893 protein-coding genes, 5 tRNA genes, 3 rRNA genes, 1 other RNA gene, 5 pseudogenes, 10 riboswitches and 6 other annotated features (2 of these 923 only partly in view) are annotated in these 922,746 nt (G+C 39.1%); of the genes and pseudogenes, 625 read left to right on the top strand and 282 right to left on the bottom strand.

Annotation, left to right across the window (positions count from 1 at the left end; all coding sequences use genetic code 11):
• From hisH to glyS, 7 genes are all read left to right on the top strand, one after another.
• Positions 1-112, top strand: the 3' portion of a protein-coding gene (gene hisH, locus AUF14_RS09795) for an imidazole glycerol phosphate synthase subunit HisH (RefSeq protein WP_049220066.1). 515 nt of this gene lie to the left of the window's left edge; the window shows 112 of its 627 coding nt (coding positions 516-627); its start codon lies off the left edge, out of view; its stop codon occupies positions 110-112.
• Positions 109-831, top strand: a complete 723-nt coding sequence (gene hisA / locus AUF14_RS09790) for a 1-(5-phosphoribosyl)-5-[(5-phosphoribosylamino)methylideneamino]imidazole-4-carboxamide isomerase (protein ID WP_048718209.1) — start codon at positions 109-111, stop codon at positions 829-831. The genes hisH and hisA overlap by 4 nt, the downstream gene beginning before the upstream one ends.
• Positions 828-1,586, top strand: a complete 759-nt coding sequence (gene hisF, locus AUF14_RS09785; protein ID WP_048718211.1) for an imidazole glycerol phosphate synthase subunit HisF — start codon at positions 828-830, stop codon at positions 1,584-1,586. Before hisA ends, hisF begins: the two co-directional genes overlap by 4 nt.
• Positions 1,587-1,596: 10 nt before the next feature.
• Positions 1,597-2,229: a bifunctional phosphoribosyl-AMP cyclohydrolase/phosphoribosyl-ATP diphosphatase HisIE gene (hisIE, locus tag AUF14_RS09780; protein ID WP_082158471.1), complete on the top strand. Its 633-nt coding sequence runs from the start codon at positions 1,597-1,599 to the stop codon at positions 2,227-2,229.
• Positions 2,230-2,254: 25 nt separating this feature from the next.
• The gene (locus tag AUF14_RS09775; protein WP_049220062.1) at positions 2,255-3,082 is read left to right on the top strand and encodes a histidinol-phosphatase; all 828 of its coding nucleotides are present in this window, start codon (positions 2,255-2,257) and stop codon (positions 3,080-3,082) included.
• Between the two features lie 528 nt (positions 3,083-3,610).
• A complete protein-coding gene (glyQ, locus tag AUF14_RS09770; protein WP_049220060.1) occupies positions 3,611-4,498 on the top strand; it encodes a glycine--tRNA ligase subunit alpha in 888 nt (295 codons plus the stop codon).
• Position 4,499: 1 nt separating this feature from the next.
• Entirely contained in the window at positions 4,500-6,578 is a 2,079-nt protein-coding gene (gene glyS / locus AUF14_RS09765; RefSeq protein WP_049220058.1) for a glycine--tRNA ligase subunit beta, read from the top strand.
• 32 nt (positions 6,579-6,610) lie between these two features.
• On the opposite strand, the gene AUF14_RS09760 is transcribed toward glyS, so the two are convergent.
• From AUF14_RS09760 to AUF14_RS09745, 4 genes are all read right to left on the bottom strand, one after another.
• Positions 6,611-7,552 carry an AEC family transporter gene (locus AUF14_RS09760; protein ID WP_049220057.1) on the bottom strand — a complete coding sequence of 314 codons (942 nt, stop codon included), beginning with the start codon at positions 7,550-7,552 and terminating at the stop codon, positions 6,611-6,613.
• Positions 7,553-7,666: 114 nt separating this feature from the next.
• Positions 7,667-9,601, bottom strand: a complete 1,935-nt coding sequence (locus AUF14_RS09755; RefSeq protein ID WP_049220055.1) for a fructose-bisphosphatase class III — start codon at positions 9,599-9,601, stop codon at positions 7,667-7,669.
• A 14-nt stretch (positions 9,602-9,615) separates the two neighbouring features.
• Complete coding sequence (locus AUF14_RS09750) at positions 9,616-10,428, bottom strand: pyruvate, water dikinase regulatory protein (protein WP_016181338.1); 813 nt, start codon at positions 10,426-10,428, stop codon at positions 9,616-9,618.
• 11 nt (positions 10,429-10,439) lie between these two features.
• Complete coding sequence (locus AUF14_RS09745; RefSeq protein ID WP_016181339.1) at positions 10,440-11,069, bottom strand: helix-turn-helix transcriptional regulator; 630 nt, start codon at positions 11,067-11,069, stop codon at positions 10,440-10,442.
• A gap of 245 nt (positions 11,070-11,314) precedes the next feature.
• On the opposite strand from AUF14_RS09745, the gene AUF14_RS09740 reads away from it, so the two are divergent.
• The 10 genes from AUF14_RS09740 to AUF14_RS09695 all read left to right on the top strand — a co-directional run bounded on the left by AUF14_RS09740 (position 11,315) and on the right by AUF14_RS09695 (position 18,007).
• A tRNA-Glu gene (locus tag AUF14_RS09740) sits at positions 11,315-11,386 on the top strand.
• Between the two features lie 121 nt (positions 11,387-11,507).
• A complete protein-coding gene (locus AUF14_RS09735; protein ID WP_102866022.1) occupies positions 11,508-12,560 on the top strand; it encodes a 1-aminocyclopropane-1-carboxylate deaminase/D-cysteine desulfhydrase in 1,053 nt (350 codons plus the stop codon).
• Positions 12,561-12,583: 23 nt separating this feature from the next.
• Positions 12,584-12,907 (top strand): hypothetical protein, encoded by a 324-nt coding sequence (locus AUF14_RS09730; protein ID WP_225844333.1) that lies wholly within the window; start codon positions 12,584-12,586, stop codon positions 12,905-12,907.
• 156 nt (positions 12,908-13,063) lie between these two features.
• Entirely contained in the window at positions 13,064-13,273 is a 210-nt protein-coding gene (locus tag AUF14_RS09725) for a helix-turn-helix transcriptional regulator (protein WP_048721612.1), read from the top strand.
• Positions 13,270-13,740 (top strand): hypothetical protein, encoded by a 471-nt coding sequence (locus AUF14_RS09720; RefSeq protein WP_049220051.1) that lies wholly within the window; start codon positions 13,270-13,272, stop codon positions 13,738-13,740. Before AUF14_RS09725 ends, AUF14_RS09720 begins: the two co-directional genes overlap by 4 nt.
• An 81-nt stretch (positions 13,741-13,821) precedes the next feature.
• The gene (locus AUF14_RS09715; protein ID WP_016181344.1) at positions 13,822-14,238 is read left to right on the top strand and encodes a hypothetical protein; all 417 of its coding nucleotides are present in this window, start codon (positions 13,822-13,824) and stop codon (positions 14,236-14,238) included.
• A gap of 193 nt (positions 14,239-14,431) precedes the next feature.
• Complete coding sequence (locus AUF14_RS09710; protein ID WP_016181345.1) at positions 14,432-14,905, top strand: hypothetical protein; 474 nt, start codon at positions 14,432-14,434, stop codon at positions 14,903-14,905.
• Between the two features lie 4 nt (positions 14,906-14,909).
• The gene (locus AUF14_RS09705; protein ID WP_049220049.1) at positions 14,910-16,124 is read left to right on the top strand and encodes an efflux RND transporter periplasmic adaptor subunit; all 1,215 of its coding nucleotides are present in this window, start codon (positions 14,910-14,912) and stop codon (positions 16,122-16,124) included.
• Positions 16,125-16,811: an ABC transporter ATP-binding protein gene (locus tag AUF14_RS09700; protein ID WP_049220048.1), complete on the top strand. Its 687-nt coding sequence runs from the start codon at positions 16,125-16,127 to the stop codon at positions 16,809-16,811.
• A complete protein-coding gene (locus tag AUF14_RS09695; RefSeq protein ID WP_049220046.1) occupies positions 16,808-18,007 on the top strand; it encodes an ABC transporter permease in 1,200 nt (399 codons plus the stop codon). Before AUF14_RS09700 ends, AUF14_RS09695 begins: the two co-directional genes overlap by 4 nt.
• A gap of 819 nt (positions 18,008-18,826) precedes the next feature.
• Here the strand turns inward: AUF14_RS09695 and yidC are convergent.
• Positions 18,827-19,759: a membrane protein insertase YidC gene (yidC, locus tag AUF14_RS09690; RefSeq protein ID WP_048721625.1), complete on the bottom strand. Its 933-nt coding sequence runs from the start codon at positions 19,757-19,759 to the stop codon at positions 18,827-18,829.
• A gap of 105 nt (positions 19,760-19,864) precedes the next feature.
• Entirely contained in the window at positions 19,865-20,137 is a 273-nt protein-coding gene (locus AUF14_RS09685) for an acylphosphatase (RefSeq protein ID WP_048721626.1), read from the bottom strand.
• 117 nt (positions 20,138-20,254) lie between these two features.
• Here AUF14_RS09685 and AUF14_RS09680 point away from each other — a divergent pair, with 117 nt between their 5' ends.
• From AUF14_RS09680 to AUF14_RS09655, 6 genes are all read left to right on the top strand, one after another.
• Positions 20,255-21,016 (top strand): TrmH family RNA methyltransferase, encoded by a 762-nt coding sequence (locus AUF14_RS09680; protein WP_049220075.1) that lies wholly within the window; start codon positions 20,255-20,257, stop codon positions 21,014-21,016.
• Positions 21,017-21,150: 134 nt separating this feature from the next.
• Positions 21,151-21,648 (top strand): HD domain-containing protein, encoded by a 498-nt coding sequence (locus AUF14_RS09675; RefSeq protein ID WP_034876793.1) that lies wholly within the window; start codon positions 21,151-21,153, stop codon positions 21,646-21,648.
• A gap of 266 nt (positions 21,649-21,914) precedes the next feature.
• A complete protein-coding gene (locus AUF14_RS09670; protein ID WP_049221523.1) occupies positions 21,915-22,547 on the top strand; it encodes a YczE/YyaS/YitT family protein in 633 nt (210 codons plus the stop codon).
• Between the two features lie 172 nt (positions 22,548-22,719).
• Positions 22,720-23,283, top strand: coding sequence for an elongation factor P (efp, locus tag AUF14_RS09665; RefSeq protein WP_016181355.1), 564 nt, complete (start codon positions 22,720-22,722; stop codon positions 23,281-23,283).
• Positions 23,284-23,806: 523 nt separating this feature from the next.
• Positions 23,807-24,355 (top strand): hypothetical protein, encoded by a 549-nt coding sequence (locus AUF14_RS09660; protein WP_049221526.1) that lies wholly within the window; start codon positions 23,807-23,809, stop codon positions 24,353-24,355.
• A gap of 97 nt (positions 24,356-24,452) precedes the next feature.
• Positions 24,453-25,061, top strand: a complete 609-nt coding sequence (locus tag AUF14_RS09655; RefSeq protein WP_049221529.1) for a hypothetical protein — start codon at positions 24,453-24,455, stop codon at positions 25,059-25,061.
• A 108-nt stretch (positions 25,062-25,169) separates the two neighbouring features.
• On the opposite strand, the gene AUF14_RS09650 is transcribed toward AUF14_RS09655, so the two are convergent.
• Positions 25,170-25,847 carry a cyclic nucleotide-binding domain-containing protein gene (locus tag AUF14_RS09650; protein WP_049221533.1) on the bottom strand — a complete coding sequence of 226 codons (678 nt, stop codon included), beginning with the start codon at positions 25,845-25,847 and terminating at the stop codon, positions 25,170-25,172.
• Positions 25,848-26,043: 196 nt separating this feature from the next.
• Between AUF14_RS09650 and AUF14_RS09645 the strand changes: the two genes are divergently transcribed.
• The 6 genes from AUF14_RS09645 (at position 26,044) to AUF14_RS09620 (ending at position 31,788) form a co-directional block, all read left to right on the top strand.
• Entirely contained in the window at positions 26,044-26,976 is a 933-nt protein-coding gene (locus AUF14_RS09645) for a phosphate/phosphite/phosphonate ABC transporter substrate-binding protein (protein ID WP_016181359.1), read from the top strand.
• Positions 26,977-27,032: 56 nt separating this feature from the next.
• Positions 27,033-27,824 (top strand): phosphonate ABC transporter ATP-binding protein, encoded by a 792-nt coding sequence (phnC, locus tag AUF14_RS09640; protein ID WP_016181360.1) that lies wholly within the window; start codon positions 27,033-27,035, stop codon positions 27,822-27,824.
• A complete protein-coding gene (phnE, locus tag AUF14_RS09635; protein WP_049221538.1) occupies positions 27,796-28,575 on the top strand; it encodes a phosphonate ABC transporter, permease protein PhnE in 780 nt (259 codons plus the stop codon). Before phnC ends, phnE (AUF14_RS09635) begins: the two co-directional genes overlap by 29 nt.
• A complete protein-coding gene (gene phnE, locus AUF14_RS09630; RefSeq protein WP_016181362.1) occupies positions 28,572-29,354 on the top strand; it encodes a phosphonate ABC transporter, permease protein PhnE in 783 nt (260 codons plus the stop codon). Before phnE (AUF14_RS09635) ends, phnE (AUF14_RS09630) begins: the two co-directional genes overlap by 4 nt.
• 3 nt (positions 29,355-29,357) lie before the next feature.
• Positions 29,358-30,158: a metallophosphoesterase family protein gene (locus AUF14_RS09625; protein ID WP_049221541.1), complete on the top strand. Its 801-nt coding sequence runs from the start codon at positions 29,358-29,360 to the stop codon at positions 30,156-30,158.
• Between the two features lie 82 nt (positions 30,159-30,240).
• Positions 30,241-31,788 (top strand): bifunctional metallophosphatase/5'-nucleotidase, encoded by a 1,548-nt coding sequence (locus tag AUF14_RS09620; protein ID WP_102866021.1) that lies wholly within the window; start codon positions 30,241-30,243, stop codon positions 31,786-31,788.
• A 183-nt stretch (positions 31,789-31,971) separates the two neighbouring features.
• Here AUF14_RS09620 and AUF14_RS09610 read toward each other — a convergent pair whose 3' ends face one another.
• A complete protein-coding gene (locus AUF14_RS09610; protein WP_016181365.1) occupies positions 31,972-32,991 on the bottom strand; it encodes a LacI family DNA-binding transcriptional regulator in 1,020 nt (339 codons plus the stop codon).
• Positions 32,992-33,166: 175 nt separating this feature from the next.
• On the opposite strand from AUF14_RS09610, the gene AUF14_RS09605 reads away from it, so the two are divergent.
• Genes AUF14_RS09605 through AUF14_RS09555 form a run of 11 tightly spaced genes read left to right on the top strand, consistent with a single transcriptional unit; the run spans position 33,167 to position 45,914 of the window.
• Positions 33,167-34,837 (top strand): alpha-amylase family glycosyl hydrolase, encoded by a 1,671-nt coding sequence (locus tag AUF14_RS09605; protein ID WP_082158446.1) that lies wholly within the window; start codon positions 33,167-33,169, stop codon positions 34,835-34,837.
• A gap of 24 nt (positions 34,838-34,861) precedes the next feature.
• Positions 34,862-36,151, top strand: coding sequence for an ABC transporter substrate-binding protein (locus AUF14_RS09600; RefSeq protein WP_102866019.1), 1,290 nt, complete (start codon positions 34,862-34,864; stop codon positions 36,149-36,151).
• A gap of 9 nt (positions 36,152-36,160) precedes the next feature.
• Entirely contained in the window at positions 36,161-37,036 is an 876-nt protein-coding gene (locus tag AUF14_RS09595) for a carbohydrate ABC transporter permease (RefSeq protein WP_049219637.1), read from the top strand.
• Positions 37,029-37,868, top strand: coding sequence for a carbohydrate ABC transporter permease (locus tag AUF14_RS09590; protein WP_049219638.1), 840 nt, complete (start codon positions 37,029-37,031; stop codon positions 37,866-37,868). Before AUF14_RS09595 ends, AUF14_RS09590 begins: the two co-directional genes overlap by 8 nt.
• 23 nt (positions 37,869-37,891) lie before the next feature.
• Positions 37,892-38,941, top strand: a complete 1,050-nt coding sequence (locus AUF14_RS09585; RefSeq protein WP_049219669.1) for a zinc-binding dehydrogenase — start codon at positions 37,892-37,894, stop codon at positions 38,939-38,941.
• Between the two features lie 40 nt (positions 38,942-38,981).
• On the top strand, positions 38,982-39,782 hold the full coding sequence (locus AUF14_RS09580) for a sugar phosphate isomerase/epimerase family protein (RefSeq protein WP_049219640.1): 801 nt from the start codon (positions 38,982-38,984) through the stop codon (positions 39,780-39,782).
• 39 nt (positions 39,783-39,821) lie between these two features.
• A complete protein-coding gene (locus AUF14_RS09575; RefSeq protein WP_102866018.1) occupies positions 39,822-40,853 on the top strand; it encodes a Gfo/Idh/MocA family protein in 1,032 nt (343 codons plus the stop codon).
• Positions 40,850-43,021, top strand: a complete 2,172-nt coding sequence (locus tag AUF14_RS09570; protein WP_049219642.1) for a glycoside hydrolase family 65 protein — start codon at positions 40,850-40,852, stop codon at positions 43,019-43,021. Before AUF14_RS09575 ends, AUF14_RS09570 begins: the two co-directional genes overlap by 4 nt.
• 4 nt (positions 43,022-43,025) lie before the next feature.
• Positions 43,026-44,147 (top strand): glycerate kinase, encoded by a 1,122-nt coding sequence (locus AUF14_RS09565; protein WP_049219644.1) that lies wholly within the window; start codon positions 43,026-43,028, stop codon positions 44,145-44,147.
• Positions 44,140-44,808, top strand: a complete 669-nt coding sequence (pgmB, locus tag AUF14_RS09560) for a beta-phosphoglucomutase (RefSeq protein WP_049219646.1) — start codon at positions 44,140-44,142, stop codon at positions 44,806-44,808. The genes AUF14_RS09565 and pgmB (AUF14_RS09560) overlap by 8 nt, the downstream gene beginning before the upstream one ends.
• Positions 44,805-45,914, top strand: coding sequence for an ABC transporter ATP-binding protein (locus tag AUF14_RS09555; protein ID WP_049219649.1), 1,110 nt, complete (start codon positions 44,805-44,807; stop codon positions 45,912-45,914). Before pgmB (AUF14_RS09560) ends, AUF14_RS09555 begins: the two co-directional genes overlap by 4 nt.
• 352 nt (positions 45,915-46,266) lie before the next feature.
• Here the strand turns inward: AUF14_RS09555 and AUF14_RS09550 are convergent, their stop codons facing one another.
• Positions 46,267-46,980, bottom strand: a complete 714-nt coding sequence (locus AUF14_RS09550; protein WP_049219650.1) for a GntR family transcriptional regulator — start codon at positions 46,978-46,980, stop codon at positions 46,267-46,269.
• Between the two features lie 452 nt (positions 46,981-47,432).
• Here AUF14_RS09550 and AUF14_RS09545 point away from each other — a divergent pair, with 452 nt between their 5' ends.
• Genes AUF14_RS09545 through AUF14_RS09520 form a run of 6 tightly spaced genes read left to right on the top strand, consistent with a single transcriptional unit; the run spans position 47,433 to position 52,955 of the window.
• The gene (locus AUF14_RS09545; RefSeq protein WP_048721168.1) at positions 47,433-47,765 is read left to right on the top strand and encodes a PTS lactose/cellobiose transporter subunit IIA; all 333 of its coding nucleotides are present in this window, start codon (positions 47,433-47,435) and stop codon (positions 47,763-47,765) included.
• 3 nt (positions 47,766-47,768) lie between these two features.
• Positions 47,769-49,196 carry a PTS sugar transporter subunit IIC gene (locus tag AUF14_RS09540; RefSeq protein ID WP_049219654.1) on the top strand — a complete coding sequence of 476 codons (1,428 nt, stop codon included), beginning with the start codon at positions 47,769-47,771 and terminating at the stop codon, positions 49,194-49,196.
• Positions 49,197-49,217: 21 nt separating this feature from the next.
• Positions 49,218-50,660, top strand: coding sequence for a glycoside hydrolase family 1 protein (locus AUF14_RS09535; RefSeq protein ID WP_049219656.1), 1,443 nt, complete (start codon positions 49,218-49,220; stop codon positions 50,658-50,660).
• Positions 50,661-50,682: 22 nt separating this feature from the next.
• Positions 50,683-51,009: a PTS sugar transporter subunit IIB gene (locus tag AUF14_RS09530; protein ID WP_048721174.1), complete on the top strand. Its 327-nt coding sequence runs from the start codon at positions 50,683-50,685 to the stop codon at positions 51,007-51,009.
• A 42-nt stretch (positions 51,010-51,051) separates the two neighbouring features.
• Complete coding sequence (locus tag AUF14_RS09525; RefSeq protein ID WP_049219658.1) at positions 51,052-52,104, top strand: oxidoreductase; 1,053 nt, start codon at positions 51,052-51,054, stop codon at positions 52,102-52,104.
• Positions 52,101-52,955, top strand: coding sequence for a DUF7916 family protein (locus tag AUF14_RS09520; RefSeq protein ID WP_049219660.1), 855 nt, complete (start codon positions 52,101-52,103; stop codon positions 52,953-52,955). Before AUF14_RS09525 ends, AUF14_RS09520 begins: the two co-directional genes overlap by 4 nt.
• Positions 52,956-53,036: 81 nt before the next feature.
• On the opposite strand, the gene AUF14_RS09515 is transcribed toward AUF14_RS09520, so the two are convergent.
• The 7 genes from AUF14_RS09515 to AUF14_RS09485 form a co-directional block, all read right to left on the bottom strand.
• A complete protein-coding gene (locus tag AUF14_RS09515) occupies positions 53,037-53,483 on the bottom strand; it encodes a hypothetical protein (RefSeq protein WP_049219662.1) in 447 nt (148 codons plus the stop codon).
• A 75-nt stretch (positions 53,484-53,558) separates the two neighbouring features.
• Positions 53,559-54,356: a peptidoglycan amidohydrolase family protein gene (locus AUF14_RS09510; RefSeq protein WP_227656339.1), complete on the bottom strand. Its 798-nt coding sequence runs from the start codon at positions 54,354-54,356 to the stop codon at positions 53,559-53,561.
• 13 nt (positions 54,357-54,369) lie between these two features.
• Positions 54,370-54,801, bottom strand: coding sequence for a phage holin family protein (locus AUF14_RS09505; RefSeq protein ID WP_016181381.1), 432 nt, complete (start codon positions 54,799-54,801; stop codon positions 54,370-54,372).
• Positions 54,802-54,904: 103 nt separating this feature from the next.
• Positions 54,905-55,567 (bottom strand): DUF2922 family protein, encoded by a 663-nt coding sequence (locus AUF14_RS09500; protein WP_102866016.1) that lies wholly within the window; start codon positions 55,565-55,567, stop codon positions 54,905-54,907.
• A 45-nt stretch (positions 55,568-55,612) separates the two neighbouring features.
• Positions 55,613-55,996, bottom strand: coding sequence for a hypothetical protein (locus tag AUF14_RS09495; RefSeq protein WP_049221039.1), 384 nt, complete (start codon positions 55,994-55,996; stop codon positions 55,613-55,615).
• A gap of 63 nt (positions 55,997-56,059) precedes the next feature.
• Positions 56,060-56,272, bottom strand: a complete 213-nt coding sequence (locus AUF14_RS09490; protein WP_049221041.1) for a DUF2922 family protein — start codon at positions 56,270-56,272, stop codon at positions 56,060-56,062.
• 17 nt (positions 56,273-56,289) lie between these two features.
• Positions 56,290-56,493 (bottom strand): DUF1659 domain-containing protein, encoded by a 204-nt coding sequence (locus AUF14_RS09485; RefSeq protein ID WP_016181385.1) that lies wholly within the window; start codon positions 56,491-56,493, stop codon positions 56,290-56,292.
• Between the two features lie 557 nt (positions 56,494-57,050).
• Here AUF14_RS09485 and AUF14_RS22505 point away from each other — a divergent pair.
• Positions 57,051-57,194: a hypothetical protein gene (locus AUF14_RS22505; protein ID WP_016181387.1), complete on the top strand. Its 144-nt coding sequence runs from the start codon at positions 57,051-57,053 to the stop codon at positions 57,192-57,194.
• Between the two features lie 224 nt (positions 57,195-57,418).
• On the opposite strand, the gene AUF14_RS09480 is transcribed toward AUF14_RS22505, so the two are convergent.
• A complete protein-coding gene (locus AUF14_RS09480) occupies positions 57,419-58,135 on the bottom strand; it encodes a hypothetical protein (protein WP_016181388.1) in 717 nt (238 codons plus the stop codon).
• A gap of 222 nt (positions 58,136-58,357) precedes the next feature.
• Positions 58,358-59,254, bottom strand: coding sequence for a LysR family transcriptional regulator (locus AUF14_RS09475; protein ID WP_016181389.1), 897 nt, complete (start codon positions 59,252-59,254; stop codon positions 58,358-58,360).
• A gap of 235 nt (positions 59,255-59,489) precedes the next feature.
• On the opposite strand from AUF14_RS09475, the gene AUF14_RS09470 reads away from it, so the two are divergent.
• The 7 genes and pseudogenes from AUF14_RS09470 to aroD all read left to right on the top strand — a co-directional run bounded on the left by AUF14_RS09470 (position 59,490) and on the right by aroD (position 69,007).
• Positions 59,490-60,719 (top strand): MFS transporter, encoded by a 1,230-nt coding sequence (locus tag AUF14_RS09470; RefSeq protein ID WP_049221043.1) that lies wholly within the window; start codon positions 59,490-59,492, stop codon positions 60,717-60,719.
• Positions 60,720-60,742: 23 nt separating this feature from the next.
• Positions 60,743-61,918 (top strand): Gfo/Idh/MocA family protein, encoded by a 1,176-nt coding sequence (locus tag AUF14_RS09465; protein WP_049221045.1) that lies wholly within the window; start codon positions 60,743-60,745, stop codon positions 61,916-61,918.
• Between the two features lie 154 nt (positions 61,919-62,072).
• The gene (locus tag AUF14_RS09460) at positions 62,073-63,386 is read left to right on the top strand and encodes a hypothetical protein (protein WP_049221047.1); all 1,314 of its coding nucleotides are present in this window, start codon (positions 62,073-62,075) and stop codon (positions 63,384-63,386) included.
• 15 nt (positions 63,387-63,401) lie between these two features.
• Positions 63,402-65,523 (top strand): annotated as a pseudogene (locus tag AUF14_RS09455) (hydantoinase/oxoprolinase family protein).
• Entirely contained in the window at positions 65,501-66,145 is a 645-nt protein-coding gene (locus tag AUF14_RS09450) for a hypothetical protein (RefSeq protein ID WP_049221049.1), read from the top strand. Before AUF14_RS09455 ends, AUF14_RS09450 begins: the two are co-directional and overlap by 23 nt.
• A 23-nt stretch (positions 66,146-66,168) precedes the next feature.
• Positions 66,169-68,226 carry an oxidoreductase gene (locus AUF14_RS09445; RefSeq protein ID WP_102866015.1) on the top strand — a complete coding sequence of 686 codons (2,058 nt, stop codon included), beginning with the start codon at positions 66,169-66,171 and terminating at the stop codon, positions 68,224-68,226.
• A 34-nt stretch (positions 68,227-68,260) separates the two neighbouring features.
• A complete protein-coding gene (aroD, locus tag AUF14_RS09440; RefSeq protein ID WP_016181396.1) occupies positions 68,261-69,007 on the top strand; it encodes a type I 3-dehydroquinate dehydratase in 747 nt (248 codons plus the stop codon).
• A gap of 339 nt (positions 69,008-69,346) precedes the next feature.
• Here the strand turns inward: aroD and AUF14_RS09435 are convergent, their stop codons facing one another.
• A complete protein-coding gene (locus tag AUF14_RS09435) occupies positions 69,347-70,246 on the bottom strand; it encodes a hypothetical protein (RefSeq protein ID WP_016181397.1) in 900 nt (299 codons plus the stop codon).
• Between the two features lie 184 nt (positions 70,247-70,430).
• On the bottom strand, positions 70,431-70,961 hold the full coding sequence (locus AUF14_RS09430) for a folate family ECF transporter S component (protein WP_016181398.1): 531 nt from the start codon (positions 70,959-70,961) through the stop codon (positions 70,431-70,433).
• 35 nt (positions 70,962-70,996) lie between these two features.
• Positions 70,997-71,093: riboswitch (THF riboswitch) on the bottom strand.
• Between the two features lie 179 nt (positions 71,094-71,272).
• On the opposite strand from AUF14_RS09430, the gene AUF14_RS09425 reads away from it, so the two are divergent.
• Positions 71,273-71,998 carry a hypothetical protein gene (locus tag AUF14_RS09425; protein ID WP_016181399.1) on the top strand — a complete coding sequence of 242 codons (726 nt, stop codon included), beginning with the start codon at positions 71,273-71,275 and terminating at the stop codon, positions 71,996-71,998.
• A gap of 22 nt (positions 71,999-72,020) precedes the next feature.
• Positions 72,021-72,758: a hypothetical protein gene (locus AUF14_RS09420; protein ID WP_218064590.1), complete on the top strand. Its 738-nt coding sequence runs from the start codon at positions 72,021-72,023 to the stop codon at positions 72,756-72,758.
• A gap of 92 nt (positions 72,759-72,850) precedes the next feature.
• Here the strand turns inward: AUF14_RS09420 and AUF14_RS09415 are convergent, their stop codons facing one another.
• Positions 72,851-74,758, bottom strand: coding sequence for a M13 family metallopeptidase (locus AUF14_RS09415; RefSeq protein WP_049221053.1), 1,908 nt, complete (start codon positions 74,756-74,758; stop codon positions 72,851-72,853).
• A gap of 99 nt (positions 74,759-74,857) precedes the next feature.
• Between AUF14_RS09415 and AUF14_RS09410 the strand changes: the two genes are divergently transcribed.
• From AUF14_RS09410 to lepB (AUF14_RS09370), 9 genes are all read left to right on the top strand, one after another.
• Entirely contained in the window at positions 74,858-75,409 is a 552-nt protein-coding gene (locus tag AUF14_RS09410; RefSeq protein ID WP_049221055.1) for a hypothetical protein, read from the top strand.
• 122 nt (positions 75,410-75,531) lie between these two features.
• Entirely contained in the window at positions 75,532-76,503 is a 972-nt protein-coding gene (locus AUF14_RS09405) for a ribose-phosphate diphosphokinase (protein ID WP_016181403.1), read from the top strand.
• 69 nt (positions 76,504-76,572) lie between these two features.
• A complete protein-coding gene (locus AUF14_RS09400) occupies positions 76,573-77,724 on the top strand; it encodes a cysteine desulfurase family protein (protein WP_049221056.1) in 1,152 nt (383 codons plus the stop codon).
• A gap of 66 nt (positions 77,725-77,790) precedes the next feature.
• Positions 77,791-78,138, top strand: coding sequence for a DUF1831 domain-containing protein (locus tag AUF14_RS09395; RefSeq protein WP_016181405.1), 348 nt, complete (start codon positions 77,791-77,793; stop codon positions 78,136-78,138).
• Positions 78,139-78,487: 349 nt separating this feature from the next.
• Positions 78,488-79,132 carry a hypothetical protein gene (locus tag AUF14_RS09390; protein ID WP_016181406.1) on the top strand — a complete coding sequence of 215 codons (645 nt, stop codon included), beginning with the start codon at positions 78,488-78,490 and terminating at the stop codon, positions 79,130-79,132.
• Positions 79,133-79,251: 119 nt separating this feature from the next.
• Entirely contained in the window at positions 79,252-80,556 is a 1,305-nt protein-coding gene (locus tag AUF14_RS09385) for an IS91 family transposase (protein ID WP_071879978.1), read from the top strand.
• Positions 80,534-80,734: a hypothetical protein gene (locus tag AUF14_RS09380; protein ID WP_040005624.1), complete on the top strand. Its 201-nt coding sequence runs from the start codon at positions 80,534-80,536 to the stop codon at positions 80,732-80,734. Before AUF14_RS09385 ends, AUF14_RS09380 begins: the two co-directional genes overlap by 23 nt.
• 380 nt (positions 80,735-81,114) lie before the next feature.
• Positions 81,115-81,720: a metallophosphoesterase family protein gene (locus AUF14_RS09375; protein ID WP_049221060.1), complete on the top strand. Its 606-nt coding sequence runs from the start codon at positions 81,115-81,117 to the stop codon at positions 81,718-81,720.
• A 152-nt stretch (positions 81,721-81,872) separates the two neighbouring features.
• Positions 81,873-82,415 (top strand): signal peptidase I, encoded by a 543-nt coding sequence (gene lepB, locus AUF14_RS09370; protein ID WP_049221062.1) that lies wholly within the window; start codon positions 81,873-81,875, stop codon positions 82,413-82,415.
• A gap of 46 nt (positions 82,416-82,461) precedes the next feature.
• On the opposite strand, the gene AUF14_RS09365 is transcribed toward lepB (AUF14_RS09370), so the two are convergent.
• Positions 82,462-83,841 (bottom strand): PH domain-containing protein, encoded by a 1,380-nt coding sequence (locus tag AUF14_RS09365; protein WP_049221063.1) that lies wholly within the window; start codon positions 83,839-83,841, stop codon positions 82,462-82,464.
• Complete coding sequence (locus AUF14_RS09360; protein WP_049221065.1) at positions 83,841-84,215, bottom strand: GntR family transcriptional regulator; 375 nt, start codon at positions 84,213-84,215, stop codon at positions 83,841-83,843. Before AUF14_RS09360 ends, AUF14_RS09365 begins: the two co-directional genes overlap by 1 nt.
• A gap of 182 nt (positions 84,216-84,397) precedes the next feature.
• On the opposite strand from AUF14_RS09360, the gene mnmA reads away from it, so the two are divergent.
• A complete protein-coding gene (gene mnmA, locus AUF14_RS09355) occupies positions 84,398-85,516 on the top strand; it encodes a tRNA 2-thiouridine(34) synthase MnmA (protein ID WP_034876776.1) in 1,119 nt (372 codons plus the stop codon).
• A gap of 162 nt (positions 85,517-85,678) precedes the next feature.
• Here mnmA and AUF14_RS09350 read toward each other — a convergent pair whose 3' ends face one another.
• Together AUF14_RS09350 and AUF14_RS09345 are read right to left on the bottom strand one after the other, a co-directional pair.
• On the bottom strand, positions 85,679-85,927 hold the full coding sequence (locus AUF14_RS09350; protein WP_225844329.1) for a hypothetical protein: 249 nt from the start codon (positions 85,925-85,927) through the stop codon (positions 85,679-85,681).
• A 68-nt stretch (positions 85,928-85,995) separates the two neighbouring features.
• Positions 85,996-87,243, bottom strand: coding sequence for a multidrug efflux MFS transporter (locus AUF14_RS09345; RefSeq protein WP_016181414.1), 1,248 nt, complete (start codon positions 87,241-87,243; stop codon positions 85,996-85,998).
• A gap of 360 nt (positions 87,244-87,603) precedes the next feature.
• Between AUF14_RS09345 and AUF14_RS09340 the strand changes: the two genes are divergently transcribed.
• The 17 genes from AUF14_RS09340 to AUF14_RS09260 all read left to right on the top strand — a co-directional run bounded on the left by AUF14_RS09340 (position 87,604) and on the right by AUF14_RS09260 (position 107,382).
• Positions 87,604-87,975 (top strand): DUF1033 family protein, encoded by a 372-nt coding sequence (locus tag AUF14_RS09340; protein WP_016181415.1) that lies wholly within the window; start codon positions 87,604-87,606, stop codon positions 87,973-87,975.
• Positions 87,914-89,989 (top strand): DNA topoisomerase III, encoded by a 2,076-nt coding sequence (locus AUF14_RS09335; protein ID WP_049221067.1) that lies wholly within the window; start codon positions 87,914-87,916, stop codon positions 89,987-89,989. Before AUF14_RS09340 ends, AUF14_RS09335 begins: the two co-directional genes overlap by 62 nt.
• Before the next feature lie 275 nt (positions 89,990-90,264).
• Positions 90,265-90,759: a TetR/AcrR family transcriptional regulator gene (locus tag AUF14_RS09330; protein WP_049220155.1), complete on the top strand. Its 495-nt coding sequence runs from the start codon at positions 90,265-90,267 to the stop codon at positions 90,757-90,759.
• 92 nt (positions 90,760-90,851) lie between these two features.
• On the top strand, positions 90,852-93,530 hold the full coding sequence (locus tag AUF14_RS09325; RefSeq protein ID WP_016181418.1) for a sigma 54-interacting transcriptional regulator: 2,679 nt from the start codon (positions 90,852-90,854) through the stop codon (positions 93,528-93,530).
• A gap of 120 nt (positions 93,531-93,650) precedes the next feature.
• Positions 93,651-93,968 (top strand): PTS sugar transporter subunit IIB, encoded by a 318-nt coding sequence (locus tag AUF14_RS09320; RefSeq protein WP_016181419.1) that lies wholly within the window; start codon positions 93,651-93,653, stop codon positions 93,966-93,968.
• A gap of 23 nt (positions 93,969-93,991) precedes the next feature.
• Complete coding sequence (locus AUF14_RS09315) at positions 93,992-94,321, top strand: PTS lactose/cellobiose transporter subunit IIA (protein WP_204371491.1); 330 nt, start codon at positions 93,992-93,994, stop codon at positions 94,319-94,321.
• A gap of 11 nt (positions 94,322-94,332) precedes the next feature.
• On the top strand, positions 94,333-95,475 hold the full coding sequence (locus AUF14_RS09310) for a GNAT family N-acetyltransferase (protein ID WP_049220153.1): 1,143 nt from the start codon (positions 94,333-94,335) through the stop codon (positions 95,473-95,475).
• Positions 95,476-95,493: 18 nt separating this feature from the next.
• A complete protein-coding gene (locus AUF14_RS09305) occupies positions 95,494-96,756 on the top strand; it encodes a PTS sugar transporter subunit IIC (RefSeq protein WP_049220151.1) in 1,263 nt (420 codons plus the stop codon).
• Between the two features lie 85 nt (positions 96,757-96,841).
• Entirely contained in the window at positions 96,842-98,230 is a 1,389-nt protein-coding gene (locus tag AUF14_RS09300; protein ID WP_049220148.1) for a glycoside hydrolase family 1 protein, read from the top strand.
• 19 nt (positions 98,231-98,249) lie between these two features.
• Positions 98,250-99,341: a DUF871 domain-containing protein gene (locus AUF14_RS09295; protein WP_049220146.1), complete on the top strand. Its 1,092-nt coding sequence runs from the start codon at positions 98,250-98,252 to the stop codon at positions 99,339-99,341.
• Between the two features lie 80 nt (positions 99,342-99,421).
• Positions 99,422-99,647 (top strand) — a binding site (T-box leader).
• A 199-nt stretch (positions 99,648-99,846) separates the two neighbouring features.
• Positions 99,847-100,488 carry an amino acid ABC transporter permease gene (locus tag AUF14_RS09290; protein WP_016181425.1) on the top strand — a complete coding sequence of 214 codons (642 nt, stop codon included), beginning with the start codon at positions 99,847-99,849 and terminating at the stop codon, positions 100,486-100,488.
• 13 nt (positions 100,489-100,501) lie between these two features.
• Positions 100,502-101,137, top strand: coding sequence for an amino acid ABC transporter ATP-binding protein (locus AUF14_RS09285; RefSeq protein WP_102866014.1), 636 nt, complete (start codon positions 100,502-100,504; stop codon positions 101,135-101,137).
• 23 nt (positions 101,138-101,160) lie between these two features.
• Positions 101,161-101,988, top strand: a complete 828-nt coding sequence (locus AUF14_RS09280) for a transporter substrate-binding domain-containing protein (RefSeq protein ID WP_016181427.1) — start codon at positions 101,161-101,163, stop codon at positions 101,986-101,988.
• A 106-nt stretch (positions 101,989-102,094) separates the two neighbouring features.
• Entirely contained in the window at positions 102,095-104,506 is a 2,412-nt protein-coding gene (locus AUF14_RS09275; RefSeq protein WP_049219803.1) for a DNA translocase FtsK, read from the top strand.
• A 251-nt stretch (positions 104,507-104,757) separates the two neighbouring features.
• Positions 104,758-105,825: a 23S rRNA (adenine(2503)-C(2))-methyltransferase RlmN gene (gene rlmN / locus AUF14_RS09270; protein WP_049219802.1), complete on the top strand. Its 1,068-nt coding sequence runs from the start codon at positions 104,758-104,760 to the stop codon at positions 105,823-105,825.
• Positions 105,826-106,107: 282 nt separating this feature from the next.
• Positions 106,108-106,923 (top strand): prenyltransferase, encoded by an 816-nt coding sequence (locus AUF14_RS09265; RefSeq protein ID WP_049219801.1) that lies wholly within the window; start codon positions 106,108-106,110, stop codon positions 106,921-106,923.
• 54 nt (positions 106,924-106,977) lie between these two features.
• Positions 106,978-107,382 carry a hypothetical protein gene (locus AUF14_RS09260; protein WP_048720150.1) on the top strand — a complete coding sequence of 135 codons (405 nt, stop codon included), beginning with the start codon at positions 106,978-106,980 and terminating at the stop codon, positions 107,380-107,382.
• A gap of 25 nt (positions 107,383-107,407) precedes the next feature.
• Here AUF14_RS09260 and AUF14_RS09255 read toward each other — a convergent pair whose 3' ends face one another.
• The 5 genes from AUF14_RS09255 to AUF14_RS09235 form a co-directional block, all read right to left on the bottom strand.
• Complete coding sequence (locus AUF14_RS09255) at positions 107,408-107,887, bottom strand: DUF2798 domain-containing protein (protein WP_102866013.1); 480 nt, start codon at positions 107,885-107,887, stop codon at positions 107,408-107,410.
• Positions 107,888-108,068: 181 nt separating this feature from the next.
• Positions 108,069-108,896: an NUDIX hydrolase gene (locus AUF14_RS09250; RefSeq protein ID WP_049219799.1), complete on the bottom strand. Its 828-nt coding sequence runs from the start codon at positions 108,894-108,896 to the stop codon at positions 108,069-108,071.
• Between the two features lie 100 nt (positions 108,897-108,996).
• Positions 108,997-109,926 carry a peptidylprolyl isomerase gene (locus AUF14_RS09245; RefSeq protein ID WP_102866012.1) on the bottom strand — a complete coding sequence of 310 codons (930 nt, stop codon included), beginning with the start codon at positions 109,924-109,926 and terminating at the stop codon, positions 108,997-108,999.
• Between the two features lie 160 nt (positions 109,927-110,086).
• On the bottom strand, positions 110,087-110,467 hold the full coding sequence (locus AUF14_RS09240) for a YtxH domain-containing protein (protein WP_049219798.1): 381 nt from the start codon (positions 110,465-110,467) through the stop codon (positions 110,087-110,089).
• Positions 110,468-110,893 (bottom strand): HIT family protein, encoded by a 426-nt coding sequence (locus tag AUF14_RS09235; RefSeq protein ID WP_049219797.1) that lies wholly within the window; start codon positions 110,891-110,893, stop codon positions 110,468-110,470.
• A gap of 277 nt (positions 110,894-111,170) precedes the next feature.
• Between AUF14_RS09235 and AUF14_RS09230 the strand changes: the two genes are divergently transcribed.
• From AUF14_RS09230 to AUF14_RS09155, 16 genes are all read left to right on the top strand, one after another.
• The gene (locus tag AUF14_RS09230) at positions 111,171-111,908 is read left to right on the top strand and encodes an ABC transporter ATP-binding protein (RefSeq protein ID WP_048720145.1); all 738 of its coding nucleotides are present in this window, start codon (positions 111,171-111,173) and stop codon (positions 111,906-111,908) included.
• Positions 111,901-113,109, top strand: a complete 1,209-nt coding sequence (locus AUF14_RS09225) for an ABC transporter permease (protein ID WP_102866011.1) — start codon at positions 111,901-111,903, stop codon at positions 113,107-113,109. Before AUF14_RS09230 ends, AUF14_RS09225 begins: the two co-directional genes overlap by 8 nt.
• A 3-nt stretch (positions 113,110-113,112) precedes the next feature.
• On the top strand, positions 113,113-113,982 hold the full coding sequence (gene dat / locus AUF14_RS09220; RefSeq protein ID WP_049219794.1) for a D-amino-acid transaminase: 870 nt from the start codon (positions 113,113-113,115) through the stop codon (positions 113,980-113,982).
• An 89-nt stretch (positions 113,983-114,071) separates the two neighbouring features.
• Positions 114,072-114,854, top strand: coding sequence for a phosphotransferase family protein (locus AUF14_RS09215; RefSeq protein ID WP_016181440.1), 783 nt, complete (start codon positions 114,072-114,074; stop codon positions 114,852-114,854).
• A gap of 109 nt (positions 114,855-114,963) precedes the next feature.
• Positions 114,964-115,614, top strand: a complete 651-nt coding sequence (trmB, locus tag AUF14_RS09210; protein ID WP_016181441.1) for a tRNA (guanosine(46)-N7)-methyltransferase TrmB — start codon at positions 114,964-114,966, stop codon at positions 115,612-115,614.
• A 92-nt stretch (positions 115,615-115,706) separates the two neighbouring features.
• Positions 115,707-116,657 (top strand): competence type IV pilus ATPase ComGA, encoded by a 951-nt coding sequence (comGA, locus tag AUF14_RS09205; protein ID WP_049219793.1) that lies wholly within the window; start codon positions 115,707-115,709, stop codon positions 116,655-116,657.
• Complete coding sequence (gene comGB / locus AUF14_RS09200; RefSeq protein WP_049219792.1) at positions 116,617-117,630, top strand: competence type IV pilus assembly protein ComGB; 1,014 nt, start codon at positions 116,617-116,619, stop codon at positions 117,628-117,630. The genes comGA and comGB overlap by 41 nt, the downstream gene beginning before the upstream one ends.
• Positions 117,627-117,893: a competence type IV pilus major pilin ComGC gene (comGC, locus tag AUF14_RS09195; RefSeq protein WP_016181444.1), complete on the top strand. Its 267-nt coding sequence runs from the start codon at positions 117,627-117,629 to the stop codon at positions 117,891-117,893. The genes comGB and comGC overlap by 4 nt, the downstream gene beginning before the upstream one ends.
• Positions 117,877-118,332 (top strand): competence type IV pilus minor pilin ComGD, encoded by a 456-nt coding sequence (gene comGD, locus AUF14_RS09190; RefSeq protein ID WP_049219791.1) that lies wholly within the window; start codon positions 117,877-117,879, stop codon positions 118,330-118,332. Before comGC ends, comGD begins: the two co-directional genes overlap by 17 nt.
• Positions 118,310-118,591: a competence type IV pilus minor pilin ComGE gene (gene comGE / locus AUF14_RS09185; RefSeq protein WP_225844328.1), complete on the top strand. Its 282-nt coding sequence runs from the start codon at positions 118,310-118,312 to the stop codon at positions 118,589-118,591. Before comGD ends, comGE begins: the two co-directional genes overlap by 23 nt.
• Positions 118,578-119,003, top strand: a complete 426-nt coding sequence (gene comGF / locus AUF14_RS09180) for a competence type IV pilus minor pilin ComGF (RefSeq protein WP_048718834.1) — start codon at positions 118,578-118,580, stop codon at positions 119,001-119,003. The genes comGE and comGF overlap by 14 nt, the downstream gene beginning before the upstream one ends.
• Positions 118,966-119,316: a competence type IV pilus minor pilin ComGG gene (gene comGG / locus AUF14_RS09175; protein ID WP_225844327.1), complete on the top strand. Its 351-nt coding sequence runs from the start codon at positions 118,966-118,968 to the stop codon at positions 119,314-119,316. The genes comGF and comGG overlap by 38 nt, the downstream gene beginning before the upstream one ends.
• 165 nt (positions 119,317-119,481) lie before the next feature.
• A complete protein-coding gene (locus tag AUF14_RS09170; RefSeq protein ID WP_048718836.1) occupies positions 119,482-120,489 on the top strand; it encodes a class I SAM-dependent methyltransferase in 1,008 nt (335 codons plus the stop codon).
• Between the two features lie 47 nt (positions 120,490-120,536).
• Complete coding sequence (locus tag AUF14_RS09165) at positions 120,537-121,733, top strand: acetate kinase (RefSeq protein ID WP_049219789.1); 1,197 nt, start codon at positions 120,537-120,539, stop codon at positions 121,731-121,733.
• Between the two features lie 172 nt (positions 121,734-121,905).
• Positions 121,906-122,256, top strand: a complete 351-nt coding sequence (locus tag AUF14_RS09160; RefSeq protein WP_016181451.1) for a BMC domain-containing protein — start codon at positions 121,906-121,908, stop codon at positions 122,254-122,256.
• Positions 122,256-122,699 carry a EutP/PduV family microcompartment system protein gene (locus tag AUF14_RS09155; protein ID WP_225844326.1) on the top strand — a complete coding sequence of 148 codons (444 nt, stop codon included), beginning with the start codon at positions 122,256-122,258 and terminating at the stop codon, positions 122,697-122,699. Before AUF14_RS09160 ends, AUF14_RS09155 begins: the two co-directional genes overlap by 1 nt.
• 16 nt (positions 122,700-122,715) lie before the next feature.
• Positions 122,716-122,892: riboswitch (cobalamin riboswitch) on the top strand.
• A gap of 269 nt (positions 122,893-123,161) precedes the next feature.
• On the opposite strand, the gene AUF14_RS09150 is transcribed toward AUF14_RS09155, so the two are convergent.
• Both AUF14_RS09150 and AUF14_RS09145 read right to left on the bottom strand, forming a co-directional pair.
• Complete coding sequence (locus tag AUF14_RS09150) at positions 123,162-124,058, bottom strand: PocR ligand-binding domain-containing protein (protein ID WP_016181453.1); 897 nt, start codon at positions 124,056-124,058, stop codon at positions 123,162-123,164.
• A 316-nt stretch (positions 124,059-124,374) separates the two neighbouring features.
• A pseudogene (locus AUF14_RS09145) lies at positions 124,375-125,689 on the bottom strand (ISL3 family transposase).
• A gap of 182 nt (positions 125,690-125,871) precedes the next feature.
• Between AUF14_RS09145 and AUF14_RS09140 the strand changes: the two are divergent.
• The 21 genes from AUF14_RS09140 to AUF14_RS09040 all read left to right on the top strand — a co-directional run bounded on the left by AUF14_RS09140 (position 125,872) and on the right by AUF14_RS09040 (position 142,895).
• Positions 125,872-126,150: a BMC domain-containing protein gene (locus AUF14_RS09140; RefSeq protein ID WP_016181454.1), complete on the top strand. Its 279-nt coding sequence runs from the start codon at positions 125,872-125,874 to the stop codon at positions 126,148-126,150.
• 17 nt (positions 126,151-126,167) lie between these two features.
• Positions 126,168-126,977 carry a propanediol utilization microcompartment protein PduB gene (pduB, locus tag AUF14_RS09135; RefSeq protein WP_016181455.1) on the top strand — a complete coding sequence of 270 codons (810 nt, stop codon included), beginning with the start codon at positions 126,168-126,170 and terminating at the stop codon, positions 126,975-126,977.
• A gap of 19 nt (positions 126,978-126,996) precedes the next feature.
• Complete coding sequence (locus AUF14_RS09130) at positions 126,997-128,658, top strand: propanediol/glycerol family dehydratase large subunit (protein ID WP_049219787.1); 1,662 nt, start codon at positions 126,997-126,999, stop codon at positions 128,656-128,658.
• Between the two features lie 12 nt (positions 128,659-128,670).
• A complete protein-coding gene (locus tag AUF14_RS09125) occupies positions 128,671-129,339 on the top strand; it encodes a propanediol/glycerol family dehydratase medium subunit (protein ID WP_016181457.1) in 669 nt (222 codons plus the stop codon).
• A 13-nt stretch (positions 129,340-129,352) separates the two neighbouring features.
• Positions 129,353-129,865: a diol dehydratase small subunit gene (locus AUF14_RS09120; protein WP_016181458.1), complete on the top strand. Its 513-nt coding sequence runs from the start codon at positions 129,353-129,355 to the stop codon at positions 129,863-129,865.
• A gap of 38 nt (positions 129,866-129,903) precedes the next feature.
• Entirely contained in the window at positions 129,904-131,739 is a 1,836-nt protein-coding gene (locus tag AUF14_RS09115; RefSeq protein WP_102866010.1) for a diol dehydratase reactivase subunit alpha, read from the top strand.
• Positions 131,729-132,106 (top strand): glycerol dehydratase reactivase beta/small subunit family protein, encoded by a 378-nt coding sequence (locus AUF14_RS09110; RefSeq protein WP_049219786.1) that lies wholly within the window; start codon positions 131,729-131,731, stop codon positions 132,104-132,106. Before AUF14_RS09115 ends, AUF14_RS09110 begins: the two co-directional genes overlap by 11 nt.
• Entirely contained in the window at positions 132,103-132,666 is a 564-nt protein-coding gene (locus AUF14_RS23225) for a BMC domain-containing protein (RefSeq protein WP_049219785.1), read from the top strand. Before AUF14_RS09110 ends, AUF14_RS23225 begins: the two co-directional genes overlap by 4 nt.
• A 130-nt stretch (positions 132,667-132,796) precedes the next feature.
• Positions 132,797-133,081 (top strand): BMC domain-containing protein, encoded by a 285-nt coding sequence (locus AUF14_RS09100; protein WP_016181462.1) that lies wholly within the window; start codon positions 132,797-132,799, stop codon positions 133,079-133,081.
• A complete protein-coding gene (locus tag AUF14_RS09095) occupies positions 133,074-133,706 on the top strand; it encodes a phosphate propanoyltransferase (RefSeq protein WP_016181463.1) in 633 nt (210 codons plus the stop codon). Before AUF14_RS09100 ends, AUF14_RS09095 begins: the two co-directional genes overlap by 8 nt.
• Before the next feature lie 15 nt (positions 133,707-133,721).
• Positions 133,722-134,561, top strand: coding sequence for an ethanolamine utilization protein EutJ (eutJ, locus tag AUF14_RS09090; RefSeq protein WP_016181464.1), 840 nt, complete (start codon positions 133,722-133,724; stop codon positions 134,559-134,561).
• A gap of 67 nt (positions 134,562-134,628) precedes the next feature.
• The gene (gene pduM, locus AUF14_RS09085; protein ID WP_016181465.1) at positions 134,629-135,165 is read left to right on the top strand and encodes a PduM family microcompartment protein; all 537 of its coding nucleotides are present in this window, start codon (positions 134,629-134,631) and stop codon (positions 135,163-135,165) included.
• Positions 135,116-135,379 carry a EutN/CcmL family microcompartment protein gene (locus tag AUF14_RS09080; protein ID WP_016181466.1) on the top strand — a complete coding sequence of 88 codons (264 nt, stop codon included), beginning with the start codon at positions 135,116-135,118 and terminating at the stop codon, positions 135,377-135,379. Before pduM ends, AUF14_RS09080 begins: the two co-directional genes overlap by 50 nt.
• A 17-nt stretch (positions 135,380-135,396) precedes the next feature.
• Positions 135,397-136,389, top strand: coding sequence for a cob(I)yrinic acid a,c-diamide adenosyltransferase (locus AUF14_RS09075; protein ID WP_049219784.1), 993 nt, complete (start codon positions 135,397-135,399; stop codon positions 136,387-136,389).
• 1 nt (position 136,390) lies between these two features.
• Complete coding sequence (locus AUF14_RS09070) at positions 136,391-137,776, top strand: aldehyde dehydrogenase family protein (protein ID WP_016181468.1); 1,386 nt, start codon at positions 136,391-136,393, stop codon at positions 137,774-137,776.
• A gap of 14 nt (positions 137,777-137,790) precedes the next feature.
• Positions 137,791-138,909, top strand: a complete 1,119-nt coding sequence (locus AUF14_RS09065) for a 1-propanol dehydrogenase PduQ (protein WP_049219783.1) — start codon at positions 137,791-137,793, stop codon at positions 138,907-138,909.
• Between the two features lie 117 nt (positions 138,910-139,026).
• Complete coding sequence (locus tag AUF14_RS09060; protein WP_016181470.1) at positions 139,027-139,743, top strand: MIP/aquaporin family protein; 717 nt, start codon at positions 139,027-139,029, stop codon at positions 139,741-139,743.
• An 80-nt stretch (positions 139,744-139,823) separates the two neighbouring features.
• Positions 139,824-141,008: an acetate/propionate family kinase gene (locus tag AUF14_RS09055; RefSeq protein ID WP_049219782.1), complete on the top strand. Its 1,185-nt coding sequence runs from the start codon at positions 139,824-139,826 to the stop codon at positions 141,006-141,008.
• 181 nt (positions 141,009-141,189) lie between these two features.
• Complete coding sequence (locus tag AUF14_RS09050) at positions 141,190-142,020, top strand: AraC family transcriptional regulator (protein WP_049219781.1); 831 nt, start codon at positions 141,190-141,192, stop codon at positions 142,018-142,020.
• Positions 142,021-142,189: 169 nt separating this feature from the next.
• Positions 142,190-142,762: a DUF1062 domain-containing protein gene (locus AUF14_RS09045; RefSeq protein ID WP_049219780.1), complete on the top strand. Its 573-nt coding sequence runs from the start codon at positions 142,190-142,192 to the stop codon at positions 142,760-142,762.
• Positions 142,755-142,895, top strand: a complete 141-nt coding sequence (locus tag AUF14_RS09040) for a 50S ribosomal protein L35 (RefSeq protein ID WP_016181474.1) — start codon at positions 142,755-142,757, stop codon at positions 142,893-142,895. The genes AUF14_RS09045 and AUF14_RS09040 overlap by 8 nt, the downstream gene beginning before the upstream one ends.
• Positions 142,896-142,956: 61 nt before the next feature.
• Here AUF14_RS09040 and AUF14_RS09035 read toward each other — a convergent pair whose 3' ends face one another.
• From AUF14_RS09035 to AUF14_RS09015, 5 genes are all read right to left on the bottom strand, one after another.
• Positions 142,957-143,514, bottom strand: a complete 558-nt coding sequence (locus tag AUF14_RS09035; protein WP_016181475.1) for a BMC domain-containing protein — start codon at positions 143,512-143,514, stop codon at positions 142,957-142,959.
• Positions 143,514-144,860 carry a 4Fe-4S dicluster domain-containing protein gene (locus AUF14_RS09030; protein ID WP_049219779.1) on the bottom strand — a complete coding sequence of 449 codons (1,347 nt, stop codon included), beginning with the start codon at positions 144,858-144,860 and terminating at the stop codon, positions 143,514-143,516. The genes AUF14_RS09035 and AUF14_RS09030 overlap by 1 nt, the downstream gene beginning before the upstream one ends.
• 17 nt (positions 144,861-144,877) lie before the next feature.
• Positions 144,878-146,092: a phosphotransferase gene (locus AUF14_RS09025; protein WP_049219778.1), complete on the bottom strand. Its 1,215-nt coding sequence runs from the start codon at positions 146,090-146,092 to the stop codon at positions 144,878-144,880.
• A 245-nt stretch (positions 146,093-146,337) separates the two neighbouring features.
• Positions 146,338-146,814 carry an MGMT family protein gene (locus tag AUF14_RS09020; protein ID WP_049219777.1) on the bottom strand — a complete coding sequence of 159 codons (477 nt, stop codon included), beginning with the start codon at positions 146,812-146,814 and terminating at the stop codon, positions 146,338-146,340.
• 100 nt (positions 146,815-146,914) lie between these two features.
• Complete coding sequence (locus tag AUF14_RS09015; RefSeq protein WP_049219776.1) at positions 146,915-147,442, bottom strand: CDP-alcohol phosphatidyltransferase family protein; 528 nt, start codon at positions 147,440-147,442, stop codon at positions 146,915-146,917.
• A gap of 215 nt (positions 147,443-147,657) precedes the next feature.
• Between AUF14_RS09015 and AUF14_RS09010 the strand changes: the two genes are divergently transcribed.
• Complete coding sequence (locus AUF14_RS09010; protein WP_049219775.1) at positions 147,658-148,224, top strand: NAD(P)H-dependent oxidoreductase; 567 nt, start codon at positions 147,658-147,660, stop codon at positions 148,222-148,224.
• A gap of 46 nt (positions 148,225-148,270) precedes the next feature.
• Here AUF14_RS09010 and mgrA read toward each other — a convergent pair whose 3' ends face one another.
• Entirely contained in the window at positions 148,271-149,272 is a 1,002-nt protein-coding gene (gene mgrA, locus AUF14_RS09005) for an L-glyceraldehyde 3-phosphate reductase (RefSeq protein WP_049219774.1), read from the bottom strand.
• A gap of 289 nt (positions 149,273-149,561) precedes the next feature.
• Between mgrA and AUF14_RS09000 the strand changes: the two genes are divergently transcribed.
• The 3 genes from AUF14_RS09000 (at position 149,562) to AUF14_RS08990 (ending at position 153,728) form a co-directional block, all read left to right on the top strand.
• The gene (locus AUF14_RS09000) at positions 149,562-150,413 is read left to right on the top strand and encodes a DUF368 domain-containing protein (RefSeq protein WP_049219773.1); all 852 of its coding nucleotides are present in this window, start codon (positions 149,562-149,564) and stop codon (positions 150,411-150,413) included.
• A gap of 319 nt (positions 150,414-150,732) precedes the next feature.
• The gene (gene proS / locus AUF14_RS08995; protein ID WP_048721089.1) at positions 150,733-152,172 is read left to right on the top strand and encodes a proline--tRNA ligase; all 1,440 of its coding nucleotides are present in this window, start codon (positions 150,733-150,735) and stop codon (positions 152,170-152,172) included.
• 584 nt (positions 152,173-152,756) lie between these two features.
• Complete coding sequence (locus tag AUF14_RS08990; RefSeq protein WP_102866009.1) at positions 152,757-153,728, top strand: D-2-hydroxyacid dehydrogenase; 972 nt, start codon at positions 152,757-152,759, stop codon at positions 153,726-153,728.
• Between the two features lie 25 nt (positions 153,729-153,753).
• Here AUF14_RS08990 and AUF14_RS08985 read toward each other — a convergent pair whose 3' ends face one another.
• Positions 153,754-154,689, bottom strand: a complete 936-nt coding sequence (locus tag AUF14_RS08985; RefSeq protein ID WP_049219769.1) for an aldo/keto reductase — start codon at positions 154,687-154,689, stop codon at positions 153,754-153,756.
• Positions 154,690-154,929: 240 nt separating this feature from the next.
• Positions 154,930-155,136, top strand: a binding site (T-box leader).
• A 580-nt stretch (positions 155,137-155,716) separates the two neighbouring features.
• Here AUF14_RS08985 and hisS point away from each other — a divergent pair.
• The 5 genes from hisS (at position 155,717) to AUF14_RS08960 (ending at position 163,653) form a co-directional block, all read left to right on the top strand.
• Entirely contained in the window at positions 155,717-157,015 is a 1,299-nt protein-coding gene (gene hisS / locus AUF14_RS08980; protein ID WP_049221741.1) for a histidine--tRNA ligase, read from the top strand.
• A gap of 57 nt (positions 157,016-157,072) precedes the next feature.
• The gene (gene aspS / locus AUF14_RS08975) at positions 157,073-158,845 is read left to right on the top strand and encodes an aspartate--tRNA ligase (RefSeq protein ID WP_048721097.1); all 1,773 of its coding nucleotides are present in this window, start codon (positions 157,073-157,075) and stop codon (positions 158,843-158,845) included.
• A 155-nt stretch (positions 158,846-159,000) separates the two neighbouring features.
• Positions 159,001-159,879, top strand: coding sequence for a YitT family protein (locus AUF14_RS08970; protein WP_034876875.1), 879 nt, complete (start codon positions 159,001-159,003; stop codon positions 159,877-159,879).
• A 318-nt stretch (positions 159,880-160,197) separates the two neighbouring features.
• Positions 160,198-162,069 carry an acyltransferase family protein gene (locus tag AUF14_RS08965; protein WP_049218997.1) on the top strand — a complete coding sequence of 624 codons (1,872 nt, stop codon included), beginning with the start codon at positions 160,198-160,200 and terminating at the stop codon, positions 162,067-162,069.
• A 138-nt stretch (positions 162,070-162,207) separates the two neighbouring features.
• Positions 162,208-163,653 carry an IS1182 family transposase gene (locus tag AUF14_RS08960; RefSeq protein WP_016181586.1) on the top strand — a complete coding sequence of 482 codons (1,446 nt, stop codon included), beginning with the start codon at positions 162,208-162,210 and terminating at the stop codon, positions 163,651-163,653.
• 17 nt (positions 163,654-163,670) lie between these two features.
• Here the strand turns inward: AUF14_RS08960 and AUF14_RS08955 are convergent, their stop codons facing one another.
• Together AUF14_RS08955 and AUF14_RS08950 are read right to left on the bottom strand one after the other, a co-directional pair.
• Positions 163,671-163,946 carry a GIY-YIG nuclease family protein gene (locus tag AUF14_RS08955; RefSeq protein ID WP_016181490.1) on the bottom strand — a complete coding sequence of 92 codons (276 nt, stop codon included), beginning with the start codon at positions 163,944-163,946 and terminating at the stop codon, positions 163,671-163,673.
• Entirely contained in the window at positions 163,936-164,670 is a 735-nt protein-coding gene (locus AUF14_RS08950; RefSeq protein ID WP_049219004.1) for a tRNA1(Val) (adenine(37)-N6)-methyltransferase, read from the bottom strand. The genes AUF14_RS08955 and AUF14_RS08950 overlap by 11 nt, the downstream gene beginning before the upstream one ends.
• Positions 164,671-164,745: 75 nt before the next feature.
• On the opposite strand from AUF14_RS08950, the gene AUF14_RS08945 reads away from it, so the two are divergent.
• From AUF14_RS08945 to AUF14_RS08930, 4 genes are all read left to right on the top strand, one after another.
• Complete coding sequence (locus AUF14_RS08945; protein WP_049218995.1) at positions 164,746-165,375, top strand: lysophospholipid acyltransferase family protein; 630 nt, start codon at positions 164,746-164,748, stop codon at positions 165,373-165,375.
• 221 nt (positions 165,376-165,596) lie between these two features.
• Positions 165,597-166,730, top strand: coding sequence for an exonuclease SbcCD subunit D (locus AUF14_RS08940; RefSeq protein WP_049218993.1), 1,134 nt, complete (start codon positions 165,597-165,599; stop codon positions 166,728-166,730).
• Entirely contained in the window at positions 166,730-169,852 is a 3,123-nt protein-coding gene (locus AUF14_RS08935; protein WP_049218991.1) for an AAA family ATPase, read from the top strand. Before AUF14_RS08940 ends, AUF14_RS08935 begins: the two co-directional genes overlap by 1 nt.
• Positions 169,853-173,032, top strand: a complete 3,180-nt coding sequence (locus tag AUF14_RS08930; RefSeq protein WP_049218988.1) for a DEAD/DEAH box helicase — start codon at positions 169,853-169,855, stop codon at positions 173,030-173,032.
• Between the two features lie 27 nt (positions 173,033-173,059).
• Here AUF14_RS08930 and AUF14_RS08925 read toward each other — a convergent pair whose 3' ends face one another.
• Positions 173,060-173,779 carry an HAD family hydrolase gene (locus tag AUF14_RS08925; RefSeq protein ID WP_049218986.1) on the bottom strand — a complete coding sequence of 240 codons (720 nt, stop codon included), beginning with the start codon at positions 173,777-173,779 and terminating at the stop codon, positions 173,060-173,062.
• Between the two features lie 780 nt (positions 173,780-174,559).
• On the opposite strand from AUF14_RS08925, the gene spxA reads away from it, so the two are divergent.
• The 6 genes from spxA (at position 174,560) to AUF14_RS08895 (ending at position 181,612) form a co-directional block, all read left to right on the top strand.
• On the top strand, positions 174,560-174,958 hold the full coding sequence (spxA, locus tag AUF14_RS08920; protein WP_010739854.1) for a transcriptional regulator SpxA: 399 nt from the start codon (positions 174,560-174,562) through the stop codon (positions 174,956-174,958).
• A 237-nt stretch (positions 174,959-175,195) separates the two neighbouring features.
• Positions 175,196-175,840, top strand: coding sequence for an adaptor protein MecA (locus AUF14_RS08915; RefSeq protein ID WP_016181497.1), 645 nt, complete (start codon positions 175,196-175,198; stop codon positions 175,838-175,840).
• 107 nt (positions 175,841-175,947) lie between these two features.
• Positions 175,948-176,946 carry a competence protein CoiA gene (locus tag AUF14_RS08910; RefSeq protein WP_049218983.1) on the top strand — a complete coding sequence of 333 codons (999 nt, stop codon included), beginning with the start codon at positions 175,948-175,950 and terminating at the stop codon, positions 176,944-176,946.
• Positions 176,947-177,057: 111 nt separating this feature from the next.
• Positions 177,058-178,875, top strand: coding sequence for an oligoendopeptidase F (gene pepF / locus AUF14_RS08905; protein WP_049218981.1), 1,818 nt, complete (start codon positions 177,058-177,060; stop codon positions 178,873-178,875).
• Between the two features lie 375 nt (positions 178,876-179,250).
• Positions 179,251-180,432, top strand: coding sequence for a class C sortase (locus AUF14_RS08900; protein ID WP_049218979.1), 1,182 nt, complete (start codon positions 179,251-179,253; stop codon positions 180,430-180,432).
• A gap of 1 nt (position 180,433) precedes the next feature.
• Positions 180,434-181,612: a class C sortase gene (locus tag AUF14_RS08895; RefSeq protein WP_049218977.1), complete on the top strand. Its 1,179-nt coding sequence runs from the start codon at positions 180,434-180,436 to the stop codon at positions 181,610-181,612.
• A 32-nt stretch (positions 181,613-181,644) separates the two neighbouring features.
• On the opposite strand, the gene AUF14_RS08890 is transcribed toward AUF14_RS08895, so the two are convergent.
• Both AUF14_RS08890 and AUF14_RS08885 read right to left on the bottom strand, forming a co-directional pair.
• A complete protein-coding gene (locus AUF14_RS08890; protein WP_016181503.1) occupies positions 181,645-182,292 on the bottom strand; it encodes a DsbA family protein in 648 nt (215 codons plus the stop codon).
• Positions 182,293-182,308: 16 nt separating this feature from the next.
• A complete protein-coding gene (locus tag AUF14_RS08885) occupies positions 182,309-182,896 on the bottom strand; it encodes a CYTH domain-containing protein (RefSeq protein WP_049218975.1) in 588 nt (195 codons plus the stop codon).
• Between the two features lie 204 nt (positions 182,897-183,100).
• Here AUF14_RS08885 and AUF14_RS08880 point away from each other — a divergent pair, with 204 nt between their 5' ends.
• The 5 genes from AUF14_RS08880 (at position 183,101) to AUF14_RS08860 (ending at position 187,623) form a co-directional block, all read left to right on the top strand.
• Positions 183,101-183,766, top strand: a complete 666-nt coding sequence (locus AUF14_RS08880; RefSeq protein WP_016181505.1) for a GTP pyrophosphokinase — start codon at positions 183,101-183,103, stop codon at positions 183,764-183,766.
• On the top strand, positions 183,738-184,541 hold the full coding sequence (locus AUF14_RS08875; protein ID WP_016181506.1) for an NAD kinase: 804 nt from the start codon (positions 183,738-183,740) through the stop codon (positions 184,539-184,541). The genes AUF14_RS08880 and AUF14_RS08875 overlap by 29 nt, the downstream gene beginning before the upstream one ends.
• Before the next feature lie 4 nt (positions 184,542-184,545).
• Positions 184,546-185,439: an RluA family pseudouridine synthase gene (locus tag AUF14_RS08870; protein WP_049218971.1), complete on the top strand. Its 894-nt coding sequence runs from the start codon at positions 184,546-184,548 to the stop codon at positions 185,437-185,439.
• Positions 185,440-185,755: 316 nt separating this feature from the next.
• On the top strand, positions 185,756-187,126 hold the full coding sequence (mgtE, locus tag AUF14_RS08865) for a magnesium transporter (RefSeq protein WP_016181508.1): 1,371 nt from the start codon (positions 185,756-185,758) through the stop codon (positions 187,124-187,126).
• Positions 187,127-187,167: 41 nt separating this feature from the next.
• Complete coding sequence (locus AUF14_RS08860; protein ID WP_016181509.1) at positions 187,168-187,623, top strand: NUDIX hydrolase; 456 nt, start codon at positions 187,168-187,170, stop codon at positions 187,621-187,623.
• A gap of 12 nt (positions 187,624-187,635) precedes the next feature.
• Here AUF14_RS08860 and AUF14_RS08855 read toward each other — a convergent pair whose 3' ends face one another.
• On the bottom strand, positions 187,636-188,271 hold the full coding sequence (locus AUF14_RS08855) for a copper homeostasis protein CutC (RefSeq protein ID WP_049218969.1): 636 nt from the start codon (positions 188,269-188,271) through the stop codon (positions 187,636-187,638).
• A gap of 127 nt (positions 188,272-188,398) precedes the next feature.
• Here AUF14_RS08855 and AUF14_RS08850 point away from each other — a divergent pair, with 127 nt between their 5' ends.
• From AUF14_RS08850 to recD2, 4 genes are all read left to right on the top strand, one after another.
• A complete protein-coding gene (locus AUF14_RS08850; RefSeq protein ID WP_049218968.1) occupies positions 188,399-189,226 on the top strand; it encodes a methyltransferase domain-containing protein in 828 nt (275 codons plus the stop codon).
• Positions 189,227-189,729: 503 nt separating this feature from the next.
• On the top strand, positions 189,730-190,236 hold the full coding sequence (trmL, locus tag AUF14_RS08845; RefSeq protein ID WP_049218966.1) for a tRNA (uridine(34)/cytosine(34)/5-carboxymethylaminomethyluridine(34)-2'-O)-methyltransferase TrmL: 507 nt from the start codon (positions 189,730-189,732) through the stop codon (positions 190,234-190,236).
• Positions 190,237-190,263: 27 nt separating this feature from the next.
• A complete protein-coding gene (locus AUF14_RS08840) occupies positions 190,264-190,920 on the top strand; it encodes a histidine phosphatase family protein (RefSeq protein ID WP_049218964.1) in 657 nt (218 codons plus the stop codon).
• 21 nt (positions 190,921-190,941) lie between these two features.
• Positions 190,942-193,344: an SF1B family DNA helicase RecD2 gene (gene recD2 / locus AUF14_RS08835; protein WP_049218961.1), complete on the top strand. Its 2,403-nt coding sequence runs from the start codon at positions 190,942-190,944 to the stop codon at positions 193,342-193,344.
• Between the two features lie 27 nt (positions 193,345-193,371).
• Here the strand turns inward: recD2 and AUF14_RS08830 are convergent, their stop codons facing one another.
• Both AUF14_RS08830 and AUF14_RS08825 read right to left on the bottom strand, forming a co-directional pair.
• Positions 193,372-194,361, bottom strand: coding sequence for a diacylglycerol/lipid kinase family protein (locus tag AUF14_RS08830; protein WP_049218959.1), 990 nt, complete (start codon positions 194,359-194,361; stop codon positions 193,372-193,374).
• 117 nt (positions 194,362-194,478) lie between these two features.
• Positions 194,479-194,778: a hypothetical protein gene (locus AUF14_RS08825; protein ID WP_049218957.1), complete on the bottom strand. Its 300-nt coding sequence runs from the start codon at positions 194,776-194,778 to the stop codon at positions 194,479-194,481.
• Positions 194,779-194,977: 199 nt separating this feature from the next.
• On the opposite strand from AUF14_RS08825, the gene AUF14_RS08820 reads away from it, so the two are divergent.
• Complete coding sequence (locus AUF14_RS08820) at positions 194,978-195,478, top strand: QueT transporter family protein (RefSeq protein ID WP_016181518.1); 501 nt, start codon at positions 194,978-194,980, stop codon at positions 195,476-195,478.
• 45 nt (positions 195,479-195,523) lie between these two features.
• On the opposite strand, the gene cbpA is transcribed toward AUF14_RS08820, so the two are convergent.
• Complete coding sequence (gene cbpA, locus AUF14_RS08815; protein ID WP_016181519.1) at positions 195,524-196,165, bottom strand: cyclic di-AMP binding protein CbpA; 642 nt, start codon at positions 196,163-196,165, stop codon at positions 195,524-195,526.
• 469 nt (positions 196,166-196,634) lie between these two features.
• On the opposite strand from cbpA, the gene rpmG reads away from it, so the two are divergent.
• From rpmG to AUF14_RS08775, 8 genes are all read left to right on the top strand, one after another.
• Positions 196,635-196,787: a 50S ribosomal protein L33 gene (gene rpmG, locus AUF14_RS08810; RefSeq protein ID WP_010739830.1), complete on the top strand. Its 153-nt coding sequence runs from the start codon at positions 196,635-196,637 to the stop codon at positions 196,785-196,787.
• Between the two features lie 13 nt (positions 196,788-196,800).
• On the top strand, positions 196,801-196,971 hold the full coding sequence (gene secE / locus AUF14_RS08805; RefSeq protein WP_010746478.1) for a preprotein translocase subunit SecE: 171 nt from the start codon (positions 196,801-196,803) through the stop codon (positions 196,969-196,971).
• Between the two features lie 96 nt (positions 196,972-197,067).
• A complete protein-coding gene (gene nusG, locus AUF14_RS08800) occupies positions 197,068-197,610 on the top strand; it encodes a transcription termination/antitermination protein NusG (RefSeq protein ID WP_034876867.1) in 543 nt (180 codons plus the stop codon).
• Between the two features lie 173 nt (positions 197,611-197,783).
• Positions 197,784-198,644 (top strand): alpha/beta fold hydrolase, encoded by an 861-nt coding sequence (locus AUF14_RS08795; protein ID WP_049218954.1) that lies wholly within the window; start codon positions 197,784-197,786, stop codon positions 198,642-198,644.
• A 121-nt stretch (positions 198,645-198,765) separates the two neighbouring features.
• Positions 198,766-199,872: a lactate oxidase gene (locus tag AUF14_RS08790; RefSeq protein WP_102866008.1), complete on the top strand. Its 1,107-nt coding sequence runs from the start codon at positions 198,766-198,768 to the stop codon at positions 199,870-199,872.
• A gap of 126 nt (positions 199,873-199,998) precedes the next feature.
• Positions 199,999-200,754: a metal ABC transporter ATP-binding protein gene (locus tag AUF14_RS08785; RefSeq protein ID WP_225844365.1), complete on the top strand. Its 756-nt coding sequence runs from the start codon at positions 199,999-200,001 to the stop codon at positions 200,752-200,754.
• Entirely contained in the window at positions 200,744-201,598 is an 855-nt protein-coding gene (locus AUF14_RS08780) for a metal ABC transporter permease (RefSeq protein ID WP_049218949.1), read from the top strand. The genes AUF14_RS08785 and AUF14_RS08780 overlap by 11 nt, the downstream gene beginning before the upstream one ends.
• A complete protein-coding gene (locus tag AUF14_RS08775; protein WP_049218947.1) occupies positions 201,588-202,517 on the top strand; it encodes a metal ABC transporter substrate-binding protein in 930 nt (309 codons plus the stop codon). Before AUF14_RS08780 ends, AUF14_RS08775 begins: the two co-directional genes overlap by 11 nt.
• Before the next feature lie 39 nt (positions 202,518-202,556).
• Here AUF14_RS08775 and sdaAA read toward each other — a convergent pair whose 3' ends face one another.
• Both sdaAA and sdaAB read right to left on the bottom strand, forming a co-directional pair.
• Positions 202,557-203,441 carry an L-serine ammonia-lyase, iron-sulfur-dependent, subunit alpha gene (sdaAA, locus tag AUF14_RS08770; protein ID WP_049218945.1) on the bottom strand — a complete coding sequence of 295 codons (885 nt, stop codon included), beginning with the start codon at positions 203,439-203,441 and terminating at the stop codon, positions 202,557-202,559.
• Between the two features lie 16 nt (positions 203,442-203,457).
• A complete protein-coding gene (gene sdaAB / locus AUF14_RS08765; RefSeq protein ID WP_102866007.1) occupies positions 203,458-204,132 on the bottom strand; it encodes an L-serine ammonia-lyase, iron-sulfur-dependent subunit beta in 675 nt (224 codons plus the stop codon).
• 298 nt (positions 204,133-204,430) lie between these two features.
• Between sdaAB and rplK the strand changes: the two genes are divergently transcribed.
• The 4 genes from rplK (at position 204,431) to rplL (ending at position 206,794) form a co-directional block, all read left to right on the top strand.
• Positions 204,431-204,853, top strand: coding sequence for a 50S ribosomal protein L11 (rplK, locus tag AUF14_RS08760; RefSeq protein ID WP_010739820.1), 423 nt, complete (start codon positions 204,431-204,433; stop codon positions 204,851-204,853).
• Positions 204,854-204,957: 104 nt separating this feature from the next.
• On the top strand, positions 204,958-205,647 hold the full coding sequence (gene rplA / locus AUF14_RS08755) for a 50S ribosomal protein L1 (protein WP_016181527.1): 690 nt from the start codon (positions 204,958-204,960) through the stop codon (positions 205,645-205,647).
• 54 nt (positions 205,648-205,701) lie between these two features.
• Positions 205,702-205,828, top strand: a sequence feature (ribosomal protein L10 leader region).
• Positions 205,829-205,871: 43 nt separating this feature from the next.
• On the top strand, positions 205,872-206,372 hold the full coding sequence (gene rplJ / locus AUF14_RS08750; RefSeq protein WP_016181528.1) for a 50S ribosomal protein L10: 501 nt from the start codon (positions 205,872-205,874) through the stop codon (positions 206,370-206,372).
• A gap of 53 nt (positions 206,373-206,425) precedes the next feature.
• Entirely contained in the window at positions 206,426-206,794 is a 369-nt protein-coding gene (gene rplL / locus AUF14_RS08745) for a 50S ribosomal protein L7/L12 (RefSeq protein ID WP_049218942.1), read from the top strand.
• Positions 206,795-207,049: 255 nt separating this feature from the next.
• On the opposite strand, the gene AUF14_RS08740 is transcribed toward rplL, so the two are convergent.
• Complete coding sequence (locus tag AUF14_RS08740; protein ID WP_049218940.1) at positions 207,050-207,673, bottom strand: hypothetical protein; 624 nt, start codon at positions 207,671-207,673, stop codon at positions 207,050-207,052.
• Between the two features lie 191 nt (positions 207,674-207,864).
• Here AUF14_RS08740 and AUF14_RS08735 point away from each other — a divergent pair, with 191 nt between their 5' ends.
• A complete protein-coding gene (locus tag AUF14_RS08735) occupies positions 207,865-208,266 on the top strand; it encodes an organic hydroperoxide resistance protein (protein ID WP_016181531.1) in 402 nt (133 codons plus the stop codon).
• A 214-nt stretch (positions 208,267-208,480) separates the two neighbouring features.
• Entirely contained in the window at positions 208,481-209,134 is a 654-nt protein-coding gene (locus AUF14_RS08730) for an MIP/aquaporin family protein (RefSeq protein WP_390889550.1), read from the top strand.
• Between the two features lie 126 nt (positions 209,135-209,260).
• On the opposite strand, the gene AUF14_RS08725 is transcribed toward AUF14_RS08730, so the two are convergent.
• Positions 209,261-209,689: a DUF6442 family protein gene (locus AUF14_RS08725; protein ID WP_049218936.1), complete on the bottom strand. Its 429-nt coding sequence runs from the start codon at positions 209,687-209,689 to the stop codon at positions 209,261-209,263.
• Between the two features lie 164 nt (positions 209,690-209,853).
• On the bottom strand, positions 209,854-211,188 hold the full coding sequence (locus AUF14_RS08720; RefSeq protein WP_049218935.1) for an amino acid permease: 1,335 nt from the start codon (positions 211,186-211,188) through the stop codon (positions 209,854-209,856).
• Positions 211,189-211,644: 456 nt separating this feature from the next.
• On the opposite strand from AUF14_RS08720, the gene AUF14_RS08715 reads away from it, so the two are divergent.
• Complete coding sequence (locus AUF14_RS08715; protein ID WP_016181535.1) at positions 211,645-211,887, top strand: GlsB/YeaQ/YmgE family stress response membrane protein; 243 nt, start codon at positions 211,645-211,647, stop codon at positions 211,885-211,887.
• Between the two features lie 39 nt (positions 211,888-211,926).
• Here the strand turns inward: AUF14_RS08715 and AUF14_RS08710 are convergent, their stop codons facing one another.
• The gene (locus AUF14_RS08710) at positions 211,927-212,868 is read right to left on the bottom strand and encodes a 2-dehydropantoate 2-reductase (RefSeq protein ID WP_049218933.1); all 942 of its coding nucleotides are present in this window, start codon (positions 212,866-212,868) and stop codon (positions 211,927-211,929) included.
• Between the two features lie 266 nt (positions 212,869-213,134).
• On the opposite strand from AUF14_RS08710, the gene AUF14_RS08705 reads away from it, so the two are divergent.
• The 6 genes from AUF14_RS08705 (at position 213,135) to AUF14_RS08680 (ending at position 220,796) form a co-directional block, all read left to right on the top strand.
• Complete coding sequence (locus tag AUF14_RS08705) at positions 213,135-214,193, top strand: DUF871 domain-containing protein (protein ID WP_049218931.1); 1,059 nt, start codon at positions 213,135-213,137, stop codon at positions 214,191-214,193.
• A complete protein-coding gene (gene murQ, locus AUF14_RS08700) occupies positions 214,186-215,076 on the top strand; it encodes an N-acetylmuramic acid 6-phosphate etherase (RefSeq protein WP_049218929.1) in 891 nt (296 codons plus the stop codon). Before AUF14_RS08705 ends, murQ begins: the two co-directional genes overlap by 8 nt.
• 12 nt (positions 215,077-215,088) lie before the next feature.
• A complete protein-coding gene (locus tag AUF14_RS08695) occupies positions 215,089-217,041 on the top strand; it encodes a glucose PTS transporter subunit IIA (RefSeq protein WP_049218927.1) in 1,953 nt (650 codons plus the stop codon).
• 111 nt (positions 217,042-217,152) lie between these two features.
• Positions 217,153-217,470, top strand: coding sequence for a DUF1905 domain-containing protein (locus AUF14_RS08690; protein ID WP_049218925.1), 318 nt, complete (start codon positions 217,153-217,155; stop codon positions 217,468-217,470).
• A gap of 271 nt (positions 217,471-217,741) precedes the next feature.
• Positions 217,742-218,416 (top strand): vitamin B12 dependent-methionine synthase activation domain-containing protein, encoded by a 675-nt coding sequence (locus tag AUF14_RS08685; RefSeq protein WP_049218923.1) that lies wholly within the window; start codon positions 217,742-217,744, stop codon positions 218,414-218,416.
• A 4-nt stretch (positions 218,417-218,420) separates the two neighbouring features.
• The gene (locus tag AUF14_RS08680) at positions 218,421-220,796 is read left to right on the top strand and encodes a homocysteine S-methyltransferase family protein (RefSeq protein WP_049218921.1); all 2,376 of its coding nucleotides are present in this window, start codon (positions 218,421-218,423) and stop codon (positions 220,794-220,796) included.
• Between the two features lie 71 nt (positions 220,797-220,867).
• Here the strand turns inward: AUF14_RS08680 and AUF14_RS08675 are convergent, their stop codons facing one another.
• A complete protein-coding gene (locus AUF14_RS08675) occupies positions 220,868-221,719 on the bottom strand; it encodes a MurR/RpiR family transcriptional regulator (RefSeq protein ID WP_016181543.1) in 852 nt (283 codons plus the stop codon).
• 141 nt (positions 221,720-221,860) lie between these two features.
• Between AUF14_RS08675 and AUF14_RS08670 the strand changes: the two genes are divergently transcribed.
• Positions 221,861-222,496: a VTT domain-containing protein gene (locus tag AUF14_RS08670; protein ID WP_049218919.1), complete on the top strand. Its 636-nt coding sequence runs from the start codon at positions 221,861-221,863 to the stop codon at positions 222,494-222,496.
• A 49-nt stretch (positions 222,497-222,545) separates the two neighbouring features.
• On the opposite strand, the gene AUF14_RS08665 is transcribed toward AUF14_RS08670, so the two are convergent.
• From AUF14_RS08665 to AUF14_RS08650, 4 genes are all read right to left on the bottom strand, one after another.
• Positions 222,546-223,322, bottom strand: coding sequence for a metallophosphoesterase (locus AUF14_RS08665; protein ID WP_227656338.1), 777 nt, complete (start codon positions 223,320-223,322; stop codon positions 222,546-222,548).
• A 103-nt stretch (positions 223,323-223,425) separates the two neighbouring features.
• Positions 223,426-224,433, bottom strand: a complete 1,008-nt coding sequence (locus AUF14_RS08660) for a LacI family DNA-binding transcriptional regulator (protein WP_016181546.1) — start codon at positions 224,431-224,433, stop codon at positions 223,426-223,428.
• Positions 224,434-224,566: 133 nt separating this feature from the next.
• On the bottom strand, positions 224,567-225,226 hold the full coding sequence (pgmB, locus tag AUF14_RS08655) for a beta-phosphoglucomutase (protein WP_049218915.1): 660 nt from the start codon (positions 225,224-225,226) through the stop codon (positions 224,567-224,569).
• Entirely contained in the window at positions 225,219-227,504 is a 2,286-nt protein-coding gene (locus tag AUF14_RS08650; RefSeq protein WP_049218913.1) for a glycoside hydrolase family 65 protein, read from the bottom strand. Before AUF14_RS08650 ends, pgmB (AUF14_RS08655) begins: the two co-directional genes overlap by 8 nt.
• Before the next feature lie 223 nt (positions 227,505-227,727).
• Between AUF14_RS08650 and AUF14_RS08645 the strand changes: the two genes are divergently transcribed.
• From AUF14_RS08645 to AUF14_RS08605, 9 genes are all read left to right on the top strand, one after another.
• Complete coding sequence (locus AUF14_RS08645) at positions 227,728-229,914, top strand: PTS transporter subunit IIBC (RefSeq protein WP_082158270.1); 2,187 nt, start codon at positions 227,728-227,730, stop codon at positions 229,912-229,914.
• A 48-nt stretch (positions 229,915-229,962) separates the two neighbouring features.
• Positions 229,963-230,754, top strand: a complete 792-nt coding sequence (locus tag AUF14_RS08640) for an endonuclease/exonuclease/phosphatase family protein (protein WP_227656337.1) — start codon at positions 229,963-229,965, stop codon at positions 230,752-230,754.
• A 422-nt stretch (positions 230,755-231,176) separates the two neighbouring features.
• Positions 231,177-232,735 (top strand): 16S ribosomal RNA (locus AUF14_RS08635).
• Positions 232,736-232,974: 239 nt separating this feature from the next.
• Positions 232,975-235,886, top strand: a 23S ribosomal RNA gene (locus AUF14_RS08630).
• Positions 235,887-235,959: 73 nt separating this feature from the next.
• A 5S ribosomal RNA gene (gene rrf / locus AUF14_RS08625) occupies positions 235,960-236,075 on the top strand.
• The 16S, 23S and 5S rRNA genes sit together here, the layout of an rRNA operon.
• Positions 236,076-236,718: 643 nt before the next feature.
• A complete protein-coding gene (rsxC, locus tag AUF14_RS08620) occupies positions 236,719-238,032 on the top strand; it encodes an electron transport complex subunit RsxC (RefSeq protein WP_049221885.1) in 1,314 nt (437 codons plus the stop codon).
• Positions 238,033-238,034: 2 nt separating this feature from the next.
• Entirely contained in the window at positions 238,035-239,021 is a 987-nt protein-coding gene (locus tag AUF14_RS08615) for an RnfABCDGE type electron transport complex subunit D (protein WP_049221884.1), read from the top strand.
• Between the two features lie 158 nt (positions 239,022-239,179).
• Positions 239,180-239,740: a histidine phosphatase family protein gene (locus tag AUF14_RS08610; protein WP_049221882.1), complete on the top strand. Its 561-nt coding sequence runs from the start codon at positions 239,180-239,182 to the stop codon at positions 239,738-239,740.
• A gap of 110 nt (positions 239,741-239,850) precedes the next feature.
• A protein-coding gene (locus AUF14_RS08605; protein WP_225844229.1) for an IS3 family transposase occupies positions 239,851-241,271 on the top strand; the annotation gives its coding sequence in 2 pieces (ribosomal slippage) (positions 239,851-240,328 and positions 240,328-241,271; 1,422 coding nt in all).
• Between the two features lie 171 nt (positions 241,272-241,442).
• Here the strand turns inward: AUF14_RS08605 and AUF14_RS08600 are convergent.
• The 3 genes from AUF14_RS08600 to AUF14_RS08590 form a co-directional block, all read right to left on the bottom strand.
• Positions 241,443-242,348 carry a lactate/malate family dehydrogenase gene (locus AUF14_RS08600; protein WP_049220384.1) on the bottom strand — a complete coding sequence of 302 codons (906 nt, stop codon included), beginning with the start codon at positions 242,346-242,348 and terminating at the stop codon, positions 241,443-241,445.
• Between the two features lie 87 nt (positions 242,349-242,435).
• Positions 242,436-242,885, bottom strand: coding sequence for a class Ib ribonucleoside-diphosphate reductase assembly flavoprotein NrdI (gene nrdI / locus AUF14_RS08595; protein ID WP_049220381.1), 450 nt, complete (start codon positions 242,883-242,885; stop codon positions 242,436-242,438).
• A gap of 507 nt (positions 242,886-243,392) precedes the next feature.
• Positions 243,393-244,544, bottom strand: coding sequence for a hydroxymethylglutaryl-CoA synthase (locus AUF14_RS08590; RefSeq protein ID WP_049220378.1), 1,152 nt, complete (start codon positions 244,542-244,544; stop codon positions 243,393-243,395).
• Positions 244,545-244,776: 232 nt separating this feature from the next.
• Here AUF14_RS08590 and AUF14_RS08585 point away from each other — a divergent pair, with 232 nt between their 5' ends.
• From AUF14_RS08585 to AUF14_RS08575, 3 genes are all read left to right on the top strand, one after another.
• On the top strand, positions 244,777-247,194 hold the full coding sequence (locus AUF14_RS08585) for a hydroxymethylglutaryl-CoA reductase, degradative (RefSeq protein ID WP_082158480.1): 2,418 nt from the start codon (positions 244,777-244,779) through the stop codon (positions 247,192-247,194).
• Positions 247,195-247,344: 150 nt separating this feature from the next.
• A complete protein-coding gene (locus tag AUF14_RS08580) occupies positions 247,345-248,649 on the top strand; it encodes an IS91 family transposase (protein WP_071879978.1) in 1,305 nt (434 codons plus the stop codon).
• Entirely contained in the window at positions 248,627-248,827 is a 201-nt protein-coding gene (locus AUF14_RS08575; protein WP_040005624.1) for a hypothetical protein, read from the top strand. The genes AUF14_RS08580 and AUF14_RS08575 overlap by 23 nt, the downstream gene beginning before the upstream one ends.
• A gap of 58 nt (positions 248,828-248,885) precedes the next feature.
• Here the strand turns inward: AUF14_RS08575 and AUF14_RS08570 are convergent, their stop codons facing one another.
• Complete coding sequence (locus AUF14_RS08570; RefSeq protein WP_102866006.1) at positions 248,886-249,776, bottom strand: GNAT family N-acetyltransferase; 891 nt, start codon at positions 249,774-249,776, stop codon at positions 248,886-248,888.
• Positions 249,777-250,042: 266 nt separating this feature from the next.
• Positions 250,043-251,110 carry an endonuclease/exonuclease/phosphatase family protein gene (locus AUF14_RS08565; protein WP_049218723.1) on the bottom strand — a complete coding sequence of 356 codons (1,068 nt, stop codon included), beginning with the start codon at positions 251,108-251,110 and terminating at the stop codon, positions 250,043-250,045.
• Positions 251,111-251,248: 138 nt separating this feature from the next.
• Here AUF14_RS08565 and AUF14_RS08560 point away from each other — a divergent pair, with 138 nt between their 5' ends.
• Complete coding sequence (locus tag AUF14_RS08560) at positions 251,249-251,842, top strand: GNAT family N-acetyltransferase (protein WP_016181837.1); 594 nt, start codon at positions 251,249-251,251, stop codon at positions 251,840-251,842.
• Between the two features lie 54 nt (positions 251,843-251,896).
• Here the strand turns inward: AUF14_RS08560 and AUF14_RS08555 are convergent, their stop codons facing one another.
• Both AUF14_RS08555 and AUF14_RS08550 read right to left on the bottom strand, forming a co-directional pair.
• Complete coding sequence (locus tag AUF14_RS08555) at positions 251,897-252,421, bottom strand: LURP-one-related/scramblase family protein (protein WP_049218720.1); 525 nt, start codon at positions 252,419-252,421, stop codon at positions 251,897-251,899.
• A gap of 24 nt (positions 252,422-252,445) precedes the next feature.
• Positions 252,446-253,309 carry a Cof-type HAD-IIB family hydrolase gene (locus AUF14_RS08550; protein ID WP_049218718.1) on the bottom strand — a complete coding sequence of 288 codons (864 nt, stop codon included), beginning with the start codon at positions 253,307-253,309 and terminating at the stop codon, positions 252,446-252,448.
• 185 nt (positions 253,310-253,494) lie between these two features.
• Between AUF14_RS08550 and AUF14_RS08545 the strand changes: the two genes are divergently transcribed.
• The 4 genes from AUF14_RS08545 (at position 253,495) to AUF14_RS08530 (ending at position 256,462) form a co-directional block, all read left to right on the top strand.
• Positions 253,495-254,175, top strand: a complete 681-nt coding sequence (locus AUF14_RS08545) for a uracil-DNA glycosylase (RefSeq protein WP_016181840.1) — start codon at positions 253,495-253,497, stop codon at positions 254,173-254,175.
• A gap of 157 nt (positions 254,176-254,332) precedes the next feature.
• Positions 254,333-255,313, top strand: a complete 981-nt coding sequence (pta, locus tag AUF14_RS08540) for a phosphate acetyltransferase (RefSeq protein WP_049218716.1) — start codon at positions 254,333-254,335, stop codon at positions 255,311-255,313.
• A 163-nt stretch (positions 255,314-255,476) separates the two neighbouring features.
• Positions 255,477-255,944 (top strand): tRNA (adenosine(37)-N6)-threonylcarbamoyltransferase complex ATPase subunit type 1 TsaE, encoded by a 468-nt coding sequence (gene tsaE / locus AUF14_RS08535; protein ID WP_049218714.1) that lies wholly within the window; start codon positions 255,477-255,479, stop codon positions 255,942-255,944.
• Positions 255,941-256,462, top strand: coding sequence for a GNAT family N-acetyltransferase (locus AUF14_RS08530; protein WP_049218713.1), 522 nt, complete (start codon positions 255,941-255,943; stop codon positions 256,460-256,462). The genes tsaE and AUF14_RS08530 overlap by 4 nt, the downstream gene beginning before the upstream one ends.
• A 34-nt stretch (positions 256,463-256,496) precedes the next feature.
• On the opposite strand, the gene AUF14_RS08525 is transcribed toward AUF14_RS08530, so the two are convergent.
• Both AUF14_RS08525 and AUF14_RS08520 read right to left on the bottom strand, forming a co-directional pair.
• Positions 256,497-257,030, bottom strand: a complete 534-nt coding sequence (locus AUF14_RS08525) for a 3'-5' exonuclease (protein WP_049218727.1) — start codon at positions 257,028-257,030, stop codon at positions 256,497-256,499.
• Between the two features lie 77 nt (positions 257,031-257,107).
• Positions 257,108-257,863 (bottom strand): exodeoxyribonuclease III, encoded by a 756-nt coding sequence (locus AUF14_RS08520; RefSeq protein WP_016181851.1) that lies wholly within the window; start codon positions 257,861-257,863, stop codon positions 257,108-257,110.
• A gap of 160 nt (positions 257,864-258,023) precedes the next feature.
• On the opposite strand from AUF14_RS08520, the gene AUF14_RS08515 reads away from it, so the two are divergent.
• The gene (locus AUF14_RS08515) at positions 258,024-258,935 is read left to right on the top strand and encodes a Gfo/Idh/MocA family protein (RefSeq protein WP_016181852.1); all 912 of its coding nucleotides are present in this window, start codon (positions 258,024-258,026) and stop codon (positions 258,933-258,935) included.
• Between the two features lie 40 nt (positions 258,936-258,975).
• Positions 258,976-259,926, top strand: coding sequence for a UDP-N-acetylmuramate dehydrogenase (gene murB / locus AUF14_RS08510; protein ID WP_172702370.1), 951 nt, complete (start codon positions 258,976-258,978; stop codon positions 259,924-259,926).
• A gap of 48 nt (positions 259,927-259,974) precedes the next feature.
• Here murB and AUF14_RS08505 read toward each other — a convergent pair whose 3' ends face one another.
• Genes AUF14_RS08505 through AUF14_RS08490 form a run of 4 tightly spaced genes read right to left on the bottom strand, consistent with a single transcriptional unit; the run spans position 259,975 to position 262,855 of the window.
• Positions 259,975-260,598: an ECF transporter S component gene (locus AUF14_RS08505; RefSeq protein WP_049218711.1), complete on the bottom strand. Its 624-nt coding sequence runs from the start codon at positions 260,596-260,598 to the stop codon at positions 259,975-259,977.
• 3 nt (positions 260,599-260,601) lie between these two features.
• Positions 260,602-261,144 carry a phosphopantothenoylcysteine decarboxylase gene (gene coaC / locus AUF14_RS08500; protein ID WP_016181855.1) on the bottom strand — a complete coding sequence of 181 codons (543 nt, stop codon included), beginning with the start codon at positions 261,142-261,144 and terminating at the stop codon, positions 260,602-260,604.
• Positions 261,141-261,866, bottom strand: a complete 726-nt coding sequence (locus AUF14_RS08495; RefSeq protein ID WP_049218709.1) for a phosphopantothenate--cysteine ligase — start codon at positions 261,864-261,866, stop codon at positions 261,141-261,143. The genes coaC and AUF14_RS08495 overlap by 4 nt, the downstream gene beginning before the upstream one ends.
• Positions 261,863-262,855 (bottom strand): YhdH/YhfP family quinone oxidoreductase, encoded by a 993-nt coding sequence (locus AUF14_RS08490; protein ID WP_049218707.1) that lies wholly within the window; start codon positions 262,853-262,855, stop codon positions 261,863-261,865. Before AUF14_RS08490 ends, AUF14_RS08495 begins: the two co-directional genes overlap by 4 nt.
• A 213-nt stretch (positions 262,856-263,068) precedes the next feature.
• On the opposite strand from AUF14_RS08490, the gene AUF14_RS08485 reads away from it, so the two are divergent.
• The 5 genes from AUF14_RS08485 to AUF14_RS08465 are packed head-to-tail and all read left to right on the top strand — an operon-like array spanning position 263,069 to position 267,447.
• Complete coding sequence (locus AUF14_RS08485) at positions 263,069-263,611, top strand: helix-turn-helix domain-containing protein (RefSeq protein ID WP_049218705.1); 543 nt, start codon at positions 263,069-263,071, stop codon at positions 263,609-263,611.
• Positions 263,612-263,627: 16 nt separating this feature from the next.
• Positions 263,628-264,716, top strand: coding sequence for an ABC transporter ATP-binding protein (locus AUF14_RS08480; protein WP_049218702.1), 1,089 nt, complete (start codon positions 263,628-263,630; stop codon positions 264,714-264,716).
• A 12-nt stretch (positions 264,717-264,728) separates the two neighbouring features.
• Positions 264,729-265,538, top strand: coding sequence for an ABC transporter permease (locus tag AUF14_RS08475; protein WP_016181860.1), 810 nt, complete (start codon positions 264,729-264,731; stop codon positions 265,536-265,538).
• Positions 265,535-266,380 carry an ABC transporter permease gene (locus AUF14_RS08470; RefSeq protein WP_049218700.1) on the top strand — a complete coding sequence of 282 codons (846 nt, stop codon included), beginning with the start codon at positions 265,535-265,537 and terminating at the stop codon, positions 266,378-266,380. Before AUF14_RS08475 ends, AUF14_RS08470 begins: the two co-directional genes overlap by 4 nt.
• Complete coding sequence (locus AUF14_RS08465; RefSeq protein ID WP_049218698.1) at positions 266,377-267,447, top strand: ABC transporter substrate-binding protein; 1,071 nt, start codon at positions 266,377-266,379, stop codon at positions 267,445-267,447. Before AUF14_RS08470 ends, AUF14_RS08465 begins: the two co-directional genes overlap by 4 nt.
• 257 nt (positions 267,448-267,704) lie before the next feature.
• Here AUF14_RS08465 and AUF14_RS08460 read toward each other — a convergent pair whose 3' ends face one another.
• Complete coding sequence (locus AUF14_RS08460) at positions 267,705-269,603, bottom strand: PfkB family carbohydrate kinase (RefSeq protein WP_049218696.1); 1,899 nt, start codon at positions 269,601-269,603, stop codon at positions 267,705-267,707.
• Positions 269,604-269,817: 214 nt separating this feature from the next.
• Between AUF14_RS08460 and AUF14_RS08455 the strand changes: the two genes are divergently transcribed.
• The 29 genes from AUF14_RS08455 (at position 269,818) to AUF14_RS08315 (ending at position 295,973) form a co-directional block, all read left to right on the top strand.
• The gene (locus AUF14_RS08455) at positions 269,818-270,444 is read left to right on the top strand and encodes an ECF transporter S component (protein WP_016181874.1); all 627 of its coding nucleotides are present in this window, start codon (positions 269,818-269,820) and stop codon (positions 270,442-270,444) included.
• Between the two features lie 12 nt (positions 270,445-270,456).
• Positions 270,457-271,221 (top strand): energy-coupling factor transporter transmembrane component T, encoded by a 765-nt coding sequence (locus AUF14_RS08450; RefSeq protein WP_016181875.1) that lies wholly within the window; start codon positions 270,457-270,459, stop codon positions 271,219-271,221.
• A 12-nt stretch (positions 271,222-271,233) separates the two neighbouring features.
• A complete protein-coding gene (locus AUF14_RS08445) occupies positions 271,234-272,076 on the top strand; it encodes an energy-coupling factor ABC transporter ATP-binding protein (protein WP_016181876.1) in 843 nt (280 codons plus the stop codon).
• Complete coding sequence (locus AUF14_RS08440) at positions 272,066-272,881, top strand: energy-coupling factor ABC transporter ATP-binding protein (protein ID WP_049218694.1); 816 nt, start codon at positions 272,066-272,068, stop codon at positions 272,879-272,881. The genes AUF14_RS08445 and AUF14_RS08440 overlap by 11 nt, the downstream gene beginning before the upstream one ends.
• A gap of 52 nt (positions 272,882-272,933) precedes the next feature.
• The gene (locus tag AUF14_RS08435) at positions 272,934-274,382 is read left to right on the top strand and encodes an MFS transporter (protein ID WP_016181879.1); all 1,449 of its coding nucleotides are present in this window, start codon (positions 272,934-272,936) and stop codon (positions 274,380-274,382) included.
• 27 nt (positions 274,383-274,409) lie between these two features.
• Positions 274,410-275,357: a nucleoside hydrolase gene (locus tag AUF14_RS08430; protein WP_102866005.1), complete on the top strand. Its 948-nt coding sequence runs from the start codon at positions 274,410-274,412 to the stop codon at positions 275,355-275,357.
• 53 nt (positions 275,358-275,410) lie between these two features.
• Positions 275,411-276,328: a ribokinase gene (gene rbsK / locus AUF14_RS08425; RefSeq protein ID WP_049218690.1), complete on the top strand. Its 918-nt coding sequence runs from the start codon at positions 275,411-275,413 to the stop codon at positions 276,326-276,328.
• Positions 276,329-276,675: 347 nt separating this feature from the next.
• Complete coding sequence (locus AUF14_RS08420) at positions 276,676-277,497, top strand: PRD domain-containing protein (RefSeq protein WP_048720738.1); 822 nt, start codon at positions 276,676-276,678, stop codon at positions 277,495-277,497.
• Between the two features lie 110 nt (positions 277,498-277,607).
• Positions 277,608-278,372, top strand: coding sequence for a carbohydrate deacetylase (locus AUF14_RS08415; RefSeq protein ID WP_049218687.1), 765 nt, complete (start codon positions 277,608-277,610; stop codon positions 278,370-278,372).
• A gap of 18 nt (positions 278,373-278,390) precedes the next feature.
• Positions 278,391-279,806 carry a PTS transporter subunit EIIC gene (locus tag AUF14_RS08410; RefSeq protein ID WP_049218686.1) on the top strand — a complete coding sequence of 472 codons (1,416 nt, stop codon included), beginning with the start codon at positions 278,391-278,393 and terminating at the stop codon, positions 279,804-279,806.
• Positions 279,807-279,820: 14 nt separating this feature from the next.
• Complete coding sequence (locus AUF14_RS08405) at positions 279,821-281,149, top strand: family 4 glycosyl hydrolase (RefSeq protein WP_049218685.1); 1,329 nt, start codon at positions 279,821-279,823, stop codon at positions 281,147-281,149.
• 13 nt (positions 281,150-281,162) lie between these two features.
• On the top strand, positions 281,163-281,621 hold the full coding sequence (locus AUF14_RS08400; RefSeq protein ID WP_049218684.1) for a PTS sugar transporter subunit IIA: 459 nt from the start codon (positions 281,163-281,165) through the stop codon (positions 281,619-281,621).
• Positions 281,622-281,692: 71 nt separating this feature from the next.
• Positions 281,693-282,547 carry a GRP family sugar transporter gene (locus AUF14_RS08395; protein ID WP_049218682.1) on the top strand — a complete coding sequence of 285 codons (855 nt, stop codon included), beginning with the start codon at positions 281,693-281,695 and terminating at the stop codon, positions 282,545-282,547.
• Positions 282,548-282,784: 237 nt separating this feature from the next.
• Complete coding sequence (locus tag AUF14_RS08390) at positions 282,785-283,327, top strand: hypothetical protein (protein WP_049218681.1); 543 nt, start codon at positions 282,785-282,787, stop codon at positions 283,325-283,327.
• Positions 283,328-283,464: 137 nt separating this feature from the next.
• The gene (locus tag AUF14_RS08385) at positions 283,465-283,806 is read left to right on the top strand and encodes a winged helix-turn-helix transcriptional regulator (RefSeq protein ID WP_049218679.1); all 342 of its coding nucleotides are present in this window, start codon (positions 283,465-283,467) and stop codon (positions 283,804-283,806) included.
• 144 nt (positions 283,807-283,950) lie between these two features.
• Positions 283,951-284,895, top strand: a complete 945-nt coding sequence (locus AUF14_RS08380) for an NADP-dependent oxidoreductase (RefSeq protein ID WP_049218677.1) — start codon at positions 283,951-283,953, stop codon at positions 284,893-284,895.
• 261 nt (positions 284,896-285,156) lie between these two features.
• The gene (locus AUF14_RS08375; protein WP_102866004.1) at positions 285,157-285,708 is read left to right on the top strand and encodes a hypothetical protein; all 552 of its coding nucleotides are present in this window, start codon (positions 285,157-285,159) and stop codon (positions 285,706-285,708) included.
• 534 nt (positions 285,709-286,242) lie between these two features.
• Positions 286,243-286,929 carry a response regulator transcription factor gene (locus AUF14_RS08370; protein WP_102866003.1) on the top strand — a complete coding sequence of 229 codons (687 nt, stop codon included), beginning with the start codon at positions 286,243-286,245 and terminating at the stop codon, positions 286,927-286,929.
• The gene (locus tag AUF14_RS08365; RefSeq protein ID WP_049218672.1) at positions 286,926-287,996 is read left to right on the top strand and encodes a HAMP domain-containing sensor histidine kinase; all 1,071 of its coding nucleotides are present in this window, start codon (positions 286,926-286,928) and stop codon (positions 287,994-287,996) included. Before AUF14_RS08370 ends, AUF14_RS08365 begins: the two co-directional genes overlap by 4 nt.
• Before the next feature lie 293 nt (positions 287,997-288,289).
• Positions 288,290-288,745 (top strand): GNAT family N-acetyltransferase, encoded by a 456-nt coding sequence (locus AUF14_RS08360; protein ID WP_049218670.1) that lies wholly within the window; start codon positions 288,290-288,292, stop codon positions 288,743-288,745.
• Positions 288,746-288,988: 243 nt separating this feature from the next.
• Entirely contained in the window at positions 288,989-289,825 is an 837-nt protein-coding gene (locus AUF14_RS08355) for a DegV family protein (protein ID WP_049218668.1), read from the top strand.
• A 52-nt stretch (positions 289,826-289,877) separates the two neighbouring features.
• The gene (locus AUF14_RS08350; protein ID WP_185968654.1) at positions 289,878-290,726 is read left to right on the top strand and encodes a DegV family protein; all 849 of its coding nucleotides are present in this window, start codon (positions 289,878-289,880) and stop codon (positions 290,724-290,726) included.
• Between the two features lie 47 nt (positions 290,727-290,773).
• A complete protein-coding gene (locus AUF14_RS08345) occupies positions 290,774-292,069 on the top strand; it encodes a condensation domain-containing protein (RefSeq protein WP_102866001.1) in 1,296 nt (431 codons plus the stop codon).
• On the top strand, positions 292,062-292,748 hold the full coding sequence (gene trhA, locus AUF14_RS08340; RefSeq protein WP_049218663.1) for a PAQR family membrane homeostasis protein TrhA: 687 nt from the start codon (positions 292,062-292,064) through the stop codon (positions 292,746-292,748). Before AUF14_RS08345 ends, trhA begins: the two co-directional genes overlap by 8 nt.
• A gap of 116 nt (positions 292,749-292,864) precedes the next feature.
• Positions 292,865-293,233, top strand: coding sequence for a DUF1694 domain-containing protein (locus AUF14_RS08335; RefSeq protein WP_049218661.1), 369 nt, complete (start codon positions 292,865-292,867; stop codon positions 293,231-293,233).
• Positions 293,223-293,816 carry a hypothetical protein gene (locus AUF14_RS08330; RefSeq protein WP_127478970.1) on the top strand — a complete coding sequence of 198 codons (594 nt, stop codon included), beginning with the start codon at positions 293,223-293,225 and terminating at the stop codon, positions 293,814-293,816. The genes AUF14_RS08335 and AUF14_RS08330 overlap by 11 nt, the downstream gene beginning before the upstream one ends.
• 165 nt (positions 293,817-293,981) lie before the next feature.
• Positions 293,982-295,193, top strand: coding sequence for an AI-2E family transporter (locus tag AUF14_RS08325; RefSeq protein ID WP_049218658.1), 1,212 nt, complete (start codon positions 293,982-293,984; stop codon positions 295,191-295,193).
• Between the two features lie 190 nt (positions 295,194-295,383).
• Positions 295,384-295,605: a type II toxin-antitoxin system PemI/MazE family antitoxin gene (gene mazE, locus AUF14_RS08320; RefSeq protein ID WP_049218655.1), complete on the top strand. Its 222-nt coding sequence runs from the start codon at positions 295,384-295,386 to the stop codon at positions 295,603-295,605.
• Positions 295,605-295,973: a type II toxin-antitoxin system PemK/MazF family toxin gene (locus tag AUF14_RS08315; RefSeq protein WP_049218654.1), complete on the top strand. Its 369-nt coding sequence runs from the start codon at positions 295,605-295,607 to the stop codon at positions 295,971-295,973. Before mazE ends, AUF14_RS08315 begins: the two co-directional genes overlap by 1 nt.
• Positions 295,974-296,256: 283 nt before the next feature.
• Here AUF14_RS08315 and AUF14_RS08310 read toward each other — a convergent pair whose 3' ends face one another.
• The 7 genes from AUF14_RS08310 to ltrA (AUF14_RS08280) form a co-directional block, all read right to left on the bottom strand.
• Positions 296,257-297,573 carry an ISL3 family transposase gene (locus AUF14_RS08310; protein ID WP_102865971.1) on the bottom strand — a complete coding sequence of 439 codons (1,317 nt, stop codon included), beginning with the start codon at positions 297,571-297,573 and terminating at the stop codon, positions 296,257-296,259.
• Positions 297,574-297,761: 188 nt separating this feature from the next.
• Positions 297,762-298,175 (bottom strand): phage holin family protein, encoded by a 414-nt coding sequence (locus AUF14_RS08305; RefSeq protein WP_102866000.1) that lies wholly within the window; start codon positions 298,173-298,175, stop codon positions 297,762-297,764.
• Positions 298,176-298,297: 122 nt separating this feature from the next.
• Complete coding sequence (locus tag AUF14_RS08300) at positions 298,298-298,915, bottom strand: DUF2922 family protein (protein ID WP_102865999.1); 618 nt, start codon at positions 298,913-298,915, stop codon at positions 298,298-298,300.
• Between the two features lie 51 nt (positions 298,916-298,966).
• Entirely contained in the window at positions 298,967-299,353 is a 387-nt protein-coding gene (locus AUF14_RS08295; protein WP_102865998.1) for a hypothetical protein, read from the bottom strand.
• Between the two features lie 75 nt (positions 299,354-299,428).
• Positions 299,429-299,641, bottom strand: a complete 213-nt coding sequence (locus AUF14_RS08290) for a DUF2922 family protein (RefSeq protein WP_102865997.1) — start codon at positions 299,639-299,641, stop codon at positions 299,429-299,431.
• 21 nt (positions 299,642-299,662) lie between these two features.
• Positions 299,663-299,854 carry a DUF1659 domain-containing protein gene (locus tag AUF14_RS23310; RefSeq protein ID WP_456151920.1) on the bottom strand — a complete coding sequence of 64 codons (192 nt, stop codon included), beginning with the start codon at positions 299,852-299,854 and terminating at the stop codon, positions 299,663-299,665.
• 101 nt (positions 299,855-299,955) lie between these two features.
• Positions 299,956-301,764, bottom strand: a complete 1,809-nt coding sequence (gene ltrA, locus AUF14_RS08280) for a group II intron reverse transcriptase/maturase (RefSeq protein WP_102865995.1) — start codon at positions 301,762-301,764, stop codon at positions 299,956-299,958.
• A gap of 1,030 nt (positions 301,765-302,794) precedes the next feature.
• Between ltrA (AUF14_RS08280) and AUF14_RS08275 the strand changes: the two are divergent.
• A pseudogene (locus tag AUF14_RS08275) lies at positions 302,795-302,935 on the top strand (Txe/YoeB family addiction module toxin); the annotation flags it as partial.
• A gap of 600 nt (positions 302,936-303,535) precedes the next feature.
• Here AUF14_RS08275 and AUF14_RS08270 read toward each other — a convergent pair.
• On the bottom strand, positions 303,536-304,375 hold the full coding sequence (locus tag AUF14_RS08270; protein WP_049219330.1) for a LysR family transcriptional regulator: 840 nt from the start codon (positions 304,373-304,375) through the stop codon (positions 303,536-303,538).
• Positions 304,376-304,523: 148 nt separating this feature from the next.
• Here AUF14_RS08270 and AUF14_RS08265 point away from each other — a divergent pair, with 148 nt between their 5' ends.
• From AUF14_RS08265 to AUF14_RS08235, 7 genes are all read left to right on the top strand, one after another.
• The gene (locus AUF14_RS08265) at positions 304,524-305,492 is read left to right on the top strand and encodes a TDT family transporter (protein WP_049219331.1); all 969 of its coding nucleotides are present in this window, start codon (positions 304,524-304,526) and stop codon (positions 305,490-305,492) included.
• A 181-nt stretch (positions 305,493-305,673) separates the two neighbouring features.
• Positions 305,674-306,501, top strand: coding sequence for a dTDP-4-dehydrorhamnose reductase (gene rfbD, locus AUF14_RS08260; RefSeq protein ID WP_049219333.1), 828 nt, complete (start codon positions 305,674-305,676; stop codon positions 306,499-306,501).
• Positions 306,502-306,532: 31 nt separating this feature from the next.
• On the top strand, positions 306,533-306,955 hold the full coding sequence (locus AUF14_RS08255) for a DUF4809 family protein (RefSeq protein ID WP_049219335.1): 423 nt from the start codon (positions 306,533-306,535) through the stop codon (positions 306,953-306,955).
• Positions 306,940-307,194: a hypothetical protein gene (locus AUF14_RS08250; RefSeq protein WP_227656336.1), complete on the top strand. Its 255-nt coding sequence runs from the start codon at positions 306,940-306,942 to the stop codon at positions 307,192-307,194. Before AUF14_RS08255 ends, AUF14_RS08250 begins: the two co-directional genes overlap by 16 nt.
• Positions 307,195-307,263: 69 nt before the next feature.
• Positions 307,264-308,226: an L-lactate dehydrogenase gene (locus AUF14_RS08245; RefSeq protein ID WP_049219337.1), complete on the top strand. Its 963-nt coding sequence runs from the start codon at positions 307,264-307,266 to the stop codon at positions 308,224-308,226.
• A 297-nt stretch (positions 308,227-308,523) separates the two neighbouring features.
• The gene (locus AUF14_RS08240) at positions 308,524-309,399 is read left to right on the top strand and encodes an Rpn family recombination-promoting nuclease/putative transposase (RefSeq protein ID WP_049219339.1); all 876 of its coding nucleotides are present in this window, start codon (positions 308,524-308,526) and stop codon (positions 309,397-309,399) included.
• A 36-nt stretch (positions 309,400-309,435) separates the two neighbouring features.
• A complete protein-coding gene (locus AUF14_RS08235; RefSeq protein ID WP_049219341.1) occupies positions 309,436-309,732 on the top strand; it encodes an RpnC/YadD family protein in 297 nt (98 codons plus the stop codon).
• Positions 309,733-310,111: 379 nt separating this feature from the next.
• On the opposite strand, the gene AUF14_RS08230 is transcribed toward AUF14_RS08235, so the two are convergent.
• The 5 genes from AUF14_RS08230 to AUF14_RS08210 form a co-directional block, all read right to left on the bottom strand.
• The gene (locus tag AUF14_RS08230) at positions 310,112-310,951 is read right to left on the bottom strand and encodes a sugar phosphate isomerase/epimerase family protein (RefSeq protein WP_049219344.1); all 840 of its coding nucleotides are present in this window, start codon (positions 310,949-310,951) and stop codon (positions 310,112-310,114) included.
• 73 nt (positions 310,952-311,024) lie between these two features.
• Positions 311,025-312,413, bottom strand: coding sequence for a glucuronate isomerase (gene uxaC, locus AUF14_RS08225; protein WP_049219345.1), 1,389 nt, complete (start codon positions 312,411-312,413; stop codon positions 311,025-311,027).
• A 41-nt stretch (positions 312,414-312,454) separates the two neighbouring features.
• Complete coding sequence (locus tag AUF14_RS08220; RefSeq protein WP_049219348.1) at positions 312,455-313,954, bottom strand: UxaA family hydrolase; 1,500 nt, start codon at positions 313,952-313,954, stop codon at positions 312,455-312,457.
• Positions 313,951-315,375 carry a tagaturonate reductase gene (locus AUF14_RS08215; protein WP_102865994.1) on the bottom strand — a complete coding sequence of 475 codons (1,425 nt, stop codon included), beginning with the start codon at positions 315,373-315,375 and terminating at the stop codon, positions 313,951-313,953. Before AUF14_RS08215 ends, AUF14_RS08220 begins: the two co-directional genes overlap by 4 nt.
• Before the next feature lie 117 nt (positions 315,376-315,492).
• Positions 315,493-316,512: a LacI family DNA-binding transcriptional regulator gene (locus tag AUF14_RS08210; protein ID WP_102865993.1), complete on the bottom strand. Its 1,020-nt coding sequence runs from the start codon at positions 316,510-316,512 to the stop codon at positions 315,493-315,495.
• 221 nt (positions 316,513-316,733) lie between these two features.
• Here AUF14_RS08210 and AUF14_RS08205 point away from each other — a divergent pair, with 221 nt between their 5' ends.
• The 3 genes from AUF14_RS08205 to AUF14_RS22500 are packed head-to-tail and all read left to right on the top strand — an operon-like array spanning position 316,734 to position 319,999.
• Positions 316,734-318,089, top strand: coding sequence for a glycoside hydrolase family 28 protein (locus AUF14_RS08205; RefSeq protein ID WP_049219355.1), 1,356 nt, complete (start codon positions 316,734-316,736; stop codon positions 318,087-318,089).
• A 39-nt stretch (positions 318,090-318,128) separates the two neighbouring features.
• Positions 318,129-319,862 (top strand): cache domain-containing sensor histidine kinase, encoded by a 1,734-nt coding sequence (locus AUF14_RS08200; protein ID WP_102865992.1) that lies wholly within the window; start codon positions 318,129-318,131, stop codon positions 319,860-319,862.
• Entirely contained in the window at positions 319,859-319,999 is a 141-nt protein-coding gene (locus AUF14_RS22500; protein WP_193756243.1) for a response regulator, read from the top strand. Before AUF14_RS08200 ends, AUF14_RS22500 begins: the two co-directional genes overlap by 4 nt.
• 91 nt (positions 320,000-320,090) lie before the next feature.
• Here AUF14_RS22500 and AUF14_RS08195 read toward each other — a convergent pair whose 3' ends face one another.
• Together AUF14_RS08195 and AUF14_RS08190 are read right to left on the bottom strand one after the other, a co-directional pair.
• Positions 320,091-321,278: an IS110 family RNA-guided transposase gene (locus AUF14_RS08195; protein ID WP_002297293.1), complete on the bottom strand. Its 1,188-nt coding sequence runs from the start codon at positions 321,276-321,278 to the stop codon at positions 320,091-320,093.
• Between the two features lie 447 nt (positions 321,279-321,725).
• Positions 321,726-323,645: an ABC-F family ATP-binding cassette domain-containing protein gene (locus AUF14_RS08190; RefSeq protein WP_049219696.1), complete on the bottom strand. Its 1,920-nt coding sequence runs from the start codon at positions 323,643-323,645 to the stop codon at positions 321,726-321,728.
• A gap of 203 nt (positions 323,646-323,848) precedes the next feature.
• Between AUF14_RS08190 and AUF14_RS08185 the strand changes: the two genes are divergently transcribed.
• The gene (locus AUF14_RS08185; protein ID WP_016181963.1) at positions 323,849-324,487 is read left to right on the top strand and encodes a redox-sensing transcriptional repressor Rex; all 639 of its coding nucleotides are present in this window, start codon (positions 323,849-323,851) and stop codon (positions 324,485-324,487) included.
• A 93-nt stretch (positions 324,488-324,580) separates the two neighbouring features.
• Here AUF14_RS08185 and AUF14_RS08180 read toward each other — a convergent pair whose 3' ends face one another.
• Positions 324,581-324,925 carry a thioredoxin family protein gene (locus AUF14_RS08180; RefSeq protein WP_049219694.1) on the bottom strand — a complete coding sequence of 115 codons (345 nt, stop codon included), beginning with the start codon at positions 324,923-324,925 and terminating at the stop codon, positions 324,581-324,583.
• 36 nt (positions 324,926-324,961) lie between these two features.
• Complete coding sequence (locus AUF14_RS08175; protein ID WP_227656335.1) at positions 324,962-325,708, bottom strand: methyltransferase family protein; 747 nt, start codon at positions 325,706-325,708, stop codon at positions 324,962-324,964.
• A 125-nt stretch (positions 325,709-325,833) separates the two neighbouring features.
• Here AUF14_RS08175 and AUF14_RS08170 point away from each other — a divergent pair.
• Positions 325,834-325,904, top strand: a tRNA-Gly gene (locus AUF14_RS08170).
• Between the two features lie 123 nt (positions 325,905-326,027).
• Here the strand turns inward: AUF14_RS08170 and AUF14_RS08165 are convergent.
• Positions 326,028-326,639, bottom strand: a complete 612-nt coding sequence (locus tag AUF14_RS08165) for a site-specific integrase (RefSeq protein ID WP_082158478.1) — start codon at positions 326,637-326,639, stop codon at positions 326,028-326,030.
• Between AUF14_RS08165 and AUF14_RS08160 the strand changes: the two genes are divergently transcribed.
• From AUF14_RS08160 to AUF14_RS08135, 6 genes are all read left to right on the top strand, one after another.
• Positions 326,629-327,090 carry a phage tail tape measure protein gene (locus AUF14_RS08160; protein WP_049220368.1) on the top strand — a complete coding sequence of 154 codons (462 nt, stop codon included), beginning with the start codon at positions 326,629-326,631 and terminating at the stop codon, positions 327,088-327,090. The two genes, AUF14_RS08165 and AUF14_RS08160, sit on opposite strands and share 11 nt — an antisense overlap.
• A 450-nt stretch (positions 327,091-327,540) precedes the next feature.
• Entirely contained in the window at positions 327,541-327,822 is a 282-nt protein-coding gene (locus AUF14_RS08155) for a hypothetical protein (RefSeq protein WP_049220370.1), read from the top strand.
• A gap of 18 nt (positions 327,823-327,840) precedes the next feature.
• A complete protein-coding gene (locus AUF14_RS08150; protein ID WP_102865989.1) occupies positions 327,841-328,455 on the top strand; it encodes a hypothetical protein in 615 nt (204 codons plus the stop codon).
• 535 nt (positions 328,456-328,990) lie between these two features.
• Entirely contained in the window at positions 328,991-329,416 is a 426-nt protein-coding gene (locus AUF14_RS08145; RefSeq protein WP_102865988.1) for a universal stress protein, read from the top strand.
• A gap of 90 nt (positions 329,417-329,506) precedes the next feature.
• Positions 329,507-329,815, top strand: a complete 309-nt coding sequence (locus AUF14_RS08140) for a hypothetical protein (protein WP_016181967.1) — start codon at positions 329,507-329,509, stop codon at positions 329,813-329,815.
• Positions 329,816-330,440: 625 nt separating this feature from the next.
• Complete coding sequence (locus AUF14_RS08135) at positions 330,441-330,788, top strand: DUF1648 domain-containing protein (protein ID WP_016181968.1); 348 nt, start codon at positions 330,441-330,443, stop codon at positions 330,786-330,788.
• Positions 330,789-330,808: 20 nt separating this feature from the next.
• Here AUF14_RS08135 and AUF14_RS08130 read toward each other — a convergent pair whose 3' ends face one another.
• Positions 330,809-331,498 (bottom strand): CPBP family intramembrane glutamic endopeptidase, encoded by a 690-nt coding sequence (locus AUF14_RS08130; RefSeq protein ID WP_049220622.1) that lies wholly within the window; start codon positions 331,496-331,498, stop codon positions 330,809-330,811.
• A gap of 117 nt (positions 331,499-331,615) precedes the next feature.
• Between AUF14_RS08130 and AUF14_RS08125 the strand changes: the two genes are divergently transcribed.
• The 5 genes from AUF14_RS08125 (at position 331,616) to AUF14_RS08105 (ending at position 334,846) form a co-directional block, all read left to right on the top strand.
• A complete protein-coding gene (locus AUF14_RS08125) occupies positions 331,616-331,846 on the top strand; it encodes a hypothetical protein (RefSeq protein WP_225844274.1) in 231 nt (76 codons plus the stop codon).
• Positions 331,833-332,777 carry an SPFH domain-containing protein gene (locus AUF14_RS08120; protein ID WP_016181971.1) on the top strand — a complete coding sequence of 315 codons (945 nt, stop codon included), beginning with the start codon at positions 331,833-331,835 and terminating at the stop codon, positions 332,775-332,777. The genes AUF14_RS08125 and AUF14_RS08120 overlap by 14 nt, the downstream gene beginning before the upstream one ends.
• 46 nt (positions 332,778-332,823) lie before the next feature.
• Positions 332,824-333,531, top strand: a complete 708-nt coding sequence (locus AUF14_RS08115) for a DNA/RNA non-specific endonuclease (protein WP_049220624.1) — start codon at positions 332,824-332,826, stop codon at positions 333,529-333,531.
• 127 nt (positions 333,532-333,658) lie between these two features.
• Positions 333,659-334,120, top strand: a complete 462-nt coding sequence (locus tag AUF14_RS08110) for a DUF3788 domain-containing protein (RefSeq protein ID WP_049220626.1) — start codon at positions 333,659-333,661, stop codon at positions 334,118-334,120.
• Positions 334,121-334,204: 84 nt separating this feature from the next.
• Positions 334,205-334,846: a lactate utilization protein gene (locus AUF14_RS08105; RefSeq protein WP_049220628.1), complete on the top strand. Its 642-nt coding sequence runs from the start codon at positions 334,205-334,207 to the stop codon at positions 334,844-334,846.
• A gap of 75 nt (positions 334,847-334,921) precedes the next feature.
• Here the strand turns inward: AUF14_RS08105 and clpP are convergent, their stop codons facing one another.
• A complete protein-coding gene (gene clpP / locus AUF14_RS08100) occupies positions 334,922-335,515 on the bottom strand; it encodes an ATP-dependent Clp endopeptidase proteolytic subunit ClpP (protein ID WP_016181975.1) in 594 nt (197 codons plus the stop codon).
• Positions 335,516-335,823: 308 nt separating this feature from the next.
• On the opposite strand from clpP, the gene AUF14_RS08095 reads away from it, so the two are divergent.
• The 5 genes from AUF14_RS08095 to AUF14_RS08075 all read left to right on the top strand — a co-directional run bounded on the left by AUF14_RS08095 (position 335,824) and on the right by AUF14_RS08075 (position 340,661).
• Complete coding sequence (locus AUF14_RS08095; protein WP_016181976.1) at positions 335,824-336,339, top strand: hypothetical protein; 516 nt, start codon at positions 335,824-335,826, stop codon at positions 336,337-336,339.
• Positions 336,340-336,418: 79 nt separating this feature from the next.
• Positions 336,419-337,153, top strand: a complete 735-nt coding sequence (locus AUF14_RS08090) for a glycerophosphodiester phosphodiesterase (protein WP_016181977.1) — start codon at positions 336,419-336,421, stop codon at positions 337,151-337,153.
• Entirely contained in the window at positions 337,150-338,088 is a 939-nt protein-coding gene (gene miaA / locus AUF14_RS08085) for a tRNA (adenosine(37)-N6)-dimethylallyltransferase MiaA (RefSeq protein ID WP_102865987.1), read from the top strand. The genes AUF14_RS08090 and miaA overlap by 4 nt, the downstream gene beginning before the upstream one ends.
• Positions 338,089-338,176: 88 nt before the next feature.
• Positions 338,177-339,421 carry a GTPase HflX gene (gene hflX, locus AUF14_RS08080; RefSeq protein ID WP_016181979.1) on the top strand — a complete coding sequence of 415 codons (1,245 nt, stop codon included), beginning with the start codon at positions 338,177-338,179 and terminating at the stop codon, positions 339,419-339,421.
• Positions 339,405-340,661, top strand: a complete 1,257-nt coding sequence (locus AUF14_RS08075) for a methionine gamma-lyase family protein (RefSeq protein ID WP_049220632.1) — start codon at positions 339,405-339,407, stop codon at positions 340,659-340,661. The genes hflX and AUF14_RS08075 overlap by 17 nt, the downstream gene beginning before the upstream one ends.
• A gap of 28 nt (positions 340,662-340,689) precedes the next feature.
• Here AUF14_RS08075 and AUF14_RS22495 read toward each other — a convergent pair whose 3' ends face one another.
• A complete protein-coding gene (locus AUF14_RS22495; protein WP_016181981.1) occupies positions 340,690-340,863 on the bottom strand; it encodes a KOW domain-containing RNA-binding protein in 174 nt (57 codons plus the stop codon).
• A gap of 192 nt (positions 340,864-341,055) precedes the next feature.
• On the opposite strand from AUF14_RS22495, the gene AUF14_RS08070 reads away from it, so the two are divergent.
• The 3 genes from AUF14_RS08070 (at position 341,056) to AUF14_RS08060 (ending at position 343,584) form a co-directional block, all read left to right on the top strand.
• Positions 341,056-341,436, top strand: coding sequence for a MerR family transcriptional regulator (locus AUF14_RS08070; RefSeq protein WP_010744471.1), 381 nt, complete (start codon positions 341,056-341,058; stop codon positions 341,434-341,436).
• Positions 341,437-341,484: 48 nt separating this feature from the next.
• Positions 341,485-342,825 (top strand): type I glutamate--ammonia ligase, encoded by a 1,341-nt coding sequence (gene glnA / locus AUF14_RS08065; RefSeq protein ID WP_016181982.1) that lies wholly within the window; start codon positions 341,485-341,487, stop codon positions 342,823-342,825.
• Positions 342,826-343,011: 186 nt separating this feature from the next.
• Complete coding sequence (locus AUF14_RS08060; protein WP_049220634.1) at positions 343,012-343,584, top strand: GNAT family N-acetyltransferase; 573 nt, start codon at positions 343,012-343,014, stop codon at positions 343,582-343,584.
• A 37-nt stretch (positions 343,585-343,621) separates the two neighbouring features.
• On the opposite strand, the gene AUF14_RS08055 is transcribed toward AUF14_RS08060, so the two are convergent.
• Positions 343,622-344,089 (bottom strand): TspO/MBR family protein, encoded by a 468-nt coding sequence (locus AUF14_RS08055; protein WP_049220635.1) that lies wholly within the window; start codon positions 344,087-344,089, stop codon positions 343,622-343,624.
• Between the two features lie 247 nt (positions 344,090-344,336).
• On the opposite strand from AUF14_RS08055, the gene AUF14_RS08050 reads away from it, so the two are divergent.
• From AUF14_RS08050 to AUF14_RS07995, 11 genes are all read left to right on the top strand, one after another.
• A complete protein-coding gene (locus AUF14_RS08050) occupies positions 344,337-344,606 on the top strand; it encodes an IreB family regulatory phosphoprotein (RefSeq protein ID WP_010739601.1) in 270 nt (89 codons plus the stop codon).
• Positions 344,603-345,031 carry a Holliday junction resolvase RuvX gene (ruvX, locus tag AUF14_RS08045; RefSeq protein ID WP_016181985.1) on the top strand — a complete coding sequence of 143 codons (429 nt, stop codon included), beginning with the start codon at positions 344,603-344,605 and terminating at the stop codon, positions 345,029-345,031. The genes AUF14_RS08050 and ruvX overlap by 4 nt, the downstream gene beginning before the upstream one ends.
• Positions 345,032-345,046: 15 nt before the next feature.
• On the top strand, positions 345,047-345,367 hold the full coding sequence (locus AUF14_RS08040; protein ID WP_016181986.1) for a DUF1292 domain-containing protein: 321 nt from the start codon (positions 345,047-345,049) through the stop codon (positions 345,365-345,367).
• A 560-nt stretch (positions 345,368-345,927) separates the two neighbouring features.
• On the top strand, positions 345,928-347,115 hold the full coding sequence (locus AUF14_RS08030; protein WP_002297293.1) for an IS110 family RNA-guided transposase: 1,188 nt from the start codon (positions 345,928-345,930) through the stop codon (positions 347,113-347,115).
• Positions 347,116-347,501: 386 nt separating this feature from the next.
• Positions 347,502-348,605, top strand: a complete 1,104-nt coding sequence (locus tag AUF14_RS08025; RefSeq protein WP_049220637.1) for an alpha-hydroxy-acid oxidizing protein — start codon at positions 347,502-347,504, stop codon at positions 348,603-348,605.
• Between the two features lie 473 nt (positions 348,606-349,078).
• A complete protein-coding gene (locus AUF14_RS08020) occupies positions 349,079-349,915 on the top strand; it encodes a transporter substrate-binding domain-containing protein (protein WP_049219935.1) in 837 nt (278 codons plus the stop codon).
• Complete coding sequence (locus AUF14_RS08015; RefSeq protein ID WP_049219936.1) at positions 349,915-350,565, top strand: amino acid ABC transporter permease; 651 nt, start codon at positions 349,915-349,917, stop codon at positions 350,563-350,565. Before AUF14_RS08020 ends, AUF14_RS08015 begins: the two co-directional genes overlap by 1 nt.
• Before the next feature lie 118 nt (positions 350,566-350,683).
• On the top strand, positions 350,684-351,364 hold the full coding sequence (locus AUF14_RS08010; protein WP_049219937.1) for a response regulator transcription factor: 681 nt from the start codon (positions 350,684-350,686) through the stop codon (positions 351,362-351,364).
• 66 nt (positions 351,365-351,430) lie between these two features.
• Positions 351,431-352,273, top strand: a complete 843-nt coding sequence (locus tag AUF14_RS08005; RefSeq protein ID WP_227656334.1) for a sensor histidine kinase — start codon at positions 351,431-351,433, stop codon at positions 352,271-352,273.
• Positions 352,274-352,353: 80 nt separating this feature from the next.
• Positions 352,354-353,046 carry an ABC transporter ATP-binding protein gene (locus AUF14_RS08000; protein ID WP_049220390.1) on the top strand — a complete coding sequence of 231 codons (693 nt, stop codon included), beginning with the start codon at positions 352,354-352,356 and terminating at the stop codon, positions 353,044-353,046.
• A gap of 127 nt (positions 353,047-353,173) precedes the next feature.
• On the top strand, positions 353,174-355,516 hold the full coding sequence (locus tag AUF14_RS07995) for an ABC transporter permease (RefSeq protein ID WP_227656333.1): 2,343 nt from the start codon (positions 353,174-353,176) through the stop codon (positions 355,514-355,516).
• Between the two features lie 193 nt (positions 355,517-355,709).
• Here AUF14_RS07995 and AUF14_RS07990 read toward each other — a convergent pair whose 3' ends face one another.
• Both AUF14_RS07990 and AUF14_RS07985 read right to left on the bottom strand, forming a co-directional pair.
• Positions 355,710-356,984 (bottom strand): ISL3-like element IS1476 family transposase, encoded by a 1,275-nt coding sequence (locus tag AUF14_RS07990; RefSeq protein WP_016252543.1) that lies wholly within the window; start codon positions 356,982-356,984, stop codon positions 355,710-355,712.
• A 448-nt stretch (positions 356,985-357,432) separates the two neighbouring features.
• Entirely contained in the window at positions 357,433-358,650 is a 1,218-nt protein-coding gene (locus AUF14_RS07985; RefSeq protein WP_102865985.1) for an IS110 family RNA-guided transposase, read from the bottom strand.
• A gap of 339 nt (positions 358,651-358,989) precedes the next feature.
• On the opposite strand from AUF14_RS07985, the gene AUF14_RS07980 reads away from it, so the two are divergent.
• Together AUF14_RS07980 and AUF14_RS07975 are read left to right on the top strand one after the other, a co-directional pair.
• On the top strand, positions 358,990-360,453 hold the full coding sequence (locus tag AUF14_RS07980; RefSeq protein ID WP_049219276.1) for an amidase: 1,464 nt from the start codon (positions 358,990-358,992) through the stop codon (positions 360,451-360,453).
• Positions 360,454-360,556: 103 nt separating this feature from the next.
• On the top strand, positions 360,557-361,747 hold the full coding sequence (locus AUF14_RS07975) for an amidohydrolase family protein (protein WP_049219278.1): 1,191 nt from the start codon (positions 360,557-360,559) through the stop codon (positions 361,745-361,747).
• A 51-nt stretch (positions 361,748-361,798) separates the two neighbouring features.
• On the opposite strand, the gene rnhC is transcribed toward AUF14_RS07975, so the two are convergent.
• Positions 361,799-362,701, bottom strand: coding sequence for a ribonuclease HIII (rnhC, locus tag AUF14_RS07970; RefSeq protein WP_049219280.1), 903 nt, complete (start codon positions 362,699-362,701; stop codon positions 361,799-361,801).
• Positions 362,702-362,839: 138 nt separating this feature from the next.
• Between rnhC and zapA the strand changes: the two genes are divergently transcribed.
• The 11 genes from zapA (at position 362,840) to AUF14_RS07915 (ending at position 374,069) form a co-directional block, all read left to right on the top strand.
• The gene (gene zapA, locus AUF14_RS07965; RefSeq protein WP_016181998.1) at positions 362,840-363,274 is read left to right on the top strand and encodes a cell division protein ZapA; all 435 of its coding nucleotides are present in this window, start codon (positions 362,840-362,842) and stop codon (positions 363,272-363,274) included.
• Positions 363,275-363,286: 12 nt separating this feature from the next.
• A complete protein-coding gene (locus tag AUF14_RS07960) occupies positions 363,287-363,835 on the top strand; it encodes a CvpA family protein (RefSeq protein WP_102865984.1) in 549 nt (182 codons plus the stop codon).
• 60 nt (positions 363,836-363,895) lie between these two features.
• Positions 363,896-366,256, top strand: a complete 2,361-nt coding sequence (locus AUF14_RS07955) for an endonuclease MutS2 (protein WP_049219282.1) — start codon at positions 363,896-363,898, stop codon at positions 366,254-366,256.
• A gap of 115 nt (positions 366,257-366,371) precedes the next feature.
• A complete protein-coding gene (gene trxA, locus AUF14_RS07950) occupies positions 366,372-366,686 on the top strand; it encodes a thioredoxin (protein ID WP_010744490.1) in 315 nt (104 codons plus the stop codon).
• An 81-nt stretch (positions 366,687-366,767) separates the two neighbouring features.
• Positions 366,768-368,543, top strand: a complete 1,776-nt coding sequence (gene uvrC / locus AUF14_RS07945; RefSeq protein WP_016182001.1) for an excinuclease ABC subunit UvrC — start codon at positions 366,768-366,770, stop codon at positions 368,541-368,543.
• A gap of 87 nt (positions 368,544-368,630) precedes the next feature.
• Positions 368,631-368,834 (top strand): helix-turn-helix transcriptional regulator, encoded by a 204-nt coding sequence (locus tag AUF14_RS07940; RefSeq protein ID WP_016182002.1) that lies wholly within the window; start codon positions 368,631-368,633, stop codon positions 368,832-368,834.
• Positions 368,834-369,298, top strand: a complete 465-nt coding sequence (locus AUF14_RS07935; protein WP_016182003.1) for a hypothetical protein — start codon at positions 368,834-368,836, stop codon at positions 369,296-369,298. Before AUF14_RS07940 ends, AUF14_RS07935 begins: the two co-directional genes overlap by 1 nt.
• A gap of 62 nt (positions 369,299-369,360) precedes the next feature.
• Entirely contained in the window at positions 369,361-370,260 is a 900-nt protein-coding gene (locus tag AUF14_RS07930) for an ABC transporter ATP-binding protein (protein ID WP_049219284.1), read from the top strand.
• A complete protein-coding gene (locus tag AUF14_RS07925) occupies positions 370,253-371,512 on the top strand; it encodes an ABC transporter permease (RefSeq protein WP_016182005.1) in 1,260 nt (419 codons plus the stop codon). The genes AUF14_RS07930 and AUF14_RS07925 overlap by 8 nt, the downstream gene beginning before the upstream one ends.
• A 94-nt stretch (positions 371,513-371,606) precedes the next feature.
• The gene (locus AUF14_RS07920; protein ID WP_049219287.1) at positions 371,607-372,422 is read left to right on the top strand and encodes an aldo/keto reductase; all 816 of its coding nucleotides are present in this window, start codon (positions 371,607-371,609) and stop codon (positions 372,420-372,422) included.
• A 198-nt stretch (positions 372,423-372,620) separates the two neighbouring features.
• Entirely contained in the window at positions 372,621-374,069 is a 1,449-nt protein-coding gene (locus tag AUF14_RS07915; protein ID WP_016182007.1) for an alanine/glycine:cation symporter family protein, read from the top strand.
• A gap of 57 nt (positions 374,070-374,126) precedes the next feature.
• Here the strand turns inward: AUF14_RS07915 and AUF14_RS07910 are convergent, their stop codons facing one another.
• Complete coding sequence (locus AUF14_RS07910) at positions 374,127-375,398, bottom strand: ABC transporter permease (protein WP_016182010.1); 1,272 nt, start codon at positions 375,396-375,398, stop codon at positions 374,127-374,129.
• Position 375,399: 1 nt separating this feature from the next.
• Positions 375,400-376,077 (bottom strand): ABC transporter ATP-binding protein, encoded by a 678-nt coding sequence (locus AUF14_RS07905; protein WP_049219289.1) that lies wholly within the window; start codon positions 376,075-376,077, stop codon positions 375,400-375,402.
• A gap of 308 nt (positions 376,078-376,385) precedes the next feature.
• Between AUF14_RS07905 and AUF14_RS07900 the strand changes: the two are divergent.
• Positions 376,386-377,827, top strand: a pseudogene (locus tag AUF14_RS07900) (IS1182 family transposase).
• Between the two features lie 15 nt (positions 377,828-377,842).
• Here the strand turns inward: AUF14_RS07900 and AUF14_RS07895 are convergent.
• Positions 377,843-378,568, bottom strand: coding sequence for a gamma-glutamyl-gamma-aminobutyrate hydrolase family protein (locus AUF14_RS07895; RefSeq protein ID WP_049219269.1), 726 nt, complete (start codon positions 378,566-378,568; stop codon positions 377,843-377,845).
• Between the two features lie 226 nt (positions 378,569-378,794).
• Positions 378,795-378,842 (top strand) — a sequence feature (sodium ion sensor (DUF1646 type); this cis-regulatory element may regulate processes involved in with the transportation of sodium ions).
• A 49-nt stretch (positions 378,843-378,891) separates the two neighbouring features.
• Here AUF14_RS07895 and AUF14_RS07890 point away from each other — a divergent pair.
• The 10 genes from AUF14_RS07890 to AUF14_RS07845 are packed head-to-tail and all read left to right on the top strand — an operon-like array spanning position 378,892 to position 388,792.
• Entirely contained in the window at positions 378,892-379,215 is a 324-nt protein-coding gene (locus AUF14_RS07890; RefSeq protein ID WP_016182013.1) for a hypothetical protein, read from the top strand.
• Positions 379,202-381,163, top strand: coding sequence for a V-type ATP synthase subunit I (locus AUF14_RS07885; protein WP_049219267.1), 1,962 nt, complete (start codon positions 379,202-379,204; stop codon positions 381,161-381,163). The genes AUF14_RS07890 and AUF14_RS07885 overlap by 14 nt, the downstream gene beginning before the upstream one ends.
• Before the next feature lie 18 nt (positions 381,164-381,181).
• A complete protein-coding gene (locus AUF14_RS07880) occupies positions 381,182-381,652 on the top strand; it encodes a V-type ATP synthase subunit K (RefSeq protein WP_010744503.1) in 471 nt (156 codons plus the stop codon).
• An 11-nt stretch (positions 381,653-381,663) separates the two neighbouring features.
• Positions 381,664-382,278, top strand: coding sequence for a hypothetical protein (locus tag AUF14_RS07875; protein WP_049219265.1), 615 nt, complete (start codon positions 381,664-381,666; stop codon positions 382,276-382,278).
• A 24-nt stretch (positions 382,279-382,302) separates the two neighbouring features.
• Complete coding sequence (locus AUF14_RS07870; protein WP_049219263.1) at positions 382,303-383,298, top strand: V-type ATPase subunit; 996 nt, start codon at positions 382,303-382,305, stop codon at positions 383,296-383,298.
• Complete coding sequence (locus AUF14_RS07865; RefSeq protein ID WP_049219262.1) at positions 383,288-383,599, top strand: V-type ATP synthase subunit F; 312 nt, start codon at positions 383,288-383,290, stop codon at positions 383,597-383,599. Before AUF14_RS07870 ends, AUF14_RS07865 begins: the two co-directional genes overlap by 11 nt.
• A gap of 13 nt (positions 383,600-383,612) precedes the next feature.
• Positions 383,613-385,394 (top strand): V-type ATP synthase subunit A, encoded by a 1,782-nt coding sequence (locus AUF14_RS07860; protein ID WP_049219260.1) that lies wholly within the window; start codon positions 383,613-383,615, stop codon positions 385,392-385,394.
• Positions 385,387-386,763 carry a V-type ATP synthase subunit B gene (locus AUF14_RS07855; RefSeq protein ID WP_049219258.1) on the top strand — a complete coding sequence of 459 codons (1,377 nt, stop codon included), beginning with the start codon at positions 385,387-385,389 and terminating at the stop codon, positions 386,761-386,763. The genes AUF14_RS07860 and AUF14_RS07855 overlap by 8 nt, the downstream gene beginning before the upstream one ends.
• Before the next feature lie 4 nt (positions 386,764-386,767).
• Positions 386,768-387,400 (top strand): V-type ATP synthase subunit D, encoded by a 633-nt coding sequence (locus tag AUF14_RS07850; RefSeq protein ID WP_016182020.1) that lies wholly within the window; start codon positions 386,768-386,770, stop codon positions 387,398-387,400.
• A gap of 33 nt (positions 387,401-387,433) precedes the next feature.
• Complete coding sequence (locus tag AUF14_RS07845) at positions 387,434-388,792, top strand: TrkH family potassium uptake protein (protein WP_049219255.1); 1,359 nt, start codon at positions 387,434-387,436, stop codon at positions 388,790-388,792.
• Positions 388,793-388,834: 42 nt separating this feature from the next.
• On the opposite strand, the gene gloA is transcribed toward AUF14_RS07845, so the two are convergent.
• Entirely contained in the window at positions 388,835-389,203 is a 369-nt protein-coding gene (gene gloA, locus AUF14_RS07840) for a lactoylglutathione lyase (protein ID WP_049219254.1), read from the bottom strand.
• A gap of 137 nt (positions 389,204-389,340) precedes the next feature.
• On the opposite strand from gloA, the gene AUF14_RS07835 reads away from it, so the two are divergent.
• A complete protein-coding gene (locus AUF14_RS07835) occupies positions 389,341-389,793 on the top strand; it encodes an NUDIX hydrolase (protein WP_016182023.1) in 453 nt (150 codons plus the stop codon).
• A 14-nt stretch (positions 389,794-389,807) separates the two neighbouring features.
• Here AUF14_RS07835 and AUF14_RS07830 read toward each other — a convergent pair whose 3' ends face one another.
• On the bottom strand, positions 389,808-391,157 hold the full coding sequence (locus AUF14_RS07830; RefSeq protein ID WP_049219252.1) for an HD domain-containing protein: 1,350 nt from the start codon (positions 391,155-391,157) through the stop codon (positions 389,808-389,810).
• A complete protein-coding gene (locus tag AUF14_RS07825) occupies positions 391,147-391,956 on the bottom strand; it encodes a lipoate--protein ligase family protein (RefSeq protein WP_049219250.1) in 810 nt (269 codons plus the stop codon). Before AUF14_RS07825 ends, AUF14_RS07830 begins: the two co-directional genes overlap by 11 nt.
• 243 nt (positions 391,957-392,199) lie before the next feature.
• Between AUF14_RS07825 and AUF14_RS07820 the strand changes: the two genes are divergently transcribed.
• From AUF14_RS07820 to AUF14_RS07810, 3 genes are all read left to right on the top strand, one after another.
• Positions 392,200-392,634 carry a DUF1934 domain-containing protein gene (locus tag AUF14_RS07820; RefSeq protein WP_016182026.1) on the top strand — a complete coding sequence of 145 codons (435 nt, stop codon included), beginning with the start codon at positions 392,200-392,202 and terminating at the stop codon, positions 392,632-392,634.
• A 73-nt stretch (positions 392,635-392,707) separates the two neighbouring features.
• Positions 392,708-393,316, top strand: a complete 609-nt coding sequence (rpoE, locus tag AUF14_RS07815) for a DNA-directed RNA polymerase subunit delta (protein WP_016182027.1) — start codon at positions 392,708-392,710, stop codon at positions 393,314-393,316.
• A gap of 120 nt (positions 393,317-393,436) precedes the next feature.
• Positions 393,437-394,696 carry a cytochrome P450 gene (locus AUF14_RS07810; protein ID WP_102865983.1) on the top strand — a complete coding sequence of 420 codons (1,260 nt, stop codon included), beginning with the start codon at positions 393,437-393,439 and terminating at the stop codon, positions 394,694-394,696.
• A gap of 275 nt (positions 394,697-394,971) precedes the next feature.
• On the opposite strand, the gene AUF14_RS07805 is transcribed toward AUF14_RS07810, so the two are convergent.
• A tRNA-Arg gene (locus tag AUF14_RS07805) sits at positions 394,972-395,043 on the bottom strand.
• 52 nt (positions 395,044-395,095) lie between these two features.
• On the opposite strand from AUF14_RS07805, the gene rpoN reads away from it, so the two are divergent.
• The 7 genes from rpoN to AUF14_RS07770 all read left to right on the top strand — a co-directional run bounded on the left by rpoN (position 395,096) and on the right by AUF14_RS07770 (position 403,231).
• A complete protein-coding gene (gene rpoN / locus AUF14_RS07800) occupies positions 395,096-396,397 on the top strand; it encodes an RNA polymerase factor sigma-54 (protein ID WP_016179845.1) in 1,302 nt (433 codons plus the stop codon).
• 176 nt (positions 396,398-396,573) lie between these two features.
• Positions 396,574-397,617, top strand: coding sequence for a sugar-binding transcriptional regulator (locus AUF14_RS07795; RefSeq protein ID WP_016179846.1), 1,044 nt, complete (start codon positions 396,574-396,576; stop codon positions 397,615-397,617).
• Positions 397,618-397,652: 35 nt separating this feature from the next.
• Entirely contained in the window at positions 397,653-398,654 is a 1,002-nt protein-coding gene (gene gap, locus AUF14_RS07790) for a type I glyceraldehyde-3-phosphate dehydrogenase (RefSeq protein ID WP_049218374.1), read from the top strand.
• A gap of 151 nt (positions 398,655-398,805) precedes the next feature.
• Positions 398,806-399,996, top strand: a complete 1,191-nt coding sequence (locus AUF14_RS07785; RefSeq protein ID WP_016179848.1) for a phosphoglycerate kinase — start codon at positions 398,806-398,808, stop codon at positions 399,994-399,996.
• 132 nt (positions 399,997-400,128) lie between these two features.
• Complete coding sequence (gene tpiA, locus AUF14_RS07780) at positions 400,129-400,884, top strand: triose-phosphate isomerase (protein WP_010744522.1); 756 nt, start codon at positions 400,129-400,131, stop codon at positions 400,882-400,884.
• A gap of 112 nt (positions 400,885-400,996) precedes the next feature.
• On the top strand, positions 400,997-402,310 hold the full coding sequence (gene eno / locus AUF14_RS07775) for a phosphopyruvate hydratase (RefSeq protein ID WP_048721559.1): 1,314 nt from the start codon (positions 400,997-400,999) through the stop codon (positions 402,308-402,310).
• A gap of 213 nt (positions 402,311-402,523) precedes the next feature.
• Positions 402,524-403,231 (top strand): hypothetical protein, encoded by a 708-nt coding sequence (locus AUF14_RS07770; RefSeq protein WP_049218381.1) that lies wholly within the window; start codon positions 402,524-402,526, stop codon positions 403,229-403,231.
• Positions 403,232-403,294: 63 nt separating this feature from the next.
• Here AUF14_RS07770 and AUF14_RS07765 read toward each other — a convergent pair whose 3' ends face one another.
• A complete protein-coding gene (locus AUF14_RS07765; RefSeq protein WP_049218383.1) occupies positions 403,295-404,929 on the bottom strand; it encodes a SulP family inorganic anion transporter in 1,635 nt (544 codons plus the stop codon).
• 198 nt (positions 404,930-405,127) lie between these two features.
• Here AUF14_RS07765 and AUF14_RS07760 point away from each other — a divergent pair, with 198 nt between their 5' ends.
• The 12 genes from AUF14_RS07760 to AUF14_RS07705 all read left to right on the top strand — a co-directional run bounded on the left by AUF14_RS07760 (position 405,128) and on the right by AUF14_RS07705 (position 419,075).
• Complete coding sequence (locus AUF14_RS07760; RefSeq protein ID WP_016179850.1) at positions 405,128-405,577, top strand: YueI family protein; 450 nt, start codon at positions 405,128-405,130, stop codon at positions 405,575-405,577.
• Positions 405,578-405,764: 187 nt separating this feature from the next.
• Positions 405,765-407,375, top strand: coding sequence for a CTP synthase (locus AUF14_RS07755; protein ID WP_016179851.1), 1,611 nt, complete (start codon positions 405,765-405,767; stop codon positions 407,373-407,375).
• Between the two features lie 181 nt (positions 407,376-407,556).
• Positions 407,557-408,426 carry a class II fructose-bisphosphate aldolase gene (locus AUF14_RS07750; RefSeq protein WP_010744528.1) on the top strand — a complete coding sequence of 290 codons (870 nt, stop codon included), beginning with the start codon at positions 407,557-407,559 and terminating at the stop codon, positions 408,424-408,426.
• A gap of 319 nt (positions 408,427-408,745) precedes the next feature.
• Entirely contained in the window at positions 408,746-410,017 is a 1,272-nt protein-coding gene (locus AUF14_RS07745) for a UDP-N-acetylglucosamine 1-carboxyvinyltransferase (RefSeq protein ID WP_016179852.1), read from the top strand.
• Positions 410,017-411,312 (top strand): transcription termination factor Rho, encoded by a 1,296-nt coding sequence (gene rho / locus AUF14_RS07740; RefSeq protein ID WP_016179853.1) that lies wholly within the window; start codon positions 410,017-410,019, stop codon positions 411,310-411,312. Before AUF14_RS07745 ends, rho begins: the two co-directional genes overlap by 1 nt.
• A gap of 98 nt (positions 411,313-411,410) precedes the next feature.
• A complete protein-coding gene (locus AUF14_RS07735) occupies positions 411,411-411,677 on the top strand; it encodes a type B 50S ribosomal protein L31 (protein ID WP_010744532.1) in 267 nt (88 codons plus the stop codon).
• A 157-nt stretch (positions 411,678-411,834) separates the two neighbouring features.
• Entirely contained in the window at positions 411,835-412,836 is a 1,002-nt protein-coding gene (locus AUF14_RS07730; RefSeq protein WP_049218388.1) for a DUF6933 domain-containing protein, read from the top strand.
• A gap of 154 nt (positions 412,837-412,990) precedes the next feature.
• Positions 412,991-414,073 carry a YncE family protein gene (locus AUF14_RS07725; protein WP_049218391.1) on the top strand — a complete coding sequence of 361 codons (1,083 nt, stop codon included), beginning with the start codon at positions 412,991-412,993 and terminating at the stop codon, positions 414,071-414,073.
• 209 nt (positions 414,074-414,282) lie between these two features.
• Positions 414,283-415,896, top strand: a complete 1,614-nt coding sequence (locus AUF14_RS07720; RefSeq protein WP_048718721.1) for a PTS transporter subunit EIIC — start codon at positions 414,283-414,285, stop codon at positions 415,894-415,896.
• 2 nt (positions 415,897-415,898) lie between these two features.
• On the top strand, positions 415,899-417,230 hold the full coding sequence (locus tag AUF14_RS07715; protein WP_049218394.1) for a 6-phospho-alpha-glucosidase: 1,332 nt from the start codon (positions 415,899-415,901) through the stop codon (positions 417,228-417,230).
• A 220-nt stretch (positions 417,231-417,450) separates the two neighbouring features.
• Complete coding sequence (locus AUF14_RS07710) at positions 417,451-417,702, top strand: hypothetical protein (RefSeq protein WP_049218395.1); 252 nt, start codon at positions 417,451-417,453, stop codon at positions 417,700-417,702.
• The gene (locus tag AUF14_RS07705; protein ID WP_082158219.1) at positions 417,699-419,075 is read left to right on the top strand and encodes a gluconokinase; all 1,377 of its coding nucleotides are present in this window, start codon (positions 417,699-417,701) and stop codon (positions 419,073-419,075) included. Before AUF14_RS07710 ends, AUF14_RS07705 begins: the two co-directional genes overlap by 4 nt.
• On the opposite strand, the gene AUF14_RS07700 is transcribed toward AUF14_RS07705, so the two are convergent.
• Positions 419,076-419,798, bottom strand: coding sequence for a MurR/RpiR family transcriptional regulator (locus AUF14_RS07700; protein WP_049218400.1), 723 nt, complete (start codon positions 419,796-419,798; stop codon positions 419,076-419,078).
• Between the two features lie 121 nt (positions 419,799-419,919).
• Here AUF14_RS07700 and AUF14_RS07695 point away from each other — a divergent pair, with 121 nt between their 5' ends.
• Positions 419,920-420,387, top strand: coding sequence for a PTS sugar transporter subunit IIA (locus AUF14_RS07695; protein WP_049218403.1), 468 nt, complete (start codon positions 419,920-419,922; stop codon positions 420,385-420,387).
• A 277-nt stretch (positions 420,388-420,664) separates the two neighbouring features.
• Here AUF14_RS07695 and AUF14_RS07690 read toward each other — a convergent pair whose 3' ends face one another.
• Positions 420,665-421,699, bottom strand: coding sequence for a hypothetical protein (locus AUF14_RS07690; RefSeq protein WP_102865982.1), 1,035 nt, complete (start codon positions 421,697-421,699; stop codon positions 420,665-420,667).
• Positions 421,700-422,599: 900 nt separating this feature from the next.
• Between AUF14_RS07690 and AUF14_RS07685 the strand changes: the two genes are divergently transcribed.
• From AUF14_RS07685 to AUF14_RS07605, 17 genes are all read left to right on the top strand, one after another.
• The gene (locus tag AUF14_RS07685) at positions 422,600-423,730 is read left to right on the top strand and encodes a tyrosine-type recombinase/integrase (RefSeq protein WP_016179863.1); all 1,131 of its coding nucleotides are present in this window, start codon (positions 422,600-422,602) and stop codon (positions 423,728-423,730) included.
• 230 nt (positions 423,731-423,960) lie between these two features.
• Complete coding sequence (locus tag AUF14_RS07680) at positions 423,961-424,755, top strand: winged helix-turn-helix domain-containing protein (protein WP_227132341.1); 795 nt, start codon at positions 423,961-423,963, stop codon at positions 424,753-424,755.
• A gap of 81 nt (positions 424,756-424,836) precedes the next feature.
• Positions 424,837-425,253 carry a GFA family protein gene (locus AUF14_RS07675; protein WP_016179865.1) on the top strand — a complete coding sequence of 139 codons (417 nt, stop codon included), beginning with the start codon at positions 424,837-424,839 and terminating at the stop codon, positions 425,251-425,253.
• A gap of 102 nt (positions 425,254-425,355) precedes the next feature.
• Complete coding sequence (locus tag AUF14_RS07670) at positions 425,356-426,132, top strand: sialate O-acetylesterase (RefSeq protein ID WP_049220834.1); 777 nt, start codon at positions 425,356-425,358, stop codon at positions 426,130-426,132.
• A 336-nt stretch (positions 426,133-426,468) separates the two neighbouring features.
• Positions 426,469-427,404 carry a phosphotransferase family protein gene (locus AUF14_RS07665; RefSeq protein WP_225844269.1) on the top strand — a complete coding sequence of 312 codons (936 nt, stop codon included), beginning with the start codon at positions 426,469-426,471 and terminating at the stop codon, positions 427,402-427,404.
• 258 nt (positions 427,405-427,662) lie between these two features.
• A riboswitch (glycine riboswitch) is annotated at positions 427,663-427,767 on the top strand.
• A gap of 3 nt (positions 427,768-427,770) precedes the next feature.
• Positions 427,771-427,840, top strand: a riboswitch (glycine riboswitch).
• Positions 427,841-427,952: 112 nt separating this feature from the next.
• On the top strand, positions 427,953-428,339 hold the full coding sequence (locus AUF14_RS07660) for a GrdX family protein (protein WP_065422882.1): 387 nt from the start codon (positions 427,953-427,955) through the stop codon (positions 428,337-428,339).
• 40 nt (positions 428,340-428,379) lie between these two features.
• On the top strand, positions 428,380-429,666 hold the full coding sequence (locus AUF14_RS07655) for a glycine/sarcosine/betaine reductase component B subunit (RefSeq protein ID WP_049220830.1): 1,287 nt from the start codon (positions 428,380-428,382) through the stop codon (positions 429,664-429,666).
• 23 nt (positions 429,667-429,689) lie between these two features.
• A complete protein-coding gene (grdA, locus tag AUF14_RS07650) occupies positions 429,690-430,163 on the top strand; it encodes a glycine/sarcosine/betaine reductase complex selenoprotein A (protein ID WP_081638476.1) in 474 nt (157 codons plus the stop codon).
• Positions 430,164-430,180: 17 nt separating this feature from the next.
• Positions 430,181-431,482 (top strand): glycine reductase complex selenoprotein B, encoded by a 1,302-nt coding sequence (grdB, locus tag AUF14_RS07645; protein ID WP_102865981.1) that lies wholly within the window; start codon positions 430,181-430,183, stop codon positions 431,480-431,482.
• Between the two features lie 62 nt (positions 431,483-431,544).
• On the top strand, positions 431,545-432,513 hold the full coding sequence (locus tag AUF14_RS07640) for an NAD(P)/FAD-dependent oxidoreductase (protein ID WP_102865980.1): 969 nt from the start codon (positions 431,545-431,547) through the stop codon (positions 432,511-432,513).
• The gene (gene trxA, locus AUF14_RS07635; protein WP_049220820.1) at positions 432,510-432,833 is read left to right on the top strand and encodes a thioredoxin TrxA; all 324 of its coding nucleotides are present in this window, start codon (positions 432,510-432,512) and stop codon (positions 432,831-432,833) included. Before AUF14_RS07640 ends, trxA (AUF14_RS07635) begins: the two co-directional genes overlap by 4 nt.
• 12 nt (positions 432,834-432,845) lie before the next feature.
• Positions 432,846-434,381 carry a glycine/sarcosine/betaine reductase complex component C subunit beta gene (grdC, locus tag AUF14_RS07630; RefSeq protein ID WP_102865979.1) on the top strand — a complete coding sequence of 512 codons (1,536 nt, stop codon included), beginning with the start codon at positions 432,846-432,848 and terminating at the stop codon, positions 434,379-434,381.
• Positions 434,382-434,392: 11 nt separating this feature from the next.
• Positions 434,393-435,553 carry a glycine/sarcosine/betaine reductase complex component C subunit alpha gene (grdD, locus tag AUF14_RS07625; protein WP_049220816.1) on the top strand — a complete coding sequence of 387 codons (1,161 nt, stop codon included), beginning with the start codon at positions 434,393-434,395 and terminating at the stop codon, positions 435,551-435,553.
• Between the two features lie 168 nt (positions 435,554-435,721).
• Positions 435,722-437,992, top strand: coding sequence for an ATP-binding cassette domain-containing protein (locus AUF14_RS07620; protein ID WP_049220814.1), 2,271 nt, complete (start codon positions 435,722-435,724; stop codon positions 437,990-437,992).
• 235 nt (positions 437,993-438,227) lie between these two features.
• Positions 438,228-438,503, top strand: a complete 276-nt coding sequence (locus AUF14_RS07615; RefSeq protein ID WP_185937930.1) for a hypothetical protein — start codon at positions 438,228-438,230, stop codon at positions 438,501-438,503.
• A complete protein-coding gene (locus AUF14_RS07610) occupies positions 438,484-438,702 on the top strand; it encodes a hypothetical protein (RefSeq protein WP_048720531.1) in 219 nt (72 codons plus the stop codon). The genes AUF14_RS07615 and AUF14_RS07610 overlap by 20 nt, the downstream gene beginning before the upstream one ends.
• 122 nt (positions 438,703-438,824) lie before the next feature.
• Positions 438,825-439,691 carry an arginase family protein gene (locus tag AUF14_RS07605; protein WP_049220812.1) on the top strand — a complete coding sequence of 289 codons (867 nt, stop codon included), beginning with the start codon at positions 438,825-438,827 and terminating at the stop codon, positions 439,689-439,691.
• Between the two features lie 29 nt (positions 439,692-439,720).
• On the opposite strand, the gene AUF14_RS07600 is transcribed toward AUF14_RS07605, so the two are convergent.
• Both AUF14_RS07600 and AUF14_RS07595 read right to left on the bottom strand, forming a co-directional pair.
• Positions 439,721-440,158: a VOC family protein gene (locus AUF14_RS07600; RefSeq protein ID WP_049220810.1), complete on the bottom strand. Its 438-nt coding sequence runs from the start codon at positions 440,156-440,158 to the stop codon at positions 439,721-439,723.
• Positions 440,159-440,181: 23 nt separating this feature from the next.
• Entirely contained in the window at positions 440,182-440,910 is a 729-nt protein-coding gene (locus tag AUF14_RS07595; RefSeq protein ID WP_049220808.1) for a DUF2087 domain-containing protein, read from the bottom strand.
• 144 nt (positions 440,911-441,054) lie between these two features.
• Here AUF14_RS07595 and AUF14_RS07590 point away from each other — a divergent pair, with 144 nt between their 5' ends.
• The 5 genes from AUF14_RS07590 (at position 441,055) to AUF14_RS07570 (ending at position 445,821) form a co-directional block, all read left to right on the top strand.
• Positions 441,055-441,963 (top strand): DUF2268 domain-containing protein, encoded by a 909-nt coding sequence (locus AUF14_RS07590; RefSeq protein ID WP_049220807.1) that lies wholly within the window; start codon positions 441,055-441,057, stop codon positions 441,961-441,963.
• 62 nt (positions 441,964-442,025) lie between these two features.
• Positions 442,026-442,117, top strand: a riboswitch (TPP riboswitch).
• A 176-nt stretch (positions 442,118-442,293) separates the two neighbouring features.
• Complete coding sequence (gene tenA, locus AUF14_RS07585) at positions 442,294-442,950, top strand: thiaminase II (RefSeq protein ID WP_102865978.1); 657 nt, start codon at positions 442,294-442,296, stop codon at positions 442,948-442,950.
• 114 nt (positions 442,951-443,064) lie between these two features.
• Positions 443,065-444,750, top strand: coding sequence for a biosynthetic-type acetolactate synthase large subunit (gene ilvB / locus AUF14_RS07580; protein WP_049220805.1), 1,686 nt, complete (start codon positions 443,065-443,067; stop codon positions 444,748-444,750).
• Complete coding sequence (gene ilvN, locus AUF14_RS07575) at positions 444,737-445,237, top strand: acetolactate synthase small subunit (RefSeq protein ID WP_048717980.1); 501 nt, start codon at positions 444,737-444,739, stop codon at positions 445,235-445,237. Before ilvB ends, ilvN begins: the two co-directional genes overlap by 14 nt.
• Before the next feature lie 11 nt (positions 445,238-445,248).
• Positions 445,249-445,821, top strand: coding sequence for a TetR/AcrR family transcriptional regulator (locus tag AUF14_RS07570; RefSeq protein ID WP_049220802.1), 573 nt, complete (start codon positions 445,249-445,251; stop codon positions 445,819-445,821).
• 66 nt (positions 445,822-445,887) lie between these two features.
• Here the strand turns inward: AUF14_RS07570 and AUF14_RS07565 are convergent, their stop codons facing one another.
• Together AUF14_RS07565 and AUF14_RS07560 are read right to left on the bottom strand one after the other, a co-directional pair.
• Positions 445,888-446,340 carry a precorrin-2 dehydrogenase/sirohydrochlorin ferrochelatase family protein gene (locus AUF14_RS07565; protein ID WP_049220800.1) on the bottom strand — a complete coding sequence of 151 codons (453 nt, stop codon included), beginning with the start codon at positions 446,338-446,340 and terminating at the stop codon, positions 445,888-445,890.
• Positions 446,341-446,365: 25 nt separating this feature from the next.
• A complete protein-coding gene (locus tag AUF14_RS07560) occupies positions 446,366-447,877 on the bottom strand; it encodes an amino acid permease (protein WP_049220798.1) in 1,512 nt (503 codons plus the stop codon).
• A gap of 569 nt (positions 447,878-448,446) precedes the next feature.
• Positions 448,447-448,616, top strand: a riboswitch (cobalamin riboswitch).
• 319 nt (positions 448,617-448,935) lie between these two features.
• On the opposite strand from AUF14_RS07560, the gene AUF14_RS07550 reads away from it, so the two are divergent.
• The 36 genes from AUF14_RS07550 to AUF14_RS07375 all read left to right on the top strand — a co-directional run bounded on the left by AUF14_RS07550 (position 448,936) and on the right by AUF14_RS07375 (position 481,493).
• The gene (locus AUF14_RS07550) at positions 448,936-449,436 is read left to right on the top strand and encodes an ECF transporter S component (protein ID WP_016179892.1); all 501 of its coding nucleotides are present in this window, start codon (positions 448,936-448,938) and stop codon (positions 449,434-449,436) included.
• Between the two features lie 21 nt (positions 449,437-449,457).
• Positions 449,458-450,528, top strand: coding sequence for a threonine-phosphate decarboxylase CobD (cobD, locus tag AUF14_RS07545; protein ID WP_049219760.1), 1,071 nt, complete (start codon positions 449,458-449,460; stop codon positions 450,526-450,528).
• Complete coding sequence (locus AUF14_RS07540; RefSeq protein ID WP_102865976.1) at positions 450,519-451,508, top strand: GHMP family kinase ATP-binding protein; 990 nt, start codon at positions 450,519-450,521, stop codon at positions 451,506-451,508. Before cobD ends, AUF14_RS07540 begins: the two co-directional genes overlap by 10 nt.
• Entirely contained in the window at positions 451,399-452,754 is a 1,356-nt protein-coding gene (locus AUF14_RS07535; RefSeq protein ID WP_049219756.1) for a cobyrinate a,c-diamide synthase, read from the top strand. The genes AUF14_RS07540 and AUF14_RS07535 overlap by 110 nt, the downstream gene beginning before the upstream one ends.
• Entirely contained in the window at positions 452,751-453,707 is a 957-nt protein-coding gene (cbiB, locus tag AUF14_RS07530; RefSeq protein WP_049219754.1) for an adenosylcobinamide-phosphate synthase CbiB, read from the top strand. Before AUF14_RS07535 ends, cbiB begins: the two co-directional genes overlap by 4 nt.
• Positions 453,708-453,722: 15 nt before the next feature.
• Positions 453,723-454,373: a cobalt-precorrin-8 methylmutase gene (locus tag AUF14_RS07525; protein WP_102865975.1), complete on the top strand. Its 651-nt coding sequence runs from the start codon at positions 453,723-453,725 to the stop codon at positions 454,371-454,373.
• The gene (cbiD, locus tag AUF14_RS07520) at positions 454,373-455,494 is read left to right on the top strand and encodes a cobalt-precorrin-5B (C(1))-methyltransferase CbiD (RefSeq protein WP_016179898.1); all 1,122 of its coding nucleotides are present in this window, start codon (positions 454,373-454,375) and stop codon (positions 455,492-455,494) included. The genes AUF14_RS07525 and cbiD overlap by 1 nt, the downstream gene beginning before the upstream one ends.
• Positions 455,491-456,102 carry a cobalt-precorrin-7 (C(5))-methyltransferase gene (locus AUF14_RS07515; RefSeq protein ID WP_049219750.1) on the top strand — a complete coding sequence of 204 codons (612 nt, stop codon included), beginning with the start codon at positions 455,491-455,493 and terminating at the stop codon, positions 456,100-456,102. Before cbiD ends, AUF14_RS07515 begins: the two co-directional genes overlap by 4 nt.
• Positions 456,092-456,646 (top strand): decarboxylating cobalt-precorrin-6B (C(15))-methyltransferase, encoded by a 555-nt coding sequence (locus AUF14_RS07510; RefSeq protein WP_016179900.1) that lies wholly within the window; start codon positions 456,092-456,094, stop codon positions 456,644-456,646. The genes AUF14_RS07515 and AUF14_RS07510 overlap by 11 nt, the downstream gene beginning before the upstream one ends.
• A gap of 4 nt (positions 456,647-456,650) precedes the next feature.
• The gene (locus tag AUF14_RS07505; RefSeq protein ID WP_016179901.1) at positions 456,651-457,418 is read left to right on the top strand and encodes a cobalt-precorrin-4 methyltransferase; all 768 of its coding nucleotides are present in this window, start codon (positions 456,651-456,653) and stop codon (positions 457,416-457,418) included.
• On the top strand, positions 457,411-458,469 hold the full coding sequence (locus AUF14_RS07500) for a cobalt-precorrin 5A hydrolase (protein WP_049219748.1): 1,059 nt from the start codon (positions 457,411-457,413) through the stop codon (positions 458,467-458,469). Before AUF14_RS07505 ends, AUF14_RS07500 begins: the two co-directional genes overlap by 8 nt.
• On the top strand, positions 458,448-459,173 hold the full coding sequence (cobJ, locus tag AUF14_RS07495; RefSeq protein ID WP_016179903.1) for a precorrin-3B C(17)-methyltransferase: 726 nt from the start codon (positions 458,448-458,450) through the stop codon (positions 459,171-459,173). The genes AUF14_RS07500 and cobJ overlap by 22 nt, the downstream gene beginning before the upstream one ends.
• Entirely contained in the window at positions 459,170-459,913 is a 744-nt protein-coding gene (cobK, locus tag AUF14_RS07490; protein WP_049219746.1) for a precorrin-6A reductase, read from the top strand. The genes cobJ and cobK overlap by 4 nt, the downstream gene beginning before the upstream one ends.
• 28 nt (positions 459,914-459,941) lie before the next feature.
• The gene (gene cobA, locus AUF14_RS07485; protein WP_049219744.1) at positions 459,942-461,372 is read left to right on the top strand and encodes a uroporphyrinogen-III C-methyltransferase; all 1,431 of its coding nucleotides are present in this window, start codon (positions 459,942-459,944) and stop codon (positions 461,370-461,372) included.
• On the top strand, positions 461,369-462,151 hold the full coding sequence (locus AUF14_RS07480; protein ID WP_049219742.1) for a sirohydrochlorin cobaltochelatase: 783 nt from the start codon (positions 461,369-461,371) through the stop codon (positions 462,149-462,151). The genes cobA and AUF14_RS07480 overlap by 4 nt, the downstream gene beginning before the upstream one ends.
• Entirely contained in the window at positions 462,144-462,857 is a 714-nt protein-coding gene (locus tag AUF14_RS07475) for a cobalt-factor II C(20)-methyltransferase (protein WP_102865974.1), read from the top strand. Before AUF14_RS07480 ends, AUF14_RS07475 begins: the two co-directional genes overlap by 8 nt.
• 4 nt (positions 462,858-462,861) lie before the next feature.
• The gene (locus AUF14_RS07470) at positions 462,862-463,605 is read left to right on the top strand and encodes an energy-coupling factor ABC transporter permease (RefSeq protein WP_049220533.1); all 744 of its coding nucleotides are present in this window, start codon (positions 462,862-462,864) and stop codon (positions 463,603-463,605) included.
• A complete protein-coding gene (locus AUF14_RS07465) occupies positions 463,592-463,891 on the top strand; it encodes an energy-coupling factor ABC transporter substrate-binding protein (protein ID WP_049220531.1) in 300 nt (99 codons plus the stop codon). The genes AUF14_RS07470 and AUF14_RS07465 overlap by 14 nt, the downstream gene beginning before the upstream one ends.
• Entirely contained in the window at positions 463,878-464,555 is a 678-nt protein-coding gene (cbiQ, locus tag AUF14_RS07460; protein WP_016179910.1) for a cobalt ECF transporter T component CbiQ, read from the top strand. Before AUF14_RS07465 ends, cbiQ begins: the two co-directional genes overlap by 14 nt.
• 25 nt (positions 464,556-464,580) lie before the next feature.
• Positions 464,581-465,384, top strand: a complete 804-nt coding sequence (locus tag AUF14_RS07455) for an ATP-binding cassette domain-containing protein (RefSeq protein WP_016179911.1) — start codon at positions 464,581-464,583, stop codon at positions 465,382-465,384.
• 5 nt (positions 465,385-465,389) lie between these two features.
• On the top strand, positions 465,390-466,889 hold the full coding sequence (locus AUF14_RS07450; protein ID WP_049220527.1) for a cobyric acid synthase: 1,500 nt from the start codon (positions 465,390-465,392) through the stop codon (positions 466,887-466,889).
• The gene (locus AUF14_RS07445) at positions 466,886-467,452 is read left to right on the top strand and encodes a cob(I)yrinic acid a,c-diamide adenosyltransferase (protein ID WP_016179913.1); all 567 of its coding nucleotides are present in this window, start codon (positions 466,886-466,888) and stop codon (positions 467,450-467,452) included. The genes AUF14_RS07450 and AUF14_RS07445 overlap by 4 nt, the downstream gene beginning before the upstream one ends.
• A gap of 38 nt (positions 467,453-467,490) precedes the next feature.
• Positions 467,491-468,435, top strand: a complete 945-nt coding sequence (hemC, locus tag AUF14_RS07440) for a hydroxymethylbilane synthase (protein ID WP_049220526.1) — start codon at positions 467,491-467,493, stop codon at positions 468,433-468,435.
• Positions 468,436-468,451: 16 nt separating this feature from the next.
• Positions 468,452-469,150, top strand: coding sequence for a uroporphyrinogen-III synthase (locus AUF14_RS07435; RefSeq protein WP_225844268.1), 699 nt, complete (start codon positions 468,452-468,454; stop codon positions 469,148-469,150).
• A gap of 106 nt (positions 469,151-469,256) precedes the next feature.
• Positions 469,257-469,994 carry an AIR synthase related protein gene (locus AUF14_RS07430; RefSeq protein ID WP_016179916.1) on the top strand — a complete coding sequence of 246 codons (738 nt, stop codon included), beginning with the start codon at positions 469,257-469,259 and terminating at the stop codon, positions 469,992-469,994.
• Positions 469,995-470,000: 6 nt separating this feature from the next.
• Entirely contained in the window at positions 470,001-470,588 is a 588-nt protein-coding gene (gene cobU / locus AUF14_RS07425; RefSeq protein ID WP_049220522.1) for a bifunctional adenosylcobinamide kinase/adenosylcobinamide-phosphate guanylyltransferase, read from the top strand.
• On the top strand, positions 470,585-471,346 hold the full coding sequence (gene cobS, locus AUF14_RS07420; protein WP_049220520.1) for an adenosylcobinamide-GDP ribazoletransferase: 762 nt from the start codon (positions 470,585-470,587) through the stop codon (positions 471,344-471,346). Before cobU ends, cobS begins: the two co-directional genes overlap by 4 nt.
• On the top strand, positions 471,343-471,915 hold the full coding sequence (locus tag AUF14_RS07415) for a histidine phosphatase family protein (RefSeq protein WP_049220517.1): 573 nt from the start codon (positions 471,343-471,345) through the stop codon (positions 471,913-471,915). The genes cobS and AUF14_RS07415 overlap by 4 nt, the downstream gene beginning before the upstream one ends.
• Positions 471,916-472,219: 304 nt before the next feature.
• Positions 472,220-473,113, top strand: coding sequence for an LCP family protein (locus AUF14_RS07410; protein WP_049220515.1), 894 nt, complete (start codon positions 472,220-472,222; stop codon positions 473,111-473,113).
• Between the two features lie 167 nt (positions 473,114-473,280).
• Complete coding sequence (locus tag AUF14_RS07405) at positions 473,281-474,156, top strand: LPXTG cell wall anchor domain-containing protein (RefSeq protein WP_102865973.1); 876 nt, start codon at positions 473,281-473,283, stop codon at positions 474,154-474,156.
• Positions 474,157-474,316: 160 nt separating this feature from the next.
• Positions 474,317-475,465 carry a radical SAM family heme chaperone HemW gene (gene hemW / locus AUF14_RS07400; protein WP_049219940.1) on the top strand — a complete coding sequence of 383 codons (1,149 nt, stop codon included), beginning with the start codon at positions 474,317-474,319 and terminating at the stop codon, positions 475,463-475,465.
• Positions 475,466-475,587: 122 nt separating this feature from the next.
• Positions 475,588-476,628, top strand: coding sequence for a heat-inducible transcriptional repressor HrcA (hrcA, locus tag AUF14_RS07395; protein ID WP_016179923.1), 1,041 nt, complete (start codon positions 475,588-475,590; stop codon positions 476,626-476,628).
• A 33-nt stretch (positions 476,629-476,661) separates the two neighbouring features.
• Positions 476,662-477,219 carry a nucleotide exchange factor GrpE gene (gene grpE / locus AUF14_RS07390; RefSeq protein WP_016179924.1) on the top strand — a complete coding sequence of 186 codons (558 nt, stop codon included), beginning with the start codon at positions 476,662-476,664 and terminating at the stop codon, positions 477,217-477,219.
• Between the two features lie 49 nt (positions 477,220-477,268).
• A complete protein-coding gene (dnaK, locus tag AUF14_RS07385) occupies positions 477,269-479,098 on the top strand; it encodes a molecular chaperone DnaK (protein ID WP_048718188.1) in 1,830 nt (609 codons plus the stop codon).
• 149 nt (positions 479,099-479,247) lie between these two features.
• Positions 479,248-480,408, top strand: coding sequence for a molecular chaperone DnaJ (dnaJ, locus tag AUF14_RS07380; protein WP_016179926.1), 1,161 nt, complete (start codon positions 479,248-479,250; stop codon positions 480,406-480,408).
• Positions 480,409-480,497: 89 nt separating this feature from the next.
• Entirely contained in the window at positions 480,498-481,493 is a 996-nt protein-coding gene (locus AUF14_RS07375; RefSeq protein WP_102865972.1) for a plasmid pRiA4b ORF-3 family protein, read from the top strand.
• A gap of 105 nt (positions 481,494-481,598) precedes the next feature.
• On the opposite strand, the gene mprF is transcribed toward AUF14_RS07375, so the two are convergent.
• Together mprF and AUF14_RS07365 are read right to left on the bottom strand one after the other, a co-directional pair.
• The gene (mprF, locus tag AUF14_RS07370) at positions 481,599-484,178 is read right to left on the bottom strand and encodes a bifunctional lysylphosphatidylglycerol flippase/synthetase MprF (RefSeq protein ID WP_049220434.1); all 2,580 of its coding nucleotides are present in this window, start codon (positions 484,176-484,178) and stop codon (positions 481,599-481,601) included.
• Positions 484,179-484,182: 4 nt separating this feature from the next.
• On the bottom strand, positions 484,183-484,905 hold the full coding sequence (locus AUF14_RS07365) for an alpha/beta fold hydrolase (RefSeq protein WP_049220436.1): 723 nt from the start codon (positions 484,903-484,905) through the stop codon (positions 484,183-484,185).
• Between the two features lie 183 nt (positions 484,906-485,088).
• Between AUF14_RS07365 and AUF14_RS07360 the strand changes: the two genes are divergently transcribed.
• The 3 genes from AUF14_RS07360 (at position 485,089) to rpoD (ending at position 488,827) form a co-directional block, all read left to right on the top strand.
• On the top strand, positions 485,089-485,724 hold the full coding sequence (locus tag AUF14_RS07360; protein WP_049220437.1) for a lysozyme family protein: 636 nt from the start codon (positions 485,089-485,091) through the stop codon (positions 485,722-485,724).
• Between the two features lie 150 nt (positions 485,725-485,874).
• Complete coding sequence (gene dnaG, locus AUF14_RS07355) at positions 485,875-487,695, top strand: DNA primase (protein WP_049220439.1); 1,821 nt, start codon at positions 485,875-485,877, stop codon at positions 487,693-487,695.
• Positions 487,696-487,717: 22 nt separating this feature from the next.
• Positions 487,718-488,827, top strand: a complete 1,110-nt coding sequence (gene rpoD, locus AUF14_RS07350; protein WP_016179933.1) for an RNA polymerase sigma factor RpoD — start codon at positions 487,718-487,720, stop codon at positions 488,825-488,827.
• Between the two features lie 92 nt (positions 488,828-488,919).
• On the opposite strand, the gene AUF14_RS07345 is transcribed toward rpoD, so the two are convergent.
• A complete protein-coding gene (locus AUF14_RS07345) occupies positions 488,920-490,236 on the bottom strand; it encodes an ISL3 family transposase (RefSeq protein WP_102865971.1) in 1,317 nt (438 codons plus the stop codon).
• 319 nt (positions 490,237-490,555) lie between these two features.
• Between AUF14_RS07345 and AUF14_RS07340 the strand changes: the two genes are divergently transcribed.
• From AUF14_RS07340 to AUF14_RS07300, 9 genes are all read left to right on the top strand, one after another.
• A complete protein-coding gene (locus AUF14_RS07340) occupies positions 490,556-492,265 on the top strand; it encodes a cell division site-positioning protein MapZ family protein (protein ID WP_102865970.1) in 1,710 nt (569 codons plus the stop codon).
• 135 nt (positions 492,266-492,400) lie between these two features.
• Complete coding sequence (locus AUF14_RS07335; protein WP_049220466.1) at positions 492,401-493,258, top strand: CvfB family protein; 858 nt, start codon at positions 492,401-492,403, stop codon at positions 493,256-493,258.
• Positions 493,259-493,371: 113 nt separating this feature from the next.
• On the top strand, positions 493,372-493,827 hold the full coding sequence (fur, locus tag AUF14_RS07330) for a ferric iron uptake transcriptional regulator (RefSeq protein WP_016179936.1): 456 nt from the start codon (positions 493,372-493,374) through the stop codon (positions 493,825-493,827).
• A gap of 113 nt (positions 493,828-493,940) precedes the next feature.
• On the top strand, positions 493,941-494,831 hold the full coding sequence (gene xerD / locus AUF14_RS07325; protein WP_049220444.1) for a site-specific tyrosine recombinase XerD: 891 nt from the start codon (positions 493,941-493,943) through the stop codon (positions 494,829-494,831).
• Between the two features lie 14 nt (positions 494,832-494,845).
• Positions 494,846-495,211 carry a GNAT family N-acetyltransferase gene (locus AUF14_RS07320; RefSeq protein ID WP_048720871.1) on the top strand — a complete coding sequence of 122 codons (366 nt, stop codon included), beginning with the start codon at positions 494,846-494,848 and terminating at the stop codon, positions 495,209-495,211.
• Between the two features lies 1 nt (position 495,212).
• Positions 495,213-495,959: a segregation/condensation protein A gene (locus tag AUF14_RS07315; protein ID WP_016179939.1), complete on the top strand. Its 747-nt coding sequence runs from the start codon at positions 495,213-495,215 to the stop codon at positions 495,957-495,959.
• Entirely contained in the window at positions 495,956-496,537 is a 582-nt protein-coding gene (gene scpB / locus AUF14_RS07310; RefSeq protein WP_016179940.1) for an SMC-Scp complex subunit ScpB, read from the top strand. The genes AUF14_RS07315 and scpB overlap by 4 nt, the downstream gene beginning before the upstream one ends.
• Positions 496,538-497,254 (top strand): pseudouridine synthase, encoded by a 717-nt coding sequence (locus AUF14_RS07305; RefSeq protein WP_049220446.1) that lies wholly within the window; start codon positions 496,538-496,540, stop codon positions 497,252-497,254.
• Positions 497,255-497,322: 68 nt separating this feature from the next.
• A riboswitch (FMN riboswitch) is annotated at positions 497,323-497,441 on the top strand.
• 121 nt (positions 497,442-497,562) lie between these two features.
• On the top strand, positions 497,563-498,156 hold the full coding sequence (locus AUF14_RS07300; protein WP_049220448.1) for an ECF transporter S component: 594 nt from the start codon (positions 497,563-497,565) through the stop codon (positions 498,154-498,156).
• Positions 498,157-498,237: 81 nt separating this feature from the next.
• On the opposite strand, the gene AUF14_RS07295 is transcribed toward AUF14_RS07300, so the two are convergent.
• Positions 498,238-498,447 (bottom strand): ferredoxin, encoded by a 210-nt coding sequence (locus tag AUF14_RS07295; RefSeq protein WP_048720863.1) that lies wholly within the window; start codon positions 498,445-498,447, stop codon positions 498,238-498,240.
• Positions 498,448-498,475: 28 nt separating this feature from the next.
• On the opposite strand from AUF14_RS07295, the gene AUF14_RS07290 reads away from it, so the two are divergent.
• The 11 genes from AUF14_RS07290 (at position 498,476) to AUF14_RS07240 (ending at position 509,664) form a co-directional block, all read left to right on the top strand.
• Positions 498,476-499,462 carry a helix-turn-helix domain-containing protein gene (locus AUF14_RS07290; RefSeq protein WP_049220450.1) on the top strand — a complete coding sequence of 329 codons (987 nt, stop codon included), beginning with the start codon at positions 498,476-498,478 and terminating at the stop codon, positions 499,460-499,462.
• Entirely contained in the window at positions 499,453-500,847 is a 1,395-nt protein-coding gene (locus AUF14_RS07285; protein ID WP_049220452.1) for a RecQ family ATP-dependent DNA helicase, read from the top strand. Before AUF14_RS07290 ends, AUF14_RS07285 begins: the two co-directional genes overlap by 10 nt.
• A 68-nt stretch (positions 500,848-500,915) precedes the next feature.
• A complete protein-coding gene (locus tag AUF14_RS07280) occupies positions 500,916-501,569 on the top strand; it encodes a LysM peptidoglycan-binding domain-containing protein (protein WP_016179946.1) in 654 nt (217 codons plus the stop codon).
• Positions 501,570-501,630: 61 nt separating this feature from the next.
• Positions 501,631-502,302 carry a (d)CMP kinase gene (cmk, locus tag AUF14_RS07275; protein WP_049220454.1) on the top strand — a complete coding sequence of 224 codons (672 nt, stop codon included), beginning with the start codon at positions 501,631-501,633 and terminating at the stop codon, positions 502,300-502,302.
• A 146-nt stretch (positions 502,303-502,448) separates the two neighbouring features.
• Positions 502,449-503,669, top strand: coding sequence for a 30S ribosomal protein S1 (rpsA, locus tag AUF14_RS07270; protein WP_016179948.1), 1,221 nt, complete (start codon positions 502,449-502,451; stop codon positions 503,667-503,669).
• A 237-nt stretch (positions 503,670-503,906) separates the two neighbouring features.
• Entirely contained in the window at positions 503,907-505,217 is a 1,311-nt protein-coding gene (gene der / locus AUF14_RS07265; protein ID WP_049220457.1) for a ribosome biogenesis GTPase Der, read from the top strand.
• A 230-nt stretch (positions 505,218-505,447) separates the two neighbouring features.
• Entirely contained in the window at positions 505,448-505,723 is a 276-nt protein-coding gene (locus tag AUF14_RS07260) for an HU family DNA-binding protein (RefSeq protein ID WP_010744623.1), read from the top strand.
• A 174-nt stretch (positions 505,724-505,897) separates the two neighbouring features.
• Positions 505,898-506,647: a hypothetical protein gene (locus AUF14_RS07255; protein WP_016179950.1), complete on the top strand. Its 750-nt coding sequence runs from the start codon at positions 505,898-505,900 to the stop codon at positions 506,645-506,647.
• Positions 506,648-506,803: 156 nt separating this feature from the next.
• A complete protein-coding gene (locus AUF14_RS07250; protein WP_049220459.1) occupies positions 506,804-507,856 on the top strand; it encodes a hypothetical protein in 1,053 nt (350 codons plus the stop codon).
• On the top strand, positions 507,857-509,104 hold the full coding sequence (locus AUF14_RS07245) for a tetratricopeptide repeat protein (RefSeq protein ID WP_048718277.1): 1,248 nt from the start codon (positions 507,857-507,859) through the stop codon (positions 509,102-509,104).
• 14 nt (positions 509,105-509,118) lie between these two features.
• Positions 509,119-509,664: a YpiB family protein gene (locus tag AUF14_RS07240; RefSeq protein ID WP_016179953.1), complete on the top strand. Its 546-nt coding sequence runs from the start codon at positions 509,119-509,121 to the stop codon at positions 509,662-509,664.
• A gap of 45 nt (positions 509,665-509,709) precedes the next feature.
• Here the strand turns inward: AUF14_RS07240 and AUF14_RS07235 are convergent, their stop codons facing one another.
• Positions 509,710-510,600 carry a YitT family protein gene (locus tag AUF14_RS07235; RefSeq protein WP_016179954.1) on the bottom strand — a complete coding sequence of 297 codons (891 nt, stop codon included), beginning with the start codon at positions 510,598-510,600 and terminating at the stop codon, positions 509,710-509,712.
• Between the two features lie 157 nt (positions 510,601-510,757).
• Here AUF14_RS07235 and AUF14_RS07230 point away from each other — a divergent pair, with 157 nt between their 5' ends.
• From AUF14_RS07230 to AUF14_RS07115, 24 genes are all read left to right on the top strand, one after another.
• Positions 510,758-511,108 (top strand): nucleotide pyrophosphohydrolase, encoded by a 351-nt coding sequence (locus AUF14_RS07230; protein WP_049220462.1) that lies wholly within the window; start codon positions 510,758-510,760, stop codon positions 511,106-511,108.
• On the top strand, positions 511,105-512,322 hold the full coding sequence (locus tag AUF14_RS07225) for a CCA tRNA nucleotidyltransferase (RefSeq protein ID WP_016179956.1): 1,218 nt from the start codon (positions 511,105-511,107) through the stop codon (positions 512,320-512,322). Before AUF14_RS07230 ends, AUF14_RS07225 begins: the two co-directional genes overlap by 4 nt.
• Positions 512,319-512,681: a thioesterase family protein gene (locus tag AUF14_RS07220; RefSeq protein ID WP_016179957.1), complete on the top strand. Its 363-nt coding sequence runs from the start codon at positions 512,319-512,321 to the stop codon at positions 512,679-512,681. The genes AUF14_RS07225 and AUF14_RS07220 overlap by 4 nt, the downstream gene beginning before the upstream one ends.
• Before the next feature lie 71 nt (positions 512,682-512,752).
• Positions 512,753-513,205 (top strand): hypothetical protein, encoded by a 453-nt coding sequence (locus AUF14_RS07215; RefSeq protein WP_048718266.1) that lies wholly within the window; start codon positions 512,753-512,755, stop codon positions 513,203-513,205.
• Positions 513,206-513,449: 244 nt separating this feature from the next.
• On the top strand, positions 513,450-514,013 hold the full coding sequence (locus tag AUF14_RS07210) for a MarR family winged helix-turn-helix transcriptional regulator (protein ID WP_102865969.1): 564 nt from the start codon (positions 513,450-513,452) through the stop codon (positions 514,011-514,013).
• A 301-nt stretch (positions 514,014-514,314) separates the two neighbouring features.
• Positions 514,315-516,189: an ABC-F family ATP-binding cassette domain-containing protein gene (locus AUF14_RS07205; RefSeq protein WP_049219402.1), complete on the top strand. Its 1,875-nt coding sequence runs from the start codon at positions 514,315-514,317 to the stop codon at positions 516,187-516,189.
• A 29-nt stretch (positions 516,190-516,218) separates the two neighbouring features.
• Positions 516,219-516,713, top strand: a complete 495-nt coding sequence (locus AUF14_RS07200) for a dihydrofolate reductase (RefSeq protein ID WP_049219401.1) — start codon at positions 516,219-516,221, stop codon at positions 516,711-516,713.
• Between the two features lie 110 nt (positions 516,714-516,823).
• Entirely contained in the window at positions 516,824-517,663 is an 840-nt protein-coding gene (locus tag AUF14_RS07195; protein ID WP_016179962.1) for a DegV family protein, read from the top strand.
• Between the two features lie 103 nt (positions 517,664-517,766).
• The gene (locus tag AUF14_RS07190) at positions 517,767-518,618 is read left to right on the top strand and encodes an SGNH/GDSL hydrolase family protein (RefSeq protein WP_016179963.1); all 852 of its coding nucleotides are present in this window, start codon (positions 517,767-517,769) and stop codon (positions 518,616-518,618) included.
• The gene (locus AUF14_RS07185; protein ID WP_016179964.1) at positions 518,618-519,304 is read left to right on the top strand and encodes a YpmS family protein; all 687 of its coding nucleotides are present in this window, start codon (positions 518,618-518,620) and stop codon (positions 519,302-519,304) included. Before AUF14_RS07190 ends, AUF14_RS07185 begins: the two co-directional genes overlap by 1 nt.
• A 36-nt stretch (positions 519,305-519,340) precedes the next feature.
• Positions 519,341-519,562, top strand: a complete 222-nt coding sequence (locus AUF14_RS07180) for a YozE family protein (protein WP_016179965.1) — start codon at positions 519,341-519,343, stop codon at positions 519,560-519,562.
• A 52-nt stretch (positions 519,563-519,614) separates the two neighbouring features.
• Positions 519,615-521,066, top strand: a complete 1,452-nt coding sequence (locus tag AUF14_RS07175) for a S41 family peptidase (protein ID WP_070557947.1) — start codon at positions 519,615-519,617, stop codon at positions 521,064-521,066.
• A gap of 41 nt (positions 521,067-521,107) precedes the next feature.
• Positions 521,108-521,656 (top strand): signal peptidase I, encoded by a 549-nt coding sequence (lepB, locus tag AUF14_RS07170; protein WP_016179967.1) that lies wholly within the window; start codon positions 521,108-521,110, stop codon positions 521,654-521,656.
• Positions 521,657-521,878: 222 nt separating this feature from the next.
• Positions 521,879-522,886, top strand: coding sequence for a C45 family autoproteolytic acyltransferase/hydolase (locus tag AUF14_RS07165; RefSeq protein WP_016179968.1), 1,008 nt, complete (start codon positions 521,879-521,881; stop codon positions 522,884-522,886).
• A 1,151-nt stretch (positions 522,887-524,037) separates the two neighbouring features.
• Positions 524,038-524,886 (top strand): ribosome biogenesis GTPase YlqF, encoded by an 849-nt coding sequence (gene ylqF / locus AUF14_RS07160; RefSeq protein ID WP_016179969.1) that lies wholly within the window; start codon positions 524,038-524,040, stop codon positions 524,884-524,886.
• Complete coding sequence (locus AUF14_RS07155) at positions 524,886-525,653, top strand: ribonuclease HII (protein ID WP_016179970.1); 768 nt, start codon at positions 524,886-524,888, stop codon at positions 525,651-525,653. The genes ylqF and AUF14_RS07155 overlap by 1 nt, the downstream gene beginning before the upstream one ends.
• Before the next feature lie 58 nt (positions 525,654-525,711).
• Entirely contained in the window at positions 525,712-526,566 is an 855-nt protein-coding gene (gene dprA, locus AUF14_RS07150; protein WP_164872445.1) for a DNA-processing protein DprA, read from the top strand.
• Between the two features lie 101 nt (positions 526,567-526,667).
• The gene (gene topA, locus AUF14_RS07145; protein WP_016179974.1) at positions 526,668-528,746 is read left to right on the top strand and encodes a type I DNA topoisomerase; all 2,079 of its coding nucleotides are present in this window, start codon (positions 526,668-526,670) and stop codon (positions 528,744-528,746) included.
• Positions 528,747-528,767: 21 nt separating this feature from the next.
• Positions 528,768-530,066 carry an FADH(2)-oxidizing methylenetetrahydrofolate--tRNA-(uracil(54)-C(5))-methyltransferase TrmFO gene (trmFO, locus tag AUF14_RS07140; protein WP_016179975.1) on the top strand — a complete coding sequence of 433 codons (1,299 nt, stop codon included), beginning with the start codon at positions 528,768-528,770 and terminating at the stop codon, positions 530,064-530,066.
• A gap of 219 nt (positions 530,067-530,285) precedes the next feature.
• Positions 530,286-531,167, top strand: coding sequence for a tyrosine recombinase XerC (xerC, locus tag AUF14_RS07135; RefSeq protein WP_049221238.1), 882 nt, complete (start codon positions 530,286-530,288; stop codon positions 531,165-531,167).
• A gap of 30 nt (positions 531,168-531,197) precedes the next feature.
• On the top strand, positions 531,198-531,743 hold the full coding sequence (gene hslV / locus AUF14_RS07130) for an ATP-dependent protease subunit HslV (RefSeq protein WP_049221186.1): 546 nt from the start codon (positions 531,198-531,200) through the stop codon (positions 531,741-531,743).
• A gap of 47 nt (positions 531,744-531,790) precedes the next feature.
• Positions 531,791-533,182, top strand: a complete 1,392-nt coding sequence (gene hslU, locus AUF14_RS07125) for an ATP-dependent protease ATPase subunit HslU (RefSeq protein ID WP_049221188.1) — start codon at positions 531,791-531,793, stop codon at positions 533,180-533,182.
• Positions 533,183-533,198: 16 nt separating this feature from the next.
• Positions 533,199-533,987 (top strand): GTP-sensing pleiotropic transcriptional regulator CodY, encoded by a 789-nt coding sequence (gene codY, locus AUF14_RS07120; protein WP_016179979.1) that lies wholly within the window; start codon positions 533,199-533,201, stop codon positions 533,985-533,987.
• A gap of 133 nt (positions 533,988-534,120) precedes the next feature.
• Complete coding sequence (locus AUF14_RS07115) at positions 534,121-534,990, top strand: aldose 1-epimerase family protein (RefSeq protein WP_049221190.1); 870 nt, start codon at positions 534,121-534,123, stop codon at positions 534,988-534,990.
• 80 nt (positions 534,991-535,070) lie between these two features.
• Here AUF14_RS07115 and AUF14_RS07110 read toward each other — a convergent pair whose 3' ends face one another.
• Both AUF14_RS07110 and plsY read right to left on the bottom strand, forming a co-directional pair.
• On the bottom strand, positions 535,071-535,685 hold the full coding sequence (locus tag AUF14_RS07110; protein ID WP_049221191.1) for an NUDIX hydrolase N-terminal domain-containing protein: 615 nt from the start codon (positions 535,683-535,685) through the stop codon (positions 535,071-535,073).
• Positions 535,686-536,315, bottom strand: coding sequence for a glycerol-3-phosphate 1-O-acyltransferase PlsY (gene plsY / locus AUF14_RS07105; RefSeq protein WP_049221193.1), 630 nt, complete (start codon positions 536,313-536,315; stop codon positions 535,686-535,688).
• 125 nt (positions 536,316-536,440) lie between these two features.
• Between plsY and AUF14_RS07100 the strand changes: the two genes are divergently transcribed.
• The 8 genes from AUF14_RS07100 to AUF14_RS07065 all read left to right on the top strand — a co-directional run bounded on the left by AUF14_RS07100 (position 536,441) and on the right by AUF14_RS07065 (position 548,233).
• Positions 536,441-536,869: a CoA-binding protein gene (locus AUF14_RS07100; protein ID WP_016179985.1), complete on the top strand. Its 429-nt coding sequence runs from the start codon at positions 536,441-536,443 to the stop codon at positions 536,867-536,869.
• A gap of 361 nt (positions 536,870-537,230) precedes the next feature.
• On the top strand, positions 537,231-539,258 hold the full coding sequence (parE, locus tag AUF14_RS07095; RefSeq protein WP_049221242.1) for a DNA topoisomerase IV subunit B: 2,028 nt from the start codon (positions 537,231-537,233) through the stop codon (positions 539,256-539,258).
• 14 nt (positions 539,259-539,272) lie between these two features.
• Positions 539,273-541,720, top strand: a complete 2,448-nt coding sequence (gene parC / locus AUF14_RS07090) for a DNA topoisomerase IV subunit A (protein ID WP_049221195.1) — start codon at positions 539,273-539,275, stop codon at positions 541,718-541,720.
• A gap of 285 nt (positions 541,721-542,005) precedes the next feature.
• On the top strand, positions 542,006-544,297 hold the full coding sequence (pflB, locus tag AUF14_RS07085; protein WP_048718576.1) for a formate C-acetyltransferase: 2,292 nt from the start codon (positions 542,006-542,008) through the stop codon (positions 544,295-544,297).
• A 279-nt stretch (positions 544,298-544,576) separates the two neighbouring features.
• Complete coding sequence (gene pflA, locus AUF14_RS07080) at positions 544,577-545,362, top strand: pyruvate formate-lyase-activating protein (RefSeq protein ID WP_049221197.1); 786 nt, start codon at positions 544,577-544,579, stop codon at positions 545,360-545,362.
• A 131-nt stretch (positions 545,363-545,493) separates the two neighbouring features.
• A complete protein-coding gene (locus AUF14_RS07075) occupies positions 545,494-546,423 on the top strand; it encodes a manganese-dependent inorganic pyrophosphatase (RefSeq protein WP_016179990.1) in 930 nt (309 codons plus the stop codon).
• Between the two features lie 142 nt (positions 546,424-546,565).
• Positions 546,566-547,366 (top strand): DUF1803 domain-containing protein, encoded by an 801-nt coding sequence (locus AUF14_RS07070; RefSeq protein WP_225844266.1) that lies wholly within the window; start codon positions 546,566-546,568, stop codon positions 547,364-547,366.
• A gap of 3 nt (positions 547,367-547,369) precedes the next feature.
• Positions 547,370-548,233 carry an alpha/beta hydrolase gene (locus tag AUF14_RS07065; protein WP_049221200.1) on the top strand — a complete coding sequence of 288 codons (864 nt, stop codon included), beginning with the start codon at positions 547,370-547,372 and terminating at the stop codon, positions 548,231-548,233.
• 57 nt (positions 548,234-548,290) lie between these two features.
• Here AUF14_RS07065 and AUF14_RS07060 read toward each other — a convergent pair whose 3' ends face one another.
• Positions 548,291-548,845 carry a DUF2179 domain-containing protein gene (locus tag AUF14_RS07060; RefSeq protein WP_049221202.1) on the bottom strand — a complete coding sequence of 185 codons (555 nt, stop codon included), beginning with the start codon at positions 548,843-548,845 and terminating at the stop codon, positions 548,291-548,293.
• A 420-nt stretch (positions 548,846-549,265) separates the two neighbouring features.
• Here AUF14_RS07060 and glgB point away from each other — a divergent pair, with 420 nt between their 5' ends.
• The 13 genes from glgB (at position 549,266) to AUF14_RS06995 (ending at position 564,063) form a co-directional block, all read left to right on the top strand.
• Entirely contained in the window at positions 549,266-551,164 is a 1,899-nt protein-coding gene (gene glgB / locus AUF14_RS07055; RefSeq protein WP_049221204.1) for a 1,4-alpha-glucan branching protein GlgB, read from the top strand.
• Positions 551,165-551,205: 41 nt separating this feature from the next.
• Positions 551,206-552,351 (top strand): glucose-1-phosphate adenylyltransferase, encoded by a 1,146-nt coding sequence (locus AUF14_RS07050; RefSeq protein ID WP_070504218.1) that lies wholly within the window; start codon positions 551,206-551,208, stop codon positions 552,349-552,351.
• The gene (glgD, locus tag AUF14_RS07045; protein WP_048720184.1) at positions 552,338-553,486 is read left to right on the top strand and encodes a glucose-1-phosphate adenylyltransferase subunit GlgD; all 1,149 of its coding nucleotides are present in this window, start codon (positions 552,338-552,340) and stop codon (positions 553,484-553,486) included. The genes AUF14_RS07050 and glgD overlap by 14 nt, the downstream gene beginning before the upstream one ends.
• Before the next feature lie 2 nt (positions 553,487-553,488).
• On the top strand, positions 553,489-554,916 hold the full coding sequence (gene glgA / locus AUF14_RS07040; protein WP_049221207.1) for a glycogen synthase GlgA: 1,428 nt from the start codon (positions 553,489-553,491) through the stop codon (positions 554,914-554,916).
• A 134-nt stretch (positions 554,917-555,050) separates the two neighbouring features.
• Positions 555,051-557,489: a glycogen/starch/alpha-glucan phosphorylase gene (locus tag AUF14_RS07035; RefSeq protein ID WP_049221211.1), complete on the top strand. Its 2,439-nt coding sequence runs from the start codon at positions 555,051-555,053 to the stop codon at positions 557,487-557,489.
• A complete protein-coding gene (locus AUF14_RS07030; protein ID WP_102865968.1) occupies positions 557,470-559,302 on the top strand; it encodes a glycoside hydrolase family 13 protein in 1,833 nt (610 codons plus the stop codon). The genes AUF14_RS07035 and AUF14_RS07030 overlap by 20 nt, the downstream gene beginning before the upstream one ends.
• A gap of 102 nt (positions 559,303-559,404) precedes the next feature.
• Complete coding sequence (locus AUF14_RS07025) at positions 559,405-560,010, top strand: hypothetical protein (protein ID WP_049221216.1); 606 nt, start codon at positions 559,405-559,407, stop codon at positions 560,008-560,010.
• Positions 560,011-560,115: 105 nt separating this feature from the next.
• A complete protein-coding gene (locus AUF14_RS07020) occupies positions 560,116-560,301 on the top strand; it encodes a hypothetical protein (protein WP_016180002.1) in 186 nt (61 codons plus the stop codon).
• A gap of 47 nt (positions 560,302-560,348) precedes the next feature.
• A tRNA-Leu gene (locus tag AUF14_RS07015) sits at positions 560,349-560,432 on the top strand.
• A gap of 193 nt (positions 560,433-560,625) precedes the next feature.
• The gene (locus AUF14_RS07010; RefSeq protein WP_016180003.1) at positions 560,626-561,450 is read left to right on the top strand and encodes a helix-turn-helix domain-containing protein; all 825 of its coding nucleotides are present in this window, start codon (positions 560,626-560,628) and stop codon (positions 561,448-561,450) included.
• 77 nt (positions 561,451-561,527) lie between these two features.
• On the top strand, positions 561,528-562,673 hold the full coding sequence (gene nagA / locus AUF14_RS07005) for an N-acetylglucosamine-6-phosphate deacetylase (protein ID WP_049221221.1): 1,146 nt from the start codon (positions 561,528-561,530) through the stop codon (positions 562,671-562,673).
• A 124-nt stretch (positions 562,674-562,797) separates the two neighbouring features.
• A complete protein-coding gene (locus AUF14_RS07000; RefSeq protein ID WP_049221224.1) occupies positions 562,798-563,499 on the top strand; it encodes a gamma-glutamyl-gamma-aminobutyrate hydrolase family protein in 702 nt (233 codons plus the stop codon).
• A 45-nt stretch (positions 563,500-563,544) separates the two neighbouring features.
• Positions 563,545-564,063 (top strand): nucleotidyltransferase domain-containing protein, encoded by a 519-nt coding sequence (locus tag AUF14_RS06995; protein ID WP_049221227.1) that lies wholly within the window; start codon positions 563,545-563,547, stop codon positions 564,061-564,063.
• Between the two features lie 16 nt (positions 564,064-564,079).
• Here AUF14_RS06995 and AUF14_RS06990 read toward each other — a convergent pair whose 3' ends face one another.
• On the bottom strand, positions 564,080-564,523 hold the full coding sequence (locus AUF14_RS06990) for a hypothetical protein (protein WP_049221230.1): 444 nt from the start codon (positions 564,521-564,523) through the stop codon (positions 564,080-564,082).
• Positions 564,524-564,688: 165 nt separating this feature from the next.
• Here AUF14_RS06990 and AUF14_RS06985 point away from each other — a divergent pair, with 165 nt between their 5' ends.
• Both AUF14_RS06985 and AUF14_RS06980 read left to right on the top strand, forming a co-directional pair.
• Positions 564,689-565,390, top strand: coding sequence for an ABC transporter ATP-binding protein (locus tag AUF14_RS06985; RefSeq protein WP_034877173.1), 702 nt, complete (start codon positions 564,689-564,691; stop codon positions 565,388-565,390).
• A 12-nt stretch (positions 565,391-565,402) separates the two neighbouring features.
• A complete protein-coding gene (locus AUF14_RS06980; RefSeq protein WP_102865967.1) occupies positions 565,403-568,018 on the top strand; it encodes an ABC transporter permease in 2,616 nt (871 codons plus the stop codon).
• Positions 568,019-568,112: 94 nt separating this feature from the next.
• On the opposite strand, the gene AUF14_RS06975 is transcribed toward AUF14_RS06980, so the two are convergent.
• Both AUF14_RS06975 and AUF14_RS06970 read right to left on the bottom strand, forming a co-directional pair.
• Entirely contained in the window at positions 568,113-568,706 is a 594-nt protein-coding gene (locus AUF14_RS06975; protein WP_016180011.1) for an FUSC family protein, read from the bottom strand.
• Between the two features lie 99 nt (positions 568,707-568,805).
• Positions 568,806-569,765 carry a Gfo/Idh/MocA family protein gene (locus AUF14_RS06970; RefSeq protein WP_102865966.1) on the bottom strand — a complete coding sequence of 320 codons (960 nt, stop codon included), beginning with the start codon at positions 569,763-569,765 and terminating at the stop codon, positions 568,806-568,808.
• Positions 569,766-569,929: 164 nt separating this feature from the next.
• Here AUF14_RS06970 and AUF14_RS06965 point away from each other — a divergent pair, with 164 nt between their 5' ends.
• The 5 genes from AUF14_RS06965 to AUF14_RS06945 all read left to right on the top strand — a co-directional run bounded on the left by AUF14_RS06965 (position 569,930) and on the right by AUF14_RS06945 (position 573,493).
• Positions 569,930-570,463, top strand: a complete 534-nt coding sequence (locus AUF14_RS06965) for a hypothetical protein (RefSeq protein ID WP_049218249.1) — start codon at positions 569,930-569,932, stop codon at positions 570,461-570,463.
• A 16-nt stretch (positions 570,464-570,479) separates the two neighbouring features.
• Entirely contained in the window at positions 570,480-571,262 is a 783-nt protein-coding gene (locus AUF14_RS06960) for a M15 family metallopeptidase (protein WP_049218247.1), read from the top strand.
• 9 nt (positions 571,263-571,271) lie between these two features.
• Positions 571,272-571,886, top strand: a complete 615-nt coding sequence (locus AUF14_RS06955) for a glycoside hydrolase family 73 protein (RefSeq protein ID WP_102865965.1) — start codon at positions 571,272-571,274, stop codon at positions 571,884-571,886.
• Positions 571,887-571,924: 38 nt separating this feature from the next.
• On the top strand, positions 571,925-572,611 hold the full coding sequence (locus AUF14_RS06950; protein ID WP_048718888.1) for a beta/alpha barrel domain-containing protein: 687 nt from the start codon (positions 571,925-571,927) through the stop codon (positions 572,609-572,611).
• 165 nt (positions 572,612-572,776) lie between these two features.
• Entirely contained in the window at positions 572,777-573,493 is a 717-nt protein-coding gene (locus AUF14_RS06945) for a C39 family peptidase (protein ID WP_082158214.1), read from the top strand.
• A 52-nt stretch (positions 573,494-573,545) separates the two neighbouring features.
• Here the strand turns inward: AUF14_RS06945 and AUF14_RS06940 are convergent, their stop codons facing one another.
• The gene (locus AUF14_RS06940) at positions 573,546-574,277 is read right to left on the bottom strand and encodes an HAD family hydrolase (RefSeq protein WP_082158213.1); all 732 of its coding nucleotides are present in this window, start codon (positions 574,275-574,277) and stop codon (positions 573,546-573,548) included.
• Between the two features lie 214 nt (positions 574,278-574,491).
• Here AUF14_RS06940 and AUF14_RS06935 point away from each other — a divergent pair, with 214 nt between their 5' ends.
• On the top strand, positions 574,492-574,983 hold the full coding sequence (locus AUF14_RS06935; RefSeq protein WP_049218250.1) for a pyridoxamine 5'-phosphate oxidase family protein: 492 nt from the start codon (positions 574,492-574,494) through the stop codon (positions 574,981-574,983).
• 41 nt (positions 574,984-575,024) lie between these two features.
• On the opposite strand, the gene AUF14_RS06930 is transcribed toward AUF14_RS06935, so the two are convergent.
• From AUF14_RS06930 to AUF14_RS06920, 3 genes are read right to left on the bottom strand one after another with little or no spacing between them, the layout of a single operon-like run.
• Positions 575,025-575,687, bottom strand: a complete 663-nt coding sequence (locus AUF14_RS06930) for a hypothetical protein (protein ID WP_016180020.1) — start codon at positions 575,685-575,687, stop codon at positions 575,025-575,027.
• Positions 575,677-576,186 carry a nucleoside 2-deoxyribosyltransferase gene (locus AUF14_RS06925; protein ID WP_016180021.1) on the bottom strand — a complete coding sequence of 170 codons (510 nt, stop codon included), beginning with the start codon at positions 576,184-576,186 and terminating at the stop codon, positions 575,677-575,679. Before AUF14_RS06925 ends, AUF14_RS06930 begins: the two co-directional genes overlap by 11 nt.
• Positions 576,173-577,390 (bottom strand): GNAT family N-acetyltransferase, encoded by a 1,218-nt coding sequence (locus AUF14_RS06920; protein WP_049220413.1) that lies wholly within the window; start codon positions 577,388-577,390, stop codon positions 576,173-576,175. The genes AUF14_RS06925 and AUF14_RS06920 overlap by 14 nt, the downstream gene beginning before the upstream one ends.
• A 215-nt stretch (positions 577,391-577,605) precedes the next feature.
• Between AUF14_RS06920 and lepA the strand changes: the two genes are divergently transcribed.
• From lepA to recQ, 3 genes are all read left to right on the top strand, one after another.
• Entirely contained in the window at positions 577,606-579,444 is a 1,839-nt protein-coding gene (gene lepA / locus AUF14_RS06915) for a translation elongation factor 4 (RefSeq protein WP_016180023.1), read from the top strand.
• A 350-nt stretch (positions 579,445-579,794) separates the two neighbouring features.
• Complete coding sequence (locus AUF14_RS06910; protein WP_048719040.1) at positions 579,795-580,412, top strand: YitT family protein; 618 nt, start codon at positions 579,795-579,797, stop codon at positions 580,410-580,412.
• Between the two features lie 323 nt (positions 580,413-580,735).
• Positions 580,736-582,487: a DNA helicase RecQ gene (gene recQ / locus AUF14_RS06905; RefSeq protein WP_049221507.1), complete on the top strand. Its 1,752-nt coding sequence runs from the start codon at positions 580,736-580,738 to the stop codon at positions 582,485-582,487.
• Between the two features lie 56 nt (positions 582,488-582,543).
• Here the strand turns inward: recQ and AUF14_RS06900 are convergent, their stop codons facing one another.
• Complete coding sequence (locus tag AUF14_RS06900; RefSeq protein WP_049221504.1) at positions 582,544-582,816, bottom strand: hypothetical protein; 273 nt, start codon at positions 582,814-582,816, stop codon at positions 582,544-582,546.
• Between the two features lie 182 nt (positions 582,817-582,998).
• Here AUF14_RS06900 and AUF14_RS06895 point away from each other — a divergent pair, with 182 nt between their 5' ends.
• From AUF14_RS06895 to AUF14_RS06880, 4 genes are all read left to right on the top strand, one after another.
• Positions 582,999-583,664 (top strand): response regulator transcription factor, encoded by a 666-nt coding sequence (locus AUF14_RS06895; protein WP_048719000.1) that lies wholly within the window; start codon positions 582,999-583,001, stop codon positions 583,662-583,664.
• 4 nt (positions 583,665-583,668) lie between these two features.
• Positions 583,669-584,574, top strand: a complete 906-nt coding sequence (locus tag AUF14_RS06890; RefSeq protein ID WP_082158531.1) for a sensor histidine kinase — start codon at positions 583,669-583,671, stop codon at positions 584,572-584,574.
• A 106-nt stretch (positions 584,575-584,680) separates the two neighbouring features.
• Positions 584,681-585,367 (top strand): ABC transporter ATP-binding protein, encoded by a 687-nt coding sequence (locus AUF14_RS06885; RefSeq protein ID WP_049221503.1) that lies wholly within the window; start codon positions 584,681-584,683, stop codon positions 585,365-585,367.
• Complete coding sequence (locus AUF14_RS06880; RefSeq protein WP_049221500.1) at positions 585,354-587,954, top strand: FtsX-like permease family protein; 2,601 nt, start codon at positions 585,354-585,356, stop codon at positions 587,952-587,954. Before AUF14_RS06885 ends, AUF14_RS06880 begins: the two co-directional genes overlap by 14 nt.
• A 62-nt stretch (positions 587,955-588,016) precedes the next feature.
• Here AUF14_RS06880 and AUF14_RS06875 read toward each other — a convergent pair whose 3' ends face one another.
• Together AUF14_RS06875 and AUF14_RS06870 are read right to left on the bottom strand one after the other, a co-directional pair.
• Complete coding sequence (locus tag AUF14_RS06875) at positions 588,017-589,360, bottom strand: DUF1576 domain-containing protein (protein ID WP_049221497.1); 1,344 nt, start codon at positions 589,358-589,360, stop codon at positions 588,017-588,019.
• 14 nt (positions 589,361-589,374) lie between these two features.
• Complete coding sequence (locus AUF14_RS06870; RefSeq protein ID WP_049221495.1) at positions 589,375-590,139, bottom strand: DeoR/GlpR family DNA-binding transcription regulator; 765 nt, start codon at positions 590,137-590,139, stop codon at positions 589,375-589,377.
• Positions 590,140-590,400: 261 nt separating this feature from the next.
• On the opposite strand from AUF14_RS06870, the gene AUF14_RS06865 reads away from it, so the two are divergent.
• Genes AUF14_RS06865 through AUF14_RS06855 form a run of 3 tightly spaced genes read left to right on the top strand, consistent with a single transcriptional unit; the run spans position 590,401 to position 591,822 of the window.
• On the top strand, positions 590,401-590,901 hold the full coding sequence (locus tag AUF14_RS06865) for a MarR family winged helix-turn-helix transcriptional regulator (protein ID WP_049221492.1): 501 nt from the start codon (positions 590,401-590,403) through the stop codon (positions 590,899-590,901).
• Position 590,902: 1 nt separating this feature from the next.
• Positions 590,903-591,409, top strand: coding sequence for a flavodoxin domain-containing protein (locus tag AUF14_RS06860; protein ID WP_049221488.1), 507 nt, complete (start codon positions 590,903-590,905; stop codon positions 591,407-591,409).
• A gap of 29 nt (positions 591,410-591,438) precedes the next feature.
• Positions 591,439-591,822 carry an FMN-binding protein gene (locus AUF14_RS06855; RefSeq protein ID WP_225844264.1) on the top strand — a complete coding sequence of 128 codons (384 nt, stop codon included), beginning with the start codon at positions 591,439-591,441 and terminating at the stop codon, positions 591,820-591,822.
• Between the two features lie 336 nt (positions 591,823-592,158).
• Here AUF14_RS06855 and AUF14_RS06850 read toward each other — a convergent pair whose 3' ends face one another.
• Positions 592,159-593,433 carry an ISL3-like element IS1476 family transposase gene (locus tag AUF14_RS06850; protein WP_016252543.1) on the bottom strand — a complete coding sequence of 425 codons (1,275 nt, stop codon included), beginning with the start codon at positions 593,431-593,433 and terminating at the stop codon, positions 592,159-592,161.
• A 268-nt stretch (positions 593,434-593,701) separates the two neighbouring features.
• Here AUF14_RS06850 and AUF14_RS06845 point away from each other — a divergent pair, with 268 nt between their 5' ends.
• The gene (locus tag AUF14_RS06845; RefSeq protein WP_049222098.1) at positions 593,702-595,051 is read left to right on the top strand and encodes an MATE family efflux transporter; all 1,350 of its coding nucleotides are present in this window, start codon (positions 593,702-593,704) and stop codon (positions 595,049-595,051) included.
• 71 nt (positions 595,052-595,122) lie between these two features.
• Here the strand turns inward: AUF14_RS06845 and AUF14_RS06840 are convergent, their stop codons facing one another.
• On the bottom strand, positions 595,123-595,830 hold the full coding sequence (locus tag AUF14_RS06840; protein ID WP_049222093.1) for a GntR family transcriptional regulator: 708 nt from the start codon (positions 595,828-595,830) through the stop codon (positions 595,123-595,125).
• Positions 595,831-595,996: 166 nt separating this feature from the next.
• On the opposite strand from AUF14_RS06840, the gene AUF14_RS06835 reads away from it, so the two are divergent.
• The 11 genes from AUF14_RS06835 (at position 595,997) to AUF14_RS06785 (ending at position 606,742) form a co-directional block, all read left to right on the top strand.
• A complete protein-coding gene (locus AUF14_RS06835) occupies positions 595,997-596,980 on the top strand; it encodes a sugar isomerase (protein ID WP_102865964.1) in 984 nt (327 codons plus the stop codon).
• A 415-nt stretch (positions 596,981-597,395) separates the two neighbouring features.
• Entirely contained in the window at positions 597,396-597,815 is a 420-nt protein-coding gene (locus AUF14_RS06830) for a PTS sugar transporter subunit IIA (protein WP_049222096.1), read from the top strand.
• Positions 597,812-598,282, top strand: a complete 471-nt coding sequence (locus AUF14_RS06825) for a PTS sugar transporter subunit IIB (RefSeq protein ID WP_102865963.1) — start codon at positions 597,812-597,814, stop codon at positions 598,280-598,282. The genes AUF14_RS06830 and AUF14_RS06825 overlap by 4 nt, the downstream gene beginning before the upstream one ends.
• 14 nt (positions 598,283-598,296) lie before the next feature.
• Positions 598,297-599,085, top strand: coding sequence for a PTS mannose/fructose/sorbose/N-acetylgalactosamine transporter subunit IIC (locus AUF14_RS06820; protein WP_049218105.1), 789 nt, complete (start codon positions 598,297-598,299; stop codon positions 599,083-599,085).
• Between the two features lie 15 nt (positions 599,086-599,100).
• Positions 599,101-599,916, top strand: coding sequence for a PTS system mannose/fructose/sorbose family transporter subunit IID (locus AUF14_RS06815; RefSeq protein ID WP_049218106.1), 816 nt, complete (start codon positions 599,101-599,103; stop codon positions 599,914-599,916).
• 91 nt (positions 599,917-600,007) lie between these two features.
• A complete protein-coding gene (locus tag AUF14_RS06810; RefSeq protein ID WP_049218107.1) occupies positions 600,008-600,985 on the top strand; it encodes an SIS domain-containing protein in 978 nt (325 codons plus the stop codon).
• Between the two features lie 135 nt (positions 600,986-601,120).
• Positions 601,121-603,850, top strand: coding sequence for a sigma 54-interacting transcriptional regulator (locus AUF14_RS06805; protein ID WP_049218109.1), 2,730 nt, complete (start codon positions 601,121-601,123; stop codon positions 603,848-603,850).
• A 9-nt stretch (positions 603,851-603,859) separates the two neighbouring features.
• Positions 603,860-604,492 carry an HAD family hydrolase gene (locus AUF14_RS06800; RefSeq protein ID WP_049218108.1) on the top strand — a complete coding sequence of 211 codons (633 nt, stop codon included), beginning with the start codon at positions 603,860-603,862 and terminating at the stop codon, positions 604,490-604,492.
• A gap of 90 nt (positions 604,493-604,582) precedes the next feature.
• Positions 604,583-604,815: a binding site (T-box leader), on the top strand.
• 72 nt (positions 604,816-604,887) lie between these two features.
• Positions 604,888-605,703 carry a MetQ/NlpA family ABC transporter substrate-binding protein gene (locus AUF14_RS06795; RefSeq protein WP_049219448.1) on the top strand — a complete coding sequence of 272 codons (816 nt, stop codon included), beginning with the start codon at positions 604,888-604,890 and terminating at the stop codon, positions 605,701-605,703.
• 19 nt (positions 605,704-605,722) lie between these two features.
• Positions 605,723-606,229 carry a peptide-methionine (S)-S-oxide reductase MsrA gene (msrA, locus tag AUF14_RS06790; RefSeq protein ID WP_049219446.1) on the top strand — a complete coding sequence of 169 codons (507 nt, stop codon included), beginning with the start codon at positions 605,723-605,725 and terminating at the stop codon, positions 606,227-606,229.
• A 105-nt stretch (positions 606,230-606,334) separates the two neighbouring features.
• Complete coding sequence (locus AUF14_RS06785; protein WP_102865962.1) at positions 606,335-606,742, top strand: SRPBCC family protein; 408 nt, start codon at positions 606,335-606,337, stop codon at positions 606,740-606,742.
• Positions 606,743-606,842: 100 nt separating this feature from the next.
• Here AUF14_RS06785 and AUF14_RS06780 read toward each other — a convergent pair whose 3' ends face one another.
• Positions 606,843-607,514, bottom strand: a complete 672-nt coding sequence (locus tag AUF14_RS06780) for a Crp/Fnr family transcriptional regulator (protein WP_048720499.1) — start codon at positions 607,512-607,514, stop codon at positions 606,843-606,845.
• A gap of 323 nt (positions 607,515-607,837) precedes the next feature.
• On the opposite strand from AUF14_RS06780, the gene nox reads away from it, so the two are divergent.
• Positions 607,838-609,169 carry a H2O-forming NADH oxidase gene (gene nox / locus AUF14_RS06775; protein ID WP_049219442.1) on the top strand — a complete coding sequence of 444 codons (1,332 nt, stop codon included), beginning with the start codon at positions 607,838-607,840 and terminating at the stop codon, positions 609,167-609,169.
• A gap of 44 nt (positions 609,170-609,213) precedes the next feature.
• Here nox and AUF14_RS06770 read toward each other — a convergent pair whose 3' ends face one another.
• Positions 609,214-609,753: a GNAT family N-acetyltransferase gene (locus AUF14_RS06770; protein WP_049219440.1), complete on the bottom strand. Its 540-nt coding sequence runs from the start codon at positions 609,751-609,753 to the stop codon at positions 609,214-609,216.
• Between the two features lie 165 nt (positions 609,754-609,918).
• Here AUF14_RS06770 and AUF14_RS06765 point away from each other — a divergent pair, with 165 nt between their 5' ends.
• The gene (locus AUF14_RS06765; protein ID WP_227656331.1) at positions 609,919-610,521 is read left to right on the top strand and encodes a TIR domain-containing protein; all 603 of its coding nucleotides are present in this window, start codon (positions 609,919-609,921) and stop codon (positions 610,519-610,521) included.
• 172 nt (positions 610,522-610,693) lie between these two features.
• On the opposite strand, the gene AUF14_RS06760 is transcribed toward AUF14_RS06765, so the two are convergent.
• A complete protein-coding gene (locus tag AUF14_RS06760; protein WP_049220232.1) occupies positions 610,694-611,074 on the bottom strand; it encodes a PH domain-containing protein in 381 nt (126 codons plus the stop codon).
• Positions 611,075-611,534: 460 nt separating this feature from the next.
• On the opposite strand from AUF14_RS06760, the gene AUF14_RS06755 reads away from it, so the two are divergent.
• From AUF14_RS06755 to AUF14_RS06675, 17 genes are all read left to right on the top strand, one after another.
• Positions 611,535-612,566 carry a sulfurtransferase gene (locus AUF14_RS06755; protein ID WP_102865961.1) on the top strand — a complete coding sequence of 344 codons (1,032 nt, stop codon included), beginning with the start codon at positions 611,535-611,537 and terminating at the stop codon, positions 612,564-612,566.
• The gene (locus tag AUF14_RS06750; RefSeq protein WP_049220228.1) at positions 612,566-612,943 is read left to right on the top strand and encodes a hypothetical protein; all 378 of its coding nucleotides are present in this window, start codon (positions 612,566-612,568) and stop codon (positions 612,941-612,943) included. The genes AUF14_RS06755 and AUF14_RS06750 overlap by 1 nt, the downstream gene beginning before the upstream one ends.
• A complete protein-coding gene (locus AUF14_RS06745) occupies positions 612,943-613,302 on the top strand; it encodes a 4Fe-4S dicluster domain-containing protein (RefSeq protein ID WP_049220226.1) in 360 nt (119 codons plus the stop codon). The genes AUF14_RS06750 and AUF14_RS06745 overlap by 1 nt, the downstream gene beginning before the upstream one ends.
• The gene (locus tag AUF14_RS06740) at positions 613,299-614,054 is read left to right on the top strand and encodes a (Fe-S)-binding protein (RefSeq protein ID WP_016180107.1); all 756 of its coding nucleotides are present in this window, start codon (positions 613,299-613,301) and stop codon (positions 614,052-614,054) included. Before AUF14_RS06745 ends, AUF14_RS06740 begins: the two co-directional genes overlap by 4 nt.
• A 9-nt stretch (positions 614,055-614,063) precedes the next feature.
• Complete coding sequence (locus AUF14_RS06735) at positions 614,064-615,302, top strand: ABC transporter substrate-binding protein (RefSeq protein WP_049220224.1); 1,239 nt, start codon at positions 614,064-614,066, stop codon at positions 615,300-615,302.
• Positions 615,295-616,149 (top strand): ABC transporter permease, encoded by an 855-nt coding sequence (locus tag AUF14_RS06730; protein ID WP_049220222.1) that lies wholly within the window; start codon positions 615,295-615,297, stop codon positions 616,147-616,149. Before AUF14_RS06735 ends, AUF14_RS06730 begins: the two co-directional genes overlap by 8 nt.
• Positions 616,146-616,982, top strand: coding sequence for an ABC transporter permease (locus AUF14_RS06725; protein WP_049220220.1), 837 nt, complete (start codon positions 616,146-616,148; stop codon positions 616,980-616,982). Before AUF14_RS06730 ends, AUF14_RS06725 begins: the two co-directional genes overlap by 4 nt.
• On the top strand, positions 616,924-617,922 hold the full coding sequence (locus AUF14_RS06720) for an ABC transporter ATP-binding protein (protein ID WP_049220217.1): 999 nt from the start codon (positions 616,924-616,926) through the stop codon (positions 617,920-617,922). The genes AUF14_RS06725 and AUF14_RS06720 overlap by 59 nt, the downstream gene beginning before the upstream one ends.
• Positions 617,916-618,599 carry a TIGR04283 family arsenosugar biosynthesis glycosyltransferase gene (locus AUF14_RS06715; RefSeq protein ID WP_049220215.1) on the top strand — a complete coding sequence of 228 codons (684 nt, stop codon included), beginning with the start codon at positions 617,916-617,918 and terminating at the stop codon, positions 618,597-618,599. Before AUF14_RS06720 ends, AUF14_RS06715 begins: the two co-directional genes overlap by 7 nt.
• Positions 618,600-618,612: 13 nt before the next feature.
• The gene (locus tag AUF14_RS06710) at positions 618,613-619,608 is read left to right on the top strand and encodes an aminoglycoside phosphotransferase family protein (RefSeq protein ID WP_049220214.1); all 996 of its coding nucleotides are present in this window, start codon (positions 618,613-618,615) and stop codon (positions 619,606-619,608) included.
• On the top strand, positions 619,601-620,281 hold the full coding sequence (locus AUF14_RS06705) for a TIGR04282 family arsenosugar biosynthesis glycosyltransferase (protein ID WP_049220212.1): 681 nt from the start codon (positions 619,601-619,603) through the stop codon (positions 620,279-620,281). Before AUF14_RS06710 ends, AUF14_RS06705 begins: the two co-directional genes overlap by 8 nt.
• Positions 620,262-621,122 carry a nucleoside hydrolase gene (locus AUF14_RS06700; protein ID WP_049220210.1) on the top strand — a complete coding sequence of 287 codons (861 nt, stop codon included), beginning with the start codon at positions 620,262-620,264 and terminating at the stop codon, positions 621,120-621,122. The genes AUF14_RS06705 and AUF14_RS06700 overlap by 20 nt, the downstream gene beginning before the upstream one ends.
• 39 nt (positions 621,123-621,161) lie before the next feature.
• On the top strand, positions 621,162-621,833 hold the full coding sequence (locus AUF14_RS06695) for a TVP38/TMEM64 family protein (RefSeq protein ID WP_102865960.1): 672 nt from the start codon (positions 621,162-621,164) through the stop codon (positions 621,831-621,833).
• Positions 621,834-621,953: 120 nt separating this feature from the next.
• On the top strand, positions 621,954-623,099 hold the full coding sequence (locus AUF14_RS06690) for a helix-turn-helix domain-containing protein (RefSeq protein WP_227656330.1): 1,146 nt from the start codon (positions 621,954-621,956) through the stop codon (positions 623,097-623,099).
• Entirely contained in the window at positions 623,092-623,304 is a 213-nt protein-coding gene (locus AUF14_RS06685) for a PLDc N-terminal domain-containing protein (RefSeq protein ID WP_049220204.1), read from the top strand. Before AUF14_RS06690 ends, AUF14_RS06685 begins: the two co-directional genes overlap by 8 nt.
• Positions 623,301-624,236: an ABC transporter ATP-binding protein gene (locus AUF14_RS06680; RefSeq protein ID WP_049220202.1), complete on the top strand. Its 936-nt coding sequence runs from the start codon at positions 623,301-623,303 to the stop codon at positions 624,234-624,236. Before AUF14_RS06685 ends, AUF14_RS06680 begins: the two co-directional genes overlap by 4 nt.
• The gene (locus AUF14_RS06675) at positions 624,233-624,997 is read left to right on the top strand and encodes an ABC transporter permease subunit (protein ID WP_049220199.1); all 765 of its coding nucleotides are present in this window, start codon (positions 624,233-624,235) and stop codon (positions 624,995-624,997) included. Before AUF14_RS06680 ends, AUF14_RS06675 begins: the two co-directional genes overlap by 4 nt.
• Positions 624,998-625,184: 187 nt before the next feature.
• Here the strand turns inward: AUF14_RS06675 and AUF14_RS06670 are convergent, their stop codons facing one another.
• Positions 625,185-625,505, bottom strand: a complete 321-nt coding sequence (locus tag AUF14_RS06670; RefSeq protein WP_016180121.1) for a hypothetical protein — start codon at positions 625,503-625,505, stop codon at positions 625,185-625,187.
• A 101-nt stretch (positions 625,506-625,606) separates the two neighbouring features.
• On the bottom strand, positions 625,607-625,876 hold the full coding sequence (locus tag AUF14_RS06665) for a hypothetical protein (RefSeq protein ID WP_016180122.1): 270 nt from the start codon (positions 625,874-625,876) through the stop codon (positions 625,607-625,609).
• 334 nt (positions 625,877-626,210) lie between these two features.
• Between AUF14_RS06665 and AUF14_RS06660 the strand changes: the two genes are divergently transcribed.
• Entirely contained in the window at positions 626,211-627,473 is a 1,263-nt protein-coding gene (locus AUF14_RS06660; protein WP_016180123.1) for a glycoside hydrolase family 73 protein, read from the top strand.
• Between the two features lie 223 nt (positions 627,474-627,696).
• Here AUF14_RS06660 and AUF14_RS06655 read toward each other — a convergent pair whose 3' ends face one another.
• From AUF14_RS06655 to AUF14_RS06645, 3 genes are all read right to left on the bottom strand, one after another.
• On the bottom strand, positions 627,697-627,915 hold the full coding sequence (locus AUF14_RS06655) for a hypothetical protein (RefSeq protein WP_016180124.1): 219 nt from the start codon (positions 627,913-627,915) through the stop codon (positions 627,697-627,699).
• A gap of 86 nt (positions 627,916-628,001) precedes the next feature.
• Entirely contained in the window at positions 628,002-628,322 is a 321-nt protein-coding gene (locus AUF14_RS06650; protein WP_034877034.1) for an AzlD domain-containing protein, read from the bottom strand.
• The gene (locus AUF14_RS06645) at positions 628,315-629,025 is read right to left on the bottom strand and encodes an AzlC family ABC transporter permease (protein WP_016180125.1); all 711 of its coding nucleotides are present in this window, start codon (positions 629,023-629,025) and stop codon (positions 628,315-628,317) included. The genes AUF14_RS06650 and AUF14_RS06645 overlap by 8 nt, the downstream gene beginning before the upstream one ends.
• A 280-nt stretch (positions 629,026-629,305) precedes the next feature.
• On the opposite strand from AUF14_RS06645, the gene AUF14_RS06640 reads away from it, so the two are divergent.
• The gene (locus AUF14_RS06640) at positions 629,306-629,737 is read left to right on the top strand and encodes a universal stress protein (RefSeq protein WP_016180126.1); all 432 of its coding nucleotides are present in this window, start codon (positions 629,306-629,308) and stop codon (positions 629,735-629,737) included.
• Positions 629,738-629,795: 58 nt separating this feature from the next.
• Here the strand turns inward: AUF14_RS06640 and AUF14_RS06635 are convergent.
• From AUF14_RS06635 to AUF14_RS06625, 3 genes are all read right to left on the bottom strand, one after another.
• A tRNA-Gln gene (locus tag AUF14_RS06635) sits at positions 629,796-629,868 on the bottom strand.
• Between the two features lie 58 nt (positions 629,869-629,926).
• Positions 629,927-630,322: a hypothetical protein gene (locus AUF14_RS06630; RefSeq protein ID WP_016180127.1), complete on the bottom strand. Its 396-nt coding sequence runs from the start codon at positions 630,320-630,322 to the stop codon at positions 629,927-629,929.
• Between the two features lie 59 nt (positions 630,323-630,381).
• Positions 630,382-630,909, bottom strand: coding sequence for an HdeD family acid-resistance protein (locus AUF14_RS06625; protein ID WP_016180128.1), 528 nt, complete (start codon positions 630,907-630,909; stop codon positions 630,382-630,384).
• Between the two features lie 160 nt (positions 630,910-631,069).
• Between AUF14_RS06625 and AUF14_RS06620 the strand changes: the two genes are divergently transcribed.
• Both AUF14_RS06620 and AUF14_RS06615 read left to right on the top strand, forming a co-directional pair.
• Positions 631,070-631,273, top strand: a complete 204-nt coding sequence (locus AUF14_RS06620) for a hypothetical protein (RefSeq protein WP_016180129.1) — start codon at positions 631,070-631,072, stop codon at positions 631,271-631,273.
• A 12-nt stretch (positions 631,274-631,285) separates the two neighbouring features.
• Positions 631,286-631,780 (top strand): hypothetical protein, encoded by a 495-nt coding sequence (locus tag AUF14_RS06615; RefSeq protein WP_016180130.1) that lies wholly within the window; start codon positions 631,286-631,288, stop codon positions 631,778-631,780.
• Positions 631,781-631,832: 52 nt separating this feature from the next.
• On the opposite strand, the gene AUF14_RS06610 is transcribed toward AUF14_RS06615, so the two are convergent.
• Positions 631,833-632,429, bottom strand: a complete 597-nt coding sequence (locus tag AUF14_RS06610; protein WP_016180131.1) for a nitroreductase family protein — start codon at positions 632,427-632,429, stop codon at positions 631,833-631,835.
• A 187-nt stretch (positions 632,430-632,616) separates the two neighbouring features.
• Between AUF14_RS06610 and lepB (AUF14_RS06605) the strand changes: the two genes are divergently transcribed.
• The 6 genes from lepB (AUF14_RS06605) (at position 632,617) to pheT (ending at position 644,750) form a co-directional block, all read left to right on the top strand.
• Entirely contained in the window at positions 632,617-633,159 is a 543-nt protein-coding gene (gene lepB, locus AUF14_RS06605; RefSeq protein WP_016180132.1) for a signal peptidase I, read from the top strand.
• Positions 633,160-633,379: 220 nt separating this feature from the next.
• Positions 633,380-636,862 carry a PD-(D/E)XK nuclease family protein gene (locus tag AUF14_RS06600; RefSeq protein WP_102865959.1) on the top strand — a complete coding sequence of 1,161 codons (3,483 nt, stop codon included), beginning with the start codon at positions 633,380-633,382 and terminating at the stop codon, positions 636,860-636,862.
• Positions 636,852-640,529, top strand: a complete 3,678-nt coding sequence (addA, locus tag AUF14_RS06595; RefSeq protein WP_049218200.1) for a helicase-exonuclease AddAB subunit AddA — start codon at positions 636,852-636,854, stop codon at positions 640,527-640,529. Before AUF14_RS06600 ends, addA begins: the two co-directional genes overlap by 11 nt.
• Positions 640,530-640,595: 66 nt before the next feature.
• On the top strand, positions 640,596-640,940 hold the full coding sequence (locus AUF14_RS06590) for a winged helix-turn-helix transcriptional regulator (RefSeq protein WP_049218202.1): 345 nt from the start codon (positions 640,596-640,598) through the stop codon (positions 640,938-640,940).
• A gap of 47 nt (positions 640,941-640,987) precedes the next feature.
• Positions 640,988-641,183: a binding site (T-box leader), on the top strand.
• A 99-nt stretch (positions 641,184-641,282) separates the two neighbouring features.
• Positions 641,283-642,326 (top strand): phenylalanine--tRNA ligase subunit alpha, encoded by a 1,044-nt coding sequence (gene pheS, locus AUF14_RS06585; RefSeq protein ID WP_102865958.1) that lies wholly within the window; start codon positions 641,283-641,285, stop codon positions 642,324-642,326.
• Positions 642,327-642,332: 6 nt separating this feature from the next.
• Entirely contained in the window at positions 642,333-644,750 is a 2,418-nt protein-coding gene (gene pheT / locus AUF14_RS06580; protein ID WP_102865957.1) for a phenylalanine--tRNA ligase subunit beta, read from the top strand.
• Positions 644,751-644,825: 75 nt separating this feature from the next.
• On the opposite strand, the gene AUF14_RS06575 is transcribed toward pheT, so the two are convergent.
• From AUF14_RS06575 to AUF14_RS06555, 5 genes are all read right to left on the bottom strand, one after another.
• Positions 644,826-645,179 (bottom strand): DUF1667 domain-containing protein, encoded by a 354-nt coding sequence (locus tag AUF14_RS06575; protein ID WP_049218167.1) that lies wholly within the window; start codon positions 645,177-645,179, stop codon positions 644,826-644,828.
• The gene (locus AUF14_RS06570) at positions 645,176-646,438 is read right to left on the bottom strand and encodes an NAD(P)/FAD-dependent oxidoreductase (RefSeq protein ID WP_049218166.1); all 1,263 of its coding nucleotides are present in this window, start codon (positions 646,436-646,438) and stop codon (positions 645,176-645,178) included. The genes AUF14_RS06575 and AUF14_RS06570 overlap by 4 nt, the downstream gene beginning before the upstream one ends.
• A gap of 1 nt (position 646,439) precedes the next feature.
• Positions 646,440-647,888, bottom strand: coding sequence for an NAD(P)/FAD-dependent oxidoreductase (locus AUF14_RS06565; protein WP_049218165.1), 1,449 nt, complete (start codon positions 647,886-647,888; stop codon positions 646,440-646,442).
• A gap of 181 nt (positions 647,889-648,069) precedes the next feature.
• Positions 648,070-648,639: a glycerol-3-phosphate responsive antiterminator gene (locus AUF14_RS06560; protein WP_049218164.1), complete on the bottom strand. Its 570-nt coding sequence runs from the start codon at positions 648,637-648,639 to the stop codon at positions 648,070-648,072.
• 140 nt (positions 648,640-648,779) lie between these two features.
• The gene (locus AUF14_RS06555) at positions 648,780-649,754 is read right to left on the bottom strand and encodes a polyprenyl synthetase family protein (protein WP_049218163.1); all 975 of its coding nucleotides are present in this window, start codon (positions 649,752-649,754) and stop codon (positions 648,780-648,782) included.
• Positions 649,755-649,934: 180 nt separating this feature from the next.
• On the opposite strand from AUF14_RS06555, the gene AUF14_RS06550 reads away from it, so the two are divergent.
• Positions 649,935-650,837, top strand: a complete 903-nt coding sequence (locus tag AUF14_RS06550; protein ID WP_049218162.1) for a prenyltransferase — start codon at positions 649,935-649,937, stop codon at positions 650,835-650,837.
• Positions 650,838-651,013: 176 nt separating this feature from the next.
• Positions 651,014-652,222: an NAD(P)/FAD-dependent oxidoreductase gene (locus tag AUF14_RS06545; RefSeq protein WP_016180144.1), complete on the top strand. Its 1,209-nt coding sequence runs from the start codon at positions 651,014-651,016 to the stop codon at positions 652,220-652,222.
• Between the two features lie 65 nt (positions 652,223-652,287).
• Here the strand turns inward: AUF14_RS06545 and trpS are convergent, their stop codons facing one another.
• A complete protein-coding gene (gene trpS, locus AUF14_RS06540) occupies positions 652,288-653,298 on the bottom strand; it encodes a tryptophan--tRNA ligase (RefSeq protein ID WP_034877150.1) in 1,011 nt (336 codons plus the stop codon).
• Between the two features lie 260 nt (positions 653,299-653,558).
• Here trpS and AUF14_RS06535 point away from each other — a divergent pair, with 260 nt between their 5' ends.
• The 4 genes from AUF14_RS06535 to AUF14_RS06520 are packed head-to-tail and all read left to right on the top strand — an operon-like array spanning position 653,559 to position 656,455.
• The gene (locus AUF14_RS06535) at positions 653,559-654,296 is read left to right on the top strand and encodes an amino acid ABC transporter ATP-binding protein (protein ID WP_049221713.1); all 738 of its coding nucleotides are present in this window, start codon (positions 653,559-653,561) and stop codon (positions 654,294-654,296) included.
• 10 nt (positions 654,297-654,306) lie between these two features.
• Positions 654,307-655,140, top strand: a complete 834-nt coding sequence (locus tag AUF14_RS06530; RefSeq protein WP_016180147.1) for a transporter substrate-binding domain-containing protein — start codon at positions 654,307-654,309, stop codon at positions 655,138-655,140.
• Positions 655,140-655,784, top strand: a complete 645-nt coding sequence (locus tag AUF14_RS06525) for an amino acid ABC transporter permease (protein WP_016180148.1) — start codon at positions 655,140-655,142, stop codon at positions 655,782-655,784. Before AUF14_RS06530 ends, AUF14_RS06525 begins: the two co-directional genes overlap by 1 nt.
• Before the next feature lie 20 nt (positions 655,785-655,804).
• Positions 655,805-656,455 carry an amino acid ABC transporter permease gene (locus AUF14_RS06520; RefSeq protein WP_016180149.1) on the top strand — a complete coding sequence of 217 codons (651 nt, stop codon included), beginning with the start codon at positions 655,805-655,807 and terminating at the stop codon, positions 656,453-656,455.
• A gap of 41 nt (positions 656,456-656,496) precedes the next feature.
• Here the strand turns inward: AUF14_RS06520 and AUF14_RS06515 are convergent, their stop codons facing one another.
• Positions 656,497-656,727 (bottom strand): hypothetical protein, encoded by a 231-nt coding sequence (locus tag AUF14_RS06515; RefSeq protein WP_048719644.1) that lies wholly within the window; start codon positions 656,725-656,727, stop codon positions 656,497-656,499.
• Positions 656,728-656,867: 140 nt separating this feature from the next.
• On the opposite strand from AUF14_RS06515, the gene racE reads away from it, so the two are divergent.
• From racE to AUF14_RS06485, 6 genes are all read left to right on the top strand, one after another.
• Positions 656,868-657,689, top strand: coding sequence for a glutamate racemase (gene racE, locus AUF14_RS06510; protein WP_277956733.1), 822 nt, complete (start codon positions 656,868-656,870; stop codon positions 657,687-657,689).
• Position 657,690: 1 nt separating this feature from the next.
• A complete protein-coding gene (rph, locus tag AUF14_RS06505; RefSeq protein ID WP_049221706.1) occupies positions 657,691-659,028 on the top strand; it encodes a ribonuclease PH in 1,338 nt (445 codons plus the stop codon).
• Entirely contained in the window at positions 659,025-659,537 is a 513-nt protein-coding gene (locus AUF14_RS06500) for a metallophosphoesterase (protein ID WP_016180153.1), read from the top strand. The genes rph and AUF14_RS06500 overlap by 4 nt, the downstream gene beginning before the upstream one ends.
• Before the next feature lie 91 nt (positions 659,538-659,628).
• Complete coding sequence (gene cbpB / locus AUF14_RS06495; RefSeq protein ID WP_016180154.1) at positions 659,629-660,117, top strand: cyclic-di-AMP-binding protein CbpB; 489 nt, start codon at positions 659,629-659,631, stop codon at positions 660,115-660,117.
• Positions 660,118-660,322: 205 nt separating this feature from the next.
• Positions 660,323-660,592, top strand: a complete 270-nt coding sequence (gene rpsN / locus AUF14_RS06490; RefSeq protein WP_016180155.1) for a 30S ribosomal protein S14 — start codon at positions 660,323-660,325, stop codon at positions 660,590-660,592.
• 89 nt (positions 660,593-660,681) lie between these two features.
• Positions 660,682-661,272 (top strand): DJ-1/PfpI family protein, encoded by a 591-nt coding sequence (locus AUF14_RS06485; RefSeq protein ID WP_049221704.1) that lies wholly within the window; start codon positions 660,682-660,684, stop codon positions 661,270-661,272.
• A 44-nt stretch (positions 661,273-661,316) separates the two neighbouring features.
• On the opposite strand, the gene AUF14_RS06480 is transcribed toward AUF14_RS06485, so the two are convergent.
• Entirely contained in the window at positions 661,317-662,231 is a 915-nt protein-coding gene (locus AUF14_RS06480) for a mechanosensitive ion channel family protein (RefSeq protein WP_049221701.1), read from the bottom strand.
• Positions 662,232-662,388: 157 nt separating this feature from the next.
• Between AUF14_RS06480 and AUF14_RS06475 the strand changes: the two genes are divergently transcribed.
• Positions 662,389-663,402 carry a branched-chain amino acid aminotransferase gene (locus AUF14_RS06475; RefSeq protein ID WP_049221698.1) on the top strand — a complete coding sequence of 338 codons (1,014 nt, stop codon included), beginning with the start codon at positions 662,389-662,391 and terminating at the stop codon, positions 663,400-663,402.
• Positions 663,403-663,453: 51 nt separating this feature from the next.
• On the opposite strand, the gene fabI is transcribed toward AUF14_RS06475, so the two are convergent.
• Positions 663,454-664,209, bottom strand: coding sequence for an enoyl-ACP reductase FabI (gene fabI / locus AUF14_RS06470; protein WP_016180159.1), 756 nt, complete (start codon positions 664,207-664,209; stop codon positions 663,454-663,456).
• A gap of 162 nt (positions 664,210-664,371) precedes the next feature.
• Here fabI and fabZ point away from each other — a divergent pair, with 162 nt between their 5' ends.
• Positions 664,372-664,821, top strand: coding sequence for a 3-hydroxyacyl-ACP dehydratase FabZ (fabZ, locus tag AUF14_RS06465; protein ID WP_016180160.1), 450 nt, complete (start codon positions 664,372-664,374; stop codon positions 664,819-664,821).
• Positions 664,822-664,869: 48 nt separating this feature from the next.
• Here the strand turns inward: fabZ and AUF14_RS06460 are convergent, their stop codons facing one another.
• Positions 664,870-665,619 (bottom strand): peptidylprolyl isomerase, encoded by a 750-nt coding sequence (locus AUF14_RS06460; RefSeq protein WP_049221696.1) that lies wholly within the window; start codon positions 665,617-665,619, stop codon positions 664,870-664,872.
• A 155-nt stretch (positions 665,620-665,774) separates the two neighbouring features.
• The gene (gene gap / locus AUF14_RS06455) at positions 665,775-666,785 is read right to left on the bottom strand and encodes a type I glyceraldehyde-3-phosphate dehydrogenase (RefSeq protein WP_016180162.1); all 1,011 of its coding nucleotides are present in this window, start codon (positions 666,783-666,785) and stop codon (positions 665,775-665,777) included.
• 266 nt (positions 666,786-667,051) lie between these two features.
• Here gap (AUF14_RS06455) and obgE point away from each other — a divergent pair, with 266 nt between their 5' ends.
• From obgE to AUF14_RS06415, 8 genes are all read left to right on the top strand, one after another.
• Entirely contained in the window at positions 667,052-668,365 is a 1,314-nt protein-coding gene (gene obgE / locus AUF14_RS06450) for a GTPase ObgE (protein ID WP_049221692.1), read from the top strand.
• Between the two features lie 725 nt (positions 668,366-669,090).
• Positions 669,091-669,825 carry a winged helix-turn-helix domain-containing protein gene (locus tag AUF14_RS06445; RefSeq protein WP_016180164.1) on the top strand — a complete coding sequence of 245 codons (735 nt, stop codon included), beginning with the start codon at positions 669,091-669,093 and terminating at the stop codon, positions 669,823-669,825.
• A gap of 170 nt (positions 669,826-669,995) precedes the next feature.
• Positions 669,996-670,547, top strand: a complete 552-nt coding sequence (locus AUF14_RS06440; protein ID WP_016180165.1) for a DUF456 domain-containing protein — start codon at positions 669,996-669,998, stop codon at positions 670,545-670,547.
• A gap of 91 nt (positions 670,548-670,638) precedes the next feature.
• Positions 670,639-671,562 carry a ribonuclease Z gene (gene rnz, locus AUF14_RS06435; RefSeq protein ID WP_049221689.1) on the top strand — a complete coding sequence of 308 codons (924 nt, stop codon included), beginning with the start codon at positions 670,639-670,641 and terminating at the stop codon, positions 671,560-671,562.
• Between the two features lie 39 nt (positions 671,563-671,601).
• The gene (locus AUF14_RS06430; RefSeq protein WP_049221686.1) at positions 671,602-672,390 is read left to right on the top strand and encodes an SDR family NAD(P)-dependent oxidoreductase; all 789 of its coding nucleotides are present in this window, start codon (positions 671,602-671,604) and stop codon (positions 672,388-672,390) included.
• A gap of 9 nt (positions 672,391-672,399) precedes the next feature.
• The gene (locus tag AUF14_RS06425) at positions 672,400-672,828 is read left to right on the top strand and encodes a LapA family protein (RefSeq protein WP_049221685.1); all 429 of its coding nucleotides are present in this window, start codon (positions 672,400-672,402) and stop codon (positions 672,826-672,828) included.
• A 94-nt stretch (positions 672,829-672,922) separates the two neighbouring features.
• Complete coding sequence (gene recJ, locus AUF14_RS06420; RefSeq protein ID WP_049221683.1) at positions 672,923-675,202, top strand: single-stranded-DNA-specific exonuclease RecJ; 2,280 nt, start codon at positions 672,923-672,925, stop codon at positions 675,200-675,202.
• A gap of 14 nt (positions 675,203-675,216) precedes the next feature.
• Positions 675,217-675,729 carry an adenine phosphoribosyltransferase gene (locus tag AUF14_RS06415; protein ID WP_016180170.1) on the top strand — a complete coding sequence of 171 codons (513 nt, stop codon included), beginning with the start codon at positions 675,217-675,219 and terminating at the stop codon, positions 675,727-675,729.
• Between the two features lie 103 nt (positions 675,730-675,832).
• On the opposite strand, the gene AUF14_RS06410 is transcribed toward AUF14_RS06415, so the two are convergent.
• A complete protein-coding gene (locus AUF14_RS06410) occupies positions 675,833-676,099 on the bottom strand; it encodes a hypothetical protein (protein WP_016180171.1) in 267 nt (88 codons plus the stop codon).
• Between the two features lie 105 nt (positions 676,100-676,204).
• On the bottom strand, positions 676,205-676,828 hold the full coding sequence (gene lexA, locus AUF14_RS06405) for a transcriptional repressor LexA (protein ID WP_049221680.1): 624 nt from the start codon (positions 676,826-676,828) through the stop codon (positions 676,205-676,207).
• Positions 676,829-676,961: 133 nt separating this feature from the next.
• Between lexA and AUF14_RS06400 the strand changes: the two genes are divergently transcribed.
• From AUF14_RS06400 to nth, 5 genes are all read left to right on the top strand, one after another.
• Positions 676,962-677,204, top strand: coding sequence for a DUF896 family protein (locus AUF14_RS06400; RefSeq protein ID WP_016180173.1), 243 nt, complete (start codon positions 676,962-676,964; stop codon positions 677,202-677,204).
• Positions 677,205-677,297: 93 nt separating this feature from the next.
• A complete protein-coding gene (gene tkt, locus AUF14_RS06395; RefSeq protein ID WP_102865955.1) occupies positions 677,298-679,292 on the top strand; it encodes a transketolase in 1,995 nt (664 codons plus the stop codon).
• Positions 679,293-679,555: 263 nt separating this feature from the next.
• Positions 679,556-680,899 (top strand): NADH oxidase, encoded by a 1,344-nt coding sequence (locus AUF14_RS06390; protein WP_016180175.1) that lies wholly within the window; start codon positions 679,556-679,558, stop codon positions 680,897-680,899.
• Between the two features lie 114 nt (positions 680,900-681,013).
• Positions 681,014-681,727: a DnaD domain protein gene (locus AUF14_RS06385; protein WP_049221675.1), complete on the top strand. Its 714-nt coding sequence runs from the start codon at positions 681,014-681,016 to the stop codon at positions 681,725-681,727.
• Positions 681,720-682,373, top strand: coding sequence for an endonuclease III (nth, locus tag AUF14_RS06380; protein ID WP_016180177.1), 654 nt, complete (start codon positions 681,720-681,722; stop codon positions 682,371-682,373). The genes AUF14_RS06385 and nth overlap by 8 nt, the downstream gene beginning before the upstream one ends.
• A gap of 23 nt (positions 682,374-682,396) precedes the next feature.
• Here nth and AUF14_RS06375 read toward each other — a convergent pair whose 3' ends face one another.
• Together AUF14_RS06375 and recU are read right to left on the bottom strand one after the other, a co-directional pair.
• On the bottom strand, positions 682,397-684,685 hold the full coding sequence (locus AUF14_RS06375) for a PBP1A family penicillin-binding protein (protein WP_016180178.1): 2,289 nt from the start codon (positions 684,683-684,685) through the stop codon (positions 682,397-682,399).
• A 4-nt stretch (positions 684,686-684,689) separates the two neighbouring features.
• Positions 684,690-685,295 (bottom strand): Holliday junction resolvase RecU, encoded by a 606-nt coding sequence (gene recU / locus AUF14_RS06370; protein WP_048720491.1) that lies wholly within the window; start codon positions 685,293-685,295, stop codon positions 684,690-684,692.
• 81 nt (positions 685,296-685,376) lie between these two features.
• Here recU and AUF14_RS06365 point away from each other — a divergent pair, with 81 nt between their 5' ends.
• From AUF14_RS06365 to AUF14_RS06335, 7 genes are all read left to right on the top strand, one after another.
• A complete protein-coding gene (locus tag AUF14_RS06365) occupies positions 685,377-685,934 on the top strand; it encodes a DUF1273 domain-containing protein (protein WP_049221672.1) in 558 nt (185 codons plus the stop codon).
• A gap of 68 nt (positions 685,935-686,002) precedes the next feature.
• Positions 686,003-686,407 (top strand): cell division regulator GpsB, encoded by a 405-nt coding sequence (gpsB, locus tag AUF14_RS06360; RefSeq protein WP_016180181.1) that lies wholly within the window; start codon positions 686,003-686,005, stop codon positions 686,405-686,407.
• Positions 686,408-686,421: 14 nt separating this feature from the next.
• Positions 686,422-686,794, top strand: an RNA gene (gene rnpB / locus AUF14_RS06355) — RNase P RNA component class B.
• 334 nt (positions 686,795-687,128) lie between these two features.
• Entirely contained in the window at positions 687,129-688,292 is a 1,164-nt protein-coding gene (locus AUF14_RS06350) for a THUMP domain-containing class I SAM-dependent RNA methyltransferase (protein ID WP_049222005.1), read from the top strand.
• Entirely contained in the window at positions 688,282-688,926 is a 645-nt protein-coding gene (locus AUF14_RS06345) for an HD domain-containing protein (protein WP_049222006.1), read from the top strand. Before AUF14_RS06350 ends, AUF14_RS06345 begins: the two co-directional genes overlap by 11 nt.
• A 112-nt stretch (positions 688,927-689,038) precedes the next feature.
• Entirely contained in the window at positions 689,039-689,386 is a 348-nt protein-coding gene (locus AUF14_RS06340) for a hypothetical protein (RefSeq protein WP_049222008.1), read from the top strand.
• A gap of 110 nt (positions 689,387-689,496) precedes the next feature.
• On the top strand, positions 689,497-690,990 hold the full coding sequence (locus tag AUF14_RS06335; RefSeq protein WP_456151919.1) for an IS1182 family transposase: 1,494 nt from the start codon (positions 689,497-689,499) through the stop codon (positions 690,988-690,990).
• Here the strand turns inward: AUF14_RS06335 and AUF14_RS06330 are convergent.
• Complete coding sequence (locus AUF14_RS06330; protein ID WP_049222010.1) at positions 690,961-691,275, bottom strand: hypothetical protein; 315 nt, start codon at positions 691,273-691,275, stop codon at positions 690,961-690,963. The genes AUF14_RS06335 and AUF14_RS06330 overlap by 30 nt on opposite strands.
• 314 nt (positions 691,276-691,589) lie before the next feature.
• Here AUF14_RS06330 and AUF14_RS06325 point away from each other — a divergent pair, with 314 nt between their 5' ends.
• A complete protein-coding gene (locus tag AUF14_RS06325) occupies positions 691,590-692,738 on the top strand; it encodes a VanZ family protein (RefSeq protein ID WP_048720688.1) in 1,149 nt (382 codons plus the stop codon).
• Between the two features lies 1 nt (position 692,739).
• Positions 692,740-694,089, top strand: a complete 1,350-nt coding sequence (locus AUF14_RS06320; protein WP_016180187.1) for a DEAD/DEAH box helicase — start codon at positions 692,740-692,742, stop codon at positions 694,087-694,089.
• A gap of 38 nt (positions 694,090-694,127) precedes the next feature.
• On the opposite strand, the gene AUF14_RS06315 is transcribed toward AUF14_RS06320, so the two are convergent.
• Entirely contained in the window at positions 694,128-694,565 is a 438-nt protein-coding gene (locus AUF14_RS06315; protein ID WP_016180188.1) for a GNAT family N-acetyltransferase, read from the bottom strand.
• 70 nt (positions 694,566-694,635) lie between these two features.
• Here AUF14_RS06315 and AUF14_RS06310 point away from each other — a divergent pair, with 70 nt between their 5' ends.
• The 3 genes from AUF14_RS06310 (at position 694,636) to cls (ending at position 700,192) form a co-directional block, all read left to right on the top strand.
• On the top strand, positions 694,636-695,688 hold the full coding sequence (locus AUF14_RS06310; protein ID WP_016180189.1) for a DUF7278 family profilin-like fold-containing protein: 1,053 nt from the start codon (positions 694,636-694,638) through the stop codon (positions 695,686-695,688).
• A gap of 266 nt (positions 695,689-695,954) precedes the next feature.
• The gene (alaS, locus tag AUF14_RS06305; protein ID WP_102865953.1) at positions 695,955-698,588 is read left to right on the top strand and encodes an alanine--tRNA ligase; all 2,634 of its coding nucleotides are present in this window, start codon (positions 695,955-695,957) and stop codon (positions 698,586-698,588) included.
• Positions 698,589-698,731: 143 nt separating this feature from the next.
• Positions 698,732-700,192 (top strand): cardiolipin synthase, encoded by a 1,461-nt coding sequence (gene cls, locus AUF14_RS06300; protein WP_049222014.1) that lies wholly within the window; start codon positions 698,732-698,734, stop codon positions 700,190-700,192.
• On the opposite strand, the gene AUF14_RS06295 is transcribed toward cls, so the two are convergent.
• Positions 700,193-700,573, bottom strand: coding sequence for a ribonuclease HI family protein (locus AUF14_RS06295; RefSeq protein WP_049222016.1), 381 nt, complete (start codon positions 700,571-700,573; stop codon positions 700,193-700,195). It lies immediately after the preceding gene.
• Positions 700,574-700,610: 37 nt separating this feature from the next.
• On the opposite strand from AUF14_RS06295, the gene AUF14_RS06290 reads away from it, so the two are divergent.
• Positions 700,611-701,045, top strand: coding sequence for an EbsA family protein (locus AUF14_RS06290; protein ID WP_049222018.1), 435 nt, complete (start codon positions 700,611-700,613; stop codon positions 701,043-701,045).
• A 9-nt stretch (positions 701,046-701,054) separates the two neighbouring features.
• On the opposite strand, the gene AUF14_RS06285 is transcribed toward AUF14_RS06290, so the two are convergent.
• The gene (locus AUF14_RS06285) at positions 701,055-701,255 is read right to left on the bottom strand and encodes a cold-shock protein (RefSeq protein WP_016180194.1); all 201 of its coding nucleotides are present in this window, start codon (positions 701,253-701,255) and stop codon (positions 701,055-701,057) included.
• 174 nt (positions 701,256-701,429) lie between these two features.
• Between AUF14_RS06285 and AUF14_RS06280 the strand changes: the two genes are divergently transcribed.
• The 5 genes from AUF14_RS06280 (at position 701,430) to AUF14_RS06260 (ending at position 707,681) form a co-directional block, all read left to right on the top strand.
• A complete protein-coding gene (locus AUF14_RS06280; RefSeq protein WP_049222019.1) occupies positions 701,430-703,103 on the top strand; it encodes a formate--tetrahydrofolate ligase in 1,674 nt (557 codons plus the stop codon).
• 308 nt (positions 703,104-703,411) lie between these two features.
• Positions 703,412-704,443: an N-acetyl-gamma-glutamyl-phosphate reductase gene (gene argC, locus AUF14_RS06275; protein WP_049222021.1), complete on the top strand. Its 1,032-nt coding sequence runs from the start codon at positions 703,412-703,414 to the stop codon at positions 704,441-704,443.
• A gap of 22 nt (positions 704,444-704,465) precedes the next feature.
• The gene (argJ, locus tag AUF14_RS06270) at positions 704,466-705,659 is read left to right on the top strand and encodes a bifunctional ornithine acetyltransferase/N-acetylglutamate synthase (protein ID WP_049222024.1); all 1,194 of its coding nucleotides are present in this window, start codon (positions 704,466-704,468) and stop codon (positions 705,657-705,659) included.
• Positions 705,660-705,792: 133 nt separating this feature from the next.
• Positions 705,793-706,542, top strand: a complete 750-nt coding sequence (gene argB, locus AUF14_RS06265) for an acetylglutamate kinase (protein ID WP_049222025.1) — start codon at positions 705,793-705,795, stop codon at positions 706,540-706,542.
• Positions 706,539-707,681 carry an acetylornithine transaminase gene (locus AUF14_RS06260; RefSeq protein ID WP_049222027.1) on the top strand — a complete coding sequence of 381 codons (1,143 nt, stop codon included), beginning with the start codon at positions 706,539-706,541 and terminating at the stop codon, positions 707,679-707,681. The genes argB and AUF14_RS06260 overlap by 4 nt, the downstream gene beginning before the upstream one ends.
• A 482-nt stretch (positions 707,682-708,163) precedes the next feature.
• Here AUF14_RS06260 and AUF14_RS06255 read toward each other — a convergent pair whose 3' ends face one another.
• Positions 708,164-709,351 (bottom strand): IS110 family RNA-guided transposase, encoded by a 1,188-nt coding sequence (locus tag AUF14_RS06255; protein WP_002297293.1) that lies wholly within the window; start codon positions 709,349-709,351, stop codon positions 708,164-708,166.
• A gap of 321 nt (positions 709,352-709,672) precedes the next feature.
• Between AUF14_RS06255 and AUF14_RS06250 the strand changes: the two genes are divergently transcribed.
• The 35 genes from AUF14_RS06250 to AUF14_RS06075 all read left to right on the top strand — a co-directional run bounded on the left by AUF14_RS06250 (position 709,673) and on the right by AUF14_RS06075 (position 743,588).
• The gene (locus tag AUF14_RS06250; protein WP_016180200.1) at positions 709,673-710,056 is read left to right on the top strand and encodes a hypothetical protein; all 384 of its coding nucleotides are present in this window, start codon (positions 709,673-709,675) and stop codon (positions 710,054-710,056) included.
• Between the two features lie 31 nt (positions 710,057-710,087).
• The gene (locus tag AUF14_RS06245; RefSeq protein WP_049219110.1) at positions 710,088-710,594 is read left to right on the top strand and encodes a DUF2922 family protein; all 507 of its coding nucleotides are present in this window, start codon (positions 710,088-710,090) and stop codon (positions 710,592-710,594) included.
• 451 nt (positions 710,595-711,045) lie between these two features.
• The gene (locus tag AUF14_RS06240; RefSeq protein ID WP_016180202.1) at positions 711,046-711,747 is read left to right on the top strand and encodes a CBS domain-containing protein; all 702 of its coding nucleotides are present in this window, start codon (positions 711,046-711,048) and stop codon (positions 711,745-711,747) included.
• 2 nt (positions 711,748-711,749) lie between these two features.
• Complete coding sequence (gene lspA, locus AUF14_RS06235) at positions 711,750-712,211, top strand: signal peptidase II (protein ID WP_049219112.1); 462 nt, start codon at positions 711,750-711,752, stop codon at positions 712,209-712,211.
• Positions 712,204-713,112 carry an RluA family pseudouridine synthase gene (locus AUF14_RS06230; protein ID WP_049219114.1) on the top strand — a complete coding sequence of 303 codons (909 nt, stop codon included), beginning with the start codon at positions 712,204-712,206 and terminating at the stop codon, positions 713,110-713,112. Before lspA ends, AUF14_RS06230 begins: the two co-directional genes overlap by 8 nt.
• 387 nt (positions 713,113-713,499) lie before the next feature.
• Entirely contained in the window at positions 713,500-714,036 is a 537-nt protein-coding gene (gene pyrR / locus AUF14_RS06225) for a bifunctional pyr operon transcriptional regulator/uracil phosphoribosyltransferase PyrR (protein ID WP_016180205.1), read from the top strand.
• A 37-nt stretch (positions 714,037-714,073) separates the two neighbouring features.
• Entirely contained in the window at positions 714,074-715,345 is a 1,272-nt protein-coding gene (locus AUF14_RS06220; RefSeq protein ID WP_102865952.1) for a solute carrier family 23 protein, read from the top strand.
• 41 nt (positions 715,346-715,386) lie between these two features.
• Positions 715,387-716,313, top strand: coding sequence for an aspartate carbamoyltransferase catalytic subunit (locus tag AUF14_RS06215; protein ID WP_049219272.1), 927 nt, complete (start codon positions 715,387-715,389; stop codon positions 716,311-716,313).
• A gap of 13 nt (positions 716,314-716,326) precedes the next feature.
• A complete protein-coding gene (locus AUF14_RS06210; protein WP_049219274.1) occupies positions 716,327-717,607 on the top strand; it encodes a dihydroorotase in 1,281 nt (426 codons plus the stop codon).
• Between the two features lie 4 nt (positions 717,608-717,611).
• Entirely contained in the window at positions 717,612-718,691 is a 1,080-nt protein-coding gene (locus AUF14_RS06205) for a carbamoyl phosphate synthase small subunit (protein WP_016180209.1), read from the top strand.
• The gene (gene carB, locus AUF14_RS06200; RefSeq protein WP_102865951.1) at positions 718,692-721,874 is read left to right on the top strand and encodes a carbamoyl-phosphate synthase large subunit; all 3,183 of its coding nucleotides are present in this window, start codon (positions 718,692-718,694) and stop codon (positions 721,872-721,874) included.
• 33 nt (positions 721,875-721,907) lie between these two features.
• Positions 721,908-722,696 carry a dihydroorotate dehydrogenase electron transfer subunit gene (locus AUF14_RS06195; RefSeq protein ID WP_376716639.1) on the top strand — a complete coding sequence of 263 codons (789 nt, stop codon included), beginning with the start codon at positions 721,908-721,910 and terminating at the stop codon, positions 722,694-722,696.
• The gene (locus AUF14_RS06190; RefSeq protein WP_049218220.1) at positions 722,696-723,613 is read left to right on the top strand and encodes a dihydroorotate dehydrogenase; all 918 of its coding nucleotides are present in this window, start codon (positions 722,696-722,698) and stop codon (positions 723,611-723,613) included. Before AUF14_RS06195 ends, AUF14_RS06190 begins: the two co-directional genes overlap by 1 nt.
• Positions 723,613-724,329 carry an orotidine-5'-phosphate decarboxylase gene (gene pyrF, locus AUF14_RS22775; RefSeq protein WP_049218218.1) on the top strand — a complete coding sequence of 239 codons (717 nt, stop codon included), beginning with the start codon at positions 723,613-723,615 and terminating at the stop codon, positions 724,327-724,329. The genes AUF14_RS06190 and pyrF overlap by 1 nt, the downstream gene beginning before the upstream one ends.
• The gene (gene pyrE, locus AUF14_RS22770; RefSeq protein WP_016180214.1) at positions 724,330-724,956 is read left to right on the top strand and encodes an orotate phosphoribosyltransferase; all 627 of its coding nucleotides are present in this window, start codon (positions 724,330-724,332) and stop codon (positions 724,954-724,956) included.
• 244 nt (positions 724,957-725,200) lie between these two features.
• On the top strand, positions 725,201-726,112 hold the full coding sequence (locus tag AUF14_RS06175; protein ID WP_049218216.1) for a helix-turn-helix domain-containing protein: 912 nt from the start codon (positions 725,201-725,203) through the stop codon (positions 726,110-726,112).
• Positions 726,113-726,136: 24 nt separating this feature from the next.
• Complete coding sequence (locus tag AUF14_RS06170) at positions 726,137-726,712, top strand: cob(I)yrinic acid a,c-diamide adenosyltransferase (protein WP_049218214.1); 576 nt, start codon at positions 726,137-726,139, stop codon at positions 726,710-726,712.
• A 44-nt stretch (positions 726,713-726,756) separates the two neighbouring features.
• A riboswitch (adenosylcobalamin (AdoCbl) riboswitch) is annotated at positions 726,757-726,906 on the top strand.
• Positions 726,907-727,179: 273 nt separating this feature from the next.
• Entirely contained in the window at positions 727,180-728,307 is a 1,128-nt protein-coding gene (locus tag AUF14_RS06160; RefSeq protein ID WP_049218212.1) for a 1-propanol dehydrogenase PduQ, read from the top strand.
• Between the two features lie 296 nt (positions 728,308-728,603).
• Complete coding sequence (locus AUF14_RS06155; RefSeq protein WP_016180218.1) at positions 728,604-729,176, top strand: ANTAR domain-containing response regulator; 573 nt, start codon at positions 728,604-728,606, stop codon at positions 729,174-729,176.
• The gene (locus tag AUF14_RS06150; protein WP_065422854.1) at positions 729,169-730,602 is read left to right on the top strand and encodes a sensor histidine kinase; all 1,434 of its coding nucleotides are present in this window, start codon (positions 729,169-729,171) and stop codon (positions 730,600-730,602) included. Before AUF14_RS06155 ends, AUF14_RS06150 begins: the two co-directional genes overlap by 8 nt.
• Before the next feature lie 100 nt (positions 730,603-730,702).
• Positions 730,703-732,118, top strand: a complete 1,416-nt coding sequence (eutA, locus tag AUF14_RS06145; RefSeq protein ID WP_049218223.1) for an ethanolamine ammonia-lyase reactivating factor EutA — start codon at positions 730,703-730,705, stop codon at positions 732,116-732,118.
• Positions 732,119-732,134: 16 nt separating this feature from the next.
• Positions 732,135-733,499, top strand: coding sequence for an ethanolamine ammonia-lyase subunit EutB (locus AUF14_RS06140; protein WP_016180224.1), 1,365 nt, complete (start codon positions 732,135-732,137; stop codon positions 733,497-733,499).
• 15 nt (positions 733,500-733,514) lie between these two features.
• The gene (eutC, locus tag AUF14_RS06135) at positions 733,515-734,420 is read left to right on the top strand and encodes an ethanolamine ammonia-lyase subunit EutC (RefSeq protein ID WP_102865950.1); all 906 of its coding nucleotides are present in this window, start codon (positions 733,515-733,517) and stop codon (positions 734,418-734,420) included.
• A 17-nt stretch (positions 734,421-734,437) separates the two neighbouring features.
• Positions 734,438-735,091 (top strand): ethanolamine utilization microcompartment protein EutL, encoded by a 654-nt coding sequence (gene eutL / locus AUF14_RS06130; RefSeq protein WP_049218230.1) that lies wholly within the window; start codon positions 734,438-734,440, stop codon positions 735,089-735,091.
• A 14-nt stretch (positions 735,092-735,105) separates the two neighbouring features.
• Complete coding sequence (locus AUF14_RS06125; protein WP_049218231.1) at positions 735,106-735,687, top strand: BMC domain-containing protein; 582 nt, start codon at positions 735,106-735,108, stop codon at positions 735,685-735,687.
• Positions 735,678-737,144: an acetaldehyde dehydrogenase (acetylating) gene (locus AUF14_RS06120; protein ID WP_053089543.1), complete on the top strand. Its 1,467-nt coding sequence runs from the start codon at positions 735,678-735,680 to the stop codon at positions 737,142-737,144. Before AUF14_RS06125 ends, AUF14_RS06120 begins: the two co-directional genes overlap by 10 nt.
• Before the next feature lie 42 nt (positions 737,145-737,186).
• Positions 737,187-737,474: a BMC domain-containing protein gene (locus tag AUF14_RS06115; RefSeq protein WP_016180229.1), complete on the top strand. Its 288-nt coding sequence runs from the start codon at positions 737,187-737,189 to the stop codon at positions 737,472-737,474.
• Positions 737,475-737,577: 103 nt separating this feature from the next.
• Positions 737,578-738,204: an ethanolamine utilization phosphate acetyltransferase EutD gene (gene eutD / locus AUF14_RS06110; protein ID WP_049218234.1), complete on the top strand. Its 627-nt coding sequence runs from the start codon at positions 737,578-737,580 to the stop codon at positions 738,202-738,204.
• Positions 738,205-738,217: 13 nt separating this feature from the next.
• On the top strand, positions 738,218-738,895 hold the full coding sequence (locus AUF14_RS06105; protein WP_049218236.1) for an ethanolamine utilization protein: 678 nt from the start codon (positions 738,218-738,220) through the stop codon (positions 738,893-738,895).
• Positions 738,846-739,142 (top strand): EutN/CcmL family microcompartment protein, encoded by a 297-nt coding sequence (locus AUF14_RS06100; RefSeq protein ID WP_049218238.1) that lies wholly within the window; start codon positions 738,846-738,848, stop codon positions 739,140-739,142. Before AUF14_RS06105 ends, AUF14_RS06100 begins: the two co-directional genes overlap by 50 nt.
• Positions 739,129-740,220, top strand: coding sequence for an ethanolamine utilization protein EutH (gene eutH / locus AUF14_RS06095; protein ID WP_102865949.1), 1,092 nt, complete (start codon positions 739,129-739,131; stop codon positions 740,218-740,220). The genes AUF14_RS06100 and eutH overlap by 14 nt, the downstream gene beginning before the upstream one ends.
• Positions 740,221-740,223: 3 nt before the next feature.
• On the top strand, positions 740,224-740,667 hold the full coding sequence (locus AUF14_RS06090; protein WP_049218241.1) for a cupin domain-containing protein: 444 nt from the start codon (positions 740,224-740,226) through the stop codon (positions 740,665-740,667).
• Between the two features lie 146 nt (positions 740,668-740,813).
• Complete coding sequence (locus AUF14_RS06085) at positions 740,814-742,133, top strand: IS91 family transposase (RefSeq protein WP_102865948.1); 1,320 nt, start codon at positions 740,814-740,816, stop codon at positions 742,131-742,133.
• 16 nt (positions 742,134-742,149) lie between these two features.
• Positions 742,150-742,302 (top strand): hypothetical protein, encoded by a 153-nt coding sequence (locus tag AUF14_RS06080; RefSeq protein WP_225844263.1) that lies wholly within the window; start codon positions 742,150-742,152, stop codon positions 742,300-742,302.
• 269 nt (positions 742,303-742,571) lie between these two features.
• Positions 742,572-743,588: an AI-2E family transporter gene (locus tag AUF14_RS06075; RefSeq protein ID WP_102865947.1), complete on the top strand. Its 1,017-nt coding sequence runs from the start codon at positions 742,572-742,574 to the stop codon at positions 743,586-743,588.
• 26 nt (positions 743,589-743,614) lie between these two features.
• Here AUF14_RS06075 and efbA read toward each other — a convergent pair whose 3' ends face one another.
• Both efbA and AUF14_RS06065 read right to left on the bottom strand, forming a co-directional pair.
• Positions 743,615-745,318: a fibronectin-binding protein EfbA gene (gene efbA, locus AUF14_RS06070; RefSeq protein ID WP_049219899.1), complete on the bottom strand. Its 1,704-nt coding sequence runs from the start codon at positions 745,316-745,318 to the stop codon at positions 743,615-743,617.
• Between the two features lie 81 nt (positions 745,319-745,399).
• Positions 745,400-747,067: a phosphoenolpyruvate carboxykinase (ATP) gene (locus AUF14_RS06065; protein WP_102865946.1), complete on the bottom strand. Its 1,668-nt coding sequence runs from the start codon at positions 747,065-747,067 to the stop codon at positions 745,400-745,402.
• Between the two features lie 175 nt (positions 747,068-747,242).
• On the opposite strand from AUF14_RS06065, the gene AUF14_RS06060 reads away from it, so the two are divergent.
• The 16 genes from AUF14_RS06060 (at position 747,243) to AUF14_RS05985 (ending at position 765,212) form a co-directional block, all read left to right on the top strand.
• Complete coding sequence (locus AUF14_RS06060; RefSeq protein WP_016180238.1) at positions 747,243-747,803, top strand: hypothetical protein; 561 nt, start codon at positions 747,243-747,245, stop codon at positions 747,801-747,803.
• Positions 747,804-748,197: 394 nt separating this feature from the next.
• Positions 748,198-749,211 (top strand): tryptophan ABC transporter substrate-binding protein, encoded by a 1,014-nt coding sequence (gene trpX / locus AUF14_RS06055; RefSeq protein ID WP_049219414.1) that lies wholly within the window; start codon positions 748,198-748,200, stop codon positions 749,209-749,211.
• A gap of 5 nt (positions 749,212-749,216) precedes the next feature.
• A complete protein-coding gene (locus AUF14_RS06050; protein WP_049219412.1) occupies positions 749,217-750,098 on the top strand; it encodes an ABC transporter permease in 882 nt (293 codons plus the stop codon).
• Between the two features lie 4 nt (positions 750,099-750,102).
• On the top strand, positions 750,103-750,885 hold the full coding sequence (locus AUF14_RS06045) for an ABC transporter ATP-binding protein (RefSeq protein WP_049219410.1): 783 nt from the start codon (positions 750,103-750,105) through the stop codon (positions 750,883-750,885).
• 537 nt (positions 750,886-751,422) lie between these two features.
• Positions 751,423-752,301: a shikimate dehydrogenase gene (aroE, locus tag AUF14_RS06040; protein WP_049219408.1), complete on the top strand. Its 879-nt coding sequence runs from the start codon at positions 751,423-751,425 to the stop codon at positions 752,299-752,301.
• Between the two features lie 21 nt (positions 752,302-752,322).
• Positions 752,323-753,363 (top strand): 3-deoxy-7-phosphoheptulonate synthase, encoded by a 1,041-nt coding sequence (gene aroF, locus AUF14_RS06035; RefSeq protein WP_049219406.1) that lies wholly within the window; start codon positions 752,323-752,325, stop codon positions 753,361-753,363.
• Positions 753,364-753,379: 16 nt separating this feature from the next.
• Positions 753,380-754,438 carry a 3-dehydroquinate synthase gene (aroB, locus tag AUF14_RS06030; protein ID WP_102865945.1) on the top strand — a complete coding sequence of 353 codons (1,059 nt, stop codon included), beginning with the start codon at positions 753,380-753,382 and terminating at the stop codon, positions 754,436-754,438.
• Between the two features lie 6 nt (positions 754,439-754,444).
• Positions 754,445-755,605, top strand: a complete 1,161-nt coding sequence (gene aroC, locus AUF14_RS06025) for a chorismate synthase (RefSeq protein WP_049221452.1) — start codon at positions 754,445-754,447, stop codon at positions 755,603-755,605.
• A 16-nt stretch (positions 755,606-755,621) separates the two neighbouring features.
• The gene (locus tag AUF14_RS06020; protein ID WP_049221450.1) at positions 755,622-756,695 is read left to right on the top strand and encodes a prephenate dehydrogenase; all 1,074 of its coding nucleotides are present in this window, start codon (positions 755,622-755,624) and stop codon (positions 756,693-756,695) included.
• A gap of 3 nt (positions 756,696-756,698) precedes the next feature.
• Positions 756,699-757,976 (top strand): 3-phosphoshikimate 1-carboxyvinyltransferase, encoded by a 1,278-nt coding sequence (aroA, locus tag AUF14_RS06015; protein WP_049221447.1) that lies wholly within the window; start codon positions 756,699-756,701, stop codon positions 757,974-757,976.
• Positions 757,977-758,074: 98 nt separating this feature from the next.
• Positions 758,075-758,584 (top strand): shikimate kinase, encoded by a 510-nt coding sequence (locus AUF14_RS06010; protein ID WP_016180248.1) that lies wholly within the window; start codon positions 758,075-758,077, stop codon positions 758,582-758,584.
• Positions 758,584-759,432, top strand: a complete 849-nt coding sequence (pheA, locus tag AUF14_RS06005) for a prephenate dehydratase (RefSeq protein WP_049221445.1) — start codon at positions 758,584-758,586, stop codon at positions 759,430-759,432. The genes AUF14_RS06010 and pheA overlap by 1 nt, the downstream gene beginning before the upstream one ends.
• Before the next feature lie 97 nt (positions 759,433-759,529).
• A complete protein-coding gene (locus tag AUF14_RS06000) occupies positions 759,530-760,708 on the top strand; it encodes an LCP family protein (protein ID WP_102865944.1) in 1,179 nt (392 codons plus the stop codon).
• An 81-nt stretch (positions 760,709-760,789) separates the two neighbouring features.
• Positions 760,790-761,635: a DegV family protein gene (locus AUF14_RS05995; RefSeq protein ID WP_016180251.1), complete on the top strand. Its 846-nt coding sequence runs from the start codon at positions 760,790-760,792 to the stop codon at positions 761,633-761,635.
• An 839-nt stretch (positions 761,636-762,474) separates the two neighbouring features.
• Positions 762,475-762,954 (top strand): DUF6530 family protein, encoded by a 480-nt coding sequence (locus AUF14_RS05990; RefSeq protein WP_049221548.1) that lies wholly within the window; start codon positions 762,475-762,477, stop codon positions 762,952-762,954.
• 23 nt (positions 762,955-762,977) lie between these two features.
• Complete coding sequence (locus tag AUF14_RS05985; RefSeq protein WP_049221551.1) at positions 762,978-765,212, top strand: AAA family ATPase; 2,235 nt, start codon at positions 762,978-762,980, stop codon at positions 765,210-765,212.
• Between the two features lie 104 nt (positions 765,213-765,316).
• Here AUF14_RS05985 and AUF14_RS05980 read toward each other — a convergent pair whose 3' ends face one another.
• The 3 genes from AUF14_RS05980 to AUF14_RS05970 are packed head-to-tail and all read right to left on the bottom strand — an operon-like array spanning position 765,317 to position 767,167.
• The gene (locus AUF14_RS05980; RefSeq protein ID WP_016180254.1) at positions 765,317-765,856 is read right to left on the bottom strand and encodes a TIGR01440 family protein; all 540 of its coding nucleotides are present in this window, start codon (positions 765,854-765,856) and stop codon (positions 765,317-765,319) included.
• A gap of 22 nt (positions 765,857-765,878) precedes the next feature.
• Entirely contained in the window at positions 765,879-766,373 is a 495-nt protein-coding gene (locus AUF14_RS05975) for an ECF transporter S component (RefSeq protein ID WP_016180255.1), read from the bottom strand.
• Positions 766,370-767,167: a bifunctional hydroxymethylpyrimidine kinase/phosphomethylpyrimidine kinase gene (locus AUF14_RS05970; protein WP_049221554.1), complete on the bottom strand. Its 798-nt coding sequence runs from the start codon at positions 767,165-767,167 to the stop codon at positions 766,370-766,372. Before AUF14_RS05970 ends, AUF14_RS05975 begins: the two co-directional genes overlap by 4 nt.
• Positions 767,168-767,359: 192 nt before the next feature.
• Here AUF14_RS05970 and AUF14_RS05965 point away from each other — a divergent pair, with 192 nt between their 5' ends.
• From AUF14_RS05965 to AUF14_RS05950, 4 genes are all read left to right on the top strand, one after another.
• Positions 767,360-767,983, top strand: a complete 624-nt coding sequence (locus AUF14_RS05965) for an NAD(P)H-binding protein (RefSeq protein WP_049221639.1) — start codon at positions 767,360-767,362, stop codon at positions 767,981-767,983.
• A 160-nt stretch (positions 767,984-768,143) separates the two neighbouring features.
• Positions 768,144-768,761, top strand: coding sequence for a hypothetical protein (locus AUF14_RS05960; RefSeq protein WP_049221557.1), 618 nt, complete (start codon positions 768,144-768,146; stop codon positions 768,759-768,761).
• Between the two features lie 121 nt (positions 768,762-768,882).
• The gene (locus AUF14_RS05955) at positions 768,883-769,545 is read left to right on the top strand and encodes an HAD family hydrolase (RefSeq protein WP_049221561.1); all 663 of its coding nucleotides are present in this window, start codon (positions 768,883-768,885) and stop codon (positions 769,543-769,545) included.
• Positions 769,546-769,671: 126 nt separating this feature from the next.
• Complete coding sequence (locus AUF14_RS05950; protein WP_049221564.1) at positions 769,672-769,869, top strand: hypothetical protein; 198 nt, start codon at positions 769,672-769,674, stop codon at positions 769,867-769,869.
• 382 nt (positions 769,870-770,251) lie between these two features.
• Here the strand turns inward: AUF14_RS05950 and AUF14_RS05945 are convergent, their stop codons facing one another.
• Positions 770,252-770,485 (bottom strand): helix-turn-helix domain-containing protein, encoded by a 234-nt coding sequence (locus AUF14_RS05945; RefSeq protein WP_049221567.1) that lies wholly within the window; start codon positions 770,483-770,485, stop codon positions 770,252-770,254.
• A 142-nt stretch (positions 770,486-770,627) separates the two neighbouring features.
• Between AUF14_RS05945 and AUF14_RS05940 the strand changes: the two genes are divergently transcribed.
• The 9 genes from AUF14_RS05940 (at position 770,628) to AUF14_RS05900 (ending at position 776,582) form a co-directional block, all read left to right on the top strand.
• A complete protein-coding gene (locus AUF14_RS05940) occupies positions 770,628-770,867 on the top strand; it encodes a hypothetical protein (protein WP_049221570.1) in 240 nt (79 codons plus the stop codon).
• Positions 770,868-770,872: 5 nt separating this feature from the next.
• Entirely contained in the window at positions 770,873-771,400 is a 528-nt protein-coding gene (locus AUF14_RS05935; protein WP_049221573.1) for a hypothetical protein, read from the top strand.
• Positions 771,401-771,418: 18 nt separating this feature from the next.
• Positions 771,419-771,622, top strand: coding sequence for a hypothetical protein (locus tag AUF14_RS05930; protein ID WP_049221577.1), 204 nt, complete (start codon positions 771,419-771,421; stop codon positions 771,620-771,622).
• A gap of 106 nt (positions 771,623-771,728) precedes the next feature.
• Positions 771,729-771,992, top strand: a complete 264-nt coding sequence (locus tag AUF14_RS05925) for a hypothetical protein (RefSeq protein ID WP_049221580.1) — start codon at positions 771,729-771,731, stop codon at positions 771,990-771,992.
• Positions 771,993-772,051: 59 nt separating this feature from the next.
• Complete coding sequence (locus AUF14_RS05920) at positions 772,052-773,824, top strand: hypothetical protein (protein WP_127478969.1); 1,773 nt, start codon at positions 772,052-772,054, stop codon at positions 773,822-773,824.
• Positions 773,821-774,072 carry a hypothetical protein gene (locus AUF14_RS05915; RefSeq protein ID WP_049221586.1) on the top strand — a complete coding sequence of 84 codons (252 nt, stop codon included), beginning with the start codon at positions 773,821-773,823 and terminating at the stop codon, positions 774,070-774,072. Before AUF14_RS05920 ends, AUF14_RS05915 begins: the two co-directional genes overlap by 4 nt.
• 99 nt (positions 774,073-774,171) lie before the next feature.
• Entirely contained in the window at positions 774,172-774,888 is a 717-nt protein-coding gene (locus AUF14_RS05910) for an ATPase (RefSeq protein WP_102865943.1), read from the top strand.
• 309 nt (positions 774,889-775,197) lie between these two features.
• A complete protein-coding gene (locus AUF14_RS05905) occupies positions 775,198-775,467 on the top strand; it encodes a hypothetical protein (RefSeq protein ID WP_049221590.1) in 270 nt (89 codons plus the stop codon).
• Entirely contained in the window at positions 775,464-776,582 is a 1,119-nt protein-coding gene (locus AUF14_RS05900) for a replication initiation factor domain-containing protein (RefSeq protein WP_102865942.1), read from the top strand. The genes AUF14_RS05905 and AUF14_RS05900 overlap by 4 nt, the downstream gene beginning before the upstream one ends.
• On the opposite strand, the gene AUF14_RS05895 is transcribed toward AUF14_RS05900, so the two are convergent.
• Positions 776,572-777,117 (bottom strand): restriction endonuclease, encoded by a 546-nt coding sequence (locus AUF14_RS05895; protein WP_053089565.1) that lies wholly within the window; start codon positions 777,115-777,117, stop codon positions 776,572-776,574. The genes AUF14_RS05900 and AUF14_RS05895 overlap by 11 nt on opposite strands.
• 237 nt (positions 777,118-777,354) lie before the next feature.
• Entirely contained in the window at positions 777,355-778,131 is a 777-nt protein-coding gene (locus tag AUF14_RS22345) for an ankyrin repeat domain-containing protein (protein WP_127478968.1), read from the bottom strand.
• A 292-nt stretch (positions 778,132-778,423) separates the two neighbouring features.
• Here AUF14_RS22345 and AUF14_RS05885 point away from each other — a divergent pair, with 292 nt between their 5' ends.
• The gene (locus AUF14_RS05885) at positions 778,424-780,523 is read left to right on the top strand and encodes an LTA synthase family protein (RefSeq protein WP_049221598.1); all 2,100 of its coding nucleotides are present in this window, start codon (positions 778,424-778,426) and stop codon (positions 780,521-780,523) included.
• A gap of 39 nt (positions 780,524-780,562) precedes the next feature.
• Here the strand turns inward: AUF14_RS05885 and AUF14_RS05880 are convergent, their stop codons facing one another.
• The 7 genes from AUF14_RS05880 to pbp4 all read right to left on the bottom strand — a co-directional run bounded on the left by AUF14_RS05880 (position 780,563) and on the right by pbp4 (position 790,732).
• A complete protein-coding gene (locus AUF14_RS05880) occupies positions 780,563-782,449 on the bottom strand; it encodes an endonuclease MutS2 (protein WP_049221601.1) in 1,887 nt (628 codons plus the stop codon).
• A 460-nt stretch (positions 782,450-782,909) separates the two neighbouring features.
• Positions 782,910-784,790: an asparagine synthase (glutamine-hydrolyzing) gene (gene asnB / locus AUF14_RS05875; protein ID WP_016180265.1), complete on the bottom strand. Its 1,881-nt coding sequence runs from the start codon at positions 784,788-784,790 to the stop codon at positions 782,910-782,912.
• A 337-nt stretch (positions 784,791-785,127) separates the two neighbouring features.
• Entirely contained in the window at positions 785,128-786,159 is a 1,032-nt protein-coding gene (locus AUF14_RS05870; protein ID WP_049221604.1) for a hypothetical protein, read from the bottom strand.
• The gene (locus AUF14_RS05865) at positions 786,160-787,008 is read right to left on the bottom strand and encodes a hypothetical protein (RefSeq protein WP_016180267.1); all 849 of its coding nucleotides are present in this window, start codon (positions 787,006-787,008) and stop codon (positions 786,160-786,162) included.
• A 219-nt stretch (positions 787,009-787,227) separates the two neighbouring features.
• Entirely contained in the window at positions 787,228-788,265 is a 1,038-nt protein-coding gene (locus AUF14_RS05860; protein ID WP_082158538.1) for a DUF1002 domain-containing protein, read from the bottom strand.
• A 201-nt stretch (positions 788,266-788,466) separates the two neighbouring features.
• On the bottom strand, positions 788,467-788,649 hold the full coding sequence (locus tag AUF14_RS05855; RefSeq protein ID WP_016180269.1) for a hypothetical protein: 183 nt from the start codon (positions 788,647-788,649) through the stop codon (positions 788,467-788,469).
• Positions 788,650-788,704: 55 nt separating this feature from the next.
• On the bottom strand, positions 788,705-790,732 hold the full coding sequence (pbp4, locus tag AUF14_RS05850; protein WP_049221606.1) for a penicillin-binding protein PBP4(5): 2,028 nt from the start codon (positions 790,730-790,732) through the stop codon (positions 788,705-788,707).
• A 65-nt stretch (positions 790,733-790,797) separates the two neighbouring features.
• Here pbp4 and AUF14_RS05845 point away from each other — a divergent pair, with 65 nt between their 5' ends.
• A complete protein-coding gene (locus tag AUF14_RS05845) occupies positions 790,798-791,340 on the top strand; it encodes a guanylate kinase (protein WP_049221609.1) in 543 nt (180 codons plus the stop codon).
• Here the strand turns inward: AUF14_RS05845 and AUF14_RS05840 are convergent.
• The 6 genes from AUF14_RS05840 to AUF14_RS05815 all read right to left on the bottom strand — a co-directional run bounded on the left by AUF14_RS05840 (position 791,320) and on the right by AUF14_RS05815 (position 797,538).
• A complete protein-coding gene (locus AUF14_RS05840; RefSeq protein WP_049221613.1) occupies positions 791,320-791,979 on the bottom strand; it encodes a GNAT family N-acetyltransferase in 660 nt (219 codons plus the stop codon). The two genes, AUF14_RS05845 and AUF14_RS05840, sit on opposite strands and share 21 nt — an antisense overlap.
• A complete protein-coding gene (locus AUF14_RS05835; protein ID WP_049221616.1) occupies positions 791,979-792,881 on the bottom strand; it encodes a sce7725 family protein in 903 nt (300 codons plus the stop codon). The genes AUF14_RS05840 and AUF14_RS05835 overlap by 1 nt, the downstream gene beginning before the upstream one ends.
• 4 nt (positions 792,882-792,885) lie before the next feature.
• Positions 792,886-793,572: a hypothetical protein gene (locus AUF14_RS05830; protein WP_049221619.1), complete on the bottom strand. Its 687-nt coding sequence runs from the start codon at positions 793,570-793,572 to the stop codon at positions 792,886-792,888.
• A 74-nt stretch (positions 793,573-793,646) separates the two neighbouring features.
• Positions 793,647-794,972, bottom strand: coding sequence for a dihydrolipoyl dehydrogenase family protein (locus AUF14_RS05825; RefSeq protein WP_102865941.1), 1,326 nt, complete (start codon positions 794,970-794,972; stop codon positions 793,647-793,649).
• Between the two features lie 73 nt (positions 794,973-795,045).
• Complete coding sequence (locus AUF14_RS05820) at positions 795,046-796,002, bottom strand: ABC transporter ATP-binding protein (RefSeq protein WP_049221626.1); 957 nt, start codon at positions 796,000-796,002, stop codon at positions 795,046-795,048.
• On the bottom strand, positions 796,003-797,538 hold the full coding sequence (locus AUF14_RS05815) for an ABC transporter permease/substrate-binding protein (RefSeq protein WP_049221629.1): 1,536 nt from the start codon (positions 797,536-797,538) through the stop codon (positions 796,003-796,005).
• Positions 797,539-797,752: 214 nt separating this feature from the next.
• Here AUF14_RS05815 and AUF14_RS05810 point away from each other — a divergent pair, with 214 nt between their 5' ends.
• Positions 797,753-798,319, top strand: a complete 567-nt coding sequence (locus AUF14_RS05810) for a hypothetical protein (protein ID WP_049221632.1) — start codon at positions 797,753-797,755, stop codon at positions 798,317-798,319.
• A gap of 40 nt (positions 798,320-798,359) precedes the next feature.
• On the opposite strand, the gene AUF14_RS05805 is transcribed toward AUF14_RS05810, so the two are convergent.
• The 6 genes from AUF14_RS05805 to AUF14_RS05780 all read right to left on the bottom strand — a co-directional run bounded on the left by AUF14_RS05805 (position 798,360) and on the right by AUF14_RS05780 (position 801,627).
• Positions 798,360-798,662, bottom strand: a complete 303-nt coding sequence (locus tag AUF14_RS05805; protein WP_016180279.1) for a YciI family protein — start codon at positions 798,660-798,662, stop codon at positions 798,360-798,362.
• A gap of 15 nt (positions 798,663-798,677) precedes the next feature.
• Entirely contained in the window at positions 798,678-798,977 is a 300-nt protein-coding gene (locus tag AUF14_RS05800; protein ID WP_016180280.1) for a YciI family protein, read from the bottom strand.
• Positions 798,977-799,894, bottom strand: a complete 918-nt coding sequence (locus AUF14_RS05795; protein ID WP_049221635.1) for a helix-turn-helix transcriptional regulator — start codon at positions 799,892-799,894, stop codon at positions 798,977-798,979. Before AUF14_RS05795 ends, AUF14_RS05800 begins: the two co-directional genes overlap by 1 nt.
• Positions 799,895-800,002: 108 nt before the next feature.
• Complete coding sequence (locus tag AUF14_RS05790; RefSeq protein ID WP_016180282.1) at positions 800,003-800,218, bottom strand: hypothetical protein; 216 nt, start codon at positions 800,216-800,218, stop codon at positions 800,003-800,005.
• 71 nt (positions 800,219-800,289) lie between these two features.
• Positions 800,290-800,631 carry a metal-sulfur cluster assembly factor gene (locus tag AUF14_RS05785; RefSeq protein WP_016180283.1) on the bottom strand — a complete coding sequence of 114 codons (342 nt, stop codon included), beginning with the start codon at positions 800,629-800,631 and terminating at the stop codon, positions 800,290-800,292.
• 96 nt (positions 800,632-800,727) lie between these two features.
• Positions 800,728-801,627 carry a YitT family protein gene (locus tag AUF14_RS05780; protein ID WP_048721417.1) on the bottom strand — a complete coding sequence of 300 codons (900 nt, stop codon included), beginning with the start codon at positions 801,625-801,627 and terminating at the stop codon, positions 800,728-800,730.
• Positions 801,628-801,840: 213 nt separating this feature from the next.
• Here AUF14_RS05780 and AUF14_RS05775 point away from each other — a divergent pair, with 213 nt between their 5' ends.
• Positions 801,841-802,332 (top strand): YajQ family cyclic di-GMP-binding protein, encoded by a 492-nt coding sequence (locus tag AUF14_RS05775; RefSeq protein ID WP_016180285.1) that lies wholly within the window; start codon positions 801,841-801,843, stop codon positions 802,330-802,332.
• Positions 802,333-802,575: 243 nt separating this feature from the next.
• Here AUF14_RS05775 and AUF14_RS05770 read toward each other — a convergent pair whose 3' ends face one another.
• Positions 802,576-804,918 carry a helicase C-terminal domain-containing protein gene (locus AUF14_RS05770; protein ID WP_016180286.1) on the bottom strand — a complete coding sequence of 781 codons (2,343 nt, stop codon included), beginning with the start codon at positions 804,916-804,918 and terminating at the stop codon, positions 802,576-802,578.
• A gap of 365 nt (positions 804,919-805,283) precedes the next feature.
• Between AUF14_RS05770 and AUF14_RS05765 the strand changes: the two genes are divergently transcribed.
• The 5 genes from AUF14_RS05765 to rpsT all read left to right on the top strand — a co-directional run bounded on the left by AUF14_RS05765 (position 805,284) and on the right by rpsT (position 810,321).
• Positions 805,284-805,910 (top strand): MBL fold metallo-hydrolase, encoded by a 627-nt coding sequence (locus AUF14_RS05765; protein ID WP_016180287.1) that lies wholly within the window; start codon positions 805,284-805,286, stop codon positions 805,908-805,910.
• Positions 805,911-805,933: 23 nt separating this feature from the next.
• The gene (locus tag AUF14_RS05760) at positions 805,934-806,638 is read left to right on the top strand and encodes a histidine phosphatase family protein (protein WP_016180288.1); all 705 of its coding nucleotides are present in this window, start codon (positions 805,934-805,936) and stop codon (positions 806,636-806,638) included.
• A gap of 126 nt (positions 806,639-806,764) precedes the next feature.
• The gene (locus AUF14_RS05755; protein WP_016180289.1) at positions 806,765-807,598 is read left to right on the top strand and encodes an undecaprenyl-diphosphate phosphatase; all 834 of its coding nucleotides are present in this window, start codon (positions 806,765-806,767) and stop codon (positions 807,596-807,598) included.
• A gap of 372 nt (positions 807,599-807,970) precedes the next feature.
• Positions 807,971-809,854, top strand: a complete 1,884-nt coding sequence (locus AUF14_RS05750) for a heavy metal translocating P-type ATPase (RefSeq protein ID WP_049221637.1) — start codon at positions 807,971-807,973, stop codon at positions 809,852-809,854.
• 212 nt (positions 809,855-810,066) lie between these two features.
• A complete protein-coding gene (rpsT, locus tag AUF14_RS05745) occupies positions 810,067-810,321 on the top strand; it encodes a 30S ribosomal protein S20 (RefSeq protein ID WP_016180291.1) in 255 nt (84 codons plus the stop codon).
• 267 nt (positions 810,322-810,588) lie between these two features.
• On the opposite strand, the gene nifJ is transcribed toward rpsT, so the two are convergent.
• The 19 genes from nifJ to AUF14_RS05650 form a co-directional block, all read right to left on the bottom strand.
• Entirely contained in the window at positions 810,589-814,122 is a 3,534-nt protein-coding gene (nifJ, locus tag AUF14_RS05740) for a pyruvate:ferredoxin (flavodoxin) oxidoreductase (RefSeq protein WP_016180292.1), read from the bottom strand.
• A gap of 11 nt (positions 814,123-814,133) precedes the next feature.
• Positions 814,134-815,543: an NADPH-dependent glutamate synthase gene (gene gltA, locus AUF14_RS05735; RefSeq protein ID WP_016180293.1), complete on the bottom strand. Its 1,410-nt coding sequence runs from the start codon at positions 815,541-815,543 to the stop codon at positions 814,134-814,136.
• Positions 815,536-816,372, bottom strand: a complete 837-nt coding sequence (locus AUF14_RS05730) for a sulfide/dihydroorotate dehydrogenase-like FAD/NAD-binding protein (protein ID WP_034877130.1) — start codon at positions 816,370-816,372, stop codon at positions 815,536-815,538. Before AUF14_RS05730 ends, gltA begins: the two co-directional genes overlap by 8 nt.
• A gap of 30 nt (positions 816,373-816,402) precedes the next feature.
• Positions 816,403-816,852: a flavodoxin gene (locus AUF14_RS05725; RefSeq protein ID WP_016180295.1), complete on the bottom strand. Its 450-nt coding sequence runs from the start codon at positions 816,850-816,852 to the stop codon at positions 816,403-816,405.
• Between the two features lie 376 nt (positions 816,853-817,228).
• On the bottom strand, positions 817,229-818,257 hold the full coding sequence (gene holA, locus AUF14_RS05720) for a DNA polymerase III subunit delta (protein ID WP_016180296.1): 1,029 nt from the start codon (positions 818,255-818,257) through the stop codon (positions 817,229-817,231).
• Positions 818,258-818,338: 81 nt separating this feature from the next.
• Positions 818,339-820,516 (bottom strand): DNA internalization-related competence protein ComEC/Rec2, encoded by a 2,178-nt coding sequence (locus AUF14_RS05715; RefSeq protein WP_016180297.1) that lies wholly within the window; start codon positions 820,514-820,516, stop codon positions 818,339-818,341.
• Positions 820,517-820,563: 47 nt separating this feature from the next.
• Positions 820,564-821,055 carry a ComE operon protein 2 gene (locus tag AUF14_RS05710; protein ID WP_016180299.1) on the bottom strand — a complete coding sequence of 164 codons (492 nt, stop codon included), beginning with the start codon at positions 821,053-821,055 and terminating at the stop codon, positions 820,564-820,566.
• A gap of 27 nt (positions 821,056-821,082) precedes the next feature.
• On the bottom strand, positions 821,083-821,688 hold the full coding sequence (locus tag AUF14_RS05705) for a helix-hairpin-helix domain-containing protein (RefSeq protein ID WP_016180300.1): 606 nt from the start codon (positions 821,686-821,688) through the stop codon (positions 821,083-821,085).
• A gap of 108 nt (positions 821,689-821,796) precedes the next feature.
• A complete protein-coding gene (locus tag AUF14_RS05700; RefSeq protein ID WP_016180301.1) occupies positions 821,797-822,849 on the bottom strand; it encodes a SepM family pheromone-processing serine protease in 1,053 nt (350 codons plus the stop codon).
• Positions 822,830-823,324 carry a pantetheine-phosphate adenylyltransferase gene (gene coaD / locus AUF14_RS05695; RefSeq protein ID WP_016180302.1) on the bottom strand — a complete coding sequence of 165 codons (495 nt, stop codon included), beginning with the start codon at positions 823,322-823,324 and terminating at the stop codon, positions 822,830-822,832. Before coaD ends, AUF14_RS05700 begins: the two co-directional genes overlap by 20 nt.
• A 1-nt stretch (position 823,325) precedes the next feature.
• Positions 823,326-823,880 (bottom strand): 16S rRNA (guanine(966)-N(2))-methyltransferase RsmD, encoded by a 555-nt coding sequence (gene rsmD, locus AUF14_RS05690; RefSeq protein WP_016180303.1) that lies wholly within the window; start codon positions 823,878-823,880, stop codon positions 823,326-823,328.
• 123 nt (positions 823,881-824,003) lie between these two features.
• A complete protein-coding gene (locus tag AUF14_RS05685; protein ID WP_164872461.1) occupies positions 824,004-824,351 on the bottom strand; it encodes a YlbG family protein in 348 nt (115 codons plus the stop codon).
• Complete coding sequence (locus AUF14_RS05680; protein WP_016180305.1) at positions 824,338-824,763, bottom strand: YlbF family regulator; 426 nt, start codon at positions 824,761-824,763, stop codon at positions 824,338-824,340. Before AUF14_RS05680 ends, AUF14_RS05685 begins: the two co-directional genes overlap by 14 nt.
• Before the next feature lies 1 nt (position 824,764).
• Positions 824,765-825,871 carry a CAP-associated domain-containing protein gene (locus tag AUF14_RS05675; protein ID WP_049219931.1) on the bottom strand — a complete coding sequence of 369 codons (1,107 nt, stop codon included), beginning with the start codon at positions 825,869-825,871 and terminating at the stop codon, positions 824,765-824,767.
• Positions 825,872-825,897: 26 nt separating this feature from the next.
• Positions 825,898-829,320 carry a pyruvate carboxylase gene (locus AUF14_RS05670; RefSeq protein WP_016180307.1) on the bottom strand — a complete coding sequence of 1,141 codons (3,423 nt, stop codon included), beginning with the start codon at positions 829,318-829,320 and terminating at the stop codon, positions 825,898-825,900.
• A 5-nt stretch (positions 829,321-829,325) separates the two neighbouring features.
• Entirely contained in the window at positions 829,326-830,516 is a 1,191-nt protein-coding gene (locus AUF14_RS05665; protein ID WP_016180308.1) for an FtsW/RodA/SpoVE family cell cycle protein, read from the bottom strand.
• A gap of 3 nt (positions 830,517-830,519) precedes the next feature.
• Positions 830,520-830,822 (bottom strand): DUF1507 family protein, encoded by a 303-nt coding sequence (locus AUF14_RS05660; protein ID WP_016180309.1) that lies wholly within the window; start codon positions 830,820-830,822, stop codon positions 830,520-830,522.
• Between the two features lie 427 nt (positions 830,823-831,249).
• On the bottom strand, positions 831,250-831,927 hold the full coding sequence (locus tag AUF14_RS05655; RefSeq protein ID WP_016252588.1) for a DUF2922 family protein: 678 nt from the start codon (positions 831,925-831,927) through the stop codon (positions 831,250-831,252).
• A gap of 63 nt (positions 831,928-831,990) precedes the next feature.
• On the bottom strand, positions 831,991-832,374 hold the full coding sequence (locus AUF14_RS05650; RefSeq protein WP_016180311.1) for a hypothetical protein: 384 nt from the start codon (positions 832,372-832,374) through the stop codon (positions 831,991-831,993).
• Positions 832,375-832,809: 435 nt separating this feature from the next.
• Here AUF14_RS05650 and AUF14_RS05645 point away from each other — a divergent pair, with 435 nt between their 5' ends.
• A complete protein-coding gene (locus AUF14_RS05645; RefSeq protein WP_102865887.1) occupies positions 832,810-834,126 on the top strand; it encodes an ISL3 family transposase in 1,317 nt (438 codons plus the stop codon).
• A gap of 111 nt (positions 834,127-834,237) precedes the next feature.
• On the opposite strand, the gene typA is transcribed toward AUF14_RS05645, so the two are convergent.
• From typA to AUF14_RS05620, 5 genes are all read right to left on the bottom strand, one after another.
• Positions 834,238-836,079 carry a translational GTPase TypA gene (gene typA / locus AUF14_RS05640; RefSeq protein WP_016180312.1) on the bottom strand — a complete coding sequence of 614 codons (1,842 nt, stop codon included), beginning with the start codon at positions 836,077-836,079 and terminating at the stop codon, positions 834,238-834,240.
• Positions 836,080-836,191: 112 nt separating this feature from the next.
• Positions 836,192-836,956 (bottom strand): inositol monophosphatase family protein, encoded by a 765-nt coding sequence (locus AUF14_RS05635; RefSeq protein ID WP_016180313.1) that lies wholly within the window; start codon positions 836,954-836,956, stop codon positions 836,192-836,194.
• A 10-nt stretch (positions 836,957-836,966) separates the two neighbouring features.
• Entirely contained in the window at positions 836,967-837,236 is a 270-nt protein-coding gene (locus AUF14_RS05630) for a UPF0223 family protein (RefSeq protein ID WP_016180314.1), read from the bottom strand.
• Positions 837,237-837,314: 78 nt separating this feature from the next.
• Positions 837,315-837,512 (bottom strand): LbetaH domain-containing protein, encoded by a 198-nt coding sequence (locus AUF14_RS05625; protein WP_016180315.1) that lies wholly within the window; start codon positions 837,510-837,512, stop codon positions 837,315-837,317.
• A 292-nt stretch (positions 837,513-837,804) separates the two neighbouring features.
• A complete protein-coding gene (locus AUF14_RS05620) occupies positions 837,805-838,665 on the bottom strand; it encodes an Rgg/GadR/MutR family transcriptional regulator (RefSeq protein ID WP_016180316.1) in 861 nt (286 codons plus the stop codon).
• A gap of 274 nt (positions 838,666-838,939) precedes the next feature.
• On the opposite strand from AUF14_RS05620, the gene AUF14_RS05615 reads away from it, so the two are divergent.
• Positions 838,940-839,575 (top strand): GPP34 family phosphoprotein, encoded by a 636-nt coding sequence (locus AUF14_RS05615; RefSeq protein WP_016180317.1) that lies wholly within the window; start codon positions 838,940-838,942, stop codon positions 839,573-839,575.
• 169 nt (positions 839,576-839,744) lie between these two features.
• Here AUF14_RS05615 and lpdA read toward each other — a convergent pair whose 3' ends face one another.
• The 18 genes from lpdA to purC form a co-directional block, all read right to left on the bottom strand.
• The gene (lpdA, locus tag AUF14_RS05610; protein WP_016180318.1) at positions 839,745-841,151 is read right to left on the bottom strand and encodes a dihydrolipoyl dehydrogenase; all 1,407 of its coding nucleotides are present in this window, start codon (positions 841,149-841,151) and stop codon (positions 839,745-839,747) included.
• A 7-nt stretch (positions 841,152-841,158) separates the two neighbouring features.
• Positions 841,159-842,817 (bottom strand): dihydrolipoyllysine-residue acetyltransferase, encoded by a 1,659-nt coding sequence (locus tag AUF14_RS05605; protein ID WP_016180319.1) that lies wholly within the window; start codon positions 842,815-842,817, stop codon positions 841,159-841,161.
• Positions 842,818-842,894: 77 nt separating this feature from the next.
• The gene (locus AUF14_RS05600; protein ID WP_016180320.1) at positions 842,895-843,872 is read right to left on the bottom strand and encodes an alpha-ketoacid dehydrogenase subunit beta; all 978 of its coding nucleotides are present in this window, start codon (positions 843,870-843,872) and stop codon (positions 842,895-842,897) included.
• A gap of 2 nt (positions 843,873-843,874) precedes the next feature.
• The gene (gene pdhA / locus AUF14_RS05595; protein ID WP_016180321.1) at positions 843,875-844,984 is read right to left on the bottom strand and encodes a pyruvate dehydrogenase (acetyl-transferring) E1 component subunit alpha; all 1,110 of its coding nucleotides are present in this window, start codon (positions 844,982-844,984) and stop codon (positions 843,875-843,877) included.
• Positions 844,985-845,375: 391 nt separating this feature from the next.
• The gene (gene mgtA, locus AUF14_RS05590; protein WP_049221184.1) at positions 845,376-847,982 is read right to left on the bottom strand and encodes a magnesium-translocating P-type ATPase; all 2,607 of its coding nucleotides are present in this window, start codon (positions 847,980-847,982) and stop codon (positions 845,376-845,378) included.
• 172 nt (positions 847,983-848,154) lie between these two features.
• Positions 848,155-848,320, bottom strand: a riboswitch (M-box (ykoK) riboswitch).
• Positions 848,321-848,344: 24 nt separating this feature from the next.
• Positions 848,345-849,088 (bottom strand): nitroreductase family protein, encoded by a 744-nt coding sequence (locus AUF14_RS05585; protein ID WP_016180323.1) that lies wholly within the window; start codon positions 849,086-849,088, stop codon positions 848,345-848,347.
• On the bottom strand, positions 849,089-850,510 hold the full coding sequence (locus tag AUF14_RS05580) for an aminotransferase-like domain-containing protein (RefSeq protein WP_016180324.1): 1,422 nt from the start codon (positions 850,508-850,510) through the stop codon (positions 849,089-849,091).
• 241 nt (positions 850,511-850,751) lie between these two features.
• On the bottom strand, positions 850,752-851,729 hold the full coding sequence (gene guaC, locus AUF14_RS05575) for a GMP reductase (protein ID WP_016180325.1): 978 nt from the start codon (positions 851,727-851,729) through the stop codon (positions 850,752-850,754).
• Positions 851,730-851,964: 235 nt separating this feature from the next.
• Entirely contained in the window at positions 851,965-852,393 is a 429-nt protein-coding gene (locus AUF14_RS05570; protein ID WP_016180326.1) for a DUF3788 family protein, read from the bottom strand.
• A 212-nt stretch (positions 852,394-852,605) separates the two neighbouring features.
• Positions 852,606-853,856, bottom strand: a complete 1,251-nt coding sequence (purD, locus tag AUF14_RS05565; protein WP_102865939.1) for a phosphoribosylamine--glycine ligase — start codon at positions 853,854-853,856, stop codon at positions 852,606-852,608.
• Between the two features lie 15 nt (positions 853,857-853,871).
• Positions 853,872-855,404, bottom strand: a complete 1,533-nt coding sequence (purH, locus tag AUF14_RS05560) for a bifunctional phosphoribosylaminoimidazolecarboxamide formyltransferase/IMP cyclohydrolase (protein WP_016180328.1) — start codon at positions 855,402-855,404, stop codon at positions 853,872-853,874.
• Positions 855,405-855,480: 76 nt separating this feature from the next.
• Positions 855,481-856,062, bottom strand: coding sequence for a phosphoribosylglycinamide formyltransferase (gene purN, locus AUF14_RS05555; RefSeq protein ID WP_016180329.1), 582 nt, complete (start codon positions 856,060-856,062; stop codon positions 855,481-855,483).
• The gene (gene purM / locus AUF14_RS05550; protein WP_016180330.1) at positions 856,059-857,102 is read right to left on the bottom strand and encodes a phosphoribosylformylglycinamidine cyclo-ligase; all 1,044 of its coding nucleotides are present in this window, start codon (positions 857,100-857,102) and stop codon (positions 856,059-856,061) included. Before purM ends, purN begins: the two co-directional genes overlap by 4 nt.
• A 197-nt stretch (positions 857,103-857,299) precedes the next feature.
• Complete coding sequence (purF, locus tag AUF14_RS05545; RefSeq protein WP_016180331.1) at positions 857,300-858,739, bottom strand: amidophosphoribosyltransferase; 1,440 nt, start codon at positions 858,737-858,739, stop codon at positions 857,300-857,302.
• Positions 858,724-860,943: a phosphoribosylformylglycinamidine synthase subunit PurL gene (purL, locus tag AUF14_RS05540; protein ID WP_016180332.1), complete on the bottom strand. Its 2,220-nt coding sequence runs from the start codon at positions 860,941-860,943 to the stop codon at positions 858,724-858,726. Before purL ends, purF begins: the two co-directional genes overlap by 16 nt.
• Complete coding sequence (gene purQ / locus AUF14_RS05535; protein WP_016180333.1) at positions 860,943-861,623, bottom strand: phosphoribosylformylglycinamidine synthase subunit PurQ; 681 nt, start codon at positions 861,621-861,623, stop codon at positions 860,943-860,945. Before purQ ends, purL begins: the two co-directional genes overlap by 1 nt.
• 1 nt (position 861,624) lies before the next feature.
• A complete protein-coding gene (gene purS / locus AUF14_RS05530; RefSeq protein WP_016180334.1) occupies positions 861,625-861,879 on the bottom strand; it encodes a phosphoribosylformylglycinamidine synthase subunit PurS in 255 nt (84 codons plus the stop codon).
• Positions 861,880-861,881: 2 nt separating this feature from the next.
• Positions 861,882-862,598: a phosphoribosylaminoimidazolesuccinocarboxamide synthase gene (purC, locus tag AUF14_RS05525; protein WP_016180335.1), complete on the bottom strand. Its 717-nt coding sequence runs from the start codon at positions 862,596-862,598 to the stop codon at positions 861,882-861,884.
• Positions 862,599-862,855: 257 nt separating this feature from the next.
• On the opposite strand from purC, the gene AUF14_RS05520 reads away from it, so the two are divergent.
• The gene (locus AUF14_RS05520) at positions 862,856-863,227 is read left to right on the top strand and encodes a hypothetical protein (RefSeq protein ID WP_171030582.1); all 372 of its coding nucleotides are present in this window, start codon (positions 862,856-862,858) and stop codon (positions 863,225-863,227) included.
• A 112-nt stretch (positions 863,228-863,339) separates the two neighbouring features.
• On the opposite strand, the gene AUF14_RS05515 is transcribed toward AUF14_RS05520, so the two are convergent.
• The 6 genes from AUF14_RS05515 to AUF14_RS05490 all read right to left on the bottom strand — a co-directional run bounded on the left by AUF14_RS05515 (position 863,340) and on the right by AUF14_RS05490 (position 869,785).
• Positions 863,340-864,656 carry an ISL3 family transposase gene (locus tag AUF14_RS05515; protein ID WP_102865886.1) on the bottom strand — a complete coding sequence of 439 codons (1,317 nt, stop codon included), beginning with the start codon at positions 864,654-864,656 and terminating at the stop codon, positions 863,340-863,342.
• Between the two features lie 146 nt (positions 864,657-864,802).
• Positions 864,803-866,098, bottom strand: a complete 1,296-nt coding sequence (purB, locus tag AUF14_RS05510) for an adenylosuccinate lyase (RefSeq protein ID WP_016180337.1) — start codon at positions 866,096-866,098, stop codon at positions 864,803-864,805.
• Positions 866,099-866,170: 72 nt separating this feature from the next.
• Positions 866,171-867,292 carry a 5-(carboxyamino)imidazole ribonucleotide synthase gene (purK, locus tag AUF14_RS05505; protein ID WP_171030581.1) on the bottom strand — a complete coding sequence of 374 codons (1,122 nt, stop codon included), beginning with the start codon at positions 867,290-867,292 and terminating at the stop codon, positions 866,171-866,173.
• On the bottom strand, positions 867,285-867,773 hold the full coding sequence (gene purE / locus AUF14_RS05500) for a 5-(carboxyamino)imidazole ribonucleotide mutase (protein WP_016180339.1): 489 nt from the start codon (positions 867,771-867,773) through the stop codon (positions 867,285-867,287). Before purE ends, purK begins: the two co-directional genes overlap by 8 nt.
• A gap of 145 nt (positions 867,774-867,918) precedes the next feature.
• On the bottom strand, positions 867,919-869,202 hold the full coding sequence (locus tag AUF14_RS05495) for a nucleobase:cation symporter-2 family protein (RefSeq protein WP_016180340.1): 1,284 nt from the start codon (positions 869,200-869,202) through the stop codon (positions 867,919-867,921).
• Between the two features lies 1 nt (position 869,203).
• Positions 869,204-869,785, bottom strand: a complete 582-nt coding sequence (locus AUF14_RS05490; RefSeq protein ID WP_016180341.1) for a xanthine phosphoribosyltransferase — start codon at positions 869,783-869,785, stop codon at positions 869,204-869,206.
• A 77-nt stretch (positions 869,786-869,862) separates the two neighbouring features.
• Positions 869,863-869,960: riboswitch (purine riboswitch) on the bottom strand.
• 202 nt (positions 869,961-870,162) lie between these two features.
• On the opposite strand from AUF14_RS05490, the gene AUF14_RS05485 reads away from it, so the two are divergent.
• Positions 870,163-871,125, top strand: a complete 963-nt coding sequence (locus tag AUF14_RS05485; protein WP_016180342.1) for a CorA family divalent cation transporter — start codon at positions 870,163-870,165, stop codon at positions 871,123-871,125.
• A gap of 87 nt (positions 871,126-871,212) precedes the next feature.
• Here AUF14_RS05485 and tdcB read toward each other — a convergent pair whose 3' ends face one another.
• Complete coding sequence (gene tdcB, locus AUF14_RS05480; RefSeq protein WP_016180343.1) at positions 871,213-872,220, bottom strand: bifunctional threonine ammonia-lyase/L-serine ammonia-lyase TdcB; 1,008 nt, start codon at positions 872,218-872,220, stop codon at positions 871,213-871,215.
• Positions 872,220-873,329 (bottom strand): alanine dehydrogenase, encoded by a 1,110-nt coding sequence (gene ald, locus AUF14_RS05475; RefSeq protein WP_016180344.1) that lies wholly within the window; start codon positions 873,327-873,329, stop codon positions 872,220-872,222. Before ald ends, tdcB begins: the two co-directional genes overlap by 1 nt.
• A gap of 465 nt (positions 873,330-873,794) precedes the next feature.
• Here ald and AUF14_RS05470 point away from each other — a divergent pair, with 465 nt between their 5' ends.
• Complete coding sequence (locus AUF14_RS05470) at positions 873,795-875,111, top strand: ISL3 family transposase (protein ID WP_102865887.1); 1,317 nt, start codon at positions 873,795-873,797, stop codon at positions 875,109-875,111.
• Between the two features lie 85 nt (positions 875,112-875,196).
• Here AUF14_RS05470 and AUF14_RS05465 read toward each other — a convergent pair whose 3' ends face one another.
• The 4 genes from AUF14_RS05465 to clpB all read right to left on the bottom strand — a co-directional run bounded on the left by AUF14_RS05465 (position 875,197) and on the right by clpB (position 880,686).
• Positions 875,197-875,634: a Fur family transcriptional regulator gene (locus AUF14_RS05465; protein ID WP_016180345.1), complete on the bottom strand. Its 438-nt coding sequence runs from the start codon at positions 875,632-875,634 to the stop codon at positions 875,197-875,199.
• A gap of 93 nt (positions 875,635-875,727) precedes the next feature.
• Positions 875,728-876,657, bottom strand: a complete 930-nt coding sequence (cysK, locus tag AUF14_RS05460; RefSeq protein WP_016180346.1) for a cysteine synthase A — start codon at positions 876,655-876,657, stop codon at positions 875,728-875,730.
• 286 nt (positions 876,658-876,943) lie between these two features.
• Positions 876,944-877,801, bottom strand: a complete 858-nt coding sequence (locus AUF14_RS05455; RefSeq protein WP_016180347.1) for a glucosaminidase domain-containing protein — start codon at positions 877,799-877,801, stop codon at positions 876,944-876,946.
• A 281-nt stretch (positions 877,802-878,082) separates the two neighbouring features.
• On the bottom strand, positions 878,083-880,686 hold the full coding sequence (gene clpB / locus AUF14_RS05450; protein ID WP_016180348.1) for an ATP-dependent chaperone ClpB: 2,604 nt from the start codon (positions 880,684-880,686) through the stop codon (positions 878,083-878,085).
• A 157-nt stretch (positions 880,687-880,843) separates the two neighbouring features.
• Here clpB and AUF14_RS05445 point away from each other — a divergent pair, with 157 nt between their 5' ends.
• A complete protein-coding gene (locus tag AUF14_RS05445; protein WP_016180349.1) occupies positions 880,844-881,854 on the top strand; it encodes a zinc-binding alcohol dehydrogenase family protein in 1,011 nt (336 codons plus the stop codon).
• Positions 881,855-881,929: 75 nt separating this feature from the next.
• On the opposite strand, the gene AUF14_RS05440 is transcribed toward AUF14_RS05445, so the two are convergent.
• The 35 genes and pseudogenes from AUF14_RS05440 to pcrA form a co-directional block, all read right to left on the bottom strand.
• Positions 881,930-882,484, bottom strand: a complete 555-nt coding sequence (locus AUF14_RS05440; RefSeq protein ID WP_016181100.1) for a group II intron maturase-specific domain-containing protein — start codon at positions 882,482-882,484, stop codon at positions 881,930-881,932.
• Positions 882,485-882,602: 118 nt separating this feature from the next.
• The gene (ltrA, locus tag AUF14_RS05435; protein WP_016178253.1) at positions 882,603-883,847 is read right to left on the bottom strand and encodes a group II intron reverse transcriptase/maturase; all 1,245 of its coding nucleotides are present in this window, start codon (positions 883,845-883,847) and stop codon (positions 882,603-882,605) included.
• 68 nt (positions 883,848-883,915) lie between these two features.
• Positions 883,916-884,038 (bottom strand): hypothetical protein, encoded by a 123-nt coding sequence (locus tag AUF14_RS23095; protein ID WP_016178252.1) that lies wholly within the window; start codon positions 884,036-884,038, stop codon positions 883,916-883,918.
• A gap of 349 nt (positions 884,039-884,387) precedes the next feature.
• A pseudogene (ltrA, locus tag AUF14_RS05430) lies at positions 884,388-885,182 on the bottom strand (group II intron reverse transcriptase/maturase); the annotation flags it as partial.
• Between the two features lie 455 nt (positions 885,183-885,637).
• Entirely contained in the window at positions 885,638-886,672 is a 1,035-nt protein-coding gene (locus tag AUF14_RS05425) for a lysylphosphatidylglycerol synthase transmembrane domain-containing protein (RefSeq protein ID WP_016179134.1), read from the bottom strand.
• Positions 886,673-886,774: 102 nt separating this feature from the next.
• Entirely contained in the window at positions 886,775-888,004 is a 1,230-nt protein-coding gene (pepT, locus tag AUF14_RS05420; protein ID WP_049219900.1) for a peptidase T, read from the bottom strand.
• Between the two features lie 23 nt (positions 888,005-888,027).
• Entirely contained in the window at positions 888,028-889,149 is a 1,122-nt protein-coding gene (locus tag AUF14_RS05415) for a Nif3-like dinuclear metal center hexameric protein (RefSeq protein WP_034876975.1), read from the bottom strand.
• Entirely contained in the window at positions 889,130-889,843 is a 714-nt protein-coding gene (locus AUF14_RS05410) for a tRNA (adenine(22)-N(1))-methyltransferase (RefSeq protein WP_016179137.1), read from the bottom strand. Before AUF14_RS05410 ends, AUF14_RS05415 begins: the two co-directional genes overlap by 20 nt.
• A 118-nt stretch (positions 889,844-889,961) precedes the next feature.
• A complete protein-coding gene (gene dnaI, locus AUF14_RS05405) occupies positions 889,962-890,888 on the bottom strand; it encodes a primosomal protein DnaI (protein WP_016179138.1) in 927 nt (308 codons plus the stop codon).
• The gene (locus tag AUF14_RS05400; RefSeq protein ID WP_016179139.1) at positions 890,888-892,201 is read right to left on the bottom strand and encodes a DnaD domain protein; all 1,314 of its coding nucleotides are present in this window, start codon (positions 892,199-892,201) and stop codon (positions 890,888-890,890) included. The genes dnaI and AUF14_RS05400 overlap by 1 nt, the downstream gene beginning before the upstream one ends.
• An 11-nt stretch (positions 892,202-892,212) precedes the next feature.
• Complete coding sequence (gene nrdR / locus AUF14_RS05395) at positions 892,213-892,686, bottom strand: transcriptional regulator NrdR (protein ID WP_016179140.1); 474 nt, start codon at positions 892,684-892,686, stop codon at positions 892,213-892,215.
• A 183-nt stretch (positions 892,687-892,869) separates the two neighbouring features.
• Positions 892,870-893,469, bottom strand: coding sequence for a dephospho-CoA kinase (gene coaE / locus AUF14_RS05390; RefSeq protein ID WP_016179141.1), 600 nt, complete (start codon positions 893,467-893,469; stop codon positions 892,870-892,872).
• Positions 893,470-893,472: 3 nt separating this feature from the next.
• Positions 893,473-894,306 (bottom strand): DNA-formamidopyrimidine glycosylase, encoded by an 834-nt coding sequence (gene mutM / locus AUF14_RS05385; protein WP_016179142.1) that lies wholly within the window; start codon positions 894,304-894,306, stop codon positions 893,473-893,475.
• Positions 894,307-894,354: 48 nt separating this feature from the next.
• Positions 894,355-896,994 (bottom strand): DNA polymerase I, encoded by a 2,640-nt coding sequence (gene polA / locus AUF14_RS05380; RefSeq protein WP_016179143.1) that lies wholly within the window; start codon positions 896,992-896,994, stop codon positions 894,355-894,357.
• A 178-nt stretch (positions 896,995-897,172) separates the two neighbouring features.
• The gene (locus AUF14_RS05375; protein ID WP_016179144.1) at positions 897,173-897,856 is read right to left on the bottom strand and encodes a Bax inhibitor-1/YccA family protein; all 684 of its coding nucleotides are present in this window, start codon (positions 897,854-897,856) and stop codon (positions 897,173-897,175) included.
• Positions 897,849-898,328 (bottom strand): MaoC family dehydratase, encoded by a 480-nt coding sequence (locus AUF14_RS05370; protein ID WP_034876970.1) that lies wholly within the window; start codon positions 898,326-898,328, stop codon positions 897,849-897,851. Before AUF14_RS05370 ends, AUF14_RS05375 begins: the two co-directional genes overlap by 8 nt.
• A gap of 164 nt (positions 898,329-898,492) precedes the next feature.
• Complete coding sequence (gene murC / locus AUF14_RS05365) at positions 898,493-899,827, bottom strand: UDP-N-acetylmuramate--L-alanine ligase (RefSeq protein WP_016179146.1); 1,335 nt, start codon at positions 899,825-899,827, stop codon at positions 898,493-898,495.
• Positions 899,828-899,929: 102 nt separating this feature from the next.
• Positions 899,930-900,379, bottom strand: a complete 450-nt coding sequence (locus AUF14_RS05360) for a SprT family protein (RefSeq protein WP_016179147.1) — start codon at positions 900,377-900,379, stop codon at positions 899,930-899,932.
• A complete protein-coding gene (locus AUF14_RS05355) occupies positions 900,372-902,552 on the bottom strand; it encodes a Tex family protein (RefSeq protein ID WP_049219901.1) in 2,181 nt (726 codons plus the stop codon). Before AUF14_RS05355 ends, AUF14_RS05360 begins: the two co-directional genes overlap by 8 nt.
• 239 nt (positions 902,553-902,791) lie before the next feature.
• Entirely contained in the window at positions 902,792-903,688 is an 897-nt protein-coding gene (locus tag AUF14_RS05350; RefSeq protein WP_049219902.1) for a DMT family transporter, read from the bottom strand.
• A gap of 321 nt (positions 903,689-904,009) precedes the next feature.
• Entirely contained in the window at positions 904,010-904,738 is a 729-nt protein-coding gene (locus AUF14_RS05345; RefSeq protein WP_016179150.1) for a metallophosphoesterase family protein, read from the bottom strand.
• A 28-nt stretch (positions 904,739-904,766) separates the two neighbouring features.
• Positions 904,767-905,138, bottom strand: coding sequence for a VOC family protein (locus AUF14_RS05340; RefSeq protein WP_016179151.1), 372 nt, complete (start codon positions 905,136-905,138; stop codon positions 904,767-904,769).
• A gap of 198 nt (positions 905,139-905,336) precedes the next feature.
• The gene (locus AUF14_RS05335) at positions 905,337-906,728 is read right to left on the bottom strand and encodes an L-cystine transporter (protein ID WP_016179152.1); all 1,392 of its coding nucleotides are present in this window, start codon (positions 906,726-906,728) and stop codon (positions 905,337-905,339) included.
• Positions 906,729-906,997: 269 nt separating this feature from the next.
• Complete coding sequence (locus AUF14_RS05330) at positions 906,998-907,381, bottom strand: DUF1149 family protein (protein WP_016179153.1); 384 nt, start codon at positions 907,379-907,381, stop codon at positions 906,998-907,000.
• Positions 907,382-907,465: 84 nt separating this feature from the next.
• Complete coding sequence (locus tag AUF14_RS05325; RefSeq protein ID WP_016179154.1) at positions 907,466-908,071, bottom strand: HAD-IA family hydrolase; 606 nt, start codon at positions 908,069-908,071, stop codon at positions 907,466-907,468.
• A 30-nt stretch (positions 908,072-908,101) separates the two neighbouring features.
• Positions 908,102-908,770 (bottom strand): 2,3-bisphosphoglycerate-dependent phosphoglycerate mutase, encoded by a 669-nt coding sequence (locus AUF14_RS05320; protein ID WP_016179155.1) that lies wholly within the window; start codon positions 908,768-908,770, stop codon positions 908,102-908,104.
• 50 nt (positions 908,771-908,820) lie between these two features.
• Positions 908,821-909,234, bottom strand: a complete 414-nt coding sequence (locus AUF14_RS05315) for a hypothetical protein (RefSeq protein WP_171030591.1) — start codon at positions 909,232-909,234, stop codon at positions 908,821-908,823.
• Positions 909,235-909,257: 23 nt separating this feature from the next.
• Entirely contained in the window at positions 909,258-909,386 is a 129-nt protein-coding gene (locus tag AUF14_RS23090; RefSeq protein ID WP_016179157.1) for a hypothetical protein, read from the bottom strand.
• 3 nt (positions 909,387-909,389) lie between these two features.
• The gene (gene rlmD, locus AUF14_RS05310; protein ID WP_016179158.1) at positions 909,390-910,754 is read right to left on the bottom strand and encodes a 23S rRNA (uracil(1939)-C(5))-methyltransferase RlmD; all 1,365 of its coding nucleotides are present in this window, start codon (positions 910,752-910,754) and stop codon (positions 909,390-909,392) included.
• Positions 910,755-910,914: 160 nt separating this feature from the next.
• Positions 910,915-911,925, bottom strand: coding sequence for a diacylglycerol kinase (locus AUF14_RS05305; RefSeq protein WP_016179159.1), 1,011 nt, complete (start codon positions 911,923-911,925; stop codon positions 910,915-910,917).
• A gap of 13 nt (positions 911,926-911,938) precedes the next feature.
• Positions 911,939-913,369 carry an Asp-tRNA(Asn)/Glu-tRNA(Gln) amidotransferase subunit GatB gene (gatB, locus tag AUF14_RS05300; protein WP_016179160.1) on the bottom strand — a complete coding sequence of 477 codons (1,431 nt, stop codon included), beginning with the start codon at positions 913,367-913,369 and terminating at the stop codon, positions 911,939-911,941.
• Positions 913,369-914,838 (bottom strand): Asp-tRNA(Asn)/Glu-tRNA(Gln) amidotransferase subunit GatA, encoded by a 1,470-nt coding sequence (gene gatA, locus AUF14_RS05295; protein ID WP_016179161.1) that lies wholly within the window; start codon positions 914,836-914,838, stop codon positions 913,369-913,371. Before gatA ends, gatB begins: the two co-directional genes overlap by 1 nt.
• Positions 914,838-915,143, bottom strand: coding sequence for an Asp-tRNA(Asn)/Glu-tRNA(Gln) amidotransferase subunit GatC (gene gatC, locus AUF14_RS05290; protein WP_010744987.1), 306 nt, complete (start codon positions 915,141-915,143; stop codon positions 914,838-914,840). The genes gatA and gatC overlap by 1 nt, the downstream gene beginning before the upstream one ends.
• A 195-nt stretch (positions 915,144-915,338) precedes the next feature.
• Complete coding sequence (ligA, locus tag AUF14_RS05285) at positions 915,339-917,357, bottom strand: NAD-dependent DNA ligase LigA (RefSeq protein WP_048719898.1); 2,019 nt, start codon at positions 917,355-917,357, stop codon at positions 915,339-915,341.
• A gap of 31 nt (positions 917,358-917,388) precedes the next feature.
• On the bottom strand, positions 917,389-919,638 hold the full coding sequence (pcrA, locus tag AUF14_RS05280; protein WP_016179163.1) for a DNA helicase PcrA: 2,250 nt from the start codon (positions 919,636-919,638) through the stop codon (positions 917,389-917,391).
• Positions 919,639-919,790: 152 nt separating this feature from the next.
• Between pcrA and AUF14_RS05275 the strand changes: the two genes are divergently transcribed.
• Positions 919,791-921,365: a ClC family H(+)/Cl(-) exchange transporter gene (locus AUF14_RS05275; protein WP_016179164.1), complete on the top strand. Its 1,575-nt coding sequence runs from the start codon at positions 919,791-919,793 to the stop codon at positions 921,363-921,365.
• A gap of 140 nt (positions 921,366-921,505) precedes the next feature.
• Here the strand turns inward: AUF14_RS05275 and AUF14_RS05270 are convergent, their stop codons facing one another.
• Positions 921,506-922,746: the 3' portion of an alpha-amylase gene (locus tag AUF14_RS05270; RefSeq protein ID WP_016179165.1), read on the bottom strand. Its footprint extends 220 nt past the window's final position; only the last 1,241 of its 1,461 coding nucleotides appear in the window; its start codon lies off the right edge, out of view; its stop codon occupies positions 921,506-921,508.

The raw sequence follows: 922,746 nt of genomic DNA, 5'->3' as shown, positions 1-922,746 counted from the left end.
TATCCCAGGGATCGTACAAAATAAAAATGTCTTCGGTACACAATTCCACCCAGAAAAAAGTGGAGAAGTCGGCTTGAATATTCTAAAAGCATTTACGGAGGTACCGGTATGAAAATTTTCCCAGCAATTGATCTTTTAGATGAGAAAGTTGTGCGCTTATATCAAGGTGATTATCAGCAAAAAGAGGTATTTGGCGATGATCCAGTGGCTTTTGCTCAATCTTTTGAAAAAGCGGGTGCTAAGTATCTGCATCTTGTTGATTTGGACGGCGCTAAGGCCGGAAAGCTGCACTATTTTGGGATCGCTAAAAAAATCGTTGAAAACACAAATTTATTTGTAGAAGTTGGTGGAGGAATCCGTGACGAGGAAACTATTGAGCATTGTTTGTCCGCAGGTGTCGACCGTGTGATTCTTGGGACGATCGCTCAAAAAGATCCTGAGTTTACTCAAGCGATGCTGAAAAAGTACGGAAGTAAAATCGCGATCGGTGTCGATGCGAAAGATGAGAAGGTCGCAGTCGAAGGCTGGCTGGAAAAAACGGAGACAGATGCGTTTGAATTTTGTCAGCAACTTGTTGAATGGGGCGCTGAAACGATTATCTTTACTGAAATCTCTCGTGATGGTACTGGTGAGGGAATCAATCTGCCATTATATGAAAAGCTCAATCAGTTGAATATTGAAATTGTGGCTTCTGGCGGTGTCGCATCACTAAAGGATATTGAAGGCTTGAAGCAGTTGGGAATTTCCAGTGCGATTGTAGGAAAATCACTATACAATGGTAGCTTAAAGCTAGAGGATGTTTTAGCAGTCGGTGAGGAGGATGACCAATGATCGCAAAGAGAATCGTACCATGTTTAGATGTTCGAGATGGGCGTGTGGTTAAAGGTGTGAATTTTGCTGGTTTGCAGGATGTCAATGATCCCGTGACTTTAGCTCGTTTTTACAATGAACAAGGAGCAGATGAGCTGGTTTTTTATGATATTACAGCTTCAGCAGAGGAACGCGGCTTGTTCACTGATATTTTAAAAGGTGTCGCTTCAGAAGTTTTTATCCCTCTAACTGTTGGCGGTGGAATTAATGAGGTATCTGACTTTGAACGGGTCTTGAATTGCGGCGCGGATAAGGTCAGCGTTAATTCAGGCGCGATTCGTCGTCCGCAGCTGATTGAAGAAGGTGCAAAACGCTACGGCAGTCAGTGCGTCGTCTTATCTGTGGATATTCGACGCGTTGGCGATCAATGGCACGTTTTTGCTAAGGGCGGTCGTGAAGATACGGGATTAGAGGCCTTAGACTGGATTCGTCAGGGTGAGCAGTTAGGCGCGGGGGAATTAGTCATCAACAGTATGGATACCGATGGTGTGAAGCAGGGATTTGATTTGGAGTTGTTGCAAGCCGTTAGTGAAATCACAGCATTACCAATCGTGGCTTCTGGTGGTGCCGGAAAAAGTGAAGATTTTATTGAGTTATTTCAGTTGCCAAAAATTGAGGCGGGGCTTGCTGCATCGATTTTCCATTATGGCGAAGTAAAAATTCCAGATTTGAAAAAACAATTGATGGCGGCAGATATTCCTGTCCGGATCGTTTAGGGGGCATATGATGACTGAACTAAAATTTGACGAAAAAGGGTTAATCCCTGTGATCGTGCAAGATGCTGAAACCAATGAGGTATTGACTTTGGCGTATATGAATCAAGAAAGCTATGAATTAACATTAAAGGATCAGCTTATGACCTTTTATTCTCGCAGTCGTAAAGAATTATGGCGTAAAGGCGAGACCAGCGGCAATTATCAGCATTTGGTTTCATTGAAGCTGGATTGCGATCAGGATGCGCTGGTTGCGAAGGTCAAAAAAGATGGTCCGGCTTGTCACACTGGTGCAGAAAGCTGCTTCAATGAAGTATTATACGGTGAAGATACGCAGGCAACGATAGATACGTTGTACGAATTGATTAAAGGACGTAAAGAGATACCACAGGAAGGCAGTTATACGAGTTACCTGTTTGAAAAAGGTATCGAGAAGATTCTGAAAAAAGTTGGAGAAGAATCAACGGAAGTCGTGATCGGCGCCATGAAGGAAGATTATAATGAAACTGTTTTTGAAATTTCTGATTTGGTGTATCATATTCTTGTATTAATGGTGAAGATGGGAATCGATTTGGCACAAGTACGCCAAGAGCTGGAAAATCGCCACGTTGTTGATAAAAAAGTCAAACAGGAACGGATGCAGTAAAATCCGAAATTTAGGAGGTTCAGCGATGTTCTATTCAAATGCGCACACTCACAGTACGTGGTGCGATGGCAAAGATAGTTTAGAAGATATGGCACAAGCCGCAATTGAATTAGGTTTTACGGATCTGGGATTTACTTGTCACTCACCGGCCCTGTTTGATCCTAGCTGTCTTGGGGTACAGAATGAAGTGACGTATCAAACTGCCTTGCGCAAGCTCAAGAAAACATTAGCGGGAAAGCTAAATATCAGTTTAGGCTTGGAATGGGATTATTACAGTGCCGATCCAATTGATGGCTATGATTATACGGTTGGCTCCGTACATTATTTTCCACCACGTCAAGGGATTTTTCGCAGCGTGGATGAAAGTCCGGAAAGTTTGATGAAAACCTTAAATGAGTGGTATCGAGGTGATCAGATGCAGATGGTGCGTGACTATTATGATACGGTGGTAAGACATATTGATCAGAATCATTCGGAAATCGTGGGTCATTTTGATTTGATTACGAAATTTAATGAAAAGCAGCCTTGGCTGGATGAAGACAGTGTGGAGTATCAGGCGATTGCTTCGAAGGCTCTGAATGATGTGATCGACATTATTCAAACCTATGATGGAATGGTGGAGATCAATACGGGGGCAATTTCTCGGAATTGGCGTACGACGCCTTATCCCAATCCTTTCCTGCTGAAGCTTTTAGAGAAAAGAGACTGTCCGATTATTATCACCAGCGATAGTCATGAAACATCGACCTTGACGTGTCATTTTCCTGAAACGGTTGAATTATTAAAAACGGTCGGGTTTACAGAAACAATGCAATTGAAAGATGGTATTTTTCAGCCGATTCCTTTTGACTAGCTTATTTTTTCTATAAGGACACTATACTGTCTCATAGAAATTTTGAAACATGTCTCATGCAATTAGCAGAAAGATTTGACAAAAGGGGTCTGGTGTCGCTATTATAGAACCAAGTTGAATAGGTGCGAGGATCAAATTTAAAAATTTGTGGAAAACACAGCGAGTCAGGGATAGTGGAAGCCTGAAAGGGAAACAAATTTTGTTGGCGTTTGTGAGCACATTTAGTGAAAGCTGCCAAGCAACTGCTTGGAAGTAGGGTGGAACCGCGTTGATACGTCCCTATGTCGATTTTTTCGGCATAGGGACTTTTTTGCGAGTTGCCAGTTGCACTTTTCGCAGTTTATATGGTGAAAGAAGAAAACAATGGTTTTGAACAAATTTGTGATCAAGATTATTAGTGCAATGGTATGCGTACGAAGATAAGCTCATTTTTCCTGTCTTTGGAAAAATGAATTTCCTTCAAATGAGCTAGCCACCCTGCAAGTCAAAAGATAAATAAACTTCAATAATAAACCAGGAGGAAACAAAATGAGCAAATTAACAGTGCAAGAAATGATTTTGTCGTTACAAAAATTTTGGTCAGACAATGGCTGTATGCTGATGCAGGCCTACGATACAGAAAAAGGAGCGGGAACGATGAGTCCCTACACCTTTTTACGGGCGATCGGACCTGAACCATGGCGTGCGGCATATGTAGAGCCTTCACGTCGTCCAGCTGATGGACGTTACGGCGAAAATCCCAATCGTTTATATCAGCATCACCAATTCCAAGTAGTAATGAAGCCTTCTCCCAAAAATATCCAAGAGTTGTATTTAGACAGCTTACGTTTATTGGGAATTGACCCGTTAGAGCACGATATCCGTTTTGTAGAAGACAACTGGGAAAATCCTTCAATGGGTTGTGCTGGTGTTGGTTGGGAAGTCTGGCTTGATGGAATGGAAATTACTCAGTTCACGTATTTCCAACAAGTTGGCGGTTTGCAGGTCAACCCAGTGACTTCTGAATTGACTTATGGTTTGGAACGTTTGGCTTCTTATATTCAAGAAGTCGACAGTGTATATGATTTAGAATGGAGCGACGGCGTTAAATACGGCGAAATCTTTAAGCAACCAGAATATGAGCATTCAAAATATTCATTTGAAGAAAGTAATCAAGATATGCTTTTAGAGAATTTTGAAAAATTTGAAAAGGAAGCGAAACGCTGTATTGATGAAAATCTAGTGCACCCAGCTTATGATTACATTTTGAAATGCAGCCATACCTTTAACCTGTTGGATGCACGCGGGGCTGTTTCAGTCACTGAACGTGCGGGCTACTTGGCTCGTATCCGTAACATGGCTCGCTCTGTTGCGAAGATATTCGTGGCTGAACGGGAAAAACTAGGCTTCCCATTATTGAATCAGGAGGGCAAATAAGATGGCGAAAAATCTACTATTAGAAATTGGTTTAGAAGAAATGCCAGCCCACGTGGTTTGGCCAAGTATCAAACAACTAGAAGAAAAAGTTTCGAAGTTTTTAGCAGAGAACAGCTTGACCTTCGAATCCATTGAAACCTTTTCAACTCCTCGTCGTTTGGCGATCCGAGTAACCAATATTCCTGATCGTCAAGAAGACGTGCAAGAAGAAGTCAAAGGTCCAGCAAAGAAAATTGCGTTAGATGCGGAAGGAAATTGGAGCAAAGCAGCAGAAGGGTTTGTCCGCGGGCAAGGTCTAACAACTGATGCAATCACTTTCCGTGAAGTCAATGGTGTGGAATATGTCTATGTGACAAAATATATTCACGGAAAAGAAAGTAAAGAAGTTTTGACTGGCTTATTAGATGTGGTGAAGAGCATGAATTTCCCTACCATGATGCATTGGGGCGATACGATGTTTGAATACGTTCGTCCGATTCATTGGATCATCGCATTGTTGGATGAAGAAGTAATTCCATTTGAATTATTGGATGTTCAAACAGGTCGTACAACAGAAGGGCATCGTTTCTTAGGTGATCAAGTTGCATTAGCCAATCCAAGTGAATACGAAGAAAAATTAGAAGAACAATTTGTGATTGCGGATGCTCACAAGCGTCAACAGATGATCGTAAACCAAATTGAAGAAATCGCTGAGAAAAATAAATGGGTGATCAATCTTGATCCTGATTTATTAGAAGAAGTAACGAACTTAGTGGAATATCCAACCGCATTTGTTGGCGATTTCGAAGAGCGTTTCCTATCGGTTCCTGAAGAAGTGCTGGTTACCTCCATGAAGGAACACCAACGTTACTTTGAAATTCGCAACCAAGCAGGAATGCTATTGCCGCACTTCATTTCTGTTCGTAACGGAAACAGTGTGAAACTAGATAACGTCATCAAAGGAAATCAAAAAGTCTTGGCTGCACGTTTGGAAGACGGTGAATTTTTCTTTGAAGAAGATAAGAAATTATCGATTGAAGACTGCGTTGAAAAATTGAAGAACGTAACTTTCCACGAAAAAATCGGTAGCATGTATAAAAAAATGCAGCGTGTCGGTTTAATCAGTCAAGTCATTGGAAAGCGAGTCGGCTTGAGCGAGGAAGAATTAACTGATTTGAAGCGGGCGTCAGAAATCTATAAATTCGATTTAGTGACGAACATGGTGAATGAATTCCCAGAATTACAAGGGATCATGGGTGAAAAATATGCCTTGCTGAAAGGGGAAAAACCTGCCGTTGCCACCGCGATTCGTGAGCATTACATGCCGATTTCTTCAGAAGGTGAATTGCCAAAAACAGCGATTGGTGCAGTTTTAGCGATCGCTGACAAGATTGACAGCGTACTAGGCTTCTTCGCTGTAGGAATGATTCCAAGCGGCTCAAATGATCCTTACGCATTGCGTCGTCAAACATACGGAATTGTCCGGATTGTCGAAGCACAAGGCTGGACCTTCCCGTTCACCGATATGCAAGGGGCGATCGTGGACGCTGTCAACGAGGATGTTTTAGATTACGGAATCCATTTCAACCGCGATCAAAAAGAATTCATTGAGTTCTTTAAGGGACGTATCCGTCAACGGCTGCAAATCTACAATGTCCGGCATGATATTATCGATGCGGTATTGGATTCACACCAAGATGATTTAGTCCAAGTTTTCAAGACAGCTCAAATCTTTGATGAGCATTTGACCGATGAGCACTTTAAAGAAGCGATGGAAGCTTTGACACGTGTAATTAACCTAACGAAGAAAATGGAACCAGATGTTATTACCTACAAGGTCGATCCTAAGCTGTTTGAAAATGAAACAGAAGAAGAATTGTACGTTGCAGTGAAAGAGGCCGAAGATCAATTCGCAAACCAAAGCATGGCTGAAAACTATCAAACCTTGACGAATTTGCGCCCAGTGATTGAACGGTATTTCAATGAAACCATGATTATGGTAGAAGATGAAAAAGTACGCGATAATCGCTTGAATCAATTAGCGATCATCACTCGTATGACAAATGCGTTAGCAAGTATCGATAAAATTATTACGAAATAATAGAAAGCCTTCGAGTTTGCGCTCGAAGGCTTTTATAGTATCAATTTTAATAATAATGGAATATACGCGAGATATAATAGCACTGAATAACCCAATGAAGAAGCCGCGAACTTCTGATCGGCACCATAGGAACGTGCCAGAATGGGGACAGAGTTTTGAACCGGCATCGCAGCTTGAATGATAAAGACAGAGAGCATCAAAGGCGGTACACTGATCCAATGTCCTAATAACCATACAATTAACGGAGAGATTACATATCGACCAACGATGACACCAATAATATCTTTATTTAAAGTCAGATTTTTGATTCCCACATTATAGACGATGATCCCGATGACAAACATTGATAAGGGTGTCGTTAAATTAGCCAGATAGCTTAAAAAGGTTGCAATGGAATCTGGAACAGTAATGTTAACCAAGACTGCACACAACCCAAGTAAAAAACCTAACAGTGCTGGAGAGAAAATCTTTTTCAAAATTGGTATTAGATGAAAATTGACTGTGGCCTGTTCAATTTGAGGATTGTCGCGGGCAATAAAGTAAATACCCAAGGTCCAAAAGATCGTTGTATTGACGATGTAATAGAGCAGGACATAAGGAACTGCTTGTTCACCGAAGATTGCCAAATTAATCGGCAATCCAATAAAAATCGTATTGGAGCAAGTGAACATTGTAGAAAAAATTCCTTTACGAGCAGGAGTAATCCGAAAGATGCGACAATAGGCAAAGCTCACAACAAATGTTAGCAGCATAGAAATTAGCGGGATGATCATCCCACTGACAAGATGCAGAAATTCTGATCGAGAAAAATTTTTCGTGATTGTCAAAAACATATTACAGGGCAGTGCAATCTGTAAGACCAGCTTTGAAAAAGCATCGCCGATTTGATTAGAGAACCACTGCTTGTATGTCAGCACATAGCCGATAAACATTAAAACAAAAATAAAAAAGATATTAATATATGCGGAAACCATTTTTTCACCTCGCATCTACTATACAGAAAAAAGCGGGTGTCATCAATTGTTGATGACACCCGCTTTATCTTTCTATTTCAGCACAAGTTTAGAAAATAATTTATTAACAGTAAGCTAGTTGTCGTTATGTTCTTGATAATTCAACAACCCAGATAGATTTTCGATCTGTTCTTCCAAACTATCGCCGACTGTCGTATCTTTGATCAGGATGCGTTTCAGATCTCTGTCGATCACCCGTTTCAAGGAAGTTTCATCAGCCTGCTTGGCTAATAGGCTTTCGACGGATTCAAATGGATCATGAGTAACCAGCTGGAAGCCGTAGGAATTATTCAGTAACGAATAACCAGCGATTCCCGTGGTCTTCTGATACGCTTTAGAAAGTCCGCCGTCAATTACAAAGAGCATTCCTTCACCCTTAATTGGTGATTCGCCATCTTGAACCTTAACTGGTGTATGACCGTTGATAATTCGTGAATTTGGCGAATATAGAGCAAATTCCTCTAGAATCATTTGACAAGTCTCATGAGTATCGCGAAATTTATAGTAGGGATTTTTGATTTCCTTATGTGTCTTTTTATCAGCAATAAAATAGCGCTCGAATGTCGTCATCGCACTTTTGCCAAACTGGGGTGAAATCTTGCCGGTCCAGCAATTCCAGATCCAATCAGCAGCTGGACTATCCGTTTGCTGACTTTGACATCCAGTACGAATTTGCTCTTCAAAGAAATTTAAAAGGTCTTTGCCGGCATAATCTTTTCCATCGACAGTCAATGGTAGGAAGCTGCCGTCGGCTTTTAGCGGCAGACAACCATGAAAGAGCAGATGTTGATTGTATACAAGATACATTGAGCCCTTATTCAAGAGCAGCTGCATGTGCTCTTGCATTTTGGTCGATTGCTGGAAGGAAGCCAGCAGCATATCTACCACATAATCTTCCTGCTTAGTCAAAGCATGGACATCCTCTTGCAAGGTTTGGAAGCAGCTGCCCTGCAGCGGATAGTCCTTTCCAGCTAAATGAACCGTATTTTTATCGAAATCAATCTTTTCAAACAACAACCGATCATCCATTTGAAATTCAGGATGACGTTTGATCAATTGGCCTTCCAATTTAAATTGCAGGATCGACAAGGCTTGATGGACTTTCTCTAAGCTGTCTAAGCTTTCAATCGAATAACTTTCACTACTGTTTTTTTCCTTCGGTGTGAAAATCGGATTCTTTTCGTAATGTTCCTCCGCATACATGAATAGCGGCCGTAGATTTAGCGCATACGCCTGTTCGATCTCATATAGGTAATTATAGCGCGCAGCAATCCGCAATAAAGTCATTAAACAAGCGCGAGAGCCCGCGTAAGCCCCCATCCAGAGAATATCATGATTTCCCCACTGAATATCGACAGAAGGATGCTGACACAGCTTATCCATGATCTTATCCGCCTCTGGTCCTCGATCATAGATATCACCGACTACGTGAAGATGATCGACTACCAGACGTTGGATGCTCTGACATAAGGCAATAATAAACGTTCGACCCTGCTCCAAATCTAAAAGATGGGCCAGAATCTGGTCGAAGTAAGCCGCCTTGTCAGAATAATTCGTATCGGTGTACATCAATTCTTCAATGATATAGGCATAACGCTTAGGAAGTGCCTTTCTTACTTTTGAGCGCGTATACTTGGTCGAACAAAAGGCCAGCAGTTCTAATAGCTGACGGATTTTTTTTCGATACCAAGAGCGATCTCGATACGCATAAAACTCTTTATCATCTAATGCTTCACGTGGATAGGCCACTAAAATTGTTAGCTTATCTTTTTCGTGCTCCGTCAGACGATCTCCAAAGAGCAGGCTGATTTTTTCTTTGATGTTGCCGGCACCAGTGCGCAGGATATGATCAAAGGCGGTAAACTCCCCATGAATATCACTGATGTAAAGTTCGGTTCCTTTGGGCAAATGCATGATGGCTTCTAAGTTGATGAGTTCAGTCATGATTGCCTCCTTGGTACTAAATTCTTTTTCCAACATTTGATAATATTTTTCACGGGTTGATAGCATAACGTGCTCCCCTTTTATAAGCGATTATCCAAATGCTCACAAATCAATGTCGCTGATTCTTCAATCGATTTGTTAGTAACATCCAGAGTAAAGGCACCCAGTTCATCATATACACTCAAGGCGTAATCTACTTCTTCTTTGATCCGATTGATATCTGAATAGCGTGAATTTTCAGCTAAGCCTAAGGAGTTCAAACGGCTCATACGGATTTTCTTCTGAACTTCTGGTTCGATCATCAAACCAACAATTTTCTCTTTCGGAACGTGTTTGATTTGTTCAGGTAGAGGAACTTCCGGTATTAAAGGAAGGTTCGCCACCTTCAAACGATTATTCGCTAAATACATGCTTAACGGAGTCTTCGAGGTCCGTGAAATACCCAGCAAAACAAGATCAGCTTCCAAAAAGCCCTTCGCATCTTTTCCATCATCATATTTCACCGCGAATTCGATTGCTGCGACACGGTCGAAATACTCTTGATTCAGTTTGTGAACAACGCCGGCTTTTTGCAACGGAGCCACACCAGTTTTTTGATGAACGATATCCATGAATTGGCTCATCAAATTAATGTATTGCAGACCTGTCCGTTCACCGAAATCTTCGACAATTTTAGTCAAATTTTCGCTGACTAAGGTTGTTACCACAACGGCACTGTCTTTCAAGGCATCGCCTAAAATACTTTTCAATTCTTCTTCATCTTTTGTAAACGGAAAACGATAAGACAAATCAAAATTGACTGTAGGGAACTGAGCTGCTGCGGCATTAACTATTTTCAGCGAAGTCTCGCCGACTGAATCAGAGATCATGTATAATGGTACACTTGTTTTCATTGTTTTCGCTCCTATCGATTGGTTTCAGTTTGTTTTGCTTGCTGCATGATATAATTAAAAATACGTGATTTCGTAATTTTTCCGATCACTTTTTTCGGATCGTCTTCACTGACTACAGGCAGTGAATCAACTTGATAATCAAGTAAGACTGCGCCAGCTTCTAAGATCGTGTAATCCTTCGTGCATGTTTGCAGATGCGGTGCACGTGTCATAACGACCGCCACTGGTGTATTTTGCAGATTGCTGTTCAATGATGCACGCAATAAATCTTTGCGCGACAATAACCCGACAAGATGCTGTTCTTTGTCGGTCACATAAATCGAGCCAACGTCATACATAAACATATTAGTGATCGCATCATGAATCGAAGTGTCTTGTGGCGTTAGCAGAGGTGACAGCATGATCTCTTCAACTTTGACAGAAAAGATTTTGTCGAACAGAAATTGTTCGATGCCCACACCTGTGTAGGTGTAACCAACTTTTGGGCTTGCTTCCAAAATTCCTGCCATCGTTAAGAAGGAGAGATCTGTACGTAAAGTAGCATGCGAGATTCCTAAGTGATCGGCGATTTTTTCGCCACTTAGCGGTTGATCGCGTTTGACGATCTCAATAATTTTCTCTTGCCTTTGTGATAGATTCATAGGTCCTCCTAGTAATGCATTCGTTCTTCAGTGAGAAAAAATGAATTGGTTTTTTCTTTTAATTGTCATTGAGAAGATGCTCCAAAAATTCAATGACTTGAATACACACCCTATTATACACGTAATAACTATATAAACAACATGATTGATTAAATAAACACATATTTAAAAATTTCAGAAATAAAAGGGGTATTGCTTTCTAAAAAAAGAGTTTAGCAGTATAATTCTTTTTGTTGATATGAAATAACCCGTTAGTCAAGGGGTCAAGACGCCGCGTTCTCAGCGCGGAGGCACGGGTTCAAATCCCGTACGGGCTATACCTAGAGTTGATATCCAGTTGGGTATCAACTCTTTTTTTGTTCATTTTTCTAGTGCATGTGAAAGAATTTGTACTATATACTATAGGTAGTAAAACATAACTAGGCGAGGAGGAACAACATGGAAGCTGCGAGTATAAAACGACTGTTAGAGCAAAAATCCAAAGCAGAATTGGGCTTTTATCCGACACCCTTTTATCGGTTAACTAATTTGTCTAAAAAGCTAGGAGTCAATTTGTTTATCAAGCGAGAAGATTTTTCTGGGCAGAGTCTATTTGGCGGCAACAAAATCAGAAAGCTCGAGTATCTGATCGGAGATGCTAAAGAAAAAGGCGCAGAATATGTTTTTACTTTTGGGGCGACTCAGTCGAATCATGCGATGCAGACGGTTGAAGCTTGTCGCAAAGAGGGCTTGACGCCGATCTTGTATTTGGTTGCTTATGTTGAACCTGATGAGCAGGATCTTCGCAGTAATTTATTGCTGGATCGAATTTTAGGAGCAGAGGTACATGTCATTTTGAAAAATCCCGGTGAGACAGAGGGGGAAATGAGTGCTCGTTCTGTCAAACTAGCACGAGAGCATATGGATAAATTGGCAAAAGAAGGGCATAACTGTTACGAGATTCCCATGGGCGGCGCTAGTTCGATCGGTTCAGTCGGTTTTATCGATGGATTTGTAGAACTTGCAGAGCAAGCCGCAGATACGGGAGTAGAATTTGATTACTTGGTTCATGCAACTGGATCAGGGGGAACGATGGCAGGATTAGTCGCCGGAAAGAAATTATTGAATCATCCCATACGAATTTTCTCTTTTGATGTGATCAGTCATGATTCTAGTTATTTAGACAGTTCAGCGAAATTAGGAAATGAAAGCTTAGCATGGCTAGGAGCAGAGGCTTGCTTAACAGCTGAAGACTTTGAGCATGACAATCAGTATTTTCTTCCTGGCTATGAAATGCCAAGTGAGGCAGGAAATGATGCGATTCGGCTACTAGCAAGAGAAGAGGGACTGTTTCTAGACCCTGTTTACTCTGGCAAGGCCTTTGCGGGTATGTTGGATTATATTGAAAAAGGCAAGATTCCACAAGGTAGCAACGTGATTTTTCTACATACAGGTGGAGCCACAGCACTATTTGCAGAAAAAGAAATTTTGGGGAATTTATTGGATAAATAATTATTCGATTGGAGGGATAGGAAATGAGTAAAAAGGTGGTTTGGATCTGGTCGACAAATGCGAATCAAGGAACCAGAGGATTTGCGACTACATTTAGCATGTTAGTCAGACCTTATAAATTTCAAAGGGAGGTACGAGAAGCTCTAGCACCTGAGTGGGAGGTCGAATTTATTAGTGATGATATTTCGAAAGATGAAATACCTAAAGGCGACGTTACTATTTGCAGTCAAGCTATGGAGATATATCTAGACAAAGACCGCTATCATAATATTGTCGTGATCCCTGAACTGGAGGTTATGCAGTATGATTATTCAGCGATTAAGGAGAGGATCGCTGAGTATCTATAGAAGTTATTTTCTTTCTATATAAAAATAATTTTATATTGATTATTGAACCATTCACAAAAGGGATGGTTCTTTTTTTGTAAAGATATCTTTACTTATTTGTGAGAAAGGAGTATTCTCTATGTAAAGATATCTTTACATAAGATCGAGAGGATAAAAATGAACGTTCATAATAAAATCAGAGCAATCCGTGAATCAAAAAAAATTCCTCAAAAGAAAATGGCTGAGGAGTTAAATGTTTCTCGTCAAACAATGACTGCGATTGAAACGATGAAGTACAATCCCAGTTTGGAATTAACACTAAAGATTGCTCAGTATTTTGAAATGCCAGTAGAAGAAATTTTTCAGTTGGAGGAGGAAGAAAAATGAAACTTTTTACAGTAGCCATCATAAATCTCATTGGATTTCCACTATTATTTTTTGGTTTTATCTCCTTTATTCCATTTTGTTTTTCAGTGAAAAATATTGTAACTGGACGTATAACTAATGAACAGAATAAGAAAATGGTTGTTGAAGCATCGTTGGTTAGTATCGGAACTATTTTATTGTTAATTATTATTCATTGGAAATTGCCTGAGTTATTGCCAAAAGATTTGCGACAATTTCTCTTACCAGGGAATCAATATTTTATTGCAATAATCGGCAATATGACTTTGGATATTCACAGTATTCTCTTTTATTCAGCGGTAATAGGATTCGTTTATAAACTTAAAGAAGTTCAGTATGGAATAATATCCAAGAATTTCTTTTTTAGAAAGAAATTCTTACCAGTGATCGCTGTGTCAATGCTGTGCACTTTTTTACCAAATCTTATTGATTTATTAATGAAAGCATAAATTATTATTATCCCACTTTTTGTAGAAATAGACATTTTGTGGAAGAAGGACTTTAAAAAATTATATAGAGGAGATTTGATAATGATTAGAATGACTATGGCTGTTATCTTTTGTGTGGTAAGTGTTTATTCATTTATTGGTATTTTTACATTATTTAGAGTTTTAGTTAGATTTAAGCAGTATGATGAGTTAGAAAGGAAAGCTATTATCGAGACGTTAGCAATGAGCATGGTAATTATTTTAGTTGTGAATTTTGGACAATTGATTCTATCATTTATAACTCCTTACGATTGGGCACCTTTTATTTTTTCTGGAAGCTCTTTGGCTTTGATCGGTAATACTCCTTTGCATTTTGATAGTTTCTTTTTTGACTGTTCAATACTTGGCATTAGTTATATGGTTAGACGCCATCATTTTGGATTAATAAAAGTGAAAAACATCTTGATTCCAATTATTATTATTCTAATTTTTATTCTTATGCCTCTGATGCTTCATTAACAAAATAGATACCATCACTATCGGCAATATTTTTTCTTTTCACGCGTTCAAGACAAAATAATCTATTTTTAAGATCATTCTTCAAAATCGGGTGAAATTAATAGTATAATGAAAATAACTTTTTGTAATGTTCACTTAGGGTTGTCGCAACATTTACACAAATAGTTAAAAATTGTTAAGTTGGAGTGATTAGATGGAAAAGCATTTGAAGAAAGCAAAAACATGGAACATGGTATTGATTATTTTAGGGTTGATTTCGGTGGTATCATCGGTGGTTGGGTTACCCAAATCGTTAAATCCGAAGCTGAGTGATTACGAAATGATGGGCTCAATGGCTCAGGAGATGTTCGATTATGCAAATAATCCGCTAATAAAAGGAATCTCGGTGTTGTCTTTAGTAATTTCGATCGTTTTGTTGGTTTTCTATTTCATCGCGAATAAGAAGTTAGCAGATGAGATTATCCCAGCAAAATTTCCATACTATATTAAAATTGGTTGGAGTCTTTTAAGTTCAGCGATTGGTTTCATGATGCAGCCAAAAATACAAATGGAAGGGATGGATTTCTCTTTTATGACGACTGTTATTGGGATAGTCTTCCAGATTGTTTTCCTAATACCGGCAATCTTAGTCATTGTTCATCTATTTAAAGCAGAACCAGAGGAGTAGCAGAATGAGAAAAAAAAAATTGACGAAAAAGCAAAAGATCCGTTGGAGTATTCTAGCCGGAGTGCTTGCGCTAGTGCTATTTATTGGTGCATTTGTTTACTCTCAAACAAAAAATTCAACTGTTAAAGATAACAAATACAAAGCAGTTACACTGAAAAAATCTGATCCCTTGACCTTCAATGGGATTGTGGAAGCAACGCATACACAGGATTATTACTTTGACCAAACCCTAGGCAAGATTTCTGAGATCAATGTTCAAGATGGACAGGAGGTAGAGCAAGGCACTACGTTGCTGAGCTATACGAATACTGAATATCAGGAACAAGCGGACGAGCAGAGTACGAATCTAGACAAGCTCTATCTCGCTGTTTCAAATGCGCAAGAAAGTCTGGCAATCGCACAGGACAAGCAGGCAAAAGAGCAGCAGAAATTAAACGATGCAACGGCAAACTATAATAACACCAATGAAAATAGTGAAGAAGGAGCCGCCAAAAAAGAGCAATACAAGCAAGAAATGACACAATATGAAAGCAGTGTTGATACTGCGGCTGATGCCGTTGTTCAAGCGAGACAAGCACTAGAAAGTGCCAATGTTGAGCTGAATTCAGCATCACAAAGCGTAACGAAAATGCAAGGGAAAGTTAGCTCCACCGTTGCTAGTGCGACAAAGGGAACAGCCTATATCAATGAAAAGGGCAAGAATGATCCTTCTGTTCCAGTCGTGAAGGTGGTTAGTAATGAGGTCACGATCGAGGCAAAGGCTTCTGAATATGATTATCCGCAGGTCCATCAAGACGCGTCAGTGACCATAAAACCAATCACAACAAATCAAGAGATCGCCGGAACTATTACACATGTAAATAAGCTACCGGATCAAGCAGAAGCGACTAGTCAGGCTGGAACAGCTGGTGGCAGTTCAACTAGCTCAGTCTCTAACTATAGCTTCATCGTAAAGCCAACTGAAGAACTACAGTATGGCTACAATGTTCAAGTGGTTCTTCCGCTGAATGAGATTCGTCTGCCTAAAAAAGCAGTGAAGAAAACAGGCGATACCAAATATGTTTTTGCTTACCGCAACGGAAAAGTTCATGAGGTTACGATTCAAGCAGAGGATAAAGGCGATTATTTTATTTTGAAGGATGGTCTAAAAGATGGCGATCGTATCATTTCAAATCCTGACAAATCATTACGTGACGGTCAGGAATTGGCGGTGGATTAAATGATCGAACTAAAAAATATCAACAAGTATTATCGCAACGATGAGGAGTCGCTGCACGTTTTAAAGGATATCAATCTAAAAGCGGATGCCGGTGAAATGATCGCGATCATGGGACCTTCTGGCTCAGGGAAATCAACCTTGATTAATTTGTTGGGTTTTATTGATACGAAATTTGAGGGTCAGTATTTATTCGAAGAAGAGAATCTAGTCGCTACGACCGATGATCGCTTATCTAAAACCCGCAATCAAATGGTTGGTTTTGTTTTCCAGAATTTTAGTTTGATCGAGAACTATACTGTTTATGAAAATGTGGAGCTGCCATTGCTTTATAATGGTCATGGTTTTCATCAGACTAAGGAAAAAGTGCTGTCGGTTTTAGAGAAGGTCGGAATTGCGGATAAGGCTGAAAAGCGCCCGCGTCAACTTTCAGGTGGTCAACAGCAGCGGGTGGCGATTGCTCGGGCACTGATTAATCAGCCAAAATTCATTATTGCAGATGAACCGACCGGCGCGTTGGATACTCATACTTCAAATGAAATAATGGAGCTTTTTAAAGAACTGAATCGTCGCGATCATGCGACAATCTTTCTGGTTACCCACGATCCAGAGGTAGTACCATATTGTACACGCTTAGTTAGAATCAGAGATGGTGCAATCACTGAAGACAAGGCGGTGATCGAAGAATGAAATTTTATGTAAATTGGCGTTCTTCTCTTGGTTCGATCTTTAAGAATAAGAAACGTAGCGCACTGACGATGTTCGGGATCGTGATCGGGATTGCAGCAGTGATTGCTATCCTATCTATCGGTCGCGGCTTTGAGCGAGACACGATCGCCAGTCTAACTGACGATGAATCGGATCAATTGAAGGTTGATATTAATTTTATCCCGGGTAATAACGCGTTGTACTACTCAAATGTCGATATGATTCAAGCTTCTGATTTGAGCATCTTGAGAGATGTCGAGGGCGTAGAATCTGCTGACTATCCCAAAAATGATTTAACCTATATCTACAAGGAAGTTAAGATAAAGGATAAAACAAAGAACTATCGGATCGGCGTTGTCTCGAATAGCGGTGATTCTGTCAGCTATGGTCGTGCCATCAGTGCTTACGATAATCAAACCCAGAATAAAGTTGTGACGATTGACGCCAGCTTAGCCAAAGAGATTTTCGGATCAGCCCGTAGCGCAGTCGGCCGTGGTTTTGAATTGGATAATCAAGTTTTTACGATTGTCGGTGTTTTTCCAGCAGGTGCTGAAGAAACGATGTTTTCAGAAGGAACTACCAAAATTTTATTGCCGCGTCAAACTTACATCCACTTTTTTGGAAATGAGCAGGATACGAGTGCGGTGGTTCTGACCTTAGCCGACGGGAGTCAGCTGAATAAAGTTGCTGATCGTGCCATTAAGAAGCTAGAATCAGCTGGTGCGATGCGCCAGCAAGGCGAATACCATGTTTCTAATATGGCGATGATGACAGATGGTATCAGTGAGGTGTTAAGCAGTATCACACTCTTCATTAGTGCTGTTGCAGGAATTTCACTGTTCATCGCGGGAGTCGGTGTCATGAATATGATGTACATCTCTGTGTCAGAGCGAACAAAAGAAATCGGGATTCGCCGAGCTTTGGGCGCCACGCGCGGCGCGATCCGACTGCAATTCTTATTAGAAGGAATGACGTTGACTTTAGTTGGGGGGATTATTGGCTATCTATTGGGAATGATCGTTGCTTATGCGATCGGTAATGTGATGGATATTTCAGTGTCTGTTGATCTGTTTACCGTTGCTTTAGCAGTCGGTGTTTCAAGTGGTATCGGGTTAATATTCTCTGTAATGCCGGCCTCAGAAGCAGCTAAGAAAGATTTGATCGATATTTTGAGATAAAGGATGCTTTGATTTTCTCAATTAAGTTGCTATTAATGAAAATTGACTCATAAGTGTTCAGCGTCAAGAAATAAGAAGGACGTTCCGAAATTTACTGAGAAACCCAGTAACATAGGAACTGATGATAAATGGATTTACTCAGTAATTCTAAAATTTTTATGAATTATCGGCTTATTTTTCGCCGCTATTACGTGTGAGCTGCTGTTTATTCGCGAATAGGATCTTCCCCAAAAGTCTTTTAGATATTTGGGGAAGATCCCTTTTTTTCAAAATAAGAAATCTAGCGAACCCTAGACTTGTAGTTTTTCTTTAAGTGCTTCAGTTAATGTAGCAGAAAAGTTAATATCAGCTTTATTGCTCAAATCATTGAAATTATTAGTGTCTTTTTAAGTAGTTTATTCTCAAATTTCTTATGGTAAAAAGCTAGATCAATTTTAATCAGGATCAACAGATCATCCGATCCTAATGAAATGCTATAGTGAACAGAGGGAGTAGGAAAATCGTCTTATCATCCTCAGTATCAATGAGTCAACTGGCAAGTAAATCTTTTGCCGTATAGAGAGCTTCATGCATGTCTTGACTGAATGTAGTGGCGTTATTTAAGTCTGGAAATATGACGTTAATACCAGCATCTGCCAAATTGAATACAGCGTAATAAATCATCATGTGGATCAAGCCTTTCTAAATTTTGGATGTTGCATCTTATTTAAATCAGCTTGCTTAAAGATATTGGTTAGCTTTCCGACTGGATTATCCTTATGAACATGAAATGAAACGAAGAAAAACCATCGCCTCAAGCGATGGTTTTATCTGTATATGTTATTTACGTTGTTGTTTGCCGGCATTTCGTCCATTGCCGTTCTTATTGTTTTTATTCTTAGGTTGACTAACTTGTTTTGGTTTAATTGGTTCAGCCTTTTTGATGGGCTTTGTTACTACTTGTTTTGGTGGGTTTTTCTTCAATTCTTCTTGAATTTGTGCTTTGATACGAGGACGCATCAAGACATTGGTGATAAAGGTTTGAATACAACTAAAGACACCACCAACTACCCAATAAAGCGCCACTCCGGCAGGTGATGTGAAGGACATGAAGACAATCATCAATGGTGAAGCAATCATCATACTGCGCATTGTCTTCTTCTGTTCCTCAGGCACACCGATTAGTGAAATGTAGCCTTGCAACAAGTAAGCGACCCCTACGAAAACAACGAGGAGATAGCTTGGTTTTGCCAAATCGATTCCTATGAACGTCGAGTGCTGGATACCTTCTGAGAAGCGAGCCGTGTAATAGAGTGCTGAGAAGATCGGCATTTGGATCAGTAAAGGCAGACAGCCCATACCGCCCATCATGCTGACATTATTCTCTTTGTAAACAGCTTGCATTTCCCGCTGTGCTTCCATTTGTTCTTCTTGTGTTGTTGCTTGTTTTACCTTTGCTTGAGCCGCGTCGATCTGAGGTTTGATCGATTGCATTTTTTCAGATTGGATCAGAGATTTCTTTGATTGGTTAATCCCTAGTGGCATAATGATTAGGCGAACAATAATCGTCAAAACGATGATTGCCAGACCGTATGACCAATCGAAGCTGGTTACCATCCAATTAAGGAAATTCTCCAATGGGACAACAAGCATTCGATAGACAAGACCAGATGTATCTGGAGTCCCGTCACTATTTTGACGGACACAGCCCGATAATAGTAAAAGAACGCCCAATAGGCCGGAGCCTAAAAGCCAATTTTTAAATTTATTCATTTAATTCTTCCTCTGCTAATAAAAATTTATACAGGAAATACTATACTAGATAACACAGGCCTTTTCAATCAAATTCGAAAAAAGTCAGGGAACCTTGTCCTTTTTTTAATACACCACATTAAACTGCGTATAGTCCTTAATGGTAGGATCTTCGTATTGTTCAATATGGGAAACTTTGGCAAAAGGATTTTGCGGTACTTTGAGCTTTTCCAAGAATTGATCCAATTGCTCTTTTGTTCCAACTGCTTCAATGGTGACACTGCCGTCATCTTCATTTTTCACTGTACCAGTCAGTCCAATCTCAATTGCCAGTTGATAGGTTGTATAACGAAAGCCGACACCTTGCACGCGTCCAGTCACATTTATATACTTCTTCATAAGAAAGCCTCCTATTAATTTATTTCTTATTCTCTATGATAGCGAGTTTTGCTGGTTGTTACAAGAATTCGCGTGCTATAATGACAAACGAAACGATAAATGAGTGAGGGGAACATGTTGAAAGAAATCCTATCAAGTAAAAATACATTAATCAAAGAAACAAAAAAATTACAGCAAAAGAAATATCGTCAGCAAACACAAAGCTACCTATTAGAAGGCTTTCACTTAATCCAAGAAGCAAAGGCAGCCGATGTCATCCTGAAGGAAGTGTTCATCAGCCAACGTGGGTTAAAGGAGTGGTCTGAATGGATCGAAGAAAAGCTGACGGATTACTATTTGGTTTCTGATGAGGTCTTAAAAACATTAGCAAGTCAACCAACTCCGCAAGGGATAATTGCAGTTGCTGAGATGCCGCAAGAAGAGAAAGAAGATTATGCTGGTGCGTGGTTATTATTGGACAATGTTCAGGACCCAGGGAATGTTGGTACCATGATTCGGACTGCGGATGCGGCTGGCTTTACTGGTGTCATTTTAGGCAAAGGCAGTGCTGATCTATATAATCCTAAAACGCTTCGCAGCACACAAGGCAGCCTCTATCATTTGTCTGTCAGAGTTGGCGATTTAACAGAAGTAATTCCACAGTTTCAGCAAACTGGAAGTTTAGTATTAGGAACAGCATTAGACAAAGAAGCGAAGGATTATTTAAACGTTGAGAAAATGTCTGACTTTGCCCTTGTGATGGGAAATGAAGGTCAAGGGATGTCAGCAGAATTATTAGCGTTGACCGATCAAAATCTTTACATTCCAATCAAAGGGCAGGCGGAGTCTTTGAATGTTGCGATCGCCGCAGGAGTCCTAATGTTTCATTTACTTAAATAAGTCTTCACATTTTCGTAACTGTTATTAAGGAACCCTTAAACTTTTTTCACAAACTCATGGAAGCCTATTCAATGTTCGTGAGCCGTGATATAATGAGCGACAGAACGAAGAGAAGAAAAGGGGCTTTTTTATCCATGACAGAAAATTGGCGTGACGACGAAGAATATGTTTCTTATATTGAGGATTTACTAGCTACCGATGAAGTACAAAGACTAGCAGATTACACCCAACATATGAATTCAACACGATTGGAGCACTCTATTAGTGTTTCTTACAATAGCTACAAATTAGCAAAACAATTCAACGGCGACGCAAGAGCGACTGCTCGTGCCGGTTTATTACATGATTTGTTTTACTATGATTGGCGGACAACGAAATTCGATGAAGGCTCACATGCCTACATGCATCCACGTATCGCCGTGAAGAATGCAGAAAAAATCACCGAATTGTCTGACCTTGAACGTGATATTATTATTAAGCATATGTGGGGAGCAACAATCACTCCTCCAAAATATAAGGAAAGCTACATCGTAACGATGGTCGATAAATACTGCGCCATTAGAGAAGCCGCCGTTCCTTTAGTAGATAGATTTAATTCCTACAAAGCACGACTAAGAAAAGAATGGAACTAATAAAACAATTTTAGGCACCAAACAAAAACTTGTTTGGTGCCTTTTTGTCAGTCACGCTTTTTTGCAGTTTATTAGTGTTAATGCAGACGTTACTTAGTATAAGATATCTTAACTGAGTAGGTTTAGCGTGATGATATGCGTACGAAGATAAATTTATTTTACACAGTTTTGTCAAAGGATTTACTTAGTAAGAGTTAGGCCGCACTCGCCTATATGAAGCTATTATTAAGGTTAGTAAAACAGTTTACTTGTTACGAGAATAGAAAGTGAGGACGAAGCTTATCAAACCAAATATCACCAAACAGTTATTTTTTGCTGTAATAGGAACATTTATTGCAGCAGTCGGTATCCGTTTGATCGTTGTTAGCGGATTAGGAGCAGATGCGATCAGTACTTTAGTCTTAGGCATTTTACAGCATGTGCCATTGAAATTCGGAACGGTTAGCATGCTTTTCAATGGGATAATTTTAGTCATGGTTTTTTTCTATGACCGAAAGATGATCGGAATAGGAAGTATTATCAATAGCTTCGGGATAGGTTTTTGCTTGAATTTATTGGATTGGACAGGGATTTTGCATACAATTCCGGATGGAACGAGCTACTTGGTAATCATCATTGGTTCAATCGTATTTGGTTTTGGCACTGGTATTTATTTGTTAGCGGATTCAGGGTCGGCGGCTTATGAATCCTTGATGATTTTATTGAAGCGAATGCTAAAGAGTTCAGTCAAGGTTGCTCGAATTGTACTAGACGCTATTTTCTTTTTGACTGGGTTCCTTTTAGGCGGACATATTGGCTTAGGGACATTGATTGTTCTTTTATTAATGGGACCATCGTTGGAATGTACCTTGAACCAATTGCCAAAGCTAAAATTTTTCCGTGTGCAGGAAGCAAAATAATTGCTTTGAATTGTTTTTGATGGAGCAAATGATTTTTTCCTAGTAACTACAAGGGTTATTTGCTACAATGAATAAGGTTCATTTTATGGTAGATTTGGATCAGAATAACGATCCATCGAGTTTTCATAATAGAGAATTCGAACATATAAAATAGGAATAGGAGTGCTTATTAATGATTTCAGCAAGCGATTTACGTGCTGGTATGACTTTTGTTCAAGACGGAAAGTTGATCAAAGTATTAGATGCTAGCCACCACAAACCTGGTAAAGGAAATACAGTTATGCGTATGAAATTACGTGACGTGCGTTCTGGTTCAACGTATGATACGACATTCCGTCCAGAAGAGAAATTTGAAAAAGCGATGATCGAAACTAAACCTGTGCAATATTTATACAGCCAAGACGATGTAGCGATTTTCATGGATTTAGAAACCTACGAACAATATGAAATTCCTGTAGGCACGATTGAAGAAGAAATGAAATACATTCTTGAAAACATGGAAGTTAAAATTCAATTCTTTGGTGACGAAGTGATTGGTATTACGTTGCCAACATCAGTTGTTCTGAAAGTCGTTGAAACACAACCATCAATCAAAGGAGCGACAGTTACTGGTTCTGGTAAACCTGCGACAATGGAAACAGGTTTAGTCGTGAATGTTCCTGACTTTATTGAAGAAGGCGAAATGCTCGAAATCAATACACAAGAAGGTACGTACCAAAAACGCGCGAATAAATAGTTAAGCAAACACCACGATTTTAAAAGATCGTGGTGTTTTTTCGTTCTCTAGGTACAATCTGAGAACATTTAGATTTAAATCGGAATATAGGAATCAAAAAAAGACTAATTACGCCTTCAGAAGAGGGGAATTAGTCTTTTGTATTATCATTTATTCCTATGTACAACTTCACATATGCATCCATTTCAAATAAAACATAAAAAGCGGATTTACTTCTATCAGTAAAAAGAAAAATTGGCTTATTTGTTATGCAGAAGAGAACTGTGATAATAGGTATTTTAGAGTTAGACATAGTTTCAAATGTACGAAGGAAATTAATCAGCACTTTTTCTCATATTAAAAAACAAATAGGCGTAAACTCAGTTTATTAGAATAATTATGTTTTTTTGTATAATGGAAAATTATGATATGTGTTTCTTTTTTTGCTTAAAAAATAAATTAAGTTATTAATCACTTTAAAATTAGTGTAAACTGTAACTAGGGTTGAAAAAGTTATCAAAATTTATAGTGAGGAGAATATAGGATGAAAAAGAAAATATTAAAGGCTATCGTTGTTGGTTTTGCTTTTGTTAGCTTAGTTGCTTGTTCTAAAAATGAATCAGCTAATACTTCTAAAACAGTAGAGAAAGAAGCCTCTTCAGAAACGAGGAAAGTGGTCGAGAAATCTTCTGCATCTTCTTCAGAAGTAATACTTACTGAAGAAACAGCAAGTTCAGAAGAAGGGAACTCTAAGCTTTTTGAATTTATGATCGAAGCGGCACAGTCTCAACTTCCTGCGATGAAAGAGCAATTAGGAGCAGCTTATTCAAACATTGAAATTGCTGCGGGTGAAAATCACACAATTATTTATCGGTATACTCTGCCTGAAGATCCAGGCTTTGAAATGGATAGTGCATCATTAAAGCCTGTGATGGTTGAGGCAATGAAACCAATCATGGATTCAATCAAAGGGATGGTTCCTGATGCGAAAATTCAAGTGATCTATTTAAGACCCGATCAAACTGAGGTGGGAAATATCTTGATCACACAAGAAGATACTGATGCCATACAAGGAAATTCTGATCCCGTGTAAAGCACCTAGCAAAATAATAATTAGGTAACTTCGTATAACCCATTTGTTTTGTTTGGAAATTGCGTCATCTAAAACTAGGATGTTTGGAGAATATAGGATGAAAAAATGGATTGTTTTAGTAGTAATGATTGTAGCTTTAGCTGGATGCGGCTCAGGTGGAGCAAAGGAAAACAGTAAATCAGAGAAAAATAGCGAATCAGTATCCACGACAGAAGTTTCAACTTCAAAAACAGAAACATCTTCTTCAGAAAAGAAAATAGAAATGAAGGATGTTGATTTTCAAGTTGAAGGAACGAATTATAAAATGAAGATTTTAGATAACTGGAAAGTTCTTGAAGACGACGAGTTCTCTTTTAGTGCCGAGAATGATAATAACGTTGAAGGAGTAATGGTTTCAGGAGTAAAGAAGACCGATGTCGATGATTTCGTGGCTTTAAAGAGTGCGATGAAAGAACAAATGAAATCTGATGATGAAGTTCGAATAAAAGAAGAAACGATTAAGGAAGAGCCATATCAAACACCACATTATACAGGAGAACTTTATAGCTTTATAGGAGTTGCTGATGGAGCAAATACAGAAATCCGCTTCTATTTTTTAGAAACAGAGATGGAGTACATTATTCTTAACTTTGTAGGACTGCCTTCATTCTTTGAAAGAAATGATGAGCTTGTTACAGAGGTGGTACGCTCATTCGTAGCAGGATAAGCTGAGATAGTTAAGAAGCTTAAACTTTTCACGTTTAAGCTTCTTCTTTATCTAAAAAGAAGGCTATTATTTGGTTTGTGAGGATTTTCTGTTTATGGAAATTAGACCCTACCGTGCTGAATGGCTCAGATTCTCCGCCAATTCTTCTAACGCCTGGATATCACAAATCCGGTAATAGCTTTTCTGCTTTTCCAAAATCTGGGCATCGCGGAAATTGGTGATTGTTCGTAAAAGGTGGCGATAGCTGACGTTTAAGATTGAAGCGCAGGTAGTCAGGCGAAATGAAAATTTTCCTTGCTTCTGATGGGCTAGAATAAATTTCGCCAGTCGTGTTTCTACCGGTTCAATTAATGAGTTTGCGAGGTTAACGCCGGAATTTAACCGATAGCTTAGCAGTTGGCAAATATTCTGTAAGAAACGAACATCTTGCTGCAGGGTGTTGCGGTATTGATTCAAGGGAATCGAAACACAAATACAATCAGTAACAGCCTTGACACTGCTTTTAGGCAGAAGGCCCCATAATGATGACGCTTCCCCCAGTGGCGTAGCGATTGTGACAAAATCAATGCAAATATTTTGGGTATCAGAGGGGTAGGAATAAACCATCATACTGCCCTCCACCAGAAAATACAGGTAATCAGAAGTGGTTCCAGTACGAATCAAATGTTCTTCCTTTTGAAAGGACTGCAAAGAAGCCATTGTTAAAATGTCAGCATCCATATAATTTTGAAGATCGTGTTGCTTCACGTAAGCAGCCAGCAGCTGAGAATCGTGAATTTTCTTCATAATAAACCACTCCTAAAGCGTTCATTTTTTTCATTATAGCCTAGAATAGATTGGGACTCAACACGAACAATTATTCTGTTTGTTTGTAAATTGTATGTAAAAATCGTGTAAAAGATGACACGTGTCACTTCATTATTTTGATGAACTTGCTATGATTTAGAGGTAATAGAAATTATTTCCAACAGGGGGAGAAAAAATGCAATTCAAACAGTTAGCAAAAGGTTTCATAGGTGTGATGTTACTAACAGCATTGACAGGTTGTGGTAGTTCGGGAAATACCAGCGATAGCTCAAAGGATACCAGCAAGGAAAAATTAGTTGTCCAATTTGTGCCAACTAATAACGATGGCAGCATGGAAGCCAAAGCAAAACCTTTTGCAGACTATTTATCGAAAAAACTAGATCGTGATGTCGAGGTAACCTTAGCAACCGATTATTCAACAATTGTTGAAGCCATGTCTTCAGGACAGGTTGATGTAGGAATTATGCCGCCCGCAGCATATGTACAGGCAAAAGACATGGACGCTGCAGAAGCTATTTTAACGTCTCAGCTAGGCGATTATGATCAAGAGTCTGGTCTGCCGCTAAAAGACAAACTGACTAATACCTTCAAAGGAGAAGTTCTAGTAAAAGCAGACAGCGATATGACAAAGTTAACAGATTTAAAAGGAAAAAATATTGCGACGTTGAGTCCTAATTCTGCCAGCGGTTATATTTATCCAGTAGCGGAGTTAAAGGATGCCGGAGTTGATCCAACAGCGGATGCGAAAATGACCACGGTGAATGATATTCCAAGTGAAATTACTGCTGTTTTAAATGGTCAAATGGATGCAGCATTCGTCTTTGAAGGTGCGCGTAATGTCTTTGCTTCAAAATTCTCTGATAATGACCTGATGAAGGATTTGAAAGTATTGTATTTAACAGAAGGGGATATCCCTAATGATGCAATTGCTGTTCAGCCTGATATGGACAAAGAATTGAAAGCAAAAATCAAAAAAGTTTTCTTAGGCATGAAAGACGATAAAGAAGGAAAAGAAGCGATGGCCTTATGGAGTCACCAAGGCTACGAAAAAGCTGCCGATTCAGCCTATGATACGATTCGAGAATATACTAAAAAAGCTGCAGAATAAAACACGAGCGATTGTCGACCAATGTGTCGGCGATCGCTTAAAAATGGAGAACGAGCATGATTATTTTTGAGAATGTTTCAAAGGTTTATCCCAATGGAGTGGTGGGCCTAAAGGATATCAATTTGACTATTGAAGATGGGGAATTTGTCTCGATCATTGGACTAAGTGGTGCAGGTAAAAGTACGCTATTGCGAGCCATCAATCGATTGGTTCCAATTACAGATGGCAACATTCAAATTAACGGTACATCCATAACTAAGGCCAATAAGCGTGAGCTGCGACTGATTCGCCGTCAGATTGGATTGATTTCCCAAAGTTTTAATCTGGTGAAGCGCAGTACTGTTCAGAAAAATGTTCTATCGGGCCGACTAGGCTACTATTCCACCTGGAAGAGTATCTTTGGGCTGTTTACGCAGGAAGATTATCAACGAACCAAAGAAGCCTTGGAAACAGTAGGCTTATCTGACAAGTTGCAAACCCGCAGTGATGAGCTGAGCGGTGGTCAGCAGCAGCGGGTTTCGATTGCTCGTGCGCTCGTTCAGCAAGCACCGATTATTTTGGCAGATGAACCGGTGGCTTCCTTAGATCCTATCACCACCCAAAAGGTGATGGAGGATTTGAAAAAGATTAATCAAACAATGGCTAAAACCGTGATTGTCAATCTTCATTCGGTACCTTTAGCTCGGGAGTTTTCTACGCGAGTGATTGCTTTAAAAGCTGGACAGGTGGTTTTTGATGGCTCGCCGGATGCTTTGACCGACGAACAACTGACTCAAATTTACGGCAAAGCCATTTTTGAAGAAAAGGCAGGGGATCGCGATGAAATTGCAAGAAACTGTCCACTTTAAATGGTACAAGCACCTGTTGATTCTGATAGTTTTAGTGCTTTGTTTTCAAGCAAGTGTGGGTCTGACTTCGGCTGATTTTGCGATGGTGTTTGCCAACTCTGGGCAAATGACAGACTTTTTGTCACGACTTATTCATCCGGATTTTAGTTATTTGTCGAAGCTGGTCACTCCAATGGTTAAAACGCTGCAAATGTCGTTAGTCGGAACGGTGATTGGTGTGGCTTTTGCGATTCCTATCAGCTTTCTGGCAACGACGGTCGTGACGGAAAACCGCTGGCTATCCACTATTTTTCGGTTTTTATTGGGCTTGGTTCGGACAATTCCTAACCTGCTATTAGCCGCTCTTTTTGTCGCTATTTTTGGCATAGGAGAAGCTACTGGGGTGCTGACGATTGCTGTTTTTACCTTTGGAATGATTTCTCAGTTGATGTTTCAAGCAATTGAAACAATTGACTATGGTCCAATCGAAGCGGCGGCTGCAGTAGGAGCTACCAAGATGCAAATTGCTGTCTGGTCAATTGCTCCTCAAGTGTTGAGTCAATTTGTCAGCTATATGTTTTATGCGTTTGAAGTGAATGTACGGGCTTCAACAGTGCTGGGTTATGTCGGTGCTGGCGGGATTGGCGTTATTTTGAATTCCTCACTGGCTTTATTAAATTATGAACGGGTATCAATAATTATTTTAATGATTTTAGTCACGGTGGCCTTGGTAGATAAACTAAGTGAACGTGTGAGGAGGTCACTGTTATGATGATTCGCGACATGAGTAGACGAACATTGCTCTTTCTTACGGTTGTGGCGCTGCTGGTGATTTGGTCAGCCTTCAGTTTGGATTATTCAGGTTTAAGTACTTTTTCTCTTTCGATGGGAATGGATGTATTTAAAGGACTGGCGCAGCCAGATTGGGCATTTCTTTATGATGGCAGCGGAGAGGATTTAGTAAGTTTGCTGCTGTTGACGATTGGCATTGCTTTTTTAGGAACGATGATTGCGACAATTTTGGCGATTCCGTTAACCTTGCTGAGTGCTGTTAATCTCTGGAAGGCACATCCGTTAGTTACAAAAATTGGGAAGTTCGTCTGCAATGTATTGCGAGCCTTTCCAGAATTAGTTTTTGCGATTATTTTTGTGAAAGTTGTCGGTCCAGGTCCATTTGCTGGAGTGATGGCGATTGGTGTTCATCAAATCGGTATGTTAGGGAAGCTGTTTACCGAGGAAATGGAAGCGATGGATGAACGCTTAACCGAAGAGATGGAAGCGGTCGGAGCTAATTTTTGGCAAACGATTTTCTTTGTTCGAGTACCTTATTTGTTGCCAATTTACAGCTCATTGGCATTGAATCATTTTGAAATTGCTGTTAGAAGTGCAGCTACACTAGGATTAGTAGGTGCTGGCGGGATCGGGGCACCATTGATTTTTGCGATCCAAACACGGTCATGGAGCAAGGTCAGTATTATTTTAATCGGGGTTGTTATTACCGTATTTATTTTGGACCAAATAACCGGAATTATAAGAAAGAAATTGAGATAGCACATGAATATATTGCATATATCAGACATACATTTTCGCAGAGAATATGAAACAAGCGAAGGCGGCTATAAAGGCATGTTAGCCAAGATGCAAAGTCCGCTTATTCCGTTGGAGAAGTACCTGCATCAGCTGCAAGAACGGACAACACTTGATTTGGTAATCATCAGCGGTGATCTGACTGAAGATGGCGAGGTAGAAGATTATCGCTATCTGAAGAACTGGCTGCAGGAAGCTTTAGGCGAAACAGAGATGATTGTCACACTTGGTAACCATGATATTAAGGAGAACTTTTGGGCTGGCTGGTTTGGAGAAAAGGCTTCTGAAAAACCTTACAACCAGGTTGTGATGTATCCAGAATTTACGGTCATCTCCTTTGATAATTCCAGCTATGGCTATGCAGATGGAATTGTAGATGAGCAACAGCTTCAGTGGCTAGCGGAGGTGCTGGAAGAATATAAAGAGCAACCGATTATACTGGTAACCCACCACCATTTACTGCCGCAGCAAAGCAATATGCCAAAATGGCCTGGCACAGAACGCTTTTTAGCGTTAATTGAACCATATGATATTCGTTGTATTTTAAACGGACACACGCATCACTTCTTTATGGATGAAATCAATGGTATTCCTTATTTTACTGTGGCTAGTATGTCCTTTGTCGGAGAAAATGTAGGCGACGGCTTGGTCCGCTTTGAAGAACGCTACGGCTATAATCTTTATTGTGTGGAGCAGGGAAGGATCACCCATCAAACGACAGAAAATTTTATTTCAGGGCATGTGTTGAAGACTCTGGACATGCGCTGATAAACTAATAAAAGTACTGAAGAGACCGAACTGCTTTTTGTGCTTCGGTCTTTTTCGTCTAATCAATGAAGGAGCGATACGATTGAAGATAACCTTTCTCGAAACCAGTGACATGCACGGCTATGTTTACCCAACTGATTATGCTGGAAAACACGATCTAGCCCTTGGTGCGGCTAAAGTCGCAACAAAATTAAAGAAATTACGGGAAAAAGCTGAAGGTGTTGTTGTGACGATTGAAAATGGCGACTTTATTCAGGGTTCACCGTTAAGTTATTATATTGCTCAAGGAAAGTATTCGGTTGGTACGTTAACCAAAGTAATTAATCAAATGAACTATGACGTTCAAGTGATTGGCAATCATGAGTTCAACTATGGCTTGGAGTATTTACAAGCAGCTATCGACAGCTATCAAGCACCTGTGCTGGCAGCGAACATCTTGAATGAAGCAGGAGACCCCTACTTTGGAAAAGCCTATACGATTATTGAAAAAGCAGGATTAAAAATTGCTGTTCTTGGACTGGTTACTCAATATATTCCACATTGGGAAAAGCCCCTTACTCTTAAAGGCATTACATTTGAAAGCATTGTTGAGACTGCTAAAAAATATATACCAATCTTAAGGCAGCAAGCAGATGTCGTAGTGGTCAGTTATCATGGCGGCTTCGAAAGGAACTTAATGACAGGAGAACCAACTGAGGCTCTGACTGGCGAGAATGAAGGCTATCAGTTGCTGCAGGAGGTTTCAGGGATCGATGCGCTGTTTACTGGACATCAGCATCGGGTAATTGCCGATATTGTCAATGGTGTGCCTGTTGTTCAGCCAGGGTATCGTGGAAATCATATTGGAGAAATCCAGCTGACAGTTGAGAAAATAGAAGGGAAAGTAGTAGTGACAGATAGCCAAGTCAGGGTGCATTCTTTAGAAAATGTGGCTGCTGATCCGAAAATTCTTGCAGCCGTTGAAACCGCAGAAACGGATTTAGAAGATTGGCTGGACCGAACATTGGGACGAGTTGAAGGTGACATGGCGATTAACGATCCGATGGAAGCGCGTTTAGTGGAACATCCCTATGTAGAATTTATTAATCGCGTGCAAATGAAAGCTAGTAAGGCAAAAATTTCTGGAACAGCTCTGTTCAATAACGAAGGAACAGGATTTGGTTCAACGATCACTATGCGGGATGTCATCACCAACTATATCTATCCTAATACACTAGCTGTGATCAAAGTCAGCGGAGCGGACTTGCGTGCGGCATTAGAGCAAACTGCGAGTTATCTGGCGGTTGAAAAGGGGAAGGTTGTTTTCAATCCTGCCTTTATCAAACCTAAGCCGCAATACTACAATTATGATATGTATGAAGGGATCGACTATACTATTGACATGAATCAACCTGTTGGCCAACGAATCACTCACCTGACCTTCCAAAATCAAGCAATCATGCCAGAGCAAGAACTGGAAATAGTCACCAATCATTACCGAGCAATTGGTGGAGGAAATTATGAGATGTTCGGTGCGGAGAAAATCGTGCGAGAAATTCAGGTAGATATGACAGAATTAATTGCGGATTACTTGAAGCAGCATCCGATAATCCAAGCAAAGACGAACCAGAACTTTCAGGTAGTTTTGTAGATGAAAAGATAAACAGAGGTTGTGACAGAAGTGGTCAGCTTCAAGAAATAAGAAGGAATTTCCGAAAATTGTTTCTCAAATTTTTGTGAAATTTCGGCTTATTTCCGAAGAAGCTACTTCTGGAACACCGTTTATTCGGAAAAAGGAGCTATGACAAGTCTTTTGTCACAGCTCCTTGTTTATCTATTTTCTTGCCACAGAGTCCGTCAAGATCAATTCAGTAGGTACGATGACCTTTTTTGGTAAATCTTTCTCTCCGTTAATCAGCTTGAAAAGTAGCTCTGTTGCTTTTGTACCCAAAATATTTGTAGGAACATTGATTCCTGAAAGACGAGGGGTGAAAAAGGCAGAGTAGGATTCATCATTAAATGCAATCAAAGAGAAGTTATCAGGGATTTTATACCCTTCTTTTTCAATAATTTGAAAGAGACTAAGAGCTTTTAGAGCATCTGTTGCAAAGATAGCAGTAGGTAATTGTTTACCACTAAATAATTTTTTAGCCGCCTGAATAGATTCCTCTAGCACATAGCCCCCATCGACAATCCATTCATTTTTTATATCTAGATAATTATCAAATAAAGCTTTACGATAGCCATTTACTCGGTCTGCTGATACATGAATATTCAGAGGAGCATGCAGACAGGCTATTTCCTTATGTCCCAGATCAATCAAAGTTTGAATCATTTGGTAACTATCACTATAGTTGTCTGTATCCACCGAATAAATATACTCATATTCCTTTTCCAGTTTTCCGATAATTACGATTGGAATTTTTAGCGCATCAAGTTCCTCTAAATATTGTTCATCTTGAGAAGCACTTAAGATGATTATTCCCCGTATCAATTTTTCATTGAGTTTATTTCTTATTTTTTGCGCTTCTTCCTGATTGTTTTTAGATGTTTGCAAAATCAAATCAAAATCATTTTTCTCTGATACAGCTGAAATAGACTGGATAACATCAGAAAAGAAAGGATTGCCGCTTGTTGAACGAACCGATCGATGTGAAAGAGCCAATATTGCATCAAATCCGTTACCAGTAAGTCCACGTGCTAACTTACTCGGCATATAATTCAATTCTTTAATTGCTGCTAAAACCTTTTCTTTGGCCTCTGGTGAAATATTATCTTGATTGTTCAATACACGAGAAACTGTGGATTTAGAGACTCCAGATTTGTTCGCAATATCATAAATTGTTGGTTTCAAAAAAAATCCTCCTAACGCTGGTAGCGGTACCATCACAGCTAAAATATTACTGGATTATCGATGATTTGTCCATAAAGGCGGTTAATTATTTAAAAAAACAATTGACAGAAACCGCTTACTATAATATTATCTTGGTGTGAGGTGGGAGCGCTCCCACAAGAAAGGAGTTTTCTATTTGATTGAAGAAATCATTTCTGCAATTTATCCGCATCAAGATGAAGCAATGTTTCTAAAAGAAGCAATATCTGAAAGAATCAAGGGATATAAAAATAAGAATATCCGACCTAGAAAAGGACAATGGGATCAAGATGATGTGTTTTTGATTACTTATGGCGATCAGTTTTATGAGGATGGAGAAACTAAATTAACCACCTTCAATAAAATGTATCAGCAGTTTTTTTCAGATACATTTCCAATTGTACATTTCCTACCGTTTTTTCCTTACAGCTCAGATGATGGATTTTCGGTGATTGATTATGAACAGGTAAATCCAGAAATCGGTGATTGGGCAGATGTCCAGGTAATGAATCGTAATGCTCGTTTGATGTTCGATTTCGTTTGCAATCATATGTCTGCAAAAAGTAATTGGTTTCAAGGTTACTTGAATAATCGCACTAGCTATAAGGACTTTTTTATCGAAAGTGATCCTTCGATTGATCTAAGTATGGTTACAAGACCGAGAACGTCACCGTTGTTATCAGAGTTTGTCGATTTAGATGGGAAGATACGCAATATTTGGACGACTTTTAGTGATGATCAGGTAGATTTGAATTTTGCTAATCCGAAGGTCTTATTAAGAATGATTGATGTGCTGCTGTTTTATGTAGATCAAGGAGCAGATTTTATTCGTCTAGATGCAGTAGGATTTTTATGGAAGAAAGCTGGAACCAGCAGTATCCATCTTCCAGAAACCCACAAGATCATTCAGCTTTTTAGAAGCATTGTGGAAGAGGTAGCTCCAGGAACGATTTTGATTACAGAGACGAACGTGCCTCATCAAGATAATATCAGTTACTTTGGGGACGGGACTAATGAAGCGCAAATGGTTTATCAATTTCCGTTACCTCCATTAGTATTGCATGCGATTCGAACAGGGAATACTAGCTATTTGCAAAAATGGGCAAATGAAATCTATCTACCAACGGAAGAAGTATCCTTCTTCAATTTTTTAGCATCTCATGATGGAATTGGTTTAAATCCGATTCGAGGAATTATTGATGAAGCAGAAATTCTTGATTTAGTTGCTAGTATAGAAAAAGAGGGAGCACTAGTAAATTATAAACAAAATCCAGATGGTTCTTTCAGTCCTTACGAGATTAATACAACCTATATTGACGCTTTAAGTAACCAATCAGATGAAGATGAGCTGCGTCTGAAGCGTTTCATGGTGGCTCACTCTATTTTATTGACGATTATTGGGATACCGGCAGTTTATGTGCAAAGTATTTTAGGCGGACGCAACTACTATGAAGGTGTTGAAAAGACAGGCGCGAATCGAACAATTAATCGCCAGAAATATAAAGCTTCAGAAATTTGTGACAGCTTACTGAAAAGTGGGTCATTTAGAAACCAAGTATACCGTGAACTTCAAAAGCTGATTCAACTGCGGAGAAGTGAGGAAGCTTTCCATCCTAATTGTGCTATGCGAGTTCTGGAAACGAATCATGCAACATTTGGAATTGTTAGAGATGAAAAGGTTTACGTATTGCATAATATGAGCGATCAAGCTCAAACGATTTCACTTGATGCTGGAACCTATATTAATTTATTAACAAAAAATGAATGCGTTATTCAAAAGGAAGTAATTTTGGAACCTTACCAATTTGTTTGGTTGGAAAAAATTTAGAACTATCAAGAAGGAGACAGTGGAATGAAAGCAAAGAAAATGATTTTTGGTACGGCATTGGCAGTGTTGGCTCTGACTTTGGGAGCATGTGGCGGAGGAAGCGCGAAGGATGATGAGAAAACGACAATTGAATTTATGCATTCTTCAGTTGAACAAGATCGACTGAAAGTAATTGATAAGCTGGTTGCCGATTTTGAAAAAGAAAATCCAGATATTAAAGTGAAACAAATGCCAGTTGAAGAAGATGCGTATAACACAAAAGTTGTTCCGTTGGCCCGTTCAAATAAGCTTACCGGTGTTATTGAGGTCAGCCAAGACTTCGCTAAGGTAATGGATAAGGATGAACTGATCGATCAAAAAGCTGTTGGCAATGTCATGAAAAAAGTTGGTGAAGACAATTATTACGATGGTGCCAAAAAATTGGTTCGCACAGAAGATGGTTCAGGATATATTGCAGCACCGATAAGCGGTTGGGTTCAAGGTATTTGGTATAACAAAAAGACGCTGAACGATGCTGGATTCTCAGAACCAACAACTTGGGACTCAGTTTTAGAGATCGCGAAGCATTTTAATGATGCAGGCAATAAGAAATACGGCATCGCAATGCCGACCGCCGACAGTACAATGACTGAACAAGCCTTTTCACAGTTTGCACTTTCGAATAATGCAAATGTGTTGGATGATAAAGGAAAAGTGACGATTAATACGCCAGAGATGAAGCAGGCTTTGGATTATTATAAAGAATTGTCGCAATACACCATGCCAGGTTCAAATGACGTAACGGAGATTAAAGATGCTTTCATGAATGGTTCAACCCCAATGGCGATCTATTCAACGTATATTTTGCCGTCTGTTTTTGAAGAAGGAAAGTCAGAAGATATTGGTTTTGCAATTCCGACCAACAAACAAGAGGCCGTTTATGGAACAGTTTCGGGATTAACGATTTCTGCTGGATTAGATAAAGAACAAAAAGCAGCTTCTGAAAAATTTGTCGAGTATCTATCAGAAGCCAAAAATATGGAAAAATGGGTCTTGATGTCACCTGGTGGTGCGCAACCAGTAAACAAAGAAGTTGTTGATAGCTCTTCTTACCAATCAAATGAAGTAATCAGTGCTTTTGGCGAGCTTCCGAAAGAAATTGCCAGCTCATTTGATAAGGTCCAAGTGTTTGGTTTAGTTGGCGATAAAAACTTTACAAAAATGGGAGATATTACTAGCTCTGGCGCTATTTCAAAAGCGGTAAATGGCGTAACTGTTGGTAAGGAAGATCCTGAGAAAGCATTAAAAACGGCTCAAGAATCAATTGAGGAGTAGGAGCGGGTTATGAAAAATATAGCAAACAAAACAGATACAAAATTTGCTATTGCCTTATTAGCACCAAGCATGATTTTATTGGCAGTATTGGTTTTCTTTCCAATGCTGTCAAATATCCAGATTAGTTTTTTAGATTTGCCGTTAAATGCGAATCTAAAGTCTACTTTTGTTGGCTTGAACAATTATCTGGATATTTTAAAGGATCCAGCTTTTTATAAATCATTAGGTTTGACGATCGCTTATACAGCGTTAGTCGTTTTGGGAAGCACCGCTTTAGGCTTAGCAGTGGCGATTGCGTTTAACCGTGAATTTAAGTACCGCGGATTGGTTCGTTCTTTGATTATTCTGAGCTATGTCACACCTTCTATTTCTTTAATTTTTGCTTGGAAATATATGTTCAATAATGGCTATGGTATTATCAATAATTTTTTAGTCGATAAATTACATTTTTTCAGCGAAGCACCATTATGGTTTGATAATCCAGGTTCAAGTTTTGCTTTAGTCGTAATCTTTGCAATCTGGCGCTACTATCCTTATGCCTTCATCTCTTTATTGGCAATTTTGCAAACTGTCGATAAAAGCTTGTATGAAGCGGCGGATATCGATGGCGCAAATTTCTGGCAGAAATTCAAGATTGTTACATTACCTGCGATCAAGCCGGTCCTCGCCACAGTTATTGTTTTGCGATCTATTTGGATGTTTTATATGTTTACTGATGTCTATTTACTGACAAATAAAGTGGATATATTAGGTGTCTATCTTTATAAAACAGCCTTTGCATTCAATGACTTAGGTAAAGCTTCGGCTATTTCAGTGATTTTATTCGTTATTATTGCTGTCGTGATTCTAATTTCAAGAAAGCGGGTGGATTTAAACAATGGCTAAAAATAAAAAAGTAAAAAAATTCTTCTTTTATGCCATGGTTATTTGTTTTTTAGCAATTAACCTGTTCCCTTTTTGGATCATGCTAATGACATCTTTTAAAGGCAGCAGTGAAGCGATTTCGACTACACCGAGTATTTTACCGCGTCAGTTCACGACAGAACATTTTGTCGATATTTTTAATCCAGAGATTTTTCCATTTGTCGACTATTTTAAGAATAGCTTTGTTATTTCGTTGTTTGCATCTGTTATCGCTGTGATTATTGGAATTGGTGGTGCTTATGCGTTAGCACGTCTAAACTTTAAGGGACGTAATAAAATCAATGCGAGTTTCTATACGGTGTATATGTTCTCAGGTATTTTGATTGTCGTTCCGCTATTCAAAATTATCTCTTCATTAGGCTTGTATGACACTAGAACTTCTTTAGTCATAACAATGGTGGTTCAAACATTACCGACAGCAATTTTTATGTTGCGCAGTTACTTTGAAACAATCCCCAAAGATATTGAAGAGGCGGCGATGATCGACGGTTTGAGCCGTTTTCAGATCATCATTCAAATCATGATACCATTAGCATTTTCGGGGATTATTTCAGTTTTTGTGTATTGTTTTATGGTTTCTTGGAATGATTTTCTGTTTGCATCGATCTTCCTTTCATCAACCGATAAGTTTACATTGCCAATCGGACTGAACACGTTATTTAGTACCCCAGACTATGTTTGGGGCAGGATGATGGCAGCTTCACTGATTACTGCTTTACCAGTAGTCATCATGTACTCACTTTCAGAACGTTTTATTAAAGGCGGAGCCATTGAAGGCGGCGTCAAAGGATAATTTAAAAAAAGAGGATGAAAATCGTGAAAAAATTAGTAGCGCTTGAACCACGAGTAGCAGGTTTAAAAGATTATGAGGAGAGAACTATTTTAGAAGACGAAGTACTGATCAAGGTGAAGTTTGCTTCTCCTAAGCCTGGAACAGAAGTCGTTGATTTTAGAGGGATCAGTCCATTTATCGATGATGAGTTTTCTTCAGAATGGAATATGTTTATGCCACGTGAGGCAGGAAGCCCTCGCGGTATTGAGTTCGGCGATCTGCCATTAGGAAATATGGTGGTTGGAGAAGTAGTGGAAATAGGCAGTGAGGTTACAGAATATCAAATCGGAGAGATTGTTTGTACTTATGGCCCCATACGAGAAACAGTGGTCGCCAAAGGTGTAGACAACTATAAACTACGGAAAATGGCAAGCTTGGATAGTTGGAAAAATGCAGTATGTTACGATCCAGCACAATTTGCGATGGGTGGTACCCGCGTAGCCAATGTACGCGCTGGTGATGTTGTGGCAATTTTTGGTCTTGGCGCGATTGGTTTAATCGCAGTACAAATTGCAGTTAATGCTGGTGCAAAGGTCATCGCCATTGATCCAATCAAAGAACGTCGAACATTAGCGGAAAAATTTGGTGCGATTCATAGTCTAGATCCAATAACTGAAGATGTCGGTTTAAAAATGAAGGAGTTCACCAACAAAATGGGGGTCGATTCTGTCATTGAAACCAGTGGGGCTGCTAGTGCTTTACAAGCTTCCTTGAGAGGCATTGCTTATGGCGGAATTATTTCCTATGTTGCTTTTGCTAAACCATTCCCAGAAGGATTAAATTTTGGTCGTGAAGCACATTTTAATAATGCGAAGATTATTTTTGCTCGGGCTTCAAGTGAGCCGAATCCCGAATATCCGCGTTGGAATCGCAAACGAATTGAAGATACTTGCTGGGAACTGCTAATGAGCGGTTACTTAGATTGTTCAGAGATTGTTGCGCCAATTGTTCCGTTAGCTGAAAGTGCGGAAGCCTATATGCGCTACATTGACCAAGACCCTTCATTAAGTGTGAAAATGGGTGTAGAGCTTTAAACTAAAAGGATTGAACGAAGACAAATAAGGAGATTATATCATGAGATTTGGCACGCAAGATCAAGCATTTTTCCCAACAGACATAAAAGAAAAATTTCAATTTATCAAAGAGTTAGGGTTTGAAACCTACGAAATAGATGGCAATCTGTTAGTCGAACACGTAGAAGAAGTCAAAGAAGCAATGAAAGAAACGGGGATTTTAGTAGAAACTGCCTGTAATGGTTACGATGGGTGGATCGGTGATTTTATTGAAGAACGTCGTTTACGAGGGATTGAACAGATTTCTGATATTTTAAGAGCACTAGCTGAAGTAGGCGGGAAAGGCATCGTTGTTCCTGCGGCTTGGGGCATGTTTACCTATCGTTTACCACCGATGGTTTCTCCAAGAAGTCAAGCTGGTGATTTTAAAGCAGTTAGTGACTCTTTGATTCAGTTAGAGAAGGTAGCCGCTGAAACGGGAACCAAAATATATTTAGAGCCATTGAATCGGTATCAAGATCATATGATCAACTTGTTAGCTGATGCTCGGAAATACATTGATGAAAATCAATTGGTGCATGTTGAAATTACCGCTGATTTTTACCATATGAATATCGAAGAAGATAGTATTTCAAAAGCGTTGATCGAGCAAAAGGATTATGTGGGACACATACATTTAGCGGATAATCATCGGTATCAGCCGGGGTCCGGAGCCATCAATTTTGTTGAACATTTCAAGACAATCAAAGAGATCAATTATGACGGTTGTTTAGTATACGAATGCCGATTACGTGGAGAAGATCTTCCTAAAATTTATCAAGATTCTATCAACTTCTTAAAGGAATGTATGAGAAAAGCATAGTTGAACGCTCAACTATGCTTTTCTTGAAAGGAACGAGTAATGAAAAAAGTAGCGATTATCGGTGCTGGCCAAGTAGCAGAAAAAGTCCATGCAGCCTATTATTTAACAAAACCAGAAACGTTTCAATTAGTAGCAGTGGTTGATCCTAATTTAGCAAGGGCCGAGCTTTTTTGTCAAAGAAATCAATTTAAGCAGGCATATACATCAACTACAGAAATGTTGATAGAGGAACAACCAGATATCGTAAGTGTTTGTACACCCAATCGCTTTCATTATGACAGTGTAATGAGTGCATTAGCGGCAGGGTGTTCAGTATTCTGCGAAAAACCGCCAGCCATGACGAGCCTTGAAGCAAAAAATATGTGGAAGCAGGCAGAAAAAAAATCTGTTTGTTTAGCTTATGATTTTCAACATCGTTATTCACCGGAAGCGCAGATGTTGAAGGAAAACATTGCCTTATTGGGGGATATTTATTATAGCGAAGCAAATGCCTTAAGACGTTCAGGGGTTCCTGGCTGGGGAAATTTTATTGATAAAACACTTCAAGGCGGCGGTCCGCTGATTGATTATGGAATACATATGTTGGATACGGCGTTATATCTATTGGATTTTCCAAAAATCAAGGCAGTTTCGGGTTATCAATATCAAAAAATCGGTCCTCGTAAGAACCAAGGTTCATTTGGATTTTGGGACCCGGAAAAATACACCGTAGAGGATTCCTTGTTTGGAACATTAGAATTTGAAAATGGCGGGATTCTTCGGATCAATACATCTTTCGCGTTAAATATACAAGCGGATAAGGTTTTAGATGTTCAGCTTTGCGGTGACGAAGCAGGTGCAAATCTCTATCCTGGTAAAATTTATACAGATCAAGCTGGGGAACTTAAAGTTATTAAACAAATCGAAAGTAAGGAAACGAATAATCATTTTACCAGTATAGATCATTTTTGTCGTAAAGTTGCTGGAGATCCACAAGCAATAATTGCTGACGGCAGACAGGGCTATATTATACAAAAAGTGATTGCAGCATTATATCAATCGGCTGAAATAGGTGAAAAAGTAGAACTATGAAAATAGAATTTAATCAATTTGAGGAAGAAACACTAAATAAAGAAGCAACTCTAATGACGACGGGAAACGGCTATTTAGGAGTTCGTGCAGTACATGAGGAAAAGTATCGAAATCAGGATAGAGGTTTTTTTGTCCGGGGCATTTTTGATCGAACGATCGGTACAGAGGCAGCTGAATTAGTCAATCTGCCTGATATCACTGAACAAGAGTTAAGAATAAATGGCGAGATTTTTTCCTTAAATAGTCCGCAAGTGAGAGATTATCAGCGTTCGCTAGATTTATCAACAGGAGAATTGAATCGTTCATTAAAATGGCAAACGGAACAAGGCGATTGGTTCAAAATTACAAATAAACGGATTGTTAGTCAAAAAAATAAGGAACAGATTGCTTTTCAACTGATCGTAGAGCCATTGAGTGGTTCAGCTGAAATTTCCATCAAAACGGGGATTGATGGACAAGTTTCTAACGGTGGCAACCAGCATTTAATCGAACGTGATATACGTGTGTATGATGAACGCCTATTGGTAGCTGAATATGAGACGATTGAGAGTCATTTGACAGTAGGTCTGGCTATGCGTCTAAATAAATCAGGAATTATTTCAGCGAAAAATAGAAAAATTCAAACAAACATTCAAGAGAACTGTCAGAAAAATGATTCATTCGTTTTTGAAAAAGTGGCTTATATATATTCTAGCTTAGAAGCTGATGATCCATTGGAGTCTGCTAAAAAGGCCGCAGCCCAGGAAATATCTTATGAAAAAATTGCGAAGGAAACAAAAAAATCTTGGCATGATTTTTGGTCAGAACATCGGGTAGTAGTCAATAGTCAAAATGCCTTCGACCAATTGGCTTTAGATTTTGCATGCTATCATCTGCAAATTATGACCCCCGATGATTCCCAATTCAGTGTGGCAGCAAAAGGGTTAACAGGCGAAGGCTACAAAGGTCATGTATTTTGGGATACAGAAATATTCATCCTTCCTTTTTTCTTGCATAATGAGCCCGATACTGCAAAAAAATTATTGAAATATCGATTTTTTAGATTGGCTGGAGCAAAGGAAAAAGCGCGACAGAATAACTATCGAGGTGCTTTATTTCCTTGGGAAAGCGCCTTAACAGGGTATGAAGAGACACCAAAATACGCAGCGATAAATATTCGTACTGGGAAACGGCAAATTATATCATCGGCTGTAGCAGAGCATCATATTGTTGCGGATATCGCTTATGCTGTGATGGATCTTTATCAAGCGACGGCTGACCAGGAATTTATGGATAATTATGGGAAAGAACTATTAAAGGAAACAGCTCTTTTTTGGTTGAGCCGCGGTGTCGAGATAAATGGTCGGATTGAAATTCATGATGTGATTGGTCCGGATGAATATACGGAACACGTCAATAACAATGCGTATACCAATTATTTAGCCGCCTATAATGTACGATCTGCTTTGGAGCAGCAGGTCGGTGATGAGCAGTTGCAAGAACAATTTAGACAATTTCTAGACAAACTCTATTTACCAGATAAAAATACTGATGGCTTAATTCCACAAGACGATACATTCTTGGAAAAACCAGTAATTGACTTATCAAAGTATAAGGAACAGGCAGGGAATCAATTAATTCTGACCGAGTATTCTCGACAAGAAGTCATTGATCGGCAGATTCTAAAGCAAGCAGACTTAGTCATGCTGTTTTATTTACAGCCAGATCTATTTAGCTTTGAAACAATCAAACAAAATCTCTATTATTATGAAGATCGAACAATTCATGATTCATCATTAAGTAAAGCGATTCACGCGATTGTTGCAGCTAGAATTCATGAAGCAGAGTGGGCTTATGAGATGTTTCAAGCAGCTTGTCGAATTGATTTGAATGATCAGCCCCATACAAGTGATGAAGGGGTTCACGGTGCAGCATTGGGAGCGGTTTGGCTGACGGTAATTTTTGGCTTTGCAGGTATTAAAAAAGGTGATGTGCTAGAAATTAATCCACAGCTGCCGAATGCATGGAAGCAGCTCACGTTCAACTTTTATTGGAGAAATGAAAAGATTACTGTTCAGATGACCCAAGACTCTGTTTTATTAAAAAAAGAATCTACCAAGCAGCTGCCAATCATGATTGAAGGTCAGAACTATTTATTAGCAGACAAATTAGAATGGAGCAGAAGGTAATACGATGAAAATTTTAATGATGCCAGATTCATTCAAAGGTAGTCTTTCTGCTAAAAAAGCAGCAACTATCCTAGGAGAAAGTTTCCAACAAGTTTTTCCATCTGCAACGATTGAACTTTTACCAGTAGGTGATGGTGGTGAAGGAACATTGGATGCTTTATCGCAAACTATTTCGATGGAAGAAAGATGGGAGACGGTTAGCGGCTGGAATAGTAAGCCTTTCCCAATGCGATACATGCATTTTCAAGATCAAGCTTTTTTTGAAATGGCTGATTTAGTGGGATTACCGATGTTTTCTGAGGAACAACGCCGACCGTTGGATATCCTTACGATTGGTCTTGGAGAATTAATCATTCGTCTTCAAGAAAAGGGGATGAAGAAAATTTATATCGGTGTTGGCGGAAGTGCAACCATTGATGGAGGGATCGGACTTGCTGCAGGCTTAGGCTATAGATTTTATGACAAAGAAGGAAATCTATTGCAACCGAATGGGCGAAGTTTGTCAAAAATTGTCAGAATAGATGACACAGATGTACAAGAATTGACGGCAGAAATCTATGCGGTGACAGATGTAACGAATGTTTTATGTGGTGCATCTGGCGCTAGTTTTATTTTTGGACCGCAGAAAGGTTTAAAAATTGAAGAGATATCAAAAACGGATGAAGCATTGAAACAAGTTTATCGCTTAATCAATCAAACGTTAATTGATACCCCCGGAAGTGGTGCAGGCGGTGGTTTGGCTGCTGGAATCGCAGGGTTCGCTAAGGGCAAAATCATTCATGGAATCGATTTTGTTTTAGATGTACTAGATTTTGATCAGCGAGCACAAGACACTGATTTCATTATTGTTGGCGAAGGTAGGATGGATCAGCAGAGTATGGCGGGGAAAGCTCCAGTAGGAATAGCTAAGCGAGCTCCTGCTAAAACAACTGTATTAGCAATCAGCGGCAGCGTTGACCAAGAGTTCAGTGATTATGAAGCTTATGGGATTAGCGCGTGTTTCTCGATTATTGGACAGCCTGAAAGTTTAAGTGAAGCATTGGATAATGCTGAGGTAAACTTAAGACGAACTAGCTTATCGATTGCTAGATTAATAAAGAATGTAAGGAGTAACTGTATTGACTGAGTATTTAGGTGCTATTTTTGACCTTGACGGTGTGTTGGTTGATACTGCAAAGTATCATTTTTTAGCATGGAAAAAACTAGCAGATCAATTAGACGTTCCATTTACAGAAGAAAACAATGAATGCTTAAAGGGTGTTTCCAGAATAAAGTCGTTGGATATCCTGCTATCATTAGGAAATAAAAGCTATTCAGAAGATGAACGTAACAAATTTATGGAACAAAAAAATAAAGAGTATGTTCGCTATATTAGCCAGATGGATGAACGAGAAATTTTACCTGGTGTAATTGAATTGCTGAATCAGCTAAAGGATAGAAAATTAAAAATTGCTCTTGGCTCTGCGAGTAAAAATTCAGGACTGATTTTGAAAAATACAAAATTACAGGATTATTTTGATGTGATTGTTGATGGTAACGATGTTTCAAAAGCGAAACCTGATCCAGAAGTATTTTTATTGGGGGCTAAAAGAATAGGTATTCCTGCAAGTCAGTGCATCGTTTTTGAAGACGCCTATGCGGGGATTGAAGCGGCTAAAAAAGCTGGAATGTTGGCTATCGGCGTAGGAAACCGAAAAAGCTTACCACATGCAGATGTGCTTGTTGAAACCTTAGAGAATCTTGATTTATCGGTATTAAAAAGTAAGAAGGATGGGGATATTAAATGACGCAGCTCACACTAAAACATATTCATAAGAAATATGACAATGCAGAAAAATATTCAGTTACTGATTTCAATTTAGAGATTGATGATAAAGAGTTTATCGTTTTCGTTGGTCCTTCAGGTTGTGGCAAATCAACGACTTTGCGAATGATAGCAGGATTGGAAGAAATAACAGAGGGTGAACTGAAAATAGGTGATCAAGTCATGAACGAAGTAGCACCTAAAGATCGGGATATTGCCATGGTTTTTCAAAACTATGCGTTGTATCCGCATATGACCGTTTTTGATAATATGGCTTTCGGTCTAAAACTAAGAAAATATGATCCTGCTGAAATCAAACAACGAGTGGAAAATGCTGCAGACATTTTAGGACTGACTGAATACCTTAAAAGAAAACCAGCAGCACTTTCTGGCGGACAACGCCAAAGGGTAGCTTTAGGGCGTGCAATTGTTCGAGATGCAAAAGTGTTCTTGATGGATGAACCTCTATCTAACTTAGATGCCAAATTAAGAGTATCCATGCGAGCAGAAATTGCTAAGCTGCATCAACGTTTAGGAACTACAACAATTTATGTTACCCATGACCAGACGGAAGCTATGACAATGGCCGATCGAATTGTCATCATGAGAGATGGAGTGATTCAACAGGTTGGAACGCCTCAACAAGTTTATGACACTCCGAAAAATGCCTTTGTTGCTGGTTTTATTGGTTCACCTGCAATGAATTTCTTTGAAGTAACATTAAAGGATGGCTTCATAAAAGACGGTTATGGTTTAAGCTTGAAAATTCCTGAAGGTGAAAAGAACACATTGGTTCGCAAGGGCTATGAAGGAAAAACACTTACTTTCGGTATTCGTCCAGAAGATATCCATAGCGAGCAGATCGCAATTGATTCTTCAGACGGAGCAGTTGTGCAAGCGGAAGTAATGGTTTCTGAGTTATTAGGTGCAGAAACGCTCTTATACACTAAAGTCGGTGAAACGGAGTTTGTTTCCAAGGTTGATGCACGTGATTTTCATAAACCAGGCGCACAAGTAGAATTAGCTTTCAACTTAGGAAAAGCACATTTCTTCGACAAGGAATCAGGAGAAGTCATTAAGTTACTATAATTAAACTAAAGGAATAGGCTTAGAATAGTTGTCATAGAAATAGCCAATCGAACGGACACCAAAAAATAGTAGTTAGTTCGATTTGTTATTAAATATTTTTAGTAAGTTCCTTATGCGCGTTTTTTTACAGAAAAGACTCATACTTAAGATTCTTAAATTATTTGACAGATTAAGCCAATTAGACAGGTGTGTATTAAAACTAAGTATTTTGATCTAATACAAAGATTGTTAACAGTCTCAGAATAAATATGGTTTCTATGTTTCAGTATGAGAGTTTAGAATAAAACGGTAGTAGTGTCCATGTTCACTATTACCGTTTTTATTTTTATCAAATCGCGTTCATAAGAACTAATCAATCTGCAATCAGAACGGTTTCGAAATGAAACTCGCTTGGAATATGATTAGCGATCGAAAATTCAAAAATACGACCATCATCCAAATAAGCTACTTGTTCAACACTCATTAAGAAATCTGTATCCGTTAAGTTTAAGTATTTTTTTTCCAATATTGAGGGTCGAACGCCTGCGATGTTGACATGAGCGCTTTTAACTTTCAGTTTCAATGTATCAGAAATGTATTTATAGATAGAAGTTTCTAATTCCTTCATCGTCAAGCCGCTGATCACATTTGTAGGCATCCAGGTGTATTCAATGATGGAAGGAATTCCTTCTACTTTTCGCATACGAATAATTTTGTATACCAACGTTTCTTGGTCAATACCAAGTTTATCAGCTAATGATTTATCGGGTATCTCTGTAGTAAAGCCGATAATAACCGATTCTACATTGCCATCATAGACAGAGAAGCTTCCTGTTAATGGAGAGTATTTAGTCATTTTCTTATTATGGAAATCCTTAACGAAGCTTCCTGAACCTCTCCGTCGAACAATATAGCCCTCTCGCACAAGAACATTGAGCGCTTTTGTGATCGTCAACTCACTCACTTGATATTTTTGTGCTAAGAGCCTTCCTTGCGGTAATTTCTCATTAATTTTATAAACTCCAGACTCGATGTCTTCCTTTATTTGAGCGTAAATCTCAGTATATTTTTTTGTAGTAGTAGACATTATTTTTCTCCTTATTCGTTTTATAGTAATCATTTTTTCCAAAAGAAAAAATGAGTCTGATTCGAAAGCCATATATCATTCAACTAAAGTGCTGTAATACTAATTAGATAATTTTGCGAAATACCTTTCTATCTGTAAATCCTGAGAAAGTTGAACTGACATCCATATAAAAAAATCTGCAAATCCAGTATAACACGATTTTTTGTTAGGTAAACTATATATATTATGATTAGATAAAATATTATTTTGAAGCGTTTCAAAATTTTTTGATAAAAAAACCATTGACATGAATCTATTAAAACTATATAGTTTTACTCAAATAGGAATGCGCTTTCTTAAACTTGAGTAATTTGGAGGTTGATAGTCAATCTAAAAAGGAAATAAAAGGAAGATATTTTAGGCAAAGCAATTATTAGTGTTATTCAGATTTGATTGAAAGGAAGAGTATTATTATGCAAGGAATGGAAGAGGTTTCATTTAAAATCATTGCATCTGTTGGGGAAGCAAAATCGTTGATCATGTCGGCAATTGGGTTAGCAGGAGAGAACAATTTTGATGAGGCAAATGAACAATTAAAGCAAGCGAAGGAAAAATTTGTGGTTGCTCATAATGCTCACTTTGAAATGATTCAAGCAGAAGCAAGTGGAGAACAGGTAGAGTTAGGGTTGTTACTTGTCCATGCGGAAGATCAGCTGATGACTACAAGTCTGATGCATGAAATGGCTGGTCAAATGGTTGAGATGTATCGCAAAATGTATGAACTGCATGATGATAAGGGGGCGTAATGAATGAAAAAAGGCAATAAAGTGTTAGAGGGTATTAATAACTTTGCGAGAAAAATGGCGTCAATGATTTATTTCAGAGCACTAAGAGATGGTTTTGTTTCTACTGTACCGTTTTTGGTACTGGCTGGAGTGATGATTTTGATCAACAATATTATCATTGCACCAGATACTGGTTGGATTGCTGGATTCGTTTCGGCAGATACTTTGACAATGTGGCAGGAACTAGGAAATAAAATTATCAATGGAACGCTGAATTGCTATTCGTTGATGATCGGAGCGTTAATCGCAAACAGCTTAGCCAAAAATCGCGGAGAAGAAAATCCGATTTTCAGCTCATTAGTAACAATTGCCGTTATCATGATTTTCCTGCCTTTATCTAATTCAATTGTACCCAACGGAGCAGAAAAGGCAGTAGAAATAAGCGGTGTTGCGTCGTTTTCTTATCTAGGAACATCAGGGATTTTTGTTGCGATTCTTGCGGCTATACTATCGACAGAACTATTTGTTCGAATATCGCAAAGTGATAAATTGAAATTTAAGTTCAGCGGAAATGGCATTCCACCTGCGGTATCTCAGAGTTTTGAAGCGATGGCATCTATCATGATCACTTTATTAGTATTCGGATTACTTTCATTTGGAATTCATCAATTAACGAATATGGAAATTCATGAGCTGATTAATAAAGTGATTCAAGCTCCGTTGGTTCACTTAACGACGAGCTTACCAGGGTTTGTAATTCTTTGCTTCTTTACTAATTTGTTATTTGCTTTAGGTATTCATCCAAGCGGGATTGTAAATCCAATCTTGGAACCACCATTGTTAGTAGCGATGAATCAGAATACGGCAGCATTTGCGAATCATCAGGATATTCCCAATATCATTGTGCTGCCTTTCCGTGATATCTATGGTCATATTGGCGGAACTGGGTCAACGATCGCATTGATTATTGCAATTTTCATTTTTAGTCGCAAGAAGGTGAATAAACAATTTGCCGGAATGGCCGGCCCATTAGGGTTGTTCAATATTAATGAACCGGTGATCTATGGATTTCCAGTTGTATTTAATCCGTTAATTATGATTCCTTTTATCATTGGCCCCCTAATTTCTTTCGTCATTGCTTACTTTGCTACATGGGCAGGGCTAGTTTCTAAAATTGTCGTGTATGTGCCATGGTCGATGCCGCCTGTCATCAATGCATGGGTCGCCAGCGGTGGAGATTTTAGAAATGTTATTTTACAAGTGTTATTGATTACAATGATGGTCGCTATTTATTTCCCATTTCTACGAGCCTATGAGAATAGTATGGGAGTAGAGGTAGAAGAATCTAGTATTTCTGAGGCTCCATCAGCTGTTGAAGACGCAGAAGCTACTGCAGCTCCATCTATTGCTAAAGTGTCAGATGAATTCTCAGATTTTTCGGATTTCATGTAATTAAATTTTGGAGGAGATAGGATGGAACATCAAAAACTAAAAGCGTTCCCGAAGCATTTCTTATGGGGATCCGCATCAGCTGCCTATCAAATAGAAGGCGCTTGGAACGAAGACGGTAAAGGAAAATCGGTTTGGGATGAATTTGTCACAATTCCAGGAAAAACCTTTAAAGGAACGAATGGCAATGTTGCAGTCGATCATTACCATCGTTGGAAAGAGGATATCCAACTGATGAAGGAGCAAGGGTTAAAAGCCTATCGATTTTCTGTAGCCTGGACACGTGTATTCCCCCAAGGACGTGGAGAAGTGAACCAGAAAGGACTGCAGTTTTATATTGATTTAGTTGATGAGCTGATTGCAAACAATATTGAACCAGTATTGACCCTTTATCATTGGGACCTGCCTCTAGCTTTACAGGAAGAATACGGTGGTTGGGAAAACAGAAATATTATTGATGATTTTGTAAACTATGCTGAAACACTATTTCAAACATTTAGAAATAAAGTGAAGTATTGGGTATCGTTAAATGAACAAAATGTGTTTACTCATCAAGGATGGCAGATCGCAACGCATCCGCCAGGAAAGAAAGATACTCAGCTTTTTTATAATGTCAATCATATTGCCAATCTGGTCAACGCAAAAGTTATTCAGAAGTTTAGGGAGCTGGAAATGCCCGGCATGATCGGTCCATCTTTTGCTTACACACCGCAATATTCAATTGATAGTGATCCTAAAAATATATTAGCTGCCGAAAATGCAGAAGAACTGTTAGCGAATTTTTGGATGGATGTTTATGTTTATGGTGAGTATCCAAGTGTGATTCTACAGGCTTTGAAGGAACAGGGGATCACGATTGATATTCAATCAGGAGATATGGAAATTTTGCGTGCAGCAAAACCAGATTTTCTAGGCTTGAATTATTATCAATCAGCCACCAATGCTTGGAATCCTTTAGATGGCGTCTCTAATGGTGATCACTATCAAATGAATACGACTGGGAAAAAAGGTACTTCTACTGAAAGCGGCGTTTCTGGGATTCAAAAGACCGTGAAAAATCCTTTTGTTGAAACAACGAATTGGGATTGGACGATTGATCCAATGGGCTTAAGAATTGCTTTACGCCGAATGAACAGCCGTTATCGTCTGCCAATTTTAATTACGGAAAATGGATTAGGCGAGTATGACAAGCTGGAGGATGGACAGATTCATGATTCCTATCGAATTGACTACTTGGAGCAGCATGTAAAAGCGATTCAAGAAGCAATCTCAGATGGTGTAGAAGTTATTGGCTATCATACATGGAGCTATACAGATTTATTAAGCTGGTTGAACGGTTATCAAAAGCGTTATGGATTCGTTTATGTCGATCAAGACGAGACAATGACTGGAACTCTTCAACGTATTCCGAAAGATTCTTATTATTGGTATCAAAAGGTAATTCAAAGTAATGGAGAAACACTTTAAAACGAGTAGGGAGGAAAACAGCATGGCAAATATTTTATTGTGCTGCAACGAAGGGATGTCAACATCGTTTTTAGTAAAGAAAATGCAGCAGGTTGCAGATGATAACGGATTAAAAGTTAAGATTTGGGCAGTGTCTGAACCAAAAGTAGATACTGAAAGTAAATCAGCGGATATTGTCCTATTAGGACCGCAAATTGCTTTTATGCGAGATACAATCGCGGAACGATTGGGCACAAGAATCCCTGTTCAAGCCATCAATGCCGAAGATTTTGGCCGTTTGAATGCTAGTAAGATATTAAAAGAAGGCCTGCTCTTAATCCGAGAAAATCGGGCGAAGCAGGATAAGTAAAGAGACAATTAGATTAGATTGGATTTTGGAAGGAAGAAGACAATGACAGTAACGATGGGATTTATTGGATTTGGAAAAAGCGCGAATCGCTACCATTTGCCATATATTACAATTAGAGACAACATGTGTGTCAAACGCATTTTTGATTTAAACATTAACGAGGAAATGGCAGCACCTTACCGCGAAAAAGGTGTGGCGTTCACAACTGAAATACAGGATATTTTGAAAGATCCTGAGATTGAATTGGTGACCATTTGTACACCTGCACACACCCATTACGAGTTGGCAAAACAAGTAATTGAAGCCGGGAAATCAGTAATTGTCGAAAAACCTTTCTGTGATACGCTAGAGCATGCCAAGGAGCTGTTTGCTCTAGGAAAGAAAAAAGGTGTTTTGGTAATGCCTTATCAAAATCGACGCTTTGATGGTGATTATTTGGCGGTTAAACAAGTGATTGAACAGGGATTTTTAGGGGAACTTAATGAAGTAGAAACACATATTGATTACTATCGTCCTGGCAGTATCTCTGATCCGGCAGTCAAAGAGAATGGGTCCTTTTACGGGTTAGGTATCCATCTCGTGGATCGAATGATCGCCCTATTTGGACGTCCGGATAAGGTAGTCTATGATATTCGAAATAATGAAGCAGTTGAGGCAGTGGATAATTATTTTGATGTTGATCTGCATTATGGGAATTCATTTAAAGTAAAAGTAAAAACTAACCATGTTGTAGCCAGCAGTTATCCGCGCTTTATCGTCCATGGTAGTAATGGCTCTTTCATAAAATATGGGGAGGATCAGCAGGAAAACGACTTAAAAGCTGGTATTATGCCAGGATCAGCAGGCTTTGGAGAGGATTCAGTCATGTATTACGGGATCGCAAAATATCGCAATGCCAATGGTGACTGGATTGAAAAGCAGATCAAAACGCCTGTGGGTGACTACGGTCGCTATTATGATTCTGTCTATGAAACACTAAAAAACGGTGCGCCTCAGTTAGTCTCTGAAGAAGAGGCACTGACCAATATTCAAATTTTAGAGGCCGGATTTAACCAGCCTAGTCCAAGTGTTTATAAAGTGGAGGATTTAACATGAAACGAATTTTAGCCTGTTCCGCTTCAGACTTTGGAAAAGATACTACGCCAGTAGAATTGAAGGAAGCCATCAAAGCATCAGAAGGGCGAGTCATTTTGGCAAATGTCGCAGCTGAATCAGCACCATTATATCCAGAGGTAACGAATGGAGAAATGGCAGCGGCATTTGGAGCAGATCTGCTGCTATTGAAGGCGGTTGATGTGCAGAAATTATCGATAGGCGGAATTGGAGAAATAAACCATCTGTCCCAATTACGTGAGTTGACTGGTACAGGAATTGGTCTGAATTTGGAAATCGCTGATGGCATCCCAACATTTAAACAAGTAAATAGAGAATCTATCCAAGAAGCGATATCTAAAGGTGCGGACTTCCTTTCCTTGACCGCTTACGTGAAGCCTGAGGCAACAGTTGAACGAATCCTCTCAGATATTCGCTTAGTGAGAGAGAGTTACCAAGGCTTATTGATGCTGAATCCGGTGATCAGTCATGGTATGGATCTGTCATTAGAGGCTCTTTTACAATACGTTGATGCCGGTGTTGATCTCCTTGTCTTACCGAGTCCAGGTTCAGTCGCTGGAGTAACTGAAAATCAACTAGCTGAAATCATTTCAGCTGTACGAAAGAAGGGTGCGTTAGTCTCTTGTACAGTAGGGACTTCTCAAGAAGGAACAGATAAAGAATCCATTCAACAAATCGCACTTTCTGCAAAACGAGCAGGTGCAGATGTTTTCGAGCTAGGCGATGCCGGAGTATCTGGAATGCCAGTACCTACGACTATTTTTGATGCTTCAATTGCTATTCGAGGCAGAAGACATACCTTTGTACGAATGGCACGTTCTGCTAATCGTTAAGGAACTAAAAAATTTCATTGAAAAATCAGACAAACACTTTAAGGGTTTGTCTGATTTTTTTCATGTAATGATCTGTCTGAATCAATGAAAGTTCTCAATAACTTCTTTTATATCCATACGGATTCGCCTCATATGGATAAACTTCTTTCCCTGATCCGTTACACTGGCGAGAGCAAATCTCACGACTACTTTGGTTAAACATTCCTTCGAGCAGCAATAAACTGCGTTCTCCCACTTTTTTCGATCAAACCTGATGAAGTTGTTTGCAAGATTTAAGTTGCTGGGATGATAGCTGTAGATATAATCCCCCAGTTCTTCAAGGAATGCGTGTTTACAACCAGGACAAAGGTGCCATTGCCCATCCTGATAATTACTTGGTACGATATGTTTTTCCTTGATTCGAAGTCGTCGGATGGGGTAATGGCTTTTTGTAGGAAAATAATGATTTAAATGGATTAATCGTTCGATTGCCTGCCGTTCAAAAAATGAGTTGTATTTTGGCACAGATAAGATTTTAGTTTGGATCATTTTATCCCCTCATTTCTATTAATTATCAACTCCACGATTAAAAATTACGGGTGTCATCATTCAGAATACATTTCGTCATAGCGTTCCTTTATTCAATCGATCTTGCAGAACCTTTACACAATCAGATTCTGGACTGATCATACCATCTGCAATTGTCCCCATCCTTTGCTGCAAGGCAAGACAGGTGATAGGGCCCAAATTTCCATCTGACGACACACGTAATAAGATCTGGAGTGCACGGATCACATTTGAACCGCCATAACCAAACCGAACAGAAGGAACGAACTGATTGGCACGGTTTACAATCTGACCGCTGATGATCCCGTCTTTAATTGAACAATTCAACATTTCCTGTAGGCGTCTAGTAGTCGCTGGTCCCCAAGAACCATCGATTGATAAGATTCGCTGCTGACTGCTATTTTCACCTGGACCGCTGACGCTTGTATTTTTTACTCGAAAATAGCGCACAGGCAAGCCTGAAAAATCGCCCATCCAACCAATAGCTTTTGTGACTGCGATGTTTTGACAGCCTTTGGAATACGTACAGTGCAAGGCGTCTCCATAGATATCTTTCAAGAACCAGCCAGTGTGTCCCGCTGATCCTAGTGACGCTCCTTCATGACCTGCAACCCATAAATCGCCGCGACGAACATCATTGCGATTAATTTCTTTCAGTAAAGTTCCGTTTAATCCAAAGAGTGTCTCCGTGTTGCCGATAAAAGCATTTTTCGGAAGAAAGCCAGCCGCAATCAGCGAGCGGAATACGAAGCTGGAGCAATCCATCGAACGTTCACCAAGTCTGTATGACATGGAATAGCAAATCTTTCCACGTAACGCCAGCCCGTATTGCAAAGCTGTTTCAGTGTTAGGCAATAAGTCCGCCTCCTTATTGAACATTATTTTCCTGATCATCTTTATCAGGATAGTCATCGACTTTGCTTTCAAAGATCTGCAACCACTTTTGGAGCCAAGTGATCTTCAGACCAAAGTCATGGGCATTTTCTAAGATGGAGCCGATTTCATAGATGATCAATAAAACCGTCCAGATCAGTGCCACATTGACGGGTAAGGTAATACCGACAATCGGCGCGATCTTATCTAATGCAGCGGCACAAATAATCGTTGAAAAGGTGATGAATTTGGTAAATAGGCCATAAAGATTAATGGAGGATGCCCATGTATGACTTTTCAGTGCTTTGCCATATCCCGTTAGAAGGTCCAAACCAGTCATAGACAAAAAGATACCAATGATTGGGACGCTTCCTCCGAATAGATAATCAAGAAGGGTTCCTCCAGCTGAAAATACGATAAGTTTCATTTAAAATACCTGCTCTTTCTTCAAATATACCCCCTAGGATCGTGATCGTAGGGGGTGCTAGTCCTTCCTACGCATGATTAACAGGATTTAGTTGTGAAAAAGCTTATTCTCGTTGATTGCTGGCAGGGTCTTCTTTATTTTTACCCCTTCTTCCGAAGATACGCTGAAACAGTCCTTTATCTTTTTTTGTGTTAGGATTTTCCGCTTTGGAGATACGATTTGTATCAGACTCCTGTTTTTGACCGCCGTTATCAATAGTTTCCACCTGAAGATGTTTATTTGATGGTGGAAGTGCATCCTTTTTTACTTTTATTGAGACTTCTGTAGTTTCTAGCGGTTGAACCTGCGTCAATTGTTCATAATGACGCCCACGTGGTTGGTCTAATGCTGAATTCGAGATAGGCGCAATAAAAGGTGTCCGAGAATTCATTACATTGAATGGAAGGTTTTCTTTTGTTTTTTCTGATGTATCGCTGACTTTAAAATAGCGTTCCTCTGCACAATTTGGTTCGTTGGACTGTGGCTCGTCAGGCGCGCAATCATTTTCTGGATCAAAGATTAGACGTTCTCTATGAGTTAAGACTTTTGCTGTAACCACTGAATCAAATAGTTTTACGCCATCTTGTTCAAAAATATCTAGTGTCGTTAATAGTTCGCAAGCTTCTTTGATTTCTGGCGTTGACAGGTTAGGGTTTAACCCTTTATAGGTCCAGTTGTGTTCTTTGCCGTTGTTTTTTCCAAATGTTACTACTAAATCCTGGTTCATCTTTTTCGTTTCCTTTCTTTTATTTTTTATTTGCGTAGGTGGTTATCATGACTCTGTATTTTCTTCTGGTCGTACAGTTGAAATAAGTGACCGGACAATTGACTGAATCGTTTCACCAAAGTTTCTTAATGGAAAGACTTTTAAGCGTAATCGTTTCCACTCAGAATCCATGAAGTAATCCTGAAAATAATAGAAGAACCGCTTCATAGTACGTGTGGCCTTGGTATTCATGAAAAGATAGCGAACAAGCTCCTGCAAAATGTGAGCAAACTCCTGCGCACCTAACTGGCATCTCACGCGTAAAGCTAAGATATATTTGATCGTTAAACTACTGTTTTGTGTTTCTTGGTAATAATCCATGATACGTTTTTCTAACGTTTGCGGTTTAAGTGAAAAGATCTGCTGATGCGACAAAAGCTGCTCATTCATATTTTTTCCTCCTTTTAATAGAGAAGTGCGGCAGCGCTACCGCACTTCTCAAATTCCTATTAATTAGAAAATAACTTTCTCAGTTGTTTCGACATATTTCGCGCTTTCGACCGAGTCGAAGAGAACCGCGCCATCTTTGTGAAATAATTTTACGTTAGTCAGACGTTGCAGCAAGCTTTTGACCTCTGCGTTTGTCTTTTTTTGATCTGGATTCAAGAAACTCCAGGTATGACTCTTTCCTAGACTGTTTTTAAAAACTGCGACGATTTTTACCATGTTTTCTCCCCCTTCTATTATTTGGTATAACGTGATTGACTTGTTAGGATCACGCCATCTAGATTGCTGCCTTCAGGTGAAAGCTCTGTTAAGATATTTCCCAGTTCAAGAACGTCTTCCTCGGTGGGTTCATCGATTACGTTTTGAAAAGTCATTTTCTTTGGTTTGTCTTCGCCTGCATCAATTTGAACTTGTAATTTGTTGCCAATTTTTTGGATCATTTTTCTTCCTCCATTTCGATAAATGATTTTTGTTCCGGCCGGTGACTAAAAGATAATCAATTTTTCGAAAATATGCGAATCGCAAAATAACCGCTACCCCCCCTCAATTTGACTCATTTCGAGGTAAAAACCCCCTATTTTTGCCCAAAACAGGTCAAATTGAGGGGGGTAAGTGTCAAATTGCGATTTGAAATCGATTTCTATTTGGTTTATAATAAAGAGTTTTACTAAAAAGAGATCGCTGATTTGAAGTAAATACTTTCTATTTTTCTGCGTATTTTAGAGTAAGAGGACTTTGATAGCGGTTGTTTTGCCATGCGATAATGTAGGCGAGAAAACCTGTTGTCTGGAAGGCAGGAAAAAGAGATGCAAGTGTATTTACCAACCAACGATCTATTATTCAAAAAATTATTAACTTCGGAGGATTCCCAGCATATTCTAAAAGTGTTCGTCAAAGAGTTATTAGACTTAGAATTCGGGAGACTGACGCCCCTGACTATATCAAAGAAGCGAAAAAGAAGACAGATTTCTTAATATTGGAAGAGGAGGAAAAGGAAATGATCATGAAAATCGATAAAGCCAAAGCAATAGCAGAGGCAGAGTTGGAGTACGCTAGGGATGAAGGCATAGCAAAGGGAAAGAAAATTGGCCGAGAAGAAGAGCGAAAAAGGAATCGGGAAGAAAAACGAATGCGATTCTAAACTTAATGCAAACCTCTCTCTCATTGAAAGGGATATAAGAGACAAGCGGCATAGATATTGAGACGCTGAAAAAGTGGAAGTCAGAGACGGAATAGGCTATCTAGTGTTACTTTAGACTCGAATGTTTAATATTTAGTCTCATCAAATAAAAAGGCGTGGTTAGAAAGACTGAAAAAACATGCTGATGTCCATTCTAGTCATCAGCATGTTTTTTCAATATCAACTCACAGCCAGTCAATCCCATCGATATCTCGAGGATCATCAATCAGCTCTTCACAGTGATAAAGAGAATAAGTTCTGTTATAAAGATGGTTAAGCTCACCTAAAGCGGTTCGAAACTTCTTTAATTTTGATTGAGCACGAAGAGTGTCCGCAAATGCAGTATTGGGAAAGTACAAATAATCTAGTGGCATATATCCAGGAATGACAAAGTGAAAAAAGCCACGGCGCATAGTAGCTAAAATAAGACAAGCAAGCTCTGCTCTAGAAATAACTCGTCTTCGTTGGACAGGAAGGATCAGATGAAGTCCGTTAGTCATTTCTGCGTAGTGCTGTCCCTGACGTTTGAAAATAGAAGAGATTTTATAGGGATTAATCCAGGTCGTTTGGTCTTTTCCCTCTAATGGGAACAAGCAAAAGTAAGGGCAGACCCAAGGAAATTTGTATTTTCCAAAGCAGCCTGTTTCTTTTAAACAAAGCGAAAGTACTCGATACTCGGGAAAAGAATGTTTTAAAGAAAAACGGTGAAGTGTTGCTATTGCGCTGACTTTACTAAAATAGATATGATCATCTGTAAAAATCAGGACACCTGTTTTTTGGGGAATTGGTATAATACAGTTTATTTCATGAGCCAGTGAAGGATCAAAAGCCAATGCATTTGCCAAGTAACGTTCCCATAACGGTGACCACTGTTTGTCATCCAGATACTCAAAATTATCCATAATACTCCTCCTCAAAAACGTTAGAATTATTCTTTGCATGTAGAATATATAACAAAGTTGAAAAAGTAGAAATAATACTTTCACGATTTTTTATTAAACAGCAAAAAAGAAGTATTTAAAGACATAATTATGTTTTGTGTAGGGACTCATAGATAGAGTGAGTACCGAAAAGTAATGCCATAGAACAGCCGACCCCTTTCGTGGATCGGCTGTTTTTTCCTATTATTTAGGCTCTGGCAGAAGCTTTTCTTGGAATTCTTTATTTGTTAGAAACCGCTCAAATTCCAATGCAGCTGAGGTCAGCAATGCATCTTTCTTTTTCGCGAGATAGACACAGCGGGATTGCGACTCCTCCAATTGTAAAACTTTGACATCATGAAATTCTAGTAAATTATTAAAGGGTAAAATAGCCACGCCGATATCGATGGAAACGAGTCCGGCCAATGCCTGATCCTCTTCTACGCGGCAGGAGATTTTCAGGGGCAGCTGCTGCTTTTCAAAGAGCTTTTCCATGTAGTAGGTTTTATCTAGGGATAAGATCATGGAGTATTCTGATAGTTCCTTTAGTGAAACAGTTTCTTTTGACGCAAGAGGATTACTATTAGCAACGATAGCTACCAACGGCTGATCTAATATGTGGATAAACTCGATTTCAGGTTCGTCCTTCAAAAAAGAGCATAAGGCAAAATCACAGGTCTCATTCTTTACATTTTCGATCAGCCTTGGACTATTTCCCTGCCAGAATTTAAACTTGAAATTCCTGCGATGGCTATCACTGCGGAATTGCTGCAGCAGCTGTGGAATAATCTCTGGACCTAAGGTAAAGATGAAGCCTAGATCAATACTTCCTGAATACGGATCGACTAAATCGCGAACAGATTTCGTCCCGGCAGCAATTTTTTCGAGCCCCTGCTGGACACTTTCATAGTAAATTTTCCCAATTTTGGTTAAATGGATGTTTCGTCCATGGTGTCTGAATAAGACAACCCCGAGCTCTTCTTCTATACGTTTAATCGTACGACTAAGCGTCGGTTGAGCGATCCCCAGCTCATCGGCTGTTTTTCCATAATGCTCTAACTCTGCTAAGCGACAGAAGGCTTCTAGATTTTTGATATTCAATCGGTTCCCCTCCAAGATTTCTTTTTATAATTGTATCATTTTTCACAGATTGATATATAACTTTTTTGTTATGAATAATGCGGAGAATTGAGATTGTTTCTATCATGGATTCGTTTTATAGTGGTTTTGGAAAGAAAAGCGCTTTTTTATCCATAACTATTACTGACAGTTTTGTTATGTAAACGATTAATTTTATATCTTATTGTGAAAACTAACACAATATTGGAGGTAGAAAATGAAGAATAAGTATTTTTTGACTGCTGTCTGCATGTATTTGAACTATATAGTGATCGGTGTAAGTGTCATTATTCTTTCAATGAATATGGATGCCTTGATGGAGCAGTTTGGAACGGATAGAACTGGCTTTGGTTTAGTTGTTTCCGGTATCGGTATCGGGAAATTTATTGTTTTATTTATCTCAGGAGTGCTTTCTGATAAGTTTGGACGAAAGCCGTTTATTCTCATTGGTATGGTGGGTTTTATCGTTTATTTTATGGGGATTTTGCTCAGTCCGAATGTGCCGATCGCATTGTTCTTTGCGGTGTTGGCAGGGATGTGTAACTCCTTCATTGATGCAGGGACCTATCCTGCGCTGATGGAAATTTTTCCGACATCAGCAGGAACAGCGAATCTAGCAATCAAGTTCTTTTCGGCAGCCGGGCAGTTTATCATGCCGTTCATATTTAGTTTTATTATTCAAAAAAATCTGAATTACAGCCTGTCCTTTTATATTGTGATTGGCTATATTGTTTTGAATATTGTCTTTATGTTTACTCGTGGCTTTCCTGCATTGTCTACCCAATCTGGTGCAGCAGAAAAAGAAGTCAAACGAACTTTTTATGAAAAACCGAAGATGGCAATCGAGGGAGTCTGCCTTATTTTAATGGGCTTCACCTCGACGACGATTTTTACAGTCGTGCAGGTCTGGATGGCGAAAGTGGCTGAGGAATATGCGGGAATGAGTGTTGCTGCCGCATCTAAAATGTTGACTTATTTCAGCTTGGGTGTCGTTATTGGTGTCTTCGTTACGGGCTATCTAGTAAGAGATCGTGTTCGCCCGATCGTTATCTGTTTGATCTATCCATTGATCACGATGGTTTGTTTGATCGCGTTAACGATTGCTCCATCACCGCTCTTGTGTTTTATCACCGTGATGGTGACCGGCTTTACCAGCGGTATGTTGCAATTAGGATTGACCACAATGGCTGAGCTTTTCCCAGGAAGCAAAGGGAAGATCACCGGCATGGTCTATAGTCTAAATTCGATTGCCGTATTTTCAGCACCTGTTATTACCGGCTGGCTGGCTAATACGAATACGATGAATACGATGGTTTATAACGCGGCGGTATCTGGGTTGGCCTTTGTTCTAGCGTTAATCGTATTTGTCAGATATAAAAAAGTTTTTGGTCCAGAAGCTTTTATCAGTATGAAGGAAATCACTAATTTAGCAGAAGCAAGTAAATAATTCGAGTTGAGGAGAATGAATAGATGAAAAAAGTAAGAGCAGCGATTATCGGCGCAGGATTTGCGGGAAATTTCCATACAAATGCCTACACAAGAGTGAGTGGTGTGGACTTCAAAATCAAATATGTTTATGACGTGGTTGAAGAAAAAGCAGTGGCGTTATGTAAAAAATGGGACATTATTGAACAGGTCGCTAAAACCTATGAAGAAATCCTTGAAGATCCGGAAATTGATGTGATCGATATTATCACACCGCCAGTGACTCATTTAGAGCTTGCCTATCAAGCGTTGGAGGCTGGAAAGCATGTCATTTGTGAAAAACCATTGACTGGTTATTTCGGTGAAGAGGACGAGGAAGAGCCGATTGGTTTAACTGTTCCAAAAGTAAAAATGTACGAGAGTCTTCTAAAGGATATTGATGAGTGTCGGGCAAGATTTGAAGCCTCAAATGTTTTGTTCATGTATGCAGAGAATTATGTGTATTCACCAAATATTTTACGCTCAGCTGAAATCATTGAAGCGAAGAAAAGCAAGATCATGTATATGAAGGGGGAAGAAAGCATTCGTTCATCCACTTCTCCAGCTTCTGCTCACTGGTCATTAGCAGGCGGCGGTTCCCTGATTCGTCTAGGCAGTCATCCAATCGGCGGCATGCTGTTCTTAAAAGAACGAGAAGCGAGAGCACGTGGGGAAGAAATTGGGATTCAAAGTGTAACAGCAGAGACCGCAAGATTAGCGCCAAACTTGAACGAGCATGACAAACGCTATTTCCCAGCGAAGTCAGTCGATACGGAAGATTTCGCGACGATCATTATTACGTTTACTGATGGGACAAAGGCTATCTCTATTTCTAACGACAATACACTGGGCGGCGTGAAAAACTACGTGGAAGTGTACACGAATGATAGCGCCTTAGTTAATACGATTACACCTGCGGACAACTTATCGACCTATTTCCTTGATGAGGATGGCTTAGAGGATGTCTATATCTCGGAACAGCTGCAGGAGAAGCTTGGCTGGAACAAGGTCTTTGTTTCAGAAGAAACCTTAAGAGGTTATTTGAACCAGTTCCAAGATTTTGTTGATGCGGTTGCAGAAAATCGCGAACCGTTGTCTGGTCTGGATCTAGCTTATGATACGATTAAAGTAATCTATGCAGCGTATTTGTCAGCAGAAGAAGGCCGCAGAGTCGATTTCTGATCGATCGATTACGATGTATTCAAATAAATAAGTGGCTGACGAGGAATTGGGGCAAAATAACTGATTATTTTGTGCCGATTCCAGTCAGTTCAAGAAGTGTCTGAGTAAAGGGTCTGGGGAGTGATTCAGGCTTTTAGGAGTAAGGGGGAGAATGATGTCTTTTATAAGTGGATTGATTTTAGTGCTGTCATTTGTCGGGTTGGTCGTGTATTCGATTAAAGGGCACAATTTAATGATCGGCTTTATTTTGATGGCGACGTTATGGACGATTGTTCCAATCATCAATCAACTGGCAACAGGAAGCAGTGCATCAGTTGCTGTCGATATGCTGCAAGCGGTCTATCAACGAGCACCGGAGAGTTGGGGTGGTGTCTTAGTCAATATCTTTTTTGGGGCTTGGTTTGGCCGAGTACTTTTGGATACTGAGATTGCTTCGACGATCATCCGAAAATCCGTCGAGCTTGGAGGAGATAATTCTGCACTCATTCTTGTTTTGGTAAGCTTAATCACTGGAATCATTTTTACTTCTCTGACAGGTGCCGGTCCTGTCATATCTATTGCTGTTGTGGTGCTGCCAATATTGTTTTCTATTGGAATACCAAAGGGGATCGCCTTGTTTTCTTATACGGGCTCAGTTGCTGCGGGAATTTTCCTGAATCCAATCAATTTCACACAATATCGGGCTTTTTTTAACACGGGGGAGGCTGACTATACATACTCAGATTATTTTCCGTTTGGAATTACAGCATTTGCTGTCATGCTGGTGATCATAGCAATATTTTCACTGATCTATATGAAACGGGAAGCGAAGTTCTTTAACTGGGAAGCGACAGCAGCAGTTCCAACAGTTAAAAACGCGCCGAATTTAGCGTTAGTTACACCATTTTTGCCAGTGATTGGGGTGATTCTTTTAAGATTGCCGATGATCCTGTGCTTTATTCTTAGCGGCTTATTTGCTTTAGTTGTTTGCCAGGAGCTGGGCGCTGATTTTCGTTCGATCAGTCGGATGTTGACAAAGCAATATGCGGATGCGGTCAAGGATACAGCTTCGCTGGTGGGTTTCTGGTTATGTCTTGCCATGTTCAATGCGGCTGCATCCTTTGCTGGTCCTTATTTTCAAGCAATGCTTGGTGGAGTCATTCCTCAATCGACATTGTTACTGTGTCTACTGTTTATTTTCCTATCACCGTTTACTTGGTTTCGTGGACCGATGAATCTAGTTGGCAGCGGGGCAGCGATCCTTGCTGTCGTCAGTCAGCAAAACGCCGACTGGTCTGTTGAATTTCTTTATCCGCTATTTATTTCGATCCTGATCGGTATGGGACATTTCGATATCACTACCTCATGGGTGTCATGGGGACTAGGGTATGCTCAGATCGAAAGTAAAAGCTATATGAAAATGGCTTTTATTCCAGGAATCGTTATTTGTATCGTATTGGAGCTGCTGACCTATTTCTGGTTCGGCTAAGAAGGTGAGGAAGACATGGAGAAAAGAAAAATACGGGTAGGCATCGACGTTGGTGGTACACATACCAAGGCAGTGGCGATTGATAATCAAACAAAGCAGATCATCGGGAAATCTTCTGTAAAAACAACACATGCTGCGCAAGCAGGGGTTGCGGAGGGCGTCGTTGCTTCTTTTCTAAAATGTTTAGAAGAACATGATATTTCAGCAGATGAGGTTGTTTTTGTCGCACACAGTACCACACAGGCGACCAATGCACTTTTGGAAGGTGATGTGGCGAAGGTGGGAGTTATTGCGACAGCTGGAGGCAGCTTTGAAGCTTTTTTGACAAAACGTCAGACCAGCTTGAACCGTTTGGAATTGGGAACTGGGCGTGAGATTCAAATCAGCAGCCGTTTCATTCATAAAAAAAGCTTAGTGAGGAACGGATTGCTCAGGCAATTGATGAGCTTTGTGCAGAAGGGTGTCAGGTGTTTGTCACGAGCGGCGCATTTGGTGTCGATGATTTGGATTCTGAACGACAAATCAACGATGTCCTGCATGCAAAAGGGCTGAAGGCGACGATGGCTTCGGAAATCACCAAACTTTATGGATTATCTCGCAGGACGCGGACAGCGGTCATCAATGGATCTATTTTACCGAAAATGTTGGAAACAGCTGATTCTACCGAAACAGGCGTGAAGGGGACAGGCGTTGATGTTCCTTTGATGATCATGCGAGGTGACGGCGGTGTGATGGATGTTAAGGAAATGAAGAAGCGGCCAGTATTGACCATGCTTTCTGGGCCCGCCGCGAGTGTGATGGGAGCCTTGATTTATTTGAGAGCCTCGAACGGGATTTACTTTGAAGTTGGTGGAACTTCGACCAATATCGGTGTGATCAAGGATGGTCGTCCAGTGATTGATTATTCTCAGATTAATGGACGCAGTACCTACATCAGTTCGCTGGATGTGCGAGTGTTGGGCGTTGCTGGAGGCAGTATGGTTCGTGCTGGACAGCATAAGCTGATTGACGTGGTCCCCGGAGCGCGCATATCGGAGGGATGGACTATGCCGTGTTTACTCCAGAGGAAGAAATTATTGATCCGCAGCTAGAGTTCTTTGCACCGAGGGCAGGAGATTCCGCTGATTATGTGGCGATTCGACTGAGAAACGGCAAGCGCGTAACATTGACAAATACCTGTGCGGCAAATGTGCTCGGTTTAGTGAAAAAGGAGCATTTTTCTTACGGAAATGTAAAAGCAGCTCGCAAGGCGATGGCTCCATTAGCTGAGTATTTAAACTTGAGTATTGAGGAGACTGCTACGGCTATTCTCGAAAAGGCTTTTGAGAAAATCGAACCAGTAATCATGGGACTTGCTCGTAAGTACAAACTGGAGAAGGAACAATTGTCGTTAGTGGGTGTTGGCGGCGGTGCCTCCTCTTTATTAAGCTACTGTGCGGAAAAGATGGAACTGAACTATAGCATCCCTGAAAATGCAGAGGTGATCTCTTCGATTGGCGTTGCGCTCTCGATGGTACAGGACGTGGTTGAACGAATTATCCCTAGTCCATCTAAACAGGAGATTCAACAAATTCGCAACGAAGCGTTGAATAAAGCCATCGAAAGTGGTGCCGTTAAGGAAACTGTTGAGGTGCATATCAATATTGATTCTCAAACACAAAAGGTCACTGCGATGGCAACCGGCTCTACCGAGGTACAGACCTGTGATCTATCGAAGCAGTGTACCTTAGGGGAAGCGCGCGACATTGCTGAAAATGATTTTAGAAGAACAGAGGAAAGTGTCGAGTTATTAGCGGAAAATAGACATTTTTATATTTTTGGGAAAAAGGAAGCTACTGGAAATGCTATCCGAGTGATCGACAATAAAGGCTTTATTAAGGTGCAGCGTGGGAATGCTCAAATCATCAAGACGTCTATTCAAAATTATTTAGAAGCCTTACGTACCTTATGGGAGGATATGGCGAATTATAAATCAGACTTGATCGTTCGACCGGATTTTTATATTTGTGCCGGTGCTAGATTGATGGATTTTGCGACACAGGATTTTTCACAGCTGATGATGCTGGTGGATTTGGACATGGCGAGTATTCAGACAGACGAGGAGTTGTTGATCATTGCATGTAATCAGCAGTATTGATGCCATAAAGCTGAAAACAGATGATCGGTTTTTAGCATACCTGGAATTGCGTAAGGATACCTTTTTTCATAAAATCCCTACAGAAAAGATCCGCTACTATATTGATGGTGCGCTTGCATATGGTAAGCAGCTGGCTGTGACAGTTGATTTTGTAGATTCAAGCGAACTGTGCGACCGCTTAGGTGTCACGGTAATAAAGGAAATAACTGGCAAGACAGAGACAGTTCGCGGGACCTTGGAGCTTGTTAAAAATAAGAAGACCATTCGAATGTATCAGCAGTCATTGAGGCAGGTAGCTCGTGACCATAACATAACGTTGGCGCAGCTAGAGGAAGCAGTTTTGCTGCATGAGTTGTTTCATCTGTTAGAAGAACAGACTCGATCTACGACAGAGCAATTGGAACGAATCGAAACGATGCAGTTTTTAGGCTTTAAAAGAACGGCAGCAGTGCGACAGACACGAGAAATAGCGGCTCATGCCTTTGTTAAGGAACGAATGCAGCTTCCCTTTCTGCCGAATTATTGGGATTATTCGTGGGACGTGGAGGATACACGTGAGAGCTTGTTAGCGATAGAAGAATTTCGCTCTATTATGGAGAAGTCAGTTGCAGGTTTGGAATAGAAAGAGAGTGAAGGAGAGATCGTATGAACGAGAAATATAAAAAAATTTTTGAGCCGCTGACAATCAAGCGGATGACAGTGAAAAACAGAGTCGTGATGCCGCCGATGGGCACAAATTTTGCGAATATGGATGGGACCTTCTGTATTCCTCATTTAGCGTATTATGAACAACGAGCTAAGGGTGGCGTCGGACTAATTACTCTAGAAAATGCCTGCATCGATTATCCGATGGGCACGAATGGCGCCCGTCAGTTGCGGATGGACAACGACCAGTATATTTCTGGCTTGTGGAACTTTAATGAACGGATGCATGCTTATGGCGCGGCGACTTCTGTACAGCTTAATCATGCTGGTGCTTCTGCTTATGGCCTGCGTTTGGAAGGAAATCAGCCAGTTTCGGCTTCGAATGTTCCTAGTAAAAAGGGTAATCCAGTACCGCGTCCTCTGACTACAGAAGAAATTTATGCCATTATCGATAAGTATGCTGAAGCGGCAGATCGTGCACAGCGTTCAGGCTTTGACTGTGTTGAAATCCATGCAGGGCATTCCTATTTGCTTAGTCAATTCCTATCGCCGATTTACAATAAGCGTACGGATGAGTTTGGCGGTTCTCCTGAAAATCGTGCCCGGCTGACTTGTTTGGTTCTGGATGCGGTGCGGAAACGTGTCGGACCGCAATTTCCGATTGCTTTGCGTTTCAGTGCGGATGAACTGTTACCGGGAGGCAATTCTGTTCAAGATACCTTGGAGATATTGGATTATTTTGTGGATAAAGTTGATATCTTGAATGTGTCAGCGGCTTTGAATGACAGCCTGCAATACCAAATTGATAAGATGAATCTGGCAGACGGTTGGCGGAGCTTTATGGCGAAGGAAGTTAAAGAGCGTTATCCAGAGAAGGTGGTCATGACTTCAGGAAATATTCGTGACCCGAAACAAGCAACGGCAATTCTTGAAAAAGGGGAAGCTGATCTATTGGCGATGGGTCGTGGATTGATTGCAGAACCAAATTGGGTCAATAAGGTGGCTTCAGGTAAGGAAGGATTACTAAGAAAGTGTATATCCTGTAATATCGGCTGTGCCGACCATCGTATCGTCAAAGCACGACCTATTCGCTGTACGGTAAATCCAGATTTACATTATGAGGATCAATACAAGCTGCGGCCAGTAAAAAATCCAACTAAAATGGTAGTGATTGGCGGCGGAACAGCAGGATTGGAAGCTGCTGCAACGGCAGCCGAAGTTGGTGTTATGGTTGAGCTGTTTGAAGCAAAGGATTACTTAGGCGGACTGGGGCAGGAGATTTCTCGCTTACCGGATAAAAAAAGAATCAATGATTTTATCAGCTATCAAATCAATCGTTGTCAAGAATTGCCGAATCTGAAAATTCACAAGAATCGACCATTCAATCCAGCGGCTCTGGAATCTATTAAGCCGGATATTATTGTTAACGCCACTGGAGCAAAACCATTGCTACCTCCAATCAATGGCTTACATGAAGAGCTGGCAAAAGCGGATCGCAAAGTGTTTTCAATTTTTGATCTCCTGAATGGAATGGATAATTTTCAAGAGTTCAAGGGTAAGGAAATTGTCGTGATTGGTGGCGGGGCAGTTGGACTGGATGTTGTGGAATATTATGCAGAACGCGGTGCCGCGAAGGTCAGTATCGTTGAAATGCAACGAGAATTAGGAAAAGATCTGGATCTGATCACGAAGCTGGCAATGATGGAAATTGTTGAAAAGTATAAGGTAAATGTTTATACTTCTACAAAACTAACACAGGTTAACAAGTCTGACTTTCTGGTTGAAGATGAGAACGGTTGTATGATAAATTTGAATTTTGATTTGGGTTTTATCTGTCTTGGAATGCGTGCTGATGCACCGTTGCTGCCAGAATTACAGGCGTATGCACTAGCAGAGGATATTCCATTAGTAAACATAGGAGATAGTAAGGTCGCACGAAGAATCATCGAAGGAACTCGAGAAGCCAGAGATATCTTAAAGACGATTGAACTTCTGGAGGATAAGAGAACAAAACAAACGTTGTTGCAACAGCAGACCGTAACGGCTGTTTATCAGTAGGATAGAATGAATGTTGAGATTAGGAGAGATGTGAATGAAAACTGTAACGATTGATACGGTCACATTAGGTGAAGGAAAACCGAAAATCATTGTACCTCTAGTAGGTAGAACAAAAGAAGAAATCATTCAGGAAGCAGAATTTGTTGCGACGGTCGATTGCGATATCGTTGAGTGGCGGATTGATTTCTATGAGGACATCTTGGATTTTTCCGCTGCGGCTCAATTTTCAAAGCAGGTTAAGAAAATTTTGAATAAGCCGTTATTAGTAACATTTAGAACAAAGCAAGAGGGCGGTGAGCTGGCTCTTTCGGATGAGAAGTATTTTGAGATGTATCGTGTATTATTAAATGAAGGCAGCTTTGACCTATTGGATGTGGAATTATTCATGCCAGCGGTAGGTGTAGGCCAAACAATTGAACTAGCTCATGAAAAAAATAAAAAAATCATTATGTGCAACCATGACTTCGATAAGACACCAGCAAAAGAAGTAATAATTGAGCGTCTATGCAAAATGCAGGAGCTGGGTGCAGATATCTGTAAGATCGCAGTGATGCCGCAAACAACTGCCGATGTGATCACCCTGCTGGATGCGACACAGGAAATGTATCATAAACATGCTGACCGTCCGCTAATTACCATGTCTATGGGAAGTTTAGGAGTAGTCAGTCGCGTATCCGGTGCAACGTTTGGCTCATCAGCAACATTCGGCGCAGCGAAAAAGGCCTCAGCTCCAGGGCAGGTATCTGTTGATGAGCTACGTTCGATTTTGGAAGTGTTATAAAAGAAATCGATGATGGAAATCGCGAGTAAACTAGTAGAAAGCGAGATTGCTCCTTTTTCTAACTCTTTTTCTTATAGAAGGTTTTACTGTTAACTATCAAAAATACTGCAAATAAACACGGAGCTGATCTGAAAGTCTTTTAGTCTTTCGGATCAGCTCCTATTTACGAGTAAATGGCGGCATATCAGTAGCGACTAGGGAAATAAGCCATAAAAATTTGAGAAGCGCCGACCAGGACCATCCGACATCAGTTCCTATGTCACTGATTTTCTTGGCAAGTTTCGGAATTTCCTTCTTATTCTTGAAATTGACGGGCCTCTTGAAATGAGCAACAAAGTGCTACAGCGCACTTGCATGCCTCATCAACTCAGGATAATATTCGAATTCTTCAAATAGCTTCGGATCGTAATCTACAAAGCGTTTGACCCAATTTTTTGCTTCAAAGAAATCAAGTAGCACTTGATCGGCAGGCTGGTAGGGAATATTCAAGAAAGCGGTCAATTGGCTAAGATCTGTTTCCAGCATAAAGACATTTCTCGGATCGTAAAGTCGGTAAAAAGGCAACATCTCATTGGCGGTAATTAGCTTCTTTTGTAGGAAAAGTGATTCAAAGGTTCGAAGAGTGACCCCATATTGTCCAGCACGTAGGATTTCCAGAATACCGTTACTACGCTTGACCAATTTTAGATATTCACTATAGGGTAGGTAACCGGCTTGTTCATTACCGCGATTAGGCAGAATATGATAGAAGGTAGAAAGGCCTAGTGATTCGAAGCGATTCTTAAGCTCCATTGCTTGCTGCTTTCGGCCATTATCATTGGCACCAAAAAAGATATCATAATCCGTTTCATTAAGCGGCTCGCCAACAGACTGAGTGTAAAAGGAACTATTATGCTTCAAGCCTAGATCTCGTGCCTCTAATGGATCGAAATGATAAATTTCATTGATCGCAGGTTCTTTTTGTGAGGCATTCAATTTGCGATAATGCTCCAATTTGAAGTGATTCCAGAAAAATAGAACAATCTTAGCTTTTGTGAAAGGACGAATCTTGGCGGCCATTTCTGGTTCAAAACCGTAATCTAAAAATATAATTAGTTGAAAGTCTTTCAAGTATTGGCGTAAATATTCGTTATTTGCTGCAAGTAACTCTTTCCCCGAGCAAACACTCATCTCAGAGATGGCGGGGAAAAAGTACAGTGAGCGGTCTTTAGGGACAATTAAAACGTCAGATTTTTTCATTTTTCTCCCAGCTTTCTTATTAAATTTTTCTCATCATAGCGCTTTATATAACGTTTTACGATTTTTATGCTTGGGAAATATAACACAAAAATAGAGACTGTCTATGGGATAAGACAGTCTCTAAAGGATTATATGCTGTGAATTGTATAACTACTTTCACATAAACGTAATCATTTGTAAAGAATTAGTGTGCACGATTGAATCGAGCAATCCATTGTTTATAGGGTAATACGCCACCTAAGAAATAGGTAATAACCGCTTGAATAGGAATCCAAATTGCTGTTTTGATTAAGCGTGGTGCCCAGATTAACCAGCTATTCAATGGGACATGATACATCATGGCTAACCATAAAGGTGTTAATATCAGGTTAATCACGATCGTTGTTACCAGCACTGACTGAATCGAGTTTTTCCAAGTAATCTCTTTCTTGTAGAAAAAGTATCCATAGATGGCTCCTTCTAGAAAGGCGTTGATGGTAAAACCGATGAAAAAGGGTGCTTTTGCAAATAGCGACATTCCTACAAAATCAGCGATTACAGAACCAATGCCTGTCCAAAATGGACCAAAGAGCATTCCCATAATAATCTCTGGGATGAAGGTAAAGCTGACCTTAAGAAATTGCGTCTCGATTCCTAATATTCGAGACAGGGTGACCATCATGGCAATCAGTAGTGCCATAGTTGTGATGCTTCTAGCATCAAGGTGTTTTTTCATTTCTAGCATCTCCTTATAGAGCTGCTACATCTGCATGCAGCGAATGCGAAAATAAAACCGCAGACAAAGTCTTTCGTCCAGAGGACAACATCCCATCCCTCCAGCACTTAACGCTTTATTTTCTACTCTGATTTATTTGGGGAAGTCCCCGCAAAAATACTAGCACAGATTTGAGAAGGAAACAATCTTTTCATTTCATCGGGAAAAGAATTCTAGATCTTTTTTTTTATAAATAATCTTGGGTAAAATTCTGCTTCATTTAGAGGTATCATTATAGAGTAAAAAATTCTAAGCGAAAGTGAGAGAAGAGAATGGCAGTGAAAGCTTTAAATGAACGTCAGTTGTTTAGAATGAAGCGTGTGAATCTTGAAAAAAGAATCCAGCAATACTATTCTAAGACACAAGATTCAGAATCAGTGATCGAATATGGTATGGCGATTTTAGTTTTTAATGCGATTACGATGACCAATTATTCCTTTGTCTGCAAAGATTTAATCCAGGAAATTTTCTTAACAAAAGAACCAACAGATAAAATGCGTGAGTTTTGTCTATATTTTTATGATTTCTTTGATTATAATGAGTGGGAAAATGTGCGGGATCGATTGTTCAAAAGTCGCGCCGAATTCTCCGAGAGGACACGAAGGATTAGACCTGAAACGAAGTATGTTCGAGCAGCATCTGCCCCTACAAATAAAAAACGGGATTGGCTTTATGAGAACTACTGGGTTGACGATGAAAAAAATCGTCCTGAGAAGGAGCGATATGGTTATGAGTACCATACGGTTTTCAGAGACGAACATGGTAAAAAACACAAGCTAAAATTTCAAAATGCAGATATCAGTATACCGAGAAAGAAACTCTTGGTGCTGTTAGAAATATTGACAAAGCTAACAATCTTTGAAGAAAATGGTGTTCGCAAGTTTGCTGAAGTGGTATTTCCTGAATGCCGCGGTACAAGAAAGACTACTTACTATGTGGATGAAGCTGACGATGCGGCTTTTCTTCAACGTATGCGTCATGAGATCGAAAAATTGTAGTATTTTGTAAACAGAAAGGGGAATGAACGTGCAGCCGTTACAGGAACGACAATTGTTTCAAATGAAAAGAGAATCTTTAGAAACGAGAATTCGTCAGTACTACGAAGAAACGCAAAATGCAGATGTGGTGATTGAGTATGGAATGGCGCTTCTGGTGCGCAATGCGATGATGATGGAGGATTATTCCCTCATGTGTAAGGATTTGATTCGCCAGATTTTTTTAACCTGTAGGCCAAGTGAAAGAATGCGTGAATTTTGTCTATATTTTTACGATTACTTTGAATACGAGGAATGGGAGATTGTACGAAGTCGTTTATTTAAGAGTCGAGCGGAATTTTCTGAGATGACGCGTTTGGTTCGTCCGGATATGAAGTATTTTCGCGTTGCCTCAACTCCTACATTTGATAAATTTGACGAAGTATTGGCCTATGCGATAAAAAGTTGGTCTGAAAAATCCCGTGAGAAGGCATTTGAGGAAAAGGAGGATTTTTATTTTTCCTTCAAAGCAGTTTTTGAAGATGACAATGGCAAGAAGCACAAGCTGACCTTTAGCAAAAATGCGGACATCTGCAAGTCGTGCGAGGAACTTTTTACATTGATGGAAATTTTAACGAGATTAACGATTTTTCAAAAGAACGGGGTTCGCCGTTTTCGAGACATCGTTGAGACTGAGTGTGAATCAATCGTTAGCCAAGAGATTATCAATCATTCGAAGCGGAAGAAGAGGGGACAGGAATTAAGAAAAAGCTTGATTAAATAGTATGTACAAAGAAAATAAAGGCAGCAGGAAGCTGTGACAAAAGTCTTGTCGTAGCTTCCTGCTGCCTTTTCGTTTGTTGCAAAAAAATTGTTTTACCAAATACTAACTCGTTTTTCAGGAGCCAAGTACATCGCATCGTTAGGCTGGATGTCGAAGGTTTGATAGAAGTCCGCCAGATTTTTCACTTGGACATTGGCTCGCAATTTGTTTGGCGCATGGACATCAATTGATAGGAGTAATTGGGTATATTCCTGCCGAGCCTTCATCCGCCAAATCGTTGCCCAGTTGATGAAGAAGCCTTCAAGATCCACATTATTGTCTTTCTTTGCGGCTTCTAAAGCACAGCTCAAACCACCTGCATCAGCAATGTTTTCTGAGACTGTCAGCTTACCGTTGACCTTTCCGCCAGCGATTTCTAGACCGTCGAATTCAGCGATCATTTGATCCGCTAACGCTTGGAAATGCTTTTGATCTTCTTCGGTCCACCAATTGTTTAGATTTCCATACTCATCAAAGAGTGAACCATTGTTATCAAAGGCATGAGAGATTTCATGGGCGATCACAGCTCCGATACCGCCAAAGTTCTCACTGCTGGATTGTTTCAAGCTGTAAAATGGCGCCTGCAAAATCGCAGCTGGGAAGACGATGATATTGCGGAATGGATGATAATAAGCATTGACCGTATCTGCGCTCATTTCCCATTCATCACGTTCGACAGGCTGGTTCCATTTTTTGAAATCCTCTTTACGTTTCAAATGACTGAAGTGCAAGGCATTACTTAACAGTGTTCCGCCTTCTTCTGCTGTCGTTACTTTGAAATGCGTATAAATTGCTGGGATTTTTTCTGGATAACCTACATGAATCCCTAGAGTATTCAATTTAATGATGGCCTTCTCACGAGTTGCTTCACTGAGCCAGGTGTTGCTGCTCAAGCGATCTTGATAAATGCCTACCATGCGTTGGACCATTTGTTCAACATCTCTCTTGGCTTGTTCACCGAAGTATTTCTTTCCATAATAATCGCCAATAATTTGATCAAAACGACCTGATGCTAGATAGAAGGCGGCTTTTTCCTGTGGACGAGCTTCGGGCGCACCAGAAAGCGCACGACTGTATATGCCGCCGACTTGACGAAATTCTTCGCTGAGATAGGCGGTTAATGCATTAAGAGTCATGACCAGCATCCAACTTTTCATTTGCTGGAAGGTTTTTGGATTGACTAACTCATCAAGTTTTTTGAAAAACGCCGGCTCGGTCACAATAATCTTTTCTGGAACTTCGCCGATTAAGCCGATTAATAAGTTTTTCAAATCAAGGTGTTGGCTATGCTGGATAAATTCTTCACCACTTTCAGGGTTATACATTTTGCTGTAGTCGGCATTTTCTTCAGCACTTTTTACGTGAGGCGCCAACAATTTATCGTATTGAAGTGCTTCATCTGTGATTTTTTCGGCTGCAGCAGCATCATAACCAGCCAAGTCGAATAATTTCAGCGTCATTTCCTTAAAGATCGCCAAAAGCTGCGGCGCTTGCGGATGATCTGCTTCGTAATAGGTTTTATCTGGTAGGATCAAGCTAGGCGCACCAGCAAATAAAGCATTGATCTTAGTATTTTTCATATCAGCGTCTACATCTACGCCAAAGGGTAAAGGCAGTCCATCAAGAACCCAGTTAGTTAATTGCTCTGCTAAGTCATTCAAATCTTTTAACGCTTCTACTTGTCGAAGTAGGGGCAGCATAGGTGCCGCACCGTCCTGATCGCGTTTTTGATAATCATTGGCTAGATTGAAATAAGCGATGTATTCCTTCATTAAATCATTGGGAATCAAGGAAGGATTCTCGCTCATTTTCTTTGTATCAGTGATTAATAGATCATCGATGCCATCCACAAGATCCTGAAAACCGCCCGTTGCCGGTTTGTCTGCGGGGATTGTCGCTTTTTCAATCCATTCACCATTGACTGCTTCATATAAATCTTCTTTGATTTTTGTTTTGTCCAAAATAGTGTCCTCCATCTTTTTTCTAGTTCTTTCCGTTATAATCCATTATGATATATCTTGAGAAGATACACAAAAGAAAATGATTTGGCGGTGAAAAAAATGAATTATCCAATCAATCAGTGGATCGAGTTAGAGAGCTTTGAGATTTATCGTGACTGGAAGACACCGCGAGGATTTCTATGCGGCACCTATGCTAGTAGTGTATTGTTGGCTTATTGGCAGGATCAGCTGGATGCAGACTGCTTGCCAAATGGTCTACGAGAAAAGAACAGTCCTCAGAACGAAGAGCTCGTTCATGCGCTACAGCCTTTATTACAGCCGATTGATTTTCCCACAGTTCCGCTACAGATTTCACTTGGCTTGAATCGTTTCTTTCGCTGTTATCGGATTCCTTATCGAGCAAGAGGCACCGTCGCGGGTTCTTGGCAGCGGGTGACTAAACGAATCTCAGCTGGAGAGCCGGTCATGATCGGTCTTTTGCAGCTGCTGGGCAGCAGTTATAAAAATCATTGGGTCGTCGTTCATGGCTTTATGGAGAATTCAGCTGGACAAAGATTTTACAAGATTCATGATAATTGGGGAAAGAGTGAGGCTGTGATTCCGGCGGAGTGGGGAAATGGCACGATTTCATTGGTCTCTCAGATAAAATAGTAATGACGTTCTGCTCAAAATCCGAACAATCAGTTGTTCCCCTCGTATTGAAAAAGTAAAATCTACAGCAAATAACTCAAAATATGTTAAACTGGTGGTACAAAAATACTTGGAGGGACACCATGTCAGAAGAAAGTAAGGATAAATTTAAAATTTTTAGTCTTAATGGGAACAGACCGTTGGCTGAAAAAATCGCCGATGTCTGTGGCGTACCGTTAGGAAAAAGTACGGTCAAACAGTTCAGTGATGGAGAAATCTCGATTAATTTAGAGGAGACCGTTCGGGGATATGACGTTTATTTAGTCCAATCCACAAATGAGCCAGTAAATGATTATTATTTAGAATTATTAATCATGATCGATGCTTTGAAGCGAGCGAGTGCAAAAACGATCAATGTTGTATTGCCGTATTATGGCTATGCTAGACAAGATCGTACAGCTAAACCTCACGAGCCGATCACAGCAAAATTGATTGCGAATTTACTTTCAGACGCAGGTGCAACAAGAGTATTGACCCTTGATTTACACACTGTGCAAGTCCAAGGTTTCTTTGATATTCCAGTTGACAATTTATTTACGATGCCATTGTTTGCGCATTATTATCGTCGTCGTGGAATGGTGGGAGATGACTATGTTGTAGTTTCTCCCAAAAACAGCGGTGTTCAACGCGCCCGTAGTTTGGCAGAGTATTTAGATACAGCAATCGCGATCGTGGATGTCGCTGAAGAAGGCAATCCAGATTCTGGGTATGTGATCGGAGATGTAGAAGGTCGCTGTTGTATCATGGTAGACGACATTTTGAACACTGGAGAAGTTTTCTCCAATGCTTCGAAAACGTTAAGGAAGGCAGGCGCGAAGGAAGTAGTCGCTTGTGCTTCTCATGGTTTGTTATCACCTCCAGCAAAAGAAAATTTAGATGCTGCTGACATCAAAGACATTTGTATTACAGATTCTGTTCTAACTGGGCCTGAGCGCCATCCTAAAAAATTGTCGATTATCAGTTGTTCAGATTTGATGGGTGAAGCAGTGAAACGAATTCATGAAAATGAATCTGTCAGCCCATTATTTACGATGGAACAAAAAGATTTTAAGTAAAAGGGCAGCATTGCCCTTTTCTTTTTTTCGATTAAAATAAACTTCGCAGAGGGAAAGGTTCGAAAGTTTGTGGAAAATATATATTTAGATCATGCGGCAACGAGCCCCATGCATCCAGAAGTAGTCGCAACAATGACGGAAATCCTTACAGAAACATTCGGTAATCCATCAAGTGTTCATTTATTTGGTCGGCAAGCTGCTGGGAAATTGGAAATGGCGAGGGAAGTCATCGGTAAAAGTCTCGGCGTAAAATATCATGAAATTATCTTTAATAGTGGCGGGACAGAAGGTGACAATACCGCGATTTTGGAAACAGCCTTTTCTCGCCAGCAGGAAGGCCGTCACTTGATTACGACGCAGATTGAACATCCAGCGGTGATCAATACAATGAAATATTTAGAAACACAAGGTTTTGAAGTAACGTATTTGCCGGTAGATCGCAAAGGAAATATTTCTTTAGAGGATTTAGATGCCAGCTTGCGTCCAGATACAATCTTAGTTTCAATTATGTACGGCAATAATGAAATCGGTAATTTAATGCCTATCAAAGAGATTGGAGAACGCTTGAAGGATCATCCGGCATATTTCCACACCGATGCGGTTCAAGCTTATGGAAATCAGTCTATTCGTCCTCATGAGCTAGGCATTGATTTTCTAAGCATTTCAGCTCACAAGATCAATGGACCAAAAGGTGTCGGCTTTTTGTTCAAAAGCGATAAAGCCCAATTAGCGCCATTGCTTCATGGCGGCGAGCAAGAAGAAAAACGCCGCGCGGGAACGGAGAATTTAGCTGGCATTTGCGGAATGGCAAAGGCTGTTGAATTGTTAACAGAAGAAGAACGGGAAAAACGACGTGAGTTGTATGAACAGTTTACCCAGAAAGTGTTAACGACATTGGATCAAGCAGACATTGATCATCAGGTGAATGGCGATTTGAATAATAAATTGCCGCATGTTTTGAATTTGCGCTTTACTGGAATCAATAATGATTTGTTGCTGATGAAGTTAGACCTGCAAGGTATCGCAGTTTCCACTGGATCTGCTTGTACAGCAGGAACGATTGATCCATCCCACGTTTTAGAAGCAATGTACGGAAAAAAAGCTCCAGAAATAAAAGAATCCGTACGGGTAAGCTTTGGCTATGGCAATACGATGGAGCAAGTCGAGTATTTCGCAGAACAGCTAGTGACCAGTTTGCAGGAACTGACTAAGAAGAGATAATCTGGATTGAAATGCTTGATACTTATCTTTATAATCAATAGTGAAAGAAAAAGATGAGGTGAGTATATGGCATTTACAAAGACAGCAACGATTAAGGGATCAAAATATCAATATGCATTAGCGCCTACTGCTAAAAAGTATACATTGCGTGACAACGGCTTTACAGAAACAAGCTCTGGCAATTTCCAATTAATTCGTCCATTGCAAGCAACTCCCCAAAGTAAAGAAGGCTTTAAGCTGAAAATTACGGTGGCAAAAGATATCAGTACCTTGAAGATGTCAGTGACAACAGCGAATGGACTAAAAGCTGTAGATATTTTCAAAGATGCAAAACAAGAAATGGTCCAAGAAAAATTTTACTTTCTGATGGATGGTATGATTGATCGCGGATTGTTTGTTAAAGAAGAAATTTAATCATAGAGAGAGCTTGTGACAGAAGCTATTTCTGGAACACCGTTTGTACGAAAGAAGAAGCTGTGACAAGATTTTTGTCACAGCTTCTTCTTTTTTCTATTTAAGTAGAGGAAAAGCGTTGGTTGCTAAAAGGATTTTAAAAGAAATAGAAGCATCAGTTATTTAATCATTAAAAATAATGATATTATTTTTAGGTAACGCTTAATTCGAAGGGGCATCGATTATAATCCGACTTCTAATTTAGTATATTTACCTTTTTTTCTGAATCTTTTTAACGCTAAGAAGCTTCAAATTAAGAAGATTATGGTACACTGATAGTAAGAATATTGTTGGAAATGAAGGTGAGAAGTTGGTTCACAAGATACAAACGATCGAGCATCACAAGATTATTTCTGATTTCCGTCTCTTGTCGGGGCTGACCGTCTCAATTGAAGACTGCGCCAACCTGACAAAAGAGTTAAAAAAATACGGTGTCGAAGATTACTATATCAGTGATTATGAAGGGAATAGTTATCTAACTCGCTATGTAGACTACTTTATCGATGGGATTCCTTGTTTGAAATATAAGAAAAAATATTTGATTCCTCTGATTTTTCGTGACATGCCCGACACACAAAAGATGTTCCGCGATAGCTATCGCTGGGAAGCTTTTTTTATTCTGTTAGATTGGTACCTAAAATATAATCCTGAAAAGGTTATCATTCAATGTAAAAAGAAAAAAAGAAAAATGGAAGTGGTCGATACAGCTTTTTTGATCTTCCGTTTGTGGGAAATTTGTGATGGAGCAGCGTTTCCGATTGCAAATCTCAATAATCTTTCTGAATTTGAACGTTGGAACCAGATCTTTCATTTGATTGATACAGGAAAATCCTTTAAACGAACAAGAGAATTCGATGCGACCAAAGTAGAAGATCTGACACAACTTGAGGCGGTCATCACAATTATTAAAATGAAATATCAAGCAATTTTACAAAAACAAGGCTACCAGGTATAAACTGGCAGCCTTGTTTTTGTCAACATTAAAGGAAGTATAACATTTTAAGCGGTCAAAGGATTGATACATCAATCTTTTGACCGCTTTTCATCTGGTCTTTTTCCTATTAAACTGGAGATATGAAACCCAATATTTTACACGCCATTTTCTTTGATGAATATCAAAACTGGGAGAAATTCAATCAAAGGTACACAAGAAGGATTCGATCCGTTGTGAAAAGAGAAGTGAAGAAGTTTCGCGATTGTGGTGACCTTAAAAAAGGTTATCGTCTATTTGTCTGTGAAGGATGCCATGATGTAAAGAAAGTGGCTTTTCGTTGTAAAGGGAAATTTTGTCCAACTTGTGCAACTGGGGAAAGTCAACGGTGGGCAGAGGTTGCGGCGAATGATCTGTTTACAGTGACGCATCGACACGTCATCTTCACGATCGATGAAGGTTTACGTGAGATTTTTCTGAAGGAGAAGTATCGTAAGGAGCTTTTAAAAGGATTAATGGATGAAGCTGCACGGATACTATTAGATTTTTTTAGAAAGCACCATATACAAGCTGGGGTTGTGGCAACACTCCACACCTTCGGTTCTCAGCTAGAATACAATCCGCATGTTCATTTAGTCGTCACCATGGGTGGACTGACGAAGGATGGAAAATGGAAGGACTATGACTATTTTCCGTTCGCAATGTTGAGGAAATATTGGCAGAATGCGGTCCTAAAGCTCATTCGAAGAACCTTATCCCAATGGGATAAGGCACGAGTCCAGCCGCTTTTACAAGCGGCGTACACGAAAAATGCAGAGGGTTTTTACGTGCATGCACCCAAAAGGAGCCGAACTTCTCTCAAAAAGATATTAGAATATATCAGTCGTTATATGAAACGTGGTCCCATTGCTTTAAATCGTATCCTTTTGTACGATGGGAAAATAGTGATGTTTCAGTATCATGATAAACGAACTAACACGGATAAGATAAAGACGATGTCGGCAGAGGAATTTATTGGTGCACTGATTCGTCATATTCCAGAGAACCAGTTCAAAACAATTCGTAGATACGGCATTTATAGTCGGCGGATCAAGACAATCATGAAAAAAGTATTAAGTAATTACCAGAAAGAGATTCAACGAATGCTTGTGAATGTGAAGAAAGCACTTAAACCAAAATCATGGTGTGAACGAATAGCCGAAGAATTCGGAGTAAATCCATTGGAATGTACTAGATGTGGCGAATATTATGAATTTAGTGGAGTTAGTGTGTCTAAAAATGGACGACTTGTAGTGAAATATGCGAAGAATAAAGAATCGGAACGATTCATGCGAGAGGAGAATAAAAAAATTGGGGAAGAAGCATCGAAACGTAAGTATGAAAAAGAAAAAGAAGCAGCTTTTAAAAAACTTCGATTCCAATGGAGTGGTTCATTACATTTGTCTTGAATGTGGGATAAAGGAAAAAATTCCAAAGGAAGTAGTTCAATTTTTGGATGCAGGAGATGTTGCATTTGATCCTGAGAACGCTCCGCAATTTGATTGCGAAAAATGTGGTGGAGAGATGTATCCAGAATACTATAAGAACGTACTTGGATACGAATTTAGAATCAGTGATCGACAATAAAATGATTTATCTAAACAAAAAGTCCTCAGGAGCGGTTTTCTCCTGAGGTTTTCTTAGTCGCACTTTTTGCAGTTTGTATTAGTTGGAAAGTAAAATAATGGACTTAGCATAAATTATTTCTCAAGATGTTTAGTGCGATGATAGGCGTGATGAGAATAGAATTAACTTTTTTGCTTTTTGAAAAAGTTAATCCCATTGTTCGAGTTAGCTGTGAGTCAAACTTTTCACAGTTTGCTTTGTTAGAAGAAAACAGATAAGCCTGTTAGCTGTCAGTTTTATTCCCTGCTTTGTCAATCTGACTTTTTCTCAAGCAGCGCTTTTTTTTAGCAGAGATGGTAAAATAAAGATATGAATCAGAATTCGTTTTGTAGGTGATTAGAATGAAATATTTTATATCAGATACCCATTATTTTCACGAAAATCTTTTAGGCGATAATGACTTTGCGCCGCGTCTATTTGATTCTGTCGAAGAAATGAATCAGCAAATGATTACTGCTTGGAACAATGTTGTCAACGAGAAGGACACAGTCTATCATTTAGGTGATGTTGCAATGCACCCATTATATGAAAAGGGTTTTAAGGATATTTTAGAGCAATTAGTGCAGTTAACGGGAAAAATTGTATTTATCAAAGGGAATCATGATTCACGGACCTTTTTTAGATATTTAGCTGCCCATGATCCTAAACTTGCAAATGGAGAGAACAAATTTGAGTTCCATGATGTTGGAGCAATTGTAAAATTTAATCATCATCAGTATTATTTGACTCATTATCCAATGCTTCTCGGAAAGACATTAAACATTCGCAACCTTCATGGTCACATTCACAACTATAGTATGCCGATTGCTGAAGACATTAATGTTGGGGTCGATGCACCGGAACGCGGTTTTTTGAGAGATCCGTTACCTTTTGGCACACCTATCTCAGAAAATCTGATCGATGAGATCGCGGATTACAAAGAAGCAGAGATAAAAAAATTAAAATAAGCCTGGGCATCGAGAAATCGATGTCTTTTTTTAACGACTATGCTGATAGTGAATAAATGCTTAAAAAGGCAACGGGCTGTTTTCATGACGGAGCTGCTATGGTAAATTAAATATAAAGATCATACGAGATATTTAAATAAGGGAGGAAAAAAGTGAAGGTTAAAGAAATTGCGAAAACGGTTCTTTTATATGTTGTTATGATAGGTGCGGTAATCGCGTTACGGCATTACGTATTTTCACCTGTAGAGGCGATTGGAGATTCAATGAAGCCTAACCTGAATGATGGTGAGCGGCTGTTTGGATTGAAACATGCGGAGATCAATCGTTTTGATGTGGTAACTTTTCCAGCACCGGATGACCCGGGAACTGATTATGTGAAACGTGTGATTGGCTTACCTGGAGATACCGTCGCTTACAAAGACGACCAGCTTTACATTAATGGAAAGAAATATGATGAGCCATATTTAGAAGAGTATAAAGGCAAATTGACGGACGGTCAGCCATTGACCTTTGATTTCGATCTGCAAAGTTTGTTTGGCTACGAAAGAGTTCCTGATGGACAATTATTTGTTCTGGGAGATAACCGACGTATCTCAAAAGATGGACGAATCATCGGGATGATCGATCAAAAGGATATTTTGACTAATGTAAAATTTGTTTTCTGGCCAATCAATCGGATTGGCGTCGTTGAATAAAAAAACTGATCCCACTTCATGCAAATGGAGTGGGATCATTTTTTATTTATTGATGGTTCTTCTTAACTTCTTGATAAAGCTGTTTGGTAGCAGTAGGATCTGTGTTGGTATAATAGTAATCTCGATTTTTTGTCTGAATTTGTAAAATTGGTTTTGATTGATAGTCCACGAAAAGAGAGGCGGATTTTCCAGCAACTTTAAAGCTGCCGATGGCGTAATTCTCCGTTGCCAGTCCGTTCACTTTCATACCAACACGTGGTAAGCGTTCAATCAGAGCCATTTTTTTTATATCCTTGTAGGGAATTTTTCGTTCCCGGTAGAATGGGCCATCCAAAATAACACTTTCCTGCTTTATTTCATAGGTTAATGGATCGGGATGATAGTCTAAAATGTATAAAGGAACAACGGTGATCACCATAGCACCTATCAGAACTATAGGCAGCAAGCCGATAAAAATTTTTCCACCAATTCGTGCTAAATTCACCGTGATATTCAAACCGATACGGTCAGGAACCATTAATCGACGATCATCAGGGTTGTAGTAAATCCCATAGCGCCAATAATAATCATCGCCTGTATAACGAAAGCTGGGTGTTTGTGTCAATAACTGATCCTGTTTGTTACGCAAACGGATCAGCCACCACAAGGTAAAGCCGCAGAAAAGGAAAATCGCCAAGAACTCAATAATCGTCAATAGGTTAAAGAGGCGTGGACTAGATTCCAAAGTAATCAAAGGCAGATAAATAATCAACAGAACAAAGAAGCTTGTACCTGTAATAAATGCTGACCAGTAAAATTTCGTCAGATCGTTATATTGCCGATTGATTTTTGAATCATTGGTCAAAGCTCGCACAGGCAGTCGACTGATTGCCCACCAACCTGCCAGAAACAAAAGTAAAACAAATATGTTTGTGCCGAATAGAATCCAAGTCAGACTTCCCATTTCTCGCGGGTGAAGAAGTACTGTCAATAAAAACAGGAGTACAAATGAAAGAACAAACCACCAAGGAGAAACAAGCTTTTGGTTTTTCTCAAGTACAAGCTTGGTATCGACTTGTATTGGCTGCTGGGTTAATTGCCAGTTATTGTCTACAATTAATTGATGCCCTTTACGGATATAACGAATTTGCAAGAAGTATCCAGCACCGATTGTGATATAAAGAAGGATGAAAAACAGCAGCATAAAAATAGAATCCTTCATAGGGATCAACAAGCTTAAGTCTAAGATAGTCAATAGAAACGCCAGTTGAAATTGACGCTTTCGATAATTTTGTCTGAAAACTAGTACTAGCGGATCATTGATTTTATCAGCAGGAAAGGTGTTTTCCACGATAACATAATTGTGCGGCTTAGCGGCTAAAGAATTTGTAAACGCCATGATAAAGTTACAAGAAATCAATATGACTAAAATAATAGGAGATAACATCAGCGCTCATCCTTTCCGAAACTCGTCAAAATCTGTTGAACTTTTTCTTGGATTGCTTTTTCATCAGGTTCAGCTAAATAAAGTTCTGCTAACAGTAATGTTAAATTTTCTTCGTTAGTTTTTTTAGCGGCAACCGGCAAAGGAGCGACCAATGTTCCTTTACGACGATCAGTGATCAGGTAGCCTTCTTCTCGCAGTTGCTGATAGCCTTTTGAAACAGTCATTGTATTTACTCCTAGTTCATCCGCAAATTGACGGACTGTCGGTAACTGTTCATTTGGCTGCAATTCACCTTGAGCGATGCCGATAATGATTTGTTTACGTAGTTGTAAATAAATGGGTTCTTCAGAACGAGGATCAATTTCTAAGATCATATGCTCACTCCCTTTTGTATTGTATATATTAATACAAACAATACAAAAAGACAAATAAAATTTTTCTGAAGAATTATCTATCGAAAATTTAAGATTTATGTTGTATAATTCGTCATACTGAAAAGTTGCGACCTTCAAATCGTAGAGTTTTCGGAAATCTATTTTGAAATGATGGTGATACTGTGTCTAACAGCAACACAAGAGTCGTCGTAGGAATGAGCGGCGGCGTCGATTCATCCGTAACTGCTTTGTTGTTAAAGGAGCAAGGGTACGATGTAGTCGGCATTTTTATGAAAAATTGGGACGACACTGATGAAAATGGTGTTTGTACCGCGACAGAAGATTATAAGGACGTGGCGAAAGTCGCTGCCCAAATCGGGATTCCTTATTATTCTGTCAACTTCGAAAAGGAATATTGGGACCGAGTCTTTGAATATTTCTTAGCGGAATACCGTGCAGGCCGCACACCGAACCCAGATGTGATGTGTAACAAGGAAATCAAATTCAAAGCTTTCTTGGATTACGCAATGGAACTAGGTGCGGATTATGTGGCAACCGGACATTACGCTCAAGTCGAAAAAGACGAAAACGGTGTGGTTCACATGCTACGTGGTGTGGACAACAACAAGGATCAAACCTATTTCTTGAGTCAACTTTCGCAAGAACAATTAGCAAAAACTATGTTTCCTTTAGGCGGTATGCAAAAACCAGAAGTTCGCGCAATCGCTGAACGAGCTGGCTTAGCTACTGCCAAGAAAAAAGATTCAACCGGTGTTTGCTTCATCGGGGAAAAGAACTTCAAACAATTCTTAAGCAATTACTTGCCAGCTAAAAAGGGCAAGATGGTGACTTTAGATGGGGAAGAAAAAGGTACACACGATGGATTGATGTACTACACAATCGGCCAACGTCAAGGTTTAGGTATCGGTGGCGGCGGAAAAACCAATGATCCATGGTTCGTCGTCGGCAAGGATTTATCTACCAATACATTGTATGTTGGTCAAGGTTTCCATCATGAAGCACTATATGCGACAAGCTTGGATGCCAGTGAAATCCACTTCACAACGAATGAAGATCGGCCAAAGGAATTTAAATGCACAGCGAAGTTCCGTTACCGTCAGCAAGATGTACCCGTAACGGTTCGTTTATTGGATGGTGATCGTGCGGAAGTAATTTTTGATGATCCTGTTCGTGCAATTACTCCAGGCCAAGCGGTTGTATTCTACGATGGTATGGAATGTCTCGGCGGCGGGTTGATTGATCATGCCTATCAAGAAACAAAAGAATTACAATATATTTAATGTATAGAACTGTAACCATTTTGTTATATGAGATTATCAAGCGATTAATCTTAGGTGACAAATAACACAAAAAAACTAAAAGGGAGGGGAACCTTCCTTTTAGTTTTTTTTGTGCTATTTCTGAATTTTGAAAAAGACCGAAATTTTGATGGTGATTTTTTTCTATGCCAGACTTTGAGCGAAATGTGCCATTGCAACTTTAACTTCATTCAGTTTTTCAGGTTTGATCAAAGGAAAGAGCTTTTCCTGTAGCTGTTTAAATTCTTCTAAGCTTAAAGCATTGGTTTCTTGATCCGCAAAGCTTTTAACCAAGATTTCCTTTGCTTGCTCTTCTTTTCCTTCAATTGTATTGTTCAGGAAAAAGTCGAGAAATTTTAGTTGTCCCTCAAGCATGTTCTTCACTTCTTTCATTCATATTCTTTCTTAGTATAGAAAACTACTCAAAAAGTTGCCATTAATAAGTCTCGAAGTCTCGGAAATTAATGCGTTTGATGACTTTGATGCAGCTTCTCGCTGATTTCTTTTGTATTGCGATGTACCAATAGATAGTTGGTCAACACAAGAGCTGAGGTTGAGATAAAGACCCCTCGATATCCAAAGATCGAAGAAACGCTAGAACCGATCATCGGTCCAACAACATTACCGGCAGCTTGGAAGGATTGATTGTAACTGAATATTCTTCCAGCAGCTTCTTGCGGCGAATACTTCGTGATCAGGGCCTGTACAGCAGGCAGAAGACAAGCGTCAGAGATTCCAACTAAGAATCGCAAAAAGGCCAATTGCCAAACATTTGTAACGATAGACATTGGCAAGAAAACCAGCATTGCAAAGATTAAACCGATACCTAGAATTTTTTCGCTGCCGATTTTATCCCCCAAGCGACCAAAACGCGGTGCTGCAATCAAAGTAGCGATTCCCGGGATTGAAGCAATAATTCCGCTGACGAGTGTGACGTTTCCATGATTGTGCATCAATTGTCTAATATAAAGACTAATAATTGGACTAATCGAATTATTTGAAGCTTGAATAATCAGGGTTGTAACGAACATACCGATTACAACGTGGGGATATTTCAAACTATGAAAGATCTCTTTCGCAGGAAGCATATCGTTTTTCTCAACGGGGGTGAATTCTTCATGAACGAAGAAGAGACTAAGCAAGAAGACTAAAAACAAAATACTTCCGGTGATAAAGAAGGTCAGACGATAGCCGAAAATTGAGGCAGTAACACCGCCTACTAATGGACCGAGTAAGTTGCCGGTGACAGCACCAGTTGCTAAAGTTCCGAGGACTTGTCCGCTTTTTTCTCGTGGAGTTCCAGTTGCGACTAAGGCTGTGGCGTTACTGATATAACCAGAAAAGACACCTTGAAGTAAACGCAAACCAATCAACTGATAGACATTTCCCACAGTTCCCATCAAGCTAATCACAATTGCCATACCAAGAGAAGCACGCAATAGCATCAATTTACGTCCTTTTTGGTCAGCTAAGCGTCCCCATAAAGGTGATACAATCGCGGTGATCAAAAAAGTTGAAGAAAAGGTAATTCCACTCCAGAAGTTTAATTGCTGGTTGCTGTAACTTCCTAATGAGTCAATGTATAAGGACATAAAGGGCATGACCAAACTAAATCCAATGCCGGCCATAAATGTGCCAAACCATAAAACGATCAAATTCTTTTGCCAAGTGGGTCGAGGTTGAAATAATGAATTTTTGATTTTACTCAAACTAAAAAGGCCTTCTTTCAATTTTATAAAACTTGCGGTTATTTATGAACTACAGAATAAATTCTTTTGATGTAAAAATTCAAAAAGCTCCGTAGCCGGCCATTTTGCTAATCTCTGGAAAGCAAAAAAAAGCACCTGCGAAAAACAGAGCAAATAAATCCAATTTACATTATAACTCTCTTAAGGACCATGTAAAATCCCGCCGCTTTGTGTTACGATAGAATTAAGAAAAAAGCAATATTTTTCTGAAAAAGGATCGTAGAGAACGAACTTTTTCAAGATCCTGTATCAGCTGGAAACATTTTTCTTGAATTTTTATTTCATGATACTTATGATTGAGATGGAAAGAAGGGTAACGGGATGTATCAAGTAATAACAATGTATGGAGATAATGAACCTTGGTGGTTCTTTGAAGAATGGCAAGAAGATATTCAAGAAACCGCAACTTTTGAAGATTTTGACGCGGCTGTAGCATATTATGAACATCGTTGGAGCGAGCTCCAAAAAACCAATACATATAGTAATGCGAAACATAATTTTTTAAGTGCATTTTGGAAAGACCAAGACGAACGCTGGTGTGAAGAGTGTGATGATTATTTGCAGCAGTATTGGGGTCTTGCGTTATTAAAAGACGAGCAGCCGTTGACGGTTGACAGCAGAAAGGAATTTTATGAAACAGCTAATTATAGCGGAAAAGCCAAGCGTTGCAAGAGACTTGAGCAAGGTGCTTAACGCCAATCAAAAGAATAAAAATTACTTTGAAGGACCCAATGTTGTCGTGACTTGGGCCCTTGGTCATTTATTGAGCCTGAAAATGCCAGAGGATCTAAATAAGGAATGGCAAAGCTGGCAGATGGAAACATTGCCGATGATTCCCAAATATATTGGGATTAAACCACTACCAAAAACACGTGGACAACTGAAATCAATCCAGCAGCTGGCGAAACGAAAAGATATCTCAGAGGCAGTTATTGCCACTGATGCTGGACGTGAAGGAGAGCTGGTTGCACGTTGGATCTTAGAGTATGTGCGGTTTGAAAAACCAGTCAAACGATTATGGATTTCCTCACAAACGACTAAAGCGATCAAGGATGGATTCAAAAATCTAAAGCCGGCGAAAGAGTATGACAATTTGTATTACTCTGCTTTAGCACGAGCAAAAGCAGATTGGCTTGTGGGTTTGAATGTTACACGAGCGTTGACTGTAAAATATGAAGATAATCTTTCAGCGGGTCGGGTACAAACGCCGACACTTGCGATGGTTCGACAGCAAGAAAAGAAGATTGAAAAATTCCGTCCCCAAAATTATTTTGTCATTTCATTAGAGGTGGATGGACAGAAAGCTAAACTCAATCAAAAGAATCCGTATGGCATTACGGAACGTGAAGCAGCAGAAAAATTAGTCAAAGAGCTGTCACAGCAAAAAGGGACAGTCACTGACATTACAGAAAAAGAAAAAACAGAACCAGCACCGTTACCATATGATCTAACTGAAATTCAGCGGGAAGCCAATGCCCGCTATCAGTTTTCAGCAAAGAAAACCTTGTCGCTAGTTCAAAGCTTATATGAGACGCACAAAATCGTGACCTATCCACGGACAGACAGCAAGTATCTAACCAATGATATGAAAGCAACGATGAAGGAACGGTTACAAGCAGTCAGTGATTTTGCGCCAGAGGTTAAAACTTACATTAAAAATGGAGCACAAGTGAAGCAGAAACGTGTATTTCAGGATAACAAGGTGACGGATCATCATGCACTGATTCCAACTGAACAGCGTCCACGCTTTGAGAAGTTAACCACTGATGAGCAACGAATTTACAATATGATCGTGACGCGATTTTTAGGATTATTCGCCGATGCCCATAAGGAGAGTCAGCAAAAAGTAACGGTAACTTTCCAGAAGGAGACATTCACCTTCCGTCACAGCAAGATCTTGGTAGCTGGTTGGAAACCTACAGAAGAAGTCAAAAAAGCTGTTCAATGGACAGCTGGTATGAAGATCGTACCGAATTTTACGATCGAAAAAGCCTTAACTACACCGCCAAAACCTTTGAATGAAGGAACATTGCTGGCTCAAATGGAAAAGCATAGTTTAGGAACGCCAGCAACTCGCGCGGAAATCATTGAAAAACTGATTAAATCGGAATTGATGGAACGGACCAACACAGGCTTATTAGTTTCACCAAAAGGCAAGCAGTTGCTGGAATTAGTAAATCCCTCGCTAGTGACGCCGGAGCTGACAGAAAAGTGGGAAAAGCAATTAGAGTCAATCGCTAATGGGAAATATAGCAGCAAACAATTTCTACAAGAAATCGAAGCAGACACGAAGAAGCTAGTCAGTGAAGTGAAGCACAGCGATAAAAAATATCAGGATTTCTCTATTACGGCGAAGAAATGTCCAGAATGTGGTTCGCCACTACGAGAAAAGAATACTCGAGATGGAAAAATTTACATTTGTACCAATCCAGAGTGTAATTATCGCCGCCGTAAAGATCCAAAGGTATCAAATCATCGCTGCCCGCAATGTCACCGCAAGATGGAGATCATTGATGGAAAGAACGGTTCTTACTTCCGTTGTAAATACGATGGAACGACAGAAAAAATGCTAGATAAGAAGGAACGTTCTAAGAAAATGACGAAGCATGAAGAACGTCGTTTATTGAAAAAAATCAATGATCAAGAGGAACCACAAGAAAGTCCATTAGCTGCAGCATTAAAGGCAGCAATGGAAAATAAGGATTAGGCATAAACCGCGAAGACGGAGTAGTCTTCGCGGTTTATTTAGTTTTAAAACAAATAAAATCGCTGACTTTTTCTTTACCTAAATGTATAAGTTAAGGTATTTTATTGAATAAAAAAACCGTAGATCACTGTTTTCATTTTTTTCTTAAAAATCAACATCTGTTGATTAATCAACTCGTGTGCATTATAATAAGAGGACTATTCAAAAGTTTCACGCACCAAAATTTATATTTATGACTAAATGAATAATAGTTAATGAATGATCGGAGTATAATAATGGATCGACGAAAACGAAAAACACAAACGACAATTACAGCAGTTTTCTACCAACTTTTAACGAAAAAAAGCTATGAAGAAATATCGGTCAGTCAAATTTGTCAGGTAGCTGATATTAATCGTGGAACGTTCTATCTCCATTTTATCGACAAAGACGATTTACTTGAAAAAAGCATCGCTTATGAAATGCAGAAATTAGTCGAATATTGCGAGGATAACGGTGAAACGAATAGTCAGCGTAAGTTAGGAAAGACTTTTGAATATATCACGGATCATCGTGAACAATTGAAGCGGCTAGTTCATGCAGATAAACAGGGATTTTTTGCTCAGTATCAAATTGACTATTTAATGGAGCAGCTGACTGATCATTCATATCTGACAAGTATTTTCTACGCCAATGGGATTGTCGGGCTGCTGGAGCATTATTTAATGAGTGACGTTTCTGAAAAAGAAATCTTACAAGAATTGGATAAAATTACCAAATCATTTCATTAGATGGAACTGATTTTTCAAAGATAATTAGTAGATATTCAAAAAGAAAAGGTTTACAATATAAATGGTTTATACCACTTTCGGGAGGGATTTTTTTGAAATCGAGAAAAGATGAAGTACTAGAAGCATTGAGAGCAAATCCTAACGAACAGACAGCACAAGAATTGGCAGATCAAATGGGGGTTGACCGTACAAATGTCAGCCGTTATCTAAATGAACTAACTAAAGACGGAACAGTTAAAAAAATTGATGGACGTCCGGTGAAATTCCAAATCGCAACGGTTTCTACCGAGCAACATATTAATTTTGATAATTTAATCGGGCGTGAAGATTCTTTAAAGAGTCAGATTCAAAAATCAAAGGCGGCTATTTTATACCCACCTCGGGGGTTGCATACGATTATTTTTGGCGAGACTGGAACGGGTAAGACAATGTTTGCGGAATGTATGTATCGTTTTGCTGTTTCAGCTAAGGTCTTAGATGAAAATGCGCCATTTATTACTTTCAATTGTGCAGACTATGCGCAAAACCCACAGCTGCTTTATGGTCACATTTTCGGTGTGAAGCGGGGAGCCTTCACCGGTGCAGAAGAAACAAGAGTTGGACTAATGGAACAAGCTAACGGTGGTATTTTATTTTTGGATGAAATTCATCGCTTGCCTCCAGAAGGACAAGAAATGCTTTTTACCTTCATTGATAAGGGAACTTTTCGTTCATTAGGCGATGGCGAAGAAAAACAAGCCTCTGTACAAATTATCGGAGCAACAACAGAAACCAGCTCAATGTTCCTATCTACCTTCAACAGACGTATCCCAATGCAAATTGAGTTGCCCTCTTTAGCTGAGCGCTCTTTGGATGAACGCTTGGCAATCATTAAGGAATTTCTTCAACAAGAAGCCAATCGATTAATGCAGGAGATTGCGATTGATAAGCGGAGTCTGTTAGCGTTTCTTCTATATAATGCAGAAGGAAATATCGGTCAGCTAAAACGTGACTTAAAATTAGTCTGCGCCAAAGCCTTCCTCCACTACCAAACCAATAGTGAATCAGAAAAATTAATGATCGTAGAAGAAGACCTGCCGCTGGTCGTACAAAAAGGCTTGCTGCGTATGAATGAGGTTCAAGACAAGCTGATGCCATTTATGGATAAGCGAAACCTCTATTTGACTTTGAAGCCAGGCACTGAAGAAGTTGTTTGGGGTCAAGACCCTAATAAAGACATGGAAGTTTACCATTCAATTACCTATAAATTGGAAAAACTTGGTCGTGAAAACCTATCAGAGATTGATTTAGAAGAATTGATTTCCAATGATGTTGATCAATATTTTGAAACCTATGTCGAAGAGCTTTCTCATAGCAATGCTTATCGGGAAATTATTTCTGATGATCTATGGAAATTAGTGAATGATCTCTATGATTTTGCGTCAGTACAAATGAATCGTGAGTACGATGAAAAGGTTCGCTTTGCTTTTGCTTTGCACATCAATTCAACGATTGAACGAATTCGCGGCAATCAATTTATTTCACATCCTAATTTAAATGGCATTCGCCGCAACTATTCCAAAGAATTTCAATTGGCGATCGAAATTTCCAATCGTATTGAGGAAGCCTACAGTATCATGATTCCGCTGGATGAAATCGGATTTATCACGATGTTTTTAACGATGGATAATCAAGAGACACAAAAGGTCGACGAACGACAAGTAGCAGTATTAGTTGTCATGCATGGTAAATCAACTGCTTCCAGTATGCTGGAGACGGTGCAGGAGCTTTTGGGAACCTCCAATGGTATTGCCTTTAATATGCCGCTGACTTTACGAACAGAGGCAATGTATGGTCAGATCAAAAATTATATTCAAGGAAAACAAGAGGAGTTTTCAGAGGGTATCATTTTATTGACAGATATGGGATCGCCGAATAATTTTGGAAATCTGATCTTTCATGAGATGGGTATCCGAACTCGAGTAATTTCTATGGCAAGTACAATGCTGGTGCTGGAAAGCTTGCGTTTAGCAACATTAGGGCGTTCGTTAGAAGAAATTTACACAAGTGTCATTTCTATGTTCCAAACAATGGTTCGTCTTGAAGAACCTACGCAAAAGGATGAAAAGAAAGTGATCATCGTCGCCTGCTTTACTGGTGAGGGTGTTTCTAAGCGATTAAATGAGGTTGTTTCGCAAATCGTCAATTTAGAGGAATTTGAGATCATTCAAATGCAATCCTTAGAACGAGAAAGCTTTAAGCATCGAATTGATCAGTTGATCACTCATAAAGATATCGTGGCAATCGTCGGCACTATGGAGATCCATTACCAAAAGATCCCATTTATTCCAGCGATGAATCTATTTAAACGCGATAAAATCTTAGAATTTCAAGATTTGTTAGGAAGTACCATTACCCTGCCAGAGATGGTTGATTCATTAACAAAAAACTTTTCTCCAGAACTGGATGTTAAGACATTATTCTTACTGATTGACGACGTACTGCAAATGATTCGCAAAGATCAAGAGCTGATCATCGAGAATACAGCGATACAAGCACTGAGTGTGCATATTGCTTTCTTAGTAGACAAAATCAAGAAAAACGAAGAGCGGCCGCCATTTGAGAATGTAAAATATTTTCATCAACAGCATCGTTTGCGATTCAATCAAACGGCTGCTAATCTCTCCATGATCGAAAAACAGTTCGGTGTACGTTTTACAGAAGATGATATTGCCTACATTGTTAAGACGCTAGAAGATAATCGAATTGAACTAGGATTGCACAGTGTGTAATCCTAGTTTTTTTGTGTGTAAATTGAAAACCTTATCACAGCAGCTTGTGTGCACGAAAAAAGTTGGCACGCGAATTGCTTTATATAAAGTGTACAATAAAAAAATTAGGGAGTGTCAGATATGAAAAGAATTATGTTAGTTTGTGCGGCAGGAATGAGCACTAGTTTATTAGTTACAAAAATGGAAAAAGCTGCTGAAGCTCAAGGGTTAGAATCAGATATTTTCGCAGTTTCAGCTTCGGAAGCGGATGCAAAATTAGAAGATGCAAGCAAACCAGTAGATGTTTTACTATTAGGCCCACAAGTTCGTTTTATGAAGAGCCAATTTGAAACAAAATTAGCGGATAAAGGTATCCCAGTTGACGTTATTGATATGAAAGATTACGGCATGATGAATGGTGAGGCTGTTTTAGGTACTGCACTAAGCCTAATGAAGTAAGAAATTAAAGGGGAGCTAAGCAAATGAGCGAAACAATGAGTCAGGAACAATTAGAAGCAGTAATGGGCTTGATTATCAATGCCGGTAACGCTAAAAGCGATGCCATGGAAGCAATTCAAGCAGCTAAAGATGGTAACTTTACTTTGGCACAGGAAAAACTTGAGGCAGCGGATCAAGCTTTAGTAGAAGCACATCATTCTCAAACAGGTCTGTTGACTGAAGAAGCTAGTGGAAATCCAATGACCGTGACACTTTTGGCTGTTCATAGTCAAGATCATTTAATGACGAGTATTACCTTTAACGACATGGCAAAAGAAGTCGTTGATCTATACAAACGTTTGGGTAACGAATAGGAAGTGATCCCGTGAAATTAGCTCGTGATCATGCATCGTTGAAAGCGATCACAGGTTTAATTGAATACGCTTTTAGGAAACAACAACCAATCATCGATGATCCGCTTTTCTTATCACGTTATGAACATGCTGATAGTTATGGCATGTATCACGATGATGAATTAACAAGTTTGGTCATGGCGAATCATTTTGAAATTCAACTTTTTAATGAAAGAGTTAAAATGGCCGGTGTTGGTTATGTCAGCAGTTATCCAGAATATCGAGGGCAAGGCAGCGTTAGTAATATTATGCCTGAACTCTTGACGGATCTTTATGAACAAGGTGTAGCAGTATCCCAGCTTGCTCCTTTTTCTGAAAGTTTTTATCGTCAATTTGGATACGAGCCGACTAGTCGTAGAAAAATCTATCGTATTCCAGCATTAGCCTTTAATTATTTACCAAGTGAACGAAGGGGGAATGTCAAACGCGGAACCTGGCAGCAGATGAAGCTGGTGATCCAATCGATTTATCAGCGCTTATTGAAACAACAGCAGAATGGAACAGTGATACGTGAAGACTGGTGGTGGGAACGACTAGATCATTATTATTCACATCGATTTTATGCCGTTGCTTACGATGATGCTGGTGAAGCGAAAGGTTACATTATTTATCGAATGCAAGGCAGCACACTGATAGTAGATGAGCTTGCTTATGAAAACGAACTCGCACTGCGAAAATTATTAACGTACTTAAAATCCCACGTCTCATCATTTGAAGAATTTCTTTATTATGCACCTGTCCATGAACTTATTGAAAAATGTTTTCGTGAACAAGAGCAGCTTAAAATTACTCTAGAACCTTATATGATGAGTCGAATTATCGACATTAAGCAATTATTACCGAAACTTCCAATAAACCAAAAAGAAATTATTTTAGAAGTAACTGAAGATAAGGAATGTCCTTGGAATGTTGGTTGCTGGCTAGTCAGTCAGGGGACTTGTCAAAAAGTACATGAAGCAGGCGATATCAAAGCATCCATTCATGGGTGGAGCGAATTATTATTGGGAGAGTTGACTTTAGCAGAAGGAGTTTTTCTTGGCAAAGTCACAGCTGCGAAAGGGTTTACGGCTGAAATTTTTCCAAAAGGTCGACAAAGTTTTTATGATTATTTTTAATTAGGGGGAAATACAAAAATGGATAAATTTATCAATTTTATGGAGAAACACTTTATCCCACATGCATCAAAGATCGGTAATCAACGTCATTTGATCGCAATTCGGGATGCCTTTACAGTAACCATGCCGTTAATGATTTTAGGGGCATTAGCGGTAATGTTAAATAACTTGTCACTAAGCATTCCAGCCTTCGGTAAGTTTATGAACGGCATTTTTGGCGGGGATTCTTGGACAGGTTTTGGTGGAGCAGTTTGGAACGGAACATTTGGTGTTTTATCAGTTTTCATCGCGTTCCTAGTTGCTTATAACTTAGCGCATCATTATGGTAAAGATCCAGTAGGTGCAGGGGTCGTATCTGTTGCTTCTTTCTTCACTTTAGGAGCGGCAACTAGCGGAATGAACTCTTCTGGTTTGTTCGTAGCATTGATCGTCGGTATCGTAGTGGCAGAAGTCTTCACTCGTTTAGTCGGTAACGAAAAATTAGTTATTAAAATGCCAGATGGCGTACCACCAGCAGTTGCCCGTTCATTCGCATCTTTATTCCCAGCGATGATCACTGTTTCAATCTTTGGTTTAATCGCAGCAATTATTGCCGGATTTGGTGTTAAAGATATGTTTGCTGAATTCTATGCATTGGTACAAGAACCATTCATGGGCTTAGCTAACTCTTACGGCTCAGCATTGCTAATTGCCTTCATTACACCATTCTTGTGGTTCTTTGGATTACATGGTGCCAACATGATCGACCCATTCATGCAAGCAATCAATGCACCAGCGATTGAAGCAAACGCTAATGCGTTGGCAGCAGGAAAAGCAGCGCCTTACATTGTTAACAAACCATTCGTTGATTCATTTGTAAACATGGGTGGTACAGGGGTAACAATTGGTTTAATCATTGCTATCTATTTAGTTGGACGTAAGAACAAACCGTTCATGGTTGTAAACAACTTGGCTGCAGCACCTGGTATCTTCAACATTAATGAACCATTGATGTTCGGTCTACCATTGGTATTGAACCCAATTATGTTTATTCCATTCATCTTGACACCAATGATCTGTATTTCAACTGCGTACTTTGCAACCAGCTTTGGTTGGGTGCCAGCAGCAACAGTTATGCCACCATGGGTAACACCACCAATCATTGGCGGTTTCTTGGCAACTCAAAGCTTCTCAGGTGCAATTTTAGCGGCTGTTAACTTAGTAATCTCAATTGTGATGTACGTGCCATTCGTATCATTAGCAACAAGACAAGAGCTTAAAAAAGTAGCAGAAGCACAATAATTTATTCAAAGGGGGTGCGGATCACTGGATTCCACCCCTTTTAATATTGCAAAACAACTAATTTTTAGAATGAGGTAGATATACAATGAAAACTTTCCCAAAAAATTTCTGGTGGGGGGCAGCGACATCTGGCCCACAAAGTGAAGGACGCTTTAACAAAAAACATGCAAATGTCTTCGATTATCACTTTGAAATCGAACCCGAAAAATTTCACAATCATGTTGGACCAGATGTTGCTTCCAACTTTTACAACAGCTATCAAGAAGATATCCAAATGATGCGTTCTATCGGAATGAATAGTTTACGGACAAGTATCCAATGGAGTCGTTTAATCAATGATTTAGAAACGAATACAGTTAATCAGGATGCTGTAGATTTTTACAACAATGTGATTGATGCAATGATCGCTGAAGGTATGACTCCAACAATGAATCTGCACCATTTTGACCTACCAGTAGAATTATTTGATAAATATGGTGGCTGGGAATCAAAAAAAGTCGTAGAGCTGTATGTTGGTTTTGCTGAGAAATGCTTTGAGTTATTTGGGGATCGGGTAAAATTCTGGACAACTCATAATGAACCAATGGTTGTTGTTGAAGGTGAATACTTATTCCAATTCCATTATCCAAATATCGTGGATGGAAAAAAAGCAGTACAAGTCGCTTATAATTTAAACTTGGCATCCGCAAAAGCCATTCAAGCATTTCGTAAAATGAACATTGAAGATGCGCAAATCGGAACAATTTTAAATCTTACGCCTACCTACGCAGCTTCTGATGCGCCAGAAGACCAAGAAGCGGCAAGGATTGCAGAGCTATGGAACAATAAAATGTTCCTAGAACCAGCGATTTATGGACATTTTCCAGCTGAATTAGAAGAGTTATTAACGAAGGACAAGGTCCTATGGGAAACCACGGATGAAGAAAAAGAAATTTTGAAGAATAATACTGTTGATTTCTTAGGTGTGAACTTCTATCATCCAAATCGTGTGAAGGCTCCTGATGTAGCACCAAATTCGGTTGGTGCGTGGATGCCGGACCGTTATTATGATGCTTACGATATGCCTGGACGTCGTGTGAATCTAGATCGCGGGTGGGAAATTTATCCAAAAGCGCTTTATGATATTGCGGTAAATATCAAAGAAAATTATAAAAATATTCCATGGTATGTCTCTGAAAATGGCATGGGTGTCTCAAATGAGGAGCGCTTCAAAAATGCTGATGGCATGATCGAAGACGATTATCGGATTGATTTTGTCCAAGAGCATTTAGAATGGCTGCATAAAGGTATCGAAGAAGGCTCTAATTGCTTTGGATATCATATGTGGACACCAATCGATTGCTGGTCTTGGCTAAATTCTTACAAGAACCGTTATGGTTTCATTTCAAATAATATTCATACACAAATCAAAACGGTGAAGAAATCCGGTTACTGGTTCAAAGAGGTAACCGAAAGAAATGGTTTAGAAGAGTAATCAAGGAGGGGAAATTTAAGTGAAACGTGAACTAGGTATTTCAGTCTATCCCGATCATAGTGATCCGCAGACGGATCGTGACTACATTAAGAAAGCGGCGGAGCTGGGCTATACGCGAATTTTTATGAGCATGCTGGAAGTGACAGAAGGCAAAGAAAAAGTCAGCGAAAAATTCGGTAGTATCATTCATTACGCGAAGGATCTTGGTTTTGAAACAGTCTTGGATATTGCGCCATCAATTTTCGATGATTTAGGCATTTCATACGATGATTTAAGCTTCTTCGCTGAGCTTGGTGCTGAAGGCATTCGTTTAGACGAAGGCTTTGACGGTAACAAAGAAGCGATGCTGAGTTATAATCCTGAAGGCTTAGCGATCGAGCTAAATATGAGTAATAATGTCGCTTATCTTGATAACATTTTATCTTATGAAGCCAACGAGCCATTCATTTATGGCTGTCATAATTTTTATCCGCAAGAGGGTTCGGCATTGCCATATGACTTCTTCATTAGCTGTAGTGAACGCTTCAAAGGTCATGGGATCAAGACAGCCGCTTTTATCACAAGTCATGAAGCGAAATATGGACCATGGGACGTGAATGATGGACTGCCGACATTGGAGATGCATCGTCATTTGCCGATCGATTTACAGGCGCGTCATATGTTTGCGACAGGACTGATTGATACCGTGATTATCGGAAATGCCTACGCTTCTGATGAGGAACTAGAAAAAGTAGCCGCAGTTAATCGTTATAAAGTAAGCTTAGGTATTGAATTTGTGCCAGCAGCAACAGAAATCGAACGTAAAATCGTAGCTGATTCGAAGCATTTCCGTCGCGGCGATATTACTTCTACTGCTGTTCGCTCAACAATGGTTCGAGTGAAGTATGCAGATGTTGCAAATCCTGTTCATGACAACACCCAAGAATTTCAAGTCGGAGATGTCGTTGTAGGAAATGATGATTTTGGCAAATACAAAAACGAATTACAAATCGTTCTAGAACCCCATAGCGATTCACGAAAAAATTTGGTTGGAAAGATTCCGCAAGAAGAACTGATTATGTTGGATTTCTTGAAGCCTTGGTCTAAATTTCAATTTGTTCCTAATAATTAAATTTGAGACAGATGATAAAAAGATGAAGGTTCGTTATTGACAAACCCTGAAAAGGCGTGTAAAGTATGATTCAACTTAATCAAACGACAATGAAAAGAAGAGTAGCAGTTCATTTGTTCTCAGAGAGTCTCTGGTAGGTGAGAAGAGGCAGCAATGTTTTGTGAACCACATCTTTGAGTCGATCAGTTGAATTTAGTAGGCTGATCCGGGAGCGCCCGTTACAGCAGAGGTCAGATTGACCAGTTGAGATCGTTCGTTGTGAGACGGCGATGAAAAAAGGTGGAACCACGTGATTACGTCCTTTAGTCCTAGCGACTAAAGGACTTTTTTATTTTCACCCGCTGGAACGGCTGACCCGTAGAGGTCCTTTTTGCGAAAAAAGGACAAAGACGAGGTGGAACCGCGTATTTAACGCCCTCTGGTAGAGATACCAGGGGGCGTTAGTTGTTTTTTGAGAAAAATTCGAAAGGCCGTGCAACTTTCGAAAAAATGGAGGGATATTGGGATGAACTATTTGATCGACGTCATGCCGCAATTATTACAAGGGGCAACGACAACACTGAAATTATTTGCTTTTACCATATTAGGCTCATTGCCGCTAGGGATTTTATTATCCTTCGGGTTGGCGAGCAAGTTTAAGCCGTTGCAATGGATTTTACGTTTTTATGTTTGGATTATGCGGGGTACACCACTATTATTACAATTGATTTTTGTTTTTTATGGATTGCCGTTAGTTGGAATCATTTTTGATCGTTTTGATGCAGCGTTGTTTGCTTTTGTATTGAACTATGCTGCTTATTACGCAGAAATTTTCCGTGGTGGGATTCAATCGATTCCAGTTGGCCAATATGAAGCATCGAAGGTGATCGGATTAACACCGGTTCAAACGATTACGCGAATCATTATTCCGCAGGTCGTAAAAATTGTTTTACCGTCTGTAGGAAATGAAGTGATCAACTTAGTGAAAGATACGTCGCTTGTTTATATCCTTGGGTTATCAGACGTTATGCGCGCCGGGAAAATTGCGATGGAGCGTGACACTACCTTACTTCCGTTATTCGGTGTAGCAATCATTTACTTAGCGCTGACCGGTGTGACCTCAGTTATCTTGAAACAACTAGAAAATCGTTTGAATTATTATCGTTAGGCAGGTGGAAAAAATGATTGAATTAAAAAATGTAAACAAATCCTTTGGCAGTAAAAAAGTGATTAATAATTTGGACCTAGTCATTCCGGATGGACAAATCTTAGCCATCGTCGGTCCATCTGGAGGAGGTAAAACGACGCTGTTGAGAACCTTGGCTGGATTAGAAACAGCTGACAGCGGGACGTTTTTATTAGATGGAAGCCCCTTTGATCCAACTTCTTCGAAACAACAGGAGCAGGTCGTTGGCGTGGTTTTCCAAGATTTCCAATTATTTCCGCATTTGAGTGTGATGGATAATATCACGATCGGACCTCGGTTAGTCTTAAAACAGGACAAAGAGACTTATACCGATAAAGCGAACCATTTAGCGAAACTATTGGATATCGAAGAATTATTGAACAATTATCCTTACCAATTATCTGGCGGACAGAAGCAACGTTTGGCGATTGCCCGGGCGATGGCGATGAACCCCAAGGTATTGGCATACGATGAACCAACAAGTGCATTAGATCCTGCGTTACGCCAGCAAGTAGCGAGCTTGATTTTAGAATTAAAAGCAGACGGTGTGACTCAGATCGTCGTAACCCATGATTTAGATTTTGCTGAGGAAATTGGTGACAAGGTATTGAAGGTAGAACCTATCAAATAAAAACGATATTAGGAGGAGTTAGTATGAAAATGAAAAAATTGGTTTTGGGAATGGTGGCTGTTTTGACTTTAGTGAGTTTAGCCGCGTGTGGAAAGAAAGAAGCCAGCGGTGATGACAGCTGGAAAACCATTGAGAAGGATAAAAAGGTAACGATTGGTTTAGATGATACGTTTGTACCAATGGGCTTCAAGGATGAGGATGGAAAAATCGTAGGCTTTGATATTGATCTAGCAAAAGCGGTTTTTGACCAATATGACATCAAAGCTGATTTTCAGCCAATCGACTGGTCAATGAAGGAAAATGAATTGGACAACGGTACGATTGATCTAATCTGGAATGGCTATACTGTTACAAAATCAAGAGAAAAGAAAGTGCTCTTTTCTGATCCTTACGCGCAAAATGAACAAGTCTTGGTCACAAAAAAAGACAGCGGGATCACCAAAGCAGCAGATATGAAAGACAAGGTCTTAGGCGCTCAAGAAGGTTCTTCTGGCTATGAAGCCTTTAACAATGAGACAAAAACCTTGAAGGACATCGTTAAGGAAAACGATGCAACCTTGTATGCTAGCTTCAATGAAGCAATGATTGATTTGGAAAATGGTCGGATCGACGGAGTGTTGATTGATAAGGTTTATGCGGATTACTACTTGAAGAAGGCGAATAAACTAGATGAATACAACATTTTCAACGTTGGTTTCAAGAATGAAAACTTTGCAGTTGGCGCACGTAAAGGCGATAAGGAATTAGTAAGTAAAATTAATAGTGCATTCAAAGAACTACAGGACAACGGCAAATATGCTGAAATCTCTAAGAAGTGGTTTGGTGAAGAATGGTCTTTACCAAAAGAGTAATCAGAACGTCCCTTTAAATTTTAATTAACTGAAAAGAAAAGGCGAGCAAAACTTTTGTTCGCCTTCTTTTTTTTGTATAATGGTACAGAATGGAAAGAGGGATAACATGGCGCAAAAAAAGCGTACAAAGAAAAAAAGAAAAACGAAAAAGCAAAAACAACTACAAGAACAGCGCCTGATCATCGGGCTTGGGCTTTTATTTATTTTATTCACAGTATTTGCCATATTTAAATTAGGTTTCTTAGGAAATTTAATTGCAAATGTATTACGCTTGATTGGCGGCAATACCTATCAGTTTTTAGCATTGCTATTAGGCTTTTATGGTGCACTGCTAGTAGCGAAAAATACTAAGCTGCGAATAACTAAACCACGGCGTTGGATCGGTATCGGTGTTTTCTATTTAGGGATTTTATTGATTCTCCATGCCCGTTTGTTTATGAAAGTGGAGAGCCAAGATCCAAATATTTTAAAGACGACTTGGGATCTTTTAATGGTCGATTTTTTAGGAAATCAAATTACTCAAAATGTTGGCGGCGGGATGCTTGGAGCGGCACTTTATAATTTGACGCACTTTTTAGTATCACAGGTCGGTAGTTATTTGATCGCTGTTTTACTATTGATTCTTGGAGTTTTCTTGTTTAGTCTTTTAGAATTTAACCAAGTAACCGATTATCTTGCCCATCTTGTTGATACCTTGCGGGAGAAATTCTCTGAATCAGACGAGAAAAAAGCGCAAAAAGCTGCTAAAAAGGAAGAGCGTCAAGCGCAAAGGGCACAAGCTAAAGCTGAAAAACAAGCAGCCGAAAAAGCAAAGATGGAAGCAGAACAAGCAGAACGTGAAAAAAACAGAGTGCGTTCCTTGACCCCAGGCGAACAACTGGCAAAAGAAAGCCAAGAAAAGTTGGATAAAGAGCCTGAGCAAATGACTTTGGTACCAATCGAAGGCTTCCAAGAAAACTTAGAGCCAGGGGGAGTAGCAACTACGGCTACTGCAACGAAAAATTCTGAGCTTGATGAAGAAGAAATCGATGATCCCGGTGATTTAGAATTCGAGATCAGCGCAGAACCGGAAGATCATGATTATCAACTACCACCTTCAACGCTGCTCGATTCAATTCCAGCAGCAGATCAAAGTGATGAATACAAAAAAATCGAACAAAATATCAAAGTACTAGAAAAAACCTTCAACAGTTTTGGCGTAGATGCAAAGGTTGTGAAAGCTAGCTTAGGACCATCTGTGACAAAATTCGAGGTACAACCAGCCGTTGGTGTGAAGGTCAGCAAAATCGTCAACCTTACTGATGATATTGCCTTAGCCTTAGCCGCGAAGGATGTGCGGATGGAAGCGCCGATTCCAGGGAAATCACTGATCGGTATTGAGGTGCCAAATAGTACGATTAGCATGGTTTCCTTCCGTGACATCATTGAAGCCCAGCCTAATCATCCAGATAAATTATTGGAAGTACCATTAGGTCGAGATATCTCAGGGATGGTTCAGACTGCCGATCTATCTAAAATGCCTCACTTGTTAGTTGCAGGTTCGACTGGTAGTGGGAAGTCTGTTTCAATCAACGGAATTATCACCAGTATTTTGATGCGGGCGAAACCGAATGAAGTCAAATTAATGATGATTGACCCGAAAATGGTTGAGTTGAATGTCTATAACGGGATTCCTCATTTATTGACACCGGTTGTAACCAATCCGCGGAAAGCGGCACAAGCCCTACAAAAGGTTGTTCAGGAAATGGAAGAGCGCTACGAAAAATTTGCGGCAACTGGGGTGCGAAACATTTCTGGCTTCAACGAGTTAGTTATTCAGAAAAATCTAGAAGATGGACAAAATCGTCCGATTTTACCATTTATAGTTGTTATCGTGGATGAGTTGGCCGATTTGATGATGGTGGCAAGTAACGAAGTCGAAGATGCTATCACTCGTTTAGCCCAAATGGCTCGTGCTGCAGGCATTCATATGATTCTTGCAACACAACGTCCAAGTGTCGATGTTATTACTGGGATCATTAAAGCCAATGTGCCATCACGAATCGCCTTCGCTGTTTCCAGTGGAACGGACTCGCGGACGATCATCGACAGTAATGGGGCGGAAAAACTATTAGGCCGTGGAGACATGCTGTTTTTACCAATGGGAGAAAACAAACCAATTCGTGTTCAAGGCGCCTTCATCTCTGATCATGAAGTAGAACGTGTAGTAGAGTTTGTTTCTGATCAGCAGGAAGCTCACTACGAAGAAAAAATGATGCCAACAGAAGAAACTTCTTCTTCGCCATCAGAAACACCGCAGGATGAATTGTATGAAGAAGCAAAGGCTTTAGTTATCGACATGCAGACAGCCAGCATTTCCTTGCTGCAGCGACGCTTTCGTATCGGATATAACCGAGCTGCTCGCATCGTGGACGAACTGGAGGAGCATGGCGTGATTGGACCTTCCACAGGCAGTAAGCCACGGGAAGTTCTCTTACAAAAAGCAGAAGAAGAGCTAGAAAATCCATTAGAGGAATAAAGGATAAGGTGTGACAAGGGGAATTGTCACACCTTATTTTTGTAGTCTTTATCCAATTAAAAAAATAGTTTTTTATAGATAGTTCAGTTTGTGAATTTTTTTCTTTTTTCCAAAGTTGATTGTTTTCTCTTTGTGAATCGGTTATAGTATGTAGCGAATGTCTGCTTACTTTTCATCTATTACAGAGCAAACGTAGTTATAAATTAATCATTGAAAAATGATTTCGTTTAAATGAATTAGGAGGAAACACCTTGGAAAAACCCTCAATTTATGGTTTAAGAAGAGAAGAATTAGTTGAATGGTTTCTAGAGCATGGCGAGAAGAAATTTCGCGCTACTCAAGTTTGGGAGTGGCTTTACCGAAGTCGTGTGAGCGAGTTTTCGGAAATGAGCAATCTGTCTAAACAAACCATCGCACTACTAGAAGAGAACTTTATCATCAATCCTTTAAAACAATTAGTTGTACAAGAAGCTAGTGATGGCACAGTCAAATATTTATTTGAATTGCCGGATCATTTAATGATTGAAACAGTCTTGATGCGTCAGGAATATGGCTTGTCTGTTTGTGTAACGACTCAAGTTGGGTGCAATATCGGTTGTACGTTTTGTGCGTCTGGTTTGTTGAAAAAGCAGCGGGATTTGACTGCTGGTGAAATTGTGGCTCAAATCATGTTGGTCCAACACTATTTTGACGAACGCGGCGAAGATGAACGTGTCTCTCACGTTGTTGTGATGGGAATTGGCGAGCCGTTTGATAATTACAATAATGTTATGAATTTCCTTCATGTCATTAATGACGATAAAGGAATGGCGATTGGGGCTCGTCATATTACCGTTTCAACTAGCGGATTAGTACCGAAGATCAAGAAGTTTGCGGAAAATGGTTTACAAGTAAACCTGGCGATTTCGTTGCACGCGCCGAACAATGAAGTTCGTTCGTCGATTATGCGAATTAACCGCAGCTTTCCAATCGAAAAATTAATGGAAGCAGTGGATTATTATATAGAAGAAACAAATCGTCGAGTTACTTTCGAATACATTATGCTTTCAGGAGTGAATGATCGTCCAGATCACGCGCAACAATTGGCAGATTTAATGAAGAATAAGAAAAAATTAGTTTATGTGAATTTAATTCCTTATAATCCTGTCAGTGAGCACGATCAATATTCTCGCAGTAGTAAAGCAGATGTTCTGCGCTTTTACGATGTATTGAAAAAGAATGGGATCAATTGTGTAATCCGTAAAGAACATGGTACAGACATTGATGCTGCGTGTGGACAATTACGTAGTAAACAAATGAAAAAAGCTACAGTCAAATAAGCATCCAGACTCTCTCAATATCGGGAGAGATTTTTTCTGTGTTTATAAAATTCATTAATAATATAAGTTTAACTATGAGATGGTCCACATGATGCCTTTAGGAGATCGTGGAAAGGAAAAATAGGCCCTTCAGTCTTAATTAGTTGTGATACACTTAAAAGAAAAGGTCTTCAAGAATGCCGGTTCTGTTTTTTTCAGGCAGCAAAGTATTAAGATAAATCTCATATTTAGAAACAATCAGAAAAGAGACTGGCAAAAAAAATACATTCATGGGAGAAAAAAATGAACGAGACAGACATCCAAACGATTTTAGAGCATCGGTATGATCAAGGCTGGGATTATTGGACGACAGAGGATAGACGCTTGGGAAAAGGAGCGCCCTTTTCGTGTTTAGAATCAGCGGAGTATTTATTAGAGTTGGGAATGAATCCGCAAGAAGAAATTCTGCAAAAAGTAGCAGAGCTTCTATGGGAGAGCTGGCGTGAACCAGGAGAATTTCGGCTTTATCCTAAAGGAGCAGTCTTCCCATGTCAAACAATTCCAGCGGCTACACTGTTGGTACGCTTAGGTCATGAAGATGATCCACGAATGAAGCAAACGCTGAAACATTTATTGACTACACGCTACAAAGATGGAGGGTGGTGGTGCAAGAAATTCTATTTTGGCAAAGGTCCAGAAACGGAATTTTCTAATCCTTTGCCTACTCTGAACGCGTTAGAATTATTCCGACGGATAAATTTTGTTGAGGAAACTGAGTTAGATGATGCGGTGGATTTTTTATTAAGCCATTGGGAAACGAAACTTCCACTTGGACCATGCCATTATGGAATTGGGTCGCTGTTCATGCAAGTAGAATACCCATTTCGCGGGTACAATTTATTTTATTACCTTTATGTTTTGTCCTTTTATAAAAAAGCACGAAATGACCAACGGTTCAAAGAAGCCTTTAAAGTATTGCAGGAAAAAACGGTGACCGATCAAATCGTAGTAGAACGGGTAGTTCCTAAATTACGTAAATTAACCTTCTGCAAAAAAGATCAGGTTAGCCAGTTAGCAACTGAACGGTATCAAGAAATTTTAACGAATATAGCAGAATAAAAGCCCATGATATTTTTATGCGTATCTTTTTAACAAAAGAAGAGGAGGTACGTCATGAAATTAATTGAAGTAAAGAGAGAGTATGGGCTTAATCAAAATACATTTTACGGCTGGTTAAGAGAAAATCAAATGATCATCAAAGAGATGACAGGATATGTTATTGGTCCTAAAGCTTTTGAGGGTATGGAGACAAGGACAAATCGGAGGGTGAATGATGACGGTGAAATTTTGATCACGACTCAAGTTATAATTGATAATCAAAAAATCCCTCAATTATTGGAACAGTATGAATCCTCCGGTTTACCAAAACTTTACTCGAACCGAAGAGTGGAGAGTGAGCGACAGCGAGCTTCTAACGGTGAATTAGAAAAACGTGTGGAAATTCTAGAAAATCAGCTAGCTATCTTAACGGAACAATTAGCTATCTATGTAAATCAAAATAACCGAAAGCACACGTGAAGGTGCTTTCGGTTATTTTTTCGTATTACGCTAAAATCGTGCCGACAGGAAAAAGTCTTCTGAAAACTTTTCGAACGAGTGGTCCAGCGATAATTATTTGAAATGGCAGTGCCATCACAAGATTTTTCAAAATGTTCGTTCCCCACATAATGAACAATTTGTTCCATTCATGTGTATGGCTTAAAACATCAATAGAGCCATAAAGCGACATGAAAAAGACCATGGGTAAAACCATGCAGCTAGAAATGGTTAAGACTTTGCGTAAAGGACTAGCAAATGTAGGCATGATTTTGAATGCGATTTTTTTCGCTGTAGTCGAAACGACAAACCAGTCCAGAATTAAAGCGCAGCAATAGCCCAAAGGTAAACCGAGCCAGGCTGTTTTAAGTACCTCTAAAGTGATTGTACCGGATTGTAAAGCGATATTATATAAGCTCATCCAGAACACCATCACAAAACACATCATTATCGTATAAACAAAACTTTCTCTTTTATTACTTGGCATTAAAATCCTCCTAAATTTAAATATGGTGAATTCATAAACAGGTCATGAATTTCAAGACGCAAAAAAAGGCAATCATATAACTCGCTACGATTGCCACTTGGGATCTTCACTGCGTTATGGAAAGTCATTTTTTGCTTTTTCCATTATATACAGATTTTTATGATTCATGTAAGTAAAATTTTTATTTTTTTTCACCAATTTCATCTTTTAAACGATAAATCTTAGAAGGACGACCGATTCCGACTGGTCGTTCGCCAATTTCATCAAAATATTGCAGCATTGCTTTTTTGAAATTTGAGTGATCGACGGTTTTATAATCAACGCCTAAAAATTTCGCAAAAACTTTACGTGCTTCAGTAATCGTAAATTCTTCACCTAAAACCTGTAAAATTAATGGTTCGTGATCCATTTTGTTTAAAACACGATTGAAGGCTTTGCGGATAATCTCATTATGGTCAAAGGCTAAAGTATCTTTACCGATTGATTTTCCAGCCTCAAGCTCAATTTCAATTGAAATATCATCACTTGTTAAGCAAATCGTATCTTCATGACGTTCCAGATTAAACCAGCGCGCATCCTGTGTATCATCTCCAGCAGTGGGAGGTACTTGTCCAATAAATGCAAGATAGCTGACAGTGATCACCCAACCACGAGGATCACGGTTCGGTGTACTAAAGGTATGGAGCTGCTCGACACTTTTTCGGCCGATAGTTAAACCGGTTTCTTCAGCGGTTTCGCGACGTACACTGTCGTTGGTAGATTCATTGCGCTCAACGAATCCGCCAGGGAGTGCCCAAGAATTACGATAAGGATTGCCGCGTCGTTGAATTAGTAAAATTTTTAATTGATCCTCTTCTTTGTTATAGCCCATAATGACGATATCGACAGTGACTGAGGGCTTGTCATACTCGGGGTGGTCTTGTTCTTTATACCAAGCAATGAATTCCGCTTCATCTGCTTCGTGCTCATAGTAATCTTTTTCTGCTTCTTTAGAGGCAAATTTTTTCATCTACAGTTCACCTATTTCTTATAAGTATTCGCTACCTTATTGTAGCATGAATAATAAAAAAAGGGGAACTCCGCTTGGAATTCCCCTTTACTACTCATAATTATTTTGATGAATCAGTTGCTTTCTTATTTGAACTATTTGTTGTTAAGAAGTCAGATAAGATATTTTCAAATGAATCATCTTTGATCTTCATGTTTGCTTTCTTCAATTCTTTTGAAATTACTTCAGAAGAGAAGGTTTGATCAGCCATTTTAGTGTCTTCAGCGATTTGTTTTAATTCCTTTTTGTATTTATCCATGTCATTGCCTTTAGATGAATTTTTTTCCATCTTAACAATGTAGTAGCTTGATTGGTAAGTAGATGAATCCATTGCCGTAATCACATCAGAAACTTCGCCATCCTTCAACTTAAAGGCTGCTTCTTTAACTTCAGAAGGAACAGTTGTTGATTGTGAGTCAAATTTGATTTCGCCGCCATCTTTTTTCGTTGTTGAATCTTGTGATTTTTCTTTAGCGATCTTTGCAAAATCACCTTTGTCATCTAATTGTTTTTTGATTTCTTTTGCTTCATCTTCGCTGCTAGCTAAAATAATGCGAGCAGTTACTTCTGGATGGAATGAATCCCAAGCAGCTTTTATGTCTTTATCAGTAATTTTTACATGAGCTTTTAATCCTTCTTGGAAAGCTAAAGACTGTTTCAAATATTCTTTATACGATTTTTTTGTATAGCCAGCTGATTGTAGTTGACTTTCAAAGCTATCGCCTAATTGCTTCTCTTGTTTCTTATATTCTTTGTCAATTTGCTTGTCTGTGACTTTATCACCATAGGCATTTTCAAAAACCTTATAGATGATCATGTTACGTACTAAACTTTGGTTCGATTGTTCTTTTTTCGCTTCATTATAAAAATCTTCGACGGTAATTTTACCGCCCTTCATTGTTGCGATGTCTTGATTAGAACTTCCTGAACAAGCCCCTAAAACAATTACACTAAGTAAGCCAGTAGTGGCTAAAAGAATCTTTTTCTTCATTTCTATGCTACAACTCCTAAAAATTAAAATTTACATCTGTTTGTTATTCCTGTTCAACTATAACACACCTAAAAATGTAAAGGAAAGGGGATTAAAAATAGTTTCCGAGAAAATTCACAATAAAGGCATAATTATTTTTAATGAAATAAATTGGTTACTGCTATCCAGCCGGACGCTCTAAAGAATAGCGGCCCTTCTTGATTACTTTTTTTTCATCGACTTCAGGCAAGGCCTGATTGATTTTGTCAATTTGTTCTTGGATCTGTTGAATGCGCGGCTCCGCTTGGAAGCGAAATTCCTCGATATCCTTTTCCACGCCAGATTTAAAGGCGGGAATTAACGTATCAAAGGTTTCCTTTAGGTTCGTTACAGATTCACGAAAATCAGCCAGATTATCATTTAATTCGTCCGTTAATACTACGAGTTCACGCGTATTAGTGATCAGTTTTTCCCGGGTTTCTTCTCCTTTACGTGGTGCTAATAGAAGTCCGCCGAGTGTTCCAAGACCGGCACCAAATAAAATTCCTTTAAAAAAACTCATTTATTTCACCTGCTCCTTGATCTTATCCGCGATCGCTTGTAATTCTTCTGCTGACTGTTCCTCCGCATGATTACCAAAGTGAATCGAAAAATCATCCTTTTTACTGTAGCGAGGGATCAGATGAACATGTGAGTGGAAAACAGATTGATACGCCAACTCTTTATTATTATTTATGATATTTAAGCCTTCTATTTCAGGAAATGCTTTTTCTAGTGCACGGGCAATTTTAGGAATACGTGTAAAGAGATCAGCGGCTAAATTTTCATCATATTCAAAAATATCATTTACATGTTTTTTTGGCACAACTAATGTGTGGCCTTTCGTTGCTTGTGAGATGTCTAGAAATGCATAGACTTTTTCGTCCTCATAAATTTTGTAGCTAGGGATTTCTTGATCAATAATTTTACAAAAAATACAATTTTCCATTGCAAACATCCTTTCTCATTCACTCATATTGTTTTATATTGTGCCGCTGCTGTAAAAAGCAGGTAAGCGATCGTAAATACTTCTTTTACTTTACCATAACTTGTAATACTTGTGCTGGAAAAGGTTGGGAGAAGATTAATTATTTATAGGATTCTGCTATAATGTAAACTATGAAATTGAGTGCCGCTTCAGCGAGGCTATTTCTGCCTTAAATTTAGAAAATGAGAAGCCATTAGTTTTTCGTATAAATAGAGTGAAACGAACTAGGAGGATAAGTATGAGCTTAACGATTCAGCATGTTACAGGCGGCTACGGTCACTTGCCTGTTTTAAAGGATATTAATTTTGAAGTCCATAATGGAGAAATGATCGGTTTGATCGGCTTGAATGGAGCAGGGAAATCTACAACAATCAAAAATATCATTGGATTATTGACGCCGCAGAAGGGAACTATTACAGTTGATGACTTGACTTTACAGCAAGATCCAGAGAACTATCGAAAAAAGATCGGTTATATTCCTGAAACACCTTCATTATATGAAGAATTAACGTTGCGAGAACATATCGAAGTTACCGCAATGGCATATGGGATTCCTAAGGATGAGGCGATGAAACGGGCTGAATCATTATTGAAGACCTTTCGTTTGGAAAATCGTCTAGACTGGTTCCCTGTGAATTTTTCTAAGGGAATGAAGCAGAAAGTGATGGTTCTATGCGCCTTTTTAATCCAACCCAGTTTGTATATCATCGATGAACCCTTTTTAGGATTAGACCCATTGGCAATCAATGCGCTATTAGAGCTGATGGTAACGATGAAGGAGCAAGGGGCCGCAATCTTGATGTCTACTCACATTTTAGCAACGGCAGAGAAGTATTGTGATCGTTTTATCGTATTGCATGAGGGTGAAGTACGAGCACAAGGGACTTTGCAGGAATTGCAGGCGGAGTTTAATTTGCCAGGGTCCTCTTTGGATGAAATCTATATTGCGTTGACAAAGGAGAAAGAACATGCATGATTTTTTTCTATTAAGGCGGCAACGCCATCAGAAAAAAATGATGAAATATATGCGCTACGTATTGAATGATCATTTTGTTTTGGTGTGCTTGTTTTTAGTCGGAGGACTAGCCTTTTATTATTCAAATCTTTTAAAACAATTACCGACAGATTTTCCTTGGAGCTTGCCAATCGTAGGAATTATTTGGTGGTTTATCTTACCATTTGGTAAATTAGCGACCTTAGTTGAACCAGCGGATATGACCTTTTTATTACCCAAAGAAAAGGAAATGGGGAACTATCTATCACGCGGTTTACGTCATTCAATCGCTTTTCCATTCGTAATTGAACTGCTTATTTGCGGAGTGTTATTGCCATTAGTGGTTTTAGCCAAACAAGTAAGTTTTGTAAGCTTTTTCTTTTACTTACTAATGCTTTGGGGCCTAAAATTAGGAAATCTAAGAATACAACGCTTAGCATGCTACCAAGAAACACGGGAGCAAACGCAACGTTTGACTGTATTATGGTTCTGTGTGAGTGGTGTGATTATTTTTGCTAGTTTATATGGATCAGCGTGGCTTGGCACGATTTTGGCTTTCGTAGCAGTATTTGGGTTCATTTCGATCACGCAGGAAAAGGATCGACTGTTGGATTGGAGTAAGATGATTGATCAGGAAAATGCTCGCTTGCATCGGATTTATCAATTTATTAATTTGTTTACTGATGTTCCAGAAGTTGAAGCAAAAGTACGACGCAGAAAGTATTTAGACGGTTTATTAGCAAGAATTCGCTTCAAGCAAGAAAACACGTATCTTTATTTATTTGCCCGCAGAGCTCTGCGGGGAGCAGAATTTGGCGGACTGTTCTTTCGTTTATTGATTGTAGGCGGTGTATTGCTATTTTCGCTGAATGACTTTCGCTTTATTGCGGGTGTCAGTATGCTGTTTATTTACTTAATAGGTTTTCAAATGATTCCTTTGTATAATCAGTTTGATTACATTAGTGCGACTCAGCTTTATCCAGTTTCGCAGAAGTATAAAAAGACTGCTTTGCGTCAGTTAATGGTCATTTTGTTATCTGCCGCGGCAATTATTTTCACCATTTGCAGTATGATACATTTGTCTATTGTCGGAAGTTTCGCTTTACTTGTGTTACTTTTAGGTGAAATTGGCTTGTTTGCTTGGTTCTATCTCCCGACCAGAATAAAGAAAATGGAGGATTAGTGAATGAAAGTATTATGGAATGAAGAAATTGTCGATGAATCAGAAGTAAAGATTGATATAGAAGATCGCGGTTATCAATTTGGTGACGGTATTTACGAAGTGATTCGGATTTATGATGGGTATATGTATATGGAAAAGGAGCATTTGGACCGTCTTTGGGTCAGTGCTGAAAAAATTCGCATGACACTTCCATTTACAAGAGAAGAATTAAGTCAGCGTCTGCATCGCCTAGCACAAGAAGTTGGACTTGAAAATGCTCGAGTTTATTTTCAAGTAACACGTGGTACAGCAAAACCGCGACTACATGATTTTCCCAATCCGAAAGAAGTTCAACCGGTTTTGATGGCTGACATTCAACCTGCGTCTCGCCCAAGTGCGAAACAGAATATCGGTATTCGCGCTGGTTTTGTAGAAGATAAACGCTGGCTGCGTTGCGACATCAAATCCATCAGCTTATTAGGCAATATCATGGCCTTAGATGAAGCACAGCAAAAAGGCTATGACGAAGCAGTTTTAGTACGCGATGGCATTGTAACGGAAGCATCAGCTTCAAATTTGTGGATGGTGAAAGACGAAGTGCTTTATACCCATCCAGACGGGAATCTTGTTTTACCAGGAATCGCAAAAATTAAAATTCGGGAATTGGTAAAAGCTTTAGGTATCGAATTGAAAGAAGAAGCATTCACTGAAAAAGAGCTACTTGCGGCAGACGAATGTTTTAAAACGAGTTCAGTAGCCGAAATCATGCCAATCATTGAAATCGATAATCAAACAATTGGTGATGGGACGCCAGGGAAAGTGACGAAAAAGCTTCTTAACGCGTATATCGAGTCAGTGAATTTAGCGGTTCAGGCGCATCGTGATGAAAAATAATCAAAGAAGAACATACATGCCCTTGACGAAGCGACTTTCCCCGACTAAAATAGGAAATACGTTTAAAATGCTAGGGGAGGGCCTTGGGAATGGAGTTTCAGTTGGATAGTGACTGGCGTGTGCAGCCGATCAAAGGTGATACGGGAAAAACGTATATCGGCTATCGTGACGAAGATCGCGTCTTCATTAAACGAAATACCACCCCAATGTTGGCGGCTTTATCTCGTGAAGGAATCGCACCAAAACTTGTTTGGATCAAACGAACAGGAAATGGTGATACACTGACTGCTCAAGAATGGTTGGATGGTCGAATTCTTGAGCCAGAAGAAATTCCGCGTCGAAATGACGTGGTTGATGTATTATATCATCTACATCACTCGCCATCATTGAAAGTGATGTTAAAAAAAATGGGTGGACGTCAAGTGTCACCACAACAACTATTAGCTGATTATGAGGCGAATTTGCCGACAATGATCGAGCAAAATGGTTTTATTGAATTAGTGTATGATTATTTGAAAAAAAACATCCCAACCTACGCTAAAAAGAATTACACTGTTGTTCATGGGGATGTAAATCATCGGAACTGGTTGGTTTGTTCTAACTATTTATATCTAGTTGACTGGGATTCGGTGATGTTCGCTGATCCAGCATTAGATATTGGTACGATTTTAGGAAACTATGTACCATTATCCAGCTGGAGTAAATGGCTCGTCCGCTATGGGATTCGCCCGACGGATGAAAATATGGAACGAGTATACTGGTATGGCTTAATGAGCTTGCTGCTAGAGATCGCTCGTCAGTATAAACGAGAAGAATATCATCATATGAATCAATCAATCTTACAATTAAAACGAATTTTTGCTGGAAGCTGAACGTCTTGTTCAGCTTTTTGTAAGTTCAATTAACGGATGAATAAAATAGGTTTGTTCATGGAAATACTGTTATTAATTTTATTTTAAAAGAACTTTTTGGAGGAAAACAATGCGCGTTAGAAACCGTCCGGGGGCTGCAGAAATGCTGGCTGCCCGTCCTGAATATGTTGTACAAGAACCAGAAGCGTGGAAAGGCCGCTGGTCTGAACGTTTCGGTAATGATCATCCGATCCATATTGAAATCGGTATGGGGAAAGGTCAATTCATCACTGGAATGGCTGCTGCACATCCTGAAATCAATTATATTGGAATTGAGATGCAAGTGAGTGTGATTTCTATCGCACTAGATAAATTAGTTGAAGCAGAATTGCCAAATTTACAATTATTGCATGTTGATGGGTCGGAGCTGACAAATTATTTTGCTGATAGTGAAGTTGATCAAATATATTTGAACTTCTCTGATCCATGGCCAAAGAAAAAACATGAGAAGCGACGTTTAACTTCACCAAGCTTCTTAGCAGTAGATGAGGAAATTTTACGACCTGCTGGTGAGATTCATTTTAAAACTGACAATCAAGGATTGTTCGAATACTCACTGAGTAGTTTTTCAAAATACGGTATGACATTGGAACAAGTTTGGTTAGACTTGCATGAAAGTAATTATGAAGGAAATATTATGACCGAATATGAAGAAAAATTTTCAAGCAAAGGACAGCGAATTTACCGAGTGGAAGCCCGTTTTAAAGACAAAACAAAATAATTGCTACAAGAAGATGAACTTTTTTTGGTTTATCTTCTTTTTTTTTGAAGAATTGAAAATGTTCTGCGTATATTATTTTCGAGGTGAAAGGAATGGAGATTGAACAGTTTTCAGACGAATTGATCCAATATGGTTTCGATCATCAAATGCAGGATTTATATTTATTACCTCAAGGTGAAAAGTACCGCTACTTTTTTCGGAGAGGTCCCTTCTATGAACATAAAAACTCGACTCTATCCTATGTTAATAATGAAATGTGTGTGGTTTCTGCCCTGCAGTTGATCAATCGTTTCAAATTTTTGGGTCAAATGGATGTCAGTGAAAAACGAAAAGCTCAGCTTGGTGCGATCTCCTACCCCTTGCCTCATGGTGAACAACGGTTACGTCTTTCGACTGTTGGAAATTATTTACAACAAGAAAGTTTAGTTATTCGTTTTCTGCATCAATTTGGTCGCAGTCCCGAAGTATATCATTTACCAGAGCAAATTGAAATTCTCCAGCAACACACAAAAAAACGTGGTTTATACCTATTTTGTGGTCCCGTAGGTTCAGGGAAAACAACCTTAATGTATAAATTGGCACGAGAGATGGATGGTCAAGTGATCACGATTGAAGATCCTGTAGAGATTGAAGAAGCAGATTTTTTGCAGTTACAAGTAAACGAAAAAATTTATCAGAGTTACGATGAACTGATTAAGTTGTCTTTACGACATCATCCCGATGTTTTAATAATCGGGGAGATTCGTGATACGAAAACGATTCAAGGAGCGATCAGAGCTGCTCTGACTGGTCATTGTGTGTATGCAACAATCCATGCGGCCAGCCTAGAGTCTGCCCATGCGAGGATTTTTGAACTGGGTGGGGAAGCCACACTGCTCAAAGAATGTTTACAGGGAATTGTTTATCAGGAACTGTTGTCAGTAAATGAAACGGTAGGGTTATTGACTAGTTATCGATTTTATAAAGAGGAAGTACATTTTACTTGGAAAGAAGGGTTAAATCGTGTGGCGCAAAAAGCAAATGACGAGAAAACAACGAGTTGACTTTGTTCATCTATTAGGAGATCTCTTGCAAAATGGTTTTAGTTTGCAGCAGGCGTTTGCTTTTTTTATCAATGCCAATCTTTTTGCACCGTCTATTTTGGAAGCCGTTCAACAAGATTTACATCAGGGAAAAAGTTTGGCACTAAGCTTTACCCAACTGCGGTATTCGAATGACCAGCTCTTACAAATCGAATTAGCGGAGACTCATGGGGATTTGGCCCAAACGCTATTAGGAATCGCTGAACAAATGCGCTTAGTTCAACGTCAGCGAGAAAATTTTCTAAAAGCTGTATCCTATCCGCTGCTTTTACTCGTTTTCTTAATCGTAATTCTTTTAGGTATGCGTTTTTTCTTACTTCCCCAGCTATTGACCAGCGGAATGATCCGTGCAGAAGACTTTTCTGTACAGTTAATAAAAGCAGTTCCTATGATTGGATTAGGAATAATTCTTTTTTTGGTCTTACTGATGCTCAGCTGGAGGAATTGGGGAAAGCGGCATAATTATATAGTTCGCTTTCGTTTCTTGGCGAAAATTCCACTTGTAGGAACATTGTTCAGCAATTACTATTCAGCTTATTTCGCATTGGAATGGGGCAAGCTTTTTCAACAAGGTTTAGAACTGAATCAGATTATTGAATGTTTGTTGGTAATTGATGGAAAATCATTGATGCAAGAGCTTGCTGCTGATTTAAAAATCCGTTTAGCGCAAGGCAATACTTTAGCAGCAGAATTAGGACGTTATCCTTTTTTGACTAAAGAATTCAGTCGAATTGTGTTTCAGGGAGAGGCTCGCGGAAATTTAGCAAAGGAGCTATTAACTTATAGTCAATTAGTTTGGCGTCGTTTTTTTAATCAATTAGAATTTTTGGTTTCATGGTTGCAGCCGCTTGTCTTTCTAATTGTTGCACTTTTGATTGTCAGCTTGTATTTAACAATGCTGCTGCCTTTAACAAATTTGGAGGGGATACTGTGAAGAAGAAGCTTTCAGGTTTTACTTTGTTGGAAATGTTAGTTGTTTTATTTATTATTAGTCTGCTGTTGCTGTTATTTGTACCCAAACTAATGAGTCAAAAAGAAAGCGCAACCAATAAAAGCGATGCTGCTATTGTCAAAGTTGTTGAGACACAAATTGAAGTCTTTGAACTGGATTATGGACGTAAGCCAGAGGAAGGTGAATTAGTCAGTAAAGGTTATGTTAGTGAAGACCAGTATAATAAATATGTACAAAAGAAATAAATTTAGCGGCTTCACCTTAATCGAGACGTTGATTGTTTTAGCTTTGGTTTGTGCTTTTGTATTGTTGCCGACGATTGCTATCAAAAGCTGGCAGCATCAATTGGAAAAAAAATTTTTCTATTATCAATTTGAAAAATCTACTTTGCACTTGCAGCAAGTGGCTATTGCAGATCATCAAAGAACTCGAATTAGTCTTAATAGCAGTTCCCAATTAATTGATTTCTATACCAATCATACCGAATTATCATGGAGAATATTGCCCGTTCCAAAATCAATTAAATTAGGTAGCAGATATTCGATCTATTTTAAAGCTGGCAGTGGTAATGTTTCTACTGATCAGCCTGGAAATGGAAATATTCCAAAGGTTGTTTTTACCGATGAAGGAAAAGTTATCACCTATCAGTTTCAGATGGGAAGTGGTCGTTTTGAAAGGAAATAAAGGATATATTCTATTAGAGAGCTTGGTCAGTTTAACAATTTTATTGATTATTGTAGCTAGTTATGTCGGCGTTACCGTACAAATGCAAAAAGAAAGTCGCCAACGGTTAGCTACTCTTGAAAATTATCGTGATTTATACACTGAGACAAGACGATGCCGTTTACATTCTCTGGAATTGCACAGTTCACAAATGGAGATTTCCATGGGAAAGGGGATAGCTATACACCAGCAAGGAGGAATCGTGATTGTCAAAAAGTAGCGGCTTCACCTTGTTAGAAAGTTTAGTGGCACTTTTGATGCTTAGTGGTATTTTATTGTTGTTGTCTGGTTTGATTAAACATGCGAATAAAATGGAACAAGCCATCAGCGGTTACCATCAATTAGAATGGGAAGTGTTTTTGCTTCAATTAGACAATGAGTTGGAGGAAGTTAACTATTTGTCTAGTACAACACATGAAATTAATGGAGAAGTGGAAAACGCGGAAGGAGAAATAGTTGCTGTAACAATTAAGAAAAATAAGCAGCGGATTGTAAAAAGCCAATCCAATGGTTTTCAACCATTATTGACAGGAGTGAATCAATTTGTGTGCAAAGAAAATAATCATGGTGTGGATTTCATCGTTACCTTCGTTGATGGAAAGAAGAAAGAAGGAACATGGATCTTTAAATAGCCAAGGCGGAGTGCTGTTGTCCGTCTTATTGGCTATTTTTTTATTCAGTTTTTTGCTGCTAAATTTAACAACAAGTTATCATCAAACAGCTGATCTGGTGGAGCGTACTGAACACTTATATCAGGCTAAAATTGCAAAAGAACTATTTTTAGCCGACTATCCGAAATTAAAAGAAAAAGAGGGTGTGTGGGAGTTCAATAAGGGGGAGCTGTCATACGAAACTGAGGAAGATTATGTGAGAATTGATGTGAAAATTAAAAAGAAAACATATCAATTTTGTGAAAAAATTAGCACATCTAATTCATCTGACTGATATAGTTCGTGGTATCCCGTTGATGAGGGGGAATATCTTGTAAAAGATACATTAGGTTGAATTAGAAAATCAATAATAAAAGAAAGAAAGCGATTGATTAATTACAATATGTTCGCTAAAATAGAACAGGTATCGTGAGTGTTATATTAGTTTGTGAGGTGCAAGATGAATCCAGAAAAAATTGAAACAGCTTTTTCTTTGATGGAAGAAGCGATCATCGCATTGCAGCATTCACTAGGAACTTCTTTTTTTGACGCTTACATCGAAAATACGGAGAACTTAGTTGACAATGCAAAAGTACGCGTGCTTGATCAACAACCTGATGCTGATACTGTCACAAAAGTAGAAGCATTGTATCAAAAATTAATAGGATTAGAGCTTGAGCAAGAAGATTGGCGTAAATTAACGCAATTGATTTTGCTTAAGGGTTCAAAAACGGAAAGCTTACAGCCAAACCATCAATTGACGCCAGATAGTATCGGCTTTTTATTTGTTTTTCTAATTGAACAATTAACGTTAAAAAAGAATCAACCATTAGAAATTTTAGATATTACTGTTGGTATGGGAAATCTATTACTGACGGTGTTGATCAATTTACAGGCAGCAGATTATTCAGTTAAGGGAATCGGTGTGGATAATGATGAGACACTTCTTGCTATTGCAGCTTCAAATAGCTTATTGATGAAGGAAGAAATCAAATTATTCCATCAAGATAGTTTACAGGACTTGTTAATCGATCCAGTTGATTATGTGATCGGTGATCTTCCCGTAGGTTATTATCCAAATGATCAGCAAGCGGAGAAGTTTGCGACTCATTCTGAAAAAGAACACAGCTATGCTCATCATTTATTGATGGAGCAAGCCATGAATTATGTGAAGCCTGAGGGTTTTGGTCTTTTCTTAGTACCAAGTAATTTTTTAGAAACTGAACAGGGACCGTTACTGCAAAAATGGTTAAAAGATGAAGTGCTATTGCAAGGAATCATCCAATTACCAGATGAATTATTTAAGTCTGAGCATTCACGGAAGAGTATTCTACTGTTACAGAAAAAAGGTGAAACGGCTGAACAAGCAGAAAAAGTATTGCTCGTTCATCTTCCATCATTAAAAGATCCAAAACAAGTAACCGAATTCTTCAAAAAATTCGAGGACTGGAAGTCTTCTAATTTATAAACTGCTCGTAGGAGCTAAAAGCATTTCAATTATAAAGGAGAGTTAAAATGTCAAAAACAATTGCAATCAATGCAGGTAGTTCAAGTCTAAAATGGCAACTTTATCAAATGCCTGAGGAATCAGTAATCGCTAAAGGAATCGTTGAACGGATCGGCTTGAATGATTCAATCTTTACCATCAAATATGGCGATGGAGAAAAATTTGAACAAATTTTAGATATCAAAGATCATGAAGTTGCGGTTCAAATGCTATTAGACCAATTAATCGAACTAAAAATTATCACATCATTTGATGAGATTACCGGTGTGGGACACCGTGTAGTAGCTGGCGGTGAATATTTTAAGGATTCTGTTTTGATTGATGATGAGGTCTTGGGAAAAATCGAAGAACTAAGTGAATTCGCACCGTTGCACAATCCAGCAAATGCAATGGGAATCAAGGCTTTCCGTCATATTTTGCCAAATGTAACAAGTGTGGCTGTTTTTGACACTTCTTTCCATTCAACAATGCCGGCAACGAACTATTTGTATAGTATTCCTAAAGAGTATTATGATAAGTATTCTGCTCGTAAATATGGTTTCCACGGAACTAGTCACCGTTATGTTTCAGAACGTGCGGCTGAATTACTTGGCAAACCGATTGAAGAAACGAAGATTATTACTGCCCACATTGGTAATGGCGGTTCTGTTACTGCTGTTGAAGGTGGAAAATCAGTTGATACATCTATGGGCTTCACGCCGTTAGCAGGGTTGACGATGGGAACACGTGCTGGGGACATTGATGCTTCGTTGCTTCCATATCTAATGGAAAAAGCAGGAATCAAGGATATCAACGAGATGATTGATGTATTGAACAAAAAATCAGGTGTTTTAGGGTTAACAGGTATTTCAAGTGATATGCGCGACATCGAAAATGGTGCTGACGAAGGCAATGAAGAAGCTATTTTAGCTTTGGATATTTATTGTGATCGTATTCGTAAATATATCGCTCAATACATTTCAGTAATGAACGGTGTCGATGCTATTGTTTTCACCGCGGGTGTTGGTGAAAATGCTGATCCTGTTCGCCGTATGGTTTTAGAAAATATGACTTGGTTCGGTATTGAAATCGACGAAGAAATCAATAAGAGCATTCATGGAAAAGAAGCGGAACTTTCAACTGAAAATTCTCGCGTAAAAGTATACGTGATTCCAACTGACGAAGAAGTAATGATCGCTCGTGACGTTGAGCGCTTAAGTAAATAACCAATGAAGCCTTTGCCAAAAATGGTGAAGGCTTTTTGTATAGAAAGAATAAATTTTAGGCAGGTAAGGGGATTTTCGATGAAGAAATCTGAAAGCATAATTTTGTTGTATTAGAACAAAACTATGCTATTTTTTTGTGCTAAACTTTTTATGAAAGTGAGAGTGACTTTTTATGAGTGAAAAGAGAAATATCGAGCGTTCGATTCAAGAATATGTCCCTGGGAAACAGGTCACGCTTGCTCATTTGATCCCCCATGCTAATGAAGAAGTTTTTGAAAAATTAGGACTGGAGCATTCGGGTGACGCCATTGGTATTTTGACGATTACACCGAGTGAGGCATCAATTATTGGTGCAGATATTGCCAAGAAATCAGGAAATGTCTCTATTGGTTTTATGGATCGCTTTAGTGGAGCTGTCGTGATTATCGGAGAAGTATCCTCAGTCGAATTTGCCTTAAAACAAGTGACGAATTCACTTGCAGCAATCTTGAATTTTGATGTTGCAGAAATTACTAGGACTTAATGATGAAACGAGTCATTTTAATTGGAGAAACTGGATCAGGTAAAACAACCCTTATGCAGCTTTTGAATGAATGGGAGATCAAGTATCATAAGACGCAGCAAGTATACTTTACAGATAATGTGATTGATACACCAGGCGAGTTTTTGGAAAATCGTTTCTATTATAATGCGTTAGTCAGTTCGGCGGTTGGCGCGGATTGCATCGCGCTTGTTCAGAGTATTACGAATCGTCAGAATTATTTTCCACCTTGCTTTTCATCACGTTTTACTAAACCGATGATTGGAATCATTACGAAAACAGATTTGAATCATGATCAAGCAGATTTAGATTTATCAGAAAAACGATTACGATTGGCGGGGGCGAAGAAAGTTTTTTCTTTGTCTACTGTTAACCAAGAAGGTGTTTCTGCTTTAAAAAACTTTTTATTAACAAAAGATTTTTGACAGCGAATACATTCTGCGGTACCATGAGTGTGTGAATAATTGAATAAGAGCATTTGGAATAGGGAACAAGGTGCGAATCCTTGACAGACCCTTTCTACTGTATACGCAGACAAAATCTCAAATGGCCACTTTCGGGAAGGCGAGATGGAGGATGAAGCGAAGTCAGGATACCTGTCCTTTTGCTGAGATAATTGTATTGGGAGAATTATTTCACCTTTAAATAGTCAATTGATGTTTATTTGGTGAGGTGTCTTCCATAGATACCTCACCTTTTTTGCGTGATCCACTTCTCACAGGTTTTATAGAGAAAAGAGAAATCTTAATTTAGAACAAATGATTGATAATGATGCGGATGTATTCACCTGTATATGAAAATAAGCTCAGTTTTAAAACGAATTTCCTTACAGTAGAACTAGCTGCTCCAATATAAAAAAACAGCCGTACTACGACTGTTTAGATTCCTTATTTTATTTTTCGATAATTGACAGGTGTCATACCAACAAGCTCTTTGAATATTTTGCAGAAGTAGCTAGTTTGTGAATAGCCGATATTTTGTGAGATAGACTTAATACTTAAATTAGATTGTGTCAAAAGAACTTTTGCCTGCTCAATTCTTTGTTGATTCAAATAGGTAATAAAACTGACACCGATCTCTTTTTTGAATAAACGACTGAAATAAAACTGGCTGAGATAAACATGGTTAGCAACATCTTCGAGCGTCAAATTTGTTGTTAAATTCGTATCAATATATGAAATAGCTTTACGGATTTCATCATTTTTCGAAATTATAGAATCTTTAGCTTCTTTTTTACTTGGATGAAAGTTAAATTTAATTTGTTCACGAGGATCAGAATCGTTAAAGTGGTAGTCGCCAATTGTTTTGAGTAAAGCAGCCGCGGATTCAATTTGGGTAGTACTGACTGTTTTTACTTTTCCTCTAGCTTGACGTAGTTCAGGAGAAGTTTCCCAATGGGTGACAATCGGATGGATACGAGTATATGGGTTTTTGTCATCATCAGTAATCTCTACCTGACCGAAAAGAGCAAATCCAATTAATTGATTATTGCTGATGATAGGTAATGAAATGTCAGTAAGACCAGCATGACAACGATAGATACAGGGATCACCATTTTTTGACGCCTCTAAACCGCCAAACGCATCGCATTTTTGACAAAGGGATTTGAATTCTGGATTAGAGCGCATCAACTGGCAAAAGGGAGAAAAATTATAAAGATCAGAAGTCTCCTTTCCGTGTATATCAACAAGGACGGAACCAAAATCTGCCGCAAGTGCGAAATCCTGAATTGTTTTGGAAAGTTGCAAAGAACTGTGGGAATTCAATGTACTAATATTTTCCATGTAAGCGCCTCCTAGTCATCTACCATTTTACCAGAACATATTTTTAATTTAAATCTTGTTTATACCAATAACATTATTTTGACCAGCAGAAGACAAAATATTGCTATTTTTTGAACTTAATTGACCCCTGATTAAGGTTTATTTAGTAATGTCTTGACACTAATCTGCAACAAAATTTTAACATTCGAATTAATCCGACAAAAAGATAGGACAAATTTGTTCTATCTTTTTTGGCTCTAAGTCAAATCGTGTTGTTCTCATTAAATCACTGAAAGGAAATGCTTCGGCGTTTCCTTTTTTCTTTTTGTTTTTTTGCTCAAATAATGTCGCAAAGATTCTGTTGAATCAGAATTCGCATACGAAGGTGGCGAAAGGTTCTAAAACCAAATGCCACTCTCTTGATCACTTTAATCAGTTATTCTTCCCTCAAGTTTCCCGTTTGAATAAGGGTATTTTAACGCATTGATAATCGCTTGCTTGTGTTTGTTTAAGTAAAGAATCGCTTTTTTAAATGCTGGATCAAGTAACGCCGGTAAGTGATCAATGCATTCGTAAAATCCTTTATAATCTTTGGCATCGAAGGCATCTAACAAATTCTGATACACATCATAGCTTGTCCGTAAGTGCTCGTCAATTGATAATAAATAATCCAATACTTCCGATTCTGTCAGGTATTTCCGTTGGAAAAGCGGGTATTGTTTAAGCGAAGAATAATTGATTTTTCTATTTTTCTTCAGAATGGTTCGCCAATATTTCTTAAGCTTGCGATACTTTTTCATGGCTTGCGGGTCGCTCTTTTTCAAGTGATTCATGGTTTTTATCCGTTGCTTATTAAATGCACGATTAAGTTGTTGGATCACATGAAATCGATCAATGGAAATCCGAGCATTTGGGAAAACGACCTTTGTCACAGACTCATAGCCCGCATTCATATCCATCACGACATGAGAAACGTTTTTCCGAGCGTGATAAGTAAAGCGCATGAAATAGGCGATCAGCTTGAAGCTTCTTCGATCCTCTAAAATATCAAAGATTTTCCCCGTGTCCGCGTCACTGAGAATAAAACACATGGCGCCCTGACAGTCCTTAGTTCCTTTGAATTCATCAATCAATAGATGTTTGGGTAAGTAATTGGGCTTCAGTCGTGGTTCTTCAAAAAAAGAATCCAAGACCCGTTCGACCGTTTTAGCGGAAACCAAGTAACGTTGAGCGATATCTTTCATCGAAATTTTCTTCTTTAAATCAACAGCGATCGCAAACTTGAGCGCTTGGGAGAGATAACAGTTTTCTGCGACATAATAGGTTTTAGCTGAAAAGGTATGGTGACACTGTTTACAATAAAACCGTTGTTTATAGAGATGAAGATAGGTAGACACCTCTTGATAAGGGAGTAATTGAATCCAGCTATCTTTGTAGCCATGATGGATGACGGAGTCGTAGCCGCAACACTCACACCGAGGAGACGGATAGCTCAGTCGACCAGTAAAGACGGTGGCCATTCTGTCATGGACTTTTTCTTTTGAAACGGCGTCTTTAGAAAAAGTAATGTTGGAATCGTGAATATTTAGGATTTGTTTGATGGTTTTGTCTAGGCAATTATCTTTATATTTGATATTCTTAATACTGGACATTTGGTTCGCCTCCTATGATTGGGTTCAGCGATTTAATTATAGGACAACCAAATGTCTTTTTGTATAAAAAAATACTTGGTGTTCTCACTCAGAAAGAGTAACAACACCAAATATTATAGAACCTCTTTTTTGTTTATCATTATAAATGTAAGTGTTATCAAAATAATTAGGAGGAATGTTTTATGCCACAAGAAGCGCTAGGAATGATTGAAACTAGGGGGTTGATCGGTGCTATCGAAGCAGCTGATGCAATGGTAAAAGCTGCAAATGTTTCCTTGGTTGGAACGGAAAAAATTGGTTCTGGATTAGTCACTGTGATGGTACGAGGAGATGTAGGTGCGGTTAAAGCAGCTGTTGATGCAGGTGTTTCTGCGGCTGACGCGGTAGGGGAAGTTGTTTCTAATTATGTTATTCCACGTCCACATACTGAAGTTGAAGGCTTGCTCCCTAAGTCAGAATAGAAAGGGTGGGATAGCTGATGGCAAACACTGATCAAAAGATCGAAGAGATCATGAAACGCGTGCTCGCAAAAATGGAAACAGGAAATGAGATGAAAAACACTAACGGAGGAGATCGAAAAATGATTGAAAAGCAATGTGCGTTAACTGAATTTGTAGGAGCAACAGAGTTTGGAGACACAATTGGGTTAGTAATTGCTAACGTCGATTCATCTTTATTAGAAACAATGAAATTAGAGAAAAAATATCGTTCAATCGGAATTGTTGGTGCTCGTACTGGTGCCGGACCTCATATTATGGCTGCTGATGAAGCAGTGAAAGCGACAAATACAGAAGTAATCCTAATTGAAATGCCTCGAGATACAAAAGGCGGAGCTGGTCATGGATCAATCGTGATCTTCGGTGGCGACGATGTATCGGATGTGAAGCGTGCGGTAGAAGTTACTTTGAAGGAAGTTGATACACGCACATTTGGTGATGTATATGGAAACGAAGCTGGTCATATCGAGTGTCAATATACGGCACGTGCTAGTTACGCATGCAATAAAGTATTTGGCGCTCCAGTTGGAAAAGCATTTGGTATTTTAGTGGGTGCACCTGCCGCAATTGGTGTTGTTATGGCTGATACGGCGTTAAAATCTGCAAATGTTGACGTAGTTTCTTACGCAACACCGCAAAATGGACAAAGCTTCTCAAATGAGGTAACGATGACAATTACAGGCGATTCTGGTGCTGTACGTCAAGCAATTATTTCAGCACGCGACATCGGTTGCCAATTATTGGGAACAATGGGAAGTACGCCTAAAAATGATCAACCATCATACATTTAAGAGTGGGAGTGAAAAATAGATGAAATCAAAACGATTTGAAGAACTAGAAAAAAGACCGGTCAATCAAGATGGTTTCGTAGATGAATGGGTAGAAGAAGGTTTAATTGCAATGCAAAGCCCGAACGACCCTAAGCCAAGTATCAAGATCGTCAATGGTGAAGTTGTTGAGCTTGACGGAAAAGACAAAGCGGATTTTGACTTGATCGATTCTTACATTGCGCAATATGGAATCGATTTGACTCGTGCGGAAGAAGTAATGAATATTCCTTCTAAAGAGTTAGCGAATAAAATCGTCGATCCAAACATTTCTCGTGAAGAAATCGTTCAATTAACCACAGCAGCTACACCTGGGAAATTGAATGAAGTTGTCGGCTATATGAATGTTGTTGAAATGATGATGGCGGTTCAAAAAATGCGTGCCCGTCGTCGTCCTACGACGCAATCTCACGTAACCAACGTTCGAGACAATCCAGTTCAGATTGCTGCTGATGCGGCTGAAGGGGCGTTGCGCGGATTTGATGAACAGGAAACAACAGTTGCCGTAGCTCGTTATGCACCATTTAATGCAGTGGCAATCATGGTTGGTTCACAAACTGGACGTCCAGGTGTATTAACTCAATGTTCATTAGAAGAAGCAACAGAGCTTGATTTAGGGATGCGCGGATTCACTGCTTATGCTGAAACAATCTCTGTATATGGTACAGAACAAGTATTTACCGATGGGGACGATACACCTTGGTCTAAAGGCTTCTTGGCCTCTTGTTACGCATCTCGCGGATTGAAAATGCGCTTTACTTCTGGAACAGGCTCAGAAGTACAGATGGGATATGCTGAAGGCAAATCAATGCTGTACCTTGAAACACGCTGTATTTTCTTAACAAAAGCTGCCGGAGTTCAAGGACTACAAAATGGTTCAATTAGTTGTATTGGTGTTCCAGGAGCGGTTCCTTCAGGAATTCGTGCAATTTTAGCAGAAAACTTAATTGCTATGTTGCTTGACTTAGAAGTTGCTTCAGGAAATGACCAAACCTTCTCACATTCGGATATTCGTAGAACCGCTCGTTTGCTGATGCAGTTCTTACCAGGAACAGACTTCATTTCATCTGGTTATTCTGCAACACCAAACTATGACAATATGTTTGCAGGTTCAAACTTCGATGCAGATGATTTCGATGATTACAATATCATTCAACGTGACTTGAGAGTGGATGGCGGATTACGACCAGTTAGCGAAGAAGACGTGGTTGCCGTTCGTAATAAAGCAGCAAGAGCGTTGCAGGGCTTGTTTGACAAGTTGGGCTTGCCAACGATCACGGATGAAGAAGTGGAAGCAGCAACTTATGCTCGCGGATCACAAGACATGCCGGAACGTGACATGGTTCAAGATATTAAAGCAGCACAAGAATTATTAACGCAAGGTGCAACTGGTTTGGATCTGGTAAAAGGATTATCAGAAAGTGGTTTCGAAGATGTAGCGACCAGCTTGCTCAATCTATTGAAACAACGTGTGGCTGGAGATTTCTTACAAACTTCTTCAATATTTGATGCGGATTGGAATGTAATCTCTGCTGTCAATGACAAGAATGATTATGCTGGACCAGGAACCGGATATCGACTTGATGGTTCAGAATGGGAAAAAGTAAAAGCAATCCCTAAAGCAATCAATCCGAAAGATATTTAAGGAGGAGTAAAAATGACAGAACTAAATGAAAATCTTTTACGCTCCATCATCAAAGAAGTTCTAACTGAAATGGAAGCGAACACAGGAGATCAACCAGTTGCGTTTGAAAAACAAGCAAAGACAGAGCCTGCCGCATCATCCGATTGGTTTAAATCTGTCGGTGTTGCCCAACCAGGAAACTCTCAGGATGAAGTAGTTATTGCAGTGGCACCAGCATTTGCAGAATCACAAACAACTAATATTCTTGGTGTCCCTCACAAAGAAATTTTGAAGCAAGTAATTGCCGGAATTGAAGAAGAAGGATTGAAAGCACGGGTTGTTAAGGTATATCGTACTTCGGATGTGGCTTTTGCCGGTGTTGAAGGTGACAAATTATCTGGTTCAGGTGTTTGTGTGGCAATTCAATCAAAGGGAACGTCCATCATTCACCAAAAAGATTTGCAGCCGTTATCAAATCTAGAGCTTTTCCCACAAGCTCCGCTAATCACTTTAGAAACTTATCGGGCAATGGGGAAAAATGCTGCAAAGTATGCTAAGGGTGAATCGCCAAATCCGGTACCGATGATGAATGATCAAATGGCTCGTCCAAAATATCAAGCATTGTCAGCATTGCTTCATATTAAAGAAACGAAACACGTTGTAATCGGAAAACCAGCAGAAGAAATTTCTGTAACTTTATAGTGAGGTGACTAGAATGAATGAGCAATCTATCGAAAGTTTGGTTCGAGGAATCTTAAAAGATATGAATAACGGTGCAGGAAGTGCAGCACCTGAAACATCAGTAAGTTCTGGATCAGCAACTGTAGCTGATTATCCAATCGCAAAAAATCATCCTGATTGGATCAAAACAAAAACAGGTAAAACATTAGATGATATTACATTGGAAAATGTTTTGAATGGCTCTTTGACGCCGGATGATTTGAAAATTACCCCACGTATTTTAAAAGCACAAGGTGAAATTGCTACAAGTGCAGGGAGAAAAACGATCTCAAATAACTTTGATCGTGCGTCTGAATTGACGGCTGTTCCTGATGCTCGCGTATTGGAAATGTATAATGCGTTACGACCTTACCGTTCAAGTAAACAAGAATTGTTAGATATTGCGAACGAATTAGAAACGCAATACAGTGCAAAAATCAGTGCTGCTTATGTTCGCGAAGCAGCAGAACATTATGAAAAACGGAAAAAACTAAAAGGTGATAACTAATTTCTAGTTCGGAATTTCAGGAAGAGGAGCAATGAGTGATGAAACGTGTAATTGGGATTGACATTGGAAATTCCTCAACTGAAGTTGCTTTAGTTGAAATTGATAACCATCAACAAGTCCGATTCCTAGAATCAGCAATTGCGGAGACGACTGGAATAAAAGGAACAAAGAAAAATTTATTTGGTATCTATAAGGCGATCAATGAGGCTTGCGCTAAAAATCATTTAAAGATCGAAGAAATCGATTTGATTCGGATCAATGAGGCGACACCGGTTATTGGTGATGTAGCGATGGAAACAATCACAGAAACAATCATTACAGAATCAACCATGATCGGTCATAATCCCAAAACACCAGGTGGTTTAGGACTAGGGGTTGGGACAACACTTCGCTTTGAAGAACTTGAAAAAAGCGGCAAGCGTGACACGCCCTACATTTTGATTATTGAAAAATCCTTTGACTTCGATGATGTAGCACGTCAAATTAATCAATTTGTGGCAAGTGGCTATCTGATTACTGCTGCAATTATGCAATCTGATGACGGCGTTTTAGTGAACAATCGCTTGGATAAAAAAATACCGATTGTCGATGAAGTTTCGTATATCGATAAAGTTCCTGTCAATATGCTGGCAGCAGTTGAGGTGGCTGAGACAGGTCGGGGTGTTTCTCAATTGTCAAATCCGTATGGAATTGCCACTGTCTTTGATCTTGATTCAGAGGCAACTAAAAATATCGTCCCAGTTGCCCGGGCCTTAATCGGAAATCGTTCGGCAGTTGTCATAAAAACACCAAAAGGCGATGTCAAAGATCGGACTATTCCTGCTGGAAAAATCGAAATTACTGGTGGAAATCGGCGAAATACTGTGGGGATTTCAGCTGGAGCTGAAAAAATCATGGAAACTGTATCAGCGTTTGAAGTGATCGATAACGTGACTGGTGAACCGGGCACGAATGTTGGCGGCATGCTGGAGAAAGTTCGTTTAACCATGGCTGAGTTAACCGATCGACCAGTGAATCAAATCTTTATTCAAGATCTGCTTGCTGTCGATACCTTTGTTCCAATTAGTGTCAAAGGCGGATTAGCTGGGGAATTTTCGATGGAGCAGGCGGTAGGGATCGCTTCAATGGTCAAATCGGATCATTTGCAGATGTCAAAAATCGCTGATGCGATCCAGCAGGATTTAGGGATCAAGGTTGAGATCGGCGGCGCGGAGGCGGAAGCAGCAATTTTAGGTGCACTAACGACACCAGGAACATCAGCTCCGTTAGCCATTTTGGATTTAGGTGCCGGGTCGACCGATGCTTCTATTATTAAAAAAGATGAGAGAATCGTAGCCACTCATTTGGCTGGCGCCGGCGATATGGTAACGATGTTGATTCAATCGGAACTAGGTTTAGAGGATGTTTATCTAGCTGAGGATATCAAAAAATATCCTCTGGCAAAGGTTGAAAATATCTTCTATATTCGTCATGAGGATGGCTCCGTTCAATTCTTTGATCAACCATTGGATCCGTCCTTATTTGCTAAGGTCGTCGTGGTAACACCTGATGGTTATGTTCCGATTCCAGGCGATGATTCCATTGAAAAAATCCGCTTGGTTCGGCAGACAGCAAAAGAACGAGTCTTTGTAACGAACGCGTTACGAGCATTGCGAAGAGTTAGTCCAACGGGAAGCATTCGTGATATTCCATTTGTGGTTATTGTCGGCGGATCGGCTTTAGATTTTGAAGTACCCCAGATTGTAACCAATGCACTCTCTCATTACGGATTGGTCGCAGGTCGCGGAAACATTCGACAAATTGAGGGACCGCGAAATGCTGTGGCAACCGGATTGATTCTTTCATATTTGAGGGAGGGGTTCGATGGAGCTTGAGCTAAATGTTCGTCCTGTAGTCTTGATTTATCATGATAATAGGTCATCGACTGAGGATATTCAATTTGTTCTCTATGGTATGGAAGAAGAAAAAATCCCTTATAGCTTAGAACAAAAGAATTTTTCAACAGCGACAGAGGCTGCTTATGTTGCGGCAAATACCTCATCGTTAAATGTTGGAATTGGCTATGTAAACAATGAAGTCGTTCTTCATTATAAAAATTTGGCACCAGAAACTCCTTATCAATCGATTCAACGAGTTGTAACTTGTCCACCATTGATTTTAAAAAACTTTGGTGGGAATGCGGCACGTTTAGTAAAGGGTGTGCCATTCAAATCAATTGATCCAATGGAGGTGAAAGCATGAAACAAGCAATTGGCTTAGTTGAAGTAACAGGCCTAGCTAGTGCAATCGAAGTATCAGATACAATGGTCAAGGTGGCAAATGTAGAGCTCTTGGGTGTTGAAAAAGCGAAAGGTTTCGGTTGGATGACCGTTAAAGTGGCTGGAGATGTTGGGGCGGTTAAGGCAGCAGTTGATGCTGGTAAAGCCAAAGCGGTCCAAAATAATGTGTATCTTTCTTCACTGGTTATTCCTCGTCCAGCAAACAACTTAGAAGACTTCTTCTTTAAAAAGGAAGAAAAACAAGCGGATATTCCTGCTGAGAGTTTAGAAAAAACAGAAGCAGTGATCGAGTCGGTTGAGGAAAAACCACAACCGATTGAAAAAGTGGAAATTGCAGAGACGATTAAAGAAGAACCAGTGAAAGAAGTTCCAATAGAAAAAGCTCCAATAGAAGAACCGCTTAAGAAAGATCCGGTAGAAGAGAAACTAATCAGAAAAGAACCGATCAAGGATCAGCCCAAGAAGAAAAAGAATCCACCTAAAGGATCGAAAAAAGCTTCAGATTCGAAAAAGAAAAAGTAATTACAGACGTTAATGTGATATCTGTCCAACGGTGCACAGATTTACAGAAGAAGATGCAAACACTTATCGTAATTGATAAAAAGTTTTCACTAGTTTAGTTGGATGATAGACGAATTTAGGAGGAATAGACATGAATGATGCATTAGGAATGATCGAAACAAAAGGCCTAGTTGGTGCTGTTGAAGCAGCCGATGCTATGGTTAAGGCAGCGAATGTAACATTAGTAGGAACAGAGAAAATCGGTTCTGGCTTAGTTACTGTGATGGTTCGCGGAGATGTTGGAGCAGTTAAAGCAGCAGTAGATGCTGGCTGTGCAGCTGCTGAAAAGGTTGGGGAAGTGGTTTCCGTTCACGTAATCCCAAGACCGCATCGTGATGTCGATGACATTTTAGTACCTAAGGTAGGCAATGAATAATTACAGCATTGAGGAAATTAGAAAAATTGTTCGTGAAGTGTTATTGGAGATGCAAGCAGAAACATTTCCAATTGGCATCTCTAACCGACACATACATTTAACGGAAGAACACTTTACTATTCTATTTCCTAATGAAACACTCGAGCCTTTGAAGCCTTTGAAACAGCCGGGGGAATTTGCCGCAAAGCAAACCGTGACTTTGGTTGGGCCGAAGGGGGAAATTCGGAAAGTTCGAATTTTGGGACCATTGAGAAAACGATCACAGGTTGAAATTTCTAAAACAGATGCACGAAATTTAGGAGTTCAACCACCAATTCGCTTATCAGGAAATTTGGATGATGCGGTTGAGATTACGTTGCGCAGTGAGGCGGCAGAAGTTACTATTCCAGCGGCAATCGTGGCGAAACGTCACATCCATTTGAATGATCAGGATATGGAACGAATGGGCTTAAAGCAGGGCCAAGTGGTTTCAGTCGAAATTTTTGAAGGATCGCGAAAAACGATTTTCAATGATGTTGAATTGCGGCCAGGAAAGAATTTTGTTTTAGAAATGCACGTAGATACAGATGAAGCAAATGCTGCAGATATTCAGCCAAATACACGAGGACGGATTATTAAAGAATAATCCAAAGGAGGAAGTATGGAATCAATCGAAAAAGCCAATCAATTATTAACCTCTTTTCATGAACTTGTGAATACGAAGCAAGCGCAGGAGTTTGATCCTGAAGATGGCTATAAAGTTGGGATCGATTTGGGTACTTCCTCTATTGTGTTGGTTGTTTTAGATGGGAAGAATCGACCAGTTTTTGGAGCCTTCGAATATGCAGACGTTATTCGCGATGGATTAGTCGTTGATTACCAAAAGTCTGTTCAAATCGTCAATCGTTTGCGGGAACAAGCCGAGGAAACACTAGGTTTTGCCTTGAAAGCAGCGTCGGGAGCGATTCCGCCGGGAACGGTTGGGAACAATAAGCGGGTGGTGGCTAATGTCATCGAAAGTGCGAATATGTTAGCTGATCAGCTAGTTGATGAACCAACAGCGGCGGCATTAGTTTTAAATGTCGATGAAGGAGCTGTGGTAGATGTTGGCGGCGGAACAACGGGCATTAGTATTTTTGAAAATGGACAGCCGATCATTGTAGAAGACGAGCCCACTGGGGGAACGCACATGACCTTAGTGATTGCTGGGAATAATCGAATTTCGATCGAAGAGGCAGAGAAAATTAAACGTGATCCTGCTCGTGACCGAGAGAACTTCATTATTTGCCGTCCAGTTATTCAGCGTATGGCGAACATTACCGCAAATGTTTTACGAAAACATCCAACGGAACCTATCTATGTAGTCGGCGGCGCTTCTTACCTATCTGAATTTGAAAAGGAATTTTCAAATTATTTAAATCAAACAGTATTTAAACCGAAATATCCTCAATTTGTAACACCAATTGGAATTGCGATGTCTTCTTCGCCAATCGTTGATTGAGCAAGAAGCGATAGCAGTATCCAATTGAACAGAAACGATATCTGCACTAAGAATTGGGAGTAAGAATATGGACGAGTTAGTTGAGCGTATTATTTCAATCATCAATCAGCGAGAACACAATACCTTATTTCTTTCTTGTCGTACCCCTTCCCAGATAAATCAAGGAATTAAAGGCTTTTTATACAATAAGCAGATTCATTTGAGTGAAGTAGATGTCCTATTTCTAGAGCGGTTCATAAAAAAAGACAGTGACGATCCTTTAGTGAGGTGGCTGTATCAAAGCTATAACTATGATTGTCACCTGACGTTTGAACTGGCTTTTTCAAACACGGATTTGATTCCAAATGAATTATTCAACGAATGCAGTGTGACATTGCTTAACAATCAAGGCAAACAATATTTTCAATTTCCCAAAAAAGTGATTACCTACCAACAAGTAGCGATGCTGACGCAGGAGGATATTCTGCTTTTGGCATCCAATCAACTCATTACAGATTTGGCGAGGGAGCGATTGCAGGAAAAGAAAGTCATTGTTGTAGAAAGGAGTTCACCCTATGCTGATGGCAAAAGTAGTTGGAAGTGTAGTTTCGACCCAAAAAGATGAAACATTGGTTGGAAAGAAATTGATGATTATTCAACCGATTAACGCTGAGCGACAGGATATTCGTTTCCAACAGGTGGCGGCGGATACAGTAGGGGCTGGCATTGGCGATTACGTCTTATTGACCAGCGGATCTTCTGCCAGAAAACTGTTTTCGACTCCTTCAGATGCTGTTGATTATGCAATCGTTGGAATTATTGACACGTTTGATTTTTAGGGAGCTGAGGAAAGTATATGGCGATTTATACAAAAACGGGAGATAAAGGAACAACAAGCCTTTTTGATGGAACACGAGTAGAAAAATCAGATTTGCGCGTGGATACTTATGGAACGTTTGATGAATGTTGTGCTCAAGTCAGTGTCGCTCAGAAATTGGCGAAGGATTCAGAAACGATTGAACACTTAGAATGGGTCCAGCATAAACTATTCCAATTAAACGCAGAAATTGCAACAAAACAAGATATGGCAAAGCTGGAAGCGAAAAGTACGTTGGTTGGAGAAAATGACATCCACCAAATGGAAGCGTGGATCGATCAGTATACTAAGCGTTTACCAGAATTGCATAGTTTTATTTTACCGGGCCAAACACTGTCAGCTGCTCAGTTACATGTTGCTCGAGCTGTTTGTCGGCGGGGCGAACGATTGCTGACAGAGCTGTCCAAGTCTGTTGATATCCGGGAAGAGGTACGAAAATTTGTTAATCGCCTATCTGATTGCCTGTATATCTTTGCTCGTATGGAAGATCAATGTGAGACTGAAAAACAGCTGATTAATGAGATCCTGCGTCGTTACCTTGAACAAAGTGGATCACAAATAGAAGCGAGTAATTTAGATAAAAATTATGCGATCTTTCAAGCCTGCGAAGCACAAGCATTAAAATTGGGCGTCCCAGTCTCAATGGCGTTAGTCGATAAGGCAGGACACCTGTTCAGCTTTTATCGAATGGCTGGTGCGTTGCTGGTTAGCGAAAATTTAGCACAGAAAAAAGCCTACTCAGCTGTTGCGATGAAGACCGACACGCACAAGCTAAGTGAACTGGTTCAGCCAGCAGCGGATCTTTATCAGCTGGAAGCATTGACTGACGGACAAATCGTCACGTTTGGCGGTGGATATGTAATCAGAGATGCAGCAGGTGAAGTGATGGGCGGCTTAGGAATCAGCGGCGGTGCGGTCGAGGAAGATATGGCGATTGCTCAAAAAGGTTTAGAGAAGTTGAAGGAGATTTGACATGCGTGAAGAAGAAATAAAAGAAGTCATCAAAAAAATTCTTCAGGAAGCTCAAGCAACAACATCTCCTATGAAGGAATTTGGTGTTTTTGAGACAGTTGAAGAAGCGATTCATGCGGCAAAATTTGCCCAAGAATGTTATGAGAATCAAACCCTAGAAACAAGAAGAAAAGTGATCGAGGCAATTCGCAATGGCATGCGGCCATACGTTGAAAAAATTGCTCGCGATACATTAGAAGAAACTGGAATGGGGCGATACGAGGATAAGGTCCAAAAGCTGCAGTTAGCGATCAATAAAACTCCAGGTGTGGAAGATCTGCGAACGGAAGCATTAACTGGTGATAACGGGATGACCCTGTACGAGTTATCTCCTTACGGTGTTGTTGGAGCTGTGACCCCTAGTACGAATCCAGCCGAAACCCTAATCTGTAACGCAATCGGTATGTTAGCGGCAGGAAATGCGATCTATTTTAGTGTCCATCCAGGGGCCAAAAGGGTTTCTCGCTGGGTCGTTAGCAAAATGAATGAGCTGATTTATGAGGCTTGTGGGATTCAAAATCTAATTGTGACGATTACTGAACCTTCGATCGAAGCTGCAAAAGAAATGATGGAGCATCCGGATGTACCGTTGCTGGCGATTACAGGTGGACCAGGTGTAGTACGGCAAGCGATGAGAAGTGGAAAGAAAGTCATTGCAGCAGGTGAAGGAAATCCACCATCGCTAGTTGACGAGACAGCAAATATCGAAAAAGCTGCAAAGGACATTGTTATTGGTGCATCGTTTGACAATAATATTTTGTGTACGGCTGAAAAGAGTGTGGTTGTTGTGGACCAGGTAGCGGATTATTTAATTCTACAGATGGAGAAAAATGGTGCCTATCTAGTTCAAGATGAAGCGGTCATTCAAAAAATGATAGATATGACTATCATGGAGAATGGAGCCCCTAGCCGGAAATTTATCGGAAAAGATGCTAACTATATTTTAGCTGAAGCCGGGATCAAAGTAGATTTTGACGTTCGGGTCATCATTTTGCGGGCGGATAAAATTCATCCGTTTGTAGTGAAGGAAATGCTGATGCCGATTCTGCCAGTCGTTACCGTCAGCGATTTTGACGAAGGATTAACGACTGCACTGCAAATTGAGAATCGACGCCATCATACAGCGACAATGCATTCTCAAAATGTCGGTCGGATGAATATTGCAGCGAAGAAATTTCAAACATCGATTTTTGTTAAGAATGGTTCATCATTTGCCGGTTTAGGCTTTGGCGGTGAAGGACCAACGACCTTTACGATCGCAACGCCGACTGGAGAATGTACCACCTCCGCTCGTGATTTTGCTCGTAAACGACGTTGTGTGTTAACTGATGGATTCTCAATACGATAAAGGAGGCGTTCTTTTTGAAAAAATGGTCAATGAAACCAGAAATTTATTCTGGCTTTGCCAGTCTGGAACGATTGCAGCAATTTGAAAAAGAAAACCTCTGCTTTGTCTGTGATCCTTATTTAGCCGAATCTGACAGCTTAAAACGAATTTTAGGTTATGTAAAACGAACCAATACGGTCGAGATTTATTCTGATATTATACCGGATCCTCCGATTGAAACGGTAGTAGATGGAATCGAAAAAATGACAAAACACAAGCCAACTGTGGTTATCGCAGTTGGCGGGGGATCGGCGATTGATACAGCAAAAGCGATGCTTTTCTTCTACAAACGAACGACTGGCAATAAAGTGAAGCGATTTGTGGCTATCCCCACCACAAGCGGAACTGGATCGGAAGTAACCAGTGCTTCGGTAATCACCGATACACAAAACAAAATAAAATATCCGATTTTTCATGAAGCGATCATTCCTCACGAGGCGATTTTGGATGCAAGTTTGGTTATGTCTAGCCCGCCATCAGTTACGGCTTTTAGCGGACTAGATGTGTTAACACATGCACTTGAGTCATTAGCTTCAGTAAATCGAACCAATTACACAAACGCGTTAGCTGAAAAAGCGACGGAATTAGTTTTCCAATTTTTGCCGACGTGTGTGAATCAAGGAATGGAGCTGGATGCACGGATTCAAATGCATGAAGCCTCGACTTTGGCTGGTTTGGCTTTTGATGCTGCGGGCTTAGGTGTCTGTCACGCGATCGCTCATCAAGTAGGAGCGAATTTTAAAGTTCCTCATGGATTAGCCAATTCGATGCTGCTGCCTTACGTGATTCAAGCAAACAGCAAAGATAAAGAAACCAGAAAAAATTATGCAAGAATTTCTCGTAAGCTTGGTATATGTCCACCGAGTTTGCCGGACCATTTAGCAGTTTCAAATCTTGCTCAGGCTGTTCAACAATTAGCGATCGAATGTAAAGCACCGATTAAGCTGAATAGTTTTGGAATCCAGGAAGAAGCTGCATTATCTGCTGAAGATGTTATCGCAAATAATGCATTAAATGACACGACATTTAAAACGAATCCAATTCAGTTTTCAGCGGAAGAAATCAAAGAAATTTATCGAAATATCATAAAATAATCATTATTCCTGACAAGAATTTATCACTTTGTAAGGGAGAAAACCGTTATAATGAAGATGAGTAAATTGTCGGGTGTCAGTTGCGAAAGTCAGAAAAAAGAATAAGGAGGTCTCATTATGAATAGTCCTGTATTTGGTGAATTTTTTGGTACGGTTGTTCTGATTCTTTTTGGTTCAGGTGTTGGGTGTTCTGTCAATTTGAAAGGTACTTTGGCAAAGGGCGTCGGAGCTAGTTGGTTATACATTGCAATGGGCTGGGGTGTTGCAGTTATGCTGGGTGTTTTAGCTAGTGGACATTTCGGTTCTCCAGGTCACTTGAATCCGGCAGTAACGATTGGATTTGCTGTTGCTGGTTCCTTTGAGTGGGGGCAAGTTGCACCATTCATCTTGGCTCAGGTTGCCGGTGCTTTTGTGGGGGCGTTGATTGCAGCGATCCACTTCTGGCCGCATTTTCAAAATACAACGGTTGAAGAAGGGAACAGCGTTGGGATTTTTGCTACTGGACCAGCAATTCCAAACACAGCATTAAACTTAGTTAGTGAAATCATTGCTACTTGTTTCTTCGTATTAGCGATTCAATTAATGCCAGCTGATATTCCTCCTGGTTTACAACCATTGATGCTTGTCTTCGTCTTGATCGGAATTGGTCTATCACTAGGATCAACCACTGGTTATGCCATCAACCCTTGTCGTGACTTTGGTCCGCGGTTGATGTATGCGTTGATGCCTATTCCGAATAAGGGTGATGCCAATTGGGGATACGCATGGATTCCGATCGTGGGTCCAATCATTGGTGCATGTATTGCGACCTTGTTAGTGAAAGGTATAGGATAAATTATAAAAAAGGATTCAAATGAATTCGTCTGATACTCAATGAGTAGCGGACGATTTCATTATTATTAAGGGGGGAAATTATGGCAAGTAAAATTATGTCGATCAATGCCGGTAGTTCCTCATTGAAGTTTCAAGTATTCGAAATGCCTGAGGAAACATTGTTAGTCAAAGGCTTATTTGAACGAATCGGTTTAGAAGAGGAAATGGGCTTTTCTTATTCATTGAAGGACGCAAAAGTAAAAACGACTATTAAAGGAAAAACCCATGAAGAGGCAATAGAATTTCTGTTGCATTTTTTACTGGAAAGAAATGTTTTAACCAGTTTGCAGGAGCTTTCTGGTGTAGGGCACCGTGTGGCTCACGGCGGTGAAGATTTCAAAAAATCTAGCTTAGTTGATTCGGATGCATTACAAAAAATCAAGGCGCTAGGAAAATTAGCCCCTTTGCATAATCCTGTGAATGTGGTCGGTATCGAGGCATTGCAAAAGGACTTGCCTGATTGTCCGCAAGTCGCTGTTTTTGATACCTCCTTTCATCAGACGATGGAGGCTAAAAATTATATCTATCCATTGCCTTATCGATTTTATGAAGAGGATAGTATCCGACGCTACGGCTTCCATGGAACCAGTCATCAATTTGTGGCGTCTGAAGCAGCTAATTGTCTTGAAAAACCGTTAGAGTCATTGAAGATTATTTCCTGCCATTTAGGAAACGGAGCAAGTATTTGTGGAATCAAGGACGGAAAATCGGTCATTACTTCAATGGGCTTTACTCCTTTGGCAGGTTTAATGATGGGCACGAGATGCGGTGACATCGACCCTTCGATTATTCCATTTTTGCAAAATGAGAAAAATCTTTCTGCTAATGATATGGATAAGCTAATGAATGCGGAATCAGGCTTCAAGGGCATCACAGGCTTTAGCAGTGATACGCGAGATATCATTACTGAGGCAGAAAAAGGAAATGACAGAGCAAAGCTTGCGCTGGATATGTTTGCTAGTCGTGTGAAGCAAACGATTGGTGCTTATGCGGCAGAGCTTGACGGTGTGGATGTCTTGATTTTCACTGCTGGAATTGGCGAGAATTCTTCCGTCATTCGAGAAATGGTTTGTGAGAATTTAACCTTCTTAGGAATTGAGCTGGACCCACAGATGAACCAGAAAAATAACAGAAGAATCAGTACTGAGACCTCTAAGGTAGAAGTGCTAGTAGTTGAAACAAATGAAGAATTAATGATCGTCAGAGATACGTATCATTTGATTTAATTGATTACTTTTACAGAAAACGACCTCCTATTCTAAAAGAATCGGGAGGTTGTTTCTTTGGATTGAAGCAGACAGGAAGTTATTGGTGTTCAAACGCGTGGGAAATCAAAAAACGACTTTTTAGAAGAAAGCATTGAATGGTAGAATAAAAGCGATAACGAAAGAGAACGGAGGGAAATGATTGGATAAAAAAGCCCTTGTAAATAAAAGCATCGACTATATTTTAGCTCATTTAGAAGAACCGATCTCAATCGAGAATGTCGCAAACCAGCTATCTTTTTCAAAGTATTATTTTTGTCGTATGTTCAAAGAGGTGACTGGGGAAGGTGTTTATTCTTTTATCAAACGTCTAAAAGTCGAACAAAGTGCAATTGATCTAAAACTTCAAAAGGATAAGCGAATTACTGACATCGGATTGGATTACGGGTATAGTGCGTCTAATTACAGCTCCCTATTCAAAGAACATTATCAGCTTTCACCAAATGACTATCGAAAATCATTGGAAGCGTCGACGATTTCAAATCCTTTCTATCCTCAGAAGCAAGAAGTTTTGGACACCTTTGAAGATTATCAGAAGAAGGTTGAATTAAAAGAACTAAATGATTTAAATGTGATTTATGAGAGAATGCTGGGCAATTATGCGGAGTTGAAAAGTAGCTGGTCGGCGTTGGTCGAAGAGAATGGCTATTATGATGACACGACTGTGATGATCGAAAAATTCTATAATGATCCAGCCGTTGCGATCGATGGTCACAGTATTTGTGATCTATGCTTTACGCTTAATGAGGAAATCAAAGAGAAAAACACTATGGTGATAACCGGCGGCACGTATGCGATTTATCCGTATAAAGGTCAGATAGAAGACATTTTCCGAGTGATGCAGGGTTTTTTTAGGATCTGGCTTCCTGAAAGCAGCTATCAGATGCGTGAAAAATATGGGTTGACGATTTATCGTAAAATTGATTGGGAAAATGATTATGTACAGTTGGACATGTGCATTCCGGTTGAATAGAGCAAGAATTCAGAAGTCGACAAGAAGATTCTTTTCTACAATAGGATTATCTAAAACAGATAATTTATTGTAGAGGAGAATCTTTTTTTGAAAAAGGAGTGAGAGTATGGAAATGGTGATTCCACCTTATACTGGGCGATAACTATTTTGCCCAGAGAGGATGAGTGAAGTGCGAAAGGTAACTTGGACAGTGGCATGCTTAAAGACGCCCACAATCATTCGGCATTGTAAGAAATGCAATGAGGATACTGAATTTTCCTGTTCTGAAAGATTTCGGATCAATGCTCAAGGGAAATATTTGGATGTTTGGTTAATCTATAATTGTAAAAAATGTAAGACTAGCTGGAATTCAACCATTCTATCGAGAATTCATACGAATAAGCTAGACTCTGATTTGTTGGCTCTTTTTCAAGAGAATGATTCCGGACTTTCAAAAAAATACGGGACTGATAAAACCACCTTAAAGAAAAATGGTGTAGTGGTTCGAACGATTGACTACGAGGTGTTGGGGGATCTATTTGAACTAGACGAGGAAGTCGTTGTAACAATTCAATCGGATTATCCATTGGACATCAAGCTCTTCAAGATTTTGAAAGAAAAATTGAACTTATCAAACAATGAGCTGAAGCAGCTAATTTCGAAAGGGAAGATTATTGGCTTATCTAATGAATGTTTCAAAGAGAAGCTGCGGAGTCGACAGACGATTCTATTTAATCTTAAAAAGGAGTCAATCAATGCCTAAGATGAAATCCCATCGTGGACTGAAAAAGCGAGTGAAATTAACGGGGAATGGAAAAAATAAAAAAGGGAAAAGTCGCTCGGCTTATATAGATAAGGCAAATTTGCCCGCTGTTAAAAAAAGATTACTAAGCTAGATGAACACAATATAAAACTCTGCGAAAAAATCATCGAATGATTCTCGCAGAGTTTTTCTTTCTATTGTAGCAAACTGTCGATCAGTTCTGGACGCGGATTGGATAAGACGATTTTATTAATGAGCATCGCTTGATCTTGTGCACCATTTGCTCCAGCCTCGACAGCAGCTTTGACCGCGGCAACATCTCCTGTAAGTACAACGAAAGATTTTCCAGCAATTCCTGTCCCAAGTTGAATCGCTAAGAGCTCAACGTCGGCGGCTTTTACAGCAAAATCAGCGGCGATGATTGAGCCTGTAGCTGAATAGTATTCCAAAACACCGACTGCATGAACTTTTTCTGGAACTTGAGCCATATTGATGGCATGAATCACTGCCGGATTAATACGAGGAATTAACAGCTCTCCAACGACATAGCGCCCTCCCAGTTCAACACCAACTTCCATAGAGCGTTCAATCGCTGCCACCTGTCCGCAGATCATAATATAGTATTTTCCAGGACAACTCGCTCGGGCCATAATCAAGGTGGCATCAGCGGCTTTTAGCATGTAGTCAACGACTTCGATTCCTTTCGCGATACTGTTTAATTCCAAAAAGCCAATCGTATCCATTATTTTCATTAGTTGTCCCTTCTTTCAATAGTAATACTAGCGCTAACAGCTGTAACAATGCCATCAATGCTGGCATGAATATCTGCACCTAAAGCTTTTTCTGGCTTTCTGCCGATCAGCTCTCCTGCTCTGACTCGATCCCCGATCTGTAAGACTGGTTCGCAAGGAGCCCCTATGTGCATTCTTAGGGGAATTCTAACCTGTTTCGGTTCATATTTCTGAAGCTTTTCGATAGTAAAATCAGCATACTGCTTAAGCCCATCCTTCAATAAGATTTTCACTGGTGGAACCAGCTGATAGTCTCGCATAGGTGAAGGCGTGAGTGGCCGTTCATCTTTCTTATAACGGATACCTTTTTCCGCTAAACGTTGTTTGACATACTTATTTACTTGCCTTGGTAAAAGTCCCATTGGACAGGCAATTGTTTCACAAATTCCACATTCGCAGCAAAGCAGCGCTTCTTTCCATATTGGATCATCATCGATATCATCTGGGACATCAGTGATCGTCAAATGCCGCATCACACGGTGAGGATGGATCGGATGACCAATTTGATAACGAGGACAAAGCTCCGTACATAAGCGACATTGAATACAGGAGGTCCGCGCCTTGTTGATCATTTGGGGAATTTCTTTTTCATGGAGTTCATAAATGAAATCCCGCTTCTCCATAATAATGATTCCGGAAGTTGTTTTCGTGACGACTTGTTGAGAGAAATCTTCTTTTGTTCCGGTTTTCCCCATCATTGGTCCGCCGTTAATAAACATGAAATCATCTAAGGTCGTGCCGCCAGCTAAAGCTAAGCACTCATCAAAAGAAGTACCGATGGGAACTTCCAAAATTTTCGGCTCTCTGACAGCACCAGTGATAGTCAGCAGTTTATGAGTGACGTTTTTTCCCTGTCGTGCTTGATAGATATTCAGCATGGTGGCGATGTTTGAGATAACACAGCCGACCTCAATGGGAATTCCACCAGGTGGAACTGTTCGCCCAGTGACCTCATAGACCATAATCTGTTCATCGCCAGCTGGATAAAAGTTCTTCATTTTGAAGATCGTGACAGGAGCCCCTAATTCTTGAATGGCTTTTTCAAGGGTGGCGATTTCTTTCGTATAGTAGGCCTTAGTCGCTATTACGATATGTTGCGCCTCCAGCATTTCACCGACTGCTGCGATGGCCTCAACACATTCCTTAGCATAGTTGTTCATTACATAATGGTCGGTTTTAAGTAGCGGTTCGCACTCCGCTGCGTTGATAATGAAATATTCCGTTTTGGTGTTGTACTTAACAGCAGTCGGAAAGCCCGCACCGCCGCAACCGACAATCCCAGCCGTAGTGATTTGATCCAATAGCATATTCGTTCCTCATTTCTTTAGACTAAAATAAGAGCGATTTCATTTGTTGCGAGTAATTGCGTTAAAAAATTGTTTCGGGTGGTACGGATCAGCTGGCAGGCTTCCTCAGGTGTGGTTAGCAGCTGTCTGTTTTTCAACAGTTTCTGTGCCAGCATCATAGAGAGTCCCTTGGCTAAAAAGCTTTCTTGTGGATTGATTAAACTGTCAAAATCAGGGAATTCTCCTAAATTTGCGATTCGATTGATGTTAGCCATTGCCAGATAACCAAGCGAGTCTTGAAGAATCTCTAAAAACCGTTCCTGTTGATCACCTTTGATATGATCAGAAAAATAAGTGAAGTATGTTTGGTACGTATCCTTGATTACCTGCAGCAAATCCGAACACATGGATTCATTACCTCTAATAGTGAATGCCGAATATTGTGACAGGATATTTGCCAAGAAGTACCCAATGTCATACGAAAAGGGGCCCGTCATGGTGTATTCCATATCAATAACCTTAAAGGATGTTTGTGAAACAAAAATATTAGAAGAATGAAAATCACCGTGGATCAAGCATTCATCTTTACTAGACACGCGTTCAATCAATTCTTCCCAATCCCGCTTAACTGCGGCATCCTGCAAAATAGTGTCCAAGATGTCTAATAGTCCTTCTTGATGGGAAGTCAACGCTTGATTCGTTCTAACCGGCGGCTTCAAAATAAAATCGGTAATGATCTTTCGCATGTCAGCATTTTTAAAATAGCTTGCTAAGGCTTGCCAATGCTCTTCAGACAACCGCAGCTTAGAGGTTGCTACATGCGTTCGAGCAAGGTATTCTCCGACTTGTTTTCCTAACCGCGGCAGCTGTTCACCTCGACAAAGGGCAAAACGCAGAACGGTCAGGTAAGAAAGATCCTCCATAATAAATAAATGTGCCGCTGGGTCCGCATAGTAGGTTTCTGGAACCATCTGAGGAGCTAAACCTGCCCGCAATTGATAGGTCATATATTCCAAATAATTCCGCTTTGGGTCAATTGGAGCAAGGGAGATGCCGCTGGAAATCGTCTTTTTCGAATGTTTGGCAATGTATTTTTTATTTCCCTGTTTTAGAACATAGAGATAATTTAAATAGCCATCAACGTATTTGTCTTTTTCGTTGGAAAGAGCGGACACGATGAGGGGACTAGATTGATCAAAAAGTTTGGTTCGCTGAAGCAAATAATTGGCAAGAGTGTGCTCACTAATCTCCATCGTTTTCCTCCTGTTCGAGCAATCATTATTCTCGGAATTTCATGCGTTACCAACATGTCAGTGGTGCTCGCAGAAATCCTATCCTATCAATAATTTTATCGAATCTTACAGTGAAAATATATAATAAAAATATGCACACTAAAGGCTTTCCCCCAAAAGCCCTTGAGCGCTTGGATCAGAGGAAATCGTTGAAAAAAGTGAGCAAAAAAATACAATAAAAAAAACCGTTCTCGAAACGAAAACGGTTAGAGTACATACATAGATTCTTCAAAATCCTCCACGTAATAACGGAAATTTTTTCTTCCTCGGCGAACGATTTTGTGCCCTTCAGCCTCGAGTTTTTCGATCTGCGCCTCCACGCCGCCAGGAAATTTCGGGTTGATTTCTCCTTTGGCCTTCAGTGTTCGCCAGTAGGGTGTGGGATCAGTGTCGCGTTGCTCGCTAGCCCAAGCTGCGATAGAGATGAAGGCACCGGCTGTGATGGGCTCGGTAAAGTCGCCGTCATTTTCTTTTGCCAGATGCTCTCTGATGGCACTTGTTGTGATAATTTTGCCAAAAGGAATTTGTTTCATGATGGCATCGTAATCCAGTGGTGGGGCAAAGTACATCTTTGTTCCGCCGTAGCGTTTAATCGTGGCTTCATCGGTTACGATCTGCATTTTCGGCATTCCTTTATCTTCGTTTAGCATGGCATTAAAATCCTTTTGATCCTCATTTGCCATGAGATTCGCCTCCTAACTTCTTTATGAATAAGGTAGTCATTACGCGCGCAATTCCTACCTATAGTGTACCGAGTTTAAAATGACCCTGCAATGAGACAGTTTATTTTTTTTGAAAAATAGTTGTGACGTTTTTATCTAATGTTTGAGTAGTTGAGACAATGATCAATTCTTCGACTGAGGATAAAAGGGCGCAGGTCAAAAGAACGATCCCAAAGGTTTTGATTGCAATGAGTAATAGTATAATCGGTGATAAAAAGAGCAACAGACCGGTTAACTTGTTTAAGTAAGTATGCAGACTTGTGAACTGATGAAAACGAAAATAGCCGATCACATAGGAAATACAGCGAATGAGCGCTACTGTTAACGCGCCCCAAAGAAGAAAAGCTGGAAGCGTGATTGTCAGTACAACCTTTGCGATGACGACGAGAAAGAAAAGTAAATCGGCCAGACTATCTAAAAACGTACCAAAGGGGCTTGTCCAGTTCATTTTGCGGGCTAACCAACCGTCAAGCATATCCGTCAGTCCAGCAAAAAAATAAAGTGGAAAGAACCATTTATTTGGTACAAAGAGAATTAGTAGCGAGGCGAGGATTCGTAAACAGGTAATAATGTTTGGAATGAATTTCATATAGGACTCCTTCTTAAATACAAGCATAAAAAAATAATTTCTATTATTTCGTCTTTACTAACCCTACTGAAGGTAGTGGATGAACAAATAAATTAGGATCTTTTCAGAAATATAACTTAACTTTATCATGATCTTAGCTAGTTTGAAATCAAACTGAAATCAGAATGCAATGATTTTGTGCTATTTTTGATAAAAAGGGTAAAGAGGAGTGCGAAATGACAACAACATTGATTATTGATCATCCCTGGAAGGAAAGCTTTAATCATGCTGTCTTGAACAAGCTGATCGCTGGGTTGGAGCAAGATCAGAAAATCTATCAGGTGATCGATTTAAATAAGGACGGCTTTGATCCAGTCATGAAGGAAGAAGAGTTGGCAGTTTATCAAAGCGGTTCGGTTTTAGATCCATTGGTTTTGCATTATATGAATTTGTTGAAGGTAACCACTCAGCTGGTTCTGATCTTTCCGATTTGGTGGTATAGCTCACCCGCAAGTTTAAAGGGCTTTCTTGATAAGGTGCTGTTAAATGAATTCGCTTTTTTTGATGGTGGAAATGGGATTCAGCCGCTTTTATCGGTTGATTCGGTGGTCGTTTTTACTACCTCTGATCAGCCAACGGTCAGCTTAGAGCAGCGGTGTACCCGCAGTTATAAGCATCAGTTGACGACGACATTAGAAGATATCGGCATGCGTAATATTTCCTGGTACCATCTAGGAGCTGTTAAAAATACTACTGAGGAAGAACGAATCGAATATTTAGATTCGGTTTACGAGAAATTATAAAGAAACTTCGAGGCTCTCTCTATGTCAGAAAAGCCTCGAAGTTTTTTTATTTTTTAGTTAGTTTGGCTAATATAGCGTCAACTTGAGTCAGTTCTTCTTTACTAAAGTCTAAATGATCTAAGGCTTTCAGGTTATCTTCTAATTGACTGACGCGTGACGCGCCAATCAAGACACTCGTAACGGTCGGTTGACGCAAGTTCCAGGCTAAGGCCATTTCTGCCAATGTCTGCCCGCGTTTTTCAGCAATGTCATTTAGTTGTTTAACCACCTCTATGGTAGATTGAACGTTGTCTTCTGTTAAGAAAGGACTATCTGAACGATGCGCGCGGGAATCTTCGGGAATACCGTGTAAATAGCGATTTGTCAACAGGCCTTGCGCCAAGGGACTGAAGGTGATCGTACCTATTCCTTCCTCTGCTAAAACATCGGTCAATCCATCTTCGATCCAACGGTCGAACATATTGTATCGTGGTTGATGAATGATAAAAGGTGTTCTTAGTTCTTGGAAAATCTTGCTGATTTCAGCTGTTTGTTCCGCGGAATAATTTGAAACCCCAACATATAAGGTTTTCCCCTGACGAACTAGCTGATCTAATGCCAGCGCGGTTTCTTCTAAAGGCGTGTCAGGATCTGGTCGGTGAGAATAGAAAATGTCTACATAATCAAGTCCCATACGCTTCAAGCTCTGCTCACAGCTGGCGATGATGGACTTTCGGGAACCCCATTCACCATAAGGTCCCGGCCACATATAATAGCCGGCTTTTGAAGAGATGATTAGCTCATCACGATATGGAAACAGGTCTTCCTTCAAGATTCGTCCGAAATTGATTTCTGCCGAACCTGCAGGTGGCCCATAATTATTTGCTAAATCGAAGTGAGTAATTCCATGATCGAAGGCGGCTCGAACAATGGCCCGCTGATTGTCCAAAGTGTCAACATCGCCAAAATTATGCCACAAGCCTAAAGAAATCGCGGGAAGTTTCAAACCGGATTTTCCTAAACGTCGATAATCCATTTTCTCATAGCGTTGTTCATTTGCTAAATACATAATTGACCTCCTAAGAAACAAATTTTCACGTTCTTTAAAACGCTTACTTCTGATTATCCGCTTTTTTCAACGATTGTAAAGAAAGAGAGCTGATTATAAGTGAGACAGAAAAAAATTTTTTATAAAAGTGATGATCTTTTTATGATTTATTAGGTGATTATAAGAAATTCATCAAATTCTCAAAAGTTTCTTTAAGTTTTCACTCGAACTCCCTGAGTTGGACTTGCGTCAGTTTCTTTTTATCGTTACACTGGCTAAGATATAAAAGAAAGATGAGGATTATTTTTTTATGGAAAACGAAAAAGTTACACAGCCGAATAAAAGCGACTGGTTTTTACGCTTCATCAAAGGGATGTTCATCGGCTCTGGATTTATTTTACCGGGTGTCAGCGGCGGGGCGTTGGCAGCAGTATTTGGTATTTATGAACGAATTATTTCTTTTTTAGCCCACATTACTAAGAACTTTAAAGAAAATGTTTTGTTCTTTATTCCTGTTGGGCTGGGCGGATTAGCCGGAGTTTTCGTGTTATCCTTTGCTGTCAGCTTTTTACTTGGCGAATTTGAAACGATCATGCTATGGTTCTTCGTTGGCTGTATTATTGGAACGGTTCCTGCGTTATGGAAAGAAGCGGGAAAAAAAGGTCGAGATACCAAAGATTATATAATTATCGTCGTTAGTTTTGTGGTTGGTTTCTTATTCTTGTGGAAGGGTTCCAGCTTGTTTGGAACTGTGGATCAAAACTTCTTTACTTGGATGATCGCGGGGGCATTGATTGGATTAGGTCTGATCGTTCCGGGACTAAGCCCTTCAAATTTTTTGGTTTATATGGGTATGTATAAATCGATGGCTGATGGCTTCAAAACGGTGGATATGGGTGTAATTATCCCGATCGGAATCGGTGGATTGGTTACGGTTTTAAGCTTATCTAAAGTAATGGACTGGGTGTTCAGCCATTTTTATGCACCGATGTATCATTTTATTTTAGGAATTGTTTTTGCTTCGACCGTTATGATTGTGCCGACTGATTATAGCGGAATCGGCATCCTTGGATTCCTTGGTTGCGCGGTTTTATGTATTTTAGGTGCTGCTTTAGGATGGTGGATGAGCCGACTGGAAGAACGTTACGTTCCAGAAGATTAGAAAAAAATTTGAATTTAGGGCTTGCATTTTTGATGAGAAGTCTTTAATATAGTGTTAAGCATTTGGAATAGTAATAAATTTTATCGGCAGCAGAGAGTTGATTCACCGTCTGAAAGATCAACACGCCCTCTGGAATTTATGAACCTACCAAAGTTGATTGCTGTGAAAGCAGCACGCGACTCTAGCGTTATTGGAGCTGAAAGTTGGGTCAACAAGTTTTGACCAAGCAAGGTGGTACCGCGAAATTATCCGTTTCGTCCTTACAATTATGTAGGGATGGAACGGTTTTTTTATTTTTATTTTCTAGGAGGATGCATGAATGACAAACTTACAAAAAGAAGATTTTTCTAAATGGTATTTACAAACAATTCAAAAAGCTGACTTGATGGATTATTCACCTGTTCGTGGCTGTATCATCTTTAAAGCTGATGGTTGGGAATTATGGGAACATATTCAAGAGGACTTTAACAAATACCTAAAAACCCAAGATATTCGTAATGTTTATTTCCCAATGCTGATTCCTAAACATTTCTTGGAAAAAGAAGAAGAGCACGTAGAAGGCTTCGCCCCTGAGTTGCCTTGGTTAACAAAAGTAGGCGATGAAGAATTGGAAGAACCATACGCGTTACGTCCGACATCTGAAACCTTGATCGGAGATGCATTCTCGAATTGGATTAATTCTTACCGTGATCTTCCTTACGAAATCAATCAATGGGCAAATGTCTTCCGCTGGGAGAAAAAGACCATGCCATTCTTGCGTACATCAGAATTCTTATGGCAAGAAGGACATACGGCTCATGAATCAGAAGAAAATGCACGTGAGCGTACAATGGGTGTGTTAGAAGCCTATGCAACCTTGATCGAAAATACGTTAGCAATTCCTGTTTACCGTGGACAAAAAACACCATCTGAACGTTTTGCTGGTGCTGTAGATACTTATTCTGTAGAGGCAATGATGCGTGACGGGAAAGCCGTCCAAGCAGGAACGTCTCATTACCTTGGTCAAAACTTTGCGGAAGCCTTTGATATTAAATTTTTAAACCGCAACAATGAGCACGAATTCGTGTATACAACTTCTTGGGGGATTTCGACACGTTTGATTGGATCATTGATTATGGTTCACGGTGACGAACAAGGATTAGTATTACCACCAAAGGTTGCACCAACACAAGTTATTTTAGTACCAGTTGGACCTTGGCAAAAGAACCCAGAAATCTTAGATCGCTTGAAGGAATTAAAAGTAGCCTTAGCAGCAAAAGGTTTACGTGTTCGTATTGATACTACGGATAATACACCAGGTTACAAATTCAACGAGTGGGAATTGAAGGGTGCAGCATTACGTGTCGAATTTGGCCCACGTGATCTAGAAAATAATCAAGCCGTTATCAAAATGCGTGACTTAGATGATAAGGAATCCGTTTCATTAGACGGTATTGAAGATTATATTGTAGAACAATTAGATGTCATGCAAGAACGTTTATTCGAAAGTGCGCAAAAACGTTACACCGAAAACGAGCACACTGACATCGACACATTAGATGAATTGAAGGCCCATATCGAAAAATCAAAAGAAGCTGGCGAAGTTCCAGGCTTTGTCTTGATCGGATGGGACGGTACCGAAGAAACAGAAGCTAAGATCAAAGAAGAAACTGGCTTCACGACGCGAAATATTCCATTTAACCCGCCTGTTGAAAAAACAGTCGACATCGTTAGTGGAAAACCTGCGAAGCATACCGTTTGGATTGCTCGCGCATACTAATTTGAGGAAGTCCGCAACAGAATCACTTTTTATATAAAATGAGTTTTTGCAATTACTGTTAAATCAATCAGCCACCAGTAAGCAGGACGGTCGGGAATTTGGTTTCCCAAAAAGGTTGATCTGTGCGGTTATATTCTTAGAGCCTGAGGCGATCAAAGACATTTGATCGGCTCAGGCTTGTTTTTGCCAGTTCTGCTTTTCGCAGTGTTTTCAAAGAGAAAACTACATAAAGGTTTTGGGGAATAGTTAAATAGAAAGGTTTAGCAGAATCGTATGCATACGAAGATAAAGTCTTTTTTCCGGTTTTTGGAAAAAAGACTTCTTTACTTGTGAGCTAGCTATCAGTCTAACTTTTCGCAGTCGCTCAATGTTGGACGTGCTATTAAATTATCTGGACCCAATATTGATAGAAAAGCTTATTAGAATCGAATACTATCTAACGATTGAAAGTGATTAGGAGATGGAAGCGACTATCTTTTAATCACTTTTTTTGTGGGTAGAATGTCAACGTGTCCGAAGCCTGTTTGCAGCTAGTTGGAATCAATGCTATTGTTGAATGAAATAATAGACAGAGGAGGCCAATGATGAAAATTGTTGTACTAGATGGCTATGCGTTAAATCCTGGCGATTTAAGCTGGCAAGGTTTTGAAGAATTCGGTGAAGTGACTGTTTATGAGCGCACTTCTTTTACGGATAAAAGTGAAATTATTGAGCGAATCGGTGATGCGGAAGCGATATTGACAAATAAAACACCGATCGATGAGGAGATTTTGGCAGCCGTTCCTCAATTGAAATACATTGGAGTCATCGCGACTGGCTACAATGTGGTGGATATTGAAGCCGGTGAACAGCGGAATATACCAGTAACGAATATTCCAGCTTATGGAACGGATGCGGTGGCGCAATTTACTTTTGCCCTTTTATTAGAGATTGCCAACCAAGTAGGTGTCCATAATGTTTCTGTACATCAGGGAGAATGGCAAGAGAGTGTTGACTTCACGTATCAGAAAACGCCTTTGATGGAGCTTCAGGGCAAGACGTTGGGTCTGATAGGCTACGGAGAAATTGCTCAAGCGACAGCGGTAATTGCTCATGCGTTTAATATGAAGGTCATCTATTGGAATCACCGTCCAAAAGAAGCTCAGGCTGAATGGGCGCAGCAGGTTTCTATGGAGGAGCTTTATCAGCAGTCAGACATCATCAGTCTTCACGTACCGCAAACGGCAGAGACTCAAGAAATGATTAACCAAGAAAGTATCGCGAAGATGAAGGATGGCGTTATTTTGTTGAACACAGCTCGCGGCGGACTATTAGACGAAGCAGCGGTTGCTGAGGCTTTAAATGAAGGAAAAATATTTGCGGCAGGTGTCGATGTGGTCTCAAGCGAGCCGATGAAGAGAGACAATCCATTACTGACCGCTAAGAACTGTTTCATCACTCCGCATATTGCGTGGCGTCCGCTAGAAACGCGGGAACGCCTGATGGCTATTGCGGTGGATAATTTCGCTGCTTTTCTAGCTGGGAAAGAGAAAAATGTGGTAAATAAAAGAGCATGACGGATAATATCATGCTCTGTTTCTTCTATTTAAATAGTTGATCTATTTTGTCGTAGTCTTCAGTGGATAATCGGATATCGACCGCTTTGGCATTTGCCGATACTTGTTCTGGACGTTTTGCGCCAGGGATGACGACATCGATTTGTGGATGCTTCATATACCAAGCAAGAACCAATTGTGCCACAGTCGCATCGTAGGCTTTAGCGATTGGTTTTAATTGATCTACTTTTTCGATGATCTCAGTGAATCGTTTGCCATTGAAGTCAGGACGTTTGCTTCTTGGGTCGGATTCCTCAAAACGATCTTCTTTTTGATATTTTCCAGTCAATAAGCCGGAAGCTAGAGGAAAGTATGGAACAAAGCTGATTCTCTTTTCTTTCAGATAAGGGAAAAGCTCTTCCTCAAGTTCACGATGAATCAAGCTATAGCGTTCCTCAACAATATCGACATAACCGTCTTGGTTGGCTTCTTTTAATTGTTCTAATGAGAAGTTTGAAACACCAATCGCACGGATTTTTCCTTCTTCTTTCAGCTGATGCAGCGCAGCGATGGCTTCATTTTTTGGTGTTGCTTCATCTGGAAAATGAATGTAAAAAATATCGATATAAGTTGTTTGTAGTCTTTGGAGAGCTTCTTCTACAGATTTTCGCAGAAATTCTGGTGAGTTGTTGAATTGATAATTATTCTCTGGATCATGTGCGGCTTTTGTCGCAATAATAATGCGTGAGCGGTCAAATTCTGGCTCCTGTAAGACTTCACCGATCAACTCTTCTGAACGACCATAGCCATAAGCAAAAGCCGTATCTAAGACTGTAATTCCATTATTAATGGCTGTTCGGATCACATCTTTTCCAGTTTCGTCGTTTAAGTTTGGATGAATATTGTGTCCGCCGACAGCATTTGTTCCTAGACCTAAATCGCTTGCGTAAACGCGTGATTTTCCAATTCGTACATCTGACATATCGCATTCGCTCCTTTTTCTTACCACTGGAGAATTCCAATGGCTCTTCTTCTTCAAGTTTAAGATAAAGTTTTAAAAAAAGCGATTAATCTATTTTATTTGCTACCAAGCTTGAAAGTAGCGTATATTTTTCAGTCTAGTAACTATCATGGGAAAAGCGGCAACTTCTTTTTTATCACCGGAAATCACTTGACTTTCAAGTCTTTTTTTAGTAGCTTAAGAAGAGATAAAAACATCAATGAAACATCTAAGAAGGAACCAGTAAATTACGAAAAAACGTACAGAAAAAATTGCCTTGGCTGAAAGCAATTTCGTGAAAAGTAATTGAAAGACAGTCTGGAGATGAGCGCGTGCAAAGCCGCTCCGTTACGCAAGCGTTAATTGCTAGAGAAAAAGAGTGAAGCTCTTTTTAAAAATAGGTGGTACCGCGATATTTTCGCCCTTGTTCATTCGAGCAAGGGTTTTTTTGTCAGTTGTCAGTTCCGCTTTTCGCAGTGTAAAAGATCGATACATGTTCACTATTTTAAATGGAATGATTGATCGTGTTGTTTAGCGGAATGATATGCGTACGAAGATAGGTTCATTTTTTCGCTTTTTGGAAAAATGATTTCCACGATGTTGAGCTAGCTGCCGATCATATGCTTAATATCAAATGGAGAATAATTTGTAGAACAGTCTTATTAACTAATTAAATACATTAATATGAAAAAGGATTTCAGTTCCTCTTTTCCCAGTAATTATAGTCAGGAAAGAGGATAAAGATTTAACAAAGAATAAGTTGGAGAAGTTTAGAGGAATGTCATACGGCTTGAAAATCGAACTTATTTTTCTGGTAAGAAAAATAAATACATTAATATGAAAAAGGATTTCAGTTCCTCTTTTCCCAGTAATTATAGTTAGGAAAGAGAATGAAGATTTAACAAAAAATAAGTTGGAAAAGTTTAGAGGAATGTCATACGGCTTGAAAATCGAACTTATTTTTCTGGCAAGAAAAATAAATACATTAATATGAAAAAGGAGATATACCATGAGTTATCAACGACCAAAAGGAACCAATGATATTTTACCGGGAGAAAGTGAAAAATGGCAATTTGTTGAAGAAACAGCTCGGTTAGTATTTAATGATTACCAATATCAAGAAATTCGGACACCCATTTTTGAACATTACGAAGTGATTTCGCGCAGTGTCGGTGATACGACCGATATCGTTTCTAAGGAAATGTATGATTTCCATGATAAAGGAGATCGTCATGTGACCCTTCGCCCAGAAGGAACGGCACCGATCGTGCGTGCATATGTCGAAAATAAATTGTATGGACCAGAATTCAAGAAGCCTTACAAGGTTTATTACACTGGACCGATGTTCCGTTACGAACGTCCGCAAAAAGGTCGTTTGCGCCAATTCCATCAGATCGGCGTAGAGGCCTTTGGCAGTGAAAACCCAAGCTTGGATGTCGAAGTTATGGCGATGGCGATGGATTTCTTCAAACAATTAGGAATCAATCAATTACGTCTTGTGATCAATACGCTGGGGGATAAGGAAACACGGACAAATTATCGTCAAGCTCTGATCACCTATCTTGAAGCGCATGAAGAAGAGCTGAGCGAAGATTCACGTCGACGTTTGCATGAGAATCCACTGCGTGTGTTGGATAGTAAGGATCGCAAGGATCAGCCAATCGTGGCCGATGCACCAAGTATTTTGGATTATTTGAGTGATTACGCGAAGGAATACTTCGAAGGGGTTACGAAAACCTTGGAGTACTTAAATATTTCCTACGAAATCGATCACCGAATGGTTCGAGGATTGGATTATTACAATCATACAATCTTTGAAATCATGAGCGATGCTCCTGGAATGGGTGCACAAACAACTATATGCGGTGGTGGACGTTACGATGGTTTGGTAGAAGAGTTGGGCGGACCAGAGACACCTGGAATCGGATTTGCGATGGGAATTGAACGAATTCTATTAACGCTGGAACAAGAAGACGTGATGATTCCAAGCGCAGCAAGTCTGGATGCGTATGTTGTTGGTCTTGGTGAAGCAACAAATATGGAAAGCTTAAAAGTTGTTCAAGCGATTCGCGGTTTTGGTTTTTCTGCTGATCGTGACTTCATGAGACGTAAAGCGAAAGCTCAATTCAAAACGGCAGATAAGGAAGGGGCAAAGCTGGTCCTGACTTTAGGTGAGGATGAGTTGTCCAATGGGGTAATCAATGTGAAGGATTCAGCGACACGGGAAGAAAAGGCGTTTCCTTTAACGGATATCTATGAAGATTTTGCGGCGATCTATGATGAAATGACTATGCCGAAACTTGATTAATCGAAATAAATCTTACCTAATAAGGAAGATTACTTAAATAAATGGAGGAATGAAAAAATGGCTAGACGTACAGTCTATTGTGGACGAGTGTCCGAGGAGTATATGGATCAAAAGGTAACATTAAAAGGATGGGTACAAAAACGTCGTGATTTAGGCGGGTTGATTTTTATTGATTTGCGTGACCGTGAAGGTATTGTGCAGGTGGTCTTCAACCCAGAAGAATCGAAATCTGCTTGGGAAATTGCGGATCAATGCCGTAGTGAATATGTAGTTGAAATCACTGGTACAGTCATTCGTCGGGATGCTGGTGCGGTGAACAAAAAAATGGCAACCGGTGATTTTGAAGTCAAAGGTGAAGAAATTGTCATCCTAAATAGTGCCAAAACACCACCATTTTCAATTGAAGATGAACAAAATATCAGTGATGAAGTGCGTTTGAAATATCGTTATATGGATTTACGTCGTCCGAAGATGACACAAAACTTGATGATGCGCCATCGTTTGACGCAATCAGTTCGTCGTTTCTTGGACGATAATGACTTCTTAGATATTGAAACGCCATACTTGGCTAAATCTACGCCAGAAGGTGCTCGTGACTACTTGGTTCCTTCACGTGTTCATCCGGGACATTTTTATGCATTGCCGCAATCACCGCAAATTTTGAAGCAATTATTGATGACTGCTGGCTTTGATCGCTATTATCAAATCGTGCGTTGTTTCCGTGATGAAGATTTACGCGGGGATCGTCAGCCAGAATTTACTCAGATCGATATTGAAACAAGCTTTTTATCAGCAGAAGAAATCCAAGATTATACTGAAGCGATGATCGCACAAGTCATGAAAGATGTACGTGGTGTTGAAGTGACGTTGCCATTCCCACGAATCACTTGGGATGAGGCGATGGAACGCTATGGTTCTGATAAACCAGACACTCGTTTTGATATGGAATTGATTGATGTGACCGATATCGCTTCTGCCACAGATTTCAAAGTCTTCCGTATGGCTTCAGATAATGGCGGTGTCGTAAAGGCTTTAAATGCAAAAGGCGCAGCGGATAAATACTCTCGTAAAGAATTGGATCGCTTAGGTCAATTCGTTGGTCAATTCGGCGCTAAAGGTTTGGCTTGGATCAAGGTGGATGAGAACGGCGAATTAACTGGGCCGATCGCGAAATTCATGGGCGGTGTCAGTGATGAGTTGAAGAAAGCAACAAATGCCGAAGCAGGCGATGTCTTGATGTTTGCGGCTGATCAATTCTTAACAGCCGTAACAGCTTTAGGCGCGGTTCGTTCGAAAGTTGGGAAAGAATTAGGTCTGATTGATGAAGACCGTTTCGATTATCTGTGGGTAGTGGATTGGCCGCAATTTGAATTTGACCAAGAATTAGGTCGCTACGTTTCTGCTCACCATCCATTCACGATGCCGATGGAAAAAGATATCGAAAACTTGAAGGAGCATCCAGAGAAGGTCTATGCACAAGCCTATGATATCGTCTTGAACGGCTATGAATTAGGTGGCGGCTCACTACGTATCAATACCCGTGAACTGCAAGAGCAAGTCTTTGAAACATTAGGCTTCACTCGGGAAAGTGCCAATGAACAATTTGGCTTCTTGTTGGAAGCATTAGATTATGGCTTCCCTCCAATTGGTGGGATCGCACTTGGCTTGGATCGCTTTGCGATGCTGTTAGCAAATGAAGACAACATTCGTGAAGTCATTGCCTTTCCTAAAAATGGGAAAGCAGCAGAACCAATGACTGATGCACCAAGCACAGTGTCACCATTACAGCTTTACGAATTAAGTATCGATGTCACGAAAATCGAAGAGTAAAGTAGCCGACATTAATTTGCTGCTTTTCTAAAGTTTTTACGCGAACTCTAAGAATATACTAAGAGAAGCGCCTACCTCCATGGTGGGTGCTTTCTTTTTTTCATGAAAATACGTATAATGTGAGTGAAATTTTGAAATGAGGCGGACAGGACATGATGAAAAAGAAGATAGAGGAGTGGCCCCATCACGATTATGCCACCCGATTATCTGTCGCAGTTGTTTATGCATTTTTAGCGGCGATTGCCGTAAACTTTTTTTACCAGCCAGGACATATCTATTCCAGCGGAGCCACCGGCTTTGCACAAATTTTAACAACGTTATCGGATCGGGTTGTCGGTTTTACCGTGCCTGTATCGATCACCTTATTTTTGATCAACGTGCCCTTATTTTTCTTGGCATGGTTCAAGATTGGTCATAAGTTTACGATTTTTACCTTCATTACTGTTTTTTTAACATCGTTCTTCATTCACATTATTCCCCAGACAACATTGACGAAGGACCCAATTATCTGTGCGATTTTTGGCGGAGCAATCATGGGTGTTGGGATCGGATTTGCTTTGAAGAATGGTCTATCTTCTGGCGGCTTAGACATTTTGAGTATCGTGATTCGTAAGCGAACAGGGTCTTCGGTTGGATCAATCTCTATCATTTTCAATGTGATGATCATGCTGATGGCGGGGATTCTATTCAGCTGGCAATACATGTTTTATTCCGCTTTAGCTATTTTTATGAGTGGTAAGTTGACCGATGCGCTCTATACGAAGCAGCGGAAGATGCAGGTGATGATCGTTACCAAATGTCCAGAACGTGTGATTAATTCAATCCAGGATCATATGCGTCGTGGAATAACTATCATTAATGAAGCTGAAGGTGCGTATAAGCATGATAAGCAAACCGTTCTGTTTACTGTAGTTACCCGCTTTGAGTTGCCATTATTAGAATCAATCATGCGGGAAAATGATCCCGATGCGTTCGTTAGTATCTCGGAAAACGTACGGATTATGGGGCGCTTTTACGAAGAATCAATGGATTAAAGATTAAGTGTCGCTTTTTGACAAATAGGACTGATAGGATAATTATGAACATCTAAGGTAGAAGAAAAGTCTACTTTAGATGTTTTTTAGAAAAAGGATTCTTTTAATGAGAGCTAGTTGTCAGTTCTATTTTTAATGGCTACGTATATGAAAATATTCCAACTAAATAAAAGGAATTAAGCCATTCTGATCGAATTATTTTAATAAAAAAACTTAAATATTTAGGAAATACTTTTTTTATGGAGAAATTGTTGCAGTTTACGAAAAATATCCGTATAGTTAATTTGATATTCTATAGTAAAGTTGGAAAGTAAACTTATGGGAAAAAGATTAAAGCATAGTCGCTATATTACTGGGTTTGACGGAATTCGCTCGTTAGCGGTAATCGGCGTAATTTTATATCATTTATTGCCTACGCAAATGCGAGGTGGATACTTAGGGGTTCCTGTTTTTTTTGTGGTCTCAGGTTATTTGATCACGGATTTGCTGCTGCAGGAATGGAAGCAAACTGGTCGTATCGAGATCAAGCAATTCTATTATCGGCGTATGAAGCGTCTATATCCGGCGCTAGTCACGATGCTTGTGGGAGCTTCAGCGTACATAACGTTGTTTCAACGGAATCTTTTGAATAACTTGCGGGGCAATGTCATCAGCAGCTTGTTCTACGTGAACAACTGGTGGCAGATCAATCACGGAATATCTTATTTTGATCGATTTTCTGGTGAATCGCCCTTTACGCATATTTGGTCGTTGGCAGTTGAAACACAGAATTATATTTTTTGGCCCATCATCTTTGTTTTATTGATGAAGTTGGTGAAGAACAAGGGAAAAGTTTTCCTTGGGATTGTCGCGGCCGCTTTGGTCTCCGCAATTTTAATGGCTGTGCTGTATGTGCCGGGACAAGATCCTACACGGGTTTATTATGGAACGGACACGCGCTTGTTTTCTATCTTGCTAGGAGGTGCGTTGGCTTTTATTTGGCCAAGTACACGCTTGAAGCCGCAGATTCCGTCACAGGCTAAGCGAATACTGAATGGAATTGGGTTAGGCTCGTTGTTGCTCCTTGTTCTGGCATTCCTATTTATGCGGGATGATTTATCCTTTATCTATTATGGCGGTATGTTTTTAGTCAGTTTAGTGAGCGTCATATTAGTTGCTATCACTGCCCATCCAGGTGCTAGCTGGAACCGTTGGTTGACGAATCCGGTCTTTGACTGGATCGGTAAACGGAGTTATGGGATCTATTTGTATCAATATCCAGTAATGATTTTCTATGAAGCAAAGGTTAATGTAGCGAATCATACCTTTCTTCATACGATTATGGAAGTCATTCTAATTCTTTTTGTTACTGAACTTTCTTATCGATATATTGAAAATCCGCTGCGCCGGTTCAATTACCGTAAGACGTTTGCCTCACTAAAACAATCTTTTTGGGCACCAATCAAAAGTCGCAGGAAAATCGGATTTATCTTTTCTAGCTTAATCACTGTAATCGCAGTGGTTGGTGTGATTATCGCACCAACCAATAAAGTTGATGCCAATCAACAAGCGTTACAAAAGCAAATCGAACAAAATAAGCAGGCTTCCAAGAAAACAGACGGGGAGACGGCCGCAAACGATTCTAATGGAGCTGCAGAATCTACAGATAGTTCTGAAGTACCAACCAGTTTAGCTGATAAATATAGTCTAAGTAATCGTGAGATAACGAAGGCAAAAAATCTGAAAGTGACGGCTTTTGGAGATTCTGTTTTATTAGCAGGCTCCAAAGGACTAACAGAGATATTTCCTAAAATGGTTGTTGATGGTGAAGTCGGACGGCAATTGAAGGATAGTCCGCCACTGTTGAAAGCCTTGAAGGATAAGGGCGAGCTAAATGATACGATTCTCTTGAGTTTAGGAACAAATGGTCCTTTCAATCTCGATGACTTTGCTCAAATCATGAATGTTCTAGGGGACAAGCATCAAGTCTTTATCATCAATACTCATGTGCCGACGCGTCGTTGGCAGAATGATGTGAATGCAAATCTAGAGGCCGCTGCCAAGGATTATAAGAATGTTCACTTGATTGACTGGTATAATTTCAGTAAGGATCATCAAGATTGGTTCTATGATGACCAGGTCCATCCGAATGATGTTGGATCGATCCATTACTGCCAATTGATCGCCAAGGAAATACTAAAAGGCGAATAAACTGAAAAAGACAAAAAAACGTTTTGTGAGTCACTCACAAAACGTTTCAGACTGTAGACAAAGTCCATTTTATGGATGATGTCTACAGTCTTTTCTTTTATAATAGATTTATGAAAACGAATGCAAGGAGTGATAGTTATGATGTCTAAAAACAATACGAATGGTAGAAATCAATTTGCGATGCTTACGATTGATGATCTAGTTCCTCAAGATCATCTCGTTCGAAAGATTGATGCCGCGCTTGATTTTGAATTTATTTATCCAATCGTCGAAGCCACTTACTCCGATTTAGGTCGCCCAAGTATCGATCCAGTGATTCTGATCAAATTGGTGTTTATTCAGTATTTATTCGGTATCCGTTCCATGCGACAAACCATTAAGGAAGTCGATACCAATGTCGCTTACCGCTGGTTTTTAGGCTATTCCTTCGAGGAGAAAATCCCCCATTTCTCAACTTTTGGAAAGAATTATGTCCGCCGATTTAGAGAAACGACGGTGTTTGAGGATATTTTTGCCTATATTTTAGAACAAGCAGTTAAAGCAGGTTTTGTAACAGAGGATAATTTGTATCTTGATTCTACCCACATCAAAGCTAACGCCAATAAACATAAGTTTACGAAAGAAATGACCCATGATGAAGCGAAAGCCTATCAGGATGAATTAGAAGATGAGATCAATCGTCAACGAATAGAGGCCGGAAAACGCCCTTTTACTTTGGACTTAGAAAAGGAAGTGAAGCTGAAAGAAAGAAAAATAAGTAAGGCTGATCCGGAAAGCGGCTACTACGTCAAAGGCGAACGAGAAAAACAATTTGCTTATTCTGCCCATACTTCATGCGACGACAACGGATTTATTCTTAGCACAATCATCACTCCTGGAAATATTCATGACAGTCAAGTCGCCTTTCAGCTCGTCAAACAATCGAAGAGACTTTTTCCTGAAATCAACTGTGTTGTCGCTGATGCTGGGTATAAGACACCTAAGTTTGTTCACTTTTTGACTCATTTGAACCTTCGACCTTGTTTGCCTTATTCAAGGCCCAAAGGGAAAAAGGGGTTATTATCAAAAAACGAGTTTCTCTATGACGAGTATTATGATTGTTACATTTGTCCGCAAGATCAAATGCTCGCTTTTTCAACGGTTAATCGAGAAGGGTACCGAGAATACAAATCCAATCCAAAAGAATGTGTGAACTGTCCTCTGCTAAACCAATGTACCAAAAGTAAAAATCATCAACGAGTCATCACGAGACATGTTTGGGGAGATCTGATGGATGAAGTGGAACATCTTCGCCTAACGGATCTGAATAAATCAATTTACAAAAAACGGAAACAAACGATTGAACGAATATTTGCGGATGCAAAAGAAAAGCATGGGATGCGTTGGACCAAGTATCGAGGCTTGGAAAAAGTCGCGACGCATACGATGCTAGTGTTTGCTGCAATGAATTTAAAGAAATTAGCCACCTGGCTATGGAAAGGCAAGGAGCCTTTATTTTTTTGTTCAAAATTTCGAAAGAAATCAGATAAAAAGACGTCTCAAACTCAAATTACGAGTTCGAGACGTCTTTTGTCTACAGTCTGAAACGTTTTGTGAGTCACTCACAAAACGTTTTTTGCTTGATGCTCTCGCAAGTACTTTTCTTTTTGCCTGCGGGGTAATTTTTTAAAAGCTGATTCCGCTTTAGTGGCCTCGCTGCGGGTTTCAAAGCGCTCGGCGTGAATCATTTTGACTGGTCGGCGACTCTGAGGGTGGGTATATTTTGCACCAGTGCCTGTATTATGCTCCAATAGGCGTCGGGATAGGTCTGTCGTATAGCCGCCGTAAAAGCTTTGGTCATTGCAAAGTAAAACATAAAAGAATTGATCAGTTGCCATAAAGCATCTCCTGTAAGACGGCAGAGTAGCTGCCCGTTTGGTCATAGGTATATAATGGTGGAAGAAAACGCAGACCTTCGTTTTTGCCGTCTTTGATTCCTTCGATTAGTAGAATATTGGCTTCTTTTTCTGGTTTTGGGTAAACGAATTGGATTCGCTTCGGCGCGATCCGGTGTGCACGAAGACAGTCCATGATTTCTAAAAAACGATCCGGTCGATGTACCATTGCGAAACGGCCATTCATTTTTAGTAATTTCGCAGTGACACTGACGACATCCTCTAAAGTCGCGTGAATCTCATGACGAGCAATCGCTAAATGCGGGTTAGGATTTTTTTGACTTGTTGGCAATTCCTTGAAATAGGGCGGATTGCAGACGACTAAATCAGCAGAATCGGCTTTAAAAACGTCAAATGTCTTTTTTAAGTCCAGCTCGTGCATCGTCATTTGGTTTTCCAGCTGATTTAAAAGAATACTGCGTTTGCCCATGTCAGCAAGACGAGGTTGAAGCTCGATCTGGTCAATCAGGGCAGTGGTTTTTCGACTTAAAAAAAGTCCAATCGCGCCATTTCCTGCACAAAGATCAATGATTTTTCCGCGTTTTGGCACACGAGCAAAGTTCGCTAATAGAACGGCATCAATGGAAAATGAGAAAACCTCCGAGCTTTGGATGATTTGGATATCTTCAGCATAAAGCTGGTCGATTCGTTCGCCATTTCTTAACAATTTCATTTGCCCCCTTAAAAAAATCATACCGTTGTATTATACTACGTTTAGTTAGTTAACTGAAAGGAAGAAATCATGTTTTTTAAATTTATTCGCGTCATTGCTCGAACGATCTTGGCGGTCGTCAACGGCAATGCTCACTACCAAAATCAAGACAAATTACCAGAGGGAAATTACATTCTTGTGGCGCCGCACCGAACCTGGTGGGACCCTGTTTATATGGCTCTGGGCGCATCGCCTAAACAGTTTAGTTTTCTGGCAAAGGCCGAGCTGTTCAAGAATCCGATTTTGCGATTCATTCTGGTGCATTTAAATGCCTTCCCTGTTGATCGCGACAAACCAGGACCAAGTGTGGTGAAGCGACCAGTCAAAATGCTGAAGGACTCGGATAAGAGCTTGATCATGTTTCCAAGTGGAACCCGTCATTCTTCTGAGCTGAAAGGCGGAATGGCGTTAATTTCTCGTTTATCGAAAAAGCCGATCGTCCCTTCTGTTTATCAAGGACCTACAAAATTCTCTCAACTGTTTAAACGGACCCCCGTCATTATTCGTTTTGGTGATCCGATTGATCTTTCTGACATCAAGAAAATGGATAAAGCTGGATTGGCCGAGGTTGAACGTCGTGTTCAAGGAGCCTTTGATCAGCTGGATCGGGAGATTGATCCGAATTTCAAATATGTTGCCAAAGAAAAAAATACCGAGTAGTTACAGATTATCGACAAAGTAAGGTTCCAAGCTCAATTTTCGGGCTTGGGATCTTTTTTTGGTTTGATTTCAAATTTTGAAAAAAACGCATGGATCTTTCTTTATCTTATAAAAGTTGAGAAATAAACCGTTCCTGAAGCAACATCCACTTGCTTTGCGGAAAAAAATGGCGAATCGTGTTATACTTTTGGGAAGGACTTAATTAGGAAAAGGGTGGATCAATGAAAGTTTTGCATACTGCGGACTGGCATATCGGGAAAAAGCTGCACGGCTATGACTTGTTGCCAGATCAAGCATATATTCTTGATCAAATATTAAAAATCGCAAAAGAAGAGGCCGTAGAGGCCATCGTAATCGCGGGAGATTTATATGATCGTTCTGTTCCTTCTGAGGCGAGTGTTCGGTTATTAAATCAAACGATCGCTGATTGGAATTTAACGCAGCAGTTCCCATTACTGGCGATTTCGGGCAATCATGATAGTGCGACGCGCTTAGCAACAGGGTCACCATGGTTCAATCAAGCGCAGTTTCATTTGCATACTCGCTTAGAAGAAGCTTTTACTTCGGTGGAAATGGGAAATAGCCAATTTTATCTATTGCCTTATTTTGAACCGGTGGACGCGCGCATCTACTTTGAAGATTCGGAGCTTCGTACGATTCAACAGGCAATGCCGAAAGTAATCGAAAAAATGCAGGAAAGCTTTGATCGGGATAAAAAACACATTTTAGTCAGTCATTTTTTTGTTGCTGGCAGCAGCAAAACAGACTCTGAAACGAAGATCGAAGTTGGCGGACTTGATGGGATCAATGGAAAGTTACTCGAATGCTTTGATTACGTCGCGTTGGGCCATCTCCATGGGAAGGACGCGCTAAAAATGGCGAATGCTCGCTACAGCGGCTCGCCTTTGAAATACTCATTGTCGGAAAAGGATCAAACAAAAGGTGTTTGGATCGTTGATACAGATACTATGGACTTTTCCTTCCGGACATTGACACCGCTTCATGAAATCCAAGAGCTGCAGGCTAGTTTTGCTGAATTATTAGACCCAGCTTTTTACACCATGATTAATCGGGAGGACTATTTGTCGATTCTATTAGAGGATCGAGCGGTGATTCCCAATTTAATGAACCAACTGCGCCAGGCCTATCCTCGGATCATTCAGGTAGAACGTGCGAATGGCTTTGAGACAGCTGTTGAGAAGCGTCTGAAAAAGGAAAATATTAAAGAGAAATCTCCAGTTAATCTAACAAAGGATTTCTTTACAGAGGTTTCCCAGAATGAACTGACAGCTAAACAGGAAAAATGGATCGAGGAAGGCTTACACACGATCCTGAAAAAAGGAGGCGAGGAGTAATGCTTCCAAAGAAAATCATTATGGAAAACTTTGGTCCGTTTGTTCACGAAGAAGTCGATTTTGACGAAATGACAGAGGCGCCATTATTTTTGATCAGCGGAAAAACCGGTGCTGGTAAGACCACAATTTTTGACGCGATCACCTTTGCTTTATATGGCGATGCATCTGGCGGTGTTCGTTCATCAAACGAGATTCGTTCCTCCTTTGCTGAGCCAACTGAAGAAACTCGGGTGCAGTTCATTTTCGAGCACCAAGGAAGAAAGTATTCTATTGAACGTTGGCCGAAGCAGACCTTAGCCAAGAAAAACGGCAAAGGCGAGACGACCAAAAATCAAAAGGTTCAATTGAGTATTTTTAATGATAAGGGTCAAGAGGCTGAGACCTATACCAAGGTGGATGCAGTGAACGAGGTCATCTATCAGATTTTAAATCTGCAAAAGGATCAATTTCGCCAAATCGTGATGCTGCCCCAGGGAGAGTTTCGAACGTTCCTCAATGCGAATAGTACTGAGAAGGAAGCCGTCCTGCGGAGTTTGTTCGGCACTAGTTTCTATCGCCAATTCACAGAAAATTTGAAGCTTCAAAAGTGTGAGCTAGAGAAATCAGTCAGTGAAATGACTACTCGTATTGATCAATCATTTCAACAAGTCCTTGCTGAAAAAGGTGTGACTTATGAGGAGTCGCTAAATCTTGCTCGTGAGTATTTACTATTGGAAGAACAAGAGCTTTTGAAAAGTCAGACGGAGTTAGCGGAAAAACAGGCTAAACAAAAGGCCCTTCAACAGCAGCTTCAAAGAGCACAGGAGCTTTCTGAAAGCTTCAAGCAAGAGCAGCAAACTCGTCGCGAGCTTCTAAAAATCGAAGAGCATCTGCCAGAGCAGGAAGAAAAGAAACAGCAATTGGCACATGGGAGAGAACTTGAGAAAATTCGTCCAACCTATGATCGCATCCAAGAGTTGGTAAAGCAGCAGATTCAGCAGACCGATGAAGCAACTGAGAATCAGCAACGTGCAGCTGAGCTAGAGCAGCAATATAGTGAGTGCCAAAAACAAACGACTGATTTTGAGCAGCAAAGTGCCGAGTGGCAAACAAAAGAGCAGCAGCTGCAAAGCTTGAACGCTTTATTGCCTTTGGTCAAGCAAAAAGAGCAGCTGATGAAACAAAAAACGGAACTGACAGATAAACAGACGAAACAGCAGGAGCACTTAACAGAAATTGTTCAACAAATAAATGACCACGAAGAAAAACTGAAAATGCTGGAGGCCAAACAAAGTACGGAAAAAATGTGGCAGGATCGTCGCTATGAGGAACTACAGTTTCAACAGACGGTGACACAATTACAGCAATCAGCCAAAGAGATTTTTGATCAACAGGAGGAAGAAGAGGACCAGCAGGTAAAGCTGGCTCAACTGGTTGAAAAAGCCAGTCGTACAAGCAATCAATTAACAAGCGAAGTGGCAGATTATAAGAAGTTGAAAAGTCAGTGGGCTTCTGCGGAAATTGCCCGATTAAGTATGGATTTGCTTCCGGGAGAACCTTGTCCTGTTTGCGGTTCAAAGGAGCATCCGAATCCAGCCCAGCACGCTGAGTTGACCACTGATAATTTGGGACAATTACAGGTGGCGCTAGAAACTCAGGAAGCGCGAATTAAGCAGTTAGAGTTGATTCGGGAACAGGCAGAGGCTCAGTATGAGGTTGGAATAAAAACCTTTGATCAATTACAGGAGGATCGGTCGGCGGCGCAAAAGGCGCAAGAAGAGCAAATCAATACTCTTCAGGCCACTTTTGCCGATTATTACCAGCTGGAAGTTGAAGCCGATTTATCGGAGCTTGTGATATTTCTTAGGGAGCGTCAAAAAGAAACGGATGAACGTTTAGCTGAGATTAACGAATCGAAACAAGCCTTGCTTGACCTGAAGGCAGAGATTGATAATGATCAAGCTAAAAAACTTAAGAGCGAGACTAGTTTAAATGCTGTGATGGGTGAACTGCAAACCTTAGAGGGCAGATTGTCCAGTATTGAGGAGCAAACCAAAGAGTGGCAGTTGCCGACATTGGAGGCACATATTGCTGAAATTCAGGGCAAGATAGACGAGTATCACACTCGCCTGCAGGCACACCAAGTCTTAGTGAAGGAACTTGAGCAGCAGCGAATCCGTCTGCAGGAAAATCAAAAGCTATTAGCTAAGCAACAGCAAGAGACGGCGGAGAACCTAGAAAAATTTCAAACGTCGCTGCAACAGCAATTGGTAGATGCAGATTTAGCGATTGAACAATTAGCAGCAGCGCCCATTGATCTTTTAAGTTTAGAACAAGAGATTACAGAATTCGATCAACAGGTTTTACTATTAAAAGATCGCCAATCACGGTTGGCAGAGGTAATCAAGGATCAAGAGGAACCTGAGCTGGATGAGCTGCAAACCTTAGTGACAAGCTGTGAAGCAGAAGTTACCCAATTCCAACAGCAGCATTATGCCAAAGAAAGTCAGCTGCAGCAACAACGAACATTGATTGAGAAAATTGAGGATTTACAAGCGCAAAGCAAGGAGCAATTGGACGAATTAAGCCAAATGCTGCAGCTTTATCAAACGATGAACGGAGATAATCCGCAAAAAATCAGCTTAGAGCGGTATGTCCTGCAATGGTATTTGGCCGAGGTCCTGCAATGTGCCAATCAACAGCTGAACCAGCTAACCAAGGGGCGCTATCGCTTTGAGTTAAAGCAGGAAACCGGTCGATCGAAAGGAAATACGGGGCTTGAGATCAATGTTTATGACGATAATGCCGGAGCAACACGCAGCTCCCATACTCTATCTGGTGGTGAAAGCTTTATCGCAGCGTTATCCTTGGCTTTGGGACTTGCGGAAGTGATCCAGAGTCAGGCTGGCGGCGTTGCGATTGAAGCCTTGTTCATTGATGAAGGCTTTGGATCATTGGATGAAGAAGCGTTGGAGATGGCTATGGAAGCCTTGGAAAGTATTGAAAATGCGGGACGGATGATCGGCATTATCAGTCACGTACGAGAATTGAAAGAACGTATCCCACAACAAATTATTGTGGAAACTAGCGGAACGGGACGCAGCAGTATTCGTTACCAGCTAGAAGGATGGAGTGAAACGTAAATGAGATGGAGTATTCCAGAAAAAGTGATCGAACGCGGCAGAACGTATTTAAAAGAGGGGCGGGTCTTATCCGTTGAGGCAGATCCGGCTCGTCGTGTTTGGCATGGTGAAGTATTAGGCAGTGAACTTTATCTGGTTGATTTAGATGGCAGTGGAAAAGAAAATGATATTTGTGCCTGCCCGTATTGGGAAGAGCATGGTTATTGCAAACATACAGTAGCGGTTGAATTATATTTACGGGAAAAAGGTCTTTCGCGGGTAATCAAGCCAGAGACTGTCTTGCCGAAAAAAATGGAGAGCAGTATTTCTTTTGCTGATTTGTTAAATCAAGGCTTTTCAAGATTGGAAAAGGAAGCAGAGCCCTTGCAGTCCTTATTTGTTGAATTTGTGGTGGAGGCCGTTCCAACGAATCCTTATCACCCAGAATTGGATGTTTTGGCGGTGTCGCTGCGTATCGGCAGTCATTTGAACAAACGCAGCTATATCGTGAAGAACTTATATGACTTTTTACACGCATATCAGACCGATTCAGCCTATACCGTAAACAAACAATATAAATTCCAGATCGAGGCGGGTGCCTTTGATCCAAAATGTCGAGATTTGATTGAAGATTTAGTGGGAGTCAGTGAAACATATCAATTATTAGGGAAAGCTGGTCTACAGGTCAAAGGTAAACTAGACAAGCGTTATCTTTTATTGCCGGTTCATCGGATTCAAGAATTATTGGAAGCGATGGAAAAGACTGGAAATTTAAGTATTAAGCTAGGCGAAAAAACCTATTCTGAAGTGCATGAGGGACAAGAGTTGCCGCTTTCATTCACTTTGGAAAAACGTGGAGAAAATGATTTTGGTCTAACCATCGAGGATGGCTTCACCAATTATTATAGTAATTATTTCTTAGGCTTCGTTGAAAATTCCTATTATTTGATGACTCATGAGCAGCAGGAAACCTACATTACGCTGAAGCAGCTGATGAAGCGGCTGAAAGAACCGGTTATCGCATATGAGCAACGACAACTTTCGCAATTATTTACAGACGTTTTTCCATATTTACGGAAAATTGGTCGAGTAATTGTTACCAATGATGTGGCAGAGATCATGAAGGAGGAACCGTTGCGTGCGGTCGTCATCTTCCGAAAAATAAAAGGAATGATAAAGGCGGAAGCTGAGTTTCATTATGGTAACGCTTATTTCTCTACCAATGAGGCGCATCAGCCCAAGCTGCCTAATAATGTCGAGATTTTAAGAGATCGTAAAAAGGAAAAACAAATCTTGGATCTCTTTACTACGTACCGGTATCAAAAAATCGATACGGGCTTTGAAAAGAAATTACCGATTAAAGACAATCTTTATTACTTCTTTAAAGTCGAAGTGGAAGAGTTTAGACGATATGCTGAAGTGCGTATGGGCAAGAAGCTGCGTCAGCTCTTCTTAGACGGTGAAGAATTCCAACCAACAATCGAGGTGGATCAAGAAGGGTCATGGCTCGATATCAAGTTTGATGTGACGGGAATCAATGATAATGAAATTGACCAGGTCTTGAACAGTTTGCTACGGAAGGATCGCTTTTACACATTGGATAATGGCGAGGTGCTCTCCTTTGATTCAGAGGCCTTCCAGCAAACCAGTGAAATGATCGGTCAGCTGCGAGAAAGAATTAGTGCGAAGGATGGGCTAATCCGCTTGCCGAAGAGTCAAGGGATTATGCTAGAACAGCGGTTGAAGGATAATCCGCAGGCACAGTTCAGCGAAAGCTTTACTGCGATGGTGCAGGATTTGACTCATCCAGAGGATTATCAAGTGGCTTTGCCAGAGAATCTTAATGCCACATTGCGGCCTTACCAAGAGTCAGGTTTTCGCTGGTTGAAAATGCTGAGCGATTATGGCTTTGGCGGAATTTTAGCTGATGAAATGGGTCTGGGGAAAACGATTCAGGTAATCACTTTCTTATTGGCGGAAAAAGCACAGCAACCAATCAAAGTGGTAATCGTCACGCCAGCGAGTCTGGTCTATAATTGGCAGGCGGAAATTAAGAAGTTTGCGCCAAGTTTAAGTTCATCAGTTATTTCAGGCAATCGTAGTGAACGGGAGCAGTTGCTTAAAGAGGCTGAAGAGATTGTTATTACGTCTTATGCAAGTCTGCGTCAGGATATTGATCTCCATGAAAAGATGGGTTATCAATACATGATTCTTGATGAAGCCCAGATGGTGAAAAACGCCTCGACGAAAACTTCCAGCGCTTTGCGAAACTTATCGATTCCGCATCGCTTCGCGTTGAGTGGTACGCCAATCGAGAACAATCTGGAAGAGCTGTGGTCATTATTCCAAACGATCATGCCAGGATTCTTCCCACCGATCGGACGTTTCCGTCAAATGGCTGTTCCAGAAATTGCTAAGATGATTCAACCGTTTGTTCTGAGACGCGATAAAGATACCGTCTTGCAGGAATTGCCTGAGCGGATCGAATCAAATGTCTTGAGCAGTTTGACGGAAGAGCAGAAGACGGTCTATCTTGCTTATTTAAAACGAATGAAGCAAGAGGTCGACCAAATGGATTCAGCGACATTCCGAAAACAGCGTGTAAGTATCTTAGCTGGTTTAACTCGCTTGCGTCAGATCTGTGATGATCCTCGTTTGTTTATGGAAGGGTACGAAGGTGGTTCTGGCAAACTTGATCAAGTCAAGGATCTGATTCAAGTGGCGAAAGAAAATGGTCGACGAGTCTTATTGTTCTCACAATTTACTAGTATGCTTTCAATCATTGAAGAGGAGTTCGCGGAAGAAGGAATTACTAGCTTCTACTTGCGAGGCAGCACTAAAGTTTCTGATCGCCTAAAAATGGTGGATGCCTTCAATGCAGGAGAAAAAGATGTCTTCTTGATTTCGCTAAAAGCTGGAGGAACCGGTCTGAACCTGACTGGGGCGGATACAGTTATTCTCTACGATCTATGGTGGAATCCGGCAGTCGAAGAGCAGGCGGCAGGACGTGCTCACCGGATTGGTCAGAAGAAGGTCGTCGAGGTATGGCGCATGATCGCTGAAGGAACGATCGAGGAACGAATGAATCAGCTGCAGCAAGAAAAACGCGAGCTGTTCCAGAAAGTCATCCAAGGCAATGAAGAGCAAACCAATAAACTTACAGAAGAGGATATTCGCATGATTTTAAGTTTAGGCGAATAGAAATAGAAAAAGAAAAGTATGCCACGTTCAATGCGGCATACTTTTTTGGTTCGTCAGAAGAGATTTCAAATCCTCAAAGTTCTTGATTTCTTTTTCAAAAATAGCGCTTTGACCTTCTGGTATTTTACGATTTTGGTGATTGAACCACCAAACGGACCAGCCAGCGGCCTTAGCGCCAATGACATCATTTTCAAAGCTATCACCAATATATAAAAGTGATTCAGGTGCCAAATTCAATCGTGTTTCCATCAAAGAAAAAATTTTTGGTTCTGGTTTTTGAATACCAACTGCATCTGAAATAATCATTTTTTCAGGCGCGATCCAACGAGCTAATTGCAGCGCGCTAATTTTCTCTTTCTGTCGCAATACCGGTCCATTTGTGATCAGACCTAAAGGAACATCCTGTTGATTCAAGAAGGTTAATGAATCGCTGATTTCTGAAGGTAATGTGATTGTTTTTAATGCGTGATCGTAGGCCGCTTGGAATGTCTCCAATTCAGATTTACTTGGAACAAAATCAAAGTCAGCTAGTGCCAGACGAATTCGCTCATAACGCATTTTTGCTAAAGACCATTCTCCTGTGATCGACTTCATATAGTGGAGGTCACTATAATAGCGGAAACGAATAAACAAAGCGTTCATCTTACTTTCTGGAAAAGTCGGAAACAAATCGTTGATAGCAGAAGCAAAAGGGGCTTGTTGTTTGTATAAGGTATCATCTAAATCAAATACTATTCCTTGAATCATTTACTCACTCCTAAGATTTCAATAAACTTATTATAGCAAAAAAATAATTATTTTATTGGACTGAGCAAAAAAGTGGCGCAAAAATATAATTCTTGTTATGTTATTCGAGTAGCAAAGTAATGAAAAAAACATGAACCGGAATCAATCAAAAATATTCTTCGGGAAAAAAATAATGATTGAGAAGAGAAAGAATAGCTGGAATTTAAGATCTACCAATTTTTGGAAACTCTATAAAATTTTTGATTTTTTTTGAATATTTGAAAGCTGTATCTATTTTTAACGAGTAATCCTGATGGAAAATTTAATACAGATAACTATCTCAGAGATTAAAATAAAATAACTATAAAATAATAAGCAACATCTATGAATGTATTTCCCATTTTAAAATCATTCTAATAAAGCCTTGATATACAAAAGATTTATGAATATAAATATATTTTTTTATTGAATTGGTTATCAAAATTAAAAAGATAAAAAAATTCATTTTTTTAATTTGATATAATAATTTTGCATAAACTGTATTAGTAATAATACAGTTTTTTTAGCTGTTATAGAACGGGGTCAAATGAGAGCGGCGCCACTAATTTCTCATCTTGACAAATTAAAACTGTCGTGACAGTTGTTATAGTCGAGAATTAAATTAAATAACGTTAATATTTGTAAAAAAAAAGACACCCAACTCTTTTTTTTGTTACCTTTTTTCTGTATAATAGAAACAGATAGTAGGAAACCACTACTACCTGTTACAAAAATTGAGAGTCAAGAAAAGGAGTGATATGCATGTTAACACTATATACTTCCCCTAGTTGTACATCATGTCGGAAAGCACGTGCTTGGCTACAGGAACATGAGATTCCTTATGTTGAACGAAATATCTTTTCTGAGCCATTGAACATTGATGAGTTGAAGGCTATTTTACAAATGACTGAGGATGGAACGGAAGAAATCATTTCGACCCGTTCGAAAGTTTTCCAAAAGTTGAACATGGATTTAGATGAATTGTCCCTAAAAGAATTATTGGATTTAGTTAAAGAAAATCCTGGATTATTACGTCGTCCGATTATGATTGACGAGAAGCGTTTACAAGTTGGTTTTAACGAAGATGAAATTCGTCGTTTCTTGCCTCGTGATGTTCGCCAATATGAATTACGTCAAGCCCAATTGATGGCTGGATTATAGAATAGATACCCCGCAAAAAGTGGGGTATTTTTTTTGTGTATTTATCTATCTAACGCGTAACGATTAATTTGCTCGCCTTTTTTTAGCTTGTAAGTTTCACTACAGACTAATGCGATCTTGAAATCTTATGACCTCATTGTTTATAGGATTTTAATAAAATTCGACGGCTTTCTTTACTTTTAAGCGGAATCAGTTACAATGAACATATAATCTATCTTTAAAGTGAGGTGTGCCAAGATGGAGATGGAACACATCAATGAAAATACGATCCGAGTCATTATTGAAAATGAGGATTTAGCCGAACGTGGAATTACTTTTCTCGATTTGTTAGGAAATCATCGGGAAATCGAATCTTTCTTCTATAGTATTTTAGAGGAAGTCGATATTGAGGATGAGTTCAAAAGTAGTGAGGCGGTTACTTTCCAAGTCCTTCCGAAAAATGACGGATTGGAACTATTTATTAGTAAAAACCTGACGCCAGAAGACATCAACAAAATGAACAATTCAACAGAGTTCGAAGCAAGCGATTTTGATCAATTGATTCGTCAACAAATTTTAGCGAACTCTGAAAGTCTTGAAGAAGACGAAAAAACCAGCCGCTTACGGGTTTTTCAATTGAATAGTTTTGAGGATATGATTGAATTAGCAAGCTATCACTTTTTAGATGAAGCCTGGTGTGATTTATATCTACTGAATGAGAAGTATTATTTGCAGATTTATTTTGACCCTGAGATTTTTGGTGAATTCGGTTTATCAGATGTTATTGCTGAAGTCTTAGAATACGCTCAAAATTCCTCTGTTTCAACAGAAATGTTGGAAGAATACGGAAAACTTTTGATGCAGCGTGATGCGATCGAGATTACTCGTGCTCATTTTAATTAAATAGTTCAAGTACCACTGTTCATTCGAATGGTGGTATTTTTTTTAGCTTGCTGAAATTTGAAAATCTTTCTGTTTCTAATTGCGTATCTTTTTTTGAGGTGAGAAGAATGTTGTTTGCTTACACTAAGGAAAAAGAAATGATCAGTGCAGTTGAAAGCGATAATCAACAGCAGTTTTTTTGTCCAGACTGCGGTGAGGAATTAATTCGTAAAGCAGGAAAAATCAAGATTCCTCACTTTGCACATAGTCAGAATACAGAATGCTATGGGTTAATTGAAGGGGAAACACCGGAGCATCTGCGATTGAAGCAGCTATTTTATACATGGGGGAATCGTTTTGAAGAAGCCTGGAAAATGGAGCAACCATTACCTGATTTACCGCAACGTCCCGATTTATTACATGAGCACTTAGCAGTTGAAATCCAGTGTTCCTCATTGAAAAGTGTTCGCTTGCAAGAACGGATTGATGGCTATGCTCAAAAAAACTACCGAGACTGGTGGCTGCTTGGCAAACCGCTATGGCCCAAAGAAAAATTCACACATCTGCAAAAACAATTTTGTTCCTTTGACAAAGACAAAGGACTGCATTTATGGTTGATTGAGGAGCAGGGGATTCGATTGCTTTACCACATTCATGAGATTGACGGCTTCGTGTATTGTGAAGAGCATTGGCCTGCTAATTCAAAACCCTTAAAAGAAATTTTTCATTCATCGGTCAACAAACGACCACCGCAGCTTGTTCCTACTATAGAAAGTGTGAATGAACAGAAAAAAATACTGAGCCTGAAATTGGTTCAAAGCAACCCGCGAATTCGAGGCCTACAACATTTTTTTTATCAGGAACGGAGACATCTTTTGTATTTGCCAGAATGGTTGTATTTTCCTAGTCGCTATTTCTTTTTTTATCAAGAGGATCTTCTAGTATTTCGCTATTTATTCCAAAAAGAAGCGAAAAATGCTTCTTTGATTTTTGAGAAATTTTTGGATTATCGTCAGGAAAATCATAAAGATTGGGTATTTTATCGAATTGATCAGCGGGAGATATTAGAACGACTCTATCTTGAGGCGATCTTTTGTCAAAGAAAGGCTAAAGTTTCACCGGTCTAACTACTTTTAAAAATTACTTTTTTCTAAATTGTGGTACTATTGATGATGATAAATAGTTATTCTATCACTTTTCTAAGTGAAAAAGTATCTTAACCAGTTAGGAGTGTTTTTATGAGTGAAGCAAAACAATTGCCCAAACGCCAAGAAGTTCCTATTGAGCTGACTTGGGACTTAACGAAAATTTTTGCAGATGATGCTGCTTTTGAGGAGAAATTCCAAGCCTTATCAGAGGAGCTATCCGAAGTTGATAAGATTAAGGGAACTTTGGCTCAAGGTGCAACGGAATTTTTAACAGCGATTGAATATGTTTTAGATATTTATCGCAAGGCGGAGGTCATTTATGTATATGCACATCTAAAAAATGATGAAGATACTGCAAATACAACAAATCAAGCATTATATGCACGGGCTTCTAGCTTAATTGCACAGGTTAGTGAAGCAGTCAGCTGGTTTGAGCCAGAAATGCTGGAGCTATCAGACCAAGAAATTTGGGCCTTTTTTGAGAAGGAATCCAAATTAGAGCTGTATCGCCATTTTGTTGAGCAGATCATTTCTGAGAGGGCACACATTTTACCAGCTGAACAAGAGGCGCTGTTAGCTGGTGCTAGTGAGATTTTTGGTAGTTCTGCGGATACATTTTCTATTATGAACAATGCGGATCTGAAATTCCCAGTTGTAAAAAATGACGAGGGTGAAGATGTTCAATTAACACATGGGGTTTATGGTCAATTATTAGAAAGTACGAACCGAAATGTTCGTGAACAAGCATTTAAATCCTTATATTCTGTTTATCATCAATTTCGTAACACCTTTGCTTCAACCTTGAGCACACATGTCAAAGGGCATAACTACAAGGCTAAGATCCGTGGATACGGCTCTGCTCGTGAAGCGGCTTTGAGCGGAAATCATATTCCAGAAGATGTATATGAAACATTGACTTTGGTGGTTAATCAGTATTTGCCGCTATTGCATCGATATGTTGAATTACGGAAAGAGCTACTAGGATTAGATGAGCTGCATATGTATGATTTATATACTCCGCTTTTAGCAGAAGCGCCAGTCAAGTTTAGTTACGAAGAAGCACAGGCTAAGGCACTTGAAGCCTTAAAGCCATTAGGTGAAGAATATCTAGAAGTTGTGAAGAAGGCTTTTGCTGAACGCTGGATCGATGTGGTTGAAAATCAAGGTAAACGCAGTGGTGCGTATTCTTCTGGTGCTTATGATACGCAACCGTATATTCTTTTGAACTGGCATGATCGGCTAGATGAGCTTTATACGTTAGTTCATGAGATGGGACACAGTGTTCATAGTTATTTCACCCGTCATACGCAGCCTTATGTTTACGGCGATTACTCGATCTTTTTAGCAGAGATTGCTTCAACAACCAATGAAAATCTTTTAACTAGTTATCTATTAGAAACAGAAAAGGACCCAAAAATTCGTGCCTATATCATTAACCATTATTTAGATGGATTTAAGGGAACCATTTTCCGCCAAACACAATTTGCGGAGTTTGAACACTTTATTCATACTGAAGATGCGGCTGGCAATCCATTGACCAGCGAACATCTAAGCAAATTCTATGGTGAATTGAATATGAAATACTATGGACCAATCGTTGTTAACGACGAAGAAATCAAGGATGAATGGTCAAGAATCCCCCATTTTTACTATAATTATTATGTCTATCAGTATGCGACTGGCTTCTCGGCAGCGAGTGCTTTAGCAAAACGTATTGTTGAGGCTGAACCAGACGCGTTAGAGAAATATTTGACCTACTTAAAATCGGGTAGTAGTGATTATCCGATCGAGGTGATGAAAAAAGCCGGTGTTGATATGACCCAGCCAACCTATATCGAAGACGCGATGGAAATCTTTGCTCAAAGGTTGGATGAGTTGGAAGAGCTTGTTGAAGTGTTGAAAAATTAATTAATGATGAAGCAGGAGTGGAATGAAGCTCCTGCTTTTTTGACGTTTTATTTGAAGCCGAGAGTTACATAGCAAGATAGCCGACTTAAGAGACTCGCTAGTTATGAAGGAAATTTTGAACGATTGCTGCTTTTGGTTCATTGTTATCCGAAAATATATTTATTTTTATTAAAGATTGCTATTCTATAACTTTTTATAAACACTAAATAATAGAAAATTAGGCTTGAAAAAAAGTGAATAGGACAAGGTTTCGTAATTGAATTCTTAATAAATAGACCATTATATTCAAATATTTGAAAGAAATTATACAAATGGAATTTCTCTTTTGATAATTATTATGCGAGAATTAGCATAAGTAGAGGGGGTGGAGTTCTAATGAGTAAACCGAATAAAAGGGATAAGATTGATCTACTTTTAAAGTTATCAATTGCGGTCATGTTTATAGTTGGTTTTCTGATTTTTATGTATCCCTTCGTCGTTGATTCGATCAATAATTATGTAGACCAACAACGACTTGAAGAAGTTCAGGATAAAATGGAGGCACGTTCAGAGGCTGAAAAGAAAAAGCGGCTAGCGAAGCTTGAAAAAGAAAATAAAAAATTAAAGACGATCATTCCAGGAGCAGGAAGTTTTGAGGATCCTTTTGAGTCTTCTTTGGAAGGAACCAAGAGTCCGAAAAAGGAATATTACGAAGAACATATGATTGGTGCAGTGTACATTCCCAAAATAAATGTAAGTCTGCCAGTTTATGATGAAACGAATGATTTTTTGCTGGATAAGGGAGCAACGGTTCTGCAGGGAACCTCCTTTCCAGTCGGAGGAAAGGGTACGCATTCGGTAATCACAGGGCATACTGGTTTGCCTGAAAAGAAACTTTTTACTGATTTGGAGCTGCTGAAAAAAAAGGACAAGTTTTTCTTACATATAGAAGGAAAAAAATTAGCTTATCAGGTTGATCGTATTAAAATTGTAAAACCTGATAAGTTTGATGCGCTTAAAATTGAATTGGATCGAGATTTGGTGACGTTGTTGACATGTACCCCCTATGGAGTAAATAGTCATCGCTTATTAGTTACGGGGCATCGAATTGCTTATCCGGTTGAGGCAGCGAAAAAAATCAAGGAAACTGAAAAATATCATCGTCGACGTGTGTACTATTTGATTGCAGGCTGTGTCTTCTTCTCACTGCTTTTCGGATACTTTGTTTGGCGCAAAATTATCCTTTATCAATCGAAGAAACGCAATTACACTTTTGTTTTCTATCTATATGAGAATGGCGAGCCTTTGCCAGGAGTACGTGCATTGCTTACGCAAAAACGGGATGTTGTTCGCATAAATGGCAAGCTTGTCCATACAATCAGTGACCAATTTGGGAAAATCGAATTCAAAAATATTCCAGGCGGTGTTTATCGTGTAGAAACGGAAAATGGATTGAGTGTAAAAGGGAAGATTTGGCGATTAAAAGATCGTAAGTTCAAAATTCTTAAACGTCGCGGATATAAGAACATCAAGCAGAAAATTAAACACTTTATTATTGAAAGTAAGAAGGTGAACTAACGTGAAGCAATCACCTAAGCCGAAAAGTGCCAGAAGGCAATTGATTAGCAAGATTTTTATGATTATAGTCTTTTTGGTCGGGGTACTTGTGATGATGTATCCATTTTATATCAACGCAGTCAATGACTTTATTGACCAAAAACGAATGGAAGAGGTTCAGCGGCAAAACAAAGAACAGAACAAGGAACAAGTGCGTAAGGCTAAAGAGCGGATGAAAAAACGCAATGAGGAGCTAAAGAAGAATGGTCTTGTACCTAAGGCTCCGAAATTTACAAATAGTAATGAACGGAAAATCGTTAGTGATGAATATATTCGTGAGCATTTGATTGGAGCCGTTAGTATTCCTGCGATTGAAATCACTTTGCCTTTGTTCGACACAACCAATGAAAAGCTGTTGCAAGAAGGGGCCACTGTTTTGCAGGGAACCTCATTTCCGACTGGCGGGATTAATACGCATTCAGTTATTTCTGCACATAGTGGATTGCCTGAGAAAAAACTATTTACTGATTTAGAAGACGTGAAGATAGGTGAGGTTTTCGTCATCACATTGTTCGAGGAAAAGCTGGCCTATGAAGTAGATAAAATCGATATCGTTGAACCAAAGGATACATCCGTGATTAATATTGAACCTGGACGCGATATCGTGACTTTATTGACTTGTACGCCCTATATGATCAACAGTCATCGATTGTTAGTAACGGGACATAGGGTATCCTATACAGAAGATATGGCAAAAGCGATCGAAAAGGCAGATTATTCGAGAAAATGGAAGCAAATACTGATTTTGGTCGGCGTTGGACTCACCATTTTGATACTACTTATTGGCATGTATCGTGTGATCCATGCGTATCTTTTGAGAAAACGACGGTTCAATTTGAATCTTCTTCGTACAGACGTGGCAGGAAATGTATTAGCTGGACGAGAATTTGCGATGTACACGAGGAATGGAAAACGACCAGTCCAAAGACAAGGTATTCCACTAGTCACAGTGACAGATGAAGCTGGACGAGCTCGTTTTGAAAATATTCCAGGCGGCGTTTACTGTATCAAGGATAACGAGGGTGTGGGCTTCAATGTTGGTATTAAAAAGCTGCGTCAGGAAAAGATTGATCTCTATCTAACCAAGCAGCAGAAGAACTATATTTTCACTAAAAATAATGCGGTTCAGATCAAAAAATAGGGTCATTGCCAAGCGGCAATGACCCTTTTCTATTAAATTAGCGATAAATGATTATCAATATCTGATTGTCTGATTGGTCTGTCTTTGCTTTGTGATTCTAAGAACGCGATTAATGATTCCTTCGTGCTATATGTATCTAAAATATGGTGGATCGTATCACAACCTTCGATTCTGATGCCCGCATCGCTATCGCTGCCGTAATTATAAATGACCGCCGAGGGATGACAGGTGATCTGCATTTCATGGGCAATTTGCTGATCGGTCAAAAAAGCTTCTTGGACAAAAGCCGAATGACGATCTTCTAGAAACATTTCTAAGTCACCGCCAACTTTAGTGAACAGTTGGATCGCCATTTTTTTAGAATAAGGTTGATTTTGTTCGCCTACTGCTTTTTGTAACTCAACTAAAAAGTCGCGTCCACGCTTTTTTCCTTGAAGGTGGGCAGCTTTGACGTCTAATGCAGCAGAGTGAATCTCTTGAGAAAGTTCGGTCCGCAATTGGATATCTTTTTCAGAGGCGCCGATACGTTGCATGAATTCCGATACTGTTTTCAAATTCATAATAGGAATCATGCGTAATTGAATTTTCATATCATACTGATTGATCAAGTTGATAATCCGCCGTTCAATCGATAAACATCTTTTCCCAATTGGATTAACAAATAAATAAATCTCGATCACTAGATCCCCTCCATTTCTAAATTTTTTCTTGCTGCGCACTCACAGCTCGAGCAATTTTATTTTTTGTTTTGCGATAAGGGAGTTCGAACTTGTTAAGTAGTTGCTTAAAATCCCCCTCATTAAAATTGTAATCAGGCACTTCCAACTCTAATTCAAAATCGTGATAATCACTGTACCAACTTTCATCCAATGCTAGTTTTCCTTCAGGGATCGTGAACTCAGCTCGTTTTGTGATTAACTTCCCAATTAGGTGCAAGTCTGATAATGAAATATTGAATGTTCGTAGCTGCCCCAAAATCTCTGTTGCTTGTGGGGTAAACTGATCTTTATTGATGGCTTGTTCTACTTCATCCAGCGATAAACGGTCAGTAACTTCTAATAATCCGACTGTTTGCGGAATTTTCAAAGTGGCTTCAGCTGTATCGGAGAAGTATCGAATTCTTAATCCCATCCCTCGCTGTTTTAATTGAAAATCAACAGTGTCGAAATAGAGATTTGTTTGAATTACGAATTGTTTATTCGTAACATTATAGTAGTGTAACAATTTTTCATAGTCATTTTGTGTTAACATACTCTTGAATTCGATTTCAATTTCTTTGCTCACTCTTATTTTACCTCTGATCCTAAAAAAATCCTATTATAAAACATCCTCACATAGAATAACCTAAATAGTCAAACGATTAGAACTAATTCCATGAAAATGTTAGTGTTTTGTAATATTTGGCATAGGAGAAAAATGTGACAATTTTTTCTAATGAAGGTTTATGATAAGATAGGTAGGAATGGAAAATGAAGCGGGGGATTTGCGATGGAGAGAGATTGGGAAACATTTCTTGCGCCCTATGAATTAGCAGTAGCTGAATTAAAAATAAAATTACGCGGATTACGCAAACAATATCGCACGAGCGGAGATCATGTACCGATTGAATTTGTGACGGGACGTGTGAAGCCGGTAGAGAGTATTCTTAATAAGGCGGAGCTTCGAGGAATTCCGCTAGATCGTTTAGAAGAAGAGATGTCTGATATGGCAGGAATGCGTATCATGTGCCAGTTCGTAGAGGATATTCCTCTAGTGGTAGATATTTTGCGGCGTCGTAATGACATGAAGATTATTCAAGAGCGAGATTATATCACGAATCGGAAAGCTAGTGGGTATCGTTCCTACCATTTGGTCATTGAGTATCCGGTTCAGATGTTAGAAGGAGAGAAGAAGTTACTTGCTGAGATTCAAATCAGAACCTTATCAATGAACTTTTGGGCCACTATAGAACATTCAATGAATTACAAATACAAAGGTCAAATACCAGAAGATATTCAAAAACGATTGTTTCGTGCAGCCGAAGCGGCCTATCAATTAGATGAAGAAATGTCCAGTATTCGGGACGAGATTCAAGAAGCGCAGCATGTATTTAATCGTAAGGAACAGAAAAAGGAAGTGGGACAGCATGGGGTTAAGGATCGGAATCATCCATAATCAAGAAGAAAAATCGATTCGGGTGTTGCAGCGCCTGCGCGGGTTGTTGGCAGATAAGGATGATCTAGAGGTTGTGGATCGTGATCCGGAATTGGTGATTACGATTGGTGGGGATGGGACCCTTTTGTCGGCTTTTCATCGTTACAATCATCGACTAAACGAAGTCCGTTTTTTAGGAGTCCATACAGGGCATTTAGGGTTTTATACGGATTGGCGAGACTATGAACTGCCTGAATTAGTTAATAGTTTAAGCTGCGAACAAGGTAAGAGTGTTAGTTATCCATTATTGGATGTTCTTTTGACGACAACAGATGGGGAACAAAAACATTTTTTGGCATTAAATGAGTCAACCATTCGTAAGGGAAGCCGTACGATGGTAGCGGATGTTTATATAAAAGAAGAACTATTTGAGCGCTTTCGAGGCGACGGATTAGCAATCTCCACACCAACTGGTTCGACGGCCTATAATAAAAGTGTCGGTGGTGCAGTGGTTCATCCTAGTATTAATGCGATGCAGCTAGCAGAAATAGCTTCATTGAATAATCGTGTTTTCCGGACATTAGGCTCACCTAGTATCATTGGTTCCCATGAATGGATCGATGTCCGACTGAAAAGTAATGAGCAGCATCTAATCACAATTGATCAGTTGGATATCAATCGTAAAGGTATTACATCAATCAAGTATAAAATCGCCGAAGAACGCATTCATTTTGCTTCATATCGGCATATGCATTTTTGGCATCGAGTAAAGGATGCCTTTATTCGAGAGGATTAATTTTGTGGAATTTAAATGGATTTATCAAGAATCAACTGAATCACTTGTACGCACTTTCTTGAAACGTCAAGGAATCTCAAAAAAGTTATTAGCGAAAATTAAATTTCAGGATGGAAAAATTTTAGTGAATGATACGGAACAAAACGTCTTGTTTTCTTTAAAAACCCATGATATTGTAACTGTTGTGATTCCGGACGAGGAAGCGCATGAAACGTTATTGGCAGATGATGTACCAATTGAAATTATTTTTGAAGATGAGCATCTGCTAGTTGTAAATAAACCAGCGGGAATTGCATCAATTCCAGCGCAGTATCATCCTCGAGGAACAATGGCTAACCGAGTCAAAGCTTATTATGTGGCTCAAGGATACGCTGACCAAGTAGTACATGTTGTTACCCGCTTAGATCGTGATACTTCCGGACTGATGCTTTTTGCCAAGCATGGATTTGCACATGCTAAGCTAGACCAAAGCCTGCAGCAAAAGGAATTTGTCAAAAAATATCAAGCATTGGTCTCAGGTGACGTATATGCTTTAGAAGAACATGGAAATATTTCCTTACCGATCGGTCGTGACTTATCTTCTTTATTGAGACGGCAGGTGATCGAAACAGGACAAAAAGCTGAAACGGAATACTGGCTGAAAAAAAGAAATCGGCACTGTGCATTAGTTGACGTTCAATTACATACAGGACGTACGCATCAAATTCGAGTACATTTTTCAGCGATTGGCTGTCCTTTGTTGGGTGATGAGCTATATGACGGTGCTCTGGATCAAGGAATCGATCGACAGGCTCTTCACTGCTATTCCTTAACGTTTCCTCATCCTTTCAAAAGAGAACAGCTTTCTTTTACGCTGCCATTAGCCGAAGACATGGCGGCAATAGCCAAAACGATTTAAACAGAAGCAATTATTAAAACAAGATAGGTAATGTATGTGTGAAAAAAGTAAAAGTAGTAATACAATACAAGCAGTCTAGCAGAATGGTATCCGAAACGAGAATCGAACTATTTTTTTCATAGAAAAAAATAATTCATTAAAAACGAGGTAGGTTGCCAGTTCTGCTTTAAGCAGTAATTAACGTATGAGTAAAAAAACAAAAAGTAAAAGTAGTAATACAATACAAGCAGTCTAGCAGAATGGTATCCGAAACGAGAATCGAACTATTTTTTTCATAGAAAAAAATAATTCATTAAAAACGAGGTAGGTGAGATTGATGGATGAAAACCAAGAAGAATTAGAAGTACATTTCCAACAATTACGGGAGGAGCTGGATCAGAATGATTTGCAGGCTTTTCGTGATCATTTTCTGGAAATGCATTTTTATGATCAAGGGCAATTTTATCAATCTCTAAGTGAAGAGGAACGTCAACTCGTTTATTCGTATCTATCACCCAAAGAATTAGCAGATATGTTTGATGTCATTGAAGAAGATGATGAGCATATGGATGAATACCTAAATGAGATGCGGCCCCAATATGCTGCTGATATGCTAGCTGAAATGTACACTGATAACGCAGTGGATTTACTGAATGAGCTAGATAAGAAAACAGTAGCGAAGTATCTAAGTCTAATGGATTCTGAGCATGCGAATGAGATTCGTGAACTGCTCCATTATGAAGATGACACAGCTGGATCATTGATGACGACTGAATTTGTCTCAATTGTCGCGAATCAAACGATGCGTTCAGCTATGTATGTTTTGAAAAAAGAAGCCCAAATCGCTGAGACAATCTATTATACTTATGTAGTGAATGATGATAATCAGCTGGTTGGGGTTATTTCGTTGCGTGATTTGATCGTAAATGAAGACGATACAATGGTTTCTGATGTTATGAGCGAGCGGGTGATTTCCGTTCATGTCGGTGATGACCAAGAAGATGTCGCTCAAACATTTCGTGACTATGACTTCCTTGCTTTGCCTGTAACAGACTATGATGATCATTTATTGGGAATTGTAACGGTTGATGATATTATTGACGTAATTGATGACGAGGCAGCCAGTGACTACTCTGGTTTGGCCGGGGTCAATGTCGAAGAGGTGGATGAAAATCCTGTTAAGGCAGCCTCTAGAAGGTTGCCATGGTTAATCACTTTGCTGTTTCTTGGAATGACGACGGCGACACTAATTAATCATTATGAAGCATTGGTTAGTAAAGCGAGTATTTTGGCGGTGTTCATTTCTCTGATTACTGGGACAGCGGGAAATGCTGGTACACAATCACTTGCGGTCGCAGTACGTCGATTAGCGATATCTGATGATAACGAGAAGAATTTCGGAAAACTAGTCGTAGGCGAAATTTTGACAGGCTTAGTGACAGGCTTAGTAACTGGAGTGACAATCTTTATTATTGTTGGGATTTGGAAGCACAATTTTATCTTAGGTTTCGTAATCGGAGCTGCGATGATGGCCGCTATTACGGTTGCGACACTAGCCGGGAGTTGGATTCCAATGATAATGGAGAAATTAGGCTTTGATCCAGCCGTTGCCAGCGGTCCGTTTATTACCACTTTGAGTGATTTGACCAGTGTGTTGATTTATTTTAATATAGCCAGTCTCTTTATGGAGCGATTTATTGGACATTGAATGATTAGTAAAAGACATATGCTGAAAGTAGTGAGAAAATTTTGAAAAAAGCTTATGCCATTGTTATCCGGAATGGATTGATTTTGTTAGTCCGGCGTCAAGGTGTGCCTGTTTGGGATTTGCCTGGAGGCGAACTTCTTTCCAATGAGAATGAACGAGAAGGAATTCAGCGCTTAATTAAAGAGCAGCTTTCTTTTGATAGTACAATTGATGATTTGATTGGAATTTATACAAAAGAGTATCATGATGAAGTGACATACGTTTATAAGGTAAAGGAAAAAGTTTCCCAAAGCAAAATGGAATCGCAAGATTATGTGGCCTTCAATTTTTTTGATCTTCAAAATTTGCCACTAAACATTTTTCCGGATCGACATCGCCAAATCAAAGATTATAAGACAGGACGTTATCCAGTACGCTTGAGTTTTAAGGGAAATCGTTGGTTTATTCGAATTGAAAAATTCATTAAGGAACGAAAGAAGAGAAGTGACTCAAAATGAGCCACTTCTCTTTTAAATTGATACGATTTTTGTCCCGTGAAGTTCATTTACTCCCAGCGTTTTAGCGATTCTTTCCGCATTTTCTGCGTTGATACCACCGCCAGGTAAAATAATAATGCGACCAGCCGCGTAATCAATCAATTCTTTTAGATGGGGCAGATTGTCTTCTATGGTAGACGTTAATGGTCCACCGTGAGTCAGTATGCGATCAATACCTAAGCGTGAGAACCAATCGATGGTCTTAAATTGTTCTTCTTTTGAAAGCTCATCAAATGCCATATGAAAAGTCGTTAATACCCCTTCGCTATTGCCTAGCAGCATTTCTAAAGCTTCCTCATCAACTTCATTATCTTCCGTAAGACAGCCGAAAACCACGCCATCAGTCCCAGCATTCTTTGCATGAATCAAATCGTTTTCCATGATTTTCAACTCAATATCATTATAGACAAAATTCCCGCCGCGAGGACGAATCATAGTCATGACAGGTACGTGCTTTTCCCCAGCATAAGCCAAGACTTCTTCAATTACTCCCATACTTGGAGTTGTTCCGCCAGCTGCTAAGTTATCACATAGTTCAATACGTCCAGCGCCAGCTTGGATCGCTTTAGGAATATCGGTATAATTTTCAGCGCAAAATTCTTTAATCATGATTGTATCCTCCAAATCGAGCTAAATTTTTTAAGGTGATACTTACGACGTATAGTTTAGCACATCTTGACGATAGTAGGAATAGATGAACTATGCTATGATAGGATAGCGAAAAGGGAGTGAAAAGATGCTTAAAAAAATTGATCGGGGCGCGCTGTTTTTAGCGAAGCAGCAGGCACTATTTCGCTGTCCAAAGTGTCACCAAGAAATGGATCAAATAGAAAAAAGCTTAATCTGCATAAATGGGCATCGCTTTGATTTAGCAAAAAAGGGCACGCTTTATTTTTTAGATCACCAAATCAAAACAGAATATGACAACGAAATGTTTGAACCGCGGGGACGCATGATTCGATCGGGAATGTATCAACCTGTGATAGAAAAAATTGCGCATTTGATAAAACCGGGAAATCTTCTGGATGTCGGCTGTGGTGAGGGAAGTTTTTTGCAAGAAATCAATCAAGTAAAGGCTAATCCAGTAAATATTGGTTTTGACATTGCTAAGGAAGGCGTTTATTTAGCAAGTAATCAAGCAATCCATGCTTTTTGGTGTGTGGCTGATCTGACCAATTTGCCATTTGCAGATCACTCCTTTGATACGATTTTGAATATTTTTTCTCCTTCACATTATAGTGAATTTAAGCGAGTGATGAAGTCGGAGGGCTGTGTAGTCAAAGTAATTCCTCAAGTTGGCTACCTAAAGGAACTTCGAGCGATTTACCATCCAGATGGGGAAGAGTATTCCAATGAGGCGGTTATTCAACGTTTCACAGAAGAACTTAAAATTGATCACCGTGAACGTGTAACTTATGAGTTTGAGATACCGCAAGAAAATCGGTTAGATCTTTTAGAAATGTCACCATTGGAATGGCAGGTTACACCTGAAATAAAGGCCAAGTTAGCGGATAATCCTTTGAAACGAATTACGATTGATATCGAAATATTAAAAGGATATTAGAGAATACGCTTTCATTCAAATTCCTGAAAATAGAAGGTTGCATTTGTGACTTCGTGATGTTATAGTACTAACAAGTTGTTTTTCATTGGTTTTTATCAGGTTCCTGTTCTGATAAAAGTTAGTGAAAAGTGCTTCACTAACGTAGCGACTCGCCGTGCTAGACACCGAGTTGGTACGTTTTTTTTTTGTCAGTTCTGCTTTTTGCAGTTTTGCCGAATTCGAAAAGGATACAAGGTGTAAATATCTTCCCTTTTAACGAGCAGTTTAGCAGAATGATAGGCGTACGAACATCGCTTCATTTTTCCGGTCTTTGGAAAAATGATTTCTTTGCTTGTGATTTAGCAACGAGTTCAGCTTTTCACAGTTACTCGAGACGTATAGATGAATTGTAATTTGAGGTTAGCAGCGAGCACTTTAATTCTAAACAATATAAATACTTCAAATAGAATATATAGCGAAAAATCATACTTGAAATAACTACTTATAAGATTGAGGGAACGAACATGACAAATCATATTGTATTATTTGAACCACAGATTCCTGCAAACACAGGAAACATTGCACGAACATGTGCAGCAACGAATTCACCACTGCATTTGATAGAACCACTAGGTTTTTCTACAGATGACAAACATTTAAAACGAGCTGGTTTAGATTACTGGAATGATGTTAATATTACTTACCATAAGAGCTTAGCAGTATTTCTAGAGCATCTTGAAGAACGCCCCCTTCATTTGATCACCAAATTCGCTAATGCGACTTATTCAGAAATTGATTACACTGATGACGCCGACCACTTTTTCATGTTTGGCAAGGAAACCACTGGATTACCAGAAGAATTTATGCGGAAAAACGAGGATAAGTGTTTACGCATTCCAATGAATGATGAGCATGTACGTTCTTTGAACCTTTCTAACACAGTTGCTTTAGTCGTCTATGAAGCGTTACGGCAACAAAATTTTCCAAATTTGGAATTGACGCATCATTATGAAAACGATAAGTTAGATTAGACAATAAGAACTCGGAAAGGGATTTTTATGAAACTTTATTTTACACGTCACGGGAAAACTCGTTGGAATCAAGAAAAACGTTTTCAAGGAATGATGGGCGATTCGCCGTTGTTACCAGAAAGTTTGGAAGCTATCAAAGCGTTGGGCAAAGAATTAAGGGATATACCGTTTGAAAAAATTTATACAAGTACATTGAAACGGGCTTATCTGACTGCTGAGGGAATTAACAAGCAGTTGGCACAGCCAACTGAAATCGTTCGTTCTGAAGATTTACGTGAACTGGGTTTAGGCAGCTTGGAAGGTCAATTAATTCCTGTTATTGAAGAACGCTATCCTAAAGATATGGTAAATTTACGTCATCATTTGGAGCTTTACGATCCAACTCCTTTTGATGGAGAAAAAATTGAAGATATGTTGAAACGGATCAATGATTTGGTGGAAAAAGCAGTTGCTGAAGCCCAAGAAGGTCCATTGCTTTTTGTCGGTCACGGGGCCGCATTAACCGCAGCAATCCAAGCGCTGACAGGAAAATCAATGAGCGAACTACGAGAGATGGGCGGCTTATTTAACAACAGCCTGACGATTTTGGAAGCGGAAAATGCTAAACCGCCTTATCAAATGATCCAATGGAATGATGTTAGTTTTTTAGAAGGGACAGGCTCGAAACCAGATTCGTTGCTATAGAAGGTAGAAAGGAGGCGCAAAATGTCGGAAGAACAGCTCTATATTGTAGGAACATTAAAGGCGATCTTTTTTCAAAATCCTAGTAATTTTTATAAGGTTCTATTGATTAAAGTGAGTGAGACCAACAGTGATTATCTTGAACAGGAAATTGTTGTTACAGGAAGTTTTGGCGATATGCAGGAAGATGAAGACTATCGCTTTTTCGGACATTTTGTTGATCATCCTCGATATGGAAAGCAATTTCTAGTTGAAAGCTACGAGCAGGCCCATCCAACTTCTGCCAATGGACTAATTAATTATCTCTCTAGTGAGAAATTTCCGGGGATCGGTAAGAAGACCGCGGAGAAAATCATCGAAGTTTTAGGTGAAGATGCCATTGATCAAATTATGGAAAATCCTGCTGTTTTGGCAAAAGTTCCGAATTTGAACGTGAAGAAACAAAAAGTCATCGTGGAGACAATTCGGCAAAATCATGGCATGGAGCAGATTATTGTTGGGTTAAGTCGTTATGGTTTCGGCAGCCAGCTTTCGTTTGCGATTTTCCAAACCTATCGAAATGAGGCTTTAGAAATCATTGCTGAAAATCCCTATCAACTGGTAGAGGATATTGAGGGGATCGGTTTTAAAAAAGCGGATAGTTTAGCTGAACAATTGGGCATCGCGGCAGATAGTCCACAACGAATCCGTGCAGCGATTTTTCATCAAGTCAATGAGGATGCGAATCAAAGCGGTGATACATATGTTGAAGCCCAACAGCTGTTGACAGAAGTTTTGCAGCTATTAGAGACCACGCGCCCAGTAGAAATCGCTCCGGATCAAATTGCCAATATGATCATTCAGCTAGTCGAAGAGGAAAAAATTCAACAAGAAGCGACAAAGATCTATGAGAATACGTTGTTTTATAGCGAGTGGGGAATAGCCTCATCGATCGAACGCTTATTGGCACGTAAAAAAGAAATCAATTATCCCCAGAAAGTCATCGATAAAAAGCTGCGTATTATTGAAAAGCAATTGAAGATCACTTATGGCGATTCGCAAGATCAAGCGATCAAAGAAGCGATTCGTTCGCCATTGTTCATTCTGACGGGTGGTCCCGGAACAGGGAAAACGACAGTGATTAATGGCATTGTAAAATTGTTCGCGGAATTGAATGATCTGTCTTTAGATCCGAAAGATTACACACAAGCAGTTTTTCCGATTCTGTTGGCGGCACCGACTGGCCGTGCTGCAAAACGGATGAATGAGACGACCGGATTACCGGCAAGTACGATCCATCGCTTGTTAGGATTGAATGCCAATGATGAAACACCGGATATTGATGCGAAAGAACTAGATGGCGGATTGTTGATTGTCGATGAGATGTCGATGGTGGATACTTGGTTGGCGAATAACCTGTTAAAGGCAATTCCTAATAATATGCAGGTGATTTTTGTAGGAGATAAGGATCAGCTGCCATCCGTTGGGCCGGGTCAGGTTTTTCATGATTTGTTACAGATTGAAGACATTCCAAAGATGGAATTGACGGATATTTACCGTCAAGGCGATGGTTCATCGATCATTCCGTTAGCACATGAGATCAAAGATGGAAAATTGCCGCAAGACTTTCGGAAAAATCAACTGGATCGTTCCTTTATTGCTTGTCATGCCTTTCAGATGGAGGAAGTTATCAAGCAGGTCGTGGAACGGGCGAAGAAAAAGGGCTTTACTGCACAAGATGTGCAGGTCCTAGCTCCGATGTATCGCGGACCTGCTGGAATCGATGCGATCAATAAAATGATGCAGGAAATTTTTAATCCTAATGACGGCCGAAAAAAAGAAGTCCAATGGAATGATGTCGTTTATCGGATTGGTGATAAAGTTTTGCAACTGGTCAATAATCCAGAATTGAATGTATTTAATGGCGATATGGGGATTATAGTTGGGATCATTCCGGCAAAAGAATCGGAAGATAAAGTGGATGAACTCGTGATCCAGTTTGATAGTAATGAAGTCAGCTATAAGCGTTCTGAATGGAATAAAATCAAGCTTTCATATTGTTGTTCGATCCACAAATCACAGGGGAGCGAATTCAAAATGGTACTCTTGCCGATGGTGAAGCAATATTCACGAATGTTGCAGAGGAACCTTTTATATACCGCGGTAACCCGAAGTAAGGACTTATTGATTCTATTAGGAGAGGAAGAAGCCTTCCAAGCCTGTGTCGTAAGAGAATCAGCGGTGCGAAAAACTACCTTGATTGAACGAATCATGAAGGGGACCGAGATTGCACCGACAAAACCAAAGGCAGAACCATTTAAAGCAGTAGAAGAAAAGCAAAAGTTAGCAGCAGACGGGCCGACAATTTTGACGCCAAAATTGATTGCCGCTCAAACGATTGATCCGATGATTGGAATGGCAGATTTAACGCCTGCGATGTTTATGTAAAAAGGACTGAAAAATAAAGCCACTGCTTTATTTTTCAGTCCTTTTGTCTGCGTACCAAATATATTGTGTGGCGGTCGAGAAGTTCATGTCAAAGGAGCGTTCTCCCATATCTTCTCCGTCAGCTTGACCATGCTGCGGTACAACCGAAACAATTCGGATTTTACTACTAGTAAAATGTTTGTAGTGCTTGTTTTCTGTATGTTTTTTCCGTACTAGCTGAATTAAGAAACGCAGAATAGCTGGGAGATTCGGTTTTTCTACGACTACTAAGTCAATCGTCTCTTTTTTTGGATCAGCCATTGGCGCGATCGCTATTCCACCACCGAAATAAGGGATGTTCGTGGTCGTACATAAAAAAGTACGCTTAAAGCTCAATGTTTGGCCATTTAATTCTACGAGAATTGGAAACGACTTTTGAGTGAAAATCGCTTTTACTAGATACAAGGCATAAGAGGCTGAGCCCAAATGATACTTGTTCAATACTTTTTTTGACGTAGAGGCATTCGTTGTCGCAACGATTAATGCATCTAGACCGATCCCGACATTGTTTAAAATGACTCCTTGCTCTTCGCGAATTTTTTCTTCGTAATGGAAAACATTAATCGGTTGTGGCTTTAACGCAGAGGTAATTTGTTCAAAGGCTTTTTCTGGCTCACGCGATAAACCGATTCCTCGAGCAAAATCATTTCCTGAACCAGCAGGAATATAGCTGACAGGAAGTTGCAGACCTAACGCAAAGAATTCATTGACCACTTGATGGAGCGTGCCATCACCGCCAATCACCACTAACAGGTGAAACGAATTGTCGATGTGATCCTTCTCGCAAGTCTCTGACCAAGGGCTTAGCAAATCGGTTAGCCGGTCAACAATCTCTTTTTCATCGCCAGGCCCTTCCGTATAATAAGGTGTGTATGTATAGTCTCCATCATCGAGTAATTGGATGATTTTTTCTGCTGTTTTTTCCGCGTTACCGCTACCGGCTGCGGGATTGATTAAAATATGATAATGAAAATTCATGTCCTCGATCCTTTCAAAGACTGATTATAACAGAGTAACGAAAGGAACAGTAGAAAATTGACCCATTTTTTATTAAGCGAATATGTAAAAATATCCTATGCAGAGAATTCTAGCCATCTAAGCTTTCAATGCTTGGTTAATAAACCAGTCGATAACTTTTTGATCATAATTTGTTGCTTGATAGTTTTGATTTACAGAGGCTGCTTTGTTGCTCTTTTTTATATCTACTACTAAATTACTCCAAAGATAAAGCGAGATATGGGTTTCAGTATTTTCTATTCTATATTTTTCTACTAATGGGGCTCGTGTACTGCAACACCCGTAATTTCCATGAGACCAGCGATCTTTGATAACAGCTTCGCCATCTCGTTGCGCCTTTTTATATAATTCGACAATTTCATTGTCAATACCTAACATACCGTTCACCCTTCTTTCGAAAAAAGTATCTTCTACAACTTGATTGTACCACCTGAAGCTCGAAAGAATCCATTTTGATAAACTAATCAAAATAGATTCCAGAGTTGACTTATATTCTGAAAAAACGTATGCTGTAAAAGGTTTACAGCGGTTCATCAACCATCCCGCTTTAAAAAAACTCGGAGAAAGAAGGACAATTATGAATATGGTGGAAAGAAAGCGTGTCACTGTTGTAGTGACCAATGGGATTATTATGGCGCTCTATTTGGCTTTGACAATTTTAGTGTCGCCAGTTGCATCAGGAGCGATTCAGTTTCGTATTTCAGAAAGTTTAAATCATTTAGTTGTGTTTAATCGAAAATATTTATGGGGAATTTTTGGCGGAGTTGTCGTTTACAATGCGATTTTTGGTATGGGCTGGCTCGATGTCGTTTTTGGCGGCGGACAAACTTTGTTGGCGTTAACGTTGACAGCTGTTTTACAAAACGTCATAAAAAATACAAAGATTCGTTTAGCTTTAAATGTTGTATTCTTCAGTGCCAGCATGTTTTTAATTGCATTGATGCTGAATCTAACAGCCCAACTACCTTTTTGGCCAACGTACGGTTGGACGGCATTGAGTGAAGCGATCATCATGACGATCTCGGCACCAATTATGTACTATCTAAATAAACGTTTGCATTTTGCAAATCAACTATAAAAAATGGCGGTCCTATTATCAGGATCGCCATTTCTATTTGAAAAATTAGTCTTGCATAGACAAAGCTTCAACTTCTTGAATCTCAAAATGTTTACGTTCAAGGTGATCAATAATTTGATTCATTTTATTTTCATCTACACCAGCAGGTAAGGTGAACAAAGTACGCCGCCCCTTGAAATCTTTACCAACATCTAACGTGATACAACTTGCGATCGTTGTAAATTTTGAGATGATCTTTGACATGGCTGCCAGATCTCCACGTTTTCCAGTAGATACAACGGTGATTACGTAACTACCTGTTTGGATATTCCAAGATTGCGAGAGCATATTTAATAAGGTACTGTGAGTGAGAATCCCATAAAAATGATGGTCCTCATCTAAGACGGTAATATATGGTAATTCTTTAATCGTAAAAAAGATTTTAAAAAAAGAAGTATCTAACGAAATAAATTTTGTTGCATTTTTCAGCAAATGAGTGACTGGGAGATCCATGTCGCCGCCATTTGCCTTGTGCCGGTAAATATGCATTTTGTAGATATTGCCTCGGAAAATTTGATCACTTTCATCAAGGATCGGAACACAACGAAATCCAGTACCTTCCAATATGTCCAATGCCTCTTGCAATGTCGTTGATTCGTTGATCGTTGTCAAATTCTCTTTGGGATAAACGAGACTTTTTAATAACATCCAATAACCCTCCAATAAAGCTATTCATTCTTTCATCATATTATCATATTCTATCAGATAAAGAAATTTATTTTGGAAACAATTCAAATTGATTATCTAAGTACTGAAGAAAGGACTGTGATGTTTATGAAATATTGACAGCAAAAAGGATAGATGATAATGTTAGTCTGTGTCTTTGTAAGGTCATTATTTCACTATGTTGGTCTTACACTATATGAACGGAAATAAATGTGTAGGTAAGAAATAGCCTGACCGGCAACCTCATTTTTCACTAGGAAAATGAATACATTAATAGGAATTAGGATGCCAGTCCAACTTTTTGCAGAAGGCATCGCGTCGTAAACCAATGAGTCAAAAACTAAGGCAATGATAGAAAGAACCACTTAGTTGGATGGTATACGGCATGACAAACAACCTCATTTTTCACCAGAAAAATGAATACATTAATAGGAATTAGGAGTAGATCGCTATGGCAACAAAAAAAGCGGCTCTAGCCTGCACTGTCTGTGGTTCAAGGAACTACACGAAATCAGTGAGCGAAGGCAAGCGCGGAGAGCGTTTAGAGATTAATAAGTTTTGCAAACATTGTAATCAGTATACGATACATAAAGAAACGAAATAGGGGGGAGAATTAATTGAATTTTTTACGTAGTGTAAGAGAAGAGATGAAGCTTGTTTCATGGCCTTCAAAAAAACAATTACGCCATGATTCATTGGTCGTTATTGAGACAGCGATCATTTTTGCTTTGATGTTTTTCATCATGGATACAGCGATTCAAGCACTGATCAATTTGATCATTCGCTAGTAGCCAATTCAAAAAAAGCATGTTATACTATTTGAGAGAAAAAACCTTGGGACTGCTGAGGTTTTTTTATTTTAGAACGAGGAGCCGATGGCGAAAATGGAATCTTTTGAAAAACAATGGTATGTGTTGCATACTTATTCCGGCTATGAAAACAAAGTAAAAGCAAACTTAGAATCACGTGCGCAAAGTATGCGGATGGAAGACTATATTTTCCGTGTAGTTGTCCCAGAAGAAAAGGAAACAGAAGTTAAGGGCGGTAAAGAAAAAGAAATCGTTCATAAAACATTTCCTGGATATGTGTTAGTAGAAATGGTTATGACTGATGATTCTTGGTATGTTGTACGTAATACACCAGGTGTAACAGGGTTTGTTGGTTCCCACGGTGCCGGAAGTAAACCAGCGCCATTGATGCCAGAGGAAATCAATCATATCTTACGATCATTAGGTATGAGTACTCGTCAACACGATCTTGAAGTAGAAGTTGGCGAAACAGTGAAAATCATCGAAGGTGCTTTTGCCGGTCTTGAAGGTGTGATCACTGAAATTGATGAAGAACGTGATAAAATCAAAGCGAACATTGACATGTTCGGACGTGAAACAAGTACTGAGTTAGATTTCGATCAAGTTGATAAAATTTAGATTTATGAGCCGAGGCCGCTGCCTTGGCTTTTTTTATAGATTTTTTAGATACAAGCGGTGCAATTGCTAAATTTCCGCTAACTTCTCAGCGTATGTTTGAGTTATACGGCCTTTAAATCTATAGTAGAGTGAAACACGCCATAAATATGTCATAGTGAAGTGGAGTTGAAAGAATGAAAAAAGTATTCTTGAGCATTGTTGCAGGACTAACCGTTTTATTGCTCGTTGGTTGTGGAAGTAAGCAAACAAAAGAAGTGGAAAAAACACAAGCATCAGCATTAACCCAAAAAAAGGATGATACAGCTTTTAAGAAAAGCGCGGTGCCAACCGTTTTTATTCATGGCTATGGGGGGACCATTAATTCCTTTGGTGGGATGATCCAGCGACTTTCAAGCGAAAGGAAAACTACGAAGGAAATGCTGATTACGGTTCAATCAGATGGTTCTTTAAAGGTTGATGGTGACCTAAGTAAGAAAAAGGATAATCCAAGTATCCAAGTCTTGTTTACTGCCAATAAAGATACTGAATGGAATCAAACGGAATGGATCTATACGGTTTTAAAATATTTAAAGCAACAGGGAGTGGAGCAAGTAAATCTTGTTGGACACTCGATGGGCGGTGTTAGTTCACTGCGCTATTTAACAACCTATGGTCAACCAAACGATGCTTCGACGATAAACAAATTTATTTCAATCGGAGCGCCATTTAATGATTTTACAGAATCATCTGAATCGATTGATGATGTATTAAGAAACGGGCCAAGTGTAAAAGCCGGCAGATACATAGATTATCAGAATGGCATTGCTAATGTACCTAATAAATTGCCGATATTATTATTAGCAGGGAAAATAAATCAGGAGACAGTTACAGATGGGACTGTTCCTCTCAATAGTGCATTAGCAACATTTTCTTTATTGAAAGATCATGGAAATCCTATCAAATATCAAATTTTTACTGGCCCAAATGCCCAGCATAGTCAATTACACGAGAATCTTAACGTTGATAAAACTGTCGTGGATTTTTTGTGGAATTAAGCAGTCTCTGTTGGTCGTTCCGTTTTATCTGAGTAAGGCTGGAATAGAAGACAAGTTCCTTGCTTACTTTTTGTAAGAGTATTATGATAATTCTTGTATTAAAAAGAAAGAAGGATTTATCATGACTTATCAAGCAAGTAACGAAGAACATCCAATTGAAATCGTGAATATTGCTTCACTCGAAGGTCGGGTGAAAGAACGCATGGAAAAAGGTGCGTTTGGTTATATTCGCGGCGGTTCTGAAGATGAATGGACAATGAAAGAAAACACCTCTTCATTTAATAAAAAAACAATTATGCCTCGGGTTTTGCGAGGAATTGATCATGCAGATTTAAGTACCAAACTTTGGAATATTGATTTATCAACCCCGATTATCCAAGCGCCATCAGCTGCACAAGGATTAGCCCATGAAAAAGGTGAAGCTGATACCGCTAAAGGAGTGGCTGATGCTGGTTCGATCTTTTCGATCAGTACCTATGCTAATACAACGATTGAAGATGCGGCGGCTGCAGCACCCAATGCGCCTCAATTTTTCCAATTATATATGAGTAAAGACGACGGCTTTAATGAGTTTATCTTAGAAAAAGCAGTTAAAGCCGGCGCAAAAGCAATTATCTTAACAGCAGATTCTACGCTTGGCGGATATCGCGAAGAAGATATTGTTAATAAATTCCAATTTCCGCTTCCAATGCCTAACTTAGCTGCTTATAGCGCTAAAAGTGCTAGCGGAGATGGTGAAGGAAAAGGTATCGCAGAAATCTATGCAGCGGCTAAACAAGGTTTAGTACCTGAAGATATCAAGAAAATCAAAGACTTAACTAGCTTGCCAGTTTTCGTGAAGGGGATTCAATCACCAGAAGATGCCGAAGTTGCCATCGCAGCTGGAGCTGACGGGATTTGGGTTTCAAATCATGGGGGTCGTCAACTAGATGGCGGACCGGCATCATTTGACGTATTGCCATTGATCGCTGGCGTTGTAAACAAGCGTGTACCGATCGTATTTGATAGCGGTGTTCGTCGCGGTGAACATGTCTTCAAGGCTTTGGCCAGTGGGGCTGACCTAGTAGCAATCGGTCGACCAGTCATTTACGGGTTAAATTTAGGCGGTGCTGAAGGTGTGAAATCAGTTTTTGATCATTTGAACAAAGAGCTTTCTATCACAATGCAGCTTGCTGGAACCAAAACGATTAATGAAGTAAAAAACACAAGATTACATGATGCAAAATAATTAGTACAAAAGCTTCACCAAGAAAAACCTCTTCTTGGTGAAGTTTTTTTCTTTTTTCTTGCATACGCCTTCTTTTTAGCTTATCATTAACTAAAATATTAGGTTGACCTAAAATAGAAAAGAGGGATAGAAATGGAAACGATTCGTATCGAAAATCTTTCGGTTGCATATCGCGGGAAGATTGCATTGGAGCATGTGAATTTGGAACTATCTGCTGGGAAATTAACAGGAATCGTCGGGCCTAATGGTGCGGGAAAATCTACCTTAATGAAAGGACTACTGCAATTGATTAAAATACAATCAGGCAGAATTTATTATGGCACTGAGCCACTTAATAAACAGCGGGGAAAAATTGCCTATGTAGAACAGCGTCAAGACATTGATTTGAGTTTTCCTATTGATGTTTTTGGGGTAGTTTTATTCGGGACCTATCCTCATTTAAAAATGTTTCAACGCTCAGGAAAAAAAGAGAAGACATTTGCCCTAGAATGCTTGAGGAAGGTTGGACTGTCTGAATATGCAGGACGGCAAATTAGTGAGCTATCTGGCGGACAGCTACAAAGAGTCTTTATTGCACGAGCACTGGCGCAAAAGGCGGAATGGATTTTATTAGATGAGCCCTTTGCCGGAATTGATGCAACTAGTGAGAAAATTATTATCGAATTACTTAAGGAATTGCGGGATGAAGGAAAATCGATCGTGATCGTCCACCATGATCTCCATAAGGTAACGGATTATTTTGATGAGGTGATCTTATTGAACAAAGGATTGATTGCGTCTGGACCAGTCGCTCAAACCTATACGTCACAGAATATGGAAAGAACTTACGGCAGTGAAATTACACAAATGTTAAGAGTGGGAGGTGCAGACTTTGCTTCATGATTTTTTTCAAGGACTAATGGAATACCAATTTTTGCAAAACGCATTGATTACCTCGATTATGGTGGGCATATCTGCGGGTGTGATTGGCTCTTTTATCATTCTCAGAGGCATGTCATTAATGGGAGATGCGATTTCTCATGCGGTTTTACCAGGGGTAGCGATCTCCTATATGTTAGGGAGCAGTTATATCATTGGCGCGACTTTTTTTGGAATTTTTTCAGCAGCATTGATCGGCTTTGTCGGAAAACATAGTCGTCTAAAAAATGATACTGCGATCGGAATTGTTTTTAGTTCCTTTTTTGCTTTAGGAATCATTCTGATCTCTTTTGCTCGGAGTGCAACAGATCTTTATCATATTCTTTTTGGCAATGTTTTAGCAGTTCGTGATTCAGATATGTATCTGACAGCACTTGTTATGATAATCGTTGTTTTAGCGGTATTGCTATTTTATAAGCAATTAAAACTAACTTCCTTTGCTCCAACGATGGCGCAATCTTATGGCTGGAATATCAGCTTGATTAACTATGGCTTGATGTTTCTGCTGACATTAGTCGCTGTAACGTCATTGCAAACAGTTGGTACGATTCTAGTCATTGCGATGCTGATCACACCAGCAGCTACAGCCTACCAGTTAACTAATAAGCTTTCTATTATGGTTGGTTTATCAACAGTATTTGGTGTTTTGAGTGCGATCATTGGTTTGTATTTCAGCTATAGTTACAATCTTCCGTCAGGCGCAACGATTGTGATGACAGCGGCGGTCTTTTTCATCGCAGCATTCTTATTTTCACCAAGTAAAGGCTTGATTCAACAAGTAAGAAAGGAACGTATGTATGAAGCATAAAAAAATATTTTTTGCAGGTATGGTCGGTTTACTTCTACTCACAGGCTGTGGGTCACGGAGTAGTGAACATGTTGAGAAAAATAGCTCAAAGAAGCTATCTGTAGTCGCGACAAATTCGATCATTGCAGATATGATCAAAGAGGTCGGAAAAGATGAGGTGAGTGTTCACAGTATCGTACCAGTTGGGACAGATCCGCACGAGTACGAGCCGTTACCAGAAGACATAAAAAAAACGAGCGAAGCAGATGTTGTTTTCTATAACGGTCTGAACTTAGAAACAGGTAATGGCTGGTTTGACAAATTAATGGACACGGCTAAGAAAAAAGAGAATAAAGATTATTTTGCAATCAGTAAAGAAGTTGAACCAATTCACCTGACCAGTAACAGTAAGCAAGAAGACCCACATGCTTGGTTGGATATCACTAACGGGATTTTATATGTGAAGCAAATCCAAGCTGTTTTGAGCGATCAAGATCCTGATAATCGGTTGAATTACGAGAGAAATGCGGAAGCTTACATTAAAAAACTTAAAGAACTAGATGCTTCAGCGAAAGAAAAATTTGCCGATATTCCCAGTGAGAAAAAGTTGTTAGTAACCAGTGAAGGAGCCTTTAAGTATTTTTCAAAGGCCTATGATTTAACGGCAGCTTATATATGGGAAATCAATACAGAAAGTCAGGGAACACCAGAACAAATGAAACAAATCGTCGAAAAGGTACGTGCATCGGAAGTCCCTTCATTGTTTGTTGAGACGAGTGTTGATAGACGCAGCATGGAACGGTTATCAAAAGAAGTTGATCTGCCGATTTATAGCGATTTATTCACTGATTCATTAGCTAAAGAAGGAAAGCCAGGGGATAGCTACTATAGCATGATGAAGTGGAACTTAGATAAAATTCACGAAGGATTGATGAAATAACAAAAGCAGCTGACTGGCAATCAGCTGCTTTTTATTATTTTAAACGGTAGCCTTTTCTGGTTCGCCAAAGACTTGTTTTTGTAGACGCAACCCAGTTGGAGTGGTTGCTACGCCGCCTTCTGCAGTTTCTTTGAAAATTTGCGGCATTGCACGCCCAACCTTATACATTGCCTCTACCACTTCATCCGGTGGAATGACGCTGCGGATGCCGGCTAACGCCATATCTGCGGAGATAAATGCTTGAGAAGCCCCCATTGCATTTCGTTTAACACACGGCACTTCAACTAAACCGGCAACGGGATCACAAATGAGTCCCATCACATTTTTTAAGGTAATAGCAAGTGCATTTGCGGCCATTTCAGGAGTGCCGCCATTGGCAGTAACTAAGGCCGCAGCTGACATGGCACTGGCAGAACCGACCTCGGCCTGACATCCGCCTTCAGCACCAGAGATTGAGGCGTTATTTGCCATTACTAAACCAAACGCACCAGCTGTAAATAGGAAATCAATCTGTTCATCATGAGTCAAATTTAGTTTTTCTCGTGCCGCCATTAAAACACCAGGTAGTACGCCGGCGCTACCAGCAGTAGGGGTGGCACAAACTAAGCCCATCTTAGCATTGACTTCATTGACCGCTATCCCGTTACGAACGGCTTTTAAAATCGTATCACCGCTCATGAATTTGCCGCTTTCGATATAATCGTTCATACGTTTAGCATCGCCCCCAGTAATCCGGGTTACGGAGGTTACTCCTTGAATGCCTTCCTCGATTGAACTTTCCATTACTTCTAAATTGCGTTCCATTAACGCAATGATTTCTTCACGAGTTCGATCAGTTAACTCCATTTCAGTCGCGATCATCAATTCGCCGACAGTCGGATAATCCTGTGCTTGTTCTACAAGCTCTTGGATTGAATAAAACATGACAATTCCTCCTATACTATTTGAAATAAGTAACGCTCAGCACATCGTCTTCACGTTTAATCTCTTGTCTTAACCCTTCTGGATCATCTGGTGTATCATCGATTTCTAACAAAACAATGCCGTTTTCGCCTCGTGTTTTACGAGTCATTGTAACTTTTCCGATATTCAAGCCGTGTTTCATAAAGATGGTAGATACACGAGAAAGAAGACCAGGCACATCCTTATTAATGATAATATAGGTTGGATTCCCCATGCCAAGAGAGATGCTGTAGCCATTCATTTCAGTGATTTGGATATTCCCGCCACCAATTGAAACACCAATTACGGACATCTCTAAGTCACCTTTAATCATGCGCAAGGTAACAGTGTTCGGATGATCGGCGATTTCTTTTTTGGGAACGAATAGCACTTCCATACCTTGTTCGTGAGCAATTTTCAATGAATCAGATAGGCGAGGATCGTCAGGTTCCATTCCTAAAATTCCACCTACTAAAGCAATATCTGTCCCGTGTCCACGATAAGTCTTAGCGAAAGATTCATACAAATCAAACTCTACAGAGTCCGGACGCTCACCGAAAATCATTCGGCAAACTTTTCCAATTCGTGCAGCACCAGCAGTATGTGAGCTACTTGGTCCAACCATCACTGGACCAATAATGTCAAAAACACTTCGATATTTTAATACTTCCATTATTTTAAGCCTCCCTAAATTATCCGATGAAAGTCCTCATCAAGTCGACCATAGTGTAACATATACGCTTTCAGAAAATAGTTAGATTAATAATTTATTTTGTTATTCTCATAATAGTTAAAGGGTTTGTGAAGCGTTTTATTATTGTCAGAAAAGTTCGAATAGATAATTTTTTTCTTGCGTTCGTTGAAGAATTCTGCTATGATACCAAAGTGTGTCTTTGAGCACACGTTTTAAAGTGGGAGGAGAAATTTTGATCTCCAATTAACCACATCACGGACTCAAGGAGGTATGTCTCGTGGCAAAAAAAGTAGAAAAATTAGTTAAATTGCAAATTCCTGCAGGGAAAGCAACACCAGCTCCCCCAGTAGGTCCTGCACTAGGTCAAGCGGGTATCAACATCATGGGATTCACAAAAGAATTCAATGCTCGTACAGCTGATCAAGCAGGTTTGATCATTCCAGTTGTGATCTCTGTATATGAAGACCGTTCATTTACATTCATCACAAAAACACCGCCAGCTGCCGTATTATTGAAAAAAGCAGCGAAGATCGAAAAAGGATCAGGCGAACCAAACAAAAACAAAGTTGCAAAAGTTACTAGCGATCAAGTAAAAGAAATCGCTGAGTTGAAAATGCAAGACCTAAACGCTGCTAACGTTGAGTCAGCAATGCGCATGGTTGAAGGAACTGCACGAAGCATGGGTATCACTGTCGAATAATTGTCGATGTACCCAAGAAAGTAGCTTCTCAGTTGGCTCCCTATCTAAAGATACGGAACACGTGGGAGGTTCTACCGTTATAACCACATCAAGGAGGAAACAAAATGGCTAAAAAGAGCAAAAAAATGCAAGATGCATTAAAAAAAGTTGATACTACTAAAGCTTACCCAGTTGCGGAAGCAGTAGCATTAGCAAAAGAAATTAACTTCGCAAAATTTGACGCAACGGTTGAAGTTGCTTACAAATTGAACGTTGATCCTAAAAAAGCAGACCAACAAATCCGTGGAGCAGTTGTGCTTCCAAACGGAACTGGTAAAACTCAAACTGTTTTAGTATTCGCTAAAGGCGAAAAAGCAAAAGAAGCTGAAGCTGCTGGCGCTGATTTCGTTGGCGACGACGACATGGTTGCAAAAATCCAAGGTGGATGGTTCGACTTTGACGTTGTTGTGGCAACACCTGATATGATGGCTACAGTTGGTAAACTAGGCCGTGTGCTTGGGCCAAAAGGTTTAATGCCTAACCCTAAAACTGGTACTGTAACAATGGATGTTACAAAAGCTGTTGAAGAAGTTAAAGCTGGTAAAGTAACGTACCGTGTTGATAAAGCTGGTAACGTTCATGTGCCAATCGGTAAAGTATCATTCGACGATGCGAAATTGGTTGAAAACTTTAACACAATCAACGAAACTTTAGTAAAAGCAAAACCTGCGACTGCTAAAGGTCAATACATTAAAAACATTTCAATGACAACAACATTTGGACCTGGTATCCATGTTGAACAAACTGCTATCTAATTAATTTTAGAAAAGTACTTGACTCGGCTAGCTTATCTGTGATAAGTTAGTCGAGGTTAAATATTAACTGTACCGAAGACAGTAGGTGACGCAAGTCTTAATTTCCTACCGAGGACGTTTATTGAGAACATTCAATAGTCCCTCTATGTCTACGGTGGCATAGGGTATTTTATTGCTTTTAGCAAAAAATGCTCTTCCATCAAAATCAGGAGGTGAAATATATAATGAGTGAAGTAGCAATCGCTAAAAAAGCCGCTATCGTTGATGAAGTCACTGAAAAATTCAGCGCAGCAGCTTCAGCCGTTATCGTTGATTACCGTGGTTTAACAGTAGAACAAGTGACTGATTTACGTAAACAATTACGCGACGCTAACGTTGAAATGAAAGTTATCAAAAATTCTATCTTGGTTCGTGCTGCTGAAAAAGCTGGCTTGAACGGATTAGAAGAAGTATTCTCAGGACCTACTGCAGTAGCATTTAGTAATGAGGATGTAGTTGCTCCAGCTAAAATTATCGACGAGTTCGCTAGTAAAGCTGACAAACTAGAAATCAAAGGCGGTATCATTGAAGGAAAAGTAGCTTCTATCGAAGAAATTACTGCTCTTGCAAAACTACCGAACCGCGATGGACTTCTTTCTATGCTATTATCTGTCCTTCAAGCGCCAGTCCGCAACGTGGCTTACGCTGTGAAAGCAGTCGCAGAAAAAGAAGAAGAAGTAGCTTAATCGCTGCATAAAATATAAACTAAAAAAACTTACCTAAACGGAGGAAATTTAAAATGGCATTGAACATTGAAAACATTGTCGAAGAACTTAAAGGCGCGACAATCTTAGAATTAAACGACTTAGTTAAAGCTATCGAAGACGAATTTGGCGTAACTGCTGCTGCTCCTGTAGCTGCTGTTGGCGCTGTTGCAGGTCCTGCTGCTGAAGAACAAACAGAATTTACTGTTGAATTAACAGCTGTTGGCGATCAAAAAGTTAAAGTTATCAAAGCAGTTCGTGAAGCAACTGGTCTTGGCTTGAAAGAAGCTAAAGCTGTAGTTGATGGCGCTCCTGCACCAGTTAAAGAAGATGTATCTAAAGAAGACGCTGAAGCACTTAAAGCTGCTTTAGAAGAAGTTGGCGCATCTGTAACATTAAAATAATCACTTTTGATTGTTCAAAGGGAGATCTGATTTCAGGTCTCTCTTTTTTTTGCTTAAAGGAACATTTTTTCGATCACAGTGAAGCGTGAAAACAATAATGAAATGAACATATTTTTTTGCTTCTATCACGGAATGAGAGAACCTTGTTTTATATGTGAGAGGAAGTTTAAAAAATACGAATTAAATGATGCTTTTAACAGTGAGGCTAAAAAAGCCGAGCTATTGAAATGCTCGGCTAACAATAATAAATGTATTTTATTGTAGAACTTCTAGCATAACATCTGATTGGTCTGCTGGGACGTTTCCAGCATAATTCGGTGTAGCTAAAGAAAGTCTGCCATGTTTATTATGGAATAAGTATAGATTTCCAGATTGATTGTTTCTATTTGTTGCACCAGATATCTGAATACCAATCGAAAGCATGGTACTCACCTTAACTGTTCGAATTTCATTTGTCTCTGCTGAAAATATTCGGATTGATTTTACTGGGACATCTTGCATCCTAAAATTATAAACGGTCTCATTATTGGTATCAGCATTGAAAGTGATTTGGTTTGTGTTCGTGTTAATATTTATTGAATCAGGTACATTGATACCATTAAAATAGAAGGTCGCATACCCACCGAATTCATCAGCAGTAACGGTATCCACCTCAGACTGTTTAGTAGATGTGGATTCAGAAGAAAATAACTGGCTACTTGAACTACCGGACAAGGATGCTGCTGAATATGTGAAGCTCGATGAGCCTTTACTACGTTCTGAGCTTTCTGTTGTACTCGCTTCACTGGTAGAACTTTTATTAGATTCCTGTGATGGACCACGATTGCACCCAACAAGCAAGAACGATGTAACGAGACAAATCGAAAAAAACTTTTTCAAAGACAAACCTCCCTTCGTAATAAATTATAGCACTAAACAATTTTATTGTAATCGTTTACAAATAATTTGTCATTTTTACCAAAAATGCATCTTTGTTGAATTAAAACATTCAAGTTTTGAGCAATATCTTTGTATCATCAAGTAATAACGCGTAGACTATTAATCAAGAAGAAGAAAAGGACTGATGCTTTTTGAAAAAAATGTATGAAACAGCAATGATTAACCACGGCGGGCGTACTGGCGATGTTCAAGCGCCAAACGGTAGTATGAAAATGAAGATTGAGCCACCTTCTATTCACGCAGAAGGAACAAACCCTGAGCAACTTTTTGCGGCGGGTTACGCTTCTTGTTTCAACGGTGCAGTTCATCATATGTTGAAGGAACACAATCTTGAGTCAGATGCAGAAGTCAAGGCACGTGTATCCTTGTATCAACTAGATGACGGCGGTTATCAAATCGGAGTGATTTTGGAAACTTCATTACCTGGAGTAGAAAAAGAAGAAGCTCAAAAAATTATTGAAGAAGCACACGAATTTTGTCCCTATTCAAAAGCAACGCGTGGAAACATCGATGTAGAAGTTGAATTGGTCTAGCAATTGCATCCCTCGAATTTTCGAGGGATTTTCTATTTTCATTGACTTTCATTGTATTGTGAAAATTAATGAAATAACGCTTTTTATCTAAAAAAAATTTCAGTTAATTAGCAAAAAAGAGAAAAAAATAAGAGGCTATTCTTATCACTTTACAAAAAATTGGGAATTAACTAAACTTGAATCTCAATGATTTTGTAAAGGATGTGTTATGAAAATGAAGAAATACTTAGCAGAATTTCTAGGTACCTTTATGCTAGTTTTTCTAGGAACTGGTACAGTCGTTGTTGCTAAAGGTGACACGCTGACGATTGGTTTAGCTTTTGGTTTGGCGATCACGATTATGGCGTATGCTGTGGGGGGTATTTCAGGAGGAAACTTCAATCCCGGTGTATCTATTGCAATGATGATCAACAAACGTCTAGAAGTGAAGGATGGGATTTTTTATATCATCGCCCAAGCATTAGGTTCGATTGTAGCTTCAGCAATTTTATCTATTTATGTTCATGCGCTAAAATTACCTAGCGACGGCTTTGGTCAAACGGATTTTCCTAACATCAGTGCTGCTCAAGCATTTGGTGTAGAAACATTAATCACTTTCCTATTCGTATTCGTAATCTTAATGGTTACGAGTGAAAAATACGGCAATGCTCAAATGGCTCCGTTAGCCATCGGTATCACGTTAGCATTCTTGATTATCGTTGCTTTAAATTTAACTGGTGGGTCATTGAATGCTGCTCGTAGTTTAGGACCAGCTATTTTTGCTGGCGGCAGTGCTTTATCACACTATTGGGTATACTTACTAGCACCAACATTAGGAGCTGTGATTGCTGCATTTGTTGCGAAATTCATGGGCAGTGAAGAAAAATAATTTTTTATTGAAGGCGATCATGAAGGTCGTCTTTTTTGTATATGTAAATCAATAAAAAAGAAATTTCATTCCAATAGAAAAAAGAGCGGAACTCAGTATCCTGCTCGTTTTTTGCATTTAAGTGAATCAAAGCGTTTTTTGAATTTTTGTGAGGTGATATAGATAGTACCCAATAACGAAAAGGTAGGCGATAACCATCGGAATTATGACGTTAAAGGAGATGCCCATTAAAGCGAAGGTTAATAATAACGCAGAGTAAATATACAACATAATATCGAAACCTTTTGCTTTGGCCATATTCCCGATCATTACGTTTCGTTCATCTTTCGTGTCGATTTCAACTTGCTTAGCTAGTTTGGGATTTTTTTCGATTGTTTTTTTACTGACGAAGTCTCCGATTCCATTTCCAAATAAACCGCATCCTAATCCGATGCAAAGATAAGGTAAAGTTTTCATAATACCTTGAGAATTATCAACTGTTTTTATTAAGTAGAAACCTACACCGATCAACACCACACCTACTAGAGTGATCAATAGTTCTTTTGTCTTCTTCATTATTCTTCCTCCTCCCGTAAAGGAATAATCTATAAAGTATTTGATTAAGGAAAGTTTACTTTACATTTATAGTATAAAGCATAATGTTGTTTATGTAAAGCATGCTTTCCATAACGTGTAAAATAAAAGTCGCATCGATCCAGAATAGATCGATACGACAAGTTTTAGATGTGTTCAGAAACTGTAGCTGACTGTTTTTTACGATAGCTGAAAAGAATGACTAAGTAGATACATGCGGTAAAAATTGTTACTCCAATTGGATTATTCATCAGAATGCCAACGAAGATTAATCCCAAAACGAGGATTACTAATCCACTAAAGAATTTCTCGGCTTTCGTCCCTTTTTTTAAGGCCAATACAAAGGCTGCCACACTGATTAATAACCAAGTTAATAAAACGGAATACGATAATGAACCCACCAAATAATTAAACAATTTATTTCCTAGAAAATAGGACAAGATGACTCCAAGGTAAAGAGTACCTGTACAGAATAAAACGGCACGTTGAGGTACTTGATGCTTATTCAAAACAGCTAACTTTGAAGTAAACCCGGTATTTTCTTTCACTCGGAAGTATAGCGTTCTAGAAGAAGCGTAGACACCTGAGTTGATCGAAGAAAATAGAGCTAACACAATTACGAAGTTTACAATGTCAGTAGCAAACGGAATATGCATTTTTTGAAAGACCATCACGAATGGGCTAGCAGTAGTTGACGCCAAAGTATCCCAACGATAGATAATCAAAAGCAAGACCATCGGCACAATATAAAAAGAGATAATTCTTCCCATTACACCTTTGATGGCTTTAGGAATTGCTGTTTTAGGATTCTCTGTTTCACTAACAGTAATTGCGATCAATTCAGAACCGCCATAAGAATAAATTACGACGAGAAGAGAATTGACAAGACCGTTTAATCCATGAGGTGTGAAGCCACCGTGACTGTTCATGCGAGATATCGTATCGACAAAACCAATATCAAAAATCTCACGTCCGACTAAATAAGCGCTAAAAACGATCAAAATTATAATAACAGCAATTTTGATGAAAGCTAACCAATACTCTGTTTCTGCAAATAGTCGAACAGAGTACAAATTGATTAACGTAGTCAGCAGAGCTAGGATTAGCACAAATACCCAAGAGGGAACGTGTGGAAACCACAGTTGCATAAAGCTTGCTGCCGCAACTGCTTCAGCGATAATATTGACCATCCATAAGGACCAGTACAACCAATCAATAAAATCAGCGGTCCTTTCGCCAAGGAAAGGTTTGATGATTCCTGACAAACCTTGAACATTGTCGCTGTCCAAGACTAAACGTCCCAGTCCATTCATAACGATAAAGAGAACTAAACCGCCTAGTAGAAAGGCCAGGATTACGGAAGGACCAGCAATTCCGATCGCCTCTCCGCTGCCTTTGAATAATCCTGCGCCAATCGCGCCGCCTAACGCCAACATCATGATGTGACGAGAGGTCATTTGTTTTTGTAATTTATTTTCCATTAGAATGCCTCGTTTCAATAATAGATAGAATAGTTTGTAGATTTGAAATATTCTGATAATTATTTGACTATAATACCAAAATATTCTGACAATTCTACTTTCATGAAAAATATTTCATTTTATTTTCATTTAGCAGCTATAAATGGCTAGTGTTAGTTATTTTATAAACTAAATTAAACGAAATTTGATCAAATAAGCGGTTAAAACTTTTTTCGTTAATTAAATCAGTTGAAAATCTTCATTTTCTAATACTTTACTGTTTTTCCTTTCAATTTTTTCTCAGCTTAGGAAATTTATGAAATTAGTAACGAAATAGCCATAAATGCTGATTCTATAGTTTTTTTATAGTGTTTAATAAAAGTAAACTATTGATTTTCAAGCAAGATAATAGGAAAAAAGGAATCTTATTTGTAACATAATAGAGTAATTATTTTATATAGAAAGAGGGAGAGAAGAATGAGTTGGTTATGGACATTAATTATTGGCGCATTGATCGGTGTAATCGCTGGAGCAATTACTAAAAAAGGTGGTTCAATGGGATGGATCGCTAATATTGTTGCCGGTTTAGTAGGTTCTGCAATTGGTCAAGCCTTACTTGGCTCATGGGGCCCTAGCTTAGCAGGTATGGCACTGGTTCCTTCTATTATTGGTGCTGTGATTGTTGTTGCAGTGGTTTCATTCTTTATTGGAAGAAAATAGAAATATGGACTCAAAATAAAAAAGCGCAAAGGCGCTTTTTTATTTTGCATTCAACAATTCTTCTTTGGCATGGATCAGTTGAGTCAAAAAGGCACAGTAGGGTGTATCGATTTGATAGTTCTTGCCTTTTTGCCAAACGGCACCATTGATATAGTCAATCTCTGTTTTCCGATGATTGCGAATCAAGTCCTGATACATTGATGGAAAATGCAATCCTTGTGTTTTGACATCATAAGTGGCTTCGATCGCTTGAATGACTTGTGCTTGATTTAGTTCAATTCCTTCAGCTTTAGCAACTGCAGCAAACTCACCGACAATTGTTTCAATGAAATTCCTAGCTACACTTAGTGAACCAAACTCAGAGATATTACAATCTAAAATTGTACATAATCCATTCAGAGTACCATTGATACAAGCCTTTTTCCAAATAGAATAGCGCACATTATTACTATAGATGGGATTTAGTTTTGCTTTTTGAAAAACTTCCAAGACCTTCAAAGTAAAAGCCTTTCCTTTCGGATCTAAATTTTCCATTTCGATACTACCTGTTCCGACAAGTTTTGCATGACCAGGACCGGCTAGACCAGCTGTCCAAGTGGTTGTACCGAAAATAATATTTTCTTTTGGCACGAATTTTGACAGAGTTTCTTCATGTCCCAAACCATTTAATAGGCAAAAGACGAACGTGCTTTTACCGATGATTGGCTGTATATCCTGAAACATTGCTTCAAGCTGCATCGATTTGGTTAAAGCAACGACTAAATCAACATTGGCATGATCCTCTACGATTTCTTCGGGTGAATAAATCGGCAGATGAGCAATTACCTCATGATCTTCAAATTCTCCGATCAATCCTTTTTCACGTATAGCGTTAATATGATCCGGCCAGCGATCAATTAAAATGACCTCATTGCCAGCTTGATGAAGCATCAATCCGATGCGACTCCCCATAGCACCTGCTCCAGCAATTGCGATTTTCATATCTATAATTCCCCTTTCAAGTTCCATTGACTAGTATACATAAAAAGTCGTAAAAAGACGGATTAGGCGCTCAATTACGAAATGATATTTCATCAATATAAAATTAATTGTGAAATAGTGTTGCATTTTATATTGTTAGCGTTTATAATCACTTCATAAAGTTGAAATGGTTTTCACAGGGAGTGATGATTTTAGAATCTCCTGTAAAACAAGACTGTAAGACAACTTAAGAAACAGATATTTTCCTAGCCAAAAGGAGGAAGCTGATGTTTGGATTTTCAATTTTCTTAAATGAAGGATTAACAAGGGATACAACACAGTATATAAAGGAAATGGCAGAATACGGTTTTTCTGGTATTTTCACGTCCTTGCATATCCCGGAAGATGATGCATCGCAATACCGTAAGCGCTTGACTGATTTAGGATCTATCGCCAAAACCTATCAATTAGAGTTGATGGTTGATATCTCTGGTGAAGCGTTGGATCGCGCAGGTTTTTCCTTTAAGCATTTGAGAGAGCTTAAAGAAATTGGTGTGACAGGATTACGAATGGATTATCACATTAGTAATCAACAGATTGCTGAATTGTCTCAAGAAATGACCATTGCATTGAATGCTTCGACGATTACTGAGATAGATATCCAAGAATTACGTGAAGCAAATGCAGACTTTAATCATCTAGAAGCTTGGCACAACTATTATCCAAGACCTGAAACCGCTTTAGATAAGGATTGGTATCACGAGAAAAACCAATGGTTGAAGGCTCATGGATTTACAATTCAAGGGTTTGTTCCAGGTGATGAAAGGCTGCGCGGTCCATTATATCGAGGACTCCCAACTCTGGAAGAGCATCGCGGAATGCATCCTATAGCGGCAGCTTTAGATTTGTCCAACGATACTGATAAGGTTTATATCGGTGACAGTGGTTTATCAAGAGCAGTCTTAAGTCAATTTTCTTTCTATATAAAAGAAGAAACGCTAAAACTAAGAGTGAAAGCATTTGATAACCAAATTAAGTATGTTTTAGGTGCACACATCAATCGTCAAGATGAAGCACGAGATGTCATTCGCAGTGCTGAAGCTCGATTCAAAAAAATCCCGAATGTCGAGCCGCTATCGGTTAGGAAACGGGATGTTGGTGCTGTAACGATTGATAATGCTAAGTATTTGCGCTACATGGGGGAAATTCAAATTGTGAAGCGAGCACTGCCTGCCGATGAGAAAGTAAACGTTGTAGGACAGGTGATCGCTGAGGATCAGGCTTTAATCAATCATATTAAAGCAGGACAGAAATTTTATATAGAGAGTGTGGAAAAGAATGATTAATTTAGAAAACTTAACAACAGAACGACGTAATGAAACAACTTTTGGTTTAGATGAAATGAGTGTGGCAGAAGCCGTGCAATTGATGAATCAGGAAGATCATAATGTACCAGATGCAGTAGCAGAACAATTACCACAAATTGAAAAAGTAATTGAAGCAACAATCACCGCCTTCAAAAAGGATGGCCGTTTAATTTACATGGGCGCAGGAACCAGCGGACGTTTAGGCGTTTTGGATGCGGCAGAATGTGTACCAACTTTCGGTGTTGAGGCAGAAATGGTCGTTGGCTTGATCGCAGGTGGGGAACAGGCTATGACAGTAGCTGTTGAAGGAGCAGAAGACGACGCAGACTTAGGTGCACAGGATTTAAAAGATTTGCATTTGACTGAAAATGACATGATTATCGGAATCGCTGCCAGCGGCCGGACACCTTATGTCATCGGCGGATTAGATTATGCTCGTTCAATCGGAGCTGCCACTGGAACAATTTCCTGTAATAAAGGTGCTGAGATCAGTAAACATGCGGATCTGCCAATTGAGGTCGATTGCGGACCAGAGTTCTTAACAGGCTCTACTCGTTTGAAATCAGGAACAGCACAAAAATTAATCTTGAACATGATTTCAACCATTAGCATGATTGGAATTGGTAAGGTCTATAACAACTTAATGGTAGACGTGAAGCCAACTAATGAAAAATTAGTCGAACGTTCAAAACGGATTATCATGCAAGCAACGGAGGCTGACTATGAAACGGCAGCACATTATTTTGCAGAAGCCGAACAAAATGTAAAATTAGCGATCGTGATGATTTTGACAGATAGTTCTAAAGAAGAAGCCGCTGAGAAACTAATCCGAGCTGACGGATTTGTTAAAAAGACAATTTAGGAGGGAAGAACAATGGCGAAAGATGAATTAACCTTGAACCAAATTGCTAAAAAAATATATGCTGGTGCAGGCGGAATGGAGAATGTCCAAAGTGTCGTTCATTGCATGACTCGCGTGCGGATGAGCGTTCGTGATGATAGTAAGGTCGATCAGGCTAAATTGAAGAATATTCCAGGTGTCTTAGGTGTGGTTGATGATGAGCAGTTACAAGTCATCATCGGTCCAGGAAAAGTCAATAAGGTCGCAAAAGAAATGGTCGATATGGCCGGTGTCGGACTTGGTGAGGAAATCCCTCAAGGCTCTGGTAAAGATAAAGTCAATGCAAAGGCAGCAGAAATGAAGGCGGCACAAAAAGCCAAGCAAAAGAACTCTCCCTTCAAAGCAGTTTTAAAAGATATTTCTAACATTTTCGTTCCGATGATTCCAGCGTTTGTGGGGTCAGGTTTAGTTGCAGGGATTGCAGCGATTTTGACGAACTTAGTAACTGCCGGAACTATTGATGCAGCGAATTGGCAACAAATTATTGATGTCATGAACATACTGAAAAACGGAATGTTTACTTATCTAGTTATTTTCACAGGTGTAAATTCTGCACAAGTCTTCGGTGCGAACCCGACACTGGGTGGAGTTATCGGAGCTGTCGTATTGTTAACAGGGATGAATCCTGAAGCGCCGATCAAGAACTTGTTTACAGGTGATGCTTTAGCCGCTGGACAAGGTGGAATTATCGGTGTAATCTTTGCCGTTTGGTTGTTATCGATTGTTGAGAAGCAATTGCACAAAATTATTCCTGATGCGGTGGATATTATCATAACGCCAATGCTTTCCTTACTCGTGATCGGTCTATTAGAAATTTTCTTGATCATGCCTTTAGCAGGATTCATTTCTAATGGTATGGTAGGCGGAATCAACTGGGTGCTATCAGTCGGTGGAGCATTTTCTGGTTTTGTCTTAGGTGCATTGTTCTTGCCAATGGTTATGTTTGGCTTGCATCAGATTCTTACGCCGATCCATATTCAAATGATCGGTGAAACTGGTAAAACATTATTGTTACCGATCTTAGCTATGGCTGGGGCAGGACAAGTCGGTGCAGCTTTTGCTCTGTGGATGAAACTACGCAAGGACAAAGAATTAACTGAAATGATCAAGGGTGCTTTACCCGTTGGGATTTTAGGTATTGGAGAACCATTAATTTATGGGGTAACGTTGCCGTTAGGGCGTCCCTTCATTACTGCTTGTATCGGTGGAGGAATTGGTGGTGGTGTCTTAGGGGCGCTTGGAGGAATCGGTGCAATTGCAATCGGACCTTCGGGTGTCGCGTTGATCCCATTGATCGCGAATGGTCGCTGGTGGGGGTATGTTCTAGGTTTGTTAGCGGCTTATGCTGGTGGTTTCGTAGCAACTTATTTCTTCGGTATTCCTAAAGATAAGCTGGCTGAGCAAAAGCTAGCAGAAACAACAGTTGTTGAAGCAAATGAATTAGCTGATACACCTGTAGTTGCTCATACTACAAACATTTTTACAGCAGTAGCACAAGGTTCGGTACATCCATTAGAAGAGGCGGCAGATCCTGTTTTTGCTCAAAAAATGATGGGAGAAGGCTATTTTGTTGAGCCAACGGATGGTGCGATCTTCTCGCCTGTTGCCGGAAAAGTTTCAACAATTTTCCCAACAAAACACGCAATCGGTATCACGACAGACAGCGGATTAGAGGTCTTGCTACACATGGGCATCAATACGGTTGAATTAGATGGAAAACCATTTGAAGTGTTGACAAAAGAGGGGCAAACAGTTACGCCTGAAACACAGATCGCTTCTGTTGATTTGGCTGAAATCAAACAAGCTGGAAAAGGTACATCAATGATGGTATTGATTACAAATATGAATGATGTTGCAACCCATGTCTTAGAAAAAACTGGTGCTGTCCATGCCTCAGAAGAAGTTTTTAAAGCAACAACAATATAGTCATAAAAAAGCGATGCTGTTTCGGCATCGCTTTTTTGTAGAAAACTGACACCGGTTGTCGCATTAGTTATGCTACACTTTTCTCAAAGACGAAGAAGGGGTGTTTCGCCTATGAAGGAACCAGGGATTAACTATCAATTTTCAGCAAAGGTCTGTCATCATTCTTCTTCACCAGAGATGCCTGGCTGGATGCTAGTTTTACTCCCAAAGAAACTTTCCTTTGAGATTAGAAAGCTGTTCAAGGAGTTAGAGGAGGGCTGGGGACGCATGAAAGTGATAGCTCAAATCGGAAAAAGTGAATGGCGAACGGCTATCTGGTTTGATACCAAACAAGGAACTTATTTACTTCCAATCAAGGCAGAGATCAGAAAAAAAGAACAGATCGTAAAAGATCAGGTCGTAAATATTGTGATTATGATAAATATCTAAACAAAAGCGAGGAAGAATATGATTTCTTCCTCTTTATTTTTATCCTTAAGTAGTCACATGAATTTTAAACAACATACTTTTAGGATATTATGAATTTTTTCACAATTAGTGATACTCATTCGGTGTTTTTTGTGCTATTCTCTAGAATAAGAATTTTAAAGAAATGTGAACAGCTGGTTAAGAGAAAGTGAGAAAAATAGCTCAGCTAGGACTCATCTTAACTTGAAGCGATGTTCGGTGGAATTGTAGTAAAACAAGGAGTATTTATACGATGGAGATAGTTTTGGATAAAAAAGAAATATTGCGTTATCTCGGTTATCGAAGCAAGCAAGAATTAACCACTGAAATGGATGTTCAAATTCTACAATTAATGGAGGAAATCAAACATGTTGCTGTTCCTCGCTATACGTTTCTAATTTTTCCTTGTCGTAGCAATGAAACAGAAAAAAGCATTCAAGTAGTGGGAACGGACTTGATTTTAGAAGGTAAAGCCATATACAATCATCTGAAGAATGCTAATAAGGTGGCCTTATTGGCGGCAACTTTAGGAATTGAAGTGGAACGGCAAATTCGTAAATATGAATTGACAGATATGAGCAAGGCCTTAATTTTAGATGCCTGTTGTGTGGAATACATTGAAAAAATTTGTGATTTAGCAGAGTGTGAAATTGAAAAAGAAGTGATTAATGAGCACTTAGTTTTAAATCGTCGGTTTAGTCCCGGCTATGGAGATCTATCAATCGAGACACAAGCGAAATTTTTAGCGGTTACAGATGCGACAAAACGTGTAGGCATCAATTTGAGCGACAGCTTCTTGATGATTCCTCGCAAATCAGTTACTGCAATCATTGGTCTGTTTACTGATGGAAAATTAGCTCGTCCGCGACGAAAAAAAATTGCTTGCGGCGATTGTTCAATGAATAAAAATTGTGAATATCGAAGGTGAAAAAATGACAATTATCGAAGATTTGACTGAAAACAGATTGCTTTTTGATGGTGCGATGGGAACCATGCTGCAAAAAATGGGTCTGCCAGTGGGAATGGAGCCTGAATATTTCAATTTGAGCCATCCTGAAACGATTACGCAGATTCACCAAGAATACGTGGCAGCCGGAGCGGATGTTATTACCGCCAATACATTTCAAGCGAATCAAGTAAAATTGAAACAAACAGAGTTGCCAGAGATCATCGAAGCGGCGATCAACCTAGCAAGAGCGGCTCAGCCGAAATACGTTGCTTATGATATGGGCCCCATAGGCCAATTGATGGCACCCATGGGAACTTTAAGTTTTGACCAAGCGTATGAAATGTTTCGAGAACAGGCTGTGTTGGCAGAAAAGGCCGGAGCTGATCTAGTAGTAATTGAGACAATGTCGGATTTATTGGAGACAAAGGCGGCAATTTTAGCAATCAAAGAAAATACCTCATTGCCGATTTTTTGCACGATGACATTTCAGGAAGATGGTCGAACTTTTGTCGGTACAGACCCCTTAACAGCGGTTTTGACCTTGCAGTCATTAGGGATTGATGCGGTTGGAGTAAACTGTTCTTTAGGTCCAAATGAACTATTGCCAATCGTGGATGAAATCTTAACCTATGCCAACATACCAGTGATGGTTCAAGCAAATGCTGGCTTGCCAGAAATGAAAGATGGTCAAACCTTTTATCCGTTGACGGTGGACGATTATGGTTTAGCTATTGAGAAAATGCTCAAAAGCGGTGTTCGCATCGTAGGCGGTTGCTGCGGAACAAATCCGGAGTTTATTCAGAAAATTCGCCAACTGATTGATGAGATCCCTCCGGTTGCTTTGACTCCGCAAAAAGTTACGGCCGTTACCTCTGGGAGTCAAACGATTGTTTTAAATGAAGGATTGCATTTAATTGGCGAACGAATCAATCCTACTGGGAAAAAACGTCTGAAAGAAGCGCTGAGGAAAAAAGATATAAGCTATATTTTGAAGGAAGGCTTGAAGCAAATTGAGGCTGGAGCGGATATTTTGGATATCAATGTCGGTTTGCCGGAAATTGATGAAGCTGAGATGATGCAAAAAGTTGTTCAAGAGCTGCAAGGAATTGTCACAGCTCCTTTACAAATTGACAGCTCCAGTATCACAGCGATTGAGGCCGGAGCTCGTTACTATAATGGTAGACCATTGATCAATTCAGTAAACGGAAAAGAAGAAAGTATGCGGGAAATATTCCCGATTGCTAAAAAATATGGAGCAGTGGTTTTAGGGTTAGCGTTAGACGAAACGGGGATTCCTGATACGGCTGAAAAACGGTTGGCAGTAGCTGAAAAAATTGTTGAAACTGCTGCTAGTTATGGGATTGCCAAAGAAGATGTCATGATTGATCCGTTAGTGCTAACGGCATCCGCTCAACAAGAACAGGTACAGGTGACCTTAGATACAATCAAGCTGGTTCGGGAAAAATTGGGTGTATTGACTGTTGCTGGGTTAAGCAATGTTTCTTTTGGTCTGCCGAATCGGGAAAGTCTGAATGGGGTGTTTTTGGCGGCAGCCGTGGGGGCTGGACTTAATGCGCCGATTGTTAATCCCCTCTCAGATATTCTGATGCAAGTGGTGCAGGCATTAAAAGTCATTAATAACCAAGATCAGGATGCGATGGAGTATATTGCTAATAACCAACAAGTAATAGATCAGACAGCTTCTCTGGTTACGAGCGATCAAAAAAATACTGATGACTTGAAAACGTTGATTCTAAAAGGGCAAAAGGATGAAACGCCAACTTTAACAAAACGCTTATTAGAAACGAAAACCCCTCTGGAAATCGTTAATGATTATTTCATTCCTGCGTTAGATGAGGTAGGTTCAAAATTTGAAAAAGGTCTCCTGTTTTTGCCTCAACTGATGCAATCAGCTGAAGCGGTTCAGCGGTCACAAGAAGTATTAAAGCAGTATTTTGAGGCTAACGGACAGGAAACAGAATATAAAGGAAGAATTCTGTTAGCGACTGTACAGGGGGATATTCATGATATTGGTAAAAATATTGTGAAGATGGTGTTGGAAAATTATGGCTTTGAGGTAATTGATTTAGGAAAAGATGTACCGATTTCTATGGTGGTTGAGACACTCAAAGAAGAAAAGATTCAGTTGGCTGGCTTAAGTGCTTTGATGACAACGACGGTCCAAAACATGAAGAGCACGATTCAAGCCGCTAGAGAAGCAGGTTTAGATACAAAATTCATGGTGGGCGGAGCGGTGCTAAATGAAGAATACCGAGAATTTGTTGGTGCAGATTATTACGCTAAAGATGCTTTAAATAGTGTCACGATTGCGCAAGAATTCTTCCAAGACAAAAAATAAAACAGCCGAGTAAAATGGATGATTTCTAGACATTTTACTCGGCTTTTCTATTTTATAATGACTTCCTGCGGCTAAAAATATTTTTTTCGATATTCTTGGACGACCGCTCGTGTCGAATAAATTTTTTCAGCATTTTCTTTGTTGCGGCTGATATAGACATAGAACAATAAATCAATCGTAATGAACTGAGCCAAGATCGAATCTGTTGCGGCGCTACGGTAAGTTGCTTCGGTCGGACGTGAAGTTTGAAGACAAACGTTTGAAAGCTTGGCCAATGGATTTTGTCCGAATTGGGTCAGGGTAATGATTGGGATACCTAAGTCTTTGGCTGTTTCCGCTAAAGCGATCAGTTCGGAGGTCAATCCAGAATTTGAGACTAGCCAAATGACCGCTTCTTTTTGATGCAGGACTAGCTGCGGCAAAATGGTGTTGTAATCTTGTTCGCTAATAACATTCTTCCCTAAACGGCTCCATTTTTGAACAATGTCAGTTGCTGCTAAACTAGAGGCGCCAATTCCTAAAACATAACAAAATTCTTTTTCTTCCAATAGTTTGCAGGCCTCGAGAAAAACCTCTTCGTTGAACAAAGCTGTTGTCTCGTCAATGGTGAAGCGAGCGTTGCTGGCTAATTTGTTTTTTAAACTGTGAAATGATTCGTCGTGACCGACATCACTGTAGGTATTATTGCTGCGCTCCTGCATTGTTTCGGCAGAAAGCTCTATTTTAAAATCCGTTAGGCTATTGTAGCCCATCTTTTTTGAAAAACGAACAACCGTTGGTGCGCTTGCTCCAGAGGCTTCCGCAATTTCGTTGGCGGTCATACCTGAAGCTTTTTCACTATTGTCACGAATGAATTGATAGATTTTTTTTTCAGCTGCAGACATTTCCTTCTGCATGCTTTTCATATGAGAAAGAACGCTCATAATGGACTCCTTTTAAACTTTTTTTCTATTATACCATTTTCCAAATAAATTTATTTTTTCTATAGAACGACAGATCCGTCTTTCTTTTTTCTTGAAAAGTCGTATGATAATAAATGAATCTTTTCTAAAGGAGTTTACTAGATGGCTTTGGTTGATTTTATTTTGCATATCGATGCCCACATGGTGTCGTTGGTTCAGCAATATGGTGTTGGAATTTATCCAATTTTATTTGCAATTGTCTTTATTGAAACAGGTGTCGTGATCTTTCCATTCTTGCCTGGTGATTCATTTTTATTTGCAGCAGGTGCCTTAACTGCGTTAGGTGGAAATGTGCTTCATCTCCCATACGTGATTACGATTTGTGTGATTGCTGCGATTTTGGGAGACACAATGAATTATTGGATTGGCCATACGATTGGCGTCAGAGCTTTGTATCATAGCCCTATTTCCCGATTCATCAAAGAGGATAAAGTAAAAGAGGCGGAGAAATTCTTTAACGAGCGTGGGAAATGGACGATTTTCTTGGGACGTTTTATGCCATTTGTCCGCACGTTTATCCCGTTCATTGCCGGTTCAAGTAAAATGAATTGGGGCATTTTTTCAAGCTTTAATGTTTTTGGAGCTATCGTCTGGGGGACAGTGGTCACTTTGGCAGGTTATTTCTTAGGGAATATTCCAATTGTCAGTGAGCATTTTTCATTGATCATGCTAATGATTGTTTTTATTTCATTGGTGCCAATTATGATTCCGTATATCAAACAAAAAATCCGTGCATAAAAAAGAGTTTGAAGGTTCTCCGATACAGGAGGCGTTCAAACTCTTTTTTCTACAAATAGAAATATAAAATTTCGGGTATTACTCTGAAGCGTAGAGGAGGGCCTGTTGTTCCCAAACCTGTATTAACAACCAAACTTGTTTGGGACGTTAAAGCATAAATGCCTTGATCATAGAGCTTTGACCCAAAATTTTTATACGGCAAGATCGGAAAACGAATTTGTCCACCGTGACTGTGTCCCGATAAGATCAAATCAAAACGATCAAGGTCTGACAAATGCTGGACTTGATCAGGTTCATGTACCATAAGGATTGAAAAACGCGCATCTTTGGGTTGCGTATTGTAGTCAGGTTGTCCTTCCTGACCATCATCGATGCCAGTCAAACTTACTTGCTCTACCAGCGTACTTTGGTTGTTTAACAAAACGAAGCCGCCGGCAGCCAGTATTTCACTGACAGCGTCTTGTCCGTTGGAACGATAATCATGGTTGCCTAAAATCGCAAATTTCCCTTTAGGCGCGTTGATTTTAGTTAATTGTTGACTGATTATTTCACAATCTCGTGTTTCCCAATAGCGATAATTTTCAATTAAGTCGCCAGTGAATAATACGATATCTGGCTTTGCGGCGTTAAGTTTTTCGACGATTTTGTCAAAACGTTTTGGAGAATAAAAAGGGGAGAAATGACTGTCGCTGATTTGCGCAATCATCAATCCTGTCTTTTTTCCTTCCTTGATATCTAGTGTTGTGTGCTTTGTGATCTTAAAATGCTTTTCGACCAATTGATAGGTGGAATATCGGCAATAGATCAGAAAGAGTACTGCGAGCACAATTAGGAAAAGAATCATCAATACCACTTTCTTTCTGATTTTTCGTCAGTATATCCAAAAGAAAGACCTGTCACAAGTTTGACAGGTCTTATTTAATGATTATTTAAATCGTACGGACTGTTTCACGTTGAATTAAATGATGTGGTACGACTAATTGGACACCCGTAGATTGCTTTTGGTCAATTTGTTCCATCAGTTTTTGTGTCCCTAATCGACCGAGATCTGAAATATCGATATCAATTGTTGTCAAATAAGGATGGACTAATGTTGCAAAAATCGAATTATTGAAGCTGATAACTGACAGGTCATCAGGCACTTTATAGCCATGCAAGGTTGCCAGTTGGATCATCCGCAGCGCAAAAATATCATCGATCACGACCAACGCTGTTGCACCAGTTTCTTCAATTACTTCAGGGAACCTCGTATAATCTTCAGGCTGCAACATCGTTAGCGGTGGATGCGTGGGCAAACTTTGCAGCATCATCGCTTCTTGGTAGCCAAAGTAGCGTTCGAAGAAAATCACTTCTTGATTGACGTTCGAAACGAATAAAATATTTTTGTGGCCTTTTTCGATCAAGTGCTCTGTTGCTTGCTTGCCAAGTAACTGATTGTCATTATCGACATACAGAATATCTGCTTCTCTTTTTGGGGGACGCCCAATCAAAGTAAATGGTATTTTATTCTGATAGAGATATTCAGCAATTGGATCGTCCTTTTCTGAATAGGCTAAAATGAAGCCGTCAACTTGTTTTTGTCGATGCATCCGGGTGACGTTTTCTAGCAGTGTTTCACTATTATCCGATGAAGCTACAGCGGTCGTTACTTGGAAATCAGCCGCTGTTTCATTAACGGCATTCAGTAATTCTAAATAAAACGGGTTACCCAAGCGTTCACGGGAATTAAGCGGAGGCAAAATCACGCCTAAAGAGTTTGCCCGCTGTTTTCCAAGATTTCGCGCTGTTACATTTGGAAAATAGCCCATTTCATCCATAATCTTACGAACTCGTTGCTTCGTCTCAGCTGAAATACTAGGGTGATCATTAATGACGCGTGAAACCGTAGAAGGAGAGACATTCGCTTTTTTTGCCACGTCTTTTACTGTAGATGTCATATTTCGCTCTCCTTTCTCATTAATTATTTTCAAACCATATACCATTCAGCCGTATAATGAATAGTTTTATTTTTGCGAATACCAAGTAAATTGGTAAAAGCAGAGGGGATACAATCTCATTACTAGTGAGTACTTATTTATCCCATTGTTCTTCCAGAAATGCTAGTGTTAATTCGGAAGTTGATTCTACCAAGGCAATATCATCACCTAATTGTTCTGCTTGTCCGACACCAACGGGAAGGGCTCCGCAGGCTTTGATGGCAGCTATACCAGACTGAGCATCCTCAATTCCAATACATTCATCTGGATCTAAGCCTACCACTTGTGCTGCTAAAATAAAAATATCCGGGGCAGGTTTTCCAGCCGCGACTTTTGCCGGATCGGCAATTCCGTCAAAATAGTCGGTCAATGCCATTTGTTTTAGTAGAAAAGGACCGTTTTTACTAGCCGATGCCAAAGAAATCTTGATTCCGGCATTCTTTAATTCTTTTAACAGCTCTAAAATTCCGGGATAAACGTCTTTAGGTGAAACAGCTTGAATCATTTCAACGTAATTGTCGTTTTTACTTTTTGCCAATTGTTGGAATTCTGTTTCAGAAAAATCACTTTCACGTTTACCATGCTCAAGGATCAACCGTAAAGAATCTTCACGGCTGACACCTTTGAGTTTCTCGTTGAATTCACGATCAATCGTAATGCCTAGCTCATCAGCCAATTTTTTCCATGCAAGGTAATGATACTCAGCGGTATCCGTAATCACGCCATCTAAATCAAATAGTACACCTTTAAACATTTGATTCCTCCTGTTCTAGCAGAACCGTGATTGAATCGCTCAAGATAATTTCTTTCTCATAAAGCATCATAGCTAAGGCAGCTCCATCTTTCAAGTCAATTTGTACTTCTTTTTGATTTACACTGACGGCTAACAGACGGCCACGGTAATTGATATGGAATGAATAATGATCCCATTCCTTTGGTAATAAAGGTGCAAAGCTTAATGTCCCAGTATTGGTTTTCATCTGCGCGAAGCCTTGGACTATAGCTAACCAGCTGCCAGTCATGGAAGTGATGTGCAAACCGTCGTCTGTATCGTTGTTGTAATTATCTAGGTCTAAGCGAGCCGTTCTTTGATACATTTCCATTGATTTATCTGTTAATCCAAGTTCCGCAGCCAAGATCGCGTGAATCGAAGGCGATAGTGAAGACTCATGGACAGTCATTGGTTCATAAAACTCGAAGTTTTTTCGTTTTTCTTCAAGGGTAAATTGATCGCCAAAGAAATAGATTCCTTGTAAAACATCCGCTTGCTTAATGAAGCAAGAACGTAAAATCTTATCCCAAGACCAATTTTGGTTCAACGGTCGATCTTCTGGAGACAAGTCAGAAACAGGCATTAAATCTTTGTCTAAGAAGGTATCATGCTGTACGAAAATACCTAATTCTTCATCTGTTGGGAAGTACATATGATCGATGATATCTTGCCACTTAGCTTGTTCTTCGTCAGAGATTAATACAGTTGCTTGGGTTTGATATTTACGATAATTTTCTAGTGTATAAGATAGTACCCAACTTGCTAAATAATTAGTGTACCAATTGTTGTTAATATTATTTTCGTATTCATTAGGACCTGTCACACCATGAATCATGTATTTTTGCTGACGTTTCGAATAATGTACCCGATCCGCCCAGAAACGAGCAATCTCTGTTAATACTTCAAGACCTTCTTTTTGAATATAGCTTTCGTCACCTGTATAAGTTGTGTAGTTATAAATTGCGTGAGCGATAGCACCGTTTCGATGAATTTCTTCAAAGGTTATTTCCCATTCATTGTGACATTCAACCCCAGTAAAGGTAACCATTGGATATAAAGCACCATTCAGACCTTGCTGACGAGCATTGTGCTGGGCCTGCGGCAATTGATTGTGACGATATTTTAACAAGTTTTTCGTTACATTTGGATTTGAAATTCCTAGATACATCGGAACAGCGTAAGCCTCGGTATCCCAATAGGTTGCACCGCCATATTTTTCACCAGTGAAGCCCTTTGGTCCAATATTTAATCGTTCATCTTCACCGTAGTAGGTAGAGAATAGTTGGAAAATATTGAAACGAATTCCTTGCTGTGCCTCGTCATCTCCACCGATCAATACATCCGCCAATGCCCACCGATTTGCCCAAGCCTCATTTTGCTCTGCCAATAAGTCTTCATAAGTAGCAGCGTAGTCTGTTAATAATGCTATGGCTTTTTCGCTTTGTTCTGTTTCTGGTACATCACGGCTTGTTAAGACCACAACTCGCTTTTCAAGTTGAATAGTTTGATTTGCTTTCAAAGCATAGGTGAAGGTTTCAGCAACTTCTAGCGTATCATCCTGTTGAAGTCCGATTGAAGAACTAATATGTTGCATAGCGCCAGTTACAGAGAATTGTTCGATGCCAAAATTATTTGGTACCGTCTGCGTTGTCAGAAAGCTGATATCTTCTTGGTGTCCGCGTCCTTTTTCCAACCAAAACATTTCTTCATAGTTACTGTCTTCGTTTTGAACATTATTGTCTAGTTTAGACACGACCTTTAGCTCTGCTTCGCCAATTAAACACTCTGCAGTAAGCCGAATCACCGCAAGTTCTTTTTTGACGACACTTAAAAAGCGCTCGAAAGTAAAACGAATTTTTGTATGATCAATTGTTACAATGAAGGTACGAGTAAGAACACCATTTTGCATGTTCAACTCCAAATCGAAATCTTCGATGTCCATCACTGCTAAATCAATCTCTCGATCATTTACGAATAACTTCATTTGAATGAAATCCAACGCGTTGATTACTTTGCCGAAATATTCAGGATAGCCGTTCTTCCACCAGCCGACACGGGTTTTATCGGGATACCAGATACCAGCAAGATAAGTACCTTGATGATGGTCACCGCTATAAGTTTCTTCAAAATTTCCTCGCATTCCCATATATCCGTTTCCTATACTGGTTAATGATTCTTGCAGGCGACGGTTTTCTTTATCTAACTGAGTTGTTCTAATTCTCCAAGGATCAATTTCAAAGAGACGCTGAACTGTTTTCATAATAAGTCCTCCTAATATTTTCTTACTCTCATAATAAACGCAACCGGTTGCGCAAGTCAAGCATTAGTTCACTGAATTAGAAAGATAAGTTCTTTCATAATTTTGGTACTTTTAAAAATATTTCAGCTGAAAGAGTTTACAAATTTTGTTTATGAGTATATAATGCAAATTAACGAAACCGATTGCACAAAATGAGTAATCGAAAAAAATAGGAGGAACAAACATGAAAGGGATCAAAAAGCTCTTTAGTTTTGAATTTTGGCAAAAATTCGGGAAGGCACTGATGGTGGTAATCGCGGTAATGCCAGCGGCGGGATTAATGATCAGTATCGGAAAATCACTACCGTTAATCAATGAGAATCTCGGATGGTTAGTTACAACTGGTGGCGTAGTCGAAAATATTGGTTGGGCCATCATTGGAAATCTACATTTATTATTTGCATTAGCAATTGGCGGAAGCTGGGCGAAGGAGCGAGCTGGCGGTGCGTTTGCAGCGGGGCTATCATTCATTCTAATTAATCGAATAACTGGCTCGATCTTTGGCATCACTTCTGAGATGTTAGCCGATCCAAATGCAATGACTCACACCTTATTTGGACAAAAAATAATGGTTGATGGCTATTTTACAAGTGTTTTAGAAGCACCAGCATTGAATATGGGTGTTTTTGTCGGAATCATCGCCGGTTTTGTTGGAGCAACTGCCTACAATAAGTACTACAATTTCAGAAAATTACCTGAAGTGTTGACTTTCTTCAATGGGAAACGTTTTGTTCCGTTTGTTGTTATCTTGCGTTCAGTGATTGTTGCTTTGGTTTTAGCCTTTCTATGGCCGATTATCCAAACGGGGATCAACGAGTTTGGTAAATGGATCGCAAACTCTCAAGAAACTGCACCGGTCCTGGCACCATTTCTATATGGAACGCTAGAACGATTGCTCTTGCCGTTCGGTTTGCATCATATGTTGACAATTCCGATGAATTATACGCAATTGGGTGGTACTTACGAGATACTGACTGGCGCACAAGCTGGAAGTCAAGTATTAGGGCAAGATCCATTATGGTTAGCTTGGGCAACAGATTTAGTTAATTTGAAAAATGGTGGAGACATGTCTCAATATCAGCAAGTATTGACTCAATGGACTCCAGCACGATTCAAAGTTGGACAGATGATCGGTTCTTCAGGTATCTTGATGGGCTTAACCTTAGCAATGTATCGAAATGTCGATCCTGATAAAAAGAAAAAATATAAATCAATGTTCTTATCAGCGGCAGTAGCAGTATTCTTAACTGGGGTAACAGAACCGTTGGAGTTTATGTTTATGTTTGTGGCTGTACCGCTTTATGCGTGCTATGCGGTGATTCAAGGAGCGGCGTTTGCAATGGCGGATTTAATCAATTTACGTGTTCACTCATTCGGGAATATTGAATTATTAACCCGTGTACCGATGGCATTGCGAGCAGGACTTGGTAATGATTTACTTAACTTTGTATTAACAAGTATTGCATTTGGAGTATTTACTTACTTCTTTGCGAACTTCATGATTAAAAAATTCAACTTTGCGACACCAGGAAGAAATGGAAACTACGAAGTTGATAATGAAGAAGCAACTAATACTACAAGCGATGGATCAGTATCAGCGGACTCGCAAATTGTGAAAATCATCAATTTGCTAGGAGGACCACAAAATATTACTGATGTGGATGCTTGTATGACACGCTTACGAGTGACAGTAGCTGATAAGAACAGCGTTGGCAGTGAAGAGGCTTGGAAAAAAGCAGGAGCGATGGGACTTTTAGTCAAAGACAACGGTGTTCAAGCTGTTTACGGGCCTAAAGCAGATATATTGAAATCAGATATTCAGGATTTGTTGGATTCAGGTGTTGAAATTCCTACAAGTGCTAGTCAGGAAGAGTCGACTGTACAGGAAAAGAACGCCAGCACATCGTTTAAAGGCTTGCATGCGGAGTTCGTAGCTCCAGCAAATGGTGAGATGATTCCGATCGATAAAGTAGAAGATGACGTCTTCTCACAAAAAATGATGGGAGAGGGATTTGCCGTTGTGCCGGAAAATGGTGAAATTGCTAGTCCAGTTGCAGGAACAATCGTGTCTGTATTCCCAACAAAACATGCTATTGGTATCAAAACCGATGATGACATTGAAGTGTTACTTCACATGGGGATTGATACGGTAGATTTAGGCGGAGAAGCGTTTAAAATCCACGTGCAAGAAGGCGAAAAAGTCAAAGCGGGGAAAGTTGTAGCAACAGCTGATTTAGCGAAAATTCAAAAAGCCGGCAAAATGACTACGATGATCGTTGTATTTACAAATGGTGACAAAATCAAGGATTACCATTATGCTAAGACTGGACTCGTTTCTCGTGGGGAAACGATTGGAACAATCGACTATTAAAGTGAGGCGAGAGCAATCAAAGTATTGACCCTGAATACTCATAGCTGGATGGAAGGAAACGACCAACAGCAAATTGAAGTGTTAGCGAACCGTATTGCGAAGGAAAGCTATGATTTGATCGGTCTGCAAGAAGTGAATCAGCTTCTTGCAAGTCCGTTAGCAAACCTAGACAAATACTTTCAACCATCGAAAGAACAGGAAGCCATTCATCAAGATAATTTTCTATTTCTATTGACCGAGCGGTTGAAGGAATTAGGATGCAGCTATTATTGGAACTGGACGTATAATCACGTTGGCTATGACATTTATCATGAAGGCATCGGTTTGTTGTCAAAGACACCACTAAACGTGGAAAGCTTGTTGATTTCAGAAAGTCATGATCCGAGTGATTATCATACGAGAAAAGTGGTAATAGGTGAAACAATAATTAATGATCAAAAGATAATAGTAGTAAGCAGCCATTTTTCTTGGTGGCAAACGACAAAAAAAGCTTTTGCTTATGAATGGCGAAAGTTGGAGCAGTTTTTAGCAGAAAAACAAGGAAAGCAGATCATTATGGGCGATTTCAATAATGACGCGAAAACAAGCGGTGAGGGTTATGATTTGGTCGATAAAAGTATTCTTGATTTACAGGATGCTTTTATTCATGCCAAAGTAAAGCTCGGTGAAAATACGGTTGAAGAATCAATTGATGGTTGGGCAGGAAATACGGCAAAATTGAGAATCGACTATATTTTTGCCTCTCGTAACTTCGAAATAGAAAGTTACCAAGTGGTTTTTGATGGGGAAAATGAGGTTACAATTAGTGATCATTATGGTGTAGAAGCAACAATGGGCTAGCGAATTGCTAGTCCATTTTCTATTTATTTGAAATTATTTTGAAAAACGACTGAAAAGTATTTGACATTATTTTTCAATATGATATTATCAATAACGTTGCTGAAACATGTTGATACGACAATGAAAAATAATTGTTGACAAGCTTTTTGTTGAATGTTATTATTTCAAAGTTGTCAATTGAGTTTCAAAACTTTTTCAAAATTCATTGAAAAAAGTTGTTGACTTTCAAACGGCAGCCTGTTAAGATATAAAAGTTGCTGAAACAAAGCGACAAACAATGTAGACCTTTGAAAACTGAACGAATAAAACAAACCAAATGTGTAGGGCGCTTCTATTATAGAAGCAAACAACATAGCAAGCAATATGCTAGCAAGTCAATTATTACAATTGAGCTTAACAGTCGCAAGACTGTTTCAAACACTTTTTATGAGAGTTTGATCCTGGCTCAGGACGAACGCTGGCGGCGTGCCTAATACATGCAAGTCGAACGCTTTTTCTTTCACCGGAGCTTGCTCCATCGAAAGAAAAGGAGTGGCGAACGGGTGAGTAACACGTGGGTAACCTGCCCATCAGAAGGGGATAACACTTGGAAACAGGTGCTAATACCGTATAACAATCGAAATCGCATGGTTTCGGTTTGAAAGGCGCTTTTGCGTCACTGATGGATGGACCCGCGGTGCATTAGCTAGTTGGTGAGGTAACGGCTCACCAAGGCAACGATGCATAGCCGACCTGAGAGGGTGATCGGCCACATTGGGACTGAGACACGGCCCAAACTCCTACGGGAGGCAGCAGTAGGGAATCTTCGGCAATGGACGCAAGTCTGACCGAGCAACGCCGCGTGAGTGAAGAAGGTTTTCGGATCGTAAAACTCTGTTGTTAGAGAAGAACAAGGATGAGAGTAGAATGTTCATCCCTTGACGGTATCTAACCAGAAAGCCACGGCTAACTACGTGCCAGCAGCCGCGGTAATACGTAGGTGGCAAGCGTTGTCCGGATTTATTGGGCGTAAAGCGAGCGCAGGCGGTTTCTTAAGTCTGATGTGAAAGCCCCCGGCTCAACCGGGGAGGGTCATTGGAAACTGGGAAACTTGAGTGCAGAAGAGGAGAGTGGAATTCCATGTGTAGCGGTGAAATGCGTAGATATATGGAGGAACACCAGTGGCGAAGGCGGCTCTCTGGTCTGTAACTGACGCTGAGGCTCGAAAGCGTGGGGAGCAAACAGGATTAGATACCCTGGTAGTCCACGCCGTAAACGATGAGTGCTAAGTGTTGGAGGGTTTCCGCCCTTCAGTGCTGCAGCTAACGCATTAAGCACTCCGCCTGGGGAGTACGACCGCAAGGTTGAAACTCAAAGGAATTGACGGGGGCCCGCACAAGCGGTGGAGCATGTGGTTTAATTCGAAGCAACGCGAAGAACCTTACCAGGTCTTGACATCCTTTGACCACTCTAGAGATAGAGCTTCCCCTTCGGGGGCAAAGTGACAGGTGGTGCATGGTTGTCGTCAGCTCGTGTCGTGAGATGTTGGGTTAAGTCCCGCAACGAGCGCAACCCTTATTGTTAGTTGCCATCATTTAGTTGGGCACTCTAGCGAGACTGCCGGTGACAAACCGGAGGAAGGTGGGGATGACGTCAAATCATCATGCCCCTTATGACCTGGGCTACACACGTGCTACAATGGGAAGTACAACGAGTCGCGAAGTCGCGAGGCTAAGCTAATCTCTTAAAGCTTCTCTCAGTTCGGATTGTAGGCTGCAACTCGCCTACATGAAGCCGGAATCGCTAGTAATCGCGGATCAGCACGCCGCGGTGAATACGTTCCCGGGCCTTGTACACACCGCCCGTCACACCACGAGAGTTTGTAACACCCGAAGTCGGTGAGGTAACCTTTTGGAGCCAGCCGCCTAAGGTGGGATAGATGATTGGGGTGAAGTCGTAACAAGGTAGCCGTATCGGAAGGTGCGGCTGGATCACCTCCTTTCTAAGGAATCAGTTCATCGAAGATGAACGTTACGGAAACTACACAGGAATGCTTTATTCGTTCAGTTTTGAGAGGTCTACTCTCAAATCGTTCATTGAAAACTGGATACAGAAACAATTTTAAACAAACCGAGAACACCGCGTTGAATGAGTTTTTTAATAAGTTCAATTGCTTATTTATTACTAAGGAACATGATCGCTCATGGGAATTAGTAAGACCCTTGACGAAAGTCAAGATAAGGTTAAGTGATTAAGGACGCACGGTGGATGCCTTGGCACTAGGAGCCGATGAAGGACGGGACTAACACCGATATGCTTCGGGGAGCTGTAAGTAAGCTTTGATCCGGAGATTTCCGAATGGGGAAACCCAACATCTTTTATAGGATGTTACTTTTCAGTGAATACATAGCTGATTAGAGGTAGACGCAGAGAACTGAAACATCTAAGTACCTGCAGGAAGAGAAAGAAAAATCGATTCCCTGAGTAGCGGCGAGCGAAACGGGAAAAGCCCAAACCAAGAGGCTTGCCTCTTGGGGTTGTAGGACTCCGATATGGTAGTCCAGTGAGATAGTCGAAGGACCTGGAAAGGTCTGCTAGAAAGGGTAAAAGCCCCGTAGACAAAATTTGACTGGCACCTAGGAGGATCCTGAGTACGGCGGAACACGAGGAATTCCGTCGGAATCCGGGAGGACCATCTCCCAAGGCTAAATACTCCCTAGTGACCGATAGTGAACCAGTACCGTGAGGGAAAGGTGAAAAGCACCCCGGAAGGGGAGTGAAATAGATCCTGAAACCGTGTGCCTACAACAAGTTAGAGCCCGTTAATGGGTGATAGCGTGCCTTTTGTAGAATGAACCGGCGAGTTACGATTACTTGCGAGGTTAAGTTGAAAAGACGGAGCCGCAGCGAAAGCGAGTCTGAATAGGGCGAATGAGTAAGTGGTCGTAGACCCGAAACCATGTGATCTACCCATGTCCAGGTTGAAGGTGCGGTAAAACGCACTGGAGGACCGAACCCACGTACGTTGAAAAGTGCGGGGATGAGGTGTGGGTAGCGGAGAAATTCCAAACGAACTTGGAGATAGCTGGTTCTCTCCGAAATAGCTTTAGGGCTAGCCTCAGAGTAAGAATGATGGAGGTAGAGCACTGTTTGGACTAGGGGCCCATCTCGGGTTACCGAATTCAGATAAACTCCGAATGCCATCCATTCATCTCTGGGAGTCAGACTGTGAGTGATAAGATCCATAGTCGAAAGGGAAACAGCCCAGACCACCAGCTAAGGTCCCCAAATAACTATTAAGTGGAAAAGGATGTGGGGTTGCACAGACAACTAGGATGTTGGCTTAGAAGCAGCCACCATTTAAAGAGTGCGTAATAGCTCACTAGTCGAGTGACCCTGCGCCGAAAATGTACCGGGGCTAAATAGTTTACCGAAGCTGTGGAACACACCAATGGTGCGTTGGTAGGAGAGCGTTCTAAGGGCGTTGAAGGTAGATCGTGAGGACTGCTGGAGCGCTTAGAAGTGAGAATGCCGGTATGAGTAGCGAAAGACAGGTGAGAATCCTGTCCACCGAATGACTAAGGTTTCCTGGGGAAGGCTCGTCCGCCCAGGGTTAGTCGGGACCTAAGCCGAGGCCGAAAGGCGTAGGCGATGGATAACAGGTTGATATTCCTGTACCCGTTGTTTTTGTTTGAGCAACGGAGGGACGCAGGAGGCTAAGGAATCAGACGATTGGAAATGTCTGTCCAAGCAATGAGTCTTGATGTGAGTCAAATGCTTACATCTCTAAGGACAAGTTGTGATGGGGAGGGAAATAACAGTACCGAAGTTCCTGATGTCACACTGCCGAGAAAAGCTTCTAGTGAGAAAACAATGGCCCGTACCGCAAACCGACACAGGTAGTCGAGGAGAGAATCCTAAGGTGAGCGAGAGAACTCTCGTTAAGGAACTCGGCAAAATGACCCCGTAACTTCGGGAGAAGGGGTGCTGATCTAACGATCAGCCGCAGTGAATAGGCCCAAGCGACTGTTTATCAAAAACACAGGTCTCTGCAAAATCGAAAGATGACGTATAGGGGCTGACGCCTGCCCGGTGCTGGAAGGTTAAGAGGAGTGCTTAGCGTAAGCGAAGGTACGAATTGAAGCCCCAGTAAACGGCGGCCGTAACTATAACGGTCCTAAGGTAGCGAAATTCCTTGTCGGGTAAGTTCCGACCCGCACGAAAGGCGTAACGATTTGGGCACTGTCTCAACGAGAGACTCGGTGAAATTTTAGTACCTGTGAAGATGCAGGTTACCCGCGACAGGACGGAAAGACCCCATGGAGCTTTACTGCAGTTTGATATTGAGTGTTTGTACCACATGTACAGGATAGGTAGGAGCCGTAGAAGTCGGGACGCTAGTTTCGACAGAGGCACTGGTGGGATACTACCCTTGTGTTATGACCACTCTAACCCGCACCACTAATCGTGGTGGGAGACAGTGTCAGATGGGCAGTTTGACTGGGGCGGTCGCCTCCTAAAGAGTAACGGAGGCGCCCAAAGGTTCCCTCAGAATGGTTGGAAATCATTCGCAGAGTGTAAAGGCACAAGGGAGCTTGACTGCGAGACCTACAAGTCGAGCAGGGACGAAAGTCGGGCTTAGTGATCCGGTGGTTCCGCATGGAAGGGCCATCGCTCAACGGATAAAAGCTACCCTGGGGATAACAGGCTTATCTCCCCCAAGAGTCCACATCGACGGGGAGGTTTGGCACCTCGATGTCGGCTCGTCGCATCCTGGGGCTGTAGTCGGTCCCAAGGGTTGGGCTGTTCGCCCATTAAAGCGGCACGCGAGCTGGGTTCAGAACGTCGTGAGACAGTTCGGTCCCTATCCGTCGCGGGCGTTGGAAATTTGAGAGGATCTGTCCTTAGTACGAGAGGACCGGGATGGACTTACCGCTGGTGTACCAGTTGTCTCGCCAGAGGCATCGCTGGGTAGCTATGTAGGGAAGGGATAAACGCTGAAAGCATCTAAGTGTGAAGCCCACCTCAAGATGAGATTTCCCATTTCTTTAAGAAAGTAAGATCCCTGAGAGAAGATCAGGTAGATAGGTCAGGAGTGGAAGTGCAGTGATGTATGGAGCGGACTGATACTAATCGATCGAGGACTTAACCAAAAATTGATTCACGGTTGTTAGAATGTTTCTGATCCAGTTTTGAGTGAACGACGTTTACTCAATAGAATACTAGTGTGGTGGCGATAGCGAGAAGGATACACCTGTTCCCATGTCGAACACAGAAGTTAAGCTTCTTAGCGCCGATTGTAGTGAGGGGTTGCCCCTTGTGAGATTAGGACGTCGCCACGCAGTTAGGACTATTCTTATTAGGATAGTCTTTTTTTTAACAGTAGAGAAAGTATAAAAAGTTAAGGGCTAAAAGGCTGCACTACCAGTCTTTTTAGCCCTTTTTAGTTTGCTATTTTTCTTAGATACAGAAGTTTAAAGTCATGTTTTCCAAATAACTTCTTTCATAATTTACATCTCTTAATCTATCATTACGATTCCTTATTTCTTCATCTGTTTAGCTATTTCCTCTTAAGTCTCATTCAGTTGCAAAGTATCATGTTATTCTAAAACGTCGTTGAGAGTGTTTAAGGTGCTAGAACCCCAATTGTCAAATGAGTTCAAGTCTTTTTTCATGTAGAATAAAATGATAAACATAGGATATTTTCCTCTATTTTATAAGAAATCTTGGATGGAAAAATAGCAATCTGGTTGGTAAAAGAAATGGGTACTTTTGAATCTACTGTATATTTGGGTTTATTTTTGCAAAGGAAGATAGAACTGATTAAAAAAGTGGGTCGTTTCTATACGTAAGTACTAAGATATTACAAAACATTGTAGTAACTTTTTTTATTATTCACCTTCAATTATTGTATAACAGTATATTATTTTTAGCTGAAAAATGTTCATGTTATACTAAAATTATGAATAATATTGGAGGAATGTGATGAGTAAGCGAAGGTTTAAAGGTGGAATTGATTTGCATCAAGATCCGGCCTTGCATTTAAGAGGAATCGATAATTATAAAAAGGTTGAGAACATACAACCTAAAAAAGTTTATATTCCCGTTCAGCAACATATTGGTGAGCCTGCAGAGGTTATCGTCTCTGTAGGAGAAAAAGTATTTTTAGGACAGATAATTGCAAAAATAGCTGAAGGATTAGGCGCGAACGTTCATGCAAGTATTTCCGGGAAGATCATCGGAATACAAGAGATTGATCAAGGTCAGGGGGATAAGATGACCTGCGTAATTATTGAAAATGATTTTAGAGATGAACCTCAAGAGATACACCATGAAACAATTGATGATTTGACACCGGAAATGATCGTTGAACGTGTTGAAGCAGCGGGAGTGGTTGGGCTAGGCGGGGCGACTTTTCCCAGTCATGTAAAGCTAAACCCTAAAGAAGATATTCATACTTGTATTTTTAATGGTGCTGAATGTGAGCCATTATTGATGTCTGATGCTGCATTAATGGCGACTCAGGGGGAAAAGCTGATTAAGGGCTGCGAGTTGGTATTGAAAGCTGTCGCAGCAAAGGAAGGCATTATTGCAATTGAGGATGATAAGCAAGAAGCAATTGAGGTTATGCAGAATTTATGCCGCGACATATCGAATCTTTCGGTTATCGAAGTTCCTTCGATTTATCCTCAAGGAAGCACTGAGATGCTTTTTACAGTAATTACAGGAAAGGAAGCCCCAGCAGATGGTTCAACACGAGACTTAGGCTATTTGATTATCAACGTAGCTACGACAGTTGCTGTCTATGAAGCGATTGATCCCGGAGTTCCCTTGAGTCATCGAATTTGTTCTGTGGTGGGTGATGTCAAGCAGCAGAAAAATGTCTATTTTCCGCTGGGAACTTCGATTGAGGATATGATTGCTTTTTGCGGAGGCTTTGAGGGAAAGCCATCTAAGATTATCACAGGTGGATTTATGATGGGGAAAACAGTAGACACAATGGCGGCTTCATTAACAAAATCAGCCAATGGGTTAATTGTTATCAATGAGCATCATGATGAAGACAGCACACCTTCTCCTTGTATCCTGTGCGCTCGCTGTGTCGCTGTTTGTCCGGTGGATCTTTTGCCACATCAGCTTGAAAAAAATTACTTGAAGGAAAATTGGAAACGTTTGGAAAAGCTTTATGTAGATAGTTGTATTAACTGTGGGTGTTGTACGTATATTTGCCCAGCACGTCGGCATTTAGCTGAACATATTGTTGCTGGACAAAAAGCACTTAAAGAAAGGCAGGCATAGGTATGGGGAATAAAAATTCGTTGGAGCAGCTTCGCAGTACACGTTACCCATTAATGGAAGCCTCGCCGCATTTGTTGTTTTACGAAAAAACTGATCGAATAATGCGAATGGTTTTATTGGCGCTGTTACCTAGCGTGATTGCTTCAATTATTTTCTTTGGCCTACGTTCATTGCTTATTTATGTGATAGCCATAGGTACATGCCTGATTTCTGAGTTCCTATGGTTTAAATTTCGGAAAGATACCTTGCCTAAAGATTACTCAGCAGTAGTGACTGGTGTTCTATTGGCGATGAGCTTACCAGCAAGTGTACCGTTGTGGTATCCGGCTTTAGGCGGAGCTATCGGAATTATTATCGCAAAAGAATTGTTTGGAGGAATCGGTAGAAATCTGTTAAATCCGGCTTTAACAGGGCGAGCTGTCTTAAGATTGGTCTTTGCAAAGGAAATGTCAGCGAATGTACAACCGCAGCCTTTTTTCTCGTTGAATGGTTTAGATGTCGTCTCTTCTGCCACGCCTTTGATGAATGGCAAAGCTGGTGAAAGTTTAAGCTCTGGTCAGATGTTAGACAGTTTGACTGGATTGATTGCTGGTAAAAATGCTGAAACGACGGCGATACTTCTTTTTTTAGGAGGGATGTTTCTGCTGTATAAAAAAGTAATTACTTGGCACATTCCGATTTGTATGCTTAGTACAATAGTTATTATTGCGCTTTTTTTAGGGAAAGGTGATCTGACGATTGTTTTTGCTCATATCTTTGGGGGCGCAACTATGCTAGGTGCTTTCTTCATGGCAACAGATTATAGTACATCACCTACAACGCCCAAAGGTGAGATCATATATGGAATTTGTTGTGGCATACTACTAATGGCTTGGCGTTCATTTAGTTCCATGGCAGAAGGTATGACATTCATTTTATTAATTATGAATTGTTTTGTACCATTGATTGACTACCTCATTATTCCACGAGCCTACGGTGTGAAAAACTAGCAGTCATTTTCAGTAAATATATAGACGTTCTTTCATTCTAATGATAAAGTAGTAGAGAAATTGGCTACTACCAATATTTTAATGAATAACTATTTTGAAAATTCTAGAAATCTTCCTAGTTGGATTTTCAATTTTTTTGATAGAGAGGACTGTTTTATTTGCTTTATGTAGCTAGACACGGGGAGACAGATTGGAACAAGAAAGGAATCATTTCAGGGCGAAGCGACATTGCTTTGTCTAAGATAGGTTATCATCAAGCGGCTTTATTAGCAGAAGAAGTGGCTAACCTTGACGCACCTATAACCAGAATCATCCATTCTCCCTTAAATCGTGCGGAAGAAACAGCACGAATAGTTAGTGAGGCCAATCATTTACCCATGAGTGTCGACGAACGATTAATTGAGCTGGATTATGGGGATTATGATGGAAAGAGCGATGAACTGGCAGGCTACCAAAAAATTCGTACTCAATTTGCTGTACGCTATCCTAATGGGGAATCTTTGATGGATGTTTATGCTCGAATTGTTCCTTTATTAGCAGAATTAGAACAAGACTCTGAGAATACCTATCTATTGGTCTGTCATAATTCGGTGATTCGCGCGATTAAGAACTATTTTGAGCCCTTAGAAAATGAAAAGGTCTTTAATTATCGCACACCTAACGCTAAGTTGATCGGGTTTGAGTGGAGGAAAGTTCTCTCAAATATCAAGAGTGCCTGAAATTCTTTTAAATTAATAAATAGAAAATAAGAACGAACGACTGTAGGGCTATCTGAACCGACCCCCAAAAGTTAGACCAAAAATCTAACTTTTTGGAGGTCGGTATTTTTATGACTGAATATGGCTTTGAAATCAAGCTGAAAGTTGTTCAAGATTATTTGGATGGAAAAGGTGGCTATCGCTATCTAGCGAAAAAGTATGGAGTTAAGAACGCGGATCAAGTAAGAAGCTGGATTAATTCCTATCAACAATTTGGTGAGGAAGGACTCTTTCGAAAACATTATGATAATACTTACTCTGTTCAATTCAAGATGGATGCGATAGAGTTATATCAAACGAGTGAGTTGTCCTATCGTGAAGTTGCCAATAGACTCGGTATGAGGAATCATGCTCTGATTGCCAGTTGGATGCGGAGTTTTCGAGATGATGGTATCAAGGGACTCTCAAAACCGAAAGGACGTCCACCTACCGTGCCTAAGAAAAAAGAAAAGCCAAAGAAAGATTTTGTTAAAGTAACATCGGAAGAACGCGACCGTATTAAAGAATTAGAAAAACAAGTCCGTTCACTTCAGATAGAAAATGCCTTTTTAAAAGAACTGAGGAAGCTGCGAAATCAGGAAGCCCAACAAAGACGAACGAATCAATCGCACGAATCATCCACAGCCTCCGAGGACCCTTCAAATTAGTTGAGCTTCTTGAGACCTTGGACTTTCCTAAAGCAACGTTTATGTACTGGCAAAAACGATTTGACAGAGAAAACCCTGATCAAGAAATTGAAGCCGAAATGCTTCGTATTCGTAAAGAACATAAAAATTATGGCTGTTTACGAATGACGAACGAACTAAAGAATCGTGGATTCCATGTTAATAAAAAGAAAGTCCAACGTTTGATTCGAAAACTAGGAATCGAAGTGCGTTCATACACGCGGAAATCACGGCGCTACAGTTCTTACCGAGGAAAAGTCGGGAAAGTGGCGAAACACCGGATTCGTCGTCACTTTTATACGACTATTTGTCACCAAAAAATTACGACAGATACAACAGAGTTCAAATATCTTGAAGTGGATACCAAAGGCGTGATCCGTCAGAGAAAGTTATATCTGGACCCGTTTATGGATATGTATAATAGCGAGATTCTTTCGTACCGCATCTCGGAAAAGCCAAATGCCTTGGCAATCATGGAAGGCTTAGAAGAAGCCATCGCGATTACGAATGATTGCCCGTATCGTCGCACTTTCCACTCGGATCAAGGCTGGGCCTATCAGATGAAAGCCTACCGTCGAAAACTAAAGAAACAGAAAATTTTTCAAAGTATGTCTCGAAAAGGAAATTGTTTAGATAATTCCATCATGGAGAATTTCTTCAGTCTTCTAAAACAAGAAATTTTTCATGGAGAAACCTATCACAGTTTTGATGAACTAAAAACGGCGATTGATGATTTTATCTATTACTACAACAATCACCGGATGAAACAGAAATTGAACTGGAAAAGCCCTGTTCAGTTTCGAGAAACAGCACAGAAAGCGGCATAATCGCTTAGCTTAAGAAACAAAAAACGGAGTAGATTTCTCTACTCCGAAAAAAGTCTAACATTTGGGGGTCACTTCAATCATTGTTGATAGTTCCACAGTTGTTCGTTCTTTTAATGAGCGTGTTCTGCTACTCATCAACAGTTTTGTCGTTCTTCCGTCACAGTGGTTTCTTTAGATCGTTGCGTGCATTGAATGAATCGTCTGGATTGTATGACGCCATTTTTCTTGTTCTGCAGTGGAAAGCTTTAACGGAAAACTTTCACTGATTCCTTGTCTTGAAACTTTTGCAGGAGAACCCACATAGCAGCCCTCAGCTTGATGATAATGGCTGACTGGTACGACAAGGTGATTGTCGTTTAAAATTGCTTCAGCAATCCGTGCGGCTTGAATGGCGATACCATAAGAAGTATAGCCTTTTCCTCTAAAAGTGACCCAACCGCCATCACGAGCAGCATTATCCAGAACATCAAGTCTATCATCCGTCAATATTTCACTGATAGGGGTGCCACCGATTCGGACGCTAGACCAAGCAACAAATTGACTTTCACCATGTTCTCCGATGACATAACCATCAATGGCCGAAGGATGAACTTTCATACTTTTGCTGATAGCATGCTTCATTCGGCCAGTATCTAGTGAAGTTCCAGTACCAATAACACGCTCTTGAGGAAGTTCTGTCAATTCCTGCAGATATTGAGTGATGACATCACAAGGATTTGTTATATTCAATATAATTCCCTTAAAGCCAGAATCTCTGATGACTGGCGCCCATTCCTCTACGATTGTTTTGGTCAAATTCAGTTCAGCAAAGCGATCAGGATTTCCTTCAAAAATCGAAATGTCACCAGCAGAAAAAATAATCACATCTGTATCGGCTAGTTCAGCTATATCTGGACCAATCAGTCGAACTTGATTAGCTTGTTCCATTTGCCCGTCCATCAGATCATTCAGTTCAGCCTTTAGAATCGTATCTTTCGAGTCGAAAAGCACCAGCTCATCAACGATATTTTTTGAAATCAAAGTGTAAGCAGTTGTACTTCCTACATGTCCTACACCAATAATTGCGACTTTTCTCAATTGCAACACGCCTCTCTCATAGATTTATCTATTTTAAAAAGAATGCCTCTAACATGAGAAAAAGTCAATAGAATAATTAGTAAACGATTAATTCGAACTGTTTTCTTTTAAAATATGATACACGCGCTCACAATCAGCAGCGGTTCCTCGCAGCTCATAATCTGCCAAGAAAGGAAACTTGAAGGCTTCGCTATATTGTTTTGCTGTCAGGCAATATTGATAGTTAAAATTTTTATTCCCGCTGCCGACTACTCCTAGACAATGTTTAAAATTATCTTCGTATTCGAGGTATTCGCGCATCACTTCTGTCAAAATTTCAGTATCCCCGCTATCAACACCATTTCCTCCTTCTAAATACGTAGGGACAAAGGTAAAGAAGGGTGCCGACTCAATCTCGAAGGGAGAATTTTCGGAAATTTCCTTTGAGCTGATTAAAGGATTTTTCGGATCTAATTGATGCTGTTCCACTGCGTAGGCTTCCAGACGCTTAACAAATGCCCGAGTGTTTCCTGAGATAGAAATGTACAATATATTCATAAAAATATTTCCTCCTAATTTGGTTAATCACCGTTTTTTTACGAAAAAATCGGGTCTTAATTGTAGTCTTAACGTTAAGATTATAACACGAAAAAGGACGAGTAGATAAAGTGTAAACGGTTGCAAAAAGCGGCGAAATATGGTATAAATATAGGTGTAAGGGGTAGGTCCCTAAGGTTGTAAAATAATACAACAGAAATGGACGGAAGCAGTGTTCATTTCACAGAGAATGCCGAAAGCGGCAGAAAGGAAGTAGGGATTTGAAGTCTCCTTACCAAGTTATTCTAATCTAGCGGGGAAAAGAAATGTAGACAGTGGAACCATTTCTTCACTTAATGGTGAGGCTTAAACGAAATTCAATCATAAAAAACGTTTAAGACCTAGAAAAGAGTGTAAATATTCCAGAAATCTGGAATGAAGAACAAGCACTTAGCCATTAGACCTGCTAGATTATTTTTGCGTCTAAAAAAGGCCAGCTGATCAGTCAGCTGGCCTTTTCCTATTATACTACTTATTGTAATAACGAATATCACCGCTGATTTTATTGATAGCAAAATCAGTTGAATCAGAGAACGAATACGTACCTCCATCGGTTGGGAGTTTTTCGTTAAACATTTTTTCATATTCATCGATAGAAAGCTGCTTGCGTTCAGAAAGCAACGCTTGATTCTTTTCGCTAGTTAAATGACTTTTGAACCCATCCATCAATGTCATTGAGAAGAACTCACTAACGGCACCAGAACCATAGCTGAATAATCCGATTCGATCACCGGCACCTAGATTGCCATTATCTAACAAGGATATCAAACCTAGATATAATGATCCGGTGTAGAGATTACCGACTGTTCGGCTATACACCACTGCTTCATCATAACGAGCTTCTAAACGTTGTTGTTCTGATTCAGGCATTTCCGGAAAGATTGCACGTAAAGCTTTGCGTCCCATCTTTGTATAAGGTAGATGGAAAGTGATTGCGGCATAATCCGTACTATCGGTTTGATTGACTTTTTTATTTTGCTCCCAGATCCGAGTAAAAGAATCAATATAGATTTGGTTAGACATGTGTCCATCGACTAATGGATAATCATGTCCTGCAGGTCGCCAAAAATCATAAACGTCCTCTGAATAGAAGACACTATCGTTATTGAAGGCTAACAAATCTGGTTCCTTGGTTATTAGCATAGCGACAGCACCACAGCCTTGCGTAGGTTCGCCACCAGTTGCTAAACCATATTTAGCAATATCAGCAGCGATCACTAAAACTTTACGATCGGGATGTAGGGCAACATAATCATGAGCCTGCTGCAGGGCGGCGGTTCCGCCGTAACAAGCATGTTTTATTTCAAATGAACGAGCGAATGGTTGAATATCCAACAAATCATGAATGATTACCGCAGCAGATTTTGAGAAGTCGGTACTTGATTCTGTTCCGACGATTACCATGTCGATGTCCTTTTTGTCCTCATCTGTAAGAATTTTGGCAGCAGCACTTGCCCCTAAAGTGACGATGTCTTGTGTCTCGGGAATAATTGCCATCTGATCTTGTCCGAGACCAATGTGAAATTTGTTGGGGTCAGTTTCACGGGCATTCGCTAAATCTGTCATATCAAGATAATAATTTGGTACGTGAAAACTGATTTTATCAATCCCTATATTCATATTGCTCCTCCTAGTTCTTATTGATCCATCCATTTTTTAATAAAAATGAATAAACCACACATATCTTTCCACTTAATTACTAAAATAATAAGTAGAACAGACATCCTTTTCTTCCAAAGGTAAATATATCATAGAAAGGTCATAATTAGTTGAGTTTGAATCTTAAGAAATTATAAAACTATCTGTGCTATACTTACGTCTGATTTTTAATGAAAACATTGGAGGTGCACCCTTGGAAGAAGTAGTTATTTTAAGCGCTGTACGAACACCAATTGGCAGATATAAAGGCAAATTAGCAACTGTTTCAGCGGTTGAGCTCGGTGCGATTGCGGTGAAAGAAGCAATCAAACGTGCGGAGATCGAGGCAGATCAAGTCGATCAGGTATTTATGGGAAATGTTTTGCAAGCAGGTAATGGTCAAAATGTAGCTCGTCAATCCGCAGTTAAAGCAGGGATACCCTATGAGGTTCCGGCAACTACGATCAATGAAGTGTGCGGATCTGGAATGAAATCGATCATTTTTGGGATGCAGCAGATTTTGTTGAATGAGGCGAGCGTTGTGATTGCTGGCGGAACGGAGAATATGTCTCAGGCTCCAAAGGTGACAAGCTTTGATTATGCAGCCCAAGAATGGCACGAACCAAAATCGAGCATGATCTATGATGGTTTAACAGATGCGTTTAGCGGAAAGCATATGGGGTTGACAGCAGAAAAGGTGGCTGAAGACTATCATGTTACCCGTGAAATGCAGGATCAATATGCCTATGATTCGCAAATGAAGGCAGCGAAAGCCAGTAAGGATGGCAAGTTTGAATCAGAGATCGTTCCGATTGCACTATCAGACGGTAGTACCATGTGGGAAGATGAAGGGATTCGCTTTGATTCTACTCTGGAGAAAATTAGCTCCTTAAAGCCAGCTTTTAAGGAAAATGGCGTCGTTACAGCGGCCAACGCTTCAACGCTAAACGATGGTGCATCAGCTGTCGTATTGGCAGCGAAATCCTATGCAATTGAACATGGACTGACTTACCTGGCTGTTATTAATAATTACAGTGAAGTTGGAATTGATCCAAGTATTATGGGAATGGCCCCAGTATCTGCAATTAATAAATTATTAAAAAAAGCGAATCGTACAATTGATGAAATTGATACCTTCCAAATCAATGAAGCATTTGCGGCAGCTTCTGTTGCGGTGCAAAAAGAATTAAAGCTATCTGATCAAAAAATTAACAGTTACGGCGGCGCAATCGCTTTGGGTCACCCAATTGGTGCCAGTGGGACGCGAATTGTAACAACCTTAATTTCTGAGCTGATTCAAGAGGAGAAGCAACGTGGTGTAGCAAGTCTTTGTATTGGCGGCGGGTTAGGTCTAGCTTTGTTGATAACGAAAGCAGAGGATCAAGAAATCGCAAAAAAAAAATTCTATCAGATGACCCAAGCTGAGCGTCTAGCTAAACTGGTGAAAGATAAAAAGTTATCTGCTAAAGAAGCGGCACAATTAGCAACTGAAACGGTGTTGCCGGAAAAAATCGCGAATAATTTGATTGAAAATCAAATCAGTGAATGCTCGATTCCTTTAGGTGTCGCTCAAAATTTTGTTATTAATGGTAAAAAAAAGCTAATTCCAATGGCTACCGAAGAGCCCTCCGTAATTGCGGCAGCTAGTAACGCGGGGAAAATCATTGCAAAAGCGGGCGGAATTCAGACGCGAGTGATTAATCAAGGGATGGTTGGACAGATCGTTTTACGAAAGGTCACTGATTTCGATGCAGTAATTAAAACGATTAATGAAAATAAAAAGAGTCTTTTTGCAGCGGCAGAAAAAAGCTATCCTTCGATTTATCAGCGCGGCGGCGGATTGCAATCCATTCATGCACGCACCTTTGAAGAAGGCTATGTCTCGATCGATGTAGTTGTCGATACAAAAGATGCAATGGGAGCCAATATCTTGAATACGATGCTGGAAGCAGTTGCGCAAGAACTGCGACAACTGATTCCAATGGCGGATATCTTGTTCAGCATCTTAAGCAACTATGCAACCGAATCGTTGATTGAAGCACGATGTGAGATCCCACTGACACAGCTAACACCGGAAGTCGCAGAAAAAATTGCTGCTGCAAGTGAGTTTAGCAAGCTCGATCCATACCGTGCGGCAACTCATAATAAAGGGATTATGAATGGGATTGATGCGGTCGTCCTGGCTACTGGGAATGATACACGTGCGGTGGCGGCAGCTTGTCATGCTTATGCTGCACGCAATGGACGTTATGAAGGGTTGACGGATTGGGTCATAAAAGAAGAAAAACTCGTTGGACAATTAACCCTACCAATGAAAGTCGGTATTGTCGGTGGGGCAACGAAGGTTTTACCGAAGGCTCAGCTAAGTTTGAAATTATTAGAAGTTTCCACGGCGGCTGAATTAGGCGAAATGATTGTTGCTGTTGGATTGGCGCAAAATTTAGCAGCCATTCGGGCACTAGTGACAGACGGCATTCAAAAAGGACACATGGCGATGCAGAGCCGCTCATTGGCAATCACTGCTGGCGCGACCGAAAAAGAGATCGCTCAGGTTTCAAGGCAATTGCGTCGAGCAGACCAGATGAATCTCGCGACAGCTGAGACAATTATCAAACAGCTGCGGCAAGCATAAGTTCACAAAGAAAAGTGATAAGATCATGAAGTTGATCTTATCACTTTTTTTAAACATTAAAGGAAGTATAACATTTTAAGCGGTCAAAGGATTGATACATCAATCTTTTGACCGCTTTTCATCTGGTCTTTTTCCTATTAAACTGGAGATATGAAACCCAATATTTTACACGCCATTTTCTTTGATGAATATCAAAACTGGGAGAAATTCAATCAAAGGTACACAAGAAGGATTCGATCCGTTGTGAAAAGAGAAGTGAAGAAGTTTCGCGATTGTGGTGACCTTAAAAAAGGTTATCGTCTATTTGTCTGTGAAGGATGCCATGATGTAAAGAAAGTGGCTTTTCGTTGTAAAGGGAAATTTTGTCCAACTTGTGCAACTGGGGAAAGTCAACGGTGGGCAGAGGTTGCGGCGAATGATCTGTTTACAGTGACGCATCGACACGTCATCTTCACGATCGATGAAGGTTTACGTGAGATTTTTCTGAAGGAGAAGTATCGTAAGGAGCTTTTAAAAGGATTAATGGATGAAGCTGCACGGATACTATTAGATTTTTTTAGAAAGCACCATATACAAGCTGGGGTTGTGGCAACACTCCACACCTTCGGTTCTCAGCTAGAATACAATCCGCATGTTCATTTAGTCGTCACCATGGGTGGACTGACGAAGGATGGAAAATGGAAGGACTATGACTATTTTCCGTTCGCAATGTTGAGGAAATATTGGCAGAATGCGGTCCTAAAGCTCATTCGAAGAACCTTATCCCAATGGGATAAGGCACGAGTCCAGCCGCTTTTACAAGCGGCGTACACGAAAAATGCAGAGGGTTTTTACGTGCATGCACCCAAAAGGAGCCGAACTTCTCTCAAAAAGATATTAGAATATATCAGTCGTTATATGAAACGTGGTCCCATTGCTTTAAATCGTATCCTTTTGTACGATGGGAAAATAGTGATGTTTCAGTATCATGATAAACGAACTAACACGGATAAGATAAAGACGATGTCGGCAGAGGAATTTATTGGTGCACTGATTCGTCATATTCCAGAGAACCAGTTCAAAACAATTCGTAGATACGGCATTTATAGTCGGCGGATCAAGACAATCATGAAAAAAGTATTAAGTAATTACCAGAAAGAGATTCAACGAATGCTTGTGAATGTGAAGAAAGCACTTAAACCAAAATCATGGTGTGAACGAATAGCCGAAGAATTCGGAGTAAATCCATTGGAATGTACTAGATGTGGCGAATATTATGAATTTAGTGGAGTTAGTGTGTCTAAAAATGGACGACTTGTAGTGAAATATGCGAAGAATAAAGAATCGGAACGATTCATGCGAGAGGAGAATAAAAAAATTGGGGAAGAAGCATCGAAACGTAAGTATGAAAAAGAAAAAGAAGCAGCTTTTAAAAAACTTCGATTCCAATGGAGTGGTTCATTACATTTGTCTTGAATGTGGGATAAAGGAAAAAATTCCAAAGGAAGTAGTTCAATTTTTGGATGCAGGAGATGTTGCATTTGATCCTGAGAACGCTCCGCAATTTGATTGCGAAAAATGTGGTGGAGAGATGTATCCAGAATACTATAAGAACGTACTTGGATACGAATTTAGAATCAGTGATCGACAATAAAATGATTTATCTAAACAAAAAGTCCTCAGGAGCGGTTTTCTCCTGAGGTTTTCTTATGTTATTCATTATTGACGTCTGCCCGCAGGTAAACCATATCAACCAATTGGACTCCTTGATCAATGATTGGTTCGTGGTAATTATCGGTGAAAAAATTCTTCACGCGATGCGATTCGCGGAATCCGCTTTTTTTATAAAAGTCCAATATTCCTGGCTCATCACCAGTTCCGACATACATCGTTTGATAATGACCTAAAAATTCATGGAATAAAAACTGGATCATTGCTCTGCCATAGCCTTGTCCATGTACAGCTGGGACAGTCGCTATATTTTTCAGCTCACATTCCTGTTCATTCAACTCTGTGACAACGGCTGCGCACTTCAAAGCATCATCATCATATAAAACAAACATGCGGCCGTCATCAAGGTAACGATCAATCATGTCTTCCTGCGGATCGGCTAAAAGAAGCAAGTTTAAATAGTTTTTCTTATCTGTAACGACTTCTTCAATCTGCATTTTTTTTAAATGCAAAATGGGGAAAGGATTCCCTTGCTCATCTAGCTCAGATCGCCCGATCACAAGGAAACCCATATGCTGATAAAAACCGAAGGCCTGCTGATTCTGCTCATTCACATCTACATAGTGTATGTTTAGCGAATCGAGAGCAAACTGCAGTAATTTTTTTCCAATCCCGTTTCCTCGAGCTTGATTCGAAACGAAAAGCATTTCAACTTTATCTTGTTGGACACCGATAAATCCTAAAAGCTCAGGATCATAATAGCCATAAAGCTCATCAATCAGCTGAAACGCCTTTTTTACCTCGGGCTTTAAGGCTTCGATATCATTCTTTGTCAAAAAGGTGTGGGTAGCTTTAACCGCTGATTCCCAAATCGCCATCATTGTATCTAGTTCGTTATTATTTTTTCGGTCAACTTGTTTAATTGTCAACATTTCATTTTTCCTCCAATTTTGTCTATAAAAAGAGGTTTCAAGCCGAATAAACGTGTATAAATCCGCGCTTAAAAATTGGCGATGAAACAACTCTTATCGTATCTCCAAACAATGTTTCATCTACAGTAGTTTCCTTGTTTGGAGTAGAGTAATGGTGCGTATATTGAAGGTGAATTTCCACATTGAAATAAGTCCTTTTCTATGATTTCCCTTCATTCTATCAACGAGAGTGAAAGAAAGCAATGTACCTTGGAGTTAAAGCTATTTTATTTAAAAGTGAAATCCAAATATACTGGATTATGGTCAGAATATTTAAATTGCATATCCTTGATGTGAACAGCTTCAACATTGATATTATCTGAAACAAGAAACCCATCAATCAAAGTCGTGTAGGTCTTGCCCTGTTTATAGGGTTCATTTAATGCTCGAGCGGATGGCTTTTTCTCTTCTGCCAGCTTTCCAGTAGGCAGGTGAAAGCCTGCCGGCAATTCTTCTTTTGGAAATGGATGTGTCCAGGTTTCGCGTTTTTTACTTGTACTAAATACGTCTGGGCTGTTCCCCAAAACATCATGATTATAATCTCCGGCGACCATCACATAATTGCCTTTTTTATATTCGCTTTCCATGACATCAAAAATCTTCTTCAATTGAGCCGCTTGGATAGAACGATCCTTGGTAAAGGCGGACAAATGGGTATTGATCGCAATAAACTCATGACCGTTTTTGACTGGCATACGGCTGACAGTGAAAGCACGATCCAAATCAACAAATTTGTTGAAGTTTGTTTCGATCGGTAAAGAATAGCGTTTACTGCTGGTGATCTCAGCTTGGCTTAGGGTGACAAGGCCTGATTTTGCTTGACCGATTGGATCAGTAAAGGGATAGAACAAATAAGAAGAGTCGTAGTTTTGCCCATACAAGCTATTGTAGTCAGATAAATGATTTTTTAAAAAGGCTACTTCATCTACATGCTGTGAACGATCACCGTCTTGGTCGACTTCTTGATAAAAAGCAAAAGTAGGATCTAATTCTTTTGTCGTAGTGACGATCCCATTCATATTTTTTTCTACCGTTTTTTTATCGTACGCTCGCGAGTATTTCCCACCGTCCATAAAGAAGCTATAGCTTGGCGGATAAGCCCCATATCCAATGTTATGACTCATAGCACGGTAAGTCTTATTGGTTTCTAAAACCTGATTATGTTGATTGTCGGGTTTTAAGGTAAGATGGTCAGGTAAACGGTCATAGCTGGCGAATAAATAAATTAAATAGCCGCCTAAAACCAAAATGATGGCTGTTATAATTCCTAAAAGAATCTTTCCTACTTTTTTCATGTTGCGCCTCCTAGTCTTCTCTTCAAGCTTATCATAGCAGAATTTTAACTATTCACAAAGTTCCTGACTTTCGAAAAGAACTTTCCCGTGGTACACTATAGAAAAGGGAATATACGTTATTAAAAGAGAGGTTTTAAAATGATTCGATTTGCCAAAAAAGAAGATGGCGCAGCAGTTGCAAAATTAATACTGGTTATTTTAAAAGACATGGAGTTGGATTTCTTAGCTGAGTTTGGTGAAGAGAAGGCCTTAGAAGTTATCACGGCTTGCTTTGAAGATCCGACTTATCGTTTCGGCTATGCTCGAGGTCTAGTTGAAGAAATTGATGGCGAAATCGCAGGGGCTGTTTTTGGTTATCCGGCCAATAAAGAAAAGATTATCGATTTGCCTTTAGAAAATTATTTGCGTTCACAAGGAATTTCCGATGATATTAAGATGTTTATTGATCCTGAAGCTTTTCCTGGTGAATGGTATTTGGATTCAATCGCAGTGGATGAAAAATTTCGTGGACAAGGGATTGGTTCAAAGCTGTTAACGGCGGTAGATCGGCTGGCGACCCACGAGGGCGAAAAAGTTATCGGACTAAATGTCGATAAGGCCAATCCAAATGCTAAACGTTTATATTTACGTGATGGCTTCAAGGATGTTGGAGAAATTATGATTAGCGGTCATTTATACGATCATATGCAACGAGAGGTTAAAGGCTTTGACCGCATCAAGCGTCACAAATAAGCATATAAGAAAACGGCTAATCGCTTACTTAACGTAGTAAACGTATTAGCCGTTTTAACAGTTTTGAGGGAAGGTTACTTCTAACACAGTTTCTTGTTCTTTTTTTCTATTGCGATTATACAGCCAATAATCCATAATCGCCGCCACACAAATACAGACTGGGGCGTCTGCTGGATCTGTGACATCCAAGACATAGTAATCACCAGTTAATAAGGTGGCTTTATCCATCGTCATGATTGGCTGGTTAAAATGATTAATCTTATATTTATGGTTGTAAATATCTCCATAAACTGCCCAATGAAGCTGCTGTATGTAATAAAAATCCCCGGGCCAATGGAAGATTTTGTGAAGCACACCAACTTTTGTATGGTCATAGTAAATCTCAAACTTGCGACCGAAAATCACACTGGCTTGTTTGATATATGCTACGATCTGACCGTCCATTGCATAGAGGGAGAGCACATTTCCTTTACGTCCCCAATGTCCTACCATTAAATAGAGTGGAACACCTTTGTTGTCTTTGACGATCGTTCGTGTCGTGGAACTTAATTGTTTTTCTTGAATAAAAAATTCAGTCATGTTGCTCACACCTTTTGATTTTTATTATTCAGAAAGGATTCGATCGATTGCCGTTGCTACTCCGTTTTCTTCATTCGTATCAGTTACATGTTTCGCGATTTTCTTTATAGCTTCTACTGCATTTCCCATCGCAACACTCGTACCAGCATATGTCAACATGCTGACATCATTAAAATTATCTCCCAGTGCCATCACTTGATCAGCGGAAAATCCTCGTTCTTCCGCAAACTGCTTTAAGGCGATGCCTTTTTGCGCATCGACATGATTGATTTCGATATTTGTCAATTCAGATGCCGCAATGGCGAGGTCTCCGATCTTTTCTAGCTCTCCTGTTATCGCTTTAAGCTGTTCTGGCCCATTCTTATCAAACGCGATAATCTTCAATACGTCTTCTTCTTTATCGATTAGTGTTTGTCGCATATCTTCAACAAAAGTAATCGGTGTAAGTGATAAATGTCGCGATGAGGCAGCGATCGCCATTTTTTTAGAAATACCAGGTATTTTATCAATGATATGCTCTGAGAAAAATTCAATCCGCTTCGGTTGATTTGAAGAATAGACATGTTCGGCGGTAAAAATTTCATAATAAAGGCCAGCTTCTTCAATGGCATCCATCACTTCAAATGTCTTTTCCTTGCCGATCGGAATGGTAAAAATGGTTTCTCGTTCGGCGTTCACCACATGAGCGCCGTTTAATAAAATCATCGGTACGTGGATGTCCGCTTCATCTAAGGAGATTTTGGCGTGGCTCATTCCGCGTCCGGTCGCTGTAATAAATTCAATTCCTTGTGCTTGAGCTTTCTGAATGGCTGCGATATTTGCTGTTGGGACTTGCATTTGATCGTTTAACAGTGTACCGTCCATATCAGAGGCAATGAGTTTTATCAAAATTATTCACCTAGCTTTCCTATCATACACCGATAGTGTACCATAATCCCAAAGAGGATAGCCATGTCGAGAGAATTCTTTAAAAAGAATTATTTGGGTAGAAAATGGTCTTCTCGACGCATAGGCTAGTTTTTTCCATGTAAAATGGAGAGTTTTTACTAAGAATAGAAGTAGGAGTGTAGAGCATGAAAGAAATTATCCATAATGATTGGCAGACGGTTTTAGCAGATCAATTTCAAGCGCCGTACTATTTGAAACTACGAGAATTCTTGAAGCAGGAATATAGCACTCAAAGAATTCATCCAGATATGTATCATATCTTTGAAGCGTTGGAATTGACACCTTACAGCAAAGTCGAAGTTGTAATCTTAGGACAAGATCCTTATCATGGCGTAAATCAAGCGCACGGCTTATCCTTTTCCGTACAGCCGGGAGTCAAAATACCGCCTTCATTACGAAATATTTATCAAGAATTGCAAAATGATTTAGGGATTCCGCCAGTTCAGCACGGCAATCTCGTAAGCTGGGCCAAGCAAGGGGTTCTGATGCTCAACACGGTGCTGACCGTACGCGAAGGCCAAGCCTATTCGCATCGCGGTCAAGGTTGGGAGCAATTGACTGACGCAATTATTCAACGATTAAATGAGCGTGAAAAGCCGATCGTCTTTATTCTATGGGGCAAGCCGGCTCAAGAAAAAATCAAAATGATTGATACCAATAAGCATGCGATCATAAAGTCTGTTCATCCGTCGCCTTTATCCGCTCATCGAGGCTTCTTTGGATCAAAACCATTTTCAAAAACAAATCAGATTTTGAAGGAATGGGGCGAGTCACCAATCGATTGGCAACTGCCTGAAACAGTGTAGTATGACAACGGTTTCTGTTATAGAGACAGTTTGTGAAAAACCTCTTAATTCATGTTTACTAGATTCTAATGAGTAGTACAGAGGTTTTATTCTGTCCTTTTCTTTTCATGTGAAGTGTTGTATGATGAAAAGGAAATAAATATCTGGAGGTTTTATCGTGGATCTATTTGATAGTTTGAAATTTAAGATTATTCGTCGCAACATTAAAGTGGCATTTCCTGAAGCAACTGACGCGCGTATTCTTGGTGCCGCATCTCGTTTGAAAGCAGAAGAATTGATTGAACCAATCTTGATTGGCAATCTGGCTGAAATCGAAAAAGCTGCGGGCGCTCGTGGAATCGCTTTAGAGAACTTCACAATTATTGACCCTGATCATTTTGATCGCTGGGATGAAATGGTTGAAGCCTTTGTTGAACGTCGTAAAGGAAAAGTCAGCAAAGAAGATGCGGAAAAGATTCTTAAAGATGAAAACTACTTCGGTACAATGCTGACTTATATGGGCATTACTGAAGGCATGGTTTCTGGAGCGATTCATTCAACTGGAGATACTGTTCGCCCAGCCTTGCAAATTATTAAAACAAAACCAGGCGTTAGCCGTACAAGTGGAGCTTTCTTAATGGTTCGCGGGCGTGATCAAGAGAAATACTTATTCTCAGATTGTGCCATCAATGTGAATCCAAGCGCTCAAGAATTGGCTGAAATCGCTGTCGAATCTGCTAAAACAGCTGAATTATTCGATATTGAACCTAAAGTCGCAATGATGAGCTTCTCAACAAAAGGATCTGCTAAATCTCCTGAGGTTGAAAAGGTTGCAGAAGCAACGAAGATTGCTCAAGAATTGGCACCAGATTTCTTAATCGATGGCGAATTACAATTTGATGCTGCCTATATCCCAGGCGTGGCACAATTGAAAGCCCCTGATTCTCAAGTAGCTGGACAAGCAACTGTCTTTGTTTTCCCTGAATTACAATCAGGAAATATTGGTTACAAGATCGCCCAACGTTTCGGTGGTTTTGAAGCGATCGGACCAATCTTACAAGGCTTGAACAAGCCAGTTTCTGACTTATCACGTGGCTGTAACGAAGAAGACGTTTATAAGCTTTCTATTATTACAGCAGCACAATCATTGATGAGTTAAGAGCTATCTTAGCTATAATGAAAAAGTTAAAAAGTAAGAATCCATTTTCCATAAGGATTCTTACTTTTTTTGTTACTTCTGTTTTCCAAATGAAGAATCTTTTTCTTTTCTCTCTAAGCGTAAATCGTTATACTAAATTGGTAGCAGAAAAGAGGGATAGAGCGTGATAACATTAGTAGATACAACAGCAACAGAAAGACTAGGAAAAATAATTGGTACGGTGGCAGAGCCTAGCGATAATTTAGTATTAACGGGTGATCTTGGAGCTGGGAAGACAACTCTGACAAAAGGGATCGCTTTGGGTTTAGGAATTGATCAAATGATTAAGAGCCCGACTTACACGATCATTCGAGAATACCAACAGGGACGCATACCGCTTTACCATATGGATGTCTATCGCATTGAGGCTGGGGCGGATGATTTAGGCTTAGATGATTATTTCGAAGGCGATGGTCTTTCCGTAGTCGAATGGGGCCAGCAGTTAGGCGAGTATATGCCGGAGGATTATTTGGAGTTGATTTTATCTAAAGATGATCAGGATGAAAATCTGCGTAAAGTCGAGTTGCTTGCAAAGGGAATACAGGCTGAAAAATTTCAGAGTCGCATTTTGAAAGCGTGGGAAGCAAAATGAGTGAAGTCGAGATCACGCTGAGAGAAGCAATCCCGGACGACGCTGCGGCTTTATTGCAGGTGAGTCAGAAAATTGCCGAGGAGACAGACTTTTTAATCATGGATGAAGTTGGTTTAGGCTTGAGTGAAGAAATGTTAAGCCTGCAATTGGCTGATTTATACGAAAGTGAGAACAATTTATTACTGTTAGCTTTGGCAGATGAAAAGATCGTTGGTATGGCTTCAGTCAAGGCGGCGTCAGAATTCACTGTCGCGCATATTGGCGAGGTTGGTATCAGTGTGTTAAAAGAATTCTGGGGGATTGGTTTAGGTTCTGCTTTATTAAATGAGGTCATTTACTGGAGCGAAAATGCTTCACCGTTGCGGCGATTGGAGCTAACCGTCCAGAAACGCAATGAACGGGCGATTCATTTGTATCAAAAATTTGGATTTGAAACTGAGGCTGAGATGATACGTGGAGCGCGTGATAGTCAGGGAGAATTTTTAGATGTTTTGCTGATGAGTAAATTAATCAATTAAAAAAGCGAAGCAGAGCGCTTCGCTTTCAGTTCATCTACATTGGTAAAACTAATTTTTTCAAAGGATCGACTCCAAAATGATCCTCCTGATAAAGTAATATTTTTGCACAGGCTCGACTGTCTTCTAAGGCATCATGATGATGCTCCAAAGGAATAGCTAATTCTTCACAGACGGTGTTCAATCGATGATTTGGCATTTCTGGAAATAATCGGCGACTGGTTCGGACTGTGCAAAGAGATAAGTAAGATGGCTGCTCTAAATGATAATAATCCAGACAGCCGGCTAATACCTTTGTATCAAAGCCGGCATTGTGAGCGACGATCAAACGATTTTCCTGATAATAGTGTTGGATTTCTTGCCATACTTCAGGAAATTTTGGGGCATCCTCCACGTCCTCTGGATGAATCCCGTGAATCTGAATGTTTTTCCAGAAGAATTCTGTTTCTGGTTTAATTAAGGAATAATATTCACCCACGATTTGGCTGTTTTTAACCATTACGAGTGCTAATGAACAAGCACTATGTGTTTGGTAATTGGCTGTTTCAAAGTCCATTGCAATAAAATTCAACAAGGGTCACCTCTTCGCCATTGTTTTAACATATTTCTTTCAGCGGCGAAAGGTTTGCGGCAAAAATTTCAAACATTTTAAAGATTGATATCCAATTCTACCGGGCAATGATCGCTGCCGAAAATCTCAGTGTGAATTTTAGCATCTTGCAGTTTTTCTTTTAAGTCATCAGAAACGACAAAGTAATCAATCCGCCATCCAGCGTTGTTTTTGCGGGCGTTGAAACGATAGCTCCACCAAGAGTAGATGCCCTCTTGATCTGGATAGAAATGACGGAAGGTATCAATATAGCCGTTCTCTAATAAGATACTGAATTTTTCTCGTTCTTGCGGCGTAAACCCAGCGTTTTTTTGATTGGTTTTCCAATTTTTTAAGTCAATGTTTTCGTGAGCGACATTTAAATCACCGCAGAAGATGACTGGTTTCTTTTCTTTCAGCGCATTCAGATAGTTTAGGAAGGCTTCTTCCCACGTCATACGGTAATCTAAGCGCTTCAATTCATTTTGCGAATTAGGTGTGTAGCAGGTAATCACATAATATTCAGGGTATTCCAGCGTGATGACGCGACCTTCTTGATCGTGCTCATCAAGCCCAAGACCATAAGTAACGTTTAGTGGTTCGTATTTTGTAAAAATAGCGGTACCCGAGTAGCCCTTTTTCTCTGCATAATTCCAATATTCATAATAGCCAGGCAGATCCATTTCGATTTGACCAGCTTGCAGTTTGGTTTCCTGCAGACAGAAAAAATCGGCGTCTAATTCATTAAAGACGTCCATAAAGTTCTTTTTCATCACAGCTCGTAAGCCATTGACGTTCCAAGAAATAAATTTCAATGTTCATTCCTCCATACTAGATCTTGTGATTTACTCATGGATTCATTGTAACGAAAAAAAGTCAGAAAGCAAAGGATGCCAGATCGGCAAACCATAATTTTGTAGATAAGAAATATCTAATGAGATGTAAAAAAATTATAGCGAAGAAGGAGAATGATAAATGAAAATCGGAGTTATCGGCATTGGAGGAATCGCCCAAAAAGCCTATTTACCAACCTATGCTAAAATGCGCAAGGAGGCGTCATTCATTTTCGCGACGCGTAATGATGAAACAAGGGATAAGATTTCTCGCGAATACAATTTCGTTAATACGGTTGCAACGATTGATGAACTGTTGGCTGAGAAAATCGACGCCTGTTTCATCCATGTTGCTACAAAGGTCCATTTTGAGATCGCTAAGCAATGTCTAGAGGCGGGGGTCTCAGTATTTATCGATAAGCCTGTTAGTGAAAATTTACAAGAGGTGCGTGAATTGCAGGAGCTGGCAAAGTCAAACAAGCTGTTGTTTATGGTGGGCTTTAACCGGCGTTTTGCTCCAATGGTGGAACAGCTCAAACAGCTTCCGCAAAAGCATGTCATTCATTTGGAAAAGAATGAACCAAATCATGCGATGAATACACAATATGGTATCTATGACTTATTCATTCATTTAGTAGATACCGCTGTTTATTTGCTGGATGATGAAATCATGACGGTGCATTCAAAAATTCGTGAAGAAAAAGGGAAAATGACCTATGCACAACTGCTGCTTTCAACGGCTACAACAGAAGTTATCCTGTCGATGGATCTGATGAGTGGCGGGAAAATGGAGCGTTACCAAGTCAGTTCACCTGAACAAACGAATATTTTAAATCAATTGACCGATTTGACGATCAAAAAGGGAACAGTGGAAGAAGTTCAACGATTTGGGGATTGGACAACCACGTTAGAAAAACGCGGATTTGAGCAGTTAGTTATCCGTTTTATTGCCGCATTAAAAGGTGAGGCTGTTGATTTGCGTCAGAAAAATGTTTTGTTAAGTCATGAGTTGTGTGAAAAAATGCTGCAACAGCATATTCGTCATCAACTATAAGGGGTGGTAAGTTTTTTTCTCGCGTGCTAAAATAGCAAAGATGTTTGAAAAATTTACCCGTAATGAACGAGAAAGGCTTATCAAAGTGAAAATTACTGAATTATCGAGCGCATTACCAAACGTGAAAGTCCTTTTGGATGAACCTTTAATGAATTATACCTTTACAAAAACTGGCGGACCTGTGGACGCTCTAGCATTTCCAAAAGACAATGAAGAAGTGAAAGCATTAGTTGATTTCTGTCGATCAAATGACATCCCCTGGATTGTTTTAGGCAATGCCAGCAATTTAATTGTCCGTGACGGCGGTATTCGCGGATTAGTGATCATGCTGACGGATATGACAACGATCCGTGCAGAGGAAGATACGATTACTGCTCAGGCTGGTGCTAAGTTAATCGACACAACATACGTTGCGTTGGATCATTCGTTGACCGGCTTTGAATTTGCTTGCGGTATTCCTGGGAGTATTGGCGGTGCGGTCTTCATGAATGCTGGTGCATATGATGGGCAGTTGGAAGATGTTTTTGAATCAGTGGATGTATTATTAGCTGATGGTACATTTGAAACGTGGTATAAGGATCAAATGAATTTCTCTTACCGTCACTCAGCGATTCAAGATCAACCAGCGATTGTTTTGAGTGCTACCTTTAAATTAACACCAGGTGACTACGACCAAATCGAAAAACGGATGAAGGAACTTACAGAATTGCGTGAATTGAAGCAGCCGCTGGAGTACCCTTCATGTGGAAGTGTCTTCAAACGCCCAGTCGGTCATTTCACTGGAAAATTAATTCAGGATGCCGGCTTGCAGGGATTAGTCTGGGGCGGCGCGCAAATCTCTGAAAAGCATGCTGGTTTTATTGTTAATATCAACAATGCGACAGCGACTGACTACATTGAGTTGATCGCTCATATCCAAAAGACAATCAAAGAAAAATTTGATGTGAGCCTAGAAACAGAAGTCCGAATTCTAGGTGAAGAACCGAAATAATAAAAATGCTTGGAAGAAAACCGTGATGGCTTTCTTTCAAGCATTTTTCTATTTTTTCATTAAGCGCAATAGAACGGCACAAATGGCCATCGTTGCGATACCGGCAACAGCTGCTTCAACTAAGCCGCTACCAAAGATAATTCCTAGAATGACACTATAGACGGTATCTGCTGTGACCTGCAAAACATTTGCGTAGCTGTCTTTAAAGAAGAAAAAGATTAGGTTCATCACTAAAATCGTATTCGTCATTGAGCCTGCTAAACCAGCGATAAACAAGCTGACTGGCCGTGCCTTTTGCTTCATTAGGGCATGCAGTCCTTTGTAAACGAAGTAGGGCACCACACCAATTAAAATACGTGGAATAATTGCTACGATAATTGCGCGCCAATCACCTTGATTCGTTAATGGATTGGCGATAAATGGTGAGAAGACAAAAGACATCGGTGTGATAACGATCGTTGCTCTTGCTAAACTAATCACCCCAAAGACAGCTCCCAGACCAGCACCAATGCGAGGACCTAATACAATCGAAGCAATAATTACAGGGATGTGCATGGTCGTTGCATTGATAGGTCCAATTGGGATAAATCCTAATGGTGTGACCGCTAAAATGATCATGATAGCTAAAAACATCGCGGTCAAAGTAAAACTTTTAACATTTTTCTCTTTCATTTGTTACTCCTTCAATTTTGAATTTACGATATGCACAATTTCAGCAATATCTGCCAAGGCACCGCGACCATAATCGCCGCAGGCAAGCAAGGCTTCTCGAGGTTTAATTTCTTGATAACCAACTTCTTTTAGCGTTGCCAAATTTCGTTGGACAATCGGATTTTGATACATATAAGTATTCATAGCTGGCGCGATAACTTTTGGTGTATCCGGCAGCAATGCTAAAGCTACGGTTGATAGTAAATCATCAGCGATGCCGTTGGCTAATTTGCCGATAATATTTGCTGAAGCAGGGGCAACCAGAAAGAGATCGGCTGCCTTAGCCAAAGCAATATGATTGATCAAAGCGGCATCGGGTTCATCCATCACATCCAGGTGGACAAGACGATGCGACAAGGATTGGATCGTTAAGGGCGTAATGAATTCTGTACTGCTTTTGGTCATCACAACATCTAAGTTATAGCCTAGTTTGGTCAATTGGTTGGTAATGTCGGCTGCTTTGTAGGCAGAGATGCTGCCGCTGACTCCTAGTAAGATGTTTTTCATTTTGCTTCCTCCAGTTTCATGACCTCTTTTTTGATCAGTTCGGCAATTTCAGTTTTTGTCTGTGCTTCTTTGACTTTATGCTGTTTATTGATCAGATAACCATGATGTTTTTCACCGCGAATTTCCGCTAAATCATTTGCCAAGATAAAATCAGCTTGATTTTTTTCAAGGCTGGCTTTCGCTACATTTAACAATTCAATCATCGGCACGTCAACTAATAATTTAAAGCCAACCAAAATCGTTTGCGGCTGCAATTTTTTAATCAAAGAAATGATTTTTGGTGTTTTCTTCAGAACAACGACTAAATGATCGGTATCGGAAGAGATTTTTTTCTCTGTACGTTCATTGGCAACTTCTACTAAGGCTTTTGGTAAGTCTACTGGTTTTGCTGCCATTACTGCTTCAAGGTCTTCAAGAGTGACCGAACTTTCTGGTGTGAAATCACTGACCGCCATGCTATGAATGACTGCATCATAAGTATTTTTTGTCATTAAATCCTTCAATGTTTTTTCAAGGTCTGCGGTAGAGTCAATCAAATGATGATGAATCATTTTTCCTTCAGGTTTTACCGCGTGACGTGTAGTAATCATATCAATGGTCACATCATCTTTCGCAAAGCTTTCCGCGATCGCTTTTCCTAGCTTTCCGCTGGAATGATTCGTTATCGCACGGACATCATCGATTTTTTCTGAAGTACCGCCTGAAGTTATTAGAATTCTCACTGGTTTGTTCCCCCTAAAGCAACGATTGTACGTCCTACATGCTTTCCTTCTAACAGGGCATTCGCCGTTTCCAATACTTGCTCTAATTCAATTTGTTGGACTTGGAAATGATCAGACAAAGCCCATTCATTCGCCATTTTTTTCCAAAGCTTTTGGCGTTGCTCCATCGAAGCTTCGACTGAATCGATGCCTAATAAGTTAACACCTCGTAAAATAAAAGGCAAGACAGTTGTACTCAGTTTGATGCCGCCAGCATTTCCGCATAAAGCAGCACTTCCGCCATAGTTAATAAAAGGCAGAACCTGAGCAAGCGTATCGCCGCCGACCGTATCAATGACAAAATCAAAGAGCTGCTTATTCAACGGACGGGCTTTTTCTGGAAACAGTTCAGCAGGAGAGAGAACAGCGGTTGCTCCCAGCTGCTGCAAGTAATCCTTTTGATCCACTTTTCGACTTAACGCAGTGATTTCTTTACAGCCGATTTGTTTTAGAAAATGTAGAGCAAATCCGCCAACACCGCCAGTCGCTCCAGTAACCAAAACGCGACTTTCAGCGTTCAATCCGTGGGCTTGCAACGCATCAACAGCGAGTGCAGCCGTAAATCCAGCTGTCCCAAAGATCATCGCCTGTTTTGCAGACAAGCCTTCAGGCAGGTGAACGACCCATGCAGCCGGAATGACCTGTACATCGCTTAAGCCACCATCGTGCTTGACACCTAGGCCGAAGCCTGTGACTAATACTTCGTCACCAGATTGGAATTTTTCATCCTTACTTTCAATAATGGTACCCGCTAAATCAATGCCCGGCGTCATCGGATACTCCCGTAGCACACCAGTATTGGGCCTAGTCGCTAAGGCGTCCTTATAATTGATGCCAGAATAATTCACCTTAACTAATACTTCATTCTCTTTTATTTCAGGTTTAGTAAAGCTTTCAATCTCTGTGTGAAGGGTTTCATCATTGATTACACGTAAACGGCGATAAGTCATTAGTTGTTAGCCTCCCTGTACTTAAAAAAATAGTTACTATTATCTTAGCGGAAATGAAAGAAAAAGCAAATTTATTTTCTCGTTAGTTTCCATTAAAATCGTGAAAGAATTTCATTCAGATCGCTTGATTTTTAGGAAAAAGTTCGTATACTGGAATGGTGCTATTAAACAAGAAGTTTACTATTAGCAAACAAGGAATGGAGGACTGAGAGGATGGAAATTGGTGAGAAGCTGCGAAATCTTAGAATCCAAAAAAATTTAACACAAGAAGAGTTAGGTGAACGAACCGATTTGTCCAAGGGATACATCTCTCAGTTGGAACGTGACCTAAGTTCTCCTTCTATGGAGACTTTTTTTGATATTCTAGAAGTTCTAGGTGTGACACCAGCTGAATTTTTCAAGCAAAAGACCGGTGATCAGAAAATTGTCTATAAAGATGAAGACACTACTTTTTACAGCGATGAGGAACACGGTTATCATATTAAGTGGCTGATTCCTGAATCGAATGAGAAGGAAATGGAACCCATTCTATTAACGCTAGATAAAGAGGGGCAATATAAACAGTTTACGCCTTCGTTGTCTGAAACGTTTATCTATGTACTAAAAGGCAAGGTGGCGTTGCAATTTGGCGAAACCTTATATGAGGCGGAAAAAGGCGAAAGTATTTATTACGAAGCGAGTAAACCGCATCGGCTGCAAAACCAAGCGAATGGAGTCAGCAAAGTGCTGATTGTCGCTACAGAATCTTACTTATAGAAAAGGACGTGAAGTCATGGCAAATACAATTATTTCTTTTAAAGACGTGAGCAAACAATACGACGATGACGATCCGGTATTGAAGAAAATAAATTTTGATATTGAAGAGGGACGCTTTTATACCTTATTAGGACCTTCTGGCTGCGGAAAAACAACGATTTTAAGAATTATCGCCGGTTTCACAGACGTTAGTGAAGGCGATATTTTTTTTGAGGGAAAACGAATGAATGATATTCCGGCTAATAAACGTCAGGTCAACACAGTCTTTCAAGATTATGCCTTGTTTCCTCATATGAATGTTTTTGACAATGTTGCTTTTGGTTTAAAAATCAAGAAGCTATCAAAAAAAGAGATTGAGAAAAAAGTTTTAGAGGCATTAAAGCTGGTTCAGCTACCAGGTTATGAAAATCGGGAAATCACCGAAATGTCTGGTGGTCAACGTCAGCGGGTGGCGATTGCGCGGGCGATTGTCAACGAACCGAAGATTTTATTATTGGATGAACCATTGTCAGCTTTAGATTTGAAATTACGAACCGATATGCAATATGAATTACGTGCTTTGCAAAAACGTTTAGGCATTACGTTTATCTTTGTGACTCATGATCAAGAAGAGGCTTTGGCTATGAGTGATGAGATTTTTGTAATGAATAAGGGTAAGATCGTACAAAGTGGTACTCCGGTTGATATTTATGATGAACCAATTAATCACTTTGTCGCGGATTTTGTTGGAGAAAGTAATATTGTCGCTGGTGAAATGGTGGAAGATAATCTGGTCAAATTTGTCGGCAAAACCTTTGAATGTGTCGATGGCGGGATGCGTCCTAATGAACCAGTAGAGGTTGTTTTGCGTCCAGAAGACTTGACATTAACCACACCTGAACAGGGCAAACTGGTTGTGACGGTTGATACGCAGCTGTTCCGCGGCGTTCATTACGAAATGAACTGTATTGATGCGGACGGAAACGAATGGATGGTTCATTCGACGAAGAAAGCTAAAAAAGGCAGCAAAGTTGGACTGTATTTTGAACCTGAGGACATTCACGTCATGCGTTTTAACGAAAGTGAAGAAGACTTCGAAGCTCGCTTGGAAAGCTATGAAGATTAGGGAGGGATCACTATGAAAAATATGCGTCGTTTATATTCCATCCCTTACTTTTTTTGGCTGCTGTTTTTTGTCATTGCGCCGGTGATTTTGATCGTCTATCAGTCTTTCTTTGATATGAACGGCAATTTTACGTTAACCAATTATCACACGTACTTAACCTCAAAAACCTATTTGATGATGACCGTCAATTCCGTACTATTTGCGTTTTTGATTACGTTGATGACGCTGTTAATCAGTTATCCAACGGCGTACTTTTTATCGAAATTGAAGCATCGCCAATTATTACTGCTGCTGGTTGTCTTGCCGACATGGATTAATTTGTTGCTGAAAGCGTATGCCTTTATCGGTATTTTTAGCGCGAACGGTTCGGTCAATGATTTCTTGAGTTTTATCGGGATCGGACAGAAGCAGTTGCTATTCACCGATTTTAGTTTCATGTTTGTGGCGGCTTATATCGAACTGCCCTTTATGATCATGCCGATTTTCAATGCATTGGAGGAAATCAATCCTTCTTTGATCAGTGCTAGTCGCGATCTAGGCGCAAATAACTTTGATACATTTCGTCGGGTAATTTTCCCGCTTTCCTTGAATGGCGTAAAAAGCGGTGTTCAGGCTGTCTTTATCCCGTCGCTTTCACTCTTCATGCTGACGCGCTTAATTGGTGGAAACCGCGTGATCACGCTAGGTACAGCAATCGAAGAACATTTCTTGGTGACGCAGAATTGGGGCATGGGGTCTACGATCGGTGTGATTCTGATCGTGGCTATGTTTATTGTAATGATGCTAACCGGTGAAAAACGTAAGGGAGGTCGGGTGAAATGAGAAGAAGAAAATTTTCCTGGTCCACTGTTTATTTGATTTTTGTGTTTATTCTATTGTATATTCCGATCTTTTATTTGATTTTTTATTCCTTTAATCAGGGCGGTAATATGAGCAGCTTTACTGGGTTTACTTGGGAACATTATCAAAGCCTGTTTTCAGATAGTCGCTTGATTAGTATTGTTGTTCAGACCTTTGTGCTGGCATTTTTGTCCGCATTGTTGGCGACGATTATTGGGACTTTCGGTGCGATGGGGATTTATTATACACGTAAGCGAAATTCAAGAAATGTCCTATTGGGACTGAATAACATCTTGATGGTTTCACCGGATGTTATTATTGGTGCCAGCTTTCTGATTCTCTTTACGATGCTTGGTGGGGTTTTGAAGAATTTCCAATTAGGCTTTGTCAGTGTGCTGCTTTCTCATATCGCCTTTAGTATTCCCATCGTTGTTTTAATGGTGTTACCGAAGCTGAAGGAAATGAATGATTCTATGATTGATGCGGCGCGAGATTTAGGAGCGAACAATTTTCAAGTGTTATCCAATATTATATTGCCGTTTTTGACACCGGGAATTATTGCCGGGTATTTTATGGCCTTCACCTATTCATTGGATGATTTTGCCGTGACCTTCTTTGTCACTGGAAATGGCTTTACGACACTTTCAGTCGAAATCTATTCACGAGCTCGGCAAGGGATCAGTTTAGAAATCAATGCCTTATCGACTCTGGTCTTTATTTTCTCTCTGTTGTTAGTCGTGGGTTATTACTTTATTAGTCGTGATACCTCGAAAAAAGCACGGAAACGCAAACGCGATTTTGAGGAGGTGGCAATACTGAAATGAGAAAATTACAATCACTTTTTATCGGTGTCGTCGCCATCATTCTCTTACTGACATTTTTAGTCATTCGCTTGAATCATTCTTCTAATGCCAGTTCTAAAGTATTAAATATTTATAACTGGGGTGATTACATTGATCCAGAGTTAATCAAGCAGTTTGAAAAAGAATACGGCTATAAGGTCAATTACGAGACCTTCGATTCAAACGAAGCCATGGAAGCCAAAATCAAACAAGGCGGAACAGCCTATGATATCGCGATTCCTAGTGAATACATGATTCAGAAAATGAAAAAAGAGAAATTACTACTGCCATTGGATCATTCAAAAATTCATGGCTTAGAAAATATTGATCCACGTTTTTTGGATTTGGATTTCGATCGAGACAATAAATACTCGATTCCGTATTTCTGGGGGACCTTAGGGATCATTTATAATGATAAATTTGTTTCAGGAGACAAAATCAAACACTGGAATGATCTATGGCGCCCAGAATTGAAGAACAATATCATGCTAATCGATGGTGCTCGAGAGGTTATGGGCTTGTCCTTAACCACCTTAGGCTATTCCATCAATAGAAAGGACATGACACAGCTGAATCAAGCCATCAAAAAATTAAGCAGCTTGACGCCTAATGTCAAAGCGATCGTTGCTGACGAGATTAAAATGTATATGGCAAATGAAGAAAGTGCAGTCGCGGTGACCTTTTCTGGGGAAGCAGCGGATATGATGTCGGAAAACGAGCATCTCCATTACGTGATTCCACCTGAAGGTTCAAATCTGTGGTTTGATAATATCGTGATTCCAAAAACCTCCAAAAATCAAGAAGGCGCCTATGATTTTATCAACTTTATGCTGAAACCAGAGTCAGCCAAGCAAAACGCAGAATATATCGGTTATTCAACACCGAATAAAAAAGCATTGGCGATGCTGCCAAAAAGTATTTCTGGTGACAAGCAATTTTATCCAGACGATGAGACCATTAGTCATTTGGAGGTTTATAAAGATTTAGGTCCAGAATATTTGGGAATCTATAATGATTTGTATTTGGAGTTTAAGATGTATCGGAAGTAAGATCAAAGACAGTAAAAGTAACTTTAAAATAGTGGAGAAATCTTTTTTACTGACAGTTTTCAATATAAAAAAACGGTAATTGTACCATTTTTTATATCGCGAGTAGTTATGATCGGAGTTTTGATTATTCAACTACTCGCTTTTTTTCATCTATTCTCATATTAACGGATATAAACTATTCGGAAAAATTAAATCTTGAATACAGCACAAATGTAAAATAATGCTTTCAAAGAGAGATATCCAATCAAGACAAAGAATTAATCTTTTAACAATAGTTGAGGTTCTTTTTTAGCAATGTAACTTTCTAGTGTTGTTCGATCAACGAGAGCTGTTGTAATACCATCACGTGAGACTAGAAATCCTGCCGCATAAATAGCAATTTGGATAGCTTTTTCCAAACAGTAGTCTCGTAACAAATATGCAGACAATGCACTAATGAATGCATCGCTTGCTCCAGTGCTATCAACAGCGGAGAAGTTGGCAGCAGGGAAATATTTTCCTTGCTTAGAATTCTTAAGAAAACAGCCATTTTTACCTAAAGTAACAATAACGTTTCCGACACCTTTGGAAATTAAAAAATCAACCTTTTCTTCAATCGTTTTGTAATCGGGGCATAATGAAGTTAATTCTTCCTCATTTGGAATGAGATAATCCACCTTAGCTAAAAGAGAATCAGGTATTTTTTTTGAAGCAGAAGGTTTCAATATTGTTTTAACCGCATTTTCTGTAGCTAATGTACAAGTCATTTCTACAGCATCAATTGGAATCTCTGTTTGTACGAGACAATATTTCACGTTAGAGAATAGCTCATGTTTATTTTTGATAAATGTAGGCGATAGTTCTGCATTCGCTCCGGGTAAAATGGAGATCATTGAATCACCGCTAGATTCTACAGAAATATAAGCCTGACCTGTTTCTGTCTCGTTTGAGCGTGTGATGCCTTCAGTATCTACACTATTTTTCTTGAGCTCTTGAAACATTGTATTTGAGTCACTATCTGTTCCTATACAGCCAATCAAACGAACCTGATGTCCGAGTTTTGCAGTTCCAATTGCTTGGTTTAATCCTTTTCCACCTGGACGTTTACTCAGATTAGATAGAAAATTTGTCGCACCGTTATGAGGAAGCTTCGAAGAATAGAGATAAGTATCCATGTTTATACTTCCAACAACGAGAACTTTAGAGCGTTCATTTTCTGCTGGAATTCCAATTGATTTTGTATTAGCCAAAACCATTTTTTCATTAAATGGTTTTGGCTCTTCTGCTTTTGTAATCAGGTTGATGAGCGCTTGACATATATGAGCTCCAAAATCTGTTTTGTTGATAGTGACTGTTGAAAGAGAATTTTGATAATTCGTAAATTCTATATCTGTATCATTACGAATCGAAAGTAATGAATAATCATTAGGTGCTTTTAGACCACTTTGCATGGTCAAATTGTAGAGCTCAATTGATTTATAAAAATCAGCAGATACGAACCCAGAAATTTGTTTTTCAATAATAAAATCATTGATAGAAAAATCTAATGTATTGATGATCATTGAATCATTGAACTTCAAATTGTACTTAAAAAGAGCTTTTTTATACCCATTAATAAAATGTTCTTTACTTTTATCTTCTCGTACAATACAAGCGATTCTTTTGTGTTTTTTTTCAATCAATTGTTCTGTTAGAAAATAGGAAATTTCTTCATACGGAACCCAATAGGATGCTTCATCTTTCCACTTTCCCAATAACACATGCGGAATATTTAATGTTTCAATATGCTTCAAGTTTTTTAAGCTGCTTTCATTTATCGGATCCCAAATTATTCCGTCCACTTGTTTTGTACATAAGGAGGTAATATTTCTAAGTTCTTGTTTGTGATCACCAAGACTGTTAAGAATTATCGGACTATAACCTGTTTGCTGTGCATACTCAATCATTCCGTTTAAGGCATTATCCGTATATTTATCTGAATTAATCAATATACCAATTGAACCAGTAGTTGTAGTGGAGTTAATGGTAGATGAATAGGGAGTGTAATTGTATTCATGAACTATTTTTAAAACCCTTTCACGAGTTTCTTTACTAATACTGGCGTCTTTTTTATTTACGATCTTTGAAACCGTGGATACAGATACTCCAGCTAATTTTGCAATATCTCTTATATTCATATACTTCTCCTTTATCCTCGTTATCTTTCTTTTCATCATACTCAACCAATTCAAAAAGGGTCAAGTGTGTTTGAATAAAAAGAACAAAAATTTCGTGCTTCAAAAAATTATATTGACAAATTTGTTATGCGGTGATAAATTCTAATCAAGGAAAACGTTTTCCGAAAATGTTTTCTTAAATTGATTTTATCACACTTTAAAAAGGGGAACTACAATGAAAAAATACTTTCAAGCATTTCTCCATAGGAATTTTTCGACAAAGGTACTTGTATTGATACCAATCGCTGTTGGAATCAACTTGATTGGTGGCACACTCTGTTCAGCGTTAAAGTTACCACTATTTCTAGATATGATTGGTACCGTTTTAGTAGCATGTTTGGCCGGCCCTTGGGTAGCAGCGCTTTGCGGTCTGATCACTAATCTATTTTTGGCAATTGTGACAAATCCAGTTTTTTTCCCTTATGCACTTGTCAGTATCTTATGTGGATTAGTAACAGGATATTTAGTAATGGCTGGCTTTTTTAAGAACATTGGTGGAGCGATATTCACTTGGTTAGCCTGTACGTTGACGAATTCTTTTACATCATCTTTAATCACTATCTTTGTATATGGTGGGGCAACAGGAATTAACACAAGTTCACTGGCAACAGCAGCATTGATAGCGGCTACAAAAGAAATCGTTCTTTCTGTATTTTCAACATCAATAATAGAGAATTTAATCGATAAGGGATTAGTTTTTCTAATCGTCTATTGGTTGGTAAAAAAAATACCCAAACGTTTCTCTAGTCAATATGCGCCTTTGGACAATGCTCCGTTGACAAATAGAAAAATGAAAAACTGAAGGTGAGATTTTGTGAAGAAGGATAATAAAATATATGGATTTATTAGAGAGTTAAATCCAATTACTAAATTAATACTAGTCCTAAGTTTAGGCATAGGTTGTATGATCTATCCCAGTTCTTTTTTAGGATACTATTTGTTAGTGATTATTCTGATTCTCTCTTTTTTCATGGGAACAGGTAGAAAAGTTAGTTTATTGATACTGGGCTTCGGAATCCCAGTTACGTTGATGTTACTTTTTATCCAAGGATTATATAGTCCTAAAAATACGATAATCATAGCTGATTTAGGGTTTGCTAGCCTCGGTTTAGAAGGAACCATGTATGCTTTAAAAATTTCTTCTACCTTATTGGTCTTTTTGACAACATTTTATCTTTTTTTAAACTCAACTAAAAATTCAGAAACAGTTGCGGCATTAACTCAATCGGGTCTAAATATGAAAATCGGCTATCTTATTTTGGCTAGCCTCAATGTTGTTCCACAAATGCAAAGAAAAGTGAAAATTATTCAAGAAGCACAAGAATCTCGTGGTGTTGAAGTAACAGGTTCTTTCTTACAACGAGCGAAAGCATTTCTACCGTTAATAGGACCAGTTGTTCTATCTTCTTTGACAGATGCCCAAGAGAGAGGGATGACCCTTGAGACAAGGGGCTTTAGTATTAAAGGAATCAAACCAACAACACTAATCGAAGTGAAACATAAACCTAGCGATACCTTTCTAAAAGGTTTTTCCATTTTTTTCTTATTAATATGTTTGATTGTTCGATTTTGGAATTAGTGAGGTGATTAGATGAATAACTTAGTTGAATCAATAGATTTTTCTTATCGCTACAATGAAGCTCCAAATGCAGCTTTAAGGAACATAAGTTTCGAAGTTCAATCAGGAGATTTTGTTGCAATAATAGGAGCAAATGGTGCTGGAAAATCAACTTTGTGTAATGCATTATCAGGATTAATTCCAAATTATTTTATTGGTCATACAGATGGAGAAATAAGGGTTAAGGGAGAAAGTATCTCGGAAATTGGAGTCGGTGAGTTATCACAAACAGTCGGTCTAGTTTTTCAAAATCCGTTTAATCAACTATCCTATACAGCTGATACTGTAAGTGAGGAATTAGCTTTTGGGTTGGGAAATAGAGGGTTAACCAAAGAAACTATGATCGAAAAAATCAATAGAGTAGCTGAAATAGTTCAGATTACTGACTTATTAAATAGAAATCCGTTAGAGCTTTCAGGAGGACAAGTACAAAGAGTTGCTCTTGCTGCTGCAATTATTTTAGAGCCTCAGATTTTGATTTTAGATGAATGCACTACTCAACTAGATCCTGTGGGTAGCCATCAAATTATGAAAACGGTTAAAACGTTGAATGAAAATGGCATGACAATCATAATGGTGGATCATGACATGGAGAAAATAGCTAGTTTGGCAAATAGAATTCTTGTGATGAAAGAAGGAAAATTAGTCCTAAATGATACCCCAGAAGGAGTTTTTAGTAATCCACGACTAATGGAATATGGCGTGAGTGCTCCTGATTTTTATGAAATAACAAAAGACTATTTTTCCAATACGACTATTTTGACTGAGGAACAGGCTGTCAAAAGGTTGCAGGAGGTGTTGATGAATGAGGATTGAAATAAAAAATCTCATACATAAATATCCTTCTGGAGATATTGCCCTAAATGGACTTAATACGATATTTGAAGGAATAGAACCAATCGCGATTATTGGTCAAAATGGTGCTGGAAAAACAACTTTTGTTAAACATTTAAACGGTCTATTGAAACCTACTGAGGGAGAGGTACTAATCAATGGTGAAAACATCGAGAAACATACGACGGCTTTTTGGTCTCGAAAAATCGGTTATGTCTTTCAAAACCCAGATAATCAATTGTTTTTGGAAAGTGTAAAAAAAGAATTTGAATTTGGTCCAAAACAACAAGGCGTATCGAAAAAAGAAATCAATAAAAGGTTAGAAAAGATTGCTGATTTAGTAGGTTTAACTGATAAACTTTCCGTCCATCCATTCGATTTAAATACGACAGAAAAAAAATTCTGTACGATCGGATCTATTCTCATGATGAATCCTGAAGTAATCATATTAGATGAACCTACTTGTGGGCAAGATATCATAGGAAATCAACGTTTAACTAGGATTATTGAAGCATTGAAATTAAATCATCAACTCTGTCTAACAATTACTCATGATATGAAATTTGTTGTAAAAAATTTTGATCAAATCGTCGTTATGTCGCATGGGAAAATATTAAAAAGAGGAACAAAAGAAGTAATATTTTCTTCGCCAGAAGTATTAGAAGCTAGTTATGTAAGTCCTCCGCCAATTACAAGAGTGGGACAAAAATTAGGATTTTCAGAACCTGTTTTTAATAAGAATGAATTCCAGCAGGTTTTTGAGAAAAAGAGATTTCAACAAAGATAAATGGGTGAAGTCACCCTTTATATAGATATATTAAGAAAGCGGGGATAAAAATATGGATGCAACAAAAGAAAATGAGAAAATTATAGGTGTTCCAATACCAGAAGAGGGAAGTAAAGAGTTTGAAAAAATGAATCGAATGGCTAAAAAAGCCATCCCATTGATTTTATTGATATTCACATTTGGTATTTTGGAACAACAGGCTTTTGGTATGATTTTTGTCAATATTGGACAACAGTTGGGAGCCACCAACTTAGCTCCTTTAATCACTTCAATTCCAGGAATTATTTTAGGAATTGTCTGCGTAGTTTATGGAGCGCTGGGTGACTTTGTTTCATTGAAAAAAATGACATTATTTGGAGTAATTATTTTTGTTTTAGGTTCTATCATTGGCTTTGGGTTTGGACCTAGTAGTATTTGGGCAGTTGTTATTGCTCGAGTTTTACAATCTGCTGGTGGACAAGTGGCCGGTTCTGTCTTTTTAGTTCTAGTTTCAAAGTATATTGCAAAAGAAAATCGCGTAATCTATTATGGTATTTTTGTAGCTGTCTTTCGTTTTTCAGCAGCTTTAGGTGTTGTTGCCGCTGGCTACATTACAAAAATTGATTGGCGTTGGTTGTTCGCTGTTCCAATTATTTCTGTTCTATTTATTCCGTCGTTGGCGAAAAATTTACCTGATGAACGTGCAGAAGGAGCAAATATTGATTGGATTGGCTTCATCTTGATTGGTGCATTCGCTGGTGCGATGACGATGTTTTTCACTGATATGAACGCGTTTTGGGCTATCTCATCTGTTGTAACGTTAGTACTATTTATTGTTTATATTAATAAAGCAAAAAATCCTTTTATCACACCAGAATTTTTGAAAAATCCTGCATTGATAGCAACAATGTCAGTTATATTCATTGGATACTTCTTCAGCTACACATTAAACGCGGGTGTTAATGCCATCGGACTAAATGTTTTTGGGATTGATTCAGCAGAAGTATCACTGTTGTTGGTTGGTTCAATTTTATTGGCAGCGGTTTTAGGATTCGTTTGTGGGCCGGTTGTTAAAAAAATTGGTCGTTCAGCTGCTATTATCATGGCGCTATCTTTTATGGGTCTAGGTTTGTTAGCTATTGCTTTTGCTATTCCTCACGGTAAAGTTTGGGCGTTAGCATTTGCACCATGTATTTATTATTTTGGAACTTCATTCTTTTACTCACCAATTGTAGATACAGCAACCTTGACAGTTGCTCCTGAGGAATCTGGTCGTGTATTAGGTGTCAATGACTTGGTACAAGCTATCACTGGGTCAGTTGGTGTTGCCGTATTTGGAGGGATGATGTCTTCTGGTGTTATGTCTGGTAGTAGTGTTGTCGGTTCAGCAGCAGGAGCGGCTTCAACATATGCAAATATTTTCTTAATTGGCGGTGTAATAGTTTTAGCAGCGCTTGTGATATTCATTGTCACTAAAAAAATGATTTACACTCACGGTGAAAAAATTCAACAAAATAAATAGGAATAATAAAGCATTGGAGGATTCAAAATGGCAAAAAAAGTGATTTTAGATTGTGATCCAGGTCATGATGACGCATTAGCGTTATTAATGGCTATTGCTTCAGAGAAGATTGATTTATTAGCAGTTACTACATCAGCTGGGAATCAACTTCCGGAAAAGACATATATTAACGCGAAGAGATTATTAACACTGGCAAAAAGTGAAGGAATACCTGTTGTTAGAGGCGCGAAAAAGCCGTTGCGTCGTGAATTGATTATTGCAGATGATGTTCATGGTGAATCTGGTATAGATGGTGCCGAACTACCAGAATCTAAAATTGCGGATTTGGATATTTCGGCGAACGATCTGATAGCAAAAATTTTGAGAGAATCAGATGAGAAGATTACTCTGATCGCTACTGGACCGTTAACAAACGTTGCGATTTTCTTATTATCACATCCTGAACTAAAAGAGAAAATCGAACTGATTTCCTTTATGGGAGGCGCATGTTTTGGCGGGAATATGACGCCTCACGCGGAATTTAATATCTATGTGGACCCTGAAGCGGCAGATATTGTTGTTAATTCAGGTGTTCCAGTTGCTATGTTTGGTTTAGATGTGACATTAAAAGCTCAATTATTTGAAGACGATATCAAAGAAATTCGTAATATTGGGAATCAAGTAGCCACAACAATGGCTGATCTATTAGATTTTTTCAATTTAACAACTACACGACCATTCTGGGCTGATGAAACGCACGTCGAGGGTATCCATATGCATGATCCATGTGCTGTCGCTTATGTTATTGATCCGGATATGTTTACTGTATATCCAATGAATGTACAGGTAGAGACCAGTGATACATTAGCATTAGGCAGTACCGTAGTTGATTATGATGACGTCGATAAGAAAGAAAAAAATGTTCAAGTTGCTTTTAATCTTGATTTAGAAAAATTCAGAGAATTGACGATGGATACGATCAAGTATTTTTCATAAGATAATTACTATCGAATACATGTATGTGAAGACAATTGGAGAGAAGTGCAGAAATGAATAAGATTACAGTAGTAGGAAGTGTTAATTTAGATACAACGATTCGTACAGAGAATTTCCCGAAACCGGGTGAAACGATTCATTCAAAAGAAGTATTTACAAACGGTGGTGGAAAAGGAGCTAATCAAGCAATTGCTGCAGCCAGAAGCGGTGCTCTTGTGAATTTTATAGGAGCCGTAGGAAATGATGATGGTGGAAAAACGCTTGTCGATTTGCTTGACCAAGATGGAATCAATACAGTAGGGATTGCTCATTTGGATAGCGTAAGAACAGGAAGTGCTTATGTTACTGTTGATGATAGTGGAGAAAATAGTATTGTAATCTATGGAGGAGCCAACCAAGAAATTTCTAATGAACATATTTTAAAGAATCAAGAAACGATTTCTTCGAGTGATTATGTAATTGCTCAACTGGAAACCAATCTCGATAGTATTGAAAGAAGTTTTGAAATTGCTCAAAAAGGCTCTGCTGCCACAATTTTAAATCCTGCTCCTGCACTTGAAATGTTGCCTGAAAAAATTATTCATGCGACAGATATTTTAATACCAAATGAAATAGAATTAGAGACAATTATTGGTGTTAAAATTACTAGTGAAAGTGATTTAGTTAGTGCAGCAAATAAAATTCACGAGTTGGGAGTTAAGGTTCTCATTGTCACATTAGGAAGTAAAGGAGCATTCTACTCTATCGCAGAAGATAAATCAGGATTGGTGCCTGCTTTTGAAGTTCATGCAGTGGACACAACTGCTGCAGGAGATACATTCATTGGTGCGTTTGCATCAAAATTATCTCATGATTTACAAAATATCGAAGAAGCAATCACGTATGCAAGCAAAGCGGCCTCTTTGACAGTCCAACGGTATGGTGCTCAACCTTCTATACCCTATGAATCAGAGTTAGCTATAGAAATATAAAAAAGTAGCGAAAGAATGAAAAAACACTTCCCATTTTTTTGGGGAAGTGTTTTGCATGATCTTAAAAGGATTTTTCAAACTATCTAAGAAACTGTTAGTTCTAAAGAAAAAGTGTTGAAATATCTATCAATAATCATTCACCTTGCTATTGATAGAATTTAAAATTAGAAAACAAATAAATAAAAAAAGCGTTGACAGCGCTTTTTTTATTTGCTATATTGAGCGTGTAAACAGATAGGGTGCAACTATTAAATTAGGCACGACCTAGGAAAGACACTTTCCTTGGGTCGTTTTTTTGTTTTTTAAATAAAAATTTGAATGTTTTTCAGAGAGGATCGGTGCAACTAATGAAAGTTGTTAAAAAGATCAGTCATAATGTGATTTTAATTGATGATGAGGGAATTGAAAAAATCGCTATGGGTAAGGGAATTGGATTTTCTGCTTTCGTTGATCAGGTATTTGATCCAGCACTGGCGGATAAGTTTTTTACTTTGGATACCAAAGAGAAGACCAAGATGTTTAGTGAGATGGCCGCTCAAATCCCTATCGAATTCATTGATTTTTCCGAGGAGATCATTCAATTTATCTCGAAAAGAATCTCTACACCGTTAGATTCAAACATTTACATTGCCTTGACGGATCACATTTATTTTGCGATTCAGCGTAAGAAAGAAGACAGTCAGGTGACAGCAATCATGTTGCCGGAAATGAAATTGCTCTATCCGGAAGAGTATGAAACGGCGAATGAAGTCGTGGCGTTAATTAATCAACGCTATAACACAGAGTTGGGAGCAAATGAAATTGGTTTTATTACCATGCATATTATCAATGCGGAACTAGGCGAAAGAAATAGTTTAAACAGCTTAAAGATATTAGAAATGACAAAGACGATTCTTGAGGATTTGGAGGAATCTTATGATTATCATTTTGATAAAGACTCATTAACCTATCATCGTATGATGATTCATATCAAATTTTTAGTGAAACGTCTGATTTATCAAGAAGAGTCACCAACTGAAAACATTGGATTTTTCACCAGTACCTTTAAAGAAAGTGAACCTTATCAGACCGCAACAGCGATCAAAAAAATGATCGAAGAGAAATTTCAGTTGGATGTGCAGGAAAACGAAGTCGTTTATCTGGCCATTCATTTAGCGAGAATTCAATAATCAAGGGCGTAACTATTCGGTAGGCGCAACCTTTTGATGCAGAGCGAGCATTCATTTCTGCGATCATTAGGTTGCGTCTATTTTTAGTATAAAAAGAAAGGATGGAAAGAATGGGAAAAGTAATCTTTAACTCAGATGATTTTGGCTACAGCCATGGTGTGAATTACGGCATAGTTGATGCTTATCAACGAGGAATATTAACTTCAACGACTTTGATGGCAAATATGCCGGGATTTGAACATGCGGTAAAGCTGAAAAAAGAATTACCAGATTTAGGTGTGGGTGTTCATCTGACACTGACCTGTGGGAAACCTTTATTGGAAAATGTCGATAGTTTGGTGGAGGGCGATCAATTTAAGCAATTATCTTTTTATACAAAGCCCTTTGAAATTGACAACGATCAGCTATATCAAGAGTGGAATGCTCAAATTCAAAAGGTTTATCGAGCCGGAATTATCCCAACCCACTTAGATAGTCACCATCATACGCACACCTTTGATAATAATCAGGAAGTTGTCATTGCATTGGCTAAAAAATATGATCTGCCAGTTCGCGGGAACTTTGAGAGAAAAGCAGAGGTTCAGCATGTCGATTATTTTGAACCATATTTTGATGATGTTGGCGAAACAATTGAGGATAAAAGGCAAATTGATTGTTCAATCGAACAATATTTAGAACAGCTACTAACGCTTTTACGCGAAGATAAAACCATCGAAATCATGTGTCACACAGCATATCTTGATCAGCAATTATTAGAGGGTTCAAGTTTTGTTTATCCAAGGGTTAATCAGGTGGAATTTCTGATTCATTCAGATTTTGCATTGCAGGTTAAAAGGGATTGTTTGATTGAGTTGGTAACTTACAAAGATATTTAAAATGAGGAGGAGTTTAAAATGTCGAGTTTAAAAGCAAATGTACAAAAATTAGGGAGAGCGATGCTGCTTCCAGTGGCAGCGATGCCTCTGGCCGGATTGATCATGCGTCTTTCAGCAGACGACATGTTGAATATTCCTGTTATTGGGGCTGCGGGAAATGCAGTATTTGGAAATTTGGATATTCTATTTGCAATCGGAGTAACGATTGGCTTTGCTAAGACCAAAGACAAAGGTATTCCTGCACTAACAGGATTTCTAGCAATTGCAACATTGAAAAAGGGTTTAGAAATTATGAATCCGGCTGTCAATATGGGGATCTTCGGTGGGATAATCTCAGGGCTTATCGCAGCTTGGACGTACAATCGTTTCAAGGAACAAAAATTACCAATGGTGTTCTCTTACTTTGCAGGGGAAAAGTTTCCGTTGACGATGGTGATGATATTACAGACAGTCACCTCGGTGGTGTTTGGCTTTTTATGGCCCTTCGCCCAAGCCGGAATTGATAGCTTTGCGCGCTTATTAGTTAATATGGGGGCTTTAGGAGTGGGGATTTTTATGTTCCTTAATCGGTTGCTGATTCCTTTTGGACTCCATCATGTACTGAACACATACGTTTACTATGACTTAGGAAGTTACACCTCGCCAAGTGGCGAAGTATTCCGTGGTGAGATGACACGATTTATCAACGGCGATCCACAAGCAGGATTATTTTTATCAGGCTTCTTCGTTATCATGATGTTTGGCGTCCCTGCAATTTGTTTTGCTATCTATCGTGCGGCATTCAAAGAAAACAAAGAGATGGTCAAAGGAATCATGGGTAGTGGGGCGGCAACGTCATTTATTTCCAATATCACTGAACCAGTCGAATTCAGTTTTATGTTCCTTTCTCCAATGCTTTATGTCGTACATGCATTATTTGCTGGGCTTGCCGGAATCGTGTGTTACTTGTTGAATATTCGGATTGGTTTTACATTTGGTGCGTGTATTGTGGATTATTTAATTAATTTTAGAATTGCGACCAACGCTATTCTTATCATTCCAGTCGGAATCGTATTTTTCGCCCTGTATTATTTTACTTTCTATTACCTAATCAAAAAATGTAATATTCAAACGTTAGGCAGAGAAGCAGCTACAGAATATGGAATTGAAGCAGTAGAAGAAGAAAAGGAACTCGGATTAGCCAGCAAGAATTATGAGTATATGGCAAAGAAAATGCTGCAGGCCTTTGGCGGAAAAGAGAATGTTTCAGATGCCTTCAGTTGTAATACACGTTTGAGAGTTGAGGTTGAAAATCCAACGATCGTCGATGAACAACGAATCAAACAGTTAGGTGTCAGCGGTGTGATCAAACCGACAGAAAAAAATTATCAAATTATTATTGGGTTAGAGGTTACTTACGTAATGGCTGAGTTCAATAAATTATTGGAACAGTAGAAAGGAAGAGAATAATGACAAAGAAACAAATTATTACGATTGCTGGCGGAGGCAGTACTTATACACCAGGAATCATTCAAGCGGTGCTAAACAATGCAGATCGTTTACCGCTTTCAGAGATTCGTTTATACGATATTGATGCTCAGAGAAATGCCGACATGTATTTGATTATTCAATACATGTTGAAGAAAGAAGGATTTGAGGATGTGGTCATTTCATCAACCGAAGATCCTGAAACAGCGTTTACCGGCTGTGATTTCATTTTTTCACAGATTCGTGTCGGTGGTATGATGATGCGTGAAAAGGATGAAAAAATTCCTTTAAGTCATGGCTTAGTCGGACAAGAAACCTGCGGATTAGGCGGGTTTGCTTATGGTATGCGATCAATGAATGGTCTATTAGAAATTGTTGGCTATGTTCAAAAGTATGCGCCTGAAGCATGGATTTTAAATTATACAAATCCGGAATCAATTGTTTCAGAGGCTGTTCGGAGACAATATCCAAAAGCAAAAATGATCAATGCCTGTGACATGACGATTTCAATCGAAGAAACGATTGCTGTCAATTATGGCTATGATCGAAAAAATTGGATTCCAACTTATTATGGACTGAATCATTTTGGCTGGTATACTTCGATCTATGATAAAAATCTGAAGCGCGATGTGATGCCAGAAATCATTGAAAAATTAACAACTCAGGAAATGGAAGTAGCGGATTTTAATGCTGGAGATAAAACATGGCAGGAGGCTTTCAGCATGATGTCTGTTATCACAAAAAATTTCCCGCAAAATATTCCGAATAATTATTTAGAGTACTATCTATATCCAGATATGGTCGTGGAACATGCTGATAAAAATTACACACGCGCCAATATGGTAATGGAAGGTCGGGAAAAGAACACAAGGGAAATGGCAAGAAAGATCCGAGAAGGAGTAACGGAGGATGTCTTGAACTTTAATTTTGGGGAGCACGGTCAGTACATCGTAGACATGGCAACCTCTTTGCTGAATGATGAACGTCGCCGCTTCATGCTGATTGTTCCTAACCAAGGAGCGATTCCGAATCTTCGTCCAGATGCAGTGGTTGAAGTACCTGCTTATGTTGGCGCAACAGGTGTAGAACCGATTTCTCTAAGGAAACCGATCTGTGATTTTCATAAAGGGCTGATGGAGGCACAAGTAGCAGCAGAAAAATTATTAGTTGATGCCTATTTTGAAGGTTCTTATCAAAAAGCATTGCAAGCATTTACGTTGAATCAAACAGTACCAAATGCTCGCGTAGCAAAGAAAATTTTAGATGAAATGATTGAAGCCAATAAAGAATACTGGCCAAAATTAGTATAGAGGTGATGAGAGGATGCTCTTTTTTAAAACGAAAAATACTCTGAAATCTGTAGCAAATGGACGAGTTCTTCCTTTAGAAGCAGTTCAAGATGAGGTTTTCTCTTCAAAAATGATGGGGGAAGGCTTTGCAATCACTCAACATGATGGCCATGTCTATGCTCCGATTGAAGGAATTGTTGAGAGCATCTTTCCGACGCTGCACGCTATTACAATTGAATGTAAGTCCGGTGAAAAACTTTTGATCCATATGGGATTGGACACGGTGGAACTAAAGGGGCTGCCTTTTTCAGTCAAAGTAACAAAGGGACAAAAGGTAAAAGCTGGTACTCTATTGGCTTCGATGGATCTACACCAAATAGAAAAAAGTGGAAAAGATGACACGATCATCGTGGTCTTTCCGGAGATGACTAAGGGACAGCTGCTAATCGAAAATCAAATCGTGACACTACAGGATGGACTATTTAAATTTTAAACCAAGAACAAAGACTGGGTTTTACGCTCAGTCTTTTCTTGAGCAAATTATTTTGTGTTTAGGAGAAATTAATGGCTACTTTATATTTATTACCCGCTCTTGGGTGGGGGCTTATGCCGATTATTGCGAATTTAACGAAGGCGAAGCCGATCAATCAGCTGCTGGGAACTTCTACGACAGCACTCTTACTGGGAATTATCTTTACCGTGATTGTTCAACTTACGTATGATTGGCTTAGTTTTACAGCAGCATTTCTCTCAGGCTGTTTCTGGTCTGTTGGACAATATTTGCAATTCAATTCCTTTCAATTACTGCCAGTGTCTGAGGCGATGCCTATCTCAAATGGAACTCAATTAATTGGGACAACCTTTATCGCGGCAATTTTTTTTAAAGAATGGACCAATCTTACTATGATAATGATTGGAATGACTGGAATTTTGTTAATCATTTTAGGAATTCGTTTAACCTCTTATATAGAAGAACAGGGGAAAAAGCAGTCGAACACGATAAAACGCAAAGCTATCACTCTTTTATTACTATCCTCAACTGCATTAACAATTTATGTGACATTGCCGCAAGCTCTTCTAGTTAGCGGAGCAGTGGTATTATTTCCACAGTCGATCGGGATGTGGTTCTCTTCACTATGCTTAACGATTATTAAACGAGAAGAATTCGCTTGGTCACAGGTTGTAAAGAATTTGGGAACTGGGATTGCTTGGAGTATCGCTAATTTAAGTTTATTTTTTGCCATGCCAATCATTGGAGTAGCAAAAAGTTTTACCTTTTCTCAGATGGCGGTATTGATTTCTATTTATGCGGGCATCTTTATTTTGAAGGTACGAAAGACTAGAAAGGAATTATGCATGATCAGTGCTGGAGCAGCAGTAATTACACTAGGGATATTCTTGATTGGATCAATTAAATAAGTGAGGAATCTATTCAATCTTAATTTTTAGAGTAGATACAGGAGAATAGTGCAGAATAGTAAGGAAACATTCAAAGTATTACAGTCAATTTATCTTTGAAATCAGCTCACTGACATTTATGATTTCTTACTACACTACTCATTTTTCCTATCTTGACTATTAAAGCGCTCTTCGTTACCATTATTATCGTTCGAGATTAGTCAAGAGAAGAAGTAAGAATAACAGGAGCAGCTAAAGATGGATAAAGTTTTTGAACTAAAAATTACATGGCGAGATGCTGCTATGTTAATTTGTGCGGGTATGATGATCCTATTAATTGTACTTGGTGTTTCTTTTTGGTTTCTATTTCCTTATTTTAATGAGCCTAATAGGTTAAATATATTGTTTAGTTTAACCTTACTTGGAATGGCTTTAGCGACAGGGGTTATTTTCTTTTTTGGTTTTCTTATTTATTTTGCTTCTTTACTGATCTATTCAGGTATCAAGGATTCTATTTTTGTATTGAAACATGGCGGCATACTTTATCGTCTGGATCAAAGGGGAGTTACTTACCAGGAAGGATGGCTGTTAAAAACCAAAATTTGGTCAGAAATTTCGGATGTTGGATTGTTTAAACAAGAATCGAAGAAATCTAATAGTGTATACAATTATCAAATAAAGTTTTCTGATGACTTGCCTCATACATTCGATTTGAGAGGAAAATATCCTACTAAGGAGTTCAATCAAAAGGTAGAAGAATTTTGGTTGAATTATATTTACGAAGAACCTGGTTCCAAGTGATGATCTGCTATTACTAAGAAAGTATTTGGCGGAGAAGAAGGTTGATTCTCAAAATCTTTCTCTCGTTGATTTGTTACTTGAGTTGAAATAGCATATAGTTAGAAAGAGCTGTTTGAGAAACTGAGGGAGAAGTTAATATGAAAGATTTTGATGAAACAGAAACCTTTGAATCTTGCCCAATCTCTAATATTCAAAAGATCGTGAATGGCAAGTGGAATATGGTCATCTTATATTTTCTAAGTAAAGAGACGTTGCGCTTTGGTGAATTAAGCAGGAAATTGCCAATGGTGACACAAGCGAACTTAACAAAAAATCTGAAGCTGTTAGAAAGTCATGAGATGATTCGTCGGGAAGTCTATCCGCAGGTGCCTCCTAAAGTGGAATACTCGCTGACGCCAATGGGTGAGAAATTCTTGCCTGTCATACAGGAATTGGAAAAATTTGCGAATGCATACGATCAAGAAAAACTAGAGCATTAGTGCTTTAGTTTTTTTATTTTCTAAGTCACCATTGATTTCATACATTTCTATCTCACAGGATAGTATTTCTAAAAAAATAACGTACTATTCAAATCGTTGAGAAAGGACTATGCTAATCATCAGAAAGTTGAAGGGAGTACGCTTATGAAAAAAATGATATTAAAAGAATATGGCTCAGTAGATGTTATGGAAATGGAAGAGGTAGAAATTCCTAGCCCTTCTGCGCATCAACTAGTGATTAAGACCGCGGCAATCGGTGTGAATGATCCTGATATGGTTATTCGTCAATCTGGTCCTGCACCAACTATGCCTAAAGACATGTTTCCTCCGCTGCCTCACTCATTGGGACAAGATTTTTCCGGTGTAGTGTCAACGGTTGGAGAAGAGGTAACGCGTTTTAAAGTAGGCGATCATGTCGCTGGTTTTTCTAACATGAATACATATATGGAATATATCTTGACTGAAGAGGATAGTAATGTTGCAGTTGTCCCTAAAGAACTAGACCTTGAGCCGCTTGGAGGTCTCTATCTAGGACTTGCGACTGCTTGGGCCTCCACGATTAGAGACGGACAAGTGAAGACGGGACAAAAAGTGTTGATTCATGGCGGAGCTGGCGGTGTTGGCTCCAAAGCAATCCAGTTAGCCAAAAATGCTGGGGCGTATGTTTTCGCCACAGGTTCGGCTGCACAAAGCGATTATATGAAATCATTAGGTGCAGATGAAACCATTGATTACCAAACACAAGATTTTACACAGCTCGTATCGGATGTGGATCTGGTTGTTAATTTAACCGGGCCTGCAACACTAGAAAAAAGCTATCAAGTGGTGAAGCCAGGCGGACGCATTACTACAGTGAACGCAGTGCCTGATCAAGAAAAAGCGGAACAATTAGGAATCACGGCTCAATATTCAATGGGCTTTATTTCTCTTGAAGAATGGGAACATGCCATTGAACTTTACAGTCAGGGAAAATTAGCTGTTCTTGTTGATAAACGTTATCCATTTGATCTTGCAGGAATAAAACAAGCACATTTAGATTTCCAAAACGGCAGCAATACTGGTAAGAAAATTATCGTTTTTGGAGAGTAGAAGGATGACTTTCTCCGCAGGCTGAACTATGGGTAACTGCTATGGCATGTTAGGAAGATAGAATATTTTTCTCATTTTCTATTGTACAGGAGAGATAATAAAAAACGCTAACGATGGCAACGGAACATTGCAACGCTCCAAGAAAAAATCCTTTGATTGGTACAAAAAAGTGATTGAATCGAATGGCACGGATTTAACTAACAATTCGATGAATTAATTCTGGAAAATGTAAGGAGTTTTGACTATGAAAAAAAAATATACGTGTTTGGGTTTGACAATACATTGGTAAATTCTGAAGATTTAATTGTTGAGCTGACAAGTCAAATACTTGGAATTGATATGTCTAAAGAATTCTGGTATACCAATTTGCATAGTGTTACAGATATCGAAACCGAAATGCAAATTCTTGAGGATGCTTTTCATGTGTCTTACACACTGGAATTGCAGCAAAAGACAGGGGAGCTTTTCATGCAAGAATTATTGATGACTGCTCCATTCAAACCAGTCTATAATCTGGTAAAAGAGCATGAAAGCACGTGTCATTTTCTAACCGGCAGTCCCTTAAAAATTCTACAAGAGTATTTTTCAGCGTGGAACATTACTATTCCAGAAGAACGTCTGCATTGCGGAATTTATAACGGTTCAGGTGACAAAGAAAAAGTATTAGCCAACCTTCAAAAAGACTTTGACGTAATCTATATAGATGATGATGTTCAGCTAATAAAGAATGCGCGTGCTCTTGTTTCCGACACTTTTCTTGTAAAGCAGCCATACAATAAAGAATTCTGGTCAGAATTAAAAACACTTGATTAGATGCTTAGGATTAAATTTATAGATGAGATGAAAATAGGGAAGACTGTGCATTTTTTAAGCTCAATTCGATGGCAGAAAAGAATTCAAAATAATAGGATTCCTGAATTTTATGGTTATTCAGGATAAGCTGAATATAGATATTTACTCACCATTAATAAGCTAGAGACTCAGTATTATAATGGTGGGTTTTAATTTAGATCATTTATTTACAATATTAGACGTGTGCTAGTAAATGACAAAGCAGATCGTTACGAATGATTAATTATTCGTAACTACATGTAAGCTATTGTTAGTTATATGAAAGCACTGTTTATAGGGATCGATGTCTTTTTTCTATTTAATAAGCAATGTCGATTTTCTCCATTGCTAATCCGTAATGTGCAGAGGTGATATTCCCGATTAGTACAGGATTAAGGATCATGGTTCCTCTGTTAATAATGAGGCCATTATTTTTTGAAGAAATCATTTTAGAAAATCTCCAGTTTATTAATTTCAAAAAGCTATGATAGAATACATAATAAGCGGGGTGATTTTATGGCGGAAATACTAATTGTAGAAGATGATAGAAGCATGCGATTGCTAACTGCAGCAAGATTAAATGATTTATATACGGTGGTAAGTGCTTGTGACGGCATAGAGGCATTAGAGATAATACATAAAGGTGGCATTGATTTAATTATCGCGGATATTATGATGCCACGCATGAATGGTTATGAATTATTAAAAACCATTCGGGAAGAAGGCTATACTACACCGTATTTACTACTTACGGCTAAGGAAACGCTTGATGATAAACAGCAAGGATTTTCTCTTGGAACAGATGATTATATGACAAAACCTTTTAGTAGTGAAGAATTGATCTGGCGAGTAGCAGCACTATTACGACGTTCTAGGATCGCTCAAAGTAAAAAAATTCAAGTTGGGAATGTCATTATAGACTCTGAGAAATATGCGGTTTACACGGACAACGAATATATTGAACTGCCTAAAAAGGAATTCGATCTTTTATTTAAGCTTTTATCTTATCCCAATCAGATTTTTTCTAAAAGACAGCTACTTGATAGTATTTGGGGAATAAATGTGGAGAGTGGAGAAGATACTATCAAGACCCATATCAGCAGACTTCGAAATAAGCTATTAGGAATAACTGAGTTTAAGATTGTTACGATAAAGGGTTTGGGCTATAAGATTGAGATAGCTGAACAGGTGGATAATAAATGAAGAAAATGACAGAAAATAAGGGGAAGCTGATCGAACTCACGAAAAATATTTTACCACAATTGCTTTTTCAAACTATCACGATAGTCTTTATCGCGCTATCGTCATTTATGTTTATGACTTGGCTAGTGACCGATATTTTTGGTGTCAAGGATACCTACGAAGCTGCTGGGTATTCATCGCTGGGTACATTAGTAATCTTTATTTTAACATTGGCTCCTCTAAATGCAGTGTTACATCGCAAACGAGTGAAAGAAGTAACCACACTTTACGATGCTATTAGAAGCGTTGCTGATGGAAATTACTCTATCAGGATACCACAGGATAGCAAAGGAACTATTACTCCAATTTACTCTAGTTTCAATAAGATGTGTGCTGAACTTGAAAGTGTTTCGTTGCTACGAAACGATTTCATAAATAACTACTCACACGAATTTAAAACACCGATTGCGTCAATAAATGGATTTGCTTCACTATTACTTGAAAAAAAATTACCACCAGAGGAGCAAAAACAGTACCTCGAAATCATTGTTGCTGAATCAGCAAGGCTGTCCAACTTAGCAAGCAATACAATCCTACTTTCAAAATTGTCTTCTCAACAGATTGTGACTGATGTCGAAGAATATGACTTAAGTGAACAATTACGTCAGTGTTCAATCATTTTATCACCCAAATGGTTAGCAAAAAATATTGATCTTAAGGGAGAATTTACCTCAATCTTATTTTTAGGTAATAAGGAAATGATGCAGCATTTATGGATTAATTTGCTAGATAATGCTATTAAATACACTCCAGATGGTGGAGAAATATCAATTAGTACCTCACTTGAAAACGAACAGGTAGTTGTGAGAATAGCGGATACAGGTGAGGGGATGAACGAGGAGACGCTGCAGTCACTATTTAATCCATATTTTCAAGGAGATTCCTCACACGCTCAGCAAGGACTCGGATTAGGGCTTTCTATCGCTAAACGTGTTGTAGAACTTTGTCAGGGAACGATTACAGTGAAAAGTGAAGTATCAGCGGGCACGTCATTTATAGTTGAACTTCCTTTAAAAACTAAGTTATAGAAAATGCTAAATCCGTCAGCCTTCTTTGTAAAGCTGATGGGTTTAGCTTTTTTATATAAGTAAACTGATAGTAAATTAACTTGTCCTTTATGTTTACGAATTGGAAACGATAACAAAGTATAATTATAAATAGAATCATAAATTAAAAGAAGGACGGTGATGACTGCTTTTAAGATTTATGATTGAAGCAATCCCAACTAAAGATTCATAATGTCCATCTTTTGATTGAAATTTAAAATCCAGCAAATCAAGAAGAAGGATGGGTTACCATATAATTTCTACTAAAGGAGCTTATGGCTATTGATAAAGAAATAGATTATATGATAAATGAAAAGTTAATGTATGAAAGTCTAGTTAATTATTATGCTAAAAAATTAGGAATTAGCTATCGGAAATCAGAAGTATTGAAAGAAAATGAACATGTCGGATTTGTCTGTTTGAATGAAAATGATGAAGCTGTTGGGCGATTAAACGGTGAAATTAACTATATAAGCTATTCTTGCCATGTTGAAGGCCTCTTTGTAGAGCCAGAGGCAAGAGGGGCCGGAACAGGACGAAAATTGCTGCTTGAATTTGAAAGCATTGCCCAAAAAAAAGGCTGCATTATGTCATTTGTAGAAACTACTACAAACAGCGCGCCTGAATTTTATGAAAAATTAGGGTACAGTTTAATCGGTACAATCGCTGACTATCCGATCGCAAATGAGACATTCTATTTGTATAAGAAAAGACTTGAAGAAGTTAATTAATGCATGTGAAAATCAAAAGAAGCAGTAAAGCGTCGAGGGATGATTTTATTCATCTTACATGTGTAACACAGGGTTACAATCAGCTATAAATTTTTAAAACGAAAACGTCAATACTCTAGTATAGAGCTGACGTTTTTTTGAGTAAACTGAAGGTAAACTATGTTCTGCTTCGAATTTACGAAGCAAACACAGACGAGAAGTATACTCAATTTAGATAAGAATTTTAGATAGGAGACTTTCTGAATGAAATGGAATATTGTAGCAGATTCAAGTATTGATTTATTTAGCACTGAGTTGGAATATGAGAATATTCATTTTTCAACTGTTCCGTTTACTATTAGTATTGGAGAAACTCATTTTATAGACGATGATCGTTTAGATATTGATAAACTTGTTGCCAAAATGAAAAGCACAGATGATTCAAGCCACACTTCATGTCCTTCTTCGGGTGCTTGGTATGAAAAGTTTAAAGAAGCAGGACACATCATTGCGATCACCCTCACAAGCGGTCTTTCGGGTAGTTATAATAGTGCCTGCGCTGCTCGTAATATGATCCTAGAAGAGTATCCAGATAAAAAAATCACCATTATTGATTCTTTATCCGTCGGACCAGAAATGGTGTTATTGGTAAGAAAAATTTGTACACTCATTGAACTTGGGAAAAATTTTGAGGAAGTTGTTAGCCAGTCACAGCTTTATATGACTCAGACCCAAGTGATGTTTGCACTGTCATCATTTGATAATCTAGTTAGAAACGGTCGAATCCATAAATTGACAGGATTTGTTGCAAATAAATTTGGTTTTTTAGGGGTTGGTAGCGCAAATGAAACTGGAACTATCGAAATGAGAGGAATTGTAAGAGGCAAAAAGAAGGCAATAAACATTATCTTAAACGGGCTAAAACAAAAAGAAGAACAGCTTAAATCAGTAGTGATTAGTCATTGCCAAAACCCAGAATTTGCCAAAAGACTGAAGAACGAAATCCAAAATATCTGGAGCGATTCCGAAGTAACAATTATTCCAACACGTGGCTTGTGTAGCTTTTATGCCGAACAGAAGGGTTTGATAATCGGCTATTGAAAAAGCATAAAAAAGTAAAGTGAATAAAATTATGAATCGGAGGAAATATATATTGAAACATTATGTATTGCTAACAGAGAGTGGTTCAGATATTTCACCAGAATTAGCTGAGGAATATGGAATTAGAATAGTGCCTATGTATGTTCAATTTGAAGGGAAGACATATGCTGATGGTGAAATAAGTCCCGAGCAGATTTTAGCTAAAAAAGAATCTATTCCGACTACCTCCGCTCCTAATCCAGCAGATTTTGAACATATATACGACCAAATACGAAGGGAACTACCTAATTCAATCATCATTCATATTGCTTACTCAGCTAAAACGACCTCCTCATACCAAAACTCGATAATCGGCTCTATCGGTTACGAAGATATCTATCGTGTGGATAGCCAACAGGTTAGTGGAGGACTAGGGGCCCTTGTGATAAGTACGGCTCGATACATTAAGAAATTTCCAGATATCGAACCAATAGTATTACTGGATAAAATCAAGGAATTATCTAAACGAATGAAATTTCATTTTGCCGTTAATGACACTTACTACTTAAAAGCAGGTGGGCGATGCTCCAACACTCAATATTTGATGACACAGTTATTGAATATCAAACCATTGATTGAAATGCAAAACGGATTACTAATCGCCACTAAGAAGTATCGAGGAAAAATGGAATCTGTCAGTAAAAAAATATTGGCTGATTTTTTTTCTTCTATGACTATCAGTTTGGATGAAATCTATTTTGTTTATTCTCCTGGACTAGGACAAGAGAGCCGAAAAAAAATTGAGGAAATATGCTTACATGAATATCATGTTAAAAAAATTCTCTGGTTTAAAGCAGGGTGCATTATTTCTACACACAGCGGACCCGGGGCTTTTGGAATTGGCGGGATATTAAAACAATAGAGAATAAAGAGTTGGAAACAACTTGTTTTATTGAGGAGAAATAATATATGACAAATTCAAATTGTTACATCAAAAAAATGGTAGCTGATGCAGATGATTTTTTAGAGCTCGATACAGCAGCAAAGATGTTTCCATTAGCTTTTTGTGAAGAACATCGATCGCTAGTGCGTTTATCGGTAGTTATGAATGAGACTGTTGATCACAACAGCTTACAAGTAGCACTTAATCGATTAATCGGACGATTTCCCTCTTTTTGTGTTCGTCTAGTTCACGATAGCTACCATTACTATTTTGAAAAGTTACATACAGCACCTGATATTATTAAAGATAGTCAAAATGAGTCATTCTCGATGACATTTGAGGAATTGAATAAATGTGCATTTAAAATATTTTATGTACAAAATCGTATTATTCTAGAATACTTTCACGCTGTGGCAGATGGGATTGGCGGAAGTATTTTTTTAAAATCACTAATTGCTGAATATTTATTGATTCGTTACGACGTTTCCAATCGCTGTATATCGGATAAAGTAACTATTGAGGAATTATCAGAAAAAAATAGTTCGTCGGATGCCTATCAGGACATTGTAAGCAGTTCAGGTAGGTTAGTTCAAAGTTCAAACTCATATCTGATAGAAGGTAGTAAAGACGATAAGCTGCATATTTCAGAATTTTCTTTTAAAACTGATAAAGTATTGGCATTGGCTTCCTTACATGGTGTGACCTTAACTGCTTTGTTAACGAGTGTATTAGCTGCCGCACTGTTTGATTTACAACAGCACTCAAAAAAGCGCCAGACTATTTGTCTTTCCATACCTGTTGATTTAAGAAGACGTTTTAATCGCAACACTCTGAGAAATTTTTCAGTGCCAATCTCAATCTATGCTAAGAGTTCCGGGAAAACATCAGACTTTGGTGAACTATGCCAATCTTTTCAGGACCAATTGAGAACAAATTCAACTAAGGAAAAACTATCTTCCTTAGTAACATCTTACGTAAAATTAGGAAAATTAGGAGGGAATTCTTTCTTTCCGCTTAGTTTAAAAAAATGGTTGGTTCAACTGTTTTTCTCGATTGCTAAAGGTAGAAATTGTATGACATTTTCTAATTTGGGAGTATGGCAAATACCGAATGCCATGAAACCATATGTTAAACAATTCAGCATGTCGTTAAGTACCAAACCACATACGCCCTATAGTTGCGGTGTAGTCTCTGCTGGAAATGTTTTAACAGTAACTTTCACAAGAAGTATCAAAGAGCCTTTATTGGAAAAGAGGTTTCTTAACATGCTGAAAAAGGTATCACCAAATTCTAATGATGATTGGGGAGCAGTATATGAGTAAAATTTCAATCGCAAAAAACCGTAGTCTACCTAAATACTCTAAAGAAGAAGAAATTTTTAACGTGATTTCTCATGCTGTCGGGGTACTTCTAGGAATTGATATGGTCATTAAGGTTTTGTTATCTCATCAGAACTCGATACAGTTTGTAACAGGGCTTTTATTTGGTGTGTCCCTTATTATTTTGTACGCTGTTTCCTGTACCTATCATGGCTTGTCTCCAGAAGGCGAGGAGATGGAAGAGAAGAAATTTTTTCAAATCGTTGATCATTGTTCTATCCCAATATTAATTATTGGTACGTATATTCCATTTGCTTTATGTGTTGTGGAACCGACAAAACCGAATTTAGGCTGGATGCTGCTAGGAGTGGTTATTTTTGTTGGCTGCGGGATTATTGCTCTGAATGCAGTTGATTTGGATCGTTTTAAAGTGATTACGATGATTGGCTACTTCCTTATGGGAGGCAGTGTGTTAATTGCATCAGATATATTAAATAGCATGCTAACAAATGAAGGATTCAATCTATTCCTTGCTGGCGGTGTAGCTTATAGTGTGGGTGCCATTTTTTATGGATTAGGCGGAAAAAAGAAGAAATGGATGCATTCCGTTTTCCATGTTTTTTGTGTTTTGGGTAGTCTACTGCATTATTTTTGTATCAGCATATATATTTTCGGTTATTAATCTCTCATTTTAATTGAAAATGAACAGAGTGGACGTATTGATACCGGATAGGTGTATGTTCTATTTTAACACTCGAATAATGATTGACAGAAAAGATCAGAAGGAGAGTACATCTCATGAGGAATAAAATTCAAAAATATATTGAGCAAAGGCAGACTCTATCACGGGCGCCTCTGAATGAAAAAGATCTTCTTTTAGGAAGTCAACCTGAAAGAATCAAACATTTTGTGACATTTAAAGAATTCCATAAAAATATGTATAGTTCTATAAAAAAAGTCAGTAGCTTAATAGGCATGATCAAAGGAAAATTGATAATCAATGGCAATCTTCGTCAAAAATATATTACGAAATTAATGAAACTAGCTATCAAAGGGAAAAGTAAATTTATCGTTGTTGTAAACGACGGTTATCGACTTTCTAAAAAGAGTAATTATGAAGACTCTTCTTATATAGCACTGATAGTTGAATTGCCAAGTGGAAAGTAGAGGTGTTTTATCATTGCGATTTAAGCTAACAGATCAAACGGTCAAAAATAATTTGAATAACCAGTTAATGCATACACTAAAAAAAATCATAGATGAAAAAAGGGATATTGATTTATCTTTAGATAGATTATTATTGCTTTCAAGAATCAACAAGAGAAGGTTTTTATCTTGTTATCAAAATCAAGCAGATCTGATCCAGTCATTAAACAATACTTTTGTAAACCAGCTTAAAGAGGTAATTCCTTATGTGAAAACAAAAGAGGATTTAGTGATTTGGACAGATAATCTTATTGAAATATCAAAATCTGCTAAGTTTCTCAAGGAAGCAAAAACTATTTTTATCCTTAATCAAAAGCTAAAACTGAGTCTTTTTCGATCACTACAGCAACAGATTATCAACATTCTGGATATTAGAATGCATATTTTTTTTAAACAATTAAAAAAACGAACGACCGTTTTAGACGAAGAGGAATGCAAAAAATCTTTTTATTCAGTAATGGAAGATGCGATCGTAAAGGATGAACCTGAGAGATTCCAACTGCTTATTTATAGTCTAGGATCACTAAAAGTAGTTTTTGAATGAAAGCTTCTTATAAAATTAGGATGATTGACATGTAGGCCAAAAAGAGATAGTTGAGAAAACGGTGAATGAAATTACTAGAAAAGAGTTATAAATAAAGATCACTTTTTATAGCCTAAACTCAAAGGTCATTACAGATCTTTCTGGTCAAGAGGTTTTGCTACATAAATGCATCTCCTTTATCTTAGAGGGGGAAATATTTTGAATAATAAGAAAAGAAATGGTTCTTGGTTTTGGAAGTGGATTTTGAACACTAAAGTAGTGACTAGTTTGCTCATTGTCCTATTGTTGCTACTCATTCTGATATGCTTCACAAAAATCTCATATCTATTTAAACCAATTCTTCAATTCTTTTCAATCGTAGGGATTCCTATTATTGTAGCGATAATTCTGTATTACTTTTTAGTGCCAGTCGTAGATTTTCTAGAACGGCATAAGGTAAAGCGGGGATTAACCATTTTGCTGTTGTTTATTATTATTTTAGGATTGCTTATCTGGGGCGGTGTAGTAGTTGTACCAAAAATTCAGGAACAAATAGTAAATTTTATTAATAACCTACCAGGCTATTTTGATGAAATCAATCAACAGTTGGAAAAACTGATCAATAATAAGTGGATAAATGGGTTTAGACCACAACTTAATTCAATTATCGACGACAGATTAAGTTCATTAGCAAATATTATCCAGAGCTTTTTTAAGGATACGTTGGAAAGTATCGGAAGTCTGATAGGAACCTTAGCAAATGTATTCGTTGTTATTTTAACAGTTCCCTTTCTTCTATTCTATCTATTGAAGGACGGAAAAAAATTTCCGCATTATGCTACTAGATTTCTACCAACTCGCTTTCGCAAGCCGACGTTACAGGTACTGAAAGAAATGAATGAAAAGGTATCTCAATATATCCGCGGACAATTAATTGTTGCAATGACAGTGTTGATCATGTTCATTATGGGATTCTCCATAATTGGATTAGACTTTGCTGTAAGTCTGGGGATCATCGCAGGATTTTTAAACTTACTTCCATATTTAGGTTCCTTTATTGCGATGATACCTGTTGTATTTCTAGCTTTAGTGTCAGGACCTACGATGCTATTAAAAGTGATGATTGTCTTTTTTGTTGAACAAACAATCGAAGGCCGACTTATTTCTCCTTTAATTTTAGGTAGTAAACTAAATATACATCCCGTAACAATTATTTTTGTCTTACTCACTTCAGGAAAAATTTTCGGAGTATTGGGTATAGTTTTCGGAATACCAATTTATGCCGCATTAAAAGTACTGATAACCTACATCTTTGAGTGGTACAAAAAAATTTCTAAGTTATATCAAGAAGATATCTCTTCTGCATTAGAAAAAAGAGAATCCTCAAATGTTAAATAGATGAAGAAATATCTACTATGAAAAGAAAGATAGCATGAAATTTATCTTGTTTGGAAAAACGGAATTCAGAATAATAGATTAGAGACAAGTGTAGCGTAGCAATTTTCGATAAAGTAAAACATTGTATTTACTTTTTAGCATGATATATTTACAGTGTATTTACTTATTTGATTGAAGAGGAGGAGTAATCGTGAAAACAAGACGACAGGGTAACGCAATCGTTTTAACGGTACCTACAAGGTTTGGAATCGATGAAAATGTTGACTATATTGCAGTAAAGGGTCCGAACGAGTCAATCACATTCATTAAGAAGGAAAAAAATATTTTTGATGAAGCTGCTGCACAAGGGAAGACATTAGATGTTACACCTGGATTTCCTGATGACAAGCCGGTAGGAAGGGAAATGATTTAATGGTAGCAGACACGAGTGAATACATTCCAGAACAAGGAGACATCATTGTCATTAATTTTGATCCGAGTTCAGATCGTGAAATTAAAAAGAAACGTCCAGCTATCGTTATAAGTACAAACAATTATTGTGCTGTTACTGGCTTAGTGGCGGTTTGTCCAATCACAAGTACTAAAAGAGACTATTTTATTAAATTAGATGACGAGGTGAACCGTCAAGTAACAGGATATATCAACGCTTTACAATTAAAGACATTAGATTTTAGAGTGAGAGACGCTCGATTTGTGGAGAAGGCGACTACATATGAATTAGGAAGAACAACTCAGATGGTTAAAATGATTTTCAATTTTTCTAATTTGTTAGGAGAATAGCGGGGAAAATAGCGAATCAAAATAGTATGTTTTCTCAAGTTTATCTATGATTAAAAAAGTATTAGGCTGATTTCTTCTGAAGCATTCAACCTATTAATAACTGTCACACAATCCGATTTTCAGTCCGCCTATCGTTTCTCTAATTTACAAACATCTAACAAGGCATCTTTCCAAAATACGAAAAATGCCTTATTTTTGTGGCTCTAAGTCAAATCGTGTTGTTCTCATTAAATCACTGAAAGGAAATGCTTCGGCGTTTCCTTTTTTCTTTTTGTTTTTTTGCTCAAATAATGTCGCAAAGATTCTGTTGAATCAGAATTCGCATACGAAGGTGACGAAAGGTTCTAAAACCGAATGCCACTCTCTTGATCACTTTAATCAAGTTATTCTTCCCTTCAAGTTTTCCGTTCGAATAGGGGTATTTTAACGCATTGATAATCGCTTGTTTGTGTTTGTTTAAGTAAAGAATCGCTTTTTTAAATGCTGGATCAAGCATCGGAGGTAAGTGATCAATGCGTTCGTAAAAGTCTTTATAATCTTTGGCATCAAAGGCATCCAACAAATTCTGATACACATCATAGCTTGTCCGTAAGCGCTCGTCAATCGATAATAAATAGTCCAATACTTCCGATTCCGTCAGGTATTTCCGTTGGAAAAGCGGGTATTGTTTGAGCGAAGAATAATTGATTTTTCTATTTTTCTTCAGAATGGTTCGCCAATACTTCTTAAGCTTGCGATACTTTTTCATGGCTTGCGGGTCGCTCTTTTTCAAGTGATTCATGGTTTTTATCCGTTGTTTATTAAATGCACGATTAAGTTGTTGGATCACATGAAACCGATCAATGGAAATCCGAGCATTTGGGAAAACGACCTTTGTCACAGAATCATAGCTCGCGTTCATATCCATCACGACATGAGAAACGTTTTTCCGAGCGTGATAAGTAAAGCGCATAAAATAAGCGATCAGCTTGAAGCTTCTTCGATCCTCTAAAATATCAAAGATTTTCCCCGTATCCGCATCACTGAGAATAAAACACATGGCGCCCTGACAGTCCTTAGTTCCTTTGAATTCATCAATCAATAGATGTTTTGGTAAGTAATTGGGCTTCAGTCGTGGTTCTTCAAAAAAAGAATCCAACACCCGTTCGACCGTTTTAGCGGAAACCAAGTAACGTTGAGCGATATCTTTCATCGAAATTTTCTTCTTTAAATCAACAGCGATCGCAAACTTGAGCGCTTGGGAGAGATAACAGTTTTCTGCGACATAATAGGTTTTAGCCGAAAAAGTATGGTGACACTGTTTACAATAAAATCGTTGTTTATAGAGATGAAGATAGGTTGGCACCTCTTGATAAGGGAGTAATTGAATCCAGCTATCTTTGTAGCCATGATGGATGACGGAGTCGTAGCCGCAACACTCACACCGAGGAGACGGATAGCTCAGTCGACCAGTAAAGACGGTGGCCATTCTGTCATGGACTTTTTCTTTTGAAACGGCGTCTTTAGGAAAAGTAATGTTGGAATCATGAATATTTAGGATTTGTTTGATGGTTTTGTCTAGGCAATTATCTTTATATTTGATATTCTTAATACTGGACATTTGGTTCGCCTCCTATGATTGGGTTCAGCGATTTAATTATAGGACAACCAAATGTCTTTTTGTATAAAAAAATACTTGGTGTTCTCACTCAGAAAGAGTAACAACACCAAATATTATAGAACCATTTTTGTTCATCCATCTCGCTAAGTCATAGCAAAAAGGCACAGTGAAATCCGCAAAACAGCCATCTACCGAACATTATTTTCCTGATCGTCTTTATCAGGAGTTTTTCCAACATCGCGTTCGAACACTCTCAGCCATTTCTGCAGCCAAGTGACCTTCAGTCCGAATTCATGGGCATTTTCTAAAATCGAACCGATCTCGTAAATGATTAATAATGCTGTCCATATCAAGGCCACATTGATTGGCAAAGTGATTCCTACAGTTGGCGCAATTTTGCCTAAGGCAGCGGCGCAAATAATTGTTGAAAAGGTAATGAATTTCGTAAACAAGCCATATAGATTAATCGAAGACACCCAGGTATGGCTTTTTAATGCTTTGACGTATCCGGTGGTGAGATCCAAGCCCACCATGGTTAAAAAAATGCCCATGATCGGTAAACTTCCACCGAATAAATAATTGATTAAGGGAATTTGTATCATATAGATTCCTCGCTTTCTAAATTAATTGATAGCCCCTGTGAAAAGAAATTCGCAGGGGTTAATAGCTGTTGTTCCCTACGCAGTATGTGATTGTCAATGAACGGATTTAATTGGGAAAAGGCTTATTCCCGTGGTGTTTCAGGCGGTCCTTCTTTGTTTTTCTTTCTGATTCTGTGCAGCCATTGAAGAACTCTATTTTGTTCTTTCGTGTCTTGACTGGATGGCTCGCCTTCCATTAAAGGCATAGCTACTGGCTGCTGATCGTTAAGGTGGTTATTGCTTGATTGTGGAAGCGACTCTTTTTCTACTTTAATCGCTGTTTCTGCTTTTTCCGGTGGAGCGATAGTCGTTAATTGTTTCAAATAGCGACCATGTGGTGTTGTTGGTAGTGCAGATGGCTTCGGAGTCGTCACTGCCGCAGGTTTCTCCTGTTCTTCCGCAACTTCACAGCAATGGACCTCTTCACAGACCGTTTCCTCAACAGGTTCGCCATCGTAACGAACACCTCTCGTCTCATGTTCTGGATCAAATATCAGAGTTTCTTTATGGGTCAAGACCTTAGCGGTGACCACAGAATCAAATAGTTTTACGCCGTTTTGTGTACAAATATCTAAGTTCGTCAATAATTCGCAAGCTTCTTTGATCTGTGGCGCCGTCAAATTGGGATCGAGGTCTTTATATTTCCAATTGTGGGTGCCGCCATCACTTTTTCCAAAGGTGGCAATTAAATCCTTGGTCATTGTTCTGTTCCTTTCTTTGATTTTTTCTGCGTAGGTTGGTTCATGGTTTCATCAAGGTTCGCTAGTTTCTTCTGGTCGGACAAATGAAATAAGGGAGCGAGCAACAGAGACGAGCTTCTCACCGAATTTTTTTACTGGAAAGACTCTCAGTTTCAAAGTCCGCCATTCCGGTGCCATAAAGTAGTCTTCAAAATAATAAAAGAGACGTTTCATGGTGCGGGTAGCTTTGGTGTGCATAAATACCTCGCGGACAAGATCCTTTAGAAAGTGATCAAACTCCGCCGCTCCTAATTGGCAGCGTACTTTTAAGGCTAAAATGTATTTGATGGTGACACTGCTGTTTTGTGTTTTATGGTAGAAATTGGTGATTCGTTGTTCGAGTGTTTTGGCTTTTAAGTTGAATAACTGCCGAAACGACAGTGTTTGTATAACATTCATTGATGCTCATCCTTTCATTCTCAATTAGTAGTAGAGGAGGGCGGCAAGACTACCGCTACCCCTCAAAGTATTTGGTTAAAAAATAATGGTTTCAATCGTTTCGACGTACTTGGCGCTTTCGACAGTGTTGAAGAGGTCTGCGCCATCCTTATGACAAAGTTTTACCTCTGTCATACGTTGCAACAATCCTTTGATCTCTGTGTCGGTCTTTTGAGTGTCGGGATCATTGAAGCTCCAGGTCTGGTTCTTTCCTAAACTGGTTTTAAAGGTTGCGACGAGTTTTAGCATTTTATTCTTCCTTTCTATGATTTATTTGGTATAACGTGATTGACTGGTTAGGATCACGCCGTCTAATTCACTGCCTTCAACTGATAAGGCTTTCATAATTTCTCCCAGTTCAAGGACCTTCTCTTCGCTAGGCTCATCCATCACATTTGTAAAGGTGATCTTCTTAGTTTTTTCTCCGCCTGCATCGATTTCTACTTGAAGTTTATTGCCGATATAGCGATAGGTAATCGTTTGATGTTATCTCCAGATTTTCCCCCGCTCCACACCGTACGTGCGACTTTCATCGCATACGGCGTTCCAACTTGCCTTTTTGTTTAGTGAATAATCGCTAAATTACAGCTCTTACGATAGTTATTGATTTTCTCCAACTGTCTGTCGGATGGTTGGAGTAGAGTTAAATATCTATCAATCGTTTCTTTTCTTGTTGCGTGGATTAGAGTATGAACCCATTCGTGGATAATAACTAAGTTATTAAATTTGTGCGTTCCACCAAGACTTTTTGGAATTACATGGTGACATCTTGCGACTTCTGCCGTTAAAAATAGTTTGGTTACAGCACATTTACCATTTTGCATGGAGTATCTAGAATACTTATTGTCTAGGAGTTCCAGATTTTGTTCTTTTGTTAATCCAATACTCATTTTGTATAATTCGTTCAGAACTGTCGGTTTAAGACAGCGATGTCTTTCTTTTCTTCCGTTTTCCGTATAGTTGTTTATGCCTTGACTAAAACACCGAGTCAATTTCCAACGTACATCTGCGAGAGGGTAGAGATAGACATCGACTATTTTCATAGTTTTGTAGGTCGTCTTGTAGCGGTTTTTATACGTACTGGGAGGACTTCTAGGTATTCCGTATTCTCCTAGATGTTTCAAACGATTGTATAGTGTAAATAGGCATGAGTAGTGGATTTCTTTGAAATCCAGATTTACTCGGGTGGCTTTTTGGTAGTAATTATGGATTCCTAAAACATACAGGTTGAACCTTAATGCGTTCGTTGTTCTCGTGCATCGGCGAAGAGTTTTTATCTTTTCTCGGACTTCTTTCTTTATTCGTTTTTTTGATTTTTTGGATACTCTAGAAATATTCACATAACGGCTTTTCTTTCGCTTCTCTACTTTCAATTCAAATCCCAGAAATTCCGTATATCTTTTTCTAAGATTAGTTATGCTAGATTTTTCATCTGAGATTGACAAAGATAAATGATTTTCCAGATATTGTTTTACCGCATGGAAAATATTTTGTGCGGACTTTGGAGAGTTGGTATAGATTTTGAAATCGTCCGCATATCGCACGATATGCATTAGCTTTAGCTTTGAATTTTTTCTCAGATATCTTGATCTTATTCCTGGAGTAGAATATGGATGTCTAGTCGGAAAGTCTTCCCACTGTGTGGTTATCCACCAATCCAAATCATTTAGAACGACATTCGATAGAAGCGGAGAAAGGATGGACCCTTGGGTAGTTCCTTTTGTAGAAGCAGGAAACCCTCTTTCAGAAGTTTTCAACATTTTAGATATTATTGTCAAAACTCGTTTATCCTTCACTCCAATAGTGTATAGTTGCTTGAGAAGTTTATTATGATTGACGTTATCGAAGAAACCTTTAATGTCAATGTCTACTACATAGTGACATTGACCAGCGTTAGCTAGGGTTGCACACCTTGCAATGGCATGTTCTGTTGAGCGATTAGGTCGAAATCCGTATGAATGTTTGTAAAATTTAGCCTCGCAAATTGGTTCAAGTATTTGCTTAAACATTTGTTGGATTAGACGATCTCTCATCGTTGGTATTCCGAGCGGGCGGGTTTTCCCGTTCGGTTTTGGAATCTCAATTTTAACAATGTCATGTGGGTGGTAATTTTCGAGCGCTTGACGGATTTCTTTGATGAACGCGTCTCGGTTCACAATTTTGAAGTCTTCTATTGTCTGTTTATCTACTCCGCATGTTTTAGCTCCTGTATTCCTTTTTATCATTCTGTAGGCCAATAGAATATTATTTTCAGACACAATTAAGTCGTACAAATTTATTCCTTTGGTTCGGTTATCAAGACCTCTTTGATAGAGCCAGTCGAATGTTTCTTGCATTTGATAATACTCGCAATATCGTAGTTCTGTGCTCACTGATGGTTTGTTTCTCCTAACATAATTAGTCCCATCCTCTTACTCGACCTTGTAAGCTTCATTTAGCATTATTCACTTTTCAAAGAACAAGTCTTAGGGCTATCCCTCCACGTTCGTTACACGCTTCTTTGGTACTGTACCCTTACTCTCACGAGAACTAAGGAATTTCGATTTTAGTTACTTAAAATCTTATATCCATCACTCCGAAAACAGTCGTTTGATATAAGTGATTCTCGCTTTCCACGTTCCGACTATCTTAGCTGATCATATCTACTGGTAGGTGCTCACTTTAAGCCTGTTTAGTTCTGACCTCATTGTTGGTCAGCCCGAATTTCATACAAAAAATTCTTACTTTTCGGTACTAGACGATGCGCCCGCATCCCAATATCTTTCGAATATCGGTGATCTATAGACCCTTACATTCGTGAGTTCGTCCGTCCCATAGGGATATTCTCACCATGAGTAGTTTGTAGCATCCCGGCATATCCTTGACCGTATGAAAGGTAAGTCGATCACTTAGGTCTTGTTCTGCCGTCTTTACCTGACTTCATACCATAAATAGCTGCTTCCATTTATCGCATGCAGGAGTATCAGATCAATTGTTTCTAGCAAACATGACTGCTGTCATTCCAATTGTAGGATAGTCAGTTGTAATCACCAGTTGGCGATTCTCCTATTTCGTGTGTAGACACTTATTAGGAAACGTGTCGTACTTTTTGAATCATGGTTGTTTCCTCCTAATTTTTTTGTTTCCGGCCGGTGACTAAAAGATAAACGATTTCTAAAAAAAGTGCGAATCGCAAAATAACCGCTACCCCCCTCAAATTGACCTATTTTTAGGTAAAAACCCTTATTTTTGCATGAAAATAGGTCAAATTAGGGGGGGTAAGTGTCAAATTGCGATTTTACAAAGCGGATAAAAATGTAGTATAATAAAAAGTTTTGTAAAACGGTTACATTTTTTTTGCATAAACAGCAATAGCTTCATGTACATTCAAAAAAAGAAAAGTTGAGTGTTTTTTCTATACATTTTTCTGGTTTAGAAAAACCTGAACTACTAACACATGATTTATCTGCAAACCCATCAAGGAGAGTTACAGGCGAACATCGGCTAATCTATAGAGTAGAAAAGGAAACAATCCATTTTTATTCTGCAAAAGATCATTATTGAGTCCTCTAAAGAAAATGCACTTTTTACCGATGAAAACTACGATGAAATTGCAAATGCAATACCTATGAATAAGCTACCGACTCTCCTAGCAAAAGAATCGCTTTTTTATCTATTGTCAATCTAAAAAACTAGAAATAGCCGTAATTCCATGCTATAATAAGTTTGCGAAATGTGAAGATTTCGAATACCAGAAACACGAAAGCCCTACTCTGCCAGGAGTAGGGCTTTTCTTTTCATCAATGGCGTCAGGCTAGTTTTTTAAACGCTATATCATACAAAAATTTTTGGTCGCTAAAAAAACAAGCTCCCAACTCTGATCAGAGTTGGGGGCTTAGCTATATGATCGACTCCAGAGAAGCTTTGTGCAAGTATCAGGGGAGCGATTTAGGACACTTCATCATAGGAAATAACGATTTTTCAACTTTAACGTTGAAAAATCGCTGGAAGCGTCAAACTGGATGAATGTTAACATCCTTAGATTATCAGAAAGTTTTTTGATACGAATGAAAATTAGTAGATTAATTATTTATACACCGCTATTTTTCAGGGTTCATGATTAAAATCTCTGAAAGAATAATTCTTTTCTATTTGAATGCGTCCTTACTCACTTGACTGATTATATAGTTCGGTGAGTAATGCTTTGATCCGATCATAAACGGCTGCTGTTTCAGGGATCGGGCTTTGGATATTTTGAATGATAAAGAGGTCTCGATATCTGTATTCGTCTTCTAGTTCCTGCCACTTCAAGGAATCTGTTAGTGCTAATTTGGAGATAATTGATTTGCCTATATTGTTTTCTAATAGAGACAATATTACTTCACTGTTATTTGCTTTGATGATTTGCGGGTTTAGATGATTAGAGTACAGATAGGTCTCGTTGATAAGATACATCCCAGAATCATGCTCTCTAAGAATCCAATAATCTGAATCAATATTGCCTGCTAAGACGAGCTCATCCTTATAAACGAACTCCTTTTGGATCAATGGGGAAACAATGGATTTTTCAATCAAGCCGATATGGGCTTTGTTTCCTTCAACGGCATCAATGACTTCTTGCGAGTTCATAATCTTGATTTCAAAAGCTATTAATGGAAATTCAGCAATCAGCTGCTCCATAATTTTGGGTAATAGGTGCACGGCGGTGGTGTTGGAGCAGCCAAGGATGCAGTCGGTTTTAAAATTTTTAGAATTTTTTGCTTGGGCAAATACATTAGATAGGGAGTGTAACGCTTCGACTACCCTAGGATACAAGAATTCGGCTTGTTTCGTAGGCAGGATCAGCTGCTTTCCTTTTCGATCGAACAGCTTGAAGCCTAGTTCTGCTTCTAATCTTTGGATCTGCACGGAGATGGTTGGTTGTGTCTTAAACATGAGTTTGGCTGCGGTGCTGAAATTTCTCGTTTCATACACAATAATGAATGTTCGCAATAATTCTAACAACGGAATGACCTCTTTTCTATTAATAAAATTTATAACGGATATGTAAAATCATTATTTTACAAATAGTTTACTGGTGTTTATTATAGGGGTGTAAAAAATATATATCAAGTGCTATCAAATAATTTGATCGTTTAGAAAGGATATACCTATGAATAACACACTAAAGAATTTTCTGAAGGCTATACCAATACCGATTTGCGGACTGATCTTAGGAACGGAGTCACTGGGGAATCTATTATTTTCTGAAGGCTTTGAAGGGATCGGCAATATTTTTTGTTATACAGGTCTTTTGATGATCCTTGTATTTCTTTTAAAAATCGTTTTCACATTTAAAGATACGATGGCTGCATTGAGAAATCCGATTATTGCCTCTGTAGCTCCGACATTTACGATGGCGTTAATGGTCGTTTCCGTATTTTTAGACAGATTGTTTCCTAATCAAATCATGAATAACGTGCTATGGGTAACGGCGATCATATTGCATCTGGCTTTGATGGGCTATTTCATTGCCGTGCATATTCTGCCTGTGGAGGTCACGCTTGAATATGTTTATCCCAGCTGGTTTATTACCTTTGTTGGAATAGGCGTTATTCCGAATACCTCGACCGTGTTTATCAAGGAATTAGGGCAGGTTGCTGTTTGGATCGCTTTAGCTTTGTATTTGATTCTGCTGCCAATCATCGTTAAACGAATTCTTCATAAGAAAATATTTGAGGATTCAGCGATTCCTTTGATTACAATTCTGACAGCACCAGGCTCACTTTGTTTAGCTGGTTATCTATCTGTTTGCAATCAAGTCTCTTTTCCATTTGTTATCGGGCTGCTGATCTTATCCCAGTTGATTTATCTTTGCATCGTTTTTAATATGAAAAGAATGCTAAAGGTCGGCTTCTATCCAAGCTATGCGGCGTTCACGTTTCCTTTAGTTATCTCAGCGACAGCGATCTTCAAGGCCTCCAAAGTTTTTGAAGAGCTTCCTATTTTACTGACAGTTACTAAAGCGTTAAGTATTTTAGAAACGCTTTTAGCAATTCTCGTTGTTTGCTATGTCTTAGTGAAGTATGTGATTCATCTATATGATCAAACAAAGGTCCTAAAGGTAAATCGGGAATTTTAAGCAGAGTGAATCGCTGGTGCTTTCATTACTATAAGAGTTAAAATAAATAACAGAATTTTTCTCGCGATCGTTTGGAAATCAGCGGCGCAATCCAATAAAAGGAAACAGCTATCATCAACGTTTAGTTTACTAAGACGTGTGATTGGATACATAGAGGATACGAAAAAAGGAGGGGAACTCAATGATTCTAATTACAGGCGGTCAAGGTCAATTAGGGACGGAGTTGCGTTATCTATTAGATGAAAAAGCGGTGGAATACGTGGCGGCTGGTTCTGATCAGCTAGATGTTACCAATAGACAAAGGACCTACCAGTTCATCACCCAACTGAAGCCTGCCATCATTTATCATTGCGCAGCCTACACCGCTGTTGATAGAGCAGAAGGCGTCGACAAAGAATTAAACGAAAAAATCAATGTCGAAGGAACACGTAATGTAGCAGAAGCAGCCAAGGCTGCCGGTTCTATTTTGGTCTATATCAGTACGGATTACGTTTTTGATGGGATGAAAGAAGCTGGATCGTATCAAGAAGAAGAGCTGCCCAACCCTATTAATGAATATGGCCGTACGAAGTATCTAGGCGAAAAAATTGTCGAGGAATTACTGACCGAGTATTACATTGTCCGCACCTCATGGGTATTTGGAAGGTTTGGGGACAATTTTGTATCCACGATGCGTAATTTGGCGAAGACACAGACACGCCTAGCCGTGGTGGAGGATCAGTTTGGACGGCCTACTTGGACACGTACATTGGCCGAATTCATGTATTTCTTGATTGAACAGGAAGCGCCCTTTGGTGTTTATCAGCTATCGAATGAAAATAGCTGTTCTTGGTATGAGTTTTCCAAGGAAATCCTAAAAGATACGGATGTAGAGATCATCCCAGTAGCATCAAAAGATTATCCGCAAAAAGCAGCACGTCCGCGAACGTCAATCATGGATCTAAGTAAAGCAAAGGCACTAGGCTTTGAGATTCCAACTTGGCAGGAAGCCTTATCAAATTTCAAGTGAACAAATATACTATTCATTGGAGATGTGATTAATGGAAAAAGCGATAATTACAAGCAAAGAGCGAATAACTGAAGGTGGGTGCAATGCCTGTGGATTTGTGAAATGCATCACCTATACCATTCATTTCGAAGATGGAAGAAGTGCGGCTCTGGACGCGTTGGATTTGCCGTCATTGGTTCGAACCATCGCGATAAAAAATGGCTGGAGAGAATGGGTAGAAATAATTGGGATAGGTGAAGAGAGAGTACATCTTGTAAAGAATTCACAGGTAGTATCGATGGATGAGACCGCTCATGAAATCTGCTATAAAAAAGAGTGGAGACGCATCGAAAGTCCGAAACAATTTGAAGATACAAAACGCTTATTTGAACAAGTAAATGAGATATTAGAGACGATCTTCGATGTTGAGGGCTATTTAATAAAGCTAAGAAAAAAGAAATGTTTATGCAATTAGAAGGGATGACAAGAATGGTTGGCATAGGGGATACAATCACTGCGAAGAATGTCCATGGAGAAATAATCTCTGGAGAAATCAAAAAAATTTACGCGAACTCTGTTTTAGTATTGAGTCAAACAACTCCACAGCTTGTCTGTAAGAAAGAGATATATCAAATGGGTGATTCGATAGAAGAAATAAGCGATCCAATCATCGGGAAGACGGAATTCACTATTTCAAAATATCGGAGCGCGTAATGTAGATGATCCACTGAAGCGTGAAATAAGTGATAAACACTAGAAAAATAAAAAATGGAGTGAATTCATATGAAACGTACAAGTAGAAAAGTTGCTGTAGTGGGAACAGGTTTTGTCGGGACAAGTATAGCTTATTCTATGATCAATCAAGGAATTATCAATGAGTTGGTCTTAATCGATGTCAATCAAGAAAAGGCAGAAGGAGAAGCGCTTGACCTGTTAGATGGTATGTCCTGGGCACAAGAAAATATTAAAGTGTGGGCCGGCGATTATACGGATTGTAAGGATGCTGATATTGTCGTTATCACAGCAGGCGTTAATCAAAAACCTGGTCAAACACGCTTGGAGCTGATCGATATCAATGCCGGAATCATTACCAGTGTCGTGAAAGAAGTCATGGCATCAGGCTTTGATGGAATTTTAGTAATCGCCTCAAATCCAGTAGATGTTTTGACCTACGTTGCTTGGCAAGCATCTGGCCTACCAAGCAGCAGAGTCGTAGGAACAGGAACTACTCTTGATACCACTAGATTTCGTAAAGAGCTGGCCGAAAAATTACAAATTGATCCAAGAAGTATCCATGGCTATATCATTGGTGAGCATGGTGATTCAGAAGTAGCTGTCTGGTCCCATACCACAGTTGGTGGAAAACCATTATTGGAATTTATCGTGAAGAACAATCGGCTAACAGTAGATGATTTAACCACGATTTCAGATAGTGTAAAAAACACCGCCTATGAAATCATAAACAGAAAACAAGCGACCTTTTACGGCATCGGGATGAGTGTCGCGAGAATCGTGAAAGCCATCTTGAATAATGAGCAAGCGGTGCTGCCTGTATCTGCTTATCTCAATGGAGAGTATGGCGAAAAGGATCTATTTACCGGTGTACCATCAGTCGTAGATCAACACGGTGTACGAGAAATCATCGAACTAAATATCGATCCAGAGGAAAGAAAGAAATTCGCCGCATCAAGCAAGCAGCTTAGAGAGGTCATTCATTCCTTGGATACTAAAAAGAGTGAGGAATAAGAGTAAACAATACAAAATACCGATGAAGCTTGAATGTATAGCTGTAGCATTGCTTGAGCGGTAGGTATAATTTTTCATAAGTAAAGGGAGCATGCAACGCAATTATTTGCGAAATATGCTCCCTTTGTTTAGTTGTTTAATCTTTTTTGTGGTCTCGATATTCTCGCAATCTTCTCTACTTGTTTGTGTATTTTAGAGTAAACGAATATAGATGGCACACAAATTTCCATGCTATAATGTAGGCGAGAAAAGCCTTTCAATGTGGAAACGTGTCCTATCTGAAAGGCTGTGAGAACGATGCAAAAATACTTACCAACAAACGATCTACTGTTCAAGAAATGTTTTACCTCTGAAGATTCCCTGCATATACTAAAGGCATTTGTCAAAGATTTACTCGGTATTGAATTCAAGCAACTGAAGCCAAAAGAAACGTATCACATTGATAACTATAAAAAGTCCTTTGATGAGCTGGATATCACCCGCACCGAAGTGGATATCTTAGCAATCGGTGAGGATGGCAGTCACACCACGATTGAGTGTCAGATTCAGCCGCATATGTACTTTCGCGAACGAATCATTTTTTATCTGGCGGAAGCATTTTGCAGTCCCTTCGGAAACTTAGAAACCGCTAATTTTATTAAAGGAAACAATTTTTTCGCATTACGTCCCGCATATGGAATCAATATTATCGATTTTCACTTGTTTGACAAAAAAAAGCCCGCTCTGCAACGCTTCCGTTTACTAAATGAAGAAAGTTCGGTTCCCTTTCTCGGAACCACTGGCAAAGAGCTGCTGATCGCCTGTTTCCTTAGCTTAAAAAACGAAACAATCGAACAACAAAGCGCTGCTTATCATTGGCAATACTTTTTCAAAAGTGGTACAGTCCACGCTGACGCCCCAGATTACATCAAAGAAGCGAAACAAAAAATAGACTATTACAAACTTGGAAGGGAGGAAAAAGAGATGATTATGAAAATCGATAAATCCAAAGCAATAAACGATGCAGTCATCTCCTCTGTTCGACTAGAGAGTGAGAGGATGGGGCGTGAACGTGAGAAATATTTGATTGCGCGTAACCTCATCGAAATGAAAATGCCGCTTGAACAGGTTGTGGAAGCTACTGGCTTGGAGCTTGATACGGTTAAGCAGCTGCAAACTCAACATGGTGATTGATACTTTGTCTACTATTCCTGAAAGGAAAAGATGTCTATGGGAATTGATAAAAAAACTAAAGTCATTAACGACGCTGTCGCCGCCATCTCTCAACTGTATGGAGGAACAGCCGGACTTGGAAAAGCAAAAGAAGAGGCACTTAGAGAAAAATACGAACAAGCATATGAACAAGCATACAAGGAGGCATATGCAGAAGGGGTAGAAATCGGAAGTAGGAAAGTGAAAATTAAGGCTGCGACATACCTATTAACGAAAGATTATTCCATCGAAGATATTTCTGAGATGACCAAACTAGATGTTGATACTGTTAAAGAGTTAGCAGTTAAGAAGTAATTTAAAAAGTGATCATAAAAAATACGAAAATGGAGCTTTTGGAACTATTTCTAATTATCAGAGGTGGTTTTTCAGGAAGTGCGTTTGCAGTATTAGAGAGTGGTTGGTTTCCGGGCTAATGCAGATTAGATTGTGAAATCAACGGAAACAAAAGGTGATGGCCGTCATTTAGGGGGCTTATTAGTTACTTCTCATTGGATCATCAGAAGGCATGAAAATTACTAGAATAATTTTCATTATATTTCGATTTGTTTTCGAAGAAGTCATTTCTGGAATACCGAATATTTGTAAAAGTGGGAGCTGACCAAAAGTCTTTTAGACTTTCGATCAGCTCCTTTTTACGATTAAACGGCGGTCAACTAGAGGATCTTATGGGAGTTTAAATTCGTGCGTAAAGTTCTTTAAGATGACTTAACGCATTAGGTAAATGCTCTTCAGTCGTAGCTTCTAGGCTGGCAAACATCAAGGGCTTGTCATATTTTAAAAATTTCAGAATGGGGGAGTAGTCCATCCAGCCGGTACCAACGGGAACGATTTTTATCTGACCATGCGCCACCACAAAATCCTTTAAGTGCATGGAACAAATATCGTCTCGCAAATCAGTCAAGGCCTGATGAATGACTTTTTCTTGCTGCTGATGATTTTCGACAGACATCAGATTTGCACAGTCCATAATGATGCGCAGATTTGGCGACTGAATCTCTTGAACCAATTGTTTGGCTAAAGCAGCGGTATATAGAGGATGATTGATGCCTGCCTCAATTCCGACGATTACTCCAAGTTGTTCAGCATAGGCTACCATTTCAGCAACAGATTGTCTGGCAGTTCGATAAGCCTCATGGATATAGTTCTTCGTTGTATAGCCATTTCCTACACTACCTGTTTCGGTTCCAACTACTGCCGCTTGGAAGCTTGGGGCAACAGCAATGTGTTGCTTAAAATGATCGATTGCTTGTCTTCGCACTGTTGAATCTGGACTGGCTAGGTTAACATAGCAGCCTAAGACCGAAACTTTGATACCTAGACGAGCGAAATAATCACCGAAGAAGTGTCCTGTACCGCTAGAGATACTGTCTAGACTGGGCAATGCAGCGGGAAAGGATTTTTTTACCGCTAATTGGATATGAGAAAAGCCGTTAGTCACAAGTTTTTCGCCGAGCTCTTCACGAGAAGCCGCCGAGATATCATGGGCACGAATCCCTAAATTTAAAGGTAGCATGTTTTCCTCCTTATTTTCTTATACATACGATCCAATAGTCTAAAAAACTCGGCCAGACCGTTGGACGAACAAACTAGAAATTGAAATAACTTTCGGCATTTGTATAGCTGATTGCTTCGACTAAATCACCTAACAAGGCTTCATCTTCTGGAGCCTCGCCGCGCGCGACGATCTCTCCGATGAATTCACAGAGCACGCGGCGGAAGTATTCGTGTCGGGTATACGATAAGAAACTGCGAGAATCCGTCAGCATACCAACGAAATGATGCAGGACGCTTCCGTTGGCGAATTGAGACAATTGCTGGCGCATGCCATCGCGGGTGTCGTTATACCACCAGCCGGACCCCAGCTGTATTTTTCCTTTGATATCCTTTTGGAAACAGCCGATTAATGCTGTTAAGGCAGGATAGTCGTTTGGATTTAAAGAATAAAGAATGGTTTTTGGCAATTGATTCGTCGCTTCTGCTCGATTTAATAGCTTTTGCAGCGGAATCGTAATCGATAGATCGTTGATGCCATCATAGCCTGTATCTGGTCCCAGCTGATCAAACATCACTTGATTGCAATTACGATATGCGTGGATATGGAGCTGCATTGTCCAATCATATTGATGGTAAAAATGAATCAAACGAATCAGGGTTTCTGTGCGATAGGCATCAATTTCTTCTAGGGATAAGGACATTCCCTGACAAGCTTTTTGAAAAATAGAGTCTAGGGTCGCGGCATCTGCTTCTTTGTAACGAAGAACATCTAACGCATGATCAGACAAACGTCCCCCCAGCGAATGAAAGTAATCGATTCGACTACCAAGAGCAGCGATCAGCTCTTCATAGGTAGAAATATCTGAACCAGTGCTTTCGGCCAAAGCCTTTATCCATGCTGAAAAACCCTTTTGATCAATGTTTAAGGCTTTATCGGGACGAAAAGACGGCAGAACTTTAAAGTCTGGTTCCTCTTCTGCCAGCAATTGGTGATAGCTTAAGTCATCTGCCGGATCATCGGTTGTACAGATGACTTTTACCTTGGCGTTTTTAATAATTTCCCGACGCTTAAAGCTTGTGCCGGTGATTTTTTTGTTTGCTTGTTCCCAGATTGTCTTTGCATTTTCTTCGTTTACTAGCAAATCAATTCCAAAGAACCGCTTCAATTCAAGATGTGTCCAAGTATATAAGGGATTGCCGATCGTTTTTGGCACAGTCTGACACCAGGCTAGAAATTTTTCGTAATCGGAAGCATCTCCGGTGATATGTGATTCTGGAATACCACAGGCACGCATCAGGCGCCATTTGTAGTGATCGCCTTTTAGCCAAGCCTCTGTGATCGAAGTAAATGGCTTATTTTCATAAATTTCCTGCGGATCTAAATGACAGTGATAGTCAATAATCGGCATTTGAGCGGCATGATCGTGATATAGCTTTTTCGCCCAATCTGTCGAGAGTAAAAAATCATCATTTAAAAACATGTATTTTCCTTCTTTCTAAAAGAATTCCTCGTATTCAAGACTTAGAGCGTGACACCAGTTTTAAAAATGGCGACTTCTCGAACGTCGTTTTCTTCATTTCTCGTTGGCTCGCCGCTGGCTACAGCAATCACTTTTTGGATGAACTGTTCTAAGACAGTCTCCATCGACTGCTCTAATAAAGTGCCAGCGTTAAAATCCATCCAGTGTCCCTTGCGTTCAAAAATCGTGCTGTTGGTCGCCACCTTGACTGTCGGAACATAGGCGCCAAATGGCGTTCCGCGGCCAGTAGTAAATAAAACCAAGTGACAATCTGACGAAGCGAGGGCAGAGGCGGCAACCAAATCATTTCCGGGCGCCTGCAGAAGACTCAATCCTTGCTTTTTGAGCTTTTCACCGTAGCTTAAAACATCTACAACAGGTGCGGTTCCGGCTTTTTGCGTGCAGCCCAAGGATTTATCCTCTAAGGTAGTAATCCCGCCGTCTTTATTTCCAGGAGAAGGATTCTCGTAAACAGGCTCGCCGAAGTCTAAGAAATACTGCTTAAAATCATTGATCAGCTGAACAATCCTCTCGAAAACCGCTTCGTTTTCAGCACGAGCCATCAGCATGTGCTCTGCCCCAAACATTTCTGGCACTTCGGTCAGAATGGTGCTCCCGCCTTGTGCGATCAGGAAATCCGAGAAGGCGCCTAACAGCGGATTCGCGGTAATGCCTGAAAAACCATCCGAACCGCCGCATTTCAAGCCTACATTCAATGCAGCCAGAGGCACCTCTGTCCGGTGATCCTTTTTTGCCGCAGCATAGAGCTCTTCTAATAAAGAGACTCCAGACTCGACCTCATCATAAACATCCTGGGCAATCAAAAACTTCACACGTTCAGGATCGTAGTTGCCGAGCTTTTCTTTGAAAGCATCGACGGTATTGTTTTCACAGCCAAGCCCAAAGACAAGCACACCGCCAGCATTTGGGTGTTTTACTGCATCAATCAGGACCTCACGAGTATTGGCGTGATCGGTCCCCAATTGCGAACAGCCATAGGGATGCTTCAAAATCGTAATATTATCAAACGGACCCAAATCGGGATGCTTTGCGGTAAATCGCTTCAGCATCAGCTCAGCCATACCGTTTACACAGCCAACAGTAGGTACAATAAACAGGTCGTTGCGAATACCGACCTTGCCGTTACTGCGGCGGTAGCCTTTAAATGTCAGCGCCTTTTTCGGGTAATGAACCTGATGAATATCCGGTGTGTAGGTATAGTCCAGTTCGCCGGATAAATTCGTTTTTACATTGTGAGTATGCAGCCATTCGCCTGCTGCAACAGGTGAGAGCATGTGGCCGATTGGGTAGCCATATTTTATGACATCCTGATTTTCTTCCATTGGCTGTAGAGCGATCTTGTGGCCTTGAGGAATGTCTTGTTCTGCAGTTAGCTTGATTTCGTCGATCTCAATGATTTCACCTGCGGTTATTGGGCGAAGCGCGACTGCGACGGTGTCTCGCGGATTCAGCTTCAATACCGCTGCTTTTGTTTCAATCATGGGTGCAATTCTCCTTTATTTAGATTTTGGATCAATGCTCTTGAGCCGTGCTCTTCGATAAATGCACAATTCTTTTCTACTTGCGAGACTATTCCCGGAACTTCTGTAAGATCTTGTCCCCATAGTGTGCTTTGACTCAAAATTGAAGAGACAGCTGTTTCCGGTTGTTTCCAAGCTGATTGCATGATTGAGAGAACTTCTGGATCGTCCTGCGGTGTGATCTGATCTCCCCGATAGCTCAGAATCAAAGCAGCCAGAGCAGCGGTCATATACGGCGGTAGCGTTTGCATTTTTTCAACATACTGAAGGAACACCGGCAGTAAACGTGCTTTGAATTTGGAGACACTGTTTAAGGAAATTGCCGACAGCTGATGATTGGCAAAAGGATTCAAGAAGCGTTCCTTGATTTGCTCGGAGTAGTCTACCAGTTCTTCTTTTGGAAGCGAGAGGACTGTAATCAATTCATCCGTAAAGAGATTATCGACAAAGAGTTGAAAATCCTGATCCGTCATGACAGATTCCACAGTGTCCAATTCGGCGAGCATCGCCAAAGGAACCATCGCTGTATGAGGACCATTCAATAAGTGGACCTTCCGTTCACGATAAGGAGTCATATCACTTGTGACCACAACATTCAGCCCGGACTTTTCTAAAGGCAAGGTGTCTCTCAATTTTTCTGGCCCTTCAATGACCCAAAGCAGGAAGGGCTCCGCTTTGACCATCAGCTTATCAATATAGCCATGTTTCTCATTCAGCTCCTGAGCGGTTTCTCGCGGGTATCCTGGTACGATTCTGTCAACTAAACTGCAGCAAAAGACATTTTCGGTTTTCAGCCAATCAATAAAGGCGTCTCCTAATTGCCAATCCTTCGCATAGGTCAAAACGATCTCCTTCAAACGCTCCCCATTTCGATCGATCAGTTCACAGGGGATAATGGTGAAGCCAGCTTTATCCAATTGAAAGCGTCTATACAATAGGGCGGTTAATTTAGCTGGAAAGCTTTGCTGCGGCGCGTTTTCCAAGGTATCCTTTGGGTTATACTGGATACCTGCTTCGGTGGTATTGGAAATAATAAATTCAGCGTCGTCATTTTCTGCTAGAGCAAGGTAAGCATCCAAATTTTCATAAGGATTGATGACCGATTCGACGGAGGTAATAATCTCTGCCTCATTAATTACTTCTCCATTCATCAGACCTTCAAGAATAACGGTATAGAGATAATCCTGTTCCTTCAACATCTCGCCCAAGCCCTGAGAAAGCGGCTGGACAATCGTAGCTTTGCCGTTGAACAGACCTTTTTGATTCATTTGCTGAAGCTGCCAGTCAATAAAGGCTCTCATGAAATTGCCTTCACCAAATTGAATGACCTTTGTCGGGAGTGCGGGGGCTTTTTCTACGATTGCTGCTGATAATTGCTTCATTTTTAACATCCTTTCTTTTTATGCACACGTGAACATTTTTATTATTAAGAGTAGGACATCCTTTTAGATGAATGTCCTTACACTAAAAACCAAACAAACGGTTGGAGCTTATTCAATTTACTCTAAAGAATCACTTTCTGGAGCCAAAGCAGCGACTGATTTTCTGATTTCCAAGTGGGTAGGGACTTTGACTTGCTGCTTCGTTATCGGAAGCTTGGCAATCATACTCAAAAGCAATTCAGTGCCTTGTTGACTGATTTTATAGATCGGCTTGTGAACCGTAGTCAACGGCGGATTCAAATAAGCAACAAATGGGCTGTCGTCAAAGCCGATAAAGGAAATATCCTTTGGAATCTGCAGTCCATTTTCTTCTGCTGCTCGAATGGCGCCAATGGCCATGTCATCATTTGCACAGAACACCAATGTCGGTAAGTCTTTCAACGAGAGCATTTTCTTCATCTCCTGAAAGCCGCCCTCAATACTGTAATCCCCTTCGAAAAAATAGGATTCGTTGATAGGTAAATGATGCTTAGTCAAACTTCTCAGCAAGCCGGCTTTTCGTTCACTGGCTGAGCGAAAGCCTTCGATTCCGCCAATGTAGGCAATTTTTCTGTGTCCTTGATCGATAGCGTAATCGATCGCTGTCTCAACACCAGCCGCATCATCCGCACTGATATTGACGATACTTTTGTCTTCCAGTTGTCGATTAAGTACGATGAAAGGGAGCTGCTGCTGCTTGAGATAATCTATGAAATCTTGGTCGCTGTCACTTTGACTCATAACGATAATTCCGTCATACCGTTGAAAATTAATGTGCTCTATATGTTGAATTTCATCGATGCCCTGTACGGAAAGACCATAGCTTTCGTCTAGCTTAGAATGGATGCCTTTGATGACATCAACAAGAAAACTGGAGCTGGTGCCTTCTGCGATACTAGAGAAAAACAAACCAATCATATAATTTTTTTGATTAACTAAACTTTTTGCGTTAAAGTTCGGAACGTAATTCATTTGACTAGCGAGTTCTTGGATTTTTTTTCTGGTCGCTTCTTTAATGAGCGGACTGTCGTTCAAGGCTCTGGAAACTGTTGTATGGGATACTCCGGCCATTTTGGCAATGTCTTTGATTGTAACCATCGTTCACCTCGAAATAATTTTGTTAACGTTAACATTATAGAATTCAGCTGATCATTTGTCAATCAGTAAAATAATTAAAAAGCTTATATAGCAATGATGCACACGTTAAACATTTTGTTGGAATTTAGAATGATCTGTGATATGTTAGGAAGGAAAAAGATTTTGAAAATATTAGTGAAAGCGATTTCTAAAGAAGCTATAATTAAGAGGAGGAATTGATTTTGACAACTGTATCGATTCTTGAGTTTGGTGCCGACTGCAGTCAGCGATCGAATACCCAACAAATTCAGACAGCCATTGACACCGCTAGTCGACTTGGCGGAGGAACAGTGGTTGTGCCAGCTGGTCGTTATCAGACCGGTCCGCTGTTTTTGAAAAGTACTATCGAGCTGCATCTGTGTTCAGGAGCGGTTTTGAGCTTTTCAAATGATCCCGCCGATTATCCCGTTGTTACGTCACGCTGGGAAGGCGTCCAGCAGTCTGTCTATGCCTCTTGTATCTACGCAGAGGATGCAGAAAATATTTCAGTGACTGGCATGGGTACGCTAGATGGACAGGGAGAAAAATGGTGGCGGCTGTTCAAAGAAAAATCCCCTGAGCTTGCTTATCCAAGACCTAAATTAATTAGTTTTCATCACTGCTTCAAAGTAAAAATCCAAAACATCAGTCTGAAAGCAGCTCCCAGCTGGACCATTCATCCGATTAAATGTGAAAATGTCATGATTTCCGGCGTGACGATTAAAAATCCGCCTGATTCGCCCAACACAGATGGGGTTGATCCGGAATCCTGCACAGGCGTGCGCATCAGTGATTGCCACATCGATGTGGGAGATGATTGTATTGCGATTAAGGCGGGAATGGAAGAGACGAATGATCCGGGTCCTTGTGAAAACATTACTATTACTAACTGTACTATGGTTCATGGGCACGGCGGTGTGGTGCTTGGCAGTGAAATGAGCGGCGATATTCGAAATGTTGTTATTTCAAATTGTGTTTTCCAGAAAACTGATCGCGGCATCCGGTTGAAAAGCCGCAGAGGCAGAGGCGGAACGATCGAAGATATTCGCATTAGTAATCTGGTGATGGATCACGTCAGCTGTCCTTTTATTCTGAACCTCTATTACTTTTGCGGACCCAAGGGCAACGAGCAGCGTGTCTGGGATAAGCAGCCTTATCCGCTAGATGAGAGCACGCCTTATTTCAGAAGGATTCATTTTCAGAATATTACGGCGCGCAATGTCCATGCCTCAGCTGGCTTTTTGTTCGGGTTAGCCGAGCAATTTTTAGAGGACATTACGTTTCATTCGATTGATATTTCAATGGCTGAAACTGCGGTTCCTGCGATTCCCGCAATGATGGCAGGGATGGAGCCAGTAGCCAAACAAGGTTTTTATGTTGCGTTTAGCCGAAGAATATATTTTGAACATGTAACAATTACCGGCCATGAGGGGCCTGCCTTTATTTTGGAGGGAACCGAGGCTGTAGAAATAAGCGCTTGTCGAGGCGATCATGAGCCGATAACGGAAGAGCAAATCAGGAAGACAACGGATTTTTTTAGTATCGGCAAGATTGATTAGGTAAGAAGGATTGAATGTGAAAAAAGCGAGGGAGAGCACATGGCAAAGAAAAGAGAACCCCAATCATTGAATCGAATCATTAATACCTTTTATATCTTTTTTCTAGCTTTAATCATTGTGTTCTCGATCCTTTTTTCTAGTCTGACGACTTCAAGAGAAGTGGCTAACACTACGTATGCCAACGTTGAAAACAGCCTGAAGGATAAGCACGGCTCCTTAGATCGTACCTTCAACCAGCTATTTGAGCAGCTCGTTTATTTAAATAATAATCCTAATTTACTAGAAGTCATCAATGATAAAAGCGGCTCCTTGAAGCTTGCGGTGAACATGAATGCCAGCGTCAAGGATCTTTACTACCGATTTCAGGATGTTCTTAGTTCCATCTACATCAACATTAATGATGGGGAATTTTTCTTTAACGGCGGAACCATCAACCAGCAGCTGGATGGGATTGATTATCACAATTTTTTTGAACTGAGTGATGAGGAGACACAGTATTTTTGGCTAGATGCGCCGCAAAATCCTTTTTCAACCAAAGAAGAACCCGTGATTTCTCTAGGGAAAACGATCGGCGACGGCGAGGCAGAAGCGAACGGTGTCATTGTCTTTAACTTGAAAAGTGAGATGATCAGTGAGCTTTTGGATGAGGGTTATGTCACGGAAAATGGTCGTTTGTTTCTAATCAGCAGCAACAATGTCCCGTATCCTAGTACGACTAAGATGCCACAGGAGGTCTTTAAAACGGCGTCAGATCAGGAAAAAATGACCGTTGATGGTACCGTGTATCATACCTTATCTAAGGAGTTCAGCTTGAATGGCTGGAAATTGAGAGCCATTTTTCCTGACAAAGATCTACGTAGCGGGCAGGGAGCATATCTGAATCTAGCCGGAACGCTGATTCTATTTCTATTTGTTGTTGGAACAGTCATGATGTTTGGAGTGGGACGCTTCATCTCAAAGCCGATCCAACAGCTGGCGAAGAAAATCGAAGGAACAAGCATCACGGATAAGAATGGTGATCTGGCGCTGTCCGATCCGCGTTTTCAGGAGCTGTCGGTTCTGTATCAAAGCTTTAATGCGATGATCAAGCGAAATGAAAAGCTGCTGGACGAAAATGAATATAACTTGGAGGAGCGTAATCGTTTAGAAATCGAGCTGCTCCAATCTCAGATCAACCCGCATTTTCTATACAATACGTTGTATTCGATCCAATCGTTGAGTGATATGAATATGAATGAGGACGCGGCCATGATGGCTCGCGCGTTAGCTGACTTTTATCGTCAGGGGATCAGCGACGAGAATGTCTTGATCACTTTGAAGGATGAGCTGGAGCATGTGCAGAATTATTTGACGATCATGGACTATCGTTATGGGGACCGTTTTGATTACAGGCTTCAGATTGCCGCTGACGATTGTCTGGAAGCGAAAATTCCTAAGATTTCCCTGCAGCCAATCGTTGAAAATTCAATTTATCATGGGTTAAAGCAGCTTTCGACTTTTGGACATCTGGAGTTGTCTGTCCAGCTGGTAAAAGAAGAGGTGCTGATTACTATTAAGGACAATGGTGCAGGAATCTCTCAGGATCATATTCAGCAGATCAATCAAGAGCTTAATCAGCCAGCCGGAGTGGAACGAAAGCTAGTGGGAATTGGTCTGCGAAGTGTGAACCTAAGAATTAAACGCTATTTTGGATCAGCTTACGGAGTATGGGTTGAAGCTAGTGAGACGGGAACCATCGTTAAAATCGTGATACCAAAGGAGGGCAGCTCATGAGAACCTTGTTGATTGTTGAAGACGAACAAATTATCAGAAAAGCCTTGCTAAATTTAGCTTGGGAAAGCATCGGAGTCGATCGGGTCATTGATGCGAGCAATGGAGAGACTAACTATATAGAGTCAAGTAAAAATTAGCCAAATCAAAAAATATTTTATAACAGATAATTCCGAAAAAAGGGTACAACAAATAAGCTTCTTACCATTAGTTTTTTTGAATGTTCAATAGCTAATCAGAAACAATTATATAAGGCTCGTTTTTAGTCAAAATAGCATGAATCACGTAACAAAGCTTACGAGAAACCGCACCTAAGGCAGTTAGATGATGTTTTCCTTCGGAAACTTTTTTCTGGTAAAACGCACTAAAAACAGGATCACATTGAGAAGCTACTAAAGCCGCCGAAAACAAGGCTTTTCGCAAATATGGAGACCCTCGTTTACTCATAACATTATGCGTTGCCTCATATTGCCCTGATTGTGTCACGGAAGCGTCTATCCCAGCGTAAGCAACGAGTTTTTTCGGGTTAGAAAATTTTTGAATATCTCCGATCTCACCAAGAATAGTCGCACCGTTTATAGGACCAATTCCAGGAATTGTGAGAATAACAGAATTTAAAGTGTCCATTATGTGCTTGATTTCTCTTTCCGTTTCCTTTATTTGGCTTTCAATGAATTTTAATTGTTCAATCATTGAACGTAGTTGGAAGGTGAACGCTTCTTGAGCAAATTTTACTCCAAAGGAGTTAGAAGCTGCTTGCTTCAATTGGTCCGCTTTTTCTGCCTTGATTCGGTTCCTGCTTAACTCAGCTAAGTATTGGGCCAAAGTTTCTGAGGAAATGTTTTCTAAGTCGATCGGGGCACTAAACGCCAGCAATAACTCTTTAGAAGCTTTTCCGAAAACGCCCTGCTTGGTAAAAATCGTCGCGTATTCTGGAAAGACTTGATCCAATACGGCTATAATTTTTCTTTTGAAGTCGCTCGCTGTACCTACTAAATAAGTTCGGTAACGAGAAAGTTGTTTCAAAGAAAAAACATTTTCATCGGATAAGACCGTTTCGACAAATGAGCCATAGCGCATTAAGTCAGCAATCAAAACAGAATCAATAATATCGTTTTTTCGTTTCCGTATTTCTGTACCTTTACGCCATCCGTCTGTTTGAAGGGGATTCACAACGTGAATCAAATAATCTGATTCGTGAAGGTATGAAAAGATGGACAGCCAATAGTGCCCCGTGGCTTCCATCCCTATAACAAAGTCACTGGGTGCTCCGGAATAGTCGACCATTCGCTCAATTAATGACTCTGCTCCTTCAGTGGTGTTAGGAAATGAAAAACCTTTTAGTAATACCTTTCCTTCCTCGTTCATGATAGAAGCAACGTGAGTGCGTTTACCGATATCAATGCCTAAAAAGTACATGTATATCTGACCTTTCAAAAAAAGAATTTTGGATTGAAATCCACTCAACTGAAAAGCGTCACTACCTTGTACGAGATACGGAGTAAAGTAAGGACTTTCAACATCTAACTCATACGCAATCCACTTATCAGAGAGAGGAGCCAGTCTCTCGAGTGCGGGTTCAATGACCCAAGGGGGGAACGGCTTAGCCTCTCAATCCAATAAATATATTATCTCAAAAGAAATGAGTTAATACCAAATTAAAATAACGATGGTTCATAGGGTTATCCAATCAAAACCGGAAGGTTAAAACCCTAACTCTAATATACAAGGATTACCAGACTAGAAATCACTAAAAAGCTTCCCAGTAAAATCGAAAAAGGACGAATTTTTCGTCGCATAAAAAACACCTCCACTCTTTTATTAAAACGAAAAAAGGGTGAGGTGTCATCGGTCAAAAGTTGTAAGTTATTCGAATTCTTCCAGCTCTAAGCTAAGTTCTTCCCAACTTGAAAGCTGTTCTTCCTGCTCAGCCTTTTTTGCTTCCAAGTCATTTGTCAATTCTAATAGCTGAACGTGATCATTCAAAATATCCGGCTGACTCATTTGGATCTCAAGTTCGGCGATCTCTTCATCCAAAGTGGAAAGTGTTTCTTCGATTGCTTCAATCTTTCGACGTAAGCTGCGAATCAGCTTTTGTTGTTCCTTATCTTGGTAAAACTTCTTTTTAGGCGCTTCGACAGGTGCTGCTTCTTTTGCCTGTAATTCAGCGATTTCTTCTTCTTCTTTTTTCTTTTCTAAATAGTAATCGTAATCACCAAGATATAACTTGCTGCCATCAGGAGACAACTCGATCACTTTGTTGGCGATACGATTAATAAAGTAGCGGTCATGGGAGACGAATAGCAGCGTTCCTTGATAATCGATCAAGGCATTTTCCAATACTTCTTTGTTATCAATATCTAGGTGGTTCGTCGGTTCATCGAGAATCAAAAAATTCTCCTTATTCATAGAAAGCTTCGCTAATGCGACACGAGCCTTTTCACCACCGCTAAGCAGTGGGATCGTTTTTTCAACATCTTCGCCGCTAAAAAGAAAACCGCCTAATACATTGCGAATGTCTTTTTCTGAAGTCGTCGGGTGTTCGTCCCATAATTCAGCTAAAATCGTCTTATTGCCGTGCAGATCAGCTTGTCCTTGATCGTAATAGCCGACTGTGACATTGGTTCCAAAATGCGGGGTGCCTTTGATGAAGGGGATTTGACCGATCAACGATTTTAATAATGTAGACTTTCCAATCCCGTTTGGTCCGACAAGGGCGATCGCATCTTCACGACGAATATCCAGATCAATGGGTTCAGAAAGTGTTTCCTCATAGCCGATAGCAGCTTCTTCGACTTGTAAGACGACGTTTCCTGAAACCTTATCGATATCAAACATGAATTTCGCGGATTTTTCTTTGCCGTCTGGTCGATCTAGGCGATCCATTTTTTCTAATGTTTTCCGGCGGCTTTGTGCGCGTTTGGTAGTGGAGGCACGAACCAAATTACGTGCAACGAAATCTTCTAATTTTTCGATTTCAACCTGCTGTTTTTCATAGGCCTTCCAGTCGCTGGCAAGCTGAGCGGCTTTTAAAACAAGATAACGGGAATAATTTCCAGTGTAATGACGGATTTTATGACGAGAAATTTCATAAATCTCATTGACGACGCGATCTAAGAAATAACGGTCATGGGAAACAATCAAGAGAGCACCAGAGTAGCCTTGAAGGTAATCCTCCAACCAAGCCAATGTCTCAATATCTAAATGATTTGTCGGTTCATCCAAAATCAAAATATCAGGTTTGACTAATAGCATTCGTGCTAAGGCAAGACGGGTTTTTTGACCACCGGATAAGGTGCTAATTTCTTTATCATAAAAGCTCTCATCGAATTTAAATCCATGCAAAACACTACGAATCTCATTTTCATAGCCATAGCCATTCTGTTCATTAAAGTCATGCTGCAGCTGATCGTATTCCTTCAGAAGAGACGCATAACGACTATCGCTTTCAGGTGTTTCGCCAATCGCCACTTCAACATCTCGCATCCGAGCTTCCATTTGGCGTACCTTATCAAAAGCCTTTAACATTTCATTCCAAATGGTCTCAGTTGAATCTAAGCCAGTATCTTGAGCGAGGTAGCCTAGGGTTGCTTGCTTATTTTTAATCACTTGCCCCGCATCTGGCGCTTCGATATTGGCGATTATTTTTAATAATGTCGATTTGCCCGCACCATTTCGTCCAACTAAACCGATTCTTGCTTTACTAGCAACTTCAAGATGAATATTTTCAAATAAAGTGTCGGCACCAAAATAGCGAGCAATTTGATTTGCTTGTAATAAAATCATTGGATAATCTTCCTTAAATTTATTTTTCCGAATGGATTTAGTCTACCATATTTTTGAAGTCGTTGCGATTGGAAGCGACCATTTCAATAAATCGTGATTTTTTCACAAAATTTCGAGCAAGTGCGTTGCAATTTCACAGAGATTCTTGCTATTATAGTTCAGTAGTCAACATTTACGAAATTTTTTTATAAAGGAGAGTTATTGTGAAAGAACATTCAATTCCAAAAGCGACTGTTAAACGATTGCCGTTGTATTATCGGTATTTGCGTATTTTAAATAATGCTGGAAAAACCAAAGTATCATCTACAGAACTAAGTGAGGCGATCCAGGTCGATAGTGCAACGATTCGCCGTGACTTTTCTTATTTCGGAGAACTTGGCAAACGCGGATATGGATACGACGTTGAAGACTTGATGCATTTCTTCGGGAAAATCTTGAATGATGACCAACTGACCAACGTAGCATTGGTTGGGGTCGGTAATTTAGGAAGCGCCTTGTTGAAATTCAAATTCCATCAAAGCAATAGTATCCGTGTCAGCTGTGCCTTTGATGTCAAAGAAGACATTGTAGGCCGTATCGTGGATGGAATCCCCGTTTATCCATTAGACAATATGGTGGAGCAAATCAAATTACAGCAAATCGAGATCGCAATCTTGACTTTGCCGGCACAACAAGCGCAACAAGTGGTTGATCAATTGGCTGATGCAGGAATCAAGGGAATCTTGAACTTTACTGCTGCTCGTCTAACTGCGCCGGATGATGTCATCATTCAAAGCGTAGACTTGACCAACGAATTACAAACCTTAATCTATTTCTTGCATCATAATAATGACAGCAAGTAAAAAAGACTGAGCACATGCCCAGTCTCCGACTATAGATACAGTCCGATTGACGGATGATATCTATAGTCTTTTTTACGTTTATAGAAAAATTGTTTATAGCTCGTCGAACAACGCTTGATAATCGATTTGTTCTTCCTGTTTGGGCAACTGCTGCAATAGATTTTCCAGTGTATGAAAATCAATAAAACGAGCTTGCCGCCCAACTTCTTTGCCCTCGTGATAGACTAAGACCGCTGGTACTGTCAAAACTTCAAAGAAGCCCGCTAACTCAGGCTCGTGCATAATATCCAAATGATAGAATGGAACATCATAGCTTTCGGCAAGATTTCTTGCTTTCGGTTCATCCACATGACAAATACTGCACGTTTCTGAAGAAATAAATACGATATTATTGGTGTTGTTCGTGATGGCTTGTTTGACGTTCTTCAATGTCTCCAATGAAATTCCCCCATTCCGTTATTAAAAAAACTCTATTTACCAAATATATGGAATCAATCGATATTTGGTCTTTTTTGTGTACTCCGAGTAGCCAGGTAGTTCATTGATCAGTAAAGCTTCTTCGTTTCTAATCCGCAAAACTAAACCCACTGGGAACAGCAGCATAGGAATTACAGCAACTACTGAACCTAAAACAATAGGCATCGATAAAAATAAAAGTAAGGAGGCAGTGTACATAGGATGGCGAATTACTGCATACAACCCTGTATCTATAACTGCTTGATTTGCCTCAACTTTAACAACACGTGCAGCGTAGGAATTCTGGATCATCACCAGTGCATACATAGCATAGCCTAAAATCATAATGAAAAGACCAATCAATGAAACATTTACTGAAAGCTGTGTCCATTCAAAACGTCGATCCAACCCAGCAAGGCTGAAGGAAAGAATAAACGAAAGTCCTATGAATCCCACATATCTTTTTTGAGAATTTTCTACTTCTTTCCCGTTGAGTCGTTTTTCCAACAAAGTGGGGTTTTTTCTATAAAGAAAACCGCCCATTGAAATCATCAAAATCGCTAAAGTCAGAAGAAAAATCCATGCATTCCAATAATAATAGGTTCCTGCAGTGCCGAATAATAGCAATCCTAAGAGTATAAAACCACAAAACATTTTTATACTTCCATACAAAAGTAGCTTTTCCTTCTTCATCGGCCATTCCCCACGATCTGAATTAGATTTCTTACTTTGATTATCTAATGCGTAAATTTGAGTGTCAACCATGTAACAGAAGATATAGAACAAGCAGTTAGCGTAAGGATAGTCAGTATTGGTCAAAATGTCAATTTTATTGTCTGGAAGAAATAGTTGTTTGATTGAATAAAAAGCGTTATACTCTCTTATGTACTGCGGGTGTAGTTTAGTGGTAAAACAGAAGCTTCCCAAGCTTCCGTCGCGAGTTCGATTCTCGTCACCCGCTTAGTCTTACAAAGCTTGATTTACCGCCGTTTGTAGAGGATGGCGGTATTTTTTTGTTCTTTGATGATTTCACCAGATTTCACCCAATGTCATAGGAAACTATAAACTTTTCTATAAACTTTTTCTAATTCAGCATTTTTGCTAGTAAATTAATCGTCTTCGTTTTCTGCTCTTCATACACACCAGCATAGGTGTCTAAGGTCATCCCAACACTAGAATGCCCCAATAGTTCGGACACGGTCTTAAAGTCTACGCCTTTACTGATAAACATCGTTGCAAATGTGTGGCGTAAAGCATGAGGGCTAAGAATAGGTAGGTTAGCTCTTTTAGCGATTCTGTGCATCCATAGCCGTGGGTGAGTAATCTGTATAAAGTTGTTATCATGATCACTGAAAACAAGTTGTTTGGCATCCATGGTATTAATCCCTACTTGAAGCATGTTCTTTCGCTGAGTTGTGCGCCACGTTTTAAGAATAGAGATAGTTGAGTCATCCAATGGAATAATCCGCTTGGATTTTTTTGTCTTTGGCTCTTCAAGATAGAGCTGCCTATTTTCTCCTCTGGTGAGCGTTTGACGAACGTTTAAGGTTTTACTATCAAAGTCGATACAATCCCATTTAAGCCCCAATATTTCTCCTTGACGGCATCCAGTGTAAGCGAGCAAATGAAAGACGGTGTAGACTTGAAAGCTCTCATTGGCTTTAGCATCTTTTAGGAATTGTTTTGTGTCACCCATTGAAAGTGCTAAAAATACGGTGATGAATATTATTGACTCAATCAAGAATGCTTTCAATTTTAATATAAGTTTTCCTAGTATTGATATTCCAAGTATTCCGTTACCACACTTTTATATTGATAGTGAGTTCAATCCGTTGAAAGGTAAAGTGCCTAGTATCGGTATTGATTGGTACGCAAAAGGTGGGGAGTTCAACGGACCCAACGTAATCGGTGTTGGTGAAGCTGGACCAGAAGCAGTTTTATCCTTACGAGAAAATGTTTTAGGTAAAATCGGTAGTATGATTGCTAAAACAATGGAACAAGATACTCGTGTTAACAACACCGGTACAACAGTCAATAATATCACTGTTGAATGGAAAGGTGATATTGATAGTCCTGATCGCACACGTCAATTAGCTCAAGTGATTGCGGATGAAATGACTGAGTTACAAAGAAACGGATTTGTATAGTTGAGAATCACTGTGAAAAGAGATACCCATTGTGTATGGATATCTCTTTTTTATCAAATGTTAGACATCCCTTAGCTCAAAACTTTTAGGATAAATGGATATAATGGAAAATCAGTACGTTGAGTTGATTGTCTAAAATTTTTCAGTAAAACGATATTGAGTGTGTTAAGATAATTTTATACATACCCCACAAGCTGGTTCGAATCCAGTGTCTTTAAAAAAATAATGTACGATTCAATACTAACTAACGCAGTATGGGAAGTATTTGTTATTACTTCGAAAAAATATAGCGAGGTGTTCGGTATGATAAAAGTAGAGATTCTTCTATTGTCGGTTGTCATTGTTTGCCTAGGAATATTGTGGGGAGGTACATATTTTTCATGGGCACGTCTTTTATGGGCGTGTTTTTTGGTATAATCTAATAAAAATATACTGGGGAGTGAATAGATTTTGACGGATAATGAGTTGCTTGAAGAACTTTATAATAAAGGATATTTATCTATACGTGAGGATTCTTATTTGAGCAGTAGAATATATGTGAAAGAATTGGTAAAAAGATTAAAAACTATTAATGAGTATGATGATCTCGAAATTGCCGATACTGGAATATATCATCCTACAAATTTGGTGGACATTCACTTTGTTTATAATAGTAATGTAGATGAAGAAAATTATCATAAGTTAATGGAAGAATTTGAGAGGATGTATTGGGAAGAAGAAAAGAAAATATAATTTTCCTGAGGTGGAAAAATGGATATATTAAACGGAGTTTTGAAATATTTAGGCGGAGCAAGTTTTGTAGTTCTGCTCTTTAAACTTTTGTGGGATTATGTACAAAATAGAAGTTTGCAGAAGAAACAAGTTGATATGCAGAAAGAAATTGAAGCTTTAAAAACAAGCCTTAGTTCTAAACTGTATGTATCGAACATGCAATATCAGAAGGAATTTGATATTTATTTAGAACTTTTCGAAAAATTAACAAACGCTGTAATCTATACTAATAGTTTGATGCCCAATCTTGACTCGGTTCCAGAGGATGCAAATAAGCGTAAAGAAATGTTTTCAGCTCGATATGATAGGTATGTGAATGCTTTAAATGCTCTAAAGATTGTGAGAATGAGATACTCACCATTTTACATGGAAAAGGTAAATAATCTAATACAGGAATTAATACAATTTTGCGATAAACAAGGATTCTATTTTGAAGAAACGAAAATAAAAGGAGATTACTCTTTTCAAAAAGGTGAAAGATTAGAAGCCTATAGGATATTACCGGAAGAAATTAAAATTCTTCAAGAAAAAATTGAAGTAGAAGTAAGAGGATATTTAAAATCGTTAATGATCAATGATGGGTCGAAATACTAAACTTTATCTCATGTGTGTTTGGAATATGTTGTTTTTGAATGAAATGCTAAATAATACTCTCTTCCTCCTAGTAATAAATTATCGCCGTCAAACGATGATTAATTTTTATCTATAAAATTATCTATAAACTTTTTCAGTAAATGCTGATATGAAGCGGTTTGTACTAGGTATATTAGAAAACAGAAGCTTCCAAGCTTCCGTCGCGAGTTCGATTCTCGTCACCCGCTTAGTCTTACAAAGATTGATTTACCGCCATTTGTGAGGAATGGTGGTATTTTTTTGTCCTCTGTCAGCTTCATGCGAATCTAGTGTTAGCCAATAAATCGATCACGTACTTTCTTCTCTTTATAAATAACTGTATAGATATCGAGAGTTTTATCATTAGTCGAAGGGCTTAGAAGATTGTTTTTAAGAGTCCACAGCTTCACTATTAAGTATGATTGTATGTGTGTCATACAGAGCTAAGGTCTTTTTTTGTATATCATTTCCCCAAACAAGTAATTTCCTTTATACTCAATTAAAGGAGGCGTTTTCAATGGAAGACAATTATGGAAAAATTTTAGTTGCTATTGATGACTCTGAACAATCGTATAAGGCCCTAAAGGAAGCACTCGCAATCGCTCGTCGAAACGACTCTCAGCTGTATATTTTAACGGTTACTGATATGTCTATTGCAATAGCTGATGCACGTATTATTCAGTATATGCGGGAATTAGCAGATGAACAATCAAAGAAAGTTACTGAGAAGATAGAACAGCATTTACCATCAGACATCAATTACACGATCCGTAAAGTAGAAGGAACGCCAAAAGTTTCAATTGTGCAATTTGCGAAAGAAACAGGAATTGATTTGATTGCTATGGGAGCGACAGGTAAAGGAGCAATTGAGAGAACTTTAGTGGGTTCTACCACATCTTACGTTGTTAGTCACGCACCCTGCAATGTTTTAGTTGTAAAGTAAGACTGTTTCAGTTTTCATGGGTGGATTTTGCAAGAAATGAAATGTCACGTGATAGATTCCTCAGTTGTCAAATAAAAGGGGGCATTTACAGTGGTCTCACCAAAAAAAGTTACCAGTCCCAAAGAAAAACTTGAACTATTACATGTTATAGAAGATGGTACCAAAACGGGTAAAGGTTACTCCATAGCAAAGTTAAGATGGAAAAACACAGAAGCATATGGCATACGGTATGATGGTGATAACGAAGAAGATAAAGGCTTTCCTACTACAGGAAGAGGGTATCAAGCTGCATGGTTCATCTTGCCTGAAGCAGTGGCGTATCCCTATTTAAAATCTTTAATTGTGCAAAGAGATATCGATTCTCGAATTGATTCTTTGATAACCGATAATAGTGAATAAACGATACATTTAGCACCTTCTTTATGGTTATGAAGAAGATTGCTGAGGTTGTGATAGTAGAATCCCAACATAGATCGTTCTAGTAGCTGTTGATGTTTCAAGCAGTCCTTCCTTCACGTATTACGTATGGATTGTTCGTAGAAAGAATAATTCCTTAAAAAGCATCCAAAAAAATTATGTGACGTTCTGCTTATTCGCACAAATTATTTGATTTTGTCGAAAATTGATTAGAAGTCCGTCATCTGCATAGACGGATAAGACATCGTAGCTTTTGATTAGCTGCGGTGTTTTTATTTTTGGTATTTATTACTTTTCTTTTAATGTACTCTTGCTATTCAATCTATGGTTGATGTATGCTAAAGGTGTTGCGGGAGGGAACTTCCGTTTAGGGTATTATATCCTGATGAAACCAACGTTTGTGGCTGAGCGTTGGTTTTTTTGTATTACTGTGAAAGCGGATTATGCGAAAAAGAATATTTTGGGTTTCTTTTCGATTTAAAAGAAATAGTTCTTTAATGAAGGAATTTATTTTGTTTAAAAATAGTGTTTTTGGTACTTGAATTTACTAGAGTTCCATTGAACCTAGGCATATACTATGTGCTAATCACGAAGGGAGGGAAGGAAAATGATTTTTGAAAGAGTTTTTCGTTGGGTGATTCGAATCAGTTTTATAATCTCAATAGTGCTTTATTGTTTAGGAATTTTTTTCTATTCCCGATTACCAGCTGAAGTTCCGATCCAATTTGGATTTGACGGAGGCGTGAATAGCTGGGGCAGCAAAATGACTGTCTTTCTTTTTCCTACACTTTTATTAGGTGTCACATTCACTACTCGCAGTAAATATGTTGACGCGAAATATCCAGTCATGACTAGGGAGAATCGTTTACACAAAATAGCATTAATAGGCTGTTTATTGCTGGTTTGGGGAGTAGGAATCTATTTGTTTTTCATTTACGCAGCGTTACTAGAATAAAAAAATCCTCGCGAGGAGGATTACACTTTGATACCAAATAAGCTAAGTATTAATAGTAGAAGCGCCGGTAACATAGCGTTCATCGTATTTAGCATCCAATGAACCATAATGGGGCTCCAAATGTTTTTTGAAAACAGATAAATCAACCCCAAATAAACGCCTAACACCATATAAGGAATCATGGCATAGATATTGCCATTAAAATTATTCCAATGTATGAGACCAAATAAAATTCCTTGAACGAATAGCATAATTAGACGTAATGCCTTATTCGTCAGTTTTCCCAACAATAAGTAACGGAAGGTAAGCTCTTCTGCAAAAGGAGCGAGAAACGGTGCTACTGCAGCCAGAACGGCCCAGCTTGGACTAAGAGTTTGTGCAGAATCGCTGTTTGAAGAAGGAAGTTCAAGTAGTTGGTTAGGAATCAATCCACGAACAACCCGCAGCAATAAAAACGTACCTGCTACCAAGACGATGCTCAATAACAATCTGCGAAAAAGTTTTTGACGGTATATATGCCATTCTGCTTTTAAAAAATCACCGAACAGATAAATCATTACTAAAAATCCAGCTAAAAAAAGTAAGGTAGAGGCTATCAGTCCAACCGTTGGATTATTTGTTAAGTGAAAGAGCGGAAAAAGATAGTTTCCGATCAATAATTCTAAAGGAATGACGAAGAGACCTAACCATTGTTTTTTACTTCTAAGCATTTTTATCCCCCATTCTTTCCTAAGTTTAAAAAAATAGGTGAGATGTGTAAAGCAATATGAAATAAAGAAAAATATGTTTGTGAAGATTTTGGTATACTAGAGTGAAGGGGGGAGATTGTGTTGGATTATCAAATGCAGAAAACAATGGGGAAATGTTTTCGCAGCAAAGGAAATAGCATTACTGGGCTCGTCAGAATTTTTGGTAGTTGGTATGACTACAAGGTGATTAATGGATCGCCCGAGCTTGGTGATATGCTGGAGGTTATCGACTTTACCAGTCGAGAGTTGTTAGTCGTTATCAATAATAAATTAGAAGAAAGTGATGTGAATTATATTGTTAATATTTAATATCATCTTAATTGTACTTGCGATCATTGTTCTCTTATTCATCGTCAGTCAAATGGTCGTGATCGTGCAGCAGGGGGAAGTAAAAGTCGTCGAGAGTTTCGGTAAATATGTAAAAACGCTGGAACCAGGGCTGCATTTTTTGATTCCAATCTTATATGTTGTTCGTCGTCGGGTTTCATTAAAGCAAACACCGATCCAAATCGAACCACAAAGTGTGATCACGCGTGATAACGTAATCGTTGAAATCGATGAAGCAATTAAGTATCACGTGACAGATGCCCGGGCTTTTGTGTATGATAATGAGGATTCTGTCACGTCAATGATCCAAGATTGCCAATCCAACTTACGAGGTATTATCGGTAAGATGGAACTGAATGAAGTATTAAATGGAACGGAAGAAATTAACGTAAATCTTTATGAAAGTGTAAAGGACATTACAGCTGGATATGGCTTGTCGATTGACCGAATCAACATCGGTGAGATTTCAGTCTCAAATGAAATCGTCAATTCAATGAATAAATTGATTACAGCCAGCCGCGATAAAGAATCATTGATTACGATTTCTGAAGGGAAAAAACAATCGGTGATCTTAGAATCAGAAGCGAAATCATCTGAAATGCAGATTGATGCGGAAGCGCGTGCGAGACAAACAAAGATCGATGCAGATGCTCGAGCAGAACGTACAAGAATCGATGCTGCTGCAGAAGCAGACCGGATCGCCAAGCTGACTGAAGCAGAAACAGCTCGAATCAGAGAAATTAATAAGGCAATTGCTGAAAGCAACTTAACAGATGAAATGATCGCCTACCTTGGGATCGAAGCCTTCAAACACGTAGTGGAAAATAATGGCAACACTGTCATTATGCCAAGCAATTTGACTGAGCTTGGAAATGTTCCGGCAATCAAAGAAATTTGGCAGCAAACCAAATAGTAGGATCAGCGTGATGGAAAAAAGATTCTATAGGAGTTGAATAACCATCGCAGCAAAGAGACAAGCACCCAAAATAGTTTCGGCAGTTGTTGTACTATTAGCGGGGATTTATGGCGCTTATTCGCAACTAAAGCCAGATAATGAGCAGAGCAACACAATAAAAGAAGTAACAGTCAGTCAGTTATCAGAGGTTCCAGATTATGACGGGCAACATCAAACGATCGAACTGAATCACAATCGTCCCAATTTTACTACAAAAGATCTTTCGTTGGAGCAGGGGGCATGGACTAGATTTTCTGACTTAGATCAGCTGAATCGTGTTGGTACTGCAAATGCAATGCTGGGAAAAGAGATAATGCCCCATCAAGAGCGGGAGCGTTTATACGTAAAACCGACTGGCTGGCGACAAAAATTTTATAATGATGAGCCTTTGTATAATCGGGCGCATTTAATTGCTTATCAGTTTTCTGGAGAGAATAATAATCTAAAAAATTTAATGACTGGAACGGCTTCACTGAACGATCCAGGCATGAATGATCATGAAAAAGAAATTGGCAACTATATTCGAAAAACCAATCATCACGTACGTTATCGTGTGACCCCCTTCTTTAAGGGGGAGGAATCAGTCGCTCGGGGTGTGCAAATGGAAGCACAAAGCATTGAAGACGATCAGATTTCATTCAATCTTTTTATCTACAATGTTCAAGACGGCATCAAAATTGATTATCAAAATGGATACTCGCAAAAGGAATAAGAAAGGAAGCTATCCGTGTTGGATGGCTTCTTTTTTGAAAAAAGAGCACTGTGTGACAAGCGTAAGATTCTGAAATTAGGTAAAATCTATAGTAACTATCAATAAATGGAAGAAAGCGGGTGTTACCATGCAATGGCACGAGGTATTTCATGGCGATCAGGAACCGACAGAACAACAAATTAAGGATTTTATTGCGACTCCTCTTTGGCAGGACTTATTAGATCATTTAACGCAGACTTACCGGATAAAACCCAAAAAAACCTATAGCAGATGCTCAATGGGAGATGGATATTGGATGGGCTGGAATATAAAATTTCAAAAGAGCGGAAAATCATTGTGTACAGTCTACCCAAAACAAGGTTTTTTTGTAGCTATGATTTCCTTTAGTGCTAAGGAGTTAGATGACGCAGATGTGTTGATCCAAATGTGTGAGGACTACACGAAGGAGAAATACCAAGAGGCTAAAGCTAGTAAGCTTGGCAAATCAATTTCTTTTGAGGTAACGAATGAAAGAATTTTAGCGGATATCAAAGAATTAGCTGCTTTCCGCGCACCATCAACGAAAAAAATACGATCATCAATTGCCTAAGAATTTTCTTAGGCTTTTTGTTTGCGATTGCGCTAACCTTCAAAATCCGAGAAAATGAAAAGAAGAAATTCGAGGAGGAAACTAATGGAAGAGTACCAGAAAGAACGATACGCAGTCGCAGCGATGACGCTTAGCAAAAAACTAATACGAAGAAACTTTCATCCTATTATTTGTGAAAATCTAGAAGAAGCTAGAGTCCAAGCTTTGGAATTGATTGATCCAAAAAAGTCAGTCGGTTTTGGGGGTTCAATCACAGTTGAACAATCTGGAATTATTGAAGCACTGTACAGTCGAAATCAAAAAATGATTGATCGTGAAAAAACAACTACGTTAGAAGAACGACAGCAAGTAATGAAACAAGCATTAACGTCCGATTATTTCTTAACGAGTATCAATGGAATAACGGAAGAGGGCGAGTTAGTGAATGTTGACAGTGTGGGAAACCGAGTTGCGGCAATTACTTATGGACCTGATAAAGTCCTCGCTTTTGTTAGTATGAAAAAAATGTATGGAGATTTAGCGACAACACTCGAAATAGTACGTAAAAATACTGCACCATTAAATGCGCACCGTTTAGGATTGAAAAAGACACCTTGTATCCAAAAGGGAATATGTGGAGACTGTTTACAAATGGAATATATTTGCAATACGATCGCAATTACGCGACGTTCAATGATGAAGGATCGGATTTTCATCTATTTAATTATTGATGATGTGGGTTTGTAGCTGATTGGAATGAAAATGAAGAAGCAAACAAAAAAACAACCGGATAATTCATTCTCCGGTTGTTTTCTTAATATTCTAGCTTAATGAACTACTATTTTCCATTACTTCATCGATTAAGCCATAAGCTTTGGCTTCTTCGGCAGTCATAAAGTTGTCGCGATCTGTGTCACGTTCGATGACTTCGATGGGTTGTCCAGTCCGTTCAGCCAAGATGTTGTTCAAACGTTCGCGTGTTTTTAAGATATGGCGAGCCGCAATTTCAATTTCAGTAGCTTGACCTTGCGCACCACCTAGAGGTTGGTGAATCATGATTTCAGCATTTGGCAAAGCGAAACGTTTACCCTTCGCGCCAGCGGTCAATAGGAAGCTTCCCATTGAAGCTGCCATACCAAGTACGATGGTTTGAACGTCAGCTTTAACAAAGTTCATGGTATCAAAAATGGCTAAGCCAGCAGATACGCTACCACCTGGAGAGTTAATGTAAAGATAAATATCCTTTTCAGAATCTTGGGCATCCAAGAAAAGTAATTGGGCGATAATCGTGTTCGCCATATCATCGTTTACCTCACCGCTCAACATGATGATGCGGTCTTTTAATAAACGGGAATAAATGTCGTAAGCACGTTCGCCACGAGATGATTGTTCAATGACTGTAGGCACTAAATTCATAGTGAATCCTCCTTAAAATAGTATTCGTAAATTAGTTTAGCACAAACGAGGTTGGATTGCTAAAACATAAAGAAAGTATACAACGTTGGTCAGTTTTGGTCAAATAGAAGGCTTCGTTTTTTTAAACGGCTCAAACTATCCTAGAAACATGAAAATATGGTACTATTAATAGCGCAGACAAGCGGATATCATTTTCACTTTTCCAAAGTTCGAGAAAGTAACATTTTGGTGGAAAGATATATGGACTGAGAACTGGTTTTATTTGAAAAAATAATTCCACTAATATTATGAAACAGGAGGGAAAAAATGTGGAAATCGCATTTATTGGACTAATCGGCGTATTGATTGGAGCAGGTATTACAGGGATTGCTGTTTTCTTTGTTTTTAAGTATATTGATCTACGCCATAAACGGGAAAGAGAGCTGGAGCATCAAGTCAAAGAAATTGAGACAATTAATCTCTTGAATAAAAAAATCAACGAAATTCTATCTAAACGGAATGTTTTGATGCAAGATTATGTATCATTTAATTCATTTGACGATTGTTACATCACCATAGACGATTTCATTTACTTGAATTCTTTTACCGCACAAAATAATTTTTATTTACCAAATTATTTGATTGAGGAATTCTTTAAAAATATTTCGCATCGAAAAGTTATTTTATCTCCTGAAGAAACGGTCAAAATCGGCGGCTACACTTATAAGGGTGGACGGATCGTTATGGAAACTTTTTCTGAACAATTGATTGAAATTTTAGACGAGAAAAGACAAAAGCTATCTCGTTCAACAAAACAACCCTTAAGTTATTTCAAAGCGCAATAGTGTTTTTCATAAAACATAAAACAAATTTAAATCAGATTATTTTTATAATAATTTGTAACTACGGACGAGGTGATACTAGATGACAGTAATTATCGCTCATCGCGGGAGTGCAGGGACTCATCCAGAGAATACGTTGCCTGCGTTCATGGAGGCAGTACGATCAGGTGCGGATGGGATAGAGCTGGATGTGCATCTAACGGCAGACCAGCAATTAGTAGTTATCCATGATGAGAGCGTTGATCGCACAACAAATGGTAAGGGTTTGATTCGTGAATTAACACTAGAAGAAATCAAGAAATTAGATGCCGGCAGCTGGTTTGATAAAAAATATCAAGCGACTAAAATATCGACACTGCAAGAGGTATTGAATTTACTATTACAAATGCGGTTTCGGGGCTTTTTATGCATTGAGATTAAGACTAATAAATTTCACTATCCAGGAATTGAGGAAAAAATTTCTCAAGTCATGACTAGCAAGGAATGGCCATTTACTTATTGGTATGCCAGCTTCAATTATGATTCTTTACGGATTATGCACGAGTATGAACCAGATGCACAGTATGATTTGATTCAAAAAAATGATTTAGAAAAATACCAAATTGTTTTGGACAGTAATTTTATTGAAGGGCTTCATCCAAGTTCTGATTGGGTAAAACAGCATCCGGAGATTGTCAAAAACTTCAAAAAGTCGATTCGACCTTGGACACCCAACTTATACGAAACGCTGATGATGTGTTTTGAAAACAATTTAGCTGGTGTCATTACTGATTTTCCGGAAAAAGCTATTCGAACGAGAAGCAGGTTCAAGCAATGAAAGTGATCGCAATTGTAGGGCCAACAGCTGTTGGAAAAACGAGTTTAAGTATCGAATTAGCAAAGCAATTCAACGGAGAAATTATCAGTGGTGATTCTATGCAGGTTTATCGCGGATTAGACATTGGCACCGCTAAAGTTACAGCTGAAGAGATGGAGGGAATTCCCCATCATTTGATTGATGTACGTGATGTTGACGAAAGCTATTCTGCGGCGGATTTTCAAAAGGCCGCCAGAAAAGCGATTCAAGAAATTAGCGACCGTGGAAAATTGCCAATTATTGTTGGCGGGACGGGTCTTTATATACAGTCCTTGCTATGGGATTATAAGCTTGGCAATGAAGGTGAGCTTGAGGATGATTCCCTTCGCGCGAAGTATGAAGCTTTTGCCAAAGAAAATGGAAATCTGGCCTTATGGGAAAAGTTACAGCTAACCGATCCATTGGCCGCTGAGAAGATCCACTGCAATAATCGTAAGAAAATGATTCGAGCATTAGAGGTTTTCGAGTTAACCGGACATTCTATTTTAGAACCGAAGGAACAGCCGAAGGAACTCTATAATAGTTTTCTGATCGGTTTAAATACTGACCGGTCGATTTTGTATCAACGGATCAATCAACGCGTGGATATCATGGTAGAACAGGGGCTGTTAGCAGAAGCCAAGAATTTAGCAAAAAATCCAACTGTTCAAGCTGCGCAGGGGATTGGCTATAAGGAATTTTTTCCTTATTTATCGGGCGGTTCTTCATTGGAAGCGGCGCTGGAAGAAGTAAAGCTGCATTCAAGACGTTATGCTAAGCGCCAACTGACCTGGTTTCGCAATCGTATGTCCGTTCGTTGGTATGACTTGATTCAACAGCCGGAAAAAATTGATGAGATCAAAACAGAGATTGCTACTTGGTTGGCAAAAGACAATCCAATTTCTAATGAGAAATAAGCAATAATGGGTTGATTCATAGGAAGCATTCAGAGCAAGACTTTTTCATTTTGAAAAATATCGTATTACTAAATTAGGAGGAAACGGTTTGTCAGAAAGAGTCATATTAGTCGGCGTCGAGACAGACGAGAGTAAATATAATTATTTAGAATCAATGCATGAGTTGGCCGGACTAACCAAAACAGCTCATGGTGAAATTGTTTTTTCATTAACTCAAAAGCGTCCTAAAGTAGATCGGCAAACGATTATTGGAAAAGGAAAATTGGAAGAACTGGCGCAACTGGTGGATGCGCATGAAGCTGAATTAGTGATTTTTAATCATTCCTTATCTCCTAGGCAAAGTCAAACAATCGAAGCGCAGGTAGGTGTCCCAGTAATTGATCGTATCCAACTGATTTTAGACATTTTCGCTCAGCGGGCTCGTTCAAAGGAGGGAAAGCTGCAAGTTGAGTTGGCTCAGCTAGACTATTTATTACCGCGATTAGTAGGACAGGGGCAAAGCTTGTCTCGTCTTGGCGGCGGGATTGGAACGCGTGGACCTGGGGAAACAAAGCTGGAAACAGATCGTCGTCACATTCGTCGTCGTATTACCGCGATAAAAAAAGAGTTAAAAGAAGTCGAAGCTCACCGTGAACGGAGTCGCCAAAAACGTCAACAATCTAGTATTTTCCAGATGGGCTTGATCGGCTATACGAACGCTGGCAAATCGACTATTTTAAACTTGTTGACGAATGCTGACACGTATTCTGAAGATAAATTGTTTGCGACCTTAGATCCATTAACGAAGCGTTGGCATTTGCCTCAAGGGATGGAGACTACGATCACAGATACGGTTGGCTTTATTCAAGACTTGCCGACACAATTAGTTGATGCTTTTCAATCGACTTTAGAAGAAAGCAAGGGAATGGATCTTCTATTGCATATTGTAGATGCTAGTGCGGAAGATCGTCAGCAGCAGGAAAAGACAGTGATTGATTTATTGAAAGAACTTGAAATGGATGATATTCCCATGCTGACGATATACAACAAAGCCGATCGAATCGATGAATTTTCTTTTGCGCCGACTTTATTCCCAAGCGTGTTGATTTCTGCGAAGACCAACAAAGGCAAGGAACTATTAGCTGAGGCGATCAAACGTGAAATCATGAATCTACTGGAACCCTATATACTGACTTTGAATGCAGATGAGGGGCAGGCTTTGAGCGAAATGAAACGAGAGACTCTTGTTCTAAGTGAAAACTTTGATGAAGAAAATGAGCAGTATATCATTCGAGGATTTGCGAAGAAAAAATCTCTTTGGATTAGGAGAATGGAAGATGAACTGGACGACTAAGCTAGCACCAGAGCTGGTTGAGAAAATTGATCAGATTGATCAAAAAATTGCAAAACGGCTACAAGAAGTAAGAGAAATTGCTTTGTCGAATCAGGCAAAAGTATTAACGGCTTTTCGTGAAAATCATGTGTCGGAAAGTCATTTTCTGCCCTCAACTGGTTATGGAAATGATGATCTAGGACGAGATGTTTTGGAGTCTGTTTATGCGCAGACATTTGGTGCTGAAGCTGCCTTAGTTCGTCCTCAAATTGTTTCGGGAACCCACGCAATTGCGACCTCGCTATTTGGTGTGCTGCGTCCTGGTGATGATTTATTGTATATCACGGGGACTCCTTATGACACATTATTAGAGGTTATTGGCATTCAAGGCAATGGCATCGGATCATTTAAGGAATACAATATTGGTTACGACAAGGTAGATCTTTTAGAAGATGGAAATGTCAATTTTGCCAGTGTAAAGGAAAAGATTACCGACAAAACGAAAGTGGTGGCGATTCAACGCTCACGCGGGTATGCTTCACGTCCATCCTTTACCATTGAAAAAATCAAAGAGATGTGCGATTTTGTCAAAAGTATTGCGCCAAATATCGTAATTTTTGTAGATAATTGCTACGGTGAATTTGCGGAGCTATTGGAACCTACCCAAGTTGGTGCGGATCTTATGGCGGGTTCTTTGATTAAAAATCCTGGTGGTGGAATTGCTAAAACTGGTGGCTATATTGCTGGGAAACAAGCGCTAATTGAGCGATGTGCTTATCGTTTAACCACTCCTGGCGTAGGTGCCGAAGGAGGGGCTATGTTGGGCAGCGTCTTTGATATGCTGCAGGGCTTTTTTTTAGCACCACATGTCGTGAGTCAAGCGATTCAAGGGGCGATTTTCTCTTCGGCGTTGTTAGCTGAATATCAGTTGGAATCAACACCCAAATGGGATCAACCACGAACGGATTTAATCCAGTTAATTGATTTTCGTGATCGTGAAAAGATGATTCAATTCTGCCAAGCTATTCAAAAATATTCGCCAATTGATGCGTATGTTGCCCCGATACCTTCTTATATGGCAGGCTATGAGGATGACATTATCATGGCTGCAGGAACGTTTATTCAAGGAGCAAGTATCGAGTTGAGCGCAGACGGCCCGTTGAGAGAACCTTATTCACTCTACTTACAGGGTGGTTTAACTTTCGAACATGTTAAAGTCGCAGTGACCAATGCTGTAAATGAAGTTTATCATGAATCATAAATCCGAAGTCCTAGCGATTTCGGTTTTTTTATATGGAAGTCAATTCCAATGCTTTCTCCACAAAAAATAATTTTTGATCATGGTTAAAATAAACTAAATAGGTATGGTTCTCCATAAAGTAATCATAGATGAGACCGATATATCCAGCCATCGGATATCCTTTTTTAATTTTGACGCACGTACCGATGTCAAATTTTTGCACTTTTCTCCCAGTCTCCTTTTTTTGATCAGTATATCAAAAAAACTGTTCTTTAAAAACGTTGATATACTGCATTTTTTTCGCAAAAAACGAACATTACTAAATTCTATGTAAGAAAATCTAACATTAACCCTTGACGATTGGTCTATCGGGTGGTATTCTTTTTTCAACATCAAAAAACAAGGAGGAGATGTTATGCGGGAAAAAGAATTGCGACGTTCGCTTGCCGTTTTTCCAATTGGTACAGTTATGAAGTTAACAGATTTGACTGCAAGACAGATTCGGTACTATGAGGAGCAAGAATTGATCCACCCAGAACGAAGTGAAGGTAACCGTAGGATGTATTCTCTAAATGACATTGATGTACTGCTAGAAATCAAAGATTATTTATCTGATGGACTTAACATGGCAGGGATCAAGCGTGTCTATCAAATGCGACAAGAAGAAGTCAAAGCTGCCAAAGAGAAACCGCCATTAACTGATAAAGATGTTCGTCGAATTTTTTATGACGAAATGCTAACTCAAGGCGGGTTTCAACAACAAAATCCATATCAATCACAAGGTCCTAAGCTGTAGTGGTTGTGGAATATAAAAAAATGAAGTGCGAGGAAGGGATTAGATATTATGCCGAAAAAAGATCTAGCTAAAGAGGATATTAAACGAATTGTAGAAGAAGAAAATGTCCGTTTTTTACGTTTGATGTTCACAGACATCATGGGGACAATCAAAAACGTTGAAGTACCAGTTAGTCAAATGGAAAAAGTCCTAGATAACAAAATGATGTTCGACGGTTCATCTATTGAAGGATTTGTCCGTATTGAAGAAAGTGATATGTATCTGTACCCAGATTTATCTACATGGATGATTTTCCCATGGGAAAGTGATCACGGAAAAGTCGGTCGTTTAATTTGTGATATTTACAGTCCAGATGGCACTCCGTTCCCAGGCGATCCGCGTGGAAACTTAAAGCGCGTCCTAAAAGGAATGGAAGAATTTGGCTTCACATCATTTAATTTGGGACCTGAACCAGAATTCTTCTTATTCAAAATGGATGAAAATGGTGATCCTACATTGGACTTGAATGACAAGGGTGGTTACTTCGATTTTGCGCCAACTGACTTAGGAGAAAATTGCCGTCGCGATATCGTGTTAGAGCTTGAAAGCTTGGGATTTGAAGTAGAAGCTTCTCACCATGAAGTAGCTCCGGGACAACACGAGATTGATTTCAAATACGCGGATGCTATTGAAGCTTGTGACAATATTCAAACATTCAAATTAGTGGTTAAAACAATTGCTCGTAAGCATGGTCTGCATGCGACATTTATGCCAAAACCTCTGTATGGTATTAACGGTTCTGGTATGCACTGCAATATGTCACTATTCAATGACGAAGGCAATGTCTTCTATGACGAAGATGGCCCAATGAAGTTAAGTAAAACAGCGTACCAATTTTTAGCAGGTCTTTTAAAACACGCGCGTGCATACACGGCAGTATGTAATCCAATTGTTAACTCTTATAAACGTTTAGTTCCTGGCTTTGAAGCCCCTGTTTATGTGGCTTGGAGCGGACGTAATCGTTCTCCTTTAATTCGTATTCCTGAGTCTCGCGGCTTATCTACACGTTTGGAATTACGTTCAGTTGACCCAGCTGCTAATCCATATTTAACAATGGCGGTTCTGTTAGAAGCTGGATTAGATGGTATTCGCAATGACTTGACTCCACCAGCAGCAGTTGATCGCAATATCTATGTGATGACTGAAGAAGAACGTAAAGAAGCAGAAATTTACGATTTACCTTCAACGATCCACAATGCGATCAAAGCACTACGTGAGGATCAAATTATGATTGATGCCTTAGGAAGTCATATCTATACGAATTTCAATGAAGCAAAACGTATGGAATGGGCAGCTTTCCGTCAAACTGTTTCAGAATGGGAACGCGATCAATACTTAGAGCTTTATTAATCCTAACTCGCAAAACTCTTGAGGAACTCCTCAAGAGTTTTTTCTTTTATATCCGAAAAAAGAATCTTATAATGAGCGCCAGATATTCTTGTGTGGGTTTGATAAAGGTTAAATCAACAAAGCAGATCCTCGTGCAGTAACGTATAATAAGTAGCAGCCAGTATTTATGTAGAAAGGAAGGTATCTATGATAAAAGGGAATAAAACAATACTGAAGGCGGCGACTTTAGCAGATCGCCATCGTGTATACGAATGGTGTTTTCAATCAGAAACGACCAAATCCCATAGCGGACCGCCGGATTATCCTGAAAAAAAGATTGCGACTTTTCAAGAGTTTTACGAAGACTATTATGAGGAATATTATTTTAATGGAACCCGACCAGAGAAGGGCCAGGGATTTATCATCATGAATGATCAAGAAGCTGTGGGTTTCATTAGTTATTCGGCTTTTCATTTAAAACCGCATTCTGCAGAGCTGGATATCTGGATGAAAGATGAAGCAAATTGTGGAAAAGGCTTTGGAAATGATGCAATTCTAGCCTTAAGTAATTATTTAAATCAACAGTTAGCAATTGACCTTCTAATTCTCGCACCCTCCAATAAAAATATTCGAGCAATTAAATCCTATGAAAAATCAGGTTTCAAGCGTACAAATAAAATGATGTCTGATTTTCTTTCGAAGGACTATCAATCACTTTATGGCACTGGCGATTGTGGTGTTTCAGGAACAGCGATATTGATAAAGTGCTTTGCAAAGTAAAAAACTCCCGAACAAACGGAAGTCCTTTACGAAAAAGCTAATTTAAAATGGCCAATCCAAAGGAAAGATAGGTTGCATAAGCGATCCAAATCAGATAAGGAATAAAGCAAATTGCAGCTCCTTTAGATATGCCGCGAAACTCACGAATACTGAAAATAATCGTTATCAGAAGAAAAAGACTGATGAATGATGCAATCCAGAAGTGTGATCCGCCGAAGAAAATAATGCTCCAAATAAAATTAAGCACCAGCTGAATACCAAAAAGAAAATACGCGAGCGTTTTACTTTTTGGTTCTTTACTGTCAATCACAAGAAATAACGCTAGACCAATCAACGCGTAAAGTAAAGTCCAAATGATTCCGACGATATTTCCTGGCGGTGCTAAAAATGGCTTGTTTAGCTGGGCGTAGATAGCAGGAATATCACCAGCAAAAAATCCTGATATAGAACCTATTAATTCTACACCAATGATACAAGCGAGCAGTTTAAAAAATCGATTTAACATGGTTTACCTCCTTTATTACTTGAAGTTTGTTGTACTCAAGTGTACTCTCTACTTATTCAGTATAACGAGGATTATCCTTAAAAGAAAAAAAGATGCTTAAGAAAAACAATCTAACTTAGTAAAAGCATGTTATAATAATTCGGAAGATTTTCTAAAGCCAAGAGATTGGCAACTTGCAAAATTTGTAAGTTTTGTCTTCTTTTAGTAAAATGTAATTGTTGATAATTCCAAGGAGAGGTGTGAGAAAATGGGATACACAGATGAAACAGTCCGTTTTGATTTTGATGACAATCGTAAAAAAGAGATTAGCGAAACATTAACGATTGTCTACAATGCTTTAGCTGAAAAAGGCTATAATCCAATCAACCAAATCGTCGGCTATTTATTATCAGGAGATCCTGCGTATATTCCTCGTTATCAAGATGCACGAAACTTGATTCGTCGTCACGAGCGCGATGAAGTGATGGAAGTTTTAGTGAAATATTACTTGAAGGATCATGGTATAGATATTCGATGAGAGTAATGGGATTAGATGTCGGCTCAAAAACTGTCGGAATTGCGGTCAGCGATCCATTTGGCTGGACGGCTCAAGGAGTCGAGATCATCCGAATTGATGAAGAAAAAGGGAAGTTTGGCTTTGAACGCTTAGGTGAATTGGTCAAAGAATACCAAGTTACTAAGTTTGTGGTGGGGCTTCCTAAAAACATGAATAATTCGATTGGTCCTAGAGCAGAAGCTTCGATGGTTTACGCCGAAAAAATCAAGGAACTTTTTGATTTACCAGTAGAATTCCAGGATGAACGACTAACGACAGTGCAAGCTGAACGAATGTTGGTGGAACAAGCGGATGTCTCGCGATCAAAAAGAAAAAAAGTAATCGACAAACTTGCTGCGGTCATGATTCTACAAAATTATCTTGATCGAACGAGTAACAAACTTTAGAAAAGAGGAATAGATATGGCACATGAACACACACATGACCATGATCACGAGCACGATCATGACCACGAACATGAAGTAATTACTTTAGTGGATGATGAAGGAAATGAAACACTCTACGAAATTCTTTTGACAATTGATGGTCAAGAAGAATTTAATCGCAATTATGTATTGCTTTATCCAGCGGGCGCGCCTGAAGATGAAGATGTTGAATTGCAAGCCTATGCATATGTTGAAAACGAAGACGGTAGCGAAGGCGAACTACAACAAATTGAAACAGACGCTGAATGGGATATGATTGAAGAAGTCTTCAATACATTCATGGCAGAAGAAGAATAGAGAAATAAGCGGAATCCAGTTAAAAAGGATTCCGCTTTTATAATACAGAATTTATTTATTTTGTACTATCTCCATCACAAAGATGAGGAGGCTGATAGTAAAAAATGTCAGTAGGATAAAGTGAATGAATGTGAATAAATTTAATTGCTCCCTAGCTAAATAAGCACAAAATGAAGCGATGAAATATAAAAACCCTAAAGTAACCGCACTCTTTAGAATGTTTTTCAGAGATTTCTTCATTCATCCCTCCTTGTATATTAGAGTTAGGGTTTTAACCTTCCGGTTTTGATTGGATAACCCTATGAACCATCGTTATTTTAATTTGGTATTAACTCATTTCTTTTGAGATAATATATTTATTGGATTGAGAGGCTAAGCCGTTCCCCCCTTGGGTCATTGAACCCGCACTCGAGAGACTGGCTCCTCTCTCTGATAAGTGGATTGCGTATGAGTTAGATGTTGAAAGTCCTTACTTTACTCCGTATCTCGTACAAGGTAGTGACGCTTTTCAGTTGAGTGGATTTCAATCCAAAATTCTTTTTTTGAAAGGTCAGATATACATGTACTTTTTAGGCATTGATATCGGTAAACGCACTCACGTTGCTTCTATCATGAACGAGGAAGGAAAGGTATTACTAAAAGGTTTTTCATTTCCTAACACCACTGAAGGAGCAGAGTCATTAATTGAGCGAATGGTCGACTATTCCGGAGCACCCAGTGACTTTGTTATAGGGATGGAAGCCACGGGGCACTATTGGCTGTCCATCTTTTCATACCTTCACGAATCAGATTATTTGATTCACGTTGTGAATCCCCTTCAAACAGACGGATGGCGTAAAGGTACAGAAATACGGAAACGAAAAAACGATATTATTGATTCTGTTTTGATTGCTGACTTAATGCGCTATGGCTCATTTGTCGAAACGGTCTTATCCGATGAAAATGTTTTTTCTTTGAAACAACTTTCTCGTTACCGAACTTATTTAGTAGGTACAGCGAGCGACTTCAAAAGAAAAATTATAGCCGTATTGGATCAAGTCTTTCCAGAATACGCGACGATTTTTACCAAGCAGGGCGTTTTCGGAAAAGCTTCTAAAGAGTTATTGCTGGCGTTTAGTGCCCCGATCGACTTAGAAAACATTTCCTCAGAAACTTTGGCCCAATACTTAGCTGAGTTAAGCAGGAACCGAATCAAGGCAGAAAAAGCGGACCAATTGAAGCAAGCAGCTTCTAACTCCTTTGGAGTAAAATTTGCTCAAGAAGCGTTCACCTTCCAACTACGTTCAATGATTGAACAATTAAAATTCATTGAAAGCCAAATAAAGGAAACGGAAAGAGAAATCAAGCACATAATGGACACTTTAAATTCTGTTATTCTCACAATTCCTGGAATTGGTCCTATAAACGGTGCGACTATTCTTGGTGAGATCGGAGATATTCAAAAATTTTCTAACCCGAAAAAACTCGTTGCTTACGCTGGGATAGACGCTTCCGTGACACAATCAGGGCAATATGAGGCAACGCATAATGTTATGAGTAAACGAGGGTCTCCATATTTGCGAAAAGCCTTGTTTTCGGCGGCTTTAGTAGCTTCTCAATGTGATCCTGTTTTTAGTGCGTTTTACCAGAAAAAAGTTTCCGAAGGAAAACATCATCTAACTGCCTTAGGTGCGGTTTCTCGTAAGCTTTGTTACGTGATTCATGCTATTTTGACTAAAAACGAGCCTTATATAATTGTTTCTGATTAGCTATTGAACATTCAAAAAAACTAATGGTAAGAAGCTTATTTGTTGTACCCTTTTTTCGGAATTATCTGTTATAAAATATTTTTTGATTTGGCTAATTTTTACTTGACTCTATATAGTTAGTCTCTCTTTTAAAAGATTATGAACTTAGAACTTGAGTGTCAATTATATAATTGTTTATTCTTGCTTAAATGATAAATCAAAAGGCTCTGTCTGGTTGATTTATTTAGAAGATTTAGTTGGCAAAAAGATAGTTTTATACTCGGATTCTATTATTATTTTTATGGAATATAAGCAAAAAGACTATATAAGCTAATCATTTGTCACCCATCAAAGGAAAGCGTAACATTAATGTTGTAAGCGTTATCACTTTGGAGGTAGGAAATCAGATGGAGAAAATTTATCAAGCCAGTACAGCAGAAGGTGCAATCGATTTTATAAATATGTTTGATTTAGAAGAAGCTGCAAAAGAAGTCATACCAAAAGGCGGATATGGTTATATAAGCAGCGGTGCCGGAGATATTTTTTCGTATCAGGAAAATGAAAAGGCTTTTAATCATAAGCTGATTATCCCTCATGTATTAAGAGATGTTGAACTGCCGGATACAAGGACGAAGTTTGATGGCGAGGATTTAACAGCGCCTATTATTATGGCTCCAATCGCCGCACATGGATTGGCGAATGTGGCAGGCGAACGAGCTTCAGCCAAAGGTGTTGCCCGTTTTGGTACCATTTATACGGCTAGTTCCTATGCCTCTTGTACTTTGGAAGAAATCCGTGAAGCTGGCGGAGAAGATGCACCACAATGGTTCCAATTTTATATGAGTAAAGATAATGGAATCAATCAAGATATTTTATCTATGGCAAAGCACAATGGAGCAAAAGCAATTGTGTTGACTGCCGATGCAACTGTTGGCGGCAATCGTGAAACGGATCGGCGCAATGGCTTCACTTTTCCTTTAGCAATGCCGATTGTCCAAGCGTATCAATCAGGAATTGGACAGACAATGGATGCAGTTTATGGCTCATCAAAACAAAAATTAAGCCCTCAAGATGTCGAATTTATTGCCAGCTATTCTGATCTTCCGGTCTATGTTAAAGGAGTTCAGTCTGAAGAAGATGTTGAAAGAGCACTTGGTTCGGGAGCATCAGGAATTTGGGTCTCCAACCATGGTGGACGTCAATTAGACGGTGGGCCAGCATCTTTTGATTCATTACAATATGTTGCCGAAGCAGTGGCGGGAAGAGCACCAATCGTTTTTGATAGTGGTGTACGCCGCGGTCAGCATGTCTTTAAGGCACTTGCCTCGGGAGCTGATTTAGTTGCAATTGGTCGACCGGTGATTTATGGGCTGGCGTTAGGCGGTTCTACTGGTGTACAGCAAGTCTTTGATTTCTTCAAAAAGGAATTGGAAATGGTAATGCAATTAGCCGGTACTCAAACAGTAGAGGATATTAAAAAAAATGTTTTAAGAGAAAATCGTTATTTATAGAAGAAGTCGTTTACATCTATAACTTGCATTTTAGATGTAAAATTTTCTCTGTGACTAAATGATAAATAGCCAGTCGGAAGTTCAAACTCAGTGACTTCAATAAATTGCACAGACTTTTCCAAACAGTCGAAATAGGATAGTTTAGAAATCCTTTTGAAGAATACACAATAAAAGCATAATTGAATGTTCTTATTTCTATCAAACTTGGTAGAATAAGAACATTTTTTTATCGAAAGGGATACCATTATCCTATCTATTTTTGAAAGATCAAGTTAATTTCAAATAGAGTACATTCTAAAAATAATAAATAGAATCAGTTATTTAAAGTTTGTTCTACTACACAATGTTGAGTAGCTTATTCTGTGTTAATAGCTGTTTTTCATAGGCGCTTTACTATATGTTTTGGTTTTTTGTATGTTATAAATGAGGCATCGTTTAATTAACTTATTAAAAAAGAAGTGGAGATGACAACAGTGAGAAAATGGTTGATGGGATTAATGGTGATTACAACGGGATTCGTTCTAACTGCATGTGGGAGCACACAATCAAGTGAGGATGATAGCTGGAAAAAAGTTAAGGATAAAAATGAACTGATAGTTGCTACGTCTGGGACACTTTTCCCGTCTTCTTATTATAATGACGAAAACGAGTTGAGCGGCTATGATGTAGATGTAGCAAAGGCTGTTGCAAAGAAATTAGATTTAAAGATCAAGTTTAAGGAATACAATGTTGACGGTCAGGTTACCGCTGTTAATCGCGGAGAAGCTGATTTTGCAGCGAATGATTTTGGTATGTCAAAGGATCGGGCTGAGAAATTTTCATTATCTTCTCCCATTAAATATTCCTTCGACAGTATGATAGTTCGAAAAAATGATGATTCTGGAATTCATTCCTTAAAGGATTTAAAAGGTAAAAAAGCCGCTGGTGAACCCAATACGAGTTATATGAAAATTGCCGATAAATACGGGGCAAAAGCAGTGACCTACGATAACGCTACAAATGATCAATACTTGACTGACGTAGCTAATGGACGAACGGACGTAATTTTGAATGACTATTACTTGCAAAAGATGTCTCTGGCAGCTTTACCAGATATTCCAGTAAAAATTCTAGAAGATGTTTATTTTAATGCGAATTCTACTGGCTTCCTCTTCGATAAGAAAAATCAGGCGTTAAAAACGAAAGTGAATACTGCACTTAAAGAGTTGAAGAAGGATGGAACGCTAAAGAAAATAGCTGAACAGTATTTCGGTACGGATGTTTCAACAAAACCTAAGCAAGAAGTAACTGAAAAGGTCTCGGCGGATTAATGTATATACCAACTATTGATTTAAGCCTAATGTTAGAATCGATTCCTTTTTTATTAAGTGGATTGGGCTATACTATTGGAATCAGTTTGGCGGCATTTTTCTTTGGTAATTTGTTAGGCATACTTATGACCATTTTAGGATTTGTTCCTTTTCGAATAGTAAAACTATTTGTTCGTTTCTATTTATCATTTTTAAGAGGGACGCCAGCATTGGTTTTACTGTTTTTACTTTATTTCGGACTTCCATATCAGTTGAATGCGGTAGTAGCGGCGATTATTTGTTTTAGTTTTACCAGCAGCGCTTTTATTGGTGAAATCTATCGCGGGTCGATTGCCGGAGTAAATGCTGGTCAATGGGATGCAGCTTATGCACTAGGAAATCGTTTCTTTCCCACGATGCGTTATATCATTTTGCCACAAGCCTTCCGGATTTCAATTCCAGCTTTGAGTAACGTAGCGATGGACTTGTTAAAAGGTACTTCATTAGCGGCAATGATTACAGTACCTGATATTTTTCAAAAGGCAAAAATCATTGGTGGACGTACTTTTGATTATTTGTCGATGTATCTTCTAGTAGCATTAATTTACTGGCTGCTTTGTATGGGGATCGGCCATATTCAGCATCAGCTAGAGAATTATTTTCAGCTTTAATCAAGCGGGGCCTTAAACGGCTCCGCTTTTTTATCGAGCTTTATAGATAACATTGATAAACAACTTAAGAAATTGGATAATAGAGGATGTAAATAAATGATGTGAAGAGGATCATAGAATGAAAAAGAAAATTATTTTAATTGAAGATGATGAAAATCTTCGTCGAGGAATCTCCTTTTACCTAGAGCAAGAAGGATACGAAGTTATAGTAATTAATCGTGTTCAAGGTTCAATCGAAAAGATAAGAAAGAATTCACCAGACTTAATTATTTTAGATGTCACTTTACCTGACGGAAATGGCTTTGAACTATGTCAGGAAATTCGGAAATTTTCAGCTGTTCCAATTTTCTTTCTGACGGCACATGATTTAGAGTCGGATATTCTCACAGGACTCTCGATCGGCGGAGATGATTACCTAACGAAGCCATTTTCGTTAGCAATTTTAAAGGCGAAAGTTGCGTTGGTTTTTAAAAAGAAAGAGGATCAGTCAAGGAAGATTGAGTTACCCCCTTTTACACTTAATTTGGATACCCATCGTTTGTTCAAAAGCGATCAAGAAATCCCCATGAGTTCAACAGAATTCCGCCTGATTAATTATTTGATGAAAAATGCTGGGATTGTTTTAGAAAAAGAAGCGTTGCTAGAAACATTGTGGGATGATCAAGGGAAATTTGTTGACGAGAATGCGCTATCGGTTAATATTCGTAGGATTCGTGTAAAGCTTGAAGAGGATCCAAAAAAACCAAAATATATTGAAACGGTTCGAGGGGTTGGATACCTCTGGAAGCGAAGGGAGTGATTAAGAGTGCTCTATAGCATAACAGTTTCATTTTTTATATGCGTATTATTGATTTTTTTCTTCCAAATGCGAAAGCAGCATGAAAAGGAATTATCTACTATTGAAGAAGTTTTAGATAGTGTTATAAAGGGAGATTTTCCGAAAAACGCTGATTCTTACCAAGAAGGGCAAGAAAGCAAGTTGATTTTCAAAACATTACGAATCGCAGAAGCAAATCAAATTTATCAAGAGACAGCTGCACGCGAAAAGCAACGTGTTCAAGAATTAATGGTTGATGCCGCTCATCAAATGCGGACACCCATCACGAGCATGCTGATGTTCACAGAACTATTGCAAAATAAACAATTACCATTAAGTGAGTCGCAAGAATTCTTAAGACGCTTGTCTTTTGACTCTCAACGTCTAAATTGGTTGGTAGAAGAATTTTTACACATGTCAAAATTCGAAACGGAATCGATGGAGTTAACAAAGGTGCGCCAAAATCTTAGTGAGACAATCCAACAAGCAATTCTTCAAAGCAGTGGAGCTGAGGATGAGCAGAAACGTTTTGTAGTAAAAGACGCAGATGTTGAAATTACTCATGATATAAAATGGACTCGTGAAGCAATTGGGAATGTGTTAGAAAACGCCATAAAGTACGCCTATAAAGACTCACAAATAGAGATATCGGTCGATCGTCTAATTTCTTATACAAGAATTTCAATCAAAAATTGTGGAAAAACCATTTCTAAAGAGGAATTACCTCAGCTTTTTGCAAAATACTATCGTGGGTCTCAGTATCGAAATACGATCGAAGGGTTTGGGATCGGTCTTTACTTAACAAAATTGATATGTGAGGCACAAGGAGGCTATGTTTTGGCGGATTCTCAAGCAGAACAGACGACGATTTCTCTATTCTTACAGAACTGACAGATTTGTTTGCAGTGACTGACATTTTACTGTAAGGGTCCCTTGCTATAGTTAAAGTATCAAGAAGGGAGGCTGTTGGTATGAACGTAGTTAAAACGAATCATCTAACAAAAACTTATGGTGAAGGGGAAAATCAGGTTCACGCAGTCGATAATGTAAACTTAACGATTGAAGACAATGAATTTGTAACGATTGTTGGAACTTCTGGATCTGGAAAAAGTACATTATTAAATCTTTTGGGAGGTTTAGATCGACCCACGTCTGGAGAAATTGAAATTTCTGGAAAGCAATTGGGGCATTTGAGTGAAGAGGAATTAACGATTTTTAGACGTAGAAATGTCGGCTTTGTTTTTCAACAATATAATTTAGTGCCGATTCTAAGTGTTTATGAAAATATCGTACTGCCAATTCAATTAGATGGTAATACAGTAGATGAGCCCTTTGTCGATGAGGTAATCAGTACATTAGGTTTAAAAGGCCGTGAGAGTCGCTTACCGTCGATGCTTTCAGGGGGACAGCAGCAGCGAGTTGCGATTGCTCGTGCATTGGCAGCCAAACCAGCAATTATTTTGGCAGATGAACCAACAGGTAACTTAGATAGCAAAAGTAGTCAAGATGTTCTTGGTTTATTGAAGCAGTCAGCAAAGAAATTCAATCAAACCGTTATTATGATCACTCATAATGATCAAATCGCTCAATTGGCAGATCGAGTAATCCGCATCGAGGATGGCAAACTTTTTGATGTGCAGATAACAGGCGGTGACTGGTCATGAAAGAACAGCGACAAGCAATTCATAACTTATGGCTAAATAGTTTCAAAAGCAATCGAAGACGGAATTTTTTGTTGTATTAGCCCTAGCGCTGACAACGTTATTAATTTCATCAGTTATTGGTTTAGGGATGAGTTTCATTGAAGCGAGTAACAAACAAACGGTTCAACGAGTAGGAACGACAGCTGATGCAAATCTTAATGATTTAACGAAACAGCAGATTGATATTTTAAAAGAAGACGCTTCGATTGAAACAGTTGGTACACAGCAAACAATTGGCGCTGTTGATAGTCAGCGATTAAAGAACACAAAGATACAAATGGCATTACACTGGTATGATAAAGCGGAATGGAATGGACTAAGAAAAGAAGCAATCAACGATTTCACTGGTAAATTTCCTGAGAAGGAAAATGAAATTATGGCACCGTTGGCGGCGTTGAAGGAATTAGGAATTTCAAAACCAGAAGTAGGCCAGAAAATTTATTTGCCATGTTTGATTGATGGAAAAAACGTTCAGAAAGAATTTGTTTTATCAGGTTATTACAAAGAATACGTGATTGCTCGAGTCGTTGATTTTAGCTATGTATTAGTATCTGATCAATTTGCAGAAAAATACGGCTCATCGACCAGCAGTAAAACGTATTCGATCAAGTATAAGGATAGCAATAACCTAGGACAGCAAAATAAGAAGCTTGCGAAAAAATTGAAGCTTAGTGAGACGCAAGAAATAAAGACGACACTGAAAGAGTCTAAACAAAGTGTAACTACATTGATTTTAGGAATAGGGATGTTTTTAGCAATCATTTTAATCTCGGGTGGCTTGTTAATCTATAATGTTTTGTATATTTCAATTGCCAATGACATTCGTTTCTATGGCCTATTAAAAGCTTTGGGGATAACAAAAAGACAATTGCGTAAAATCATTTTTTATCAATCTGTTCTCTTGTCAGTTATTGGTATTCCGATTGGATTAATCGGTGGGTTCAGTATTTCTCATGTACTGATTCCCTTTGTTATGAAGGCTACAAATTTTTCTGAAGCTGTAGTGGTATCGACCCAACCAATAATTTATTTTGGAGCGGGTTTGTTCGCTCTGATGATCATGCTGTTAAGTTCGATTAAACCAGCCAATTATGCTGCTAAGGTTTCACCTATCTTAGCACTCAATTTTACGGAGTCCAAGGTTAAAAAAGGGGATATTCGTTCAAAAAATGGCGGAAAGCTTTATCTAATGGCTTGGAGAAATATTTTTCGGGATAAAAAACGCGCTCTGATTGTCATTATCTCTATGACCTTGGGAATCACCTCTTTTGTGGCGGTAAATACCATCGTCAAAAGTATGGATTTTGAAAAGTTTGTTTTGAGTGAGATGAACTATGACATTATGATTAGTCCAAGCCCTACGAATACCGATAACAAAGAATCTGATTCAAAAAGAACAGAGAAGGAACAGGTGAGTCAGCAATTAGTTCAATTAATAAATAAAAATGAAGATGTAACTTCAGCAGATATTTATTATTCAGAACCGGTTTTAGTGAATTATGACGAACAAAAATTCGCTCCATATATTCGTTCTTATAATAGCTATTTTAAGTATGCAAAAATTGAACAAAAAAAGATTCAGACAGATGGTTTTAGCGGAGATTTAATCAGCATTGATACCGATGAGTTGGCTAAACTATTGGTAAAAAACAAAGAAAAATCATTTGATCAACCGGCTTTTGAAAACGGAAACATTGCTTACATTCAATCCGATCATCCAGAAGATTTTTCACATATTCCAGAAATACAATTTTCTACAAGTGATAAACAAACACATCAGGTTAAAATTGCTGGTTTTGTACCTAACAATTATTTGGAGTTTCAGACCGGCGGTGCTCCAGCAATGTTTGTCTCAAAACAATACTTGGATAAAATTGCTCCTCATGCTAGTTTATGGAGTGCTAACATTAATATAAATAAAAAAACAGCTGATTTGACCTCTGATCAATTTCAACGTTTTATTGATGAACAATCCGTTTATAGAATAATGACAAAAACAGAAATGAGAAATCGAGCAGTTGAGGAAATTAGTACAATGAGGATGATGGGCAATACGTTGGCTATAGTTTTGGCCTTGATTGGTTTGTTGAATTTCGTCAATATTATTACTACTAGTATTTTGGCAAGAAAACAAGAACTTGCAACTTTAGAAAGTATTGGTATGACTCGTAAGCAAACGAATAAGGTTTTAATGTTTGAAGGGAGTTATTATGCATTGATTGTTGGAGGTCTCGTGCTGACTTTCGGCCTAGGCATTACCTATGCTTTGTATTCGATTGTTAAACGATCAGCTACATACGCTAGCTTTGATTTGCCAATAGTAGAAATCAGTGTCTCGTTATTACTAATGCTCATGATTTGTTTACTGACCCCATACTTAGTGATGAGGTCTTCGGGAAAGCGAAGTTTGGCCGAAAGAATCAAAGAATAATTCTAAAAACTCAAGTATATGGAACATCTTGAATCTTCAAAAGTGTACTATTTTGTAAGTGTTCTATCTGAATATCCGATCAGAAGATGTGCACATATTAAAAAATTATGGCTCTTCGTCAAATCGTGTTGGTGAAGACAAATTTGAATAAAACTTAGTCCGATATGCGGCGCGTTCTGTGCGCCGCATATTTTTAGTTTTCAAAGATCAGACCTTGTTGTAAATAGATCCGTGCCCGAAAGTTATAAAAGTTGCGATAACCAAACGCAATTCGTTTAATCAGCTTGATCTTGTTATTCAGCCCCTCAGTGACGCCGTTTGAGTGGGACACCTTAAAGGCATTTGAAATACCCGATTGGTAGCGATGGAAGATCGTAAATTTCTTTTTAAACGACTGAGGTAACGTAGATGAAATTGTTTTAAGGGTTTCTTGAAAGCCTTCCGTATCTCGTTTAACGAAATAATAGCGTAATAATTGACAAAAATGATACGCTGTTCGCAATTCTTCGTTGTAGCTTAACAGTTCATCGACGATTTCTGTTTGACTAATCGGTCGTTTAAACAGTCGGTGATAATGTCTTTTGAGTGGCTCCAATGTCGTGGAATCTTTGAGTAAGAGTTTCCAATATCGCTTGAGCCGACGGTACTTCTTCTGATTTTCAGAGTGTGAGGTTCGAAAACGATTCATGATCTGGACACGCAATTGATTGAAGCTGCGATTGATATGTTGGACAATATGAAAGCGGTCAGTTACGATCTCCGCATTTGGAAAGACCGTTTTAAGCAGCTGACAATAGCTGGCATTCATGTCCATCACTAGGTACTTGACCTTTAAACGAGCTTTTCTAGGAAAGCGCAGGAAGTATTGAGTTAGTTTGTAAAGTCTACGATCTTCAAGGATCGTAAATAGCTGATTGGTTGTTCCATCAACACAAATAAAACTCATGGAACCAGAAACAGACTTCATTGATTTGAACTCATCCATGCATAACACCGTCGGAAGGAAGTTCATACGTGGCTGGTAATGCTTCGTTGCTTCACGCAAGATCCGTGTCACCGTCCCATCCGAGACGAAGTACTTCTTAGCGATTAGTTTACGTGATTGATTTTCGTACAGTTCCATGAGAATCGCCTGCTTCAGTTCCTTTGTTAGTTGATGATGTTCATCAACTAAGTCCGTTTTCGCAGAAAAGGTCCTTCCACAATCATGACAGAGAAAACGGGTACGTTTTAATTCTAAAATAGTTAACTTTTCTTTGACTTTCAACATCTGAGTGCGTGTCGTATAGGAACCGTTGCGGATAATACGAACCGATCGACAGTGTTCACAACAGGAAGGAGAGTCATCCAATTTTCCTTTAATAAACTGCGCTTGAACGCCTTTATATTCTTTTTCAATCAGCCATTCTTCATCAAAAAATAAATGTTTATCTGTTAATCCGAGTAATTTTCTAGTATGATTATCCATTGAGAGACTCCTTTGGTAGGGTGACGTTTTGGTCGACTAAATTTTACCAAAAGTGAGTCTCTTTTTGAGTTGAAACGAAGAAAAAAGTGTTAGTAGAAAATCGCCTTCGATTTTCCACCAACACAAAATATTATAGAACCAAAATTATAACTTAAAAACGAGATGAAGAAAGGAGCTGTGACAAAAGACTTGTCATAGCTTCTTTTTCCGAATAAACGGTGTTCCAGAAGTAGCTTCTTCGGAAATAAGCCGAAATTTCACAAAAATTTGAGAAACAATTTTCGGAAATTCCTTCTTATTTCTTGAAGCTGACCACTTCTGTCACAACCTCTTCCTACGATTAGTCAAGAGAAACGAAGAAGAGCCTCTATTTATTTTTACCCACATCAAATAGCCCTCACTTTGCTTTTTTTTAAAGGAGGGAAAATCGTGGTATAATTACCCTATATTAATGGTCCGTTGAGACCGTGTACGAGTAATCGTACTTTGTCCCATTCCTAATCATGGCATGGAGACACTTTAGCAGCTTGTTCATACAAGCTACGATGGCAACCTTTTCTTTTTTCGGGAGGGGTTGCTTTTTTAATTTGTAATAGTAATCGACAATGTGATTTGGAGCAGCGTGTTGTGCTTTTATCATATTCTTGACAATAAAAAAGAGAATTTTTCGACCCTTTGGATTTCCACGTTTATTGATGTGGTCTTGTGCTAAATAGTTTCCAGATTGATAGCGCCTTATGTCAATACCAATATAAGCGTTGGCCTTTCTGGGATCAGAAAACCGTCGAAGGTCTCCTAGCTCACCAATGAACTGGGCAGCACTGAGTTCACCAATGCCAGGAAAACTAGCGATCACTGAAAATTCTTCCAACTGTTTGGCTGTTTCAATCATTTGGTTCGCTAAGCGTTCTTTCTGATTTAAAAGAGCTTGGAGCTGCTCCGCATAATAGCGTGTTTTTGCGACGGGTATCGCCGTTTCAGAAACAGCTGGATAGGAATCTTTGGCATAAGCAATCAGTTCATCTGCTTTGTTTCTTGCACGATTCTCTGAGATTTTCTTTGCGGTAGAGGCCATTAGACGATTTTTAATGATTGTCCTAGATTGTTTCAGTACGAATGATGGATGAGGGTATTGAGCGATCATCGTCAACCCATATGGCGTAAGCCTGTTAGACAAGACTTGTTCCAGTTCAGGAAAGGTTAGTTGGATGGCGTTGTGCAAATGCATGCGCATACGTCCGATTTCATCCATGATTTCTTGATAGAATCTTGAAAGGTCTCTAAGTTCTTTATAGAGAGGTTCAGCTGAAACAGACTTCGTCCTTGAATTATTCCAATGAGTTTGTGCTAATCGATGCGCATCCCGTTTATCGGTCTTCCATTTTCTCAAAGATTCCTTTTCCATCTGTTGTTTGGCTTGAAGTGGATTTAAAACATAATAAATCAACTGATTCTTTTGACAAAAAGTTTCTACTGGTCGAGAGTAAATACCTGTCGATTCAAAGACAATTTCCGGCACTTCAGGTAAATTCTTAATAAGAGCATGTAATTCTTGAAAACCGCTTTTGGTATGCGTGATTTCACCTTCATAAAGACACGTCATTTCTTGATACATCACATAAAAACTTTTTCCTTTTGAAACATCTAGTGCGACAATCGTTGCCATACAAATCCTTCTTTCTGTTTTAGAAAGTTCTTCACTACTCATTCCGATTCCAATTTCCTATACACGGGCTCGAAGCCCCAACATACTTAAACCTGATTCAAGAATGTAAGTGAAGAAGCTCGTTTTTAAATGCGGGCTTATACGCCGCCCATGAGGTTATGTCCGAGCTTTCTCTCACTTCTCACTATAATCCAAAAAGAAAAGATAGAGGGACGAATCAGCCGTCACTGATTCGTCCCTCTAATCTTAGTATGTTTTTTGTGAAGGATAATCGTCTGTGGCTGGTCTTCTAGAAGAATATTTGTGATAATAAAATAAAAAAAAGAAGAGGTGTTTGCGGTGAAAGATGGATTGTACTGGGCAGAAAAATTACGTAAGAAAGAAGTCAGCTTTCAGGAGCTATTAACGAATTTTGAGGAGAAAGCACGTAAACAAAATTCGATGCTTAATGCTTTTGTTACTATGATGGGCAATGAAGCGCGAGAAGAGCATCAAAAAGATACTGACTTGTTAAAACGTCCATTCGCCGGTTTGCCAATCCCGCTGAAAATGTTAGGTCAAGAGAAAAAAGGTTGGTTGAGTACATCGGGATCTAAGCTACTGAGAGACCATCGTTCAAGTCGCAACAGTCATTTCACCAATAAACTAATAGAAAATGGATTGGTGCCATTTGCTCAGACTAATACGCCAGAGTTTGGCTTTAAAAACATCACCGACGCCGAGCTTTATGGTCCGGCTAGGAATCCATGGAATCTTGATTATTACTCTGGTGGATCAAGTGGTGGAGCCGCCAGTGCTGTTGCTTCCGGTATTGTTCCAATAGCAGGAGCTAGTGATGGAGGCGGCTCAATTCGTATTCCCGCTTCTTTTTGCGGTCTGATTGGCTTGAAACCGACTCGCGGAACGATGCCTGTAGGGCCAAGCGGTTGGCGCGGTTGGCAAGGAGCAGCGATTGATTTTGCATTAACAGTTTCGATGCGGGACACGGAAAAACTTTTTTATGGAATGCGTGGAATTGATAGTGCAGCACCGTATCAAGCTCCTGAAAAAGCATGGAGACATGAACAGGCTTCCCAAAAAAAGAAACTAAAAATTGCGGTGATTATTGATTCTCCAATTCATTCAAATGTATCTCCTGAGGCCGCCAGCGCAGTTGAAAAAGCACATAATTTTTTATTAAAACAAGGTCATCAGATCGAGATGATTTCCTATCCTATAGACGGAAAAGAACTAATAGCGAGTTATTATATGATGAACGGTGCCGAAACAGCCGCCATGTTTACTGGAATCGAGCAAGGGTTAAGACGTCCGGTTGAAAGAAATGACATGGAGTTGATGACATGGGGAATTTATCAATATGGTAAAAAAATTCCTGCTAGTCACTTTATTCATGCTCTGAATGTATGGGATCGAGCAGCTTTTATAATGGAGCAATTATTTACTGAATATGATTTGTTATTAACCCCTACAGTTGCGACGACAGCTCCGAAAATAAATGACGATTTACAAAGTTCTGAGATCCGGGATGCTTTGGAAACATCAGCAAATTTAACCGAAAATGAGCTCCATCATTTGATTAATCAAATGTTTGAGAAAAGCCTTGAAATCACACCCTATACCCAATTGGCAAATCTAACGGGACAACCCGCGATCAGTCTTCCGACTTATTTAACTGAAAAGAATTTGCCTTTAGGAGTTCAATTTATGGCAGCACGAGGCCGAGAAGACTTGTTGTTACAAATCGGTAAATTGTTCGAAACAGAATATGGCTTCTGTTTACCAGAGTATTATTTAGAAAAATAAATAGAACTATTTGTTCAGACCGATAAAATTAGCTATCAATTTTGTCGGTTCTTTTGTTACACTAATAGAGTGAAAACGTTTCATAATCGGAGGGGATACTAGAATGATTTTGTTAAAGGCTCAGAAAGTAATTACTGGTGATGGAAAGACCATTATTGAAGATGGCGGTATCGTTTATGCTGCGGACACAATTTTAGCCGTCGGAAAAGCAGAGGTGTTATCGGCGGATTTTCCGCAAGCAGAGGTTCGTGATTATGGCAGTGGTACAATTCTCCCTGGATTGATGGATGCTCATATCCACCTTGGCTATTATTGGACGCAACCTGATCTGCATCGGTACAATGATTTTATGATCGCTTACTATGCGCAAAAACAAGCCGAGACTTGTCTAGCCAAAGGTGTAACGACGATCCGTGATTGTTGTGGGCCACAATTTCTGTTAGAAACATTGCGACTAGCAGCTGAAAAAGGATTTGTGAAAGCACCGCGCATCCTACACACAGATCGAGGAATTTGTATCACCGGTGGACACGGACATGAGGATGGTATTGAAGAGGTTGACGGTGCAGAAAATATTCGCCACACAATTCGTCGTCAAAAGAAAGATGGAGCAGATTGGATTAAGCTATTGACAACAAATCGCGATGATATTTGCGAGTTTACTCAAGAAGAATTGAATGCAGGTGTCGAGGAATCACATCGACTTGGAATGAAATGTGTGGTTCATTCAGGGACACAGCCAGGAATTCAAATGTGTATTGATGCTGGATTCGATACCATTGAGCACGGAAACTTTTTAACTGTTGAACAGGCTAAACAAATGGTGAAAAATCGACAATCCTGGACACCTACAATGTATGCCTATCATTTTTTGGCAGAATATAACCAAAAGGTTCAAGAAGTCGGGATCGATCATTCGAATCAGTCAACTGAAACCTATTCACATCACTTAGATTTCTTTGAAAGCTCGGTTCAAGCGTATTCGGAAAACTTCAAAGCAATTTATGATGAAGGAGTAACGATTCTTGCCGGAACTGATATGGTGATGTTAGAAGCGCCAAGCGTTCCAATCGTGGAAGAGTTGGAATTAATGGTAAGATATGGATTAACACCAATCGAAGCAATTCAAACAGCTACACAAAATCCTGCGCGGGTATTTGATTTATCCGAGGTTACAGGTGAATTGAAAACAGGGTTACAGGCAGATATACTTGTTGTAGATGGAGATGCAACTACAGATATTGAGGCATTACGAAATGTTCGACAGGTATTTTTAGCTGGAGCAGAAGTTTAAGAAATAGTATCGCCTCGCCAAATTAAATGCAAATTTTGGCGAGGCAATTCTTTACATCATTTTTTTTGCTTTTTCTGTATTAGCAAAATGGAGCTTTGCAAACTTGCGTAATAAATCTATTCCACCCTGTCGCAATAGTTTAGCAGCAAGTTCGTCAGAAGGTTTGCCTGCTCCAGAAGGAACTTTTGTCCCTAATTCTAATGAAGCTTTGTCCAGTTCATCAAGAAAGCTTGCACGACTAATAATAGAAGCTGCTGCAACAGAAAGGTGATATTGTTCTCCTTTAGTAACAAAATAGATTTTTTGCTCGACGCGTTGAGGCTCTTGTTTAACATATTTCATGTAATTAGCTTCGGAAGTGAATTGATCAATTAGGATCGCTTCGGGTTTTGTTGGTGCAATCTGATCTAACAAGAGACGGATTGCTTGATTATGCAATGCGACCTTCATTCGAACAGCATTATATTTCGGTTGAATCTCATTATATTTTTCTGGATTCACGACTAATAAACGATAAGGAATCAGTTCTTTGATCGCTGTTGCTATTTTTCGGATTTGATCGTCAGTAAGCATTTTTGAGTCTTTTACTCCTAAGCGTTTTAAAGCATCAAGATGTTCTTTATCAGCATAGGCGGCACAAACACACAATGGACCGAAGTAGCTGCCGTTTCCAACTTCATCACTGCCAAGCACAGCTAATGAGGCAAAATTTTTAGGTAGGCTACTACTTGTTTTTGCTGCTGAAGGATCTGAGCTTCCCCAATGTGCGGCTTCTTGTTCAGCATTTTTTCCTTGAAACAGGACTTTTCCCGATGTGTAGGCGGTAATACTGGTGCCATTTTTTTTAGCAGAAAATTCACTGTAAGGAACTTTCTTATTTAGAAGATAGTCAGCATAGTAGTTTTTCAGTTTTTTGATTTCCGTTTTTGATAATTTAAGTACAGCAGAACCCATATTTTTTCTCTTTTCTTTAAGTTAATTGGCTTTCAATTGATGAAAGTTGTACATACGAAAGATTTTAGCATATAATATATTAGTGTTTTTGTTATCAGAATATTTTTTATAAAAATTGTTTGAGGAAGGTTGATCGATATGGCGCAAAATCGCTATAAGGCAATCGTTGCCGGTCAGACTTATACTATCATTGGACAAGAATCCAAGCAACATATGGATATGGTTACCGCGTTGGTCAATGAACAGTTAAATGAGATCATGTCGTTATCACCTGGGATTACGCAAGAAAAAGCCACGATGTTATTGGCGATCAATGCGGTCTCAGATCAATTGAAAAAGCAAGAAGCGTTGATGAAGTTGGAAAAACAACAAAATACGCTTGAAGGGCAAGCAGCCCATAATCTAGAGCTAGAAAATCGTATCAAGAAAATCGAAGCAATTGAAGCCGAAGCCAAAGAAATCATGCGGAAAAATGGGAAAGAAAATGTTCCAATCCGAAATCACGTAGAAGCGCAGCAAATCGTTAACGAAAACAGAAAACGTGAGATTCAAAAAAGAGCGGCAAATAAATAAGTGAGGGATACTATGTTAACATTGGTAATTTTATTTGCATTATTACTATCTTTTTACGTGGGTTACCGTCGCGGTACAGCCTACCAGATAGTATTTTCGATTGGATATTTGATATCCTTCGTAGTTGCTCGGATGTTTTATCAGCAATTAGGATCTCACTTGGATTTATTTGTACCTTATCCATCCGTAACAAATGAATCGAAAATGGTCTATTACTCTGTCGAACAAGCTTTTAATTTAGATAAAGCTTTTTATGCTGGAGTGGCGTTTGTCATGATTTTAGTCATCGGTTGGTTGGTGACGCATCTGTTCGCAATCTTTTTTAAAGATTTACTATTCAAAGTGCTTATTCCTCAATATGATGGTATTGTAGCAGGTGTCTTACAATTAATTGTTTGCTATGTTAGCATTTTTCTGATTTTGAAGTTAGCAAGTTTCGTACCGATGGCCTTAATTCAAAATCAAATCGAAGGAAGTTGGTATGCTCGGTTTATGATCGAACATTCGCTGTTCTTAAGTTCTTATTTTAATAATTTATGGGTTACAAATATTATTGGATAAATGAAAAACCGGGACGCTGTTTGACAGGTTTCGGTTTATTTATGTATAGAAGGTGAAAAAATGAATGAACGTATTCTAAAAACGTTAGAGTTCGAACAAGTAAAAAAAATGATTCAACAGTATTTAACAACTGAACAAGGGGAAGAAGAAATCCGTCAATTAACACCTTCTAATGATGAGGATACTATCCAGGCATGGCTGGATGAAACGGAAGACGGAATGAAGGTTCAACGCCTACGCGGAGGATTACCAATTCCTAAATTAAACAATATCAAGCCACACATGAAGCGAATTGAAATCGGAGCTAATCTAAATGGATTAGAGCTGGCTGAAGTCTCGCGCGTACTTTCTACTACAAGTGAATTGGTGCGTTTTATTGAAGATTTGAAAGATAGTGAATTAGAATTTTTGCGTTTATATTTCTGGGAAGACCAATTAACCACCTTACCTGAATTGAGTGGAAAACTCCGTCGTTCGGTGGAAGAAGATGGTCGTGTACGAGATGAGGCTTCACCCGAATTACGTATAATCCGCAGTCAAATAAGGCGTAGCGAACAAACAATTCGTGAACAATTAGATGGATTAATTCGTGGGAAAAACGCAAAGTATTTGAGCGATAGCTTGATCACAATGCGAAATGATCGATATGTGATTCCTGTGAAGCAAGAATACCGTGGTGTTTTTGGTGGAGTAGTTCACGATCAGAGCGCTTCTGGTCAAACCTTATTCATGGAGCCAAAACAAGTTGTTGAGTTAAACAATCGGTTACGACAGCAGCAAATTGCAGAACGGACTGAGATCGAGCGTATTTTAGCTGAGTTATCTGCAGAATTGGTGGCCCCTCGTAAAGACATTTTACACAACGCCTATGTATTAGGACGTTTTGACTTGATGAACGCTAAAGCACGCTTTGCCAAAGCTCTAAAAGCAGTCGTACCAATGATTAATCAAGAAAATCATGTGTTTTTCAAACAAGCACGTCATCCATTATTAGATCATGAAAAAGCGGTAGCTAATGATCTTATGATTGGAGAAGATTTTCAGGCTGTCGTTGTTACGGGTCCGAATACTGGTGGGAAGACCATTTCTCTTAAAACCCTAGGCCTTTTGCAGCTGATGGGACAAGCGGGTCTGCCGCTGCCTGTTGGTGAGGAAAGCGAGATGGGAATCTTCGATGAAGTTTTTGCGGATATTGGTGATGAACAATCAATTGAACAAAGCTTATCGACTTTCTCTTCTCATATGACGAATATTGTTTCAATTTTAGATAAAATTGATGAGCATAGTTTAGTGTTGTTTGACGAACTAGGTGCAGGAACAGATCCACAAGAAGGAGCGGCATTAGCAATCGCAATTTTGGATGCAGTTGGGGCAAAGTCTTCCTATGTAATGGCAACCACTCACTATCCAGAACTAAAGATCTATGGTTATAATCGATCAAATACGATCAATGCAAGTATGGAGTTTGATGTTGATACATTAAGTCCAACGTACCGACTATTGATTGGTGTACCTGGACGTAGTAATGCTTTTGAAATTTCTCGTCGACTTGGATTAGATCCATTAGTGATCGAAAATGCTAAACAAATCATTGATGAAGAAAGTCAAGACCTGAACGAAATGATTTCTGATTTAGAGAATCAACGAAAGGCGACGGAAACAGAATATTTGGAGATTCGTCATTATGTAGATGAGTCTGAGAAATTATATCGAGATTTGAAAAATGCCTATTCCTATTTCTTCGATGAACGAGAAAAAGAAATGGAGAAAGCTCGTAAGAAAGCTAATAAGATTGTTAGTGAAGCTGAAGAAAATGCAGAAAAAATCATTAAGGATATCCGTCAGATGCAACTGGACGGCCAGGGAAATGTAAAAGAACATCAATTGATTGATGCAAAGACCCAGTTGGCTGATCTTAAACAAGATGAAAATCTTAAGAAAAATAAAGTATTGCAAAAAGCTAAAGCAAAGAAACAATTTAAACCCAACGATGAAGTGATCGTTGAAACATATGGTCAACGTGGAACACTGATTAAAAAAGTCAGCGATAATGAATGGCAAGTCCAACTAGGGATTTTAAAGATGACTGTCTCTGAAGATGATATGACTTTGACTACCCCGATAGAAGAACCAAAGCAGCGTGTAATCACTGGTATTCAACGAGGCGCTAGTTCCAAAGTAAAACCAGAGCTGGATTTACGTGGAAAACGCTATGAGGAAGCCTTAGCAGAAGTGGATCAATACATTGATGCAGCCCTTTTAGCAAACTTTGCTCAAGTTCGAATTATTCATGGGAAAGGAACGGGCGCTCTACGCAAAGGCATTACTGATTATTTAAAAAATAATCGGAATGTTCAGAACTTTGAGTTTGCCCCTGCAAACCAAGGTGGAAGCGGTGCGACGGTGGTAACCTTTAAATAGTTTACAAGTGTAAGCAGAACAGTAGCGAAGAAAATGGGACCGTGCTATACTACTTTTAGTAAGAAAAACAGATGCTAATTTTTAACGCATCTAAGTTATAATAGGAGGAATTCAAATGTCACAAGTAGTTACTGATAAAACTTTTAACGAAGAAACAGATAACGGTCTTGTTTTGATCGACTTTTGGGCAACCTGGTGTGGGCCTTGTCGTATGCAAGCACCGATCTTAGAACAATTATCCGAAGAATACGATGAAGATGAGTTCAGAGTTGTAAAGATGGATGTGGATGAAAATCCAGAAACACCAGCATCCTTCGGCATTATGAGCATCCCAACACTGGTTTTGAAAAAGGATGGACAAGTTGTTGATAAAGTCATCGGTGTTCATACGAAAGATCAATTAAAAGAGCTTATCCAAGCTCACATGTAAGAAATTGAGCTGGGCATTTTGTCCAGCTTTTTTGTCAGTTTAGTTTTAATCTAATGATGTAGCTCGGAAGGGAAGCAACTTATGAACGAACGAATCAAAAATAAATTAGCACTTTTACCAGATCAACCGGGCTGTTATCTGATGAAAGACAAAAACGGTACGATTATTTATGTCGGAAAAGCTAAAATCCTAAAAAATAGGGTACGCTCTTATTTTACTGGCAGTCACAATACCAAGACAGAGCGTTTAGTCAGTGAAATCGTGGATTTTGAGTATATCGTAACAGAATCCAATATCGAAGCATTACTACTCGAGATCAACTTGATCAAGAAAAATGATCCCAAATACAACATCATGCTGAAGGACGATAAAACCTATCCTTTTCTAAAAATCACCAATGAAAAATATCCTCGTTTGATGATTACTCGAAAAGTCTTGAAGGATAAGGCTCATTATTTTGGCCCATATCCCGATGTGAATGCAGCTAATGAAACAAAGAAATTATTGGATCGATTGTTTCCACTTAGGAAGTGCAAGCCGTCACAAAAAACACCTTGTCTTTATTATCATTTAGGACAATGTTTGTGTCCTTATGCTTTTCACGTTGATCCTCAAGTTTATAAGGACATGGTAGAAGAAATCAAACGCTTTTTAAATGGTGGTCACACAGAGATTCAGAAGCAATTAGAAGAAAAAATGAAACTGGCAGCTGCAGATATGGAGTTTGAAAAGGCAGCGGAATACCGTGATCAGATCAGAGCAATTGAAACAGTCATGACAAAACAAAAAATGACGAATACTGACTTGGTGGATCGTGACATTTTTGGTTATGCGACAGACAAAGGCTGGATGTGTGTACAGGTATTCTTTGTCCGTCAAGGGAAATTAATTGAGCGAGATGTTTCGATGTTTCCATTTTATAATGATGCAGAAGAGGATTTTTTAACCTACATTGGACAGTTTTATCAAGAAAATGAACATTTTATTCCTAAAGAGGTTTTGATTCCTGATAATATTGACAAGCCTAGTGTTGAAGCGATGCTGGCAACAAAAATTTTACAACCACAACGTGGAGAAAAGAAAAAGCTAGTAAAATTGGCAGGGAAAAATGCCCAGGTCGCTTTGAACGAAAAATTCGATCTAATTGGTCGAAGTGAAGCGCGAACGATTGGTGCGGTTGAAAAATTAGGCGATGCTATGAATATTCCCGCACCGATTCGAATTGAAGCTTTTGATAACTCTAATATCATGGGAACAGATCCAGTATCTGCCATGGTAGTTTTTATTGATGGGAAACCTGCTAAGAAAGAGTATCGCAAGTATAAAATCAAAACGGTCAAGGGACCAGATGACTATGCGTCCATGCGTGAGGTCATTTATCGTCGTTACTCTCGGGTATTAAAAGAAGGATTACCATTCCCAGATTTAATTGTGATTGACGGAGGGAAAGGCCAAGTTGATGTCGCGAAAGATGTATTAGCTAACCAATTAGGGATTGATATCCCAATCGCGGGTCTAGCAAAAGATGATAAACACAAGACGAGTGAGTTGCTATTTGGTCCAGAGTTGAACGTAGTGCCTTTGGAACGCAATTCACAAGAATTTTTCCTGCTGCAACGTATTCAAGATGAAGTCCATCGCTTTGCGATTACTTTTCATCGCCAGCTGCGCAGTAAAAATAGTTTTGCCTCAAAACTGGATAATATTGATGGATTAGGTCCAAAACGTAAAAAAATGTTGCTGAAGGAATTTAAGTCACTAAAGAATATCCAAGCAGCAACCGTAGATGAGCTACAAGAAGTAGGTTTGCCAAAACAGGTAGCTGAAAATACATTTAATCAATTGCAAGAAAAATAATGTATAGCACCCTTTACACAAAATGTAAAGGGTGCTATACTTTTGTTATGAAATGTAAAGGGACCTATACATTTGAGGAGTGGTCGTTTGAAAAATCGAATCCAAGAATTACGCAAAGAACGCAAAATGACTCAAAGTGAATTGGCTGATCATTTAGAAGTGACCCGCCAAACGATTATATCTTTAGAGAATGGACGGTACAACGCCTCGTTGATCCTAGCCTATAAAATTTCGCGATTTTTTGATTTAATGATAGAAGAAGTTTTCATTTTTGATGAGGAGGATGAATAATGAAGGAGTTATCAAAACTAGATCGCGAGTATCGAGAGAAATTACGCAAGAAGAACATAGGATATTTGGCTGCAATTATCTTTATGTTAATCTGTTCTGCAATCTTATTTATTGGTACAAAGTGGTATGAGTTGAAAATAAATGATCATGCAGTAGGATTTTTGTCAGGATTCTTTTTTTCGCTCTGTTCAGTATTTGTGATCTTTCTCTTTAAAAATCGCCAAACGATGAAGAACCCTGAAAAGCTAAGACAGGAGCGTATCGTTAAGACCGATGAGCGAAATATTGAGATTTCTGCGAAGTCACTACAAATAACGACCTTTGTGATGGTTATTAGCTTAGCTATTTTGAGCATAGTTGGCAGTTTCATTTCAAGAACATTAATGACGACAGCTAGCGGATTGCTAAATTTATTTCTAATCAGCTATATAATTAGCTATTTTTTCTACAAAAAGAAACTATAAGCATTCAGTGATGTATCCATTTTTTAAGGAAAGTGGATTTAATAATAAAAAGGAGTGAGAAAATGTTAGAGGTTAAGAATTTGAGTAAAAGTTTTGGATCGTATAAGGCTTTAGATAATATGAGCTTTACGATTGAAGACGGGAAGATTTTGGGGTTGATCGGACAAAATGGTGCGGGAAAAACGACAACATTTCGTTTGATCTTGGACTTCTTAACAAAAGATTCTGGCAGTGTTTTATGGAATGGGCACACATTGTCGGGAAAAGACTATAATACAATTGGTTATTTACCAGAGGAACGAGGGTTATATCCTAAAGTAACGATTGAGAATCAATTACTTTTCTTTGCTTCATTGAGAGGAAAGAGTAAACAAGAGATTGCACCAAAAATTGATGAATGGATGGAGAAATTTCAAGTCAAAGGTAAGAAGACCGATAAAGTAAAATCGCTTTCTAAAGGAAACCAGCAAAAAGTGCAATTGATTTCAACGTTGATTCACGAACCAAAGTTAGTGATTTTAGATGAACCCTTCAGCGGATTAGATCCGGTCAATGCAGAATTATTGAAAAATGGCATTATTGAATTAAAGGAAAAGGGCTCGTGTGTCATTTTCTCAAGTCATAATATGGATAATGTTGAAAAAATCTGTGATCACCTGATCATGCTGCGAAATGGTGAAACAGTCTTAAATGGGAAGGTACATGAGATTCGCGAATCATTTGGACGAAGTAAATTGTATCTAGAATCTCATTTGACCAAAGAAGAATTAGAAGCCTTTTCGGGAGTTCATACAGTGATTCAGAAAGAAGACGGTAGTTTTGATATAACGTTGGAAGATCCAGCGGCTGGTCAAGAAATTTTTGTTAAAGCGACAAAGGACGGCTATATTCCTATGTTTAATCAACAACCACCAACACTAGAAGAAATTTTCAAATGGAAAGCAGGTGCTGTAAATGAGTAAAATGGGTATTATTATCAAAGATGTATATAAAAAGAACGTAAAATCGACAGCCTTTCTCATTATGATTCTAGCACCATTTTTACTTATGGGGATTTTCTATTTGTCACAATATTTCTTCGGTGATGCAAATGACATCAATAAAATCGGAATCATAAGTGATCAACCTGCGATAGCAGAGCAGTTGGCTGAAACTAAAAATGATGATTACAAATTCAAAGTAATTACCAGCGACAAAAAAGCACAAGCACAGTTAGAGGATAAAAAAATCGATGCCTATCTTGATTTGAAAATGGGCAGCGATCAAGTTTCTGGAAAACTTTACAGCAAAACATCTTTAGGAACCTCAACTGAAATGCAGTTACAACAAATTTTAAGCTCGATGCAGGCGAATATTCGTGCTAGTCAATTGAATCTGACTACAGCACAGGTTCAAAAAGTGATGGAGCCAGCAAAATTTGAATCGACAAAAGTTATTTTTGAGAACGGAAAAATGAAAAATGACGGTGGGGACTCGGGAACACAGTTTATCTTGAGCTTCTTGACGACGATCATTATGTTTGTGTTTATTGTCAGCTATTCATCCATCATCGCTCAAGAAATTGCCTCTGAAAAGGGCACGCGAATTATGGAAGTCTTACTTTCTAGCATGAAGGCTAAAACGCATTATTATGGGAAACTGTTGGGTGTATTATTAGTAGCCTTAACTCAATTATTGATCTACGGTGTTGCTATTGTACTAGGATATAGACAGTTCAAAGATATGGACATGGTAAAGGATCTGCTTAGTAATGTATCAATTAAGGCCTTATTAGGCAGCGGAGCTTTTGTCATTATAACCTTCATGTTGGTGGGGCTATTCTTGTACGCAGTATTATCAGCGTTATGTGGTTCTTTAGTAAGCAAGCCAGAAGACACGGCGAAAGCAATCCAGCCTGTAACCTACTTATCGATGATTGGCTATATGTTGAGCTTGATTTTAGGAACCTCTGATCCAACTAATGTAATAATCAAAGTTACTTCCTATATTCCTTTCTTATCGTCTTACAGTATGCCTTTACGACTTGCCTCTGGAACTGTAGCACTTTCTAGTGCTTTTGTATCCTTAGCAATCTTAGTTTTATTCACGATTTTCTTAACACTTTTCTCAGCTCAGTTGTACAAATCAAATGTATTAGTGTACAGCGAAGGTGGAACGTGGAGTGCTTTGAAACAATCAATTTCTATCATGCAAAATGATCGGAAAAAGAAATAATCAATTCAGTTGACCGTTGAAACAAAATCTCCGACAATAGAGTTGTACTAAAAACAGTAAGGCTCATATTAATGACGAACAAGGAGGAAGTTTGATGGACATAACAAAACAGTTGGCAAATGGGATTGAGATGCCAAGACTTGGTCTAGGTGTATGGCGCGTGGAAGACAATGACGCGACGAATTCTGTAAAGTGGGCAATCGAAAACGGCTATCAATTGATTGATACGGCAGCGGTATATAAAAATGAGCGAGGCGTTGGTGAAGGAATTCGACAATCAAACACTAAACGAGAAGATTTGTTTATTACCACAAAACTTTGGAATGCTGACCAAGGTTATGATTCTGCCCATCAGGCTTTTAATGATAGTTTAGAACGTTTAGGTTTAGACTATGTTGATCTTTATTTGATCCACTGGCCTGTTGAAGGCAAGTTTAATGACTCCTGGAAAGCGATGGAGGAGATTTATGAAAGTGGAAGAGCAAAAGCAATTGGTGTGTCAAACTTTCATCAGCATCACATTGAAGAACTTATGAAAACAGCGAAGATCAAACCCATGGTCGATCAAATCGAACTGCATCCGACTTTAACGCAAGTGGAATTACGTGATTTTTTAGCGAAAGAAGGTATCGCTGTTGAAGCATGGTCGCCTCTTGGTCAAGGGAAGATTTTGCAAAATCCAACGCTTGTTGAAATTGCGGAGAAGCACGATAAATCTGCTGCCCAAGTGATTATTCGCTGGCATTTACAAAGTGATAGTATTGTGATTCCAAAATCTGTCCATGAAGAGCGTATTAAAGAAAACTTCGATGTATTTAACTTTGAATTAAATGATGATGAAATGAAACGGATTGATGCTCTGAATATTAATGAGCGATTGGGAGCAGACCCAGATAATTTTGATTTTTAAATTTAATAACGGTATTTACCTGTTATACAAAAAACATGAACAGACATCTCCATGTCTGTTCATGTTTTTTTATTAGAATTTTAAAATGTGAAGCACTTCGTTGTTTTGTTTTTTAAACAAAAAAATAGAATTATTTTTGTCAGAATAGTATTTCGTGAAAATATTTATGATAAAATAGCAAGAAAAAGGAGGGTTTTGATGGAAGAATTTTTAGTAAAAATTAATTCTTTGATTTGGGGAGCTCCGATGATCATTCTCATTTTAGGAATCGGCATTATTTTAACCATTGGTTGCCGGATGATCCAAATCCGTCGTTTACCTTTGGCGCTGAAGTATATGGTGAAAAATGAAGAGGGCGGTCAAGGGGATGTTACTAGTTTTCAGGCATTATGTACGGCACTATCAGCAACGATCGGTACAGGAAATATTGTCGGCGTCGCTACTGCAATTGTCGCTGGAGGTCCAGGGGCCTTATTTTGGTTAGAACTCGCAGGATTGTTAGGAATGGCCACGAAATACGCAGAAGGTTTATTAGCGGTAAAGTATCGCACGTTTGATGATCATGGAAAAGCATTAGGCGGACCGTTTTATTATATTGAAAACGGATTAGGACCTAAGTGGAAATGGTTAGCTAAGATGTTCGCCTTTTTTGGAGCAATTGCTGGTGTGATCGGAATTGGTACGATTGCTCAGATTAACGGTATTACTTCTGCTGCGGAAACCTTCTTTGATCCGGAAAAATTAAATACGCTTACACTTTTTGGCAATGAATACTCTTGGGCGGTTATTATTACGGGTATCGTGGTAACAGTTTTAGTCGCCATTGTTTTAGTCGGAGGCGTTCAAAGAATTGCCCGTGTATCTGAAATTATCGTTCCATTGATGATCGTAATCTATGTTGGACTTTGTCTTTTTATGGTTATTTTAAACATTACGAAATTACCTGGTGTCATTGTCGAAATTTTCCAAAGTGCCTTTGGCTTACGCGCTGTATCAGGCGGAGCGTTAGGAGCGATGATGATTGCAATGCAAAAAGGAATTGCTCGAGGAATCTTTTCAAATGAGTCAGGTCTAGGAAGTGCCCCCATTGCGGCAGCAGCTGCACAGTCGAAAGAGCCGGTGCGTCAAGGATTGGTTTCAATGACCGGGACCTTTATTGATACGATTGTTGTCTGTAATATGACCGGGATGGCGATTATTCTAACTGGAGCATGGAAAACAGGATTAGATGGTTCTGCTGTAACGATTTATGCGTTTGCGGAGGCATTGCCACTTACCCAAACGGTGGCATCGCTTTTATTGATGATCTGTTTAGCATTCTTTGCTTTCACAACTATTTTAGGATGGAATTACTATTCAGAGCGTTGTCTAAGTTACTTAACGGGTGGAAATACCAAGTTTTCAGCGATATTCCGTTGGGTTTATATCTTTGCTGTTTTCATCGGACCGTATTTAACTGTTTCGGCAGTGTGGACGATCGCTGATATTTTTAATGGATTAATGGCCTTTCCAAACATTGTCGCTTTGATTCTGCTGAGTCCAGTTGTATTCAAAGAAACCAAATCTTATTTTAGTCGATTATCTGCAGGTGAAGTAAAGGAATTTTCATCTGTGTCGTTAACGGATGCTTCACTTGATGATGACTAAATTCAAAAAAATACAAAAAAGCTGTGGCAAAACAATGATTTTGCCACAGCTTTTTTGTTATTCGTAACGTAAGGCATTGATTGGATCTAACCGAGCTGCTCGATTGGCAGGGAAAGTTCCAGCTAAAAATGCAATCAGCATAATAATTAACAGGATGATCAACATGGACGGCCAAGAAAACTGTAACAAGGTTAAACCTGTGAGTCCGTCTAAAAATGAGGTTGTAGCAAAATCATTTAAAAAATGCCCTGCTACAACAGCACCAGCGATTCCTGTAACGCCTCCCCAGAAGCCAATCAATAAAGCTTCTATACTGAAGGTTAAAAAGACTTTGAAGCGCCCCATTCCCATAGCCTTCATCAAACCAATTTCTCGTGTACGATCTTGAACAGACATGTATAGTGTATTGATAATTCCAAAACTTGCAGCTAATAAGGCAATTGCACCAAATAGAGTGAGTACACCCGTGATTGCGTTGATAACTTGACGAATCATCCCAATTTCATCTTCAACGGTCATAGCAGCAAAGCCTTTTTTGTTCAAACGTTTCTTCAGCTGTTCGATTTGTTTCTTCGATAAGTTTTTATCCATAGTAGCAAAAAGGGTCCCATACTTATTTTTCATATTTTCTGGCAGTCCTTTTTCATTCACACTAACAATTTTGTCTGATAAGGCTTTACTCATAATCGATTGGCCTTGTTGAATCAAACTAACATTTCGAACGCCTACAATAGTTGCATTAAGAACTTCTTGTTCCCCGGTAGCTTGACTGCTGACCGCAATTTTTAAATTCTGATTGAGTGCGTCTTTGGCTGTTTTGAAGCCTAAAGATTTCATATATTCTGGAGCTATATTAATTTCATACTTATCACCAGTACTGTTTACTTCACGTCCGGCTTCTAAATCAATTGAAATATCACTGACACTTACAGCAGATAAAAGATATTTTTCTCCATCATTTCGTTGAATGTAGTCGGTTGACAGAAAATGAAAAGGTTCGACTTTTTTAATTCCTTTTGTTGCCTTGATTTTATCTAAATCCTTTGTCGTCAAATAATCGGCATCTGCTCCAGAAGCCTTATCAGGATCGTACTTTTGCGGTTCATTGTCAGTAGACCCCATTTGAGATTCTGGAAAGACCATCAGCTGATCTTCGCCGCCTACGCCACTGATTTGTCGATCAATATAATCATTGACACCATTATTGACACCAGTTGTTAAAGAAATTGTAAAGGCACCGATGAAAATAGCGATCACCGTTAAAACCGTTCGCCCCTTGTTGCGCCATAGGTTTGAGCTTGCAGATTTGATAATGTCAAATAGTTTCATGTTAGGCACCCTCCAATAATTGACCGTCTTTAATGTGAATTTGGCGATCGCATCGTTCTGCTAATTCTGGGTCATGGGTTACGATAATTAAGGTGATGCCTTTTTGTTGATTTAAATCAAAAAGCAATTTCTCGATTTTTTCACCAGTGGCTGTATCTAGATTTCCAGTTGGTTCGTCGGCAAAAATGATTTCTGGTTGATTAACGATCGCACGAGCAATACATACACGCTGTTTTTGACCACCTGATAAATCATTCGCTTTATTGTTCGCTTTATCACTCAATTCGACAGCTTCTAAAGCGTCTATTGCCATCTGTTTTCTTTTTCGACTCGGTATTCCGGCAATTTTTAATGGTAATAAAACATTCGATAAAACCGTGTCCTTAGGATTTATAAAAAATTGTTGGAAGACAAAACCAAATGTTTCATTTCGCATTTTATTTAGCGAACTATTTTTTATTTGGCGTGTATCTTGATTCAGTAAAGAAATTTTACCTGAACTTGGTCGATCCAGTAACGCTAAAATATGCATTAAAGTTGATTTTCCTGATCCACTTTTACCAATAATTGCGACAGATTCTCCTTTTTTTATTGCGAAATTAACCCCTTTTAATGCTTCAAAAGCCGCTTGGCCAGAACCATAAACTTTTTTCACATCAGTTACTTCAATTGCATTCATTATTTTCCTCCTTTTAGCTAAAAGCTATGGATTGATTCTCCCATAAGTCGAAAATAATAAAATGGTACTAAAGTAGTATTTTGGCAATTATCACTAAAAAAATAATTAAAATGAGCAATTTTGTCAGTTTAAATACTGATAGAAGTATTTCTAGATATGTTTTTACACTGTTTATAGTTAAGAACATAAAAAAAAGAGTAAATCATTGATTTACTCACAGACTGTAGACAAAGTCCATTTTATGGATGATGTCTACAGTCTTTTCTTTTATAATAGATTTATGAAAACGAATGCAAGGAGTGATAGTTATGATGTCTAAAAACAATACGAATGGTAGAAATCAATTTGCGATGCTTACGATTGATGATCTAGTTCCTCAAGATCATCTCGTTCGAGAGATTGATGCCGCGCTTGATTTTGAATTTATTTATCCAATCGTCGAAGCCACTTACTCCGATTTAGGTCGCCCAAGTATCGATCCAGTGATTCTGATCAAATTGGTGTTTATTCAGTATTTATTCGGTATCCGTTCCATGCGACAAACCATTAAGGAAGTCGATACCAATGTCGCTTACCGCTGGTTTTTAGGCTATTCCTTCGAGGAGAAAATCCCCCATTTCTCAACTTTTGGAAAGAATTATGTCCGCCGATTTAGAGAAACGACGGTGTTTGAGGATATTTTTGCCTATATTTTAGAACAAGCAGTTAAAGCAGGTTTTGTAACAGAGGATCATTTGTATCTTGATTCTACCCACATCAAAGCTAACGCCAATAAACATAAGTTTACGAAAGAAATGACCCATGATGAAGCGAAAGCCTATCAGGATGAATTAGAAGATGAGATCAATCGTCAACGAATAGAGGCCGGAAAACGCCCTTTTACTTTGGACTTAGAAAAGGAAGTGAAGCTGAAAGAAAAATAAGTAAGGCTGATCCGGAAAGCGGCTACTACGTCAAAGGAGAACGAGAAAAACAATTTGCTTATTCTGCCCATACTTCATGCGACGACAACGGATTTATTCTTAGCACAATCATCACTCCTGGAAATATTCATGACAGTCAAGTCGCCTTTCAGCTCGTCAAACAATCGAAGAGACTTTTTCCTGAAATCAACTGTGTTGTCGCTGATGCTGGGTATAAGACACCTAAGTTTGTTCACTTTTTGACTCATTTGAACCTTCGACCTTGTTTGCCTTATTCAAGGCCCAAAGGGAAAAAGGGGTTATTATCAAAAAACGAGTTTCTCTATGACGAGTATTATGATTGTTACATTTGTCCGCAAGATCAAATGCTCGCTTTTTCAACGGTTACTCGAGAAGGGTACCGAGAATACAAATCCAATCCAAAAGAATGTGTGATCTGTCCTCTGCTAAACCAATGTACCAAAAGTAAAAATCATCAACGAGTCATCACGAGACATGTTTGGGGAGATCTGATGGATGAAGTGGAACATCTTCGCCTAACGGATCTGAATAAATCAATTTACAAAAAACGGAAACAAACGATTGAACGAATATTTGCAGATGCAAAAGAAAAGCATGGGATGCGTTGGACCAAGTATCGAGGCTTGGAAAAAGTCGCGACGCATACGATGCTAGTGTTTGCTGCAATGAATTTAAAGAAATTAGCCACCTGGCTATGGAAAGGCAAGGAGCCTTTATTTTTTTGTTCAAAATTTCGAAAGAAATCAGATAAAAAGACGTCTCAAACTCAAATTACGAGTTCGAGACGTCTTTTGTCTACAGTCTGAGAGTAAATCATTGATTTACTCAAAATCTTGAACAAAGAAATCAAACAACGCTTGCTCTTGAGGGTTATTTTGACGAGTTAGTTCTGGATGCCATTGAACACCAATTATTTTTGTGTTTCGTTCACGACTTTCGACAGCTTCGATGATACCGTCGGTTGACCAAGCAATTGGAACAAGACTTTCAGCTAGCTCTTTAATAGCTTGATGATGGTATGAATTGACCTGTGCACGTTCACCAAATAAGGGAGCCAATGCCGAATCTCCTTTGACAGTAATAGAATGCAGTCCAAAATCGGGAACAGTAGGGAACATATCGTGCTTTACTTTCCAATCAGCATATTGAGACAAGTCCTGATACAATGTCCCGCCCAATGTGACATTTAAAAGTTGTGTTCCGCGACAAACAGTAAAAATTGGTTTATTCTGTTTGATCGCCTCTTTGATTAAAGCCATCTCGAATGAGTCGCGATCAATGCTTGTAGGGCCTAACTTTGGATGTGGTTCTTCCCCATATAAAAAAGGAGTGACATCCTGTCCGCCAGCCAATAATAGCTTATCAATTGTTGCAATATAATCACTAGCAAGCTCAGGATCACTGATAGGTAGTAAAATGGGAACACCACCTGCTTGATGTACACCGTTAATAAAGCCTTGGGGACTATAAGTAAATTGTTGATCAAAAAAATCTTGATTATTTTGATAATGTTGATTCGCTGCGACGCCTATAATTTTCTTCTTCATAATTTATCACTCCTTTTATCTTTTGATACCATAGCCAAAACTTAAAAAGCAAGTAATTCGATCTTAATTTTTTCTTCAATTTTGCAGTAATAAAAAAACTGCTACAAATATGAAAATAATGCTATATGTTGCTCAAAGGCTTTAGAAAAATTTTGTCTTTTTTTTGAAAAATAGTTACGGGAACACCTTTTTTTGATATACTGTAGTCATTGAATAAATACAAAAAGGTTGGGCGTAAGCTTCAAGGATCGTGTTCTTCAAGGGGTGAGAAGAACAACCTTGAGAGTTTTGCGTTCTTTTTTTGTATGTAAAGGAGGGTTTGTGTGTTAGAAGCTTTAGAAAAAATAAAATCTGCTGAAGAACTAAATGAAAGAAAAAAAGAACAATTACTGGCTGAATTGACAGCTTATGAGGCGAGTAAAAAACAACTGCTACAAGAAAAGCGGGAAGAGCTGAGAGCAGATTTTTCAAATGCTTTGTCGGAAAGAGAGCAAGCGTTAGCTCAAGACTTAGCGGCTGAAGAACAAGAATTGTCCAGAAGTGCTGAAGACGCTATTAAGCAGATGGAAGAAAACTACAGTTCAAAGAAAGAACAGACGATTCAAAAAATAATTGAAAGGGTGATCTCGGAATATGGCAGTCAGTAAAATGAGTAAGCTGACATTGATTGCTCAACAAGAATATAGTGAGCGAATTTTATCTGCGATTCAGGGTTTCCAAGGAGTGGAAATTCGAGACCTCTTTCAGCAAACAGTCAGTAATGAATGGGTCGAGGAATATTTTAATGAAATAGATCCTTTGCCTAGTCAGGATACTCTTGCAAAAATTGATTACCAGTTAGAACAAATCACACATGCTATTAGATTTGTCGAGCATAACGGAAGTAGTCGGGAAAAAGGCCTTCATCTTAAACGTCAGGTTGCCACTTTAAAGACTTTAGAAGAGAATTTCGATGAAGCTGCTTTACTTTCAGAATTGGAAAGTATTCAAGAATTAGAACGGCATTTTTTGGATGCTAGTTCTAGACAACGTGATTTGAGCGAACAAGAAAGTCTTTTACAAAAATGGCAAGCCTTAGATTTTTTGCCAAAAGAATATGCATTACGCTCATCAAAGTGTTTTCTAGGAACTGCTGATGCAAGTATTTGGGAATCCTTCAAGCAAGAGTTGAAGGACAAACAAATTCATTATGAAATCATTTATAGTGACGATCATATTGTCAACTTCGTTCTATTATTTTTACGTGCAGAACAAGAAGAGGTACAAGAACTTGTTCGTCAATTCAGCATAGTTGCCTTTACGTACAATCGAACACAGCTTCCTAAAGCAGAATTGGCCAGCATTCAGCGGGAAATGATGAAATTAGTAGAAGAACAGAAAAAGCTGGCTCGACTGATTGGGCAGAAGAAAATCGTTATTGAAAATCTGGAAACTTCAGAAGAAGTACTGTTGGCACGAAAAAACCGCTGGTTAATTCATGATCGATTTATCAAGGATGATAAAGTATTTTTACTCCAAGGATGGATTGAAACAGACAGTTTCAAAAGCTTTGAAACTTTTGTAGAGGATCTAATCGGAGCTGGAAATCTGTATATCGAAATTGAAGAACCGACGGATACAGAGATCAATGAAGAAATTCCAACTAAATTAAAGAATCATAAGTTAGTTAAGCCTTTTGAGATGTTAACTGAAATGTACAGTTTGCCAAAATATCATGAAGTTGACCCGACACCGTGGTTTATGCCGTTTTATTTTGTCTTCTTTGGCATGATGGTAGCCGATGCAGGATATGGTGCTCTGATGTTAGTGGCAACAACTGTTGCTTTGCGAACAATTTTACCACGCGGAATGGAGCGTTTTATGCGCTTTTTCCAAATTTTGGCTGTTCCTACTATTTTATGGGGCTTGATTTATAACTCGTTCTTTGGCTTTTCGTTAGACTATACGCCAATACTTTCTACTAGTGATGATGTTATTAGTATTCTGATTCTATCCATTGTTTTTGGTGTGATACAGATTTTTATTGGGTTAGGGTTAGCTGCCAAAGAGAATATCAAAGCCAAAAATTATCTAGGTGCAGTTTCAGATGGTTTTGCCTGGCAGGGGATTATGGTCGGAGCAATCGTTGGTGGTTTAGGAAAAATGCTGATGGATAGTCAAGGGCTCTTCTTTATCGGCGTTGGGCTTGCAGTTTTAAGTGCCCTGCTGATAATTGTTACTCCGATGCTACAATCAAAGTCTAAATTGAAAGGATTAGCCAAAGGAGCATATAACTTATATGGAATTACAAGTTATATTGGTGATTTGGTTAGTTATACACGATTGATGGCTTTGGGTATCTCTGGCGGAAGTATTGCTGCAGCATTTAACATGTTGGTGGGCTATATGCCTCCAATAGCGCGCTTTAGCGTAGGTATCTTATTGATGTTGGCTTTACATGGATTAAATATCTTTTTATCTTTATTGTCAGCATATGTTCATGGTGCTCGATTACAATATGTAGAATTTTTTGGGAAATTTTACGAAGGTGGCGGACGTGCGTTTAGTCCACTAAAAACAGAAGAAAAATATGTAAATATTGAACAAGAAAAATAATTGGAGGAATTTTAAACAATGATGGAGTATTTGATTAATAACAGCGGTGGTATTATTTTTGCGATTTTAGGAATGGCTACAGCAACAATTTTCTCAGGTATCGGGTCATCCAAAGGGGTGGGTATGACTGGTGAAGCGGCTGCAGCGTTGACGACTAGTCAGCCAGAAAAGTTTGGACAGGCGTTAATCTTACAGTTGCTACCTGGTACACAAGGTTTATATGGCTTCGTTATCGCGTTCTTGATTTTCACTAATTTGTCTGGTGATTTATCTGTTGTTCAAGGGTTAGGTTACTTAGGTGCGTCATTACCAATAGCATTTACTGGACTATTTTCAGGGATTGCTCAAGGGAAGGTTGCTGCCGCAGGTATTCAAATCTTAGCGAAAAAACCAGAACACTCAACAAAAGGGATCATTTATGCTGCCATGGTTGAAACGTATGCAATCTTAGGATTCGTTATCTCATTCTTGTTAGTTGGACAAGTGTAAGGAGTTTTTTGATGGAAGCAATCGAAAAGATAGTCGAGCAGCTGAACCAGCAAGCTGACTTGGAGCAGCGTCAGCTGAAAGAAAAAGAGACCGCGCGGATTGATCAGGATTTTCAAGCAGAATTAACAGAAATGAAAGCAGATCATCTTAAACGTCTAGAGAAAAATTTACAAAATCTCGAAAATAATTATAAGCAGGCTAAAAATAGACGTCAGGTTGCACAAAAACAAATGATTTTAAATCAAAAACAAGCAATTTTAGAGCGAGTGTTTGCTGAGGCTGTGGGACAAATGGAAAATTGGTCAACGAAGGAACAGCAGGAGTTTGCTCACAATGCATTAAAGAAAATGCAATTACAGGGGAATTTGGTTTTTGTTCCGGGAGAAAAATCTCAGACTGTTTTTACAAATGAATGGCTTGCCGAACAAAATAATATGCTGGCTTATCAATTAGTCATGGGCGAGAATCCTGTTGCAGCTGAGGCCGGTTTTATTTTAGACAAAGACGGCGTGCAATATAACTTTCTTTATCAGAGTTTAGTAAGAGAAATACAGCAACGAGAGAGTTTTCAATTCGCTCAAACACTGTTTGAAGAAAAGGACGTAAACTTAGATTTTCATAATTAGAGACTACGAATTAGGAGGCACTGAATGAAACAATCTACGTATCATGAATTGAATCCGCTGGTTCGTTTGAAGGAATTGGAACTGTTAACGCCTGAATTTATGGGGCGAATGTTAAAAGCAGAAAATATGGAAGAAGTTGAGACTCTTTTTAGAGGAACGATTTATGGCGAATATTTAACTGATAATTTCTCTGAAAGTTTTGAAGAAGCCCTAGGGAAAGCTCAGGAGGAATTATTATCGGAGTTAATAAAAATCGTCCCTGACACAAAAGTAGTATGGATTTATACGATGCGCTTTACCTTCCATAATCTAAAGGCATTAATCAAGGGCGAGTTATTAAATCAAAATTTTGATGATCTTTATATTTATGATGGTTTTTATTCTTTAGACCAAATCAAGACAGCAATTCGAACTGGACAAGCTAGCGGGCTACCAGATTTTTTACTTGAAAGCTTACAAGAAGTCCGAGAGCATTTTGAAGAATCGAATAGTTTACAGGGAATTGATATTATTCTTGATCGCAAATATTTGTATTGCCAAAGAAAAATAGCAGATATGATTGATGAGCCAGAACTAACAAAAGAGGTTATTAGTTTCATTGATTTTACTAATATACTTATGGTAGCACGAGGAATTAAACAAAAAAGAAATCGCAATTTCATGTCAACAGCATTATCGAGCCATGGAAGTATTCCAAAAGACGAGTTGCTTGATTGTGTTGAGGGTGATTTAGAGCGATTAACACTTTTTCTACGAGCAACCTCTTATGGTGAAATAATCGAACCAATCATTCAAGAAAATACGATCAATCTAACTCAGTTAGAGCGGCTTTGTGATGACTATTTAACTGGCTTTTACGAAACGGCACAAACTCAAGCCTTTGGACCTTTGCCTGTACTAGCACTGCTAAACGCAAAAGCCATCGAGGCTAAAAATCTTCGCTTGATTATTACTGGCAAAGAGGTCGGATTAACAGATGAACAAATAAGAGAGAGGATGCGTGAGACATATGGCACATAAAATCGGTGCAATCGGTGACAAAGACTCTGTCTTACCATTCAAACTTTTTGATTTCGATACTCGAACAACGAAAGATAAACAACTCATTCGACAGCAAATTGATGAAATGGCTAAAAATGACTATGGCATTATTTACATCACTGAGGAATTTGCTCAGCTTGTTCCTGAAACAATTAAACGTTATGAAGAAAAAATGATTCCAGCAATCGTTTTGATTCCTAATCACGAGGGAACGTTAGGCATCGGCAAGTCCATGATCCAAGGACAAGTTGAACGAGCAGTCGGACAGAATATTTTATAAAGGAGCTAATGACTTGCAAGAAGGTAGAATAATTAAAGTTTCTGGCCCACTAGTGTTGGCAGAAAATATGGAGCAAGCGGCTATTCAAGATATTTGTTACGTAGGTGACCTTGGGGTTATCGGCGAAATCATTGAGATGCGCGGCGATGTGGCATCTATTCAAGTATATGAAGAAACTGCAGGCATTGGACCAGGAGAACCAGTTAAGACAACAGGAGAAGCACTTTCGGTAGAATTGGGTCCGGGAATTGTTTCTCAAATGTTTGATGGTATTCAACGCCCATTAGATACATTCAAGGAACAGACTGACAGCAATTTTCTTAGTCGCGGGGTTCAAATTCCAGCATTAGATCATACGAAGAAATGGTGGTTTGACGCAACTGTTGAAGAAGGAATCACTGTGTCAGCCGGGGATATCGTCGGAACAGTAAGCGAAACGAAAATCATTACGCATAAAATTATGGTACCAAATGGTGTTAAAGGGACCTTGAAGAAAATTACATCCGGAGAATTCACGATTGATGAGACCGTTTATGTGGTTGAAACACAAAACGGCTTAGAAGAATTTTCGATGTTGCAAAAATGGCCAGTACGTCGTGGACGTCCTGTATCTGAAAAGCTTAATCCGGAAGCTCCAATGATTACAGGCCAGCGAGTAATCGACACGTTCTTCCCAGTTGTAAAAGGTGGTGCTGCCGCAGTGCCAGGACCATTTGGGGCTGGTAAAACAGTCGTTCAGCATCAGATCGCTAAATGGGCAGATGTGGACATTGTCGTTTACGTTGGTTGCGGTGAACGCGGAAATGAAATGACCGATGTATTGAATGAATTCCCTGAATTGATCGATCCGACAACAGGGGAATCTTTGATGGAGCGAACCATTCTAATCGCAAATACTTCCAACATGCCGGTAGCTGCGCGAGAAGCTTCTATTTATACAGGGATCACTATTGCAGAATATTTCCGTGATATGGGATACAATATTGCTATCATGGCAGACTCTACATCGCGTTGGGCGGAATCTTTGCGGGAAATGAGCGGACGTTTGGAAGAGATGCCTGGGGATGAAGGTTATCCTGCCTATCTAGGCAGTCGTTTAGCAGAATACTATGAGCGTGCTGGACGTGTGATTGCTCTAGGAAGTGACGGACGTGAAGGTTCGATTACAGCAATTAGTGCGGTATCACCTTCTGGTGGTGATACTTCTGAACCAGTAACTCAAAATACATTACGTGTGGTAAAAGTATTTTGGGGATTAAGTGCAACATTAGCACAGCAACGCCATTTTCCATCAATTGATTGGATGGAAAGCTATTCCCTATACTCTTCTGAAGTTGGAAAGTATTTAGATAATGATTTACAAGCAAATTGGTCTGAGATGGTAGCTGAAGGAATGCGGATGCTACAAAAGGAATCTGAACTAAATGAAATCGTACGTTTAGTCGGAATTGATTCATTGTCGGAAAAAGACCGTCTGACACTAGAAGTTGCGAAATCTTTAAGAGAAGATTATCTGCAGCAAAATGCCTTTGATGATGTGGATACTTTTACATCCAGAGAAAAGCAATTCAAAATGATTCGAAACATTCTGACACTCAATAAAGAAGGGCAACGTGCATTAGAATTAGGAACCTATTTGAAAGAAATCATGGATGGCACGGTCACTTTACGTGATAGAATTGCACGAAGCAAATACATCTCTGAGTCAGAACTAGAAAAATTAGATCAAATCAACTTGGATATTGTATCGGAAATTCAAGCGATCGTTGCTGAAGGAGGAATGACCAATGATTAAGGAGTATAAAACCATCAATGAAGTGGTCGGACCTTTGATGGCAATTGACAAAGTTGAAGGGATAAAGTATGAAGAGCTACTGGAAATCCGTTTAAGTAATGGTGAGTTGCGTCGTGGACAAGTTTTAGAAATCCATGAAGACAAAGCCTTAGTCCAGATTTTTGAAGGGACGAGCGGTATCAACCTAAAAGAATCAACGGCTCGTTTTTTAGGACATCCGTTGGAGTTAGGTGTCTCTGAGGATATGGTTGGCCGTGTCTTTGATGGTTTGGGTCGTCCAAAAGATGGCGGACCAGAAATACTAGCGGAAAAGAATGTTGATATCAACGGGGAAGTAATCAATCCTGTTTCGCGAGATTATCCCGATGAGTTTATTCAAACTGGGATTTCAGCGATTGATCATTTGAATACGTTAGTTCGTGGGCAAAAATTACCAGTGTTCTCTGGTTTTGGTTTGCCGCATAAAGAGCTGGCGGCACAAATTGCCCGTCAAGCGACTGTGTTGAACAAGGAAGATGACTTCGCTGTAGTTTTTGCTGGGATTGGGATCACCTTTGAAGAAGCTGAGTTCTTTATGGAGGATTTCCGTCAGACAGGTGCGATCGATCGTTCAGTTGTGTTCATGAATTTGGCCAACGATCCAGCTATAGAGCGGATTGCGACGCCTCGAATGGCTTTGACAGCGGCTGAGTATTTGGCCTATGAAAAAGGAATGCACGTGTTGGTTATCATGACAGATATGACCAATTACTGTGAGGCCCTTCGAGAAATTTCAGCGGCTCGTCGTGAGGTTCCTGGACGTCGTGGCTATCCGGGGTATCTTTATACGAACTTGGCGACATTATATGAACGCGCAGGTCGAATTCGCGGATTGAAAGGTTCGGTCACTCAAATTCCGATTTTAACAATGCCTGAAGATGATAAAACACATCCAATTCCCGATTTAACGGGATATATTACGGAAGGACAAATTATTTTGTCTCGAGAATTGGATAAAAATGGTATCCAGCCGCCGATTGATGTATTACCGTCTTTGTCACGTTTGAAAGATAAGGGAACTGGTGAAGGAAAGACGCGGAAGGATCATGCGCCAACGATGAACCAATTGTTTGCAGCTTATGCCCAAGGGAAACAAGCGAAGGAACTAGCTGTCGTATTGGGAGATTCTGCTTTGTCAGATGTTGATAAAATCTATGCAAAATTCGCTGAGCGTTTCGAAGAAGAATATGTGAATCAAGGCTTTTACGAGAATCGTTCGATTGATGAAACATTGGATCTTGGCTGGGAACTATTGGCAATGCTGCCAAGAACAGAGCTGAAACGAATCAAGGACGATATGTTGGACGAATATTTAACAAAAGGAGAATGATCCTATGGTAAAATTAAATGTTAATCCAACACGGATGGAGCTTACACGATTAAAAAAGCAACTGACGACTGCAAGTCGCGGTCATAAGCTTTTGAAGGACAAGCAAGATGAGCTGATGAGACGTTTCATTTTACTGGTCAAAAAGAATAACGTCATGCGTGCTGAAGTCGAAGAAGAACTGCAGCAAGCAATGAAAAATTTCTCAGTAGCCGATGCGTTATTGAATGATAAGTACATTGAAGAACTGTTGGCTGTGCCTAAAGAGCGTGTAACGCTTGATGTGATTGAAAAAGATGTGATGAGCGTAAAAGTCCCGATCATGAACTTCCAACATGAAAAGGATCTTGCTGATGGACCGCTTGAATATGGTTTTTTGAATTCTAACGATGAGCTGGATCAAAGTATTAAAAAATTCACGAAAGTTTTACCTAAACTACTAGAATTGACTGAAATCGAAAAAACTTGTCAACTTATGGCAAAGGAGATCGAGAAAACACGTCGTCGTGTCAATGCTTTAGAATATATGACGATCCCTCAGTTAGAAGAAACGATTTATTTTATCAAAATGAAATTGGAAGAAAATGAACGTGCAGAAGTGACTCGCATGATCAAAGTTAAAAATATGGGTGCTACTTGAGAAAGTAGCTCCTTTTTTTGAAGGTAGGAAGCTATGGTTAAAGAAAAACACTGGCCTTTTAAAATCTATCCTATTCAATTTATTGCTTTAGGCTTTGCTGCAATTATTTTGTTTGGAAGTGTGTTATTAACCCTGCCAATATTTACGAAATCAGGACAGAGAACACCGTTTATTGATGCATTATTTACAGCAACATCTGCAACTTGTGTAACGGGGTTAACCACATTGACAACAAGTGAACACTGGAATATGGGTGGGCAGTTGATCATTTTAAGCATGATTGAAATCGGCGGGTTAGGCTTTATGATGATGCCCTTCATTTTTATGGCGATCATGAAAAGAAAAGTCGGTTTGATGACGCGGATCATTTTACAGGAATCGTTAAATTTAGATAGTTTATCCGGTGTAATGAGATTGATGCTGTATATTTTTCGTTTTGCGATGGGATTTCAATTATTAGGTATGCTTTTGTTAGCTATCGACTTTGTCCCAACTTATGGATTCGGAAAAGGGCTTTGGTATTCGTTCTTTCATTCCATTTCGGCCTTTTGTAACGCTGGCTTTGATTTATTCGGCGATAGTTTGGTAGGATTTCAAGATAATGCGTATGTGTTGTTTGTGATTTCTGGATTGATTGTCGGTGGTGGCTTAGGGTTTATCGTTTGGCAGGATTTGATGAATTTTCGTAAGACTCGAAAGCTTAGCCTGCATAGCAAACTTGCGTTAACTGTTTCGCTCAGCTTACTGATTATTGGGACGCTTGTGTTTTGTATTTCGGAATCTGGTGGACGTTATTTAGTAGGAAATTCGTCACCGATAAATCGTTTTGCAAATATGCTTTTCATGTCGGTAACTGCTCGAACAGCGGGGTACTTTTCAGTTGATTACGGCAGCGTCAGTCAAGCGGGAATCCTTTTTACGATAGTTTTGATGTTTATTGGCGGGACACCTGGATCAACGGCGGGTGGATTGAAAACAACGACATTTGGTGTTTTATTGGTTCAAACAATTTCCATGCTGAAGGGAAGGATGCACGCAGAGGCTTTTAGACGAACGATTCGTCCGTCGGTCGTGTCTCGTGCGCTGACGTTGTTCTTTATTACGTTGACCTTGTGTATCGCAGTAACGATGCTGATGTCAGTAACGGAGGTTTTACCACGTTTTCGCGGAATCGAGTATCTTTTGTTTGAAACCTTCTCTGCTTTTGGGACAGTTGGATTAACGATGGGACTGACACCTAGTTTGAGTCTTATGGGAAAAATCTTGATCATTGGTTTGATGTACATCGGTAGAGTGGGGATTCTGACAGTTGGCTTCTCACTAACCATACGCTTAACAAAGAAAGAACAAGGAAATTACAAACTGCCAGAAGAAAGTGTCATGATTGGATAAAAAGAGCTAGATTCATTCAATTGAATCTAGCTCTTTTGCTTTTTAACGAATAACTTCAATTTTATAGCCATCTGGATCGGTAATGAAATAATACGAAGGATCCGTTCCTGGAAGACCTTTCAAATCCGTCACGTTGAAACCTTTATTTTTATGCTCTTCATGAAGCTTTTCTAAATCATCGGAACTAATGGCAATATGCCCATAACCATCACCTAAGTCATATGCTGCACGGTCGTAGTTATAGGTTAATTCCAATTCATACTCGTCCCCAGGTAAAGTTAAGTAAACAAGTGTAAATTTTGAATCTGGAAAATCACGACGACGAGATTCTTCAAATCCGAATGCTTCTTGATAAAATTTGACAGATGCCTCTAAGTCTTTTACTCGAACACAAGTGTGTGCCATTTTCATAAGTAAGTAACCTCCTAATTATTATTAAGTTCATGATAACATAAAACATCCATTTCTCAGCATTTATGCTCAGTGGTTGTTTATGAGTTTTTTTTAATGTAAACTAGCTAGTAAATACATTACTTAGGAGGACACCAATGATCCCAGTGTTTGGCGAAAAGGAAGCCGAAAAAAAATATCAAGCCCGTTATGCAGCTTATGCAATTTTAATGAATGAGGAAAAAGAAATTGCGCTTGTTCAAGCTCCTAATGGTGCTTACTTTTTACCTGGTGGGGAAATCGAAGGTCATGAAACGAAGGAAGAGACGATTGAGCGCGAGATGCTCGAAGAATTAGGCTTTGAGGTCGTTTTATCGGAATATTTAGGACAAGCGGATGAATATTTTTACTCGCGACATCGCGAAACCTTCTTTTATAATCCAGGCTATTTTTATTCTACTAAAAGCTGGGAAAAAGTTTCCGAACCGTTAGAAGAGGGAAACAATAGCAGCTGGGAGCAGCCAGCAAAGGCAATCGCATTATTGAAACGCGGTAGTCACAAATGGGCTGTTGAAGAGTGGCTAAAGAAAAAACTTTCTGATCTTGATTGATCAGAAAGTTTTTTTTAGTTAACTAACGCTCCGTTATGAATATGTTTTGTGAACGCTCGGTAATAGTCATCAAAAAGATCTGAGTTTTTACTATCTAGTTGAGTCATTTCTTTTGGATAATAGAAACGAACATCACCCTGGCCCTGTCCAGTTAATGCAGAGACTAATTGACTTGCCTTTGACAACTCAATCAATGAGCCGTCTTTCTGCATTAGTTCGATTTGTGTGCGGTGACTGCCCTTTTCTGGATGATAAAGATCGTAAGGCAGATCATAGCTGGAATTGATCGCTGTATAATAGCGGGGATTAAACCCAGCTTTTTCAACCAAATCTTTCATTTCGACTAGCAAGGGGTTATCACTGGAATCCACTGTTATTGATTTTAATGGCTTGCGATTTAAAAAGCGATAGGCTAGGTCACTTAGAATTAAATCCTGCTCGTCCATCCATTGAGCAAAATAAGTATTCAGAACGCCATCATCTAATTTTAAATAATCCTCCAATGAAAAATCCTCTTTCAAAAATGGAATCAAGAATTGCGAATGGAGTGAAAAAATTTCTGCATCTTCTTGATACAATTCATGGGCGCGATCCAATAAATGTTCCAGTAAGACCTCCATTCCACGAGACACAGAATGAAAATACACTTGAACGTACATTTGATAGCGGCTGACGATATAATCTTCCACAGCATGCATGCCATTCATAGAAAACGCAATCCCGCCTTCGTAAGGACGAATGACACGCAAGATTCTGGTTAAATCAAACGTTCCATATTCTGTCCCAGTATAATAGGCGTCTCGCAATAAATAATCCATTCGATCGGCATCAATCTGACTAGAGATCATTTGTACAACTTGCGGATTGTCATAAGTTTTGGTGATTACACTGGCAACTTTTTCTGGAAAACCTTCTTCGACATTATTTAAAATCTGAAAGACTTCCGTTTCTGGTGATGTAATGATCGCTACAGTCAATGCTTCATGATCGGTGTGGAAAATATGTTCAAACGTGTGGGAATAAGGCCCGTGTCCAACATCGTGCAGTAACGCTGCACATAAAGCAACTAAGCGATGGGAATCATCCCATCCATCTTTACCGTACTTTTCTTGAGAATAGTTTCGCTGAAAAATGTCGCAGATTCGGCGAGTGATATCGTAAACACCTAACGAATGTGAAAAACGGCTATGCTCCGCACCATGAAAAGTGTAAGAGGTAGTTCCAAGCTGTTTGATCCTGCGCAAACGTTGAACTTCCTTTGAATTGATCAAATCTAAAATTACTTGATGCTGAACATGAATATAGTTATGGACTGGATCGCGAAAAACTTTTTCCAGCGGCAGCATTTGATATTTATAAGTCATTAAGTACCTCCTGAATGAGTGTGTTCCGTTGCTGCATATTTTGAACGCGGCGTTGATATTCTTCCAATTGGTAAAAATTTGGCAGAGAGTCTGTTTGATCATGATGAGGCATCACTTGTAGCAACTCCTTTTTGACAGAATTTACGGATACTTCATAAAATGCAGTATCATCTAGTGTTGTCATACTATCAGGATTAACGGGTGGATAATCCACACCAAATTGATCTCTCAATCCGCTTTGATAATAAGAGCGAACGATTTTTCCCCGAAGATTTTGATCGCCATTTACGCTAAGATACATCATGATTGCAACGCCTTCTTTAACTCGTCTCTGGGCGATCCCCGCAATTTTTTTTCCTTTAATGGAAAGATCGTATTTACCTGGACAATAAGAATCGGCGACTTCGCCAATTTCTATTCCCAATTTGCCAAAGCGAGTTTGCTCTAACCAGTCTACCATTGCCTGGTAACCGTCATCAATTGATAAGGCAGAGATTGAATTCTTAGGAAGAATTAAAGAGACATTCAAAATACCTGTGTCGCTAATAACACCCAAACCGCCTGCATTACGTAAAAGCAAATGATAGCCTTCTTCTTGAACTACTTTAAGTGCTTCATTAAAATAAGGGACCCTGCTGTCCTTCATTCCTAAGATTAATGTTTTTGGCAACTGCCAAAAGTGAATGATCGGCTGCTCTTGCTCACCGCTGAATTCTGTTAGTACATCAGTCAAAGCAAAGGGATTGAATAAATCTGTATGCGGGAGCATTCCTTGGTCAAAAAGCAACGCTTCTTTCATCTAATCTTCCTCTCGTTCCTTGTATTCTTTCTTATTATAAACAAAAATACAGAAAGTAAGTAATTATGTCGCTCAAAAAAGCAGAAGTAGTTGACAAAAAAAGCAAAACCGACAAAAATAAGTAGTGGAAGAATATCAACTTTTCTTGTATTTTGGCTATAAAGTAAGTGATAACCAAAAGGCATAAAAAGTGATAGATGTTAAAAAATAAGTACATGAAACAAAAAAAGGAGTGGGAGCTCTGTGAATATCAATGAAGGTATTCCTGCCAAAATTAAGGTTCAAACAAAAGTTACTCAAAACAATGAAACAGAGGACTTTGTTTTCGATCTTCCTGGTCAAGTTGTTAAGATGGGAGACACGCTGTATATCCGTTACAAAGAGATTCAGCAAGATGGTCAAGAAGTTCCAGTTACGGTGAAAGTAATGCCGGATTCGCAGGTACAATTAATTCGTTCTGGTGAAACTCGAATGCGCATGCGTTTTGCTTATCGAGAGAAAATGGAAACCAGTTACAAGACACCATTTGGTATTTTTATGATCACGACCTATGCAAACAAAATGCACGTGAGTTTAAAGGATCGACCATTTTCTGGCATCATCACGATCGATTACTCGCTTTTAATGAAAGATGAAAAAGTAGGCGACTATCAGATGGTGTTAGAATTTACCACCTAAGTATAAGAAAGGTTTGCTTTTTATCCTGTGTTTTTGTATGATAAGGAGTAGACTTTGAAAGGACGTGTCATACTTGGAACTTAGTATTTTTGATGGTTTGAACAAAGATGAATTATCAATGATTGAAGTGGCACACGCAATTCTGGAAGAACGCGCAGATGTAATGGATTTTTCGGATCTAGTAAATCAAATCCAAAACTATCTTGGCAAGTCAGACAGTGAGATTCGTGATGCATTAGCACAATTTTATACCGATTTGAATATTGATGGAAGTTTTATTTCTCTAGGAGATAATCGCTGGGGATTACGTTCATGGTACGCGATTGATTCGATTGATGAAGAAGTGAATCATGGCTTAGAGGATGAAGAAGAGGATGCTCCTCGTCGTAAGAAACGCAAAAAAGTCAATGCCTTTATCAATGACGATGAAGATGCGATCGACTACAATGACGACGATCCAGAAGATACGGATCTATTGGTAGACGATGAAGAAGATGAAATTGATGACGACGATGACGATGATGATGACGAAATCGCAGCATACAACTCTGATTTACAAGAAATCGGAGCGGATGCAAGCGAAGATGACGAAGAAGTCGTTCCAGGCGGAATCGAAGATGATCTAAGCGTGATCGATGATGACGACGATGATTTTGATGATGAAGAAGAGGATGAAGAATAGATCATAGCGATCTATTCTTTTTTTATTCAATTTTCCAGCGTTCACAAGCGCTTCCTTTGATTCTTTTCTATGAAACGCGATAGTATAAAATTAGAAAAAGAAGAACGGAAGTGGATTGTTATGGAAAAAGTACCGGAAATTAAAATCAAGCTAACAGATGTGACTGAGCGTTTAGACGAAGGCTATTTATTGCTTTCAGAATTACGCAAGGAGGCAAATGCTCCAGTTGTCAAAGCGCGTCTTTTAAACAAAGAAGTGATTGCGATTTATGGAAAAGAAGCGGCTAAGAAGTTTTATGATCCGCGCAATTTCAAACGAGAAGGAGCAATGCCTAAAATTGTTTTAAAAACATTGTTTGGAGAAAATGGCGTTCAAACATTAGATGGTCAAGCTCATGAGCACAGAAAAACGATTTTTATGGATTTGATGACCCCAAAACGGATGGAGGAATACCATCGTATTCTTGATAAAAATTTGACACAAAAACTAGATCGGCAACAGGGACAGTTTGAATTATTCGATTTGGCTAAGGATGTTCTATTCCGTTCGATTTGTGAGTGGGCAGGCATTGACTTATCTCAATTGACTAAGAAGGAAGTAGATCAATTAGCTGAATATCAAATCTCAATGATTAGCTCTGCTGTAACAAACCCTGCGACTCATATCAAAGGCATCGATAATCGTAAAAAATCAGAAAAATGGGCTCAATCATTAATCGAAAATGCACGAATCAATCCGGTTGCTGGAAAAGAAGATGTAGCTTTGTATGCTTTTGCTAAAGCGACAGATGATCATGGTGAATTATTACCGATTGATGTTGCTGCTGTTGAGTTGTTAAATGTGATTCGTCCAACTGTGGCCTTGACTGTTTGGATTGCTCTGATGGGGCATGCGTTATTCAGTCGACCAGATATTTACCAGCGTCTCCATGCAGAATTTGATCAGCTGCAGGATTCATTCATACAAGAAATGCGCCGATACTACCCCTTCTTCCCAATGCTACCAGCCTTTGCAATACAAGATGTGGAAGTTGACGGATACTTAATCCCTAAAGATAGCTGGGTCGTTCTTGATCTTTATGGAACAAACCACGATGATCGAATGATTGAAACGCCTGAAGTCTTTCGAATTTCCCGTTACCTAGGAAAAGAAAAACATATTTCTTATGATGAGGAGTATGAAATGATCGCTCAAGGCGGAGGAGAATTTAAAACAATGCATCGCTGTGCGGGAGAGTGGATTACGTTGCATACGTTAAGGGTCTTTTCTGATCAGCTCGTAAATAAATACCAGTTCTCGATACCAGAGCAGGACTGGAACATTCCGATGAATCAATTTCCAACTTATCCGAAAAGCAAAGCACTGCTAATCAAGAAATAATCGATAGATCCTCTCTAACTAGGCTAAGCAGTTTAGTTAGAGAGGCTATTTTGCAGTTAAAAAAGATTATTTTTCTGCAATCAAATGTTTTATTTAGCTGTTTGAATAATCGTTAAGACTCGTTGCTATTACAGAGTTTATACATTAAAAGAGGGCTGAAATAGATAAAATTGATAAGTATCTGTTAAAAAAGTATAATGGAAGTTATGGAGATAGACTAAATATATCGGTAAAAGAAAAGACACTTCTCAAAGATGAGAAGTGTCGTAAAAGTATGCGCCCTGAGGGAATCGAACCCCCGTCTCAAGAACCGGAATCTTACGTGATATCCACTACACTAAGGGCGCAAGCACGATTATTAGTTTAGCATATTATTTTAAAAAAACAAGGAGAAAGTATATGAAGTTTCAACAAGGTTATTCGCAAAAGCAGCAGCAAACCCAAAAATTAGCGATGACACAGGAGCTGCAGCAGGCGATTCAAATATTACAATTTAATACTGAGGAGTTGCAGGACTATGTTGAAACAGTTTCTTTAGAGAATCCATTGTTTGACGTAGTTGCTCCGAAAATACAAAGTGATTTAATGCAAATGCACAGTGGTGCAGTTAAGGAAGAATCCTTCATTCAAATTGCCGATCACCCTGTTTCGTTATTTGAGCATTTAATCAATCAGATACATTTGAATTATCGTGATACCTTTATTCGTGAGATTATGCTGGTCTTGGTAGAGTATATCGATGTTAATGGATATTTGAAAGTTGATGAAGAAGAAATAAAGGATGAGTTAAACGCGACAGATATTCAGTATCTGGATGCTTTAACGCTTTTGCAGCAATTAGATCCGCCGGGTGTTGGTGCAAGAAATTTACAGGAATGCTTGATGCTCCAGACTGAGCAAGATGATTATGCGCCAGAACTAGCTTATCTATTATTAGAAGAATCCTTTGATGCGATTGCAAAGAGGAAATTCGAGCAGATTGCTAAAGAATATCAAATCAGCTTGCCGCAGGTTCAGCAAATTTTAGATTATATTCGGACATTGAATCCATTCCCAGGAGCAAGCTTTGGCGGGCAGGATTCCAATTTTATCATTCCTGATCTTACTTTAGTAAGAAGAGAAGGACGATTAGTTGTATTATCAAATAAGCGAGGGCAGCTAAGACTGAATTTTCAGGAAAATTATTTCAATCGTTTGAAACAGCAAGCGGACGAAGAAACCAAAATTTACCTGAAAGAAAAACTCCAGCAATTTGAATGGCTGAACAAAACGCTGGGACAGCGAAAAGATACCATTTTAGAGGTTGGAAAAATCATTGTTCAGCATCAAGCCGCATTCTTTGAGGAAAAACAGGGTGCATTAAAGCCGTTGATGCTTAAAGATGTGGCGAAACAATTGGAAGTTCATGAATCAACGATCAGCCGTGCAGTTAATGGAAAATATATTGAAACTGACTTTGGTGTTTTCGAACTGCGCAGCTTTTTTGTCAATAAAGTCAATGATGAGGATACCTCTGCGGATGAGGTCAAGCAATTAATTGCATCGTTCGTTGAGCAAGAAGATAAACGTAAACCGTTATCTGATCAAAAAATAGTGGAATTACTCGCAGAAAAAGAGCAAAAAATCTCTCGGAGGACGGTCGCAAAGTATCGAGATGCGTTAAATATTCCCAGCTCTTCGAAAAGAAAACGTTTTGATTGAGCCAAGTAAAAAAACTTGGCTTTTTCCTTGCGTATAAGGCGCAAAACTGTTACACTTTGTCATGTAAGAAATCAGCAAATTTCAAATCAGTAATTTGAGTTTCTTGCATTTTTTTTAAAATTCATGGGTCGCTAAAAGTCTATGAGGGACTACTTAAGTCCAACGGAGGAATTCCTTTGTTAAGTGAATTAAGAGTACTTGAAGCAATCGCCCCTGATGTGCTAGAGGTTGTCAAAAAGAGATATCGCATTATGCAGAATATTTTTTGGATGCAACCAATCGGTCGAAGAAACTTAGCTGATTCATTAGGTCTTACCGAGCGAGTATTACGTGGGGAGACGGATTATCTTAGAGATCAGCGTTTGATTGATGCAACGAAGAGCGGCATGTTATTAACTGAAAAGGGCGAGGGACTGTTACAGCATTTAGAACTATTGATGGAACAGTTTACCGGAATGGATCAGTTAGAAAAACAACTTGCTTCACTTTTTAAGATCGAACGATGCTTGATCGTTTCTGGTAACAGTGATGAGCAGGAAAAGGTAATTGGTGAATTTGGTGAGTTAGTTGATGAGGCTTTGCAGCGTCAACTGCCAGAAGGCCGAAATATTATTGCAGTGATGGGCGGAACTACGATGGCGGAAGTTGCCAGACATGTCAGTCCATTAGAAACAGTCAAACGACATAATCTTTTTGTTCCAGCTAGAGGAGGTATCGGCGAAGCCGTATCGATTCAAGCAAATTCAGTCAGCGCCTTGATGGCAGCCAATGCTCATGGGGAGCATCGTGCATTATATGTCCCAGAGCAATTAAGCGAAGAGGCGTATCATACTCTGCTGAAAGAACCTTCTATCAGAAGTGTCTTGGCGATGATTAAAGAAGCCAATTGTGTAGTTCACAGTATTGGCCGAGCATTGCACATGGCAGCAAGACGAAAAATGTCTGAAGATGAGATTGTTCGTCTGAAACAAAAAAATGCCGTTGCAGAATCCTTTGGGTACTTTTTTGACGAGAACGGAGAGATCGTTCATAAGGTGCCGCGTATCGGATTATCCTTAGAGGATATTCAAAAGATGCCGACGATTCTTGCAGTCGCTGGTGGTAAGAGTAAAGCCAAAGCCATTACAGCGTATATGAAAAATGCTCCACAACAAACGTGGCTCATCACCGATGAAGCTGCGGCTAACGAGATTTTAAAAGGGACATCCCCTTTAAAATAAATATATTTTTTGATTCCATAAGGAGGAAATCTTAAATGACAGTAAAAGTTGGAATTAACGGATTTGGACGTATCGGACGCTTAGCATTCCGCCGTATCCAAGATGTAGAAGGATTGGAAGTTGTAGCTATCAACGACTTAACAGACGCTAAAATGTTGGCTCACTTGTTAAAATATGATACAACTCAAGGTCGCTTTAACGGAACTGTTGAAGTTCACGAAGGTTCATTCAACGTGAACGGCAAAGAAGTTAAGGTTCTTGCTAACCGCAACCCTGAAGAATTACCTTGGGGAGAACTAGGAGTAGATATCGTATTAGAATGTACTGGATTCTTCACTTCAAAATCTGCTGCTGAAAAACATTTAACAGCTGGTGCTAAACGTGTTGTTATCTCAGCTCCTGGTGGTAACGATGTTCCAACAATCGTTTACAACACTAACCACGAAACTTTAACTGGTGACGAAACAGTTATCTCTGGTGCTTCATGTACTACTAACTGTTTAGCTCCTATGGCTAAAACTTTAAATGACGAATTTGGCGTTGTTGAAGGCTTAATGACAACTATCCACGCTTACACTGGTGACCAAATGACTCTTGATGGACCTCACCCTAAAGGCGACTTCCGTCGTGCGCGTGCTGCTGCAGCAAACATCGTGCCTAACTCAACTGGTGCTGCTAAAGCAATCGGTCTAGTTATTCCTGAATTAAACGGTAAATTAGACGGAGCTGCTCAACGTGTTCCTGTTCCAACAGGTTCATTAACTGAATTAGTAACAGTACTTGACAAAAAAGTTACCGTTGATGAAGTAAATGCAGCAATGAAAGCAGCTGCTAACGAATCATTCGGTTACAACACTGACGAAATCGTTTCTTCAGATATCGTAGGTATGACTTACGGTTCATTATTTGACGAAACTCAAACTAAAGTTATGTCTGTTGGCGACCAACAATTAGTTAAAACAGTTGCTTGGTATGACAATGAAATGTCATACACTGCTCAATTAGTTCGTACTTTAGAATATTTCGCAAACCTATAAGATTTATTTTAAACGAAAAAGAACATTGTCTGAACAAGGCGGGGAAGCGACGCGCTTCTCCGTTTTTTTCGTAAGTTTATCATTGGCTCTTTTGTCAAAAAGAGTTGTATAATAATAAAGATTTAAAAAAATTATTTGGAGGTTTTCTTTCATGGCAAAAATGACAGTTAAAGATCTTGACTTGAAAGACAAGAAAGTTTTAGTTCGTGTGGACTTTAACGTTCCTGTTAAGGATGGCGTGATTACTGATGACACTCGTATCAAAGCGGCGTTACCAACAATCAACTACATTTTAGAACAAGGCGGCAAAGCAATATTGTTCTCTCACCTAGGTCGTGTGAAAACAGAAGAAGATAAAGCTGGCAAATCATTAAAACCAGTTGCTGAACGTTTAAGCGAATTATTGGGTAAAAATGTAACGTTTGTACCTGAAACTCGTGGCTCTGAATTGGAATCAGCAATCGCAGACATGAAAGACGGCGACGTGGTTGTCTTTGAAAACACTCGTTTTGAAGATATCGACGGTAAAAAAGAAAGCGGAAATGACGCTGAATTGGGTAAATACTGGGCTTCATTAGGCGATGTATTCGTTAATGACGCATTTGGTACGGCTCATCGTGCGCACGCTTCAAACGTAGGTATCGCTTCTACTGGAATTCCAACTGTTGCTGGATTCTTAATGGAAAAAGAAATTAAATTCATCGGAGAAGCTGTGGAAGAACCTAAACGTCCGATGGTTGCGATCTTAGGTGGCGCGAAAGTTTCTGACAAAATCGGCGTAATCAAAAACTTGATTCCTAAAGCTGACAAAATCTTAATCGGCGGCGGAATGACTTATACATTCTACAAAGCTAAAGGCATGGAAATCGGTAACTCATTAGTTGAAGCTGATAAAGTGGATTTGGCGAAAGAATTGATCGAAGCAGCTGGCGACAAATTAGTTTTACCAGTTGACTCAATCACAGCGGCTGAATTTTCAAACGACGTTCCAACGGAAGAACATACTGGTGATGTTCCTGCTGGACAAATGGGTCTTGACATTGGACCAGAATCAATCGCTTTATTCGCCCAAACATTAGAAGGCGCGAAAACAGTTGTTTGGAACGGACCTATGGGTGTGTTCGAAATGAGCAACTTCGCTCGCGGAACAATCGGTGTTTGTGAAGCAATCGCTAACTTGAAAGATGCTACAACAATCATCGGTGGTGGGGACTCTGCAGCTGCAGCTGAACAACTTGGCTTTGCTGACAAATTCACTCACATCTCAACTGGTGGCGGTGCAAGTCTTGAATTACTAGAAGGTAAAGAATTACCAGGTCTTGCAGCAATCAACGACAAATAATCAGAAAAGTATTTCGAGCTCGTTCAGCTCTCAAGCACCAAGTAGGTACTGTTCTACATCAGCTCCGCTTATTGTTGAAGAGAGCTAGCTCGTAATACTAGACAATAAAAATTCAAAAAGGAGTTTTTTTAAATGCGTAAACCAATTATCGCTGGTAACTGGAAAATGAATTTAACTGCCTCAGAAGCAAAAGATTTTGCTGAAGCAGTGAAAAACAACATTCCTGCTAATGATAAAGTAGATTCAGTGATCGGGTCTCCTGCTTTATTCTTACAAGAATTAGTTGAAGCAGCTAAAGGCACTGACTTAAAAATCTCTGCTCAAAATTGCTACTGGGAAAATGCTGGAGCATTCACTGGTGAAACTTCACCTGCCGCTTTAGCTGATCTTGGTGTGGATTATGTCATCATTGGCCATTCAGAACGTCGTGAATATTTCCACGAAACAGACGAAGAAATCAACAAAAAAGCCAAAGCGATCTTTGCTAACGGCATGTTGCCAATTCTTTGCTGTGGTGAATCTTTAGAAACCTATGAAGCTGGCAAAACAGCTGAATGGATCGAAGGACAAATCAAAGCTGGTTTAGCTGATCTTTCTGCTGAACAAGTTTCAAGCATGGTTATTGCATACGAACCAATCTGGGCAATCGGTACTGGTAAATCTGCGGACGCACAAATCGCTGATGAAATCTGCGGCGTTGTTCGTTCAACAGTTGAAGGTATCTACGGCAAAGAAGTTTCTGAAGCTGTTCGTATCCAATACGGCGGTTCTGTGAAACCAGAAAACATCGCTGAATACATGGCAAAAGAAAACGTTGACGGTGCTTTAGTCGGCGGAGCTAGCTTGAAAGCTGATTCATTCTTAGCTTTATTAGAAGGCGCAAAATAATTTTTATAGAAAATTGCGGCTTTTGTTTGCAACTGCCGGCGATTTTCACTAATATTGGTTATAAGGGTTTTTAACCCTTTAATAAAAACAAATTTTAAAGGAGAGACAAAACATGTCAATTATCTCAGACGTTTACGCACGCGAAGTCCTAGACTCACGTGGTAACCCAACAATCGAAGTAGAAGTTTATACAGAAGACGGCGCATTCGGCCGCGGTATGGTTCCTTCAGGTGCTTCAACTGGTGAATACGAAGCCGTTGAATTACGTGATGGCGACAAAGCTCGTTACGGCGGTAAAGGTGTTACTAAAGCAGTTGATAATGTAAACAACATCATCGCTGAAGCAATCATCGGCTACGACGTACGTGACCAAGCTGCTATTGATGCTGCTATGATCGAATTAGATGGCACTCCTAACAAAGGTAAATTAGGTGCGAACGCTATTCTTGGTGTTTCTATTGCTGTTGCTCGTGCAGCTGCTGACTTCTTAGAAATCCCATTGTACAACTACCTTGGCGGATTCAATACAAAAGTTTTGCCTACTCCTATGATGAATATCATCAACGGTGGATCACATGCTGATAACTCTATCGACTTCCAAGAATTTATGATCATGCCTGTTGGCGCTCCTACATTCAAAGAAGCTTTACGTTATGGTGCAGAAGTATTCCACGCTTTAGCTTCAATCTTAAAAGCTAAAGGTCTTGCTACTTCAGTCGGTGACGAAGGTGGATTCGCTCCTAACCTTGGTTCTAACGAAGAAGGTTTTGAAGTAATCATCGAAGCAATTGAAAAAGCTGGCTATGTACCTGGTAAAGACATCGTTCTTGCTATGGATGCTGCTTCTTCAGAATTCTACGACAAAGAAAAAGGTGTTTACGTTTTAGCTGATTCAGGCGAAGGCGAAAAAACAACTGAAGAAATGATCGCATTCTACGAATCATTAGTTGCTAAATACCCAATCATCTCAATCGAAGACGGCTTAGACGAAAACGACTGGGAAGGTACTAAGAAATTAACTGAAGCTTTAGGCGATAAAGTTCAATTAGTTGGTGACGACTTGTTTGTTACAAACACTGAAAAATTAGCTAAAGCAATCGATATGGGCGTTGCAAACTCAATCCTTATCAAAGTTAACCAAATCGGGACTTTAACAGAAACATTCAACGCTATCGAAATGGCTAAAGAAGCTGGCTACACTGCAGTTGTATCTCACCGTTCTGGTGAAACAGAAGATTCAACAATCTCTGATATCGCTGTTGCAACAAATGCTGGTCAAATCAAAACTGGTTCTCTTTCACGTACTGACCGTATTGCTAAATACAATCAATTATTACGTATCGAAGACCAATTGGGTGATGTTGCAGAATACAAAGGAATCAAATCTTTCTACAACTTAAAAAACAACCCATTTATCGGTAAATAATTAAGATAGTTTTTCTGTCTAGTATGTTTTATTTGATGATAGTGAAAAATCCTCTTGTCTAATTTTTGGACAGGAGGATTTTTTATTTATTCTAACTAGAACGTTTTAACAACTAATAATTCCTAAAAAGTAGTCTGTTTTCTTCTAGACAGCGGTTCTATTCGTATGTTTATAATGAAAAGAGTAGTGCTATTTTAAAATTCGGAGGGAATTATGAAAAAGATTGTTAGTTTTGCAGTTCTAACTGCAAGTGTTTTTCTGTTAGTTGGTTGTAGTACTGAAAAAGAACAAAAGCGAGAGGCGAGTATTTCACAGTCTTCCTCTGAAAAAGAGAAGAAGCTTGAGATTATTTGCTTTAAGACTTTTGAAACGGATGAACTAGGTAAAGCGATCATTACCGGAACAACAGAGCCAGATGCGGTGGTTTCCATCGAAAATCAAAAGGAATCTGCTGATGAGCACGGATTATTTCGTTTGGAATATCAATTAGATGAGCCAAAGGTTAAAGAGCTGACTTTGAATTCTAAGAAAAACAGTGAACAGGTAGAAAAAAAAATCAACATTGAGCCATCTGTTAGTTTTCAGCGATCTAAAGAAGAGACTTCAAAAACAGAACCTGTCGTAGAGCCTCAAACATCAACTGAAGCTAAGCAACCATCGACTCAAGCGACACCATCTACTTCTGAGGAAACTCAAAAAGATGATCAAGTTGGGCAAGTGTTGGTCAGTCCGAATGGGGAAGCAGTGACGGTTCTCCGCGTTTTGCCAAATGGCGAACGGGTGATTAGCGAACAAACCTCTCAAGCTGATCTGAATAATGATGGTATTCTTACCTATGAAGAATTAGTTCAAGCTGAAAACGATTTAAACAAACAGACGGAGGAAATAAGACGTAGGCAATTGGAAGAACAAAATCAATAGTACTTTTAAAACAAATAGAGAGTTCAGTGTTTTGAATACACTGAACTCTCTATTGCTATTTTATTACTCTTGATGCAATGCTTGGAGCGCATGTGCAACAGTTGGGTGTTGAATGGGGCAATTGGTTTGTTTCTCCCATAACTGCTGGAATTGCTTTTCTACTTCAGGCTGCATGGAAGTGAAGACCAGTTTTTGGTTTTTCAATCGTGCTACAGAGAAATAATCAGCAAATGTGTCAAGGGCTGTTACATCGATACTTGGTACTCCGCGAAGGGAAAAGATGATTCCTTCTTTGTCCACCACTTGGTCTAACTCTTGTTTCAATTGACTCGCAGACATGAAGAATAATGGCCCGGTGATGTAGATGACTGCCCAATCAGAGCTTACATCAGAATGAGGCAGTGCCATTCTTTGCCAATCAATTTCTTCAGTGACGATAGAAATTCGAGCACTTTTTGCAATAAAGAAAATGCATCCGCAAATAACACCGATGACAATCGCGATGCTCAAATCAAAGATAATCGTACTAAGCATTGTTACAAAAAACAAAAGGATGGCTGTTCGATTTTTTTGCTGAATCATCGTTTTTATCGTCGTCCATTCATGCATTCGCCAGCTGGTTATCAGTAGAACACTGGCAAGAGCTGCCATAGGAATTTGGGACATGATCGGAGCAAAAATGATCATAGAAAGAAATAGAAAAAGTGCATGGAAAATTCCTGCCAAACGTGTCTGAGCACCTGATTTTATCGCAACACTGGTTCTTGCAATTGCCGCTGTTGCTGGTATACCGCCAAAAAAAGGTAAAATCATATTGCCGATTCCTTGAGCGATCAGTTCTTGATTACTGTCGAGATCTTTGCCTGTCATGCGCCCAGCAGAGGCACCGCAAAGCAAGCTTTCGATCATACCCAGCATTGCGATACTGACGGCAGGGAGGAATAATTGTTTGATCAGAGAAAAGTTAAGCGTTGCTAAATGGAGCCGTTCTCCTGTTAATAAGGATGTCGGAATTTTCCCGACCTTTGCAACAGGAAGCTGGAAAAGAATAGAAGCAAATGTGGCTAAAATAATTGCAACGAGTGACGCTGGTAAAAATTGGCTCCATTTCTTGGGATAAAAAACTAAGAATAGCAAAACGATGATGCCCAATAGAAGAGTCGGTAAATCCGGCGTAAAATTAAAGCGATAACTCATCAATTTTGCTAAAGCACTATCTCCAACGGAGGTCGTACCGAAAAAGTTATCAATTTGTCCTAGAGCAATAATGATAGCAATTCCTGAAGTAAAACCTGTGATAACAGGTGAAGGAATGAAGGAGGTGAGATTTCCCAGCTTGAATAAGCCTGCAATCAATAAAATGGCACCTGCAATAAAAGTAGCAACTAAGACACCAGCTAAACCCTGGGTAGCAATAATCCCCATAAGAATGGCGGCCATAGCGCCTGTTGGTCCAGAAATTTGGTAAAAGCCCCCGGAAAGACTGCCGATCACAATTCCTGCGATAATGGCTGTGATCATCCCGGCTGCCGCATCGGCTCCGCTAGAAACCCCAAAGGCCAACGCAAGAGGCAAGGCCACAGCCGCAACGGTCAATCCCGCTAATAGGTCCTTTTGAAGCTTCGCCTTGGAATAATGGCGAAACTCCTGTTGTAATAAATTTTTATAACGCTTAATCTTAAAACACTCCTTTTTCAAAATACGATAAAAGCCCGTTAATCAACGGGCTTTAGTAAAGATTTAAACACCTCTTTTACTATAAAATAGTAGCAATAAAAGCACAATGGTTTTTTATCATTTTTAAAGCAGGTAGCGCTTTTTTGCAGAGATTCAGCATTTTTCATGGTACTTTGATATACTAGATTCAAAAGAGAGATCTAGGAGGAAGTGAGAAAGATGGCAAAAGATGAATTACAGCAGCATTTAGACAAAGGTCGTTTTGGCGCGGCACGCGTGAATCCAGACGAACAAAGAAAATATTTGGGGACATTTCGTGAACGTTGTTTTGCAAGTATGACGATAAAAGAGATGAGAAATCAACAGGATCGCGAGCACCTGATTTCGGAAATCCAAAAGTATCCTGAAGGGAAGCTGTTGATAAATGGGGCGGTTGATGGGAATTTGCAGAATGAGTTTATTGCTCTAGCTTCTAAAAATTCTGTTGACTTCACGATCGTTAATGATGCTACCGTAGATTCGGAAGAAAGTATTGGGGTATTATTAGTGACCGATCATGCGGTGAATCAAGAAATTATCGACATCGAAGAAAAATATTCGTCTCAAAATGACAATGAAACAGTTGAAACAAAGCCAAAGAAGAGCTTTTTCGGTAGATTGTTTGATTAAATAACTGTAAGCAACGAAAAATTACAGTTGACATTTTCTCGAAGTGTCGCTATTATATTGCTTGGGCACCCTTTTAGTAGGGTCAAGTGTTTAGTGAATTCAAAGCTCCCTATTCGATTGGATAGGGAGCTTTCTTTGTTTTTTCTAGACGTTTCCTGCAAATTAGTATGAAGGAGTTTTTTCATTTATGACAAAGTATATTTTTGTAACTGGCGGCGTAGTTTCATCAATAGGTAAAGGGATCGTAGCAGCATCTTTAGGTCGTTTGCTTAAAAATCGAGGATTGAAAGTGACCATTCAAAAATTCGATCCATATATCAATGTCGATCCGGGTACGATGAGTCCATACCAACACGGAGAAGTTTTTGTAACAGATGATGGTGCTGAAACGGACTTAGACTTAGGTCACTATGAACGTTTTATCGACATCAACTTAAATCAATACTCCAACGTAACGACAGGAAAAATCTATTCAGAAGTTATTCGCAAAGAACGTAAAGGTGAATACCTGGGTGCAACTGTACAAGTGATTCCACACATCACTAATGAAATTAAATCAAAAATCATGCGTGCGGCGAAGATGACAGACTCAGACGTGATCATCACAGAAGTCGGCGGAACGGTTGGAGATATCGAGTCCTTGCCATTCTTAGAAGCGTTGCGCCAAATGAAAGCAGAAGTTGGCGCGGATAATGTAATGTATATCCATACTACATTGATCCCTTACTTAAAAGCAGCGGGTGAAATGAAAACCAAACCGACACAACACAGCGTAAAAGAGTTGCGTGGTTTGGGAATCCAACCAAATATTTTAGTTGTCCGTACAGAATCACCAGTTTCTCAAAGTACCAAGAATAAATTGGCTCAATTCTGTGATGTAGCGCCAGAAGCAGTGATTGAATCTCGCGATGTTGAAACTCTTTATTCTATTCCTTTAGCGTTACAAGCACAAGGAATGGATCAAATCGTTTGTGATCATTTAAAAATCGATGCACCTGTAGCTGATATGACGGAATGGCGTGCATTGGAAGAAAAAGTTCTGAACCTTAAGAAGAAGGTCAAAATTGCTTTAGTTGGGAAATATGTGGAACTGCCAGATGCTTACATCTCCGTAGTTGAAGCATTAAAACATTCTGGTTTTGCTTATGATTCAGATATCGAAGTGGAATGGATTCAATCTCAAGATGTTACACGAGAAAATGTTGCGGAAGTGCTAGGCGATGCGGATGGTATCTTGGTTCCTGGCGGATTTGGAGATCGTGGGATCGAAGGTAAAATCGAAGCGATTCGTTATGCTCGTGAAAATGATGTGCCATTCTTAGGAATTTGTCTAGGGATGCAAATGGCATGTGTAGAATTTGCCCGCAATGTGGCTGGCTTGGAACAAGCGGATTCAGCAGAAACAGTGCCAGACACACCAAACAATATTATCGATTTGATGGCGGATCAAGAAAACGTTGAAAACTTAGGTGGAACGTTACGTCTTGGTTTGTATCCATGTAAATTGAAAAAAGGCAGCAAAACTGCTGCTGCGTATGGAAACGAAGAGGTGATTCAAGAACGTCACCGTCATCGTTATGAGTTCAACAACCAATACCGTCAATTATTTGAAGACAAGGGACTCGTTTTCTCAGGAGTTTCTCCTGACAATCGTCTGGTTGAAATTGTTGAAATTCCAGAAAATAAATTCTTCGTGGGCTGTCAATTCCATCCTGAATTGATCTCTCGTCCAAATCGTCCTCAACCATTGATCAAAGCCTTCGTAGGTGCGTCATTGGAAAGTAAAGAAGCAAAATAGTAATTTTGACTGAAAGGCATAGACGCCTTTCAGTTTTTTATATTAAAAAAGCAAAAAAGTTGAAATGTAAAGGTTTTATCGGATGGTTAGCAGTAGCAAAGATGGGAAAACTTTGATAGAATTAACACGTTAGTTAAGCATGGCTTAACCAAATAGTAAAAAACCTTAGGAGGAATTTTTTATGCCAGTAGTATCAGGAGCAGAATTCTTAAAAGCTGCACGTAAAGGCGGATATGCAGTTGGTGGATTCAACACAAACAATTTAGAATGGACTCAAGCAATTCTAAAGGCTGCAGAAGCTAAAAAAGCACCCGTTCTTATCCAAACTTCAATGGGCGCAGCAAAATACATGGGCGGATACAAAGTTGCTAAAGACATCATCACTGATTTAGTAGACTCAATGGGTATCACTGTACCAGTTGCAATCCACTTAGACCATGGTGACTATGAAGCTGCTTTAGAATGTATCGAAGTTGGCTACACTTCAATCATGTTTGATGGTTCTCATCTTCCATTTGAAGAAAACTTGAAATTGGCTAAAGACGTTGTTGAAAAAGCTCACGCTAAAGGTATCTCTGTTGAGTGTGAAGTTGGTTCAATCGGTGGTGAAGAAGACGGAATCATCGGTGCTGGTGAATTAGCTGACATCGACGAATGTGTACAAATGGTTGCTACAGGTATCGACTACTTAGCATGCGGTATCGGTAACATTCATGGTGTATACCCTGAAAACTGGAAAGGTCTAGCATTTGACCACTTACAAGCGATCGCTGATGCTGTAGGTAACGATGTTCCTTTAGTATTACACGGTGGATCAGGTATTCCTCAAGAACAAATCCAAAAAGCAATCTCAATGGGTGTTTCTAAAGTCAACGTTAACACTGAATTCCAATTATCATTTGCTAAAGCAACTCGTGAATACATCGAAGCTGGCAAAGATAAAGAAGGAAAAGGCTTTGACCCTCGTAAATTGTTAGCACCAGGTGTTGCTGCAATCGTTAAAGATGCTGAAGAACATATTGACTGGTTCGGTTCAGCTAACAAAGCTTAATTAGATTCTTTTAGTCTCGGAGCAACTGTTCCGAGGCTTTTTTTGTACAATCAATTTATTGAAGGTTTTCACGGAGAAGTTCTCTACTGCTTTTGTAAGTAGTTAAAAAACTGAAAATTTTAAAAATACAAATAATTTCACCGAAGTAAGAATGCTTGGAGATAAAAAATAGCTACCTGATATCCGAATCTAATTGAAGCATGAAAAAGCTGCTTATTTTCTTGTGAGATTTGAGAAAGCTTCCTTTTTATACAGGCAATAATATGCTAGAATGGATAATGGTCTATAAACTTCAAAATAATTAATTAGGTGAAAATAAATGAGAAAAATCGAAATTCATGGTGGAAAGCCATTATCAGGTAATATTACAATCAGCGGCGCGAAAAACAGCGCGGTCGCATTAATTCCAGCAGCAATTATGGCGGATTCGCCAGTAACTTTAGAAGGTGTTCCAGACATTCAAGACGTGCATTCCTTGATCGAGATTTTAGAGATTATGGGAGCAAAAGTGTCTTTTGAAGATAATCGAATGGTGATTGATCCAAGCAATGTTGTTTCAATCCCGATGCCAAGCGGCAAAATCAATTCATTGCGTGCTTCTTACTATTTCATGGGTGCTTTATTGGGCAAATTCGGTGAAGCAGTTGTCGGCTTGCCAGGTGGATGTTTCCTAGGACCTCGTCCGATTGACCTGCATATCAAAGGGTTCGAGAGTTTAGGTGCGGAAGTTTCGAATGAACATGGCGTGATTTATTTGCGAACAGATGAAGACGGCTTAAGTGGGGATCGTATCTTTATGGATGTGGTTTCCATTGGTGCGACGATCAATGTGATGCTTGCTGCGGTAAAAGCTAAAGGAAAAACGATTATCGAAAATGCTGCCAAAGAACCTGAAATTATTGATGTTGCAACATTATTGAATAATATGGGTGCGAAGATTCGCGGTGCTGGTACGGACGAGATTCGAATCGAAGGAGTCGAGGAATTGCATGGCTGTGTCCATTCAATCATTCCTGACCGGATCGAAGCAGGGACTTATTTGGCCTTGGCTGCTGCGATGGGCGAAGGGGTAACTGTTCATAACGTGATCTATGAGCACATCGAAAGCTTTATCGCAAAACTAGAGGAAATTGGTGTGGAAATGAATATCTCAGAAGACAGTATTGAAGTGCTGCCGTCTAAGAACTTAAAAACGGTCGATGTCACAACATCTCCATACCCAGGCTTTGCAACGGACTTGCAACAGCCAATCACACCGCTATTATTAAAAGCCCAAGGGACAGCTGAAATCGTTGATACGATTTATTCAAAACGGGTAAATCATATACCAGAATTAGTCCGCATGGGCGCTGATGCTCGCGTGGAAGGCAACTTGATCGTATTAAATGGCTCGAACAAATTACATGGTGCAGAAGTAGTAGCTTCTGATTTACGTGCAGGTGCTTGTTTAGTTATCGCTGGATTAATGGCAGAAGGCAAAACCACGATTTTTAATGTTGAATACATTTTACGAGGCTATGATCATATTATTGAAAAACTGACAGCTCTTGGTGCTACTATCGAAATGATCGACGAGGAAGAGGCGGAATAATGAGCGATTATTTAACAATGGCGGAACTTGAAAACAAGACGCTAAAAGAAATTTATGCTTATGCAAAAGACTTTAAAATTCCTTATTATAGTCAAATGAACAAAAAGGAATTATCGCTGGCTGTGATTCGAGCACAGGCAGAAAAACAAGGCTTCTTTTATATGGAAGGTGTCTTGGATATTGTTGGACAAGACGGTTACGGCTTTTTGCGTCCGATCAATTATGGATCAAGTGCGGAAGATATCTATATTTCTTCCTCACAGATTCGTCGTTTTGGTTTGCGAAATGGAGACAAAGTGGCGGGAAAAGCTCGTCCGCCAAAAGAATCAGAGCGTTATTATGGTTTGATGCATGTGGAAAGTGTTAATGGTAAAGATCCAGAAGAAGCCAAAGAACGTCCGCATTTCCCTGCATTAACAGCTCTTTATCCTGAGAAACAATTAGTTTTAGAAACAACTCCCGGTCGTTTGTCTACACGAATGATCGACATCTTCTCACCGGTAGGATTTGGTCAACGTGGCTTAATCGTTGCACCGCCTAAAGCCGGAAAAACAACAATCCTTAAAGAAATCGCCAATGGTATTACTGATAACTATCCCGATGTGGAACTGATTGTTCTCTTAATTGACGAACGTCCAGAAGAAGTGACGGACTTAGAACGCAGCGTGAAGGGCGATGTGGTTTATTCAACCTTTGATCAACAGCCACAAAATCATACTCGGGTATCCGAATTAGTCTTAGAACGCGCGATGCGTTTAGTCGAAGATAAGCGTGATGTAGTCATTTTGATGGATAGTATCACTCGGTTGGCTCGTGCTTATAACTTAGTCGTTCCCCCAAGCGGTCGGACATTAAGCGGCGGGATCGATCCAGCTGCGTTATATAAGCCAAAGAAATTCTTTGGTGCCGCTCGTAATATTGAAGAAGGCGGAAGTTTAACGATTTTAGCAACTGCGTTAGTTGATACCGGTAGCCGGATGGATGATGTCATCTATGAAGAGTTCAAGGGAACCGGGAACCTAGAATTACAATTATCTCGAGAATTATCCGAACGTCGAATCTTCCCTGCCATTGACATCAAGAAATCAGGTACACGTAAAGAAGAATTATTAATGGCACCATCTCGTTTGGAGGAAATCTTTAAGCTACGTAATAATATGACTGGCGACTCCTTAGAATATACGTCACAATTTGTTAATTTCTTGAAAAAGACAAAGAATAACGACCAAGTTTTCAAAGCTTTCAAAGATGTTTCATTCGGGGGAAAAACCGTGCGAAGAAATCAAAAAAGATAATTGCATTGTCGAATCATTCATGATAGTATATTCATGTTGCAAATTGCAAAAATAACTCTGAACCAGCAAATGATTCAGGGCAAAGGAGCGAAAAAATTATGAAACAAGGAATTCATCCAGAATATCATCCAGTTGTGTTCATGGACTCAACTACAGGTTTCAAATTCTTGTCAGGTTCTACTAAAACTTCACAAGAAACAGTTGAATGGGAAGACGGAAACACTTACCCAGTAATCCGTGTCGAAGTTACTTCAGACTCTCATCCATTCTACACTGGACGTCAAAAATTCACTCAAGCAGATGGACGTGTCGATCGTTTCAACAAGAAATACGGTCTCAAAGACGCCAACGCAGAGGAAAAATAAAAATTCTGTTCAAACAGACTTTAGCGAGCTTTCTATATTGGGAGCTCGTTTTTTGTGTATTCAAAAAAATTGATTTGTTGGAATACCTCAAAGATTATTTTTGTTATACTGGTACTGTGTTTAATGAACGTTTAAAATGATTAGGCGAGGTGCGAAAATGATTATCAATTCATCGAAGAAGGCATTACCTTTATTTAATCAGCTACCTGAAGTGGCGGATAAAAAACGGGCGAGAAGTTTTTCAGATAAGAACCCGCTTTTTTCTTGGCATGCCAATTACTTCAATGTTAAACGAAAGAAAGTTTTATTATTGGTTAATGATTTGACGTATTTTCCGATTGTATTAATCGGAATCGACGCTCAAACTAAGAAGCAGTTAGAGAAAATTATTCCCGCAGCAATCGAAGAAGTATTCCAGACTGCTGGAATTCCTCAAACAAAAATTGTTGAATATCTTGAATTGGCGGGTGATATAGAGGTAAGTGCAGGATATAATCGGGTGATTACTGGAATCATTAATAACATGATTGCATCAATGGAGTACTATGGAACGTTCAATTTGGATTTGCTAGTGGATGTTAAGCTTAGTCTTGACTTAGCAGATACTTTTTATAAAAGCGAGCTTCCGTTAGACAAGTTACGAGAAGTTTTTAAGAAGCCCTTAGTTCTTCACGATGTTTTGCAAGAAGATGTAGAGAAAAAATATGTGGTAGAAAAAAATTGGAAAAGCCTAGCTGATTTCAAAGTAGTTGATTTTTCTGATGAAGAATATGATTCGGCGTTGGCAAACAATCGCTTGATTCTTTCAGCGTTTCAACAATACCTTGAACAGCATGAAAAATTAACAAAGAAGACCGTAAATAAGCATCTAACCAATATTGAAGATTATCTCAGCGGGTATTTAATTTTTTATGGCTATGATTTAGCAGTATCTAATTTTGAGGTGATTAGCGACTTCTTTAGTTGGGGAGCTAGAAAAAATGTCTGGATCAGTGAAAGTGCGGTTAAGAAGGCCGGCTCATCTATGAAGAAGTTCTATCAATTTTTGATTGCAGCTGGGGAAGTGAATGAATCAGCTATGCCAGATATTCGAGAGCAACTCGAAATTGGCGTGGATGATGGGATCATGACACTAGAAATGATGGATGATTGGTATTAGTCTATAAATTTTATAAGTCTAAGAAGAAAAGCGAGTTCTTCTTAGGCTTATTTTTTTGCTGGTCAATCCTATGTCAGATTTATTGTTGAATAGGAAAAATTTTGATATGTTTGGTTAGTAAAATAATCTATCGATGAAATCAGGTGGAATGAAAATGTATAAGAAGAGTTGCGGGATTATTGTTTTGTTGTGTCTTTTTTCGCTTTTTTCTGTAAAAGTAGAAGCCGCGCATCAGGGACTGACTATCGAGCAGCAGAAGGAAGCGCTTGAGCGCTATCCTCATTTTTATCAGGCGGCATTTTCTGACAAAGAGGAGAATACTGATTTTGGTATGTATAAGATTCCAGGACTATATGAGACGAAATCACTTAATCTGGTAACGAATGGGATTGTTAATAGTCGTACAATGACACCGCAGGGAATAGCCGTGACAGAAAAATATTTATTGATTTCAGCATACAGTCACGATCATCAGGATCATTCCGTAATCTACGTATTAGATCGTCAAACCCATCGTTATATTAAGACAGTCGTCTTGCCGGGACGGCCGCATCTTGGCGGGATAGCCTATGATCCAAAGCATCAGCGGGTGTGGGTCACAACGGGGGGACCGCTTGCCGGCCTGGCGTCCATTGATTTGAAGGAGTTAGAAGACTATCAGCTTAAAAAGGACAGTGTCATTTCATACCATCAGCAACTAGCATTAAAAGAAGTGTCTCATGCTTCTGCGCTGACGTATACATCTGGTGTTTTGGTTGTTGGCTATTTTACTTTGAATGAATATGGACGCATGGCGACTTATCGGTTAAACGATCAGGGAGATTTAACGATTGCTTCACATGAAAAGATCTCTAGTTTTGATCAAGGAGAAAGGGTGCATTCAGGCGTAACACCTGTTCCTGCATCGCAATTTGCTCGTTCTTTGGGTTCGTGGAAAACGCTGGATATGATTCAAGGCTTGACTTTTTATCAAGATTATTTATTGATGTCTCAGTCTTGGGGACCTGATCGTCCAGGTAAAATTTACTTCTTTAACCTGGATAAAGTGGATAAATTTTTCTCGTTTAAGGATGCAGAATTTTCCATCGATACACCGCCGTATGTCGAACAAATTACAGCGGTAGATGATCAGCTGTATACACTTTTTGAAGGTGGGGCGTGGCCTTACCGAACGAGAAATCCAGTATTAGTTGATCACGTTATCCAATTAACGATCAAGGAGTTACTTTCTAAATAGCTTGCTGCTGGACTGAGTTTCTTTTTTATTAACGTATCTGAAAGCCGAAGTTATCTGGAGTTTCCTATCTTGGAAACTCTTTTTTAATACGCCCTAATCATGAAACATGTTTCAAATCGTGAAACGAGTTGAGTTGTAAGCGGTATCTGTTTATTTTTAGAAAAGTGCCTCGTATACTGAACACATCATAAAACAAAGGAGATAGAATGATGAAAGCGAAAATCATGGATAGCATGCAAAAGTTTTCAAAAGCCATGTTTGTTCCTGTGTTGATCTTACCGATCGCCGGTATTTTAATTGCGATTGGAAACGTTTTTACGAATCCGCGTTTGATCGAGACATTTGGCTTTTTAGATAATCCGATCACAATGGGATTCGGTAGTATCTTGTCCGCAGCCTTGCTGCCAGTGTTAACAAATCTTGGAGTGATTTTTTGTGTAGGAATTGCTCTAGGGTTAGCCAATAAGAAAAAAGCGGAAGCTGCGTTTACTGCATTACTTGGGTATTTAGTTTTCTTATATGCAATGAACAAATTTATGGAATTAAGAGATATGCTAGTCGCACCAGATCAATTACAAGGATCGGGACAGGCACTAGTCTTAGGAGTACAAGTGTTGGATATGGGCGTTTTTCTAGGAATTATTCTAGGTATTGTTGTTGCCTTGATCCACAATCGTTTTATTGATACGACCTTTAATAATGCCTTTCAAGTTTATGGCGGTGCGCGTTTTGTTTTTATCGTATTGATTCCAGTATTGGTATTGGCAGCTATTTTACTTTCATTTATCTGGCCCGTCATTCAGCAGGGAATTGACGGCTTAGGCGGAGTGATTCAAAAGACAGGCAACTTTGGGATATTCCTATACGGTTCGTTGGAACGATTATTGATTCCAACCGGGTTGCATCATTTGATTTATACACCATTTCTGTACACCTCACTTGGCGGTGTGGCAGAAGTTGGTGGACAAGTATTTGAAGGTGCACGAAATATTTACTTCGCTGAAATTGCTGATCCAGCTGTGAGAGTGTTATCCCAAAGTGTCATCTGGGATGCTCGTGGGATTTCGAAAATGTTTGGCTTGATCGGGGCTTGTCTAGCGATGTATCAAACGGCTAAGCCAGAGAATAAGATCAAGGTGAAAGCCATTCTGATTCCAGCAGTAGTCACTTCGTTTGTGGCTGGAGTAACTGAACCTATTGAGTTTTCGTTTATGTTTGTGGCACCGGCGTTGTTCGTCATTCACTCAGCATTGAGCGGATTAAGTATGGTGGCATTAAATATCCTTGGCTCGCGGGCGATTGGTCCTAATGGGTTTATCGACTTTTTACTTTATAACATTCCATTAGGTACAGAGAAGACACGTTGGCCGATCTATCTTTTAGTAGGAGTTGCTTTCTTCTTCATTTATTACTTCATTTTCCGATTCTTGATCGTTAAATTCAACTTTAAAACTGTTGGACGTGAAGACGAGGATCAGGAGACCAAGCTGTATTCGAAAAAGGATTATAACGAGAAAAAATCCTCGGTTCCAGCTGATGGTGGATTAGTCGCTCCCACATCAGATGACGAGTTATCAGGGAAGATTGTGGAAGGATTAGGAGGGGCAGAAAATATTAAGACGATTGATAATTGTTACACTCGTCTGAGATTGAAGCTGGAAAAACCAGGGTTAGTGAATGAGGGCTTATTAAAAAATCAGACCCAAGCAAAAGGGGTCATCAGCAATGGCGAAAATGTCCACGTGGTTTACGGGTTAACAGTCCCGCAGATCCGAGAGAAACTTGAAAAATATTTAGGCAGAGACAATGGAGGAGACGAATAGTGATGAAAAAATTTTCAGTAGTGATTGCCGGCGGTGGGAGTACCTTTACTCCAGGAATCGTCATGATGATGTTAGATAATTTGGAACGTTTTCCTTTACGAACATTGAAGCTATATGATAATGACGGAGATCGACAAGGAATTCTTGGTGAAGCTTTAGAGATTCTATTAAAGGAGCAGGCACCGGAGATTGACTTCTTATATACGACTGATCCAGAGGTTGCTTTCACAGATGTCGATTTTTGTATGGCTCACATTCGTGTAGGAAAGTATGCGATGCGTGAGAAGGATGAAAAGGTTCCATTGCGGCATGGCGTTTTCGGTCAAGAGACTTGCGGGCCTGGCGGAATCGCTTATGGTATGCGCAGTATTACCGGAATGCTGGAAATTATTGATTACATGGAAAAATATTCGCCGGAATGCTGGATGTTGAATTACTCTAATCCAGCCGCTATTGTGGCAGAGGCGTGTCGTGTGTTAAGACCTGATTCAAAAGTCTTGAATATTTGTGATATGCCGGTAGGAACACTACGTCGGATGTCACAAATTATTGGCAAGAAACCAGAGGAACTAGAAGTTCGCTATTTCGGATTGAATCATTTTGGTTGGTGGACTAGCGTGAAAGATAAAGAAGGACATGAGTATCTTGATCAGATTCGAAAATATGTTTCTGAACATGGCTATTTGACTCAAATCGAAGTAGACACACAACATACAGATCCTAGCTGGCAGGAGACCCACAAAAAGGCTAAAGATATTTTAGCGGTTACGCCAGAATACTTACCGAATACCTATTTGAAATATTATTTGTATCCTGATTATGTCTTTGAGCATATGAAGGATCATCCTGAGTTTACCCGTGCCAATGAAGTAATGGAAGGTCGAGAAAAAAATGTCTTCGATCATGCGCGACGAATTATCGCGAATCAATCCGCGGAAGGAATCGCGTTTGATATTGATGCCCATGCAACATTTATCGTTGATCTAGCCCGCGCGATTGCTTTCAATACTCATGAACGGATGGTGATGATCGTTGAGAATAACGGCGCGATCGCCAATTTCCCAGATGATGCGATGGTAGAGGTGCCTTGTATTGTTGGAACGGATGGGCCAGAAGCATTGGCTCAAGGACAAATTCCAGCTTTTCAACAAGCTTTAATGTTCCAACAGGTTACTGTTGAAAAATTAGTTGTTGAAGCCTATGTAGAAAACAGCTATCAAAAAATGTGGCAGGCACTAACGTTATCCAAGACTGTTCCTAGCGCAAAGGTTGCCAAAGATTTACTCGATGATTTGATTGCCGAAAACGGCGATACTTGGCCAGAATTATATTAATGATAAGGATGTAGCAGTAACGTCTATTGAGTACGTTGCTGTTACAATCCTTTTTTTAAAAGAATTTAAGGAGGATTCAAAATGGAAATCAAGATGACTGATTAGGGTAAAATGGGGATTACTGAAGAATTTATCGCGACATCACCATCAGGCACAGTTTATATGACAATGAGCTTGCAGAGATTGCTTAATTTTTTTTCCAGGGGTCAGACATTCGTTCTTGGCTAATGGAATTAATCGAAAAATCTATCGCGAACCTGTTGATATAGAGAAGATTACAGAAATTATCCCATCTTCTGGCGAAGGAAAGTGGACAGCGGAGGAAGTGCTACGGTTAAAAGTAAACGTACCAATAATTACTCAACCACTTATGATGCGCTTTGTTTCGGAGGATTGTGATAAGATAAGTGAGAAGCTTGTCCCATTATTGCACAATCAGTTTGGCGGAAACGCCTTTGTAAAGGATGAATGATTTTGTCAGTATTTTTAGGAATAGATATTGGAACTACCGCTATTAAGCTAGGTGTGATTCAAGAGAATAAGTTGCTGTATTCAAGCGATTTGCCTCTTCAAACCTATGGAGATGATCGGATAAAGTATCAAGACGGAAATGAGCTTTTAGCGATTTTGCAGGCAGGAATTTTAGCGATACCGTTAAACGTACGGCGAGAAATCACCAAGCTTAGTTTTAGCACAGCGATGCATAGTCTCATGCCTGATGATGGTAGAAGACAGATTTTTTTATGGTCAGATTTACAGGCAGCTGAAACAATAGATCGCTTTAAACAAACGAAATTAGCTACGCATTTTTATGAAATTTCAGGCACACCAATCCATGCGATGTCTCCCTTTGCCAAGGTACTTTATTTTCAAGAAGAAAATTTATATCCGGCTGAGACTCATTGGTATGGTATAAAAGAACTGGTTATGGATTATTTTACAGGAAAACCAGTGATTGATTATGCGACAGCTTCTGCTACGGGAATGTTTGATTTGAGAAAACAGGAATGGAATGGGGAAATTCTCGATTATCTTGGTTTAAAAAAAGAGCAGTTGGCAACGTTGGCAGATACGAGTCAAAAGTTTACAATGCTGAAGGAGATACGTGAGCTATTTGACTTTTCTGAAAATATCCAAGTGATTGTTGGTGCCAGTGATGGTACGTTAGCAGCATATGCCAGCTATTACTCTACTGGGCGTTCCGCCAGTTTAACGATTGGTACAAGTGCCGCGGTTCGTCAAATAACGAACACGATTCATTTGGATCGAAAAAAACAAAATTTCTGCTACTATTTAAAAAAAGAGTTGTTGGTAAGCGGAGCACCTTCGAATAATGGTGGGATCGTTTTAGCCTGGGCAGCGAACCATTTAGCAGAGAATCCCGCAACCTTCTATGAAGCACTCCCAGATTTATTGAAAGAAACAGGGATAGGCGCAAATGGATTACGCTTTTATCCGTTTTTAAATGGGGAGCGTGCACCATATTGGAGTAATGAAATCAAAGGGGGATTTCAAGAGTTGACGTTGCAGCATACTCGAATGGATATGATACGAAGTGTAATTGAAGGCGTTTTGTTGAATATTCGTCAGTTAGTTGAACTCGTGGCAAAAAAAGAAGCGCTATCTGTTAGCGGAGGTTTTTTTCAAACTCCTGTGTTGGGACAATCAGCGGCAAACATCTTTGGGACTACTTGTCATTACGCACAACAAAACGAACCGATTTATGGGTTATACTATTTGTTAGAGCAACCGAATCGAATGCTTGAGGAGGATCAAGAAACGTTCTTTCCTGATCCGCTAAAAAGTGCTGCTTATAAACAGCTTGCTCAGGATTATTTCATCTAATTATTTTTGAGTAAATTCTTGAACAATATACTCCATCAACAATAGCAGCTTGCCGAAAAAACTATTGTATTTAATATTTTGACTGTCTAAGGGACGTTCATCTGCTACTTCAAAGATAATTGTAGCAGATTCTGTTGCGCGGGATTGACTATTGCCAGTAAACAAAATCGTCGGAATCATTCGTTCTCGCGAAAAATGCATTTTTTCGATCACTTTTTGTGTCTCGCCTGATTTAGAAATGACGATCAGCATGCTGATATTATCGGCATTGTTGTTGATGATCCCTGAAGAATCAGCAGCACTGACAAAAAGAGTTTTGATTCCATTGACGAGTAGCTTTTTGTAAAGATATTCAGCGATGATACTAGAAAAACCTGTAGCATAAATTGTAATAAATTTTCCTTGATTTTCTTGATAGATTTTTTTCATGGCTTGGATTGAAGGCGCAATTTTCTCTATTGGAATCGAAATATCGACAGTCGCCTCCACGAGTTGATTTTGTGGCTGATATTGATTTTTTAGAAAATAAAATAATTCCAGATAACCGGAGAATTCTAATTTTTGTGCTAGACGGACAATCGTTGCTGGTGAAGTATAGAGTGTCGCAGCAATTTTTCTCAATGAAACGCCCTCTAGTTCATTTACATGAGACGCTAAATAAGTCAAAATTATCCGATCATTATCCGATAGTTGTTTACCTTTAGTTACAATTTCTAGATCCATTTCTCCACCTCTTAAAGAAAGTAATAAAGCCCTTACTCTGACATTATACACTAAGAAAAAAGAAAAAAAGAATTGGGCATTTTATCATATTTAATTAAAATAAAGGAAGGATGTTCGACAAATGTTTGGTTTATTCAAAAAGAAAAGTAGTGAAATTTACACCCCTGCGAATGGGGAGGTGGTTGAGCTAAAAAAAGTAAATGACCCGGTTTTTAGCGAAAAGATGATGGGGGAAGGCTTTGCCGTCAAGCCAATTGATGGGAAGATTCATTCACCAATCAAAGGAACAATCAAATCAGTTTTTCCGTCTCTGCATGCATTAACGATCGAAGCCGAGGATGGGCTGGATCTCTTAATTCATATCGGACTGGATACTGTGGAATTGAATGGTAACGGATTTAGTTCTATTATTCAAGAAGGGCAAAAAGTAAAAGCTGGAGATCTATTGGTGCAAATTGATCGAAATTATTTGGCGGAACACAAAAAGGACGATATCGTAATCGTTGTTTTTCCTGAAATGAAAGACAAAGAGCTAGAGACATCGCTTGGAGAAAAGCAGGTTGGAGAAATCGCTGCGGTGATAAAATAATATTGTTATCCTAACTGCCGATTGCGAATCAATAATCGCAAAAGTTGGATTGGCAACAAGCATCTTCAATTTTTAAAAAGGATTCTCGAATAATGTTGGTTTTCAATTTTAAATAATCGAACTGTCAAAGAGCTGCTTCTTATTGAAGAGGGAGCTTTTTTGTGGTAGTTAATGCCGAGCAATGAATGTCCTGAGCCAATTTCTGAACATACCAAATAAATCTACGTCAAAATTGAAGGGAACTTATTCGATAATTCTTCGGCACAAATCCCTACAATCATTTCTTTTTCCTTTTTTTTCGATTTTTATTTCTTTTTGAACCTACTTTACCGCTATTTCCTTGAGACCTTTTAGCGTTTCTATCTATTTTGTTCTTTTCCCGACCGTTGTGACTTTTTCCTTTAGATTTATCGTATCGTAAGTAGGAGGTGTCTTCTTTCTGGAGATACTCGGTAGCCTTTTTTGCAGAGGAGTTATTGACGACTGTCGTTTTCTCTCCTTTAGAAGGCGAATTTGATAAAGCTTCTTCGGCTAAATGAGATTTGGATTCTACTTTTGTGATAACTTCATTATCGTAAGGTGGCGTTGAGGCAGCAACAGTTTGTTTTTGTGGCTTTTCATTTTCAAGCAAAGCTTTTGAGGTTGTTAACTCTTCAATAGTTTCTTTAGAAACAAGTTCCTCTTCTTGAATCTCTTTATGCTGTGCATCAATCCGGCCTTCATGGCTATAAAAATTCAAATATTCAGCAAAGCGACGAGCAGTGGGAGACTGAAAAACTGTTAAGCTCGTTAAGATTTTCAAGACGTTAGCGGTTTCATTTTCTAAATGTTTAGGGATTCGTTTGGTATTACGCAGCGTCCAGGTATGTTTTTTGCCATTTGAATCATTGAAGCTTGATATCAAGGTGTACTGGTATTCGGAAGAGTCTGGCTGTTCACGGTTCTTTTTCTCTAGGAATTTTTGATAGAGACAGGTTTCCTTGGTAAATTGGTGGTATTCGTTTTTATTTTTAAACAGACGATTCACGACGTTTTGCCACTCTTCAAGTGAAAAGAACGACTCAAAAAAGACACAGTGCTTCCGCAATGTATCGTTCGGTGTTGTGGTAAGAAAAATCTGATGAATAAGCTCTGTTAATGACTCTAGTGAAAAATCCCCGACGCATAAAGCATCTCGCAAAAGAATCGCAACCAAATACTCAACAACCTGTGAAGCATTCTTAGTTTGTTCAAAGTATTTCGCCACACGTTTCATAAGATTTGTATTCTTCATTCCAAAAATCTGCCTTTGTCCAAGCTTCACAGTATCCATCCTTGATTTCCTCCACTTACGATTGATTTGTTATTTGCTTATTTCCTAATGTATCATGTTTTCGAGATTATAATAACGTTGGACGCTGTATATGAGAAGGCTTTCTTTGAGTATTTTTTTCTTTTAAAAATTTTAAACGTTATGAATAATAATGTTTTTAAGGATTTTCATGATATGTTGGATTTTATTGTAATTGCTAAAAATAACTATGATAGAAATATGACTGAGAATTGATAAAAGTGTTCGTCGTTCATTTGCTTTTTTATCACTACTAATTTTCTAGTTATAATAATTATGAAGAATAAATCATTCAATTGTTTTCTGTTTTAGTCAAACTTCCTAAATATTAAGAAATCGCGATCTATGATCACGATCATTTCGCAGGCGACTACATTTAGCCTGTATAATCTCGTTAAATAATCGATAAGGACGAATCTTTTTCTAATCGATCCCCTTATGATAAATAGAGCATAAGACCAAAAAAATCGCTTCCTCGTTGCAATTATCTTTTTAAACCTCTTTTTTATTCATTCGCGTGATTTATTAATCGTCCATTTTAGGCTTGTTAAACCTGCCAAAATTGAACGGTATTAACTTTTCTATTTGCTATACTTTTGTCAGTAAAAAAACTCTTTTTTCCGATTAGATTACCTAACGAGAAAAAAAGAGATTTACATTAATTTCCGAATATATTATTTATATTTAAATTAATTATAGTAATCGTAATTGATGAAGTCAAACGCAAAAAAATTTTTTTATATTAAAAAAATGAATATATGGAGCATTTTTTTGCTGTTTTTATAAGAATGAGTTTACTGCAGAAAAGAAATCGTTGATTTAAAGCACTTTCTATCAAAACAGAATGCGCCGTCAAAATCACCGTCAGAAAGGAAGGTTAATTTGCCACGCAAAGGAGAAAATATTTATAAACGAAAGGACGGACGTTGGGAAGGCCGTTTTATCAAAGCACGCGATGAACATAATCAAATCGTTTACGGATACATCTACGGAAAAAGCTATCGAGAAGTTAAGGAAAGATTGCTAGTGGTAAAGGCCAAACATTTAGAGACATCCTTGATCACAAGTCCAAAAAGCGATGAATCGTTAGAATATTGGATACGAGAATGTATGACTACAAAAATAAAAAAAGAAGTGAAACCTTCTACCTATACAAATTATTTTCGGTTATTGAGGAATCATGTTTTTCCACTACTTGGATCAATAAAAATAGGCAAGCTTACGAAGGATAATATTCAAATGCTGATCGAAATCTTAACGATGAAAGGTCTAGCGGTCGGAACGATTCACCTTATCTATACTGTACTAAATAGTAATTTAAAAATTGCAGTCGAAGAAGGCTGCTTGGTAAGAAACCCTTGTGAGCAGGCTGTATTACCCAAAAAGACAAAGAATCGAGTTCGTGCTTTATCTATAACGGAACAAAAACAGATGGAAAATTTGTTTATTGATACACCCGCTGGAGTGCCAGTTATTATCGCTCTTTATACAGGGATGCGGATCGGGGAAATTTGCGGACTAAAGTGGAGTGATATCGATTTTAATGAGCAAATACTATTTGTTCGACGAACGATTATTAGAGTGTCAGATGAGAATTCGCTGGATCATCGCACGCAAATTATCGAAGAAAAACCTAAAACATTAGAATCCATTCGTGTTATTCCGTTAGCAAAGAAGTTAACTACTTTCTTAACTAAGTTACATGCCAAAAGTAATTCTGAATACGTAGTTAATTTTAATGGAAAACGCATAGAACCGCGTACAGTAAGCTATCGGTACAAACGGATACTATCCGGTAGCGGCTTAGATAATTTTTCTTTTCATTCACTTCGTCACACCTTTGCAACACGTTGTTTGGAAAATGGTGTAGACGTCGCTAGTATTAGTCGATTGTTGGGACATTCATCGGTTAAGATGACGCTAGATACATACACAGATTCAATGATGGAAAAAAGAAGAGAAGCAGTTCAAAAGCTTGATTCTCTTTTCGAAAATACGTCGATTGCAAGCTAAAAAAGCTCTGAATGAGCTTTTTTTTTAAGACTATAAGCCGTCATGAAAAACGTCATGACTACGTATCGACATTAATCTGCCAAGGCTAAACATATCTATTTCTTATTAGGTAATCTAATAAGAAATAAACACTCTACAGATAGCTATTATAGTGAAGTTTTAGAGAATGACAAATAATTAGATTTAGGGGGTAAAAAAATTGAAAGGATAAGACCAATACCCATGTTTTTTTGTCTGATTTACGCATCGCTATTAAAAAAAATATCCTTAAGAAAAGGAAAGGTGTGGTTCAAATGAAACCTCTTTTAATTTTAACTAAAAATATATTATTTGAGCAAACGCTACAAAATAATTTACAAACTTTAAATTATGAAGTTTTCTGCTCGAAAATTTTATTTGAAAAACTTTTACATCGAATTGATACAACTAAGATTGACGATACCTTCGCCGGAATTATTATCAGTGATACCATTAATGATGATGAGGCACGACAATTAATTTCTGAATTTCGAAAAAACAACCTTTTCTTTCGCAAGGTTTCAATGATCCCTAGTGAAACTGAACGTGACAGGATAGAGGAATTAGGGGTTGACGGATGGATCAGCGATAATTCACCTCTTGATCAATTAAGAGAGTATTTAGTGACAATATTAGCTGATGTACGCAAAGGAGAACGAGAAAAGACATTGGTCTTTAGTCAACACGGAGAACTGATACACAAAGAAATACAAACAATTCTTCATGTATTGTCAAATAAAGAGAAAATCTTCTTCCAGAAATTAATTGATTCTAATGGTGAGATTGTTTCAAGGGTTGAGATGTCAGAGGCGATTTGGGGTGAATGTCCTAATAACTCTCATCTTGCACAAATGTCTATTCTGGTTAAACGAATCAGATGGAAATTAAAAGAACTGGGAATTGAAGAAGATATTATTGAGACGACTTGGGGCAAAGGCTATCGCTTGAATCAAAGCAGATTTGAGAGCGAAACAACTGAAAATGAATATTATCTATTAAATAAGTAGCAGATTTCACTTCTGAAGAAAAACAAATAAAGAAACCTGTATGCTATAATTTACTGAAAATAGCAAAGTGCAGGTGATCAAATGGAAAATGTGAAGGGAACTTGTTTGTGTGGAAAGAATCAGGTAACAATCAAGCACTACGGAAATTTTGTCTATAGTTGTCATTGTGATATGTGCCGAAAAATGTCGGCTGGTCCAGTAATGGCGATCGATCCCGAAAAAAGTGAGAATGTTGATTTAAAGTTAGCGGAAGATTCTGCGACATATTATCGATCTAATGAAGAAGTGGAAAGATGTTTTTGCTCTACCTGCGGAACCTACCTATTTTGGCATCACTTAGGCAGAGATCATTTTTGTTTAAATGCGGAATTATTTCCAGAAATTATTAGAAATGCTGATTTTAGCTTACAACTTTTTTATGATCGCAAACCAGATTATTATGATTTTGCGAATAAAACAACATGTTTAGATCATAACTTTCAAGAAGTGAGTGATTAAGTCAGTTAGCCTTTCTATGAATCATATAGAAGGGCTTTTTAGCATAGGAGTATAATTCAACTAAAAATGTTAGTATATGATCGTTTTTGTAAGGAGAAGACAATGAAATCTGTTTTATTAATTGGACAATCAAACATGGCAGGTCGTGGTTATCTGACGGATGTTCCTGCAATTTATAATGAAAATACTGAAATGTTGCGCAATGGTCGGTGGCAGATGATGACTGAACCGCTTCATTTTGATCGAGAAGTCTCAGGGATTGGACCAGCTGCATCGTTTGCGGCCGCATGGTCACAAGATCATCCTGATGAAAAGCTAGGCTTAATTCCTTGTGCGGAGGGAGGAAGCGCTATCGATGAGTGGGCAGAAAACCAGCCGTTAACTCGTCATGCCCTCGTTGAAGCGAAATTTGCGATGGAATCAAGTGAACTGATCGCTATTTTATGGCATCAGGGTGAAAATGATAGCTTAAATGGATACTATAAGGATTACGCTGAAAAATTAAAAGCCGTATTTAATCATTTCCGAAAAGAACTTGGATTAGCAAACTTGCCGATTATTGTTGGGGAACTTCCTGATTTTTTGGGAAAAACTGGATTTGGTTTAAGTGCGATTGAGTTTAAGGAAATCAATCAGGAAATGTCCAAAGTCGTAGCGGAAGAGCAAAATTGTTATTTGGTTAGCGCTGAGAATTTTCAGGCAAATCCTGATGGCATTCATATTAATGCAGAATCACAAAGACAATTTGGTATTCGTTATTATGAAGCTTTTTCGAAAAAAGCGAATGTCTCTCAGGCTATCGGAGATGAAGACGAAAGATTAATTATCAACGATTTATTAAAAAAAATGCTGAAATTTCTATATAATGATTTTAAGTAAAAAAGCACTTGTTTTTCATGCTTAACGTTGAAAGCAGGAAAAGAAAGACTAGAGCTGTGATAAAAGTTGTGTTACTGCTTCTTTTTCCGAACAAACGATGTTCCAAAAGGAATTTCTATCACAACCCCTTTGAATATATCGTTTAAACCAATGAATTCTAACGGAAACAGCACAATTTCTTATAATATATTAGCTGTGCAAATATTAAGGGTGGTCGTGCTTTATTTTTTTAGTATGGTTAATTTAACCATTGACAATTATTTCGTGAAATCTAATTATACGCATTTCCCATTGAAGTATTGTATATGAAACTAGACTTAAATAATGAGGTGGCTAATGGATAAGGAACAAGCAAAGACGAGAATCAGACAGGCGTATCCGGAATTAACGATTGAAACAATGGGAATTTTAGGTAAGGGATTTGATAGTGAGGCATTTCTGATCAATCAATCCTACGTGTTTAAATTTCCAAGACATGCTAGAGCAGCTAGAAATCTATATAAAGAGGCAGTTGTTTTAAAAGAAATAAACGGCAAATTACCCCTCAAGGTTCCTGAAATATGTTTTATTGGAAAGGCAGATGAGCCGAATCAACTAGATTTTGTCGGACAAGAAAAAATCAAAGGGGTTCCACTTGACGCCAAAATTTTGACAACATTGACTGAAGAACAGAAGAACGAAATCGCGAAGGAGTTAGCTGCTTTTTTCAAAACCCTTCATGAAATTGAGCTTTCAGTATCCTTAGAAGGACTTGAGGTAGATAAAAAGGCCAAAGCGGCATATGAATATGAAGTGATTCAGCAGGCAGCTTATCCTCTTTTGAAAAAATCGGTACAACAAGAGATTGACGAGGTTTATAAAAGAATCTTGCAACAGAATTTCAACGAAAAAAAATGTCTCATTCACAATGATTTTGGTGCTAGTAATGTTTATTATGATCAAAAAACAAACACTATTTGCGGCTTGATTGATTTTGGCGATATAGCGATTTATGATCGTGATATGGAGTTTATTTGTCTTTTGTTTGACTATGAAGAAGGCTTTTCTCAAGCGTTTGTCCACAAAATGCTAGGTTATTATGGCATTGAAATAAGTAATTTACAAAATAAATTGGACTTCATTGAATTTTATAATCAGCTTGAAAATGTGTATTTAGGCAAGGAGTTTGGGATAGAAGAATTATTTGCGGAAAGCATTGCTGAGATACAAAATGGGTTGAAGGGCTATGAAGAGAATATTTTAGTTGATGATAAAACAATTTATTATATGTAATGAGAAGAAGTTGCGTTATCATAACGTAGCTTCTTTTTAGCTTAATTTGATTTTTTTTGAAGTACTCCTAAAATGAGCTCAGCTACGCAGTTTAAAATAATTAAAGGTTGAAAATAGTTAGCTTAGTTCTTTAAAATCAAATTTTAAAAAGCATTTGTCTATAGCAATAGAAATATTTTTATCACATTGAAAAAAATCTAGGGTTGATTTTGCTGGATGAACTTGTTACTATTCAATTGTAGAAAGCGTTTGCAAAAAAAGAAAATTGCGGGAGAGTGCAGCTAATCTGCCACCGAAGGTATAAGCTGTGAAACAAGCTGAATTCACAGTGAACATCTCAGGTAAACGGACCGTAATTGGATAAAACTCTGGAGAGCAGAAATGCGCCGAAGAAGCAACCTCAGAGTAGAGGGAATCTTTCAGGCTAGTGACAGAGGACAACGGCACAGTGTGTTGTTGTCCTCTTTTTTTGGGTCTAAGCATATTCTTCAAGGGCTAATAAGCGCCTGTCATGTGAAATAAAACACAATTAGAAACTGGGTGAGTAAATGATTATCATAACAAATAATCCAATGGTGAAGGAAAAAATGAGTGAACTTGCTGTCTTTTGCTATGTAGAGGGCGATTATGGAGACGTTTTGGCAAAGGTAAAGCAACAGATCATCGAAAAGCATGTCCGCTTGCTGTCGCACCCGTTAAGTGGAAGCATCAAACCAAACGAAACCTATTATAAAACGATTTTTGCTTCAGAGACCACTTCTCAATACATCGATATTGAGAGTTTAGAATATATTGAATCAGCGATAGCCGTCTACGAAAAATTTATAAAAAACAAACAGCGCCCTAATTGGTCCTTAGCGGTGCTCAACGATTTTGCTTTTGTAGATTTTTATATCGCGCAGAGTACGTTGGATAGAATGGGGGTGGCTAGATAGGATTCAACGGTCTGCAACCAATAAGAACTGAGGTGAATAAATGAAACTCGAAATTGGTAACATTGAAATCAAGGAAGTTGTTTTAGGCGAAGAAGAGAAAATTGAAAATGGCAGATTAACCCTCGATCCTTCGAAAATCAAAGAGTTAGTTTTGGAAGACGATCGATTAATCAGCTGTGAGATCGAAATCGCTAAACCAGGCGATAGTATCCGTATCACACCAGTCAAAGATGTGATCGAACCAAGGTGCAAGGTCGGTTCAACAACCGGAATTTTTCCTGGTGTGATCAATAAAGTGGATGTGGTCGGCAGTGGTCGTACCCATGTATTGAAGGGCTGCGGCGTTATGACAGTCGGTAAAATTGTCGGCTTTCAAGAAGGAATCGTGGATATGCAAGGCCCTGGGGCTGAATTAACGCCATTTTCTCAATTAATCGAAATTTGTTTAGTGTTAAAACCGCAAGAAGAGTTAGATCCTCATTTATACGAAGAAGCAGCACGTTTTGCAGGACTCAAAACAGCTGATTATATCGGCAGGTTAGGTGAAAAGGTTGAGCCCGACAGTATTGAGACCTTTGAAACATTGCCATTGTTAGAACAGATCCAGCAATATCCTGATCTGCCTAAAATCGGTTATGTGTATATGCTGCAAACACAAGGGCTTTTGCATGATACGTATGTTTATGGAACAGATGCCAAGCATATTGTACCAACGATCCTCTATCCAACAGAAGTTATGGATGGTGCGATTATCAGTGGTAACTGCGTGTCTGCGTGTGATAAAAACACGACGTATCACCATTTGAACAACCCAGTTATCGCTGATTTGTATAAGCAGCATGGGAAAGAAATCAATTTTGTCGGTGTGATTGTCACCAACGAAACCGTTTATTTAAAAGATAAACATCGTTCTAGTGATTTTGTCGCAAAATTGAGCGAGTATCTTGGATTGGATGGTGTAATTATTTCTCAAGAAGGCTTTGGAAATCCGGATACAGATTTGATTATGAATTGCAAGAAGGTCGAAGAAAAAGGGATTAAAACAGTAATTGTAACAGATGAATATGCTGGAAGAGACGGAGCTAGCCAGTCGTTAGCAGATGCGGATAAATTAGCCACTGCAGTCGTTACTGGCGGAAACGCGAATGAAACGATCCAATTACCAAAAATGGATCGCTTGATCGGACAATTAGATTATGTCGATGTCATCGCAGGCGGCTTTGACGGCAGCTTGAAACAAGATGGCACGATTGAAGTTGAAATCCAGGCAATTACCGGTGCAACAAATGAACTTGGTTTTAACAAAATGTCTGCAAAAGGCGTTTAAATCATAATAGGGAGGAAATACTAATGACTTTAGATTTAAAAAATAAGAAAGTCTTAGTGATCGGCGACCGTGATGGTATCCCAGGACAAGCGATCGAAGCTTGTATTGAGGGTACTGGAGCTGACGTAATATTCTCATCCACAGAATGTTTCGTCTGAACGGCCGCTGGGGCAATGGACTTAGAAAATCAACGTAGAGTAAAAGAAGCAGCAGAAAACTTCGGAGCAGAGAACGTGGTCGTTCTGATCGGTGCTGCCGAAGGAGAAGCAGCTGGATTAGCAGCTGAAACTGTAACGAACGGAGACCCTACGTATGCAGGTCCATTGACCAATGAACAGCTAGGTTTAGCTGTATATCACGCTGTAGAGCCAGAATTTAAAGAAGTTGTCGACTCAGATGTTTTTGAAGAGCAGATTGGCATGATGGAAATGGTTTTAGATGTTGATGACATCATTGAAGAGGTTTCTGAAATGAGGAATCAATACGGGAAATACTAATAATAAAGGAGCGTCTTATGACTAAGTTTAAAGTTGTTCACTACATCAACCAGTTTTATGCTGGAATTGGTGGTGAAGAAAAGGCGGATATCCAACCATTCTCAAAAGCTGAAGTAGTAGGACCAGGTCTTGCTTTTATGAATTCATTTGGCGATGAGGCAGAAATCGTCGGCACCGTCGTGTGTGGCGACAGTTTCTTTAATGAGAACTTGGATAGTGCCAAAAAGGATGTATTAGATCGGATTAAACAATTTGAACCAGATATCGTTATTGCAGGACCAGCGTTTAATGCAGGCAGATATGGTATTGCTTGCGGGGAAGTTGCTCAAGCAGTCATGTCTGAACTTGGTATTCCAGCAGTGACCGGTATGTATGAAGAAAATCCGGGAGTTGAGATGTACAAAAAGGCTGCCTATATCGTGCCGACCAGAAACAGTGCAGCTGGTATGAGAAAGGCGGTACCTGTGATTGCCAGTCTTGCGTTGAAATTGTTGAAAAAAGAACAAGTTTCGCCAGAAGCGGATAATTACTTTGTTCGTTATCGCAAGAATTTTCAGGATGAAAAACGTGGTTCAGCAAGAGCCGTTGAAATGCTCGTGCGTAAATTGAAGGACGAGGAATTTACGACTGAATACCCAATGCCTGAATTTGATAACGTCGCGCCAGCCACCGCGATAAGTGATCTGTCAAAAGCGAGAATTGCGCTTGTAACTTCTGGCGGAATTGTTCCTAAAGGCAATCCAGATCGAATTGAATCGAGTAGTGCATCAAAGTATGGAACCTATTCCCTCGAGAATGTTGATACACTAACGGCAGATTCTTACGAAACGGCTCACGGCGGGTATGACCCTGTTTATGCAAATCAAGATCCAAACCGTGTTTTGCCATTAGATATAGTGAGAGAAATGGAAAAAGAAGGCGTGATCGGCAGCCTGCATAATTACTTCTATACAACGGTTGGTAACGGAACGGCTGTTGCCAATGCGAAGAAGTATGCGGCTGAGATCGCTCAAAAATTAGTAGCAGATGGAGTCGACGCTGTTATTTTAACCTCCACCTGAGGAACCTGTACGCGTTGCGGTGCAACGATGGTGAAAGAGATGGAAAAAACAGGCTTACCTGTGATTCACATTTGTACAGTTGTTCCAATTTCACAAACCGTTGGCGCGAATCGAATCGTACCAGCAGTTGCAATTCCTCATCCTTTAGGAAATCCAAGCCTAAGCTTGAAGGAAGAACAAAAACTACGTCGCGGCATTGTCGAGAAAGCCTTAAAGGCAATGATTACACCAGTAGATGAACAAACCGTTTTTGAATAAATGAATACTGCCTGAGTGAATCATCACTCAGGCGGTTAATTGAGCAGAAAGGAGTTCACTTAATGTATGACGTAATAATCATCGGCGGCGGTCCTGCTGGATTAACCGCGGCTATCTATAATGCAAGAGCTCGTTTGAATGTTTTACTTTTAGAAAAAACAAAATTAGGGGGACAAATCGTTTCAACCCATGAAATCGCCAATTTTCCCGGATCAATCAAACAAACTGAGGAAGAAACCTCTGGACCAGAATTGATCAAACGTATGGCTGAACAGGCTGAACAATTCGGGGCTGAGATCCAGCTTCGGAAAGAAGTAACGGATTTAGAACTTGATGGGAAAATCAAAAAAATCACTTGTAAAGATGGTAGTGTCTACGAATCCCATGCAGTTATCTGTGCAAACGGTGCGTTTCCAAGAGAAATTGGCTGTAGAGGTGAACGAGAATTAGCTGGAAAAGGCGTCTCCTATTGTGCAACCTGTGATGGGGCCTTTTTTGAAGATATGGAAGTTTATGTAATCGGAGGAGGAAACTCGGCGGTTGAAGAGGCAATGTTCATTACCACTTTTGCTCGCAAAGTTCACATTATTCAAAATCTGAGTGAGTTAACGGCAGACGCAATTGCTGTCGAACAAGCCAAGGCCAATGACAAGATCGACTATATTTTCGATTCCGTAGTAGAAAGTATCGAAGGCGACGGAATGGTCGAGGGGATGACAATTCGTAATACGAAGACCGGTGAGTTCACTCGTTTTGAAGCAGACGAAGAGGATGGCTTATTTGGAATTTTTGTCTTTATCGGCAATGTGCCCAGCACCAAATTATATGAAGGCAAAGTTCCATTAAATGAATACGGATACATGATTACTGATGAGGCGATGTGTACGCCACTTGAAGGCGTCTTTGCGGCTGGCGATATGCGACCAAAAGTATTGCGACAAGTGGTGACCGCGACTGGTGATGGTGCGATCGCCGCCTTCTCAGCTCAAAAATATGTAGAAAAAATCAAAAGGGAGGTACCAATAGCATGATCGAGTTAACTGTTGAAAATTTTGGGGCAGAAGTATTGGAACAGGAGACGCCTGTATTAGTGGATTGGTGGGGAGAGACCTGTGAAAATTGTCTAGCTTTGATGCCTGATGTGGAAGAACTATATGACCAGTACGGAGATAAAATTCGTTTTACAAAATTTAATACCTCGCAGAAAAAAGTTCGTCGTTTTTGCATTCAACATAAGATTTTAGGGCTGCCGGTTATTTCGATTTATAAAAATGGTGAAAAGGTCGACGAAGTAGCGAAGGATGACTGCACGAAAGAAGCCATCGAAGAAATGATTCAGAAATACATTTAGGGCGGGATGTTTATGAATTATGCGACTTTACGTGGAGCGAGTTATGTTTTAGTTCATACACCAGATATGATCGAGCACAACGGCACCACACAAACAACAGAGAAAATTACAACCCCAGATAGTCCATATTTGGCAAAGCTATATGATCATATCCGTAGTTATGATGAGGTAGTCAATTATGCACCAAACCAAACATTTATTGGAAATCTAAGCTATCAAGAATTGAAAAATCTGCCACAGCCATGGGTAAATCATTCCATTGAAGGCAAACGTGAAGGGAAATTCGGCGAGATTATGCCGGAATTAGAATTTTACGGCTTATTACAGATTGCCGATGTTTTTGAATTGGTGCATTTAGAAGAAGCTTTTGCAGAAGAAGTTCGAGCGGCTTTGGCGGCACATTCGCTTTTTAAAGAGGATGTAGATAAAATTAAAAGTGAAAAACCGCTTGAGTGGATCGAAAATGAGTTGGCTGAAAATGCTGCCGAAGGATTATACTATGATCGAAAATTAGTCGGTTGCGTCAGTCCTGCTCACCAGATTGACGCAAATTTAAACGCTCATGTGATGCTGGAAAATCTTGTAGTAAAGGCAAGTGGTGTTTTGGCATTGCGACAATTGATAGAAAAGCATCAGCTTGATCCTAAAGAAATTGATTATGTGATCGAGTGCAGCGAAGAAGCTTGTGGGGATATGAATCAACGAGGTGGCGGTAATTTCGCTAAATCAATCGCTGAGTTATGCGGCTGTGTCCATGCGACAGGTTCCGATATTCGCAGTTTCTGTGCTGGCCCGACACATGCGTTGATTACCGCAGCTTCTCTAGTAGCAGCGGGTACGCATAAAAACGTCGTGCTAGTAGCCGGCGGGGCAACTGCCAAACTAGGAATGAACGGAAAATCCCATGTTGGCAAAGGCTTTACAATTTTGGAGGATGTCTTAGGTGGATTCGCGGCACTGATCAGTGAAAATGATGGCGTGCATCCGATTTTGCGACATGATTTGACTGGTAAACATGAAGTTGGCAGTGGATCGAGTCCTAAGGCGGTGACAACGGCCTTGATCGCCAGTATTTTAGAAAAGGCTCAATTAACCATCAAAGATGTCGATGTTTACTCAGTAGAAATGCAAAATCCCGATATTACGAAACCAGCAGGAGCTGGGGATGTTCCGTTAGCAAACTTAAAAATGATTGGCGCAATCGGCGTTTTACGGAAAGATATCGAGAAAAAAGATTTGATGACTTTTGTTAATGAAAAATCACTAGTTGGTTGGGCGCCGACACAAGGACATATTCCTAGTGGGATTCCTTATTTAGGGTTTGCCGCTGAAGATTTGGTTGCTGGCGACAAAAATCGTGCCATGATCGTTGGAAAAGGTTCGCTCTTCTTAGGACGAATGACAAATTTATTTGATGGTGTATCGATCTTAATTGAACGAAACAATGGAAAAGTATCAGAAGAGAATCAGCAGGATTTAGAGGAAATCGTTAAACGAGAAGTTGCGCAGGCCTTGAGAAGTTTCGCTGCCAATCTTTCAGTAGAATAGAGGTGGATTCAATGTCTGATCAAGTAAAAGAAACAGTCAAGAAAGTGTTTGAAGATTTGGCGACTAGTCTAGAAACCGGACGAATGGAGTCCAGACTCAAAATTGGCTTGACCATTGATGGCAGTGAGCTCGGTATGGCTGTGATGAAACAGGCTGCTTATACCAGTAAGCAAAAGAATCTTTTTGATGTCGTATTGATCGGAAGTGACGTTGACTGGGCGAAAGATTTCAAGCACTACTCGACAACCGACTGTCAAAAGGAATCCTCTGAGTTAATGGAGGAATTGCTAGACAGCGGAGAAATACAAGGATGTGTCACGTTACATTATAATTTTCCAATCGGTGTTTCCACTGTCGGAAAAGTTGTTACTCCAGCTCTTGGTCGTGAAATGTTTATTGCCACAACGACCGGGACGACTAGCGGTGTTCGCAACGAAGCGATGGTGTTGAATGCGATTAATGGAATTATCGTAGCAAAAACTTGCGGTATCAAGCAACCAACTATTGGGATCTTAAATATTGAGGGAGCAAAAACAGTTGAACGTTCATTGACTGAGTTACAAGAAAAGGGGTATGAAATTAACTTTGGCGAAAGTCAACGTGAGGATGGCGGAAAAGTTCTACGAGGGAACGATTTGTTATTAGGCAGCGTTGATGTTGTTGTTTGTGATAGTTTGACTGGCAATATTTTGATGAAGCTTTTCTCAGCAAGTTCAAGCGGAGGAAATTACGAAACGACAGGCTCAGGCTATGGTCCAGGAATCGGAAGAAATTATGATCGCAATATTTGTATCATCTCTCGTGCTAGCGGCGCTCCTGTGATTACTAATGCTTTAGAGTATGCTTACGAGTTGGCTAAAGGAAAACTTGATAGGGTAAGCTTGACGGAATATCGGAAAGCTGATGAAGCTGGACTGAAGCAAATTTGCTCAGAGCTAACCGCAACTGCAGTACCCGAAGCGAAGAAAGAGATTGATCCGCCTGCTAAGGAGATCGTTACCAGTGAAATTGCTGGGATCGAAATCATGGAGTTGGAGGATGCGGTAAAAATTCTGTGGGAAGCTGAGATTTACGCTGAAAGCGGAATGGGCTGCACGGGACCAATCATCTTAGTCAATGAGAAAAATCTGATAGCTGCTCAAAATGAATTGAAAAAAGCGAATTATTTATAGTGAGGGGACCAGTTCAGTAATTGAGCTGGTTTTTGCTTTGTTAAAGCAAGAAGTTTTTACTTTAAAGGTTCATTAGAACTAGATGGAATGATTTAAAAAAAATTTCAACCCCGCCTTGACTCTCCAGTTGCGGAAGAGTTTAGACTAGATGGGTAAGGGGGGAATCAGATGAAACCATTGAGATTAATCGGTCTCACACAAAACAATTTGCAACATCTTTCATTAGAGATCGAGAAGAACCAGCTGATTGTATTTACAGGGGTGTCAGGTTCGGGAAAATCCAGCCTAGTATTTGATACAATCGCGGCTGAAGCGCAACGACAGATGAATGCAAATTACTCTGCATTTGTACGGAATCGGATGCCTAAGTTCATCAAACCGAAAGCAGAAAGGATTGAGAATCTGAATCCTGCAATCGTGATTGATCAAACTCCTTTAGGTGGGAATCAACGCTCTACAGTTGGTACGATTACTGAAACCTATTCTCTATTACGTTTGTTATATTCCAGAATCGGTCAACCCCACATTGGGTCAGCAAGTCAGTTTTCATTCAATCATCCTCAAGGGATGTGCCAAACATGCTCTGGACTAGGCCGTGTAAATCAAATCAATCTTGAAAAATTAATCGATCGTGAAAAATCTTGGGATCAAGGCGCGGTTAATGATACTAGATACGCGGTTGGAAATTGGTACTGGAAGCAGTATGCAGCGGCAGACTTTTTTGATAACGATCAGCCGTTAAAGGAATTAACCGTCTCTCAATGGAATCAGTTAATCTATGGGCATCCAGACAAGGATTCGATTCCACTTAATCCGAAATTGGAAGGAATCTGTCGTAATTATGAGCGGATTATTTTGAAGCGTGATCTTTCTGAGCGCAGCAAAATGTATGAGGAAAAATTGAAGGAATTATTGTATGAAGCGCCTTGTCCGGATTGCGAAGGTCGCCGTTTGAATCAGGAAACCTTGTCTGTGAAAATTAACGAGTGCTCCATTGCAGACTGTGTTCAGATGGATATGAATCAACTACTACTGTTTCTAAATCAACTATACTATCCTGAAGCGAAAGAGGTCATCGATGAAATTAAGCGACAGGTTCAACGGCTAATCGATATAGGATTGGATTATTTACAATTAGATCGGCAAACTCCGACCTTGTCTGGTGGAGAAGCACAACGAGTGAAATTGGTGAAACATATGGGAAGCGCGTTGAACGGCATGTTCTATATCTTTGATGAACCAAGCACCGGAATGCATGCGCGTGATGTTTCTCGTATCAATCGGCTGCTACAGGATCTTCGAGATAAGGAGAATACGGTATTTGTGGTGGAGCATGACCCAGATGTTATTGCAATTGCTGATGAAGTCATTGATATTGGTCCCTTGGCAGGGAAACAGGGCGGAGAAATCATTTTTCGTGGAGATTATCCAGCTCTACTTCAATCAGACAGCCTAACGGGAAAAGAAATTTGTCAGACATTACCCATCAATACTGAGCCTCGCAGCTGGCATGAAAAAATGACAATCAAAGAAGCGAATTTACACAATTTAAAAAATGTGACAGTCGATATTCCCAAATATGTATTGACAGTCATCACTGGCGTAGCTGGCTCAGGAAAATCTACGCTAATTACAAAAGTCTTGCCCGAACAATTTCCTAATGAAATCTCCATCATCAATCAAGCACCAATCAAAGCGACGAATCGTGCCACTCCAGCTACGTATTTAGGTATTTACGATGAAATTCGTCGGACCTTCGCTAAAGCAAACAATGTCCCAGCCGGTATGTTCAGTTTTAATTCAACTGGAGCTTGTCCAACGTGTCATGGCAAGGGAGAGACACTGGTGGAGTTAGTTTTCATGGACCCTATTGTAAATGAATGTGAAGCTTGTGGAGGGAACCGATTTTCCGATGAAGCGTTAAGCTACCGTTTAAGAGGCTGTACAATTTTAGATGTACTAGACATGACACCGAAAGAACTACAAGATTTCTATGAAGGGCTTGGCAGTAGAAAATTAATCGAGAAACTTCAAGCCATGATTGATACAGGGCTAACCTATTTGCCAATTGGTCGAAACTTAGTCACACTTTCCGGTGGAGAACGTCAACGGTTAAAACTAACCAAAGCAATCACACAAAATGAGTCTGTGTTTGTTTTAGACGAACCGACAACTGGTCTACATCTATCAGATATTAAAAAATTAAACGAACTATTTCAACGAATGGTAGAAAACGGCAATACATTGATCATCATTGAACACCATAGTGAAATTATCAAGCAAGCCGATTGGATCATTGATATTGGACCAGATGGTGGTGTGAACGGTGGCAACGTTGTTTTTAGCGGTGTGCCTGAAGATTTATTAGAAAGCGGAACAATCACTGGTGAATACTTGAAGAAGAGTAGTGAAATGATCAAAAACTCGATCTCCTGCTAAGGCAGCAGGAGATTTTTGTTTAGCAGAACTTGGATTGGTTAATTTTTTTTGGTTCAGTCTTTGATAAAAAACAGTTCACAGATTATAACTTAAAAAAACGTTCAGATTGTTTATTTTTTAAGGCCACAAGTTTAAATAGTCTTAGTGAATATTCTTTCATTTTTTAAAAGATATTGGATGGATTTGTCACTTTTTGAAAGCCTTTTTTTGTTATACTTAAGAGGGGATGATTGTGATGGATCGATTAAAAAATATCTGTTGCTATGCACCCATGATGGTGTATGCAACACCAGAAGTAGAATTAAAAGTAGATAAATTGTGTTTGGATATGGTTACATTAGCCGCAAAAGGCTGGAGTGTGGATCAGTTATATTATCATGTTTTGGCACGCAGCAGTGAAGTAACAGGAATAGAAATGGTATTATCGGCGGATTCTAAAGGATTAGTCATTGTCTTTCGGTCAGAGCAAGAAAAACAGGAGGTGGAAGAATATGCCAGTGAATACTTTTAATTTAAGCCTCATTCATCAAAAGATGTGTGATGAATTTATTGCAGATATCTGGATTTTTGCCATTCAAAAATGCATGGATTTGCCTGAAGCATTTGTTGCGGCAAGAGAAGAGGAACAACTTAAATACTTCTACCGTTTGATTGATCAGAATGAAGAAATGTCTTTGTATGTACATGAAGAATTGGGACTTGATTGTTAGTCCCGATTCTTTTTTCTTTTCAAGAGCAATTGCTTCTCATAGCAGAAGGCTTGAATACTTAAGGGAATAAATCCGTATCGGGTAAAGGTGTGAAGAAAACGGAATTGAAGGAGGCAAATTTTATGAGCAAAACGCTCCGATTAGTATTTCCTCAATGGCAGGGAGGAAATAATCCAAATTATCTTTTTGGTTCTGAATTGTTGAGACATATTGTTCCGCAAAGCAATAAAGCAGAGACAATTCAAATCACAGTTGACGAAAATACCTCAAAAGAATTACTGCTTGAAAATGGTGTAATTGGCGGGAATAGTTTATTAAAACAGCTGTCAGAGGCTTCGAAGGTTCTAACGGAAAAGCAACCTGAAAAAGTCATTACTTTGGGTGGGGATTGTTCCATTTCTCAAGCTCCCTTCGATTACTTACATGGAAAATATTCTAACTCGCTGGGAATTCTTTGGTTGGATGCGCATTCCGATATGTCAACCATTAATGACAGTCACAAAGGGCACATGCATGTACTGGGGAATCTTTTAGGTCACGGAGCACCACAGTTTGCCGAAAAAATTCGCCACCCCTTCACAGTCGAGCAGGTTATGCTCGCGGGGCTAAAATATGAAGAACTGCGTCCGTGCGACCACCAAGTCGATGATTTGAAGATGAATTATCTCACACCAGATAAATTGGTGGAGGATAGTTATGCAATCATTAATTGGATGAATCAAAATCAATTGAAGCACTTGGCGATTCATTTTGATTTAGATGTATTGTCTCCTCTGGACTACCGGTCGATTAATCCTGGTAAACTATACTTGGATGTAGAAAAATTTCTTGCCCCGATTGGAACAATGACACTCGAACAAATTGCCCGGATCATTAGGGATGTTTCTGAAAGAGCTGAAATCGTAGGGTTTAGTATCGGTGAATATTTACCTTGGGATGCGATCAATTTACGCAAAACTTTAGAGAACGTAGAGATATTTAAAGAATGAAAAAAGTCAGCGTGGATTCGCTGACTTTTTTAAACATGATCATCATTATTCACGATCTCGTACTTGATTCCATCTGGATCGTTAAAAAAAAGAGCATAATAATTTGGTCCATGTTGCGGAAAAATTTGTGGCTCATCTAAAATCTCAGCACCAAGTTCAAGTACCTTTTGATAGATTCGATTGACTTCATTTCTAGAAGGAGCTTGGAAGGCGATATGATGAACCGCTCCGGGTTTTCGTCTATGGATTGTTTCCTCTTGATACTCTGTAAGAGGTGAACAGATACCAAAATCATAGGATTGATCAAGATATTCGATAACATTCATATCCAAATCTTCTAAATAGACGTTGATTTTTTTATTCAAATCAAAGCCCAAAGCCTCCATCAACCCATCATAAAATACTTCAGCCGTATCAATATCCTTTACCGTAACTTGGAGATGATCCACTTTCATAGGTAATACCATTCTTAACTCTCCCTTCAAAAAAGCTATAGTTTCCAATAAGTCCTGCCATCAACAGTTCGGCCTAAAATTCCGTATTCTATGAGATATCGTCTAATCGTAACATAATCTTCGAACATCATCGAAATGATCTCATTGATTTCTTTTTCGCTATATTGTTTTTCAGAAGTAAAATTTTCTGCGAGTTTTTGAATGAGAATAATTCGCTTTTTTTCTTTTTTGGGAATTTGATTGGCTTTTCCATTTTTGTCGAGAAAAGTTTTAAAAACTTTTTCTCTTTCCTTTTCTGTGGAAATGAATCGTTCATCAGAATCAATGATGGAATTCGCTATAAAATTTCCCTGATCTTTTTCTTCAATGGATTCCAATAAGGCTAACAAAATTTTGGCCTGCCGTTTCTTTTCTTTAAATTTGAAGCGATGATTCCTTACGGCAGAAGTTGTAATATTCAGCTGTTCGGCTATTTCCTGATCATCAATGTCTTTATTAAACAGCGTCAGAAAGGTTTTCTGCGTGTCACTTAAACCTGTTTGATTTTTATCAAGATTGAGCAACGCGTCAAAAGGGCCGTGGTGTTCATGTTTTATATGATAAATCATTGCGCCTTCTGCTCGGGCTAGTTGGCTGTTGCCTTCATTAAGCGGGTAGACGAAGCGATCATCAAAGGTTTGATCACAATACAAGCATTGGAAAAGAAAGTCGCCTTTTTTTGAATAGCCTTTTTTTATTTCTTTGATGGTTAAATCACTCTTCATAATAACTCCTCCTGGTTAAATGCTAACATATTTATTTATCGTTTGCAAATACGATTGCAATAATTGTTAAAGTTATATATATATATAAGTGCTTGACCTTCACGTAACGTCAACGATTATGATAAAACCAAGGAGGTTACCATAATGAATAATTTTAGTGTAAAAATAATTGATACTTTGTCTTATTATGAAGCGTGTCTGCAGGGTCAGAAGGATGAAAATACTTTCCGCTATGAGTTGATGCAACCTTTCGAGGAAATGTGGCGGTATTTAAGTGTTCCCCTCATGCCAAAAACTTCGGGAGGCTATGATGTTTTGATGGCATCAGAGATGATGGGCATCTGGACGCCGCGAAAACGTAGAGAGCTGATTGAAACTAAGGTAAACCCTTTAAAAGACACGAATATTTTCGGAGAATGTCGTCAAGTTATAGAAAAAAGCGCACAGCTTTTCACTGACATTGGCTATCAAATACCGGTCGAAGAGTTTAATGTAAATATCTTGCTCGGTGATCCGGAAAACAGCGTCTTGATGGCAAGTGAAGGGTATAGCGGATTTGGCGGGATACCTGGGTACATTTTGTTAATCGTTGTTCCGAATGAATTCAATCGCACACGACTAAAATCTGCTTTGGCACATGAGTTTAATCATAATATTCGGTTTACCTATGAGCCCTTTAATCATGGAGATGTGAGTGTCGAAGATTATTTAGTGATTGAAGGCTTAGCGGAGGTTTTTGCCGAAACGCTTTATGGCATCGAACATCGTGGACCATGGGTACAAGATTACGACCAGGAAGAATTGGACTATACGATCGAAGTAATGAAGGGTGGACGTAATGCTCGCGGCTTTGATCAGGTTTCTGCGTATATGTATGGGGATGAAGTTGCCCGTGAGCAGGGGTATCAACCTGTAGGACTCTCAAGAAACGCTGGATATACAATTGGTTATCATCTCATAAAGAATTATTTGAAAAATACTGAAAAAACAATAGCTGAAGCGACTTTGACACCCAGTCGAATTCTTGTTCAGGAATCAAGAATTTTTGATTAGACACGAGAAGTTTTAAATAGCAATCGTTTTTCTAAAAAGAGTATGCTATACTTTTATTAATTGAATGACACTAGGGGTGCTTTTGAAGCTGAGATTATACCCATTGAACCTGAAACAGTTAGTACTGGCGCAGGGAATGTGTGATGTTTAGAATTTTGCACCCGACCGTTTTTTTGCGGTCGGGTTTTCTTCAGTATGCGTGTTTTGTGCAGAGAGCCTCCTTTTCATTCTTATGAGAATAAAGGAGGTTTTTTTATGTTGTGACTAGGAGACGTTGGAAGAGTCGTATCAAGTGGGCGTACTAAAAAAGTTAATAAGAGGAGATAGAGAATGAATTTTACAAAAATTGCGCGTCAAGAAGCAGCATCATTTTGGGAAGGAAGCTTTGAGCATCCATTTATCACGGCATTGGCAGATGGAAATTTGGCTCCAGAAATTTTTCGCTATTATTTACTTCAGGATCGCTATTATCTTGAACATTTTAGCAAGCTTTATCATTTAATTGCGGAACAAACAAACGATTGGGAAGCGCAGGAGCAGTTGCAAGAAAATGCTGAAAATCTTAAGCTAGGTGAAATGGCAATTCGCAAGGAGTTCTTTTCAGAATTAAGGATTACTGAGCATGAGATTTTGACTACACCGATTGCACCTACAGCTTATCATTACGTTTCGCATATGTATCGACAGTTGATTGACGGTACACCAAATACTGCTTTTGCAGGGATGCTTCCATGTGCCTGGCTGTATCAAGAAATCGGTGTTCGTTTGATTGACACGGGCTCTCCTAATCCTTTGTATCAGCGCTGGATTGAGACCTATGCTGGTGAGGCCGCTGCTGAAGGGATAAAAAAAGAGTGTGCGCTCTTAGATCGTCTATATCAAGAAAGTTCAATCAAAGAACAGCAGCAAATGATCGACGCCTTCGTGATCAGTAGTAAAATGGAATACGCCTTTTGGGAAATGGCTGTTAAATTAGAAAAATGGTAATGCATCAAGAGATCGTTCGATTGTGGACGGTCTTTTTTTTGAAACAATTTACAAATCGCATAGTTTATATGTTAAAATGCAAGTTAACACTTGCATTATTAGGAGGTATGTAAAATGATTTCGGGAGCTGAATTGGTTGTTAAAGCATTAATTGATGAGAAGGTTGACGTATGTTTTGCTTATCCGGGAGGACAGGCGATTGATTTGTTTGATGCGCTTTATCAGAGAAAGGAATTTCGCGTTATTTTGCCTAGACATGAGCAAGGATTGATTCATGCCGCAGATGGGTATGCGCGATCCACTGGAAAAGTCGGTGTTTGTCTAGTTACTAGTGGTCCAGGAGCAACAAATCTGATAACAGGGATTGCTACGGCGGGCTACGATTCCTCTCCGCTGGTTTGTATCACAGGACAGGTTTCAACACAGCTGATTGGGAAGGACGCTTTTCAAGAAGTAGATATGGTGGGAATCTGTCGCTCAATTGCTAAATATGCCGTAACAGTCAGGAATCGAGAGGATTTAGGAAAAATTCTGAAGAAAGCATTTGTTATTGCGCAATCTGGTAAACCAGGAGTTGTAGTCGTTGATATACCGAAAAATATTCAGCAAGAACTCGGTTCAGAAAAATACCCAAAAGAAGTAGCAATTCGTGGTGGTCAGAAAACGCAAATGATCCCACTGGAAAAACTAGAAACCGCAGCTGAAATACTCGAAACCGCTAAGAAACCTGTCTTGCTGCTTGGAGGTGGCGTTCATCGCGCTAGAGCGTATAAAGAAATAGCCGCCTTTATTGAAATGTACAATCTGCCAGTTGTTAGTACGATTATGGGAAAAGGGTCTTTACCTAGTAATCACCCAAATTATATTGGTAATGTAGGTATTCACGGCAGCTATGCAGCAAATCAGGCAATTTTAAACAGTGATGTTCTTTTGGCTTTAGGGACACGTTTGAATGATCGTGTGACTGGAAATGCCGCAGTGTTTTGTCCTTTCACAAAGCTGATTCATGTAGATATTGATCCAGCAACCATTGATAAAAATGTCGACACTCAAATTGGGTTAGTAGGAGACATTAAAGAAATATTGCCAAAAATCACTTACATGCTGTATTCGAAAAATCATGAGAAATGGCTACAAGAAATCAAAAATAAGGATCTACTTTCGCCTGTTCACATGAAAGAAGTAGGTTTAACACCAGAAAAAATCATTCAGAAAATCAACGAACATTTCTCAAATGCAATCGTGGTAACCGACGTTGGACAAAATCAGTTATGGACGACCCAATTTCTTGAAATCACAAAAGAAAGACAACTGCTGACTTCAGGTGGATTAGGTACGATGGGCTTCGGTTTTCCAGCATCTATTGGGGCCAAATTAGGGAATCTGGAAAAGGATGTCCTGACAATTACGGGTGATGGCGGTTTTCAAATGAACCTTCAAGAGCTTGCGACAGTGATGTTAGAAAAAATTCCGATTATTATTTGCATTTTCAACAATGAAAGTTTAGGAAATGTTCGTCAATGGCAAGAAATGTTCTATGACAAACGCTATTCTTACACGAAGTTAAGGGTGGACGGCATGTCTTATCTACCAGATTTCATCGCTTTAGGCCGCAGCTATGGAGTAGACGGTATTAGAATCACTGATGAAGAAGAACTTGACCACGCATTTATCCATGCAAAAGGTGCTAAAAGTCAACCATTTATTTTGGAGTTTATGCTTAAGACAGAACAAAAGGTCCTACCAATTGTTCCACCAGGTCAAGGTTTGAAGGAGATGATTACTTATGCAGACAATTAAACAGAAATGGTTAAGCGTCTACGTTGAAAACGAAGTTGGCGTACTAGCAAGAGTCTCTGGATTATTTTCCGGAAAATTGTATAATTTAAATAGCTTAACGGTTGGTGAGACAGAGGTCAAAGATATTTCTCGGATGACTATCAGCCTTTTTAGCGATGAGCGAACCTTTGAACAAATTAAACATCAATTAAGCAATATGATCGAAGTGATCCAAGTGATTGATTACACCGACATTCCCATTCACACTAAAGAGGTAATGTACGTTAAGCTGCCTTATTATGAAAGTCTCGAAAACGATCTAAATGGATTGACTCAGGCAAACAGATTTATCATTATTGATCAAACAACAGATCAAATGCTGATCGAGTGTATCAATACTGACGCGCAAAATAACCAACTAATTACCGATCTCCAACAAAGCATTTCTCAAGAAATCGAAGTGATTCGGGGAGGAAGTGTGGCGATCGCAAGTCTAATAAAGGAGTAAGTATTTCCTGTATGAAAAATACGCGAAGCAATATCATGGCTGCTACAAGAAAACTAATCGTTGAAAAAGGCTACAGTGACATGACAACAAAAGATGTTGCAAAAGAAGCGCAAGTAAACGAAGTGACGCTGTTTCGGCAATTTGGCAGTAAGAAAGAACTACTGTTGACAACATTAAAAGAAGCCGAGTGGATTCCTTCTGTAAATAAGGAGATTTATGATCAATTTCAATGGGATCTAACCAGCGATCTTCATTTGATGATGGAAGCGTATCTCACACAGGTTACGCCAGAGATTGTCCGGTTTTCCTTAGGCCTTCGCGCACAAGAAATTTATCAAGAAACGATGCCTTATATTGAGAAAATTCCAACAGCCTTTATTCAGACGCTGGAGGATTATTTGATTAGAATGAAGTCAAAAAAGCAAGTCAAAATCCATGATCCGAAAAAATCAGCGGAAATTATTTTTTCTAGTATGATAGGCTTTGCTTTCCTGCACGCCTACTCTAGCAGCGATCAGTATGAAAAGGAAGTGGAAATCTTTATTTCTGATGCCATTGATCAATTTATTAATGGCCTCATTTGAATACGAATAAAAAAACACCTGAATACGCTGCTCAATTGTTCGGACAGTTTGTATTCAGGCGTTTTTTTATTCTAACGAGTCTCCACTCAGAAATGAACGAATTTTTTCTTTTAATAGCTTGGTCTTTTGCGGATTGGCACCTTTAGTAGTTAATGCAATCCCAAAATCCTTTTCTTTAATCCATGCCATGTTGAAAAAATTGCTATTGCTTTGATTGGTTGTATCATTTACGAGTTGTCGCGGTGTCGTTTCATTCAAAACAGCTTGGTTGACTGCTGGATTATCTGTACAGATAAAAATGACTTGAAAACCAGTAGTATCACCATATTGAAAGGAACGTTCCCGCAATAGAACTTTTCCATTTTTCTTTGCTGTTAGTAAGGTATCAGAAAAATTCGGCGCGATAACCGTGGGTTTTACACCTGCTTCAATCAATCCGCAAACTTTTCGAGTGGCTATTCTTCCACCGCCGATCACTAGGACAGAAAACTGCTGGATATCAATTAAGATTGGGTACATAGGCGTAACTCCTTAGTCAATGATTTTACGGATTTTCGCTGTTTTGTTTAGACAAATTCACTAGAGCTTTTTTCTGTTCAAAGCGAAAATAGATGAAGTGGGAAAGAACACCAAAGAATACTGGACCTAAAAGCAAAGTTGAAAAGTTCAGATAATTTCCTAATTTTAAGGGTTCATATATTTGAAAGGCAATTGCAACAAAAATACAGACACAAACGCTTATGGAAAGAAAATAATTCAGGTAATTATTTTTAATAATCAATGACTGTTTCTGGATGATTTTTTTCTTTAAAAAGAAAGGAAAACTAGCTGCGACAATAAAATATGGAATCGCTCGTGAAACATTCGTCATGTAGGTTAATTGATTAAATAAATCTGATAAAAAAGTATTACTAAATGACAACAGCCCAATGAATAAAGAAATCAGCAAGGCTTGGATCCAAAGTGCATTTTCAGGCATTTGATTCCTATTCAGTGCTGAAAATTTTGGCCAGAAAACTTTAGGGGTACTCTTTATCAAACTTTTCAATGGACCATAGCTTATTGAGCTAAGAAGACTCAAATATGCCAGCCCCATTGTCAGGGCGGTGTAACGAATAAAAATCTGAGTCAATAAGTGCGTATGACTAACTGACAGGTTGAAACTGACAGCCAATGTCTTGGCCAATTGTTCCATGACACCATACATTAGATTTCCCAAATGAAGAGACGTTGCCTCCCGTAAGCCGTCAATGTTATTTGCACAGCTCCAAATGATAATGCCGCTAACATATAAAAATAACACAACAAACGAACTGATAATCACGGCTCGCGGAAATCTGCTGCGGCTTTTTTTGGTTTTATCGGCAAGACTCGCAATCGTATCCAATCCCCCAAATGCGGTGATCGAAAAAATGAAAAAAGGCAGCTGTGAAAGCAGGCGGCTCGATGATTCTTGAAAAAAGCTTGGCACAGTCAAACTATGATGGATATTTATTAAGACTAGTTCAGGATTCTTAAAAATCAAAATTAAATTACCAGATAACGAAAGGATTAACAAACCAACCATAGCGTAACCGCTAATATGCAGAAAACGGAAAATGACTTGGAAGCCACGTTTGTTCATCCAAGTGATACCTATTACTGCCAATATAGAAAATAACGCTAACCATATTTGAGAAGAAACACCGAACCAATTCATTGACGTAGTTATATCTTGCCCGAAGAACAGAATAGAAATTGGAATAAGAATCTTCATAAATAAACTAATCATCCAAATGAAGTAGCTGCTATACCATAAAAAAACAGTTGTGAAAGCTGCCTTAGGAGAAAGGGACTCTTTTAACCAGTCATAGATCGCTCCTGAGCGATGTGCGTACTTTTTGGTATACTGCGCTACGATCAGTGCGTAGGGAATAAAATAAAAGAGGGCACTAATAAAAAACCAAATAAGTGATTGACTTCCCAGCATAAAAAATGCTGAGATCATACTAGAAAATGAGTATACAGTAGTGGTAATGATCAAAATCAGATTTTGTGAAGATTGTTTTTTAGTCATCGTCCGCTCCTTAAAGTCTTTTCTCCATCTTATTTTCTTTTAAATAAAAAGACAAGATGAATTTTGATTTAAAAGAATTACTTCATCAAAAAAGCGGTAGATAAAAATGAATGAAAAGATTGATAAATCAATGATTTTTCAAATCGAATAATAAATAATAACAATATATTGCTTTGTTTTAGGTTCGAAATAACAAAATTTGGCTGAACTTCAGCGATTGAATAGCTTTCCTTTGATTGCTTTATTAAAATTCAAGAAAAACCTTTAACCAGTAGTTAAATCTGAAAATAGCAGTATTTTATATCGTTTGAGCAGGGAAATAAGATTCTGAAGACTATCTTTTTAGAATACATATCAAGATTATTGAAGGACACAGTTCTCTTCTACATTCTAGAGCGAATGATGATGACGATTGCTTGGTTCCGTGAGGATAGTACATATTTCGATCATCATTTTTTTAAATCGTCAATCAGTTTTAAATATAGTAATATTTTGCTCTTACCTTTTTCAAAATAGCACAATGTGGCTGAGTTATGGAAAAAAGCCAAGAATAAGGAGAAACGTTTGCTATAATAAAGAAAAATTGAATACTTAATAACTGATCAAGGGAATGAGGTGAAAATCCTCAACAGCCCCTTTCTACTGTATATGCGGATGAACTCTCACAAGCCACTTTTCGGGAAGGCGAGATAGTAAATGGATGCAAAGTCAGGATACCTTGTTCAGGGATTAAAAAATAATTGGATTGGGAAGATTATTTTGCTAACGGTATTATTTGGTGTATTTATACAAATAAAAAACGCGGCGAGACCATCTTTTCTGGACTCGCTGCGTTTATTTTTTTTGGTTATCAATCAGAATTTACTGAGAAAACAAATAGTATATCAAAACGAATAAGGATGTCAGTTCAACTTTTCGCAGGTTACTTAAAACAGAAGGATATTAAGCAATAAGAATCAAATTGAAGCTCAAGAACTTTAGTTGAATGATATACGACATTCGAATCGAACTAATTTTACTTGAAAAATTAATACATTAAAACGAATAAGGAGTGAAACATGATGAAGTATTCAACAAAGAAATTGGCAACATTAGCAATTCTGCTGGCGCTATGTGTGATTGGGGCAAACATTAAAATCCTTGGTTCAATCGCATTAGACTCTTTTCCCGCATTTATTGGTGCAATCATTCTTGGCCCTGCCGCAGGAGCATTTTTAGGATTTTTCGGACACATGATCTCAGCGTTACTGTCAGGGTTTCCTAATACTTTGCCAATTCATCTGATTATTGCTGTATTGATGGCGGCCTGTATGTTCTTTTATAGCTGGACGCGCAAAAAGTTGCAAAGAAATAAGGTCGCAGCTTCGATAATTTCGATGCTGGTGGCTTACGTAATCAATGTACCATTGGATTTGCTATTGCTTTATCCATTGATGGGGCCGGTTGTTTTCATGCTTTTCGTCCCCCTGACCTTGGCGACAGTCGTGAATTTAACTCTATCTGAGATTGTGATTCTAGGAATTCCACAAAAATATAAAGAAGCAATCTTTCTAAAATAATCAAGAAGCGGAGTCGTTATTATGGCAGTGAAGCATGGAGGAAATATTCAAGAAATCAGTGAATTATATCAGATAGATAAGAAAGAGTTAATTGATTTTAGTGCAAATATCAACCCCTTAGGTATTCCCCAAGGAGTCAAAGCAACACTAACGAAGGGCATTGCGGAGCTAGTTCATTATCCTGATATTCGATACCATGCACTAATCCAGTCAATCGCTGATTTTCATGAGATTTCAGCAGAATTTGTCTATCCAGCCAATGGGGCTGCAGAAGCGATTTTTATGTTGGGAAGAACGCTTATGCTGAAAAGATTATTATTGCTTGCACCGACTTTCATGGAGTATGAAGCAGCTTTTAGTCAACAAAAGACTGAATTTAGCTATTTTAATTTGGAGCAACGCAATTTTCAATGGACAATTGCAGAATTGATACAATCAGCGAAGGAGCAACAAGTGGATGGCATCTGCCTCTGTAACCCAAATAATCCAACTGGTCAAATGCTGAAGCAATCTGAACTTGAGGAATTAGCTCTATTTTGTCAGAGAGAAGAGATAGCCTTAATTATCGATGAGGCATTTGTAGATTTTACAAGGGAGGAATATTCGCTTGTTTCTTCAATCAGCACTAATGAAAACCTCTACATCTTTCGATCGTTGACAAAAATGTTTGCGATTCCAGGTTTGCGTTTAGGCTACTTGCTAAGTAGTAATCGCGCTGTTCTAGCTCAAATTGAAGCGAAAACTGTGCCTTGGCACATTAATACCTTTGCAGATATTGCCGGACAGCAAGCATTGAAGGAAACAAGATTTATTAAGGATAGTCAGCGCTATATCGCAGAGGAACGAAGGTTTTTAGAAAAGGGGTTGGCTCAATTTAAGGAGCTAGAAACGTTTTCTAGTCAGACGAATTTTATTTTCTTGCGGTATCAGGGTTCGGGTTGTCTACAAGAAAAATTGATCCAAAAAAATATTCTGATTCGAAATTGTAATAGCTTTCATGGCTTGTCTCAAAAATATTATCGAATTGCAGTTAAATCAAGAGTTGATAACAAATCCTTACTTGATGCATTGGAGGCGATTTTATGCGAGTGACTGCTTCTTGTACCGGTTCATGCGGAGAATTAATTCAAGGCTGGCTCGGTGATTCGCAAAAACTAGTTAGTTATGGAATTGATCGGTTTTCTAAAGTGACGCTTCAAACGGGAATTGCTTCTAAAGGAGCTAAACCAAAAATCGAGAAAGCGATCAATAAAACGCTGGATCACTTAAGAATACCGAATGCTAAAAGAGAAAAGCTATCTTTCGTGATCAATTCAGAACTACCGATAGCTAAAGGGATGGCTAGTAGTACGGCGGATATTGCCGCAGCTTGCCAAGCAACGGCTGCTTACTATGGAAGAAAAATTACCAGAGATGAAATTATCGACATTTGTTTGGCAATTGAACGTACAGACAGTATCCTTTTTCCGACACTCACATTGTTTGAGCAGAAAAATGGGTCAGTAAGAAAGAGTAGCGGATGGGCTCCTCAGTTTTACGTGGTTGTTTTGGAGCCGGAAGAAACCTTACAAACCGAAATTTTTCATTCACAAGAGAACGAGCGCCTATTTTTTCAACAACGAGCACTCTTTACAGAAGTTTATCAGTGTTATGTAGGTGCAGTGAGAGAAAAATCGTTGCAAATGCTCGGAGAGGCAGCCACACAGAGCGCGCTATTGAATCAGGAAGTTTTAGCTAAACCCTATTTCTCAGATTTAATGAAGCTTAGACAGTACCATCAATGGTTAGGAGTCAACGTTGCACATAGTGGCTCAGTAGTTGGAATCATGATTGAAAAACCAGAAGATATTCCAGCAGTTCTAGAGGTGATAAAGAAATCCAATGTGTCACGTTGGTATTCCAAGGTCAGTGTTCATCAAAGCTGCTACCGAGGAGTAGAATTGATAGAAGCGAGGAAAATGAATGAAGAAGCTAATGATCGCGGCTGTTTCCAGCGGCTCAGGAAAGACAACGATAACGCTTGGTTTAATGAAACTTTTGCAAAATCGCGGGTATCGAGTTCAACCCTATAAGGTCGGTCCTGATTACGTCGATACCGAATACCACACGCGAATTACCGGAAACCCTTCACGGAATTTGGACATGTTTCTAGTTCAAGATAATGCACGAATGAAAACACTTTTCGAAAAAGAAGCGGGAAATGCAGACATTTGTGTAATTGAAGGAGTAATGGGGCTTTTTGACGGGTTAGGGGTAGACAAGGATTTTTGCTCCAGTGCAGGAATTGCAAAGCAGTTGGATTGTTCCGTATTGCTGGTAGTGAATGGGCAATCAGCCTCAACATCTGTGGCGGCAGTGGTTAAGGGATTCGTCGATTTTGATCCGAAACTAAACATTTGTGGAGTCATTATTAATAAAGTTGCCTCTGACACACACTATCAATTGATTAAAAAAGCAGTGGAATTGTACACCGATGTTCCTGTTTTCGGATATTTGAAGCGAGAAAAAGGAGTAGAGCTGCCTTCTAGACAGTTAGGATTGGTCCCTGATCGAGAAATCAACGATGTGACAGAAAAAATTCAGCAGGTAGCAGAATCCTTAGAAGCGACCTTTGAGCTTGATCAGTTATTAGAGCGGCTTCCGAATGAGAAAATCCGATATACACCGCCGTATTATCCGCAATTTCCGAAAATCAAGGTTGCATATGCTCTAGATGAAGCATTCCATTTTTATTATCAAGACAATCTTGATTTGCTGAGGACGCATGGCGTGGAGCTGCTCACCTTTAGCCCAATGAAGGATGACCATCTTCCAGAGGCGGATTTGTATTATTTTGGTGGCGGTTATCCAGAAGAATTTGCTCTGGAGCTTTCAACAAATCAATCAATGCGCAGCAATATCAAGAAAAAACACGAGCAAAGCGCCTTTATACTAGCTGAATGTGGCGGGTTAATGTACCTAGGTACTGCCTTTAATAAAGATGAGAAGAACTATCCGATGGTAGGTATTTTTGAAGGAGTTAGTCAGATGACATCAGGTCTTCAGAAATTTGGCTACTGCTATGGGGACCTGAATCAAGAGACTTTGCTTGGGGAAAAAGGAACAACAGTAGTAGGGCACGAATTTCATCATTCAATTTTTCAAAGTAATGAACCAACAGTTCTTGAAATGCGAAAGGAACGCGATGGAGAAGTCGTGAAGAGATGGACTGGCGGTTATCAGAAAAAGAATACGTTTGGCAGTTATCTTCACCTTCATTTTTATCAAAGTGAAGATTTTCTTCAGAATCTGCTGGAGAAAGTGAGGAATAGCAGATGATCTACTGGATTATTGTTGCTTTCATTTTAGATTTATTGATTGGTGACCCTTACAGCTGGCCGCATCCAATTAAGCTGATTGGCAATTTTATCGCTTGGTTTCAGGAGAGGTTCACCCAGACAAAAAGTGATCAGGAAAACTATCGTTTGGGGATTCTATTGTGGTTGGTAACTGTTTTTGGATCAGGATTGGTAACTTTTATCCTTTTAAAACTTAGTTTTCTAATTCATCCTGTTATTGGCATCGTCTGTTACATTTATCTGTCTTATACAACGTTAGCAACCAGAAGTTTATCGCTAGAAGGTAAAAAAGTTTATCAGAAGTTAGTCAATGACAGTCTCGATAATGCTCGTAAACAGGTTGCAATGATTGTCGGAAGAGATACCAAAGAACTAACAAAAGACGAAATTATCAAAGCAACCATTGAAACAATCGCTGAAAATACCAGTGATGGTGTCATCGCTCCATTACTCTGTCTATTTCTCGGAGGACCAACTTTGGCTATGATGTATAAGGCTGTCAACACGCTGGATTCAATGGTGGGGTATGTGACACCAAAATATCGCGCAATCGGCTGGTTTTCCGCAAAAATGGATGATATTTGGAATTTTATCCCTGCTCGTTTGACTTGGTTCTATTTACTAGGAGCAACTAAAATACTGCGCTTAAATACTTCAAACGCTTGGAAAGTTGGAAAAGCTGATTGTCGTAATCATAAAAGTCCGAATAGCGGCTATCCCGAAGCAGTGGTCGCAGGTGCACTAGGAATCCAACTTGGCGGCACGCATCTTTATCATGGTGTGGAAATTTATAAACCGACAATCGGAGTCTCACTTCGTTCAGCGAAGCCAAAGGATATATTAACTGCTAATAAACTTTTGTATACAACAGCGATTTTGAGCGTAACTGTATTTAGTGTTACTGCAATCATCATCAAAAAGTACTTTTTATAAGAAGGAGAAAAAAGCGTGGACTATATAAGAAATCCTCAATTAATTGAAACAGAAAGCTTCAAAATCATTCAAGGAATCATTGATCAAGAATTTCCTGACTATATTGTCTCATCAACGAAGGAAGAAAAAATTATTAAACGGGTGATTCATACAAGCGCCGATTTTGATTATTTGAAAAATCTCGTCTTTTCTAATGATGTTATTTCGGAGTTAGAGAAATTTTTCTTGGGAGGAGATGGCACAATTTTTACAGATACAACTATGGCACTTAGCGGTATTAACAAACGTCTCTTAGATAAATTAGGTATTCGTTATGAATGCTATATTGCCGATCCAGAAGTGGCTGAACAAGCAAAGGCAAAGGGAATGACTCGTTCGATGGCAGGAATAGAGCGAGCAGCAACAATTTCTGGCCCAAAATTATTTGTTATTGGAAATGCGCCAACGGCAATTTTTAAATTACTGGAGCTACATAAACAAGGAGAATTAAATACGGTTGCTGTTATTGGTGCTCCTGTTGGTTTTGTTGGAGCTGCAGAATCAAAAGAAGCATTGTTTGAAAGTGATCTCCCAGCAATCATTGCCAGGGGTCGCAAAGGCGGCAGTAATGTTGCTGCGGCGATTATCAATGCCATGTTATATCAATTGATTGAAAGGAAAAACTGATGGAAGAGTTCGTTTTCTATAATGGGAAAAAGCTGCGAAAAGGGTATACAACAGGTTCCTGCGCAACTGCAGCTGCGACCGCTGCGGCAGCATTTCTTTTTGAAGAGGAAGCCACAGAGGAGATTTGCATTGAATTACCCGATAAAAAAAATCTAACTATTCCAATCGCTTCGATTGAAGCTACCGAAGATGGTAGCCAAGCTTTTGTTGTAAAAGATGGCGGTGATGATGTGGATGCGACAGATGGGATGTTAATTGGTGCAAAGGTCGTTAAAATTGATGGAAATCAAATTCTAATTGATGGTGGAATCGGCATCGGTCGAGTAACAGAAGTAGGGTTACAAAATCCTGTGGGTCAGGCCGCAATTAATCCTGTTCCAAGAAAAATGATTGAAGCTTCCGTTCGCAAAATCATCGGTCTGAATCAGGGAGTAAAGGTGACTATTTTTGCTCCTGAAGGAGAAGTAATTGCTAAGCAAACAATGAATCGACGCTTAGGTATAGTGGGCGGCATCTCCATTTTAGGAACAACCGGTATTGTCACACCTATGTCTGAGGATGGCTGGAAGCAGTCCATCTCATTGGAACTAGAAATGAAGAAAAGCCAAGGATATTCTTCAGTCATTCTGTGTCCAGGAAACTATGGTGAGGAGTTTGTTCTAAATACAATGAAGCTCAATGGCGAGAATATCGTTTCAATGAGTAATTTTGTCGGCTATGTCTTAAAAGAAGTTCAGCGCTTGGAATTTGAAAAGGTTCTGATGGTTGGGCACTTAGGCAAATTGATTAAAGTTTCTGCAGGAATTTTTTCAACTCACAGTAAAGATGCAGATGCACGAACGGAAATCTTGATCGCAAATCTAGCCCTACTAGGTATGCCTGTACCCCAATTGCAAGAAATCGAAAGATGTTTAACGACTGAGGCTGCTGGAGAGATTATTGCCAGTGCAGGATACGAAGCTGTCTATCAAGTGCTGGCAGAAAAAGTTAAGAAACGTTCCGAAGATTTATTGAAATATCGGAAACATGAGCCAAATATTGAAGCCGTTCTTTTTTCTTCACAACGAGGATACTTAGCTTCTACAAAACCTCTGGAGCAGCTAAAGGAGGAGTGGCGATGATCACTGTTATAGGTATCGGACCAGGCGGGACACAAGACTATTTATTTGGAAAAGCTCAAGCGGCTATTCAGGCAGCCGATTTGATTATCGGGAGTCAGCGTCAATTAGAGATTATTCCTAAAAACAAGAAGCACAAAACTCATTTACTTCCCCGTAAACTAGATGATCTGGAAGATTTTTTAAACGATCATCAAAAGGATGAGCTAGTAATTTTAGCTTCCGGTGATCCATTGACCTATGGCATTGGCAACTGGCTCCTAAAACGATTTTCAGGAGAAAATTTACTGATTTTGCCGGGGATTAGTTCCCTTCAGTATTTATTCAATCGACTAAATATTCCGATGGAGGATTGTTTTATCACTAGTAGTCATGGGAAATCTCCGAACTTTTCTCTTATTTTCAAGCTGCCAAAGGTCGGGATAGTAACAGACAAAAGAACAGGTCCTTATCAACTGGCACAAGAAGCACTAAAACTCGGCAATGATTCAATTTTTTATATAGGTGAAAATCTCAGCTACTCTGATGAGAAAATAAGGCGTTATAAAGCTTCTGAGGTTCCCAATGAAGACTATCAAATGAATGCAGTGGTGATAATCAATGAAAGATAGTAGTTTTATTCGCGGTAATGTTCCCATGACCAAAGAAGAAGTCCGAACGGTCAGTATAGCAAAGCTGCAGTTAGCTAAAGCAGATAAGTTTTTAGATATTGGCACAGGAACAGGCAGTATTGCGATCGAAGCGGCATTGCTACATCCAAATTTAGAAGTGACAACAATTGATTCAAATCAAACCGCTGTAGCTGTTTTGAAGCAAAATCTAGCAAAGTTTCAGTTAACGAATATCCACAGTATTCTTGGCAAAGCACCGATTGAATTAGAGGATAAATTTGATGCAATTTTTGTTGGCGGAACGGGTGGAAACATGGCTGAAATACTTGCTTGGAGCTTCCAGCTGCTGAAGCCTGACGGTCGTTTAGTATTAAATTTCATTTTATTAGAAAATGCTCTTCGTGCAATGGAATGGCTGGAAACGAATCATCACTCCTTCCAGACGATTCAAATGCACGTTAGTCAGTTCACCAAACTAGGGCAAGGGCACTATTTTAAACCACAAAACCCAGTAATCATTATTGAGACGAGAAAAGAGGATTAAGTATATGACAAAGGTTCATTTTGTCGGTGCAGGACCTGGTGATCCTGAACTGATTACGTTTAAAGGCTATAAGTTGTTAAAATCAGCAGATGTTGTTATTTATGCAGGCTCACTTGTGAACCCTGAACTGCTAAATTACTGTAAAAAGGAATGCAAGATATTTAATAGTGCCTCAATGAATCTAACCGAAATCATTGATGAAATGGAGCACGGTGTTCGAGAAAATAAGGAAGTTATTCGATTACAGACAGGTGATTTCTCTATCTACGGTTCAATTCGTGAACAAATTGAAGAGCTAAAAAAACGCAAGATCGAATTTACCTGTACACCTGGTGTTAGCTCCTTTTTAGGCGCAGCCTCTAGCTTAGGCGTGGAGTATACTGTTCCAGAAATTTCTCAGAGTGTGATTATTACTCGTATGGCTGGAAGAACTCCGGTACCAGATAAGGAAAGTCTACGCTCTTTTGCCCAACATCAAACGTCAATGGTCATTTTTCTTTCTATACAAGGTATCAAGCAAGTAGTCGAAGAATTATTAGCAGGAGGTTATCAGCCTACAACACCCGTAGCGGTTATTTATAAAGCTACTTGGCCTGAAGAAAAGAAAATCATTAGTACATTAGAAAAAATCGCAGACCAAATCGAAGCAGAGGATATTACAAAGACAGCTTTAATCATGGTTGGGGAGTTTTTAGGAAATGAGTTTTACTACTCCAAATTGTATGATGCCTCTTTTAAACATGAATACCGTGATGTGAAGCGTAATGAATAAAGCAGCGATTTTAGCCTTGACGTCAACAGGTATCCAATTAGCCAAAGAACTCCGAGGTAAATGGGATCAGGAAATCCCAATCTTTGTATCAGAAGACAATTTGGATGAAGAAGTACTGCCTTTTCCGACAGGGAAATTTAGCACAGGGATTCAGGTATTATTCAAGCAATATGACGCGCTTATTTGCATCATGGCCACTGGAATCGTAGTACGCAGTATTGCAGGAGTATTGGAGGACAAACGAAACGATCCAGCGATTGTTGTAATAGACGAAAAAGGCCGGCACACGATCAGTCTTTTATCCGGTCATATTGGCGGCGGCAATCAACTGACGCTAGAAATCGCAGCGAAATTAAACAGCTGTCCGGTGATTACCACTGCAACGGATGTACAAAATGTGACGGCTCTTGATTTGTTGAGTAAAGAGCTGAATGGCTGGTATGCAGATTTCAAAGAGGCAACTAAGAGAGTCAATCGACTCTTAGCAGAGCATCAAGCAGTTGGTTTGATCCAGCGGGGAAATTGGGTGAGGGATCTTCGAGGACTTTCTTTGCTCAAAGAAGGAGATTCATTTAATTCTTATGAAGCGGTATTGCTTATTTCTGACAAAAGAGAAGAGCTGGAGTCTGAAAAAATAATCCAAATTGTGCCAAGACGGTATGTATTAGGGATTGGGGCAAAAAAAGGAATTGATTTTTCAATCATCAAAGAAGAATACCTTGCTTTTTGTCAATCAGTAAATATCCATTTTCGCAGCATTAAGAAAATCGTTAGTATCGATATTAAGCAACAAGAAGCTGGAATCTGCCAATTAGCTGAATGGCTGGAAATTCCCTTTGAAACCTATTCAGCAGCAGAATTATTAACTGTTTCAGAGAAATATCCGCAGTCAGCTTTTGTTAAAAAAGTAACAGGAGTAGGAAGTGTTTGTTTGGCCGCGGCTGACTTAGCCAGTAATGGAAAAGTGGTGACTGAGCGCTACGCCAATAAGGGAGTCACCTTTGCATTGGGAAAGGATGAAAACGACACATGTTATACGTTGTGGGATTAGGTCCAGGTGAGAAGGAAAAGATGTCACTTGAAGCGATTGAAGTTATTAAAAAGGTGGAAGTGATTGTTGGTTATACGACCTATGTTCGTTTAATCAAAGAGCTAGTTGGTGAAAAAGAAATTGTCAGTACAGGAATGAAACAAGAAATTGATCGCTGTAAAAAAGCGATTGAAATAGCTAAAACAGGTAAGGATGTCGCTGTCATTTCTAGTGGCGATGCAGGCGTTTATGGGATGGCAGGCCTGATCTTAGAACTTGTCAGTCAAATGGATGAAGAGCTTGCAGTCAAAGTGATTCCTGGAATTACTGCCAGTATTGCTGGCGCGGCTTTGTTGGGTGCTCCGCTAATGAATGATTTTTGTCACATTAGCTTGAGTGACTTAATGACACCATGGACAATGATCGAAAAACGTCTTCATGCAGCAGCCAGCGCTGATTTTGTAATCTGTCTATATAACCCGCGAAGCAAAGGCAGACCAAATCATTTAGCTAAGGCATTAGCAATTATTCAACAATATAAATCAAAAGATACGATCATCGGATTGGCTAAAGATGTAGGTCGCAAAAAAGAACAGGCAATTTTTACTTCAATAGGTGATATTGATGAAACTTTAGTAGATATGACGACGGTTGTATTAGTTGGAAATAAAGAAACCTATCTATCGGATGGCCGAATGATTACTCCTCGAGGTTATCAATTATGATTCTATTACTTGGAGGAACCTCTGATAGTTTAAAAATTGCGCAGGAGTTAAATAAAGCGAATTTAGCTTTTTATTTATCTGTTGTATCGGATTACGGAGAGAATTTGGCTACAGCAGTAACAAGCAATGTGGTTAAGGGACGTCTAAGTACAAGAGAAATGATCGAATTCATGAAGAAACATCAAATCACTCAATTGATTGACGCGACCCATCCTTATGCGATAGAGGTTTCAAAAAACGCCATGACGGCTTGTACTCAGCTTGGAACTAATTATCTTCGATTTGAACGTCCTTCACTGATTACTGATGAGATGATCACGGTCCAATCAATAAAAGTTGCTTGTGAACAGGCTTTAAATTATTCAGGAAAGATATATTTAACCACTGGAAGTAAGACGTTAGCAGATTTTTTAGAGTATCTGCCTAAGGAACGAATTGTTGCCAGAGTGTTGCCAACAGTTGAGGTGTTAAAAGTAGTTGAAAAGCTGGAAATATCAACAGGGAATGTCGAAGCACTTAAAGGTCCTTTTTCAAAGGAACTAAATCGCGAGCTTTTGATCCATAATCAGGCTGGGGTAATGATTACTAAAGAAAGCGGTCATGCGGGTGGTTTTTTCGAGAAGACTGAAGCCTGTAGAGAGCTAAATATTCCGTGTATTGTCATTCAACGCGAGCAATTAGACTATCCTGAAAAGTTTTCTTCTATTGAAAGACTAATTGAGACAAGTAAGAAGAACTAATTATTAACGAAAAAAGAGGAGCGATGAAATGACTGGATGTATCGCCTTAATTGGTGCAGGACTAGGAGATCCAGAATTATTGACTGTTAAAGGATTGAGAAAAATCAAACATGCGGATGTGATAGTGTATGACCGTTTGATAAATCCAGCGATTCTGAATTCCTGCAAAGCAACCTGTGAAAAAATTTACGTAGGCAAAAAGCCCGATTACCATCCTGTTCCACAGGAAAAAATTGAAGAAATCATGATCGAAAAGGCTAAACAAGACCTTGATGTAGTCCGACTAAAAAGCGGTGATCCCTATGTTTTTGGTCGTGGTGGAGAAGAAGGAGCGGCTTTAAAGCAAGCGGGAATCCCATTTGAAGTGATTCCAGGAATTACTTCTTCAATTGGAGGATTAGCTTACGCCGGAATTCCAATTACTCATCGTGATTTGGCAGCAGACTTTCATGTTTATACTGGTCATTTAAATAATTCTGAGCGTGAAATTGATTGGGAGGCAGCGGCTAAGGTTGGAGGAACTTTAGTTTTTCTAATGGGGATGTCTGATCTAAAGAAAATCACCGAGCAGCTAATGATTCATGGAAAGGATAAGAATACTCCAGCGGCAATCATTCAATGGGCGAGTCGTAAACAACAAAAAACAGTAGTCGGGACATTAGAAACAATTTTTGAAAAAGCCTGTGTCGCGAAACTACAGCCGCCTAGTTTGATTGTGATCGGTGAGGTGGTTACACGAAGGAGAGAATTAAACTTCTTTGAAGAACGACCTTTGTATTCAGTCAGTATTGCCGTTCCATATACAAAAAGGAAAAGAATGGCGACTCGTTTGACAGATTTAGGTGCGGAAATTATCGAACTACCACCAAGTAGTATTGAATTTTTTGATACGACGATTGATTTTTCTAAGCCTCAACAAGTAGTTTTCACTGATCCACTAAGTGTAGAAATGTTTATTCGAGCAATGAAAACACAGGAAATTGACTGGCGGAAATTAGCCGACTGGTATTTTATTTCTGTTGGACATCACACTGGATCGGTTCTGGAAAAGGCCGGAATACGACCTGATATGAACTATCCAGATTTAACGGAATACCTGCAGCGATTAGAAGAAAACACGGACAGCCTATTCTTAGGTGATTCTTTAACGTTAGCAGAGCTAAAGAATAACGAATCTCCCATTGAAAAGCTGCTTACTCACGAGGAGAAAATCACTGTTGATATTCCTGATCTTTGGCAAAAGGCAGATCTGATGTATTTTCCAAATTCAAAAGCAGCCAGCCTGTTTCTAACCGCGTTAAGTGAGGAGGAGTTGGCAACTGTCGCACAAAAGAAAGTGATCGTGATGGGGCAGAAGACAAAAGCTGTCTTCGATGACTATCAGCTTGCTGTGGTTCAGACGGCGGAACCTACATTTGATCAAGTCGTAGAAAAAATAAAAGAGGAGATGAAGCGATGAAGCCTGCATTAATTGTTGTTAGTTTTGGAACAAGTTATCCAGAGACACGAAAAAAAACAATTGGGGCTGTAGAGGAAAAGTTAGCAGAGAAATATCCTGATTTAGATGTTTTCCGTGCCTTTACTTCCAATAAGGTGATCAAAAAGATTAAAGAGCAAGAAAATGTAACGGTTTTAACGGTAGATCAACAGATGAAAAAACTGATTACTGAAGGGTACAAAGAGATCTATGTTCAACCACTTCACATCATTCCTGGAATTGAATATTCTAAAGCTCTGCATCAAGCAATGCGTTATAAGAATCAGCTAGAGCTTGTCAAAGTTGGGAAGCCATTACTTAGCAGTATTGAAGATTATCAAAAGGTCGTTGCTTGGCTCGAGACTATGGCAGCGTATCTCGATGAGAATGAGGCGGTAGTCTTAATGGGGCACGGCAGTCAGCATTCCGCTTTTACAGTTTACGCTTGTCTTGATCATATGCTTTTGGAAAAACCAATTTTTATCTGTGCAGTGGAAAGCTATCCTGAAATTTCTTTGTTGATTGAACGACTTAAAAATAGCCGATATAAAAAAATCAAGCTGTACCCATTAATGCTTGTGGCTGGTGATCATGCAACAAATGATATGGCTTCTGATGAAGAGGATTCGTGGAAATCCCAGTTGGAGCAAGCAGGTTTTACTGTTGAGGCGCACCTTAGAGGTATGGGTGAATTTCAGGAAATACAACAGCAATTTTGTGAGCATGCAGCAGCAATGATGGAAGGATCGACAAATGACTAAATTTTATGGAGTTGGGACTGGACCGGGAGCATCAGATTTATTAACGATTCGAGGAAGAGAAGTTTTGCAAATGGTTGACTGCCTGTATACGCCAGAACCTAAAAAAGCTGGTAAAAGTCTAGCTTTACAAATTGTTACGCCTTATTTAAAGGAAGACCAAATGATTAAACAACGTCACTTCCCGATGGTAAATAATTGGGAGGAAAAACGAAACGCTTGGGACAAGGTTGCTGAGGAAATCATTTCAGATGTCAAGAGCGGCTTGAATGTAGCCTTCATAACTTTAGGTGATCCCATGGTTTATAGTACCTATAGTTATTTGTTAGAGCGTATGACAGAACAAATAGAAACAGAGACAGTCCCAGGCATTTCTTCTTTTTGCCAAATTTCTAATGAATTGCAAATTCCTTTGGTAATTGATGAAGAGAGTTATGCTGTTTTACCTGCGACTGCTGATGAAGAAATACTACGAATCGCTTTAAAAAATATTTCTACAGTTATTTTAATGAAGGTTTCGATAGCACTGCCCAAAATAGTAAAGCTCTTAACGGAGCTAGATTTATTAGAACAAACGATATTGGTCAGTGATTCTTCAATGTCGTCAGAGAAAATTATGATTGGACTAAATGAGTTGGATGAACAGGATTCCCTTTCCTATTTCAGTACCATGATTGTTTATAAAAATAGAACGTTGAAAGGAAGTTAAAAAGATGAAAGTAAAAACAGTTAAAAAAATTCTCTTTGTCGCGCTTCTTTTAATTCTAGTTGTCCCTCAAAAGGCACACGCGATGCACATCATGGAAGGTTTCTTGCCACTTGGCTGGTGTTTGTTTTGGTATGCGGCATTCATTCCGTTCTTTCTCTATGGATTATTCAGTATCAGAAAAGCTGTGGCTGAAAATCCACAAAATAAAGTACTGTTAGCTTTTAGCGGCGCGTTCATTTTCATCTTATCAGCATTGAAAATCCCATCAGTTACGGGCTCTACTTCACATCCAACGGGTGTTGGAATCGGAACGGCTCTTTTCGGCCCCGGAGTGATCAGTGTTTTAGGAACCATTTGTTTATTATTCCAAGCCTTATTATTAGCTCATGGGGGAATAACGACCTTAGGAGCAAATGCCTTTTCGATGGCAGTTGTTGGTCCATTTGTTGGTTATGGCGTTTATGTGCTTCTGAAAAAAGCGAATGTTTCAACGTCTGTTTGTTTGTTCTTGTGTGCGTTTATTGCAGATTTAGCGACGTACTTTACCACCTCTGTTCAGCTTGGACTAGTTTTTCCCGATCCTTCATCAGGTATTTTTGGAGCAATCATGAAATTTGTAGGTGTCTTTATGATGACTCAGATTCCAATTGCCATTGCCGAAGGGCTTTTGACCGTCGTTGCTTATAATCTTATTTCAGCGAATTTTTCTTTTCATGAAAGAGGGGTTTTGAACAATGGAAAAAAATAAATCAAAAACGGGTATAAATATTATTCTATTATTAGCGGTCGTAGCTTTGATGGTGGGGGCACTACTAATCAATCAACATGGTGAGTATGGCGGTTCAGATGGGGAAGCAGAAAACGTAATAGCAGAGATTAATCCGGATTACCAACCTTGGTTTAATTCATTATTAGAACCTAAAAGTGGAGAGATTGAAAGCTTGTTATTTACTCTTCAAGGAAGCTTAGGTGTAGGAATCATTACCTATATTTTAGGTTACTACAAAGGAAAAAATAAAAATGCTGTTAATTGATAAGATTGCTTATGAAAACCGGCTACTTGATCTATCTCCAGGAATAAAAGGTTGTTTGTATCTTTTTCTATTGATCAGTTGTTTTCTATCGCCGCCAATAGTTCAAGTTCTAATAAGTCTCATTATTGGTGGAGTAACTATCTTTGTTACAAAAGTGAGAGCAAGCAGGTATTTCAAATGGCTGCTGGTTCCAGCGCCTTTTCTTGTGATCAGTATCTTAACAATCTTGTTTTCCGTCAGTTCACAGTCAAAAGATTTTATCTTTCAGATTCCAGTATTTCATCATTTTCTAGGTATATCCGAAGCATCACTTTATTTAGGAACACGCTTGTTTTTTCGGTCGGCTAGTTGTGTGATTTGTACCTATTTTTTCATTTTAACTGTTCCTTTCCACCAAATTTTATTGATTATGAAAAAAGCTCATTTTCCAGCGCTATTGATTGAATTAACCATGTTAATGTATCGCTTTATTTTTATTTTCATTGATGAACTTCTGATTATTAAACGTGCACAGGATATGCGTTTTGGATTCAAAGGATTGAAAAACAGCTATCAATCATTAGGGGTATTGATTAAGCTTCTATTTTTTCAAACCTTTGATCGCTTCAATAAGATGATTCTTTCGCTTGAAATGAAATTTTTTGATGGTGATTTTCCACTATGATTACTAAATGAAAGAAGGTGCTACCGTGTTTAAGGTAACAGATTTATGTATCAGTTACGAAAATCAAGCAGATGTCTTGCATCATCTTTCTTTGGATTTTAGCGATTATCGAGCAATCGGCGTTTTAGGAGCAAACGGTTCAGGGAAATCAACCTTATTTGCGGCGATCGTAGGACTTTTACGACCGAGTCAAGGCGAAATCATTTATGATAATCAACCGCTGAATTATAAAAAAGCGGCGCTGTATAAGTACCGACAGGAAGTTGGAATTGTCTTTCAAGAACCTGAACATCAGATTTTTTACTCGATCGTGGAAGATGACGTCGCCTTCGCACTAAAAAATCTGGGGATTGAACCAACGCAAATAAAAGCCAGAATGGACGAGGTGTTCGCATTACTGAAGATTGAACATTTGAAAAAGAAACCGGTTCAATACTTGAGTTATGGACAAAAGAAAAAGGTTGCGATTGCCAGCGTTTTAATGCTTAAAACAAAATGGCTATTATTGGATGAACCAACTGCAGGGTTAGATCCAGCCGGCAGACAACAGATGATTGAGATTATCTCTCGTCTAATCCAACAGGGGACCAAAATTATTCTCTCTAGTCATGATATGGATCTAATGTATGAGATTTGCGAATATCTGTATGTTCTTGATAAAGGAATAATCATTAAAGAAGGAGAAGCTGACCAAGTATTTTTGGATGATAAGCTTCTTGAGGCTGCAGGATTGGAGCAGCCGTGGTTGGTGAAAATTCATCAGCAATTAGGTTTTCCGCTAGTAAAAAATCAGCAAGAACTTATGCAAGTTAAAATGAGAGCGAGGTGAAGAAGATGGGAAAAAGCTTGATGATTCAGGGGACTGCTTCGGATTCAGGTAAAAGTATTTTGGTGGCAGCCTTGTGCCGTATTTTTCATCAAGACGGAATGAAGGTAATGCCCTTTAAGTCGCAAAACATGGCATTGAATTCTTATATCACATTGGATGGCAAAGAGATGGGGAGAGCACAGGTTTTCCAAGCAGAGGCTGCCGGAATTGAGCCAGATGCACGAATGAACCCGGTTTTATTAAAACCTACTTCTGATCGCAAATCGCAAGTGATTTTTAATGGGAAAGTCCTTTGCGATATGGATGCTGTGGAATACCATAATTTTAAACCTCAGCTGATAGAAAAAATATCTGATTTATATCTGGAGTTGCTAGAAGAAAATGACGTGATTGTCCTGGAAGGTGCAGGTAGCCCAGCAGAGATCAATTTAAATAGTCGTGATATTGCAAATATGGGAATGGCAAAAATTGCCGATGCTCCGGTCCTTCTAGTAGCGGATATTGATAAGGGCGGTGTTTTTGCTTCAATTTATGGCACGATTCATTTACTGGAGCCTGAAGAACGCGCTCGAATTAAAGGAATTATCATTAATAAATTTCGCGGCGATATCGCCTTGTTAGAACCAGGGTTAAAAATGATTGAAGACTTGACCGATGTTCCGGTGGTTGGGGTCATCCCGTATGCACAATTAAATATTGAAGATGAAGATAGTGTGGCTTTATCACAGGTGAGCCGAATGTATAATACGCAGAAAGAGTTAGACATTGCTGTAATAGGACTAGCTAAAATGTCCAATTTTACTGATTTTAAGAGTTTAGAAAGTGAGCCAGATGTGTCAGTTCGGTATGTTTTTCCTAATGATCAACTAGGAAGTCCGGATATTCTTATTTTACCTGGAAGTAAAAATACTTTAGAAGACTGTCTCTACTTGCAGCAATCTGGATTAGCGAAAGAGATTGAACGAATAAGAGCCGAAGGAAAAATGATTTTTGGAATCTGTGGTGGCTATCAATTACTTGGAAAAAAACTGCATGATCCTCATCACGTAGAATCTACTATTGGCAGTATTGATGGATTGGGTCTATTGAACACAGAAACCTTTTTTGAAGCAGAAAAAACGACTACGAGGGTAGAAGCAATAATTGATGATGAGACGATTAACGGTTACGAAATTCACATGGGCAGATCTGAAAATTACGAGCAACAGTATTTTGCTCAAATTATTTCTGCTAATGGACAAACAGTTTTGAAGAAAGACGGCGCAATTAGTTCAGATAAAAAGGTGATCGGAACGTATCTTCACGGTGTTTTTGATAATAGTGCTTGGCGAAGAAAACTGTTAAATCAGGTTCGAGCTGAAAAAGGGTTAGCCCCGATTGACAAAATTGCGTTGCCTTATCATGAGTATAAAAATCAGCAGTATGATAAGCTGGCTGATTTAGTTCGTGAAAATGTCGATTTGGAGAAAATTTATCAAATTATGAATCAGGGGGTAAGTGTATGAATATCTATACGCGTTACGGAGATCGTGGTTTTACTAGATTGGTTGGGGGAGGAAGAGCAAAAAAAAATGCTCCCCGTGTCCAAGCGTATGGATCGATTGACACATTAAACGCTCAGGTTGGACTCACCGTAGCTTCTTTAGCTCAAAAAGATTCACTGTATGAAGAATTAGTTCAGATTCAACAGTGGGTATTTGATTGTGGCAGTGACTTTGCAACCCCTGAGGAGAAACGCCCCTATAAGGTTCAATCTCAGGTCATTGTTTGGTTGGAAGAAAAAATTGATTTTTATTGGCAGGAATCCCCAAAAATTGATCGGTTTGTATTACCAGGCGGGACGGTCACGGCCGCAAATCTACATCTTTGTCGTTGTTTTGCCAGAGAGGCTGAACGAAATGCAGTAGCTCTCTTGGAATACAATGAAGCAATTAACGAAGAGGCGTTAAAGTTTTTAAATCGCTTATCTGACTACTTTTTTGCTTTGGCTCGTTGGGTTAATGGTCAAGCTAAGCAAACCGAAATCTTATATGAGAATAGCGCTCCTGTTTTTGATAGGAAGAAGTGAGTCTGAAAAAGGGTTTATTGAGTGAAAGAAGGAAGAAAATGAAAAAGCTTAGAGTTGGCACACGAGGTAGTAAATTAGCCACGACGCAAACAAAACAAACATTAGCTGTTTTTCAAGAGCATTTTCCAGAGGTTGAAGTAGAGTTAGTAAAAATCAAAACCAAAGGAGACCACTTAGCTACACATAACTTGCAAGCAATCGGTGGGCAGGGCTGTTTTGTAAGAGAATTAGAATACCAGCTTCGTGAAGGTGAGATTGATTTTGCGATTCACAGCTTAAAGGATATCCCAACCACGATTCACGAAGAATTAGCCTTGGCCTGTATAATGAAGCGTCATTCACCAACAGATGCTCTGATTATTCGAGAAGCTGGGAAAACCTTAGAGACTTTACCCAAAAATGCTGTTGTTGGAACTAGCAGTCTTCGCAGAAAGGCTCATCTGCTGCATGTGCGTCCGGATTTTGATATCCAGCCGATTCGAGGAAATATCGATACACGGATACGTAAAATGAATGAAGGTCAGTACGATGCGATTGTTTTAGCACTAGCCGGCTTAGAACGTCTAGGACTGGATCAAACAGTTTATCATCAAGAACTATCTCCAGAGATCATGCTTCCGGCAATCGGACAAGGTGCGATTGCTTTGGAATGTCGTAAAGATAATACTGAAATTCTTCAAATGCTCAAAAAAATGGAACATTTAGAAACAGCAATAGCAGTAACTGCAGAACGTGCTTTTTTAAACAGTATGGATGGCAGCTGTACTTTTCCTGTTGGAGCGTACTGTCGGCAAAAAAATGGTTCTTATGAATTAACAGGGATGATTGGGAGCGAAAATGGGAAAATCATTCTGAAAGAAACGCTGCAGGGAGATGATCCGGTGATTTTAGGAAGAGCTGTTGCCGCTAATCTGATCAAACAAGGCGCAATTACATTGATTGAGGAGTGTAAGAACGATCAAAAAGAAACTTTTATACACTAGAGAAGCAAGTATGCCGATGGATATTCAACACGCGTTTGCAGAAAAAGGCGTGGAGGTTATTACTATTCCGATGAATCGCACGGTTTTCCAGCCATATAAAAGCCTGGAGCATGAGTATGATTGGATTTTTTTCACTAGTGTCAATGCCGTAAAATATTTTGATTTTACACAATTGAATCAGCAGGCCAAAATACTTGCAATTGGCAATCAAACGACCAAAACGTTGCAAGAGCTGGGGTACTCTGTTGATTTTCAACCTAAAGAAGGCTTTTCTGAAGGATTAGTAGAGGAATGGCTTCGCCTAGTCGGAGCGAAACAGCGTGTTTTTTGGCCCCATTCATTTCATGCTCGGCGCGTGATCTACAATGCCTTGGTTCGACAAGAGCATGTTGTTTTGGAACAGGTCATTTACAAGAATGAATTTTTCCCAGAAGATCAAGTACGGTTGAAAAAGCTGATAATGAATGAAACTATTGATTATGTATTGTTTGCTAGTCCTTCAGCCTGGACTTCTTTTAGTAAAACAATTAGAACGTTTAAGCAGTTGCCCGAAAATTTTTGGTCGCAGTTAACGATTGCCGCTATCGGCCCCGTTACAGCTAGAGTGATAGAAAAAGAACAGCATGTGGCTATCCAACCAGATATTTATGATATGCCGCATTTGTATGAATGCTTATTGAGAAGAATTGACCAAGAGAATGTCAGTTCTCTGTAATAATTACACCACTTTTGAGTTGAATTTTTATGAGAGGAATTAGCTGATTAACAGACACTTTTGATTAAGCTAACTTTTTCTTCAAAGAATAAGGAGTGATCGGCCTGTGAGTTTGATAAAAGAATACCGAGATCTTTCCATTTTACCTATTTCGAAGGGAAAATCGCTCGTAATCGCTTGTGATTCTAGTGCGGGTATTGGAAAAAAGGAACACGATGCCGTTGAAATTGATCCCGCAATAACAGCCGCTTTTTGTTTGCGTGTTCCCCTAATGGAATTATTATGTTATGGAGCAGAACCGATTGCTGTGATTGATTTGATCGGTAATGAATATGCTCCTACTGGAGAACGAATGTTAAAAGGGATAAGGGAAGAATTGGCTAGAGCTGAACTTTCTAATATCACCCTCAATGGCAGTACAGAGGAAAACATGTTTACTAAAACTACTAGTGTTGGAATCACAGTTGTGGCGGAAACTAAGGCGGGAAAAGAAAATTTTCAGATGCAGCAAGCCTGCAGTCTCCTGCAATTAGGACAGCCTTATGTTGGAGAACAGGTTGTGAAAAATCGGGAAACAATTTTTTCCTATCCTTTGGTAAAGGCCCTAAGATCAGAGCCTGGAGTTATAGATATGTTGCCCGTTGGTTCGAAAGGTATTCGTTATGAAGCAGAATTAATGGCGAAGGACTCTGAGTTCCAGATTCATTTTTCAGAGGTAGAAAATCTAGATTGTTCAGCGGGACCGGCAACAGTTATTCTAATAGCAGTTAAATCAGAACAAGAAGCCGATATTACATCTCGTTATTCCGAGTTGAAAAAAATCGGTGAATATAAAAAGAGGTGACAAAGTTTGGGAGAAATTACATTAGTTACTGGCGGAGCACGCAGCGGCAAATCAGCTTTTGCAGAGAGCTTATTGGATACAGAGGCAAAAATTAATTATATTGCAACGAATTGCTCGGCTCAAGATCCTGAAATGGCTAACCGAATATCTCTCCATCAACAGCGACGTCCTAAAAATTGGCAAACCACCGAAACGTATTTAGTTGTCTCCGACGTAATCGAACAAGCACAAGTGTCAGCGCATTTATTGGATTGCGCGACTATGCTATCGACTAATTATTTTTTTGACTTAATGAAAGAACGATTTGGTGAGGACTTCACAATAATTGACGAAGAAATCCTTAAGCTAACTCAAAAAGAGAAGGCTGCAATTGAAGCCGATATTCTCAATGAATGGAAAAAAATTCTTACAGCAGCGCGGAATAGTCAGACGGGTTTGGTTGTCGTGACAAACGAGGTGGGACTAGGAATTGTTCCCGAAAATGCTTTTTCCCGTTGGTTTAGAGATGTATTAGGTCATGTAAACCAATCTTTAGGAAAGGAAGCGGATGCGGTATTTTTCGTGATCGCCGGTATCCCTATGAAGATAAAATGATTGATAGTCTAATTTTGTATTTTCAATTCTTTACGCGAATACCGATTCCGATTGCGGTTGATGAACCTGAAGAAAAAATGCGTTCAGGCGTTCGTTTTTTTTCGCTGTTTGGATTAATGATTGGCTTTTTAGAGGCTGTTGTTTATTGGCCTTTACAATATTTATTCAGTCCCAGCATCGCTTGGGTTATGATATTGTTTCTTGATGTGATGTTGACTGGCGGCTTTCATTTAGATGCATTATCGGATATGGCTGACGGCCTGTTTTCTTCTCGTGACAAAGATCGTATGCTGGAAATCATGAAGGACAGCCGCGTTGGTAGTAATGGCGTTTTGGCTATCGTCTTTTATTATCTACTTTTAGTTTTTAGCTTTTTAGTGTTGCTCCCCAATCTCAATATTCGATTGCAGGCGACCATTGTTTTATTATTGAATCTTGTAGGGAAAAATGGCATCAGTCTTTTGTTTTATCAGATGCAGTATTCTGGTAATAATTCTCAAGGATTAGGTACTACCTTTTTGAATGTAAAAAAGCAAAATATCTTAATTTGTCAATTGTTTTCTTTTTTTGTGTTGTTCATTTTTTTAGGTAGAGTAGGGATTGTATGCTTTATTGTCAATCTTTTAATTGTTTGGCTTTATCGCAAATTAGTTATGAACAAGGTTAATGGTCTTAATGGCGATACTTTAGGCGCCTGTTCGCCTATCTCACAAGTAGTATTTTTATTGACTTTAATTCTAATGCGAGGTTTTTTATGAAAATCATTTTGATTCGTCATGGAGAAACAGAATATAATCGAAGACACTTATTTTATGGAAAGACGGATATCTCCTTGAACGACACCGGGGTTCAACAGGCTTATTTCTTGAATGAAAAATTAGCGGGAATGAGGCTTGAGGTACCCATTTATACGAGTAGTTTGAAACGAACGATCAAAACAGCAGAATTGATCTTTCCAGACCAAAAAAAAATTTCCTTAAACGAACTAGATGAAAAAGATTTTGGTTTGTGGGAAGGGTTAAGTGCGGATCAAATCAACGAAAGATTTCCAGAAGAATGGGAAAAATGGTTGATTTCTCCCTTTGAGGTAACACCAGCAAATGCGGAAGAATTTTCGGATTTTCAGCAACGTGTTTTAGCTTGTTTGGAAGTGATGCTTCAAAAAAAGCAAGATTTTGTAATTGTTGGACATCTCGGCGTACTACGAGTCATTTTGAAAGACTGGTTTCCGGAATATGAATTTTGGGAAATCGCATTGGATCAAGGAAACTATACGCTGATTGAAGTTGGAGAGTCAACAACGAAGGTGATTGAGTGGAATAAGTAACTGTTATTCTTATAAATAGAATGAGCTGCTTTCTTAGCTATTAATTTGACTAAAATAACTACGTGACGATTGACCGTGTATCATATTACGGTTTTTTTGTCGTTGCTCTTTCATTTGAAGATCATTAATAAATTGTAATAAAAAGAGTTTATAAAAAAATCATAAAAAGTTGATGCTAGTGATGAAGACGAATAGTTTTAGTATAAACTGAACAGGTAGTTTAGAGAATTTATTTTTATATTTTATGAATCAATCAGCAGGCTTGATAATTATAATTTTTTTATTTTTAAAGTGAGGATTTCGAATGAAAGTTTTTAAGCGCTTGATCTTAATTATTTTAGGAATACTGTTAGTTTTTGAATGTTACTTAATTTTTTCATTTTTACAGGGTTATGAATCGACAAAAAATGCTCAATCGAAGCAAACGATCCCTTTTAATGGAGAAGAAGCTCCAGATCAGAATGATTTGAACATTTTGATTATTGGTACTGATTCTCGGGGAGAAGATCGAGGTCGATCAGATTCCCTAATGGTTGCTCATTATGATCAGAAAAGAAAACAACCCAAGTTAATTTCAATTATGCGCGATAGCTATGTTGATATTCCTGGTTATGGGAAGGATAAAATCAATGCGGCGTATTCATATGGTGGCATTGAGCTGGTCCGAAAAACATTAAAAGAAAACTTTGATCTCCCAATTGAATATTATGTAACAATCGATTTCGACCATTTTAAAGAAGCTATTGATAATCTGTTTCCAAAAGGTGTGACCATTGATGCGGAAAAGGATCTAGATTTAGATCAAGTATTTATTAAAGCGGGCAAACAAAAAATGGACGGCAATACATTGTTGCAGTATTCTCGATTCCGTGAAGATGAGGAGGGCGATTTTGGTCGAATTCGCAGACAACAGCAGGTGCTCTCAGCCATCTCACAGCAAGTCACAAATGTTACTTCATTAAGTAAATTGCCAAAAACAACTGGAAAGCTATTGGGATATGTCGATACAAATTTATCTGAAAGTACGATTTTAAGCGTAGGAAAAGATTTCGCTTTAGGCGATACTAAAAAAATTGAAACCCTTGCTGTACCAATCGATAAAACTTGGGAATTTAATAATGATACGCCAAGTGGAAGTGTTTTAGAACTAGATACTGAAGCAAATGCAAAAGCAATTCAAACGTTTTTAACAGAATAGTCGAATAAAACGTACTATTTTTAAGCCAATGGGATACTCGTTGGCTTTTTCTTGTGTCCTGCCAAAATCGAATAATCATTAATTTTTTTAGACAAATCGATCAATTTGTTTATTAACAAATTTGTATGATTTTAGCTATAATCCCTGTCGAGGGGATGAAATAACTAATGAAAAAATTAGCTTTGATCGTATTATGTAGTGGTTTTTCTACGAGTTTTTTTGGGTTCAACACAGACGCCTTCGCAAGTGTTGCTAATTCAGAAGTTAAGGTAACGAAAGCATCAGAAACTTCCGATAGTACAACCGCTTCTAATGAACTAACAAATAGACAGACAGAAATAGAGGCTGCTTTCAAATTGGCTCAGCAACAATTTGAAACGCGTCAAAAACAGATTGCACAAGATATTGCTGAGGCTCAGAAGTATTCACAGAAACGGCAGGAGGATCTGCATAATGATTTTGCTGTGATTCAAGATCAATTAGATCAGACGCACAATGATTTTCAAAACCATTTTAATGAGGTGAATAATCGCATTCAAACAGATCACTCCACAATTGAAGATCAATGGGCACAGACGCAAAAGCAATTAAACCAAGTGCGAGCGGATTTAAAACAAAAGATTGCTGAAGCTGAAAAATTGCAAGAACAATTAAAGTCAGATCGCTCAACGCTCGATCAAAGCATTTCAAAGGCCAAAAGCAGCGCGCAGAGAGTGAAGGGTCAGTTTACTGAAGGAGCAGAAAATGCAGAGGCAGCTGTTTCAGATGTTCAAAATCGCACAGGCGATATCGAAGGCAGTATCAATCGAATCAAGGCTGTCCTCGATTCAGCGGGGGATGACCTTTCGGCAGATGGAAAAGAGGGAGAAAAAACGCCCACGACCCTGTCTGCAACGTCAAAAAAGACTGATGATCAGCAACAAAATATACAAGTAAAGGAATACCCTAAAACAAATGATCAAGCGAATCCTTCACTTTCGCTAATCGGCTTTGGGATTATTGGGAGTATCTTTTTTTACTACACACGCAAATGTTACAAATAAAAGAGGCTAGACGACCTGAAATAGATTATTCAGGATCATCGAGTCTTTTTTTGAATGTAAAAATTACATTAGGAATGCTCGGTAAAAGCAAGTGTTTGTTTTTAGCAGAGAGATGTATGTTAGAATACGTCTGTTACTACTACTTAGAAAGAGGAACGAGATGACAAAATCTACTTCAGCCTATATTCACATCCCGTTTTGTGAACATATTTGTTACTACTGCGACTTCAACAAAGTTTTTCTTGAAGGTCAGCCTGTAGATGAATATATCGAAGCGTTGTTGAAAGAGGCACGCTTAGCTTTAAGACAAAACCCAGTCGAAAAAATGGAAACACTTTATGTTGGAGGGGGCACCCCAACGTCATTGACTGCAAGTCAGTTAGAACGTTTATTGAGTGGATTGCGAGAAATCCTTCCTTATTATAATGGAGAATTTACAGTCGAAGCGAATCCTGGCGATTTAACTGCTGATAAATTGGATGTAATGAAAAACTATGGAGTCAATCGCTTATCAATGGGTGTTCAAACATTTGATGATCGTTTGCTGAAAAAAATTGGTCGTAAGCATACCGCACAGGATGTGTATGATACGATCCAATTGCTAGAAGAAAAAGATTTTAGCAATGTAACGATCGATTTAATTTATGCATTGCCGGGTCAGTCCCTAGAAAGTTTTCGTGATACGGTAACACGAGCCTTGGCTTTAGATTTACCTCATTACGCACTATATTCATTGATTTTAGAAAATCAAACGATGTTTATGAATTGGGTTAGACGTGGGAAGATGCATCTTCCTGAGCAAGAATTAGAAGCACAGATGTATGCCGAAACGATCGATGCGATGGAAAAAGCTGGGCGTAAACAATATGAGATCAGTAATTTTGCAAAACCTGGGTTCGAAAGTCAACATAACCTAGTTTATTGGAACAATCAAAATTATTTTGGTCTCGGAGCAGGTGCTAGCGGGTACCTTGGAAATCGACGCTATAAAAATCGAGGACCTATCCAGCATTACTTAAAGTCATTGAAAAATGATCAGCTCCCCGTGTTAGAGGAAGAAATCCTTACTCAAAAAGCTCAGATTGAAGAGGAAATGTTTCTGGGCTTAAGAAAAATTTTAGGTGTTGATAAAACCGTTTTTGAAAATCGTTTTGGCTTCAGTATGATGGATGTGTATGGGGATGTGATTGAAAAATTAAAACAGCAAAAGCTGATAACAGAGACGGATTCGGGGGTTTGTTTGACTGAGGAGGGACTATTTCGCGGGAATGATGTTTTTGAAGAATTTTTACTGAGTAACGCCAATTAGCACTCTCATGTGTAGAGTGCTAATTTTTTATATTTTTTCCTTGACTTATATAGAAGTTGTTGGTATATTAATAATCGAGTTAGCACTTAAAAAGAAAGAGTGCTAACTAAAGGATGAGAAGAATGTTAACGGAAAGACAAAAACTGATTCTCAGCTTAATCATCAAAAACTTTACCAATACGGGTCAACCGGTCGGATCAAAAAGTTTGATGGAAGAAGGCGTAAAAGCAAGCTCCGCAACTATCCGCAATGATATGAAGGCGCTAGAGGAATTAGGCATGTTAGAGAAGACTCATTCTTCATCTGGAAGAATTCCTTCAGCTTTAGGCTATCGATATTATGTGGATTATCTATTAACGCCAGCGAAGGTGAGTAATCAAGAAGTAGACCAGATTCGCAGATCGCTTAAGAAAGATATTCATGAGATTGATGATATCATTCAGCAGTCTGCCAAGATACTTTCACAAGTTACTAGCTATACCGCGTTCTCACTTGGCCCTGAAATGAAGGATCGGACATTGACTGGTTTTCGAATTGTTCCATTAAATGATCGTCAGATTTTGGCGATCATCGTCACAGATAAAGGAAATGTTGAGAGTCAAGTTTTTCGCATTCCTGAGAATGTAGACAGTCAGGACTTGGAGAAAATGGTTCGAATTATCAACGATCGTTTAGTAGGCCAACCTTTGGTAAGTGTTTATCAAAAATTGAGAACTGAGATTCCAATGATTTTGCATCGTTACTTCCAGACAACTGAAGGAATCAGTCACTTATTTGACGTGATTTTGAATGATGCTTTTGAGGATAAGGTGTTTGTCAGTGGACGAATGAATATTTTGAATTTTAATCCTGATCAAGATTTTAATCATGTGAAATCAATGTATTCATTGATGCAGAATTCAGATGAGCTGACACAGCTACTGTTGCCTTATGATAGCGATATTCATGTTCGAATTGGCGCGGAGATGGGAAATGATCTGTTTGATCATCTTAGTATGATTCAAGCAAACTATGAAATTCGTGGACATGGCCGCGGAACAATTGCGTTATTAGGACCAACATCGATGCCATATTCAAAGATTTTTGGTCTATTGGAAGTTTTCCGATACGAGTTGACGAACGCATTGGACGATTATTATCGTTCTTTGGGTTTATATCACTAGAAACGATTCCTACAAAGAAAGGGAGTACGCGCAGTGGCAGAAGAAAAGAAACAAGAAGTTGAAGAAGAATTAGAAGAAGTCGAATCAGTTGAAAATGAGTCGACCGAAAAAGAAGCGGAAGATATTGATATTCCAGAAGTTTCAGAAGTCGAAGAACTAACGAATAAGTTTAACGAAATGGAAGACAAATTTTTACGAGCTCGCGCTGAGATCGCAAATATGTCTAACCGCAACAAAAATGAACGTGAACAACTGGTTCGTTACCGTTCACAAGATCTTGGCAAAAAATTACTGCCAGCGATCGACAATTTAGAAAGAGCCCTAGCAACTGAAGTTACTGACGATCAAGGCGCTAGTCTGAAAAAAGGGGTAGAAATGGTTCTTGAAAGCTTGACTGTTGCATTAAAAGAAGAAGGTATCACAGAGATCAAAGCAGAAGGTGAAACGTTCGACCCAAATCTGCATCAAGCAGTACAAACTGTTCCAGCAGAAGATGACGTAAAACCTGACACTATTGTAAATGTGCTGCAAAAAGGGTATCAGCTACATGATCGCGTATTGCGACCAGCAATGGTGATTGTAGCTCAATAAAATGTAAACTACTATATTAAACATATAATGGAAAAGGAGATTTTCAACTATGAGTAAAATTATCGGTATTGACTTAGGTACAACAAACTCTGCTGTCGCTGTCTTAGAAGGCGGAGAAGCTAAAATCATTACTAATCCAGAAGGAAATCGTACAACACCATCCGTTGTCTCATTTAAAAACGGTGAAATTCAAGTTGGTGAAGTAGCAAAACGTCAAGCAGTGACAAATCCACACACAATTTCATCTATTAAACGTCATATGGGTGAAGCTGGTTATAAAGTAGAAGCAGACGGCAAATCATATACACCACAAGAAATCTCTGCAATGGTATTACAATACATTAAAGGTTTTGCAGAAGATTACTTAGGTGAAAAAGTTGAAAAAGCAGTCATCACAGTTCCTGCTTACTTCAATGATTCACAACGTCAAGCAACAAAAGACGCTGGTAAAATTGCTGGTTTAGAAGTTGAACGTATCGTTAATGAACCAACTGCAGCAGCATTAGCATATGGTTTAGATAAAACTGATAAAGATGAAAAAATCTTAGTATTTGACCTTGGTGGTGGTACTTTCGACGTTTCAATCCTTGAACTAGGAGATGGCGTATTCGATGTATTATCTACTGCTGGTGATAACAGTCTTGGTGGGGATGACTTTGATAACAAGATCATCGACTACTTAGTTGCTGACTTTAAACAAGCAAACGGAATTGATCTTTCTAAAGATAAAATGGCAATGCAACGTTTGAAAGATGCTGCTGAAAAAGCTAAAAAAGACTTATCAGGTGTTAGCTCAACTCAAATCAGCTTACCATTTATCACAGCTGGTGACGCTGGTCCATTGCACTTAGAAACAACTCTTTCTCGTGCGAAATTTGACGAAATCACTGCTGATTTAGTGGAACGTACAAAAGCTCCAGTTCGTCAAGCATTGAAGGATGCTGGATTGTCACAATCTGACGTTGATGAAGTTATTTTAGTCGGTGGTTCTACTCGTATCCCTGCGGTTGTTGAAGCGGTACGCAAAGAAACTGGCAAAGAACCAAACAAATCAGTGAACCCGGATGAAGTAGTAGCAATGGGTGCTGCGATCCAAGGTGGGGTTATCACTGGTGATGTGAAGGATGTCGTATTGCTAGACGTAACACCATTATCATTAGGTATCGAAACAATGGGCGGTGTGTTCACGAAATTAATCGACCGCAATACAACAATCCCAACAAGCAAGTCACAAGTATTCTCAACGGCTGCGGACAACCAACCTGCAGTAGATATCCATGTGTTGCAAGGTGAACGTCCAATGGCTGCGGATAACAAAACTTTAGGTCGTTTCCAATTAACTGATATTCCAGCAGCACCACGTGGAATTCCTCAAATCGAAGTTACGTTCGATATTGATAAAAATGGTATCGTAAATGTTTCTGCGAAAGATTTAGGAACTCAAAAAGAACAAAAAATCACAATCAAATCTTCATCTGGTTTGTCAGACGAAGAAATCGAACGTATGGTGAAAGATGCTGAAGCGAATGCAGATGCCGACAAAGCTCGTAAAGAAGAAGTAGATCTACGTAACGATGTCGATGCTTTATTATTCTCAGTAGATAAAACCTTGAAAGAATTAGAAGGTAAAGTAGACGCTGATGAAGTCAAGAAAGCGGAAGATGCACGTGATGAATTGAAAGCGGCAGTTGAAGCAAATGATATCGAAGAAATGAAAGTGAAACGCGATGCGTTGAACGAAATCGTACAAAACTTAACGGTTAAACTTTACGAACAAGCAGCACAACAACAAGCAGAGGCTGATCCAAACGCAGCTCAAGGCGGCGCGGATGATGTCGTGGATGCTGATTTTGAAGAAGTTAACGATGACGACAAATAATTGATTCGTTACTAAAGGCCAAAGTCATCGCTTTGGTCTTTTTTCTTTCAAGATTGGTGATTCCTTTAGAAAAAATCTAAGAAAAGTATCGTATCGATTTTGAGTGTGATACAATACTAACGATTCTATGAAATTATGGAGGGAAGCCAATGGCTACAAAACGGGATTATTACGAAGTCCTTGGGGTACAAAAAGGTGCTTCGGATGATGAAATAAAAAAGGCATATCGTAAGCTTTCCAAGCAATACCATCCGGATATTAATAAAGAAGCTGATGCTGAAGAAAAGTTTAAGGAAATTTCTGAAGCCTATGAAATCCTAAGTGATCCACAAAAACGAGCTGCTTATGATCAATATGGTCATGCAGGGACTGATCCAAACTTTGGTGCCGGCGGAGCAGGCGGTTTCGGAGGCGCTGGTGGATTTGGTGGAGCAGGCGGATTTGGTTTTGAAGATATTTTTGAATCATTCTTCGGAGGCGGAGGTTCTCGACAAGCCGATCCTAAAGCACCAAGACAAGGCTCTGACTTGCAATATTCGATTAACTTGGAATTTGAAGAAGCTATTTTTGGTGTGGAAAAGGACATTAAATACAATCGTGAAGAAACCTGTCATACATGTAACGGTAATGGTGCAAAACCTGGGACACAACCCGAAGTCTGTCATAAATGTCATGGCTCTGGCTCAATCAATGTGGAACACCAAACACCACTTGGCCGTGTAATGAGTCGTCAAACATGTGATGTTTGTCATGGAACTGGGAAAGAAATTAAGGATCCTTGTCCGACTTGTCATGGCTCAGGTCATGAAAAACGTCCTCATACAGTTAAGGTAAAAGTACCTGCTGGTGTTGAAGATGGACAACAAATGCGATTAGCTGATCAAGGAGAAGCAGGGATCAATGGCGGACCATATGGAGATTTATATGTGGTCTTTAAAGTGAAACAAAGTGATATTTTTGATCGTGATGGTGCAGAAATCTATTACACGTTGCCTCTAAGTTTTGTTCAGGCGGCGTTAGGTGATGAGATTAACATTCCAACTGTTCATGGTGATGTAAAATTGAAGATACCAGCTGGAACACAAACAGGTGCTAAGTTTAGGCTTCGCGGCAAAGGAGCGCCTAGACTTCGTGGCAACACAAATGGCGATCAGCAAGTAACAGTAAAAATCGTCACGCCTAAGAACTTGAATGAGAAACAACGAGAAGCGTTGCGAGCATTTGCAGAAGCTGGCGGCCAAACGGTTAGTGAACAAAAAGAGGAAGGTTTCTTTGGTAAGGTGAAGGATGCCTTTGGCGGAAAGAAATAATTATAGAGACTTAATCAATTCACTGTTGATTGAGTCTCTTTTTTCTTTTACTATTAGTAAGAAGAGAATATGTGTTGAAGGAGGTTCATATGGATAAATTGGACAAGCTATTTGATCGAATGACCAGAGACATGATGCATTACTTTATTGCGGGAGGACTCGCAGAACCGGATGGCCTAATTCGCACAATTGAATTCTTTTTAAGCTTTGTTGACAAAGGGAAACTGAGTAGTAAGCTGTTGGATAAACAAATTGTAGAGGATGCATTGATTCATCATATGCCTAAACATATGCCTCTATTTATTGATGAAAGCTTTTATGCCTATCAAATCCTATTAGACCTTTATAGTGCGTTGTATCATGAAAAAATTATCACAGAGGATGAGTGCAAGGATATGCACTATTTTATTTATCTTAATAAAACGGCCTTTTTGACTCGTATGAGTAATCCGAATTATTGGTCTAAAGCAAAATTATCTATTATGGATGAGTGGCGTGAAGGAAATTTTGAAGTTGAAGACCCCTATAATGTTGGATACTATGACCTTGAAGAAGTACCAAGAAAAAAAGCACCTGACAATATTTTAGCGTTTCCTAAACAGAAGAAAGTTAAAAACCAAATAACAAGTTATTTAGTTAGAGTGGACTTGAAGGGGTTTAAACCACCTATTTGGCGTCGCTTAAAGATTCCGGCTGGCACTACTTATCAGCAGCTTCATCAAATTCTTCAAGTTAGTTTTGGATGGGAAGACAGTCATTTACATAGTTTCTTTGTAGATCGGACTAAAATGATTGGACCGAGCGAACTGGAAATGTCACAGTTTTCTGAAGAGCGACGATTGATTGACGAGGATTTCCAAGAAGGAGCAAAAATTGAATATATCTATGATTTTGGCTGTGATTGGGAGCATCAAATCATTGTAGAAAAAGTACTTTTAAATGAAGCAGTGCAATTTCAGTATGCTGTTTGCGTAAAGGCAAAGGGTGATACTCCATGTGAAGATACGCGCGGAGAAGAAATTTGGAAGCCCTTTGATCTAGCAGAATTAAACGCCAGGCTAGAACAGAAAAGAATCAGGAAATGAGTAAAATCAAAATTAAAAAGAGTCTGGAGTAAATTACTCCAGACTCTTTTGACGTTTTTTAAAAGCGAATATTTATTTACAAAATAATCACTAATATGAAAACAACTAATCTCTAAAGATGAATCGACGAAATCCGTGATATTTCTTTTCAGCTTGAACTGGAGAGTTATCTATAATCAAAAGGGCGATCATGACATAACCAATCCAACTATCACGGGAATAGAGTACGTATTTAGGTAACCACTCATTAGCATATTTATCTTTGTATTCTTTTAGACCACCGAAAGAATAGAAACGGGAGCCGAAATTATAAACTAAATAGGCAATTCGTTCCTGGGTGAAGCTTTTGCGGGAGGTTCCAACATTTGCTAAGGGAGCCATACCTAGATCAAAATATTCGATACCCATCTCGTCTCTCATGTACTGGAATAGGTTAATGAAAAGAAAATCCATCGTGCCGCTTGGAGCTTCTTCAGGACTGTGGCGCATCAAGTCGATCGTGCCGATGCTGTTGGTATAAGTAGGCATGAAATTTGCGAAAGCAACAATCTTTTCATCGCTATTTCTAATCACCGCGATTGGCGCTCGTTGCAAATAATCTTCTGAGAAAAAACCTAAGGAAAAGCCTTTTTCTTTGCGACCTCCCAACCATTCATCTGAGACAGTTTTTAAAGCATAAATGGTTTCAGACGAGAAGGGTGGTGTGATCACGTCAAATTGATACCCTTCCTTAAGAACCTTGTTGAAGCTAGAGCGCTGACCTTTCATTTTCTTTCCGCTTAACGTAAAGTCAGGCAGGTGAACATGGGCTCTTTCACCGAATTTGATAAAATCATAGCCGAACTCGTGAAGAATCATGACCATCTCTTCGCTATTTTCATAAAAAACCGGTAAATAATTGTAGCGATCAACTTCATTAATCAGTGCTTCTGTAGCAGCCTCGAAGTCACTTGCTTTCCCCGAAGGATCGCCCATTACTAAAATTTTATTATTGAAGGTCGATAATTGGAAGAAAACTGTGTCTTCATCACCGTTGTTGTAGTAAAAGACCTTTTTATCCTTTAAAAAAACCAATTGACTGTCAGGATTACCGCCATATGTTGATAAAATGTGTTGGATACGAGACTCATCTAAGGCTTCTCCAATTTGAATTCGTTTATTTTTCAAAAAGCGGATTAATAATAGGATAATGAAAGCAACTATCAGGATAGCGATAAAACCAACGAACCAAATTCTTTCGCTTGGAAACAAGAAAAATTCTGGCAAACGATGACGATGATGAATGTTTGGACTGTTGTAAACACCGATAATAATGTATAGAATTGCTAAACTGCCCATAATTATCCCATCAATCGTCATCCATTCAGCAGAATAAACTAGTTGTTCTCTAAATAACTCATTCTTTGAAAAAATAACAAAAAGCAACAATAGCGCAAGGAATATTCCGGTTGAGAAACGAAATCCTGCTAACAATGAGTATAGAAAAGTTAAGGTTACAATGATGATCGTAGGAATATAAGCTCTCTTCACTCGTGCAGAGGTTCCACGACCGGAAACAATCAATAAAAAGCCTAAAAGAATAGCTGGAAAGACTACAATTACACGGGAATGAATAGGATTCAGCCGTTGCAAGAAAGGCAACCGGATAAATGCTTCAGGAATTGTTGCTGATAAAACCAGCATAATTCCCGTAAAATAAAGTAGAATAACCTCGAACTTGTGTGCCAATTCTTTTAATAGACTAATTGGAATTCCTTTATAACGTGCATTAATCGTTGTACCAAGATTCTTGAAGAAGAAAATCAGGCCGATAGCAAAGGGAATCAGGTAATAGAAAAGTCGAAATAATAAAAGCCACGCGACAACTGTTTCGCGAGGAGTTCCCAGAGCTGAAAGACCGATAATCATCATCAGATCAAAACTGCCGAGTTCACCTGGTATCATCGAAGCAATTCCGATTACTGTCGCAGCAATAAATAACGGAACAACATCGCGAATACTCACATGGATACCCATCAACAAACCAATTGAAATGAAACTGACTAACGTCCCCGTCCACTCGAGAAAGGAGGTCGCGATCAATTCCAAACGATGTGAACTTTTCAGGTCGCCCAGATATTCTCCTTTACCGAAAAGACTTAAACAAAAGACAATTGGAAAATAGAGGCCACCACCAATTAACCAAATCCAGTATTGTCGTAGATATTGATTGTGGTCGTCGAACATAACTAAGAAAAAAGAAAGCAGTGCATAAATTGAAAGTCCTGACATTGTAAAGACTAAAATTTTTGATAATGCTTGAATAACTTTTTTCCCAGATGTTTGTTTGCCATAAAATTCAGAGCGTAATCCCGCACTAACGAAGCCACCAAAGCCAGCAATATTGTTTAGGGTATTAACCAACCAGCTTGTTTCAAAGATGTATAACTTCTTTGGTCTCTGTTCTAAGATGTTATTTAAGGTAAAATCGTAGCCGATCATTGGGATCACAGAAACTAATCCGATTAGTGCCATTAGCAAAATATTCCAGATGCTGATTTCGCTAAAAATAGTTGAAAGCTGATCAAAGGAAATTGTTTTTGCAATATTGGATAACTCGAACAAGACAATAATAATAACTGAAATCAAAAAGATTGTTTTAAATTTACTTAAATGTGTTTTTATCCATCCGATAAGATTTTCCATCGAATCACTCCTCACCAATTAAAAATTGAAGGACTTCTTGATTGAAACGCTTTGGATTTCTACGCGCGAACATATGTCCTTGTCCTGAAACGATTGCAAAACTCGCGTTTGGAATCGAACGAGCAATATACATTGAATGTTGCGTTTTAATTGAATCATGTTTACCCACGATAACCAAAGTAGGAGCCTGTATCTGGTTCAAGTCCTCAGTTGTCAACCCGATATCGCGGAAAAGCAGACGCAGAATGGGTAAGAAATTTCGCATACCTGTATCTACAAACGCCCCGATCCAAACGATCGCGTATTGTACATAACTCAAGAGATGATAAAGCGTTCGAACACCACTAGGAACCGTATTTCCAGCATTCAAAACCAGATGATCCACTTTTTCAGGAAAAAGTCGCGCAAAAACCATTGCCAAATTTGCACCATCACTAAAGCCCAAGAGATCGGCATGATTAAGTCCTTCTTGTTCCATAATGGTTGCGAGATCTTCTGCCATTAAGTGAAAACTTGTTTCCTTTTGCGTATTAGTTGAACGACCATGTCCGCGGCTGTCAACAACATAAACGTTGAAATGTTTGCTGAAACTGTTTAATTGTTTTGAAAAGTATCGACCGCTTCCGCCGTTACCGTGAAGCAAAAAGAGCGCTGGCCCTTTTCCGTATTTTTCGTAATAAATTTCTGAACCATCGCTCATTTGAGCGATTTTTTTTTCATTTTTCACAACATCACCTACCAGTGTTAAGTATACCGATTTTTTTAAGTATTGCACATTAATTTAATCATGGAATAAAATGAAAACTTTAGAATGATTAATTAAATATAAAGCTATCATATTTTACTTTTAAAAGATTGATTGACTCTTGTAGTATGGAAAGAGAAAAAAGAAGACAGATGGGTAGATTTCATGTTAAAGATAATTGGAAAACTTTTGAAAATAATTATTATAGTTGCAATTCTCACGGTCCTTGTGGTCGGTGGATTTTTTGCAATTCGAATATATAAAAATACAAATACCGTCAACGGCTATCGCAACGATGTGCAAGTTTTGGCGGATCAAACTGGGGTAGGAGATTATACGGACGTTATTTTAGGAATCATGTATACTGAATCAAAGGGTCAGGGGACGGACCTAATGCAAAGCTCCGAAAGTGCTTATGGAAGTCGTGGAAAGATTATTAGTCAACAAGAGAGTATCGAAAGTGGTGTTAAGCATTTTGCGGAAAGCTATAAGCAGGCGAAGGCTGCTGGATGCGACCTCGACACTGCAATTCAAGCGTATAACTTTGGAACAAAATATATTCAATATGTGCAAGAGCACGGTGGTAAAAATAGTGTGGAGCTTGCTGAAGAATACTCGCGAGACGTTTTATCCCCAGGCTATGGCAATGATCAGCAGCACACTTATCGTTATATGCAATTGCAATCTGTGTTATACAATGGCGGGTATCTGTATCAAAACGGTGGAAACATGTTTTATGCTGAAATCGTGCAAATGAATAAGCGTTTCATTACGATGTTTCAAAGGTTTCAAGATAGTTAAAATAATGAGCGGAAAGCTTGTAATAATAAAGAAATATGCTAAAATGATAGACGTATAAGTTTGTCTAAAAAAATCGCGCTGATCGAGAGATGAATTGGGGCGATTTTTTACGGCTGTTATCATATTTTTGGGAACTGGGGTGAGGTTTTTTTGGCGCAAAGAATTCCCCAACAAGTGATTGATGAGGTTCGTGAGAAAACAAATATTGTTGAAGTGATTGGGCAATATGTTCAATTAAAAAAGTCCGGCAAAAATTATTTGGGACTTTGTCCATTTCACGAAGAAAAGACTCCATCATTTTCGGTTGCTGAAGACAAGCAGATTTTTCATTGTTTTGGATGCGGTAAGGGCGGCAATGTTTATACTTTTTTACAAGAGCTAGAAGGAATCAGTTTTCCTGAAGCTGTAAAAAAAGTTGCCGACATGGAACAAATTCCTTTAGGTATTGAGATTTCTAGTGAGCCTGTGAACCAAACGTCAACAGGGCAGCAACAATTAATTGCGTTGCATGAACGAACGCGAGACTTGTATCATCATCTGTTAATGAATACGAAGGTTGGTGAAGAAGCATTAGAGTATCTTCATGAACGCGGTTTAAGTGATGATTTGATCAATGAATTTAAGATTGGTTTTGCACCTAGTCAACGGGATTTCTTAGTTCAAGTGACACAACAAGACAAGGTGAATGCTGATTTGATGGAACGCAGCGGATTATTTATTCGTAGAGATGACGGTAGCTTTAACGATCGTTTTTATCAGCGAGTGATGTTTCCTCTGAATGATTTTCGTGGGAAACCGATCGGATTTTCTGGACGTTTGTTGAAAACAAAGGATTTTCCTGGAGAAGATCAGCCGAAGTATCTGAATTCTCCTGAGACGGAGCTATTCAATAAACGGCAGGTATTGTTCAATTTTGACAAAGCCCGAAACGAAATTCGTAAACAGGGGGAAGCAATACTATTTGAAGGTTTCATGGACGTATTAGCTGCTTGGCAGGCCGGTATCAAAATTGGACTAGCTTCCATGGGTACAAGTTTAACGGAGCAACAAATTGCGACAATTGAGCGTGTGACTGGTCAAGTGGTAATCGCCTACGATGGTGATGATCCTGGGCAAGCGGCGACGGATCGTGCATTAACAATTTTAGATGCACATAGTCGATTGAATCTGTCCACCGTTACTGTGCCGGAGAAACTTGATCCAGATGAATACTTGCGAAAATACGGTGAGACTGAGTTGCAGAATTTATTACAACATGGTCGTCAGACCCCTTTTGCTTTTAAGATGCATTATCGGAAGAAAGGGTTGAATCTGGATAATGAAGCGGACCGTTTGAACTACTTGGAAGTCTTAATGCAAGATTTGGCAAAAGTCCAATCTCCAGTAGAACAAGATTTGTATTTGGGTCAATTAGCCAATGAGTTTCATTTGACGCGAGAAAGTTTGAAGCAACAATTGCAAATGGTTCGCCAAACAATCCGTACTGAGCGACGTCAGCAGCAAGCTCCGGTTTCTACGGCACCGACTCAATCGGTCAAAAGAGTATTGACCAAAGAAGAAAAAGCCGAACGAATGTTACTGTATCGGTGCATGAATGAAAGTTCGATCCGTGAACAATTAGTCCAGACGGAATTTCAATTTATCCACGATCAGTATCAAGAATTGCTTCTTTACTTAGATAGTTATATGATGGTTCATGGAAATTTTATTTTAGCAGACTTCCTGAACTATTTAAAAGAGGAGGAGATGAAGCAGCTAGTCATCGACATCTCTATGATATCCATGTCAGAAGATAGTAACGAACGAGAAATCTATGATCTGATGCGGGTAATTTCCCAATCTGGCATTGCTGAGGAAATCAAACAACGACAAGAAGAGCAGCTTGAGGCCAGAAAAAGTGGAAACCAGCAGCGGGAATTAGAATTAACCGTGCAAATTATCGAATTGACAAAACGCTTGAAACAAGCCTAGAAGTGAAAGGGGCATTTATTTTATGGCAGATGTAAAAAACAAAAAAGAGTACGAAAAAGCTTTAGCAGCCTTCATTAAGGAGAAAAAACCTTTAGGACAGGTGGTCTACGATGAATTAACCAATCGTTTGGCGACACCTTATGAATTAGGTGCAGAAGCAATGGATGAATTAATCCAAAAAGTCGAAGATGCTGGTGTTAGTGTCGTTGATGAAAATGGTGAACCTTCTAAGGCTAGCTTGAAACAAAATGAAGAAACTGCAAAAGCCGCACAAAAAGAAGATTTATCGGCCCCAACTGGCGTTAAGATTAATGACCCAGTTCGTATGTATTTAAAAGAAATCGGACGCGTTTCATTGTTGACTGCCGAAGAAGAAGTTGAGCTTGCATTATTGATCGAACAAGGGGATCAAGAAGCAAAACAACGCTTAGCTGAAGCGAACTTGCGTTTAGTTGTAAGTATTGCGAAGCGGTATGTTGGACGTGGAATGCAATTCTTAGATTTGATCCAAGAAGGAAATATGGGCTTGATGAAGGCCGTTGAAAAATTTGATTACCGTAAAGGGTTCAAGTTCTCGACCTATGCAACATGGTGGATTCGACAAGCAATTACTCGTGCGATTGCTGACCAAGCGCGTACGATTCGTATTCCGGTTCATATGGTAGAAACGATTAATAAGTTAATTCGTGTACAACGTCAATTACTACAAGATCTAGGCCGGGAACCGACACCGGAAGAAATTGGGGCTGAAATGGATCTGCCTACTGAAAAAGTTCGTGAGATTTTGAAGATCGCTCAAGAGCCAGTTTCATTGGAGACGCCGATTGGTGAGGAAGATGATTCACATTTAGGTGATTTCATTGAAGACCAAGAAGCGACAAGTCCAGCTGAACATGCGGCTTCAGAGATGTTGAAGGAACAACTAGAAGATGTCTTGGATACATTGACTGACCGTGAAGAAAATGTCTTACGTCTACGTTTTGGTTTAGATGATGGCAGAACACGTACATTAGAAGAAGTTGGCCGTGTATTTGGTGTTACCCGTGAACGGATTCGTCAGATTGAAGCGAAGGCTTTGCGTAAATTACGCCATCCATCACGTTCTAAGCAATTGAAAGACTTTTTAGAATAAAAAATATTGGCTCTAAGTCAAATCGTGTTGTTCTCATTAAATCACTGAAAGGAAATGCTTCGGCGTTTCCTTTTTTCTTTTTGTTTTTTTGCTCAAATAATGTCGCAAAGATTCTGTTGAATCAGAATTCGCATACGAAGGTGACGAAAGGTTCTAAAACCGAATGCCACTCTCTTGATCACTTTAATCAAGTTATTCTTCCCTTCAAGTTTTCCGTTCGAATAGGGGTATTTTAACGCATTGATAATCGCTTGTTTGTGTTTGTTTAAGTAAAGAATCGCTTTTTTAAATGCTGGATCAAGCATCGGAGGTAAGTGATCAATGCGTTCGTAAAAGTCTTTATAATCTTTGGCATCAAAGGCATCCAACAAATTCTGATACACATCATAGCTTGTCCGTAAGCGCTCGTCAATCGATAATAAATAGTCCAATACTTCCGATTCCGTCAGGTATTTCCGTTGGAAAAGCGGGTATTGTTTGAGCGAAGAATAATTGATTTTTCTATTTTTCTTCAGAATGGTTCGCCAATACTTCTTAAGCTTGCGATACTTTTTCATGGCTTGCGGGTCGCTCTTTTTCAAGTGATTCATGGTTTTTATCCGTTGTTTATTAAATGCACGATTAAGTTGTTGGATCACATGAAACCGATCAATGGAAATCCGAGCATTTGGGAAAACGACCTTTGTCACAGAATCATAGCTCGCGTTCATATCCATCACGACATGAGAAACGTTTTTCCGAGCGTGATAAGTAAAGCGCATAAAATAAGCGATCAGCTTGAAGCTTCTTCGATCCTCTAAAATATCAAAGATTTTCCCCGTATCCGCATCACTGAGAATAAAACACATGGCGCCCTGACAGTCCTTAGTTCCTTTGAATTCATCAATCAATAGATGTTTGGGTAAGTAATTGGGCTTCAGTCGTGGTTCTTCAAAAAAAGAATCCAACACCCGTTCGACCGTTTTAGCGGAAACCAAGTAACGTTGAGCGATATCTTTCATCGAAATTTTCTTCTTTAAATCAACAGCGATCGCAAACTTGAGCGCTTGGGAGAGATAACAGTTTTCTGCGACATAATAGGTTTTAGCCGAAAAAGTATGGTGACACTGTTTACAATAAAATCGTTGTTTATAGAGATGAAGATAGGTTGGCACCTCTTGATAAGGGAGTAATTGAATCCAGCTATCTTTGTAGCCATGATGGATGACGGAGTCGTAGCCGCAACACTCACACCGAGGAGACGGATAGCTCAGTCGACCAGTAAAGACGGTGGCCATTCTGTCATGGACTTTTTCTTTTGAAACGGCGTCTTTAGGAAAAGTAATGTTGGAATCATGAATATTTAGGATTTGTTTGATGGTTTTGTCTAGGCAATTATCTTTATATTTGATATTCTTAATACTGGACATTTGGTTCGCCTCCTATGATTGGGTTCAGCGATTTAATTATAGGACAACCAAATGTCTTTTTGTATAAAAAAATACTTGGTGTTCTCACTCAGAAAGAGTAACAACACCAAATATTATAGAACCAAAATATTTAAGCTCCTCGAGGATTTCCTTGAGGATTTTTTTTATGGCAAAAATACAGCTAAACTGCATGATTGTGCAATTTCCAAAAAGCATACGGAATTTATTATTTTTGATTAATTCGTTCGAAAATTGCTTGGAACATCCCTAAACATATGATAGATTAAAGCATATGATTGAAAAAAAGGAGCCGATTTCATTGCAAAAATGCCCTAACTGTGGTTATGAACCAGTCGAAGGATGCACAACTTGTCCGAAGTGTGGCTTTTCACTACAGTTAAATGATCAAGAAAATACCAAAGAAATCAATGATAAAAATGATACGATCGAATGGTCTGATCTAGCAGATATGCCAATTGAATCTGTGCAAAAAATGTTTAAGGATAACGAGGATAAAATGAAAGAAGAAAACTCTAAAGAATCAACGGAAGAAACTCCTGAAATGAATCCGATATTAGCGCAGTATATTCGTGAGCATAAAGAAGGCCAGGACAAACCCGAAAATAGTGAAACTGAAAATAAATCAGAGGAAGTCGATGAGACAGATTCTGTTAATATCGATGAAAATAAGATTGCAGAGACGAAAGAAGTAACAAATGACAAAGCTCCAGAGACTGACTATGAAGAAATTGCAGAAGAACAAAAGAGTGAAATGGACGAACCAATAGAAGAAACGGCTGAAAATGCAATTGAAGCAGAGAATGAATCGAAGGAAGCATTTCTGTTAGATCCTGCAGTTCCTTATGACGAAGAAAACACAGAATCCGCTTCTGAAGAGATAGAAGAAACACCACTTGATTCAGAATCAAATAATGGAGCTATTCCGCCAGGAGATCAACAGTCTTCAGAAGAAAAACCCAAGAAAGGCCGCAAAAAGGTTTATATCACACTTGCGGCAATTGCCGTGTTAGGTATTGGTGGCGCTTATTACTATCAACACGAGAAGGAAGTTGAAGCGCAGGGGATTGCAACCGTTAAAAAAGAAAATAAAGCCCTTGACACGATTGAGGAAAGTATTGATAGTTATTACACGGATGATCAACATACATTTCTTGTTGCAGATAAAGTGAATCTTAACACGGGTAAAATTGATGAAGAATTATCCAAGTATAAAGATCACAAACGATACGATGAATTGAAAAAAGAGTACGATGAGTTATCGAATAAGCAAAAGGCTGAGCAATCTGTAAATCAGCTATTCACAAGCCCTGCGATCAATGGGAACAAACTAGCAGACAAACCATTATTGAAAACAGCCGAACCTGTGAATCTTACTATTAATACAGGAGATAAAGAGTTTGATACTTTAATGAGTCAAGCCATCACGAATGCAAAGGATCAATATACCAAGGTTGAAGCAGCGAAAAAAGCGGCTGATAGTTTGTTAAAGGACGGCAACGTGATTGATTCTGTCAATCGTGATCAGTACAATAAGGCTAATGATGCAGTGAAAGCGGTAGCTAATCAAGAGCTAGTGCAGACTCAAAAGGATGAATTAACGAAGGTTGATCAAACGTTGAAGGACAAAGAGAAAAAAGCTGCTGAAGAGAAAGCAGCAGCAGAAAAAGCCGCTCAAGAAAAAGCAGAACAAGAAAAGGCAGCTCAAGAAACCCGAGATAGAACTTCTTCTGATACTAGTCAGGCAGGAGATACAAGTAGTGATGCGTACGCTTGGGCGCCAGGCGTCAGGGAGAAGGTTATACAAACATGTATTTCCCGTGGATATATCGTGGAAGGCGGATATAGCTTAGAACCAGTGAAAGTTGAAAATGGAGAAGGGTATTATAATTTATACGCCACTTCTAATCGTGCTTCATTGACAAAAGGCTACTCGGATAGCGACTTGCCAATGTACCTAGTAACGATCAACTGTAAAACTGGATGGTTCAAAGGAAACGGGCCAAACTAAAATAAAAAAAATAGAGGCTGGGAAGAAAGTTTTCTTTCCAGCCTTAGTCATGAGCTGTGGTAAAATAGGAGAGATAGTTAGTTTTAAATGGTGTGTAGAAAATTAGATGTAGTAAAATCAAAAGGAGCAGCAGGTATGAATGAATTATTAGGTCAAGTTTTTACAGGCTTGATCATTGATGAAAATGACATGATGTATTTAGTACAAAAAAATGGGGTAACGTTCCGTTTTTTGAAGACTGAGGATGCCTCTTATAAAATCGGAGAATCAGTTGAAGGCTTTGGGTATGTGAATCAAAAGAAAGAGGCGATTTTTACCACAATAATCCCCCAAGTTCGGATTGGACATTATGCTTTTGGAGAAGTGACAGACGTTCGCAGAGATTTAGGTGCGTTTGTTAATATTGGATTACCTGACAAAGATATGGTTGTTTCTTTAGATGAAATGCCGAGTATGAAAGAATTATGGCCTAAAAAAGGTGATCGTTTGATGATCAGTTTACGTGTTGATGAAAAGGACCGGATGTGGGGTGTTTTAGCAGATGAAGCGATTTTTCATTCATTAAGCCGTTCAGGTACTGCTGAGATGCAGAATGAGAATAAAAAAGGAACGATTTATCGCTTGAAAGTTGCTGGTTCATATTTAATTACGGATGATTTTTATATTGGTTTTGTTCATCCCTCAGAACGTTATCAGGAACCACGCCTAGGAGAAGTCGTTGAAGCTCGTGTCATCGGTGTTCGTCCAGATGGTGTTTTGAATATGTCTTTGAAACCACGCAGCTATGAAATGATCAATGATGATGCTGCGATGATTTTGACTATGCTGCAAAGAAATCCAGACCACTCATTACCTTATTGGGATAAGTCTGCGCCAGAAGAAATCAAAGAGGCGTTTGGAATCAGTAAAGGCCAGTTTAAACGGGCAATTGGTCACTTACTGAAAGAAAAATTGATCGAACAAAGCGAAGGTCAAATTCGTTTGAAAAGCTAATTGAGAATGTCCTTGCATAAATAAAGGTGATAAACTATAATAATTCTAAGAAAAGCAGCAATTACTTAACTGTTAGTTTAGAATTATTCTAAAATAGATGAAGGAGGGTTCTCTTGAACGCAATCCTAGCCTTACAAAAGACCAAAAAGCAGCTCCACGATTCGGGATTCAAGTTGACACCTCAGCGCGAAGCAACTGTTCTCGTATTATTGGAAAATGAAAAAGATCATTTATCAGCCGAGGAGATATACTTTTTAGTAAAGAAAAAAAGTCCTGAAATCGGCTTAGCAACGGTTTATCGTACATTAGAAATTTTGACTGAATTGCAAATCGTCAACAAAATCAGCTTTGATGATGGTTTAGCTCGTTATGATCTTCGTAAAGAAGGAGCAGAGCATTTTCATCATCATTTATTGTGTCTTGAATGCGGAAATATTGAAGAGATTGAAGAAGACCTTTTAGGCGAAGTAGAACGTGTAGTAGAATCACGATATCACTTTTTAGTGAAGGATCATCGTTTAACTTTTCACGGCATTTGTCAAAGCTGTCAAGAAAAAAAAGAAGCGTAAGGCTTCTTGAGAAAAACGGATTAAGTTATAATTAATTTATATAGTCCCTTGCAAAGATACGTGCTATCATTTCAAGGGACTTTTTGTTATGATAAAGCGAAAGTGGTGAGAACATGGATGAACAAATAACGGAATATTTGCATTTTTTAACGATTGAACGTGGTCTTTCAGAAAATACTCGTGTCAGTTATCAAAGAGATCTTTACCAGTATTTGTCCTTTTTGAGTGAACAAGGGGTCACCGAATGGCAGGCTGTCGATCGTTATATAGTTGTGGCTTTTTTGGCAAATTTAACTGAAGCTGGGAAAGCATCAACTACGATCACGCGAATGATTTCCAGCTTGCGTCGGTTTCATCAGTTTTTACGTCAAGAGCGTTACACGGATCATGATCCGATGCAACATATAGATAGTCCGAAAAAAGCTCAAAAATTGCCTCAGACGCTTTCATTAGCAGAAGTGGGACGTTTGATAGCCGCTCCGGATACGACGACAGACTTAGGAATCCGTGATCGTGCAATCTTAGAAGTAATGTATGCGACGGGGCTACGAGTTAGCGAACTGATTGGTTTGAAACTTGGAGATATCCATTTAGAGATGGGTTTATTGCAAACTGTTGGGAAGGGCGATAAAGAACGGATTGTTCCTCTTGGTGATTATGCAATTCATTGGCTGGAACGCTATTTAACCGAAGTGCGTCCTTTGTTAACCAAGAAAACACCAAACGTAATGTTTCTATTCGTTAATAACCACGGACACGGGATGAGCCGTCAAGGGATATGGAAAAATCTGAAACAATATGTAATCAAGGCCGAGATCATGAAGGATGTCACTCCTCATACACTGCGCCATAGCTTTGCGACGCATTTGTTAGAAAACGGGGCGGATTTGCGAACTGTTCAGGAACTTTTGGGCCATGCTGATATTTCTACGACTCAAATTTATACCCATATTACTAAACGAAGAATGACCGAAGTCTACAAAGAATTTTTTCCACGGGCCTAATAGGAGGAAAGAAAATGCTTAGTCACTATCGAAAAAATCAACGAAAAATCGCAATGGGCCTTTTAAGTTTCCATGAAAGTTTGAAGGACCATCAGCACTTGCTAAAAGAAATTGATACCTATGAAGATGATGATCGTTATCAGCTTTATTGCTATTACGATGAACATTCAGATAATGTTCAAGGCGTCGTGGGAGTCAGCCAGCTTGAAGACCAAGAAATTGTTTTGCATGACATCAGCTTAAATCCTTCTTATCGAGGAGAAGGTGTGAGCCTAAAAATGATGGAAGAACTACAAGCGCTGTATCCAGATCAAACAATAATTGGAACACCAGCAACATCTGCTTTCTTAGCGAAGTGGCAGAAACATAAGCGAGGATAAAATGGAGACAATCAGTTTAAAATTAGATGTTTTTGAAGGGCCATTGGATTTATTACTGCACTTGATTCAGCAATTGGAAATTGATATTTATGATATTCCGATAGCAGCAGTTACAGAACAATATATGAATTTTATCCACGCCATGAAGACATTGGAATTAGAAGTGGCCGGTGAATATTTGGTTATGGCCGCAACCTTAATGTCAATCAAAAGTCAGATGCTTTTGCCTAAGCCTGAGGTGGCATTTGAGTATGATGACGAAGAAGGAGAAGATCCACGAGACGCTCTAGTCCAGCAATTATTAGAATACCGAAAATATAAGTATGCTGCTTCGGTATTGTCGGAAAAGGAAGAAGAGCGTAGCTTGTTTTATACAAAAGCCCCCATGGATCTTTCCGAATATGAGGAAGAAATCTTACCTTTACCGAAAAATCAATTGAATACCATCGATCTCTTTTTAGCCTTGCATGATGTTTTACAACGAAAGAAAAGAAATCAGACAATCGAAACAACTGTAACCGCCGAGACGATTACGGTTGACCAAAAAGTGAATGAGATTGGTCGTCGATTAGAAAAATTATCTGAGAATGAAGGCTTACCACTAGAGTCTTTTTTTGTGCAGTATACCAAGGATGAAATGATCACAACCTTTATGGCGTTGTTGGAATTGATGAAAAAAGGTCAAGCTACTGCAACTCAGGAAGAAACATACGCACCAATTTTGATTTTTAAAGGAGTAATTGTATGAATCAATTAAGCCAGATTGAAGCGATGCTTTTTGTGGTAGGTGAAGAAGGGATTAGTTTAGAAGAACTGGCCTTTACTTTAAAACGCCCTACTCCGGAAATCTATCAAAACATTATAGATCTGAAGGAATCATATGAAACGAATGCTGCTTCCGCATTAACCCTGTTAGAGGTTGGAAATCACTTTGTTTTAAGCACGAAAAAGGAGTTTGCTCCTTTGTTAAAAGAATTTGCACGTTCTCCAATGGCTAACCGTTTAAGTCAAGCAGCTCTTGAAACACTTTCGATCATTGCTTACAAACAGCCAGTGACACGATCAGAAATTGATGAACTGCGCGGGGTGCAATCAAGCGGAGCAGTTCAAACATTAGTAGCACGACAGCTGATCGAAGAAAAAGGGCGTGTTGATGGTCCGGGTCGTGCAATTTTATATGGAACCAGCGCTTATTTCATGGACTATTTTGGATTAAAAGATATGGAAGAACTGCCGGATGTACAAAAGATGGAAGCAGATCTAGCTGATGAGGATGAACCATTAGATTTATTTTATGATCGCTTTAAAGAAGAGGATGGACAATAAATGGAAAGATTACAAAAGGTTATCGCCCACGCAGGAATTGCATCGCGTCGCAAAGCTGAAGAGTATATTACTGGCGGTCGGGTTAAAGTAAATGGTGAGGTTATAAAGGAGCTTGGAACAAAAGTAGGTAAGAAAGATATTGTCGAAGTTGATGGTGTACCAATCTATCAAGAGGAGCCCGTGTATTATTTATTTTATAAGCCTCGCGGTGTAATCTCAGCCGTTAGTGATGATAAAAACCGAAAAGTTGTGACAGACTATTTTGCAGCTGTTCCAGAAAGAATTTATCCTGTGGGACGTTTGGATTATGATACGTCGGGTATTTTAATTCTTACGAATGATGGTGACTTTTCACAACGATTAGCTCATCCAAAGCACCAAATCGACAAGGTGTATGTAGCTAAAGTAAAAGGATACGCAGAGAAAAGAGCTCTTTTACCATTGACCAAAGGTATCCGCATTGAGGGAAAGAAAACAGCACCGGCTCGTTTTGAAATCCTTTCAGCAGATAAAAAAGCCGAAACAAGTATCGTTGAATTAACGATCCACGAAGGCCGAAACCACCAAGTCAAAAACATGTTAGCAGCAGTTGGTTTGCCGGTTCAGAAATTAAAGCGAGAACGTTATGGTGATTTAACTTTACATGGATTGCGTCCTGGAGAGTATCGTCGTTTAAATACAAAAGAAATCAATACGTTGTTGAATCAGTCAAAATAGAAAATCATTTACTTGTTTTTTGAAAGTAAACTTGTTATAGTTAATTCACAATAAAAAAATAATTTATGGTTCGTCTTCAGGGGCAGGGTGAAAATCCCGACCGGCGGTGATAGTCCGCGAACTGCGCAAGCAGCCGAATCGGTGAGATTCCGATACCGACAGTACAGTCTGGATAAAGAAGATAGAGCTTATTTGAGTGAGATTGTATTCAAGTAACTCTATGCTTTTTTCTGAAGCATAGAGTTTTTTTGTGTCAAGGTCTGGCTCAAATGGTTCGTTGAAGATGATTCCGAAACGGAGGATTTCATATGAAGAACTTACGGTTACAAAAAATGACGGCAGTGGCAGTGGCAGCAGCAATGGGATTAATTTTACAACTTATCGCATTCCCCATTCTCCCTATGTTTCCTTTTCTAAAGTTAGACTTTAGCGATATTCCAGTGTTGATTAATATGTTTATCTTTGGACCATTAACGGGGATTGCAACAGCTTTTATTCGTTCATTGCTGCATTTGACAATGACCGGTTTTTCGATCGATAATTTAATTGGAGACTTTGCTAGTTTCTTCGCCTCAACTTTATATACCTTACCGATTTTTCTAATGTTTAGAAAAAGAACAACTTCGAAACGGATTTTAGGTTTAGGATTAGGTATCTTGGCGATGACGATTTTTATGAGTATTGCAAATTACTTTGTGATTACGCCGCTTTATTTGAAGGCATTTGGACTTTCAGCCGGACAAATGCTAGGAATGGGATTAGGACGCTATATTTTAGTAGGGATTGTTCCATTCAATATTCTTAAAGGTATATCTGTTAGCGTTGTTTTCTTAGTCTTACACGCCAAGTTATTACCGTGGTTATCGAAAAAGACGATGACCTCGCAACATCATTCAGTTTAGTTAAAAAATCTCAGACAATTTTGTCTGAGATTTTTTTGAAATTTGCTTGTTTTCGTGTACTTTTTTTAAAGTATGTTATCATTAATTTTGATATAAGATAGCATGAGACGGGCATCGTTTGGCTGACTGAATAACCGCCGCTTGTTGATCTTCAGGGATAAACTCGTGATTGGCTTCAGGCTCTCCAACAAATAGGACGAGACCGTCGTCAGTATAATCAAATATTTCTGGAGCGATCGTTTGGCATAACCCGCAAGCGATACAGCGCTCAGGAATGATTTCGCATTTCATTTTTTCACCTTCCACAGGAGATTTTACTATGACTTTTTTTATTCTAACGTTATTTCAATCTGGCTACAAGATAAGAACCTCGACTTTGTATCATTTATTGGTTGGAAAGCGAACAAGTTCTGTCTTGCTGCACGGTTTTTTTTATCATAATTTAATTTATTTAGGAGCGCTGCCAAATTTACAGGATGCTGACTTTCAGAGAGAACTTAAGAAATTAGTTGCTGCTGATTGGATTATCATCGATAAAGGCTTTGGGATGCTGACCTCTCGAGGCAAGAGGCAATTAGCTGAAAGAAAGTATGATCTTAATGGATTGGATAATTTACGTTATGGTCGCACACGGGAGAATTCTTGGCAACTGCTTCTATTTGCGGTGCAGGTCATTAGTCATTTATCTTATGGTAAAAAAGAATACATACCAATTGAAAATCGACCTTTCTATTTACAGCAGATCAAAAAATGGTTGGTGGGTTCTGGGCCAAATTTAGTCAAACACTTCCAGCAAGAATTACTGACGATTTTTCAACAACTGCCTTCCGAAGAAGCTGATTTTTTAGCTAATCAGTTTTCTGGCTATGATTTTCAAGGGAAGACAGCCTTTCAATTATTACCTGAAAAATACCAAAATGCTCCATGGAATCAACTTTTTCGACAGCATGCAATTGATCTTTTTTTGGCTCAGGTAAAAAAAGGAGAGCTGGCTAGATTATTATCAGCGTTGGATCAGCAGAATCTTAATAAAAGTATGTTGAAAACCAGAGAATACTTTCTAGCTGGTAAAACAGAAGCTGAAATTTTACGACTTCGACATTTAAAGCAAGGTACGATTAATGATCATTTTATTGAATGGGCTTTGTTAGAGAAAGCATTTCCCTTTGAACGATTCGAGCTGCTTGAATTTAACCAGTTAAGCAGTGAAGAGGTACTAGATCAACGATACCAAGAGTATGACATACCGTATTTAAATTTTCGTTTGTCACAAATTTATTATTTGAGGGAAAAACAATGGACTTAACACAATTATTAAGAGAAAAATTTCATCATGATCAGTTCAGACCTGGCCAGCAGGAAATTATTGAGACGATCCTAAATGGAGAATCAGTGTTAGGAATGTTGCCGACAGGAACTGGCAAATCATTGTGTTATCAACTGCCTGGTTATTTAATAGATGGGACAGTAATCATTATTTCACCGCTTATTTCTTTAATGGAGGACCAAGTAGCTCAGTTACAGCGACTTGGCGAAAAAAGAGCTGTGGCGCTCAATAGCTTGCTTTCTTCTTGGGAGAAGCAATGGATTTTAAGTGAAATTCACCATTATAAATTTATTTTCATGAGTCCAGAAATGTTTTTGAGTAGCGAGGTCCAAAAGGCTTTACAGGCTGCAAGATTAGCGTTGATCGTGGTGGATGAAGCTCATTGTATCTCTCAGTGGGGAATCGATTTTCGACCAGAATATCTGAAAATAGCCGATGGTATTAAATTCATTGGCGGCCCTTTAGTTTTGGCATTGACAGCAACGGCTACACCGGCAGTTCGAATGGATATTCAAAGGCTATTGTTTAGAGAAAATCAAGCAAAGGAATTTATTTTTTCTGTTGACCGTCCTAATATCAGTTACTTTGTCTACCAAAAGACTAAATTGGAAAAGCTACAAGAACTGATAACGACCTTAGAGGGTTCCGGTATTATTTATTGTGCTACTCGAAAAAAAGTTGAAGAACTGTATCAAACGTTTAAACACCAGCACGCGATTGCCTATTATCATGGTGGTTTAAGCGGTCAAGAACGACGAATGCTTCAGCAGCAATTTTTAGCAGACGATTTACGGATTTTGATTGCAACGAATGCATTTGGTATGGGGATTAACAAAGAAAATATTCGCTTTGTAATTCATTATGATTTGCCAGATTCGCCAGAGAATTATTTACAAGAGGTTGGTCGTGCCGGTAGAGATGGTCAGCCAAGTCAAGCAATTTTGTTATATGAAGCAGGTGATGAGTATATTCATCATTTTCTTCAGGAGCAAACCGATCAATCCAAAAAATTATTTGAGATCAAGCAACGAATGACTGATTTGGTCTTTGAGGATCCGTTAATAAAAAAATGGGAGCAATTTTTCCCCAACGAAAGCTCTCGCTTAATGGATTTATTAAGCCAACGAGGTAAGACTAAAAAAATTCAACTACAAAAAATGTTGGATTATATTTCGACAAAGGAATGTCGTCGAGCTTTTTTGATCGCTTATTTTGGTGAAACATCCGCTGGGGAAAATCATAATTGCTGCGATAATGATGGTGCTTTATTGAAGGCGAAACCAGTGAAACAGTTAAACAGTGAGGCCCACCTTTCTTGGGAAAAAATTATTCAAAAAATTTTTAAAAATGATGAGAAAGATTGAAAATTGACGCCACATTTTCAAGAGCTATGGTATAATACATGGCGATAGCATTTAGGAGGTTAGAGAAATTGAGTAGAAAAGATCGCTATAACGATACGAACAACGAACCGTGGGATCAACATATTTACGAATCTGATAGTGAAGAAGAAACCTATTCACGCAGCCAGTCTCGTCGTAGTGGTGGTGGAAACAAAGGTGGCGGAAATACGAAATTCTTGACGATTCTAGTCGCATTATTATTAGCCCTTATTTTGATTCCAGCTGGTGCCTTTTTCTGGATTACTCGTGATAACGACAAGCCAGCAGCCTCTCCTGAAAGTACGACTCAGGTATCAAAGGTTTCTTCAACAGAAAAGTCAAGCACCGAAGAAAGTAGTACAGAAGAAAGCACATCTTCAACTGATTCAGAAGCAAATCAACAAGAGCAGCAACAAGCCGCTGATCAGCAAGCACAGCAACAAGCTGCAGCTGAATCTCAGGCAGCCGCAGAGGCACAAGCGCAAGCAGAAGCATCACGTTCTGCAGCCGCAGCGCAACAAACAACACCATCTTCAAGTACAACGAATGATGCAAACGCACAATACGGTACAGTTCAAGCAGGTGAAGGTCCACAACAAATTGCTGGACGCTATGGCTTGAGTGTCGATGAATTTTTAAGACTGAATGGGATGGATAGAAGCAATTTCTATTTTGATCCAGGTCAGCAAGTGCGTATTAAATAATTTGAATACTTTGCCGTAATCGCTAGCGATTACGGCTTATTTATTGAAAAGAGGCAGAAACATGGAAAAAATTTCAATTGCAATCGACGGTCCCGCATCGTCTGGTAAAAGCACCGTAGCAAAAATTTTAGCGAGTGACTTTCATTTTATTTATGTGGATACGGGTGCGATGTACCGAGCTATAACTTTTTTAGCAATCAAGCACAATATTGCATTTTCAGATGAAGATGGTTTAGCCGAATTAACAAAAAAGTATCCAATCACCTTCAAGCAATCTGCTCATGGACAACTTGTCTTCGCTGATGATGAAGAGATCACACAGGCAATTAGACAGCCGGACGTGACGGGGGCTGTTTCTGAGGTATCCGCTCATAGAAAAGTTCGTGAAGAATTAGTCCAAGCGCAAAGAAAGCTAGCTCAAGCTGGCGGTGTTGTCATGGATGGTCGTGATATTGGTACAACCGTACTGCCGCAAGCAGAAGTGAAAATTTTTCTAGTCGCAAGTGTTGAGGAACGAGCACAACGTCGATATAAGGAAAATCAAGAAAAAGGAATAGAGATGGATTTTGAAGCGATTAAAGAGGCCATTGCTAAGCGAGATTATTTGGATTCGCATCGGGAAGTTTCGCCTCTTATTCAGGCAGAAGATGCTGAATTGGTCGATACGACTGGAATGTCGATTGAACAGGTAGTAACGAAGATTAAAGAGGTAATCCAGTCAAAAGGTTTCTAAATTTTGGATAAAAACGATAAATAAAGCGAATTTCTTTCAATTTTTTAGAAAAAAAGAAGAAATCGCTTTATTTTTCATGTGGATTCATCTAAAATAGGATATGTAGTGCAGTTTACGCAGAATTGTTGGTAAGGAGGACAAACGACATGACAGATTTAGAACAAAATTCGATGGATAACGAGAATGTTTCCATGGAAGCAGCAATGGAAAGTGTGAATGAAGTTCAAGTTGGCGATATTGTTAAAGGCGAGGTGCTTGCCTTAGAAGATAAACAAGTTATCGTTGGTATTGAAGGTGCGGGAGTAGAAGGTGTTGTTCCTGCTAAAGAGCTTTCAACTTTACCTGTTGAAGATATCAATGAAGAAGTCAAGGTTGGCGATATTCTTGATTTAGTCGTTATCTCTTCTATTGGAAAAGACAAAGAAAATGGAAGTTATCTCCTTTCTAAACGCCGCCTAGACGCGAAGAAAGTTTGGGAAGATATTGAGAAAGAATTCCAAGATGGAAAAATCATCGAAGCACCAGTAACCAGCAGCGTTAAAGGTGGTTTGGTAGTTGATGTAGGAGTGCGCGGATTTGTACCTGCTTCAATGATTGATGACCATTTTGTAGATGATTTTTCGGTATATACTGGAAAAACATTGAAATTTAAAATTATTGAAATCGAACCTTCTGAGAATCGTTTGATTCTATCTCATAAAGCAGTTGTTGAAGCGGAGAAAGCTGAGAAGAAAAAGGAAATCTTGGCAGACTTGTATGAAGGTCAAGTTATCAAAGGACAAGTTGCTCGTTTGACAGACTTTGGCGCGTTCATTGATCTTGGCGGCATCGACGGATTGGTTCATGTGTCAGAGATTTCTCACAGTCATGTGGCAAAACCTGCTGATGTATTAAGCGTTGGTGATGAAGTAGAAGTTCAAGTCCTTTCTGTTGATCCAGAAAAAGAACGGATTTCATTATCTATCAAAGCGAATCTGCCTGGACCTTGGACAGATATTGAAGAAAAAGCGGCTCCAGGTTCTGTACTTGAAGGAACTGTGAAACGTTTGACCAGTTTTGGTGCATTTGTTGAAATTTTCCCAGGTGTTGAGGGTTTAGTGCATATCTCTCAGATCTCTCACAAACATATTGCAACTCCTCACGAAGTGTTGCATGAAGGCGACCAAGTACAGGTGAAAGTTCTAGAAGTACATCCTGAGGACCATCGTGTGGCTCTTTCAATTAAAGCATTAGAAGAGAAACCAGAAGAAGCAAAACCAGAGCCGGTGGAAGAAGACTCATATGAGTTGCCAGAAGAAAATACTGGTTTCACAATGGGTGATATTTTAGGCGATGCTTTAAATGAAGATTCAGAAGAACAAGAATAGAAATCATTGAAGACGTGCTTTAGTACGTCTTTTTTGTCTGGTCCGTTTTTCAGCATAAATGAATACCTTATATTTTAATGAAAATGGCTCCTTCTCTTGCAAGAAGGAGTTTTCTTAGTTAAACTAAAGAGAATTTGGAAAAAGCACCGGCATTTTTAGAATGTCGGGTATCTGCTGTATCTCTCAGATGATTTTTTTCTAGTAGAAAAGTAATTAATAGAAACGAGGAATTAAATTATGTCAAATCCTACAATTGCAATTGTTGGTCGTCCAAATGTCGGTAAATCAACATTGTTTAATCGGATCGCTGGAGAGCGCATTTCGATCGTTGAAGATACTCCAGGTGTTACACGCGACCGGATCTATGCAAAAGGCGAGTGGCTAGACCACGAATTTTCAATTATTGACACCGGCGGAATTGATATTGGTGATGAACCATTTATGGAGCAGATTAAACAACAGGCACAGATCGCTATCGATGAAGCGGATGTCATTTTACTTGTTGCGAGCGGAAAAGAAGGCGTCACTGATGCCGACGAAGCTGTTGCTAAAATCTTGTATCGTAGTAAAAAACCGATTATCTTGATGGTTAATAAGGTCGATAATCCTGAAATGCGAAACGATATCTACGAATTTTATTCACTGGGTTTAGGTGAACCGTACCCTGTATCAGGAAGCCATGGGCTCGGCTTGGGAGATGTACTGGATGAAGCAGTCAAACATTTCCCAGCAGATAATGAAGAGGATGAAGACCAGTCAATCAAATTTAGTTTGATCGGCCGTCCAAATGTCGGTAAATCTTCTTTGATTAATGCTATTTTAGGTGAAGATCGTGTCATTGTTTCTGATATTGAAGGAACGACACGTGACGCGATTGATACAAAATTTGTTGGTGAAAATGGTCAAGAGTTTACGATGATTGATACTGCTGGAATGAGAAAACGTGGGAAAGTTTACGAAAACACTGAGAAATATTCTGTGATGCGTGCAATGCGTGCCATCGATCGTTCAGATGTCGTTCTCGTCGTTTTAAATGGAGAAGAAGGCATTCGGGAGCAAGATAAACGAATTGCTGGATATGCTCATGAAGCGGGCCGTGGAGTGATTATTGTCGTTAATAAATGGGATTTGGTAAAAAAAGATACCAATACCATGAAAGAATTTGAGGAAGAGATTCGTGATGAGTTTGCCTACTTAGATTATGCACCAATCGTCTTTGTGTCTGCTATGACGAAGCAACGATTGAACAAGATTCCGATGATGATTGAAGAAGTCAGCATGAATCAAAACTTACGAATTCCTTCATCTGTCCTGAATGATATCATCATGGATGCGGTAGCGATCAATCCGACACCAACAGATAAAGGCAAACGTTTGAAGATTTTTTATGCTACTCAGGTTGCGGTAAAGCCACCAACTTTTGTTGTATTTGTGAATGAAGAAGAACTGATGCATTTTTCATATGCGCGCTTTTTAGAGAATCAAATTCGAAAAGCTTTTGAATTTGAAGGAACACCGATAAAAATAATCGCCCGCAGAAGAAAATAAGGTATTTTATCATACTTTTATTTTGCTGACAACAGATTTCACTGAATGATAAAACAACCATGAATTTTATGCCATTAATCGCTAAAAACCTTGCTAACATAAGGTTCTTATGCTATCGTTATAACAGAATATTGACCAAATCAATATTTCTTTACTGATGACTGGACCACTCAGTTTATCAGTTGATGTTTTTAACATCAATACTCATTTCTCAGGAGGTGAATTCATTCATGGCAAACAAAGCAGAATTGATCGAAAAAGTTGCAGCAGCTACTGACTTAACTAAGAAAGACGCTACAGCTGCTGTCGATGCTGTATTTTCAACTATCCAAGACGCATTAGCTGAAGGTGAAAAAGTTCAGTTGATCGGCTTCGGTAACTTTGAAGTACGTGAACGTGCGGCCCGCAAAGGACGTAACCCACAAACTGGTGAAGAAATCGAAATTCCAGCAAGCAAAGTACCTGCATTCAAACCAGGTAAAGCGCTAAAAGATGCAGTTAAATAATTTTTGCTGCTGAAACCGTTGTGACTCTAAAGTCGCAACGGTTTTTTTCTCTAAAAATAGAACTAAGATTATTTGAATCTTATTTCCGCGAAGAATCGTTATTTCACTCAATTTTTAACTTATTTTTCATTTTACGAAAGGCTTTGCTTACGATAGAATAATAAAGAGGATTTAATGAAAAAGAAGAAGGTGGGTGAAGCGATGTCGAAGGAGAAATTGTACTATGTACCAAAAAATGATTCTTGGCATTCATATGAATTTCTTGCACAAAGACAAAATGATCCTAAGTGGCGACAAGCTTTTTTGGAGGCAGAAGCACAAATAGAAAGAGAAGATAAAAAGAGGAAGCGGCGCAACTTTATCATATTACTAATATCAGTTCCACTAATACTCATCGGTGTGATGGTTGGATTATATTTCTATGGGTCCTCCGATGATGAAGTTATTCCAAAGCGGGAAATAAGTTTAAATGATTCTACAGGTGTGTCAACAGAAACAACTGCTGAATCATCAACAGTTGATACGTCGAGTATTGGACAGGTATTGACTACACCTTGGGGAGAACAAGTTACGGTCCTGCGTATCTTGTCAAATGGTGAACGGGTAATTAAGGAGGGTTATTCGCCATCAGATTTAAATAACGATGGTGTGCTCACTTTTGAGGAATTGTCTCAGGTGGAAGAGCGGGCAAATCAACAACCGTATCAACAGACACCACAACAAGGACAGAATTATTATCAGCAACAAACACCGCAGCAGGGTCAAAACAATCAGCAACAGCAGATCCCGCAGCAAGAACAAAATCAACAGCAAACGCCGCAAGGAAATCAAGGCGTTCAATCAAATCAATCAAATGGGGAACAAAACCCTTCGAATCAAGAAACGCCAGTCCAGGACCAACAGCAAACACCACAAAATCAATAAGTCATATAATTTATGTGTAGTGAGTTTTCAATCTATTCAAAAATATAGAAACTTGAAAGATTTTGAGGAATATCCTAGAAATAACTATCAGCCTTTCGCAGATTTGTTGCGGGAGGTTTTTTTGTAGTATAAAATGAAGTAAACGGGGTGAACGTGATGGAAGTAACATACCGAAACAAACTTCAGGAGACGCGAATCACGTATGGTGAAACCGTCGCTTCAATGATGCGCAAAAAAGATTTGGAAAATAAACAGATTCTATTTTGCGGCAACCAGCGTTATTATGATTTATACGCGGAAAAGTTAAGACAATTTATTCCAAAATCAAGTACACATGATTGGTTCATCACGCCGAATAATCGCTATTGCAATACTATGGATAATTTTCAAGAGCTGATTCACTTTCTGGAACGGTTTAGTCGGCAAAAGGAAACGATTTTTCTTGGAATTGGTAATGAAGGGGTAATAGAACTGTTAGGATTTACTCACCATGTGACAAACTTTGATACCGAGCTGTGCTTTTTACCAGTTTCGCTGAGATCCTTTGCTCAAAGTCTCTCGTTTGTTGATCAAATTCTCTCAGAAAAAAATTTAATGACAGTCATGGAGATTGAAGAGGTGCCTCAAAGCATCCTATTTGATCATACCTTAGCAGATCAGCAAAAAACCGGCAAAATGGTGGATCTATTGACGTTGATTCGCTGTGGAATCGTTTGTGATTACCCTTTTTTACAAAGTCTGTATGTAAATTTTCCTACCAGCGAGGCGCTTTTGCAGCAGTCATTCTCGGCGTTTAGCGAAAGGCTGATCAATTATTATCAAACCAACAGTCAACAGCTCAATGATTTCGGGAAAACCTTTGAGAAAGCTTTTTTTCAAACGGAAAACGGCTCGCTGCTATCAAATAGTATGAAAACAATGTTCGGTCTGTTGTTTGAATTGGCATGGAATGTTTCAGCAAGTAATCTTCATTTCAATTTCAAAAATTTTATGATATGGTTGGTGCGATTAGGTTTTCCAATCATTGTACCAGAGGGAATCTCGTTGGCTGATTACGGTCAGCAGGTGATTGCACTAGCAAAAGAAAAACCACTGGCGGGATTAATTCAAGTCGGTGAAGTCGGAATGAAAAAGGTTCCGACGCAAAAAGAATTACTTCAAACATTTGAAATATATCAAAAAATCGTTACAGAGATCAGGGGAGAATAGATGTCAAGTTATAGTGAAAAAATGCTCGCAGCACTAAAAGATGAAGATTTAGGCGAGGCCAATCTACTGTTTGAAGAGGCCCTAAAAAATGACGAACCAGAAATACTGGCAAGTTTAGCAGAAGAACTTCAAGCATTGGGATTTCTAGAGGAAGCTAAACGTATTTTGGAGAAATTGTTAAAGGATTTTCCAGAAGAGGATGTCTTTTATCTTTCATTAGCAGAGATTGCCATCGAGAATGATGACATTGATGGTGCCTTTGAATATTTAGAAAAAATTGAACCAGAAAGTGATAATTATTTAGAAAGCCTACTAGTAACAGCTGATTTGTATCAGGTCTTAGGCATTCCAGAAGTGAGTGAAGCAAAATTATTACAGGCAAAAACGATTGCACCAGAGGAACCGTTGATTACCTTTGCTTTAGCTGAACTTCACTTTACAACCAATCAATTAGGAGAAGCCATCAATGAATATGGACAGCTTCAAAAACAAGGAGTCGACGAAATTGCCAACATCTCGATTGATGAGCGAATCGGTACAGCCTATAGTATGATGGGGGGCTTTGAAGAAGCCATTCCGTTTTTAGAACGTGCTTTAGAGCAGGAACATACCTCTGATCGTTTATTCCAATTAGGTTTTACTTACTATCAAATCCACGATCATCAAAAAGCGATCAACTATTTGCAAGAACTGATTACGCTTGATCCACAATATCAAAGCGGCTATTACTATCTTGCTGACAGCTTGAAAGAAGAGGAGCTGCTAGAAGAAGCGTTGCTTGCCGCTGAAGAAGGGATCAAGGAAAATCCTTATCAGGTCGAGCTCTTACATTTGGCTTCAGAAATTGCTTATCGTTTACGTGATAGCAAAAAGGCAGAGGAATTATTGCTGCAAGCTCTTGAAACGGGGGATAAAACGGATGAGTCCCTGTTAACCTTAAGTAATCTGTATTTAAATGAGGATCAGCCGGATAAGGCGATTGAAATGATTAGCCAAATGGAGGAAGAGGGAAATCCTTATGCCGCATGGAATTTAGCTCAGGCTTATAACGAACTAGAGGATTTCGCGGCTGCCGGTACGTATTATAAACAGGCTTATGAGGATTTAGCTCATGAACCAGATTTCTTAAAAGCTTACGGCATCTTTTTACGAGAAGATGGGCAATTGGAACCAGCCCGCGCTGTATTAACCAACTATTTAGAAATGGAACCAGGTGATTTGGAAGTACAATCATTACTAGAAGAGTAGAGAGGTGAGGAAAAATGATCGATGTAGGTGAAAAACGCGAATTTCTTGTTTGGTTGATCAACAATGTGAGTTTTCAACGGCGAGAAGTGATCTGGATTTTGAACTATCTAATTAATCATGAGGCGATTTTGCGAAATGTCCATATTGTGGAGCAAGCTTTAGAAACAGAACGTGGATTGGTTTTTCGCGATATCACTCAACGAGAAGAACCGATGGTATTTTCGATTGAAGGTCATCAGTTTTCTAATAGTGATCAAATTTTTCATGAGATTCGTCTGCATTGGCAACAGCCTTTATACTTGGAATGTGTGTTTCCGCATTCTTGGCAAAATGCCCAATACTTATCCGTGCTTGAGGACAATCCTGCTCTTTCATGGAATGACAATGTAAGTGAGGAAATTATTTCAGAAGTTGAGAATTTCTTGAAGTACCAGGAAAAAGAAGCTCAAATGAATCTGCTCAAGAAACAAATTGATATGGCTCTAGAAGATGGTGATAAGGAAGCTTTTCTAACGTTATCAGATGAGTTGAATCGCTTGAAACTTAAGCTAAATAGTTAAAAGCATCGCACGACTGGCAATGAATGTCAGTCCGTGCGATGCTTTTTAATTGGAGCGTTTTAAAGTAAATCTTCGTCGCTGAGGCCTTAAGTAAGTAAATCCTTCACCCTCAACATCATGGACGTTACTAATTAGGATAAAGGCCTTTTCATCAACAGAGTGGATGATTTTTTTCACTTCATTTATTTCCTGTTGAGAAACCACAATATAAACGATGCGTTTTAATTCTGATGAGAAGCCACCTTCACCATGAAGATAAGTTACCCCTCGTTCCAAATGCGCCATCAATAATTCAGCAATTACATTGCTTTCGTTTGAGATGATCATCACACCCTTGGCTGCATAACCGCCTGAAGATAGTACATCCACGACTTTACTAAAGACAAATGAGACGATTAGTGTGTACATCATTCGTTTCAGGTCTAGGTAGGTTAATGAACAGATCAACACAACGATATCGAAAATCAGCAATGATTTTCCCATGGTGAAGCCGATCTTTTGTTCCAATATTCGAGCGATGACATCAGCACCGCCGGTTGTTCCACCATTACGATAAACCAAACCGCTGCCAAAGCCGGCAAATAACCCCGCCAAAATTGATACGATAAATAAATCGTGGTCCAAGTTAATCTGCAGAGGGATTCTTTGCCAGATCCACAAGAATACCGACAAGCAAACGGTTCCTAAAATGGTGTAATAAAAAGAACGTTTTCCCAAAATTTTTCCGCCAATCAAAATCAATGGAATATTGATGAGTAATGTTGTGTAGGCGGGATCAATGCCAAAAAGAGCGCGAATAATCAATGTAATACCAGTGACGCCGCCTTCTGCTAAATGATTCGCAATATTTAAATAGACGAGACCAAATGCATAAATCGCTGTTCCCACCACAATAAATAGAATTTCTTTGATCCGTGTAGTCATAGTCGTTTCCATACGACACCTCCTGTTTTTATTTGCTGATTGGATAGTGAGTAAAACCTGATTCTGTACAATTTCAGTCCTCAACCAACATAGCATGAAATTCAGATAGTTACAACAACATGATAGGAAACAAATCTGTTTTTTGATAAGATAGGTTTGAGGTGGTTTGATGAATGAAAAGACAATGAAAATCATGCAACAGGAAGTTGATGATTATATTCAACAATTTAAAACCGGTTATTTTTCTCCGCTCGGGCAAATAGTCCGTTTAACAGAGGAAGTTGGAGAGCTAGCCCGCGAGGTTAATCATTATTATGGAGAAAAGCCAAAGAAAGAAACAGAGAAGCCAAAAACAGTCGAAGAAGAACTGGGAGATGTCCTAGTTGTGACGATTATCATGGCGAACTCTTTAGGGATTGATTTAACAGAGACCTTCAATCGCAATATGGCGAAGTTTAACCAACGCGATCGTTTTCGTTTCGAGCGCAAAGATGGTTTGACGGAAGGGGAGACACAATGAGATTAGAAGCTTTTCCATTAGAATTTCAAGGTGCGATGCCGATTCTGCGTAAATTGCAAGAAGCAGGGTATGAAGCTTACTATGTTGGAGGCAGCGTGCGAGATATTCTACTGAATAAACCAATCCATGATGTTGACATAGCTACCAGTGCTTTTCCGGCAGAAGTAAAAGAACTGTTTCATAGGACCATCGATGTTGGAATTGATCATGGCACAGTGATGGTAATTACAAAGGAAGCCACCTATGAAGTGACGACATTTCGAACGGAGTCAACCTATCAGGATTATCGTCGTCCGGATCATGTGGAATTTGTTCGTTCGCTAAAGGAAGATTTAAAGCGTCGTGATTTTACCATTAATGCGTTAGCCGTGGGAATCGACGGAACGGTGATTGACCTGTTTGATGGATTAGACGATCTGCGAAATAAAGTTTTACGGGCAGTGGGAAATCCCTATGAACGATTTCACGAGGACGCTCTGCGGATGATGCGTGCTCTACGATTTGTAAGCCATTTGGGCTTTACATTAGAGCCTAATACCTTCGAGGCGATTCAAGAATATCATTCACTATTAGCTAAGATATCTGTGGAACGGATCAACGTAGAATTTGTCAAACTAATGATGGGTTCCTTCAGAGAAGCAGGCTTGCGTTCTTTTGTCGAATCAGAATGCTATATTTATTGTCCAGGGCTGCGTGATTACGGCACTGCGTTATTAAATTTTTCTGAGCTTCACGGGCCTGCCGTTCCAACTGAGCGACAAGCATGGACGCTTTTAATGATCATGTTGGATATGAATATCACAGATATCCGCTACTTCATGAAGGAATGGAAATGTTCTAATCAATTGATTAGAGAAGTAACTGAGATGGTACCGGCTCTACAATTCCGTTTGAAATTTGAGTGGGATAATTGGACATTATATCAACTTGGCAGAGAATTGGCATTGTCTGTAGAATACTTACTTTATTATTTTGATCGCGAACCAAACCTAGCAAAAATTCGTTTGCTTTATCAATTTTTGCCGATCTATTCATTGAAGGATTTAGCTTTAAAGGGCAATGAAGTGAAGGATCATTTTGATTATCCTCGCGGACCTTGGATCAGTATGACTTTAAACAAATTGGAGCAAGAAGTTGTTGAAGGGAATTTGAAAAACGAAAAAGAAGCATTACTTGCTTTTGCAGAAGATTTTTTAGAAAAGGAGATGTCATGAAAAAATTAATCCAGCTTTATCAAGTTAAAGAAGAACAAACAGCGTTAAAAATGGGTTCAGGTGATTTAGAAGTGTTGGCGACCCCAGCCTTAGTAGCGATGATGGAGAATTGTGCTAAGCAGCTCTTAGCACCCGAACTCTCTTCTGAGCAGACCAGTGTTGGCTTTAAAATGACGCTAAAGCATTTAGTACCGTCTACTGTGGGAGCAGAGGTAAAAGTTGAGGCAGAAATGCTTGAAAATGAAAGAAACAGAGTGTCATTTTCCATTAAAGCCTTTGACGGAAAGCAATTGATCGGGGAAGCTGATCATCAGCGAGTAATTGTAGAAACAGCAGCTTTCCTAAAAAAAGTGAAGTGAGAGCACAACATGTGACCGTTTACTCAAGGTATGCTAAACTTGTTTTAGATTAGTAGTGAGGAGAATGTAGAATGGCAAGAGAAATGACAGCGTTAAAATTCTATTTTCGTAATGGCGAAACATGGACGATTGATCGTCGTTACATTGGCGATTTGTGGATTAAACAAATTACCACTAGCTTCGGAAGAATTCATGGGAGTGAATTTGTAGAAATTCATCCATGTGCGGGATTCAAGATCGAAATTTATCAAGAAGGCGACCATGTTCAAACAACAGATATCAACTTAGGCGGACTAGAGCTAGGAATGTTTGAACGTGCACGTAAATTCGAAGACATCGAACGGATGGATATTATTTATCGTGCAGGGCATCCTGATTCTGTGTATTTCCCTTATAAGGACAAAGACACTGAAGGTCTTGACAATGTATACCAATCAACAAAAGTTTCTGAAAAAACAAAAAGCTTATATATCGTAATTGATCCAACGAAAAATGTGGATGATGTATATGGCGATCAATTTTAAAAGATATTTAAAACAAGCATTCAATTAAGGATGCTTGTTTTTTTGTCACTTTTTTGTGTTGGTGTGACCAGAAAAAGAATTCCCTGAATTTCGAACTAACTTTACAATTAGTTTATCATTTGAAGCAGATTTCTAAAGAAATTACTAAGGTACCGGAATAATTTTGGGTACTTCCTTGATATATTGTTCAGGTACCTGTATTATATAAATGTAAGGTGCCTGAACAAAATAAGGAGAGATTATTATGGAAAATCAAATGAATGAACAATTTGTGAAGCTACAACATGACTTACGACGTTATTACCATCGTCAAATGGCAAAAAATCAGGGTTACGGTCCACATCGAGGTCAAGGAAGGGTACTAGCATTATTAAAGATGAATCCAGAGATTAGTCAAAAAGATTTGACGTTCGACCTTGGCATGCGAGCTCAATCAGTTGGAGAATTATTGCAAAAGCTAGAGGATAAAGAATTGATTACCCGCGAAGCCTCAGAACAAGATCGTCGTGTGATGATCATTCGTTTAACTGAAAAAGGTCGCGAAGAAGCTGAAAAGATTTCTGATGCGCCAGATTTTGGAGAAGAGTTATTTGCTGATTTTAGCGATGAGGAGAAGGCAGAATGGACACGATTAGTTGAGAAATTAAATGAAAGGTTAAAAAATGAGTTAGGCGAAGAAGATTCAGAGGAATTCTTTGGTGGAGGTAGAGGCTTCGATGGTCCACGACCATCGCATGGACATGGTCCACACGGAAGAGGTCCGGCTCATTCACGTCACTTCTTGGATTTTGCTGATTTTAATTGGTAAGAATTAAGAAAGGCTTCGCGAACTTGCTCAGCTTTTGAGCACCAAGTAGGTACTGTTCCATATCAGCTTTGCAAGCAGTCGCTGTGTGTCTCAGCAATAAGACCAAAATATTTCTAAATATTTTTGCTTATTGCCGGAAAAACTATTTTGTGAAGCCATATATGGATATGTCTGCTGTAAAGCGATATACTCTTCTGAAAATTTTATACTTTTTTTATAGTTGAGAAAGCCGTAAAGGAAAAATTTCCTTTACGGTCTTTTTTTGTTACAATAACGTAGAGAAATTTGAGGATGGTTTGAGATGAAAGAATTAAAAGTAACAGAGCTATACAAAACATTTGGAGATAAGACGTTATTTGATCGTATTTCCTTTTTAATTCACGAGAAAGATCGAATTGGATTGATCGGAGTCAACGGAACTGGTAAATCCAGTCTGCTAACAATTCTAGCCGATAAGGATAGTGGAGATGGTGATGTTTCGGCAATCGAAAAAGCGAGCGATTATCGGATTGGCTACTTAGCGCAGGAACAGCCTTTTTCTGAAGAATTATTGGTTTTGGATGTTGTTTTTCAAGGGAATAATCCGCTAATGCAGACAGTCCGCGACTATGAAAAGGCTTTACTAAATTTATCTCATGAGAATACTGCAGACTCTCAGCGACAATTTAGTCTAGCCGAAGAAGCGATGAATAAGCAAGACGCTTGGACAGCTGATAGTGAAGCGAAAGCGATCTTGAACAAGCTAGGGATAGACACATTGAATAAGCGAATCGGAGAGCTTTCAGGGGGACAAATCAAGCGTGTCGCATTGGCTCAAGTTCTGATTGATGCACCAGATCTCCTATTGTTAGATGAACCAACGAACCATTTAGACTACGATGCGATTCAATGGTTAGAAAGTTATTTGAAAAGCTATACAGGCTCACTGTTGATGGTCACTCATGACCGCTATTTCTTAGATCGAGTGACAAATCGCATTTTTGAGCTTTCTTTTGGTAATCTTTATGAATATCATGGAAATTATGAAGCGTATCTAGTTGAAAAGGCTGAACGTGATCGGATCGCCATTGAACAGGAAGGTAAAAGAAAACAGCTGTACAAACAGGAACTAGCCTGGATGCGTGCGGGTGCCAAGGCTCGAACAACCAAGCAGCAGGCGCGGATCAACCGGTTTGAAGACTTGAAAGAGAATCTAAATCAAGTCAAGACCGATGGACAGCTTGAGATGAACATTGCGACGACTCGACTTGGTAAGAAGGTTTTGGAAGTAAAGAAAGCTTCGTATGCGATCGAAGGGAAAAAAATTCTGGATCAGTTTGATTTACTAATTCAAACGAGGGAACGTTTAGGTATTACTGGGAAGAACGGGGCAGGAAAATCAACCTTGCTCAACCTTTTAGCTGGAAGATTACAAGTAGACAGCGGTGTTATTGAAATTGGTGAAACTGTTCGTTTGGCTTATTACACCCAACAAAATGAAACGCTTGCTCCCAATAAACGAATGATCGCCTATTTGCAAGAAGCGGCGGAGGAAGTCAAGCAGCGAGATGGTTCACAAATTAGTGTAGCGGAAATACTAGAGCGTTTTTTATTTCCTCGATTTATGCATGGAACACTAATTGGAAAATTATCAGGTGGCGAAAAAAGACGACTTTATCTATTAAAATTGCTGACTCAACAACCGAATGTTTTATTACTGGATGAACCTACGAATGATTTGGATATCGCCACGTTGACAGTATTAGAGGATTATTTACAGGAATTCTCAGGCGCTGTGATTACTGTTTCTCATGATCGTTATTTTTTAGATAAGGTAGCTGAAAAATTATTGATCTTTGAAGGAGATGGGAAAATTGTTTCTTATTTTGGCTCGATTGTGGAGTATCTAGATCAGCAAAAACCAGTAAAAGAGGAGAAGGCTGTTAAGGCAAAACCTCAACCAAAAGAGCGCAAGAAGAAACTTTCCTATAACGAGCAGAAAGAATGGGAAACAATTGAAGATGATATCGCGTTGTTAGAAAGTAAGATCGACGAATTGACGGAAGCGATGAATCATCAAGGCGATGATTTTACAAAATTACAGGATTTACAAAAAGAAATTGATCAGACGGAGCAGGATCTGGATGAGAAAATGAACCGCTGGGAGTATCTGAGCGAAATTATTGAGGAAAATTAAAATTTTTATTATGTGGTAGGAGGAACGGTATGTTAATTGCAATTTGGGCGCAGGATAAAAATGGTTTGATTGGTAGAAATAATCATTTACCATGGCACTTGCCAAATGACCTGCGATTTTTTAAAGAAACAACGATCAATCACACTTTAGTCATGGGACGGAAAACCTTCGAAGGAATGGGAGGACGACCACTACCAAATCGTCAAACGATTGTCTTAACACGAGATAAGAGCTATCAGGCTAAAAATGTGGTGGTGATGCATTCTTTGGAGGAGGTCTTGGCATTTTCTCGCGAGAATGACGGAGAGACCTTTATTGCTGGTGGTTCTGCGATTTATACAGAATTTCTGCCATACTGTGAGAAAATTTATCGGACTTTTATCGAAGAAAGCTTTGAGGGCGATGCTTATTTTCCAGAAATCGAATGGAGTAAGTGGCAGCTGACGGAGCGAAATCAAGGTCAAAGGGATGAAAAGAACCCGTATGATTATTATTTTGAAACTTATCAAAGAACTGATTCGTAAGGACGCGGTTCTTTCAAGAATTTTAAAGAAGTAGTTTCAACAATGATTTATTTCGTTAGTTTTGATATACTGAAATTAATTTGAAACTAGGTATGGAAAGAAGGATCAGAATGCCAAATGTTAAAATTGTAACCGACTCATCTTGTACGATTGAACAATCGGTTCGAGATGAATTAAATATTACTGTTATCCCTTTGTCAGTGATGATTGACGATGTGGTCTATCCTGACGATGACGAATTAACAGGCGAGCGCTTTATGGAGATGATGGCGCAGGCTAAAAATCTACCCAAAACAAGTCAACCACCGATTGGCTATTTTGCAGAATTATATGATGAATTAGGAAAAGATGGAAGTCCTATCGTTTCGATCCATATGTCACATACTTTAAGCGGGACTGCCGAAGCAGCGCGTCAAGCAACGTTTCTTAGCGGCAGTAATGTAACAGTTATTGATTGCGGATTTATCGACCAATCACAAGCCTTTCAAGTAATTGAAGCAGCTAAGCTAGCACAAGAGGGTGCATCGTTAGAAGAAGTTTTAGCTGGTGTTGAAAAAGTGAAAGATCACAGTAAGCTATTTATCGGTATTTCTTCACTCGATAATTTAGTTAAGGGCGGACGAATTAGTCGTGTAGCTGGAGTTATTTCCAGTGTATTAAATATGCGAGTAGTGATGGAGCTGGAAGATGGCGAATTGTTGCCGATTACGAAGGGGCGCGGCAAAAAGACATTTAGCAAATGGTTTGCGGCTTTTAAAGATGAGTTAGCAAAAGTTAATGTGAAACAAATCGGGATATCTTACGCTGGAAAGCTCGATTTTATTGACGAGGCTAAGCAAGCTTTACAAGAGATGTTCCCGGATATGCATATTCCAGTTCTGCACACAAACCCAATCGTGGCTACCCATACGGGACCTGGTGCTTTTGCTATCATGTATTATACAGATTAGATGTCCCTGCCTCTAGAGATAGAGGCGCTTTTTTTACCAAAGAGAACCTTTCTAATCAAAGGTAATCTATAACGAGCTATGAATCAGAAGAAGGAGCAGATGAATGAAACGATTTTCAATACTACTGATTCCATTGGTAGCAGCAGTTGCTACTTTGACTATTCTTTTTTTAACTATTCCTAAAGCCGAGTCGCGAATCCGCGTAGTTCGAGATGAAAGTCAGAACTATAAGAAATCTGTTCACTTCGTTGCAGTAGGTGATTCACTGACTGAAGGAGTAGGCGATGAGACAAAACGCGGTGGATATGTACCTTTAGTGACCGATGCGCTGCAACAAAAATATGAATTGACTTCGGTTGAAAAAGACAACTATGGTGTTTCGGGCGAACGCAGTGATCAGATTTTAAAACGTGTAAAAAAGGATTCAGACTTACGAAGCAGTCTTGCCAGTGCGGATCTAATCACCATGACCGTTGGCGGGAACGATCTTTTCCAAGCCTTTCAAAAAAATCTCACCGCAAAAACAGCTAAGCAGTTCAATCGTCCAATCAAAAAATACGGCGAGTATGTGACCGATATTTTAGCTGAAATGCGAGAGCTTAATCCGAAGGCTCCAATTTATGTCGTAGGAATCTACAATCCTTATTACTTGAATTTCCCAGATATCAAGGCGATGCAGACGGTTGTAGACAATTGGAATAAAGAGACCGAGCGATTGACCAAGGAAATGTCGAATTGCTTCTTTGTTCCCGTCAATGATCTGCTTTATAAAGGAATCGCCACGAAAGATAGTGCTGAGACATCGACAAGTTCTACCTCAGAAGTGAAGAATGATGCACTATACGACGAAGATAACTTCCATCCGAATAATTTAGGCTACCAGTTGATGGCGACAGCGATTCAAGAGAAAATCGTCGATACGAAGGATTTATGGTTAACAAAGGAGCGTAATTAATGACAGAAAAGGAAGAAAACAAAGAAATCGAAGAACATAAAGATACTAAGAAAAAGGCAGAAACAAGAACAACGAAAACCGTTCATAACAAAATCAACGGTTGGAAAATCGCGTTTCTCGTATTGGTAGGCATCTTATTAGGCGGAATTATTTTCTCTACCGTCCGTATATTTACAGCCAGAGAAACAAACTTGCCACCTAGCAGTGAAACAACGGTACCAAAGGGTTCACCAGTTTTGACGATGAACACAAATAAAAAGAAATTAAACACCGTAATGGAATACTTTTTGAATGATTTGCAAAAAGGTTCGGATGTGAAATATGAGTTCTACTTGGAAAATCAAGCAATGCTAAAGGGCGAATTCAAAATATTAGGTGCAAATGTTGATTTTTATCTTTACTTTGATCCGTTTGTTATGGATAATGGCAATATTCAATTAAAAGCGCGAGATTTATCCATTGGTTCTTTAAACTTGCCAGTTAGTCAAGTAATGGCAACAGTAAAACGCGGCTATAAATTCCCTAAATGGGTAGCAATTGATCCTAAAGATCAAACGATTGTGTTGAAGTTAAACGAGTTCAAACTAGAAAATGGCATGTTTATTAAAGCGAACCACATTGATCTTGTTGGTGATGACATTCAATTTAGTCTGTATTTACCAAAAGAAAAGAAAGCCAATGATTAATCAATAAAACGTACAACAATCATCGAGGTGAATCAATTGAGAAGAAGCTTTTATCATTATATCTTGACCCAACGTGGACATAATCCCCATGATTCAGTCGAGGCATTTGCTGGAGCAGTCGCTAAGGACATTATGTTTCCTAAGCAATCGGAGGATTATCACGAGGTTGCTGATTATCTAGAATTGAGTGTCGATTATTTAGACTCGATGGATCTGTTTGATCAAGTTTGGGATAAATACTTAGAAAATAATAAATAATTCAAAAGGAAAAGTTGTTGAAGGCTTTTCCTTTTTTTTCTAGCATGCTATCATGAAAAAAAGGGTGAAAGGAAAATGCGCCTTGCAGAAAAAAACGTTACCAGTATCGATTTTTGTCGTATCGATCATATGTACTATCGTGATTACTGCGGTAGTGACTCATTTTATTGAACAAAAACAAGCAATGGATAATGATTCAGTCGTTAAAATAACTCGTAATGATTTGGATGACGTTCAAGACTTGTATGATTTAATCAGTACAAATTATGTTGAAAAAGTAGACAAAGAACAGTTGATTCAAGGTGCTTTGAGAGGTATGACGGAGTCCTTGCAAGACCCTGAATCAGAATTTCTAACCGCAAAGGAAACCAAAGAATTGAATGCGAAAGTGGCCGGAAGTTTTGAAGGCATCGGAGCAAATCTACAGTTAGAAAACCGGCTGCCCGTGATTGATCGAGTGCCTGTGAAAAATTCTCCCGCTGAAAATGCTAAATTGAAAGCCAAAGATATTATTTTGGAAGTAAACGGCAAAACAACTAAGGATAAATCACTAGATCAAATTGTAAGTATGATTCGAGGTAAAAAAGGTACACAGGTAAAATTACTGATTCAACGAGGTAGTGAACAATTTGAGGTATCGCTGGAACGAGATGTTGTTCCTGAAGATACAGTGAAGGGCAATGTTGATAAAGATAATCCGACGGTTGGCTCAATTCAAATCGATAATTTTCGTGAAACAACGGCATTAGAATTTCGCACGATTATTGAACAGCTCCGTAAAGACGGCGCGAAATCATTTGTAATCGATCTTCGTCAAAATTCTGGGGGGCTAATCGCTGAGGCAGAACGGGTTGCCAGTTATTTTTTAGACAACGGTGATACAATTGCTCAGTTTTCGAACAATAAAAAGGTGATATCAATTGACAAAGCGGGTAAAAAAATTGATCAGGGCTTCAAAGTGAAAGAACCCACTGTTTTTCTAGTAGATCAAGAGAGTTCATATGGTGCAGAATTAGTAGCAGCGGCAGTTAAGAATAAAAATTATCCGATTATCGGTGTGAATACTTTTGGAAAAGGCAGTGTTCAAACACTCAGTCCAATCGGTAAAGATAATTTCGTTCAGCTGACGATTATGAAATGGTTTGCTCCAGACGGTTCTTCTGTTGAAGGAAAGGGTGTGTCACCGACGATTGAAGCCGATTATCCTGAATACGCCAAGTTGCCACCTATCTCCAAGCAATCAAATTGGCGTATTGGCGATACAGACGATACGATCAAAAATCTCAATACCATGCTAAAAGCTTTAGGTTATCCTACAGAAGGAGATTTGTTCAATGAAGCAACGAAGGATGCAGTAATAGAAATTCAGACGGAAAACAATTTGTCTGCAACTGGGGCATTGGATGATAAAACAGTTGATGCTATTCAAGAAAAGGTGTTTGCGCTTGTCAAATCCAATGATGTTGCTTATGCTAAAGCTATAGAAACGTTAAAAAATAACTAACAGATTCATTCTGTTGGTTTTGATTGCGAGGGGAAAAGCAATTGAAAAATTTAGTTACAAAATCACATCTATGGTTAGGTGTTAAATATCTCTTGATTTCCCTCTTTTTTGGTGTAGTTATTCGTGGATTCCTCTTGATTCCTGTTCCTGTAACTGGTAATTCGATGGATCAAACATTATCACAGGGTGATATGATTCTGATGGAGAAATTCAGTAAGGTCAAACGATTTGATGTGATTGTGTTTCAACAGGCAGATGGAACGATCTACATCAAGCGAGTGATTGGACTGCCTGGAGATGATATCCGCTATGAAAAAGATCAGCTTTATATCAATGGTGAAAAGATCGCTGAGTCGTTTTTGACGAACAACCGTAGTCATGATCACCAGGTTTCTCCTTATACAACAGATTTCAAATTGGATGAATTGATTGGGGAAAAGAAGTTACCTAAAGATGAGTATTTTGTTTTAGGAGACAATCGAAGGATTTCAAAGGATAGTCGTTCATTTGGCACAGTTCAAAGTAAAGATATTTTAGGCAAAGCCCAAGCAGTCTATTATCCACTAACCCATATTAAGATTATTTCGTAAAAGATGGAGAAATCCATCTTTTTTTTCAAGCCTCAGCGTGATTAGAAAGATGATATGCGTGACGAGAATAAATTCTTTTATCATTTTTCGAAGCATCCTTTGCAAATCCTGATTCAAAAAAATTGAGAAAAGTTCTCATTTTATTCAATTGAAGTAAAATTTTTATTGAGTTACTCTTGAGATAGGAAGTCGACTCCTAATTGAAGATGAAGGAGAAAATGTATGTATCATGCAAGATTCAATGGAACACATTATGCAATTGGAAAAAAATGGGGAATGCTGCTCAGTAAAAATGGTAAGCAATTGTTAGACAACATACCTTTTGATATTACAAAAGAAATGAAGGAATTTGCACAGCAATGCTATCCTGTGTATGAGGAATATTATCCAGAGATCATTGATGAAATCAAAGGCATTGCGGATGGTCAAAAGATTAAACCAGATTCTCTGTATGCTATTCTCTTTTCGATGTATGCACTTGTCAAAGTTACGAATTGCTCAAGCTTCGTCATTAAGAATGAGCAGTCCTTTTTACTCGGACGCAATAGTGACTTTTTGACAGAAATTGAAAAATTATATATGAATTGTTTGTATTCTTTTAAAATGTCTGATTCCTATGCATTTTCGGGTAACACGACGGCCTTTGTGGAGATGGAAGACGGTGTGAATCAAGCAGGTCTTACCATCGCCTTGACTTCCGTGTTTCCAGATCAGTTAAAGCCAGGAATCAATGTTGGAATGATTTTGCGCATGTTGTTGGAAAAATGTAAAACAGTCAAAGAAGCGCTTGAGCTTTTGAAAAGGATTCCTCGTTGTTCAGCTGGAACGTTAGTAATTGCCGATCTTTCTGGAGACGCCTGTTTGGTTGAATTTACAAATGATAAATTAGTTCATTCTACTTTGGAAAATGAAGGATTCCTTTGTGCAACGAATAGTTTTCATTTGCCAGAGCTGCTCTCAAGAAAAATAAACCTTGTCGATGATTGGTTTGCGGAAGAACGATATCAAACGTTGATGGACTATTTATCTTCTAATTTCCAACATATGGATTTGTCTGAGGCAAAGAAATTATTAGCAGGTGAGTTTGGCTTTTTATGTCAATACGATCGGAAGACGGGCAAAGATACTGTTTGGTCAGCAATTTATGATTTAAGCAATAAACGGGTTTATCGTTGCGAAGGCAATCCTAATCGGAAAAAATTTCAAGAAGATATGAGGTTTGATTTTTGATTGAGGACTATTTTTTCTTTTTGTAATGGTATACAATCACTTATCTGATTGGTGTCACTAAAATATTTTTGAATCAATTATAAACAGGAGCAAGCACATTCATCAATTAAAATTATTAGAAGCCAGCTACTGGCTTTATATAACTTAAAAAAAGAAAAAAGAAAAAAGCACTCAAGTCTGAGAGTTTTTTTCTTTTCTTTTTGAATTATTTCATTGATTCTATAAAAAAAGTGGATGGTTAAATGTGCATATAAAATAGAATCTTGTTATTTTATAAAGCGCCAATTTCCCTTGCGCTGAATGCTCTTGATTATGATTGTTCAAGTAAGTGTTGCTCTTTGTGAGTAAGTTATTATAGGAGGAAAATAAAATTGGCAGAATAGGTGCATGCAATAGGATTCAAATGATCAGCAGATCGGCTAACAAAAGATTTACTGCATGAAACTTTCGACTAGACATGAATACTTTCGAGAAGAAGTATCAAATTTTCATGTCATTAAAAACATGTGGCTAACGCTGAGAAAAAATAATTACTGCTTTTTTACACGACTAGTCGCAAATAAAAAACCACTGAACAAAGTCAGTGGGGAGGGTGTATCAAATGAAGGTCTTCAGTTTCATTGTTAAGAAAAGCTGAGAGTAGAGATCAAATGGATGCATACACCCTCCATAAATCATTTTAACACATTATAATCAAAAAATAACTTATTCTAACTTACCAAATTTCTTGAGTAGTTTCTTTTGAACTATATACCGGTTATATATTTTATGTTGTTTTTTGAAAATGTCTTTAATTATTTATTTAAATCATCATTAAAATAATTAAACTGATTAAAAGAAAATAGAAAAATGACTATAATAATCTGGATGCTTTAGCTAGAAATATGAGTAAATTTAAAGAGGTGACAATGAAGTGAAAATAAAGCTATTCATTTAGTTAGGCGTGTGTAATTGATATTTAAGCTGAGTTATAATTTCAATCTTTAGTGGACTGTAAGAAATGAAACCCTTATAATATCAACGGATAGATATTAAGTAAGAGGCATTCGTTCAGAGAAAATTTATAAAAAATTACTCTGTTGAGCCTATATCTAAAGAACGCCTAACGACTCCTAAAGGGAAAGTTGATAGGCTGAGGAGGAAATATCAACATGACGATTCAATGGTTCCCAGGGCATATGGCGAAGGCACGTCGAGAAGTTTCTGAAAAATTAAAGTTTGTAGATATTGTTTTTGAACTGATTGATGCGCGTTTGCCTTTATCCTCACGCAATCCGATGCTGGATCAAATTGTACAGCAAAAACCGCGGTTGATTTTATTGAACAAAGCAGATTTAGCTGATCCAGCTCAAACTACTTTATGGGTAAATTATTTCCGTGAGCAAGGTCATCACGTATTGGCGTTAACAGCTAAGAATGATAAAAGTGTGAAGCAAATTGTTCCTGCTAGTAAAAAAGTATTGGCGGAAAAAATGGCTCGCGATAAAGAAAGAGGGTTAAAATCACGTGCGATTCGGGCGATGGTGCTTGGCATTCCGAATGTTGGAAAATCAACATTGCTAAATCATTTAGCAGGAAAAAAAATCGCTAGTACTGGTAACCGTCCAGGCGTCACTAAAGGGCAGCAATGGCTGCGTTTTGGTTCGCAATTAGAATTATTAGATACTCCAGGAATTTTGTGGCCTAAATTTGAAGATCCAGCAGTTGGTAAAAAGTTAGCGCTAACTGGAGCGATTAAGGATGATCTTTTGCATTTAGATGATTTGGCACTTTATCTGTTAGAAGTTTTTCGCCGCTTCTATCCATTGCAATTAAAAGAACGTTATAAATTAACAGAAGACGACTTATTTATGGAGTTGCCTGAGTTATTATTGCTGATATCAGAAAAACGAGGTTTCAAAGATGATTATGAACGTGCCAGTGAGATGCTGATTCTTGAATTGCGACAAGGAAAATTGGGCCGTTTCACCTTGGATCGCTACGAGGAGTTGAGTGTTTAATGGAAAAATTATCAATTAGTGCAATTAAAGCAGAGTTAAAAACAATCATTTCAGCAGATGATCATCGTTTGGCAGAATTTCGTCAGGATACACGTAAAGGTGTCCAATTGGCAATAAGCCAATGGCAAAGGCAGCAGGACAAGCAAGTTGCATTAGCGGAAAAATATCGAGAAATGTCGATTTTTGAAAATGAAAAGAAATCACAAGGTTTTCAGGCAATTTGCGGCATTGATGAAGTTGGTCGCGGACCTCTGGCTGGTCCAGTTGTAGCGGCAGCCGTGATACTGAATGATGAGCATGAAATTTTAGGTTTGAATGATTCGAAACAACTTTCGGCGCATAAACGGGAAGAGCTGGTAAAGGAAATTAAGAAGAACGCTCGGGCTATCGGCATTGGAGAAGCAACGGCCGAAGAAATTGATCAGTTGAATATTTATCAGGCGACGAAAGTTGCAATGCAAAGAGCAATTGATCAACTACAAATTACACCAGACTGTTTATTGATTGATGCAATGGTTTTAGATAATGGGTTACCCCAGGAGAAAATTATCAAAGGAGATGCCAGATCGGTTTCGATTGCGGCTGCCAGTATCATCGCAAAGGTCTATCGTGATGAGTGGATGGCTGAATACGGCGAAAGGTATCCGGCTTATGGTTTTGCTAAAAATGCTGGATATGGAACTAGAGAACATCTACAAGCAATTGAAGAACAAGGTATTTTACCGATACATCGCAAAACATTTGCACCAATTAAAAATTTATACTAAAGAAAATCCTTCTTTTTTTTGTATCTTTTTGATAAAGAAACTGAAAAGAGGGATTTTTTTGAAGAACGAATTTTTGTTACGATTGAGTTTAGTCAAGGGAGTAGGGGCTTTTGGAAAACAGCGGATTTATCAGTTTGCGAAAAAGCATCAATGGTGGGAGTTGAATGGATTAGACATTAGGCTTACGGCTCAGACAACGAAGAAAAATGATTGGGATGAATGGACGAAGGAACGGCTTCAAGAAATTGAAAGCACGCACCAATATATCACGATTGAAGATCAGGCTTATCCAGAAACATTGCGACAGGTTTCAACGCCACCATTGGTCTTGTTTTACAAAGGAAATTTAGCATTACTAGAAAGAGAAAAGCTGGCGATTGTTGGTGCTAGAGAAGCGACGGAATACGGGTATCATGTCCTGCAGAAAATAATGCCTGAGCTTACGAAACGCGGTTTTGTGATTGTCAGCGGTTTGGCTAAAGGAATTGACAGCTTTGCTCATCAATTTTCTATCAGCAATCAGGGGAAAACCATTGGTGTAGTAGGCACAGGTCTAGATATTTGTTATCCTAAATCTAGTGGCAATTTACAAATTGAAATGAGTCAGCATCATTTAGTTTTAAGTGAATATCCTAATGGTACGAAGCCTGCGAAGTTTCATTTTCCAATGCGCAATCGCATCATCGCCGGATTAAGCAGTGGTGTGCTTGTGGTAGAAGCAAAGAGACGCAGTGGTTCGTTAATTACTGCTCAACAGGCGTTGGATTATGGCAAAGATGTTTTTGCGGTTCCTGGATCGATTTTGGATGAGCGTTCCAGTGGCTGTCATCAGTTGATTCAAGACGGTGCAATCTGTGTTGAAAAAACACAAGATATTTTTGATTCCTACGATTTATGGAATAAAATTCATTAGCCGCGACTTGACAAACAAAATTTGAATAGCGTATTATAGGCTACGATTTGTCAGTAGTTACCGATATATAATAGTAGAAAAAATTGAGGAGGCAAAAACATTTGGCCTATAAATACCTAGTTATCGTGGAATCACCAGCAAAAGCAAAGACGATCGAAAAATATTTGGGAAGAAACTATAAGGTCGTAGCAAGTGTTGGACATGTGCGGGACTTACCCAAAAGTAAGATGGGGATTGATGTGGAAAATAATTATGAACCCCACTATATTTCTATTCGAGGCAAGGGCGATGTTATCAAAAGTTTGAAACAAGCGGCTAAAAAAGCGCAAAAAGTTTATCTTGCAAGTGACCCGGATAGAGAAGGAGAAGCTATCGCGTGGCATCTCTCTTATTTATTAGGATTGGACTTAAAGGATAAGAATCGTGTTGTATTCAATGAAATTACCAAGGATGCAGTAAAGGCAGCCTTTAAAGAACCTCGTTCCATAGATGTTTCGCTAGTAGATGCACAGCAAGCACGTCGGGCATTGGATCGCCTTGTTGGTTACTCCATTTCACCGATTTTATGGAAAAAAATCAAAAAAGGTTTGAGCGCTGGTCGTGTTCAGTCGATCGCCTTAAAAATGATTATTGATCGTGAACAAGAAATTCGTGATTTTGTGCCAGAAGAATACTGGAGCATTGATGGAAACTTCAAGAAGAAAACCAAGAAGTTCAAAGCGAATTTCTGGGGTGTCGATGGCAAGAAGAAAAAATTGCCAAATGCCGAAGCAGTGAAGGAAGTTACAGCTAGAATTGACGGCAAGGACTTTGAAGTGACTAAAGTTGAGAAAAAGGAACGCAAAAGAAATCCGGCATTGCCATTTACCACGAGTAATATGCAACAGGAATCTGCTCGTAAGTTGAACTTCCGTACTAGAAAAACCATGATGGTAGCACAGCAATTGTATGAAGGGATCGCTCTTGGGAAACAAGGCACAGTTGGTCTGATTACCTATATGCGTACAGATTCGACTCGGATCTCGGATACAGCAAAAGCTGAAGCAGCTGAGTTCATTGAAGAAAAATATGGTAAAGAGTATTCGCAGCATCATGCCCGTAAAGCGAAAAATCCTCAAGGGGCTCAAGACGCTCATGAGGCAATCCGTCCGACAAGTGTACGACGGACACCTGAAGAAATGAAGCAATATTTAGACAAGGATCAATTAAAGTTATACACCTTAATTTGGTCACGCTTTGTTGCTAGCCAAATGACTGCAGCGATTCTTGATACGATGAAAGTGACATTGGAACAAAACGGCGTCATCTTTATCGCCAACGGGTCGAAAATCAAGTTCAAAGGATTCATGCAGGTATATATTGAAGGCCGTGATGACGGAAAAGAAGACAAAGAAAATATTTTACCTGAACTTGAAAAGGGCGAAGTTGTTCAATCTGTTAATATTGAAAATAAACAGCACTTCACTCAGCCGCCTGCACGATTTAGTGAAGCAACACTGATCAAAACATTGGAAGAAAACGGAGTTGGTCGTCCGTCAACTTATGCGCCAACCTTAGATACAATCCAACGTCGTTATTATGTGAAATTAACGCAACGGCGTTTTGAACCAACAGAGCTTGGCGAGATTGTCAATAATCTGATCGTTGATTTCTTCCCGCAAATCGTGGACGTCAACTTTACAGCAGAAATGGAAAACGATTTGGATAAGGTGGAAGAAGGCAAGGAAGAATGGACAACCGTTGTGGACCGTTTCTATAAACCTTTTGCTATTGAACTGGAAAAAGCTGAAGAAGGTATTGAAAAAATTCAGATCAAAGACGAGCCAGCGGGGTTCGATTGCGATGTCTGTGGACATCCAATGGTGATCAAATTGGGACGTTATGGGAAATTTTATGCCTGTAGCAACTTTCCGGATTGTCGCAACACTAAACCAATCATCAAAGAAATCGGTGTTGAATGCCCTGTTTGTCACAAGGGACAAGTGGTTGAACGGAAATCCAAGAAGAATCGCTTGTTCTACGGATGTTCACGGTACCCAGACTGTGACTTTACTTCTTGGGATAAACCAATTGGCCGGACATGTCCGAAAGACGGCGGTTATCTAGTTGAGAAGAAAGTCAAAGGCGGGAAACAGGTTGTCTGTGTGAATGGTGATTACGAAGAAAAAGTACAAAAATAAGTGATACTAAGTGAGGATTAAATGGTAAAAACAGTGAATGTTATCGGAGCGGGTCTTGCTGGAAGCGAAGCCGCTTGGCAGTTAGCAGAAGCAGGGGTTCCAGTGAATTTATATGAGATGCGCCCGGTGAAATCAACAGCAGCACACCACACGGCTGATTTTGCGGAGCTTGTGTGCAGCAACTCCTTACGAGGAAATGGATTGACGAATGCGGTGGGTGTTCTGAAGGAAGAAATGCGTCGCTTGAATTCTTTAGTCATCAGCTCTGCGGACGAAACGGCGGTACCAGCGGGTGGTGCGCTTGCAGTGGACCGAAATGATTTTTCTGGATTGATTACACAGAAGTTGAAAACTCATCCATTGGTGACCGTTATTTCAGAAGAAATTACAAAAATTCCTAAAGGGATTACCATCATCGCGACAGGTCCTTTGACCTCAGAAGCTTTAGCAGAAGAAATAGCGGAATATAATGGCTCTCATGGTTTTTATTTTTATGATGCAGCAGCGCCCATCATCGATAGCTCCACTATTGATCGTGATAAGGTCTATTTGAAGTCTCGTTATGACAAGGGAGAAGCCGCATATCTGAATTGTCCGATGACTGAAGAAGAGTTCATGCGTTTTTATGAAGCATTAATCACTGCGGAGGTTGCTCCACAAAAAGAATTTGAGAAAGAAAAATTTTTTGAAGGCTGTATGCCGATCGAGGTTATGGCTAAGCGGGGAATCAAGACGATGTTGTTTGGTCCAATGAAGCCAGTGGGATTAGAAGATCCAAAAACTGGAAAACGTCCGTATGCTGTAATTCAACTACGTCAGGATAACGCAGCCGCATCAATGTACAATATAGTTGGTTTTCAAACGCATTTAAAATGGGGCGAACAAAAACGGGTCTTCCAGATGATTCCCGGCCTAGAGAATGCTGAATTCCTGCGTTATGGAGTGATGCATCGCAACAGCTTCATGAATTCACCAGAGCTTTTAAGACCTACTTATCAAAGTAAAAAGCGTGATGATTTATTCTTTGCGGGTCAAATGACAGGCGTGGAAGGATATGTCGAAAGTGCGGGTAGCGGGTTAGTCGCTGGTATAAATGCGGCTCGATTGGCGAAGGGTGAAGAATTGATCGAATTTCCTCATGAAACGGCGATTGGCTCGATGGCCTATTACATTACCCATGCAGAAGGCAAACATTTCCAACCAATGAATGCAAACTTTGGGTTATTTCCTAGTCTTCCAGAACGAGTTCGCGATAAAAAATTGCGCTATGAAACACTTGCAGAGCGTGCTTTGAACGCTCTCGCTGAAATGAATATTTAGAAAAATTTCCGTTGCTTCGGCAATGGGATTTTTTTATTTTGACAAAATAAATCGGATTCATGTTTGATTTGAAGGCAATTATGAAATATCTGTAAAGAATTGTTAGTATATTCGTGAAAAGTCAATAAATTCTGACAATTCAATTGTAATTAAAAAGTTCTTATGCTACATTTGTGATATGTTTGTGAGGTGAGAAAAAGTTTGGAAAATGAAGCAGCCATGCAAGAGTTTATGGGTTATTTAATGACTGAACGCGGGTACTCTGAAAAGACCAAAGAGGCTTATCAACGCGACTTAAATGACTTTTGTCAGTTCTTAGAAAATTCAGGAGAGTCTTCATTATTAACAGTCGATCATTTAGACGTAAGGGTTTATTTGTCTTACTTAAATGATTTAAAATACAGCCGCAACACCATTAGTCGTAAGATTGCCAGTTTACGCTCTTTTTATCAATACCTTTTAAAGCATGAAAAAATTAAAGAAAATCCTTTTTCTTACGTGCATCTCAAAAAGAAACACGCTCGTTTGCCACGCTTTTTTTACGAAAAGGAAATTGAAGTATTATTTGCTAGTGTGGACGGTACGAAACCGTTGGACCAACGGAACCGTGCCTTGTTAGAAGTACTTTACGGATCTGGGCTTCGGGTTAGTGAATGTGCAAATCTCAAATTATCAGTTATCGACTTTGATAATAGTGTTCTGTTGATTCATGGAAAAGGGAATAAAGATCGTTATGTGCCATTGGGTTCTTACGCAACGGATGCGATCCAGGAATTTGTGGGTGATGGACGTAAAAGGCTAATGACACGTTTTGGCAAGGAGCATGACTATTTATTCGTAAACCACCGTGGAGAACAGATTACTTCAACTGGGATTGAGTATGTACTGAAGCAAATCATTAAAAAGAGCAGTTTAAATAGTGATATTCATCCACACATGCTTCGACACACCTTTGCAACACATTTACTGAATAATGGCGCAGATTTGCGTACAGTTCAGGAACTACTAGGACACGCGAATTTGTCTACAACACAAATCTATACGCATGTGACCAAAGAAAGTCTACAAAAAAGTTATCGCTCATTTCATCCAAGAGCTTAGAGGACAGTTTAAAATAAAGGAGAGAACAAGATGTCAGAATCACAATTTCATTCAACTACGATCTGTGCGATTGAAAAAGACGGAAAATTAGCAATGGCTGGTGACGGTCAAGTGACCATGGGAGAGCAAGTTATTATGAAGGGAACTGCGCGTAAAGTTCGTCGTATCTATAACGGCAAAGTCGTTGTCGGATTTGCCGGTAGTGTGGCTGACGCATTTACCTTAGAAGAAAAATTTGAAGGTAAGCTAAATGAATATAATGGTAATTTGCAACGGGCAGCCGTCGAACTTGCACAGGAATGGCGGACACAGCAAGCAATGAAAAACCTAGAGGCATTATTGATTGTCATGAATGATGAAGAAATGCTGTTGGTTTCCGGAAATGGCGAAGTAATCGCTCCTGATGATGGCATTTTGGCTATCGGTTCAGGTGGAAATTATGCATTGGCCGCAGCGCGTGCTATGAAAAAACACAATATAGAAATGTCTGCTAAAGAAATCGCAGAAAGCGCATTGAATATTGCAGCAGATATTTGTGTCTTTACGAACCATAATATTATTGTTGAGGAAATGTAGACTGTTTTAATTTCAAAACAATCAATTTAGGAGCAAGGAGAATCCAGATGACTGAAATTAATAAAACACCAAAAGAAATCGTCAGCGAGTTAGATCAATACATCATTGGACAAGATGAAGCAAAACGCTCTGTAGCGATTGCTTTAAGGAATCGTTATCGCCGAATGCAGTTAGAAGAAACGATGCAGCAGGAAGTAACACCCAAAAATATTTTAATGATCGGACCCACAGGTGTAGGGAAAACGGAGATTGCTCGACGTTTGGCGCGAATCGTCAAGGCGCCTTTCGTTAAAGTCGAAGCAACTAAGTTCACAGAAGTAGGCTATGTTGGTCGTGACGTCGAGTCAATGGTTCGTGACCTTGTCGAAAATGCGATTACGATCGTTGAAAAGGAACAATACTCAAAAGTGTATTCACAAGCCTTAAAACGTGCGAACAAACGCTTAGTGAAGATTTTAGTTCCTGGGATTAAGAAAGAGCAAAAACAAAGCAATAACCCTTATGAACAAATGATGAATATCTTCAACCAAGCACAAACCGAACCAAAAGAAGAAGTAACTGAGGATATCAAAGTAAATCGTCAAACAGTTCTTGATCAGTTGGAAAAAGGTCTATTGGATCAGCGAGAAGTAAGCATTGAGATCACTGAACCGAAAAAAACGATGCCGATGAACAATGGGCTAGAACAAATGGGTATCGACCTTTCAGACACATTAGGCGCGTTAACTCCTGAGAAAAAGGTTCAACGCACAGTGACTGTCAAAGAAGCCCAAGAGCTATTAGTTAAGGAGGAACAGGCCAAACTGGTTAATGAAGGTGATATTTATACAGCAGCGATCAAGTTAGCAGAAAGCTCGGGGATTATCTTCATTGATGAAATCGATAAGATCACATCTAAATCACAGCAAAATTCCGGGGAAGTCTCTCGTGAAGGCGTCCAACGTGATATTCTGCCAATCGTAGAAGGTTCACAGGTCAATACGAAATACGGCGCGATTCAAACGGATCATATTTTGTTTATCGCCAGTGGTGCGTTTAGTTTGTCTAAACCGAGTGATCTGATTCCCGAACTGCAGGGACGCTTCCCAATCCGTGTAGAGTTAAGCGATCTTACAGCGGAAGATTTCGTTAGAATCTTGACTGAACCAAATAATGCGTTGATTAAGCAATATATCGCTTTAGTCGGCACCGAAAATGTCAAAATTATTTTCACGCAAGAAGCCATTGAACGAATTGCTCAAATTGCCTTTGATGTGAATCGGGAGACAGACAATATTGGGGCACGGCGTTTGCACACGATCTTGGAAAAATTATTAGAAGATCTTTTATTTGAAGCGCCAGACATGCAAATGGGTGAGATAAAGATTACAGAAGCATATGTGGATGAAAAATTAGCTTCAATTGCTCAAAATAAAGATTTAAGTCGTTTTATTCTGTAAAAATGGAGGGGAAAAAGTGGAAACATTATTAGAGAAAACACGTCAGATTAATAAGTTGATGCAGCAAAAAAATGCCTTCGAACCAGCTGCAGAGTTACCTTACAACAATATGGCGCGGATTTTAGGGGACGTCTTAGGCTCTTTGACGTACATCATTGGAGCCGAAGGTGAATTGTTGGGATTAAATGAAAAGATCGATATCAATACTGATCGCGTCCGTTCATTTCTGGTTGACCGTCAATTTCCAGATAGCTATGTTTCAGGAATGAAGGAAGTTTTTAAAACGGAGGCTAACATACCAGTTGCAAACGAATTGACGGCCTTTCCAACTGAGCGGGCGGAACTTTACCCAAATGGATTGACGACGGTCATTCCAATTTTTGGTTCAGGCGAACGTTTAGGAACGATCATCTTAGCACGGACAGAAGGAGCTTTTGATGACGATGATCTGGTATTAGCTGAATATGGTGCCACAGTTATTGGAATGGAAGTCCTTTATCAGCAATTCTTGAATGTCGAGGAAAAGATCCGCAGTCAAACGGCGGTTCAAATGGCGATCAGTACACTTTCGTATAGTGAATTAAAAGCAGTTAAAGCGATTTTTGATGCATTGGAGGGCGATGAAGGCCGCTTAACCGCTTCAAATATAGCCGATAAAATCGGTATTACGCGTTCAGTGATCGTTAATGCGTTGCGAAAATTAGAGTCTGCTGGAATTATTGAATCTCGTTCGCTAGGTATGAAAGGGACGTATCTGAAGGTTTTAAATCCATTATTCAAGGATGAACTGGTTCGTCATAAATAGGTTTAATCTCATAATACGCAGATTCCTTTTTTATAAAAGGAGTCTGCGTTACACTATTGGAGATACATGACGTGGAAAGCAAATCTTTTCTACAAGAAAATCATGCGTTAGCAGGGACAAGGAGTGGGGAATTATGTCAGTAACAATCAGCAATGGCTTTTTGGAAGCAACGATCAATGAAAAAGGGGCGGAGCTTGCTAGTTTGCGCGCCAATCAGATTGAGTACATTTGGCAGGCAGATCCAAAGTATTGGAATCGTCATGCGCCGTTCTTATTTCCGTTCGTAGGCCGTTTAAAGGATAATCAATATACCTATAAAGGTAAAACTTATCCGATGGGGCAACATGGATTTGCTCGAGATAAGGAGTTTAAAGTACTTGAGCAAGCAGAGGATAAAGTTTCCTTCTTACTTGAAAGTGATGAAGAAACGAAAAAAATTTATCCATTTGATTTTGCTTTATTGATCAGCTATGAAATTTGGGGAGAAGGAATTCGTATTCGTTTCAATGTTGAGAATACGGGTACCGAAGAGATGATTTTTGCACTAGGAGGACATCCCGCCTTCAATATTCCTCTGACAGAGGATTTAAGCTTTGAAGATTATTTTATTGCATTTTCTCCACAAAAATCACGAGTTAAAATTCCTTTAGAGGGTCCATTTGCCAATTTGGATCAAAAAACCATTGGACAAACCAATACGAATATTCAATTGAGTCACGATTTGTTCAGAGAAGATGCCTTGATCTATGAAACAAAGGGACTGAACGCATATACTTTAGGGAGTGAAGAATCACCTCACAGTGTCACGTTAGCCTACAATAATATTCCTTATGTCGGATTGTGGTCTCCGTATCCTGCTGAAGCACCATTTGTTTGTATTGAACCATGGTGGGGTTTTGCTGATACAGTCGACAGCAATGGACAGTTGGAAGACAAAGAAGGAATGAATCGCTTGGCTGCGAAAGAAACCTTCAAAACCGAGTTTTCAATTACTGTTAGTTAGAAAAGAAAAAGTCGAGGAATACTAGAGCTATCTAAAATAATAGATTAGTATTTCTCGACTTTTTTATGCTGAAATTATGGTTAATCAAATGGCACATGCCAATCATTTGCTTTGTGAGCATCAAAGCATAGTTTGATTTGTTCTTGACTATTCTTTGCTTTTGCTAAAGGCGGTAAGTTATCCGCAGAAAACCAATCAATTTGAAGTGTTTCGATATTCTTAACGAAGTCTCCACTGATCAATTGGCATTCAACGAAAATCTTACAGACACCATAGGCATAACGAGGAAGATTGTGCTTGTTTCGATCTTGAACAGCAATGATTTTTAATGGTTCCACTGTCAGGCCTGTTTCTTCTATAGTTTCCTTAACGGTATTTTCTTTGATCGATTGGTTAATATCAACCCATCCGCCTGGTAAGGACCAAAGCCCATCATTTTCCTGCACTAATAAAATGCAATTATCTTTGAAAATTGCTGCTCTTGTATCCAACTTAGGTGTTGGATAGCCTACTTCTTCAGCGAAGAGTTGCCTTAATTTTGGAACAGGGATCGGAGATTGTACAGACAGCATCTCCGTGGCGATGGTTCGAATCCGTTCAAATCGCTCTTGATCAAAGGGATCATGTGTATAGGTTAGGCCAGCTTGAGCAAGGGCCTGCAATTCAATTGCCCAATCTAAAAGTTGTTCCTCCATTTATTTCACCTTCTTGTTCAAGCCGAAGGATACACGATTTTCATTTCCAGCCTTGATTCGTTGAATATTTTCTCTGTGGCGATAAACAATATAGCAGGTCAAGGCAAAACAAATGACTGTTAGTAAAAGATTAAATGTCGGTAAAATTGTCGGCCAAATAAACGGCAATATGATTGATGAGAGTGTGACAAAAATTGCGGAGGCAATGCTGGCGGCGCTAACCATACTTGTAATATAAAGGACGATTAAAAAGAAAGCCAATGAATAGAAAAAGAATAAGGGCGCGAAAGCTAGTAGCATCCCAGCACTAGTTGCTACGGCTTTTCCGCCTTTAAAACCAGCAAAAATCGGTAAAGTATGTCCAACTACAGCTACCAAACCAAACCATAAGGGGTTGATATCCACATGAAAAAGAGTGGGGAGAAGTGTTGCGAGTGAGCCTTTTAATAAATCCATCGCAAAGACGACAAACCCAGCTGGCTTTCCTAGCACTCGAAAGGTATTAGTAGTCCCAGAACTATGACTACCAAACTCACGTATGTCTTTTTTGAAGAAAAATTTTCCAATCCAGATGCCGGAAGGAATTGAGCCTAAAAGATAAGCTAGGACAAAAATTATGGCGGTTTTCATATGAATCCTCATTTCTCTATTAGTAAGGCTATTTTAGCAGATTTCAAAAGAGTGAACAAATCTTAATCCCGTGCTATACTAAATAGCGTGAATAGTTAAAAATCAAATTGAGCGAGGAAAATCAAATGAGTTTTAAAAATCCTAATCAAGAAAAAATTTTTCAGTATTTGGACGAAGCAAAGGTTATTGCTGTAGTGGGTTTAAGTGATAATCCTGATAAGACAAGCTATCAAATTGCTGACGTACTAAAAAATTACGGCTACAAGCTGTATGGTGTTAATCCAAAGTTAGCTGGACAAAAGGTGAACGATATTCCAGTCGTTGAAAATTTATCGGCTGTTCCAGAAACGATTGATATCGTGGATATCTTTAGACGTAGCGAATTTTTGCCAGCAGTTGCAGAAGATTTTTTAAAAACCGATGCAAAAGTTTTTTGGGCACAGCTTGGCTTATGCAGTGAAGAAGCAGCAGAAATGCTGCAGGCACAAGGACGCAATGACATTGTGATGGATCGTTGTGTGAAGATTGAATTGAACAAAAAATCTAATGATTGAGTTGATTTTCTTAAAAAAAAAGCATAAAATGCCTTTTCAGAAACAGGAGAGGCTTTTTTTTTGAGCTTTTTTAGCGTATCATACAAATGATGTACTTAAGATATAGAGATATCAATTCAGCTACGGTTCAATGACCTACGCGCTGGAGGAGATAGAGTATATGGTACGAACAAAAAACTTCATCGGAAAATGATTACGCAATTGGAGTAAGGATATCATTTCAACTTTGCCAATTCTTCTTGCTATAGCAATAATAGAAAGTGCGTACTTTAGTTGAATGATAGACGCCATTCGAATCAGATTAATTTTTCTTGGAAAATTAATACATTAAAACAAATAAGGAGCTGTAGGATTGGCTAAGATGAACAACGAATACAATGACGCTTCGATCCAGGTACTTGAGGGATTAGAAGCGGTTAGAAAACGACCAGGGATGTACATCGGCTCAACAGACAGTCGTGGATTGCATCACTTGGTCTATGAGATCGTCGATAATGCGGTCGATGAAGCCTTATCTGGCTACGGAAATGAAATAGAAGTAACCCTTCATCCAGATAATAGTGTTGAAGTAAGCGACAAAGGTCGCGGTATGCCTGTTGGAATGCACGCTTCAGGAATTCCTACTGTTGAAGTAATCTTTACGATTCTTCACGCCGGAGGAAAATTCGGTCAAGGCGGTTATAAAACTTCTGGAGGACTACATGGTGTAGGGGCCAGCGTCGTAAACGCTCTTTCAGAATGGTTAAACGTTACAATCGTTCGCGATGGTGTAGAATACCGCGAAGAGTTCAAAGATGGGGGTAAACCTCAAGGAACATTAGAAAAAATTGGGAAAACACGTAAACCTAACGGTACAACCGTCCATTTTCTTCCAGATGCACAAATTTTTTCAACGTTGAATTTTTCTTATGAAACTTTGTCAGAGCGATTAAGAGAATCAGCTTTCTTACTGCGAGGGGTTAAAATCACTTTAACGGATCTACGTGGTGAAGAGAAAGTTTCAGAAGTTTTTCATTTTGAAGAAGGAATCAAAGAATTTGTTGAGTATTTGAATGAAGACAAGGATACATTGACTCCTGTCGTGTATTTTTCAGGGGATCGTGAAGGGATCGAAGTCGAATTCTCATATCAGTACAATGATGGCTATTCTGAAAACTTACTCTCGTTTGTTAACAACGTCCGGACAAAAGACGGCGGTACACATGAATCAGGTATGAAAACTTCAATGACAAAAGCTTTCAATGAATACGCGCGAAAATCCGGTTTGCTGAAGGAAAAGGACAAGAACTTAGAAGGTTCTGATTTCCGTGAAGGTCTATCTGCGGTGTTATCCGTTCGGATTCCAGAAAACTTGCTACAATTTGAAGGTCAAACCAAAGAAAAATTAGGGACACCAGCTGCTCGTGGAGCTGTAGATAATGTCATTGGCGAACAAATGGGCTTCTATTTACAAGAAAACAGCGAAAGCAGTCAAATGCTGGTTCGAAAAGCGATAAAAGCTCGTGAAGCAAGAGAAGCAGCGCGGAAGGCCCGTGAAGAAAGCCGAAACGGTAAGAAACGTAAAAAAGGGGAATCTCTACTTTCTGGGAAACTAACACCTGCACAATCTAAAAATGCTGCGAAAAATGAGTTGTTCTTAGTCGAAGGAGATTCTGCCGGTGGCTCAGCCAAACAAGGCCGTGACCGAAAATTTCAAGCAATCTTACCTTTGCGCGGGAAAGTAATCAATACGGAAAAAGCTAAGATGCAAGATATTTTGAAAAACGAAGAAATCAATACCATGATTTACACTATTGGATCAGGTGTTGGACCAGAGTTTTCAATTGAGGATTGTAACTACGACAAAGTCATCATTATGACCGATGCTGATACGGACGGTGCACACATTCAAGTCTTGTTATTAACATTCTTCTATCGATATATGAAGCCATTGATTGAAGCGGGAAAAGTCTATATTGCTTTGCCACCTTTGTATAAAGTTTCAAAAGGCACTGGACGGAAACAAGTGATTGAATACGCCTGGACAGATGATGAATTACAAGAAGTGATTAAAAAAGTTGGTAAAGGTTATATGTTACAGCGTTACAAAGGTCTCGGGGAAATGAATGCGGAACAGTTATGGGAAACAACCATGGATCCTGAGTACAGGACGCTTGTTCGAGTGCGCATTGATGACGCTGCTCAAGCAGAGCGTCGTGTAACGACTTTGATGGGGGATAAAGTGGAACCGAGACGTAAATGGATTGAGAGTCACGTTCAATTCACGTTGGAAGAAGACGGGAGTTTGCTGGATAACAAAGAAGAAGCGACTACTGTGCCTGTAGCTGAACAAAATGAAATGGAAGAAACAACTGATGGTGTTAAAATGATCAGTTTGTTTGATGAGTAGGAGGTGGTCAATAGATGGAATCTAAGCATTCAATTCAAGAACTAACACTAGAAGAAGTAATGGGGGACCGTTTTGGCCGCTATTCAAAATATATTATCCAAGAAAGAGCGTTGCCAGATATTCGCGATGGTCTTAAGCCGGTTCAACGCCGCATTTTATATGCTATGAACAAAGACGGAAACACGTATGACAAGGGTTTTAGAAAATCAGCGAAATCCGTCGGAAACATTATGGGGAATTATCACCCTCACGGTGACAGCTCGATCTATGAAGCAATGGTACGGATGAGTCAAGATTGGAAGCTTCGTCAAGTGCTGATCGAGATGCACGGAAACAACGGCTCAATGGATGGTGATCCGCCAGCTGCGATGCGTTATACCGAAGCACGTTTGTCTCAACTAAGCGGTGAGATGTTGAAGGATATTGAAAAGGACACTGTTGATTTAGTTTGGAATTTTGATGATACCGAAAAGGAACCGACTGTGCTGCCAGCTGCTTATCCTAATCTGCTAGTTAACGGTTCAACAGGGATTTCGGCGGGATATGCTACTGAAATTCCAACTCATAATTTAACGGAAGTAATCGATGGCACGATTTATCTGATTGATCACCCGAATGCTTCGTTAGAAAAAATCATGGAGTACATTCCGGGACCCGATTTTCCAACAGGTGGTATTTTACAAGGTAAAGCAGAAATCAAAAAGGCTTATGAGACTGGTAAGGGTAAAGTGATTCTTCGTTCTAAAACCTCGATCGAACCACTAAAAGGCGGCAAGCAGCAGATCGTTATTCATGAGATTCCGTATGAAGTTAATAAAGCCGTTTTGGTGAAGAAAATGGACGAGATCCGTTTGAGTAAAAAAATTGATGGCATCGCTGAAGTTCGTGACGAGTCTGACCGTACGGGATTACAAGTAGTCGTAGAATTGAAAAAAGATGCCAATGCAGAAGGAATCTTAAATTACTTATTCAAAAATACGGATTTACAGATCAATTACAACTTCAACATGGTAGCCATTGATAACATGACTCCGCAACAGGTTGGATTGAAACACATTTTGGAAAGCTACATCCTTCACCGCAAAGACGTGATCACTAAACGGAGCCAATATGAGCTGGCGAAGGCACAAAAACGTCAACATATTGTTGAAGGCTTGATTAAGGCATTATCAATCCTTGATGAAGTGATTACGACGATTCGCGGAAGTAAAGATAAAAAGGATGCGAAACATAATTTAGTTGAACGGTTTGATTTTAGTGAAGAACAAGCCGAGGCAATTGTAACGTTGCAATTGTATCGTTTAACCAATACTGATATTACTCAATTAGAAAGTGAAGCGGATGAATTAGCGGCTGAAATCAAAGAGCTGCATTTAATCCTTAATAGCGAAAAAGAACTACACAAGGTTTTAAAGCAAGAATTGCGTCAAATCAAAAAAAATTATGGCAATGAACGCTTAACAACAATTGAAGATGAAATCAGTGAAATCAAAATCGAAACAGAAGTATTAATCGCACAAGAAGATGTAATCGTAACATTAACCAAAGAGGGTTATTTGAAACGCAGTAGTTTACGTTCGTATAATGCATCGCGCCCAGATGAACATGGGATGAAAGATGGCGATTCGATTATTTTCATTAATAAGCTGAACACTTTGGATCACCTGTTGATTTTAACAAATCATGGAAACATGATTTATCGACCAGTTCACGAAATTACAGAGCTGAAATGGAAAGATGTCGGAGAGCATATATCACAGACGATAACCAATCTCTCTATGAGTGAAGAAATCATCGCGGCCTTCCCATACAAGGAAATTGACGCGAACAAACTCTTCATCTTCATGAGTAAAGAAGGGATGATCAAGCAAACACGAATGACTGAGTTTTCGCCATGGCGTACGTATCGAAGCCGACCTACAACGGCGATGAAGCTAAAAAATGATACAGACGAAATTGTCTCAGTCTTCTTAACGAATGAAACTCGCAATGTCGATGTCTTCATTGCCTCACATCGTGCCTTTGGATTACGCTATCCACTAGAAGAAGTACCAGTAGTTGGTTCAAAAGCCGCAGGTGTTAAGGCGATTAATCTAAAAGACGGGGATTACGTAGTAGCAGGTGCGTTAGTTCCGTCAGAGGGAGATTCATCCATCTTATTGTTGAGCCAACGCGGAGCAGCTAAACGTATGCTGGCTCAAGAATTACCGCAACTTGGTCGGGCGAAACGCGGATTGATGATTTTCCGTGAGTTGAAGAAAAATCCACATCGCTTGGCTTATATGACAGCTGAAACAGAAGGAAAGCTTACTTTAACAACGACAAAAGGTATTGAAAAGGAAATCGAGATATCTAAAGTTGCGATTAGTGATCGAATTTCTAATGGAACTTTTGCGATTGATGAGAAACAAGAAGGAGAACTTTTCTCTGTTATGCAGTTGCAGGAACTCAACGAAGAATAGTTTCTGTATTATATAATTATATTACAGTTGGGTATCTGTTTTAATACAGATACCCGTTTTTTTGTTCACAATTTCATGTAAATAAGACGATGATGAGAAATTATTTTAATTAAATTAATCTCGTTAAATGCTGTAATTTCAAAGGGTTGCTAACGATTACAAAATATTTTTAACTTCTAATTAATCTTTCACAAGGAAAGGCTTGCATAAAAGAATTTATGTGTTATACTTTGTTCGTAAAGCTGTAGTAATAAAGTTTTTATATTCTAAGGAGGTCCTTTTGAAATGGGAACTGCAACAAATGAACTAGATCAAATGAAAAACACTGAAAAAACTGCTTGGGAAGGGTTTAACGGTCGTTTATGGAAAAGCGAAATCAACGTTCGCGATTTTATCCAAACGAACTATACACCTTATGAAGGCGCTGCCGATTTCTTGGCTGAGCCAACGGAAGCTACCAACCAACTATGGGGCAAATTACAAGAACTTCAAAAACAAGAACGTGAGAATGGCGGCGTACTAGACATGGAAGCAGATGTCGTATCTGCAGCCAATGCTTATGGTGCTGGTTATATCGATGAAAGTTTGAAGGACGAAGAAGCAATTGTTGGTATTCAAACAGACAAACCTCTGAAACGTGCATTCATGCCTTATGGTGGTATTCGCATGGCTGAAGAATCACTTGAAAGATATGGCTATACTCCAAATCCTAAATACACTGAAATTTTTAACGATTACCACAAAACACACAATCAAGCGGTATTCGATGTTTACACACCAGAAATTCGTGCGGCACGTCGCGCTAAGATTATTACTGGACTTCCTGATACTTATGGTCGTGGACGTATTGTTGGTGACTACCGTCGAGTGGCTTTATACGGTATCGATTACTTAATGCAAGAAAAATTGAAAGACCATGCGAATTGTGGTCATGGTCAATTTACTGAAGAAGATATTCGTCTTCGTGAAGAAATTAGCGATCAATACAAGGCACTGAAACGTATTAAAGAAATGGCTGCTGCATATGGATTTGATATTTCTCGTCCAGCAGAAAATGCGAAAGAAGCTGTTCAATGGACATACTTCGGCTACTTAGCAGCAATTAAAGAACAAAACGGTGCGGCTATGTCTATCGGACGTGTCTCTACGTTCTTAGATATCTACATCCAACGTGACATCAATAAAGGGATTCTTACAGAAGAAAAAGCACAAGAATTGATTGACCACTTGGTAATGAAATTACGTATGGTGAAATTCGCGCGTATACCTTCATACAACGAATTGTTCTCAGGCGATCCTGTTTGGGCAACCCTATCAATCGCTGGTATGGGTATGGATGGACGTACTTTAGTAACTAAGAATGACTTCCGTTTCTTGCATACATTGGAAAACATGGGACCATCACCAGAGCCAAACTTGACTGTCTTGTACTCTTCTCGTTTACCAGAAGGATTTAAAGACTATGCAGCCAAAATTTCAATCGATACTTCATCAATCCAATACGAAAATGACGATGTAATGCGTCCTGTATGGTTGGATGATTATGCAATCTGCTGCTGTGTATCAGCTACACAGACAGGAAAAGAAATGCAATTCTTCGGTGCTCGTGCGAACTTGGCGAAAGCTTTATTGTACGCGATCAACGGTGGCGTTGATGAAAAATCTAAAGCACAAGTCGGACCTGACTTCCGTCCAATCGAATCAGACGATGCATTAGACTTTGATGAAGTAATGGCTAAATACGATGAAGTACTAGAATGGTTAGCTGGAATGTATGTTAATACATTGAATGCGATTCACTACATGCACGACAAATATTACTATGAAGCTGCTGAATTAGCTTTGATGGATACAAACTTGAAGCGTACATTCGCGACTGGTATCGCTGGATTCTCACATGTTGTGGATTCATTAGCTGCTATCAAATACGCAAAAGTATTTCCAATTCGTGACGAAGACGGTATTGTTACTGACTTCAAGATTGATGGCGAATTCCCTAAATATGGTAATGACGACGCTCGTGCGGATGATTTAGCTGTTTGGGTATTGAAAACATTTATGGAAAAATTAGAACATTACCATACTTATCGTAATTCAGAACCAACAACGTCAATTTTAACAATTACTTCAAACGTTGTTTATGGTAAAGCAACTGGTACAATGCCTGATGGACGTAAAGCCGGCGAACCGTTGGCTCCAGGAGCAAATCCATCTTACGGTGCGGAACAAAACGGGCTACTAGCATCATTGAACTCATTGACAAAATTACCTTACGAATATGCATTGGATGGTATTTCAAATACACAAAGTATCAACCCAGATGCATTAGGTCATGATGAAGATGAACGTGTTGAAAACTTAACAAACGTTTTAGATGGGTACTTCGATCAAGGGGCACATCACTTAAACGTAAATGTGTTCGGCAAAGAAAAATTAATTGATGCAATGGAACATCCAGAAAAAGAAGAATATGCAAACTTCACGATTCGCGTTTCTGGTTATGCTGTTAAATTCATTGATTTAACTCGCGAACAACAAGAAGATGTCATCAGCCGTACATTCCACGCAAAAATGTAATTGCTGATTTCAACAATTGAATGTATAGTAAGGGCGGATGGACGGAAAGTCTATTCGCCTTACTTTTTAATATGAAGGAGCTAAGGGTTACTCTTCGCGTTTCTAATGCGTCAGAGGCATCCTATGTGCGTGACTAAAGATTAAATGTTGCGGCAACCATATCAAATAACTTAACTAGAAGTTAACTGTGTATTCCACAGGCATCTTCAGTATATAGAAGACTTTGAATAGTGAAAATCAACACTAAAAAAAATTACATAGATTAGAGGGGGACTGTTTATGTCTACTGTGGCTGAACAACCTATTGTCGGAAATATCCATTCAATCGAAAGTTTTGGATCAGTTGACGGACCTGGTGTGCGTTTTATCGTCTTTATGCAAGGCTGTCGGATGCGTTGTCAATTTTGTCATAATCCAGATACATGGAAAATCAATGATCCGAAAGCCAAGAAACGAACAGCGGATGATTTATTAAAAGAAGCCTTGAACTATCGCAGTTACTGGGGAAAAAAAGGCGGAATCACTGTGAGCGGCGGAGAACCATTGCTACAAATTGATTTTTTGATTGATCTGTTTAAAAAAGCGAAAGCAATGGGGATTAATACGACTTTAGATAGCTGTGGGAAACCCTTTACTTTTGAGGAACCGTTTTTCTCTAAGTTTGAAGAATTAATGCAATATACAGATTTGATTTTGTTTGATATCAAACAAATTGATAATCAAAAACATAAGGAATTGACTGGTCATAACAATGACAATATCCTAGAGATGGCGAAATACCTTTCAGATATTAATAAGCCCGTTTGGATTCGTCACGTACTTGTCCCGTTTAGAAGTGATTACGACGAGTTTCTCATTCGATTAGATACTTTTATCAAAAGTTTAAATAACGTCGATAAAGTTGAAATATTACCTTATCATACGATGGGTAAATATAAATGGGAAGAAATGGGACTGAAGTATCCTTTAGAAGGTATTGAACCACCAACGGACGACCGCGTGGAAAACGCGAAAAAACTGTTGCACACAGAGGATTATAAAGGCTATTTAAAACGTAAAAGCTAGAAATCAAAAGATCAGACCAAAAAAAGGCTCTGATCTTTTTTATTATCCAATGAAAATAAGCAGCAGGTTGTTGCTCTTTTGCTTTTTTTTGATATGATAAAGAAGAACTTATTTAAAGGAGCGATTCAACTATGGGAAAAGTTTTAATTTTTGGACATCAAAATCCAGATACAGATGCGATCGGAGCAGCGATTGCTTATGCAAACTTGCAAAAAGAACTAGGTATTGATGCGGAAGCAGTTGCACTAGGAACACCAAACGAAGAAACTCAATTTGCTTTGGAACACTTTGGTTTGACAGCTCCACGGGTAGTGGAAAAAATCGCCGCTGAAACAAATGAGGTTATGCTAGTCGATCATAATGAATTCCAACAAAGCGTTAGTGATATTGAAGATTTAACAATTTTAGCTGTGGTAGATCATCATCGGATCGCAAACTTCCAAACGGCTAATCCACTATACTATCGTGCAGAACCAGTTGGCTGCACTTCAACTATTGTGTTGAAGCTGTATAAAGAAAACAATATCGCAGTTCCGGCGAAGATCGCAGGTATAATGCTTTCAGCGATCATTTCTGATACATTATTATTCAAATCTCCTACATGTACTCAAGAAGATATTGATGCAGCAAATGAGTTAGCTGAAATTGCTCGTGTAGACTTAAACAGCTATGGACTAGATTTATTAAAAGCAGGAACAAACTTAAGCACTAAATCTGAAGCAGAATTATTGGATTTAGATGCGAAGTCATTCCCAATGGCTGATAAAACAGTCCGGATTGCTCAAGTCAATACGGTTGATCTAGACGAAGTGTTCGCTCGTCAAGATGCATTGCGCGATGCCATGTTAGATGAAAATGTTAAAAACGGCTATGATTTATTCTTATTGCTGGTTACGAACGTTCTAAATTCTGATTCAGAACTATTAGTGGCTGGAGAACCAAGAGAAATGGTTACGGAAGCCTTCAAGGTAAAACTGGAAAATGACCGTGCCTTCTTGCCGGGAGTTGTTTCTCGTAAGAAACAAATTGTTCCTCAATTAACAGAGGCTTTCGAAAAATAATTTAGTTTTATAAAAAGTGGACTTTCAATAGTCCACTTTTTTGTGGAAATTTTTGATTAGGATTATAATGCGAATGAATCATCTATTTGTTAAAATCCAATTGGATGTAAACTTGTTTCTTCCGTCGAGAAAGAAGGCTATTATGGAAATATTTACTAACGACAAAAATATTCAAAACAAGCTGAATCGTTCTGAATTTCAAGAATTGTTGAGCTATTTTAAAGGATTAAGAGAATCAGTCATTTTACGAGAAATTCGGAAAAAATTCCCGGATCACAATCATTTAGATAAAGATTTAGAATTTTTAATTGCTCATGGGATTGTTTCTCGCCAGGATCGTCGTTACGAGCTTGGATTACCGATTATAACGGACTACCCAACAAGCGGACTTGTCGAGCATTTTATCCAAAAGGCGAATAAAGAGTATTCAGCTGAAGATTTACTGGTTTGGTTGAGTGAGGAATATTGGAATAATGGATTAGAGAAAATGTTAGCTGTTGACTTTCCAATGCCCTCCAGATATTGCTTAGAAAATGCAGAGTTTCGTCTAGTCACGATCAATTCGCGCCAAGAATTATCAGAAACACTGCCCAATTATTTTGGAAACAGCGATGAACCATCATTGTTTCCTAACTTAGCAGGATTGATTGGTGATGTTAACCCTGAGTTTTTTACGAATCAGCTCAATCTTATTCTTGAACGAGTATTAGCAGGAAAAGCCCCTCGACGAACGTCAATTTTCCTAAAAAGCTTGATAGATAGTGGCGTCATTGCAGAACGACCAGAATGGCATGTGTCTATTCCAGTTTATGATAAGAATTTTTTGGTTGATCCGATTCGAGAGCTAGATAATGACGCAGCATTTTTTTTCAGTCGGCAATTGGCAGAGCAATTATTAGATAAACGAGAAAGTTTTACGTATTTAATGAAGAAGAAGGCATAAAATATGCAAAGAATTATCAAGGGGATTATTCTGATCATCAGCTTTTTACTCGTATTTACAGGGATTTATTATGCAAAAGTTCGCTATTTTGGGCCTGGAACACTAGTAAAACAAAAATCAGTCCATTATTCTGACGTTCCCACAGTTTTTATCCATGGATATGAAGGAAATTCCTTTTCTTTTGGTCCTTTGCTGCGACGATTAGAAAGAGAAAACGTGGCTAAACGAGAAATGACCATTGTCGTTCAAGGTGATGGTAAACTAACGATTGAAGGTAAACTAAAAAATACCAATGATAACCCAACAATTATGGTTTTGTTTGCGAAGGATGTGACAGATGAGATTACACAAAGTGAATGGATCGATAAGGTGATGCGTTATCTGTATCAACAAAAGGTCTTCCGTGTTAATTTGGTGAGTCATTCAATGGGCGGTGTTTCTTCGTTGCGCTATTTATTGGAATATGCCGGTGATCGAACACCAATAACAGAGCGTTTTGTTGCAATTTCAGCCCCCTTTAATGACTTGGAAATCGCAGAAGATACAGAAGAAATTTTTGCTTATAAATTAACAGAAAAGGGTCCCATTGGTAAAACACCAATTTATCAGTATTTCGATCAAGCGATGGGAAGACTGCCCAAAGAGATACGTGTCCTTGATGTTGCTGGAGATTTAAAAGATGGTACCGAAAGCGATGGCTCTGTTTCGACTCATAGTGCTTTCGCACTTCGGCTGCTATTTCTGGAGCATACTAAGAGTTATCAGGAGTTCATTGTTAAAGGAAAAAGTGGTGGACACTCAGCGATTACGAAAAGTGCCGAGTTAGAAAAGAAACTAATCGAATTTATTTGGAAGAAAGCAATTTGAGGCTAAGGTTGATTCTTTCTAAAGTTTAGGCATAAACCCAAACTTTAGAAAGAATCTCTAAGGCTTCAAGCTGTTTTTTTGTCGTTTTCGAACTTTCTTGGTCCAGAACCCACCAGAAATGTATTTCGGCTCATAGGAGATAATGAATGCTCGGGCTTCAATCTCTTTAATTAGCGCGTAGAGTGTTCGCTCAGTTTTACGTGGGGAGAGAATCTCCAAAATCATGCGTCCGCCTTCCAAACCTTCACCATAAGATTGTGTCACGCCGTACCCATTTTCTCTCAAAATACGAGGCAAGCTGGTTTCTTGCTCCGTATTTGTCGGTAGAATAACCGTGACCATGATATAACCTAGCGCTAACTTATCTTCAATTTTTATTCCCACACTAATCCCAATCGCATATCCTAACGCATACGTTAGTAAATTAATAGGATTGTCTAAACGATCTAAAACCATTGAAAGCCCCAAAATATAAATAGTAATCTCAACCATGCTCATTAAGGGCGCCAAAATACGGTAGCCTTTCATTGTTAGCATAAAGCGCAGTGTATTCAAAGTGACATAAGCAAAATTGATAAAAAATATCATTATTAGCATTTTTACATCGATCATTATAAAACCTCCATTATGTGTAAAGTTCTTATTTAATGGCATCATTATACTTAGTTTGTTTCATATGATCTAGCCTAACGATTATTTTGTCAAAAGGCAAATAGAAGGAAGTCGTGACAAAAAAATTCTTTATTATTTGTCAAAAAAACAGATATTAGAAATAATAATTGTTATTTATTGGGGAAAAATGGAATTATTTAAAAGAATTGAAAATTTTATCTTCTATTTTAAATCTTATTATAATATAATGTTAGTTAGAGGGATTTAATAATGTAACGAACGACCTGTAAGGCGTATTATTCGTTATTTATTAGGGCTCCGTGTTATTATAATAAAACACCCGACGTTTTTATTATTAAACTTTACACATTGAAATGTAATATAAGGACGCTTCGCCGTTCGTTCAAAAAGGTGGTTCTCATGAAAAATAAAAAAGAAGATGGAATGCAGCAAATGGATGATGCTAAAAGAACATTTTTGTCTGGAGAAAATTTTTATGCGCAACACTTACTTGGCGCTCACCGAGAGAAAGATGGCTATGTTTTCCGAGTATGGGCACCAAACGCACTCGCCGTTTTTCTAGTTGGTGATTTTAATGGCTGGCAGGAACAGGTGATGGAAAAAGATGAGACAAGCGGAATTTGGCAGATTTATACGGAAGATGCACATGAAGGGGAGCTTTATAAGTTCAAAGTTCGTCAAGCGGATGGTCGTGAAATTCTAAAAATTGATCCTTTTGCGGTTCGTTTTGAAAAAAGACCTGGAGATGCTGCGGAATTGTACAATTTCCCTGAAAAAAAATGGAAAGATGGCTTATGGCGCGGACGTAATAAACGTTCAAATGCGTTTAAACGCCCGTTGAACATTTATGAAATGCACGCAAGTTCATGGAAACATCATGAAGATGGAACACCCTACAGCTTTGCGGATTTGAAAGAAGAGCTTGTTCCTTATCTCGTTAAAATGAATTACACCCACGTTGAGTTTATGCCGTTAATGGAGCATCCATTAGGGCGCTCATGGGGGTATCAACTGATCGGCTATTTTGCTTTAAGTTCGTATTATGGCACACCGGAAGAGTTTCAAGATTTTGTTGAAGCTTGTCATTTGAATAATATCGGTGTATTTGTCGATTGGGTCCCAGGTCACTATTGTATTAATGATGATACGTTGCCATATTATGATGGCACCCCGCAGTTTGAATATACAGACCCTGATCGGGCGAAAAACAATCGCTGGGGCTCAATCAATTTTGATTTAGGCAAGCCACAGGTACAAAGCTTTTTGATTTCAAGTGCGATGTTTTGGATCGAGATGTTTCATATCGACGGTATTCGCGTAGATGCAGTGTCTAGTATGATTTATCGAGATTATGATGATGGTCCTTGGACACCAAATCATGAAGGCGGAAATCGGAATTTTGAAGGCTATTATTTTTTACAAAAGTTGAATGCTGTCATCAAACTGGCACATCCTAATGTTTTGATGATTGCTGAGGAAAGCTCATCTGAAACACCAATAACAGGGATGATTGAAACGGGTTCATTAGGCTTTGATTTTAAATGGAATATGGGCTGGATGAATGATGTTCTTCGTTTCTATGAGATGGACCCAATTTTTCGTAAAGACAATTTCAATTTGATCACTTTTTCGTTTATGTACATGATGCAGGAAAATTTCATTTTGCCGCTATCTCATGATGAGGTAGTACATGGTAAAAAGAGCCTGATGCACAAAATGTGGGGGGACCGTTATAAACAATTTGCGCAGCTGAGAAACTTGTACACCTATTTCATGGTACACCCTGGTAAAAAATTATTGTTTATGGGTAGTGAATGGGGACAATTTTTAGAATGGAAATTTGATGAAGGCCTAGAATGGATTGACTTGAAGGATGCTTTAAATCAATCGATGCAGTATTTTACCGCTGAGCTGAATACTTTTTATAAAGAACAGACTGCCTTGTGGGAGCTAGAGGACTCATACGATACGATCGAGATCATCGATGCAGACAATACTAGTGAATCAGTCTTAACCTTCATGCGTAAGGGTAAAAGAAAAAAGGATTTCTTAATTATTGTTCTAAATATGACACCGATCGAACGTCGCGAATTTCATATTGGCGTTCCATATCCGGGAACATATAAAGAAGTTTGGAATACTGAAATGAAAGAATTTGGTGGAACTTGGACGAAACACAATGAGGATTGTCAAAGTGAACCAATCAAATTTAAGGAGTACGGTCAGTTGATTAAGACGACTGTCCCAGCTCTAGGTGCTATTATTTTAAAACCAGAGTCAGTCAACACACGCAAGTAATAGAGGGGAGGTCGATGAAGGAAAGTCCTTCATCAAACAAAATGAAAACAGAAATTTTAGCAATGATTTTAGCCGGCGGGAAAGGTTCTCGTCTCGGCAAACTTACACAAAAAATTGCAAAACCTGCAGTCCCTTTTGGCGGTCGCTATCGGATTATTGATTTTACACTAAGTAATTGTATCAATTCAGGTATCAATAATGTTGGAGTTGTAACGCAGTATCAGCCATTGGCGTTGAATAATCATATTGGAAATGGCTCGAGCTGGGGATTTGACGGTCTTAATTCTGGTGTTACGATTTTACAACCATATTCTAGCAATGATGGCAGTAAGTGGTTTGAAGGAACTGCTCACGCAATCTATCAAAATATGGACTATATTGATCAGATGGACCCGCAATATGTTTTAGTCCTATCTGGTGATCACATTTATAAAATGGATTATGAAGCAATGCTAGAGGATCATAAAGCGAACAACGCTTCATTGACTGTCGCAGTAATCGGAGTCCCAATTGAAGAAGCTTCACGATTTGGGATTATGAATACCGATGAAAATGATCGGATTATAGAATTTGAAGAAAAACCAGAAGAACCAAAAAGCAATCTTGCTTCAATGGGAATTTACATCTTCAACTGGAGCCGTTTACGCAGCGTACTGTTAAACAGTTACAAAAAAGATGATCAAATGCTGGACTTCGGAAAACACGTGATTCCGGCTTATCTTGAAAGCGGTGAAAATGTCTTTGCTTATCGTTTTGACGGGTATTGGAAAGATGTGGGTACGATTGATTCACTTTGGGAAGCCAGCATGGAGTTTATCGACCCAGACCACAGCCTGAATATTCGTGATAAGAATTGGCGGATTTTAGCAAAAAATACAATTTCACCACCTCATTTCTTGACAGAAAATGCGGATGTGAAAGACTCTCTGGTGGTTGACGGTTGTTATGTAGCCGGTGAAGTAAAAAATAGTATTTTATCGGATGACGTTCAGGTTAAAGAAGGTGCTAAAGTCGTTGACAGTGTCATTATGCCTGGCGCAACAATTGGTAAAAATGTACAAATTACGAAAGCGATTATCGGTGAAAATGCGATTATTGGCGATGATGCTGTCGTTGATGGCTCAGAGGAAATTGCTGTAGTGGGTTATTCAGAAGTGATTGGAGTGTTGACAAGTGAGAGCGAATAAAATGTGTGCCATTTTGGGCAATGTGTACGAATGTCCAGAATTATTACCTTTAACTGAAAAAAGACCATTGGCAACGTTGCCTTTCGATTGTAAATATCGTCTGATCGACTTTAATTTGTCGAACGCTATCAACGCGAATATAAAGTCTGTATATATGGTGTTCAATCAAGGAACCACCAAGTCTGTTTTTGACCATATTGGAGGCGGCCGCGAATGGCATTTGGACAGTGTTGATAGTCGCTACTTTATTCATTTCTATCAAGATTTCTTGAAGAAAAAAGCCGAAGGACGTCCTTATTTTGAATCAGTGATTGATTATTTGAATAAATCAAAATCGGAATATACTGTCTTTATGGGTAATCGTATGCTTTACAATATTGATTTGGAATCTGTTTTAAAAATTCATCTGCAAAATGATAGTACCATGACGGTTGTTTATAAGAAAATGCCGAAGAATCAAATTTATCGTCAAGATGAAATCATCGAAGCAGACGAACACGGTATTGTACAAGGCCATCACAATTTCTTGGAAGATAAAACAGATGATGAGCTGTTGAATCTCAGTATGAAAATCTTTATTTGCCGCACGGACTGGTTGATCAATGCTTTGCAAGAAGGGCAAAACTTAGGCGGACCAGTTGCACTCGTGGATTTCTTAACTTTAGCAATGGATCAAGTAAAAACATATGCTTATGAATATACCGGCTTTTTAAGTAACATTTTTGATATCAAGTCTTATTACGATGCGAACATGGCCATGCTAGATCCAAAAAAATTCACTTCTCTGCTTTATTCAAAACAAAAGATTTATACTAAATTGAAGAATGAAGTTGCCACCTACTACTCTCCAACTTCGGAAGTGAAAAATAGTCAGTTTGCAACCGGCTGTTTGGTAGATGGAAAGGTTCATGGATCGCTGATCGCTCGAAGCGTAATTGTTGAAAAAGATGCAGAAATCGAAGAATCAATCATTATGGCAAGCTGTACGATTAGTGAAAAGGCCTATATTAAGCATGCAATCTTAGATAAGAACGTGGTGGTTGAACCAGGTATTAAGATTATCGGTTCTGCTGAACAGCCAGTAGTGATTAAGAAAAATACCCATGTGTTAAGTGACGTTTACGGAGGCGAATAGGCGTGAAGACATTATTTGTAGCAGCGGAATGTGCGCCCTTTTTTAAAACAGGAGGATTGGGTGATGTTGCCGTTGCTTTGCCAAAAGCATTGAAAGAAAAGGAAACGGATATTAAAGTCGTGCTTCCATTTTTCACTAAGATGCCGCAGCGATATAAGGATCAATTACAAGACTTGTTCTCTTATGATGTTTATGTCGGTTGGCGCAAACAGTATTGTGGCGTGAAGTATCTACAAATGAATGGGATTGATTACTACTTTCTGGATAATTTGTATTACTTTGATCGTCCAGAATTGTATGGATACTTTGATGATGGGGAACGCTTTGCCTTTTATCAGCAGGCAGTTATCGAATTGATGGAGAAAATTGATTTTATTCCAGATGTGATGCATTTGAATGATTATCATACATCCTTCATTCCTTGTCTCTTAAAGGAAAAATATCGTTGGATTCAGAAATTCAGCAAAATTCGAACAGTTTTAACGATCCATAATATCGAATTTCAAGGTCAGTACGATCGCGGAATTTTGTATGATTTATTTGGTATGGGTAGTGAACGTTATGATGATGGCTCCATTCGTTTTAATGACTGTGTGAACTTTATGAAGGCGGGGATTCTTTATGCTGATCGGGTAACCACTGTCAGTCCGTCCTATGCAGAGGAAATCAAAACTCCAGAATTTGGTGCGGGTTTAGATGTGATTTTACGGATGGAAAGCGGGAAGTTAAGTGGAATAGTTAACGGGATTGATTACGATACTTTTGATCCAGCAAAGGACCCAGCACTTTTCGCTAATTATGATCAAAGACATCTTGATAAAAAAATCGAAAACAAGGTCCAATTGCAAAAATATCTAGAGCTGCCTGTTCGTCCAGAGGTTCCAGTGATTGGTATCGTCAGTCGTTTGACCTATCAAAAAGGGTTCCATTTGCTACTACGGGAAATGGATAACCTGCTGCAATTTGACGTGCAATTAGTATTGATTGGTACAGGTGATCCAAACTTTGAAAATCAGTTCCGTCATTTCGGCGAAAAGTATCCGACTAAAACAAGTATACAGATTGCTTTTGACGTGACCTTAGCTCAAAAAGTTTATGCAGGGGCCGATATGTTCTTGATGCCATCAGCATTTGAACCTTGCGGCTTGTCGCAAATGATTTCAATGCGCTACGGTACGTTGCCGATCGTACATGAAATCGGCGGTTTAAGAGATACTGTTGAGCCATATAACCCTATCACGAATGAGGGAACCGGCTTTGGTTTTAACATTTACGAATCCTTCTATCTGATGAACGCTATGAAGCAGGCGATTGAACTCTACCAAAATCATCCAGATATTTGGCGAGGGCTGATGCGTGAAGCAATGTCGCGAGATTTCAGCTGGGATGGATCAAGTGAGCAATATTTAGAACTATACAAACAAATGTAGGATTCGAAGAGCCAGAATCTAAGCCATCAGGCGTTGGATTTTGGCTTTTTTCTATCAATACTTTCTTATAAAAGGTACTATGTATGTATTAAGTAATACACGTAATTAAAAAGTGTAGGTTGGAGATGAAAAAAATGAACAAGACGGAATTTAAAAGGCTATTCAGTCAGCGGTTGGCGGAGAAATTTGCAATGGAAGTCAATGATGCTTCACCAAACGAGCTCTATCAAACATTAGGCTCGTTACTGACCTCTACTTACTCACAAAATTGGCAGCAGACGTGGAAAGACTATCGAGAAGCAGAACAAAAACAAGCATATTATTTTTCCATTGAATTCCTACCAGGAAAAATGTTAAAGAGCAATCTTTTGAACATGGGCTGGTTGGAGATGGTTACAGAAGCTTTAGCAGAATTGGGAATCGACTTAGAGGATTTAGCAGAAGTCGAACCAGATATGGCGTTGGGGAATGGCGGTTTAGGACGTCTGGCCTCTTGTTTTATGGATTCAATCGCCTCAATGGGCTTGCCTGGTAACGGAAACGGGATTCGTTACGAGTACGGTCTTTTCAAACAGCGTTTTGTGGACAATTATCAGGTTGAATTGCCGGACGAATGGCTACAAAAGGGAAATCTTTGGGAAGTCCGTAAAGAGAGCAAAGCGGTAGATGTTCGCATCGGCGGAGATGTTTACATGAGTCATGATGACGCTGGCAATCTGATTCCAAACTATTCAGGGGGCATGGTGGTACGTGCGGTTCCTTATGATACTGGAATGGTTGGGTATCAAAATGGCATAGTAAACACGATGCGCTTATGGTCGGTAGAAATTCCACCTGAGGAAGAGGAGCGTTATCGCAGTATTGGTGATCGACGGGCGGTTGAGGACTTAACTTCCGTGCTATATCCAGATGATTCTAACGAGGCTGGAAGAAGGCTAAGATTATCTCAGGAGTATTTTTTTGTTTCAGCCGGAGTGCAAAGTATTTTGCGGTATTATAAACAATTAAAGAAGCCGATGGAGGAAATCAATCAATATATTGCAATCCACATAAACGATACTCACCCAGCGATGTGCGTAGCTGAATTTATGCGACTGTTAATTGATGAAGAAAAAATGGGCTGGGAACGAGCATGGAATGTGACTCAAGAAGTAATGAGTTATACAAATCACACTATCATGGCGGAGGCCCTAGAAAAATGGTCGATCAATATGATGAAAAGCGTTTGTCCAAGAATTTATCAAATCATTGAAGAAATTGATCGCCGCTTTGTTGAGGAAATGACTGGGGTCCACGATTTTGATTTGATTCAACGAACAAGAATTATTCAAGGCGATCAAGTGCATATGGCACATTTGGCGATTATTGGTTCCCATTCGATTAATGGTGTGGCCAAACTTCATTCCGATTTGTTAAAGGCAGTCGTCTTGCATGACTTTTTCTTGCTTTACCCTGCCCGATTTAATAACAAGACAAATGGGATTGCGATGCGTCGTTGGACCCAACTAGCCAATCCTACGATGAGCAAGGTGTTGGACGAATACATAGGAGTTTCTTGGCGCAAACAACCGAGAGACCTACGTCTATTATTGAATTACGAGGAGGATGACCAGGTTCTTAATGCTTTAGCAGAAGCAAAGTTGGAAAATAAGAAACGTCTGGCTGCCTATATTCAAAAACATTGTGGAGTTGAAGTGAACCCGCAGGCGATTTTTGATGTACAGATTAAACGATTGCATGCCTATAAGCGACAATTGTTAAATCTCCTGCATATTATTAAGCTCTATTTGGATTTAAAAGAGAATCCGGAGCTTCCTATCGAACCGCGAGTGTTTATTTTTGGAGCGAAAGCAGCACCAAGCTATCACTATGCCAAATCGGTCATTAAAGTGATCAATGAAACGGCAAGCTTGATTAACCATGACACATCCATCAACGACAAATTGAAGATCGTCTTTTTGGAAAATTATAATGTGAGTTTAGCCGAACGAATTATTCCTGCTGCTGATGTCAGTGAGCAAATTTCATTAGCTTCTAAAGAAGCATCAGGTACTTCCAATATGAAATTGATGTTAAACGGTGCAGTGACAATTGCAACTCTGGATGGCGCAAACGTGGAAATTCGTGATGCTGTGGGCGATGATAATATTGCAATCTTCGGATTGACGGAATCTGAAGTGTATCAATATTATGAAAATAGAAACTATTCTTCAGCCGATATTTACAAGGATGATGCGGTTGTCCACAAAGTAGTAAAAGCATTGATTGATGGTACGATTCCTAATATTATTTCAGAAGGTCAGGAAATTTTTGACTCATTAATCAAATATAACGATGAATTTTTTGTCTTGCGTGATTTTGCAGACTATTGTCTGGCACAGCAATCAGTTGATCAAGCCTATAAGGACAAAAGACGTTGGCGCCAAATCAGCCTGCGCAATATCGCGAATGCTGGACGCTTTTCTTCAGACAACACGGTTCAGCGGTACGCAGATGATATTTGGCAAATAGAACCTGTCTTCGCTCATGAAGACGATCGAGGTGTAACACAACATGACTCATATCTACTTTAATCCCTGGTTAGAACGTTATAAACAACCATTTGGTGCTGTTCAAGAAGGGGCGATGGTCAATGTTTGGCTATCTGTCCCAGAACAGCAGAATACCAAGGTCTTTCTAGTCGTTCGTAAAGAGGGAAGTTCTGTTGGACAGAAAATCTTTACGATGGAGCCCGCTACAGAAGATCGGTTTCATTTTCAGACGCTTATGGATCAGGGCTGGGGACTGTACTTTTACTATTTTAAAATCGTTCATGAAGCGGAAGGGCATGAAACCATTCAGTATTATGGCTTCAAAGGACAAGGTGGTGAAGGGCGAATTTATGGTTCGGAACGAGAGGTTATCCCTTATCAGCTGACTTGCTATCAAAAGCCAGAAATCGCACCGAAATGGTATCGAAATGCAGTGTTTTACCAAATTTTTCCGGATCGTTTTGCTAACGGGAATCCGAATCGCGTTATCAATCAGCCGAAAAAGAATTCTTTCATTTACGCGACGGAAGAGGACGAACCTTTTTATATTAAGAACAAGGAAAACGAAATTGTTCGCTGGGACTTTTTTGGCGGAAACTTTAAAGGAATCCAAGATAAAATTCCTTATTTGCAGGAGCTAGGGATTACTGCGCTTTATTTGAATCCGATTTTCGAAGCCAGTTCCAATCATCGCTATGATACCAATGATTATTTTAAAGTTGATAGCATTTTAGGGACAGAAGAGGAGTTTCGCAGCTTGATCGCGGCTTTGCATACAGCAGGAATTGCCGTTGTGTTAGATGGTGTCTTCTCACATGTAGGAAAAAATAGCCGCTATTTCAATATTTCTGGATTTTATGGCGAAAATACGGGGGCAGCTCGTGATCCACAAAGTCCATATTGTGATTGGTTCACGTTTAATCATTATCCTAATGATTATAAGTCTTGGTGGGGTGTGGCAGATCTGCCGGAAGTTAGAAAAGAAAATCCAAGCTTTCAAGAATTCATTTATGGCGATCTAGACAGTGTGCTATCGAAATGGACTTCGATGGGGGTTGATGGTTGGCGGTTAGATGTTGCGGATGAGCTGACTGATGATTTTATCGCCGGCATTCGTAAAAATCTACTGTCCTATCAAGAAAAAATCCTGATAGGAGAAGTCTGGGAAGACGCTTCGAACAAGATTGCTTATGATACTCGCCGTAAATATGTTTTTGGGGATCATTTGCAGGGAGTAATGAATTACCCGTTACGCCAGCAGATTTTAGATATCCTGAAGCAATCACGCTCGTTGCAGGATATCTGCGAGGAAATGATTCGCTATCAGGAAAATTATCCAGCCGACTTTTATTATAACCAATTGAACAATATTGGAACGCATGATACGGAACGCATTTTAACGATGCTAGATGGTTCTGTTGAAGCGCTGGATCAGGCTTGGGGACTAATGTTTATGATGCCGGGAATTCCTTGTGTATATTATGGGGATGAGGCTGGATTAACAGGTGGAAAAGATCCAGATAATCGTAAGTTCTTTCCGTGGAAATCGATTAATCCTAGACTATTTAAAAATTGTCAGAAATGGATAGAGCGGCGTAAGAAATACGACGTTTTGAAGAATGGTCAGTTTTTCCCGTTTTATTCAAAGACGCAGAAAATTTTTGGGATTATTCGCTATTCGGGGAACGATTATGTAATCTATGCCATCAATTTATCCGATCAGGAGCAAAGCTTGAACGTCGGAGAGCTATCTAGTCCGCGTGCGTATCGCGGGGAATACGCTGTTTTAGACCGAATTTTAGAAGGCGAAATTTTGGCACCAAAAGGCAGTCTGTTTATGTATGATTCAGAATAACCGGCTGCTTGCGTCGGATTTTCTGTTTCTTAGGAAATTAAAAAGCATTTTTGCTTCTTTTATGCTAAACTATTGCTATATCAGAACAATGAGGATGATTTTATGCAAACGTACACCAGAAAAAAGTGCCGCTTTCCTGCCTTTGATGATGATGCAGGAGTTAAAATAGTACAAACGAACCAGCGTGTTTTATTTGATGGACAAGACGACTTGATTACGAGCTATCGTCTTGAGGCTAAAGATATTTTTGAACGTCAATTGCCGAAAGCCAAACGGAATAGACGGGTCAGTTTAGACGATGAGCCACGAAGAGAATTAGATCATCATAAAGCAAATCTACCTAAATACCATGATCATAAAGAATCAAAAAAAGTGAATTTGTTTGAAGAACGGAAACCGAAGGAAACTGCAAAGACTAACTTTAATACTCGTAGTGCACGAAACGGCCGTAGTGCCACTCCATTTGCACCGAAATATGTTCCTTCTTCTTTGATTCCAGATACGCCAGCGGATGTGGTATCACCGAGAGAATTGATGAGTCGAATGGAAAAAACACCTCAATCCTACATTTTATTTGCTTCTGAAAACGAAGAAAAGCAGCCGGTGATGGAAAGAAAAAATTCGCGTCAACGTTTGGATCGTTCATTAAGAGGAATTATGCAAGAAGACAATTCACAGATCGAAAATAGCAAATATTTTCACGATTAGACAGGAGGTGCCTTAGGGCATTCTTCTGTTGTTTTTAGTCATTCAACTTTTTAGTTGAATAGTAGAAATAATTTGTACGAAGTAACAACAATGAGGAGAGAGCATATGAATCCATTTGAAGAAAAAATTCGTCAGTTAAGAGCAGGAGAAATCGATCAAATCGAAGTGTCTCGGGATGATTTCTTTTTATTCCGCGAAGCTTGGATCAAGCAAGAAGATAAAAAATTCTTTCGCGGAATTGCTGGGCTTAAGGGAAATATTACCTACGTTTATGATACAACGATTGTTTAAGCTATTGACTTTTTGATGTCAGCTCGGTATCATGAAAAAGGTTCTGCGCGGCGGTGTTGGAATTGGCAGACAAGCATGACTAAGGATCATGTGAGAGCGATCTCGTGTGGGTTCGAGTCCCATTCGCCGCATGAAGGATGTACCAGACAGTGGTGCATTCTTTTTTTGCATTTAAAACGCTATGTTATAATTATTTCTTTGTATCCTGTTCAACTTCATTCAATTCTTTTGCTAATTTAGAACACAGGAGTTGCTTGTCAAATCGTCATCGGATAAAATTAAATTATTAAAAATGTGAATTTGCATATTTTGGAGGAAGCGGTAATGGAAGCGATTGGTCAAGTCTTAAAAGAGTTTAGAAAAGAGCATGGCATGACACAAAAAGACCTTTCTCAAGGGATTTGTTCCCAAAGTGTCTTAAGTCGAATCGAAAACAATGAAGAGATTCCAAATATTTTTGTGATCCAACAGCTTTGTCATCGACTAGGAATTACGATCGACCAACTGATGCTTGATTTTCTACCGGAAGAATTATTCCTGCGAAAATATTTCAATAAGATGTTCATGTATTTGCGAATTGGAAAATACTTAGAGATACGTGCAACGTTGGATTATTTGGATGAACGTCAGATCACTCATTTAGATAAAGATCGTCAATTAGCTTGTTTTTTCAAGGCAGTTTGTGCTTATTTTATTGATAAGGATGCGGAGGCTGCTCTGGAACTAGTTACACAGGGACTATCGATTTGTGTTTCAAAAAAATATGACGGCTATTTTGACAGTCGAATACTGCTATTAAGTTTTGCTGGGAAAATGAGCTCGGTTTTAGAAAGGATAAATGAAGCACATACTTATTACAATCAAAGTTTTGAATTATTTAAAACGATGATGGCAGATTATTCAGAGCGTAGTGAATTGAGCAATCTTTTTGTAAATTATGGAACGTTTTTAGTAAAACATGATCGTCTGGATTTGGCAGAAAAGGTTGTAGATATGGGGATAAAATGGAACCGACAGCAATGTAGCTATTACAAGTTGAAGGAACTTTTGGAGCTAAAAGTTCTTATGCTGGAAGCGCGCGATGAGATTCACTTGGTGATTAATTATCGGAAAATGCTGCGTGCATTAGAGAAAATAAAAGATTTGTAAATGGTCTACACCATTCTTGACTTATAATGGATTCAGGAGTAACTTTAAGGTACTAAGAAAAAAAGGGAGAGCTCACAATGAAAACATTTATTTATGCTGACAAATTCTTTTTAAACTCTGGTGTAAAAGGTGCAGGTTATTTAGATGTCACTGATGGCATTTTTGGAGCATATACGAAGGAAAAACCAGAAGAAGCAGAAATCATTGACCAAAGTGGAAAATGGATTGCTCCTGGTTTAGTGGACACACATATTCACGGATATAAAAATCATGACGTGATGGACAACGACGCTGATGGTATCAAGGTTATGTCTGAAGCTTTATTATCTTGTGGTGTAACAAGTTTCTTACCAACAACGCTGACTTCTTCGAAAGAACGTTTGAAGGATGTTGCCGAAACAATTGGAAAAATGTACAAAGAGGTTGACGGCGCGAAAATTCAAGGAATTTACTTTGAAGGACCATTCTTTACAGAAGAACACAAAGGGGCACAAAATCCTAGCTACTTTGGTGATCCAGACTTGGATACATTCCATGAATGGCAAGAAGCTTCCGGCGGTTTGATCAAAAAGATCGCTTTAGCGCCTGAACGTAAAGGTGTTAAAGAGTTTGTCAAAACAGTCACTGATGAAGGTGTAGTCGTTTCATTGGGACACTCAAATGCGACTTTGGAAGAAGCTCAAGAAGCCGTTGAAGCTGGAGCAAGCGTATTTGTTCATGCTTATAACGGGATGCGCGGCTTGAATCATCGTGAACCAGGTATGGTTGGTGCACTATTAACCTTACAACATGTCTTCTCTGAGCTGATTTGCGATGGACACCATGTGCATCCACAAGCAGCTGAGGTCTTGATGGAAAAGGCTGGACATGATCATGTGGCGTTGATTACTGACTGTATGATGGCTGGCGGTATGCCTGATGGAAACTACAATTTGGGCGAATTCCCAGTCGTGGTTGCAGAAGGAACTGCTCGTTTAGAATCTGGTAATTTAGCCGGAAGTATCTTGAAATTGAAAGAAGCAATCAAAAATGTGGTTGATTGGGGAATTGCGACTCCAGAACAAGCCGTGATGATGGCTTCATATGTACCAGCAGTCAGCTGTAAAATTGATGACAAATGCGGGATGATCGCTGAGGGTCGTGATGCGGACTTCATCGTGTTAGAACCTAACATGGATCTTGTAGCAACTTACCTTGATGGTGTTGAACGCTACCACGCGTAAATGAAAATAAATTTTTAACTCGGTCAATCTTTTGATCGAGTTTTTTTGATTTTGCTCAACTTTTTATGGTAAAATTTTTGGCAAAAGTTTTTGTGAGGAAAAATTTAATTAAAAGGAGAAATCTATGGGACCATTAATTGGTGTTATGCCGCTGTACGATGAAGACCGTGATAGTATTTGGCTGTTACCGGGGTATCAAGATTTGATCGAACAAAATGGTGGGATTCCCCTCATACTACCGTTGACGACTAATAAAGAGACGTTGCGTCCATTTTTGTCCATTTGCAGCGGTTTTCTTTTCACTGGAGGACAAGATGTTGCCCCTGCTTCGTATGGAGAAGAAAAGCAACCAGTCTGCGGTCCACAAAGCCTAACTCGTGATGAAATGGAGCTTTTTTTCATGAAAGAAGTGATAGCAGAGGACAAACCTTTACTAGCCATTTGTCGAGGTGTCCAATTACTAAACGTTTTGTGCGGGGGCACCCTTTATCAAGATCTGCCAAGCGAATATAAGAGTAAGATTGATCACCATATGAAGGCTCCCTATGATCAAGTTCAACATAAGGTTGATCTGCCTGAGGATGGTTTGTTACAACAGCTATTGCAGCGAGATAAATTGGGAGTAAATAGTTATCATCATCAGGGAATTAAGGATTTGGGCGCTGGATTAGAAGTGATAGCGATCTCGACAGATGGACTGATTGAAAGTATTTCTTTGCCAGGTGCGAAATTCGTTTTAGGTGTTCAGTGGCATCCTGAATTTTTCAATGCTGCTACGGTGGAAAATCAAGCATTGATGGCAGCGTTTCTTACAGCATGTAAATAAACGAGCGCTAAATCAAATGTAAAACGACTTAATGGGAGGAAAATAATGGCTTATGAAGGAAGCAAAACTATCCCTGCAGACAAGGATAGTTTTCTTTGGATGATTGATTTATTAAATGAATGGCAAATTGATTATTGGGTGGAAGGCGGCTGGGGGATCGACACCCTTTTAGGAAAACAAACTCGAGAGCACCGAGATATCGATATTGATTTTGACGCTTCCGCTGAGGCAGAATTAATGGAAAAGCTATTAGAACTTGGGTATCAAATCATCACTGATGAGCGCCCCACGCGGGTGGAATTGTATCATCCTAAACATGGCTTCCTCGATCTTCATCCCTTTGACCTTAGTGAGTCAGGGAAAATGAAGCAAGTAAATCCTGAAGGTGGTTGGTTTGAACTAGAAGCCGATTGGTTTTCAGAAGCTATCTTTGAAGGGCGTAGAATTCCTTGTGTTTCTGTTGAGGGACAAAGATTGTTTCACAGCGGTTATGATTTAAGAAAGATCGATTTAATTGATTTGGATAAGCTGAACGATAGCTATCCAGTCGACAATTCTCAGTAAAACAGCCTGAGATTACTCAGCTAGAAGATAGATAGGATTCGACTTCATGCTGTTGTAGTCTTCGTATTTCTGTTTTTGGGAATGCTTGATAATCTTTGCGACGATAAAGCGCGTGATGATGATCCGTGCTTTTTTTCTTATTTTCAGCTAAATAGTCTGCATAAGCTTCGTCATTTACAAAAATTTTATAGGATTTTCGACCAGTTTCGCTGATGATTTCGTAGATACCACAGGGCACTCCTTGAAGCTGATCAGCAACTCTCAAGTAGAGCTTTGCGATCTCCAAGCTTTTAAAAGGAAAATCAATTCGTTGCAGTTGGCGCTTCTCATCTTTTTGAGAACAAATACATCTACCGCAGGTTCCGCAGAGATACTGTTCGTGATTTTCTAGACAGTCCCTTTTTCCTAGTAAAGGTGTCGCGCGACAATTTACTGCATAACATTCTGCACATTCTTCCATGATTATAATCCTCCTTTTTTCTTTATTATGTAATCAAAAACTGCAGTTTTCAAACATTTTTTTAAAGTATATTTTTGTAGGCTAGCGACATCTGTCGTTGGCTTTTTTTTTCGCTATGTTAAACTAAAGGAGTTAATAATTATGATAGATGAGGGGGATTATTCAATGTCTTATATTGATGTTATAGATGAGAGTAAATATTACAAAATGGGTGAGACCATTATCAAAGCCAATGAAAAGATAAATTTCTCGATCGAAAAGGGAGAGGTCGCCGTAATCCTTGGTCCAAGTGGAGCAGGAAAATCTACAGTGTTGAATATTTTAGGCGGAATGGATAGCTGTGATGAAGGGAAAGTGGTGGTGGATGGAACCAATATTGCTGCTTTCAGTGATAAAGAATTAACCACTTATCGCCGTAATGATGTCGGATTCGTTTTTCAGTTTTACAATTTGGTTCCTAATTTGACAGCTAAGGAAAATGTTGAATTGGCCTCACAAATTGTTTCGGATGCCATGGAGCCTGAAGCAGTTTTACAATCAGTTGGATTAGGTGAACGGATGGATAATTTTCCAGCCCAACTTTCCGGTGGAGAACAACAGCGGGTAACGATCGCACGGGCTTTGGCAAAACGACCAAAATTGTTACTTTGCGATGAACCGACGGGGGCTTTGGATTTTGAAACTGGAAAACAAATTCTTAAAATATTACAGGATACTGCTCGGGAAAATGGCACGACAGTTGTCATCATCACCCACAATTCGGCGATTGCACCAATGGCTGATCGGGTGATTCGGATCAATGATGCCCAAGTGCGCAGCGAAGAGTTAAATGACCATCCTCAATCAATTGAAGATATTCAGTGGTAAGAGGTGAATAAGATGAAAAAAGCGATGCGACGAACGAATTGGCGTGAGATTCGCCAATCAAAAACTCGATTTTTCTCTATCTTGGGAATCATTTTCCTAGGTGTCGCTTTTTATGTTGGCTTGCGGGCGACTGGACCAGATATGCTTAAGACGGCCTCTAGTTATTATCAGAAGCAGAACCTGGCGGACACACGAGTGGTCTCTTCCCTCGGAATTACCGCTACTGAAATTAAAAAGATTGAAGAAGTTGAAGGCATTAAAGCAGAAGGGCGTTACTTTCAAGACGTTAATTTGAGTAAAGAAGACCAAGTCTTTCGTATTTTTAGTTATGATTCAAAGCAGACATTGAATCGCGTGGTGGTTATTAAAGGACGTTTGCCGAAAAACTCAGAAGAAATCGTTTTGGATGATCGAGCTTTAGAAAAGGACTATAAGCTGAATCAACGCTTCGACATTTCAGCTGATGAGACACAAAAGCATTTCAAAAGAGCAAATTTTAAGATCGTTGGTTTCGTAAAAAGCCCCGAGTTTATTGAAACGATTTCTCGTGGAAATACGACAGTTGGAAAAGGATCAATTGATTGCTTCGCCTTCATTTTGCCAGAGAGTTTCACGCAAAAGGTCTACTCTGAGGCGTTGATCAGCTACAAGGATTTAGAAAAAAGTTCTGCCTATTCTGATCAGTATGAAAAACGTTTGAAGAATAATCAGAAGGAACTGAAAAATCAATTAAAGGAAATTGCACCTCTTCGTTTAGCTGATTTAAAGAAGGAGCAGCAAGAAAAAATAGATCGGGCGAAAGAGAAATTCCAGCAGGAAACATCCTTAGATATTGATCGACTTACTCCTGAGCAATTGAGTGGGATAACGGCATTGAATCCTGAGCTTCCTGAGCAATTAGCGACTCTGGAAAAACAGCAGCAAACGATTGATCAGCTGCCAGCGCCAGAGTACCATCTGTTTGATCGCTCAGAGAATCCTGGCTATAGCGAGTTTAAAGACAACGCTGACCGAATCTCGTCACTTGCTTCGGTTTTTCCATGGATCTTCTTTTTGATAGCGGCTTTAGTTACGCTAACGACTATGACTCGAATGGTTGAGGAGAAGCGCAATGAATTAGGAACGTTTAAGGCCTTAGGTTATCGCAATGGTGAAATCGCGGAGAAATATTTGCTCTATGCTACATTGGCAGGTGGCGGCGGAACACTACTAGGTCTAGCAGTCGGTTTCTACTTGCTACCAGTGATTATTTTTGATGCCTATGGGCAATTGTATAATCTGGAGGATGTGTTAACACCTTGGTATCTATCCTATGCATTAATTGCTTTAGCTGTATCCTTAATTTGTTCTGTCGGCTCTGCTTGGCTTGTTCTGCGCTACGATCTAAGAGCAACACCAGCAACTTTAATGCAACCTAAGGCACCTAAAAATGGCAAACGGATTTTTTTGGAGCGATTGGGCTTTGTCTGGCGACGACTGTCATTCAGTCAAAAGGTGACTTTGCGGAATTTATTCCGCTACAAGCAGCGAATGCTGATGACAGTAATCGGAATTGCCGGTTGCATGTCAATGATTATCACAGGATTTGGGTTGCGAGACTCAATTGGCGATATCGTTACCCTGCAATTTGATAAGCTTTGGCATTATCAAGGAACGACAGTTTTCAATGAGCCGCCATCATCGGAACAAGAACAAAGCTATGTGAAAGAGTTGGAGACTTTAGCGAATTTTCAGGCGCATCTGTTTGTTTCTTTAGAGACCTTTACGGCACAAACAGAAGGAGTTTCAAAGCAGGAAATTAGTCTTTCGGTTCCTAAAGAAACAACGAAGCTATCTGATTTTTTGTCTTTTAAAAATCGAAAAGATGATATCCGTTATTCTTTAACTGATAATGGTGTCATTATCAATGAAAAACTGGCAAAGCTATTTGATTTGAAACATGGGAGTCACTTTAAAATCAAGTCTATTTCAGGCAAAGAGTACGAGGTAAAAGTAGCTTCAGTGGCTGAAAATTATGTTGGACACTTTATTTATATGACACCGAACTATTATCAACAAATATTTGATAAAGAGCCGACATACAATACGGATCTTTTACTTTTCAGTAAGGAACCAAATCAAGAAACAGAAAATCGAATAGCGAAGCAATTAATGGAAAACTCCGAAATTGCTAATGTCAGCTTTATGTCAAAGTCACGTGATGTGCTGAAGGACACGGTGCGAAGCCTCAATATTATTATGTGGGTATTAATCGTTTCAGCCGGACTTCTGGCCTTTATCGTTTTGTACAATCTGACCAATATCAATATCTCTGAACGGATTCGGGAATTGTCTACGATTAAGGTTTTAGGTTTTTACGACGGCGAAGTGGTTCGCTATGTCTATCGGGAGAATATTTTGTTGACGCTGATGGGGATTTTGTTAGGATTGGTTTTAGGGAAAATCGAGCATGGCTATATTTTACAAACGGTTGAACTGGATATGACAATGTTTTCGCCGGATATTCAACCGCTAAGTTATCTTTATGCTAGCTTGATTACCTTGTTCTTTACGCTGGTTGTCGGAATAATCATGTATTTCCGATTGAAGAAAATCGATATGATTGAAGCGTTAAAGGCAAATGACTAAATTCTTACTATGCTTAATCTCATAGGAAACATCGGTAGCAAAAATACTGATTTTCTAGGTGGTGTTTTTACCGTGAACAAATAAAGGATCAGCCCTATTTATGGGTCTGATCCTTTATTTGTTTGCGTACGTCATACAGCATTTTATTCAGATCCGCCTCTTTTTTGCGCAGTTCAACTAGATCCTCTTTGATCTGTTTCTCTTTTTCATCTGTTTGAGGGGAAATAACTCCGTTTAAAGAAATCCCAATGATTGTTCCGATGAACGTGTCTAAAACACGGTTCAACGCGTAAACAAAAGACTCACCTTGGGGGATACTCAAGGCAATCAATAGCATCGTAGCAATTGCTGAAATGATTCCCGAATTATTATTCAGTCCATCAGAGAGAACGATCACCAAGATCACGAATAGAGGTAAAATGAACAGTTCGATCAAAAAATCATTTTTAAAAAAAGCTTGAATATAGTAAAAAATCAAAGCTAATAATCCGCCAAGTGAGTTTCCTAATACGCGGGAACGACCAAAAGAGATGCTCGTGGTTAGGTCCTGACGCAGAGAAAAAACGGCCGCCAATGCAGCGATCAACGGAGAACCGCGATCGGTCACATGAAATAACAAAATACATAGCATCACAGCTAAGGCGGTTTTTATCGTTCGCATACCTAAACGAAAACGACCAATTTGCAATATTTCCTCCTACTTTCTTTTCTTTATACTTAATAGTTTAGCGGAACTTTGACAAAAAAACAAAAGGCATTGCCTAAACAATGCCTTTTGTGGAGGAGACTATTGGTTTTGTCGCCATTTTTGCTGCATTTGATCTAGAATGTCGATGACGTCTTTTGTGAAAAAGAGTGATTTATTCGGCATTTCACCTTGGATCATTTGCACCATATGTTCAATCTCGTAATTCATTGCATTACTAGAAAATCCGGATTCGATTAGTTCTCTAGTTCCATCGTTAAAGAAAATTTCCGCTTGATCAGCCCTAGGATATTCATCAATCGTTAAATAGCCATTCTCAAATGCAACGATCCCTTTTTTCGGCATTTTCGCCTGGAAAGTCAAGCTAACTGTAGCCAGCTCGTTCTTGTCATTTTGTAGAATTGTTACTGATTGCTCATCGACACCAGTGGAAAAAGGCACCATGGTTGAGGCGATCACAGCAGGCTGTTCAGTCATAAACCAACGGGCAAAGGAAACTGCATAGGTTCCGATGTCTAGTAAGGCACCCCCGGCTAGATCAGGATTAAAGAAACGATTAGTTGGATCAGGTTCTTTGTAACTACCAAAAGGCGCTTGGATCATTTTTAATTTACCCATCCGACCACTATCCATAAGTGCATGAAGTTCCTTATATAGAGGCATATTAAAGATCGTCATAGCTTCAGCTAAAACCAGTTCTTTTCTTTCCGCTAATTCAATTGCTGATTGCAGCTCAGACAGATTCATCGTGATGGCTTTTTCACACAATACGTGCTTACCTGCTTCCAAAGCTTGCATTATATGTTGATGATGCTGGCGATTTGGCACGGCAATATATATAATAGAAATATCCTTATCAGCTAATAATTCTTCGTAGCTGCCATACGCTTTTGGCAAATCGTATTGTTCAGCAAATTTTTCTGCTTTTTCTAAAGTACGTGAGGCACAAGCGGTAAGTGTACTTGTTTTTTGGTCAAAACTTTCTGCAAAGCTGTGGGCGATGCCGCCGAGTCCGACAATGCCCCATTGTAGATTGGTCATAGTAATCCTCCTAAAGCTAGATTTAAATTTTCAATAATAAATAGATAAAACTTGTTGCGTCATTTTCCAAAGTATAGCAGTAAATGTTAAAATATTTCAATCGATTTGCCAAAGAGCTGTTTTTTTTCTAAAAAATCAGTAAAATAGAGAAGGAGGGATTTTTCGTGAATCAAATTTATTTAGATTTAGTAATGAGTGCAATTTTTGAACAATTTCATACCGAGCAAGACTTTTACCAAAACTATTTAGGGGTGAATGAGGTTCAATGGCAACAGTGGAAAGCTGGCCAAAATAACTTAACACCAGAAGCAAACCAAAAAATCAAAAACTTGTTCAGCGATTATGAATGGATGTTAAGTCAAAAAGTGATTCGCCAAACTTTTTTGTTCCCCGAAAAACGTCCAACTGCAGTAGCTGAATATCGTGAAATGAAGACGATCGTTGCTCAAAAATGGATCGCCAGTGGATTAGCTCAGGTGGAGATGATTCCTTTTAAAAATAAAAATGAAGAAGAAAACCACGATTTTATCGATTTGCGCGTAACGATTGATTATGATAGTTGGGGATATAGTGATATACTGAGTTTTCGTTTACCAGCTCATATTCAAAACCAAATCGCAAGTGCACATAAAAAGACTGCATTACTTGACTGGGTAAATGAGAATTTAACGGAGACATACACGTCGTTAGACGATTAACGAGAGGATTTTTAATTTGAAAAAAACAGTAGGACTACTTTCAGTCATCATCATGTTCGGGATGACCGCTTATTCGCTTTTTTACAGCACGCCTGCAGAATCGGATGCTAAAAAAGAAACAGCTACGACCTACTCATTCGAGAAAAAGAAAACGACGAAGAAGAAAAATGCTGTGCAAAAAGCATTGCCGGATTCTAATGCAAATGATTGGAACCTTGTATTAGTTGGTCCCAAAAATAAAATTGAAAAAGAAGTAGCTGAAAGTCAGTTGACTACATTATCAGATAATAGTCATCAAGTTGACAGCAGAATTGCTAAAGATTATGAGGAATTTTCTGAGGCTGCAACAGAGGCGGGCTTTCCTTTAGTTGTCATCTCAGCGTTTCGTTCGGTTGATTCCCAAAAGGAAGTCTTTGATACAAATGTTAATGGCTTAATCAGCGGCAATGGAATGTCCGAAGAAGACGCGATTGCCAAGACGAAAGAAACGATTACTGAACCAGGCTATAGCGAACATCATACTGGTCTGGCTATCGACGTCGTTGACCAAGATTGGTACAATTCTTATTCGTCACAAGTGTTAGACGCTTCTTACGGCGATCATCCTGGCGCTAAGTGGATTGCTGAGAATGCACCAAAATATGGCTTTATCATCCGTTATTTGAAGGATCGTCAAGATATTACTGGCATTACTTATGAACCTTGGCATATTCGCTATGTAGGTAAGGAAAATGCCGAGTACATTTCTAAACACGATCTGACACTAGAAGAATTTTTGAAACAGTTGTCAGCCAAGTAAGGAGGCACCATGCCTAAAAAAACTTATAGAAAACGAAAGTCCAACGTGTCGATCCCGTTAATTTTTGCCGGGATTTTAGTCATTGGGTTGGCTTTCGTTTTTTCTTTACATACATTATCCAATTCTGGTATTGAAAATGAACCGCAGGAAGAAACGCTTACTCGCCAGCAGTTCATTGATCAATTAGCACCTCACGCCAAACAATTGCAACAAGGATATGGCGTTTTGCCTAGTATTATTTTAGGACAAGCAATTTTAGAGTCTAATTGGGGGCAATCTCAATTAGCGAGTCAATATAAAAATCTTTTCGGCATTAAAGCTTCTGGTGATCAGCCCAAAGTAAGTTTGGAAACTAAGGAATATGTAAACGAGCAATGGATCACGATTCAAGGAGATTTCAAAGTATATAATTCTTGGGAAGAATCTCTAGATGATCATACGATGCTCTTTGTGAACGGAACAAATTGGGACCCACAGCTTTATGCAGGCGTTTTGACTGCCACCGACTATAAACAAGCAGCCCAAGCTCTTCAAACCGCAGGTTACGCGACTGATCCGGATTATGCAAATAAGATCATTAGCGTGATCGAATCATATAACTTGGATCAATACGACCATTCATAGTAGAATTGGTTTAGAAACCTGTTAGGGAGATGGATGCTATGGCAGAAAACAATGCACCTGAAATTATGACTGAGCTACGAAAAGATATCGTACGAGTACCGGAAGTGATCCAAAAAGCTTCTGGAATCGTCATTTTTGGAAAAAAAATTCGATCTATAATTTTTACAACAGATATCGCGATTATCAGAAACACGGATGCGGATGCAGTGATTGCTGTTTATCCCTTTACACCGCACCCTGCAATTACCAAGAGTATTATAGAAGCAGCTGATATTCCGGTTTTTTCTGGAGTAGCAGGAGGCTTGACTCATGGTTCTCGCTCAGCATATATGGGAATGTTTGCGGAATCGCAAGGCAGTATAGGCGTTGTGGTAAACGGGCCTACACCAGTAGAGACCATTCAAGCAATCGAAGACGTGGTGGATGTTCCATTAATTGCAACGGTCACTTCAAAATACTCTAAGATTGAAGAAAAACTAGCAGCTGGAGTTGATATTATCAATATCAGTGCTGGAAAAGATACAGTGGATGCGGTGAAGCATTTTCGTAAAATGTATCCTGAGCTTCCAATCATCGCAACTGGCGGTCCGGATGAAGAGACTATTGAAGCCACGATTGATGCAGGAGCGAACGCGATCACTTATACGCCGCCTTCTAATGGCGTTCTGTTTAGTAAGAAAATGGAAAAGTATCGAAAAATGGAATATGACGAAGGTCATCAATAGAAAAACCGCCGAGAATCGGAATTGATTTTCGGTGGTTTTTTCTTGCGCTTCTTCTTACGTTTTAGGTTCAGTTAAGCTCTATTTGCGATACTTTTATGAACCTAAGAATAAGGGGTGAGTATTATCAAACGAGTAATTAATAATCTAGGAATCTTTGTGCTTATTTTGGGCGGTGCATTCATTTATTTGAGTAATACGGAGAGTTCACCTGCAAATAGTCAAACCACCGATTCATCAACAGCAGAAATTTTGATGGCAGATACCGATCTATCGACTAATCAATTGCTTGATGTGCCTTTAGAGGATCAATATGGTGGGGAGATTATGATGGAAAACGGCTGCGAGATTACAGCATTATCCATGCTACTAAACTATTACGGATATGAGACGGATAAAAATGAACTAGTCGACCTGCTTGATTTCGTTCCACTTTATGAAGATGCAGAAAATGAGATTCATGGAAATCCCCATGACGGTTTTGTGGGAAATATCTATGAAGGCTACGAGGCAATGGGTGTCGCTGTAGAACCGATCGCTGAAGTGGCTAATGAAGTTGTGCAAGATAACCAAAGGGTTGTGGCTAATAATGACACCTCATTTGATGAGCTTATCAACGTGGTTCAAGTTGGCACACCTGTTTGGGTAATTACGACGGTTGATTTTCAAGTACCAACGGAGGATGATTTTCGAACGTGGCAAACGACCAGTGGTGAAATAGAGGTATCGCCCTTATGTCATGCAGTCGTCATCACAGGTGTTGACGAGGAGAATGTCTATGTTAATGATCCCTATGGCTATAAAAATCGAGTAGTAGATCGTAGTGATTTTGAAGAGATTTACCAGCAGATGGGTACGGAATCATTATTTTTGGTGGAAAAATAGAAGACATGGAAATTTCTCTCCATGTCTTTTTCAATCTGTTTAAAAAGTTATTCTAAGCAAAAATATGCTGGAACGTTGGTAATAATTGATCAAATGAGGTGAGCTCGATGTCTTGAATTTGAGACGTTCCTTTTGGTAATTGGCGATTACGATGATTCAGCCAGAGAGATTGCCAGCCGGCACGCTTTGAGCCAATTACATCATTGTTAAAATTATCGCCGACATATAATGAGTTTTCAGGGTTTAAGGAAAATTGATTTTTTCCTAACTCAAAAATTTCTACATCCGGTTTTTCATAACCTGTAGCTTGCGAAATGATGATATTGTCCTCACTGACCCAATTTAATAGCCCTAGCTGCAGGATTTTCTTATATTGATGGTCTGTTGGTCCATTCGTGATGATGCTAACTGGGACTTTTTTAGATTTCAGAAAATCAAGGGTCTTTTCAACTTCCTGATGCATGGTGATAGCATCAAGCTCAGCTTCGTAGACCTCTTGGAAAGTCAACGCTTCCTCATCCGTAATATGGGGATAATCCAAATCCTTCAGTGATTGACTGATTCGGTGAGAACGCATATATTCTAAGGTCCATTCTTGAGTAATGACCTTATTAAAGTTTGCGTCACTATGAACACGGAAGCGAGTGTAAAGAGGGAGCATATCTTCCTCGCTTACTAGTGGAAATAATTTCTGGACTGCTTTGCGGAATGGTTCTTGTTGATCGTAAATAGTATCATCGATATCAAATACGACAGTTTCAATCAAAATCGACACGCCTTTCATTTTCAGCAAATTTTCAAATTATTACAGTTGCTATTTTAGTACAAAAAATCACACAAAAAAAGAGTAAAATCGTTGATTAGAAAAGGTTTTTACTACTAAAAAAGACAAACCGCTGTCTATCAATTTTCAGTATTTGGAACTAAAAAAAGATTTCTTTTTGAATTCTAATCTATTATGATTAGAGTAAAGAATTTGGATAGGTGGAGAAAAAATGATGCGAAGAAAAAAAAGACAAGTTACAGATTTAGAATCAATCAAAAACTTAGTCGAAAAATCACAGGTTGTAAGAATTGCCTTGAACGGTGAGGATTATCCTTATGTTGTTCCAGTGAACTTTGGGTATGAATGGAACGAGGAGAAATTAACGCTTTATGTTCACGGTGCGAATGAAGGTAAGAAAGTCTCCATGATCAAAAACGATCCTAAAGTAGCAGTAGAAATGGATGGCAACCACAAATTAGTTGAAGGAACAAGAAACGCCGCATCCTATTCCTATGCGTATCAAAGCTTGATTGGCTTTGGAGAGGCTGAGCTTTTAGATGATTTAGAGGAAAGAAGGAAAGCCTTGCATTTATTGATGGATCATGCGGCAAAAGGGGCTGAGTTTGATGAAATTCCAGAAGGTATGCTGAAGCGTACAGGAATCATTAAAATTACCTTGGACTCTTATACGATGAAAGAAAATATCCATCCTGACGATAAATAAAAAGATTGCAAACCGCATTAAAAACGGTTTGCAATCTTTTTTTACTTACGGATCTTTTTCAAACGATATTCTTCAAAGTGAGCGGCATCTCCGCGACTTTGAACATGTGCGTAAATTCCCATTAAGACCGCACCAATCGTATTGGTCAAGAGATCTCCCATCGTGTCCATCAGTGCCTCACGTCCGACTAATAGTTTCCCGGCAGAAGTTGCATATCGTTGAAGATTCATATCCGCAACGGTATCGCAAAGAAATTCCCAGAACTCCCAGAAAACGCCGCAAAGACCTGCAAAGGCGAAACCAAATAACAAGAATAGCCAAGGTGATGTTTTGCTGATATCAGCATCCTTCATGAAATATCCGATCAAGCCATAGCCAAGCGCCGTCAAGACCATTGGACTCACGGTATGCAGGATCTTATCCCAGAAGGAAATGATCGAGATCATGTGCAGAGAAGTTCCTAAAAAGACAGAAATCACTAAGAAGAACCAATAAAAATAAATAATTTTTTCAGGTAAAACGATTTTGAATAATTTCGTAATGATTTCTGGCAAGAAAATCAAAGCAATCCCAGCTAAACACTCGATTACGAAAATCACTCCTTGTTTAGTAGAGTATTTACCAATCACAAATTCGTAAATATTGTAGAGCAAACAGATTGCTCCAAAAATCAAAAGAGCCAAACGGTATTTTTTATAATTCATGGAACTCACTACCTTCTATAAAAGATTGGATTTGCTCTAACAACACTTTTTCAGTGCTAACGATTGTGCCGTTTAGTTTGATTAATCCAACGGTATAAAGATTTAAGTAATGAAATTGATTTTCTGCAGGTGTTTGCAACGCCTCTAACTTCTTTCGATTATCCGCGCCTTGTTGACGAGAATCTGTATACAATCCAATAACAGGAATGCCTTTCGCGTAAGCAACGCCGATTTCAGAAGCAACACCTGCATCAATGGTCAATCCATCTAACAACGCCACCATCAAATCACTTTTTAAAACCTCTTCAGTATCGGCAAGCGCGATCATCTTACTGTCAGCATACGCTGATTTATCATTAATTCCTTCATTTTCCTGAGGTAAATAAACGGTGAGCGTTGAATCAATTTCTCGAATTTTTTCAACTAAATACTTGTTATAAAGTAAGTCGCTTTGTGCAAATAGCGATGCAGCAAAATAAATGTGTTTAGAAGTAGTCACTAAAATAAGCCTCCATATCTGGGATTGTTGTTTCTAATAATTCAATTGCTTTTTTGTCGGCCTCAAGCCGCTCAATTCGCGCGAGATACGCAGCACGCCGATAATTCATCAGCATGCAGGTCAAGGTTTGAATATTCAGCGCGATTCGTCTTCCCTGAGGCTGATCGGAAATAGTTAACTCACCTGCGTCATTCCAGCTAAGGGAGAAAATGCCATTGTTCCATTCAGCAACGGGGTCCTCCACCTCAAAATAGAAGGGTTCGACTGATTTTTCAAATGGGTATTCCAATAAAAACTCTTTTACATCAACGATCCGCGCCATAAAGAAAGGAGCAATTGTCTCGGTGATTTCGCTGTCATCCAATAAGAAGGAGAGGGGTTCATTTTTAAAAATATCGCCCTTGACCCAATAAACCATCGAAAAATGCGCGCTAATAAAATTCCATAAGCCATTGCGTGCTTCTTGATTTAAGTAGAACATTTCCTTAATATGGAAAACCTCGTCAGAAATCCAATAAAACAACACACCAGTCGGTTTTTTATCAGCGTTATAGTAAATTGCGGCGATACGTTCCTCTTCATTTTCAAATCGCCAATACTCTTCCCAATTCAATTCCTTTCGAATCATCGCCCCGTGATTATTTAAGGCAAATTCATGATAGACTTGATAAACATCAGGATCATCGACTTCCTTACGCTCGACGATTCCTGGCAGGTCAACTTGTTTTGGCAGCTGGGTGTCTTTGATTTTAAAGCTAAGCTTGTCAGACATAATTTCCCAACCCTTACGGCGATAATATGGGATGTTGTAAGGATACAAGTAGGAAATCCATTGTTGATCCTCACGCATTTGGACTAAAGCCTTTTTGATTAAATCCTTCATCAAGCCATGATTGGCATATTCGGGATAGGTTCCAACACCAGTAACGCCGCCCATTTGGAAAAGCTTCCCGTGAATATTTACTTCACAAGGATAAATGGCTATCTGGGAAATCAAATTATCACCATGGAACCAGCCAAAAACTTTCGATTGTTCTAAGACCGGCTTTTTCGCCCGCACCATTTCTCTTTTATTCTCGTATCCGCTATTTTCAATATCACTTTCTGTCACTTGAAAGACATAACTAAGCAGCTCATCATATTGCGCTAAGTGTTCCTCACCTACAGGCTTTAAGACGAGCTGTTCCTTAAAGTCACTATCCATACGTTCATCTCCTAAAAATAGTATCATATGAGTTATTCCACTAAACTGATTAAAAAGCTAGTAGAATTCAGCCTCAAATTAATCTATATTCTAAGTATAGCAAAACAAGCATGATATTTCTCTTACTGACTTTTAGAAATAGGGGAAAAGACTTTTTTTCTATTCCGATCGTTGGTATAATTGACAGTGCTGATTAAAAGAAATGAGGAACATTGATGAATATAGAAGAAATGAAGAAACGCCAGCAGATGATTCGAAATTTTTCGATCATTGCGCATATTGATCATGGGAAGTCGACATTGGCTGACCGAATCTTAGAACAAACGAATACTGTAAGTTCCCGTGAAATGCAGGAGCAATTGCTAGACTCAATGGATCTTGAACGTGAACGTGGAATTACAATCAAATTGAATGCGGTCGAGTTGCATTATACTGCTAATGATGGTCAAAATTATATTTTCCATTTGATTGACACGCCAGGACACGTCGATTTTACCTATGAAGTATCCAGGAGCTTAGCCGCCTGTGAAGGTGCAGTTTTAGTTGTTGATGCGGCTCAGGGAATTGAAGCCCAGACACTAGCGAATGTTTATTTAGCGTTAGACAACGATTTGGAAATCTTGCCAGTCATTAACAAAATCGATTTACCAGCCGCTGATCCAGAGCGAGTTCGTAAGGAAATCGAAGATGTGATTGGAATTGATGCGGAAGATGCGGTTCTTGCTAGTGCCAAAACAGGCATCGGGATTAGCGAGATTTTAGAGCAAATCGTAACGAATGTTCCTGCACCAAGTGGTGATTTAGATGCGCCATTAAAAGCGTTGATTTTTGATTCCGTTTATGACAGCTATCGTGGCGTTGTCTTAAACGTTCGTATTACGGATGGCATTGTCCGTCCCGGAGATAAGATTCAATTGATGAGTAACGGCAAAACCTTCGATGTAACAGAAGTTGGAGTTTTTTCACCGAAAGCTGTTCAACGAGATTATTTGATGGTAGGAGACGTCGGCTACATTACTGCCAGCATTAAGTCTGTCCAAGATACGCGCGTTGGGGATACCGTGACACTTGCGAATAATCCAGCAGCAGAAGCCTTGGCTGGCTATCGTAAAATGAATCCGATGGTGTTCTGTGGTCTCTATCCGATTGATACCTCTCGTTATAATGATTTGCGAGAAGCGTTAGAAAAATTGCAATTAAATGATGCGGCGTTACAATTCGAACCAGAAACCTCACAAGCTTTAGGCTTTGGTTTCCGTTGCGGCTTCCTAGGTCTGCTACACATGGATGTAGTTCAAGAACGTCTGGAGCGTGAATTTAATCTTGAATTGATCACTACGGCACCATCGGTTATTTACCATGTAAACTTGACTGACGGCACGCAGTTGATCGTGGATAATCCTTCAGATTTTCCTGATCCATCAAAAATTCAAAACGTAGAAGAACCTTTCGTGAAAGCTAATATTATGGTACCAAATGATTATGTCGGTGCTGTTATGGAGCTTTCTCAACGCAAACGTGGCGAGTTTATTACTATGGATTATCTAGATGATTATCGCGTGAATGTTGTTTACAATATTCCATTGTCGGAAATTGTCTTTGACTTCTTTGATAAATTAAAATCAAGTACAAAAGGGTATGCCTCATTGGATTACGAAATGGCTGATTATCGCGAAAGCCGTTTAGTCAAAATGGACATTCTATTGAATGCTGAAAAAGTCGATGCCTTAAGCTTTATCGTTCACCGCGAGTTCGCACAAGAACGTGGCCGTGCAATCGTTGATAAATTGAAGACCTTAATCCCACGTCAGCAGTTTGAAGTACCGATCCAAGCAACTATTGGTACCAAAATCGTTGCCCGTACAGATATCAAAGCTTTACGTAAAAATGTATTGGCTAAATGTTACGGCGGGGATGTTTCTCGAAAACGGAAATTGTTAGAGAAACAAAAAGAAGGGAAGAAACGGATGAAACAGATTGGCTCCGTTGAAGTCCCTCAGGAGGCATTCATGGCCGTTCTGAAAATGGATGAGGATGAACCTAAGAAAAAATAGCTTTTTTGAACTACGATTAAAGTTATGAGGCGTTGGATCAGTGATCCTTCGCCTTTTTATATGTTCATATAGTTGGAACGGGCAAGTAGATGAGTCTGATTCTTAATTGAAAAAGAAGAAGCTCCAACTTGAAAATTTAGCTATATTTAATTAATTACATAAAAATAAGAAAATCATCACAGGATATACCAAGTAAAAATGTCTTACCAGATTAATCGAATAATTATCTATTTCTTCAAAAGCTTGAGTTTACTAATACTCGCAATAAAAATTTCATAGCTTACTGAAAAAAATGACCATCTTTTTAATAATTGCAATGATACGATTGGGGCACTATTAAAAAGAAGGTGATGGTCATTAATAAAGTCGTATATCTATTCAAAATTTCTTTCGGATTAGCAATTATCTCTTTAGCCTTGAATTTCTTTTTATTACCGCATAATATCGCTTCCGCAGGGGTTGGAGCAATTGGTCATTTACTTGAACTGAGATGGTCTGTCAGTAGCATTTATACAGTTTGGTTCATTAATCTGTTCATGCTTGTAATGACCTATATAATGTTGGACAGACAAGTTTTTTCTAAAATATTTTTAGGCAGCCTGCTTTTTCCTATTTTTTTAAAGGTTATTCCAGCGAACCAAGTATTATTTTCTCATATGGCTTCCTTAATTATAGGTAGCACATTGTTTAGCTTGGGAGTATTTTTTCTTTATAAATCCAACTCGTCAAATGGAGGAATTACTATCCCTCCCATTATACTCGAACGCTATTTTAGAATACCTACTCATCGAGGATTATTGTTAACTAATCTAGTCATTATTTTTTTGAATTTCTATATTTTGAGACCGGTAGATGGACTTTTTGCAGTATTATCGATTCTAATTATGACCTTCTCTATGAAATTATACACAGCTATTGATAATAAATGGTTGATACGAGAAGCAGGTAATATAAATATCAATAAGTAGAGTACCAAGCTGTCAATAGGATATTGGCAGTTTTTTTTAGACAAAATTAGTTATTATTTTATGAGTCGATTCGATGCGTTGCTGTAATTTATTATCATGTTAGTTGATTTATTCTGAAACAGATGACGAGAATAAACTCTTTGTAATCACAGCTTGCTACGTAATAGTCATTTGAGTATACTGGTTAAATGATGTCTCATTCTAGCTGTATTTCTATTTTGCTAATGTATTCTAAATAAGAAAGAATCACAGCTTCGATTTTTTTATCAAATAAATATGATTTTTGGATTTTAGGACAAATACAATCAAGAAAGGGCACATTTATGGAACGAATTAAAGCTCTATTATCAGAAAAATTTGGTTATACGCAATTTCGGAATGGGCAAGAGGAGATCATTCAAAAGGTATTGCAGAAGCAGAATGTTTTAGGGATCATGCCGACCGGTGGCGGAAAGTCGATTTGTTACCAATTACCAGCACTTGTTCTGGAAGGTTTAACTTTGGTCATCTCTCCTTTGATTTCCTTAATGAAAGATCAGGTTGATAGTTTGAATGAAGTGGGTATTCCTGCTGCGTTTATTAATAGTACTTTGTCCAATCTTGAGATGAACGAACGCGTGCGAAAAGCAGCCCGCGGCGAGATCAAATTGCTGTATGTGGCACCAGAGCGCTTAGAATCAGCGGATTTTCGCGAATTGTTGCGTTACGTACCGATTGAACTTTTAGCAGTCGATGAAGCTCATTGTATTTCTCAGTGGGGACATGATTTTCGCCCAAGCTATTTAAAATTAGCGGAAACCATTGCGAATTTCGATCAGCAGCCGACAGTTATCGCGTTGACCGCGACCGCAACTCCACAAGTCGCAGATGATATTTCAAATCTATTACATATTTCAAAAGAAAACGAGATCAAAACGGGCTTTGCGCGAGAAAATCTGGCGTTTCAAGTGGTCAAGGATCAAAAGGATCTGTATCTGACGGAGTATTTAAAGTTAAATCAGGGACAATCAGGTATTATCTATGCTTCTACCCGCAAAGAGGTGGAACGTTTGTATCATTTATTGAAGCACCAGCAATTTTCTGTCGGTAAATATCATGGTGGTTTGAATGACGCCGAGCGTATGCAGAATCAAGAGGATTTTTTATTTGACCGCATTCAAGTGATGATTGCCACTAATGCTTTTGGTATGGGGATCAATAAAAGTAATGTTCGTTTTGTGATTCACGCCCAAATTCCGGGGAATCTAGAATCTTATTATCAAGAAGCCGGTCGTGCTGGTCGTGATGGACTGCCAAGTGAGGCTGTCTTATTATACGCGCCGCAGGATCTTCAGGTTCAGAAATTTTTTATTGAACAATCTCAATCAGAAAGCTCGTATCAACAAAATGAATACACGAAATTGCGAGAAATGAATCAATATGGGCATACTCAAATGTGCTTGCAGCGCTATATTTTAAACTACTTTGGTGAGGATCAGCCGGATTGCGGAAAATGCAGCAACTGTTTGGATGATAGAGAATTAGTTGATATCACTACCGATACGCAAAAAGTGTTATCTTGTGTAAAGCGGATGGGAGAAAAATTTGGGAAGGCCCTAGTTGCGAAAGTTTTAACTGGATCGAACGATCAAAAAATTAAACAATGGCGCTTTGAACAGCTGCCAACCTATGGCTTGATGAAGGAGTATTCGCAAAAAGAAGTGTCTGGCTTGATCGACTACTTGACGGCTGAGCACTATTTAGTGCCTTCCGAAGGACAATACCCTCTACTCACCGTTTCCGAGCAAGGAATTTCGGTTCTCTTAGGCAAACAGGAGGTTTATCGTAAGCAGGCACCAGTGAAACAATTAGTTGCAGATGATGCACTTTTTGAAGAGATGCGAAGCTTGCGTTCTCAACTGGCTCAAGAAAAAAATCTACCGCCATATGTGATTTTCTCTGATAAAACATTGATGGAGCTAGCAGAAAAGCAGCCACAAACTTCTCTAGAATTTTTGCAAATCAAAGGGGTCGGCAAAAGTAAGCTGGATAATTATGGCGAGCAATTTTTAGCGCTTTTGAAAAAGGAAAATTAATCGTTAAAAAAACACGTTCTCACTTAGTTGAGAGCGTGTTTTTTGTTCATCTTGATTTAGTTTGTTTCAAAGATTCGCGGGATGATTGTATCGATTCGCAACAATTCATCCTCAGAAAGCGTCTTTCCATCTTTTTTCCAGACGTTGATTCGACGATGCTCCTTTTCAAGAGCATAGTTTTCTGTCACATATTTTGCTCGCGGATTATTCAGCAGTTCTTTAATAAATTGAGCACGCAATTGGCTAAGCGTCAGCCCATGCTCTCCTTGTTTTAAAAAAGGTGATTCATAGTGGTAAACACGTTGGTCAGTTGAAACTGTTCCTCGCATAGTAGTCTCCTTTTCTTAGTGTATAGCCTCTATTTTAACAGTGATTGATGGGTTAAAAAATAGTATTTCAAAAGTTAAGAAAAAATTTCTTATTATTTTTTCGAAAAAAATGAACTTCTTTATCTGCTGCCTTGCCCGTATAATATTAAGTGAAGAGGTAAGCGCTCGGTTAGGAGGCAGAAATGAAAAGAATACTGATTTTAGAAGATGATACTGACTTAAATGATGGGATCAAAATGGCATTAGATCAAGAGGATAAGGTTTTCTATCAGTGCAAAAAGATTAGTGAAGCAAAGCAGATTTTAAATAACTTTGCGATAGATTTGATGCTATTGGATTTAAACCTTCCTGATGGTCACGGGATGTTATTTTTAAAAGAAATTCGTCAAACGAGCAAAGTTCCAATCATCATTATCACAGCAAATGATTTGGAATCGGATATCATCCTTGGACTGGAGGCAGGGGCGAATGACTATCTGGTGAAACCATTTAGCTTGATGATTCTTCGTGCTCGCGTAGCTGTTCAGTTAAGACAGATCACACCGCAACGAAAGTTTGTCATTGATCATCTCGTGTTTGATTTTGAAGCGATGGTGTTTTACGTTTCTGAAAGTTTAATTGAATTAAGTAAAACGGAACAGCGTTTGCTTTACTTGTTATTGAATAACCAAGGAGCAACATTGAAGCGCTGTTATTTAATAGATAAGGTTTGGTCTGGTAATAGTGAATTTGTGGATGAGCACGCGTTGACGGTGGTTATTCAACGTCTGCGGAAAAAAATCGGTGATGATCCAAGTCATCCTAAATATATAAAAACTGTTTACGGGATTGGTTATAGTTGGAGGTGACAGAATGGATTGGGGAATTATGGTTGTTGTATTTTTGTTTGGCGTTGTTTGCTGTGGCACCATTTGTCTGATTTACTTTAGGCGAAAGCAGAAAAGGGTGATTGATTCCCTTCAGGAAATGGTTGCCGCTGCAGCAAACGGCAATTTGAAATTAACCAATTATGAAGAGTCGCAGCTATCATCATTGGAAAATGATCTATATAACTATTTATCAAGTACCCTTGTGACTGCTGAGAGTCTCACAGAGCAAAAACAGGTGATCCAAACATTAATCTCTGATATTTCACATCAGTGTGTGACGCCTATTGCTAATATCCTATTGTACGCACAATTATTAGCGGAAAAGGATCCACAGGAATCCCCTGAGATTAAGTTGATTTCTCAACAATCAGAAAAATTAGATTTTTTGATTAAAGCATTAGTAAAAATGTCTCGACTTGAAACTGGAACGATCGCTCCAGTTGTCAAGAAACAGCCAGTAGCCCCATTTCTTGTCTCAGTGAAAAAGCAATTTCAAACAAAACTACTGGAAAAAGGAATCACTCTAACGATAGAGGAGTCAGAGGAATACGCTCTTTATGATCGGAAATGGACGAGCGAGGCGTTGTCTAATATTTTAGATAATGCGATTAAGTATAGCCCTGCTGGCAGCAATATCCAAATGACGGTTGAAAGCACATTTATGTTTACTAAGATCCGTGTTCAAGATGAGGGCAACGGCATTTCTGAAAATGAACAAAATAAAATTTTTCAGCGATTTTACCGCAGTGAAGACGTTGCGGATCAGCCAGGTATCGGCGTTGGTCTGTATCTTGCACGACAAATTATTGAAGCTCAGAGCGGTTATATTAAATTGACTTCAGAAATGGGACAAGGCAGCTCATTTTCCATTTATCTTCCCGCAGAATAGAATCTCTCAAAACTGATACTTTTGAGAGACAACATGGAGATATTTTCTTGCTATAGTTTGGATTGTAGAGATACGATGCAAACTTTTTTCTTGGAGGTGAGTAGAAATGGAAATCATACAAACAATCGGAGTTGAAAAAAACTATGGTCAAGGCGATGCAAAAGTACTAGCACTAAGAGGAATCGACTTAACAATCAATCGCGGGGAATTTTTAGCAATCGTAGGAACTAGTGGCAGCGGAAAATCTACGTTGCTGCATATTCTTGGTGGATTGGATCAACCAACAAAAGGGGAAGTAAAGGTTCATGGCAAGAATATTGAAAAGTTGAATGATGAAGCCTTGACGATTTTCCGCAGAAGGAATATCGGTTTCGTGTTTCAGAAATACAATTTGGTTCCTATGTTGACGGTGTGGGAAAATATCGTTGTTCCGATTCTATTAGATGGAAAAAAGATTGATAAGGAGTATATTTCTGAGCTGATTACTCTTTTACGGCTAACGGATAAGGTAAATAGTCATCCAAATGAGTTATCAGGAGGGCAGCAGCAACGTGTCGCAATTGCCAGAGCATTAGCGACCAAACCAGTGATTATTTTTGCAGATGAGCCGACGGGGAATTTGGATTCTAAAACCGGGCAGGATGTGCTTGGACTACTAAGAATTACCAGTAAGAAATTTAAACAAACGATGGTAATCATTACTCATGATGAGGAAGTTGCACAATTGGCTGATCGAATCATTCGAATGGAAGACGGCATCTTAGTATCGGAGGTGCGTGATGGAAAAAATTGAAACGAGAAGTACGTTATTAGGACTAACAATCCGCTTTGTTAAGGATTATCGAAAAAACTCCTTCGCACTTATCTTTAGTCTGCTGCTATCAATCACATTGATTTTCAGTATATTGACGCTCTTGCACACGAATTATCGCGTGATCGCCAAGCAAAATTTGTTTATCTACACGGCAATTGATTATGAAATTAACGGCTTGGATGCTGAACAGATATATCTGCTCAAGCAAAATCCTGAAATCCAGCACTTAGGCATTGGAAAGCAGTTAGGGAATATTCAAACAAAAGATTCACAAAGAGGCATATTGCGTGCCTCAAATTCCGAGGAGATACTTGCGGTAGCAAAACTCCTAAAAGGAAGAATGCCGAAAAAGCCTCAAGAAATCGTTGCAGAAAAATGGGCATTGTTGAATCTAGGGATCAATCCGATTCTTGATCAGGAAGTAGCTGTACCGGTCAGCTATGATAATTCTACAAATAAGGTAGTGACGGAAAAATTTAAGCTGGTTGGAATCATTAGCGATCAGGCTTTTCATAAAAGAGCTGCAGTGGTCACCCTGTATACAGACTTGGACATGAAAAACAATTATGACAAGGATCTAACGGCTTCAATCGCGTTTAGTGAAGGCGGTAATAAGCAGAAACTAACGAAAATAAAACAGCAATTGAACCTTAGAGATAAGCAAATTAGAGAAAATGTTTGGAAAGAAAATACAGAAGATTTACTGCTGCTGGATGTTCAAATGGGGGCACTGATGATTACTATTTGTGCAATTGTTATTTTTGGAATCCATCGAATCGCTTTAATGGTAAGAAAAGATCAGTTCGGTATTTTACGCGCCTTAGGATTAACCAAAAAACAAATAAGGAAAATGATTCTTATGGAACTCAGCGGCCTGACTTTAGTCTGTTTGCCAATTGAGATCGTAGCAGGTTACGGCTGTTCTTATCTTGTCACGCTTCTTTCTAAGGATCAAAATATTGACATTTATTTCTGGGGTAAGGCAGATCAATTTGATTTGATTATTCCGGTTTTACCGATTGCCATTTGCCTTCTTTGTTTCTTTTTGACAATTCTGATAGTGGGCTATCTTGGTGCGAATGCGATAAATGCCGGTTCAGTAACCGACACCATCTTTGGTAATGATAGTAGTGGGAAATCAGATTTGCATTTCTTCCGATTAACAGACACCTCTAACAAATCAACCTTCTACCAGCAGTTGGGGCTAAAATATATTTTTAGAGATGTAAAAACTTCTCTTTTTATTGTTATGTCCTTAATTTTGGCTTCAACGTTATTTATTAGCTTGTTCTATCAAGCAATTTTAGCAAAAGAAAATCAACAAATTAGAAAAACTACGAGTTTTTACAACAGTGATTATTTACTGACTACTTATGATGATCTGGATGCTCGTCTAGGTATCAAGCCGGAGGTCTTTTCAAAGATTGAGAAGATTAAGGGGATAAAGGAAATAGAGACGCAAAGCGCTTTGCCGGTTAAAGTTATTGATTCTGGTGTTGATCGCAATGAGCAATTTTTGAAGGAAAAAGACGAGATCGTTTTAAGAAATTATGGCTTTTCTTTGACTGGTAAGCTTCAGGGAGAAGCAGTTTATCATACGAAATTAAAGGGCTATAATTCAAATGCCCTAAAGAAGTTAAAAAAATATTTGAAGGCTGGCAATTTTGACCCTGAAAATCTGAGTGAAAATGAAGTGATTCTTGCCATGCCTACAACTAGTACTTCCGGCCCATCAAAAGGGTCAGTGGGTTATTTTAAAAACGGGGAACAGCTGATGAGTTATCAGCTAGGTCAGACTCTTACAGTGAGTTACGCCTCGAACTTTGAAACTAAAAGCGAAGATTACTGGAAAATGACTGACAATCAGACAGACTATTCACAAAAGAAAATGAAGATCCTTGCAATTGCCTATTATCCTTATATGCAAGAAGTATCATTAATAGAACAGGGATATCCATTAATAATAATGAGTGATCAGGCTTATCAAAAAATCGTCCCTAGGTACACCTATGAAACAATCAATGTCAATGCAAATGCTGAGCTATCTAACATCCAGAAGGAGTCGATTGAAGAACAGCTTATCCGCTTGGCTGTGATAAATCAGCAAGTCACTGCCAGAAGTCTGATCGCTGAAAAGGAACAGCTGTATTCTATCTATCGGAAAGAAATCGTCTATGTTTTTGGGATAGCGCTTGTTGTTTTATTGTTAGTCATCATTAATCTAATCAATAGTCTGAAGTATCGTATCGAAACGCGAAAGCGAGAACTTTATCTGTTTAAAGCATTGGGCTTATCCTTTAAAGGGTTAGAGAAAATGATTGCTTTTGAAACCACCTTATTTGTCTTCGTTTCAATCGCTATATCAACCGCAGTCTCAATCATAATTACAAAGCTTCAATATAATTATTCTCAGATCTATTTGCTAGGGCTGAGGTTTGACTATCCTGTATTGCCGGTTGTTGGACTCAACTTTTGTATTTTCGGCCTGTGCTATCTCATCAGCGTTAATTTAGCTAGAGGACTCCGGAGCAGTAACATTATTGAAGAATTTAATAAGCTAGAATGAAAAAGACCTGTCTTCGGGATGAATCGAAGGCAGGTTTGTTCTTTATGAAAGCCTATTTCACGCTACAATTGATCATCCTTCATCGTTGTAATTTTAAAAAGAAAAGTTTGAGAAAATGCTAGAAATCTGGCAATCAACTTTTTCTCAATTTCAATGATTCGAAGATGCCAAGTTTGAAAATAGGCTTTGATTTTGCTGTGCTTATAAAACTGCACTCGAACAAAGTCCATTAACAAAACAGTGATGCCGCCAGCAAAACCACAATTATACAAATTGATTCCAGCAGTAAGATAGTGTGTGTTACGAGTAATCAATGAAAAGATCCCACCAGAAAGCGTGCCTGTTACCAACCCATATTTACGAGTCATCGGAGAAAGTGTGCTGGCAAAAAGCATAATCACAATATTATTCGTTGTCGCGGTATCTTGATAGAAGAATAGCGCAGCGAGAAACACACCTAATGCAGGGAAAAAGAAGTAGCGAAATTTGAAATTATACATACTAAAGCCAGCGAAAGTCAAAATAGCTCCGACTAGAATCCCGCTTAAAGGGACTTTTAAAATTAGAGTAAAGATCACAGCTAGATAGCCGTAAAGTGAAAAGCGGGCGATTTTCTTTAAATCCAAAAGCAAATGCTTCGTTCGGGTGATGTTTCGTTTATAAAAGGACAAAAAGATAAGAAATGGGACAGTTAATAAAGCAACTAAAAAGGAAAGCAACGCGTAGTGGTGATCAAAGGAAAGGGCGTGAGGCACGATTTTTATTGCTAAAACGTTCCTCGTGGCCAAGTTTCCAAGAACCCCAATGAAGCCAGCGGAAAAGCCCATGTTATAAAGGTTTAACTCTTTGGTGTGGACTTTCAAAAATTCGAAGATCGGCAGAATCGTGTAGCCGATAAATAACCCTGCTGCCAAGGCTATGAACGTATTTGAAATGAAAAAATGATCCGGCGCACAATAGATCGTGCTAACGATTGGCGAAAGACAAGTACTTAAAAGCCCCATGACCAATAAATCCTGTCTGCCAGAATGATGAATCCGCAAATACAGCAGGCATCCCAAAATAATCGGCGCAGAGTTGATGATGTTTTTTCCGAAAAATGAAAAACCGGAAAGCATCATGATAACCGAAACAGTCAGGGAGCAAAAATGGTGCTTATGCTTTCGCAAAAGGAACAGACTGCTTAAGGTTAATAGTCCGCTGTTTAAAAAAGCTGGACCAACTCCTGCGATATGAACATAATCTGTAATCAAATTACTGGGAGCTTTTATGATCCGCAGCATTCCCATAGTCAGTTCATTCGAACTAGCAAGAAAAAATGCAGATAGCGTAAGCACCAATCCATAAGAAAGCAAAAAAATAAAAATAATATTTGTCGAAAGTAACACGTGTTTTGTTTTTCCCAAAGCTTCACACTCCTTTAGTTGACTTGAACGACTGTTACACCCATTTTTCGAATCTCTTCTAACATTTCTTCGGAACTAAATTGATCGGTAATCAAATAATCAAACGCGGAGATATCACACATTTTGACCTTCGAGGTTACTCCGACTTTCCGATGATCAGCCACAAGAATTTTACATCTGGTGGCGCGTTTGATCATTATCTCGTTAATCGTTGCTTCACTCATGGTTTTCGTTGTTACCCCATTTTCTAAATCTATGCCACTGCATCCGACAACACAGACATCCGCATTAATGACAGATAAGGTGTTGATAGCGACATCGCCAACTAATGCTTCCTTTGGATATCGCATTTCTCCGCCGGTCAAGACGTAATTATAATTGGCATGGTGTGGGGAATAATTGATTTTTAAGTTATTGGTTATGACTGTTAAATGATCGACATGCAAAAAATCAATCGTTTTTAACGCGGTCGAGCTGGCATTAATGAAGATCGTGTCGCAATCATGAACAAACTTACTAGCCTCCTTGGCGAGTGCCTGTTTGATGCGAACGGGTCCTGAATGATCGTCATCAGGTTTGTTTTCATAATTAAACATGCAGTAGCCAAACTTGCGAATAATATCGTTTTTTTCTTCTAGTAAATGCAAGTCACGTCTGACTGTACTGAGGGAAACATCCAAAGCCTCGGATAACTCCAAAGTAGTCATGTGTTCCTTCTTTTCCAGAATATCTAAAATATCTTTATGACGTTTATCGATGTTCATGATCGAGTTTTTCACTAAAAAGCCTCCTATATAAACCCTTCAAATAGCGAACCAATAAAAAGAAAGCGGTTTTATATGAGTTTATTATACATTTTTTAACGATGAAAAGATATGAAAAGTCATAAAAAAGTCATTCGAGCATATAAATTTTTCAGATGCTAAGATCGAATAGAGCAAAAAAGAAGTTGAGACTTAAGACCTATAGCAGCAACTATATTTTTCCGTTAGAATATAGGTAACAAGTTACTTATTTTTAAAGTTATCGAGGTGGTCCACATGAACATTGAAAGTTTAACAGAAGCCTACAAAAGCGGGCGTGATAATCAACAGCGAGCGATTTTTGCTAGTTTATTCATTTTGGGTAATCGCCTGCAAACATCCTTCGACAAAGTAGATCCAGTCATAACAGTGAAGCAGTTCATGGTGCTGATCATGGTCAAACAGGTGCCAGAAAAAGTCTTGGATTTGACCAGCTGCGGGGAGCTTTTGGGATGTTCAAGACAAAATATCAAAAAGCTGGCGGTTGCCTTGGAAAAGAAAGAACTAATCACGATCAGTCGAAATAAAAAAGACAGACGAAGAACGGATTTGTGCCTGACAGAAAAAGGAGAATCTTACTTTCAGTCAGTCGCAAAGCTGCATGACGAGGCCCTTCATTCGATTTTTGAAGGTTATACTGATGATGAAATAACGAATTTTTTTATCATTTTAATGAAATTGTACTCAGGTGTCGAAAATCTGGAAGAATTAGCGGCAAAAAAACAGGGAGGAAACTAGTATGAACACGATTGTGATTTATGCAACAAAAAAAGGAAGTTCAGAATTATATGCGAAGACTTTTGCGCAAAATAACAGGTATCGGATTTTTAAGCAAGAACAGGTTTCTTCAGAAGAGCTGGCAAAGGCTGACGAAGTTTATTATTTCGGCAGTGTCTATGCTGGAAAAGTAATAGGATTAGAAGAACTGAAAAAGAAACTATCTGGTAATAGTCATTTGACAATCATTTCTGTTGGCTTGACAGCTGTTGAGGATCAAGAAAAACTAACGGAAATTCGTGAGGGTGTTTCCAAGGAGTTTCCTCAGGCGAGCTTTTACCATCTAAGAGGGCGGTTAATCAAGCAGCAGCTAAATATGCCGGAAAAAATCATTTTAAAAATGATTAGTAAAAGCAGCAAGAAGAAACCTCTCCAAGAGAAATTGGAGATTGAAAAAGCAATTGAACAAGCAGTAGATGAGGGATGTGTCGATTGTATTGATTTGTCAGAATTAGAGAAGATTGGGTAGCTGAAAAAGTAGAAGGGATTGATGGAGTTATGGCAAGACGAATAATGATTATTTTAGTTGTTGTCATTTTACTCGTGGTTTGTGTGAAAGTAGGCGCTGATTTTTTGACGAAGCGTACATTGAAGAAAGTTAAAATCAATGAAGTGCCGATTTCTCAAGTAGCAGATGGAGAATATGTGGGAGAAGCACAAATCAAACCAGTTTCAGCAAAGGTTAACGTGCAAGTTGAAAATGGAAAAATTACCGATATTGAAATCAAAGATCATATGACCGGTTTAGGAAAGAATGGCGAGAAAATTATTGATCAGATTATTAATAAACAGAGCTTGGACGTTGACGCAATCAGCGGTGCGACTCAAAGCAGTGTCACAATTACGAAGGCTGTAGAGAACGCATTGACACAAGAAAATTAATTTTTCTCTATCTTTTTTCTCCATGTTGAATTTGGTTCTATTGCTAGATATAATAGACGTATCAAATAGGAAAGCAGTCGATTGATATGTTCTATATCATTTACAATAAAGTGTGCATTGAAATTTGCTCCGCACAATCGAATACGATGAAACATTGTACGGAGCCTAATCGAAATAAATCTTCATCAGTCAGCTAGAGTGATCAGAAATTAGCTAATTTCTGGTTTATTCAAGATGTCTGCAAGATTTTACGGCTCTTCGTCAAATCGTGTTGGTGAAGACAAATTTGAATAAAACTTAGTCCGATATGCGGCGCGTTCTGTGCGCCGCATATTTTTAGTTTTCAAAGATCAGACCTTGTTGTAAATAGATCCGTGCCCGAAAGTTATAAAAGTTGCGATAACCAAACGCAATTCGTTTAATCAGCTTGATCTTGTTATTCAGCCCCTCAGTGACGCCGTTTGAGTGGGACACCTTAAAGGCATTTGAAATACCCGATTGGTAGCGATGGAAGATCGTAAATTTCTTTTTAAACGACTGAGGTAACGTAGATGAAATTGTTTTAAGGGTTTCTTGAAAGCCTTCCGTATCTCGTTTAACGAAATAATAGCGTAATAATTGACAAAAATGATACGCTGTTCGCAATTCTTCGTTGTAGCTTAACAGTTCATCGACGATTTCTGTTTGACTAATCGGTCGTTTAAACAGTCGGTGATAATGTCTTTTGAGTGGCTCCAATGTCGTGGAATCTTTGAGTAAGAGTTTCCAATATCGCTTGAGCCGACGGTACTTCTTCTGATTTTCAGAGTGTGAGGTTCGAAAACGATTCATGATCTGGACACGCAATTGATTGAAGCTGCGATTGATATGTTGGACAATATGAAAGCGGTCAGTTACGATCTCCGCATTTGGAAAGACCGTTTTAAGCAGCTGACAATAGCTGGCATTCATGTCCATCACTAGGTACTTGACCTTTAAACGAGCTTTTCTAGGAAAGCGCAGGAAGTATTGAGTTAGTTTGTAAAGTCTACGATCTTCAAGGATCGTAAATAGCTGATTGGTTGTTCCATCAACACAAATAAAACTCATGGAACCAGAAACAGACTTCATTGATTTGAACTCATCCATGCATAACACCGTCGGAAGGAAGTTCATACGTGGCTGGTAATGCTTCGTTGCTTCACGCAAGATCCGTGTCACCGTCCCATCCGAGACGAAGTACTTCTTAGCGATTAGTTTACGTGATTGATTTTCGTACAGTTCCATGAGAATCGCCTGCTTCAGTTCCTTTGTTAGTTGATGATGTTCATCAACTAAGTCCGTTTTCGCAGAAAAGGTCCTTCCACAATCATGACAGAGAAAACGGGTACGTTTTAATTCTAAAATAGTTAACTTTTCTTTGACTTTCAACATCTGAGTGCGTGTCGTATAGGAACCGTTGCGGATAATACGAACCGATCGACAGTGTTCACAACAGGAAGGAGAGTCATCCAATTTTCCTTTAATAAACTGCGCTTGAACGCCTTTATATTCTTTTTCAATCAGCCATTCTTCATCAAAAAATAAATGTTTATCTGTTAATCCGAGTAATTTTCTAGTATGATTATCCATTGAGAGACTCCTTTGGTAGGGTGACGTTTTGGTCGACTAAATTTTACCAAAAGTGAGTCTCTTTTTGAGTTGAAACGAAGAAAAAAGTGTTAGTAGAAAATCGCCTTCGATTTTCCACCAACACAAAATATTATAGAACCGATTTTACAAGGCCATTGACAGTGTTTTTGTCAATGGCCTTTTTTTGCAATTTCATGTGCGTAAAAGAAGGTCATGTCATCGGTGACCTTCTTTTATTTTTTGTAAAAAAATGAAAAGGGATGAGAACATGAGTAACTTTCATGATTTAACAACAGGCAGTGTCACAAAACAATTAATTCGTTTTGCGATTCCACTTTTTTTAGCTAATCTATTGCAATCACTCTATAATATCGCCGATATGCTGGTGGTTGGAAGGATCGTTGGAAGTACGGGCGTAGCCGCAATTAGTAATGCGTCCTCCTTAGTTTTTATTGTCAATACGATTTGCATGGGGATTACGATGGGAGGCACCGTGCTAATTGCTCAATATCGAGGTGCGAAGGATGAGCTTAGACAAAAAAAGACAATTGGAACAATTTACGCTATGACAGCAGTTGTTGCTATCCTAATCACCTGCGCGGGTATTTTCTTTTATAAGCAGATCCTAACCTGGATGAATGTTCCAAAGGAGGCCTATCAAGACGCCTGTGATTACATGCTGGTGATTTTTATCGGAACTATTTTTGTGTTCGGCTATAATGCCACCTGCTCGATTTTGCGAGGCTTCGGCGATTCACGGAGTCCTCTGTACTTTGTCATGATCGCAGCGGGAATAAATGTCTTGCTAGATTATTTATTGGTAGGCGTATTTAGTTTTGGTACTGTTGGAGCGGCTTATGCGACGATTGTCTCGCAAGCCATTTCTTTTGGTATTGCGATTCTTTATTTAAGAAGACAGAATTTTATTTTTGAATTTCAACTATCAAGTTTTAGACTTGAAAAAGCCATTTTGTCAAAACTTGTACAGGTGAGTTTGCCAACAGCAATCCAAATGACCGTAGTTAATATTTCGTATTTACTGATTGCAGTCATGATCAATAAGTACGGAGTAGTCATTGCCGCAGCAGCGGGAATCGGTTTGAAGATCAATACCTTTGCTGGCATGCCGTGTTGGGCAATCGGTCAAGCAGTAACGACAATGGTTGGCCAAAATATGGGGGCGAAGCTTTTAAAGCGAACGAAAAAAATCGTCCAGATTGGATTTTTCGCAAGCATTCTTGTTTCTTTGATAGCTATTTTGTTCATTCAAGTATTTGCCGAACCGCTGATTCGCTTATTTGATCCAGAAAATCAAGCGGTACTAAAGGCGGGCGTTGTATATTTGAGAATCTGTTGCTGTTGGAATAGTTTGTTTTATGCAACGATGTACAACTTTGACTCTTTTGCAGTGGGGGTTGGATTTGCCAACCTTGGTATGATTAATGCACTGTTAGACGCGTTGGTCATTCGTTTACCGCTATGCTGGTTTTTAGGAACACTGCTGGAGTTTGGTGTTAGAGGGATTTACTGGGCACAAGCACTATCACCGATTATTCCGGCTTGTATAGGAATGCTCTACTTCTTCAGTAGAAAGTGGCAGCAACGAAAACTAATTTAAAAAAATAGCGTATCTGCTTCTGCTGATCAGAAACAGACACGCTATTTTTGTTGGTCAAAGAATTATGTGCGTTACAAATAATACTTAAACAGGTCTGGTAAATCCACACGAACAAGTTCCTCGGAAGCTAGCACCAGTTGATTTTTCGTATCATAGACGGTTCCCTTATGCTGAATCACTGATAGGCCGCTTTGAACATTGAATAATACTGCTTGCTGATCCGTTAATTGTTTGATACCCACCTGGTTCATTCCTTTAACTTTGGGTGTTATTTCATGCTCCGCCAGCACTTCATAGAGGGATCCGGAAAGGTCACATTCATATAAAAAAGTAAATTCCGTAGGTAAATAATTTTTCTCCAGCATGATTGCCACCCCATCGACCTTACGAAGACGCTCGATCATGATACTTTTATCTGAGTTAAAAAGGGGAATAAAATCTGCAGGGACAATCGTTTCTTTCACTGCAAGTACATCTGAAGTAAGTTTTTTTCCTTGATCAAGACAAACCTGAGTCAGAGAGAGGCTTTTTTGTATGCCCTGATTTTGATGCTTTACAAAGGTTCCTTTTCCTTGAAGGCGAGTTAAATAGCCTTCTTCCACCAATTCATCAATGGCCTTTCGAACCGTAATTCGACTGACTTGAAAGCTCTTTTGAAATTGCGCTTCAGAGAGGAGCTTGTCTCCTGCAACCAACTCCTTTTCTTTAATTTGTTGAAGGATGGCTTCTTTTATCTGCAAATAGAGTGGTTTATGTTCATCAATTATCTTTCGAACCATTGCTACACCGCCTTTTCTCAATTATAAACAAAAATTTCTAATAGTTCAACTATAGTACAAGTTTTAAAATTGGTTCTATGCACGTATTGACATGTATTTTAACTTGTATTAAACTCATCATATAGATAGGCAGATAAGTATTTTGATAATGAAAGGAAGAAACAGTATGGAAATCAAAGAAATGATCCAAACAATTCATGAAGAGAAGCAGTCAATCGGAGGCATCCAGCAGGTGATTTGGTTAGCGGCAGGAGGAAGCTATGGCGGTTTTTATCCAGGGCATTATTTCTTAGATCAGGAATCTACAAAATTGCGTTCGAAAAATGTCACCAGCAATGAATTTGTCAAAGCTCCGCCAGCCTTTGTTAATGAAACGACTTTAGCAGTTATTTGCTCTATGCGGGGAACTCCAGAAACGATTGAAGCGGCCAAAGTAGCGAAAAAGCTCGGTGCAGCAACAATTGCGTTGTATATTGACGAATCTGAATTAACCGAGGTTTGTGACTATAAGATTCATTACGATTCCGTCGCTATTGATGAAAGTGATTTTTCAAAAACCAATGCCGCCTTTGGTTTGATGCTGGCTATGACCGTGATGGATGTTGTGGAAGGCTATCAGCATATGGACTTGGCCATTGAAGCTTTTGAAAAAGTCGATGTTCTATACAAACAAGCGGTTAAGGATATTCGAACAAAGGCAATTAAGTGGGCGCTGCAAAACCGTGATTCTAAATCCATTCATGTTATGGGTAGTGGTGCTGCTTATGGTGCTGCCTACATTTTCTCGATTTGCAACATTATGGAGATGCTGCAAATTGATTCTCCAACAGTCAACAGCTGTGATTTCTTCCATGGACCTTTCGAAGTGATCGATGGAGAAACCTCTGTTTTTCTTTTAGTTGGAGAAGGCGGCAGTCGACCCAACGATGAACGGGCAGCTCGCTTTTTACAAGAGTTTGGCGGAAAGAAAGTCTTCGTATTAGACTCACAGGAGCTAGGATTAAGTCAAATTGATCCAAAGGTTTCAGAGCATTTTAATCACCTGATCTTTTCTCCGATTTTAAATAATGTCTTCATGCGAGAACTCGCTTACCAAATAAAAAAAGATTACACCCAACGTACGTATATGTGGAAAGCCTCGTACAACTAGAAAAGAGGAGCTCAGCGAATCATAAATCGCTGAGCTTTTTTATTTCATCGTCTTCTTTCTGGAACAATTATAATAGTAGAAAGGCATCTCCTCTCGCATTGTTGGAAACTTCAAAAACAATTCTCTCGAAGACTACTTTATCATTTCTCCAAAAAATCGTTCGTCAACACTCTCTCCACACAATCTCTAAAAGCCCTCCGTAAGTGTTGGGAGAGGCTGGAGATCATTGTGATAGAAGCATTTATAGGCTGCAACAAAAGTTGGCACGCCAGTTGCTTATATAAAAGTGAGAACAGTTATAAGAATGTCAGTTCAACTTCTCGTAGTTCGTGAAGAAGGCCATTTGGTAAAAAGGTTGAGTACTCTTCAACAAGAAACGACATTCGCAACGAACGAATAAGTAGGAGGATAGGGAATGAACAAGATTATTTTAGCCAGTCACGGAGATTTTTCACAGGGATTAAAACAAACATCAGCGATGATCATTGGAGATGAAGGCAACATCTTTGCTTTGTCCGCATTTCGTGATGAAGACGAGCCAATTAAACGTCAGGTAGAACATCTACTTGAAAAAATCGGGTATGAGGATGTCTATATTTTAACGGACATTTTTGGTGGGAGTGTGAATAATGATTTGTTAGCGATCCAACAAGAACATCCAGAAGTTCATTTATTTGCAGGGATGAATTTACCATTGGTAATCTCTATTGCCACACAATCTGGGAAGATCAGTTCTGAACAAATGAACTTGATTCTTGAGGAAAGTCGTCAGGGAATGATTGACTGCAAACAATTATTAACAGCAAAAATAAATATTGGAGGTGACGATTTATGATTAAACTAGTACGAATTGATTATCGGTTATTACATGGCCAAGTGGTTTTTTCCTGGACCAAATCACAAGGGATCAATCGCATTATCGTAATTAATAATGAAGCAGCGACAGATGAATTCAAAAAGATGTCCTTGAATTTGGCTAAGCCCACCGGAGTGAAGCTGAATATTTTTACAGTTGAGGAAGCTCTCTCAAAAATGGCGAAGGTGGAAACACTGAAGGAAAACATCATGCTGATTTTTGGAAACACTAAGGAGACACTGGCATTTTGTGAAGCTTATCCGAAGATTAAGGAAATCAATTATGGCGGGATACCCAAGACCAATGACGGCAAGCAATTTGGCGGTGCGATTTTCTTGAATGAGGAAGAGCAGATGGAAGCGAAAAAATTGAAGGAGATGGGAGTCAAGCAGTATATGCAGCAGATACCAACCTCTAAATCAGAGGATTTAAATAAATTAATTTAAAAGGAGGGCTTTAAATGTTGGTTCAATCAATAGTTTTAGGATTGATTGGTGTGTTCGTCATGTTGGATTCCCGTTTACTGGGCCGGTTGAACTTTGAGCGTCCGTTAATTGTTGGGACCTTGGTGGGTTTAGCATTAGGGGATTTGGAGAAAGGGTTGCTTGTTGGGGCATCGATCGAATTGATTTCATTAGGGGTTGTTCAGGTCGGGGCTGCCGTCCCTGCAGATATGACATTAGGAGCAGTTATCGCAACAGCTTTTGCAATTTTATCTGGTTCAAATGCAGAGACAGCTTTGACAATCGCTATTCCGATCGCAATCTTAGGCCAATTGTTAGGAATTCTGATGCGAACGGTTCTAGCCAGTTTGACTCACCGAGCCGATGCATTGATTGAAGAAGGAAAGTTTAAACGGGTGCAGCATATTCACATTGTTTGGGGAACCATTCTTTATTCACTAATGTATTTTGTTCCGATTTTCTTAGCGATTTACTTCGGAACAGACTTAGTAAAATCAATTGTGGATGCGATTCCAGAATGGATTACTGATGGCTTGAGTCTAGCAAGTAAATTACTGCCAGCGTACGGGTTTGCATTATTGCTGCAAACGATGCTGTCTAAAAAAATGATGCCTTTCCTAGTTTTAGGCTTTTTAATCACTGCCTATTCAGGATTGGGAATTACTGGTGTGGCGTTGTTTGCAGGGATCGTGGCCTTTGTGATGTATCAAATTGAAGCCAATAAATCTGGCGGCAGCGGCAGTGGTGGACCAGATCAGGAACCTGACGCATTGGATGATCTATAAGAGGAGGGGAATAAAATGGCACAAGAAAAGGATCAAAACCGTCGTAAATACTGGCAATTTTTCTGGCGCTCATGGGCGATTCAAGATTCTTGGAATTATGAGCGTGCGATGAATATGGGGTTCTTATACGGAATAGCCCCAACATTAGACCGGATCTATAAAGATCCAAAAGACGATGCATTGAAAAAGGAAGCGTATCAACGACATATGCTCTATTACAACTGTACACCGCAAACGAGTGCGTTTGTTTTAGGTCTGACCGCTTCAATGGAAGAACAATATTATGAGGATCAAGAAGGATTTAATCCAGATACGATCAATTCAGTAAAAACATCACTAATGGGACCGTTATCTGGGATTGGTGACTCCTTCTTCCAAGGAACCGTCCGGGTTTTAGCCTTCGGTTTAGGGATCAATCTCGCACAACAGGGCAGTATTTTAGGACCGATTCTGGCAATGATTATTTCCTTTGTTCCATCATTTCTAGTGACTTATTACGGCGGGAAATTCGGCTATAACATGGGGAATAAATATTTGACTAAGTTATACGAAGGCGGATTGATGGATCGCGTGATGTATGTTTGTTCGATCATTGGTCTGATGGTTATTGGCGCAATGATTGCTAGTATGATCGGTATCACAACTCCGATTAAATTTGGAAAGACCTTTGTTTTACAAGATGTTTTAGACAATATCATGCCGCAAATGCTGCCGTTTGCCTTAACCATGTTCATGTATTGGCTGCTGCAAAAGAAAGTCAACACTAGCGTTATGTTGTTGATTTGTATTGTTGGCGGATTAGTTTTAAGTGCTTTAGGCGTATTTGTTTAATCGCGGTAGTTAGAACCAAACGTTGAAAGTAGAGGTACTAGATCGTTTGTTTCTCTAATATAAAAAAGAAAACTGAGGAGGAATTCAGAAAATGAATTCAACGATGGAAGCAAAAGAAATTATCAAAGAGATTGTAGGCAAGCACGAGGTAAAACATGTTGTTTTCGTCGGCTGTGGCGCATCAAAAGCAGATTTGTATCCAGCAAAATACTTTTTAGACCAAAATGCGAAACAATTACGCATTAGCCACTACACAGCCAACGAATTCAACTACGCGACACCTACTTCGATCGATGAGACCACTGTTGTGATCTCGGCTTCACTTGGAGGGGCAACTCCAGAAACAGTAGAAGCCAATGCGATTGCCAAAGATAAAGGTGCTACAGTTATTAGTTTAACACGAATAATCGATGCACCGCTAACAAAAGATGCAGATTATGTTATTTATCATGGATTTGCTGAAAACTACGCGACAAAACTTGAAAAAACAGGCTATTGCTTATTGTTAGCTGTAGAACTTCTAAACCAAGTCGAAGGCTATGAACACTATGACAAAATGATGGATGGCTTTGCTAAAATCTATGATTTGGCACAAGAAAGTGCGGAATCTGCTCGTAAGGCTGCAAAACAATTCGCACAACGCTTCAAAGACGAAAAAGTCATTTATATCATGAGCAGCGGTGCCACTCACGAAGTTGCTTATTCATCTTCTGTTTGCTTAATGATGGAAATGCAATGGATCAATTCAGGAACCTTCCATGCGGGTGAATTTTTCCATGGTCCGTTTGAAATCGTCGACAAGGATGTCCCATTCATCCTATTGATGAACGATGGCAAAACTCGTGCGATTGACTCGCGTGCATTGGCTTTCTTAGATCGTTTTAATGCGAAAACAGAAGTTGTAGATGCGTTAGATTATGGCTTGTCCGCTTTCATTGAAAAAGAAGTGTTAGATTATTTTAACCCATTCGTGATTACTGCGGTATTCAGAGTGTATGCAGAAGAATTGTCTTATGCCAGAGAACATCCGCTTACTAAACGCCGTTATATGTGGAAACTCTCTTATTAGTCGCAAACTAATTGGCGGAAAAACTGAGATATTTGTCTCGGTTTTTTCGCATTAAAAAAAGTAATCCTTATGATCAAAGAAATGCTTTACAATAGAAGCAAAGGTACAAGAAATCGATTAAAGCAGGTGATGAAAATGAAAAAGGAATTAGACGATTACTTATATGAACTTACTATGAATCTAAAGGCTGGCTCCGATGAACGTTTTTCGGCTTATCAAATCGCTGAGTCTCTGCAATTAAATCGAAGTACCATTAGCAGCTATTTGAATCAAGCATTTCGTGACGGGGAACTAGTAAAAATCAAAAGTTATCCAGTTTTATTTTTACATAGAAAGGCCTTAGAGGATGCGTCTGTCCAAATTTCTAAAGTCGAATATGATTCACTAGAGGAATTATTTTCCAAGGACAAAGGAAGCGCGCTAGAAAAAATTATTGGTGCGAATGGAAGCTTGAAGGAAGCAATCGACCAAATAAAAACGGCCGTTTTGTATCCCCATCATGGTTTACCAATCTTACTGATGGGTGTGAGCGGATCTGGAAAGACTTTTTTAGCGGAAAAAATTTATGAATATGCCAAAGAACAACAGGTAATTGATGCGAAAGCACCATTTATCGCCTATAACTGCGCGCAGTATTATAACAATCCTGAGCTATTATCCTCGGCTTTGTTTGGACATACCAAAGGTGCTTTTACAGGTGCAGATCATGAGCACAGCGGATTGATCGAAAAGGCCGATGGGGGAATTCTCTTCTTAGATGAAGTTCATCGCTTATCAGAAGAAGGGCAAGAAAAATTATTTACCTTCATGGATACTGGCGAGTTTTCTCCAATGGGTGATACAAGTATTCGGCGAAAGGCGAATGTCCGTTTAGTCTTCGCTACTACTGAAAATGTCTATTCAACCTTTTTGCCTACTTTTTTGAGGCGCTTGCCGGTAATTGTGACATTGCCTAAATTTCAAAATCGACCACAATCAGAACGCCTGCGTTTAATTGATTCTTTTTTCATTGCGGAGAGCAACATTTTAGAAAAGGAGCTGCAAGTATCCTATCAAATGATCGACTTTTTATTGAATAGCGATCTGGAGGGAAATGTTGGGAAAATCAAGAATATCATTAAATATGCTTGTGGCAACGCCTATGTTCATCAGAAGAAAAATCAGACAATCACCGTGCGCTTAAAGGATCTGCCATTAGAATATAATCTGAAATTTAAAGAACAGTTCAGCAAACCAAAAAAGAAAATGTCTGATCGTACGTACCTGCCGAATACAGCACAGCAAACACACTTAGAAAGTAAGGAAACACAGCTCTTACGGATTTTTTTTGACGAGGTATTAAGTGACTTCAAAAGAGTCCAGCAAAAAGAGAGCCTGACGCAAGAATTCATCGATAATAATGTAGCACGAGTTACTCAAATGATGGATGAATTTATTTTTCAAGGTACTTATGAGAAGGAAGAATCGTTGTATTCCGTCCTGACCTACCATATTCGCCAAACACTGGATATGATGTATGAAAATTATGGCTTCGAGCAGGATGGCAATCGTGTGGTTTCCTTAGCTAGTTACCTTTATTTAAAAGATAATACAGATATTTTAAGCAGTCATTATGAATGGCAGGAGCAAAAAAATGAACTGCTGGAATTTTTGGATTCATTCTTGGAAACCCCTTTTTGGTATGCTAAGAAGTTGCTAACATATTTATCGCAGCAATTGGACCAACAAATATTGGAAGAAGATATTGTATTTGTCACCTTCTATTTTTATAGTTTGCAGATCAGCGACCTGCCAAATGATGTGAAATGTATTGTCTTAGCTCATGGCTATTCAACAGCTAGCAGTTTAGCAAATGTAGTTAATCGAATGCTGGGAAAAAATGTCTTTCAAGCCTACGATATGCCGATTAATATCACCCTTGATAAGGTGGAGGCGCAGATTATCCGTTATATCAATGATTATCGTACCGATTCGGGATTGATTCTTTTAGTAGATATGGGCTCCTTTAATCAATTAGGAGAACGGTTGTCTAATCATATCAAAAGCCCGTTGGTAATTATTGATAACGTCAGTACCCCGCTTGTTCTGGAGGTGGGGCAGCATATCATCAGCGGCAATAGTGTGACTGAGGTTTATGAGGCGATTAATGTAGAGAATAGAATCCAGAAGCAGTTGATTATTCCCGAATTAAATAAGAAGAAAGCGATTATCACATGCTGTTATACTGGTATCGGAAGTGCGACACAAATCCAAGAAATCCTACTAAAATGTTTAGGGGATTCTGCAAAGGAGTTAACCATTCTTCCTTATGACTATCATAAACTATCAGAGAATAAAATGTATGAAACACCTTTCCAGTTGTATGATGTATTAATGATCGTCGGCACAGAAAATCCTAAAATTAATCAGGTACCATACATCGGTCTGGATCAGCTGATAAATGGTGAGGCTGTTGGTGAATTCGCCGAACTATTGCACGAACAGGTAGACATTGACGGCGAAGCCTTCAAGAGTCAGCTGATCTTCAACTTCTCAATCAATAAAATCGTCGAAAATTTAACGATCCTAGACGCCACTAAAGTCCTGCGTTTGGTCCAAAAGGCTGTACAGGAATTGGAACGGTTGATGGCTATCGAGTTTTCAAACAATCAGCTATTTTTACTTTATATGCATTGCTGTTCCATGATCGAACGAATTTTACGCAAGGAAAGCGTCGATGAGCAGGCGGATATAGAGGAGTATGTGCAAAAGGAAGGACACAATATGGAGTTGATTCATCAAGCATTCCAAGAGGTCGAAAAGGAATATACAATTGAATTGCCATTATTAGAACTTCGTTTATTAAATGACATTGTAAAGGATTAAGGTGAAGGTATGGATAAAGCAGTTATTTTTGATATGGATGGAGTATTGATCGATAGTGAGCCTTACTATTTTGAGCGACGAATGGACTTTTTTAAAGCGAAAGGAATTCAACCAGATCCCAATAGATTTGAAGACTATGTTGGCAATTCTGAAAAACAAACCTGGGAGTTACTGATTTCTGAGAATGAGACAAAACGAGAAAAACTTCATCAAGAATATCTTGAGTATAAAAAGCATCACGGTATTGATTTCAAAAAAGCTTTGAGAAGTTCAGTACCGCAAGTGCTAGCAAAATTATCAGAGAAGGGGTTCTCAATCGGTTTAGCCTCTTCTTCGCCACGTAAAGAGATTAATCAAATGCTATCCGATTGCCAGCTTGAGAAATACTTTTCATTTACGATCAGCGGCGAAGAAGTGAAAGAAAGTAAGCCGAATCCAGAAATTTACACGATTAGTCGTAAAATGCTCAATTGTCCCGACTGTTTAGCGGTGGAGGATTCTACTTTAGGGATTGCTTCAGCTAAAGCCGCGGGTATTTACACGGTAGCTCTAAAACAAGCTTTCTTAATGGATCAACGAGAGGCAGATGTAGTAATCAATGAGCTAGAGGAACTTTTAAGCCTGCCACAACTAATCAAGTAACCATAAAGAAATTCTCCAACAAAAAATGCTGGAGAATTTCTTATTTTGTTGCAAATCTAAATTTTTTATATTAGAATAACTTCAATCAATAATCACGCATTGAAGAGAAGAGTAGTTGATCGCGAAACGTTTAAAAGAGACCCTCGGCTGGTGAAAAGAGGGATCGTGGAAAATCAATGAAGATGAGCTCTGAGCATTCAGTTTGTTCACGCAAGCTGTACGGGAAGCGACCGTTATATCGCCGGGTATGTCTGTACCGTTGAGGTATTATCTGCGAGGATAATACGAATAAGGGTGGTAACGCGAAAATATTCGTCCCTTTATTTATCAGTAGTCTGGTAAATAAAGGGATGGATATTTTTTTATTTGTCAAAAATTAATAGGAGTGTGTCGATATGAAAAAGTTTAGTTTGGTTTTAATGATTTTAGGAAGCATCATATTTTTAACGGCTTGCGGTTCAAGCTCAGCAAAAACAACGAATAAAATCAAGATTGGCGCTTCGCCAACCCCCCATGCGGAAATTCTCGAACACATCAAACCAGAATTAAAAAAAGAGGGAATTGATTTAGAAATCGTCAAGTTCGATGACTATGTCCTACCTAATAAAGCATTAGAAAACGGCGACATTGATGCTAATTACTTTTCAACTGTTCCGTATTTTAATCTACAGAAAAAGGAAAATGGGTATAAATTCTCGAACATTGGCGGAATACACTTGGAGCCGATGGGGATTTACTCACATAATATAAAAAAGGTCAGTGAGATACCGAACGGTGCAAAGGTGATTGTTTCGAATGTGCCTTCTGAATGGGGGCGGATTTTAACTATCTTTGCGAAAAACAAGTTGATAAAACTTAAATCAGGTGTGGCGATTGATCAAGCTTCTTTCGATGATATTATTGAAAATCCCAAAAATTTGGTCTTTGAACATACTGTTGATCCAACACTTTTAACGTCAGCGTATGAAAATAACGAAGGTGATCTAGTAGCGATCAACTCCAATTTCGCCTATGAAAAAGGTTTGAACCCAGTCAAAGATTCATTAATGATCGAACAAAACGACTCACCCTATGTCAATATTGTAGCTACGAGAACCGATGATAAGAATAAAAAAGAAATCAAAAAAATCGTAGAAGCATTACATGAACCCAAAGTCCAAAAATGGATCGAGAAAAAATGGGGCGGCTCAGTTGTCCCTGTCAACGAATAAGAAAGAATAGGTGATGTAAATGGAAAGAGCAATTTTTGCAGGGGGATGTTTCTGGTGTATGGTCAAACCTTTTGATAGTCTGCCAGGTATTGAGTCAGTTATTTCAGGTTATACCGGCGGAGAAACAGAAAATCCTAGCTATTTGGAAGTAAAAAGCGGAAAAACTGGACATACAGAGGCAGTTGAAATTATTTTTGATCCTGAATTGATATCCTATGAAGAATTAGTAGAGATCTATTGGCAGCAAACCGATCCAACCGATGCCTTTGGTCAGTTTGAAGATCGCGGAAGTAGCTATCGCCCAGTGATTTATTATTTTAATGAGCAGCAAAAGAAAGTCGCTGAAGCTAGTCGCACTGCTCTTCAAAATAGCGGACATTTTGACCAACCAATCGTGACTCAAATTGAGGAAGCCTCAACCTTTTATCCGGCAGAAGCAGAACATCAGGATTACTATCAAAGAAATCCAGAGAACTATCATAAAAATGCTGAGCGAAGAGAACAGTTCATTAAAGAGTTCTGGTAAAATTTTTTTCCACTCCTTTTTAGAAAAGCTCGTCATTTTGGACATAGATTGAGAGGTTCTTTTCTTTCAAAAAAGTTAAAATGAACTAAGAAGGGGTGGATAATCATGGTGAAAACAACAATTGAAGCTGTCTTTAATGAACCGATTGAAACCATTTGGCATATTGTAACAGACTTGAGGAACGCAGAATGGCGTAGTGATCTTAGTAAAATTGAGGTTTTAGAAGATAAAAAGGTGTTTATTGAATATACGAATCAAGGTTTTCCCACGAAATTTGTAATAACAGCCTATGAACCACTAAAACTTTACGCTTTTACATTGGATAATAAGAATATCAGCGGAAAATGGATTGGAGAGTTTCAATCATTGTCAAAGACAAAGACTAAAATTCATTTCCTTGAGGATGTCTCTCCAAAAAAAATTTATATGAAGCCTTTTGTGAAAAGCTATTTAACTAAGCAACAGAAACGATATGTAGATGATTTGACTAATTATTTAGCAAATAAAGAATAAGCAATGTTTTTTGAAGAAAAGCTCGTAATAAATTACTGAAAAACAGTAGTGAATAAGCCATTCGACTCATAACAGGAGAGACGAATGGCTTATTTTTTTATCAGTGATTCTTTGTAAAATATTCTGCTTCTGATGAGCGCTGAACAAGCTGTTCTTTATCAAGTATTTGGAATCTGCGTTTTTCTCGTTTTAAAATAGCGTCATCACATAATTTATTCAGTAGGCGCAGCAGATGGCGATAGCTAATCCCAATCGTGGCGGCCACATCAGTCAAATTATCAAAGAAGTAATTTTTATAGGCACCTTGTAAAATATAAGTACAAAGACGCTGCTCTCCAGAATAAAGAGCATTCGAAGTGTAATTGTGCGAGCTGCTGATCAGGTTTTCTGACAGTCCTTTTGCTAGTGTAGTCATAAAAGTCAGATTTTTAAACATCGAATCTTGATTGTCTTGAAAGGGAACAATAATACACTCAAAGGCTGAAAGAGTGATAACCGATGCGGTCGCGTAAGTGGTATCGGACATCAGTTCAACATCACCAATCAATCCGCTAGAAAGATAATAGGCTAAGACCAAATCTTTTCCACTAGAAGCACTAGTACACACCTTTGCTTTTCCAGAAACAACGATCATAATATATTTATACTCCACACCTTGAGCAAAAATGGTTTCTCCTGAATCGAATTGTTGAACTCTACAAACAGATTGGTGATCTAATAAACCATATTTGTCCAGTAAATCAAGGTGGTACTTTTCCAAGCCAGTCTCCATCTATTTCGCCTCATTTCTTTCAGATAAAAAGATTTCACTCTCATTTTACTATGAATCTTGTCTTAAAGCTGTAAAAGAAAAATACTATTCAAAAATCTGATAGAAATAAGCAATCCTCTCTTTTCGTATTTTTCATGATAAGAAAAGGCATTCTAAGAGAGTAATTTTCTGTTGTTAAAAGGAGAGTTTAGCGTTCCGTATCAAGATTAATACTTTTTTGAAAATTATTTTAAATTATTTGCATTTTTTTAAAACTCATTCGTGAAGTATGTTACAATCATTATTGTAATGTAAACACTTTCAACTATTAGGAGGTAGAATGAATGACAAAAACAGTAATCGTAGGTACAAACCACGCTGGAATTGCAGCAGCAAACACACTTTTGGATAATTTTCCAGATCAAGAAGTAGTAATGATTGACCGAAACAACAATCTTAGCTATTTAGGTTGTGGAACAGCACTGTGGGTAGGACGTCAAATTGATTCTTATGAGGGCTTATTTTATACAAAACGTGAAGATTTCGAAAGTAAAGGCGCTCGAATCTCAATGGAAACAACTGTCGATCGAATTGACTATGATAAAAAAGAGGTGCATTGCGTAGCAAAATCTGGTGAAACCTTTGTTGAAGACTACGATAAATTGATTTTGGCAACCGGCTCCGTACCAATTTCTCCCGAGGTACCTGGGCGTGATTTAGAAAATATTCATTTCTTAAAACGTTTCCAAGACGGAAAAGCTGTTGATGAAATTTTAAGCGCAGATAATATTCAAAATGTTGCAGTAATCGGGGCAGGCTATATCGGTGTAGAAATAGCTGAGGCAGCTAAGCGTCGCGGTAAAAATGTATTACTTTTTGATGCGATGAAGCGCTCATTACCGAGTTATTATGATAAATGGTTTACTGATGATATGGATACGATTTTAAGCGAGCACGGAATTGACCTGCACTTTGGGGAATTAGCTAAAGAATATAAAGGCGAAGTAAAAGTTGAATCAATCGTAACAGATAAAGGCGAATACAGTGTTGACCTAGTGATCAATGCGATTGGCTTCTTACCAAATAACGAACTGGGCAAAGACCATTTAGAACTATTTAAAAACGGTGCTTATTTGGTCGACCTTCACCAGCAAACTAGTGATCCGAATGTCTATGCTGTAGGCGATTGTGCAACAATTTATTCCAATGCCTTACAAGACACAACCTATATCGCACTAGCAACAAATGCTGTACGTTCGGGTATTGTGGCTGGTTATAATGTTGGAGGAGTGACGCTAGAATCGACCGGCGTACAGGGCTCAAATGGAATCTCAATTTTCGGCTTGCATATGGTTTCAACGGGCTTGTCAGTAGAAGCAGCGGCTAAAAATGGCATTGCTGTGAAGTATACAGACTTTGAAGATCTGCAACGGCCAGGATTTATGAAACAAAATGCAAAAGTTAAAATACGGATTGTCTATGAAGAAAGTTCTCGAAGAGTTGTGGGAGCGCAGTTGTCATCAACTGAGGATATTTCAGGAGTGATTCATATGTTCTCACTTGCTATCGAAGAGCAAGTAACTATCGATAAGTTGAAACTATTGGATATTTTCTTCTTGCCACACTTTAATCAGCCATACAATTACATCACAATGGCTGCATTAAGCGCAGAATAAAAATACAGAAAAGGAGTCATTGTTCAGACAATGACTCCTTTTTACTAATCTGCATTTTTCAAGATATCCAATATTTTCTGATAATTTTGATTTTGAAATATTTCATAGTTCAATTTTTTGTATAGTTTAACTGCATGATGACTCCAGGTTTGAGTATTCAAGTAAAGATCCTGACCTGGATAATATTCATGAAGAAGCTCAGTGACACGAATCGTCAAGGCTTTAGCTAAACCCTTTCGCTGTTCTTCAGGTACTACACCTAACCAGTGAAGTCGCGGTGAGTGATCTTCAGTCCACCAAGCTGTAAAAGTAGCAACTTTCACTCCCTGAGGATTCTCTATAAAGAGCATCCGGTTTTTTAATTCCTCTGGATAAGGTGCAAAGGAGCGTTGAAAATATTCAGCGGCGGCTTTTTCGGTTTCGAACTCTAACACAGCCGTTTCAATCCGACACCAATCTTTTTCATCGCCAGGCTGATGAAAGACGATCCGATAGCCGTCAGGTAATTGGATTTTAGGTAATGATGGGGCATTTGACGGGCGAAACATGGTAAATGGAATAAAAGGTACAGACTTATCCAACATAACAAGACCTCCAGTTTTTTCTCAATAAAATCGTATCATGTAGAGATAGTAAAAGCTAGCTTGATTTTAGCTAATTATGAATGTTACTCAAACGTCTGTTTTCCATAAAAACTTCTATTATAAAAAAAATGGAGACATAGAGACGAATCTCTATTATATAATGAAATGAGAAATCAGCTTGTAGGTTTGTCAGTGGTTGTCACAAAGAATAATTTGTTTTGTGAGGATGAACATCTAATAGGATTTTTGAGCAATGAAAAAGTTAGGGAGGTAAAATTTATGGCAAAAAGGGTTTTCTTTAGTTTTTATTATGAAAACGATCTATCTAGGGCGTTGGTGGTTAAAAACAACTGGGCTTTGAAGGAGAATGAAGAATCTGGGTTTATTAGCAACTCAGAGTTTGAGCGAATGAAACGGGATGGTGATGAGGCTATCGAACGCTGGATCGACAAACAAATTGCTGGAACATCCGTGACCGTTGTTTTGATTGGAAGCGAAACATTAGATTCTAAATATGTTCAATATGCAATAAAAAAAAGTTACGAACTAGGAAATGCGATTATAGCTTTAAAAATCGGCAAAATTAAAAATTTAAGCCAGCAAACGTCCATCAGTCAATCAGTAGTAAAAATAGTTGGAAAAAAGAACAATGGGGAATTACTTTGGTTTGATGAAATCATTGATAGAGAATATGACTACATCAAAAATGATGGCTATAACAATCTTGAAAAATGGATTAACGATGTCGATAAGGTAAAAGAAAGATAAGGAGCACTTGGATACAGTTTTCTAGATTTTGAAATGGCACTCGCTGATGACTTGAAAAAAGGAGACTATGAAAGCGAATGGAAAATTTAAAGGGGAAAAATAAAACGGCAACGCTTGGAGAGAATAAAAGGACAAGACATTGAACAGATCGTTCAGTTCTTGTCCTTTTCATTTATTTTGACAATGCTAAAGCTAATGCCTTTTGGATCGCCACAATATTTTTGTCTTTTCTAAATTGAATCCTTTCAGCAGGTAACTCAGCACTGGATATCCAAATTTTTAATTCGGCATCTAGATCAAAGTGACCGCTTGTTTCGACTGAAAAGCGTGAAATCGAACGATAAGGAATAGATTTGTACTCTGCCTTTTTACCAGTCACACCTTGTTTATCCACTAAAATCAAACGGAAATCTGTAAAGACAATCAAATCCCGAACTAGTTTAAAAGCCAAAGAAACCGTCTCTCCTGATATTAAAACATCCTCTAACTTTTTTTCAACTGCTTTATTGTCATGTTGACTAGCATTTCCCATTAAACCATCAAAAATACTCATAGATAGATTCCCTTCTTTCTCTGATTGAATAAGTTCATTCTAGCTGATTTTTAACAGAAAGACTATCGAAAGCGTACAACCGAATAATCATTTCTTCACAAAAATAGTTTTTGTTCTTTTTTGACTTAAATTTCCTTGCTAAACATATATTGTTTCGTTATACTCGGTAGGGAAAAGAACTCAGTTATAAAATGGATTCAGGAGGTGTTCTCATGTTTAAAAACTATCAGCGGTGACTATGATATCAATCGTTACTTAGAGTTTCTAAGCAAGTAGAACAATTGAATTTCCTCCCAGAACCTTTTTTTGCGTTGCATTGAAAGGGTTATTCCGCCTACAATTAATTAGTGATTAGGAGGAAACATACTTATTAAGTATGTTTTTTTGTTGTGCTTAAAAGATCAGTAAACTGTTGTTGAAAACGGTTCAAGTGAAAAAATAAACTTAGAGGAGCAGTAAGATGAAAAAAGTATTAACAGTAGTAAGTTGCTTATTATTGACCGCATTGGTCGTGTTCGCTAAAACAGAACAGGTTCAAGCAGCAAAGAAGACGAACAAAGTTCAACGTTTGGTAGACAGTAAAGATATTAAGAAGGATGATTTTTTTGTGGATGCAAAATGGTTGAATAAGCAGATGAAAGACAATGATAAGACCGTAGTAATTGAGGCTTCTTACGGCGAAGGGAAAGATTATAAAAAAGCTCATATCCCAGGCGCATTGCATATCGACACGATGGAAATCGAAACTGAAGAAAACAATTGGAATATTTTAGATGCGGAAACCTGCAAGGAAGTCTTCTTGAAACGCGGTGTGACAAAGACCACACCAGTAGTCGTCTATTCTAGTGATATCAATGCGGCAGCACGTGTAGCCTTTGTTGCTTACTGGTTAGGTGTCGATCAAGTAAAAATTCTTGATGGCGGATTGAAGGCTTGGGAGAAAGCTGATTACAAAGTAGAAAAAGGGAACCAAGATGCCGAAGCTGCGAAAGATTTTGGTGCAGCTGTTCCTGGACGTCCTGAATACCTGATCTCAACCTCTGACGATTTATTAGCTGCGAAAGAAAAAAATCCTGATCTGGTTCTAGCAAGTATTCGTTCATGGAAAGAATTTACTGGAAAAACAAGCGGCTATGACTACATTGAAAATGCGGGTGAGCCAGAAGGTGCCGTGTACGCGAAATCAAGCAAAACGAGTACTGATGTTGCTCAATTAATGAACAAGGATGGCACAGTGAAGGAGCCAACGAAAATCTTTGATGCTTGGGAAAAATGGGGCATCACTCCAGATAAAGAAGTTGCTTTTTATTGCGGTACTGGCTGGCGTGCGGCTACGGCGTTCTTTATTGCCAAACAAGAAGGCTTTAAGGACGTTCGTCTTTTTGATGGCGGCTGGTATGATTGGGATAAAGCTCACCAGAAGGACCCAAGCAAATACCCTGTTCAAGTTGGTGATCCAAGAGATAAAGACAAGGTGAAAATTCTGAACTAATGAAGATCTTTCGTTATTTTTTGCACATCATTCAATTTGGATTGATCTATGGAATTTATCTGATGAATGATCTCTACCGTAATCATTTAGGCTTTATGCGGAATGTTTCCTTTTATTCTCATAAAGTGGATGCAAGTCTGTTCGGCAGCAAATTGTTTTTGCTGCCACTCTTGTTAACGATTGTTGCCTTTTTAGTAGTAAGAAAGAAAAAAAGTCTAGAATCACTGTTGTTGTTAATGATAGCGATTATTTTTCTAATTTGGCAGACAACGATCACCTTGCAAGTAATACCCATTTATTATCTAGTGAGCGGAATAATCCTTATTGGTCTCTTACTGCAACTAGTGATCGTTTTGCTAAAAAAGGAGTTTGTTTAATGGATTATTCGAAGGGAACAATTGAAATGGCTCGCTTAATCGCGGAAAATTGTACCAGTTGTCAACGGTGCATGAAAGATTGTCTCTTTTTGCAGCAGTATTGTGATGATCCTAAAAAGCTGTTTCAACAATTTTTAGCAGAAGGCTTAGAACCAATCGTTCCGTACTCCTGTATGTTGTGCGGTCGCTGTACAGTTGTTTGTCCGTTAAAACTGAAATTAGACGAAGCCTTTTTAGCGATGCGTCAAGATTTAATCAAGGAAGGATTACCGCTTAAACAGCTCAAAAGCGTTGAAATGCATCAAAAACTATCAACAAGTAAACTATTTACGGCTGTGAATCGAGGAGAAGCAAAATGAAATATGGTTTTATGGCAGGCTGTTCTCTAAGCTCTAGCAGTCCGAAGCAAGTCGCACAAATCATCGATTATTTAAAAGGTTTTTATCCTGATTTAGCTGTTATCCAAGGTTGTTGCGGCAAACCGACTCGGATGATCGGTCAGGAGCAATTGTTTCAGCAGCGCTTTGGACAACTATCAGAACAGGTCCACAAGGCTGGAATTGATGAATTGATCGTTGCATGCCAAGGGTGCATAAAAACAATGACTCTTCAAAATCAATTTCCTACATCCTCGTTATGGGTAAAGATGGCCGAGTTAGGATTACCAAAGGAAGCTATCGGAAAAGGGAAAACAAGTGATGTTGTTTTTTCTATCCAAGATTCCTGTCCAACGAAGGAAATGACGGAGATTCATCAAGCGGTTCGCTATCTATTGGAGCAGCTAGGCTATCAGGTCCAGAAAAATCGTTTGTCGGGAAAAAACACCCTCTGCTGCGGAATGGGCGGGATGTGCGGTGTTTCTAATCCGAATCTCGCGAAGGATTTTGCAGCCAAGCGCGTTCAAGATTTTAAGACAGATCACATTGTAACCTATTGTTCCAGCTGTACTTCAGCCATGATTCTCGGCGGGGGTGAGGCTTGGCATTTATTGGATTTGATCTTTGGAGAGGTAATACATAAAGACGACAAAAGTCCTGCGCATCCACTAGATAATCCGATACGAGCTTGGAAGAATCGTTATCAATCAAAAAAAATAGTCACAAAAGCATAGGAGCAAATAATGAAGAAATGGTTAATCGGTCTACTGACAGCAGGGATGCTTTTTTCTCTAGCTGCCTGTAAGACCAGTGAAACAAAAGAAACGAAAACAACAGATTCTATTAGTAGCTTTTCTGAGGCAGTAAAAAAAGGCAAAGGTGAAACAGTGACCTTTTACGGATATGGCGGCGATGAAAAGGCCAATGCATGGGTCGATGAAGTGGTTACCCCAGCCATGAAAGAAAAATATGATATTACCGTAAAACGAGTTCCGATGGACATTGATCAGATCTTGAATAAGCTGACAACGGAGAAAGAAGCCGGCACAAAATCAGGTGATATTGATGTTATGTGGATCAATGGTGAAAATTTTTATACGGCAAAACAAGCAAAACTGCTTTATGGTCCCATCACGAAAAATGTCGAAAGCTTTGAAAAGCTGATGGACGTTGATGGACATAATTCAAAATATGATTTCGGTGTCAAAATTGACGGCTACGAAGTTCCATATGGCAGTGCACAATTAGTTTTTGCTGGAGATAAAGAAAAATTCAAAGAAGGATTTCCGACAGATACTCAAGTTTTGTTAGCCTACGCGAAGGCAAATCCTGGGAAAATCACCTATACGGCTCCACCAGAATTCACTGGCAGCGCCTTTGTTCGTAATATTATCTGCGATATCGTCGGCTATGATAAAGTTGAAAAGGCCAAAGCCAATAAGGAAGAGTTATATCAGGTTATTAAACCAGGTCTAGATTACTTAAATGAAATCAAACCTTATTTATGGCAGCAAGGAAAAACCTATCCGACCACAACTGCCGAATTAGATCAAATGTTTGCAGACGGACAAATTGATATGAGCTACAGCTATGCTCAGATGCATGTAGCAGAAAAACGTAGCGATAATGAATTTAAAGCAACAACTGAATCATTCTTGTTTGATAAAGGAACGATCGCAAATCAAAGTTACTTAGCGATTGCTGATACTTCTAAAGTCAAAGCAGCAGCATTAGTTTTGATCAATGAAATGACAAGTGAGTCTGCGCAGCTAAAAAAAGCAGAAGCCAAGTATGGCTACAGCATTCCACCTTTTGACTCTGAAAAATTATCAGATGAAACCAATCAAAAATTAACTGATTTGTATAAAAATCAAGGAGTGCTTTCCCTTGAGGAAATGCAAGAAAAACAAATTCCCGAGGTTCAAGCAGAGAAAATCCCAATAATTGAAGCGTTATGGAAAGAGCATGTTTTACATGAATAGAAAAAAAATACTCGTTTTGCCTTTTATTTTGTTAAACAGCGTTGTGATTATCGCAGCGCTGTTTAAAGGGTTGCAAATCAGTTTAGGTTATTATCCGCTGATTGGTCTTAATAAAATCACAGTCGCTAATTTTTACCAGGTTTTAACCGATCCTTTTTTTCAAAAGTCGCTTGTATACAGCTGTTATTTGGCGCTGACTGCGACTTTTTTGTCATTGCTACTTGGGACGGCTGTCGCGTTTCTTCTATTAAAAGTAAAAAGTTCATGGCTACATAAAATTATCAGTCTACCGATTTCTTTACCGCATATTATTGTGGGCTTGATGATGATACAGTTGATTAGTCAGTCTGGAATAATTTCTCGTATACTGTTTCAATTGGGATTGATTCAAGAAATCGGTCAATTTCCCTTATTCGTCCATGACTCTAAAGGGGTAGGGATTATTTTGGTTTTTTTATACAAGGAAATCCCTTATGTTGCGGTGAGTATTTTAGCAATTTTGCAGCAAATCCAGTTAGGTTACATTGAGGTTGCTAGAAATTTAGGTGCGTCAAATACGCGAATCTTTTTCACCATTGTTTTACCAATGATTCAAAAAACAATAGCAACTTTATTTATTATCTTATTTTGTTTTACATTTGCTTCATTTGAGGTACCTTTCCTGTTAGGAAATCCAAGCAATCAAACTGTGGCTTTGACTGCTTATGATCTTTTTACTCAGGCAGATTTGACTACACGTCCTCTGGCTTTTGCCTTGAACCTAATTATTTCAGGAATTTGCTTAGCAGTTACGTTACTTATTTTGACCATTAGTAATCTTTTGCCAGGAGGGAGAAAAACCACATGAAACTTTTATCAAAGAAGTCCTATCTTTTGTTGGTATTTTCTGCGCTGGCCGTCTTGTTTCCTGTATTCATTTTAGTTCTATGGTCCTTTAGTGATAAATGGATGTACCCGGCTGTCTTTCCACAGGCAATGGATCTAAAAATCGTAAGACAAATGGTCAAAGAACCCAATTTTTTTCCGGCAATTATTAATAGTTTGATGATTGGACTTGCAACAACCCTCGTTAGCATTGCGATTGCTTTGCCGGCAGCGAACTATCTGGCGTTTCAGAAAAGGCTGTCACAGCGTTTGGTAGAAGTGATTATTTATCTTCCATTGATTTTGCCTGCTATTGCAATTATCACTTCAAGTCAGGTTCTTTTTTTGCAATTACGACTAACAGGAACTTTTCTCGGTATTATTCTGATTCATACCTATTTGTGTTTACCTTATGCCATGCAGCTCCTGCTAGAAAGCTATCGACAGTTAGGCGAGGGATACAATTTGACGGCGCAAAGCTTAGGGGCGGGTCCTTGGATGACTTTTTGGCAGATTACTTGGCCTCTGCTAAGACCGGGTGTGAGTACAGCTGCTGGACTTGTGTTTATTGTCTCTTTCAGTCAGTATCTACCAACCTTTTTTATTGGTGGGGGTCGTATCGTCACACTACCGCTGTTGCTGCTGCCATATGCTAATAATGGGCGTTTCGGATTAGCTTCGTCCTATAGCTTAGTTTTTCTAGGCTGTACCTGGCTAGGCGTATTTATTTTGAAAAAAGTAATAGGAGGAGTGAACAATGGGGTTAACCATCAGAAACGTACAGCTAACCTATGGAAAAAAAGAAATACTGCATGATTTATCTTTCGATGTTCAGGATAGCGAAACGATTGCACTTTTTGGTCCTTCTGGTGTTGGTAAAACCAGTTTGCTTAAAATGATTGCGGGAATTCAGCCAGTTGAAGGAGGAACGATTGATTTCACTGAGGGATTCTCACAGGAAAGCACCGTGTTAGTTTTTCAAGATTTTTGGTTATTTCCCCATATGAATGTGATTGATAATATCGGTTTTGGCCTTAAAGCGCGCAAGTTTTCAAAGCTGGAAATAAAACAAAAAGTAAATAAAATTTTAGAGGTATTCGATTTAAAAGGATTAGAACGACATTTTCCTGATCAATTATCCGGAGGACAAAAACAACGGGTTGCATTAGCACGAGCGATTGTGTTAGAACCAAAGTTGTTATTATTAGATGAACCATTTGCCAATCTAGATGGACACTTAAGAAGCGCTATGCGGGATTATTTGCGACGGCTGAAGGAGACTTATCACTTTAGTATTATCTTAGTGACTCATGATCGTGACGAGGCCTTTCAATTAGCGGATCGCATGGTCGTTCTTTTGGAAGGGGCAATTCAGCAAATTGGTGAACCAAAAGAAATTTATTTTTTTCCTGAGAATCGAAAAGTTGCTAAAGCAATGGGAGAAACGAATTTTATTTCTGGTACAGTCAATGGTCATATTTTCCAGATGGAAGATGCAGAAATTACTGTTCAAAATCCAGCGAGTATCCATGGAGATGCGGTTCTTTTTATTCCATCTGGGACAGAAATTATGGTTGAAAAGATCGCTGGTATCCCAGCATTTGTGGAATTTAGCGAATGGACACCCAACGGTCAAAGAGCTCAAATTAAAATTTGTGCAACAAGCTGTATGTTCACAAATGTATCTGAAAAGCTCGTTGCCGGAGAAAAAATCTTCTTAACCTTTAATGAAACCTTACAGGTGATGGAATGTTGATTTCTATTATTATTCCCACATTAAATGAAGAAACGAATCTTGAAAACTTATTGCGACAACTAAATCAGCTAAAAAAGAAGATTCCTTTTGAAATTATCGTAGTTGATGGGGGTAGCCAAGACAGTACGGCAGCGATTGCGAGTGACTATGCACAGGTTTACCAATTGAAGGAGGGGAATCGGGGGACTCAATTAAAATTAGGGGTAGAGAAAAGCCACGGTGATATTTTATGGTTTTTACATAGTGATAGTCGTTTAGACAACCAATCAGATATTTTGGCGCAGATTCATCGAGCTGTAGCTAATAAAAACAATAGCGCCGGCTTTTTAAAGCTTTCATTTGATTCAACTGAGCTCTTTTATCGTTATTTAGCTAGAACTTCAACTTTGCGTGCAAAGTATCTTGGGCTGATCTTTGGTGATCAGGGTCTATTTACGACACGCGAAAACTATGAGCGGGCTGGCGGGTTTGAAACTGTTCCATTAATGGAAGACTGGCGGTTGAGTCGCCGATTGAGAAAACTCGGAAAATTCTATTATCTACCCGTGACAATAACCACATCTGCCCGAAGGTTTCGAAAAGGAAAACTCAAAGTACATTTACGTATGCATAAAATAAAATTGCTCTATTTATTAGGAATGTCACCAGAAAAATTAGCGGAACGCTATTATAAATAGGAAGGAGCCATTGATGTTAGAAAAGATTCAGCTCTATATAGAAAAAAATCAACTTACTAAAAAATTACGACTACAAGGACCTTATACAGTCAAATTCTTAGCACAGGGTGAATACAATCAAAATTTTTTGATCTCGGATGAAAAAAGCCGATATGTATTTCGTTTGAACTACGGTAGTCAACTACATTTAGACAACCAGATTCGTTATGAATATCAGGCGCTAAAGTGGCTTGAACGGACGGGACGAACACCCAAAGTATATTATGTTGATGACAGCCGTCAAAGCTTTGATCAAGGTTTATTGATTATGGAGTTTTTACTTGGTGAACCGTTAGATTATCACAAGGATTTATTAGAGGCTTCCAAAATTTTTGGTCGAATTCATAAACAACCAATTGATGAAACTGCTGAGAAGATTTTTGTAAAGGAAAAATCCACCATTTTATCTGCCCGAGTAACTGAGTGTCAAAAACTTTTAGAGTCGGTGCTAAAAAGTGAATTTGTTCCAGTACAGGCTCAAAAGCAACTGGCAAGTGCTTTGGATGATTGTCAAAAAAATATTCATAAACAGAAATTTTTTATTGATTTGGATCAATGGTGTATTAACAATACTGAAGTGAATTCCCATAATTTCATTATTGGGAAGCAAGGATTTTTAATCGATTGGGAGAAGCCAGTCATCAGTCATCCTGTCCAGGATATTTCACAATTCTTGGCTTCAACGACCACTCTTTGGCGGAGCAATTTAATTTTAACCCAAAGAGCAAAACGAGATTTTTTATCTGATTATCTAGCTGAAACGCATGTTGACGTAGCCACATTTGAAGAGGCCCTTAGGATTTACCATCCTTATCTAATGCTACGGGCATTGTCTTGGTCGGCAATGGCTTTTGACAGCTATCAAAAGGATACGAAGCAATTAAAAAATCAGGAAATTTTCGAGAAAGTCTCTAGCTATTTAGCAGAAGATTTCTTACGTCAGGCCTTAAAGGAGCAGGTCTTTGAGTAAATATGCCTATATTTTATTTACTCGTGTTCCTGTACCAAATAAAGTTAAAACGCGTCTGCAAAGCTTGCTCAGCGGAGAAGAAGCATGCCAAGTTCAACAGGAAATTTTATTGGATAGTTTTCAAAAGTTTGATTGTTTAAATGAATACGGGATAGATTTATACCTAGCGTATTCGGATGAAGGAGATCCATCATCCTTACTTTCTACACTACCAAAAAACTTCCATTCTTTTCAGCAGTATGGTGCGACAATCGGACAGCGAATGAATCACGCGATCAAGTTTATTTTTGCAAAAGGTTATGAAAAAGTAGTCCTAACAGGCAGTGACATCCCAAATTTAGACACGACAATTATTCAATCCGCATTTCATCAGATGCGTGAGATTGTTTTCGGCCCCTCACCAGATGGCGGCTACTATTTAGTAGGCTGTACACAATCCATTGATTTAACACCGATTTTTGAAACGAATATCTCTTGGGGGAAAAGTGAAGTATTGAAACAAACGTTGCAGCATTTAACAGATTATCAGGTGGATTTTTTGTCTCCGTTACAGGATGTTGATTATCCTGAAGATTTAAAAATGCTTCAACATGATCTAAAAAAAGAAAATCAATATTTGATGTATTGGTTAGAGGAAAATCGAGGGCTATTAAATGAGAAAAGTCATTTTTGATTGTGATAATACATTTGGCTTAGCGGGTCATGATGTGGATGACGGATTAACCATTCTTTATTTGCTAGGCTCGCCAATAATTGACTTACTTGGTGTAACTTTAACTTATGGAAATGGATCACTTGAAGAAGTTGAAAAAATGACAAAGGAACTCCAACAGCGTTTGAAACTAACTTTTGATTATTATTCAGCAAATCAAGCAGAGTATTTAGTCAAACAAGTCAATCTCTATCCAAATGAAATAACCATCCTTGCAACCGGCGCATTAACAAACTTGTCTGAAGCACTGAGAATAGACCCGAATTTTTTTGAGAAGGTTCAAGAGGTTGTCCTGATGGGAGGAACAACCGAACCACTAAAGGTGAATCATAACTTGGTCACCGAGTTAAATTTTTCTTGTGATCCTGTTGCTGCAAAAAGTGTTTTATTGAGTCAAACGAACCTTACGATCATGAATGGACACATGACTTCGGAAGCATTCTTTTCGCGACACGAGATGAATCAGTTTTTAACTTTAGTTGAAGCAACAATTAATCAAGACACATTGAAATGGATTCATCAGACATTGGAAAACTGGATTAAATGGAATGAAAAGGTATTTGGCTTCAGCGGTTTTTGTAATTGGGATATGACCACAGCTGTTTACTTAGAGCGTTCGGATCTCTTTAGCCAGGAGCAATACAGTTTATCAGAAAAACAGATGAATCTTACTCAGGGACGAATGACACTGACTGATAAATCTGACTATTCTATAAAAATGCCTAAAAGAATTTTGGATATAGCTGAATTCAACCAGCTAGTAATTAAGCGAATGGCATTAGCGTTTAAAAAAGAGGACTAAAAGCAAATATTGAATCTGATTCAAAAGAAGGGAGCACATGTGAAAAAGATTATCGTCTTTATTGCTTTTATTTTGTTAGGAATATTTTTGGCCTACAAGTTTGGTTTAGTTGATTTTCTGACGGATATTTCCAGTTTAAGAGCCTACTTAGAAGCACTTGGCTGGCAGGGTTACGTGATTTTTATTTTACTTTCAGTCATTGTCGCTGTGTTTCTTTTACCGGGACAGTTTCTAGCGATTGTTGGTGGACTAGCTTATGGCGGACTTCTTGGCGGACTATTAACAATTATTGGTGCATCACTTGGTGCTAGCATCTCCTTTATTATTGGAAAATACATCGCAAGAGAGTATACATTGAAGCGTTTTGGTAATGACCCAACTTTTCAAAAAATTGAAAAGGGCGTTAGAGAGAATGGTATCTCATTTTTAATTTTCACACGTTTGGTTCCCGTTTTTCCTTTTGCAATCCAAAGCTACGCCTATGCCATGACACCGATGAGTGTAAAAAAATTCAGTTTGATCTCCTTTATGACAATGATGCCGGCCAGCTTTATTTATGCTTTTATGGCTTCTGAAATTGCTTCAAAGGGAGTTTCTGGAGCTCTGTTATTGGAATTAACAGTTGCGGGAATTTTCTTAGCTTTGTTAGCATACCTACCTAAGAAGCTTAGCAAAAAAATAAATCAATTAAATTCTGAATACAAAAAATAATAGTAAACGAAGAATCAGAGGATACTGCTCTGATTTTTTTGTTTCTCATGAGTTGATTTTTAACCGTACAAGTTAACTACAACTCCATTGTTTTCTTTTATAAGTCATTCTAAAATAAAGATGAAAGGGGAGATAAAGGTGGAAATGAATATCGGACCAATCATAATGGCGAAGCGTAAGGAAAAAAAGGTGACTCAACAGGAGTTAGCTAATTTTATAGGAGTTTCGAAGGCCTCAGTATCAAAATGGGAGACCAGCCAAACCTATCCTGATATTACTTTACTTCCGCTTTTGGCGGCGTATTTTGATATCACGATCGATTCACTGCTAACCTATGAACCGCAATTAGATAATCACGAGATTCAACGTATTTATGCGAGGTTGAAGGAGTCATTAGAAACAAAATCACCAGAGGATGTTTTAGCAACCATTCGTAGTTTTGTTCGGCGTTATTATTCTTGCTATCCATTCGTTTTACAAATGGGAATGTTTTTATTGAATCATGCAGATTTACTTCCAGGAGAGGAAAAAATTAAAACGTATACCAAAGAAGCACAGGATTTATTCATTCATGTTCGAACACAAGCAAAAGATCCAGATTTAATTACACAAGCATTAAAATATGAGGCCTATACAGCTCTTAATTTACAGGAGTTTGATCAAGTTTTATCGATTCTTGGAGATCAGGTTCCCGTTTTATTTCCAATCGAAAGCTTAATCGCTGCAGCTCAACAGCAGAAAGGTGAATCAAAACAGGCTGTTCTTACTCTTCAAAGTGCCATTTATCAATATACGACTGTCTTTTTAAGCTTCTTAACTAATTATCTTCAACTGGTGATTGATGACCCTGATAAGTTTTCTGAGACCGTTTCGAGAGGTAAGAGCTTCGAAAAATTGTTCAATTTTCAAGAGATGCACCCTGTTGCGTTGATGAATTTTCAATTATCGGCCACTTTTGGCTATGCACAAATGGAAGATGAGACTGCCGCACTTGAGATGCTGCAAGAGTTTGTTGAGGTTTTACAAGGAACAACATTTCCGGTTGTTCTTCATGGTGATGATTACTTTGATCAAATCGATGAATGGCTTGAATACTTAGAAATTGGAAATCAGTTACCAAGAGATTCAATGAAGGTCAAAGAGGGGTTGTTGGAAATGGTAATAAATAATCCTACGTTTGCACAGTTCGAGGATCAGGAGCAAGTGCAAGAAATTTTTACTAAACTTCGATCTATTAGAGAGCAGGATGTGACTGAGAATGAATAATTTTGATTTTCTTAAAGAGAACTTACCTATTTTTGTTCCACTAGTTATTTTGGAATTAATCTTAATGATTACTGCAGTTCGACATGTTTTGAAGCACCCGCACTATCGTTTTGGTAACCGAGCTGTCTGGTTATTAATCGTTATCTTGATTCAAATTATTGGTCCGGTGATCTATTTTGTTTTTGGAAAAGAGGAGGATCAATGAGCATTTTAGAGCTGAAGCAGGTCACCAAAAGGTTTGGGTCAAAAAAAGTCTTAGATAATTTAAATCTAACGGTACCCACTGGCTCGATTTTCGGCTTTGTGGGAGAAAACGGAGCTGGAAAAACAACTACGATGAAAATGATTTTAGGTTTAGAGGAGATGACTAGTGGAGAAATTCTAGTTAACGAATTGCCTGTAGTTTTTGGCGATAATCAAACAAATCTTTTGACTGGGTATTTACCAGATGTTCCAGAGTTCTATGATTATATGTCTGCTCAAGAATATTTAAGATTTTGCGGAGAGATCACTGGTTTATCAAAAAAGCAATTAAAGGAAAAAGTTCCTGAGATTCTATCATTGGTGGGCTTAAAGCTGGATAAACGTAAAATTAAAGGTTACTCAAGAGGGATGAAACAGCGTTTGGGAATCGCTCAGGCTTTATTAAACGATCCCAAATTATTGATCTGCGATGAGCCAACTTCGGCCTTAGATCCAAGCGGTCGGAATGACTTTCTAGAAATGTTGGCGAACCTAAGGGGGCGGATGACCATTTTGTTTTCTACCCATATTTTGGGTGATGTCGAACGAATATGTGATTATGTTGGTATTTTAGATCAAGGAAGACTAGCCGTTAGCGGCTCATTGGATGAATTAAAGCAGCAATATGCTAAAAATCAGATAGAAATTGAATTTTCGCATGAGGCTGATCTAAAGATATTTACAAGTAAGTTGTCAGAATTAAGAAACAAGGGTGTTCTGAAAGATTTTTCCTTTGATCCATCAAAGAACTTACTTATTTTGTCATATACACAGGCGTATGAAGAGGTGGCACCATTGGTTTTCCGAATATTTGAAAGCTGTCAGATATTCCCTAATACAATTAAAAAGATTGATCCATCACTTGAAACAATTTTCTTGGAGGTGGTTCAATGAAGAATTTGTATTTTTTTACAAAAAAGGAATTGTTTGAATGTTGGCGAACATCACGCTTTTTGATTCTAGTCATTATTTTTCTCATTTTTGGTTTAATGAATCCATTGCTAGCAAAACTAACACCAGAAATTGTAAAGATGACAATTGGCGATGCATTGGCTAGTACAATTCCCAAACCCACATCTATCGATTCTTGGACGCAGTTTTTTAAGAATCTTACACAAATCGGGATGATCGTTTTAGCTTTGATGTTTAGTGGTACGGTCAACAACGAGATTAATAAAGGAACTCTTATTAATTTAGTGACGAAAGGGTTGCGCCGTTGGGTGATTATCGTTGGGAAAATGATTAGTTTGTTTTTTCAATGGAGCATTTGTTTTCTGCTAACTTTTCTTGTTACCTGGGGCTACACGGCGTATTATTTTCCGGATAACAAGAGCATACAGCTCTTTCAAGCCGTTTTTCCATTGTGGATTTTTGGTTTATTATTACTAAGCCTTGTTCTTTTATCATCAACCATTATGCGGAATAGTTATGAAGGGTTGATTTTGACTGGCGGTATAATTGTGATTTTAGTCTTAATCAATCTATTTGATAAGCTGAAATATTACAATCCGATCTCGCTGGTCACACAAAACCTTAACTTCCTGCAAGGAACAGTAGATATTCAAAAATACTTGCCAGCGATACTAATAAGTATTCTATTTTTTGCACTGGCAACTTTACTCAGTATACAAATTTTTAATAAGAAGAAATTGTAATTTTTTGGGACCTAACTATGTAAATTAGGCCTCTTTTATTGTTTTTGAAAGAAAATAGTAGGAGCGTAAGATTCAAAATTAACCATGATTTAGAACTATAGCAGTTAAATCAAAATCAGAAAAAATAATACACTATTAGAAAACTGATTACAAAAAAACACCAACAAAATGTCGGTGTCTTGATTAGTTAAATAAATAGATAAATGACAGAATAGATGTAATATGCCAGTAACAGCAAAGCGACAACGCAAGAAAATTTTGAGAAAAAACCTCCGCGTTTAGGGCTGGTGGATTGACGCGATTGTCTTCGTGTCATTTCAGTTATATCAACATCAACTGTTTTTGGTTTTTTTGATCCACCCAGAAGCACAACTGCTAGTAAATCGATAAAAATTAGGCCCTGTAAAATGATACTGACGATAAAAATAATTTGATCACCTTTAATCATTCTAAACAGGAACAAGATAATCATCAAGAGATCGAATAGTAATGTTAGTAAAAGCGCCATAACAAAGCTCCTTCAAATTGGTTAGAATAAACAAGCTTTATTATAGCATACTACTAACGAAAAAAATTACGAATTATTTATGAAAGATTCACACAAAGACATCAATCATGGTGTTTGAAAAAGGTGTAGATCATCCAATATACCATAAAAGTGACAAGTGATATAAACATTAAAAAGGCTAATGTCCAAGCTCCTTCAACTGGTTGGTAATGATGATAATTCATAAGTAAATAAATGCACAAAAAAGTCGGGGTCAAAGAAAAATATAAATGAATCAATACTCGATCTTTTTTGAATAAGTAAAAATAGATGATAGTCATTAAAAAAAAGATCAAATAAATGATCCATGATACTGCATCACCAATATCCATGAACTCCCCTCCTTCATAAATAATTATATCAGAATACGGACTCCAATAAATAACAATAAAATGAGAAACAATTAGCTTTATTAATGAGAAAATACCATTTTAATTTTCATTCAAAGATTCTTATTAATACATGTTTTTTGACAGTTATGTTCTTCCTTTAATTTTAAAAAAATCAAAGAAACTGGTAAAACATTGTTATTTAACAATTTTTACGATCCAATACTAAATAAAAGAATTTTACATTGTGATTAATTTTTGTTACTTTATATAAAGAGAGGTAAGAAATAAAATATTAAATGTAATCGTTAATTAATGGTTAAAACAGGGGGATGACATGGATTATAAAAAGCTATTATGTAGTGTGATGTTGCTAGGGAGTTTTGGAACCTCGACCTTAGTTGCTTATGGAGAAGAAAAAACAGACTTTACCAGTATACAGGAGAGTTCAAGTACTATCAATTCTTCTAGTTCTACAGTAAAAACGGACGATTCAATTTCACAAGAAGCTGATTCTGGATTAGTGAACTCAGATACGACATCGTCTTCGAATGAACAAACCGAGTCAAGTAGTGAAAGCGGCGCGGTAGATGAAGAGGAATACGATGCTCAAGGAAACTTACAATTTCATCATCCAGTTCGATTTGAGGATTTTACTTTAGAACCGCCTGCGTTTAGAAGTGCACGATCAGCTGTGAATACACAACAAGCTTTTATCAATCAAATAGCTCCGTCTGCTAAGACATTAGCAAGCGCAAATAACTTATATGCTTCAGTAATGATTGCACAAGCAATTGTTGAAAGCGGTTGGGGGAGTAGTACGCTTTCAAAAGCTCCTAACTATAATTTATTTGGCATCAAAGGAACCTACAATGGACAATCAGTAACGATGAAAACACAAGAATGGAGTGAAAAAGAAGGTTGGTATTGGATTGATGCTAAGTTTAGAAAATATCCTTCTTATAAAGAATCTTTGGGTGATAATGTAACGATCCTCAAAACTACTTCTTTTTCATCTGGTAATTACTATTACTCAGGCGCGTGGAAGAGTAACACAAAGTCATACAAAGATGCGACTGCGTGGTTAACTGGAAGATATGCGACAGCACCAAATTATGGCAGTACATTGAATAGTATTATTCAGAGTTACAACTTAACACAATATGATACTGGTAGTAGTACATCAACACCACAACCTGTTCAAACCAATGCAATGTATCGTTTGTACAATCCGAATAGCGGCGAACATTTTTATACAGCGAGTGTCGCCGAACGTGATACAGTCAAAAAGGCGGGGTGGCGGTATGAAGGCATCGGTTGGCAAGCGCCTAAAAGCGGAACCCCTGTTTATCGATTATACAATCCTAACGCTGGCGATCATCATTACACACCGCACGCATACGAAAAAAATGATTTAATCAAAAAGGGTTGGCGTTACGAAGGGATTAGCTGGTATTCTGGTGGAAGCAAGCCACTTTACCGTTTGTATAATCCAAATGCTAAAGCAGGTGCACATCATTATACACTTCTTCAAAGTGAGCGGAATAATCTGATAAAGCATGGCTGGCGTAATGAAGGAATAGGTTGGTACGGACAGTAATCAAAGAATTTAAATAGATATTTGAGTAGCTTTCAAGAGTTAGATTTTCTCAACTAACTTTTGAAAGCTATATTTATATCATCAAATATAGGTTTAAAGTTGAGGTATATAGCTGATTAATAATCCTCTGTGATAAACACTCACCTTTTAGAAAATTGATACCTGAAAAAGGAGTGGGTCATACCACTCCTTAAAAGTCTAACATTGTAAGTTGAAAATTTCGCTATTCAGCATCAGTTATTTCGGAAATTACAAAAAAGCTATGAAGGCTATCGATTGAGTATTCATATTTTTTGCTTATTTCACAAAGTATTTGCTGGTTAGATTTAATTATATGCTCGTTTCCTTCATATAAAGTATCCGTTGGAAGATGAATTTCAAACGATTTTTTGTTGTCTAATACCAATGGTTTTTCAAAGAAATATCCAGCAATCTTTTTCATGAGAATTACTCCTTTTCTATTATTTTGTTATATATTACATCATTGATGTAAGTGAAACCAGAATTAAGCTCTATAACAGTTGTAATTTAAATCCACCTCAAAAGTGCAATTCCTAAAACACCTGTTAAGACAATTTTCATAAGATCCTTGGTTCGAATTCCAACGATCAACGCAGGTATACAAGCAAGGACTTCGGGGAAACGCAAAGTTGGAAAATGCCCCGCTTGATAATTTAGAAGACTTTGCATTAGTAATGCTGTTAATATCGTCATAGGAAGATAGCTTAAAAATTTTTCAAGTATAGGCGGTAAAGTGATTGCCTTAGTAAGTATAAAAGGTAAGACTCGTGGCACCCAAGTAACTATAGCACAGCCCAAAAGTGTAAGCAGATAATAATTATTATTCATCCTTCATCAACACCCCCGTGAAGCAACCAGAAAGTGTTGCTAAAATGACAGATAATTCAGCAGATATAAACCGCATCAGAAGAAAAAGACTGATGATTGTAACTATTAAAATAGTTATCGTCTTGTTTTTTTGTTTCATTAAAGGTAATTGAATCTGAAAGAGAAATAGGCCTAAAAACATCGCAGTTAATGCAAAGTCGAATCCGAATATCGTAGGATCAGGAATGAAATTGCCTAATAATGCACCAATCACAGTTGAAAGTATCCATACAAGGTAAGCGGTTAAATTTAATCCGTGCATCCAGTTACTTGAGACTTTCTTTTCTTGTGCTAGAGTAGTCATTAATACACCGTAAGATTCATCGGTTAATAAGGTTCCGATCGCAATCCCATTTAGTAAAGAGTCCTCCTTGAAGTAATGAGCAACAGAAAGACTCATGAGTAAATGTCGGAGATTCACAAGAAAAACAGTGAATACGATTGATAGAATGGGGGCACTTAACAAAAGCAATCCACATAAGATAAACTGAGCACTTCCAGCGTATACTAAGGTAGACATCATAAAAATTTGCCAAATGGCTAAATGAGCAGATTTCCCCACGATACCCATCGCAATACCTATACCTAGATATCCCATGACTGTGGGTAAACAAGCCTTGACTCCGTCTGAAAAACTATTGGTTTGTGTTATACGATTATCCATCTGCTCACCTCTCATTTTGTTTTAATCATATTAGACTAAAAGCAATAAAAAAACAAGAGGGTTAGTAAGCGAAAAAAGAGCAACAAACCTAAAAGCAAAGATATATAAGCTAATTAGGAAGTTTCTGCTCAATTTATTTTACCATAAAATTATTAGGGATAAATCTAAATAAATTATTTATTTAAGTAAATAACCTAAAAATATTTGTAATGAGGGTTTAGCCTTTATTTTTCTTAAAAGATATAGATGATGTATAATGAAGAAAAGGGAGGCGTTATCAATGAAAGAAAGTTATAAAAAAATACTTGTCGCAGTAGATGGTTCAACCTCATCAACAAACGCATTTAATGAAGCGCTAAATGTAGCTGAACGAAATGATGCGAAGCTCTTTATACTTACTGTAGTTGATTTCAAATTTTCAATCGGTGATCCAGCGTTTATCAATGATGCTCTTAAATTTCATCTAAATAATGCTGAAATTGAATTGGAGCAATTAGTTGCTAATTCCAAAGTGAGTCGTTTAGACTATGAAACAAAGATTGATTCAGGTAATCCTAAACGTAAGATTATTGATTACGCGTTGGAAAATCAAGTAGATCTTATAATGTTGGGGGCAACAGGCAGAGGTGCAGTAGAACAGGCGATAGTCGGTTCTACGACAGCATATGTAGTAAACCACGCCAACTGCAATGTTATGGTAGTGAGGTCTTAAATCGATATATTTATAATAAAAAAAGTTTTTGCCTCGATAGAAGCAAAAACTTTTTTTATTGGGATAGTAGGGCTCGAACCTACACTTACCTGATTCAGAGTCAGGCGCCTTACCAGTTTGGCCATATCCCAATGAGAACAGAAAGAATTATAACGCTAGTTTTTCAATTCTTCAACTAAATTGTCTCGCCTATTTTTTTCCAGCCCTTTTCAAAGCTGCTAAGACAATATTTCCATCCGCAAATCCCAAATTAATTTTGATAACTTCATTATCAAAAATTAAAGACAGTCGAATACCATTTAATTTCTTTTTACCGCGGATTTCTTTGCATTGATAAAGATTGTATTTATATGCTTTTTGCTTACTTAACACATATAGTGTATTGCCGGAAATTCCATAAGCACTCAAACCCTCCTGTTTCTTTAGGTTTTCATATTTGTGGAAACCAATAAAAGAAAAGGAAAAGGTTGTTTTAGGAAATGCGTGAAGAAAATTGTTAAACAACTGAGTGCCTTTGTCTTCACTTGTATTATAATTAATTCCGTATGTTTTGGTAAATTGATAAAGTTCATTTGCAGTGTTCATAATAACCTCGCTTTTTTGATAGCTTTAGTATAATTGTTTCTTTTAATAGAAACAATCATTTATCGTGTGAAGCGGCGGGCATTGATGAATTCTGAAACGGCCATGGTGATAAGTAGAAACCCAAATAGTTGAAAAAGAATCATCATGCTGCTAAATGGATTAAATAAAAGGAAAAAACCAGCAATGATCATTAGGGCGCTATAGATGATCTGACCTGTAACAGGAAAGCCATCGCGTTTAGCAGTCCAACTTTGCATGAATTGACTAATTGCAAATATCAGGATAATGAATCCTAAAAACATTGGCAAAATACTGACAATCCCTTTAGAGAACCAAAGAACGACAAAAGCGACAAGCACTCGCATAATACCACTAGTCGTCTCAAATCCGATGTTTCCTGTATATTTTTTTGTTCTCAAGCCGCGGATAATCTGTAAAATTCCAAAAATTAATAAATAGAAGAAAATGATGTAGATAATTCCCCTAAAGACGCTTCGTGGCGAGAATAATATAGCGATTCCAAGGATGAGATAACAAACGCTTCTCAAATATCCATACTTTTTAATCGAATCAATAAAATTTGACATAAAATATCACTCCTTACTAATAATTTTACCCGATTTGACGTCTTTTTGCTAATGAAGTGAAAAATTCGATTGTAAACCATTCCATACTTCGGTATAATGCGAATAACATTGATCCAAAAGCTAGACGAACAAATGAATGTCGATACTGGAGGGCTTACTTATGAATGAAGAAGAAATTGAGCTTGGAAGAAATTATCGTTGCCATCCGATTGGTTTCGAAGAATGTGTAGAAGGCGAAGTCATTTCAAAAATGACGAATTGCGCAGTGGTTCGTATTAACCAATGCGAAGAGGTAGATCAAGAGCAACGAGATGACAAATCTAACATGGTCGTGGTAAAATATTCTAATTTCATTCCAAGTTAGAAGGCGGTTCTTTTGAATATATTAACATTGTTATTGGGAATTTTTACGGTTGTTTTGTATGTCTTTTTATGGGTGGCACGCAAGGATATCGTTATTCCGGTTTTTAAACGTCGCAAGCAATATCCATTTTATGTTTTCTTGGCGCTGTTGATTGTATGGATCGGATTTAGTAGTTGGCAAGATATAAATGGGCGTACACAAACGATTTTAGCTGCATTAGTAATGTTAAGTTTTTTGTTGGACAAAAAGGGATTTACAGAAGAAAGTTTAGTTCTTTTTGGGTTGGACAATCGCGGAATTCCGTTAAATGAAATCGAGCGGGTGGTTTTGTTTCAAGAAGATAATGGATTAATCAAACTTAATTATTTTCGTAAACAGCGTCGCGGACCGATTTTAACTTTTGATTATCCATTAACTGAGCTTGTTGTTTTCCTCTCGACGCACCTCAATGAAGGCAGCACATTAGAAATCTTGACTAAGGATGATCAAGACAAAAATGGAAAATAAATAGGCAACGCTGAAACAAAATCAGCATTGCCTATTTTTTATTTATTGCGAATTAATGGAAAACGCGGAAACGTTCGTCATCAGCTAGGAATTCTTTTTCGTTGGCTTCGCCTTCTTTAGAGCCAAAAACTAATTGAGAACGTAATTGCCAATTAGCTGGAATATTCCATTCTTCAGCAACAGCATCGTCAATCACTGGATTGTAATGTTGTAGGTTTGCACCTAGTCCTGCAGAGTTTAATGCAGTCCAGGTATTTGCTGTTGCAATACCATTTGATTGTTCAGCCCAGTCAGGGAAATTATCAGCATACAAGGCAAATTGTTCTTGCAGATTTTTCACAGTATCTGTTTCTTTAAAGAACATAACAGTTCCGTAAGCGTTACGGAAGCTGGCAATTTTAGCTTGTGTGTTAGGAAAAGCTTCTGCTGGAGTTAACGGCTTCAAAGCTTCTTCTACGATATTCCATAATTTTTCATGAGCGTTTCCAAATAGAATCACCGCACGAGGTGATTGTGCATTAAAAGCCGTTGGGCTATTTTTAACAGCATCTTTAATTAATGTTGTGATTTCTTCTTCAGATAATTTAACGTCATGTCCTAATGAGTAAAATGAACGACGATCCTTCAATGATTCTAAAAATTGTGACATAATAATTTCCACCTTTTCTTGTTTTGTTCTTGTTGACAAAAACTACTTTATCATCTTACTAAAAGTAAGGAAAGAAATATGCTCGCGAAAAAAATAAATTTTTTTATAGGGGAGTAGATAGCTACGATTAAACAGGTAACAATATGATAAACTATTATTATGAATGTAAATAGATGGAGGCTCACAAATGAATATGAAAGAGATAGGCAAAACTGTTCTTTGGTTTTTAATACTGGGAGCAATTTTGATTGGATTGCGTCATTTTGTTTTTACTCCTGTAGTCGTTAAAGGGGATTCAATGGATCCGACGCTGATTGATGGTGAGCGTGTCATTGCTTTAAAAAATACGGAGATCAAGCGTTTTGATATTGTGACTTTTCCAGCACCAGATGATCCAGGGAAAAACTATATCAAACGTGTTATTGGTTTACCTGGAGATACCATCGAGTACAAAAATGATGAACTCTACATCAATGGCAAAGAGTATGAAGAACCATATTTAGATGAGTTTAAAGGGGAATTAGAAGATGATCAACCATTGACCTCTGACTTCACTTTAAATGACCTGTTTGGAGCAGAAAAAGTTCCTGAAGGAGAGTTATTTGTTTTGGGTGATAATCGTCGGATTTCAAAAGATAGTCGGATTATTGGAATGATCAAAGAAAAAAATATAATGGCTGATGTAAAATTTGTTTTCTGGCCGTTAGATCGATTTGGCACTGTGGACTAGCAAAACTGCTAGTCTTTTTTGTCAGTTTCGATAATAGCAATAAAGATATATGCCTATTGTATCTAAATTATTTTTTTGAAGTGTTCCTTGATTAGTAAAATATTTTATTTTGAAAATAGTCCCCCTGTGGTTGCTTTACAGACTTGTTTCAATCATGCGAAGATTTAAATGAACTGTTATAATATATAGGTAACATAATTTGAAGAAATGAGGGGAAACGATGCCATTACAATTTTTGTTAGGTGCTGGACAAAATGACGCGAAAGAACGTATGGTTCAGAAGGCGCAAGCTTGGTTAGAGCAAGATCCGACGAATCGTGTGTTTTTCTTAGTCCCCAATTACAATAAATTCGAACAAGAAATCAGTCTTTTATCAGCAATGAAACAGAATACTAAAAATGTGGAATTTAGTACAATTCGCACGCAAGTTTTTAGTTTTCAACGTCTGGCTTGGTTCTTTTTACAACGTGATGGTCAGATACCAGGGAATGTGTTGTCTGAAGCTGGTAATGCAATGATTTTAAGGAAAATTCTCCATGAGCGGCGAGAGGAATTAACGATTTTTCGCGGAGAAGTAAATAAGACTGGTTTTATTCAGCAATTAGTTAGCTTCTATCAAGAAATGCAAATTGGGAATGTTACAGTTGAAGATTTAGATGAAAATGGAAACGACATAGATCAGGTATTAAAATTGCAGGACTTGAAGAAGGTATTTGCCGCCTACGAAGAAGCCTTGCTAAATTATCAGGTAACGAATGATGATACTTTGCTGCTATTACAAGCTTATTTGAGTGAGCAAAATCTTTCCAATACTCTTTTTATCGTTAGTGGCTTTACGCGCTTTAATGCTCGTGAGTTAAGTGTGCTGAATACGTTGATGAGTTGTGGAGAGCTATTTGTGTCGCTGGAATTAGATCGGCCTTATCCAAATGAAGAACCAAATCCATTGAATTTATTTGCTGATCCTGGAAAAACGTATTTTCAGTTAAAACGCAGTGCGGATGCACAACAAATACCTGTTCGTCCTGATCAATTTGCGCGAATGAATCAAACTGTTTTCAATCAGATCGGTGATTTTTGGGCAAATCAGAAAAAAGTTGATTTATCCCAAACAAATCAACTTAAGCTAACGAAATATGCTACAGTTGCAGAAGAAATCCGCAAGATTGGCGAAGAGATTCGACGTTTAGTCAGGGATGAAAAATACCGCTATAAAGATATTCAAATTTTGATGCGAAATCCGAACGTTTATAATAGCGTTTTGCCTGATTTGTTTCAAAAAATGGCTATTCCTTTTTACTTAGATGAAACACAGGAAATGGCGGCACATCCATTGATTGAATTCTTACAAGCGTTGTTTTTAATCGACAATTATAATTATCGAATTAATGATGTTTTTCGAATGCTGCGAACAGAACTTTTTGCTCCCTTTGATTGGCAGCCAGAAACGTGGTATTTAGCGCAGCAGAAATATAGAGAAAAGATTGATCAAACAGAAAATGTTTGTCTAGCTTACAACTTTCGCGGGAGTGCTTGGACAAGATCCGCAGATTGGGAGTTCGTTGATTACGACTTTGAAGCAGACGTCTTTAATGATGCGAAACAACTAGAGGAAACAACAAATGACGTTCGCCGTTCTGTACAGCAATTATTGCCAGCATTCTTCGAGAAAATTAAGGGAGCAGAGAATGGACTTACAGCAGCGGCAACTTTTTATCATTTTCTAGAAGAAAGTGGTGTGAAGCGTCAATTGTTATTTTGGCGCGATCAGGAAGTTGCTAAAGGAAATCTTGATAAGGCTCGTAATCATGAGCAAACATGGCAAGCTTTGCTTGATCTTTTAGACGAATATGTATTGATTTACGGGGCAGATGCATTTGATTGGGAAATTTTTCAAGATATCTTCTTGGCTGGGTTAATGAATTTAACTTACGGAAAAATTCCAACAGCGATTGATCAAGTTCGAGTGAATGATTTAGAGCTGGCACGGGTGGATCAAATGAAAGTCACCTTTGCAATTGGACTAAACAATAATGACTTTCCGGCTCGCTTCGATGATAAGGGATTATTGTCGGCGGAAGAGCGCTCCGCTTTTAATCAAAATCTACCAGAAGGGAAATTTTTGCCTGAAAGCAATAGCTCTAAAGTGAATCGTGAACCATTCTTAGCTTATTCGGTCTTTCTATCTGCAACTGAAAAACTGTATTTAAGTGTTTCCACAACGGTGGATGGCGAAAAAAAATTGGAGATCTCATCTTTCTTAAGACAATTAAGTCAAGGATTGAATATACCAGTCAAAGAAAATCAGCCATTAAGACTAACAAGCGCGCCTGAGGATCATTTAGGTTCTATGCGGACATTACTTTCGGATCTGATTGCTTTGAATCGTTACGCACAAGATGAAAATCGAGCGTTCTTACCAGCTTGGCGGGAGCTTCAGAAGTTTATTCAAAATAGTTCACTAGCTCCAATGGCTCAGCGTGTCTTTAAGAGTCTCCAGGATCTTAATGTCCCTCGAGATCTTTTACCCGAAACAGCAGAACAGTTATATGGAAAAAATCTCTATGTTTCAGTTTCTCGAATCGAGAATTTTTATAATTGCCAGTACAAGTATTTCGCAAATTTTGGTCTTGGATTAAAAGAGCGGACTGTCTACGGATTAACACCGGCTGCTGCTGGAGATTTTTACCACGAAGCGTTAGATCATTTCTTCCGCATACTAAAGGAACAAGGACTTCGTTTGGCTGAATTGAATGAAGCAGAACGTAATCAATTGGCTGATGAAGTATTGAAGAAAATCTTCGGCGAATTGAAATTTGCGATTCTATCAAGTTCGGCACGAATGAATTATATTCGCTATCAATTGTCACGAACAATCCAAAAGGTTAGCTGGGGTTTAGTCCAGCAAGGAACACGAACGAAATTTGAACCGCAACAAACGGAAATTATTTTTGGTTCTATTGGAGGACAAAATGGAATCCCCGGTATCAACCTGCCATTATCAAATGGTGGAAAAGTTGCAATTCGGGGGAAAATTGATCGCCTAGATCAGCTTGAAAGTAATGAGAGTGATTGGCTTAGCGTGATTGACTACAAATCAAGTCCTCATAGTTTTAATGTTGCTGATGCGTACTATGGCATCGCGTTACAATTGATTACTTACTTGGATGTTGCGGTGACTGATTTTAGTGAAGCTAAAGGTAAGGAAATCAAACCAGCGGGAGCTTATTATCTGCATGTCCATAATCCAGTTTTAAAAGACTCTAAAAGTATTGAGAAAGATATGCTGAAGGCCTATCAATATGACGGATTATTTGCGAAGGAGCCTGAGCTTTACGATCAATTAGATCAAAGTTTACAAGAAAAAGAGAGCTCTCTTTTATTTCCAATTAAAAAAGATAAAAATGGACAAACAGTCATCGTGTCGCAATCTAAAGATAAGTTTTACGACCTATCTGAAATTGATATTTTGCGTCAATACAATCGAGAAAAAATTCAAAAGGCCGGAAACCAAATTGTTTCTGGTGAGATAAAATTAAATCCAACTTACAAGGATAACCAACGGATTGCGTGTCAATACTGTCCTTTCCGGAGTGTTTGCAAATTTGATGCGATGTTGAAGGAAAATAATTATCATCGTCTAGAAAAACTTTCGAAGGAAGAAGTCTTGAAACGAATGGAGGAAGAACTACATGACAATTAATTTTTCAATCCCTCCTAAAGCTCCAAATGAAATGTACACTGATTCTCAGTGGCAAGCTATTTATGATCAAGGAACCAATCTTTTGGTTTCGGCTTCTGCCGGCTCAGGGAAAACAGCAGTTCTGGTGCGGCGTGTGATCGAAAAAATCAAGCGCCAGCAGCTTTCAGTTGATCAACTTTTAGTTGTTACCTTTACTGAAGCTGCTGCCACCGAAATGAAGGAACGAATTCAATCAGCATTGCAAGAGGCGATCAATGAGGAAACAGATCAAAAATTAAAGAATCATTTTACTCATCAATTAACTTTGTTACCGATGGCAAACATTTCAACATTGCATTCCTTTTGTTCGAAAGTCATTCAACGTTTTTTCTATTTGATTGACTTAGATCCGAGTTACCGAATGCTGACAGATGACACAGAGACAATTTTGTTAAAAGAAGATGTTTGGGACGAGCTGCGAGAAACTTTCTATGAGGAAAATCAAGAAATCTTTTACCGGTTGACGGAGAACTTTTCAAATGACCGCAGCGATAGCGGCTTAGAGGATTTGATTCTCTCGATGTATGAGTTTGCTCGTGCAAATCCTGAACCTTTCGATTGGTTGGATGGCTTAGTAGAAAATTATCGCGTGGAGAATTTAGTTGATTCCGAGTTATATCGTAAGTTGATTCGTCCACAAGTCCTGAATAGTTTACAAGAAATCAAGCAAACATATCAATGGATGATTGCTGCTAGTCAAGGTACAGAGGAATTACAAAAAATCACTGAGTTAGCTCAAAATGAGCAGCTTATCACGCAACAGATCGAAGAATTATTAATCGGAGACGATTTAGATGCTACCTACACCATCTTTGAACAGCTTAAATTCACTACCTATCCATCGCCACGAAAAAAGGAAATTAAGGAGCTCTATGGTGACGTAATTGTTGAATGTAAAAATTATCGTGATCAAGCAAAACAAATGCTAACAAAGATTAAGGAAATGTATTTTACTGTTTCACCAGAAGAACAAGTAGAACGATTGCAAGAAGCTTTACCGATCGTGGATGAACTTGTCCGGGTAGAAAAACGTTTTATTGAAGAATACTCAGCAAAAAAACGAGAAAAAGGCATGCTAGATTTTAATGATTTAGAGCATTTTACCTTACAAATACTCCGAACTGACGTTAATGGTAGTAAACCAGCAGAGACTTACTATCGTCGCCGATTTACGGAGGTTTTAGTTGACGAATACCAAGATATTAATCAACTTCAGGAGACGATCTTGCAGCAACTTAGTACCGTGGAACCAGGTAATCTATTTATGGTAGGGGATGTTAAACAATCAATTTATGGTTTCCGTTTAGCTGATCCGACACTTTTTATCCAAAAATATCATGATTTTGCTGATGAAGACGGTGGACGACGGATAATTTTGGCAGAAAACTTTCGTTCCCGTAAGGAAGTCTTGGACTTCACGAATTTAGTTTTCAGTCAATTAATGGATCAGTCGGTTGGACAAATTGAGTACGATAAACAGGCGGAATTGATTAATGGCTTTACGGCATTTCCTGAAACTGAAAACTTCGCACCTGAATTATTAATTTACCAGAAGAATGGTGACGTGCCTGAATGGATTGAAGACAAAGCCATGGGTGAAATTTTTATGACTGCTGCGAAAATTCGCGAGTTGATTGATCATGGTTTTGAAATTTATGATAAAAAAGACAAAGCGATGAGACCAGCGCGCTATGAGGATATCGTCTTGCTGACGCCAACAAAAAATAATAATTTGACAATTTTGGAAGTATTTAAGCAGTTGGGAATCCCGCTTTCGATCAATGATACACAAAATTATTTTCAATCGACTGAACTGCGAGTGATGATTTCTTTGTTACAAATCATTGATAATCCGTATCAGGATATCCCACTTGCTGCAGTCTTACGCTCACCGATTGTTGGATTACAAGAAGAAGAGTTGGCTCAGGTTCGACTGGCGTTGCCGCAAAAAGAGTATTATCAAGCAGTTAAGGCTTATATTCAGAACAAGGAGGATGCTACTGCTAAGAAATTATCGGATTTTCTTTCGCAATTAAATGACTGGCGTGAGTTTGCACGGCGAGAAGCATTAGCCGATTTATTAGTAAAAATTTATGATGAGACGGCTTATCTAGACTATGTGTTAGGAATGCCTGCTGGACAACAACGTCATGCTAATTTACTAGCTTTGATTGAACGAGCAAAAGATTATGAACGCAGTAGTTTTCGTGGGTTGTATCAATTTATTCGGTTTATTGAGAAAATGCAGGAAAAAGATAAAGATTTAGGAGAACCGCCAACAGAAGAAGCACAGGATGCAGTCCGCGTAATGACGATTCATGGAAGCAAAGGTCTTGAATTTCCGATTGTTTTTTTAATGGATATGAGTAAAAGCTTTAATGTACAGGATACTCGAAGGAATTATGTTTTTGATGAACGATTGGGTCTGGGCGTAAAACTGTTGACACCAGAAGATCGTATTCGAAAAGACACGTTACTCTTCCAGACGGTTAAACAAAAAAATCTAAATAAATTACTATCTGAGGAAATGCGAAAATTGTACGTTGCTCTAACGCGAGCAGAACAAAAGCTGTACCTTGTTGGTTCTTATGATGACGAAGCTTCTGCCTACAAAACATGGAGTAAAGCAGCATTGAATGAAAATCTAGTCTTAGATGCGGGGCTGCGAAATGGACAGAATGATAGTTTCTTTGATTGGGTGGGGATGACGCTATTCAGGCATCCACTGATGGACAATTACCAAAAGGAATATGTAGTCAATCAACTTCCTGAAATCAAAAAACATCCAGCGAAATTTAAAGTAGATTTTGTCGATCCTCAACTTATTGCCGAAACGGTGCAGGGGTATCTTCCAGAAATTAAAACGCTGGAAATACCGCAAGGAGCAATTAATATTCAACCTTTAAAGCAGCGATTATTGTTCAAATATCCTTATCCTGAGGCAACAAAGACAACCAGCTATCAGTCGGTCTCAGAGTTAAAGCGATTGTACGATGATCCTGATAATCGAGAAACTTTGGATATTTCGCCTACACAGACACAATATCGTTTTACCGAAACGGAGTTGGGTGAACCCAAGTTTTTAGCTACTAAAAAAGAAATATCTGCTTCAGAAATCGGAACGGCAACTCATTTAGTGATGCAGCTGCTGCCACTACATGAAAATCTAGAGAAAAAAATGATTGAAGATTTGATCAATGATTTGGTTAAACGCAAAACCCTGACACAGGAGATCGCTGATAGAATTTCGATCGATAATATTATGCATTTTTTGAATTCTGATGTGGGAGATTTTGTTATTAAAAATGCTGACCATTTACATCGTGAAGAACCTTTTGCGATGCTGTTACCAGCAGATCAATTATTCAAAGACTATCAAAACCAAGATGAGATTCTTATTCATGGGATCATTGATGGTTATTTAGAATTTGATGATAAAATCTTTTTATATGATTTGAAGACGGATTATTATACTCCTGAAAGAGAAAAACAATTAACAGATCGTTACCGTGGACAATTGCATTTGTATAAGGATGCCTTGGAGAAGGCTAAACAAAAACCAGTTAAGGCTGCCTATCTCGTCTTTCTACGAGGGAAGAAGACAATAGATTTATTAAAAACTTTTTAGAGGTAGGCAAGATGTACTTATAAAAGGTAAGTGATGTGCTATACTCTGTCTATCGAGGTGAGAATTATGGAACAAATAGAAGTAATGGACTTTTCACTCTGTCCGAAATTTGAGAAAGGATTTCAAATTTTAGGCAAAAAATGGAACGGTTTGATTATTGATGTATTGTTAGAAGGCGGGCCTCAAAGATTTGTCGATATTGCTGCGAAGATTTCCGATGTCAGCGACCGAGTGTTAACAGAACGACTAAAAGAACTTGAATCAGAAGGCATTGTTGGACGTGTGGTTGCTTGTGGAAGCCAAAAACGCATGGATTATTGCCTAACGGAAAAAGGCGAAGCTTTGAAAAATGTGATGAATGAGATTCATCGCTGGGGTGACACTTGGATTACAAACGAAGAATGTAGTTGATAAATCTTTAAATTTCTTGTAGTATTGGATTAGTCAATTGAATAGTTTAAAAAGCGTTGATAGAAAAGAGTAGTCTTTTTACGTCTTAAAGGGAGTGTCTGTCACTGACTGGAAGCAGACTAAGAAAGAAAAAGATGAAGTTCACTTCTGGAGCTTGTCGAAAGACCGGCATAGCCGTTAAAGTGTGAAGAGCGTCAATTCAATTGGCGAATTAGGATGGTATCGCGAGACCTCGTTCCTTTGTTGGAACGAGGTCTTTTTTTGTTTTTTAATTATTTTTGAATCAATCATCGGATACAAGTGAGTTGTTCTCACTTTAGCAATAGGGAAAGGAAGAAAACAATGAGTTTACAAGAACAATTAGAAGAATTGAAAAGTCAGACGTTAGCCAAAATTGAAGCGGCAAAAGAGCTTGCTGCTGTAGAGACAATTCGTGTAGAAACGCTAGGAAAAAAAGGGCCGATCACTGAGGTATTACGTGGAATGCGTGATCTTTCAGCGGAGGAACGTCCAAAAGTTGGTGCGTTTGCCAATGAAATCCGTGATATGCTAACGAGTGCAGTGGAAAAACGAAAGGCCGAGCTAACAGAGCTTGCTTTAGAAAAAAAGCTGACAGAGGAATCTTTAGATGTTACTTTACCAGGAAAGCAAGTCCCTCATGGTTCGCGTCATGTGCTGACTCAAATTATGGAAGAGATTGAAGATACATTTGTTGGTATGGGGTATCAAGTAATTGAAGGAACAGAGGTTGAATCGGATCACTATAATTTTGAACGAATGAATTTGCCAAAGGATCATCCGGCACGTGATATGCAAGACACGTTCTATATTTCTGATGATCTATTATTGCGTACCCATACTTCGCCAGTCCAAGCTCGTACGATGGAAAAACATGACTTTTCTAAAGGTGCATTACGAATGATCTCTCCAGGAAAAGTATTCCGTCGAGATACCGATGACGCCACTCACAGCCATCAATTCCATCAAATTGAAGGACTAGTCGTTGATAAGGGTATCACCATGGGAGACTTGAAGGGGACCCTCGAGGTATTATTAAAGGAATTATTTGGCGCTGATCGTAACATTCGTTTACGCCCAAGTTATTTTCCGTTTACTGAACCATCCGTTGAAGTTGATGTGAGCTGTTTCAAGTGTGGCGGTAAGGGCTGTAATGTCTGCAAACACACAGGCTGGATTGAGATTCTCGGAGCCGGTATGGTTCATCCAGATGTACTGGAAATGTCTGGAATTGATTCAAAAGAGTATTCAGGTTTTGCTTTTGGTTTAGGACCAGACCGAATCGCAATGCTGCGTTACGGTGTCAATGATATTCGAAATTTTTATTCAAACGATGTTCGTTTCTTGGAACAATTCAAGGGGGAGTAAGTAGCAATGTTAGTTTCATATAAGTGGTTAAATGAATACGTCGATTTAAAAGATGTTGCACCGAAGGATTTGGCGGATCGTCTTTCATTAACAGGAATTGAAGTAGAAGGTCTGGAATCACCAGAAGCCGGACTGAAAAAAATCGTGGTCGGTGATGTAAAAGAATGTATACCTCATCCAGATTCTGATCATCTTTCAATTTGCCAAGTCAATGTTGGTGAAGAAGAATTATCACAGATTGTGTGCGGTGCACCAAATATCAAGGCTGGCGTTAAAGTGATCGTCGCCTTACCAGGTTCTCGAATTGCTGGCAATGTAAAAATTAAAAAAGGCAAAATGCGTGGTCAAGTTTCTAACGGAATGATTTGTTCATTACAGGAACTCGGCTATAGTGACTCGGTGATTCCAAAAGAGTATTCTGAAGGAATTTACTACTTGCCGCAAGATGCCATTGCTGGTGAGCCGGTTTTTCCGTATCTAGAGATGGACGATACAATTATCGATTTATCTATCACACCCAACCGGGCAGATGCCTTAAGTATTCGTGGAGTTGCTCATGAAGTTGCGGCAATCTATAATAAGAAAGTAAATTTCCCTCCAGTGGAATTAAAAGAAGCTGAGAAGAAGGCTAGTGATAAAATTAGTGTTTCTGTAACAGATGAAAAGGATGCCCCTCATTATGAAATTCGGATCATTGAAGATGTGAAGATCGGACCAAGCCCACAATGGCTGCAAAATCGTTTAATGAATGAAGGAATCCGCCCAATTAGTAATGTCGTTGATGTGACAAATTATATCTTATTATTGTTTGGCCAACCTTTACATGCTTTTGACTATGATAAACTAGGCAGCAAAGAAATCCTCGTTCGTCGTGCGAAAGATAACGAACATTTCACAACATTAGACAGCGTTGAACGGGTATTGAATCCGGAAAACATTGTTATTACTAATGGGGATATTCCAGTTGCTTTAGCAGGAGTAATGGGTGGATTAGATTCAGAAATCTCTGATGAAACAACTACAGTCGCGCTAGAAATGGCGATGTTCGATCATACTCTCGTTCGTCGCACATCACAAAGCTATAACTTGCGCAGCGAATCTTCTATGCGTTTCGAAAAAGGCATCAACCAAGGTGAAATCAGCTTAGCAGGTGAAGTTGCGGCGGCAATGATCGCAGAATTAGCTGGCGGGAAAGTTTTACAGGGTTCCGTTAAGGGGAGTGAAGTTCATCCGAAGAATGTAGAAGTAAGTACAACTTTGGAAAACGTGAACCATTTCTTAGGAACGAAATTAACGCAAGATCAGATCAATGCTATTTTTGAGGCACTAGGTTTCGAAACAAAGGTTAGCAAAGATATTACAACAGTCAGTGTACCTCCACGACGTTGGGATATTCGAATTGAAGCGGACTTGATGGAAGAGATCGCCCGCATTTACGGTTACAATAACTTACCATCTACCTTGCCAGAAGGGCAGACAGTTGCTGGATTCTTAACTGATGCACAAAAATCGGTTAGAAAAGTTCGGAGTCTTTTAGAAGGCGCTGGGTTATCAGAGGCTATCAGCTATGCTTTAACAACAGAAGAAAAGGCGCAACAGTTCCTACTAAATGAAAGCAAAGTGACTCGTGTGGCTTGGCCCATGAGTGAAGAACGATCAACGATGCGCTTGAATTTAATCAGCGGTTTGCTTGAAGATTTATCTTATAATGTCGCACGTAAAAATAACGATGTGGCCTTTTATGAGATTGGTCATGTTTTCTATCAAAATAACGATCCGAAAAAAGATTTGCCAATTGAACAAAATCATGTTGCGCTTGCTGTAACTGGGAATGTTGTTGGTAAGTCTTGGGCCGGAAAAGCAGAAGCTTGCGATTATTTTGCAATTAAAGGAATGGTTGAAGAGCTAGTCGAAGGGTTGGGTCTAGCCGAAGAAATCTCTTATCAAGCTTTGCAAATGCCTGAGATGCATCCTGGACAAACAGCGGGAATCTATTTAGGGGAAGAATTGATTGGTTTTGTTGGTCAAGTTCATCCTAAAACGGCTGCAAGCTATGAGTTGAAGTCGGCTTTTGTGGCAGAGATTAATTTGGAAGCAATGCTTACCCAAGAAAGATCACCGCTTATATTTGAAGCTGTATCAAAATATCCCGCCGTCAGTCGTGATATTGCAATGTTAGTAGAGGAAACAAGTACGAATGCAGAGATTGCAGAAATAATTCGTACATCAGCCGGCAAGTTCTTAACAAAATTACAAGTTTTTGATGTCTATCAAGGTGAAAATATCGAAGCTGGCAAAAAATCAATGGCTTATAATCTAACTTTCGCAAATCCTGAAGCAACATTGACGGATGAAGAAATCAATCGCATGATGAGTAAGGTTATTAAAAATTTAGAAGAAAAAATTCAAGCAGTCATTCGCTAACAAGTGAAATTCCATATGCGAACACCCTTCAAAATAAAATTTTGAAGGGTGTTTTAGCTATTCGATAGGAAGAATTTAAGCTGATTTCATTTCGCTTGTGGTAATGACATCAACGCCTGTACCTAATAAATTTTTTATAGCGATATCGCCAATTTTGACTGGCGCCTGTAGTTGAACACTATTGATTTCTTTCATAGCCTCCAGGACTAACTTTTTGGGGATACCGTCCGCTGTTTTAACGGAACAAAGGTGCGCATCGCCGCCTTTTACGAGAACAGTAGAGGTCACGACACGAATAGGATTCGTCGCTTCGGCTTTGCCGTATTTTACGCCTTTGTTACAGCTGTGTCCGCTAACCTGATAATCATTCGCTTCATCAACAGTTAGGTGACAGCCTTTTGGACACATGATGCAGATAAAGTTTTTCATCCTTTTGACACCTCCTCCACACAAATTTCCAAATCACCGTTTTGGACTTTATCTAAAACTTTTTTAGATAATTTTATTTTTTCCATCTCACCAGGAACAATATAGCTTTTCTTTTGCTTCGCCAAGATTTCTCCCTGTGATTTGATCAAAATCTGACTGTCATCAAATACTTTGTTGACTCGGAAAAAGACTTCGACTTTACGATCCACATTTTCATCTCGAATTTGTTGGGGAACAACGTAAGTGACATGATCGCCATTTTTGACGGATAAGCATTTTGTTAGATTCTTTTCTTGGTCTAAAATATAATCAGCGGCGGCTGAGCCAGCTCTGATACTTTCTGCGGTAACAAAGTCAACCAAATCATGGACGTGTACGACATTGCCACAGGCGAAAATACCGGGGACAGAAGTTTCCATATTTTCGTAAACGAAAGGCCCGTTGGTTTTGTTATCTAAGTTTAGATTGGCATCACGACTTAGTTCGTTTTCAGGAATTAACCCAACCGATAATAAAATCGTGTCACAATCAAAGGTTTGTTCTGTTCCAGAAATCGGCTGTCGTTTTTCATCTACTTCTGAAACAACAACTTGTTCGACGCGATTCTTCCCACGAATTTCCGTGATAGTATGAGAAAGATATAAAGGGATATCATAATCATCCAAACATTGAACGATATTTCTAGTTAACCCGCCGGAATAGGGCATGACTTCAACACAAGCTAAAACTTCAGCCCCTTCTAACGTCATTCGCCGTGCCATAATTAAGCCAATATCACCTGAACCTAAGATAATAACCTTTTTTCCAACAAGGTATCCTTCCATATTGACATATCGTTGGGCGGATCCGGCAGTATAAACACCAGCAGGTCGGCTCCCGGCAATACCAATAGCACCACGTGTTCGTTCCCGGCAGCCCATTGCAAAGATCAAAGCTTTAGTGTTTAAGATTTGATAGCCATTTTCCTTATTAACAATGTGAACTTCCTTTTCTTCTGTTACTTCTAAAACCATCGTATCTAATAAAACCTTTATATCAGTTTCTTGAATTTTTTCAATGAAGCGCGCTGCATATTCAGGACCAGTAAGTTCCTCTTTAAAATAGTGGAGACCAAAACCATTATGGATACATTGATTCAAAATACCGCCTAGTCGTTGATCTCGTTCAATAATCAAAATATCTTTGACACCATTTTCGTAAGCCGCGACTGCCGCTGCTAATCCTGCAGGGCCACCTCCAATTACGATCAAGTCATGCATATCAGTGTCCTCCTTTCGTTGCTTCGACTAAGATATAGCTGCCTTCACGGTCTTGCAGGATATCCAAAGGTGATTTGTTCAGTTCGTCAGCTAAAATCTCGACGACTCTAGGACCACAAAAACCTCCTTGGCATCGTCCCATTCCAGCATTGCATCTCCGCTTGATTCCGTCTACAGAGACAGGAGAGATAGGCGACTGTGCTGCCGCTCTGATTTCACCTTCTGTAACGGTTTCACAACGACAAACAATTCTACCGTAATCATTATTTTTTGAGATAACAGTGTTTTTTTCAGCAGAATCCAATTCTTGAAAAACTATTTTTTCACGAGAATCAATAAAGGTATTCTTCAGAGTAAATTTTTCATTAACAGATTTTTCCAACATTTCAATTCCGTACAGTGCAATTGCTGGCGCAGAGGTGAGACCAGGGGATTTGACTCCAGCCAAATCGATAAAGCCAAAGTCAGCTTCCTGTAAAACAAAATCTCCAGTAGAATTATTCGCTCGAACTCCCGAAAAGTTTCGAATCGATTGCCGTAAGTTAAGATCGGGTACCGATTTTCTAGCTAATTCTGCAACAGACCTTAAACCTGCCGACGTATTTCCAGTATCTCTTCCAGTATCCAAATCATTGTGTGAGACGGCTTCTGAGTTAGGGCCGACGACTAAATTTCCATGAACCGTTGGGCTAATCAATACACCTTTTCCGACGCTAGATGGACATTGGAAAATTACATGATTAACCACCTTACCTTCTGATTTATCCAACAGGTAATATTCACCACGTTTTGGTGTAATTTCGAAATTCGGTTCAGCAATCAAGTTATGAATGTCATCCGAGTGAACACCAGCAGCGTTAAAAACATATTTTGTTTGATAAGTCGATTTGGTGGTAGTAATTTCATAGCCATCATCAAGTTTCTTGATGTCTGTTACGCGATTATTCAAAGCAATCTCTACATCATTTTTAACAGCAGTTTCGGCTAAAGCAAGGCAAAATTCCCACGGATTTACGATTGCCGCAGTGGGAGCATAAAGAGCGCCTAGGCTCTCGTGCGAAAGGTTCGGTTCTTTTTTTAAAAGCTCTTCTTGATTTAAAAGCTCAAGATCTTTCACGCCATTTTTTACGCCACGATCATAGAGTGTTTTGATAAGTGCGAGTTCCTCCTCCGAAAAGGCGACTACAAGAGAACCAATTTGGTCATAATGCACAGAAAGTTTTTTACAGAGTTCTTTTGCCCGTTCAGCACCTTCAACATTTAATCTTGCCATCAGTGAACCTGGTTCTGGGTCGAAGCCAGCATGCATGATTGCACTATTAGCCCTAGTGGCACCTAGGCTAACATCATTTTCAGCCTCTAAAATTAAAGTTTTTAGTTGATACTTACTCAATTCATAGGCAGTGGCAGCACCCACAATACCACATCCAATTACAATTACGTCGTACATAATAGATTTCCCTCCCAATAATAGAGTCAACAGCTCCCGTTATATCTCCTCCAACGCGCATGAAAAAAGAGTATAGGGAACAAACGCCAATGTTTGTTGACGTTTGCCGCTATACTCTTTTTATCTCTAGCAGTTATTAACTTATCTGTATTATAACACCTTTAGAAAAAATCAACAATCGTTAAATTGACCAAATTGCACTTGCAGTTGTTGATACAGCGAGGCTTCCTGCACCTAGAGCACCCATAATGTCTTCTTTGTCCCGAATCAAGCCGCCAACAATCAATGGTTTTTTCGAATGATGAACGAGCTGTTTAATGATTTTTGGCGAAACGCTGGGAAGAACTTCTACTAAATCTGCCTCAGTATATTTCAATTGACGTTCCACATTCTCTAAAGCAGAAGAGTCTAGTAGAAAGAAACGCTGGATAGCTAATAATTGATGCTTTTTAGCATGGCGAATGATTGCTGGTTTCGTTGAAATAATTCCATCAAATGAAGTAGCCTTTTTTATATAATCAATGGCTTTTTCATCTGAAGACAATCCCTTGACCAAATCAGCATGAAGAATTGCCGCTTTTCCACTTGCTTTGATTTTTTGGGATAGTTCTGCTAACTCCATTAGGTGTGATTGCAAAATAAAAATAACCTCAGCTTCAGAATTCACAGCGGCTTCAAGCTCATGTTCGTTTTTTGCGGCTGCTATTACTGGTGAGAGTTCCAATTTTTTATAAAGTTCATGAGTGTTCATATATCGTAGCTCCTTATGCTTTCTCCGTTTTCATTTTACCATGAGAAAAAAGGAAGAGATAGCTCTCTTTATACGACCTATAAGAAAAAGCTCTCGAATTAAGAGCTTTGAACCGTTTATTCAGAAAAGACAGCAAATTTTTAATAGGTTCTTTCTAATAATTGCATAGAAACATGTCTTAGAACCTCTTTGCTTTTGGTATCGGGTAATTCATGTATTTCCGCTAACGCCTTTTTCGTTAGTTTCTGAGCAAAATCAAGTGAGCCAGCTATTCCACCGAAACTTTCTACATAATAAGCCAGTTGTATCAAATCATTACGTGATAATGTTGCAGGCTTTTCTAGGAAAGGTCGAATAACAGTAGGCTGACTATCTCGAGCAATCAATAAAGGTAAAGTAAAAATACCTTGTTGTACATCAGTTAAAATAGGCTTTTGGTTATTTCCTAATGCTAAGGAAAAATTCAAAATGTCGTCATAAACTTGAAAGGCTAAACCAATAGCCGATCCTATCCGTTTTGCTCGAGCCTGTAAGATTTTATCAGCGCCACCAAAATAGGCGCCCTCATGACAACTAAGACGAATAAGTTCAGCCGTTTTCCCATTGATGTTCCGTAAATAATCGTTGACAGTTTGATCGGGATTAAATGTACAAGTCATCTGTGTCAATTCTCCCTGCAGAACTTTTTTCATTGCTTGAGCGTTTTTCAATAGAAAAGGAGTATGACTCATACATTCGGCGAGTAATTCAAAGTAACTAGTATACATAAAATCTCCAGTGTAAACAGCGACGTCTTTTCCAAAGCGTGTTTGGATCGAGGGCATTCCTCGACGTGTAGGAGAGTCATCAATAATATCATCATGGACAAGCGTAGCAGAATGCAGCAATTCAAGCGAAGCTGCGACTTTTATTAATTGTTCGTAGTCTTTTTTTTCTCCAAAATCAGCGAAAAGAAAGAAGAGTGCCGGACGAATCATTTTTCCTCCTGTAGAAGAAAATTTTGTGATGGCCTCTTCAATCGATTTATTATTAATAACAAGTCTTTGTGAGATCAATTTTTTAACTTGAATTAGATTTTCCTGTATTTTGGGATATTCATTCCAATAATCTAGCATGGGAACTCCTTCTTACAACGTTTTCATTTATATTTTAGCGCATAGCGCTATTAATGACTACTAGAATGCTTAATGAATGTTTATTGAAAGGACACGTATGATTGACAAGCAAATCTTTTGAAGAAAAAGTATAAAAATAGCATAATAAATACGAAAAGAAATTTAAGAAAGTTGGGTGAAATGAATTTAACCGTTTTCTTGGAACTCGTGGAATTTAAAGCGAAAACCGCGAGTGTCCTGCCTTTTTTTATTGGGATTTGTTTTAGCCTGTATAATTTTCACAAACTTCATTTAGGTTTAGTCCTGTTGTATTTTATCGCGATGTTCATTTTTAATATGGCTGTCGATATTCTGGATAATTACAATGACTATCACCATGCGACGGAAATTCACGACTATCGAGAAAAAACCAATATCATTGGAAGAGAGAACTTAGATTTAACAATTGTTTTCCGAATGATGATTGGAATGATCATTGTTTCGGCACTGATTGGAATCGGTTTGTCTTTCTTAGTCGGATGGCCTTTTTTATTGATGGGGTTATTTTGCTATGGGGTTGGAATTTTTTACTCGTCTGGTCCAAGACCATTATCCAGTCTGCCATTGGGTGAAGTTTTTTCTGGTTTAACAATGGGGTTTATGATTACACTTTTGTGTGTCTATCTGAATACGTACGAAGTATTTCAGTGGAACTTTACTAATTTAGGTGGAGTTTTTCTGATTTCGTTACCAAATACATTGTGGATTGCAAATTTAATGTTGGCAAACAATATCTGTGATTTAGAAGAAGACGAAAAGAACAATCGCTTTACTTTGGTTCATTACTTAGGAAAGCAACAGGCACTTCATTTATTTGTAGGGATGAATGTCATCGCTTTTCTAGCTATTCTTATTTCGGTGTTAATTGGAGTAGCACCATGGTCTATGCTGGGTACCTTTATAGCCGCACCGTTTATTAACAAACAGGTTCAAATATTTCTTACAAAGCAAGTTAAGCGTGAAACGTTCATTTGCGCAGTTAGAATCTTAGCAGTTGGGGCTGCTACACAAATGATTAGCTTTGCATTGACGTTTCTATTTTAAAAAGAGATCAATTTAATTTTGTCAGTTCGAATATTTACGTCAGAAAAATTTGAACTGACACACGAACTAGCTCAAGAATAGACGATGCGAAGTATAGATTGATATACAGGATTCGAATCGGACTAATTTTTTTCTGAGAAATAATTTATTAAAGACGAATAAGGAGGAAACAAAAAATGAAAGAAATCGCTATATTAGGCGCGGGTTACGCAGGATTGCGGGCTTTGCATGTATTACAAAAATCTGGAGCAGATATCCATATTTCTTTAGTTGATCGGAATGATTATCATTATGAATCAACAAGTCTTCATGAAGTTGCAGCTGGTACGCAACCGGATGAAAAAATTTGCTATAGTATAAAAGATGTGGTCAATCCCAATAAAACAACTTTCATTCAAGATACAGTAGAAAAAATTGATGCGGATCAAAAAAAAGTTTACTTAGAAAATCAAACGCTGAATTACGACTACTTGATTGTAGCTCTAGGATTTCAATCTGAATCGTTTGGCATCCCTGGTGTAAAGGAAAACTCCCTTGAAATGGTAGATGTGAAAACTGCTGATCAAGTTCATAAACATATTCTAGAACAAATGAAGAATTATAAAGAAACTCAAAATGAGGAATATTTACGAATCGTTGTTTGCGGCGCGGGCTTTACAGGAATTGAGCTGGTTGGAGCATTAGTTGAAGGTAGTAAAAATTTCGCAGATATAGCTGGTGTCAAACCTAGTGACATCCAAATTTATTGCGTAGAAGCCGTTGATAAGATTTTGCCAATGTTTAGTGATAAGTTAGGGCAGTACTGTTTAAAATATCTAGATAAATGGGATGTTAAATTATTGACTGGTAAACCTATCAGAAAGGTTGAACCAGGCGCAGTTATTTATCAAAATTCAAGAGACGATGAAAATGATCTTGTTGCACTTAAAGCCAAAACGATTATTTGGACGACTGGAGTTAGCGGAAGTCATGTAGTAGGAGATTCAGGCTTCGAGGAACGCCGCGGCCGTGTGATGGTCAAACCAAATTTAACTGATCCAAATCACGATGACGTTTATTTACTGGGAGATGTCTCAGCAGTGATGGATCCAGCAAGTAACCGACCTTATCCAACGACTGCACAAATTGCGTTGAAAATGGGTTCATACGCTGGCAAGGATATTTTGAATCAACTAAAAGGTGAGCCAAGTAAGCCATTTTCATTCAAATCATTAGGGTCTGTCGCGTCGATTGGGAACACACATGCCTTTGGGGTCGTGGGTAGCACAGAAGTAACAGCTTATCCTGCATCATTTATCAAAAAAGCGATTATGGATCGCTCGCTATTTGAAACGGGCGGTGTTAAAGAAGTAATGGCGAAAGGTCGTTTTGATTTCTATCATTAAACCGAAAAACAAGAAATGAATCGTATAAAAAAGCACTCGAAATTTTAATCCGAGTGCTTTTCATATTAGCCAAAATAATTGATGCCCATCGCTCGCTTCACTTCAGCCAAAGTTTCAGCAGCAACAGCTTGTGCCTTTTCGCTACCTTCTTTCAACATTTGCATGATCGCATCTGGATCTTTAGCAAACTCCTCCCGACGTGCGCGAATCGGTCCGAATTCAGCTTCTAAGACATCTATTAAATAACGTTTGATTTTAACGTCGCCAAGTCCACCGCGACGGTAGTTTTCTTTAAGCTCAGCAATTTTTTCTTTGTCCTTACCGAAAACATCTAAGTAGGTGAAAACCATATTGCCTTCAACTTGGCCTGGATCTTCCACATGAATGTGATTTGGATCGGTATACATACTCATAACTTTTTTTGCTAGAACATCAGCAGAATCGGCTAAGTAAATACCGTTGCCTAACGATTTACTCATTTTGCCATTTCCGTCAATACCTGGTAAACGCCCTTGACCTTTTTCTGGAAAAACGCCTTTTGGTTCGACAAGTACATCGCCGTAAGTATGATTGAAACTTTGAACAATTTCTTGTGTTTGCTCCAACATAGGTTTTTGATCTTCGCCTACTGGAACAAGATTTGCTTTAAACGCTGTAATATCTGAAGCTTGAGATACAGGATAAATGAAGAAACCTGTAGGAACGCTTTCTCCAAATTTCTTTTGCTCGATTTCTGATTTAACTGTTGGGTTACGCCGAACACGTCCGACGCTCACTAAGTTCAAATAGTACATCGTCAGTTCTGCTAATTCAGGAATTTGCGATTGAATAAAGAGAGTGGAGCGTTTAGGATCCAAACCTACTGCCATGTAATCAAGCGCAACCTGTAAAACATTAGAGGAAACTTTTTCAGGATTCTTCGCATTATCAGTCAAAGCTTGCATATCAGCTATCATAATAAATAGCTCGTTTTCAGGGTCTTCTTGCATTCGTACACGATTTTTCAACGAGCCAACATAGTGGCCTAAATGTAATTGTCCAGTTGGACGATCTCCAGTCAAAATGGTATTTTTCATTAACTCACCTTTTCGTAAAAATTCTTTCAATAGTCTCTTCAAATACTACCTTTTTTTTTCAAACATGACAACTCATATCACTATTTTTTATCCTAAACGAAACCTTATTGATGTTAACAAACGTTACATGAAAGTGGAAAAAATTGAAATATTTTTTTCGAACATTGAGTTTTTTTCTTTACAAAGTAAAAAAACTTAGCTTATAATTAAGCTCACATTGGAAAAATTAGAGAACGATAAGGAAAATGAGGTGGTAAGACATGCCAATGGTTGAATTTAAGCATGTGGAAAAATACTATGGGAAGTTTCATGCCTTAAAAAAGATTAACTTGTCCTTTGAAAAGGGCGAAGTCGTCGTGGTGATCGGACCATCTGGATCAGGAAAGAGCACAATGCTTCGATGCATTAATGGACTAGAAGATATTTCTTCTGGAGAGTTGCTCGTAAATAATAAGAATCTCCATAGTAAAGAAGTAAAATTAAAAGATATTCGGAAAAACATTGGAATGGTTTTTCAACATTTTAATCTCTATCCTAATAAAACCGCGTTAGAAAATATTACGTTAGCGCCAATCAAAGTCTTAAAGCAGTCGCCAGAGGAAGCAACAAAGGCTGCTGAGAAACTGTTAGATAGAGTGGATATGTTAGATAAGAAGGATTCATATCCTTCCATGTTATCTGGAGGACAGCAACAACGGATCGCCATCGCCCGTGGTTTAGCGATGAATCCCGACTTGCTGCTTTTTGATGAGCCAACATCGGCACTCGATCCAGAGATGATTGGTGACGTGCTGAATGTTATGAAGAAAATTGCTCGCGATGGCATGTCAATGATCGTCGTAACTCATGAAATGGGATTTGCTAAAGAAGTAGCGGATCGGATCATTTTCATGGCAGACGGCGAAGTCTTAGAAGATACACGGCATGTCAAAGGGTTCTTTGAAAAACCACAAGAGGTCCGAGCACAACAATTTGTTAGCAAAGTAATTAATCATTAGGAGGCAGTTTATGTCGAAGTTAAAAAGAATGTTCTCCTTACTATTTCTTCCATTGCTGCTTGTAATAGTGTTGTCAGGATGTAAAGGAGAAAGCGTCGCAAATGAAAATATCGCGACGCGAATCAAAGATGAACCAACGATCACGTGGGGCGTGAAGTACGACACACGTTTGTTCGGCATGATGGACATAAAAACGCGAAAAGTTGAAGGCTTTGACATAGATATAGCTAAAGCGATCACGAAAGAAATTCTTGGCAAGGACGGCAAGGCTGAATTTGTTGAAGTGACTTCGAAGACGCGGATTCCATTACTTAAAAATGGGAACATCGATGCAATTATCGCTACCATGACAATTACGGAAGATCGTAAAAAAGAAGTTGATTTTTCAGACATCTATTTTGATGCAGGGCAATCTTTGTTGGTAAAAAAAGGAAGTCACATTAAAAACATCAAAGATCTAACAGCTAAAGATACGGTATTGGCAGTAAAAGGATCGACTTCAACCATAAACATTCGCAAACATGCACCAGAGGCCAAAATTCTTGAATTAGAAAACTATGCGGAAGCATTTACCGCTTTGCAATCTGGGCAAGGTCAGGCGATGACAACAGATAATGCAATCTTACTAGGGATGGCATCAGAAAATGATCATTATGAATTGACTGGTGGCACATTCACGAATGAACCATATGGGATTGCTATCAATAAAGGGCAAGATGAGTTCTTAAAAGAAGTTAATCAAGCACTTCATAAAATGCATGATAATGGTACGTACAATAAAATTTTCGAAAAATGGTTCCCTAAAGATGCAGATGGTCGTGCGAAAAAGGGGGCGCAGTTCTAATGACACAATTATTTCAAACATTTTCAGCTGATTTCGTCAGTGGATTTAAGTATACAATCTATGCAAGTTTATTGGCGCTAGTTTTTAGTCTAATTATTGGAACGATAATGGCAATCCTGCAATTGTCTCATAATCGGATTATTCGGAGTCTAGCAAAGGCTTATGTCGCGTTTTTCCGAAATATTCCTTTGCTGATCATCGTGATGTTCTTTTACGTTGTAGCACCGATGTATTTCTACAGCTTTGATGGTTTTCAAGCTGGAACAATCGGTTTAACGATTTATACTTCGGCATTTATAGCAGAGACAGTTCGTTCTGGAATTCAAACAGTTCCAAAGGGGCAAATGGAGGCTGGCCTTTCTTCAGGGTTCTCTTATTCTGAAACCATGCGTTACATTGTTTTGCCCCAAGCGTTTAAAATCGTGGTACCGCCATTAGGAAATCAATTTATCAATTTAATCAAAAATTCTTCAATTTTGGCAATGGTTGCTGGGTTAGATTTAATGTATCAAGGCGATTTGATTGCCAGTACGACTTTTAATACGTTTGATACGTACATTATCGTTGGTCTGTTTTATTTAGTTTTAACACTGCCATTGTCTTATCTGATGAACTATTTAGATAAGCATTGGTCAAATGCCTAAAAAGGAAGGGGTAAAAAATAATGAGTGATGCTTTTTCATGGATTAATTTACGATTCCTTTTGGATGGGCTGTGGGTGACGATTCAAGTTTCAGTTGTTTCGATTATTTTTAGTATGATACTTGGGGGAATCGCTGGAACTGTTCGTTACAGTAACATTCCGATACTTTCAAAGGTTGTAGGTATAATCGTTGATATTATTCGTAATTTACCATTATTACTAATCATCTTTTTCACGTATTTTGCCTTACCACAAATTGGAATCAAACTGAATATTTTCTGGGCAGCGGTTGCTGCACTGACCATTTTTGAATCAGCGATGTTATCTGAAATTTTCCGTGCCGGATTAAATGCTGTTCCGTCTGGACAAACAGAAGCGGGAATGTCATCTGGTTTAACTTATGTCCAAACCTTGACCATGATAGTTATGCCGCAAGCCTTCAAATCCATGTTGCCGGCTATTTTGAGTCAGTTGATTTCTCTAATTAAAGACACATCGTTGGCTGTGATTATTTCACTGCCAGAGCTGACTCATAATGCGAAAATCATTTATGGACAGAATACCAATTACGTCATACCGATGTTCATTGCTATGACAGCTATGTATTTTGTTGTTTGCTATTTATTATCAGTGGTTTCAAATCTGTTAGAAACAAGTAAATATAACTATTAAAAAAGTGAGGCTCTTCTCAAAGAATGAGAGCCTCACTTTTTCTATTCCTTTTCTTTTTCTGTTTTACGTTCAGTTTCTTTCATAGCTGGATCTTCATAGATAGCGCCGGCTTCCGTTTTTCCCAGTTTTTCTAAAACACTAGGCTCATGTTCGTCTTTACGGTTTTCCTTCTTTTTTTCTGTTTCCTCTTCGGTTGCTTTGATTGCAGGATCTTGATTACGATCACCAGCAGAAACTTTTCCCATGTTTTCAGTTAGTTCTTTTTTATCCATTTTCATCCACCTCTCTCAGAATTAGTGTAGCATTAATTGTTATTCATTCAAAAGAAAACGCTTTTTATAAGACGGGGTTCTAGGGCTTGAAATATTTCGTTAAAAAGTGGAAAATAAGATGAAACTTGTAACAAGATAGGATGAGCGTTTTGTCAAATGAAAGACCAATTGGATTTATTGATTCTGGCGTAGGCGGTTTGACTGTAGTCAAGGAAGCCATGCGTCAGCTACCTAATGAAGAAATCTTATATCTTGGAGATACGGCTCGTTGTCCGTATGGTCCTCGACCAGCCGAGCAAGTCATTGAGTTTACCTGGCAGATGACTCGTTTTTTATTGAAGAAAAATATAAAGATGCTTGTGATCGCCTGCAACACTGCAACGGCGGTAGCGTTAGATGAAATCAAAAAGGCTGTTGATATTCCTGTGATTGGTGTGATACAACCTGGTTCGCGCGCAGCATTAAAAGCCAGTAACACAGGACGTATTGGAATTATCGGAACATTAGGAACGGTCAAAAGTGGTTCATATAAGCAGGAGCTGCAAGAAAAGGCACCAGATACTCATGTATCTAGTCTTGCTTGTCCAAAATTTGTTCCTATCGTGGAAAGTAATCAGTTTAATAGCTCAGTAGCGAAAAAAATTGTCTCGCAAACATTGGTGCCTTTAAAAAAAGAAAAATTAGATACATTAATCTTAGGATGTACCCATTACCCATTATTACGCCCAATTATTCAGAATGTGATTGGTCAACAGGTGACATTAATTGATTCTGGGGCGGAAACCGTTAATGATGTTAGTACATTATTGGATTATTTTAATTTAAATAATTATGAACAAGCTGAAACAAAATCAAGATCTTTTTACACAACCGGCTCACCTAAGATGTTTAAAGATATCGCTGGTGAATGGTTAGATATTACGAATTTGAATGTGACACACATTGATTTAGGAGGAGAATAACTTGCGACATGATGGAAGAGCGGTCCAGCAATTACGGCCGATTAAGATTGAAACGAATGTTTTTAAACATCCTGAAGGATCAGTCGTCATTTCTTTTGGCGATACCAAAGTAATTTGTTCAGCAACACTAGAAGATTCAGTTCCGCCGTTTTTACGTGGCAGTGAATCCGGTTGGGTGACAGCTGAGTACAGTATGCTTCCCAGAGCCACAAATACACGTAATCGTCGCGAAAGCGCGAAAGGAAAACTATCAGGACGCACGATGGAGATTCAACGTTTGATCGGACGTTCTTTGCGTGCCGTGATTGATTTAGAAAAATTGGGTGAACGCAGTATCATTGTGGACTGTGATGTCATCCAAGCTGATGGTGGTACGAGAACGGCCAGCATTACTGGTGGATTCGTCGCCTTGCGTTTAGCTGTTAACAAATTGTTAGCCAGTGGCGAATTAGCAGAAGATCCAATTAAAGAACATTTAGCGGCAATTAGCGTCGGCATGCTACCAGATGGAACTGTCGTAACTGATTTAGACTATCTAGAAGACTCTTCGGCTACAGTTGATATGAATCTCGTAATGACTGAATCTGGCCGTTTCGTGGAGATTCAGGGTACCGGTGAAGAAGCTACTTTCAATGATGATGAGTTGAACGCCTTGATTTTACATGGAAAAGCCGGAATTGCTGAATTAATAGCTTATCAAAAGGAAGCTCTTTTCGAAGCAGTAGAAATAGAAGAAAAAACAATCGTAATTGCTACACGTAATTCAGGAAAGGCTAAAGAATTTGCGGCTTTATTCGCAAAGGAAGGCTATCAAATCAAAACACTATTAGATTATCCTGATTTGCCAGATGTCGAAGAAACAGGAATGACCTTTGAAGAAAACGCTCGTTTAAAAGCAGAGACAATTGCTCAACTTTTACAACAACCTGTTTTAGCGGATGATTCTGGTTTAGTCGTTGATGCGCTAAATGGTATGCCTGGAATTTTTTCTGCTCGTTTTGCTGGAGAACGAAAAAGTGACGCAGCAAATAATGCGAAGCTACTTCATGAATTAACGAATGTTCCTGATGAGCAAAGAACTGCACACTTCCACTGCACCTTGGTCTTTGCGGCACCACAAAAGGAAAGCCTAGTGGTGGAGGCGGATTGGGATGGCCGAATCGCGCGAATTCCACAAGGAGATAATGGTTTCGGCTATGACCCATTATTTATTGTTCCTGGCTATGATAAAACATCTGCTGAATTGACCTCTGAAGAAAAGAATAAAATCAGTCATCGTGGGATGGCAGTCAAAGAATTAGAAAGAACTTGGAAAGAATGGCTGGAGGGGAATAAATGAAGTATTTAATCGTTAGTGATAACCACGGTGATCGCAACATCTTAGTTGAGATCGTTAATCGCTACGTTGATAGGGTCGATCATATGTTTCATTGCGGTGACTCAGAATTGAAAGCAAATGATGAGCTATGGGAACATTTCACGGTCGTTACTGGAAATTGTGATTATGACCCTGGATATAAAAAGGAACAAGTTGTTTCAATCGGTGATGATGTTATTTACATGACTCATGGACATTTATCAAATGTACGTTTTGGACTTACGATGCTTTCTTTACAAGCTCAAGAGGCGGGAGCGAATATTGCTTTGTTTGGACATATCCACCAAGCAGTAGCGGAGCTTGATAAAAATATTTTATTCGTAAATCCTGGTAGTATCTCACAGCCACGTGGACCTGTGCGTATCCCAAGTTATGCGATCATTGACAGCGAGAACAATGAATATCGTATTCAATACTATAATCGTGCCCATCAACCGATTGAAGAGTTAGCTGCAACCTTTGAACGTTAGTTCCTAATTTTTATTAAATTTTTGGTGAAATACCGCTTTCTTTTTGCCGTTACGGTAAAATAAGGTGAAGATATTAGAACGGAGGCGTCATATGATTAGTCCCGCAATTGAACAATTAATGATGGAACATGAGGAAACCATGATGATTCCGGCAGAAAATGTTGCAAATGTGATGAAGGAACATCCATTAGAGCATGCGTTACTGCTGTTGTCGCAGGCTGGATATTCAACGATTCCAGTTTTAGATAAAGAGGATCATTTTGTTGGTTTATTGAGCTTGAATGACATTGTAAAAAAAATGTTAGGGATCGATGGTATTGATACATCCAATTTGGAAGAGTTAACTGTTGCGGATGTCATGAAAACAGATGTTGCAGTGATGCGCCCAGATGCCGAACTAGAAGACATTTTACATTTATTAGTAGATGCTTCTTTCTTACCTGTGTTGGATCACAACGGGGTATTCTGTGGAATCGTAACACGTAGAGAAATTTTAAAGGCGGTAAATTATACCTTTCATGCTTTTCAGCGGAAAAATCCTGAAACTCAATTAATTTTTCACGCGAATTCATCAAACTAACTAAAAAACTGAATTTTATATAGAACAGACTCTAAGCAAGTACTTAAAGTGGAGTCTGTTCTTTTTGTGTGAAATAAATCTCTTAGCTTTTTAAATGATGGATACAGATAAATTGACATTCGGCAATAGGCATGCTATTTTAATCAAGTGTTTAAACAGTAACCATTACGGTTAAGCTTGATTGAATAAAAAATAGGAGAAATCAATGGCAAAAAAATCTAAAATTATTAAGATGCAAAAGCAACAAGCTTTGATTGAACGTTACGCTGAAGAACGTCTAAAATTAAAAGCTGCTAGAGATTACGAGGGATTAGCAAAATTACCCCGGGATTCAAATCCTAATCGATTAAAGTCCCGTGATTTAATCGATGGCCGACCAAGAGGCTACATGCGAAAATTCGGTATGTCACGAATCAAATTTCGTGAATTAGCTCATAAGGGGCAAATTCCCGGTGTTAAAAAAGCGAGTTGGTAAAAAAGCCATAAGCTAGTCAATTCTGGAAGATTTCCTACTCCAATTTTGTTAAACTGAAAGTATTCAACAAAGTGGAGAGGAGAGATAGTGTGAAAACGGCCCTATTTGTTTTGTTAGATCAATATGCTGATTGGGAAGCAGCGTATCTGTTGAGTCTGCTGAATCAAAGAGACGATTGGCAAATACAGACTGCTTCAAATTTACCTCTGGTACATTCAATCGGTGGATTGCAAACAACAGTTGATCTAAATTTTTCAGAAATTGATCGGATGTATCATTTGCTTGTTTTGGTTGGCGGTGATTCTTGGAATATTCAAAATCAAGAACTTTATCGAATGATCGAAAAACAGCTAAACAATAATTTACCAGTTGCTGGGATTTGTGGTGCAGTAGATTATCTTGCTTTTCATGGTTTTTTAGAAGGGTATAAGCATACAGGAAATAGTCGTGTTTCGTGGCAGGATTTTCAAAACTATCGGTCTCCTGAGAACTTTATAGAAAGGCAGGCCGTCAGTGATCGAAATCTTGTTACAGCAAACGGAACAGCAGCGTTAGATTTTACTGAGTTTGTCTTACAATTAATCGGAGATAGTCTGATTGAAGCGAAAAAAGAAGTTGATTTATATCGTTTAGGGTATTATGGTTATCGGGAAAAATATGGGTATCCATTTGATCAATAAAAAAGAAGTTCATTCCATGAATTTATCATGGAGCGAACTTCTTTTTATTTTCCATACGCAACTGGATTATTGGGAATACTAAAACCGTTTTGAGTCAAGGTTTGGACATAAGCAGATAAAAATTCTTCCTGCAGCTTGTATTGTTTTCCATTTGTTACATACAGAATTGTTCGAATTGCATAGTTGCTATTGCCTAAGTCAACCATTCCGAATAGAGTAGGTCCATCAAAAATCTCATCCTTAAACTCTTCGGAAAGCTTTTGATTCGTTTCATCAATCAAATGGATAATCTTATCATATCCTTCGTCTGGTTGGATGCGAATATCAACCTTTACTTGCATATGGGCACGAGAAAGATTGCTGATGGTTGTAATGTTGCGATTAGGTATAAAATGAACAGTTCCATCTGCAGATTTCATTTGCAGCATACGAATACCAACAGAGGTGACTGTTCCCTCAATTTGCAGATCGGTCAATCGAATATAGTCACCGACATCGATCTGTTGTTCCATAATAATGAAAAAACCAGTGATTATATCATTAGTGAACCCTTGTGCTCCCAAACCTATGGCAATTCCGGCAATTCCGGCACCCGCTAATAGTGAACCCACAGGAATCCCAAGCGTATCCAAAATCGAATAAAGGAAAAAGAAAAAGAGTGTGTAAGAAAAGACGTTCATTGACAAAGCATGGATTGTTTCAACTCGAGTGGCATTATCTGCCATTTTCTTTTTCTGCCGATCAAAAGATTGATTGATCAAAAAGCTTCCGATTTTTCTAATTAGATAAAATAGAATCAAAACAGCAATAATTGTCATGCCTTTTTGAATTAAAACTGAAAAAACGTGATCCCAATCAATCGATTGCCAATATTTTTGCCAAGCTGACAATTGTTCCGTCGCCTGATCGACAACATTGGTAGTGCTGGAATCCACTGTTTGTGATGTAAATAAAATCATAAGCCACTCCCATTAGATTAATAAAAATAGTGTAACAATCTTTCGCTTTTCTGTCGACTAGGGAAAACACACCCTCATTTTCTTTTTATTGAAAAAAATCATGACAACGATAAAAGAAAGTGATAGACTAACATTTAAATAAGAAGGAGATGATAGAATGGTGAATATAAAATGGGAAGAGTTAGGCTTTGATTATATCAAGACACCTTTCCGCTATATTTCTCATTGGAAAAATGGGCAATGGGATGATGGCGTATTAACAGAGGATAACACCATCACCATTAATGAAGGCTCGACATGTCTCCATTATGGTCAAGAATGTTTTGAAGGATTAAAGGCATATCGTCGAAAGGATGGAAAAATTAATTTATTCCGACCAGATGAGAACTCAAAACGTTTGAATAAGAGTGCTGAACGTCTTCAGATGCCAGCCGTTCCAGAAGACAAGTTTATCGATGCAGTGAAACAAGTTGTAAATGCTAATGAAGAATATGTACCTCCGTATGGTACTGGAGCAACTTTATATCTACGCCCTTATTTAATTGGCGTAGGTCCAAATATTGGGATCGTTCCTGCACCAGAATATATATTTGGCGTATTTTGTATGCCAGTTGGGCCGTATTTTAAAGGTGGATTAGCACCAAGCAATTTCATTGTTTCCGAATATGATAGAGCCGCACCATTTGGAACTGGAGCAGCGAAGGTCGGCGGAAATTATGCTGCGAGTTTATTGCCTGGTCAAATCGCACACGACCGTAATTTCTCTGATTGTATTTATTTAGACCCAGCAACGCATACAAAGATTGAAGAAGTCGGATCAGCAAACTTTTTCGGAATTACACGGGATAATCAATTTGTCACACCAAAATCTCCATCGATTCTGCCAAGCATTACGAAATACTCCTTGCTGTATCTTGCTAGTGAACGCTTTGGTTTAGAGGCAATCGAAGGAGATGTTCGCTTGGATGAATTGGATAAATTTGCAGAAGCTGGAGCTTGTGGAACTGCGGCGATTATCGCACCGATTGCCGGAATTCAAAATGGCGATGATTTCCATGTCTTTTATAGTGAGACAGAAGTGGGGCCCGTAACGAAGAAATTGTACGATGAGCTGGTAGGTATTCAGTTTGGTGATGTTGAAGCGCCGGATGGTTGGATTTTTGAAGTCTAATAAATTAAAAAAAAATCGTCGTTCATGGAGAACGGCGATTTTTGATATTGTTTAGCTTAAGTGAACGCCTTTGTCGACATAGATGACGTCTCCAATGATACCTGTCGCTAATGGACTAAGTAAGAAAGCACATGAGTTTCCAACTTCTTCGATTGTTACAGCGACTTTATCAGGTGTACGTTCTTCGGATAAGCTCAATAATGATTGGTAGTCCTTCACGCCAGTTACAGCTAATGTTTTGATTGCTCCAGCAGAGATCGCATTAACACGAATATTTTTCGGCGCAAGTTCTGTTGCTAAGTAGCGAACTTCTGCTTCTAAAGCAGCTTTGGCAATGCCCATCATGTTGTAGTTAGGGATCGAACGCTCAGATCCCATGTAAGTCATTGTCACGATGCTTCCGCCATCAGTCATCAATGGAGCAGCATATTTAGAGACAGCTAATAACGAATAAGCACTGATGTCTTGAGCTAGTTGGAAGCCGTCGCGAGTGATCTCTGTTACATTGCCAGATAATTCTTCTTTGTTGGCAAAAGCAATCGAATGGACCAAACCATCGATCGAACCAAATTTCTCTTTGATCAAAGAAAAAGCAGCCTCAATTTTTTCATCACTAGCAACATCAAGTTCAAACATATTTGCATCTTCGCCAACTAACTTGACTAAATTTTTCTTCATTCGATCGTTTTGATAAGTATAAATGATTTCCGCGCCTTGTTCAGCGATCGCTTTGGCACATCCCCAAGCGATACTTTTTTTATTGGCTACGCCTGTCACGATAATTTTTTTTCCCGTTAAAATAGACATTAAATGACACACTCCTAAATAATATAAAAAATAATATGCTCTCATTATGTTGGAAAAAGCTTTGATTGTCAAACTATTTTTTTGATTATTCCAATACGTCTTGATTAAACTGCAAGAATATGATAGTTTGATAATCAAATAAAATATTCATAGAGGTGCAAAATGAAAAAAATTATGAATGTCGAAGAAATCATGGCTGCGATCCCGAATCGCTTTCCCATTTATTATTTAGATGCAGTCACAGAATTTGAAGATGAAAAGCATATCACAGCGATGAAAAATTTAACGATGAATGAAGATTTTTTCCAAGGATATTTCCCAGGTGAACCAATCATGCCCGGCACACTGATTGTTGAAGCGTTGGCACAAGCAGGATCATTATTAATTCTGAAATCAGCAGCATTCGAAGGGAAGACTGCGTATATCGGCGGCATCAATAAAGCACATTTTTTGGAATTCGTACGTCCAGGCGATACCTTATTCTTGAATTTTGATATTCAAAAGGTCAAAGGACCGGTGGGAACTGCCAAAGCATGGGCGACAGTGGAGGATAAGACTGTAACAGAATGTGAATTTACCTTTATTGTTGGCGATAAGGAACAAAAAAAATAATTTAAAAAAGAACCGAATTCTCCTTCGAGAAAATTCGGTTCTTTTTGACTACTTCTTAGGTTCTTGCAAAACCTTCACTTCAGTAACTTTGACTGGTTCTGTAGGTGTAGATTTCTCTCCGGAACCATTATCTTTCACTTCGCCGCTAGCGATCTTATCGACTACATCCATACCTTCAGTGACTTGTCCAAATACGGTATACTCGCCATCAAGTTGTGGCGCGCCACCTTTTTTATAGGCTTCAATGATTTTCTCAGGATAGTATTGAATCGCCAAACCATCGCTTTGATCTTCGTTATTAGTTACAATAAAAAACTGACTGCCATTGCTGCTGCGTGACTCTGCACGAGCCATTGAAAGGGCACCACGGATATTATAAAGTTGATTGGAATCTTCTGTTTTGAAGCCTTTTTTCCAAATACTTTCTCCGCCAGTGCCATCACCTTTTGGATCACCGCCTTGAATCATAAAGTCTTTGATCACGCGATGAAAAGGAGTGTCTTTGTAGTACCCATCCTTAGCGTGCTTCACAAAATTTTCTACTGCTTTTGGTGCTTGTTCTGGGAAAAGTTTGATTTTTACGTTTCCTTCAGTTGTAACAAGTTCAACTAAGTATTCATCATCAGTGACTTTGTCGTTGAGCTGAGGCAGATCCAATTTATTTAAATCTACACTGGATTCTGTTGTTTTTGTTGCACTTTCTTTTGTATCTTTCGTAGCAGTATCGTTGCTACAAGCCGCAAATAGCCCAATTGACAAGGCTAAGCTTGCACCGATCATTATTTTTTTGAATTGCATATAATTCTCCTTTTCAAACTTATTATCATTCCTATGATAACAAACTTTTAACATAGTTCCTATGAAAAAAAGGTGACTTTTACTTCAAAAAATTCATAGAAACGAGCATAAAAAAAGGAGATCGAAAATGATCTCCTTAAAAAACTATTTGAATTTTATAGGTTTGCAAATTTTTCTAGCAAACGAATCATTTGGCAGGTGAAGCCGTATTCGTTGTCATACCAAGCAACTGTCTTAACTAATTGATAGTCGCCGGCAGAAGTTACTTCTGTTTGAGTTGGGTCAAAGATTGATCCTTGTGTTGTTCCGATGACGTCACCAGATACGATTTCACGATCATCGTAGCCGAATGATGGGTTGTCAACTGTATGTTTCTTGATCGCTTCGTTCACTTGGTCAGCAGTAACTTTTGTTTTAAGAACTGAAACCAATTCTGTCAATGAACCATCAACAACGGGAACACGTTGAGCATGTCCTTGTAATTTTCCGTTCAATTCTGGGATTACCAAGCCAATCGCTTTGGCAGCACCAGTTGAATGTGGGATCGTATTATCAGCAGCTGAACGTGCAGCACGTAAGTTACCGCCCTTAACCGGTCCATCTAACAACATTTGAGTTGAAGTGTAAGCATGTACGGTAGTCATTGTACCAACTTCGATACCGAATTCTTCATTTAAGAAGTAAGCCATAGGAGCTAGACAGTTTGTTGTACAAGAACCAGCTGAAATGATTTTGTCATTTGAGTCCAAAGTATCATCATTTACGTTGTATACGATTGTTTTCATTTGTCCAGCAGGAGCTGAGATAACCACACGTTTTACACCTGCGTCAATGTGTGCTTGTGCTTTTTCTTCTGAAGTATAGAAGCCAGTACATTCAAGCACGATATCTACGCCATTTTCTTTTACCCATGGGATTTTGCTTGCATCTGGTTCAGCATATACACGAGTTTTTTCGCCGTCAACAACGATTGAATCTTCTGTCGCAGTAACTGTGCCAGGATATGTGCCATGTGTTGAATCAAATTGTAATAATTGTGCCAACATTGTAGGACTTGTTAAGTCGTTGATTGCTACTACTTCAATATCGTCTGATACTTCTTTGATCCGACGGAAAGCTAAACGACCAATACGTCCAAATCCATTAATACCTACTTTTACTGTCATAACCAAAAGTTCCTCCTTTTTTATATCAAGCAAAGCTTGACGCCTTACATTTTTTATTGTGCAACGCATCAATTTTTTTGTCAAAAGATATTACCTGAGAAAAATTTTTAACGGAAAACTACTAAAAAAATTGAAAGCACCAAATTTTTTTTAAGCTTCTATCAATAAGAATGGACTTTTTCAGTTAATCTAGCTACAATAAACGAGACTTTGTTTATGTGGAGATTCATTAGTCAATAGAATAAAGAGATAAGGAGGACACGAAAATGTCCATGTTTTTAGATCAAGTAACGATCGATGTCAAAGCCGGTAAGGGCGGAGATGGGATGGTCGCCTTTCGTCGTGAAAAATATGTGCCAGATGGCGGGCCAGCTGGAGGTGACGGCGGACGTGGCGGCGATGTCATCTTAGTGGTGGATGAAGGATTGCGTACACTGATGGACTTTCGTTACAATCGTCATTTTAGAGCTACTCCAGGCGAAAATGGCATGAGCAAAGGAATGCATGGTCGTGGGGCTGAAGATACTTACGTCAGCGTTCCACCAGGCACAACTGTTCGTGATGCTGATACGGGAGCTTTAATTGGTGATTTAATCGAAAATGGCCAAGAACTGATTGTTGCTCATGGCGGACGCGGCGGCCGTGGCAACACACGTTTTGCTTCACCGAGAAATCCTGCACCTGAGCTTGCTGAAAATGGTGAGCCCGGACAAGAACGCAACATTGAATTAGAATTGAAGGTCCTAGCTGATGTTGGTTTAGTTGGTTTTCCATCAGTTGGAAAGTCAACGATCCTGTCAGTGATTTCTTCTGCACGTCCGAAAATTGGTGCGTATCATTTCACTACGTTAGTACCTAATTTAGGTATGGTAACAACCAGTGATGGTCGCAGTTTTGCTGCTGCCGACTTACCCGGCTTGATCGAGGGTGCCTCGCAAGGTGTTGGCTTAGGAACTCAATTTCTGCGACACATTGAGCGCACACGGGTTATTTTGCACGTGATTGATATGAGCGGAATGGAAGGGCGCGAGCCATACGAAGACTATCAAGCAATTAATAAAGAGTTAGGTTCACATAATCTGCGTTTGTTAGAGCGTCCACAAATTATCGTTGCTAATAAAATGGATATGCCAAACGCTGAAGAAAACTTGAAGAAGTTTAAAGATGCTTTGAAGAAGGATAAGAAAGATGAATTTGCTGATGATATTCCTGTTTTTGCAATCTCAGCAATTACAAAGCAGGGCTTAGATAATTTGCTAAATGCGACGGCGGATCTATTAGAAGTGACACCAGAATTCTTGTTGTATGACGAAGAAGTAGAAGAAGATACTGTAAACTACGGCTTCCAATCGAATGAACCAGAATTTACCATTACACGTGAACCTGATGCAACTTGGGTACTTAGTGGAGAACAATTGGAAAAACTCTTTAAGATGACGAACTTTGATCATGATGAGACAGTAATGCGCTTTGCTCGTCAACTTCGATCAATGGGAGTCGATGAAGCTTTAAGAGCTCGCGGAGCCAAAGATGGTGATCTTGTTCGTATCGACAAATTTGAATTTGAATTTGTAGACTAAAAATAAAATCGTAATTAATTTTAAGCTGTACCGCAATTTATTTTGCGGTATTTTTTTGTGTGATAAAAGCAAAAAGAAAGTGCTTTTAATTGTAAATAAGTATGACTTTTCTAGAAGAACAAAGAAAATCGATGTCAAAGATATTGCCATTTATTAATTTATCTTTAAGAGAAATTATTGATTGAAGAATTTTGAATTGTTTAAAAAACAATGAGAGAACAAATCTATAGAAAATGCGTGTTATTTTTAATATTAATAATCGATATTTTTTTGTAGCTTTAAAAACGAATTAATATTAAATATTCTTATCCAGCTAAATCAGTTATGAAATATTAGTTGAAAAATAAATGTGTAAAGTAAAATGATTAAATCTTATTTTTTCAGCATTAGGAACAATATGGGCGACATAAAAGAATTTATTTTGTTAATTAGAATCAATTTGAATGACAGCTGTTATTTGTTCTAAATTTTTATGAACGATCGAAAAAAGTGTTGTTTAAAAATGATAATTGAATTATTTTATCTAGGAAAAGTTTTTTTAACCCAAAATTTTTATCAATAATTCTAATTGTGATTACTGAATTATAAGCTTTTGGGTAGCGCCGAAGCCTCAGCCGGTGTAAACTAACCTTGTAACAAGTAATAATTATATTGTTAATTAATAAAACTTTCCTAGCCAACTGTTCGGAAACTTATTTTTAATAATAAAAAAGGGGAATAATGTGATGCAAGTATTAATTTTAACGCACAATATCTTAGTGGAGAGACCTTTAGTTGAAAAGCTACAACGCTTAAATATTGAAGTTTTAAGCTCAGCAAAATTATTAACCATGCTTCAAACAAAACAAGTACCATTAGAAGTAATGAGCTTTTTTGATGTTCTAATCGTTAGCGAAACGATTTCCGATCAAGAATTAACAATTATTCTTGAGGAGGTCGGCGAGAAATTCACGATCATTAGAGAGACTGATCGGATGCCTCAAAAAGAAGAAAAAGCAGATTGGGAGTCAAAAGGTGTCGATGAATGGTTACTTGAAGATGAAACACTTAGCGGGTTAAGAGAGAAGCTTGCTGAGAAAACATTGAAAGAATCTGTTTATTCAATTGGATTTGGTATGCGCGGAAAACAAGAGGAAGATGAACATGAAAAACGTCCGATTCCTTTATGGAATCTAACACGATCAGAACGTGAGATGTTAAGTACATTGATTTCGACTAAAGATGCACCGATCAGCCGAAATGATTTGGCAGTCAAAATCTGGGGTGACAGCGATTCAGCTAGTCACATGACACGTTTATCAACGATTATCAAACATTTAAGAAACAAGCTAAAAATTGACGGTGTTGAATATGACGTGATTCGCACAAATTGGGGCGAAGGGTATCAGCTGTCTAAAGTCTTTTTTGATCACTATATTGTTGATGACCGAATTATGGAAGAAATAAAAACTGGAAATTAATTTTTATTAAGGCTGTAGACAAATTCCTTTTTCAGGTATTTGACTATGGTCTTTTTTAATCGCTTTATATAGTTTACATAACTAAATTATGATCATTCAAACTCATTCTATTTTCCAAAAAATTCATTTCTTGCTACACTAGGATTAAAAGAATAAGGGAGCGAAAAATAATGGAAAAACGTGTAATAATTATGAACTTCGATGTAGAATCAAAAGCTTATGAAGCCTTTTCAAAGGCAAAGCGTCTTCACATGAACAAATCTTTTAAGGGTGAGCAAATGGCGGTCGTCCATCATTCGAACGACGGAGAGCACAAATTTGAGATTGAAGACTTTTTGGATTTTACTGGTAGCAATAAAAGTTCAACTGGTGGCTTAATCGGTATGATGGTCGGTATTCTTGGTGGTCCGGTGGGGATTTTATTAGGCTGGTTTACTGGTGGCATGATTGGTGCGACACAGGATGCTAAGGAAGTTCGAGATGCTACTGGAGTTTTTGAATTTTTAGTCGATAAGATCGGTGAAGGTGATACTGCACTACTTTTGATTGCTGAAGAAGAGGACAATCGTCCATTAAACCAGTTAATCATGATGGAATTAGGGGGCGAAATCACTCGTCTTGATTATGAAGAAGTAGAAAATGAAGTGAAAAAGGCACAAGAAATGGCTAAAAAATCAAATGAATCTGAAGAAGCAGAAAATGATAAAAATTCACAAGAGTAAGATAAAGCAGAGAAAGATTTCCTTTATTAGATTGCACTAAGTAGGACTTTCTTCTAAAATAAGATTAATTTGATAGAAAGTCAGGGAAATTATGGAATTAGAATTTTTAGGAACAGGTGCGGGTGTACCTGCGAAACATCGGAATGTCAGCGGTTTGGCTTTGAAATTGTTGGATGAACGTAATGCAATCTGGCTATTTGATTGCGGCGAAGGAACCCAAATGCAGATTTTACGAACAAATATTAAACCACGCAAAATTGAGAAAATCTTTATTTCTCATTTGCATGGTGATCATATCTTTGGTTTGCCTGGTTTATTAAGCAGTCGTTCCTTTCAAGGCGGTGAAGAACCCATCATAATTTATGGTCCAGCCGGACTAGAAAACTATGTGCGAACATCTTTGCAGGTTACGAAAACTCGTTTGGCTTATCCTTTACAGTTTGTAGAACTGAGTGAAGGTATCATTTTTAAGGACAAGCAATTTACGGTTGAATGTATGTTACTGGATCATGGGATTGACAGTTATGGCTTCCGTGTGAAGGAGACAGATCATGAAGGCATGCTTCTTGTAGAAAAATTGGTTGCACTAGGTATTCCTGCTGGTCCAATATACGGAAAGTTGAAGCAAGGTCAAAAGGTAACTCTTTCAGACGGACGGGAAATCAACGGACAAGACTTTGTGGGAGAAAGCAAAAAGGGAAGAATCGTAACAATTTTTGGTGATACACGATTCACGAGTAAATCAAGTGAATTTGCTAAAGATAGCGATGTGATCGTCCATGAAAGTACTTTTAATAAAAATGAAGCAAAACTTGCGCGAGCTTACTTTCATTCTACAACTCATCAAGCGGCAACTATTGCCAAAGAAGCGAATGCAAAAAAACTGATGTTGACACACATTTCTGCAAGATACCTTGCCAAAGAAGCGAAGGAATTGGAAGAAGAGGCTCGCGATATCTTTCCAAATACACAAATTGCCAAGGATTTCGATATCATTGATATTCCATTTTCATAAAAACACGCAATATATTTTACACAGAGAGAAGGAAACTAAATGGATTTAACCGATAAAGTAGTTGTGGTAACTGGAGGTTCTGCTGGATTAGGTGAACAAGTTTGTTATGAAGCAGCTAAACGCGGAGCAATTGTTGTCACTTGTGCTCGCCGGATTAATTTGATTGGACAGGTTAGAGAACGCTGCAGTGAATTGAGCGGCAAAGACGCCTATGCTTTTCAACTAGACATTGCTGATCCAGATAGCGTGGAGGTAGTGATCGAAAAAATCGCCGCTGAAGTTGGTGATGTGGATGTTTTGGTGAACAATGCAGGATTTGGTTTGTTTGACAATTTTGTCGATTTTGACCTAGATGTAGCAAAAAATATGTTTGAAGTCAACGTTTTAGGGATTATGTATTTTACACAAAAAATTGCTATTTCAATGGTTAATAATAAGTCTGGGCATATTTTTAACGTGGCATCTATGGCAGCGAAAATGGCAACGCCAAAATCAACAGTTTATTCGGCAACAAAATTCGCGGTACTGGGTTTTTCTAATGCTTTACGGCTAGAGCTTCGGCCTGCAAATGTTTATGTTACGACTATTAATCCGGGACCAATTGCTACAGAATTCTTCGACAAGGCTGATCCAAGCGGCAGTTACTTGGAAAACTTAGGGGGGATCGTTTTAGATCCGCATAAACTAGCCAAAACGATCGTAAATAAAATGGGGAAACCCACCCGCGAGATCAATCGCCCATTTATCATGGAAGGGGCTAGTATTTTTTACGGCTTATTCCCTCATATTGGAGATTTTTTAGCGGGCGGTCTGTTTAATAGGAAGTAGGAAAGCAAAATGAAAAAGCAATGGAAAGTTTTTTTAGGATTCATTTTAGTTTTAGTGATTGTGATCTTCGCACTTTCCAATAGCCAAGAAGTTCCAGTCAATTTCTTGATCAAAAAAATTTATCTTTCTCTAGTTTTAGTGATTATCGGCTCAGCCTTGATAGGGGCTTTGGTTGTTTTATTAACCTCAGGAGCTACTTTCTTTCAACAGCGAAAAGAAATCAAGCAGTTGAAAGAGTCGATTCAAAGCTACGAAGCGAATAATGGACAAAAACTAGCGGAAGAAAAAGCGGCTTTTCAACGTGAGCAAGAAAATGAAATGGCAGTGCTGAAAGCTAACTACGAAAGTCTTTTAAAGGAAAAAGATGATGCGTTAGCTGCAATGCAAAGTTCGCAGTCCGAAAAGAAGGAAACTCATCCGATTGATTATTACGATTAAGAGAAGAAGACCTTAGTTAGAAAAAAACTAAGGTCTTCTTCTCTTTCTTGTCTGTTTCTTTTTTGCTATACTAATACGGTTGGGAAGTGATAGAGTGAAAAAAGCAAACTTCGATTGGCAAATTAGAAGCACGAGTCCGATTGATTCTACCTTTAAAGAAGAAATGGTGAGTCAGGGATATAGCGAAACATTTGCAGAACTTTTATGGAATCGAAATATACATACAACAGATGATTTTTCGCAGTTAATAAAAGCAAATATTGATGATTTGCATGATCCATTTCTGATGCACGACATGGACAAAGCGGTAGAACGAATTCAAAACGCTATCATGGAAGGGCAACGGATTTTGATTTACGGCGACTATGATGCAGATGGAATTACGAGCACTTCGATCATGTTAGAAACATTGGAGATGATCGGAGCTGATGTTCACTATGTGTTGCCGAATCGATTTATTCATGGTTACGGACCTAATAAAGAGCTTTTTGCCGAGAAAATAAATGAAGGAATTCAATTAATTATTACAGTTGATAATGGCGTTGCAGGTAACGAGGCCATTGATTTCGCAAATTCACAGGGTGTTGATGTGATTATTACAGACCACCATGAGATGCCGCCAGTTTTACCGGATGCCTATTGTATTGTCCATCCGCGACATCCAGATGGGCATTATCCATTTGGAGAGTTGGCCGGTGCAGGCGTTGCCTTTAAATTAGCGACTGCTTTATTAGAAGAGGTACCGTTAGAGATGTTAGATCTAGTCACGATTGGAACAGTTGCAGATTTAGTTTCAATGACTGGAGAGAATCGAAATCTTGTAAAACTAGGTTTGCAGGCCATTAAGCAAACACAGCGTTTGGGATTATTAGAATTACTGAAGATCAGCAGTGTTGATTTGCAAAAGGTGGACGAAACAAGTATTGGCTTCAGTGTTGGACCAAGATTAAATGCCATTGGACGCTTAGGTGATCCTAATCCTGCTGTCGAGTTAATGACAACGTTTGATGAAGAGATCGCACATCAGTTAGCTGAAAAATTAAACCAGATCAACGATGAGCGAAAGCAAATCGTGCAGGATATAACTTCCGAAGCAACTGCGCTAGTGAATCCAGAAGATGCTGTTCATTTGATTGCAGCAGAAGGGTGGAATCCTGGTGTTTTAGGAATCGTAGCAGGAAATATTTTAAAGCAGACGGGACACCCGACAATCATTTTATCTATTGATGAGAATGGCGTTGCAAAGGGTTCTGGTCGAAGTATCGAAGCTTTAGATTTATTTGGTATGCTAAATACGATGCGTTCTGAATTTACTCATTTTGGAGGACACGCTGCAGCCATAGGATTGACTATGCCAGCAGAGAATATCCCTGTTCTTCGAAAAATGATGAATGACTATATTTCTGCTGAGCAGATCGATTTAAGCAAAGGCACTTCCTTATTAATTGATGAAGTTTTACCTTTATCTGCAATTAATCTGAAATTTGTTGAGGAATTAAAACAGTTAGCGCCTTTTGGAACGGATAATCCAGCACCGCATTTTTTAATCGAAGGAAATATCAATCTATTCAAGCGTATCGGTAGCGATCAGCAACATGTTAAATTCTCAGTGAAAAATGAAGATAGTCAAATAGATGCGATTGGCTTTGGTTTTGGTGACGAGAGCGAAGAAATTCAACAGCCAGATACTAGATTTGTCGGTGACTTAGAAATCAATGAATGGAACGGACAGAAAAAAGTCCAATTTCGTTTGGTCGATTTTGCTTCTGATGGCTTACAGGTAATTGATCGCCGGGCGAAATATACCTGGGATCAAAATATCGAGGGCGATCGAATTCTTTATTTAGCTTTTCAAACGAAAAGTCAGAAATATTTTACAAAAGAGTTGCAAAAAGCAGTAACTTTATACGATCCGACAATTACCTGGTCCGACTATGATCAGTTAGTCGTACTTGATTGTCCTGATCAAAAAGATTTATTGAAAGAAATTGCAAACGAAGGAAGCTTTACGCGAATTTATTTATATCTGTACAGTCCTGACGAAGCTTATTTGAATGGATTGCCTAAGCGCGATCAATTTGCAAAGCTTTATCAATTTTTCCGAAAACAACCGCGAGTAGACATTCGTTTCAAGCTGAAAGTTGTGTCGAATTACTTAAGAATCCCGGAAAAGTTATTAGTATTCATGATTCACGTGTTTTCTGAGCTAAAATTTGTTACAATAGACGACGGCGTTTTACAAATGGTAGAAGCTCCACAAAATCGAGCTTTTGAAGAAAGTGAGATTTATCAAAAACGCATAGCTCGAATTGATAGTGAAGAATTTTTATTAATGAATGATATTCAAACAATTAGAAATTGGCTGAAAGGCTAGGAGGAAATACCGAGATGAATTTGAAAGACTATATTGCTAGTATCCCAGATTATCCAAAAGAAGGGATTGTTTTCCGTGATATTTCACCACTTATGGCAGATGGTGAAGCCTATCGGGAAGCAACAAAACAGATTGTTAATTACGCGAAAGAAAAACAAATTGATATGGTTGTTGGACCGGAAGCTCGAGGCTTTATCGTAGGATGTCCAGTGGCATTTGAACTAGGATTAGGTTTTGCACCTGTTCGAAAACCTGGCAAATTGCCTCGTGAAGTAATTGAGGTAGAATATGAAAAAGAATACGGAATGGACACGTTAACGATTCATAGCGATGCAATTCAACCTGGTCAGCGCGTATTAATTACTGATGACCTGTTAGCAACTGGCGGAACAATCAAGGCAACGATCGAACTAGTTGAAAAGCTGGGTGGCATTGTAGTTGGTTGTGCTTTCTTAATTGAATTAGAAGAATTACATGGTCGCGATAAAATTCAAGGGTATGATATCTTAACTTTGATGGACTATTAGAAAAATTTGAGTTGAAGAATTTCTTCAACTCTTTTTTGTGTTCACTTTCAAATGTAACGCAAAAAAAGCTACCAGATGAGAATCTAGCAGCTTGTAAAATAATTTATGCGGACTTGTGATACTGATGATCGTAAGTCACGTAGTAGAAATCTTCGGCTGGTTCCTTATAGTATTGTTCTTCTTCGAACTCTTCTTCATCGTAGTGACGTTCAGCATAGTGCTGTGCATACTTACGTTCATCCCACAACATGAACCAGACAAGAAACAAACCAGAGAAAATAACAACCGTAGCTAAAGAACCTAACTTACCGATCAATAATCCTAGCAACAATACAGCGATAATCAAACCAAATCTTCTTACTGCTTTCATCAATAATCACTCCTATATATAAATACGCGAACGTGTGTTTGTATATCTATTATACGAATGTTTGTTCGTTTTGTAAAGAAAAAAATAATCGGAATGCAATTCCGATTAATAAATATGGTTACGGTACAATCCGACAACTTTTCCAAGAATAGAAACATTATTGTAAATCAATGGTGCTAACTCATCATTTTCAGGTTGTAAACGAATGTGATCAGCTTCGCGATAAAATCTCTTACAGGTTGCTTCATTCTCATCCGTCATAGCGATCACAATTTCACCATTAGTCGCTGTTGATTGTTTTCTGACAATGACGTGATCGCCGTCATAAATTCCAGCGTTGATCATACTTTCTCCGCGAATCGTCAGCATAAACAAGCTGCCTTCTTCGCTTGATAGATCTGGGGGAACTGGAAAGAAGTCTGAAGCTTCTTCTACTGCTAAAATAGGTTCACCAGCGGTAACGACCCCTAACATAGGTATGACTTGCGGAGCCACCCCGATTTTTTCTAATCCAGTAATGGTTAATTCAATTGCTCTTGGTTTTGTTGGGTCGCGTTGGATCCATCCTTTTTTTTCTAATCTGGATAAATGACCATGAACTGTAGAAGTAGATGAAAGATTCACAGCCTCTCCTATTTCTCTAACAGTGGGTGGATAACCTTTATCTTCAACGCGTTCATGAATGAAACGTAAAACTTCTAATTGTTTTGTTTCCGTTCTTTTTGCCAATGCCCGCACCTTCTTTCGTTTTTTTTTAGTGTAGCATAGTTATTCAAACAAATCAAACAAGCGTTCGTATTTCTTGGTACTTTCAACTTATTTTTTTTTATGTATAATTAGAAGGGGAAAAGAGGTGCTCAAGATGATTAACGATGAAACTATCGCACGCATTAATGAACTAGCTAAAAAAAAGAAGACAGTCGGCTTAACGGACGCTGAAGCTCATGAGCAGAAGGTCTTAAGAGAAGAATACATTGCTTCGTTTCGTAGCGGAATGCGGCATCACATCGAAGGAATGAAAGTCGTCGATCCAAAAGGAAATGATGTCACGCCAGAGAAGTTAAAAAAGATTCAGAAAGAAAAGGGTCTGCACAATAGAAAATAAATCTTTTACTGGTTAAGTGATTGAAATGTTAAAATAAATCGGTTACAATGAATCTGTAATTAAAGTATTTATGACCAAAAAGGAGGAACTAATTTGTTCGACAAAATCGATCAACTAGGTGTAAACACAATCAGAACGTTAAGTATTGAAGCAATTCAAAAGGCAAACTCAGGACATCCAGGTTTACCAATGGGTGCGGCTCCAATGGCTTATGCTTTATGGACGAAGCATTTGAATGTCAATCCAGCAACTTCATTAAATTGGCCTAACCGCGACCGCTTTATTTTATCAGCAGGTCATGGTTCAGCAATGTTATACAGCTTGTTGCACTTAGCAGGCTACCAAGTGACGATTGACGATTTGAAAAACTTCCGTCAATGGGAAAGCAAGACACCAGGACATCCTGAATATCAGCATACAGATGGTGTTGAAGCGACTTCAGGTCCTCTAGGTCAAGGTATTTCAACTTCTGTTGGTATGGCGATGGCTGAAGCACATTTAGCAGCCACTTATAATCGCGATAGCTTCAATGTAATGGATCATTATACTTACGCATTATGTGGAGATGGCGATTTGATGGAAGGTGTTTCCGCTGAAGCTAGCTCTATGGCCGGACACATGAAACTGGGTAAACTAATCGTTTTATATGATTCAAATGATATCTCTTTAGATGGACCAACATCGAAAGCTTTCACTGAAAATGTCGGTGCACGGTACGAAGCATATGGTTGGCAGCATATCTTAGTTAAGGATGGCAATGATTTAGAGGCCATTTCTAAAGCAATTGATGAAGCTAAAGCTGAAACAGAGAAACCATCATTGATCGAGATTAAAACAGTCATTGGTTTTGGTTCACCAAAAGAGGGCACATCAGCAGTTCACGGTGCTCCAATCGGACAAGATGGAATCGATGCTGCGAAAACTGTTTACGGTTGGGAATATCCTGATTTCACCGTGCCTGAAGAAGTGGCGAAACGGTTCAAGGAAGAAATCAACGATAAAGGTGCTAAAACAGAAGCAAAATGGGATGCGATGTTCGCAAACTACGAAAAAGCACATCCTGAATTAGCAAAACAATTCAAAGCGGCCTTTGCCGGCGAACTTCCTGAAAACTGGGAAGAAGCTTTACCAGTTTATGAAGAAGGTACAGCACAAGCAAGCCGTGTATCAAGCAAAGATGCGATTCAAGCAATCGCCAAAGCTGTTCCTAATGTATGGGGCGGTTCAGCTGATTTATCTGGTTCAAACAATACAACTATCGCTGATGAAAAAGAATTCCAACCTGGTTCTTATGAAGGCCGTAACATTTGGTTTGGTGTGCGTGAATTTGCGATGGCTAGCGCCATGAATGGAATTCATTTACATGGCGGAACACGCGTATATGGAGGAACATTCTTTGTATTTACAGATTACTTACGTCCAGCAGTTCGGATGTCAGCGATTCAGAACTTACCTGTCATTTACGTATTGACACATGATTCAGTAGCTGTTGGTGAGGATGGTCCAACTCATGAACCAATCGAACAATTAGCTAGTGTTCGCTGCATGCCGAATGTCCAAGTGATTCGTCCAGCAGACGGCAATGAAACTTCTGCTGCCTGGATTCAAGCATTAGAAACAACTAACAAACCAACAATCTTAGTCTTAAGCCGTCAAAACTTGCCAGTCTTACCAAATAGTAAAGAAATGGCTAAAGAAGGCGTTTCTAAAGGTGGTTATGTGATTTCTAAAGCTGAGTCAGATACACCAGAAGGTATCCTAATCGCAACTGGTTCTGAAGTGAACTTAGCTGTTCAAGCACAAAAAGAATTGAAAGCTCAAGGAAAAGACGTTTCTGTTGTTTCTCTCCCAAGCTTTGATCTATTCGAAGCTCAAGATGAAGCATACAAAGAATCTGTTTTACCAAAAGCAGTGACAAAACGTGTAGCGATTGAAGCAGCGTCTCCGTTTGGCTGGGAACGTTACATCGGGACAGAAGGTAAGATGATTGGTATTGATCACTTCGGCGCTTCTGCACCTGGCGATTTTGTGTTAGAACAATTCGGGTTCACTGTTGATAATGTAGTAAATACTTTCAACGAATTATAATAATCAGATTAATTGAACTGAGGAGAATTTTTTCTTCTCAGTTTTTTAACGATTTAATATTAAAAAGCTTCAATTACATAATCGGGAAAGTTTACATAATATTTTTATCGAACAAATCTCTAAACGCGTTTACAAAATTTCCTACATCAAAAGAAAAGTGTGTGTTTGTGAGCAAAATAATTTAGACAGAATATAAAATCTGTTATACTGTCCTTGTGCAAAAGATTGCAAACAAATAAAGAATCAACGAAAGTGGGATGACAATGAAAGTAGTAGTAGTAGGATGTACACATGCCGGTACCGCGGCTGTTAAAAATATTTTAACAAATCACCCAGATGCAGAGGTGACAGTCTTTGAACGGAACGATAACGTTTCTTTCTTATCTTGTGGAATCGCTTTATACGTGGGTGGAGTTGTCAAAGATCCAGCAGGTTTATTTTATTCTAACCCTGAGGAGCTTGCCTCTTTAGGTGCAAAAGTGAACATGGAACACGATGTAACAAACATTGATACAGATACAAAAAAAGTAACAGCAAAAGATTTAAAAACCAATGAAGAAAAAATCGTTGATTATGATAAATTAGTCGTGACAACAGGTTCTTGGCCGATTATTCCGCCAATTAAAGGAATCGATTCTGAGAATATTCTTTTATGTAAAAACTATAATCAAGCAAATGTCATCATTGAGCAAGCTAAAGATGCGAAAAAAGTTGTTGTTGTCGGCGGCGGTTACATTGGAATCGAATTAGTTGAAGCATTCGCTGAATCTGGTAAAGAGGTAACATTGATTGATGGATTGTCGCGAATCTTGAATAAATACTTGGATGAACCTTTTACAAGTCGTTTAGAAAAAGAACTGGTTGATCGTGGTGTTACATTAGCTCTAGGAGAAAATGTTGAAGAATTTGTGGCTGACGAAACGGGTACTGTTAAAAAAGTCGTGACAGCAAGTAAAGAATTCGAGGCTGACATGGTAATCTTATGTGTAGGCTTCCGTCCGAATACAGAATTGCTTAAAGGAAAAGTTGATATGTTGCCAAGTGGAGCAATTAAAGTCAACGAATACATGCAATCAAGCGATCCAGATATCTTCTCAGCTGGGGATTCGACAGTTGTTCACTATAACCCAACAGGACAAGATCAATATATTCCATTAGCAACCAATGCTGTACGTCAGGGAATGTTAGTTGGTCAAAATTTAGTGGAACAAAAAATGAAGTATCGCGGAACACAAGGAACATCAGGACTTTATTTATTTGGCTGGACAATCGGTTCAACTGGATTGACAAAAGAAAGTGCTGCCTTAAATGGAATTGATGCGAACGTCACAGTGATCGAGGACAATTATCGTCCAGAGTTTATGCCGACAACGGAAAAAGTCTTAATGGAAATCGTCTCAGAAAAAGGTACCAATAAGATTTTGGGTGCTCAATTCCTATCAAAGTATGATATCACTCAATCAGCCAACACCTTATCAGTAGCGATCCAAAATGGAATGACGTTGGAAGATTTAGCTTTACAAGATTTCTTCTTCCAGCCTCATTTTGACCGTCCGTGGAATTACTTGAATATCTTAGCGCAAGCGGCGTTAGCTGAAGCAGAATAGAGCCAAAAACAGGAAGGGAGACCTTCCTGTTTTTTTGCTTATTAAGAACTATTCGCTAGTATTGGACTTCCTCTTTTTTTAGTGTAAACTAAAAAAGTGAACGGAGGATTTCTAATGATTTCATTGAAAGAATATTTGTCAGGCGGAGAGACGACAATCTCCAATCTGCTTTTGCAAAATTATACTAAACTTGGGCTAACCACTAGTGAGTTTATGCTATGGTTACAACTTTATGCCTCTCACCAAGCTGGCGAAGATTTCCCTGATCTGACCATAATTGCTCAAAATATGGGAAGTACGACCGAAAAAATCTATGCGGCTTTGAATACGCTTGTTGAAAAGGAGTTTGTCTCCCTTGAGACGACATTAGATGAACAAGGAAGACAAAGCGATCATTATAATTTACTCCCAGCATTTGAAAAATTGGATGTACTGAAGGAACAACAACGCTTTGAAGCGGAAGAAGAAAACGATCTGGCAGCGCAAAAGAAAATGCTGCGCTCCTTTGAGCAGGAATTCGGACGCCCCTTATCACCAATTGAATACCAAAAAATTGGCTACTGGTTAAATGATGACCATTATTCACCATCACTGATCGAATTGGCATTACAAGAAGCCGTCTTGAATCAAGCCTATAATTTCAAATATATTGAGACGGTCTTGCAAAGCTGGGAAAAGAAAAACATTCGATCTAAAGCTCAGGTAGAAGAAGAACAACGACGAAGAAAACAAATTCTACTGCAAAAAGACGAAGAACAAAAGCAATCTGAAGAATTGCCGAAAGTCTCTTTATACAATTGGTTAGAAAGGAAAGATCCCGATGCTTAGCAAAGAGAAAACGATGGAAGCCTTATCGCGAATGTACGACATGTTTCCAGACGCAGTTGGAGAGCTCCATTCTGATTCTCCCTTCCAATTATTGATTGCAGTCATTCTAAGTGCTCAGGCAACAGATGTTTCGGTGAATAAGGCAACACCTGCACTTTTTAAGGCTTATCCTACACCAGAGGCATTAGCTCAAGCGCCGATAGAAGATATTATTGAAAAAATCAAAATGATTGGTTTGTATCGTAATAAGGCGAAGAATATCAAAGCTTGTGCACAGATGCTGCTAGATAATTACGATGGCGTGGTACCAAATTCTCGAGAGGAGTTAATTAAATTACCAGGAGTTGGGCGAAAGACAGCGAACGTGGTTCTTGGTGATGCTTTCGGTGTACCTGCAATTGCGGTTGATACTCATGTTGAACGAGTGACCAAACGTTTAAGGATTTGCAAATTGAACGCTTCTGTAACTGAAGTCGAAGCGACTTTGATGCGTAAAATACCGAAAGATTTATGGGTCAAAAGCCATCATACCTTAATTTTCTTTGGGCGCTATCATTGTACCGCTCGATCCCCAAAATGTGAAATTTGCCCTTTATTAGATATGTGCCAAGAAGGAAAAGACAGACTAAAAGCCGCTCGAAAATAGATCGAGCGGCTCTTTTTGATTAATTATTGTTGTTCATTTTGCACAGCTGGGGTCTGAGTAGGCGGCTGACTACTAGAGGATGGCTGAGATGGTTGCGGATCGGCAGATGAAGCTGGCGTCGGACTTGAACTGGCAGGTGGCACACTGCTGCTGGCCGGCGGAGTCACTGTCGACGATTCAGAGAAACTTGATTCCGATGTTATACTGCTGCTGGAACTCGTGGTTTCGCTGAAAGTGCTATTGCTGTAATAAGAACTTTGATAGGAATAGCTAGGCGCTGGAACTGATGAAGCGCCTTTAACGTAAAGCTCATTTCCGATTCTAAGAACATCATTTGGCATAACCCAATCTTCATTTGAGACATTTTGCGATACATAACTCATCATTTCACGATAAACATCCTGTGCGATATTTTCAGATTGTGAAGTTATTGGCGTCAGTCGCTTATCATAGCCTGCCCAAATTGATAAAGAATAATGGGGAGTATACCCAGTAAACATTACATCTGGCGAAATTGATCCATAATGTGGAATCTTTGCTAATTCATCATCCGTGTAGTTAGACGTTCCAGTTTTGCCAGCTTGGAAAAGGTTAGGAATCTGTGCATAGGTTCCGGTACCCTTTGTAATTACATCTTTTAGCATATCCGTAATCATATAAGCTGTGTAAGGTTCCATTGCTTTTTTTCCTTTGTTTTCAAAGGTTTGTTCAGAACCATCTTGATATTTAATTTTATTGATATAGAGCGGTTCATTATAGGTTCCACCATTGGCAAAGGCTGCATAAGCTGCTGCCATTTTTTCTGTGGAAATGCCATATTTCGTTCCATCTTGTGTCTCAGTGTTACTTGAGATTGCATTCGCTTGTTGTATTTCTTTGTATTGAATGCCCAAGTTTTTCAAGAATTTCGATACATTTTCTGGTCCTACTTCATTGAAAAGCTTCACAGCTGGGACATTTCGAGAATTATACAGAGCCTGACGCAACGTAATATTTCCTTGATAACTATTGTCCCAGTTCTTAACTGCTGTCTTCGTTCCTTCATAATAATAAGGTTGATCAACGATTCGTTCCCCAGTAGATTTTTGCTTATATTCTATAGCTGGACCATAATCGGTTATTGGTTTAACCGTTGAACCAAAATCACGGTTTGTACTTACTGCACGATTCAATCCTAAGTAGACGTCATCAGCGATATTTCGACCGCCAATCTGAGCAGTCACTTTACCAGTCTCACTATCTATTAGGGTAGCAGCTATTTGTAAATCCTCATCAGGATATTGGACATATTCATCCCCATTTACAATCGAATAAAGATGATTCTGTGCGTCAGTATCCAAATTCGTATAGATATCTAATCCGTCAGTATAAACATTTTTGCCCGTTTTATCTTCAACTTGGGCAATCACTTCTTTGACGTAGTTGTCGGCAACTTTACGTTCCTGATTATCTGTTTCTAAAGGCAACAAGCCTTGATCAATCGGTTCATTGATTGCCGCGTCATAATCCTTTTGAGAGATTTTCTTATTATTAAGCATAGTATAGAGCACTGTATCACGACGCTCTTTTGCAGCATCTGGATGTTTATAGGGATCATAAGAATTAGGCGCTTGTGGCATACCCGCCAATAATGCCGTTTGTGCGATAGTCAAGTGCTGTAATTCTTTACCGAAATATGTTTCAGCAGCTGTCTCCATCCCATACAAGCCATTTGCCATATAAACCTTATTGATATAATAGGTCAATATTTCTTGTTTCGAGTGTTTTTTCTCTAGCTGGATAGCCAACCAAGCTTCCTGTGCTTTACGTCGCAACGTTTTATCGGCTTCTTCAGTAGTTGTTGAAAAGAAGGAAAGCTTAACCAGTTGTTGGGTTAAGGTACTACCACCTTGAAGACCACCTTTGTTGGTTAGATTATGCAAGGCCGATCCGGCGATTCGGACAGGATCCACACCGTTGTGCTTGAAAAAACGACGATCTTCGACGGAAACAATCGCATCATCTAATTCTTGCGGAATTTTATTTGCGCTGACTTTTTCTCGCTTTTCGGCGCCAAGATCTTCAAAAATATTACCATCACTGTCAAAAAGCTTAGAAGAGACCGTTGCTTCTAATTTTTTTTCACTTAAAGCAGGTGCATCTTTTACATAGTAGAAAAAGATGCCGATACCAGTGAGTAATGCGACGCAAAGCAGCCCAACGATTGCGATCGCAATTTTCAGCCCAATATGACGATTCTTTTTATTTTTTTGTTTAGGTTCCTTTCCTTGAGAGGTCCGCTTTTTTTTCTGCGAACGTGAGGGATTAGCCATTTGATTAACTCCTTTTTTCAAGATATTGTTCCACCGCTGTTAAATAAGGGATTCTTGGAGCAATTTGCGGTGTGATCTCGATACCAACTGTTTCTATGTGTTCTAGCGGTATTGATTTTTTGCCATTTTCTTGACTCTGCCAATAGTTTACCAGTTCTTCAGCAGAAAGAAAAAAGCAACGATTCAAGCTTGAAAACCAAAGTAGAACAAAACAAATCGCCCTTTGCTTCAGACATTGCTGCATATGAGTGATCTGATGCTGATGAAAATTCTTTAGCGGGAAAGAGCGTTTGTTTTTTGTTTCCTTTGCTTCAAAATCTAAATAGTATCCTTGATAAACGCCATTATAATCAGTTGTGGAAGGTTGTCTGAAATAGGCTTCCTTAATAACTGCGGCACTTCGTTTTGGATAATCGACCTTAACAATCTGAAGTGGCGTTGGCTTTTTATGGACAACTGCCTTATCATGAGTTAAGTAGTATTCATTGCTTTGATTGATTGCTTCTTCAAAGCGCATACCGCGATTAGCAAACGTTGTTTCTTTTTGTAATGAGCGTTCTCGTGGATTCTTTTGTGAAAAGAGCTGACCATTGGGGTAGTGAAAGGCCATATTTCATCACACTCCTGTTTGCTATTATAGCAAATTTTTTTGAAAGATATTTTATTTTTAAGTGAAAGTAAGGAAAATGCAATGAATGAAACAATACAGCGAATATACGTAACAGGATATCAGAGCTATGAGCTAGGAATCTTCAGTGAACAGGACCCTCGCGTGCAAGTCATTAAGAATGTTTTAAAAAAAGAATTGACGGCTTTGATCGAAAATGGTCTTCAGTGGGTAATGATCAGCGGTAGTCTTGGTACAGAGATTTGGACAGGGCAGGTAGTCAATGAATTGAAGCAAGATTATCCTGAAATAAAATTAGCGATTATTTTTCCATTTGAAGCGTTTGGAAATAACTGGAAAGAACATAATCAATTACTTTTGAGCGAGCTTGTACAAACAGCGGATTACGTGGATTCGGTCAGTCATCAACCCTATCAGAATCCTCAACAATTTAAAAATCATGTAAATTTTTTACTGCAGCACACTGAGGCAGCATTGTTAGTATATGATAATGAGTATCCTGGTAAAAGCAAATTCTTTTTAGCTGATGTAGAAAAATTTCAAGAACAAAATCCCTACGATTTGCTTACAATTACGATGGATGATTTAGAAAATTCCTCAGACTTCGGGGATAGTGTTTGATTTCCTTAAGTTTATCAGCTAGAATATATAGGAAAGTAAATTAAGATAAGAGCTAATGAGGTGGAAAAATGGCGAATGTAATCTATACTCCTAATGATATTTTGGAGCAAGAATTTAAAACAAAAATGCGTGGTTATGATCCAATTGAGGTCGACGAATTTTTGGATAATGTAATTAAAGATTATGAAGCTTATAACAAAGAATTATTAACACTAAGAGAAGAAAATGATCGCTTGAAAGCAAAAGTTGAACAACTCTCCAAAGCTCAGCCAGCTCCTTCACGTGTGAAAGAAGCAGCGCCTAAAAGTTCAGCTGTTACAAACTTTGATATCTTGAAGCGTTTATCCAATCTTGAAAGAGAAGTGTTTGGCAAAAAGCTTGATCAACAGGCATCAAACCAAACAGCTCCTTCTGATTTTGGTCAAAGCTATACTCAAGATGAGAGCGATATTGAGAAAACTCGTCAGTTTTAAATTTGAATGATGCAATTTTTGGGTGATCGCGGTTTGCACTAAGCAGGCTGAGGAAAGTCCATGCTCGCACAGACTGAGATGTCTGTAGTGTTCGTGCTTAGCGAAACCATAAGCTAAGGTACTTCTTTTGAAGTAACGGCAGAAAAAAAGGCTAAGGAGTAATCTATGCCTGAGTATTCTTGAAAGTGCCACAGTGACGAAGCATTTTGAGAAATCAAAATGGTGGAACGCGGTAAACCCCTCGAGCGAGCAACCCAAACTATGGTAGGGGCGCTTTTTCTAAGGAAATGAACGATGAAAGAGACGGCATTTATGTCGGAGATAGATGATTGCCACGATGATCACACTTCCCTGAGTTGATCGTCGTACAAAACATGGCTTACAGAAAATTGCAGCAATTCAGGGTGTGCCTTCCAACTTTGCGTTGTGAAGGTCTTTTTTTGCCAGTTTTTCTTCCTGCTTTAGCAGGTTAGAAAAATGGTATGCGAAATGAAGATAAAACTAATTTTTCTGGTCTTTAGAAAAATGAATACATTAAAATGAAATAGCTGCGAGTTCCACTTCACGCTTACCGCAATTAGTGAAACCATATGCGAAACGAGAATAAAACCTATTTTTTTAGTTTTTGAAAAAAATTGATACGATTGATACGTTAGTTTAAAAGGTTAATTCGTCGTACATCGGAAAAAATTATTACTACTATTTATATAAAGGAGCAATTATGGAGAAAGAGTATAATTTAATTGCCACTGCCGCTGCGGGTATCGAAGCGTTAGTAGGCAAAGAGTTACGTAATTTAGGCATCGATTGCCAAGTCGAAAATGGACGGGCACGGTTTAAAGGAAATTTAGAAACGATCGCTACCGCAAATTTATGGCTGCGAACTGCTGATCGCGTGAAAATCATTGTCGGGGAGTTTGACGCGTTTACGTTTGACGAATTATTTGAAAAGGTTAAGGCGATTGCTTGGGAGGATTATCTGCCAATGGATGCTGAATTCCCAGTGGCAGGGCGTTCGATCAAATCAAAATTGTACAGTGTCCCTGATTGCCAATCCATCACGAAAAAGGCAATCGTTGAACGTCTACGAGAAGTCTACCATCGTCCAGCACGAGTGCCTCTACCAGAAACCGGTGCGCTATTTCAGCTAGAGGTTGCTTTACTAAAGGATCATGTCGTATTAACTTTAGATACAACTGGGCCAAGCTTATTTAAACGTGGCTATCGATTAGAAAAAGGTGGCGCTCCATTAAAAGAAAATATGGCGGCGGCATTAGTAATGTTGACAAATTGGCGAAAGGATCGTCCTTTTTATGATCCGGTTTGCGGATCAGGGACTTTATGTATTGAAGCTGCGTTGATAGGTCACAACATTGCGCCTGGATTCAATCGTGATTTTGCCTGTGAAGCCTGGGATTGGTTTGATGCCGCTGTCTTTGATAAAGTTCGTTCTGCAGCGGATGAAGCAGCGGATTATGATATTGAGTTAGATATTGCTGGTTCAGACATCAATGGTCGGATGATTGAGATTGCTCAAGCAAATGCTGAAGAAATCGGATTAGGTGATTCGATTCAATTTAAACAGCAGGCGGTTAAAGATTTTAAAACGGAAAAGGATTACGGTGTGATTGTTGCAAATCCGCCATACGGAGAACGTTTAGGCGAAGAAGAACAGGTTCGTGTATTGTATCGTGAAATGGGGGAGGTTTTCCGCCCATTGAAAACCTGGAGTAAATATATTTTGACCAGTGATTTAGCATTTGAGGAATTTTACGGGGCTAAAGCAACAAAGAAAAGGAAATTGTATAATGGCGCTATAAGAACGGATCTGTTTCAATATTGGGGTGAACGCCCTCCAAGAAAGCCGCGTAACGATGCCGAATAAAATAGAAGCAATTCGCAAGTATGCCAAAGAGAAAGTTGGTGCTGATCGCAGTGGACATGATTTTTATCATGTCCAGCGCGTAGCTAAAATCGCTAAAAATTTAGCTGAACAAGAAGGCGTCACAGATACGTTGATGATTGAAACCGCTAGTTATTTACATGATGTGATTGACGATAAGGTCGTTGAAGATGTGACAAGGGCGCAAGAAGATCTTAAAAGGTTTTTAAAAGAACTTAGTTTTTCTGTCGAAGAAATACAGGAAATTTTTAAAATCATTGAAAACATTTCCTTTTCTAAAGAAATAGAAAACGGAAAAGCTGAACTAACTTTAGTTGGACAGATCGTGCAAGACGCGGACCGGATTGATGCACTTGGCGCAATAGGCATTTTACGAACTGCTTATTATGGCGGCCATACGCAAAGTCCATTATATGATCCTAACACTGCACCGCAAGAGTTTAAAAGCAAACAAGAATATCGCAAAAAAAGTACAGTAATCAATCATTTTTATGAAAAATTGTTTAAGCTGCCTGCTACAATGAACACGCAAGCTGGAAAAAAAGAAGCACAAAAGCGCATGCATTTTATGGAAGAATTTTTAAAAAGATTTTACGCTGAGTGGGATTTATCATAAATGAGAGATGAAAATAGTAAATTAAAAATAAAAATATCCTTTAGTTGAGACGTTTTATTTCCAGTGAACTTCTTTTTCTCCTATAATGTTCCTTGGTTAGGAGGAACTCTAAATGCTACATCGTGAAATATTGAGTCCCGAAGAAGTTTTAGAAAGAATGCCCAACTTATCTGAGGGATTATTCGCTATTCGTTGCAAACTTACAAATAAGACCTATCAAATTATTTTATATAAATATCAAGAGGATTATTTTTTAATAGAAAATCCAGCACTGATTAGTGTCTTGCTGAAAAAGGATCAAAGCTTTTTTGGAACACCAGAGCAACTTTTAAATGAAATTGAGCGGTCATTTGAGGAAAATCATTATCAGCCTGCATCAAAAGAGTGGGTCAACATAGATTTGAATACCTTGAAACGTTTAACTAATGTGAAAATTAAATTTTTTGATTTGGAAGAATAACAGGATAAGCCTGTTATTCCAGACTGTAGACAAAGTCCATTTTATGGATGATGTCTACAGTCTTTTCTTTTATAATAGATTTATGAAAACGAATGCAAGGAGTGATAGTTATGATGTCTAAAAACAATACGAACGGTAGAAATCAATTTGCGATGCTCACGATTGATGATTTGGTTCCTCAAGATCATCTCGTTCGAAAGATTGATGCTGCGCTTGATTTTGAATTTATTTATCCAATCGTTGAAGCCACTTACTCCGATCTAGGTCGCCCAAGTATCGATCCAGTGATTCTGATCAAATTGGTGTTTATTCAGTATTTATTCGGTATCCGTTCCATGCGACAAACCATTAAGGAAGTCGATACCAATGTCGCTTACCGCTGGTTTTTAGGCTATTCCTTCGAGGAGAAAATCCCCCACTTCTCAACTTTTGGAAAGAATTATGTCCGCCGATTTAGAGAAACGACGGTGTTTGAGGATATTTTTGCCTATATTTTAGAACAAGCAGTTAAAGCAGGTTTTGTAACAGAGGATAATTTGTATCTTGATTCTACCCACATCAAAGCTAACGCCAATAAACATAAGTTTACGAAAGAAATGACCCACGATGAAGCGAAAGCCTATCAGGATGAATTAGAAGATGAGATCAATCGTCAACGAATAGAGGCCGGAAAACGCCCTTTTACTTTGGACTTAGAAAAGGAAGTGAAGCTGAAAGAAAGAAAAATAAGTAAGGCTGATCCGGAAAGCGGCTACTACGTCAAAGGCGAACGAGAAAAACAATTTGCTTATTCTGCCCATACTTCATGCGACGACAACGGATTTATTCTTAGCACAATCATCACTCCTGGAAATATTCATGACAGTCAAGTCGCCTTTCAGCTCGTCAAACAATCGAAGAGACTTTTTCCTGAAATCAACTGTGTTGTCGCTGATGCTGGGTATAAGACACCTAAGTTTGTTCACTTTTTGACTCATTTGAACCTTCGACCTTGTTTGCCTTATTCAAGGCCTAAAGGGAAAAAGGGGCTATTATCAAAAAACGAGTTTCTCTATGACGAGTATTATGATTGTTACATTTGTCCGCAAGATCAAATGCTCGCTTTTTCAACGGTTACTCGAGAAGGGTACCGAGAATACAAATCCAATCCAAAAGAATGTGTGAACTGTCCTCTGCTAAACCAATGTACCAAAAGTAAAAATCATCAACGAGTCATCACGAGACATGTTTGGGGTGACCTAATGGATGAAGCAGAACATCTTCGCCTAACGGATCTGAATAAATCAATTTACAAAAAACGGAAACAAACGATTGAACGAATATTTGCGGATGCAAAAGAAAAGCATGGGATGCGTTGGACCAAGTATCGAGGCTTGGAAAAAGTCGCGACGCATACGATGCTAGTGTTTGCTGCAATGAATTTAAAGAAATTAGCCACCTGGCTATGGAAAGGCAAGGAGCCTTTATTTTTTTGTTCAAAATTTCGAAAGAAATCAGATAAAAAGACGTCTCAAACTCAAATTACGAGTTCGAGACGTCTTTTGTCTACAGTCTGGAATAACAGGATAAGCCTGTTATTCTTTTTTTCTAAACTGACGAAATAGGTAATAAACATTAATAATAGTGAGAATCGCACCTAGTACAAAAGGAACTATCAGGCGCCCTTGACTGTAACCAAAGTTCTTTTGAAAACTTTCTGAAGACGTCAAAGCAACAACCGTTTGACTGTAGTTATACACCTGATAGCTAAAAGTCGTTAAAAAAACTGCGATCAAAGTTAACGCAAAGCGACGGTAATCACTATTTTTCATTTTTTTGACAAAAAAGAAAATTATGTAAACGACCATCAAAGCCGCTGGAACACCAAAAGCAAAAAGCGGGTTAAGCATTTTTTTACCTCCTTAAAAATCTGATATAATTTTTATTTTGTGTTCATTTTACCACAATTTAGAAAAAATCCCTGATGATTAGAAATTGAAGGAATAAGGATTTTTCGACAATATTCTTTTTTTAGTTAACAGGTTTTCAAATTACTAAATTGCTACTATCAGATTTGTCATCAGCGGTAAAAATGGTAACTATTATAAAATAGAGACTTTTCCTTCGCATTTAGAAAGAAGATATTTTAAACTGAGCTATATGAAGCTGTTGCTCTTATTGCAGCTGAATAGTTATGAACGTAAATCGAACAAAGGAGCTATCTATGAACAGTTACACGTTACCGATTAAAGTGGCGGTGCTTACTTTTCCTTTTTTGGCGATGTTTATCACTGCACCTATCTTAATTTATTATTATCGAAAATATGGAGAACTAGGCAAGCTGAGAAGTCTGATCTTGTATTCGTTTGTTTTTTACTTGTTATGCGCATATTATTTAGTGATCTTGCCGTTACCTGAAGTCAGTACGGTAGCACAGATGACTGGTCCGCGTTATGAACTTCATTTATTTCAATCTTGGCATAATTTCATGAATCAAACGGTACTGCAATTGAATAACCCAAGCACCTATTTGCCAGCAATGAGACAAAGCGTCTTTTTGGAACCTGTGTTTAATATTTTTCTACTTTTCCCATTTGGCGTATATTGTCGTTATTATTTTAAATTTTCATTTTGGAAAACTATTTTGGTAAGCTTCTGCTTATCGCTATTTTTTGAGCTAACACAATTAAGTGGTCTGTATTTTATTTATCCGCGTCCTTATCGATTATTTGATGTTAATGACTTATTCCATAATACATTAGGAGGAATACTGGGCTTTGCTTGTGCGCCACTATTCACTTTCTTTTTACCAACACGAAGTGAACTGGACTCAGAATCATTGGAGAAAGGACGGCAGGTTACAATAATAAGACGTTTTGTCGCACTGGCGATCGATTGGTTTATCATTGGTTTGTTTAGTCCAATAATTAATTATCTATCAAATGTATTACCACCTAAAGCCGGTGAAATCTTAAGTAATACGATGCCGGTGTTCATCATTGAAGTAATCGTTTATTTTATGCTAATCAATTATCTCTTAAACGGTCAAACCATTGGAAAAAAGGTTGTTCGTATTCAAGTTATCGAAGATGGACACAAGCATATTCGTTTGAGCCGACTGATCCTGCGGTATTCTGCGCTTTACTTTCTTTTCTTCGGGCTGCTGCAAATTTTTCAATACACAATGACACATTTAATTTCCGTAAATCACACGCTCTTTATCGCTTATGCGACATTAGGATTGTTAAGTTTAGGAATTTTACTTTTATTTCTATTCAACTTATTGTATGCTCTCATAAGAAGAAAAACCCGCCTATTCCATGATAAAGCGAGTCACACGTATACAATTAGTACGTTAAAGAAAGAGGTATAACATGCGAACTTTTGAATCATTCAATTTCCAGCCGTTTATTCTTGAAGCCATCAAGGATAAGGGTTTTACTGAACCAACAGCGGTTCAAGAAAAATTAATTCCTTTAATTAAAAAAGGGAAAAATGTTGTCGGACAGTCACAAACAGGTTCAGGAAAAACCCATACGTTTTTGCTGCCATTAATGAATAAGATCGACGCCGCTAAAGATGAGGTTCAAATTGTCATCACAGCGCCAAGCCGCGAACTAGCGACGCAAATTTATCAAGCCGCCATTCAAATTGCAAAATTTTCACCAAATGAAATCCGCGTAACCAATTTTGTGGGCGGAACTGACAAGCAACGGCAAATCGACAAATTAGCGACGCATCAACCACATGTCGCTATCGGAACCCCAGGTCGTATCTTAGATATGATGAATGAGCAAGCATTAAAAGTCCATACGGCAGAGTATTTTGTGGTCGACGAAGCGGATATGACTTTGGATATGGGATTTTTAGCTGAAGTCGATCAAATTGCTGGTCGTTTACCGAAGCATTTACAAATGTTGGTCTTCTCAGCAACGATTCCAGAAAAATTACGTCCCTTCCTATTAAAATACATGGAAAATCCTGTGATTGAAGAAATTAAGTCAAAAGCAGTAATTTCCGATACGATCGAAAATTGGCTCATTTCTACTAAAGGACAGGACAAGAATCGTTTGATTTATCAATTATTGACGATTGGTCATCCATATTTAGCGATTGTTTTCGCCAATACGAAACAGCATGTCGATGAGATCAGTGATTATTTGAAATCACAAGGGTTAAAAGTCGCGAAGATTCACGGGGATATTTCACCCCGAGAGCGGAAGCGTGTAATGCGCCAAGTACAAAATCTAGATTATCAATATGTTGTCGCAACAGACTTGGCTGCTCGAGGAATTGACATTGAAGGGGTTTCTCATGTTATTAACGCAGAGATTCCCCAAGATTTGGATTTCTTTATTCATCGTGTGGGCAGAACAGGTCGGAACGGCTTGTCTGGCACGGCGATTACTTTGTATGGTCCAAGCGATGAGAACGATGTTAATTTAATTGAAAATCTCGGCGTGACTTTCCAACCAAAAGAGATCAAAAATGGGGAAATCATCGATACTTATGATCGTAATCGTCGAAAGAAACGCGAAAAATCAAAAGATGAGCTAGATCCAACTCTAATTGGTTTGGTTAAAAAATCAAAGAAAAAAATTAAGCCTGGCTACAAGAAAAAAATTGATCGCGCAATTTCTGAATCGAATAAACAAAAACGTCGTGTAGCTCGTCGTCAAGAAGAACGTGGCGCACGTAAGAATAAAAAGCGTTCAAACTCTTAAAACTTTAGAGAAATGACTATTAAAAGAACTTGTATCTGTTAATCCGATACAAGTTCTTTTTGCATTTTGACACAAGGAATACCGTCTTCTTCAAAGATATCCGAAACAACGCGATAGCCGATTTTCTCGTAGAAAGCCTGCGCACTAAGTTCGGCCGAAAGAACAGACGTCTGACAGCCTTCGAAAAATGCCTGTGACTCAATCCGAGCTAGAAGTTTTGTCCCTAAACCTTGATTGCGATAATCAGGATGGACGCATAGACGGTCAGGATTCAACGTCGATTCATCTAATTTTTGATAGCGTACAGTGGCGATGGGGATTTGCTCATCAAAGAAAACGAGATATTGACGATCCACTGTATCCAATTGATCAAACTCCAATTCGGGCAATATATTTTGTTCCAAAACAAAAACCTGGTAGCGTAAAAAAAAGGCAGCAGCCTGCAATTCTGGTGAAGCTCCAAAAATTTCCTTCATCTTTTTCCTCATTTCTTTGTGATAATGGTATAATTCTAACATATGAGTGTTGGAGGAGGCAGAAAGATTTATGAACTTATTAGATCAATTAGACTGGTCCTATTGGAAGCGACTGAATCCAAAAGAAAAACGTACCTTGTTAAGCCAACTTTTGCTTCATTTTGTCAATCCATTAATGAAGATTTCAGATATTGAATTAAAGGATTTTGATTTGTACGGTATCAAATGTCAGACGTTTCAGTTGCTGATTGATGAAGAGGAATTTGTCTTTATCCCAGGAAATAAAGATGCCATTTTAGGCTGGAACTTAGGAACAAAAGGTCTGTCATTGTTGGAAACCGCACCGAACTCTCCAGAAATAATGATCCCAGAAGAATTACGCGGACAATATAACTTTTTTGATGTTGATTCTTTAGGAGAACTAATAAATGATAAAACAACAAGTTTGCGTAAAGTACAAATCCCGCCAATGTTTGTTCAGCGTCATGCTTTACCAGCGGGAACAAACTATTTGGGAGTTTATGATTCGGTAACTGGGAGTTTTTCAGGAGAAGCAGATCAATTTTCTACCTATGAAGAGGAAATTAAAAATGTCTTGTCACCAAATTTGACGCCGGAAGAAAGCATGACTTGGTCTTTTCCTAAGAACGTATTAAAAGAAGGACGTTGGTATATTGAAATGATCCCTCATTCAGACAGCTACTATGTGTTTAGTCATGAAGAGCATACCTACACCAGTCTACGAAAGAAAATTCGCAAGAAAAATTTTGATTTATTAACAGAAGATCAGTGGGAATACGTTAATGGTGCAGGCAGCCGCCGTCTATTTCGGTGGGGCAATGATCTAAATGTCACTGATCCTTATCGCGGCAAGAACGTTCGGAAGATGATGGAACAAGAGAATATGTTCGGCCTATTCTTTGATACCTCAATGGAACGCTTTGAAATTACCGAAGATCCCGGTGTATTAAAACTGACGAATAAGAAGAATCCTGTTGGAATTCCAATTGTTGATTTCCTGCCGCTATCTAGTTATTACAGCAATACGACAACAATGATGCATGAGGAGATTCTCTCACCAAGTAATTATTTGTATCGTAAAGCAATTCTAATCAAGATCTAGTTTGACTTTTGACAAACTTTTTTCTATACTCTTAAAAGGATAAGGTTTATTATTTTCGCCTCCACAGAAAGTGCACGATTGCTGAAAGCTGCACGTTGCGTGTAATGAATTGCTCCCGACATTTTTTGATTGAAAAATCAACGCTGCTCAGCGTTAACGAGCTGAAGAGGTAATGATCAAACTATCATTGCAATCAAGGTGGTACCGCGAGTTTTCGTCCTTGACTGCAGTGGTAGTTTTTATTTTTTGAGAAAAGAGGAGAACAGATGAAAAAATTATCAAGCGCACAGGTGCGCCAAATGTTTTTAGATTTCTTTAAAACCAAGAATCATATGATTGAACCGAGTGCTTCATTAGTGCCGGTGAACGATCCTACCTTGCTATGGATCAACTCAGGGGTTGCTACGATGAAGAAATACTTTGACGGCAGTGTCGTACCAGAAAATCCACGAATTGCCAATGCACAAAAGTCTATTCGTACAAATGATATTGAAAATGTAGGTAAAACTGCGCGTCATCATACGATGTTTGAAATGCTAGGAAATTTTTCGATCGGTGATTATTTCAAAGTGGAAGCCATTGAATGGGCTTGGGAATTCTTAACTTCACCTGACTGGATCGGCTTTGATCCAGATAAATTGTATGTAACGGTTTATCCTGAAGATAAAGAAGCAAAACGGATCTGGTTAGAAGAAGTCGGAATTCCAGCAGATCACGTGGTTGAAATTGAAGACAACTTCTGGGATTTGGGCGCTGGTCCAAGCGGTCCCGACTCAGAAATTTTCTATGACCGCGGCGAAGCCTTCAACGATTTAGCTGAAGATGATCCAGAAAACTATCCTGGCGGCGAAAATGAACGCTATCTAGAAATTTGGAATCTGGTATTCTCAGAATTTAACCATACGCCACAGGATACTTATGAACCATTGCCTCATCAAAATATTGATACAGGGATGGGACTTGAACGAATGGTTTCCATCATCCAAGATGCCCCTACCAACTTCGAAACTGATTTATTCTTACCAATCATTGGTAAAGTAGAGGAGTTAAGCGACAAAAAATATGGTGCGGATAAGCAATTGGATATTTCTTTCAAGGTCATCGCGGATCATATCCGTTCTTTAGCCTTTGCGATTGGTGACGGCGCGTTGCCTTCAAATGAAGGCCGAGGCTATGTTTTGCGTCGTTTATTACGTCGTGCGGTCATGCACGGTAAGAAATTAGGTATTGATCAAGCGTTCTTGTACAAGCTGGTTCCTGTTGTCGGCGAAATCATGGTGAGCTATTATCCAGAAGTGAAGCAACAGGAGGCTTTCATTGAAAAAGTCGTTCGGACAGAAGAAGAACGTTTCCATGAAACCATCAATGACGGTTTATCGATGCTGAATGATGTGTTAGCTGAATTAAAAGCGAAAAATGAAACCACGTTAGATGGAAAAGTTATTTTCAAATTGTACGATACGTTTGGTTTCCCTGTAGAATTAACGGAAGAAGTCGCAGAAGATGAAGGCTTGAAGGTCGATCATGAAGGCTTTGAAGTAGAAATGCAGGCGCAAAAAGAACGTGCCCGGGCTGCTCGTACAACAGAAAAATCAATGGGCGTTCAAACGGCTTTATTGGGTGATATCAAAGTAGCCAGCACATTTGTCGGCTATGACCATTTGGAAAGTGAAAGTGAATTGCTTGTTATCCTGAAAGATGATGCCATCGTTGATATGGTTGGAGAAGGTGAAGCGCGTTTGATTTTTGCGGAAACACCATTTTATGCTGAAATGGGCGGACAAATCGCCGATAAAGGAATCATTGTTGATAGCGAAGGTAAAATTATCGCTAATGTTACCGATGTCCAAAAGGCACCAAATGGCCAAGCTTTGCACACGGTTGAAGTCCTTGGATCACTAAAAGAAGGCGAAAAATACTTTTTGCAAGTCAATGCCGCTTACCGCAATAAGATCATCAAAAATCATACAGCGACTCATGTTCTTCACAAAGCCTTGAAGGAAGTGCTAGGCGATCATGCGAACCAAGCCGGTTCATTAGTGACGGACAAACATTTACGTTTTGACTTTACGCATTTTGGTCAAGTAACTGCGGTTGAACTAAAAGAAATGGAAAAAATCGTCAACCAAAAAATCTGGGAAGCTATTCCTGTGGTAACAATCGAAACCGATATTGACACAGCGAAAAATATGGGCGCAATGGCCTTGTTCGGTGAAAAATACGGCCATAACGTACGTGTAGTAAACATTGGCGACTGGTCGATCGAGCTATGCGGAGGTACGCATGTAGCGAATACAGAAGATATTGGCTTATTCAAGATTGTCTCTGAATCAGGTATCGGTGCCGGCGTACGTCGGATCGAAGCGTTGACCGGCAAAGAAGCCTATGAAGCTTTCCGTGATGAAGAGGAACAATTAATGCAAGTGGCACAAATCGTGAAATCACCACAAATCAAAGAAATTGTTAGCAAAACCGAGCAATTGCAACAGCAATTACGTGAGCTGCAAAAAGAAAATGAACAACTAGCGACAAAACTAGCGAACCAACAAGCAGGCGACGTCTTCAAGGATGTCAAAGAAATCAACGGTACGACCGTGATTACTGCTCAGGTTAACGTAAAAGATATGAATCAATTGCGTCAACTAGCGGATCAATGGAAGCAAAAAGCTTTGTCTGATGTGTTGGTTCTTGGAACCGTTCATGGGGAGAAAGTGAATCTGCTAGCAGCCATGAGTCCAGCAGCCAATGAAAAAGGCTTGAAGGCTGGCGATCTGATCAAAGCGATTGCGCCAAAAGTCGGCGGCGGCGGCGGTGGACGTCCAGACATGGCTCAAGCCGGTGGGAAAAATCCAGCAGGTCTAGCTGATGCATTAGCAGAAGTGGCCAACTGGTTAGCATAATTTCCAATTAAAGGACAGCATCTTTGTGACGCTGTCCTTTTTTTATGAGAATATGACTATTCCATAGCGACTTTCTTTTATTACTAAGGCGGTTTAGGTATAATTCAAATGAGAGAATTATTTTTCTGAAAAGAGGGGACCATTTGGGAATTATTGAGCAAATTATTTTATTTATTTTTATTGTCAACTTAGTGGGGGCAATCATTACTGTTTTTCGTAAACCGCGGAATATCACAACAATTTGGGCTTGGCTTTTGACCTTGATCTTTTTGCCAGTCATCGGATTTTTAATTTATGCCTTTTGCGGTCGTGGTATTGACGGCGAAACCATGTATCTTTTCGAGCAAGATGACGAGGCTCGAGTTAAAGAGATTAATGAAATTATCCAGCAAGACAATCGTCATGTCGACCACAACGAACCAGATCAATTGTATCCAGCAGCAACAGCCATGGTGAAATATTTTAAAAATTTGGATGAATCACCGTTGGCAATCCGTAACGAGTTAGAATTTTTCCTAGATGGAACGGCGAAATTTGAACGCTTATTTGAGGATTTGCGTAATGCGCAAAGTACGATTCACGTCGAATATTACGCCTTCTTTAATGACCGCATCGGTAATCGCTTCATGCGGATTTTGGAGGAAAAGGCAGCTCAAGGCGTGGAAGTGCGAATGATCTATGATCCGTGGGGGGCACCGAAAACAAATAAAAGCTTTTTTTCAACCTTGATTAAAAATGGCGGCAAGGTGGCGCCTTTTATTACCTCAAGAAACATTTTGGCTAAGACACGCTTAAATTATCATTTGCATCGAAAAATTGTTGTGGTAGATGGTCAGATTAGTTGGACAGGCGGTTTTAATGTCGGAGATCAGTATCTCGGGGAATCTAAACGCTTTGGAAGATGGCGCGATACCCATGGTCGGATCGAGGGAACGGCCAGTTTCACGTTGCAGGAAATTTTTATTCGCGATTGGAATGCTTCTGTCACGAACAAAGCCGATCGGATGAGTTATTTACCAGAATATTTTGTTTTACCGCAAAAGCAGATTGAAAAAGGTGTACCAATGCAAATCGTGGCCGATGGCCCTGATTCCAGCGAACAGATTATTAAAGACGGCTTTGTTCGCATGATCTTAGCAGCTGAAAAAAGTGTCTGGATTCAAAGTCCGTATCTTGTACCAGATGAGACCATGATTTCTGCTATCTTAATTGCAGTACGATCAGGAATTGATGTAAGAATCATGATTCCAAATATGCCAGACCATCCATTTATTTACCGAGCTACTCAATATTATGCTAATTTTTTCCATCAACGAGGGGTAAAAATTTACCATTACGCAGACGGCTTTTTACATTCCAAAACGATTGTCGTTGATGATGAGCTGGCTAGTTTCGGCTCAACCAATCAAGATATCCGCAGCTATGAGTTAAACTTCGAGGTCAGCAGCTTCATCTATGATCCAGCGATTGCACAGCTATTCCGAACTATCTTTGAAGAGGATATGAAGGAATGTATTCTGTTAACAGATGAAATAATCGCCAATCAATCTCACTGGTTGAATTTCAAACAGCGCTTCTCACGTTTATTATCACCTGTTTTATAGTTATTTTCGCAAACCTTGGCGGGCAAGATTGTCCGCCCCTTTATTTTTTGCTTCTGGAATCCATTGTAGAACCAGCAGGGGAAATTGCGGTGCTAATTCATTAAACTCTGATAAATATGGCTGAAAGAGCTTGTTTTTTGTTTGTCCTTGGTCTAAAATTTTTATTGCAGTTTTACTATCGGAATAAAGTAAAATCGTTTGATCGTTCAGCTTTTGGTCGATCAAATAGGTTAGTGCATGGAGAATCACTGCTAATTCTGCTTGATGATTGTTGGTTTCAGGCAGTGAGATTGCAAGCTGTTCTTGCTTTTCAGAAATAATAAGAATGCCGCCGCCGCTCTTTTGAGTATTCGTAGCCGCATCAGTATAAACTTTTAACATAATGATCATCCTTTTTTAGAAGAGTAGGAGTATATGAATGAAGACAAAACGCTATTTTTGGCAACCAGAGCTGTCAATCAGCATTATTTATTGGTCGTTGACCTTTATTGTTCTTTTTTATGGTTTGATTCTGACCTTAGAGAAAACACGGCCTTATTTACAGGGGAATATTGTGATCGGCATCGCCATTTTATTTGCTGTTGTCGGCCTTCATCGCTATTTGAACATTGACGAAACCGGTATAAGAGTCCGATACGCAAGAGTTTGGCGCCGTGAGACTCTTTTACGGGAGCATATCGATTATTTAACACCGTGTAAAGACGGGGTGATTATCCAGCGAAAAGGACTTAGCGGAGCAGCTTTCCATTTTGCTATGCGTAAAAAAAGAAAAGAAGCCTTTATAAAAGACTTTATAACGTTTTATCCAGAAATTGAAATCAGAGAAATAAACGAAAAGATCAGTCATGACTGATCTTTTCGTTTATTTCTTTTTTACATGAGCTGCTTGCATCCCGCGAGCACCCTCCACAATTACAAAATCAACCTCGTCACCCGGATCCAAGCTTTTGAATCCATCTTCCTCAATCGCGGTGAAGTGAACAAAAACTTCTTGATTTTCATCATAGGCAATAAAACCGTACCCTTTTTTTTCATCAAACCATTTAACAATGCCACTATTCATTACGCAACACCCCTTTGCAATTGCTGGTTTTATTATACGTGAAGGAAACAAAAATTGCGAATCAATACGTTTGATAATTCTAAGTGGTGTTTTTCTTTAAAAAATTCGTTATAATAAAAAGGAACGAATAAAAAAGTGTATTTTTCTGAATAACGTTCGGGAAAGGGAGTTTTTATGAAAACTGATATCGAAATATCTCAAGCGACGACTTTAGCACCAATTACGGAGGTCGCAGAAAAAATCAACTTATCTTTTGATGATTTGGAATTGCATGGCAAATACAAAGCAAAAATTGAGTTTGATGCTTTAGAACGGATGAAAGAAAATCCAGAAGGCAAATTGATTCTTGTCACATCAATCAATCCAACGCCGGCAGGGGAAGGAAAATCAACTGTTACGATTGGATTAGGCGATGCTTTAAATAAAATAGGCAAGAAGACTGTGATCGCTCTTCGTGAGCCTTCTTTAGGACCAGTGATGGGTATCAAAGGCGGCGCAACTGGTGGAGGCTATGCACAGGTCTTACCTATGGAAGATATTAATCTGCACTTTACTGGCGATATGCACGCGATCACAACGGCAAATAATGCGTTATCAGCTTTACTGGATAATCATATCCATCAAGGAAATCAATTAAACATCGATGCCCGGCGCGTGATTTGGAAACGGGTTGTTGATCTGAATGACCGTGAGTTGCGCCATATCACTGTTGGCTTGGGCGGTCCGATCAATGGAGTTCCCCGCGAAGACGGCTTTGATATTACTGTCGCCAGCGAAATTATGGCAATTTTATGTTTAGCAACAGATATTGAAGACTTGAAGCAGCGCTTATCAAATATCGTTGTTGCCTACACCTTTGATCGTGAGCCCGTAACAGTCGGCGATTTGAAGGTGGAAGGAGCACTAGCGCTTGTTCTTAAAGACGCAATCAAACCTAATTTGGTTCAAACCATTTATCAAACACCTGCGTTTGTGCATGGCGGACCATTTGCGAATATCGCTCATGGCTGTAATAGTATTTTAGCAACTCGAGCTGCTCTGCACTGCGGTGATTATGTGGTCACAGAAGCGGGCTTTGGTGCGGATCTTGGCGGGGAAAAATTCTTGGATATTAAAGTTCCTAGTTTAGGAAAAGCTCCCGACGCTGTAGTGATCGTTGCAACTATCAGAGCACTGAAGATGCATGGCGGAATGGCTAAAGCTGATTTAAGTATGGAAAATCTTGATGCATTGAAAAACGGCTTCAGCAATTTAGCCAAGCATATTCGTAATATGCGCAAATATGGATTACCAGTAGTTGTTGCTATCAACGAATTTATCAGTGACACTGACAAGGAAATTACACTATTAAAAGAGCTTTGCGAACAAGAAGATGTGAAGGTCGAGTTGGCTAGCGTCTGGGAGAAAGGACCTGACGGCGGCATCGATTTAGCAAAGACAGTTGTTGAGACGATTGCAAATGAAGAAAATCATTTCCATTCAATCTTTACCAGAGAACATGATGACTTAACTGAAAAAGTTGAAACGATCGTTCGCGAGATTTATGGCGGGAATGAAGTTATCTATAGTAAAAAAGCACAGCAGCAATTGGCCAGCTTCAAGAAATACGGCTGGGATCGTTTGCCTATTTGCATGGCGAAGACACAGTATTCATTATCAGACGACCCAAGTAAATTAGGGGCTCCAATTGATTTTGATGTGACGATCCGCGAATTTGTACCGAAGATTGGCGCAGGATTTGTCGTAGCGCTGACTGGTGACGTCATGACGATGCCGGGATTACCTAAAAAGCCTGCTGCTTTAAATATGGATGTTGATGAAAAGGGCAATGCTATCGGCTTGTTCTAGCATGAAAAATGGAGCAAACACTCGTGAAAGCGGGAGTTTGCTCCATTTTTGTATATTCAAAAGCAGATTTTGCATATTTTTACTAAAATACGCAAAATAATTTATAAAAAACCATTGACTTGTATAAATACTACACGTATAATCGTCAGAAATAGCAGATTTCTAATCGTATTATTATTCAATTCCAAGAATATCAGCTCCGCTTTTCGCGGTTTAAATAGTGAACAAAAAATCAGGCGCACCAAAAGTTCACCAAGCTAATGGAATAATATACGGCTTGAACATCAGAAGAAAAAGGAGGGATTAATTTGAAAGTTTCGATTATCGGAGTGACAGGCTACAGTGGGATCGAGCTGGTCCGAATACTATTGCAGCATCCTAACGTGGAGATTAGTTCTATTCACAGTCATTCGCAAAATGGCAAAGATATTGATGAGTATTTGCCGCATTTAAATCGATTGTTGAACCTTCCTCTGGAACCAATTGATTCCACAAAAATCATGGAGCAGTCAGATTTAGTTTTTTTCGCTACACCGTCAGGTATTTCTAAAGAGATCGCCACAACTTTTGTAGAGGCAGATTTTCCAGTTATTGACCTTTCAGGTGATTTTCGATTAAAAACAGATGGGCAATACGAAAAATGGTATAAAAATTCAAGTGCACCCTTTGAAATATTACAAAACGCTCATTACGGGTTAGCTGATTTTTATGCAGAACCTACGTCAAAATTAATCGCTAATCCTGGATGCTATGCTACGGGAACACTTTTATCTTTGGCACCGCTGGTTCAGCAAGAAATTATCGAATGCGATTCAATTATCGTTGATGCAAAATCTGGTTTATCAGGCGCAGGCAAGAATTTATCGGAGTCTAGTCATTTTGTTAACAGCAATGAAAATATGACGTTGTATAAAATGAACAGCCACCAGCATATTCCAGAAATCATGCAGCAATTAAAAAAATGGAACGAAAGTATTCCAGCAATCCAATTTTCGACTTCCCTAATTCCAGTGACTCGCGGTATTTTCATTACAACCTATGCTCGCAGCAAGGAAAAACTGACACAAGAAAAGGTTTTAAATTTATTTCAAACCTTCTATCAAGAAAAACCATTTGTCCGAGTTCAAGATCAAGATGTTTACCCAAACTTACATCAGATCGTCGGTTCGAATTTCTGTGATATTGGAGTAGCTTACAATGAAGTGACCAATATCGTTACTGTTGTTACAGTTTTGGATAATTTAGTAAAGGGCGCAGCTGGTCAAGCCGTTCATAATCTAAATCATCTAGCAGGTTGGCCAGAAACTACTGGACTAAACCTAGTACCAATTTATCCATAAAAAATGCCGGAGTGTGAAGAATATGCAAATCATAGATGGAACGATTGCCAGTCCCAAAGGCTTTTATGCCACTGGCCTACATGCAGGATTAAAAAAAGAGAAGAAAGATCTAGGAGTCATTTATTCAGAAGTTCCTGCCAATGCTGCGGCAGTATATACGACAAATCAAGTAAAGGCAGCACCGATTTTTGTTACAAAAGAGGCAATGAAGGATACCACCATTCAGGCAGTGGTAGTCAACTCAGGTATCGCCAATGCCTGCACCGGAAAACTAGGATTGGAAAATGCAAAAGAGATGCAGGCGATAACAGGGGCACATTTGAATATCCCGCAAGAAAGCGTGGCTGTTGCTTCAACCGGTGTGATTGGTAAACAACTGCCAATGGAAATCATCGAAGCAGGAATCAGCAATATCGATCTGGAAAAGCCAGAACCCTATGCTTTTCATGAAGCCATTTTAACAACTGACACAGCGACAAAGGAAATCGTCATTACTGAAGAAATCAATGGTCAGCAGGTAACAATGGCGGGTGTAGCCAAAGGATCAGGGATGATTCATCCTAATATGGCGACGATGCTGGCATTCATTACAACCGATGCTCAAATTTCAGAAGAGTTGCTGCAGGAAATTTTAGCAGATAAAACTGAAACGACCTTCAATCAGATCACTGTAGACGGGGATACATCCACCAACGATATGGTGTTAGTCTTAGCCAATGGCTTGGCAGAAAATCCAGTGATCGAAAAAAATTCCAAAGCATTTGAACAATTCGTGGCAATGTTTCAGCTAGTTAGTGAAACGTTAGCAAAGAAGATTGCCAAAGACGGCGAAGGAGCCACTAAATTGATCGAAGCACAAGTGGTCGGAGCGCTCAACGGAAGTGAAGCCCGTTTAGTCGCTAAAAAAGTCGTCGGCTCCAGTTTAGTAAAAACCGCAATGTTTGGAGAAGATCCTAATTGGGGACGAATCATTTGCGCAGTCGGCTATGCCGGTTCACACACTGATCCCGAAAAAATCGATATGTGGATCGGTGATCAGCAACTGTTGAAAAACAGCCAGCCGCAAGAATTTGACGAAACCATCATGAAACAGACTTTAGAAAAAGAAAAAATCAATATTACCGTTGATCTGAATATCGGAGAGCAAAGCGGGCAGGCTTGGGGTTGTGATTTGACCTATAAATACGTTGAAGTGAACGCATTGTACCACACATAAAAATATCAGATCGACAGTTCAAGTTCTCAGTTCCTCCAAGACAAAAAGCAAGAAATTTTGAGGAATGATATATGGCATGGGAAACGACTTATTTTTCTGGTGGAAAAATAAATTCATATAAGGAGCGAAAAGCATGGGTAAAATAGTTGTAAAAATCGGTGGGGTAGCCAGTGATAATTTAACAAATAATTTTTTTGAGCAAATTGAATCATGGCAGGCTCACGGACATGAAATCATTATTGTTCACGGCGGGGGATACTACATCACGGAAATGATGGAGCGATTAAATATCCCTGTAATGATCAATGAAGGGTTACGTGTCACAACAGAGCAAGCATTAAAGGTTACTCAAATGGTTCTGATGGGTCAGGTGCAGCCGACGATTACAACGTTATTCCAACAGCAAGGTTTTGGAACGATTGGTCTTAATGCCTCTAGCGATAATATGATTCAAGGAACGTTTATTGATCAAGAAAAATTAGGTTACGTTGGTGAGATTACCGAGATTAATCCTGCAGCCATTGAGGGGGTTTTGCATAAGAATTACATTCCGATTATCGCTCCTTTAGGAATGACAGCAAACGGCCAATGGCTTAATATCAATGCGGATGATACTGCGTGTAAAATCGCTGAAGCCCTTGAAGCAGATGCATTGTATTTGTTGACAGATGTACCAGGAGTGAAGCAAGACGAACAATGGCTTGACAAACTATCAATCCATGAAGTTGAGCAATTGAAAGCGGAGAAAGTGATTACTGGGGGCATGATCCCTAAACTAAATAGTGCTGTCGATGCGTTAGAAAATGGTGTTTCAGAAGTTCATATTACCAATTGTATCGAATGTGCAGGTACTGTAATCGTAAAGGAGGGGGTCTTTGCATGAGTCATTTGTTTCCAAATTATGCAAGAGACACGATTGATCTGATTAAGGGTTCAGGAAGCTATGTGTATGATCAAGAGGGAAACAGCTATCTGGATTTTATGAGCGGAATCGCTGTCACAAATTTAGGTCATAACAATCCAAAAGTGATGCAGGCATTGGCTGAGCAAGCAGATAAAATTTGGCACAGCTCGAACTTGTATACCAATCATCTGCAAGAGCAGGTAGCTGAAAAATTGACCAAGGAAAAGGATTATTTAGCTTTCTTTTGTAATAGCGGAACTGAGGCCAATGAAGCGGCGATTAAATTAGCTAGAAAGGCCACTGGGCGTTCGAAAATTCTTAGCTTTGAGCAATCATTCCACGGACGGACTTACGGGGCTTTGAGTGCAACGGGACAGCCTGCGCTGCAAGCAGGCTTTTTCCCAATCGTCGAAGGATTTGACTATCTTCCTTATAATGAACTAGCTCCATTGAAGGAAAAATTAAATGAAAACGTGGCCGCAGTCATGTTGGAAGTTATCCAAGGAGAAGGCGGAATCATACCAGCGAATAAAGAATGGCTTCAGTCAGTCGCAAAACTATGTAAAGAAAATGGCAGTTTATTGATCATTGATGAAATTCAAACCGGTATGGGAAGAACAGGAACCTTCTATGCGTTTGAGGCTTATCAGATCGAACCAGATATCATTACGATCGCCAAGGCTTTGGCTAACGGCATCCCAGTGGGTGCGATGCTAGGAAAGGTCGAATTAGCTGAAGCTTTTGGCCCTGGTTCTCACGGTACGACCTTTGGCGGGAACAATCTGGCGATGAGGGTGGCCGATACTGTAGTTAGTGAGATTAATCAGCCAGAATTTTTAGCAGAAGTTGCAGTTAAGGGCCAGTATTTATTGGATGAACTGATCAAATTGAGTGAAAAATCTGAAAAAGTTCTTGATGTTCGAGGAAAAGGCTTGATGGTGGGGATCGAGTTAAATTCGCCAGAAACGCTGCAGCAGACAATTCAAGAGTTGAAGGTACAAAATCTTTTAGCAATCAAAGCTGGTAAAAACGTGCTTAGACTACTGCCCCCTTTGACCATCAGCCAAGAAGAATTGACAAAAGGCTTGGAAATTATTAACTCTGTATTACTAAAATAGGTCGATATTAACTCAATATCCATAAAAAATCCTTAGCATTTTATTCGATGCTGAGGATTTTTTGCGTGATTTGATAGAATAACCCAACATCTTCAACAAAGATAGAATTTATCATCGTTATTTTAATATCCAATAAACTTTGTTTTAACACCGAATTGTTTTGTGATGATCATTATGTTTAAAAAATAATAAACATTTAGGAATGTAAACGGTTAAAAAAAGAGCTATCTTTTAAGCGTGAGATAAACACGAACGATTCTTAACTAAGAAAATAATTGTACTCGCTTCTCTTTTAGCAACGGCGGTGCACAGCTATTGAGGAAGAGCAGCCAATACTTGACTATAGATAATCTAAAGAGAGACTAACTATATAGAGTCAAGTAAAAATTAGCCAAATCAAAAAATATTTTATAACAGATAATTCCGAAAAAAGGGTACAACAAATAAGCTTCTTACCATTAGTTTTTTTGAATGTTCAATAGCTAATCAGAAACAATTATATAAGGCTCGTTTTTAGTCAAAATAGCATGAATCACGTAACAAAGCTTACGAGAAACCGCACCTAAGGCAGTTAGATGATGTTTTCCTTCGGAAACTTTTTTCTGGTAAAACGCACTAAAAACAGGATCACATTGAGAAGCTACTAAAGCCGCCGAAAACAAGGCTTTTCGCAAATATGGAGACCCTCGTTTACTCATAACATTATGCGTTGCCTCATATTGCCCTGATTGTGTCACGGAAGCGTCTATCCCAGCGTAAGCAACGAGTTTTTTCGGGTTAGAAAATTTTTGAATATCTCCGATCTCACCAAGAATAGTCGCACCGTTTATAGGACCAATTCCAGGAATTGTGAGAATAACAGAATTTAAAGTGTCCATTATGTGCTTGATTTCTCTTTCCGTTTCCTTTATTTGGCTTTCAATGAATTTTAATTGTTCAATCATTGAACGTAGTTGGAAGGTGAACGCTTCTTGAGCAAATTTTACTCCAAAGGAGTTAGAAGCTGCTTGCTTCAATTGGTCCGCTTTTTCTGCCTTGATTCGGTTCCTGCTTAACTCAGCTAAGTATTGGGCCAAAGTTTCTGAGGAAATGTTTTCTAAGTCGATCGGGGCACTAAACGCCAGCAATAACTCTTTAGAAGCTTTTCCGAAAACGCCCTGCTTGGTAAAAATCGTCGCGTATTCTGGAAAGACTTGATCCAATACGGCTATAATTTTTCTTTTGAAGTCGCTCGCTGTACCTACTAAATAAGTTCGGTAACGAGAAAGTTGTTTCAAAGAAAAAACATTTTCATCGGATAAGACCGTTTCGACAAATGAGCCATAGCGCATTAAGTCAGCAATCAAAACAGAATCAATAATATCGTTTTTTCGTTTCCGTATTTCTGTACCTTTACGCCATCCGTCTGTTTGAAGGGGATTCACAACGTGAATCAAATAATCTGATTCGTGAAGGTATGAAAAGATGGACAGCCAATAGTGCCCCGTGGCTTCCATCCCTATAACAAAGTCACTGGGTGCTCCGGAATAGTCGACCATTCGCTCAATTAATGACTCTGCTCCTTCAGTGGTGTTAGGAAATGAAAAACCTTTTAGTAATACCTTTCCTTCCTCGTTCATGATAGAAGCAACGTGAGTGCGTTTACCGATATCAATGCCTAAAAAGTACATGTATATCTGACCTTTCAAAAAAAGAATTTTGGATTGAAATCCACTCAACTGAAAAGCGTCACTACCTTGTACGAGATACGGAGTAAAGTAAGGACTTTCAACATCTAACTCATACGCAATCCACTTATCAGAGAGAGGAGCCAGTCTCTCGAGTGCGGGTTCAATGACCCAAGGGGGGAACGGCTTAGCCTCTCAATCCAATAAATATATTATCTCAAAAGAAATGAGTTAATACCAAATTAAAATAACGATGGTTCATAGGGTTATCCAATCAAAACCGGAAGGTTAAAACCCTAACTCTAATATACAAGGAGGATGTTTATGAAGAAGCATCTATTAAACAAAAATCAGCTTTTTTCACTGAAGCGAAAGACGTTAGAAAAGCGCATCAGAAAATACTATTTTGAAACTGGCGATGCAAAAGATACTTTGGAATTTTTACTTGTACTGCAAGTACGAGAAGAATTAACCAATGACGATTTTTCTTTTATGATGGTGGATATCGTCAAACATATCTTCATGAAAACTAAAAATACGCGTTTATTGCGCCGTTTGTCTATTTTTTTCGAAGATTACTTTGATAAAAAAGAATGGAAAGTGTTATCACGAAGATTATTTACGGTAAAACATTTCATTGCCGATAAGCTAGAAAAACTATATACCCATTTTGCCAAAATGCCTTTGGAAAGCTTGGTCGGTTCATGAAGCTGATTTTTTCAGGATAAATAGAAAAGGGGTGGAGAGTATAGGCAAAACGAGAATAAGATTACAAGTTAAATATGAAAAAAGCAACGGAAACTATCATCGATTTAGTATCAAAGACGTCAATCGTGACTTGCCAGCAGAAAAAATCAAATCCTCTTTGGGAAAACTAGCAATCGTTGATCTATTTGACCAAGACGGTGTGGGACTCTTCAAAAAAGCGGTTGAAGCAAAATTTGTCGAAACCACTGAGTCAAAAATCTTTGATAACCGAAACGATGAAGATACGCTTCAAGAAAAAAGTGCGGCGTCCGAAAAACAATTGATTCGAATTCCAGAGGATCTGATCATTACAGAAGAAAGACCAGAACCAGATATTTTGATCCAAAAAATTGGACTGCCTAAGGGAATTGATCTTCAAGAATTGAATGATCAACAGACGACTTCGGTCCTAATTGCTTGCATGCACGTCAATGCTGAGCTGAAGGATGTTTGGCTTGAAGACAATCAAATTACATTGATTGAGAGATTGAAAAGCTAACCAATCATTTTAAAGAAAATACAAAAACAGCATTTATAAAACTTTTGTTTGCTTTATCAGAAATCCAACGTTGGTATAAAGCGGACATTCAACAATAATAGACTTAGTTGGCGTAAGAAAAAAATCAAAATTTTTAAACCTGCTGAAATAGCGGGTTATTTGACGAGTCCGATTTTTCACAGTTTTATTAACTTCGCTGAGAGTCAGCTGCGTAACGTTCAGCGAACCAAGTAAATTTCACTTACCTTTATTCCTCAAACACTTCTCTAAATGTTCACTTCTAATTTTCCTCACACCTGAGACTTTCCATCACGCTTTTTTTCACTTATACTGGAGCTATCGAATTTTACCTGAATTAGAATCAAAAAAATTTTTTCAGAAATCGTTTGAAAAATCTAGTTAGGTGATTTAAAAGAAAAAATTTCATTAGTAAGAAATAAGGAGCAGTCGAATGGGAGAACGGGCGGATATTTTTTTGAGTACCTTTAATCGGATTGAAAAGGAACTAAAGCGACAATTAGGCAATCCGGTGAATATGAGCTTTAGTGAAGCGGTGAGACGCTTATCAAAACGGCGAGATAACTTAATTGGCGACAGTGAGAATGATTTGCTGCAGCTGGCACAATTGCGCAATGCGATTGTGCATGATCAAGTGGCGGATGATTTTGTTATTGCTGAGCCGAATGATTGGGCAGTTACACGCATTAAACAAATCGAGGAAAGCTTATTGCGTCCAGAAAAGGTGTTGCCAAGGTTTGGTAAAAAAGTCACTGGATTTGAACGAAATCTGCCATTGGTAGAAATCATGAAAATCATCACGGAAAAACGTTTTTCCCAGTTTCCGGTTTATGACTCTGGAAAGTTTATGGGCTTGATTACTTTGAGAACCATTGGGTTTTATTTTGCTCAAGCTAGTCTATCTGGTTCTGTTAGTCTTAAGGGACGTATAGCTGAAGATTTACTGTTAGGAAACGGCAAGCGCACGAATTTCAAATTTGTTTCAGCTGATACAAAAGTTTCTGAGGTAGAAAAAATGTTTCAGACAGAAGCCATTTTAGAAGCGATCTTGATTACCAAAGATGGACATTCGGATGGCAACCTGTTGGGCATCATTCGACCGCGAGATATTTATAGTCAAGAAGGGGAGCAATAAGCTTGTTAGTCATTTATTTATTATTAAGTGCAGGAATCATCGCGCTCGACCAATGGTTCAAATGGTGGATCGTCAATCAGTATAATTTTGGTGAAAGTCAAACGATCCTTCCAAATATTTTGTCACTAACCCATATTCGCAATACCGGAGGCGCGTTTAGTCTCTTTGAAGGACAGCAAATCTTTTTTATTGTTATCACGATTGTTGCAGTAGTTGCGGTGATTTATTATCTAGTCAAACATTTACAGGAGAGTAAATGGCTGACCTTAGGCTTGAGCTTCTTTTTAGCTGGGGCCATCGGTAATTTCATCGATCGTTTCCGTTTAGGTTATGTCGTGGATATGTTCCGTTTGGATTTCATTAATTTTCCAATTTTTAATATCGCTGACATGGCTTTAGTGATAGGTGTCATTATGATTTTTATTTATATTCTATTAGATGAGAGAGACAAGAAAAATGACTAATCAAATTGAAGTAATGATAAAAGAAGAAACCGGGCGGATCGATAAGGTCTTGAATGACCGCCTGGCTGATTATTCTCGTTCACAGATTCAACAATGGATCAAGGAACAACATGTTTCCATTGAAGGCAAAGTCATCAAGGCAAATTACAAAGTAAATGCTGGAGATAAAATCCTGATCGAGATTCCTGAACCCGAAGAATTGGATCTTATTCCCGAAAATTTAGATTTGGATATTGTCTATGAGGATGACGATGTCGTGGTGGTAAATAAACCTCAAGGCATGGTGGTTCATCCATCTGCGGGCCATCCCAAAGGTACGCTAGTGAATGGATTATTGTATCAAATCAAAAGCCTATCAACGATCAATGATGTGATTCGCCCAGGGATCGTCCACCGTATCGATAAGGATACTTCTGGTTTATTGATGGTGGCGAAAAATGACCGCTCCCATGAAGCATTAGCGAAACAGCTGAAAGATAAAACCTCTTTAAGAAAATATGTGGCGCTAGTTCACGGAGAGATTCCTCACGAAAAGGGACGAATCGAAGCACCAATTGGTCGTTCAAAGGTTAATCGAAAAATGCAGGCCGTGATCGAAGACGGCAAACCGGCTGTGACTCACTTTGAAGTATTGAAACGTTACGAAGGCTTCACGTTAATTGAATTACAGCTAGAAACGGGACGTACCCATCAAATTAGAGTGCACATGCAATACATCGGTTATCCAGTCGCTGGCGATCCTTTGTATGGGCCAAAGAAAACCTTGAAGGGCAATGGACAATTTTTGCATGCGAAATTATTGGGCTTTGAACATCCAACAACCGGTGAGATGATGGTCTTTGAAGCACCGCTGCCAGAAATTTTCAAAAAAACTTTGAAACAGTTAAAAGAAAATGATTGATTTCTTAAATCAGGAATAGTATAGTGTCTGTAGTAAGAAATAAATAACTAAATAGTAATCCTTTAAGAGTAGTCCCGTGAGGCTAAGAAGGAAGTAGATAGTGGTTTGGTCTAGGTGCGCCTAGGTGAACACTATCATTTTGACGAAGTCGATAACATTCCTCCTACCTAACTACGGGTAGGAGTTTTTTTTGCGAAAAATAAAGGCATTTAAACGAATAAGGATGTCAGTTCAACTTTTCGCAGTTTACTTTAGGAAGAGAAACTAGTTCCAAAAGCTGAGCCGATCATCCGCGTGAACACTCTAGTTGAATGATATACGGCATTTGAATCGAACTAATTTTTCCCTGAAAAATTAATTCATTAAAACAAATAAGGAGGAGACAGGATGTATAAAAAAGAGGTAGTAGATGAGGTAACAATGAAACGAGCGTTGACTCGGATTACTTACGAGATCATCGAACGAAATAAGGGGGTTCAGGATATCGTCTTGATCGGGATTAAAACCCGCGGGATTTTTATCGCACAAAGAATCGCAGAACGCCTTAAGCAATTGGAGCACATCGATGTTCCGGTTGGGGAGTTGGATATTACATTGTATCGGGACGATGTGAATGTAGCGGAAGCTGAACCGGAATTACATTCATCAGATATTCCTTTTTCAATTGAGGGCAAAGAAGTGATCTTGGTCGACGATGTCTTGTTCACCGGCAGAACAATTCGTGCAGCTCTAGATGCTGTCATCGACTTAGGTCGTCCAAACCGTATCTCTCTGGCAGTCTTAGTTGACCGCGGCCATCGCGAATTGCCAATCCGCGCGGATTATGTTGGGAAAAATATCCCAACAGCCTTGACGGAGGAAATTGTCGTTGAAATGGAAGAAAACGACGGGCAGGACCGCATCTTAATTCAAAAAGAAGACTAATCAGACAAATATTTAGACACTAGAAAGAGGAAATCCAATGCAAGAGTTTCACAATGATGACGTTGTTTTAGATATTCACGACCGCCCAAGTGCAGGCCACTGGGTCGGATTAAGTATTCAACATTTATTCACCATGTTCGGTGCGACCGTCTTGGTACCAATCTTAGTCGGAATCAATCCAAGTATCGCTCTAGTAAGTTCGGGGTTAGGAACCTTGGTTTACTTAACGGTAACCAAAGGAAAAATCCCCGCTTACTTAGGTAGTAGCTTCGCCTTTATCGCGGCGATGAAATTATTAATGAAAAGTGACGGCTATCCAGCAGTTGCCCAAGGGGCTTTGACCTGCGGTTTGGTTTATCTGATCGTTTCCTTCATTATTAAAAAAATCGGCTCTGGCTGGCTGGATAAAATCTTACCGCCGATTGTCGTTGGACCAGTGGTAATGGTTATTGGCTTAGGCCTAGCCAGCAACGCCGCACAAAATGCCATGTATAACAACGGCGAATACAGCTTCAAATATGTGTTAGTTGCTTTGATTACTTTAGCCTTAACAATTTTCTTCAATATGTTCTTCACCGGATTTTTAGGATTGATTCCCATTCTGTTAGGAATCGTTGGCGGCTACATTACAGCAATGATCTTCGGCATCATCGACTATCAACCGATCATCGATGCAAAATGGTTGGCGATGCCAGCGTTCAGTGTGCCATTCGCCACTTATCAGCCAAAACTGTACGTTAACGCGATTACAACAATGGTGCCAATAGCTTTTGTCACCATGACTGAACACATCGGCCACTTGATGGTATTAAATAAATTAACGAAACGCAATTTCTTCGAAGATCCTGGTTTGGATCGCACCTTGATGGGGGATGGTTTAGCGCAAATCGTCGCAGGCCTAGTAGGCGGACCTCCGGTAACCAGTTACGGAGAAAACATCGGCGTACTGGCAATCACCCGCGTACACAGTGTGTTCGTTATCGGCGGTGCCGCGATCTTCGCAGTCTTACTAGGATTTGTCGGCAAACTCAGCGCCTTGATCTTAAGTATCCCAGGGCCGGTAATCTCAGGCATCAGCTTCATCTTGTTCGGAGTCATCGCAGCCAGCGGATTGAAAATTTTAATTGAAAATAAAATTGATTTTGATAAGAAAAAGAATCTATTGATTGCTTCAACTATCCTAGTCATTGGAATTGGCGGATTGGTCTTTGAAGCAGGCACCTTCACGTTATCTGCTATGGCTTTAGCCACAGTCTTAGGAATTATCTTGAACTTAATCCTGCCGGAGCAGGCACGTAGCGAGAAATAGACAGCCAAGCATTTTATCTAGGAATTAAAGGAGGAAATTTCATGATCATCCAGTCTGAAGAGATCAGTCTGAAACATTTATTGACGGTGGAAGCCTTAACCGATCAAGAGGTGATGGGACTGATTCGTCGAGCGCAGCAGTTCAAACAAGGTGCGCGATGGACACCCCACAAGGACCAATACTTTGTTTCCAATCTTTTCTTTGAAAATAGTACCCGAACCCATAAAAGTTTTGAAGTCGCTGAGAAAAAACTCGGACTAGATGTGATTGATTTTGACGCCAAAACCAGCTCGGTTCAAAAAGGGGAAACTCTTTATGACACGGTATTAACGATGTCGGCATTGGGGGTGGATGTAGCAGTAATTCGCCATAGCGATGAGAACTACTACGATGAATTAATCCAAAGCAAAACGATTCAATGTTCGATCGTCAACGGCGGGGACGGCAGTGGGCAGCATCCTACGCAATGTTTGCTTGACCTAATGACGATTTATCAAGAATTTGGCCGTTTTGCTGGATTAAAAGTCGCGATTGCAGGAGATATTACCCATTCGCGCGTCGCAAAATCTAATATGCAAATGCTGAAACGCTTAGGTGCAGAAGTGTTCTTTTCTGGACCAGAAGAATGGTATGACGAAAGCTTTGATGTCTACGGCACTTACCGTCCTCTGGATGAGCTTGTACCTGAGGTGGATGTCATGATGCTCTTAAGAGTGCAGCACGAACGACATGATGGACAGGAAAGCTTTTCGAAGGAAGAATATCATCAAAAATACGGCTTAACGATTGAACGCGGGAAGCAATTGAAAGAAAAAGCGATCATCATGCATCCGGCACCTGTTAATCGTGACGTAGAGATCGCAGATAGCTTAGTTGAAAGTTTGCAATCACGAATTGTTCCCCAAATGACCAACGGTGTCTATATTCGGATGGCGATTTTAGAAGCAGTACTTAATGGAAAAGCGTAAAGGAGCAGATAAAATGAAAACATTGATTAAAAATGGAAAGATCGTAACAAAAGGCAATCAAACAATGGCATGCGACCTTTGGCTGGAAGACGGTATCATCGCTGGTATCGGGAAAGATTTCTCAGGCATATCATTTGATCAAGAGTACGACGCAGGCAATCAATTAATCACACCAGGTTTAGTTGATGTTCATGTTCATTTACGAGAACCCGGCTTTACTTATAAAGAAACCATCAAGGATGGCTCAAAAGCGGCGGCTCGCGGCGGCTACACAACCGTCTGCGCGATGCCAAACCTTGATCCAGTTCCTGACACTGTCGAAAAATTCAACGATGTTAAAGCGATCATTGAAAAAGATGCGGTCGTAAAAGTACATCAATATGCGCCAATTACAGAAGAACTGCGCAGCGAAACCTTAACAGACCAAGAAGGTTTGAAGGCAGCCGGAGCATTTGCCTTCACTAATGATGGAGTAGGCGTGCAAACAGCTGGAACCATGTATTTAGCGATGAAGGAAGCAGCAAAAAATAAGATAGCTTTAGTTGCTCACACTGAAGATGAATCCTTATTATTCGGCGGCGTGATGCATCATGGGAAAATCAGCGAAAAACTAGATTTACCGGGCATTTTGAGTGCGACTGAATCTTCACAAATCGCCAGAGACTTAATTTTAGCCGAGGAAACAGGCGTTCATTATCATGTTTGTCACGTTTCTACGAAAGAAAGTGTCCGGGTAATCCGAGATGCGAAGAGAGCCGGCGTGCATGTAACGGCGGAAGTTTCCCCTCACCACTTGATCCTAGTCGATGAAAATATTCCCGAAGATCACGGTTACTGGAAAATGAACCCACCATTACGAGGAGTGGAAGATCGCGAAGCATTGATTGAAGGTCTGCTTGACGGCACGATTGATTGTATCGCAACTGACCATGCGCCTCACGGTTTCGAAGAAAAAAATCAAAGCTTTTTAAAATCACCATTCGGGATCGTGGGCAGTGAAACAGCATTCCAATTGATTTATACTCACTTTGTTGAAACAGGACGCTTTACTTTAGAACAAGTGATTGATTGGATGGCAGTCAAGCCAGCGGAAATTTTCGGAATGACGGTGGGAACCTTAAACATTGGTCAGCCAGCGGACATTGCGGTATTTGACCTGAGTCACGAAGAAAAGATCGATGATAAAAAATTTGCATCACTAGGAGTGAACACGCCTTTCACTGGCTGGCCAGTCAAGGGTGCGACACTGATGACCTTCGTGGATGGTCAGTTGGTATACAACAAGGAGGACTAAGACGTTGAAAAGACTTTTAATATTAGAAGATGGCACAGTATTTGAAGGGGAAGGCTTCGGCGCTGAAGCAAATGTGGTCGGTGAAGTGGTTTTCACCACAAGTATGACCGGTTATCAAGAAACGATTACGGACCAAAGTTTCAATGGACAAATCATTACCTTTACCTATCCAATGGTCGGAAATTATGGCGTGAACCGCGATGATTATGAATCCATCGCGCCCACCTGTAAAGGCGTGATCGTAAAAGAACACGCCCGCTTAGCTAGTAACTGGCGCAATCAAATGACGCTAGACGAATTTTTGAAGCGCAAAGGGATTCCTGGGATTTCCGGAATTGATACCCGCGCATTAACGAAAAAATTACGCAGCGTTGGAACCATGAAAGGCAGCATTGTTGATCCAGCCGATCAGTTTGAACATTCGTTTGATCAACTAAAAGCAACGGTCTTACCAACGAACCAAGTTGCACAAGTTTCGACAGTAACTCCTTACCCAAGTCCAGGCGTAGGCCGCAATGTGGTCGTGATCGACTTCGGTCTAAAACACAGTATTCTGCGCGAATTGTCACGTCGTGAATGTAATTTGACTGTGATGCCTTATAACACAGATGCTCAAACGATTTTAGACCTTTGTCCTGATGGTGTGATGCTGACCAATGGCCCTGGAGATCCGAAAGATGTGCCAGAAGCAATTGAAATGATTCAGCAGATTCAAGGAAAAGTACCGATTTTCGGAATTTGTCTTGGACACCAGCTGTTCTCATTAGCCAACGGTGCAGATACCTACAAAATGAAATTCGGACACCGCGGATTGAATCATCCGGTGCGGGAAATCGCTACCGGTCGCATCGATTTTACTTCACAGAATCATGGATTTGCAGTCGATGAAAAAACAATTGATCCAGAAAAATTAATGGTTACCCACGTAGAAGTCAATGATGGCACGGTTGAAGGGGTTCGTCATAGGAATTACCCAGCCTTCAGCGTTCAGTATCACCCAGATGCTGCGCCGGGACCACATGACGGGGTTCATTTATTTGATGAGTTTATGGAAATGATGGATGCATGGAAGGAGCAAGCATAAATGCCAAAACGTACAGATATTAAAAAGATCATGGTGATCGGTTCTGGACCTATCGTGATCGGACAAGCCGCGGAATTTGATTACGCCGGCACACAAGCTTGCTTAGCGTTAAAAGAAGAAGGCTATGAAGTTGTTCTGGTAAATTCAAACCCAGCAACTATCATGACCGACAAAGAAATCGCGGACAGTGTTTATATCGAACCAATCACACTCGAATTTGTTTCTCGCATCCTGCGCAAAGAATTGCCAGATGCGATCCTGCCAACATTAGGCGGGCAAACTGGCTTGAACATGGCAATGGAATTAGCAGATTCAGGCATTTTAGATGAGCTAAAAATTGAATTGCTGGGAACAAAATTGTCGGCGATCGACCAAGCAGAGGACCGCGACTTGTTCAAGCAATTGATGGAAGAGTTGAACCAACCAATTCCTGAATCTGAAATCGTGAATACCGTTGAAGAGGCGGTTGCCTTCGCCAATACCATCGGTTATCCGATCATCGTTCGTCCGGCCTTTACACTTGGCGGAACTGGCGGCGGAATGTGTGACAACGAAGAAGAGCTTCGGACTGTCGCTGAAAACGGGTTGAAGCTTTCACCAGCGACGCAATGTTTGATTGAAAAATCAATCGCTGGCTTCAAGGAAATCGAATATGAAGTGATGCGGGATTCAGCCGACAATGCCATCGTGGTTTGTAACATGGAAAACTTCGATCCAGTTGGTGTGCACACCGGAGATTCTATCGTATTCGCGCCAAGCCAGACGCTATCTGACTATGAATATCAAATGCTGCGGGATGCTTCCTTATCGATCATTCGCGCCTTGAAAATCGAAGGCGGCTGTAATGTGCAGCTGGCTCTTGACCCACATAGCTTCAACTACTATGTAATCGAAGTAAATCCGCGAGTATCTCGCTCATCAGCCTTGGCAAGTAAAGCAACAGGTTATCCAATTGCGAAGTTGGCAGCAAAAATCGCGGTAGGCTTGACGCTGGATGAAATGAAAAATCCAGTAACAGAAACGACCTATGCAGAATTTGAACCGGCTCTAGATTATGTCGTTGCCAAAATTCCGCGTTGGCCCTTTGATAAATTCGAAAGCGGCGAACGTGTCTTAGGCACACAAATGAAGGCCACTGGTGAAGTCATGGCGATCGGCCGGAACATCGAAGAATCATTATTAAAAGCCGTGCGTTCATTAGAAATCGGAACCTATCATGCGGAATTACCAGAACTAAGCGAAGTTACCGATGATGAATTAACTGAAAAAATGGTCAAGGCACAAGATGATCGCTTATTCTATCTAACTGAAGCGATTCGTCGCGGCTATTCGATCGAGGAAATCAATGAGCTAACCAAAGTCGATCTTTTCTTCCTAGATAAGCTGCTTCATATTGTTGAACTAGAAACAGCTTTAGCCCAAAACAAAAAAGATGTTGAGCTATTGAAGAAAGCCAAACAGAATGGTTTTGCGGATGTGAAGATCGCACAGCTTTGGGACATGACAGCCAATGAAGTGCGGAAATTCCGAACAACCGAAAAAATCGTTCCAGTTTACAAGATGGTAGATACTTGTGCGGCAGAATTTGAATCTCAAACGCCATATTTTTACAGCACCTACGAATTTGAAAATGAGAGTGTTCGTTCTGCCAAAGAATCTGTCCTAGTTCTCGGTTCAGGTCCGATCCGGATCGGGCAAGGAGTGGAGTTTGACTACGCGACCGTTCACTCAGTAAAGGCAATTCAAGCAGCTGGTTATGAAGCAATCATTATGAACAGCAATCCAGAAACTGTTTCGACTGATTTCTCCATCTCAGACAAGCTCTATTTCGAGCCGTTAACCCTTGAAGATGTGATGAACGTGATCGAGTTAGAACAACCGATTGGCGTGATCGTCCAATTCGGTGGACAAACCGCGATTAATTTAGCTGAACCTTTAGTTAATAACGGGGTTAAAATTTTAGGAACAACCATCGAAGATTTAGACCGCGCGGAAGACCGTGATCAGTTCGAACAAGTGCTGAAAAGTCTATCCATTCCGCAACCGCCAGGTGATACAGCGACGAGCGCGGAGGAAGCAGTTAAGATCGCTGAAAGAATCGGTTATCCAGTCTTGGTTCGTCCAAGCTATGTCTTAGGCGGACGGGCGATGGAAATCGTTGAAAACCAATCCGATTTGGAAGACTATATGGCCCACGCGGTCAAAGCCTCTCCTGAACATCCTGTTTTAGTCGACAGCTATTTAGTCGGTAAGGAATGTGAAGTAGATGCCATCTGTGACGGCGAAACCGTCTTGATCCCAGGAATTATGGAACATATCGAACGCGCAGGGGTTCACTCAGGCGATTCGATGGCGGTTTATCCGCCACAAACCTTCCCCGATGAGTTGAAGGCAACGATTGAAGATTATACACGCCGGTTAGCATTAGGGATGAACTGCATCGGCATGATGAATATCCAGTTCGTTATCCATAACGATGAAGTCTTTGTCATCGAAGTCAATCCTCGTGCGAGTCGAACAGTACCATTCTTGAGTAAAATCACGAATATTCCGATGGCGCAGATCGCAACAAAAGCAATCTTAGGCCAAAGCCTGAAGGAGCTTGGCTATGAAGATGGACTTTATCCTGAAAGCGACATGGTTCACGTTAAAGCACCAGTCTTCAGCTTCACGAAGCTGCAAAAGGTCGATACCTACTTAGGACCTGAAATGAAATCAACAGGTGAAGTCATGGGAACCGATCGTAATTTAGCAAAAGCTCTGTATAAAGCCTTCGCAGCATCTGGATTACATTTACCAGATTTCGGCGCAGTCTTGTTTACAGTAGCTGATGAAAACAAGGATGAAGCTTTGAATTTAGCCAAACGCTTCAAGGATGTCGGCTACAGCTTAGTGGCGACAGATGGAACAGCCAATTTCTTAGAAGAAAACGGCTTAACTGCGGAACGAATCGCGAAAATCTCTGAATCAGATGATCACAATGTGATTGAGTTGATTCGCACGGGCAAAGCGCAAGTGGTCATCAATACGACCGATAAAAATCGCCAAAATTCATCCGAAGACGGCTTTATCATTCGCCGTGAAGCAGTAGAGCACGGTGTACCATTGTTCACATCCTTAGATACAGCAGATGCCATCTTGAGAGTGATGGAATCACGGGCATTTTCAATTCAAGAAATTTAATTCACACAGAGTGAAGCATGCTTCACTCTGTCGATTTATAGGGAGGCCGTTATGAAGCAGGAAATGATGACGATTGTTCGTCAACAAGAGTTAGCACCGAGAATCTATGAGCTGGTTTTAACCGGAGAATTGGTCAAAGAAATGTCAATGCCGGGGCAATTCTTGCATATTCGCGTACCAAGAAGCGACTTATTATTGCGTCGTCCGATCAGTATTAATCAATACGACCAATCTATGGGAACCTGCACGATCATTTATCGTGTTGAAGGAGATGGAACCAGATATTTTTCTGAAATGTCGGCCGGAGATCAGCTAGATGTGATGGGACCTCTAGGCCATGGGTTTGAAATTGACAGCCTAAACGCTGGAGATACTGCCTTTATCGTTGGTGGGGGTATCGGCGTACCGCCGCTTTATCAGCTTTCAAAAGAGCTGAAGGCAAAGGGCGTGAAGGTGATTCATTTTCTGGGTTTTGGGACCCAAGAGGTGGTTTATTATGCGGATGAATTTCAAGCCCTAGGAGAAACCCGTTTTTCGACAGATGACGGAACACTTGGGATTCAAGGCAATGTCGGTAATTTATTGCTGGCAGAAGAACGTCAACCAGATGCAGTTTTTGCTTGCGGCAATAACGGTCTTTTAAAAACAGTCGAACAATTGTACAGTGAAGTCGCCAACGTGCAGCTTTCATTAGAATCCCGCATGGCTTGCGGGATGGGCGCCTGCTATGCTTGCGTCTGCCATGTACCTGAGGATGAAAACAAGAGTGTCAAAGTATGTGAAGACGGGCCCGTTTTCCAAGCAGGGGAGGTCATCTTTTAATGAGTATTGCAGTGAAGTTACCCGGATTAGACCTGAAGAATCCGATTATGCCGGCAAGCGGATGCTTCGGATTTGGCAAGGAGTATGCGGATTACTATGATTTGAATCAATTAGGCGCCATCATGATTAAGGCGACTACACCAAAGGAACGCTTTGGTAATGCAACACCTCGCGTAGCGGAAACACCAAGCGGGATGTTAAACGCCATCGGCCTGCAAAATCCCGGCATGGATGTCGTATTAGAAGAGATCTTACCAAGTTTAGAAAAGTACCAGGAACTGCCAATTATCGCCAATGTAGCAGGTGCCTGCGAAGAAGACTACGTCGAAGTCTGCGCTAAAATCGGTGATGCACCAAATGTCAAAGCAATCGAATTAAATATTTCGTGCCCAAATGTAAAACACGGCGGAATCGCTTTTGGGACCGATCCAGAGGTTGCTTATCGTCTAACGAAGGCAGTGAAAGAAGTCGCAAATGTTCCAGTCTATGTCAAATTAAGTCCCAACGTGACCGATATCGTACCGATCGCAAAGGCCATTGAAAAAGGCGGAGCTGATGGTTTCACTATGATCAATACCTTACTTGGCATGCGGATCGACTTAAAAACGCGCCAACCAATCTTAGCAAATAGAACCGGTGGCTTATCCGGACCAGCCATCAAACCAGTCGCGATCCGTCTGATCAATCAAGTAGCAGCAGTCAGTGAACTACCGATCATCGGCATGGGCGGCGTGCAAACCGTTGATGATGTCTTAGAAATGTTTATGGCCGGAGCAAGTGCCGTAGCAGTTGGTACAGCCAACTTTACCGATCCATATATTTGTCCAAAACTAATCGACGAGCTGCCGATCAGAATGGCAGAGCTTGGGATCGAATCTTTGGAGCAGCTAAGACAAGAGACTAGAGGAGGGTTCTAATGGAAAATCGACCGATTATTGCTTTTGACTTCGCTTCAAAACAGGAAATTGAAACCTTTTTAACCCATTTTCCCATCAGTGAAAAACTATTCGTGAAAATCGGGATGGAACTTTTTTATCAAGAAGGACCAGCAATCGTTAATTTTCTACGTAGTCAAGGACATGACATTTTCCTTGATTTGAAGCTTCACGACATTCCTAATACCGTACAAAAAGCAATGCGGGGGATCGCAAAGATGGGCGTAAAAATCACGAATGTTCACGCAGCCGGCGGTGTGGAAATGATGCAAGCTGCGAAGCAAGGGTTGACTGAAGGAACAAAAGAGAATCAAACAATTCCTGAATTAATCGCTGTTACCCAATTAACCTCTACCAGCGAAGAACAAATGCATGAGGATCAGCTAATTGAAGTCAGTCTGCAAGAAAGCGTGCTGCACTACGCAAAATGTGCAGAAAAAGCTGGATTAGAGGGCGTTGTTTGTTCGGCCCATGAAGTAGAAAAAATCCATCACGCGACAAACGATACTTTTATCTGCTTAACACCGGGAATTCGTCCGCAAGGGGCCAGCGTTGGCGACCAAAAACGCGTAATGACACCGGCTAAAGCTCGTGAGATCGGCTCAAATTATATCGTGGTTGGAAGACCTATCACGCAAGCTGAAAATCCTTATGAAAGTTACTTACAAATCAAAAAAGAATGGAATGGTGAAGCATAAATGATCGCAGAACAAATCGCCAAAGACTTATTATCAATCGAAGCAGTCTCCTTAAGTCCCGACGAGCCTTTTACTTGGGCAAGCGGACTCAAATCACCTATTTACTGTGATAACCGTGTAACCATGAGCTATCCAGAAGTACGCCGTGCCATCGCGCAAGGCTTAGCCGCAAAAATCAAAGAAGAATTTCCTAACGTAGAAGTGATTGCCGGAACAGCAACGGCTGGGATTCCTCATGCTGCTTGGGTAGCAGAAATTCTAGATTTACCAATGGTTTATATCCGCAGTAAAGCCAAAGACCATGGACGCGGCAATCAAATCGAAGGCCGAATTACTGAAGGCCAGAAGATGGTCGTAATCGAAGACTTAATCTCAACTGGCGGAAGTGTGCTGGAAGCTGCTGCCGCAGCAAAACGCGAAGGCGCAGATGTCTTAGGAGTTGCAGCAATCTTCACCTACGAACTAGCTAAGGGCAAGAAAAATTTTGAAGAGGCTAACACACCATTAACCACTTTAACAAACTATTCAACCTTGATTGAAAGTGCCTTACAAGAAAATTACATCAATCAGGAACAGCTTGAGCTGTTAAAAAAATGGCGGAAAGATCCTGAAAACTGGTTAAACTAACAAAATTTAAATATTGTTATTTAATATATTTTCTCTAGCTGATTTCCTCTATTTAGTATATAATATCATTAAGTTCTTGAAAGCACTTTACAACGTAGTGAAGTGTTCACTTGAAAGGCAGTACGTTAAAAAATTAAATAAGTTAAATCATAGAGGATTTAATTAAATAAGCAAAGAGGCTTAGTATTCAACAAAATTGTTGATACTAGGTCTCTTTTTGTCTTTTTCAGAAAGGGATGGAAGCATGAGTAAGAGCTATTTCATATTAAGTGAGGAAAAGGAGCCGCAGCTATTTAAATTGATGAAGGATTATTCGTTAGCGGTCGGTGTTTGTTTTTTTATTACTGATATCAATGGGGATCAACAGTCAGAGATTCCCGAAAGTCATAGCCTATGTGAAATGATCCAATCAACTGCTAAAGAAAAAGCCGCCTGTGAAAATTGCCAAATGCATCAGATGATTTATCCCATAAAAAGAAGAAGCATCAACAAATATCTTTGCCATGCTGGCTTTACCCATGTTCCCTTGCCAGTTTATATCAATAATATTTTAGTCGGATATCTCATTATTGGACGGTTGGCGGAGGCACAGAATCGCTATCTGATTGAAAAAAATCAATCTAGTAATCTTTCTGAAGAATTGAAGACAACAACCTATTTTTCAGCAGAAAGATTGGAAAAAATTGTCGAATTATTTGTCAGCCTCGCGCAAAGTACCTTAACAAATTCGAACCCTAAACGAAAAATCGATGTTGGCCAGTTAAGAGACGTTAACAAAAGGGTCGAAATCCTTCCGAAAAAAACAGAAATTGTCAATGCAGTAAAGTATATCGAAAAAAATCTTCATCGAAAAATTTGTCTAGAAGAGGTCGCAAACAAGGTGTATCTGAGTCAGTACTATTTCAGCAAGCTTTTTAAAAAGGAACTAGAGATGAATTTTGTAACCTATTTAAAATACCAGCGAGTAATCAAAGCCAAAGAGTTTCTCCGTCATTCAAACTTGAGTATCGATGACATTGCCCGACGTGTCGGCTTTTCACAAACAAGCTATTTCTGCAAGAGTTTTAGGGACATCACTTCAAAATCTCCCTCTAGCTTTCGCAAAGAAATAAATATCGAAAAATATCTACCGTTGGAACGAACGATGACTGTTTAACAGCTTACAAAAGGAGAGATGAATATGCGAATCTATACAAAGACAGGCGATAAGGGTATGACAAAGTTAGTTGGTGGTGCTCAGGTTGCAAAGGATTCCGATCGGGTAGAAAGCTATGGAACAATCGATGAATTAAATTCATGGATCGGCTTTATTATTTCAGAAACCCAAGACACACAAATCAAAAAAGAACTACAAGAAATTCAGCAAATGCTTTTTGATCTGGGAACAGATTTAGCAACACCAGAAAGTACCAGAACTGAAGGACGCCTGTATTCCGGAAGTTCTTGCTGGCTAGAAGAACGAATTGATCGCTACACCGATGAAGCTCCGGAAATTGAACGTTTCATTCTACCTGGCGGAACAACAACCGCAAGTATGCTCCATGTCGCCAGAACAATCACCCGCAGAGCAGAGAGATCCATAGTGACCTTAAACTGGACATCTAGCTTAAATAGTGAAATTGTCATTTTTATTAACCGTCTGTCCGATTATTTTTACGCACTGGCGAGAGTCATCAATGCGCGGGAAAAACAAGAGGACATTTTTTACGAGCGTGGTGAAAAAGTTTTCCATAAGATTAAAAGTACGGGCTTATAGATTGTATTCGCTTACGAATTATGCTATTTTATCTGTAGGTCAACAATAGTTATTTTATGAAAAGGATAAATGGAAACCAGTGTAAATCTGGTACGGTGCCGCCACTGTGAGAAGCAGCGCATGCTTTGTAGTCAGATCTTTTTATTTTTTTCATTAGCGGGCATGCTGTTTCGTTGCAAAGCAGGATGTTTTCTTTACAAATCCTTGTTAAGATAAAAGATCCAGCCCAACTAAAATAAGATAACTGTTTTAACCGTTTTATTGTACATTGCTGTACAGTAATGGGAATGGGCTGGTCTTTCAAAGCGGAAAGAGATTACAGGTACAAGGATGTACTGCTGACTCCCTTTTGTTGAAATTTTACAATTAAATAACCAGTCTTTACAAGGTAGTAATGATGCAGAGCAATGACGCTCCAGACAATGAATGATTGTTTGGAGTGTCTTTTTTATTTAAGGAGGAATAGTATGCAAAAAATCCATTTTAAGACAACGATCTGGCTGGGTTCAGAGGTTCTCGAGGGGCTTAAAGAACTGAAAAATAGACGAATCTTTTTAGTAGCAGATCCATTTTTGATCGAAAACGGCCAGATCAATGAAATCGTTCGCCACATTGATCATAACGATTACTTGGTATTTAGTGATATCGTCCCAGATCCGCCAATTGAGAAGATTGTCAGTGGAGTGAAGCAAATCGTTGATTTCCAAGCAGACATTATATTGACCATTGGCGGAGGATCGGCAATTGATGCAGCAAAAGCCATGAAATATTTTGCCAATCGAATACTAACAAACAAGATTGATCAATTAATTGCTATCCCTACGACAAGCGGAACAGGCTCAGAGGTAACGAATTTTTCAATCATCACAATTCCGGAAAGAGGAACGAAATTCCCTCTAGTTACAGATGAAATTCAGCCAGATATCGCCATTTTAGACACGAACTTAGTCATGGGCGTCCCACCTGCAATCACTGCGGATACAGGAATGGATGTCTTAACTCATATCCTCGAATCATACGTCTCTACTAAGGCTACTGTTTTATCTGACGCGTATTGTGAAAAAGCTGTCAAACTTGTTTTTAAATATTTGGAAAAGGCCCACAAAAACGGTGAGGATCGACAGGCAAGAGAAATGATGCATCTTGCATCTTGTTTGGCTGGTATCGCCTTTAATCAAACATCATTAGGAATCAATCACGGGATTGCTCACGCCGCGGGGGCTCGCTTGCACATTCCTCATGGTCGAATCAACGGGATTTTATTACCTAGTGTAATTCAGTTCAATGCGGATTTAAATGAGGCAGGACATCTCCAAAATAAGGCAGCAGTGAAATATTTAAAACTAGCTAAATGCTTAGGTGCATCAACAAATAATCCACGTATGGGAGTGAACACGCTAATTCGTCAAATTATTCAGTTGCGGAACAGCTTAAAAATGCCAGCAACACTCTCAGAATTTGGCCTTGAAAAGAGAGAGGTTGAACAAGTAATACCAGCAATTGCCGAAGCAGCAATAAATGATGCTTGCACAAAAACAAATCCTGTTGTGCCATCTCTCCAAGACATCGAAACGATCATTCAAGAGATTTTATAAAAGCATTGACAGCCCTTTCAAACTACCATATAATCGAACTAGCACAACGAGGTGCTCCCAAAATTTAAGAGCAATGAAGCTCCTTGATAGAAAACAGACATTTTGTTATTGTTTTTTATTTGGGAGCTTTTTATGTCTACTTTATTTGTCTTTTTCTTTCATAAAGGAGCACTTGTTGAAGTACAAAAAAGAAATTTCGCGTACTTTTTAATGAGGTTTGTTAGATAGATCACTAGAGATTATTTTTACACAAGGGAAGTAGGCGGATTCTTGAAAAAATGTAAGGATGTGAAGGGATGAATGGAAGAGTTGTAATAGTGGATGATGAGCCAATTACAAGATTTGATATTCGCGATATTCTGCAAGGAGCGGGCTACGAAGTCGTTGGCGAAGCAGCAGATGGTTTTGAAGTCATTGAAATTTGTAAGAAAACGCGCCCGGATGTTGTTTTAATGGATATTCAAATGCCCGTTTTAGATGGACTAAAAGCAGGAAAAAAAATTATTCAGGACAATACAGCCAGCAGCATTGTGTTTCTATCAGCCTACAGTGATGTTGAAAATACGACCAAAGCAAAGAATCTTGGCGCAATTGGCTATCTGGTAAAACCCTTAGATGAAAAATCATTGATCCCAACGTTGGAAATGAGTATTGCTCGCGGTAAGGAAACTCAAGATTTAATCAAGCAGGTTGAAAAATTGAAGACAAAATTAGACGAGCGAAAAATCATCGAAAAAGCAAAAGGCATTTTGAGTAAAGAAAACGGCTTATCTGAAGCTGAAGCCTATCAAACGATTCGTAAGTTAAGCATGGACAAGCGTTGTCCAATGAGTGAAATTGCTGAATTGATTGTGATAAACGATGAGTGATGCCGGAATGATTCAACTTTGTCAGGAATATACCTCTCTTTCTCCTGACGACATCGAAGCCTTGCTTCATTCAGCTCAGCAGCTTGAAAAGAATCCTCATTACGAAGAAATCGATGTGTTTATCGATGTTTATAACGAAATGAAAAAAGAAGCATTGGTGATTTATCACAAGCGGCCAAAGACTCAAAAATCATTATACAAACGCGATATTGTCGGCGAAGATGCCTTATTAAAAAATGAACCGGGGGCATTGAGAACCTTAGAAACGGGTTTAAACTCGGTGAAGCTCATGGCCGTCAGCCAGGAAAACATTTTAATTCAGCAATCGGTTTTTCCAATTAAAAATAACGGAAAAACGATCGGCGTGATCATTCTGGAAAAGGGGGTAGCCGAAGACGATATAAAAGAAAGCAATGATCGAATTTCTGATAGGCTTCCGTCATCAGAAACTCTAAGTCACTTAGATCAATCCTTCGTCAATCAGCTGCCTGAGGCGATACTCGTCTATGATAAGTATGGATTTTTAATTTCTAGCAATAAAGAAGCGAAGAACCTTTATCGCAGGTTAGGCTACAAAGATCGAATCAAGAATATGCACTACGATAATTTGACCCTTGATTACACAACCTTTGATTACATCATGTATCAAATCGGCCGGCAAGCTTCCAATCAAACGATTGAAAATGAAACAGCTTATTTGAGCTATTATTTTATCATTAAGAAGATCTGGATTGAAAAGGGCGGAAAATTATTAGTCATTATCCAGGATAATGCCGATGTCAAAAGCAAAGAGGCCGAGATCATTTCCAAATCGGTTGTTATTAGAGAAATCCATCATCGTGTAAAGAATAATTTGCAGTCGATCGTCTCTTTATTAAGGATTCAAGAAAGAAGAACTAGCAGTTCAGAAGCCAAAAAAATTCTTCGGGAGAGCGTTTCACGGATTATGGCCATTGCGGCTTCTCACGAATTACTTTCTAAGCAGGTTGAAGATCAAGTTTCGCTGTATCAAACTCTGGAGGCAGTTGTCTTCAATTTTCGTCACATCATCCAAAGTTCGCCAGAGCGAGAAATTGACTTGACTTTAGATATTGACCAGGAGATTCAGGTTCTAAGTGATGAAATGGTCACCATCTCTTTGATTGTGAATGAATTGCTGCAAAATGTGTTCGATCATGCTTTTGACTCCCACCAATCGGGACAAGTAAGGATTATCGGCAAAAAGGAGAAGAGTTTAATCTACATTACAGTCGAGGACAACGGGAAGGGCTTCGATCCAAAGGCGGATCACGGCGACAGTCTCGGCCTAATGATCATCACAAGCTATGTAAAGGATAAATTAAAAGGCAAGATAAAAATTGAATCGGGGAGAAACGGTACAAAAGCCTGTTTCACCTTTGAAAATGACAACATTGACGTTGTTTAAAAATTAAGCAAAGACGCTTAAGAAAGTGAAAAGAAATTTTCTCTTTTTTAAGCGTCTTTTTTATGTTTTGACAGGAGGGTAGGCTTTGGGAAAAGAAAAAATGTTAACCGTTGGCATCGACTTAGGAACATCAACTACGCAGCTAGTCTTGTCGGAGCTGACGATCGAAAATTACGCATCTGCCTTCTCAGTTCCCAGAATTATGATTTCTGACAAGAAAGTCATTTATCGAAGTGAGATTATTTTTACACCTCTGATAAATCAAAAGGAAATCGATGATGAACCCATCAAACGATTCGTGACCGAACAATACAAACAGGCAGGAATCGAAAAAGGTGATATCCAAATGGGTGCTGTCATTATTACAGGTGAGACGGCGAGAAAGACAAATGCTAGTAAAGTGTTGAAGGCACTCAGCGGTTATGCTGGAGACTTCGTAGTAGCCACTGCTGGACCGGATTTGGAAAGCATTATTGCAGGAAAAGGGGCAGGAACGGAAAAGTTATCGAAGCAGTACAAAGGAACTATTGTCAACTTAGATATTGGTGGAGGAACCACAAATTTAGCAGCCTTTAGAGACGGAGATACGTTAGATACAGCTTGCTTTGATATTGGCGGTCGCTTAATCAAAATAGACCCAAAAACACAGACCATCCAATACATTTCACCAAAGCTCAAACAAATCATCAAAGAACAAAAGCTTTTGATAGAAGAGGGGAAAGCAGCGGAAAAGCAAGAGCTCCAAAAGATTGTTGCAGAGTTAGTAACTGTTCTTGAAAACAGCGTAGGAATAGGAGAAAAAAGTGTCTATTATGATTTGCTGATGACTAACCATGGTTTAAAGCTGGATTACGATCTTACCTCTCTAACATTTTCAGGCGGAGTCGCAGATTGTCTTGAAAGTCAGGAAAAGGATTGCTTCAAATACGGAGATATCGGTTTATTGTTAGGCCAGCAATTAAAAGAATCCAGATTATTTTCAGAGCTGGATATCCTGCCTTCCGAAGAAACGATTCGAGCAACGGTCGTCGGAGCTGGTTCTCATACTGCTGAGGTGAGCGGAAGTACCATTTCCTATACAGAAAAGTTATTGCCATTAAAAAATTTACCGATTCTGAAGCTTTCGAAAAATGATGAAACACAAAACACAGAACAGATTGCGCTTCAAATTAAGGAAAAACTGAATTGGCATCGGTTGGAAGATGATTTGTCGCAAATCGTTCTAGCTATTGAAGGGAAAAAGAACCCCAGTTTTATCGAAATTCAAAGATACGCAACCGGAATTGTTAAAGGATTGAAGCCATTGATTGATGAAAAATTCCCCTTGATTGTACTTGTTAAAGAAGATATGGCTAAAGCTTTAGGGCATAGTCTCTTTGCCCAGCTGCCAAGGAGTTATCCCTTTGTCTGTCTGGATTCAATCTTAGTTGAAAACGGCGATTATATTGATATCGGAAAACCAGTGGCTGGCGGAGCCGTTCTGCCAGTGATTGTTAAAACACTAGTATTTAATTAAAAGGAGTGAAATAGAAATGATTTTGAAAACCATGCTTTTTGGTAAGACTTATCAGTTTCGAAGCGTTAAGGAAGTTCTAGCCAAAGCTAATGAAGAAAAATCCGGCGATAAGCTGGCAGGAGTAGCGGCTGAAAGCTCCGAGGAACGAATTGCTGCTAAAGTAGTTCTCGCGCAATTAACTTTAGAGGATTTATTTAATCATCCAGTTGTTGATTATGATGAAGACGAGGTAACGAGAATTATCGTTGATCAAGTCAACCTTAAGATTTTTGATTCAATTAAACACTGGACCGTGGAGGAGCTTAGGGAATGGATTCTATCTGATAAAACAGGTGACTTTGATATTAAACGAATATCCAGAGGTTTAACAGCTGAAATGATAGCAGCGGTTTGTAAATTAATGTCGAATATGGATTTGATTGTTGGTGCTAAGAAGATCAAAATCCAAAAAACTGCGAACACCACCATCGGAAAAACAGGAACATTTTCTGCTCGTCTGCAGCCGAATCATCCTACTGATAATGTGGATGGAATCATGGCTTCGGTCATGGAGGGATTGTCATACGGTGTCGGTGATGCTGTTATTGGTCTAAATCCCGTAGATGATTCAACTGAAAGTGTCGTGCGTATCCTTAATAAGTTTGAAGAATTCAGAAGTGAATGGGACATTCCGACACAGACCTGTGTGCTCGCCCATGTAACGACGCAAATGGAGGCGATTCGCCAAGGGGCTCCAACAGGACTAGTCTTCCAATCAATTGCAGGTTCAGAAAAGGGCAACACGGCCTTTGGAATTAGCGGCGGTTTAATTCAAGAGGCACGGGATTTAGTCTTACAACAGGGACAAGCAGTAGGGCCAAACGTAATGTATTTTGAAACAGGACAAGGTTCTGAGCTTTCCTCAGAAGCCAACTTTGGGGCAGATCAGGTTACGATGGAAGCTCGCTGCTATGGGTTTGCTAAAAAATATGACCCTTTTATTGTCAACACCGTTGTAGGTTTTATTGGGCCAGAATATCTTTATGACTCCAAACAGGTTATTCGAGCAGGTCTAGAAGATCACTTTATGGGCAAGCTAACAGGCATTTCAATGGGCTGTGATGTCTGCTATACCAATCACATGAAGGCTGATCAAAATGATATGGAAAATCTTACCGTCCTGCTAGCCGCAGCTGGTTGTACGTATATCATGGGAATTCCTCATGGGGATGATGTCATGCTGAATTACCAAACCACCGGCTTCCATGAAACAGCGACGATACGCGAAATGTTCAATTTAAGACCAATCAAGGAGTTTGAAGAATGGTTGGAAAAAATGGGCATTATGGAAAATGGCAAGCTGACTCAACGAGCTGGCGATGCCTCATTATTTCTTAAATAAGAGAGGGTGAAGAAAATGAACGAACAAGATATCAAGAAAATGGTGGAATCAATTTTAACCGATTTAGTGGATCAGCAAGGAAATACGGCAGTAGCAACTAAAAATGTTACGGAAGCAGCCAATGATAAAGTATCCGAAAACGTCGATGAGAATTGTAGTATCGCGGACATTACAGAAGTCGATTTAAAAAAACAACTGTTAGTGACTGAATCAAATGATGCAGATGGCTATTTGAAAATGAAATCCTTTACGCCGGCACGCATCGGCGTCGGGCGTGCGGGACAACGTTATATGACTCAATCCGTCTTGCGCTTTCGAGCAGATCATGCTGCCGCACAAGATGCTGTATTTTCAGATGTTTCAGAGGAATTAATCAAAGAGTTGAATTTAATTCCGACTCAAACCATTTGTCAAAGTAAAGATGAGTATTTAACCAGACCAGATTATGGTCGAGTTTTCGATGAAACCAACTGTGAAATAATCAAAGACAAGTGCCAAAAAGGCGCTAAATTACAAATTGTCGTTGGTGATGGACTTAGCTCAGCGGCAATAGAAGCCAACGTCAAAGAAATTCTCCCGTCTATTAAACAAGGCTTAAAAATGTACGATCTGGATTTTGACCAAGTGCTTTTTGTTAAATACTGCCGCGTTCCTGCAATGGATAAAATTGCGGAATTAACCGAAGCAGAGGTTGTTTGCTTGCTTGTTGGAGAGCGGCCTGGTTTGGTAACCGCGGAATCCATGAGTGCTTATATCGCTTATCGTCCGACAGTTGGAATGCCAGAAGCACGCCGAACGGTGATTTCCAATATTCATAAAGGTGGGACTCCTGCTGTTGAAGCGGGTGCTTATATTGCCGAGCTGATTTATAAAATGTTGCAGAAAAAGAAATCAGGAATTGATTTGAAGGAAGCGGAATAGCCGAAGGAGGGAAAAAAATGAGAAATGATCGTTTAGGAGCAAACGTCCTAAGTGTAAAAATGATCGCCAATGCTGACGAGGACTTAGCAAAACAGTTTGACCTGCCAAAAGGAATGAAATCATTGGGCATCATTACTTCTGATTGCGATGATGTAACCTATGTCGCACTGGATGAAGCCACGAAAGCAGCAGAAGTCGAAGTTGTTTATGCTAAAAGCATGTATGGAGGAGCTGGAAATGCTTCAACCAAATTAGCGGGTGAAGTGATTGGAATCCTAGCTGGTCCCAGTCCAGCAGAAGTGAGCAGTGGCTTAGCCATCGCTATTCAAGTCATCGAAAATGAGGCGAGCTTTATCAGTGCCAATGATGATGATAGTATTCCTTACTTTGCTCATGTGATTTCACGTTCTGGCCGTTTTCTATCCAAAGAAGCCAATATCACTGAAGGAGAAGCGATCGCTTACTTGATCGCGCCACCACTAGAAGCGATGCTAGGTTTAGACGCTGCTCTTAAAGCAGCAGATGTAAAAATGGGGGTCTTTTATGGACCACCCTCAGAAACAAATTTCGGCGGCGCCTTGTTATCTGGTACGCAATCAGCTTGTAAAGCAGCTTGTAACGCATTCGCACAAACTGTTCAAAATGTAGCAACCGATCCCAAGGATTATTAAGGATGTGATACAAGATGACAGCACTAGGAATGATTGAAGTCCGTGGATATTTAGGAGCGGTTAGTGTTGCCGATACAGCACTCAAGGCGGCCAATGTAACGTTGAATAACGCGGAAGTCATTCGAGGTGGTATAACGACCATTCAATTAACTGGCGATGTAGCGGCGGTAAATGCAGCGGTAGAGGCGGCGACACAAATGGCAAATATTTTAAATTGCCTTCTGTCTAGTCATGTAATTGCTCGTGTAGATGAGCAAACCAAAGCTTTGATGAGGGATCCAGAACAAACAACTTCTCAAACGAATAGTGAAGAAATACCAGAAGAAACGACTCATCAAGAAATGAATGAGAAAGAAACTGCTGAAGCAACCACTATAGAAGAAAAGATTCCCGATCAGCCCATTATCCGCGAAAATGTTGAAGATGAAGAGTTGAAGAAAAAATTAGTAGATAAAAAAGTTTCTGAGTTGCGAACGATCGCCTATAAAATGAATCTCCGATCACTGACGAAAAAGGAAATCAAATTTGCAACAAAAGAAAGCTTAATCAAGGCCATTTTAATGGAATCCGAGGGGAGTGAAAGTAATTGGGATTAATCGACAAAGATTTACAATCGATTCAAGAAGTTAGAAATTTGATCCACGAAGCCAAAAAAGCACAAAAAATATTAGCGGGCTTTTCACAGCAACAAATTGATCGTATCTGTCAGGCTATTTCTGAAGAAACCTATAACCAACGGGAAAAACTAGCGAAAATGGCTAATCAGGAAACAGGTTTTGGCGTTTGGCAGGATAAAATGATCAAAAATAGCTTCGCGTCAAAAACAGTTTATGAATATATTAAGGATATGAGAACAGTTGGCGTAATTAAAGAAGATGTGGAAAACAGAATTACAGAGATAGCTGTACCAGTAGGCGTGATCGCCGGTTTGATTCCTTCAACCAACCCAACATCAACCGTGATTTATAAAGCCCTGATTGCTCTTAAGGCAGCCAATAGTATTATTTTTTCACCACATCCTAATGCGTTAGGCTGCATCACAGAGACAGTCAAAATTATTCAAACAGTTTTAGAAAAAGAAGGAATTCCAAAAGCCTGTGTATCCGTTATGACCATGCCTACCATGGAAGGAACTCATGAACTTATGGTCAATAAAGACACAAATTTGATTCTAGCAACCGGCGGAAACGCCATGGTGAAAGCGGCCTATTCTTCAGGCACGCCAGCAATTGGGGTTGGACCAGGAAATGGACCAGCCTATATCGAGCGCAGCGCTGATATCAAGCTAGCAGTCAAACGAATTATGGATTCAAAAACCTTCGACAACGGAACGATTTGTGCCTCCGAACAGTCGATTATTGTGGAGACGGCTAATGAAAAAGAGGTTCGAGCTGAATTAGTCCATCAGGGAGCATATTTTTTATCTGAGGAAGAAGCGGCAAAGCTAGCCAAATTTATTCTACGATCAAATGGAACTATGAATCCACAAATAGTCGGAAAATCTGTTCAACATATCGCCGATCTTTCAGGTTTGACTATTCCGAAGAGCTGCCGCTTAATCGTGGCCAACGAAAAACATGTCGGACCAAAATATCCATATTCCAGAGAGAAATTAGCACCGATCATCGCTTTTTATACAGTTGAAAATTGGCAAGCCGCCTGCGATCTTTCAAAAGAAATTTTGAAGGAAGAAGGCGCTGGACATACGATGGTCATTCACACCGAAAACAGGAAGGTTATTCAAGCTTTTGGCTTAGAAAAGCCCGTCTCGCGTTTATTAGTGAATACGCCAGCAGCGCTAGGCGGTATCGGCGGAACGACCAATCTAGTCCCCGCTCTCACACTAGGCTGCGGTAGCATCGGAGGAAGCTCTACCTCCGATAACATTGGTCCGCAGCATCTATTCAATTTAAGACGGGTTGCTTATGGAACCACAGAGTTAGAAGAGATTCGTAGTAATGAAACGTCGACAAATGAGGAAGCATCCCCAATAACAGCTAACGAAGAATTAATTAATACGTTAGTGTCACAAATTTTAGCACGGTTACAATAATTTGAAAAAATTTTAACAATAAACTTTTAGGAGGAAATAATAATGTCTAGTACAAACGCTTTAGGAATGATCGAAACAAGAGGATTAGTAGGTGCAGTAGAAGCAGCAGATGCTATGGTGAAGGCAGCAAACGTAACATTGATGGGCAAAGAGCAGGTTGGCGGTGGATTGGTGACAGTCATGGTTCGCGGCGATGTAGGTGCGGTAAAAGCAGCCACCGATGCAGGAGCCGCTGCGGCAGAGCGAGTAGGAGAACTACTGTCTGTTCATGTGATTCCACGTCCTCATACCGAAGTTGATGCAATTCTACCAAAAATGATTCAAGAGTAAGTCTCCTAGCAAACACACGAATAATTTTACTCAAAAGCGAACTGCCTTTTGCAGCGCTTTTGAGTTCCAGTAAAAAAGATTCTTGAATGAAGGAGGCTAAAATGTGAAGCAATATGATGCACTTGTCGATGAAATTGTAAAAAAAATAAAGGAAACACAACAATCGCAAATTCCGGTAGAAGCATCAGGAAGACATGTCCATCTCTCAAGAGCACATGTCGATCAGCTTTTTGGAGAAGGCTATCAGCTTACTGAGGCAAAAAAACTGTCTCAACCTGGGCAGTTTGCTTGTAAAGAACGAGTGACCATCGCTGGACCAAAGGGAATGTTCCAAAATGTTGTGATTCTAGGACCTGAACGAAACGAATCCCAGGTGGAGGTTTCATTAACCGATGCACGAATTCTAGGAATTGATACACCGATTCGAGAAAGCGGCATGATTGAACAAACACCTGGCATCACCGTGTTAAACGGGGATCAGGTCGTTCAATTAACCAAAGGATTGATTGTTGCTAAAAGACATATTCATATGACACCAGAGGATGCAAAAAAACAACAGGTCTCAAATAAGGAAATCGTCAAGGTCAGAATAAATAGTGAGCGCTCCTTAATTTTTGATGACGTAGTAATTCGGATCAGTCCAGATTTTACTACAGCTATGCATATTGATTATGACGAGGCAAACGCTTGTGGATATAAGAAAGGTGTTACGGGAGTGATAGTAAAATAGGAGATTGCCAGTAATGAAGATAAATGAAATCGAAATCATCATTGAAAAAGTAACTCGGGAAGTTCTAAAATCCGTTCGCCTTCCTACAACGGACGTAACTCTTTCAATTGCTTTGCTTCGGCAAATTGGCGAGTACCCAAAAGCAGTCATCGAAAGTCTTTCCACTAAAGTGAACTGGGTACAGACTGATGCTCCTACAGCAAGTGCCCTTCTAGTCAACTCATTATCCTTATCGCAGCTTGCAGCTGTAGCCAATCTTCAGGTGATCGATCCTACAACTGCAGCGATTCTTCAGTTTTTAATAAAGGGAAAACCAGTTTGGGTACTGGCTAGTGAAGTCGATCGCAATAAATTGAAAAATCAAGCAAGATTCGCGTTATTAAAGAAATATGATGCACTAAAAAAAGAAACCGTTCAATTTGGTTTAGACTTTGAATTTTCTATCGATAAAATCGATCAATGGATACACAAGCAAAAAAGCAAGGATAGTCCCTTCAAGCGAGGGAAATACTTAACACAAAAAGATTTAATTGAATTGACTAAAGAAACGAACTCTTTAGTCATTCCTGAAGGCAGCCGGTTGACACCTCTGGCTGAAGATTATGTTCAAGAGATGAATATTCAGATTGGGGGAGAAGCGGATGCTGCTGGGAAAAGTGACAGGAAGTTTATGGGCAACACGGAAAGATGAAAAATTAAATGGCTCTAAATTTATGCTGGTAAAAACTTGGAATATGAACTTAGAACAAGCGGAAGGACTATTAGTTGCTGCAGACAATGCAGGAGCAGGAGTTGGCGACCTCGTATTGATTACGCAGGGAATGGCAGCAAGAATTTCCGCGGAAAATGAAGGAATCCCGATAGATGCCATGATTGTTGGAGTGGTTGATTCGGTGGAGACAAATAATTCAAGGAGAGATGAGAATGAGTATAAATGAAATCATTATGTATATCATGGTTATCTTCATGATCATTGGTGCGGTCGATCATGTAATCGGTGGGAAGTTAGGATTAGGGGAACAGTTTGAAGAAGGAATCATGGCGATGGGTTCGCTGGCATTATCAATGGTTGGGATCATCACCTTAGCACCAATCTTGGCAAATCTATTAAGCCCAATTGTCGTTCCTTTATACAGTATGCTTGGTGCTGATCCATCGATGTTCGCGACAACTATTTTAGCAAATGATATGGGTAGTTTTGCTTTAGCACAACAGATGGCTGTTGATCCGCAGGCTGGTCTTTTTGCAGGAACAATCTTAGGAGCCATGATGGGGCCAACGATCGTGTTCACAATTCCAGTTGCTTTAGGAATCATTGAAAAAGAAGATCAACAATTTTTAGCTACTGGTGTATTAAGCGGTATGGTAACAATTCCAATCGGGTGTTTGGCTGGTGGACTAGCTGCGGGGATGCCTATTGGAATGATTTTAGTCAATTTGATTCCGATTGTAATTTTTGCTGTATTAATCATGATTGGTCTATGGTTTGCGCCAAAAGGGATGATCAAGGGGTTCACAATTTTTGGAAAAGGCGTGGTAGCGGCAGCGATCTTCGGATTGGTTATTGGCGCTATCCAACAATTGGTCGGTATTACCGTTATCAAAGGAATTACTCCAGTTACAGAAGGAATTGAAGTAGTTGGTGGGATCGCTTTGACTCTATCTGGAGCGTTTTGTTTAGTAGCTGTCATTACCAAAGTCTTTAGTAAACCCTTATTAAAACTGGGAGAAGCCATGGGGATGAACGAAGTGGCGGCCGCAGGTTTAGTCGCTACTTTAGCCAATAGTATCCCGATGTTCCAAATGATGAAAGATATGGATCAAAGAGGAAAAATTATTAATGTGGCATTTGCCGTTTCTGCTGCCTTTGTGCTAGGAGATCATCTTGGGTTTACAGCAGGTGTTGCTAAAGAAATGATTTTTCCAATGATGGTAGGCAAATTAGTGGCTGGCATCACCGCTATTTTTGTAGGGATGTTCATGGCAAATCGCGTGTTAGGTAAGAAGGAGGGGTAAACAATGACAGAAATGAATCAAGAAATGCTCGAAAAATTGATTCGAAAATTAGTAATGGAAAACTTGATGCCGACAAAAAATGTCGATCCAAGCGGCATTTTATCTATTAAATTACCGGAAATTGAAGTAGCGGAAGAGGATCTTTTAGACACAGGTAATCCCGCTGACATCGTTTATACAAAAGATCTAGTATCTCTTCAAGAAAGCCCTCGTTTGGGTTGTGGATTAATGGTAATGAAAGACACTACATTTGATTGGACTTTAGAATACGATGAGGTGGATTATATCATCTCTGGTCAATTAGATGTAGTTATTGATGGCAGGACAATATCTGCTAAAGCTGGCGAAATTATTTTTATCCCTAAAAGCAGCAGCATAAAGTTTTCAGTGACCGGAGATGCACGGTTCATCTATGTTACCTATCCTGCTGATTGGCAAAGTCAGTAGTATAAGTTATTTTCGAGACTGGTAGAAGTAATTCTACCGGTTTTTTTCAAACAGTAAAGAAAGTATAAAAAGTTAAGGGCTAAAAAGGCTGCACTACCAGTCTTTTAGCCCTTTTCATTTTGTTTTTGAACAAGTAAAATATTACTATGAAAGCGAATATTCTCGAAGCAATCTTTTTTGACGAACACCATAATTGGGATAACTTTGTTGAGAAATACGGGCGAAAGATTCGGCTAGTCGTCAAACGGGAAGTAAACAAGTTTAGATATTGTGGAGATATTCAAAAAGGATACCGACTGTTTGTCTGCGAAGGATGTCATCAAACAAAGTTTGTTCCCTTGAAATGTCGTGGAAAGTTCTGTCCAACGTGTGCAACAGGTGAAAGCCAAAGTTGGTCAGCGGTTGTGGCGAATGATATGTTTAAAGTGACACATCGGCACGTAATCTTTACGATCGATGAGGGGTTACGGGAAATCTTTATGATGGAAAACTATCGAGATTCCTTACTGAAAGGACTAATGGATGAAGCCGCAAAAATTATTCTTGCCTATTTTGAGAAAAGAAAGGTGAAGGCAGGTATAGTAGCTACAATCCACACCTTTGGATCAAAACTAGAATTTAATCCGCATGTTCATATGGTTGTTACTATGGGTGGCTTAACAAGAGATGGAAGTTGGGAAGAATACGATTATTTACCTTTTTCTATGTTAAGAAAATACTGGAAAAATGCTGTATTGAAACTAATTAGACGAACGTTAGGTGAGTGGGACAAGCAAAGAGTTCAATCAAGATTACAAGCTGCGTACAAGAACAATGGAGAAGGGTTTTACGTAAATGCTCCTAAAAGGAGCAGGACAAATCTAAAGTCACTACTCCAATACATCAGTCGTTATATGAAGCGTGGCCCGATCGCATTAAGCCGAATCTTAATGTATGATGGCGACACTGTCATGTTCAACTATATGGACAAACGAACGAATACTAAAGAGACGATGACCATGAGTATAGACGAATTCATAGCTGCACTGATTCGCCATATTCAAAATAAGAATTTCAAAACGATTCGTCGCTATGGAATCTATAGTCGTAGAATCAAAACATTAATGAAAAAGGTCATGAAGGAGTATCAGAAACGAGTAAAAAAGCGGTTTATCAATCTGAATGAGGCCTTAAGACCAAAATCCTGGGAAGAAAGAATAACCGAAGAATTTGGTGAAAATCCCTTAGAATGTTCTTGTTGCGGTGAGTACTATGAATTCGTTGGGATGAGTGTGCGCAAAAATGGAAGGTTAGTTATTAAATATGCGAAAGATAACCATGCAAAGCGGTTTATGCGAGAGGAGAATCGAAAAATTGACCAAAAAGAATTCAGGCAACAGTATGAAGAAGAAAAAGAAAAAACTTTTAAAGCAATTCGCTGGGATTGGGAACGCCAACGTGAAATTTATATGTCTAAGTTGTGGTGAAAAAGAATCAATCCCAATGGATGTAGTAAAATTTTTAGATGATGCAGATATTGCAAATGATCCGAACAATCCTCCCCAATTTACCTGTGAAAAATGTGGGAAGGAGATGTATCCAGAATATTATAGAAACGCCCTTGGAATAGAGTTTAAGATCAGTGATCTTCAATAAGAAGGTTAATCATACAAAAAGTCCACCGGAGAATTCATTCTCCGGTGGTTTTCTTAATATTTCAAAAAAGACGTTAAGCAGCAGAAAAATGACGATCTAGCTATCAAATTTAATACTATTGAAAAGTATATTAGAAGCTGAAAATGAGGTTTAATGGTATAGTATTTTCAGAAGTTTTTAGAAGATAGCCTATTTAACTTTTTCGACTATCGAATAGAATGATTCTTCTAAAGGCAAATTAAACATCTATACGAATAAGAGGGTCCAATATGTATGAGAAATTTGTAAGCAATACTCGATTACGAAGAGTCACAGTCTTAGCACTGGTTATCTTCATTTTATTTTTAGTCAGAGATTTTATGACACCGATCTTGTTAACGTTCATTTTCACGTTGATTTCGGTCAAAATCGTCAAATTTGTTCAACGCTATATTAAAGCTCCGACATTCTTGCTGGCGACCATTCTTTATCTGTTTGAATTGTGGTTGCTATATCTTTTGATCTCTAGGTATTCAACCATTTTGATTGATCAAGTCGTCTCGACCTATAATTCAATCGTTCATTTTTATCAGCATAAAGAATTCAATTCTGACGTGGTAACGAACTTCATTTCTAGTTATTTTAAGAATCATAACTGGCAGGATAAGGTTGAAAGCGGTGCTGGAATTATTTTGGAACAATTACAAAATGTTGGTCGCTTAGCCATCGCTTTTATTGTCTCGTTTATATTGAGCTTTTTCTTCATGGTAGAAAAAGAGAAAACGATCCTATTTTCAAAGAATTTTCTGAGTAGTAATTATGCGTGGTTTTTCCAGGATTTGTTTTACTTTGCCAGAGTCTTCGTTGAAACATTCGGTGTCGTTGTAGAGGTTCAATTACTGATTGCGATCGTCAATACAATAATTACCACAGTTGGTCTAGGTCTGATTGGTTTTACGCAATTGCCAACATTAGCGATCATGATTTTCTTCTTAAGCTTAATCCCTGTTGCTGGAGTGATCTTTTCTTGTATTCCGTTAACGCTAATTGCTTATTCAACAGGAGGGATTCAGACCGTCATTTATGTATTAATTTTGATTGTGGTGGTTCATTGTATTGAGGCCTATATTTTGAATCCAAAGTTTATGTCGAGCCGGACAAAGCTACCGATTTTTTATACTTTCGTTATTTTATTAGTCAGTGAAAAATTTTTAGGTGTATGGGGATTGATCGTGGGTATTCCAATTTTCAATTTCTTCTTAGAAATCTTAGGAGTTAAAATCCGTACGAAGTTGACAAAAGACTAATCTAACAAAAAAATGGAACAGCCAAATTAGGCTGTTCCATTTTTTCGTAATTGCTCAACAACTGATTCTTCTGGTGTTACGAACAACGTTTTTTGATTTTCATAAATCACAAACCCCGGTTTAGCACCATTTGGTTTATGAACATGCTTGACTGCGACATAATCAACCGGGACCTGTGCCGATTGCCGAAATTTTGAGAAGTAGGCTGCCAATTCAGCAGCTTCCAGCAACGTTTCTTCACTAGGTGCGTCATCTTTTACTATGACATGCGAGCCAGGGATGTTTTTGGCATGCAGCCAAATATCACTTTTCCGCGCTTGCTTCAAGGTCAATTGATCATTTTGCAGATTATTCTTTCCAACGAAAATCTCTGTTCCATCACTCGCAACAAAGCGTTCTGGTTTAGAAGGGGCCTGTTTGCGATTTTTCTTGCTGCGTTTTTTCTTTAAGTAGCCGCTGGCAATCAGCTCTTCTTTGATGACTTCAATATCCATCGGCCCAGCGATTTCTAATTGAGCTAAGACAGATTCGAGGTAGGCAATTTCGTCTTTAGCCTCAGCAATTTGATCGTAAATCAATTTGACCGCATTTTTCAGCTTTTGGTATTTCTGGAAGTACTTCTGTGCGTTTTGATTAGGGGTTAATGCGGGATTCAATTTGATGGTTATTGGCGCATTGTCCTCATAATAATTCTGTAATTCAATGCTTTCCGCTCCCCGTGGAACTTGCGCCATAAAGGTGGTCAGTAATTCACCATCGCGACGGAATTCTTCGGCATTTTCAGAATCGCTTAACGTTTTTTCACGTTTAGCCAGTTTTGTCTGATTGCGTTTGATCTCATTTTCAACTTTGCGAATCAAGTCATTTCCTAATTGCTTCACGCGATCTTTTTCGGCTTTTTCTCCGTAAAAGGCATCTAGCAAAGCGCTCAAACTATCGTATACGGTACTTTCTTCGAAGGTTTCAAAGTCCAACGGTGCAAAGAATTCTTTTTTATTTTTGAGTCCCAACGTCGGTGTAAGTTCGGATTGAACTTTTTCCCAAAAATCAGCCCAAACAACCATTTTTTCATTTGGACGTTTGTCAATACGATAAGCCAATTCCTCGGCGGTGTCGCGTCCCAATCCTTGGAAATTTTGCTGCAAATATCGTCCATCCAACGTTTCGGCAGTTGAAAGAATCTTGAACACTTGCTCCTTGGTTGCGTGAAATGGATTCAGCTGCTCTTGCTTTGGCGGTTCAATATATTCGCTGCCGGGCAGGATGGAGCGGTAGGTATTCTGTGAATGCCCAATATGCTTGATGGCATCCAGAATTTTTCCTGTTTGCTTATTCAACAGGATAATCGTTGAGTGACGTCCCATAAGCTCAACAATCAGGACGATATTTTGCAAATCACCTAATTCATCACGTTTACTGAAGGTGAAGTGAACCACACGATCATTTTCGACTTGATGAATATCTTCTAAAATCGCGCCTTCTAAATGCTTCCGCAGCATCATTACAAAATTCGGCGGATTGTCTGGATTTGTATAAGCAATTTCAGTTAATTGAATTCGCGCGTAGCTTGGATGAGCTGAAAGCAGCAAGCGCCGATTCTTTCCTTGAGCTCGGATCACTAAAACAACTTCATTTTCATAAGGTTGGTGGATCTTCGATATTCTTCCAGTAACGAGCTGATCCTTTAATTCTCGTACCATCGCATGGGTAAAAACTCCATCAAAGGACATTTTTTATCCCTCATTTCTATTCATAATAGCTCTATTATAAACAAAAAAACGCCAGTGACCAAGCAAGTCACTGGCAAAAACTTAGACAGTAATAGTTTCTTTGTAATTATGAAGCTGATCCAGCAGGTATAAAAGTAATTGTTCCGCTTCATTAGGCAGGCGATCATAGCCGCCTTGATAAGTTTTCCGAGACTGAACAAAGGCTAAACGAGTTTCAAGTCGGGTCATTAAATGAATCAAATAGTGATGACTATTAAAGTCCGGCTCATGCTTTTTGACCGGTAAATAGCTGATCCCTTTTAGCGGACCAAAGGGTTTAAACTCAGCGGAGCCATCAATGATTTTTTCAATACTGCCAAGTGTTTCTTCTGGCGTTACTTTCCGTCCTTTAAAGTCCCCGGTGTTCAAAATGTAGCAATCCGTCTTTTTCTTCTGGAACAGGTCTTTGAAATCCTGATAATCTTCCTGTAAGGGATAACAGCGGAACGGATTTGCAAAGGGCTCAATGACTAATTGATCGGCAACTTCACCAACGACATTTTCTGCAGTTGAACGCTTCGTAGCCAATGTCGCCCCAAAAACCGCTGCAAGGGAAGGATCTTCGATTTTGATTACTGGCGGAAGGCTGTCATCCTTCATGATCCAAAACAGTCCGTCGACTTTTTCATCGATATGATCCACTCGATTTGGCGTTGCGTAGCGACTCTTGATGCTACGACCATTTCCATTTCGGATATCTTCAGTCACTAGCACTTTCTTATTTTCTTCATCTAAGGTCACACCAACATTTTGTGCCGTAACAATATATTTGATCTGTTCACTAGACATCGGATAATCCTGTGTTTTGTCAAAATAAGCCGGTTCTAGCGCAGTGGTCGAGCCCTTATCCTTCGAAATGACAAACGCATCGTCATGCAGAACATGAACTTCGCCTTTATTTTTTGGTTTGGCTAAAGTAATCGTTGACTTACCTGATCCAGACAATCCAAAAGCCGCCATCGTGTATTTTTTATCTTCTAATAGATACTGTTTCATACCGCCATGACAAGCGATAAAACCATTACGATGAGCAGTTGCCCAAGCAAGTGTCAACGTCGCTTTCTTCAGCTCGCCAAAATAGCGTAGCCCAAGAATTCCTGCACAATTATGCAATGGATCAATCACCACCACACCATCAGGAAAATCAGGATGCTCCCAGTCTGGATCAGCAAAGATGAAGATATCTCCAGTATAGATTTCGTCCGATTGCTGATAGAAAAGGTGTTTCGCATCGCCAATTTGAAAATTCAATAAATAGGAATAGAGGTTCGGGCTATAATCTGCAGGAATCATCAAATGTGATTTGACCGTAAACTCTTCATCTAGACCCACGATGACTTCCCCAGAATAGAACTTCTTCGATCTTGCCTGAAAGACTGCTTCTCGTAAAAGCTCACTATAAAAATCAGCATCAATTCCTTCTTGCCCAATAATTCGACGTGCGGCTGCTGTTCGTCCAACGATCTTGCCATCATTTGTGACTAATACCTTAGCATCAGTAGGCAACTGCAATCGACTGGTGTAGGCAACATCAAGATCAGTGGTGATCGTTCCAGGACTAGACTTTGCCAACGCATAGGCATCCGTTAGGTGACGAATTCGCGTCACATTATTTCCATAAAAAGCTGTCTCGATCACACTGCGAATATTCGAAAAAAGTCGATTCTTTTTATTGATATCCTTGTGCGAAAAATGTTCAATACTGCTCATCTTAAAACCTCCCCGAAATCAATTGTTATTATTATAATAGCATTAAAATAAAACGCTAACAATCCAATATAGAACAGATTTTTTCAACTCCAATACGCAAAAAAAGCCAAAATGATCGCTGGTGGTAGCGCTCTTAAGGTAAAAATAATATAATGATAAGCAAGGAGGCGTTATTATGGAAAGATATTTAGCGATAGTTAAAGAAAAAATCCTTATTTTTTGGCGTAAATTTATTATTGTTGTATCAGAAAATGAACGCCGATCCTTATTAATTGCAGCAAGTCTTGTTGTCTTTGCAATCATTTTTTCAACTTCTGCAGCTTTCGCACAAAAGGTGATTCGACAAGACCAACTAAATGAGCTTGTATTTGATTCTTTAAAATCAGACCATCTCATTCCACTTGAATATCAAAAGGTGGATCAAAAAATAAAAGAGACCAAAGCCATATCCATTATGTTTAGCCAGCCAGACGGAACATCCTTCAACAATGTCATGACGATTCTTGATGATCCCGAACAAAAACCTATGCTAAACCGGCAATTTTATTATTATCCGATCGTCTATGATAGTGAAACGATTGCTGAAAAGTATCAGCTAGATCCGAGACAGGTAACCTTTATTTTCTTCCACAATGGCAAAGAAAAAAATCGCTTTGTGGTGGAGAGTCTAAAGGATTTAAATCATGAGTTCATTCCTGAGTTAAATCGATTGCCGATGTGGAAGCTAAAAAACTAAAATGAGATTTCGAATAAAATAAATGAGCATTTTTTAATAAAAAGAGTTGACACCTGATTTTTTTTCCGCTAAACTAACTTCAACATTAAAAAAGGAGTGACATTCATGAACAACGCAAACTTATCTAATCAATTAAATAGCTGGCAAAACTGGCGTAGATAAGTTGTATTTATGAATTCACTCATAGATACAACGTTTAGACAACTTCTAAATCTTGTATCTATGCTGGATATTTTTTCATGCTTATTCCCGCATAGAGACCATCTATGCGGTTTTTGTTTTTTTCGAGGACAACTACCGTTAAATATTTAGGTAGTTGTCCTTTACTGTTTTCTAAATCAACTAGCAAATCGAAAAATCATACATTAAAAAACAAAAATCGGAGGAATTTATCATGAAAAATAAAGGGATTATTGGATCAATCATTGCATTAGCCGTTGTATTAATCGGAGTTTTTGCATATCAAATGGGGTCACGTCAAACGGGCGCGGCAACAGATAATAAAGAAGAACTGAAAACTGTCGGAATTTTACAATTCATTAGTCATCCATCGTTAGATCAAATCAAAGACGGAGTGATCAAAGGCTTAAAAGATGAAGGCTATGAAGACGGTAAAAATATCAAAATCGAATTTTTAAACGGTCAAGGCGACCAAAGCAAATTAAACAGTATGAGTCAGCAATTATTAGAAAAAAACTCCGATGTATTAATCGGAGTTGCAACACCAGCTGCTAAAGCATTGGCAAACGCGACCAGTGATACACCGATTATTATGTCAGCCATCAGCGATCCGATCGGCGCGGGCCTCGTAACAGACCTTGAGAAGCCAGGTGGAAATATCACTGGAGTCAATAATTTAACACCGGTTGATCAGCAATTAGATATGGCGATGGAAATGTTTCCAGAGGCGAAAACAGTCGGTATGATCTATTCATCTTCAGAAGAAAATTCTAAATCACAAATTGATCGAGCGGAAAAACGCGCAACAAAAGATGGCTTAACCGTGAAGAAATATGCAATCAGCTCAAGTAACGATATCGCTCAAATCACACAGCAAGCTTGTCAAGAAACCGACTATTTATACATTCCACAAGACAACACGATCGCCAGTGCTTTTCAAACGATGATCAATGAATCAGATAAAGCGAAAAAACCAGTATTTGTATCCGTAGACAATATGGTAAAAGAAGGCGGAATTGCAACTGTGGGTCAGAATCAATTTGAGCTAGGTGTGGAATCTGGAAAAATGGCGGCAGATGTTTTAAGCGGCAAAGCAAAACCTGCAACGACACCAGTCAACGTGATTGATTACGGCGATATGATCATCAATGAAGACAAAGCAAAAGAATTAGGGATCACGATTCCAGAAAAAATCAAAGAAAAAGCAGAAGTAGTTAAAGGGGAGTAGGACAGATGGTTATTTCAGCAATCGGACAAGGATTTTTATGGGGGATTTTAGGATTGGGCATTTTCATGACCTATCGCATCTTGAATTTCCCGGATATGACAACAGAAGGGTCATTTCCACTAGGAGGTGCCGTCTGTGTGACAGCCATCACCAATGGCGTATCACCAATTCTTGCGACCTTACTAGGAATCGTCGCTGGAATGTGCGCAGGTTTTATTACAGGTATGCTGTATACAAAAGGAAAGATCCCGGTCATCCTTGCTGGAATACTCGTTATGTCGGGATTGAACTCGGTGATGCTGTTTATTATGCAAACACCCAATCTTTCTTTATTAAAGCAACCAAAGATCCAAGATTTCTTTACGAATTTAAATCTGCCGGATCATTTTGATATCGTCCTATTAGGGCTAATCGCAATCATAATTATCGTAGGCCTGCTATTGTTTTTCTTCTTTACTGATTTCGGTCAAGCCTACATCGCGACTGGTGATAATGAAAATATGGCACGTTCAATTGGTATCAACACTGACCGCATGAAAGTCATTGGACTAACCTTATCAAATGGCGTGATCGCTTTATCAGGTGCGCTAATTGCCCAAAATGACGGTTATGCCGATATCGGTAAAGGTGTTGGTGTGATTGTTATCGGTTTGGCTTCAATCATCATCGGTGAAGTCTTATATGGAGAAGTAACTTTCATTGAACGGTTAGTTGCGATTGTTTTAGGTAGTATCATCTATCAATTATTAATTTTAGTTATCATTAAAGCTGGTTTAGATACCACCTATTTGAAGATTTTCTCATCAATCATTTTGGCACTATGCTTGATGATTCCGCGCTTAAAAGAAGCCTTGAATTTGAAGACTGGATTAGAGAAGGAGGAGTAGTCAGATGAACGCTGTAGAAGTAAAAAATGCCAGCAAAACCATCAGCAATGGCATCAATGATAAACGCAAGATTTTAAATAATGTCAGCTTAACGATCGCTCCTGGGGAATTCGTTACAGTCTTAGGGGGAAATGGTGCAGGAAAGAGTACACTATTTAACAGCATTTCCGGCAGTCTGCAATTGGACAATGGAACAGTTTCGGTGATGGGCAAGGATTTAACTAAGCTTTCTGAAGAACAACGAGCGACCTCGATTGCCCGAGTCTTCCAAGATCCAAAAATGGGCACCGCTCCTCGTTTAACCGTGGCAGAAAACTTAGGTTTAGCAGAAAAACGTGGACAAAAACGCCGTTTGCGGCAACGCCAGCTGAATCAAAAGAAAGAAATGTATCGCGAACTCTGCCAACTGATCGGAAATGGGCTAGAGAATCATCTCGATACACCAACAGGCTTCCTTTCTGGCGGACAGCGTCAAGCGTTAAGTTTATTGATGGCAACAATCACAAAACCAGATTTACTATTACTAGATGAACATACAGCTGCACTTGATCCGAAAACCGCGAAGCAATTAATGCTTTTGACCGATCAACGAATCAAGGAAGAAAATCTCACCTGTTTAATGGTCACCCATAAAATGGAGGATGCATTGCATTACGGCGATCGCGTGATCGTGATGGAAAAAGGGGAGATCATTAAGGATATCAGTGGCGAAGAGAAGAAACGCATGACATTGGCGGATCTATTCCTGCTATTTGAAGAGAGTGACACAGTAGCTGAAGTAATGTAAAAAAATTTTTTTTACAGAAAATTAGAATAATGGGTTGACTTATGAGAAAAACAAATCTATACTAAGTTCAATCTTAAATCAGTTTGGAGCGAATTTTATGAATAAGAATAAGAGTACGCACACACAACTGAATAATTATTACTTTAGCTATTTTAGATAGGTTTGTGTTCATGGTTCATGGATGCAAACGACAACAAGTTTGTATCTATGATGGCTAAGGATTTTAAGTTCGACTTAACGCCACATAGATGAAAATCTATAGTGGCTTTTCTTTTGGTATTTTTTTGGGAGACTAGGCTCATTGTAGATTTTCTACAGTGGGCCTTTTTTTGTCAGTCCAACTTTTCGCAGAATTTTGAGTTTGAAGAAAATTAATAGTATCAAAAATCAATTTTTGAACAAGAAATTTAGTTGGATGATAGGCGTACGAGAATAAGCTCATTTTTCTCGGTTTTAGAAAAATGAATTTCTATCAGTCGAGCTAGCTGCGAGTCTGATCAAGCAACACAAAAAAGAAAAATGAAGGAGTGAGGAAAGATGGAAAATGAAATTTCAGGAAAGACACGATTAGCCGGGTTATATGCACTGCCTGCAAGACACAGCTTTTCACCGATCATGCACACAACAGCGTTTCAAGCAACAGGGGTGGATGCCGTTTATCTAAGCTTCGATGTTCAGCCAGAAAGACTTGGCGAAAGTATTCAAGCCATTCGTGATCTTGAAATGTTGGGAGTCAATTTATCGATGCCTCACAAAATGGAAGCTGTCAAATATATGGACGAGCTTAGTCAGGCCGCTCGATTAATTGGAGCGATCAATACCATTGTAAATCAAGATGGGAAGCTGATCGGACACATTACAGACGGAATTGGCTGTATGGAAAGCCTGAAACAAAACAAAATTGACATCATCGGCAAAAGAATGACGATTCTTGGAGCTGGTGGAGCGGCGACTGCCATTATCACCCAAGCGGCGATTGATGGAGTAGCAGCCATTGATGTTTTTAACATCAAAGATGATTTCTATCAAAAAATTGAACCAAAGCTGGCAATGATCGCAGAGGAAACGAACTGTCAAATCCAACTGCACGATTTAGCGGATGAAAAGCAATTAGCTGATGCGTTAGCCACGAGCAGTTTGTTAGTCAACGCAACCAATATTGGTATGGCACCTAATATCGATCAAATGCCAATTCCAGATGAAAAAGTATTAAGAAAAGATTTGCCAGTTTTCGATGTCATCTATCATCCTGGTGAAACAAAACTTTTAAAAGCAGCGAAGGCGACTGGAGCAACTGCTGTTAATGGCTTAGGAATGCTGTTATTCCAAGGAGCTGCCGCCTTTAAATTATGGACAGGCAAGGAAATGCCAGTCGATCAAATCCAACCGTTATTGGAAAAAGAAATTAAAAAATAAAAAGTGAAGGAAGTTATTATTATGATCTTAATTATTAAAAAAGGAATTCAAGAATCAGAATTATCCCCAATTTTATCTCGTATCAAAGAAGAAGGGTTAGGCGTACAAATCAATCATGGGAAAGATCGTTTAGTTCTTGGTCTTTTAGGAGATCCAAAGATTATCCAGAATGTACCATTCCAAGCCTACAGTGTAGTTGAACGTGCAGTGGCGATTTCAAATACCTACAAGATCACATCAAGAGAATTCCATCCACAAGATACAGTCGTTGACGTTGACGGAGTAAAAATTGGTGACGGCAGTTTCGTAACGATGGCTGGTCCTTGTTCCGTTGAAGGCGAAGAACAAATTATGGAAACGGCACGGATGGCAAAAGCTGGCGGAGCGAAAATTTTACGCGGCGGTGCTTACAAGCCACGGACTTCCCCATACGCTTTCCAAGGATTAGGTGAAGAAGGCTTGAAGATCATGCGTAAAGCCGCTGACGCTCATGACTTGAAAGTGATAACAGAGGTGATGGATGAAGCCCATATCGATGTTGTATGTCAATACGCCGACATTATCCAAATTGGTGCTCGCAACATGCAAAACTTCCGTCTATTAGAAGCAGTTGGTAAAACTGGCAAACCAATTGGCTTGAAGCGTGGGATCTCAGGTACGATCCAAGAATGGTTAAACGCCGCTGAATACATTGCTGTTCAAGGCAATTCAAACATCATCTTCATTGAACGAGGCATTCGAACTTACGAAACAGCTACACGAAACACATTTGATCTAAGTGCTGTGCCATTGATTAAAAAATTGAGTCACTTCCCAATTATCGTTGACCCAAGTCATGGTACTGGCGTTTGGGACTTAGTTGCACCTATGGCTCGTGCAGGAGTAGCAGCTGGGGCTGACGGAATGATTGTGGAGATTCATCCAGACCCATTACACGCTTGGTCTGATGGAGAACAATCACTGAATGAGAAAAATTACCTGCAAATGATGAGTGAGGTTGAAGTTATGGTTGATGCAATGAAAAAAATCAAAGACTTAAACAAAGAAACGTCACTTATCTAATCAGGGGGAAACGTTCATGGAAATTGTGCTACCAGAAAAAACTTACGAAATTATCGTACGACGCCATGCCTTAGATTCCGTCGGTGAATGGATTGCCTCACTTTGGCAAAACAAAAAAATCGCCATCATCAGCGATGAGAATGTTTATCCGATTTATGGCGATAAAATCCATCATCAGTTAACTAACTATGAGGTCTGTCACTATGCCGTACCAGCTGGTGAAAGCAGCAAATCTCTAACCATGGCTAATAATCTCTATGAATTTCTAGCCGATCAACAATTCACCCGCAGCGATGCTATCATCGCTCTGGGTGGCGGTGTCGTTGGCGACTTGGCAAGCTTTGTTGCCTCAACTTATATGCGAGGAATTGCTTTTGTTCAGATTCCGACCTCTTTATTGGCACAAGTCGATTCTAGTATTGGCGGGAAGACAGCAGTCAATTCGAGTAAAGCCAAGAATATGATCGGAACCTTCGCACAACCAGATGGTGTCATGATCGATCCGGAGACCTTGAACTCGTTACCGGAGTTACGCGTACGTGAAGGTATCGCGGAAATCATTAAATGCGGCGCGATCAGTGATGCTTCACTATGGCAGGATCTTGAGAAACTAACAGGACTCCAAGATCTGCTGGAGCATAGTGAAGCGATCATTTCAAAGGCGTTAAACGTGAAGAAAACCGTCGTGGAAGAGGATGAATTTGATAATGGTTCCCGACTACTGCTGAACTTTGGTCATACTATCGGACACGCGATTGAAAACACTGCCGGCTATGGAAAAATTAGCCACGGTGAAGCTGTCGCAATCGGTATGGTACAAATTTCTCAAACAGCAGAAGAAAAAGGACTTTCGCCAAAGGGTATCACAGATGAAATCAAGGCGATGAATCAAAAATACGGGTTACCGAATGCTTATCAACCGTGGGAAGCGGAGAAATTTTATTCAGCAATTACCCATGATAAGAAAGCCCGCGGTGATAGTTTAAACATCATCTTGCTAGATGAAATCGGTCAAGCTCGCATTCAAAAAATCAAATTAATTGAAATCAAGGACTTTTTAATAGAAGGGAAGTAGTCATTTATGCGTTACTTAACAGCTGGAGAATCTCATGGACCAGAATTAACTACAATTATTGAAGGTGTTCCAGCAGGACTAACACTTTCCGTTGAAGCCATCAATCAAGAATTAGCTCGCAGACAAGGCGGATATGGTCGCGGTGGCCGAATGAAGATCGAAAAAGACCAGGTCCGTATCACATCAGGCGTACGACATGGGAAGACATTAGGTTCACCCATCACCATGATCGTAGAAAACCGTGACTGGAAAAATTGGCAGAAAGTCATGTCCGTTGAACCAGTCGAAGAAAAAGCGGAAAAATTACGTCGAGTGGCAAAACCACGACCCGGTCATGCCGATCTCGTTGGTGGCATGAAATACCATCACAGCGACTTACGAAATGTTTTGGAACGATCATCTGCTCGTGAAACAACGATGCGAGTAGCTGTCGGCGCACTGGCGAAACAAATCTTAGCTGCTGTAGATATCGAGATCGCAAGCCACGTGGCAATACTAGGTGGCATCGAAGCTACCGTACCAGAAAAAATGAGTGTACCGGAAATTCAATCCAAAACAGCTGCTTCTGAAGTAAACATGGTAGACGAAACGGTTGAAGAAGCGGTCAAAGAATTAATCGATCAAACCAAAAAAGCCGGGGATACCATCGGTGGAGTCGTCGAAGTAAGGACCGACAATGTTCCCGCAGGTCTTGGTAGTTACGTCCAATGGGATCGAAAGCTTGATGGAAAGATCGCGCAAATCATGTTAAGCATTAATGCCTTCAAGGGCGTTGAGTTCGGCATTGGATTTGAAGCAGCTCACCAACCAGGTTCAAAGGTTATGGATGAGATCGTTTGGAATAACGGCTACAGTCGGACAAGTAATCATCTTGGCGGGTTCGAAGGTGGGATGACCAATGGTGAGCAAATCATCGTACGCGGCGTTATGAAGCCGATTCCTACACTATACAAACCATTAATGAGTGTCGATATTGACACCAAAGAACCATATAAAGCCAGCGTTGAACGTTCCGATAGTACAGCTGTTCCCGCGGCATCTGTCGTAGCAGAGCATGTGGTGGCAACCGTCCTTGCAGAAGAAATTTTAGAAAAATTCTCGTCAGATACCATTGATGAGCTGCAACAAGCGGTAGCGGAATACCGTGAAGCAATCAAAAACTTTTAAGAGAGAGGGTACGTCTATGAGAAAGAAAGTGTTCGTCTTAGGACTTGGTTTAATCGGCGCTTCACTTTGTAGAGCAATTAAAAATCCAACGATCGAGTTGTTTGGCTGGGATTATTCGCCTGAAACTCGTGAAATCGCTCGTGGAGTCGAACTGGTTGATCACATTGCTTCTATTGAAAGAGCACCTGAGATGGATATCATTATTTTAGCCGTACCCGTTCTATCTACACTGCACTATTTACATGAGTTGGCACGTTTGCCGCTAAAAGAGTCAGTGATTGTTACTGATACCGGCAGCACCAAAAATGAAGTCATGAAATTGGCGCAGAGTCTGCCGTTTACTTTCATCGGCGGGCATCCAATGGCGGGCTCGCATAAATCAGGAGTCAAAGCAGGAAATCCGAATCTTTTTGAAGAAGCTTACTACATTTTGACACCACCTGAAGGAGCAGATGTCGATCCCTTAATGGAATTACTAGAACCGACGCGGGCAAAATTTGTTGTGATCGAACCTGATTCTCACGATGAGATCGTAGGTGTTTTGAGTCATTTACCACACATCGTGGCATCAGGTTTGGTAAAAATGAGTGATCAACTAACAGAAGAGCATCCACGAGCAACACAGCTCGCAGCTGGAGGTTTTCGTGACATTACGCGAATTGCTTCATCCGATCCGCAAATGTGGACAGATATTTTATTAACCAATCGTGAAATTTTACTAGATTTAATTACCGACTGGCAGGATGAAATGACCAAAATCCGTGAGAGCTTAGTCCAAGAAGACCAGCCAGCAATCTACGACTTTTTTAGTCAGGCAAAACATTCTCGCGATCATTTACCAACCAAAGACCACGGGGTCATTCCGGCATTCTACGATCTTTACATCGACATTCCAGATATTGCCGGAGCAATCGCTAAAGTAATGACTATCATAAGTGAAGCCAATATCTCTATTATCAATTTGAAAATCCAAGAAACGCGCGAAGATATTTTCGGCGTTTTAGAGCTTTCTTTTAAAAATCAAGCAGACTTGGAAAAAGGGCAGTTGTTAATTGAAGAAGCAGATTTTCGGTGTCGCAGAAGGAGCTAACAAATGAAACTATTAAAAACAAAAGCAGGACTCACTGGAGCATTGACTATTCCCGCAGATAAATCAATTTCTCATCGCAGTATCATGTTCGGGGCAATCAGCCATGGAAAAACGATCGTTCATAATTTTTTAAGAGCAGAGGACTGTATGAGTACTATTGCAGTTTTTAAAGCATTAGGTGTAACGATTCATGATGACGGAAAAGATATTTTCATCGAAGGAAAAGGGTTCGAACATTTACAAGAGCCAAAAGAAATCTTAGATGCAGGAAATTCCGGCACTACGATGCGTTTGGTTTTAGGAATTTTAGCAGGACAACCCTTCACTTCAAAAATTGCAGGGGATGCGTCATTAAATAGGCGTCCAATGGAACGGGTTATGGGACCATTACGATCAATGGGGGGCAACTTGCAAGGGCAAGATGGCAGTGAATTTCCACCAATCGACATACAAGGCAGTGAATTATCAGCGATCACCTATGAAATGCCGATTGCGAGCGCACAGGTAAAATCATCGATTCTCTTTGCTGCACTACAAGCAAAAGGAACAACCACTATTATTGAAAAAGAAAAATCACGCAATCACACAGAAGAAATGATCCAACAATTCGGCGGCACTATTTCAGTAGTTGATAAAACCATTACTATAGCCGGTGGACAACAATTAACCGGACAGGAAGTAACCGTTCCAGGAGACATTTCCTCAGCCGCCTTCTATCTCGTAGCGGCAAGTTTATTGCCAGATAGCAATCTGCAATTAAATCATGTGGGAATCAACCCGACCCGTACTGGTATTTTAGATGTTTTAGAAAAGATGGGCGCGAATATCCAACAAGTCGCTCTAGACAAGCAAAATCAAGCAGCGGATTTATTAATCAAGACTGCGCCATTAAAGGCAACAGAAATCAGTGGAGAAATCATTCCACGTCTAATCGATGAATTGCCAATCATTGCCCTAGCAGCAACTCAGGCAGAAGGGACAACCGTTATCCGCGACGCGCAGGAACTAAAGGTCAAGGAAACGAATCGAATTGATGCTACTGCTCAGGAGTTGAATAAATTAGGTGCAAAGATCGAAACGACTGATGATGGATTAATTATTCACGGACCAACACCTTTACATGGCGGAAATGTCGATAGTCATGGTGATCATCGAATCGGAATGATGCTCCAGATTGCCGCATTATTGACAGATGATACCGTTGAATTGAATAATCCAAAAGCGATTAACATTTCTTATCCAAACTTTTTCACAGATTTACAGTCATTGATCGAAGATTAGCAGAGGAAATGTTGGCGGTAAGGTTTATAACTGAATCGAGCATTATCAAAAAAGTTCAGTCCAACTTTTCACAGGAAAACGAAAAAGGAGAATGTTTTATGAAATCAATTGTCTTGATCGGTTTTATGGGAGCCGGAAAAACGACTGTCAGTAAAGAACTTAGTACTGCATTAAACGCTCGTTCAGTAGACATGGATGATATCTTAGTTGAACGGATCGGCCAACCCATCAGTGAATACTTTGAAGAACATGGGGAAGCTTCATTTCGTGAGCACGAAACGAAGCTTTTAAAAGAAGCGCTAAATGAAGAGACAGTCATCGCCACTGGCGGCGGCGTCATTTTACAAAAAGAAAATCAAAAAGTCTTGGCCGATAAATTAGTCGTCTATTTAAAGGCTGACGCGAATGTTCTTATAAAAAGAATTCGCGAGGACAAGGTAAACATCCGTCCCTTGGCCATAAAAAATGATGATGGCGATTTAAAACGACTGTTCTTTTCAAGAGAAAAGCTCTACGAGAAATTGGCTAAAATTACCGTAGACACTTCAGAAAAAACACCTGCGGAGATCGTTAGTGAAATCCTTCAACAAGTCGAGGTTATCTCCTAATGAAAGTTGGCTATTTAGGACCTAGAGGGTCATTTACTTATAGTGCGGCGGCAAATTTTTTCGAGGAAACGGTTTTATCTCCTTATGATTCATTGACTGCATTATTAGAAGAACAAAGAAAAGGAACCTTAGACTATTGTGTGGTTCCAATCGAGAATACAATCGAAGGTTCAGTATTACCCACCCTGGATTTGATCTTTCAGACACTGCCAACGATTCAGGCAGAAATTGTTTTGCCGATTCAGCAGCAATTGATGGTGCATCCAGCCCATGCAAATACTTGGCAGGATACAGAATTAATTTGCAGTCACCAACAGGCTTTGGCACAGTCCCAAGTGTTTCTGATGAATCATTTCCCGACGGTCACTATTGAACAAATGGGATCAACTGCACAGGGGGCTCAAAAAGTCGCAGACCATCCAGAAAAACGTTACGCAGCAATTGGTTCAAGAGCAGCCGCGGAACAATTTGGATTAACAATCGTACAGGAAAACATTCAATCCATCAGCGAAAATGAAACACGGTTTTGGGTAATGGGCAATCAACCGTTGAACAGCAGTTTAGAAAAAGGAATTAACAAAGCGACGGTCTTATTTGATCTAGCTGCAGACCATCCAGGGGCACTGTATCAGTGTTTAGCGATATTTGCAGCTGAGAAGCTTAATTTGACGAAGATCGAATCGCGAACTCAAAAAACAAAATTAGGCGAGTACTTCTTTATTATTGATCTTGAAACTCCTGAACAAGAAAAGCTGCAGAGGGTCTTACGCCAATTTGAAGAGGAACATTTTACGGTAACTCTAATTGGTAATTATCCAACATATTTTCCGAATCTTAGAAAATCTTAGTAGTTAAGGTTTTCTAATTTTTTTGGTGAAAAATAAGACAAACTCTAGATGATTTGCTATTTTTATACTAATAGCAATGAAGATGAAGAGGTGCACTATGAGCCGAATGGATAAATATAAAAAAATTCATGAGGAGAGTCAAAAGGAAGAGAAAAAACCTTTTGGCTTTCGTCGTGAGATGAAGAAAGAGAAGCAAACAGAAAAAAGGGATTTTGAAGACATTAATTACGAAAAAGTAGAAGAATCTCATCAAGAGCCAGAAGAAGAATTCTATTATGAGGATCATTATCAAGAATCCAAAAAGAAGCGGCCAAATATTAAGCTTCCGGCTATCAAAAATCTGTTTAAACGAAAACCTAAAAACCCATATGAACAGAAACCTAAGAAAAAGCGCAGCTGGAAAAGAATTTTAGTGATGATTTTAGTCGCACTCTTAGGCTATTCTGTTATAGCCTTTGGTGTTGGGAATATTGCTGCCAAGACTGATTCTTCTATGCCGAAAATGGAGACGCAAGAATTTAATGGTGCAGCATCAGAAAACGGCTCAAAAAATATCCTGCTTTTAGGCAGCGATACTAGGGACAATATCAGTGGACGTTCTGATTCTATGATGGTGCTGCAGGTTGATGGTCGCGGCAAACCTAAGTTAGTTTCCTTCATGCGGGACATGTATGTTAATATCCCTGGTGTTGGTGAAAATAAACTGAACGCGGCTTACGCTTATGGCGGCGCAGATTTGGTGCGACAGACCTTGAAAGAAAACTTTGGAATTGATTGCCGCTATTATGCGATGGTCGATTTCCAAACATTTGAAAAAGGGGTAGATGCCCTTTTCCCAAGTGGCGTGCAAATTGATGCTGAAAAGGATATGAGTGCGTATATTGACGAACCTATTACGAAAGGTCCACAACGAATGAATGGACACACTTTGTTGAACTATGCTCGTTTCCGGATGGATGAAGAAGGAGACTTCGGGCGTGTTCGAAGGCAACAGCAAGTGATGCAGTCTGTCTTCGGTCAATTGAAGAATCCACTAGTCCTATTACGCGGTCCTTACGCAGCTGGAAAGATTTGGGGATACTTATCGACAGATATGCCAAATACGTTTGTGTTAGGAAATCTATTCAACTTTGCTAAAGCCGTTGGTGGAATCGAACGCTTGACTTTACCCGTTGATGGTTCATGGTCATATATTGATACAGCGAATGCCGGCAGCGCGTTAGCTGTTGATACTGCTCAAAACGCTCAAGCAGTTCAAGACTTTTTAGGGAAGTAACTGGATTTTTGATTCCCATGAATCTATGAGTGTGCTATATTATAATTATTGTAAATTTTGATTGAAACGAGGAAAACTATTATGAAATTAGCGATCGTGACAGATAGTACCGCCTATCTGAATGAACGCATACGCAATCATAAAGATTTATTTATTATTCCGATTCCGGTCATCATAGATGATCAACCTTTTGAAGAAGGGGTAGATATTGGATATGAAGAATTCTATCAGAAATTGAAAACCAGCAAGGATTTCCCGAAAACCTCGCAACCAGTACTCGGCGAGGTCTTCGAATTATATCGCTCAATCAAGGAACAGGGCTACGATACTGTTATCAGTATTCATTTGTCTGAAGGTATCTCTGGTTTTGTCCGCACATTGACAGCAATCAAAGAAGATATCGATGGACTGCAGGTCATTCCATATGATTCAAAAATCACCAGTGTACCTATGGGCTATATGGTAGAAAAAGCACTTGAGTTAGGCGATGAAGGAAAATCACTGGATGAAGTATTGGCAGCGATTGATGAGATTCGTGACACTACTAATGCTTACATTATCGTAGACGATCTAGACAACTTGGTTCGCGGAGGACGCTTGACGAACGGCGCAGCGATTATTGGTGGGTTATTAAAAATCAAACCAATCCTTACCTTTGAAGATGGCAAGATTGTTTTAGCAGAAAAAATTCGTTCATTAAAAAAAGCCTTACAACGTACGGAAGAAATCATCGAAGAACGTCGTCAGGAAAATGGTCATGATTTACGAATCTTCGTAATCCATGGAAACAATCCGGAGTTGGCTCAACAAGAATATGAAAAGCTAAGCAAAAAATATCCAGATGCGACAATTGAAATCGGAACATTTGGACCAGTAATCGGTACTCATTTAGGTGATAAAGCTATCGCTCTTGGTGTTGCGAAATAAATATCCGCTCATTGAATATAACGAGTTTAGAAAAAAATTTAACAAAAAGAAAACCGAACCGTCCTATATCTTTCCATTGCGAAGGTGTATGGCATTCGGTTTTTTGTAGTACTTTTCGCAGTTCAACGTAACACAAACGAAAAAATGATATTTCCTATAAAATCTCAATAGAACAGTCGAGTTTGATGGTATATGCAACGACAATAAAATTCATTTTTTGTGGTTTTCGAAAAATGAATTCCTTAATAGGAGTTAGTTGCCAGTCTAACTTTTCGCAGTTTATACAGCACAAGTGGAGAACAACGATTCCCACAAAATCTCAATAGAACCATTTAGTTTGATGGTACACGCAACGAAAATAAATCTCATTTTTTGCGGATTTAAAAAAATGAATACATTAGTAAGAGTTAGTTGCCAGTCTAACTTTTCGCAGTTCTATTCAGCAAAAGTGGAAAATAACGATTCCCACAAAATCTCAATAGAACCGTTTAGTTTGATGGTACACGCAACGAAGATAAAACTCATTTTTTCGGGTTTTAAAAAATGAATACATTAGTAAGAGTTAGTTGCCAGTCTAACTTTTCGCAGTTTATTCAGCGTAAATGGAAAACAACAATTCCCACAAAATCTCAATAACGTTGTTTAGTTTGATGGTACACGCAACGAAGATAAAACTCATTTTTTCGGGTTTTAAAAAATGAATGCATTAGTAGGAGTTAGTTGCAAAAACTTGTTTTATTTCGTATTCTTTTTTCATTAGTAGTTTAGTAATTTACTAAATTACTAGTGCGATTATTAGAAACTTATTCAATGAATGAAACAGACTAGGAGGAAGTTCAATGAAAATCCCTACTAACTTAAAGCATAAACCAGTTTTTTTGGTTGAAGATTATGATAAAATCGACGGACATCATGCCTGGGATAGTGACGCCAAAGGATTAACGCTAGGCTTAGCACAATGGAACGATCGCGGCCGCGTGGATATTTCTGGAAAAGTTTGGCGTCATACTGGTGAAAAGTGGTCACGACAATCAGAAGAATTACCCATTACGAGAATCTTGGACTTGGCAATCTTAGTAGCGCAATCAAGTATCTATTTGCAGGATGCTTATCGCTATGAGAAATTTTATGACCCTGAAAATCCTAAGGTAGAAATTATCGGCCTACAAGGTGGACGGATGGAAGTTCAAGTTGACACAGAAAATCCAAAAATAGATGAGGATATCATTTTATTCAACGATACAATGAATAAAGATGGCGATTTGATTGCACAGCGTTATCGCACCTTGAAACGTCTTTTGGATGAACTAGGCTACTAAAACAAAGGAAGAGGTGAGAAAGGATGGATCATTCTTTTGTCGTTACAAATGGACGCAAGTTTACCAAAGTAGAAGAACAGATGATTTGGCGCAAACCAGCTAGTCACAAAACGAGTCAGGAAGAAGTAAGAATTGCATCAGAAATTAAAAATAATTGGCTCGATCCTGAAATGAAGATCATGAATGTGCTCCTAGAAGGAGACGCCGGATCTGGCAAAACACAGCTGGCACGAGCTTTATCAGATGATTTGCAGCTTCCGTATACCAAAGTTACTTGTTTTGCTGATATGGACAAAACGGATGTCTTCGGTGCCTTATTGCCAGTTGTTTCAACAGATAGCGATGAAGATCAAGAATTACTGGAAACCATTTATCAAACGGATTCTTTACAAGAAGTTTTATCAGTAATTGCAACTCACTTTCAAATTGATGCGAACCAAGCAAAGGAACGTTTAAGTAAGTTAATTGAACGAATCGATCAAGCGGATAATACTACAAGTGTTGAGTATAAATTTTATCCCTCAGAAATCGTTCGGGCAATGCAAAAGGGCTATTTGCTAGAAATCCAAGAACCGACAGTTATTCGTGACGCTTCCGTTTTGGTTGCATTGAACTCAGCTTTGGAGCCAAACGGGTTGTTGAACATACCAACTGGGATCATTCGCCGACACCCTGATTGTGTCGTTATCATCACTACCAATCGCAATTATCAAGGAAACCGCCCGCTAAACGAATCCTTGCGGGATCGGGTGCAGCATGCAGAAAAAATGGACCTGCCTACTATTGAAGTAATGATTGACCGGGCAATGGCTAAAACGAATTTTACTGACTATGATTACCTGGAAATTATGGCTAAAATCATTCGATTATTAGATGAAACAGCTAAAGCCAATGCAATCAAAGGGGTTGCTGGTATGCGTTCCTATTTCTTTTGGGTCAATAGCTTGAAGCAGGGACAAGATCCTTTGGAGAGTATTTTTCCTAAAGTCCTGTATAAGTTGACTACAGATGAGAATGAATTAAAGATATTGCAAGATGCTTTAGAACAAAGTAGATTACTAACAGAACTTCAACAAGTAAAAAATCAGCAAAAATTAAAGCAAGGCAGAAAAATCAGCCAAGCGGAAGCCGACCAACGAAATATCGTAGAAGAGGCGGAAGAGGCAACGTTAAAAAATGAAGCGATAGAGACTGAAGGCTCTGTAGAAAACGAGGCGGAAGTAAAGTCAGAAGAAGTTGCTTCGGAAAAAGAAAAACAACCGGATTCTATAGAAATTCCTGATGATGCTACCAGAAATGATACCGAAGCCGAAAGTACTTCCGCTTCACTTGATGAAGAAGAAAAAATCGGCTCTGCTATGTCATTAGATGAAATGGCCGAAATCGATAAAGCGAAGCGAAAAGAACTGAATCGTGAGATCCGTGAGAGCTTGAAGGAAACAATTCATGCAAAGGAAGGAACGATTCTTCATCGACCAACAATTAATGAGATAGCCATCAAAAATGGTCAAGAATTAACGCAGCAGGTGTTACCAGAAGTTGAAAGCTTAAGTCGCGTGATCAATGACCTCCTGACTAAAGAGGTAAGTAATGATTTTTCTAGTGGTAAATACTATGGGGCTCGTTTTAATCCAAGTCATGTGGCCTATGGTGATCTGCGGAATTTTGACAAGAAAAATCCACCAAGTGAAAATCCATCATTGGCATTAGCCGTCCGTGTCGACGAGTCAGGCTCGATGCTGCGAGATGACCGGATTCAAAATGCTAAATTAGCAGCTGTTGCACTAAGTTTATTTGCCGAGAAGACAAATATTCCTTTGATGCTTTATGGCGACTCTGCTGATCTTAGTCAGCGAGAAAAAACATCGATATACTCCTATAAGGAATTCGATGATAATTATGATTTCATAGCAGCAAAGCTGTCTACAATGAAGCCGCGTCAAAACAATCGTGATGGTGTACCTTTGCGATTATTAGCAGAAAAATTGAGTCATCAAGCAGCGGATACAAAAGTTTTATTATCCATCAGCGACGGACAACCGAAAGCATTACCAGATTATACTGGAGAAAAAGCTCGGCAAGATATCCAAAACGTGTTAGCTGACTACGAGCGAAAGGGCATTCTCTTTATTGCTTGTGCGATTGGTGAGGATAAGGAACAGCTGCGGGCTTTATATGGTGAAAATAATTTTGTTGATATTTCAGATATTTCTACCTTACCACAACAATTACTTCAATTAATCGCCCGTTTTATTTAAAGATTAAAAAAGTCGAACACAGAGACACTTATTAATTGGAAGTGTTTCTGTGTTCGACTTTAACTTTTTAACTATTTCTCTAAAAGAAGTTCGTTCAAATCGATTTAGTAAGTCGCGCGTGGTCCGCCAATATATTTTGGACGACTGCGTAGAGCTGTTACGTGAGCGCCACCTAATTCTTTGATAGAAGGACGAACAGGAACCTGAACGTGTTTGACATGCATCCCAATCGAAGTATCGCCAATATCAATTCCTGCTTGAGCAACAATATGTTCAACCTCCACTGGATCACTAAATTGTTCAAAGGCTGCTACAGAGCAAGAGCCTCCTGCATGTAACGCTGGTTTAACGGATACGATCTCCCAATCCTTTTTCTCGGCAATCTCTCGCTCGACAACAACAGCACGATTAATGTGTTCACAGCCTTGAACACCCAAATAGATCTTTTTAGGATCAAGGATCGATTTCAATGTTTCGATAACCCATTGACCAACTTCTTGACTTGAATTTTTTCCGATCCTTCCACCGACGATTTCACTAGTCGTACAGCCTAAAACAAAAACGTCACCAGCTTTAAGGTTGGCTTCTGCTAAAACATCGTTGACAATCGTTGATAAATCTTGTTGTAATTTTTCTTTTTCCATTAGAATGACTTCCTTCTATTAACTATTTATATTGAGGGTGACGTAGTACTCTTTGCAACGCGTGATAAAGAGGAATGGTCACCGCGATACCAAAAATATTTTGTACAAGATTACCTGGCAGCGAGGCTAAACCGGCTGGCCAACCAAATAGCAATGCCGTAGCTATTGCATAGCCGATAATCATGAACAAACTGGCAAACAAGAATCCAAAAAATAATCCTTTTCGATTTGGAAATTTATTATACAGATAACCTAGAATGAAACCTTGTAGTCCATGAATCACAATCGAAAAAATTGCCCATTCCGGATATCCAGAAATCAAATCGATCAAGCCTCCGCTTAACGCACCTACTAAAAATCCACCAGTCGGACCAAAAAGCATAGCTGAAGCATAAATGCCCACTTCACACAATGTCACGAATCCCTTAGTCGCAGGAATCGGAATGATGAAAAGAATTGAGAGAGTGACAGTCAAAGCCACCATCATCGCCAATTTTGTCATTTCTTTTGTTTTCATGTCATAACCTCCGATTTCACGCTATCACCGAACCAAACATTTCCCTCTCCGTTTTTTAAAAGTAGTCCATTTTTGATCCCTTGATAAACGTACTCCTTGCTATCTTCAATCGCGTTAACCAAATCTTTGCCTAAAACTAAATTCGATGCAATAGCTGATGCAAAGGTACAACCTGCGCCATTAATCGTTACGTTGGACAATTTAGGTTTAGAAAAATACTGAAAAGTCTCGCCATTATAAAAAAGGTCCGAAGCTAAATTGCCAGAAAGACGTTGACCACCTTTAATTACAACTGATTGTGCACCAAGATCAATAATTTTTTTCGCAGCTTGCTCCATTTCCGTCGGATTAGAAATTTTCTGCTGACTTAAAAGCTCTGCCTCTTTTAAATTCGGCGTAATTACCGTAGCAAAAGGAAATAGCTCAATCAATTTTTCTCGATAGCTATCATTATATACATGATCAGTTTCTTTGAAGGCCATAACTGGATCTAAAACGATTGGACCATCAAATGAACGCAAAAAGCTTTTGACGATTTCCAGCGACTCTAATTGATGGATTAGCCCAAGCTTTATCCCATCTAATGAAAGGTTATCTTTTATTGTATTCAATTGATCGTTTAAAAGTTCAGTAGGCAAATTAGTGATTGCAAACTGTCCATTTTTAACAACCGCAATACAGGTAATCGCAGTCAAACCAAATAAATGATAGTCCTCAAATGTCTTTAAATCTGATTGCAGACCACCACCGGCTAAAGTATCCGATCCTGCAATAGTCAATATTGTCCTTGTCATAAAAAAACTCCCCAATTAAGACGTATAGATGCAAATTATTTTATAATTCAATCAATGACCTCATTATAAAGTTATACAATAAAAAAGAAACAGCCAATTGGTTGTTTCTTATCTCATCCAATTTCAAGTGCTATTGTTTGTACCAGCTAGAGAAATACGTTAGCATAACTAGTGAGGAAGGGGATTATGTATATGAAAATATTTGTTGCCGGAGCTACCGGAAGAGTAGGCGAAGAACTGATCAAAAACTTAGTTGAAAAAGGACACACCGTTTACGCAGGCGCACGTCGTGATGACGCGATTGAAGCGAACGAATCTGTTACCCCGGTTCATTTAGATTTGCATGGCACGATTGATGAAATCGCCAATACATTAACTGATGCAGAAGCAGTTTATTTCGTAGCTGGTTCACGAGGAAAAGATCTATTACAAACAGATTTATTTGGCGCTGTAAAATTGATGCAAGCAGTTGAGAAAAAGGGAATTAAACGGTACATTCATTTAAGTTCGCTATTTGCTTTGCAACCAGACAAATGGAGTGGCGCGTTGACTGACTATAATATTTCAAAATTCTTCTCAGACAATTGGTTGATTGATAAAACCAATTTAGAGTACACAATTTTGCAACCCGGCAGTCTGAAAGAAACTCCCGGAAGCGGAAAAATAACTACAAATATCACAGAGAAATCTGAAAATTCCATTGAAAACGTTGCTGCTGTTTTAGCAGAGCTGCTCGAACAAGAAAATACCATTAAGAAAGTAATTTTAATGGGAGATGGCAATACACCAATTAACGAAGCGCTAAAAAAAATATAAAGAAATTGGTCCACTCGACGAGAATCCTAGTCTGAGTGGATTTCTCTTTTCTTAATTCAGTCGAGGCGAAAAATATTAAAGAATTTCTTAGTCTTTCTACTAACTTAATGATAAAATAGAGACTGCCGAACATAGAATTCCGTGATTAAGGAGTCGCCTTATGAATCTTCAACATATCCATGATCTTAGAATCGAAGAGGGGGTTCAAATGATCAGAAAAAGAAAGATTGCGAAATATTACATGAAGCAGCAAGGCTTTACAAAAAAAGAAGCGTACGATACAGCAATTAAGACACAGCCTGAATTTGCTGAAGCGCGTAATCTTTATCTTGCCTTGTTTAATGAAGCAAAACCCATATTCGCTGATCGTAATGAAAGAGAAAAGGCACTCAGAGTGTATCAGGTTTTCAGTATGATCGCTTTGATTTGCTTTGTTATCTGGTTATTTAGCAATGGTTATTTAGACGGTTCTAGTGTAACAGATAATTTCCTGTTGATTGCGTTGGTAATCAATGTTGCAACTACAAGTTATTTCGATGAAAAAGTAACAGAACGAATTCATGAAAAAAAAATTAAAAAGCTTTTACGAGACAGATCTGAAGCATCAAGGAAATTGCAAAAGGTAGAAGAAATCAAGCGAAATATTTTTCGAGCGGAGCATCGTGGTCTGACGTTAGTAGAAGAACGCAAAGTAGAAGACGAAAAAAATACTGAGCCGCAATCGAAAATTATTACACTTGAAAAAATAAAAGCCCTTCGAGGGAAAATGAAGAAATAGCCGAGACTACGTGAAGGAACTACGTAATTGGCTATTTTTTTGTGTTTAAATCTTAAATCAATTTGCTTTTCATGAAAAGGTTTGCAATAATTCCCATTAAAGAGATTAAGGAGGCAAATGAATGATTAAGGCGATAATATTTGATATGGATGGCGTGATTGTCGATACTGAGTTTCAAGATTTTCGCATTCAACAGGAATTCATCAAAAAAGAAAATCCATCGATCAATCAAGTGAAAACCAATTTCGACGAATTGATTGGGCAGTCTTACAATATGCTTTATGAGACATTAAGAAAATTTATCGGCAGCAACGATTCTCTAAATGAGATTAAGCGTCGTTTTGAAGCATACAATGCCATTGCATATGAATCAATTAACTACCAACAACTGTTTCGAAAAGAGCTTCTTCCAATTTTAAAATGGGCCAAATCAAAAGGAGTTTTGCTGGCAGTCGCATCATCTTCAACCTATGAACATATCATCGAAGTGTTGAATTCTTGTAACATCAAGGATTATTTTGACGTGATTTATAGCGGCGAATTTGTCGAAGAAAGCAAGCCAAATCCAGCGATTTATTTAAATACATTAGAAAAACTAAATGTCTCAGCAAATCAAGCGATCACCATTGAAGATTCTTATTATGGCATCAGCGCAGCAAAAGCGGCTGGTATCACCACGATCGCCTATAAGGAAACGAGAGCTGCTATTGACCAAAGTGCGGCTGATTATTTAGTTGAAGACATGACGGAAGCCTACGAGATAATTCAGACATTAAATAAATAGGAGAGAGGGAGGCAAATAAAATAGAAATAAACAATCAATTTAATATGATACATCAACTATTAATGACGGTACAAACGAACTTCATTATGGTACCTTGTACTCAAAACAGCTATAGAGGTGATTTTCATGATTGATTTTATTTCTAAAGAGGAATTTTTAAAGGCCGGCTTGGATTTTACAGACCTTTTTGAGGAATCGTTATTTGAGTATTATCTAGAATTAGATGGATTAATGTATTACGACCCTAAATCAAAATATATGTACGACAAACAAGGTGTGAAAGCCTTTTATGTTGAACAGGTTTTCACTGGTGTAGAAAGATAGAGTTTTTTAAGACGCTGTAAAAAATGCAGCGTTTTTTTTATTGGATTTTTTTGCAAATCGTTTTTCTAAATTTTTAGATCATAAAATCAATTTGGTGAGATTATTTTTCATTGATTTTATGGAATGTGAGTTTTTGATTTTATTTGATAAAATAATTAGTTGGAAAATAATAAAATACTTAAGCGAACTGAATGAACGGAAAATCGGTATAAATTTTAATAGATAAGTTGTAAAAATGTAAATGATAATAATATACCGTGAAAAGCTATGAAGTCATAATTTAGCTTGAATTAGTGAATCAATTCAAAAGAAAATTACTATTCAACTTTGTTTAATGTATATTACCGTCAACTCAGAAAATTATAACACCTCACTCGAGGTGTTATTTTTTATTGAATGGTTCATAATCGAAAAAATCCTTTAAGGAAATTTTCAAACCACCACATATTTTAGATAATGTTGATAAATTAGGAATTCTTTCTTCATTAATTATTCCATTCAAGGTTGATTGCCTAATATTTGATAAAGAGGCGAGCTTGTTTATTGTTATGTTATTATCATGAGCTAATTGTAATATTCTGTCAACAATCATCTTATGTTCATCCAATTTGTTCATGCTCCACACTCCTTTTTCTCTCTATATAATAACATGTTTCGTTACCCTGATTAGGTTGATTATAGGGTTTTACTACGCTTATAATTACATTATAACCGATAAAGGTTAAAAAAGAGAAGAACGTGAAGAAAGGAGAAAGCCAATGTTTATTAGTGCAGGAAAGTTAATTTTCGAGAAAGTTGAAGAGAAAGTAAGTAGTAAAGGCAATCCTTACAAACTGGTTCATATTATTGATACAGAAAATTATCAACGATTAGAATTTTTTGCGGATGAAGCATTTCAGCAAAAAGTAGCAGAAAACCAGCCATGCAAAGTCACTTTGAAAGCCGTCAAAATGGGCTACAGCACGTCAATGAATTGTCTTGCTGTTAATCCTTCATAAGAAATATGGATGAACAACAAAAAAACCTAGACAATGAAATTCTAAACGAGCTAAAGCAATTGAACAAAAACACATATAACTTAATTTCCTTAATGAAAGCTCGTGAGGAAGATCGTTTGAAGGATAAACAGACACAAGCCACTAAAGATTCCGAGCAAGCCACTTTAGATTCTGAGCAGGCTGTTAAAACGGCTGAGTCACTCGAAGCAGAAAAAGTAAAACAGGAAGCAGACGAGCTTCAAGACAAGCAACGACATGCTGAATTGGTTGGTGAGTTGAAAAAGACCAGTGAAGCAGTGGGCAAAATGAATTTAAGTGAAGATCAAGCAGAAGTTTTGGAAGAGATTAAATCTGTGAATGAAAATCTTCAAACCGTAATAGAGCAACAAGATTCAAGCACGCTGGTTCAAGAAAACTCATTTTCTCTTGGGACACTCGCATTTGCCGGTTTTCTCTTTTGCATAGGCGCCTATGCAGTATTGAAACTAGGCGGATTTGTTTATTCCGAGATAACTAAAAAAGTATTTAGATAAAATGTGGAGGTAATAATTATGAATTATTTTCTATTAGGCGCAACTATGCCGACTTTTCCGACGCTTGACCTTAGCGATCAAATTAAGTGGTTTCAAGATGGAATTACTGGAATCATGTCAGCTAATGCTAGTGTCATTATTATTGCTGGCGTAGTAATTGCCGCTTTCAGTGCCGCAATTTTCTATATCCGCCGATTTGGTAAAAAAGCAGTCAAAGGTTAAATCGTTTGGGCTAGGCTATTGTAGCCTAGCTTTTTTTATTGAAGTAGCTGAGTAACGTGTTGGGATCTCAACACATGTTTGACGAAATAGGAAAGGAAGAAAATATATGCAAATAAAAAAAATCTTTAAAGTGATTGGTACGGTTTTTTTATTTTTTATTTTGGCTGTTTTAGCTTACCTGTTCACGCCGTTTCTGGCGTTGATAATGGTGTCGATGCAGTCAGTGACAGTTCTTCTAGTCGATTTAGCAATTCTATTGGCATTTCTGGCGATAGTGAAGCTACTGCTTCAAGTGATAACAGGCAAAAAGATTCAGGTGCCGACGTTTCAAAAGTTGAAAAAGAAGATTTTAGTGAAGAAAAAGGCTTAATTTCAATAATTCCATTTGCCGATACTGTTAATGATCGGTTGTCTAACCTAGAAGCAAAATTGAATTTGTTAAGGTCTGATTTTGGTTCTCTCGTAACGAAAGTAAATGCTAACAAGGACAGTGCAACTAATGGGATTAAATTGGCAAATGATCGAATTGACCGAGTTAACTCGAGATTGTCGGGTTTGGAACTTGTGTCGGACCTTCTTTTAGCTGAGACAAAAGAGTTATATCAATTGCATAATAAACAGCAATCGTCACTCGATTCTCATAGTGCAAGTATCAAACAAATTTATGGTTTGATTAATGATCAAGGTACTGTTTTAGGTCAACATGGTAATTCGATTAATCAGTTGTATCAGTTACGAAATGAACACCAGAAAATTCTGGAACGACATTCAGAATCATTAAATAGTGCAGGTGAAAAATTGAATGAATTGTATCGGTTAAATGACGATCAAGGTGTTGTTTTAGGTAAACATACTAACTCGATTAATCAGTTGTATCAGTTGCGAGATGAACACCAGAAGATTCTAGAACGACATTCGGAATCGTTAAACTCTGCGGGCACTAAAATTAGCGAGTTGTATCAACTTCATAATAAACAACAAGAGTCGCTTGATTCTCATTCGGTTTTATTAACGAGTCATGGAGCGAGCATTTTACAGCTTTATCAACTTCATAATGCACAGCAAGATTCTATAGATTTACTGAAAGCTGAGCTTTTGGGAGTGATCGCAGCCATTGTAAAAGCTTCGAGCGATAATGTAGGTTTGTGGGACGCTGAGAGCTATGACGGGGGTTCAGTTGGCGAGAAGGACGGGAAAGCAGTAAGGCTATTTAAAAATCAATTTCAAGGGCTAAAAACTCATTTTGCAGGGATTATGAAATATTACTTCAATATGGATGATCCAGAGTCATCTATATATCGGCTAAGATATTCGATTGTGGCAGGTTTTGAAGAAACGAAAGACTTATTAACGGAATGGTTTGTAACGTTGTTAGAGAGCCAAAATACGACAAATAAATTGCTTTTGCTTGCGACTGATTGGCTAGAAATGCAACATGCCTTATTAGACAAGTTACATGATGATCTGATTTATGTGCTGACTGCTTTGAATACTGTTAACACTAATCTAATGACGGTGAATACTACCCTTGGTATGGTCAATTCTAATCTAGGCAAAGTCAATTCCAATCTAGGTGTCATATCGTCTCAATTAAATACGACTAATACGAATTTGAGTACAATTATTACGTATTTATCGCTCCAAGAGGAACACTTTAAAACGGCTGAGCTATATTTACAATTCATTATTGGTTGGTTAGCTGATATTTATGAAAAAATCGGTAGTGAAAGTAATGGCGATTGGATTAAAGAGCTGATAAAAACGTTAGGCGAAGTTTTGCAGACAGCAATAAAAACATTGGGCAGTTTGTTAGAAACGGCTATTCAAGAAGTCGGGTATCTTTTAAGCCAAGTCTTAGAATTTTTAGAAGGATTATTAGATGACCTAGTTCATTTGATCGTTCCTGAAAACCTTGATTTTATTCATGAAAGATTTGACGATACAGGCGATACTATCAAGTTGAAATTTCCGTTTGTTTTCGGTTGGATAGATAGTTTTAAAGGTCTATTCGGTAATCAGTCTAAAATTGAAGACCAGAATTTCAATTTGAACGGAATGTTCGATGGTGAGGTCAAACTACCATTTTCAAAATTAAATGATTTTGCTCCAATAATAAGGGGATTCGCTACAGGCTTTGTACTGTTAGGTTTCTTAATTGATATGTATCATTGGTTCCATTCTAGGGGTGAGGTGGTCGAATGATTGTTGAAATGTTATTCGATCTTTTATTCGGTATCATTGATTTCATTATAGGATTGATACCCTCATTCGATTTTGATTTTAATTTAGGATACATTGGCGAATTAGGAAAAGTATTTAAGTATGTAGATATTTTGATAGACGTAAAAGTTCTTTTAATGATAATTTCAGTAGTTGTCATACGAGATAATTTCGTCTTCTTAAAAAATATTTTTATGGCGATCGTTAAAAAAATTCCTTTTATCAATTAAGCAGGAGCTGAGGCTCGCGCCCGCGCGAGTGTCAGCTCGCTTATTTAAAAGTATATTTAAACGCTGCCGAAAAAAATCTCTTAAGGGAGGAATTACACGATGAAAATACTAAAGTTCATAAAATGGAAATTTGTCGACATGCATAGATATTATCAGCTTATCAAAGAAGGACAAAAGCCTTTCAACGAGTATGGCTTGCGCCTTTATAGTGGTGTGCAAGGTTCAGGGAAAACTATGTCGATGGTAAAGGATTTGATCACGTATAGAGAACAGTATTCTAACTTATTGATTGCTACAAATTTCGGTTATAAGGACGAAGATTTTTCTCTAACCAGTTTGGCAGAATTGCCTACTATTGCGAAAATAGCTCGTGAAAATGGTTATTGTGGTGTTGTAATCGGTTGGGATGAAATTCAAAATGATTTTGATAATCAAACAAGATCGTTTCCGATTACTATTCTTCGTACGATTACACAACAGCGGAAGCAGGGGATAAAAATATTGGCCACTAGCCAAGTATTTACACGAGTGGCCAAGGCTATTAGGGAGCAAACGTTTGAAGTCGTAGCATGTAAAACTTTGTTGGGTCGTTGGACTTTTGAACGATACTATGACCCGATTGAGTACGAATACTTTATTGCTAATCCTGATAAGAAAAATAAAATGAGTTGCTGGCGTAGAAAAAACTTTATTCAAACGGATACTATCCGAGAATCTTATGATAGTTATGCTGTGATCGATTCTCTTGATACTCGTGTAGAAGAAGATGAAAAAGTCATTCAAGCTTTTTTCAATCGTTCGGAAATGACTCAATAAACCTGGAGATATCCATGATCCTTGAGTTGAAAAATCAATAATAAAGCGAATGATCGGCACACCAAGTATTTAATTTCATTAAAGATTTGGAGGTGGACTATGCAATTTTATGAATTGTGTTGTTACTGGTCTGTGGTGATGATGGTGGTAATTATTGGCACAGTAATCTATGAGAATGAAAAAAAGTAAATTCATGATTTGGAAAAATGAGGAGGGGTCTATCCTTATTTTTATAAATCATTTACCGGAGGCGCCGAGGTAGGGCGCTCAAACTTCAGTTTGAAAATTTAACGTGAGAGGGTTGATTGTATGTTTACAGAACATGAATTTTTTTTCGTGGATAAAATCTTTATTTTCGGTTTAAAGGATAGAATGGCTCAATCCATTCAACTGAGAATACCTCATTCAGGTGAGAACTTCAATTTTCCTGTTAAGAAAAGCATTGATTTATCAGAGTTTTCTAGATGGGATCGTGTTCGAATCGAACTCGGCTTAACTAATAAAGGAAATTCTAAATCACCTCATTTTTATATCAGGAGAATTGAACGTTATATTTTGGAAGGAAGTGTCTCAAATTGAAGACTGAATTTCAGGATTCAACCCCCTGTTCTAACAGGGGGGTTATCACTCCAAACACTAACACACTAACATCTTGTGTTGACTGGTTTTCTGCTACTTTTTTTAATTGCAAAAATTGGCAAGAATTGTGCGGAATAATTTGTGTTTCAGAAGGACTTTTTGATGTTAAAGAAAAAGGATTCAACGGTTATTCAAAAAGTGCAGTTTGGGGAAATATCCAAATCTTTTTTGATGGTCATTCAGATAACATGGGAATATTTTTAAATATGTCTGGGCAAAGTTGCAGACAATTCGAGGAGACTTTTGAGGAAACAGGGTGGGGGTGGAGTGATTTTTTTGAATATGTTTTGGGCTATGAAATGAATATCACTCGTCTTGATGTAGCAATTGATGACTTTTATGGATATTTTAAACTCAAACAAATTGAAAGTTGCATTAGACGTGGGTGTGTTTTAAGTAGATTTAAAACTGCAAGAAATTTCGAAGAGTTTATTTTAAAAAATGGGGAAACTAATGGTCAGACTATATATTTTGGTAAAACAGATGTCATCATTCGTTTCTATGATAAATATGCTGAAAGAGTGAATAAAGGGTATGCTCTTAATCGCGAAATAGACTTTTGGCAAAGAACAGAAGTACAGTTGAGGGGAGATAGAGCTAAAGCAGCAGTAGAGACTATCGTTAATAATGAGTTGCAGATAGGAATATTCATTAAAGGGGTCTTGAATCGATATTTGTGTTTTAAAGAAAAGGGTACACAAAAACACCGAACGCAATGGAAAAATTGTCGATGGTGGGATAAATTCCTTAATGGCGTTGACAAAATCCGACTCTCGTTAACAGCTCCCGAAAAGACAATTTTACGTACAAAAGACTGGATTGACACACAAATATGTGCATCAGTCGCAACTCTTTATGAAGCGCTCGGTGATGATCCACTTTTAATTGACTATATATTAAAACGTGGAAAAAAACAAATGTCTGAAAAACAAATAGAAATGGCAAATGATTTTAAAATGAATATCAATCAGAGAATTATGATAAAAGATCAAATAAAAGAATTCATTGATTATCATAGTATTGAATTTGAAAAGGAGTGGATACCTAAGAATTAGCTTTTTTAGATTCCTTGATGAGTCTAACTAATTTGTTTCTATCCCATAATTCAACATTTAATTTCTTAGCAAGTTGTTTGGCTGAATCTGTAAAGTAGCTATTAGTAACTACTATCGCTTGATCGAGAGAGTAGAAGCCAATACCAGAGTAAACCTCCTGAACGGCTTTATTACCAACTTTCTTTTTCCAGCGCTTACATTGAATTCCAATTTTTACAGAATCCTTGCTTGTAATAATATCAATGCCTTGATCGGATTGAGCTGGAGTTAATTTAGGGTTACGGTAATCAAGTTTTTCAAGCAAGTAAGCAATGTAATCCTCAAACTCAATTCCTGACATTGAATCAATCGAACTTAATTCAGCATTAGCAAAGCGTTTAATTTTCGAAATAAATGGAACAATTTCAATTAAAAAAGCAATGATAATTGCTAAAATTCCTGAGTATAAAAATAAAACTTGATCATTAGAGTATTTAAAAAAGTAGATTAATAAACAGATTCCAATGAAAAGAAATCTAAAAGTATCTTTTTTCACGAATAATATCCTCACAAAATAGTAGATTTTAATAGCATTATAGCATAGTTGAAATATTACAAATAGATTAAATAACCAAAAAGTAGACATCAAAATTTAGAAGTCTGCTTACTAAAAATCTCTATTTAACTTTGTTTAATGTATATTATGTAAACTAAAATAAAAAATTTAAAGGAGCTCTTGCTTATGCTCCTTTATCTATTACTCAATAACAAATTTTTTGTTTCTCAATTTTATCTAAGTATTTGTTTGTAGTAGCTTAGAAATATTCCCATAACCTAGTTCATTTGCGTAGTCTTTAGCAGTTTTATCATAATTATCGACAATGTTAGGATCTGCGCCATGTTTTAACAGTTCAGCAACAATATCTTGGTAAACCTGTGAACCGTCTCTTAATGCAACGGCTTCAATCAACGCTGTATATCCATAATCATTTTGATGATTGACATTCACATGACCATCATTTAAAAGGATTTTTACATTTTCTAGATGGCCTTTTTCTGCAGCCGGAATTAATGCGTTTCCACCAAAACGATTCGTAATCGTTTGATCTGGCGTGCTATTAGACAACATATAAGCTAAAATCTCTGTTCTGCCTTCTGCACCTGCATACAGATATGGACTGTCCTGAATAGTATCCTGTTGATTGATATTTGCGCCTGCCTTAATCAAATTTTTGGCAATTTCCACTTGATTATTATGAACGGCAATCATTAAGGGTGTTTCTGCTTTTTCATTCATTTCGTCAATCGGATACGAGGGAGATTTAAGAATCTCTGTTACTCCATCAAGATTATTAGCTGAAACTGCCTGTAGCAAACTTCCTGAAGCATAAGTCAATGTCTTCTCCTCCTTTGTTTTTTGTGTACTGGATAATTTGCTTTCCGAGTTTTTCGAAGAAGTCTTGGGTATCGATTCATCACTTGAAGAGCTACTCGTTTTTTTATTTGATGAACCAAACTGACAGCCCGTTAAAATAAATAAAAAAAGCATCATGATAATGATTTTTTTCACACTATCTCTCCTCCCGTAATTATTTTCTATATTCACAATCTGTGTTTCAGATAACTTCTCTTTCTTTTTTGCACATTATAGCATTCATGAGATAAATCATTCCTATAGAATGCTTCGATAAAAGAATCATTCTAATTCATAAATCATGTTTATTAAGATTTGCTTATGTTCTTTAAGGCAGCAAATATAAATGCTGATGTATCAAGGCATTTTACGGTACTTGGTTTGACCTTCGATTAAAAAACCGATAAACTATTTAAGGAAATGGAAAATAATGATGAGGAGCATGAAAATGTCTCGTTTAAAAAAATATAATGAGTTTATAAATACTAGAGTTGGCTTTTTCAGCCTGCTGATCGGTTTGCTTTGGCTGAAAAATATGTTTGCTTATGTGGTTGATTTTCATTTAAGTATTCAAAACCCGATGCAATTATTTATTTTATTAATCAATCCATTAAGTGTTTCGATGCTGTTAATCAGCATTGGTCTTTTTATTAAACGTTCAAAGGTCGCTTATACGACTTTATTTATCATTTATGGGATTTTGTCAATCTGGCTCTTTTCTAATGCTGTCTATTATCGTGAGTTTACTGATTTTATTACGATCAATACGATGCTTGGTGCGGGTCAAGTTTCAACTGGGTTAGGTGAAAGCGCCGTTCGTCTTTTTCGCTGGTACGATATTTTTTACATCTTAGATTTATTTGCTTTACCTGTTCTGCTTTTTAAGAAGAAAATTATCGTTGAGGAAAAACATCCGCGTTTTCGTAAAGCGGCGGCTCTTTCCGCCCTCTCCTTACTAATATGCAGCGGAAATATTTTTCTGGCTGAAATAGATCGTTCCGGACTTTTGAGTCGGCAATTTTCTCGTGAATATTTAGTTAAATACCTTGGTGTCAATGCTTTTACTGTATATGATAGTTATCAAACCTTTCAAAATAACCAAATCCGAGCAGAAGCAAGTCCAAACGATTTGAAGGAAGTTAAAAGTTATATCAGAGAACATTATGCTGAACCTAATGATTCTATGTTCGGTATTGCTAAAGGGAAAAATGTGGTCTACATTCATTTGGAAAGCTTCCAGCAATTTCTAATTGACTATCAATTAACTGATGAAAATGGTGTTAATCATACGGTGACGCCGTTTCTAAATAGTCTGTATCATGGGGAAAGCACTTATAGTTTCGATAACTTCTTCCATCAAGTGAAGGCTGGGAAAACTTCAGACGCGGAAACCCTGATGGAAAATTCTTTATTCGGATTGAATCAAGGCGCATTATTCACACAATTAGGGGATAAAAATACCTTTGAAGCAGCACCGAATATCTTAAATCAAAAAGCTGGCTATACATCTGCTGTATTCCACGGACATTCTGCGTCTTTTTGGAATCGTGATAAGACCTATAAGCATTTAGGCTTTGATTATTTCTTTGATTCTTCTTATTATGATGTGAATGATGACAATTCCTTCCAATACGGAATGCATGATAAGCCCTTCTTAAGTCAGTCGGTTCAATATTTGGAGCATTTACAGCAACCGTTTTATGCGAAGTTCATAACTGTGTCTAATCATTACCCTTATTCTAGTTTCAAGAATGACGAAGATGGATTCCCTTTGGCAACCACTAAAGACGAAACAATTAATGGTTACTTTGCCACAGCGAATTACTTGGATACCGCTCTCAAAGAATTCTTTGATTATATGAAAGCTAGTGGTCTATATGACAAATCCATTTTTGTTTTGTATGGCGATCACTATGGCATCTCAAACACACGTAATAAAGAATTGGCTTCTCTGCTTGGAAAGGATTCAGATAGCTGGACCGATTTTGACAACGCTCAATTACAGCGTGTTCCGTTTATGATTCATGTTCCTGGCACGACAAACGGCGGCATTAACCACACCTACGGCGGACAGGTCGATGCTCTCCCTACTCTGCTGCATTTATTAGGGATTGATTCTAAGAAATATCTGCAGTTGGGACAGGATCTATTTTCAGCTGACCACAAACAGGTTGTCGCGTTTCGCGATGGGGATTTTGTTACACCGCAATATACTTTCTACGGCGGAAAAATGTATGACAATCAAACAGCTCAAGTAGTTGATGAACCAACACCAGAACAGGAAAAAACCTTTATTGAATTGAATCAGGCTGTTGACGAGCAATTGATCACCTCTGATAAAATCACAAACGGCGACTTGCTGAGGTATTATCAAGATAGTGGCTTGAATTCAATTGATCCAAGTTCATATGATTACCGCAACCAGAAAGAACGTTTGGAAGAAATCGAACGACAAAAAGGAGCGCAGTCTTCTAGCTTGTATAGTGAGAACAATCAACGATCAACAGTTGGTCTATATAAAACGAAATCCTATCAACAATATGAGTAAAATAAAAAATCCTCCAGTTTTTTTGACTGGAGGATTTTTTTAGCCTTGTCTTCTTTGTAGAGCTTCTTTTTTTAATTTGCGTTGAGCTTTCTTCGAACCGCGATCAATATCACGACGCTCCTTACGCGTATGGAAGTCTTCGAATAGATTTTCAAGCTCATAATCTACTGGGTAAAGTTCACTAGCCCGGAACTCGAGCTTGATTCGGCGCTTAGGAACTTCGACAAACTGTTCATTTAAAAAGACTGTTACATTATCCGTAAATGGAACTTCCTGATAAACAAGGGCTGATTCTTGCTGTTCTAACAAGAAAACTTTATCGCCTTTATAATAAGTCATTTCAATAGATTCAGATATCTGCTTTTTAGCTTTCTTTTTAAAGCTTTTCTTTTCAAGACTATAGTTACGATCTGTAAAATAATTTTGTGCTTTAGTGATAATCTGATCAGAGATCGCCATTTTCTTAGCAATCCACAGAGCATTACTTTCTCCCGTTTGTCCGATTAATAAACGATACTTCGGCGTCAAATGCTCAGCATCAAAATCCATAGCTGCGGTAATGAAATCCGGATGTTGTTCAGCAAAACGCTTAATCTCACCGTAATGTGTAGTAGTTATTAGAATACTCCCTTTTTGATAGAACTCTTCCATGATCGCAATCGCTAGGGCAGCGCCCTCATTCGGTTCGGTCCCGCTCCCTAATTCATCTAATAAAATTAGGCTGTTCTTATGCGTTTGTCGGAGAATTTCGGAAATATTTTGCATATGACCAGAAAAAGTACTCAAAGCATTCTCGATACTCTGTGCATCACCGATATCAACAAAGATCTGATCGAAAATGGCGATCTCTGTTCCATCTTTGGCCGGGATTTGTAAGCCAATCATCGTCATCAGCGTCATTAAAGCAACGGTTTTTAAAACGACGGTCTTCCCACCGGCGTTTGGTCCGGTGATGGTTAAGCCGCGATACTCTTCGCCGATGGTTAAATCAAGCGGTACAGCTTTTTCAATCAGCGGATGGGTGGCAGATACCAAGTGAATATACCCATCAGTATTTATCTCTGGTGTTATGCCCTTTAACTCACGACTGAACTTTCCCCGAGCAAAAATATGATCAAACTCAGCAATAATTTCAATATTTTGTTGAATTAATGGGAATGCTTCAGCTAGCAAACCCGTCAAAGTTGCAAGAATTTGATAAACTTCTGACTCTTCAACAAGTTTATGATAGGTCAATTGCTCGTTCCAACGACTGACGCTGCTAGGTTCGATATAAGCAGTTGTTCCTTTACTTGAAAGCTCCACGATCGTTCCTTTGACTTGTTTCTTATAGGCGGCCTTAATAGGTACCGTAAAAATATCATTTCGTTTAGTGATGATCGCCTCTTGCATTTTCTCTTTATTTTGACGAATAAATTTCTTCAATAATTCTTGAATTTTATCTTGTGTTTCTGCAATATCTCGCCGTGCACGACGCAGTTCACGACTGGCATCATCAACAATCCGACCATTACGGATCACCTGGTAAATTTCTGCCTCAATTTCATTGAAATCATTTAACCCTAGAGCATAACGATTCAATGTTGGAGCAATACTTTGGTTCTTCTCGAAGAATTGCTGAATCAAACGTAGACTACGTAAGAAGTCTGCATATTCTAATAATTCTTGAGGGGTTAGGACAAACCCTTTTTCTAGTTGATTGGTGATATGTTCGATGCTTTGCAGCCCCATAAATGGTACATGCAGATTGCTATCAAGTAAGTTTTTGGCTTCGGTTGTTTCTGTCAGCCTTTTTTTAACAACTGAAAGCTTAGAATGTGGCTGTATCCCTTCTATAAGTTTCTTACCAAAACTGCTAATTGCATAGCTGCTTAGTTGTTGTTTGATTTCATTAAATTGGGTTTTTGTATATGTTTCGTTATTCATGGTCTCTTCCTTTCGATTGAAAAGACACCTATCGAGGCTTTAGGAAACTTAGCAGTAATGTCATTATGAATTTCGTATACATATGATTTTATCAGCTATGGGAGTACGGATAAACAGACTCTCAGCTAGCTCACTTATAAGGAAGCATTTTTCCAAAAAGCGGAAAAATAATCCTATTTTCGTACGCATACGATTCCACTAGGTGCGCTAAAGCGCACAGTGGAAGTCACAAAAAAAGCTGTGAAGATTCCTCTTCACAGCTTGAATTCGAGTTCATCAGCTTTGATAGGTATCATCTAATTTGGCATGCGAAATAAACCTGTTAAAACAGTCTTTTTTTCGCTATCAAGTTACTCCAAATTAAATAACTACACTCACCAAGACACCTCATAATTTTTGTTAAGTTTTCTTATTCCTAGTCTAACCTGACTGAATATTTTTGTCAAATCCAGTTAAACAATTACGCGATTGTGGCTGGAACTGGTTTTACGCCATCATTGATAAAGTACACTTGGTACCAAGTCAAAAATGTGTAGATTGTCCAGATTTTACGACGACCGTCTGCTGTTCCAGCGAAATTATCGTCTAGTAGTTTCACAATTTTCTCTTGATCAAAGAACTCTTTGACAAAGTCTTGCGTAAAGACATCCCGCACGATTTGATAAAATTTCTCCTCACGCAACCAATCTTTGATCGGCACTGGGAAGCCCAATTTTTCACGATTGTACCATTCCTCTGGCAAATGACGCGCGGCCGCTTGACGGAAGGCAAACTTCGTATTTTCAGCATTGATCAAATATTTGGTTGGTACAATTTCAGAGACCTTCATCATTTCTTTGTCTAGTAGTGGTACCCGAACTTCTAATGAATTAGCCATTGCCAATTTGTCAGCCTTCAAGAGAATATCTTTCGGCATCCATTGGTGCATGTCCAAGTACTGCATTTTTTTGATTTCAGACATATCTTGAACTTTTTCGTAGTGAACATCAACAATGTCTTTGATCGTTGGACTTTGTTGGTATTCAGGCTGTAAATAGTCAACTGCTTCATCTTCTTCAAAGACCTTCGCTTGACCAATAAAGAACTCTTCCGCTGGTGCTAAAGAAGTGTACAAATGCAATGCACCTTTAAAGGTTTTGCCCTTCAACCCTTTAGCGATCGAGTAACGCATGCCTTTCGGTAATTTTTTCAAACCTTCCGCTACAACCTTAACTGCTTTTGATTTCGTGTTCATTCCATAAGCCTGGTACCCAGCGAACAATTCATCAGCGCCTTCACCACTCAACGCCACCCGTACATCACGGCTAGCAAGTTCAGTTAAGAAATACAGCGGCACACATGAAGGGTTAGAATCTGGTTCATCCAAATGGTATTGGATCAACGGGAAGTATTCGAAGGCTTCATCGCCGGTAACGACACGAGAAGTATTGTTTAAATCAATTAAATCAGCCAATTTTTTGGCTTCAATCGATTCGTTATAAGACTTGTCCCCGAAACCAATCGAATAGGAATGTTCTGGGCGTAAGACAGCTGTTACGTAGCTTGAGTCCACACCAGATGACAAGAACGAACCAACTTCAACATCGGCAATTCGATGCGCTTCAACTGATTTCACCACGGTATCATCGATTAAATCAACGGTTTCTTCCAAAGTCATATTGGTTTCTTGCTCTTTCACATCCCAATATTGCTGAATGTCTAATTTGCCATCTTTGTAGATAAAATAATGGCCTTCTTTGATCCGATAAACATTTTTGAAGAAGGTTTCATCCAGTGCTGAATATTGGAAGGTCATATAAGGTTTCAAAGCTTCCTTATTTAGTTCTTTAACAAAGTTTGGATGCTGCAAGAAGCTCTTGATTTCTGAGCCGTACATAAACGTTCCATTCATTATGGTGTAATAAAGCGGCTTAATTCCAAAATGGTCACGAGCGCCAAATAATTCTTGTTTTTTCGTATCCCAGATGACGAAAGCAAACATGCCGCGAATTTTTTGTAATAAGTCAATTCCATATTCTTCATAACCATGTAATAGCACTTCAGTATCTGCATGTGTTGTAAACACATGGCCTTTTGCGATCAAATCTTCGCGAATACTTTGGTAGTTATAAATTTCTCCGTTAAAGGTGATAATTTTTGTACCGTCTTCATTTTTGATTGGCTGTGTACCGCCTTCAAGGTCAATAATACTTAAACGACGGAAACCTAAAGCAGCACCTTCATCAATAAATTGTCCAGCGCTATTAGGTCCGCGGTGAACGATTGTATCCATCATATTTTTAACAATTTGTTCTTTTTGCGTTGTATCTGAACGGTCAATAAATCCTACAATTCCACACACAATCTCTACCCTCTTTCAAACATGGTAAACTGATACTCTTTCATATCAACTTTCAAAGTATATCATAGGATTTACGGACTTTCACGAGTGAACGTGATTTCCTATAAAAAAAGCTCAAAAATTTAATTTTTTTCAAAGGGAAAAGAGCAGGGTTTTAAAATGAGTCAGATTTAGAAAGGATTCGCGAACTCGCCAGCTTTCGCTTATTGCTCAAAAGCTAAATCATGAGGCTGAACATGGATATAGCTGCTTATTCATGTGAAAATTTAATCCTTTACACAAGTAAAAAACAACACGCATTTCACCAAAAGACTTTGGAGCAACACGTGTTGTTTCATTATTCAGTAATAGTCAATGGTACTAAGAATGGATAACTGCCAAAAAATTCGATCAACGATTTATTTTTACGATCGGTATTTAGCTTCAGACTACTTGACTCATCCTGTAAATTCTGTTCGATTGTCACCGTCTGATTGCCGTCTAACGCGATCAGGTAACTATTTTCATCAATCTTTTTGAAGTCATAGTTTTCGTTATTCATAGTAGTGATAAAGATTCTGTCCAGCACATCAACTGGTGTCTTATGATGAAGATCTACTGTCAGATCTAGTGGCTTGCTATTATCTAAAAGATTGTCATCAAATTCGAATCCTAGCTCTTTCATATGTGCCATGACATCATTCATTTCACGACTGAACATTGAATTTTGTCCGCTAGTGTAAATATACTTGTTATAGCAATCTCTCAATAACGTCAAAACAGCTTCATCTAAAACAGTGACTTTCATCGTTTCTGGGTAAACTTGCATTAGTTTGATCTTTTCATTGCGGAATTTACCGTCAGAGGTCGGCATCATGAAACTAAAGTTGATAACATTCTCATTAGTTAAGCGATAGGAAAGATTGAAATGCTTGCTTTCCCAAGTTGAAAAATCATTTGTTGAAAGGTAAAGTCCATAATTTTCTAATGGCTTAATCAACTCAAAGGTAATGTATTCCAATAAAGCGCCCTTTGCGATCGCCGAAATCGAAAACTCTTCCTTCAAATAGATTTTACGGAAGTAATCCAACAATGTCGGAAAATCTGATTCCATTAACACCTTTCGGAATTTTAAATCAGCAATTTCTTTTTCTGCATCATCGATTAAGCGAAGTAAATCCTGATAGTTTTCACTGCGATTATCATAATAATTTAGGGAAGAATCACTAACAGGTTTGTTTTGAGGCGTTGCCTTAAAGGTTTCAACGGATTCCTCCGTCGGCTCATCATCGGGGTGAAGAATTTCTTTCTCGCGAATATTCAAGCCTGGTTCTTCAGACTCGACCAGTGCATCGTAAATCTGATTGATTTTATTTTTTTCTTCAGTCATTTATTCTGCCCCCCTGTTTAAGAAATCCTTGATAAAAATTTCAAGTGCGGCATCCATTTCTTCCAAACCGCCGAACCTTTTTTTAATCAAGCGCAGCTCTTTCAATGCAATTGCTTGTTCTAACTCGATTCTGGCAATTTTGTTCTCTAACGCAATCTTTTGTGACTCTCCAGATAGCTGATCGCCAACAAAAGGAGTCCATTCGCTTCGCTGTCTTTTTAGTTCCTTTAGCTTGTCATCGATTACTTCGATTTCTTCTTCGATTTTTTTGCGATTCATAAAGCTTTTCGTTTCTTCAAGCTCAGCCTTGAGTTTTTCCTGATGTGCAATCTTGCCATTTATCTCACGAAGCTCTGATTGAGCGGCAATTGTTTTTGCATCAAAATCATCCTGTTGGTTTTGAAGTTGCAATAGTTGTTCTTTATATTCACCATTCATGACCTTTTCCCATTGTTCACGAATCTCAGGCAATATTTTAATAGTTGGTTGTGTAGCATCGACTTGCAGCACCGACCGGTCTCGATAGTAACTGCCAATCTGATAATTTATCAAAATCGGTGAGACGACATCTCGCATGATCATAAATGGGAACGTCCTCTGAATTTCTTGATCCAATTTGCTTGTCAAAAAATTATCGATTTCATGATTTGCGTTACTGGATTGTTGAATTGAAGCTGGCAATTCATTCCAATAGATCTGGTAAACATCGCCCATACGTTCTTCTTTCATAGCTTCTTCCAACCGTTTGATCTGCCCCATCAACCCACCTAACACATCGGAAGCAGATTCCTTCACTGAATCAAATGATGTTTCAGTTTGAAGTTCTTCCTGTTTCTCTGGAGTCTCCATCTAAGACCCTCCTTCATTTTTAATAGTTAACTATATAATAAATATTACCATAATTATTATTGATACTATTCATTGTGAGAGAAAATATCTAAATATTTCCTTTAGAATCAGAAACCACTCCTCTATTTTACCCTAGCCGAGAGATAATGATAAGCATAAACTGTTGACGTACGTAAAAAAAGATTGTGTCAGACTTAAAAAATGACACAATCTTTTTAATTAATTTGTTAATCCGCTGAAGAAATCTTTAATTTGCTGCCATAAATTTGCAAAAAATCCTTGATTATCTTCCAATGTACCTTTGAGTGAATCACCAAACTTTCCTAGTTGATCAGAGACTTTATTGACCGTTCCTTTAAAATCATCGCTAATTTTATCTAGTTGTTGAATGGATTCCTTGTCTAATACGCCGTCGGTTGTTTGATACTGTTGTGCAAGAGCTACTAATTTGTTGACATCATCTTTCGTTACATATTGGGAAAGATTATTTTTTTCCAATGCATCATTGACAATTTTTTCAACATCTTCTTTCGTCGCCAACTCATTTTGTTTTTCCTTAAGCTCAGCCAATTCCTTTTTAATATCTACTAACGTCTGGTTCAATTGTGCCTTATAGGCTTCATCAGCCTTTTCTTTTTCGCTGTCCGACAGGTTTTGATTTTGACTTTGCTCATTGGCTTTATTGACAACCGATTGTGAAACATCAGAAGTTGTGTCTAATTCGGTCTGTGCTAATTGAGCTCTTTCAGGATCAACAGTCTCGCCATTTGACTCAAACGCTTTATACACACCTGTCAAAGCACTTTCCCCTGTCACTTTTACCACACTAGCAACTTTAACTGTCGCATCAGTAATACCCGCTGTAACTAAAGGATTTTTATATTGATCTGCGGTAATTTGCGTAATATTTTGCGGAGTTAAGATGTTGACATTGATCCCTTTTCCCTGATCTTCTCGATTCACAACTACTGAACTCAACATGACACTATCATCACCGCTGCCGTAGCCTAAATATTTTACTAAATCAGCGCCAGTTGCTTTTTCCATCTTTACGCTGTCTTGATTGATTCCCAATTTATCCATCGTTTCGTTTAATTGTTGCTGATTCAAGCCTGCCCCGGCAACAAATGTTGGTTTTCCCCAACGCTCATTAATTGCTCCATCATTAGTCTCCGCGTGGACTTTAGAACTGCCGATCAATCCAGCACCTATTGAGAGTCCTATACCTGCTAATAAAATATATTTATGAAATTTCATAACAATGCCTCCTGTTTCTTGATAGTCTTATTTTAGCTGATTTACTTCTGTTTACTAACTCAGAACCCTTTTGTTTAAATAATAATTTACCAAACTAAGAATCTCTTAAGCTTTTTATCAGTCTTAAGTTGGAGGTAAAAGTGAATTTCACATGATATAGAAAAAACTTCCCAACAAAAGCTGTTGAGAAGTTTTTGAGAATTACTTTTCTTTTGTCGTAAAATGGATCTTACCTTGATCATCACGTTCCAAGTAAGTTACTTCCTTTAGGTAGCTGAAATGTAGTTCTTTGATGCTGTTATCCTCCAACATCGTCTCGTAACCTTCAAAAATTGCTCGAATGTATTGTTTGTATGCTTGCTTTTTTCGTTGTCGCTTGTTCATAAGACACCGTCCTTCTTGGTTATCTTACCAATCTACGGCTTTTCAGACAAGTATTTTATTGATATGTTTGACTTAAATAGGTCAATAACTCTTTGGATAGATCTGTTGCGGAGGTTCCTTCAGGCTTATTCTCAAGGAACTCAACCACTGAGTAATTCTGTTTCTCGGAATCAAAAGCATATAAGAAACTATTTTCTTGTCCCTTTTCATCTTGCTTTTGTTTGATTTCTGCGGTGCCTGTTTTTGCAGCTAAAGGAATATTTAGCTCAGCCAGGCTGTGGGCCGTTCCATTTTCATCACTGACCACCGCCTGCATATCAGCAGTAATCGTTTCAGCTGAGCTGGCTTTAATAACTTCTTTTTCATTCTTTGTCTCTCTGTCAGCAATCAACTTAGGATAAACCATCGTTCCTTTATTAGGAAAGACGGAATAGGCAGTGATCTGCTGGATTGGATTAAGTAATAATTGTCCTTGTCCATAGCCGGTATCCGCTAATAAGATTTCTGAGTCAAAACTGTCCTTGCTAGAAATTTGTGCTTTATTCATTGCAATCGGTAGATCCAGTTCCTTACCAAAAATAAATTTGTTTAATCCATCTCGGAAAGTTTTTTCACCCATTTTCAATGTCTCTTGCGCCATATAAATATTGTCAGAATAGACTAATGCAGTCCTTAAGTTGACTGGACTAACATCTGAGACACGCGTCACCTGATAGGAACCCCAAGAGCTATCCTTTTGCCATTTCAAACCGTTAATTGCCAACTCCTCGTTCGGATTCAGTGTACCGGCATCCAAGCCAATCGCAGCAGTAATCGTTTTAAAGGTTGAGCCTGGCGCATACCCATTTGCGAAACGACTCATAAAGGGCTGATTTTTATCATTGCTATAAGCTTCGTACTCAGACTGACTAATACCATTCGTCATTTTATTTGGATCAAAACTTGGTGAACTTGCTGCCACTAATAGCTCACCAGTTTTTGGAGCCATCACCACACTTGAACCAGCTTGTCCGTTCAAACTGTTATAAGCGATTTGCTGAGCGCGACTGTCAATTGTTAATTTGACATTTTCACCATCTTTTTTGTCGATCTTCTGCAAGACCTTTTTCTCATTTCCTTTACTATCAGTAATAGCTAGTGATCCGCCATCTTTACCTCGTAGCTGCTTATCCAGAGCCATTTCTAATCCGCTACGACCAATCAAGCTATCGCTAGCAAGTTCACTGTTTTTCTTCATATCCTCGGCAGTCACTTTGCCTACATATCCAATTAGTTGTGCTGCTGCTTCTTTTAGAGGATACGTACGACCAGTTACTTCTTTGACTTCTAACCCTTCTGGTGTTTCCTTCGGTGCATCTGCGGTAGTTTTTAATGGTACAAAGAAATCATCTTGGACCCATCCCTGTGCTAAAGCGGAATCCACATCTTTAGCAGTAATATCTAAACTTTTAGCAATCGCCTCGATTTTAGCCGTCCGTTCTTCTCCAGAGCCAAGATTTTTGGGAACGATTCCCGATTGGTAAACTGTTCCATTCGTGGCAATACCTTGACCGCTACGATCTAAAATCTCCCCGCGAGTCGCTGGATCAACCGCGTAATTGACCTTATCCTTTCCAGACATTCCAGGAAAAATCAAATTCGGTTTCCAATTGATCTCTTTTCCAGCATCTGTTAATGTGCCAGAGTATTTTTGGTTACTTATTTTCCCAAAGCCCGTATTCACTGATAACTTGTAGCTAAATCGATAGGTGCCGTCTTTCTTATCTACCGTCAAATCAGTCATTTTGATATTCGACGCACTGATACCAGAGAAGATTGATTGATACTTTTCGGCTACTTGTTTTTTTGAATAGCCGCTCGCCTTCACTGAATCAGCATTTAGATTTTTGGTGATATCTTGATAGTTCTCTTTTTGCAAGCTTTTAACAAAGGCCTTGACGGTTGCCTCTCCTTGTTTTTTTACTTGACTCGCTTGATAAGCGCGAACACCAAAGAAACCAGCCACCAGTAAAATTATGATCCCAACAATAATAATTGGCAGTTGCTTATTAGTTTGTTTTTTTGTACGTGTACTTCTCTCCATACAGGATTCCCTCCCTAGCTTCTTTCGTCCAGTTTCTTTATACTATAAAAAAGGACGTGTTAATTATGAATCATTGTTACCTATTCATCGGACCAAGTGGTTCAGGAAAAACCAGCTTGGCTGAAAAAGCCTTCGCTCCTGAACAAAAAGTTATTTCGTATACGACACGCCCCCCACGTGAAGGTGAGGAACATGGTCGTGACTACTATTTTGTATCAAAAAAGAAATTCAAGCAAATGGTCAATGATGACCAATTTGCGGAATACGATGTTTATGATGAAGAGTTTTACGGCATTGCTAAATCAACTTTGCGAGAAGCCCTAACTGCCGGTAATTGCTATGATCCGATAACCACAACCGGTTTTATCAATCTACATCGGATTTTTGGTGATCAAATGGTTCCTATTTGGATCAATATTTCGCAAGAAACAATGATCGCCCGTCTTGAAAAAAGAGCAACACCTGAAGAATTAGAGCGCCGTTTAGCAATTTTTCAAGAGGATGTAGAAAGTCTTGAACGATTAAAAAAATTTCCCAATCTGATTATCATCAATGGTGAAGCTACGCTAGAGGAAATGCTGCTTCAATTACGTCAAGCTCTGGATTAATTGAAATGCTTTGCGTTCTCCGTGCTCAAATGGGAAACAGATCATTCCACAATAAACAAACCCTAATTTCTTGATCAAATTCAACATTGGCTGATTAGCGGGGTAGGTATCGATCCGAATGTCTTCAAAGCCTAAAAGCAAAGCCTGCTGAATGGCTGAATTTAGCAATTTTTCCCCTAATCCCAGTCCACGATAATTTTGACTGACTGCGACATGATGCAATGCTACATAAGGTCCATTACTCTGCCATGTCCCATCGATTGCTTCATAGACAGGATCTTTTTCAGCAATCAGCGCAACCGTTCCGACGATCTCACCTTTAAGAGTCAGCACATAGCTGGCTTTTTTTCGTATATCTTCGCGAATCACCCCTTCGTGAGGCTCGTGACCATTTTGCCACTGGGGTGATCCTTGATCCTTCAAATATTGTTTAGCCTGATTGATAATGGTACCAATCTCTGGAATATCCTCATAGGTGCTCAACCGAAAATCAAAATCCTGTTCCTCCAGATCGCTAGTTTTTGCTTCATTGCCAAAGGTTAAGATCGTTTCCGCATCTTTTTTACCCAGAATGCCTCCTATGACTTCTCCCATTTGTTTGGCTTGTCTGACAATAAAATCTTCATCTTCATATCCCATTATTTTTTCCATCCTCTCTGCCAATGATCCCCATGTTCTAAAAAGGCTCCAACCAACTCCAAATGATGTGCCAATGACCATTTCTTGATTGTCCCCAATCCGGGAAATTTTCGCGTTTCTTGGTAGTGTAGTAATTCTTTTAAACCAAGAGTCAGTAATAGCTGATCCTGATTACGAAAATACCATTCAGACAATTTCTCTAATGCTTCGAAAAATTTCCCACTTTGATCCTGCGCGGATTCATTACTATCAGATACAAAATGTTTCACTCTAAGATTAAAGTACGCATCAAAATAGCTAATATGAATGGCAATCGCGCGACTTGGACCACCTTTATCAAAATAATGACTGCCCTCAATTGTGTAATCGCTAAATCCCTTTGAATCAGGTGCTAAATAAAGATGCTCATCGCTATAAAAATCATCTATCTTTTCAGCATAATTAGCAACATTTTTTTTCGCTTGAAAAGCTTCTCTAAGCAAAATTTTATTAGGTACATCTAAAACTCTGAATCTTCCCTGATCTGGGATGACTGTCAGTGCACTGTTTGGGATGGCTAAATCTTTCACTTTACGCGAAGAATGTGCGTTAAATATATAAAGTTCAGCCTCAAAAGGAGCTTCTTTTGCCACGATTTCCGCCATTTTTACGCTGGAATCCGTACTCACTTTCCATTCAAAACGTTTTTCAGTAAAAAGCTTGGCTGTGCCTACTTGAGGATTTGTGATTAAATAGCAAACAAGCTTCTTTTGATCAAACAATTCAATCGTCTTTTTTAATGTAGGTGAATCACGAACAGGTTCGATAATCGGCCGAATTTTTTTCGACCAGCGTACTTCTTTAATTAAAGTATTAACCGCAAGCAGGTCAAATTGCTTGCCACGTAAATAGGGATAATACATAGGCTCACTCCAATGGCTCTGTCGAACGACGCCGAACCTGTCTTTGCTGACGTAAAAAGTCATAATCTTGCTCTAATGCTCGTAATTCTTCTTCTAAACTTTCGATGCGAGCTGCTTGCACATCTTCAATGAAGCGCTGATAGTAATTATTTTCCTGTAGGCTGTCCTTTTCATCCAAGCGTCGCCGCAACTCTTTATAAAGCTGTTCTGTCGAAAAAAAGCTTGTGCCATATGACATGCGCTTCGCTTTTTGGACCTCGCGAAACAGCGAAGCCATGAACCGTTGAGTAAGAGCTGTTTTTTCAACTTGCAAGGCTCTTTTTACTGGTTTCTTTGCAACAAAGAACGTGCCATCAGCAGGAAGTTCATCCGCCTGTGTGTATGGTCGGTAAACTAAAACGCCAATCTCACTTGGAATGTCCTCCAGTACCTTCAAATACAATTCTTCCGTTAAAACAAAATAATTGTAATGCCCAATAAAAGAAAGTTTTGCCTTTGAATAAAAATCAGCTCTTGTCACCTTAAGCTCATAGCAACGCCACTCTGTAGTATCTGGTTTAAAAAAACAAGCTAGTGTATCGACAATTCCTTGATCATCTGGCATTGTGACTTCTTCAACGACGATGCCACCAAGTTCAATACAATAATAATAAAGTGCCTTCTCGATTTCTTGTGTTAATGTTGTTTTCATCTTCTCACCATGGGAACGTATTTTCGTAAACTTTAGCATAATTGTACTAAAAAAAACAGAGGTTGCCCTCTGTTTTAAATAAAATATGAAAGATCACTAGCTGGACTTGGATAGGCGAAGATAAATTTTTCAATTTCTTCATGTGTCATTTTCTTTGTTAAAGCGATCAAGAGATAATTGATGACTTCATCTGCTAATTGACTTAAACAAGTTATAGCAGCGATTTTATCTTCTTCATCATAGACAAACTTGATTTTTGCCCCTTGATCGTTGATTCGCTGATAAGTGTACCAGCTGGACAAATCCATTGTTTGTGAATGGTATTTTTCCGGATGAGCAGTAAGCTCTCTTTCGCTTATCCCTAATCTTGCAAGACGTTGATCTCCAAAAACGATCGTCGGAATTAATGGATATTTGATCGCTTCAGCGGAGTCCGCCATAGCTTTGACAACATAACCTGCTTCAAAACTTGCTACAGGAGTCAGTTTTGGTTGACTCTTCGCTACAACATCTCCGCAAGCAAAAATATTTTTTTGTGTGGTACGTAAATGATCATCAACTTTTATTCCTTTTTTATCATAAGTAACACCGGCTTTTTCTAAATTCAAAGCCTCCACGTTTGGTATTCGACCAGTGGCACCGAAAACTCTGTCAGTGATCAGTTCAAAATCTTCACCCGTGATACGATATTGCGGATGATTCAAATCAATTGCTTTTGTATTTACATTAAAGTGAAAATGAACGCCCTCTGATTTCATATGCTCTACTAAAGCTGTCACCAGTTCTTGATCAAATTCTTTCAATGGACGATCATTGTGATGAATAATATGAACCTCTGATCCAGCAGCACTAGCAATCACGGCCAATTCGAAAGCAATATACCCTGCACCGATAAAAGCAATTTTTTCAGGTAAATGTTCTAAAGCTAAAAAATCCGTACTGCTTTGCAGCAAGTGCTGTCCATCAATCGGCAACACAGATGGCCTTTGGCCTGTTGCAATCAAAAATTGATCAGATGCTAAAATTTTATCATTAACGATGATTTGATGAGCATCAATAAAACTGGCCTGACCTGTATAACGATCAATTTCAGCTGCATCTATGCCATCTTTAGTATTTTGCGGAACACTGTCTGTATAGCTTCTCTTAAAGGTCATCAAATCTTCCCAAATGATTTTAGGTGTTTGTTCAAAGCCTTTGCCAACCATTGTCTCAATTCGTTTTTGCGCCTCTACTCCGCTCATCAGCATTTTTTTAGGGTCACAGCCACGATTAGGGCAAGTACCTCCCCATAGATCCGATTCAATAATTGCTACTTTTCTTCCCTGCTCCTTGAAACCGTAAGCAGCGGAATTTCCAGCAGGACCGCTGCCAATTACAATCACATCATATTTTTCCATTGTTAGTCCTCCATATTCTCATGCCGCATACCATTTTATTTCACTCAAACTTAAAAGGTGTCGTAATATATTATTAGCCGGCTTCTTGACTTAAATAACGGAACACATCGCTCCGATTAATGATGCCAATTATTTTGCCGTTTTGCTTCATTGCAAAAGCATCATGCTCGGCTAATAGATCAAAGACTTCGCTCAAGCTGGTATTAATAGATAATGCTAATAACTCAGAGGCTGCTGTTTCTGATTTTTGATAAAAGCCGCCATTATATAAGACTTCTAATGTTTGTGTATACACTTCATCCGTTGTTTCATCAAAGAATTCTTCCACAAATTGATTGGCTGGATGTTTTTGAATCTCTTCAGGTGTATCACACTGAATTAATTTCCCTTCATGCATGACCGCGATTCGACTGCCGATCTTCATTGCTTCCTTCATATTATGAGTCACGAAGATTACGGTATTACCTAACTTTTGATGCAATTCTAATACAAGGTCTTGAAGACTTGCGCGTGAAATTGGATCAAGTGCGCTAAACGGTTCATCCATTAAGACAATGTCCGGCTCTGATGCCAGCGCACGAATGATTCCGATCCGCTGTTGTTGACCGCCTGAGAGCTCGCTTGGCATCCGATCTCTAAATTGATCAGGATCCATATCAACCTCCCTCAATAGTTGGTCAACACGTTTATTGCGTCGTTCCTTATCCCAGCCGAGCATGTCAGGAATGACTTCAATGTTTTCCTTAACACTCATGGTAGGAAATAAAGCAATCTGCTGTAAAACATAGCCAATCTGCCAGCGTAGCTTCTGAATATTGTAATCTTTGATTCGTTTTTCTTTAAAGTAGAGATTCCCGTCGGTCGGTTCAATCAAACCATTGATCATTTTTAGCGAAGTCGTTTTTCCACTTCCTGAAGGACCAACTAAGACAAAAATTTCTCCTTTTTTCACTTGGAAGTTCAAATCCTTTAAGACAACATTGCCTTCGAACTCCTTGCTTACATCTTTAAATTCAATAATTGATTCCATTTATTTCTCCTCCCCAATGATTTTTTCTTTCACCAAGAAGTCATGAGCAACTTTAGCTGGCTGTTCCTTTTTCACATTCACTAGATAGTTCATTTCGATCATTTGATCTTCAGTAATCTTGCCTGCCAAACGATTCAAGGCTTTGACAATGTCGGGATGTTTATCAGCAAACTCCTTCTTCATCAATGCAGCACCTTGGTATGGTGGGAAAAGATGAAGATCATCCTCTAAGGTCACCAGATCATATTGCTTGATCTCACTATCCGTTGAGTATGCATCAATCACATCGACGTCACCATTATTGATTGCTTGATAACGCAGTGCAGGTTCCATACTTTGAACCGAACTTAATTTCACGCCATATTTATCTTGAATTCCACGATAACCGTCTTGACGATCAATAAATTCCAAAGTAAAGCCAGCTTTCAATTGATCTTGTTGTCCCTGCAATTGAGAAATTTTAGTGATTCCACGTTTTTCTGCTTCACTTTTCTTCATCGCTAAAGCATACGTATTTTCATAATCCATGGGTTTTAATAAACGCATATCAAATTGCGAAGCTAGTAATTTGTTTGCTTCTTTGTACGTCTTTTCTGGTGATAAATTATCCGGCGTGCTTTTAGGAACCTTGACTAAGCTTTCTAAAACAGTACCTGTAAATTCAGGATAAATATCGATTTGATCACTTTTCACCGCGCTAAATAAGAAACTGGTTTTTCCAAAATTAGGCTTTAATTCCACATTGATCGAGGAATCTTCATCCTTGATAACTTCCTTATACATATTGATTAAAATGTCTGGTTCAGAACCTAATTTCCCGGCAATTGTTACTGTCTCACTGCCAATTGGATTGTTTTGAGCGAAAAAGATTCCGCCAATGCTCAAACAAATAACTCCAAGAGTGATCAGCGTTACTTTCCCGCTTCGATTTTGTAGAAAACGGATCAAGGTACTGAAAATGATGGCTAGTAAAGCGGAGCTGATGGCCCCAATTAACGTCAAGTTTGGATCGTTACGGTCGATTCCCAGCAAAATGAAAGTACCGAGGCCGCCTGCTCCAATCAAGGCGGCCAATGTTGCAGTACCGATGATTAAGACCAAGGCAGTCCGAACTCCGGAAATAATGACTGGCATCGCCATAGGTAATTCAACTCGCATCAATTTTCGCATGCGTGACATTCCGAAAGCATCAGCCGCCTCTTCAATTGATGGATCAATCTCAGCCAATCCAATATAAGTATTTTGAAAAATCGGCAATAATGCATAAACTACTAGGGCGATCAAGGCGGGAACTGTACCAATTCCAACGAAGGGAATCAGCAACCCTAGTAATGCCAATGACGGAATTGTCTGTAAAATACTAGTAATTTGTAAAACGACCTCGGCTAATTTTTTTCGTTGACTCAATAATATCGCCAACGGAATCGCGATCACTATGGCAATCAACAGAGCGCTTAACGAGATGGCTAAATGCTCAAAGATCGCCGATAGCAGATCGTCTTTTCTTTCACTAAAGGTATTAATTAATTCATTCATAAAATATCCTTTCAAATTTATGACTTGTTCTCATTATAACTTAATCAAAAACGGAGACAAAAAGATCGGCTCGCTCAAAAAGTAGTATAATAATGATTGGAAATTATTCAGGAAATAATAGTTCTGATAAAACGAGAGAATGCCTAAGATTTGGCACAAGGAATGATGTTTAATAACTGTAACTGAATAATTTGAAAAAGAAAGAAGGAGAAAAATGAAATCAATTGATGAATTAAAACAAATTCAGCGTACAACCCAAGAAAAAACTTATTCTTATCTGAATTCTCACCATTATAATTGGTTTAAAGCAATAGATTTGAATTTATTGAATAGCGATGGCTTCACCAATTATTTTTTACGAATCAAACAAAATGAACCAGAAATTTTTGAGGAATTACAGGAAAAAGTACTGAATGCGACAATTACGAGCTTTAAACAAAATTTGTCTGATTCGGATAGTTTTGTTCTGGTGACCGCCTCCTGGGCAAATGGTTTTGTTCCTGAAAATGCTGAAGCAGCGATGCAGGACCTTGATCGTTATTTGAAACAATACACTATTCAAAAAGACCCCTTGATTGGAATCAATCAAATGAATGCAGATCTAAACCAAGTCTTGATGCAGCATCTTCCAAAAGTTCGGCGACAGGATCTGCGCTTGATTTATCGGCTGCTTTTATTAAAAGAAGCTTCGGAAAAAGACGTTCAGACTGAACTTTCGTCATTAAATGATCCTACTAAAATAAGAACTACGGCCGCTCTAAAACTTTTTCGAAGCCTCTAAAGTAAAAAGAAACGACATATGATGGTCGTTTCTTTTTTTCTTACTTTTCTGCCGAAGCTATCATCACATGCCACTGTTTTAGCTCATAGCGATAAAGTCCGCTTTGAATGACTGGGTCCGCGTCTGAAATGGCTTGCGCCTCTGCTAAATTTTCAGCTTCAAACACTACCATGGCTCCATCGATTATCTCCGTTGCCATATCGCCAAATACTCCAGCAGTTAGATAACGTCCCTTCGATAGTTGTTTTAAATAAGCTGCAGAATCTATCGCTACCTTTTCAATGACCGCGTCCTCACTATTTTTGAAGTCAATCCGAACAAATAACATCTTTCCCGATTTCATTTCATTATCCCCTTTCTATAATAAATAGTTATTTTCTTTATTGGCTGCCTGCAATCGGTGGAGCTCGTATGTAGCATAACCGTTAACAATTAAGGGTTCTTTTTGACAGATTGCTTCGGCTTCTTCATAGCTGTTTGCCTTCAGAATAAACATTCCAGCCATTCCTGGGTAACCCTTAAACGCTCCAGCTAGTTCGATTGTGCCTTCTTCATCCAGTTTTCTTAAGTTTTCGATATGCTCAGTAACTCCTGCCTTATTTAAACGGCGATATTCTTTGGTTTTCTTAATCAACATGACATATAGCCATTCCTCCATTAGTTCTCCTCCTTGTTATATTGCTGAGCAATTTTCAATGCTCGTTTTTTAACTTCTTCTCGCGCTTTTAATGGTTCAAGTATCTCTACATAAGGTCCAAATGAAAGTAAACGATGATACGTCCATTCGTTCAGTGGATACCTAACCGTCACTAAATAGCTATCATCCGAACATCGCTTCACTTCATCTTCATGAAACTCATCAAATAAACGATAAGCCATTTCTGGTAAAAATCGAAGCTTGAAAAATACGTATTCAGTATTGCAGTCAGAATGAGCTAAAGAAAAATCTTCAGGTAGCGTTCGGTCAAAATTTTGTTCTAAAACATGTATCCTTTTCATCCGGGACAATCGAAAAATTCGTATATCCTGTTTATCGTGACAATAGCCAATAATATACCAAGCATGGGACTTAAAGCTTAAACGAAGCGATTCCACTTTTCTTTCAGATCGTTGCAATTCAGAATTGAAATAATCGAAGGCTAGAATATATTTTTGAGTAATCGCTCGACGTAATTCAGAAATCGTGATTTTCTCGTCCTCACTGCTTCCCCAATAACTAAAATCAATTTCTAGCCAGTCATCAGCTGGCGTCTGATTAAAAAGTGCACCGATTTTCGTTAGCACTTGATCCGCGTCAGAGTAATTTGATGCTTGTAAAATCTGTAACCCCTGATAAATCTGTAATTGTTCCTCGGTCGTCAAAAACGATTCATTTAAGCTGTATCCATCCATCAATGAAATACCGCCTCCTGCGCCCTTTTTCGAAATAATAGGAATGTCAGACAAGCTCAGAGTTGTAATATCACGATAAATCGTTCGCCTAGAGACACCAAAGTAATCCGCCAATTCTTTTGCAGTAACTTGTTTTCGATTAACGATGTAAAAAATCATTCGTACTAATCGTTCAATCTGCATAATGCTCCTTCCTTTCGCTTAAAACTATACTAATACTAATGAGACAATAAGCTGTCATATTAAAAATAAAAAAACAGAAAAAACACTTTCAATCATGTTTTTTCTGTTTTATTTCAATCGAATAATCTCGCGCTCAATCAGTGCAAGGGAAAGTTTTAAGGCTTTAACTCGTTCCTTTGACAGCGTAATTTGGGCTTTCACATTTTTACCTGCAGTTTGCTTTTCCTCTAATGAAATGATTGCCTGCTCAATTTTATGCAGTGTTGAAGCTAGCGACTTCTTCGCAGCCAAATAATCGGCCAATTCATAATCTTCCAAGTGCATTCGCCTCCTTAGTTCAATTATAGCAAAAAAAATCTCCTCTCAAGAAAAGAGGAGACAAATTTCTAGATATATTAACGGATGCCTAGTGCAATTCGCGCGTAACGACTCATTTTATCCGTTGTCCACGCTGGGTACCAAACAAGTTTTACTTCTACATTGGTAACTTCAGGAATCTCAGCCAATGCTGATTGGATATTGTCAGTCAGGATATCTGCTAACGGACAGCCCATAGTGGTCAAAGTCATCTTGATGACAGTATTCCCAGTCTGTTCGAAATCTACTTCATAGATTAAGCCAAGGTTAACGATATCGATACCTAACTCAGGGTCAATCACTGACTCTAAAGCAGTCAAAATAGTTTCTTTAATTTCAGCTATTTCTGCATCGGTCCATTTTTGTGTGTTCTCTTCCACCTGCTCCACTCCTTTCGAGTTTCAAGAAGTATTTTACTCTATCTTGATGCTTTTGTAAATGAGAATTGAAGCCTGTTCATTCTCATTTAAGAATTGTTACTTACTATTTTGTGACTTCTTCAATTGAAGTTGTTCATCTTGTGTTAAGAAAGTCCCGACAACCGAATCTGTAGCTACGATATTAGTGAAGGACTGAGGGTCAACATCTGCAACTACCTGCTTCAATGCATATAATTCATAACGGGTAAAAACAATCATAATCATTTCTCGTTCACTAGAACTGAACCCTCCACGTGCTTGAATGACAGTCATTCCTCGTAGAAGTTCAGTATTTAAAGCCGCCCGCATGTCAGCGCTTTTACTTGTTGTAATAAAAGCAGTCATTTTTTGGTGACTAGTATGAACATAATCGACAACCGTACTCATAGTAAAAATCGTAATGATCGTATATAAGGCGCTTTCCCAGGTGAAAAAGAAGCCTGCAACAACCACGATGACACCATTTAAAAGCATCATATAATTTCCGACAGTTCGGCCAGTCGTTTTTGATAAAAGCAATGAAACGATATCCAGTCCGCCTGTTGTAAAACCAAATTTTAACGATAATCCAGCGCCGATTCCCAACAATACACCACCAGTGATCGCATTCATCAATACATTATCCGTGACTTGACCAGTAGGAACAATCGTCGTAAAGAACGACATCGCAATCACATTGGCGAAACTTAAAATCATTGCTGACTTTCCTAATTTAATAAACCCTAAAATGAATACTGGAACATTTAGAAGAAAGATTAAAATCCCAGTATCAATGGATAAACCAACATTTGAGAGCAAATGCTCTACGATTTGGGCAATCCCAGTCATACCCGCAGAAAAAACATTTGCTGGAATTAAGAAATAATTTAGTCCAACAGCACCGGTCAGACCTGTAAATAATATGACAAGGATTTTTTTTGTTAAATCCTTTGATGTATAATTAATAACCTTCTGCATCCATGATTCCCCTTTCATTTAAAACCTCTAATAGAATAACAGGTTCTCTCATCAATAATCAATCTTTTTCCATAATAGATTGGAGAATAATTATGGCTTTCTTAGCAATTTTTGATAAACTATAAGAAATGGATTGGAATGTCCAAATGTAGGATACACGGCATTCGAATCCTTAGGAAAAATAAGCAGCTAAAGCAAACAAGGAGGATGTCTATGGCTAAAGATGCAAGCTTTGATATTGTTTCGGAACTGAATAAAGAGGAAGTCAAAAACGGTGTGCAAATTGCGCTAAAAGAATTAAAGAATCGCTTTGATTTTAAAGGTAGTCTCTTTGACATTAAGCTAGAAGGAAATCAGTTAGTCATAAAGGCTGAAGACGAATACAAAGTGGAGCAAGTCAAGGACGTACTTTTCAGCAAACTAATTAAACGCGGTGTTCCTTTGAAGAACATTCAGTTTTCTGCTTCAGAACACGCGTTAGGCGGAAATGCTCGCCAAGCAGCAGAATTAGTAAATGGAATCGATAGAGAAAGTGCTAAAAAAATCACGACAGCGATCAAAAACAGCAAAATCAAAGTAAAAGCACAAATACAAGAAGACCGACTGCGAGTGACTGGAAAAAGCCGTGATGATCTGCAACAGGTCATTGCATTAGTAAAAGATATCGAACTACCGATTGACGTACAATTCATTAATTACCGTTAAAAACGGTTGTGACAGATGGGGGCAGCTTCACGAAATTTCGACTTATTTTTCAAAGAAACTATTTCTGGAACATACCTCAACATACCGCTTATTCAGAAAAAGGAGCTGTGACAAGTCTTTTGTCACAGCTCCTTTGCCTTATTTGAAGCTAATTGCTGGTTGTTAGGGAATTGTTTGGTATTTCGTTTGCGATATTTTTATCAATGATCAAGATTGAAGAGAATAAATTTATCGCTAGAATATTTATTCCCTTTCTTGCCAAAATTCGCGTGACGCATGTTCTACCTCTGTTGCTCCGTATACTATTTTTCGATCTGACCAGCTAACTGGCAACAGCTTTTGATAGTGTGGATTGGTATAACGCTGATCGAGTAACAAAATGATTCCTTGATCTTCCATTGTTCGAATCACACGACCAGCAGCTTGAATAACCTTGTTCATACCTGGTAACTGGTACGCATAGCTAAATCCTTGATTGCGTTTCTCATCGTAGTATTCTTTGATCAATTCTTGTTCATGGTTGACTTGTGGCAGTCCTACACCGACTACCACGGTTCCAATCAAACGTTCGCCAACTAAGTCAATTCCCTCTGAAAAAATCCCGCCTAACACGCAAAATCCAATCAGCGTTCTCTCAGGCTGATCGACAAATGCGGCCAAAAAATCCTCTCTTTCCGCCTCATTCAACTTTGAACCCTGAATCTGAATCGCATATTCTGGATAAACGTCGTGGAAATAATCTGCCACCTGGTCTAAGTATTGAAAGGATGGAAAGAAAACAAGATAGTTGCCTGTTTTTGTTTTTACCAATCGTTCTATAGACGCGGCAATTTTGGGAATACTTTGAGTGCGCATTTGATAGGTCGTTTGGATACTGGCATCTACCAAGACTAAACGATTTTCATTTGGAAAAGGACTTGGCAAACGATAGGTTAAACTATCCTCACCTCCGCCTAAAACCTCTTGATAATAATCTAGAGGTGAAAAACTAGCAGAAAATAAGATACTGCTACCGACCTTCTCCATTGTTTGCTCTAAAAACCAAGAAGGATCAATACAATACTCTTTTACAATCAAATCATAGCTCTTATGTTCAACGGTTGTTTGATAGTGATCGTCGTAGAATTCGCTCATCCGCGTGAAACGGATAATTTCAAAATAGACTGGCAGCATTTTCTGCTGCGCTGGATGATCGGGGTTTTCTGCCAGCCATTCCTTGATCTGTTCTTGTAATTTAAACAAACTATTGATCAAACTTTCAGGAGCAGCCTGCTGATGGTGATAGGCCTTGCCCTCTAGCGATTGATGGATTAGTTCAAACTCATTATCAACTCTGGTAAATGCTCTGTTCAATTTTTTAAAGGATTTATCTAAGTCTTTTTGCATCTGCGCGATATTTTCCCTAGAAATACTAGCCGAGTACATTTCTTTTGAACGATTGACTAGATTATGAGCTTCATCAACTAACACTAAATTTGTTTTATTCTCTTCTTCAAAGAAACGGCGCAAATAAACCGTTGGATCGAATAGATAATTATAATCACCAATGACCAAGTCACAAAAACGACTAATATCTAATGACAATTCAAAAGGACACAGCTCATGCTTTCGGGCGTATTTTTCAATGACTGGACGTGTATATTGATCATCATTGTTTAACATATCCCAAAGGCCGTCGTTGACCCGATCATAATATCCCTTCGCGAAGGGGCAATGCTCTGGTGTACAGTTGCGTTCTGTTAAAAAACAAATCTTGTCCTTGGCCGTCAATGTGACGCTTTTTACACGAGCGTCTTTTTTCGTGATTTTCGTGACTGTTTCTTCTGCTACCTGACGGGTAATAGTTTTAGCGGTTAGATAAAAAATCCGCTCGCCTAATTCTTCACCCATCGCCTTGAATGTCGGGAAAAGAGTTGACATGGTTTTGCCAGTTCCCGTCGGTGCTTCCACATACAGTTTTTGCTGGGCATGAATCGTTTTATAGACAGCCGCGGCCAACTCTCTTTGACCTGCTCGATAGGTATCGAATGGAAATGCTAGTGACTTTAACGAGTTATTACGTGTTTCTCGCCATTGCATTTGAAAAACTAGCCAGTTCTCATATCGCTCAATCAAGTCATTGAAAAAATCTGTCAGTTCTTCAAAGCTGAAGGTCCGAAGCTGACGCGTGATCTTTTCTTCCGTTGTTTGAAAATAGGTCAAACGCGTACCGATTTCCGTTAATTCTTCTTGCTCACTATAAATATAGGCATAAACCATCGCTTGATAGAAATAGAGATCGATAATTCCCGTCTCAAGCTCTTCAAAGGGGGTTTCCGAAGTTTTAATTTCATCAATAATTATTTTATCATCTTCTAAATAGATACCATCTGCTCGTCCTTCGATTTGAACGGCAGTTTCAGCAATCTCAAGTGGCTTTTTCAACCAAACCTCTTTTTGGTAGCCTTCGCCCGCTTCTTTTTGCAATTGACGATGAATTCGGGCGCCTTCTTGAGGTGTATGATTACTGTTTTTTCCTTCATCAATACTACCGCGACGCAAGATAAATTCAACGAGTTCGCGAATCGCTATTTTTTTGACTACCATACACTTACCTCATTCTTCGTTTCTATTCAATGATTCTCAAAATCATTTTGCTGTTTCACCATAGAAGATTTTCAATCACTCGTCAAGTTTTATTGATACTTCTTTTTTATCAATCGCTTTATATGGATAGAAATGAATATTGGAAGCTCTTGATTTAAATCCATACTCGTCACTCTCATTAAAATGATTCACAAAAAACCTGATTGAAATGTCAAAATCGGTCAGAGGAGCCGCAATTTTTTTACTTTTAAGGTATAATGAAGAAGGAATTCGTGATTCTAAGTTTATTGACACTCATTTTGAGTCAGCAATAGTGAATCGAATCAAGAAATATACTTTTAGTTTTCAGGGGGAAAATAAAAATAATGATTCAAATCGAAGGTTTTGTTACTGGAATCGCGCAAGAAAATTGCTACTTGATTCATAACGAACACAATTTATTGATCGTTGATCCTGGCTCAGAGGGGGATCGCTTGATTCAAGAAGTCAAACGCATTGGAAAAACTCCGCAAGCTATTCTTTTGACGCATACGCATTATGACCATATTGGTGCGGTTGAACAGCTGCGAAATAACTATGAGATACCAGTATATGTGAGTCCACTGGAACAACAATGGCTAGGCGATCCAATCTTAAATCTTTCTGGACTTGGGCGCCATGATAATATGCCCGACCTGATCGTTCAACCAGCGGAATACGAATTTGAAATGAAGGAGTATACAATTGGCGATATGACTTTTCAGGTTGTACCGACACCAGGACATTCGATTGGCAGCGTTAGCTTCATTTTTGATGATTTCGTGGTAGTTGGTGACGCGCTGTTCAAGGGAAGCATCGGACGCACGGATCTTTATACCGGCGATATGCAGCAATTGCTCTACAGTATCAAAACATATCTCTTCACTCTTCCGCGGGAATTGCCAGCTTATCCAGGGCATGGGCCTGCAACGACGATCGGTCATGAGATCGATACGAATCCTTTCTTTAACTAATCAACTTTTTGGAGGTTTTAAATATGGCAGAAACAAATCTTTATATTGTTCGACATGGTAAAACAATGTTCAATACGTTGGCTCGAGTGCAGGGCTGGTGTGACACTCCCCTTACTCAGAGCGGGCGTGACGGCATTCACTATGTTGGTTTGGGCTTGCAAGACACGAAGTTTGAAGAAGCTTATTCCAGCGATTCGGGTCGAGCAATCGAAACCATGCGCATTCTTTTGAGCGAACATCCTGACGGAAAAGATATTCCTTATCACGTTGATCCCCGTATTCGGGAATGGTGCTTTGGTTCTTTAGAAGGTGGTTTTGATGCAGAGATGTGGGGTGTTTTACCACGAGTATTGAACTTCAAGACTGAAGATGAGCTTTTTGCAACTGAAGTAACTTTTGAGGAAATCGCCAATGCCGTTTTCGCTGCTGATACAGCAAACTGGGCAGAGCCTTATGAAAAGCTGCGTGATCGTGTATGGCAAGGTTTTGAAGATATTGCTCAACATCGGGAAAAGCAAGGTGGCGGAAATGTCCTCATCGTTTCTCATGGGTTGACGATTGCTTTCTTATTAAGCTTAATCGATTCAAAGCAGCCGGTTCGTGCAAACCTGCTTAACGGCAGTATCAATCGTTTGCGTTACGAGAATGGAGAATTCTCCATCCGCGCAATCAATGATATCAGTTATATGGAACGCGGAAAAACCATCTCAGATCAAATTGACGAATAGAAATTGGAACTGTCGATATCTTATCGGCAGTTTTTTTCTTATAAAAAGCTTAGCCTTTTTTCGATGGTCTTTTTAAAGGTGAAACGGTATACTAATGATTGTTATTAATTTGAAAGGACGTAAACTATGCTTATTGCCAATATTTTTAAAGCAATTATTCTTGGGATCGTCGAAGGGATTACCGAATGGTTGCCAATTTCTTCCACGGGTCATTTGATTTTAGCAGATGAGTTCATCAAGATGAATATGAGCGCTGCTTTTACTGAAATGTTCAATGTTGTAATTCAGTTAGGCGCTATTTTAGCTGTGGTGGTTTTATATTTCAATAAACTCAACCCCTTCTCATCTAGTAAATCGCATCAGGAAAGAAATGATACTTGGACATTATGGTTCAAAGTAATTATCGCCTGTTTGCCTGCTGCGGTGATTGGATTGCCGCTAGATGATTTTTTAGAGGCCCATTTTCACAAATTCTTACCAGTAGCGATCATGCTGATCGTTTATGGGATCGCCTTTATTGTTGTTGAAAGACACAATAAAACAAAAACACCTAAATGTACCAATTTAAATGATTTTACCTATAAAGCTGCATTGATTGTTGGAGCCTTTCAGCTGCTATCCTTGATTCCCGGAACTTCACGTTCTGGAGCAACGATTTTAGGGGCTATCATTATCGGAAGCTCACGCTTTGTAGCAACGGAATTTTCTTTCTTCTTAGGTATTCCAGTAATGTTTGGTGCTAGTGGATTAAAAATCGTCAAATTCTTGTTGAATGGAAATAGCTTTGGTATTTCAGAAATCGTTGTTTTATTAGTCGGTATGGTGACTGCCTTTGTTGTTTCGATCATTGCTATCAAATTCTTGTTGGATTATATTAAACGAAATGATTTTACCGTTTTTGGCTGGTATCGAATCGTTCTAGGAATCATCTTGATCGGCTATTGGCTGATTGCTATGTAGTATCTAAAATGAATACAAAAAAAGTTCCAGGCTTGAAACATTGAGCTTGGAACTTTTTTTGATTTATTAATTAAACATCGTATTTAATGTGAAATCATTTGCCTATTTCTATTTGCATAGTGATTTCTCAACAAGGTTAATAATACTAATTATAAATTGGAAACAAAAAGAAAATTTTCTTCACATCGTTGATATGATAGCTTTCACTAGCTTAATTACTAATGATAGTCATTCTCAAATCTAATTGATAATTACTTTCGTTCTCAATTAGCGGATTTTATTATCATTTATCTAGGCTGCTGTGTTACTATAATGGTGAGGATAGCTAGTGAATTAATTTCACAGCTTACAAATACGAAAGGAGGAAAAGTGATGAGTAAAAAAGAACGAAATGCTTTTCTCTCTACCCTTTTCTGTTTAGTTTTTTTAATTATTGGAAAAATGCTGATTGCGCTTTCCCAATCAATCTATCCGCTCTTTTTTGTCTTGGCGATCATTAGCGGTGGTTGGAAACAGACCTATGAAGGACTCAGTGAATTAATTCATGAACGTACGTTGAATGTCGATTTATTAATGGCGTTAGCCGCAATCGGTGCCTGTTTAATTGGAAACTGGTTTGAAGGAGCGATGCTGACCTTTATCTTCTGTTTAAGCGGTGCTTTGGAGGAATACGCTACTAACAAAAGTACTAAGGAAATCACAGCTTTGATGAATGTAGCTCCAAATGAGGCGATAAAAATCGTCGATGAAAAACACATTACGATTCCTGTCGAAGAATTAGCCATTGGTGATTTTGTTTTCGTACCAAAGGGCCAAGCAATCCCGATAGACGGTCGCATGCTATCTTCTTCTTCAATTGACGAGTCAGCAATTTCGGGAGAATCTGTTCCCGTAGAAAAATCCGTAAATGATGATGCCTTCAGCGGAACGATTAATCTAGGTCAGGCTTTTACATTAGAAGTGACCAAAACCAGCGATGATACCTTGTTTGCCCAGATTCTGAAATTAGTTGAAAACGCTCAAAATGAACAAAGTGCTACTGCAACGTTCATTGAAAAAATTGAGAACGTTTATGTGAAGATCGTTCTGATCGCAGTTCCTTTAATGATTCTATTGACTCACTTTGCGCTTGGTTGGAGTTTTACAGAAAGCTTCTATCGCGGAATGGTGCTGTTAGTGGTTGCTTCACCTTGTGCTTTGGTAGCCTCTGCTACTCCGGCGACACTTGCAGCGATCTCCAATGGTGCAAAAAAAGGCATCCTGTTCAAATCCGGAAAAACCCTTGAAAAATTAGCTGAATTGCGAGCAATCTCCTTTGATAAGACGGGAACATTGACCCAAGGAAAACCAAGAGTAACAGATTACAAAACATTTTCTGATGAACCTGTCATCCCACAATTATTTTACTCGATGGAACGACAATCTACTCATCCATTAGCCGTTGCAATTACCAATTTCTTTAAGGATGAAAAAACGCTGGAACTACAGGTGGAAGAAAAGGCCGGTTTCGGGTTACAAACTACCTATCGCGGCGAGACCTGGCAATTAGGAAAACCAATGAAGAATCAGCAGCATCCCCTCGTTGAACAATGGCACAACGAAGGTAAAACAGTCGTTGTTCTTAGTAAAAATGAAGAAATCGTTGCGCTTCTGGCCTTGATGGATTTGCCTAAACCATTTACCTCTGAAGTAATCTCCTACTTTCAGGAACAAGCAGTCGAAACAGTAATGCTTACTGGTGATAATCTTGGAGCAGCGAAATATGTCGCTCAACAGTTAGGCTTAAATGATTATCACGGCGGCTGTCTCCCTGCTGATAAAACCGAGCTTGTAAAGCAGCAGCAAAAAGAATATACCATCAATGCGATGGTTGGCGATGGGATTAATGATGCCCCTGCTCTCGCCACTGCTAGTATAGGAATTGCCATGGGAGAAGGAACAGATGTGGCAATGGAAGTTTCTGACATGGTTTTAATGAAAAATGATTTGACTAAACTGATGTACAGTCATCGTTTAGCGAAGAAAATGAGACGAATCGTTCGGCAGAATATTATCTTCTCTTTATGTGTAATCGTCTTGTTAATTGCTAGTAATTTTCTTCAATTTCTCACCCTTCCTTTAGGAGTCGTGGGACATGAAGGAAGCACCATTTTAGTGATTCTAAATGGACTACGAATGCTGATGCCATTAAAGGAACCTGTCAGCTTGGATGAAACAAGATGCAGCTCTTGCCCGCTTTATAAGGCAGAACATTAGAAAGAAGCAGAATCGATTCCGATTCTGCTTCTTTTGAGCCCTGCACTTTGTAAATCATGACCAGAAACTAACATAAAACAATTTCCTTTATTTTCTGTTAAGGAAAAAAACTTGTCACGATTTTATTGCATTAAAAAGCGGCTTTATGTATAATGAGTAATGTTGAATTGTACGGTATTAACCGTATAAGACTGAATTCGGAGGTGAAATCCATGCCAAACATTGAATCTGCAATCAAACGTGTCCGCACTAGCGAAGCTGCTAACGCTAAAAACTCATCACAAATGAGCGCAATGCGTACTACTGTTAAGAAATTCGAAGAAGCTGTTGCTGCTGGCGCTGAAAATATGAACGACCTTTACAAAGAAGCTGCTAAAGCAATCGATATGGCTGAATCAAAAGGTTTGATCCACAAAAACAAAGCAAACCGTGATAAAGCACGTCTTGCTAAAAAATTAGCTAAATAATAAAAACCGATCGTTTGATCGGTTTTTTTATTTGTTCTTATAAAGATGAGGTTGTGACAGAAGTGGTCAGCTTCAAGAAATAAGAAGGAATTTCCGAAAATTGTTTCTCAAATTTTTGTGAAATTTCGGCTTATTTCCGAATGCTAGTTCTGCTTAGTGAAACTTAGCAGTAACTGTATGCGGAGCTTGCGTAGAAGAAGCTACTTCTGGAACACCGTTTATTCGGAAAAAGGAGCTATGACAAGTCTTTTGTCACAGCTCCATGCTTTATTTATTCGTTAGTTCTTCATAACTTTTCACGCGTTCTTCCATATCTTCAACTGTTTGATTCAACATCTCTGCTACTAACGTTTCATCTTTCTTTATGTTATGCAAAGCAGAGAAGCGAGTCTGACCTTCTAAGAATTCATTCATCTTGCTGAAGTCCGTTTTCTTGAAGTCGATGCGCATTGGATCTTTCCCTTTTTGTGCACGAATAGGGTCATAGCGATAAAGCGGCCAATAGCCTGATTCCACGGCTTTTTTAGATTCTTCGATTGATTTACTCATACCACCGCGGATACCGTGATTGATACAGGGTGTGTATCCGATAACCAATGAAGGTCCGGGATAAGCCTCCGCCTCTTGAATTGCTTTTAAAGCCTGTGTTGGATTGGCCTCGATCGCGATTTGCGCGACATAAACATCGCGATAAGTCATTGCAATCATCCCAAGATCCTTTTTCTTTGTCTTCTTACCGCCGGCAGCGAATTTTGCAATAGCTGCTGATGGTGTTGCTTTCGACATTTGACCACCGGTATTGGCATAAACTTCATTATCCATTACCAAAATGTTCACATCTTCGCCAGAAGCAAGAACATGGTCGATTCCGCTAAAGCCGATATCGTATGCCCAACCGTCTCCGCCAATGATCCATTGACTAGGTTTAGCAAACATTTCTCTGTCAGCTAAAATAGACTGCAACTCAGGATCTGTTTCTTCACTTAATACTGCGCCTAATTTAGCAGCACGTTGCTGACTTCCTTCGCCTTCTAACATATGATCCAGCCAGTCCTGCAGCTGTGCTTTTGTATCTTCAGAACCAAGACCTTTTGCTAAGGCTGAGGTAATTTTATTTGCTACTCGATTTCGTTTAGTTTCATTCGCCATATGCATTCCTAAGCCATATTCAGCATTGTCTTCAAATAGCGAGTTACTCCAAGCCGGACCGCGGCCGTCTTGATTAACTGTATATGGTGTCGCTGGTGCTGAACCGCCCCAGATAGAAGAACAGCCAGTCGTATTTGCGACCATCATCCGATCTCCGAACAACTGAGTCAATAGCTTCACATATGGTGTTTCACCACAGCCTGCGCACGCTCCCGAAAACTCAAGCAACGGCTGTTCGAATTGAGAACCCTTAACCGAGAATTTCTTCGCTGGATTCTCTTTTTGACGCAGAGTCATTGCGAATGCCCAATTCATCGCTTGTTCTTTTTGTTCCTCATATGATCTCATCACTAAAGCCTTTTCTTTAGCAGGACAAATTTCTACGCAAAGGCCGCAACCAGTACAGTCCTCCAAAGAAACTTGGATACGGTATTTTAAGCCGTCTTTTCCGCGCATATCACGGGTAATGAAGCCTTCAGGAGCTGCTGCCATTTCCTCATCATCAGCAAGAAATGGACGAATTGCCGCATGCGGACAGATAAAGGCGCATTCATTACACATTGTACATGCTTCAGGAATCCATTCAGGAACTTCCAAAGCAATTCCGCGTTTTTCATAAGCCGCTGTACCAGATGGCATTACGCCGCCTAGCATGCCGTTTTCGATCAGGTCATTGACAGAAAGCTGATTTCCTTCCTGACGATTGACTGGTTCAAGAATATTGCGGATGTAGGCAGGTTTGGTTTGATCACCGCCGCTAAATAGCGCCTTGCCTTCAACTTCAGCCCATTCATCTGGAATCTCGATCTTCTTCAATTCAGCGACAGTCGCATCAATCGCCTGCCAATTTCGTTCAACGATCGTCCTAGATTTCTTCCCATAGGCTGCATCTACTTCTGCCTTAAGCAGTGGCAAATAGGTCTCGTGATCCATGATATCCGTCAGCTCGAAGAAAGCTGTTGACATCACTTGATTGATCCGTCCGCCTAAGCCCGTTTTTTGAGCGATATCCATCGCGTTGATAATATAGAAATTAATTTTGTGGTCAGCTAAATAGCGTTTGAGGCGATTTGGCAATAATTGCTTGACCTTCTCTTCATCCCAAACAGTATTCAGCAAGAAGGTGCCGCCATCTTTTAAGCCCTTTAATAAATCATATTGATGGATATAAGCGCTATTGTGACAGCCGACAAAATCAGCCGCTTCTACATTGTAAGTCGAAAGGATAGGTTCTTTCCCGAAACGTAAATGAGAATTCGTCAATCCGCCTGACTTCTTCGAATCGTAAGAGAAATAGGCTTGTGCATAATAATCGGTATTGTTCCCGATAATCTTGATTGCTTGCTTATTCGCTCCAACAGTACCATCTGATCCAAGTCCCCAGAATTTCGCTTGGAAGGTGGATTTTGGTGTTAAATCTAGCACTTCGCTCATTGGCAAGGATAGATTTGTTACATCATCAATGATTCCGATGGTAAATCGTTGCTTCAGCTCAGCAGCTGGGAATAGCAAATGATTGAAAACAGCGACGATTTGATCGGGTGTCACATCTTTAGAAGCAATTCCGTAACGACCGCCGATAACGATTGGTCGATTGGTATGACGATAAAGAACACTTTGTACATCCAGCAATAAAGGTTCGCCGTCTGATCCAGGTTCTTTCGTCCGATCTAGAACCGCTACTTTTTCAACCGTTTCTGGTAATTTCTCTAATAAGTTTTCTGCTGGGAATGGACGATATAAATGAATATCCAAAAAGCCAACTTTACGACCGTTAGCATTCAAATAATCAACCGTTTGCTGAATCGTTGGTGAAGCCGATCCCATCGCGATGATCACTTCTGTTGCTTCAGGATCACCGTAATAATTCGTCAGATCATAATTCGTACCACGCAGATTGTTGATCTTGTTCATATACTTTTGCACAATCGCAGGCATTTCATCATAATAGCGATTGACCGTTTCTCTTTGTTGGAAATGAATATCGGGATTTTGAGCTGTACCCGAGACATTTGGACGATTAGGGTTCATTCCTAATCTTCTAAAATTAGCTAAAGCTTCCCAGTTCATCATCGCCTTCAAATCATCGTAGTCAATGACTTCGATTTTTTGGAGCTCATGACTTGTTCTAAATCCATCAAAAAAGTTCATGAAGGGCAGTCTGCCTTCGATACTTGCTAAGTGTGCCACTGCAGATAGATCCATAACTTCTTGGACACTGCCTTCAGCCAGCATACAAAAGCCCGTTTGACGAGCCGCCATTACATCACTGTGATCACCGAAGATACTTAATGCATTGGTAGATACTGCCCGCGCCGCTACATGGAAAACGGTCGGTAATAACTCACCAGCGATTTTAAACATGTTTGGAATCATCAACAGCAAACCTTGCGAAGCTGTATAAGTCGTGGTTAGAACTCCTGTTTTCAAGGAACCATGGACCGTTCCAGCAGCACCGGCTTCTGATTGCATTTCTACTACTTTAACTGTCTCATTGAAAATATTCTTGCGACCCTGTTCTGCCCACTCATCAACGACTTCCGCCATCGTTGAACTAGGAGTGATCGGATAGATTCCTGCAACTTCAGTAAATGCGTAGGATATATGCGCCGCTGCTGTATTTCCATCCATTGTTTTCATAGTTTTCATCATTTGCACCTCGCTTAAACCAATTGCTCCTGCTTTGTCTTTTGAATGTATTGATCAATCTCATTTGCTGCGATTTTTCCAGCACCCATTGCTAAGATAACAGTGGCTGCTCCTGTCACAATATCTCCTCCAGCGAAAACACCTGGGATCGAGGTTGCACAGGTTTCTTCATCAGCATCGATGTATCCCCATTTATTCAGTGAAAGCTCAGGGAACGTATCTAATAAAACCTTATTCGCCCCTTGTCCGATTGCTTCGATAGCAGTATCTGCTTCAATAATGAATTCACTGCCTGGAATGACGATCGGTCGCCGACGGCCAGATTCATCTGGTTCGCCTAACTCCATTTGAACACATTTGACGGCTTGTAATCGTCCATTGCCATCATCTATGTATTCGATTGGATTGCTTAACCAATGGTATTCAATTCCTTCTTCGACTGAATGGTGATACTCTTCCTCACGAGCTGGTAATTCTTCTAACGAGCGTCGATAAACAATGGATACTTTATCTGCACCTAAACGTTTTGCTGACCGTGCTGCATCCATCGCAACATTTCCGCCACCGATAACAACGACATTTTTTGATTTTTGAACAGGGGTATCGTATTCAGGAAATTGATAGCCATGCATCAAATTTACTCGAGTTAAGTATTCACTAGATGAGTAGACTCCGTTTAACGAGGTCCCTTTGATGCCTTGGAATCTTGGAGCGCCGGCTCCAACAGATAGATAACAGGCATCGAACTCATCAATGATCTCGTCCATAGTAATCGTTTTTCCTACGACGACGTTTGTTTCAATTTTTACCCCTTGTGCGACAATTCGCTCGATTTCCTGCTTAACGATTCGTTTTGGCAGCCGGAATTCTGGAATTCCGTATGTCAAAACTCCACCTGGAGCATGTAGCGCTTCATAGACAGTTACATCGTAGCCTAATTTCGCTAAATCACCAGCAGTAGTAAGTCCGGAAGGTCCTGAGCCAATCACTGCCACACGGCCCTTATCACTATTGATTTCTTTGTATTCTAATGGTTGCTCCAAGGCCCAATCTGCAACTAAACGTTCTAGCTTCCCGATGGCCACGGGCTCAAACTTCTTCGAGCGCCCTAATCGACAAACCATTTCACATTGTTTTTCCTGTGGGCAAACGCGCCCGCAGATCGCAGGTAAATTCGTATACCGACCTAGAATTTCGTAAGCCAGCGGCATATTTCCTTCTTCGATTGCTTTGATAAAACCAGGAATATCGATCATTACAGGACATCCCGTAATACAGGGAGCATTTTTACATTGCAAACAACGACTCGCCTCAAGTTGTCCTTCTTCCAAGGTATAGCCCAATGCCACTTCATCAAAGTTTTGATTGCGAATCTCAGGGGCTTGCTCCTTCATTGGCGTTTTTGTATAACTGCGTTTAGCCATTTGAACTCACCTGCTTTTCATATCTTTCGTTAGCCAGTAATTCTTCTGGACGATATTGCTGCATTCGATTGACAAACTCATCCCAATCAACTTCTTCGCCTAAAAATTCCGGCCCGTCAACACAGGCGAATTTAATCGAATTATCAACGGTTACACGACAACCGCCGCACATACCCGTTCCATCAATCATAATTGGATTTAATGAAACATAGATCGGCACCTCGTATTTTTTTGCCGTAAGCGTACAAAACTTCATCATAATACTTGGACCAATCGCCCAGGCCATCGAAATTTTTTCACGTTTGAAAACTTCTTCCATGGCATCCGTAACTAGCCCTTTTTGTCCAACTGAACCATCATCCGTCATCAGAATCAACTCGTCGGAATACTTTCCGCAATCTTCTTGAAGAATCAATAAATCCTTGTTTTTCGCTCCAAGAACTGTAATTACCCGATTGCCGGCTTCCTTTAGCCCTTTTACGATCGGGAATAATGCTGCTATCCCAACACCGCCTCCTACTAAGAGAACGGTACCATAATTCTCAATATCTGTCGCTTTTCCTAAGGGCCCTACAATATCCGTTAAAGCTTCACCAGCCATAACAGTCGCGAGCTGGGCTGTCGATTTGCCGATCACTTGAAAGATTAAGCGTACCCAACCCGCTTCTTTGTCCGTATCAACGACAGTCAGCGGAATACGCTCACCATTTTCGTCGATTCGCAAGATCACAAACTGCCCTGGTTGCGCTTTACTGGCAATTCGTGGTGCATCAACTAAAATTTCAAACTCAGTTGGTGCCAGTTCCTTGCGTTCTAATACTTTAAACAAATCCTCACTCCGTTCTTTCAATGTGATTCCTTATTCCGCTGCTTCAATCAGCGTTTTAACGAAAGCCTTCAATACTTCTTCATCATCATCGTCTGCTTCATTTTCGATTTTCACAGTTTCTGCTGCTTTTTTTGCCCCAGTTTTAGCAAAGGCTTCATCGAATGCAATCGCTGCATGACAGAAATAATCTGGATATAATTCGCTGTCTCCGCTTCCTACAACACCATAAACTTTTCCTGATAGATCTTCCTCTTGTAGTTCTTCGTGGAAGTCTTCCAAATCAAACGGGATCTCGCCATCTCCATCAGTATAGGTAGCTAGGACACAGATATCCGCATCTTCATAAAAATCTGCTTCCGCATCATCAGCGTCAACGCGTTCAACGTCAATACCGTTCGCTTCGAAAGCATCCTCCAGAATTTCAGAGATTCCTTCTGTGTTTCCTGTGTTAGTTGCATAAACGATCTTTGCTAGTGTCATTTTGTTCATCCTTCCTTCTTATCTGATTTTGGATAAATAAAGCCAATAAGATTTGGCTATTATTCCTTAAATAATGAAAGCCCTTTTTTGCATTTTGGAAAGAAACTTCAAAATAAATATTAGAAGTTTGCCACTTTAATCATAACTCAAAACCGTGAATTAATGAACATCTCATTGGGATTTTTATTCGTTATTTTTTTAATAAAACCTGTTTTTCGCTGGTTTTTTGAGTTCTCAAGACTCTAATTGAGAAAGCTTTTCATTTAGCGGTATATTTTTATTATCGACTGCTAAAAATACGCAAAAACCAGCCTGTCAAAATTGACCTGCTGGTTTAATAAATTGGATAATTATAGAATCCAATTGAGAAAAAATTCTAATTTTTGATGCGTTCTGTTGATTTTAAAATAAACAACTGAAAACTCAATTCTTTCTCAGCTTGTCCCGTTTTTACCTCATAATCATTTTCCACCAATTCATCGTACATAGACACGAGTAAATCCAAAGGAAATTTGGCTACCTGCTGCATCGCCAGCTTCACACGATAAGGATGTACACCTAAGGTCTCAGCGATATTGGCCTGCTGATAACCGATTTTTTGCAAAATTTTTGTTTGTAAGAGCAAGCGGATCTGACCAATCAAGATGGCGGTCAATTTGATAGTCTCCTCCCCCTGAAGATGGAGCTCTTCGTAGGTTTGATAGGCTTTTGCTGTATCCCCTTTTAAAATCTGTTCAGTCAGTTCAAAAATATTGTGTTCCAACGTTTTAGGTACCAAATCTTGGACCAATTGAAGGGTGATTGTTCCGCCTTCGCCTGCAAGCAATAGCAGCTTTTCAATTTCGTTCATCGCCTTTGAAAGATCAAAATCAGTTAAGCGCAAGAATAAATCAAAGGCTTCCTTTGAAATCTTTACTTGTTCATTACTAATGTAACGCTGTAAAAAATTGCGCAAATCTCTTTCTTGTAATGGTGCTGCATCAATCACCGTGGTCTTTTTCAAGGCCTTCGTGATTTTTTTGCGGGCATCCAGCTTGGGGTAGGTTGCCCAAAAAACAACGATCGAAGTATCCAGTGGCTGTTTTAAATAATCTACTAAACTATCAGTATCTTGCTCGGGAACATTGCTTTTCTTCTCACCAGTTAAAAAATAAGGCTTCTCGACAAAAATCAAACGATAATCACCAAAAAAAGGTAAAGTTTCAGCCTCGTCAATCACTGCTCCTAAGCCATTTTCTTCCATATCAAAAGACATGAAGTTCAATTCCTCTAAATCATCCTTCTTCATTCGATCTAAAAACGCCTGACGTATTTCCTGAATCAAATAATCTTCCGTCCCGGTTACAAGATAGACCGGTTTCAATGACGCATTTCTGATTTGCTGAAGGGCTTCTTGTGTATTCATGTCATTACTCCTAATTCAAACTATTGTTCTTCATATGACCTTATCGATAAACGAAAGACCTGACTATTTATGCTACCACGATTATTCCAGAAAATCTATTAGGAGTTTGATTTCTCCCCATTTTGTAATAGCGGACCAGTGATAATAAATCATCCCTTGTTGATCTGTTCGAAAAACGCGAATTTTCTGCTTGTTTAATTTTGTTAGGGTCTCTTGAGTCGGATGACCGTAACGGTTCTTTTTACCAGCAGAAATGATCGCGTATTTCGGCCGGACTTTTTCTAACAACTCTTTTCCAGTTGACGTATTGCTGCCATGATGACCAACCTTTAGAAAGTCTGTTTTCAGCTGCGGATAATTTCGAATCAGCGTTTCTTCTCCTGTGGTTTCTAAATCGCCAGTCAATAAGAAACGTTGATGATTTATTGTAAAATAAGTGACCAGTGAATCATCGTTTTCACCTGTGCTCTTTTCAGGTGAAAGTATCTGTACCTTAAGCTTATTACCGACTGTATCTCCCTTTTTCACTAAATGGATCTTAGTGCCCTTGATTGATTGAATAAGCGTCTTCAGCTCTACTTGAGAACCCTTTGCTAAGTAGAGATTTTTTACCTTAACGTTATCTATCACGTTCACCAATTCTCCCATATGATCGGCATCATTATGAGTAATTAATAAATGATCAATTTTTGTACAACCTAAAGATTTCAAAAACGGCAGCAGATTGTAATCCGAAAGGTGCTTTTGTTGACGCCTCTGCCACTTCTTTTGCCTGAATTTTAAGCGGCCCCCTGTATCAATCAAAAAGGTCTCCTGCTTGAAGGGCAGCTTGATAAAGATACTATCTCCCTGACCCACATCCACAAAAGCGACCATACCCTTTGCTGAAAAAGAGACAGAAGCTATTAGCAAGAAGGCAATCCCCAATAACCAATATGTTTTTCGCTGATATTTCAAACGATCAATTAATAAAAGAACAATCAGAATGAGAAATAAGAGGATCGTAAACGTTGGACGACCTATCGTTAGATTTGGAAAAGCTGCTAACGCTAATACTTTTTCAAGTAATCGAAAGAACTGCTCTAGTAAAAAACTTAAAAATTGCGGGATTGGCAAAAAGCAGCCCAAAAAGAGAACGATACACCCTGGTAAGATCAACCATTCGAAAAGAGGAAACAGTAGGATCGTAAATAACCCGCCGATAATTGTCCATTCACTAAAGCTATAGATCATAATCGGCAAGGCAAAAGCAGAAAATAAAACTAGCTGTTGCCATTTTTTTAGTCGCAAATCATTAAGATAGGACAGTATCAACGCAAAATATAAGCTTAGCTGTGCACCAACTGACCAAAATACTAATGGAAAACAAAGGATTAGTAAAAATAGCATAATACTCCACTGATCAAGTTTTGAAAGCTGGATTTCGAGGGTCAAACAAGCAAAAGCAATGAGAAAACTCACAACTGCCCGAATTGTACTAAAACCGCTACCAGTCAAAATGATCAATAGAAGTCCAACTGCACTCAACAAAAGAAGCCGCGTCTCTCTGACCAGCCCAGCTCTCTTCAGAAGTAAATGAACCCCGCCTAAGTAAAACTGGATATGCATCCCTGATAGCGTAAACAAATGCAAGAGTCCTGTTGTCTTGTAGGCAGAGGTATAATCAGCAAATTGAGCATCTTTATAGCCAATTATCAGTGCTTTGATATAACTAGCCAATCGCGTAGAATAACGCCGGTCAATCCTCCAAATCAAGCGTTGCCGCACATCACTGATTGAAAATCGCTGTATTTTTACAGGCTTTATTGCCTTTGCTTGCAAAACTTGAGTAAACCCAAGGCTTTGATAGTATTTTTTTGCATCAAATCCATTTAGATTTCTGGCATTGTCAAAATCTTCGGTATCGCCATTGACTATAGCCATATTAGGCAACGCTTTTCCTTGCCAAATCGCCTTCTCTGCTGGAGACTTCAAGGTATTATAAACGAAATATTTTTTCCCTTGTATTTTTCCTGTCAACTTTAGGAAATTCCCATCAACCTTTATCGAATCCGTTTGAATTTTCAAATACCCATTTGTTATCCTCTGAGGCTCATTCTCTATTTTATTTACATAATAATACGTTCGTAAACTAAGAAAAAAACTGCACAAAAAGACCATCAGCCATAGCCAACGATTTTTCATGCAGATCATTCGAATAATTAAACTACTTAATAGCAACAACAGCAATAAATGAAACTGATAAAACAAACTCGCCACTAAAATAGCGCTCAGAATCGGTAAGATTAAATAATTGCGCAGGGAGTCTATCCTTTTGGTAATGTGGCAGCATCTTCTCCTAATTGCAATTTTGTAAAGTATTTGCTTTCCAAGTGAACCTGATGTGCACTGGCACCAACTTGATTGATTAACTCGATTGCATATGGATCATTGCGATAATCCTTTAAGTAATGAATCTTTTTGATTCCAGCCTGCAGCAAAGCTTTAGTACACGCCAAACATGGAAAGTGTGTCACGTAAACCTCCGCTTGATCCGTCGCGATCCCCAATTTAGCACACTGCAATAACGCGTTCATTTCCGCATGAATCGTTCGTAAACAATGTCCGTCAACAACATAACAGCCTTCATCTATACAGTGGACATCGCCGCTGACTGAACCATTGTACCCTCCGGCAATGATTCGCTTGTCTCGCACAATAGTCGCGCCAACCTCCAAACGAGTACACGTGCTTCTTAATGATAGTAAAACGGCCTGCGCCATAAAATATTGGTCCCAAGGAATTCTTTCTGTTGTCAAATTTGTCGTCCTCTCTTTCGATCTTTCTTATATTGTAATCGAGTCCCTTAAATTTTCAAGCGTCTTTTCGCCAATTCCGGATACTTTGGTCAAATCTTCTACCGTATGAAAACTGCCATTTTCTTCACGGTATTTTATGATGTCCGCAGCACGCTTTTCACCGATTCCTGATAACTGCTGTAATTCAGCTGCGTCAGCTGTGTTGATATTGATTTTTGCTGTTTCTGAGTTTGAGCCTGTCCCACCTCCAGTTGGGCTGACTTCGTTGATTACAGGGACTTCTTCTCCGATTTTTGGCACATAAATAATTTCTTGATCTGCTAATAATTTTGAAAAATTCATTTGGTTTTGATCCGCATCCTCTGTAAATCCACCTGCCAAATCAATCGCATCCATTAAACGCATACCTTGTCTGATGCGATACATGCCAGTCTTTTTGACTGCGCCCTTAACATCAACGTACCACTCCTGACTGCTTGATTCAGTTGTTTTCCCTATGCTGCTTTCCGTTGAAAAGAGTGCTGGATCAACGGTTTCCTCCTCAGGCTCTCTAGTTAAAAAGAAAAAAACAGCAATCATTAAAACCACGGGAACCGCAAACAGATACGGATACTTCTTGAGAAAATCTTTCATAACACCCTCCTTTAAAATAAAATACGCAATTTTTCTAAAAAACGTTTATCAGACAATCTTTTTTAACAAAAAAAGTGCTGGACGCATTGTCCAACACCTTTATAATAGTTATTTCATTTTTTCTAAATAGTCTAACGCATCCTGTACCGTTTTGACCGGTACAATCTTCATATCGGTCTTTAATTCTTTAGCGGCCGCTTTGGCTTCTTCATAATTTGACTTGATACCAGGCTGCGCTTTTTTCATCTCTTTAATAATCTCATCATCTGGTGCAAAGAATACCTTGTTATTGCTGGCAGCGGCACTAGCAACTTTTTTATCGATACCACCGATTCGACCAACTTCACCTTCTGAATTGATCGTTCCGGTTCCAGCGATTTTTTTACCCTGACGTAAATCTTTATCAACGAGTTGTTCATAGATTTCCAATGTAAACATTAAACCAGCTGAAGGGCCGCCAATGTCTCCGGCATCAACTTTCACTTTCTCCTGTGAATCGATCTCTGTGTGGTCAGTCAATGTAATGCCAATTCCCGGTTTTTTATCGGTGGGAAGCTTAATCAATTTTTCTGTAGCTTCCTTTGTTTCCCCATCATGTGTGTAGGTCACCTTCATTTTCTGACCAACTTTTTGCGATTTTACATATTTCATGAAATCTTCGCTGCTGGTAAAGGTTTTTCCATCGGCCTTCGTGACCGTGTCTCCCACACTGATCTTTCCAGAAAAGTTTGAGTTCTTTTCAACACCCAGCACATAAACCCCTTTATACTTCATCTCATAAGGTTTATTTGCTAATTTTAATGCCTGCTCAATCGCAAAATTTTGAGAGGTTTCCATATTAAATTTTTGAATCTGCATATATTCATCATCGCTGGCTCCGCCAGTCAGTTCATCTGCAGAAATAATTTCATGGAATGGTTCGATCTTTGATTTGATTGCAGTAAAAACGGTGGCTCGCCGAATTCCGACAGAAGTTAAACTGAAGGAACCCTTATCTTCATCTTTTTTATCATTAACAGTAATCAATTCTTTCAGGTCGATTGTCTCTCCAGGCTCTTCGATGTAGTAAGGTATCGGTACAATCACACATGCTACTACTACTAAGGCTAAGAAAATAAGGGCTAATCGTTTGACAAGTTTATTATTTTTCACTATTCTCACGCTTCTCTTCCAACGCCTGATAAACTGCCTCAGGCAAATATTCTTTGACATCCCCATTAAATGTCCATACTTCTTTTAAAATTGACGAACTAATATGACTATATTTTGGCTCCGCCAGTAAAAAGACTGTTTCTAGTTCTTGATCAAGATGTCGATTCATCAATGCGATCTCTTTTTCATACTCATAATCCTTTATACTGCGGATTCCTCGCAATAGGAATTTTGCCCCAAGCTTTTCGGCTACAGACACGGTTAATTCGTTCTCTTGAGTGATCACACGCACATTCGGGATGTGTTTGACAGATTCCTTTACGATAGCAAGTTTTTCTTCCGAAGTAAAGTAACTCTTTTTACTTGTATTCACGAAAATGCCGATGATTAACTCATCAAATAATTTCGCACCTCGCTCAATTGTATCCATATGTCCCATTGTCAATGGATCAAAGCTACCGGGAAAAAGCGCGATTCGTTTCATCTTAATCCTCCCAATCATAGATAGTTACAGCAGTAATGCCATAATCATGGCGCTTGCGTTCTTTTAATTGACCAATCTTCTGTGGCAGTATAACATCTTTATCCGTCTCGCAAACAACTATCGCCTGATTTGTTAATAGCTCATTATCCAGCAGCATTTCAATTTGCTTCACAATTTCCTGCTTCGCGTAAGGCGGGTCTAAAAGCACCAGATCAAATCTCAAATCACCATCTGCCAATTGCTTAATGGCTTGATTTGCCGGCATTTTCATTAACTGAAAGGACGCATCACGTTTAGTCATTGAGACATTTTCACGAATAATTTCCATGGCACGATAGTTTTTTTCGACTAGAACCGCTTGTTCCATTCCGCGAGAAACTGCCTCTATTCCAAGCGAACCGCTGCCGGAGAACAGGTCTAATGCAGCACCACCGTCAAAGTAAGGACCAATCATATTAAACATTGCTCCCTTCACCTTATCTGTCGTGGGTCGTGTGTTGTTTCCCGTTAATGTTTTTAACTTCCGACCGCCAAATTCACCTGCAACTACACGCATGATCCCATGCCTCTCTTTCCTGCTAAAATATCTCTACTAATTTAATAAAGCTCAATGGAATAATCATATTATCAAAGAAAAAGATGAAAAATGTTTGAAAAAATCAGACATTTTTCACCTTACTTAGACTGTTTCTGCTAATCGAATCTTTGTATTGGCTTCTACTACATCCAACTCATCATCATCTTTCACTTGATAAGCAGCCTTCGTTCCAATCCGATCTGCAAAATTCATTTCGATATCTGGGCGATAAGACCGTTCCACTTGACGCACAAAATGCAGCGTCTGAAGTTTTTCTTCCACTTCCTCGACTGTCTCTTCATTCACATACAATACCACATATTTCATCTTTCTTGAGACAAAATGAACCAAGCCGTATCGCTTTAAAGTTTTTAATTGCTTCAAGGAATAGACCCAAACAATTATTCCTCGTCTTTTTTGCATTATAAATTCAGTATTATCCATGACAATTCCCCTTACAACTATGATTCCCTGTTTCAAAAAAAGGATTTCCAGCATCAACCTTGATCTCCGCTGAAATCGTCTGTGCGATACGTTGACCAACTTCATCTAATAATTGTTGAAGATCCGTTTCTGCTAAACGAAAGGCTGCCACTTTCTCGTTAAGATCAAGGGCACGTTTACTCAATCGAACGCTTCGCTGCAGTTGGCGGTAGTCAGGTGCATACTCCCCATAGCTTGCAATTTGTTCGAATTTATCTTTCTCTTTTTGAAAAGCCTTTTTGAGCTTTGCAACTTCTGGACTCGTGTTCATCTCTGTTCTTTTTAGCAGATAGTTTTTATAGCTTTGACTCGCTAGTATTTCCTGAATCAGCAATTGATTCTGATCCTCTAGCTGAAAGAAAGCATCATTAATAATCAACTTATTCACTATCCTTTGTTTTTTCTGGTTCCTGTAACAAGACTAGCACACTTTCTTGATTAATTGCAACGCCAAGATCCGCATCAGGTGTACGAAATACTTCATTCAAATGCTCTCGACTAATCCAATTAAACAGATTGAATAAAGGATCGACCATTGGTGAATAGAACAAGCCGCTTTGGTAGTCGATTTTTTCATGTTTAGCTAAATCCTTAAATTCAGCTGCTGATAATTCAAAAGACAAATTACTTAAATGTGCCCCTTGATCAGTCTGCCACTCTTCTAAACGCTCATTAGACAGCACTCTTTTTGGTGTTGTTAAGAAGCTTTTTAAAAGCTTTTTACTATCCTCCATTGATTGATCAGGTGCCGTTAATTTAGGCAATTTATTTAAATTGCGATACTGATTGATTGCTTCAATCGTCCGCGACTGCTTTTGTGCATTCAACACATTCCAATCAAGATTACTTTCTTGTATTCGATTTGCTAGAGGATTCCCACTGTTGATCTGATAAGGCATCAAGCGTAATAGATTTTCTAAGTCTAAGAAGACTGCACCTATCAGTTTTTCATTGTCGCTGTTGAAAAAAAGCATCGCAAACGTGTTGTTTTCAAACGCAATCAATGGACGGAAACGCATGTCATTCTCGCTCAATTCGATCGCCACAGGTTCCTCGTCATAGGTCAGAGCAAAATCTGCCGATAAATTGATTTGATCAGATAGCTGACTGCTAGTCATTCCAAACTTAAATGGTTCAATAGCCGCCTTTTTAGCCATCACTTTGATTGTACTAACTTTACCAGCTTCTACATTCACTTCCAGAATACCACGCTCAAGCTCATAATCCCGAGTCTGAAAGAAAAATCCGCTATCTTCTATCTTTGTCGGACGACCAAATTTTTGTTCAAAGGTATCAATGGGCTGAGAAATATATTGAGCATAGCCTTCTGTTTTGATTGTTTGATGCTTCAACGCCTTATGACGTACCACTTGATTTTTTTGCTCAACCGGTACTTGCTTTTGCGTAGGCGGAAAGAGGACTGGCTGTAAATAGTAACCAATCAAAACGATACATAAAATACTAAGAAAACCAATCACTCTTTTCACACAACAACGCTCCTACTTAATAATGCTTATTTTTCTTTTACTTCAATTAATAAATCGCCGGAAGAAATGCTTTCGCCCTCTTCAACGTATAAATGTGATACCTCGCCTGCAAAACGTGCATCAATGGAAGTCTCCATCTTCATCGCTTCGGTAATCAGCAATGGTTGACCCTTCTCAACATGATCGCCTTTTTTCACTAAGACCTTCAAGACCGATCCGGTCATTGTCGCGCCGATTTGTTCACGATTTGTTGGTTCAACTTTACGTTTCGTTTGGACGGCACTCTTGATTGACGCATCCTTAACAAGAATTTCACGACGTTGACCGTTTAAGTTGAAGAAGAGTGTCCGATTTCCTTCTACATCTGCTTCTCCGATTTCATCTAAACGAATAATCAGTGTTTTCCCTTTTTCAATTTGAACATTGATTGTTTCACCAAGACGCATGCCAGTAAAGAACGTCGGTGTATCTAACAACGTAACATCTGCAAATTGTCCATAGGATTTTTGATAATCCAAGAAGACCTGCGGATACATTAGATAACTTAATACATCTGTCTTACTTGGCTCAAAGCCGATTAACTCTTGTAATTCTTGCTTCACTTTTTCAAAGTTCACAGGTTCAGCAAATTTACCTGGACGTTCTTGCATTGCTGGACGTCCTTGTAAAATGATACGTTGTAGCTTTTCAGGGAAGCCGCCAACCGGCTGACCAAGCTCACCCTGGAAGAAGCTGACAACTGACTCAGGATAACTTAATTCATCTCCATGATCATAGATATCTTCTTCTGTCAGCTCGTTTTGCACCATAAATAATGCCATGTCACCAACCACTTTGGAAGACGGCGTAACTTTTACAATATCACCAAACATCAAATTAACAGTTTGGTACATTTCTTTGATCTCATCCCATTTATCGCCTAAACCGACAGCTTTAGCTTGCTGTTGCAGATTTGAGTATTGTCCACCAGGCATTTCATGATTATAAACTTCTGTTTGAGCAGCCATAATACCATTTTCAAAGCTTGCATAGTAGGGACGAACGTCTTCCCAATAATGATTGATTTGACGAACGTTCTTTAAATTTAACTCAGGCGTACGATCTCCGTATTGCAGAGCGAAATACAAACTGCTCATACTTGGCTGACTGGTTGCTCCGCTCATCGCGCTGGTTGCAACGTCAACAACATCCACTCCCGCCTTAACAGCCGCAGAAAGTGTAATAAGTCCATTTCCAGAAGTATCATGTGTATGCAGATGAATTGGTAAATCAGTTGTTTCTTTCAGCTCACTGATTAAACGGAAGGCAGCCTGTGGTTTCAATAGACCAGCCATATCCTTGATTGCAATCATATGAGCACCGATTGATTCCAATTCCTTCGCCATACCTTTATAGTAGTCAACGTTATACTTCGTACGGTTAGGATCTAGGATATCACCTGTATAACAAATCGCTGCTTCAGCGATTTTGCCCGCATCCCGAACATATTGAATGCTTTTTTCCATTTGCGGAACCCAGTTTAAGCTATCAAAGATACGGAAAACATCTATGCCGTTATGAGCCGCTTCTTTAATAAATTCTTCTAATACATTGTCTGGATAATTAGAATAGCCGACTGCATTTGAGCCACGGAACAGCATTTGCAGCAATGTATTCGGCATTGCTTTACGTAATAATTTCAGACGCTTCCAAGGATCTTCCGTCAAGAAGCGATAAGCAACGTCAAAAGTCGCCCCGCCCCACATCTCGCTTGAGAACAATTCAGGAATACCTTCTCCCGTCGCTTGAGCTACATTTAGAAGGTCATGTGTACGAACTCGCGTAGCTAATAAGCTTTGATGGGCATCTCGGAAAGTTGTATCCGTTAATAAGACAGAATCTTGTTCTTTGACCCATTTAGCAACTGCTTCTGGACCAGATTGATCCAAGATATTTTTCGCAGTAACGATTTCTCTTTTCTCAATTTTTGGCGCCCGTGGTGTTTCAAAATAGCGTTTTTCTTGTTTTTCGATTCCAGGAAACCCGTTAACTGTAATTTCAGAAATATAGCGCATCGTTTTATTTCCACGGTCACGAACGCGTGGAAACTCAAATAATTCAGGCGTATTATCAATAAAGGTCGTCTTCGCGTCACCACTTTGAAAAACAGGATGGCTAATCACATTGTGCATGAAAGGAATATTGGTCTTCACTCCACGAATCCGGAACTCAATTAAACAACGCTGCATTTTTTCGATTGCTTGATCAAAATTCAAGGCATGGGTACATACTTTTACTAATAAAGAATCAAAGTATGGCGTCACTGTTGCTCCAGCATAGGCATTTCCCACGTCTAAACGCACTCCAAAACCACCTGGTGAGCGATACGTATCAATTTTCCCAGTATCCGGCATAAAGCCATTCAAAGGATCTTCAGTCGTCACACGACATTGGATCGCCGCACCAGACATTTGGACATCCTCTTGTTTAGGCAAGCCGATTTCTTTATGCAAGTCTTTCCCTTGTGCGATCAGCAATTGCGAAGTAACGATATCCACTCCGGTAATTAATTCAGTAATCGTATGTTCAACTTGGACCCGCGGATTTACTTCAATAAAGTAGAAGTTATCGCCTTCAACTAAGAACTCAACCGTTCCAGCATTGACATAGCCAACGTGCTTCATTAATTGAACAGCCGCTTGGCAGATTTTTTCTCGCTGTTCGGTGTTCAAGGAGATACATGGTGCTACTTCGACAACCTTTTGATGACGGCGTTGTACCGAACAATCACGTTCAAATAAATGCAAAACATTTCCATGAGTATCCCCTAAAATTTGAACTTCAATATGTTTAGGATTGGCAACATATTTTTCAACGTAGATTTCATCATTCCCAAAAGCCGCTTTCGCTTCGCTTTTGGCACGATCATAGCCTTCACGAGCCTCTTTTTCATCATGAGCCACGCGCATCCCGCGACCACCGCCGCCTAGCGCTGCCTTAATCATGATCGGGTAACCATGTGATTCAGCAAATTCCAAGACGCCTTCAATCGTGTCCACCGGACCATCAGAACCAGGAATTGACGGAATTCCAGCCTCTAACGCAGCCGTTTTTGCTTTGATCTTATCGCCGAAAATATCTAAGTGATGCAACTCAGGTCCAACAAAAACAAGACCTTCTTCGCGACAACGTTTCGCGAACTCCAAGTTTTCTGAAAGGAAACCATAGCCTGGGTGAATGGCATCCACCTTTGCTTCTTTCGCTACTCGGATAATATCCTCAATATCTAGATAGGCATCAATCGGTTTTTTCCCTTTACCAACTAAATATGCCTCATCTGATTTAAAGCGATGGACCGAATATTGATCCTCCTCTGCGAAGATCGCCACCGTTTTAATGTTTAATTCGCTACACGCGCGAAAAACCCGCGTTGCAATTTCTCCTCTATTTGCTACCAATACCTTTTTCATGCACTTCACTCCTGACTTTTTAAGTATTCATACTCGATTGCAAGCTTCGTTCGTTTTTCATCCGCACTGATATTCAATGCAAATGCTACGCCCACTGACAACACGAGTAAGCTATTTCCTCCTTGACTCAAAAACGGGAACGTGATCCCAGTCAAAGGAATAATTCCCAAAATACCACCAAGATTAATAAAAACTTGTAATAACAACAAACTTCCAATTCCAATACAAATCAAAGAATTGAAAGGCTTCTTCGAACGAATTCCAACCAAGTAAATTCGTGCGATCATAAAAATCAAAATTGCTAATATAACAAAAGCGCCGATCAAACCAACTTCTTCTATTACAATAGAGAAGATAAAGTCAGTATGAGCTTCACTTAAAAAACCTTTTTTCTCAATACTATTACCAAGTCCGCGACCAAACCAGCCGCCGTTAAACATCGCATAATAACCATTGACCATTTGATGGCCGGTATCCAACTCGAATTTAAATGGATTTTTGAAGCTTTCAAATCGACTGGCAATGTATTTTAATTTCCCAGGAAGAACCTTATCACCAAAATGAGTTAAAAATTCGATGACTAGAAAACTTCCGGTAATTCCAACACCACCAATAATTAAGCTGTAAACCCAGTTGACTCCACTGGCTAATAACAAAATCAAGGCCAATAAAGTGATGATAGCTGCATTCCCCATATCGGGTTGAATAGCTACTAAAAAGATCATAGCAAAAACTAAGATCAATGGGCGTTTCATATCATTGATGAAATTGTCTTGGATCGTTTCCTGACGCTTCGATAAAATATATGAAAGATACCAAATGACCATGATCTTCAAGTATTCAGCTGGCTGCATAGTGAAGCCCCCGATATCGATCCAGCCTTTGGCCCCATTTCGTTCATCACCAAAAAAAAGAACGACGATTAGTAATATAAAGATCAAATACGTAACAAAAATGATCAGCTGCTGACTTTTCAGCACGTCTGTCTTCATCTTGTACATCAAACTAATCACAACTAAACTTAATACCCAGAAAATCCCTTGGTTCATTACCAGACTTGTCGGGTTCGCATTATTCGTAATCAATAAATAGGAAGTTGAACTATAAACAAAAATCAAACCGATCACAGTCAAAATTAAATAAGGTATCAAAATACTATAGTCTAAAAAATGACGTTTCTTTATCTTCTTAGGCAAGAGTTAAGCCTCCCAGCCGGCATCCGTCATATCTTGACGATTCTCGTACAATTCCGTATATAAACGATTCAGCTCTGCTTCCAATTCACTAAGCATCTTCTGTCCTTCTCCTCGCTTTAATATACCAACCTTTTCAGCAAAGAAGACCTGACGGGAAAAGCCATACATTTGTGTATCAACGACTTCCTCGAAGGCTTTACATTGAGAGATACAAAGGCTATTTGTTTGATTGCGAATCAACAATTTGATTCGGTCAGCATCCTCTTGTAATACTTTAATGGCAAAATCAGAAGAAATATTTTCCATTTTGCTTCCCTCCTATCTTGATTCAACATTATAACATAGAAAAATTTTAAAAAGGAAAAAAATAAGTGAGACTAAGCTTTTTCTAAACTCTTTGTTCGGATTTTGAGTTTTACACAGCCAATCTAATATTACATAAAGATTACAAACTAAAAACTTAAGCGAAAAACGCGAAAAATCAATTCTTTTTTGTTTTCCTCTTGTGAAACAAATAAGTAATATGAAACATAACAGTTTTTTATCATTTTACCCGTTCATATTTTCTTAGTAGGACTAAAAAAATTTCTCAATTATTTCTTTCGGAAGCTTGATTCTCCACGACAAATAGCCCGCTGGTTAGCAGGCTAAAAAATTCTATTTGTATGAAAAGATGCAAGTTATCATCCACCTCATACCAACGTTGGATTTTTTGATGAGCTGGACACAACGATTACTCTCGTTTACGAATTCGCTCGAGTAACCGCTTTCGTTTTTTCTTAGGTTTTGCAGGTGGAGATTCCTTGTTCACCGCAGCGACGATCGCTTCCTGTGGTGCCTCTTCCGTGCGTTTTCCGGTGACAATCAGCTTCGCTGGGACGGATTGATCGTCTGCCTCGATAGTCAATGGTTCGATTCCCGCGGGAAAACACGCATTGATCAGCATGAATGCTTGACTCTCATTCAAATCCCACGAATGGTAGCCACTTGGCAGCTCAATTGTTTGGACGAAGCGATTCGGCTGCGGCCATTCTTCGGTAATGGTTAAATCCTCCGGAATCCGAATCGTTTCCGGAATTTCTCGATTATTATCAGGTGTCTTCGACTGTTTTATTGGTTCTTCCATTGTTTGGACAGCTGCTGTTTGGTCCGTTTGAGACTGTGCTGATTTTTTGGCAGCTTTTCCATCATTAAAAATGGTTCTTTCTGTTTTTTTGATAATTTTGGCATGGCGGACTTCTTGAAATAATTCAACGCCATTTTTTTCAAATAGTTTTAGTTTCGTCAATTTTGTTAATGAAGCTTTGATCTCTTCTGCTGATTTGGATAAATCAACATCCTTTATGCGCAGTCGATGGGATTTGCCATCGCTTTTGCCGAATTCTGCTGCTAATGTATAGGTTGTTTGCATGTTTTTAGTCCTTTCTAGTTTCTTTCATCTCGTTATTTTCTCCATTTTTTCCGCAGGTCCTCGTCATGAGCCGACCAATCCTGCCAAAGGTTCTTTAATAAATTGTGTAAACAAGGTCTTCAGCTTTTCCACAACATAGGTCTTTGCTGGAAACAATTTGATTTCTAATAAGCGCCATTCCTTCTTCTCGAAGTATTCTGTAAAAAACAGATAGTAGCGGCGCAGTGAACGATTCGAACGTGTCCGCATAAAAATGTGACGCACAAGATCGGCTAGTACAAAAGCGAAATCCGCTTCTGTTAATTCTTCTCGTACTTGAAGCGCTATCAAACATTCGAGCGCGCCATCGCCATCATTCGTTTCACGATAATACTGACTAATACGTTTTTCTAAATTCTTACGTGTTAAAGTGAATAGCTGAGACTCACTTAAGCCATAATTTTTCATTGATTTATCTCCTTTTTCAAAATAATACTTGTAACTCCTTTTTTAACCCACTAAATCCGAATCTGGTGACACCCAATCACCAACTTGAAACCGAAAACAATGCTTTTTTGTCCCTGAGCAAAACATAATCCTTTTTTGAAATTCTTTCAATATCAACTTTTTTTGAAAAATATAGAAATAATCCCACTTTAAGATGATTTATTAAGTTTTTGTTTTCAAAACACTTAAACACTAGCGTTTAGAACCTATCTATGACCATTTCGACTCTCTAAAATAACGAGTTTTTAACAAAAAAAGACCACGCTAAAAAGCGGTTCTATAATATTTGGTGTTGTTACTCTTTCTGAGTGAGAACACCAAGTATTTTTTTATACAAAAAGACATTTGGTTGTCCTATAATTAAATCGCTGAACCCAATCATAGGAGGCGAACCAAATGTCCAGTATTAAGAATATCAAATATAAAGATAATTGCCTAGACAAAACCATCAAACAAATCCTAAATATTCACGATTCCAACATTACTTTTTCTAAAGACGCCGTTTCAAAAGAAAAAGTCCATGACAGAATGGCCACCGTCTTTACTGGTCGACTGAGCTATCCGTCTCCTCGGTGTGAGTGTTGCGGCTACGACTCCGTCATCCATCATGGCTACAAAGATAGCTGGATTCAATTACTCCCTTATCAAGAGGTGTCTACCTATCTTCATCTCTATAAACAACGGTTTTATTGTAAACAGTGTCACCATACCTTTTCAGCTAAAACCTATTATGTCGCAGAAAACTGTTATCTCTCCCAAGCGCTCAAGTTTGCGATCGCTGTTGATTTAAAGAAGAAAATTTCGATGAAAGATATCGCTCAACGTTACTTGGTTTCCGCTAAAACGGTCGAACGGGTCTTGGATTCTTTTTTTGAAGAACCACGACTGAAGCCCAATTACTTACCCAAACATCTATTGATTGATGAATTCAAAGGAACTAAGGACTGTCAGGGCGCCATGTGTTTTATTCTCAGTGACGCGGACACGGGGAAAATCTTTGATATTTTAGAGGATCGAAGAAGCTTCAAGCTGATCGCCTATTTCATGCGCTTTACTTATCACGCTCGGAAAAACGTTTCTCATGTCGTGATGGATATGAATGCGGGCTATGAGTCTGTGACAAAGGTCGTTTTCCCAAATGCTCGGATTTCCATTGATCGATTTCATGTGATCCAACAACTTAATCGTGCATTTAATAAGCAACGGATAAAAACCATGAATCACTTGAAAAAGAGCGACCCGCAAGCCATGAAAAAGTATCGCAAGCTTAAGAAATATTGGCGAACCATTCTGAAGAAAAATAGAAAAATCAATTATTCTTCGCTTAAACAATACCCGCTTTTCCAACGGAAATACCTGACAGAATCGGAAGTATTGGATTATTTATTATCAATTGACGAGCACTTACGGACAAGCTATGATGTGTATCAGAATTTGTTAGATGCCTTCGATGCCAAAGATTATAAAGGATTTTACGAATGCATTGATCACTTACCGGCGTTACTTGATCCAGCATTTAAAAAAGCGATTCTTTACTTAAACAAACACAAGCAAGCGATTATCAATGCGTTAAAATACCCTTATTCAAACGGGAAACTTGAGGGGAAGAATAACCTGATTAAAGTGATCAAGAGAGTGGCATTTGGTTTTAGAACCTTTCGCCACCTTCGTATGCGAATTCTGATTCAACAGAATCTTTGCGACATTATTTGAGCAAAAAAACAAAAAGAAAAAAGGAAACGCCGAAGCATTTCCTTTCAGTGATTTAATGAGAACAACACGATTTGACTTAGAGCCTAAAAAGCGCAGCCTTCAATCATTTACTTATTCAACAGCTAATTTACGTTTCTTCGCTGCTTTTTCACGTTCAGATTTGTTTAGAATTTGTTTACGTAGACGAATCGTTTCTGGTGTGATTTCACAGTATTCATCATCATTCAAGAATTCTAAAGATTCTTCCAATGTTAAGATACGTGGCTTTTTAATGACTGACGTTTGGTCCTTCGTTGCTGAACGAACGTTTGTCATTTGTTTAGCTTTCGTGATATTTACGCCTAGGTCTTTATCACGGCTGTTTTCGCCGACGATCATACCTTCATAAATTTCAGTACCAGGTTCAACGAAGACCGTTCCGCGTTCTTCGACACTCATGATTGAGTACATCGTTGCTTTTCCGTTATCTACAGAAACTAATGCACCGTTACGACGTCCGCCGATAACGCCTTGAATCAATGGTAAATATTGATCAAAGGTATGGTTCATAATACCGTAGCCACGAGTCATTGATAAGAATTCTGTTGTAAATCCGATCAAACCGCGAGCTGGAGCCAAGAAAACCAAACGAACTTGACCATTTCCTGAATGAATCATGTCTTGCATTTCTGCTTTACGTTGACCAAGAGCTTCGATTACGCTGCCCATGTATTCTTCTGGAGTATCAATTTGAACTCGTTCAAATGGTTCGCATTTCACACCATCAACAACTCTTTCGATTACCTCTGGACGTGAAACCTGTAATTCATACCCTTCACGACGCATGTTTTCGATCAGGATTGACAAGTGCAATTCACCACGACCTGAAACAGTCCACGCATCTGGTGAATCAGTGTTTTCAACCCGCAATGAAACGTCTGTGTGTAGTTCTGACATCAAACGTTCTTCGATTTTACGAGACGTTACATATTTCCCCTCACGTCCGGCAAACGGTGAATTATTCACTAAGAAAGTCATTTGTAATGTTGGTTCATCAATATGCAAGATTGGTAATGCTTCTTGATGGTCAACAGGTGTCACTGTTTCCCCGACGAAGATATCCTCCATCCCAGAAACAGCAATCAAATCGCCAGCCTTTGCTTCTTGGACTTCTAAACGTTGCAAACCAAAGAAACCAAAGATTTTCGTTACACGGAAATTTTTAATCGAACCGTCAAGCTTCATAACCGAAACTTGGTCGCCAACCTTCATTTTTCCGCGGAAAATACGACCGATACCGATACGGCCTACATAATCATTATAATCTAGTAGAGAAACTTGGAATTGCAATGGCTCATCGCTGTTGTCAACGGGAGCAGGAATTTTTTCAATAATGGTATCGAATACAGGAGCCATTGTTGGTTCTTGTTCTTCAGGATTATCTGATAAGCTAGAAGTTCCGTTGATTGCTGAAGCATAGATTACTGGAAAATCTAATTGATCATCGTCTGCACCTAATTCGATAAATAATTCTAACACTTCATCGACAACTTCTTCAGGACGAGCAGATGGTTTATCGATTTTATTCACCACAACAATTGGTGTCAAATGTTGTTCTAACGCTTTTTTCAATACAAAACGTGTTTGCGGCATTGTGCCTTCATAAGCATCTACAACTAACAATACACCGTCAACCATTTTCATGATACGCTCTACTTCTCCACCAAAATCGGCGTGTCCAGGTGTATCCATGATGTTGATTTTGTAGTCTTTGTAGTTTACAGCTGTATTTTTCGCTAAGATCGTGATTCCACGTTCTTTTTCTAATGCATTTGAATCCATTGCCCGTTCTTGTAAGTTAACGTGGCTATCAAGGGTATCTGATTGTTTAAGCATTTCATCAACTAGTGTTGTTTTACCATGGTCGACGTGGGCGATAATTGCCACGTTGCGGATATCTTCTCTGTAATTCAATTTTAATTGCTCCTTTTCTTGTAACGCGAGACTCACTCGATTGACAATTATAACAGAAAATCATTAAGAGTGTTAGTAAAACATTTTCATTTTTTCAGAAAAAGTCTTTTTCTTAATTTTTCTCTTCATCAAACGCTTGAATTTCCTGCATCGCCGCTTGTGTAGCACCGATAAAGAACTCACGACCTTTGAAGCTTAATGGCTTTTGGTCTGCTCCGCATGTCAGCATTCCCAATAGCTCCATCATGATTTTACCCGCCGCATAATCCCATGGACTCAAAGAACTGACATAGCCGATCTGAGTTCCTTTTAAAATCGCGATAAAATCTAATCCCGCGCATCCTAAGACCCGTACTCCCATGGATTGATTCCCGATTTCCTGTGCATGATAGATATTTTTACGATACAGAGCTAGATTCATGCCAAGCAAACCTTGATTTAAGGATTTGTTCTCTGGCGCAGAAAGCTCTTCATTATTATAGAAGACTTTTCCTACCTTTGGACCGCCCCAAAAAAGCTCATCTCTCATGACATCATAGATAAAGCCTAGCTGTCCGACACCTTCTTCGTAGACCGCGATCATGATACAGAAATTTTCTTGCTGCATCACAAAGTTCAATGTTCCGTCAATCGGATCAATAACGAACACCCGGCCATGGTCGATCGGAGTCTCATCCTGACCATTTTCCTCACCTAAAATTTTTGCTTCTGGATCAAAGGCCTTGATTTTGCTGACGATAAAATCCTGCGTCTCCTTATCAACGTTCGTAACTAGATCAGTACGTCCGCTTTTTTGATCAACCTTTAAGGCATCGCCTAATCCCGCCTTAATTCTTTCTGCTGCTTCATAAATCCAGCTAATGATTTCTTGTTCCATTTTAGTCCTCCTACATCTTAAATCGTTTAGTTGTCGCAGCTTTCGCCTTTTGTAATGTTCGATATAAAGAATAACCACTGACTTCTTGGAATTCGCGCCCGATCCGCTTTTCCTCACCGATACTTTTTATAACTGTTTTGAATTTTTTATATCCAGTCAAAAAAGCTTCTGTCTCAATACCAGATTCATTCGCTGCTTCAACAAGATTCAGAAAATTGATGACTGTCACAATCTCCTCGTGTGTCCAATCCTCATCAATTGGGTAACCATAATTTGCCATTGATTCACACTCCATTCGGAAATAGTTTACCATAGAAAATCAAAAGCTTTTATTTAAAGCTTCTCTGAAACGAATTTCTTATAAAGAGATAACCTTATCTTCTTCTGCAATTTCTCTTAAAACACTCCAAGGATTTACAACCGCAATAACATTTTCTGGAATATTTTTAGTCACGACACTCCCTGAGCCGATGATCGTATTTTTACCAAACGTGACATTCGCACCTATCCAAACATTGTCTTCAATCACGACTTTTTTGGAATAGCTCCCTGTCATTCGTTCTTCTGGATGATCGCATGATATAATCGCATGATTTCCTGCACATGGTCCAAAAAGAACATCATCACCAATGTAAATCTCACCGTCATCTAATAAAATACAATTAAAAAAACGCGAAGAAACGAGCCTGATATGAATGTTTTTATCAAACTTGCAACGAAAATCGGGTTCAAAATAATTTCTCCTGATTTTGAAGCGCTGAAGCCAAGTGAATTATTCATCTTTTAACTCCATTCTTTAAAACATATTTTTGCTGAGATAATTTAACTGATATCCTTATACATCATTATTATGCTTCTTTAACCTTTGCAAGCGTTGACTGATAAAGAATATTTAGTCGATTACCGTAATTCACATAACCGCAATCTTCTACAAAAATGTCGATAATCCGTTCACATTGCCGCTGTCCTTTGGGGTTCTTCTTTTTAACCAGCAGCAAACCATAAACAAACTTCGCGTATAAATCATGGTGAATATACTTCAAATCACGATTCGGCGTTATTTTTTCCATATATTCTGAAAGAATTTTTTCCGCCTGATCCAAATAATTCTCCTCAATCAAATAACGTGTTAGATGAAGCAGAGCATCATAACGCCACTTTCGCATTTCAAAGCTGCCGTCATACTGCTTGACTAAGCGCCTGGTATAAAAATAAGCTTCCTCTGGTTTAAAAAGATCCCCGTTATAGGTAATCAAAAAGAACTCGAACTTCCCCCAGGTTTCGGTTTCCCTCAAATAGTCAGCGATCGGTGCTAAATCAACTGTATAACTAGGCAAGAATATATAATTGTAAAATCGTTTTCCAATAAGTGCAGCAAAAAGAAATCGTTCTTCGTTGGTTTGCCGATACAATTTTTCTTGATTTTCCACGAATTTTTTTAATAAAAAAGAATTTCCGGCATGATAAGCTTGATCAATCTCTTCCTCGATTTTATACAACCAAACATCCATGCTATCGTCAATTTCAAAAACAAACTCATCGAACGTTATATTTAACCGACCTAATAATTGAAGCAAATTAGAAAATCGAATATCTCCATTTTCCCGTTCGTATTTTCGTAAAAATTGCGGCGTCACGATTCCCTCGGAAGTGTTCATAATCGATTGATTTTTCTTTTCTCGAAATTCTTGAAAAAATTTTCCCGTCACTATTTTTCATCCTCCTTTGTCAGATTCGCGTCAATGAATGGATATAAAAAATTCTATTATCTAAATCATTCTCCCTTTTACCGACGCGCTAAAGCAATGAAGTTGACAATTCAGCAGCTCATAAAATTAGTTGAACGAAACTATTGTTTCTACCACCTTAGAATACCATGAAAAAACAACAAGAAAATAAAATTATCGAAAAGATTGTTTCTAAAAAGGCGGATTTTTTCACGAACAGTTATACTTTAGTCAAACGAATAAAGGAGCAAATAAAATGAACAACCTTAGTTTATCTCAACAGTATCTGCTTTTTACCATGAATCGCCAAGGAAAAATCTCTTCACTCAATTACTACGTTGGTATGTGCCTCGTTATGGCAGGTCTTCTGGATCTGCAAAAAGCGAATGTACTCGAATTAAATAATAAGGAAGTAATTCTCCTATCAAATGAGCTGCCTGAAGATTTACAATACCTCGACTGCCTTTTGGAAAAAATCACGGGACTAAAAAAGAAACGCATCGAAGCTATTGCCAATGCGTACGGTACGACATTCTTTGAAAAAGATATCAAACAATTAGTTTCCCAGATCCGTGATTCACTTATTGAAGCCGAAGAAGTGTCAATAAAAAAAGATTCGCATGCACTTGCCTATATCGCTAAAGAAGAAACAGTCGCAAAATTGGTCTTTCGTTTAGAAAACATGAATCCATTGGATCGTGACGGATTAACCTTAGCTATTTTGCTTAAAAAATCGAGCATCTTGAAGAAGTACATTGAAAAAGAAAATCGAAAAATACTTGAGGCAAAAATTAGAGAAGCCAAAAATGAGCCTGTTTCGAAACAAACCAACACAATGATCTCTCAGCTTGATTGGCTAGTGGGGGCAATGGCTACAATAACCATTGTTTAAATGAGGGAAATAAAATCAGCTTAATTATTTTATAGGTCACTTCAGACAATTCTGCTTAACAGTTTTTCCAATAATTCAGTCTAAACTTCAGGAAGAAATATAGTCTTAAATAGGCTATAAAAAAAGTCAAAATCCTTTTTCTAAAGGATTTTGACTTTTTTTTTAACGTTTAAATGTGGATTGGTAAGCCTAATGCTAATTCTGATGCGTCCATCACGATTTCGCCTAATGATGGATGCGGATGAATCGTCAATGCGATATCTTCTGCATTCATACCAGATTCAATCGCTAAAGCAAGTTCTGAAACCATATCACTTGCTCCAACACCAGCGATTTGACCACCAATGATAACATTGTCTTCCACGGTAGTTACTAAACGAATGAAGCCTTCTGTCTTGCCTAATGACAAGGCACGACCGTTACCAGAGAATGGGAATTTGAAGGCTTTCGCTTCAAGTCCTGCTTCTTTAGCTTCTTTGATTGTCATTCCTACTGTGGCCAATTCTGGATCAGTGAATGCTACAGCAGGCATTGCTTTATAATCAACAGCTACTTTCTTGCCTGAAATGGCCTCAGCCGCAATTTTTGCTTCATAGCTTGCTTTGTGGGCTAAAGCTGCACCAGGAACGATGTCACCGATGGCATAAATACTTGGTACATTTGTGCGACCTTGTTTGTCTACCTTGATCAATCCGCGGTCAGTCATTTCGACACCTGCTTGTTCTAAGCCCATGTCGTTCGTGTTTGGACGACGGCCTACAGTTACCATCACGTAATCTGCGTCGACACTTTCTTCTTTACCATCAACTTCATAACGAACGGTTACGCTATCGCCGTTATCAACCGCTTCGCGAGCCATTGCAGAGGTGACAACTTTAATACCCTTTTCTTTAAAATCTTTCTCAACAAGCTGCACCATGTCTTTTTCGTAGGTCGGTAAAATCTGTGCCGTACCTTCGATAATCGTCACTTCAGCACCTAAATTAGCATAAGCTCCACCTAATTCGGCACCAATTACACCACCACCGATGATGACTAATTTTTCAGGTACTGCTTCTAAAGCCAACCCACCAGTAGAGTCGATCACACGTCCGCCGAATTTGAAGCCTGGAATCTCAATTGGACGAGAACCCGTCGCGACGATCGCATTGTTGAAAGAATAGGTTTGGGCTGAATCTGGATGAATCACACGCAAGTTTTTATCATCAACAAAGAAAGCTTCCCCTTCAATGATTTCTACTTTGTGTTTTTTCAACAAGAATTTAACACCTGACGTAAGCTTATTAACCACGCCATTTTCTTTCCATTCTTGGGTTTTCGCAAAGTCTAGCTTTACATTTTCACTAGTTACACCAAACATGGAGGAATCTAGTGAATCTTGATAATGATGACCAGCAGAAATCAATGCTTTTGAAGGAACACAGCCGACATTTAAACAAACGCCGCCGATGTATTCCCGCTCAATGATCGCTACCTTTTGTCCCATTTCTGCGGCACGGATGGCGGCAACATAGCCGCCAGGTCCAGCACCGATTACAACTGTATCTAATTCAATGGCAAAATCTCCAACTACCATGATTTTATCATCCTTCCATTAATAGTAATTCTGGATCAGCTAATAAACGTTTAATATTGTTCATCGCTTTTTGTGCTGTCGCCCCATCGACGATACGATGATCGAAGCTTAATGAAAGTTTCATTACACGACCAACCGCTAATTCGCCTTCATCGTTCACGATTGGTTGTTGCGCAATCGTTCCAACACCAAGAATGGCAACTTCAGGGTAGTTAATTACTGGAGTGAACCAGCCGCCGCCAACGGAACCGATATTAGAAATCGTGATTGTTCCATTACGCATGTCATCTGCAGCCAATTTTCCATCATGAGCCAAAGCAGCTTTTTCATTGATTTCATCGGCGATTTTGAACATGCCTTTTGTATCAGCATTTTTAACGTTTGGTACATACAAGCCATGATCTGTATCCGTTGCGATACCGATGTTATAGTAATTTTTATACACAATTTCTTGCGCAGCATCATCAATTGATGCATTCAAGACTGGGTATTTTTTGACTGTTGCAGTCAATGCTTTAACCACATATGGCAAGAAGGTTAATTTCGTACCATTGTCCAAAGCCACTTGTTTGAACTTCTTACGATGATCCCAAAGTTTAGACACTTCAACTTCATCATGCAAGGTTACATGTGGTGCCGTATGTTTGCTATTTACCATTGCTTTAGCAATTGCTTTACGTGTTGGTGTCATCTTCTCACGAGTTTCCATTTCGCCCATGTTAGAAGTAAATGGTTGCGCTGGTTTCTCTGCTTTTGCAGCTGGCGCACTTGAAGTTGCTGCTGCCGTATCAGTGGCTTGAGCTTCTGATTTCGCTGGTGCTGCTTGTCCTCCATCTGAAACGAATGTGTCAATATCTTCTTTGGTAATACGTCCGCCTTTACCTGTAGCAGTTACTTGTGTGATGTCGACATCCTTTTCACGTGCATATTGACGAACAGATGGCATCGCCAATACGCGCTTGTCTGGATTGCTTGCTTCAACAACTGAAGAATCCGCTTTTGCTTCTGTTTTTGCTGTCTCTGCTGGTGTAGAGGATTCACTTGAAGATGCGCTAGAATCATTGTGTCCAGGTGCATCGATTTCTACTAAGACATCCCCAACATTTGCTACTGTTCCTTCGTCTACGATGATCTTTTTGATTGTTCCTGTTACAGGTGATGGAATTTCTTCCACTGATTTATCATTTTGTACTTCTAGTAACGTGTCGTCTTCTTCGATCTTGTCCCCAGACTTCACGAACCACTTAACGATTTCGCCTTCTGCAATACCTTCACCAATATCTGGTAATTTGAATTGGTAGACTCCGCCGCCAGCATTGGAACCGTCGCTTTCAGCTTTATCGCTGTCTGCAGTTGGTTCAGCCGCCGGAGCAGCAGGTGTTTGTGATTCAGCAGCTACACCTGAATCACCTTCATTATCTTCATGTCCTGGTGCATCAATTTCAACGAGAACATCGCCAACATTTGCTACTGTTCCTTCGTCTACGATAATTTTTTTGATTGTTCCTGTTACAGGTGATGGAATTTCTTCCACTGATTTATCATTTTGTACTTCTAGTAAAGTATCATCTTCGTTAATTGTGTCGCCAGCTTTGACGAACCATTTAACGATCTCACCTTCTGCAATGCCTTCACCGATGTCGGGCAATTTAAATTGGTAAGCCATGTTTTTTCGCTCCTTATACTAATGTATTTATTTTTTCTAAGATCCGAAAAAATAAGTCTGCTGTTTGTAACGTAGGTTTAAAATTCTACGATTTCTTTTACTTTTGCTTCAATATCTGCTGCATTTGGCAACCAGATTCCTTCTGCTTGTCCGAATGGGAAAATCGTATCTGGAGCAGAAACTCGTCCGATCGGTGCTTCTAGTGAAAGAATAGCACGTTCAGAAATCTCTGAGATAACTTGTGCAGAAACACCTGCTTGTTTTTGCGCTTCTTGAACAACGACTACACGACCAGTTTTTTCAACGGACTTAATGATCGTTTCAACATCAAGTGGTGCAACAGTACGCAAATCGATGATTTCTGCATTGATGTTTTCTTTCGCTAAGTTATCTGCTGCTTTGATCGCTTCACGAACCATTGCGCCGTAAGTGATGATTGAAACATCAGAACCTTCTTTTGTAACAGCCGCTTTATCCAATGGCACTTCATAGATTCCTTCAGGAACTTCTTCACGGAATGAACGATACAATTTCATGTGTTCTAAAAAGACTACTGGGTCATTGTTACGGATTGATGCAATCAACAAACCTTTTGCATCATACGGATTTGACGGAATAACCACGCGCAAGCCTGGAGATTGAGCCATTAATCCTTCTAAATTATCGGAATGAAGCTCAGGTGTATGCACACCGCCACCAAATGGTGCCCGAATCGTGATCGGTAAGTTTCTTGTATTTCCCATACGGTAACGAGTACGAGCCATTTGTCCAACAATTTCATCCATTGCCTCGAATACGAAACCAAAGAATTGAATTTCAGGGACAGGTCGGAAGCCTTGCAAGGCTAACCCAAAAGCAAGTCCAGCAATACCAGATTCAGCTAATGGTGTATCAAAAACTTGATCTTCACCGAATTTTTCTTGAAGACCTTCAGTGGCACGGAATACGCCGCCGTTCTTACCAACGTCTTCACCGAAAATTAAAACTTCTTTATCTTTTTCAAGCATCAGAGCTAAGGCATCTGTAATTGCTTGGATCATCGTTTTTTGTGCCATGATTATTTCGACTCCTTCGCTTCATAGAATTCAATTTGTTCTTTAATGTTTTGTGGTTGCACTTCGTACATATTTTTCAAGAAATCAGACACCTTTTGTTTAGGTACGCGGTCAGCATCAGTGATGGCCTGTTTGATTTCTTCTTTTGTTGCTTCAATCACTTTTTCTTCTTGTTCTTCTGACCATAAGCCTTTTTCCGTTAAGTATTTACGGAAACGTACTAATGGATCCTTTTTCGTCCATTCGTCGTCCATTTCTTTTGAACGGTAACGTGTTGGGTCATCCCCAGATAACGTATGTGGACCGTAACGGTACGTTAATGTTTCGATTAAGACTGGACCATTGCCATTTGCTGCCCATTCACGTGCCTTTTTAGAGACATAATAAACAGCTAGAGGGTCCATTCCATCAACCTGAATACCTGGAATTCCAGCAGCGACTGCTTTTTGTGCTAACGTTTTAGCTGCTGATTGCTTTTCACGCGGTGTTGAAATCGCAAATCCATTATTTTGAATATAAAATACAGCGTTTGCATGATAGGCGCCAGCAAAGTTGATCGCTTCGTAGAAATCCCCCTGAGATGAACCACCATCGCCTGTATAGGTAAAGACAACATTTTTACTATTACGTTTCTTCAAACCTAATGCCACACCGGCAGCTTGTACATATTGAGCTCCGATAATGATTTGAGGAGGTAAAGCCTGTAAATCTGCAGGATAGTTGTTTCCGGCAACATGTCCGCGTGACCATAAGAACGCTTCCGCTAAAGGCAAGCCATGTTTAATCAATTGTGGAACATCACGATAGCCCGGTAGTAAAACGTCTTCCTTTTCAAACGCAAATTGACTGGCTAATTGGCTAGCTTCCTGGCCAGCTGTTGGTGCGAAGAATCCTAAACGTCCTTGACGATTCAATGCAGTTGAACGTTGGTCCAATACACGAGACCAAACCATTGAAGTCATCAATTCAACAAGTTCTTCATCAGATAATTCTGGAACGAGATTTTCATTAATAATCTTTCCATCTTCATCCAGTGCCTGGTACACGGGGAAATCCGCGTTTACATCTTTTAGTAAGGCTTCAAAATCAATCGTTAACTCTTTTTCTGCCATGGTGTCACACTTTCCTCTCTTAAGTAAATTAAATCTTGTTTTCAGTGCAACAGCAAATCAACCTGTATTATTGCTATTGCTCCTTCTTCTCTAAATTAGCATTTTTGTATTCAATTGACAACAAACTTGCTCAGCAATTCTGAACGAATTGAAGCGTTTCACTTTTCAACCTTGTGAAATCATCTGCAGCTTTTTTCTAATAATAACAAACATCTAGATTAGAACAGGTAAGTTTGTGATCTTGAAAAATCATAAATTTGCCATAATCCCCCTCATCATCAAGGAGAAAAAAGATTAAAATAGATGGATTAACAACACGTTTAGACCGGAATTTGTTAAGCATTTTCACAAAAAAGAAACAGAAGGACAACACAGGTCCTTCTGTTATAGTTCAGATCCATTCTTTTGCAATTTTTATATACAATACTTTTCCTAGTTGTGTTGCCAGCATGTAAGCAAGAACAATTCCTGCATACCATAGCCAATAACTATTTGGCAAATGAACAAAATCAAATTGCTCAGCTAACGGTGTTAGTACGACTAATGCTCCTACTACTACTGCCATTAATAAGCTGACAAACACCTGCGGAGCTGGACGGCTTTGGATAAAAGGAATTTTCTTTGTTCTTACCATTAAAACTACCAACGCTTGTGTGGTTAATCCAATCATGAACCAGCCTGTTTGAAATAGATTTTGCGCACCAACCGTATTCGCTCCGAATACAAACCACATGACTAAAAACGTAATGATATCAAACACAGAACTGATAGGTCCAATACACAGGGTAAATTTTAACAACCCTTTTGTTTCCCATTTTGTTGGCACCTGCAATTCTTCATCATCCACATTGTCCCATGGAATTGTTAGTTGAGCGAAATCATAAATTAAATTTTGCAATAACAATTGAAGTGATAGCATGGGTAAAAATGGTAGAAATGCACTAGCAATTAAAATCGAGAAAACATTCCCAAAATTTGAGCTGATGGTGATCTTAATGTATTTCATCATATTGCTGAATACTCGTCGTCCTTCAATCACACCATTTTCTAGAACGCCTAAGCTTTTTTCTAATAAAATAATGGAACTAGCATCCTTTGTGATGTCGGCTGCTGTATCAACCGAAATTCCGACATCTGCTTTTCTTAAAGCAGGTGCATCATTGATGCCATCACCCATAAAGCCAACAGTGTGTCCCTTATTTTGCAAAGCTTCAATGATTCGTGATTTTTGCATCGGATTTAGTTTTGCAAACAGATTTGTAGTTTCAGCTGCTTGATACAGTTCATCGTCTGACATTTCATCGATTTGATTACCTAACACATATTGATCTGCAGGGATTCCCACATCCTGACAAACTTTTTGTGCCACGATCGCATTGTCGCCTGTTAGAACTTTTACCGCTACTCCGTGCTGCTGCAAGGATTTAATTGCCGGTTTAGCTGATGCCTTGGCAGGATCAAGGAAGCCCATGAAGCCCACCAAGGTCATATCTTTTTCATCATCTGTTGAATAGATGGCTTCATCATGTGCGTCACGACGAACAGCTACTGTAATGACACGCATGCCTTGACGATTCATTTTTTCATTGACGGTTTGTAGCTGTTGGCGAATTTCTGGGGTTAACTCTAGAATCTCTCCATCAATCTCCACATATTTACAAATTGCTGCCATTTCTTCAACCGCGCCCTTAGTGATCATCAATTGATGCTCGTCTGTTTTCATCACGACAGTTAAACGGCGACGAGAAAAATCAAAGGGAATCTCATCAATTTTTTGAACCATTTGATAGGGCAAATGTCGATCTTGTTCTTCAAAATAATTGATTACGGCAATATCCATCAAATTCTTCCAGCCCGTTTGATAGGTAGAATTCATGAATGCAAGGTCTAATACTTGTTCGTTTTCATTTCCTAAAGGGTCCAAATGTTGAACCAAAACAACTCGATCTTCCGTAATTGTCCCAGTTTTATCTGTACAGAGGACATCCATTCCACCTAAATTTTGGATTGAAGCCAACTCTTTCACAATCACTTTGTGTTTCGATAATGTCAATGCTCCTTTTGCCAAGTTAGAGCTCACAATCATCGGCAACATTTCAGGCGTCAAGCCGACTGCAACTGCAATGGCGAAGAAGAAGGCACTGCTCCAATCACCCTTCGTTAAGCCGTTTATCAGAAAAACTAATGGAAAAAGAATCATAACCATCCGCAGTAATAATTTGCTGACTCTAGCTAATCCTAAATCAAATGACGTTTTCCCCCGTTTGGATGTGGCATTTTTGGCGATATCTCCGAAAAATGTTTGCTGACCCGTTTTTAAAATAATGGCTTTTCCTTGACCACTTAGCACATCCGTTCCCATAAAAACCAGATTTGTTAAGTCTAATGCTGTGGCTTCTTCCGTCAATTCCTTGTCTTTTACTAGAAATTTTTCAACAGGCATCGATTCTCCTGTTAACGACGATTGGTTAACAAAAAGGTCTTTTGTCCAAATCAATACGGCATCTGCTGGAATCATATCACCAGTTGCTAACGTCAAAATATCACCAGGGACGACTTCATCCATCGGAATTTCTTTCGTTTCTCCATTACGGGTAATTGCCGCAGTATTTTCGATCATTTCCTTTAATTCGATGCTTGCCTTTTGCGAACGGTATTCTTGAATAAAGGTAATCAGCACACTAGCCAAAATCATGATCGTCATAACAACCGCCGCTTCTATGTCATTGGTTAATAAGGAAACAATTGCTAATGCAGCTAAGACATACACGAACGGATCATTAAATGCTTGTAAAAACAGCAAAATTCCTGGTGTTGGCTTCTGTGCTGAGACTTCATTTGGACCATATTCTTCCAATCGGCTTTGTGCATCTTCTTCAGATAATCCCTGTAAAGAGGTTCTCAGGTTTAGAAAAAGATCACGATCAGATAAAATCGCTAATTTCTTTAGCTCTTGGTCTTTGTTGACTTTGCGAGCAAGAAGGCTTTTTTTGTTCATCATAATGGTTCCTCCTAAAATTCAGGACAACCGCAGTCGTCCGCGAGTAATTACTTTTCGGTCGACTATCTTCATGATCCATCTTCCTCACATCCTTTCATTTCGTTAACAGTCTAGGCGCTTTAGGACACAAATAAAGCGCGCACTCGAAAATGAGCACGCGCGAAAGTTTCATTCATGTTCATCGTCGAGCTTTAGCACTATAGGGCGTAGACAGAATCTGTCAGCTACGTTATGAATCACCTTCACGATAATCCCTGTTATACCCATTGGCGTCTCTCGACATTTTTGGGCAGTAGCCTGTGTCCGTATAGGAGCCTCACCTAACAATTAATTTAATTTTCATCCTTACTATAAGTCACTTACTTATCGGTGTCAAACGTAACACTGAAAAATTTATTGATTTTCAGAAATTCATCAACTTTTTTGTTTGGTGAACTGCTGAAATAATCTGCAAACTTTTTGCTCCATAATTTCGTTTCACGAGCCTCTGCAAATTTTTCCATCGTATCATCATACTCTTCAATCAAAGAATAATCGTAATCTTTATATGTGTCATAATGAATCACCGCTTCTTCTGGCAATCTTGGTTTTATTCGCATATCCACATTAGGCTTTCCAATACTCAAGCCTGCGACCGGCAGCACATAATCGGGCAGTTTTAATAGTTTGCTTACCTCTGCAATATCTTTGCGAATAGACCCCACAACTACAGAACCTAATCCCAATGCTTCAGTCGCAATTACTGCATTTTCCAACGCTAACGCTGTATCGGTAACAGCCGTGATCAATGGATCAAATCCTTCGTTAATTCGATAATCCATCTCATACTGCTCAGCTACCTTTTGCGTCCGTTTCAAATCCGCTACAAATACTAAAAATACTGAACTATGCAGCATATGAGAATTTCCAGGATTCATTGCCACGAGCTGCCGGCGGATCTCCGTATCCCTTACGACAATGATGCTGTACATTTGACCGTTCATCCAGCTGGGAGCTTGACGACTAGCTTGCAGAATCTTTTGCAGCTCTGCTTCTGATAATTGGTAGGTTTCATCAAAATTCCGATATGTTCTGTGCTGATTCATCACTTCTAACGCTTCCATTTAACTCCTCCTTAATTCCTTTGAAATTACAAACAACTTAGAAAAAAATTCTTGTCGTGTTTGATCCGTCATTCGAGTATAATTCACTCTCATTGCCATTGTATCATTACTAAATAAAAATGCGGGGGCAATCACTAATTTTTCTCGCAGAAAAATATCCCAATCTTTTCGGGTTAAGCGCTGATGACGCCAAGTCAGATATACATAAATGCCACCCTCGATAGACGATATATGCCAATCCTCAGCAATTGATTTTGCCTGATCAATAAAATCTTTGGCCTTCTGCTTTAAAGTAACAACTAATTCTGCTTGGTTCTGCTCGAATTGTGGATCTGTTAAGGCAGTATGTGCAATGACCTGCGGAAAAACACTGATAGAAAAATCCATCATTTGTTTGGCTTCAGATAAGCGTTGAATTAAATTTTGATCAGCCACGACCCAGCCAATTTTGATTGAAGAACCAAATATCTTTGAAAGTGAACCTAGATGAATGACTTGGTGGGGAGCAAGTTCTTTTAAAGACGGCGGCGTTTTCCCGAAATTCATCTCGCTGAACACTTCATCTTCTACGATCGGCAGCTGGTATTTAAGACTGAGTTCGATTAACTCATTTCTGCGTTTCTCCGACATCGTTGTCCCAGTTGGATTTTGAAAAGTCGGATTGAGAATAATCAGTTTGATTTTTTTAGTCAGAATCAATTGTTCCAATTTATCAATCCTCATTCCTTCCCGATCCATTTCTACGCCATAGAGTCTGACCCCGGCGCTAGCAAAAATTGGTAGGGAGTATAAAAATGAAGGATCTTCAATTGCCACACTATCTCCACTTTGGAGCATCACCTGCAATAATAAAAACATTGCTTGTTGTGCGCCTGAAGTAATTAGGACTTGATTCGAAGAGACATCGATTTTCTGCTCTAACTTGATTCGCTGACAGATTACTTGCTGCAAAGGACGATAGCCTAATGGACTTTGCTTTTTTTCTTCAAGCAATAACTCTTCCCATGTATAGGAAGGAAAACGAAAATCTGGAATCATACTTAACGGCAGTTCCCCTGAGTACAGATCAATAGCATCAGGATTCTTCAGCAATGGATAAGCTTTTTCTACAAATGGTTCCTTTGGAAGAGTCTCCTGCGTAAATAAGCTGCGCCAATCCACTCTGGGAATAGTGCTTCGTCCCCAGTTTCCTTCGTTCACAATGGTTCCGCTGCCTTGTCGCCGCAATACCCAGCCAAGACTAGCCAGTTCCTCCAATGCGTGAACAACGGTTGAACGATTCACTTGATAATATTCTGCTAGTTTGCGTTCTGCGGGTAGCTTATCCCCTGGTTGCAACGTGCCGTCTTGAATATAGGAGATAATCTGTTCGATAATTTGTTGATAGATTGGGGTCGTTTTTTTCTCCGCTAATTGCCACATACGTTTTCCTCACTTATTATTGGATGACTTAAAACTAAACCAATTATACTTTGCTGTCAAACGTACAAAAAGCTCCTGAAAGGAATTATCAAATGCATTTTGAAATACGTCAGAAAATATGAAAAAATCGGACGTTTATCCTACTATCCGTGATAGATAGTAGGATAAACGTCCGTGCATACTTTATTAACCTAATTCTTTAAAGACTATTGAAATGTTTTTAAAAGTTTTCTAAAAACCTTTAAATCGTATCGCCATTAAAGATTGAATTCTTAACCACTACATAGTCAACTTTTTGCAAGGCTTCTAAATCGTTGCCTCCAGCATAAGAAATCGACGACTGAAGATCTTGCTGCATCTCTACTAAAGTATCCTTTAAAGAACCTTTATAAGGAATCCAGATCTTTTTACCTTCCACGTTTTTCTTCTCGCCCTTTTGGAATTCAGAGGCACTGCCAAAATATTCTTTATAAACGACACCGTCTTCTACCTTGGTCTCGCCAGGAGATTCTTCATGACCGGCAAATAATGAACCAATCATAACCATTGTCGCGCCAAAACGAATTGATTTGGCAATGTCTCCATGAGTTCGAATTCCACCGTCAGCAATAATCGGTTTGCGTGCTGCCTTGGCACACCAACTCAATGCTGCTAATTGCCAGCCGCCAGTTCCAAATCCAGTCTTAATCTTAGTAATACATACTTTTCCAGGTCCGATTCCAAGCTTGGTTGCATCAGCTCCTGCATTTTCTAATTCACGAACAGCTTCAGGCGTACCAACGTTGCCAGCAATCACAAAGGTTTCCGGCAAATATTTTTTAATGTGCTTAATCATATTGATTACCGGATCAGAATGACCATGAGCAATGTCGATGGTAATATAGTCTGGATTCAACTTTTCCTCTGCCAACTGCTTCACAAAATCATATTCATATCCTTTTACCCCCACACTGATGGAAGTAAACAGGCCGCGAGACTGCATTTTCTTGATGAATGGGATTCGTTCCTCTTCATAAAAACGATGCATAATATAGAAGTACCCGTTTTCAGCCAAAAATTCCGCAATACTTTCATCAATAATCGTTTGCATATTGGCTGGTACGACAGGCATCTTGAAACTAAACTTTCCTAATTGAACGGTTGTATCACATTCTGATCGACTGTTCACAATACACTTATTAGGAATTAACTGAATATCTTCATAATCAAATACTTTCATATGGGCCTCCAATGAATAAGATCACTATCTCATTTTATTTTTTTCATACATTTCATTGCATCAAATAGGATAAAGTAATTTCCTTTTCCAAACACCTATTTTTATACTGTTCACTATGAAAAGTATGAACCATAAAAAAACATAGGGCAGTATCGCCCTATGTAATTTACAACATATCCACCTGAAAAGCAAGCTGATTTTGAAATTTATTACAAAAAACACGAACATTTAGTTTTCAAACTAAGGCATTCCTTAATTTTTTCGCTTGTAAACTAACTAAGAAGATAACGTCTTCCATTTCCTCTTCATTAGTTACTTTCATTTCGATCTGCTGCGTATTTTTTGATACATCTTCGAACTTTTCTTTGAACTCCTCCGACATCACTTTTACCATCGGTGTTAAATAGCTGATTCCAAAATCTGGAAAAGGTGTCATTACTGAGAAATAGGTTTCATGAATCTGGATGCAGCAAAGCACCCCATCATATTGCTCGATTACCAGTTTCCATCCTATTTGTTTTTGGAAAATATATTTGATCGTTGGCTCATAATGTCTCATGATTTGAGCTAATAAAATTTTTAAATACTGAGAATTGGGTAGTCCGGATAAAATCATCTGCAACTCGTGGTTCTCATCATCAGCTTTGGATCGTTTCCTTTCCATAGTCCTCGCCTCTTTCAATACGCTTTGGAATGAAAAATAATTCTAACGAATGCAATTGCCTCTATGAGTTAAATTCTTTTTATTTTTCTTCAAATTCATATATTTTTTTAACGCTTTTTTCATATTCAGTTTACCACTTTTAATTAAAGCTGTCATTTTTTTAATCCGCTACCCTTTTGAACAAAAAAAACGACCGACTGGCCGTTTTTTATTTATTTTAATGATTTTGCTCCAATATCTTTTCGGTAGAAATAACCCTCAGTCTTTGCATGATCCAAAGCTTGATAAACCTTCGTTTGTGCCGCCTCAATCGTTTCTGCTTCTGCTTCTACTAGGAGTACGCGTCCGCCTGATGCCCGTATTTCTCCTTGATCATCAACAACTCCTGCATAATAAATCGTAACCTGATCATCAAAACTTGGAGTAGGCATTCCTTTTTGATACGCATTAGGATAACCTTCAGCCGCTAGTACAACGCCGACAGATGCCTGATCACTCCAAACCAATTCTGGTTCTTGATCGTTTAAAATATCATCAATCACTTGTGCAAGATCACTGGTTAATCTTGGTAGAACCACTTGTGTTTCGGGGTCGCCAAAGCGAGCGTTGAATTCAATCACTTTCGGTCCAGCATCTGTAGCAATCAATCCTGCATATAAAATACCTGTAAATGATGTCCCGTTTTTCACCATTCCCAATGCAGCGGCCTTCAAAATTTTCTCAACAGCAGTATCGACCATTTCTGAAGGGATTTGCGGTACCGGCGAGTAGGCGCCCATTCCCCCAGTATTTGGTCCCAGGTCGTTATCATAAGCCCGTTTGTGATCCTGTGCAATGACCATTGGATAAACTTTTTCATTTTTTACAAAAGCAAGCAATGAAAATTCTTCACCAGCTAAAAATTCTTCAACAACAACTTTATCTCCGCTTTCACCAAAACGATGATCCGTCATCATTTCCTTTAAAGCCTGCAGCGCTTCATCTAATGTCATAGCAACCGTAACGCCCTTGCCCGCTGCTAATCCATCTGCTTTGATCACGATTGGCGCACCTTTTTCCTTCACGTACGCGCAAGCGGCTTCGTAGTCGGTGAACGCCTCATAATCAGCCGTAGGAATCTGATTGTCTACCATGATTTTTTTAGCAAATTCCTTTGATCCTTCGATCATTGCGGCTGCTTTATTCGGTCCGAAGATACGAAGACCCGCTGCTTGAAAATCGTCTACGATGCCATTCAATAAAGGAATCTCTGGCCCAACGAATGTCCAATCAATCTCCTGATCTTTAGCAAAAGAGATCAACTCTTCATGCTTATCCTCTGCGATATCCACTAGTTGAATACCGTCCTTCTTCATGCCTGGGTTTCCCTTAGCACAAAAAAAATCCGTTACATGCGAACTCTCCAACATTTTTTTGGCGATGGCATGCTCACGACCACCGCTACCAATAATTAGTATTTTCATTGAGTCCTCCTCAAATTAGTGTCTGAAATGACGAACGCCAGTGAAGACCATCGCTACGCCATATTTATTAGCCATTGCGATCGAATCCTTGTCACGAATACTTCCACCCGGCTGAACGATTGCTTTAATTCCGTGCTGTGCAGCATATTCTACACTATCATCCATCGGGAAATACGCGTCGCTTGCTAAAACAGCGCCATCCATCCGTCCTTTTGCTTCTTCTAAAGCAATTTTGACAGAACCAACACGATTCATTTGTCCTGCACCAACACCCACTGTTTGATGTTCATTTGCTACAACAATTGCATTCGATTTTACGTGCTTAACAGCTTTCCATGCAAAAGCTAAAGCTCTCAATTCTTCCGCTGTAGGTTTGCGATCCGTTGCAACTTCCCACTCCTCAGGAATTTCTTCGACAACATCTTGATCCTGAACCAATAATCCCCCTAAAACAGATACAACTTCTGGTTGATTACTTGCTTGGTCGCTGAAATCTAAGGTCATTAGTCGTAAGTTTTTCTTACCTGACAGCACGTTAAAGGCCTCTTTGCTAAAGCTTGGAGCGATGATAATCTCTAAGAATAACTTATGCATTTCCTCTGCCGTTTCTAAATCAATTTCACGATTTGCTACCAAAATTCCTCCGAAAATGGAAGTTGGATCTGCTTCATAAGCGAATTGATAGGCTTCCGCAATTGTCCGTCCACTACCGATTCCGCATGGATTCATGTGTTTTAATGCGACAACTGTTGGCTCAGTAAATTCTCTAGCAATTCGGATCGCCGCATCTGCATCCTTAATATTATTGTATGACAGTTCTTTTCCGTGTAATTGATGGGCACTCGCAATTGAATAAGAAACAGGTAGAGCATTTTGGTAAAAAGCTGCAGTTTGATGACTATTCTCCCCATAACGCAAAGGCTGCTTCAATTCATAAGTCAATGTCATTTTTTCTGGTTCAACTTCACCCACACTCTTTGTTAAGTAATCCGCGATCAACGCGTCATAAGCTGCTGTATGACGGAAAACCTTCGCAGCTAAACGTTTGCGTGTCGCTAATGAAGTCACTTGATCACTTTTGATCTCGGCTAAAACAAGCGCATAATCTTTAGGATCAACAACTACTGTGACTGATGCAAAGTTTTTAGCGGCAGAACGCAGCATACTTGGGCCACCGATATCAATATTTTCAATCGCTTCTGCTTCAGTTACCTCCGGCTTGGAAATCGTTTCTTTAAACGGGTATAGATTTACACAAACAAAATCAATTGGCTGAATACCGTGCTCATCCATCGCCTCCATGTGTGTTGTCAAATCTCGACGGCCTAACAATCCACCATGAATTTTTGGATGCAGCGTTTTTACTCGACCATCCATCATTTCAGGAAAGCCGGTTACTTCATCAATACTTAACGTTGAAATCCCCGCTTCGTCTAAAACTTTTTTAGTCCCGCCAGTAGAAATAATCTCGATTCCTGCTTGAACCAAACCTTTAGTAAATTCTACAATTCCGGTTTTATCTGAAACACTAATCAATGCTCTTGTCATGATGACTCTCCTTTAGAAAGTTTTTTCACTTTTTGCCTAACATTTGTTAAGTCTGCGAAGAAATGGCTTAATACTTTTACTCTTTATCTCGATGAAATTCTTTGACTATTTCCGCTAAAACCTGCGGATACAGCTGGTGCTCTACTTGATGGATTTTTTTCTCTAAATCCTCCAAACGGTCCGATTCAGCAACTTGCACCTTTCCTTGTGCAATAATTGGACCGGTATCTACCCCGCTATCCACAAAATGGATCGTAACGCCCGTTTCCTTTACTCCGGCTTCATAAGCATCTTTAATTCCGTGCAAGCCCGGAAAATTTGGAAGCAAAGCTGGATGAATATTAACGATCCGATTAGGAAAAGCTTCTAGTAACTCTTTTCCGATGATTCGCATATAGCCTGCCAATACGACTAACTCCGCTTTATAACGCTTCAGTAGTTCTAACAGTGCAGCTTCATAGTTTTTCTTATCAGAAAACTCTTTTAGCTCAAAGCTTTCACAAGGAACACCGAATTTTTTTCCACGTTCTAGCACGTACGCATCATGATGATCTGAAAAAAGCAGAACTAACTCAGCGTCAATCTCTTTATCCTTAATTGCTTGAGCGATCACTTCGAAATTCGATCCATTTCCTGAAGCTAAAACAGCTATTCTCATGCCTTTGCCCCTTTAAAAACAATCGCAGTATCTTTCTTTTCTGTTACTTTACCGATTACAAAAGTAGCTTCATTTCGCTCCTTCAAATCAGCTTGCAACTCTGCTAATTTTTCTGGCGCAACAGCCAATACCATACCAATTCCCATGTTGAAAATTTCATACATTTCCATTTCAGGAATCTCACCATATTTTTCCAATGCGTTAAAAATCGGTAACACTGGCCAAGAGCCCAGTTCAATTTCACAAGCTAATTTTTCTGGCAACATACGTGGTAAATTCTCCACAAAGCCGCCACCAGTCACATGGGCGATACCGTTCACTAATTCTTTTTTAACTAAAGGAAGCACTGCTTCTACGTAAATTCTAGTCGGTGTTAAAATCTCATCACTAAGTTTCCCAGATAGTTCTGGTAATTTTTCATCAAGTGCAAAGCTGTTTGTTTCAAAGAAAACTTTACGAACTAACGAATACCCGTTTGAATGAATTCCTGACGATGGTAAACCTACTAAGACATCCCCAGCTTGAATTTTTTCTCCGGTAATCATTTGTCTTTTTTCAGCAATACCAACAGTAAAACCAGCTAGATCGTAATCATCTTCACCATACATTCCTGGCATTTCTGCTGTTTCGCCACCGATCAACGCAGCTCCTGCTTGAACGCAGCCTTCTGCAACTCCTGCAACTACTTGCTCTAAACGTGCTGGCACATTTTTACCTGTAGCGATGTAATCTAGGAAATAAAGCGGTTCAGCTCCTTGAGCCACGATATCGTTGACGCACATTGCTACACAATCGATTCCAATCGTATCATGCTTATCTGCTTGAATTGCGACCATCAGCTTTGTCCCTACACCATCCGTTCCAGAAACTAAAACGGGCTCCTTTAAGTCAAATTGACTAAGGTCGAAACAGCCTCCAAAACCACCGATTGCTCCCATAACACCTAAACGTTCGGTTCTTTTTACGTGCTTTTTAATTCGTTCTACTACCTCGTAACCAGCTTCTACATCAACGCCAGCTCTAGAATATGCATTTCCCACTAGATCCGCTCCCTAATTATTATTGTGTCTATTCTTCAAAAAACGAAAATGATTTTTTCATGCTACATACCATTCCAATAAACATTTATACCTTTTTAAATAGAAGTGAGTTTTCTTATTTCAACGGCGTGTCCTGAGAAAAGTGGAACTAAAATCTTCATTTGTTTAATTTTTGTAATTTCTTCAACCGTTTATTTTTAATAGAATGAAATTTTTTCCTTCAAAGTTGCTTGATAATGCTCTTCATAGTCATAAAGCGGCGTTGGATAGTCTCCATTAAAATACGCCATACATAATCCGGAATAAGGTGCATCAAAATCTAATCCAATAGCATTGATTAATCCATCTTCACTTAAAAATGACAACGAATCTGCACCGATCATTTCGCGAATTTCTTCAATTGAATGGTTCGCTGCAATCAACTCTTTACGAGTCTGAATATCAATCCCATAAAAACACGGGTAACGTAATGGCGGCGAAGCAATCCGTACATGGACCTCTTTCGCGCCCGCTTCTTTTAAAAGATTGACGATCCGTCGACTAGTCGTTCCCCGCACAATCGAATCATCGACCATGATGACGCGTTTTCCTTCAACGACTCCTCGCACAGCTGAAAGCTTCATTCGTACTCCTTGCTCACGTAATTCTTGAGTCGGCTGAATGAAGGTCCGTGCCACATACTGATTTTTTACTAATCCCATTTCATAAGGAATCCCAGATTCTTCTGCATATCCGCTGGCAGCAGACAAAGACGAATTTGGAACACCAACAACCATATCAGCTTCAATTTCAGCCTCATTAGCTAAGATCCGCCCCATATTTTTACGAGCACTATGGACATTTACGCCTGCGATATTCGAGTCTGGTCGTGCAAAGTAGATGTACTCCATGGAGCAGATCGCGTGTTGCGTATTCTCAGTAAAGCTTTCGACTTTTAACCCTTCATCATTGATGGTGATAATCTCGCCTGGATTAACATCTTGAATAAATTTCGCACCTACGACTTCTAACGCACAGGTTTCTGACGCAACTACATAGGCGCCGTTGACCATTTGACCGATTGACAATGGCCGAAAACCATTCGGGTCAAGTGCTGCTACCATGGAATCTTCTGTTAGCATCAAGTAGGCAAAACCGCCTTTGACAGTGTTCAATGCTTCCTTCATGCGTTCACACAAAGTTTCCTTTTGACTGCGGCGAATCAAATGCATCAAAATTTCCGTGTCAGAATTCGAATGGAAGATCGCCCCATCAATTTCTAGTTCTTTTCGCAAGCTTTTCGCATTCGTCAAATTCCCATTGTGAGCCAAAGCAAAGGCACCATCATAAAAATTGAATAAAAAAGGTTGAATATTATCCACACTGCTTGTTCCCGCCGTAGCATAACGAACATGTCCAATCGCTGCTTGACCAGTCAAGCGACTCAATTGACGCTCATTTTTAAATACCTCTGAAAGAAGGCCTAGCCCACGATGTCCATTTAATTTTCCTGCATCGTTGCTGACAATTCCAGCACCTTCTTGTCCGCGATGCTGTAAGCTGTGTAAGCCAAAATAAGTGACGCGCGCAGCATCTGGGTGTCCCCAGATGCCAAAAACGCCACACTCTTCATTTAAACTTTTTACTTCATTAAACATGGAATGGCTTCCTCCCATAATTCTTCAGCTTTCTTAGTAGCGACGTTGATTTCACCGCCAAGTGCAGTCAACTTCAAGTCGCCTGTATTAGTTACTTCACCGATTTTCACTGCTTTATCACCTGCTAAAGCTTCGAATTCTGCTTGTTTCTCTGGTTTTACAGATAAAACAAAACGTGATTGTGTTTCTGCAAACAGATTTTCGACAGGCATTTCCACAGTGATGTCAACGCCAAGCTGATTAGTAAATGCTGATTCTGCGACTGCCACTGCCAGACCACCTTCCGCACAATCATGAGCACTTGCTACTAAGTCCGCTTTGATTGCTGAAAGGACTAAGTCTTGATTTGCCTTCTCAACAGCTAAATCAAAGTCCATTAATTTCCCTTCAATCAAGCCTTTTTGCATTTTTTGAATCTCGGTACCATCAAAGTCTGCTTTAGTTTCACCAACGAGATAAACCAAATCACCAGCAGCTTTGAATTCCTGCGTCGTAATATGTGACAGGTCTTCGATCAAACCAACCATACCGATCATCGGTGTTGGATAAATAGCTTTACCGTTAGTTTCGTTATACATCGAAACATTTCCTGAGATAACCGGGGTGTTCAACGTACGGCAAGCTTCTGAAATACCATCGGCTGAGGTCCATAATTCCCAGAATCCCTCTGGTTTTTCTGGCGAGCCATAGTTTAAACAGTCCGTGATCGCTAACGGCTGTCCTCCAGATGCAACAATATTCCGCGCTGCTTCAGCCACTGCAATTTGTCCGCCGATTTCAGGATTTAAATATAAATAGCGTGCATTACAATCAGTTGTCATCGCCAATGCCTTGTTTGTTCCGCGAACCCGTAAGACAGCTGCGTCGCTTCCTGGTCGAACAACTGTATTCGTTCGTACTTGCGAGTCATAGGTTTCATAGATCATTCTCTTTGAGGCGATCGTCGGTTGTTGCAACAATGCTAATAATGTTTCAGAAGCATCTGCCACTTCTGGTTTGAAATCTTCCATATTGGCAAATTCTTGAATCCGTACTGGTTCACGCTTCTCATTTTCGTAAACAGGAGCCTCTTCAGCAAGCGCATCAACTGGTAAGTTAGCTACTTCTTCTCCATGATGGTACAAACGATATAATCCATCATCTGTTACCTCGCCAATCGTAACCGCATCTAACTCATAACGTTTAAATAGTTCAACAACTTCATCTTCATGCCCTTGTTCTACACAAATGAGCATCCGTTCTTGTGATTCAGATAACATCATTTCATACGGCGTCATATGCGTTTCCCGTTGCGGCACATCATCTAAATAAAGCTTCAATCCAGATCCAGCTTTTGAAGCCATTTCTGAACTAGAAGAGACTAATCCAGCAGCCCCCATATCTTGAATACCTACCAAGATATCTGAATGATCTAAAATTAATTCCAAACAGGCCTCTAACAATAATTTTTCCATGAAAGGATCGCCAACCTGAACGGCAGAACGCTGCTGTTCTTCACCTTCGACGAATTCTTCTGAAGCAAAAGTCGCTCCATGAATTCCATCACGTCCCGTTTTTGCGCCGACATACATGATGGAATTGCCGACACCTTTGGCCTGTCCTTTTTGGATGTCCTTATGATCGATCAAACCAACACACATCGCGTTGACTAAAGGATTACCTTCATAACAAGGATCAAAAGCTACTTCTCCGCCAACTGTCGGGATACCAATACAGTTTCCGTAACCGCTAATTCCAGCAACAATCTCTTCTAATAAATATTTTGTCCGTTCCGTCGTTAATTCCCCAAAGCGTAAAGAATCTAAGACCGCGATTGGACGTGCACCCATACTGAAAATATCGCGGATGATTCCACCAACACCTGTTGCGGCACCTTCATAAGGTTCAACAGCTGAAGGATGGTTGTGACTTTCTGCTTTGAAAACAACAGCCTGATTGTCACCGATATCAACAATTCCGGCACCTTCTCCTGGTCCTTGTAATACTTGCGGTCCATCCGTTGGGAATTTACGCAGAACTGGCTTCGAGTTTTTATATGAACAATGCTCACTCCACATAACAGAGAAAAGTCCTGTTTCTGTATAATTTGGCAAACGTCCAAGAATGTCTTCTGAAATCAAACGATATTCTTCATCAGTCAGTCCCCAACCAGCGTAAATACGCTGATCCTTGATTTCTTGCGCCGTCGGTTCTAATTTCATCATTAGTTTGCAGTCACCTTTCCAAAATTAGTTAAAATAGAAGCAAAAAACTTCTTACCGTCATCAGAACCTAGCAGTTTTTCCATTGCTCGCTCTGGGTGAGGCATCATACCTAAGACGTTACCAGCTTTGTTCGTAATGCCGGCAATATTCTCGATACTTCCATTAATATTTTCACCTTCATAAGTGAAGACGATTTGATTGTTCGCTTTTAACTCAGCTAATGTTTCATCATCACAGTAATAATTTCCCTCACCGTGGGCGACTGGGATTTGAATTACTTCATCTGCTTGATATTCAGATGTAAATTTTGTTTGATTGTTCACAACTCTAAGCGGCGTAATTTTACTGATAAATTTCAAGGATTCATTACGACGTAAAGCTCCTGGTAAAAGTCCCGCCTCCGTTAAAATCTGAAATCCATTACACGTACCGAAAACTGGCTTGCCTTCTTCAGCAAAACGAATCACTTCTGACATAATGTTGGCAAAGCGAGCGATCGCACCACAGCGTAAATAGTCGCCGTATGAAAAACCACCCGGCAATAATACACCGTCAAATCCTTCAAGGCTGTCTGCATCATACCGAACATACTCACAATCGGCTCCCATGATTTCCTTCATCGCCCAATACATGTCCAAGTCACAGTTAGAACCAGGAAATACAATGACCGCAAATTTCATGCTACACTTCCTCCGATGTCAAAATTTCGTAACGATATGTTTCCATATTGACGTTGGCTAATAATTTGTCACAAACCTCTTCGATCATTTCTTCCACAGGACGGTCACTTTTAGCAACTTTGATCTCAAAATACTTACCAATCCGAACATCCTCGATCTCATTGTATCCCATACGGTGCACAGCCCCTTTTACAGCTTCTCCTTGTGGGTCCAATACAGAATCCTTATACGTTACATAAACTTTCACAAAATACATCCTTATTCTCCTCGCTTTTCTAATCTATTTAGTACTTCTTGATATACCGGAATAATGTCACCTAAGTCACGACGATAAATATCTTTATCTAAATGTTCATTTGTCTGTTTGTCCCATAAACGACAAGTATCAGGAGAAACCTCATCTGCCAATAAAATCGAGCCATCTTTTTGACGACCGAACTCTAACTTGAAGTCAACCAATGTGATATCTATTGAATCAAATAGTTCTGTTAGTGCCTCACCAACTGCTAAAGCCTTCTGACGCAACTGAGTGAGCTCTTCAGCAGTAGCAAGTTCTAAAGCAAGAATATGAGCGTCAATGACCATTGGATCATCTAGTTCATCGTTTTTATAATAGAACTCAACAATCGGTGATTTTAAAGGAGTCCCTTCTGGAATCGCTAATCGCTTTGAAAAGCTGCCGGCAGCTATATTTCGTACGACTACCTCTAAAGGAATGATTTCAACATTTTGAATCAGTTGTTCTGTTTCAGAAAGCTGTTTAATATAGTGATTAGTAATTCCTTTACTTTTTAAGAAATCAAAGATCAATCCGGTGATTTGATTATTAAGTTCGCCTTTACCACTAATTTGATCCTTCTTTGCCCCATTTAAAGCAGTTGCTTGATTCAAATATTCGACCCATATAATGGCTGGATCATCTGTTTGAAACAATTGTTTTGCTTTACCTTCATAGATTAAAGTTCCTTTTTCCACGTCAAAACGCTCCCTTTTTATGAACATTTATAAACGATCTCCAACAATCGTTCGTTTCTTAATTTCTTATTCAGTGTAACAATTGAATTTGAATTTTTCAATATTTTATCGGATATTATAATAAAAGAAGTCTGTTAATGTTCGTGTTTATCACAGGCGGTTCTATTTCTTTTTTAGAAGCTACACAAAGACAGCGTTTACATTTTGTGAAAATGGTGCTATATTTAATTCGAATGATATATATGGGGGAATCGCTTATGTTAGATGCGCCGGCAGCAGCTAAAAAATTTCTTGATTCAATGCTAGAAACAGACAAGCAACATTTATTAAACGCATTATTAGGACTAGACACAACTCATAGTATTAACTGCAATACCAGCTTTTATTCCTATCGTAATCTAAAAAAAATACTGCATCCAAGACAATCTCAAGCCATGCAGTCTTTACATTTTTCCAATCAGTCTCAGGATGAGTTGATCATCAGGCAGCTAAAGGATCACTCCTTCTTGAAGAATTCCTATCGGATTGAAATTCGTTTGAATTCACAAACTTATGATTATCAACTGATCAGCTGTTTATTGGAACGTCTTCACGAAAGTTGCTTTGTAGACGTATATTCCTATGCTTAATTCAAAAAAACTCTTACCGCAAAAAAATGGCTCTAAGTCAAATCGTGTTGTTTTCATTAAATCACTGAAAGGAAATGCTTCGGCGTTTCCTTTTTTCTTTTTGTTTTCTTGTTCAAATAATGTCGCAAAGGTTCTGTTGAATTAGAATTCGCATACGAAGGTGGCGAAAGGTTCTAAAACCGAATGCCACTCTCTTGATCACTTTAATCAAGTTATTCTTCCCTTCAAGTTTTCCGTTCGAATAGGGGTATTTTAATGCATTGATAATCGCTTGTTTGTGTTTGTTTAAGTAAAGAATCGCTTTTTTAAATGCTGGATCAAGCATCGTGGGTAAGTGATCAATGCGTTCGTAAAAGTCTTTATAATCTTTGGCATCAAAGGCATCCAACAAATTTTGATACACATCATAGCTTGTCCGTAAGTGCTCGTCAATCGATAATAAATAGTCCAATACTTCCGATTCCGTCAGGTATTTCCGTTGGAAAAGCGGGTATTGTTTGAGCGAAGAATAATTGATTTTTCTATTTTTCTTCAGAATGGTTCGCCAATATTTCTTAAGCTTGCGATACTTTTTCATGGCTTGCGGGTCGCTCTTTTTCAAGTGATTCATGGTTTTTATCCGTTGTTTGTTAAACGCACGATTGAGTTGTTGGATCACATGGAACCGATCAATGGAAACCCGAGCATTTGGGAAAACGACCTTTGTCACAGAATCATAGCCCGCATTCATATCCATCACGACATGAGAAACGTTTTTCCGTGCGTGATAAGTAAAGCGCATAAAATAAGCGATCAGCTTGAAGCTTCTTCGATCCTCTAAAATATCAAAGATTTTCCCCGTATCCGCGTCACTGAGAATAAAACACATGGCGCCCTGACAGTCCTTAGTTCCTTTGAATTCATCAATCAATAGATGTTTGGGTAAGTAATTGGGCTTCAGTCGTGGTTCTTCAAAAAAAGAATCCAAGACCCGTTCGACCGTTTTAGCGGAAACCAAATAACGCTGAGCGATATCTTTCATCGAAATTTTCTTCTTTAAATCAACAGCGATCGCAAACTTGAGTGCTTGGGAGAGATAACAGTTTTCTGCGACATAATAGGTTTTAGCTGAAAAGGTATGGTGACACTGTTTACAATAAAACCGTTGTTTATAGAGATGAAGATAGGTAGACACCTCTTGATAAGGGAGTAATTGAATCCAGCTATCTTTGTAGCCATGATGGATGACGGAGTCGTAGCCGCAACACTCACATCGAGGAGACGGATAGCTCAGTCGACCAGTAAAGACGGTGGCCATTCTGTCATGGACTTTTTCTTTTGAAACGGCGTCTTTAGAAAAAGTAATGTTGGAATCGTGAATATTTAGGATTTGTTTGATGGTTTTGTCTAGGCAATTATCTTTATATTTGATATTCTTAATACTGGACATTTGGTTCGCCTCCTATGATTGGGTTCAGCGATTTAATTATAGGACAACCAAATGTCTTTTTGTATAAAAAAATACTTGGTGTTCTCGCTCAAAAAGAGTAACAACACCAAATATTATAGAACCAAAAAAATGCGGTAAGAGTTTTTTTATTTGATTCCGACACGTTCAAAGACTGTATCGACATTTTTAAGGTGATAGTTATAATCAAAAGCATCGTCCAAGTCAGCTTTGGATAAAACATTCGTAATTTTTTCATCTGCATCCAAAAGCGGACGAAATTGCGTTTGATTATCCCATGCATAGGCTGTTTTTGGTTGGACTAAATCATACGCTTCTTCACGAGTCATGCCTTTATCGATCAACTTCAGCATCACTCGCTGACTATAGATCAAACCAAATGTTGCTTCCATGTTGCGTTTCATATTATCTGGGAACACGGTCAGATTCTTCACAATGTTTCCAAAGCGATGCAGCATGTAATCAACTAGAATCGTGGTATCTGGTGTAATAATCCGTTCCGCAGAGGAATGAGAGATATCACGCTCGTGCCACAAAGCAACATCTTCAAAAGCAGTAATTAAATGCCCACGTACAACACGAGCCAAACCAGTCATATTTTCTGAACCGATTGGATTTCGTTTATGAGGCATCGCAGAGGAACCTTTCTGTCCTTTTGCGAAAAATTCTTCAACCTCACGCGTTTCAGATTTTTGTAACCCGCGAATTTCCGTTGCAAAACGTTCAATTGATGTCGCAATCAAAGCCAGACTTGAGAAGTATTCGGCATGTAAATCCCGTGGTAAGACTTGTGTTGAGATTTCCTGCGGGCGAATACCTAATTTTTCACAGACAAATTCTTCAACAAATGGTGGGATATTAGCAAATGTACCGACTGCACCAGAAATTTTTCCAGCTTCCACACCCTTTGCAGCATGTTCGAAACGCTCGATATTACGTTTCATTTCTGAATACCAAGTAGCTAATTTCAAGCCAAAGGTCGTAGGCTCTGCATGAACACCATGCGTCCGCCCCATCATAACTGTATCCTTGTGCTCCAAAGCTTTTTCACCAATGATTGTTAGAAAATCCTGTAAATCCTGACGCAAAATATCATTTGCTTGTTTATATAAATATCCATAGGCAGTGTCAACGACATCTGTACTAGTCAAACCATAATGAACCCATTTACGTTCTTCACCCAATGTTTCAGAAACCGCACGTGTAAAGGCTACAACATCATGCTTTGTTGATTGTTCGATTTCTAAGATACGATTGATATCGAAGCCAGCGTTCGCACGAATCTTTTCAACATCCTCTTTAGGAATCTCACCTAGCTCAGCCCATGCTTCATCGGCCAGAATCTCAACCTCCAACCAAGCTTTATAACGATTTTCATCGCTCCAGATATTTCCCATCTCGTCTCTTGTATATCTAGGTATCATTACTATTCTCCCTTGTAAAATCATTTAATTTTTTCAAATATAAACTCAAAAACACATCATCAAATACAGTGATTAGTCCCATGTTTCGGTTTTCTTAATATCATCTAATGTTCGTTGAATACTATCCGTCAAAATTGTAATATGACCCATTTTGCGTCCCTTTTTCGGCATGGCTTTACCATAATAATGAAAATGCCATTCCGGCCATAAATCAATAAGTTCGTAAGTCTTCAACAGATTCTCGCCCAAAACATTGACCATTACCGCATTTGACAATAGCTTGGGTTCACTTAATGGCCAACCGCAAATTCCACGAATATGCGCATCAAATTGGCTCATGCTACAAGCTTCAATCGTGTAATGCCCAGAATTATGTGGTCGTGGAGCGATCTCGTTAACATATAACGCGCCAGCTTTGGTTAGGAAAAATTCCACACAAAGGGTGCCCACTAAATCGACTCCTTGAGCAATTACTTTGGCGATGCGACTCGCCTCTTTTGCCACTGCGGCATCAATCCCAGCTGGTACGATCGTTTCATGCAGAATATTATTACGGTGAACATTCTCTACTACTGGAAATGTTACATAATCGCCAATGTTATTTCCTGCCACTTGAACCGACAACTCTTTTTCAAATGGAATCCAAGCTTCCAGAACGCAAGTACCTTGACGCAAAAGATTCATTGAAGGTGCTAAGTCAGCCGTACTGTTCAAAACATATTGTCCATGTCCATCATATCCCCCACGCGTTGTCTTCAAGACACACGGATAGCCGATCCCCTCGATCGCATCTTGAATATCTGTTGGGCTAATGATCGTCGCATAAGGAGCAATCACGATATTATTGTTTTCTAAAAAGGACTTTTCCATCAAGCGATCCTGACTGATAGCTAATAGGTCAGTTCCTTGAGGTATATTGGCAAAATGTTGAATATGATTGATTGTATCAACATCCACATTTTCAAACTCATAAGTGATCACCTGCGATCTGCGAGCCATTTCTTCTAAAGCCATTTGATCATCATAATCAGCAACAATATGCCAATCCGAAACCTGCGCAGCCGGACAATCTTCCGTTGGATCAATCACACCCGTACGAAATCCCATTTCCTTTGCACTAATTGCCATCATGCGGCCTAGTTGTCCTCCGCCTACGATACCAATCGTAGAGCCTGGTTTTAACGATTTAACCAAGTTGTTCACTACTTTCCAATACAGTTTCTGTCATTTGCTGCCGCTTCTTTTCCAGACGCTCAGCTACTTTGTTATCATACATTGAAAGCATCTGTGCCGCAAGTAGTCCTGCGTTGGTTGCTCCAGCTTTTCCGATTGCTGTAGTGGCCACAGGGACACCACCTGGCATTTGTACGATTGATAATAATGAGTCCAAACCGTTCAAAGCCTTCGATTGAACAGGAACACCGATTACTGGAAGAGTTGTCTTGGCTGCTACCATGCCTGGTAAATGAGCTGCTCCTCCTGCTCCTGCGATAATTACTTTAATTCCTCGGCCGCGAGCTTGTTCGGCAAAGTCGAACATTAAATCTGGTGTGCGATGAGCAGAAACTACTCGTTTTTCATATGCTACACCTAGTTCATCAAGACTTTCGCATGCAAACTTCATTGTCTCCCAATCGGAGGTACTGCCCATAATAACTGCAACTTCTGGATTCATAATTTACCCCTTTCATTATTCAAGCCTATTTTAGCAAGTAGACTTTCGTAAGTCAAAACGTAATTCGAATATTAATAGATATTTCTAACCTATTGTTCGTTTTTTACTAAAACAAAAAGAAACGCAGCCTCTGCCGCGTTTCTTTCTATTTTCCTTCTCTTTTATAGCCATGAAATAATAGATTCAAAATAATCGCCGATAAACTACTCATAACAATTCCGTTACCAGTAAACATTTGAACGGTTTCAGGTAGTTTAGCAAATAGAGTCGGCGTTGCATTAAATCCTAAACCAAAGCCAATAGAAATGGCAATGATTAATAGATTTTTTTCATCATTGTAATCAACTTTCGACAACATTTTCATTCCTTGGACAGCTACCATGCCGAACATTACCAGCATTCCGCCACCCAAAACAGGTTCTGGAATAATCTGAGCTAATGCCCCGACCTTTGGAAACAGCCCTAAGATAATTAAAAAGATTGCTGAAAAGTAAATCGGACGACGAGTTTTAATCCCAGATAATTGAACTAGGCCAACATTTTGAGAAAAACCAGTATATGGAAACGTATTGAATAATCCCCCTAGAATAACCGCTAAACCTTCTGCACGATAGCCGCGTTTTAAATCATCTTCTTTTACTTGTTTTCCAACAATATCGCCTAAAGCGAAATAAACACCCGTTGACTCTACCATACTTACAATAGAAATAATAATCATTAGTAAAATAGAAAATGGTTCAAATTTTGGTGTTCCAAAATAAAATGGTTGCGGTACATGGAACATCGGTGCATGACCGATCGCCGCTAAATCAACCTGACCCAAAAGCGCAGCTAATACTGTTCCGCCGACTAACCCGATTAAAACAGCGATTGAACGAATGAATCCACGTCCAAAAACTTGAACAGCTAAGATCAAAATGATCGTCACGAAAGCCAAGATTAAATTTGTAGGCTCTCCAAACGTTTTAGCCGCAGCATCTCCACCGCCCATTTTTGTAACTGCAACCGGAATCAACGTCAAGCCAATAGTTGTAATAACAGTACCTGTTACGATAGGTGGAAATAATTTTTCTACCTTAGAAAAGAAACCCGAAATCAGCACCACGAAAACACCTGCAGCAATAATTGAACCGTAAACTGTGCCTACTCCATGCGTTTGTCCAATCAAAATCAATGGAGCCACCGCTTGAATTGCACATCCCAAAACCACTGGTAACCCGATTCCGAAAAACTTATTGACTGTCAATTGTAACAATGTTGCTACTCCGCACATAAATATATCAATTGAAATCAAATACGTCATTTGTGCTTCGTTGAATCCTAGCCCTGTCCCAATCAAAAGGGGTACAGCTACTGCTCCAGCATACATTGCTAAAAGATGCTGTAAACCTAATACTGCTGATTTTCCATTTCCTGTTTCACTTGTCACTCTACGCGTCCTCCTCGATAAATGTCACTTTACCGTCATGTAAGGAAGAAATTCTTGCTAGGGAAACGACTGGAATATCCATGTCTTCAATCAATTGTCGGCCATCTTGGAAAGATTTTTCAATCAATATCCCAATTCCAGCAACACTTGCTCCAGCTTGTTGACACAATTCGATCAATCCCTTAGCGGCCTGGCCGTTCGCTAAAAAGTCATCGACTAATAAGACATTGTCCTCTGCAGAAAGGAATTTTCGAGAAATTGAAATAGTACTAGTCACCTGTTTGGTAAATGAATAAACAGAAGCCGTCAATAATTCTTCATCCATCGTCAAGCTCTTTGACTTACGGGCGAAAATCATTGGCACCTTTAATGCTTGGGCAGCATAAAGCGCAGGTGCGATTCCAGAAGCTTCGATCGTCACTACTTTAGTGATTTTTTTATCTGCAAATACTTCCGCTAATCGTTTACCCATAGCATCCATCAATTCAGGATCTACTTGGTGAGTGATAAATTCATCAACTTTTAAGACACCTTCACCTAAAACACGGCCATTATCTCTAATGCGATCTGTCAATTCTTTCATTAATACTTTCCCCTTTTCTTGTCGTTTTTTGATTACTACAAAAAACGCACCTCATCTGCAAAGCAAAAAAGGTACGTCACCGTACGATTTTTACTTATAGTCTTGCGTTTACGGCACAAGGTAGAAACTGTCAACCATATTATGACGATATATAAGTTCACTTCTAATGAAAATTTTCATTGAAGTTTATGAAATATGAAATTTATTATATCAGATACAATCCGCCTGTAAACTAGAATTATTTTAAATGAGAAGATTTATAGGTGAATGACATGATTGTCTAACTTTATTCGAAAATTTCTTCTATTATAAAGGATGAAAGCTTTCTCTACAAATTTAGCGATTCATTTTAATTGGCAAGCAAGAGTTGTTTTGAGATGATAAGAGTAATGAAATTAAATGAAGGTAAGGAGGATTTTCTGTTGATAGAATTTTTTTCTATTTCAAACAATGGTATACAAAAAAGGACTAGCAAAGGGAATTGGATAGCTGCTTCCGATCCAACAGATAAGGAAAAGGAAGAACTTTGTAAAGCCTATAAGCTTCCCTCAAGAATTTTTTCGATAGGCCAAAACTATTCAAATGTCTCATTTTTTAAAAATTACTTGACCGAAGACGAAAAATCAGTGTGCATAATGCTTTTTATCGACCTTAAATCAATGGATGAACCAGAATCTTTATCTTCGACTGTCACTGTCTTTTTAACGAATGATGTTGTGATTACTATAAGTGAAAAGTCATTGATTGATGAAGTATTAAATAAATTTGGATCAGAGATTTCTTCCGAAGCTGGTCTGATCTTGCACACCATCCAAGTCATCAATGAGCATTACTTAAGCTTTTTACATCTACAACGTGAAAAGATTGAAGAAATCAGCCAAGAGGCATCAAATGGCTCGAATCGAAATATTTTAGAAAAAACGACAGATACCGAGAAAACACTCGTTTATATTGATAATTTATTAAAAGAACAACACAAAACAATTCATTCTCTTTTAGATTCTGATTTGGTATCTTCCGATCGTGATTTGGCTATCGAGATCGAACTACAAACAAAACAAGCAACAACCTCCGTTCAAATTTATCGCGAGATGTTGAGTTCCATTAGCGGTCTGATAAACAGCATGATGGATAACCGTTTAAATCAATTGATGAAGTTTTTAAATACCGCTTCTCTCTTACTAGCCTTACCGACACTAATTTTCAGTCTATGGGGAATCAATACTGGCGGGCTACTCTGGAAAGACTCAGAAGTCGGATCAATCATGGTCGTTCTTTTAGCGTTGATTGTTTCGATCGTCAGCGGTATTTATCTTTTCAGAAAAGATTACAATGCTTAAAAAAGCAGTAGCAATTACCCGTTACTCAAACTGTAAACAAAAAATGCTCCAAGCTCGTAGTTCGGGCTTGAAGCATTTTTTTCTTATCTATTTTAATTCGTTTGCTACTGAGAAATGACCGATAACATCGGTGATTCGGTTCAGATCCACATTACCGCCAGATACAACGGCAACAACTTTCTTACCGTTTACATACTTGTCTACTTTTCCTGCTAGAATAGCTGCTGTTGCAAGAGCACCAGCACCTTCAACTACGATTTTTGTCCGTTGAATCAAATCTTTCATCGCAAGTTCGATTTCCTGTTCAGATACAGTTACCATATCGTCAACAAGTTCTTCAACTACTTCGAAGGTAAGGTTTCCTGGAAACTCTACAGCGCAACCATCAGCGATCGTCGCTGCTTTTTTATATCCCACTTTTTTACCTTCACGGAATGAAGCTGTCATCCCATGGATGTTTTCAGCCTGAACACCGATAATATTGATGTTTGGATTGAAAGTTTTCATTGCCACTGCGATTCCAGCAATTAGTCCGCCGCCGCCGACAGGCACAATAACAGTGTCAACATCCCAGATGGAATCCAAGATTTCAAGGCCAATTGTTCCTTGTCCAGCCATTACAAACTCATCGTCATAAGGAGGAATATACGTTACTCCTGTTTCTTCAACGATTTTTTCACAATAAGCCTTTGCTTCATCAAATCCAGCACCATGTAAAATAACTTTTGAACCATAGCCTTCAGTTGCCTCCACTTTAGCTTTCGGAGCCGTTTCAGGCATAACGATCGTACTCTGAATACCCAACAATTTTGAAGTCAACGCTACTCCTTGCGCATGGTTACCAGCGGATACTGCGATAACGCCCTTGTCTTTTTCCGCTTGGGTTAAGTGAGCGATTTTATTGAATGCTCCACGAAATTTGAATGAACCAGTTAGTTGCATGTTTTCCAATTTTAAGAACACTTGCCCACCGGTTTTAGCGGTTAGAAACATTGATTGGATTAACGGTGTTACTCGTCCATACTGTTTGACCACATTTTTTGCTTCATGAATATCTTCAATAGTGACAGGAAGCTTTGTCATTGTGCTAGTCATTACAGAACATCTCCTATTTCAGTATAAGGAACATCAATTGAGTCTGCTAAAGCTTTCGAAACAACTTTACCATTGTAGACGCTTAAGCCGGATAATAGTGATTCGTCAGATTTCAGTGCATTATCTAGGCCTTTGACACTAACTTCTTTTAGGAATGAAATATTCCCTTTTGCCAAAGCAATTGTTGCTGTTCTTGGAGTTGCACCTGGCATATTCGGAACAGCGTAATGAATCACACCATGTTTTGTGAATACTGGATCTGCATGGTTCGTTGGTTTATCAATCGTTTCTACTGTACCGCCCTGATCAATCGCGATATCGACAATTACAGAACCTGGTTTCATTGATTCAACCATATATTCTTTCACTAATTTTGGTGGCTTTGCTCCTGGAATCAAGACAGTTGAAATGAAGACATCTGCTTCTTTGATCTTTTCTTCTAAGTTTTCAGTATTTGAAACGATTACATCAACGTTATGATCTTTATAGCGATCCTTCAATTGTTTAATACGATTTTCATTCACTTCAAGAATGATTACGTGACAGCCAATGCCGACAGCCATGTCTGCTGCATTTTCAGCGGCATTTCCTCCGCCTAAAATAACTACAGTTCCAGCTTCAACGCCATCAATTCCTGGAAGTAAAATACCTTCTCCGCCATGTTGTTTTTCCAGATAGTATTGACCTAAATTCACTGCGCGGCGCCCAGCGATGGCACTCATTGGTTTTAATAATTCTAGAACACCATTAATTGAGATATTTTCTCCAGATAATGCCGTAACGCCAACTTCCATCATTTTTTCAACACAAGCTTTGTTGGCTGCTAAATGCAAGAAGCCCCAAATAATTTGACCTTTTTTGAAATAGTGATATTCACTTTCCATTGGTTCCTTTACTTTTACGATCAGTTCAGCTGTCCATGCTTCGTCAGTATCGACAATTTTTCCGCCAGCCTCAATATATTGTTCATTAGTAAAACCTGAACCTGCACCAGCATTATCATCAACTAGCACTTCATTTCCAGCTTCTACTAAAATTCTCACATTTTCAGGTGTCATACCGACACGTGCCTCACCTTGTTTTGGATCTTTAATTACGCCAATTTTCATGGTAAATCACTCCTAATGGATTATTATTGAAGTTCTTTAACTTCGGAACATGTTTAATATATCACAATGCATTTTAGAAGCAACAATCATGTACTAAGTGTTATTGATATCTCATTATCCACAGTGTTCTCTTCATTTAAAATAAAAAAAAAAACAAGGAACGTTGTTATAAGGCCTTTTCAAAATAAGAACACTTTCATTTTAAATATTTATATTCTCTTCAAATAGTTTTTTTAATAAAAATAGTGCAAGCGCAGTCAATTTTTTTATGTGATTTTTCTCATTTGAAGAATCAAGAAATCTGTTATTTTTGATAAAACAAAAAAGCTGAGGATTTATTCCGGTTCTATAATATTTGGTGTTGTTACTCTTTCTGAGTGAGAACACCAAGTATTTTTTTATACAAAAAGACATTTGGTTGTCCTATAATTAAATCGCTGAACCCAATCATAGGAGGCGAACCAAATGTCCAGTATTAAGAATATCAAATATAAAGATAATTGCCTAGACAAAACCATCAAACAAATCCTAAATATTCACGATTCCAACATTACTTTTTCTAAAGACGCCGTTTCAAAAGAAAAAGTCCATGACAGAATGGCCACCGTCTTTACTGGTCGACTGAGCTATCCGTCTCCTCGGTGTGAGTGTTGCGGCTACGACTCCGTCATCCATCATGGCTACAAAGATAGCTGGATTCAATTACTCCCTTATCAAGAGGTGTCTACCTATCTTCATCTCTATAAACAACGGTTTTATTGTAAACAGTGTCACCATACCTTTTCAGCTAAAACCTATTATGTCGCAGAAAACTGTTATCTCTCCCAAGCGCTCAAGTTTGCGATCGCTGTTGATTTAAAGAAGAAAATTTCGATGAAAGATATCGCTCAACGTTACTTGGTTTCCGCTAAAACGGTCGAACGGGTCTTGGATTCTTTTTTTGAAGAACCACGACTGAAGCCCAATTACTTACCCAAACATCTATTGATTGATGAATTCAAAGGAACTAAGGACTGTCAGGGCGCCATGTGTTTTATTCTCAGTGACGCGGACACGGGGAAAATCTTTGATATTTTAGAGGATCGAAGAAGCTTCAAGCTGATCGCCTATTTCATGCGCTTTACTTATCACGCTCGGAAAAACGTTTCTCATGTCGTGATGGATATGAATGCGGGCTATGAGTCTGTGACAAAGGTCGTTTTCCCAAATGCTCGGATTTCCATTGATCGATTTCATGTGATCCAACAACTTAATCGTGCATTTAATAAGCAACGGATAAAAACCATGAATCACTTGAAAAAGAGCGACCCGCAAGCCATGAAAAAGTATCGCAAGCTTAAGAAATATTGGCGAACCATTCTGAAGAAAAATAGAAAAATCAATTATTCTTCGCTTAAACAATACCCGCTTTTCCAACGGAAATACCTGACAGAATCGGAAGTATTGGATTATTTATTATCAATTGACGAGCACTTACGGACAAGCTATGATGTGTATCAGAATTTGTTAGATGCCTTCGATGCCAAAGATTATAAAGGATTTTACGAATGCATTGATCACTTACCGGCGTTACTTGATCCAGCATTTAAAAAAGCGATTCTTTACTTAAACAAACACAAGCAAGCGATTATCAATGCGTTAAAATACCCTTATTCAAACGGGAAACTTGAGGGGAAGAATAACCTGATTAAAGTGATCAAGAGAGTGGCATTTGGTTTTAGAACCTTTCGCCACCTTCGTATGCGAATTCTGATTCAACAGAATCTTTGCGACATTATTTGAGCAAAAAAACAAAAAGAAAAAAGGAAACGCCGAAGCATTTCCTTTCAGTGATTTAATGAGAACAACACGATTTGACTTAGAGCCTTTATTCCTCAGCTTTTGTTTGACAATCTGGACATAACCCATAAACTTCCAACCGATGTTTATTGATTTGATATCCTGTCAGCTTACTAGATGCCATTTCGACGTCTTCTAATCCAGGATAGAAAAAGTCAACAATCTTCCCACATTCTGTGCAAATTGCATGATAGTGCTGCTTGTTCGTGAAATCAAAGCGACTCGCCGCATCACCATAGTTCATTTCTTGGACGATTCCAATTTCAACGAATTTTCTTAAATTGTTGTAGACGGTCGCCACACTCATATTCGGGAAGCGGCCCTCTAACGAACGGAAAATCTCATCAGCCGTTGGGTGATTGCGGTACTCGATTAAATATTCTAAAATGGCATAACGCTGTGGGGTAATGCGAACTCCGCCGGCCTTTAATTCTTTGACCGCTTGATCAACTGCCTCATTTACCATATAAGCCCCTCCTGTTTTGATTCTATATTAAAATGATACTATTATCTGAGGGGAAATACTAGCTTGATTCAAAAATTAATATTTTTCATAAACTTATTGGTTAAATTGGAACAATTCAGTAGATAGGTAACGTTCGCCATTATCCGGTAGTAAAACCAATACTTTTTGATCAGAAGTCATCTTTTTAGCCACTTCTATCGCTGCAAACAATGCGGCTCCAGAAGATATACCAACTAAAATTCCTTCTTTTTTTGCAATTTCTCTAGCTGTTTCCATAGCATCATTACTTTTAACCGGTAAAACTTCATCATAAATGTTAATATTTAAAATACTTGGCACAAATCCAGCGCCGATTCCTTGAATTTTATGCGGACCGGATTGACCACCTTCTAAAACTGGTGATTCTTCAGGCTCTACTGCATAAATCTTAATATTCGAATACATGCGTTTCAGTTCGTTTCCTACTCCGGTAATTGTACCGCCTGTACCAACTCCTGCAACAAACGCATCTAAGCCATTTTTTTCAAAGGCATTCACAATTTCCTTTGCAGTTGTTTCTTCATGAACCTTGGGATTTGCTGGGTTATCAAATTGTGCTGGAACGAATCCATCCTTTTCTTCAGCCAATCTGTTAGCCTCAGCGATCGCGCCTTTCATCCCATCTGCCCCCGGAGTAAGAACTAGATTCGCTCCATAAGCCTGCATGAGCTTGCGACGCTCAATACTCATTGTCTCGGGCATAACTAGCGTTACAGGATAGCCTTTTGCGGCGCCTACCATTGCCAAACCAATACCAGTATTCCCTGATGTTGGTTCGATGATCATCATTCCAGGCTTCAACTTGCCGCTTTTTTCCGCATCCTCGATCATTCTTAAAGCAATTCTATCTTTTACACTGCCGCCAGGATTGAAGGATTCTAGCTTCACGTAAATCTGAGCCATTTCATCCGTTGTCATGTTCTTAAGCTTCACGATAGGGGTCTCGCCAATTGTGTCCAAAATTGAATGATAAATTTTTGTCATCTTTCTTCGCTCCATTCCTTACCTTATGTAAGTTATCTTAACGAATAATGGCAGAAGATGCGAGAATTTCGACTTTTAATTTCTCATAATAACACTTTTCTAAACAAATTCTCTTGGTTCTAATAAAGATATTCAGTAAAACACCTCAGTAATCTCATCATGATAACGAAAGCTGCTTCATTTTAAATATCCTCACTACCTATATTTATCGCTTGGGATTAAACTACTAAACAGATTAACTACAGACCATTAAAAAGATGGAGCAAATTGCTCCATCTTTGAAAGATTAAATGACAATTGTATCCCCTGGCATAATTGTTGAATCCGAACTCCAGCCATTATCAGCCAATAATTGATCAACACTGATACCGAATTTTTCAGCAATTCCCCAAATTGAATCTCCTGATTGGACTGTATAGGATTGACCGCTAGCAGAAGCTGTTGCTGATTGACTATCTTGACTAGCAGTAGTATTTTGTGTTTGATTCGCTGTTTGCACTGCTGTACCTGCTCCTGGTGTATCGAAGCGAGTCAAATTATAGGTTTGGATCAAAGAAATCAACTTTCCTGCATAACCAGGATCTGTCGCATAACGTCCTGTTAAGTAAATCGCCGCGTCTTGGTAGCTATAAGTATGGCTTTTCCGCGCACCAGCATAATAAGAACCAGTTAAAAGATTAGCATGTGCTTGAAATGATTCTGCGTAACTGTTGTAAACGGCAAATGGTTCATTCATCGTAACCCATTGTCCATCCAAATATTCCTGTGTGCTCATTGACACTGAAGGTCCACCATTGTATTCTTTGACACCAAACAAATTGTAATACGGTGCGGCCGACAATTGAGATGTTCCAAAACCAGTCTCAACCAAAGCCTGAGCAACCATAATAGATGCATAAAGATCATTTGAAGCTGAAACCTGCATTGCAGAAGCGCCTAATTGTTCAATAAATGCAGATTGATTTTGCGTCTGTCCCATTTCAGCTGCACTTACCTTCACATTATTCATCGTCAAAACAGCTGGCGAAAGTATCATTGCTGTTCCGACTATAGGAAGCGTCCTTTTTGCGGCTTTCATTCGTTTTGCCTTTTGCTGTGTTCTTATATAATTATATTTTTCGATGCGGGTTTTAAATTGATTCATTATATACCTCCAAGAAACCTTCGCGAGCTTTTCATTTTTAGTTACTTTAAAAGTATAATCCAAGAACAAATAACAAACAATTTAAACACCGTAAATTCACTAATTTGTCATTATATCGTAACATGCGTAACGTAAAAGTTGTTATGTTTCTGTTTAATTGCACTTGATTTTTTTATATCAATGAAATGAACTTTAGAAATTAAGAAAAAACGAAACAGTGTTGAAAAATACTCTCACTGTTTCGTTCTTAATTTTTGATTATTTTTGTTTACATAATTATTTTATTCGTCTATTGCTTGATTCTGGAATACTAATTGATCATCAAACAATTCAATGGATACCTTGGTTTTCGGCATTACTCGACCAGCAATAATCTCTTTTGCCAGTGGTGTTTCTACCTCACGTGTAATGAAACGCTTCAACGGCCGTGCACCATATTGTGGTTCATAAGCCTTCTCTGCAATCCAGCTTTTGGCGTCTTCAGTGATATCTAGTTGGATTTCCTGTTCCTCTAATCGATGAGATAAATGCTGCACAATTTTCTCGACGATTCCCTTCACATCTTCTAAACTCAATGGTGTAAATAGAATTGTATCGTCAATTCTATTTAAGAATTCCGGTTTAAAATGACCTCGTAACATGCTTAATACCTGTTCTTTAGTCGCTTCAGGGATTTTACCTTCTGAGGTCACACCATCCAATAGCACTTGAGAGCCAATATTGCTCGTCATAATCAAAACTGTGTTCTTAAAATCAACCAATCGACCCTTAGAGTCTGTCAGTCGACCATCATCAAGGACCTGCAGTAAAATATTAAAAACATCTGGATGCGCTTTTTCGATTTCATCCAATAAAATGATCGTGTAAGGATTTCTCCGAACAGCTTCTGTTAATTGACCACCTTCTTCATAGCCTACGTAACCTGGAGGCGCTCCAACAAGTCGCGACACTGAATGTTTCTCCATATATTCACTCATATCGATCCGTACCATATGATCCTCAGAATCGAATAGATTTTCCGCCAACGCTTTTGCCAGTTCAGTTTTACCGACACCAGTTGGTCCTAAAAATAGAAATGATCCGAGCGGACGATTTGGATCCTGCAGACCAGCACGCGAACGTAACACTGCATCACTTACTGCATCCACAGCCTCATCTTGACCGATTACACGTTTATGGAGTGTGCTGTTTAAACTTAAAAGTTTTTCACGTTCACCTTCTACCAGCTTGGTTACGGGAATTCCAGTTAGACGTCCTACTACTTGAGCAATCTCGTTTTCTGTCACGGATTCCTGTACCATCTTGATGTCACTCTTTTTATTTTTTTCTTCTAAATCAGCTAATTCCTTTTCTAACTTTGGAATCGTGCCATGTCGAAGAACAGCAGCTCGCTCTAAGTCATAATTATTTTCCGCGTCTTCTAACTCATGTTTTGCTTGGTCGAGCTCAGCCCGTTTATTTGAAACAACATTGACTTCTTCCTTCTCCGTTTCCCATTGCAACTTCATCGCATTGGTTTCTTCCCGAAGGTCCGCCAATTCTTCCTGCAAGTTTTCTAGACGCTTCTTGCTTGCATCGTCGCTTTCCTTCTTCAAAGCCGCCTCTTCAATTTCCAACTGCATCAATCGACGAGTCACTTGATCCAGCTCAGTCGGCATCGAATTCATTTCCACGCGAATGCTAGCGCTGGCTTCGTCGATTAAATCAATCGCCTTATCTGGCAAAAAGCGGTCAGTAATGTAGCGATCTGACAATGTTGCCGCTGCTACTAGAGCATTGTCATGAATATTTACTCCATGATGAATTTCAAAACGCTCTTTCAATCCACGCAAAATACTAATCGTATCCTCAACGGTCGGCTCCTTAACTAGCACCTTTTGGAAACGACGCTCCAATGCTTTATCCTTTTCCATATATTGACGGTACTCATCTAGTGTCGTAGCACCGATTAAGTGCAATTCTCCACGAGCCAGCATTGGTTTTAAAAGATTTCCGGCGTCCATGCTGCCTTCTGTTTTACCGGCACCTACAATGTTATGAATTTCGTCAATGAACAGTAGAATTCGTCCATCTGATTTTTTGACTTCCTTTAAAACGGCTTTAAGTCGTTCTTCAAATTCTCCACGGAATTTGGCTCCAGCAATCAATGAACCCATGTCTAAGGAAAAGACTGTTTTGTCTTTTAGATTTTCTGGTACATCTTTACGTACGATCCGTTGAGCTAGACCTTCGACGATCGCTGTTTTACCAACACCAGGTTCTCCGATTAATACAGGATTGTTCTTAGTCTTCCGCGAAAGGATGCGGATAACGTCACGAATTTCCTCATCGCGACCAATAATCGGATCTTGTTTGCCGTTTTTAACCTGTTGAACTAAGTCCACGCCATATTTCTCTAAAGCTTTATATGTTTCTTCTTGATTTTGTGAGGTCACTCGATCCCCTCCTCGCATATCTTCAATATTTTTTTGTACTTCTTTTTCATTTAATCCTTGCTGATTCAAATATTTCGTCAAGGAGTAATTTTTTAATTTCATTAAGGCTAGAATAACGATCTCCGTTGATAAGAAATCATCATTAAATTTTTCACGTAACTGGTCAGCTTCATTTAATAGATTGAAAAGATTCTGACTGATATTTTGTCCGTATTGAACATTTCCACCGCTAACGGTCGGATATTCATCTAATACTTTATCAACTTCACGTTCGAACTGATCCACATCAATTCCAGCATCCGTATAAAAATTGCGCCCAAAGTGATTTGGCTGTAAAAATATTTTCCAAACATGAGCAATATCAATTTCTTGATGATGTCTTGTCACTGCAATTTGCTGAGCTTCAGCGATTGCTTCTTGTAACGTTGTCGTCATTTTCTCGATATTCATAAGCATACCTCCGACATTAATAGTAGTTTACATTCATTAGTATATAACTTTGGTCAGTAAAGGTCAAACAAATTGTCCTTCAATATTAAAGTTTATTATTATGAAGAAAAACAAAATAATGCTACAATTCTTTCATTAATAGAAAGAGAGTGATTCAATGATTTCACGCGTGATTGGCTTCGAAAAAGGGTTCAAACTTTCGAGTGGAAACCATTTTGAAACATATGAAGTCATGCTTCCTAAATTAAATAAAACGGATCTTGTCGTTAAAAATATGGCTACTTCTATCAACCCAGTTGACACAAAATTAAGACAAACAGGTAAAGGAACACCCCAGCCTCATGTCTTAGGCTTTGACAGTGTTGGCGTTGTGACCCAATTAGGCAGCGAAGTAAAGCATCTTGAAGTCGGGGACCGCGTCCTTTTCGCAGGTACTACTAAAAGATACGGCAGCTATAGCGAAAGTCAGGTTGTCGATTCTCGGATCGTCGCAAAATTACCTCATGACGTTTCGGCCGATGAAGCTGCTGCTATGCCATTAACCTTTATCACCGCATATGAAATGCTTTTTGAAAAAATGGATTTGGTGCCCAAAGAGAATCAAAATAGCGGAGCAATCCTAATCATCAATGGTGCTGGCGGGGTTGGTTCTGTTGCCACCCAACTTGCAAAATGGGCGGGCCTAACCGTTATTACGACTGCTTCTCGCAAAGAAAGCAAGGAATGGTCAGAAAAGATGGGCGCCGACCATATTATCAATCATCATAAGGATTTGACTAAACAACTTAAAAAGATCGGCTATCATTCGTTACCTTACATTCTGATTCTTCATTCTACTGATCGTTATTTTGAAGAAATGAGCGAATTATTGGAACCATTCGGTCATCTTGGTTCCATCGTAGAATCCAGTAAAGACTTAAATTTAGCAAAACTCAAAAATAAATCCGGTAGCTTTGATTGGGAGTATATGTTTGCTAAAACCGATTATAACCATAATATAGCTTCACAGGGGGCCATTTTGGAGCTCCTAGTACGACTGCTACAAGAAAAAAAGATCAAGAGTACCCTGACAAAAATCATTCCGGGGTTCACACCTGAGGTTTTCTATCAGGCTCATCAAATTATTGAAGAAGACGACATGATTGGAAAATTGGTTGTCCATTTTTAAATCGAGTAGAGGGGAAAGCCAACTGACCTTCCGCCCCTCTCACACCACCGTACGTACGGACCCGTATACGGCGGTTCAATAAGTTGAGTGTACGAACTGGTACTTCAAGGAGATGTCCTCATATCCTTGGTGGGCCAGTTCTTTGTCTGTTAATGATCGATGAAGAATATGACTTTTGGAGACTGACCAAATACCTTTTCTTGTATTTGACCATTCATACGCTTTCGCTTTATCGATCCCTAAACGAATCAGATTTTTCCTTTTGGTTCTCGGATTCTTCCATTGTTTCCAAATATATTGTCTGATTCTTCGCTTCAACCAACCGTTTAACTCCCTCATGAATTCTTTCATCTCACCAATTCCATAGTAGTTGATCCAACCAGTCATTAGTTGCTTGATTTCTTTTAAAATAAGTTGGATACTTCTTCCACGGTTTCTTTTAGTGAGTTGTTTGAGCTTGCTTTTCACACGCTGTTTTGCTTTTGCGTGAGGGCGAATTTTAATACCTTTCTTTGTTGGCAGAATGCAGAATCCAAGAAACTTTCGTTTCAATGGGCTTCCTACCGCACTCTTTTCTCGATTTACCGTCAACTTTAGTTGTTCTTCGAGAAATTGAATGGATTTCTTCATCACACGCTGTCCTGCTCGTTTGCTTCTAACATAGATATTGCAGTAAGTAGCCCAAGGGAACCTCCCCCTTAGGCCCTCTCAGAACCGGACGTGAACCTCTCAGCTCATCCGGCTCCCATTATCCAGCCGATGGTAATATTCCAATTTTCCAATGCGCGAATAAATTTCTTTCTCGCTTGGCGATTTCCCCTAACCAATGTTCCGCTTTTCTTCGTGCTTGTCGCTTTTTATATTTACGACGAACCCACTTCACGAGACATTGGTTGATGTAGCGCAGTAGACTGTACATTTCTGATTTATAGAATTTCATGTAATAGTTCATCCATCCTTGAATTTTACTATTGAACATATTCGCTAAATCCTCTAGCTTTTTGTCCGCTTTTAATTGTAATCGCCAATTCCTTACCTCTTTGCGAATCGCCTTTTTCGCTTTATCTGATACAGCCGGAAGAAAATTTGTGAAGCATTTTCCATATTTATTCTTGGCGCCTCTAGGTCTAAACGTAAAGCCCAGGAAATCGAATGTCGTTATCGGATAGTTCCCCATCCTATCACTATCTCTGCAGTAAACAATCTTTGTCTTATCAGGATGTAACTCCAAACCAAAGATTCTAAACCGTTCTTCCAATCTTTTCTTCAGATATTTCGCTTGCTTTAGGGATACACAATGAGTAATACCATCATCGGCATATCTAGCCCACTGTATATTAGGAAATTCTTTTTCCATGAAGTCATCAAACGTATAATGAAGAAACAAGTTCGCTAGAACTGGACTGATTACACCACCTTGCGGTGTCCCGGCTTTTCTCGAAACAGTCGAACCATCTTCCCTCTGGAAAGGTGCTTTTAACCATCTTTCCACATATAGGATAATCCACTTCTCTTGAGTGTACCTTTTTACCATTTCAATTAGATAGTCATGTCTGATATTGTCAAATAGTCCTTTAATATCAAATTCCAGTACCCAATCTCTTTTCCAGCATCTAACTCTTGTTTTCTCTATTGCCTGGATTGCCGACTTATTCGGCCGATAGCCATAAGAATCCTCATAAAACAATCGTTCTACTACAGGTTCAAAATACATCTTCGCTACCATCTGTGCAATCCTATCTTCAACTGTTGGAATCCCAAGTACTCTCAGCCCACCACTCTTTTTAGGAATGGATACTGCCTTTACCGGTTTTGGGAAATAACTTCCCGATGATAATCGATTCCACAGTTTGTATAGATTATCTTTCAGCTTATATTCATAAGCCTCAATTGATTCTTCATCTACTCCAAAAGTTCCTTTATTGGCTTTTACTTTTAGAAATGCTTGGTAAACTGCTTGTTTTGAAATATTGTATGACTTTGTTTCTTGCATAAGTTCCTCCTCCTTAAAGTTGACTTATCCTTGAAACTGGATAACTCAGGTTCTTCGCTCCACTCTCGTTACAAGAGCTTCTTCACTACTACAACCCAATCTGCCCCCATGACTGCATCGGTACTCTTTTCTTGCGGGGCTTCCGCTTGAAATACTCCCTTGACATCAGCCCGTGGGTTCCCACGTTCCATATAGACGCCTATGTTATGTTCATGCCACCTTTATGCCGCCCGCCGCCTGATCAGTAAACAGGTTTCCTCCAAGCTCATCCTAGGTCAACGACTATACCCAGTTTTGACGGAATTTATACGCTTTCGACACTTCTGTGGGTGGTTCGTATGGTCACTCATCTCCATAACACACACCTGACAACTCTTGGTTGCCTTTTCCTTAACGCTCAATACCATAGCTTTTGACTACAGCACCTTAAGGTGGTTTGAAACCTCCACCTGTATGGCGGTTTCGGCAGGCCGTCTGCCATCATCTATACAGCATAGCTGCTTTGAATAGTTTATCTATTCACGCACACTTTCATGGCGCACAGTCATCGGCGTATCGAACAAATTTATGTCCTAGATTTTCTAGCACTTGATCAAATTCGTTCAGGTAGATGTTACTTAACAGGGGAGAGAGATTGCCTCCTTGGGGCGTTCCTTCTTCCGTTGTTGTGATGAGTCCATTTTCCATTACACCACTCATTAAGTATTGACGGATCAGTTTTAGGACTTGTTTGTCCTTTACTTTCCGCTCAATGAAATACATCAGCTTATCGTGATTTACGGTGTCAAAGTAGGCTTTCATATCAATGTCCACCACATATCGGTAACCTTGTTCATAATAAGATTTTGCTTTCTTCACTGCGTCATGTGCGCTGCGATTTGGGCGAAACCCATAACTATTATCTGAGAATTCTGGTTCAAATAGCGGTTGTAACACTTGATTGATTGCCTGTTGAAGCATACGATCAATAACCGTGGGAATTCCTAGTTTTCTTACACCGCCGTTTGGTTTCGGTATTTCTACTCGCAAAACAGGCTGAGGTTTATAGTTCCCTTGGCGTAAATTGGATAGTAATTCCTCGCGGTGCTCTTTCAAGTAAGGAAGCAGTTGATCGACGGTCATCCCATCTGCACCAGCCGCCCCTTTATTTCTGACTACTTGAAGATACGCTTGATTGAGATTATTCCGCTCTAGAATTCTCCCAAACAGATTTTCTACACCATCTTGTTTCCTCTGTTCACCGCAAGAAGTGCTGCGCACTTCATCATACCCTTCGTGTTCCACACTAGCTCTTTGATGATAGCCAAGTTTTCTTGTTTTCTGCGGTCGTCGCATCTTCTCACACCTCCTAAATTATTCAAGATTCTTATTGTTCAGTCCTTCGTAACGGTCAGTGTCGTTACTACTATGACCTCGGCTGACTTCTCATGATTCACCATCATGTCGCCATGATCGTTGTGCTGGTTTGTTTTCATTCAACGCCCACAACACCCTCATGAGATCTCCCCCGGTAAGAGTGAAAACTTTCCTCCTATGTAACTGCTAGATTTACTGTATAGGTTTCGGGCAGTATTGGACTTTGTCTTGTGATGAAGACTTATCCGACCTAATTCAGCCTTGTATCTAGTTTCTGTTCGTCAGTTCAGGAGTTTGCGTCCGACTTCCTTCAGCCACAACCTCACGATTGCCACCTTGTCTTTCGCTAACAGTTCCTACTGCCAAGCCTGTAGTGGACTTTCACCACCAAGTTTTCACCCATGCAGGGCGCACACCAAAAAGGAAGTTAACGCTTATTCGTTAACTTCCTTTTTAGCTTCTTTGATTTCATGATTGATTTGTCGCTGCTTTTTGAATAGTACATAAATCATCCCTATCAAGAACGGCAGCAAGTATGTCGCGTAACGATATAATAGCAATGAAGACACGGCATCTACTCTTCCAACAACATTTCGAAATAATAAAACATAAACAAACTCAAAGCCGCCGATTCCCCCTGGCGCTGGCAAAACACCACCAATAATCACCGTGAAGCTGATAAAAGCCACTGTCAGCCAAAGATCAATATCAGGATAATCTTGAACCAATATGAAATAGGGTAACGAATACCAAACAACTAATTTTGCCATATTTGAGCAAAATACTCGAATAACAGAACGACGATCACGGATGAATGATTTGATAGCACCACGTAAAGAATAAACTTGATTATTCACCTGATCAACGATATCTCTTAATTTTTTTCGTTTGAACAAGCGGTTGCAAATGATTACTAATACTACCTGTGCATTGATATTAAGACTTAATACCAATAAACTCGAAATAATTAGTAATGTTACCAAAATTCCAGCAAGCACTAAAAAGATCCCGTTTGAGATATGTTCTTGAATCGCATCGCTTTTCACAATTAAAAAGACCAGCGCCCAAACCATTAAGGCGATTTTATAGGTGACCATTCTCAAGGCACTCGTGCCCGTTCCTTCAGAATATCTCAGATCCTTTTTATGATAGTAAATAACCTCAGATACAATTGATCCTGTACCGAATGTGATAACACGATAGAAAGTTGCATATGCGGATGCAAAGAATCCGTCTCGAATGGTAAATTCTGGGTTGAATTCACCCGCAATATTTTTAATCGTGTACCCTTCGATTACTTGACTAATTAAACCGAGTCCTGTCACACCTAAAAGGACCGGTAAAGAAGTTCTACCCAGTTCGGTGAAAATATCACTTAGAGAGTCACGAATAACGAAGATAATAACGCCGATCATTACTATAAATATAAGGATATTTAGAATCAATTTACGATTGATTGATAAGTTCATTTTTTTGCCTCATTTTTTTCTTTATTGCTATAGCCTACCACATGCGAATGAGCAAAAAAAGAAAAAGCTTCAAGTTTTCTCAAAGCTTTTTCAGAAAAATTATTATTTAGCATTATTTTCAATAATCTTTACGATTACGTCAACTGCTTTTTCCATCGTCTGTAATGAGACAAATTCAAAGCGACCATGCATATTTTCAGCACCAGCAAAAATATTTGGCGTAGGAATACCCATAAATGAGATTTTAGAACCGTCTGTCCCGCCACGGATTGGTTCAATGATTGGTTTCACATCAACCTCTTCCATCGCACCCTTAGCAAGATCAATGACACTCATGTCTTTTTCAATGATTTCACCCATGTTGTAGTATTGATCATACATGTTGATTTCCACACGTTCTTGATCAAATTGGCTATTCATTTTTGCTTGTAGATCTGTAATCATTTGTTTACGTTCTTCAAATTTATCACGGTCATGGTCACGAATAATATAGGTCATTTTCGCTTCTTCCACATTTCCATCTAAAGCTAATAAATGGAAGAAACCTTCACGTCCATCTGTTTTTTCTGGTCGATCGCCTTCTGGTAGTTGGTTATGGAAATCAATTGCCATTTGTAACGCATTAATCATCGTGTTTTTAGCTGTCCCTGGATGAACGTTTTTCCCATGCATCGTGATTTCTGCTTGAGCAGCGCTAAATGTTTCATATTGCAATTCGCCAATTGGACCACCATCCATAGTATAGGCGAAATCTGTGTTGAACTGTTTCACATCGAATTTATCCGCACCGATACCGATTTCTTCATCGGGACCAAAGCCGACACGTACTTCACCATGTTTGATTTCAGGGTGATTAATCAAATACTCCATCGCTGTCATAATTTCAGCAATCCCAGATTTATCATCAGAACCCAGTAGTGTTGATCCATCAGTAGTGATTAATGTTTGTCCGACGTAGTTTTTCAAATTCGGAAAATCTTTTACATTTAATGTATATTTTCCGTCAGCATCTAACTTAATAGTAGATTCACCATCATAATTTTCAACGATTTGAGGGTTGACTCCTTCTGCGTTGAAATCTGCTGTATCCATGTGAGAGATAAAACCGATAGTCCGCGCTTCTTTGTCAAGGTTGCTTGGCAAAGTGGCGATCACATAGCCGTTATTTTCGTTGTAGGTAATCTCCTGCATACCGATCTCTTCTAATTCCTTCATCAGCTCTTTAGCAAAGGCTACCTGTGTTTGAGTTGAGGGTGTTGTGGTGCTTGTCGCATCAGAACGAGTTTCTGTCTTTACATACTTTAAAAAACGCGGTAATAAATTTTCGTACATCTTACTCTCTCCTTTAATGCTATTTATTTAAATGAAAAAGGATTTGTGGAAGTCTCAGATACAAAAAATTCAACCTTCCAGTCCTCTTCATTTTTCCATTGGTTAAATAAGTCTACCAGTTTTTCTTTACATAGCGACTCAATATAGTGTCCTGGATCAATTACCAACATTCCTGTTTCTTGCATGTCATGAGCGGTATGATAGTAAACATCTCCAGTAATATAAACATCCGCCTTTGCTGCTACGGCCTCACGATAAAATTTTTCTCCGCTGCCGCCGCAAATTGCTACGCGTTTAATTGTTTTCTTTGTCTTATGAGGATAAACCACACGTAAGCCTTCCAAATCAAACGTATTTTTCACTTTTTCAATGAAGTCTTCTGTCGGCATCGCTTCCTTTAATTCGCCGACTCGACCAATTCCATACTTTTCTGCCAAATTATCAATTTGATAAATATCATAAGCAGGTTCTTCATATGGATGAGCAGCAAGCATCGCTTGAACTACCTCCGTTTGCCGTGTCTCAGGAAACAGCACTTCAATTTTACTTTCTTGGACCTGTTCAGCAACATTCGCCGCGCCGATTGTCGGATTTGCTTCTGCATTTGGCGTAAAACGCCCTGTTCCATTAATGGTAAATGAAGTCGCTTGATAATTTCCCTGTTCTCCTGCACCAGCTTCAGCCAATGCTTGGCGCATTTTTTTTGCGGCCTCTTGAGGAACGTAAACTGCCAGTTTTTTCATGGATACCGTATGGGTGTGAATTAAATAATCCGTATCAAAAACAGCTAATGCTTCACAAAACCAATCATTCAATCCATTTTCAATGATATCCATATTCGTGTGCGCCGCAAAAACCGCGATATCATGTTTGATCAAATCCGCATACATCTTTGTTTGAATATCGTCAGTCGTTAAACGAGAAACAGGACGAAAAATCGGTGGATGCTTCACAATTAACAGATCAATTTTTTTCTCAATCGCTTCATCGACAACTGCTGGTCGAACATCTAAACTCATCATGATTCGATTGACTTCTTTATTTAAAGTACCAATATGAAGGCCGACAGGATCGCCTTCTTCAGCCAACCATTCGGGACAATATTGATTAAAACGCTGGATAAATTCACTTCCCTGCATCTTCAAGTACCTCCTTGATCCATTCAATTTCCAGTATAACCTCGCGGATTTTTTCGGTAACATCTTGATCACTTTGGTGTAAACTAGTTAAGATTTTTTCCATTTTGCTTAGTTTGTGCTGCCATTTTTTGATAAAAACAGGAGCTTTTTCTTTCAGTAAAACTGGTCCAAAGAATAGTTCTTTGGCAGTATAATCCGGCTGCACTAAATCTTTATCAGCAACAATCAGCTCATAAACTTTCTGATTTTCTTCAATGATGGCTTCCTCTGTGATCGTATAGCCTTCAGCTACTAGCCATTGACGTAATTGACGCTCTCCAACATTTGGTTGTAGAATCAAGCGCTCTTTACCGGATAGGCGCGCTTTTTCTTTCCCACGTTGTAAAATATCGCGGATCAAGACACCGCCCATTCCGCAAATAGTGATGGCTGAAATCTGATCATTCAATTCAACTGCTTCAAGTCCATCCGCTAACCGAACATCAATTTTGTTCTCTAAACCATTTTTTGCTGCTTGCCTTTTAGCTGACTCATACGGGCCTACTACGACCTCTCCTGCAATACTATAAGATATCTTGTTTTGCAGCATTAAAGCGACGGGCAGATACGCGTGATCTGAACCTATATCTGCTAAACGTGCATCTTGCGGCACAAATTCTGCCGCTTTTTGTAAACGAATCGATAAATCTTTCGCGTTCATTTTTTCACATCCTAAAAGTAATTATAACACTCCTTAAAAAAAGCGCCCCCTAAAAAGAGCTAAATGATAGCGCTTTTTAATAGGGCGTTTGCCTTTTTCTAAGGATATTTTTGTTTTTTTAACCGTTTCGGCGATTTTCACCGATTACCCAGATTTCTCTACTTAAATAACGAACACGCTCCATAATCCGCTTTGCTTTCAAAGGTTCCTCATCGCCTCGTTGTGTAACGGATAAATGTTGCTCCAATTGATCCATATTGAAATTAGATGAGAAAAAGGTCGGTAATTGCTCCTGCATTCGATGCTGCAAGATCACTCCTAGCACTTCATCGCGAATCCAAGCGCTCATGGAGTCTGCACCGATATCATCAATCATTAAGATTGGTGCCCGTTTTACTTCATCTAGTTTTGGACCTACTTTGTCATTGGAGATCGCTTGTTTCATTTCTCCAGCAAATGTTGGAAAATGTAAAAGTGTGGTTTCGAAACCCTTAACTGCTAGTTCATGGGCAACAGCTCCTAACAAGTAGGTTTTCCCTACACCAAAATCCCCCACTAAAAACAAGGCTTTATGAAACATTTTTGGTGCTGCCTCATATTGATTAATGAAATCCAGAGAAGCCTCCAATGCTTCACTACGCCCAGAGGTAACCTCAAAGGTGCGAATCGAGGCCTTGCGAATATCTTTGGGCATATCTAGCGAATTCACGCGATTGCGGATTTCCTCTTCACGCTTCATACGCAACAGCTCATCTGTCGGTACATAGGTCACATCAATAAAGTGAAAGTTTAAACTCAATTGCGGTTCATAACCCGGTGCAATCATAGTTGGATCAGAAGCTAAATATTTTTTCTTTTCTTGAACAAACTCATATAATTTCGCAAAGGATTTTTCGATATCCTCTTGTGTCAGCTTTTCTTTGTGCTCTTCGATAAACTGACGAACATCTGGATCGGCCAAAACTTCTTCCATCATTTGGCGGTAACGACCATCGACCCCACGGCTTTTAATGATGCGATTCAACTCTTTTCCTACATCTTCCATTAATCGTCACCTTCTTTACTTAAATATTCCGCTAATTTACGGTTCAATTCTGCTTCTTTTTCCGGTGTTAATTTGGTCTCTTTAGGTGGCTGTTTGATGTGCTCTGGCAACGCTTCTTTACGACCCGCTCCGCGTTTTTGATAAGCTGGACGACTGGTCTGAGGTTTGCGAACCAGTTTTTGATTGTTCTCACGTACATGGGCGATTGCCGCTTCAGGACTGATAATTTTTTTCTGTGCCCAATCATTTGCGATAGCATTCAAATAGTTCGCATTGATTACCGCTTGGTTTTGAATGACCAAAATATAATTGATGATTATATTGATGACGCTTTTCGGTAACAAATTGCGACTAATCAATTCTTCTAGCAATCGAACTTCCGTATTTGTCTCAAATCCGCCTTTTTCGCGTTTAATCGCTCGTAAAAATGTTACTGGCGCAATTTTTTTGCTTTGAGCAATGACCTCTAATTCCTGCGGAGAAAAACTTCCGTTATTGGCAGAGCTATCGATCATCGTTTCTTTAGGCTCAGCAGATACGTTGGGACGTTTTTCCTTGTTGATCAGCTGACGTAAATAGCTAAAATTCAACCCGTTTTTTTCACCAGCACTTGCCTTCGCTACATACTCTGCTAAATCCAATTCATTCAAGCCATACAAAGTTTGAAAGGTTTGCAGCTTTTCACGATCATCATAACTCAAAAACAAATTAAAGCGTTTAAGCTGTTGCGTAAACAATGACCAATCAAAATCTGTTTGGGTAGAAAAAGCCTCTTGTGTTTGTTCTAAACTTTCACTTTGGCTGGCAAAAGCTTTATCATCGAAACGATAAACTTCACGAAAACGTTTGGTAATATTCTTGACTTCACCTTTTTCAAAGGTTTTCGGCTTGAAGCGCTCAACTAAACGTTCATAACGTCGTTTTCCTACCTTGTCCATCAGTAAATAAGCCATCAAAGGATCTTGAAAAAATTTCTCTGGAATCAATGGAGGGTGAAGCTGATAGAGCAAACTCATGCCAATTTCATTATCTGTTTTTTGAAACGTTTCTAACAAACCAATGCCTTCTAATTGTTCTCGCGCTTTCACCAGATTCATCAGTCCAGTATCCACTGCAGCTAATAAATCCGTATGCATGAGGCTGGCACTCTTACCCTCTATGCTAACATCGCTAACAAAAGTTAAATATAAGCTTAATGCGTTACTGCCGATAATCGGCTGATATAAATAAAGCAACGCATCCTGTTTGCTTTGATCAAGTTGTGGCTCACCGTAGACCGTGTAAAAGGTGCTGGGTTTTAGTTCTTCTGCCACTAAAAAGCCTCCTACTCATCATCTGTTGACTTTGCTTTGTCAACGATTTCCTGCAATTCCTTCAAGAATACAGACATGTCTTTAAACTGTCGATAAACACTCGCAAAACGAATATAGGCGATCTCGTCCACTTCCATTAAATCCTCCATGACAAATTCGCCGATTTGACTCGTAGGAATTTCATTTTCTCCCATACTGCGAACACGATTTTCTACATGATCCACGATCTGTTCCATCTGTTCCATAGCTACTGGACGTTTTTCTGCAGAGCGAATCAACCCGCGTAAAATTTTATCACGACTGAACTCTTCGCGATCCCCATTTCGTTTAACAACTAATAAAGGAGCTGCCTCAATACGCTCAAAGGTCGTAAAACGAAACCCGCAGCTCTCGCATTCTCTTCGACGGCGGATCGCTCGCCCGTCATCTGTTTGTCGACTATCAATTACTCGTGAATTATTATGATTACATCTTGGACAACGCATAATTTCACCCGCACTTTCTTATTAATTAGAATGACTCACTTTGTATGAATATCTTTTTGTTATATAGAATAATTTCTCAAAAACAAAAACAGGTTTGAAAGAAAACTTTTTTGTTTATATAACATGAGTTTACCATAACCAGCCCACTAAAAAAAGCGTCGTAAAGCTACGACGCTGAATTCTTTAAGAAACAAATTTTTTTCTTTCTAACCATTTAAGAACCTCTTGACGCGTTGTTTCTTGTGAATTGCAATTATCAAATACGAAATCCGCTCTTTTTTTCTTTTCCTCTAACGGAAGCTGGCTATTAATGCGTTTTAAAGCTTCTTCTTCAGAAAGATTATTTCTTGCCATCAGGCGTTCCAATTGGATGTCTGGTGTAACATAAACTGTTGCCACTTCATCCATCATTGATTCGTAATGTCCTTCGAATAAGAGTGGGATATCAACAATCACCAAGTGACTTCCTTTTTTTGCCTCTAGTGTTTGTTTTTTTATTTCATCACGAATAAATGGATCAAGTGTTTTGTTTAACAGATGTCTTTTTTGCTCATTTTGAAAGATTAAAGTTCCCAATTTTTTGCGGTCCAAACTACCATCGTTTTGCAAAATTGTTTTACCAAAAACTTTCTCTAAAGCCATCAGTCCTTCAGTACCCGGCTCTACGACTTCCCGAGCAATAATGTCTCCATCAACAACTGGAAATCCTTCTGCCTTAAAAAAATCTACAACCGTTGATTTTCCACTAGCGATACCACCAGTAACACCTAATACAAAGCTCAAATTCTACACCTTCTTTAGTTTTTGGCAATGAGGACAAAGGTGTGTCCCTCTTTGCGCTACTTTGATTTTGATAATTGGTGTGCCACAACGCGAACACGGTTCACCAGTTTGTCCGTAGACGTGCAATTCTTGTTGGAAATGTCCAGCCTCTCCAAGCGCATTTAAATAGGTTCGAATGGTCGTTCCGCCTGCCTCTTTCGCTTTTCCGATCACCTCGATAATCGCTTCACGCAACTGGCGAGCACTTTGAGAACTCAACGTATTCGCCGGTTGTTCAGGATGAATCTTCGCTAACCAGAGGACTTCATCAACATAGATGTTTCCTAAGCCTGCCACGATTTTTTGATTTAGTAATAGAGGCTTGATCATGGTGGAAGCCTTTTTCAATTTAACTTTAAAATCAGCTAAGTCAAAATCCGCATCTGTCGGCTCAGGGCCTAACCGCGTCAAACCTTTATACTCTTTCGCCGTTCCTTTTTTCAATAGAGCCATTCGACCAAATTTACGTACGTCATGATAAATTAACTCAGAACCATCAGTAAAAATGAAACGAACATGGCTGTGTTTGTCTAACGCAGTCGGCTGATCAAAAAATTCATACTTTCCTTCCATCCGTAAATGTGAAACCATCTCGTAATGTGTAAATTCAAAGATCAAGTACTTTCCACGTCGATCCACTGTTTCTATTGTTTCACCGATCAATTGCTGCTGAAAAATATCGATCTCGGGAAATTCAATAATGCGCGGCCAATAAACATCAACTTTCGCAATCGTTTTATTCTTAACCAAAGAGACCAAACCTTTTCTGACAGTCTCTACTTCTGGCAATTCTGGCATTTTACTTCACTCCTAAATCAAAAAGCTGGAATTTCTCCCAGCTTCTTTTTATTTTGCTTCATACCACGTTTTGCCCCAATTACTGTCGGTTAACAACGGGACATCTAACTGAACAGTGTTCTCCATCACTTCTTTGACTAATTTGTCTAATTGTTCCAATTCACTTTCTGGAACTTCGAAAACAAGCTCATCGTGTACTTGCAACAGCATCGTCGCCTGTAGTTTTTCCTCCTTCAAACGTTTTGCCATCTCAATCATTGCAAGTTTTAAGATATCTGCTGCACTTCCTTGAATTGGCGTATTTATGGCTGTTCGCTCTGCAAATGAACGAAGATTGAAGTTTCGCGCATTAATATCTGGTAAATAGCGTCGTCGATTATAAAGTGTGGCAGCATAGCCCTTATCTTTAGCCTCACGTACGCTTTCTTCCATATAACGTTTTACGTCTGGATAATTTTCAAAATACGTATCGATATATTCTTGTGCGGCCTTGCGCGTAATTCCCAGATTTTGTGATAGCCCATAATCAGAAATACCATACACAATTCCGAAGTTTACTGCTTTGGCATTTCGACGCATATTCGGCGTCACTTCATCTTCAGTAACATTGAAGACACGCATCGCGGTACTAGTGTGAATATCCATACCATCACGAAACGCCTGCTTCAAATGCTCATCCCCAGAAATATGTGCTAAAACACGCAATTCAATTTGAGAATAGTCAGAAGAATAGATTACCCAGTCTTCATCACGAGGAACAAAAGCCTGACGAATCTTTCGTCCTTCTTCTAATCTAATTGGAATATTTTGCAAGTTTGGATCAACCGAACTTAATCGGCCGGTTTGGGTCAAGGTCTGAATATAGCGTGTATGAATCTTATTATCCCCTTGAATCACTTTTAATAATCCTTCAACATAGGTTGATTGGATTTTTGCAATTTGACGATAATTTAAAATATGTTCAACGATTGGGGCCTGTTCACGCAGCTGTTCTAAAACATCTACCGCTGTCGAATAACCTGTTTTTGTTTTCTTAATAACTGGCAAATTCATTTTTTCAAACAAGATCACGCCCAATTGTTTTGGTGAATTGATATTGAACTCTTCACCAGCTTCTTGATAAATTTTTTCTTCGATTTCTTGCAAACGTTTCGAGAATTCTCCCCGCATAGCCTGTAACGTTTGTGCATTAACCGTAATTCCGGCAATTTCCATTTCTGCTAAAATACGAGAAAGGGGCAGTTCCATTTGGTAAAACAGCTTATCTTGTTTCTTCTCTTCCAATTCTTTCTCTAGCTTATCATTTAGGAAATGAATTGCCTTAATTTTACGAGCTAAATGTCCAAAGAAAATTTCATCATCTTCAGGCAACCCTTTTTTGGCTCCTTTTCCATAAATCTGGTCATCCGTTTGAATTTCTGTATAACCATAATACTGTGCCACACCCGCGATATCGTTACTGTTATCATTCGTATCTAATAAATACGCAGCTAATAAAACATCAAAGTTGATTCCCTCGGTTTTTGTAATATAGCGATTCAATGCCACATAAGTACGCTTAGCGTCATAAACCTTCTTACCATTTGCTGTTTCAAGCCATTTCTTAAATGCCTCATTTTCAAACAAAGCCAATTCATTTGTTACATAAATTTTATCTCCAGTGCCCCAAGCGACACCCACGATATCTGATAAATGATAATTGTCCTCTAGCATTTCAACATATAAGGCGGCATCGGCATCAAACATCTTTTCGTTAAACTCCGTGACAACTTCGAATTTGATGTCCTCTAACTCAACTTCCTCTTCTTCCACGTTCAATTTATTTAAAAAGCCTTTGAAATCCATCTCCTTAAAGAAAGGAATAAGCTTATCCAAATCTTTTCCGTTATAAACTAATTCATCAATGGAAATTTCAACTGGTGCATCTAATTTGATTGTAGCCAATTCCTTAGATAAAAATGCTTGATCCTTATCATTAATCAAATTTTCTTTCATTTTACTTTTCTTTAGTTCATCAATACTTTCGTAAACACCTTCAACACTGCCAAACTGCTTCAATAATTTGATTGCCGTTTTTTCTCCGACTTTTGTTACGCCTGGGTAATTATCCGAGGTATCTCCGGCAAGTCCTTTCATGTCGATGATTTGATTTGGCGTTAACCCGTCATATTTTTCGGCAACATGTTCCGGAGTGTAAGATTCGATTTCACTAACACCTTTAACTGTAATATCCACTTTAATCTTATCTGTCGCTAATTGCGTTAAATCGCGGTCTCCAGATAAAACAACGACATCATAGCCTTCATCCGCTGCTTGATGGGCCAAAGTTCCAATAATGTCATCCGCTTCGTAATTGTCCAACTCATAATGTTTCACGCCGAGACCAACTAATAATTCACGTAAGTAAGGCATTTGCTCGCGAAATTCACCAGGAGTCTTTGAACGACCACCCTTATATTCAGAATACATAGCTGTCCGAAATGTCGTGTTGCCGGCATCAAAAGCAACTAATACATGGGTAGGTTTTTCACGCTCCATCACGTTTTCAAACATATTGTTGAATGCATAGATCGCATTCGTATGTAGGCCATTTTTATTTTTAAAGCGCTCCAACGAATTATGCAAGGCAAAAAAAGCACGGAACGCTACACTGTTTCCGTCAACTAATAATAATTTCTTTTCACTCATCTCTTCGACTCCTATTTCCTATTCAGGGATTTTTTTAGAAATGTTCTATAAAAATTAATGAACGAGACTTTCAATCCTTCACGATTCATTTTAACAAAGTATTCGTTGAAAAGAAAAGAATGAAGCTATTTTGTTTTCAATATTCACTAGTCCAAAAAAAAGAGACGATTGCTCGCCTCTATTTACTACTTCCAAAAATTCGTAAGAATGAAATAAACAGATTAATGAAATCTAGATACAACTGCAAGGCCATAAAGACCGCAACGCCATTTCCAACTTCACCATTTGTTCCAAGATAGATTTTACGAATCATTTGATTATCATAAGCTGTAATCCCGGACATTATTACTACCATTAAAATAGAAATAAAGAAATCTACGGCACCGCTGTGTAAAACAAAAACATTTAACAGCATCGCAATGATAATCCCCAACAAGCAACTTAAAGCTGCTCGACCAATTCCAGATAAATCACGTTTAGTAAAAGAACCCACAAGTGACATTACTAGAAACGTCGCTGAGGCTGTAACAAATGCTTGTGTCACAGTCCCTAGATCATACATTGCTAAGGTGACAGCCAGTGTTAAGCCATTCAAGGCAGAATATACAATAAATCCACTAATTGCTAATGTAGGATTTTTCTGTGCTTTAATACCAAGAAAAACCACTAAGGCAATTTCAGCGATCCAGATTCCCCAAAAGCCTAGTGGGAAATTCTGAATAAAACTGCCCATTTGATACGCCCACGGCCCTAAAGTCATATAGGAAATCACCGCACTGATTCCAATGCCCAATGCCAAGAATGCATAGATTTTTCCATAGAACCGATTTAAACCATAAACGCGTGCTTCTTGATTATTCATTTATCTCATCTCCTAATTGTGCTTGTGGCGGTTTCACCATTACCACAGCATCCAAAATGCGTTTTTCTTCGTTATCCGTTGCTTCTACCGCTTCAACGGAAATAGTAACGACATCTTTCATTTTATCTACTTTGATTACTTCAAACTCAAAGGTTAGTGTTTCATAGTGAAAAACTGGATCAATAAAATTAATTGAAAAATTCACTACGTGAGAACCCGGTCCTGGTAAATGTTTAGAAATCGCACTCGTAATGATGCCCATTAACATAATCGAGGGTACAAGTGGCTGTTCGTATTCAGTTTCTTTTACATAGTCATGTTGGATGTACAAAGGATTTGCATCATTTGTCAAACCTAAATATAAAAGAATCTGATTATCTTCGATCGATTCCGTTAACGATAACGAGTCACCTTCCTCAATTTCGTCAATCGTTTTGCCTATTTTCCGAGCCTTCATATTATACAAATTCATTCCCTCCGTCATTTGTTCTATTCATTATTTTATCAGAAAGCAAACAAAACACAAGTTTGTACATATTCAAGTATAAAGATTTATGCAATAAATAAACCCGTGAATTTCGCCAGATTTGTTAAAAGAAGGGCTCTGACAAAAAATGTCTGAACCCTTCTTTTATATTATAATACGTTGCGTGTCGTATTACTTAATAAATCTTCGTATGCACGTTCAAACTTTTGAACATCTCCAGCGCCCATAAAAATTACGACGGCATTTTCATGATCCAATAAAGGCGACATGTTTTCTTCTTTGATTACTTGTCCACCCTTTTGAATCTTTTCACCTAAATCTTCTATTTTTACATCCCCTGCCGTTTCACGAGCAGATGAAAAAATATCGCACAGATAAACTTGATCGGCTTTGTCCAGGGCCTCAGCAAACTCGTCCATCAAAGCAATTGTCCGAGTAAATGTATGTGGTTGGAAAACAGCAACCAATTCTTTTTCCGGATATTTTTGACGAGCAGCATCAATCGTTGCTTTGATCTCAGCTGGATGGTGTGCATAATCATCAACGATAATCATATCAGCAACCTTTTTCTCAGTAAAACGACGTTTAACACCAGAAAAAGTCAACATTTCTTCTTTAACTTTGTCCATATCTAAATCTTCAAAATAGGCAACCGCAATAACAGACAAGGCATTAAGAATATTGTGCTTACCAAATGATGGAACTGAAAAACGCCCAATAAATTTTTCTTTATGGTAAACATCAAAGGCCGATCCATTTGTTGTCCGAACAATATTGCGTGCCTGAATATCATCGTTTTCAGATAATCCATAATAATAAATCGGTACATCTGCTTTTAGTTTACGTAAATATTCGTCGTCCCCATAAGCAAAAATTCCTTTTTTAACTTGAGAAGCCAAGGTTTGAAAGGCTTCAAAAACATCCTCGATACTCTTGAAATAATCAGGATGATCAAAGTCAATATTTGTCATGATTGAATAATCAGGCGCATATGCCAAGAAATGTCGTTGATATTCGCATGCTTCAAAGGCGAAGAAAGTCGCATCTGGAACACCATGTCCAGTACCATCACCAATTAAGTAACTCGTTGGCGCTAATCCGTTTAAGACATGCGCCAGCAATCCAGTCGTACTTGTTTTACCATGCGAACCTGTTACTGCAATACTAGTATAGGGTTGAATAAATTCTCCGATAAAATCATGGTACCGAACAATTTCTAATCCTAATTCTTTCGCCCGAGCGATTTCTTCATGGGTATCTGGAAAGGCATTTCCTTGAATGATCTTCATGCCTTCCTTAATATTGTCTTTACTAAATGGCAAGATCGTAATGCCGGCTTTTTCTAGATCACGTTGCGTGAAAAAATATTTTTCAACGTCAGAGCCTTGTACATGGTAGCCCTTTTCATGCAGGACCAAAGCCAATGAACTCATGCCTGATCCTTTGATTCCAACAAAATGATAAAGTATCTCTTTATTATTCATTTAATCCTCTTCCTTATATGTACAAAATTGTTTGCGGTTCACATTATCATATAAATCCGTAAAAATAGCAATCTTTTATTCTTCAGATTACCTTGCCACTTCCTATGATTCAATTGTCTTCAAAAATTCTAGCTGTCCATGACAACTTCCACAAACGTATCGTTTTGTATCAATTTTTCGACGGCGCTTAATTTCTTGATGGCATTTTCGACACTGATATACTTGAAATGTGACTGCCACAAGTTTTGGAGCAAATCGTGATCCACCAGTTTTTTTCAACAGCTGTTTAAACTCCAGATCCTTGTGCTGATAACCTCTTCCTGCCAGATGAAGATGATAATGACAAAGCTCGTGCTTAATTACTTTGATTAATTCCACTTCACCATATTTTTCAAAAAGAATCGGGTTAAAATCTAAATCATGGCTTTTCAAATGATAGCGTCCACCTGTCGTTTTAAGTCGACGATTAAAGCGGGCATTATGACGGAAGGGTTGTCGAAAAGAATCATGAGAGATCTTTTCGACGAGAGCCTGTAATTCCTGATTAGTCATTTTTATCACTTTGAACCATTGTCAAACTGATACGTCCTTTTTTGACATCAACTGCTTCGACCCAAACAGTCACCACGTCACCAACCGAAACTACGTCAGTTGGATGTTTTACATACTTTTTACTCAATTTAGAAATGTGGACCAATCCGTCCTGTTTTACTCCAATATCAACAAAGGCTCCGAAATCAATCACGTTTCGAACAGTTCCTTGAAGCTCCATTCCCGCTTTTAAATCTTCCATCGTCAATACGTCTTGACGTAATAAAGGAGCGGGCATTTCATCACGCATATCTCGCCCTGGTTGAAGCAAGGCTTGCAAGATATCCTTAATCGTTTCCTTACCAATTTCAAGCTTTTGCTGCAATTGACTTAACTGTAATGCTTTGATTTTTTCTGTGGCTTCCACAGAACCTAATAATTTTAGGTCAACCTCAGCAAGATCCAAAATTTCTTTTGCACTATTGTAGCTTTCTGGGTGAATGGCAGTTGTATCTAACACATTCTTTGCTCCAGGAATTCGCAAAAAACCGATAGCTTGTTCGTAAGCTTTTGGTCCTAAGCGAGGAACTTTTTTCAATTGCGGACGCGAGGTAAATGCACCGTTTTCTTCACGATAGTTAACAATATTTTGCGCTGTCGTTTTGTTTAAGCCAGAAGCATACTGTAATAGCTGTGGACTAGCCGTATTGACGTTTACTCCGACTTGGTTAACCGCGGTCTCTACTACAAAATCTAAACGCTCAGAAAGACGTTTTTGAGAAACATCATGCTGATATTGACCAACACCAACAGCTTTTGGATCGATTTTTACTAATTCTGACAGCGGATCTTGCAATCGACGCGCGATGCTGACTGCACTTCGTTCTTCAACCTGCAGCTCAGGAAATTCTGTCCGGGCAATGTCGCTGGCTGAGTAAACAGAAGCTCCTGCTTCATTAACGATCACATAAAAGACTTCTTGTTGAACTTGTTTTAGTTGTTCAGCTACGAATAATTCAGATTCACGACTTGCAGTGCCATTGCCGATCGCAACCATCTCAACGTTATACTTTTTAATTAACGCTTGAAATGCAGGTCCAGCAGCTTGTCGTTTTGCCTGAGGAGCCGGCTTGTGAGGATAAATCACTTCAATCGCTAAAACTTTTCCGGTTTCATCTACCACAGCTAGTTTACAGCCAGTACGATACGCTGGGTCAAATCCCAGCACGACTTTTCCTTTTAAAGGTGGTTGCAATAGTAAATTGCGTAAATTTTCACCGAAAATATTGATCGCTTGTTCATCTGCCTCTTCCGTCAATTCATTTCGAATCTCCCGTTCAATCGCAGGTCCGATGAATCGTTTATAGCTATCTTTGTAAGCTTCACGAACAAACTCCGCAGTGACAGCTCGAGTATTCTGCACTAATTGACGTTCAAGATATTCATAGATTTTTTCTTCTTCGACCACGATTGAAACTTTTAAAATCTCTTCTTTTTCACCACGATTGGAGGCTAACACACGATGAGAAACCATTTTGTTGATTGGCTCAGCAAAATCATAGTACATTTCATAGACACCTTTTTCATCTTTATCGGCATCCTTGACCTTGCTCTGATACACACCTTTATTTTTCGTATACGAACGAATCCACGTGCGAAAATCAGGATTATCGCTAATTTGTTCGGCTACAATCTCATGTGCTCCTTGCAAAGCTTCCTCAGCATTGACGATGTTTTCATTTATAAACTCGCCAGCTTTAGCATAGACATCACCAGATTGCGGAAAGCTCACCAAATAATTGGCTAAAGGCTCTAACCCGTTTTCTTTAGCGATCGTTACTTTTGTTCGACGTTTTTGCTTATATGGACGATATAAATCTTCAACCTTTTGAACTTTAACTGCTTGTTGAATTTTCTTAGCTAACTCGTCTGTTAATTTTCCTTGCTCGTCAATTAGTCGTAAAACTTCTTGTTTACGCTTTTCTAAGTTTTCCAAATAATTGTAACGTTCTTCGATTTCACGAATCTGTACCTCATCTAAACTGCCTGTCATTTCTTTACGATAACGAGCAATGAAAGGTACCGTATTTCCGTCTGTAAGTAATGTCAAAACGACATTGATCTGCTGCGGACGATAATCCGTTAATTCTTTATTCAGTAGTTGAATGATTTCCTGGTTTAAATTCTCTGCCATTTCAATTCCTCATTTCATCCAAAATCTTATCTATTTTATCATATTTCAAGAAAGATTGCTTATTGATCTCAAGCAAAAAATGGACGTCCCCATATGCGTTCAGCGTCAAGAAATATGAAGGGTTTTCTGAAAGTACTCCTCAAAATTCCGATTTATTTCTACAGACACTGCTTATACGTCGCCGTTTATTCGTAAATAGGAGCTGACCAAAATATCTAAAAAATTATGGATCAGCACTTTTAACTCTCTTTTTTTCTTTGCTGTATAAAATTGGGCAGCTCTGATAAAAGCAAACCTGTCAAAGTCAATAAAATTCCAATGAACGTTTTAAGCGTCAACCTCTCACCCAAAATCAAAACAGAAGCTATCGTAGTCAGCATTGGAATGGTGTAAATGTACACTGCTGCTCTTACTGCTCCAAGATTTTTGACCGAAAAATTCCAAGTTACAAAGCACAGAGCGGAAGCACCAATGCCTAAGAAAAGAAGATTACCCAAACTTTCCACTTGCAAAAAACGAGAAAAATCGAACTTATCCAGCGTAATAACTAAAACTGGCAGCATAAACAATAGACCATAGAAAAAAATCCGCTGTGTTGTAGCAATAGTTCCATAACCAAACTCGCTAATTTTTTTCACTATTAAAGAGTAGGAAGCCCAGCAAATTGTTGCCACCAAAGCCAAGCCATCACCAATCGGATTAACATTCAGTGTTCCTGAAAGACTGATCAATGAAATTCCAATCATTGAACAAATAAAGCCTAAAATAAAAACACGCGGGATCATTCCTTGCTTCAAAACAAAGCGGCTGATCAAGGCAGTCATAAAAGGACTAACCGAACCAATGATCCCGACGTTCATTGCTAAAGTATAGGTCAGTGCGACGTTTTCTAAATAATAATATAAAAAAACACCAAATAAACCAGCAACTATGTAATACCGTTCCTCTCGCCAGCTCTTAAAGGGCAAGAATTTACGTGAGACTATTGTTAAAACAAGAAAACCAATAAGAAATCGCACGAAAAGAATTTCGATTGGTAAAAACAACTCAAGTAGCACCTTAGTAGAAATAAATGTCAACGCCCATATGACAACGGTAAAACTCTCGGATAAATGACCTTTTACAATATCTGACATAGTATAAAAGAATTTCCTTTCTCAATTTTTAACAATTATAAATAACAGAACCCTACAGCATAATCCTGCTTAGTACGATATTAATCCTAAACTAATTAAGACTCTACTAAATCACTATGACATTTTGTAAAGAATTGCGCAATGCAATTAACAAAAAAATGATACTGAGACCAGAAGGATTTTTGAAATCAAAAAAAGCGAACGCTTCAAAACTTTTAAATTAGAAAGTTTTGAAGCGTTCAGCTTAAATAGTGAGATCTTCACTTTATTCTTCAATGATACAAAATAGTGACTTCAATAATTGTTGAATCTTTTTGAACGTTAAAAATCTGGTTGCCATGGTCCGTCCGTATTAGGGATTTCGTAATCATGAACAATGCCATTTTTATCAAAAACCACCCCGTGCAGAGTTCCGCCAAAGACTGCTCCACCATCAACTCCGATTTTTCCATCAGATTGCCAAAGGGCTGTCGTTTGCATATCTCCATATAGCATTGGTGTAATAGTATGACCAAATACAATTGTTTTTCCTGTATTGTTTTTACCTTCATGAAACGGTTCGCGAATCCACAAGAAATCTTGCAGGGAGGTTTCCTTCCAATCCTTTGTCAAGTCAACTCCAGCATGAACAAAGACATAATTGCCCCACTCATAATAGAATGGACGTTCCGCTAAAAAATTCAACATATCTTTGTACCGACTACGGATCATCATAGCAATCTCAGTCGGTGAATATTCATCTGTCGCGCCTTTATGTAACAAACTTTCAATCGTTTCTTTTCCACCATTATAAAGATAACTTGGAAACCAATCTTCTGGACTGTTCATAAACTCCAGAAAATATTGCTCATGGTTTCCCCTTAAATAGATTGCTTGGTATTTTTTTACAAGTTCCATTCCTAAAAGCCAACAGTCTTTACTTTTGGGCCCTCGATCATTCAGATCTCCAATCAGGATCAACTGCTGTTCGTCCGGCTGAAAATTTTTTAAGATTGATCTGAACATATCGTATTCCCCGTGAACATCACCAATTACAAAAACCTGCTCCATCTTTGTTCGCCCCTAACTGAAGAACGCTTTAATTACCTGATACTACAAAATAATTTCCATCCGCATCAACAAAATTGAATAAAAACTCTTCGCCAATTTGAGCCAACTCTCCTAATTGAACATCCACCTTCTGCAATTTTTTGTACAATGCCATAACATCATCACTTCCAAAAATTAAAGCGGGAGATGGCTCAGCTGCTTCATCATCATTTTTTTCAATAAATTCTCGATCGTAGATTACCAGACGTGTCGTACTATTTTGACTCATCGCTACTTCTGCCACTTGAGAACCATCCAATTCTTCAAAACTAATCTCGACAAATCCTAAACTTTGCCAAAAATTACTAGCTTTACGTACATCATTTGCATATAAAATTACTTTTACCTGTTCGTTAAACAAAATATTCACTCCAAAAAATACATATTCTAAATCTACATACACTCAATATATCAAAGAGTGGCCTCTAATGCTAATCCAATAAAAAATATCTCTCGGTAACCAATGTTCTGGTTTCATTGAAGCACTACGGTCATTTAGCTAGACTAGCAAGTTGAGTGTAGCAAAAAAGACTTGGTCGCGCCAGCCAAGCCTTTCATATTAAGAATTTACTTCAATCGAAGCATTTTCATCATGTAAAATTTCCCGGTCTAATTCATGGATGCGTTCACTAGTTACGACGCCAGCAACCATACTGCCACTGACATTAACCGCGGTACGAGCCATATCAATCATCGGCTCCACAGAGATTACTAAACCAACGATCGCCACTGGTAAGTTCATCGCACCTAAAACGATTAATGAAGCGAAAGTTGCTCCGCCTCCGACACCAGCTACGCCAAATGAACTAATAGTTACGATAGCAATTAGCATCACAATAAATTTCAAATCAAAAACATTTACACCAACTGTAGGTGCTACGATTGTCGCAAGCATTGCTGGATACACACCAGCACAACCGTTTTGACCAATCGAGATACCAAAGCTTCCTGCAAAGTTAGCCGTAGCTTCATCTACACCTAACGCTTTGGTTTGTGTTTCAATATTCATCGGCAACGTTCCCGCACTTGAACGTGAAGTAAACGCGAAGCTCAATGCTGGGAAAGCCTTCTTAAAGAAGTTGATTGGGTTCACTTTTACACCTAACAGAATAATAGAATGAACCAATAAAACAACGATCAATGCACTATAAGAGGCTAAAATGAACTTACCTAAGTTAACAATTGCTTCAAAATCACTGGTTGCTAATACATTTGTCATCAAAGCAAAGACACCATATGGCGTTAAACGTAACACTAGCGTCACGATACGCATAACAACCTTATATAAGCTTTCAATCAAATTCGCAAAGAATTCCGCTTCTTTTGGTGCTTTTCGTCGAACACCTAAAAAGGCAATCCCTACAAAAGCCGCAAAAATTACCACACCAATTGTACTTGTTGGTCGTGTTCCCGCAAAATCAGCAAAGACATTAGTTGGGATGAAGGATAAAATCTGTTGCGGAATTGAAAAGTTTTGAACCATTGACTGACGATCCGCCAACTCTTTGATTCGAGCAGTTTCAGCTGCTCCTTTAGTAAATGTCGCACCATCTAGTCCAAAGACCATAACAGCCACAATCCCAATCAAAGCAGCGATTGCCGTTGTAGCCAATAATGTAACTAAAACATTGGCACTGATTTTTCCAAGCTTCTTGCTTGATTTCATTTTGGTAAAGGCACCAACGATCGAAATAAATACTAAAGGCATAACTAACATTTGTAATAATGAAATATAACCATTACCAACGATTCCAATCCATTCCATCGCTTGAGAAATCACTTTGCTACCATTACCTAAAAGTAATTGCAAAACCCCGCCGAAAACAATTCCGGCGCCTAATCCAGCAAAAACGCGATTAGAAAATTTCACATGTCTTTTTTGCATTTGGTAAAAAGCCACAAGCAACGCAACGAATACTAGAATCACTAATACAGTGAACAGAGTTGTCATTGTATTCCTCCTTAAAATAGCTTTCTATAATGACAAGTCTGTCAAAGGAAGTAAAGGTTCCCGGTATTTGTTCTTCAACAAAATACCCTAAAATATAGTTGCGCGATTCCTAAATTTTAGTGACCTTTAAATTATAACCCAGATAAAATAATCTGTCCTGAAATTTGCATAGTTTCAAAGAAATTTTCATAATCATATACAAAAGGACCTCTACCTTAAAAAATGACGACTAATTGGAAAATAAGTGTCAGTTTCAGGTAGGGTTCCTTTTAAATGGTATTAGATGAAAAATTAATTTTAACGCCTGGTTTATCTAACGCAATCTCAGTTATTTCATAAACCATACGTTCAATCAGTCTTAGTATTGGACGGATCATCTCATTGGCTTCCGCTTCAGTCAAATCATTTTGCTGTTTGACTTGACGACCAATCACGTGGATCACTTGAGAAAGAACTCCGCCAATAATAAATTCCTCAAATGGAAGAACAAATTCGATCCGCACCCCCATAATACTATTTTCAGGTGGATATCCAGGATCTGTTGCTTCCAGTGGACTGAAATTAATCAGCAATTTTTGTTTCACTACCTGATCTTTCGGAGGAAGTCCGTAGTTAAATGATTCTACGACCTCCTGATCGCGTTGTAACTTCATTTTACACCTCTCGCTCGAGTTGAAATAATGTTTTTAATAAACAGCTTACTCATTAATAGCCTTTTCCTAATTATAGCTTTCTACTCAGAAAATTTGTACCATTTCTTTTAAATTATTTATAGAATAAGTCGCCTTAACAACTTGGCTAAAATGATCCAAATCAAGAAAAACTGTTTGCACACCAGCATTATTTCCAGCTTCGATATCTAATTTGCGATCGCCAATCATCACAGTTTTTTCAGATTCTAATTGATAGTTATCAATAAAATAATAAATTGCACTTGGATCTGGTTTCCTTGGAAAATTCGAATCACTTCCAATGATATCAACGATAAGCGAATCTAATCCGTCTCTTTTTAGTAATTGCCAGGTTGAATCCACAGTACGATGAGTCAAAATAAAATGTCTACCACCCATGTTTTGCAGTTTTTCCAACGTCTCCTTTGTCTCCTTAAAAGGAAAAGAGTTCCTATTTTTCTGAGCCTCATAACTATGATACTTTCGATCAAAATCTGGTACAGGTAAACGCCAATCCATAATCATTTGACGGATTGATTCAGTTTTGATTTTCTGATAAACCTCTTTTTCATCTTTTTCGATCCCAAATTCTTTAAAAGTTTCCATCAATGCTTTTAACATGATTGGATACGTATCATATAATGTGCCATCAAAATCCCAAATATAATTCATGTCATGCCTTTCTAAGTTAATATCCTGTTTTTATAAAATTTCTTTTTGTATAATTTTCAATTGTGAGTTGAAAGTATAAATCATTGGCGTAGCATTAGGAATCTCAATTTGATCTACTTGATTAGTAGGAACATTTTCTAAAAACTGAACTAATGCACGCAAACTATTACCATGTCCGCAAACTAAAACAGTCTTCTCATCAAGTAAGTTCGGCGCGATCTGATCTTGCCACAAAGGAAGCACTCTCTGTGAAGTCATGTGTAGACTTTCTCCAGTCGGTATCAATCGTGGGTCCAAATGATTATATCGACGATCAAAATGATTGTCTTTGGCTAGTGGAGGGACTTCATCAAAGCCTCTTCGCCATTTTTTCACTTGTTGGGCACCGAAATGCTCCGCAATGATATCTTTATTTTTTCCCACTAATGCGCCATAGTGACGTTCGTTTAAGCGCCACGTCTTATATTCAGGAACAAAACTCGCTTCTGCTTCTTGCAAAATCATTTGAGCCGTTTTAATCGAACGTTTTAAAACTGATTCGAAAGCAACATCAATCAGTAATCCATGATTCTTAATCTTATTACCAGCTGTCTTGGCTTGCTCAATTCCTTTTTCAGTCAAATCTACATCCAGCCATCCAGTCCAATAGTTTTCAAAATTCGCTTCGCTTTCGCCATGTCGGACTAATACTAAATTCATCTTTTCACCTTCTCACTAAAAGAATAACAGAAAAAGCCTAGTTTTAAAAACTAGACCTTTTTCACAAACTGTGTGTGACAATGCTTGCAGGTCACTTTGATTTTCCCACGACCTTTTGGTGCACGCATCTTTTGTTTACACTCTGGACATTTAAAATAACGATAAGTTCCATTTTTACCTTTGAAGAAATCTTTCATACGAGCAAGCCACTGAATAAATTTTTGATTTTCATTGCTTCGCGGATAAATCTTTTTCGAACAAAAACGATAAAGAACCAGCACGAAAGCAGCAATTGCAAGTATATTTCCAATGTAAAACGGAATCCAACGGTCAAAAATCATCATCACAGCCCATACAATGAGTAAGGCTTTATTGATTTGATCCAATCTACCATAACGTCCGCGCATTAAATACGCATATTTTTGGTAAAATTTGGTCAATCGCTGTATCCAAATATTCCCCAATGATACTACCCCTTTCTATGATCCTACTTATTGAAAATTTTGGGTCCTTTACGCATATTTTTACGATCATTTTTAGGTGTTGCCATCTTTTTAGAACGACCGCCACCCTGTTTCTGTTTGATTAGCTCTAGCATTTTCTCTTTTTGATTCATTTTTTACACCGCCTTCACAAGGAGCGTTACTGATTCTACATGATATGTTTGTGGGAATAAATCTACTGGTTGAACTTTCACAGCATGGTAACCAAGGTCTTCATATCTTCTCAAATCTCTAGCTAACGTAGCTGGATTACAAGAAATATAAATAATTCTTTCAGGATTAACAGCAACGGATGCTTCAATAAATTTTTCATCCAACCCTTTTCGTGGTGGATCAACAAAAATCACCGAGGGTTCAATCCCTTCTCGTGCCCAGCGTGGCATAATTTTCTCAGCTTTACCAACTTCATAATTAGCATTTTCAATCCCATTTTTCTTAGCATTTGCTTTCGCATCTTCGATAGCTTGTGGCACAATTTCTACACCATAAACATGCTTAACTTTTTCAGCTAAGGATAAACCGATTGTTCCGATTCCACAATAAGCATCAACTACAATGTCTTCAGCATTCAAATCAGCGAATTCAATCGCAGTTTGATATAACACCTCAGTTTGTTCTGTATTTACTTGATAGAATGATTGGGGAGAGATTTGATAAACCTTACCTAGCAAGGTGTCATTGATTGTCGATTTACCAAATAAGACCTTTTCCTCCCGACCCATGATCACATTAGTCTTTTCTGGATTGATGTTCTGAATGACTGAAACAACCTCCGGTAACTCTGTTTTGATCACTTCAGCAATTTCAGTTCCCTTAAAGAAACGTTCTGTTCGAGTAACTAGTGTCACCATCATCTCATGGCTATAATGCCCTCGACGGATGACAATATGACGAATAAAACCTGTGTTTTCACGTTCATTATAAGCCTTTACGTTAAAACGTCTTAAGATATTTCGCACTGTAATAATCGCTTGGTCAATTTTAGGGTCTTGGATGTAATAATCCTCAATCGGCAATAATACATGAGAATTTTTACGATAAAAACCTGTCATTAACTGATTATCGACTTTTTGAACTGGAATCTGAGCTTTGTTTCTATAACCAATCGGATTTTCCATTCCTAAAGTAGCGGCTACGCTCAGCTCTGGCAGTTTTGCGATTGTTTTTAGAACCTTTTCCACTTGTTGCTGCTTAAAACGTAATTGATAGCTATAAGTCATATGGCTTAAAGGTGCAATACCACTTCTTAATAAATCCTGATCCTTCACTTCTTGGCGTTCTGGATTTGCGTTAAATCGTTCGATCACTTTACCATACCCAAATTTTTTACCGACTTTAACCACTTTGACTGTCATTTCTTCCTCAGGTAAAGCATTTTCGATAAAAAGTGGATATCCGTCAATGTGAGCAACACCTAACCCTTCATGCGACAAGTCATCGATTGTAACGGTATATGTTTGATTTTTTTCTACTGTGGTCATGTTATTCTCCTTTAAGGCTGATTCACTTATTCTAATGAATTCTATTAGAAAAAGCAAGGCAACGCCTGCTATATCTCCCTTAAGACTTTTGTAAGAATGGAAGGATTTATTTACCGAAAAAAACAATCCCGCCAAACTGAAGCGAGATTGTTTTTTAAAATTATTCTTCTGTATCTTCGTCTTGAATCTTCTCGTATTCCTTAACGAGTTCGATCCCTGCTTCTCTTTTTTCATTATCAGGTCCTAAGATAGCCGCATCGTCAATCTCATCCGTGTTCGCATAAAACTCAATGTGCTGATGTAGATTTTCAAAGCGCATTGGTGCATCGCCACCGTATTCCCCATCCAAATTGATCATCATTTTTTTGTCAGTATCTATTAAGCTGGCATCTAGAAAACTGGTTTTCACGTACAAAACTTTTGAATCGTTCACGTGTTTACCACCATTCAATACTAACGTAATCAAGCGGACAATTTCAAAAAGATTTGCTGTTTTCACAACAATTAGTGAAAATTTCCCATCATCCAACTTTGCATCTGGCGCAATCGTTTCAAAACCGCCGATCGAATTCGTTAAGCCTAAGAAAAACATTGAAGCATTGCCTTCATATTCTCCACCTTCATAAACCAGACGCATTTTAGTCGGTTTGATTCGCGGAAGCATTTCTGCACCTTTAGCCAAATACGCTAAATAACCAAAAATACTCTTCAATTCAGAAGGAACCTCATAGGTTAACTCGGTTAATGAACCGCCTGCTGCAATATTGATGAAGTAAGTATCCGCAGCTTTGCCGATATCCATTTTAACAGTTTGCTGCTTTTGAATAACCTCAGCAGCAGCTTTAACGTTGCTGCGAGGAATTTTTAGTGCTCGTGCATAGTCATTTGTTGTTCCAGCCGGGATAATTGCCATTTTAGGACGTTCTTTTAAGCCGGCAATCCCATTTACAACTTCATTAATGGTCCCGTCTCCTCCTGCTGCGACAACTAGCTCAAAACCAGCCTTTGCGGCACGGGTTGCTTCATTTTTAGCTGAATCAGGCTCGGGAGTCGTAGCAAAGGCACTTGCTTCATAACCTGCTTTCTCAATAGCATCTAAAATATCCGCCAAATTAGTGCGCATGATTTCTTTTCCAGATACTGGATTATAAATCAGTCGTGCTTTTCTCATGATCGAGCTCCCTCTAACGTTTCGCTAATTCCTCTTGAAGTAACTTGTTGACTACTCCTGGATTCGCTTTTCCTTTAGTTGCTTTCATAATTTGTCCAACTAAGAAACCAACGGCGCGATCTTTACCATTCTTAAAGTCTTCAACGGATTGTTCGTTATTATCAAGTACTTCATTGATCATTGGCAATAATTGGGCTGGATCAGAAAGCTGTACTAAACCTTTAGCTTCAACTACCTCTTTTGCATCTCCACCATTTTGGATTAATTCACGGAAAACTTTTTTGGCGATCTTAGAACTAATCGTACCATCTGCGATTAATGTAATCATACCAGCTAAATTATTCGGCGTTAATTTCGTATCCGCTAATTCTAGTTTTTCACTATTCAAGTATGCAGAAACCTCACCCATTAACCAGTTAGAGGCTTGTTTCGCATCCGCGCCTTCTTTCAAAGTATCTTCAAAGAAATCAGACATCTCACGACTCATAGTTAAGACCATTGAATCGTACTCTGGTAAACCTAGGTCATTTACATAGCGTTCACGACGAGCTGCTGGCATTTCAGGCAATGTTTCACGAACCTTTTCAATCCATGCGTCGTCGATTTCGAAACGCGGAATATCTGGTTCTGGGAAATAACGGTAGTCACTTGATCCTTCTTTCACACGCATCAAGATTGTCTTGTTCGTTCCTTCATCGTAACGTCGAGTTTCTTGCTGAATCGTTCCACCAGAAAGCAAAACTTTTGTTTGACGTTGTACTTCAAAGGTCAACCCTTTTTTGACAAAACTAATGGAGTTCAAGTTTTTCAATTCCGTTTTTGTACCAAATTCTTCTTGCCCATAAGGACGCAAAGAAATATTCGCATCGCAACGCATTGAACCTTCTTCCATCTTCACATCGCTGACGCCAGTAAATTGGATAATTGAGCGTAAGGCTTCCAAATAAGCATTGGCTTCTTCAGGCGAACGCATATCCGCTTCAGAAACAATCTCGATCAACGGTGTTCCTTGACGGTTTAAATCGACATAAGAGTAGCCGCCGATACCATGCATATTCTTACCAGCATCTTCTTCCAAGTGAACACGTTCAATGCGAATTTTTTTCTTTTTACCATTCACATCGATTTCGATCCAACCATCATGGCCAATCGGCTCATCAAATTGCGAGATTTGATAAGCTTTTGGGTTGTCCGGATAGAAGTAGTTCTTTCTATCAAAATGCATATTCTTTGAGATTTCACAGTTTAAAGCCAATGCGGCTTTCATCCCAAATTCGATTGCTGCTTTATTCATGACTGGCAAAACACCAGGGTAACCCCAGTCAATAATATTGGTATTCGTATTTGCTTCTGCACCAAAGTGAGCGGGCGCAGGTGAAAAGATTTTAGAGTTTGTTTTTAATTCTACATGGACTTCTAGCCCAATGACTGTCTCTAAGTTCATTATTTGTCCCCCCCTAAAATCACTGGTTTTTGCTTATGGAAATCTGTTGCTTGTTCAAATGCATAAGCCGCTTTATACATAGTTGATTCGTCGAAATGTTTTCCGATGATTTGCAATCCAACTGGCAATCCTTCTGAGAAACCTGCAGGTACAGACATACCTGGTAGTCCAGCAAGGTTTACAGGAATTGTTAAGATATCATTTAGATACATTGTGATTGGATCATCGATATTTTCACCAATACCAAAGGCAACAGTTGGTGATGTTGGTCCAATGATTAAATCGTAATCAGCAAAGACTTTATCGAAGTCTTGTTTGATCAATGTCCGTACTTGCCCAGCCTTCTTAAAGTAAGCATCATAATAGCCCGCAGAAAGAGAGAATGTTCCTAACATGATCCGACGCTTAACTTCATCGCCGAAACCTTCTGTACGAGTGTTTACGTACACATCTTCCAAGTTTTGGACATCTTCTGAACGGAACCCATAACGGATACCGTCAAAACGTTGCAGATTTGAGCTTGCTTCAGAGGAAGCGATGATATAGTACACTTCTACGCCATATTTTGAATGTGGTAAGCTGACTTCTTCAACCGTCGCACCTAATGCTTTAAAGGTTTCGACCGCTTTCGTGATCGCCGCTTTAACGCCAGGTTCGATACCTTCAGCCATGAATTCTTTTGGTAAGGCAATCTTCATTCCCTTAATGTCGCCTGTTAAGCCAGCAGAAAAATCAGGCACAGATACTCCAGCAGAAGTACCATCCTTTGGATCATAGCCACTAATAGCATTCAGAGCCAAGGCATTGTCTTTAACCGTACGCGTAAATGGTCCTATTTGGTCTAACGAAGATGCAAACGCGATCAATCCAAAACGAGATACGCGACCATAAGTTGGTTTCATACCAACGACACCATTGAATGCCGCCGGTTGGCGGATACTTCCGCCCGTATCGCTACCCAATGAAACAGGAACTTCGCCTGCAGCAACAGCTGCTGCAGAACCACCTGAAGATCCACCAGGAACCTTTGTTTGATCCCAAGCATTTTTTGTTTTCTTAAAGTAAGATGTTTCACTTGAGCTTCCCATAGCAAACTCGTCCATATTCAATTTTCCGACTGGAATCAAATCTGAACTGTAAACTTTTTCCATAACAGTTGCATCATAAATAGGATCAAAATTCGATAAAATTTTAGATGCGGCTGTTGTCAAAAGCCCTTTCGTTACAATGTTGTCTTTGATTCCGATTGGAATACCAGCCAATGCATTGTCATTGGTAATTCCTTTAATATCAATGGCTTTTGCCATTTCCATCGCTTTTTCTTCATTTAAAGTAATGAAAGCATCAATGTCCTTTTCTGTTTCTTTGATGCGAGCAAAGGTTTCACTTGTTAAATCAGTGGCTGTAATTTCTTTTGAAACTAACAGACTGTGTAATTCTTCAATTGATTTATCGTATAATTTTTCCATTATGCACCAGCCTCTCCGTTGTCAATGATAGCCGGAACCTTGATGAATCCATCTTCGCTTTCCGGAACATTTTTCATTAACTCATCGCGTGACCAGCCTTCATCAGCTACGTCTTCACGCATAACATTGATTGTTTCTAATACATTGGAAGTAAATGGCACGCCTTCTGTATCAACTTCCCCAAGTTGTTCGACCATGTCGATTATTTTGCCTAATTGATCCGTAAAACCGGTCAATTCATCATCTGAAAAAGAAAGCTTCGCAAGTTTCGCGACATGTTTTACTTGTTCTTCATTGATTGCCATAATATCCCTCTTTCATTTGTCAATTTTCAATCATTTTATCATATCTCTGTTAGAATTCACGGTTTTTTCTTGAAATTTTTTGAAAAATTGTTCAATTCAAAAAATTTGAAAATAGAGTCATTCTAATAGCTTTAACGTCTTTTTATAATACCTGTTCGTTAATCGAAACGTCAACAAGCTTCTAGACAAATTTGTCTAGTCTGTGTGACTTTCTTCGATTGCTTGAATCATTTGTTTTTCATTCCAAATTTCAATTCCTAAACTTTGTGCTTTGGTCAACTTGCTTCCGGCATCTTCACCAGCAACTACAATATCCGTTTTTTTAGAAACGCTGCCGGTAACCTTACCACCTAGATTTTGAATTTTTTCTTTTGCGTCTTCCCTTGTGTAATCGACAAGCTTGCCAGTCAGGACAATCGTTTTATCTTTAAAAGGCGATTCGATTTCTGCTAATTGACTCGCACGAATTCCTTTGTATTCAAGATTTACTCCTCTATCAGCTAATTCTTGCATTAATTCATGAACTTCTTCGTTTTCAAAGTAGGTCACCAGGCTGTCAGCAATCGTTTCGCCAATTGTATTCAGACTAACAATTTCATCTTTGTTAGCCTTACTAATAGCTTCAAGACTGCCGAAATGCTCAGCTAATATTCCTGCTGCTTTCGCGCCAACATGACGAATCCCTAGTCCAAAGATCAAACGTTCAACAGAATTTTCCCGACTAGCATCAATCGCCTGCAAAATATTTTCAGCTGATTTATCCTTAATCTTGTCCAATGTCAGTAATTGCTCTTTTTCTAGCGAATAAAGATCCGCAACATCAGAAACCAACCCTTTATCGAACATTTGCGCTAATACACGCGGTCCCAGACCTTCAATATTCATGGCATTCCGGGAGACAAAATGACTCAAGCCTTCTTTAATTTGTGCTGGACATTTTGGATTGATACAGCGCAACGCAACCTCTTCATCTAAATGGACTAGTTCGCTTCCACAAATTGGACAATGTGTTGGTACTGGATAGGGTTCGCTGTTATTTGGACGTTTTTCTAAAATAACTTGCGCAACTTCTGGAATTATATCACCAGCTTTATAGACTAAAATTGTATCTTTCAACCGAATATCTTTTTTCTCAATGTAGTCACTATTATGCAAGCTTGCTCGTCCTACTGTTGTTCCAGCTAAACGCACTGGTTCCATGATTGCCGTTGGCGTCAATACACCCGTTCGTCCAATGGTCCAATCAATGTCTAATAGCGTTGTTTGCGCTTCTTCAGGCGGGAATTTATAGGCGGTTGCCCATCTTGGCGCCTTCACCGTAAAACCTAATTCATCTTGTAGAGTAAACTCATTCACCTTGATGACAATTCCATCAATTTCATATGATAATTGATCTCTCATCTCATGAAATTTTTCAATATATTCCCAGACTTCGTCAATCGTCTCGCAGACCTGATGTTCAGGATTTGTTCGAAAGCCTAGCCGGGACATCTCATTTAGCGCATGATCCTGAGTAGTTGATTCTAACGGACCAAAATCTGCTAAAGTATATAAAAAAGTACTTAAATTTCGTTGGGCGGCGATACGAGTGTCTAGTTGGCGTAAGCTCCCTGCTGCTGCATTCCGAGGATTTGCAAAGACCTCTTTTCCATCTTCTTCTCGCTGCTGATTCAGTTTGATAAATGAAGCTTTCGGCATGTAACATTCTCCCCGAACTTCGATCGTCAACGGTTCCTTTAAGCGTAAGGGAATTGATTTGACCGTTTTCAGGTTTTCAGTAATATTCTCACCAACTGTTCCATCTCCGCGAGTTGCCCCTTGAACAAAGACTCCGTTCTCGTATTTTAATGAGATTGAAAGTCCATCAATTTTTAACTCCACACAATAGGAAACTGGATGTCCAATAGCTTTTTTGACTCGCTCGTCAAAGGCCATCAATTCTTCCTTACTAAAGACATCATTTAAACTATATAAAGGAATATCGTGAACAACTTTTTCAAAGCCTTCTAATACCTTTCCACCGACACGTTGAGTAGGCGACTCAGGTGTGATTAAATCAGGATATTCTGTTTCGAGCTCTACTAATTCTTGATATTTTTTATCGTAAACAAAATCCTCCACCGAAGGCTGATCTTGCACGTAGTATTCATACGCATATTGATTCAATTCGTCGCGAAGCTCTGCTGAACGCTTTTCCGCTGCTTGAAAAGTCATTGGTTCCAAGAAGATCCCTCCTAATTATTACTTATACTTTTTGAATTGGCGCAAAGGCTGCCAGTAGACGTTTGACACCTTGCTGTGGAAATGCAATATCTAACTCTACATCTTTTGCGTTGCCGCTAACTTTTACAACTGTGCCAGTTCCCCATTTTTTATGTTGAACTTTATCCCCAGGATTCCAATTCTCATTTTCTCCGCCAGATGCTGTCTTATTCGTCATCGGTTGTCTTGTTGCATGCTGGTACTTAGGCTTCATGGCATTTGGATTTGAAGTAAATGGATTGTTGAATGTAGCTTTAGGTTGTGGCTGCATTCCCACTGAATTCAACAGGCTATCATCAATTTCAGCAACAAAACGTGAAGGCTGATTGTATTGTGTTTTTCCATAAAGCGTCCGAGAAAAAGCATTTGTTAAATACAAGCTTTCTTCGGCGCGAGTAATTCCTACGTAAGCCAAGCGGCGTTCTTCTTCTAATTCGGACTCTTCCATCAATGAACGAGAGAGTGGAAATATTTTTTCTTCCATGCCAATTAGAAAGACGATTGGAAACTCTAACCCTTTGGCTGCATGTAATGTCATCAAGGTTACTTGTGCACTCTCTTCTTGATAATCATCCAAATCTGAAACCAAAGCTAAATCGTTTAAGAAAACAGCAAGTTTTTCTTCTGGCGCATCTGCTTCTTCATCATCCTGTACTTCATTTCGTTTATCAAATTCTTTTGTAACTGTTCGAAATTCTTCCAAATTCTCAAGACGGGATTCCGCTTCTAAAGTTCTCTGATTCTTTAATTCATCTAAGTATCCTGTCCGCTCTAAAACTTGATCAACTATATCTGTTACTGGTAAATAAGCGACCATTTCCTGGAATTGCGTAATCATTGTACCGAATTCGCCGATCATCCGCCCAGCTTTGCCGGAAATATTTGCTAAGTCGACATTTTGTGCCGCTTCAACCATCGACCAGTCATGCATCGCTGCAAAATTTCGTAACTTCTCAACTGAAGCAGCACCAATTCCCCGTTTTGGTGTATTGATTACTCGTTCAAAGCTGACACCATCTCTCGGGTTGTTAATGATATTTAAATAGGCGATGATATCTTTTATTTCTTTACGATCATAGAACTTATGACCACCAACCATTGTATAAGGCACATTAGACTTAACTAACGTATCTTCAATTACCCGTGATTGCGCATTTGTTCGATAAAGAACTGCAAAATCATTGTAACTGCGATTATTGGTTTGAATTTCTTCTTTGATTTTACTGATGATGAATTGCGCCTCGTCACGTTCACTATCCGCACGATAATAAGTAATTTGTTCTCCTGCCTGATTGTCCGTCCAAAGGTTCTTATCTCGACGATTACTGTTATTTTTGATTACTTGATTGGCGGCATCTAAAATACTTTTAGTTGAACGGTAATTTTGTTCTAATAAAATAACGGTTGCATCATTATAATCTTTCTCAAAGTCTAAGATGTTTTGCATATCCGCACCACGCCAACCGTAGATACTTTGATCAGCATCACCGACTACACATAGATTACGGAAACGCGCAGCCAACATATTAACCAATGTATATTGGGCATGGTTAGTATCTTGATACTCATCTACGTGTAAATAATGAAATTTATTTTGATAATACGTTAAAACTTCATCGTTATCCTCAAATAATCGAATCGTATTCATGATCAAGTCGTCGAAATCCATACTCTGGTTATTTCGCAATGCCTTTTGATAGGCATCATAACAACGGGCAACGATTTCTTCAAAAAAAGAACCTTGACGTTCAGCATACGTTTCTGGTGTCAACAATTCATTTTTTGCATTGCTGATACTTCCTAAAATCGAACGTGGATCATATTTTTTAGGGTCGATATTTAGTTCTTTTAAAATTCGTTTCATCAATGTTAATTGATCTGAGCTATCTAAAATTGTAAAGTTCCGATCATAACCAATCGCATCGACATCACGACGTAAAATACGTACACACATGGAATGAAAAGTTGAAACCCAAACATCTTCTCCGCCTTTTCCTAAAATCCCGCTTACCCGTTCCTTCATCTCTCGTGCTGCTTTATTGGTAAAGGTAATCGCTAATATGTTCCATGGATTCACGTTTTTTTCTTCTATTAAATAAGCAATTCGATGTGTCAAAACTCGCGTCTTTCCACTCCCTGCTCCCGCCATAATCAATAACGGTCCTTCGGTATGAAGCACCGCTTCTTTTTGCTTAGGGTTTAGTCCTGCTAACAACTCCTGTTTGTTTGGCATGCAAAACGTCCTTTCTTTATTCAATCTTTTTTATTATAGCATCTCAGAAAGTTTCGCGACACTAGCAACATTTTAAAAAAGCGAATTCATTGATTCATCCTTGTATTTCTCAGAAAAGCGCGTTAAATTTAATAAGGATATGGGAGGAAATCATGAAAAACGAACATGAAATCAAACGTTTAGATAGTACAAAAGTAATTTTTATATTGAAAGGTATTCTGATTGGAGCAATCGCAGGAATCATTGTCAGTTTGTTTCGCTTACTGATAGAAGAAATGATGGAACACATGGTCACACTTTATCTTTGGCTTCGCGGAAATCCGGTTTGGATTATCCCTTGGGCTTTAATTATGTTGGTTTGCGCCTTTATTGTTGGCAGTTTGATTAAATCAGAACCCAATATTAAAGGAAGCGGAATTCCCCAGGTTGAAGGCACGCTTCAGGGGGAGATTAAGCTGAAGTGGTTTTCAGTTCTATGGAAAAAATTTGTTGGTGGCGTTCTTTCAGTAGGTTCAGGATTATTCTTAGGTCGCGAAGGTCCTTCAATCCAGTTAGGTGCGATGGTAGGTCAAGGTTTCAGTGAGTATACAAAGGCATCTACCTCTGAAAAAAAGATTTTTATTTCTAGTGGAGCTGCTGCAGGCTTAGGAGCTGCTTTTAATGCCCCGATTGCTGGACTGTTATTTGTGATTGAAGAGGTCCATCATCATTTTTCTCCTTTGATTTGGTTGACTTCTCTAACAGCAGCATTGACCGCAAATTTAATTTCCTTGAACTTTTTCGGCTTAAAGCCGGTTTTGTTTATTGCTAATGTTCCTTCGTTACCTTTGAAATACTATGGTTTATTAATTCTTTTGGGAATTATTTTAGGTATTCTGGGGTATGTGTATCAAGTTGTGCTTTTATCTTTGCCACAACTTTATAAACGCAGCCATTTGCCAGAACATCTGTATGGCATTATCCCATTTTTATTGATTATTCCAATTGCACTTTTTTTCCCCCATTATTTGGGTGGTGGGAATCAAATTGTGTTATCAATTGGTGAACAAGTTTTTCCGCTGATTGTTTTAATATCATTATTCGTTTTACGATTTATTTTTTCAATGGTTTCTTACGGCGCGAATCTTCCAGGCGGTATTTTTTTACCAATTCTGACGTTAGGTGCTTTGATTGGGGCAATTTATGGAACTATCCTGCATCGATGGTTCGGAATGGACCCGATGCTGATCAGAGATTTTGCAATTTTTGCGATGGCGGGATATTTTACCGCTATTGGCAAGGCGCCCTTAACGGCAATTATTCTTGTGACTGAAATGGTGGGAAATATTACTCATTTAATGCCACTAGCGGTTTGTTCTTTAACTGCATATGTCATCAACGATTTGTTAGGTGGTAATCCTATCTATGAATCATTGCTTGAACGTTTATTAAACGGGCATCTGCCAAGTATTACCGGAAATAAAACAATCATCGAATTCCCGGTGACTGCCGAAAGTACGTTAGATGGCACAATGGTTCGCGATTTTAATTGGCCAAAAGAAATGCTGTTGATTTCGATTAGACGTGGCTCTTCTGAGATACTCACTCATGGAGATACAGTCATGAAAGTCGGTGATTTACTAATGATCCTGACAGACGAGGGTTACACTAAAAAAATCAAAACACAGATTCGCGAACGTTCTGATGCAGCGATTGCAAAAATACAAGATAAAAAGATCAAAGACTAATCGTATTTTTTGAGAATACTAATAAAAAAAGCGAATTATCATAAAACTATCCCATATGGAAAAGAGTTATGATTGTTCGCTTTCTTTTTTATATGGCTACTTAAAAAACTCAACTATTGTAACACTTTCTTCTTAATTAATTATCCTCGTATTTTTTGAACCAGTTTCTCATTAACATAAACAGAAACTTGCCCATCATTTACTGGAAATACACCTTGTCCATTTTCATCCAAAACAACTTTTGCCTCGTTATTTCCCAGCAAATCAACAAATGTTTCTCCCTCATGAATAGCGCTAACGGTCATTTCTTTCTCGCCGCCTTTGGCATTCGTCATAATTATAGCAGCTCCAGAGTCACTATCATCAAAATCACCGGTTAGCGTCCAACCAATAACATCTGGATCGTCAAAATAGTCTGCCTGATTTCCAAAGTTTAATTCTTCTCGCAATTCTATTAAGTTAGTCAGACCAGAGCCCACTGCTTCAGCTTTTTCGGTACCATAAAGATCGCCCCAGAAGACAACCGGAGTTCCTTCATTTCTCAGTAAAATCAATGAATAGGCATGTAGCTTGAACCAGCCCTCTATCCAAGACTCCAAACTTTGCCCAAGTTGGGTATCATGATTGTCAACGAAGGTAACAGCCCAGTCGGGTCGAGTCTCAATCAAGGTTCCAGCAAATATTTGCCGCATATCAAATCCACCCATCGTTGAAGCGGCTTGAAATAGATTGAAGTGCAATGGTACATCGAAAAGTGAAATCAAATTTCCTGATGAATCAAGATATTCCTGTAACTTATCCAGCTCATCAGACCAATATTCCCCCACAACAAACAGCTCTTCGCCTTTTTCCTCTCTACGATGCAACAACCAGTCAACAAAAAGATCAAAACGGATATGCTTTACCGCGTCCAAACGATAGCCATCAACATCCGTTAATTCTTGATACCATTTCCCCCACTTATCTAGTTGCTCTATCGTATCGGGATTCTCCATGTCCAGATTACATCCCATTAAATAGTCAAAGTTGCCATTCTCATCATCAACTTTCGGTGCCCAGCCCTTATTTGCAAAATTAAAAATCGCATGATCTTTTTCACGAGCATCATAATCAACACCAGAAAAATTTTTCCAATTCCATTGATAGTCGTTGTATTTACCTTGACGTCCTGGGAAAGTAAATTTCGTCCATGCTTCAATTTCTTCCTTGCCAGAGCTTGGTTGTGTTCGATCATCAAATTGATAAGAAACAGCTGAGACCACTTCCGTCTCATCAGCTCCCATAAAATGATCGAAAACAATGTCCGCATAAATTTTCAGTCCGGCTTTCTTCAATGCAGTAATACTGCTCAAATATTCTTCTTTTGTGCCATATTTTGTTC

This window comes from Enterococcus avium (assembly GCF_002891025.1).
GTDB lineage: Bacteria > Bacillota > Bacilli > Lactobacillales > Enterococcaceae > Enterococcus_A > Enterococcus_A avium.
This window is presented reverse-complemented; position numbering and strand designations above follow the sequence as displayed.

Bases quoted from the DNA above. Each gene is read 5' to 3' on its own strand.
- AUF14_RS08430 (WP_102866005.1), top strand. From the start codon at position 274,410: ATGGCAAAAAAAGTGATTTTAGATTGTGATCCAGGTCATGATGACGCA.
- cbpB (WP_016180154.1), top strand. From the start codon at position 659,629: ATGATTAGTCCCGCAATTGAACAATTAATGATGGAACATGAGGAAACC.
- AUF14_RS09775 (WP_049220062.1), top strand. From the start codon at position 2,255: ATGTTCTATTCAAATGCGCACACTCACAGTACGTGGTGCGATGGCAAA.
- AUF14_RS06640 (WP_016180126.1), top strand. From the start codon at position 629,306: ATGAAAGAAAGTTATAAAAAAATACTTGTCGCAGTAGATGGTTCAACC.
- AUF14_RS06850 (WP_016252543.1), bottom strand. From the start codon at position 593,433: ATGGATAATCATACTAGAAAATTACTCGGATTAACAGATAAACATTTA.
- AUF14_RS07230 (WP_049220462.1), top strand. From the start codon at position 510,758: ATGAATGAAAAGACAATGAAAATCATGCAACAGGAAGTTGATGATTAT.
- AUF14_RS07300 (WP_049220448.1), top strand. From the start codon at position 497,563: ATGAAGAACTTACGGTTACAAAAAATGACGGCAGTGGCAGTGGCAGCA.
- AUF14_RS06685 (WP_049220204.1), top strand. From the start codon at position 623,092: ATGAATAATTTTGATTTTCTTAAAGAGAACTTACCTATTTTTGTTCCA.
- AUF14_RS06935 (WP_049218250.1), top strand. From the start codon at position 574,492: ATGCGAAGAAAAAAAAGACAAGTTACAGATTTAGAATCAATCAAAAAC.
- comGG (WP_225844327.1), top strand. From the start codon at position 118,966: ATGGAAAGAAGAAAGAAGGAACATGGATCTTTAAATAGCCAAGGCGGA.
- obgE (WP_049221692.1), top strand. From the start codon at position 667,052: ATGTCCATGTTTTTAGATCAAGTAACGATCGATGTCAAAGCCGGTAAG.
- AUF14_RS07510 (WP_016179900.1), top strand. From the start codon at position 456,092: ATGAAAGATAGTAGTTTTATTCGCGGTAATGTTCCCATGACCAAAGAA.
- mgtA (WP_049221184.1), bottom strand. From the start codon at position 847,982: ATGAACAAAAAAAGCCTTCTTGCTCGCAAAGTCAACAAAGACCAAGAG.
- nagA (WP_049221221.1), top strand. From the start codon at position 561,528: ATGAAAACATTTATTTATGCTGACAAATTCTTTTTAAACTCTGGTGTA.
- AUF14_RS08900 (WP_049218979.1), top strand. From the start codon at position 179,251: ATGAGTAAACCGAATAAAAGGGATAAGATTGATCTACTTTTAAAGTTA.
- AUF14_RS05770 (WP_016180286.1), bottom strand. From the start codon at position 804,918: ATGGTAGTCAAAAAAATAGCGATTCGCGAACTCGTTGAATTTATCTTG.
- AUF14_RS08055 (WP_049220635.1), bottom strand. From the start codon at position 344,089: ATGTTAAATCGATTTTTTAAACTGCTCGCTTGTATCATTGGTGTAGAA.
- AUF14_RS06620 (WP_016180129.1), top strand. From the start codon at position 631,070: ATGAATGAAGAAGAAATTGAGCTTGGAAGAAATTATCGTTGCCATCCG.
- AUF14_RS08850 (WP_049218968.1), top strand. From the start codon at position 188,399: ATGCTTAAAAAAATTGATCGGGGCGCGCTGTTTTTAGCGAAGCAGCAG.
- AUF14_RS05990 (WP_049221548.1), top strand. From the start codon at position 762,475: ATGAAAATCCCTACTAACTTAAAGCATAAACCAGTTTTTTTGGTTGAA.
- AUF14_RS09385 (WP_071879978.1), top strand. From the start codon at position 79,252: ATGAAACCCAATATTTTACACGCCATTTTCTTTGATGAATATCAAAAC.
- AUF14_RS06230 (WP_049219114.1), top strand. From the start codon at position 712,204: ATGACTAATCAAATTGAAGTAATGATAAAAGAAGAAACCGGGCGGATC.
- AUF14_RS06260 (WP_049222027.1), top strand. From the start codon at position 706,539: ATGAGTCATTTGTTTCCAAATTATGCAAGAGACACGATTGATCTGATT.
- ligA (WP_048719898.1), bottom strand. From the start codon at position 917,357: ATGACTTTTCAAGCAGCGGAAAAGCGTTCAGCAGAGCTTCGCGACGAA.
- AUF14_RS07770 (WP_049218381.1), top strand. From the start codon at position 402,524: ATGAAAAAGATTGTTAGTTTTGCAGTTCTAACTGCAAGTGTTTTTCTG.
- AUF14_RS08070 (WP_010744471.1), top strand. From the start codon at position 341,056: ATGCGGGAAAAAGAATTGCGACGTTCGCTTGCCGTTTTTCCAATTGGT.
- hisA (WP_048718209.1), top strand. From the start codon at position 109: ATGAAAATTTTCCCAGCAATTGATCTTTTAGATGAGAAAGTTGTGCGC.
- AUF14_RS06570 (WP_049218166.1), bottom strand. From the start codon at position 646,438: ATGCATGACTTGATCGTAATTGGAGGTGGCCCTGCAGGATTAGCAGCG.
- AUF14_RS06670 (WP_016180121.1), bottom strand. From the start codon at position 625,505: ATGGCGCTTTTACTAACATTACTATTCGATCTCTTGATGATTATCTTG.
- AUF14_RS06240 (WP_016180202.1), top strand. From the start codon at position 711,046: ATGGGAGAACGGGCGGATATTTTTTTGAGTACCTTTAATCGGATTGAA.
- AUF14_RS07235 (WP_016179954.1), bottom strand. From the start codon at position 510,600: ATGGAAACGACTATGACTACACGGATCAAAGAAATTCTATTTATTGTG.
- AUF14_RS05635 (WP_016180313.1), bottom strand. From the start codon at position 836,956: ATGGAACAAGAAATCATTAGCTGGATTTATGAAGCAGCAGAAAGAATT.
- AUF14_RS09070 (WP_016181468.1), top strand. From the start codon at position 136,391: ATGCGTGAAGAAGAAATAAAAGAAGTCATCAAAAAAATTCTTCAGGAA.
- hisS (WP_049221741.1), top strand. From the start codon at position 155,717: ATGAGTTATCAACGACCAAAAGGAACCAATGATATTTTACCGGGAGAA.
- AUF14_RS07930 (WP_049219284.1), top strand. From the start codon at position 369,361: ATGTTAGAGGTTAAGAATTTGAGTAAAAGTTTTGGATCGTATAAGGCT.
- cobK (WP_049219746.1), top strand. From the start codon at position 459,170: ATGATTCTATTACTTGGAGGAACCTCTGATAGTTTAAAAATTGCGCAG.
- AUF14_RS07190 (WP_016179963.1), top strand. From the start codon at position 517,767: ATGAAACGATTTTCAATACTACTGATTCCATTGGTAGCAGCAGTTGCT.
- AUF14_RS06665 (WP_016180122.1), bottom strand. From the start codon at position 625,876: ATGGATATTGGTGATGCAGTATCATGGATCATTTATTTGATCTTTTTT.
- rho (WP_016179853.1), top strand. From the start codon at position 410,017: ATGAGCGATTATTTAACAATGGCGGAACTTGAAAACAAGACGCTAAAA.
- AUF14_RS05275 (WP_016179164.1), top strand. From the start codon at position 919,791: ATGAAAAACGAACATGAAATCAAACGTTTAGATAGTACAAAAGTAATT.
- AUF14_RS06410 (WP_016180171.1), bottom strand. From the start codon at position 676,099: ATGAAAGCAGTAAGAAGATTTGGTTTGATTATCGCTGTATTGTTGCTA.
- AUF14_RS07465 (WP_049220531.1), top strand. From the start codon at position 463,592: ATGGAAAAAAATAAATCAAAAACGGGTATAAATATTATTCTATTATTA.
- AUF14_RS06885 (WP_049221503.1), top strand. From the start codon at position 584,681: ATGGAAATCATACAAACAATCGGAGTTGAAAAAAACTATGGTCAAGGC.
- AUF14_RS07195 (WP_016179962.1), top strand. From the start codon at position 516,824: ATGCCAAATGTTAAAATTGTAACCGACTCATCTTGTACGATTGAACAA.
- AUF14_RS05870 (WP_049221604.1), bottom strand. From the start codon at position 786,159: ATGACTGAAGAAAAAAATAAAATCAATCAGATTTACGATGCACTGGTC.
- AUF14_RS06625 (WP_016180128.1), bottom strand. From the start codon at position 630,909: ATGTCAAATTTTATTGATTCGATTAAAAAGTATGGATATTTGAGAAGC.
- AUF14_RS09000 (WP_049219773.1), top strand. From the start codon at position 149,562: ATGGAAAACGAAAAAGTTACACAGCCGAATAAAAGCGACTGGTTTTTA.
- AUF14_RS07215 (WP_048718266.1), top strand. From the start codon at position 512,753: ATGGCAAGAGAAATGACAGCGTTAAAATTCTATTTTCGTAATGGCGAA.
- pflB (WP_048718576.1), top strand. From the start codon at position 542,006: ATGGGAACTGCAACAAATGAACTAGATCAAATGAAAAACACTGAAAAA.
- eutA (WP_049218223.1), top strand. From the start codon at position 730,703: ATGTTAACCGTTGGCATCGACTTAGGAACATCAACTACGCAGCTAGTC.
- AUF14_RS07200 (WP_049219401.1), top strand. From the start codon at position 516,219: ATGTTAATTGCAATTTGGGCGCAGGATAAAAATGGTTTGATTGGTAGA.
- AUF14_RS09025 (WP_049219778.1), bottom strand. From the start codon at position 146,092: ATGGAGATTAGTGAGCACACTCTTGCCAATTATTTGCTTCAGCGAACC.
- AUF14_RS07720 (WP_048718721.1), top strand. From the start codon at position 414,283: ATGAAAGCGAAAATCATGGATAGCATGCAAAAGTTTTCAAAAGCCATG.
- AUF14_RS05845 (WP_049221609.1), top strand. From the start codon at position 790,798: ATGAATCATTGTTACCTATTCATCGGACCAAGTGGTTCAGGAAAAACC.
- AUF14_RS06760 (WP_049220232.1), bottom strand. From the start codon at position 611,074: ATGAGTATTTTTGATGGTTTAATGGGAAATGCTAGTCAACATGACAAT.
- AUF14_RS09250 (WP_049219799.1), bottom strand. From the start codon at position 108,896: ATGAAAAAATTTGCCTCTAAAGAAGCAGAAAAAGATTACTATGAGCAC.
- AUF14_RS08075 (WP_049220632.1), top strand. From the start codon at position 339,405: ATGAACTGGACGACTAAGCTAGCACCAGAGCTGGTTGAGAAAATTGAT.
- gloA (WP_049219254.1), bottom strand. From the start codon at position 389,203: ATGAAAATGGCACACACTTGTGTTCGAGTAAAAGACTTAGAGGCATCT.
- AUF14_RS05470 (WP_102865887.1), top strand. From the start codon at position 873,795: ATGTCCAGTATTAAGAATATCAAATATAAAGATAATTGCCTAGACAAA.
- AUF14_RS08460 (WP_049218696.1), bottom strand. From the start codon at position 269,603: ATGAATATAAGAGATATTGCAAAATTAGCTGGAGTATCTGTATCCACG.
- AUF14_RS08410 (WP_049218686.1), top strand. From the start codon at position 278,391: ATGTCGAGTTTAAAAGCAAATGTACAAAAATTAGGGAGAGCGATGCTG.
- AUF14_RS06675 (WP_049220199.1), top strand. From the start codon at position 624,233: ATGAAGAATTTGTATTTTTTTACAAAAAAGGAATTGTTTGAATGTTGG.
- AUF14_RS09275 (WP_049219803.1), top strand. From the start codon at position 102,095: ATGGCGCAAAAAAAGCGTACAAAGAAAAAAAGAAAAACGAAAAAGCAA.
- AUF14_RS05335 (WP_016179152.1), bottom strand. From the start codon at position 906,728: ATGACAACTCTGTTCACTGTATTAGTGATTCTAGTATTCGTTGCGTTG.
- AUF14_RS05330 (WP_016179153.1), bottom strand. From the start codon at position 907,381: ATGAAGTTACAACGCGATCAGGAGGTCGTAGAATCATTTAACTACGGA.
- AUF14_RS08000 (WP_049220390.1), top strand. From the start codon at position 352,354: ATGAACGTAGTTAAAACGAATCATCTAACAAAAACTTATGGTGAAGGG.
- AUF14_RS07675 (WP_016179865.1), top strand. From the start codon at position 424,837: ATGGAAAATGTGAAGGGAACTTGTTTGTGTGGAAAGAATCAGGTAACA.
- ruvX (WP_016181985.1), top strand. From the start codon at position 344,603: ATGAGAGTAATGGGATTAGATGTCGGCTCAAAAACTGTCGGAATTGCG.
- plsY (WP_049221193.1), bottom strand. From the start codon at position 536,315: ATGAAAACCGCCATAATTTTTGTCCTAGCTTATCTTTTAGGCTCAATT.
- AUF14_RS07255 (WP_016179950.1), top strand. From the start codon at position 505,898: ATGAAAAAGAAGAAGGTGGGTGAAGCGATGTCGAAGGAGAAATTGTAC.
- cbpA (WP_016181519.1), bottom strand. From the start codon at position 196,165: ATGTTATTAAAAAGTCTCGTTTATCCCAAAGAGAATTTGACAACGATC.
- AUF14_RS09035 (WP_016181475.1), bottom strand. From the start codon at position 143,514: ATGAAAATAATGGATACGATTGGCTTTTTGGAATTAAACAGTATCGCG.
- AUF14_RS07655 (WP_049220830.1), top strand. From the start codon at position 428,380: ATGAAACTCGAAATTGGTAACATTGAAATCAAGGAAGTTGTTTTAGGC.
- AUF14_RS08875 (WP_016181506.1), top strand. From the start codon at position 183,738: ATGGGGTTAAGGATCGGAATCATCCATAATCAAGAAGAAAAATCGATT.
- AUF14_RS09570 (WP_049219642.1), top strand. From the start codon at position 40,850: ATGAAAATAGAATTTAATCAATTTGAGGAAGAAACACTAAATAAAGAA.
- AUF14_RS07695 (WP_049218403.1), top strand. From the start codon at position 419,920: ATGTTTGGTTTATTCAAAAAGAAAAGTAGTGAAATTTACACCCCTGCG.
- cmk (WP_049220454.1), top strand. From the start codon at position 501,631: ATGGAAAAAATTTCAATTGCAATCGACGGTCCCGCATCGTCTGGTAAA.
- AUF14_RS09625 (WP_049221541.1), top strand. From the start codon at position 29,358: ATGAATATATTGCATATATCAGACATACATTTTCGCAGAGAATATGAA.
- AUF14_RS05955 (WP_049221561.1), top strand. From the start codon at position 768,883: ATGATTAAGGCGATAATATTTGATATGGATGGCGTGATTGTCGATACT.
- AUF14_RS08925 (WP_049218986.1), bottom strand. From the start codon at position 173,779: ATGATTCAAGGAATAGTATTTGATTTAGATGATACCTTATACAAACAA.
- AUF14_RS08615 (WP_049221884.1), top strand. From the start codon at position 238,035: ATGGGGAATAAAAATTCGTTGGAGCAGCTTCGCAGTACACGTTACCCA.
- AUF14_RS08415 (WP_049218687.1), top strand. From the start codon at position 277,608: ATGGGAAAAGTAATCTTTAACTCAGATGATTTTGGCTACAGCCATGGT.
- efbA (WP_049219899.1), bottom strand. From the start codon at position 745,318: ATGTCCTTTGATGGAGTTTTTACCCATGCGATGGTACGAGAATTAAAG.
- spxA (WP_010739854.1), top strand. From the start codon at position 174,560: ATGTTAACACTATATACTTCCCCTAGTTGTACATCATGTCGGAAAGCA.
- AUF14_RS06725 (WP_049220220.1), top strand. From the start codon at position 616,146: ATGAAACTTTTATCAAAGAAGTCCTATCTTTTGTTGGTATTTTCTGCG.
- AUF14_RS08145 (WP_102865988.1), top strand. From the start codon at position 328,991: ATGGAAGACAATTATGGAAAAATTTTAGTTGCTATTGATGACTCTGAA.
- AUF14_RS06645 (WP_016180125.1), bottom strand. From the start codon at position 629,025: ATGGATAATCGTATAACACAAACCAATAGTTTTTCAGACGGAGTCAAG.
- pheT (WP_102865957.1), top strand. From the start codon at position 642,333: ATGTTAGTTTCATATAAGTGGTTAAATGAATACGTCGATTTAAAAGAT.
- AUF14_RS09330 (WP_049220155.1), top strand. From the start codon at position 90,265: ATGGATCGACGAAAACGAAAAACACAAACGACAATTACAGCAGTTTTC.
- AUF14_RS09215 (WP_016181440.1), top strand. From the start codon at position 114,072: ATGGAGTTTCAGTTGGATAGTGACTGGCGTGTGCAGCCGATCAAAGGT.
- racE (WP_277956733.1), top strand. From the start codon at position 656,868: ATGAGCGTTTTGTCAAATGAAAGACCAATTGGATTTATTGATTCTGGC.
- AUF14_RS06480 (WP_049221701.1), bottom strand. From the start codon at position 662,231: ATGATTTTATTTACATCACAAACAGTGGATTCCAGCACTACCAATGTT.
- AUF14_RS08365 (WP_049218672.1), top strand. From the start codon at position 286,926: ATGAAGAAAATGACAGAAAATAAGGGGAAGCTGATCGAACTCACGAAA.
- fabZ (WP_016180160.1), top strand. From the start codon at position 664,372: ATGAAAAAAATTATGAATGTCGAAGAAATCATGGCTGCGATCCCGAAT.
- AUF14_RS08710 (WP_049218933.1), bottom strand. From the start codon at position 212,868: ATGAAAATCGCAATTGCTGGAGCAGGTGCTATGGGGAGTCGCATCGGA.
- AUF14_RS09750 (WP_016181338.1), bottom strand. From the start codon at position 10,428: ATGAAAACAAGTGTACCATTATACATGATCTCTGATTCAGTCGGCGAG.
- aroB (WP_102865945.1), top strand. From the start codon at position 753,380: ATGGAAATTGTGCTACCAGAAAAAACTTACGAAATTATCGTACGACGC.
- AUF14_RS07835 (WP_016182023.1), top strand. From the start codon at position 389,341: ATGATCCCAGTGTTTGGCGAAAAGGAAGCCGAAAAAAAATATCAAGCC.
- comGD (WP_049219791.1), top strand. From the start codon at position 117,877: ATGTACAAAAGAAATAAATTTAGCGGCTTCACCTTAATCGAGACGTTG.
- parC (WP_049221195.1), top strand. From the start codon at position 539,273: ATGGAATCTAAGCATTCAATTCAAGAACTAACACTAGAAGAAGTAATG.
- nrdR (WP_016179140.1), bottom strand. From the start codon at position 892,686: ATGCGTTGTCCAAGATGTAATCATAATAATTCACGAGTAATTGATAGT.
- AUF14_RS07960 (WP_102865984.1), top strand. From the start codon at position 363,287: ATGTTAACATTGGTAATTTTATTTGCATTATTACTATCTTTTTACGTG.
- AUF14_RS06600 (WP_102865959.1), top strand. From the start codon at position 633,380: ATGCCATTACAATTTTTGTTAGGTGCTGGACAAAATGACGCGAAAGAA.
- AUF14_RS06170 (WP_049218214.1), top strand. From the start codon at position 726,137: ATGCGAATCTATACAAAGACAGGCGATAAGGGTATGACAAAGTTAGTT.
- AUF14_RS07285 (WP_049220452.1), top strand. From the start codon at position 499,453: ATGGACTTAACACAATTATTAAGAGAAAAATTTCATCATGATCAGTTC.
- AUF14_RS07020 (WP_016180002.1), top strand. From the start codon at position 560,116: ATGAATCCATTTGAAGAAAAAATTCGTCAGTTAAGAGCAGGAGAAATC.
- murC (WP_016179146.1), bottom strand. From the start codon at position 899,827: ATGAATAATAAAGAGATACTTTATCATTTTGTTGGAATCAAAGGATCA.
- ltrA (WP_016178253.1), bottom strand. From the start codon at position 883,847: ATGCAAGAAACAAAGTCATACAATATTTCAAAACAAGCAGTTTACCAA.
- AUF14_RS06090 (WP_049218241.1), top strand. From the start codon at position 740,224: ATGACAGAAATGAATCAAGAAATGCTCGAAAAATTGATTCGAAAATTA.
- AUF14_RS08650 (WP_049218913.1), bottom strand. From the start codon at position 227,504: ATGAAAACAGTTCAGCGTCTCTTTGAAATTGATCCTTGGAGAATTAGA.
- uvrC (WP_016182001.1), top strand. From the start codon at position 366,768: ATGAACGAACGAATCAAAAATAAATTAGCACTTTTACCAGATCAACCG.
- AUF14_RS23095 (WP_016178252.1), bottom strand. From the start codon at position 884,038: ATGGAACGTGGGAACCCACGGGCTGATGTCAAGGGAGTATTTCAAGCG.
- AUF14_RS07500 (WP_049219748.1), top strand. From the start codon at position 457,411: ATGAATAAAGCAGCGATTTTAGCCTTGACGTCAACAGGTATCCAATTA.
- AUF14_RS22500 (WP_193756243.1), top strand. From the start codon at position 319,859: ATGAGAACCTTGTTGATTGTTGAAGACGAACAAATTATCAGAAAAGCC.
- AUF14_RS08930 (WP_049218988.1), top strand. From the start codon at position 169,853: ATGAGATGGAGTATTCCAGAAAAAGTGATCGAACGCGGCAGAACGTAT.
- cobS (WP_049220520.1), top strand. From the start codon at position 470,585: ATGATTGATAGTCTAATTTTGTATTTTCAATTCTTTACGCGAATACCG.
- AUF14_RS07290 (WP_049220450.1), top strand. From the start codon at position 498,476: ATGACTTTTTTTATTCTAACGTTATTTCAATCTGGCTACAAGATAAGA.
- AUF14_RS07075 (WP_016179990.1), top strand. From the start codon at position 545,494: ATGGGAAAAGTTTTAATTTTTGGACATCAAAATCCAGATACAGATGCG.
- dnaJ (WP_016179926.1), top strand. From the start codon at position 479,248: ATGGCTACAAAACGGGATTATTACGAAGTCCTTGGGGTACAAAAAGGT.
- AUF14_RS07250 (WP_049220459.1), top strand. From the start codon at position 506,804: ATGGAAGTAACATACCGAAACAAACTTCAGGAGACGCGAATCACGTAT.
- AUF14_RS06160 (WP_049218212.1), top strand. From the start codon at position 727,180: ATGCAAAAAATCCATTTTAAGACAACGATCTGGCTGGGTTCAGAGGTT.
- AUF14_RS08695 (WP_049218927.1), top strand. From the start codon at position 215,089: ATGGCGAAAGATGAATTAACCTTGAACCAAATTGCTAAAAAAATATAT.
- AUF14_RS08985 (WP_049219769.1), bottom strand. From the start codon at position 154,689: ATGTCAGATGTACGAATTGGAAAATCACGCGTTTACGCAAGCGATTTA.
- AUF14_RS08050 (WP_010739601.1), top strand. From the start codon at position 344,337: ATGGGATACACAGATGAAACAGTCCGTTTTGATTTTGATGACAATCGT.
- AUF14_RS07505 (WP_016179901.1), top strand. From the start codon at position 456,651: ATGACAAAGGTTCATTTTGTCGGTGCAGGACCTGGTGATCCTGAACTG.
- AUF14_RS09290 (WP_016181425.1), top strand. From the start codon at position 99,847: ATGAACTATTTGATCGACGTCATGCCGCAATTATTACAAGGGGCAACG.
- fabI (WP_016180159.1), bottom strand. From the start codon at position 664,209: ATGTCTATTTTAACGGGAAAAAAAATTATCGTGACAGGCGTAGCCAAT.
- AUF14_RS05760 (WP_016180288.1), top strand. From the start codon at position 805,934: ATGGCAGAAACAAATCTTTATATTGTTCGACATGGTAAAACAATGTTC.
- AUF14_RS07035 (WP_049221211.1), top strand. From the start codon at position 555,051: ATGAACAAGACGGAATTTAAAAGGCTATTCAGTCAGCGGTTGGCGGAG.
- AUF14_RS08580 (WP_071879978.1), top strand. From the start codon at position 247,345: ATGAAACCCAATATTTTACACGCCATTTTCTTTGATGAATATCAAAAC.
- scpB (WP_016179940.1), top strand. From the start codon at position 495,956: ATGAATCAATTAAGCCAGATTGAAGCGATGCTTTTTGTGGTAGGTGAA.
- AUF14_RS08565 (WP_049218723.1), bottom strand. From the start codon at position 251,110: ATGAAAAAAGTAGGAAAGATTCTTTTAGGAATTATAACAGCCATCATT.
- AUF14_RS09075 (WP_049219784.1), top strand. From the start codon at position 135,397: ATGGCGATTTATACAAAAACGGGAGATAAAGGAACAACAAGCCTTTTT.
- AUF14_RS07785 (WP_016179848.1), top strand. From the start codon at position 398,806: ATGGCAAAAATGACAGTTAAAGATCTTGACTTGAAAGACAAGAAAGTT.
- AUF14_RS09150 (WP_016181453.1), bottom strand. From the start codon at position 124,058: ATGGAAAATATTAGTACATTGAATTCCCACAGTTCTTTGCAACTTTCC.
- AUF14_RS08775 (WP_049218947.1), top strand. From the start codon at position 201,588: ATGAAGCATAAAAAAATATTTTTTGCAGGTATGGTCGGTTTACTTCTA.
- AUF14_RS07905 (WP_049219289.1), bottom strand. From the start codon at position 376,077: ATGAATGCAATTGAAGTAACTGATGTGAAAAAAGTTTATGGTTCTGGC.
- rlmD (WP_016179158.1), bottom strand. From the start codon at position 910,754: ATGACCACAGTAGAAAAAAATCAAACATATACCGTTACAATCGATGAC.
- AUF14_RS09160 (WP_016181451.1), top strand. From the start codon at position 121,906: ATGAGTGAAAAGAGAAATATCGAGCGTTCGATTCAAGAATATGTCCCT.
- AUF14_RS06880 (WP_049221500.1), top strand. From the start codon at position 585,354: ATGGAAAAAATTGAAACGAGAAGTACGTTATTAGGACTAACAATCCGC.
- AUF14_RS08325 (WP_049218658.1), top strand. From the start codon at position 293,982: ATGCATCTCCTTTATCTTAGAGGGGGAAATATTTTGAATAATAAGAAA.
- AUF14_RS06075 (WP_102865947.1), top strand. From the start codon at position 742,572: ATGTATGAGAAATTTGTAAGCAATACTCGATTACGAAGAGTCACAGTC.
- AUF14_RS07915 (WP_016182007.1), top strand. From the start codon at position 372,621: ATGGAAGAATTTTTAGTAAAAATTAATTCTTTGATTTGGGGAGCTCCG.
- AUF14_RS08530 (WP_049218713.1), top strand. From the start codon at position 255,941: ATGAGTGAAGTCGAGATCACGCTGAGAGAAGCAATCCCGGACGACGCT.
- AUF14_RS06460 (WP_049221696.1), bottom strand. From the start codon at position 665,619: ATGCAATTCAAAAAAATAATGATCGGTGCAAGCTTAGCCTTGTCAATT.
- trxA (WP_049220820.1), top strand. From the start codon at position 432,510: ATGATCGAGTTAACTGTTGAAAATTTTGGGGCAGAAGTATTGGAACAG.
- AUF14_RS09305 (WP_049220151.1), top strand. From the start codon at position 95,494: ATGGATAAATTTATCAATTTTATGGAGAAACACTTTATCCCACATGCA.
- der (WP_049220457.1), top strand. From the start codon at position 503,907: ATGTCAAATCCTACAATTGCAATTGTTGGTCGTCCAAATGTCGGTAAA.
- AUF14_RS05805 (WP_016180279.1), bottom strand. From the start codon at position 798,662: ATGAAATCGGGAAAGATGTTATTTGTTCGGATTGACTTCAAAAATAGT.
- rplA (WP_016181527.1), top strand. From the start codon at position 204,958: ATGGCTAAAAAGAGCAAAAAAATGCAAGATGCATTAAAAAAAGTTGAT.
- hslV (WP_049221186.1), top strand. From the start codon at position 531,198: ATGTCAGAATCACAATTTCATTCAACTACGATCTGTGCGATTGAAAAA.
- clpP (WP_016181975.1), bottom strand. From the start codon at position 335,515: ATGAATTTAGTGCCTACAGTCATTGAACAATCATCTCGTGGCGAACGT.
- AUF14_RS06545 (WP_016180144.1), top strand. From the start codon at position 651,014: ATGAAAGAAATCGCTATATTAGGCGCGGGTTACGCAGGATTGCGGGCT.
- pheS (WP_102865958.1), top strand. From the start codon at position 641,283: ATGAGTTTACAAGAACAATTAGAAGAATTGAAAAGTCAGACGTTAGCC.
- AUF14_RS07540 (WP_102865976.1), top strand. From the start codon at position 450,519: ATGCGAGTGACTGCTTCTTGTACCGGTTCATGCGGAGAATTAATTCAA.
- AUF14_RS07155 (WP_016179970.1), top strand. From the start codon at position 524,886: ATGGAAAAATTATCAATTAGTGCAATTAAAGCAGAGTTAAAAACAATC.
- AUF14_RS08965 (WP_049218997.1), top strand. From the start codon at position 160,198: ATGGGAAAAAGATTAAAGCATAGTCGCTATATTACTGGGTTTGACGGA.
- cysK (WP_016180346.1), bottom strand. From the start codon at position 876,657: ATGACAAAAATTTATCATTCAATTTTGGACACAATTGGCGAGACCCCT.
- eno (WP_048721559.1), top strand. From the start codon at position 400,997: ATGTCAATTATCTCAGACGTTTACGCACGCGAAGTCCTAGACTCACGT.
- AUF14_RS09225 (WP_102866011.1), top strand. From the start codon at position 111,901: ATGCATGATTTTTTTCTATTAAGGCGGCAACGCCATCAGAAAAAAATG.
- AUF14_RS06325 (WP_048720688.1), top strand. From the start codon at position 691,590: ATGAACAGTTACACGTTACCGATTAAAGTGGCGGTGCTTACTTTTCCT.
- AUF14_RS09125 (WP_016181457.1), top strand. From the start codon at position 128,671: ATGACAGAACTAAATGAAAATCTTTTACGCTCCATCATCAAAGAAGTT.
- coaC (WP_016181855.1), bottom strand. From the start codon at position 261,144: ATGAAAAACATCTTACTAGGAGTCAGCGGCAGCATCTCTGCCTACAAA.
- AUF14_RS05615 (WP_016180317.1), top strand. From the start codon at position 838,940: ATGAACAACCTTAGTTTATCTCAACAGTATCTGCTTTTTACCATGAAT.
- AUF14_RS07920 (WP_049219287.1), top strand. From the start codon at position 371,607: ATGGACATAACAAAACAGTTGGCAAATGGGATTGAGATGCCAAGACTT.
- AUF14_RS08685 (WP_049218923.1), top strand. From the start codon at position 217,742: ATGGAGATAGTTTTGGATAAAAAAGAAATATTGCGTTATCTCGGTTAT.
- AUF14_RS05980 (WP_016180254.1), bottom strand. From the start codon at position 765,856: ATGGAAAAAGAAAAATTACAACAAGATTTATCAACGATTGTCAACGAT.
- AUF14_RS06630 (WP_016180127.1), bottom strand. From the start codon at position 630,322: ATGAACACTGCAAATGAACTTTATCAATTTACCAAAACATACGGAATT.
- AUF14_RS06175 (WP_049218216.1), top strand. From the start codon at position 725,201: ATGAGTAAGAGCTATTTCATATTAAGTGAGGAAAAGGAGCCGCAGCTA.
- AUF14_RS09755 (WP_049220055.1), bottom strand. From the start codon at position 9,601: ATGCTATCAACCCGTGAAAAATATTATCAAATGTTGGAAAAAGAATTT.
- glyS (WP_049220058.1), top strand. From the start codon at position 4,500: ATGGCGAAAAATCTACTATTAGAAATTGGTTTAGAAGAAATGCCAGCC.
- AUF14_RS09055 (WP_049219782.1), top strand. From the start codon at position 139,824: ATGGCAAGTAAAATTATGTCGATCAATGCCGGTAGTTCCTCATTGAAG.
- AUF14_RS09235 (WP_049219797.1), bottom strand. From the start codon at position 110,893: ATGGAAAATTGTATTTTTTGTAAAATTATTGATCAAGAAATCCCTAGC.
- AUF14_RS06955 (WP_102865965.1), top strand. From the start codon at position 571,272: ATGCCTAAAAAAACTTATAGAAAACGAAAGTCCAACGTGTCGATCCCG.
- AUF14_RS07985 (WP_102865985.1), bottom strand. From the start codon at position 358,650: ATGGCAACGATTGTCGCACTAGATGTTTCAAAAGGAAAAAGTTTTTAT.
- AUF14_RS08135 (WP_016181968.1), top strand. From the start codon at position 330,441: ATGATTTTTGAAAGAGTTTTTCGTTGGGTGATTCGAATCAGTTTTATA.
- AUF14_RS09705 (WP_049220049.1), top strand. From the start codon at position 14,910: ATGAGAAAAAAAAAATTGACGAAAAAGCAAAAGATCCGTTGGAGTATT.
- AUF14_RS08455 (WP_016181874.1), top strand. From the start codon at position 269,818: ATGAAAAAATACTTTCAAGCATTTCTCCATAGGAATTTTTCGACAAAG.
- AUF14_RS07870 (WP_049219263.1), top strand. From the start codon at position 382,303: ATGAAACAATCTACGTATCATGAATTGAATCCGCTGGTTCGTTTGAAG.
- AUF14_RS07185 (WP_016179964.1), top strand. From the start codon at position 518,618: ATGACAGAAAAGGAAGAAAACAAAGAAATCGAAGAACATAAAGATACT.
- AUF14_RS09095 (WP_016181463.1), top strand. From the start codon at position 133,074: ATGAATAATTACAGCATTGAGGAAATTAGAAAAATTGTTCGTGAAGTG.
- AUF14_RS08830 (WP_049218959.1), bottom strand. From the start codon at position 194,361: ATGAATTTTCATTATCATATTTTAATCAATCCCGCAGCCGGTAGCGGT.
- nusG (WP_034876867.1), top strand. From the start codon at position 197,068: ATGGAATCTTTTGAAAAACAATGGTATGTGTTGCATACTTATTCCGGC.
- AUF14_RS09735 (WP_102866022.1), top strand. From the start codon at position 11,508: ATGGAAGCTGCGAGTATAAAACGACTGTTAGAGCAAAAATCCAAAGCA.
- AUF14_RS08705 (WP_049218931.1), top strand. From the start codon at position 213,135: ATGTTTGGATTTTCAATTTTCTTAAATGAAGGATTAACAAGGGATACA.
- AUF14_RS07070 (WP_225844266.1), top strand. From the start codon at position 546,566: ATGGAAATATTTACTAACGACAAAAATATTCAAAACAAGCTGAATCGT.
- AUF14_RS07570 (WP_049220802.1), top strand. From the start codon at position 445,249: ATGAAAAATACGCGAAGCAATATCATGGCTGCTACAAGAAAACTAATC.
- AUF14_RS06255 (WP_002297293.1), bottom strand. From the start codon at position 709,351: ATGTACTTTTTAGGCATTGATATCGGTAAACGCACTCACGTTGCTTCT.
- AUF14_RS08680 (WP_049218921.1), top strand. From the start codon at position 218,421: ATGACAATTATCGAAGATTTGACTGAAAACAGATTGCTTTTTGATGGT.
- AUF14_RS06390 (WP_016180175.1), top strand. From the start codon at position 679,556: ATGAAAGTAGTAGTAGTAGGATGTACACATGCCGGTACCGCGGCTGTT.
- AUF14_RS09485 (WP_016181385.1), bottom strand. From the start codon at position 56,493: ATGATCCAAAAAATTGGCAACAAATTACAAGTTCAAATTGATGCAGGC.
- rplL (WP_049218942.1), top strand. From the start codon at position 206,426: ATGGCATTGAACATTGAAAACATTGTCGAAGAACTTAAAGGCGCGACA.
- yidC (WP_048721625.1), bottom strand. From the start codon at position 19,759: ATGAATAAATTTAAAAATTGGCTTTTAGGCTCCGGCCTATTGGGCGTT.
- AUF14_RS08590 (WP_049220378.1), bottom strand. From the start codon at position 244,544: ATGAATATAGGGATTGATAAAATCAGTTTTCACGTACCAAATTATTAT.
- argJ (WP_049222024.1), top strand. From the start codon at position 704,466: ATGCAAATCATAGATGGAACGATTGCCAGTCCCAAAGGCTTTTATGCC.
- AUF14_RS08235 (WP_049219341.1), top strand. From the start codon at position 309,436: ATGGGAATTGATAAAAAAACTAAAGTCATTAACGACGCTGTCGCCGCC.
- aroA (WP_049221447.1), top strand. From the start codon at position 756,699: ATGAAACTATTAAAAACAAAAGCAGGACTCACTGGAGCATTGACTATT.
- murQ (WP_049218929.1), top strand. From the start codon at position 214,186: ATGATTAATTTAGAAAACTTAACAACAGAACGACGTAATGAAACAACT.
- AUF14_RS08475 (WP_016181860.1), top strand. From the start codon at position 264,729: ATGAAAAATATGCGTCGTTTATATTCCATCCCTTACTTTTTTTGGCTG.
- phnE (WP_049221538.1), top strand. From the start codon at position 27,796: ATGAAATTGCAAGAAACTGTCCACTTTAAATGGTACAAGCACCTGTTG.
- AUF14_RS09600 (WP_102866019.1), top strand. From the start codon at position 34,862: ATGAAAGCAAAGAAAATGATTTTTGGTACGGCATTGGCAGTGTTGGCT.
- AUF14_RS06900 (WP_049221504.1), bottom strand. From the start codon at position 582,816: ATGCGAGGAACAGTTTCAACTGACCAACGTGTTTACCACTATGAATCA.
- AUF14_RS05995 (WP_016180251.1), top strand. From the start codon at position 760,790: ATGAAATTAGCGATCGTGACAGATAGTACCGCCTATCTGAATGAACGC.
- AUF14_RS05725 (WP_016180295.1), bottom strand. From the start codon at position 816,852: ATGACACTAGCAAAGATCGTTTATGCAACTAACACAGGAAACACAGAA.
- AUF14_RS07885 (WP_049219267.1), top strand. From the start codon at position 379,202: ATGGCAGTCAGTAAAATGAGTAAGCTGACATTGATTGCTCAACAAGAA.
- AUF14_RS05935 (WP_049221573.1), top strand. From the start codon at position 770,873: ATGGATGAACAACAAAAAAACCTAGACAATGAAATTCTAAACGAGCTA.
- AUF14_RS06710 (WP_049220214.1), top strand. From the start codon at position 618,613: ATGTTAGAAAAGATTCAGCTCTATATAGAAAAAAATCAACTTACTAAA.
- purE (WP_016180339.1), bottom strand. From the start codon at position 867,773: ATGAATCCAGAAGTTGCAGTTATTATGGGCAGTACCTCCGATTGGGAG.
- AUF14_RS09465 (WP_049221045.1), top strand. From the start codon at position 60,743: ATGAAAAAAGTAAGAGCAGCGATTATCGGCGCAGGATTTGCGGGAAAT.
- AUF14_RS06780 (WP_048720499.1), bottom strand. From the start codon at position 607,514: ATGGAGACTGGCTTGGAAAAGTACCACCTTGATTTACTGGACAAATAT.
- lepA (WP_016180023.1), top strand. From the start codon at position 577,606: ATGAATATAGAAGAAATGAAGAAACGCCAGCAGATGATTCGAAATTTT.
- AUF14_RS09230 (WP_048720145.1), top strand. From the start codon at position 111,171: ATGAGCTTAACGATTCAGCATGTTACAGGCGGCTACGGTCACTTGCCT.
- AUF14_RS05580 (WP_016180324.1), bottom strand. From the start codon at position 850,510: ATGTGGCAATTAGCGGAGAAAAAAACGACCCCAATCTATCAACAAATT.
- AUF14_RS07875 (WP_049219265.1), top strand. From the start codon at position 381,664: ATGGAAGCAATCGAAAAGATAGTCGAGCAGCTGAACCAGCAAGCTGAC.
- AUF14_RS07690 (WP_102865982.1), bottom strand. From the start codon at position 421,699: ATGGATACTGTGAAGCTTGGACAAAGGCAGATTTTTGGAATGAAGAAT.
- AUF14_RS05945 (WP_049221567.1), bottom strand. From the start codon at position 770,485: ATGAACAAATTGGATGAACATAAGATGATTGTTGACAGAATATTACAA.
- AUF14_RS07910 (WP_016182010.1), bottom strand. From the start codon at position 375,398: ATGAAACTATTTGACATTATCAAATCTGCAAGCTCAAACCTATGGCGC.
- AUF14_RS08220 (WP_049219348.1), bottom strand. From the start codon at position 313,954: ATGATTGAAACAAAAGCAGCGGTATTGAAGCTGAATCCGCGAGACACC.
- AUF14_RS07700 (WP_049218400.1), bottom strand. From the start codon at position 419,798: ATGGATCTAGAAATTGTAACTAAAGGTAAACAACTATCGGATAATGAT.
- cbiB (WP_049219754.1), top strand. From the start codon at position 452,751: ATGATCTACTGGATTATTGTTGCTTTCATTTTAGATTTATTGATTGGT.
- trhA (WP_049218663.1), top strand. From the start codon at position 292,062: ATGAGTAAAATTTCAATCGCAAAAAACCGTAGTCTACCTAAATACTCT.
- AUF14_RS09545 (WP_048721168.1), top strand. From the start codon at position 47,433: ATGCAAGGAATGGAAGAGGTTTCATTTAAAATCATTGCATCTGTTGGG.
- tenA (WP_102865978.1), top strand. From the start codon at position 442,294: ATGAATTTTACAAAAATTGCGCGTCAAGAAGCAGCATCATTTTGGGAA.
- trmL (WP_049218966.1), top strand. From the start codon at position 189,730: ATGACAAATCATATTGTATTATTTGAACCACAGATTCCTGCAAACACA.
- AUF14_RS06650 (WP_034877034.1), bottom strand. From the start codon at position 628,322: ATGAATAATAATTATTATCTGCTTACACTTTTGGGCTGTGCTATAGTT.
- xerD (WP_049220444.1), top strand. From the start codon at position 493,941: ATGGATGAACAAATAACGGAATATTTGCATTTTTTAACGATTGAACGT.
- AUF14_RS07750 (WP_010744528.1), top strand. From the start codon at position 407,557: ATGCCAGTAGTATCAGGAGCAGAATTCTTAAAAGCTGCACGTAAAGGC.
- AUF14_RS08720 (WP_049218935.1), bottom strand. From the start codon at position 211,188: ATGGAAAATAAATTACAAAAACAAATGACCTCTCGTCACATCATGATG.
- AUF14_RS05305 (WP_016179159.1), bottom strand. From the start codon at position 911,925: ATGAGAAAAGCACGACTGATTTATAATCCAGTATCTGGAAAAGAAATC.
- dnaK (WP_048718188.1), top strand. From the start codon at position 477,269: ATGAGTAAAATTATCGGTATTGACTTAGGTACAACAAACTCTGCTGTC.
- AUF14_RS06930 (WP_016180020.1), bottom strand. From the start codon at position 575,687: ATGAATTATAAAAAATACCGTTTGGCTCTTTTGATTTTTGGAGCAATC.
- nth (WP_016180177.1), top strand. From the start codon at position 681,720: ATGCTTAGCAAAGAGAAAACGATGGAAGCCTTATCGCGAATGTACGAC.
- AUF14_RS05630 (WP_016180314.1), bottom strand. From the start codon at position 837,236: ATGGCAAATTATGGTTACCCAATTGATGAGGATTGGACACACGAGGAG.
- AUF14_RS08360 (WP_049218670.1), top strand. From the start codon at position 288,290: ATGGCTATTGATAAAGAAATAGATTATATGATAAATGAAAAGTTAATG.
- AUF14_RS06865 (WP_049221492.1), top strand. From the start codon at position 590,401: ATGAACATTGAAAGTTTAACAGAAGCCTACAAAAGCGGGCGTGATAAT.
- AUF14_RS09745 (WP_016181339.1), bottom strand. From the start codon at position 11,069: ATGAATCTATCACAAAGGCAAGAGAAAATTATTGAGATCGTCAAACGC.
- AUF14_RS06020 (WP_049221450.1), top strand. From the start codon at position 755,622: ATGAGAAAGAAAGTGTTCGTCTTAGGACTTGGTTTAATCGGCGCTTCA.
- AUF14_RS09645 (WP_016181359.1), top strand. From the start codon at position 26,044: ATGCAATTCAAACAGTTAGCAAAAGGTTTCATAGGTGTGATGTTACTA.
- AUF14_RS06065 (WP_102865946.1), bottom strand. From the start codon at position 747,067: ATGAGCAGTATTGAACATTTTTCGCACAAGGATATCAATAAAAAGAAT.
- AUF14_RS06440 (WP_016180165.1), top strand. From the start codon at position 669,996: ATGGAAAAACGTGTAATAATTATGAACTTCGATGTAGAATCAAAAGCT.
- AUF14_RS05810 (WP_049221632.1), top strand. From the start codon at position 797,753: ATGAAATCAATTGATGAATTAAAACAAATTCAGCGTACAACCCAAGAA.
- AUF14_RS08250 (WP_227656336.1), top strand. From the start codon at position 306,940: ATGTTTATGCAATTAGAAGGGATGACAAGAATGGTTGGCATAGGGGAT.
- rsxC (WP_049221885.1), top strand. From the start codon at position 236,719: ATGAGTAAGCGAAGGTTTAAAGGTGGAATTGATTTGCATCAAGATCCG.
- AUF14_RS06385 (WP_049221675.1), top strand. From the start codon at position 681,014: ATGATTTCATTGAAAGAATATTTGTCAGGCGGAGAGACGACAATCTCC.
- AUF14_RS05925 (WP_049221580.1), top strand. From the start codon at position 771,729: ATGCAAATAAAAAAAATCTTTAAAGTGATTGGTACGGTTTTTTTATTT.
- AUF14_RS23090 (WP_016179157.1), bottom strand. From the start codon at position 909,386: ATGAATCAAAAAGAGAAAATGCTAGAGCTAATCAAACAGAAACAGGGT.
- AUF14_RS06830 (WP_049222096.1), top strand. From the start codon at position 597,396: ATGAACAAGATTATTTTAGCCAGTCACGGAGATTTTTCACAGGGATTA.
- AUF14_RS08960 (WP_016181586.1), top strand. From the start codon at position 162,208: ATGATGTCTAAAAACAATACGAATGGTAGAAATCAATTTGCGATGCTT.
- mgrA (WP_049219774.1), bottom strand. From the start codon at position 149,272: ATGTATTTAGCAAATGAACAACGCTATGAGAAAATGGATTATCGACGT.
- AUF14_RS05800 (WP_016180280.1), bottom strand. From the start codon at position 798,977: ATGGAGGAATGGCTATATGTCATGTTGATTAAGAAAACCAAAGAATAT.
- AUF14_RS06660 (WP_016180123.1), top strand. From the start codon at position 626,211: ATGGATTATAAAAAGCTATTATGTAGTGTGATGTTGCTAGGGAGTTTT.
- AUF14_RS09280 (WP_016181427.1), top strand. From the start codon at position 101,161: ATGAAAATGAAAAAATTGGTTTTGGGAATGGTGGCTGTTTTGACTTTA.
- AUF14_RS06655 (WP_016180124.1), bottom strand. From the start codon at position 627,915: ATGAAAAAGATTGCTGGATATTTCTTTGAAAAACCATTGGTATTAGAC.
- AUF14_RS08420 (WP_048720738.1), top strand. From the start codon at position 276,676: ATGAAAGTTGTTAAAAAGATCAGTCATAATGTGATTTTAATTGATGAT.
- AUF14_RS09360 (WP_049221065.1), bottom strand. From the start codon at position 84,215: ATGATCTTAGAAATTGATCCTCGTTCTGAAGAACCCATTTATTTACAA.
- AUF14_RS07935 (WP_016182003.1), top strand. From the start codon at position 368,834: ATGAAGGAGTTATCAAAACTAGATCGCGAGTATCGAGAGAAATTACGC.
- eutH (WP_102865949.1), top strand. From the start codon at position 739,129: ATGAGTATAAATGAAATCATTATGTATATCATGGTTATCTTCATGATC.
- AUF14_RS05570 (WP_016180326.1), bottom strand. From the start codon at position 852,393: ATGGAAAGGAAACGATCCAAAGCTGATGATGAGAACCACGAGTTGCAG.
- AUF14_RS07550 (WP_016179892.1), top strand. From the start codon at position 448,936: ATGATGAAGTATTCAACAAAGAAATTGGCAACATTAGCAATTCTGCTG.
- AUF14_RS09555 (WP_049219649.1), top strand. From the start codon at position 44,805: ATGACGCAGCTCACACTAAAACATATTCATAAGAAATATGACAATGCA.
- AUF14_RS07450 (WP_049220527.1), top strand. From the start codon at position 465,390: ATGGGAAAAAGCTTGATGATTCAGGGGACTGCTTCGGATTCAGGTAAA.
- ald (WP_016180344.1), bottom strand. From the start codon at position 873,329: ATGAAAATTGGCGTAATTAAAGATCCAAAACAAGGTGAGGCACGTGTC.
- AUF14_RS07925 (WP_016182005.1), top strand. From the start codon at position 370,253: ATGAGTAAAATGGGTATTATTATCAAAGATGTATATAAAAAGAACGTA.
- AUF14_RS08305 (WP_102866000.1), bottom strand. From the start codon at position 298,175: ATGATACAAATTCCCTTAATCAATTATTTATTCGGTGGAAGTTTACCG.
- rpmG (WP_010739830.1), top strand. From the start codon at position 196,635: ATGGCAACAAAAAAAGCGGCTCTAGCCTGCACTGTCTGTGGTTCAAGG.
- AUF14_RS07060 (WP_049221202.1), bottom strand. From the start codon at position 548,845: ATGATCGATGTAAAAATGCTAATAATGATATTTTTTATCAATTTTGCT.
- AUF14_RS07260 (WP_010744623.1), top strand. From the start codon at position 505,448: ATGGCAAACAAAGCAGAATTGATCGAAAAAGTTGCAGCAGCTACTGAC.
- msrA (WP_049219446.1), top strand. From the start codon at position 605,723: ATGGAAAGAGCAATTTTTGCAGGGGGATGTTTCTGGTGTATGGTCAAA.
- AUF14_RS07360 (WP_049220437.1), top strand. From the start codon at position 485,089: ATGTTAAAGATAATTGGAAAACTTTTGAAAATAATTATTATAGTTGCA.
- AUF14_RS07220 (WP_016179957.1), top strand. From the start codon at position 512,319: ATGAAAAAATTAATCCAGCTTTATCAAGTTAAAGAAGAACAAACAGCG.
- AUF14_RS06515 (WP_048719644.1), bottom strand. From the start codon at position 656,727: ATGGATAAAAAAGAACTAACTGAAAACATGGGAAAAGTTTCTGCTGGT.
- AUF14_RS08265 (WP_049219331.1), top strand. From the start codon at position 304,524: ATGAATAACACACTAAAGAATTTTCTGAAGGCTATACCAATACCGATT.
- gatA (WP_016179161.1), bottom strand. From the start codon at position 914,838: ATGGAAAAATTATACGATAAATCAATTGAAGAATTACACAGTCTGTTA.
- AUF14_RS09285 (WP_102866014.1), top strand. From the start codon at position 100,502: ATGATTGAATTAAAAAATGTAAACAAATCCTTTGGCAGTAAAAAAGTG.
- purD (WP_102865939.1), bottom strand. From the start codon at position 853,856: ATGAAAATACTAATTATTGGTAGCGGTGGTCGTGAGCATGCCATCGCC.
- AUF14_RS07745 (WP_016179852.1), top strand. From the start codon at position 408,746: ATGAGAAAAATCGAAATTCATGGTGGAAAGCCATTATCAGGTAATATT.
- AUF14_RS06215 (WP_049219272.1), top strand. From the start codon at position 715,387: ATGATCATCCAGTCTGAAGAGATCAGTCTGAAACATTTATTGACGGTG.
- AUF14_RS06375 (WP_016180178.1), bottom strand. From the start codon at position 684,685: ATGGCTAATCCCTCACGTTCGCAGAAAAAAAAGCGGACCTCTCAAGGA.
- AUF14_RS05650 (WP_016180311.1), bottom strand. From the start codon at position 832,374: ATGAAAAATTATGGCTTAAGTGAGTCTCAGCTATTCACTTTAACACGT.
- AUF14_RS07165 (WP_016179968.1), top strand. From the start codon at position 521,879: ATGTATCATGCAAGATTCAATGGAACACATTATGCAATTGGAAAAAAA.
- AUF14_RS06565 (WP_049218165.1), bottom strand. From the start codon at position 647,888: ATGTACGACGTAATTGTAATTGGATGTGGTATTGTGGGTGCTGCCACT.
- AUF14_RS06190 (WP_049218220.1), top strand. From the start codon at position 722,696: ATGAGTATTGCAGTGAAGTTACCCGGATTAGACCTGAAGAATCCGATT.
- AUF14_RS07955 (WP_049219282.1), top strand. From the start codon at position 363,896: ATGAATGAACGTATTCTAAAAACGTTAGAGTTCGAACAAGTAAAAAAA.
- AUF14_RS05585 (WP_016180323.1), bottom strand. From the start codon at position 849,088: ATGGAAGCGTTAGAAGTGATGAATCAGCACAGAACATATCGGAATTTT.
- mprF (WP_049220434.1), bottom strand. From the start codon at position 484,178: ATGGAAAATCTTATCGGATGGATAAAAACACATTTAAGTAAATTTAAA.
- AUF14_RS08240 (WP_049219339.1), top strand. From the start codon at position 308,524: ATGCAAAAATACTTACCAACAAACGATCTACTGTTCAAGAAATGTTTT.
- AUF14_RS09420 (WP_218064590.1), top strand. From the start codon at position 72,021: ATGAACGTGCAGCCGTTACAGGAACGACAATTGTTTCAAATGAAAAGA.
- miaA (WP_102865987.1), top strand. From the start codon at position 337,150: ATGAAAGTGATCGCAATTGTAGGGCCAACAGCTGTTGGAAAAACGAGT.
- AUF14_RS09115 (WP_102866010.1), top strand. From the start codon at position 129,904: ATGAAACGTGTAATTGGGATTGACATTGGAAATTCCTCAACTGAAGTT.
- AUF14_RS08715 (WP_016181535.1), top strand. From the start codon at position 211,645: ATGAGTTGGTTATGGACATTAATTATTGGCGCATTGATCGGTGTAATC.
- AUF14_RS07590 (WP_049220807.1), top strand. From the start codon at position 441,055: ATGAATAATTTTAGTGTAAAAATAATTGATACTTTGTCTTATTATGAA.
- AUF14_RS05705 (WP_016180300.1), bottom strand. From the start codon at position 821,688: ATGAAAGATTTTCTCAAGAAGTATCCGTATCTGTTTGCGGTTCCCGTG.
- ilvN (WP_048717980.1), top strand. From the start codon at position 444,737: ATGCAGACAATTAAACAGAAATGGTTAAGCGTCTACGTTGAAAACGAA.
- AUF14_RS06770 (WP_049219440.1), bottom strand. From the start codon at position 609,753: ATGTTGGATAAGTCTGTACCTTTTATTCCATTTACCATGTTTCGCCCG.
- AUF14_RS05940 (WP_049221570.1), top strand. From the start codon at position 770,628: ATGTTTATTAGTGCAGGAAAGTTAATTTTCGAGAAAGTTGAAGAGAAA.
- AUF14_RS06920 (WP_049220413.1), bottom strand. From the start codon at position 577,390: ATGGATAGTGACTTTAAGGAACAGCTCGTCTTAAAGCCTGTAGGTGAG.
- AUF14_RS05660 (WP_016180309.1), bottom strand. From the start codon at position 830,822: ATGGAAAATATTTCTTCTGATTTTGCCATTAAAGTATTACAAGAGGAT.
- AUF14_RS06550 (WP_049218162.1), top strand. From the start codon at position 649,935: ATGAATTTAACCGTTTTCTTGGAACTCGTGGAATTTAAAGCGAAAACC.
- AUF14_RS07175 (WP_070557947.1), top strand. From the start codon at position 519,615: ATGAAAAAAAGGGTGAAAGGAAAATGCGCCTTGCAGAAAAAAACGTTA.
- AUF14_RS06560 (WP_049218164.1), bottom strand. From the start codon at position 648,639: ATGAACACTCATGAACTTTATAAAAAATTGGAACTCTCACCAGTAATA.
- gpsB (WP_016180181.1), top strand. From the start codon at position 686,003: ATGGCGAATGTAATCTATACTCCTAATGATATTTTGGAGCAAGAATTT.
- AUF14_RS06475 (WP_049221698.1), top strand. From the start codon at position 662,389: ATGGTGAATATAAAATGGGAAGAGTTAGGCTTTGATTATATCAAGACA.
- AUF14_RS23225 (WP_049219785.1), top strand. From the start codon at position 132,103: ATGAAACAAGCAATTGGCTTAGTTGAAGTAACAGGCCTAGCTAGTGCA.
- AUF14_RS05780 (WP_048721417.1), bottom strand. From the start codon at position 801,627: ATGCAGAAGGTTATTAATTATACATCAAAGGATTTAACAAAAAAAATC.
- AUF14_RS07880 (WP_010744503.1), top strand. From the start codon at position 381,182: ATGATGGAGTATTTGATTAATAACAGCGGTGGTATTATTTTTGCGATT.
- AUF14_RS07470 (WP_049220533.1), top strand. From the start codon at position 462,862: ATGAAAGTAAAAACAGTTAAAAAAATTCTCTTTGTCGCGCTTCTTTTA.
- AUF14_RS06785 (WP_102865962.1), top strand. From the start codon at position 606,335: ATGGTGAAAACAACAATTGAAGCTGTCTTTAATGAACCGATTGAAACC.
- AUF14_RS05860 (WP_082158538.1), bottom strand. From the start codon at position 788,265: ATGAAATTTCATAAATATATTTTATTAGCAGGTATAGGACTCTCAATA.
- AUF14_RS09255 (WP_102866013.1), bottom strand. From the start codon at position 107,887: ATGCCAAGTAATAAAAGAGAAAGTTTTGTTTATACGATAATGATGTGT.
- AUF14_RS09315 (WP_204371491.1), top strand. From the start codon at position 93,992: ATGAGCGAAACAATGAGTCAGGAACAATTAGAAGCAGTAATGGGCTTG.
- AUF14_RS09710 (WP_016181345.1), top strand. From the start codon at position 14,432: ATGGAAAAGCATTTGAAGAAAGCAAAAACATGGAACATGGTATTGATT.
- AUF14_RS07620 (WP_049220814.1), top strand. From the start codon at position 435,722: ATGAAACCATTGAGATTAATCGGTCTCACACAAAACAATTTGCAACAT.
- purS (WP_016180334.1), bottom strand. From the start codon at position 861,879: ATGTATTTTGTGAAAGTTTATGTAACGTATAAGGATTCTGTATTGGAC.
- AUF14_RS09540 (WP_049219654.1), top strand. From the start codon at position 47,769: ATGAAAAAAGGCAATAAAGTGTTAGAGGGTATTAATAACTTTGCGAGA.
- AUF14_RS06280 (WP_049222019.1), top strand. From the start codon at position 701,430: ATGAAAACTGATATCGAAATATCTCAAGCGACGACTTTAGCACCAATT.
- AUF14_RS08110 (WP_049220626.1), top strand. From the start codon at position 333,659: ATGCAATGGCACGAGGTATTTCATGGCGATCAGGAACCGACAGAACAA.
- AUF14_RS05825 (WP_102865941.1), bottom strand. From the start codon at position 794,972: ATGGAAAAATATGATGTGATTGTAATTGGCAGCGGTCCTGCTGGAAAT.
- AUF14_RS09395 (WP_016181405.1), top strand. From the start codon at position 77,791: ATGGCATTTACAAAGACAGCAACGATTAAGGGATCAAAATATCAATAT.
- AUF14_RS08545 (WP_016181840.1), top strand. From the start codon at position 253,495: ATGAAAGAAATTATCCATAATGATTGGCAGACGGTTTTAGCAGATCAA.
- AUF14_RS06365 (WP_049221672.1), top strand. From the start codon at position 685,377: ATGAATGAAACAATACAGCGAATATACGTAACAGGATATCAGAGCTAT.
- lpdA (WP_016180318.1), bottom strand. From the start codon at position 841,151: ATGGTAGTTGGAGATTTTGCCATTGAATTAGATACAGTTGTAATCGGT.
- AUF14_RS07865 (WP_049219262.1), top strand. From the start codon at position 383,288: ATGGCACATAAAATCGGTGCAATCGGTGACAAAGACTCTGTCTTACCA.
- AUF14_RS06845 (WP_049222098.1), top strand. From the start codon at position 593,702: ATGAGTAACTTTCATGATTTAACAACAGGCAGTGTCACAAAACAATTA.
- AUF14_RS09030 (WP_049219779.1), bottom strand. From the start codon at position 144,860: ATGCTATTGGATCAAATCACTACGGCTGGGATTGTCGGTTGCGGCGGT.
- AUF14_RS09260 (WP_048720150.1), top strand. From the start codon at position 106,978: ATGAAATTAATTGAAGTAAAGAGAGAGTATGGGCTTAATCAAAATACA.
- AUF14_RS08210 (WP_102865993.1), bottom strand. From the start codon at position 316,512: ATGGTTACAATCAAAGACATTGCCAAAATGGCCGGAGTATCCCATACA.
- AUF14_RS06750 (WP_049220228.1), top strand. From the start codon at position 612,566: ATGAAGATCTTTCGTTATTTTTTGCACATCATTCAATTTGGATTGATC.
- AUF14_RS06445 (WP_016180164.1), top strand. From the start codon at position 669,091: ATGCAAGTATTAATTTTAACGCACAATATCTTAGTGGAGAGACCTTTA.
- AUF14_RS08165 (WP_082158478.1), bottom strand. From the start codon at position 326,639: ATGGGTGACACAAAACAATTCCTAAAAGATGCTAAAGCCAATGAGAGC.
- proS (WP_048721089.1), top strand. From the start codon at position 150,733: ATGACAAACTTACAAAAAGAAGATTTTTCTAAATGGTATTTACAAACA.
- AUF14_RS08290 (WP_102865997.1), bottom strand. From the start codon at position 299,641: ATGCTAAAACTCGTCGCAACCTTTAAAACCAGTTTAGGAAAGAACCAG.
- trmFO (WP_016179975.1), top strand. From the start codon at position 528,768: ATGGTAAAAACAGTGAATGTTATCGGAGCGGGTCTTGCTGGAAGCGAA.
- AUF14_RS06000 (WP_102865944.1), top strand. From the start codon at position 759,530: ATGAGCCGAATGGATAAATATAAAAAAATTCATGAGGAGAGTCAAAAG.
- AUF14_RS06765 (WP_227656331.1), top strand. From the start codon at position 609,919: ATGAGAAATCAGCTTGTAGGTTTGTCAGTGGTTGTCACAAAGAATAAT.
- rpoN (WP_016179845.1), top strand. From the start codon at position 395,096: ATGAAGTTTCAACAAGGTTATTCGCAAAAGCAGCAGCAAACCCAAAAA.
- AUF14_RS08025 (WP_049220637.1), top strand. From the start codon at position 347,502: ATGGAGAAAATTTATCAAGCCAGTACAGCAGAAGGTGCAATCGATTTT.
- AUF14_RS08015 (WP_049219936.1), top strand. From the start codon at position 349,915: ATGTATATACCAACTATTGATTTAAGCCTAATGTTAGAATCGATTCCT.
- pduB (WP_016181455.1), top strand. From the start codon at position 126,168: ATGGCAAACACTGATCAAAAGATCGAAGAGATCATGAAACGCGTGCTC.
- AUF14_RS07760 (WP_016179850.1), top strand. From the start codon at position 405,128: ATGGCAAAAGATGAATTACAGCAGCATTTAGACAAAGGTCGTTTTGGC.
- AUF14_RS08465 (WP_049218698.1), top strand. From the start codon at position 266,377: ATGAGAAAATTACAATCACTTTTTATCGGTGTCGTCGCCATCATTCTC.
- AUF14_RS09575 (WP_102866018.1), top strand. From the start codon at position 39,822: ATGAAAAAAGTAGCGATTATCGGTGCTGGCCAAGTAGCAGAAAAAGTC.
- AUF14_RS07345 (WP_102865971.1), bottom strand. From the start codon at position 490,236: ATGTCCAGTATTAAGAATATCAAATATAAAGATAATTGCCTAGACAAA.
- AUF14_RS09565 (WP_049219644.1), top strand. From the start codon at position 43,026: ATGAAAATTTTAATGATGCCAGATTCATTCAAAGGTAGTCTTTCTGCT.
- gatB (WP_016179160.1), bottom strand. From the start codon at position 913,369: ATGAACTTAGAGACAGTCATTGGGCTAGAAGTCCATGTAGAATTAAAA.
- AUF14_RS07825 (WP_049219250.1), bottom strand. From the start codon at position 391,956: ATGAAAGAAGCGTTGCTTTTTGACCAAGGAATGCTCCCGCATACAGAT.
- AUF14_RS06835 (WP_102865964.1), top strand. From the start codon at position 595,997: ATGGAAATCAAAGAAATGATCCAAACAATTCATGAAGAGAAGCAGTCA.
- AUF14_RS09530 (WP_048721174.1), top strand. From the start codon at position 50,683: ATGGCAAATATTTTATTGTGCTGCAACGAAGGGATGTCAACATCGTTT.
- AUF14_RS08485 (WP_049218705.1), top strand. From the start codon at position 263,069: ATGGAAATTGGTGAGAAGCTGCGAAATCTTAGAATCCAAAAAAATTTA.
- AUF14_RS06345 (WP_049222006.1), top strand. From the start codon at position 688,282: ATGCCGAATAAAATAGAAGCAATTCGCAAGTATGCCAAAGAGAAAGTT.
- AUF14_RS06970 (WP_102865966.1), bottom strand. From the start codon at position 569,765: ATGACCAATCTACAATGGGGCATTGTCGGACTCGGCGGCATCGCCCAC.
- AUF14_RS07735 (WP_010744532.1), top strand. From the start codon at position 411,411: ATGAAACAAGGAATTCATCCAGAATATCATCCAGTTGTGTTCATGGAC.
- AUF14_RS05410 (WP_016179137.1), bottom strand. From the start codon at position 889,843: ATGAACGCGAAAGATTTATCGATTCGTTTACAAAAAGCGGCAGAATTT.
- AUF14_RS08795 (WP_049218954.1), top strand. From the start codon at position 197,784: ATGAAAAAAGTATTCTTGAGCATTGTTGCAGGACTAACCGTTTTATTG.
- AUF14_RS08200 (WP_102865992.1), top strand. From the start codon at position 318,129: ATGGCAAAGAAAAGAGAACCCCAATCATTGAATCGAATCATTAATACC.
- eutC (WP_102865950.1), top strand. From the start codon at position 733,515: ATGAACGAACAAGATATCAAGAAAATGGTGGAATCAATTTTAACCGAT.
- AUF14_RS05885 (WP_049221598.1), top strand. From the start codon at position 778,424: ATGTCTCGTTTAAAAAAATATAATGAGTTTATAAATACTAGAGTTGGC.
- cobJ (WP_016179903.1), top strand. From the start codon at position 458,448: ATGTTATACGTTGTGGGATTAGGTCCAGGTGAGAAGGAAAAGATGTCA.
- AUF14_RS08855 (WP_049218969.1), bottom strand. From the start codon at position 188,271: ATGATTAAAGAATTTTGCGCTGAAAATTATACCGATATTCCTAAAGCG.
- AUF14_RS05490 (WP_016180341.1), bottom strand. From the start codon at position 869,785: ATGAAAGAATTGACAGATCGCATTAGAGATAATGGCCGTGTTTTAGGT.
- AUF14_RS08245 (WP_049219337.1), top strand. From the start codon at position 307,264: ATGAAACGTACAAGTAGAAAAGTTGCTGTAGTGGGAACAGGTTTTGTC.
- AUF14_RS07205 (WP_049219402.1), top strand. From the start codon at position 514,315: ATGAAAGAATTAAAAGTAACAGAGCTATACAAAACATTTGGAGATAAG.
- rsmD (WP_016180303.1), bottom strand. From the start codon at position 823,880: ATGCGTGTAGTTGCAGGTGAATTTGGCGGTCGGAAGTTAAAAACATTA.
- pyrE (WP_016180214.1), top strand. From the start codon at position 724,330: ATGATCGCAGAACAAATCGCCAAAGACTTATTATCAATCGAAGCAGTC.
- AUF14_RS06805 (WP_049218109.1), top strand. From the start codon at position 601,121: ATGAAAAAGGAATTAGACGATTACTTATATGAACTTACTATGAATCTA.
- AUF14_RS07245 (WP_048718277.1), top strand. From the start codon at position 507,857: ATGTCAAGTTATAGTGAAAAAATGCTCGCAGCACTAAAAGATGAAGAT.
- rplJ (WP_016181528.1), top strand. From the start codon at position 205,872: ATGAGTGAAGTAGCAATCGCTAAAAAAGCCGCTATCGTTGATGAAGTC.
- AUF14_RS06720 (WP_049220217.1), top strand. From the start codon at position 616,924: ATGGGGTTAACCATCAGAAACGTACAGCTAACCTATGGAAAAAAAGAA.
- AUF14_RS08990 (WP_102866009.1), top strand. From the start codon at position 152,757: ATGAAAATTGTTGTACTAGATGGCTATGCGTTAAATCCTGGCGATTTA.
- recQ (WP_049221507.1), top strand. From the start codon at position 580,736: ATGGAACGAATTAAAGCTCTATTATCAGAAAAATTTGGTTATACGCAA.
- AUF14_RS07565 (WP_049220800.1), bottom strand. From the start codon at position 446,340: ATGTACCCAATCTTAATTGATATCCAGCAGTTTTCTGTCCTAGTGATC.
- AUF14_RS08005 (WP_227656334.1), top strand. From the start codon at position 351,431: ATGCGAAAGCAGCATGAAAAGGAATTATCTACTATTGAAGAAGTTTTA.
- AUF14_RS09140 (WP_016181454.1), top strand. From the start codon at position 125,872: ATGCCACAAGAAGCGCTAGGAATGATTGAAACTAGGGGGTTGATCGGT.
- AUF14_RS07595 (WP_049220808.1), bottom strand. From the start codon at position 440,910: ATGAAGAGTGATTTAACCATCAAAGAAATAAAAAAAGGCTATTCAAAA.
- AUF14_RS05445 (WP_016180349.1), top strand. From the start codon at position 880,844: ATGATTTCACGCGTGATTGGCTTCGAAAAAGGGTTCAAACTTTCGAGT.
- eutJ (WP_016181464.1), top strand. From the start codon at position 133,722: ATGGAATCAATCGAAAAAGCCAATCAATTATTAACCTCTTTTCATGAA.
- AUF14_RS09515 (WP_049219662.1), bottom strand. From the start codon at position 53,483: ATGATCCAAACTAAAATCTTATCTGTGCCAAAATACAACTCATTTTTT.
- AUF14_RS06125 (WP_049218231.1), top strand. From the start codon at position 735,106: ATGACAGCACTAGGAATGATTGAAGTCCGTGGATATTTAGGAGCGGTT.
- AUF14_RS07415 (WP_049220517.1), top strand. From the start codon at position 471,343: ATGAAAATCATTTTGATTCGTCATGGAGAAACAGAATATAATCGAAGA.
- AUF14_RS09120 (WP_016181458.1), top strand. From the start codon at position 129,353: ATGAATGAGCAATCTATCGAAAGTTTGGTTCGAGGAATCTTAAAAGAT.
- AUF14_RS09020 (WP_049219777.1), bottom strand. From the start codon at position 146,814: ATGGCAAATGAGGATCAAAAGGATTTTAATGCCATGCTAAACGAAGAT.
- AUF14_RS08335 (WP_049218661.1), top strand. From the start codon at position 292,865: ATGAGGAATAAAATTCAAAAATATATTGAGCAAAGGCAGACTCTATCA.
- AUF14_RS05360 (WP_016179147.1), bottom strand. From the start codon at position 900,379: ATGACTAATCAGGAATTACAGGCTCTCGTCGAAAAGATCTCTCATGAT.
- AUF14_RS06860 (WP_049221488.1), top strand. From the start codon at position 590,903: ATGAACACGATTGTGATTTATGCAACAAAAAAAGGAAGTTCAGAATTA.
- AUF14_RS08670 (WP_049218919.1), top strand. From the start codon at position 221,861: ATGGCTTTGGTTGATTTTATTTTGCATATCGATGCCCACATGGTGTCG.
- AUF14_RS07435 (WP_225844268.1), top strand. From the start codon at position 468,452: ATGGATATTCAACACGCGTTTGCAGAAAAAGGCGTGGAGGTTATTACT.
- pgmB (WP_049218915.1), bottom strand. From the start codon at position 225,226: ATGTTTAAAGGTGTACTATTTGATTTAGATGGCGTGATTACGGATACC.
- rfbD (WP_049219333.1), top strand. From the start codon at position 305,674: ATGATTCTAATTACAGGCGGTCAAGGTCAATTAGGGACGGAGTTGCGT.
- trpX (WP_049219414.1), top strand. From the start codon at position 748,198: ATGAAAAATAAAGGGATTATTGGATCAATCATTGCATTAGCCGTTGTA.
- parE (WP_049221242.1), top strand. From the start codon at position 537,231: ATGAACAACGAATACAATGACGCTTCGATCCAGGTACTTGAGGGATTA.
- AUF14_RS07610 (WP_048720531.1), top strand. From the start codon at position 438,484: ATGCCAGTGAATACTTTTAATTTAAGCCTCATTCATCAAAAGATGTGT.
- AUF14_RS08940 (WP_049218993.1), top strand. From the start codon at position 165,597: ATGAAAGTTTTGCATACTGCGGACTGGCATATCGGGAAAAAGCTGCAC.
- aspS (WP_048721097.1), top strand. From the start codon at position 157,073: ATGGCTAGACGTACAGTCTATTGTGGACGAGTGTCCGAGGAGTATATG.
- AUF14_RS05515 (WP_102865886.1), bottom strand. From the start codon at position 864,656: ATGTCCAGTATTAAGAATATCAAATATAAAGATAATTGCCTAGACAAA.
- AUF14_RS05600 (WP_016180320.1), bottom strand. From the start codon at position 843,872: ATGGCACAAAAAACGATGATCCAAGCAATTACAGATGCCTTAGCTCTG.
- AUF14_RS08370 (WP_102866003.1), top strand. From the start codon at position 286,243: ATGGCGGAAATACTAATTGTAGAAGATGATAGAAGCATGCGATTGCTA.
- AUF14_RS07010 (WP_016180003.1), top strand. From the start codon at position 560,626: ATGGAAGCGATTGGTCAAGTCTTAAAAGAGTTTAGAAAAGAGCATGGC.
- AUF14_RS08515 (WP_016181852.1), top strand. From the start codon at position 258,024: ATGAAAATCGGAGTTATCGGCATTGGAGGAATCGCCCAAAAAGCCTAT.
- AUF14_RS07665 (WP_225844269.1), top strand. From the start codon at position 426,469: ATGGATAAGGAACAAGCAAAGACGAGAATCAGACAGGCGTATCCGGAA.
- AUF14_RS09660 (WP_049221526.1), top strand. From the start codon at position 23,807: ATGAAAAAGAAAATATTAAAGGCTATCGTTGTTGGTTTTGCTTTTGTT.
- AUF14_RS06100 (WP_049218238.1), top strand. From the start codon at position 738,846: ATGCTGCTGGGAAAAGTGACAGGAAGTTTATGGGCAACACGGAAAGAT.
- AUF14_RS07730 (WP_049218388.1), top strand. From the start codon at position 411,835: ATGATTATCAATTCATCGAAGAAGGCATTACCTTTATTTAATCAGCTA.
- rnhC (WP_049219280.1), bottom strand. From the start codon at position 362,701: ATGGGTTCTGCTGTACTTAAATTATCAAAAACGGAAATCAAAAAACTG.
- AUF14_RS05905 (WP_049221590.1), top strand. From the start codon at position 775,198: ATGTTTACAGAACATGAATTTTTTTTCGTGGATAAAATCTTTATTTTC.
- aroD (WP_016181396.1), top strand. From the start codon at position 68,261: ATGAAAACTGTAACGATTGATACGGTCACATTAGGTGAAGGAAAACCG.
- nrdI (WP_049220381.1), bottom strand. From the start codon at position 242,885: ATGAATATATTGTACATTTCTATCTCAGGAAACACTCGGGCATTTGTT.
- phnC (WP_016181360.1), top strand. From the start codon at position 27,033: ATGATTATTTTTGAGAATGTTTCAAAGGTTTATCCCAATGGAGTGGTG.
- AUF14_RS07375 (WP_102865972.1), top strand. From the start codon at position 480,498: ATGGATAAATTGGACAAGCTATTTGATCGAATGACCAGAGACATGATG.
- AUF14_RS06400 (WP_016180173.1), top strand. From the start codon at position 676,962: ATGATTAACGATGAAACTATCGCACGCATTAATGAACTAGCTAAAAAA.
- AUF14_RS08910 (WP_049218983.1), top strand. From the start codon at position 175,948: ATGTTGTTTGCTTACACTAAGGAAAAAGAAATGATCAGTGCAGTTGAA.
- guaC (WP_016180325.1), bottom strand. From the start codon at position 851,729: ATGAAAGTATTTGATTATGAAGATATTCAGTTAATTCCTAATAAGTGT.
- AUF14_RS08130 (WP_049220622.1), bottom strand. From the start codon at position 331,498: ATGCTTAGAAGTAAAAAACAATGGTTAGGTCTCTTCGTCATTCCTTTA.
- AUF14_RS08295 (WP_102865998.1), bottom strand. From the start codon at position 299,353: ATGAATGTTATACAAACACTGTCGTTTCGGCAGTTATTCAACTTAAAA.
- AUF14_RS07480 (WP_049219742.1), top strand. From the start codon at position 461,369: ATGAAGCCTGCATTAATTGTTGTTAGTTTTGGAACAAGTTATCCAGAG.
- rbsK (WP_049218690.1), top strand. From the start codon at position 275,411: ATGAATAAGATTACAGTAGTAGGAAGTGTTAATTTAGATACAACGATT.
- AUF14_RS09350 (WP_225844329.1), bottom strand. From the start codon at position 85,927: ATGAAAGAAGTGAAGAACATGCTTGAGGGACAACTAAAATTTCTCGAC.
- AUF14_RS08725 (WP_049218936.1), bottom strand. From the start codon at position 209,689: ATGAAGAAGACAAAAGAACTATTGATCACTCTAGTAGGTGTGGTGTTG.
- rpsT (WP_016180291.1), top strand. From the start codon at position 810,067: ATGCCAAACATTGAATCTGCAATCAAACGTGTCCGCACTAGCGAAGCT.
- AUF14_RS06715 (WP_049220215.1), top strand. From the start codon at position 617,916: ATGTTGATTTCTATTATTATTCCCACATTAAATGAAGAAACGAATCTT.
- AUF14_RS05670 (WP_016180307.1), bottom strand. From the start codon at position 829,320: ATGAAAAAGGTATTGGTAGCAAATAGAGGAGAAATTGCAACGCGGGTT.
- AUF14_RS08315 (WP_049218654.1), top strand. From the start codon at position 295,605: ATGGTAGCAGACACGAGTGAATACATTCCAGAACAAGGAGACATCATT.
- ilvB (WP_049220805.1), top strand. From the start codon at position 443,065: ATGATTTCGGGAGCTGAATTGGTTGTTAAAGCATTAATTGATGAGAAG.
- AUF14_RS07615 (WP_185937930.1), top strand. From the start codon at position 438,228: ATGGATCGATTAAAAAATATCTGTTGCTATGCACCCATGATGGTGTAT.
- AUF14_RS07405 (WP_102865973.1), top strand. From the start codon at position 473,281: ATGAAAAAATTAGCTTTGATCGTATTATGTAGTGGTTTTTCTACGAGT.
- AUF14_RS09480 (WP_016181388.1), bottom strand. From the start codon at position 58,135: ATGGATAATTTTGAGTATCTGGATGACAAACAGTGGTCACCGTTATGG.
- AUF14_RS08660 (WP_016181546.1), bottom strand. From the start codon at position 224,433: ATGACATCTACAGTAAAAGACGTGGCAAAAAAAGCGAATGTCTCTCCT.
- AUF14_RS09655 (WP_049221529.1), top strand. From the start codon at position 24,453: ATGAAAAAATGGATTGTTTTAGTAGTAATGATTGTAGCTTTAGCTGGA.
- AUF14_RS06530 (WP_016180147.1), top strand. From the start codon at position 654,307: ATGTCGAAGTTAAAAAGAATGTTCTCCTTACTATTTCTTCCATTGCTG.
- AUF14_RS05750 (WP_049221637.1), top strand. From the start codon at position 807,971: ATGAGTAAAAAAGAACGAAATGCTTTTCTCTCTACCCTTTTCTGTTTA.
- AUF14_RS05930 (WP_049221577.1), top strand. From the start codon at position 771,419: ATGAATTATTTTCTATTAGGCGCAACTATGCCGACTTTTCCGACGCTT.
- nox (WP_049219442.1), top strand. From the start codon at position 607,838: ATGACAAAAACAGTAATCGTAGGTACAAACCACGCTGGAATTGCAGCA.
- AUF14_RS09375 (WP_049221060.1), top strand. From the start codon at position 81,115: ATGAAATATTTTATATCAGATACCCATTATTTTCACGAAAATCTTTTA.
- AUF14_RS05425 (WP_016179134.1), bottom strand. From the start codon at position 886,672: ATGAACTTATCAATCAATCGTAAATTGATTCTAAATATCCTTATATTT.
- AUF14_RS05910 (WP_102865943.1), top strand. From the start codon at position 774,172: ATGAAAATACTAAAGTTCATAAAATGGAAATTTGTCGACATGCATAGA.
- AUF14_RS06825 (WP_102865963.1), top strand. From the start codon at position 597,812: ATGATTAAACTAGTACGAATTGATTATCGGTTATTACATGGCCAAGTG.
- AUF14_RS08310 (WP_102865971.1), bottom strand. From the start codon at position 297,573: ATGTCCAGTATTAAGAATATCAAATATAAAGATAATTGCCTAGACAAA.
- AUF14_RS06315 (WP_016180188.1), bottom strand. From the start codon at position 694,565: ATGAAGGAAATTTTTGGAGCTTCACCAGAATTGCAGGCTGCTGCCTTT.
- AUF14_RS06330 (WP_049222010.1), bottom strand. From the start codon at position 691,275: ATGCTTAACCCGCTTTTTGCTTTTGGTGTTCCAGCGGCTTTGATGGTC.
- AUF14_RS08470 (WP_049218700.1), top strand. From the start codon at position 265,535: ATGAGAAGAAGAAAATTTTCCTGGTCCACTGTTTATTTGATTTTTGTG.
- AUF14_RS07410 (WP_049220515.1), top strand. From the start codon at position 472,220: ATGAAAGTTTTTAAGCGCTTGATCTTAATTATTTTAGGAATACTGTTA.
- AUF14_RS09460 (WP_049221047.1), top strand. From the start codon at position 62,073: ATGTCTTTTATAAGTGGATTGATTTTAGTGCTGTCATTTGTCGGGTTG.
- clpB (WP_016180348.1), bottom strand. From the start codon at position 880,686: ATGAATATCGAGAAAATGACGACAACGTTACAAGAAGCAATCGCTGAA.
- hrcA (WP_016179923.1), top strand. From the start codon at position 475,588: ATGTTAACGGAAAGACAAAAACTGATTCTCAGCTTAATCATCAAAAAC.
- AUF14_RS08380 (WP_049218677.1), top strand. From the start codon at position 283,951: ATGAAAAAAATGATATTAAAAGAATATGGCTCAGTAGATGTTATGGAA.
- AUF14_RS06985 (WP_034877173.1), top strand. From the start codon at position 564,689: ATGTCTTATATTGATGTTATAGATGAGAGTAAATATTACAAAATGGGT.
- AUF14_RS05840 (WP_049221613.1), bottom strand. From the start codon at position 791,979: ATGGGATATGAAGATGAAGATTTTATTGTCAGACAAGCCAAACAAATG.
- AUF14_RS06730 (WP_049220222.1), top strand. From the start codon at position 615,295: ATGAATAGAAAAAAAATACTCGTTTTGCCTTTTATTTTGTTAAACAGC.
- AUF14_RS07810 (WP_102865983.1), top strand. From the start codon at position 393,437: ATGGAAAAAGTACCGGAAATTAAAATCAAGCTAACAGATGTGACTGAG.
- AUF14_RS08060 (WP_049220634.1), top strand. From the start codon at position 343,012: ATGATAAAAGGGAATAAAACAATACTGAAGGCGGCGACTTTAGCAGAT.
- pduM (WP_016181465.1), top strand. From the start codon at position 134,629: ATGGACGAGTTAGTTGAGCGTATTATTTCAATCATCAATCAGCGAGAA.
- AUF14_RS07600 (WP_049220810.1), bottom strand. From the start codon at position 440,158: ATGGTATTACCTATGAAAGTGGATCATCTCCAAGTTACGGTAAAGGAT.
- AUF14_RS09110 (WP_049219786.1), top strand. From the start codon at position 131,729: ATGGAGCTTGAGCTAAATGTTCGTCCTGTAGTCTTGATTTATCATGAT.
- xerC (WP_049221238.1), top strand. From the start codon at position 530,286: ATGCAAGAGTTTATGGGTTATTTAATGACTGAACGCGGGTACTCTGAA.
- AUF14_RS08435 (WP_016181879.1), top strand. From the start codon at position 272,934: ATGGATGCAACAAAAGAAAATGAGAAAATTATAGGTGTTCCAATACCA.
- AUF14_RS08555 (WP_049218720.1), bottom strand. From the start codon at position 252,421: ATGACTGAATTTTTTATTCAAGAAAAACAATTAAGTTCCACGACACGA.
- eutL (WP_049218230.1), top strand. From the start codon at position 734,438: ATGAGAAATGATCGTTTAGGAGCAAACGTCCTAAGTGTAAAAATGATC.
- AUF14_RS06950 (WP_048718888.1), top strand. From the start codon at position 571,925: ATGGCAGAAAACAATGCACCTGAAATTATGACTGAGCTACGAAAAGAT.
- AUF14_RS06250 (WP_016180200.1), top strand. From the start codon at position 709,673: ATGAAGAAGCATCTATTAAACAAAAATCAGCTTTTTTCACTGAAGCGA.
- AUF14_RS05865 (WP_016180267.1), bottom strand. From the start codon at position 787,008: ATGGAGACTCCAGAGAAACAGGAAGAACTTCAAACTGAAACATCATTT.
- AUF14_RS06060 (WP_016180238.1), top strand. From the start codon at position 747,243: ATGGAAAGATATTTAGCGATAGTTAAAGAAAAAATCCTTATTTTTTGG.
- cobD (WP_049219760.1), top strand. From the start codon at position 449,458: ATGGCAGTGAAGCATGGAGGAAATATTCAAGAAATCAGTGAATTATAT.
- phnE (WP_016181362.1), top strand. From the start codon at position 28,572: ATGATGATTCGCGACATGAGTAGACGAACATTGCTCTTTCTTACGGTT.
- purB (WP_016180337.1), bottom strand. From the start codon at position 866,098: ATGATACCTAGATATACAAGAGACGAGATGGGAAATATCTGGAGCGAT.
- lepB (WP_016180132.1), top strand. From the start codon at position 632,617: ATGAATATGAAAGAGATAGGCAAAACTGTTCTTTGGTTTTTAATACTG.
- AUF14_RS07660 (WP_065422882.1), top strand. From the start codon at position 427,953: ATGATTATCATAACAAATAATCCAATGGTGAAGGAAAAAATGAGTGAA.
- AUF14_RS09155 (WP_225844326.1), top strand. From the start codon at position 122,256: ATGATGAAACGAGTCATTTTAATTGGAGAAACTGGATCAGGTAAAACA.
- AUF14_RS07705 (WP_082158219.1), top strand. From the start codon at position 417,699: ATGATTTTGTCAGTATTTTTAGGAATAGATATTGGAACTACCGCTATT.
- AUF14_RS09700 (WP_049220048.1), top strand. From the start codon at position 16,125: ATGATCGAACTAAAAAATATCAACAAGTATTATCGCAACGATGAGGAG.
- polA (WP_016179143.1), bottom strand. From the start codon at position 896,994: ATGAGTGAAAAGAAATTATTATTAGTTGACGGAAACAGTGTAGCGTTC.
- AUF14_RS05520 (WP_171030582.1), top strand. From the start codon at position 862,856: ATGTTAGATGCGCCGGCAGCAGCTAAAAAATTTCTTGATTCAATGCTA.
- holA (WP_016180296.1), bottom strand. From the start codon at position 818,257: ATGAATACACAAGAAGCCCTTCAGCAAATCAGAAATGCGTCATTGAAA.
- AUF14_RS09060 (WP_016181470.1), top strand. From the start codon at position 139,027: ATGAATAGTCCTGTATTTGGTGAATTTTTTGGTACGGTTGTTCTGATT.
- AUF14_RS05880 (WP_049221601.1), bottom strand. From the start codon at position 782,449: ATGAATAACGAAACATATACAAAAACCCAATTTAATGAAATCAAACAA.
- AUF14_RS06795 (WP_049219448.1), top strand. From the start codon at position 604,888: ATGAAAAAGTTTAGTTTGGTTTTAATGATTTTAGGAAGCATCATATTT.
- cbiQ (WP_016179910.1), top strand. From the start codon at position 463,878: ATGCTGTTAATTGATAAGATTGCTTATGAAAACCGGCTACTTGATCTA.
- AUF14_RS09245 (WP_102866012.1), bottom strand. From the start codon at position 109,926: ATGAAGAAAAAGATTCTTTTAGCCACTACTGGCTTACTTAGTGTAATT.
- AUF14_RS07755 (WP_016179851.1), top strand. From the start codon at position 405,765: ATGACAAAGTATATTTTTGTAACTGGCGGCGTAGTTTCATCAATAGGT.
- mgtE (WP_016181508.1), top strand. From the start codon at position 185,756: ATGGATGAAAACCAAGAAGAATTAGAAGTACATTTCCAACAATTACGG.
- AUF14_RS06690 (WP_227656330.1), top strand. From the start codon at position 621,954: ATGAAAGGGGAGATAAAGGTGGAAATGAATATCGGACCAATCATAATG.
- glyQ (WP_049220060.1), top strand. From the start codon at position 3,611: ATGAGCAAATTAACAGTGCAAGAAATGATTTTGTCGTTACAAAAATTT.
- AUF14_RS05855 (WP_016180269.1), bottom strand. From the start codon at position 788,649: ATGAACAAGCGACAACGAAAAAAGCAAGCATACAAACAATACATTCGA.
- AUF14_RS08820 (WP_016181518.1), top strand. From the start codon at position 194,978: ATGAATATGGTGGAAAGAAAGCGTGTCACTGTTGTAGTGACCAATGGG.
- AUF14_RS09130 (WP_049219787.1), top strand. From the start codon at position 126,997: ATGAAATCAAAACGATTTGAAGAACTAGAAAAAAGACCGGTCAATCAA.
- AUF14_RS09720 (WP_049220051.1), top strand. From the start codon at position 13,270: ATGAAACTTTTTACAGTAGCCATCATAAATCTCATTGGATTTCCACTA.
- AUF14_RS08105 (WP_049220628.1), top strand. From the start codon at position 334,205: ATGGAAGAGTACCAGAAAGAACGATACGCAGTCGCAGCGATGACGCTT.
- AUF14_RS08935 (WP_049218991.1), top strand. From the start codon at position 166,730: ATGCTTCCAAAGAAAATCATTATGGAAAACTTTGGTCCGTTTGTTCAC.
- AUF14_RS08445 (WP_016181876.1), top strand. From the start codon at position 271,234: ATGAATAACTTAGTTGAATCAATAGATTTTTCTTATCGCTACAATGAA.
- purF (WP_016180331.1), bottom strand. From the start codon at position 858,739: ATGTTTAATGAAGTAAAAAGTTTAAATGAAGAGTGTGGCGTTTTTGGC.
- AUF14_RS08345 (WP_102866001.1), top strand. From the start codon at position 290,774: ATGACAAATTCAAATTGTTACATCAAAAAAATGGTAGCTGATGCAGAT.
- AUF14_RS08915 (WP_016181497.1), top strand. From the start codon at position 175,196: ATGGAGATGGAACACATCAATGAAAATACGATCCGAGTCATTATTGAA.
- AUF14_RS08230 (WP_049219344.1), bottom strand. From the start codon at position 310,951: ATGCTACCTTTAAATTTAGGGATTCGTGCCCATGATATCTCGGCGGCT.
- glgB (WP_049221204.1), top strand. From the start codon at position 549,266: ATGAAAAATAAAAAAGAAGATGGAATGCAGCAAATGGATGATGCTAAA.
- trxA (WP_010744490.1), top strand. From the start codon at position 366,372: ATGTCACAAGTAGTTACTGATAAAACTTTTAACGAAGAAACAGATAAC.
- AUF14_RS06800 (WP_049218108.1), top strand. From the start codon at position 603,860: ATGGATAAAGCAGTTATTTTTGATATGGATGGAGTATTGATCGATAGT.
- AUF14_RS07100 (WP_016179985.1), top strand. From the start codon at position 536,441: ATGAGTTTTAAAAATCCTAATCAAGAAAAAATTTTTCAGTATTTGGAC.
- AUF14_RS06940 (WP_082158213.1), bottom strand. From the start codon at position 574,277: ATGAAAGGCGTGTCGATTTTGATTGAAACTGTCGTATTTGATATCGAT.
- gltA (WP_016180293.1), bottom strand. From the start codon at position 815,543: ATGGCTAAACGCAGTTATACAAAAACGCCAATGAAGGAGCAAGCCCCT.
- AUF14_RS08355 (WP_049218668.1), top strand. From the start codon at position 288,989: ATGAAATGGAATATTGTAGCAGATTCAAGTATTGATTTATTTAGCACT.
- AUF14_RS07640 (WP_102865980.1), top strand. From the start codon at position 431,545: ATGTATGACGTAATAATCATCGGCGGCGGTCCTGCTGGATTAACCGCG.
- AUF14_RS09725 (WP_048721612.1), top strand. From the start codon at position 13,064: ATGAACGTTCATAATAAAATCAGAGCAATCCGTGAATCAAAAAAAATT.
- AUF14_RS09435 (WP_016181397.1), bottom strand. From the start codon at position 70,246: ATGAAAAAATCTGACGTTTTAATTGTCCCTAAAGACCGCTCACTGTAC.
- AUF14_RS09535 (WP_049219656.1), top strand. From the start codon at position 49,218: ATGGAACATCAAAAACTAAAAGCGTTCCCGAAGCATTTCTTATGGGGA.
- AUF14_RS09430 (WP_016181398.1), bottom strand. From the start codon at position 70,961: ATGAAAAAACACCTTGATGCTAGAAGCATCACAACTATGGCACTACTG.
- AUF14_RS07990 (WP_016252543.1), bottom strand. From the start codon at position 356,984: ATGGATAATCATACTAGAAAATTACTCGGATTAACAGATAAACATTTA.
- AUF14_RS06755 (WP_102865961.1), top strand. From the start codon at position 611,535: ATGAAAAAAGTATTAACAGTAGTAAGTTGCTTATTATTGACCGCATTG.
- AUF14_RS05775 (WP_016180285.1), top strand. From the start codon at position 801,841: ATGGCTAAAGATGCAAGCTTTGATATTGTTTCGGAACTGAATAAAGAG.
- gap (WP_016180162.1), bottom strand. From the start codon at position 666,785: ATGACAGTAAAAGTAGGTATTAATGGATTTGGACGTATTGGTCGTTTA.
- AUF14_RS07515 (WP_049219750.1), top strand. From the start codon at position 455,491: ATGATCACTGTTATAGGTATCGGACCAGGCGGGACACAAGACTATTTA.
- AUF14_RS08955 (WP_016181490.1), bottom strand. From the start codon at position 163,946: ATGGCAACTGATCAATTCTTTTATGTTTTACTTTGCAATGACCAAAGC.
- AUF14_RS07855 (WP_049219258.1), top strand. From the start codon at position 385,387: ATGATTAAGGAGTATAAAACCATCAATGAAGTGGTCGGACCTTTGATG.
- AUF14_RS09410 (WP_049221055.1), top strand. From the start codon at position 74,858: ATGAATTATCCAATCAATCAGTGGATCGAGTTAGAGAGCTTTGAGATT.
- AUF14_RS06290 (WP_049222018.1), top strand. From the start codon at position 700,611: ATGAAGACAAAACGCTATTTTTGGCAACCAGAGCTGTCAATCAGCATT.
- AUF14_RS06295 (WP_049222016.1), bottom strand. From the start codon at position 700,573: ATGTTAAAAGTTTATACTGATGCGGCTACGAATACTCAAAAGAGCGGC.
- AUF14_RS07725 (WP_049218391.1), top strand. From the start codon at position 412,991: ATGTATAAGAAGAGTTGCGGGATTATTGTTTTGTTGTGTCTTTTTTCG.
- AUF14_RS08385 (WP_049218679.1), top strand. From the start codon at position 283,465: ATGAAAGATTTTGATGAAACAGAAACCTTTGAATCTTGCCCAATCTCT.
- AUF14_RS08970 (WP_034876875.1), top strand. From the start codon at position 159,001: ATGAAAAAGAAGATAGAGGAGTGGCCCCATCACGATTATGCCACCCGA.
- AUF14_RS09595 (WP_049219637.1), top strand. From the start codon at position 36,161: ATGAAAAATATAGCAAACAAAACAGATACAAAATTTGCTATTGCCTTA.
- AUF14_RS07225 (WP_016179956.1), top strand. From the start codon at position 511,105: ATGAGATTAGAAGCTTTTCCATTAGAATTTCAAGGTGCGATGCCGATT.
- AUF14_RS09490 (WP_049221041.1), bottom strand. From the start codon at position 56,272: ATGGTAAAAATCGTCGCAGTTTTTAAAAACAGTCTAGGAAAGAGTCAT.
- AUF14_RS09715 (WP_016181344.1), top strand. From the start codon at position 13,822: ATGATTAGAATGACTATGGCTGTTATCTTTTGTGTGGTAAGTGTTTAT.
- AUF14_RS05370 (WP_034876970.1), bottom strand. From the start codon at position 898,328: ATGAATTTGTATAATATGAAGGCTCGGAAAATAGGCAAAACGATTGAC.
- pdhA (WP_016180321.1), bottom strand. From the start codon at position 844,984: ATGGCAGAAAAAGAGTTAACGATTGATTTTGAAGCCTTACTAAAAGAT.
- AUF14_RS05455 (WP_016180347.1), bottom strand. From the start codon at position 877,801: ATGAATCAATTTAAAACCCGCATCGAAAAATATAATTATATAAGAACA.
- AUF14_RS08175 (WP_227656335.1), bottom strand. From the start codon at position 325,708: ATGGTTGACACTCAAATTTACGCATTAGATAATCAAAGTAAGAAATCT.
- AUF14_RS05815 (WP_049221629.1), bottom strand. From the start codon at position 797,538: ATGAATGAATTAATTAATACCTTTAGTGAAAGAAAAGACGATCTGCTA.
- pyrF (WP_049218218.1), top strand. From the start codon at position 723,613: ATGGAAAATCGACCGATTATTGCTTTTGACTTCGCTTCAAAACAGGAA.
- AUF14_RS06735 (WP_049220224.1), top strand. From the start codon at position 614,064: ATGAAGAAATGGTTAATCGGTCTACTGACAGCAGGGATGCTTTTTTCT.
- AUF14_RS05655 (WP_016252588.1), bottom strand. From the start codon at position 831,927: ATGCAAACAACCTATACATTAGCAGCAGAATTCGGCAAAAGCGATGGC.
- zapA (WP_016181998.1), top strand. From the start codon at position 362,840: ATGGCGCAAAATCGCTATAAGGCAATCGTTGCCGGTCAGACTTATACT.
- AUF14_RS05645 (WP_102865887.1), top strand. From the start codon at position 832,810: ATGTCCAGTATTAAGAATATCAAATATAAAGATAATTGCCTAGACAAA.
- AUF14_RS06895 (WP_048719000.1), top strand. From the start codon at position 582,999: ATGAAAAGAATACTGATTTTAGAAGATGATACTGACTTAAATGATGGG.
- AUF14_RS07535 (WP_049219756.1), top strand. From the start codon at position 451,399: ATGAAGAAGCTAATGATCGCGGCTGTTTCCAGCGGCTCAGGAAAGACA.
- AUF14_RS09300 (WP_049220148.1), top strand. From the start codon at position 96,842: ATGAAAACTTTCCCAAAAAATTTCTGGTGGGGGGCAGCGACATCTGGC.
- AUF14_RS08675 (WP_016181543.1), bottom strand. From the start codon at position 221,719: ATGAGCGTTCTTTCTCATATGAAAAGCATGCAGAAGGAAATGTCTGCA.
- comGA (WP_049219793.1), top strand. From the start codon at position 115,707: ATGGAGATTGAACAGTTTTCAGACGAATTGATCCAATATGGTTTCGAT.
- AUF14_RS08730 (WP_390889550.1), top strand. From the start codon at position 208,481: ATGAAGAAATACTTAGCAGAATTTCTAGGTACCTTTATGCTAGTTTTT.
- AUF14_RS07320 (WP_048720871.1), top strand. From the start codon at position 494,846: ATGCTTAGTCACTATCGAAAAAATCAACGAAAAATCGCAATGGGCCTT.
- AUF14_RS05440 (WP_016181100.1), bottom strand. From the start codon at position 882,484: ATGAAGAAATCCATTCAATTTCTCGAAGAACAACTAAAGTTGACGGTA.
- AUF14_RS09525 (WP_049219658.1), top strand. From the start codon at position 51,052: ATGACAGTAACGATGGGATTTATTGGATTTGGAAAAAGCGCGAATCGC.
- AUF14_RS05970 (WP_049221554.1), bottom strand. From the start codon at position 767,167: ATGACAAGGACAATATTGACTATTGCAGGATCGGATACTTTAGCCGGT.
- AUF14_RS06210 (WP_049219274.1), top strand. From the start codon at position 716,327: ATGAAAACATTGATTAAAAATGGAAAGATCGTAACAAAAGGCAATCAA.
- AUF14_RS06155 (WP_016180218.1), top strand. From the start codon at position 728,604: ATGAATGGAAGAGTTGTAATAGTGGATGATGAGCCAATTACAAGATTT.
- AUF14_RS05375 (WP_016179144.1), bottom strand. From the start codon at position 897,856: ATGAATAATCAAGAAGCACGCGTTTATGGTTTAAATCGGTTCTATGGA.
- AUF14_RS06010 (WP_016180248.1), top strand. From the start codon at position 758,075: ATGAAATCAATTGTCTTGATCGGTTTTATGGGAGCCGGAAAAACGACT.
- AUF14_RS07335 (WP_049220466.1), top strand. From the start codon at position 492,401: ATGAATGAATTATTAGGTCAAGTTTTTACAGGCTTGATCATTGATGAA.
- rpoD (WP_016179933.1), top strand. From the start codon at position 487,718: ATGGCAGATGTAAAAAACAAAAAAGAGTACGAAAAAGCTTTAGCAGCC.
- AUF14_RS07850 (WP_016182020.1), top strand. From the start codon at position 386,768: ATGGTAAAATTAAATGTTAATCCAACACGGATGGAGCTTACACGATTA.
- AUF14_RS07445 (WP_016179913.1), top strand. From the start codon at position 466,886: ATGAATATCTATACGCGTTACGGAGATCGTGGTTTTACTAGATTGGTT.
- pyrR (WP_016180205.1), top strand. From the start codon at position 713,500: ATGTATAAAAAAGAGGTAGTAGATGAGGTAACAATGAAACGAGCGTTG.
- AUF14_RS08040 (WP_016181986.1), top strand. From the start codon at position 345,047: ATGGCACATGAACACACACATGACCATGATCACGAGCACGATCATGAC.
- AUF14_RS07475 (WP_102865974.1), top strand. From the start codon at position 462,144: ATGACTAAATTTTATGGAGTTGGGACTGGACCGGGAGCATCAGATTTA.
- AUF14_RS08255 (WP_049219335.1), top strand. From the start codon at position 306,533: ATGGAAAAAGCGATAATTACAAGCAAAGAGCGAATAACTGAAGGTGGG.
- AUF14_RS07895 (WP_049219269.1), bottom strand. From the start codon at position 378,568: ATGAAGAAGAAAATTATAGGCGTCGCAGCGAATCAACATTATCAAAAT.
- AUF14_RS06335 (WP_456151919.1), top strand. From the start codon at position 689,497: ATGATGTCTAAAAACAATACGAACGGTAGAAATCAATTTGCGATGCTC.
- AUF14_RS09445 (WP_102866015.1), top strand. From the start codon at position 66,169: ATGAACGAGAAATATAAAAAAATTTTTGAGCCGCTGACAATCAAGCGG.
- AUF14_RS07975 (WP_049219278.1), top strand. From the start codon at position 360,557: ATGATTTTGTTAAAGGCTCAGAAAGTAATTACTGGTGATGGAAAGACC.
- tpiA (WP_010744522.1), top strand. From the start codon at position 400,129: ATGCGTAAACCAATTATCGCTGGTAACTGGAAAATGAATTTAACTGCC.
- gap (WP_049218374.1), top strand. From the start codon at position 397,653: ATGACAGTAAAAGTTGGAATTAACGGATTTGGACGTATCGGACGCTTA.
- AUF14_RS05355 (WP_049219901.1), bottom strand. From the start codon at position 902,552: ATGGCAGAGAATTTAAACCAGGAAATCATTCAACTACTGAATAAAGAA.
- alaS (WP_102865953.1), top strand. From the start codon at position 695,955: ATGAAAAAATTATCAAGCGCACAGGTGCGCCAAATGTTTTTAGATTTC.
- AUF14_RS06085 (WP_102865948.1), top strand. From the start codon at position 740,814: ATGAAAGCGAATATTCTCGAAGCAATCTTTTTTGACGAACACCATAAT.
- AUF14_RS05625 (WP_016180315.1), bottom strand. From the start codon at position 837,512: ATGACAGGGAGCTATTCCAAAAAAGTCGTGATTGAAGACAATGTTTGG.
- purN (WP_016180329.1), bottom strand. From the start codon at position 856,062: ATGAGAATAGCTGTTTTAGCTTCAGGAAATGGATCGAATTTCGAAGTG.
- AUF14_RS06045 (WP_049219410.1), top strand. From the start codon at position 750,103: ATGAACGCTGTAGAAGTAAAAAATGCCAGCAAAACCATCAGCAATGGC.
- AUF14_RS09015 (WP_049219776.1), bottom strand. From the start codon at position 147,442: ATGAAATTCATTCCAAACATTATTACCTGTTTACGAATCCTCGCCTCG.
- carB (WP_102865951.1), top strand. From the start codon at position 718,692: ATGCCAAAACGTACAGATATTAAAAAGATCATGGTGATCGGTTCTGGA.
- AUF14_RS08690 (WP_049218925.1), top strand. From the start codon at position 217,153: ATGAAGGAACCAGGGATTAACTATCAATTTTCAGCAAAGGTCTGTCAT.
- AUF14_RS06745 (WP_049220226.1), top strand. From the start codon at position 612,943: ATGGATTATTCGAAGGGAACAATTGAAATGGCTCGCTTAATCGCGGAA.
- AUF14_RS09040 (WP_016181474.1), top strand. From the start codon at position 142,755: ATGCCTAAGATGAAATCCCATCGTGGACTGAAAAAGCGAGTGAAATTA.
- AUF14_RS05765 (WP_016180287.1), top strand. From the start codon at position 805,284: ATGATTCAAATCGAAGGTTTTGTTACTGGAATCGCGCAAGAAAATTGC.
- murB (WP_172702370.1), top strand. From the start codon at position 258,976: ATGTTTGAAAAATTTACCCGTAATGAACGAGAAAGGCTTATCAAAGTG.
- mutM (WP_016179142.1), bottom strand. From the start codon at position 894,306: ATGCCAGAATTGCCAGAAGTAGAGACTGTCAGAAAAGGTTTGGTCTCT.
- AUF14_RS09470 (WP_049221043.1), top strand. From the start codon at position 59,490: ATGAAGAATAAGTATTTTTTGACTGCTGTCTGCATGTATTTGAACTAT.
- AUF14_RS07110 (WP_049221191.1), bottom strand. From the start codon at position 535,685: ATGGAGGAACAACTTTTAGATTGGGCAATTGAATTGCAGGCCCTTGCT.
- AUF14_RS05320 (WP_016179155.1), bottom strand. From the start codon at position 908,770: ATGAATTTAGTATTAGTCCGACATGGCGAAAGCGAAGCGAATTTTGAA.
- AUF14_RS09080 (WP_016181466.1), top strand. From the start codon at position 135,116: ATGCTGATGGCAAAAGTAGTTGGAAGTGTAGTTTCGACCCAAAAAGAT.
- coaD (WP_016180302.1), bottom strand. From the start codon at position 823,324: ATGAAACGAATCGCGCTTTTTCCCGGTAGCTTTGATCCATTGACAATG.
- AUF14_RS06150 (WP_065422854.1), top strand. From the start codon at position 729,169: ATGAGTGATGCCGGAATGATTCAACTTTGTCAGGAATATACCTCTCTT.
- recU (WP_048720491.1), bottom strand. From the start codon at position 685,295: ATGGCCTTTCACTACCCCAATGGTCAGCTCTTTTCACAAAAGAATCCA.
- pheA (WP_049221445.1), top strand. From the start codon at position 758,584: ATGAAAGTTGGCTATTTAGGACCTAGAGGGTCATTTACTTATAGTGCG.
- AUF14_RS07115 (WP_049221190.1), top strand. From the start codon at position 534,121: ATGTCAGTAACAATCAGCAATGGCTTTTTGGAAGCAACGATCAATGAA.
- AUF14_RS09675 (WP_034876793.1), top strand. From the start codon at position 21,151: ATGACAGAAAATTGGCGTGACGACGAAGAATATGTTTCTTATATTGAG.
- AUF14_RS06590 (WP_049218202.1), top strand. From the start codon at position 640,596: ATGGAACAAATAGAAGTAATGGACTTTTCACTCTGTCCGAAATTTGAG.
- AUF14_RS08030 (WP_002297293.1), top strand. From the start codon at position 345,928: ATGTACTTTTTAGGCATTGATATCGGTAAACGCACTCACGTTGCTTCT.
- AUF14_RS07305 (WP_049220446.1), top strand. From the start codon at position 496,538: ATGGAAAGATTACAAAAGGTTATCGCCCACGCAGGAATTGCATCGCGT.
- AUF14_RS06910 (WP_048719040.1), top strand. From the start codon at position 579,795: ATGGTCATTAATAAAGTCGTATATCTATTCAAAATTTCTTTCGGATTA.
- pcrA (WP_016179163.1), bottom strand. From the start codon at position 919,638: ATGCCAAACAAACAGGAGTTGTTAGCAGGACTAAACCCTAAGCAAAAA.
- aroE (WP_049219408.1), top strand. From the start codon at position 751,423: ATGGAAAATGAAATTTCAGGAAAGACACGATTAGCCGGGTTATATGCA.
- AUF14_RS09165 (WP_049219789.1), top strand. From the start codon at position 120,537: ATGTCAAAAACAATTGCAATCAATGCAGGTAGTTCAAGTCTAAAATGG.
- grdC (WP_102865979.1), top strand. From the start codon at position 432,846: ATGAATTATGCGACTTTACGTGGAGCGAGTTATGTTTTAGTTCATACA.
- AUF14_RS06575 (WP_049218167.1), bottom strand. From the start codon at position 645,179: ATGAAAAACTTTATCTGCATCATGTGTCCAAAAGGCTGTCACCTAACT.
- AUF14_RS09505 (WP_016181381.1), bottom strand. From the start codon at position 54,801: ATGAAACTTATCGTATTTTCAGCTGGAGGAACCCTTCTTGATTATCTA.
- AUF14_RS09590 (WP_049219638.1), top strand. From the start codon at position 37,029: ATGGCTAAAAATAAAAAAGTAAAAAAATTCTTCTTTTATGCCATGGTT.
- AUF14_RS05985 (WP_049221551.1), top strand. From the start codon at position 762,978: ATGGATCATTCTTTTGTCGTTACAAATGGACGCAAGTTTACCAAAGTA.
- AUF14_RS08640 (WP_227656337.1), top strand. From the start codon at position 229,963: ATGGAAGGAAACGACCAACAGCAAATTGAAGTGTTAGCGAACCGTATT.
- dnaI (WP_016179138.1), bottom strand. From the start codon at position 890,888: ATGGAAGATGTAGGAAAAGAGTTGAATCGCATCATTAAAAGCCGTGGG.
- AUF14_RS08645 (WP_082158270.1), top strand. From the start codon at position 227,728: ATGAAAGGGATCAAAAAGCTCTTTAGTTTTGAATTTTGGCAAAAATTC.
- hemW (WP_049219940.1), top strand. From the start codon at position 474,317: ATGACAAAATCTACTTCAGCCTATATTCACATCCCGTTTTGTGAACAT.
- AUF14_RS08790 (WP_102866008.1), top strand. From the start codon at position 198,766: ATGACTTATCAAGCAAGTAACGAAGAACATCCAATTGAAATCGTGAAT.
- AUF14_RS07995 (WP_227656333.1), top strand. From the start codon at position 353,174: ATGAGTTTCATTGAAGCGAGTAACAAACAAACGGTTCAACGAGTAGGA.
- AUF14_RS05960 (WP_049221557.1), top strand. From the start codon at position 768,144: ATGAATCTTCAACATATCCATGATCTTAGAATCGAAGAGGGGGTTCAA.
- ylqF (WP_016179969.1), top strand. From the start codon at position 524,038: ATGACGATTCAATGGTTCCCAGGGCATATGGCGAAGGCACGTCGAGAA.
- AUF14_RS09500 (WP_102866016.1), bottom strand. From the start codon at position 55,567: ATGAACCAGGATTTAGTAGTAACATTTGGAAAAAACAACGGCAAAGAA.
- trpS (WP_034877150.1), bottom strand. From the start codon at position 653,298: ATGAAAAATACCATTTTGACTGGAGATCGTCCAACTGGACAATTACAT.
- AUF14_RS09100 (WP_016181462.1), top strand. From the start codon at position 132,797: ATGAATGATGCATTAGGAATGATCGAAACAAAAGGCCTAGTTGGTGCT.
- AUF14_RS09550 (WP_049219650.1), bottom strand. From the start codon at position 46,980: ATGTCTACTACTACAAAAAAATATACTGAGATTTACGCTCAAATAAAG.
- AUF14_RS08480 (WP_049218702.1), top strand. From the start codon at position 263,628: ATGGCAAATACAATTATTTCTTTTAAAGACGTGAGCAAACAATACGAC.
- AUF14_RS06520 (WP_016180149.1), top strand. From the start codon at position 655,805: ATGAGTGATGCTTTTTCATGGATTAATTTACGATTCCTTTTGGATGGG.
- AUF14_RS07000 (WP_049221224.1), top strand. From the start codon at position 562,798: ATGGGACCATTAATTGGTGTTATGCCGCTGTACGATGAAGACCGTGAT.
- hisIE (WP_082158471.1), top strand. From the start codon at position 1,597: ATGACTGAACTAAAATTTGACGAAAAAGGGTTAATCCCTGTGATCGTG.
- hslU (WP_049221188.1), top strand. From the start codon at position 531,791: ATGACTGAAATTAATAAAACACCAAAAGAAATCGTCAGCGAGTTAGAT.
- purQ (WP_016180333.1), bottom strand. From the start codon at position 861,623: ATGAAATTTGCGGTCATTGTATTTCCTGGTTCTAACTGTGACTTGGAC.
- AUF14_RS09405 (WP_016181403.1), top strand. From the start codon at position 75,532: ATGTCAGAAGAAAGTAAGGATAAATTTAAAATTTTTAGTCTTAATGGG.
- AUF14_RS08560 (WP_016181837.1), top strand. From the start codon at position 251,249: ATGATTCGATTTGCCAAAAAAGAAGATGGCGCAGCAGTTGCAAAATTA.
- rpsA (WP_016179948.1), top strand. From the start codon at position 502,449: ATGACAGATTTAGAACAAAATTCGATGGATAACGAGAATGTTTCCATG.
- glnA (WP_016181982.1), top strand. From the start codon at position 341,485: ATGCCGAAAAAAGATCTAGCTAAAGAGGATATTAAACGAATTGTAGAA.
- AUF14_RS05345 (WP_016179150.1), bottom strand. From the start codon at position 904,738: ATGGAGCAGGTTTTTGTAATTGGTGATGTTCACGGGGAATACGATATG.
- AUF14_RS09580 (WP_049219640.1), top strand. From the start codon at position 38,982: ATGAGATTTGGCACGCAAGATCAAGCATTTTTCCCAACAGACATAAAA.
- AUF14_RS06995 (WP_049221227.1), top strand. From the start codon at position 563,545: ATGGCTTATGAAGGAAGCAAAACTATCCCTGCAGACAAGGATAGTTTT.
- AUF14_RS05915 (WP_049221586.1), top strand. From the start codon at position 773,821: ATGATTGTTGAAATGTTATTCGATCTTTTATTCGGTATCATTGATTTC.
- AUF14_RS08405 (WP_049218685.1), top strand. From the start codon at position 279,821: ATGACAAAGAAACAAATTATTACGATTGCTGGCGGAGGCAGTACTTAT.
- AUF14_RS09265 (WP_049219801.1), top strand. From the start codon at position 106,108: ATGAACGAGACAGACATCCAAACGATTTTAGAGCATCGGTATGATCAA.
- AUF14_RS09335 (WP_049221067.1), top strand. From the start codon at position 87,914: ATGAAACAGCTAATTATAGCGGAAAAGCCAAGCGTTGCAAGAGACTTG.
- AUF14_RS08215 (WP_102865994.1), bottom strand. From the start codon at position 315,375: ATGAAGCAATTATCAGCAGCAATCGTAGAAAAAGCCCCCGCACTCCCG.
- AUF14_RS07560 (WP_049220798.1), bottom strand. From the start codon at position 447,877: ATGACTAAAAAACAATCTTCACAAAATCTGATTTTGATCATTACCACT.
- AUF14_RS08825 (WP_049218957.1), bottom strand. From the start codon at position 194,778: ATGTTAGGTATTGACAATGAAATTGTCGAATTATATAAAAAGGCGCAA.
- AUF14_RS06980 (WP_102865967.1), top strand. From the start codon at position 565,403: ATGAAAAAAGCGATGCGACGAACGAATTGGCGTGAGATTCGCCAATCA.
- AUF14_RS06700 (WP_049220210.1), top strand. From the start codon at position 620,262: ATGAGAAAAGTCATTTTTGATTGTGATAATACATTTGGCTTAGCGGGT.
- AUF14_RS06555 (WP_049218163.1), bottom strand. From the start codon at position 649,754: ATGCTAGATTATTGGAATGAATATCCCAAAATACAGGAAAATCTAATT.
- AUF14_RS08195 (WP_002297293.1), bottom strand. From the start codon at position 321,278: ATGTACTTTTTAGGCATTGATATCGGTAAACGCACTCACGTTGCTTCT.
- AUF14_RS06610 (WP_016180131.1), bottom strand. From the start codon at position 632,429: ATGTCACAATTTTTAGAATCATTGAAGGATCGTCGTTCATTTTACTCA.
- AUF14_RS06740 (WP_016180107.1), top strand. From the start codon at position 613,299: ATGAAATATGGTTTTATGGCAGGCTGTTCTCTAAGCTCTAGCAGTCCG.
- cbiD (WP_016179898.1), top strand. From the start codon at position 454,373: ATGGAAGAGTTCGTTTTCTATAATGGGAAAAAGCTGCGAAAAGGGTAT.
- nifJ (WP_016180292.1), bottom strand. From the start codon at position 814,122: ATGATGAAAACTATGAAAACAATGGATGGAAATACAGCAGCGGCGCAT.
- AUF14_RS08300 (WP_102865999.1), bottom strand. From the start codon at position 298,915: ATGACCAAGGATTTAATTGCCACCTTTGGAAAAAGTGATGGCGGCACC.
- AUF14_RS09240 (WP_049219798.1), bottom strand. From the start codon at position 110,467: ATGAGTTTTTTTAAAGGAATTTTATTTGGTGCCGGTCTTGGAACACTC.
- AUF14_RS06990 (WP_049221230.1), bottom strand. From the start codon at position 564,523: ATGGAAGAATGTGCAGAATGTTATGCAGTAAATTGTCGCGCGACACCT.
- AUF14_RS06050 (WP_049219412.1), top strand. From the start codon at position 749,217: ATGGTTATTTCAGCAATCGGACAAGGATTTTTATGGGGGATTTTAGGA.
- AUF14_RS08570 (WP_102866006.1), bottom strand. From the start codon at position 249,776: ATGTTGACAATTAAACAAGTTGACCGAAAAAATAATAACGAACTAGAT.
- AUF14_RS06285 (WP_016180194.1), bottom strand. From the start codon at position 701,255: ATGAATAGTGGCATTGTTAAATGGTTTGATGAAAAAAAAGGGTACGGT.
- aroF (WP_049219406.1), top strand. From the start codon at position 752,323: ATGATCTTAATTATTAAAAAAGGAATTCAAGAATCAGAATTATCCCCA.
- AUF14_RS07670 (WP_049220834.1), top strand. From the start codon at position 425,356: ATGAAATCTGTTTTATTAATTGGACAATCAAACATGGCAGGTCGTGGT.
- uxaC (WP_049219345.1), bottom strand. From the start codon at position 312,413: ATGTTTTTAAATGATGATTTTTTACTCTCGACAGATTGGGCGAAAAAG.
- AUF14_RS09760 (WP_049220057.1), bottom strand. From the start codon at position 7,552: ATGGTTTCCGCATATATTAATATCTTTTTTATTTTTGTTTTAATGTTT.
- AUF14_RS05485 (WP_016180342.1), top strand. From the start codon at position 870,163: ATGATAAGAGTAATGAAATTAAATGAAGGTAAGGAGGATTTTCTGTTG.
- AUF14_RS08840 (WP_049218964.1), top strand. From the start codon at position 190,264: ATGAAACTTTATTTTACACGTCACGGGAAAACTCGTTGGAATCAAGAA.
- AUF14_RS09695 (WP_049220046.1), top strand. From the start codon at position 16,808: ATGAAATTTTATGTAAATTGGCGTTCTTCTCTTGGTTCGATCTTTAAG.
- AUF14_RS08440 (WP_049218694.1), top strand. From the start codon at position 272,066: ATGAGGATTGAAATAAAAAATCTCATACATAAATATCCTTCTGGAGAT.
- AUF14_RS07715 (WP_049218394.1), top strand. From the start codon at position 415,899: ATGAAAAAATTTTCAGTAGTGATTGCCGGCGGTGGGAGTACCTTTACT.
- AUF14_RS07605 (WP_049220812.1), top strand. From the start codon at position 438,825: ATGAGCAAAACGCTCCGATTAGTATTTCCTCAATGGCAGGGAGGAAAT.
- AUF14_RS06115 (WP_016180229.1), top strand. From the start codon at position 737,187: ATGTCTAGTACAAACGCTTTAGGAATGATCGAAACAAGAGGATTAGTA.
- AUF14_RS07025 (WP_049221216.1), top strand. From the start codon at position 559,405: ATGCAAACGTACACCAGAAAAAAGTGCCGCTTTCCTGCCTTTGATGAT.
- AUF14_RS05350 (WP_049219902.1), bottom strand. From the start codon at position 903,688: ATGTCAGATATTGTAAAAGGTCATTTATCCGAGAGTTTTACCGTTGTC.
- AUF14_RS07240 (WP_016179953.1), top strand. From the start codon at position 509,119: ATGATCGATGTAGGTGAAAAACGCGAATTTCTTGTTTGGTTGATCAAC.
- sdaAA (WP_049218945.1), bottom strand. From the start codon at position 203,441: ATGTTTTATTCAATCCAAGAGCTTGTAGAACAAGCACAGGATTATCCG.
- AUF14_RS05965 (WP_049221639.1), top strand. From the start codon at position 767,360: ATGAAAATATTTGTTGCCGGAGCTACCGGAAGAGTAGGCGAAGAACTG.
- trmB (WP_016181441.1), top strand. From the start codon at position 114,964: ATGCGCGTTAGAAACCGTCCGGGGGCTGCAGAAATGCTGGCTGCCCGT.
- AUF14_RS09495 (WP_049221039.1), bottom strand. From the start codon at position 55,996: ATGAATGAGCAGCTTTTGTCGCATCAGCAGATCTTTTCACTTAAACCG.
- addA (WP_049218200.1), top strand. From the start codon at position 636,852: ATGACAATTAATTTTTCAATCCCTCCTAAAGCTCCAAATGAAATGTAC.
- AUF14_RS06105 (WP_049218236.1), top strand. From the start codon at position 738,218: ATGAAGATAAATGAAATCGAAATCATCATTGAAAAAGTAACTCGGGAA.
- AUF14_RS06415 (WP_016180170.1), top strand. From the start codon at position 675,217: ATGAATTTGAAAGACTATATTGCTAGTATCCCAGATTATCCAAAAGAA.
- AUF14_RS06220 (WP_102865952.1), top strand. From the start codon at position 714,074: ATGCAAGAGTTTCACAATGATGACGTTGTTTTAGATATTCACGACCGC.
- AUF14_RS06310 (WP_016180189.1), top strand. From the start codon at position 694,636: ATGAACTTATTAGATCAATTAGACTGGTCCTATTGGAAGCGACTGAAT.
- AUF14_RS05605 (WP_016180319.1), bottom strand. From the start codon at position 842,817: ATGGCTTACCAATTTAAATTGCCCGACATCGGTGAAGGCATTGCAGAA.
- AUF14_RS08010 (WP_049219937.1), top strand. From the start codon at position 350,684: ATGAAAAAGAAAATTATTTTAATTGAAGATGATGAAAATCTTCGTCGA.
- pepT (WP_049219900.1), bottom strand. From the start codon at position 888,004: ATGTACGAAAATTTATTACCGCGTTTTTTAAAGTATGTAAAGACAGAA.
- AUF14_RS09170 (WP_048718836.1), top strand. From the start codon at position 119,482: ATGAATCCAGAAAAAATTGAAACAGCTTTTTCTTTGATGGAAGAAGCG.
- AUF14_RS22505 (WP_016181387.1), top strand. From the start codon at position 57,051: ATGATCATGAAAATCGATAAAGCCAAAGCAATAGCAGAGGCAGAGTTG.
- AUF14_RS09365 (WP_049221063.1), bottom strand. From the start codon at position 83,841: ATGTTATCTCCTATTATTTTAGTCATATTGATTTCTTGTAACTTTATC.
- AUF14_RS08090 (WP_016181977.1), top strand. From the start codon at position 336,419: ATGACAGTAATTATCGCTCATCGCGGGAGTGCAGGGACTCATCCAGAG.
- AUF14_RS06425 (WP_049221685.1), top strand. From the start codon at position 672,400: ATGAAAAAGCAATGGAAAGTTTTTTTAGGATTCATTTTAGTTTTAGTG.
- AUF14_RS07210 (WP_102865969.1), top strand. From the start codon at position 513,450: ATGGAAAATCAAATGAATGAACAATTTGTGAAGCTACAACATGACTTA.
- AUF14_RS05975 (WP_016180255.1), bottom strand. From the start codon at position 766,373: ATGAAAACAAAAGAAATGACAAAATTGGCGATGATGGTGGCTTTGACT.
- AUF14_RS09650 (WP_049221533.1), bottom strand. From the start codon at position 25,847: ATGAAGAAAATTCACGATTCTCAGCTGCTGGCTGCTTACGTGAAGCAA.
- AUF14_RS07295 (WP_048720863.1), bottom strand. From the start codon at position 498,447: ATGAAATGCGAAATCATTCCTGAGCGCTGTATCGCTTGCGGGTTATGC.
- hisF (WP_048718211.1), top strand. From the start codon at position 828: ATGATCGCAAAGAGAATCGTACCATGTTTAGATGTTCGAGATGGGCGT.
- rnz (WP_049221689.1), top strand. From the start codon at position 670,639: ATGGAATTAGAATTTTTAGGAACAGGTGCGGGTGTACCTGCGAAACAT.
- grdD (WP_049220816.1), top strand. From the start codon at position 434,393: ATGTCTGATCAAGTAAAAGAAACAGTCAAGAAAGTGTTTGAAGATTTG.
- AUF14_RS09730 (WP_225844333.1), top strand. From the start codon at position 12,584: ATGAGTAAAAAGGTGGTTTGGATCTGGTCGACAAATGCGAATCAAGGA.
- AUF14_RS05950 (WP_049221564.1), top strand. From the start codon at position 769,672: ATGATTGATTTTATTTCTAAAGAGGAATTTTTAAAGGCCGGCTTGGAT.
- AUF14_RS09685 (WP_048721626.1), bottom strand. From the start codon at position 20,137: ATGAAGAAGTATATAAATGTGACTGGACGCGTGCAAGGTGTCGGCTTT.
- AUF14_RS06535 (WP_049221713.1), top strand. From the start codon at position 653,559: ATGCCAATGGTTGAATTTAAGCATGTGGAAAAATACTATGGGAAGTTT.
- AUF14_RS09425 (WP_016181399.1), top strand. From the start codon at position 71,273: ATGGCAGTGAAAGCTTTAAATGAACGTCAGTTGTTTAGAATGAAGCGT.
- AUF14_RS06680 (WP_049220202.1), top strand. From the start codon at position 623,301: ATGAGCATTTTAGAGCTGAAGCAGGTCACCAAAAGGTTTGGGTCAAAA.
- tdcB (WP_016180343.1), bottom strand. From the start codon at position 872,220: ATGACTAGCACAATGACAAAGCTTCCTGTCACTATTGAAGATATTCAT.
- AUF14_RS06140 (WP_016180224.1), top strand. From the start codon at position 732,135: ATGATTTTGAAAACCATGCTTTTTGGTAAGACTTATCAGTTTCGAAGC.
- dat (WP_049219794.1), top strand. From the start codon at position 113,113: ATGAAAGTATTATGGAATGAAGAAATTGTCGATGAATCAGAAGTAAAG.
- purL (WP_016180332.1), bottom strand. From the start codon at position 860,943: ATGATGAAATTAGAACCGACGGCGCAAGAAATCAAGGATCAGCGTATT.
- AUF14_RS05820 (WP_049221626.1), bottom strand. From the start codon at position 796,002: ATGGAATCAATTATTGAATTTAAAGATGTAAGCAAGGAGTTCGAAGGC.
- AUF14_RS09520 (WP_049219660.1), top strand. From the start codon at position 52,101: ATGAAACGAATTTTAGCCTGTTCCGCTTCAGACTTTGGAAAAGATACT.
- aroC (WP_049221452.1), top strand. From the start codon at position 754,445: ATGCGTTACTTAACAGCTGGAGAATCTCATGGACCAGAATTAACTACA.
- gatC (WP_010744987.1), bottom strand. From the start codon at position 915,143: ATGGCAATCAATGAAGAACAAGTAAAACATGTCGCGAAACTTGCGAAG.
- rpsN (WP_016180155.1), top strand. From the start codon at position 660,323: ATGGCAAAAAAATCTAAAATTATTAAGATGCAAAAGCAACAAGCTTTG.
- AUF14_RS06500 (WP_016180153.1), top strand. From the start codon at position 659,025: ATGAAGTATTTAATCGTTAGTGATAACCACGGTGATCGCAACATCTTA.
- AUF14_RS08190 (WP_049219696.1), bottom strand. From the start codon at position 323,645: ATGATTTTATTACAAGCAAATCAAATTGCTCGCTATTTTGGTGCCGAC.
- AUF14_RS07830 (WP_049219252.1), bottom strand. From the start codon at position 391,157: ATGACTTATAAATATCAAATGCTGCCGCTGGAAAAAGTTTTTCGCGAT.
- AUF14_RS06840 (WP_049222093.1), bottom strand. From the start codon at position 595,830: ATGGTTCGAAAGATAATTGATGAACATAAACCACTCTATTTGCAGATA.
- pbp4 (WP_049221606.1), bottom strand. From the start codon at position 790,732: ATGGAGAGAAGTACACGTACAAAAAAACAAACTAATAAGCAACTGCCA.
- AUF14_RS08945 (WP_049218995.1), top strand. From the start codon at position 164,746: ATGTTTTTTAAATTTATTCGCGTCATTGCTCGAACGATCTTGGCGGTC.
- AUF14_RS06820 (WP_049218105.1), top strand. From the start codon at position 598,297: ATGTTGGTTCAATCAATAGTTTTAGGATTGATTGGTGTGTTCGTCATG.
- AUF14_RS07845 (WP_049219255.1), top strand. From the start codon at position 387,434: ATGGTTAAAGAAAAACACTGGCCTTTTAAAATCTATCCTATTCAATTT.
- AUF14_RS06320 (WP_016180187.1), top strand. From the start codon at position 692,740: ATGCGAACTTTTGAATCATTCAATTTCCAGCCGTTTATTCTTGAAGCC.
- AUF14_RS09320 (WP_016181419.1), top strand. From the start codon at position 93,651: ATGAAAAGAATTATGTTAGTTTGTGCGGCAGGAATGAGCACTAGTTTA.
- hemC (WP_049220526.1), top strand. From the start codon at position 467,491: ATGAAAAAGCTTAGAGTTGGCACACGAGGTAGTAAATTAGCCACGACG.
- efp (WP_016181355.1), top strand. From the start codon at position 22,720: ATGATTTCAGCAAGCGATTTACGTGCTGGTATGACTTTTGTTCAAGAC.
- AUF14_RS08880 (WP_016181505.1), top strand. From the start codon at position 183,101: ATGGAGAGAGATTGGGAAACATTTCTTGCGCCCTATGAATTAGCAGTA.
- AUF14_RS07065 (WP_049221200.1), top strand. From the start codon at position 547,370: ATGCAAAGAATTATCAAGGGGATTATTCTGATCATCAGCTTTTTACTC.
- AUF14_RS05830 (WP_049221619.1), bottom strand. From the start codon at position 793,572: ATGAAAACAACATTAACACAAGAAATCGAGAAGGCACTTTATTATTAT.
- AUF14_RS07050 (WP_070504218.1), top strand. From the start codon at position 551,206: ATGAAAACAGAAATTTTAGCAATGATTTTAGCCGGCGGGAAAGGTTCT.
- AUF14_RS05790 (WP_016180282.1), bottom strand. From the start codon at position 800,218: ATGCACTTGGAAGATTATGAATTGGCCGATTATTTGGCTGCGAAGAAG.
- pepF (WP_049218981.1), top strand. From the start codon at position 177,058: ATGAGTGAAGCAAAACAATTGCCCAAACGCCAAGAAGTTCCTATTGAG.
- AUF14_RS09340 (WP_016181415.1), top strand. From the start codon at position 87,604: ATGTATCAAGTAATAACAATGTATGGAGATAATGAACCTTGGTGGTTC.
- AUF14_RS05325 (WP_016179154.1), bottom strand. From the start codon at position 908,071: ATGAATTATATTTGGGATTTTGATGGCACATTATATGATACGTATCCA.
- AUF14_RS06350 (WP_049222005.1), top strand. From the start codon at position 687,129: ATGGAGAAAGAGTATAATTTAATTGCCACTGCCGCTGCGGGTATCGAA.
- AUF14_RS06525 (WP_016180148.1), top strand. From the start codon at position 655,140: ATGACACAATTATTTCAAACATTTTCAGCTGATTTCGTCAGTGGATTT.
- AUF14_RS06815 (WP_049218106.1), top strand. From the start codon at position 599,101: ATGGCACAAGAAAAGGATCAAAACCGTCGTAAATACTGGCAATTTTTC.
- AUF14_RS07315 (WP_016179939.1), top strand. From the start codon at position 495,213: ATGGAGACAATCAGTTTAAAATTAGATGTTTTTGAAGGGCCATTGGAT.
- AUF14_RS08505 (WP_049218711.1), bottom strand. From the start codon at position 260,598: ATGAAAGAGAAAAATGTTAAAAGTTTTACTTTGACCGCGATGTTTTTA.
- AUF14_RS08490 (WP_049218707.1), bottom strand. From the start codon at position 262,855: ATGACTTATCGCCGTTTACGTGTAATCAATGATGAAACCCTTCACACA.
- pflA (WP_049221197.1), top strand. From the start codon at position 544,577: ATGTCTACTGTGGCTGAACAACCTATTGTCGGAAATATCCATTCAATC.
- AUF14_RS06080 (WP_225844263.1), top strand. From the start codon at position 742,150: ATGGATGTAGTAAAATTTTTAGATGATGCAGATATTGCAAATGATCCG.
- AUF14_RS08390 (WP_049218681.1), top strand. From the start codon at position 282,785: ATGGATAAAGTTTTTGAACTAAAAATTACATGGCGAGATGCTGCTATG.
- AUF14_RS09010 (WP_049219775.1), top strand. From the start codon at position 147,658: ATGACAACAACATTGATTATTGATCATCCCTGGAAGGAAAGCTTTAAT.
- purH (WP_016180328.1), bottom strand. From the start codon at position 855,404: ATGACAAGAGCATTGATTAGTGTTTCAGATAAAACCGGAATTGTAGAA.
- AUF14_RS06340 (WP_049222008.1), top strand. From the start codon at position 689,039: ATGCTACATCGTGAAATATTGAGTCCCGAAGAAGTTTTAGAAAGAATG.
- AUF14_RS07030 (WP_102865968.1), top strand. From the start codon at position 557,470: ATGACTCATATCTACTTTAATCCCTGGTTAGAACGTTATAAACAACCA.
- AUF14_RS05755 (WP_016180289.1), top strand. From the start codon at position 806,765: ATGCTTATTGCCAATATTTTTAAAGCAATTATTCTTGGGATCGTCGAA.
- AUF14_RS08395 (WP_049218682.1), top strand. From the start codon at position 281,693: ATGGCTACTTTATATTTATTACCCGCTCTTGGGTGGGGGCTTATGCCG.
- AUF14_RS08400 (WP_049218684.1), top strand. From the start codon at position 281,163: ATGCTCTTTTTTAAAACGAAAAATACTCTGAAATCTGTAGCAAATGGA.
- sdaAB (WP_102866007.1), bottom strand. From the start codon at position 204,132: ATGGAAGTATTAAAATATCGAAGTGTTTTTGACATTATTGGTCCAGTG.
- AUF14_RS06890 (WP_082158531.1), top strand. From the start codon at position 583,669: ATGGATTGGGGAATTATGGTTGTTGTATTTTTGTTTGGCGTTGTTTGC.
- AUF14_RS06810 (WP_049218107.1), top strand. From the start codon at position 600,008: ATGAATTCAACGATGGAAGCAAAAGAAATTATCAAAGAGATTGTAGGC.
- AUF14_RS06430 (WP_049221686.1), top strand. From the start codon at position 671,602: ATGGATTTAACCGATAAAGTAGTTGTGGTAACTGGAGGTTCTGCTGGA.
- cobA (WP_049219744.1), top strand. From the start codon at position 459,942: ATGACTGGATGTATCGCCTTAATTGGTGCAGGACTAGGAGATCCAGAA.
- argB (WP_049222025.1), top strand. From the start codon at position 705,793: ATGGGTAAAATAGTTGTAAAAATCGGTGGGGTAGCCAGTGATAATTTA.
- recD2 (WP_049218961.1), top strand. From the start codon at position 190,942: ATGTCGGAAGAACAGCTCTATATTGTAGGAACATTAAAGGCGATCTTT.
- AUF14_RS05465 (WP_016180345.1), bottom strand. From the start codon at position 875,634: ATGGTAAATGAGGCAGTTGATCAAGCGGTCAAAGAATTAAAGGCCGGC.
- AUF14_RS05835 (WP_049221616.1), bottom strand. From the start codon at position 792,881: ATGTATTATCCCTATTTACGTGGCAAGCAATTTGACCTGCTTGCGGTT.
- AUF14_RS08150 (WP_102865989.1), top strand. From the start codon at position 327,841: ATGGATATATTAAACGGAGTTTTGAAATATTTAGGCGGAGCAAGTTTT.
- AUF14_RS06855 (WP_225844264.1), top strand. From the start codon at position 591,439: ATGGCAAGACGAATAATGATTATTTTAGTTGTTGTCATTTTACTCGTG.
- AUF14_RS05795 (WP_049221635.1), bottom strand. From the start codon at position 799,894: ATGCAGATTGAACGATTAGTACGAATGATTTTTTACATCGTTAATCGA.